Raw genomic sequence first — 922,746 nt, forward strand, 5'->3', positions numbered from 1 at the left:
AGCTCCAGAACCAGAAATGATTAGTGTTAAGGCACCGGTCTTTAGCTTTAGTAAATTAGCTGATGTTGATTCTTACCTTGGACCAGAAATGAAATCGACTGGTGAAGTAATGGGTAGTGATCATACATTTGCTAAGGCACTCTACAAGGCTTTTGCAGGTGCAAAGATGCAGCTACCTGAAAATGGCAATGTCCTTCTTACTATTGAAGATAGAGATAAGGAAAAGATTTTGTCGATTGCAAAGAGATTTGCTCGGATCGGTTACAGAATCTTCGCAACTAAGGGTACAGCCAACTTCCTTAAAAAGAACGACCTGCACGTAGAACTCGTGACAAAAGTACATGAAGATGAGCAAGCAGACGATAACATCTTGAACGAATTACGCGATGGAAAGATCGATTTAGTAATCAATACGATGGGGAATGATATTGAAAAGAATTCGGATGGGTTTATTATTAGACAAATGGCGATTCAGCAAAATGTTCCTTTATTAACAGCTTTAGATACTGCGGACGCATTACTCAAGTCCCTAGAAAACAGATCATTTGCGACAGATGCTTTGAAATAAAAGATAGAATAGATTAAAAATTGCGATGCGTTTCTCTCAGCTGAGGGATGCATCGTTTTTTGATTAAAAAAAGATAAAAATTGAAATTTCTTACAAAAAAATTGAATTTTTTTGCGTAATAAATATTAGAAGGGTAAATGGATTATTCTTCAAAACTAAAATTTTTGAGTGAGGAATTTTTATGAACGAAAAGGCAACACAAATTTATCGAGTTGAATTTAATGGCAAGTATTTTTGGCTTTCTAGTTTAATTGGTGAATTTACTAAAGCATTTAAAATGCAAATTTCATTAATTAGTAGATATGAACAGCAGGGGAAAGATTTAACTGAGATTCAAGGCTTAATAGCCGCTGGAAAAGTAAAGGTTGATCAAGTTCATTTTATAAATGTTGGTGCGGATATCTGTCAGATGAAGCTTGCACAGATGTTGATTGATGATATGAAGAAATTTGATAGTTCTCAAATTTACGGTCAAAAAATTCCATTGTTGATGTTTTACTTAAAGAATTATCAGATTGTTGGTGATGAAATTAAAAGTGATTTTAGTGTGAACGAATTGCTTCAGTTAATGAATGATTACTGTCAAGTCGACTTTGGTTATCCAAATAATGAAACAGAGTATCAACATTTGCTTGGTGCAAGTGAAAATAGTAATGAATATTTTAAACAACGTTCATTGGTTTTAAACTATTGGTTGAAAGATGATCATTATTTACGAATTATTTTGCAAAATGCTATCAATCACAGCAACAGTTCAGTTCTTTCACAGCAAGCGCGTAGTAATTATAAAAAAGCGTACTATCAATTAGAAAATAGTGAGGTTAATTCTTTATGGTATGAGGATATTGAATCAAGAACTACAGGCTTGACTTGGTATCTTACTAGTGCTGATCAAGCAATTAAGATTTTGTCTAATTTTAGAATTGGTTCCGAAGATCAAAATAGAAATATGTCAGAGGATCATCATCTTACTTTTTCATTAAGACCTAAAACACCGGAACAATATCAAAATGAAGGAATTTTGAACAAAGCAGCGGGTAATTGTAATTCTTTTGCACCTGTTCCAGTACCGGTCTTCATTTGTTTTAGTTTGAAACGCATTTTAGAACGTGGTGGCCTACTTATCAATAGTGAATTGAATAATAAAGAAGAGATGTCATTTAATTTACAAGAAGATGTGGATTGGGATTTATTTTCTTTCAACAAAAATATCCGTTCCATTTACGCTGATCACGATTCTACTAACTTAATGCAAACTAAGTGTATTATTAAAGACTACTTGGAGTTTATTGCAAAGGATATTATTAAAATTTATGTTAGAACGGAAGCTGAAAAAGTAAGTTTACTGACGGCTTTAATAGAATATCAAGCCAAACAAAGCTTTAGTAAAAAGCATCTGCAATTAATTGATCTTTCTCAATATGCAGCTAGAATTCAAGTTGAACCAGATTTGTTTTTCGGCGATAGAGGAAAAGTGATTTATGGAGATAATCGGATTGAGTTTTCAGAAATTGGTAAAACCAATATTCAGTCTCATGATGAGCCGTTTAGTATAGTTAAAGAAATGAAAACAGTATCAAAGATGATAACTATTGGAGGATTAATGCGTCAAGAATTCAAATTAGAAGATAGTAAAGGAAACTTGAAAACCGTAGCAGTTTATCATAAGCCAGATTGGATTTTAAAAGTGGTTAAGTGGGCTAGTGCATTTACAGGAGAAGTTAGATATTATTTGGACCTATATTATCACAGCGAATTTTTGAGCGTGTACAGAATTGAAGGAGAAAACGAATGGATTAATAATCAAGATAAAACACGGATGAATTTTACCGAAGATGAACAACGAATTTTAAAGAAAGTTGAGGAAAGCTTTAAGTTAGAAACGGTGCGTAAGAATAGAAGATAGTGGTTAGAAAGCAACTTCTCAAAGCACTGTATATTTTGCTAGCCTATTTAAAATAATTTTGATAGAATTTAACTACAGAATATATGTTCAAGAAGAGAGGCGATAATATGGCTACCGCAACTTTTAAAGTAAATAATGACATCCTCAATTGGGTTCTACAGATAGCTGGGACTCAACTTAATTCAGAATGGATAAATAAGATTAATACTTGGATAAAAGGCGAAAAGACACCAACTATTAATCAATTAAAGAACCTTAGCAAAAAGTCACAAATCCCTTTTGGTAATTTCTTCTTGTCTCAACCGCCTAGAGTAGAAATGCCACTACTTCAATTTCGGACTATTGATAATAGTGGAATTACAGATGCGAGTCATGAGTTACTGAGTACAATAGATGCTATACAACTAAAAGCAGCTTGGCTTGAAGATTATCGAATTAAGGAAGGCTATTCAAAAATAGCATTTATTGGCATGGGGAATAAAAAGAAATATCGGTCAGCTTCTTATAAAGAAATTGCGGAGGAAATTTTAAAATATTTTGATTTAGTGAAGGGATGGAATAGTACTCTTAAATCTAATCAGAATGCCTTTAATTTCTTAAGAAAGAAGCTTAGTCAAAAAGGAATAGTTACTGAGACCGGCAGCTTTGTCGGTAACAAAACTAGAGATAGTTTAAATATTAATGAATTTAGAGCCTTTGTTTTGATAAATAAATATGCTCCATTCATTTTTATTAATACTAAGGATAGCGAGAATGCAAGATTATTTTCTCTAGTTCATGAACTAGTTCATTTATGGTACGAAAAAACTGAGATTTTTAATTATAATTTTCAAACCAATCCGCAATATTTGAATAAAAAGCTGGAGCAACAAGTTAATAAAATTTCAGAATGTATTTTGTTTGATAAAGATATTTTTGTTAAGGCTTGGATAGAATCCAATGATTTAGCATTGGATAAAATTTATGAAATTGCTAAAAAATTTAAAACTAGCCCAATAGCAACCGCAATTACTGCTAAGAATTATGGTTTGATTACGCAAAGAGTGGTTGATGAGGTTAAAGGAGAAACTACTAAAAACGTTGCTAATCGAAAGAACAAAGGTGGCCCAAATTTCTACGATACGTTGGCATATCGGATTGATATAAATTTTGCTACTTCTGTGATTAATAGCACAGAAGCTGGTGATACTACTTATTTAGATGCTTTTGTTTGGTCCAAATATGCAGAAATTATTAATTATGTCCAAAATTGTGGAGCATATCAAACAGGTAGTGTTAATGAATGGAAAAAACCAGGGAAAGCAGATCCATTGTTAATAGCTATAGCTTCCCAATATAATTATCAAATTGTTACCTTTGAAAGAGAAAGTGGTCAATTTGGTTATGATGTAAATAATGAGTGGAATTGGAAGCACAACGGTGGTCCAATTAGGCATGAACCTAAAATCCCAGATATTGCTAAGCATTTTGGTGTTTCATGTATTACTTTATTTGATCTTGAGGAAAAATTAAAATTATGTATTTAAAAACAATGAATTTTGTCATTGCTTTTTTCTTAAAATTATTTTCTACAAACTTATTGAAAATTGTTTAGTTACTTCTTGATTGATAACCTAAATCTCCTGAATGTAAATGTTTGCACTAAAAGCGCTTTCGTTGATACAATCGTTTTTGTAACTTTTTAACAAAAAATATAGGGAGAAAAAACGAATGAGTTATCTATTTCTATTTATTCCAGCAATCGGCTGGGGTCTAATGCCGATGTTTGTTGCTGGAGTCAAAAAGAGTAGCATATATCACCAAATCTTAGGGACGGTGCTTGGTGCATTTATTTTTGGTGCGATTGTTACTTTAATTAAACATCCTGCATTTAACGCAACTACTTTTATTTTAGCAATGCTTGCCGGAGCAGCTTGGGTGATCGGTCAAGTTGGTCAGTACTACAGCTACTCCAAAGTTGGGGTTTCTGAAACAATGCCAATTTCGACAGGTTTGCAGCTAATCGGTGTGCCATTGGTTGGTGTTTTAATCTTTGGCGAATGGGCAAGTACGCAAGCTAAGATCTTTGGTTTTCTTGGTATTCTAGCCTTGATTATCGGTGTGGCATGTACTTCACTAACTGATAAGGGAACTGCAGAAGGTAATAAGCAGAATCAAACCACAACCATGATCGTGTTGGTTTTAACTACTCTTGGTTACATCACTTCAAGTTCCATTCCAAAGGCTTTGAAGGCGACAGCGTAATGATCTTCTTTGCTGAAACTCTTGGGATGTTGATTGCTGCGTTCATTTACTTAGTTGCCACTAAGCAAACGCAAGTATTTAAGGAAAAGCAAAGCTATCAAGTAATTCCAGCTGGTATTATTTATGCCATTGCTGCTTTAGCTTACATCGTTTCAGTTAAGATGAACGGGGTAAACTTAGCCTTCGTTATGTCACAACTTTGTGTAGTTATTTCTACTCTTGGTGGAATTATCTTCTTGCACGAAGCAAAGACCAAGAAAGGCTTCATTTATACTGGAATTGGTTTGGTATTGATTGTTGCTGGTGCGGTACTTACTTCAGTATTTTAGAAAATTAACGTCAGAAAATTCTGGCGTTTTTTTAATGCATTTGAAATAAAAGAATTCCTAAAAAGGCTTAAAATTGAAAAGTAAGAGAGTTTTTAGCTACCAAGGAGAAAAATAATGAATGACAATACAGTATATGTAATTAGCGCCCGAAGATATGCCCGTAATGGCGAGGTTATTGAGCAAAACGTACACGTTTATAGTTCCTATCAAAATGTAATTGCAGCCTTTAAGCCATGGCTTGAAGTGACCAATAAAGAGATTCATACGAATGATAAACAAGAGATGCTCCAAGTGCGAATTTATGATCCAGCCAATGAATTTTTGACGAGATATCGCTTTGACATTTATGAAAAGCAGATTGATAACTTTTTTCCAAGTACCACAGAACATATTTAAGGAATGATTAGATGACTTTAAGTGAAGCAGAAAAGAAAAGTGCTTTAAAGAAGCTAAATGAAGAACAGTACAACGTTACGCAAAAAGCGGCAACCGAATATCCTTTTACTGGTAAGTATGATGATTTCTATGAAAAAGGTATTTACGTTGATGTAGTTTCTGGGGAACCGCTCTTTTCTAGTCAGGATAAGTATGATGCGGGATGCGGCTGGCCTAGTTTTACTAAGCCAATTAAAAAGTTGACCTATCATCGCGATCAGTCGCATGGGATGGAGCGGACAGAAGTGACTAGTCCAGAAGCTGAGTCACATCTGGGCCATGTTTTTACTGATGGTCCGATTGATCGTGGTGGTCTACGCTATTGTATTAATTCAGCGGCGTTGAGATTTGTTCCTTATAATGAGCTTGATGAGCAAGGTTATGGGGAATATAAGAAGCTGTTTTAGTTTAATGAATATAAAATGATGAGCTAATCGATAAAATTCGGTTAGCTTTTTTGTTTGGAATTATAAGAAATATATTAGTATAAATTATTGAATATGAGAATAAAATTATGTATTATTTGTAATTAATAAAAAGGGAAGAGGAGTATACTCATGACAGAATCTATTTTATCGCCAATGAGTGTATCTATTGGAATTGGCTTCATTATGATTGCTTTTCAAGAATTTTTTGAGACAGTTTCTTGGAAATACTATGCAGGTGGTGCAGTGCTTGATATAGCTATAGTGTTGCTTTTCCCAGTGCTTGGCCTTGCTAAATATATGACTACAGCGGTAACTTGCTTTCAAGTAATCGCAATATTTGCATTATACTTTTTGCTTAAGAAAAAATTGAATGCAATCGTAGCTTTCATTTTAGCTTTATTAATTTCATTTGTTATGACAATTGCTTTGTGCTGTGTCATTGGAATTGTTTTTAATATTTAGATGAAAAATTGATTAATGGGGGAGTGAAAATATGGATGTTGAGATTAAAAAGTATGACAAACAATATTTTGACCAACTTTGTTCCGTCATGGATAGGGCGAGAATGCAGGAACTTAAAAGTGCTGGCTTGGAGCAAGTGTTTTTGTCGTTGAGGGATGCCCCATATTTAGGCTATTTATTAGATTGTGAAATTTACGTAGCTGTTAAAGAAGGAAAATTACTCGGATTTGTTGGCCTAAGAGCACATGAATTGTCATTCATCTATGTTGATCCTGATTATCAAAAGCAAGGAATTGGCAATGAGCTGATGAAGGTTGCGGTATCCCATTTAGAGAAGCCTGTAAAACTGGATGTATTTACTGACAATATTGCGGCCAAGTCTTTATATCAAAAATATGGCTTTAAGACTGTTAAAACAGTTACAGAAAAGTGGTCGGATGATTATCCGGTTGATTTTTCACAGGATACGATGGAGTTGCAGTAGGAAGCGTATTAATAGATGACTAAAGTAGAACTAACTCGTTTCAGAATTAAAAAAGGAAAAGAAGTTAAAGCACAAGAATGGATGAATTTCTTGAACGAACACCATTCTGATACCGTGGCTACAATGGCTGGTGAAAAGATGTATGTTGAAAGTGTCTTTAAGGAAGAAAATCCAGATGGTTATACATACTTTTACTGGTATTCCGTTCAAGGTGAAGGCGGAAATGCTGTTGAAGAATCGGAAAGCTATATCGATAAGAAGCATATTGAGTATTGGGATGAATGTATTGATCCTGAATATAAGCCAGTTGACATGAGATTGGAAGAGAATTTGATTGCACCAGCGATTGACAAGATAATCAAGGATAAAAACAATGAAAACATGGAAGATTAGTGGAAGTATCGTATTAGTTTTATTCGTAGCAGTCAGTGTATATCTTAGTGTTAGAAAAGTTGACGGGGCTGGTGTAGCACAAACTCCCGAATTGAGAAATATTACTTTAATTATCTGGGGTGTATTTGGGTTAATTATTTTAATTGGATATTTAATTTGGCTAGCTGTTTTAAAGCATAGAGCTGATAAATAGTAAAAAAGGGAATACAATGTATTACCGATCACAACAGCAATTAGTCTGCGTGAGTTAGGTGGAATGGGTACCTGACTGAGACAAGCTTAGGTTAAAGAAGCTTTGCTGAAGGACAGACAAGATTAGATAAGATTGAAAAATAAGGCTAAGGAAAAATAAGTTTCTTTAGCTTATTTATTTTACAAAAAATCATGATATAATTTCAGCAATCGATATGAAAGAGAAGTTTGGATAGAGTATTTGGAGAAGTGGAATGTTAACAATTTATGATTTGAAGAATAACGTGATGTTAAAGCAACCTGATTTTTTTAAGCTTGTTGAAGGTTTTGATACATTTGAGGGCGTTAGTTTTGTCGGTAGTTTTAAAATAATTGAACAAGAACTTTTGCCTAGGTTTAATCAAATTAACTTGATTTTGGGGATGGAAGATCAAAAGACAGGCAAGAATTTGAATCAATTATTGAATGTTTCAAATAAAGTACAGCAATTATTGTCGGTAAGTTCTGATTTTTGAGAACGAATTGAGGATCAGACTTTACAACTGAAATTTACTAAAGACGAGCTTTTTCATAGCAAGTATTTCATTGTTGAAAATGATACTGATTTTATTATTTTTAATGGCTCAATGAATCTTACACAGAAAGCTTTAAAACATAATCATGAAATGCTTTGGATGTATTATGGGAAGAAGAATAATATACAAGATTTAAAAATTTATGAGGAGCATCAAAAACTATTTAAAAAGAACTTTGAAGAAGATAGTGTAGATTATTTAGATCGAAAAATTATCAATAATCTTTATGGCAAAACGAAAAAACAAATTACTGCTATTATTGCCGATGAAGTGGTTGATAAGGTACAGCAGAATATTGTTGAAGTAAATCCTGAAGATATCATCAAGGTAACTAAAGATGCACAAAGAAAAGAGCAAACTTATGAACTTCATCCAGAAATTGTTCAAAAAGTAGCTAAAGAGCTTTTTACGGAAAAAGGAAATAAGCGTCGAAATGAAGAAAAAGTGCGCGAAGAAATTAAGCAAATTATCTATCAAGACTTTGATGATTCATCGCAAAATAGAGTTATTAAAGCAAGTGAATTATATCCAAAACTAATATGGGCATATCAAGATAATGAAATCATAACCGAAGATTCTAACACAAACCTGTTTCATACACTTAATACTAATTTAGATTTGGTTACTAAAGATGATGTACGAACGTTTATCAGAATTATTGAGAGCTTTAGGCTGAATAAAGTAAAGGATGAAAGCCACCAAGCACTCTCAGCGTTTATCTATTTGATGACTGCTCCAATGATTTGGAAAATTCGAGAAATTTATCGTAAATCTAATTTTTCAAAGAGTGCAGACCAAATACCACTTTCTATGGTTTTAATTGGACGAGGAACAACTGGGAAGACATTATTAGTACGCGATTATTTCAAAAAGTTTATTGGTGATACTTCTCACAGTATACAATATACAGAAATTAATGATGGTAATGCCTCAAGAACAGATAAAGCAGTTAGATTCTTAGATAATTATTTACACTCTGCTCGCTTTATTTCCCCGATGATTGTTGATGAATTGAATAGTAATTTCTTACATAGTAAAGTTGCACTTAATGCAATTAAGCAGTGGTCGAACACAATTAAAGGGATCCACAATATTAATATTTTTGCTATGAATCATAATGCGGGAAGCAAAGAAATTAATAATCTTGAAGAAATTACTAAACGAGTTTATTATCTTTCTTTTGAAGCACCTTGGCTTCCAACCAATCAACAGGAAATTAATTACAATATTTTGATTAACGACAACAATGACCATATTTATCGTTATGTTGTTTCAGAGCTAAATAAACGATTGATAAATCTAACAGGTGAAGAAGAAGCTAAGTTAATTGATGATTATTTGAGTTTAACAAAAGATATTTTGACTAAATTGATCCAGAAATATGGATATTATGATAGGCTGAAAGATCTTTTAGGTAGTAACTATGATTATAAAATTGACCGTAATCGAATTACTTGGAAAATGCTTATTCTTGATGATCATTATGAACATATTGCTTTTACCGATGGTGATGATAAATATTTCCATGTTTCAAAGGCAATCTTTAATGATTTTAAGGCAAATGGGTATGAAAATATTAATCAGACTTTAGATAATTATTTCAATATGTTTCCTCGTGAAGCCGGAATTGCGATTGAGCAATATGGAAATGGGATGCGCCTTGATATTGATAAATTTGATAAGTTTATTGGTGAGCCTTTGATTAGAAATCATTATAAGAAAATACATAAAGCTGAAACACAACAAGACGATATGAAAGAATTTCTAAAAATACAAGCTCAACAAACTCAGATGATGCAAGAAACTATGAAAAAGTTAGCTGAACAAAAGGAAGAAAAGAAAAAAGGACTATTTACACGGTTGTTTAAACATTAATTGATAAGCAGAGGTTGAAAAACTCTGCTTATTTTTTTGACTAAAATTATTATAAATAAGCTATTGAAATATTAAACATATTTAAGTAATATTTAATTTAATATAATTCAAAAAAATGAGGTGAATGAGATTGCAGAGATATCCGTTTGTTTTACATAGTTTTATGATTGATAAACATAATATTGAACTTGTTTTACCAGAAACTTGGCAAGCATCAGCTTTATTTGAACAATTACATAAAAATTTAAAAGAATTTTCTAAATGGTTAGTTTGGGCTAACAAGATTGATTCTGTTCAGAAAGAAGTTGATTCTATTAAATTATTTCAACAAAAGATGGTGGATGGTACTGCATTTAATTTAGTAATTTTAGTCGATGAAAAGCCATCTGGGATGATTGATTTACATTATTTGAAGGATGAATCTGGCGAAGTAGGATATTGGTTATCTAGTGATTTTCAACATTTAGGAATTATGACAAAGTGTGTAGAGTTTCTTGAACAATATGCATTTGAACAGTTGAAGCTTGAATATCTGATTTTACGAACGCATCCGCAAAATTTTGCTAGTCAAAATGTTGCTAAAAGAAGTGGGTTTGATTACTTAAAAGATGATGAAAATGGTCATAAGGTATTTGTGATTAAGAATAATTAAAGAAATAATAGTTATGAAATTAGAAAAGATAACTAATCAAAATCTTTGGGATGTCGTAAATCTTGAAGTTAAACCTGATCAAGAAAAATATATTGCAGATAATACAATTAGTTTATTAGAGGCATACGCAACACAAAATGAAGGGGAAAAAGTTGGAGACGAACGTGTTTTAGTTTTGGATTTGGAAAAATTTATAAAGCTAGTGATTAAGGGTGTTGGAATATATTTAATATTGTTGATGCTTTATTTTGTAATCAATCTATTTATCAATTTTGATGTATATCAAATTTCTAACCTCTTTGGCATAAAATTAGTGATTGATGTATCAAAAGGAAGAACTGTAGCAATGAGCACTGTTTCACCTAATTTTTATATAAATTTGCTATCTTTTGGGCTTTTCTATGGAGGATTCGCATTTTGGCGAGAGGAGAAATAGGTATGACAAATGAAAAATTAATCGATTAGGCAAAAAGGCTTCAAAGTTTAGCTCAAGCTGGCTTAACATATGGCAAAGAAAATTTGATTTAGAACGATATCAAGAAATTCGCGATATTTCAGCTGAAATGGTGGTAGAAAAATCTGATTTACTGCTTGAAAAAGTGAAGAATCTTTTTTGTAACTAAATTGGTTATCAAACGCCTAAAGTTGCAACACGTGCAGCTGTTTTTAAGAATAATCAGATTTTGCTAGCGCAAAAAAATGATGGTATCTGGTCAATTCCTGGCGGTTGGTGTGAAGTTAATTTATCTGTTAAAGAAAATGTTATTAAGAAAGTCAAAGAAGAAGCTGGGATTGATATCGCCGTTAAAAGATTAATTGCGATTCATGACAGTAATAGACATTATAAAGGGATGTATCCTTATGGAATTACTACAGTATTTTTCTTATGTGAGCCGGTCAGTGGTAGTTTTATGGAAAATGATGAAACAATTGCCAGTGGATATTTTGCTCTGGATGACTTACCCAAATTAAGTGAAGATAAGGGATCAAAGGAGCAAGTTGAAATGTGTTTTAACGCATATCATGATCCTAATTGGCAAGCAGAATTTGAGTAAAATATAGAGGTTAATCAGTAATGCTAGATAAAACATGGCAAAAAATGTATCAAAAAGTTAAAGAGGTTCAAGGCTTTCGTGAAATTTCAAACCATATGGAAGCTGGTGGAGTTGCAGCTGCAGTTTTGTCTGATTCAGGTAACATCTACACGGGAGTTTGCGTTGATACAGCTTGTACTTTAGGAGTATGTGCTGAACGCAACGCACTTTTTAATATGATTACTAATGGTGAATCTAAAATTACACGGGTATTGACAATCATGTTAGATGGTAAAAATGGTGCACCATGTGGAGCTTGTCGTGAATTCATGGTGCAAATGATGGAAGAGCATTATCAAGATGTTGAAGTGATGCTTGATTATGAGCATGAAAAAGTTGTTACTCTCGGTGAATTAACACCAGATTGGTGGTTATGAAATGATTACAATTGATGCTCTGGATAATTTTCCTATAGTTCAAGGTAAGTGTGATTTGGGTACAGAAATAATTAAGACAATAAGATTAGAAAAATTTATTCTCCATGATAATGATATTTTATGTATTGCCTCAAAAGTAGTTTCTAAATCTGAAGGATTATTTATTGATTTAGACTTAATTAATCCAAGTGAAGAAGCTCTCTTAATACATAAAAAGGTTTTAAGAAAAGATCCCAGATTAATTCAAGTTATGCTAGATCAGACTGAGAATCAGAAGGGCAATCGACTACAGGTAACTAATAGTTTTATTGGTGGCTGGCTTCCTAATGGTTTATTTTTAACTAGTGCAGGGGTTGATAAGTTAGGATCAAATACTGCAATAGTTTTACCTAAAAATTGTGATGAAATTGCTAGAAAACTTAGTGATGCTATTTTTGATAAATTAAAAGTGCGAATAGCAATCATAATAACTGATAGTGATGGCAGGATAGATAAAAAAGGTGCCACTCAAGTTGCGGTTGGATTATATGGTATCTCTGGTTTGAGAAAAAGCAGGTATATGGAGAAAACTAACGTTGAAACTGTATGTGACATGTTAGCTGCTTCGGCAGGATTATTAATGGGGCAAAGAGGTAAAATGGTCCCTGTAGTTAAGATCTCCGGATTAGATTATGATTTTGATAGGGATGCAACAATCGAGGACACAGTAAATCAATATAATTAAAAGCATAAAAAAGAAGAGTCATGTACTCTTCCATTTTTCTTAAATTTATCCTTGTGCTAATTTACTCACAATAAATGAATTTAATGAAACATTTTCTTCATCCGCTTCCTCAGCTAAATGAGCATGTAATGATTTAGGCATTCTAACTAATAGTTTTCCAGAATATTTTTTATTAACAGGTTCTGGGATCCTTATATTCCGTCTTAGGCAAGATGAAAACCATGCCTTTTTTGCTTCGTTTAATTCAGTGACAGCTTCATCTAATGAATCGCCATAGGCAATAACACCCGGTAATTTTGGAATGGTTACACGATAATATGTTTCGCCATCGTCCTCAACAATTTTTTTAAATTCGGTTGAATAATTGAGCTTCATGTAGTAATTTAGATCTTTTTTCATAATTAATGATCCTCCTTAACTTGATCTATTAGAGAAATAATGTCTCTAATGTTATATCGCTTTAAAATACCATGATTCGCAATAGTTACTGGATATTTTAAGCCTTTTCGTTCAATAGTGTAATGTGATCCACCATTATCATTTATTAAACGAAACTGATAATATTCCAACAATCTTCGAGCCTCATCAAAAGTTAAGTCTTTTGGAATGGGCGTTTGTCTGAATTTGTTTTCTAATTTTTTGATTTGATTAATTTTAGACACATCCTATTTTCTATATCAATAGGATAGTATCATATTTGATATCATAAGTGTAGCACGATTTTGTTTATTTTTTCAATAAAATAGATTGAGTAAAAGGAAAGAAAAATGAAACCGAAATTAATTATCCTCAGAGGTAATTCTGGTAGTGGCAAAACAACTTTAGCTAAAAAAATTCATGAACTATTGCCACGTAATACCTTATTAATTCCACAAGATACAGTTAGAAGAGAAATGCTAAATGTTAAGGATGGAGAAAATACTTTAGCATTACCATTATTAGAAAATTTGTTGAGATATGGTCATGATCATTGTTCTTATACTATTTTGGAGGGAATTTTAAATGCAAAATGGTATTCAGAATTGTTTAAAGAAGCTCAACAACTTTTTAGTAATCAAATTTATGCCTATTATTTTGATATTCCATTTGAAGAAACAATGAGACGGCACGAAGAACGTCATGAAAGCTCCTTTGGAGAAGAAAAAATGCGTTCATGGTGGAACGCCAAGGATTATATTGGATTTATTTCAGAGCGAGCTTTTACTAGCCAAATGAGTTTAGATGATGAAATTTCAATTATTATGGATGATGTAAAAAAAGAGGACTAATAATGACCCAAGACTACATAAAAGCCTTACGTAAAAAAGTTGGGCATAAACCACTTATTTTAAATTTTGCTGGTGGAGTATTAGCAAATGACAAAAATGAAATTTTACTTCAAAAAAGATCTGACTTTAGTTCATGGGGCTTGCCTGGTGGAGCTTTAGAATTTGGAGAATCAGCACGAAAGGCGTGTATTCGAGAATTTTTAGAAGAAACAGGGTTAAAAGTAAGAGTTAAAGAATTACTTGGTGTTTCAACAAATTTCATTCAACATTATCCTAATCAAGATGTAGCACAGGCAGTGACTATTGAATTTATTGTTGAATTAATTGGGAAAACTTCAGAAGAAGTCAGCTCTGAAACTTTAGATTTGAAATATTTTTCTAAAGATACATTGCCAAATATTTTTAATGAGCAGCATCAACTATTTATCGATCATTATTTCAATAGAGACTATCCATTTATTAATTAAGGGAGAGGGCATACATGAATGAACAACCATTTATTTTAGACTTTGACGAAAATCCGCATGCAGTATTAGAACCGAATCATGAGAAAGAACCATTTCATTTTCATTCACGATTGCTTTATGCATTTGTACCGGAGAAAGAAATCAATGCATTTTTAGATAAGCACCTTCATCGCACTTTAGGAGAATTTGAATCAGTTTCATTCAATCCTAAAATCTATGAAGTTCAAATTGATAATGAATTTTTTACTTTATGTCAGGCGCCATTAGGTGCCCCTGCAGCTGTACAATTATTAGAGTGGTTAATTACCTATGGTGTAGAAACAGTTCTAACGATTGGTACTGCAGGTGCTTTAAATGATTTACCAGAGAATGAAATGTTTTTGGTTAAACGAGCAATCCGTGATGAAGGAACGTCTTTTCACTATATGGACCCGGGACAGTTTGTTGATTTAGATCGTGATTTTTTAAAGCAGGTAGAAAAAGCATTATCTGAATTAAATCTGGATTATGATGAAGTTACCACTTGGACAACAGATGGTTTCTTTAGAGAGACACCTAAAAAGGTTGCACAATTCAAGCAATTAGGGGCAGCTACTGTGGAAATGGAATGTGCTGCTTTAGCTGCCTGTGCCCAATTTAGGGATGTTGATTTTGCTCAAATCTTATTTACTGCTGATACTTTAGCAGATATGGAAAACTATGATGAACGTGACTGGGGCAGTGAGTCACATAGTGCAGGGTTGGAGATAGGATCAAAGGTGCTGACCCAACTTTAAAGAATAATAAAACGGTAAGAGTAAAATTGAACTCTTACCGTTATTTGTTATTGATTATCTTTTTGTTTAAACCATTCACGTGCAAAATCAATTAATGCATGTGCATCAATTACTTTAATGATACCGTTATTCAGCTTAACAGCTTTCCATTTGTTAGGATGAGCCTTTTCAAAAGCTGCTCCCAATTCGTTAAAATCATCATAAGAATCCATATCGATGTTTTGATATTCGGCCCAAATTGTTTTGCCGTTTTCATCAACGTCAGTTGCAGCTAAGCAAGTTTCAGTCTTTCGACCAATTGTGGATTCTGCGTAATGAAGCATCGTGCAAGTTTCGTAGTCTGTTCCTAAGAAAATTATTTTACCATGATTTTGATAAAGGTAATCTAGTGGACTGTTTACACCATAGGGTATATTCAAAGGTTGCTTTTTGGCAATCTTTTCTTTGTTTTTACCCCAAATTGCGATCGGTAAATAAGGGTGATTGCTTCGAACAACTTCGGGCAATCTTCTAAAATATTCTGGAGTGACACCCAAACCTACAGTAATCGAAGTTGCTGGATTATAAGGTGGCATATTATCACGAACGATTTGAATCAAGCCCTTGCGAACTGGTGGATACTCCCAAGTAGCAGGATCACAGTTGGTTGTAACTTCTGAAGGCATCATTAGTGTTCCTTCAGATAAAGTTTTCTCTAAAGCTTGGACAATAGTCTCAGGTCCACCTGGAACGTAATTAAACTTGCTCATTGCTGTATGAACAAGACAAGCATCAGTAGCCTTAATTCCAACTTCTTTTAATGCTTGTTGAAAGTCGGCTTTAGTTGTAACAGTGTTAATTAAATTTTCAGACATAATCATTTTCCTTTTTTAATTAGTGACATTATTGACTGGGTCTGAAAAATGCTACTCTCGTTTTAATTTCTGCGTTGTTAATTTTATTCTTTTTGTTACTCATAAGAATTCTCCATATTTAAGAATATAATTCATATTTTATCACATTAAATAAGCACTAGTTCTAAATAGAAAGAACTAGTGCTTATTAATATGATTTTTAAATTATTTATTTTTCATAAAATTTAATCTCAGTCTTAGCTAAATCAACTGTATAAGTTTCTTCTTCAAGCGGACGCTTAGTCATTCCCTCGTCGGTTGAATAGATGATTAAAGCTAACTTGCTACCAGATGGAATGGTGTAGTAGGTAGGCTGAAGCAAGAAGTCTAAATCGTAGAATTTATCAGCTTCGATTTCTTCAGGCTTCTTCATGTCTTTGTAATTTTGTAAGTTCATGTGCGCCTTGGTAATCAATTTAGCCTTAGTCTTCTTGTCTGGGACAAATTCTTGCAAAGTGTCAGTACCAAATCTGTAACCAAGTTCTTGACCACCGCGCATCAAGAATTTAGGTGTAGCAATCAAACGTTTTCTTTCACCAAGTTCAACTAAAGCAACGGAGATTTCACCCTTAGGCAAACTGCCAGAAACGCGAACTTTGACTTCAGGACGACCCACAATCGTAGTTGGATGAATAAATTCATCAGTTTCAAAACGTAAACTTGGCTTAGCCCATTTTTCATCACCGCAAATGAACTTGTATTGCCAATCGCTTTCTGAAATACCAGCTTTCTTGAATTCAATACCGCCAACATCGGTAAAGGACTTTTGTGCTTTGCCGTTGCCATCTTGGAAAAGTTCGCCTTCATCAGTAGGGTAGTAGATCTTTTCTTGGCCTAAATCATTGCTCCAGTCAGGTTCTTCATGCCACTTGTCAGCTTGCAAGTTATCTTGAATCATAACCGTTGGCCATTGATTGTAAGCATTATTTTCAATGCCTAAAAGTTCATGAACAAACCAAAGGTTCATCAAGTCTGTAAAGTCAATCGAAACAAAGTTGTTCATATTGTAGTGTGGACCTTGGTGCAAGAAGAGGTGATGCTTCATTGGCATCTTTTTAACCAATTGCCAGATCTTGTAAACGTTCTTTGGCTTAACGTTCCAGTCATTTAAGCCATGAACAGAAATCCAGGAACACTTGATACCATCAGCGTGGTGACGGTAATTTCTTGCTTCCCAGAAGTCAGAATATTGACCCGTTGCACGATCCTCTTTTTCAAGCAATTCTTTTTGCATCTTGTCATATTCTGGCTTGATCTTGAGATATGACCCTGCATCCCACAAGTTTGATTGACAAGTTTCAGCAAGTAAGTCTAAATCTTCGCCTTGGCAAGCTTCAGGAGCAATAACCAAACCATGTTCACGATAGTAGTCATACCAAGAAGAAATCGCAGCTTCAGAAACAACAGTCTTTAGGCCCTTAACTCCAGTAGTAGCAATCGCAATTTGTAAAGTACCTAAGTATGAACGACCAGTCATCCCGATATTACCGTTGCACCAATCAGCTTTAGTTTGAACAGTTCTAGTTCTGTCAGTGTAGGCAACACGATCACCATGGAGCCATTCGATTACTGCTTTTGCAGATTCGGTTTCTTCAGGCGCACCAGTGATGCGGACGCCGTCACTGCCGCGGGTTCCAATTGCACCAGCGAAGACACTGGCAAAACCGCGAGCTAACATGTATTCGTTAAGTGGGTAAGAAGACTTGTGTACTGCTTCTTCAGTTGCTGGGTGGCTAGAGCCATCTGGCTTTTGCGCCTTGACGATTGGTGAGTGAACGTATTGTGGATCATTCCATTCAGTAGCATCAGATAGGTTTTCGTCAACGCTATGGTTGCGTTTTTCATTAGCAATAATGCCGCCAAAGTATGGAGATGCTGTGTAAAGTGCTGGCACTTGAAGTCCTTTGTTTGTTTCAGCAGGACGGAAGATAGTCGTTTGAATCAAATCGCTCTTGCCGTCGTGATCAGTATCAAGATCAGTTTCAACATAAACAACTTCGCGAATAACCCTGTTGGTATCAAAAACAGGAATAGACTTGACGTTGAAGAACTTGAACTTATTTTGACCCCAGAATTGAGTGAAGTAGCCTTTACCAGCCATCACATCAAGTAAAATCTGACCGTTCTTAGTACGGGTATTAAGTAAACGATAAAAAGCAGAAATGAGCTTTTGATTATCGCTAATATCTTGTACAAAAGGCAAAGCTTGTTTTTGCATAAAGCCCGTTGGATCAGCAAAGTCGTAATCGTAATGAACATGGTAGCCTAAAAGCTGCAAAGCTACATTATAGAATTGAGCTGTACCAATGGACGTTGGTTCTTGCTTTAAAAAGTCAGCCAAGGTTTCGTGATCGGAAACGGCGAATTCTGCTAGCTTCGCAGTTTTAGCAGCATCAGTTTTAGCCTCGGCGATTGTATTTTTGATTAACTTAGCCAACAAGTCGCTAAAATCCCAATCGGCGTAATTTCTAGGCAAAAAGTTGATGTCGATTAATTCTTTGACCTGTTGCTCAAAAGGTGTATCGACGTAGGCGTATTGATTGTATTTCATATTTTTCTCCTTTGGTTAGTTTAATTATCTATAGTTTACCTTTTTAAGAGAGTAGAACCAATAAAAATGAAAGTAATATGGAAATATTTTAAGATGAAAAGGCTTTATTTTTATAGGAAAAATATTCTAGGTATTTGATTTCATTAAAAAAGCTTGCTAAATTAAATATGTATGATATTATTTTAAATAATTAGTAGAAACAGAGAGGTTTTATTGCCATATGATTCGTTTACGTAAGTTCTAATATTTGATTTGTTGTTTAGCAAAATACTGTATTTACATGCTTATTTAGTGTACCTAATTTTGCTCACATCTCAATTATTAGCAGTAAGTGAATCTAGGGTAATTTTCTACGTCTAAATTAGCCTTTATTTGTTGCACTGTTTTTGAGAGTGAGTATCTCATGGCAGTGCTTTTTCTTTGCAATAAATCATTATTAGATTCAGAAAAAAACTAATATTTTTACAAAGAATGAGGAAAATAATGGGTTTAAAAGATTATTTTAAAATTAATCATCAGCGTGCTTTTTTAGTATTGTTTTTAATTACGTTGACTCAAGCAGCTACTACAGTTTACACCTATTTGACTAGTTCACAGCTTAATGCTTTGTCTCAGGGAAAATTTGTCTATTTTGTTGTATTGATTGCAGTTCAATTTATTTTCGGTCAAATTTGTAACATTAGCTTTAATTACTCTAATGTACAAAATACTAGACAAACACAGGATTTGTTTCATCAAGTAAGACAAAAAATAGTTGCACACTATTATCAAAAGCCAGCTAAAGTCTCAGAAATGGAAAATCATTTAGGCAATGATTTGCAGCTGGTGCAAGAGAGCTATTATGATGTGCTATTCTACTTTGTTTGTGACTTTATTTATATTTTGTTAACTATTGGGACGCTCTTTTCATTTCATTGGTTATTAGTTGCCTATGCCTTATTAGTTGCCTTGCTAGCAGTTCTTGTCCCTAAGTTACTTGAAAAATATACTAATAAAGCTACAGAAAAAGTATCTAGTAAAAATGCTGATTTTTTACATGCCATAGAAAAATGGTTCAATGGACTAGCTGAATTAAGACGATATCAGAATAAAACGGTCTTAAAGAAAGTAGTAGGAAAGAATAGTTATCAGCTAGAAAAAAGTGAATATAAACGTGACAAAGCATTAGCTTATACAGCAATGGTAGCTGCAATCTTTAATATTGCTGGGCGTGTCGGCGTACCTTTAATTGCTGGAATTTTGTTTTTTAATCATCAAGTTGATTTAGGTGTAATTTTAACGGCTGGGTATTTCGCCAATGGTATTTTCTATAGTGTTGATAGCTGTGTGAATAGATATATGCAGTTGAAATCGACCAGAACACTTCGTAATCGATTGAAAGTGCTACAAAAAGTAGTAGTTGAAAATCAATATGATGACTTGGATAAAGTTGATTCTATTCAAGTAAAGAATTTAACCGTTCACTATAAAGCAGGTGAAAGCATTAGTTATCCTGATTTCACTCTTCATCGAAGCGACAAGGTTTTACTGACAGGAGATAGCGGTACTGGTAAATCTACTTTGTTAAAAGTAATGCTGGGACAAGTTAAGCCTAAAACAGGTGAGGTGATTTATTTAGATAAGAACAGTAAGGTTTTACATCCCGATCTAAGGAAACTAGGCTATCTGGCGCAAGATTTATTAATCTTTCCAGGTGGCATTGCAGATAATATCACGATGTTTAATTCAAAGCTCAATTCAAGAGTTGGTGACCTAGTAGAACAAGTGGCTTTTAAAGACGATCAGGCACGTTTTAATGATGGGCTACAGACAAAGCTGGATCCTCATCATGAATTGCTCTCTGGTGGACAGAAGCAAAAAGTAGTTTTAATGCGGTTATTACTGCACCAGACGCCGATTCTTTATTTAGATGAGCCAACTAGTGCTATCGATCAAAAAGCCACAACCTTAATTCTGCAGAATTTGATAAAAACAAAGGCAACACTTCTAATGATTGCTCATAATTTAACATCAGAGCAAAAAGCATTGTTCGATCGTGAAATTTGCTTGGAGGAAAAATAATGAACTGGAAGGAATTATTTAAGTTAGAGCTATTTAGATTTTGTCTGGCAATTAGTTTGCAAATGATCGCTGCAGGTGGAGAGGTTGGAGTTGCCTATACTTTAACGTTGCAATTCAATGCAGTTAAAAATAGAGATTTAAAATTATTTTTATGGTGGACAGTAATTCAATTAATTTGTTATGCGTTAGTATTTTTATTTTATAATATCGCTTCCATACTTTGGCAAAAAGCATTGCAAAAGTATTTTCACTTAGTAAGACAAGAAATCACGGATCACTATTTTACTGATAGTCATCAACATAAGGTAGGAAGTGTACAGAATCGACTAACTAATGATATAAAAATCTTGCATAAAGATTACTTTAATTCTTTTATATGGGTAGCAGGGATGATCGCAAGCATCTGCAGTGTGACCATGACTTTATTAACCTTTCAATGGGCATTGTTAATCGCCTGTTTACTTTTAGCTGTGGTTCAAATCTTCTTGCCCAAGTTGTTAGATAAGCCACTGCAAAGAGCAACTAAGAAAGTTTCTTCAGCTAATCGAGAATATTTAACAACTTTGGGTGATTGGCTAATTGGATTGTCTGAATTGCGAAGGTTTGAAGCTAATGAAAAGTTATTCAAAACCGTTGCTAAATTTTCAGGTCGTTTGGGAGCAGCTAATGTGCAAAAACAGAAAGTTGATCAAGAATTAGATTACTTGAATCAATTAGCTTATTCACTAGGGGATGCTTTGATTTTCTTATTAACAGGATACTTAGTTGCTAATAATTTGGTCGTGTTTGGGTTAGTCGCTAGTATTGGCAATTTTAGTGCAGCGCTTTTTAGCTCGCTTCAAGGCATCGCTAATTATACCGGCAAGATGCGTGCAACTAAGAAGTTACGTGAAGAGATTTTAGCATCTAGAGAAAAAATTACTACGACAAGAACGGTAAATGCAAAAGCACCAGCAGGATTTACAATTCATGATTTAGCAATTGATTTTGAAAATGGTGAAGGAGTTGTTTTCCCCGATATTCAAGTAAAAGCAGGAGAAAAGATTTTACTGACTGGTGATTCAGGAGCAGGCAAGTCAACTTTATTTAAATTGCTATTAGGAGAAAAACAAGCTAGTTGTGGTGAGATCCAATATTTTGATCAAAATGGAACGAGGATTTATCCTAATCTATCCGAGATTGGTTATTTGCCGCAGGAACCAACTCTTTTTCCAACCACTATTGCAAAAAATATTACGATGTTTAATCAGAAATTAGATGATGGCATAAATGCTGCAATAAAACGAGTGGAGTTTGCAAGCGATGTGACTAAGATGCCGGCAGGAATTGAGACGAGCATAAATTTGGATCAATTGAATGTTTCGGGTGGTCAAAGACAGAAAATTGTTTTAGCTAGAAGTTTGGTTCATCAAAGCAAATTAATTTTAATTGATGAAGCTACTAGTGCAATTGATGAAGCTGCGACGATGAAAATCTTGCAAAATATTCTTACTGGTAGTGCGACAGTCGTGTTTATTGCACATAACTTTAATGAAGAGATGCGACACCTATTTGACCGGGAAATACATCTATAGATCAGTTTATAAAATGATTCGCACAATTTTGTTTAATAATTAGTTTTTTTAAATTATCAAAGCGATTAAGGATTTTGATTTTTTTGTGTAATAAATATTGAGTACTATAGTTAATACTATGGAGTCATAGCAAATCAGAGTAAACTAAAAGAAAAATAGACGTAAAAGAAGGTATGTTCAATGAATAGAACTCAAGTAAAAGACAACGCCAGAAAACATGAGGCAATGGTAGAGAAACTGTTTCAAACGCAGATTCAGCAGTCAATTGAAGAAACTATCGTGTATGATCAGGATTCTTTTAATGATAAATCAAAAAATAATTTTACTAAATTAGCCCAGCAAATCGTTTGGCCACTAGCTACGGATCAAGCAGTAATCAAGGCTTTTAAAACATATAAAGGTCAAAAAATTGCGGCATTGAATTTTGCTTCATATACTAATCCCGGCGGGGGTTTCGTGAATGGTGCTATGGCGCAAGAAGAAGCGATTTGCGCGCAATCAGATTTGTATCCAGTTATTTCGAGTCAGAAGAATTTCTATGATTGGAATAAACGGCATCTGAATCAGAAGATGTATTTAAATCGCGCCTTGTATTCACCCGATATTTTATGGGGCAACTTCTACGGTGCCACAGGGGAAGAGTGCTGTGATTACTTGTGCTGCACCTAATAAGAGTGCTGGCCGACGTTTAGTAGAAGATAAAGAAGCACAAATGAAATTTGAGAGTAACGCAAATAGTGCAATGCTTAGTCGCATGAATTTTGTTAAGCAAATTGCTGAAGAGCAGAAAGTTAATGTCTTAATCTTAGGTGCATGGGGAGCAGGCGTCTTTGGCTTTACGGCAGATGAAGTTGCTAAAATGTGGCGGAGAGTTTTTGCTCAGACAAGCAGCATTGAAATAGTAATCTATGCTATTATTCCTGATAAACGTAGTAATCAGGCAGTTCGCGCTTTTAAAGATGTATTTGAAAAGTAATAAGAGAAGTTAATTTATGGGATTATTTAATTTATTTAGTAAAAAACAGCAACAAGCTAATCAGTCATTCTTAGCTAAGCAACGTAGCCAGCAGGCAATTGTCAAAATAAAAAAATTAGCTTTGCCATCTAGGATCAAGCAGCAATTAATCAAAGCTGAAGTTTATGATGTTTGGTTGAATAGTCATGATTTGTTGCCCTTGGCAAATTTAATTGAAGAAAGTGAAACGATTGAATATGCGGCTGTTGGAATTGATGACCATAGCAAGACAGTAATGTTAATTTGTACGAATTATCGTTTGCTTATTTTACAAAAGAAAATGACTAGTGAAAATACAAATATTATTCCGCTAGCTCAGATTAAGAGTGTTATTCTCAAACAACAATTGGCTTATGTTGAATTGAAGTTGATTGTCAAGGATGCACAGTTAGATTTTAACTCGCTTAATAAAGTACCAGCTGGAATTCTAGCAGATAAAATTAGAAAATATGCTAAATTAGCCCAGAAAGGATCGGTTGTCGATCAACAGCTGGAACAAATTAAAAAGTTGAAAGGCCTTAAGGATGAAGGCATTTTGACTGAAGAAGAGTTTCAGGCAAAAAAGAAGAAAATTTTGGATATGTAAACAGAAAGCTGAGTATCATCAAATACTCAGCTTTCTTCTTATTTAACTTGCATTTTCATAATTGCCTTAACCGAAATAATCTCAATTTGTTGTGTAGCAATATTTTTAACTTGCAGCATCTTATTGATGGTTGGGTTAGCAGCAGCTTGCATAATGTCTTCGATGATTTGTGAATCAGGAGAACTGTACTCATATTTAGTTTCATCTGGAAAGGTCGCCAATAAAATAGTTGAACCGGTATTAGCAACAGGAGCTTTTGGTGCTTCAATTGGAGCAGATTCAGTTGCAACTGGTTTACTAATCAATTTATTTGCAATTGGTTTATTTTTAGGCTCGGCATGCTTGATAATCTTAACTTTAGGCACTTCGATTTTCTTTTCTGGCTCTGTAGCTTTAGCTTTTTCAACTGTTTTAATAGGTTGCTTGTCTTCTTTTTTAGGTTCAGTGGAAGTTTTATTAACCGTGGCCTTTAAGATCTTATCTGTATCAATTTTCTTAGGCTTTTCTACAGGTACTGGCATTTGCTTATCAATTGGGATTTCGCGTTTAGTGACAATGGTATTTTTGTTAGGTAAAAGATTACGAACAGTTTTACGTGCTTTGAAGAGGTCCATGACCCTGGGACCGTAAACATTAATTGAGTAATGTAATCCATTAAGAGGGAAGAATTCTTCTTGTCTAATGCGTGTGTCAACTTCACTACGGTCAATCCCGGTTTGTTTAACAATATCATCAGTTGTAAAAATAGGTAGGATATCTTTTAGGTGTTCTACAGTTGATGCATCTTGTGCACCAATCACTTTTCGCATGATGTCCCAACTTTTAGCGTCATATCGTCTGGTTAAGCCTGAATCCGCGGTTGGCTTAATAAGACCTTGTTTTCTTGCATTTTCTACAATTTTTTTGTCAACATCTAATGTATTAGCTAATTCAAGCTCAGATAAGGCAGAGGTTGGTCGCAAGGATTCAATCTCGTTTGAAATTTCTTCAGTATGAATGTCTTTAGCTAAAGCCCAATTCTGATAACTAGCGATGTAGCTGGATTCGCCTTCTTCAGGATGAAGCCACATAATATAGCCTAGGAAGATATTAGGGTTAGTTGGTACAGGGACAAATTCATGTTCAGTCAACAATTTGAAGTCAGTTACCATATTGAAAGTACCACTGTTTGAAGGTGAGGCTTCACTCATGAATTGGATCTTGTCACCTGGTTTCAATTCGCCTAACTTTTTAATATCGCTAACGTAGGGCAAATAATACTTGGCAAAAATCAAACGATCGCTGGCAACATTGCGTATATTTTTAACTTCCAACTGCGGCATTTTATGACCGATTGAAGGGATTTTAATGGCGTGACTACGAATTACTTCGGCAGTATAGGTTTCTTTGCTTTTGTTAACCAAAGGAAGAACGTCGTTAGATTCACCTTGCTGTAATGCTTGCAAACGTTGTTGGAATTTCTTATAGCGACTGGGTTGGAACTTAGCATCAACGTGGGCCCCATTAGCTGCAAACTCATCAGTATTATGGGTTAAATAATTTTCTGTATAATTCTTCTTAGTAAGATTATTATTGCTTAATTCAACTACCCAGGAATCTTGACGATCGTAGCCGCTGACTAATGTTTCAGGACGATTAGTACCTAAAAATATCCCAGCTTTTTTAATAAATGTAGCAGCTAAGCCGTATTTCCCTTGACCATATTGTTTAACCTTACTAATTCCTTCGATATAATCGCCAATTGCCAGTTGTTGATCAGGATGTTCAATATATTTGATATTTTCAATATTTAACCAGGCGTGATAGTCAAGAATTTCTATTTTTTCATCTGAATAACAAGAAATTTTATCAATTAATAGTGAACCATTTAAATTAGTTTTATTAGGTAAAGTTACATCACCTAATACACCCAGCCATTTTACCCAAATATCAGCATCAAAATAGGGCTTAAGGCGAATATGAACAGAATTAGGATGTAAATATTTGTTCAATTGTCCATTGATAATTTGATTTCTTTTCATATTGAAGACAATTGCTTTTTTAGCTAATTTTAATTCTTTTATTTTAATAAAATCAGCATATAATTGATTTTCTTTATTGCTACTATGATGTAGCTTATGTCGATTCTTATGCAAAAGCTTTTTCAAGTTATCGGTTTTCATAATTTTCCTTCTTTATTCTAAGTAATTAATTTTTTCTTTTTTATGATTCAACTTAGTACAAGGTTAAACATCTCCTTACTATTGTCAGTCATTCCATTATATAATAAAATCTAAGTTTTTTTCGTAAAAGTCAAATATGGTCAATTTTGCGTCCAATTCTGTAAGTAAAATATTTAGCAAAGCCTAAAAATTATCTTGCTAAATTAAAATTTATTTAGAAGCATAAAAATAGTTCATTACCATTTTAGTTGTGGTGATGAACTATTTTCTTTTTTATAACCAAGTTTGTTCAAAAATATTTTCTTTAAAGCCACAGGTTAAATGCTGTTCATCAACAACAAGGGGCCTTTTGATCAATTTACCATCTTTAGCCATCATGCTTGCAGCTTCATTAATAGTCATTGTTGGTATCTTATTTTTTAATTTTTGTTCGCGGTAATGCTGACCATGTGTATTGAAAAAGTATTTTAAGCCACGATCTTAATACTTGGTCATCCAATTAATTAAATCTTCTTTTTTAGGTGGTTGTTCTACTAAATCTTGAAATTCGTACTTAACATTGTGCGCATCCATCCATTTTTGTGCTTTGCGTGAAGTAGAGCAGCGTTTGTAACCGTAGAATTTAATCATAATTATCCTTTCATTTATTTTTGCAAAAAGTTTCTGAAAAATTCAATTTCCTCATCGTTTGCAATATCAGCTAATTCGTCCTTTTGATCAACGAAGAAGACATGACCGCGCGGATTATCTTTATCACCATAAGATTTACAGATTGCATGGACGCCACGTCCTAATAAGAAGCCAAAGAGCGTAAATTGCATATCATGCAAAAAGTCATTGTTGGCGGTAATTAAGTAAGTAGGCAGGAAGTTTTGATTAATGTATTTTTCGACGTTAAGCTGCTCGTGATATTTATTTATTGCTTTTTTAGTAAAGTAAGTACTAGCTAATCCATCTAGGTTGCTTGGGGTTAGCATGAAAGAAGCAGCACAGTTTAGGCCAACTGCACGGAATTTTAAATTCAATGGCTTATATGGGAATAGCTTTGCATAATCAGGATTAGTTAAAATAGTTGCATATTGTTCTGCCATTTGTCCGCCAGCACTATCACCAACGATGAAAACATTATTTCTGTCTAAACGATATTCCTCAGCGTGCTCATCAACCCAGTGCATGTAACGATCGACATCGTCTAGTTCATCTGGAAATTCCGCATTTTCTGGCGCTAAACGATAATTAGGATTAATAAAAGCAAAACCTCGCTTAGCAAGTCCCATACCATAGTATTGGTAGATCTCTTTAGTACCATAAACCCAGCCACCACCGTGAATATTAATGATTACAGGAAATGGGGCCTTGTATTTTTTAGGTAGATAGACATCTAATGTATGCCATTTCTGATCTGGACCATAAGGCAGATTGTCTAAACGTTCAACTTCAGGAATATCATTTGGCAGATCGCTATCTCGCTTAGTATCGTGTTTGTAGGCACCGGTTCTGAAATCTTCTACGAATTTTTTGATTTTATCTTTAAGTTCCATAGTCGTTCTCTTTTCTAGTAAGTATCTGTATCTAATTAAATTATACTTTAATTAATTTGCCTAGAATTGAAAAAATAAGAATTTTTTTGAAAATACCCTTGCATTTCGAATGAGCTTCTCATATAATAATTTATGTTCTGTTGAGGACATACAAACATACAAGATGGTCTGGTAGCTCAGCTGGATAGAGCAACAGTCTTCTAAACTGTGGGTCGTGGGTTCGAATCTCACCCGGATCATAAATGTAGCAACGTTTTCAAGCGTTGCTTTTTTGTATTTTAAGTGATTGACCATTAATTTGAAATGATTAATTGTATAATACAAATAGATGACAAATGTTAATCGCTTCTTACATTATAACCATATCGGTTGACTAAAGTTTAAATCGATATTATTCTAAATTTGATTCCATATAAAGAAGATCTACAAATGTGAAATTTTTTAGTTGTTTTCACATAGCGGAGGAAATTAATTTTGACTAAAACTAAGAAGATTATTATTAAATTAGCATGTGCAACTGTTCTTGGTACTGCGGGCGTTGCATTGACTCACGTGAATATGCCGCAAGTAACAGTAAATGCAGCAGCAACTTCCGTTGCTGCTCGCGCCTTAGGCGTGGATGTTGCTAGTTATCAGAGTGCTGACTTATCAAGTCATGCTCATGCAGGTGCACAATTTGCTATCGTTAAGGTAAGTGAAGGGACTTCTTATAGTAATCCTAAGGCTTCAAGTCAAATTTTAACAGCTTTATCAAATAATATGATGCCAATGGCATATCATTTTGCAACTTTCAGTTCTAACAGTAGTGCTGCAGTTGCAGAAGCTAATTATGCGATTAAAGCTGCTCAAGCATTTGGCTTGCCTGAGGGCTCATACATAGCTTGTGACTATGAAACTGGTCAAGGCAACAATATTTATGGTGGTAAGACGCCAACGGCTAACGCAATTATTGCCTTTATGGATCAAATTAAGGCAGCAGGCTATAAGCCACTTCTTTATGCAAGTTCATCAGTTTTGCAACATCAGATTGATGCCAATAGCGTAGTTGCTAAATATCCTAATTCTTTATGGGTAGCTTCATATGCTATTTCTGGTAGAATTGATAATCCTAATTTTAATTACTTCCCATCAATGAATGGAGTTTCAATTTGGCAATTTACCGATAATTGGCGTGGTTTAAATGTTGATGGTAACGTTGCAGTTTTGCCTTTGTCTACAGATGGCAATGTTACTTCCAATAATGGTGCTATTTCGCAAGCTCCAACAAATAAACCAGCGGAAAATACTGCAAGTGCTAAGCCGGCTTCTAACCCTAAGCCTGCAGCAACTACTAATAATGAGTTGGCAACGTCTGGTTATGTAATGAAGAAGGCTTACATTTACAATAAGAAGGGCGAACGTCAAAGCGGTTACTATGCAGCTTACTATGGCATTAAATATTACGGTTCAACCGTGAAGCTTGATAATGGCAAGACAGCCATTAGAGTTGGTGACGATCGTTATGTCATGGCAAGTAATGTCTTAGGCAATTCGCGCGTGATGAAGCATAATGTTTACATTTATAATCATGCGGGTCGTCGTGCTAACTGGAGAATTTTGAGAAAAGGTACTCCAGTTAAAACTTACGGTACGAGATTCCATATTCATGGCAAGAGTTACTACCGTATTGGCAAAGGATTGTATGTAAAGTGTGCTAATTTCTAAGTTTAAAAACTGAATATTGAAAAGCGTAATGATTTTCCTATTTTTAGAAAATTGTTACGCTTTTTTGTATAATGAAAATACCTAGAAAAACGTCTAGATGTTTGATAAAAAGGTGAATTAAATTTTGAAAAAACGACTAATAACAATAATTTTATTGAGTTTAACCACTTTACTTGCGGGATGCACAGTAAGTGATAATACACATCATGTGAAATCAAATTCGAAGACCGTTAAAGTTGAAAAAAAGATAAAACCGAAGCAGGGGAAATATCAAGTAATTGAGCAAAATTGGACTATACAAAGAGATGGTGTCAATATTTATGGTCGCTTGTATTTGCCACAAAATAAGGTTGGTAAAAAGAAGGCAGTAATTTTAGCGCACGGTTTAGCAGGCAATCACCAAGATTTAGCTAATTATGCAAAGTACCTAGCCAGTCGCGGCTATTTAGCTTATGCGTTTGATTTCCCAGGTGGTGCAAAATGTGGTTTAAGTAACGGTATAGATCAATTGCAGATGTCGATTTTTACTGAAGAGCAAAATCTGAAAACTGTTTTAAAGGCTGTTAAAAATAGAAATGATGTAAATTCTAAAAGAGTTTCACTTTTAGGTGAAAGTCAAGGTGGTGCAGTTGCTGCGATGCTGGCTTCAAAGAATCCTAAGGAAATTAGATCATTAATTTTACTTTATCCTGCATTTTCGATCTCTGATTATACTCAAGCTGCCTTTGGCTCCATTAAAAAAGTGCCCAAAACTTTGAATTTGTTTGGTTTCACCGTTGGCAAAGCTTATTTTGAGAAGCTGTTTAAGTTTAATTTATTAAGGAGCGCTACTAAATATCATGGTCCTGTTCTCTTGCTTCACGGTACAGATGATATTATTGTGCCCGAAACTTATTCTGAAAAAGCTGCTAAAAAATTTAAACATGCTCAACTTTATAAATTTAAACATGCAGGACATGACTTTAAGGGCAAGTATCAAAAGTGCGCTTTTACTTTAATTGATAACTTTTTAGAGAAAAACTGAGGTTAAATCATGAGAAAGAAGTATCTAGGTCTAGTTGGACTTTTAAGTTTGCTCGGCTTAATGATTGTTTTTACTCAAAAAGTTAAAGCTGATGTTAATTATGATATTAACAATGTTGCTGTAACTGCTAAGGTGAATCGTGATGGATCAGTAACGATGCATCGTGAGTTCAATTATAGTTTTGACAGTGATGCACATGGTGTTTTTTATCGGCAGAACTTGACTAAAAAACAAAAAATTACCAATATCCAAGTAAAAGTAAATAATCATCCAGTAAAATTATCTCAAAGTGGCAAGAATAATACTTATCAATTAACCAAAAATAAGAATTCTTATAAATTTAAAGTATTTCACAATATTGCTGAAGCTGATGCTGTCAAAGTGGAATACTCTTATAAAATCTTGCATTTAATTACTAATTATCAAGATACTGCAGAATTGAATTTCAAGATTATTGGTAATGGTTGGGATGCAGATTTAGATCATGTCAGGGCTACGGTAATTTTTCCAGGTTCAGTTAAAGGCTTAAAAGCATGGGCGCACGGACCACTTGATGGCTATACTCAGGTATTGCCTAGACAAGGGAAAATTATCATGACAGCTGATGATGTAGCGGGTGATAGTGGAGTTGAAGTTCATGCGCTTTTTCCAACTTCAGTGACTGCCATTAATACCAATGTAGTTAAAGAAAATAGAAAAAAAGCAATCGAAAAGCAGGAAGCTCAATTAGCAAATGAGGCAAATCGAAAACGACGTAATCGATCTTATGTTAATTGGACTGTAGTAGCCATTTCATTAGTTAGCGGATTATTTGTTGTTATTAAGGGATTATTTAATAAAAAAGCTGGTTTTAAGCCTAAGAAAACTAAAGAATTATCACATAATTATGATATTCCTGATGTTAATCCAGTGGGTGCACAAATTTTGGATAATGTTGCTTTACCCAATACGAAGGCGTTTACGGCCTATTTGATGCAGCTAGCCGGCCAGCATAAAGTAAAGATCGAAGAATATCACACAAAGCATTTAAAGAAAACGCATTATCAGATTTCTCTAGTAGATAAGAGTATTCTCGCTGATGAGCTGATTTACTTTTTGTTCAAACAAGTGGGAGATGGAAATTCTTTTACTACGAATTCTTTGAAAAAATATGCTTCTAAAAAACTAGGTCAAAAGTTTGATGAGTGGTGTAATAAGCAATATGATGCGGTAACTGCTGCAGGCTATCTAGATGATAAAATTGAACGACAACGTAGTCATTACCGCAAGCTTACTATTACTGGGATTGTGCTTAGTACTATCACTTGGGTGATCGCAGTTTTTCGCTTTAATGCTAATACCTATATTGTTTTGATAGGCATAGGATTAATCTTGCTTGAATTCATTGCCTTCTTTATTGGCAATCATCGATTGAGTCTTTATACACAAAAAGGAGCCATCGAAACTAATAAGGTGCGTGGCTTCGAAAAAATGTTAGATGATATTGGTCGTTTCAAGATGAAGGACGTTGGCGATCTGATCTTATGGGAAGATATTATTATGCCTTATGCTGTAGCCTTTGGCTTGTCTAAGAAGGTACTAAAACAGTTAAAACTAGAATTTAGTCAAGAAGAATTAAGTAGTACTGGTTTTATTGTAGGCAGTGCGTTTTATAGTCCCGGTAATGATGGCTTTGCTAATAATTTTGAAAGCAGTTTTTCTAGTGGCGTATCATATGGTTCTTCGTCAGTTTCTGGTACCAGTGGTGGCTTTTCTGGCGGTTCATCTGGTGGTATTGGTGGAGGAAGCGGTGGTGGCGCTTTCTAAAAAAGCTTGTATAATTAATTGAAAAAGGAGGAATTTTTATGCCATTTGTACATATTGAATTAATTAAAGGTCGTTCTGACGAACAAATTACTAACTTAATGAAGGATGTTACTGAAGCTGTACATAAGAATACTGGTGCACCTAAGGAACATATCCATGTGATCATTAATGAATTAGGCAAGCATTCATACGGCCAAGGCGGCGAATGGAGAGCTTAATAGTTTAGCGATAATCTTTTGCGGTGGCAAAAGATTATTTTTCATTCTAGGATTAGGGGATAAATATGACGCAATTAACTGAAGAAATGTTTCAGATTTTTGATCAACCAGAATTCTCTTTTAAGAAAATTAAGATGCAACATTCTGAAGCAGAGGTAGCAGAATTAAAGGATGAATTTAAAGGCGTTTGGCAAACGTGGAAGGCTGTTAATCAGGCTGTTGCACAAAACTTGCCGACAGGAAAATTTGCTAAAGTTCATGTAGAGAGCTGGACTAATGGCTGGAATTTGCGCGATCATTACTGGGCATCATATCGTTTGCAAGATTTAGCAGATGCCAATCCGTGTGTTGGGGTAATGCTAGATAAAAAGCAATTGCAAGTATATTTAATGTTCCAGCATTATCAGAGTGAAAACAGAAAAATTACGCCTGAACAATATAACGAATTATTGGCTGATATTCCTAGTTGGAGTAAACAAATTGATTTGCAAAATTGGTATATTTGGAATGGTGAAATGTCTTCTGAATTTGATGATCATACAAAATTAAGTGATTATTTAAAGCAAACTGATATACAAAAACAATTTAAATCAGAGTTGTCAGATGCTACATTTTTGGTGGGCAAGTTTGTCTTCAGAGATCAACAACATGATGTTAATATGGAAGACTTTATTACAAATGCGATTGTAGACCTGTTGCCTTTATATGAAAAATCAGTTAAAAATAAGGGCTTACTTCGATGACAACACCGAAATAAGTCCTTATTTTCATAAAGCTTAGTTTTTGTTAACTTAGTCTAACTGTCCAATTATATTTGTCGTCTAGATCACCAACTTGAATGCCAAATAAAGTATCATAGAGTTTTTGGGTAATTGGGCCTACTTTGGTTTCATCACCAAAGACATGCTTTTTACCCTTGTAAGTAAGTGATCCAACAGGTGAAATAACCGCAGCAGTTCCCATAGCACCTGCTTCAACGAAACGATCAACATCATCAATTGGAATTTTGGTTTCAATAGGATCAAGACCAAGATCTTTGGCAATCTTTAAAATTGAACGCTTAGTAATAGATGGCAAAATGGAATCTGATTTTGGTGTCTGAAACTGACCGTCTTTTGTAATGCCGAAGAAGTTTGCACCACCAAATTCATCAATATATTTGTGCTCTTTTGGGTCTAAATAAAGGGCATCAGCGAAGCCGTTCTTTTTGGCAATTAATGATGGCATCAAGCTGCTGGCATAATTACCAGCAGTCTTTGCTTGTCCAGTACCGGCAGGAGCTGCTCTATCGTAGTCGCTAACCTCATAAGGCATTGGCTTAAGGCCTTTAATAAAAGCACCAACTGGAGTGGCATAGATTCTAAATTGATATGTCTCAGATGGTGAAATGCCAACGATTGGCTGCATCCCCATCATGAATGGACGAAGATATAGCGTACCACCAGAACCATAAGGAGGGACAAAGTCTTGATTTGCCTTAACAACCTCCTTAACAGCTTTAACAAATTCTTCTTCTGGATAAGGCTCCATTAAAAGTCGTTTAGCAGAATCAGCCATTCTTTTGGCGTTTTGCTCCGGTCTAAATAAATTAATGCCGCCGTCTTTTCTGCGATAAGCTTTTAGCCCTTCAAAAACTTCTTGTCCGTAGTGCAATTCCTCAGCTGCTTCGTTAAAGGTGATAGATGAATCTTGAGTTAAGTGGCCGCCTTGCCATTTGCCATCTTTAAATTCATCAACCCAGCGATAGGGCAAATCGTGGTATTTAAATCCAAGTTTATTCCAGTCTAAGTCTTCAGGATGAGTTTTAGCCATGTTTCTTCCTCCTCGTTTTCTCAGTATCATTTTTGTTAAATCTCCTCGTTTTCTCAGTATCATTTTTGTTAAATTATAGTGGAATTTAAGTTAAAAAGCAAAAGATTTGATATATATTAAAAGTAAGTAAAAAATAGAACAGTATAGCTAAATTAAAAAAGTGGTGAAAGTATGTACGATTATCGTAATAATATCAAAGTAATTTTAAATAAAACTGAAGCAGACGATAAGAGTCTAGCTAACAGCTTGAATGCTATTAAAGCAATTATCGCTATGGCTGATGGTGGAAGTGCAGATAAGCCTAAAGCTAAAACTGCTCCAAAGAAACAAGCCAATACGCAGTCAATGGCCCAGCGTAATGCAGATTTAAAACAATTTAAGCAGCTGCTAATGGGATTAACTAGCTTGATTGAAACACCAGGGGATGAAAAAGCTAAGAAGACATCACTGGAAGCATTGCATAAATTAACCTTTGTTCCTGGAGTAGGTAAGCGGTATGGCAATGTTTTGAGAAAGCTTGATCAAGCAATCCAGAAATCGAAAACAACTAAAGAAGCAGTCAACAAGAAGATTTTTGAAGATGCGATGAAACCCAAAGAACAACCTAAGCGTGATTATCGTAAAGGAAAACGATACACGGTTATTCGTGCACTTTCTGGCTGTAATTTAATTAATGATGATGGTCAAATTGTTTATCGCATTAAAGAATCGCAAATTCATTCGCTTAATTTGAAAAGCGGTGATATTGTTGAGGCTTTAGAAGATCGGGATAATCCTAACTATGAAGCAGAAATTTTGCGTGTGGTTGGTTATCGTAAATTGCGTACGCGTGATTATGATCCAATCGAAGAATTTCGTTATGCCGTTGTGCAAGGCAGAACTGGTCAACTAGCAATTACGCGTAATATCAAGGGTGAAAAATTGCGTATTCGTGGCAAAGCAATCACAATTCCAGCAGATTCAAGTTATTATCAGGGCGAAAACATTCATTTAGAAGATGGCTCAATTGTTGACTTGGCTTGGTATACAGGGGATGTCCGCATTAAGAAAAATCCTGCTGATGCTGTACAAATTCGCTGGATTTATCAAGTAGATCCACCAAAACAATCAGATCTTTCCTATAAAAAGAAAGACAAGAATAAAGACAAAGCTGCAGAAGAATTAACTAAACTGGATATGAATTTGCATTACCAGCGAGTGGGTATTGCGATTGGCGATAATCAAAACGAAGGAATTTTGGAAGGTATCGTAAATCGCTATAACGGCATTCCTATTCCAATCAATGCTTTTGAAGGCAAAAGGAAAGTTATGGAGCGACAGATTAAAGATCTTGATATTGTGATTTTGATGACGGCATATGCTGCACACGATGCCACTTGGAACATTCAAGAATTTGCTTCAAAGTATGGCGTGAAATTTGCAGTTTCTTCATCAAAAGGCTATAGATCATTTGAACGAGCACTGTATCGTGCAGAAAATAAATTGCCAGCTTATGAAGGTACGCAGACAATTGAATATAAAGAAGCAAAAGATGATTAATATCTGTCTTGTTTTTATTGATAAATTCTTTTTTAGGTAGTAAACTATAAGAGTTGTATTTGTGGAGACCTCCACATCTGCAACCGCACGGCTCGGGGTTAGAAGTCTTCTTGAGTAAGAAGCACCTCAGTTCGGCGAGTCTAAGTATTTTTTCGGAGGTGTACAAATGTACGCAATTATTAAGACCGGTGGTAAGCAATACAAAGTTGCAGAAGGCGACAGCGTATTTGTAGAAAAGCTTGATGCTGAAGAAGGCAGTTCAGTAACTTTTGACGAAGTTATCCTTGTTTCTAATGGTGACGACGTTAAGGTTGGTACTCCATTAGTAGATGGTGCTAAGGTAACTGCTAAAGTTGAAAAGCAAGGTAAGGAAAGGAAGGTTGTAACTTTCAAGTACAAGCCTAAGAAGCACTCACACAGCAAGTATGGTCACCGTCAACCTTATACTAAGGTTACAGTTGAAAAGATTGAAGCTTAATTCAGAGGTGAAATGATTATGAATATTTTAGGTATGAAATTATTTGCCCACCACAAGGGTGGCGGTTCTACTGCCAACGGTCGTAACTCAGCTGGTCGTCGTTTAGGCGCTAAGGCTGGTGACAGTCAATCAGTCCACGCAGGTACTATTATTTACCGTCAACGTGGTACTAAGATTCACCCAGGCAAGAATGTAGGCCAAGGGGGAGACGACACTTTATTTGCACTTGTAAACGGCGTTGTTAAGTTTGAACGTCTTGGCAAGTACAAGAAGCAAGTTTCTGTATACCCAGCTGAAGAAGCTAAGTAATTCAGATTAAAAGAATAAGGCGGGTAGCATTGTGCCACTCGTCTTTTTTCATGGTGTTTTACATGTCTTAAGACTAGAAATCTAGTATAATTGAGTAAATGCTATGCAAAGAAGGTTTTGACATGGAAAAACAGCAAGAGCTATTAACATTAATACAAAGTAGAATAAAAAAGGTTACAGCTTTGATTAAAGAACATAATGCAGATGCAATGATTATCTTTAATCAAGCTAATTATCGTTATCTTACTAATTTTACTGGTGAAGAAGCACAATTGATTTTAAATGCTGACGGCGGGCGGACCTTATTGTCGGATTCACGTTTTGCTGGTCAAATTAAAGCCCAAGCTCCCGGTGAAATGAATGTAATTATGAAACATTCAAGTGATTATGAAGAACTTACTAAAGCACTTAAGAAAATGAACGTTAAAAAAGTTTTAGTAGAAGGCGAGTTTGTTTCAGCTAGTGAATTTTTTAAATTAAAGGAATTGAATCCAGACATTGAATTTACAATGGTCGAAGAATTAGTTGAACGGGTACGTAATGTCAAAGACAAGCTTGAAATTGCTGCCTTGCGCAAAGCCGTTGATATTTCAATGGAAAGCTTTAAGGGTATTATTCCGATGATTAGACCAGGCGTAAAGGAGCGTGACATTGCTGCTAAACTTGATTATTTATTTAAAGTTAATGGTGGCGATGGACCGGATTTTGATACTATTGTTGCGTCGGGCGTGCGTTCAGCATGGGCTCATGGTGTAGCAAGTGATAAGCGTTTGGTAGATGGCGAGATGATCGTTATTGATTTCGGTAGTTTTTATCATGGTTATGCGGCCGATATTACCCGAACTGTGTCATTAGGTGCGGTAGATGCAGAGATGCATAAAATTTATAAGGTCGTACTTGAAGCACAACGTCGAGGCATTGCGGCTGCCGTCACCGGCAATACTGGTCGTGATGTAGATAAGGCAGCGCGTGATTATATTACAGCACAAGGATATGGTGAATATTTTGGTCACGGCATTGGTCATGGAATTGGATTAGAAATTCATGAATTATGTCAGCCTGCTTTACCGTTTAGGATAACGAAACTAGTTAACAATATGGTGCACACGGTTGAACCAGGCATTTATTTACCAGGTAAAGGTGGAGTTAGAATTGAGGACGATGTCTTAGTTCATGATCAAACGCCAGAAGTATTGTCAACTTTGCCTAAAAATGAACTAATTTCTTTATAGATAGATTTTAATAGGCTGAAGTTATAGCCAAACGCGCTTAAGATTGGTAAGATAATAATTGTAGAAATGAGGGACTTAATATGACAATGATTTCAGTTAACGAATTCAAGAATGGGTTAACTGTCAAGTACAACAATGACTTATGGCGCATTGTTGAATTCCAACATGTAAAGCCAGGTAAAGGTGGTGCTTTCGTACGTTCAAAGCTTAAGAGTTTAAGAAGTGGCGCTGTACAAGAGTATACTTTCCGTTCAACTGCTAAGGTTGAAACTGCAGAAATTGAAACTAAATCAATGCAATACTTGTACAACGATGGTAGTAGCTATGTCTTTATGGATACTACGACTTATGATCAATTGGCTATTCCTAATGAGCAAATTGGTGATGAAGCCAACTATTTATTGGAAAACATGGTTGTTAATGTAATTATGCACGATGGTGAAACATTAGGTATTCAATTACCAAACACTGTTGATTTAAAGGTTGCTAAGACTGAACCTAATATCAAAGGTGATACTTCATCAGGTGGTGGTAAGCCAGCTACCATGGAAACTGGCTTGGTAGTTAATGTGCCATTCTTCATTAATGAAGGCGACGTCTTAACTATTAATACTACTGATGGTACCTACGTATCACGTGCTAATAAGTAGTTTTTTGAGGTAACAAAATGGCAGATAGTTCAAAAATTCTCTTAAGTGGTGAAGAAAACAGCGAACAAATCAAGATTGATCCAAGTGTTTTAGAGGTTATTTTGGGTATTGCTGCTGAAAAAATTGATGGTATTGCAGGAATGCGTGGCAGCCTTAAATCAGGTCTTAGCTGGGTTCTTGGCCGTGAAAATCATGGTAAGGGCGTCAATGTGAAGACGGATGAAGATAATAAGCTGATTGCAGACGTTTATGTTTATCTTGAAAGTGGCGTAAATGTACCTAAAGTTGGTATGGAAATTCAAAAAGCTTTAAAGGCACAGCTACTTCAAATGACTGATCTGGAACTTAAGTCAATTAATGTTCATGTGGTAGGTTTGATTTTCCCAGAAGACGAAAAAGACGCTGAAGAAAATACCTCAGAGCTGTTTCCGGAGGACAAATAGAGAAAATGAACCAACACGAAAGTCGAAAAGTTGCTATGCAAGCAGTTTATTTGGCTAATCAAGAACCAGATTTAACTGCTGAAGATGTTGAAGCAAAAATCGTCGCAACACTGGATTTAAAACAGCTTTCTGCCTATTCTAAGAAATTGATTGAAGGCGTAATTTCAGATCGTAAGGATCTACAATCTGAATTAGCTGATCATTTAAAAAAAGGCTGGCGTCTTGAACGTGTAAGCCAAATTGTTGTTGCTATCATGGAAGTTGCACTTTATGAAATAAAGCATAGCAATGAAATTGATGCTAAAGCGGCAGTTAATGAAGCTTTAAACCTGTGTGACGAATTTGCTGAGCCAAAGGAAAAACCATTTATTAATGGGATATTAGCAAACTTTGTTTAATAGCAATTATAGCCATTTTTTGCCGGCTATTTTTTATTAAAAGGAGAATTCAATGGGAATAATTCTGGATGGTAAAGCATTAGCAAATAAATTAGCAGAAAATCTTAAAGAAAAGGTAAAGACTTTAAAAAATGAGGGAATAACTCCACATTTTTGCGTAATAAATATTGGGGACAATCCCGCTAGCAAGATTTATGTTCACACTAAAAAACGACGTGCAAAAAAAGTAGGACTTATTCAGGATATATATCAGTTGCCAACTGATACTCATCAGGAGCAAGTATTAGCTTTAATTGATAAGTTAAATGCTGATCAGAGTATTAATGGTATCATGGTGCAATTGCCTGCTCCGAAGCAGATTAATGCGGATGAGTTACTTGAAAGAATTGATCCTAATAAAGATGTCGATGGATTGACTCCAGCTAATATTGGTCGACTCTGGTTAGAAGATCACTTTGTAGAACCAGCCACTCCTGCTGGTATTATTGCATTACTCCAGCATTATAATATTCCACTAGTAGGAAAAGATGTAGTAATCATTGGTCGTAGTAACATTGTAGGTCAACCTTTGGCAGCATTAATGCTTGAACAAAATGCAACAGTAACTATAGCTCATGCTAAGACTAAAAATTTAGCTGCACTTACTAAAAAAGCGGATATTATTGTTTCTGCTACAGGACAAGCATTTTTAGTAACTGCTGAAATGGTTAAAGATGGAGCTGTAATTATTGATGTAGGCATGAATCATGTAAATGGTAAATTAGTAGGTGATGTTGACTTCGATGCAGTCAAGAAAAAGGCGAGCTATATAACACCTGTTCCTGGTGGGGTTGGTCCTCTTACAGTACAATTTTTAATGGAAGCAGTTGTAAAACTGACTAGGAGACAAAATGACCGAAAATAAGTATTTAACGGTTACGGATTTAAACTATTATATTACGCAGAAGTTCAAAAATGACCCATACTTACACAAGGTCTTTCTTGAAGGCGAGTTATCTAACTTTCGCTATAGGCGTAATTCACACCAGTATTTTTCGTTAAAGGATGAAAAATCTAAAATCAACGTGGTAATGTTTCGTTCCTACTTTGATAAAGTGAAATTTAAACCAGAAGAAGGAATGAAAGTATATGTAGTAGGTTATGTTAGTGTATATGGCCCTCAAGGATCATATCAGTTCTATGCAGAAAAAATGGAGCCTGCTGGTTTAGGTGCTTTATATGAGCAACTAAAGCAATTGCAGGCTAAATTAGCCAAGGAAGGTTTATTTGATCCTGAGCATAAACGTAGTCTGCCTCGTTTTCCAGATCGAATTGCGGTGGTTACTAGCGCGTCAGGGGCAGTTATTCACGATATTATGGTGACGGCTAACCGGCGCTTTCCGCATGCTGAGATTGATTTATATCCGGCACAAGTTCAAGGAGACACTGCAGCAGAGTCACTTGTGCATGCAATGCAGCAAATTGCCGCTCAAGGTGATAAATATGATGTGATGATTATTGGCCGTGGTGGTGGATCACTAGAAGATCTATGGCCGTTCAATGAAGAAGAGGTTGTGCGGCAAGTATATTCAATGCCCATGCCAGTAATTTCTTCAGTAGGACATGAAACTGATACAACTTTGTGCGATTTGGTTGCCGATGCACGTGCCGCTACTCCAACCGCAGCAGCAGAATATGCAACACCCAATTTGACTGATGAATTAGCTGGAATTCATCAATTGCAGAGTAGATTATTAGCTAGTATGCAGGCTATTATTCGGGTACGGCGTGATCAGCTTAAACGAATTGAAAATTCAGTAATTATGCGTGAACCAACGCGTCTTTACGATCAGCAGATTCAACAGGTTGATCTGCTTAATCAACGTTTGCAAAATGGCATGCAGAATAAATTGGATCGCTATCAGCAAAATTATCGTCTGTTGCAACAGCGATTGATTAGTGCTAGTCCGGTTCAATCAGTTAAACAAATGAAACAGCAAAGACTCTTTTTGTCTAAGCGTTTAACTGCTAATATGCAGCACTATTTGAAGAATCAGCGCAATAGATTTACCCAAATAGTGCAGCAATTGGATGATTATAGTCCATTAAAGACTTTAGAGCGTGGTTTTGTTTATACAACCAATGATCAAGGAAAGACTATTAGTTCTACTAGGCAGATTAAGCCTAAAGATCAGTTAAATCTGCACTTTAAAGATGGTCAAGTTACAGCAACAGCTATAAAAGTAGAAGGAAAATATAATGCCAACTAAGAAAAATAATTTTGAAGAACAATTAAGTGAGTTAGAACAAATCGTTACTAATTTAGAGAATGGCAACGTACCACTTGAAGATGCTTTAAAACAATTTCAAGTGGGTGTAAAGATTAGTCGTGATTTGGATAAAAAATTAACTAGTGCTGAAGAAACGGTAGCTAAGTTGATTGATAGTGACGGTACGGAGCACAAATTAGATCCTAATAATGCTTCGGCTCCATAGGAATAGTTATGACAGCATTTACTTTTTTTAAAGATAATTGGACTCCGGTAATTGATGATTATTTAGCTCAGCATTTGGCTGATGAAGTTGATGATCAAAAAATTAGTCAAATTATGGCTTATTCGGTCATGGCTGGTGGCAAGCGTTTACGTCCCTTGCTATTTTTAGCAACACTTAACGCGTTAGGAAAAAAGATAGAACAACCTGAAATTAGAATTGCTTGTGGAATAGAGTTAATTCATACTTATTCACTTATTCATGATGATTTACCTGCCATGGATAATGATGATTATCGTCGTGGCAAGCTGACTAGTCACAAAAAGTGGGGCGAGGCAGAAGCAATCTTAGCTGGTGATGCTCTTTTACCCATGGGAATTCAATGGATTGCTGAAGGAAGTCAATCCGTGGAGTCAGTTTCTATTATTACCAAGGCCGTAGGCCCTAACGGTATGGTTGGTGGGCAATATTTAGATATTGATTCTACTAATAATGCTAGTGTTGCTAGTGATGCTAAATTTATTAATAAGATGGAATGGCTTAAGACAGGCTGTTTAATTCAAGCGAGTGTGCAAATGGCCGCAGTATACGCACAGGCTAGTCAAATTGAACAAGTGAAATTAATTGATTTTGCTAAGGCTTTTGGCCGCTCTTATCAAATCTATGATGACTTAGTAGATGTTGTCGAAACAAGTGAAGAGGCTGGTAAGGCAACACATAAAGATAAAGAAGAAGGTAAAAATAATACTTTGACTTTATTAGGCATTACTAAAAGTCGCCAGGAATTGACAGACTTAATTGACCAAGCTCAAACTGATTTACATGGTTTGAATGGCGAAACTTTAGCTGGCTTTTTAGATCTTTATCAAAAGGTGTTATAAATGGCAAAACAAAGAGCAGATGTTTTATTAGCACAGCAAGGAATTTTTCATTCTCGTTCTGCCGCTCAAAGAGCAATTATGGCAGGTTTAGTTTCAGATCATAATCATCAAAGAATTGATAAAAGTGGAACTAAATTCCCTGAAGGCGAAAAATTTTATATCAAAGATGATGGTAAAAAATATGTTTCTCGCGGTGGTTTTAAGTTAGAGAAGGCATTAAAAGTTTTTGATATTAATCTAAAAGATAAAGTTTGTTTAGACATTGGTGCTTCAACGGGTGGTTTTACTGATGTTGCTCTGCAAAATGGAGCGAAGATGGTTTATGCTCTAGATGTTGGCTACAATCAATTAGCATGGCAATTACGTGATGATCCACGAGTTGTAGTAATGGAAAAGCAAAATTTTCGTTATTCAAAACCAGCTGATTTTAATCAAGGCTTACCAGATTTTGCAATGACGGACGTATCTTTTATTTCATTAGATTTGATTATGCCACCAATGTATGAAATTTTAAAAGATCAATGCGATGCGGTTTGCTTAATCAAGCCGCAATTTGAGGCTGGCCCTGAAAATGTTGGCAAGCATGGTATAGTTCATGATCATGAAGTCCATAGGCAAGTTATTGAGCACACAATGCAAAAAGCTTTAGCGATTGGTTTTAATATTTTAGGTGTTGATTATTCGCCTATCAAAGGTGGCAAAGGAAATATCGAATTTTTGATCCATCTACAAAAAGATGAGTCAAATGGCGGTCATAATTTATGGCAAGGTACGGCTGAGGATGTTGTAGCTTGTGCCGTAAATGGTCTTTAGGAGTGAAAATATGTTAGTCGAACTGGATATCAAAAACTTTGCAATTATTAAAAGCTTAAAGGTTCGCTTTCAAGAAAAAATGACCGTCATTATTGGTGAGACTGGTGCAGGTAAGTCAATTATTATTGATGCGGTTTCACTATTAATGGGTGGTCGTGGTCAAAAGGAAATGATTCGATCTGGAGAAAAGAAGGCAGTAATTACTGGTCTGTTTGAACTGGATGATCAAAAAGAAAAGATTGCTGATCTTTGTGATAAATATGGCTTGCCTCATGAAGACGATCAATTAGTAATCAGTCGCGAGTTGGCGGTTAAAGGCAGAAATGTAGTGCGGATTAATGGACAATTAACTACTATTAATGTTTTGCGTGAAATTGGCAACTATTTGGTTGATATTCACGGTCAGCATGATCAGCAAATATTAATGGATCAAGATCGGCAGATTGACCTGGTTGACAACTATGCACCAGCTGAATTTAAAGATAAATTAGCAGCATATCAGGTAGATTTTGCTAAATGGCAAAAAGTAACTACTCAGTTGCGCCACTTGCGTCAAGATGCACAAGAATTAGCACAAAAGCAAGATATTTTGCAATTTCAAAATAATGAATTAGAGTCGGCGAATCTTGAAGATCCTCAAGAAGATGAAAAACTAGAGGAAGAATTTAATGAGTTAAATAATTATCAAAAAATTGCAGATACGGCAAATTATTTTATGCAATTATACGATGACGATGAGCATGGAATTGCTACGCTATTAGGTGATGCGCAAAATGCCGCTACGGATCTGACTGAATTTGGTTCTAAGTTTAAAGATTTTGCTAAAACAGTTGATGATGGAGCTTATGCTTTAAATGATGCTCGCAGCGAATTATCTAATTTGATGGATCAGATGGATTTTGATGAAGAACGTTTTCAATATGTAACTAATCGTTTAGATACTTTGAATTCATTAAAGAAAAAATACGGGCCAACTCTAACAGATGTTTTTAGTTTTTATGCTAAAGTACAGAAAGAATTAGGTCAGTTTGAAACAGGCGGTTTAGATGAGGAAAAATTAAAAGCAGAAGTTGCGCAAATTGAAAACAAATTGAGTAAAGAAGCTCGTCAATTGCATTTGATCCGAGAAAAGGTTGCTCACTCACTCGAAGAGCAGATTAAGCAAGAATTGGCAGATCTTTACATGGAAAAGGCCCGTTTTTCAATCAATTTTGAGGAAACTAAAACTTTTACTGCTAAAGGAATTGACGCAATTGTCTTTTTAATTGCTCCTAATCCTGGCGAAGATTTGATGCCGTTAGTAAAAATAGTTTCTGGTGGTGAACAGTCGCGCTTAATCCTTGCATTAAAGTCTATCTTTAGTCGAGTGGAACCAGTTGGTACCATGATTTTTGATGAAATTGATACCGGTGTATCAGGACGGGTGTCTGCCGCAATTGGTAAGAAGATGCATTCGATTGGGCAAAATAAGCAGGTCATTGCCATTACCCACTCCCCGCAAGTTGCCGCTGCAGGTGATCAACGCTATTTGGTTGCCAAAAAGGTTAAAGATGGTTCAACTTTCACGCAAATTGGACCACTTAGCAAGGAAGAGACCATTACTGCAATTGCACAAATGATGGCAGGTCAAGATGTAACAGACGCAGCTAAGAAAAATGCTGCCGATTTGATTAAGAGTATAAAAGATGAATAGTATTAATAAGTTTTGGTTAGATTTTTGTCAAAAGCATCAAGTAAATCCTGCTGCATTAGAAGAAGCATTTGCATTTGGTAGAAATAGCACCGATGCTAATGCATTAAGTGATTTAGTCGATTGCGGGATCAAGACAGCAACAACAAGTGTTTATAATCCTAATGAAGATTTACCAACGGTAGGGATGTACGCCATTGTTTTAGATGGCAATAATCAACCAGTTTGTGTAATCCAGACTAAAACTGTGGAAGTTATGCCATTTAAAAATGTCTCTGCCAAGCATGCTTATCTTGAAGGTGAAGGAGATCGGAGTTATGAATCTTGGCGCAAGGTTCATGAAAAGTTTTTCACCTGGGAATGTCAAGAAATCTTAGGGCGGAAATTCACTGATGAGACAGAAGTAGTCTGTGAGACTTTTGCTAAAGTGCAATAATAGAAAACTTGAAAAAACAGGGATTTTAGTGCAAACTAGTTATATTAATAGTTACTAGAGGAGTTTAGCATGGCAGATAAAGGTTTATTACTCGTGCTTTCCGGTCCCTCGGGAGTTGGTAAAGGGACAGTTAAAAGTGCAATCGTTGAAAATAAAGTCTTTCCGTTTGAATATTCAGTTTCAATGACAACTCGTAAACCGCGTCCCGGAGAAGTTGATGGTAAAGATTATTTCTTCGTCAGCGAAGCGCGTTTTCAAGAAGCTATTAAAAATGGTGAGCTATTAGAATATAATGAATATGTCGGTCACCATTATGGTACGCCACTTGCTCCAGTGAAGGAGATGCTTCATGAGGGCAAAGATGTTTTACTTGAAATTGATGTTAATGGTGCTCAAAAAGTTCGTGAAAAGATGCCCGATGGAGTATTTATTTTCTTGACTCCACCAGATTTGCATACGCTGCATTTACGGTTAGAACGTCGTGGAACAGAGCCTGAAGCAGTTATTCGTGGACGGATCAAACAAGCACGGAATGAAATTCTGGAAATGGCAGATTACGATTACGCAGTAGTAAATGACACAGTTGCCAATGCAGTAGACCATATCAAAGCAATCGTTGATGCAGAGCATGTCAGTGTTAAGCGTGTGATTGATGACTATCGTAAGATAGTCAAGGAGGATTAAACTAATTATGAGAATTACTTACCCATCAATTGACAAATTATTATCACGTGTTGATTCACGTTATTCATTATCTGTTCTTGCTGCTAAAAGAGCACATGAACTAGAAGCTGGAGATCCACCTACGTTAGACCACTTTAAGTGTGACAAGTCAGTTGGCAAGGCCCTTGAAGAGATCGCTGCTGGTAAAATTAAAGTTGATCCGGCTCATGCTGAGATTAACCTCGAAGATTAATTTGCTGACCTTCATCCTTTGGGTGGAGGTCTTTTTTACAGGTGATTAGATGATTGCTCAGGTTATTGTAGATGTTGCAGTTAAGCAGACTGATCGTATTTTTGAATATCATATTCCAACTGAATTAGAAAAAAGCATTCAGATTGGTTCGAGGGTAGTAGTACCTTTTGGCAGAAGAAAGGTACAAGGCTTTGTTGTAGGTTTAACTGAAAAAAGCGAGTTTAAGGGCAAACTGAAAGACTTATTAGTTATAGTTGATGAAATGCCACCTTTAACCCCCGAATTGGTTGATTTATCGCAAAGTTTAGCAAAGGATATTTTTTCTTACCGTATTAAAATATTGCAGGCAATGTTGCCTTGGGTGATGCGTGCTGGTTATCGTAAATTATTAGTTCCTAATAATGATCAGGCTAAACAATTACCTTTTTTTAAAGGGGATCCAATTGATTTAAATAAGTTAACGGATTTGCAACAAATCGAAAAAGTACATCAATTGCTTAGAAACGATGATGCTAAGATTGAGTACTTAGTTGAAAACCGCGCTAAAAAGAAAAAAGAAAATCAATATGCGTTAGCGTTAGATTCAACTGAATATACTAAAATATATAATACTTTGCGTCAAAATGCGGTTAAACAAAAAAAGCTAGTAATGGATATTATTGAAAATGCAGCTACATATCCTAAATCTCAAAATAAATTAGAAAAGGAATTAGGTTTAACTGCGGCTGTATTGAATTCCGCCGTGAAAAAAGGTTGGCTGGTTAAAAAGGCTGTTGAGGTTTACCGTAATCCATTAGCCGGTTTTGAAGACGATGAAAAGCCTAAGCCGGTAACCTTAAATGAACAACAGCAAGCAGCTTTAGATCAGATTGCTAGTGCGATCAATAAGCGGCGTTCAAAGACCTTTTTGCTAGAAGGGATTACTGGCAGCGGCAAGACAGAAGTGTATTTACATGCAATTAGTAAGGCATTAAGTCAAGGACGTAATGCTCTGATGTTAGTGCCAGAGATCTCTTTGACTCCGCAAATGGTAAGGCAAGTTAAAGCACGATTTGGCAATCAAGTAGCAGTTTTGCATAGTGCCTTATCTGAAGGCGAAAAATATGATGAATGGCGTAGAATTCGTCGTGGTGAAACTAAAGTGGTAGTTGGTGCAAGAAGTGCTGTTTTTGCACCATTAGATAAGATTGGTTTGATTGTAATTGATGAAGAACATGAAGCCTCTTATAAGCAAGAAACAGATCCACGCTATAATGCTAAAGATGTAGCACTTTGGCGTAGTCGTTATCATCATTGCCCGCTCGTTCTAGGCAGTGCTACCCCTGCTCTAGGTAGTCGTGCAAGGGCGCAAAAGCATGTTTATCAATTATTGCGATTAACTAAACGAGCTAATAATAAGAAACTGCCGCAGGTTAATTTGATTGATCTGAAGCACGTTCAGTTTGCTGGAGGTCAATTTGATTTATCTGTCGATTTAGTTGCTGCGATTAAGAAACGCTTAGAGAAAAAAGAGGAAGTTATTTTGATGTTGAATCGGCGTGGGTTTGCTAATTTTATGCTTTGCCGGGAGTGTGGTTTTGTCTTAAAGTGCCCGAATTGCGATGTATCATTGAATTTACATAAAGACACTAACAGCATGCAATGTCATTATTGTGGTCACAGTGAACCTATTCCTCAGGCTTGTCCTAATTGTCAAAGTAAACAGATTCGTTTCTTAGGAACGGGTACGCAAAAAGTTCAAGAAGAACTAAAAGAACTTTTACCGGGTGCCAGAATTTTACGAATGGATGTTGATACGACTCGTCGAAAAGGCAGCTATAAGCGAATTTTGGATGCGTTTGGCGATCATGAGGCAGATATCTTGTTAGGAACGCAAATGATCGCTAAAGGACTGGATTTTCCTAATGTTACCTTAGTAGGCGTTATTAATGCGGATACCGGATTATGGATTTCAGATTACAACGCGTCGGAAAGAACTTTTGAGTTATTGACGCAAGTAGCTGGTCGTGCAGGTCGAGCTGAAAAAGAGGGCGAAGTTTTAATTCAGACTTATAATCCCGAACATTATGCGATTCAATTAGCTAAAACTCAAGATTATGAACGTTTTTATGGCTATGAGATGCATGTTCGACATGAAGGAAATTATCCGCCATACTTTTTTACAGTTTTGATTTCAATTTCAGCCAAGAAGGAACAAAATGCTGCTAGAGAAGCATTTCGCATTAAAAGATATCTAATGCAGCACTTAGGACAGGAAACAATTATTTTGGGTCCATCGCCCAGTGCAATTTCTCGATTAAAAAATAAATATTATTATCAAATACTGGTAAAATATAAAAAAGAACCAAATTTAAATAAGTTATTACACCATGTTCAGGATTCTGCTCAGGAAGCCAGGAAATATGGATTAAGTATTTTTATTGATAACGAACCAGAAAGAATTATGTAAAGGAGATGCTTGAATGACATCAATAATTTTTATGGGGACGCCTGAATTTTCAGTTCCAGTACTCGAAGGTCTAATAAATCATGGTTATGAAATTAAAGCAGTAGTAACGCAACCAGATAAAAAGGTAGGACGCAAACAAAAAATCACTAAGAGTCCAGCTAAAATTGCTGCAGAGAAACATGATTTGCCAGTCTTTCAACCAATTAAGCTATCCGGTTCTGAAGAAATGAAGCAGTTGATTGATATGCATGCTGATTTAATTGTTACTGCAGCATATGGTCAATTTTTACCAACTAAATTTTTGAATTCAGTTAAAATTGCTGCTGTAAATGTTCACGGGTCGCTTTTGCCTAAATATCGTGGTGGCGCACCAATTCAGTATTCCTTGATCAATGGGGATCAAGAAACTGGAATTACTATTATGGAAATGGTCAAGAAGATGGATGCTGGTGACATTTACGCGCAAGAAGCACTTAAGATTGAGCCAGAAGATAATGCCGGGACTTTATTTGAAAAATTGTCTTATCTTGGTCGTGATTTATTACTTAAGACTTTACCGTCAATTATTGATGGCAGTATAAAGAAAACGCCACAGGATCCTGAGCAGGTTGTTTTTTCACCTAATATTACTAAAGAACAAGAAAAAATCACGGTTAAAATGACTGCTCGTGAGGCTAATAACATGATTCGGGCTTTAAACCCAGATCCTGGTGCTTACATGATGATTGAAGGTAAACGGTTCAAAGTATGGCAGGCTGAAGTTGCTCAAGAGACAACAGAGCTTAATCCTGGTTGTTTAATTGCAAATAAAGGTCGTTTTGCCATTGCTTTTGCAAATAAATCTGTGTTGAATTTGTTAGTAGTTCAGCCAAGTGACAAGAAAAGAATGGAGATTAAAAGCTTTTTAAATGGTCAGGGCAGCAAATTTAAACCAGGAGAAGAAATTGTCGATCAATAAAAGTGCACGGGCGATTAGTTTAGAAACTTTAATAAGAGTTTTAGCAGATGGCTCATATTCAAATATTAGTCTGAATAACAGCCTGCAGCATTCTAGCTTATCCTTGACTGATCAAAATTTAGCTACGAGGATAGTTTATGGAACTATTCAATATCGGCTGTTTTTGGAATATCAATTAAAGGGCTTGGTAAGAACCAAGATTACTGAAAAATATCTTAAACCACTTTTGTTAATGTCGCTTTATCAGATTATTTTTTTAGATAAAGTACCTAATCGTGCAGTCTTAGATGAAGCTAATAAGTTGGCTAAACAATTTGGTAGATATCATTCATCTGGCTATCGAATTATAAACGGAATTTTGCGTTCGTTTATTCGCCGCGGGGTGATTTTACCAGATAAAAAAGATCGAATTCGCTATTTGAGCATTAAAGAAAGCGTGCCAGAATGGTTAGTTAATTACTTTATTAATAATTTTGGCATTAAAAAAACCGAATCTGTCTTAACTAGTATTAATCAGCCTGCTAAAAATAGTGTACGTATTTCAAGTTTGGTTGATTCCAAGCAAGTATTTGCCAAATTGAAGGCTGATGGCTATGAGCCACAGTGGTCTAATTTGTCTACACATGATGTTGTTTTAAATCATGGTGGGATAAGTCAAAGTGATTTATTCAAGCAAGGAAAGTTGACAATTCAGGATGAAGCCGCTAGCTTAGTGGTAGAAGCTTTTAATTTTGACCAAGAAGCAGATCATGTATTAGATGCTTGCAGCGCACCAGGTGGTAAGACTGTCCAAATTGCAGAGAATATTAAGGGTGATGTTATTGCTCTTGATATTCATGAAAAGAAATTAAATCTAGTTCGAGAAAACGCTCGGCGAATGCATGTTGAAGATCGGGTTAAAACTAAGGCATGTGATGCACGTAAAGCACCAGAAATTTTTAAGCCGGGTGAATTTAGTAAAATATTGGTAGATGCTCCTTGCTCTGGTCTTGGTTTACTTAGAAGAAAGCCAGAAATTCGCTATACTAAGAGCTTGCAAGATTTGCGAAATCTGCAAAAAATTCAATTAGCAATTTTGAATTCTGTATGTAGCTTATTAAAAGAGCAAGGTGAGTTAGTTTATTCTACTTGTTCAATTTCAATAGAAGAGAATGAGCAAGTTGTAAAACAGTTTTTGCGACAGCATCCCAGCTACAAGTTAGAGCCCTTTAAGTTGAGTAAACTTGAATCAGAAACAGGGATGCTGAAAGTAATGCCTGATCTAGACGGTAATGATGGATTTTTTATTGCCAAATTTAAATTACGAGGTTAGATTTTTGATTGAAACAGCATATGCTTCAAGTATCGGTAAGGTACGAAAAAGCAATCAAGATTTTGTAGGAGTTTTTAAAAATCGTAAAGGAATTCCTCTGGCCATTGTCTGTGATGGGATGGGTGGTCATCAGGGTGGTGATGTTGCCTCAACGATGGCAGTAACTCATTTAGGGCATAATTTTATTACAACAGATTTTACTGATGCTAATATTGCTCATAAATGGTTAGAGGTCCAATTAAATTCTGAAAATGAGTCAATTCTAAAAACAGCTGATAAGTTTCCTGACTTAAATGGGATGGGGACGACAGTTGTGTTAGCTTTTGCTTTTGATGATGACGCTTTGATTGCTCATCTAGGTGATTCGCGTGCTTATAGTTACTCTGAAGGCAAGTTTGTTCAATTGACGGAAGATCATTCTTTGGTTAATGAACTGGTTAAAATGGGGCAAATTACTAAAGAGCAGGCTAAGCATCATCCTCAAAAAAATATTATTACGCAAGCTTTAGGAGTTTCTAGTACGATAGATCCGGAATTCGATAATATTGAATTGGGCGAAAATGATATTATTTTGCTTTGTACTGATGGCTTGACTAATTCACTTAGTGATCCGCAAATTCAACAGATTTTAGCAACTAAGGAGCTCAGCTTAAAAGAACGTTGTAATAAGCTCATCAGTGAAGCTAATCGATTAGGCGGTGGTGATAATATTACTGTCTGTCTAGTTTGGAACAAGGAGGACGAGAGCAGTGATCGATAAAGGTTATCTGCTTGGTGAACGCTATCGAATCATTGATACTTTAGGCGAAGGTGGGATGGCTAATGTTTATTTAGCTGAAGATATTATCTTGCAGCGTAAAGTAGCTGTTAAGATCCTGCGGCTTGATTTACAAAATGAGCCTCAAACGCAGGCACGTTTTCAAAGAGAAGCATTAGCTACCAGCGAGTTAAGTCATCCTAATATTGTTTCTGTTCTTGATGTAGGCACAGACCATAGCTTGCCATATATGGTAATGGAATATGTCGATGGTCCCGATTTAAAAGAATATATTCGTAAAAATTCCCCCTTAGATTTGCGTGAAGTCATTCGGATTATGGATCAAATCTTAAGTGCGGTTGCTTTGGCACATAAGCATAATGTGATTCACCGTGATTTAAAACCACAAAATATTTTGATGGATAAGAGAGGCAATATTAAAATTGCTGATTTTGGGATTGCAGTAGCCTTAAATCAAAGTTCTATTACGCAAACGAACTCCGTTATGGGCTCAGTTCATTATATGTCACCTGAGCAAACTAGGGGCGGAATGGTTACTAAGCAATCCGATATTTATTCTTTAGGAATTATTTTGTATGAATTGCTTACTGGTACTGTTCCTTTTAATGGAGATACGCCAGTTTCGATTGCTCTTAAACATGCTCAGGAGCCAATTCCATCTATCAGAAAGAAAGATAAAAGTGTTCCGCAAGCATTAGAAAATGTGGTCTTAAGAGCAACAGCTAAAGATCCACGTGATCGTTATCCTTCTGCCCAGGCTATGAAGGCGGATCTAGACAGCAGTCTTGATCCTGAACGCAGTGATGAACCGGTTTTTGTACCTACACATGGTTTAAATAACGATAAAACGATTGTATTACCTGGTTTTAGGCCACAAGAAAAGCAGCAAGAAAAACCAGAGGTTTCCAAAGAAGACACACAGCCTGAAGAGCCTAAAAGCAAAAAAATTTTTTGGCAAAATGTTAAAGATCATAAATGGTGGTGGATTTTTTCGGTAATTACAGCTGGCTTGATCATTTTTATTATGATTTTTGCGTTAAGTGGCAGAGGTGATAAGCCTGAACAAGTTAATGTCCCCGATGTAACTAATATTGCTGAAAACCGGGCTAAAGATAAATTAGAGGCTGCTGGTTTACAAATTGGGCAAGTGATTAAACGTCAGTCTGATGATGTAAAAAAGGGGCGCGTAATTGCAACTAAACCCAATGCTGGAAATAGTATTGATCAGGGAAAAACTGTCGATTTAATTGTTTCTAGTGGCTCGAGTATGGTAAAAGTAGCTGACATGGTTGGCAAAGAATATGATGAGGCTACAAAAAAACTAGAAAATTTGGGTTTTGATGTAGTTAGAGAAGATCAATATTCAGATAAAGTTCCTACAAATGAAATTATCTCTCAGAGTATTGCCGCAGGCGTAGAGGTTAAACCTACGCAAACTACTATTACTTTAGTTGTTTCTAAAGGGAAACCTGTGCGGCCTCATAATCATACTGTCACTCTAAGAGATTTAAAGAACTATTCACTAAAGGGTGCTCAAGATTATGCCAAAGAACATGGATTAACTTTGCAAATTAATCAGGAGTATTCTGATAACGTTGAAAAGGGAATGGTGATCTCAATGGAACCTGGTCCAGGGACAAAAGTTGATCGCGGTTCAACTGTTACGATTAAGGTTTCACGGGGGCCAAAAGCTAAAAAAGAAACAACGATAACTAAAACATTTACAGTTAATTATGTTGGTGATAGCTTTGGTAAAGATGAAAAGACCAATAACGATAAAACCGATAATAGTTCTTCTAATGAAGATAGTAATTCGAAAGGTGATCATGTTCAGATTTATATTAAAGATGATGGTCATTCATTAAGTAACATTTATCGTGATTTATATATTAAACGTGATATGAGCTTTTCAATTCCATTTTCGATTAGAAGTGGTCATGGGGAGTTGCGTGTAGTTCGTAATGGTCAGACGATTTTGAACGAAAAGGTGACAAAGTAAATGAAACTAGCACAAGGAATTGTTGTTGGTCTAATTGCTGGTTATTATGACGTAGAAACTACCACGGGTATCGTGAGAACACGTGCTCGTGGCGTTTTTCGTCAAAAAAAGCAAAAGCCGGCAGTAGGTGATCGTGTAGAAATTCAAATAGATGATCAAGGTATGAGTTATTTGGTAAAAATTTTGCCTAGATTGAATCGAATAGGTCGTCCAGCTGTAGCTAATGTAAGTCATGTTTTATTAGTGATTTCTGCTATTGAACCTGATTTTTCTGTAGAACTATTAGATCGTTTTTTAACTTTCTTTTCTTGGCAAAGAGTAAGAGTTACAATTTATCTCTCCAAGACTGATCTAATTGAGGCCGAAAAGCTGGCGAAAATAAAGCAAAAATTAAGTTATTATCAAGCAATTGGCTATCTGGTATTTACAGATTATCATGAAGTTCAAAGGCAAATTTCTACAATGATTCAAGATGATCAAATTTGGACTTTAGCTGGTCAATCTGGTGCGGGCAAATCCACTCTGCTTAATCATTTGAAAAAGGATGCCAATCAAACGACTGGCGCCATTTCCACTAGTTTGAATCGAGGCAAGCATACTACGAGAAAAGTTGAATTATTCAAGTTAGGTGCTGGTTTTTTGGCAGATACACCAGGTTTTTCTTCAATTGATTTAACACTGATTAAGTTAAACGAACTGTGTAATTATTTTGTTGAATTTAAAAAGGCTAGTGTTAATTGCAAGTTTCGTGGTTGTCAACACTTAAAAGAACCAGGATGCGAAGTTAAAAAATTGCTTAAAGAAGAACAGATTATGTCTAGTCGCTATGAAGATTATTTAGCAATAAGAACCGAAATTAGTGACGGACGTATACCAGAGTATTTGAAATAATTGTGTGAGGTGAGTTTATGATTATTGCACCATCAATTTTAAATGCAGATAATCTGAATTTAAAAAATGAAATAGATGAAGCTGTAGCAGCGGGAGTTGATCGCTTTCATATTGATATTATGGACGGACATTTTGTCCCAAATCTTTCTTTTGGGCCACAGCTAGTGAGTGACTTTAAACGGGAATTTCCGATGACTAACGCGGAAATTCACTTAATGAGTGATAATCCAGATGATTTAGTACCAGCTTTTGTTGATGCAGGTGCTGATATTATTGAACTTCATTATGAGGCAATGAGTGAATCTAAGATAAACTATTGGTTTGATTATTTAGCTTCTAATGGCGTTCATGCTGCTTTAGCAATTAATCCTGATACGTCTGTTGAGGTAATCGAAAAATTTTTGCCTAAGATTAGTCAGATATTAGTTATGACAGTTCATCCTGGCTTTGGCGGTCAAGGATTTATTGCGAATTCTACCTCAAGAATTAAAGAAGTGAGAAAATTGGCAGGTCCTAATGTTCCAATTGAAGTAGATGGCGGTATTAATGATGAAACCATCAAGCTGGCCAAGCAGGCAGGTGCTGATGTTTTTGTAGTAGGATCATATCTTTATGAAGATGGCGATGTAGCGCATCAGATTCATTTATTAAAAGAAAAGCTGACTAAATGAAAGCATATGCATTATTAGGCGGGCCTACAGATTTATGGCCTCAGAATATTCAAGCGCAATTTCGTCAAGCTCAAGCGCAAGGCGATTTAATCATTGGGGTAGATCGTGGCTCTTTGTTTCTGGAAGAATTAGGGATCATACCAGATTTGGTAGTGGGTGATTTTGATTCTTTGCAAAAAAAAGATTTAGCTCAGATTGAAAATAGCGTGGCTGATATCCGCTATTCTAATCCTGTTAAAGACTGGACAGATACTGAATTAATGTTGCAAACAGCTTTTAGGGATTATGCGATACAGAATTTAACAATTTTTGGAGCAACAGGTGGCCGAATCGATCATTTTTTAACTAATCTTTGGATGATACTTAATCCTGCTATTCGATCCTTTGCGTCACGACTTACGTTTATTGATCAACAAAATTTAATTAAATTTTTTAATCCAGGTAGGCATACAGTAACAAAAAAAGAAATTTATCCTTATATTGGTTTTGCTAGTTTAACGTCCATTAGAGATTTTAATATTATTGGTGCTCGTTATAAGTTAAAGAATTATTCCGGCGATTACCCACGAGTTTTTGCTTCAAATGAATTTTTGACCGGACATGAGCAGTTTGAGATTTCTTTTGCAAAAGGGATGATAGCTGCAATTTATTCAAAAGATGTAGATCGCTTTCATAATCTTTCCTAAAACGTGTAAAATAGACGTAGTGAAACAGAAACGAGGAAGAATTATGAAATATATCGATTTTGAAAGAGATATTGCTGGTTTTGGTGATGGCCGTTATGAAGCCAGACTTGATCGAGCAAAGAAAAATGTAGAAGATTATATGCACAAGAATCATGTTCATGTGTTTGATAAGAAAAAGAAGAAAGAAGTAGCTACAATTAGTGGCTTATCTAGAAATGTTACTTATCAAGACTTAGGTTTGCCGACTAAGCTAGGTGAAATGATTACGGAATATGCTTATACGCCAATCGATGAAAGAATGGCTGATGAAATTCCAGACGATGATAAACGACACAATATTATGAAATAAAAGAAAAAGAACCACTTTCTGGTTCTTTTTTGATGCACAAATGTTGCACAAAATGCATTTACTTAAAAATGAGCAAAAAAATAAGCCCGTCAGATTATTGATCTAACAAGCTCTTGGTCTATTAGGCACGAGTAACTTTACCAGACTTTAAAGCCTTGGTTGAAACCCATACGCGCTTTGACTTACCGTCAACAAGAATGCGAACTTTTTGAAGGTTTGGCTTCCAAGCACGACGAGCTGAGTTCATTGAGTGTGAACGTTTGTTACCGAATGTAGTCTTCTTACCTGTTACGTAATCTTTTGCCATTTGCTAAACCTCCTTTGTTTGTGATGTCATACTTTATTAGATTATCATATGTTTTGTTGCAATTCAACTTTTTTTAAACGTATTTTGTTTATTGATTATGTCTCTACTATGATAAAATAATAAACGTATATATAGATAATAAGACGGAGGAAAAACATGGCTGTTAAGATCAAGACAAAGGATGGTTTGATTGATATTTCAAACGGTGTAATCGCAACTGTTGTTGGTGGCGCAGCTACGTCTAATTATGGCGTTGTGGGAATGGCTTCCAAGAATGCCATTCGTGATGGATTTGACGGAATTCTTAATCGTGCCAATTATAAGCGCGGTGTTGTTGTCAAGTCACAAGATAATGAAATTACTGTTGACGTGTACATTATTGTCGGATATGGGTTGAAGATTTCTGAAGTAAGTAAGAATGTTCAAGATAGTGTTAAATTCAACCTTTCTAATCAATTAGAAATTAACACTAAAGCCGTTAATGTAATCGTCCAAAGTGTTAAGGTACTTGACGAATAACGCAAGCGGAGGTTTTAAATAGTGGTTTTAAATGAGATAGATAGTAAACAATATAGAGATATGGTACGTGTTGCTACTCATAGAATTGGTAAGAATGCAGAGTTTGTTAACTCTTTGAATGTCTTTCCGGTTCCGGATGGTGATACTGGTACTAATATGAATTTAACCATTGAAAGTGGTGCTAAGGCTGTCTCTGAAGATCCTAGTACTAGTGTAGGCGATTTAACTGAAAGCCTAGCTAAGGGGATGCTGATGGGTGCACGTGGCAATAGTGGTGTAATTACTTCACAATTGTTCCGTGGCTTTTATAAGGCTACTCGAGGCATGAAGACCTTAACTGCTCAAGAATTAGCTAACGCTTTTTCGAATGGTGTAGCAACTGCTTATAAGGCTGTTATGAAACCTGTAGAAGGGACTATCTTAACTGTTGCACGAGTTGCGGCACAAGAGGGTGCAACTAAGGCTAATGATACAGACGATGTTACAGAGGTTATGAAGGCCGTTGTAGAAGGAGCTAAAAAAGCTCTGAAATCAACACCGGATTTACTTCCTGTATTGAAGCAAGTTGGCGTAGTTGACTCAGGCGGTCAAGGATTACTGTTTATTTATGAAGGCTTTTTGGAAGGTTTGCTTGGTGAAAACTTTGCTGATCAATATCAACCAGATGAAACTGAAATGGATGAAATGATCAATGCCATGCATCATCAATCTTCGGTTCAAAGCCAGTTAGCTACTCAGGACATTAAAAATGGCTATTGTACTGAAATCATGGTGGATTTAAATGCTGATGTACCAAATAAAAAGAAATTTGATCTAGAAGAATTCAGAAAGCATTTATCTAGTTTAGGTGATTCACTTCTTGCCGTTTCAGATGGCGAAATTGCCAAGGTTCACGTTCATACGGAGCATCCAGGTGATGTATTCCAATATGGCAGTCAATTTGGTCAATTAGGTAAAATCAAGATTGATAATATGAGAATTCAACATGAAAGTATTGTTGATCAGGATGAAGAAGAACAAGAAGCTGTCGACTTTGCTGTGATTGCAGTAGCTTCTGGTAATGGGATTCGTAAGTTGTTCGAAAGTGAAGGGGTAAATCGAATTATCTCTGGCGGTCAAACAATGAATCCATCTACACAGGATTTTATTGATGCGATTAAGAAGTCAGGTGCGAAGAAGGCTATTGTTTTACCAAATAACGGTAATATTGTGATGGCTGCCAAACAAGCTGCTGAAGTTAGTGATATTCCAGTAGGCATCGTACCAAGTAAGACTATTTCTCAAGGTTTGACTGCAATGCTTTCATTTAACCCAGATGCATCAGTTGAAGAAAATGTTGAAGCAATGTCAGATGATCTTGATACAGTTGTTTCAGGTGAAGTTACTAAAGCTACTCGTGATACCGAAATTGATGAAGTTGAGATTCATAAGTATGATTTCTTAGGGATTATTGATGGTAAGATTAAGGTTGATAATGCTGATTTAATTAAGACTACTTCAGAAATGATCGAAAAGATGCTGGATGAGGATTCAGAAATTATTACTATCATGTATGGTCGTGATTCAAACAAGCAAGAAGCTCAAAAAGTAGTTGAACAATTAGAAGCAAATCATGATGATCTTGAATTTGAAATTCATGATGGTGGTCAACCCGTTTACCATTTCTTGGTTTCAGTGGAATAAACAAATGATAGATAATGCATTATTTGCTCCTGTGACCAATTTAAAGGGCGTAGGGACAAAGACTGCGGCTGATCTTGGTAGTTTAGGCATTTATAGTATTTATGATTTACTCTTTTACTTCCCATTTCGCTATGATGAATTGCAGACATTGCCTCTAGACCAAATCATGGACGGTCAAAAAGTAATGCTAAAAGGAATAGTTGCCACTGAGCCTTTTGTTAGTCGTTTTGGTTATAAAAAGAGTCGTTTAAGCTTCAAGATGAGAATTGACCATGACATAATCATGGTCAATTTTTTTAATCAACCATGGCTAAAAAGCAAGATTGAAATTGGTCAAGAAGTTGCAATTTATGGTAAGTACAACGTGGCACGGCAAAGTCTATCTGCATTTAAGTTTGTCGCTGCTAAAGAAAATGACAGTGGCATTGCTCCGATTTACCCATTAAATCGTCATGTAAAGCAAAAGAAATTAGTTACTTTAATTAATTTGGCAATTGATGATTTTTTAGAGCAAGTTAAAGATATTGTGCCTAAAAAAATTAGACAAAAATATCGCTTATTGACGGATCGAGAAATTATTCAAAAAATGCATCATCCCAATAATGGGCGTGAAGCAGAAATAGCAAAGCGAAGTGCGATTTTTCGAGAGTTCTTTATTTTTGAATTGCAGCTAGCTTTGTTGACGCGGAATGATGGTCAGCAGAAAGGTTATCCCAAAGATTATGATCTGAAGGAAATTGCTAAATTAACCAGCTCATTGCCGTTTGAATTGTCAGCAGATCAGAAGCAAGTAGTGAATGAAATTTTTGCTGATTTGCATTCGGAAAGACAAATGCGTCGTTTGCTCCAAGGAGATGTAGGTTCAGGTAAAACGGTTGTTGCAGTTTATGCAATTTTTTCCGCCATTACTGCAGGTTACCAGGCTGCTTTGATGGTGCCGACCGAAATTTTAGCTACTCAACACTTTAAGAAAATAGATGAATTGCTGCGTCCATTAGGTGTAAGGGTAGCATTATTAACGGGGAATACTAAGACGCTTGAACGACGAGAAATTTATCGCGAGTTAACAGATGGTACGATTAATGTGGTAATTGGAACTCATGCCTTAATTCAGAAAAATGTTATCTTCAAAAAATTAGGGCTAGTTATTATTGATGAGCAGCACCGCTTTGGTGTAGGTCAGCGTCAAGCTTTGATAAATAAAGGAGATAATCCAGATATTTTAGCGATGACAGCTACCCCGATTCCGCGAACTCTAGCCTTGACTGTTTATGGAGATATGACTGTATCTGAAATTCATCATCTGCCATCAGGCAGAAAACCAATTATTTCTGTCTGGAAAACTAGCAGTCAGATGAAGGATGTTTACCAGCAAATGAAGGAGCAGTTAGCTCAAGGTTTTCAAATTTATGCGGTAACACCATTAATTACCGAATCAGAGACTCTAGATTTAAAAAATGCTGAAGAGTTACATCAAAAATTAAGTCATGACTTTCCAGATCAAAAAGTAGTGTTATTGCATGGTCAAATGCCCGGACCTAAAAAAGATGAAATTATGGAATGCTTTGCTAATGGCGACATTAATATTTTGGTTACGACTAGTGTAATTGAAGTTGGGGTTGATGTAGCTAATGCCAACATGATGGTCATTTATAATGCTGATCGTTTTGGTTTAAGTCAATTGCATCAACTTCGTGGTCGCATCGGTCGTGGTCAGACCCAGAGTTATTGTGTCTTTGTAGCTGATCCTAAAACTGACGCGGGGAAAGCTCGAATGAAGGTTATTGCAGCGACTAATGATGGCTTTAAACTAGCCGAAGAGGATCTAAAAATGCGGGGTGAAGGTGATCTTTTTGGTAAGGCGCAATCAGGACTGCCTGAATTTAGAGTTGGTGATGTGGTTAATAACTACAATACTTTGGTTGTTGCCCAAAAGGTTGCCCGTGAATTGGTAAAAGCTGATCCTGGTTTGAAAGACCATAAAACTCTTAAACAAGTGCTAGAATATAAGCAGCTAGAGCAAAATAGAATTTAGAAAAGATTGTGGTAAATTATGAGAACAATTGCGATTGATGCTATGGGTGGTGAAAATGCACCTGAAGCGATCGTGAAAGCAGTATTAAAGGCAAAAACTGAATTGCCGGAAACCAAATTTTTGTTATTTGGTGATAAAGAGCAATTAAGAAATTTAATTCCAGCAAATCAAATCAGTGATCAACTTGGTGTTGTAGCCACTACAGAAGTGATTGCTGATGAAGATGAACCAGTGAAGGCAATTAGGCACAAAAAAGATTCTTCAATGGTCCAAGCAGCTAATTTTGTTAAAGAAGGCAAAGCTGATGCACTCTTATCTTTAGGTAATACTGGTGCACTTTTAGCCTGTGGCATTTTCATTATTGGCAGAATCAGGGGGATTACTCGTCCTGGCTTAATGCCAACTTTACCAGTAAAGAATAGTGATGAAGGCTTTAATATGGTTGATGTTGGTGCTAATGCCAAAAGTAAGCCGGAATATCTGCTCCAGTGGGCACAAATGGCTTCATACTATGCTAAAAAAATTCGTGAAATTGAAAATCCTAGAGTTATGCTTTTAAATAATGGTGCAGAAAGCGATAAAGGCGATGAGGTACATCAAGAAGCATATAAGCTATTGAAAGATAGCAACTTAAACTTCTTAGGCAATATTGAGGGCAATGAATTGCTTTTAGGTAAGGCTGATGTCGTAGTGACAGATGGTTTTACTGGCAATGCCGTTTTAAAAAATATTGAAGGTACTTCTAGCGTCCTGCTTCATTTATTAAAAGATAGCTTGTTAAATAGTGGAATGATGACTAAATTAGGAGCTTTGCTGGTCAAAGGCTCATTAGCTGGTCTAAAGTCTAAATTTGATACAGCTAAGTATGGTGGTGCAGTTTTACTGGGAGTAAATGCACCGGTAGTTAAGACGCATGGTCGTTCTAATGAAAGGCCGATTTATTATACTCTTAAGCAAGTCGATAAGATGATTGCAGAAAATCTTGTTGCAGAGTTTAGAGATGAATTTGCTACAAAATAGTAAAATATTTTATTAAAAAGGAGAAATTTTAGAATGTCAGAGGAAGAGATTTTTAATAAGATTAGAGATTTGATTGCTGATAATTTTGATGTCGACAAGGACAAAATTACTGAAAACACTAATTTTACTGCCGATTTAGATGCTGATTCAATTGACTTAGTTGAATTTATTTTGCAATTAGAAGATGAATTTGGTGCAGAAATTCCAGATGATGATGCTGAAAAAATTAAAACAGTCGGTGATGCAGTTTCATATATTAAGTCTCATCAAAATTAATTTAAAAAAAGCGGTGTCGTGATTTGCATACGACCGGCTTTGTGTTTATAATTAGAAAATAAATAGAAAAGATTAAACAGCTTTTAATGAACAAAGCTTTAGATGGGGGAATGACCTTTGGAAAAGCAGAGTGATCTATTACTAGATATTCAACACCTGCATACGGCTTACCGTTTGCAAGGGAAGTTCTATGATGCTGCGGATGATATTAATCTGACTTTGAAGCGTGACGAGATTTTAGCTATCGTAGGTGAATCTGGTTGCGGTAAAAGTACGATCGCTGCAAGTATCATTGGACTTTATGACCATAAAAATACAAAAGTTACAGGGGACATTCTTTACAATGAATTAAACCTGGTTGGCTTGAACGAATCATTGTTTAACAAGATTCGTGGGGATAAGATCGGAATGATCTTTCAAGACCCATTGGCCAGCTTGAATCCATTGATGCGTGTTGGTGATCAAGTTGCTGAAACTCTTTATTACCACACTGACATGGATGAAAAAGCACGTCATGCACGTGTGATTGAATTGTTTAATCAAGTGGAAATGCCTAAGCCTAATGAGATGTACGAAATGTATCCACATGAGTTGTCAGGTGGATTACGTCAGCGTGTGGTAATTGCGATGGCTATTGCATGTAAGCCAGAAGTAATTATTGCTGATGAACCGACTACTGCTTTGGATGTTACTATTCAAGCTCAGATTTTGGATTTGCTGGAAGATATTCAAAAGCAGTCACATTCAGGTATTATTTTGATTACGCACGATTTAGGTGTCGTAGCTGAGACTGCAGATGAAGTTGCAGTTATGTATGCTGGTCAAATTGTTGAGAAGTCCGATGTGAAGACAATTTTTGAGCATCCACTTCATCCATATACTAGATCACTACTTAATTCTATGCCTCAATCAGATGATACTGATGAGGATTTACATGTTATTCATGGTACGGTACCATCGCTTAAAAATATGCCACGTACAGGTGATCGTTTTGCTGCAAGAATTCCTTGGATTCCTGCAAGTGCACATGAGGAGGAGCCACAAGTACATGAGGTCGAACCAGGTCACTGGGTAAGATGTACTTGTTGGAAGACATTCCACTTTGAGAATGAAGATAGTGTGCAACAGGTAACAGCAGCAAGTGGGGAGTAGTTTATGGCGAAAGAAATTATTCAAATAAAAAACTTAAAAGTCTATTACCCAATTCGTTCCGGTTTTTGGAATAGAATTACTGATTATGTTCGAGCTGTCGATGGAATTAACTTCTCAATTGGAGAAGGCGAAACCTATGGCTTAATTGGTGAATCAGGTTCGGGTAAGTCAACGGCTGGTAAAGCAATTGTTGGTGTTGAAAAGGTTACTAGTGGACAAATCATTTATAAAGGTGTAGATGTTACTAAAGCAAGTAATCGTAGAAAGCTTGACTACAACAAAGACGTACAAATGATTTTCCAGGATTCAATGTCAAGTTTAAATCCAAGAAAGCGGATTGAAGATATCATTGCTGAGCCTATTAGAAATTTTGAAAATCTAACTACTGATCAAGAACGCGATCGTGTACAAGAACTGCTTGATATCGTAGGGATGCCTAGCGATGCGATTTATAAATATCCTCATGAATTCTCAGGTGGTCAACGTCAGAGAATTGGCGTCGCTCGTGCGGTGGCTACGAATCCTAAATTGATTGTAGCCGACGAACCAACTAGTGCTTTGGATTTGTCAGTTCAAGCTCAGGTTTTGAACTTCATGAAGCATATTCAACAACAATACAACATTGCTTACTTATTCATTTCACATGACTTGGGTGTTGTTAAGCATATGTCTGAAAACTTGGCGATTATGCACCGTGGCCGCTTAGTTGAATTAGGTAGCCGTGAAGAAATTTACAAGCATCCCATTCACATCTATACTAAGCGTTTGCTTTCTGCTATTCCTAAGGTAGATGTTGAACATCGTGAGGAACACAAGAAGCATCGTGAGCAGGTTGAAAAAGAGTTCGAAGAAAACCAAAGCAAATGGTATGACAAAGATGGTCGTGTATATCCGTTACAAAAAGTAGCTCCTAATCACTGGGTAGCATTACCTAAAGATTTGGCACAGGAAGCCGAACTTGAAGAACATGAAGAAAAGGAGAGTGATTAAAGATGTGGAAAACAATATTACGGCGTTTGTTAATCATGATCCCACAATTGATTATCTTGAGTCTGTTGGTCTTCTTGCTTGCTAAGATGATGCCAGGTGACCCATTTAGTGGATCAATTAACCCTAACACCGACCCTAAACAAATCGAAGCTTTAAGAAGAGCTGCTGGACTTTATGATCCATGGTACGTTCAATACTTTAGATGGGTAGGAAACTTGTTCCATGGCGATCTTGGTACAAGTTATATCCAGCACGTACCTGTAACATCATTAATTGCTGATCGTGCAAGTAATACTTTCTGGTTATCACTTTTGACAACTATTTTAAGTTATAGTATTGCGATTCCTCTTGGTATTACCGCTGGTCGTCACCAAGACCAATGGCAAGATAATGGTGTACAAATCTTTAACTACATTACTTTAGCTACACCAGGTTTCGTATTCTATATCTTAGGTTTGTGGTTATTCGGATTTACCTTAGGTTGGTTTCCAATCTCAGGTTCCGTATCAGCCAGTGCATCCGGATTCTGGGGAGTTCTTCTTAGTCGATTAGATCACATGATCTTCCCAGCTATTCTGTATGCCTTAATTGCGACTACTGGAACAGTTCAGTACTTAAGAACTGGTATCGTTGATAACAAGGTTGAAGATTACGTAAGAACTGCACGCAGTAAGGGTGTTCCTGAAAATGTTGTTTTCCATAAGCATATTTTAAGAAACTCATTATTGCCAATCGCTGCCTTCTTAGGTAACACGATTACCGGTCTTCTTAGTGGTTCAATGATCATTGAAAGTGTATTTAGTTATCCTGGTATGGGTAAGCTGTTCCTTGACTCAATTAGTCAGCGTGATTACACAACTTTAACTGCTCTAATTCTGATCTTTGGTATCTTAACCTTAATTGGTAATCTTTTATCAGATATCATTATGAGTATTATTGATCCACGTATTAGAATTCAATAGGGAGGAGAGAAAAAATGGCTGATAAGAAAGAAAATTCTGCTAAGACAGTAAAAGCAAAAGAAGCTAAAGATAAGGCTACTCTCCCACCTTCTGGATTTCGGGTAGCTATGCGTGAAATTTTACGGTCAAAGTCCGCATGTATAGCTTTGATTATCATTATTTTAATATTGTTATTCACTTTTGGTGGATCTTTATTCTTGAATAAAGCACAAGTTACCGAAATGAACATTGCTGATGCCTACTATGGTTGGGGTGAAGCTGGTCACTTACTCGGTACTGACGATGGTGGTCGTGATATCATGAAGCTCCTTATGATGGGTGGACGTAACTCAATCATGATTGGTATCTCAGTTACCTTAATCACTGAAATTGTCGGTTTGATTGTCGGTTTGGTTTCAGGTTACTACGGTGGTGCAATTGACTCAGTTATCATGAGAATAGTTGACTTTGTTCAAATTTTGCCACAATTGCCAATTATCATTGTTTTGACTACTGTTATTCGTAACTACAATGCCGTAATTTTAGTATTCTTGATTGCGATGTTTGGATGGACAACGACGGCGCGTTATTACCGTTCCTTCATCCTGTCACAGCGTGACCGTGATTATGTTTTGGCTTCTAAGACTTCAGGTTCATCTAATCTACAAATTATGTTCCGTGAAGTTTTGCCTAACATTACTTCAATGATTATCATTGACGTTGTTTTAACTATTGCTGGTAACATTGGTATCGAAACTAGTTTGTCCTTCTTGGGCTATGGTTTGCCTACTACAACTCCATCACTTGGTACTTTGATTGGATTTGCGGATGACCCAGTTAACGTTATTAACCGTCCATGGTTGTGGCTTCCAGCTACTATCTTGCTTTTGGTTATTTCCTTAAGTATTAACTATGTTGGTCGTGCCTTACAACGTGCAGGTGACGCAAGACAACGTGAAAATTAATAAATTAATAAAATCATTAAAAACAGCTCTGTCGCTTGATAGAGCTGTTTTTGTTTTAATTCCATAATAATAAAGTTATGCGATTAACTTAAAATTAAAATTATTTTCATAAAAATATTGAGAAATTAATAAAACATGGTATTATTTAATTATCAACTTGATTCCCAAAACAGAAATAATAAGCTGAATATGGAGGCATATAAGTATGAAGAAAACACAACTTTTAGGATCAATCGGATTGGTTACAGGTGCTGTTTTAACTTTAGCAGCCTGTGGTCAAAAGAGTAATGATAATGCGGGCGCTAACGACGCTAAGAAGTTCCCACAACAAACACCAAAGAAGGCTGTTAAAAAGGGTGGTACTTTATCTTACGCACTTGAAACTGATACCCCATTTACTGGTATCTTTAACGACGAATTATCCACTACTGCAATTGATAGTACTGTAGCTCAATTCGGTGACGAATCATTATTTGATACTGATGATAGCTATAAGATTAATAGTAAGGGTCCTGCAACTTTTAAGCTTGACCGTAAAGCTAAGACTATCACTATTGAAGTTAAGAAGGGCGTTAAGTGGTCAGACGGTAAGCAAGTAACTGCTAAAGACGTTGAATACGAATACGAAATCATGGCTAACAAAGGCAGTAAGTCACAACGTTATACTGCTTCACTTCAAAACATTGTTGGTGTAACTGATTACCATGATGGTAAGTCTAAGACTATTTCCGGTATTGAAATGCCAGACGGTGAAAATGGTCGTAAAGTTGTAATTCATTTTAAGGAAATGAAACCTGGTATGCTTCAATCAGGTAACGGTTACTTCCTTGAATCAGCTAGTCCATATCACCAATTGAAGAACATCCCATTTGATAAGTTGCAATCTTCAGATGCTGTACGTAAGAATCCTATCTTCTTTGGTCCATACAAGATTAGTAAGATTGTTCGTGGTCAATCAGTAACTTGGGTTCCTAACAAGTACTACTGGAGAGGTACTCCAAAGCTTGATAAGATTACAATTAGTGTTGTTAACACTAACTCAGCTTCACAAGCTATTAAGAGTCACAAGTTTGACATTGCTGACGTAGTTAACTCACAATGGGACCAAGTTAAGAATACTAAAGATGTAAACTTCGTTGCTAAAATTCCTCTATCATACGGTTACATGGGCTTTAAGGTTGGTAAGTGGAAGGATGGCAGAAATGTCATGGATCCTAAGGCCAAGATGAACAACAAGGCATTACGTCAAGCTATGGCTTATGCAATGAATATTGATGCTGTTAATAAGCGTTATACTCATGGCTTATCCTTCAGAGTACCAACTTTAATTCCTGAACAATTTGGTGACTACTTTAACAAGAATGTTAAGGGCTATAGCTACAACCTTAAGAAGGCTAACCAATTGCTTGACAAGGCTGGTTACAAGAAGAAGGGTACTTACCGTGTACAACCTAACGGCAAACCATTAACTATCAATCTTGCAGCTATGGCTGGTGACTCAACCCTAGAACCAATCACCAGAAACTACATCCAACAATGGAAGAAGATTGGTTTGAACGTTAAGTTAACTACTGGTCGTTTAATCGAATTCAACTCATTCTATGACAAGATTCAAAACGATGCTAAGGATGTTGATGTCTTCATGGCTGCATGGTCACTTTCAAGTGAACCTTCACCAAACGACCTTTACAACGAAAAGGCACCATTCAACTTTACTCGTTTCGTAACCAAGAAGAATACACAGCTTCTTGGTGAAATGGACTCACAAAAAGCCTTCAATCACAAGTACCGTGTTGACAAGTTCCATGAATGGCAAAAGTACATGAATGACGAAGCTTACGTTGTTCCTACTTCTAACAGTTACTCAATTGATGCAGTTAACAGCAAGATCACAGGTTACTCACTTAAACCTTCAGATGCTAACTCATTATGGTACAAGGTTGGTTACGCTAAGTAAGACCATTATTTTAATCATTAGTAAAACTATTCTCCAAACTCTAAACATAATTAATTCTTTATCTAGACTTTCATATTAAAATCTAATAACTAACACAAGGAAACAGGTATCTCAAAATGGGATACCTGTTTTTTCTAAGTGTATAATTTTTTGCGGTAAGTTGAATAAATAATTAAAAAAGCTCAAATCCTTTGAAATTGGACTTGAGCTCAAACAAAAAGACCAGTAGTCTGATGTTAAGAACAAAAAACACATTAGAAGCTGGTCTTTTATGGAATCTATTATAGCTGATATCGTGAAAATTATTAAGTCTGAAAATAATGTTATTGCCCGTGAAAAGGCATTAATGTGCTATTTCTTTGATCTGATTAGAGAATTGATGACAGCAGCACTAGAAGAAGTTGATGCTGGTCTAGTTGAAGAGACTAAAAAGCAAGGCTATCAGATCGAGAAGAAAAATAAGCGTTCAGTTGTGACTGCCTTTGGTGAGATTAGCTATTGGCGCAGAAGATATGCTTGTCCTGGCAAAAAGGCTAAATATCCACTGGATAAGCTGATGGGCTATGACAAATATAAGCGTTACAGTGTTTTGGCAGTGAAGGATATTTTGCAGGTTAGCGCCGTGGCAACTTACCGCAATACTGCTTTAGCTGTTAATACTCTCTCCTGTTTCAAGATTAGCCATAGTCAAGTTGGCAAGCTGATTGTGCAAGCAGGCAAACAGATTAAAGTACAGCAGCAGTCTGAGGAAAGATACGATGGTATTACTCAAAAGAAAAAGGTGCCAGTGCTTTATCTTGAAGGCGATGGCGTTGTGATTAAAGGCACCAAGAAGCGACTGGAATTTCATCGCTATCAAGTCTGCGAGGATATTATTAATTTAAGCAAGACGTGCAGAAAGAGAGTACAGGCCAAAGAGTTTGTTTCTTTAAGCCGCTTGGATGCTTTACAAGAAATTAAAGCTTATTTAGCCAATACCTATGACTTAAGCAATACTTTAATCATCAGTAATGCCGATGGCGGTGCTGGTTATGCCAAGAAAGACTTTGATGAAATAGTTGGCTATTGCAAGCAGCACGAGCACTTCTTAGACGTCTTCCACTTGAACAAAAAGATCAAGGACCGTTTAGGCTTTATGCCGGCTATGCCAAGCAAATTGATCAGTGCAGTTGAGTTTAAATATGACCGTCACTTGACTGACGTGATTTTAGACACGATTGAAAGCAATCTGATTGATGAGCTGAATACGCCAGAAAATCATGAGAATTTAAGGCGCCTGCGCAGCTATCTTCATCGTCGCTGGGTGGATATTAAGCCGTTTAAGATGCGTCATTTGTCCGTAATTAAGGCAATTGGCTGCTGTGAGAGCAATCACCGTAAATATACTTATCGCGTCAAAGGGCAAGGAAAATACTGGTCAGAAGATGGTGCCGAAGGAATTTTGCGTGTGCTGACTTGCATTAAAAACAAAGAGCTGGAATACTGGCTTAGCAGTGAGTTTGCAGGTGGACAGCTCGATATTGGTGATCAGGAAGAATTGAAAGGTGCAGTTCGTGCCAGCCTAAGAAAGACGCATGAAGCTCATCTAGGCATTCATCATGGAGCAATCGAAAGCTTAACAGCAGGTCATAGCTATTTGGATGATTTCGGCAGAAAATTAAGTCAAATAAATATTTAAGAAATTAAGGTCAGACTAATGGTTAATAGCCTACCGCAAAAATATTGACACTTACGCAAGATTTAAATGTATTGCAGGCAGCACGATTTAATTATAAACTAAGAGGCGTAGTTGATTTGTAGCTTATCCAAGCAAATCTACCCTAAATTTAGACAGAAAACTTAGACAGTCTGCTAACATAACTACAAAATTTGCAAACTTTTGTAAAACTGTTAGAAGGGAAACATTTATAAAACATGACAATTAGAACAATTGCTCATAAACGCTTAGTTGTTGGAGAAAAAAAGCAAAGATTTGGCTTCCGTAAGACGATTTTAGGTCTCTGCGGGGCAATCTTGGGCAGTACCTTATTGATGGCGGATGCTGCTAATAACGCTCACACGGTACATGCCGCTGAATTTGATCAAGACCAAGCAAAATCTGTACAAACTAAAGCTGATGCAGCTAAGGATAATGGCGCAAGTACTGATGTCAGCAAAGCTTCAGCTAAAACGCCAGTTGAGGCTAAGGGCAACGAAGGCACTAATACTGCTAACGGCTTAAACGGTAAAGCTGGCCAGCGTTTAGCTAAGAAAGAGGTGTCGCAGCTTAATTCATCTTTAAAGCAAGATGAAAAAGCTGGTGCTGATAAGAATCAAGGCGCTGATAAAGGCGCAACTGGTACTGGTGCAGATAAATCAGGCAGTCAATTAGGTTCTCAAACTGGCGCGCAAGGTGCTGGCAAAGGCACGCAAGGTACAGGCACAGGCGCGGATAAAGGTGCGCAAGGCGACAAGTCAGCAGCTACTGCAGCAAAGGCTGAAACGACTAGTGCAAGTAGTAGCAGTGCAGCAAAGGCCGAAACGACTAGTGCAAGTAGTAGCAGTGCAACCAACGTTGATAGTACTAACGGAAGTGCAGCAAACGGTAGCAGTGCAACCAACGTTGATAGTACTAGCGGAAGTGCAGCAAACGGTAGCAGTGCAACCAACGTTGATAGTACTAACGGAAGTGTAGCAAACGGTAGCAGTGCAACTAACGTTGATAGTACTAACGGAAGTGCAGCAAACGGTAGCAGTGCAACTAACGTTGATAGTACTAACGGAAGTGCAGCAAACGGTAGCAGTGCAACCAACGTTGATAGTACTAACGGAAGTGTAGCAAACAGTAGCAGTGCAACCAACGTTATCAAGAGAACAGTAAATATTGCTAAGCTTACACGTCATTTTACTCAATTGAAAACTAATAAAGCTTCAAAGACAAATACAGATAACGAAGCTTTAACACATGTTACTAAAGATACTTTTCTTGATTACTTTTCATTAAATGGATCGGCCACCTATGATAAAAATTCTGGGATTGTGACTATTACACCAGATGAATATAATAAAGTTGGAAATTTCTCTCTTAAAAGTAAAATTGATATGAGTACAAGTTTTACTTTAACTGGTCAGGTTAATTTAGGATCTAAGCCTAACGGAGCTGATGGTATTGGTTTTGCCTTTCATAATGGTAATACCACAGATATTGGTAATGCTGGTGGCAACTTGGGTATTGGTGGCTTGCAAAATGCTCTGGGATTTAAGCTTGATACATGGTCAGATGGTTATCAAGCTCCACAGTCTGATAAAGATGGTAGCCAAATCGATTCAACTAACTCTAATGATTTTGGTTGGAATGGGGATTCTATGAATGCTCCATATGGCACATTTGTTGATACTGAAAATGAAGAAGTTGCTACTAAGGATGGAATAAAAGTTCAAAGATGGTGGGCTAAAGATGTTGATGGAACTTCCCAAGCGTTAAGTAAGTCTGACGTAAACGGCCAATTTCATGATTTTACAGTTGATTATGATGGAGATAAAAGAACATTAACAATCAAGTATACCCAAACAAGTGGTAAGAGATTAACTTGGACTACGACTGTCTCGAAATCTAATCAAGCCATGGCAATGATTGTCAGTGCATCAACTGGTGGTGCTAAGAATTTACAGCAATTTGAAATAATGAGTTTTGATTTTAAGCAAGCAGCGACAGTTAATGTTAAGTATGTTGATACAAAAGGTAATCAAATTGATCAAGGTAAGGTTACTTATCCAAAAGGCGCTAATGTTAATGGTACTTATACTACAGGACAATTAGAAATTCCCAATTATAAGTTTGTAAGAATGGATGATGGTACTGCCACTGGATCAAAAAGTTTGCCAGCGACGGGTACTCTAACAAAAGCTGGAGATAATGGGACGGTTATTTATGTCTATGCACCAAATGCTGAGAAAGCAAATGTCACTTACATTGATGACACAACTGGCAAGACGTTAAGCACCAAGGACTTGACTGGCAATTATGGTTCAACTGATCCTTATCGGACGAGTGAAACCATTAACGGTTACGAAAGCCAAGGTTATCAATTAGTATCAGATAACTACCCAACTAATGGTGTGGTTTATAACCAAGACGGCACGGTTCAAAGTTTCCAGGTACACTTGACACATAGTACAACGCCAGTTGGACCAAATAACCCAGAAAAACCGGGAGAGCCAATTAATCCAGACAATCCAAATGGACCAAAATGGCCAGATGGTACTGATAAGAATTCATTAACCAAGACGGTTAATCAAACAATTCATTATCAATATGTTGGTGGCCAAACAGCAGCACCGGATAAAACAGACTCGACAACTTTTGACCATCAGGTCGAAGTTGACAAAGTAACTGGAAAGATTGTTAAAGATGATGGCTGGTCCGCCGAGAATGATAAGACTAGTTTTGATGCCAAGGTTTCACCAGTGATTGCAGGTTATACAGCCAGTCAAGCAAGCAGTACAGCAGTAACAGGTTTGACACAAGATAGTCAAGACAATGTGCAGACAATTGTTTATGCGCCAAATGCCGAGACAGCGAATGTAACTTACATTGATGACACAACAGGCAAGACGTTAAGTACTAAGGACTTAAGCGGGGCTTATGGTACAACAGATCCATATCGAACAAATGATACGATTGCGGGATATGAAAATGCAGGTTATAAGTTAGTTTCTGATAATTACCCAACAAGCGGTGTGACGTATAAAGAAGACGGCACGGTTCAAAGTTTCCAGGTACACTTGACACATAGTACAACGCCAGTTGGACCAAATAACCCAGAAAAACCGGGAGAGCCAATTAATCCAGACAATCCAAATGGACCAAAATGGCCAGATGGCACTGATAAGAATTCATTGACTCAAACAATTACCAGAACAGTTAACTACTATGACAAGCAAACAAAAGCGGTAGTTGCCAAACAAGTTACGGAACAAGTCACCTATAACCGGACAGCGATAGTTGACAAAGTAACGGGTCAGATTATTGGTTACTCGACAACAGGTGGTGATACCGTTGACCAAACTGATGGTAATAAAGCTTGGACTGCAGTTGATAATAAGTCTGATTGGGATTCTGTCACTTCTCCTGACTTGAGTTCCAAGGGCTACTTGGCACCGGATTTGGCCACAGTTGCTCAACAGACAGTTACCCCAGGTGATAAGGATGTTACAGTTAATGTTTACTATGACCACGACGTGGTCCCAGTAAATCCAACGAATCCACAAACACCAGGTGAACCAATTAATCCAGATGATCCAGATAGTCCGAAATGGCCAGCTGGGACTGATAAGGATTCGCTGACAACTGATGTTCACCAGACAATCCATTATCAATATGGCGATGGTTCACAAGCAGCTCCTGATAAGACTGATTCCACGACATTTGACCATCAAGTTGAAATTGATAAGGTCACGGGTGAGATTGTTAAGGATGATGGTTGGACAGCCGAAAATGGCAAGACGAGTTTTGATAGTAAGAATTCACCGGTAATTCCAGGCTATACTGCAAGTAAGCCAGCCAGCGATTCAGTTGATGGCTTAACGCAAGATAGTAAGGATAATGTTCAGACCATTGTTTACGCTAAGACTCCAGTTGCTGGCGGTAACGTCACAGCTAAGTATGTTGATGAAAACGGCAATCCAATTGCTGACGACGTTATTGCTTCTGGTAATGTAGGCGATCCATATTCAACGACCCAAAAGGATGTGCCAGGCTACACCTTCAAAGAAGTCCAAGGGAACCCTACGGGGAGCTTTACGGATCAGGATCAGACTGTTACCTATGTTTACACGAAGAACCCCGCAACAGATAACAATGGCGGCACTGAGCCCAATCAACCGGGGAAGCCAGGTAATGGTACGGACACAGGAAATCCCAGTTCTAACCAACCAGGGAATCCTTCCCAGCCAAGTAACGCTACTAACAATGGAGTAATCAATACGTCGACTAATACAGAATCTAAAGTTAACAACGGTGCTGTTAATTCACCAGAATTACCTCAAACTGGTGAAAACAATAGTCAAAGTCAAACAATGTCATTTATTGGTATTTTGTTGGCAATGTTTGGAAGTTTACTCGGTTTTCTTGGTATCAAGAAACGTCGTAATGATTAACCATTAAATAAATATATCTGTAGCGAATATAGATTATTTAAAGAGGACCCTGAAGAATATTATTATTCTTCAGGGTCTTTATTTGGCTCTACGTCGGCAAGAATGTCAATAGGCCGGACAAAAGAAGTTACGTTCTGACGAAGGCACTTGGTTATTTCTTAAATTCACGCATCATCAGGTCTTTTACCAGCGTTTTATTTTGTTTTGATGTGACCGAGGAACGACAAACAAAGTTGCGAGATAAACCCAGTTTTGATTAATCAGGTGAATATAGGTGATGTCAGTGGTAACGACCCCAGATAAATCAGCTAGATGTCTCATTAAATTAGGCTTCTGCGACGTGTCAGTATTGGTTGTAGGCTTTTTAGGACGTTTGCGATACATAGTCGATTGAATGCCTAATTCATGCATGACCTGCCAAATCGTTCGGCAAGAATGTCAATGGTCCGGACAAGAATTGTACGGTTGGACGTGCGGACGTTTTTTGGGGCTCAAATCGTCAGTGTGGTTTGTGGGATCAATCTTCATTTGCACACCGAAACCGGAGGTGCCCGCTTCTTCTGCATCAGCATAATCAATCCCAACGCTAACCACTTCACCTTGTGCTTGATGGTGACGAAGTCTGCCAGCAACCTGATCAGCAATCTCGCTAAGCACGACTTTAATCTCCTTTGCCTGCGTGTAATCACACATGAGCACCTGACTATTGCCATAGTCTTTTTTCACATTTACTGGGTGGTAACTTTAATTATGCAATCTAGGATCCATGCATGGTCGTTATTTTTACGATCATGCTTTTTGCTCCTATACTGAAATTTGGTACCAAAATCATTAGATTTTGTGTCATAATGATAAAAATCAGAATAGGAGTTTTTTTATGAAATATTATTCAGATGAATTTAAAAACAACATCGTTAAGCTTTATCACAATGAAAATCGTTCAAAGAAATCCTTAGCCAATGAATATGGGGTTCACCCAACCACCATCAGTCATTGGATCAAGCGGGCCAAATTAGTTGAACTACCTGACGGTGGCGTAACGAGTGTTGAAGCCTTCAAGCAACTACAGAAAGAAAACCAGCAGTTAAAAGAAAAAAATGAAATTTTAAAAGCAGCGGCGGTGTTACTGGGAAGGCATTAGGCAAAGTTAAAGCCATAGACTTTATCAACGAACAATTATGTAAACACCGCCTCTGGATAATCTTGAAAGCCTTAGGGCTTTCTAAAAGTACGTATTATCATTGGAAACACTATCAGACAAGTCGTCATGATAAACAAGATACGATTTTAAAAAGCCAGATCTTTGAAATTTGGAAAAATAATTATAAAGCCTATGGTTACCCTCGGATCACAATTGCCATAAGAAGACTTGGTGTAGTCATTGGCCCCAATCGTGTCTACCGATTAATGCAGGAGTTAGGCATTCGATCACTAATGGGGCGGCGCTTTAAGAAGCCAGGCACTCATGTAGATTATTCCCAACGGCCTAACTTGATTAAGAACCATCCAATTGGAACTATTTGGCGTGCTGACATAACCTACCTAGAACTAAGACCAGGCACTTGGGTTTATCTAAGTACCATCTTTGACCAAGCTAGTAAGCAAATCATCGCTTTCAACATTGGCAAGGAGATGGCATCGAAACTGATTATTAAGACATTGTTGCAAGCCTTGAGCAGGGCTTCTAAGCCAACCTTTTTGCACTCTGATATGGGTTCACAATACACCAGTATTGCTTATGAAGGCCTGTTAAAGCAGCACCTGATTAGGCATTCATATTCCAAACAAGGTTATCCATATGATAACGGTCCGCTCGAAGCTTTCCATTCGCTACTTAAACGAGAATTTATTTTTCAAACACGTTTTACTAGTTTTGAGGACTTAGTCCTCAGAGTTGAAAATTACATTAACTGGTATAACACCGAAAGAATTAGGATAAACGGCTAATTTTTTTAGTACCAAAACTTGACGTAGGAGCATTTCTTTTTACCCGAAAGTAGTCGAGTGCACAATTCTCCTTAATAAAAGTAGTCCAATAAGGCAAAACTCGATTTTATGCCAGTAGCTTAGTCCACTCAATTGTTAAGCTCAAAATCAGTTATTTTTACAACCATTCTCAACCCCGTCATATCAACCTTTATCACTACTTTCAGAACCTGTCTAGTATCTGCTGAATCTGGTAGAATTGTGGAAAACCGACTGAGGAGTTTGTCATGCCAGATTATCCAAGCAATATTTCTCGAGCGCAATTTGCGTTAATACAACCTGATTTAGAAAACTTCCGCAAGCATACAAGACCGCGTCGTTATGATCTTTATGACGTATTCAATGCCATCCTTTACTCGCTTACTACAGGGTGTCAATGGCGTGAATTACCGCACGATTTCCCGGAATGGCATACCGTCTACCGCTATTACGATATGTGGCGAGATAAACCAGACCCGACAGCTGATTCGCTATTAGAAAGGCTTTTAAAAAAACTGTCGCTTCCTATCGTTTTGCACAGGGCCGATCGGCCCGAACGTCGTTTGTGATTGTTGATGCTCAAAGTGTTAAAACCACTGATTTAACGAAAAAAGTGGCTACGATGGCGGCAAAAAGATTTCAGGGATTAAGCGTCATATGGCGGTTGATATTAACGGTTTACCACAAGCCATTCTCGTGACACGAGCTAATGTATCAGATTGTTCAGGTGCATTGGCTATGCTTAGTTTGGCTAGCCAAAATTTAGAGCTGGTTCAGCATGTCATGGTTGATGGTGGCTACACTGGCAATGACTTTGCGGATCAGGTGAAACTCATTTTGAATGCTAAGACGACGGTAGCTAAACGCAACGAGTTGCATATGTTCACGGTGTTACCGCAACGATGGATCGTTGAACGTTCATGGAGTTGGCTAGACAAATGTCGGCGACTTTGAAAAAACTGTGAACGTGCCCTTAACAGCAGTCTTCAAATGGTTGTATTGGCCTTCCTGAAGATAGTTCTTAAAAGATACTAGACAGGTTCTTACAATCCACTGACCATCAAAAGTGGCACTATCTCTTCATTAACAAACCACGTCATTATTATGGTTTCTAGAATCGATATTCAACAAAAAGGTTTGGACTTGTTGGTTAAGATTGCCGCGAACATACCGGATGATTGGGAGATTCGCTTAGCTGGTTCAGGTCCAGACGAAAACAAATTGAGAAATTTGATCAGTCAAATGAACGTGAATAATAAGTTGAAACTGACAGGATCGCTAACGGATGAACAGTTGGCAATACATTATCAAACATCCTCGATTTTTATGATGACGTCTCGTTGGGAGGGACTACCACTAGTGATTGGTGAAGCAATGAGTTTCGGATTACCCGTTATATCAATGAATAATACTGGCGCCCAAGAATTTTTAAATGGGGGGGAATTTGGCATTCTGACACAGGATCATCGTGTGCATGACCTAAACATAAAGCTTGATACCCTCATGTATTCACCATCCATTCGGGACTATTGGGCTAATCAAGCCTTACAACGAAGTCATGATTTCTCACTTTCGGATGTTACTAATCAGTGGCAGCGACTTTTTAAAGAGCTTAGTCTCTAGTGAGAAAAACATTTATAATGTTTTTTGACTAATCTGTAAGGTTTTTATAAGGCTACATATCAAGCATTCAAATGAAGTGGTATTAATGGTCGAATTTTAAAAAACGTATTTTGCACAATTAAAATTGCTTTATGTTATTATAATCATAAATAATAATTTCGGACCATGTGGGCAGTTAATCCAATCTAGAGACGCCGTGACACAACAATGGAAAGAAGGAATGTCACATGAAGGGCAAGATTGTTATCACAACGTTGACAGCATGCCTTTTAATCGGAGGTTGTTCGAAGCTTAGTACCAACTCTAAAACACCATCGACATCCATTAGTTCCGCTACGAAGGTATCTAATTCTGCAAAAGAGAAAATGTCTTCTAGTTCTTCATCTACTGTGGCTAGTTCAATATCATCAAAGAACTCATCAGTAAAAGAGGATACTACAGATTCTCGAATTCAAGAGCTCAATCAGAGGTTGTCTATGGCAATTAGGACTACAAAAAAACCAACTGTTGATGGGTTGAACGAAAATCACAATCGCTTGAATATGCACTATATTAGTAATGCATACGGATATACGGTTTATTATAGTGTTGGAGCTACAGCCAAGAAATTTAATGCCAGCACCTTAGCTAGCGAAACGCCTTATGCAACATTCAATAAAACCGCCTATGTCTCCACAGCGGCTGCAGTGACCGCGGTTAATCACCACGCACAAGAGACTGGGTTACCGGTCATTGATCTTGGGAGTGGTGTTCAGGGGACTATTGATCGAGGAGCTGGACAAGCTTATCTCACATGGCAAGCAGGTCGCTGGTCGGTAACAGTACATGCCTCACCTGTCATGGGCCAAGATCCAGTTGCTATGAGCAAACAACTGGTAGCATTGTTTAACCAGTACTCGCTTCCCATTCCGAGCCAAGTTGGGGCAGGCAACTTTGATGTCACTGATAATGGATTAAACCAAACTATTACTTGGCAAGAAGGTGCCATCTTGTATAAAATATCTGCACGTTCAGCCGAAACTGCCATTAAGATGGCTTCAAGTATGAGTCGTTAGTCGAGTGGCTTGCGTTTAACGAAAGCGGCGATTATTTCAAGGAGGTCATCAAATGAAGAAAGTATATACAACAACCATGATTAACACTGGAGGACGTTCTGGTGAGTCACATAGCCCAAACCACTCTTTCAACGTAAACATTGAAAAGATAGGGGGGTAACACTATGAAAATTGTTCTTTTAGATGGATATGAACTAAACAAAGATTTAAATTGGAAAAGCTTGCAAAAATTGGGCGACTGCACTTTATATGATCGTACACCAGTTAACGATAACGCTGAAATCATAAAACGAATTAAATATGCTGATATCGTCATTACACACAAAACACCCCTAGATCATGAAGTGATTAGCAAAACATCACGATTGAAGTATATCGGAATCATGGGAACCGGTTATGATGTCGTTGATATTGAGAGCGCACACCAGAACAAGGTTGTGGTGACTAACATTCCCACATATGCAAGTGACGCAGTGGCACAATTTACTTTCTCGTTATTATTAGAAGTGACTAGCCAAGTTGGATTGCATAATCAGCTTGTTCATGAAAACCGGTGGGCACAGGCTCCTGATTTTACTTTTTGGGAAAAACCGCTATTAGAATTAAAAGGGAAAACTTTAGGAATAATCGGTTATGGCCATATTGCGCAAAAAGTTGCTAAAATAGGACACGCTTTTTCTATGAAAGTTATTTTCTATAATCATCGTCCTAAAAAGGTTCCTGAATCATGGATTCAGCAGGTTTCATTTGATGAACTATTAAGGCAATCTGATGTGCTTAGTCTGCATGTGATCCAAACACCAGAAACAATTGATTTAATTAATAATGATACGATTGCCAAAATGAAAACTGGGGTTATTATATTGAATACGGCCCGAGGCAAATTGGCTAATGAAGCGGACATCAAGAATGCCTTGAATGAAGGCAAAATTTATGCCTACGCCACTGATGTTGTTAAAGGGGAGCCCATTGCTAGTGATAGCCCATTATTACAGGCCAAAAATTGTTATATTACCCCACATATTGCTTGGGCCCCATATGAGACAAGAGAACGGTTGTTGCATATGACTGTTGATAATATAAAAGCATATTTATCAGGAGATCTGAAAAACGTTATCAATTAATGGCAATGGTCTGTGAATTCTTTTGCCTACATTTAAGTAAAACTGTCTAAAATAAAGCAATTAGAAAAATTATTCAAAATGATTATGAAAAATTAAAATCAATGGACCAGGAAGAATTGCTAGAACGAAGAATGAAAAAATACATAGAATTTAGGTGAAAAGATGAATAACTTGATTGTATATGTACATCCTTATGATAAAAGCTATAATCATGCTGTTTTGAATGCTGTCCAAGCTAACATGAAGAAGAATAGAAAAAAGTTTAAGATCTTAGATCTGTATAAAGATAATTTTAACCCAGCATATGATGCTAGGGAGTTAAGTCTTTATTCTAAAGGAAAAACTTGTCGTCCGCAGGTTAAATTTTATTTAAAAGAGCTTAAAAATGCTGATACTCTCATTATAATTTGTCCATTTTGGTGGAATGGAGTGCCAGGAATGCTTAAGGGCTTTATTGATGTAGTAATGAAGGAAGGAAAGGGACTTACCCACGAAAATACTATGATGGGAGTGAAAGGGAAATTAGTGAATATTAAACATACCTATGTTTTAACTACCTCAGCAGCTCCCACTTTTTATTTGAAATTATTTTTAGGAAATGGAATCAAAAGAATTTTCTTAAATAAAACACTAAAACAATTGGGAATGAAAAAAAGAAAGTGGATTAATTTTGGAGGGATTACAAGATCTACAAAAAGTAAAAGAAATAGATTCTTATCGTATATAAAAGAATATAAATTTAAGTAGCATTCATTTTAAATCAATTGCTCTTGTAAAGTTATAGTCTACTTCTTTTCAAACATTTCTAGCCATAGCCAATAGGCACGTTTCTCATCGCTTGAGAGCGAGTTTAGCATACGGTCAATAGCTTGGTCGACTGTTTCGTCTTGAGTGGAATTACTTAGTGCGTTCTCTAGCGCATTAATCTTCAATACTGTTTGCTTCTGCAAACGTACCGTCTGGTAGGACTTGCGCCCACTCTTGGGTCGGCCTACTGGGCGTTTTTTTGTTGGTACAGTAGTGCTACTGGTAGACTTACTTGCGGCTTCCTCAAGCTGTTTGCTGACCTTGCTAGGGTCATAGCTCTGGTTGATGAGCTGAATACGCCAGAAAATCATGAAAACCTAAAGCGGCTGCGCAGCTATCTTCATCGTCGCTGGGTGGATATTAAGCCGTTTAAGATGCGTCATTTGTCCGTAATTAAGGCAATTGGCTGCTGTGAGAGCAATCACCGCAAGTATACTTATCGCGTCAAAGGGCAAGGAAAATACTGGTCAGAAGATGGTGCCGAAGGAATTCTGCGTGTGCTGACTTGTATCAAAAACAATGAGCTGGAATACTGGCTTAGCAGTGAGTTTGCAGGTGGACAGCTCGATATTGGTGATCAGGAAGAATTGAAAGGTGCAGTTCGTGCCAGCCTAAGAAAGACGCATGAAGCTCATCTAGGCATTCATCATGGAGCAATCGAAAGCTTAACAGCAGGTCATAGCTATTTGGATGATTTCGGCAGAAAATTAAGTCAAATAAATATTTAAGAAATTAAGGTCAGACTAATGGTTAATAGCCTACCGCAAAAATATTGACACTTACTGCCGTTTTCATGCTGTTGTAACTTTTTTGTAATAGTGTTATTATTTAGAAGTTAACTTGTTCCAAGTTATGGAGGATTTTTACTAATGAAAAAGGCAAAACTTTTTGCTAGCATTACATTATTATCAGGTGCAGCATTAACTTTAGCCGCTTGTGGGAAGTCGAATTCTAATTCTAATGAAGCTTCTACTGCAGCCAAGTTTAGTTCAGCAGTACCTACTAAGACCGCTAAGCAAGGTGGTACTGTTAAGGTAGCTGTTGAAACAGACACCCCATTTACTGGTATTTTTAATGATGAACTTTCAACTTCAGCAACTGATACTGAAGTTATGCAATATGGTGCTGAATCACTTTTTGGTACTGATGATCACTATGTCTTTAATAACAAAGGTGCAGCTACTATTAAGATTGATCAAAAAGCAAAGACGGCAACTATTAACATTAAAAAAGGTGTTAAGTGGTCAGATGGTAAGCAAGTTACTGCCAAGGACTACGAATATGCTTATGAAATCATTGCCAACAAGGACTCCAAGTCACAGCGTTATACTTCAAGCTTAGCTGACTTAGTTGGTTTGGAAGAATACCACAAGGGTCAATCAAAGACTATTTCTGGTTTTGAAATGCCTGATGGTGAAAATGGTCTTAAAGCCGTACTTCATTTTAAGACTATGAGACCGGGTATGAACACTAGTGGTAATGGTTATATTTGGGAGGCAGCTGCTCCATATTATTACTTAAAAGATGTTAAATTTAAAGATTTAATGTCAAGTGATAAGGTTCGTAAGACTCCATTATTCTTTGGCCCTTATAAGTTGCAAAAAGTTGTTCGTGGTCAATCGACTACATGGGTACCTAATAAGTATTACTACAAGGGTAAGCCAAAGTTGAACAAGATCACTGCTTCAGTACTTAACCCTAACTCAGTTGCTCAAAGTATTAAGTCTCATAAGTTTGATGTAATTGCCGTTATCAACTCACAATGGCAAAACATTAAGGGAACTAAGGACGTTAACTTCATTGCCCAAATTCCGCTTTCATACTCATACCTTGGTTTTAAGGTAGGTAAGTGGGATGCCAAGAAGGGTGAAAACGTTATGAATCCTAAGTCTAAGATGAATAACAAGGCTCTTCGTCAAGCAATCGGTTACGGTATGAACGTTGAACAAGTTTACAAGCGTTACTCATATGGCTTGAGCTTTAGAGTACCAACTTTAATTCCTAAACAATTCGGTGACTACTTCGATAAAAATGTTAAGGGCTATACCTACAACATTAAGAAAGGTAATGAAATCTTAGACAAGGCTGGCTTTAAGAAGAAGGGCAAGTACCGTGTACAACCTAATGGTAAGCCTTTGACTATTCGTTTGGCTGCTATGACTGGTTCATCAACTCAAGAACCAATCGTTCAAAACTACATCCAACAATGGAGAAAAGAAGGCTTGAACGTTAAGTTAACTACTGGCCGTTTGATTGAATTTAACTCATTCTACGATAAGGTTCAAAATGATGACCCATCAGTAGATATGTTCTTAGGTGCATGGTCATTATCTAGTGAACCATCACCAAATGACCTTTATGGTGAAAAAGTACCAATGAACTATTCACGTTTCGTAACTAAGAAGAACAATCAGCTTCTTACTGATATGGACTCACAAAAGGCCTTTAACCATAAGTATAGAGTTGATAAGTTCCACGAATGGCAAAAGTACATGGATGATGAAGCTTACATCATTCCTGTAGCTAACAATTACTCAATTACTGCTGTTAACAAGAAGCTTACTGGTTATTCACTTAAGCCATCAGACTCAATGGGTAACGGCTTCCCTAACTGGTACAAGGTTGGTTATGCTAAGTAAATTAAGTTAAAAATGAAAGGGCTACTTCTAAGTTTAGAAGCAGTCTTTTTTTGCATTCAAAAAAGCAACCTAAAACTGGTATAATTTAGAGGTATAAAAGGGGCAATTTTATGGTAAGTACAAAATTTTTAAAGAAATTAAAAGAAGAATATAATATTAAATTCAATAATGAAAAGCTGCTAGAAGAAGCCTTTACGCATTCTTCTTATTCAAATGAACATTCTAATGATGGTATTCGTGATTATGAAAAGCTAGAATTTTTAGGTGATGCGGTTTTGGAATTGGCAGTTTCAGATTATCTTTATCGTCACTATCCTAAGCTTAATGAAGGTGAATTAACCAGGTTGAGATCGAACATCGTTAGAACTGAAGGTTTTTCAGAATTTGCGATTGAATGTGGTTTTCAAACAGAAATTCACTTAGGTAATGGTGAAGAGAAAGCAGGTGCTAGAAGGCGTAAGACTTTGTTAGAAGATGTTTTTGAAGCTTTTAATGGTGCTTTGTTTTTAGATCAAGGAATGCCAGCGGTTGAACACTTTTTGCATTTAACGGTTTATCCATTAATTGATAAAGGTGAATTTGATGATTCACGAGACTATAAGACTGATCTGCAGGAATTATTGCAACAAGATGGCCCTGTTGATATTGAATATAGTGTGGTGAGTGAATCACAGCTTCCTTCACATTTTGTAGTTGAATTGAAAATTAATAATAAAGTACAAACTCAAGGTGAAGGCCATAATAAAAAGGCAGCTGAGCAACAAGCAGCTAAATCAGCATTACAAAAATTTGAATAAGGGGATGAAAGAGTGCCATTAACAGAATTAGTGCTCGATGGTTTTAAATCATTCGCTGATAAGACAATTATTCATTTTAATGATGGAATTACTGGAATCGTTGGTCCTAATGGCAGTGGTAAGAGTAATATTACTGAAGCTATTCGTTGGGTAATGGGAGAGTCCAGTGCCAAATCACTTCGTGGAACTAACATGAAAGATGTTATTTTTGCGGGGAGTCAATTTCGAAAGCCTCTTAATAAGGCAGAAGTGACATTAGTCTTTGATAATCAAAAGCGTGAATTGGCATTTGATGCTGATCAAGTGTCAATTACGAGAAGGATTTTACGCTCTGGTGATAGTGAATTCTGGATTAATAATCAACAGGTTCGAATGCGTGACGTGCATGCGCTTTTCCTTGATTCTGGAGTTTCACAGAATAGTCTGGCAATTATTTCTCAGGGACGAGTTGATCAAATTTTAAATTCGCGTCCTGAACAAAGAAGAGTAATCTTTGAAGAAGCAGCTGGTGTGCTTCACTTTAAACAACAAAAAGAAGCTGCTCAGACTCAATTAAAAAAGACGCAGGACAATCTAATTAGAATTAATGATTTAGTTAAAGAACTGAAGAATCGTCTTGAGCCGTTACATGAACAGAGTTCTTTAGCTAAGGAATACCAATTTCAAAAGGCAAGATTAGACAAAAAATTAAAGAGTCTGTTGGCTTTTGAAATTGAGGATATTAATCGGCAAAAAGAAGAGGTACAGGAATCTGCTAGCAAAAATAAGGTTCTTTTAGCTAAACTTGATGCGGAAGTTAAAGAATCGCAAAATGCGGTTTCACAAAAGAGAGCAGAATATCAAAAAATTCGTGATCAGCGTGAAAAAACACAAGCTGAATTATTGAAACTGAGTCAACAGCTATCTGACTTAAGTGCAAGTTTGCAGGTAGCAGAACAATCGCGTCAATTTGATGATGCAACTAAGGTGGAATATCAGAATCAAGTTAAAGCTTTAACAGCTGATTTAGTAAAATTTAATTCAACCTTAGCAGAATTACAGCAAAATCAGAAGAACCTAAAAAAGCAACAAGCAATATTACAGAAAAATCGTGCGCAATTAACTGCACAATTGAAGGAAGACCCAGAAGAATTAAATCAGCAGTTGGAAGATTGCCGTAATGATTATATTCAATTGCTTCAGGATCAAGCGACTACTAATAATCAGGTAGTTAATTTGAATACTGATTTAAAACGAAGTAAGGCAGATACTAGTTATCAGAATAACGATGTTTCAGAGCAGTTAAGTTCGGCTCAAAAAGAATTAGAGCAATTGCGTAATAAGGGAAAAAATTTAACCGAAAAGCGCAAGCAAGAAAAAGATAAATTTACGCAAATTAGTGAACAAAACGCTGAATTAAGTCAGAAACTAAATAGTTTACGGCAAATCGTTAATGATGAGCATAGTAAATTAGAAAAAGTTGAGGCACGTCATGAAGCTTTGCTTAATATTCAAAAGCGACATGAGGGCTACTACTATGGCGTAAGAAATGTTCTGAACCATTTGAATGAATTTAAGGGCGTAATAGGCGCTGTAGGTGAGTTAATTACTTTCCCAGCAGAACTTGAAGCAGCAATGACAACTGCTTTGGGTAGTGGCGTACAGGATTTGATTACAACTAGCCGAGTTAGCGCTAGAAATGCCATTCATCAATTAAAGCTCAATCGAGCTGGGCGAGCTACCTTTTTACCATTAGATGGATTAAGGCAGTATGGCATCCCACAATCAACGATAACTACATTAAGCTCATTCAATGGCTTCAAGGGAATAGCAAGTCAATTAGTAAAGACCAAAACAGAGCACGATATTTCTTCTGCCATTAATTATTTATTAGGTAGCGTGATTATTGTTGATACCATCGATACTGCAATGCTAATTTCACAACGTGTAGGTCGTTACCGAATCGTTACGCTTGATGGAGATGTTATTTCTCCAGGCGGCTCAATGACTGGTGGTCAGAGAAATCAACGAAACAATTCTCCTTTGCAAACAGCGACTGAAATTAATAAATTAGAAAAGCAGCTTGAGGCCTTGTCTGCCAAGCTAAAAGCGGATCAAGCACAGCTAAAAGATTTTGCCGATCAAAGTGTAAATGTATCTAATCAATTGCAAAAATTGCATGATTCTTTGCAAGAAACAAATCAGGCAATTAATGAAGCTGCTATTTCATTTCAAAATCAAGAGAAAGAAGTTAAGCGACTAACTGACGCCAATTCTTTATATGAGTCTCGCATAAAAGAGCGCAATGAGCGGATCGTTTCTTTGCAAAAACAAATTGAAGCTGCAAATGTTAAACAAGAAGATTTAACTAAGCAAGGTGAAAAGCAAAAGAAGCGGATGAATGATCTGCAAGATAAGATTCGCAATTTTAATAGCTTGAGTCAAAGAATTCAAGATCAGTTGTCACAACTTGATCCTAAAATTGCTGTGTTTACTAATAAATTAGAGAATTTGACTAGTCAGGAAAAAGAAAAAGTAGGTCAGATTGCTAATAACAAGCAACAAATCACAGATTTAAAGCAAAAATTGACTGATTTAGTTCAGAATGGTGAATTGTCGGTTAAAAAGAACTCAGATTTGAGAAAGCACAAAATTGAGATTAATCAGCAAACTGAGAAGTTACAAAAGAAATTAAATGACTTGAGTTCACAGTTAGGACAATTTGATGCGCAGATTAATCAGTTAGATCAAGTAGCTAGTCGAAACTATGATTTGCGTAAAGATGCTGCAATTGAGCAAGAAGATTATTCAGTTAAAATTGCTAAGTTTAATAGTCTAATTGATCAAAGACTTGGGGTTTTGCGTGATGATTATTCCTTAACCTTTGAAGCTGCTTTAGCCCAAGCTGAAGGTGAAAATACAGAAGATAATCGTAATGAATTAACCAAAAGCGTCAAATTGCATCGAATGTCGATTGAAGATATTGGACCGGTAAATCTGGATGCTATCCAGGAATATGAGGATGTTAGAAAACGTTATGATTTCTTAGATGGACAGCAGAATGATTTACTCAAGGCTCGTGATGATCTTGAAAAATCAATGGATGAATTGGATGAAGAAGTTAAGTCACGTTTTAAATCAACGTTTAATGCTGTTGCAGAAAGTTTTAAGAGTATTTTTCCGGTAGTCTTTAGTGGTGGCAAAGCTAAGTTGGAACTAACTGAACCGAATAACTTGCTAGAAACAGGGATTGAGATTATTGCTCAACCACCTGGTAAGAAGCTGCAGCGTTTGAGTCTTTTATCTGGTGGGGAACGTGCTTTAACTGCGATTACGTTGCTTTTTGCAATGTTACAGGTTAATCCAGTACCTTTCTGCGTATTAGATGAGGTTGAAGCCGCACTGGATGATGCGAATGTTACTCGCTTTGCTCAGTTTTTGCTTAAGTATGATCTTAAGACACAATTTATTGTGATTACTCACAGGCGCGGTACGATGAGGCAAGCAGATCAATTGTATGGCGTGGTGATGCAAGAATCTGGTATTTCTCAAGTCTTATCAGTATCATTAAAAGAAATGAAAAATAAAAATGAGGTGAAGTAATTGGGATTATTTGATCGAATTAAAAAATCTCTCTTTGGTAAAAAAGATGAAGACGAAGATAAGAAAAAAGAAGAACAAAAACAGCAAGAAAAAGAAGAATCTACTGCTGAAGTAGAAACAGAAAATCAAGAAGAAGAGGCTGAATCAGCTTCTGAAGAAACTCCAGAAAATACAGAATCGGAAACTATAGAACAAGAAAAGGAAAGTACTGATTCTGAAACATCTGAGTCTGAAGATGAACCAACTTCTGAAGTTGAGGAAGAGCCTGAAACTGAAGAAGTAGAATCAGAAGAAGCAGATACAACTTCTGTAGATCAAGAACAATCTGAAGAATCAAAACCTGCTGAAGAGAAATCAGAGACTGAAGAAGATTCAAATGAACAGCTTTATGAAAAAGGTTTAGAGAAAACCAATAAGGGCTTTGGTGCACGCTTAAATGCTTTCTTTGCCAAGTTTAGAACAGTTGATGAAGACTTTTTTGATGATCTGGAAGACTTGCTCATTGAATCTGATGTTGGTTATGAAACTGCTGAGCAATTGACGGACGAATTGCGTGAAGAGGCCAAATTGCAAAATGCCAAGTCACGTGATGATTTAAAGAAGGTTATTGTTGAAAAACTGGTTGATCTTTATGATCAAGGTGGTAATAGCGAGGATGAAAAACTTATTTATCATCCAGACGATAAGCCAAATGTTTACTTGTTTGTCGGCGTAAATGGTGCTGGCAAGACGACTACTATTGGTAAACTGGCTAAGCGTTTTAAGGATGAAGGCAAGTCAGTTATCTTGGCAGCTGCCGATACCTTTAGAGCAGGGGCAGTTGAACAATTAGTAGAATGGGGCAAGCGTGTAGATGTGCCAGTTGTAACTGGCAAAGCACAAGCTGACCCCGCTTCTGTTGTTTATGATGCCACTGAACGAGCAATTAATGAAAAGGCAGACTATCTCTTAGTTGATACCGCTGGTCGTCTGCAAAACAAGAAAAATTTAATGGCTGAACTAGAAAAAATTCAGCGTACAATTAAGAAGCTTTTGCCCAAGCAACCAACAGAGACTTTATTGGTGCTTGATGGTTCAACTGGGCAAAATGCTTTGCTTCAAGCCAAAGACTTTGATAAAACTACTAAACTAACTGGTTTGGTTTTAACTAAGCTTGATGGTTCATCTAAAGGTGGGGTTGTATTGGCAATCCGTAACGAGATGAATTTGCCAGTTAAGTTAGTTGGCCTTGGCGAAAAAGCAGAAGACTTAGCAGACTTTGATGCAGCTAATTACGCTATTGGCCTTTTCCATGGCTTAGTCTAGTGATAAAGTAAATATATAATTTCAATTTATAAGGAGAATTTTATGAAAGAATATAGTGCTTGTACTACCATTTTAGTTGGTAAAAAAGCTTCAATTGACGGCACGACTATGATCGCTCGTAACGATGATACTTTCCGTCCAATTACCCCACAAAAATTTATTATCGAACCTGCGCGTCATGGTGAAAAGAAACACATTAAGTCATGGCTCAATAAGTTTGAAATGGATTTACCGGAAGATGCACAACGTGTTCCTGCTGTACCAAATGTTGATTATAAACACCGTGGTTACTATGACGAAAGTGGTATTAACCAAGAAAACGTATGTATGTCATGTACCGAATCAACTTACGGTAACGAAAGAACTTTAGCTTTTGACCCACTTGTTAAGGATGGTCTTGATGAAGATTGTATGCAAACTTCAGTATTGCCATACATTCATTCTGCACGTGATGGTGTGCAATACTTAGGTAAATTGATTGCTAAGTACGGTTCACCAGCTGGTAACTCAGTTCTCTTCAGTGATAAAGACGAAATCTGGTACATGGAAATTGTTACTGGTCACCACTGGGTTGCTGAACGTATCCCAGATGACTGCTATGCTGCAACTGGTAATCGTGTAGCCATTGAACAAGTTGATTTTGACAATCCTGATTACTTCATGTGGAGTGAAGGCATTCAAGATTTCGTTGAAAAGCACCACTTGAACCCTGATCATGAAGGTTGGAACTTCCGTCATATTTTCGGTACCTATACTGAACAAGATCGTCACTATAACACTAACCGTCAATGGTATATTCAAAAGTTGTTCAACCCTGAGATTGAACAAGATCCACAAGACGGCGACATTCCATTTATCCGTAAGGCTGCTAAGAAGATTACCAAGGAAGATATTCAATTTGCTTTAGGTTCTCACTACCAAGACACGCCATACGATTCATTTGGCAAGGGTACTGATGAAGAAAAGCACCGCTACCGTCCAATTGGCTTAAACCGCACTCAAAATGCTCACATTTTGCAAATTAGAAGCGATGTTCCTGCAGATCGTGCTGCTATTATGTGGTTATGTATTGGTGGCCCAACATTTACTCCATTTGTTCCATTCTTTGCTAATATGAGTGATACTGATCCTTCATACAACAATACTTCAATGGATTACAATATGAATGATGCATGGTGGTACTATAAGTCATTTGCTGCTATTGTTGAAAGCCATTACCCACAATTCGTTCAACTTGACACTACTTACTTAACTGAACTTAACCGTTACTTCAGAGGTCGGATTGAAGAAATTATTGCTGGTAGTGAAGGCAAGTCAGGCGATGAATTGACTGCATATTTGACCAAGGAGAACCAAAAGACAGTTGCCCATACTCGTAAGGAAACTGAAAAGCTTTGGGGTCAAATGATGATTGATTCAATTAATATGTCTAAATTGACTTTCAATATGGATGAAAATCTTTAATTTACGTTTTAAGAAACAGTTCACTTGTTGAGCTGTTTTTTTCTTGCGCTAGTATAATTAAATTGGTAGATGGAAAGGATGATAAATGATGACAGAGAACACGATTGGTTCATTTTTTACTAAAATGAGCAATGAAGTTGAAAAACAAATGGATGAAGACCTTAAAAATTTTGGTATTACCGCTAATGAATTAGAAGTCTTAATCGAGTTAAGATATCATAAACATGGTAAAAAACTAGAAAAATTAGCTAAAGCAATACATGTGAATGATGAGAAATTAAAGACATTAACAACTCCACTTGCTACTAAGAAATTAATTACCATTTCTAATGATACAGCTATGGATACAGATGAAGGAAAAGAGCTTTGCAAGAAGGTAGCACAGCATCGGCGGGATACTGATCAAACCATTACGGCAATGCTAAGCAAAGATGAAACTTTAGGCTTAGTAAATGTTCTGAAAAAAATGTTAAAAGAAGAGGAAAGTTAGGGTATGAAAAAAGCGGCTTTGGCCGCTTTTTTGTTTGAAATATTATTTTTTCTTGTTTAACACAGAATGATGAATGCCATAAGTAAAGTAGATGATTAATCCTAAAATAAACCAAATACCGGCGTAGAGTTTAGCTTGATAATCTAATCCTAAAAAGACAATCAATGCAGCTAAGAAGCCTAATGCAGGCAGTACCGGATAAAATGGCATTTTGAAAGATGGATCATCAATATCTTTGCCTTCACGCGGACGTAATTTATAAATTCCTAGTGAAACAAACATGAAGGCGATCAAAGTACCTGCAGAAACTAGTTGTGACAACATTGAGAATGGGAAAAATGCTCCCAACAAGATACCAACTACTGTTAAAGTCCATAATGCGTTATTAGGGCAACGTTCAGAATTTAATTTACCTAGCCACTTAGGCAACATTCCGTCTCGACCAAATGAATAAATTAATCTTGATCCAGCCATACTCATGCCGATTAAAGCTGTAAACATTCCTAAAACTGCAATAGTTTGAACAATAACTGCGACAATTGGATGTCCTGCGTAACGTAGAGCTAAACCAACTGGTTCTGCGGAATTTGCATATTTTTGATATGGCATCATGCCAACTAGAACTAAACTAACACCGACAAAAAGGGCAACGGCGATTACCAGTGAGCCTAAAATGCCGCGGGGCATCGTCTTTTGTGGATTAATAGCTTCGGCTGAATTAGCCGCAATTGAGTCAAATCCAATGTAGGATAAGAAAATCATTGATACGCCGGCATAAATTCCTTGCCAACCACCAAATGATCCATTAGCAGTTGGTCGATATTTTGGAATAAATGGCATAAAGTTGGCTGCTTTTAATGCAGTTAAACCAACAACAATGAAAAGTAAGATTGCTAGCACTTTGAGCACTACCAAAGCATTTTCAACACGTGCGGCTCTTGATACGCCGTGGCCGATTAATAAAGCTACTAATAAAATGGAAAGCAGTGAGATTGCATCGATAATTCCACCGTTTGTACCAAATGCATTAGATAATGAAGCTGGTAGCTTTAGACCAATCGGTGCGATCAAGGCTCGGAAATTAGCAGAAAGTCCGGAACCGACAAAGGCCAAGGCAATAAAGTATTCAGCTAAGAGTGCCCAGCCAGCGACCCAACCCCAAAATTCGCCAAAAACAACATTAATCCAAGAATAGGCAGAACCTGCAAATGGCATTGCGGCAGCCATTTCTGCATAAGCAAAAGCAACTAATCCCGCGGCTATCGCTGCTAAGATAAATGAAATTGCGACGGCTGGACCAGTATGTAGTGCCGCAACTTCACCCGGTAGAGTAAAAATTGAAGCTGAAACAATCGTTCCAACACCTAAAGCTAGAAAGTCCTTAACTTTTAATGAGCGAACCAAGTGTCCATCTTTGTTTTCATAAACGCGCGGATCTTCTTTTTTGTTCATTCTTTGCCAGAGATTCACAATACAACTCCCCTTTACGTTTTAATTATGTATCTAATTATAATTAAAAATACGTTAAAAAAGCAACCATAAAATATTTAATATTTTAACTTTATAGGAATTATAGGAACTGAAAACACTTACTTTTTGTTACAAGTCGCAACTTGCGTTATAACAATTATTAGGGTTTTAAAAGTAATAATTATTTATGAATTGGAAAGAATTTTATGGCTTTATTAATCGCTTTAATTAACATAGTAGGTTGGGGTTTGATCCCATTAACAGTAAAGGGCTCTCCTGCTCATCAAATTGCAGGGATGGGATTGGGTGCATTCATTACTGCATTTATTATTTATCTCTGTACTAGACCAGCCTTTGATGCTGCAACTTGGGGAGTAGCTTTCATTGCAGGGATGCTTTGGACAAATGGGACAATTCATCTCTTATACGCGCATAGGTGTTAGTGGGACTATTCCTTTATCAGCTGGTTTTCAGTTAGTAGGTAATTCATTGATTGGGGTTCTGATCTTTGGTGAATGGTCAACTGTTCAAGCTAAGATTATCGGTTTTATTGCTTTAGTTTTAGTAGTTGTAGGAATCGTTCTAAGTTCTAAGAGTGATGACCAAGAATCTAGTAATGCTAATGCTAAAAATATTGCATTTTTGCTTGTCACTACAATTGGTTTTTGGATTTACTCAAGTTTTCCTAAGCTAATTGCCAAAAATATTAATCCTAACGTTAATGGCCTAGATTATATCTTGCCAGAAATGTTTGGTGTTTTAGTTGGTACGGTTGTATACATCATTGGTTCACATTCAACCTTTGTATATAGAGGTAAGCTGTTGTGGCGAAATAGTATTGCTGGATTAGAATTCGGTATTGGTACCTTATTTTATTTGTTTTCGGTAAAGCAAAATGGGGTTACCAATGCATTTATTTACAGTCAGTTGTGCTCTGTCATTTCTACCTTTGGTGGAATTTGGTTCTTGCATGAATCAAAATCTAAACGTGAGATGACTTATATTATCATTGGTTTGATTTTTATTGTGGGCGGTAGCATCTTGACAGGTTTTGCCAAATAAAAATTAATGAAAGAAAAGGACCTTGATTATTTTGATCAGAGTCCCTTTTTGATATACTAAAGGCTGGTGAAACATATATGGATGAATTAACGAAAAACGAAGAACTAGGCGATTTATATGCCTACTATGGTTCATTACTAACTCAGGGACAGCAATCCTATTTTGAAGATTATTATTATAATGATTTGTCTTTGGGTGAAATAGCGCTTAATCATCAGGTCTCTAGACAAGCTGTCTATGATAATTTGAAGCGATCAAGTAAGATCCTGCAAAATTATGAAGAAAAATTACATATGAAACGTGATAATAATCGTGTTGAGGATGTTTTAGCTGATGCTCTCTTATCACTAGACAATGATGATAGCCAAGCTGCAAAACAAGAAATAACGAATTTATTAAATCAATTGAGGGGAGAGTAACCCATGGCTTTTGAAAATTTAAGTGAAAGAATTCAAAAAGCATTAAAAAATTTAACAGGCAAGGGTAAAGTTTCTGAAGAAGATATTAATAAGGCTAGTCGTGAAATTAGGTTAGCTTTATTAGAAGCCGATGTTAACTTTAGGGTCGTTAAAGATTTTATCAAAACGATTAAAAAAGAGGCATTAGGCGAGGAAGTACAAGAAAGCTTGAATCCTGGACAGCAGGTAATTAAGATTGTCAATGAACAATTGACAAAGATGATGGGTGAAGAAGCTGTTCCACTTAATAAGTCTAAGCATATTCCGACGATCATTATGATGGTTGGTTTGCAAGGTACAGGTAAAACTACTACGGTTGGTAAATTAGCTTATCATTTGCAGAAGACAGAAAAGGCTCGTCCTCTGTTAATTGCTGGAGATATTTACCGTCCAGCTGCCGTTGACCAGTTAAAGCAAATTGGCGATAAGCTAAAGGTACCGGTCTATAGCGAAGATGGTGAAAAAGATGTCGCTAAGATTGTTCAAGATGGATTAGCTGAGGCAGATAAAAATAAAAATGATTATGTTTTAATCGATACTGCTGGTCGTTTGGAAATTGATGAACCTTTAATGGAAGAATTGGAACGAGTAAAGCAAGTTGCTGAGCCGGATAATATTCTTTTAGTTGTTGATGCCATGACTGGTCAAGCTGCAACTGATGTAGCCAAAGGCTTTGATGAACGGCTAGATGTTACTGGTGTGATTTTGACCAAACTTGATGGTGATACTCGTGGTGGTGCTGCGCTTTCAATTCGTGCTGTTACTGGCAAACCAATTTTATTTACTGGTCAAGGTGAAAAATTAAGCGACTTGGATGTTTTCCATCCTGATCGAATGGCTTCAAGAATTTTGGGTATGGGGGATATGCTTTCCCTGATCGAAAAGGCACAACAAGATTATGATGCCAAAGAAGCTCAAAAAGTAGCTGAAAAGATGCGTGAAAGTACTTTTGATTTTAATGATTTTGTAGATCAATTAAAGCAAGTACAAAAAATGGGTCCATTAGATCAGATTATGAAAATGATCCCGGGGATGGCTAACAATCCGCAACTTAAGAATTTGAGTATTGATCAAAAGCAAATTGATCATACTGAAGCTATTGTCTATTCAATGACCGAAGAAGAACGTGAAAATCCCGATATTTTAAATCCAAGTCGGCGCAGAAGAATTGCTGCTGGATCAGGTCGTCCTGTTGTTGAAGTTAATAGGATGATCAAGCAGTTTAAGCAAATGCGTGATATGATGAGTAAAGTCACTAAAGGCAATATGAAGGGTTTAAGCAAGTTGCCTGGGATGGATTCGCCAATGGCTAAGATGGCTATGCGACGCATGAATAAAAACTTTAAGAAGAATAAAAAGAAGCGTTTACGTAAAATTAAGCGATTCCACTCATAATTTTTGTAGCTGTTAAGGGAAAACACTTTACACCCACAAAATTTGGTGGTATATTATTAATCGTTAAGTTTTTAGGAGGAAATTAATTTATGTCAGTTAAAATTCGTATGCACCGTGCTGGTGCCAAGAGAAAGCCATTCTACAGAATCGTTGTTGCAGACTCACGTATGCCACGTGATGGTCGTTTCATCGAACAAGTTGGTTACTACAACCCAGTTTCACAACCAAAGGAATTGAAGCTTGACGAAGACAAGATCTTCGATTGGTTACAAAAGGGTGCACAACCTTCAGACACTGTTAGATCACTTCTTTCAGGTGCTGGCTTAATGACTAAGTTGCACGATGCAAAATACAACAAGTAATCTTGTTATGATTTAAGGCTTGATGCTATGTGCTTCAAGCTTTTTTTCTTACTTAAAAGGAGTTACCGATGGAATATTTTGACGTAGCGAAGATCTTAACTACCCATGGTTTAACTGGAGAAGTTAAGGTAAATGTGATTACTGATTTCCCAGAAGAACGCTTTGCGGAAGGGATGCATTTAGCCTTAAAGGAAAATACTGATCGAATCTTAACTATTAAGAAGAGTCGGTCATTCAAGCAATTTTGGTTGCTGCAATTTAATGAAGTAACGGATATTGATGCAGCTGAGAAGCTACGTGGCAAGGTCTTAGTAGTTAGTGAAACTGATCGCGGAGAACTACCTAATAATGTTTACTATTATAAAGATATCTTAGGATGCGACGTGATCGATAATGAATCTGAGAAGATTTTAGGTAAGATTACTGATATCCAATCACCAGGGGCTAATGATATTTGGTTAGTTCATGAAAAAAATGGTAAGGAATATTGGATTCCGAATATAGCTGATGTAATTAAAAGTGTAGATGTACCCGATAAAAAGATCTACGTTGATTTGATGGAGGGCCTACGCGATGAAGATTAATGTTTTAACGCTTTTTCCTGATATGTTTACGCCTTTGCAGGTATCAATGCTAGGTCGCGGGCTAGAAGATAAGAAGTGGCAACTTAACTTAATTAATTTCCGTGATTTTACTAATGATGTTCATCATCACGTTGATGATACTCCGTATGGTGGCGGAGCAGGGATGGTTTTACAAATAATGCCGATTAAGAAAGCATTAGATTCTTTATCATCGACTGGCAAGATTATTATTACTGCCCCACAAGGTAAGACTTTTAATGAAAAAATAGCGCAAGATTGGGCCAAAGAAGATGAATTAACATTTATTTGCGGTCATTATGAGGGCTTTGATCAGCGGGTATATAATTTAGCTGATGAAACAGTATCAATTGGTGATTATGTTTTAACTGGTGGCGAATTACCAACAATGAGCATGATTGATGCAACTGTACGTTTAATTCCAGGTATCTTAGGCAATGCTGCTAGTCCAGTAGAAGAAAGCTTCTCACATGGATTGCTTGAATATCCGCAGTACACACGTCCTGCAGATTTTGAGGGGCAGAAAGTACCAGAAGTTCTGACTAGTGGCAACCATCAAAAGATTGCCGAATGGCGACATAAAGAAGCTTTAAAAGCAACTTATCTTCATCGACCTGATTTATTGGAAAAGCGTGATTTAAGTAGCGAAGAAAAGAAAATGTTGACAGAAATTAGGTTAGAGCTTGATTAAGTATTGTTTATTTGTTAAACTAGTTAGCGTGGCTAAAGTCACAACTAATCAAAGTTATGGGTGTTCCGCTGACGTTAGTACGTTGATGAATGCCGTAGAAGGAGAAAATACATTATGGATCCATTAATTCAAGAATTAACTAAAGAACAAATTCGTGACGATATCCCTACTTTCCGTGCAGGTGATACTGTAACTGTTCACGTACGTGTTGTAGAAGGTACACATGAACGTGTTCAGTTATTCGAAGGTGTTGTAATTAAGAAGAGGGGCACTGGCATCGGTGCTACTTACACTGTTCGTAAGATTGCTTCAGGTGTTGGTGTTGAAAGAACCTTCCCAGTTAACGATCCACGTGTTGCTAAGGTTGAAGTTAAGCGTCATGGTCGTGTACGTCGCGCTAAGCTTTACTATTTACGTGAACGTCATGGTAAGTCAGCAAGAATTGCTGAAGCACGTCGTTAATTATCAAAGGAGTCAGTTCGATGTGAACTGGCTCTTTTTTATTGATTAAGTTTGTGAAAATATTTATTGTGTAACTTATGTGAAACGCTAAAATAACTTCACAAGATATCAATAAATATTTATATATAAGTATTTATAGCTTGTGAAGTTATGATTATAAAAATTAATAATAAGTGTGGAATTACGTCTAAAACAGACACTTATCCACAGTTATACTTGGGTAATTACTATATAATATAAATAAGGGTAGGTGATAATAATGGATTATCCGGAAAAATTAATTGCGGAGGTTATGCGACGCTCAAGAGGAATGAAATTAGAAGGCCTTAACTCAGGCAGCGGTCCACAGCATCCCTTGTTAATGATTGTAGGAGAAGCCCCAGGAAGAAATGAAATAGTCAATAATATTCCTTTTAGTGGGAGTGCGGGAAAGGAACTGGATAAATCTCTTCGGCAAGTCGGTTTAACTAGAAAGGATGTCTATATCACTAGTGCAGTTAGAAGTAGACCATTTGCGATCAAAAAAGTTTTTAGTAAACGAGAAAATAAAGAGGTTATTAAACGGCCTAATCGTAAACCGACGAAAAAGGAAATCTTAGCACATGCTCCATTTTTAGATTATGAAATTGATTATGCGCAGCCCAAAATAATAGTTACTTTAGGAAATACTGGCCTTGAGAGGCTTTTAGGCCCAGGACATAGAATTTCAGCAGAGCATGGTAAAGTAATTGAAAATACGCCAATTTTAAAACTGGATGAAACAAAAAATGGTTATATTTAGTCTGATAAAAAATATACAATTATTCCAGAATATCATCCCGCTGCAATTTTCTATAATCGTAAATTGACAGAGGATATAATTAAGGATTGGGAGATAATTAAACCTTATATAGCTAAAGAAAGGAAAAATAATGAGTAATGAAACTTTTTTAATTCCGATTAGACAAAATAATGATCTCTCAGATATTGCTCTAAATGAACTTCGAATGGATTTAGATGAACATCCATTGCATCAACGTATTTATGCAGATCTGGCATATTTATCTGGTAATAATCGAAAATATAGTTTAAATAAAGTGGAGACAATAAATAGCCCTCTACGAAATAAAAAAATTTTGTTTTTAGGCTCTTCTGTAACGTTTGGCTTTGGCGCTTTAGGCGAATCTTTCGTAGATTATCTCTGGAAGAAAGATGGAATAGCTGCAATTAAAGATGCTGAAAATGGTACTACTTTGGTTGATCAAGCGACTTATAATGCAGGTGATTCTTATGTTGCACGCTTTAATAAAGAATTAAAGGAGACTAATCCTGATTTATTTGTTTTGCAATTATCTACTAATGATGCTAGACAAGGTAAAAAACTAGGTAAAATTAGTCAAAATGATGTTTTTGATACTCAGACTATTATTGGGGCTATGGAATATATTATTAGTACTGCTAAATCAAAATGGCATTGTCCAATTTTAATTTATACTAATCCATATTTTGAAAGTGAATTATATGAAAAAATGGTAAATAGTGGACATCAATTAGCACAAAAATGGAATATTGAAATTTTAGATTTGTATAATAATCCCAAGCTAAAAAAACAAGCTTCACTTTACATGGCTGATGAAATTCATCCAACTCGTGCCGGATATTTAAAGCAATGGTTACCTTTATTCGAAGATAAAATAATACAAATTTTGGTAGAAAAAAGCCTAAATCTTAAGACTTAGGCATTAAACATTAATCAATATTGTTACGGTAAAGGCTAACTACTTTACCAAGAATTTTAACTTCTGAAAGAATAATAGGAGACATTGAATCGTTTTCTGGTTGCAAACGGTAATGTCCATTTTCTTTAAAGAAACGCTTAATAGTTGCTTCATTTTCTTCAGTCATTGCAACAACTATTTCACCATTATTAGCAGTTGATTGTTTCTTAACAATAACACTATCACCGTTTAAAATACCAGCATTAATCATGCTATTGCCATGTATTTTAAGCATGAAAAGTTCACCAGCATCATTCTTAAGATCCGGTGGTAGTGGGAAATAATCCTCAATATCTTCTACTGCTAAAATTGGTTGACCTGCTGCTACAACACCCACGATGGGAATAATTGTGGGCTTAATGCCTAATTCTTTCTTGCCCTCAGCAGTAATTTCTAGAGCCCGAGGCTTAGTAGCATCTTTGATCAATAGGCCTTTGCGTTCAAGACGCGATAAGTGTCCGTGAACAGTTGAAGTTGAAGATAATCCTACTGCTGCACAGATTTCACGCACCGTCGGTGGAAATCCGCGATGATCTACAGTATCATAAATGTATTGTAAGATTTCTAATTGCTTAGTCTCACTAGTTTTTTTAGGCATAATAGTCTTTCTCCGTTTACTTAAATTTTTATTATTTTATTTATAACATATATTCTACCAGAATTGAAAGGAAATATCAAACAGGCGTTCTAAAAAATATATCTTTTTTTATTACTAAAAATACGGTAGACTAAAGATTGTTAATGTGAGGTGGATATTATGACAATGAGCAAAGAAGAAGAAAAAAGGGTTACTGATCGAATTAATGAACTTTATAATAAGAAAGAAAATGAAGGATTAACCCCTGCAGAAGAAAAAGAAAGAAAAGAATTACATCAAAAATTCTTGGCTAACTTTAGAGCTGCTTTCAAGCAAGATGTTGAAGATATGGTTATTCTGGATAAAAATGGTAAGGAAATCACTTCCGAAAGAGCCAAGCGCGCTCAAAGAAGAAAAGGACTTAGAAAAGACTAATTAACCCTTTAAAAAAGTTAAAAAATTATGTAAGATAATATTGTTAGTTAATGGAGGATATACAATATGAATTTAGGTTTAGCAATTTTTTTGATTATTATTGCGCTCTTGATTGGTGCCGTAGCTGGTTTTTATGGTGCAAGAGCATATATGAAGAAATATTTTAAAGAAAATCCTCCTATCAGTGAAGATATGATCGTTGCTATGATGTCTCAAATGGGACAAAAACCCTCTAACAAGAAGGTTCACCAAGTAATGAATATGATGAAACACCAGCAAAGATAATTCAATTAATTATTTTTTATTGAAAAGGCGAGGAAAATTTTCTTCGTCTTTTTTTGTACACTTTTGTAAATGAGGTGAATATATGAAAATATTTAGAAAATTAGGCTGGTTCTTTAAACAAGAGAAAAAACGATACATTGTTGGCATCACTTTTTTAGCCCTGACTTCATTAGCCAATCTTGTGCCGCCGCGAGTTTTAGGGCTAATGGCAGATCAGCTTGATAAAGGCCATATTTCTTGGGGCGAATATGGAATGTTAATACTAGCCGTATTAGCAGCAGCTTTTACGCTTTATGTTTTACGTTATTTTTGGCGTAAGCAGATTTGGGGGGAGCTGCTGAATTGGAACGGCAAATGCGTTCTAAATTATTTAACCATTTTATGATAATGGATCGAACTTTTTATCAGCGCCATCGAACGGGCGATTTGATGGCACATGCGACGAATGATGTATCAGCTATTCAAAATGTTGCCGGCGATGGGGTTTTGACTTTAGTTGACTCTCTAATTATGGGTCTTTCAACGATGATCGCGATGATTATTTTTGTTGATTGGAGCTTAACCGTAATAGTTTTATTGCCATTGCCGTTTCTGGCATTAGGTGCATGGAAGTTAGGGGATCATCTTCATAATGCGTTTGATAAGTCACAGGCTGCTTTTTCTCGTTTAAATAATAAGACACAGGAATCAGTATCTGGAATTAAAGTGCTGAAAACTTTTGGACAAGGCAAAGAAGATACAGCTGCCTTTGATAAAATGGTTGATGATACGATTAATATCAATAAAAGAGTTTTCGTTTGGGATTCTTTATTTGATCCGTTAGGTACCGCAGTTATTGGTGCAACCTATGCAATTACGATTATTTACGGTGGACTGCTCGTAAGTAATAAGATTTTGTCGATTGGACAATTAGTATCTTTTATTGCCTATATTTCTAATATGGTTTGGCCAATGTTTGCAATCGGGTATCTTTTCAACATTTTGGAACGAGGCAGTGCAAGTTATGATCGAGTAGAAGAATTATTAGATGAAAAGCCTCTTATTACAGATGCTCATGCCGATCAGACCATTACTTCTAAAGATTTACAAGGCGATTTGCATTATGATATTAAATCTTTTGCATATCTTGATGAAAAAGATATTCCAGTTTTAAAAAATATTGAATTTACTTTGAAGCAAGGCCAAACTTTAGGTTTAGTTTGGCGTGTTGGTGCCGGTAAAACAACAATTATTCAACTATTGCTGAGAGAATTTGATCAGTATCAGGGGCAGATAACTTTGAATGGCAAAGACATTCGCAATATTCCACTAAAAGTTTTATTGGGGCAGATTGCTTATGTACCACAGAATAATTTTTTGTTTTCAACCAGTATCGGCAAGAATATTGCGTTTTCTTCTGAAAAAGCAAATAAAAGTGATGTGGCGAGTGCAGCCGAAAAGAGTGATTTGCATGATGATGTTCTTCAAATGCCGAAGGGCTATGAAACTTTAGTTGGTGAAAATGGTATTTCCCTTTCTGGTGGTCAGAGACAAAGAATGTCAATTGCTCGAGCTTTGTTAAAAGATAGTCAGATTTTAATCTTGGATGATGCTTTGTCCGCTGTAGATGCTAAAACGGAAACAGAAATTTTGTCTGCATTAAGAAAAGAAAGACAAGATAAGACGACATTGATTGCAGTTCACCGTCTGACGTCAGTGATGGATGCCGATCTGATTTTAGCATTAAAAGACGGGCAAATCGTAGAGCGTGGCAACCATCAACAGCTATTAGCAGAAGATGGCTGGTATGCAGAAATGTGGTGCAGACAGGAATTACAAGCAAAGGTAGGTGAAGACATCAATGAATAATGAAGAAAATCAGGAATCAGTTTGGGCAAAAGCTATTCCCTTTAAAGAACAAGTTGCAATTTTTAAACGATTGATGAAGTTCGTTAAAAAATTTAAATTTGAAATGATTATTGCCTTAGTGGGAGCCTTTATAGTCAGCATTATTAATATTCTTTTGCCTAGAGGGTTGCAGTATTTTTTAGATGCCTTTTTATTGCATCAGAGTGCGACTGTGCAGGTGATTTTGTTTGCTGGCTTTTTATATGCTTTAGGTTCAATTCTTAAGGCAGTTATTCAATTTATTTATCAATACTTTTTTGCATTAGGTTCAGAAAAAACACTTGAAAGTCTTAGACGGGCTTTATATCGTAAATTGCATACGTTAGGAATGCGCTATTTCGATAAAACGCCTGCCGGCTCAATAGTATCTAGAGTCACTAATGATACGATGACCTTAAGCAATTTCTTGACAGTTCTATCAACTATTGTTATTGGTGCGTTTTCGGTGGTGACAGCACTTGTTGCCATGTTTACTACAAATGTGATCGCTGGTTGGCTGATTTTAGCCTTTATACCTATCTTGCTTTTGGTAATTTGGCTATATTCACAAAAGAGTTCGCGTTTATATCGTAATTATCGTGAACACTTAAGCCGAATTAATGCTAATTTAAACGAATCAATTGAAGGCGTCTCAATTATTCAGCAATTTAATCAAGAACATCGAATGACTAAAAATTTTGAAGGAGAAAACGGCGGTTTAATGAATACACGTTTTAATATGATTTGAATTAATTCATTGCTTCTGTCGCCTTTAACCAGTTTGCTTTACTCATTGGCTTTAGCAGTGTCATTAATGTACTTTGGCTTTCCACTGCGAGAAACTTTTGTGCCTGCTGGCGTAGTTTATGCATTTTCACAATATATTTCTCAACTGTTTAACCCGATTTCAACAATGATGGATCAAATGACCTTCTTCCAAGACGGGATTGTTGCAGGTAAAAGAATCTTTAGAATCTTAGATGATACGCAATATGAACCTGCGCAAAATGAGCAGCAGGACTTGACTATTACTCAGGGCAAGATTGAATTTAAGCATGTTAGTTTTTCTTATGATGGTAAAAATTAAATTTTGCACGATATTTCATTTACGGTCAATCCAGGAGAAACTTTAGGAATTGTGGGGCATACTGGCTCAGGTAAGAGTTCGATTATTAATGTTATGATGCGTTTTTATGAATTCAGCCAAGGGCAAATTTTAATCGATGGCGTGGATATAAAAAAATATCCTAAAAAGGAATTGCGTCAAAAATTAGGCTTGGTTTTACAAGAGCCATTTATGTTTTATGGTGATATTTCATCTAATATTCGTTTATACAATAAAAAGATTACTGATCAGCAAATTAAAAAAGCCGCAAAGGCAGTACAAGCTGATCAGTTTATTGAGCAGATGCCAGGAAAATATCATGCTAAAGTAATTGAAGGTGGAGAAGAACTAAGTCAAGGTCAAAGACAACTGATTTCATTTGCTAGAACTTTGGTAACTAATCCAAAGGTCTTGGTGTTAGATGAAGCAACAGCCAATGTAGACACCGAAACTGAGACTTTGATTCAACAAGGACTTAAGCGTCTGCGTAAAGGTAGAACCACTTTAGCAATTGCACATAGATTATCAACGATTGCCGATGCAGATCAGATTATTGTTTTGGATAAAGGGCGTAAATTGAACGAGGCAATCATGAAGAGTTGTTAAAGAAGAAGGGCTATTATTACAATCTGTATACTTTACAGAATAATGAAAATAAATAATTGAAGGTGAAAAAATGAGAAGATATTTTGCAGTTCGTGGTGGTGCTGGTGATGTTGCTGAACCTGACGTTAATACTAAACCACAAGATAACCTATATTTAGCAGTTAATTCAGAGTGGCTTTCTAAGGCTGAAATTCCAGCTGATCGTACTTCAACTGGAGTGAATTCCGAACTAGATATTCGCATTGAAGATAGAATGATGAAAGACTTTGCCAATATTGCTGCAGGCAAGGAAGAAATGCCTAAGGTGAGAGATTTTGATAAAGCAATTGCTTTGTACAAGATTGCAAAAGCTTTTGTCAAGAGGGATGCCGACGGTGCTCGCCCAATTCAAAATGATTTGCAAAAGATTTTAGATTTAAATAATTTTACTGATTTTAAGCAAAATGCAGCTAAATTATTTATAGGACCATACGCATTGCCAGTTGTTTATGATGTTGATGCCGATATGAAGAACACTGACGTAAACGTGCTTTATTTTGGTGGACCAGGAACATTTTTGCCAGATACAACCACTTATCAAACTTCAGATGCAAAAAAACTATTAGATATTTTGCAAAAGCAAAGTATTAATTTGCTGATGATGGCTGGTCTGGGTAAGACTGAAGCAAAAACATATGTCGAAAGCGCTTTAGCTTTTGATCAAAAGCTATCCAAAGTAGTTAAATCTACTGAAGAATGGTCAGATTACGCTGCTATCTATAACCCGGTTTCATATGCTGATTTTATTGCAAAATTCAAGTCATTTGATATGGCCGATTTCCTAGATCAGATTTTACCAGTTAAACCAGATCGCGTGATTGTGATGGAGCCGCGTTTTCTTGAGCATGCTGAAGAATTGATCAATGAACAAAACTTTGACGAGATCAAGGGCTGGATGTTAGTTAAATATATTAACAATGTAGCTAAATATTTATCCCAGGAATTTCGTGAAGCAGCGTTTCCGTTTGATCAAGCTATTTCAGGTACGCCAAAAATGCCTTCACAGATCAAGCAAGCTTACCGTTTAGCTAATGGTGCTTTTGATGAAGTCGTAGGTATCTACTATGGTCAAAAGTATTTTGGTGCTGAGGCAAAGCATGATGTGGAAGACATGATTCATAAAATGCTAAAGGTCTACGAAGAGCGAATCAAAAGTAATGATTGGCTTTCTGAAGATACTAAGAAAAAGGCGATTGTTAAATTAAATGCTTTAGTATTAAAGATCGGCTATCCAGAAAAGATTGAAGAAATCTATGATTTACTGCAAGTTGATCCTGCAAAAAGTTTATACGAAAATGAAGCGGCTATGGCAACAGTTAGAACTAGATATGAAATGAATAAATTAACTAAGCCAGTTGATCGCTCAGTATGGCTGATGCCAGGGAATTTAAACAATGCGTGCTATGATCCGCAAAGAAATGATTTAACTTTCCCAGCTGGAATTTTGCAAAAACCATTTTACGATATTCATCAATCTCGCGGTGCAAACTATGGCGGTATTGGTGCAACCATTGGTCATGAAGTTTCACACGCTTTTGATAATAGTGGTGCTAAATTTGATGAACATGGAGATATGAATAATTGGTGGACCAAAGAAGACTTTGCTGAATTTAACAAGCGTGTCGGTCAAATGGTCGATATCTTTGACGGCTTGCAATATGGCCCGGCTAAAGTTAATGGTAAGCAAGTGGTTGGTGAGAATATTGCTGACCTAGCTGGTCTTGCTTGTGCTGTACAAGCAGGCAAGAATGATGGTGTAGATTTGAAAGACTTGTTTGAAAATTATGCCAGAAGCTGGATGCAAAAGCAGCGTCCAGAAGCAATTAAAACGGAAGTACAAGTTGATGTTCATGCACCACAGCCTACAAGAGTAAATATTCCTGTGCAATGTCAAGATGCCTTTTATGAGGCTTTTGATGTTAAGCCGGAAGACGGCATGTGGCTTGATCCGGAAGATAGAATTACTATTTGGTAATAAAGCATAAAAAAATGACTGCTAGTTTTCGCTAGCAGTCATTTTTTACATTTTATTTTTCATTAAGCATGTATTTACGAGTCATTGGCAAGCTCTTGCCAGAAGGACCCTTGGTAAGCAGGTATTGAACTACATCAATATTGCCTGATTCAAAACTAGCAGCACATGCTTGTAAGTATAGATCCCACATTCTGCAGAATCTTTCGCCCATTTTCTTTTCAATCTCTGGACGAGCATTATTGAAATTTTTATCCCAAATTTCTAAAGTTCTTTGATAATGGCGACGTAGCATTTCAACATCGCTAATTTGCAAGTGTGCTTCTTCGATTCTCGAAATAATCTCAACTAAACCAGGAATATAACCACCTGGGAAAATATATTTGTTGATCCAAGCGTTATTAGCTCCACCTTGTTGACGGGTGATGCCATGAATCAAAGCTACACCATCATTCTTGAGGTATTTAGCAACATCATTGAAATATTCACCCAAGTTCTCAGAACCAACATGTTCAAACATACCAACGGAAGTTACGTAATCCCATTGTTGATCACCTAATTCACGGTAATCTTCAAGTTTAACTTCAGCTACATCTTGCAAATTTTCATCGTAAATCTTCTTTTGAACGAGTTTGTACTGTTCTTCACTTAAAGTTACGCCGGTAACTTTTAAACCATATTCCTTAGCAGCAGTAAGCATTAAAGTACCCCAGCCACAACCGATATCAAGCAAAGTTCTGCCCTTTTGAGGATTTAGTTTATTTAAAATATGGTGAACTTTAGCAATCTGTGCTTTTTCAAGGTCATCTTTATTATCATCGGTGAAGTAGGCACATGAGTAAGTCAAAGTAGGATCAAGCCACATTTCATAGAAGTCGTTACCAATATCGTAATGTCTTTGTACGTCTTCTTCGCTTTGCTTTTCCGTATGTTTTAATTTAGGTAAAAATTTACGGAATTTTAAAGAGCGTATAAAACTGTCTGCACTCTCATAAGCACCATCGATTACTTTTTGAATGCTGCCATGAATTTCTATCTTTTTATACATGTAGCCTTCGCCTAAAGCTAGAGAAGCATTTTTAATGATCTCGCTCATAGGGATCTTTTCATTGAATACGATCTCAGCTTCAGGAGTGCCATTACCATAAACTTCGCTTTTGCCGTCCCAGTAAGTTACTTTAACGGGAAAAGGGAAGGACTTGCTAAGCATCATTTTGTAAAATGTTTTTTCTAACAATTATCTTTCCTCCAATAATTATCAAACCTAATTATTTATTTTAACACTAATCAAATATAAGCATAAAAAATACTTAGTCCGTTTTGAACTAAGTACATTATTATTTTGCAATGTAATGGAAATTAGGATCTAATTCTTGGTCTAAATTATTCCAAGCATCTTCAAGTTGCTGATAGATAATTGCTTCATTTTCATGAGTTAGTTTAGTTTTACGGTCTATTGAGATTGGATTGCCGTAATTAACTTTTAATGGCTGCCGTTTTAATAATCCTTTAAATGACAATGGACCTTGATAGACTACGGGAACCATTGGCTTTTGTGACATCTTGGCAATTACCAAGGCTCCACCTTTTAATTTAGCTGAATGCCTTGTCCCAGATGGAAAAATAATCAGGGAAAGCTTACCTTTTTTAAGTCCCTTAACTGGAACTTTTAGAACTGAAGGACCAGGATTTTTGCGGTCTACTGGAAAAGAGTGAGCATGATTTAAAATAAAACGCAAAACTGGATTTTTGAATAATTCTATTTTGGCCATAAACATGAATTCCATTGGACTAGCGCCTAATGCAAAAAGTAAAGGCTCCCACCAAGTTCTATGTGGTGCAACTAGAATATAGTTGCCTTTTGGCAAGCGATCTTTATGATGAATATGTAGATGTCCATTTAATACCCATACGATAAAGCGCACGATAGGGCAAATAATTTTATAAAACATAAATTCCTCCAATTGTTGTAAGCTATTATAAAAATATAAACACAAGAAAGGCAACTGTTTTTATGGTAGAACTTAAAGATAATGAACGAATTGATTATATGTATAGCGATAACTTGCGGATAATTCAAGAAAAAACTGCTTTTAGCTTTTCAATGGATACGCTTTTTCTGGCTTATTGGGCTAAAGATGCGATTCATGATCGGGATAAAGTAGCAGATCTTTGTGCTGGGAATTGTGCGGCCACTATTTATATGGCATATTTTAATCGAGCACATTATGACGCAATTGAAATTCAGAAAGAAATATTTTCTCAAGCTCAACGTTCAATTGAGTTGAATAAAATGGAAAACCGAATTTCAGTTTATCAGGAAAATGTTTTGAATGCTCCTAAATTTCTGCGCAAAGATAGTTATGATGTAGTGACAGTCAATCCGCCATATTTTAAAGCACCTAAAGGTCATGAGATTAATCCTGACCGTAAGAAAGCAATTGCCCGTCATGAATTGTTGATTAATTTGGAACAAATCATTGAAGTAGCTAGTGGATTGCTCAAGATGAAAGGGAAAATGTTTATGGTCCATCGTCCTGAGCGCTTAGGTGAAATTTGTTATTATTGTATGAAGCATGATTTGAGTGTGAAGTTTGTTCAACCGTTTGTTGCACATCGCGGAAAAGATGCAAATTTAATCATAGTTGAGGCTGTTAAGCATACGGGAACAGATGGAACAGAAATTAGGGATGCAATTGAAGTTCATGATCAAGATGGCAATTTTAAGCCTTTTATTCAGAAAATTGTACGAGAAACTGACGAAGATAAGCAAAAAAGAGAAGCACAGGGCAAGTATTATTTTTATGTTTTATTATGTAACGATGGTAGTTTTTATGGCGGATTTACTAATGATTTGGCGCATCGTTTGAAAATGCATAATGCAGGTAAAGGAGCAAAGTATACTAAGACGCGTAGACCGGTACGAATGATTTATCATGAGCAATTTGATGATAAGCGCTTAGCATTAAAGAGGGAATATTGGTTTAAACATCATAATCGTGAATGGAAGGAAAAGTTTTTAAAAGAACGTAATATTAAGTTTTAGTCTTGAAAGTTAAAAAAAATTTTTGTAAAATAGATAAGTATGTTTTAAGACATGCAAGAATTTAAAACACATCAAGAGCGATCACCATTGTGGTGCCCTAGGTAGTGGTTAAATGGTGAAAAGAACGCTTGAGAGGATTAAAACCATAGGAGGAATATAATATGGCAGACATTGTTACAATGAAGCAATTGCTTGAAGCTGGTGTGCACTTCGGTCACCAAACTAGAAGATGGAACCCAAAGATGGCTCCTTACATTTTTACTCAAAGAAATGGTATCTACATCATTGATTTACAAAAGACTATCAAGATGTTAGATGGCGCTTACAACTTTATGAAGGCTGTTGCACAAGACGGCGGCGTTTTCTTGTTTGTAGGTACTAAGAAGCAAGCTCAAGACTCAATTGCTGAAGAAGCAACTCGTGCAGGTCAATACTACGTTAACCAACGTTGGTTAGGTGGTACTTTGACTAATTGGACTACTATTCAAAGCCGTGTTAAGAGATTAAAGCAATTAAAGGAAATGTCAAAGGATGGTACTTTTGACGTATTACCAAAGAAGGAAGTTGCTCTTTTAACTAAGGAAATGGACAAACTTGAAAGATTCTTAGGTGGTATCGAAGATATGCCAAGAATCCCAGATGTATTGTTTGTAGTAGATCCTAAGAAGGAAAAGATTGCTGTTCACGAAGCTAACATTTTGGGTATCCCAGTTGTAGCTATGGTTGATACCAACACTGATCCAGAACCAATTGACGTAGTTATCCCTTCAAACGATGATGCTATTCGTGCTATCCGTTTGATCGCTGGTGCTATGGCAGATGCTATCGTTGAAGGCAAGCAAGGTCAAGACGATGAATCTGTTGAAGTTGACTTTAAAGAAAATGCTGATGGCTCAGAAGAAGCTGTTAGTGCTGAAGAAAACCCAGAAGACTAGTTTTTACTGTTAGTTCTGTAGGAGGACTTATAATGGCAATTACTGCAAAGCAAGTTAAAGAATTACGTGAACGTACTGGTGCTGGCGTTATGGACGCCAAGAAGGCATTAGTAGAAGTTGACGGTGATATGGACAAGGCCATTGAATATCTTCACGACAAAGGTATGGCTAAAGCTGCTAAGAAGGCTGACCGTGTTGCAGCTGAAGGTTTAACTGGCGTTTGTGTTGCTGGCAACGTGGCTGCTTTGACTGAAATTAACTCAGAAACTGATTTCGTTTCTCAAAACGAAAAGTTCGTTAACTTAGTAAAGGATGTTACTAAGACCATTGCTGAAGGTAAGCCAGCTAATGCTGAAGAAGCAAATGAATTAAAGATGGCTGATGGCAAGACCCTAGCTCAATCTTTTGTAGACGCAACCGCAACAATTGGTGAAAAGATTGTTTTACGTCGTTTTGCTTTAGAAGAAAAGACTGATGATCAAGAATTTGGTACTTACCAACACAATGGTGGTCAAATTGGTGTAATCACTGTCTTAGAAGGTGCAGATGCCGCAATGGCTAAGCACTTGGCAATGCATATTGCTGCTATGAAGCCAAAGGTTATTTCACCAGATGAATTAGACGATGACTTCATTACTGAGCAATTGGCATTGATGAACCACAAAATTGATCAAGATAACGAAAGTCGTGCATTAGTACACAAGAAGCCATTGCCACACCTTGTTTATGGCTCAGAAAAGCAATTAACTGATGATGTTTTAGCTAAAGCTAAGGAAGACATCAAGGCTGAACTTAAAGAAGAAGGCAAGCCAGAAAAGATTTGGGACAGAATTATTCCTGGTAAGATGCAACGTTTCATCGATGATAATACTCAAGTTGATAAGCAATTTGCTGTTTTATCACAAGATTACATCATGGATGATAGTAAAACTGTTGGCGAATTTTTAAAAGACAATGGTGCTAAGTTAGTTGCCTTTAAGCGTTTTGAAGTTGGCGAAGGTATCGAAAAGAAACAAGAAGACTTTGCTGCTGAAGTTCGCGAACAAATGAAGTAGTTATTACTACCCTAAATAGAAAGGAGGAGTACGTTTATGTACCCCTCCTTTTTTTAGAAAAAATCTTTTGCCTTTGTTGACTTAAAAGACATTAACTAGTTATATATGGTAGAATAATTAAAGCTATTAGAGGAGGTCATTTCATATGAGTCAAGTAAAATATAAGCGTATTATTTTAAAAGTATCAGGTGAAGCTTTAGCAGGTGATAAAGGAACTGGGATTAATCCAACAGTCATCGGACACTTAGCTAAAGGAATTAAGTCTGTTCATGATTTAGGTGTTGAAATCGGTGTTGTCTGTGGCGGCGGTAATATGTGGCGTGGTGAAACTGGCGCTAAGCTAGGAATGGAACGTGCACAAGCTGACTATATGGGGATGCTTGCTACTATTATGAATGGATTAGCTTTGCAAGATGGTCTTGAAAAAGTTGGTGTTCCAACTAGAATGCAAACCTCGATCGAAATGAGACAAATTGCTGAGCCTTATATTAGAAGGAGAGCTTTACGTCATCTTGAAAAAGGACGCGTAGTTATCTTTGGTGGTGGTACAGGTAATCCTTACTTCTCAACTGATACTACTGCAGCACTTCGTGCGGCCGAAATTGGTGCAGATGTAATTCTAATGGCTAAAAACGGTGTTGATGGTGTTTATTCAGCTGATCCTAAAACTGATCCTTCAGCTACCAAGTTCTCAGAGTTAACTCAACTTGATTTGATTTCTAAGAATTTGAAAGTAATGGACAGAACTGCAAGTTCACTTTCGATGGACACAGAAATTCCGTTAATTGTATTTAACGTTAATACCCCAGGTAACATTAAGAAAGTTGTTTTGGGTGAAAATATTGGTACTGTGATTAGAGGTAATAAATAATGAATAACGAAATTATTAAGAAAACACAAGAAAATATGGATAAATCCATTAAGGTTTATCAAAAGAAATTAGCATCAATTCGTGCGGGAGTTGCCAATGCAGCTTTGCTTGACAATGTTCAGGTTCAATACTATGGCGCACCAACTCCTTTAACTCAAATGTCAAGTATTACTATTCCTGAACCTCGTGTATTACTAATTACACCCTATGATCAAAATAGTTTAGATGACATTGAACATGCATTATTGGCTTCTAATCTTGGCTTAACCCCAGCTAATGATGGGAAAGTAATTAGATTAGTTATTCCACAACTTACTGGTGAGAGAAGAGAAGAAATCGCTAAGGAAGTTGGAAAATACGCTGAAGAAGCTAAAATTGCCGTTAGAAATGTTCGTCGTGAAGCTATGGATTCTTTGAAAAAAGATGAAAAAAATGGCGATATTACTGAAGATGAACAACGCAACTTGGAAAAGCAAGTTCAAAAAGTAACTGATGACTCAACTAAGAAAATTGACCAACTTGCTGATGAAAAACGCAAGGAAATTACTCAAGGATAAATATGAGTAAAAAAGACAATGAATTAAATCATCTAGCTATTATTATGGATGGCAATGGTCGCTGGGCTAAAAAAAGGCATAAGCCTCGATTTGTAGGCCACCGAGAGGGCATGGATAATGTTGAACGAATTACTTTAGCTGCTGATAAGTTAGGTATTAAAATTTTAACTTTATATGCTTTTTCTACTGAAAATTGGGCAAGACCTAAAGAAGAAGTTGCTTATTTAATGAATCTTCCAGTGCGCTTTTTTGATAAGTATATGCCCACTTTGATGAAGAACAATGTCAAAGTAAATATTATGGGGTATCTGGACGAGCTACCAGAGAAAACCTATCAAATTGTTCAACGTGCTATGTCAGAAACTGCTCATAATACTGGCCTGATCTTAAATTTTGCCTTTAATTATGGCTCGCGTAGAGAAATTGTTTCAGCGATGCAGGAATTGGGTGGAATGATTGAAGCAGGTATGCTCAAGAGTGAAGATATCACTGAAGGAATGATTTCTGACCATTTAATGACGGGTAAATTCGGGGAATACCAAGATCCTGATTTATTAATTAGAACTTCTGGTGAGCAGCGTATTTCCAATTTTTTACTCTGGCAATTGGCTTATTCAGAGCTAGCTTTCAGTGATAAAAATTGGCCTGATTTCAATGAAGATGATTTGAAGAAATTTGTAGATGATTATAAGCACCGTAATCGGCGCTTTGGTAAGGTAGACGAATCGGATAGTTAATATGAAACAACGTGTAATTACGGCAGTTATTGCCTTAATCTTATTTATTCCAATTGTGCTGGCAGGCGGACTCTGGATGGATTGGTTGACTGTATTATTTGCTGCAGTTGGCATTAGTGAAATCTTCTTAATGAAGAAACAGATTTTAGTATCCTTTGATTTTTTGCTAGCTTTGCTTGCTACTTTGACTTGGACAGTCCCAGATTCATTTTTTAAAGTATTCCCTTCAAGCATTACTAAGTTTGGAGTATTCTTTGGAATTATTATGCTTTTCTTAACATGGACTGTTCTTTCCAAAAATAAAACAACATTTGATGACGTAGGTGTATATATTTTAGCTTCGCTTTATATAGGAATAGGATTCCATTATATGGCAGCTATTAGATCATTTCCGTATAATGGTTTAGCATTATTAGGTTATGTTTTTGTAGTAGTTTGGTCTACTGATATTGGTGCCTATATGATTGGTCGTAAGATCGGTAAACATAAATTATGGCCTGTTATTAGTCCAAACAAAACCTGGGAGGGATCAATTGGTGCAGTAATCTGTGCTTTGATTTGTAGTGCAATCTATATGGCAATTATGGGCAATTTAGGGATTAACTTTAATACTTCTGAATTGACTATGATTGTCTTGGCTTTTTTCCTTTCCATTGTAGGGCAGATGGGTGACTTAGTAGAATCTGCATATAAACGTTTCTATGGCGTCAAAGATTCTGGTAAAATTTTACCAGGGCATGGTGGTATCTTAGATCGTTTTGATAGTATGCTATTTGTTTTGCCCGTAGTCGCCGCAATTTTAGGTATTGTACATTAGGAGAATTTTTATTTGAAAGGTATACTAATCTTTATAGTCGTTTTCGGAATACTGGTTTTTGTTCACGAATTTGGACATTTTATTGTAGCCAAAAAATCAGGTATTCTTGTACGAGAATTCTCAATTGGAATGGGACCAAAGCTTTTTCAAATTAGAAGAAATCCAACAACCTATACCATTCGTTGGCTACCATTAGGCGGTTATGTTCGTTTAGCCAGTTCTGATGATGAAAGTAAGCTTGATCCTGGTATGACCGTAGTGTTGCAGTTAAATGACCGAAATCAGGTTATTAGGATAGATGCTTCTGAATCAGAGATCCCAATTGAAGGAATTCCTGTTCAAGTTACTAAAGCAGATTTAGTGGATGAATTAATTATTGAAGGCTATGAAAATGGTGATGAAAATAATCGGGTAACCTATCGGGTCGATCATGATGCTACAATTATTGAAAAAAATGGTACTGAATTAGTAATTGCCCCACGTGATACTCAATTTAATCAGGCGAATGTTTGGCAGAAATTGGCTACCAATTTTGCTGGACCATTTATGAATATAGTACTTGGTTTTGTGGTTTTTTTGATCTGGACTTTCACAGTTCCAGGACCAGCGACTACTACGATAGGTTCAATAATAGCTCATTCACCTGCGCAGGATGCTAAAATTGAAGCTGGTGATCGAATTGTAGCAATTAATGGTCAAAAGATTGTTAGTTTTGAACAAGTATCGCAAAAGATTAATCAAAGTAAAGGTAAACCTTTGACCTTTAAACTAGTTAAAGATGGTTCGACTAGAACTGCTACAGTGGTGCCAAAGGTACGCCGTATTCAAAAACAAAAGGTTTATCAAATTGGGATTGAAGCCCAAAGTAATGAAAATGCTTTTGTAAAGTTAAAACGAGGCTGGGACACAGCGGTTTCTACGACCGGTTTGATCTTTCGGGCCGTAGGTAATTTGTTTAGTCACTTTAGTTTGAATAAATTATCTGGACCGGTGGGTATCTATTCGCAAACCTCACAAGTATCACAAATGGGCTTTACGTATGTTCTAGCCTTTTTAGCGATGATTTCTATTAATTTAGGAATTGTCAACTTAATCCCGATTCCAGGCTTAGATGGTGGTAAACTTTTATTGAACTTAATTGAATTATTCCGTGGTAAGCCAATTGCTGAAGAGCATGAAGCTATCGTTGATTTAATTGGATTTGGTTTATTATTAATATTAATTATTGCAGTTACAGGTAATGATATTTATCGTTACTTCATAAAATAATATAGTTAGTTTTATTTTTACTTTAGGAGAAATTAATGCGTCAATCAAAATTTTTTATGCCGACATTAAAGGAAGCTCCATCAGATGCAGTGGCTGAAAGTCACAAACTGATGATTAGAGGAGGATATATTCGTCAGGTTACCGCTGGTGTTTATGCTTATCTTCCGTTAGGTTACCGTGTTTTACGCAAGGCAGAGGCAATTATTGAGCAAGAAATGGACAGTATCAATGTTCCAGAAATGATTATGCCTCATTTATTACCAGCAACCTTATGGCAAGAATCAGGGCGTTATAAAAAGTACGGTGCTGAAATGTTTAAATTGAAAGACCGTCATGGTCGTGAAAGCTTGCTTGGCCCTACTCATGAAGAAACCTTTACGGAAATCGTTGCTAAGAATTTAAAGAGTTATAAGCAAATGCCACTTGCTTTGTATCAAATTCAAACTAAGTTCCGTGATGAAAACCGTCCTCGTTTTGGTCTTCTTCGTGGTCGTGAATTCGTAATGTTAGATGGTTACAGTTTTGCCGCAACTCGTGATCAATTAGATGAACAATTTGATGATCAAAAAGGTGCATATGAGCGTATTTTTAAACGTGCAGGTGTAACTGTTCACCCAGTAATTGCTGACTCAGGTACAATGGGCGGCAAAAACTCAACAGAATTCCAAGCTCCTGCAGCTATTGGTGAGGATACCATTGCTACTAATGAGAAGGGTACTTATGCTGCTAACCTTGAAATGGCTAAGAGTGTTGATACCTTTAAGCAAGAACCAGAGGAACCTAAAGAATTAACTAAAGTAGCAACGCCTGGTTGTGATACTATTGAAAAATTAGCTAAATTCTTAGATGTTCCAGCAACTATAATCGTTAAGAGTATCCTTTACATTGCTGATGATCAAAAAGTTCTTGTTTTAATTCGTGGCGATAAGCAAATCAACGAAGTTAAGTTGGGACATATTCTTGATGCAGATGAAGTTCATGAGGCAAATACTGCAGATTTAAAGGAAATTACTGGTAGTGAAAAGGGTGGCGTAGGTCCTGTTAATGCTGATTGGGCAAACAAGATTATTGCCGATGAAACTGTTAAGAACCTTTACAATGTAGTAGTTGGCGCTGGTGAAACCGACTATCAATTTAAGAATGCCAACTTAGACCGAGACTTTAAAGTTAATGAGTTTGCTGATATTAGAACTGCTAATGAGGGTGAACCTGATCCAGTTGATCACTTGCCATTAAAGTTCACTACTTCAATTGAAGTAGGTCATATTTTCAAATTAGGTACTTATTATACTAAGACAATGGGTGCCAATTTCTTGGATCAAAATGGTAAGGCTAAGCCAGTTATCATGGGTTCATACGGAATTGGTGTTACTAGAATGCTTTCTGCAGCTGTAGAACAACACTTGACTGAACATGGTGTTGCTTGGCCAAAAGAGATTGCACCATTTGCAATTCATATTGTTCAAATGAAGATGAACAAAGATGATCAAACTGAATTAGCTGAAAAACTTGAAAAAAAGTTCAGTTCTAAGTATGACGTTTTATACGACGACCGTAAGGAACGTGCTGGCGTTAAGTTTGCTGATGCTGACTTGGTTGGTGCTCCAATTAGAATTACGGTTGGTAAGAAAGCTGCTGATGGAATCGTTGAAGTTAAACGTCCAACAGATGCTAAAGCGACTGAAATGTCAATTGATGAATTAGACAAGTTTGTAAATCAAGAGTTAGGATAATTTTTGTGATTAATAAGAATGATCTTTTCTTAAAATTGCTCAAACAGGTTCACTTTCCTGATAGTTTTGAAGACAATGATTTGCTTCAGAAAGGAAAGATTGAAAACGTGGATGTTTACGCTAAGGAACATAGGTGGGATATCCACGTTTTTTTTGATACGCCCTTAAGATATGATACCTATGTAGCTTTAAGAAAAGCAGTAGAAGAAACTTTTTCTTCATTTGTAAACGTAAAATTGGTTGTAAGAACTGCAGATGGATCAGATCAGTATTTACTTAAATATTGGCATTATGCTGTTCAAAATTCTAATGTTCTTCAGCCTGTAGCTAGAGAGTTTTTAGCGGGACAAAAGCCAGATAAAATTGATAATCGTTGGGTAATCCCAATAGATAATAATGTAATTGATGGTATGATTGAGCAAAAGGCTTTAGATGATTTAGCTGAAGAAATGCGCAATTATGGCTTCTTTAATTTAAAATTTATTACCCAAGTTGATAATACCAGTTCGCAAAATAATCTGGAGAGCTTGCAAGAATTGCAGCAAGAACATGAAAAGAGTATGCAGCAGGTTTATGAAAAAACACCCGATAAACCTAAACCGCAACTTAGTAAGTATCCCACCAGAAAAACTTCATATGGTAAACGAAAGTTAGATGAAAATGCTCCGATTACTCAGATAAAAGAAGTTGAAGATGGTACTCGTAATGTAGTCATTGAAGGTAATATCTTTAATATTGAAAGCCGAGAATTAAAATCGGGCTCGGTTATTTTTACTGGAGAAATTACTGATTATAGTGATTCTATTGCTTTTAAGAAGTTTGTTTCTGATAAAGAACAGATCGAACAAATGTCAGCTATTAAGCCAGGAACATGGGCTAAAATGCAAGGCTCAGCGGCTGATGATCAATGGCAACATGATGTAGTTTTCAATATCAGTAGTTTTGAGACTGTTGAACACATTGGTCGGACTGAAGATTATGAAGGCGATGAAAAACGAGTTGAGTTACATCTACATACGAATATGAGTCAGCTGGATGCAACTAATACACCATCAGATTTCATTAAAACAGCTAAGAAGTTTGGTCAAAAAGCTATCGCAATTACGGACCATGGAGATGTTCAATCTTTTCCAGAAGCTTATAGTACTGGTAAAGCCTTAAATATGAAAATACTTTATGGTGTAGAAGCTAATATGATAGATGATCATGCGCTTTTAGTTTTAAATCCAGCACCAATGACTTATGAAGATCGTGAATTTGTAATTTTTGACGTAGAAACGACTGGGCTTTCATCTGTTTATGATACGATTATTGAAATTGGAGCCGTTAAGATGAAGAATGGTGAAGTGCTTGAGCGCTTTGATAAATTCATTAATCCCCATCATCCTTTGAGTGAACAAACTATTAACTTGACTTCAATTACTGATGAAATGGTTGGTGCAGCTGATGATGAAGCGGTAGTAATCAAGCGGTTTCAGGATTTTTATGGTGATCGTCCTTTATGTGGTCATAATGTACAATTTGACGTTGGATTTGTTAATGCTGCTTTAAGAAGGGCAGGTCTGAGCGAGATCACCCAGCCAGTTGTTGATACTTTAGAGGTTTCTCGTTTACTTCATCCTGAGCAAAATCGACATACTTTAGATTCTTTAGCTAAAAAATACAATGTTTCTCTAGAGCATCACCACCGAGCAAATCAAGATGCGGAAGCTACTGGATATTTGATGTATAAGTTGCTTGATGCATTTAAGAAAAAATATAATGAAGATAACTTAAATAATTTAAATAGTTATGCTGCTCATGGTGAAGTATATAAACGTGCTCGACCTTCTCATATGACGGTATTAGCTAAGGATCAAAAGGGATTAAAGAATCTTTATAAGTTAGTTTCAATTGCAAGTACGAAAGATTTCTATCGAATTCCACGGACGCCTAAATCTGATTTAGCTAGATTACATAAAGGTTTACTTTATGGATCGGGTTGTTGGCAAGGTGATGTCTTCATTACCATGATGCAAAAGGGTTATGATGAAGCGCGTGAAAAAGCCAAATTCTATGATTATTTAGAGGTACAGCCTCCAAAAAGCTATTCTCAATTAATTGCAGATGGCTTAATTAAGGATGAGGATCAGCTACACGAAATTATTGGTAATATAGTTAAACTTGGTAAAGAATTAAATAAGCTAGTTGTAGCTACAGGCGATTCTCATTATGTAGAGCCACATGATGCTATTTATAGAACAATTTTAATTTCAGCACAGCGTTCTAATCCTAATAGAAATAAACCACAACCGGATTTGCATTTTTATTCAACACAAGAAATGCTGGATGCATTTAGCTTCTTAGGTAAGGATGTTGCTAAAGAAATTGTAATTGATAATACTAATAAGATTGCTAACGAAATTTCTGAAATTCAACCGATTAAAGATGGTTTGTATCCACCGCATATTGCTCATGCTGATGAAGAAATGAAGAAATTGACTTATGATAAGGCCTATGAACTTTATGACAATCCGCTACCGAAGATAGTCAAAGATAGAATTGATCTTGAATTAAATTCTATTATTTCTAATGGATATGCAGTTATTTATTTAATTTCTCAGCGTCTGGTAGCTAAATCCAATAAAGACGGCTATTTGGTAGGTTCTCGAGGTTCCGTTGGCTCAAGTCTAGTTGCTACAATGTCAGGAATTACGGAAGTTAATCCACTGGCACCGCATTATCGCTGTCCTAAGTGTAAATATTCCCAATTTTTTGAAAATGGTGAATATGGTTCTGGTTATGACTTGCCAGATAAAGATTGCCCTAAATGTGGTACACCATTGGTAAAAGATGGACAAGATATTCCATTTGCCACTTTCTTAGGGTTTCATGGAGATAAAGTCCCTGATATTGATTTAAACTTCTCGGGAGATTATCAGCCGGTGGCTCATAATTTTATTCGAGTTATGTTTGGTCCTGACAATTCATATCGTGCTGGAACAATTGCTACGGTTGCGGATAAAACGGCATATGGTTATGCTAAGCATTTTGATGAAGAACGAGATCTTAAATTAAGAAATGCTGAACTAGACCGTTTAGCTAGTGGTGTTCGTGGTGTTAAGAGAACTACAGGTCAGCACCCGGCCGGTATTGTTGTAGTGCCCGATGATATGGATATTTATGATTTTACGCCGGTTTCTTATCCAGCCGATGATGTTAATGCGGCCTGGTTAATTACGCACTACGACTTCCATTCTATCCATGATAATATTTTAAAATTCGATATTTTAGGGCATGATGATCCAACGATGATTCGTCACCTGCAAGATCTATCGGGAATTGATCCATTAACTATTCCGCCAGATGATCCAGGGGTAATGTCACTTTTTTCAGGAACTAAGGCATTAGGCGTTACCCCTGAGCAAATTGGGTCGCAAACAGGAACCTTGGGGGTACCTGAGTTTGGTACTCGCTTTGTTCGTGGAATGCTTGAAGAAACGAAACCGACAACGTTTTCTGAATTATTGCAGATTTCCGGTTTGTCCCATGGTACCGATGTGTGGTTAGGAAATGCTGAAGACTTAGTCAATAATGGTACTTGTAAGTTAAAAGATGTAATTGGTTGTCGTGATAACATCATGATGGACTTAATTCACTGGGGCGTTAAGCCAGAAGTTTCATTTTCGACGATGGAGTCCGTTCGTCATGGTCGTGGAATTAGTGATGAAAATATGGCGATTTTGAAAAAGAATAAGAATATTCCTGACTGGTATATTCCATCATGCTTAAAGATTAAATACATGTTTCCTAAGGCTCATGCTACAGCATATATTTTAATGGCCTTACGAATTGCTTGGTTTAAAGTATATTATCCAGAAATCTATTACACTGCTTATTTCTCAGTTCGGGCTGATCTGTTTGATTTAGTTGCGATGAGCCATGGCAAAAATACTGTTAAGGCAGCGATAAAGGCAATTCAGGATAAAGGAAATGACGCTTCTGCTAAGGATAAGAGCTTGCTGACTGTTTTGGAAATCGCCAACGAATGTCTTGAACGTGGCATTAAAATTAAGATGGTTGATATTGATCAATCTGAAGCAACTGACTTCAAGATTTTGGATAAACATACTATTTTAGCGCCATTTAACGCGGTTCCGGGGTTAGGCGATAACGCTGCCAAGCAAATTGTAGCGGCTCGTGCTGAAAAGAAATTTTTATCCAAAGAAGATTTATCTAAGCGAGGCAAAGTATCTCAAACTATTATGAATTACTTTGAAGATAATGGTGTTTTAGATGGGATGCCGGATGAAAATCAGTTATCATTATTCTAACTATTTTACTTTTTAATTAAAAATATGTTATACTAATAGAGAAGTTCGAATAGGTAAATTCGAGTGAGCAGTGATGCTCACTCTTTTTATTACGGAGGAAAATTTTTGTCTAAAGTTATAGATCTTGTTCGTCCAGTTATTGAACCCCTTATTAATGAGCATGGCGACATGTTGGTTGATATGGAATACGTTACAGAAAAGGGCAAAAAGTATTTACGTATATATGTAGATCATGAGCCTGATAGAATTGATATTGATGAAATTGCAACGTTAAGCGAGTTGGTTTCTGAAAAACTCGATACGCTTAATCCTGATCCTTTCCCTGAACCATATGTTTTAGAATTATCTTCTCCAGGTGCTGAACGCCCAATTAAAACACCAGCAGATTGGAAGAGGGCTTTGAATGACTATGTTCATGTCGCTCTTTATCAAAAGATTAAAGATAAAAAAATGTATGAAGGTACTCTTAAGTCCTATAATGATGATGAGATTGTGTTAGAAATAAAGGATAAGACAAGGCGAAAAGCAATAACTGTTCCCCGTAAGTTAATTGCCAAGATTCGTTTTGCAATTGAATTTTAGAAAGGCTGATTAAAAACTTATGTCTAAAGAAATGCTAGAAGCGTTTGCTACCTTGGAAAAGACCAAGGGCATTAAACAAGATGTTATTGTTGATGCAATTAAGGCCGCTTTGGTAGCTGCATATAAAAGGAATTATAACCAGGCACAAAACGTTGAAGTTGATTTCGATGAAAGAAAAGGCAACTTTAAAGTAATGGCTGTTAAGACTGTTGTTGACGAAGTACAGGATGATCGTCTTGAAGTTAGTTTAGATGATGCTTTAGCAATTAATTGTGCTTATGAAGTTGGCGATGAAATTCGTTTTGAAGTAACACCTAAAAACTTTGGTCGAATTGCTGCACAAACTGCTAAGCAAGTTATTATGCAACGTCTTCGTGAGGCTGAAAGAAATCATATTATTGATGAATATTCTCAATATGAAGACGAATTAGTCACTGGCACAGTTGAAAGACGTGACAATAAATTTGTTTACGTTAAGATTGGTAATGTTGAAGCCATGATGCCACATCGTGATCAAATGCCTAATGAAGTTTACAATCTACAAGATCAAGTTCGCGTATTAGTAACACATGTTGGCTCTGACTCTAATGGTGCACAAATTACTGTTTCGAGAACTGCTCCAGATATGATTAAGCGTTTATTTGAACAAGAAGTTCCAGAAATTTATGATGGAACTGTTGAAATCGTTTCAATTGCTCGTGAAGCTGGCGATCGTACTAAAATAGCAGTTAAGTCAAATGATCCTAATATTGATCCAGTTGGTACCTGCGTTGGACAAAAAGGTGCGCGTGTTCAAAACGTAGTTAATGAACTTGGTGGCGAAAATATTGATATCGTTAAATATGAAGAAGATCCTTCTGATTTTATTGCCAATGCTTTGAATCCAGCAGAAGTAATTGCAGTTCAATTTGGTGAAGATGAAGAAGAAAAGAGCGCATTAGTAATTGTGCCTGATTATCAATTGTCTCTTGCAATTGGTAAGAAGGGACAAAACGTTCGGTTGGCAGCTCGTTTAACAGGTTATAAGATTGATATTCGTCCTGAATCTGAAGTTGAATTTGTTGATGAAAAGCCAAAGGATTCTACGGATGATAGTGTTGAGGAAAACACTGAAGATTCAGTTGAAAACACTACTGATGATACTGCTACGGCAGATACTACTACTGATAATGGACCAGTAGATGAAACTGAAAATACAAATGAAGAAGATAATACTGAAGAATAGGTGATTTTTTGAAAAAAAGAAAAATCCCAATGCGGAAAGACTTATTGACTGATACCATGCAGCCTAAAAAAGAATTGGTTCGAATTGTAATTGACAAAGAAAAAAATGTCTCTGTTGATCCTACTGGCAAAAAAGCAGGGAGAGGGGCGTATGTGTCACTTGATCCAACTAAAATCGCGGTTGCTAAAGAAAAGCGAGTTTTAGATCGTAGTTTGGGCACAAAGATCCCTGATGGTTTTTATGATGAACTTTATTCTTATGTAGATCATCAAAAGGCTAGAAAAGAATTGTTTGGTGATAAATAAGATTGCAAGATAGACAAAAGGTAATTAATTTGTTAGGTTTAGCTCAGCGTGCTGGTAAATTAATCAGTGGAACTGAAACTATACTTGATGAACTTAAGCGAAAAAGAGTTAAGGCAGTTATTATGGCGAATGATATTCAAGATAATACTGCTGAAAAGGTAAACCTAGCTACTAAGAAAGATAATATTCCATTGATAACTGCGTTTTCTGCTGCAGAAATATCACATGCAATTGGTAAGAAACGTAAGGTTTTAGGATTAACTGATGTCGGTTTTGCTAAGACATTAATTAAAAGAGTAAATGAAGGAGTGTGATTGGATGGCAAAGAAAAGAATTTATGAAGTCGCAAAGGAAATTGGCGTCGATAATAAAGTTGTAGTCCAAAAAGCAAAGGATTTGGGCTTTGATGTGAAAAATCATATGTCATCGATAGATGATTCACAAGTTACAAAGTTAAAGGGTAGTTTCCAAAACTCCGCTCCCGCTAAAAAGAAAGCTGAAAAAACAACGTCTAAAAAGAATAATAAAATTAAGATCTCTGTTTCTTCTATTCGGAAAAATGAGAAGGGACAAGAAGAAAATTCAAATTCTAAAAAGTCTAGAAGACGTAATAGTAAACGTCGTCAGAATGATCATGGCCACCGGAACAGAAATGAAAATAATGGTCGTAATAGATCCGGTTCTGGTAAACCTAAAGCAGCAGCTTTGCTTGAGCAACTAAAGCATAAGCAACGTGCTGAAGAAGGACAACTTAATCGTGAGGCTAAGAAAGCCAAGAAAGAATATCACGAACAATTGAAGCATCCACAACCAGTGAAGAATAATAAGAAATCTGATAAAGATAATCACGGTACGAGTAAAAAATCCACTTCAATTGAAAAGAAAGTTATTGGCCCTAAAATTTTAAAACCATCTCCAGCTCGTTTGAAGAAAACCCAACCTTCTGCTAATGAAAGAGTGGCTGCTAAGATTAATATTCCTGAGGCTCCGAAGGAAAAAAAGAATAATAATCGTGGTAATGGACATGGCCGTAATATGGGGAAGCCAGGCCGTAAGGGTAGAAATCAAGTCTTTAATAATCATAATGAACATTCATATCGTTCAGAAAGAAATCGGCGTAAGAATAAGCGGCGTCAACAAGAGCAAAGACCAAAGAAGCAACCAACTAAGCGTAAGGAACGTCCATTACCAGATACTTTAGTTTATGAAGAGGGAATGAACGCTCAAGATATAGGTAAACTAATTCACCGTGAACCCGCTGAAATTGTTAAAAAATTATTTATGTTGGGTGTGATGACCAACCAAAACCAATCATTGGATAAAGATACTATTGAGCTTTTAGCCGCAGAATATGGTATAGATGCTAAACAAAAGGTTCATGAAGATATCTCTGATATTGATACTCTTTATAATAAGAGAATGAAGGCATCTAAGGAATCCAAGAATCAAGTTAAGCGCCCACCAGTAGTTACAATTATGGGTCACGTTGACCATGGTAAAACTACATTGCTTGACCGTTTACGTCATACTCATGTTTCAGCTCATGAAGCTGGTGGTATTACGCAAAAGATCGGTGCTTACCAAGTTAGATTAGATGATCGCTTGATCACTTTCTTAGATACTCCAGGACATGCAGCCTTTTCTAACATGCGTGCACGTGGTGCTGAAATTACTGATATTGTTGTTTTAGTTGTTGCTGCTGATGATGGTGTAATGCCACAGACAGTTGAAGCTATTGATCATGCCAGAAGTGCCAATGTTCCAATTATTGTTGCTATTAACAAGATGGATAAACCTGGTGCCAACCCACAACATGTAACTGAAGAATTGATGAAGTATAACTTAATTCCAGAAGATTACGGTGGTGACACTATTTTCGTTAATATTTCAGCTAAAACTGGTCAAAACGTTGAGGATTTATTGCAAATGATTTTGCTTCAAGCTGATGTGATGGAACTTAAGGCTAACCTAACTTCAATGGCTATTGGTACTGTTATTGAAGCACGTTTGTCTCGTGGTCGTGGCCCTGTTGCCGATGTTTTAATTCAACAAGGTACGCTTAATGTTGGTGATCCAATTGTTGTTGGTGATACCTTTGGCCGTGTACGTACGATGACTAACAATCGTGGTCGTCAAGTTAAGAGGGCAACACCATCAGAACCTGTTGAAATTACTGGATTAAATGATGTTCCTGAATCAGCTGATAAATTAGTTGAATTTAAAGACGAGAAGACAGCTAGAAGCGTTGGTGAATCTAGAGCACAACAAGCTTTGCAAAAATCTCGTGAAAACGTACAACATGTAACCCTTGATAACCTCTTCGATACTATGAAGAAGGAAAATATGAAGGAAGTAGACATCGTCTTAAAGGCCGACGTTCAAGGTTCAGTTGAAGCTTTACAACAATCACTTGAAAAGATTGAAGTTGAAGGTGTTCGAGTTAACATCATCCACTCAGGCGTAGGTGCTATTAATGAATCAGATGTTACTTTAGCAGGTGCCTCTAATGCATTCATTATTGGTTTCAATGTTCGTCCAACTGCAACTGCTAAGAGTCAAGCCGATACTGATGGTGTCGATATGCGCTTATATAGTGTTATTTATAAAGCAATTGATGATGTTACTGCCGCAATGAAGGGTATGTTGGAACCAACTTATGAAGAAAAAGTTATCGGTAACCTAACTGTTCGTGAAACTTGGAAGGTATCTAAAGTCGGTACTATTGCTGGTTCCTTTGTTGACAAAGGTATTGTTAAAAATGATTCTAAAATCAGAGTTATTCGTGATGGTATTGTAAAGTATGACGGTGAAATTGCATCACTTAAGAGATTTAAAGATGATATTAAAGAGGTTAAAGCCGGTAATGATTGTGGTTTGACTATTAAGGACTACAATGACATTAAAGTTGGCGACGAATTCGAAATTTATGAAATGCAGCAAGTTGAGCCTAAGTAATATTTTTAGGAGAGAAAAACATGAAGCATAGAATTGGTCGTGTTGAAGGAGAAATCCTTCGCGAATTAACCAAAATTTTGCAAAAAAAGATCCGCGATCCTCGTTTAAGCGAAGTAACAATTACTGCGGTTGAATGTACAAATGATCTTTCATATGCAACTGTTTATTACAGTCTTTTAACTGAAGATGCTGAGAAAGAAAAGGAAGTTAAAGAAGGCTTGGAGAAAGCAAAAGGCATGATGCGTCATTTGTTAGGGCAGACTTTAACGGTTTATAAGGTTCCTGAACTTATTTTTAAGAGAGACAATTCAGTTAAGTATGGTAGTAAAATTGACCGTTTAATTGCAGAAGTTAAAAAACAAGATGCAGAACGGACAAATAAGTAAAAAAGGCGCCGTTAAGGCGCTTTTTTTGTTAATTAGATTGGATTATATATGTTAAATGGAATTTTAGTAATTGATAAGGATGCAGGCATGACTAGTGCTGATGTCGTGTATCATTTGCGTAAGGCATTGCATATACGTAAGATTGGCCATGCGGGTACACTTGATCCTGAAGTAACTGGAGTCTTGCCAGTTGCTGTGGGTCAAGCTACAAAATTAATTGAAATGATGCATACTAGACCCAAGGAGTATGTTGGACAAGGTCTGTTTGGCTATTCGACGGATAGTTATGATGCTACAGGAAGCGTATTAGCACAACAGAAGTTAACCACTCCATTTTCAGTTGAAGAAATCAAACAAAAAATGGCTACTTTTAAAGGGCAGATTGAGCAAGTACCGCCAATTTATTCTGCAGTTAGAGTTAATGGAAAGCATCTTTATGAATATGCTCGTGAAGGAATCGCGGTAGAACGGCCTAAGCGTATGGTTGAGGTGTATGACTATGATTTAACCGAAAAGCCAGTTTTTGATCAGGAGAAGGGGCAAGAGAGCTTTAGTTTTAGAATTAAATGCAGTAAAGGTACTTATGTACGCTCCTTAGTTAATGATCTGGGCGAAAAGATGGCTTGCCCGGCAGTAATGACTTATTTAAGAAGAACCGCTAGTTCTGGCTTTGATATTTCGCAAGCTGTAAAATTAAGTAAAATAGAAGAAAATCCTGCAGAAGTTGATAAATTAATTCAACCAATTGATGCCTTTTTTAAAGATTATCCGCAGATTGATTTAGATGAGGGCAAGTGGTTAAAAGTAAAAAATGGTGCAGGTATTTCGTTAGAAATGGATGCTAAAAAAGTAGCTTTACGTTTCAATAAAAAAGTTAAAGCAATTTATGAAAGTAAAGGTAATTTATATCGTCCGAAATTAATGTTGCTGCAAAATGAATAATTGAAACGAAGGAATTAACTGTGAAAACCGTTCATTTAACTTATCCAGTTAAAGAAAATATTTTATCTTCAAAAGTTGTACTTGCATTAGGGTTCTTTGATGGAGTTCATCTAGGTCATCAGCGTTTAATTACGCGTGCTAAAAAAATAGCTCAGAAAAAGGACCTACCGCTAGTAGTACTTACTTTTAATCGTCATCCTAAAGAAATTTATGCTAATAAGAAAGATTTTAAATATTTAGAAACTTTAGAAGAAAAAGCAGATAAAATGGCTGAATTAGGCGTAAACTATTTAGCTGTTTTGCCATTTACTAAAGACTTTAGTAAGATTAAACCACAAGATTTTGTAGATCAGGTAATTATTAAGCTAAATGCGGATACAGTGGTAGCAGGTTTTGACTATACATATGGTGATAAAAATATAGCTAATATGGCTACTTTGCCAAAATATGCTCAAGGTAGATTTGACATTGAAGTTATGCCTAAGCAAATTTTTGCGGGAAAAAAGATTGGTTCTACTGAAATTCGTCAAGCTATTAGAGATGGCAAGATGGAATTAGCTTACGAATTAATGGGGCATCATTATGTAATGAGCGGAATTATTGGACATGGTAAACGTAATGGACATAAGCTAGGCTTTCCAACTGCTAATTTAGTTTGGGCAGAGCACAAAGTGGTGCCTAAAATTGGAGTTTATGCAACTAAGACTATGGTTAATAATACTTGGTATGAGTCGATGACTAGTGTTGGTTATAACGTTACGATTAATCAAGCTAAAAAAATTTATATTGAGTCTAATATTTTTGATTTTGATGAAGATGTATATGGTAAACCAATGAAAATTGAGTGGTATAAATATACTCGCGGTGAAGTTAAATTTGCTAATTTGACTGAGTTAAAAAAGCAACTAGAAAAAGATCAAAGAGAAATAAAAGCTTATTTTGCTAAACAACATGATTAGATAGGAGAAAAGATCTGCATCAGATTAAGGGATGCAGATCTTTTTGTGCAAAATAACAGAAAAAATGGAAAATAATTAGCACTCTACTTGAAATGCTGCTAGTTTTTAGTATAATAGAATCTGTTAGCACCTGAGAGAAACGAGTGCTAAAAGTGAGGGCGATACTTATGTTGACCGAACGTCAAGAATTAATATTAAAAACAATTATTCAGGATTTTACTCATAAGCATGAGCCTGTTGGTTCTAAGACAGTGATGAAGCAACTTCCAATTAAGGTTTCAAGTGCTACTATTCGTAATGAGATGGCAGTACTTGAAGATCAAGGCTTAATTGAAAAGACACATTCTTCGAGTGGTCGTGTTCCTTCAAGTGAGGGATATCGTTATTACCTTGATAATTTGGTTGAGCCGCTTCAACTTCCTGAATCAGTTTATAATCAAATAGTTTATCAATTAGATCGACCATTTCATCAAGTTAATGAAATAGTTCAAGAAGCTGCCAAGATTCTTTCGGATTTAACTAATTATACAGCATTTGCGGAAGGACCTGAGAGTCATGATGTTACTGTAACTGGTTTTAGAATTGTTCCTTTGTCTAACAGACAAGTAATGGCAATTTTAGTAACGAGTGATGGAAACGTTAAGAATCAAGTCTATGCGTTACCACATAATATTCATGGGGATGAGATTGAAAAGGCAGTAAGGATGATTAATGATGAGCTAGTAGGCAAAAGCTTAAAAGATATTTCGCCAACTTTGCTCAAAAGTCTTACTTCACACCAGATTGGTGGAGAGCATTCAAGTGAACTGCTGGATTTAGTAGAAGATGTTTTAAAGGATGCAGCTAGTGAACAGATGTATGTTGATGGGCAAATTAATCTTTTAAACAATACTTCAGAAAAGGATATTAAAGATATTCGATCTCTCTATGAATTAGTTGATCAAAATGATCTAATCTCGGAATTAATGACAACTAGTCCAGTGACCAAGGATGCTAAGTTTCCGGTCAAGGTTACGTTGGGGTCGGAGTTGCCTAATGACTTACTGAAGAACTATAGCCTATTAACTGCAGAATATAGTGTTGGTAATCATGGAAAAGGAACAATTGCTTTACTTGGTCCAACTAACATGCCGTATTCACAAATGATCGGGCTACTTGAATATTTTAGAAACGAGCTAGCCAGGAAATTGCTCGATTATTATGGAAAATTTCAATAGATTAAAGGAGGTTAGCCGTGAGTAAAGAAGAATTTCCAAGTGAAAAGAATTTGGATGAAAAAGATGTTGCTCCTAAAAAGAAAAAGGCTAAGGCAAAAGCTAAAAAAGAAGAGACTAAAAAAGATGACAGTGCAAAGTTAACCACTGAAATCGAAAAGTTACAAAAGAATAATAAAGAACTAGAAGATAAGTATTTGCGTAGTGAAGCAGAAATTCAAAATATGCAAAACCGCTATTCGAAAGAGAGCGCGCAACTTATTAAGTATGAATCTCAAAGCTTAGCTAAAGATATTTTACCTGCAATGGATAATTTAGAAAGAGCTTTAAGCGTTAAGGCCGATGATGATGTATCCAAGCAATTAAAGAAGGGCGTACAAATGACCCTTGATTCACTTGTTAAGGCAATGAAAGATCACGGTGTAGTTGAGATTGATGCTGAAGGCGTTAAATTTGATCCGACATTGCATCAAGCAGTTCAAACTGTAGCTGCCAAAAATGATGATCAAAAAGACCACGTCGTTCAAGTTTTACAAAAAGGATATCAATATAAAGATCGTACATTAAGACCAGCAATGGTTGTTGTTGCTCAATAAGAGAGGAAGTTTATTATATGTCAAAAGTTATTGGGATTGACCTTGGGACTACTAACTCAGCAGTTGCGGTTCTTGAAGGTAAAGAACCAAAGATTATTACTAACCCAGAAGGTAATCGTACGACTCCATCAGTAGTTGCATTTAAAGATGGCGAAATTCAAGTAGGTGAAGTTGCTAAGCGTCAAGCTATTACTAACCCTAATACCATTGTTTCAATTAAGCGTCACATGGGTGAAGCTGATTACAAGGTAAAGGTTGGCGATAAGGAATACACACCACAAGAAATTTCAGCATTTATTTTGCAATACATCAAGAAGTTTTCAGAAGACTACTTGGGTGAAGAAGTTAAGGATGCAGTTATTACTGTTCCAGCTTACTTCAACGATGCTCAACGTCAAGCTACTAAGGATGCTGGTAAGATCGCTGGTCTTAATGTTCAAAGAATTATCAATGAACCAACTGCTTCTGCTTTAGCCTTTGGTTTAAACAAAGATCAAGACGAAAAGGTCTTAGTATACGACCTTGGTGGTGGTACTTTCGATGTTTCTGTTTTGCAATTAGGTGACGATGTCTTCCAAGTATTATCAACTAACGGTGATACTCACCTTGGTGGTGATGACTTCGACAACCGCATTATGGATTGGTTGATTAAGAACTTTAAAGAAGAAAATGGCGTTGACTTGTCTAAAGACAAGATGGCTATGCAACGTTTGAAGGATGCTTCAGAAAAGGCTAAGAAGGACTTATCTGGTGTATCATCAACTCACATTTCACTTCCATTCATTTCTGCTGGTGAATCAGGTCCATTACACCTTGAAGCTGACTTAACTCGTGCTAAATTTGATGAATTAACTAGTGACTTAGTTGAAAAGACTAAGGTACCATTTGATAACGCATTAAAGGATGCCGGTCTTACTGTTAATGATATTGACAAGGTTATCTTAAATGGTGGTTCAACTCGTATTCCTGCTGTTCAAAAAGCAGTTAAGGAATGGGCTGGCAAAGAACCTGATCACTCAATCAACCCTGATGAAGCCGTTGCCTTAGGTGCAGCTATTCAAGGTGGTGTTATTTCAGGGGATGTTAAAGATATCGTTTTGCTTGATGTTACCCCATTGTCACTTGGTATTGAAACCATGGGTGGTGTCTTCACTAAGCTAATCGACAGAAACACTACTATCCCAACTTCAAAGAGTCAAATCTTCTCAACTGCTGCAGATAACCAGCCAGCTGTAGATGTTCACGTCCTTCAAGGTGAACGTCCAATGGCTGCCGATGATAAGACTCTTGGTCGTTTTGAATTAACCGATATTCCACCAGCACCACGTGGTGTTCCTCAAATTCAAGTTACCTTTGATATCGACAAAAACGGTATTGTAAACGTATCTGCTAAGGATATGGGTACTGGCAAGGAACAAAAGATTACCATTAAGAGTTCATCCGGTTTGTCAGATGAAGAAATTAAGCGGATGCAAAAAGACGCTGAAGAACACGCTGAAGAAGACAAGAAGCGTAAAGAGGAAGTTGATCTTAGAAACGAAGTAGATCAATTAATATTCACTACTGAAAAGACCTTGAAGGAAACTAAGGGCAAGGTATCAGACGAAGATACTAAGAAGGTTCAAGCAGCTCTTGATGACTTAAAGAAGGCTCAAAAAGACAACAACTTGGACGAAATGAAGGAAAAGAAGGATGCTTTGTCTAAGGCAGCACAAGACTTAGCTGTTAAGCTTTACCAACAAAACGGTGGAGCAGCACAAGGTGCAGCTGGTCAAGCTGGCCCCCAAGCAGGTCCTCAAGGCCCACAAGGTGGCAACCCAAATAATGGTAACAACGGTGGTGCCCAAGATGGTGAATTCCATAAGGTAGATCCAAACAAGTAATGGGTTTATAATTAAACATAAAGAGAAGAGAACTACCCATTGAGTAGTTCTTTTCTTTTGAAAACTATAAGGAGTTCAATTGAATGGCACAAGAAGATTATTATAAAGTGCTTGGCGTGGATCGTAACGCCAGTGAACAAGAAATTAATAAAGCATATCGTAAGTTAGCCAAGAAGTATCACCCTGATTTAAATCATGCTCCAGGTGCAGAGGAAAAGTATAAGCAAGTTAATGAAGCTTATGAAGTTCTGCATGATAAGCAAAAACGAGCTCAATATGATCAATTTGGTTCAGCTGGCGTCAATGGTCAAGGTGGCTTTGGCGGTGGAGCTGGCCAAGGCTTTGGTGGTGCTGGTTTTGACACATCAGGTTTTGGTGACTTCAGTGATATTTTTGGCGATATCTTTGGCCAAGGAGCTCGCCAGCAGCGTGTAGATCCAACTGCACCTCAACGTGGGCAAGATTTAGATTATACTTTGACGATTGACTTCATGGATGCAGTTAAAGGCAAAAAGACTCAAGTCAGCTATACTCGCAGTGAAAAGTGTGAAACCTGTGGTGGTAATGGTTGTGAAAAGGGTACTCATCCAATTACATGTGATAAATGTCACGGTACTGGATATATGACTATTACTCAAAGATCAATGCTTGGTGTAATTCGTCGTCAGACAACTTGTGACAAGTGTAATGGTCGTGGTGTAATTATTGAACATCCATGTAAGAGTTGTGATGGTAAGGGTACCGTAGAGCGCAAGAATACAATTGAGGTTGATATTCCAGCAGGTATTGATAACGGTCAACAATTGCGCTATCAAGGACAAGGCGAAGCCGGTATCAATGGTGGTCCATATGGTGATTTATATATTAATTACCGAATTAAGCCATCTAAGATTTTCCAGCGTCGTGGACAAAATATTTATACTGATGTTCCAATTTCATTTGCTCAAGCCACATTAGGGGATGAGATTACTGTTAAAACTGTTCATGGTGATCAAAAGCTAAGTATTCCAGCAGGTACGCAACCTAATAAGAAATTTACTTTACGTGGTCAAGGTGTACCGTATCTTCGTGGCAATGGTAATGGTGATCAAATCGTTACAGTTAATATTGTGATTCCAAAACATATCAATGAAAAGCAAAAACAAGATTTGACTGATTTTGTTCATGATGGTGGCGGAGATATTACGCCAAAAGAAAAAGGCTTTTTCGAACGACTTAAGGATAAACTGAGCGGAGAATAGTTTATATAAAAGTAAAAATAGCAGATTGCTAAATTATGATGCAGTCCGCTATTTCTTTTGTATTAAGTAAATTAGATATTGTGATATTGTACTTTTTGCTTAGCATACAGGTCGTCTTGGTAACCCCAGAAGTGTTTCAAAACTCTTTTAACAATGCGATCTTCTTTTAAAATATCTGGGTTATCGTGAGCACGCATCTCTAAATAGTCAATTAATGGGCGTCCATCACCGTCTACGTATGCTTGAGCTACTTGACAAATGTGCTTCATGTGGTGAAGATCCTTTTCCATTTGATCAGGTAAAGCTTCTTCTTGGCGCCGTGTTCTAAGCAATTGCTCCATAAAGTAAAGATTTAATTGACGAGTCTTTTCAGCTACGCTCATAATTAAAACTGTTTGATCATTAGTGTTTGGCAGCCAGGAGTGACCAAAGTGAATATTCATTTCGTTTTCATCAAGATATTCACGTTTCCAATATTGCCAATAAACTTGCTGCATTGAACCACTCTCAGAAATGCTGAGGTAGTCATCAACTAGACTATCGGTTGAATTGCCTTGTAATTGCTCCGCAATTTTTTCTTTAATATTAGAGTCTAGTTCTTTTTGAAAATGGTACTCAGTGACTTCACCAATACCACAGTCAATTACCCGGTCTCCTCTTAATACAAAGATTGCCATGTGTTCTCTACCAAAAGGTAATGAATATTCTCTGGTTTGTAAGCTATGTTCTTCGTTCATTTTTATGCCTCTAGTTCTACAAACTAAATTTTTGCTTATGACATTAGAAGTTTAGATCTTCTATAAAACAGTATATACACTTTTTTAGCAAATAAGCAAGCGCTTACATAAAAATATAGTATTAGTTGTAAAATACTTAAAATATTTTTCTTGTTTTAGATATTTTATGAAATCTCCTGGCTTTGCTATAATAATTAAGATAGCAAAGGGTGAGAACAATTTTATGGATATAAATAAACTTAAAGATTATCAAAAACACATACGTAATTTTGCGATTGTAGCTCACATTGATCATGGTAAGTCTACGATTGCTGATAGAATTTTGGAATTAACCGATACAGTGAGTGAACGCCAACTCAAGAATCAAATGCTTGATGACATGCCGCTTGAGCGTCAGCGTGGGATCACCATTAAAATGAACTCGGTTGAAGTAAAATATCACGCTAAGAATGGTGAAGACTATATTTTTCACTTAATTGACACGCCGGGACACGTTGATTTTTCTTATGAAGTTTCACGTTCCTTAGCTGCCTGTGAAGGTGCATTAATGGTAGTAGATGCAACCCAGGGGGTACAAGCACAGACTTTAGCTAATACATACTTGGCAATTGATGATGATTTAGAGATTTTGCCCGTCATTAACAAGATTGACTTGGCTTCTGCTGATATTCCTAAGACTAAAGAAGAGATCGAAGAGATGCTGGGCTTAGATGCTTCTGAAGCTGCTGAAGTCTCTGGCAAAACTGGTGAAGGCATTCAGGATATGCTGGAAAAAGTCGTTACAGATATTCCAGCACCAACAGGAGATTTAACTGCTCCACTTAAGGCCTTGATCTTTGATTCAAAATACGATGATTACCGCGGAGTTGTCATGTCCGTAAAGATTGAAGACGGAACGGTTAAGGCTGGCGACAAGATAAAGATCATGAATACAGGTAAGGAATATGAAGTTACCGAAGTTGGTGTTTCAAGTCCACAGCCTGTTAAGAAAGATATTTTAGTCGCTGGGGATGTAGGCTATTTAACCGCCAATATTAAATCGGTTCGTGAAACTCGTGTAGGTGATACCATTACTTCTGCAGTCAATCCGACTGAAGCACCACTTTCAGGTTACCGTCAGATTCCACCAATGGTTTATTCTGGGATGTATCCAGTTGACAACCGTGATTATGACGATCTGAAAGAAGCTCTGCAAAAATTGCAGTTAAATGATGCAGCCTTGGAATTTGAACCTGAAACTTCGACTGCTTTAGGTTTTGGTTTCCGTTGTGGATTTTTAGGCTTATTACATATGGATGTCGTGCAAGAACGATTAGAGCAAGAGTTTGATCTTGATTTAATTATGACTGCTCCTTCTGTTGACTATCATGCGATTATGAATGATGGCTCTACTAAGGTTATTGATAACCCATCTGATTTGCCAGATGCTGGCGAATATAAAGAAGTACAAGAACCATATGTTAAAGCTGAAGTAATGGTTCCTAATGATTTTGTTGGACCAGTAATGGAACTCTGTCAGAAAAAGCGGGGCGAGTTTGTCACGATGGATTATCTTGATAAATATCGTGTAAATGTTATTTACAATATGCCATTAGCTGAAATTATTTTTGATTTCTTTGACGATTTAAAATCTTCAACTAAAGGCTATGCATCCCTTGATTATGAGATTACCGGTTATCGAGCAACTGATTTAGTTAAGATCGATATTTTGCTTAATAAAGAGCCAATCGATGCCCTGAGCTTCATCGCATATAGAAGTGAGGCACAAGACCGCGCTCGTCAAATGACTTCGATGCTTAAGAAATTAATTCCACGGCAAAACTTTGAAGTTGATATTCAGGGTGCTATTGGGGCAAAGATTATTTCTCGTGCAACCATCAAGCCATACCGTAAGGATGTTACCTGGAAGATCCATACCGGTGACCCTGATCGTCGGGCTAAGCTTTTGGAAAAGCAGAAGCGTGGTAAAAAACGGATGAAGGCTGTCGGCAAAGTTGATGTCCCTCAAGATGCCTTTATGGCTGTTCTTAAGATGAATGATGATGACATCAAGGGGAAATAGCTATGGCAACAAAAAAGAAGCAAAAGACTAGCCTTAGTACAATCCTCATCCGAGTTTTGGCCGTTATCTTGTTAATTGTTGGATTAGTACTCATCTTTAACAAGCAAATTAGCAATCAGATGATCAGCCATAACCAAAAATCAACGTTGACGACATTAACTAGAAAGAAAGTCGAACAGAATCAAAAGAAAAAAGGAATGTTTGATTTTAATAAGGTGAAGTCAATGGATGCCGCCCGAGCTACTAAGTCTCAGATTAGCAAGACTTCAGGTGCGATCGGAGCCTTGGCAATCCCTGATGTTAATATGCATTTACCAGTAATGTTGGGGATGTCCGATGATGCGATGTCCACTGGTGGTGGTACAATGCGAGCTGACCAGAAGATGGGACAAGGCAATTATCCTTTGGCTGGACACTATATGACGGCTAAAGGTATCCTGTTTTCACCGCTTGAGGATGTAAAAAAAGGTGAGTTAATTTATCTCACTAACCTGAAGAAAGTTTATACTTATCGGATTTACATGAAGAAAGTTGTTGATCCATCAGCAGTTTGGTTGGTTAACAATACAAAAAAGAAAATTGTAACTTTGATTACCTGTGCCGATGGTGGCGCTAACCGTTGGGCTATCCGTGGTAATTTGGTTAAAACCGAAAAGGCAACTAATCAAAATTTGAAAGTCTTTCAGCTAAAATAGCAGACATCAATCTTTTATGAAGATTCGATTTGCGTTAAAATGATAAATAGAATTTTTCAATTAAAGACACTCATTTGTGAGTGCCTTTTAATTTTTAGTAATGAATGCAGGGTGTTTTTTAGTAATGAAATGGCAACAAAGAACAGCAGAACAATTGGCCCCAGACTTGATAGAGAAGTATCAATTAAGTCCATTGGCAGCTCAGCTTTTTGCATTGCGCGGGATCAATACGGATGAAAAGTTGGATTTTTGGTTTAACGCAACCGAAGAAAATTTAGCTGATCCTTTATTGATGCATGATATGGATAAAGCAACTGAGCGAATTAATCAGGCAATTGACAAGGGCGAAAAGATTACTATTTATGGTGATTACGATGCAGATGGTATCACTGCAACGACCATCATGACAGAGACGTTAGGGATCTTAGGTGCTGATGTTCATTACTTTATTCCTGATCGTTTTAGAGATGGCTATGGCCCTAATCTTGAACGCTACAAGGACATTATTGCAGACGGCACGAAGCTGATCATTACGGTTGATAATGGTGTAACTGGTATTGAAGAAGTTGAGTATGCCAAAAAACATGGTGTTGATGTGATTATAACTGATCACCATACTTTTCAAGAAAAAAAGCCAGCCGCAGCTGCAATCGTTCACTGTAATTATCCAGGACAGAAGTATCCGTTTGATGATTATTGTGGTGCAGGAGTTGCTTATACTATTTGTCGTAATTTAATGCAAGATACTATGCCAGAATTGCTTGATTTAGCGATGATTGGTACGATCGGCGACATGGTCAAAATTACTGGTGAAGGGCATATTATTGTTAAACGTGGTTTAGAAGTCTTGAATCAGACGTCACGACCTGGTTTACGAGCTTTAATCAAAAATGCTGGTTTAAGTTTAGGTTCAATTAATGAAACGGATGTTGGCTTCAATATTGCTCCACGCTTGAATGCAGTGGGGCGCCTAGCTAATGCTAACTTAGCAGTAGAATTATTGTTATCTGATGACGATATTGCCGCTCAAAAAATTGCGGATCAGATTGAGGAATTGAACAGTCAACGCAAAGAACTGACTACGAAGGTTTATGATCAATGCATAAACCTGATTCGGGAAAATAGTTGGCAGCGGCAAAATACATTAGTTTTATATGATCCTGATTTTCATGAAGGCGTATTAGGATTAGTAGCTAATAAGATTGTTGAAAAGACGCATAAACCTACTATTGTGTTGACTAAAAATGAAGCAGGCGAAGTCAAGGGATCTGGACGTTCAATCATCGGTTTTAATTTGTTTGCTGCGCTTAATCCGCTAAAAGATAAACTGTTAACTAAATTTGGTGGACATGATTTTGCTTGTGGTTTGTCAATGAAAGAGGAGCAAATTAAGGCGTTGCGTAAACAGTTTGAAGAGAGTTTTCATGTTGAAAATGGATTAGAAACCAAAGATTATGACATGGAATTACCACTTAATGGATTGACGCTTCAGACGCTGGCACAGATTAATCAAGTTGGTCCATTTGGCACTGACGATCCGCAACCGATTTTTAGCATCTCGGATCCAACAATTACTCATTTCTTAAAAATTGGTAAAGACAAAAATCACGTTAAGCTAACAGTCAATAAAAAGGGCGGAAGTTTGTCGCTTATAGGTTTTGATAAAAGTTTTTTGAATAATAATTTATTGCCATTTATTAGTAAAATATTTATCCAATTATCCCTTAATACTTTTCGTAAACAGGTATCCTTACAAGGGATCATTGAAGGTGTCGATTTTGCTTCGCCTAAGCTGGCTGTACCAATACCAGTCATTGATTTGCGTCAAGAAAGATACGTGATGGGGTTTGCAGATAGATATTTATTGTTTGATAAGAAAAATATCCCGGTTGTCAAAAATAGATTACAGATTGATGATCATAAAATTAGCTTAGTTAAGGATTATGAGCAATCTGGTGAAACCGTAACACTGCTTGACGTGCCGCGTAATCAAGTAGAATTTAATTCTGCACTTGAAAAGAATTATCAGCAAATTTATTTACGCTTTTTGCTTGATCAATTGCCAGTTGAACAGATTCCGGCTAAAAGCTACTTTGGCAAGGTATTAAAATATATTTATACTCATCCTTCTTTAGAGCCAGAGGACTATCGTACTGTAGCGCCATACTTAGGACTTGATTATGCCAATGTTTTATTTATTTTGCGAGTTTTCTTTGAACTAGGCTTTGTTAAAATGGATGGATCAAAGTTGGTAGGTGAAGCTAATCCACAAAAGCGGCCATTGACTGATTCCAAGTACTTGATGGCTACGGCCTCTCAAATTAAGTTTGTCAGACAGTTGAGAACCATGCCAACTCAGAAACTAATCACATATGTTAATAATATGGCAAATAATTAAGCCAAATATCAAGATTTCAGTGCTTTTGTTTTAAAAGTTTGGTAAAATAGACAGGTCAAAAGTGTTTGAATACAAACGCAAAGAGTTTTGGAGGTTTTTCTTCTTATGGCAGTTGATTTTAGTAAGTATATTGCAAGTGTTAAGGATTTTCCCAATAAGGGCATCGTTTTCCGTGACATTACGCCAATTCTGCAAGATGGTGAATTATATCGTCAAGCTACCCATGAATTAGCTGAATATGCTAAGAGTAGACATGCAGATGTAATTGTTGGGCCTGAAGCACGTGGTTTTATTGTAGGTTGCCCTGTAGCAATTGAGTTAGGCTTAGGTTTTGTACCTGCAAGAAAGCCTCATAAGTTACCACGAGAAGTTGAACGGGCTTCATATGATTTGGAATACGGTTCAAACAGCTTGGAAATGCATAAGGATGCAATTAAGCCAGGTCAACGAGTTGTTGTCTGTGATGACTTAATGGCTACTGCAGGTACTTTAAGAGCTTCTAAGGAATTAATTGAGAACTTAGGTGGTAAGCTGGTCGGTGCCGCATTTTATATTGAATTGCCTGATTTGAAGGGTAGAGAAAAGTTGCCAGATGTTGATATTTACTCACTTGTTCAATATCATGGTGCTTAATAAAGTAAATAGTTAAATTTAGCTAAATAAGTCAAAAGCTTTGGTGCAGTAAGCATTAAGGCTTTTTTATTTTGTTATATTTTTTATCTATTAGTACTATTATTCTACTCAATCGAAAGAAAACGGACAAAAAATGAACAAAAAATAAATATTATTGTTTAATAAGCAGTATTTGTTGACATTAATTCAGAATTATACGATAGTAGGTGTGTAAAAAGAAAGCGCTTACTATAATTTTCAGAAAGTGTGAATTCTATGAAGGAAACTAATATTCCGAATATTGTTGTTAATGATGATGTTGGTCAGTTAACCGATGAAGATCGGAAGAAAGCATTTGTTCTGTGGTTTGATCAATTACGTCGTGAAGACGTTAACTTAGTAGGTGGCAAGTCATCTTCGTTAGGTGAATTAACTTCTGGTACGGATGTTCCAGTACCTTATGGTTATGCGACAACCTCAACCGCTTACCGCTACTTTATGAAAACTACGGGCTGTCGTGAAAAGGTTGATCAGCTTTTGGCTACTTTGAAAGATCCAGAAGATTCAGATGAATTACATCGTGTAGCATCAACAATCAGAAAAGTAATTAAGAGTGCTAAAATGCCAGAAATTTTGGCAACGATTATTGGTGATTCATATGATCAATTAGCTAAGAGAATGGGGCAAAATGAACCTTACGTAGCTGTTCGTTCTAGTGCGACTGCAGAAGATTTGCCAAATGCAAGTTTTGCCGGTGAACAAGATACTTACTTAAACGTTCATGGTCGGGACAATGTTATCCGTAAAGTGCAAGATTGTTATGCTTCACTGTATACTGATCGTGCAACTTATTATAGAATTAAGCAACACTTCCCTGAAGAAAAGGTTGCCTTATCTGCGGCTATTCAAATGATGGCCTTTTCAAAAGCTGCTGGTGTAATGTTCACAGTTAATGTAGCTACTGGTGATGACACTAAGGTAATGATCGAAGGTTCATGGGGCTTAGGTGAATATATTGTTCAAGGTACTGTAACGCCAGATAACTACGTTGTTGATAAAAAGACGATGACCATCTCAAGCAAGACAATTAACAATAAAAATATTGAGTTAATTCGCCTGCCAGGTGGTGGTGTCGAACAAAGAGATGTACCAGAATATATTGCTAAGAAGCCAGCTTTAACTGATGAGCAAATAATTGAGCTTGCAGGCTATGCAGAGCAAATCGAAAAGCACTATGGCTGTTATATGGACATGGAGTGGTCACTAGATCAAAATGATAAGTTATGGTTAGTCCAAGCCCGTCCTGAGACTGTTTGGTCACAGCGTAAGAAGAATGAAAAAGATGAAAGCTCATCAACAGATGAAGTTGCTATTACTAAAGACCACAAAGTTTTATTAAAAGGTTTGCCAGCTAGCCCGGGTCTTGCTGCAGGCAAGGTTCACGTAATTGACGATCCAAAGGATATTAGCGAATTCAAGAAGGGCGAAATCTTAGTAACTCTGATGACTTCACCAGACTGGGTGCCTGCAATGAAGAAAGCCAGCGCAATCATTACTAATAATGGTGGCATGACTTGCCACGCTGCTATTGTATCTCGTGAAATGCAAATTCCTTGTTTGGTTGGTACTACAAGCCGTGGCACGGCAGCAACCAAAGCCTTGAAGACTGGTCAAATCGTAACTGTTGATGCTAAAGATGGTGTCGTTTATGAAGGCAAGACTGAAGAAGTGGCTAAGCCGAAGGCAACTACTCAAGCAGCACCACAAGTTGCAGAGTATTTCCCACCAACAGCAACCAAAGTTATGATGAATTTAGGTGATCCAGATTTAGCTGAAAAATACTCAAGCTTGCCAGCAGATGGTATTGGTTTGATGCGGGAAGAATTTTTATGGACTACTTATATTCACCAGCACCCACTATATTTAATTGAAACTGGACATCCAGAAAGAGTAGTAAATGAGTTAGCTAGTGGTATTAGCAAAGTCGCTCGTGCAATGGCACCGCGTCCAGTTGTTTTGAGATTTTCAGACTTTAAGTCAGGTGAATATCGCAACTTAAAGGGTGGAGAAAAGTATGAGCCACATGAACCAGCTGATCTATTAGGTTGGCGTGGAGCTTCACGTTATTATGATCCGAAGTACATTAATGCGTTCAAGCTAGAATTAGAAGCAGTTAAGAAGGTACGCAATGATTATGGTTTGAAGAACTTGAATGTGATGATTCCATTCTGCAGAACCGTTGATGAAGCACGTAAAGTTACTGATATTATGCGTGATCAAGGTTTGGTTAGAAATGCCGACTTTAAAGTCTACATGATGGCTGAAATTCCATCCAACATTATTTTGGCTGATCAATTTAACCAATATGTAGATGGATACTCAATTGGTTCAAATGACTTAACTATGTTGATCCTTGGCTGTGATCGTAATAATGATACGGTTTCTAGTTTATTTGATGAGCGTAATTTGGCAGTTAAGCGTGCAATTCGCCATTTGATTAAAGTTGCACACAAGGATGGCAAGACAGTTTCAATCTGTGGTCAAGCTCCATCAGAATATCCAGAATTTACTGAATTCTTAGTTAGAAGTGGGATCGACTATGTATCTGTCAACCCAGATATGGTGAAGGAAACCAAGTTGAATGTGGCCCATTATGAACAAAGAATTTTATTAGATCATGCAACTGGACTAGGTCGTCAAGATCCAACTGATTATGAATGGTAAAAGTAGTTGTCAATTATTTTAAGTTGGCTATTGATCTAATAATGAAAGATGGCTATACTAAAAGAAGTATTATGTCACCGCTGGTGATATAAGATCAACAGAAATGAAAAAACTACCCCTAACAGGAATATCTTGCTAGGGGTAGTTATTTTTTTGCCATTTGCTAGTTAGTTTGAATTTGGTCCAAGGTTTGATAAAGTCAAGCAAGAATAATTCATCTGCTTGAATTGAACCAATTTTATTCTTTCTAGGTTCTTTATGTGGTTGAAGAATGATTTGCAGTTCATTTTTGTAAATGCCAAAATTATCATTGCCAATTACGATATCTCCACGCTGAAATTCTTCATTATTATCATGAGGAGTATTCGTGATATCCTTATAAGTTACTCGTGGAATGGTTGACCGGATAACAGCTTGGGTCATATCTCCGCGACGAAAATGCTGCGTTTCTTCTACAATCGTTTTTTCAATGTCAGAAATGTCTTTTACATAGTCAACATGTAGCATTAATTGGTAACGATTAACTTTTGCTAAGGCTTTAAGTTCAGTTTCACTTGCATAGGCATTACCAATAATTACGTCATCAATCATATTAGAAGCAAAAAGATGCATTGCTTGAACGTCGATAGGCAAATCTCGATCTTCTTCCAAGGTAGGTAATCCATCTTCCACATTCCAAGGTCCAATTTTTCCCGTTTGGCTAGAAACAAAGGCGGCAGTGTGAATACCGAATTTTTTAAAGCGCTGACTGCATTTTAGAAAAAAGTCATAGGGAAGAGCAGTACCTCGTTGAGGATAAAAATTATGGCAACCATAAATAAATGGGGTATTAGCTTGGTAAGAAATAATATTATTTAGGTAGTCAACATCATTACTCATATTAAGTTCAATGATTAAACCATATGGATTAAATGACAGCATTGCTTCAGTTGCACCGTCAAAAGCTTGATCCAAGCGAATTCCTGCTGCTCCAGTTTCTGCAAAAAATTTTAAGTCAGAATAGCTAATGTTTAATTGATCAAATAATTGTGGTGATACATCTAAAAAGGTTTGGTAGCCTAATTGATTACCGTATTTAATAATTTTTTTATATTTTGCTTGGGTCTCAGCAAGACTTCCTTGCACTTCTAGCATGCTCATAAAGATGCGACTAAAGCCATATTTGTGTCCTAATTCTAAGTAACGGGCATTGTCTTCAAAATTGCTGTGGTCTGGATAAATTGACAGACCTAAAGATCTCATTGTCATTAGGAATACCTCATTTCATATGTGTCTATACCAATTATAGCGAACATTTGAATAAAGGTCTAGTCCAATGGCCAAAAACAAAATGGATGAACTTAGCGTCCATCCATTTGCATTTACTTTTAAGCTTTGAATAAAGCAGTAGAAAGGTAACGATCTCCACCGTCAGGAACAACAGTAACCACGTTATGACCCTTACCCAATTCTTTAGCTAATTTGATTGCACCGTGAATATTTGCTCCAGCTGAAATGCCTGGTAAGAAGCCTTCATTTTTGGCAACTTCGCGTGCAGTATTCATTGCCTCATTTGTTGAGACTTCAATCACACCATCATAAACGTTTTTATCCAAATTCTGAGGAATAAAGCCAGCGGCAATACCTTGTATACCATGTTTGCCTGTTTTACCGTCTTTTAGAAGAGGCGATTCAGCGGGTTCTAAGGCGTAAACCTTGGTGTTAGCATCTTCACGTTTTAACGCACGACCAATGCCTGAGAGAGTACCACCAGTGCCTACTCCAGCTACAAAAGCATCAATAGGTTGCCCAATAGCATTCATTGCACTGATAATCTCAGGTCCAGTAGTTAATTCATGGATATTAGGATTTTCGGGATTATCAAATTGCATTGGCATGTAATAGCCTTTTTCTTTAACTAGTTCTTCTGCCTTAGCGATCGAGCCTTTCATGCCGTCACTACCAGGAGTTAGGATAAGTTCAGCACCATAGCCTTTCATTAATTTACGTCGTTCAACACTCATTGTCTCTGGCATAACGATAATGATATGATAGCCTTTAGCTGCGGCAACCATTGCTAAGCCAATACCAGTATTGCCTGAGGTTGGTTCAATGATTGTTTGATCTGGTTTTAAATTACCGTCACGTTCAGCTTTTTCAATCATAGCTAAGGCAATTCTGTCTTTGATAGAACCAGCAGGATTTTCAAATTCTAATTTAACATAAACATTAGCTGCGTCTTCTGGAACTACCTGGTTTAGTTTTAATAATGGCGTATTGCCCACTAACTCTGTAACTGAATTAAATACTGTATTCATAATTTTACCTCTTGTTTATTCTAAAACTAATTTGTTTTGTTTAACTTGTTTAAGCCAGTTAGTAAAAAATATTTGCTGTGTGTTCCGACATTGAAAGAGGGGAGCAGCCATATTATAGTTTGCCGGCTTTTTGTAATTGCGCTCTGGGTGAGCAGCTACTTCTCGTTGATACTCATCTTTTAAGCCGTTTTGATCGTATTCGATATGAGAAAAAATAAAACTTTGCTCAGGCTTGTCAGGATTAGAAACCATAAACAAATGTCCATTATCGTCTACTGCATTGATTACTAAATGTGGATTTTGCAGGATTTGTTTTTTATCCATTTCTGCATAGCGTGCATGAGGAGCGATAAATCCTTGACTAAGTCTATCTAATAAAGGATGTGGTGCGATAATTAGATGTGGATAAATTCCAAAGATTTTTTCGGATAAGATTTGTTTTTGAATTCCATAAAAATGGTTAAGAGCAACCATTGCACCCCAACAGAAATACAACTGTGGGATTTTTAATTGATTAAGTTTATTAAGCAAACATCGAATTTCCTCGATATAGGTCACATCTTGAAATTTAATTTGATCGATAGGTGAACCTGTGATAATAAAACCATCTAGGGTATTAATTTGTTCTAAATTGAGTGGTTTGGAAGTTTGAGCAACTTCATTAGGTACTAATCGATTTAGATAATGCATGCGCGGATAGAAGAATATCAATTCGGTATTAGGTAAGACAGAAGCAAATCTTCTTTGCGTATCTAATTTATCATGCATTAGGTTCAAAATGCCTATTTTTAATTGCTTAGTCAAGTTTTAACCTCCTTACTTTTTATCAGTTGTAAGTATTATATAGCTTATTTAAAATAAGTGAAGAAATTAAGCTTAAAAGAACTGGCAATTTTTGCCAGTCGGAAAAAGTTTTAGAAAATAGGTGAGAGCAAGCGAGAAAAGTATTGTTTGAACTTCAGCCACGATGATTGCTTGTCAAAATAGTCTGTGGTTAATAATGTACAATCAGCTAGATCTTTTTCAAAAATCTTCTTTAGTTGCACAGTTAATGCTTCATTATAATTAAATGAGTTAACTTCAAAATTAAGAGTATAGCTACGGAAGTTTTGATTAGCTGAACCAACTGAAGAAATATTAGAACCACTCACTACAGTCTTAGCATGGATAAAACCATTATTATATTTATAAATTTTTACACCGTGAGTTACTAAATACTTAGCATAGTATTCGGTTGCGCGGTAAACAAAGGGATGATCAGGCATGCAAGGGATCATGATTCTAACATCAACGCCACTATTGGCTGCAATGATTAAAGCCTCTAGCACTGAGTCTTCCGGAATTAAGTAAGGCGTTTGGATATAGACATATTTTTTTGCACTAGCGATAATTCCTTCATAGCCGCGCCGGATGCCATAATGTTCATTGTCTGGACCAGAAGATACGATTTGCATAGCGACATTGTTGTTTTGATTCATGCTATTACGATTGACTTTAAATTTTTCAATTCATCAAGTTTGAATTTAGGTAAATTTGTTCTTCTAGTAGAGGTGTTCCAGTCCATGGCGAAACGCACTTCCATTAAAATTGGAGCTTGACCAACAACCCGCAGATGTGTATCGCGCCAGTGTCCAAATTTTTCAGAACGATCAACATATTGATCTCCAATATTAAAACCACCAATGTAACCGACATTATGATCAATAATAACTAATTTGCGGTGCAAGTGATAATTCATTCTAGGAGTAGTGAACCAATGCTTTTTAGAAGTAGATAAGAAAGGCTGAGCCTGTCCACCTAATTCTCTTAGATGATCAAAGAAAGCGGGCTTAGTGCCACGTGAGCCAGTACTATCATAAATTACTCTAACTTTGACACCATTTTTTGCGGCCTCTTCTAGCGCGGCTAATATTTGTTTACCTAATTGATCATCAAAAAAGGTATAAAATTCTAAGCTGATAGATTCTTTAGCATTCTTAATATCCTGAATCATGCGTTTGAACAATTCCGAGCCCTTGATAAAAACTTTTACTTGATTATCAAAGGTCATAATAGCATCGTCATTGTTTAAATTCAGTTCCGTTAGCATCCGAGCCCTTGTCATATGCTCTTCTTTAGGTAAAAGATCCTCGTCTTTAAGCATTTTTCGTTGCTGTCTTAAATAATGCTCGCGAACCTCTTTCTGTTCTGCTTGCAAAGCGAAGATTTCATCATGTGATAATTGTCTACCAAAGAAGAGATATAAGATAAATCCAACTCCTGGTAAGACACTTAACACCAACATCCACGCCCAGGTAGCCACAACACTGCGGCGACTTCTAAAGACTGTCCATACTGCAAAAAAGATGTTGATTAACCATAAAACTTCAATAGTGCGACGAATAACGTTCCAAGTTAAAACCATAATTACTCTTCCTTTCTTACTAAATAATTTTAGCAGATTTTGTATAGAAAATTTTATTAAAAAGTATCGCAAAAATAGGGTATTTTTTGTTAAAATAAAGCTGAAGACAGAATAAACATTGCGAGGGGGTAGATATTATGAAAAAGATTATCTATGTAGCAGGTGTAATGTTAGCTAGCATGACTTTGGCTAGCACAACAGCTCCAGTTGTTAGTGCTGTATCTTCCAATCCAATCAGACAGGGTAAAAAGTTAAACTTAACCCGCGGTGCCGGTGTTTATAACAGGAAAGGCATTAAGGTTGGTCATTTGAAAAAAGGCAAGGTTTATAAGGTTCGTGCCATTAAGATAATCAATGGTAATACCTATGTTAAAATTGCCAAGAATAGATTTGTGAAAAAAGAAGCTTTCTTACCATATTCTGAATCAACTATTAATGTAATGAATAAAATTAAGAAACCATCATTTGTTTATGATGAAAAAGGTGAAAAAATTCCTGGTAAGTTTTTGAGAAGAGGTACTAAGGTTCATTACTTGGGACACAAAGAGATTGAAGAGAAGCCATTTGTAAAAATTGGTGCTGGTGAATATGTTAAGGCTATGAACGTTCTGACTACATTGATGAATTAAGTGTAAATAAATAACCTAGGATTGAGATTTTCCTAGGTTATTTTTCTGTATTTAGTTATCTATTTTTCATGATTGGTTGATAGACTAGATCGATCAATATAGCTGCAATTAAAGCAACAACAACAGTAATTAAAAGATTCTGCCAACTAATTTGCATCATTGCTAACCCGCAAAGAGCCAAAATAAAGGTTAGAATAACGTCAGCAATTTGAACGATACCAACTAACTTCGACGGATAATCCTGCCAGAAGAATTTACGAGTTCTAGTAATCAATACGATTAGCATGGCACTTAGGACTAAGTAAATATAAACCATTGTTGAAATGCTTCCATGACGCCAACTATTGGTATTTAAGTACCAAACGAAGGCAAAACCTATCAAGGTCCAGCCAGCTGCTAAAGAAAAGGCAATCTTAGCTAACTTAGCCATATTCCAATTCTCTGGTTTGTAGGTAATATGAGTTCGGTCGGTGCCGATCATCATTGTAACCATGTTGTTCATGATCGTGTAAATAACCATAGCATTGAGAGCCATTGGAATATAATTGAAAAATAAGTAGCCAAAGGTCAGTAACATAGTCAATTCGGCAGTTCTAGCTAGTTTAGTTAAAGACCAAGTAGTCATTCGTTGGTAGACGCGATGCCCAGCATCAAGAATCTTTACGATTGAGCTTAAGCCGTCATCCAGTAGAACCATCTTGCTGGAACGTTTAGCTACATCGACTGCGTTAGAAACGGCGATTCCAACTTCAGCTTGTTTTAATGCAGGCGAGTCATTCACACCGTCACCAGTCATTCCTACAATGTAGCCTTTTTCTTGAAAGAACTTGACCATTTTGAGTTTATCTTCGGGTAAAACATCAGCGATTCCTGCTAATGAATCGATATCAGTATTTTCATTAAAGTCATGAATTGAGATGACTTCACCAGCTAATTCAACCTGTTTAGCTACTGCAGCAGCTGTACGCTGATTATCACCAGTTAACATGATTGGACGTACGCCACGTTTTTTGAGTTCTGCTAAGGCTGCTTTAGAATCATCTCTAACCTTATCTTGTAAAATAAAGACACCAGCTAGCCGATCATCGATTAATACGGCAACGGAACGACCGGCGCGGAAATTAATGCCCGCAATTTCATTATTGGCATTAGTATCAATGAGTGATAGCTGTTTAAATGAACCTAATTTGACATTGTGCCCATCTATTTCAGCCATTGAATAGCCTGTATCTGATGTAAATGGAGTAAATTTGGTGGCGTCGATCACAGGGATGCTATTTTGAGTTAAAAATCCAGTGATTGCAGTATCGATAATTCCTGGATTTCTCTTGTCAGTAGCTGCCCCTATTAAAGTTAGAACATCTTTGTCAGGCAGATTGCTTAAGTCGCTCCAGCTGGCCACTGCAGTTTTATTTTCGGTAATTGTTCCTGTTTTATCAAGTAAAAGCAGGTTTAGATTGGCTGCATCTTGAATTCCAGTTAAATCGGCTGTTAGAACGCCTTCTTTACTTAAGCGAGTTGCTTCAAATGAGTTAGATAAAGCAAATGTTGATGGCATGGCTACTGGAATCGAAGCGATAAACATCATTGCTAAAAATGGCAGCATATTGATCAAGGTATTGAAATTACCACCCTTGAAGAATGAAGCAATGATAATAATTAAAGTAAGCACACCGTCAAGCAAACAAAGATAGTAAATAATTTTGGTCAAAAGTTGCTGTAAATGACCAGGTGCAGCAGAATTATTGATCAAGTTAATGGTCTTACCACTTCTTGAATCTTTACCAGTGGCAGTAATAACAGCTAAACCATCGCCTTCGACAACTGTTGTACCTGCATAAGCAGTACTATCTATTTCTTTTTTGACGGGTTTGGATTCACCGGTAATTGAGCTTTCATCGCAAGCAATTTTACCATCAACTAGCTTAACATCAGCTACAAGGACATCTCCACGTTGTAAAGAGACCAAGTCGCCTTTAACCAATTGCTTAGAATCGATTTTGATCCATTTGCCGTCACGCTCTACAGCGACTTTCGGCGTTAATTTATGCGAGATGCTGTTTAACACGCGTCGTGATTGTTTCTTCTTGGAAGCACCATTAAAGGCAGCGAAAAGCAGCATTAGTAAAACAAATAATGATTGAATCCATTTGCCTAAGATGCATTCGAGAATTAAGGCAGCCTCAAGGATCCAGGCAGATAGATTCCAAAGTTTTGATAAAAATTCCTTAAAGAAATTATATTCTGGCTCAGGGACTTCGTTTAAGCCATCTTCTTTAAGACGCTTGTCAGCCTCAGCTTGACTTAAGCCGTGAAATTTTTTAGACATATATTTCCCTCCAATTTCTACCTTATTAAAATAGCACATAAACCATTGAGATGAAAATACTAAATGTAAAAGATCGGAGACGCAGTTATACGTTCTTCAAAGAGAATGATTTCTTATAATCACATTGTAACTATTAGCTAATTGTTACATAATATATGTAAGCGATTGCATTAAGAAAGAAGTGATTAGATGGCTGATTTTATTCATGTTTATTCAGAAATTGGTAAATTAAAAACAGTGTTGCTTCATCGACCAGAAAAAGAATTGGAGAATTTATCTCTTGATATTTTGAATCGAATGTTAATTGATGATATTCCTTATTTAAAAATTGCTCAGGAAGAACATGATTATTTTGCCGATACTTTAAAAAAGCGGGGAATCCATGTAGTGTACTTAGAAGATTTATTGGCTGCTTCTTTAATTAATAAAGAAGTTCGAATAAAGTTCTTAGATCGATTACTTGAAGAATCAGGGATTAAGAATAATGATCCACTGCATCAACTGCTAATGGATTATTTGTTAGACTTGCCAGTCAAGCAAATGGTGAGCCAGATTATTGCAGGCGTTAAAAAAGCTGAAATTAAAAATGTTAGACCATCTTTAGCTGATTTAGCGGAAGATCCAAGTTATCCATTTTATCTTGATCCTATGCCTAATGTTTACTTTATGCGTGATCAGCAGGCCGCCATCGGCAATGGAATGACCATTAACCGGATGACTTTTAGAGCAAGAAGACGTGAATCATTATTTATGGAGAGCGTTTTGCAGAATCATCCTGATTTTAAAGATAAGCAAATTCCTGTTTGGCGTGATCGTTATACCCATGGTCGACTTGAAGGTGGCGATGAACTGGTATTAAATAAGCATGTTTTGGCTATTGGGATTTCACAACGAACATCGGCTGCCGCAATTACGGATTTAGCTCATAGCTTGTTCGGTCATTCTAGTTATGACACCATTTTAGCCATTAAAATTCCGCATAATCACGCGATGATGCATCTTGATACAGTGTTTACTATGATTAATTATGATCAGTTTACTGTTCATCCCTTTATTTTAGATAAAGCAGGAGAGATTGAGATCTATGTCTTACAATTAGGGAAAAATGGCAATATCACGATTACGCCAAGACATAATTTGGTCAAAACATTGAAGGAATATTTGAATTTATCGGGAATTGACTTAATTCCAACAGGTGGTGGTGATTCGATCGCTGCATCGCGAGAGCAGTGGAATGATGGCTCGAACACTTTAGCCATTGCTCCGGGTGAAGTAGTGACCTATGACCGTAATTATGTGTCTAATGATTTATTGAGAAAGCATGGCATTTTAGTTCATGAAATCCGTTCTAGTGAATTGTCGCGTGGGCGTGGTGGCCCAAGATGCATGTCCTGTCCTCTTGTTCGGGAAGATTTATGATAGAGGTATAAAAATGAAATATTTGCAAAACGTTTTTCAAGGCAGAAGTTTCTTAGATTGTAAAGATTATACTCCAACAGAGATCAATTACTTGATTGATTTTGCCTTACATTTAAAGGAATTAAAAAAGGAGCATATTCCGCATGAATATTTAAAGGGTAAGAATATTGCTCTACTATTTGAAAAATCATCGACTAGAACGCGTTCAGCTTTTGTAGTTGCCTGCAATGATTTAGGTGCTAATCCAGAGTATATGGGTGCAGGTGAGATTCATTTAGGAAAAAAGGAAAGCGTTAAGGATACAGCCAAGGTTTTAGGTAGCATGTTTGACGGAATTGAATATCGCGGTTTTGCTCAAAAAGATGTAGAAGATTTGGCTAAGTATTCCGGCGTTCCCGTTTGGAATGGATTAACAGATAAGTGGCATCCAACCCAAATGCTAGCAGACTTTATGACTATTAAAGAAAAGTTCGGACATTTAAAGGGACTTACCTTAGCCTATATAGGTGATGGTCGTGATAATGTTGCCGACAGCTTGCTGGTAGCAGGCAGCATGCTGGGCGTAAATATTCACATTGTTACTCCACAACCTTTATTTACTCATCCTGACGTTCAAGCAATTGCGGATAAATTTGCTAAAGATTCAAGTTCCAAAAATTTAATTACCGCAGATATTGAAGAAGGCGTTAAAGGCGCTAATATCATTTATACTGATGTTTGGGTATCAATGGGTGAAAATGACTGGAGTGAGCGAATTAAGCTTCTAAAGCCATACACGGTGACTATGGAAATAATGAGAAAAACGGGTACGCCGGATGATCAATTGATTTTCATGCACTGTCTGCCAGCCTTTCATGATCGTAGTACCAATGTTGGTGAACAAATTTATGAAAAATATGGCTTAAGTGAGATGGAAGTTACTGATGAAGTTTTTAATTCAAAGTATGCTTGGCAATTCACGGAGGCAGAAAATAGGTTGCATTCAATTAAGGCTATTATGGCTGCTACTTTAGGTAATTTGTTCATTCCATCAGTTGATGAAAGAAGTGAATAAAATGAAAAAGATAGTTGTAGCTTTGGGTGGTAACGCAATTCAAGCTAAAGATAATAGCGCAGCTGCCCAGCAAGAAGCTGTTAGCAAGACGATGAAAGTAATCGCGCAAATGATTGAAAACGGCGATCAAGTGGCAATTACTCATGGCAATGGTCCCCAAGTAGGCAATCTCTTGCTACAGCAATATCAAGGCTCAAGCAAGTCTAATCCTGCTATGCCGCTGGATACGATTAGTGCCATGACCCAAGGCAGTATCAGCTATTGGATGCAGAAAGCTTTGGATGATCAATTGCACCATGATCATTTTCCTAGTCAAGCGGTCACGCTGATAACGCAGACAATTGTTGACGCTAATGATCCTGCTTTTGAGAATCCAACCAAGCCAATTGGCCCATTTTATAACTTTAATGAGATGCAAAAGCAAAAAATCTATCATCCTGATTATGTTTATAAGCAAGATGCTGGTCGCGGTTATCGCCAGGTCGTTGCTTCACCTGAGCCGCAGGAAATTGTAAATGCTCCAATTATTAAACATTTGCTGGAACAAGACTTTGTACCGATTGCAGCCGGCGGTGGTGGCATCCCTGTAATTGTGCGAGATAATCATTTGCAAGGCGTAAGCGGGGTGATTGATAAGGATTATAGTGCCGCAAAGCTAGCTGAGGATATTGAAGCGGATCAGCTAGTCATTTTGACTACGGTAGATAATGCCTATTTGAACTATAATCAGAATAATCAAAAAGCAATTGGCAAAGTTAAAGTAGATGAGTTAAGAGAATATCTTGATCAAGGTCATTTTGCAGCCGGCAGTATGAAACCAAAAATTGAAGCTGCAATTGAATTTGTAGAAAAAACAGGCAATTCTGCGATTATCACTTCACTAAAAAATGCTGATGAATTAGATACTGGTGTAGGTACAATCGTTTATAATTAATTACGGTGATTAGATGAATATTTTTAATGAAGGTAATTCTCAAACTATTAATCAGGTTTTAGCTGCTAAGGATCAACGAGTAGCTTTGCAACAGGCAATTTTCAAAAAATATCCAGCAGATACGTTAGTAGATGTTAATTTAAATATTCCTGGACCAATTAAAAATAATCAGTATTTAGAAAAATTGTTTCAAACAGGGATTAAGCAATTAGAAAATGAATGGCAAGAATTAGGATATCCTTATAAACTGGTTTCAGCGCTAGATCAAGATACGGGCAGTGAGAATTTTTATATTCTTGCTTTACCAATTAAAAAAGTTAAATTGTCAACGGTTGAATTTGAAGATCAAACTCAATTGGGGCGTTTATTTGATGCAGATGTGTTAGTTAAAGATCAAGCAAGAGCAATTTCGCGCAAAGATTTGAGACGAAAAGCGCGGCAATGCTTTTTGTGTTCACGTCCGGCTAAAGAATGTGCACGTTCACGACGTCATTCAGTTAGCGAGATGCAAGAATATATTTCTAATTTATATACTAAATACGTAAAATGAAAATTAAATGATCAAAATTCTATAATTGGGATAAAATGATAATGAATGAATTAATAGATATATATTTTTAATATAGGGAAAAGTATGAAATTAGAAAATAATTCAGACAATCTTAAGCAAATTGCCGCATTAATTAAATATGCTTTTTTGAAAAAGAAAGATCTAACTAAAGATGCTAACTTCATGAGTCGTTATCAACATAGCGAGGGTTATGGCTATTTTGATCAAAAACTGACTAGCTACATTATGGTAAATAAGTTTAAGAGTGAGGTCTTTGGACATCATTTAAAGATGGCAGGAATTGGCTATGTTGCTTCTTATCCGGAATATCGCGGACAAGGTCACATTTCTCATTTAGTGCAAGAAGTACTGCAAGACCTGCATCAACAGCAGGTACCATTTGCTAATCTAGCACCGTTTTCTGAGAGCTTTTATCGTCATTATGGCTTTAGCAATAGTATTTATCAAAAAGAGTATCGTTTTGCAAGTAATGTTTTGCAAAGTTTCTGTTTACCTAAGACGGGAAGAATTATTCGGGGTAAATGGAATGATCTGAATGTGCAAAATGGTGTCATTCAGTTATATGAACGTCAACTTCATACTGATGATGAACGTAATACGGTAATCCGTGAAGCATGGTGGTGGAATCGACTTGATTCTTATTATGCTCATAGAAATTTTGCCGTTTATTTTGATGCTGATGGACGACCGATGAGTTATCTCATCTATCGAATTGAGAACGACCGCTTTTTAGCGGATGAACTTTATTCGATTACGCCAGCTGGAATTTTAAGTATGTTAGGGTTTATGGGTTCGCACGCCGGTTCAGTTAAAGAATATCGAATAATTTTACCAGAAGATTCTTTGTTAGCTGAGCTTTTTCCAGAGCAGCATCAATTAGATATTCGCTTGCATCCTTATATGATGAGTCGGATTATTGATTTTCAAAAAGTTCTGTCTTGTATGCGACCTATGCAAGAAGGGATATTTAACTTAGAAGTAATTGCTGATGATCTTTGTCCCTGGAATATTGGTGTTTGGCAGTTAATGCGTAAAAATAAAGAAGTAACCGTGACTAGAAAAGAAGATGAATTGGTTGATTTTTCCGGTTCGATTACTGCTTGGACACAGGTGCTTTTAGGTCGCTTAAGTCTAAAAGAAGCGGTTAAATTAGGGTTAATAACTGATTATCGCATTAAGAAACTGGACTTTGTTAAAGGCAGAGTTTCGTTTTATGACTATTTCTAGAAAGGTAGGCATTAAGATGAGCAGACAAAAGAAACTGAACTTATTGAAAGCAATCAGTATCGTAATTAGTGGTATTAATGCAATTGTCTCTTTAATGATTATGCTTAATAAATATCAGATTAAAAAAGACAAAAAGAGAATAGCTGCCGAGGGTCACGCACCGCTAAATGAATAAGATGAATGAATTAAAGGTGGCTTATTTTAACCAGTTAGGTCAAATAGAATTGAAACAAGCCAAAAGAAAATTTGAACGGAAATATCCTGACTGTACAATAAAACTAATTGCAACAGGCTATGACGCAGTGTTTGAAAAATTGGCTGATCAAGAAGTAGATCTAGGGATTTGCGATTTGCGTGATGAACAAAATGACTATCACCAAACTAAGCTTGCTCGTTTAGGAATTAAAGCGGTTTTGCCTAAGGACAGTTTTCCTAATGGCATGCAGATGATTGATAAAGCTGAATTAGCTGATTTACCTTGCTTTATTGTTGCTAAACCAGAAGAAGAAGTTGTGGAACTGCATTTGTTCAAGGATTTATATCGTCTTCCTAGTCATTTTATTGCTGCTAATTCAGTAGCAGAAGCTGCACTGCTGGTAGCATCAGGATCAGGGTACTTTTTGCTGAATGAAAATACGGTCAAATCAATCCGTAGTGAAGACCTACAAAGTTTATTTTTGTTGGACCATCAGCAACAATTATGGCAGACAATTATGGCATTTTATCCAAAAGAAAGTACATTAATCTATAATTTTTTAGCCATTTTACAAAAAGAATATTAAGATTTGCCTTTGGTTGTGACATTATTGTAAAATTAACCGTGAAAGCGAATACAATGACGCTATAATCTGGAGATGATTAAAATGCTGAAGAGAAAATTATTACCATTGACTTCTATGGTCTTTGTTCTTGGACTGAGCGGACTTCTTAGTCAGGCTGGCACGGTTCAAGCTGCGTATGGCAATGATGGGGTAGTTACTATTCCTAAGCAAATGCGTGGCGTTTGGTATTCATATGACCGTGACGCGCATAATGGACGTAAGCTTATTTTTACTGCACATAGTTTTAATGGCAAGCCAGTTTATTCTCAAAAAAGTAGTATAGTTAGTGATTACTTTAATGGAAAGGTTAAGAAACAACAAGCATTTGATCAAGTTACTAAGAACTGGATGTCGGGTAAGACTACGAAGCTTAAGGGCGATGTTTTCTATGAGATTGACCCATGGATTAGTTTTGAAAATTGGAGCCTGTATCAGGTGGTGTTCCAGATAATTAATGGCAAGAAGCATTATATCTTAATTTATTCTAGTAGATATGATGGTGGTAACTATTGTAGATATGATGGTGGTAACTATTATAGAAGTAAAAAGCTAGCTAAAAAAATGAAAAATTATAAATTTGCAAAAGTAAATTATACGATGTAAAAAGATGCATTCGTCAGGGATGCATCTTTATTACTTTTAATATTATAAATTATGTTAAATAAATATTTTGATTTAAATTTTCAAAGAATCAATTATAATTAATGTAAAAATTATTCGTGAGGATTTGAAAATGAGATTAGAAAAAGTACCTATTTTACGTTTAGCTAAATTAGAAATTAATCCAGAAGACCATATTAAATTCGCTCAAGCAAGTGAACAGTATATGTCAGCCTCGGTTAAACAAGAAGAAAGTACTCTGTTTTTGCTGACTGGTCATGAAGATGAAGCGGGCTACAAGAATTATGCGATTTCTTGCTTCCAAGATAGAGCTGGATATAAGAAGCACAATGAATCTAATTCAACTAAAAAATTTAAGGATATAGCAATGCAATTATTGACTAATCATGTAGAAGTGGAGTTGCAACCAGAGTTTATCTCGACTAAGCCGGATAAGTTAATGGTCGGCAACCAAAACGATTATGTTGTTTACTTCACTGAAATTGGCGTACAGTTAGGCAAAGGCGATGAATTTGCTAACGGTGTGTTACGTGAAATGAAAACGGCTGTAGAAAAAGAAGAAGGTATTATAGCCATGATTGCGGGGACGATTCTGAATCAACCTAATGAATGGCTGTCGATTGAAGTTTATCAAAATGATGTTGCTTATCAGCAACACCTGAAGACTAAGCATTTTAAACGTTATCTGGAAGCAACTAAATACTGTGTAGAAAGCAAGGGGCTTCATTTGTTAAAACCAGATTGCATTGCAGATCAGAGCGAAATTTTTTATCGTCCATAAGAAAGAAAATCCAAACTATTCTAACTATTGAATAGCTTGGATTTTTTGTGCGAGAAAAGTTTTAAACGTCGTTATTAATTATGATAATTATGAGATCTTCTTATTTTTACAGGAATTGGCTTAATTGTAGGAAGCTTGCTTAAAGCTAAAGTAATGGCTACTAAGCCGGTAATTAGTAAAGCGATTAAGAGTAGAATGATCATCGATATACATATCCTTTCCATTGAATGTTTAAACTATAACAAGCAATTATTAAGAATTTTTAGATAAATGTTTAGGGATTGATTAAGAAAATAAAGCTAGGCAAAGTAGAATTAAGCAAGTAAAATATAGTTAGAGTCAAGTCTAATGTTGAAGACATTGGTTGATAGTAAATAATCAATAAATTAATTCAATCTAAAAAAGCTCATTTGTGAGCTTTTTTGTTTTATGTGCAATTGATTCATATAATAATTATTATGTTAAATTATGCTTATGCATTGAAATTATCATAGATAGTTTTAATCACTGCTTCTTCATCTTGGCGTCTTGTGCCGATCATAATTGAGATTTGTGATGCCCCTTGATTGATCATCTGAATGGAGATGTTCTTTTTACCCAAAGGGTAGAGGATACTAGCACAGAGCGTCAGTTTGTCCTTCATTCCTTCACCTACTACCATGGTAATAGCATAATCATCGATCCATTGCATTTGATCTGGATTAAGACTAGTTTGAATCTCATTACAGATTACATCAATTAGTTGATCACTTAAGGCATCTTTTTTGAAGATAATCGTTAAGTCGTCAATTCCAGAAGGCATATGTTCATATGAGACGTGATGCTTATTGAAGATTTCCATTAACTTTAATGTGAAACCAGATCCCTTGTTAAGCATGTATTTTCTCAAGTACAAGGCGGCAAAATTCTTTCCGCCAGCAATACCGGTAATTGTTCTTTGAGGAACAAAGTTATCTTCAGGGACAATTAAGGTACCAGGCTTTTCAGGAGCGTTCGTATTTTTAACATTAACTGGAATTTCACCTTGAATTGCAGGAATTAACGCCTCATCATGAAAAACGGAGAAGCCAGCATAAGATAATTCTCGCATTTCTTGATAGGTCATCTTTTTGATTGGTTTAGGGTGATCGATAATGCTGGGATTGGCGGAGAAGATCGCGTCAACATCCGTAAAATTTTCATATAAATCCACATTGAAGCCGCGAGCCAAAATTGCACCTGTAATATCAGATCCACCACGCGAGAAGGTAGCGATATGTCCGGATGGAGTGATACCGTAGAAGCCAGGGAAAATGATTCGCTCATCCGTTTGGAGCTGAATCCGCTTTAAATTAATATAAGTTTCTGGATTGACCTCTGCATTGTTAGGCGTGCCGGTGACGATTAAGCCAACATCTTTAGGCTCTAAAAAGCGCGCTTTGATTCCTTGATGTTGTAGAATCTTTGCTGTTAGCATTGCGTTAAGTCTTTCACCATGAGCTTTAAAGGTAGCCATGCGATAGTCCGCGTTAGGATAGTCAAGCTTAGGTAAAGCAAATAAAAGTCGCTTAATCTCCGCCAATTCTTTTTCGGGTAGATCGAAATATTGTGCAATTAATTCATAGCGCTTAAAAATTTTGTTAGCAATATTGTCATAGTTGTTGCTTCTTAAGCTAGTGTAGGCATAAGTAATTAATAAATCAGTTACTTTAATATCAGCGGCATTTCTTTTCCCAGGAGCGGAAACCACAATAATTTTACGGTCTGGATCACTTTTAATAATATTGAGTGCCTTATCAACATTATTGCCACTAGCTAAGGAAGATCCACCAAATTTTACAACTTTCATATTTATCCCCTTTTAAATTATTTCAAATTTAAAATAGTACTAATCATCTTTTCCATATCGGCTGGTTCGATTATCTTTTCCGCATGAGGTTCGCGGTCAAACAAAGCACGTACGCCGATTGCTAATTGACCCCCAAGTTTCTCATGTAATTTCTTAATAGCTGGGATGCCAGTTTGAGGACATTCACGACCAGTAATAGCCTCATAGACGGTTTCAGGGAACTTATAAGGACTAGCAGTAGAGATGATTATCATTTTAGTGGTGTCACTAGTTTGTTTTTGATATTGGTGAGCAACATAAGAGCCGACTGCGGTATGTGGATCGATGACATAGCGATCATAATTATAAATCCGTTTAATTTCTGCTTGGACTTGCTTTTGAGTGGCGAAGCCAGCAGAAAAGATATGCTTTAATTGGGTGAAGATCTGCTTATCTATTTGATAATGACCGCGCTGGGTTAATTGATTCATTAGACTAGCAATTTGCTGGTTGTTTTCATCATAAAGATCAAACAATAATCTTTCCAGGTTGCTGGAAACCAAAATATCCATTGCAGGTGCATTAGTCACATGGAATTTACGCCGCTTGTCATAAACGCCGTTCTCGAAGAAATCGGTTAGGACATTGTTTTCATTAGAGGCGCAAATTAGTTTTTTTATTGGCAAACCCAATTTTTTGGCATAGTAGCCAGCTAAAATATCACCAAAGTTGCCAGTGGGGACTGTAAAGTTTACCTCGTCGCCTAATTTAATTTCTTGCCGACGAACTAATTGCCCGTAAGTGTAGAGATAATAAGAGATTTGTGGCACTAAACGACCAATATTCATGGAATTGGCAGAAGAGAATTGAAAATCATTTTGAATAAGTCGCATTTTGAAGTGCTCATCATTAAAGATTTTTTTGACTTCGGTTTGAGCATCATCGAAGTTGCCTTTAATAGCAATAGCCTGCAAATTTTTACCACGTTGGCTGAGCATTTGCTTTAATTGAACTGGACTAACACCGCCTTCAGGATAGAAGACAATCACATCTGTTCCTGCTTGGTTAGCAAAACCACGCATTGAAGCAGTTCCGGTGTCTCCAGAAGTAGCCGTCAAGATAATAATTTTATGATCAGTCTGTTCAATTTGGACAGCACGTGTCATTAACTGTGGCAGCATTTGCAAGGCGATGTCTTTAAAAGCTAATGTAGGACCATGAAAGAGCTCCATGTAGAAGTTATGGTCATGCTTTTCAATTGGCACAATACTACGATCATCCCATTGTTCACTGTAAGCATTAATAACTGCGGATTTAATTTGCTCTTTTGAAAAATCATCGAAAAATAAACTAATAATCATAGCGGCAATTTGTTTATAAGAAAGTTTAGGTAAGTCTTCTAATTTAAAATCAGCTTTTGGAAACTTTACCGGTACGTATAAACCGCCGTCTGGGGCCAATCCTTGAATAATTGCAGCGGGTGAATTTAAAGTCTGATTTTTGGAACCGCGAGTACTACGATATTGCATAAATAATCTTCCTATCTTATTTGAAATATAAATATATTAACTATTGTAACTTGTTTTGTCCCTGTGGTACAATCATAAAAATAAGAAAATCATTAAAAAGAGGAATAGTACAATGGCAATCAAAATCGCATTACTTGGTTTAGGAACCGTAGGCTCCGGTGTTTTAAAAATTATTAAAAATAATCAGAAAAAAATTAAACAAACAAGCGGAGAAGAGATTGTAATTAAGAAGGCCTTAGTACGTAATCCCGCTAAGCATCAGAATTTAGCTAATGAAGTTGAATTAACTACGAGTTTTGATGAGATTCTGCATGATTCTGAGATTAAGATTGTGGTTGAATTAATGGGTGGGTTGCATCCAGCTAAGGAATACATTACCGCAGCTCTGAAAGCTGGTAAGAATGTGGTTACAGCTAATAAGGATTTAATGGCAACTTTTGGTTCAGAATTAATTTCTTTAGCGGCTAACCAGCAGTGCGATTTAATGTATGATGCTAGTGTAGCTGGCGGGATCCCCATTTTACGTACGTTGAGCACCTCTTATGCTAGCGACATTATTTCCGAGATTCAGGGAATTATCAATGGTACGACTAACTATATTTTGTCGCAGATGAGTGAGAAAGGCTTAAGCTATGAGGCTGCATTGAAGATGGCACAGCAGTTAGGTTTTGCTGAAGCTGATCCCACTAATGATGTTACAGGTAAAGATGCAGCTTATAAGATTGTTATTTTAAGTAAATTTGCTTTTGGTACCAAGATCGGCATTAATGATTTTACTATTGAGGGTATCAATAACTTGCAAGATTTTGATATTAGACAAGCTAGCCGGATGGGCTACGTAATTAAGTTAATCGGTATCGCCAAGAATATTGCTGGTAAATTGTTTGTAGAAGTAGCTCCTTGTCTTTTACCTGAGAACGCCATTATGGCTCATATTAAAAATGAGCTTAATGCATTGCAGATTAAGAGTCAGAGCTTGGGAACAGTAATTTTTACTGGTCCAGGAGCAGGTAGTTCTGCTACTGCTAATTCAGTTATGAGCGATGTGATTGCCGAAACTAGCAATTTTGTCAAACAGATTAATGGTAGACCCTTTAGTAACTTCTCCAGAATAATGAAGCTCACTTCTTCAGAGGATGTAAAATATCCTTATTATTTATCTTTTGAGGCTGAAGAGACTTTATTCGCGCTGAGTAAGTTACTATCTAAGTTAGAAATTCCAATTAGAGAGATTAAGCGAATAGACAAGAAGACAGTAGTTGTAACGGAAGATATTAGTCGACGGCAATTACAGGATTTGGCTATTCAAGATTCATACTTACGGGCTAACTATAAGATTTTGCAGTAAAGAAGGAATAATATGATTATTAAAGTACCGGCTTCAACGGCAAATTTAGGACCAGGTTTTGATTCGGTGGGGATGGCAGTTTCTCTATATTTGGAAGTAGAGGTTATGGGCGTAGCAGACCGCTTCCAAGTTGATCACGTTATGAAGGGTATTCCTCATGATGAAAATAATTTAATTATTCAAACGGCTCTACAGGTTTATCCTGGATTAAAGCCATTGCACATTAATGTTAAAAGCGATATTCCATTAGCTCATGGCTTAGGAAGCAGTTCTAGTGCAATTGCTGCAGGGATTGAGCTAGCTGATTATTTTGGCAAATTAGGGTTATCTAATGAGGAAAAAGTTCAAATTGGGGCAAAAATTGAAGGTCACCCAGATAATATGGCCCCAACAATCTTGGGCGGTTTAGTCGTAGGAACAGAAGTAGGGCATCATTTTGATGCAGTTAGCGCACCATTGCCACCGTATACATTAGTTGCATATGTACCTAACTATAATTTGCCAACTAAAAAGGCTCGTGCAGTTTTACCAAAGGAGTTAAACTTTAAAACGGCAACTCACGGTTCAGCGATTGCTAATACTTTTGTTGCAAGCTTGTTTGCTCAAAAATATAATCTTGCAGGTGAGTTAATGGAGCAAGATGCGTTTCATGAACCATATCGAGAAAGGCTAGTACCAGAATTGTTACAAGTACGTGAAGTTGCTCATCAAAAGCATGGTCTAGCAACTTACCTTAGTGGTGCGGGCTCGACAATCATGACTTGGATTGAATCAGAACATGTGAATGGATTTTTATCCGGGCTTAAGAAACATGACTTGAAAGACAAAACGGTTATCCTGCAGCCTGATGAGTATGGTGTACAAATTATAGATTAAGAAAACGACTCTGTTTTGAGTCGTTTTTGAATTTATTCATCAAATGCTTCAGCGAATGAATCGCCATCAACTAATACTCTTTTAGCATTCACAGCATACCAGTAAGGAATAATTTCTTTATCATCGTCTGTTTCAAGTTCACAATTAGCAATATCTAAAATTTTGTCTAGTTCTTTAGACTTAATCTTGGGATATAGTTTTAAAAAAGCCACTTTAGTTATGCCGTTTTGTGTAAAGCCACTATTAGCATAATTTTCAGTATTAATATCCTGAAAATCAGTCAGATCATAACGTGGCTTTAATTCATCGTCAAAGTATTTGATCTCAATGTCTTCGATCTCCATAAAGGCACCTAGTTGATTAGCCATATAGGGTAACTTATTTGCTAATTGTTCAGCAGTGTAACCAGCTTGGTTAATATTTTGCTGGTGATGCTTTTTCAGCCAAATTTTACGAACGGCATGTGCATCATGACGCGTGCTAATTATATTTTTAACTTTTTTAATAGTCGCTTGATGATGATTGACAGCTTTTTGCCATTCAATACGGTTAGGGTAAAATTGACGATATCTAACTGGGAAGGGATGGTTAATTGTGTTAAAAATATAGTTAAGCTTATCAGTTGAATAAGACTTTAATTCATTCTCACGCCAAACTAATGTGTAATATGAACTCATGTAGATTCACCTTTCTTTTTATGCATTATAGCGTTTATTGAGGTCAAAGGATACTTTACATAATTTTTATTATTAAACATTTAAGTTATATTATTAGAAATTTATGAGATACGTTGTATAATATCGATAAGCAGGAAAATTCAAAGAAAATGGAGGATTTACCAAGAATGACAGAGAATAACAAGCAAGTTAAAGCCATTGATACCAAGGCAAAAGCCCAATATGATACGGCTATCTTTGCCGGCGGTTGTTTTTGGTGCATGGTGGAACCATTTGATACAGTAGACGGCGTGGAAAAAGTGATTTCAGGTTATACTGGTGGACACGTTGCTAATCCTACTTATCAAGAAGTATGTACTGGTAAAACCGGTCATACTGAAGCAGTAGAAATTATCTATGATCCAAATAAAATTTCCTATGAAAAGCTATTAGACTATTATTGGCAAGTAACGGATCCAACTGATGCAATGGGACAATTTCAAGATCGTGGTGACAATTACCGTCCTGTAATCTTCTATAACTCTGAAGCTCAAAAGAAAGCAGCAGAAAAATCTAAAGCGGATTTAGCTAATAGTGGTCGTTTTGATCAACCGATTGTTACCAAAATTGAAAAAGCACAGCCATTTTATCCAGCAGAGGAATATCATCAAGAGTTTTATAAAAAAGATCCAGCAAGATATGCTCTTGAAGAAGCAGGGGGTCGCACTGACTTTATTAAAAAACACTGGAAGAAATAGACTTTTTCTATTGGTCCTGCTCTTAACTTTTGTTAAACTTAACATGTTCACAAAAGTGTATTTGATTGAGGATTGATATATTATGGATCAATTAGACAAATTCAACAGGCGTTATAATTTTATTTCTAAATTGTCTGCCGCATTCTTCTATTCGATTGCAGTCGCTATTGCCTTGAACTTCTTTTGGACGCCAGGGCACATGTATTCATCAGGAATTACAGGGTTTGCGCAGTTGATTAACACTGTCAGTGAGAGATTTTTGCCTTTTACTTTATCAACTTCATTGATGTATTTTGCCTTGAATTTTCCTCTGTTTATTTTGGCATGGTTTAAAATTGGTCATAAGTTTACATTCTTTACCATTGTTGCCGTTGCCTTGGGTTCGATTATGATGCATGCAATTCAGCCATGGCAGATGCATCTTGATCCGGTAGTTTGTGCAATCTTTGGTGCATCAATTAACGGGATCGGAACTGGCCTAGCTTTAAAAAATGGTATTTCGACTGGTGGACTTGATATTTTAGGAATTGTAATTAGACAGAAAACTGGCATTAGTTATGGTAAGTTTAATATCTTTATTAACTTAATTATCATTGCTGCCGCTGGATTTATGTTCGGTTGGACACGTGCCCTTTATTCAGCCTTAACTATTTTTATTAACGGGCGTGTGATCGATGCAGTTTACACGCAACATCAAAAAATGCAGGTAATGATTGTAACGCAACATCCGCAACATATTATCGACGGCATTCAAAATCGAATGCACCGTGGAATTACGATTCTACATGATGCTGAGGGTGCATACAGTCACATTGAAAAAACTGTGTTAATTACGATTATCGATAGATACGATATGTATGACATTAGGCAAATCGTTCAACAAGCTGATCCTTACGCTTTCATGAGTGTTGGTGAAGTTGAAAAAGTATACGGGCGGTTTAAAGAACAAGAAATTGTATAATCCAAAAAACGCGCTGGTTAATCCAACGCGTTTTTGTTTACTATTGAAAATACAATTTAATTACTTTTTATAATGCTTTTTAATGACATTAATTGGGTTTAACCACGTGCCGTTATTAACGTTCCAGTTATTGCAAGGAAAGCCATGTTTGTTGATGTACTTTTTGGTAGTCTTAGTGACGCCTAAGTGAAGGTGAGAACCAGTTAAACGACCAATTTTTTGACCAGCCTTGATCTTTTGGCCCTTTTTAACGTAGATGTCACTCTTTTTATTAAAGCCCTCTTGATAAATTTCTACATATTTATCTGGGCTAATTACCCAAATGAACCAGCCTAGTCCGCTACCATAAGCAACTTTTTTAACTTTACCGGCATGAATAGCGTATACAGGTGAGTAGCCAACTTCCGAATGACCAAAATCCCAGCCATCATGAAAATAAGAAGGCGGATTAACTGAACGTAAATAGTCGGTCATTCCAAAAGTTTGAGCATTGGACATTGGTCGGACACCGTATTTGTCACACGCCTTAAATGGGTAAACCCATTTGTTGTCCTTAATTTTTTCAGTAATTAGTGTAGTTGCTTCGTCAATGGTATCGGCTGAGGCGACTGCACTAGTCATGTTTAAGCTTGAACCTACTAAAACTGCACTTAATAAAGCAATAATTGGTTTGCATAATTTCATATATCTATATTAATCAGGATGTGCCTGATATATCTTCTCTCTATCAATTGACCTAGACCATTGTAACGCACTTATTTTACGAGACAGTTACAAAAACGTTTCTACTAACAAAAAGTCAGCAAAAAAGGACTAAAATTTTATTTTTTAGTCCTTCGTATGATTGATTAATTATTTTACTTTAGATTAGTTAGCTTGATTGTCGATTCCTAGGTGTTCTAGAATAAGAGCAGCGGTTTCTTCAATTGAACGGTGAGCTACGTTGATGACATAGCAGCCAAGTTCCTTATACAATTTTTGTGCTGATTCAAGCTCTTTGTTAATTGAATCCATATTGGAGTAGGCAGTATCTGGATTTAGTCCATAAGAAATCATTCTTTGACGTCTAATTTCGTTTAAAACAGATGGGTCATTAGTCAAACCGATAATCTTCTTAGGATCAATTTCATAAATTTCCTTTGGAATATGGGTTTCTGGAACAAGTGGTAAGTTGGCCACCTTCAGGTTCTTGTTAGCTAAGAATAACGAAAGTGGTGTCTTAGAAGTTCTTGATACACCTAACAAAACAACGTCTGCTTCAAGGAAGCCTTTAGGATCTTTACCATCATCGTACATTACGGCGAATTCCATTGCAGAAATTCGGTCAAAGTATTTTTGATTCAAACTGTGTTGTGCACCAATCTTTTGGTTAGGTTTTAAATGAGTTATTTGTTGAATTGCTTCTACTATTGGTGAAAGTATATCAACACATTGGATTTGATGCTCGCGTGCAAATTTTATAATGGGCATTTGCATTTCATCTTTGACTAAACTGTAAATAATTACGAGGTTAGGGTATTTTTCAATTTCCTGGAAAACTTCGTTTAATTTCTTTTGATCAGTAATAAATGGATAACGACGATAGTTGATCTTTGCATCAGGAAATTGTGCAGCAGCTGCAGCAGCATTGTTAAATGCAGTATCACCAGCAGCATCGGAAATGATGATAATATTTAATTCTTTGTTATTTGTTTCTGCCATATGTTAGTACCTCTTTCTTTTAGATAAATTATACTATTAATGAAAGCGGATTAACAACTAAAACATAATCAATCTAAAAGTGGGAAAAATCTAGAAACTTTTTTAAAAAATATTAGAAAATGCATTGACCCAAAAGATTAGTTTGGTATAATTTAAGTAAATGTATGGCGTAACGCCAAGAAATGGAAGGAGGGATCACACATGGCTAAGACAATCGTTCACGAAAACGAGTCTATTGATGATGCTCTTCGTCGTTTCAAGCGTTCCGTTTCTAGAAGTGGTACTTTACAAGAATACCGCAAGCGCGAATTCTACGAAAAACCTAGTGTTCGTAGAAAGTTGAAGTCAGAAGCTGCACGTAAGCGTAGACATTATTAATAATGTCTGCAAGGAGCTTGCCCAGAAATGGGTAGGCTTTTTGTTTTCTACCCAAAGTCAAGGGTTATCAGTAGTTTAAAAAGAATTTTTTGCTTGTTATAGTGGTGCGAATAAGGCCAGATAAAAACATAACAAGATGTGATAGGAAACACAAGTATCACAAAGAAGCCTATGATGTCTTGTAGTTTTTTCATAGACTGTTATACTGAAACTGATCATTTGATTTCAACTAAAGTCTTTGATTATCTGTGGCTATGTTGTAATCATACAATTGATCATGTTTGATAAGAGCAAACATTGTGCGTATCAGTTTGTGGACTGATGCAATGGCGATCTTCTTATAGCCTTGGCTATTTGAAGATCGTTTTTTCTTATCATAGTAATCAGTGATATGACAAGGCTGGGTAGCCTTTGTCGTCTCCATTTGAGTAATCGTTCGATAAAGAATTTTTCTGGCAATATGATTGCCATGCTTAGTGATGCCTAAATGACTGTCTTTTTCACCTGATTGATATCTTCCTGGATCAATACCAACGAAAGCATCAATTTGAGCTGAGGTATCAAAGCGTCTTAAGTTTCCCAATTCTGCTACTAATCTAACTGCAGTAGTTTTGGCGATACCAGGAATACTTTCATAGATAGTTAAAGACCGTGCGTTTAGCTGTAAGACTAATTTCTCCATGTAATTAATCACATTATTTCTTTCCGTACTTAAAGAAAGCAGATTGGCAATGTTACGCTGAATTGCGCGAATAGTAATACTTTTTTCAGTGTCGTACGGATATGCTTGTCTGGCTAAAGCATAGAGTCTAGTCGTTAAGTATTGTGCTCTTTGTCTGCCAATGCTTGAAATGGCTAACAGACTTTGAAAGACTTGAGTTTCATTGCGATTCAAGACATATTGAGCATGTGGAAACAGACTGGCAATTGTCCAGTAAACTCTGCCAGACGGGACTGAAAGCAGACTTTCTAGCTGAGGAAAGGTTGACTGCAAATTGCGATGAAGCTGGTTCTTATTAACCACTAAGGCTCGGGTAAGTTCTTCATAATAGCGACTTGCATTTTGTAGTTCATGGTACTCTCTAGATTGCGGCTGACGCAGCTTCTGTGGCGCATTAAATTGAATTAAAGCTAAGCGATAAGCATCCACCTTATCGGTTTTATTATGGCGTAAATTGTTGTCCATCAGCTTTTTAGCTTTTAAAGGATTAAGCTTCAAGTACTTAATATGATAATCCTCTAAAAAAGCCTGCAGACTAAGCGAATAAACACCCGTAGCTTCAAAAACAACTAAAGGCGTGATCAAGTATTGATTTAAATGATCCAGCAGCTCCTGATAGCCGAATGAATCATTAGTAATCTTAAAAGTTTTGCCTTGCTTAACACGATCGATTACTACACAAACTGTAGAAGATTTACTGCTAACATCAATGCCAAAGATAATATTTTGTTTCATCATTCTAACCTCCAAGTGAAGATAAATAGTTTTATCAACCTACTAGTTCTCATTTTCTGAACTCGGCATCAAGTGCCCACAGACTTCGAAGAGACTTATAAATAGGCGGTAAAGCAGTCCGTTTTGCTTACGACATCAAGTGTTGAAAAAAGCGAAGACTTTATTTGCTTTATTTTCACTTTCTATTTTAAACAAAAAGTGCCAGATCATGAATCCGTCGATTCACGATCCAACACTAGGTTAGTATGTTTTGCTTGATTATCAATTAAGAATACTAATCATAAGTTTTTTATTTCGGTTTAAATAAAACAAATAACGGATTGTTTGCTATAATATGATTGGATTTCTAATGGAAGGAAGGATGCACAAAGTGAGTTTGTCAGATAAAATCATGGCTGATATGAAATCAGCTATGAAGAATCACGATAAGACTACTCTTAATACTGTTCGGATGATTAAGTCGGCTTTGATGAATGAAAAAATCAAGGCAGGTCACGACTTAACACCGGATGAAGAATTAACAGTTCTTAATCGTGAGAAGAAGCAAAGAGAAGAATCAATCGCTGAGTTTGCTAAAGCTAAACGCGATGATTTGGCTGAGGAAACTAAGAAAGAATTAGCAGTAGTTGAAAAGTACATGCCTAAGCAAATGAGCAAGGATGAACTTGAATCTGCCGTTAAGGAAACGATTGATGAAGTTGGTGCCAAAGGCAAGTCCGATTTCGGTAAGGTGATGAAAGCCCTAATGCCTAAAATTAAGGGACGTGCTGATGGTAAAGCTGCTTCACAAGCAGTGCGTGATCAGCTGAATTAGTAACAAGAAGGAGCGGGTCTTTTTGGCTCAAACAACTTTTATACCTCAAAAGCCAGATAATATTCAAAAATTAGTTGGAGTTAATGATGAAAATCTAAAGCTTCTTTCTGAAGGCTACGATTTGTCTGTATCAGATACCGGTAATGAAATTGTTATTGCAGGTGATGATGAGGCAAAGATCAAGAAAACTGTTGCTGTTTTAAAAGCATTAGACAGTGTTGTGAATACCGGCGTTAACGTTGGTGCGCCCGACACTGTCAGCGCAATGAAAATGGCAGACAAGGGTACGACTGAATACTTTGCAGATCTGTATAAGAAGGTTTTGATTCGGGATGCTAAAGGTAGACCGATCAGAGTGAAAAATATGGGTCAAAAGCGTTACGTTGAAGCCATTAATAAATCAGACGTTGTTTTTGGAATAGGACCAGCTGGTACTGGTAAGACTTTCTTGGCAGTTGTCTGTGCAATTGCGGCTTTCAAAAAAGGTGAGGTTTCTAGAATTATTTTAACTAGACCGGCTGTAGAGGCTGGTGAGTCACTTGGATTTTTACCTGGAGATTTGAAGGAAAAAGTTGATCCATATTTGAGACCAATTTATGATTCTTTATACGCTATTCTTGGCAACAATACGACTGATCGTTTAATGGAACGAGGTGTAATTGAAGTTGCTCCGTTGGCTTATATGCGTGGACGGACATTAGATGATGCTTTTGTAATTCTAGATGAAGCTCAAAATACTACAGATTCGCAGATGAAGATGTTTTTGACTCGTCTTGGCTTTAATTCCAAGATGGTCGTGAATGGAGATATGACTCAAGTCGATTTACCGGGACGACAGCATAGCGGTTTAATTGATGTTAGACATATTTTGAAAAATATCGATCAAATCAAATTCATTAATTTTTCTGCTCAAGACGTTGTACGTCATCCTGTAGTTGCTAAGATTATTACTGCTTATGAAAAAAGAGGACATTAAACACTAAAGATGGATCCAATTGAGATTACTTATAATGATGAAGTTGGCTTTTTAGATGATAAGAAGCGTAACTGGCAAGACTGGATTATGAAGCTTTTGCTTTTAGCAAAAAAAGAAATTGGCAAAGAAAATAACTTAGAAATGAGTATTAATTTTGTCGATGAAGATCGCAGTCATGAGATTAACTTGAAATATCGTGATAAAGATCGTCCGACAGACGTTATTTCTTTTGCAATTGAAGATGGTGAGGATTCAATTGATATGGCGTCTTTCGAAAATGATCCCGATTTTCAAGAAGATATTGGAGACTTGTTCATGTGTCCTAGCGTAATTAAGCGTCATAGCAAGGAGTATGGTACGGGCTTTAATCGAGAGTTTGGATATACGGTTGTCCATGGCTTCTTACACCTGAATGGATACGATCACATTGATCCTAAGGAAGCAAAGGAAATGTTTGGTATTCAAGGTAAGGTGCTTGAGGATTATGGCTTGCCACTTTATCCTGATCAATTAGATGAAGGCAGAGGTAAATAATGAAAGAAAATAAATTTAAATCTGGCTTTGTAGCCTTGGTTGGTCGACCAAATGTAGGAAAGTCAACCTTGATGAATTATTTAGTTGGTCAAAAAGTAGCAATTACTTCGAGTAAGCCTCAGACCACGCGCAATCGCATTTCAGGCATATATACTTCCGATCAAATGCAAGTAGTGTTTGTTGATACACCTGGTATTTTTAAACCACATTCTAAGCTTGATGATTACATGGATAAAGCTAGTCTTTCTAGTTTAAATGATGTTGATTTAGTTTTATTCATGGTTGAGCCAGAAGATATTGGCAAGGGTGATCAATATATTGCTAGCTTGCTCAAAGAAGTCACAGTTCCTGTATTTCTAGTAATTAATAAGGTTGATCAAATTCATCCTAATAAGCTTCTGCCAATTATAGATTCTTATAACAAGTTGGATGGCTTTAAGGAGATACTACCAATCTCGGCCACTCAAGGAATTGGTATTGAGGATCTGCTCAAAACGATTAAGCAATATTTGCCAGAGGGACCACAATATTATGGGGCTGATCAGATCACAGATCGTCCAGAATATTTTGTAGTTGCAGAACTAATTCGTGAACAGATTTTACGGCTTACTTCGCAAGAAGTACCACATGCTACTGCAGTTGCCGTTGATCAAATGAATAAACACCAAAATGGTAAATTATTGATTGAAGCGACCATCTATGTTGAAAAAGATGGTCAAAAGGGCATTATCATTGGAAAAGCTGGTAAAATGCTAAAACAAATTGGCATTAATTCTCGTAAAGAAATAGAACATTTACTAGGTGAAAAAGTCAATTTGCGGCTCTGGGTTAAAGTTCAACATAACTGGCGCTCAGATCCAAGCTTTTTGAAATTAATTGGCTACGATCAGAAGGAACTTAATTAGATGGTACGTGAACTTAAAGAAGTTCAGGGTATTATTTTTAAAAGGCAAAAATATAAAGAAGCAGATTTATTAGCTAAAATCATGACTAAAAATGATGGCATTATCACGTTAATTGTCAAGGGCGCGCTTCGACCCAAGTCACGCCTAAGTGCAGCAATGATAAATTTTTCGGCAGGAACCTATGTCATTTATACTAACGGTCATGGTTTAAGCAATCTGCGTACGTATAAAGAAGTAAAGCAATTCGATGGTTTATATCAAGATTTAACTAAGAATGCTTATGCTTCTTTTATTTTTGATTTAATTGATCATGCGTTTGTCGAATACCAACCATTAGGTAGATATTACGACTTAGCCATGTTTGCCCTGAAGAAAATAAATGATGGCGTTGATAGCGAAATGATTACTCAAATTGTACAAATGAAACTATTAAGCGCGTATGGAGTAGAACCGCAATTAGCTCATTGTGTTATTTGCGGCAAAGAAAAAGGAATCTTTGATTATTCTATTAAAATGGGTGGCGTTATTTGCAATGATCATTTTGGTGTGATAACTAGCAGGATGCATTTGAAGCCTAAAGAAACAGCGGTCCTAAGGACAATTGGATTATTGCCAATTGAACGATTAGGAACTATTAAAATAAGTGAAGAAACTAAAAAAGCTACTCGTAAGGCAATTGATCGAATATATGGTGCGACAATTGATTTGAATCTTAAAACGAAAAAGTTTTTAGATGAATTAAAGCTATTTTAGTTGAGTAAAAATCTGGTTTATCCCTAATTCCTGTGTTAAAATAAAAAGCGTATTTGGCAGTGATGAGGATTTAGAAAAGTACTAGTTCAGCGAGTGTCGTTTGATGAGAGGACACCTAGGAAAAGGCCCCTCTAGCCATGTTCAATTAAGGTGCAGGAAGAACACTTCCTGAATTAGGGTGGAACCGCGAGATATTTCGTCCCTATGCAAAATTTTGCATAGGCTTTTTTTATGGCCTAGCGCAGGAGGAGAATTAAGGAAAATGGCAGATAAGAAATTAAACATTCAAAATATGATCTTTAAGCTGGAACAATTCTGGTCCTCCAAAGGTTGTATGATTATGCCTTCATATGATGTGGAGAAGGGTGCAGGTACGATGAGTCCTTACACATTTCTTCGTGCAGTTGGTCCAGAACCATGGGCAGCTTGCTATGTAGAGCCTTCAAGAAGACCTGCAGATGGACGTTATGGTGAAAACCCTAACCGGTTATTCCAACACCACCAATTCCAAGTTGTTATTAAGCCAGCTCCTAAGGATATTCAACAATATTACTTAGATAGTTTGAAGGTATTAGGTATCGATCCTTTGGAACACGATATTCGTTTCGTAGAAGATAACTGGGCTAATCCATCAATGGGTTGTGCCGGTGTTGGTTGGGAAGTATGGCTTGACGGTATGGAAGTCAGCCAGTTTACCTACTTCCAAGTTGTCGGTGAATTGGACGTTAAGCCAACTATGAGTGAAATTACTTATGGTGTTGAAAGACTTGCTTCTTACATTCAAGATGTCAACTCAGTTTTTGATCTTGAATGGGGTAACGGTGTTTTATACCGCGATATATTTAAGCAACCTGAATATGAACACTCTAAATATGCCTTTGAAGAATCTGATCAAGAGCAATTGCTTAAGTTCTTTGACATTTATGAATCAACTGCTAAGCGTCTATTAGATAAGAATCTTGTTCATCCAGCATATGACTACATTTTAAAATGCTCTCATACATTTAATTTGCTTGATGCACGTGGCGCTGTATCAGTAACGGAACGTGCAGGTTACTTGTCAAGAATTAGAAACCTGGCCCATGAAGTTGCTGTTAAGTTTGTTGAAGAACGTGAAAAGCGTGGCTTTCCATTGCTTAAAAGCGCAGAAGATAAGAAGGCGGGGGTAGAAAATGGCTAAAGATTATTTATTTGAAATTGGTACTGAAGAAATGCCAGCTCACGTTGTGCCACGCAGCGTTAAGCAATTAGCTGACAGAACTAGAAAATTTTTAAAAGAAAATGGCTTGAAGTTTAAAGATATCAAGACCTTTTCAACTCCACGTCGTTTAACTATCTTAGTTGAAGACTTAGCAGAAAAGCAAGATGACATCGATGAAGTTAAAAAAGGTCCTGCTAAGAAGATTGCTCAAGATAAAGATGGTAATTGGACTAAAGCTGCACAAGGTTTTGCTCGCGGCCAAGGAATGACTACTGATGATATTTATTTTGAAGAGCTTAAAGGCACCGAATATGCTTATGTTCATGTGCAAAAAGAAGGTAAAAAGGCTAGCGATATTTTACTTGGCATGAGTGACATCGTTAAGGCAATGACCTTCCCAACTAAGATGCGCTGGGATTCTAATGATTTTGAGTTTGTTCGCCCAATTCATTGGCTTGTTTCATTATTTGGCAATGATGTAATTCCAGTTAAGATTTTGGATATTACTGCAGGTCGTAAGACTGAGGGACATCGCTTTTTAGGTGATTCAGTTGTTTTGGCTAACGCTGATGATTATGAAGATGCATTGAAGGATCAATACGTTATTGCGGACGCTGAAGAGCGTAAAGATATGATCGTTAACCAAATGAATGAATTGGTTAAGCAAAATAATTGGGAAATTAAGCCAGACCGTGACTTACTTGAAGAAGTAACCTACTTGGTTGAATATCCAACTGTTTTTGCTGGCTCATTTGATAAAAAGTACTTAAATATTCCTGATGAAGTATTAATTACTTCAATGAAAGATAATCAAAGATATTTTGAAGTTTACGATGAAAATGGCAAGTTAATCAATCACTTTATTGCTGTTCGTAATGGTAACAAGGATTATCTTGATAATGTTATTTCTGGTAACGAAAAAGTCTTGGTTGCACGTCTAGATGATGCTCAATTCTTCTATGATGAAGATCGTAAGTATCCATTAAGTCATTTTGTTGATCGTTTAAAGAATGTTTCATTCCATGATAAGATTGGGTCAATGGCTGAAAAGATGCAACGTGTACGTATGATCGGTGATTACCTTGCTAAGCGTTGGAATTTGCCTGAAAGTGTAATTACTGACTTTGATCGTGCAAGTGAACTTTACAAGTTTGACTTAGTTACACAAATGGTTGGTGAATTTGCGGAACTCCAAGGTGTGATGGGGATGCATTATGCACGTCTTGCAGGGGAAAATGAAGATGTAGCAGTAGCTATTAAGGAACATTACATTCCAACGACTGCTGAAGGCGAATTGCCAACGACTACGGTTGGCTCACTTTTGTCAATTGCTGATAAGATTGACACAATTGTCACTTTCTTTGGTGCAGGAATGATTCCTACTTCATCTAATGATCCATATGCACTTCGTCGTTATGCTTACGGTATTGTTAGAATTTTGCTTAATGAAAAGTGGTCATTGCCATTTAATGAAGTGTTACCAGAAATTATTAAGATGCTTAATGGCGTAACCCCAGCTAAGTTGCCTAAGGGTGATGCCGACCAAGAAATTGCGGACTTTATTCGTGATCGTGTAAAGCAATACTTACAAAAGAATAAATTCAAATATGATATTATTGATGCTGTTCTTGCTTCAAGTCAACAAGATCCAAGTCAAATCTTAGCTGCAGCCAATGTATTGCAACTTCATCATGATGATGATGAATTTAAGCCAGTCGTTGAAAGCTTGACTAGAATTGATAATATTTTAAAGAAAGCTAAATTCAAGGGTGGCATTGAAGTTGATGAAAGTCTATTTGATGACAACAGTGAAAAAGAACTCTATGTTGGAGTACAAAACTTGCAGGATATTGAAGATCTAGCAGATTTGTACCAAGGCTTCGTTCAATTACAACCAGTAATTGATCAATACTTCGATACTAATATGATTATGGCTAAAGATGAGAATGTTAAAAATAATCGTTTAGCTCAGTTATCTGTTGTTAGTGAATTAGCTGATCGTTTAGGTGATTTGAGTAAACTAGTTATTAAGTAATTTAGATAGAAAAGGTGATTCATGTGGCTGGACGAATTCCGGAGGATTTTATTTCTGAAGTTCGCAGTAACGTCAATATTGTCGATGTGATCAGCCAATACGTTTCACTTGAAAAGAAAGGCAAAGACTATATTGGTCTTTGCCCTTTTCATCAAGAAAAAACGCCATCGTTTACTGTAAATGAAGACCGGCAATTTTTTAAATGCTTTGGTTGTGGTAAAGGCGGCAATGTTTTTAAATTCCTAATGTATAAGGATGGGTTAACTTTTCCTGAGAGCGTTCAACGAGTTGCAGAATTCGCACATATTCCAATGCCAGCAGGATTTGGTGATAATCCAGTTAGTGGCAAGCTTAGCCCTTTGTTGAAAATTCAGCAAGAAGCGGTTGATTTTTATCGCCGAGTATTACTAACTACTAAAGCTGGAGAAAGAGGAATGCAATATGCTCAAAAACGTGAATTAAATAATGACATTTTAGAGCATTTTAAAATAGGTTACGCTCCTAAGGAAGACAACGTTTTAATCACCTACTTGCGTGGAAAAGGTTATCAAGATGATGATTTGGCGGAAAGTGGTTTGTTTGTTCAAGCTAAAGATGGTCGCCTGTTTGATCGTTTTCGCGATCGATTGATGTTTCCATTGGACAATGAGCATGGTAGAACCATTGGTTTTTCTGGACGTCGAATTTCAAATGATAAATCTGAAGCTAAGTATATGAATAGTCCTGAGACCCCTATTTTTACTAAATCTAAGGTATTATTTCATTTTGCGGAAGCTCGAAAGGCAGCGCGTAGTGAAGGACACCTTGTTCTTTATGAAGGTTATATGGACGTTATTGCTGCATATAAAGCGGGTATTAAAGCAGGTATTGCATCCATGGGTACAAGTTTAACTGATGATCAAGTTTATATGCTTAGAAGAATTACGCCTAATATTATTGTTAATTATGATGGTGATGACCCAGGTGTCCATGCAGAAGAGCGTGCGGCTAGAATGTTCAATAAGGATGGTAATTTCAATTTAGGAATTGTTGTTTTACCAGAAAATCTTGACCCTGATGAATATGTTAAAAAGTACGGGACTAAGAAATATCAAGAAGAAGTAAGTGGTGCCTTAACACCGACTGACTTTTTCTTAAAGAGGTTAGCACAAAAATATAATCTCGATAATGATCGTGAAAAAATTACTTATTTGGCTGAAGCGATTAAAGAAATTAGTCAGGTACGAAATCCTGTTGAACAGGATATGTATGTTGAAAGGTTAGCTAGATCTGCTGGCGTTTCAATTGATTCATTAAAGGCGAATTTAGCGCGTGAGCGAAGACGTAATAATCGAGCGCGTAATCATATAAGACGTAACTATTCAGATGAGTTAGTCGATAATACACCACCTATTTCTGAAAAATTAACTACACCGCAAACTGAAGCAAATAAACATCCAAGTCAAACTCGTTTATTATATTTTTTTATTCATTCAACAAGCGCACAAAAGTATTTATTAGAGCATGATTTTCATTTCCCTAATGATAATTTTGAAAGTTTAGCTCAACTTTGGTTAAAATATCAAGAAACTCATGATAATTTACAAATTGCCGGTTTCTTAGATTTTATTCCAGACCAACTTCAAGGTATAATAGTAGATGCTGAAGCAACACATATACCAAAAGATTGTACAGTTCAAGAAATCAATGAGTATATCAGAGCTATTCAAACACGCAGCATTTATTCCAAGCTGAATGAGCTCCAAAATCAATTACAGGATGCCAAGCGCAAACAGGATGGACTTGAAATAATAAAGATTACTCAAAAGATTATTGAGTTGAAGAGAATCTTAGGTTAATAAGGAGGCTTTTTAGTGGCAGAAAAGGGAACTACACAAAAACTATCTTTGAATAAGATGGTTAAAAAAGTTGTAAAAGACGTTAAAAAGGACAAGTCAATTACTGAAAAGGATTTCACTGCTCGTCTGATTAAGCCGTATAACTTACAAGGTAAGGCTGTTGATCAACTGGTTCAAGAGTTTGAAGATAACAGAATCAGTATTGTTGACGAGAAAGGTGAACCTTCGAAGTTAGCCTTAAAGAAACAAAAAGATGTTGAAAAAGAAGAATTAAAGGATATGTCTGCTCCTTCAAGCGTTCGAATGAATGATCCCGTTCGGATGTACTTGAAGGAAATTGGACGTGTACCTCTACTTACAGCTGATCAAGAAATTTCGCTTGCTAAAAGAATTGAAAACGGAGATGAAGAAGCTAAGCAAGAATTAGCTGAAGCTAACCTTCGTTTAGTAGTTTCTATTGCTAAGCGTTATGTAGGTCGTGGGATGTCTTTTCTTGATTTAATTCAAGAAGGTAACATGGGGTTGATGAAGGCGGTAGATAAATTTGACTATCGTCTTGGCTTTAAATTCTCAACTTATGCAACTTGGTGGATTAGACAGGCTATTACTCGTGCAATTGCCGATCAAGCTCGTACGATTAGAATCCCTGTTCACATGGTAGAAACCATTAATAAGTTGATCAGAATTCAACGTCAATTGTTGCAAGATTTGGGTCGTGAACCAACTCCAGAGGAAATTGGTGCTGAAATGAATATGCCAACTAATAAAGTGCGGGATATTTTAAAGATTGCACAAGAACCTGTTTCCTTGGAGACCCCTATTGGTGAAGAAGATGATTCTCACTTAGGAGACTTTATCGAAGATAAGGAAGCAACTAGTCCAGAGCAACATGCTTCTTATGAGATGTTGAAAGAGCAACTAGAGCAAGTACTTGAGACTTTAACTGACCGTGAAGAAAATGTCTTACGTTTGCGTTTTGGTCTAGATGATGGTCGTACTCGTACTTTGGAAGAAGTGGGTAAGGTATTTGGCGTAACGCGTGAACGTATTCGTCAGATTGAAGCTAAGGCATTACGTAAATTGCGTCATCCGAGTCGTTCGAATCAATTACATGATTTTATGGATTAATTTTCAATATACTAAAAGAGCTAAGCATAAGTTTGCCTAGCTCTTTTTCTTATTGAATTGGGTCTTTACCAGCTTTACGCAAATCATTTTCAATAATCTTCATTGGATTAAGCCAAGTGCCATTATCTTTCCAATAATATTTGCATGGAGTATGATCGTGTTTCTTATCAATGTAGTCTTTATCAGTTTTGGTAATCCCTAGATGAATGTGTGAGCCTGTAAGTTTACCAATCTTTTGACCTAACTTAACTTTTTGACCTTTTTTAACATAAATATCCGTAATACTCAGAAAGCCTTCTTGATAAATTTCAACGTAGCCATCATCAGAAATTACCCAAACGTATAGGCCTAAACCGCGAGCGTATTTTACTCGGTGGACTGTCCCAGCGTGAACGGCATAAACTGTAGAGTGGCCAACTTCACTAAAACCGAAGTCATAGCCGTCATGAAAATAGCTCTTGGTGGGATAGTAACGTCTAATAACGTCTGTTTGACCAAATTTTTGTCCAGATTTAAATTTGATCTTTTTTTCATATAAACGTTTGAAAGGATAGCCCCAAGTCACCTGGTGGATTTCCCTTTTCTTAGTTTTTTTCTTTTTGACTACATGCGTCTGTGTTCTGGCAGAATTTAAATCAATGTGCCATAAGGGAATTGACGCAAAGAGGATAATGGCAATTAATGCAATACATAGTGATAGTTTGCTTTCTGCTTTTTTCATTAAAATAATTCATCTCGTTTTCCGTCAAGCATGTGCTCACTAATACTAGAATTAAAAAAGACAGGTAAATCATGATCAAAATTATATGCTAATTGATGATGCTTTAATTCATCTTGCGTCATCCAATTTAGTTTACCTTCGTTCGATTCTTTTATTTTACCAGTAAAATGAGTTGCAATATAAAAGAAAACTAGATAGCGTTGATCATTTCGATCATAGAATTGTTTAATTCCTACAAGTTTAGGTTTAGTAATATCTAATCCAGTTTCCTCTTTAACTTCTCGAATGACTGAATCATTGAAAGATTCGTAGGCTTCTACATGCCCGCCAGGGAAGGTAAGTCCTGGCCAAATCGGATCAGTTCGATTGAGAACTAAGATTTTATTCCTTTTTTTAATCATACACATATTAGTTAAAGTTACAGGTTCAGTTCTACTCATAAAAATAAAAACCTACTTTCTGTGACGATTATAGCAAATAGTGACCAAATAAACCTGAAAAAATGCTAAAATTTGATTAAACCTACTCTTATTTGGAGGCAAAATGAACTTAAGATTAAATACTTTGGCAAAGATGGTTGATCCTAACAGTCGTCTGGCGGATATTGGAACAGACCATGCTTATTTGCCGATTGAATTAGTTAAAAATGGTAAAATTCAGTATGCGATTGCGAGTGATATCGCGCCTGGACCACTTGAAAATGCTAAGACAGACATAGCTGAAGCGGGTTTAACTAGTCAAATTGAAACGCGTTTAGGTAGCGGGTTAGAAACGGTTAAGCATGTTGATCAAATTGATACTGTTGTAATTGCTGGCATGGGTGGTAAACTAATGACTAATATTCTTGATGCTGCATGGAATCGGGATTATCATTTTAAGACCCTGGTGTTAGAGCCCAATATTGGGGAAGCAGGTGTACGTAATTGGCTGATGATGCACAATTATCAGATAGTTGATGAAAAACTAATCGCTGAAGCCGGCCATACCTATGAATTAATCAAAGCCAGATTAACTGAGGATAGACATAACTTGACTGAAAAGGAAATTTTCTTTGGCCCGTTAATTTTACGAGCAAAGAATCCTGTTTTTTATCAAAAATGGCAGGGTCAATTGGCTTATAATCAAAAATTATTGCAAAATTTGAATAAAGCTAGAAAAAAAGATGAAAACCGTATTAATGAGGTTGAGCATCATATTGAATTAATTCAAGAGGAAATTAATAATGACTAAAGTAAAAGATATCGTAACACGTTTAAGAGAAGACTTCCCTGAGGAGATTGCTTCACAAGGTGATCCTGTAGGGATGCAAATTGGCTCAATGGAAGCAGATGTAGCTAAGGTTATGACAACTTTGGATGTTCGCCCACAAGTAGTCGATGAGGCAGTAGAAAAAGGAGTTAACTTCATTGTTAGTCATCATCCCGTAATGTTTCGTCCAGCTCATAATTTAGACTTTGCTAATCCGCAAAATGCAATGTATGGCGCTATTATTAAAAATGGCATTACTGTTTATTCTATCCATACCAATTCTGACAAAGCACAAGACGGTTCTGCCGATTGGCAAGCCGAAGGATTATGTTTACAAGATGTTGAACCATTTTGCTTAGATGATGATGGCATTGCGATGGGACGAAAGGGCAAGTTGCCTAAGACAATGTCCGCATATGATTTTGCTTATTATGTTAAAGAAAAGATGGGCATTAGGATGGCACGTTTAATTACAGCAGATAATGATAAGCAAATTTCTACTGTTGGTTTTATCTGCGGTGATGGCGGCAAGTATTGGACTAGAGCCTTAGATGATAAGCTTGATGCCTTTATTACAGGCGATGTTTATTACCATGTTGGTCATGACATGATTTCTTCAGGACTTACAGTAGTTGATCCAGGTCACTATACTGAAAAGTTATTTAAATATAAGGTTTATGACCGTCTTAAAAAATGGAATAAAGAGAATAACTGGAATGTTGGGGTTGAATTATCAGAGGTTTCAACTAATCCATTTCAAGATTTGTCCTAAATTAGAAAGGAAAAATATCCATGGAATACCCAAATTTATTACCAAGATTTCTAAAATACGTTAAGGTCAACTCACGTTCAGATGAACATTCAGATCGTTTTCCGTCTACTGAAAGAGAAGAAAACTTTCAAAAGAATATCATTATGAAAGATTTGGAAGAACTAAGTTTAAGTGATATTCACTACAATCAAAAAGCTGGTAGCTTGATTGCTGAAATTCCTGCTAACGTTGATTATGATGTGCCCGTAATGGGCTTTTTAGCACATTGTGATACTGCTGATTTTAATTCAGAGAATGTTAAGCCACAAGTTCATGAAAATTATGATGGTGAAAGCAAGATTCAATTAGGTGATTCAGAATTTTATTTAGATCCCGCAGTCTTTCCAAATTTGAAGAATTACAAAGGCCAAACAATTATTACTGCTTCAGGTGATACTTTGCTTGGTGGGGATGACAAATGTGGCATTTCAGAGTTAATGACTTTTGCGGAATATTTGATGAATCATCCAGAAGTTAAGCATGGTAAGATTCGTTTAGCTTTTACGCCTGATGAAGAAATCGGTACCGGTGCAGAACACTTTGACGTTAAAGACTTTGGCGCTGACTTTGCCTTTACTGTAGACGGCGAAGCTCCAGGAAAACTTGATTGGGGGACTTTCTCTGCTGCCCAATTTAATCTTGATATTCAGGGGGTTAACGTTCACCCAGCTGTTGCTAAAGGCCAAATGATCAATGCCATTCAAGTTGGGATCGATTTTCATAATCAATTGCCTGAACATGATCGTCCAGAGCATACTGAAGGACGTGAAGGTTTCTCCCATCTGTCACACTTTGATGGTACAGTTGATCATGCGCACTTGGATTATATCATTCGTGATTTTGAAAGAGATGGCTTAGAAGAGCGGAAGAATTTAGTTAAATCAATCGTTAAAAAGATGAACGATGAGTTCGGCACTGAACGCATTACCCTTAAGATGAATGACCAATACTACAATATGGCCGATGAATTAAAGAAGCATATGGATATTGTCGACTTGGCTAGGGATGCATATAAGGCTGAAGGGCTTAAAGTTAATGAAGATCCTGTTCGTGGTGGTACAGATGGTTCACAATTGACTTATATGGGACTTCCTTGTCCAAATATTTTTGCTGGTGAAGAAAATATGCATGGACGCTATGAATATGCTGTACTGGAATCGATGTGGAAAACCGTTGATGTCATGCTTAAAATGGCTGAATTAAATGCTGAAAGAGCCAAGTAGTGAAACAAAATTTTAAAATACTATAAAAATATAGAGTTTTATCATTAGTCAAGAAGCTTTAATATCAGTATCTTAATCTTGCTTTTTAGTCAACTCAAAGTTATACACTAATACTATTTCTACTAATAAATAAGCGATAGATCTTGTTATAAAAAGATTCATCGCTTATTTTTTATTTAAATTAATTGATTTTCATAAGTGTGAAACAAATTATTTTTAATAAGACTTGAAAAACGATTTAAAACTAGGTAATATTATTAGTGTAATAGAGAAATAATACAGTATTAAATACAGAAGGTGAGTAAATGGAATTTAAGGACAACATTCCCATTTATTTTCAAATTGAGCAATATCTTTACCGTCAGATTGCCATGGGCAAATTAAAGGCAGGCGAGAAGATACCCTCAGTTAGAAAACTAGCTTTAGAGTTAACTGTGAATGTCAATACAGTTCAGCGGGCTTTGCAGGAAATGAATGCGCAGCAGATTTTGTACACAAAACGTGGTGAGGGTAATTTTGTTACTGAAGATACAGAACTGTTAGCTAAGACGAAGCAATCGCTGATTGATAATGAGCTGGATGAATTTGTACAAAATATGGAGAAGTTAGGAGTTAAAAGACAGAATTTAGCTTCCACTCTCGAGGATTATTTAAAACGGAGTAAGGATCATGAGTAAATTACTAACTGTTAAGGATTTAACTTATAAGAAAAATCAAAAGACAATTTTAAAAGATGTGAATTTGAACCTGACTTCTGGCAAAATTGTTGCTTTGCTCGGTGAAAACGGAGCAGGTAAGACTACACTGATGCGAATTATCGCCGGTGTAGCTAAAAATTATAAGGGTACCGTTAACTTAGAAGGTGCTACTAAAGAGGACGAGAGAAAGGCAAAATTGTCCTTTACAGATGGGTTAACAGGCTTTAGTGACTCAACTAAAATTAAAGAAGTAGACAGATTTTATGCTACTATTTTCCAAGATTTCGATGAAAATGAATTTACAGAATTACGTAAATTCATGCATCTTGATCCTGAAATGAAACTTAGTCAGTTGTCACGTGGGATGCGAGAAAAGCTGATTATTGCCTTGACCTTTGCTCGTAAAACCGATTTGTATTTGCTTGATGAGCCGTTTGGCGGTATTGATGCAATGGCCCGCAAGAAGATTATTAATTCAATTATTTTATGGAAAGATGAAAAATCTACAATTTTGATTTCAGACCACTTTGTTAACGAAATTTCATCTTTGCTTGATGAAGTAGTAATTGTTAAAGACCATACAGTTTTAGAGCATAAATCCGCTGAAGATGTTCGTCAAAATCACAAGACCATTGAAGAATACTACGAAAGTTTTTATACAGATGAGGATGATGAATAATGACTAGTTTCAATACATTGTTCAATCGGATGTTTCAAGAAAAAAGCAGGACGGTTTATTTAATTTTCTTGATTCAGGTTTTTGCTAGTTTCTGTTTTACAATCTTTGCTGCTTTTTCTCTTCATGGTGACTTTAATGTTGTTAATGATACAGCTAAAGAAGCAATTAACCCCATCATCGGTTCTCTAGCAATTTTTGCGTCAATAGTCTTGGTAACATCGTTTCCTGCTAATTTCATCTATTGGATTGTTTCATCAATCAGAAATGAAAAAATCAATCGCAGTCAAACTTGGCGTTTAATTCCAATTAGCGATACCAAGTTCTTACTAAGCAATTTTGGTACAGCTTTCTTGTCATATATTTGGCTTGAAATTCTGGAATTTGTGATTGTTGCAATTACGGCTCTACCGCTATTCTTATCTAGTGGTGAGATAAAGACTGCCTTAGGACACGCAAATTGGAAAATTGATGCTCAGAGTTGTTGGCAAATGCTGGGTGCATTAGTGCTAATTATTTTGTTAGGCTATGCCTGGTATGCAATTGTTAGTTTACTCAATTTAAGCAGCCGCAGCATTATTGATTTTTTGCCTAATGGTTCCAACAAGTTTTTAATCTTTGTGGTTAGAGTAATTACCATCGTTGTAGTTATTTGGCTTTTAGGCTATGCAGGTAATGCACTTATCGGTGCTACTAATCAAATTTTGTCACTTAATATTAGTGAAAATATGGGAATGGGCCCGGTATTAATTCAATTCTTAGTGTTTGATGCAGTGCTAACTTTAATTGATATCTTTTTATTAAATAAATTTGTAGAAGCTAAGCAGAATTAGGAGGTTTATATGACAGGTTTTAAGCCTTTATTTAAGCAAATGTTTTTACAAAAAGTTCGCTATGCTCACCTAGTTTTACTAGTACAGGCTTTTGCCGTTTTGTTCATGACGATCATTAGCTGGTTAACCAACGATGAAGGAAATATTTTTATCTTTTTCTATAATCCACGAGATTATAATCTTTTTGATCTTATTCTGGGATTAGGCTGGGTAACAACAATTTTTGCGGATATTGTTTTTGTAGCCTTATTGTGTTGGCAAAATGAGAAGATTAATCTAAGTCAGACTTGGCGGTTAGTTCCAGTTTCTAGCATTAAAATGTGGTTAATTAATATCTTTTCTAGCTTAATCCAATGTGTTTATATTTTTGTAATTCAATTAGCTATTGGCTTTGTTGTTTTATTATTAGATTTTCTCAGTTCACATGAGAATTTAGCTCCAGAAATTAAAAGCTTTTTCGGACTCTCAAGAGGCTATTCTTGGTCCGATTTTTGGCCATTTTTAGAGTTTCTCTTATATCTAGTTGGAATTTGTTTGATTATCTTTACTTTTGTCAGCTTTGCCGATTTATTAACTAGAACAATTACCGATCAGTTACCTGGTAAGAATACTACAGGAATAAAGATCTTAGTAATGGCAATCTTAGTAATCGTTGCTGTAATTATTGCTTTCAGATTTAATGATCAAATGACCGTGATGTATATTCGTCACGCTATGAAAAACGGCAATGAGGGATATGTAGATATTATTGCAATCGCAATTGCGGAATTCTTTGGTGGATCAGTTTTATTAGGGATCATCGATTCATATTTAATGCATAAATTTGTTGAACCGAGAATGGTTAACCGTTAAAAAGGGGATGATAATTTGACTAACTTTGGACAGTTATTTAAGCAAATGTGGAGTCAAAAGTGGAAGTATTTATATCTAATTTTTTTGATTAATCTTTTCGCAGTAGTTTTTATTTCTGTATTTGCTTTAATTACTAAGAATTATAATTTATTTTTCTTTTATTCTACTGATCATGATTTAGGTCATTTTTGGCAAAGCAACTTCATCAATCTGACAATGCTATTTGATCTGGCTTTTTGTGCAACGATGTGTTGGCAAAATGAGAAGATTAACACTAGTCAGACTCGGCATTTAATTCCGGTTGATGATCGTAAGATTTATATAGCCAATATTACCAGTAGCTTAATAGCTTGTGGGGTTTTCTTTTTCTTGCAGCAAGTAGTAAACACTATCTTGCTTATTCCGACTCAAGGGATGCAAAGTTTAGCCTATGTTTTCCAAGGATTTGGCTTGTATCCTAGAACGTTTCCTGGCATAACTAATTCTTCTCAGACTTCGTTTATTTTCTATTGGTTCTTCATCGTCTTGATAATCCTATCAATTTATTTCTTTGTGAGCTTGATTAATTTTGTTTCCAAGATCATTTCTGATGAACTGCCGTTCAAAAGTACTTTATGGATTAGATTATTGATCATTGCGGTTTTAGTTATTACTGGTGTTTATCTCGCTTCAATTATTTTGCCTCATTTAGAGAATTTTATTGATGCAAAGCAACGAACTTTACAGATATATGATCCGGTCTGGCTAGATGATATTTTCCTTGTAGGAATTAATATCATAGTCGGCTTGCTTGATCTATGGCTAGTTAAAAAATGGATTGAACCTAAAATTGTGAATAGATAATACAAAAGGCTTCATCCCAATTAAGGGATGAAGCCTTTTTCAAAACTAAATTATCAATTAAGCATTAGTTGACATGTAATCGTAAAGTTGGTTGACCTCTTCATTAGTGAATTCACCTTCACCAGTTTTCATTGCATGAACCTTTTCAACTGAAAGGTGACTAGCGAAAGCCAAGTTGGTATCATTTACATGATGCTTAACTTGAAAATCAATAATTGCATCAGACAATTCTTCTTGCTCATTCATAATAATTTCTCCTTACACTTTAATTTTAAATCAAAACAGTGCCAAAAATAAAATTTTTAACTGTTTAATTTGTTAAAATGTTTTCCATTGATTGAATGGCCAATAACGGAAGACAACCCGTCCAATTAACGCCTTACGCTTAACAAAGCCAAAGTAGCGAGAATCCTTAGATACGTCTCTATGGTCACCCATGACAAAGTATTCATTCTTGGGTACTCGCTCTTTTAGGGTGAAATTATTAGTGTAAAGTTCGCCTAATTTATGTGCTTGTTTTTCGTAGCGATTGTTCAAATAAGGTTCTGCGATTTGTTTATCATTAATGTAAAGCTTATCATCTTTAGAAGTAACCATATCGCCTGGGGTGCCGATTACTCGTTTAATATAGAGGGCACCTTTTTGATCTGGTGCTTTTAAAATTACGATATCATTTCGTTTAGGATCGAAATGGCGCACGGTAATTAAACGATCACCATTTTCAAAAGTTGGCTGCATCGAAGGACCTGAAACTGTTTCATTTGAAAGGAAAAAGCTAAAGACAAAATAGTAAATCCCCATCAAAACTGCAAACATAATAATGATATCAAGAACGAAGCGGCCTACGCTTTCTTCGTCTTCATTTTTCTTCTTGGTTTTTTCTGCCATAAAAAATCTCCTTTACTTGCTGTTTTTATTATAACTGATTTATCCGTCTTTTTTACTTGCTGTTTTTATTATAACTGATTTATCCGTCTTTGAATGGTAAAATCATTAGTAAGGTATCAAGATATGACAAAATTTTTAACAAAATTAACCAATTTAGACAAAAAAATTAGTGACCCATTGGTTCATAAACAAGTTGAAGAGATAACAAGGATAGATAATTATGTACAACAGGGTCGGCCGTTGCCTAGAGCACCACGCAGGCTAGGCTTATTACCAGATGAATTTGAAAACATTTTGGTTAAAACTGACGCCGCAAAAAAAGAAGAATTAACGGTTATGAATAATTTACTCAATAATTTTAGACAGTATTTATCCCTAAAGTATGGTATTTGGTCTGTAGCTAACTTAAAAACTGCTAAGTTGATTAAAGAAAAGCTAGAGGTAAATTCTGCTTTAGAGATTATGGCGGGTAATGCTTATTGGTCAAAGGCCTTAGCAGAGGTTGGCATTAACGTAATTAGTACTGATTCGCTAGAGTGGGCTAAAACTTCCACTACGGGAGCTCAACCATTTTATCCAGTAATTGATCTGCCAGCCCAAAATGCTGTTCAGCGTTATGCTAAGGTTGACTTGATTATTTGCTCCTGGTCGCCAAATTTTGGACATAGTGACTTGGATGCAATTCAGGCATGGAAAAAGTATAACCCTAGTAGTCATTTGCTTTTTATTGGCGAAAAGAATGGGGCTACTAATTCGCCGGCTTTTTGGCAGCGAAACCATTTTATTAAGAATGCTGCGTTAGCTGAAATTAATCAGTCTTTTCAAAGTTTTGATTTTATAAATGAACAGGTATTTGAAATAGATAATGAATTATAAAAAGATTTTATTATTGCTTTTACCCTTAATTGCCTTTTTAGGGATGGGAACGATGCTTTCTAATATTGAGTCTGGTTATGCTGACGAATTATTGGAAGCACATGGCTTAACCAACAATACACGTTTTTTTAGAACTGATAGTAGTCAGAGTATTAGTTCTTTTTTGCAATATTTGAATAAAAAATATCGCCATCATCAAATTCAATTACACTTTGATAATAATTATGAAAAAGATCAAGTTTTAGTATGGGCTAATCATTCAGTAAGAAGTTTGCCGACGGAAACTGGACGCTATTTCTCACCAGATGATTTTGAAGGGCATATATCTTTTGCCGTATTAGGACCGGCCACTAAGGTGGATTTGTTAAATGTTCAAAATAATAAATATATTGTTTTAGGCCAGAATTATTATTCAGTAATTGGCGAATTTAAGAATTATCCGCAAGTGAAAATGAATAAGTACTATCTAAGTACAGGAATTGATCAGCCTACAGCTAAAGGGCAATTAAAAGATTATCGCATTGTAGTCGATGGTACGCCTAATGTCATTAATAAGATTGCTAGACATTACAGAGCTAAAGTTCATATTCCTTCTTTTGTTCAAAAGCATCATAAAGCACGTTGGTCAGTTTTACCAGATATTTTGCTTTGCCTAGCTTGTTTATTATTTGGTGTAGTGGGGAACGTTTTACTAGCTATTGTAATTAAGCGTCAAGCCACTTTAACTCGCTTACACGGAGATTTATTACGCAATTGGGTAATTAATCGCAGCGTACGTTTAATAATGATAGAAGGCTTGTTAGCCTTATTAACATATCTATTTTTTAGATGGCATGCCTTCTACTCAACTTATGGTTCATTAATTGCTGTGCTTATTTTGGGTTGGATTATTTGCGTGATTATGTTTGGGATTACGCTGTGGCACTCATTTAGAAAGGATAAAAAAGTTGTTGAAATTACCGACTAGTTTTAAGGATAAATATAATAAATTATTGGGAACTGAAAAAGCCCAGGACTTATTTAAAGCAATGAACGAGGACAGTAAAAAAGCATTTAGAGTTAATTCTTTAAAAGCTGAACAAGAGATTTCATATAATTTGACTCAACCTGTTCCTGATATTAGCAATGCATATTACGGTGAAGTTGCAGGTGAGGATCCCGAATGGGTAAGTGGCTATGTTTATTCTCAAGATCCGGCAGCAATGTTCCCGGCAGCAATTAGCGGCGTGAAACCAGGAGATAAAGTACTAGATCTGTGTGCGGCTCCAGGTGGTAAGACTACTGCGTTGGGAGAACAATTAAAAAATGAGGGTTTATTGGTTGCAAATGAGATTTCTGCTACGCGAAGCAAGGCATTAAGAGAAAATATTGAGCGTTGGGGTATTAGTAACACCTTAATTACTAATGAAAGTCTAGAACGCTTAGCGCCTGTTTTTCCAGAATTTTTTGATGTAATCTTGGTAGATGCACCATGTAGTGGTGAAGGAATGTTTAGAAAGAATCCTGACGCAATTGATTATTGGTCGCTAAATTATTTATTAACTTGTCAGCAACGCCAAAAAGATATCTTAGCAGAAGCGGTAAAAATGCTTAAGCCGGGAGGCCGATTGGTTTATTCGACCTGTACTTTTTCGCCTGAAGAAGATGAACAAATTGTAAGTTGGCTGGTTGGTCAATATCATTTTTCTATTTTAAAGACAGGGATTAAAGACGAACGGATTAGTTTAGGTCATCCTGAATGGGCTGATGATAATCCAGAGTTAGTTAATACTTTGCGTTTTTGGCCTCAAGACGGGATAGGTGAGGGGCAGTTTGCGGCCGTTTTACAAAAATCAAATACAGCTAGTGTACCAAAAATTAAGAAAAAGCATCGCAAAAAGAAAGGAAACAGGGCTGCCACATGTTTAAGTCAAAATGAACAAGAATTGATAGCTAAAGTGCTAGATCATTATAGTTTACCAGTCGGATTAATTGATTGGCGTAAAAAAGCGTTGGTTAGAAAAGATCACGTTTTTGTCCCTGTCATTAGTTTACCGGTAAGAAGTGACCTTCATATTTTAAATAATGGAGTAGAGTTAGGGATTTTAAAGAAAAAGCGCTTTGAACCTAGTCATCAATTAGCGGAGGTGTTAGGCCAAATAAAACAGGAGCGAGTTGTAGACTTGTCAATAGAAGATTATCGAAAGTATCTACATGGCGAAACGGTTAAAGTTAAAAGTAAATTGCGGGGCTTTATTTTAGTTAGCTGTCAGCGGCTAATTTTTAGTTTTGGCAAAGTGGCTAACAACGAAGTTCTAAAGAATTTTTATCCTAAGGGGTTGAGAAAATGATTAAATTAATTGCTACAGATATGGATGGTACTTGGCTGACAGATGAAAAGCAGTATGATCGACAACTATTTTTGCGTGAATTTGAAGAAATGCAAAAACGCAATATTAAATTTGTTGTAGCTAGTGGAAATCAGTACGCCAATTTAATGACTCGTTTTCCCGAAGTATTAAACAAAATATATTTTATTGCGGAAAATGGAGCTCTGGTAGCAAAGGGTAAACAGATTTTGCATATTGATGCTTTAAGCCGAGAACTTTATCAAACGTTAATAAAGATCGCGTCGAATTATCATTATCCCGCAATTGTAATGGGTTTAGTTAGTGCTTATGTTAAAGATACCAATTCTAAAGCTTATATCAAAGAAATGAGAAAGTATGTTGAACATTTGGAATTAGTTAAATCTTTTGCCGAAATTAATGATCAGATTTTTAAGGTTAGCTTGACCGTACCCGAAAATAAAATGCTAACTATCTTGCAGGAACTACAAGAGAAATATCCTAATATTGGTTTTGTCTCTGGTGCCGCTGATTCGATTGATATGCAAACTAAAGGAATGAATAAGGCAGTAGGACTGGAATACTTAAGTAAAAAACTGGGTATTAAATCTACCGAAATGGTTGCTTTTGGTGATAGTGGCAATGATGTAGGGATGCTGAAGTATGCAGGTCGGAGTTTTGCAACCGGGACAGCTCTGGTTGAAGCAAAAAAAGCCGCAGATCAGATTATTGGTTCAAGCAATGAAAGTGCTGTTCAAAAAGAAATATTAAAGTTGTTAAATATCTAAAATTATGTAAAATAAAAAGCACTTTAAGTGCTTTTTAAATGTTAAATTAGTTGATCAATTTGATTCTTTAAAGAAAAATCATAATATTTTTTTATTTCAGTTAGGGAAGCTAAATCATGCTTCCCATAGATGGCAATTAAACCTGCTAAATCCTCTTTCCATGCTCTAATTAATTGTTGTAATCCAATTAGGCCGTGAAGGTTGAATTGCTGTAAAAAGACATTAGAAATTCCTACGTATTGTCCACCTAAGGTTAAAGCTTTTAAGATATCTAAGGGATTTCTTATTCCACCTGAGACGATAAAATTGACGTTTTCTTTTTTAGCCATTAATGCTGAAATGACAGTAGGTAAGCCTAAATTTTCGAGATAGGAAACATCGTGTTGATTGCGAGCATTTTCAATTTTGGCAAAATTAGTTCCACCGCTACCCGCAACATCAAAATAATCGATTCCTTCTCGTTTTAATAAATGAATGCTGTTTTGATCTAATCCCATTCCTACTTCTTTGATAATGATTGGCAGATCAACTGCTTGGCGGATTTCTTTAATATTATTTAACCAATAAAAATCACGATCACCTTCAGGCATAGCGATTTCTTGTACTGTGTTAAGATGGATTTGAAGTGCATCAACAGCCAAATCAGTAATAATCTTTTTAACTTCTGTAGCTGGTGTTTCTGGGTTAACATTAGCAATTAATATGCCGTCGGGATCTTCATTTCTAGCAATCGAAAAGCTGTCTAACTGCTCGCTTTCTTTAGTGAGAATGCTAGCTGAACCAAGTGCTAATGCAATTTGCTCTTTATTAGCGATTTGGGCCAAGGCTTGATTAATTGTCTTAGATTTTTTAGAACCACCGGTCATAGCATTGATAAAAAACGGTGCTGCAATGCTTTTGCTAAACATTTTGGTTTTTAGAACTCCTAAGTCAACTTTTTCTTCTGGTAAAGCAGGACGCAGTAAATGAAGTTGATCGAAGCTATTAAAATTTGATTTATTAAAAAACATCTGAGCTAAGTTCAGATGTTCTTCTTTTCTCTTAGATCTAATTGACATGCAAATGCTCCATTTAGTGGGTTAGGCTAATTTGGTGAATTTTGAAATTAAGAGGCAAGATATTGTTGTGACGCCACTCATTTCCTAAAGCATCCAAATCGGTTTCAGAATCAGTAATTACAATCCCACAATCGCCATTTCCAGCACCTGATGTCTTAGCAGCGCCACCATAGCTTTCGGCGATCTTGATTAATTTAGTCAAGCGAGGAATTTCGATGGCAATTTGATTAATTTTAGCAAAGTGTTGCAATAACTTGCGGTTAGCTCGAATTTGCTCTTTAATCATAGCAATATCATTCGCTTCAAAACCTGCGATCATTTTTAACACGCATGCTCTTGAAGCGGAGAGGAAATTCTTGTATTCCATATTTAATGCTGCCTTATTAGCATTGGTCTCATCAACTAAACGAGAAGTAGAAGCTGGTTTTTGGCTCCAGCCAATCATTAATTTCATATCTTTTGGCGGAGTGAGTAATTCGACTTTTAAGCCAGGCCATGCTTCGTTGACTACGTCAGATAAATTGTTAGTTTCTAACTGCAATTTGAGCCATTTTTTATCAAAGGTTTGGTAAGCTAGCCAACCACCATACACACTAGCTGCAATATCACCAGCTGAGCCATTACCTTGTACGGAGTAATGAGAGATGGCTGAAAGCTTATAGACTAATTCATTGCTCATCTTAACGCCATAAAAATGCAAGATTGCCTTAACTGTAGCAACCGTGACTGCGGCACTTGAGCCTAAGCCGAATTTTTTACCATCAGCTGAATCTAAGTCGGAGTTAACATGTAGGTCATAGACCTTCATCTTGATGCCTTGCTCAATACAATATTGTTCTGTAAAAGAAATTGCTGCCAAAATGTATTCAAAGGGATTATCACGATTATCGATTACAATCTTTGAGCCTTGACGAACCCAGTGAATAGAATCTTGCGAATACTGTCTAGAGTGAATTAAACCAGTTGACGTCTTACTTTTAGTAATAGAAACACGTACAAATTGATTAACTGCCACCAAAATAGCAGGACAATCCTGCTCTAAGACTGCATATTCTCCAGCAATGTATAATTTTCCAGGTGCTTTTTCTGTTATCAAAAGAACTAAATCCTCGAATCTAAATAACTTTCTTATTACAATTTAGTCCAAATAAGTAATTCCAGGACCAAAACTTGCATTCACTATCTTAACATTATTGAATTCTGACGAAAAGCGTTGAATAATATCTTTGACATTTCTTAATTGACTAAGTACTTTCAAATTAGGCCCAGCGTCAATAGTATAATAGCATTCGATACCTTCTTGTCGCAATTGCTCTACTAGTTTAATTGCTCGGATAGTTTCAGGTTCAAAATAAGTAAATTCTGGCTGAGCAGTTAAGTTAATGGCATGCATTTCGTTGGCGTTAAGTTCTGCTAATTCACCTAAAGTAGTAAAATCATTGTTTTTAATAGCATTAATCATTTGATTTAATTCGAATTCATTGCGTTTAAGCCAAGGCTTAAAGAAAGGCGATGATTGCGCATCTTGCATTCCACGAGTAGACGAAATTTTCTTCTGTTGAGTATTTAATTCAATTGCTAGAAGGCGTAAATCCATTTGAGGATGTTCATCGAGAGGATAAGCATAGGAACTTTCATCAGAGTTTCCTTTTTGCCAAATAGCAAAGCCACCGAAAATAGACCGGCTGGCTGATCCTGATCCTATTCTGGCTAAACGAGATAATTCTGTTGGATTTGCATTAATATCATAATATTTACAAAAAGCCGCAGCCAAAGCCGCAAAAGCTGAACTAGAGGAAGCAAGACCAGCGGCAGTAGGTACATGATTAATTGATTCAACAATTAGATGATCATTGATATCAAACTTTTGTTTGAGCAAACTCAGATAATTAAGAACCCTTCTGCTTTGCTGAGCGGTCTGTCGCTTTTTATTTAAATAAAAAATATCTTTGTCAATAGCCTTGGAAATAGAAGTATCAGTATAAAAGGCATTGAGAGTCATCGATAGACTAGACATTAAGGGCAGTCGTAGTTTAGCATCTGCTTTACCCCAATATTTGATTAAAGCAATATTCGTATGTGCACGTACTGTTTTTTTCATTGCCTTTATATCTCCTCTGTCCAAAAGTCACTAAATAAATCTTGACACGTAGTGGCAATTTTATTAGCAATATTTTTGTTTTTGCATAAAGCAATAGTAATGCCACCAAGACCGCCACCTGATAATTTAAAGCCCATAGCACCATTATTTAATGCGATTTTTTGTAATTGATCAATCTTAGCAGTTGAAAGGTTAAAGGAATACAAAATAGTTTGAACTTCATTAAATATTTCCCCTACAGTTTTTACGTCATGCTTAATCCAAGCGCTTTTAGTAAGGTCGGCTAGTTTGCCAAGTCGTTGCATATCTTTTTTAGCTTTCTCAGAGCTATTGAATAACTCACGGACTTGAGTGACGGCTTCTTTAGTGTTACCCAACTGCCCCGTATCCATAATTAAAAGAGTAGCACCTAATTTAGCTTGTAAAGTTTTAGGTCCCATTTTTTTATTAAAAAATACTAGATAGTCAGAATGGACAGTAGCTGCATCCAGGCCAGAAGCTTTGCCATGATTAATCATTTCTGCATGATTAGTAATGTCCATAATTTCAGCTTCACTCAATTTTAGATCAAAAAATTGATTTAAGGCTTCAGTAGTACCTAATGCTACCGTAGCGCTTGAGCCAAAACCACGTTCCATTGGGATCTCACCTGTGTAGGTAATTTTTAGAGGCTGCTCATTATGAGCTTTTTCGCGCATAGTTTTTACAACATACTTAAGCCCATTATACTCATCTGGAGCAGCAAAATATGGGCCATGATAACGTGCTGTATCCATCCACATTTGGTCGTTATTTTCTACTGTCGTTTTGATATGCAGTGCTTTAATTGGCATAGCTAAGGCATCATAGCCATAAACAACGGAGTGTTCACCAACTAGAATAACTTTTCCATGAGCTAAATAACTACTTTTCATTTCTTTATTCATCCTTAATAAACATTAGTTAAATAATTTATCTTGCTATGATAAAATAATAAGCAAGGAGTGCGAACAAATGATCAAAATTTTAACAGGTCGACAAACTGATCCATTACAAGAAAAAATTCTGGAAGAAGCAATAGAAAATTATAAGCAACATCCAGAAAACGAAACTTTTATCATCGTTCCTAATCATATTAAGTTTACCACAGAAGTTAGGGCGATTAACAAACTAGCTATTAGTAAAAATCAAACTGAAACTGCGGTTAAAAATTTATACATTTTATCTTTTTCCCGTCTTGCTTGGTTCTTTTTAAAAGACGCAGAACAAGGGTTGCTTACTCAACTTGATGATGCAGCTAGTGCTATGCTTTTAACGCATATTATTGAGCAAAAGAAAGCAGAAGGCGAGTTAACTATTTTTGAGAGCTCTAACTCTGGTGTAGTTGATCAATTATACAGAACAATTTTGCAGGTATATGATAGCAATTTAAATTTGGATGATATTGATGAAACCAATCTAGATGAAGAGACTAAACATAAAATCCATGACTTACGTATTATTTACAATGCTTTTATTAAAGAAATTGCTGGTAAATTCTCAACCAAAAATGAAGTGCAGATAAAATTAAACGATTTGCTAGCCAAGAGTCAAAAACTAAAACATGCTAGTTTTTATTTTTGTGATTTCTCTCATTTTTCGTTACAAGAGGGTTTAACGATTAAATTATTAATGCGCAAAGCACAAAATGTTACTTTAGCTTTTAAGACGCGGCTGGGGGATATCAATCCCAAAACAGAGGAAGGTGACTATGATTATGTAATTCAGCAAACAATTAATCGGTTAGTCATTTTTTTGCAAGAAAGAAATATGAATTATGTCACTAAGAGCTTTCCACTATCATCTAAGCCATCTAGTAGAGAGCTTCTAAATAGTTTATGGAATGAAGCTATCCCTAAAGTGGATAATCTAAAACAAGTTCAATTAGTTAGGGCCGATTCACGTTATGCAGAAGCTTATTTTGTAGCGCGGACTATTTATCAGCAAGTGGCATTAAATAATTATCGCTACCGAGATTTTTTGATTTTAGCACCTAATTTGCAAGAATATGAGACGTATTTAACGCCTATTTTAAGGCAAAATAACATTCCATTTTTCAATGATCTGCAGCAGGAGATGAAGTACCATCCATTAGTAGTATTAATTGAAAATCTTTTTGCATTGCGAGATTTGGCTACGAATGCTTTTTCAACTCAAAGTATGATTGCTATTCTAAAAACACACTTGCTGATTCCTTCTTGGTATAAAGAAGAAGCAGAATATATTTATGATGTTGATGAACTAGAGAATTTTGTGTTAGCTCATGGAATTAATCATAATTTATGGAAAAAGCCATTCATAAATTTTGTTGATGCAGAGGTGATTCGACTCGATAAGATGGATGAAGAAGTAGCAAAAATTGATCGTCTGCGGGCTTTTTTAGTAAATAAAGTAACAAACTTGTTTAAAAAACTAGAAAATGAACCAGAAAGTACGAAAGCTTTAACTATTTTCTTTGATTTTTTAGTAAAAAATGGAATTGCTGCACGGTTAGAGAAGTGGCGTGATGAGGCAAATGAAAATGGTGACTTGCAACAAGCAGAGCAACCTGAGCAGTTATGGGATTTGCTGATTCAGCTTTTGAAGGATTATTTAACGATTAATCCTGAAAAATTCGATCTGGATGAATTCTTTAATATGTTAATCAATGCCTTTCGTGAAGCTAATTTCTCCCAAATTCCTTCTACTTTAGATGCGGTTAATTTATCTGAAATGGGAATGGTACAGGTCAGCGGATATAAGCAAGTCTTTATAATTGGCGCAACGGCTGGTAATTTGCCTGCTATTCAAAAGACACCAGGATTTTTAACTACCGAAAACTTAGATCAATTACAGCAGAGTTTTAGTTCAGATTCATATTTAGAGGATAATCAGCAGCTGAATAATTTAGATCAGAATTATCAGTTTGGTTTATCTTTGTCGCTTGCCCAAGATCGGGTTTATCTATCTTATCCTGTGCTAAATGCATCAAATGAGCGATTGGAGCCATCAATTTATTATAAACGCTTAGCTGAGGATGGTGCTCCAGAATTAGCGCAACATGATTTGCCAGATGAAGCTGAGAGATTGTTAGCCTTTATTACTAATCCAAATGCCAGTCTAGGCTATTTAGCTTATATGAATTCACTGACTTCATCTAAGATGGTCAGTGAATTATTGCAACTTACACAGAAGTACTTGCCAGAAAAAGTAAAAATGGTTGTAGCAGCTAGCGATTTTGATAATCAGCCAGAAGATATTGGTCCAGATTTAGCTGCTAAACTATATGGACAAAATTTGAATTCTTCTGTTTCGCAATTAGAAACCTTTTACGAAAATTCTTATGAATATTTCTTAACTTATGGTTTAAAATTACGACGACGTTTTGAAAATGAATTTGATGTTATCCAAGCTGGGAATTACTTCCATGAAACCTTTGATCGTTTAGTCAAACGGCTTAATCAGCAGAAAATAGATTTAGCTGACTTGAGTAGTATTGAGCTTGAGCAAATGCTTAACTCTGTTCGTGATGTAATGAAAGACGAAGGTAAATATGCTCAATTAATGAATGATCCTTTTAATAAGTATTTATTTAAATGTCTAGATCATACTACTTCTAAGGTTGCTGGTAATTGGCGTCGTTCCTTAGAAAAGACACCGCTTCGAGCAGGATACTCTGAATTAAGTTTTGGCTTAGGTGCAAAAATTAAAGGACTAAGTTTAACTGTACCTGACTTGTCGGGACAACATTATGTTGACCTGCGCGGTAAAATGGATCGAGTAGATTTAGCTAATTTTGCGGATAAGGATCAAGTGATTGCGCAAGTAATTGATTATAAGTCTTCTGCTAAAAAGTTTGATTTAGGAATGTTTTATAACGGTATTGCTTTGCAAATGGTTTCTTACCTGGATGTTTTAACTAAAAATGGACAATTCTTCGCTGGTGATGATCAATTGTCTCTGTTAGGTGCTTTTTATCAAACTGTAACTAGACAGCTTGATCGTTTGAATAATAAAAAATTAATTGATGCTAATTTTAATTTGCGTGAAGACGCAATTGATAGTAAGCCTAAATTAATGTACAACGGTTTAATCAGCAATAATCCGGAGCTTTTAACCGAAGCAGAGCCGCTTTTAGCTAAACAAGCAGGCTATGCATCACAATTATATTCAGGAGTTAAAACTAAGAAAAATGGCGGTTTTATATTGCCGCGTCAACATAATTTTAACGAAGATGAAATTGAGTTGTTGCTCCAATATGATGAATATTTGATTAAGCAAGCAGCTAGTCAGATTTTATCAGGTCAGATTAAACTTAATCCGTATCGTTATGGTAAAACTCACAGTGCCTTAACGTATTCGGACTTTAAGGATATTTTCTTCTTTGATGCTATGTTAAGACAAAATCAGTATCATGAAATTAATAGTTTAGATAAGAAAGATTTAATTAGTAAAATTAAAGAGAAGTTGAGAAAGGAGAACTAGCGTGCCACAATTTACTACAGAACAGCAAAAGGCAATTAATGATCGTGGACAAGACATTTTGGTTTCCGCTTCGGCCGGTAGTGGTAAGACAACGGTTTTAGTTGAACGCGTATTAAAAGAAGTATTAGCAGGTACGCAGGTTGATGAACTATTGGTTGTTACTTTTACCAAGGCTGCCGCTGAAGAAATGAAAACGAGAATTAAGACAGCATTGACTAAAGAATTGGTTAAGCCCGATAGTAATCATCGTTATTTACGCCAACAATTAAATAAAGTGGATACAGCCAATATTTCAACAATTGATGCTTTCTGTTTAGAAGTAATTCATCGTTTTTATTACTTGATTAATTTAGATCCTAGTTTCAGTATCTTAACTGATGAAACTCAAGCTGCTCTTTTGAAGGAGCGTGCTCTGCGTGAAGTAGAAGGAAAATATTTAGAAGAAAAAGATTCTGACTTTCGCCGCTTTTATGATAATTTTGCAGGTGATCGTGATGCGGAGAGTCCGCGTGATTTGTTGTTAGATTTATATAATTTTGCAATGGCTAAGCCTGAATATGAAAATTGGTTGCATCAGTTGCCTCAGGCATATGAAATTAAAAATAACTTAGTTGAGTCTGCAATTTGGCAAAAGCAAATTAAATCATATCTTTTAACCAGCTTTACGGATTTAGAAACTAAAATTAGTTCTTATTTGGACAATCCAATTATTGAAACTGAACAATTGGCTAAAGTGAAGAAGGATTTTAGCTTGTTTTTACAGAATCTGGGCAATTTTATTAAAGCTTTGAAAGAAGACAAATCATATGATCAACAGAAAGCGTTGTTGCGGTTATGTAAGTTTACGCTAAGGTATCAAAAATCTAAGAAATGGGATGAGGATCTTTTAGTCTTTTATGCAGAAATGCAAAAACTTAAAGACGAGGCTAAAGATCAGGTCTTTACTACCTATACTTCATTTTTTGCGTTGGATGAGGAAAGTCAAAGCAAAGTTATGCAAAATGGGCAAAAAATTGTAACGGCAATTGCTAGTGCTGAGCAAAAGTTGATTAGTAGTTTTAATACTTTAAAAAGGCAAGAGAATCTATTAGATTATAGCGATATGGAACAGTTTGCCTACCAGATTCTTAATGGTAAAACGACTAATTCGCAGATGGCGCGTGATTTTTATCAAAATAGGTTCAAGGAAATTCTGATTGATGAATATCAGGATATTAATGAACTGCAAGAACGAATTCTGCAACAGATTCGTTGCCCTGGAAGGAATACCATGTTTATGGTAGGGGATGTAAAGCAGTCGATTTATGGCTTTAGGCAAGCTGAACCTAGTTTATTTTTAAAGAAATATCATGATTTTGCAAATAGTGAAAATGCTCATGAAGAACGTATTTTATTATCTGATAATTTTCGTTCTACTAAGCCTGTGACGGAGATAGTTAATCGTTTATTTAACACTATTCTGAGTTCTGACTTTGGTGGAATTGATTATGCCAAGGAAGGACAGCTAATTTATGGAGCTGCATATTACCCTGAATCATTGCCCCAAGCTAGTGAAGTAATTATTCATCAAAAGCAAAATAATACAAATGATGAAGAAGGGGTTGATTTTTCAGAAATTCAAATGGTTTTAGCCCGAATCAAGCAATTAAAAGAAGAACATACGCAAATTTTTGATAGCGAAATTGGTCAAAGGCGTGAAATGAAGTATAGCGATATTGCTATTCTGACTAGAAGTCGTAGTGATAATCTGCAAATTATGCAGGAGTTTGCTAAAAGAAATGTACCGCTATTTGTTACCGATGCAGAAAACTACTTCCAGACGTTTGAATTAACTGTTATCATGAATTATCTAAAAATTATTGATAATCCAGATCAAGATATTCCATTAGTTGCAGTTTTACGTTCACCATTGTTTAATTTTGATGAGAAAGACTTAGCTAAAATTAGGATTAAGAGTAAAAATAGCAGTTTTTATGGAGCATTAACTTCCTATGTGGGAATGGGTGATAAATTAAGTGATAAGTGCAAAAACTTCTTGAATCAGCTAGCAGACTTGCGTGGGTTCGCCACGACTCATCGTATTTCAGAATTAATCTGGAGCATTTATGCTAGGACTAATTTACTAGAAATTATGACTGCTTTACCTAATGGAGAACAGCGTCGGGTTAATCTAGAGGCTTTATATGAACGCGCGTCGTCTTATGAAAGTGCAGGCTTTAAAGGTTTGTATCAGTTTATCAATTTTATTAATCGAATGCGCCGTAGTCAAAAAGATTTAGCTCAGCCTTTACTTACTAAGGAAGTAGGTAATGCAGTGCGCTTAATGACGATTCATGGTTCTAAAGGGCTGGAGTTTCCGATTGTTTTTTATGTGGGGATGCAGCATCGCTATCAAATGCGTGATTTAAATGGCAATTATGTTATTAATTCAAGTAGTTTAGGTATTACAGTGCGCGAAGAACATTATCGGGTTGACTCACTAGTTAAAGCTATGGGTAACGTAAATAAAAAACGTCAATTACTTGAAGAAGAAGCGCGAATTTTGTACGTTGCTCTAACTAGAGCAAAACAAAAGCTGATCTTAGTAGGCGATATTCCTAATTTCTCTAAAAAGGTTAAGGATTGGGCAATGGAACTAAATCAGGCGGGAAAATTACCTTTAGCTAGGAAACTGTCTGCTACTAGTTCTTTAAGCTTTATGGGGCCGGCATTAGCTTTTGATCGTCATATTGCGATTAAAATGAATGACATTACTAAATCACTTGATCAAAGCCAATCTATTTTATTCGTTGATTATCAAGATGAAAGCTTGCTGCCTGATCAAAAAAAGGTGGAGCAAGTTGAAAAAAACAATTATGACAATTTATTAGAGAAAATGGCATCGACCACTAAAAAGCTCTATCAATTTAAATATCCTTTTAAAGATGCCAGTGAAACTACAGCTTATCAAGCGGTATCTGAAATCAAAAAGGCATTTAATGATCCGATTGACACAGAGCTAGAAAATTCGCATTTATTAAAATCGACTAATCGCTATTTGCAACCAATTGATACTAAGCCTAACTTTTTATATCAAACCACTTTTACCGGGGCGGAGATTGGTACAGCAATGCATTTAATTTTGCAGTATTATGATTATGAGCAGAATTATTCTGAGAAGCAATTGAATCAAGAGATTGATGAGTTGATTGAGCAAAAGAAATTAAACCCTGATATTGTCTCTAGTCTTAAAAAAGACCAAATTAATTGGTTTGTACATAGTGATTTTGCCAAGGATTTTTGGAAAAAGCCGGAAAATCTTAAGCGAGAGGTAGATTTTTCTAGTTTGCTTTCGGCTAAGACTCTATTTAAAAAATTTAGTGATCCAAATGCTAAAATTTTGGTTCATGGGACAATTGATGGTTATTTTGTTACGAATAATGGTATTATCTTGTTTGACTACAAGACTGATCATGTTAATAAGTCTCATTTGAAAGAATCGATTGAGCTTATTAAAGGAAAATATACTGGTCAGTTGCGCTTGTATGAACAAGCATTAAATGAATTTAGTAAGAAGAAAGTTATTGGCAAGTATTTGATTTTATTAGATGCTAAGCAAGTAGTTGAAGTTAAATAGAAAGGAGGAAAAAGATGGCAAAGATTTTTGCAAAAGATACCTTTGCGGTGGTTGACTTAGAAACGACAGGAACGCAACGGGAAAAAGGACATCATATTATTCAGTTTGGCTGTGCGATTATCAAAAATTTGCAAGTGGTTAAAACCTATTCTTTCATGATTAACCCACACAGGGAAATTCCGCAAGCTGTAATTAATCTAACTGGTATTCATAATGAAGATGTGCAAAAACAGAAAGATTTTGATTTTTATGCGCCTAAAATTATTAAGATATTGCAAAATACAATTTTTGTTGCTCATAATGTCGATTTTGATTTGCCATTTTTAAATTATGAATTAATGCAGCGTGGCTATGATGCATTAACTAACAAGGCAATTGATACGGTAGAATTAGCTAAAATTGCTTTTCCAACTTTGCCGTCATATAAGCTGAGCGATTTAACATCACAGTTAAAAATTAAGCACTTAAATCCACATAAGGCGGATTCAGATGCTTATGGGACAGCTATTTTGTTAATTAAAATTATTCATCAATTTGAAGAACTGCCTCAAGCTACGCTTAATACATTAAGTTCATTATCTCATGGCTTAATTCGTGATACTTCATGGGTAATCACTACAATTGCGGACGCATTGCGCCAAGAAAAACGCCCTCTTGGTTCACAATATATGCAGGTGCGTAATATTGTTTTACAAAAACAAAGTAATAGTTTTAGTGGTCATGGGGAGAACAGAAAGTTCCCTCAAAGTGATGAACAAAAGAAGAAGCTATTTAAAGGCAAACTTCATTTTCGGCGTGCACAAGTTGATTTAATTAATCATTTGCATCAGTTTATTAATAACCCTGAGCAAAGAGCAATGTTAGTGGAAGCACCAAACGGCACGGGAAAGACATTTTCGTATTTATTTGCATATGCTTATCAGCTTTATTCAGGCAGAAAATTAATTATTGCAACGCCAACTAAAGTATTGCAGCAACAAGTGATTGAACGTGAAATACCACAATTATTGCGTGTAAGCAAATTAGATCTTACCGCTGATGTAGTAAAGTCCAGTAGTCGTTATTTGGATTTAGATGGATTTGTGCAGACTCTTTTTCAGGGGACGCCCAATAAGCCAACGTTAATTTTGCAGATGCAGATTTTGGTTTGGCTGACAATGACTAAAACAGGCGATCTAGATGAATTAAATCTGACTAATTATGAAGCACCATTGTTTGCGCAAATCCAACATCCTGGGGATGCGAGGGTTGGTAGTCGCTTTGCTGGTGTCGACTTCTGGAATTTGGCCCGTGAACGGCAAGAGCAAGCTGATATTTTAGTTACTAACCATGCTTATTTAGCTAATCACTACATGGATACTATTTGGGGACAGAATCCATATTTAGTTATTGATGAAGCACATTGTTTTACAGATAATGTAATTAGTTCTCGCAATGATTCGCTTCGTTTTGAAGCGCTTTGGGGTGTAATTAGTCACTTGCGTAATTTGCTTTATTATTCTAATGAGAGTGTAGAGAGCCAGTTTACCGATGATGTACAGCTTAATTTTTTATTGCAAAAACTAGATCCTGAATCTTTAGAATTAATTCAGATAATTAATCAGTTGCAAAAAGAACTTTATGCGCAGCATAGTCATGCAGTAAATCATTCTTTATTACCTAATGGCACTTTAGAACTCAGTTTTCAAGGCAAGGGCTTGTTTGGTAATAATAGTAAATTTAGATTAACTTTAGGCAAGTTTCAACAAAAATTGGAGCAAGTCAGAGACTTAACTAATCAAGTTTTATTTGAACTTTATCATGAACAAGAACGAGTTCTTACTAATACTGAAGCTTTATTAAGTGAGATTACTGAACAAATTGATAGTTTAGATTATTATTCTGAAAAGGGTTATCAATTAGCAGATTTGTTATCTGATACTAATAATTTGGCTCAAAATGGCTTTGTTTTAATGATTACCAATCCTGAAGATCCGCTTAGTACAAATTTAAATTGGTTAATGCTTGATGCTACAGAGATTCTTCAACAAATTTATAGTCGTTTTGATCATCTGGCCTTTATTAGTGCAACGTTGACTAGTGATCATAATTTTGATTATGCGATTAATCAATTAGCTTTAGGTAATTTACACCCATTAGAATACATTGGTAAGAGCACATTTAATATGGCAAAGCATCTTAAAGTGTTAGCTGTTAAAGATATGCCTTCTCCTGATAGTGAGGCTTATGAAGAAGCAATTGACCAAATCTTGATCAATGATTTAAAGAGCAAGCAACACGTTTTAGTTTTGATGACTAATTTAGAAAAAATTCATGATGTTTTTGTAGCGATTATGAATACACCTGAATTAAAAGACTTTGAAATTTTAGCTCAAGGCCTATCAGGGTCCAATAATCGAATAGCTAAAAGATTTGTGATTGCTAAAAAAGCAATCATTATTGGAGCTGATAGTTTTTGGGAGGGCATCGACTTTCATGATTGCCGAATTGATGCAGTATTCGCAGCTCGATTGCCATTTGAGTCGCCAGAACAGCCTGAAGTACGCTTGCGACAAAGGCGTCTTGAAGATCGAGGTATCGATGTTTTTACTAAAGATACTTTACCTAGGGCAGTTATTCGCTTCCGGCAAGGAATGGGGCGTTTAATTAGAGGTGAACAAGATCATGGGCAATTTGTGATTTTGGATCCTAGATTATGGACTAAAAATTATGGAGATGCCTTTTTACAAATAATTCCAGTTAAGATTGAAAAAATAAGTAAAAAAGAATTGAAAAAGAAGTTAAAAGACGAATAGTAATGATACAAGACGATACAAAACAAACAATTAAATTTGTGACCTGGGTAATTAGTTTGATAATTATTGCTTTTTTTGTAAGTATTGCGATTTTTTACTATGCTGGTTCAAAAAGTAGGGGCAATAATCAACGAGTAGTTCAATTAGCAGCTTCTAAGACTCCGATTACTAATATTGAACAGTATTACCATTTAGATCGCGGCACTAGTAGTTATTCTATTACGGGAACTAATAAAAAAGGTCGACGTTATTATTTTATTTACCTGCCTAATTCTAAGAAGGCATACTTATACCCCGCTAAAAGGGGAGTAAGTGAGACAACTATTAAAAATAATTTTAAATCTTCACATTCTAATGCTACAATTAATCATATTAATCTAGGCTGGTATAAAGGTGAAGCAGTCTGGGAGGTTGCCTATAAGAAGTCAAATGGCAATTTAGGCTATACTTTGTATGAATTTAAAAATGGAAATGATATCTCAGAAGTCGATAATTTGTAAAAACTTTGGTATTATGGACATTGTATAATTGATAAAAAGGTGGATAGGAAATTTATGACAGAATTGATTTCAATTAAGGATTCTTCTAAACATGTTGATGAAGAAGTTAAGATGCATGTTTGGCTAACAGACAAAAGATCAAGCGGAAAGATTATCTTTTTGCAATTACGTGACGGTACAGCATTTTTCCAAGGAGTAGTTCGTAAGAATGACGTATCAGAAGAAGTATTTGAAGCTGCTAAGTCATTAAGACAGGAAGCTAGTTTTTACATTACTGGTACTGTCCATGAAGACGCACGTTCCCACTTTGGTTATGAAATTCAAATTACAGATTTACAGGTAGTTTCTAACAATGAAGGCTACCCAATTGGTAATAAGGAACATGGGATTGATTTTCTTCTTGACCACCGTCACTTATGGTTAAGATCAAAGAAGCCATTTGCTATTATGCAAATTAGAAATACTATGTTTAAAGCAACTGTGGACTTCTTTGAAAAAGAAGGTTTCATTAAGTTTGATGCACCAATTTTTATGCATTCCGCTCCAGAAGGTACTACTCAATTATTCCACGTTGAATACTTTGATCATGATGCTTACTTATCACAATCAGGCCAGTTATATGGTGAAGCAGGTGCCATGGCTTATGGTAAGATTTTTACTTTTGGTCCAACTTTTAGAGCTGAAGAATCAAAGGGTCGTCGTCATATGACTGAGTTCTGGATGATGGAACCAGAGATGGCTTGGATGCATCAAGATGAATCATTAGACTTGCAAGAAAGATATCTAGCTTATATGACTAAGCAAGTTTTGGAACATAACCAATATGAACTTAAGATTTTAGGTAGAGATCCTGAAAAACTTCGTCCAACTACTGAAGGTAATTTTACCCGTCTTTCATACGATGATGCTGTGAAAATGCTACAGGATGCGGGCAGAGATTTCAAATGGGGCGATGATTTTGGTGCACCGGATGAAGGATATATTTCAGAGCAATATGATCGTCCTGTCTTTATTGTTAACTATCCAACCTCAATTAAACCGTTCTATATGAAGAAGAATCCAGATAATCCGAAGGAATATTTATGTGCAGATGTAATTGCTCCAGAAGGTTATGGTGAAATCTTTGGTGGATCTGAACGTGAAGGTAATTATGAAACTTTAAAGCAACAAATTTTAGATGCCGGACTGAATCTTGAGGACTATCAATGGTATCTTGACTTGCGTCAATTCGGTGGCGTACCACACTCAGGTTTTGGCATGGGCTTCGAACGTACTATTGCATGGATGTGTCACTTAGATCATATTCGTGAAGCTATTCCATTCCCAAGATTGATTAACAGAATGCAACCGTAATAAATGTTGTATTTGAAATTTTTAATATTTTAACAAAAGTTGGACTAGATATTAGTTCAACTTTTATTTTTGAAAGGAATTGTATTTTGCAGTTTAATGATTATCGTGCATTGGGTTTTACTACTCTACAGAATGGTCTGATCGCTTATTATCCACAATTACAAATTAGTGATGCAGAATTATTGCTGATCATTCAATTAGAAGCTTTTGGACAGCGTGGAGAACTATTTCCATCAAATGAAAAAATTGCTGCCAACACTAATTTGACTGTAACAGATGTTGGTAATTTAATTCAGCACTTGATAGATCAAAATTATTTAACCATAGAGCAAACGACAGATAGCCAAGATAAAATCGGTAATCAATATAGTTTAAATAAGTTATATGAAGCTCTAGATCATTATATTGATCAAAATATTTTAATTAAGAATAAACAAAATAAAACAACTAGGGTAACAGATAATTTAGAAAATAATCCAATTAATTATCTTTCGCGAAAAGTAGAAATAGAGTTTGGGCGCTATTTAAGTCCAATTGAACGGGAAGAAATTTCACAATGGTTAAGTGTTGATCATTACAGTCCGGATATTATCGAATTAGCATTACGTGAAGCTGTTTTATCACAAGCTTATTCTTTAAAATATATTGACCGAGTGTTGCTTAACTGGCAGAGGCATAATCTTAAAACAACTGCAGAAGTTAAAAGATTCTTAAAGAGGAATAGATAGTATGGTAGAAAAATTATTGAGTGATGATGAAGCACGTGCTGTTTTAAAAAGAATTTTAGCTCTTTATCCTGATGCTAAAGGAGAATTGCAATGGGATAGTAAGTTTCATTTATTATGTGCTGTGGTAATGAGTGCACAGACGACTGACAAAATGGTTAACCGAGTAATGCCAAGTTTTAGTCGAAAATTTCCCACACCTGAAAGTTTGGCCACTGCGCCAATTGAAGAAATTGAACATGAAATTAAAACCATAGGTTTATATCGTTCTAAAGCAAAGCATTTAAAAGCTACTGCTGAAATTTTAGTGGATCAATATCATAGTAAAATTCCACGAGATAAGAAGAAATTAATGACTTTGCCTGGTGTTGGAGAAAAGACTGCTAATGTTGTCTTGGCTGAAGGGTATGGTATTCCGGCCATTGCAGTTGATACGCATGTATCAAGAATCTCTAAGAAGTTTCATATTGTTGATCAAAAAGCAACACCGCATGAAGTTGAGAAAAGATTAGAAGCTATTTTACCTAAAAAAGAATGGATAAAAACACATCATGCGATGATCTTGTTTGGTCGTTATACAATGCCAGCGAGAGCTAAAGGTGATCCATATTCATATTTGGATATGCAGAATTAGAATTTTAAAAAGTGGCAAAACCACTTTTTTTATTTTTATATCTGTTCAAAGTATATTGTTACTAAATTGTTTATAAAACAAAAAGCTTGAACAAAGTTCAAGCCAATAAAAAATAGTAAACAAAAAAGAAGCCAGAGCAAATAATATACTCTGGTTTCTAAATTATTCTTTATCTGAATCATGATCACTGCTTTGAGATGATTTCTGACTCTGAGCACTTGATGATGAAGATTGAGCTTTACTTGAAGAAGAGGATGATGCTTTTTCACTATTATTTGATTGATGAACAGAACCATTATCTGAACGAGCAGAAGATCGACTAACAGTAGTATTAACAGTATTTGTATTATCATTATCGGTTGAAGAATTAGTATCAGTTTCTTCGTCGTCCTCATCATAACTAGCAGCGCTGTTTCCTACACCAGCTGTGGCATGACCACGAACAAATAACTGCCAAGTGCCACCGCTAGAAGCTACTTGTGGTGGATTAGAATTGTTGACTATTTTAGCACGAACAACAGACTTAGGTTGTTCCCAATTTAAGTTAGGTTTATTTCTCATTAAGTAGGTCATCATACTCTTGTAAATTAACTGAGCAGATTGTTGACCAATACCAGCAATTGTACCATCTTTCAAATTATCATAACCGGTCCAAACACCCATGACATATGAGCGAGTATAACCAACGAACCAAGAATCCTTTGGAGTTGAATTATAACTAGGATATTTAGCTAAATCTTCGTCTGAATATTTAACTGTCCCGGTTTTACCAGCTTGATATAAATCAGCAATTTTAGCACTAGTTCCAGATCCTCGTTTAATGACGCCTTTAAGCATATCTGTAATCATATAAGCAGTAGATTTTTTCATTACACGAACGCCATTAGAATCATAGTTTCTAGTTAAACCATCTGGGGTCTCGATTTTTGAAACGAATTGCGGCTTATGATAGATTCCCATTGTAGCAAAAGCACTGTAAGCGCCGGTCATTTGTAAACTGGATGCGTTAGCACCAATAGCTACTGATAGACCAGACTTAGGCGAAACGTTAACTCCCATTCTACGAGCAAATGCAGAAGCACGTTTAACTCCAACTTCAGCTAGAGTTTTAACCGCAGGCACATTACGAGATTGCTCTAAAGCTTTACGCATAGTCATCATACCGTCATATTTATTATCCCAGTCATAAAGTTGAATATTAGTTCCTGGATAAACATACTTACTATCATCGATCATCTTCGCAGTTGACCAGTTTAAGTATTGAATTGCTGGGCCATAATCAAGTACTGGTTTAATTGATGAACCTGTAGAACGACCAGTTTGAACAGCACGGTCAAGCCCCAGCTGAACAGAAGGTAAGTGACGTCCACCTAAGATAGCGACGACATGACCATTAGTTGGATCAACTACCGTCGCACCGATTTGCATCTTATTATTGGTGAATGGTACCGAACCATTATTAGCTAATTCATAAAGCTTATTCTGGGCTCTTTGATCAATGTTAACAGTAATTTTTAAATTATTATTATAAGGATCAAAACCCTTGCTTTTGACTTCGGATATTACTTCTTTAACATATGGATCATCGATCTTTCTAATTTTAGATTCATTTTGAGTTCGCCGAGGTTTTAGTCCTCGATTAATTGGTTCATTAGCTGCTTGACTGTACTGAGCTTTAGTAATCTTATTGTTTTGTAGCATTGTTTTTAATACAATGTTGCGTCGATATTTAGCTTTTTGTGGGTAAAGATATGGATCGTAAGCTACAGGAGCATTTGGCATCCCTGCAATTAGAGCTGTTTGGGCCAAATCCAAATTTTTCAATGGTTTATTGTAGTAGTAATTAGCTGCTGTTCCCATTCCATAATTACCATAATTCATGAATACCTTATTAATATAGAACTCTAGAATTTGATCTTTGCTAAACTCATGTTGCACCTTCATTGCTAACCAAGCTTCTTGAGCTTTTCTTTTTAACGTACGTTGAGAAGCTGCAGTTGAAAAAACAGTTAACTTAACAAGTTGTTGAGTGATGGTTGAACCACCGGCAGCAATACTGTTACTTTGGGCATTAGTTAGCATTGAACCAACGATTCTGATTGGATCAACTCCAAGTTTATCATTATAGAATCTCTTATCTTCAACAGAGACAACTGCATCTTTTAATTGCTGAGGAATGTCTTTATTTTTAACATAAATTCTTTTTTCTGACCCCAGTGAAAGCAAGAACTTACCATTATTAGTGTAAAGGCTTGATGTACCACCACTTTGTAATTGATCTTGACTAATATTGGGAGCATCTTTTACATAAAAAGCAAAAAGACCAATTCCAGAAACTACTACTAGCAAAACTATCAATAAAAACCATTTAATAATTTTGCCAAAAATATGCCCTTGATTTGACCTTCGGAGGTGATAATCTCTACGTGATTCACGTCTTATATTCTTATCTGCCATTATTCTCTTTCCCTATCTGCAATAAAGTCATCAACCGCCCTAAGATAGGGCAAGGTTGGACGAAAGCTGCTTTTAATTTCATAAGAATGAGCTTCAATTTCTTTTAGAGTCATTGAGCTTTTATCTTTTTCCCGCCAAGCGTGAATTACAAAACTAGCAGGAGTAACAAAATAACGTTCTAGACTCGCAAATCTAATAATTGCGAAACAGATCCCTTGTTGCTTTAAACATTCATCCAAGTGAAAAATCTGATGTTCATGAAAATTTTTCAGTGGGAAATTAGTTTTATTTCGTGTTTCCTTCGCTTCAAAATCAAGGTAATATCCCTTATAAACACCGTTATAATCAGTAGTCGAAGCTTGTCTAAAATAAGCTTCTCGAATAACTGCTCTAGATCGTTTAGGATAATCGACCTTAACTATCTGAACTGGGGTTGGTTTCTTATGAACAACAGCAATCTCTTCACTTAAATAATATTTATTTGATTCATTAATCTGTTGTTCAAGAGTCATCCCACGATCAGAAAAGTTAACGCCCTTTCTATGGGTATATGAGCGTCTTACTTTGTGTTCTTCTTTTTTTGTGACTGGTTTTCTAAATGCGGCTAAACTGCCGCTTGAATATTTGACCATTAATCTCACTCCTGTTAGCATTATAGCAATAAAGAACGAATTTTTGAATATTAGGAAGGGCTGGATGTAATGCAGCGATTATGGGTAACGGGGTATCGAAGTTATGAACTAAATGTTTTTAATGATCATGATCCCAAAATTACTATCATTAAATATGCCCTCAAAAATTATTTCATTAGTTTACTTGAGGAAGGACAATTAGATTGGATTATTACCGGTGCTAATCTGGGAGTTGAACAATGGGCAGCAGAAGTCGGCGTTGAACTTAATAAAAAATACCCAGTAAGAACTTCCATGATGATTCCTTATGAGGAATTTGCTAATCGCTGGAACGAAAACAATCAAGCGAAGTTTATCAACTTAAGAGAAAAAGTTGATTTTTTTGCTTCAACGTCTAGCACCCCGTATCAAGGTCCATTGCAATTACGTAACTATCAAAACTTTATGATTCAACATACCGATCGTGCACTAATGATTTATGATACTGATCATCCTGGTAAACCGAAATATGATTATAATTTAATCCAAAAATATCAAGAAACCAAAGAATATCCTTTAGATTTAATTGATTTTTATGATTTACAGGATGCTGCAGAAGAGTATCAGGAAAATCATTCTAAAGATGATTTTTTAGAATAGTAAAATTTTTATTAAAAGACGTTTCTTGGTTTTATCTAAGTCCGCTTTTTGCTAAAATAGGGTGGAATGTAAAGGAGTTGTCAGTAAGATGGCAAATTTAAATGATGTAAAATTATCAGCACAAGATATATTAAAAAAACAATTTAGAAGTAAAGTGAAAGGTTATGACCCAGATGAGGTTGATTCTTATTTGGATCAAGTAATCTCAGACTATGAAACTTTTCAACAAATTATTGAAGACTTATATGGCCAAATTGGGACGCTTCAACGTCAATTAATGGATGAAAAGACAAAAGAAAAGAAAACCGTTCAAGCAGAAGAAGCAGAGGAAGAGAAGGTTAAAACTTATACGCCAACGCATCGAAGAAATACTACAGCGTCTAGCTTTGCTCAAGAAGATGACGATCAAGGTGAAATTTCTACTAATATGGCAATTATCCAAAGAATATCAACTTTAGAGCGAAAAGTTTATAATTTGGAACAACACGTTTATGGCCTAAAGCAATAATTTTTGTTATAATAATTAACAGTGTGAATTTTGAGTAGGCGCGGTTGATTTTAGATCAACTGAGGAAAGTCCACGCACGCACAGACTGCGATGTCTGTAGTGATCGTATTCAGCCCAATAAGCTGGAGGAGAATCTTTGATTTTCACGGCGGAAAAAGTGCTAAATCTGCGGACATGCATTACTATCCTGAAAAGTGCCACAGTGACGAAGCAAGATCAGAAATGATCTTGGTGGAACGAGGTAAACCCTGCGAGTGTGAAACCCAAATTTGGTGGGGGAGTTTCGGTCAAAGGAAATGAACTAAAGACCGGATTATTGTGACTAGCAATAAAGATAGATGACTACTGAAGGTGATTCTGCCAAAATCACTGGAACAAAACGTGGCTTATAGAAATTCACATTGGCAGAGTTGGGCTTTTTAGCTCAGCTCTTTTTTATTTTTAAAGGATGAATGAATATAAATGATGAAAAAATACCAACTTTATGCAACAATGGGTGCCGGTTTTGAAAGCGTAGTTAATAAAGAGCTACAAGGCATGGGATATAAGACACGTGTCGAAAATGGACGAGTTTTTTTTAAAGGCAGTCAAGCCGATATTGTTAAGACTAATTTATGGCTTAGGACTGCTGATCGAATCAAGATTTTACTCAAGGAATTTAAAGCAACAGATTTTGATACTTTATTTAATGAAGTCTATGATTATGACTGGGCCGAATTATTACCAGTTGATGCAAAATTTCCTGTACAAGGACGAGCAGTCAAATCTAAATTGCACTCAGAACCAGACGTTCAATCAATCGTTAAAAAAGCAATTGTTAATAAAATGATTGATCAATATCATCGCCGTGGCTTTTTACCTGAAACGGGCAATGAATATCCATTAGATATTCATATTTATAAGAATATTGCTCGAATTTCTTTGGATACTACAGGAGCAAGTTTATTTAAGCGTGGCTATCGAGTAGAACATGGTGGTGCCCCATTGAAGGAAAATTTTGCAGCTGGGCTATTAAAATTAACACCTTATGACGGTACGCATCCCTTAATTGATCCTATGACTGGCTCTGGAACCCTGGCTATAGAAGCAGCTTTAATTGCTAAGAATATTGCCCCAGGAACTTGGCGTAAGTTTGCTTTTGACGGTTTTGATTGGTTTAACGCTGACTTGCATCAAAAAGCAGTGGCTGAAGCTAAAACTCAGGTAAAGCCTTTAGCAGCTCCAATTTGGGCAAGTGATATTGACCAATCGGTGTTAGAAATTGCTAAATTGAATGCTCATAATGCAGGTGTTTTACAAGATATTCGTTTTAAGCAGGTTGCCGTAAAGGACTTTACAACTGATTTAGAAAACGGCGTTATAATTGCTAATCCTCCCTATGGTAAACGATTGAAGGATCGTGAGTCAGCTGAAGCCTTGTATAAACAAATGGGAGAAGTTTTACGACCATTAGATTCCTTTAGTCAGTATTATTTAACTGCTGATCCTAATTTTGAAAAGTGCTTTGGTGCTCGAGCTACTAAAAAGCGTAAATTATTTAATGGTAATTTACGAGTAGATTTCTATCAATACTGGGCTAATAGAAGGTAAATTATGATTACAAAAGAGCTGAATACGGAATTTTGGGTAATTTCTGATACGCATCTAATTGCAGATAGTTTACATGATGAAGGTCAAGCTTTTGCTCGAATGCAAAAAACAAGTCAAGGTAAAGATCTTTACTATCAAGAAACTGTTTTGACTGCTTTTAGACGAATGGCACAACAGAAAAAGCCTGCCGCAATCATTGTTACAGGAGATTTGACCTTTAATGGAGAACGAGTTTCCGCAGAAAAATTTGCAGAGATTTTTAAACCCTTGAAAGATACTAAGGTTTTAGTTATTCCTGGAAATCACGATATTTTTGATGGTTGGGCTAGAGAATTTCGGGGAAAGAAACAATTTTATGCTGGTGAAATTAGTCCGATGTTTTGGCGTTCAATTTTTGATCGTTCGTATCGTCAGGCTACAGATGAAGATAGCAGTTCTTTAACTTATAGCGTACAACTTAACCCGCAGTACTTTTTAGTTTTAGCCGATTCAAATATATATGGTAAAGAGGAAACTACAGAAGCCCCGCATACTAGAGGAATGATTGGTAAAGAGCAACTTAAATGGATTGAAAAGCAGTTTCGGTATGCTCAAGAAAATAATTTACGTCCGATATTATTTATGCACCATAACCTCTATGTTCATAATCCAGCGGTAAATAAGGGCTATGTAGTTGACGATGCAGTTGAATTGCGTCGCATTTGTGCTAGATATAATGTTAAACTTGCTTTTTCGGGTCATATTCATGCTCAAAATATTATGGGACCACATGATATGACACCAACAACTGAAGTTGTTACCTCTAGTTTTTGTTCAAACGATCAGGGATATGGTGTAGTACGTGTTCATTCGCGTCATATTACTTATGTCCGACGTAAATTTAACATGACACGCTATCTTACAAAGCAAGAGAAACAAAATTATACTTTAGAACATTTTCATAAGTATTTAAAAGACTTACAATTAGGAAGTATTTCAGCAGATATGATGCAAAGCGAATTAAATACTTACCATGATGATATTGATTTAGTTCAGAGGATGGGTAAATTATTTGGTTGGATGAATTACCACTTTTTTACCGGTCATAATCATATTAAGGCAAGTGAGTTGGCCAAAATCCATGCGTCTGAAGAATATCAGATTTTGGTTAAGCATCATCCTGAATACCGAATCTATTTAAAAACTCTTTATGACACAAGTTCGCACACTAACTTACAAGTGAAAATTAAATATTGATAAATAGAGAGAATGTTGAAGAAACATTCTCTCTTATTTTTATGATTTTTGATACAATGGAATAAATGACTAAGTAGGGCGTGATCTAAATTCTAAAATCTAAACGACATCTTATATTTTTAGGAACTACAGGAATAATTTATTATTCTTGGCTCCTAATTGTCCTTTTAATAGCTATGATCTTAGGCTATGAAGGGAATAAGGCAATCAGTATTCCAGGAATAATAGTAGGACTCATTTTTATTGCTTTAGCAGGTTATACTTGGTATTTTTCATACTTACAAAAAACAGAAAAAGATTATTTATTTAAATTGCCATATCGCAATCAAGTACATGCGAAGAAAGTATTTTTATTGAAAAAATGGCACAATTTTGAAATTTATCAAGTAAGAAGCGAGTTTCAAAATTATTCTATTTTAGTTATTTCTAGAAAGAAGAAGTAGTTAATGAAATCAGATATCAAAATCGCACAAGGGACTAAGGAATTATCAATTGAGGAAGTGGCCGCAAAAGTTAACTTAGCAGCAAAAGATTTAGAACCATATGGTCATGATAAGGCTAAGATTAATTGGGCTGCCATTAATCAGATTCGTAAAAATAAAAAATTAGGGAAATTGATTCTAGTTACATCAATTTCGCCTACACCTGCGGGTGAAGGCAAGTCAACCATTACCATCGGTTTGGGGGATGCTATCCATAATCAATTGCATCAGAATACCATGATTGCTTTGCGTGAACCTTCAATGGGTCCCGTTTTTGGTTTGAAAGGTGGTGCTACTGGTGGTGGCATGGCTCAAATTATTCCGATGGAAGATATTAACTTGCACTTTACGGGTGATATGCATGCTTTAACTGCCGCTATTGATACTTTGGCTGCTTTAGTTGATAACTATATTTACCAAGATAATAGTCTGAATATTGATCCTGAAAGAATATTAATTAAACGGGGACTAGATGTTAATGACCGTGTTTTAAGAAAAATCACGGTAGGACAAGGTTCTAAATTCAATGGAATTGAGCATCAAGCCAGTTTTGCGATTACGGTAGCGAATGAATTGATGGCAATTTTATGTTTGGCTAATAATATTGCTGATTTAAAATCTAGGATTGGCGATATCCTTGTTGGATACACTAAAGATGATCAACCAGTTTATGTTAAGCAATTAGGCTTTGAAGGTGCAATTGCCGCTTTGCTTTCTAATGCGTTAAAACCCAACTTAGTTCAAACATTAGAACATACACCTGCATTAGTTCATGGGGGGCCATTTGCTAACATTGCACATGGCGCCAACTCAGTAATTGCAACTAATTTAGCATTGCATTTGAGTGATTATGTCTTAACAGAAGCCGGCTTTGGTAGTGATCTAGGTGGTCAGAAGTTTATGGATTTCGTATCTAAGCACTTGGACAAAAAACCAGACGCTACAGTTATTGTAGCAACGGTACGTGCACTGAAGTATCAGTCATTGGGCTCTACTGAAAAATTAGATCAGGAAAATTTATCTGCTTTGAAGGCAGGTTTTAGTAATCTTGAACGACACATGAATAATATGCGTTCATATAATATTCCAGTAATTGTTTTGATTAATCGCTTTGACTCGGATACCGACAAAGAAATTTCATTATTGCAACAATTAGTTGAAGATCAAGGAATTAAAGCTGAAGTTGTGACTTATCATGATGATGGATCTAAAGGTGGAGTTCAGGCAGCTCAAGCTGTAATTGATTTAGCTAATTCTGGTAAAGCTGAATTAACGTCAACTTACAACGATAATGATGATGTTAAAACAAAAATTGAGAAGATCGCGACTAAGATCCATCATGCTGATGGAGTAGAGTATACTGATAAAGCTGAGAGACAAATTACTGAGCTAGCTAAATTAAGCAAAGACAAATTGCCAGTAATCATTGCTAAGACGCAATATTCATTTAGTGATGACAAAAATAAATTAGGTGCGCCAACGGGATTTAAACTTCACGTTAAAGGCGTTAGTTTAAAGAATGGCGCTCGCTTTATAGTAGTAACTACTGGTCATGTTTTAGATATGCCAGGTTTGCCTAAGCATCCCGCAGCTTTAGATATTGATGTTGATAATGATGGCAAGATTAGCGGTTTATTCTAAAATGCAATTTTTATATTTAATTATTTCTTTATTAGTTGTCGTAGCTGATCAAGGTTTGAAAGCCTACATTATAAATAATTATGTTGTAGGCGAGACGCATGAGATTATTCCAGGATTATTATCCTTTAATTACTTACAGAATAATGGTGCTGCCTGGAATATTTTAACGGGTCAGATGTGGTTGTTTTATTTTATTAGTATTATTGCAATTGGCGTTTGTTTGTATTTTCTTTTTAATAAAAAATACAAGAATGCTTTGTTTGATACTGGTTTAGCTTTGGTACTTGGGGGAATTATCGGTAATTTTATTGATCGGATTCACTTAAAGTACGTAGTAGATATGCTTCAATTGGATTTTGTCCATTTTAATATCTTTAATATTGCTGATTCCGCTATTACTGTGGGCGTAATCTTAGTTTTTATTTATTTAATTTTTATTGCAGATAAGGATGATCAGAATGCCTAAGAAGTACACATTACTTGTTGAAAATGAACAAGGCCGATTAGACAAATACATTTCAGAACGAATTTCTGATCTTTCAAGAACGCGTATCAAAGAATTAATCAAGGATAAAAACATTTTAGTTAATCAAAAATCAGAAAAAGTATCTTACAAAATTCAAGCTGGCGATAAAATTGAGATTAATGTTCCAGCGGTTAAGCCATTAGATGTTGTTCCAGAAAATATCCCACTTGATATCATTTATGAAGATAATGATGTAATTGTAGTCAATAAGCCTCAGGGAATGGTAGTGCATCCTGCACCTGGACACCCTGATCATACTTTGGTTAATGCATTGCTTTATCATACTAAGGATCTAGCACAATCCCCGGAGGGCTTTAGACCAGGAATTGTGCATCGAATTGATAAAGATACATCTGGTTTATTAATGATTGCTAAGAATGCTAAAGCACGAGAATCTCTTGAAGATCAGTTAGCTCATAAAGCAAATAAGCGAATTTATTGGGCAATTGTTCACGGCAATTTTAACGAAGAGAATGGGACGATTGATGCACCGATTGGCCGTGATCCTTATAATCGTAAGAAAATGGCAGTTGTCGAAAATGGGAAAAAAGCCATTACTCATTTTAAAGTTTTAGAGCAATTTAAAAATTATAGTTTGATTGAATGTCAATTAGAAACTGGTAGAACACATCAAATTCGGGTTCATCTTGATTATATTGGTCATGCTGTAGCTGGGGATCCTTTATATGGACCTAGAAAAACTATAAAAGGTCATGGACAGTTTTTGCATGCTAAGGTTTTAGGCTTTAAGCATCCTAGAACGGGTAAATGGTTAGAATTTAGTGTTGAGCCACCAGAAATTTTTCAAAGAACATTAGCTGAATTAGAAAAAAGCAAGTGATAAAAATGAAACGTTATTTGATTTTAGAAGATGGCAGTTCTTTCCCAGGAGAAGGAATTGGAGCTAGTATTATTTCTACAGGTGAATTAGCTATTCAAACAACTAATTTTGGATATCAGGAAGCTCTGACAGATCCTACTAATGCTGGCAAGATTTTGGTCTTCACCTCGCCAATGATTGGTAATAATGGAATTAATGCCATTGACTATGAGAGTATTGATCCAACAGTTAAAGGTATTATTGCCAATGACGTCGCAATGAATATTTCTGATAGTGAAAATTTTGAAGATCTGAGCTCATTTTTGAAAGAAAAAAATATTCCAGCAATTTTTAAGGTCGATACTCGAGCTCTAGTTTATCGCTTAATGGAAGAGGGAACAATTAAAGCCTCGATTATGGATACCAATGATGAACATGCTTTCGATCAAATTAAAGCTTTAGTTTTGCCTAAGAATAAATCAGCAATGGTTTCAACTAAAAATGCTTATGCTTCGCCTAATGTAGGCAAAACTGTAGCTGTGCTTGATTTGGGTCTTAAGCACTCAATGTTAAGAGCATTATCTCTTAGAAAAGTAAATGCGACCGTTTTACCCTATGATGCTAGTCCAGTAGATGTAGAGAATCTACGTCCTGAAGGAATTATAATTTCTAATGGACCGGGTAAGCCTGAAGAAATTATTAATAAGATAGCACTAGTTTTAGATCATTTTTATGGTAAATATCCTATTTTAGGAATTGGCTTGGGATTTCTCGTGTTAAGTGAGTATTTAGATTTCGAGTTGGTAAAATTACCACAAGAATTTGACGGAACTAATTATCCTGTAATTGAACAAAATAGCAATGTTATTTGGCAGACTTCAATGAATATTGATCAGTTAGTTTTGCCCGATAGTGTAAAGATGAATATGAATCGTGAGTATTTTGATTTGCATAGTGAATTGATGGCAGGTTTTTGGAATACTAAAGATAAGTTAATAGCAACTGCTTTTAATCCTGAGGGCGCACCAGGTACACATGATGCAGATGAAGTTTTTGATTATTTTGTACAAATGATGGAGTAAATTTATGCCATTAGAGAATGATTTGGATAAAGTATTAATAATCGGTTCAGGCCCAACTTTAATTGGTAGTGTAGCTGAAATGGACTTAATGGCAACTGAAGCAATTAATGCATTGACTGAAGAAGGTATTGATGTTGTGTTGGTCAATCCTAATCCAGCTACAATTTCTACTGATAAAAAGCCTAATGTAACAGTATATTTAGAGCCAATGACACTAGATTTTCTTAAACGAATTCTTAGAATGGAAGAACCAGATGCCATTATTACGGCTTACGGTTCGACTAATGGATTGAAGGTCGCTCATAAATTGCTGCAAGATGGAATTTTGGAACAAATGGGAATCCAATTGTTAACCCTGAATTCTCGCATGTTGCAAATGGGTAATCAACAAAAGCGAACAGAATTATTAGGAAAGCTACATATCGATACTGCACGAAGCTGGGAATTGAATCAGGGTATACAAGCTATTTTAGATACTTCAGCAGAAGATATTAAAGATAAAGTCTCATTTCCAGTTTTAGTAACCAAGTATAATCGTTTTGTTCACAATGAGCATTTATGCTTTAATACAGCAGCTGACTTAGTAAACTATTTTAAGAAGGAAAAACAAAACGATAATTTTATCTGGAAGAATTATCGTTTAACAGAGGATTTGTCCGCCTGGGAAGAAGTTATCGTTGATGTAATCAGAGATAAAGACGGTAATCTAGTCTTTATTAACTTCGCTGGATCAATTGAACCAGTAGCAATTAATTCTGGTGATTCTGCCGTAGTCATGCCATCTCTGACATTGAATAACGATCACATTCAAGAGCTGCGTGAAGCCGTTAAAAAAATAGTCGATAATCTAGAAATTGTAGGCTTCACTAGCTTTCATTTTGCTGTTAAGCATCATGGTACACAAATTAGATCGAAATTGCTAACAATGCGTCCCCGACTAACTAGGAGTTCAGTTTGGGCACAAAGAATTGCTCTATATGATGTAGGCTATGTGGTAAGTAAAGTAGCTATTGGTTATCGTTTAAACGAGATTACGGATCCTTTGTCTGGACTTAATGCTGCAATTGAACCAGTGTTAGATGCAGTTGCTATTAAAATGCCATATTGGTCATTTGCAGACTCTGGTTACAATCATTATCGTTTAAATAATACGATGCAAGCTAGTGGGGAAGCTATGGGAGTAGGTCGCAACTTTGAAACTGCTTTCTTAAAAGGGCTTGATGCCACAGTTAGTTTAGATGTGGCTTGGTTAGCCTTTATGAGTGAAACTAAAAAAAGTGACGAAGATATTTTAATAGATTTGCGTCAACCAGATGAGTTGCATTTAGTAAAACTGCTAGCTGCGATTGCGCATGACTTATCGTTTGTTCAATTGCAATCTATTACTCATTTGCATCCCATTTATTATCAAAAATTACTTCACATTGTTAATATTGGTAAAAAGCTGGTGCAAAATAAGGATAATATTTCTGCAGAATTAATGGAAGAAGCTAAAATATATGGTTTCTTTAATCCTTTATTAGCTAGAGTGTTAAACATTCCTTTAAATCAGGTAAGGAAAATAATTGACAGGTTTGATCTTAACCCGTCGTATTTAAAGATTGATGGTGCTGCGGGTGTTTATAAGCCTAATGTTTGTGCGTACTATAGTGCTTATAATGCTCAAAATGAAGCTCAAACTTTAGAATCAACTAAGAAAATTTTGATTGTTGGTATGTTACCACTACAAGTGTCTGTTACTAGTGAATTTGATTATATGATTGCACATGCTGCAGAGACTTTACATAATAATGGCTATGTTACAGTTCTACTTTCAAATAATGACGAATCTGTTTCTTCGAGATATAAAGATATTGATCGTGTATATTTTGATCCAATTACCGTAGAAAATATTTTGACAGTTGCCAAGCGCGAACATATTCAAGATGTATTATTGCAATTTTCTGGTAAGAGAATTAGTGCTTTGAGTAAACAACTAGAAGAGTCAGGGCTACATATAATTGGTCAAAAAGCCGAGGAAGATCCCCATGATAAAATAATTCAACTTTTGAGTAAACAATATCCTGAACTAAATCGAGTACCGGCTTTGAAAACTAAAGATTCAGCTCAAGTTTTTGATTTTGCAAATCAGAATGGATTTCCGATTTTAATTGGAGGAACCAATAAAGAAACCAAACAAAAATCCGCTGTAGTATATGACATCCCAGCAATTAAAAAATATCTAGCAGAAAATCAGTTAGATCAAATTACTGTTTCTCGTTTTATTGAAGGTAATAAATATGAAGTGACTGCAATTTCTGATGGAGAAAGTGTCACTTTACCAGGAATTGTTGAGCATTTAGAACAGACGGGATCACATGCCTCTGATTCTATTGCAGTTATTCAACCACAAAATCTGACCTTAGAACAACAAAAAATGATTGAGCAAGAATCAATTAAGTTAATTAGAGAATTAAAAACTAGAGGGATCTTTAATTTACATTATTTATTTGTTGGACATGATTTGTATTTGTTGCAGATTAAGCCATACGCTGGTCATAATGTAGCATTTTTATCTAAATCATTAGATCGTGATATTACTGCTTGTGCCACTGAAGCTTTGATTGGAAAAAATTTACTTGAGCTCGGTTATCCTAATGGATTATGGAAGACTAGCAATTTTATTCATATTAAAATGCCTGTCTTTTCATACTTAAACTATAGTAGTGGCAATACTTTTGACTCAAATATGAAATCATCTGGTTCTGTAATGGGTAGAGATACTCATTTAGCTAAGGCGTTATATAAAGGATATGAGGCAAGTGATTTACATATCCCTAGTTATGGCACAATTTTTATTTCAGTTAGAGACGAAGATAAAAATCGAGTAACAGAATTAGCTCGGCGCTTTGATCGACTAGGATTTAAATTAATCGCAACAGAAGGTACTGCCAATATGTTTGCGGAAGCTGGAATTACTACAGGTGTAGTAGAAAAGGTTCATAATGATCCACGTAACTTATTAGAGAAGATCAGGCAACATAAGATAGTAATGGTAGTTAATATTACTAATCTATCTGATGCAGCTAGTGAAGATGCATTGCGGATCAGAGATGAGGCTTTGAACACGCATATTCCCGTGTTTTCAAGTATTGAAACTGCTGAATTAATTTTAGATGTTTTAGAATCACTAGCACTAACTACACAACCAATTTAATAAAAAATAAAGTTATCCATTAAGATGACTTTATTTAGATAATAGCATGTCTGCTGGTCAGGCATGCTATTTATTTTTCAATTTTCTTTGGCATAATTTCTTCTTCTTCTGGCGTAACTTCAATCGAGTTTTGTCCTGTATAAATTACAAAACCAGGTTTCGCACCATTAGGCTTTTTCACGCGTTTATCCTGAACGTAATCTACTTGAACATGAGCAGAATTTTTACCTTTGGAGAAGAAAGCAGCGATTTCGGCAGCTTCCTTAATATCTTTTTCGCTTGGTTGATTATCACGTAAAATAACGTGAGAACCGGGCATATTTTTAACATGGAACCAATAATCAGATTTGTTCGCCTTTTTCAAAGTAAGCCAATCATTTTGATAATTATTTTTACCTACTAAGACATGCTTACCTGAAGAAAGCTTAAACTCATTTAAATTACGCTCAGTGACCTTTTTACGACGTCTAGTCTTCTTTTGTTTATGAATGTAGCCTTGATTAATCAGTTCATCAGTGATTTGATCAATATCTTGCGGATCTGCATTATCAATTGCTGTTTGAATGGAATCGAAGTAACGCAAGTTGTCCTGTGCGATTTTAATTTGCTCATTAATGTGTTTAATTGAGTCACGCAATTTTTTGTAGCGAGTAAAATATTTTTGAGCGTTTCGTGCAGGGGAGAGTGCAGGATTAAGCTTTATTTCAATAGGTGCATTATTATCATAATAGTTAGGTAATGAAATTTTATTTACCCCTGGTTTTATTTGTGGTAAGTGAGCATTTAGAATTTCTCCCTTAATACGATAGCCTTCTGAGTTTTCGGCTAGATTTAATTGTTTTTCAAGCTTTTTAATTTTCTTGCTTAGCTTTTTCTGTTCATTTTTAACAACACGTTCGACTTGACTAGCTCGTTGTTTTACCCAATCACGGTTAGCTTGATATTCATAAAAATCATCTAATCCCATGTTTAGATCAGGATCAGAACTTTCTTTTTCCAAATCTAAGTGGTAAGGGAGATAGCAGAAAATTTTGCGTTTATTTCTAGGAGTTTTTAAAACGAAAGCTCGCGGATTGTCAAATTGATTGAAGAAAGTTTTAAAAGAAGAAAAACTGTAATCATCTTCAAGATAACCTAACAGTTCATTACGATCATCCCGATCTAAACCATCTAATTTTTGAACTAACGTGGAAGCATCAATATCATGACTTAGATTTTTAAAATCATTTTCAGATATGTTTAAACCATTAATTCCTGGTTTTAGTGGAGGTAATTCGTATTTTGCTTTTGGTAGTAAGATACGAGCTCTATTTTCATCGGGATTAATTCGTTTAAGTAAGTCGATGATATGGTTATCCTGTTTGTTATATAGAATTACATTACTATGTCTGCCCATTAATTCAACGGAAAGGATTAGCTTGACTTGATCACCCAGTTCATTTCGATTGCTGAAATGAAAGTTAATAATTCGATCTAAACCAACTTGTTCAATAGACTGTAAAACCGACCCCTCTAAATATTTTCTTAGTACCATAACAAAGATTGGTGCTTTATCTGGATTAGCAATGGTTTGTTTAGTCAGGTATGTTCTTGGATATTGTGCATTAGCCGAAATCAATAATTGATAATTTCTTCTGTTTTTTCGAAAAATTAAGATTAGATCTTGTTTAAATGGTTGATAAATTTTCGATAACCTACTGTCTACTAGAGTAGGGGTTAAATCATGTAATAAACTATGGATAAATAATCCATCAAATGCCATATGTATCACCTCAAAATACTCTAAATATTATAACAGGAATTCTATCAATTCTAAAATGAAAGTACTCATAGTATATATAAGCATGTTCTTATGCATAAGCTTAAATTAATAGATGCTTTGTTTCACAAAGAGCCTTAATTCTAATAGGCGATAATGTTTCACAACAAAGAAATACTGCTAAGTCTTTTAAATGTCACGAAGTAGTATTATCAAATCCTTTATTAAATGATAAAATACAACTATAGCAAATCTACTTTGGAGAAAAAGGACGGTATATATGGATGTATTATTTTTTAGCACAATTGCTGATCAAATTAAAAAGGAAATAAATCACAAATGTGGTCTGAATATTTCACAAACTAGAATACTCTTATTTTTTGATCAAAATGATAATAGGGCTCTAACAATGGGGAAACTAGCTGGGGCACTTAATATTTCACTTTCTACCTTAAGCCGTCAGTTGCAGCAAAAGAAAACCAAAAGCTTTATTAAAATTATACGTTCTGAAAAGGATTCAAGCAAAATTGTAAAATTAAGCTCTGAAGGACTTAATAAAGCAAGTGAATTAAAAAAAGCACTTAATCAAATTGAACGCTCTTTGTTTGTATACCTAGATCAAGATGCTTCAGCTTTGTTTATTAAGCAGTTAGAAAAAATAGCGCATAGCTCTACTAGTGAAAGAATGTAATAGGGTGCGAAAGTAGATACTTTTATGCTATAATTTTCTTATATTATATAAACTTTAAATTAAGAAGGGTTAATTAAATTGAAAATCGCATTAGTTACCGACAGTACTAGTGTCTTAACCGAGCAAGAAGCTAAGGAGAATAATATTAATATCGTTCCTATCCCCGTTATTATTGGAGATAAAGAATATATGGAAGGCATAAATATTACTTCAACACAGCTTTTTGAAATGCAAAGACAAGGTGCTGCTTTTCCTAAAACTTCCCAACCCAGCATGGGAGAAATGATTGAATTATTTAATAAACTTCATAGTGAAGACTATGAGGCCATTATTGTTATCACTTTGTCTAGTGGCATTTCTGGTTTTTATCAAAATCTAGTTAATATGAAGCATAATAATCCTGAGTATAATTTATACCCATATGATTCTAAGATGACGGTAAGGTTACAGGGGTATTTGGTATTAGCAGCTGCTAAGATGATTAAAAGTGGCATGGAGCCAGAAGTTATTCTGAAGAAATTGGATGAAATTCGTAAAACAATCGATGAATTCTTTGTGGTAGATGATCTTAAGAACCTTAGTCGTGGCGGACGATTAAGTAATGCTGGAGCATTTATTGGGACGATGTTGCAGATTAAGCCACTTCTTACTTTTAATGAAGATGGTAAGATTGTTGCATTTGATAAGATTAGATCATTAAAGCGAGCTGTATCAAAAGTCGAAAAACTTACGTTAGAAAAGACAGCACAATTGTCGTATAAAGATAAACTACGATTATTTGTTTTCCATTCTAATGATCTTAAACAAGCTGAAGAGATTAAAGAATTTATTAATACTAATTTTCCAGGTAAACCTGTTGATGTAGCTGAGTTTAGTCCAGTGATTGCTACTCACTTAGGTGAAAAATCGATTGCTATTGCTTGGATGATAGACATTGAGAAATTAGATTTAACTAAATAGAGTCAAAGAGATTAGGATTAAAGTCCTATTCTTTTTTATTTAAAATTATAATAGCATATTTATTATGGCTATTAAAGCCACTAGTGATAATAAATATGCTATCAAGATCTCAAAAGTATTGAGACTTTACAATAGTAAAAATATTATGGAAAATCAAAAAAGTGTTGATATTTCAACACTAGTCTTTATTTAGCTTAGAAATTTCATTTAATGCATCACGTTGCTTTTCTTGATCAACATGTGTATATAGGTCAGTCGCTGTTGTTCCTTTTTGTCCCAACTGTTGGGCAACTAAAACTTGGTCCTTAGTCACACTATATAATTCTGAAGCTAACGTGTGACGTAACTTATGCGGTGTAAGAGGGTGTCCAAAGGCGGTGGAATATTTACTGACCATTCTTTCAATTGCATTAGAAGTCATTCTCCGTGTTTGACTATGCCAGCGCGTAAGAAAGAATGCTGTTTGTCTCGAATCAGCCGCGTAGCGCTTGTCTCGAATATTTTTATAAGCATTAATATAATTCAGCGTCCATTCCGCAATTGGCACGCTGTCTTTTTGTCCGCCTTTTCGAGTAACATCTAGGACTGCATCTTTTAAATTCAGATCTTGTAGATCAACGCCTGCACATTCAGACACTCGGATACCGGTTCCTAAAATTAAAGCGATAATTGCCATATCACGTTCTTTATTTCTTTTGAAGCCTGGTTTAGCTTGCTGATTACATGTAGTCTCATAATCATGGGCAATAAAATCTAAAAATTCAAACTTAAGCTTGCCTGTATACATGTGAGATTCTAAGACGTGTGCACGATAATTTAAAGTTTTCGTATCATTTAATGAGTGAATGCGAAGCATTACGTTATGTTCAAAATAAGGTTGCCCATCATTATTTTCAGCAACTGTAATGGTTAAAAATTTAAACAGGGAACGAAGAGCATTAATTGAACGATTAATCGTAGTAGGAGAGCTTAGGTGTCCCTGTTTATTTTTAGTATGACCAAGATAATCGATATAAAGCATAATGTCATTGCGAGTTAAATGAGCTAAGGTATCGGTTGTAACGTGTAAATTATTGGAAGCGTTAGAAATACCTTCTTGACGTAACCAGTCAAAAAAACGCCGAAACTCTGCTAAATATTGATAGGTAGTCGTAAGTGAATGCTGCGTTTCAAAATTGTATTGCTTGACATAATCTGGCGCTTTTTTGAGTTCAATTTTGATTAATTCTAAGCATTTGGCAGTTTCCATAAATCATTCTCCTTCAAACTGATGTTCAAATTATATCATAGGGCATCCCACAAAAACAAAAAACACCTATCTAATCCAGATAGGTGGCAAAATAGCTAAATTAAATTAAGTACTCCTGTTGAAAACAATAATATCTATAGTAATATTGTAAAGCAACATTTATAAATAACATGACCTAGCAAACCATGTCACTATAACTGGGATACCAGCAACGCTGTAAAAACTCTCCGCATTCCAGTTATAGCAACTCTGATTGAATATTTATCAAGATTGGCGTTTAACATTAAGCAAAGCAAACAATTCTGACAAATAAAGCTAATTGTATGGTACAAGAAGCCTTCACCTGCTTATTTTAAGCTGTTTATAAATAATGATCAAGCAAAAAACAACAATTAGCCTAAATATTTTTATTTCTGAATTAGTTTATAGATTAACTTGTGTCTAATTGTCGTATTTTAGGCATAAAAATTGTACAATAAAATAAGTATAATACAGTGAGATGAGGGAAATACGATGACAGAAGAAATCGAAGTAAATTTTCAGGCTAAAAATCCTAGTGGAATTAAGTTATTAAATCGTTTATATGATGGGCACTTGGTATTAAATGATCTTGGCGTTCGGCTTGATGAACAGCTAAATAATGAAGATGAAGAACTAACAGTGCCAACTCAAGAAGATGTAGATAATTTGAGCGATACCTTTGGCAAAACGGTTGAAGCCTTCAGCGATATTACCGATGCTTATGGTGATGTTAATAGCTTCGCGGACAATTTTGCGGGTTCAACCAAAAATTTTGCAGAGAAATTGATTACTGAGATGGTTGACTTTAATAACGGGATCGCAGATATTGGCGATACCGAAGGTGGACTTGAGAACTATGATAATGATAAGCTCAATGAATGGGTTAACCAATTAATGAGTGATATTGTTAAAACCAATGATGCTTTTCATATTTTAGTTAACGAATAAGAACAAATTTTTATAATAAGAGCCCCATTCAAAAAATGAGGCTTTTATTATGCTATTTCAGACTAGCAACTGGATAAACTGTATAGTCTGCACGATAAGCAAATAATCTGTGTCCATCAATTACAAACTGAGTTGAATTTTTCATATCACTCTTATGAATGGAAACACTTTTACCAGCAAACACAGCAATTGGCATCCCTAATTGACTTCTGATCATTACGATTTTAGATTGACCATTCCAATCATTTTTGAAGTTCTGGTACATAGTGTTTAAAAGAGGAACAGCACGATTTTGATCATCAATCTTAACATGTTTATTGAATGCGTCTTCATAATTCTTCAAACCCTCATAGGCGATTAAAGTAGAACCAACATGAGTCATACGCTGATGACCATAATCAACATCAATTACACTAGAATTTTCTTTTCCTTTATCGTCTTTTTGGGACATCTTTTTATCAGTATGGATGTTAACTGATTTGGCCTTAATTTGATCAATTTTTTGACCATTGGAATCGTAAGTTGAAACAGTCAATGGCAGTGCACCAATCTTAGAACGCATCGATAGTTCCAAGTTTTGAAAATTACTACAACCAGAAAGAGTAAACAGTAGTATTCCTAAACTGAAAAATAAAGTGATTTTCTTTTTTATGTTCATTTTAAGCTTCCTCGTATTAATACTAATTTATTACAAGCTAATTTTATCATTGTAGGAATGCAAAAAGCACTGAAAAATTCAGTGCTTAGTTGTTCTTAATTAAGTTAAAAATTGCTTGCCTTAACATAGGCATTTTTGCCAACTCGATAGTAGGCTTCATTATTGATGTAATGCTTAGGACCATAGGTTTTGACTGGAGCTCCTTTTCGATAACCTTTCCAGCTAGAATTGAGTGATCCATCATTTTTATAAACGTTTATATCAGATTTAGCTTTACGTGCATTACCAAGAACATTGCTTGACATTACATACTTGTTTTCATCAATTCTAACAACTGATTTGCCATTTTTTAATTTGGTTTTGCCACCATAGTAAGTAATTGTGCTATACGCTTTATAAACTTCACCCGTACGTTGTCCATCACTGCTATAGACATAAGCTTTGTACATTACTTTGCCAGTGTGCTTAGTATTCTTATTAGTCGGCGCTTGAGAAACTGCAGTATTCGAGATGGATAAAGGTAGAATAGTTACGTTACCGTCAGTTGACATCCCTTTCCAATTATCTGTATATTGCCAGATTGCAACGCCTTCCATTGAAGGGAAGTACTTAAAGTTGGGTTTATCAACTCGTCCTGAAATTGCATAAGCAGCTACCCATAAGGAATTAGGATATTTTTCGACGATTGAAGGGGTATTGATGTTGTTTTGTAAAACAGATGAACTTGCGTAGAGCAGAGGTTGATAACCAGCCGATTTGATTTCGTCCATAAAAGCAATAATCGCCTTAGCTGTTACATTTTTACCGTTAGTGATTACATTCCCTTGGCCGGTCTCATAGTCACAGGCTAAATATGAACCTTTAGGTAACCCTAATGCTTGGGCAGAAGAAATTGCATACTTGGCTTCTTTTTTTGCAAGGGATGCATTAGAACTAAACGTAGCAAAATGATAGCCCATTGGCATCATATCATTAGCAATTGCTGATTTAATTTGACTAGCTCCTTTAGGATTACGATAATTAGTGCCTTCACTTACTTTTACAATAGCAAATTGTGAACCAGCTTTAGCGTGAGCGGTTAAATCTGCGCTTTGATAACTAGCTACGTCAATACCTAATTCTTTAGCAGCTACAGAAATTGCAGAGGCTTGAACAAATTGGTGAGTGGAAATAAGATTAGGGATAATATTCATTCCGGTAGTAGTTAACATAGCAGCATAGGCTAATTTGATGATAGTTTTCTTTTTAAACAAATTAATTCCTCCATTATTGGTGGAGAGAGTTAATAGTATCTCTCACTTATAATATCTAAATCTTATATATTATAGGTTACAGTGGTAAGTACCAAAAGACAATAGTAGAGATTGATTATTAATCAATTAGTAATAAGATAGAAATAATTGCAATCAATTTGAGACATATAATGAATTTTAATAAGTATTATTATGTAAAACAAAATATAAAGATTTAAAATATAACTAGATGGACAGAGATGTTAACAGCAAGATATACGAGGAAAAAATATGAAACTAAGTACAAAAATAATGATTAGTTCATTAGCAGTTTTATTGATCAGTACTCCAGCCTTCAATACGTTATTGAATAGCACACCTGCTGACCAGGTAGTACATGCATCTAGTAGTACAGTTATTAAATTAAGCTCTACTGGTAAGGTGCCTATCTTTAACAGTAAGGGTAATCAACTTAATGGACAATTTTTAAAAGGCGGCGAAGTAATCACTTCTTATGGCAAACCAGTGATAATAAGACATAAATATCAAAGAAGTGGCATCTTTCCAACTGTAAAAATCGATGGAAAAAGTTATACTTCTTTAGGTGATGGAGGCTATATTCTTGTTAACCATACTGGTGGCTATACTGCTAAAGGAATGCGTATTGTAAGTAATGCGACAGTTTATAATGAAAAAGGAAAGAAATTATCTACATATCGTGGCAAGCATGCCGTTTTACTTAAAGGATCAACGATTAAATATGGTGGAGCAAAAAACTATAGTATTGCAAGTTCCTACTTCAAAGTTGGTCAAGGACGGTATGTTAGAGACGGTTATGTTCAAAAAATGAGTGGTAAACCGCTATTAATCTTGAATCATAATACCTACGTATATGATAAACAAGGAAAACGCGTAAGCTATGAAGGAAAAAGAAAACTTCTTAATAATAGTGTAGTAACGACTAGTAGCAAAATTAGAGCTGCAAAGAGTGTAGATAAAAATTATTTTTATCAGAGTACTAATATTAAGAATAAAAATAAATTGACTTTTACTACTACTAAAATTAGGAGGCAAAATTGTGTAGCAATTGGCCGAAATAAGTATATTAAGATTAATAATCTTCGAACAGCTAATGGTATGATTTTGTTTACAAAGGGGCCAATTACCGTTACTTTAACTAATTCCAGAGCTGTATATGATGCAAATTTTAAGAAGACTGAATAAATTATGTCAATCAATAAAAAGTGAAACTGGATAAAGTAGTAATTAATAGTAGTTTAAGCGATTCACAACTGTATTTTAAAATTAAAGGAAGCGATAAGTTACTTTATTGGAGTGATTATGGTGAATATCCAGGTGCAATTCGAGCAGCTAATTTTAATCCTAACTACAATGAGGGTAATTATTCATTTTGGTTTAGACAGTTTATGGAATAAATTAGCATTGCTCATAGCTTTGAGGGATGCGTACGTGAGTTACTAGTTTATTGTTATAAGATACAATGATAATATAAAAGCGAGACAGCAACTGCTATCTCGCTATATTTTAATGTAAACTAGTAAAAAAGGTAATTAACCCAAAGATTATTCCTGGAAGGTTAGCTATAAATAATGGCCAATCTTTCTTTTCACCTAGTACAGCATATAATACCCAAATCGTACAGTTGATTGCTGCAACTAGAGGCTGAATTGGATTGCCGTAATTTCCATTCAAATTATTGATAATCTGCGGAATATAGGAAACGTACATCAATACAGATAGTACTGATCCAATCCGTCCAATTCGTAAAACAGTTCGTCGATCTAATCCTTTAAATTTCTTCAACAAATCTCTCCTTCATAATTTCATGTTAATAAAGATAGAGAATAATTGCAAAAGTTAGACATCAAAAGGAGAGCTGCCTCGATTGAAAAACTCTCTTTTAAATCACTTATTTTTCTTTATTAAAAACTAATAAATATAATGCAGCGGTAACTAGTTCAGCTAATCCCTGCATTAGAATAGCAACAGTGGAACCAAATTGTTGCACTATGATGCCACCTAAAAAGGAGCCGATTGGAATCATACAATTGATAATGCTGCTATTAATCGTTTCTATTCGTCCTAAAATGCTCTTGTATTAATATTTGGAAATTGACATTCATGATGCTAATCCAAAAAGCACTGCTCAATGCAAATATTAAAGTCATCACAGGCATACTGCTGGCGATTAGTGCTTCAAGTATTACTGATAATCCTGCTAAAAAAGACAAAGGGTAACTATTTTCTCAAGTTTATTTTTGCCTAATGAAAAATTACTAACTACAGCACTGCCTAGTAATCCACCGATTGAAGAAATAAATTCTAAACTACCGTAACTAAGTGCTGATCTACTTAGATAATGACTTGCAAAATAAGACATCCCTACAGAGGAAATACCATAAAATAAATTAGTTACAGCAAAGGGAATTATCAACGCTAAGATTCTACCTTCATACCTCAAAACCTGCCATCCTTTGATTAAGTCTTTTAGGTAACTATCACTAAAATACTCTTCTTTTTTTAGTTAATAGCACTTTAGGTAAGTACAACTTAGCATAGAAAGCCAAAGCAATTGCAAAAAATAATGCACTAATGATCATTGTCTTATTTAATGATAAATAGGTAATAAGGACAGTAGCTAAGGCATCTAGAAACAAGTCAAGGGCCCTATAGGTCATTTGAAAGAGACCATTAACTCTAGCTAATTCCGTTTTACTAATTATTGCTGGTAGGATTTTCTCTTCTGTCGGATAAATTAGGGTAGAACCAATAGCCGAAAGGATATATACCAATAATATTAGGATAATTACTTGCTGTTTAAAGAAAAATAAGCATACTGTCAAAATACTGAGTATGATTTGACTAAACGTTACGTACTTAAGTAGCTTCTTTACGTGAACTCGATCAATTAACGGTCCAAAAATAAAGGCAAGCATGTCGATCGTTGAATCAGCAATAAAAACTAGTGATAAGATCATTGGTGAATGATACGTCACTTTAAAATACCAAAGGATCGTCATATAAAAAAGCGAATCTGCGATATTAGTAGAAATTCGGCCAATTAGTAATTTCTTTACATTACTGTTTTCTATGTGAATTAAGTTTTTGAACATTTTCCCGTTCCTTTTTTAAAAATATCTTGATAGAACAAGTACTTCTGAAAGTCAGGGAAAAGTTATCTATTTAATTTTAGTTAACAAACCCCAAACTTTCAGAAAAGTTGGGGTTGAGCCTTAAGTAGCGCTTGACGGTTAAAAGAAAATAATTTTCCCGTAAGCTTAAACCTAAGTGGTAGCTAATGAACACTTAGAATTTCATCTCCTGTGTAAAAGATAAGAGCATAATTGCTGGGATACTTAAAATTGCATCTTAGTTAAATAATTCGACCACTTAACTAGAATAGGTTGAGAATTTGGTAAAAGCAAGGCATAAATTATCTTTATTGCACACAACTTCAATGAAGGGATGCGTAAGTTGTTTGATAGAGAGATCAATCTAGTGAAGAGATAGAAATAAACGATGTCAGATAATTCTGGCATCGTTTTTGTTTAGCAGCTGTTGTTAGAATTGTTTAATTAATCAAAAACTTCAATAATATTTATGTAAAAATGCTAATATTAATTATGTTGAAAATCATTTAGCATAAATATTATGAGGTGGAATTATGACATTACCATTTAAAGCAGTCGCAGTAGACATGGATGGAACATTTTTGGATGACCGTAAGCAATACAATCATGAACAATTTGATCAAATTTTGACTGAATTTGAAAAGAGAGGGATTCATTTTATTGTTGCGTCAGGTCGCCCCTATGCGCGACTCCAACAAGATTTTAGTAAGTTTACCGAACAAATGGATTTCGTAACTTTAAATGGTTCTCGTTTGATCATCAAAGGAAAGCAAGCAGCCGGTTATCCGCTAGCTAGACAAGATGTGTTGGATTTGATTCAGGAAGTTGAGGGTAAGTTTGGCAAGCGAGCTATCATGGTCTTTGAAAAAGATATTGCTTATTTACATAGTGCGGTGCCCAAAACAGAACGAGACTTTTTAGCATATTTTGCTGGTAAGAGTGACATAGTTGATAACTGGCATGATTTACCTAATGAAGATATCTTCCAAATCACTGTTGATCTAGATAGCTCACATTACGCAGAAATTGAGCAGATGTTTAACTTAAAGCATCAAAATCAAATTTCTGCATTTGCTTCCGCAAACACAGCGATCGATATTAATGTTCAAGGGATTAATAAAGGAGCTGGTTTGAAGCGACTGTTAGCCAAAATGAATATGACAGGTAATGATTTAATTGCGTTTGGAGACGGCGGCAACGACATTGATATGCTAGATTTTGCTAAGTATTCATATGCTATGGCTAATGGCATGTCCAAAGTTAAGGAACATGCTAAGTTTATTGCACCTGCAAATACTGAAAATGGTGTATTTAAAGTATTAGAAAAGTATCTAGCAGATGAGGACTAAAAGCACAAGTTTGATGCTTAAATTCTAAAGAAAAGTATAATTAATGCTTATCATATACTATATAGTAGACAAATTTGATACTTACCTGTATGATATAGATATAGTTAAAGAAAGCGCTTGATTAATTAGAATTATCAAAAGTAATAGATGTTTTCCAGAAAGCAAAGGTGATCAAAATGCTACATTGGATTTGGGTATTGATTGTCGGCGGTGTAATTGGTCTTATTGCTGGGGCTTTAACGGGTCATGGCAGATCAATGAATTGGATTGCTAATATCGTAGCTGGCTTAGTCGGTTCAACATTGGGTCAAGCTCTGTTATTAGGAGAATGGGGCCCACAAGTTGCAGATATGGCAATTGTTTCATCTATTCTTGGTGCAGTAATTTTGGTGATCGTTGTTGCATTCTTTGTTAACAGATTCCGTACTGCATAAGAAAAAAGTGGCTTTCTAGTACTATAAATTAAGCCTGAATTGAGATTTGTCTCTGTTTTCAGGCTTTTTTGTATAATTACCCATTCCCTAACCGTAGAGGAGGGGAGAAATGAAGGAGAAAGTTTTAGTGCAATTAATGTATCTTGTAGCTAAATATGTATTTATAAGGCCTTTTAATTGATAAAAATCTGATAAGAGTTTAAATATGATTAATTTAAAAAATGGTACCTAGTGGCCATTAGGCTTGATACCAATGGCAATATAGACAGCCTCACGCTCAAAGGTCTCTCGGCGCAGAGGAATGGAAATGTAGGTAGCGTCTAGATAAAACGCAGAAGAACTTATCGCTCAGCTTACGCTTGTGGTAGGCTTCCACCTTGGGAATCATCTGCTTGGAAATATTGGATACTTGAGCGGGGCTGTAATGGCTACCATACATTTTTTCAATCAAATCGGCTATCTCTCTGGTAGTTACGCCTTTGGAGTAAAGCTTGATGATCATGTTTTCCAACACATCTGCGTGTTGCTTGTAGTCAGGCAGCGTGTGCTGATGAAACATGCCGTTGCGGTCTCGTGGTACCTGGATTTCAATCTAGCCAAACTGCGTATCCACCTTGCGAAAGTAGGCACCATTTCTAGAATTGCCAGTGTTCCAGCCATCTCTAGCATAAGGATCATAGCCTAAAAAGGCAGTTAACTCAGCTTCTAGCAGGTCATTAACTGCTTGTTGGAGTTCTTTGCGCAATAAATCGTTTATTTTGTCTTGATTGAATAGAGCTTGAGCAATATTTTTGGTAAAATCATTCATGAAGGAGTTCTTCTTTCTGTATGTGTTTTTTTGTTCAAACCAATCATACGAGAAAGGAACTCCTTTTTCTGCGGAATTTTCGAAAAAAATATTTTTATTGGATTTAATTGAATTAGCTAAAACATTCTGAATCCTTGATATAGCAACAAAATCCTAGTAATATGGGAAGAGTCATCTTGCTAGCATTAAAATTATTGTTTAAATAATATAGCTAAATTTGGATTATGATTTAATATTAAGTAAATTAATGGAGTCAAGGCTAAACAGTAGCAAATAAGTTTTTAAATCCACTGTTTTTGTAATTATATCTGATGAAAATATTTCTACTTTTGACATTTAAATTAGTTATATAATTTTTATATGCTACATGAGATGCATTCTATTTATTGATGAATGATTTAATTTGACTAAGTTTTTGACTAAGTTAATGAGCATAGAGATATAAGTCATATTCTTGTTTCCGCTATAAATAATATTTATTCTAACTTACAGTAATTTTTATTTATTTAAAGGACTAAGTAAAATAAGAGTTGCTTTAATGATTAATTTATTGACCCAAATGAACGAACTTGATCTTAGAATTGTGATCTCAGCATAGAAATCTAAATGATTTTGCAAATGAAAAATAAATATAGGAATGTATTTTTAAATACGACTAAGTAAATTTAAATTCTGAATTTTTTATTTTAAATGCCAATAGGATTTAGATTTACTCTCACAATGTAACTATTTTATTTTTAAATATGATTTTTTAATACTTAGATTTACATAATACAAGTTATACGCAGATATAACATGAATGTTTAACCACTACTCTTCAAAATAAAAAATCCATTTACTGTATTAGTGTAAATGGATTAAAATTCTAAAACTATCTGTTAGCTAAATTATTTAAATCAATCTTTTTATTTTCTTTAAGTGCAATTAAATAGATTATATTAATTGCGGTAAGTAATATTACTGCAAACCAAATTGTTTTTAAAATAAATATTTTTTGCAGTAAAAATATTTTTTGCAGTAAAGCTGAGACAATTGCACCTAATCCGAATGATATCACCAGTAACATATAATTTACTGTAGCTGTATGTTTGCTTTTATCTTCACCAAAGAAAAATGCGCTCCAAGCAACGACTGATTTTTTTAAATTACCAGTTGTAAATGCATTGTTATATGTAAATGCATTGTTATATCCCATTCCCTCAATTTTGCTGAAGGATGCGTTCTGGATTGCTAATCCAAATGCAATTGATGGAACTATGTAAAAATTTGGTACACTTTTAGGCAAAAAACCAACTACAGCACAAATTACTAAAATCGAAAATAAACAAAAAACGCGCCAATAATGACTTTTAACATACTTATGAAATAAGCCTACCATTAGCAAGCCAAGCGAAAATGCAATAAATGTACTAGCACGATTTATCATGCCTGGAATGTTATGATCAGCCAAAGCTGAACTAAAAAAGATCACATTTCCCGTCTGTCCAGCAGAAAGTGTATGTCCTCTTTGGATATATGTGTATGCATCAATAAATCTACCACAGAAAGTCAAAGCACAAGCTAATTGTCGTGACTCCGCTGGTTGATTACTATGAATAATATCTTTTAAACTCATATTTCTTCCCCAATCCTCTTCCTAGTTTAAAGTCAATAACTATTATAGGCTTTAATAAAATTTATGTTTAGCTTAATTTATTTAAAGTTTTAAAGATTATTTTTAAATTAATAAGATTAAAAAGTTTAAATACTTAATTTGATTTTTGTTTTGTGTTAGAGTTGCATAAATGATTGATCTAGTAATGTTTAAATTAATCATTAAATAAGCTAATATTATTACTTAATATAATGTAAGTTAATAATATTAAAATAGTTTATTCATTTTTAGTAAAATCTTTAGTAAAATTTTTATAGTCTATAACTATAGGAATATACATAACTTGAAAGGATCGAATGCTTTGTGAATATTAATTTAGGAGAAGAAATTTCTCGTAGAAGACGTGACCAGAAACTTACACAAGAAGATCTGGCTGAATTGAGTGACCTTTCAGTAAACTTTATTTCACGTTTGGAAAGAACCAAAGATCAAAACATTAGTATTCAAAAGCTTGATTCAATTGCTAGAGCTTTGAATACTACCACACCAGATATTATTAACAATGCCTATCGAATTAAAAAGATTAAACCAGAAAATCCTGTCGCTGTTACTCCCATCTTTATTCAAAAGGTTACTAATGAATTAAGAAAATTACCTCCAGATAAAGCTGAACGAGTATGTAAGTCTCTGATCGTTCTCTTAAAAGAAATTAATTAAAAAAGAAGCCGTTAACTGCTACACGCTGGTTAATGGCTTCTTTTTACTTAATTGATAAAATTTTTTATTCTTCTACATTTATTGAATTTATAATTACGTCGGTGATTGGCCTATCCATCTTGTTTTTCTTGACTTTAGCAATTTCATCAACAACATCCATGCCTGCGATAACTTGACCAAAAACTGTATGTCGCCCATCTAACCATGTTGTTCCACCTTGTTTGTATGCATGAATAATTTCTTTAGGATATCCAGCTGGTGCCATTTGTTTGATATAACGCTTGGGCATATTCTTATTTTGAACTATAAAAAACTGACTTCCATTAGTATTTGGACCAGAGTTAGCCATTGACAAAGCACCACGTATATTGAACAATTTACGGGAAAATTCGTCTTCAAATGGATGCCCCCAGATACTTGTTCCACCTGTACCGTTACCCTGAGGATCACCACCTTGAATCATGAAATCACTAATTACACGATGAAAAATAGTATCATTATAATACCCCTTTTGTGCTAAGCGAACAAAATTTTCAACAGTCATTGGTGTTTCTTCTGGAAACAATTGAATTTTTATATCACCATGATTAGTTTTAAGGGTAGCTTTAGGACCGGCTACCTTATCTAGACTTAATTACGGATAGCTCATTAAATTTCCTCTTTTTATGATAATCTATAAAAATAAAAGGCTGCTCAAAAAGCAACCTTTTATTTTAGCTTAATGATTAAGCATTAAATGCATCAGTAAGTGGTGGTACTACTTGCTTTTTACGTGATACAACACCTGGTAATTTAGCTTCTGAATCACTTAATTCTTTGTTAAATGCTTTTTCAAAGAATGACTTGGTTTCATCGGATCCAACAACTAAAGCTTCTGAATCTGAATCCAGGATATTAGTAATTAAAAGCATAAACATATCGTAGTTATTATCTTGAGCTGATGTTTTCATGGCTTTTAAGAAAGCATCTTTACGTTCCAAAGCTTCTGGTAAGTCAACAACATTGATTTGAGCTACACGGACGTTATGACCATTTAATTCAAAGCTCTTAGCATCTAAATCGATCAATTCTTCTTCTGACTTATTACTGATATTAGTACCAGCTTTAAGCATAGCTAAACCATATTCATTGTAATTCACACCAGCAAGTTTAGCTAAAGCTTTAACCGCCTTCTTATCATCATCAGTAGTAGTTGGTGATTTAAGAAGTAAAGTATCTGAAATAATTGCTGAGAGCATTAAACCAGCAAGTTTTTCAGGAATTTCTACACCGAACTCATTAAACATCTTCCAAACGATAGTTGAAGTACACCCTACAGGCTCAGCACGATAATACAAAGGATCTGCAGTATTGAAGTTCATAATTCTGTGGTGATCTACCACGTGAGTAACCTTAACTTTGTCAATATCAGAAACACTTTGTTGAGGTTCGTTGTGGTCTACTAACATTACAGCTTTAACTTCAGGAGCAGCTTCCTTAATTACACGAGGAGCTTTAAAGCCAAACTGTTTAAGTGCATATGCAGTTTCATCATTAGGCTCACCTAAAGCTACAGCTTCAGTATTGTAACCCAATTTGTTTTGCAAGTATGAAAATGCAATTGCAGTACCAATAGCATCTGTATCAGGATTTTGATGTCCGAAAACAAATTCTTTTTCCATAGAATAAATTGCCTCTTTTTCTATTTTTATTTTACTTCTTCTAATAGTTTACTAAAGTCCTCGTGCTTAGCCAAGAAATTTTCCCATTCTTTTAGCAGATTTTGCATTCTAGGAATTTCTAATTTACCTTTACGATATACGTAAGAAATATGGAATTCCCGTTCCCCTTGTAAATAAACAGGGGTTAAATTGGAATCTTCGATTTCTTTACTATGAGAATCATAGTATGATTGTGTAATAAAAGTATCATAATCTGTACCCTCTGCCAATTGAATCATTTCCTTGGTAGAAGCGATCTTGACAGGGATATTCAATTCATTCTTTTTACCGAAATATTCCTTCATTAACGGTGTTAAGTAACAATCATCAGGATAAGCAACCCATTTTCTGTTTAAAAAGCGGGAAACTGGATAGGTTTTTCCTGCTTCAACAGTGTTCTTGTGAGTCAAAATAATTAGACGATCAGACCGAATGTTTTGATGGTTATATTGATGACGCAAATTTGTTTCTTCTTTTTTGGTATTGTCTGGCAAATACATAATTGCCAAATCAATCAGATTAGTATCTAATCTGCGCCATAATTCTTTACGGTCAAAATAATCGATCGTAAATGTTACATCTGGGTATTTCTTATTGAAGGAGTGTAAAAATTGATAAAAAATACTTGTATTAAGAGTATTTAGAATACCGATTGAAATGTGACCTTTATCAGCTTGTGTATATTCTTGAATATCACTTACAACTCCGTTGATAGTGTTAAGCAATTCAACAGCTGCAGATTCCATTTCTTTACCTGCTTCAGTCAAATATAGCTTCTTACCCATTTGGCCAAACAAAGGAGCACCAATAGCATGTTCCAATTTTTTAACTTGCTGTGTTAAAGCGGGCTGTGTAATACCTAAGATTTGCGCAGCTTGAGTGTAGTTCATCGTATCAATCAATTGTAAAAAATAACGCAAGGATTTGGCCGACAATATCGTATCTGTTTTAGGCATAATAATTATCTTCTTTCCCAAAATATTATTTCATGATAAGCCGTGTCCCATAACACATTTTATTATCTATCCAAAAATAGATAGTGTCAAAACATACGGCTTATAAGTAATAATGCGCTATCATAAATTGATTGAAACATTGTCAATCATTAATTAGGGTTACTAATCGGCCGCCCCAATTGTACATTGATTGGTGTTCCGTCAACTGTTGTATCAATTACAAATGAACCGTTTGAATAACGATCGCCCAGTGGAAATTCATTAGTTTTGATTTCAATATGACGATCGCTTGAAGTGGTGACTTGTAAAATATGATTTTGAGCATAAAAAGCGAAACCCGCAATTCTATGCGGCTTGGTTTTAAGCTCACGTAAGACTAATACTCCACGTTTAGCCCTAGATACTTTGTTAACTAATTCCAATTTAAATTGTTTGAAAGCACCTCGTTGCGTAATTAATCCAACATGGATTAGATCAACATATTTTTTATCAACGAGTACATAACCAACAATATAATCGTCATCTTTTAAGTTAACGGATTTAACACCGATAGCTTTAGCACCAGAAGACGGCACTTCGCTGATATTGTATCTAACTGCATATGCACGGTGGGTAAATAGGGTAATTTCTTTCTCAGCAGCTTCTTTAATTAAGTCGACGCCTACTACTCTGCTATCTTTGTTCTTTAATCGAATTGCAGTCATCGCACGAGATTTATAAGTTCTAGTTGGTTGCAAATTAGCTAATTCTACTTGTTTAATGTAACCATCATTAGTAGCAAGCAAAAAACTTACATTTAAGTCTAATGTACTAAATGTAAAGGCACGAATAATTTGTTCGTCAGTATCTAGGCCAATCTCTTGAGAAAGATGCTGTCCAGTTTCTTTCCATTTAGCTTCTACCAACTCATGTACTGGTCGATAAATTACATTGCCGCGATTAGTAAACAGATAAAGATTAGTTAGTGTAGAAAGCGTATTTTCGTAAACCACCGTATCACCATCCGGCAATCCATTATCAGTATCGTCAGTTGATTGATAAGAACGTAAAGATGATCGCTTTAAGTAACCATCACGACTAATTAAAACACGTACTTGTTCATCAGCAACTAATGCTGTTTCGTCAATTTCGACCTTAGCACTTTCTTCTGAGATTTGAGTACGACGAGGATTGCTAAATTCTTTTTTGACAGCGGAAAGTTCCTTAATGATTTCTTTTTCCAAAGTCTTGCGATCTGATAAAAGCTTTCGGAACTTTTTAGCTAACTTATTTAATTTATTTTGTTCAGCAATTAGTTCGTTAACATCGGTGTTAGTTAAACGATATAGTTGTAAAGAAACAATAGCCTCAGCTTGTTTAGCTGTAAATTTATATTTTGTAGTTAAATTCTTTTTAGCGTCGGTCTTATTCTTAGATGCGCGAATTGTCTTAATTACTTGATCCAGGATATCCATGGCATGAATTAATCCTTGAATTATTTCAAGACGTGCTTCAGCTTTGTCTAAGTCAAACTTAGTTCGTTTAGTAACAACCTCTTTTTCATGTTCTAAATAAGAAGACAAAATCCGCTTTAATCCAACTTGAACAGGAGTCATATGGTCAATTGCAACCATATTGAAGTTATAGGAGACTTGTAAATCTGTATTTTTAAACAGATAATTTAGGATATTTTGTGCGTCGGCATCTTTTTTTAGTTCAACGACTATTGATAAACCATGACGATCAGTTTCGTCACGAACTTCAGCGATTCCATCGATTTCTTTGTTCAAGCGTATTTCATCGATTTTTTTAACTAAAAGGGCTTTGTTAACGTCAAATGGGATTTCTGTAGCTACAATTTCTTGTCGATGGCCCCGAATTTCCTGAATGCTGGTTTTAGCACGTACTTGAATGCGGCCGCGACCAGTTTGGTATGCTTCCTTAATACCCTTTGTGCCCATTACAATGGCACCTGTTGGAAAGTCTGGCCCCTTAACATATTTCATTAGATCTTCTAATGTGGCATTAGGATGCTTTAATAAATAAATTGTTGCATCAATAACTTCACCTAAGTTATGAGGTGGAATTTCTGTAGCGTAACCTGATGAAATACCCGTTGAGCCATTTACTAATAAATTAGGAAAACGAGCTGGCAAAACAGTTGGTTCATATTCAGTATCATCGAAGTTAAGCACCATGTTGACAGTTTGCTTATCAATATCTTGTAAAAGCATATTAGAAATTTTGCTTAAACGAGATTCTGTATAACGCATAGCGGCTGGGCCGTCTCCGTCCATTGAGCCATTATTACCATGCATTTCTACAAGCGGTTCACGCATTTTCCAATCTTGTGACAAGTGCACTAAAGCACCATAAATTGAGCTATCCCCATGTGGGTGAAAATTACCCATGATATTACCGACAGCTTTGGCAGCCTTTTTAAATGGCTTATCATACGTATTACCATCTTGATACATTGCATAAAGAATACGCCGCTGAACAGGCTTCAAGCCATCACGAATATCAGGTAAGGCACGCTCTTGAATGATATATTTTGAATATCGCCCAAAACGTTCGCCCATTACTTGTTCAAGTGGCATTTCACGAATTCGTTCTTTTGTGGCCATTAATTTTAAAACCTTCTTTATTAATCTTCAGATTCTAGAATTGAGCCATCTTCGCCCATTCTAAATTTGACATTTTCTTCAATCCACTTTCTTCTTGCAGCTACTTTATCGCCCATTAAGGTGGTAACTCTTCTTTCTGCAAGAGCAGCGTCATCAATTTTTACTCTAATTAACATTCTGGAATCAGGATTCATAGTTGTTTGCCAAAGTTGTTCAGCATTCATCTCGCCCAATCCCTTAAAACGTTGTAGAGAATAGCCGCGACCCATTTTCTTTTCATCCTCAGCTAATTCTTCATCTGTCCAAGCATATTGAATCTTAGCTTTTTTACCGCGCCCTTTTTGTAAGCGATATAACGGTGGCAAAGCAATATAGACCTTGCCTTTTTCGACCATTGGACGCATATAGCGATAGAAGAAAGTCAACAGCAAAATTTGAATGTGGGCACCATCATCATCCGCATCAGTCATGATAATAACTTTATCATAATTAGAGTCTTCAACATTGAACTCAGCCCCAACACCTGCACCAATCGTATAAATCATGGTATTGATTTCTTCGTTTTTAAAAATATCTTGCAATTTTGCTTTTTGAGTATTTAAAACTTTACCACGAAGAGGAAGAATTGCTTGAAAGCGTCTGTCACGACCTTGCTTAGCAGAACCACCAGCTGAATCCCCTTCGACTAGGAATAATTCATTCTTCTTAGGATTACGAGATTGGGCTGGTGTCAATTTTCCTGAAAGGACTTCTTTTTTCCGTCTCTTCTTACCGTTTCTGCTTTCATCTCTTGCCTTTTTAGCAGCTTCGCGTGCATCCCTGGCTCGTTGAGCCTTTTTCACTAAATCTTGGGCTAACTCACCGTTTTCCATCAAGTAATATGACATTTTCTCATAAACAAGAGAATCAACTGCAGAACGTGCTTGTGGTGTACCTAGCTTTCCTTTGGTTTGACCTTCGAATTCAAGTAATTCTTCTGGAATCTTAACAGATAAAACAGCACTTAAACCCTCACGATAGTCTGAACCATCAATATTTTTGTCTTTTTTACCAAGCAATCCCTGCTTTTTGGCATAATCATTAAACGCACGAGTAAAGCCACTACGAGCTCCTGATTCATGAGTACCGCCATCACCAGTACGAACATTATTAACAAATGAAACTAAATTTTCGGAATAACCATCACTGTATTGTCCAGCAAATTCAATTTCCATCCCATCTTGCTTTCCTTCAAAATAGAAAACATCGCTAATGGTTCCTTTGCCTTCATTAAGATATGATACAAATGATTTGATACCATTATCATATTGAAAAACGTCATGATGATTAGGTTCACGCTCGTCAGTTAAATCAAATTTCACGCCCTTAAGCAAGAAAGCAGATTCACGAATACGTTCTTGAATTGTCTCATATTTATACTTAGTCGTTGAAAAAATAGTTTCATCCGGCTTAAAAGTAATTGTTGTACCTGTAGGATCCTTGGTTTTACCTAAGCATTTAAGCGTGCCTACGGGATGCCCACCATCTTTAAATTCTTCTTCGTAAGCCTTACCATCACGAACTACACGAACTTTCATATAACTTGAAAGAGCATTAACTACAGAAGAACCTACACCGTGCAGACCACCTGAAGTTTTATAATTTTGCTCAGTAAACTTACCGCCAGCATGTAATACAGTTAAAATAACCTCAATAGTAGGCTTACCGGACTTATGCATTCCAGTAGGCATACCACGACCAAAGTCTCTTACAGTCACGCTATTATCTTTATGGATGGTCACATCAATTTCTTTACCGAAGCCAGCCATTGCTTCGTCAACTGAGTTATCAACAATTTCGTAAACTAGTTGATTAAGTCCATGTATATCAGTTGAACCGATATACATCCCCGGACGTTTACGCACGGCTTCTAGGCCATGCAATATTTGAATTGAAGAATCATCATAAGTATTAGCTTTTGCCACTAAAAATCCCCCATTTATTCATTTATTCAGCAACTCCCATATATTTAAAAGATAATCTTTGCTAAAATAGCGATAGATTAATAGGAGTTGTTAAATATGTTTGCATTAAAAATTGCATCGTTGTTTATTTTAGCATACTTGATTGGATCGTTTCCGACCGGTGTGCTGGTAGGAAAGATTTTCTTTCACAAGGATATTAGAAAATACGGATCAGGTAACATTGGTACTACTAATGCCTTTAGAGTATTAGGACCGGTTGCTGGCATAATAGTCTTCTTGATTGATTTCTTCAAAGGAACATTAGCTACCTTGCTGCCTGTACTCTTTAATCTAGGGTCACATTATCTTTGCTTAGTCTTCGGCTTAGCCGCAATCTTAGGTCATGCCTTCTCTATCTTCTTAAAATTTAAAGGAGGCAAGGCAGTTGCTACTTCTGCTGGATTCTTACTCGGATATAATGTCCATTTTTTCTTAATCTGTGCGATTATCTTCTTCCCTATCTTATTTATTACAAGTATGGTCTCACTAACTAGTTTGATCTCAGTAGTTTTAATCTTTATTGCTTCATTTTTCTTCCACGACATTGCCTTAAGCATTATCAGTGGATTGCTCGTAGTCTTAATCTACTGGAGTCACCGAAGCAATATCGTCCGAATTGAACACCATCAGGAAAATATGGTGCCTTTTGGATTAGTCTACTGGTATAAAAAGAAACATACTAAGTCAAACTAAAATATAAAACCAGCAAGTTTGTAACTTGTTGGTTTTTTAGTTACTTAATCATTATACTTTTGCAAACAATAGTTCGCAAGTCTAAAGGCAAAAATTATTGCAGAATCTTTAATAAATCATCCCTGTTCATTACTGCACTAGCAATACTGTCATTGCTTAAGATAGCGTTCGCTAATTCCGCCTTTTTTTGTTGCAACGCAATTATTTTCTCTTCAATAGTATCTTGCGCAACCATCTTATAAATTTTCACAGAATGTTTCTGTCCAATCCGGTGAGCTCGATCCGTTGCTTGATTCTCTGCAGCTAAGTTCCACCAGGGATCATAATGAATGACTACATCTGCACTGGTTAAATTGATTCCCGTACCTCCTGCCTTAAGAGAAATTAAAAAGACAGCAGTTTTATCGGATGAGTTGAAGCTGTGAATTTGTTCTTGGCGTTTTTCTTTAGGCGTTGCACCAGTAATTGTATAAAGAGTGATGTGTAGCTTGCTCAGTTTTTCATGTAAAATATCTAACATTGAGGTAAATTGTGAAAATAACAGGATCTTATGTCCATTCTCTAAATTATCTTGAATTAGATTGATAGTTGCAATTAATTTAGCTGATTGCCCATGATAATTTTCATAAAGCAGATGAGGATCACAACAAATCTCTCGGATTTTGGTAATCTGTGCTAGAACTTGAAAACGTGATTTCTTAAAATCAGCATTCCCTTGCCCATTTAATTGGGCAATAATTTTTTGCGTCTGTAAATTATACAATTCAGCTTGTTTTCCGCTCATTTTAACTTTTACGATTTCTTCATCTTTTTCTGGTAAATCCGCTAACACATCTTTTTTAAGACGTCGCAAGATAAATGGCGCTACTTGATCACTCAACTGCTTTTGAATATCCTGCTTATTCTCTTTAACAATTGGGATTTCATACTTTTTTCTAAAATCTAGATAGCTTCCTAAAAATCCAGGCATTAAATAGTCAAAAATGCTCCACAGCTCACTTAATTTATTTTCTATTGGGGTTCCAGTTAAAGCTAATTTGTGATGAGCTTGAATGACTTTTACAGATTGGGCAGTAACAGATTGATAATTTTTTATGTTTTGAGCTTCATCAATAATTTCTAAATCGAAAGTTAGCCCTTGATATGCTTCTAGATCATGGTTAAGGGATTGATAAGAAGTAATCAATAAATCATAATTTTGCGCGTCACGTAATAAACTAGTACGTGCCTGTTTATTACCGCCTAAAACAGCAACACGTAAATTAGGTGTAAACTTATTAGCTTCATTCTGCCAATTATAAACAACCGAGGCTGGTGCAACTATCAAACTAAATGAATGCTCTTTCTTTTGCTCCTTTCTGGCTAATATTAAAGCAAGAATTTGTAGCGTTTTACCTAGTCCCATTTCATCAGCTAGTAAGCCACCAAAATTATAATTGACGATTGTACTTAGCCAATTAAAACCAGCTTTTTGATAGGGCCGCAAAATCCGTGCTAAACTGGCCGGCACCATATTTTGCTTTAGTTGATTTTTGGATAAATCATCAATGAGGGCTTTAAAATCGGCATTGCTTGAAAAATGCAAAGCATTAGCGCTCTTCATTTTTTTAGCGAGATAAAAAGCACGATAAGCTGGCAAATTTAGCTTGCCATGGATAAAATCTTTAAATTTAATGCCCAAATCATGCAATGTTTGTGCTAATTGTTCGATAGTTGGTTGAGCTGTTTTTTGTAAAAGCCCACTTTGTAAAACAAAATAATGACGTTTTTCTTGATAAGCTTTTAAAGCAGCTTGAATATCTTCCCACTTATACTTAGGTCCATTTAAATCGACATCAAGTAAATCATCAGTTAAATTAACACTGACACCAACCTCCATCTTAGTTTTAATTCCTTTTAAAAGCGTTCTAAAATTAGCAGTAATTTGAACATTGCCTAACTGCTTCAGGTTAGTAATTCCATTATCTAGGAAAGCATCTAAAGTATCGATCTCATCATTAGATAGGATATACTGCCCATCTTTAAAATTATTAAAATAACGTTTAACTTGAGCTTGAACTTTTTCTTCTTGATCAGCTTCTCGTTGTTCAGTTTCTGTATAATAGCGATTGAGTTCATATTCCTTATGCCCATATTGAACTGTGGCCTTTAAAAGAACCTTGCCATTACGATAGTCTAACTTAAATATAAAATTAGCTTCTGGTGGCAAAGCAGCTTTTAATTCTTTTGCACCAGTGACTTTTAAGTGCTCCGCTTTTCCTAATCTAGGCAAAACCTTGTAAGCGAATTTATTAATTGTTTTCTTGCTAAAGTGTAAATCATCACCGGGATACAAGCCCAGTTGATAAAGGTAGTCAGGTGTTATGCCGTCATACTCAATCCAAACGCCCTTATAAAAACCATAGTAATGGCGATTTCCTCTAATCAGCCGTTTCCTGGCGTATAAATTGCCTACTTGAACATCTGCAGCATCATGGTCCATCGTAATCTTCAGATCAAGATTTAACTTATCTTTGGTGTAGCCGACAGGATGTTTATCGATGTAGAGCTTAGTACCGTGATAAAGCAAATCGTTTACATCATCAGCAATTGAATGCTCAAGTTCAATCTTTTCAATTGGGCTACTAGTATAGTAAGAACCTAAATTTCGTGCATCAACTACTCTAGTAATGAAATTTAACCATTTATGAGAAGAATGATCCATTTTTTGTGGATTAATTGGTTCATTAAAGAATTTACCTAGTCTTACAGGTTGCCTGCTTTCAACGTTATCTAAGAGCTCATATAAGTCTCGTACCTTATATAAGTGAGTGCCTTTCCCTAATTTAAATGAGATGGCTGGCAAGTCCGTATAAGTATTAATAAAAGCACGCAAAGTAATTGGTTCATCATTAGACGCAGGTTCATCATTGTATAAAGACAGTAGATTATGTGCAGCTTGGTTAGTAAGATCAAAAGGATTATCTATAATGTATTCTTGTATAAACTTAAGCAAACCCAAAATTGTCACAGCTTGCTGATCCTTAATTCTTGATAGTGATTGTACTGCAATGGAGATCAATTGCCAGCGAGCAAATTTAATGATCAGAGTTAAATCTTGCCCATCATTATCTACAAATTCCCAGATATATTGATAATTTTGCATTTTATTATCAAAACTGCGAAATTGAGTTAGTGTCAATTGCTGGTCAAGTTGTAAAGCATGTTCATATTCTTTTTCAGTAAATACACGTTGCCCAATAATATTGAAAGGATCTACAGCAGGAGCAGCTTGTAAGATTTTCTGCTTAATATCTGTAGGAAGCCAATCTTTGAATGAAATTTTGGGGTCGTTAGATTCTATAGCAGGATCTAGTTGCTGTTGATATTGTTCTATTGCCAGTAATGAGGCCACTTCATGCTTACAACGATGTCCTTTTTGTGCCCAGGAACAATTGCAGGCTAGTTTAGATGCGCGACCATCAGGACGAAGCCGACCGGAAACATCATAGTATTTTCCTACCCCTCCCTGAACAACAGCTGTAAAATGTTCATGATCAGCCTCCAGGTTTTTATTTAGTACCATTTCATTTTCATAATATACTTCTCCGCGATTAAGAATACGCTGAGAAAATAGCCTTCGCCAATTAGCCATAGAAAAGTCTCCTTATTGTTGATTAATTAACTTTATGATAAAGAATTGAGCTAAAAAATGATAGTCAAATAGCCTATAATTAAGATGTAAGATATTAGTAAATGAGGTAAAAACTATGTTAGTGAGAAGAGTCGTCAAAACCACCTTATTATGTGGTTTGAGTTTAATTGTTGGCAAAGCAATTAGCGAGCAAAAACACCAAAATGACGTTAAGAAAATCTTGAGTGCCAATTATATGGATGATCACACCAAGGTAGAATTAATGCAGGATCTGAATGGCATTAAAGTTGATCATCGCGTTGAAGCAAAGAAAATCAACAAAGAAAAGCTACAGAGTAAGATTACTACTGCAAAAGAAAAATCACTAATATTGGCTAAAAATGTAGCTGACCATTTTGTTCATAAAATCATTAAATAACCTAATTGCATTCCTAAATAGTATTGCTATTGTGGGATGCTTTTTTACATTAAAATGAGCATTTTAGTATTAACAAACGCATTGATCCTTTTATAATATGAAGTGTAAGGAGTTCGCTATTAACATATTTACTTATAGAATCATGCAATAATGTAAATGCGATACAGCTAGATAGGAGTAATAAAATGATTCAGCAATTTGAAAAATTAACTGCTGAAGATTTAGATTGCTACAGAGAATTGTTTTCTGGCATAACTAGGAAGATTCAGCGGTTAGGTTATAGTAATTTCTATATTTTTAATGTTCAAAAAACGATTCATATTTTGCAGATCTATCGTGAATGGCTGCTGGCTCAGAAAGAGAGAAATTTTGATAAACTATATCAAGATTTTTGGGGACGCCGTGAGATGGATATAACTGCAGTTTCTCTCCTGCTTTTGCCACGAGTTCATGATAAACAACAAGAATTACAAGAGATAAAAGAAGTTCTTACCCAGATCGATGAATTAGGTACATCTTATATTTTCAATGACGTACAGAGCAATGCAATTGGTTTACCCATTGAAAATCAGATTTACCCGGCTAGTCGTCAAGGGCTACAAGATGTATATCAGCTTAGTAAGCAAAAGAACAATCAAGAATACTGTCAAAACATTCAAAGCTTTTTAAATACGTATTCAGAGCCATATCCTGATTGTGATATTATGATCGACTTTTTTGATAATAGTTCTACAGAGATGAATATTAATACGAACTCAAACTAAAAAGATATTTTATTACAAAATTTTCTGGTAAAATAGGTTGTTAGAAAGTGATTGGCTTTTCTGAGATATTTTTTGGGGAGAATGCATTATCAAAAGTTGAGTTGAAAATGAGATACGAAAGCTTATAGATATTAGATAGCAAAAAGAGATGATCTAACAATTGGTCATCTCTTTTTGTATTAGATGGAGAAAAGAATGAAGAAAATAACTTTAAATCAGCTCTATGATATTATGTATGACAATATGGCAGATCCTACTGGCTGGTGGCCTGGACGCAGTGATTGGGAAGTTATTTGGGCTACCATTTTAATTCAGAATACTAACTGGAAAAATGTAGCTAAAGCACTAAAATCTTTATATGATGCAACTGAGTTTCTACCAGAAAAGGTTTTAAATCTTACTGATGAACAACTAAGCCAAGTAATTGCTTCAGCTGGTTTTTATACGAGAAAAACGCAGACAATTAAAAACGTAGCTCATTATTTTAAAGAAAGATTTAATTGTGATTTAGAAACAGCCCAGGAACAAGACAAGCGCCAACTACGTCAGGAAATTTTGGCAATCCATGGTATTGGTCCAGAGACAGCAGATGTGATCTTGATGTATGGTTTACGAAAAGGAGAATTCGTGGTTGACACTTATTCTAGGCGTTTGTTTAATTGCTTAGGCTGGCAGGCTATTCCTCCTTATGAAAAAGCTAAAGCGATAGTTGAAAAGGAGTTGAAATATTTTACACCACGCAGTTTTCAAAATTTCCATGCATTAATTGACACTTTCAATCAGCAATATAAATTACCTAATGAATTTAATAAATCATTTTTAGCTGATTATCAATTAATTATTTCAGAATAGAGCTAGTAGAATTTGCTAGCTTTTTTTACCGATTAAAGCTGCTTCTTGACCGATAACTTTCAAAATTAAGTAATTTCTTTAGTTTTACTTTATAGTTAAAAATGAAAGGAGCAGAATAATGAAATTTAAGTTACTGATTAATCCCGACCAAGAAGAATCGATTGAAGCACGGGTTCGTCATGAAACTAGCTTTACTAATGACCTAAGGCAATTTGTGTTAACTAATGGTAAGTCTGATCAAATTGTTGCTTATGATGATAAAGATTTAATTACCTTGCGGCTGAGCAAAATCAGCATGATTACAATCCTTGATCATAAAACGATGGTAATTACTACAGATAATAAAAAGTACCAAATTAAGAAAAGAATCTATCAATTAATTGATGAACTACCGAATAATTTTTGGCGGATTAATAAATCAAGTATCGTCAATCGCTGTCAAGTTGCTCGATTTGCAGAAACGCAAACTGCAGGCGTTAACATCATCATGAAAAATGGCATTACCGATTATGTTTCAAGACGCTGTTTTGTCAAAATCAGAAAGAAGCTGGAACAATCATGAAAGCATTTATTAAAACATTTATTCTCCATGGCTTAGTAGCTGCAGGTTTTGGACCGCTTATTTTAGTAAGCATTTACTACGGCTACCAACTAGCAGGAAAAATTACCAGTCTTTCAATTTCAGAGCTTAATGGCAATATTATTTCTGCTCTTTTACTGGCTTTCATTGCCGGCGGAATTAGTGCTATTTTTAAGGTTGAAAAGCTCCCACTTGGCATTGCAACTTTAATTGATGCAATTGTTTTATACGTTGACTACTTATTTTTCTACTTGATCAATGATTGGATTGAAAAGCAACCGATTCCACTTCTCATCTTTACTGTCATTTTTATCATCGACTATTTAATTATCTGGGCTATTATCTACAAACAAGTTAAACGTCAAGTTCAGAAGATCAATCAAAAATTGTAAGGTTACGAAAAAATGCTTAGTATATCACCTACTAAGCATTTTTGTTTATTCTATTTTAGTTAATTATCAATTTCGGGTGCTTTATCAAGCTCTGCTTGCATCATCCAAATTCTCTTTTCAATATCATTGTGGCAAGTAGTTAAAATGTCGCTTGAACTGTAGTCGTCTTCTGAATCTGCTGCCTTAATCCCGTCTTCATAATCTTTTTCGATAACGCGGTAACCAGCCACAATTGTCGCAAATCTTTCAGGAGTTGGCACGCCCCACTTACCTGCTTCAGCCTTGATCTTAGTGTGGTCAAGTACTTCTTGTAAGCTAGAGTACGGTGAACCATCAATCGTAATCAATCTTTCAGCGATTAAGTCACGTTGTTCATCAAGTTCATCCATTACGCCATCCAAGTAGGGATGCAGTTTTAAAAATTCAGCTCCGCGCATGTACCAATGTTGTTGACGTACAATGGTCTTGAGTTGAGTAAGATCAGCAACTGCTTGATTTAACATTTCTTTAGTCTTTGTATACTTCATAAAAAGCCTCCTTAATTAAAGGTTATATCTTTATCCTAACAGAAGCAAGCGCTTTAGGAAAATTATTGGCTTATTATATACAAAAAGTATCTTGATTTAACTATCCTTTTCTGAATTAATCGTCGATTGAGCTGGCTCCGCGGTCTTTTTCCTCATCGCTGCGATTGTTGCTTACCTTATCATCTAGCTTTTTACCAACAAATAAAGCAAAAAGACTAACTAAAACAGCACTTGCACTTAATTTAGTAAATTTTTTCATTTTTATTCTCCATATCTAAGTAGCGCTGTGACTCTGCGCGATTTTTAAAAACAAAAATTTTTACATTAGGAAATTTAGCCAAAATTTGCATTTCTTGAGGCAATTTTTGTTCTCTAAAAGTTCTGATATATTTCATAAACTCTGGATTAACTTCCTCCTCAATCCAAGGCATATCAGGACGTTTATTGCCAATTCTATGACGTATGCCATTTAAGCAAACTTCAGTCGGATAATCTAATAAAAACGCTGTATCACAATGTCTTAATCGTTCTTCAAGTGTAAAACTGTAATTGCCATCAATGATCCAACTGTCTTTATTCAGTACGTCACTGAGCCTTTGCTTAAACATTTCACGTGAAACAGTTGTCTTATCTTTATTCCAGAAAAGTTGATCTAAATAACAAATGGACAGTCCGGTTTTTGCATGAAGTTTTCTGCTAAAAGTACTTTTTCCGCTACCGGGACTTTCCAAAACTAGTACACGTTTCATTGCATCACCACCACTTCCATATATAAGTAAATCATTTCAATTAGCTGGTCACAATTATAATGCTTATAGTTTTTTCACCATATTGTAGCTGCTTTCGTTATCCGGATCAGGGATGTCGTCGGTAGTTTTACCTTCATTTTGGTAGCCTCGTTTTTCATAAAAAGAGAATAATTTTGGCAGGCACGTTAATGAAATAGCTCTTCTATTTTCCAATTTAGCTACCTGTGCCATTCTATCGAGTAATTCAGTAGCGATTCCCCTTTTTCGACATTCTGGTGCTACTGCTAAGCTCAAAATAGTTTGGTATGCATCCCCTTCTTGATTGGGGTGGTTTTCAAAATAAAGCTTATCTTCAATGTAACGTTTCTCAAAAGCTGGTCCAAAAACATGAGCAACGACTTTCCCTTCTTCTTCAGCAACTAAAAAAGTATCAGGATAATTTTTAATTCGGCCGATCATATCTTTTTCGGTCATTTCTTTACTCATGTGAAAAGCATCAGATTCTATTTTGACGATATCATTTAAATCTTTCATTGTTGCTTTACGAATTTTAACCATTTATTTGCTCCTTTAAAATTTAAGAAATGCTAAAACTATTGTCATCATAGGCATTTAAATATGTTTTTTCTTACCAGATCTGTATAATTTAGATCATGGAAGGCGGTATTTTGATATGTTAACTAAAAAGTCAAAAATTAAGCGGTTAATTCAATTAGTTAAATACGGTATAAGTATTGCAGTAATTATTTATCAATCTATTCAAAAAATCAACCGTATTCGTAATAAAGCCAAGGGACGCAAGCCATCGATTTATCCAGAAAAATAAGAAAAATGAGCAGATTTGAAGTCTGCTCATTTTTAGTTATTCTACTTCACTTGAAACATTGAATGTCTTTTTGCTTTTTACCCAATGCACAAGTAAACCAATTACTAGACCAACTAATGCTGGAACTAACCATGAAAGTCCCATGCTTGCCATTGGCAATGTATTTCTCACCGCAGCTACAGCTAAACCAAAACTGCTTTGACTAACTACGCCTGGAAAGGCTACTACCATATCTCCTAATGCAGGGACAACAGTGAACAAGATTACCCAGAAATATACCACGCCATCTTTTTTGAATAATGGTGAGAAGCAGGATAACAAGATTAGAACCATTGATAATGGATATAAGAACATCAACATTGGAGTTGACCAAGCAATGATTTGATCCAAGCCGAAATTGGCAGCCAAGAATGAAGCTAAACAACTAAGTGCAAGCCAAGTATGGTAGCTTACCTTAGGAAAATGTTTATGAAAGTCTTGTGCAAATGCGGCTACTAAACCCACTGCAGTAGTCAAACAAGTAACAGTTAATAAAAATGCCAGTAAAGCTTGACCAAAAGCGCCACCGTATTCGTTAGCGATTTGGTTAAATGCTACCCCACCGTTGTCTGAAACTTTAAAACGACCTAATGACATAGCACCCATTAAGATTAATAACAGGTAAATAAAACCTACAGCACTCATAGCTACTACACCAGATTTAGCAACGACTTTTGAAGCATTCTTAGGGTTCTTTTGTCCCATTGAGCGGACTGCAGTAACTACTGTTACACCGAAGGCTAAACCAGCTAAGGCATCCATTGTGTTGTAGCCTTCTAAGAATCCATTAACTAAAGCTGAATGCTTATAAGTAGCAGTTACGGCTGCGGTTTGTGGATTACCTAAAGGATTAACAAAGGCAACGATAAAGATTAAGAATAGCAATGCTAAGAATAATGGATTCAAAACCTTGCCGACATTAGATAGGATATTATTTTGATGATATGAAAAAGCAAAAGCTAAAACAAAGAATAAAGCGGAAAATACTAGTAATGCCGGACCTTGTATATTCTTGGGTACGAATGGAGCTACCCCAACAGTAAATGAAACTGTTGCCGTTCTTGGTGTCCCAAATAATGGACCAATAGTTGCATGAATTAGTATCATAAAGACTACTGCAAAAGTAGCACCAAGAGGCTTACCAACATCATACACGCCTTCTGAGCGTGTGATGGCAATTGCTAAAACCGATAGTAATGGTAATAATACACCGGTGATCAAGAAGCCAACAGCAGCGCTACCCCAATTAGCGCCAGCTAGTTGACCCAGATGCAATGGGAAAATCAAGTTCCCAGCTCCAAAGAATAATCCAAATAATAACGAAGCAACGACTAAATATTGCTTCCAGGTTAATTTTTGAGATGTATGGTCTTCCATAACACGTTCCCCCTATAGGAAATTGTTATCTGATCACAAAAAAAATCCCTCAACCAAATTATCTCTGGTTGAGGGACGCTCTAGCGTGGTACCACCCTTTATTTATATTGTTATTACTAACAATACCTTTGACGTGCGGCCAATCAATATTGGCGATACGCCGGCACTATAACGGGTGCTCCCACTACTTCTTACTAAAAGTTAAGAAATAGAACTCGAAAGTGATTTTCATTCAATTTTGCCTTTCTCCCCTCACACCTAACGGGATTCGCTGTAAATTCAAATTGAATTACTCTTCTTTCTCTTTGTTTTCAGATGATTAAATTGTTAATAACTATTCTAATGAAATAGTCATATTTGTCAATAACTTTGTTCAAAAATTTTAATTATTAACTATGTAGTTCGGGAGTTTGACAGTTTGAGAGCTTTATTTTGGCCTTTATCCTTGATATAAAGCCTTTTTCTTTGTCAAATTTTTGCTTTAATAATTGTGTACTTTATCGTACTTTAATACAATTAGATTATCAATAATTCATCTAAAACCTAGAGGTATCAAGGCATGCGCGTTAAAGTAACCAAAAATAAAAATTCTCAATCTTTTTATGTAATTAAAGACGTCAATGTCGCTGGCAAACGGACAACTAAAATTGTGGCAGCGCTTGGTAATGAGAATCAGTTGAGAGAAAAGCATCCAGATCATGAACCCCTGGTGTGGGCAAAGAAACAAGCCAAATTACTGACACAGAAAGAAAAGGCTAACCAAAATTCCTTAATCAAGAGCTTTTCGGCTGCTAAACTGATTGAAAAAGACAAGCAACGCAGCTTTAATGTTGGTTATTTGTTTCTACAAGATATCTTGTCACAGCTTGGGTTAAAGCAAGCCTGCAAAAAGATTCAGGCACAAACTAGAATAAAATATGATTTGTATAATATTTTAGCTTTACTTATTTATGCGAGAATTCTTTCTCCTTCTTCTAAAAAATCTAGTCTAGCTTATATGCAAGAAATGCTTGGCGTCGATTTGCCTAACCTGCACGATATTTATCGTGCACTTAGTCTCTTATCTGAGCGCAAAGAGGAATTAGTTAGTGCTAGTTATCACCATAGTATTAATGTTAAGCCGCGTGATACGCGCATTCTGTATTATGACTGCACTAACTTCTACTTTGAAATTGAAGCAGCTGAAGATATGAAGCAATATGGCGTTTCTAAGGAACACCGTCCTAATCTAATCATTCAGATGGGGCTATTCATGGATGCCAATGGCTTGCCTTTAAGTTTTACCTTATTTGATGGCAATAAGAATGAACAACCATCCATGAAGCCGCTAGAAAAAGAAATAATGCGAGACTTTCACCTGTCCGATTTTGTTGTCTGCACTGATGCCGGTTTATCTTCTAACCAAAACCGGAAATATAACAGCTTCAGTAATCGACACTTTATTACTACTCAGTCAATTAAGAAATTAAAAAAGAATCTTAAAGATTGGGCATTAGATCCTAGTGGCTGGCAAAAGCCTAATGATAAAACTCAATACAATTTAAATGAGCTTAATCTAGAAACAGATGACAGTATCTATTACAAGATACGCCCGATTAATGAAAATGACTTAGAGCAGAATCTATTCGTGACCTTCTCTCCTAAATATTTGCGCTATCAACGCCAAATTTGCCAAGGTCAAATTGATCGAGCAATCAAACAAGCTAATTCCAAACAAAAGAAATAATCCCAATGATCCTGGACGCTTTATTAAGGAAAAACACTTTACTAAAGAAGGTGAGAAAGCCAATCAAGTTCAATACTTGATTGACAAAGAACGGATCAAGAAAGAGGAAATGTTTGATGGCTTCTACGGCATTTGTACTGATCTAGAGGCTTCACCGCTAGAGCTAATTAAAATCAATAAAAATCGTTGGGAAATCGAACGCTGCTTCCGCGAGATGAAGACCGAGTTTCAAGTCCGGCCGGTTTACGTAAGACGAGAGGATCGAATAAAAAGTCACTTTTTGGTTTGCTTCTTAGCCCTGCTGGTCTTTCGCTTATTTAAACAAGAAATACCAGGCTATAGCAGCTATGAATTAATTAAAACTTTACGCCAATTTAATCTCGCTGAAATCAGCGCAGGAGATTATATACCAATCTTCCAAAGAACAGATTTAACTGATAAAATTCATGATAGCTTTGGCTTTAGACTAGACCGTGAGCTAATCACACAAAAATATTTCAAAAAAATTTATAAACAGACCAAAAAAGAGAAAAAGTACGCAAAAAATTGAGCATGGTAAAAGCCCCAGAAAGCCTAATAAATAGGCAATCTAGGGCTTTTTTATCTTCTAAAACTGTCAAACTCAGGATTATATACTTTTGTTTGAAGATCAAAAAATAATGCAAAATAAAAAGCAAGACATGGATAAAGTAAAGTTCCAGCCCTGCTTTTTTAACTTAATGAAGTAATTTGATGCTAGTTTTCGCTAGTCCAGCCATCCTGCTCAAGCATCTTTTTAACACTGCTAATTGATAAATCTTTAACTGCAAAATGTAATTTACTTTCGCTGATAACTGTTTCTAACATCCTTATTACCCCACATTTAAATTGTTTTTTATTCCTTACACTTACTATAATAACACTTGTTATTTAGAAATCAAGCTACAAAGTAAATTCTTTCTTACTTTATTTGTAATTGTACAGTTCCTGATATTTAAACTTTTTCTTTATTTGTTCGCTCTTTAACTACTAAATAAATTAAGATAGCTGCGTTAAATAATCACTAGGCACATGATCACATAGCCACACTTCATCATTGCCTATGTAAAAATCAATTCCGTCTTGATAGGCTTTTTCTGCATTAATACGTAAAATTGCTGGATGAGAATCTCGTCTTTTTCCTACGGACATAGCCATTTCAATATCAGTAGATAAATGCACGTACTGTCGCCCCATCGGCAACAGTCTTTCTTTTTTAATACTCTTTAAAAAGCGATGAGCTGTTCCATGATATAGTACTTTAGGTGGAACAGCCTTTTTGCGTTTAATAATACCAGGTACTGAATGACCATATAATGCACAAATTGTGCCTTTTTTAATTTCAAAACGTTCTTTATCACTATCATGCATAATCTCACGAATTTTCATTTCAGTAAGTTTAGGACTAAAATGATGCATGCTATTCATTGCATTTAAAAAGTCTTGTAAATCTACAAAACCATATTCGTCTAACTTAAGTCCATATTTAGCTGGATTGTGACGCAAACAATAAGACATCTTTTTACTAATAAAAACATTATTGCGATGATCTGATCTTTCTTGCATGTTAATCTCTTTTCTTTAATTAATCGCGCAATTGCATTTGTTTATTAAAATAATTCTTGTAAGCTAAATAACCGCTAATTACTGCACCTAGGCCAGTAGCTGAAAGCAACATGAAGGTGATCATGATTTGGTACTTAATTGCATAGACCGGATTGACTCCTGCAAAAATTAATCCAGACATCATGCCGGGCAGATTAACCAATCCAACTGTCTTAGCAGAATCAATTGTTGGCTGCATTGCCGTTTTAATGCTTCTACGCAAAATTGGCATTGAAGCCATTTTAATGTCGCTTCCTAATGCCAATCTTTCTAAAACTGGTTCACGTAGATCATGAAAACTATTATTCAATGCTTTGTAACAAAGACCTACAGCTACCATTTCATTTCCCGCGATCATCCCTGTAATTGGAATGACTTGCATCGGAATAGGTTTAATCACTTCCGAAATGATTAATAAACCTAATGTAACATAAGTTCCTATTGCTTCTGCAACAATCGAATCGATTAATTTACGATGTGGATTTGGATTACGTTCATAGGCATTCCATGAGGCGTTGAAAATAATGATTAGGGTTGAAGCAAGAGTCAGCCATAATGCATTAACATGAAATATAAATTTTAGAATAAAGCCGATAATAATTAACTGTACAATAGCTCTAGCTACACTAACTAGAATATCTTTCGTTAAACCTAGTTTTTCTTTAGCTGAAATAGCAACGGATACAAGAACTAGTGCAAATGCTAAAACTAGAGACCAATTACTAACTACAACATTTTTCACTTTTTTATTCCATCCTTCTGAATCTGAATAATGTTAGTGGCTGAATTAATTTCACTCTGATCATGGGTAACTTGTATAATTGTTACTCCTTGTTCATAGATTGCTTTAATCAGTTGGTGAACAATGCATTTGCTTTGTTCATCAAGTCCCGTAGTAACCTCATCTAATAGTAAAACTTTAGGTAAAAAGATCAAATTACGAATTAATGCAACTCGTTGCTTTTCTCCACCTGATAAGGCCGTGATTTCTTTATTCAAAAAGTTAGCTGGTAAATCAACTTGTTCCAGTAAATCAGTTAAGTGGGACTGATTTACTGGCTTCTTTCTAATCTGATACGGGAAAATCAAATTATCTTTTACAGTTTTGCCAAATAGAGCTGGTTGCTGGAAGCAATAAGAAACAGCTCTTCGATACTTAATAGGATCAAGTTGTGTAATATTTTGTTTTAGGTATAAAATTTTACCTTCTGTTGGACTAATTAAATTAGCTGCTAATTTCAGAATAGTACTTTTGCCTATACCTGAAGGACCAACCAAAGTTAAAAAATCGTTTTTCTCAACTGAAAAAGAAATTTTTTGTAGAATTTGTTTATCTTTAACTCGATAACCTACTTGTTGTAATTCAATGATTGCCATAATTTGTCTTTCTAAATAATTAACTTGATATTACAAAAATTATGTAAAGCTAAAACACTATAAATACTTTGAACCTTCGGTAACAGATAATTTCGCCATTTTATCTATATTTTGCTTAATGAATTGTTTTACCCATTTAGGATTGGTTTTAGAATAATCGCGCAAGGCCCAACCAATTGCTTTATTGATGAAAAATTCTTGGCTTCCTAAATTATTTTGCAAGATCTTATTAAGTAGTTCCGTATTCATCTGCTCTTTTCGTAATAATTGGTGTTCAATTGCGATTCTGCGTAACCAAAAGTCATTATCTGTAGACCACCGCAGCATCAAAGAATTAATTCGCTTATCTCGCAAACCTAGGTTACCGATTAGCTTGATTAAACTGTCAATTGTGTCCCACCATTGTTTAGTTCGAGCAAAATGCTCGATTTTGGTCATTTAAGCGAAAGACAAATGCTTTTGCATCGCAATTAAATAATCACAAACAAAATATTGCATCTCACGATGAGGATCGGCCCATGCTTGATTCAGCAATGTCCAATCAATACGTTGTTTTTTCTTTTCTTCTAAAAGAAAATTATGATAGATTGCTCGTCTTTGTGGCGTATGGTAGCCATAGAATTCAAACTGATTTCGCATATAACTTGCTAATTGTTTAACTTTTTTAGGATTAAAATCTTGTTCAAATTGTTGCTTTAATTCTTGATAATTCATTTTTAGTCCTCAATATATAATTGCTAACTTCATGATATTTGTTTCTCTAATTAATTGCAAAAATAAGCCTTAATTCAGTGCTAAAATTTAAATTAGAATTGTGAAAGAAAGTGATCAGATGACAACCAAATTTATTACCAAGGACAGGGATGCCAGATTATATTTAATCTCTGATACGCATCTAATTGCAAACGAATTACATGATGATGGCATAGCTTTTCAGCATATGCGTGATACTAGTGCTGGTAAAGATCTTGATTATCAAGAAATTGCTTTAACTGCCTTCACTCGCATGCTTTTGAAGAAAAAACCTACAGCTTTAATTATTACGGGCGATTTAACTTTTAATGGTGAAAAAGCATCAGCTGAGCGATTGCATAAGATATTTGCACCTTTATTAAAAGCAGGCATTCATTTATTTACTATACCTGGTAATCATGACATTTTTGATGGTTGGGCTAGAAAATTTGAAAATGATAAAGAACTATATGCTGCACAAATTAGTCCTTTTGATTGGAAACGAATTTTTTCTGATGGCTATCAAAATTCCATTAACACTGATCCAACTTCACTTTCCTATAGTGTTAACTTAAATAAAAAATATCATCTCGTTTTTCTAGATACAAATATTTATGGGCAGCACGAATCAAACGCTTCACCTACTACAAATGGCGAATTATCAATGCAGCAATTAGAATGGCTAGCAGTTGATTTAGCTAAAGCTAGATCTAATAATCAGCATTCACTTCTTTTTATGCATCACAATCTATATGATCATAATAAAATTATTCACGGTGGTTATACATTAGATAATGCAGATGATCTACGCAAATTATGCAATCAATATCATGTTGCGGCTGTTTTTTCGGGTCATATCCATGCTCAGAATATTATTCGTGGCGATTCTGAATGCTTAACTCCCGATATCGCTACTTCTTGCTTTTGTATGACTGATCAAGGATATGGGATAATTGATATTTCAATTGATCAGTTATCATATCAACGTTATTCTTTTACGATGTCTCCATATCTAACAGATAATGAAAAATCTCAACTACCTCAAAAAGCTTTTCAAAAATATTTAGCTGATATTTTTGATTTTACTAATCGCAGTCAGATGAGCTGGCTATACCGGGAAGTTACTAACCCTAAAGAACAAAAAGAGATTATTGATTTCATTGATCAACTTAATTGGAATTTCTTTGTCGGCAAAAGCAACTATTCCTCTGCACAAAGACAAAAGCTTAAAGCGAAAACAGCTTATCAGTTAATTACCCAAAAACTACCCGAGATGAAAGCATATTTAGATACTTTGTTGGCAGTAAATGAGAATAGTTGGAAATTAAAACTTGATTTTAAAGATGAATAATTATTCATCGATTAGCATACAAATAATGTAAGCGAATCACACCATCATATTTGGCAGGTATTTCGAAGGTCTGCACTTTAGTTGATTGCTTATCAAGGCCAGAAGTTTGTCTAGTGTACATTGTGATTGCATGGGGAACAACCGATTAACAAAAATACAAAATCGGCAGCGTGCATTGCTTTAAAAATCTGTTCGATTCCATCTTCGTATGCATCGAAAATTTGAACTTTACAATACTTCTTGATCTCATTAATAAAGCTAGCTGAATACTTATTGCCAACAACAACTAACTTCTTATCTTTAAGCCAAGTCAATTCCCGTTTATTACTTAGATAAATGGTGGGTTTTTGTTCTTGAATTCCTCTTTTACTTTTCTTTTTATGAGTAGTTAGATGTCGATGATTAGTAGAAAGAGCAAGCGTTTCATAAAAACGATCAACCCACCAACAACTTAATTCATCTAAATGACAACGGACAACCTTAGATAGTGAAAATTTAGGATTATCAACGATCGTAGCTGGAACAAATACTTGATAAGATTTGTTTTGATTGATGTCGTGTAAGATATATTCGCCTTGTTTCAATTCAAGATAACCGTAACTATATTGTCGTTTTTGATTTAACGATAAAAAGTCATTCATTACTTTTTGGTATTTTTGGTTTAACTTGTTTAATTGACGATAAGAATCTAGATTATCAATATTGCAATGTTCAATTAGTTGATTAATCATCAATTCTGGTGACATTATTTGTCTTTGTTGTTGATGCTGCAATTTCTTTAAAAGTTCGCTACGTTTTTTTCGAAGCAAACCAAGTTTTTTATTAAGGGCATTATTGGTTTGACCATGTTGTTTATTCTCTCTTTGCAATTTTCGAACTTGTTTTTCGAGTTCTCGCTCGCCTTTAGTTGCTGCTCGTTTTGTAAGTAGCAAATGCTCATTATTAGTTATTACTATTTGAATTAGAATAGCTAATAACTCATTTTGTTGCGTAAGATTTTTAATAAATTCTTGAATATCATCTCCAGGTCTTAACCCCTGCTCAACAAGCCAAGCTTGTTTTTTTTACTTTCTCAACCTGAGCTGTTTGAACATCAATTCTAGAAATAAGTTGTTTTATTTTTTCTTCTTTTTTAGTCTTAATTGCTGCTAATTTCTTATTAAATTGGTGTTGCTGTTGTTCTAGTTTTTTTATCGTTCTCTCTTGTTTTTGATTCTTTAAAAGTAAAGCACTCTTTTCTGCCTGGACTTTTTCTACTTGCCTCTTTAATTTTTTGATCTTACTTCCATCTTCTGTAAGATGTTGACCTGTTTTAGTCTTTTTATTTTTCTGTTGTTTTTTTCTGATTTTAGCAAGTAATTCTTTCTTATGAGTGATTTGTTTATTATTATCAGTCTGTTTAAAGTCTAAATGAATACCATTAATCTTATATTCTTTTGCTAAACTCATATTATTCACCGCGCTACTTTCATATCTCGTACGTTAGTTCTAAATTAAATTATATCAAACATATGATCAGAGAAAAAGGCCAGAACTTAAAAAAGCTCTGGCCTTAATTAATATTCAGTTTTTTTGTAATTAACGGTAATCCTTAAGGAAATCCATCATCTTATCATAATCGGCATCATGTTCAGCGTCATATGCATCTTCGACCTTAACCACCTTATTACCTTCAGTAACAATGCGATATTCACGCAAATCATTCTTTTCATTAGCAACAACAGTAATTTCGCCCTTACCAGGTGTTGAATACAAGGTTGGGTTAAGAACTTCATTTAACTTATCTGATAATTGTTGATTAAATGCAATTTGATTCATTTAAAATATCTCTTTTCTTAAAACATTTCCAACACGGATATTATAACACCAAGTTTATGAATTTACCAAGTGAAGTAAATAATTTACTTGGTAAAAAGTAATATATTACTTATTAAACTTCAGGTGCCATTGTTAACCAAATCCAATATCCTGTCATAAAAATAATTCCCAAGGTAGCTAAGAAAGTCATCATTTTTTCAAAAGCTCCGCCTACCTTATATCTATACCAGCTTCGTTTAAATTTATTTTTAGAAAATGGGGCTAACCAATGAACACCCTGCTTGCTAAAACTGTCCTCAACTAAATGCAAGAAATATCCAATTATTAATCCTAGCCAAATACTACCCCACCAATTAGGCAATTGACCTATTCTCAATTGAATTTTAATGAAATAATTCATTATGTAGAATAAACCCACAGAAAAAATTAACCAACCCAATAATGAATGGGTAATCCCACGATGACGAAGAAACAGACTGAAGTTTATCAGTGACTTTCGACTAGTTGTACTATTATATTCATCAATATCAGGCAAGGAAGCGCCAACTCCTGTAGCTAGTAAGATAATGACATTAGAAGATAAATTAGTTAAAAAGGCATTACTAGCAATTAAGCCTAGTTCTACAACTGCAATGCTACATAATCGATGTGATCGCGTTAGTATTTGACTTCACCTCACTTCCTAGTAATTAACTATATTGTAGCATGCAAAAGCTCAATATTAACAGTTATAGTCACTTTTCACTTTCGTGTGTATCAAAATAAATAAGCCATAAAAGCAACTAACTTATATGACTTATTTACTTCATCTTATATTGAGTACAAATCTTATTTAATCATGCATTGGAAAGACCTTATCTGGATTAATTACATCATTTGGATCAAAGGCTAATTTGATCTTTCTGAGCATTTCGACATAATCCTTACCATAATAATCTTCAAAGTATGGCTCTTTGGCGTAACCAATACCGTGTTCACCTGACATGTTGCCGTCTACTTCTTTGGCTTTCTTATACAATTCAGTAATAACTTCTTTGCTCTTTTTAGCGTAAACTTCCTTAGAATCGTCATCTGAGCAGAGATAGATGTGCAAGTTACCATCACCAGCATGACCAAAGTTAGGGATGCGCATCCCTACTTTCTTTTCCAATTCATCAATTCTCTTCAAAACATCAGGAATATGATCAATCGGCACTGAAATATCAACTTCATCCATCATTGGCGTTGACTTCTGAATTGCTAGCAATAGTTCTTCACGGGCTTTCCAAATTAATTTAGCTTCATCTGAATCAGCTGCTAAAACAACAGCTTTGCCGGCGTCAAATTGTCTAACGGTCTCTAATACTTGTTTAAGCTCAGCTTCAACTTCGCCCTTAGTAAAGGCATCAATCCCTACAATAATGAAACCATTGCCTTTAGATACTGGGGATTTTTAATTTGCATAACTTTCCCACAAGTCAATCACTTTGAGACCCATAAATTCAACCGTAGTCGGCACAACTCCTGAAGCTAAAATTGCAGGGACTGATTTAATTGCTTGCGTTAAAGTTGGATATGGGATCAAAGCATTAATAATTTCCTTAGGACGTGGATACAAACGAACAGTTACCTCAGTAACAACGCCTAATGTACCTTCAGAACCAATGATCAAATCTTTTAATGAATAACCGGAAGAGGATTTAACTGCCTTTGCACCGAATTTATAAAGCTTGCCATCCGCCAAAACAACTTTCAATTCACGAATGTGTTCTCTAGTTACACCATATTTAATTGCCTTCAAGCCACCAGCATTAGTATCGACATTACCGCCAACAGTCGCCCAGTGCATTGCTGGTGCTGGCATGTAAGTAAAAGGCTTATCGGCTAAAAATTCTTCCATGTCCTTTAGTCTAATCCCGGCTTGAACAGTCATCGTTAGGTTATTTGGTTCATAAGACAAAATCTTGTTCATCTTAATCATGTCTAAGGGAATACCGCCATCAACAGTTAAGTTTGCTCCCATTAAGCCGGTTGAATTACCGCGTGGCACGATTGGAATATGGTGATCGCTAGCATATTTTACAACCTTTTCTACTTCCTCGTTAGTTATGGGTTGAATAAAACGAGATCAGGCATTGCACGTACAGTCTTGAACTGATCATGATCCCAGTGAACAGTAGGTTTAGTAATAAAACGATCTTCATCCCCAATAAAAGAACGCAATTGCTCGAGATCTTCACTCGTAATCTTGTTATAACTCATCGAAGTAACTCCTTTCAAAATAATAATGTAAGCGGATTAATAACCACAGTTATATTTTAACGCCTTATTTGACTTAATTTAAATTTTTGAGATGAAATATTTTTCTATTTTAATAATTCTCTGATAAGTATTAATAAATCCACTATTGTAATAATTCACTATTACAGTTACAATTCTAAACAGATATTTTTAAGGAAAGGGATTTTTATGAAAGCACATAATTTTAGCTTAGACGGAAACCAACTAAAATTAATTGCGGTTTTCTTTATGATCTTTGATCATATTTATACGTATACTTTAATAGATGTTTTACCACAATGGTGCAGTTTGATTGCCGTTTTGTAGCACCGCTGTTTGTTTATTTCTTAGTAGAAGGATTCTTCCATACTTCTAATCGGAAACGATACTTATTTAGAATCTTAGGTGCCGCAGCGGTTACTTGGATTGGTGAGATTATTATTAACCTCGCCTTCCATAACACAAGCCACCTCACCCATACGATGACCGTCTACTCTGTTCTTGAGGGAAATAACATCCTAGTTACTTTGGCAATCTTTTTAGGTATCATGTGGGCTATTGAATTGTTTAGAGAAAACAAGCGTAAATGGTGGTACTTGATTTTAGCTATTTTCCTAACATTTCTCAGCGCGATATTTGAAGGTGGACTTTATCTTTTAGCTGTGTTGTTTATCTTCTACTTTGGTTACCATAAGCCAAAAATTGAATCATGGGGCATCTTTATTTGGTGCTTGCTTTTATTCATTAAAGCACTAATCACTGCTCACACAACCAGAACTGATTTATACTCCAGCTTAACTTTTACAGTGAGTGGATGATGGTATCGGTTTTGCCATTTATCTGGCTGTATAATGGTCAGCGCGGTAAAAAGAGCTGGATTACTAAATATTTCTTCTATATTATTTATCCATTGCATTTATGGATTTTGATGATTTTACATTATTTATTCTTTAGGTAAAAAAGCAATCAAAAAAACAGAACTCATTTTAAGATGAATTCTGCTTTTTTTAATTATTTAAATTATTTAGCAGGTGTTAAAACACAGAAGCACTTCAAATCAGGCGTTTGTGGTGAAGTATCAATTGGTAATAACTTACTTGTTGTATAGCCACTGTTCTTAAAGCGTTTCAAATCGCGAACCATCGTGTCTGGATTAGCAGAACCATAAACAATTCTTCTAGGTTTCATTTCTACTGCTGCATCAATAAAGCCTTGTGATAATCCTTTAACTGGTGGTGCAGTAATAATTACGTCAGTATTTTCGCCATTTTTAGCAAAACGAGCCAAAATTTGTTCTACACTGCCATTATAGAAGGTAATATTGTCAATCTTATTTTTCTTGGCATTGGCTCTAGCATCTTCAATAGTAACTTGAGCATTCTCAATTCCGCGAACAGAAGCCACATCTTTAGCTGCAAGCAGACCGAGTGTGCCTACACCACAATATGCATCGATTAATTTATCATCCGGGTGTAAATCAGCTAAGTTCAAAGCTAAATCCATAATCGTTTGTAATTGACTACCATTAGCTTGGAAGAAGCTCTTAGGTGAAACTTTAAATGTCATATCGTTAATTGTATCTTCAACATAGTCATCACCCCAAATTGGGATATTGCTCTTGCCAAAGATTTGTTCACTATCAGTCACATCTGTTGGTTTATGCGGGTTGTAGTTTAAAACAATTCCGTTGATATTATGCATAGTTTGGGTAACTAAACCCACAATTTCTGGTAAATCATAATGATCATTCTCATGAGTAACTAATGTAACAATCATTCCATTATTACTGTGCGAACGGCGAACATCAATATCACGAATAAAGCCTGTATTAGTTTCAGGATTATAAGCTGAAACCTTTAATTTACGCAAAATATCTCTCACGCCCAGAATAGCTTGAGCTACATTCTCATTGGCAATTAAATATGAATTAAGTGGAATAAACTTAGCTGTTCTCGGTTCATAGAACCCCACTTCTAGTTGACCATTAATTTCTCGAACTGGTAAAACAAGCTCATTACGATACGTTAGCTTCTTAGGACTAGGGATAACGTCATTAACTGTAACATCATCCATTTCGTTCTTTTTAAGCAATTGTTCGATTCTGCTCTTTTTAAATTCCAATTGCTTATCATATTTATAATTTGCTAAACGTGCATAACCATTATTAGCCCATTTTTCATTATCGCCCTGTACTCTATCAGGACTTGCTTTAACAATTTCAACACTCTTAGCAGCCATTGTGTTTTCGTGAACTGCTAAGACTTCAGCTTTAACTTTTTCGCCAGGAAGAGCATCACGTACAAAAACTAATTTGTCATTGTACTTGGCCAAGCCTCTTCCCTCCGGGGAAAGGCTTTCGATAGTTAATTCTACGATGTCGTTCTTCTTCATTTTAAATACGCCTCACATATTCAATCCGGTATCAAATATCCATAACTAAAGCCCATCAATAATCTTCTTAACTATATGATATTGAAATTTACTGACATGGTCAACTTAAAAGAAGCTGGCTTAAGCTAAAGTCACTATCACTTTCTATTCTATACGAGGTTGAGACCCATTTAAGTAAGTAGTGCATTACTATATGCTTAAACTAATTTATATATTAATAAACTGATTTTATTGAAAACTATCCAATTTAATAAATCCTTATCAAAATCAGCTAATCTTGTCCCTGTATAGATTATATATACCAAGAAAGCCATCATAGCACTTTTACCAGTACTTGTAATTATTTTTACACTAGACCAAAGAAAAAAGCATTGCTATTTATTGCAATGCTAATATAGTCATTCCGGATGATTTAAGCATATACTCTTTGCTTAAGCACCCCGACGAATGGCAAATTACGGTAAAGACCGTTGTAGTCTAAGCCGTAACCAACTAGAAATTCATTAGGTGCTTTAAAGCCATAATCATCTGCATGAAAATCTACTACACGTGTTTCGGGCTTGTCAAGCATCGCAATTACTTCAACGCTCTTAGCACCCCGACCGGCCATTACCTTAGTCAAGGCTTGCAAAGTTCTGCCAGTATCAATAATATCTTCCATAAAGATAACGGGACGACCTTGAACATCTGACTTGATATCTTGCGTAATCTTTACATTGCCAGTTGAACTCGTGCCAGCATAGCTTGAAGCCTTAATAGGATCAATAGTTAATTTGAAAGTCAATCGCTTAATCATGTCACTGGCAAATATCATTGCCCCATTCAGTACAGGAATGACGATTGGCTCCTCACCCGCGTATTTTTCATTAAGGCGAGCTGCCATCTCATCCATGCGGCTATTAAGTTGTTCTTGACTGAATAATACTTTTTCAATATCGTTGTTCATTCTGATCATTGTTCCCTTTCAAATTAGTTAACGATCAGATTTTAACATATTATTTTATTAATTAACAGCTTTTTTGACCGAAAATAAGTTATTTTGCTAATTAAAGCAAATTATGCAATTATATTGTTCGTGTTTTACCAAATGTGATAAATGAAATCCTTTTCAAAAATTTGTTATAATTGTAATTAAAGAGGGTGCCCTAATGTCTTTGCCTACAAATAATTATGTAATCAAAAAATATGTTATTCCTACTCAAGTAGCAATTTGGGTTGGTAATCCATATATTCCTTAGCATGATTCCGAAATTCCTGGTGGGAAGCTTGGTGAACTATTAACTATTAATCAAAATGGTAAATGTATTGTTCAATCAATGGTTTTTAATAGTGAACAACGAAAATCAATTATCGGAAAACCACCAGAAAAATTTAAAATTTCGAGTGAACTAGCTCAAAAATTTCTAAAACGAATTTTAATTATCTTAAATTATATAGGTGAACTTAAACATGACACTATAATTTCCCCTAAAGAAACCGAAATCACCTTAGAGAATAATTCTTCTCTTACCCTTTATAAATTATGAAGATAGCAATGAGCTTGCTCTATATAAGCTTTCTATGGATATTCGAAATGCATTAGATAGAGCTGACTTAATGGTTTTTGACGGTAATAATCATGAAGATTTTATTGACAAAATGGAAATTCAATATAAAGAAAATAGTGGCTATGAAGAAAGATTAACATTGAATCGTCAGAGAGAAACAATCACTTATCACCGTAAACAACCTGACAATTTAAAGGTAACATCAACCTACTTTTTCACGGATCAGATCAGTAAAATTTTAGATAACTTAAATCCAATTGATTTTACTACTACAATCCCTGGATTGCCTAAAAACGTTGTCGTGTCCTCTACTGATTTAGGTCAATTTAAATGTAAAATTGTTCGACGCAAATTAAAGACTATTCAAATTAGTGGCGATTACGAAAAATATAGCTTACCTGCTCCGTGGAACGAGTTAATGAAATTATTGCATGAAATACTAGATATTCCTGCGACGGGGCCACTATTAGATGAACATTTTTATAAACGTAGACGGCGCTGTAAAGACGATTATATTTATTTGACTGTAACATTTGAAGAGTATGGTAAAAAATATAATTATCTTAAATATAATTATCTTACTGATGATGATTCCATTATGGTGGGTGATTGGGTACTTGTTCCAGTAGGATCAAATAAACAAACACATCAAGTACTAGTGATTGCTAAAAATTACTATAAAAAAGATCAGGTTCCTTATCCTTTACACAAAATAAAAAAAGTAGTAAGAAAAATAGAACCTGACGAATAAATTAAGGAAGCGATTAATATGCTTAATAAAAAAACTATCATTAAACTGATTTCTGCTTTGCCAATTGCATTAATAGCGATTAGCCCTAACATAGCGTATGCGGATAATAGCGGCGGCGAGCAGTCTTCAAGTGAAACTTCGCAAAGTAAAGAATCTGTCTCTTATCAATCTGCTTACTGGCGTTGCATTAATAAGGAAAATGGCCAAGTCTTGCAAACTATGTACGCTGATACGGTTAAAGTAGTAGATGGTGTCCCTGAACGCAAAATGTTTAACCTGGGACAAGTGCCTAAGCAAATTGGTGATTACCAGTTGGCTGGTCAAGTTACTACTAAACTCGAAGTTGATCCCAGTAATCCTAGTGGCATGACTTATATCGATTGCGACTATTTACCTGCTCACCATAGTGAAGCTGATGAACATCATATTCAACCTGATAAACAACAAAATATTGTCAATGATGCGAAAAAAGCTTATCGTAACTACCATCATACGGATAAAGGCTTTGTCGCACCAGGCTACTACGATCAGCACAATCAATACCATCCTACGATGTCTCTAGATGAATGGCGACAGAAAAACAAGATGCCAGGTACTGTTACTCCGGGACCAAATAGCAAAACGCAGATTGCTGCTGCTAAAAATAAAGCTAAAAAGCAGGAGAAAAACAAAGTACCAGGTAGCAAAGAAAAAGCTAAAAAAGCTGCAATGGCCAAAAATAAAGCTGAGGTTAAGGCACAAAACAGAAACGCAAATATCTTAAAATTTGTTGTTATTCCGTTAATCGCTTTAGCAATCATTAGTATTTTTATCCCTTGGCAAAAAATTAAAGGCAAGCATTCACACAAATAAAAATAAGAGCTGAGGATCAATTTCCCCAGCTCTTTATTATGCTCTATTACTTTTGCAAAACAAAACGTTCGATTGCTTCAGCTACACCGTCATGATTATTATCGGCTGTAGTAATGAAATCACATTGATCTTTCATCTCCGGATTCGTGTTAGCCATTCCCACGCCTAAGCCAGCAGCCTTAATCATTGATAAATCATTAAAATTATCACCTAACGCCATTGTTTCTTCTGGCTTAATGCCTAGTTTACGCGCTAACCACAACAATCCTGCACCTTTATTAACTCCTTGATGGTTGAATTCCAAGTAACGGTTAGAAGAATATGATACGTCAAGTTCATTAGTTAAATCGCCTAAATCTGCAGCAATTTCTTTTAAATATGGCATATTAGGATTGCCATATAATTCTTTAGCAATCTCTTGACCTTTTAAGAAATCAAGGTTGTCATTATCAATTATCCGATATACATGACGGCCGTTAATATATTTATTTTCTTCTTTATTAGTATTGTAGACGTACAGCATATCCTTGGTATACACGTGAATGCAAACATCATATTTTTGCCCCAGTTGATAAAGTTGATTAGCCATCTGCCAAGATAGTCCTTGAAACTTCATTACCTGATTATCTTTATTCTCAGTAATGCATCCTCCATTAAAAGAGATGACATACTCATTAGGCTGATCGATTAGATTAATCTCTTGCAAAGTTTGCGTAATAGCTTTAAATCCGCGTCCTGTTGCAGGAACAAATTTTACGCCCATCTTGGTAGCAGCTGCAATTGCTTTGCGATTACGTTTACCTACGTGAGTATCATCATTTAATAAAGTTTCATCCAGATCACAAGCGATTAGTTTATACATACAACTCCAACTTTCTATTTTGAATACGTTTTCAGTATAAACTAAAAATATAAAAAATGCATTGAGTGAATAAAAAAGACGACACACAATAGTATCGTCTTTCTTGCTTGTATTTAAAACTAAATGATTAATCTTCCTTACGTTTCTTCACACCAGCTAAACCAATCATACTCATCGCTACTGCAGCACCACCTAAGATAAATGCAGCTGCGTCAGTCCTCTGATCATCACCAGTCTGTGGCAACGTGTAGTGAGCTTGACCATTCTTATCGATATAACCAATCACTTGTCCATTTGGCCCAATGATATTTCCATTAGAATCAATGTGTTCACCATGAGGAAGAACATTATTATTCCAATCGCCATTTTGACCATGAGGAGCATTATTGCTACTCCAGTTAGCTGGCTTATTGCTAGTTGGTTTTGGAGTATTATTGTTCTGCTTTTGTTGTTTCTTATGATGTTTTATTGTTGTTGTCTTAGGAACATCAGGCTCTTTAGATTTTGTTGGCTTATCCGGAACTGCCGGCTTATCTGGCTTATCAGGTTCTGTCGGCTTTTCTGGTGTTGGTGTCTTCGGAGTTTTAGGACTTTCCGGAGTTGTTGTTTTAGAAGCATCGGGAATAACAGTCGGAACTGTTGGAGTATTTGGTACTACTGGATTTTTATCCTTCGTGTAGATCACAGGTGTATCCTTAGTTGGATCTTGTGGCGTTACCTTATCTTTCTCTGGGGTCATGTCCTTAATTTCAGGAACTGGCTCATTAGCTACAACTTCAGTTGGATCATCTGAATCAGTTGGATACATTGGAGTTGGAGCATCAGGGATTTGTTTGCCATCTGGATCAATTGGAATAATCTTACCATTTGGCGTGTAAGTTACAGTAACTTCTTTCTTAAGATCGTCTGGAGAAACGGTTGTTCCACCAGCAGTACGCTTATCTGCATGATAGCCATTAACTACCAGGGTATTTTCATTACCAAAAGTATGACTAGTTACATTCCAGTCAGTATCAGCGATGATCTTCCCAGTAACATTGTCAAATGTAATCTTCTTCGTAAAATCAAAGGTTTGGGTCTTATCAGCTGGAGTTTTATCGCCTGCACCTAGATAATGAACGATCTGCGTAGCAGTTTCTTTCAAGTTCTTCAAATCAGTACCCATCGGATACTTAGGACCATCTGGATACTTAGGATCAATTGGTTCACCCGGCTTGCCTGGTTTTTCAGGAGTTACCGTTGTGGTTGTGTGCTTAACCAAGATAGTTACAGTATGATTACCCTTCGTAATTTCAGTCGGAATAGTCACATCTGGGTTCAATACTTCATAACCTTTTTCAGTAAGAGTCTTGATATTGCCATCCTTATCATAGCTGAACTTAGTACCAACGTCTTGAGTACCAGAATTCTTACCATATTTATCTAAGTCCTTGTTATCAGTTATGTCATGAACTGTGACAATCAATGAACCTTGATTCTTGGTTGGTTCTGCATCTTTATCGTAAGTTACAATCGCGGTAAAGTCTTGACTGGTTTGATCGATATTCTTAATGGCCTTAACGTTGCCATTACCATCATTATAGTTATCACTTACGTTAGTTACATGATAGCCAGAAACTATTGGAGAAATCACTGTATCGAATTGATTACCATCTTGAGCAGTCCAAATGATATTCTTAGTTTGATCTTTAAGCTCATTGCCGCTAGCATCAGTCCACTTTTTAGTTACTGAATCATAATAAGCAGTGCCATTAAAGTGAAGTGATGCCATCTTGTCACTAGGAGCTTTAGATTGATCACCATTAACAACATACTTAACAGTTTCAGTAACCGTCTTTTGCAAGTCATCGTGTTTAAGACCATTTCCTGGCTTGTCTGGTGTTACTGAAATTACATTGTGGTCAACGTAGATTACAAGATGTTGGTTACCTTTAGAAATTGTAGTAGGAATTTTAATTTCCGGATTAAGAACTTTGTAACCTGCACTAGTTAATTTATCGATATTGCCTTTAGTATCATAGCTAAACTTAGTACCAACATTTTCATTACCACTATCTTTGGTATAGCCTGAAACATCTTGGTTATTCTTAATGTCATGAACAGTTACAACAATAGATCGTTGATCGACAACCGGCTTAGGAGTGTCTGGGTTCTTAGCGTAGTTAATGGTAATTAGAATATCACCATTACTATGGTTAATGGTCTTACCTGCAACTGTACCAGTAGTTGAGTCAACATCAGTAGCCACTTCATTGGAAGTAGAAATACCAGTAATATGATATCCATTGGTCTTAGGTCCAATAACTTTGGCGAATGAGCCTTCATCATTATTGCCACCTTTAACTGTCCAAACCATACCGCTAGCAATACCAGTAATCTTGCCACTCTTATCAACGGTTACCCATTGACCAGTTACTTTATCAAGAACACCACTTGCTACGAATTGAATTTCTTTTTTAACTGATGGAATATTCAGACCATTACCAACATAATTAATTGTCCGAGTAATGGCCTTAGTCAACTGTTGTGGCTCAGTTTCGTTTGAACTGAGACCTAAAAATTAGACAGTTTAAAATACAGGATTAATAATCCCAGTTAAAGGAGCTTTTTCTATGTTAGTTGTAGTTTGTTTAGTTTGAAAAGGATCTGGAGAAACAACTTTTGTTTCTACTTTTTCCAAGAAATCCCCAATTTTACCAGCATCATAGTTTGTTGAAGGATCAATAATTTCTATATTATTAAAATCTTTAATTTTATTTTTATTGATATCGTTATAGGATTCAACATAATTATAAGTTCTTCCATCAACAGTCAACTTATTAGGAACAGCGTTAGAATCAATAGTATAACTTTCACCACCAAAAATTCCGTCTTTCCCATAATTAACAATTTTGCTACCCAATACTTTTCCAGTGTCTGCATTTACATAATAAATATGTTGATTAACTTTTTCAGGAGTATTAGTTGATGAAGCTACCCAAGTACCGGCATCATTTTTGCCATTTAGTCCAAGAGTCCAACGTCGATGAAGACTAGGTGCTGCATAACTTCCAGAACTATGTTTATCAACATTTTTACCATCAATATAAGCAGCATTATAAGTAACACCATTAGTAGTAGCTGAATTTGAATAGATAGTATATTGCCCGTTAATACCTGGGTGTTCACTATTATTGATATTTACGATACTAGGCTTTCCAGCTTTGGTATCTAAAGTTTTAGCAAGCACGGTATTATATGTAGTCCCAACATTATTTGAAACGTAGAAATAAATTTTTTCACCAGGATTACTTTTATCGGTTGCTAATACTATATGCTGTGTGTCACCTAAATATTGTTTTTGAGTTTCATTCCAAACACCATTTGATAATTCTACAAATGGAATTTTACTTGTATCATTTACAATGTCCTTCACATTTTGAGGAATTGTATCCGTATTAATAGTTCCTTTAGCCTCAATATCATTAATATTTACCGAATCCTTATTCTCAGTTGAAGTCGAAGATGCAGTAGCAAATGAAGCTCTCAACAAACGCTTTATTTGTTCTTCTGACATCTTTGTATTGTCAGAAGAAAGACCAGCTGCGTTGCTGCTTGCAGGTATATCTAGTGTAGTAGTTTTAGGAATATTGGTTTTACTTTTCTTATTAATAGTTTTTGCAGCAATATCTGTTTTTTCAAGTTTGTCAACAGTATTAGCTTTTTCAAGTTTAGCTTTACCTAGCTTACCTGCATCTGCAATTTTTTCAGTAGCATTAATTGTGACTTTATTGTTAGTCTCAGTCTGTTCATTATTTACAGGATTTTGGGCATGCAAAGAAGTTTCATTTGACTGAGCACTCTTTTGGCTACTATTAGCAACTTGATTATTAGCTTGAGTCCGTGAAGTAGTAGTTTTACTTGATTGAGTAGGTGTCTCTACTGCCCCCCCATTTTGCTTTGAGGTGCTTGAACTTCAGCATCTTTAACTGAAGTTTCATCCTTAGTGATTGATTCTTGTGCTGTCTTATTTTGTTCAGCAGAATCGCCATTGACTTGTACAACTACTTGTGTGTTGTCCCTAACTTTTGGTGTCTCTGTCTCGCTCTTATTTGCAGTTTGATCACCATTAGCATTATTTCCGTTCTCGTTATCACTAGCTTGAACAACATTACCATTACTCATCCAGAGTGTTGTTCCAAGCAATACAGAAGCAGCACCGATTGTCAATTTTCTAATTCCGAAGTGTGATTGACGTTCAGCAACTTGCTCCATCCGTTTAATATGATATTCTTTGAAATCATATATTCAGCCCCCCTATTTCTATTTGCCTGACAGTTTCATTTTCTATGAACTCTATACTAGCTGTGTTTAATCATAACATATTTTATTTAATGCAAATAAAATTTTTTAATAAGAATATAGCTGTAAATAGAAAAAAGATGGAAAATCCATCTCCTAGTAAACTATTTAAATAAATCATTAAAGCTCTCGTAGTAAACTATTTAAATAAATCATTAAAGCTCTCGTAGTAAACTATTTAAATAAATCATTAAAGCTCTCGCTCATCGTTGGATGAGTGTAGATCTGATCACGTAATATTGCTGCAGGGATGCGCATCTTCATCGCCAAACTGATCATGTTAATCAATTCAAATGATTCAGCACCATATAATACAACACCTAAGATCTGTCCTGTTTTGGGTTCAAGCAGTGCTTTAAATAACCCACGCGGATCTTTTAACACTTGCGCTTTGGGAATTGCTGCCACTGGCAATTTTTTTAATTCATATTCGATGCCCTTTGCTTGCGCTTCTTTTTCACTCAAACCAACTCTAGATAACGGTGGAATAATGAACACGCTATAAGGTACATTCTTACGATCAGCTAGACTACGCTTGCCAGTACCATATAGTTGATCCTTGATAATACGAAAATCATCTAGTGAGATATAAGTAAATTGTAGACCACCTTTGACATCCCCAATGGCCCAAACGTTATCGACGGTTGTCTTTAAATGATCATCCACTTTAATTGCACCGCGATCGGTTAATTCAATCCCTGTATTTTCCAGGCCTAACTTCGCGGTATTTGGCTCTCTGCCAGTGGCAACCAAGATTCGGTCAGCAGCAATGCTTTGCTCAGTATCATTCTTTTCATAATAAACGGTTTCTTGATCAATCCGCTTAATCTTGACGCCTAATTCAAACTTCACGCCACGATCTTCAAAATCATGCTTAATTGCTGTCGCGATATCATCATCTTCACGCGGTAAAAATTGTTCGTGCAAATCTAATACGGTTACTTGTGAACCATATTGCGCAAACATTGAGGCAAATTCTAAACCAATATAGCCCGCACCAATAATTACTAATTTCTTAGGCATTGTTGCCTGTTCCATTGCTGCAGTTGAATCAAGCACGGCTTTACTCTCGGCTAAACCTGGAATTGGTAACATCACCGGTACAGCTCCAGTATTGATAAAGATACGCTCACCACAATATTGTTTAACTTCTCCAGTAGTTGTCTTAACTTCGATCTCATGATCAGCGATAAACTTTGCTTCTCCATCAAGCAAGGTTACGGTCTTTTCATCAGCAAGCATATGATAGTTCTTGCCTCGCAGCATTGTGGTCATCTCATTTTTGCCATTCACAGCATCAGTAAATTCTACGCCATTAGCTGCTTCGATGATTAAGCGTTTGGATGGCAAACAAGCGATATTAATACAAGTACCGCCGTACATCTTGTCTGATTTTTCAATCATCAAGACTTCTTCACCCTTCTGAGCTAAAAACTTGGCTAATGTCTTACCACCTTTGCCGAAGCCGATAATAATATTCTTAATTGTTTCCATAATCATCCCTCATATTCGTACTTACTAAAAGTAATTAATTCTTTGATTAAAGTATACAAAATTCTTCAATATTTGTCATTATTTTTGCTTAAATAAACATGTTATAATCAGACTATAAATTTGATTCGAGGTAATCTTATGAAAATCAACAAAAAATTAATTCTTATTTCTGCGGCTCTACTAGCTACCACACCAGCTGTTGGTACAGTTACCGAAGTAAATATGCCAACAGTTCAAGCTGCAGCTAAACAAAAAAGAACAATTACAGTTAATCGTTACACCGGTTTATATAATTCGCGTGGTCAGGAATTAACTCATTACAAAGGCAAGCCTTTTATTACTTTTGGTAAAACTACAACTCTAAAATATTACGGCAATCCATTGTGAAGATTAAACGTAATTACTACTATTATATTGGTCATGGCGCCTATGTAGACGCGAGTTATTTGACAAAAATTAATGGACACAAGGTATTATCTCTTAATCATAATTCTTATGTCTACACTCGTTCGGGCAAACGAACTAAGAAATTGTTACGTAAAGGATTAAGTTACGCTTTTACTGGCAAGTATGCTAAAAATGAAACAGCTACCAATTATGTTTTCAGTCGTGGCAAGAATAATTACCAATTAAAGACGGTACGCATCAAAGGCAACGATTTCTTCCAAATCAAGAAGAATCAATATATTAAAGTTGCCAATATTCAAAGTATTGAATCTAATCAATTAGGCCTTTCCCAAATGAAAGTTACCATCAAAAAGAACACCCCTATTTTAATTGTTGGCGCAGATGGGTATGCACTTTCCAGTGGCAAGACAGCAAAGAAAGGCAAAAAATTTACAGTTGATGCGGAAGTTGGCATGAATGTTGGCGCCAATTCTTCACCTCATGCATACCGCATTAAGGGCACAGATACTTATCTCTGGGTAACGGACGCTTACAGCAGACAAAATGTTGCTACTTTTGCAGCTAGTGTCTCAGATTTAAAGAATTACACCGTTCGCCCACCTAAAGACAATTTGCAGTTTTTCAATAGCAATGGCGAGAATATTACGCCAACTGGTTTCATTTATCCAAGACATCAATTACTAGGTGTCGATGGTCAAATGTATATTTGGGTGCCAAAGGAAAATAAGGCTGAACTTTTCTACCATATTGTCGCTACTTCCAAGTCATTCGATACTGTTCATGAAGCTAACAGTTCGTATCGAGATGAAAGTATTGAAATCGGCAATGCTTTTGTAAAAGAAGCTGATGTAGAAACTTATGGTGGCTTAAAGAAGCCGGAGTTGATCAATACTGCTGCTGAAGCTCAAGCTGATGCTCAAAAACAAGCCAGTGCTAGTGAACGCAATAAATTACAGGCTTTGGTTGATAATGAGGATACTGTTAAGTCTTCCACTGCTTATAAGCTGTCGCAGCATTCTACCCAGGAAAATTACGATACTTCAATTAAAGAAGCGCAAACTATGCTTAAATCTAAGCGTAATTTATCTGTCGCTGAAGTAAAATTAACAACTTGGATTTTGCAAACCAGAGTTAAGAATCTCTATGGCAAAAAGATCACAGTAACGAATATTGCTAAGTTAACCAAGACGGAAATTAGACAATTACAGTCTTTACTTAGTTCTGTATCCTTCAATAGCAATGACGGCAAGACTTTCACTAGATACAGTTATGATCGATCCTCTAAAAAGATTGAACGCATAGTTACTACTAATGGTAAAGTCGTATCCAAGACCGAAGTTCCATTAACTGATTTTGTTAGTGAAAAATAGCAAAAATTAAAAGATCTCTTAGAGTTTACGCTCTAGGAGATTTTTGTTTGTCATTTTTTCTCAATTAGTTCAAGATAATTTTGATACAAAGTCTGACGCAACAATGGGTCATGAGCATAGATATAGGTGCCATATACTCCACGCTTAAACAGCACATTAATCATGTTCATAAATAATCGCTTTTTAGCTTGATTAAGTTGCTTTAGAGTGAACAAATCTTTGCGCTTTTTAAATGCTTCAATATCGGTGAACTTCTCAGGATCGATCTGCAATCGATTCGTTCCTGGAATCTGTGAAATCGGTGGACTTAAAATAATGCCAGTGTAATTCAAGTCGAAACCCTGACAAGTATAAATCGACCCTACTTCATTAATTGTCTTTGGGATTTCTGCCCAAGGCTTAGAAGTGTAATTGTACTGATCCCATGGCATCTTAAATTTTCCCTCAGTAATGTAATGCTTGCCGCCATCCAGTGTTGATGGATATCCCGTCGTTGATAAAATGCGCGATAATCCTACTTCATTGTTACGCTTGACTATCTCCTGTCGCATTTTTTCTGCATCATCAAAAATACGGAAATCGTAGTTCTGACGCGCATTCTGAGGGAATGGTAAAATTTTACCATCATCGGTGAAATGATTAAACCACTCAAGTAGTTCATCACTGGCATTTACTCTAAATTGATGTGTTAAATGGTAGTCTTCATGCGAATATTGATGAGTAATCTGTTCCAGTTGCTGGGTAGTCCAAAAAGTTTTAGTTCTTAAAACTTGATATGGATCAAAAACTAGAATTACGATTTTAGCTCGCTTAATTAACTCTACCAATTGATTTTGATAAGTAAAATTGTTGTACGGATCTGCCCGTGATAAAAGCAAGTGAGCTTCGTCAATGACTATTAAGTCTACGGTTGCACTTCTTTTGTCTAATTGATTAATCAGTGAGGTTGGACGAGTAAAATCTTTTTTATAAAGATGAGGCAAATTGCCAGCGATCTCTTTGTATACTTTTAAGATTTCGGGATGATTAACGACAAAATAATTAGTTGTTCCATATAATGCAGAAGTTTTATCTGTTCTGGCAGCTACTTGAATTTCATTGAACAAGTGCGCTAAAACGACGCTCTTACCAGTGCCAGCATCCCCATACACCGTAAAAATTGCCGGATAATCTTGTTTAATATGTTTTTTAGTGAATCGCAAAATGGTATTTACCAGTTTATTTTGCTCGGCTGTTAACTTTTTAAAAGGTGACAGCTTTTGAGTTGCATCATTAATGAGGTCGGTGGTCAATATGGTTACTCCCTTCGTAAAAATAAGTTTTAGGCTACTTAACTATTATATTACATTTTATATAGACTTAACTTTTTAATAATATTATCATTTAGGCAATAATAGAACAACAAAGGAGAAATATATGAACTTAGCAAAAATTCGTGGCGGCGCTGGCGACATTACCCAGCCTAACCTTAATGCACGTATTCAAGACAATCTTTATTTAGCCGTGAATTCCGAATGGATTTCTAAGGCGAAGATCCCTGCAGATCGTCCAGCAATCAGTAGCTTTGGCGAAATTGATTTAAAAATTGAAAAGGAATTGATGACGACTTAGCTGCCTTTGCTGCTGATAAGAAAGACATGCCTGCTGTCCCTAACTTTGACAAGGCAATTGCAACTTATAAGTTGGCCGCTGATTTTGACAAGAGGGATGCTGAAGGATTTAAGCCTGCTGAAGCTGATTTACAAACTTTAACAGATTTAAAGGATATTGCTAGCTTGAAGCAAAACTTGGCTAGCCTTTTCTTACGTTTTAGTTTTCCATTCTACTTTGAAGTAGAGCCGGATCGTAAGAATACCAAAGTTAACTCTCTGTCTTTTGACCGTAATTCTTTGATTTTACCTGATACGACTAGTTATCAATCCCCTGCTTCTAAGCAATTGCTCGCCGTTTGGCAAAAGCAAACCGAAAACTTGTTAAAATTAGCTGGTGTTGATGAAGCAGCTGCTAAAAAGTACACTGCTGATGCCCTTGCTCTTGATGCTAAGATTGTTAAGGTCGCTAAATCTGCCGAAGAGCGTGCAGACGATGTTGCACTATACAATCCAATTAAGACCAGCGACTTTGAAGAAAAGACTAGTTCTTTAGATTTAGGCCAATTATTAACGCAACTGTTTGATCATCAACCTGAGAAAGTTGTTGTTCGTGAGCCAAAATTCTTGGATCATTTTAACGAATTATTCAATGAAGCAAACTTTGCTGAACTCAAGGGTTGGCTCATTGCTATGTTTATTAATAAGGCTGCAGGATTCTTATCAGAAGAGTTCCGTCAAGCTGCATTTCCATTCCGTCAGGCTACTTATGGGCAAAAAGAATTGCCTAGCCAGGCAAAAGAAGCATATCACACTGCTAATCGTCTCTTTAGCGATGTAATTGGTGTTTATTACGGTCAAACTTACTTTGGTGCGGATGCTAAAGCCGACGTTGAAGATATGATCCATCGCATGATCGATGTTTATGAACAACGGATCAATGCCAATGAATGGCTGTCTCCTGCAACCAAACAAAAGGCAATTAATAAGCTGCGTGCTTTAGTGCTAAAGATTGGTTATCCAGATAAGATTGAACATGTTTACGATCTCTTCCAAGTTGAAGATGATTTGTACAGTACCCAAGCTAATATGCGAGAAGTTGATTGGAAATATAATTTTGCTAAATTGTACAAGCCAGTTGATCGCAGCGAATGGTATATGCCGGGCAACTTAATCAATGCCTGTTATGATCCGCAAAGAAATGATATCACCTTCCCTGCTGCTATCTTGCAAGCACCATTCTATGATCTTAAGGCTTCTCGTGCTACTAACTATGGTGGTATCGGCGTAGTAATTGCGCACGAAATTTCTCATGCTTTTGATAACAATGGCGCCAAGTATGATGAATTCGGTAATATGAAGAATTGGTGGACTAAGAAAGACTTCGCGGAATTTGAGAAACGTACCCAAGCCGAAATTGACTTATTCGATGGGATCAAGTATGGTCCAGTTACCTTGAACGGTAAACAAATTGTGAGTGAAAACATTGCCGATCAAGGTGGTTTAACCGCGGGAATCGAAGCTAACAAGAATGAACACGGCGATATGCAAGAACTGTTCAAGAATTATGCTCGAATTTGGGCAAGCAAAGAATCCCCTGAGATTATTAAGACAATTGCTGCTTTTGACGTTCATGCTCCTGGCCCTGAGCGAGTTAACGTCCAAGTTCAATGTCAGCCAGAATTCTACAAGGCCTTCAATGTTCAAGAGGGCGACGGCATGTGGCTTGATCCAGATAAGCGGGTAGTTATTTGGTAAAATTAGTTAATACTACAATGATAAGCATCTCTTAATGGGATGCTTATTTTTTCTTCTTTTAGAATAAAAATGGTGTAAAATATACCTTATTTCATTAATTCTATAAGGAGGAAAAAATAATGTTAACCGTCACACTCTTATACAACATAGTGCCTATCTTAATAATGATCGGCGTTGTTGTTGTCACCCGACATAAGGCTCTGCCAATTTGCTTATTGCTAATAATATATCTAGCAGCCTTTGCTATCACCTATTTTAAATTGGCATCCAAAAATATGCTTAGCATTATCTGGGGAAATTTAGCCTACGGTATCATCTATGCTGTAGCAACATATTTCTTAATGACTATTACTAAAGAAGAACGCCTCAGAATCAAGCTGATTGTTAAAGTAGTCTCAATTACAATTGCTGTTTTAGCTGTAGTTTCTCTGGGTGGATTCTTACATTCATTCCTGTCTGTGAAGCCTACCTGGAATTCGATTGATAAAGTATATTCTAAGAGTAATAAAGCGCCAACCTTCAAGCGTGGTGAGACACCCATTGCCTTGGCACCCAAGACAGTCATTAATCGCGTGCGCAAAGCTTCTTCCGATATTCCACATAGCCAATACTACTCAATCTCAGATCAAGTTCAGGCACAATTTTTTAGGAATAAACCAGTCTACGTTGTCCCTGTTGAATACAGTGGCTTTTGGCAAATGATGAAAGCCAGTAGCATTCCTGGTTATTTCATTATTGATGCTACTAAGCAAAATGCTACGCCACAATTCATCAAAAAACCGTATAAATTTGCAACAAGTGCCTACTTCAATAAGGATGCGGCACGCCAGATCTATCGTCATTCTACTAGTTGGCTTGATTTAGGTTCACCTCAATTAGAAATTGACAACAATGGTAAGCCATATTGGGTACAAACTTTGTACAAATCCGAGTTCTTAAGTCACCGTGTCAATTATCGTAAGCTACACGTGGCAGTAATGAATGCTCAGTCTGGAACCGTTAAGATTTATTCTATAAAAAATATGCCTAAGTTCATTGATGAAGGAATTACTACTGCAATTGCCAATAAGCTTAATATTGACTTCGGTAAGTACAAGTATGGCTTCTGGAATTTTAGCCAAACCGGTGTAATGAAGCCTACAGGCAATGGTGTTGAAGACGGTGTCACCTCTGTCTTTAATCGTGATGGCTCAATTAGTTACTTTACTGATTTTACTACCGATAAAACTGGTTCAGATTCAGCCTTAGGTTACAGCATGATTAATGCTCGCACAGGCCGGTTGACCTTTTATCGCGCTAACAACATTATGGATAGTGATGGTGCTAAGAATAATGCCAATCAGGATTATAAGGCTCAGCAATGGAAGGCCAATATGCCTATCCTGTATAACGTCAATAGTCGTCCAACTTGGGTCATGACTATCCTTGATTCGACAAGTGCAATACGTGGCTACTATTACCTAGATGCGGCTGATCAAAGTGTCTATGGAACTGGCTCTACCCCAACTAGTGCGCTTGATGCCTTTAGGCAAGCATTAGTTAACAGCGGCGCGAAGATTGGTAACACTGATAAGGCAACTATGAAAAGTGTTAAAGGAGTTGTCGACCGTGTTGCAGTTGTTTCCAATCAAAATAAAGTAATGTTCACTTTGAAAAATAGTAAGACGATTTATACTGTGAATACATCAGACTTTGATTTTGCTAACTTGATGAGACATAATGATAAGGTGAGCTTCAAGGCTAATATTATTGCAAAGAAAAGCATTGGCAATGTAGCAGAATTTAAAGATGATAATTTAAGATAGACGTACGACGATATCTGTGCTTTTTAGCGTGGATATCGTTTTTTATTTGCTTTTTGATTGAAATTGAATGGAGTTTGTTTTTTTGTTTTTTGATGTGGGTGGCATAGTAAGTTGTTTTTTATTTTTAGTTTAGTAACAACGGATTTATATAGCATTTAGTAAAAAATAAAGTCGATATTTTCTATCGACTTTACTTAATTTTAATTATTCAACTGGTTTAAATTTTTTAATATTCACGCTCTTTACATACTTATTATGACCGATTCTGTACGCTGTCTTGCGGTAATGCTTAATAGCTTTGTATTTGCCACCATATACAGTAACTTTAGTGCCCTTCTTTAAGAGTTTCCGTGATACACGTTTACCATTTGACTTATAAACAAATGAGTTTCTCTTCAAGGTAACTTTTGTACCAGTAACATTTCTTACACGTACATACTCATCGGTATCAACAACTTTATAGAAATGTTGTCCCTTGATTGTGTAAACTTTAAGTTTACCATTCTCATCAGTGACCAGGTTCAATTTTCCATAACCTGAAACAACTTTATCCGTCTTTTCAAGATCTTTGGTATAAAGAACTGACTTATACATTACTGTAGTCTTCTCACCTATTTCAGCCGGTGTATGAGACTTTTCTTTATCAGTATCTTCTTTTTTATCGGAGTCATTATTTGTAGACGGAGTTGCTGGGGTTGATTGAGGATTTGAAGTTGGTTCTTGATTTACTTCAGGTACTGTTGGAATAACTGGTTGAATTGGTTCAATTGGTTTATCTGGAATTTTAGGAGCTACAACCAAGTTCTTAGACAAAGTATCAAGTACCTTCTCCATTGTCTTAACTAAATCAACCTTGCTGTTTCTATCGTTTAAAACCTTCTCAGTTGCTGTAATAGCTACAGTTAAGGCTGCACTAGATTTAGAAGTATACTTAGTCAAGTCATGCTTCTTAGCTTGAACTAATTTAGCACTCAACTTTTGCTTTTCAGCTGCTAAAGTCTTATCTGCTGATTGAGCTGGTTTTTCTGTCTTTAATGCTAATGCTTTTTCTGCTGTATCAAGAAGAGTAGAAGTATTCTTAACATCATCTACATTTGCATCCTTATTATCAAGTACCGCATAAGCTACTTTCAAAGCACTAGTAAACATTGCCTTAGAAGCATCTGTGTATTTATCAAGATCCTTCTTTTCTGCTGCGCTAACTTTGGCTTGCAAATCATTTTTAGTCTTAGTTAAAGCTTCATCTTTTTGTGGAGTTGTAGTAGTCAACTTTTGTTTAGCTTCAGTTAAAGCTTTAGCTGCTTGCTGAACTTCTGCTAATGTAGCATTTTCCTTGCTTAATACATCCTTAGCTTGCTTTAAGGCCTGTTCATATGCAGACTTAGAAGAAGTAGTGTACTTGGTCAAATTCACCTTCTTGTTAACTTGTTCGCTTAATTCTTCCTTTGCCTGTTTCAAGTCCTTATCTTTATCAACTTCAGGCTTAGTTGGCTTTTCATTTAGACCTGTTACTTCAACAGAAACAATCTTAGATTCATTACCATATTTATCAACAGCCTTAAACTTCATTGTTTCATTCTTGGTAACCTTAACTCCATCAGTAGGAACGGGCTTAAACGTCTTACCATTGTCAGTACTATACTCGACTTTAGCATCTTTTACTTGAGTCGTTGCTGTGATAGTACTTGATTTGCCATCTTTTGCCTTAACCTGCTTAATTACAGGATTATCCAAAGTCTTAGCTGGTTCATAGTAAACTGTTACAGCTTGCTTGCTAGAATTACCTTGAACATCAGTAACCTTAACTTCAAAGACATTCTTACCTGGCTTCAATTCAACTTCATGCTTAAAGCCTTTCTTAACACCATCAGTACTATGATAATCGACATCTGACCAATTAGATTCAACATCATTGTCATTAATTGCTAAGTCATAGAACTTATAATCATCGCTAACAGTCCCACTAATAGTAAATTTATCTTTGGTAGTATAAACGGTATCTTTTCCATTAAGATTCAAAGCTGGAGCATTAGCATCTACGTAGAAGCTCAATCTTTCTTGACTAGTTTCTCTAACTGTTGAATCCCCTACAAGAGCTGAAAAGACCTTAGCGCCATGTTTACCAATGTCTAAAGTTAACTTAAACGTTTGGTCAGGATTAATCTTTACATCCTTACCATCAATTTGCAAAGTAGTGGTTGGTCTCTTAACTTTACCAGTAATAGTTAACTTGCCAGTCTTTGGATCGTAATTCTTAGTCTTAGCATTAACATTAGTAGTGCCCCAGCTTATGTCATTATCAAAGGTGACATCCCCACTAGCAACAGTGATCTTGCCCCGGTCACTAGACTTAACTTTTTGGGTAACAGTAGATTTATTACCATCAGCATCAGCTGTAACTATAGTAACGTCATTCTCACCATATTCTACCGGCACTTCAGCACTAAAGGTATGATCAGCTGCTAGCTTAGCAGGTACTTTTTGATCACCATTCTTGATTTCAATGCTCTTAGTATCAGCACTTACTTTACCAGTTAATTTAACAGAACCTTCTGATGTTTGGGCCAATTTAGCAGTCTTACCATCATAACTCTTTGTTCCATCAACGGCTAAGCTTTCTACCTTAGCAGGAACCAAGCTAACTGCAATATTCTTCTGTTCAATCGGAGTCTTATGATCTTCATCAGCATAGAACTTAACTGCCATCTTGTAATCGGCTTTAGCTACTGGAATATTAGTTTCAAAACTATTAGTAGTCTTGTCATACTTAACGGTTAGGTCGTGCATCTTATGATCCTTATCAGTGTAAGTTCCATAAAGTTGAGCAGGATACGTCCCTGTTACTGTATAATTACCACTTTTAGCGTCATAATTATCTGTCTTAGAACTAATCTTTTCAGGCAAACCACCATTGTCAAGAACTAATCCATAGGTGCTTTCGCCTGGCTTATTGCCCTTGCCTGAAGTAGTACCTGCGTTAGCTGCATTATCAAATAAGGCTACCGAATAATCATTTTTACCCGCAGCTAAAGACTTAGCTTGTGCATCAGTTAGATTAATCTTAACTTGTTTAAAGCCATCTTTACCTGCTTTAACTGTAGGATCATATTGAACTTGACTAGAAATACCATTGACTGAAACATTCGCATCCCCACTCAATCCACTAAGTTCATCCTTAGCTTCTGCGGTCAAAACATATTTAGTTTGTTCTTTTCCTTTGGCATCTTTAATCTTGGTAGAAACAAGCTTTAAGTTTCTTACTGCTGGTTTTGTATTATCTACCTTGACAGGAATATCATAATGTTGTTGTTTCTTTGTTCCATCTACTGTAGCTACAATTCTATACACATAACTACCTTCTGGAACACTAACTTTTTTACCCTTTTGCTGATCAAAGTAAGTTCCATTCCAAGACGGTGCACTATCAAAGTAAGTATATGTTTGGCCTTGAGCATAGTAATAAGTCTTCGGTACATTAGCCAAGGTAGCTAAAGTATTAATTACCTTACCCTTGTTGTTCAAGATCTGAATCTTTACATTATTAGCATTTCTATACAAGTAGTAAGTTGGCTTAATCCACTTAAATTGACTGTCTTTTGCAGTAGAAATCGCAAACTTAGACGAATCAAAACTGTACTGACCCTTCTCATCCTCATTCAAACCTGGATTAGTATTATCAGAATCGTTACCTACTGTTACAGTAGTACCCATAATACCTTGGTCAGGTTGAAAGACATTCTTGTCATTTAATTTAGCGAAAATTGGTATATCATTACTTGCCCAATCACCATAAAAGCCCATATAAGGCAATCTTAACTGCGACTTATTATCTGATGACTTAAATGTCAAAAAGCCCTCAACATATTGATTTTCTTTAAAACCATTCGGCACTGTTAAAGTCAATGAAACTTCTTTAGTCGAATTAGCGGGTACTTCAATCGATCCATTTACCTTAACCGATGCTCCATCAATCTTCTTATCGTATAAGACTGCATTTTTATCAGTAGCAGAAGTGTAAACGTCCGAATCTTTACCATTATTAGCTAGCTTATAAGTAAGTGGCTTATTAGTTCGGTTAGTGAATTTAACGGTAAACGTCTTAGTATTTTCTTTGAAATCTTTTAATTCAACGGCTGGATAATTATTACCAGCAGCAACTGTTGAAGGATTCTTAGCTATTGCGTTAATAGCTGCTTGAGCATTAATAAAACCAGCACCTTGCCGCCGAGGTGAAACAATTACATTTTCATGACTGACATCAGGCTCAATACTTGCTGTATTCATTTCAATATTCTTAACAAAAGCAGTCTTTTCACTAGCACTCATCTTTTGATAGAGATTATAGAAGGTACCCTTCTTATCACTCATTGCTTGTTTAACTAAAGCTTGAGTTCCGGCAATAAATGGAGAAGCCATTGAAGTTCCTGACATATTGGTATAGCCATTATTATTTTGAGTTGACCAAATATTACCACCAGGTGCAGAAATATCAGGCTTAAAGGCCAAATTAGATACGGGACCATATGAAGTAAAGCTTGACATCAGATCAGATTTAGTTGTCGTATTAGCCAAAGGTTGAACTTCAATATTGACCTTTAATGCTTCATTAGGATGTCCTTCAACATATTTAACTAAAGCAGCACCAGCAGTGTCAGACAATCCTGCAGTTGGAAAGCCCGCATTATATTGCGCATTAGTCAGTGGACCTGCTTCATTATTAATAACAATCAAACCTGCGGCTCCGGCTTTTTCTGCGAATTTTTGCTTATCTGTAAAGGACAGATCACCACGTTTTACAATTGCAATTTTACCCTTAACGTCAGACGTATATTGATCAGCAGACCCTACACCTAATTTACCATCCTTACCTTTAACGACATAGAACTGTTTATTGTTAAAGAAAGTCTTATCTGTACCATCAGAAAGTTGGGTAGTTTCTGGACCTAAAATAGTAGTCTTACCATCAGCAGATTTAATAGTAATTCCGCTTGTAGTAATTTTAGTATTTTTAGCAGAAGATACAGTAGTTGCACTTCTAGCTGTACCAGGGGTACCTACCGTTTCCATATCAGGGTTACCATAGTAGGCTTTATTGTTGCCTTCAGACTCTGAGTTAGTAGTACCAGCATTACCAGCCGAAATTACTGCAGCAGTTCCTTTCTTAGTAGCACGATCAACAGCAGCAATTTCAGGATCATTGTCAGTTTGCTCACCTGAAGTAGAACCTAATGACATATTCAGGACATCTGCATGCAATTTAGCAGAGTCATCAATTGCACCAATGATACTAGTAGAATCAGTAGTTGCTGAACTATCTGAATTAGAAAAGACTTTCATTGCCAATAATTGTGCTTCAGGTGCAACACCAACTACAGATTTAGTATTATTTGATGTTCCGTTAGCTGCAACAATACCAGAAACGTGCATCCCATGTTGTTCACTAGGATCATCATCAGTAATCTTTTCATTATTATCAGCATAGTTGTGACCATAAGGAACTTTATCAGTAAAGTAACGACCATAGCCTGCCTTCTTGGTGAAGTCGGCAACGTCTTTTTGAGATAGTTTTGCTTGCTTATCATCACTTAGACGCAAGTCCTTATGATTAGGATCAATTCCTGTATCAATAATTGAAACGACTGTACCTTGACCCTTATATTTATAGTTGTTCCAAACAGTTGAAACATTGGCCATATTATCAGCAGACGAATCATTAGTATAATATACTTTAGCTAAAGTAACTGATTTAACTCCAGGCAATTTTCTCAACTTCTGAATATCTTTAACCTTAGCTTTAGTTGCAAATCCATTCACAACGTAACCATAACTCTTACCAATTGCTTGTTTGGTAATAGCTTTTACTTGGCTTTTAACTGTAGATTGAGAGGCAATTACTTGCTTAGAAGCTTGTTCAATCTCGGCACTGCTTGCATTTGCTTTAATACTGCCATTAGTCGCAGCAGGTGCGGATTTTAATTGAATAATTACATCAACATAAACATCTTGCTTTTGCTTAGGTGTTAAATGCTTAAAAGCTACACCTTTAGCAGCAAGTTGTGCTTCAATCGCCTTTTGAGTTACTCCAGTTGTAGTGGTTTTAACTGTAGCGGCTGCTTTTTTACTAGATTTAGTTTGACTTTCTACACTAGCTTTTACATTATTCTCTGCAGTGGTGAATGCAGGGATACAGGATAAAGCCGCTGCACATAAAAGAGTGCCTACATATTTACTTCTCTCCATAAGATGATCCTCCCATCTTGATTAAGGATAAATTACATAAAAATTAATCATATTTAAGTTTTTATTAAATTTATTAATTTTAATTAGACATTATATTAGCACAATTCTAAAAAATTGCAAGCTTTTATTTTGTTAATTTCTAAATAAAGTTGATCCCATCATGTCTTATATTGTGAGATTTATGATTAGTATTAATATTAAGTTGATATTAAATTTATAATATGCTTTAATATGATCCATTAATACCATGTTGATTTGGAGGTAAATTTATGAACCAACCAGTAAAAGTTTTTTTGACTTCTTCAGCTTTCTTACTTGCCTTCAGCCTTACCGGCTGCTCAAAATCAAATAATACTGAAGTTGCCCAATATGGAAAGAATAAAAAAGTTACCCAAGAAGAATTTTACAAAGCAATTAAAACTTCTCCTAGTAGTAATACGATTCTAGCTAATTTATTAATCTATGATGCTTTGAATGAACAATATGGAAAGAAACTCAGTTCTAAAGCAGTTAATCAAGAATATAATAATTACAAAGAACGTTATGGTGATCAATTCGCATCTTTTTTGTCGCAGAATGGTTACACCACTACTTCATTTAGAAGAATGATCAAAATCAATCTTCTTAGTAAGATTGCCTTAAAAGCACAAATCAAACCAACTGATAAACAATTAAAAAAAGAATGGAAGACCTATTCACCTTCTGTTACTGTTCAACATATTCTAACTACTGATAAAAATACAGCCAACACGGTAATTCAAAAGTTAAACAATGGCACAAGCTTTGCAAGTTTAGCCCAAAAGTATTCAGTCGACAGCTCTTCTAGTAGCAATGGCGGAAAAATTGCAGCATTCAATAAGGACAATAAACAACTAGATTCTAGTTTCAAAGACACTGCTTATAAATTAAAAAATGGTGAATATACAACTACTCCAGTTAAAACTACTAACGGGTATGAAATCATTAAGATGATTAAACATCCAGCTAAAGGGAACTTCGAAGAAAACAAACAAGATTTAATCAATAACCTTTATGACAAATGGGCTGCCAACTCAACCGTTATGAAAAACGTCATTAGCCAGACGCTTAAAGATCAGAAGGTTCAAATCAAAGATAAAGATCTAGAATCCGCACTTGATCAATACAAAGGATCAACTAAATCCGCAATAAATTAACATAAAAGACCTAGTACCAATTACGGTATTAGGCCTTTTTGATTGCTAATTTTTACTTAGTGTCTACTTATTTTTCTTGTTCCCTGCAGTGACTTTGACAAGCACATTGCTTATCATTAACCATTGGGCAATGGCAGATGCCATCTTTCCCAGCACAAGGACATCCTTTTTGACACTTCATGCCATTGTGACAATATTCGTTGGTCATTTTTATCACCTCCTGCTGTCAGGGCGCCTTTTCAGCTTTACATAATTATCATTATTTCATCAAAAATTATTTAACTTTTACAACTTATAAACTTTCAAATAGTCTTCTAATATTCCGTGCCATTAAATTACGCCGCTCAATTAGAAATTGATTGTATTGATGAAAATCAAACTTATTCAAATCCGCAGGAATCGCATTTGCTTGATCATTTTCAACGGAATAGTATTTAGTAGCTTCAACATCTTCCATATAATCTTTAGGAGCACGATCACCTATTTGTAAATTTCTCGGTTGCGTTATCCAAACATAATTAGCTACTTGGTTATATTCACTTTGTTTAAACCCATTTTTACGTAAATAAGCTTTTGGAAAAATATGATGTATATTCCCCTGTTCCTTAATTGTATCTACAGTAAACTTATCTTTTTCAAGCCAAGCATGGGCTTTAGCATGAATTTGTGACATTTGAAAAATTCGCCAATTAGTTAATTGTGTTGTCTGGGCAACTAAATTCTCAGGCAAGGTCAAGGTCCAAAATTCTTCTGTTAAATTTTGAGCAATTGTTTCTTTAAAGAATTCTACCAAATGATTCTTTTCGTTATTTTCCGATATTAATCGTAGATCCTTATCAAACCCAGTCTCTGGACTTGATCCATATCGTTTAGTTAAAGCTGTCATCAAGATCCATTGTTTTGTAAATTTTTCAATCTCATCATTACTAAAATTGGTATTCTTCTTCAAAAACAAATACAGAATATAACCAAAATTAGTATACGAATCTGGTAACTTAGCGAAACTCCTATCAATAATACCCAAACTTTCAAGTAAGAGAATATAGCGACTAAAGTTACTTTCATTCAATGCATATTGAACCGCTTTATCAAACTTTTCATATGATTCTGCCATTGCTTCTTCAGTATAAGTTTGTTTTTCAAAATCACGCCCTGATACTAAACTGACTAACTGTGAAAGTCGGCCACGTAAAAAACCAATTCCTAAGAAAATATGAAGCAAGTCACCAAAATCAGGTTGAAAAATCCTTACGTTTTTCTTCTCAGCCCATGCAATATGCTGATAGTAATCAGAATTTGCAAATGTTGGATCCATTTTTTTAATGTTGTCTGCTAATGCACTATTACCAAAGATTTGAATGAAGTATTCAATTTCTTTTCTAAGTTCATTGCCATGATGAGCTGTATCAGATGATAATCGGGACATAGCAAAATCAGCTGATGACAATCTTGTACCATTTTGATTAATTCGATTGAAAATATCTGTTACTTGATTAATTGGTAATGTGCTATCTAATTTGATAACTCCAATTTCACATTGCGAGATCGATTTTAATTTTTGAATTATTTCATCTAGCTGATCTTCAGCGACTCCTAATCTTTCACTATTTTCTCCAACGTAATGATATGAACTAAAATCTTTTTGATTAAAAATTGAAATATCAGAAATCCATTTAGGATCTTTCGCAATTGCTGCACTTTTGGTTGCAAATTCTTCAGTTGTTGGATTAAAGGCAATGTAAATACGTTTTTTTGAATACTTATCATCAACAACTTGATTGCCTTCAAGAGCTGCACTTAAAGCAGTAATTCTCTGCTGACCATCAATAATAATCTCTTTATTTTGCCCTTTTCCTCCAAATTTTAAATCTGCATCTGGATTCTGCCAAGTTACAATAAATCCAATTGGATATCCTCGATAAAGCGAATCAATTAAATCTCTGACTTGCTTCAGCTTCCAGACAAAAGGACGTTGCATTTCAGGTAAGCCAATTTCTCCACTTCGAATCCAACCTAATATGTTCCCAATATTTGCATGATCAACACTATAACGTTTATCTGTCATAATTTTTCTTCCTATTCTTGCTCATCTAAAGGAGAAATCTCATCTTCATAAAACTTTTTGAGCCCTTCACGAACGTTCTTTTTCCATTGCAACATATTCAGCTCAGTATCTGGATGCAACTGCCGGAAGTTCTTAAACACACTAAATGATAGCAACGTATTAATCCCTGTTTGCTGTCTATCTTCATTCGGATCATAATGACGAATTACAAACTTTAAGTCATCAATATTTAATCCATTATCATTAGCAAAGTTCTTAATTAAGTCCTCCCTTGCATCATCAATCATCCCTTGTAGAAGCTCATTGACCTGTTTGTTTCTAAATTTTTCAGGATCAAACTTAATTTCAAACCAAAGATTTTGCATGATATCAGCCAATGCTTTATTGTTTTCACTTAGATTCTTGATATAGTCATCAATTTCTTTAACTTCAGCTTCAGTTCTCTGAGTTCCTATCTCAGTATCTGAAGGAATATAAGCCTGAATCAATTGAACAATATAAGCGTAATTAATTTCCTGTCTTCCAGTATTTTCTAATTCATATTCTGGATCAAATTGATCATCTGAATCCTGTCCATCTCCATCATTACCACCAGTTGCTTCCCTAACTTGCTCTTTCACTACTTCATAGGTAGCACGCGTGTCTTCGATAAACGAAGTGTTCAAGCCATAATCTTTTTCAAGATCAATATCACTAAACTCGTTATAAGTCTTAATTGCACCTAAGCTTTTATCAAATTCTTGATATTCTTTCAAAAAGCGCTTTTGTTGCTCTAATGGTGCCTCCACAATTGGTATACCTTGATGATTATCATATTTAATAATTTGTTTTTCAGCCTTTTTAAATTTAATAATTGATTCATCCCAAGTTGGAGCTAGAATCTCACTACTTCCGCCTTCTGTGTAAAGCGCTATGGCAGCATTGATATCAGCTTCAAATTTCTTAGGATACTGATACGTCACTACTTGACCATATTTTTTATCCTTATCGAAAATTCGATTAGTTCTAGAGAATGCTTGAATCAAGTCCTTGTATGACATCGGTGGTCGATCAATAAATAAAGTGGACAAACATGGTGCATCAAAGCCGGTTAGTAAACGATCAACTACGATCACAATATCTAATTGTTGTACTCTCGGCTTAAATTCAGCTTTTTTGCGAGCAAGACGATCATTGACATTAGTATTGTAAGCAGCTAATTCCTCCATTGAATAATGTGTATCAAACATATTATTATAATCTTCAATGGATCGTTTCATTTCTTTTTGATTAGCTTCATCTCCATCGCCATTTTCACCAACTGAATAAGTAATCGCTACTTTAGGAAAATCAGGTAACACCTTTTTAATATATGAAGGAATCTGAATATCTGGATCAGTTCCATTAATCACATCCCTAAAAATACGGTAATACTTCTGAGCTTGCTTAATAGAACTAGTTGTAAAAATTGCATCATAGGAGTAACCACGACTGTTCTTGTTGTAGATACCTAGCTTACGATAAGAGTTTTCGATAACTCGCTTGACCACAGCTTTCATATGAGAAAGAGATAAATATTCCTTCTTTCTTGCATCTATATCAGATTCATCCGTATTGACAGAATTACTTCCTTCTTCTTCAACTTGGAAGCCCAAGACAGCCTTATCTCTAATGGCATCTTTAATTGTATATTTATGTAAGCATTTACCGTACTGCTGTTCCGTAGTACGAGCATTCCTCCCCTTAGCTTCTCTAGCATTTTCATCAAATATTGGGGTACCAGTAAAACCATACCACAAAGGATGTTTAGCAAAGAAAGCATCAATTTCATTCTTCTGATCTGGGGAAACTGCTCGGTGACATTCATCAACGATGAAAGCTAGTTTTACATTCTTTAATTTCTTATATAAACGCTTTTGCTCTTGATCTTGCTTGATTCGTTTGAATAAAGCTTGCATCTTTTGACGAGTAGTAACAACTACTTTCTTGTCTGATGATGTTAGTTTTCTAGCTAAGACATAACTGTTTTCCGTACTTTCAACTTCAATTGAATCATTCTGAGCATAAGTTTCAAAGGCTTGCGAAGTCTGAGTATCAAGATCATTACGATCAATTAAGAAAACCGTTTTTTCAATTGATGGAATCTTAAGTAAATTATGAGCAACTTTATACGAAGTTAACGTCTTACCTGAACCTGTAGTATGCCAAACAAAACCAGAATATGGTTCCTCTCTTTTTTCTTTACCATCTATTATTTTTATTCCTAACGAAGCACGTTCAATTGCCTGAATAGCGTGAATCTGATAGGGACGAAGCACAATGATACTATGTTGAATGCTATCTAAGACAATGTAATCAGCCACCATATGATGAGCTGCTGGAATAGACAATACTTCTCTAGCAAAATCTAAGTAATTCTGAACTGGCTTATTATTCTTATCTACCCAAGTAGTTAAGAACTTTTCTCTTAATTGCTGACCTGCCGCGATATATTGAGTATAGCTTCCATTGGAAACAACAAACATTTGAATCGTTGAAAAAATCCCATTGAACATCTGCTCATCAATATATTTTTGGATTTGATTAAATGCTTCCTTAGGTGAATGTGCCCTATTCTTCAATTCGATATGAATCATTGGCAAGCCATTGATTAAAAGAGTAACATCCCCACGACGATTACGGTCAATTTCTCTACGCTTATGGAATTGAATTTGATGAACAACTTCATACGTTGAGTTACCACCAGCAATATCATTATTATTAATTACTAAAAAGTCTGCAGTACCTAACTTAGTATTATCTCGTTGAATTGCTAGTCTAATCTGTCCATTAACGCCAGCTAACCATTCTGCTGCTTTGTAAAAAGTTGGCTGAATAATTTTTGACTTGATTACTGCTTTTTCATTATCAGTCAGTGGGACATCCTTCAGAACATCCTTATTACTTCGTGACAAAATTTTAAAGAAGTTATCCCAAAGATCATCTTCGTTTTTTAAATCTTCACGAAGTGTCCACTTTGAATCCTTACGTGTAAGTTGATCGATTAATTTTTCTTCAATTACTGCTTCTTGTTCCACGAATTCGATACTCCTTATATTTGTGTACTTATATTGATAATTATCTCATTTTATGAGTAATTTGTGTGGACTTTTTTAGTGCTTTTTCGTTTGGGAGCAACATAAATTGGGAGACTGCTTAACTGTAAATTCTGGTAAAGACTATAAATCTCTTAACCGGGGAAACATACCAGTTTATGGTACCGGGGGGTACATGTTATCAGTTGATAAAACATTAAGTAAAAAAGATGCTATTGGAATTGGAAGAAAAGGAACCATTGATCACCCTCAGTTACTTAAAGCACCATTTTGGACTGTAGATACACTGTTTTGGAATGTCCCTAAAAATAGTTATGACATATATTTTCTTTATTCTGTATTTCAAAAAATAGAATGGAAAAAATATGATGAATCAACTGGTTTACCTAGTTTATCTAAAACAACAATAAATAATATCAAAGTAAATACTACTTCATACAATGAACAAAATAAAATAGGACAAATTATTAAACTAATTGATCACGCTAAATTCCTTCAGCAACGAAAAATCAAAATTCTATCAAAGATAGAGAAAACTTTGCTTAATAGTCTTATCAACTTTCAAACTAAAGATAAAATAAAATTATCTGAATTAATAAGTATTTCAAAATGCTCAATAGATCCTCAAAACACTCCTAAAACATTATATATGGAGTACAGTATGCCAGCTTATGATTCTAATAAAAAACCGAATAAAGTATATGGTGTAGCTATGCATAGCACTCGACTGAAAATTAATGAGCCTGTAATTCTTTTTAATAAATTGAATGTTAGAAAAAAGCGTATTTGGAATATTAAAAAAGTTCCGCAAAATTCAGTTAGCTCAGCTGAATTTATACCCCTGAAAGCTCAAACAATCTATCAAGATTATCTATATTACGCGCTTAACACAGATTATGTACTTTATAAAGCAATTTCATTATCAACAGGCTCTTCAAATAGTCAAAAAAGAATTGTACCTAAGGATTTATTAACAATGAAAATACCTGTTCCTAACATTCAACAACAAAAAAATATTGCATCATTGCTTGATAGATATGATTCAGAAATAAAAAATTATAAAAAAAAGGTAGTTTTCTTAGTTAAACTAAAAAAATTTTTACTTCAAAATATTTTTATCTAATCTTGCATAAATGATAAACCTTCTTAAACAATAATTTTAGTGACTAAATTTAAGGAGGTTTTTATATGTCACAGAAGTATAGTAAGAAGTTGTTTTACAAGTATTACCTGGAATGGATTCACTTGTACAAAGATAATGCAGTGCGTCATAAATATTATCTAGTACAACGTAAGCTGAAAGAATTAGCACCAGACTTGCACATGAACGAGTTAAATCGTCGAAATTATCAAGGGATCTTGAACAAATATGCTCAAGATCATGAGAAAACTACGACACTAGACTTTCATCATCATTTGAAAGCAAGTTTATTCGACGCAGTTGACGATGGCCTGTTAAAGACAGATCCGACTAGAAGGGCAATTATCAAAGGATGCGATCCTAGTGACAAGAAGTTGAAATTTTTAAATTTGTATGAATTACAGACTTTGCTAAGATCATTAAATCTAGGTCAGGATCTAAACTGGGATTGGTTCTTTTTATTAATAGCAAAAACAGGTCTCAGATTTGCAGAAGCCTTAGCATTGACTCCAGAAGATTTTGACTTTGAAAAGCAAAGTTTAAATATCAATAAATCTTGGAATTACAAAGAAAAAATTGGTAACTTTCAACCTACCAAGAATCCATCATCTAATAGATTGGTTATGGTTGATTGGCAATTGATGCAGCAATTCCAGAACTTGATTAATCAAAAGAAAGCTAAAAAGCCTATTTTCTTCGAGGAAGATCAACGAGTTTATAATTCTACTCTTAATCAGAAGTTAGGCAAATATTGTAAAGAACTTGATATACCTCAGATATCAATTCATGGCTTAAGACACACTCATGCATCCTTGTTACTTTATGAAGGTGTATCAATTGCAAGTGTGGCAAAAAGATTGGGACATAGTAATACCACAACTACTCAGGAGACGTATATTCATATTATCAAGGAACTTGAAAACAAAGATAATGACAAAATTCTGCATCATTTATCTCAGTTAAGATAGAGTAAAAGGCATCACCTTTGATGCCTTTTTTATATGAACATGTTTTGGAGTAGAAATTCTTTAGTTTGTTGTAATTCTTTTACTTTCTGCTGCTGAAGAAATTGTAATTTTGTGATTTGATTCAAAAGATCTACGATCTTCCTTTGTTCTATGTTTGACGGAAAGCAAATTTTTGTATTAGAGACAATAGAACGATTTAAGTTTACTTGACTTCCTGGTTGACCATATTTTTTCCAAATCGGTCTAAAATTTTGTAACCAAAAGAACCCAAAATCAATATTAAGCTTTAAATTCTCAAAAATAATAAAGCCGTCATGAACACCGGTTGGTACATAGTTAATTACTGGATAGCCTACAGATGCTGCTATGCTTAAAAGTAAATGCGGTGTTGTTACTACTCTAGTTTTTTGTTGTCCTAACTTCGAAATATGTTGTTCTAAATGATAAATTTTTCCCTTTTGAGAAGTGACATCAGATATTCTTAACCACCCAATATTTGATTCGGAATCAAACCATTTAGGATTATTTATAGGTCGCGGTGAAGCTCCACGTACTATTTGTGCTACTTCACCCAGCTTTCTTTGCTCCCAAGCATTTAAGAATCCTTTAAATCTCACTTTAGGAAAGCTTTTACAAGTAAATAAATTCTGAAGCATAGCCCTTTTCAATAGTTTGATTTTTTTTAATTTTCGTTGCTGAAGAAATTGTAATTTTGTGATTTGATTCAAAAGATCTACGATCTTCCTTTGTTCTATGTTTGACGGAAAGCAAATTTTTGTATTAGAGACAATAGAACGATTTAAGTTTACTTGACTTCCTGGTTGACCATATTTTTTCCAAATCGGTCTAAAATTTTGTAACCAAAAGAACCCAAAATCAATATTAAGCTTTAAATTCTCAAAAATAATAAAGCCGTCATGAACACCGGTTGGTACATAGTTAATTACTGGATAGCCTACAGATGCTGCTATGCTTAAAAGTAAATGCGGTGTTGTTACTACTCTAGTTTTTTGTTGTCCTAACTTCGAAATATGTTGTTCTAAATGATAAATTTTTCCCTTTTGAGAAGTGACATCAGATATTCTTAACCACCCAATATTTGATTCGGAATCAAACCATTTAGGATTATTTATAGGTCGCGGTGAAGCTCCACGTACTATTTGTGCTACTTCACCCAGCTTTCTTTGCTCCCAATCGTTAGTGAAGCCTTTAAAACGGAGTACTGGTGCTTTTCTTTGCTTCTTATCAGTCATGTAATTCTCCCTCTAGCTCCTTGATAATTGCATCTAATCCGCTCATTACATTCTGATCATCTGAAGTCAAATCCTTCAGCATCCCTACTAATTCTTTTTGATTCTTTTCAATTTCTACATTTGTTTCATGCAGATCAGAAGCCACTTTTTTCAAATCTACTGGAGGCTCAGGAACAAATGTGTCAACATAACGAGGTATGTTAAGATTAAAATCATTTTCTTCAATTTCATCATATTTAGCTAAATGAGCATAACGTTTAACATCTTCACGTTTTTCATAAGTATCAAGAATTTTCTGAATATCTTCTTCTCTTAATTCATTTTGATTCTTTTTCTTTTCAAATCCCTTAGACGCATCAATAAACATCACACTTCTATCATCCTTATCCTTCTTCAACACAAGAATTACTGTAGGAATACTAGTGTTGTAGAACAAGTTTGCTGGAAGTCCAATTACAGCATCAATTGAACCATCTTCAAGCAATTTTTTACGGATCTTACCTTCTGCAGCACCACGGAATAGAACGCCGTGAGGAAGAACAATTGCCATAGTACCTGTATTCTTCAAATGATAGAAACCATGTAGTAAAAATGCATAGTCTGCCTTAGACTTAGGCGCTAATACACCATAAGGACTAAATCTCGGATCTTGTAAGAACCCTTTATTTGCAGACCAATGAAGTGAATATGGCGGATTCATAACTACAGCATCAAACATAACTGGAGAAATAGGTGGCCAATCTTCATCTAGAGTATCACCATTTCTTAAATGCTGATTTGATGCATCCACCCCATGCAGGATCATATTCATCTTAGCCAAGTTAAAAGTCGACATATTAATTTCTTGCCCATAATAAATGACTTCATCTGGCTTACCATTAACTTCATCAATAAATTTTCTAAAGTTTAAAAGCAATGAACCAGATCCCATTGCTGGATCGTATACGGTCATTCCACCAGGATAATTTTTATCTACTAAAGTTAACTTGGTTAAAAGTTCCGAAACCTTTTGTGGAGTATAAAATTCCCCCGCTTTTTTACCCGTTTCAGAGGCAAATTGACCAATCAAATATTCATAGGCATCACCTAGAATATCACCCGGAGCATGAACAATTTCAAGACCACCAATTGCCTTAATAACATTAGCAATAGTATCTGCTTGTTTTTGCGCATTAGCACCTAATCTTGGTGAATAAAGTTGGACATCTTGAAACAAGCCTTCGAAATCATGGCTTGTACTTTCAATATCATTAAACGCATCCGCTAAATCTGAAATTTGAAAAGTCTTAATACCCTTATCATCTCTAGCTTCTCCATTAATTTCATTTAGAATATATGTAAATGTATGTTTAGGTTCTAGGATAAAAGAAAGAGAATTTTTAATTTCATCTTGTAAATCCAAATTAGTATCATATTCCCTTTCATACAACTTTTGATTATGTTGTAAAGGCAATTTAGGATCACTTTCTAAAACTTCACCTACATGATAAAGCAATTTATCCGAAAGATATTTGTAAAAGACAATTCCTAATAAATAGTTCTTATATTCATTAGCGTCCATCTTTCCGCGCAGAGCATCTGCCGCACTATATAGTGCTGTTTCAAGTTCTTTTTTCGTCTTAATTTCTGTCATTTCAAATCCTTCTAATTTTCGTTGTTAACCAACGTTTATTCATTCAATATTTTAACAAACAATTCGCAAAAAAATAAATACACTCGTCATTGAGTGTATTTATCCTATTAAATCCCTAAAATCTGCTTTATCTTCATTTCAATAACTTTACTATAATTTTCTGCCGTCTCATAAACAAACTCAATTACTGATTTATCAATGCTAGAAATGTCGACATAATATACACCGTTGTTCCTAGCATTAAAAATCATCAGCCGATCAATCTGCTCATCATTAACATGATTATAAAAGCCTAACGCATAATACAATAGAAGCTGTCTTACCCAGTACATCTGCATCTTTTGTGAAGTTGACACCTTCAAATCAACTAAAGTGCTACTTAGGAGATAATCACCATCTCCTACTAAGCAACCATTCTTCGTATGTGCAGTAAACGCGTCTTTAGTCGGCAAACCATATTTTTCAAAGAATTGTTCGACTCTATTGATCATCGTCCTAATATGATTAATCGTCAGCTTATCAGGATATTCTTTCGGTGCAATATATTTACCACTGCGATAAGCAGCTTCCCAAGCACAAATATCAGTTGCTAATATAATTGCATCATCTGGTAAATCTTCAATATCGGATAAATTAACAACCATTTTTGCCAGTTTGTTTTCTTCAGCAATCAATTTCTTAACCTGATCAATCGAAACTACATGTCTTCGCAAATCTTCCCTTACTTTAATATTTGCAACATCAAAGGCATGTTCATCTGCAAGCACAACATATCGAGTAAGATAATCAACTATTGTCCCTACTTCACTAGGACTAATCGTTTCTTCATCTTTTGTGATAAATGCATCCCTACTAAGTGATTTAACTACAAAGTCCTTACTCCCAATAATCTTGACTTTTGGTAAAAACTTGGCTTGTTGAGCAAATTTGGAAATCTGTGTTGTTAGCTTCATTTGTGTTTAGTCTATTTACAAGAAAACTTATATTTTCTAATCCTTCTCAAAATAATAATCATCAAGAGCATAAGTAGTAACAGGCTTAATGTGCAACTGGTACTTTTCAACTAGATCCGTTAGTTCCTGTCCATCAATTAACGTAACTGTTCTATTGCCCTGAACCGTAATCTCTTTAGCAGTATCTGTGTAATAACTGGTAGTCACAAAAATACCATATTCAGCATTAAAGCTGTCCATTGTGCCTTTAAAATCACGAATCTCAGACTCTCCAACTGTACCAGAAGTGTACCTCTTACATTGAATTGCAACTCGACTAGTTCTAAATTCATCTGATCTAAAATAGCCAAATCCGTCGATACCATGGTCCCCAGATAATTGAACACCCTTTATCTTATCGATCGACACACCCATTTTAGAAATTAACAAACGAGAAAAGCTTTCAAATTTAGCTGGTGAGAACTTTTTAATTTGATCTAAAAGTTGAGTCTTCCAATCATTATCCGCAGAGTCTTGCTCATCATCTGAATCAACTGCCTCTTCTTTATCTTCATCAGCTACTTTTTTCGCCTTATTTCTTTCTGCACGTAATGCATTCTTTTTATTCCAATAAGCTGCTATTGCCTTTTGTTGTTCTTCCGTTGGGTAATTAGTTAAATCTACAGATCTACCAAGATCCGTTAAAATAACATCTTGATTACGCTTTAATTCTTCTACGTAACCAACGGATTGAAGATTTTTTAAGCCAAAATTAAAATCGAACAAAAATGGAGAATATTTTCCATTTCTGGTGTGTTTAGTGTAATATACTCCCTCATAAGTTAACCCATCATATTCATTCTCAGCTATAGTACGACGGATTTTTTTCTTGAAGCTGAACCACCTAAATCTCTTAATGCCATTATAATTGCTTTTTCAACGCTCCGTCTTTTATATTTAGCCATACTAAAATTCTCCCGAAAATTTTTATAATTACATTCAAAACAAAAGACGGTCATTTGACTGTCCTTATCAGACATAATCCAGCATTATGGACAACATAACATTTCATCCTAATTATATTGTATCACTATCAGATTAAGATATGTCTCCTTTTAATCTAGTTCTCTATCCTCAACTTTTTCAATAAACTTCGTAATTGCATTAAAGTAATCTTTTTGATCATCAAAAATTGAGAAGTGACTGCCATTAGGACAAATATGCGATTCACCATTAGGCAATCGTTTAGCAACAGCTTTAATTTCTTCAGGATTCATACTGTCATACTTTGCGCCTAAAACTAAAGTAGGTACAGTAATTTTCTTTAGCCGATCTCGAATAGTCCAGTTCCTACATAAACCAGTTATATTAAATTCGGTTGGTCCTTGTAAAGTAACATAAACTTGTTCATTCAAATGATCAAAAGTACGTTGTACTGCATCTGGCCAAGGATGAATTCGACAAATACAACGATTATATAGTTTCTGCAACAATTCATTATAGTGTGAATCTTCATAATCACCTGTAGCTTCTATCTTCTTCATGTATGCTACATCATCAGAGTCCATCGTCTCACGATATTTGTTAATATATTTTGCATAATCCTGGTAACTATCAACCATATTAGAATCAATAACAGCTTTAGCATGCTTACCATATTGAGAGGCCGCATACTCTAGAGCAAACAGCCCACCAAACGATTGACCATATAAGTAGAATTGTTCAAGATGCCATGCTTTACGTACTTCTTCTATCTCATCTATGAATCTTGGAATATTCCATAAAGTAGGATCATTAGGCTGATCTGAAAAATATGATCCTAACTGATCATAATAAATGATTTCAATTTCAGGATGATTTTTAATATAATCAGAAAATGGCTCTAAATATTCATGAGTCATTCCTGGGCCACCATGGAGTAACAGGATTTTAATTGGTCCCTCGCCTTCCCGTCTGGTCCATACATGATAATTATCTTGCAATGTAACAATTTTAGTTTCTCCGGACATTATTAAGCCTCCTGTGTTTAGCCTTACATGCTTATATTAACACATATTTAAACAACTTTTGATCTACGAGGTTCTTCAAAATCAAAAATAGCATTAAACAAAAAAGCATCCCTAAGCGGAATGCTTCATCTAACTCAAAATTACTTATTCATCATCTTGGTAAACCAAATCTTTAAACTTCTTATGCTTATATTGCTGAGCAAGTTGCGGAGTTTTCCAAGCAACACAGTTAGTCCAAAGACCGGCACCATAAGCGACTACCAATACAGGTTGCTCGTTTTCAGTATGAATACCATAGAAAACGCCATCGCCAGCACCTTGCATCCAGCCCATGACATTCATATATTTAATACCACGGCGATTCCAAAAGCTAACTCTTCCCCAATTTTTCGTAGCCTTTAGATAAGACTTAGATTTCGCATATTTTTCAATATAATCATCATCGGTATTGTCATTAATTTTATGCAGTTCTGTTACGTCATTTCCATCCATAATTTGATGCTGAGTGATCTTAGTAACATCTAATTTATTATCGTCGGCTGGATAAGTATACCAGGTACCTTGATATTGAGCTGGTATATTAAATAAGCCACCGTCAGCTGGAATATTAGTTTTATGGCTAGTTTTATCATTAGTACTATCGCTTGATTCTGTACGTTGATTAACTATTTTGGCATTTTTAGCAAGATCATTAACAAGCTCATCAGAATCTGACTTATTAAAGTAATTGATCATCTGTCCCATAGTAACAGAAGTCAATTCTTCCTCTTTATCATAAAGATAGTATATGTTTTCACCATTAACTTGCTTTAATGTATAACCATTACCATCACTAACTAGATAGGCTACGCCACTACCATTTTTCATGTAAGAAAAATCTGATTGATTCTCTAAATTTACCCGTAACCCATTAGTTTGAGCTTTCTTTAGGGAGGTACCCCAATCATCTGAATACTTCTTTCCAGCATAAGCAGTGATTACAGCAACTGTCTTTTGTGGACTTAGGTCATTAGCTTTTAAATGTCCGAGCTTAGTCGGCTTGTTCTTGTGTTCAACTAAGCCAGCTGAGATTTTAGATGCTTTATGAGTTACTGTTTTACTATTTTGATTATTAGAACATCCTGCTAGAGCTAAACCTGCTAGTAAAATTAATGCAAATTTACTACCCTTTTTTAAATTCATTTTCTAATCTACTTCTTCATTCAAACTATCCTAATCAGTCGTCAAAGCATTATTGCCGCCGCGGTAAGCAAATTCTCTATTAATGTGGCTGGCTTTTACCCAAGAAATAGGGCCCAAGTCATAAGCGTTTCTACCGCCGCCACCTCTGTAGAATTTGTTGGCTTGGTAAAGCGGATCGTGAACTAAGAATTTATTGCTCTTCTTGCTATAACCGAAGATAGCCTTGCAGTGATTGCGATATTTGGTTACCCAAACTAGGTGATAGATCAAAACTGAAACACTTGAAGAAGTATGATATTCTTTAACCATTAATATTAACTTAGCTCCTTGATACATATCAAATTTTAGCAAATTTAATTATACCATTAAAGAGATAAATTTAAGCAAAAAAGCAGGAGAAAGACCAAATTCATCACCTCATCAATAGATGGGGAGGTATTCTTTGTTCTTTCTCCTAACTGTTTGTTCTCATTGCATAAAATCAATTTTCACTTGATCAAGCACGGCACTCATTTGTGCAAAAATATTATCAACTACTTCCGGATTAGCGAAATCTAGAACATACTGATTGCGTCCAATAGAAGCTCGCTGATAAGGATGCCGAACCACCCACTCAGGATGTTGGTGCATCTGGTGAAACCATCTCAGGTTCAAACCATAGGCCAAATTGCATCCCCAGCTGATGGATTTTATCGCTGAAATGTCCTAACCCATTGGAAAATTTTTTTTGATTAATACTCCAATTACCCAAGGAGCTATGATCATTATCACGTTGACCAAACCAGCCATCATCCAAGACGAAGCACTCGATACCAACATCTTTAGCCTCATGAGCTAACTTAAGCAATTTTTCCTCATCAAAGTCAAAATACGTTGCTTCCCAATTATTAATGACAATTGGACGTTTTTGATGCAACCACTTAGGAGCTATTATATGCTTTTTAACAAAAGTATGCGTTTCAGTCATTAAGCCATTATAGCCAGCATTGGTATAAAACAGTACTGCTTCTGGTGCTGAAAAAGTAGCCCCACTATCTAACTGCCAACTGAAAAATTGCGGGTTAATTCCTGTCATTAAGCGACTAGTATGCCACTCATCTACTTGAACCTGACTGACAAAATTGCCAGAATATATTAAATTACTTGCAAAGATCTCGCCTTGTTGATTGGTAATATTCTTATCAATCAAAGCAACAAAAGGATTAGCTTGGTGACTTGTTGCACCACGCAATGATTCCACCTTGGTAATCCCCTGCTCTAGAGGACGTCTGCGAAGATGACGCTCCTTAATCCAAGCACCCGATAGCTGCAAAAAATCATAATCAGCATCAGGCAAATCAAGTACAGCACTCTGCATGTTTTCAATTCGATCAATTGCGTTTCAACCGCACCAAACATATTATGCAAACCGGTAATTACGATCAATTGCTGTACGCCTGAGAATGCTGCATAACCAAATACGCCAAGAGTGTTAGCTACCCAAAGAAGTGCAGTCGTAATCCAGTTTGAAAGAGTTACGCCAATTGGTCCCACAACCAAGAACAATGCCAATGATGAAATCAAAATTGTGAGCATTGGAGCCAAAACAAATTGAATGACACCTGGCAAATGCTTTTGGAAGTAATTATCCAACTTAGCAACTAGCCAACCCATGATCAAAGCGACAATAATTTGACCGCCAAAGCTAGTCATGGAAACGTGCCAACCAAAAACATTGGCGATCATTGGCTTAGCCGCATGGGTAGCAACATCTGCCATTACTGGCAATGATTGTGACATCATCACCGTACCAATTGCTAAACCTAAAACTGGCCGACCACCATAACGCTTAGTAGCAGAATATGCAATGATTAATGGAAGCATTGCGAAAATTCCACCGGCTAAAATTGCTGGCAATACTTCGGTGAACACACCGGTTAAGTCATCTAAGAACTCTTGGAACCAATTACGTTTTTTAGTATCTTGATTAGCTTTTTCTGGAGTATCACCTGTATCGTCTTGATTAGACTGCGCAGGGATACCAGTATATTTAACAAAGTAAGCAGTAACGCGGTCAATTAATCCAGGCCCAATAATTAATTGAAGTTGATTACTAGTTGTATTCAAATTTACGCCTTTTACCAGTGGCAAATCAGCTAAGCCATCTGTATTAACTTTAGTTGGATCTTTTAAATTGATGCGTAATCGAGTTGCACAATGAAAAGCTTCAACTGCATTATCCTTACTGCCAATAGCGGGAACGACTGCATCAGCTATTTGCTTAAAGTCTTTCTCTTCGTTTTTACTCATAGTAATTTCCCCTATCTATCAACCATTTGAACTATTCATTCAAATAGTCTTTATTTCTTTAACTGTTTATATCTTATCTTGATGCAATCGCTTTCACAATATTAGATTGTTGATAATGTATGTTAAAATGTTGCATAGGTGATTAAATGAAATATTATCGTTGGGGATTTAATAATCAAGACTATAACGCGCAGTTTTACGTTTCATCGGGTGGATTTGAAAAGCCACATCCTTGCCACAGTTATGGTCCAATGGGACGATCCGGCTATATGCTTCACTGCGTTACAGGTGGACACGGAATTTTTAAGAGTAATGGTAAAGTATATCATTTAAAAAAAGGCGATATCTTTTACATTCAGCCACATAAAACGACCTATATGGAAGCAGATGCCGTCGATCCCTGGACCTTTTATTGGGTAAGATTTATCGGCAATTTAGTTCCGCAATATATGAAGCGAATTAACCTTTCTTACCAGAATCCGATTATTAGACAAGAGGATTTGCCTACTGGTTTTCAAGATGTGGTTGATATCGTTGAATATTCTCAGCAAACTGGGCCACGAGATTTTTATTATCAATCAAAGATGTTTAGTATCTTGCATGCTTTGCAGCTACACTTTCCAAAAGAAAGCACGAAAAATAAAGTGCTTCAGACAACGGATATCTATGATCGTGCTCTACGTTATATTGCAAACAACTATGAAGAGCAAATCAGCGTACATGACTTAGTTGACTATTTAAATATCGATCGTTCCTACTTATTTCGTATTTTTAAAAAGCACAGTCAAACTAACCCGCAAGAATTCATAACGAATTATCGTTTAGCCAAGGCTAGTGAACTATTAAAGTCAAAAAACAATACAGTCGAATATGTTGCATTATCGTGTGGATTCTTAAGTTATCAAAGTTTCTTTAGGTTTTTTAAAAAGAAATATGGTATCTCTCCTACTCAATATAAGAAAAAGTATTTAAAATAATATAAAAACGATCTGATATCATTTTGACCAGATCGTTTACTTCATCACTAATATTTTACCGGCCAATAACCATGATTTATTGCGTCGGCCTTAAGATCAGAAATTTCCGAAGATTGCTCTTTTACTGGAATTTCATCTTCGTAAATTCGTACTGAGCTTGAAACTTCTCTCCTTTTTGGATGCACTATTTTATCTTTTCTATTTTTAATTTGTTTGCCAATGGCACTCACAATCATTGTAATGATCATTGAAATAACAGTACTGATGACAGTATCTTTAATATATTGCTTCATGAATCCTACACCTCATCTAGAAACTTTTCTTTATTTGATTATAAATCAAATGTACTCTTTCTTTAGTGCATCAGCCCTTCATTTTGCATACCTTATTAGAAATTTAAATTATATGTTGACAGCATTAAAATTAAGTGATAAATTATCATCAATAATTAAAAATCTTGATAAACAGAGTAGTTGATTTGCTTTTCTTGACAGAGACTTGTTGTTAGGTGAAAAACAAAAAAAAGTCTTCAATGAAGATGGGTTTAGATCCATTGCACTAGTGATACTTAGCTAGTGACGGGGTTGCGCTCGTTAACAACGCAAACTATTGATTGATAGTTAGTAAGGCTATTTGCATAAGTAAATAGCAAATAAAGGTGGTAACACGAGCATTCGTCCTTTTTTAAGGATGGGTGCTTTTTTATTTTTTAAAAGGAGTTGCTTAAGATGAGAAAAAGACGGTACAAAAACACATTAATCCTTTCATTATTTGCTATATTTATTTTAATCGCGGGTTATTTCAGCTTCTTTTATACTCCAAAAAGCCAAGGACCTCGTGTTATCAAGGTAGGAATTGTGGGAGCAAATAAAGCCGATATTGCTATCTGGAAAAACGTAGCTAAAAAAGTAAAACAAAAGTATCGTGTCACTGTTAAAACCGTGAGCTTTGATGGTTATGATCAACCAGACAAGGCACTCAAATCAGGCGATGTTGATCTGAATGCTTTTCAACATTATGCCTTTCTAAACGCATGGAATAAATCCAATCATGGTGGCATTTCTCCGATTGGGCAAACTTATATCGCTCCTATTCATCTTTACAGCAAAAAATGTCATCACCTATCTGATTTGCCAGATGGAGCAACGATTGCCGTTCCTAGTGACTCTACCAACGAATCACGTGCTCTATTCGTGCTAAAAAATGCAGGATTGATTAAATTGCGTCCACATAAGATTCTAGTCTCAATTGCTGATATAACTAGTAACCCTCACCATTTTAAGATTAAAGAAATCGCATCCGAACACATTAGTAGAATGATTGAAGATGTCGACGCAGCTGTGGTCAATAATGATTTTGCCGGACCTGCTGGTTTAGGTAAAAAACAAATAATTTTTGTCGAACCGTTAAATAAGGATTCAAAGCAATGGATTAATATCATCTGTGCTCGCTCCACAGAAAAGAACCAGCGAATTATCACGAAATAGTTAAAGCATATCAAAGCAAGAAAACTAAACAACTATATCGCAAGTTTTATGGTGATAAACAAATTGCAGCTTGGGATGTCAAATTGAAGTAAATTAAGAAAGCGTGACTTTTCATCAAGTTATGCTTTCTTTTTCTTAGGATAATAAATTAATGATTTAACTTTTCGGTCAAATTCCTTATGACTAATCGGCTTGATCAACTTATCATCAACGTTAAACAATTTTAGTTGCCCCTTAACGTGAATTGGCTCAATAACATTTTCTAAATTAATGTACCAATAATAGCATTGATCAAAATCACTCCAAATAATGTGATCTAAATTCATTACACACAAGGCATATCCTGGCGCTGCTCCAGCCACCTTTTTTGTTGTCGAGCACATCAGTATTGGACCACGATAATTCGTCTTCCAACTGCGATATTCTACTTTTTTGCGACCACTAATCATACTCATCACGTAGTCACCACGAACGGATAATGCTTTCATTTGGGTATCTCCCTTTCATTTATGTATAACTTTAATTATACTTCAAAAAAGACAATAATTATTGCCAAAATTTGCTATTTAGTTTACATTGAAAGCGATTACTAATAACACAAGGAGGATTTTTCGATGAGAATTGCAATTGCAGGAGCTGGCGCAATGGGCTCGAAGTTTGGCTGGCATTTAAAGAGAGCTAATAATAATGTTACTCTAATTGATAGCTGGGATAAAAATATCGCAGCCGTGCGTAAAAATGGCGTAATTGCTAAAGTGAAAGATCAAGAAATTACTGAAAAAATGCCAATTTATAATCCTGAAGAAATTGATGAGCAACGTGAGAATGTTGATCTGTTGATTGTTTTTACCAAATCAATGCAGCTTGAAGGGATGCTAAATAATCTAAAACCAATCATTTCTAAGAATACCTATGTTTTATGTCTGCTCATGGCCTAGGCCACGAAGAAGTACTAAGCAGATTCGTTCAACGTGATCACATTATCATGGGTGTAACCATGTGAGCGTCAATGATAACAGCACCTGGTCATATCACTTTTGCTAATGATAACGGTAATATTGAAATTCAATGCCTTGATCCTGATCCTAAAGGTAAAAATGAGACTGAAAAGATTGTCAAAATCTTAGATGATGCCGGTTTAAACGCAAGTTATAGCGAAAACGTAATGTATTCTATATGGCGTAAAGCTTGTGTTAACGGTGTAGTTAATGCCTTATGCGCATTGCTGGGAGCTAGTTGCAAAGAATATGGTCATACCAATGAAGCGGATACTTTAACTAGACATATTGTACAAGAATTCGCTGATATCGCTCAGTATGAAGGCGTCAATCTAGATCGTGCCGAGGTTATTAGACATGTAGAAAGCCTATTTGATACTCCACATTATCCTTCAATGTATCAAGATTTAATTCAAAACCATCGACCAACTGAAATCGATTATATTGATGGTGCAGTTTGGCGCAAAGGGTTAAAACACAGTGTAGCTACGCCATATTGCCAGTTTGTCACTGAACTGATTCATGCTAAGGAAGACATTTTACAAATTAATAGATAACAAAGACCGATAGAATGAACATCCTCGACAGTTACAGTGTTACAGTCGAGGATATTTTTATGTGAATAGAAACCTCCACCTACGTGGAGAACACGAATAAAATCAGTATAGCGCGTAACTTCATTGAGGATCACCTCCACCTACGTGGAGAACACTGAATGTTACAATTTAGGGCGCTACAAAATTAAGGATCACCTCCACCTACGTGGAGAACACTTATTTTTGCTGAGATAATTCTGACCGCCAATAGGATCACCTCCACCTACGTGGAGAATACAAAATATTTTCTGCAGTATCAGCCAAAAGAGTAGGATCACCTCCACCTACGTGGAGAATACCCGTCTTGATTGGTTACAAGGGTCAAGGTCAAGGGATCACCTCCACCTACGTGGAGAATACTAGTTCTTTTTTTAACGCGTTAAATTGTGTTAAGGATCACCTCCACCTACGTGGAGAATACGATCTTTCAAACGATGATCGCGTAGCTTACATGGGATCACCTCCACCTACGTGGAGAATACTCTGGTTGTAATAAGTAAATTCGGTCAGGATAGGGATCACCTCCACCTACGTGGAGAATACTTCGTTGGCAACTGAACTTCCTTAACGGTTCTAGGATCACCTCCACCTACGTGGAGAATACTCCTTGACCACATGTGATTGACAGCCGGTATAAGGATCACCTCCACCTACGTGGAGAATACAGTAAAAAATCCTTGTAATCAAGCCATTTCTGAAAAGCTAAACTCTTATTTTTATTCACTTTCTAAACTAGATTATTAACTTAATTTACAATTCCCTACACAGAATACTTAAAATCTACTCCAAAACTTTATTGATAATCAACAAGATCAGCAAGAGAATATCTAGTAGTAGTAATTTCTGCTTCAGCCTTTGGATCATGCTTACCAATAGCAATTGCCATTACTGGAACATATTGTTTAGGATCAAGCCCCATTACAATTGCCGCCTTCTTAGCATCATATCCAGCCATTGCATTAGTTTCATAGCCATGCTCACGAGCAACTAGCATAAATTGCATTGCAGCAAGGGAACTATCAACCATTGAATCAACCACTAGCATTTCTTGTGGGGCCTTTTCATATAGCGGCATGAAAGTATTAAGTGCTGCTTCCATTGCTTCTTTAGTTACCTTTTTACTTTGATACATACTATGCCATAATTGACTATATTTCTTATAAGCTAGAGTATTACCAAAAAACAAGACTACAGCAGAACTTTGATCAATTTGTGGGAAATTAAACTTCATGAAATACTGATGTAGTTTTTCTCTACCCTCTTTAGTATCAACAACTATAAATTTCCATGCTTGCAGATTGCATGCTGAAGGTGCCGTAATAGTCTCTTCCAGCATTTCGTTCATTTCATCATGACTAATCTTTACTGATGGATCAAACCTACGCACCGAATGTCTTTCAGTTAAAATCTTATGAAAATCATTATTAACAATATTCATTATAAAGCCTCCTTAGTTAGCGCTTACAATATTAGTATAAAACAAACAAGCAATAAATTATGACTTATTTTTCTTATTTCAAACATTCTTTCCAATATGTCATTTTTTAACGATCAAATAACGCTTTTCGTAATCTCTAATACAAATCAGCACATTTGTTCCTTTATTTTATAAAAGAATTATATTAAACAAATGTTTATAGTGGAAGAGTAAAAACAAAAATCCCACAGCATTTGCCATGAGATTACATATTTATAATTCTATCTGAACTACATATTATCTATGTAACGTTTCTACCCAAGTATCAATATACAATTTCAAATTCTTTCCTTTACGAACAAGATAACTGCGCTCACCACCAGCTAAACCAATAGTAAGCCACTTTCTGTATCTTGAACATAAAACAATATGATTTGAAACGTGTCGTTGAGCTTTAGCAGTCCAACGATAGGTAGTACCATGCTTAGTAAAATAATTACCAGAAATATGGCGCTTGCTAATGGTTAACCAACAGTTTTTGTTTTTCCAATGACCGCGGTAACGCTTAGGAACGTTATAAGCTTTTAAGCTGCTTGCCTGAACTTCATTACTGCCATCATTAATAAAAACAATACTACCAGTAGTTAACATTACTAAAGATAATAAGAATACAACTACTTTTTTCATTAAAAACACCTTTTAACAGCCTATCAAAATTATAAAATTTGAATCTTCCTATTCAAAATACGTCTTTTATCATGTAAAGCTTTCTTCAAAAAAGATTTATTTACATTACAATTCAAATAAATGTCAACGCTGGGACCACCAAAAGAGATTACGCCTTTACGATTAGCTCGTTTGGTGATCCAATGATACTGTACATATGGAGTATTATCACCTAAAGTATCTGTTCTGAATCTATACTTTTGATTAGGTTTCAAATGACTAATATGTAATGGCATTCTAGCTACATACAGGTATCCACGTTTAAAAGTCATTTTTTCACCTTGATCAGACGTCAGCGATTCAGTATCATAAACAGCTCTCATGTTTTTAGTAATGGTATAAACCATTGGGACATATGTAAAATACTTTCCATGGTTAACACGAATCGTTTTATCAAATTGCTTTTCAATCCAAGAACCACCCGAGCCTAATCCTTCAGCTCTTTTTGGTGTAACATTAAGATATCTTTTAGCAGTGTAGGCCTTTAACGTAATAGTCTTTGCATCTACTTGTCTGCTTCTAGTTCCTAAACCACAAGCAACTACTAACAACAGTGTAATTATTATTGAAAAAATTTTCTTTTTCTTCATCAGTTATCACTACTTACTAAGCCATTCATTTACTAAATTCTTATATTGACTCAAGCTTAATGCACCATTTGGATCATCACTTGAAGCGTTAAATGCATCGACAGAACCATAATCAGAATTACCCGTCATATGAGCCATGCCCATTACTGTATGAGTTCGATTAAGCAAATTAAGATAATGACCTGAAGTCTTATAGCTATTAGTCCCCATTGCGACATCATTATATACTCCGCCCCAGTTTGGAACGAATTCATATGCAGCTAAACTTGGATTTTTCTTAACATTCCACTTCCAGTTAGATTTCTCACCTAACCACATATTAACTGGTTCAGCACCAGCAGCAAGGTTTTCTAAACCCTGCTTGTAATATTGCGGATGAGTCAAGCCACTCTTTTGATAATCAGCATCAATCATTGAAATGGCTACTAATACTGGTGATACCTTTAATGCCGGCACATCATATTGTTTACGAGCGCGGTTGGCTTTTTCCATATTAGTTAAAGCAGCCTTAATATTGGATGCACTAGTGGCGTCCTTTTTTGCGCCCAAAGATACATCTGCATTAAACCAGCTAGGTGCAGATTGAGAGTCCAATTGTCCGGTTTAAGGTCATAGCCTTCTGAGCTTCAGCTCTTTGTGCAGCAGTTAAGGTCTGATTATTTGCCAAAAAGTCCATTAAGCTGGCGGCGTTTTTAGTTGCATTGTTAGTTGACGCATGCTTAACAGCTTTTTTAGGTTGCGTCGCCTTGTTATTTGCAACTTTTTTGGCACTGGATGAAGCAGCATTGTTTGAATCATTGCCTGCTTTGCCATATGGACGATTAGTATCACTAGCTTTAATCCAACTCTTTTTGCTTACCTTATACCAACCAGTTCCATGTTTATCAGTCTTCTTTTGATAAACATATATGTACCACCAATCCAACCAGTTACCTTAGATTGTTGAGAAGGGCTGACGTGAACTTCGCCTACATTGTCATCATCGTAATCTTCACGAATAGTTACTTTGAACAAGTATGGCGTGGTTGCATTAGCCGCTCTAATGTAACGATTTTTACTTAAACGATAGTACTTGTGACCTTTAATTCGCTTAGTTGAAGTTATCTTCACATGTTTGCTCTTAGCAATAGACTTACGAGTTCTATGACCACGATAAGTATAAATATACGCCTTGTTTTTTAAATAAGCCGTTTTTGTAGCTGCTTGAACTGATTCTGAGTTTACGCCACTAGCAGTTAAGCCTAATGCGAATAAACTACTTGCAGTAAGGGAAATTAAAAGACTTTTTTTCATTTTTTCCTCCAAAAAAATAATAATTTGCAGATTTTATTTTACTCATATTTTCACAGCTAGCAAGACCATTTGTTCAAGATGGATTTTTTTGATACCATTTATTAGAAATCGGCTTTATAGAGAAATAATTGGTAAAGACATGAAAAAGAAACAGCAACGTCATCAAAAACATAGAAAATACCTAGCAATGAAGGTAGAACTGGTAAATGGCCAACCAAAATGGTTTAGAATTAGTCCTAAATTTTTTCAAATTATAATTACGGAACAAAGACTAAGAAAAATACATCCCCGAAAAATGTTGACTAATTGCCTAATCAACATTCCATTGACTACTTACAGTAGACATAATCAAGCAGTAATCGGCGTTGGACGGGTCATCAAAATGGAATATCGTGCACATACAGATACTCGTCTCTGCTTGCGCGGGCAATTTACTCCACCTGAGAAACTAAAAAAAGAGTTTTTCCTTACCTACCATTATTTACGTCATGATTACGGCAAGCTAAGCAAAATTAATATCATGTTTGATTTATATTTTTGGCGTAGAAAGGTTAGAAAAGAGAATTTAACTAATCATTTCTTTTAACAGAATTTTTCTTTCTCCAGAATAGCCACAATAGAAATATACCAATAATTAAATATATAAATGTTTGAATTAGGTTCACAATGAAATCATTCAAATCGAAATCATCAAACCATGGTAAATACGTAATGAAATAAGAGTTAAAATTTTCACTGAAATGTATCAACATGGTTAAAGCTAAATTATTTGTTATACAGTAAATTCCTGCAAACAAAACGCCCAGACCAAAAGCAGTAATTATTTGTGTCAATAAGTCCAGCCAATTGCTATAATCTGGAAGAATAAGATGCAATACTGCAAACAAAGCAGCTGATATAAAAGTTGCCTTAAAAAGAGGATGATCCAACTTATTGACTATCCTTAATCGATTAAATATTAACCCTCTTAACCACAATTCTTCAAATATTGCTGGCCCCAAACAATATAACAACGAAGAGAGTCCATTATTGGATAGCGTAAAATCATTATCCCCTATATACCAGAAATTAAAAACAATAAAAATTAGTGTCACTACCCAACCAATAATTGAAGGCCATTTTAAATCAAACTCAAAATTAAATTTATTATGAACTACTTTTTGGCTGTATAAAATTAGTGCTACAATTGCAATAATATATCGGATGAGAATTAACGTCCAACCATAGTTTTTAGATAAAATACCAGTTTTTACCAATACTTCCGCTAGTATTAATAGTCCAATTGAAAGGACAGCAAAGATTAAATACACAATAACTGTATTTAGAACTACCCCCCCAATTTGAATTCATTTTTTTCAAAAATATCTTCTCCTAACATAAATTTATTTACTTATTGTACCACTTTGTCATTTCATACAAAAAAGGTCATAGAAACTAAACTTCTATGACCTTATTATTAACTTTTAAAACTAATCAATCACAACAGCCAAAACTTCATATGGCTTCAAGGAAATCAAAGCATCCAGCTTATCAGACTGCTCATCATAGTTAGAAATCAATACTTTGCACTTCTTGTTCTGATATTCCTTTGGCAGTTCTGCACAGCATCCCTCGCCATAGAAATTAGTAAATACCAAGAGCTTCTGATCACTATCATCCAAATACCGCGCATAAGCAAAGATCTGCGGATCATCTTTCAAAAACATCTTAATATGACCATCCGAAATCAGCTTTTCACTCTTGCGTAACTTAATTAACTTTTGATAATAATCAAAAATCTCGCCATGAGTCAGTTCATTCTCAACATTGATCTTATCTTGATCAGTTGGCATCAGCCATGGCTTCACCTGACTAAAGCCAGCATATTTTTCATCGTTCCAGTGCATTGGCACCCGAGAATTATCACGTGCCTTAGTCTTCACTATTTCAAAGGCTTCTTCTTGACTCTTACCTTCTTGCAGCAATTCCTGATAGGCATTCTTAGCCTCAACATCGACATAGTTTTTCATTGATGAATAATGGGGATCCATCATGCCGATTTCTTCACCCATATAGATATAAGGCGTACCACGCATCAAGTGTGTTGCAGTTGCCAGCATTTCTGCCGATTTTTCACGATATTTACCGGTATCGCCAAAACGATTTAATGCCCAAGGTTGATCGTGATTATTCCAGAACAATGCATTCCAGCCGCCACCTTGATCCATCTTCTCTTGCCATTCAGTAAACAACTTCTTAAGCTTCATAAAATCAAACGGTGTTTTAGTCCACTTTTGGCCATCTTTATAATCAACTTTTAGATGATGGAAAGTGAAGACCATTGATAATTCATGTTCACTCGGCTTGGAATATTCAATTGAGTTGGGAATAGTAGTTGAAGACATCTCACCTACAGTAACAGAGTCAGGATCTTGACCGAAGGTAGCCGCATTCATTTCCTTTAAATATTTATGGACTACTGGCGTATCAGTATATAAGCTCTTTTCTTCTACTGGGTCAGTCGAGTCAATTAACTTCTCTGCTTTACCTGTCACATTAATTACATCAAACCGGAAACCATGAACTCCTTTGCTGCGCCAGAAGTTTATTACCTTGAACAATTCTTTTCTCACTTCAGGATTATGCCAGTCAAGATCTGCCTGTGTTGGATCATATAAATGAAGATAATAATAATCAGTATCTCCGAACTTAGCCCAAGCTGGACCGCCAAACTTGCTTTGCCAGTTGTTAGGCAAACTTCCATCTGGCTTAGCTTTCCTTAAGTAGAAAAACTTGCGATACTTTTCGTCTCCAGCTAACGCTTTTTTAAACCAAATATTCTCTGTTGAACAATGGTTAAGCACCATATCCAGCATGACACCAACATTAATTTCTTTTAACTTTTTAACTAGCTCTTCAAAATCAGCCATCGTGCCAAAACGAGGATCAATCTTGTAGTAGTCCGCAATATCGTAGCCGTTATCATTTTGCGGTGAAACAAAGAACGGATTGAACCAAATCATGTCGACATTCAATTTCTTAATGTAGTCTAGTTTTTGAATAATTCCTGGAATGTCGCCAACTCCATCACCATTTGAATCATAAAAGGACTTGGGATAAATCTGGTAAATTACTTTTTGGCCTAAATTATTCATTGTTTTCTTCCTTTCTCCTTTATAATTTTATTTTCTGTCTTCTAGCAAAATCGATAAATTTAAACTTCTGCGGATTATGGAAAGATAAAGTCAACTGAAAAAGTGTCGTGTCAGCTAAGAAGTTACGACTGGCAATCAAGACGGCTAACTGATCATCCAGCTGCAGTTTCTGTTGCAAGTCATTATTAATTTTTTCTACTGTAATCGTCTTAGTAGCATAAGAAATATCAAACCCTAGTTTATTTTCAAGATAAGCATAGATAGATTTTTTTGCTTCTTCTTTAGGTAATTTCTCAACTGGCGGATTAAACAAATAATCACAATCCAAAACTTCCGGTTCATCGTTAATTAGACGCAGACGTTCCAAATAAATGCCTGCTTGTTTTTTCTGCTCAGGGAAATGTTCCTTAAAGATAGGAGGTAAATCGGGCAGCTTTTGATAAGTTAACAACTCCGTCTTGGCATTCATCCCTAGTGATTTATTCAGTTCCGCAAAACTAGAAATTCCAGAAATAGGAAAAGAATACTTTTCAAGGTTCAATACAATGGAACCCTTACCCTTTATTTTTTGGATTAATCCTAATGAAGTTAATTGCTCTAAAGCCTTCCGCACAGTCTCACGTGATGAGCCATAAAGTTCAGCTAATTGGTTCTCACCTGGCAAAAATTCACCATGCTTAAATTGCTGATGGCGGATCTTAGAGGCTAAATCTTGAGCAATTAAGTCAGATTTTGCTTTAACCATCTAATCTTTTCTTTCTTAAAATCAAGTTTATTATATTATGCATGTCTGGACATGTAAAGTCTTATTTATTTTACTTATATATCAATAAAGTAAGCTTTTTCATAAAAATATCTTGACATCATGTCTAGACAAGTTTATTATAATAAGCGAATTTGATGAAAACGCTTTATTAGGGGGGAGAAATAAACATGCAGAATAATGAGACGGCATTGCTTGCTCCTGCAAATGGTCAAGTAATTGCACTAAGTAAAACAAGCGATCCTATTTTTAGTAAAGGAACAATGGGACAAGGTTTTGGTCTTACCCCATCAGATGGTGAAGTTGTAGCGCCTGTTAGTGGTAAGGTGACCATGATTGCAGATACTAAACATGCAATCGGCATCACCACTGCTGAAGGTCTTGAAGTTCTAGTTCACATGGGTGTTGACACGGTTGGTCTTAAGGGAGAACCATTCGAAGTTTTAATCAAAAATGGCGACACCGTTGAAGCCGGTCAAGATATTGCCACGATGGATCTCGACTTTATCAAGAGCAAGAATCTTGATACCACGATCATGGTTTTGATTACCAACTCAGCAATGAAGATCGATGGACTTGACGTCGAAGAAGGTTCAGCTAAAACTGGTGATGTTGTTGCTCACGCCTACTTAAAGGAAGAAAAAGAAGAAGATACTTCAAATAAGAAGCTTTCCTATGACGAACTTGCCACTTTTATCATTAAAAATGTTGGTGGCAAGGACAACATCAACAGCTTAGTCCACTGTATTACTCGTCTTCGCTTTAACTTAAAAGATGAAGCTAAGGCTAATGATGAAAAGCTGAAGAATCAACGTGGCATCTTAGATGTCATGCATGCTGGTGGTCAATACCAAGTTGTAATTGGCAACGAAGTAACTAATGTCTTCGACGCAGTGATGAAGCAGCTGCCTGGTTTGGGCAATAATCCTGCTCCTGAACAAACCAGTCAAAATGATGGTAAGAATCCTGTTTCAAGAGCATTCGGCAACCTGATTGGTTTCATTACTGGTTCAATGAGTCCGGTAATCGGTGTAATCGCTGCCTCAGGTATTATTAAAGGACTGCTTGCTTTACTGACTTTGCCACAATTAGGTGCACTATTAAACGTTAAGAGTCCGGTCTACATCACCGTTAGTGCGATGGCTGATTCAGCCTTCTTCTTTCTACCTATTATGGTCGGTTTTGCGGCTGCTAAAAGATTAAACAGTGATCCAATCATCGCTGCTGTCATTGGTGGTTTTATCACCTATCCGCAAATGATCACTTGGGGTACGGCCGGCAAGATGATGTTCAGTCTTGGTAGTTGGAACTTCCAATTCTTGAACTACAGCTACTCAATCTTCCCAATGATCTTGGCCGCTTGGCTAGCTGCAAAGTGCGAAATTTGGCTTAAGAAAGTATTGCCAAGCTACTTGCAAATGATTTTCGTTCCTTTAATTACTATCTTGGTTGTTTCAACTATCACTTTGGTAATTACCGGTCCCGTCATTCAAGGTGCAGCTAACGGAATCGCAGTATTTATCAACTGGCTTGTTTCAGCATCAGGTTGGATCGGTGGCTTAGTAATTGGTGCCTTCTACCAATTACTTGTTATCTTTGGTCTGCACTGGGGTGTTGTGCCATTAGTTGCTCAACAAATCGCTTCAACTGGTCAAAGTTCATTAAACGCAATTATTTGTTCAACTATGGTCGCTCAAGGTGCCGCTGTTTTAGCCGTTGCCGTTAAGTCAAAGAAAGCTGACATGAAGGAATTAGGTATTGCCGCTGCCATTTCAGCATTCTGTGGTGTTACTGAACCAGCTCTTTACGGTATCAACTTAAGATACAAGAAAGTCTTCGCTTCAGGTTGTATCGGTTCTGCCTTCGGTGGTTTGGTTACTGGTTTGATGCACGGAACTATGTTTGGTTTTACCGGTGGTTTAATCGGCTTCTCCAGTTTCTTTAACCCAGCTCACCCTACTCAATTGAACAGTTTCTACACATTCTTAATTGCCAGTGCTGTTTCAATCGTGGTTGCCTTTATCGCAACTTGGGTTTGGGGCTACAATGACAATATGACCATGGGTAAAAAAGTTGAAAAGAAACAACGCCCAGGTTCAGCTAAATAATAATTAAATAGGTATTTTAAAAGCTAGCTTCGTATTGAAGCTAGCTTTTTTATTTTTGCCGAAAATATGTTTGCTTATGTTATTAGAATCTATTATAATTTTATGTAACACTGAGGTGATTAATATGAGAACTGTAGTATATCCTGCTGTTTTAGATGATGCAGAGAATGGTGAAAAAGGTTATTACACTGTGGAATTTCCTGACGTCCCTGGTGCTATAAGTGAAGGACATGGTTTGGCTGATGCGCTGTATAATGCGGAACAGACACTAGGCTTAGCTCTCTATGATGTGACGAATAGCGAATTGCCCAAGCCTACCCCACTTAACGAAGTAATTGATTTTTGTAAAGAGAAATATCCAAATGCACATGTTTATCCTGTAGCCACGGACTTAGATGCTGCAGCTAAGGAAGTTAAACCAGCAATGGTCAAAAAGAATACCCGTTACCAGGGAAACTAGCTCAACAAGCTGAAGCAGCTGGGATTAATTTCTCAGAAACATTAAAAGAAGCATTAGAAAGAAAATTAGCACATAATTAGGAAAAAGTCACCTTGTTAAATTAGCAAGATGACTTTTTTAATTAGCCATAAAATAGAATTAGTCAGTCTATAAGATTTTATTGCCTAGAAGCATTGAAAGGACAAATAACGATGACTATCAAAATTGATGATATTATTGAGCAACTTGATTTTTTTGATCCTGATATTTGTTCATACTATGATCGTAAACAATGTACAATCATCAGCATTAATACAGGAGATGTAGAATATGCATCTTTTACAGATTCCGACCTTCCCGACTGGGAAGAGCAGAACTATAAGATATATCAAGAAATTCATAATGATATTCAGCAAAAGCGTTTCGTTCCACTTCCGGATGAATTTGACCTACATGAAGGAAAAATTATTCAAGATTATTGTTTGCAGTTAACTAATCATGAGCAAACTAACAGATTACTATGTGCCTTTAATGGACATAAAGCTTTCCGAAAATTCAAGAATCAATTATACCGCGAAAAACTAGAAGCTGATTATTACCAGTACAAATATCAACAAATAAAGGCGATAGCAATCAACTGGTGCAAAGAAAATAAAATCAAATTTGTAGATTAGATCTACGTCTAGACGAATTTCTTAAATTTTTTCTTAAGACAATCAACCTCCAAAAAAATTTATGCGACTTTTTGCGTAATAAATAATGGAGGTTGAAATATGGATTATTTATCAAGAAAGAAAGAGTATATTTTCTTAAATAACAGAAAAGCTTTAGTACGAGTGCATGTTAAACAGGTAAGTAAGCAACCCTACAATATTTGGGTTGAAGGTAAAAGCAAAAATTATCGAGACTGCGTAGCTTTATTGAATAGAACTTTAGTTAAATTTGATCCTCAACTTGTACCGCCTATTGTAGTTGTTTCAAACAAGAAGCTAGGAAATGGAGCAATTTCTTCTTATGCTTTTGAAGATAACGTTATATTTTTTAATAATTTTTACCATTCAACTGAGCAAATTGATGAAATTACTCACCAAAATTTATTTATTGCTACAGATTTAAATTTATTTATTGCTACAGATTTAAAAGAAATTATACGACATGAACTGGGTCATAAATTACATTGGGATGCAATTAAAAGATTTTATCGATCACATAAAAAACAGTATAATAATTTACAAGAAGCTAAAAATGACTTTGATTCAAATTTAGAATCATATATTACGCATCAATTGAATAATAATTACTCATACCTAATTGAAAATGTAAGTACTTACGCTAACTTAGCTTTTGAATACGCTAAAGCTAACTACAAGAACAATAGTGTGAATGAAGTAATAGCAGAAGTTTATGCTATTCACGGTTCCAAAGATCCTATTTTAAATGATTTAATCATGGAGGAACTTAATTATGGTAGAAAACACTAAATTTATAACTCATATGGACATCCTAAGAATGCCAAGTCCTGAAGAAGAAATAATTGGTAAAATTGGAAAATGTATTGCATCTGCAAAGCCTGATAAAGATAAGATTGCAACCATCATATTTAAAAAGAACACCCCTACAGAAATCCTGAAATTGTATGAGAAGAATTATGATCTTATTCCATTTCCCGCCCATAAAGAATACAAGATTGAAAAGTAAATATTAGCGAGAAACTAGGTTATGGAAAGAATTGAACCGATGGATATCCTACGTGCGCCCTCTCCTGAAGAAGTGATACTTGCTAAAATCGCTAAATGGGTCAAAACTTCAAAAGACGATCTAAAGGAGAACTGTACCACTGTTGTTTTTAAAAAGAATACCCCGCAAAGCATTCTAGATTTATTTCAAAAGAATACTGACTTGTTTGTTGCAATAACAGACCTTAAAGTTAAAAAGAATTACGAAATTGAAAATTAAGAAAGAGGCTCTAAAAATAATTTTCTTAGGGCCTCTTTGCTTAGTATTATCATGCCATTACTAAAATCTGGTCTTGCTCACTTTTTAGATTTTATCTCAATTTAACTCGTTGACTCGTCACTTGTTCAATGAAATATTGATCATGCTCGATCAGAAGCATAGCTGGCTTAACTTCTTCTAACAACTTGATCAATTGATCTTGATTAAAGACATCCAGATAATTTGCTGGTTCATCCCAAAAATAAAGGTCAGATGGTTCAACTAACGATTTAGCTAAGGCCACTCGCTTTTGTTGACCCATGCTCATTTCTTCAATCGGCGTGTTAAAAGCAGATCGAGGAAAGCCATTTTTTTTGAGATTACTGAGCAATTCTTCATAAGATATTTTATGTTTTTGTGCGAAATGCTTTAAAGTGCCTGTATACTGAGTAAAATCTTGAGGTAAGTATGAAATCGTTAATCCATTGTTCAAAACAAATTTACCTTGATAACCTACTTCATTTTGCTTACCCAATAATAGTTTGATAAACGTTGATTTGCCAGAACCATTCTTACCTTCAAGTGAGACTACGCCATGATTTTTAATTACTAGATTTAAATTTTTAAATAAATCCTTACCTGCTATTTTCAAACTTAAGTGTTGCGTTTCAAGCAAAGTCTGATGATAATTTGGTTGAAAATTCATCGTAAGCTCAGGAACTTCTTCAATGTTGGTCATTAAACCTTTCTTATCTGCTATATTTTTCTGCAAACGATGCTCAATATTCTTAGCTCGCCGCATATCATTAGCCGCTATCTTAGTTACATCAAAACTTAAAGGATGAAATGCACGATGATTTGCTTTACCTTTGTATTTTCGCCCAGCATTTTTAGTACTTTCTGAACGATTGGCAAACATTAGATTCTTTTGCAAAGAATCATTTAATCTTCTAACTTCACCCTTCAACTTTTCATTCTTAGCATGATTAAACTCATCCCGTTTTTGTTTCGTATCTTCATAACTAGCATAATTACCCTGATACAAATGCATTTCCGTGTTTTCAATTGCTAGAATATGATCTGTCACCTGATTCAAAAAGTCACGGTCATGACTAACCACAATGTAGCCCTTATCATGTTTCTTCAAATATTCGCTAACCATTTTTCGACTATCTTCATCTAAGTGATTAGTTGGTTCATCAATCAACGGGAATGAATCTTGATCAGTAAATGACAAGGCTAATAAAACTTTCGTCTGTTCACCTCCGCTTAAGGTATTAAAGGGTTGCCACAACAAATTGGGATCAACACCCATTAAGTTTAATTCCCGCTCTAACTCCCACTGCTCGAATTGTACTTGGTCCTGCAACTCATATAAAGTAATATTAGTCGGATCATTAATTGAAACTGGATAATACGAAAAATTCAATTTAGTTTGGATTTTGCCCAAGCCATGAAGTTTACCCCGCAAGATATTAAGGAATATCGTCTTTCCGCGACCGTTTCTTCCCACAAGCCCAAGCTTCCATGAACTATCTAAGTTTAAATCCAAATTGTTAAAAATGTTCTCACTGCTGTCTTCATATCTAAATGACAAATTTGAAATTCTAATGTTGCTCATTAGATCACCTCGCAAAAAAGAGTCTACACTTTGGCAAATGCAGACTCTCTCCTACTTTTTAGGCATCAAAAAAGAAGGTAATTCGTCATTGCGTATCTTGCCCAAAGTGCATAGTCTCTCCATCTAAAACTGGAATAATTATTCAACTACGCTTGTTTTTGCAAGATTAAAGACGCAATGGCGACCCTTCTTTCTAACTTTGAATTTCAATTGATGAAGCTATAATAGCATGAAAACCTATTTACTGCAAATAGATTTGAATCAAAATGGTAGGTTTGCTATGATATAAGCCAAAAATATCAAATAAATTCATAGAAACACATAGGTCAAAAATGAAAAAAATCACTTTAATTTCAGCTACTTTATTAATGAGCTTCTTGCTCGCGGGATGCACCGCTCACCATACCGAAGAACATGCAGTATCACAGCATTCAACTAGTTCTTCCAAAAAGCATCCCTCTACTGCATCCAAAAAATTCACCAATAAAATTGACTTACACAAAAAATATAAGGGCTTCAAACTAGCTACCATCCCTACCCAATATCGCGGCACCTGGTATCACGCTAATGCCTATGAGAAAAACGCAACTAAATTGGTCATCACGACTCATACAATCAACGGCGCCGCAGCTTACCAGCAGACCGATCCTAATTTAAAATTAAATCGTCATTCAGAAAAGCAAAACAAAGAATATGCCGGCAATGCCGTAGTTGTTAAAAGTGTCAATAATTCACTGAAAGTCCGTGGTTTTTTAGACCTAGTTGACTTGGTTTATCGACCAGGACAATTCAAAGGTCAACCTTGTCTTTTCATGAGCTATGGCACCAATCCAAAAGCAACCAATGGAGCTATTTTTAAAGACAAATCAGCAGCACTTAAATATCGCAAATTCGATTTTTCTAAAGTTAATTAATCTAGTAAAAAGGCGCTGTCTTCATGACACCGTCCTTTCTTTATTGTTCACTTTTTTGGAAAATATAGCTTACTCCTGCAGCAATCACAAGAAAAATACCAGTAATTAACCATCCCATTGTAGTGAAATGCGAGCCCATGAGAATAAGGAGAGCAACAAGTAAAATATAGACTCCCGTTGCTGCCATATTAATTCGATGAAAAATAGCTACGCCGTATTTTTCCTTCCAGCGATCATCAAATTGTTTTAAAAGTTGTGAAGCAATTAGATATATCACTACGACTGTCCAAATTGCTGAACTGATAAAATTATATTCTCCACGGAAATACAATATCCAACTAATAATCAGCATTACTAGCATCAAGAGATACGCGAAAGAATCAACTATCTTTCCTAGTTTAGTCTTTCCCGTCTTTTTAGCATAGGTTGCAACAATACCGAAAACAAGGCACACAATGATTAGCGGTAAAAACCAACTTCCACCACTAATGAAATCTGTTAAAAACATTATTCACTTCTCCCTTTTATTTCAACTTTTTCCAAGCTTTCTTAGAACCACGATTCAAGTCCTTATTAAACTTATATTTTTGCCAATCTTTGATAAAAAGCAAGTCTAAATTATATCCAGCTGGATATAAATCCTGCGCTTTTCTTCGCAATTCAACTCGTTTGATAGGAACCTCACGGAATTCTTTATCTACAAAAACCACAATCTTATTAGCTACTTGGGCATCGCTATAAAAGATTGCTTCTTTGTTCAAATCACCTACAAAAACAATATCCCCTTTATGAAAAATGGTTTTTGTGTGCTCCTTTTTATTTGGTTCTTTAAATATAACTTTGCTTTTTCTTAGTGGTAATTCGCCTGTAGTCAAAATTTGCGTTGCACTCTGCAAAACTTTCTGTGGCATCCCTGATCTTTCAGCAATCCATAGTGCCCGACTCTCACCAGCTCGATTCATGATCAAACGATAGGTTGGTGTTAGCTTTTCTAGATCAAAATCCATCGAAGCCGTCATAAAGGCCGGATTTTTAACTGAAAAATCTTTGATCGTACTGTAGTGAGTAGTTGCAACAACAATGCATCCCCTTAGTTGCAATTCTTGCAAGGTGGCAATCGCTAAGGCAGAACCTTCATCAGGATCTGTCCCACTCCCTAATTCATCTAACACGATCAAACTATACTTTTGAGCCTGCTTAAGTACCTGGCTAATCTTTACCATTTCACCAGAAAAAGTGGACAATGAATTATCGATATCCTGCTGATCGCCAATCAATGAATAAACATGATCACAAACTGGAATATCGCATTTTTGTGCTGGCAAAAACAAACCCAATTCGGTCATCAAAATGCTCAAAGCAATAGTTTTTAACGTAACAGTTTTACCACCGGCATTTGGCCCAGTGATAATTAAGCCTCTTTGCGGATTACCGATTTCTACAGATAATGGAACAGGATTATCCAACAAGGGATGTTTCATCTCCACTAGTATTAGCTTATTCTGTATATTCAAACTTGGTCGAACGGCACCAATCGCCAGCGCGTATTTTGCTCTTGCTAAAATCACATCGAGATCTGTGATGATCTGCATATTTTGCTTGATCTCGGTTAGTTTCTCAAATATTTCAGCAGAAAGCATGCCTAAAATTTGCATCTCAATTGCAGAAATTTGACTCTCTAGCTGGATTTTTTGATCTACTAGATTGGCCACTTTATTGGGTTCAATATACACGGTACTGCCGTGATTTGAAACATCAACGGTCTGACCTGAAAAGACATCACGATAACTTGCTTTAACTGGTAAAGTGTAGTGCCCATCCCTTTCAACGATCATTCTCTCTTGCAAAGCGTTTTGATACTTTTTTCCCTGCAAAAAATGCTGCAAACTTGTCTTGATATCCTCATTTATTTTATTAACCTGGATACGAAACCTAGCTAGATCACGATCTGCCTCATTGGATACTTCTCCATGTTCAATTTGATGATAGATATCATTTTCGAGCCTATCTAAAATAATGATCTCTGTGGCATAACTATTTAAGATAGGAGAATCCGTTTGTTTAATTAGGAATCGCTTTAACAGGCGATTAACACGAATTAAATCGGCAACTTTTTCTAATTCAACCGCATTTAAAATAAGCCCCTTATCCACTTTTTGCAATAACGGCTTCAGCGAATCTGATGAGACAAACGGTACATGCTGTCCTGTTCGCAAAACTTTTAACATCTCTGCCGTTTCATTTAACAATAAGTTAACAGAGTTAACGCTAGTGCGCAGGTGCATTGTTTGAAGTTTGTCCTTTGCCTCAGGTGTAGTAGCGTAATCAGCTACCATATTTCTAACGCGATCAAAACCAAGTTCATTATTATTCAATTTTTTCATTTATATTTGTTCATCCTCAAGAAAATTTAGTAATAGTTTTTCCTTTTCTAGAGGGAACATGTAAATTAGCCCCTCTAGACTAAAATACGGTGCTTAACATATGGCATAAATTCCTTTTCTAAAATTATTGAACTCATCATACTATAATTTCTAAATTTTTGCTAGAAACTGGTAAAAGAAAAAGCCGACAAAATCGTCGACTCTTTTCATGAAAATGCTCAACCTAATCCTAATTGTTATCATCACTTGAACCGAAAATAGTCAAGAATTGTAAGAACAAGTTAACAAAATCCAAGTAAAGCTGCAGAGCACCTAAAACCGCTAACCCATTTGTAGAACCACTATTACCAAATTGCAAATAGATATTCTTCATTCTTTGTGCGTCCCAAGCGGTTAAAATAGTGAAAATAATGACTGCAATAAATGAGAAAATATAATCAATCATTGGATTTTTCAAAAATAAGTTAACCAGCATGGCAACAATCAAACCGATCAAAGCAGCTGAAGCATATGAACCCCACCTACTTAAGTCTTTTTTAATAACAGTCCCCAAGATGGCCATAGTGACAAACACGGTTGCCGAAGCAACAAAGGCTGAAGCGATATCCTCACCCGTATAAGCTCCTGCAATGAAAGCAAAAGTTATCCCATAAATAATTGCCGTAATCATCAGCAGAATAAAGCTAGCCACCGGATTTCTGGTTGCTCTAAAATTAATCACAAAAGTTAAAGCAATTGGAACTAATAACAAGAGCCACATTGTCCAGGGATGCTGCACCATTAGCACCGTCATTTGTTTAGCAAAAATAGTCATCGTTAAGTAAGAACTGATCGCTGAAACGCAAGGCTAAGCCCAAAGCAGAGTTTCCAACTGAACAGTCGCTTGATACTTTCATTGGCATCCAAGCAATGAGCTACAATGACCGCTACTTCAACCGAATTCATAAAGGCTTTGGTCAGGTCCAGGATACCTTAGAATCCTATTTTGAATAAATAAAACATTAAAAAATCAATTTACGAGAAAGATCTATTTACACAAAAGATTTGACAGTTTCAAATAAAAAGCAATCGAATTAGATCGATTGCTCCAAACTATTTTTACTAAGTCATTTTGTCATATTAACTGTTACCCAAGAAGTTTGCTGATCTTTTTCCAACCTCCATTTTCTTGGATCTTGAACCTTAGGATATTTAATTCCAATGAGCATTGTAGCAATTGCATCTTTCACGTTAAAAAGCGCTTCCGTAATTGTTTCTCCATCAGTTACTAAACCTTTTATATTAGGTGAGGTCACTACATAATAATGACCTAATTCATCGTTGTATTCAGTTAAAATTACAGGGTAAGTTACAATATCTTGTTTCATAAAAAAATCCCACCTTTTCACAAACGTTTATTCATAATCTGCAGGATTAATATCAGGCTTAGGCAACTTCTGACTATAATCAAAAGTCACACCTTGAATTCCATTAGCATAAGTCCAATCTTTAAGCTCTTTCGTATCACCTAATAAATAATATTTACTGATTAAATCATTCCAAGCATCCCACTTATCAAGTGGTACATTAATTAAACCGGCACCATGATCGATCATCACTTTATTTGCAGCTAATGTTGCAGTTCTTTCATTGCCATCCACGTTTTAGTTGAACAATTACCTTTATATCATCAATAGAAACATCAGCCGCACTCATGCCGTCAATAATCGTTTGGGTCTATAGTAATGTAATGTTTAATCTATCAAAACGTGAATTTGTAAACACCAGTCTAACCAAATTTTTCTTAGCAAAACGTCTATTTTGTTCTTTTGTTAAGTGAAATTTATCAGGATACATTTTTACTCCTTATTTCAAATAATCTTTACCATAAATGTAACGATGCAACTTCAAATACTGCTGGAACAACTTTCTTTCATTAGCATTATCCTTAGGATAATAATATTGCTTTCCTTCAAAACCTTTAGGCATATAATTCTGCCGAGCAATCTGATGAGGTTGCTCGAATGGTGAATCAATTAAGCCACCACCAGTAATTTCTTCGGAATGTTTATAATGCATATCCCGCAGTCCTCGCGGCATGGGATGCTGACTGGGATGCTCAGTATCTTTGTCTAGCTTTTCCCAGATTTCATCAAAAGCACCTGATTTCGGAGAAATACACATTAACATCGTGGCAAACATCAGCGAATATTTTGCCTTAGGCATCCCAACCTTTTCGGCTTGATTAGCTGCAACGACGATCTGAGTAACCTGCTCAGGATTAGCCAAGCCGATATAAGTATACGGAATCTCTCTTAATCTGCGCACAACCGAAGGCAGATCGCCATTTTTTAATAAAACAGCCAAGTAATACAAAGCGGCATCAGTGTCCGATCCAGCCATCGAATCAGAATAAGCGGCCAAGTAATCATAATGTTTGGTCGCATTTTTGTCGTAGCTAAAGTTCTGATCTTTGGCAAATTCTTTGACTGCTTTAATAGTAATTTGATCAGGATCAATCGCATGGATTGTCTCTAAAATATTTAAAGCAACACGAAGATCCCCATCAGCTGCAGTAGCGATTGTCTTCAAAGATCCATCTTCAACTTTATCTGAATCCAGATGAAAAACATCTTTAATTGCCCGTTGAAGTACTGTTTCAATATCATCATCACTTAATGCCTTAAATTCAAAAATCTGACAACGTGATCTAACCGCAGGCACCAATGACATTACCGGATTCTCAGTCGTTGCCCCAATTAACAAAATATGACCTTTCTCCAAGTATGGGAGTAGAAAATCCTGCAGGGTCTTCGTCATCCGATGAATCTCGTCGATTAGTAAAACAAAAGATTGATATGGATACGTTTTAATAAATTGATCTAATTTTGCTTTGTTATCAATCGAAGCGTTAAATGTTGCTAATGGTAGGTCATATTGCTTAGCAATAATCTGAGCCAGACTAGATTTTCCCGTACCTGGCGGTCCCCAGAGAATCAACGGAATCATTACTTTTTGTTCAATAATCTTGCGCAGAGGACCATCTTCTTTTAGTAACTCTTTTTGCCCAACCACATCCTGCAAAGTTTGTGGTCGCATTTTATCAGCTAACGGAGTTCTGAAGCTCATTATTTCCACCACAATTTAATTAAAGCTTGTGTACCATCGTTACCCAATTTCTTTTGATCAACCAATACCTCATACAAATGTTTTGCTTCTTTAGTCGCAGGTAGGTCTAACTGCATCTTGTTGGCTTCTTCTAGGGCAATACGCAAATCTTTTAAAAAGTGCTTAGCAAAAAAGCCAGGAGTATAATCTCCCTTTAGAATTCTTGGACCATATGAACCTAAACTAAAATTCTCTGCAGCACCTGATTGCAAGGTTTGACAAACCTGTTCTAAATCTAAGTTTGCGGCTTTTGCATAAACCAGCATTTCTGTCATACCGGTCATTGTTCCTGCAATCATGATTTGGTTAGCCATCTTGGCATGTTGACCGCTACCATAACTTCCAAAATAATTTAACTTGCTAGCAAACGTCATAAATAAATCCTGCAAATGATCTAGGTCTTCTTTATGACCACCTATCATCACAGTTAGAGTACCTTTTTTAGCGCCAATATCACCGCCAGAAACTGGAGCATCCAAAATATGCAGTCCCTTTTCATTACCAAGTTGACCAATCTTTTGTGCCAAACTTGGCTTACTTGTGGTCATATCGATAATATATTGACCGGCTCTTGCGGCATTCATAATGCCATTTTCACCAAAGTAAATATCTTCCACATCTTTAGGGAAACCAACCATGGTGAATAAAACATCTACTTTTTTGGTTAAGGCAGCTGGATTATCTGCCCACTTAGCTCCATTATCCAAGACTGGTTGAGCGTGAGCCTTCGTTCTATTGTAGACAGTCACATCATAATTATTCTTGAGTAAGTTATTAATAATGCCGGTACCCATCACGCCGGTACCAATAAATCCAATTTTCATATTTTTTACTTCCTTATGTTTAGTAATCTATTTTTATTATATTCTACTAAAAAAGAGGGATGCAATTAAGCTCCCTCTATTCATCAAAAAACTACAAATTCAATTCAAAGGCCACACGATACGGATCAATTGGATCCGTGTTTTTGATATTACCGCGTTTCACGAAGCCAGCATCTTCAACTATATGCTGAACCACATCATTGGTTCTAAAAGTATCAACGCGATAACTCCTTACGCCTTCCGCATAGTGCATCGAAATCAAACTGCTCATTAAGTAGCTAGCAAGATGCATCCCGCGATACTCATCAGAAATGGCGACGCGATGAATTGCCACATAAGGATCAAAATCATTATTCCATTTGCCATCAATCTTTTTATAATTGGGATCAGGCCCATCTGTAATCGCAGTGTACCCCGCGATTTTTTGATCAACGATTAAAAACCAGGCTACACCGTTTTCAATATCGGCCGTAATTGTTTCAACATTGGGATAACCACTCTGCCATTGTGGGTTCCCCTCTTCTTTTAAAAACTTTTTTGCTTCATCAATGATCGGCATAATTTGTTCAAGGTCATTTTTGGCAGCTTGACGAATATAAATTAGTGACATAGTGTCTCCCTCATTTAAATAAAATTTTATCAAAGGAGTTGGTTTTTCGCTAATTTAAAACTTGAAATACTAATCTTGGTAAAGATAACTTGCACATGCTTTTTTAGCATCCATACCTTTTCTAATCTTTAAAGCTAATTCAATTGTAATATCTGCCATAATCAATTGTGGATCAATAATCTGATAGGGATGGTCTGGTGTTTTTTCCTGCGCTAGTGACAGTTCTGTACATCCTAACAAAACTACATTACAACCATAATTATCATGCATCTTTTTTTAAATATTATGATATAATTTAGAATCAATTTTCCCTTTCTCTTTGATATTTCGATAAATTAAATCGTTAACCATTGGTTGAATTTCCGGTCCGCCAAATTCGACTTTTTTTCCTAATTTATGAAGTTCATCTTCATACAAATGATCATAAATTGAACCTTCAGTTGCAATCAATCCTATCTTACTTTCATTTGGAACTTCTTCAACGAATTTATGCGAAGCAATTTGAATCATATTCAAAAAAGGAATATTGATTAAATGAGCTAATTCATCATAGAAATAATGCGCTGTATTACATGGCATTACAAAAAAATCTGGTTTTAAATTAGCTTGCGCCAAAACATCTTCTTTTAGGTCATCAAAGAAATTTGGTTTCGAATGATCTAAAATAAAAGCTGTTCTGTCTGGGATCTGAGCATCATTGACCAAAAGGTAATTTAAATAATCCTGATCCTGTGAGATCTTCACTCTATGATTAATCAATTTTAAATAACTTTCAGTAGAAAGTGTTCCCATTCCACCTAGAATCGAAAAGAAATGCTTCATTGATAATCACCTAACTAAATCACATCAAAAAGAAACTCTAGAATGAAACCAACTGTTTTCAATATTTTAGTCATTATTTTCATTCTCTTTGCTTTGATTAACCTCAACTGGGATTGCCCTAATTACATTGTCATAAACAGGGCTACCATCAATAATAGCCTGTTTAATATCATCAAAGGCCCAATAATACTGTTTGTTTAAATGAAAATTTACTTGAAGTTCATGATTAAACAAATTGGGAGCTAATTTGGAGTAATACCTTTATTTTTCTGCACATAACCACTAGCAACATATGGAATTTTAAAACTACGTGCTTGTGCTAAATACTCGCCTGGATTCTTAGTAGTGTGAACATTAACACCAAAAGTTGAGATAGTCATGATAGTCTCCTTCTCAATTACATTTTCTACCTTACTTTTATTACTTAAAATCTTGTAAATTAACAAAGAATTTATTGCCGCTTCAATCACATTATTAACTCTATTGGCATTTTCTTCAGTTTTAAATGTAAAATTTACTCTAATTTTTTGAAATCCATTTGGAATCAGATCGCTATGCATCCCATCTAAATCAATATCACCTTCAATATTGATATCTAGATCTTGATATCTAAAATTATTCTCCGCTGCATATTTTTCAACTTTTTCTTGAAGAGATGCTCCTAGTGCCGTTAACTCTAATTCAACTGGAGTAATTCCAGTATCATCTCCACCATTAAATTTGGGCTCATCAATTTTAAAATTAATGTCTCTAATAGAAGTTTCTACTTGAAGCCCAAGATCAGTCTTCATAGTTTTAATTTGATAATTTTCGTTACGCATCTCACCTATCATCGATCCTTTCCATCATGTTTATTTACTCCTTCTTCTTTTACTTGCTTTAAGAGGCTTTAACAAATACCTCATAAGGTTGAGCACCACTAATTCCATATTTATTATTAATTACGAAAAATGGTGCAGCAGTGATGCCGGATTGTTGAGCTTCTAGTTCATCAGCGACAACTTCTTTTTTGATACTTGCTTGAACTTAATAAATGTTTTACTTCATCCTCATTCATTCCAACTTCAACGGCCGCTCTAGTGAGGCACGTCATGATCTGCAATTGATTCGCCATCTGTAAAATAAACCTTATACAAACGAGCAATTAATTTTTCAGTTAAATCACGATTCCCTTTACTTTCAGCAAGTTTAATAAAACGGTGAGCATCACCAGTATTAGTTGGCACTACTTTATCTAAATGAAATTCTAATCCTTCCTCTGCTGCCATTTGAGTTATATAGTCCATTTGTTTTTTAGCTTGAGTTTCAAGATCTTTCTCCCACCAGTAAAGTGATTAATATAATCTCCAGCTTTTGCAGTCTTTTTTCCATTGGATTCAATTCAAATGACTTAAGCTCTAATTTAGTATCATCATAAATACCTACTTCCTTCATTGCCTTCTTCATTCTAGTTGAACCAATGGTAGCAAAATGGGCACGCAATGTCTGACCAGTATTTAATTTCCATAGTTTTTTCTCCCCCGTATTTATTAAGCTAAACTTTCAATATATTCATAAGCATTTTGGCCGGCAATTCCGCCATCATTAACTGCAGTAATAATCTGACGTAATTTCTTTTGTCTGACATCACCAATTGCATAGATACCTGGAATGGAAGTTGCCATTTGATCATCAGTAATAATCCAGCCTTGTTTATCAGTAATACCAAGATCTTGGAAAGGCTGACTGTTAGGAATATTACCAACATAGATAAATACTCCTGCAGCATCTAAAATCTTATCTTCACCAGTCTTTTTATTGTGCACCTTAAGACCAGTCATCTTATTTTATCACCAATAATCTCACTTACAGTACTATCCCAAGTAAAATCCATTTTTTGATTTTTTAAAGGCCCTATCTTGTAATACTTTTTCCGCACGTAATTGATCACGTCGATGAATCACGTTAACATTATCAGTTACATTAGCAAGATATAAACCTTCAGAAACAGCTGAATCTCCACCACCGACAACGGCTACATTTTCGTCTCTGAAAAAGGCACCATCACCATACTGCGCAGTAAGAAACGCCTCTTCCGCTATACTCTTTTTCTCCAGGAACGCCAAGTTTACGATTATCCGACCCGGTTCCAATAATTACTGCCTTAGCTTCAAGATTATTGGCTGCAGTATCCATTTGAATAATACGTTTCGGTCCATCAATTTTAATCCCTTGAACATCGCCATAAACAAAGTCAACGCCTTGCTTAACTGCACCTTGGTACATCTTTTCACCTAATTCAGGACCCATAATTGATGGAAAACCAGGATAATTTTCTACCTCAGCTGTGTTATTCATTTGACCACCATATACTCCGCGGTCAACCATAGCTACAGACAAATTAGCTCTAGCAGCATACAAAGCAGCTGTCATTCCACCCGGTCCTGCACCGATTATAACTACATCATATTTTTTCATAATTCACTCCTAATTATTCTACGAATTTGTTTATTATTTTTTAGCTGGCTACTTTTTGATTCCATTCTCCAACAGTGTGGTTAAAGACTTGAACATTAAATCCTTTTTGATAAATTTGCTCGCCCAATACATCTGAATACGCACACAATCTACCACGGCAATAGACTACGATGTTTTGATCTTTAGGCAAATTTAACTGGTCAATGTTAAATGCACTGTAAGGAACGTTGTGAGCACCAGGTAAATGGCCGGTCATATATTCAGATCTTGGGCGTAAATCAATTACGTAGGGATTACTCGTCAACATTTCTTGTTTTAAATCCGCCACAGATAAATGCTGTAATCTAGAATTTTTAGTTTTTAAACTAGCTTCTAAATTACGCAATTCTGGTAATGATTCTTCACTAATATCAATTAATAAAGAAATCATTTGCGCTATTTTCTCAGATGCTAATTTATAAAAGATAAAATTCTTATCACGTGACTCTTTAACCAGACCTACTTTTTTCAAGAGCTGTAAATTTTTGGAAGCTGTTCCTGTAGTTAAACCAACACTTTTTGCCAAATCCTCAACGGATTTTTTACCTTGGGCTAAATTGTCTAATAACTTTAAGCGAGAAACGTTTCCTAAACTTTTACCGATTTTAACCAACTGTTCAAACGCTGAATCACGATAAGCCTCTACTAATTCGTTATTTCTTTTTGACATCATTCTTTTTATCCTTGTCCCAATTAATCACACAGCCATCAGGACCACAAATACCTGCATTTTGATCATCACTGCCAACAATGTTAAGCATCTTGTCTTTCTTATCTTCATTTTTCTTAACCATCTTTAAACCTCCGAAACAATAATTAATCACGGTTTTTATTTGACTGAAACTTAAATCATGCTTATAGCATTCAACTGCTTTATTATTTTTAACAAAAATAATTGTTGGTATTGAGTTAATTCCATACTTTTTTGATAACTCAGAATTTTCATTAGCTTTAATACGCTCAAGCTCAAAGTTACTTCCTGCATAAGGATCAAGCTGATCTAATACTTTGCCTTCAGTAAAGCAGTGAGAACAACTATCATTATAAAAATAAATAATTTTATTCATTTATATCTTCCTTTTAACTATTCTACTATTTCGTAGATCAATTTTAGTATATCACTTACTTTTTATAAGTCAAGTGCTTGATGTACAAAAAAATTTTACCCATAAAAAAATCCACGAACCATTGGCTCGTAGATCTTTAATAATAATTAGAATAAATCAATGTGACGTAGTTTTCGTTTTAAGGTTCCTTGCTTTTCTAAGAGTACGAATTTACGCGATAAAGTTTCAGGAGTAGTACCTAAATACAAGGCTAAATCTTTCATTTTTAGTGGCAAAGTAAATGAGTTCTTATTCACTTGTTTTGCATAAGCCTGCAAATAACTAAATAGACGATCTTCCACCTTAGGCAAACTAAGTAATTGAATTTGCCTATGCATAGCACGTACTTTAATGATATTTTGCTCTAAGAGTTGAATACTTAATTCTGGTTTCTTTTTCATTAGCGCTAAAAAGTCATTTCGATTAAGCAAACAAATCTCACTATTTTCTGTAGCTTCAACATAAGTATTGATATTTGCTTCACCAAATAACCAATTTTCACCAGCATAATCACCCGTCTTTAAAATCTGGGTAAGATTTTCGCGGCCATTTTCGTCTAAAGTATAAAGGCGAGCACCACCATGAGCAACAATTACTAAGTTATTACTTGATGTAGGATCCATTACTAATTCACTTTTTTGATAATTCTGATGATGAACTAGCTCTTCTATTTGCATTTGATCATTTGTCGGTAATGCATTAAATAATGGAACTAAGTATACACACAACTCTGCCATTCAAAAAACTTCCTTTACTTAAAAATCATCGTCATCATCATCTTCTTCAGTATATAATCCTTCACGCAATTCATGGCCTAAGAAGATTTGTGATTGACGAATTTGTCCCTTAATCCATGTTAGAAGTTCAATTAAATTGGCATTCAATTCTGGCCAAGCTTCTTTTTGAGCTAAGGCAATTGCCTTAGTAATAAATAAGATTTGTGTGTCAAAGTCTTTTACTAAAGCAAAAAGTTGGTCTTGGCCATCTTCGTACTTGCTTGATCCGTCTTCCTCAAGCATAGTATATTCTTTAAATTGATCAGTAATAGTAGGTATGCTTTCACCGTTATTAACTAAAATCTGATTTAGTTGGTTAAACTCATTCTGTTCATATCTGATCCACTCATCAGCATGCTGTTCTAAAAACAAACTAGCCGAACCCTTGGCGAAGAACTTAGCTTGACTAATTTTTAAAGTATGAATTAGTAAATTAGCAATAATGTGACCACCCATTGCACCAGCTGTAGGCTTATGATGATCAATGTCACTTTGCTTTAACTCTGCCTTATATGCTTCTTCAGCCTTCATTAGTTTAACTCCTTTGCCTTTACACCCTTAACTTCATAGCCCATTTTTTCGATTGCTGTTTTAACATCATCAACATTAGCCTTATCAGCATTCATCATGAACTTTAACTTACCGGCATTAAATAATACCTTAATTTGATCTGTACCATCGACATCTTCAACAGCTTTTTCAATCTTGGTTAAACAAGATGGGCAAGTCATGCCACCTAACTTCATCATTACTTTTTGCATAAAAATCTTCCTTTCTTATTCCTTACATGTTTAATGCTAAATCTTTTTCTTTATCAGAAAATTGATGGTTATCAACTTTTCGACGATTTCTAATTAAGCGCATACCATTTAAAATTACGACTAAGATGCTAAATTCATGAATAAACATACCGCTAGCCATTTCGACATAACCTGCAAATAACCCAATGAACAGTAACAAAACAGTTAACAATGCAATTACAATATTTTCATTCATATTTAAAACGGTCCGCTTAGAAATTGATAAAGCATAGGCAATTTTACGCAAGTCATTTTTGACTAAGACAATATCCGAAACATCAACTGCAACGTCTGTACCGCTACCGATTGCAATAGCCACATCGGCATTAGCCAATGCAGGACTATCATTAACCCCATCACCGATAAAGGCAACGTGATGACCATTTTCTTGTTCCTGCTTAACAAATTGTGCTTTATCCGCTGGAAGCATTTGCCCATGAACTTCATCAATTGGCAAATCAGCCGCAATTTGTTGAGCAGTTTCTTGATTATCACCTGAAAGCATAACCAACTTCTTGATACCTAGTTGCTTCAATTGCATTAACGCGGTTTCTGCTTCTGGACGAAGGCGATCTCTAATGCCAAAAATAGCCAATTTACTTTGATCACTATTAGCCAAGACTGCAACAGAGTTTCCTAAGTTACTTAGTTTATTAACTACTTGAGTTAATTCAGGATTAGCAAAAGTATTTTCTTCAATTAAAGCTAAATTACCTAAATAATACTTTTCTCGATCTAAGTCAGCTATCATACCCTTGCCCTTAACTGTCTTAGTCTCAATTTGATCAATCTTTTGCTCACTAAGCTTAGCCATTGCTTTAGCTAACGGGTGATTGCTTTGAGACTCAATGTTAGCAGCCAGGTTAACAACTTCGTCCTTATTACCACTCAGAACTTCAATTTTATTAACCTCTGGGTGACCAACTGTTAAAGTACCAGTTTTATCAAAGGCAATTTCATCGACTTTACGAGCTGCATCCATTACTTGAGAGCCCTTAAACATCACGCCATTTTTAGCTCCGTTACCAATACCGGCAACAGTTGAAACGGGAACTCCAATAACCAAAGCACCTGGACAACCTAGAACCATTACTGTAATTGCTAATTTGAAGTCTCTTGTAATTAAGCCTACAATAATCGCAATCACTAATACCGCAGGAGTGTAGTATTTAGAAAAACGATTGATCAACTTCTCAGTATGAGATTTAGAATCCTGAGCTTCCTCTACCATTTCGATAATCTTGCCAAAGGTAGTATCATCTCCGGCTGCTGTAGTCTCTACTGTCAAGGTGCCATCTTCTAGAATTGTACCGGCATAGACTTGATCACCTTGTTTTTTATCGGCTGGTTTCGACTCACCATTAACATTAGCTTCATTTAGATAACCTGAACCCGCAACAATTTTTCCATCAACTGGGACTTGATCTCCAGTTTTAATCAAAATCTTTTCACCAGGATCAATGAAATCTACGTCCTCTTCTTCTGTTGTTCCGTCATCTTGTAAGACTAACGCAGTTCGTGGTGCCATTTTAGTTAAATCAGATACAGCTTTACGCGTCTTTTTAAGAGTAAGTTCTTCTAGAACATCACCTAATGCAAAAAGCCAGGTCACAATTGCTGCTTCATTAAATTCGCCAATAATAATAGCGCCAATTACTGCCAATGACACCAAAACATCAATGGAAACTAATTTTACTTTCAATGATGAAATAGCTGTTAACAATATTGGAATTAAACCAATAACTCCTACTACTAGCATCAGAACTTGATAAGCAGCATTGATATGGAATAACCATTTAGCTGCTTCCGCAAGTAAAATCAGCACAGTATTAAGTGCCAAAATTATTTTTTGATGTTTAACAAAAAATTGTTGAATTTTTACCATTTATATTCTCCTTTGCTTTTCATGTTTTAGTTTAGGAGAAATGTTGTTAGCAGAAATTGACGACCATCAAGAAAAAGCACTTAATGTTAAAAATTAAGTGCTTTCTAATTAATTGAACTAGTTTTTATTAATCTTATCCTTCAAATCCAAGCTCTTTTCATAGATGAAGAAACCAATCACGCAAGTAATAACATCACTAATTGCCTGTGACCAAACAATTCCGTGATAGCCTAAAATCATTTTCATTAATTCCAATACTAAGAAATAAACTACTCCCTGACGAGCAATGGCCATGATGAAAGCACCCCAAGCATTGCCAATCGATTGAAAAATAGTTGTGTAAACTAGCACAGTTCCCACAACCGGTGTCGTAATTATCGTCGCTAGCAACATATAACTACCAGCATTAACAATATCTGGCTGATTCATGAATAATGCAATTACGGGCCGGGCAAAGATGATCAATAAGCCGCCAACTATAACGGCATAAGTAACTTGAACTAAGATATCAAAACGTAGAATTTCTTTTAAACGTCGCCAATTTTTAGAGCCATAATTATAACCTAGCAAAGGCTGAGCACCAAAAGTGAAGCCAACAATTACCAGGATCACGATACTATAGACCTTTTGCGTAATTCCCATCGCTGCCACTTTGTTCGCACCATAAACAGCTAATGAGGAATTTAATAAAGCCATGCCAAAGCTTTGAGCAAAATTAGTGATTGAACCTGGAATTCCGATCGCAATTACGTCCTTAATTGACTTACCATCAATTCTCATCTTTTTAGGGTCCAGAGTGATAAACTGAGCTTTTTTCAAAATAAAATAAACTAGTATAATATCAGTCACCACATAACCTAAAATATTAGCAATACCAACCCCAGTAGCACCAAGTTTTAACCCAAATAGAAAAATTGGATCTAAAATAATAGCTAAAATCGTTCCCGTCATCGTTGCAATCATCGCTTCGACGGCTAGTCCTTCAGTTCTGATCAAATTCTGTGGTATTAAACTAAAAATGATAAAGACTGCACCAATCGATAAGACCCGATAAAAATCCGCTGCATCCCCATAAGTAGCAGCTCTGGCACCCAACATAGTTAGAATAGGCTTTTCAAACAGGAGTAGAATTACAGTTAAAATCAAACCGGTCACAATTCCACCATACATACTAAAACTGCTTATTTTGCGTCCTAGCTCATAATTTTTCTCACCAAATAAACGAGAAATTACTGACGACCCACCAAGGCCAAAGATATCTGAAACTGCTAGTAAAAATGTAAACAGTGGTGCACCAATTGTAATTCCCGCCACTAAATTCGTATCGCCCGTTTTAGCAACAAACATGGTATCAGCAAGATTGTAAACCATCGTGGTGATCATTCCTAATACAACAGGAAGCGCTAACTTAAAGTAGACTTGTTTAACTGGCGCTTTTGCAAATAATTCCTCCATTTCTTTACCCCAATAAAAATGACCTAAAATCACTGAAGAATAGTCATCCTCACAATTTTAGGTTGCTTATGTTACTTAGTCATTTTATATTTACATGCTTATTTAACCAAATTAATCTTGTTTTAACCAAATTAATCTTGTTGATTCAAGAATAGTCCAAAGATATGTACAAGATACTTTCCTCATTAATAGCAATATTTTTATCTCATTCATAATGTGACCAGGCCGAGTAAATACTTACTATCTTATTAACATCATCAACAGTATAAACAACTCGATGTTTTATATTGATTCTTCGAGAATATTTTCCTAAAATTGGTGGTTCTAATTTTTCAAATCCTTGATTCTTTTTATAAGGATCTTTTTTGAGTTGATCTATAATATCTTGAAAATTATCTTTCAGATTACTTCGCTTAATCTTCTTTAAATCAGGCTTAGCTGAGTTTTTAATCCTGCCATGATATTTTAAAATCATAGCTCATCCCAGTTAATATCATCAATATCAGTAAAACCTGAATTGTCCTTTTCACGTTTTCTCACAACTTCTCCTACACCATTGGACTCAAGATAAAGAGTCTCCTGAATAGCGTCCCAGTCGGATTTACTTATTAACACAGCACTTTCTGCTTTATCTTTTGTAGATTCAATATTAACTGGAATATGGTTTTTATTAACTTGCTTGATAAGATTGAATAAATTACGTCTTGCTCCTGTGGGAGTATAAATTGTTGCATCCATGATATTTCACCTCATAAATTATTGTACTATGTACCATATAATGTACGCAAGGGAAATTACTCATCTGGGTCGAGAACTAATTACACAAAAATATTTCAAAAAAATTTATAAACAAACCAAAAAAAGAAAAAGTACGCAAAAAATTGAAGATGTAAAAAGCTCTAGAAAGCCTAATAAATAGGTAATCTATGACTTTGTTGACTTCTAAAACTGTCAAACTCAGAATTATTTTTTCAAATCTCTAGCTTTTTTACTTCTTCCACAAAAACTTAATCAATAATCGATCAACTTGGGCATTTCTGTGCAACCGGCTATGCTGTGCTTGTTTACCCTTAATTTCAACTTCACGATATGATTTAGCTCGACCATTAATCAAATATTTATATGATTTTGCTGATGAAACTGCTACCGAACCATCAGACCTACTACCATCTTGCAAATCACCATATATATTGAGCACTTTGATTTGTTTTGGATAATGTTTTCTTAAACCAAGCAAAGTTTTAAAACTAGGAATCTCATGGATTGGCTGGCGATTTTTCTTTAAAGCAGATGTGGCTTCTTCGCCTTCACCTAGCCAACCATTATAGTGACCCGCAATTGAAACTACTTTTTGCACTTGAGGCAAACTTTTATTAGCATAATTTTCATTTAGATAATGTGCGATAAGTAAATTTCCCATTGAGTGTCCTACTAAATTAACTTTGTGATAGCTATATTTATTCTGAACGGCCACTAACGCAGCTTTAACATCATCGGGATTTACTGAATAATTATTGGCGTAGTTAACTTCAATAATGGGATGCTTGATATTCTTTCTGAGTTTACCGATTAAAGTAACTTTATCATTCTTAAAAACGTTGGCTCTAATAATCTGATCAGCTGCTCCTGCTTTAACTGCGGCATTGGCCATATGCTCTTCCGCACGATAACTAGAACTGGCGCCATGGAAAAAGAAAGTTGGAATAACCTTGTTATTTAGTTTACGTTTTTTGACTTTATTTGTGCTAACCGAATCAGCTGTTGTATTAAAATTACTACTTTTTAAGTAAATTCCACATCCTATTATCGCTGCTAAAACGACGAAAAGTGGTATTAGGATCTTTCTTTTCATTTAAAATATTCAATTCCTTTATTCAGACGCTCCATCCCATCTTTAACCATGGTCATTGGACAAGCTAGATTAATACGTAAAAAGTCATGACCATTTCCCCGGTAAACGCTACCGGCTGATATGATTAAACCAGTTTCTTTTCTAATGAAATCAGCCAACTTTTGCGAATCATCAGTGACTTGCTCAACATCAAGCCACATCAAATACGTTGCATCCCCAGTTATTACTTTAACTTGCGGTAAATTATCCTTAATAAATCTCTCCGCATAAGCAAAATTTTCTTCTAATTGCTCAATCAGTGCATGAAGCCACTCATGTCCATGCTCATAAGCTGCGATTGTTGCCGGAATTGCCAACAAATTAGGTTCCGCGACTTCATCGCTGTTCAGTCCGCGATTCACCATGTTACGTAAGTTCTCACCAGGAACGATCGCTGTTGCGGCATGCAGTGCTGCAACATTAAAGGTCTTGCTTGGTGAAACAAGCGAAATCACATTTTCTTGGGCAGCACCATTCACCGAAAATGCAGATGTATATCCTTGATCATTTCTAACAATGTCACCATGAATTTCATCAGATAAAAGTACAACATGGTGTTTAGCACATAGCTCAGCCATTTTTTGCACTTCTGCTTTAGTCCACACCTTGCCAACTGGGTTATGAGGATTGCAAAAAATCATTAAAGTAGTGAGTGGCAAAGCCAATTTTTCTTCAAGGTCTTGCCAGTTAATCTGATAAGTTTGACCATCCAAAATTAAATCACTAGACAGAACATGACGACCATTATTTTCAATTGAATTAAAGAAGATATTATAAACTGGCTCTTGCACTAAGACATTATCTCCAATGTGTGATACTCGTCTAACAATCGAAGAAATTGCTGGCACTACACCAGTCGTAAAAATCATCCACTCATTTTCAGGACGAAAACCATGCTCTTTTTCATACCAATCAGCTACAGCATTGAAATAATCAGTTTGAGGCCATTCATAGCCAAATGCACCTAAGGCAATCTTCTTTTGCATCGCTTTAATTATTTCTGGCGCCGTCTTAAAGTCCATATCGGCAATCCACATTGGCAGCTCGCCGTCTTTAACATCCCATTTAACGGAATCCGTATGACGACGATCCGGAGCATTAACAAAATCATAATTAGTTGCTGTCATTTTTATCAATCCTTTGGTAATTGATTTAAATCTGAATGATTAGTTTTCTCATCGATCTTAGCACAATCAATCTCTGTTTTAGCTGGATCAACCTTTTCTTGATCAATAATTAATTCTCTGATTTCTGGAGCTGAAATTTTGCCAGAAATTGGATTTTTAACGCTATCAATCGTGCTATTTACCTCTACATCGAGATTTGAAACATATTCAAAAGCTAAGTCAGTATGAATTAAATCAGAATTCTTAATTTTTAACTGATCAATATAATTCAGTCCCTGATCACTTTCAACCGTGCAGTTGATTAATTTGATATTCTTAGTATTCCAAGCTAAATATTCGCCATCGATGGTTGAATCATAGATCGTCACGTTTTCACAATTCCAAAAAGCATCCTTAGAAACAAAAGTTGAATCATGAACTTCAATATTCTTTGCACCATCAAAGCAATAATTACCAATGATACTTACATGATCAAGATAGATATTTTCACTATCTTTGCCAAAATAATCACCGTTAATTTGCGAATTAGTAATTTTGATATCTTTACAAGTCCACATTGTCTCTTCGGCATCTGAGAAATGAACGTGATCAAGCGTAATTTTTTCAGCTCTTCTAAATAATTTAGGCGCCTGAAGTGCAGAGTTAGTAATTGTAATATTTTTGGTGTACCAAATACCACTTCGTGACATAGTCTCAAATGTTGTATTATCAATTGAAACACTATCATCATACCAAAGAGGATATTTCCATTTAAAAATTGAATTTTTCAATTCGATATTTTTTGCTTCTTTAAGCGGAGATTCACCTTGACCAAAAGTGACGCCATTTAAATTGGCATCTGTTAAGCCATAGAGGATTCGTTCTCCTTCAAAATATTTATTGGTAATTTTTCGATTCATTTATCCACTTTCTGTTTAAAAATAAAGACCAGAGCAAATTAACTCCAGTCCTTATTACTTACTTCCAGATCTCTTTTGCAATATTAAAGGCAGACCAAGCATTGGGCCAACCAACATAAAATGCAAGTTGCGTGATCATTTCACTAATTTCTTCCTTAGTGATGCCATTCTTCTTAGCTATCTTCATGTGATATGGTAATTGATCGAAAGCACCTTTAGTAATTAAGGCTGTCACAGTCAAAAAACTGCGATCTCTTAAACTTAATTGCTTTTCTCTTGACCAAACTTGTCCAAATAAAACATCGTCATTTAATTCCGCAAATTTAGGTGCAAAATCGCCCAGTTGATCTCTGCCTGCTGTTTGTTTAACCATAATTAACGCCTCTTATTTCAACTTATTGTATTCTTCATCACTTACAGGTTCTAACCAAGTATTCTTCGATTCACCAACCATAATTGCTAAATGGGCAAACCAAGAATCTTTCGTTGCGCCATGCCAATGTTTAGTATTAGGATTAACAATTATTACATTTCCAGGAAGCATCTTTTTAGCTGGCTTACCTTCTTCTTGGTACCAGCCTTCACCAGCTCTACGGCAATTAAAATTTGGGGAACAGTATGCATATGCCAATTGTTGCGACACCCTGGCTCGAAACTTACATTATGAACTGCGGTTTTAGCTTCTTTGCTTTCTGCTAATGGTTTAAGGTAACTTGTTCCTTTAAAAAACTTGGCAAAAGCATCATTGCTTTGACCAAAACCAAACACGCTATTTTTTACTTCTTCTTCATTTTTCATGATTTTCGCTCTTTCTAACTTCAATTTTTATTTTAAATAAGAAATAACGTAATGAAAAATACTCATTCCTTATTGTTAACTATACTTTGCAGCTATGATAAAACTTATTTTTCTTATTCCTTAACCAAACTTGAGAAGCGGACTTTAATCACTAACTTTGATATATGACTTAATTACCTTCCGATCAACCATTTCTTGATATGCCTCATTGATTTGATCCAAACTAAATGTCTTGGTGAAGACTTTTCCTGGATTAATTTTGCCATCTAACACAGCTTTAAGTAATCCATCTTTATCATAAGTAGTTACTGAAGCTGGACCACCCGCAACGGATAAATTCTTATAAAAAGTTGAGCTTGGATCTAACTTCGCACCATGGGGTAAGCCAACCCGATCGATTTTTGCACCAGGACGTGCAACTTGAATAGCTTCATCATTTGATAATGCACTCCCAACACATTCAAGTACTGCATCAGCTCCACCGCGGGTAATATCTATTAATTTTTGAATACCTGCTTCATCACGTGCCTCAACATTATCAGTTGCGCCGAATTCACGTGCTAATGCTTCACGATCTGGGTGACGACTAGTTGAAACGATTTGTTTAGCTCCACGCAATTTAGCAGCGATAATTGCGGAAAGACCAACGGTACCGTCACCTAACACAATTACCGAATCTCCTGGTTGAACATTAGCAACACGTGCTGCATGGTAGCCAGTTGCCATTACATCTGCTAAAGCTAAAAATGACTTAAGCATCCCTTCACTATAATCTATTGGTTTTCCCGGTATATTTACTAAAGACCATTGTGCATGTTGATAGCGAACATACTCAGCTTGATAACCTCCTGAAAAGTTATCACCAGAACTACGATTCATACAAACACCATCAAAGCCTGCTAAACATGCCCGACAATGGCCACAACCATGAGTAAATGGTGCAATAACAAAATCTCCCTTTTCAACAGTTGTAATTTCTTTACCGACCTCTTCAATAACACCAATAATTTCATGACCGCTGTTTTCATGCCCTTGTTCTTCTAAGCCACGATATGCCCATAAATCTGAACCACAAACACATGTCCGCAATACCTTAATGATTACATCATCATCTTTTTCAATTTTTGGCATTGGCTTGTTAACGATTTTTATTTCTCCTGCTTTAACAAATTCTGCGTATTTCATTTATAAAATCTCCTTACTTAATATCTTTACCTACTTGATAGGCCTTTTGAGCAAAGTCCGTCAATTTTTGTTCATTCCAAGAATCATCTGCATATATTTCTGTAATCATTTGCCAACGCAAATATTTACTCAACTTATGTATTTGTAGCTTTACAGCTTCCATATCCTCTTGCGTGCCATATCCAGCCATCATAAAAACCATCTTTTTATCTTTAAGTTCATGATTATAATCATAAAAGCGATCAATTACAGTTTTAAGTTGAGCATTAATTCCAAAATAGTAAAGCGAAGAAACTAGAACAATTAGATCCGCTTCTAATAAATTTGGAATAACTTGATTTTCTACCAAATCATTATCTGGAATTCCTACTTCCATTCCTGGGGCGTTTTCCAATTGCAAAAAGTGTGGTTCGCTGTCAGATTGAAGACCAGCATCATATCGATAAACACAATTACTATTTTCTTTTACTCCTCTTTCAAAATTATCTGCTAATTTATTTGAAGCACCATTAAAGTGTGGACTTCCAGTTAAAATTACTACTCTCGCCATAATTCACCTCAGTTCTTTTTATTCTTAACTCCAACTTTCATCAATTATTATATTGGCTTCACTCTTACTTGAAAATTGATAGTTTGTAATGCTAGGATAAATTAAATTTATACTGAGGTGCAAAAATGATTGAAAACTATTTATTAGAAGAATTAGTGACATTTGCTAAATATGGTACTATCGCAAGAACTGCTGAAACCTTGGGATTGACACAACCAGCTGTTACCCATTCAATGAAGAAATTAGAAGATGAATTAGATGTTAAGCTCTTTATTCGCAAGCCTAATAAGTTATATTTAAGTGAAACTGGCAAATACACTGCCCGTGAAGCCAAAAAACTGATTAATAGTAACTTAAGCTTTATCGAAAAAGTTAAACAGTTCGAAAAAGATCAAACTACTTTACTCGTTGGTGCTAATGCACCTGGTCCCTTAATTGTATTACGTTCTTTGAAAAATAATCATCTTCAGATTGAAAACAAATTAATTGAAAATAACTTTGAAAGTTTGCTTTCTGAACACCAAATGACCTGTCTTTTAGTTAATTTTCCAATTGAAGATCGTGACCTCACTTCAACATATTTAGGGACCGAATCAATGTCCGTTAACTTGCCAGCTAAAAGTGAGTTAGGCAAAAGCAAAGTACTCTCATTTAAAATGTTAAAAGGAAAAACTATTCTCAGTCCTTCACCAATTGGTTTTTGGACTAAAATCTATCATGATGAAATTCCTGATAGCAAAATTATTTTTCAAGATAAAACTAAAGAGTACAGCGAAATTCTTCATTATTCCGTTCTTCCGTTTTTTACTACCAATCTCACCATTCTTGATACACAACAACAAAAATATCAATTACCCAATAACTGCATAGTTAAGCCACTAAAAGATGAAGTTGCCCAGCAGAAATTTTATGCTTGTTACTTAAAGCAAAATAAAAGACGTGTAATGCCTTTAATTGAAAAATTGCAGGATCAATGGAGTAAATTTGATTAATTATCTGACAAAAAAACTAGCCACGTTACAGAAACATGACTAGTTTTTCTATACAATTTATTATTTATCAATGATTAAATTAAAATCTTGCCATACCTAAAGCATGTTGTGCAGCTAAGTTAAGCAAACTCCATTGACGATCAAATCCTGGTTGGAAGAAGAAGTCTTGTTCAGCCAAGTCTTCCAAACGCATCTTATAACTAATTGCCAAAGCTAAAACATTGCCTTGAGCAGTAATATCATACTTAGAAAGAACTGCACCACCTAAGATTTGATGAGTGTACGGATTGAAGGTCAAGCTGACATATACCTTAGGATTATCTGCTTCTGGAACATAAGCTGGACGCATGTTGTCTTCATAGAAGCTAGTTTGATAATCAATCTTGTTCTTAGTAGCTGAAAACTTATTTAATCCAGCCGTAGCAAAGTGATAGTCGAATACGCTAAGTGCTGAAGCACCGATAACACCCTTAAAGGCACGATCTGGTTTGTCTTCGAAGATATGATCAACCACATATTGAGCTTCTCTTCTGGTAGTAGTAGCTAATGCAATCGGCATTGGCTTACCTGCTGGAATAGAAAGTGGCAAAATTGCATCCCCAATTGCATAAACATCTTTGACATTAGTTCTCAAGTATGGATCAGTCTTAATCCAGCCTCTTTGATCCAAGTCAACTGTGCCCTTTAGCCAATCAGTATTAGGAGTTACACCTGCTGAAACAACAACTAAGTCAGCTGGCACGTCACCTTGATCAGTCTTTACGCTTTCAACTTTTCCATTACCGTTTAAGCCTTCAATCTTGACGCCCATCTTAAGATCCATATGCTTCTTAAAGGCTGGTTCCAAAACATCAAGCAATTCTGGGTTTAAGTAAGTTCCTAATGGACGATCAATCATGTCCATTAAAGTTACATGCTTGCCAGCTTTGGCAAATACTTCACTAGCTTCAGTACCAATATAACCAGCACCAACAATAGCAACATTTTTAATTGCTGGATCATTAACCGCACTCATCAACTTAGAAGCCCAGTCACGTCCACGCATCAAATAGATGTTCTTAAGATCATTACCAGGCACAGGCAAAACCTTTGGCGTTACACCTGAAGAAAGAATCAACTTATCATATTGAACTTCTTCTTCAGAATTATTAGTCAAATCCTTAACTGTGACTGTCTTCTTATCTGGATGAATTGCAGTTACTTCATGGTTAGCGTAAACATGGCCGCCCTTCTTTTCAATGTCTTCTGGGGCAAAGTTTCTGACGTCATCTTCAGCCGTAACTTTATTTTCTAAGTACAATTGCATCCCACAGGACATAAATGAAATAAAGTCGCCAGCTTCATAAACAGTTACATCTACATCACTATATTTATCTAATAACTCGATTGCTGATTCATGACCACCATGTGAAGCACCAACAATAATAATTTTACGTTTGTCCATAAAATCCTCCTAACACAATAGTTTCTTCATTATAATTTCAATGGTAACACTTATTACTTAATGCCTATCATATTTTGCTCAAAACTAATGGACAAAAATATAGATCTGTCTATAATTAGTAGCAACCACCAAAGTCATCATTATTGTAACCATGATGACGACCATGCATATGATGCATCATGCCAAATGGCATCCCCATATGACGGCAGCGACGCATCATTTCATCAAAATCATCATCCCCCATACGGTCGCGCATCATATCCATCCGTTCACGCATTCTTTCATACATCTCTTGGTCTTCCGGATCAGCTTCAACTTTTTCATCATATGCATTCCACAAACGATCAACATAAGAACCAAATTGCTTTAATTCTTCATCTAAAAAACCATCTAGTACATCTGAATTATTATTACTTATTTGTTTAAGGTCTCTACCCTTTTCAGTTAACGAAATTTCCATCACCCGACCATCCTCTAAACTCGGTTGACGAGTGATATAACCGGCCTTTTCTAGTTTCTTTAAGCTTTCATTTAATGATTGTTGTCTAATCCCTAAAAGATAAGATAAATCTTTAGCCGTCATCTTATCTTTAATCTTCAGCATGGCGAGAATTCTACCCTGGCCACGGCTAACATCTTGTAATGGACTTGCCTTTCGATGAGCAAACATGTGAGATATTCTCATTGAATGCATTAATCCCATTAACTTCTCGTGAAAACTAACTCTTAAATCATCGTTCATTTTTGGTTATCTCCTTTTAGATTTTATCTTTAACAGGTACTTGTTAAACTTTACAAACATAATAATACAGGCACCTGTTCATTTTGCCAACAGGTACCTGTAAATAATTTATATTTATTTTTAAATCGTCATTTCTGTCTTAAAGTTAACAGCTGGGAAGATCAATTGATAATTGTCGTTTAACTGCTTACGCGTAATATGTAGACCAATAAGCGGAATGTAGCCATTAATATCGTCAATTGCATTTTGACTACTTTCGGCAGCCCCAACTAATTGATCATTCTCATTGAATACCAAACTTAACTTTGCACTTTGATCATTTTTACCAGCATACTCCATATCTGAATTGAAGAGACGGTCTAAATCAACTACTCGATATTGATCGTCTTTTCTTGCTTCATCCACATTGACACCTACTTGGGCAATTTGTGGGAAAGTAAAAACAGAAGCACCAATAATTGGATAATGAATTGCATCATGCTTGTTATTCAGAATCTGATCAGCTAAGTACATTGCCTCAAAGTGAGCAGTTGGAACTAGTGCAGGTTCCTTCTTTTCAATTACATCCCCTGCAGCGTACACGCCTTTAGCATTTGTTTCTAGGTGATCATCTACAATAATACTGTGCTTTTTCGATAATTTAACGTCGGTGTTTTCCAGGTGTAGCTGATCAATATTAGCAATTCGACCACTGGCGTCAACCACGTAGTCAGCTTTAATCTTATTTCCAGTTGAAGTTGTTACTTCATATTGATTATCTAGTTCCTCAATCTTCTCTACTCCCTGCTTAAAGTAGAAATCGATGCCGCGCTTTTTCATCTCAGTAACGGTATTTAAAACATGTTTTTCACTGAAAGCCATCATTGGGCGAGATAAAAACTCTACTATACTTACATGACTACCAGCGGCTGCAAGCATAGTCGCTAATTCCATTGATATAATGCCTGCACCAATAAAGACAACCTCATTTGGCAAATTACCAAGATCTAAAACATCGTTACTATTATGAGTATATTCGCTACCAGGGAAATTCAATTTCCGTGGTTTTTGCCCAATCGCAATCACGATAATTGGAGCATGATATTTTTCTCCATTAATTAATAAGGTGTGATTGTCAATAAAGCTAGCATAGCCTGGTAAGGTTCCCACGCCTGCTTTAATAAAACTTTTTTCTTCATTATTAGGTACGTTTTCCCAAGCTTGCTTTTTAGTCTGCATCAGTTGAGCCCAATCAATGCGACTCGCTTGTCCAATTCCACGCCCCTTCATTAATTGACTGCCAAGCACATTTCTCACTGCGCCTTCAAAGAAAATCTTAGGCTCACAACCATAGTTAGGACAAGTTCCACCGAACTTATCTCCTTCAACAACTAAGATTTTCTTACCACTGTTCTTAGCAGCCTTACTAAAGTTAATTGCGGCTGGGCCACCACCAATAATGATTACATCATATTCTTTCATAATTATTTTTCCTCCTTGTTACTTACTATATGTAAGTTAGTTCCTTAAAAATTTATTTACAAGTTCTTTACTACCTAAATTCACTACACATTTCGATTTCTGTAGTCCACTTATTATTGACAAGTGTAAACGCAAGTAATATCTTTTTATGTGTTACTTTTAAAAAGTAAGAAAGGATTTAGATAATGAAAAATAAACGAATTGCTGCTTTAATTGCAATTGCGATTTTTACCTTTATGACTTCATTAGATTCATCAATCGTAAATATTGCAACGCCAATTATGGCAAAAGAAATGAACGTCTCTTCAAGTACCATTGAATGGGTTATCTCAATCTATTTAATGATAATTTCCGCACTGATTATGTTTTTCGGTCGACTAGGCGATATTGTTGGTAAAGTTAAGGTCTTCAAGATTGGGACAATCATCTTTACTGTGGGATCTTTAATCGCCGGATTCAAACTTGGTTTTAGTTTTCTATTATTTGGACGTGCTATTCAAGCTCTAGGAGCTGCAATGACAATGTCCAATAACTTCGGGATTACGACTGAAATGTTCCCTCCTCAAGAAAGAGGTCGAGCTTTATCAATTCTAGCTACTTTCTTTGCCTTAGGATCCATCGCTGGTCCATCTCTTGGTGGTCTGATTCTAAATACTGGAAACTGGTCTTACATCTTCTGGATCAATGTCCCTGTTGGAATTATTGCTATTGTCGCAGGTATTGTTTCTCTACCAAAAGATTCACCTAAAAATACTAATGAAAAACTTGATTGGTATGGAACTACTACCTTCGCCGCATTTATCGGATTTTTCTTCTATGCCTTAATGCAAGGACAAACTCAAGGTTATACTAACCCAATTATCTTAACTATCTTAACTATCTTGGCTATTGCAATAATTTTATTAATTGTCTTTATTGCAATTGAACATTATGTCAAATTACCAATGCTTAACTTCAGGATTTTTAAGAATGCTGACTTCACCATGGGAGTATTTTCAGCATTGCTGGCCTTTATCGTAGGTTATTTCTTTAGTATCTTAATGCCATATTATCTAGTTAACGCACGTAGCTACAGCGCTGGCTTTGCTGGTCTACTGCTTGCTATTATTCCTCTAACTATCGCGTTCTTCGGCCCAGTAGGTGGAACTTTGGCTGATAAATTCGGTGGTGAAAAGATTTCAATTATTGGTCTAGCTTCTTTAACAATTGCACAAGTTCTAATTTTGACCTTTAATTTAAATTCATCACTTTGGCTCTTTATAGTCACTTCCTTATTTTATGGCGTCGGAATGGGGCTCTTCCAGTCACCAAACAATTCCGTTATTATGTCATCGGTTGATAAGCAGTTCTTAGGTATTGCTGGTAGCGTTAATTCCTTAGCTCGTAATTTCGGAATGGAACTTGGGGTAAGTTTATCAACCATTATTCTTTATAGCTCAATGAGCTTTAAAGCCGGTAAAAATATTACCACTTACCCAGTAGGACAAAATCAATTGTTTATGTCCGGTTTACACATCGCCTTTATCTTTGCATTGATATTCGCCGCAACAGCAGAAATAATTACTGTTACGCGTTTTGTAAAGAGTCGTAAAAATAGATAATTTATCGAAGCAGGTTTATTGCCTGCTTTTTTTGTGCTTAATTTAAGTTCATTTCACTACACATCTACAATTCTGTACATAATTATACACTTTGAAAAGATCTGCTCTTAATTTACTTACTATTATTTAGTAATATTTTCTTAAAAATTAGATACAAATTGTACAAAAATTAACGAGGTGTTTTGATGAACAAAGTTGATCAATTAGTCAAACAAGTAAAAGAAGCCGATGCGATTGTTGTTGGCGGCGGTAGCGGGATGTCCAATGCTGCCGGGATGGATTTCTGGTATTCAGCTAGTCCCCTTTTTATGAAATACATGAAGTATTACTATGATAAGTATCATTTTGAAGGTATTTTCAAGGGCTATTATACTCAATTTGATTCTCTAGAAGAAAAATGGGCATTTCAATTATATGCTTACAACTTAATCTTTAATGAACCACCACAAAAACCAACCTATGATTATCTAAAAAAAGTAATCGGTAATAAACCGGTTCATTACATTACAACCAATCAAGATGGCTTATTTAAAAAATATTTTGGTGAAGATGCAGTTAGTGAAATTCAAGGTTCTTGGTTCTTCTTCCAGAGCTCCAATACCAAGACTGATAAGAAATTATATCCAGCTTCTAGAAATGGGTGTTGGCCGAATGACACCAATGTTTATTCAAGAACCATTCTGGGAAATGACACAATATATGAGGGATGCTTTTTACATTAATATTAACCCTAAAGATGCCATCACTAATCCGGTCATTAGAGAAAAATCACTTTTAATTGGAGATGACATTAATGAAGTTCTTAAAGAAGCTAGTGAAAAAATTAAGGAAGGAAGATAATCAAACTATGACTGAATCAACTGCACAACTTGCTCACAATTGGATTAAAGATGCGGATGCGATTTTAGTAACCGCAAGTAATGGCTTATCAATCTCCGAGGGATTGAACTTATTTACTAATGACAAAAAATTAAAAGAGGTACTAGGCGTTTTAGTTGATAAATACCCTATTCAAAACTTACTGAGCGCATTTTCTTTTCCTTATAAAAACAAATTGGATCACTGGCGTGCAATTGCTAGAATTGTCGAGTATTATGGCAACAACTATGAAACGTCAAACTACATGTCAGATATCAAAGATTTAATCGACAACAAACCATACTTTATTTGGACTTCAAATGTTGACCATCACTTCTCTTTAGCTGGTTTTAAAAATGTTTTTGAAATCGAAGGTAATTGGTTCGAAGGAGTCTGCTCTGAACATCCAGAAAAACATGATATTTTTCAACTAGGTAATAAGCTGCATGAAATTTATCAAAAAGACCAAACTGGCGCTTTAACAGAAGCAGATATCCCTACTTGCGATAAATGCGGCAGTGAACTCGACTTAAATATGGCTGGTGATAACTTCCAAGTAAATCAAAAACAAGTAACTAAATTGCAAAACTTTCTTGAAACTAATGAAAACAAGAAATTAGTAGTTCTAGAATTAGGCATTGGTCCTAGAAACCAAATGATTAAGATGCCGACCATGCAACTGGTTGCTGCAGATCCCAATGCCCACTACATTACCATCAATCAGGGTCAATTAATGATTCCAAATGAAATTGCAGACCGCTCAATTGGTTTTGATTCTTCCTTGGCTTCTACCTTTAAAGAAATTTTATCGGGAAAAAGTTTTGGCGCAAAAACACAGGCACCTAAAAAGAAAGAAGCACCCAAGCAATTAAGCCCTGAAGAAGCCCAAGAACAGGAAAAAGCTTTACAGAAATTTTATCCAAATTATATGGTTGATCAAGGTTTCCGGATGGGCACCTTTCCAATGTATATGACGATTGATCAAGATCACCCTTCCTACTTACATACTACTCAATATGGACAAGGATTAATGTATGATATGGGAGATGCAGCGATTGTTCATTGCTTTACTCAAGAAGGACAATACTACAAAGTTCGTTTAGGTCTTGATAAATCTAAGGATGAAGTCCATTCATTTTACGTAGATCCTGGTATTTTTATTGCTATCGAAGATGCTGACGACACTGGAGCTGGATTTTCTTTAATCAATACCGAGATTCCAACCAATGGCAACGGTGCAGTTTTAGTACCAAAATATGATACCCTTTTACGTCTTTTCCCGGAACAACGTGAAATTATTGAACGACTAACAGTTAAGCAATAGTTTTGTTAAAATAGAGTAATCAATATTTAGGTGGTGATTTTTACGAAAAGAAAAACTGATCGACGCACGTTATATACTTTACGTGTAATTAAAGATACTTTTTTAAAACTAATTAATCAAAAAAACTATTCTAAAATAACTGTCTCAGAACTCTGTCGCGAAGCTGAGATCACCCGATCTACCTTTTATCTTCACTACAATACGATTACTGACGTCTTAAACGATGTCTTAGATGATGCTTTGCAATTATCAAAAAATACTGATTCAATTTCAGCAAGTAAGATCAACTTTTCTTTTGATTACTTAAAACAAAATGAATCAATGATCCCCGCTTGTCAAAGAATCGGTGATTCAGATAAGTATCAAAAATTATTAATGGATCCCGATCTCAGTGAATACATCATTGGCAGAATTATGGCGCATGAACGCGATCATGTCATTCCGTCGATTATGAAAGAAACTGGACTTTCCAAAGAAGATGCAGAAACTATCTTCCTTTATATTATTCATGGTTCATTTGCTGTTAATCGGGCTCATTATTTTATCAAAGATCAAAAATGGTCACATGATGTTGAATTGCTAAATAGGTTTACTGAAGCTGGCTATCATGAATTAAAAAAATAAAAGTTTGGAGTTAACGCTCCAAACTTTTTTCTATATCTTCTGTTCAACATCATGAATCTTAACCACTAGTACCGCACGGATCCAATCAAATTGGGCTTTCATTTGATCAAAATATGCGCCTTCATTAACAAATTGACCACTACCATGAATGTGATAACCGCGTCCCATTCCGGCAGTTCCCTGGTAATTATAAGAGCCAATCGCAATTGTCAGCTCATGCTTAGGATCTTTTTCAAAATCTTGTTCAATTGAATGCATCCCCGCAGCAGGAATCAAAATCTTCTCATCAGCCACCACGTTAATATATTGTGACCAAGTATTAACTACACTGGCTGGATTACCATTAATTGATACAATTGTTGCTGGTCCTTTGTCTTGTAAAACGTCTAAAAAATCTTCGTTCATTATTTTTGTCATGATTTTTACCTCCTGATCCTTTCTCCTTCACTCCTAAGAGCTTACAAATCATTTATTCTTTAGTCAAATGAATCTCACGATCAAATAACTGACGCATCCCTTCATTAAAGTTATGCGCAATAAAGACAATCGTTGTCTTGCTCTTAACCAATTTTTGCAAAATATTCATCGTCGCCTTTTGGTCAATTGCACTCGTACCCTCATCAATTAAAATGATGTCACTATCATGAATCTTGGCTCTGGCTAAAACAATCTTTTGTCTTTGTCCACCAGATATGCTCAAATCATCAAGATTCAGTCGCTCGTCTGCACCATCTTTAAATTTTGGCAAGTCCTGACTGAAGTTTACTTCATCGACAACCTTTGACACTTGATCATTCAACTGGTTATTGAACATAGTAATATTTTCCTTAATTGTACCAGGGAATAAATTAGGGTCTTGAGGGATGCAACCTACTCGCGACATATCCGGATCAATAAGTTTTCCAGCTTTATTTAAAAATTCAATTTTGCCATGACTAGGTTTAAGGTTACCTAAAATTAATTTAAATAAAGTCGACTTGCCGGCACCAGAATCCCCCGTAAGCAAAATCTTTTCGCCTGGCTTAACGGTTATATCAGGAAAGCTAAGGCTTTCACCATTCGGAAACTTCAAAGCTAGATCCTTAGTTGAAAAAGCAACCGGTGCCTCCGTTTGTCCAGATTCTTCTGACTTAATAACCTTCGTATCTGCATCAACTTGATTCATCAAGTCTTTGGAAGACTTCATGTAACTCAGAGCTTGGATATTTTGCTGCAACCCTATTGAAATATTTGCGGCAAAGTTTTGCACAGACATAATAGCACCAAAAATGATCAAGTTTTTAGTAACGAAGAACGCTGTCAGTGATAGCAAAATTAGCTGACTCAACATGTTACAGATACCATTTAGAATAATCATTTGCTGCTGAGCTGCGGTTTGTTTAACATGTGCCTGCTCAATTTTAGTCGACGCATGTTTATCTACCTCGAATAATTTAGCACCAGCAAAATATCTTCGTAATTCTTCCAAGCCTGAGAACCATTTTGCCAAAACGTCTAGATAGTATTTATTTTGGGCAGACACATTGTTCGTAGCTTGTTCCATCTTCTTTTGCACTATTTTCGGTACAAAGTAAGAAATAGCATCAACTACTAGACTAAGCAAAAAAATCGACCAATTGATCGTCAGTAATGCCACTAGTGCTGTCACAAACATTGACCCATAAAATAGAACGATTGGATACCAATCAAAATAATTATTGCGCACCATTTCCAAATCATTAGTCATCCGATTTTGAACAGCTGAAACTTTATGAGCTTGTCCATCCTTGAAGTAATGAGTGGTCAATTTATTACGCACCTTTTGATTGTATTCTTCTTCCTGCACCCGCATTACATATTGAATGTAGTAAATCATTCCTTGTGCAGCCAGATACAACACACCCATGAGGAGTGACGAAATAACAACCTTGAGCCAATTTTTATCCTTAATATAAGTCAACCAGTACATCTGCACATAGCCTGCCCCAATTGCAGCCACTCCTGAAACAACCGACAGGAAATTAATATAAATAAAGCGCAGATAATTAGTCTTGATAAATCCCTTAAAACTCATTCAGCTTCACCTTCATTCGTCAACTTAATCTGACGATCAAACATTGAGATTAATTCATTAGAATAGTTGTGTGCAATCATGATAACTGTGGACTTAGTCTTTAACAAGTTTTGCAATACCTTTTTAGTCCCTTCACTATCAATTGCGCTAGTTCCTTCATCAATGAATAACCAAGGCTTATGATGAATTAGTGCTCTTGCTAAAATTATCTTTTGCCGTTGTCCACCTGATAAATTTCCTTTATCTAGGTCAACTTGACTATTAAGTCCATCAGGCATTCTTTGCACATCATTTTTTAAATCTACTTTGTTTAATACATCAGGAACCTGCTTAGCTAACGAGTTGTCAAACATCGTGACGTTTTCATTAATCGTATCAGGGAATAAAGTATTATCTTGCGCAATATAGCCCAATTCATCACGATTAAGAGTTAAGCTATTGCCGTTTTTATCCAAGAAGTTAATCTCGCCTTGGGTTGGCTTAAGCTTACCTAAAACCAATTTAAATAAAGTTGATTTACCTGTTCCACTATCACCAGTGAGAAGAATTTTCTCACCTTGCTTAATGTCAAAATCAGGATAAGAAATTTGTTCGCCGTTCTTAAACTTCAGGGCTAAGTTTTTAACTTCTACCTTAGCTAACTTTTCTGTAACATGTTGATCTGATGCAATTTCTACTGGAGCTTGTAAGTTAGCAATTTCTTTATTCAAACCTTTCGTGGATTTAATTGAATTCCATTCGGTTACAAACAGTGAAACACCATTCATGACACTAGAACTAAATTGAATGGTAGTAATTACTGCACCAAAAACAATTTGGCCGTGAAAATATAAGTAAGCACATAAGATCATCAACATAATTTGACCAGCGATATTAACTACGAAAGTAATCATATCGGCAATGGCAATGGTTGCACCTTGATGAATCGCAGCCCTTTTGTATTGCTTTGCACTTTGATTAATTGAACTGCTAAAAATACCAAAACTGGCATATCTTCTTAATTCATCTAATCCGCTCATCCACTTAGCTAGAGTATCTAAGAACTTCTCGTTCTTTTTAGTAACAGTCACAGTAGCAGAAGAAGTCATCTTTTCGAAGGTCTTAGGCAAAAACAATGAAATGACAGTTAAAATCAAGGTCATTACTACTAAAAGCCAGTTAAATGAAAACAAGATGCCAATTGAGAATACAACTACTAATAAATACATGAAGCCATCTTTGATTGGTTTGAGATATTTATTAGTTAACTGATCAAGGTTGGCAACCATTTCATTTTGTACTTTCGCAGGCTGATCAATTTCGTTATTAAAAAAGTAGCGACTAATTTTGCCACGAATTTGATGTAAATAAGATTGAGTTTGCTTCCCGTATAAATAATCAGAGCCAGTTACCAGGGCTAGTCTTACAAGGTCGCATCCCCTCGATAAACTTAAAAATATAATAAAACTAACTAAATCCATTTTCTTCAAGTTATTAAAGGCTGGTGTCATCAAATATTGCGAACCTGAATCAAGAACCATGCCAATAACAACCATGAGAAAGATTAAAATGAATCGTCCTTTATTGCTGTTAAAGATTCCCTTAATGTTCATATACTCATCTCCAAGCAGATTAAAATATTAAATTAAATTAATTTTATTTATATTTAATATTAAACTACTTTTTTTAATATACAACCCATTTTTGTTTAGTGGTCAAAAAATTATATTAAGTGGTCGTTTATTCTGAGCATTAAAAAGAAGCTAGCTTTTGACTAGCTTCCTTATCTTATATATCTTATTTTTTCAAAGCTGTAGTTTGTGCTTTTTCTAGAATGTTATTAGATGGTATAGCCAAAATGTAGAACTGATCACCCAATCCAGATACTGCATAACCCAGAAGTAATTTGTTTTTCTGTTCCATTTGTCTGTTCCTTAACCAAACTTGTAGATTTTGTCAGATATTTTAAAACTGAATTACTTCGAGGCAATTATAACATCAACTTTCTGTAAAAAGATCATCATTCACGACATGACTAATATAAAATCTTTTTAGTTATCAGTATAAAGATAAAGTTCCGTTTTTCTTTACATATCTATCTGTTAAGTTAAAAACAAGAAGTCCAATTAGTAACCATAAAACTGCATTAAACAATGAACCACCCAAATAAAAAGCGGTATTATACGCTCTATTGTTAATAGCTAGTCTCATCCAGCTAACCATTGGACAAATTGGTAAAAGACAAGAAAGATACTTAGTGATGCCATTATAATTTTCAAAATTAATTAACAAGACACCTAAATAAATATACTGAAAAATTATTAATGTACTTCCTATTCTTTTAAAGCGTAGGACTAAACTAACTATTAGATATCCTAATCCTACAGTTACAACAAGTGATAATAAAAATGGAATAACCATCACTGCCGGAAATTTTATCCAATGATTAGTAAAAAACATAACTAATATCAAAATCAAAATTGCTTGTACAAATGACATAAGCATATTGACAATACTTTTGTTTAAAAATAGCCTTTTAGTTGAAATTGGCATTAGATATTGTTGCTCTAAAATACCACTTTTCGCATTATTCATTACGGTGGTTCCCATCTGACTAGTAGTATTTTGAATCAGACTCCATAAAACATAGCCAACTACTAATGCATTTAATGACTTACCTAGTACACCTCCACCTACAAGGCTTCCTCCCCAAAAAATAGCCATAAACATTAGAATCAATAAGAAGAAGTCAGAAATGTAATTAAAAGCGTATCTTTTATATAAATAAAACTGTCGCCAAAGTTCTGCTTTAAAACTAGTCATTATTCTTTCCTCCTTACATAATACTTAAATATCTCATCTAAGCCTCTGGTTACGTTTTTTACTTTAACCACAGGTAATTCACTCAAGATTTTAAGCATCTCAGATAATTTCGTTTTTTCTCCATTGCTGATGCGATATACTTTATTCGTTTCTTCCAAATCTTCACAATGAGTTAGTAACTTCTCTGTTTCCTTAGCAGTAAGAGTTCTAGAAAAAGAAACTTCAAAAACAGTTCTCTTATTTAATCTTTCCAAACTATCTTTTACGTTATCTGAAAAGACAAGTTTTCCCTGCTTAATTAGCAATATTTTGTTAGCTACTTCCTGTGCAAAGTCCAGTTGATGAGTCGTAATCAAAATTCCTACTCCGCTTTTAGATAATACTCTTAAGCTTTTAATCATCGTTTGTGTCGCATTAATGTCCAAGCCTAAAGTTGGTTCATCTAAAATTAAAAGTTTTGGTTTTGCAATCATAGCACAACAGATCCCAACAATTTGTTGCATACCGCGACTTAACATAGTAATCGAGGTATGCTTTTTATCTAGTAAGTCAAAGGTCTTTAGTAAGTCTTCCCCTCTTTTTTTGGCTTCTTCTCTGGTAAGTCCACGCTGACCACCCCAATAAACAAAATTTTCCATTGGAGATAAAGCCCAAAACATGTTTCTAGATCCTTCCAGTAAAACTCCCGTATTTTTTAGAAGAAGCAAATTATTACGAGTAACATCTTTTCCGTCAAAAAATACGCTTCCGTCATCAGGACTTACTAGATTAAAAATCATTTTTAAGGTTGTCGTTTTTCCCGCACCATTCGGTCCAAGAAAAGCAACAATATCACCAGCATCTAATTCAAAAGAAACATCGCAAACGGCTTTTTTATTTGTTTTTCGATATGTTTTTGAAATATAGTTTACGGACAATAAATTCATAATTTACCTCCTCCTTGCAACTCCCAAGTAATACTTTTTATCTAAGACTTTATTTAAATAATACGCTGCTTTTTTCATTTATCAATCATTTTTATGGATTTTATTTAATTATTTTTATATAAGTGAGATCAAGACTTTATCTTGTTACCCATATATTATTGATATTAATTAGGCAGAAGTAGATACTCTGATTAAAAATTAATGGCTTTATAATTTTAATATCTTTTTAAATAGCTTCTTAAATACTTTTGCAAATTGGGGGGAAGATATTCTCTAGCTCTTACTAAACCATCTCTTTTGCTATACTATGCATTCTCAAAATGTTGGATCAAAAATTGACAAATTCATGGTCTGATCCTTTCATTCTCAACAACTATTCGATAATTTAGACATAGTAAAAGCCGTAAAAGTTGCTAACTTTTACGGCTCACTACATTTTACAGCGGTCTATTTTTTATCAATTATTTTTCCTATGCTTGCGACTTTATACAATGATGACAATACCCCAAGCAATCATTACTATGGTATAAATTATCATGAATACTTTTCCGGCAACAGCATTAGTATGCCAGAAGAACATTAATAATGCCCAAATTAAGAATGCTACGGCCCAAACAATTCTATAGAGTCTTGATTTTTCTCTCATTTTAACTTACGCTCCCTGCTATGTACTTCTTTGTTTTCTATCTTTAATTTACCCCCCATGTAAGCATTTACAAATGATACGTACTTTTAAGTTGTATTTCTCTTAAGGGGGGGTAAACTTAAAGTGACAAAGGATTTAACTAGTGTTGAAAGTGTGCATATCATGAAAGACGCTGTCAATGAAATAAATATTATTTCCCCTAGTTTTTTACCTGCCCAAAAGCAAACGATAGGAAACAAGCCACATGTCTTAAGTTTAATTTTCGGAACTATTTTTGTTGTTCTTTTAGCATTATTTGTAACTGGATTTGGCTATCAGCCATGGTGGATTTTCGCCATTGTCTTACTTTTAGGACTTGGCATTACATTTCCAGCATGTTTTAGTCAGTATTGGTCAATTGATCAAAAACAATTAACGATTACTTCATACAGCAATAACGACTTTAAGAAGTTAGCCCAATTATTTAATCTGACCAGTAAAGATCAAACCATAATTAATCTCGCTAATATCCAAGAAGCCTCTATTGTTTACCGTAAAATCATCCGTCTTAGTCCTTTTAATTTTAATCCGGATCACTTATTGTTAGGAATCACCACTCAAGATGGTAAGAAAATTGATCTAGATTTAGGCAATATTGATTATCAAGGACTGGCAACAATTGTGTTTTATCTTAGTGAAGCCGGATCAAAAGTCATTGATCAACAAGAAATTCTTCGATTGCTGTCCGAGAATCAAAATCTATTTAAACATTTTCATAAGAAATGGGCATATAAATAATACATGCGAAAAGGCTACCCCATCGAGGTAACCTTATTTTTATTTTTCAGCAATATAATCCTCTAAATCTCCAAGCTTATCTATTTTAAAGGTAAAGGCATCCATCCCGACTTCTTGGGCCGCCCGAGTATTAGCAGACAGATCATCAATAAATAAACATTCTTCGGGCTTTAAGAAATAACGGCTGAGCAATACTTGATAAATTCTTGGATCGGGTTTCACCAATTTTTCTTGTGCAGAAAATACATAGCCGTCAAAATAATCACCCATTTCAGAATCCTTAACGAAATTAGCAAATCGCATCCCCGTATTAGACAAACCATAAATATGGTAGCCATCTTTACGCAAATCTGAAATATAATGAAAAACAGGTTCATAGAAATCTACATTCCCTGGCCAGGTGGTCATGATTTGCTTAACTTTATGCTGTAATTTCTGTGGCACACGACTAAGAAATATCTCTGTTGCCTCGTCCTCGGTAATTTTTCCAGCATCAATCTCCAGCCACTCTTTTGATTGAAAAATATTCTTTAATAATAATTGATGTTCTTCTGGCGTTAATTGATAATGATTCAAAATCTCATTAGGATCATAATTCATAATCACATTGCCAAAATCAAAAATTATATTTTTAAGCATGTTTGTCTCTTTTCCTTAATTACTTTATGACTCGATTTGTGTGAACACATTACTATGATCATTATAATCAAAGCAACATATTTAAACTACTTTCATTGATTTGCTATACTAAATTTAGTCTATTAATTTCCAGAAAAGGTGAATCAAATGAAAGTTACATTTAAAGGTAAAGATTGTCGATTACTTGCAGATCCAGTTAAAGTCGGTGAAAAAATGCCCGACTTTGCTGTGATCAATAAAGATAAAAAAGATATTACAACCACAGATTTGCTAGGTAAGCCAACCTTAATTAGTGTTGTACCTAACATCAACACTCCTGTCTGCAGCGTTCAAACCAAGAAGTTTAACCAAGATGTTGACCAATTCGACAACGTGAACTTTTTGACTATTTCAACTAATACCGTTGAAGATCAACAAAAATGGTGCGCAGCTGAAGGCGTTAAAAAGATGCAATTGGTAGCTGACAACAAGCGCGAATTTGGCAAAGCTACTGGTTTATTAATTTCAGATTTAGATATTCTTGCTCGTAGCGTTTTTGTTCTTGATCAAGATGGTAAGATCGTCTATCGCGAAATTGTTGACGAGATTACTAACGAACCAAATTATGAACAAGCATTAGCTGAGCTTAAAAAGTTAAATTAATTTGAGAATTCAAAAAGTCTAGGTTAGATCATCGCGTCTAATCTAGACTTTTTCTCTATCTAAAGAGCAAATACCATATTGCATTAAAAGCCATACCACCTAATGCCCACATTGCACAAGTTCGTGCTCTTCTCTTGTCATGCCTTTTAAAAAGAAACCAAAGTGCCATAATGAAGCCGATAATTGGAAAAAGAAAAGTCCAGAATGAATCCCAATTTTCCGCTTCATTATTGGGTTTGGATTCAGGAAATTTAAGATTACGGAAACGATCAAAAAGATAAACAATAAAGCCTGCTCCAATTAAAGCTATGATAATAATCAACCATTCACGCATTTTCTTCACTCAATTCTTTCTAACTTAATAAGATTATTATACAGTACTTTCATAATGAAGTTGAACAGTTGACTCTAAAGCCTTATTATCTAACCGTATTATCACCAGACAACGTACTCATTTTCAAGTGACTACCGTTTATTTCTTTACCAATCTGTGCATGTGTATTTTGACCGCCAAAAATAGAATTATCACCACTCACAGTACTTAAATCACATTGATCAACTTCCGTATTCTCTACCACGTTATCACCTGAAGTTGTCGCTACAGTTAGATTATCTGAAATGTTGCTATCTTCCATCTTAAAATCGCCACTGATTAAATCAATTTTGCCTGTTGAAACTCCAACATCGCGCAATTTTACATCACCAGATGTAACTTCAATTTTTAGTTTTTGCACTTGAACCGTTTCAATCTTTAAATCTCCACTAGCAGAACTATATTTTAAGTCATTCAAAAGCAAATCTTGCATTTTCGCGTCCCCACTAGTCAAATCAACATCCAATTGATTCAGCTTATGATCTTTAGGAATAACTACCGTAACTTTGCCAATATCATCAGTAGTTACTAATTCAACTTTAATAAGCTTTTTTTGCCAAATTTTACCATTTCTACGCTCAACCTTAGGTTCCTTTAGTTCAATTGCATCTCCTGTTTGAGTAACAGATGGCTTCTTATCTTCTGCACCACGGTAACGAATTTCAAAATGATCGCCAGAAACAACTGCTAAATCAAGATCAGTAAGTTTTACATGTAATTGCGTAAAAGCAGCATTGGTCAAAACCGTATTAACATTTTTAACCTCATCTTTTTTATTCTTATCGAAAAGCATAATTTCAACCTCCATTAATTTAGTGTTTTATCTTTATTTGTTTTTAATCTTACACTCACTATTTTAATTTTTAATCTAATTTTACTAAGTGGTAAAAAGCAAACTCAAATGCAAAAAAAGAATGCCAACATTCCTTGTACATCGTTTATGAAATTCGACATTCTTCTTATTATTGATTGAACTTTTTAGCTAATTGCTCTAATGGAGATAACTCTTGCTTTGCTTTTCCTTCAAACTGTTCATGAAACCAATCTGAAGTCAGTGCTTGTTTAATATTTATTTGATCTATTTTGCTTAAGTTATATTTTTCGATCAGATTACTCAGCTTACTATTTGAAATATAGCAATATTTCTTAAGTGCAGCATTCTGTTCTGTTGCCGTTAGTTTTTTCCAAAATTGAACTAGATCATTTGCTAAACGAGTATTGCTTTTTATAATCTCCAATCCAGTCTCCTGTTGGCGTAAATGTCTTTCTTCTAACTCTTGCTTTTGTTTCTCCAAATCAGCCTTTTCAGTCTGATAATCTAGTTCATCATACTTAATTGAACTTTCAAAATCATTGCCTTGATGACACTTAATCGGTAAAGGATTATCCTGTTCTTTCTGCCACTTAGCAAAGGCGTCCATGAAATATGGCACTAACGGCCTGCCCATATTATGATAAAATTTATAGTTCAGATTCATGATCATTCCAATCAAGGATTGATGATCTTCAGGAAGAGGCAAAGTAGTACTATCAGTTATAAGCTTGATCTTAGTTGGATAAGTTAATTCATAATCCTTTTTATCTTTATTGATAAAACCCTTGCTATATTCGGAAACTCGCCCATTAAATTGCAAACGATCTCCCTCTTTTAAAAGACCTAATTGTGCAAAACCTTTAGTAAGATTAAGCCATAAATGATCAGTAATCATCTTAGGATGTTCCGGATCATCGACAATTTCTACATTACGGACAACCATAGTTGGACTATACAAATCTCCGCGGCTCATATCATGATAGCGTTTATAACCATATTTGCCAAAGTTGGCTTGAAATGTGTGACGTTCTTTAGAACCCAACTCGCCTAATATTTTGCGCATAAAATTTCCCACTTTCTAATAATATATCTTAAATTATAGCAAAAACATGCAAAACAAAAGCGTCTGTTTGATATGAACCTCAAATTTGGGGTTCATATCAGTTCGTTAGCAACACAGACGCTTTTTCATGAATGTTAATACTTAATTGGTTCATATGGCTGGTTAATCGCATCAGCTTTAAGATTTTCAGATTCTTCTAAGTCTTCATCATCTTTCAAGTAATCTTCCTCGGTATCAATTTGAGCCGGAATCTCTTGATCATTCAAATCTTCATCACCATATTTTTTATCCATCATTTTTTTGGCAATAGCAGCTAACCCCACAGCAAGTGTGCTTAAACTTAAGCCAATTACTAATTTTTTCATAAAGTCACCTCTTTCCTTAAATCGCTTACATAAGTTAATTATAAGATTTTTATTGTTAAAAGAGCAACTAAATCCTTATTATTTATAATTTTAGTATTTTTAATTTTTATCTTAGTAAATTTATTTAGTAAATTATTTATTAATTATTACTGATTCTAGTGTTGATTTTTACTAGTGAGCAGTGTAATATACCGTGTACAAACTTATCGTTAAATAGCTTTGATAAATTTGTTTTCTAATTAACTGTTATTGGATTTTTGACGAAAGGAGAATTTTTATGAATATGTCAAAGTCCAAATTGTTGTCCTTGATGTTAGTTGGTTCAGCTTCAATGGCTATGGCCGCTTGTGGCAAAAAAGATAATAAACCAACCGTATCTCCTAAGCAATTCAAGCAGTCGCTTCCTAAAAAAGCCATTAAACCAGGTGGAACATTGACTTACGCTTTAGAAAACGATTCGCCATTTACTGGTATTTTTTCAATGGAACTTGCTGACACAAGTCCTGACGTAGAAGCAATGTAACCAGGTAATGAAAGTTTATTTGCAAGTGACGATCACTATAGAATCACAGACAAAGGTGCCGCTACTCTAAAACTAAATCACAAATTGAAAACCGCAGAGATCACTGTGAAGAAAAAAGTGCGTTGGTCAGATGGACATCCAGTTACTGCCAAAGATCTTGAATATTCTTATGAAATTATCGCCAACCCTAAAGTTAAAACGAGCCGCTATGTTTCTTCATTAGAAAACATAAAAGGAATCGCAGCTTATCATGCAGGCAAAGCTAAAAATATCTCCGGCATCGAAATGCCTGATGGTCCGAATGGTAGAAGAATTATTCTTCATTTCTTCGAATTAAGACCCGCTATGTTAAGCGCGGGGAACGTGTTCTTTTGGGATTATGCAGCTCCTTATCACTATTTAAAAAATATACCATTTGATAAATTAGTTTCGAGTCCACAAATACGCAAACATCCGCTATTCTTTGGCCCTTATAAAATGGACAGTACTGTTCAAGGACAAGCCACAACCTGGTCACGCAACCCATACTATTGGCAAGGCAAACCCAATTTTGAGCATATTCAAATGTCGACAATCTCTACTTCTAGTGCTTCACAAGCAATTAAAAGCCGCAAGTTTGACGTTGCTAATGTCATCAATATGCAATATGCACAAGTAAAAAATACTAAGGGTATTAACATCATAGGCAATAAATCAACACTTTATAGTTACCTGTCTTTTAAAGTTGGTAAGTGGAATGAAAATACCGGAAAAAATGAACAATATAAGCATGCCAAAATGGATAATCCAGCTTTGAGAAAAGCCATGGCTTATGGTATGAATGTTGATCAGGTAGATCAGCGTATTTTCCACAGTTTACGCTACAGGGTCAATTCCTTAATTCCTGCTCAGTTTGGTGCCTATCATGACAAAAATATTCCCGCTTATTCATATAACCCAGCTAAAGCAAATAAATTGCTAGATCAAGCAGGCTATAAAAAAGATAAGAAAACTGGTTATCGCCTGCAACCAAACGGCAAAAAATTAACAATTAATCTTGCAGTCCCTGCTTCTAGTAGCAGCGCAGCATCTTTATGGACTAACTATATTCAACAATGGAAAAAATTAGGACTCAAAGTAAGATTCTACACGGGCCGACCTATGGAATTTAACAATTGGGTTAATGCTGTTAAAGCGAGTGATCCTGGCATCGACGTCTTATCTAATGCTTGGGAGCCTACAGGTGATCCCTCGCCTACAGTTTTATATGGCAAAAAAATGCCTTATAATGCTGGTCGGTTTGTATCACCTACTAACAACAAATTGCTAAGTGAAATTGATTCCAAAAAGTCATTCGATACTAATTATCGCATCCAAAAAATGCATGAATGGCAAAGATGGATGTACGACAAAGCTTATGTTGTGCTACTTTCTGGAACATATTCTTTAGTCGCGCTTGATTCTAAATTAATCGGTTGGTCATTAAAGCCTTCAGCTAATGTTTGGTTCGAAGCAGGCTTTAGCAAGAAATAAATAAATATCGGCACTAAGTGTATAATTTTTTGCGGTAAGCTGAATAATTAATTAAAAAAGCTCAAGTCCTTTGAATTTGGACTTGAGCTCAAACAAAAAGACCAGTAGTCTGATGTTAAGAACAAAAAACACATTAGAAGCTGGTCTTTTATGGAATCTATTATAACTGATATCGTGAAAATTATTAAGTCTGAAAATAATGTTATTGCTCGTGAAAAGGCATTAATGTGCTACTTCTTTGATTTGATTAGAGAATTAATGAAATTAGCACTAGAAGAAGTTGATGCCGGCTTAGTTGAAGAAACTAAAAAGCAAGGCTATCAGATTGAAAAGAAAAATAAGCGCTCAGTTGTGACTGCCTTTGGTGAGATTAGCTATTGGCGCAGAAGATATGCTTGTTCAGGCAAGAAGGCCCAATACCCACTGGATAAGCTGATGGGCTATGACAAATATAAGCGTTACAGTGTTTTGGCAGTGAAGGATATTTTGCAGGTTAGCGCCGTGGCAACTTACCGCAATACTGCTTTAGCTGTTAATACCCTTTCTTGTTTTAAGATTAGTCACAGCCAAGTTGGCAAGCTGATTGTGCAAGCAGGCAAACAGATTAAAGTACAGCAGCAGTCTGAGGAAAGATACGATGGTATTACTCAAAAGAAAAAGGTGCCAGTGCTTTATCTTGAAGGCGATGGCGTTGTGATTAAAGGCACCAAGAAGCGACTGGAATTTCATCGCTATCAAGTCTGCGAGGATATTATTAATTTAAGCAATACTTTAATCATCAGTAATGCCGATGGCGGTGCTGGTTATGCCAAGAAAGATTTTGCTGAAATAGTTGGCTATTGCCGGCAGCACGAACCCTTCTTGGATGTCTTTCACTTGAATAAAAAGATCAAGGACCGTTTAGGCTTTATGCCGGCTATGCCAAGCAAATTGATCAGTGCAGTTGAGTTCAAGTATGATCGCCACTTGACTGACGTGATTTTAGACACGATTGAAAGCAAACTGATTGATGAGCTAAATACGCCAGAAAATCATGAGAATTTAAGGCGCCTGCGCAGCTATCTTCATCGTCGCTGGGTGGATATTAAGCCATTCAAAATGCGTCATTTGTCCGTAATTAAAGCAATTGGTTGCTGTGAAAGCAATCACCGCAAGTATACTTATCGCGTCAAAGGGCAAGGAAAATACTGGTCAGAAGATGGTGCCGAAGGAATTTTGCGTGTGCTGACTTGATTAAAAACAAAGAGCTGGAATACTGGCTTAGCAGTGAGTTTGCAGGTGGACAGCTCGATATTGGTGATCAAAAAGACCTGAAAGGTGCAGTTCGTGCCAGCCTAAGAAAGACGCATGAAGCTCATCTGGGCATTCATCACGGCGCCATTGAAAGCTTAACAGCAGGACATAGCTATTTAAACGATTTTAGCAGAAAAATAAATCAAATAAATATTTAAGAAATTAAGGTCAGACTAATGGTTAATAGCCTACCGCAAAAATATTGACACTTACACACTTACATAAAGATTTTGCAATTGGAAAAGAATATGATATATTAATAATTAAAATAAAAGAAATGAGACTTCTAATCTCTTTTTTGCACTGTTGACCAAATTGTGGGTAGTTAATTTGGTCTCAGTGCTTTTTTTGTGATTCTAATCCAACAAAGAATGTTATAGTAGACGTTGTAGAAAAGAGGATATTTTTAATGATCGACATATACAATGAAAAACTAGAGCCATATGCAGACGGAGAACGCAGAATTTTTACTGCTACGTTTTTACGTCCTGATGATCGTCAAGGAATTTTTCAAGATCTAACCGTTAACAATGAAGAAAACGTAGTAGTTAAGCAAATTGCATTACGGATGACTAAGGCCTTCAAGCAATTAAATCTTGAAAAGGGCGATGTAATTCAATTTGAAGCTATTGTTAAAAAGAATAAACGCGGTGAATTCACCGTTGAACGTCCAACTCATGCCGAAAAGATTAGTTCAGCTGAAACAGAAGAAGATACAGGTGTTCACACTGTAGGTGATGACTGGGATTGGTTTGAAAAGTAAAATAAGACAAAATAAAACGAGGTTTGGACCCCTAAATGGGTTTGAACCTCGTTTTTTCTACTCGTAAATAATTACCGGCTCATTTTTCTTAATGTTATTCCAAATGCGCCTAATCTCACTAGGCTTTACATTTACGCAGCCATGCGAGCCACCTTTTAAGTATGCCTTCTTACCCCAGTCCGTTCGCCAACTAGCATCATGAAAGCCGCATCCACTTAATGTAAATGGCATCCAATACTTCACTGGAGAAGCATAGCTGGAGCCATCGTCATTAGTACCCCGTAAAGTGCTTGGTGATTCCTTATAATGAATATACCACACGCCACGAGGAGTTTGGTCGCCTTTGCTACCTTCCATTGTTCCAGTAACCACATCTTTAAGATGAACAGCTAGTTTGCCATTTTTGATTAGCCATACTTCCTGTTTTTTTAGAGAAACAACTGCATATGTATTGCCAATTTCGTGATTGCTATATCCATAGCCATGAGCATAGGTACTATAACCTAAACCGTATATTGCCTTAGAACCATCAAGCGTCTGCTGATTCTTGGTAAAAGCCGCAATAATTAAACGTCGAGCTTTTTTTACATAAACGCCCCAACCCCAAGTTTTATTCTTAACGGTAATAGTCTTTCCTTTTATTTTATTACCAACCGGCACCTTAAATTGGTAACTTTGATGTAGCGTTGAAACAGCTTTGTCAATTTGATTAAGCTTGGCAGTCAACTTTGAGCTATCACCAACTTGATATTTTCCATTTCGATAAGTGACATCATTTAACAAATTTTTAGCTTTTAAACTATAGTTTTTGCCATTAAGTTTATAAGTCAATGTTGCTTTCTTAAGTGCAGTTAGTTTCTTCTGTGCAACACTTAAATCTCTAGTAGTATATTGATACGTTCGATCATTAGCCACAGTGGTCTGCTGCTTTTTAAAGAATGACTGCATTTCCGCCTCATCAATTGGTTTAATTGTCGTATTGTAATGATATACTAACTGACCATCCTTTAATTGAACTAGATTCTTTGCCTTTTTATTAACCTTGTCAGTTGCTTCTTTCACTGTCAATTTACCTACCTGAACGCCATTAATCTTAACATTCGGATTAAAGTGAGTCTTATTAAACTGAACGGCAGCTGCATGATTGGCTACATTCCGATTATGAATGCCCAAGCCCACGACCATTCCAACAATGATCAGTAAGCCAATTATCAACAAAATAATATTATTTCGCCTATTCTTTTTCTTTAGGTCTTCGTTCATGTATCCTACCTTTTATTTTTATCAGCGAATTCTAATATACTTTACTAATTAAGTGTAAAACTTATTGCTCTCATTTGCATTTTATTTTGCTTTTTTGAGAATAATTCTAGTCGCATCTTTAAAGGCAAAATATAAAATTGGCGTACAAATAGCAGTCGAAATAGAATTAATAACTGTAGCCGGCAAGCTTACAAACGCCCCAATATAAGCAACTTTTAAACTAGTGCCAACCATTAATGCCTCTACGATTGAAACGCAATAAGTGGTAAAAATCTTTGTAATACCAGCAATTATACCCAAAATAATAATATTTCTCTTACTATCGCGATAATGCATCCCTTTATATACAAGCGTTAAAATCGAAGCTACTACTACCACTTCTATCATAGTCAGCCAAGATGTTGCAGCATAACCATTAAGCAGATCAAAACCGCCCAAGCCAATAATACCGGCGATCATCCCATTCCGATAACCTAAATAAAGGATTGCTACCGCAGTTAAAGTATTGCCAAAATGAATAAACGGACGCCCAACCATTGCTGGAACAGGAATGCGCAGTATCCAGATACCAATATAGATAATTGCAGCAAATAATCCGGTTAATACTAGTGCTTGTAATGAATTCCGTTCTTTTTCCATCTTATCCTCTTTGTTTTAATTGTTTTACTAAATTTGGTAATCCAGCAGCATAATTCGGTCCTAAACGTGGATCTTGCTTAGGCGTGTTAATAATTGCCTGCGCGACAAAATCAGCTGCAATTGAGCAGCTATCTTTTAAACTATTGTGTCGCATTACGCTAGCCAAAAATGCACTAGCAAAAATATCACCAGTTCCGAAGAAACTGCCTGCTTGTTTAGGCTGAATCAATGACCAGCTTTCAGCTTGAGTAACTCCCACCTCTGCTATTTTTTCATTAGTTAATGAGATCCCCGTAATAATCACATTTGGCACAGAAAAATGTTCTTGTAATTCTCTGGCTAAACTTTGTGCTACAGCCAAAGTGTTTTCCTGCTTTTCTTTACCCAATAAAAATGCAGCTTCAGTCAAATTAGGGGTTATGATCGTTGCGCGATGAATTAATTGACGCATCTGCCGCACATAGTCTTGATCCAAACCGCGATACATCTTGCCATGGTCTGCCATTGCGGGATCAATTAACACTAAATTATTCTTCAGCTTAATTTGCTCAAAATTATTTAACCAAAATTCTAATGCTTTTTTACCTTGATAACCTAAGTAAAGCGCATTAAATTCCAAATTAACTTGGTGCCAATGCTGGAAAATCAATTTCATTTCATCACTCAAATCAAGATACGTATTATCACCAAAGCCTCCTGTATGAGTAGATAAAATTGCCGTTGGCAAAACCGTAGGCTTTAAACCACATGCCCCTAAAATCGGCAAGGCGATTGCTAATGAAACCTGCCCTGCACATGATAAATCCTGACTAATCAAAACTCCTCCATTAACCATGTTCTCACCTCGAAAAATAAAAAATCCTGTTATTAGCTTAACACATCTAATAACAGGAAAAATTAAATTCGTTTATTTTTTATCTAGCACTAAAAGTACCTGGTTGAATATGATTCAAGATCTGATAACCAATAACCTTATTTCTATTTTCATCGTTTTGCGTTTGATTCAAAAACATGATTAATCCATTTCGATTATCAGACGTCATTTGGATCCAATTACCAAAATGAGTGTTGTACAAGTTGCCATACGCAGACTTCAAATTACCTTTAATATACATCCCGCCAGAATAACCGTTGCCTGAAGTAGCCTTTAAATGAGTCATCAAATTAAACTGCTCACGGTTTAAGATTTTACCGTTAGTTAAACCAACTTGAATACGATAATAATCCATTGGCGTAGAGAACAAATTGCCTGCACCAACCAACTGTGAAGCTTGTTGTTTCTTTACATACTGAGCCCATTGATAATTTTTGCGATTCCAAGTATAAGAAATCCCATCAGTCATGCCGCTAGGAACATCTTCTAAGAAGTAAGTTCTCTTTAAATTTAATGGATTGATAATTCGGTCTTTTACATTTTGTTTATAAGATTGCCCGGTAACCGCACGAATAATTCCAGCCAACAGAATATAATTAGTATTATTATATGAAAACTTGCCTGGTTGATTTTGACTAGTTGAATTTAATTTATTAACTACCCAATTAATTGCATCAGCTTCAGAGTATACACGACCACGATTAACTTCGGTATCTGCCGCCTTTAAGCCTGAGGTATGTGTCATTAAGTTGCCAACCGTGATATTCGCAGCTCCCTTTAAATTAGGGTACCAAGTTGAAATCTTAGTATCTTGATTGAACTTACCCGCAGACATCAATTGTGTAATCATCGCAGCTGTAATAACTTTTTGTAAAGAACAAACCGGATATACTACCTTACGGTTACCCGCACCCAAGCGTCTGCCATAATAGCCATAACCGTAACTAATCTGCTGTGGATGCCCGTCTTTAACAATTACTGTTGTCCCCCGAGCATAATAATTAGCAATAGTTTGTCTGACAAAACTACGCATTTCTGTCTGATTATAACTAGCTGCTTGAACTTGATTAGTATTAGTTAGTGCTGCAACTGGCAAGGAAGTAGCAACAGTTAATGAAATAGCCGTTTTAATAAATGTCTTTTTAATATTAATACGTTTCGTTTTTAAGCCCTCCAGAAATGTTATTTTTTTCATAGAATAATCTTAGCATTTATTTTTTGCAGTAGGGTTACAGATTAACAAAAATTAATACGGATAATTTTCTAAATGATCTTGTTCTGTAATTTTTCGTAAAACTTTAGCTGGCACGCCTACTGCTAAAGAACTATCCGGAATATCATGCGTCACTACAGAGCCTGCACCAATCACGCAATTATTGCCAACAGTGACTCCTGGACAAACTGTAACATTGCTGGCTAACCAGCAATTATCACCGATTGTAATTGGAGCACCATATTCAACATCTGACATTTTTCCGTCCTTTTGCAAACGCGCATTTCGCTGCTCTGGCAACAAGGGATGAAGGGGTGTCGCAAAAGTCACATTAGGACCACACATCAAATTTTTGCCAATAGTAACTGGGCAAGTATCTAGTATCGTCAAATTAAAATTGGCATAAAATTCATCTCCTAAAGTGGTGAATTGACCATAATCAACTTGAATTGGTCCTTGCAAATATACTCCCTTGCCATGATTTGGAAAAAGCCGATCAATAATAGCTTTTCTTTCAATTTTATCTTCATCTGTAGTGAGATTATAATCTCTAGATAAACGGTGCGCCAAACTAGAAATTTCTCTCAATTCTGCGGTCCCTGGGCGATATGGCTTACCAGCCAGCATATTTTCGGTGTTCTTTTCCATTATTTTGCTCCTATAATTTAGATTTTTGTACTTGATATGCACTATTTTATGATAAACTCGTTAATGTTGTTAACAAAAATATATCTATCGAGGTAAATATGCAAAAGAAAAATATTATTACAATTTGTATAGGCTTGCCAATCTTTTTAATTTTGGCAATTTCTATCATGCTGCATGCTGCTTGGATTACCGGTTTTGATAATTTCTTTGAACAACTGGTTCATACTATTCCTGGCCTAAAGGGATTAATGCTCAAAATTACATTCTTAGCCGATACCAAGGTTGATTTAGCATGGATGCTTTTGATTGCTGTTATTCTATGGTTTAGAAGACAGCGTCCTCTTGCGCTGAGTATTGTGATTACGATGGTCACAGCTGATGCTGTTGGTTACGTTATCAAGCATATTGTGCAACGCAGTCGCCCGCTTAATCACTTAGCTGTTGATGACGGTTTTAGCTTTCCTAGTGGTCATACTCTGGGCATGGCGGTAATCGTATTTTGGCTAATCTTAATCATGATTCCTGTTATAGTAAAAAGCAGCACTACTCGTATATGGCTATATGTCCTATTAATTGTTTGGCTAATAATCGTCATGATCTCTCGAGTCTATGTTTATGCACATTTTCCATCTGACGTATGTGGTTCCGTCGCTTTTAGTGCAACTTGGGTTGGCATAGTTGATGCAATCTGGGATAAACTCACGCCGCGAACGCAAAAGAATAATTTCTAAATATTTAGAAAGCTCCGAGTTTTTATTAACTTGGAGTTTTTTATATAAAAAGAAAAAAGTCACTAAGGAAAATGTCCTTAATGGCTTTTCTACACCTTCAAATTTCTTCCTATCAAGCATAATACCATAAAAGGTATCTTGCCTAGCCTTTTCATCCTCGGAGCGCTCATCACACGCTCCGCTATTATATTAGCAGATTTTATTCAAAATTTAAAGTAATTCAGCTCAAACTTAGGTATTTGAACTACTAGATTTCAGATGATTAAAGTCTAACTTAATACTTTTGGGTTGTGTTTTTTGACTATGAATTGTCTTAAAAAATGCAGCGATCTGACTAATTTCTTTGACACCCGTAGAACAGCATCCCCCAATCATGCGCGCGCCATGTTCATACCATTCTTGACTAAGCTTTTTAAAATCAAATTTTGCATTAAACGGAATCCAATTACGTTCAAATTCATTGTAAACACCACCCAAATTGGGATAAACTACAATTTGCTTATCAGTAAATTCACGCATTTTATCAATTGCAGCGGTAGCTAAAAATGGCTTAAAACAATTCACGCCAACTGCAAAAACTTGATCATAATCATTTAGTTTCTGCATTGCTTTTTTCAGCGGCGTACCATCACTAATCTTAGTCGTATCATGCAAAGTAAAACTTACATAAACCGGAATTGTAGGAGTATTTTCTTTAAGCCAATTCAGAATTGCAACGGGCTCATCTAACTTAGGCTGTGTTTCAATCGCTAAGCAATCCGGCTGATTAGCCAGTATTACCCTTAACCGAGGTAAATGAAAATCTAAGTATTGCCTATCAGTTAGAGAGTAATCGCCGCGGAACTCATCACCATCTGCTAAATATGCTCCATAGGATCCAACTGAACCTGCAACAAAATTATGAATTCCAGTTTGAACTTCGTAGTCGTCTCGCGCTTTTTTAGCAACTTTGACCGCATTAGCAATCATCGTGGCAGCCTGCTTCTTAGTAAAGCCATGTTTTTACGAAAGCTTGTACATTTGCCTGATACGTATCCGTAATTGCTAATTGTGCTCCAGCCTTAAAATATTTTAAATGAACTTGATAGATTTTATCTAAATCTTTTTCTAAAGCGATGGCAGTCCATAAATCATTATTAGTATCAATTTCCTCATGTTCAAGAGCAGTGGACATTGCACCATCTATTATTAATCCCCGATTAGCAACTTGATTAATTAAATCCATATCCTCACCCTATTCACAGTAAAATATAAATAATTAATTTTATATTAATATTATGAATAAAGCAATAAAAAATAGCAGTAATCTTTTCACTGCTATTTTGGTTCATCTTTTCGATTTATTTTTTACTTAATCCAATCTTTAATTGCACTATCATCACGGGCAATTCCAATTACATTTAAGCCATTTGCCCACTCTTTAAAATGACTAATATAAGCCTTATGATTTGTCCCAGCAGAAGTAAAGAATGAGGCAAGTTCACCATTATAATTCTTCATTTCATCAAGTAAAGTTTTAATTGGTGTTGCAGGATAACCTGACCAGACTGGACTACCAACTAAAATTAAATCGTAATCATTAAAGTCAATATTGTCTAATTGAATCTCTGGAAAAGCTTTATTGCCTTGAATCTGATCTAATGCAATATCATTAGTTTTATACTGGTCAGAGTCAAAAGCATCCTTAGCTACGTTAATCTCTTTAAGGTCACTACCTTCAATTTCTTGATTAATTTTTTCAGCCATCTCTTTAGTCTTGCCTGACCAAGAATAGTAAAGAATCAATGTTTTTTTAGTCATAGAATTAGTCCTTCTTTCATTTACTAAGTCTATTGTAATTGAAAAAAGCGTATTCAGCCAATATAAAGGTAACTAATCTTATAATAATTTTTAACTTTAATTTGTTTTATCCTTTTTTGGGACAAAGAGTAGGCAAATAAGCCAGCTACTAATTAATAAGACGATTAATATCCAGAATAGCCAGGCACTACCCTGGATCATTGCCGAACTTTTAGTTAAAGCCCTATTCTTTTGACTAATTGCTACTAACGTCCCTGCTAAGCTGTACCTAATGCTCCTGAAAATTGTTGCAAAGTATTAAAAATGGCATTTCCTTGAGCATGGTCCTTTTTCTCCAGCGAGGTCAAACCGCTGGTCATTAGACTACTAAAGCTCATTCCATAGCCACCGTAATATACTGCATACAAAATAGCGATCTCTATATTAGATAAATCTTTGCTAAAACTAATCATTAAAAATAAACTTAGTAAGCTAACGCTGACGCCAGTCAAAATAGGCAATCTTGCTCCTCGTTTATCCAATATCCTGCCAGCCCAGGCAGCCAATAGAGCATTAATTACAGCTCCAGGGAAAGTTACCCAACCTGCGAGAGTACTCGAGCCATGGTTGACTACCTGCACATACATTGGAAATAAGAAGCCTAAAGCCAGCGTACTAATTTTGGCAAAACAATATGAAATAAGCTGCAGACTAAAATGAAGGTTCTTGAATAGTTGAGGATTTATTAATGGATCAGAACTTGAACTAGAGATTTTAACCCAAATAACTAAGCAAATCAAGCCTAATAAAAGCAAACCTAAAACTTTAAATGTAAGAAAATTATTTTTAGCAATATTAGTAAAACCGATCATTAAGAATACTAAACTAGCTGCTAAGATTAACCATTGACTATATTTAAAGCGAACGGTTTTTAATGCATTAATTTGTTCAATTGAATAGCTACCCGTAAATAAACTAATGATAATTAACAATACTGAAAAGATAAAAATCCAGCGCCAATTTAAAATATCTGCAATAATGCCACCGACAACTGGGCCAAAAGCCACTGCACAAGCAGTAATCATTGTACCAACGCCCATCATCAAACCCAATTTCTTCTTTGGTACCTTATTTAAAATAATATTGTACATCAATAGCAAGCCAATTCCGGTACCGATCCCCTGTAGGGCTCTACCAACTAATAATAAATCAAAGCGAGGCGTGAAAACATCAACTAACAACCCAACTATAAAAAAGCTAACGCCAATTTGAAAGATTTTCTTCGTTGGTATCCTTAACGAAATTTGTGAACTAATTGGAACAATTGTGGCAATTACTAAAAGAACCAACGTGTTCACCCACTGTACCTGATCCGTAGTTACAGCAAAATCTCTCATTAAGGCTGGAAAAGTTACGGTTGTCGCTATTTCATCTAAGATACCTAAAAACGATAACATCCCTGCTGATAATATAGCTATTAAAACTTTAACAGATACTCTATTCTCATTCATTTATGTACTTCCTAATCACTTTCATCATTGCTTGACCATATTTTTCCATCTTAGCTTGTCCTACGCCATTTACTTTCAAAAAATCCACGGCATTTTGTGGCTTAATTCGGGCCATATCATGCAAACTGCGATCTAAAAAAATCATAAAGGCCGGTACTTTTTGCTCATGCGCTAATTCCTTTCGCTTCGCCTTTAAAGCAATAAATAAATTAGGTTCCTCATCAGTTGCAAAAAGCTGCTTACTTGCACTTACTTTAGCAATTCGTCTGTGTACAGCCTCCTTATCATCTAATACATCCCAACCTCGATTAGTCACATGAACAAGAGGATACTTTGTCCCCTCAATCTTGAGATAACCCGAAGCAGTCAAATAATCAATCATGCTTACTGCATCTTTTTGACTCATTTTCAAACTGCCAAAATGATCGTATTGCTTAGCTCTTAATTCTTTCATTCTCTGATTGTTCGAGCCAACCAAGCATTGCGCAACAATATTTTTACCAAAGCGTCCATCTAATTCATAAACCATTGCGATTACTTTTTTAGCATCTGTCGTAATATCTGTTAATTCATCTTGATTTAGGCAATTTGAGCATTTGCCACAAGGAGAACAATCTTGTCCAAAATAACGCACAATAAATTGCTGCAGGCATTCACCAGTATTGGCATAATCTGTAATTGACTGTAGTTTTTGATATTGCAACTCCCGATACTTTTCATAGGCATCTGATTCATCAATAAAATAGCGATACTGACGCAAATCTCCAGGATGATAAATTAAAATCGCCTCGCTTTCTTCGCCATCCCGACCGGCTCTACCTGCTTCTTGGTAATAGCTTTCAATATTCCGCGCACTTGAAGCATGAATAACAAAGCGGACGTTGCTTTTATCAATCCCCATCCCAAAAGCATTAGTAGCTACAATTATCTGAATTTCATCGAACTGAAATGCTTCTTGTACTTGGCTACGCTCTTGGGCTTTCAACCCACCATGATAAGCACCTACTGAAATGCCTTTTTTAGCTAAATAGGCAGTTAAAGTCTCCACTTTTTTACGGGTATTAGTATAAATAATCCCTGCTTCGTCCGCATGCTTTTTAATATATTGAGCAATATACAAAGGCGTATTCTGGGGCGAATTAACTACTTTAAAACTTAGATTTGGCCTAGCGAATGAAGTAATTACAAAATTTTCTTTAGGAATATTCAATTGTTGCCCAATATCATCCTGTACAGCAGGCGTTGCTGTTGCCGTTAATGCCAAAATATTTGGTCTGCTTTTTAAAGAATTGATTCCTTCCAAAAGTTGCCGGTAAGCAGGGCGAAAATCATGACCCCATTGCGAAATACAGTGTGCTTCGTCAACCGCTACTAAATCAATATCAAGAAAGTTCAACTGATATCTAAAATAATCCATGGCTAGCCTTTCAGGCGTAATGTAAATCAGCTTAATTTTGCCTTCATATGCCTGTCGCAAAATTGGATTCACTTCTTCTTGCGGTGTCGTCGAATTTAGCGCCGCTGCATTAACGCCATTCTGTTTAAGTGAATCAATCTGATCCTTCATCAATGAAATCAGCGGCGAGATAACTAAAGTCACACCTGGATTTATCAAAGCTGGTACTTGATAACAAAGAGACTTCCCCGCTCCAGTTGGCATCACTGCCAGGACATTTTGTTTATTTAAAATTAAATCAATCACTTTCTTTTGACCCGGACGAAAGCTAGCATAACCAAAAGTTTGTTTTAAGATTTTTTCTGGATTCATAGATCTTCCTGACTTTTTATGAAATATCTTCTTTATTTTAACAAAGTTTCTTAAGGTTTATAATTAAACTATTCCAAGTAAGAAAGAAGGAAAGAAATTGATACATCTTTTCCATCGACGTATCACATTCTCACTCGCCTTAACTATTGGCTTTTTAATTTTAATAATTATCGGCAGTATTTTATTATCATTACCTTTTGCGGATAAAGTGGGACGAGCAACTAATTATTCTGATGCACTCTTTACTGCCACTTCGGCAGTTTGCGTTACGGGATTAAGCACAGTTACAACGGCAACACACTGGTCATTTTTTGGTCAATTAATCATCATGATTCTAGTCGAAATAGGTGGTTCATGACTTTTGCAGTTATGCTTAGTGACTTTGCCCATCAAAAGATGAGTCTGGGGGCGAGAATGTTGACAGAAGAAGCACTAAATCTTAATCGCCCTTCTCAACTTCGAATAGTACAGCTGATTATTAGACTTTCCCTGGTTATTCAATTGGTAGGAGCAGCATTGCTTTTTATTGTTTTAAGACCACGCTTAGGAATAGAAAAAGGTATTTGGTATAGTCTCTTTCACTCAGTAGCTGCTTACTGTAATGCGGGCTTCAACTTATTTGGACCATCTGTTGAACATTTTAATAATAATCCTTATTTTTTAACTATTATTATGTTGTTAATCGGTGCTGGTTCATTTGGTTTCTTAGTCTGGCGTGATATATTAACGTATCATATTCATCATAGACTCACTTTGCATACTCGTTTTGCACTAGCAGTGGGCCTCATCATTCTAATATTATCAATAGTTGGTTTTTTTAGTTAGTGAACAAAACCTTAAGAAATTTGATGGCAGTTTAGATGGCGTTCAGCGATTTTTTAATACCTTATTTTTGGCAGTAACACCAAGAACGGCCGGGTTCTTTTCCGTTCCTTATACCAAACTTTCTGCAGCTGGTATTGTAATTACTATTATCTTGATGTTCATTGGTGGAACTCCTGGGTCCACTGCAGGTGGTGTTAAAACTTCAACAATAGGAATTTTATTTTTACAGAGTATCGGAACTTTTACTGGAAAAGAAGCGGCATTTTCTCATCGTCGCTTTACTCGTAATAATATTAATCGTGCCCTAACTCTATTTTGTTCTGCCATTTTATTAATTATTTTTGCAACATTCTTGCTAACTATGACGCAACCACTTTCAACTCATAATGGTATTACCGAAGCCGTTTTTGAAGCAGTTTCAGCATTTGGTACCGTTGGTTTAACTCTCGGTCTTACCCCACATCTTAATTTATTCGGCAAAATTATTATTATCGCTTTGATGTTTATTAGACGGGTTGGCATTTACACCTTTATGTATTCTATTTTTAAATCTCATCCTACAAAACAAAGCTATCGCTATCCAGAGGAGGAAATTATCATTGGCTAATTCACATCAACAACAAAGTTTTGCAGTTCTTGGCATAGGGAAGTTTGGCCTGGCACTAACCATGGCCCTCTTAAAAGCCAATCAAGACGTTTTAGTAGTAGATTCAAATGAATAAGTTATTAATGATGTCGCTCATTTAGTTACCCATGCCGTAATTGCAGATGCTACTGATGAAGATGAATTGCGGGACCTAGATATTGGCGCGTTTGATCATGTCTTCGTTACTATGGGTGAAAACGTAGAAGGCAGTATTATCACTACTATGTTAGCTAAAAAAATTGGTGCCCCTGATGTTACTACGCGAGCTAACAATCATAATCATCGCCTAGTTTTAGAAAAGATCGGAGCCGATCACGTCATTGAGCCTGAACAAGATATGGCGCGACAATTAATCTTCCACCAGCTCCATCCTAATATAGTTAACTATTTCAATCTCTCTAAAGACGTTTCTTTAGGTGAAGTCAAAGTTGAAAATCCTAACTTTTTTAACAAGTCTTTAGGCGAATTGGATTTCCGTAAGAATTATAATGTTAACGTAATCGGAATTATTCACGATGGGAAATTAAATCAAGTACCCCTTGCGACTGACATTATTAATCCACATGATCATATCACTTTAATCGGTTCAAATGAGGACGTTCAAAAGATTAATGAAACTTTACAAGAAAATAAATAATCATAAGGTATACAAAAAGCTTTGAGAATAGTCGCTCAAAGCTTTTTAACTGATTTTGTTTACTTGTAAAATGTCTCTTCAACCGCGTGAGTAATAGCAATTTTATCATGGGCATATGACAAGCCACCTTGAATATAGAGCATGTATGGGGCACGCAATGGACCATCAGATGATAATTCAATGGTTGAACCTTCTACAAATGAACCAGAGGCCATAACAACTTCATCTTCATAGCCATCTTGATGATATGGAATTGGGTCAACAAAAGAGTTCATTGGTGAATAGTGTTGAATAGCGGCACAAAACTTAACCATTGGGTCTGGTTTGCCAAAGGTTACGGTTTGCACGATGTCGCTTCGTGGGTCACTCCATTTTGGTGAAACCTGCATACCCATTTCTTCAAGCAAAGCTGCAGTAAAAACTATTCCCTTTTGAGCTTCCCCAGTAGTATGCGGTGCCATAAAGAACCCTTGGTAAATATCACGCAAATAGCCCCAGGTTGCGCCTTCGCCTTTACCGGCACCCGGAACGGTTAAACGTGAGCCCGCACCATCAATTAAATCTTGGCGACCAACTAAAAATGCACCACCCTTAACTAAACCAGCACCTGCATTTTTATACAAAGAACCAGCCATCATATCAGCACCATAAAAAGTTGGTTCTTCACATTCTGAAAATTCACCATAACAGTTATCAATAAAGATGTTAACGTCAGGACGAACTTCCTTAATAAACTTTAGCATCTTCTTGATCTTATCCATAGTAAAGGTTTTACGTGTAGCATAGCCTAAAGATCTTTGGATTGCTACAACCTTAATAGATTTGTCTTGTAAGTCTTTTTTAGCATTTTCATAATCAACTTCGCCGTCTCTTAATTCAGTGGTCTTAAAGCTGATGCCCCATTCTTTCATGTTACCTGGCTTATTGCCAGCTAAGCCAATTACTTCTTGAATGGTGTCGTATGGTGTACCTGTTAAATAGTACAAGGTGTCTCCTGGACGAAGCATACTAAACAAACCAACAGTGATGGCATGAGTACCAGAACCAAATTGTGGTCTAACTAACGCATCATCAGTTTTAAAGTAATCTGCATAAATATCTTCAATCTTATCACGACCAATATCATCATAGCCATAGCCAGTTGACGGTACAAGGTCTTCTTCACCCACATTGTGTTTTCTAAATAAATCTAACACACGTTGCTGGTTATACAAAACCTGCTCGTCAATTTCTTCTAGACGTGGCTGAATCATTTTTTCAACTTTAGCAACTTTTTCACTTAAATCTTTGGGTAAATTTTCTTTCCAAGAAAAACTCATTTTCTAACTCCTCCTATTTTTCTTTAATAACTTCTGCTTGAACCTGTAAACCGTGAACGGTTTGCTGCAAATATACGCCTTGAATCTCCGGAACAAAGCCTGGGAATTTTTCAATTGCATGGGCGAGCACCGCAAAGTATTTCTGATCAACTTCGCCCCATCTTTCACCTGGTGCAACAATAAATACACCTGGTGGATATGGCAAAGCACCTTCTGCAGCGATTCTGCCAACTACATCTTTGATATCAACTAGTTCAGTTTTATCTTTCTTAAAGAGTTGGTCAGCTGTTTGCGGCGTCATTTCATAATCCTGCATCCCCGGCTTAGCAAACAGTTTTTGCTGCAAACTAAATGTCTTATTTTCTTTGTAATATTCATGCATTTCTTGACACAGCTGCTTTAAAGTATAGCCTTGATAACGCTTGGGATATTCATTATATAAAACAGGTAAGACATCTTTAACCAAGGTATTTTGATTATAAAAATCTTCAAATTTCAAAAATGCACTAAGCAAAGTATCAAGTTCAGCTTGACTATCACCCGGCGTCAATAAAAACAGCAACGAATTCAAATCATTCTTGGCCCTAATAATATGATTTTCCATTAAATACTCCGCAACTACTGCACCGGGAATACCATTTTCTTCATATTTAGCATTTTTAACATCGATGCCAGGAGTTTTAACCGTGATTTTCAGTGGATCGATCATTGCTTCACCAGCGGCCATCTTTTTAAAGCCGTGCCAATCATCTGTTTTATTCATATTCCAGTAACTGGCATTTTTCATCAGTTCTTCAGTTGGAATATCGGCAAAATTATCCGGTACAAGTGGTTTAAATAATTTAGACTTCTTAAGTAGCGCCTTACGCCACTCGATTCCCCTCTCTAAAGTTTGGGCCCACCACTTTTTATTACCATTTCCAGCTGTAACATATGAATTAACCGTCAGGGATGCATAAAGCGGATAAGCATAAGACGAAGTAACGAACTTCAGATAAGCATGGTTAAAATGCTTGTGGTCAACGTAACGCTTTTGTCCCTTAATATGACTATCCTTCTTTAAAATTTGCGAGGCTTGTGCCATGCCTGCCTGTTGCTTGTGCAGCGATTGCGTTACCAAAATTCCAGGATCATCCGGACCCAAGTTTAAAAGCAGCGGTGATAAATGTTTCATAATCGGTACAAACCCTTCAAAGCCGCCCCAGGCGCAATCGAATAAAATGTAATCGCATAATTTACCAATCCGATTAACAATCCATTGAGCATCATAAAAAACGCCATCATAAGTTTCCGCTTGAACGATTGCCAATCTAAATGGTCGCTCAGCCTTTGCCTTTTTAGGATCAACTTTAGCAATTTCTGCCCTAATTTTGTCCTCATTCAAAAAGTCGGGATCCATTTCTCCAATTAGGCCCAGTGCATTACGGTCTGTTGGAATATAAACAGGTTTTGCTCCGCTCATGACTAATGCACTGTTATAAAGAGATTTATGGTTATTGCGGTCAAATAAAACCAAATCGCCTTCAGATAAAAGCGCACTCGCACAAATCGAATTCGCGCTAGTAGTCCCATTAGTACAGAAGTAAACTTTATCTGCATGATAAGTCTTAGCCGCCAATTTTTCAGCATCAAGCGGTGTACCAGCATGAGTCATGGTGTCGCCTAATTGCGGTACTGTATCACTAGTATCCGCAAACATTAGATTCTTACCGAAGAATTTATTAAAAACCACTCCAGCAGGATGCTTATCGTAATATTGTCCATTATGGTGACCTGGTGTAGTAAAGCTGATCGGCTTAGTCCGCGCGAAATTAATTAAATCCGTTAAAAAACCAGGCACCATTTTTTGCTCATAGTCCCTGGCTTCTTGTGCAATTTTTTGTTTATCTGCAACACTAATTCCATCTTGTACTTCAATAATTGGAATAGGAAAGTCGGACTGCGCTTTTAGCTCATTTGCTTTTTCTTTAGCAGCTGCATCACTATTTTTAACCACTATAGCAGCAACTTCAGCACTATTTTGAACTTGGCCAATTGGAATTGCCGACCATCCCTTTAAATCATTAATATCTACGCCTGCCCCAATGGCTATCTTCAAAAAGTCCATCATTTTTCCTTTCCATTTCTGTGATAAATAAAATTTGATCTTGCAAAACTTAAATAATTCTTTATAATCTTTTTACAGTATGTCACTGCTTTTGTAAGCTTTCTAAAAATACAGTACTATACAGATTATATAAACATTGGAGGTTTTTAACAAGTGCACTTGCCATGTTCTCCTCCTGGAATAGATTGTCACTAATAACTGAATAACTATTCTTGGAGGAAAATATTTTATGTCAGAAGAAATTGAAACTATTAAAAAACATTACCTGAGTTGGCCGGTCATCGCTTTAATCGACTTCGTCACCATCATCAGTTTTGAAAATATCTTTTATCCTTTTCAAAACCAAGGCTTGTCGGTGGTTGTCTCTTGGATCTTTCTATTATTTGCCTACGTCATTCCTTATGCTCTGATGTGCAGCCAAATGGGCTTGACTTTTAAGGATCAGGCCGGTGGATTAGCCTCTTGGGTACGGCACTCATCCAACGATACTTTAGGCTACTGGACCTCATGGATGTATTGGGTGCAGACTGTTCCTTATTTAGTTGATGTTTCCAACTCAGTGATCGTTTCATTCTCTTGGATTATTTTAGGTAACAATACTTTAGACAAGCACATGTCCACTTTCTGGTTTGGAATCTTAACTTTCGTGATTATTTTAGCTTTTATCTTAATTGAAAATGCTATTAAAAATTCACTTGAATTGCTTTCCTTAATTGGCGGTGGAGCAATGTTTATTATGTCCATGCTGTTCGTTTTATTAGCTGTTTGGTCTATTATGCATGGTCACCATATTGCTACCCAACCATTTAATTTAGGAGCATTTAAGCCATCATTTAGTTTGCGTTACTTCTCCACTACTGGACTTTTAATCTTTGCTATGTCAGGCGCCGAACTCGCTGCGCCATACATTGTGCAAATGCGTGATCCTAAGCACGAATTTCCTAAGGCAATGTGGATGCTGGCTATTATGACTGGTTTCCTTACTATTTTTGGTACTTTAGCTTTGGCCATTTTCTTCAATGCTCATCATATTCCACACGACTTTAAGATGAACGGTCCTTACTATGCTTTCCAACTATTAGGACAAAGTTTAGGCTGGGGCAAAGTCTTAATGTATATCTTTGCCGTGGTTCAGGCTATCTTCATGATGGCACAATTAGCCGTCTTGCTTGATGCTTCTAGTCGTGTTTTTGCCGGGGATGTAGCCGATAAATTTATGCCAAAATGGTTGACTGTCAAAAAGGATAAGACAGGCCATCCTGTTCATTCCTACACTTTAACTTGTGGTTTGGCTTTATTCTTATTATTGCTTACTGGTACTTTGCCAAACATCAACTCAATCTATAACTGGCTGTTAAACATTAACGGAATTATTTCACCATACAAGACCTGCTGGGTATTCTTTGCATTCATCATGATGCGGATGCACCAAAAGAAGTTCCAATCAGATTATGTCTTCATTAAAAACAGAACCGGTGCTTTGATTATGGGTTGGTGGTGTCTAATCTTTACCTTTATCTGTGCAACTTTAGGCTTTATTCCACAAGAAGCTGAAGCAACATTCGGTAGTGCAGCCTTTAACCACCAATTAATTATGAATATTATCACGGTAATTGTGCTGTTCGGTTTAGGTTTCCTGCTCCCATGGATGCGTAAGCGCGAAGAGCAACGCGAAATGAATATGTAAAAAATAAAGATGATAAATCAATCGCTGATTTATCATCTTTTTTCTCTTTTATTTTACTTAATTAGCAAGCTGATTTACAAAATCAAACTGCTTCTGAAATGTTCGTTCAGATCTTAAATCATAAATAGAGCCAATGATCGGTGTCAGAGCAAAAGGTCTTAGTGTATTCAAATCTTCAGCCCTATTATCATAAATGCGGTGCAACGCTGGTTTAATCGCCTTGATTTTATCCAGATATGCTGGACTAATTTCATTAACATAGCCTTCTAGAGTAAAACCAATACTGCTAAGCGTTTCTCGCCCACGCATCGCCGTCATTGAGACCCGATTATGAATCTTCAAATTACGATAAAAATTCTTGTGGTTAGTCGTAGCGAAAATCAAGCGACCATCTTCATTAAAATCAATATCAATGATATTAGTATGAGGATCGCCATTTTGATCAACTGTACCAAAGACTACAGAATGAAAACAGTCAACGATTAAATCTAAAAATTGCTTGTTAGTCAATTCATCGGTTAATTGGGGAACGTGTTGTCTCATATTATTCTGTCCATTTCTATTCACTTAACTATATGTTTTAAGTGAATTATATATTAATTAAAGGACAGACACTATTAAAATGCTTAGAGAAATTTGCCGACATAAAATCCTAAAAATACTAGAATCACTCCGCCTAAATACGAAAAAATTGCATAAAAAGCCAAGCCACGATAGTTCTCACTCTTATATAATTCAACTAATTCTGTATTCATAGTTGAAAAAGTCGTATAGCCTCCTAAGGCGCCAGTTCCTACTAGAGCATAAAAGAAAATACTAGTACCTATTCCAAAAATTAATCCTAAAATAAACGCTCCAGTTAAATTAATGAACAGCGTAGGAATTGGCAAATTAGAAAACCTTTTGCCAATCCATTCCCAGTGCCTCTTACCATAATTAGTGATTGCATAACGCAACATCGCTCCCAATGAAGCTCCTAATCCTGCTAATAACAGATTCAACTTAATCGTCCTTTCTAACTAATTGACCTACTTTTTTACCAGCTTTCATCCCAATAAATGCACAAAGAAAGCCAAAAATAATCGAACAGAGGAAATACGCTACTGCGACTACTGGCTGGTTAGCTTGAATATTCTTTAGTATATCTAAATTAAAGGTTGAAAAGGTTGTAAAAGCCCCTACAAAGCCGGTACCAATTCCTACAGTTAACCATTGATAAAAATTTTTAAATTCTAAAAAGAAATAAGTAAAAAAAGCTAATAGAAAACAACCTAAAATATTTCCCCAGAATGTCCCATAAAAGCCAAAATTGGCATTAAGAACAGCGCGAGCCATTCCACCAAAAAATGCAAAGAATGCAATACTAATATAATTGATAAGTTTAGTTGTCACAAGAAATTCCTCCTCATATAAAAAACGTCCACTCCACCCCCCTAAAGGATAAAGTAGACATCATTAGATTTCTCGGTTAATGGTGAACGTCATCACCTATTTACATTAGTTAAAATATACAACTTCTCAGGTTAGTTGACAAGTTTATTTTTATTATTTAGTAACAATATACTCCTGTGATATAATTAAACTAAATTAGAAAGAAGGTCAAAATTATGGCATTTCCTAATGAAGCTGAGTTTCGCAACTATTGCAAACAAAAAAAGAAATTAGCAAATTCTACTATTGATTTAGCTTCTAGATCAATCTCCACTTTTTGGCGTTACTACTCTGCAAGTCTAGAGTCAGAAGCAGATATTACTAACGTGCAAGCTAATGATATCCGCAATTTTTTAGCATCTCTTCAAGAAAAACTAAATATGAAAAGCAACACGGTAAACAAATATCTTAGTCACCTTAAGATGTATTTTGTCTTTCTTAGCGAGTATGGATATATTACAACTTATCCCCTTTTATCATTACGTGGTAATTATTTTGATCGTAAGCAAGAATATGTTATCAATTGGATGGACTCGTTACCTCAATTAATTAAAATTAAAAAGATTCATCCCGAAACTATTAAAATGATGGCCGCAATTGCTGCTGGATTCAAGCCTAAAGAAATTACTATTCTTCGAACTGCTAACTTGTTAGATAACATTAAAAGCCCAGTCGTAAGAGACTATATCAAAGCACACACGGATTATTCTAAAGATAATAACCCTTATATTTTCGCCAGAAAAAACGGCGATCATTATGCTTCTGACTTTAATATTAATCAAAAGATTACGCCAGATCGTTCAATTATTGGCATGACACTAACTACCCACCAGTTACGGATGAGCTTTGTTTATTCTATCATTTCCAATCATCAATTATCCGATAATGATGTCTTAAAAACACTGCGTATTTCAATGAAATCACTTAATTATTATCGTAAGAACTTAACTCTTTATATCAAGACAACGGAATTTCAGTTACCCAAAAAAACTGACTAACTAAAAAAAGCATCTCAATGTTGCTCACATAGGGATGCTTTTATCTGTTCTATTATTAATTTTCATCTGGATCAGCGTCCGAATGATAAGTAATGCTAAAGCCTGCTTGAAATTCCTTACCTGGTGCCAGATGATTCATGCCATATTTATGCTCCAGGTCGCCATCTGCATCATCGCGATCCGCAATTCCCCACCATGGCTCAATACATACATAGTTAGCAGTCTGTGGATATTGTGACCAAATACCAACAAATGGTGCATTTCTAGTCCACACATTAATATGGAAATTATTTTTGTCTGTTCTTAATGAAACTTTATTATCATGTCCATGCAACTCATAAATCAAAGCATCATCTTTGAATAGTTCATCACTTAAGCCAATAAAACTATCAGTTGAAGCAAGTGACCGATTATTCCAATCAAGACTAGCATCCTTAAGTGGGACCTTTACTCGAGCAACTGATGGATGCATATCAAAATAGAAATCTTTTTTGGTAATCCCATCTTTGACTGGCAAATTGAATCCAGGATGCCCGCCAACACCAAAGATCATTGTTTCATCTGATTTATTTACTACACTGAAGTTTTCTTCCAATAAGTTATTCATCAAATTATAGTTAACACGAAATTCAAATTTAAATGGATAAACCTTCCGTGTTTCTTCGTTATCTTTAAGTAAGAAAGTGATACTTTCTTGAGAATGATGTTCAACTTTAAAATTAGAATCTCTGGCAAAACCATGTTGCCCTAAATGATAAGTCTGGCCCTTGTAAGTATATTCATCATTCTTCAGACGACCTACTATTGGGAAAAGAATAGGTGCATGTCGACCCCAAATTTTAGGATCTGCTTGCCACATAAATTCTTCGCCCGTATGTGCGCTTTTAACGCTTTGAATTTCTGCACCGTGATCTGAGATCACTACTTTAATCATATTATTTTCGATTGTGTAATTCATAACTTATCTTAACCTACCATATCAAACAATAAAAAACTTATAATGTAATCGCTTTGATTACTTATATTTTAACATTTTCAGCTAAATAAAAAAGTGTATGTTAGGCAATAAAAATACCCGACTATAATAGTCGAGTACCCAAGATAGTTAAAGAATAAACTTAGTTAAATCTTTATTCATAATAATATCGCCAAGCTTATCTTCAACATAAGCTTCAGTGATAGTAATTTCTCCCATTTCCATATCTGGACCTTCATAAAGCACATCTTCCAATAGTTTCTCTAAGACAGTTGAAAGACGTCTAGCACCGATATTATCAGTGCCCTGGTTGACATCAAAGGCAATCTCAGCAATCTTGTCAACAGCTTCTTGGGTAAAGATCAAACTAATTCCATCAGCCTTCATTAAAGCAATATATTGCTTTAGCAAAGAATTTTGTGGATCCTTCAAAATTTTGACAAAATCCTCTTTAGTCAAAGCATTCAGTTCCACTCGAATTGGAAAACGTCCTTGAAGTTCTGGAATCAAATCACTTGGCTTGCTTTCCGCAAAAGCACCGGCGGCAATAAACAAAATATGATCGGTCGCAACTGGACCATATTTTGTATTAACTGTTGAACCTTCCACTATTGGCAAAATATCTCTTTGAACACCTTCACGTGAAACTTCACCAGAATTACGTTTATTGCCAGCAATGATCTTGTCAATTTCATCAATAAAGATAATCCCATTATTTTGACTTCGTTCAATAGCACGTTGATAGATAGTATCATAATCTACCATCTTTCGTGATTCTTCTTGAATCAAAACTTCTCGTGCATCACGTACTGCCAAAGTCCGCTTAACCTTTTTCTTGGGCATAATATCATTAAGCATTGAACCCATGTCCATGCCCATTTGTCCCATCATGTCGCTCATTGGATTAGCCTTGGGAGCTTGCTCAACTTCAATTGTAACTTGATGATCTTCAAGCAAACCTTTGTTTAGTTTATCAGCTACATCCATCCGCTTGTTGCGTACAGCTTCAGTAACCTCTTCTTGGTCATTTTTCTTTTGTGCATTTGGGCCACCCATTAGTAGAGACATCATATCCTGCATTTGCTGCATCTGATTTTCACGATTTTCTTTTTTAACACCAGGTGCGAGCAAACGTACTAATTGCTTATTGGCTTCTTTAGTAGCTTGAGCTTTGACACGAGCAAACTGCTCTTTCTCTTCCATACGAACAGCTTCACTGACTAAATCACGAACCATTGATTCAACATCGCGACCTACATAACCTACCTCAGTAAACTTAGTAGCTTCGACTTTTACAAATGGTGCCTCGACAATCTTAGCCAGGCGACGAGCAATTTCAGTCTTACCAACTCCAGTTGGACCAGCCATTAATAAATTTTTAGGAGTTACTTCCTGCTGCATTTGTTTAGGAAGCTGCATCCTACGGTAACGGTTATATAAAGCAATCGCTACTGATTTTTTAGCCTCATCTTGGCCAATAATATATTCGTTTAAGATTCTAACTATTTCTTTTGGGGTCTTAATAGCCATTTTTATCTCCTAAATCTCATCGGTATGAATTTGATCATCAGTAAATACATCAATGCCTGAAGCAATTTTAACAGCTTCATGTGCAATTTCTGCAGCTTCCATGTCTTTAGCATGACGAGTCATAGCAATGGCCGCAGCTTGAGCAAAATTACCACCTGAACCGATTGCAACTACGTTTTCATCAGGCTCCAGTACTTCACCATTACCCGAAATCAAGAGTAAATCTTTTTCATCAAAGGCAATTAACATGGCATTCAATTTTTGCAGAGTTGGATCCTTGCGCCATGCTTGTGCCATTTCTACGGCTGCACGACGAAGATCGCCACTATAGCTTTCAAGTTTGCCTTCAAGCATATCTTGTAAACTTACAGCATCTGCCACACCACCAGCGAAGCCAATAATTACCCGATCATGATAAATGCGGCGAATTTTTCTTGCGGTTGCCTTAGCGATTACTTTTTCACCCAAAGTAACCTGACCATCACCGGCAATTGCAGTCTTACCATTATGTCTTACTGAACAAATTGTTGTCATTTTAAACCTCAGCTTTCTTTATTACGAGGGAAATATTTTTCATAATCTTGTTTTAAATGTTTCATTGTAACATGAGTATAGATTTGCGTTGCTGCTAAACTCTTGTGTCCCAATAATTCTTGTACGCTACGTAAATCGGCACCATTACTAATCATCGCAGTAGCAAATGTATGTCGCAACTCATGTGGATGTACTTTACCACTAATTCCAGCCTGATTAAAAGTTTTTTGCATCACATATTGAATACCGCGTGTAGATAAAGGCCTACCCAAATGACTCAGAAAAACATGTTGTTCTGAATTATCTTTAAGCAACTTGGGACGTGCTTTCTCAAGATAATTAAGCAATGCTTTTTGGGTATGCCCATCAAACATGACATAGCGATCTTTCTTGCCTTTACCGTGTACTAAAATTGTTTTCATATCCCAATCGATTTGCTTCAAGCACAGTGTGCTTACTTCACTAACTCGCATTCCTGTCGCGTAAAAAAGTTCAAACAAAGCTAAATTACGCATCTTTAATGGGGCATCACCGCAAAGTGAATCAAAAACCTGTCTCATCTCTGTTTCATAGAAAAATTCCGGCAGTTTCTTCTCCCCTCGACGTAAATTTATTCCTTGAGTGGGATCCACCTTCACTAGTTTTCTCTTTGTTAAAAAGCGATAAAAAGAATGAAAACTGGACATTTGACGCATTTGACTATTACGGGCTAATTTGCGTTCAGCTAAATGCTGCAGATAAACTTCAATGTCGCGATCCTGAACTTTATCCCAACCGTCAAAACCGCCATTATCGGTCCAAAAACTTTTAGCCTCTAATAAATCAGTTTGATAAGCTGAAATAGTATCTTTACTATAACGACGCTCATTAGTGAGATATGAAATAAACAGGGCTAGCTCATCTTTTTGATCAGTCATGTTCTAAGACGTCAATCTTAAATTGATCTAAACTAGCTAAACCACGCTCACTGATCTTTTCATGCCGTTCACGCTTTTTTCGAATTTTCTTGCCTTCTAAAGCTGGTAAAAGCGCAAAACTAGCATTCATCGGTTGAAAATGCTTGGCACTAGTGGTAGTAACGTAATTTGCCATTGATCCTAGAGCCGTATCCTTTGGAAAAGCAACCGTTTTTTCACCTAGTGCTTCACGTGCTGCATTAATTCCTGCGACTAAGCCGCTACCCGCACTTTCGACATAGCCTTCCACGCCAGTCATTTGTCCTGCAAAAAACAAGCCCGGCTGTTTCTTGGCTTCATAACTTGCCGTTAAAATATCTGGAGAAGCAATATAAGTGTTTCTATGCATCTTGCCATATCTAACAAAACGAGCATTTTCGAGACCAGGAATCATTGAAAAGACCCTTTTTTGCTCACCATATTTCAAATGAGTTTGAAAACCGACTATGTTATACATTGATGCAGCGGCATTGTCTTGACGCAATTGAATCACTGCATATGGAGTTTTACCAGTATGTGGATCTTCCAAGCCGACCGGTTTTAACGGCCCAAACAACATTGTTTTTGCACCACGCGCGGCCATGACTTCAATCGGCATGCATCCTTCAAACACATCATTTTTTTCAAAACCATGCAGCTGTGCAGTTTCAGCATTAATTAGCTCATGCTGAAACTTTTCATATTGTTCCTTATTCATCGGACAATTGAGATAAGCAGCTTCTCCACGATCATAACGAGACTTCTTATATACGATATCCATGTCAATTGAGTCTGCCGCCACAATTGGCGCAGCAGCATCAAAGAAATGCAAACTATCTGTACTAGAAAACTCCTGAATCTTTTCAGCTAATGCGGAACTAGTTAAAGGACCCGTAGCAATGATCGTAATTCCATCTTGAGGAATTTCAGTAATCTCTTCTTCATGAACAGTTACATTATCTAATTTTCTTAAAGTATCGGTCACATATTTACTGAAGCTATCACGATCAACCGCCAATGCCCCACCAGCAGGGACTTGTGTTTTATCAGCAGCTGCCATAATCAATGAATCAAGATGGCGCATTTCCTCCTTTAATAATCCAACAGCATTAGATAATTGATTAGAGCGCATTGAATTAGTACAAACCAGCTCAGCAAATCCACCCGTTTCATGAGCTGGCGTCTCTTTTTTAGGACGCATTTCATAAAGATCAACATGGATTCCCCGCTTAGCCAATTGCCAAACAGCTTCACTGCCAGCTAATCCCGCTCCAATCACAGTTACATTTTTCGGCATTAAATCACCTTTATTTTTCTTTTTAATTAAGAATAGCACGTTTGGCTATTCTATACTGCTCTTAAGCTAATTCTTAAATATTACTTATTGCTTTCGCCTTCTTGCGGTTCTTCACGATAATCACCATTAGGACATAAAACAGTTAATCCCTTCTTAGACTTCTTTTCAACCAAGAAATGACCATCGTTAGGACAATTTCTGCCAATTGGCTTATCCCAAGAAACAAAATCACATTCTGGATAACGAGAACAACCATAGAATTTACGGTTTCTGCGCGATTTCTTTTCAACAACTTCACCTTTGCCACACTTTGGACAGGTAACGCCAATTTTCTTGACGATTGGCTTTGTATTTCGACAATCTGGGAAACGAGAACACGCATAAAACTTGCCGTAGCGCCCCATTTTAATCACCATTGGTGCACCACAGATATCACAATTAAAGCCAGCTGGTTCATCCTTGATTTGAATCTTTTCAATTTCAGAATCAGCTTTATTTAACTCCTGCTTAAATGGCTGATAATATTCATCAACTACATGAGTCCATTCCTTTTGTCCATCTTCAACTTCGTCTAATTCATTTTCCAAATGGGCAGTGTAATCAACATTGGCAATATCCGGGAAGAATTGCTCAATTAAAGTATCAACAATCTCCCCCAACTCGGTTGGCACAATAGAACGACCTTCTAGCTTTACATAATAGCGTCGCTGAATAGTATCAATTGTAGGTGCATAAGTAGATGGACGACCAACACCGTTTTCTTCTAGAGCATGAACCAAACTGGCTTCAGTATAACGAGCAGGTGGCAGAGTAAAGTGTTGCTTATTGTCAGACTTGCTCATCTTGACTCGATCGCCTTCTTGTAAATCTGGCAAATCAACGTTTTTCTCTTGTTGATTGTCATAGACCTTAGTAAAACCGGCAAATCTCATTTTAGAACCAGTAGTTCTAAAGATAACGCCATTTTGCACGATATCAGCTCTTACTGTGTCATAAACCGCAGGGGTCATCTCACTAGCTAAAAAGCGTGACCAAATCAACTTATACAATCGATATTGCTCTGTCGTTAATACGCTCTTAAGCGAAGCGGGCGTTCTATAGACACTAGTTGGTCGAATTGCTTCATGGGCATCTTGAGCATCTTCTTGATTTTGAAAATGTCTTTGACTTTTAGCTGCAAATTCTGCCCCATAGTTTTCGTGCAAGAACTGTGAAACTTCTTTTTGAGCTACAGGCGAGGTTCTTTTAGAGTCAGTTCTCATATAGGTAATTAAACCGACAGTACCCTGTTTGCCCAAACTAATCCCTTCATATAGTTGCTGAGCAATACTCATTGTCCTACGAGTACGATAACCTAATCGTTTATTAGCTTCCTGCTGCATAGTTGAAGTTGTAAACGGTGCCGCTGGCTGACGCCGACGTTGTCTCGATACAACTTTCTCAACCGTAAAGTCTTTCTTTTTGTCAATCTTGGCTAAAACATCTTTAACCGCATCAATATTGGCTAGCTCCGTCTTTTTACCGTTTAAACCATAAAAAGCTGATTTAAAGCTTTCTTTTTCTTTTTTAAATTCAGCATCAATTGTCCAATATTCTTTAGGTTTAAAATTCTTAATTTCCTTTTCACGGTCAATTACTAATTTCAACGCAACTGACTGCACACGGCCAGCACTCAAGCCCTTCTTAACTTTAGCCCACAGAATTGGTGAAAGTGAGTAACCCACGATTCGATCTAAAACACGACGAGCTTGCTGGGCATCAACTGTATCCATATCAATTGTCCGGGGATGTTTAAAACTCTCTTTAACCGCATCCTTGGTAACTTCGTTAAAAGTAACACGGTTTTTAGCTTTCTCATCTAAGTTAAGTGCGTGGGCTACATGCCAAGCAATTGCCTCTCCTTCACGATCAGGGTCGGATGCCAAATAAACATCTTTAGCTTTTTTAGCTTCACTTTTTAATTCTTTGATCGTATCGCCTTTACCACGAATCGAAATATACTTAGGTTTGTAATTATCCTCGAAATCAATTCCCATTTGTGATTTTGGTAAGTCTCGAATATGCCCCTTCGAAGCAATTACGTGATAATTTCTGCCTAGGTATTTTTCAATAGTTTTAGCCTTAGCAGGTGATTCTACAATGACTAATGTTTTCTTACGTTTTTTAGTATTTCTTTTAGTTGTTTTAGTTTTACTTTTTACTTTAGTAGGCATTAACTGCCTCCTTATTTAAATATTATTTTTTGACAATATACAATGCACAGATTAAATAATAGTTTATGAATTGTCAAATACTTCCACAATTAAATTTAAAATCCACAATCGGTGTAGCCCCCGCTTCAATTAACTGATTAGGCCCAGCTGATAATTGACTGGTGATTGGTCCAGGGACAGCATAAATATCTCGATTTTCCTGTAAAGCGATACTAGCCGTGATTAGCGAGCCAGACTTTTCTTTGGCTTCAGTAACAATTACACCAGTAGACAATCCTGCAAGAATTCTATTCCTTTCTGGAAATCTGAAAGGACGAGGCGGCGTATCTGGCAAATATTCGCTAATTAGTAACCCTTTTTGCGTAATCTCCTTTTGTAAATCACAGTTTTGCTTAGGATAAGAATAATTTAACCCGTTGCCTACTACCGCTATAGTACGACCTTCATTGTTTAAGACAGCTTGATGGGCTAAGGCATCTACTCCTTTAGCTAAACCACTAGCAATCACATAATTTTGCTCAAGCAGATTAGGAACTAAGCGATTAATTACATTTTTACTGTAATTAGTAGGATAACGTGAACCAACAATCGTAATAATTTCTTTTTGTAAAAGGGAAAGATCGCCACGAGCAAATAAGACTAAAGGTGGTCGATACATTTGCCTCAGTTTTTCTGGATATTCATCATCAAAGAAACTAATTACCTCACTTTGTTGATAAATTTGCTTTTTCAACCGTTCTAAATCCGGATCCTTAAAAGTACATAAACAAGCTTGAATTAATTTTTCGGGTAAATCCATTTGCTCAATTTCTTCTATACTTATTTCTAGATTAGCATCCATTTTTTGAGCGATAGTAAGCAATTTAACATAGCCAATGCCCTTTTGTAACTTTAATTTTAATAAGAATTCTGTCTTTTTCATAAAACCCTCCATTACTTATTACGCAAAAAAAGGGCATTTTTTCTTTTTTATTTGCAATTATTTAAAAAAATCGCTTACTGGAGCAAATGTTTTTCTATGAATAGGTGTTGGTCCATATTTTTTTAAGGCAGCAATATGCTCTTGCGTGCCATAGCCAGCATTTTTAGGAAAATCATATTGAGGATATATTTTAGCATAATCATCCATTAATTTATCCCGGAACACCTTAGCTACAATTGATGCCGCGGCAATTGAATTCGACTTGGCATCCCCTTTAATTAATTTTATCTGGGGAAGATCAACCGGAACATTCATTGCATCAACTAGCAATGCAGCTGGCTTAATATCCAAATCGCATACTGCTTGTGCCATTGCTTGACGATCCGCTTCATAAATATTGATTTCGTCAATTACCTGAGCGCTTTTGACGCACACAGCGACACTTACTGCCTCAGATAAAATCTTGGGATAAAGCTTTAATCTCTTTTCTGGACTTAACTTCTTAGAATCATTAACATCAATTAGATCAAAATTCTGATCAATGATAACAGCTGCAGTCACCACCGGACCAGCTAGCGGGCCTCTACCAACTTCATCCACACCAGCTACCAGTTGTCCTTTTTGCCAAAACTTTTTTTCATAATTAAAACGCTGCAAAAAAGACTGCTTCTTTTTAAGTAATTTAGCTTGTCTTTTATGATAGCTTACCAACAGCTTTTGTACGCCACTACGTGGATCCGCTGCTAAAGCTTCTAATTGTTCCGTACTAACATTATTCTTAAGTAGCTCTTTAATTTCTTTAATGGTCATGGTCTATCTAAAGTAATCCTTCCCAATGCGCCTTTACGCAAACGCTGCAACATATATAGTGAGAAGCGATCATAATCATCACGCATTCCATATTTTTCAGTCATTGCTAGTAAAAGATCAGGATCAGTCATTTCTGTAATTGCAGAACTTGATAATTTAGAGAATCTAATTAGATTCTTTAAATAATGAGCACGAAAATTCTTTAAAACAAATAGAGCAACGTCATCTGCATGAAAAATGCTATCTTTAATAGCTCCAAGAGCGGCTAACTTATACCCAACTTCTTCATCTGAAAATTTAGGCCACAAAATACCTGGAGTATCAAGGACCTGAATATTGCTACTCGTTTTTAACCATCTTTGTCCTTTAGTAACTCCCGGTTTATTGCCAACTTCAGCTACATTGTGCCCAACTAAACGGTTAATAATAGTTGATTTGCCACAATTAGGAATACCAGCTAAAGCAATTCTAATTGTAGGATTAGATGCGCCTCTTGCCTCTAGCTTGCGAGTTTTTTCTGCAGCAGCTTTTTTAATTAGCGCAATCAATTTTTGCATATTAGTATTATGCAATGAATCAAGCGCTAAAATATATTTATTAGGCTGATTTAACTTTTCAGTCCATTTTTTGGTTAAAACAGGATCTGCCAAATCTGCCTTATTTAAAATAATAATATGCGGCTTGCTTCCTACTAGTTTCTCAATCATTGGATTCCTAGAGGAGGCCGGTATTCTGCTATCTAGTACTTCTACTAGAACATCAATTAATCCTAATTTATCCTCTAATTGATTACGAGCCTTATTCATATGACCCGGATACCACTGAATTGTTGTCATAATATATCTTCCTTCTTTTCTTATTCTTCTGTATCACCTAAGAAAATAACTTCCGCAATTAAAATTTCCCTATAGAGTGTTAAAAAACCGCGACGATATTCTTGCTCTTGCTGAGCAATTCGGCCTAGATAATTACGCTCTTGTCTAAACGCATAGCGATAAACTTCCGCCCGGAATTCTCGTTGATTTTCAGTTAACTCTTTTTGTCTAATAGTGTACTTAGTCTCTTTAATAAAATCTTTGATGGAAGTCTGATTCATCTGTGTTCTTAAGTCGAATTTTAATTGCTTTCTGATCTTTTTAGGCAAATAAATTTCATTCATCTGTTTTAATGCATATTGGACCATTTCTTGCCGAACTCTGTCTACCTCGCGACGCATTTCCAAATCCGGCTTATCTTTTTTAAGCAAAAAGCGAAAAGCAATTGTTGGCACAATCATACTAGTCAATATCAAGGTGATCTCACTAACTAAGATAAGATGAAAATCCGCAAGATTAACGCTCATTTCACTTAAAGTATAAGCCAAAGCAAAGGTTACTGCACCATGAATGCCACCTAGACTAAATATTAAGGCGTCTTTAGAATTAATTTTACCTACAATATTTGGCGAAAAACGACAATAAAGAAATCGTATCAATAAATTGGCACTATACAAAATCAGTCCTGCCCAAATTGCATCAACTGTTTGCTGATTAAAAACATCATCTCGCATTGAGCGAACAATGATAATCCCAAGTAATAAAAATACAATACCATTCAAAACATCAATAATTAATTTTGAAAACTGACTGCTATTATAAAAAATAGTAGGATTGCTTAAGCGGCTTCGTTCTGACTCTACGTTATGCATCAGGCCAGCAGCTACTACGGCAATAATCCCTGAAACATGAATTTCTTCCGCCAAAAAATATATCATAAATGGGGTTAAGAAAAATAAAACTTCAACTGGCATCGAAACAGCCGTAGTCAAATGATATTTAGAACGAAAATTCAACTGTCTTAAAAAAACTAACAAAATAGCAATTAATCCGCCTAAGATAATTCCACCTCCGGCAGAATAAATAAAATTGCAAATAGCCTCTTCAACATGCAATTCTCGATGAATATACCAATCAACTGCCATATTGAGCAGAATAATTCCTGAAGCATCGTTAAAAAGAGATTCATCCTTTAAATAAAACGCTACTTTTTTAGGCAATTTTAAGCCATGAGTAACCGATTCCGTTGCTGTAGCATCAGTGGGAGTAGAAATCGCTGCTAAAATAAAAGCTAGTGGCAAAGATAAACCTAGACTAAAATAAATTCCAAAAGCAGCTGCAATCGTGGCTAGAATAATCATTATCACCGTCAAGCCTACAATTGCACGCCAGCTTCGCAAAACGTTGTACATCCTAGTACGTTGACCTTCATAAAAAAGCAAGGGTGCAACAATTAATCCCATAAAAACTTCAGAATGAAAGCTTTCAATTAAAGCGTTTGTCTGTGGTACTAGGGCGATTAATATCCCTATCCCTAATGCAATATAGTTGACAGAGATTTTTTTCAAAAAACGTTGCTGAAGAATAGTAGCAATCGCTACAGTAAATATAATAAAACCAATAAAAATTATTACGTTCATTTTATTTCTCGTTAAAAAAGCCCAGGCAATTTTTAAGCTTGGACTTAGTACATCATCTTATCTTCATACATCCGATATGCACGATCAAAAATTGACATACTCGGTAAATAACTAGCATTGAGTTCTAAATAATCCGAGAGTTTTTCATAATTTTGCTCTTGTTTTGGAAAAGACAGATCATGCTGGGCGTTATTTGCAAATTGAGTAACATCATCTGTTGAATCTGTATCCCTTTGCGTCATCAAATAGCGATAAAAACTTTCTCGATAAGCCATAATTACTCCATATAATACAAAATTGCATATGCCCCATTGCCAGCATGAGTAGCAATAATTGGACTCGTTTCAGCTACTAAGACATCTATCTTAGGATTAATAGCTTTAATTTGATTAGCCAGCTCCTGCATCAGTTCGGGCGTATCTACGTAAGAAAGACCGACTTCTTTAATTCGGTCTTTATTATCCGTAATTTCTTTTAGAACACGCTCATTAAAAGCCTTAGTAAATTTTTTGCCTCGACCCTTTTTAGCTACCTTTAATTCTCCCTTAGGCATCTGCAATGCAATACGAATATTGAGCATAGTCGCAATTCGACCTGATAAGGCACCTAACCGTCCACCTTTAATTAAATTCTTTAAATTGACGACCATCATTTCTAGTTTTTGATCATTTCTAATTTGCTTCACGTGCGCAATAATCTCATCCATGCTTTTGCCAGCCTGTGCATCTCTAGCAGCTGCTAAAACCTGAAATCCTTCTGCACGATCGGTTAGTTCAGAATCAAAAATAATCATATTCTCACTTTGGCCAGCGATCTCAGCAGCTTGGCGGGCAGCATCAATTGTTCCGCTAAGTGTTTTAGCTAAAAAGATACCAATTACTTGGCTGCCATCTGCAGTTAACTTTTTAATTGCATCCACAAAACGTCCAATAGGTGGTTGACTAGTCTTAGGCAAGTTTTTAGCAGCATTCATTTTTTTAACAAAATCACTTCTCGTAATATCAACGCCATCTACATAGGACTGACCATCAATTGTAATCGTCAATGGCACTACCGTGATATTATATTTTTTTATCTCTTCTGATGTCAGTTGGACGGAAGAATCCGTCATAACTTTTATTTTCGACAACGTATTCGCCTTCAATTCTAATTTATTTACCCATTTTTATGATAAAATGTGAACAGTATATATTTGTATTGTATCAAAAAAACTACTTAAGAAAAAAGGATTGATCAAATGAAACTTAGTGAACTTTTTCAAGAGCCACAGCAACGCTCTAAAAAATATTATCTACTAGATAATATTTTCAGTGCTATTACACATGGGATTGGTTTTGGCCTGGCTATTGCTGGGCTAGTCATCTTAATTGTCCAAGCCGCTCATACTGGCAATCCAATGCGTATTGTAACTTTTACCATTTATGGATCATGTCTAATCTTGCTTTACTTATTTTCAACTCTATACCACAGCCTTATTTTCACCAGAGCCAGAAATGTTTTTCAAATCTTTGATCACTCATCAATTTTTTTATTAATTGCTGGATCTTATACTCCATTTTCACTAGTCGCCATCGGCGGTGGTTGGGGCTGGACCTTGTTTGGATTAATTTGGGGACTAACAATTTTTGGTATTATTTACTATATTTTTAATCGTGGTAAACATATTATTCTAGACACAATTTTATACGTAGCAATGGGCTGGCTAGTCATTCTATCTGGTCCATATCTTTACCACCGACTAAGCCCTACAGGATTCTGGTTACTAGTAAGCGGGGGCATCGCCTATACTATCGGTGCAATTTTGTTTAGTATGCGCAGCATTCCTTTTATTCATACAATTTGGCACTTATTCGTCATGCTAGGATCAATCTTAATGTATTTTTCTGTTTTACTTTATGTTTAAAAGTCTGGGAGATCTTTCCAGACTTTTTTACTTTTATTTTAGATTGTCCAAATAATCTTCAATGGCTTCTTGATTATTTTCAAGCTCACCAGCTACTACCATTGCTCTAATCCAGTTAAGAGTTTTTCCTAATTGAGCACCAGGACGCATTCCACGCTGTATCAAGAATCTACCATCCATCGCTAATTCACCTGGCTGCTTGATCGGTAAGGCCATATAACGATCTATCAAAGCTTCTGAAGCAATAGGTTGACCTAAAATATGAGCTACATCGATTGTGTTAACCAAAGTTTCTTCTCCAGCTTGAAACAATTCATAATCGCTAGGCGCATGATCTGAAATCAAATCAAACAAATTAATAATTCGCTCAACTTTTTCAGTAGTGGCATTGGAATTTTTCCAGTCACGCATAAAACCATGAATTCGTTCATTAGGCATTTTTAAAAGCAAAATGATTAATGCCCATAAATTTGTTTCCATAGTTGGACTAAATTGCAGTTTAGGGTAAATAGACAGCAATTCTTTTTTACCGGCAAAATCTGGGACATCTTCGCTTAACTGTGTATCAAGAAAAACTTGGAAAGCTTGTCTTGAATTGGTCCCTAAGCCCATTTTGACAAATTCTTCACGAATTCGTTCCACTGAGATCTTTTTTAGCAATTGATGATTATCTTTAATTGCCTGCCTCGTCTTCTCTTCTAGCTTAAATTCTAGCTGGCTCATAAAGCGAACTGCTCGCATCATTCTCAATGCATCTTCGTGAAACCGAGTCTCAGGGTCGCCAACTGCACGAATAATATGATGTTCAAGGTCATCTAGTCCGTTAAATAAATCAACAATTTCTCCTTTGGTATTCATTGCCAAGGCATTGATTGTAAAATCTCTTCTCTTTAGATCTTCATCTAAGTTTTGAACAAAAGTTACATGGTCTGGTCTACGAAAATCTTGATAACCTGACTCTGTTCTGAAAGTCGTAATTTCATAGCTTTCATTATTATACAATACAGTTACTGTTCCATGTTTAATGCCCGTATCAATAGATTTGTCAAATAGCTGTTTAACCTCTTCTGGATAAGCGCTAGTAGTGATATCTACATCATGGACATGACGATGTAGCAATACATCACGGACAGAACCACCCACAAAATATGCTTCAAAACCTGCATTTTCTAGAGTTTGTAAAACAGGCATCGCTTTTACAAAAATATTTGGTAAATTATCTATCTTGATCATTAATAAAATCTCAATTCTTATTATCGTTAATTATTTCATTTAATTTTTCGTTTGTTAAAATGAAGGTAAGGGGACAAAGGAGGTAATTATTATGCATAAAATTGATAAAACTACAATGATCGATATCTTTATGATTGCTCTAGGTTGCGCCATTTATGCTGTGAGTCTAGATATGATCTCAGTACCCAATAAGCTAGCAGATGGTGGAATCAGTGGTATTGCATTGATTCTACGCCATTTCTGGAACATTAACATGGGATTATCTACTTTAGTACTTAATATTCCCTTGATCTTATTAGGATATCGCTTCATGGGCAAACGCCTATTAAGCTATACAATCTGGGGAACACTTTGTCTTTCCTTTTTCCTTTGGTTTTGGCGCTCAGTACCTATTATAAAACAATTGAATTTAGAACACGACCTCTTCCTTTCAGCGATTTCCGCGGGAGTGCTTTCAGGAATCGGATTAGGCTTAGTATTCAGATACAATGGTACTTCTGGCGGTACCGATATTATCGCCCGAATCTGCCAGCTTAAGCTGGGAATTTCTTCTGGCAAAATGTTGCTTTTCTGTGATGCTGTAGTCTTATTCGCATCTCTTTCTTACTTAGACATTAAGCATATGATGTATACTTTACTAGCATCATTCGTACTTTCACGCGTTATGGACACGGTTCAACAAGGTGCTTACAGCGCTCGTGGCTTATTAATTATTTCTGATAAATACCAAGAAATTGGTAAGATGATCGATTTAAAACTAGATCGCGGCTTTACTTATCTTAAAGCCTTAGGTGGCTATCAACAAGATGAAAAACGAGTCATCTATGTTGTAGTATCACCTCGTGAAATCGCTGCAATTAAGCAATTAATTTGGCAGGAAGATCCTAATGCCTTCATTTCAATTATCGAGGTACATGAAGCTCTGGGTGAAGGTTTCACCTATAAACAAAAACGACACCATTTCTTCATTCGGAAATAAATAAGCCGGCTGCATAGTCGGCTTATTTTTACAGATTATTATACAGATCTTGCATTTCATCATCTTCAGGGGAAAGCCGCAGATATTTCTCTAACAATTGTTTTGTAATATCCACATTATTTTGGGCGTTAAAGAAAATAATCATTTGCCGCAAGAAATCTGGATTCTCCTTAAAATCAGGGTACGCTAGTAAAAATTCGCTTTGCGCTTTTTCCGTATTATCTAACTTTTCATATGATAAAGCCATATTCCAATGAGCTTGTGGTTCAATGCTTTCATTATCGAGATTCTTAAATAAAGCAATGTTATCCTGATCACGACGCTGATGTAAATAAAGATTTGATAGTTGCAAACGCAAATCACTATTATCTGCAGCCACTTTTAAGCCTTTTTCAAGCAAACTTTGAGCTGTATCTAATTCATTTAGATTGGCAGCGCTTCTAGCACCCATAGAGTAAAGGGTCTCATCAAGTTCATTATAAGCCAAACCAGCTTGTGCTGTCCGCAAAACTTGCTCATTATCATGCCGATGTTCATAGGCTTGTGCCAAAAGTGGATAGGCATTTACATAGTCTGGGCTTTGCTTTATTACCTCATCTAAATATTTGATTGCTTGCTGATCATCACCTACAGCCAGCATTACCAATCCTGCTTCGTACTTACTATCAATGTCTAAGATGCTATCACTATGTTCTCTAATAATTTGAGCCGCTTCTTCATACTTGCCCAATTTGGCATTAGTTGCAAATAGGCGTTGATATAGATTCACTTCACTAAAACTACTCTGTCTTTGAATTAAATCCTGATAAAGAGCCAAAGCTTGTTCATAATCACCACTTAAATAATCTAACTCAGCTAAGCCAAATTTTACCGCATCTTCTTGTAGTGCAAGTTTAAGAGCCTGCAATAATTTATCCTTAGCAGTTTCAATTAAGCCATTAGTTTGATAATAATCTGCTTGCACTAACAGACTATCTAGATAAGCAGAAGACTCCTCAGAAACGTTATAAAGCAACGATAGGCCATCGTCTTCATCCCCGTCATTTAAAAGAATTTCAGCTAAATACACCTTAAATAAATCTTCGCGGGGAAACTTAGCAATTAAAGCACGATAAACTTGTTTAGCCAAATCAGTAAAACCCAAACCAGTTAAATTAGAAGCTAATGAAGATAAAATTTCCGGATCATCATTATTCAAGGCCTCTTTAAGTAAATGTTGATTCGATGAAAAGTCATGATTTTGAATGGCATCAAGTAATTGTTCTGAATAACTCATTAGTTTTCCTCCAGTCAATTATTTATTGTACTAAAAAAAGGCGCTGGAATAAAATCCAACGTCCTCTTGGTTAGTTGAGTTAAGTAAGTATTACTTAACTGCATCTTTAAGAGCCTTACCTGGCTTAAATGCAGGTACTTCACTAGCCGGAATGCTAATTTCATCACCAGTTTGTGGGTTACGGCCTTTACGAGCTGCACGATGACGTACTTCAAAAGTACCGAAACCGATTAATTGTACCTTTTCACCCTTAGCAAGGTTATCTTGAATTGAGCCAAAGATAGCATCAACGGCTGCTGCAGCATCTTTCTTAGTTAATTTAGTCTTTGAAGCAACTTCAGAAACTAATTCAGCTTTATTTGCCATGAATAATTCACCTCCTGAATTGAACCCGAAGTCCATAGTTTGTTCTTTGTTTTGAAAAAACAAGGAATAATGATCACGTCTAATCATTGTTTCCTAGAAACCAAAATATCACAAAAAGCCCATTATAACAAGGTTTTGTACGAAAATTTACAATTTCTCCGCTACTTTCTCTTTCGAGCAATAATTTTAATCGGTGTTCCCATAAAATTAAAATTCTCTCGCAATTGATTAATCAAGAATCTCTCATATGAGAAATGCATTAGTTCCGGATCATTAACGAAAACGACAAATGTTGGTGGATTAGTACTTACTTGGGTCATGTAATACACTCGCAACCTCTTACCTTTTACCATTGGGGTAGGCACAAGCTTGCTTGCCTCTAATAATAAGTCGTTCAACACGCTTGACTGAATACGCTGATTTTGATTTTGATAAACGTTATTAACCATTGCAGGAATCTGATCCAAACGTTGTCCAGTTTTAGCAGATACAAATAAAATCGGAGCATAATCTAAGTATTGAAATTCTGTCCTAATTTCACGCTCAAATTCCTTTGCGCTAGTACTATTCTTTTTAGGCAAATCCCATTTATTAACTACAATAATAATTCCGCGCCCTGCTTGATGAGCATATCCGGCTACGTGCTTGTCTTGTTCTCTAATGCCTGTACTTGCATCAAGAACCAATAAAACCACGTCTGAACGCTCAATAGCACTCATTGCACGCATTACAGAGTATTTCTCTGTTTTCTCATAGACTTTGCCTCTACGTCTAATGCCGGCAGTGTCAACTACTTTGAACTTAATACCATCCTTAGTAAATGGGGTATCTACAGCATCACGAGTAGTGCCTTCTTCATTAGCTACAATTACTCGATCCTCACCAAGCAATTTATTAACGATTGAAGATTTACCTACATTTGGTCGACCAATTACGCTAAATGAAATAACATCATCAGCCTTAACATCTTTATCTTCTGGCAATTTTTTCACGATTTCATCAAGCAAATCACCAATACCAGTACCATGACTACTTGAAATTGGAATCGGATCGCCTAATCCTAAACTATAAAAATCATAAATGTCATTTCTTTGTTCCGGATTATCTGCTTTATTTACTGCTAAAATAACAGGTTTCTTTGTACGATAAAGAAGATGCGCAACTCTTTCATCAAGATCTGTCATGTGGTTTACCACATTAGTCAACATTACAATCACGTCTGCTTCTTCGATAGCTATTTCAGCTTGAGCACGGATTTCTTCTTCAATTTTTCCGCCTTCCCAAGTAATACCACCAGTATCGATCAAATCAAACTGGTGACCCATCCATTCAGCTTGCGCGTAATTACGATCACGAGTAACTCCCGCCTTGTCTTCAACAATTGCTAAACGTTGATTAATAATTCTATTGAATAAAGTTGATTTACCCACATTCGGACGACCAACAATTGCTACAACTGGTAAAACCATCTCTTCACACCCTTCCAATCTTATAAAAATAAAAAAAGCCGACTTACTGTCGGCTTTTTTATTAGAAATGACTATTTACGGTCCTTTAATTGGTCACCAATGATGTCACCTAAAGCAAAGCCGTTGTCGTTGTCACCCATATACTTCTTGTTAACTGAGTTTTTGTTACGTGAACGACGTGGACGAGAACTGTAGTTGTCTGATGATGAAGCATTAGGATCAGCAGCCTTGATTGAAAGTGAAATTCTCTTATCACTTGGGTCAATGTTTAATACCTTAACCTTAACTTCTTGACCAACCTTCAAAACATCGCTTGGCTTGTCAACGTGCTTGTTTGAAATTTCTGAAACGTGTACTAAACCTTGAATACCATCAGCAACTTCAACAAATGCACCGAAGTTAGTTAATGACTTAACTTCACCTTCGAAGACATCACCTTCATTTAAGTTAGCAGTAGCTTGTTCAAATGGAGAAGGTTCAGTTTGCTTAATAGACAGGGAAATACGATGTCTGTCATTGTCAATACCAATGACCTTAACTTTAACTTCTTGACCAGCCTTTAAAACGTCACTTGGCTTGTCAACATGCTTGTAAGAAATTTCTGAAATGTGAACTAAACCGTCAACGCCACCAACATCAACAAATGCACCAAAGTTAGTTAAACGTGAAACCTTACCTTCGATTACATCACCAACAACTAATTGTGATGCAACCTTATCAAAGGCTTCTTCACGTTCTTCTTCAACTAAATCCTTGTGTGAAAGAATCAAACGGTTCTTGTTAGGATCAATTTCAGTGATCTTAAGCTTCATAGTCTTACCAATGTATGGCTTAAGGTCTGAAACGTAACGGTTAGAAATTAATGAAGCTGGTAAGAAACCACGAGTACCAACATCAACAAGTAAGCCACCACGAACTGATGAAGTTACAGTACCTTCGATAGCATTGCCTTCTTCGTAGTCCTTTTGTAACTTGTCGTAAGCTTCTCTTTCCTTTAAGCGGGTAACTGAGAAGAAGAATTCACCATTTTCCTTATCTCCACCGGCTCTTCTTAATACTAAGGCCTTGAACTTGTCGCCAGGCTTAACTAAATCACGTAAGTCTGCGTTACGATCTGAAGTGTATTCACGACGAGTAATGACACCTTCAACACCGGCATTTTCAACACCAACATCGATTTGGCCGTCTTCAACGTCTAATACTTCGACATCGACAATATCTCCGACCTCAACTCCTTGCATTTGCTTTAATGCGTCTAAAAATTGATTACTGTTTTCTGACATATGTACCTCCCAAATATCATATCCCATTTTAAAGGAAAGTTAGATATTTTTCTACTATTTTGTGCTGTTTTTTAAAACTTTTTTTGATTTTTTTCGATTTGAGCTAAAATTGCCTCTACAACTTGGTCAATTGACATGTTTGTAGTGTCAATTTCAATTGCATCATCTGCCTTTTTTAGTGGTGAAACTTTACGGTGAGAATCCTTATAGTCTCTTGCCGCAATATCTTTTTCAATTTCATCGACTGTTTGCTCAGATTTAATGCCACGCTGTTTTAAATCTAATAAGCGACGCTCAGCACGAGATCTAGCTGAAGCAACTAAAAAGATCTTCACTTCAGCGTTAGGTAATACGGTTGTTCCAATATCGCGCCCATCCATAATCACATTGGTTTCCCCCGCCATCTGTCGCTGGAGAGTAACCATTTTTTCTCGCACTTTAGGTAAAGCCGAAACCTGCGAAACATTCGCTGAGATTTCAGGTGTTCTAATCTCTTTAGAAACATCTTTTCCAGCTACGTATACTTTTTGCTCACCATTTTCAGACTTCAATTCAATTCCAGCCTGATCAATGGCTCGTAATATTCCAGCTTCATCCCCATAATCCAATCTATGATTACGGGCAATTACTGTACATGCACGATACATTGCACCTGTGTCGATATAAACAAACGACAACTTATTAGCAATGATCTTAGCTACTGTACTTTTTCCTGCTGATGCAGGACCGTCTACTGCTACTTGCATTCCAATTAAAAGAGCTCTTAAAATCGAACTCTTTTGTCCTTTCTGAAAGATTATTTCAACTTAAGTGTTTGGCCAATATTGACATCCGAAGTGTCTTTAAGATCATTTAATCTGGCTAATTGATCAACGGTCATACCATTGTCTTCTGCAATACTAGTTAAAGTATCCCCAGTTTGCACAGTATAGAATTTATGCACAATTTTCTTAGATGAACTTGAACTAGATTGAATAGAACTTTTTTTGGATGAAGAAGATGATGAGGTCTTCTTTGCCTTGGATGACTTAGACGAACTTGACGATACCTTCTTGACCGTTTGAACTTCTTCAGCTTTTTCTGAATGGTGACTAGCCAATCGATGAACGGCTGGGATTAAAGCAATTAAAATAACTGCTAAAATCACGATAACAGCGATCCAGCGAGCTGATCCATCATGCGGATTATCTTGGGTACTACGCTTTTCAGTCGGCCGTTCATAATGCTGATATGGCCCCGTTGATTTTTTATCCATCTAAAATTCCTCCATTCACTTAACGAATTTAATTCTAGCATATTTCTGATGTCTTTGAATATGAAAAATTCCATTAACTCTAAAAGTTAATGGGAAAAAATTTTAATTCAAGTTAAATCTTTTACGTACAAATGGCTTAATAGTCTTAATTGTCGCTTCAAACAATAAATAAACCGCGACGCTATTAATTACACCTTTTAATAAATTAAATGGCACAATAATTGTAAAAATATAAGTAGTCATGGAAGGTAAATGCAATAATTGACCTAAATAAACTTTCTCAGTAAAATGAAGCAGACCGGCATAACCATTAATTGTTGGCAAGTCCGGCACAGCTGTTACCGCATAGATTGGAGTTAAGATAAATGCATTAGCTAGTGCCAAAATAGCCGTCATAATTAACACGCCAATTATTAAACCGAAAATAGGCTTTAAATGCCCTGCTTTAGTATTTCTATTCGTTTGATTAATATTCTTGCTAAAGAAATAAAATGGCAATGAGAATGACATGGAAGCTAAAAAAGCAGCTATTTCGCCAACTAAGCTTGGCAAAGCAAATCCACTAAAAATCAAACTCAAAAGCATCCTAATTAGTGCAATAATCACTCCTGGCACAGCTCCAAAAATGAACATACCAATGGTAATAATTACATCAGAAAAGTCGAACTTTAAAAAACCTACTCCCGGAATAATTGGAAACTCCAATTTCATTACTACAAATGCAATACAACCTATTAAAGTGTATGCAATAATATTAGCTAGATTAGCAGAATTAGTTTTAGCACTGTTCATAAACTTGCTTTCCTTTCCAAAACAAAAGGTCTATTGCTTCAGCAACAGACCTTTAAAAGTTAAGTAAGCTTCTTTTTGAGTCTGTCTTCTTCCATCTAGACTTTAACTATCGGTATCTAACGATTCCACCACTTACGTGGGTCGCGGACTCTAACCGCCGGTCGGGATTTTCACCCTGCCCTGAAGACAATAACCTTTAATATTTAATTACAAGTATAAACTAATCCATTTGCATCAATTTGTCAACTTCATGCTTTGATAATTCCCGATACTGTCCAGATGTAAGCGAATCCAAGGTCAAAAAGGCGTATTTTTCACGCGATAATTTTTCTACCAAATGACCTACTGCCTTAAACATCCGCTTAACTTGATGATAATGTCCCTCATGAATGGTTAACTGCACAATTTGGGTATCCTTACGCTTATCCGTCTTAAGCACTTTGACTTTAGCTGGAGCAGCCTTAAAGTGCTCTAGTTTTACCCCACGAGTTAACGTATTAATTTCCTCTGGCGATAGCATCCCCTTAATTTTAGCAACATAAACTTTTGATACTTCATTTCTAGGATGCATTAAAAGATTGGCCAATTTTCCATCATTAGTCATTAATAATAGACCCGAAGTATCATAATCAAGTCTACCAACTGGATATAAACGATACGGAATATCTTCAAAATAATCTACGACTGTTTTTCTTCCCTTATCATCACTAGCAGTCGAAACAACGCCCCGTGGTTTATAAAACAGATAAGTATGCAAGCTTTCTCTTTCAATTGGCTCATCATCAACTGTAATGTTACTGAAAGTATCTACTTTAGTGCCTAACTTAGTAACCACTTGCCCATCTACTTTAACCCGTCCTGCCGTAATCATTTTTTCAGCTTTTCTTCTCGAAGCAATGCCTGCTTCTGCAATGACCTTTTGCAATCTTTCCGCCATTTTATTTTCCCTCCTGAATCTGTTTATCCATTTTACCTTTAGATTCAAATAAGTCTACCTCTTCATTATCAGCATTATCTTCAAAATCCTCAATTAACGGGAGATCTGCTAAACTCTGATATCCAAAATACTGTAAGAAGTAATCAGTAGTAACGTATAATTTAGGATGTCCCGGCGCATCTTTTTTACCATCAGGTTTAATCAAACCGCGCCAAATAAGAGTTTGTAAGGCTCCCGACGAATTAACTCCTCGAATATCATCAATTTCTACTCTAGTAATTGGCTGTCGATATGCAACAATTGATAAAATCTCTAAAGCTGATTGACTTAAATTCTTAGTTAAATCTTTTTGAAAATATTTTTCAATTATCTTAGCAGTTTGCGGACTTGTAGTTAATTTATAAGAATGTGCAATATGAATCAACTGAATACCAGCATCAGGATCAGTTGATAGGTTTTTTTGTAACTTATTTATAATAACCGTTAATTCTTTCTCATCCATTTTAAGAAGCTCAATTAAATTTTGCTCTTCAAGTCCATTATCTCCAGCAGCATATAACAGTGCCTCTAAATTCGCTTGCTTACTTACCATTTGCATCCATTCTTTCTAAGTCTAAGTCCCCAAACTCTCGCGATTGAGTAATTTTGACTTGATGATTTTTACTCAATTCTAGCATTGCTAAAAATAATCCAATTACATCAGAAATATTTTTCATTTGATCGGCACAATAAAAAAAGCTAACTCGCTTTTCTTTAGTTAACTTAACCTGCAAATAATCAATCATTTCATTTATCGGCGTCTCGGCTACTTTAATTAAAGCCGTATCTGGCCGACGCATTTTCAAACGACGAAGTACCATTGAAAAAGTGGTTGCTAGATCAGCTGAAGTAATCTGTCCTTTGGGTAAAGGCTGTATTCTAATATCTTTAGAAACACTTGCTTCTTTAGCAACTGTAATTGGGACTTTTTCATTTCTTTCTTTAAAATACGCGGAGACCTTTTTAAAAAGAGAATATTGTACCAATTGCTGTACTAACTCATCACGAGGATCTTCGTCAGGTTCGACCTGATCTACAAAATCATTTTGCGGTAACAAATACTGTGATTTAATTCGTAGCAAAGTTGAAGACATTACGAAATATTCACCTGCAATTTGTAGGTTCAAACTTTGCATTTGACGCAAATAATCTAGATATTGACTAGTAATTTGTGCAATAGGAATATCATAAATGTCGATTTTTTGTGATTGGATCAAATGCAATAATAAATCTAACGGTCCTTCGAAATTTGGTAACTCTAATGTTAAATTACTCTTCTTCATTATCTTCTTCGATTGTCTTTAATAAATTAGCATATTCTGGTAATGCCGTGATACGCTTATCTGGATATTCTTTTTTTAACTCCAACAGGATTTTTTGTTCATAACTAATTTCACGAAATCCAGGTGCCAGCGAAAGATACCTTATTACAATAAATTGGTTAGTAATTTGCGTACCCAGCACACCGACCATATTTTGTTGATTATTACTATAAAGAAAGAGTACAAATTCATTATCCTGTTCATTTAATCTAATCTCTTCCTTTAAATTTTCAATATTTTTAAAATCAGGCAAATAAGAAAGTAAACCCATTGCCGTTTTTTCATAATCTTTTTTATATTGAATTAACATTTTTTCACCTAAAGACGGGGATGCGTCTTATGATATACTTCTAAAATCTGCTTTTGTGATAAGTTAGTATAAATCTGAGTAGTGCTAATATCAGAATGTCCTAAGATCTCTTGTACTACTCGTAAATCGGCACCATTAGCCAATAAATGAGTGGCAAACGTGTGACGTAAAGTGTGTGGAGTTACATCTTTAGTTATTTTTGCCATCTGACAATACTTTTTAATCATTTGCCAAATAGCTTGCCTAGTGAGCATTTTCCCCCGACTATTCAAGAAGATATGATCTTCACTGCGGCCAACTTTAAGAATTTGCGAATCACGAACTTGCTTTTGATATTTAATAATCCAATCTAATGCTACGGGACTAATAGGGATTAAGCGCTCTTTCGATCCCTTGCCCAATACTCTAATTAGACCAAGATCTTCATGCAAATCTTGTAACTGTAGATTAATTAACTCACTCACCCGCATACCAGTTGCATACAGTGTTTCTAAAATAGCCCGATCCCTAATGCCTAATTTTTTATGAATATCCGGCTGTGCAAGTAGCTGCGTTACTTCTTTTTGACTTAATGCTATTGGCAGTCTGCGTTCTTTCTTTGGTAGATCAATTTCAAGCATTGGATTGAGCTTTTGAATATTTCGTCGTGCAAGCCATTGATAAAATTTACGCATACTTGAAATCATCCGGCTAATTGAACTAGTAGATTTATTTAAATCGCGCTGTCTAGCTAAAAAAGCATCAACATCATTTGCTTCAGTTGGCCAGCTAGTCATGCCTTCCTTTAAGACAAAAACAAGATATTCTTCCAAATCTTGACGATAAGCAGTAATTGTATTAGTACTCAATCCGCGTTCAATCTGCCTATAGCGCAAGTAATCATCAATTTGATCTTGTAAATTATTCTTCTCCATCAGCATTCTCTTCTGGATCTTTAATTAAGGTAATTGTTCCCGCAGTCTCATCCTCTTTGATTAAGCCGTCTTTTAATAGATGACCTAAGGCCCGTTTAAAAGCAGACTTTGAAATACCAAAATATGACTTAATCTCTTGCGCATCAGACTTATCATAAAATGGCAAAGTCTTTGTTTCTCGTCTACGTAAACTCATCAAAATCATTTGAGCATCATCATCAATTTCTTCAAAAGCCCGCGGCAAAGTACTTAGATTTAATCGACCATACTGACTAACACCAATTACTCTACCCTTAAATTGTTCCCCTAAGCGCATTGGACGTGGCATCTGTGTCTCATGTATAAATCCTAAGTAATAGTCATTAGTTAAAACAAAAGCACCGATATCACGAGTTGCATAAACTGTACCAGCAACATTTTCATTGCTCATATTATTAGGGAAATTAGCAGCTAATTGATCAAAAATGTTTTCATCTGCTAATTTTGCCCAAATTCGATCCTTATAGTCTGTTTCTAATCGTACTAATAGACGATCATCACGACGAGGCCATCTCTCCTTATCACGTGGCAAATCATCCATTGATACTACCACATCCTTATCAGGTAAGCCTACATCAACGAAAACACCTAAACCTGGACGAGCCTCAGTTACTTTACCCCACCCATATTGATCAGGTTGAGCAAATGGCAAAAATTGAGTCATTTCTCGATCGTGTTCTTTATTGTCATAAATGAAACCTTCAATCTCATCACCAATCTTAGGTAGTTCATCTTGAGTAACTTCATGCTTTTTTAATTCATACGTAACACCATCAATCTGAACATAATACGCCTTATCGTTGGCATCAATAATTTTTCCTTTTGCAACTGTTCCAAGCATTAATCAACGTCTCCTACTTTACATATTCTTTATATATAAGTATAAGAGAAAATTACACAAAATAAAATAGCCAGCTCAAAAGCTGACTATTTTTTGATTAGCTAATCTATAATTTTAAATCTATCTTTTTGAATTAAAGGTTTGAGATTTCGCCTTGGTAGATAGCACCACGACGAGCATCAACAGTAATAGTAGTACCGTCAGAAATCTTTTCAGTAGCGTCAGTAGTACCAACAACAACTGGGATACCTAATGATAAACCGATAACTGCAGCGTGTGAAGTTAAACCTGAAGCTTCAACAACTAAACCAGAAGCCTTCTTAATAGCTGGGTTGTAGTCTGGGTCGGTAGTCTTAGCAACTAAGATGTCGCCTTCCTTAACCTTGCTGTTTGCTTCTTCAGCTGAGTTTGCTACAACAGTCTTGCCGATAACTGAACCGTTACCTACACCTAAACCTTGAGCAAGCTTGTTACCGATGATTTGCAACTTCATCAAGTTAGTAGTACCTGAGTCACCAACTGGAACACCAGCAACGATGATTACAAGGTCACCATCCTTGACATAGCCCTTTCCCTTAGCTACCTTAGCAGCTACTTCAAACATGTCATCAGTTGACTTAGGCTTTTCAGTCAATAATGGTTGTACACCCCAAACAATACCTAATGAGTGTTGGATCTTTTCATCAAAGGTTAAAGCAATGATGTCTGCATTTGGACGGTACTTAGAAATCATACGTGCAGTATAACCTGAGTTAGTTGCAGTAATGATAGTCTTAACACCCAATTCTTGAGCAGTACGTACAACTGATTCACCAATAGCTTCAGTAACGTTTGAGCCCTTGTAAGCTTCAAATCTTTGAAGAGCTAAAGTGTTACGCTTAAGCATTTGCTTTTCAGTACGTTCGTCAATTTCAGCCATAGCCTTAACAGCCTTAACTGGGTAAAGACCATTTGCTGATTCACCTGAAAGCATAGTTGCGTCAGTACCATCAAGAACAGCGTTAGCAACATCTGAAACTTCGGCACGAGTTGGACGTGGATTTTCTTGCATTGAGTCAAGCATTTGGGTAGCAGTAATAACTGGCTTGCCAAGTGCATTAGCCTTTTGGATTAAGCTCTTTTGTACAAATGGAACTTCAATAAATGGAATTTCAACACCCATGTCACCACGAGCAACCATCACACCATCTGAAACTTGTAAGATTTCGTCAGCGTTGTCAATACCTTCTTGTGATTCAATCTTAGGGAAGATCTTAACGTAGTCTGCACCAGCTTCTTCACAAAGCTTACGGATGTCTAAGATATCTTGAGCCTTACGTGCAAATGAAGCAGTAATGAAGTTAATACCGTATTGTAAACCAAACTTGATGTCGTCAGTATCCTTTTCAGTAATACCTGGAAGACGGATTTCAACGCCAGGTGCGTTAACACCCTTCTTTGAACCAATAACACCAGTGTTTTGAGCTTCACAAACTAATTCTCTCTTTGAGTCGTCCTTTTCCTTGATCAAAAGGTCAACCAAACCATCATCAATTAATACGTGACCACCAACGTGAGTATCATCGTACAAGCCATCGTAGGTAACGTGGATCATGTCCTTGTTACCCTTCTTGGTGTCATCCATTGATACACGAATCATGTCACCAGTGTTAATAGTGAACTTGCCACCTTCTTGTTCAGTGGTTCTGATTTCAGCACCCTTAGTGTCAAGGTCGATACCAAGAAGCATACCAGTATCCTTTTCCACTTGACGAACCATCTTCATACGAGCAAGGTGTTCTGGGTGATCACCGTGTGAGAAGTTGAAACGGAATACGTTTGCACCAGCCTTAGCTAAAGCAGTAATAGTTTCAATATCGTTTGAAGCTGGCCCTAAAGTACTAACAATCTTAGTTTTCTTCATTATTAAAAAAATCCTCTCCAAAAATCGGCTAAATTAATATTTAGTCATTTCTTCATTTACATCCATTAGCGCATAATCGCCGTGGTGTTTTCCATCGAATAAATCGAGAATGTCGTGGGTATTAAGTTTGCCGTTCTCCATGCCGACAGCTAAACCGCCCTTCCCATCGAGAAGCAACTTAACAGCATAGTTACCCATCTTAGTAGCATTTACTCTATCTTCAACAGTTGGTGAGCCACCACGTTGCATATGTGCAAGGACATTAGCACGAGCATCAAAGTCACCGTATTTAAGTAATTCATCCTTAAATTTATCAGCAGCCATAACGCCTTCTGCTAAGACAATGATACCATGATCTTTGCCATCTGCAAATCCTCTAGTAAGAGTTCCTGCAATTTCCTTAACATCGTAAGAACGTTCAGGAATAACAATTGCGTCTGCACCACTAGCTACACCAACACGCATAGCAATGTCACCACATTCACGGCCCATTACGTTAACAACGAATACGCGGTGGTGACTGCTTGCTGTGTCACGAATCTTATCAATTGCGTCCATAGCAGTACGACATGCAGAATCAAAGCCGATCGTGTAGTCAGTATAAGGAATATCATTATCGATAGTTCCTGGTAGACCAACTGAGTTTACGCCGTGGCGAGTTAAGGCTAAAGCACCGTGGTATGATCCGTCACCGCCAATAACGATAACAGCATCAATACCATGCTTCTTTAATTGCTCAACACCCTTTTGTTGCACTTCTTCTTGTGCAAATTCTGGATACCGAGCACTGTACAAAAACGTACCGCCTTCACTAATCTTGTGGTCAACATTTTCCGTAGTAAGCGGAATAAAGTCGCCTGCAACCAAACCAGCGAAACCATAACGAATTCCAAAGACTTCAAGTCCATGATGGATAGCAGTCTTAGTAACAGCTCTAATTGCTGCATTCATACCAGGGGCGTCTCCACCACTAGTTAAAATACCAATCCGTTTCATGAATTCACCTCATCATGATTATTTTGTGTAATTTCTCACATCAAGTAAATATTAACATTTTTTAGGCCAAAAAGCTCATTAAAATTGGACTAATTTACGCTTTCTTTCTATATTATATGATGTTAGCACTTACATTGTGATTAAATCAACTAACTATTTTTTGCTACTTATTCTTTAAAATTGACTTTACGTAAATTGGTTAACAAATATTGTTTTTTATTCTGGTCATAGCGATCTCCTTGAACGCGTAGTCCCAATAAATAAATACCACCATTTTTCAAAATTGAGCCAATTTTTTCATAAACACCCGGAAAAATAATTACTTCCTGCTCACTCGACGTATCTGCAAAGCGAGCAAAAGCCATTGTTTTATCATTTTTAGTACGAATTTGCTTAAATTGCATCAACTTACCGACTCCAATGCCTTTTTCATTTAATTCAAACGAATCCAGTGAACGGGCATTAAATTTTTGCGCATACTTTTGAACCACTATTAGAGGTGTAGTTGTAGTAGAAAAACCTAACACCCTTTCTTCCATTTCAGCTTTTTCGGCACTAGTTGGCGGATCTGCTGGCTTAAGCGGTGCATCTCCCAAAATTTCAGATAGAGAGATATTCTGTCCCGTTAGTTGGACATTAGCAATAATTTCTTTACAATTTGCTAGCAACTCATTACGATTATTTTCTAATTGATCGAAGCATCCAGCCATAATCAAAGCTTGAATAGTTTCAATCTGCAAAAACTTAGGATCAATTCGACGTAAAAAATCATTCAAAGATTGATACGGCTTGTGATTGGCTGCAATTTCTTTAGCAAAATCAACACGCAGACCCTTAATTGCCTTAAGGCCTACCAATATCTTTTTATTTTTAACCGTAAAATCCACTTGGCTATCATTTATATCCGGAGGCAAAATTCGAATATCTGTTTCCTGCGCTCGCATAATATAATCTTCTGCCTTGGCTGCAACTGATGAATTCAGCATTGAAGTATAGAAAGCTGCAGGATAATGCACTTTTAAATAAGCTAGCCAAAAAGCAATCTTAGTATAGGCTACAGCATGCGAACGATTGAAACCATAATTGGCAAACTGCTCAATATAATGATAAACTCGCTCGCCAACTTCTCGCGCATGGCCTTTTTTAACGGTACCCGAAATGAATTTACCACGTTCTTGTTCAATTACATCTTGCTTTTTCTTGGACATTGCCCGTCGTAAAATATCGGCTTCGCCTAAAGAAAACCCCGCTAAAATTTGTGCCGTCTGCATTACTTGCTCTTGATAAACCAATACGCCATAAGTCGGCTGCAAGATTTGCTTCAGACTAGGATCAGGATATTTAACTGCTTCCCTGCCATTTTTACGTGCAATAAATGTCGCTATATTTTGCATTGGACCCGGACGATAAAGAGCATTAACTGCAACCAGATCTTCAAAACTATCGGGATGCAATTCACGCAATACGCGCCGGATCCCACTTGATTCAAATTGGAAAACAGCATCCGTTTTTCCTTGTTGAAAAAGACGTAGAGTTTCCGCATCATTTAACGGAATCAGATTAGGATCAATTTTAATTCCTTGCTGACGCACTAGCGTCAAAATATTGCCTAGCACCGTTAAATTGCGTAAACCCAAAAAGTCGATCTTTAATAAGCCTAATGATTCCACATATTTCTTTGTTTGTTGAGTAACCGGAATCCCTAAGGGGCCTACCTGCAATCCTGAAATCCCTGCAATTGAGTCATCGCTAATAACTAAGCCAGCGGCATGAATCGAATAATGGCGCGGCAAGCCTTCAAGTCCTAAAGCAGTTTTAAATAATAGTTTATTTTCAGGAGTCGCATCAACTAATAAACGCAATTCACGAGATTCTTTATAAGCACGCTTTAAGGTCATTTTATCTTTAGAAAAAGGAACTGTTCTCGCCCACTTTTGAATTTCAACCATTGTTAGGCCGAATACTCGCCCTACATCACGTAAAGCTTGCTTGGCTGCTAAAGTACCAAAGGTTAAAATTTGAGCAGCATGATCCATTCCGTATTTTTGATACATATATTTAATAACTGTATCTCTTTGTGTATCAGGAATATCTAAGTCTATATCCGGCATTTCATGTCTAGCTGGATTCAAAAAACGTTCAAAAAGCAAATGATATTGTATTGGATCAACTTCAGTAATTCTTAAAGAATATGAGACCAAAGATCCACAAGCTGATCCACGACCCGGTCCAGTCGTAATTTCAACTCGATGGCAATAGTTAATTACATCCCACACGATTAAGAAATAATTATCAAATCCCATCTGATTAATTACGCGCAATTCATAATTTAAGCGCTTTTGATATTCAACAGGAATTTTATTTTTACCAAAGCGCCTTTGCAGACCAGTTTGAGCTAAATAATGCAAATATTCCTCTGAACTTGGAAAACGATCTTGACGATACTTAGGCAAAACGGGCTTTTGAAATACTACTTCAGCATCACATTCTTGTGCTATTTTCCAAGTATTATTAATTGCATCATCTAAGTCGTATTGATGATAACGTTCTAACGCTTCCGTAGCGGTCACTAAATAATGCGATCCTGCTTGTTGGGCCAAAGGCAATAAATCTTGTATTTTTTGACCAGCATCAATTGCTTGCAACGTTTTTTGCAAAAATTGATCATGTGGGTTCAAATACTCACTATCTTCCACCGCAACTAAGGGCAGTTCAAATTGCTTAGCTAGCTCTTGAAGATAATCAATATAGCTCTGACTATCCTTAGAGGCATAAACTCCCAAATAAAGTTCTGGGGTTAACTTCTTCATCTCTCGCACAAAGTCACTACCCAAAGACTGGTTAGTTTCAGATAATGCAACTAATTCACTTCTAACATTGGCAGGAACAATGATTAACAAATCATTTAGATACTTAGTTAATTCTTTTAAAGTTAAAACCTTATCATTCTCACCATTTTCAGTTAATAAATTAATGGCACTCGATAATCTAAGCAAATTATGATAGCCTTGATTATTCTTGGCAAAAACAATCAGATCATATTTTTGCGTGCTATCAATTAAACCATTTAAACGAAGCTGCATCCCTAATAATGGCTTAATACCCGCTTTTTTAGCTAATTCATAGAAGTTAACTAAACCATAGGTCACGTTGATATCAGCCAAGCCAACTGCTTGATATCCACGCTCTTGAGCTGTTTTAATCAAATCGCTCACTCTTGTTGGACTATCCAATAAAGTGAATGAACTCAGATTTTGCAGTGCTGCTACTTGCATATAGTTAACCACCTTTCACTGTAAAATTATTAACTCCAGTATATCAAACTGGATTAATCAAGTTTGATCTTATGCCCTTTTTTTGATAAAATTCTATCCGAAAGAAGGAATCATTATGGGTCGTTATATCATCACAATTGTGTGGAGCGTGATCTATATGTTAATCATTGGCTTTATTGCTGGTCCTTTAGTTCAGAGTGCTTCATTCAGCGGAGCTGATCTTAAGAACTGCTTAGTTGTTGGGGTTATCTTCGGCATTCTCTTTGCTGCAATTATTGCTACGATTACCGCTCACTCACACAAAGACAACAGTAAATATAGTAATTTAAAATAATTTTTATTCTAAAAAAGCACGTGGAAATTAAATCCACGTGTTTTTGTTTTTTAATAAAACTTGTAGTTTTTCTTAGTATCCACTTCGATATTGCCATGCGTCAAATATTCGCTAAACATTTGTACGTAATCTTTATCCAAAGTGGTTTCAATCTTATCCATACTATATTCAGGATAAAAGCCACCGCCCATCGCACGGTAATTATTAACAGCCAAATGATATATCTTGTCGTCTTCAATTGGCTTGCCATGCAAAGTAAGCTTAGTTAAACGTTCACCCTCTGGCTTAGATAAATCAGCTTCATATTCAACTGGATAAAAGACATCAAAATTATAAAGCATTGGCTTAGGCTTAATCCAGCGATCGATGAAGCCAATCTTGCCATCTTTATCTTTCTTCAAAAAGCCGGCGCTATGTTCAATAATATGACGCAACTCTTTACCAGTCAGCTTAACTCGGCAAAGCTGGTTAGCATATGGATAATTTAACAAAACATCACGCATAGTAACTGTTTCATTAAAGCCCTTAGCAGTTTCACTCATGACAGCCGTAGCGGAAACATCTGCCTTAGTAAACCATAATTGCGTTTGTTGAATCAGGTTAATGAAAGGTGCACCTTCAATTCGGCCCTTCATGGCATTTTCAATCCGTGCAGGCTTATTTAAATAAGCTATAGGCTTATCCAACCATTCTTGAGTTCTCTTGTCTAAATCAGCGATTTTTTCGACTACAGCAGGATCTGGAGCATAATCCTTAGTATCAATCAGCTTAGTCGTCATATTGGTGATCTTTTTAGTATTATCATCAACTTCAACAATGACTTCTGCAACAGCTTCACCACGATAACCAGGTTGAACAATTGCAGTATTTTTAGTAACCAAATTCAAGCGACGGTGCTGATGGCCAGTTAAGAAAACATCAACTTCAGGAATTTCAGTTAAAATCTTGTATCCTTCATTTTCACCACGATGTGGTTCAGTAGCCTTTCCTGTTTCTGGATCACTTTCAAAGCCGCCATGATACATTACGGCTAGAATATCTACTTGAGGGCGCAAAATTTTAGCATAATGCTTAATCTTCTCATATGCCGAAGCAAATTTTAGACCTGCAACATTTTCTTTAGGCTCCCAATGCGGAATGTATTGTGTAGTAATACCCAAAATACCAATTTTTAAGCCGTTTCTTTTAATGATGACATATTCACGACCAAAAAATGGCACTTCAGTTTCAGCATCCAAAACATTGTCATTAATAATTGGAGCCTTGTTATTATCAACGTAGTAGCTTAAATAATCTAATCCAAAGTTAAAATCATGATTGCCCAAACAACGTGCATCATAGCCCACCGCATTATAGGCATCAGTAAACTTGCGCAAATCATGATAATCGCCAGTAGAATGCGTATAATAAGCAAGAGGCGAACCTCCTTGTAGGCAATCACCCGCATCAGTAACTACTACATGATCAGCCCCATATTTTTTCTTCTCAGACTTTATTACTGAACTAACTCTACTTAAACTAAATGGTGCGTCATAGTTAGTTTTATTTTGATAATCCGTAGGCAAGAGAAAGCCATGGGTATCACTTGAATGTAAAAATACTAATTTCATCGCTTTATTTCCTTTTCTGAGGCATAAAAAAAGACACCATCATTACAGGTGCCCTTTTATTAGTTATTGCCGTTATCGTTGTTCTTTACAACTTGACGACCCTTGTAATAACCCTTTGGTGAAACACGGTGGCTTAAGCGGTATTCACCAGTAGTTGCATCATAGTGCATTGCTGGAACACTTAACTTAATATGACCACGACGTGAACGTTTCTTTTGTTTAGAAGTATGTCTTGCAGGAACTGCCATTTAATTGATCTCCTTTATTGTAGTCTTAAGCTTCAGGATTAATTACCCTGAATTACTCACGTGATTCAATGATACTATTCAATCTAGAATAAATCAAGATCTATTCAGTTTTCTTATCGTTTTTATTGAAAAAATGATGCTTCTCTTCTTTATCGTGTCCAAAGAACCAGGCAATGATCATCCCAATAATGACCATCACTACCAAGACCACGATCAACGGCAATTTAACGTTGAAAAAACCGAAATTAATTACAACTGGTTTAGTATTCAAAATAACAAAAATCACTGCAATTAAAGCTACTATTGAACCGATAACTAAATTCTTTTGGTTTTTCATATCCATCACTTTCTAGAAGCAAACTCTAATGAAAGTTTATCACCAATTGCTGGGAACAAGTTATATAACTTTGCGCATACTGCCAAGCTGAGGGGCAAGTTAAGCTCACGCTTGTCACTACCAAAGAAATGAACTACTTGCCAAGCTACATCATCTGGATCAAGCATAAATTCTTGTACATTTTTGACATAATTGCCAGTTTTATCAGCAACATTAAAGAAATTAGTGTAAACCGGTCCTGGATTAACCGTCATTACCTTAATGCCAAATGGTTTCAATTCAAGACGCAATACATTTGAAAATTGGATCACTGCCGCCTTAGCAGCACTATAAGCAGCTGACTTAGTAGTCGGCACCTTGCCAGCAATAGAGCCGAAATTAACAATCTGTCCCGTTCTCTGTTCAAGCATGACACGTCCTACTAAACGAGTAAAGTACATCAAGCCTAAAACATCAACTTGGAACATATTAGTCACATCTTGCATCTTTTGATCCATAAATTCTTCAAATTTACCAAATCCAGCACAATTAACTAAAAAATCAATATGATGAACTTGCTTAGTAATTTCATCAAAAGTTTTTTCAATATCATCAGGCTTACCCATATCAGCTGAAAAGACATATGCTTCAGCACCTGATAATTCTCTAGCTTCAGCTGCAATTTCTTCCAAGCGATCCTTTCTTCTCGCAATTAAAATCACCGTAGCACCTCGGCCTGCACTTTCAAGGGTAATGGAACGTCCAATACCACTCGAAGCACCAGTAACAATAACAACTTTATTTCTTAATGAATCTTTCATTCTTTTGAACCTTTCATTGGAATATTAACCCGATCAAAATCATTCACTAACATTGTATTCGGAAAAAACTTTTGCGCTTGTTTTTCTAATTTTTTAGCCTCTGCTCCCATATGACGAGCGGAGATGTGATTCAAGCATAATTTTTTCACATTATCTTTTCTAGCTACTTTTGCTGCTTCAACTGCCGTAGAATGATAATAATTATGAGCCATCTTGGCTTCATTGCCAGCAAAGGTTGATTCATGTACTAGAACATCTGCATTTTTAGCCAGACGAGCAATGCTAGGCGTAGAACGCGTATCATAGATAATCGTCACAATCCGACCAGGCTTTTCAGGGCCCAAGAAGTCTTTACCATTTAAAACAGTACCATCTGCTAAGGCTACTTGCTCACCCCTCTTTAGTTTACCAAGAAGTGGCCCATTTGGTACATGATATTTAGCTAATTTATCCATCAATAATTCGCCAGAATGTGAACTTTCTACTACACGGAAGCCAAAACTAGGAATGCGATGCTCTAATTGATCCGTATATACACGAAAATCCTTGTCTTCACAAATCAAACCTGGTTCTGATAAAACTACATACTTAATTGGATATGAAATCTTAGTTCTAGAAACTTTCAATGCAGTTTTAACAAACTGTTCAATTCCAGTGGGACCATAAATTGTTAATGGACCAACGTCGCCTTGAAAAGACCGAGTTGAAAGTAATCCTGGCAAACCAAAAATATGGTCACCATGATTATGAGAAATAAAAATTTTAGTAATTTTACGTAGTCTAATATTGGTTCTTAAAATTTGATGCTGTGTAGCTTCTCCAACGTCAAATAGCCAAATCTCATTTAATTCATCTAATAATTTAAGTGCAACACTGGAAACGTTACGCTGCTTTGACGGCTGACCCGCCCCAGTGCCTAAGAATTCTAATTCCATGAAAATCCTATTCTAATTTAAAATTTTGAATGCTTAACAATTGTCTTGGTAATTAGCGCGCTATAATACTTTGATCCAATTAAATTAGGATGAGTATGATCGCCATAAAACCACTTAGGATGATTCTTCGAATATGAATACCAATCAATCACTATAAGATTATGATATCTTTTTGCTCCTTGCTTTATCAAGCTATTCACCGAATTTTGCCAATCACGGGTCGGCACATGTACATTAACCCAAAATACTTTTCTTCTAGGACCAACAGCATACATAATTTTATTTAAATCATCCATTGAAAATGGTCCATTTGTTCCCAAGCCAATTAGGACATTATCAGCTAAAACGCCCTGACTCTTATAATTATCCAAAAGACCAAATGCCACATTTAATTGCCGTGATACAGCCGCATCAATCAACGCTTTAGGCATCAATTGCTTTAAGTTGCTGCTCGAACCTGCCATTACAGAATCGCCAATTGCTGTTACTTGAACTTTTTGTGCTAGTTGTAAATCCAATTGAGAAATTCCATATTTTACGTAAGACTTATTTACAGGATGCTGGGTAGCCTGCTTCGTTGCTTCTTGAATAGCTTTTGATTTATCTTCTTTTTTCTGCTTTTGCTTTTTCAGTTTTTTAATTAACTTAGCATTATCAGTTTTCTGCTTTTTAGTATTTTGATTAATCCTCTCAGCCAATTGGCTCTTATTAAAATCTTCTGCTTTAACACGTGGTGCAACAACGATTGCAGCACTACCTACAATTAAGATCAAAAATGCAATAAAGGCCTGAATTTTTTTAGCATAATCAGTCGCATCCCAATCAAAAATCCTAGCAAAATAAGCTTTAGTTTTACTCCAAGAGGTCTTGCTCATTGGCTTCTCAATTAATCTATAAGTAATCTCCGTGATCAACAAAATAAGAATAATTTCAATAATATGATAAGCATTAGGATGATCACCAATATTCACCTTATCTTCAAAAAAGATCATTACTGGAAATTGGTAAAGATAAATCCCGTAACTTCTAGAGCCGATCCAATCAAATAACTTATTAGTCAAAATACGATTCCAATGGCTACCTGGGTGCGCAATCACTCCCGCTAAAATACAGATATCAAGCGTAAATAATAGCATCCCTCCACAGTAAGCAAATGATCTTTGGGGATCCATTGCCTTAGAAAAGAACAACATCATCATGATTACGAAGGAAACTAGCCCCATGATATCCAAAATTAAAGTATCTTTTTTTCTAACATGTGGATTAAGTTGCGCAATTGGCCAAATTAAAGCAAGTACTGCTCCTAATCCCAACGAAAAGAAACGTGTGTCAGTACCATAATAAATTCGGTTAATATCAAATCGCAATAAATACAGCACAGCCATTTCAATTGCGGAAGCTAAAGATAAACCAAATAAAATCCAAAAGATATTCTTCTTTTTTCTGACTAATTTTACTAACAAATAAATAATAATCGGCCATACGATATAAAATTGACCTTCAATAGACATCGTCCATAGGTTAGTAAAAGGCGACTCATTTGAAGCAAAGCGTTCAAAATAGCTCTGTCCATTACCAATTTGCCAAAAATTATAAACGTTTAATAAATTAGCCAATACAATTTGATTCAATTTAGCTAACAAATTTCGTTGAAAGACAAAGATGTATGCGGCACTTAGCCATAAAACCGTAATTAATTGCGGATACAGTCTCTTTATCCGACTTAAATAAAAATGCTTATTATCATATGATCCTGTTTGAACATACGAATTCATCATATGATCAGTTACCAAATATCCTGATAGCACGAAAAAAATCGGCACACCAAGATAGCCCCCCATAAAGGAATTAGGATCAAGGTGATAAAGAATTACACCAATAACTGCTAATGCTCTAAGTCCAGAATATCCTGTTATAAACCGATTTTTTTTCATATGTTATCTCTACCCTTATTGCACGAACTCAAAGACAAACTTGCCAATAGCAACGTCATCGCCATTAACTGCTCCCTTGTCACGCAATGCGTCATCAACGCCTAAGCGTTTCAACCGTCTAGCTAATCGTATAATGCCGTCTTGATGATCTAAGTTAGTCATCTGGACTAACCGCTCCAATTGCTCACCCTTAACAACGAACTCATGCTCGCCAACTTTTTCTACAGTAAATTCATTCTTCTGTGGAGCCTTGTATTTATATTCCTTTGTCTTTTGAGTAATTTCAGGCTCTTGCTCAGCGCGCTCTTTTTCTACTTCTGCAACTAAAGTTGCCGTATCATTCATCAATTTGCTTACGCCTCGATGAGTAACACTTGAAATTTCATAAACAGGTTCGCTATTGTCCTCTTTTTGTAATGCTTTTTTAAACTCTGCTAATTTTTCTTCGGCACCAGGAATATCCATCTGTGAAGCAACAATTAATTCGCGCTTCTTGGATAAATCTGTTTCATAGTTTTTCAATTCCTGCTTAATGGTGTGGTAATCATCAATAGCTGTACGGCCATTATTCGGATCCATCGAGATCAAGTGCAGAATGACCTTAGTTCGCTCAACATGACGCAAAAATTGAATACCTAAGCCAACGCCTTGACTTGCCCCTTCGATTAAACCAGGCAAATCAGCCATAGAGAAATCACGACCATCTGGCAAAATCACCATGCCTAAATTAGGCGTTAAAGTAGTAAATTGATAAGCCGCAATCTTAGGTTTAGCCTTAGTAGTCACTGATAGTAGCGTCGACTTCCCTACTGATGGAAAACCGACTAGTCCTACATCAGCTAACAATTTAAGTTCTAAGCGTAAAACCCGATCTTCACCCGGTTCACCATTTTCGGCAATTTCAGGCGCCGTATTTACACTAGTTGCAAAGTGAATGTTACCACGGCCACCGCGACCACCCTTAGCTACAACTAGTTCTTGATCCTTTTCAACTAAATCGCCAATCAATTCATCAGTATTAAAATCATAAACCGTAGTGCCAACTGGTACTTTTAAATAAAGATCTTTAGCAGCACGACCATATTGTGACTTAATCCGACCATTTTCACCGTTATCAGCCTTAAACTTGCGCCGATAACGAAAATCCATTAATGTTCGCAAGCCACTATCTGCGACAAAGATAATACTACCACCGCGACCACCATCGCCACCAGCTGGTCCGCCATTAGGAACATATTTTTCATGGCGGAAAGCCACCATGCCATCGCCGCCTTTTCCGGCTTGAACTTCAATTTTAGTTTGATCAACAAATGTTGGCATGTTTTTCTCTTCCTTCCGTCTTAATCTAACTTTTATACTATACCACAGAAGAGCGCCAATTAGCGCGATTTCTAGGTATTACAATGTTAATTTTACAGTTTGCGATTGCGGTAAAGTTAGTCCTGCAGCTCTTAAATCCTCAATTGAGGCTTCTTTAATCTTTTTCATAGATCCAAAAGTTCTGAGCAATTTGTTGCGACTTTTAGGTCCAATACCCTTAATTGAATCAAGTCGACTAGACAAGGCATTCTTCGCATGACGTCTGCGATGAAAAGTAATAGCAAAGCGGTGGACCTCATCTTGAATCCTAGTCATTAGATAAAACCCTTCAGATTGAGGATTTAACGGTATTAGCTTTAAAGGAATACCATTGATTGGATCCCCAAATAACAAATGATTGGTTCTGTGCTTATCATCCTTAACCATCCCAGCTACCGGAATATTTAAATTTAGCTCATTACGCAGAACATCTTCACAGGCATCTACTTGGATTTGTCCCCCGTCCATAAGAATCAAATCCGGCATCTTCTTATGTTCACGTAGCAAACGCCCATAACGCCGTCTAACTACTTCACGAGTATTACGCACTTCGTCTCCACCATTTTGGTGTTCAACTTCACCCTTTAGCTTATACTTACGATAAGCCGTCTTAAAGGGTTCACCATCCTTAAAAACAACTAATGCTGACACTGGATAAGCACCTTGAATATGTGAATGGTCAAAACTTTCAATAATGTGACCATATGGCAAGCCGAGTGCATTAAAAATTTCTTTTTGTGCTCCCTTAGTTTTACGATTGCCCAATTCTAACAGCCTAAACTTATCATCCAATTTTAGTTTAGCATTGTCTTTAGCCATATCTAATAAAGATTTCTTCTGTCCTCTTTTCGGCGTTCTGACTGGAACTTTTAAGACTTCAGCTAGAGTGTGATTATCAAAACCTTCAGGTAGCAAAACTTCTTTTGGCAATACTCGGTTTTTTTGTTCATAAAACTGAACGATAAATGCGGCAAATGTATCTTCTGGATCAGACGCGTCTGTTAAAGGAAACATCTTCGTCTCTCTTCTTAGCAATTTAGCCTGGCGCAAAAAGAAAATCTGAATAGAGATCCATGATTTATCAACGTAATAATTAAAAATATCACGTTGCGTATTGTCGTTAGAAATAATTTTTTGCTTTTCAACAGTCTCTTCAATATATTTTAGCTGATCTCGAATCTCAGCAGCGCGCTCAAATTCTAAGTTTGCTGCAGCCTGACTCATTTTTTCAGTCAGATCTTGTTTAACCCAACCAATATCACCATTTAAAAAGCTTTTGATCTTTTTAATTTGTTCATCGTATTCTTTTTGAGGAACTTTATTAAAACAAGCTCCTAAACATTGCCCCATATGATAATACAAACATGGCCTTCCCTGGTAGCCATGACAGCGCCGCAGTGGAAAAACTTTTTGAATAAACTTCAAAGTAGCCTGGGCTGCATACACGTTAGGATATGGGCCAAAGTAATAGCCTCCATCCTTATGGACAATACTAGTCAAGCGAGTCTGCGGATCATGCTCTCTGGTAATTTCAATATATGGATAGCCTGTACCTTGCTTTAATTGCACATTATAGTATGGCTGATACTTTTTAATTAACGTAATTTCTAGTAAGAAGGCTTCTTTGTCTGTAGAAACCGTAATAATATCATAATCCCTAATTTCACGAACCAACTCAGCTCGGCGTCCCACCTGTTTGCTTTTAAAATATGAGCGTACTCTATTTTTTAAGTTCTTGGATTTGCCTACATAAATAACTGAGCCATTCACGTCTTTCATTAAATAGCAGCCCGGTTTTTCAGGCAAAAGCTTCAATTTATTTTCAATTAATTGTGTTGCCATTTTTTGCACCCCACCAAAAATTTGCATTTTATAGTTTAACACAGCTTTTTTAAGAAGATATTAACTTTGCTTAGAAACATAGCTATCTAGGCCAAAATTTGATACATTAAAGAAAATCAACTAGGAGAAAAATACATGACAAATATCGTTTTTGACCTAATTAATCAACTAGGCTACTTTGCGGTAAGTTTATTAATTGCCATTGAGAATATCTTTCCCCCAATCCCATCAGAAGTTATTCTTTCTTTTGCCGGCTTTGCAACGCACCATTCACAAATGAGCGTTCCGTTAGTGATTGTCGCTTCAACCATCGGTGCAGTATTAGGAGCCCTCATTCTTTATTGGATTGGCAGCTTGCTCAATGAAGCAAGACTAGAAGAAATTTTTAATCACAAACTATTTAAAATGCTGGGTTTTAAAAAAGGCGATGTAAAAAAAGCAATTAAATGGTTTGAAAAATATGGTACGGGGGCTATTTTTTATGGTCGCTGCATCCCAATCATTAGGAGCTTGATCTCAATTCCCGCTGGTATTGCTAAAGTCAAGCCCACGAAGTTCTTACTTTATACTACGCTAGGTAGTTTGATCTGGAATACAATTCTTATTTGCTTAGGCTCTTATATGGGTGAAAAATGACACGTGATTGTAAATATCTTTGAAGAATATTCTTTAGTCATTGGGGCATTGATTCTTCTAGCGACTATTTATTATTCCATTAAGTGGTACAAGCAAAAAATCAAAGCTAACTAAAAAAGTCTATTCGCATGAATAGGCTTTTTCTTCTTCAAATAATTAAAAATATAATGTAAAATTAATCTATCTTTATATTAAAGGGATGATTGTGTGAAATTTAACATTTTTAGAAAACAAAGCATTCAGAATTATCTTGGCAAAGATATCAAGTTCTCTAAAACAATGAATGCGGTCGATCTAATGTCACTCGGGGTTGGCGCAGTAATTGGAACCGGAATCTTTATTCTGCCTGGTACGGTTGCAGCTACATTAGCAGGACCTGGAGTAAGTTTATCATTCGTCGTAGCTGCAATTGTTTGTGCATTAGCCGGCATGTGCTATGCAGAGTTTGCCTCTGCAATTCCAGTGGCTGGTAGTGCCTATTCTTATGGCAACATCGTCTATGGTGAATTTACCGGCTGGCTTATCGGCTGGGCATTAATTCTGGAATATATGCTATCAGTAGCCACTGTAGCTGCTGGCTGGTCCTCATATTTTAGTTCCTTCATCGCCCCATTTGGTTTAAAGGTGCCTCAAGCTATTTCAGGTCCAATGAATTTATCTCATGGTGTATATTTTGATCTAGTTTCAGTTTTAATTATTCTTTTAATCAGTATTCTTTTGTCAAATGGGATGCGAAATTCGATTAGAATCAATGTCGTCGCCGTTGCGATTAAAATTGCGATTATTCTAATCTTTATCTTCGTAGGATTACAATTTATTAAACCAGGCAATTACCACCCATTTTTGCCTTATCATTTTTCTGGTGTAATTAAGGGAGCAACGACAGTTTTCTTTGCCTTTCTCGGTTTTGACGTTGTTTCTTCTTCAGCTGCTGAAGTTAAGAATCCTAAGAAGAACATGCCAATCGGCATTATTGGAACACTAGCAATTGCAGCCGTACTTTACTTTGGCGTATCCATCGTATTAACTGGAATGGTCAATTATACCCATCTTGACGTTTCCAATCCGGTTGCCTTTGCTTTACAATATGTTCACCAAAATTGGGTGGCTGAGCTTTTGTCCTTTGGTGCGATGTTAGGAATGGCTACGATGATGCTGACAATGATTTATTCCAGCTCCAGATTAATCTATGCTATGGCCCGTGACAGTTTATTGCCTGCAAGCTTTAGCAAATTAGACAAAAAGCACCATTCACCACAAAATGCATTAATTGCAGTCACTATTATTATTGCACTAGGAGCAGCTTTCTTCTCTGTTGATCAGCTAGCCAACCTAGTTAACTTTGGTACCTTATTTGCATTCACCTTAGTTTCCTTTGGCATTCTAAAATTAAGAAAAAGAACAAATATTACGAATGATGGCTTTAAAGTTCCAGGCTATCCATTTTTACCAATTATTTCTGGCTTAATCTGCATTTTCATGATCTGTCATTTGAGTTCAGAAATATATTTAATGGCCGGCATTTGGTTAATTATTGGAGCAATAATTTACTTTGTTTATGGTTACCATCACAGTCAACTAGAACATGAATAATTAATATTATGTAAAATAAAAAGCGCGAACAAATATCGCGCTTTTTTGATTGCCTTTAATTAATTTGTTTTCTGCTTGTTTATTTTCAAAGAAATTCAAAATATTGTCAGCTGCTTCTTTAGTTAAATTATAACGAGCAACATGAGTAGCCGAGCCCACATGTGGTGTCATAATTACATTATCCATCTCCACTAATTCCTGTCTTGGATGTGGTTCATTTTCAAAGACATCATGTGCTGCTCCGGCAATCTCATCATTCTTTAAGGCAGAAACTAAGTCCTCACCATTGACGAGCGATCCACGAGCGACATTAATTAAAAATGCCGTCTTCTTCATTTGCTTAAAGACATCCGCATTAATAACGTGATGACTTTCTTTAGTCAAAGGCAAATGTAAAGTTAAGAAATCAGACTCTTTAATTAAAGTATCAAAATCAACATATTTTGCTTGCAATTCATTAGCAATATCTTCAGCAACACAATGACGATTATGATAAATTATCTTCATACCAAAAGCTTTAGCAAACCGTGCCACTTGCTGGCCAATTCTACCCATACCTAAAATACCTAATGTCTTGCCTTCAATACTGTAGCCTTGATTGTCATACTCATTAGCATCCAAAAAGACACCTTCACGCAAAGCATGATCATAATAGCGTAACCGCCGTGCTGAACCCAAGATCATTGCTAAAGTTAATTCAGCAGTTGGACGCAACACGCTTTTCGGACAGTTTGAAACAACAATGCCTTTTTGCTTAGCATAGGCAACATCAATATGATCAAAACCTACCCCATAAGTTGAAATGATTTTTAAATTCTTAGCAGCATCAATTATTTTCTTATCAAAAGGGATCTTAGCCACAATCACACCATCATATTCAGCAATATGATCAAGTACCCACTGACGATCATCATCTGGACGATACCCTACAGGACCAATTGTAACTTCACAGTTATTCTTTAAATCAGTTAAAGCATCGTCCCTTAAAACCGCCTAAAACCAAAACTTTTGCTTTATTCATTATTTCAAAACCTCTATTCAATAGCTTTAGTTAAAGATAACACTCTTTGAAGGAAAATAATATCTTATTTCAAGATTTTATTGATCGCTACAGCAACACCATTATGATCACAATCAGCAGTTATTTCATCTGCATGTTTTTTAGTATAATCTACTGCATTGCCCATCGCTACTCCGAGACCAGCATATTTAAGCATTGGCATATCATTAGCCTGATCACCTAAAGCCATGACATTTTTAGGCTCAATATTCAAATGATCACATAATCTCTTTAGGCCAGTTCCTTTATCAACACCAGCCGCAGTAGCCTCATAATAAAACGGCTCTGTCTTTGAAAAAACAACTCGCCTTGCCATTTGCTTAAACAATGGACTTTCCAGCTTACTATCTAAATAGGCTGGATCATCAATGTACATACACTTAATAATTGGGATTTGACGCATCTCTGCCTGTGTTCGATAAGAAACTTCTAATTTTACCACTCGAGAATTATAAATCGTATAATGACCTAAATCACGTTCAGCTGTATAAATTCTATCCAAACTAACGCTATGGAAATGCAGCTTTAATTTACGAGCAATTGCTTCTAGATCAATATAGTCTTCATAATTCAATCCCTGCTTAAAAATAACTTGACCATTAGTAGTTTCAACAACAGCACCATTAAAACTAACGACATATTGATCAGCTTGATTATTTAAACCTAATTCATCCAAATATTGCTGTGCCCCAGACAATGGTCGACCTGTACAAATAACAATCTGCATCCCTGCTTGACGCGCTCTTAAGACTGCTTGTTTAACAGCAGGCGTAATTTTCTTTTTAGAATTGACTAAGGTGCCATCAATATCAATGGCAATTAATTTAATATCTTCCATTACTCTCGATTTCCAATAAAAAAGTATCGCTTTTTCGCGATACTCACCAAACTGACAAAGTAGGTACTTTTTCTTTCAATTTAATTAATTCTGCCATATCTTCAGCACTGATTTTGAAATTAACTGCTAAATTATCTTTCATTTCTGAAATATTGTCACTCTTAGGTAAGACAACACAACCTAACTGTAGGTCAAAAGCAAGCATTAATTGAGCTGCAGAAACCTTATATTTCTTAGCATATTCTCGTACCTTGCGTTCATTAAGCAAACGACCATGAGAAAGTGGTGAATATGCTTCGATTAGAATACCTAACTGTTGGCAATAATCCATTAATTCTTTCGGTACTTTGTCAATATGAACTTCAATTTGATTAACAGCTGGCTTAATACTACCATTTTTGACAATATTATCTACATCTTCTTCTAGAAAGTTCGAAACACCAATTGCCCTAATCTTACCAGCTTTAACCGCCTCTTCCATTGCGCGCCAATTCTCTAGATTTCCTTCGAAATGACGATCATTAGTTCGATTCACTTCAATCCAAGGTTGAGGTGAATGGATCAGCATCATATCAATATATTCCAAGCTAAATCGATCCAATGCATCATCGATTGCCTTTTTTGTACCTTCATAATCCTTAACTGCAGTTGGTAATTTAGTAGTTAAAAAGATATCACTACGTTCCACGTCGGAATTCCAAATACCCTTACCAACACCCGTTTCATTACCATAGTCCTTAGCAGTGTCAAAGGCGCGATAACCTACCTCAATTGCTTGACGTATTGTTTTTCTAACGTCATCGTTGTTGATGAGCCAGGTACCCAGCTGAATTTGAGGCATTTTTATTCCGTTGTTTAATGTTATTGTTTTATCAGAGTACACACTTTACACCTCTACATTTTATCTAATATGTCTCTGCCTCTTCTATTCCCTATATGTGCATAGTTATTTAAGAACTTAGTCGTCTTATAATTTTTAATTCCTTTGCATCTTACTTATAGCATACACCAATATATCACTAAATCCTATACGTATATCAGAAATATTGTATCAACTATGAGACCATGTCATCATTTAAGCCCGCTATAAAGTGCGTCATATCAAGTCCTCTATGCTTTCTTATATTATAGAAATTTTTTTAGTAATTCTATACGTTTTTTGAATTTAAACCATAAAAAAGAAAGGGCTGATTATTAACGCATCAACTCTTTCTCCTCAGTCTCTTAATTCCCATTACCTATAATACTAGATTTAAGTAGGAAAACAAGCTTTTTTAGAGGTTATAAAGGCAATTTATGTTATTTTTAATAAATATATTTGTATAGTCTCAGTACATACATAAATAGTTGATTGCTATATTACAAAATTATTACATTAGCAGCTTTTATATTTTTGCTATAATATATACACATATATATTATAGCTTAGAAGCAACTATTTTAAGCAACTTCTTAGCGATCTCTATCTTACTCATCCGCGCCCAACGATTAATTGTCCCATCTTTATCTAAAAGCGTAACTTGATCTTGATCATTGCCAAAAACATTTTGCGACACATCATTAGCCACAATCATATCTGCACCTTTAGATTGCAGTTTCTTTTCAGCATTCTGCATTAAATCATTAGTCTCTGCAGCAAAGCCCACCACGATCTGGTTTTCTTGTTTATGATGAGCTATCGTTGCCAAAATATCGGTCGTCTTAACTAAAGTTAAATTTAGAGTTGGTTGCTGAACTTGCTTTTTTAATTTATGATCTGCCACTTTTTGCATACGCCAATCAGCTACCGCAGCTGCCATAATTAAAATATTAGCCTGCTTAAAATGTTTTTCTATCGCCTGTAGCATATCTTCACTTGATCGCGCAGAAATCAAATCAATCTTAGAGTTTCGAGGCAACGTAGTAGTGACATTCCCATAAATCAATTTTACCTGTGCACCCAAACTTGCTGCTGCCGTTGCAATTGCAATTCCCATTTTGCCGCTGGAGCGATTTCCAATAAAACGAACAGGATCAATTGGTTCCTCAGTTCCACCTGCCGTTACAATTATTGTCTTATCTTGGAGAAGCTTTTTCTGTTTTAAGAAATCTTCAACCCACTTAACAATGTCGGTGATTTCTGGCATTCTCCCCTTAGCTGCATAGCCTTCTGCTAGCATTCCTGTTGCCGGATCCATAATCTGGACTCCGTTTTTGCGCAAAAAAGCTAAATTACGTTGAGTCGCCGGGTTAAACCACATCTGATCATTCATAGCAGGTACTACTAGCTTAGGAGCCGCAGTAGCTAGAATTGTCGTACTAGCTGCGTCATCGGCGATTCCAACAGCCATTTTAGCAATAAAATTTGCTGTAGCTGGTAAAACTAACGCTAATTCAGTCCAGCACGCCAAATGTACATGAGGAATGCTAGCTTCATTTTCTTTACTCCATAAGTCATCTAGAACTGGATACTTAGTTAAGGCGGCAAGAGTATTACTGGTTACAAAATGCTCAGCGTTTTTAGTCATTACAATTCTAATTTCATGACCCTTTTTCTCCAAATCACGGATTGCCTCTACTGCCTTATAAGCCGCAATCCCACCTGTCATATATACTGTTATTCTCGTCATCTTAATCCCTTCATGTTTCAATTTAATTTTATTTTATCATTAAGTAAAAAAATAGTAGAATATCTTTCGGGGATCATATTTTGGAGGAAAAATGAAACTTATTTGTAAATTATTATTGCTCTTATTACTAGGGGCGAGTTTATCTGCTTGTAGCAACTCGGCAGCACCAACACCACCAAAAAATAATGTTGACACTGTCAAAATCGTTGATCAATCAGTTAAACCCAAAAAGCCACATCATCCAGCTAAACCAATGAATGGCACTTTGCCAAGCTCACCACTGCTACATAATTTGAATAAAAAAAAGACAATTTATACCGATTTAAATAAAGTGCTAAAGAAGAAATGATTTACTGTCATTTCTTTTTTTGAAAAGAAATATGTTGTCTTCTTTTGTTTGCTTCGATAAAATCAATAGTATTAAAGAAAGGATTTTATACATATATGCCAAATTTATCTAGTGACTTAACTCCTATTATTAACAAAAGACTTAATAATTTATCCGCTTCTAAAATTCGTGCATTTGATCAAAAAGTCTCAAGTATTCCTGGTATTATTAAGTTAACCATTGGTGAACCTGATCTAAATACGCCAGATCATATCAAAAATGCCGCAATCCGTGACATCCAAGCTAATGATTCACACTATGCTCCTCAAGCAGGTAAACCGGAACTACTTGATGCAATTAGTAACTATCTTGAACGCAAAATTGGTATTCATTACGATCCTACAAGTGAAATCTGTGCAACTGTTGGTGCTACAGGTGCTTTAAACGATGTCTTCATGGCCTTGCTTAATCCTGGTGACAAGATTCTAGTGCCAACCCCAGTTTGGGCACTTTACTTTCAATTAATCAAATTGACTGGTGCAATTCCTATCCAAATTGATACCAAAAAAGATAATTTTATCCTCACCCCTCAACACTTACGCCATGTTTTAGACGGTCGTGGCAAGGGAGCTAAGGCGATTATTCTTACTAACCCATCTAATCCAACTGGCCGCGTTTATCCCGCTGAAATTTTAAAAGAACTTGCAGAAGTAATCAAAGAATATCAAATTTATTCTGTAACTGACGAAATTTATGCAGAACTTGTTTATGACACAGTAAAGCACCATTCACTTTCTGAATATATTCCAGATCGCAATATCTTAATTTCTGGCGTATCTAAAGCTTACGCAATGACTGGTTGGCGATTGGGCTACATAGCAGGTCCCAAGGAAATAATGCAAAGCATTTGTAAAATTAATGCTTTCTTAGTCACAGCGGTGACAGACAACGTTCAGATGGCGGCGGTTGAAGCCTTAAACAATGGACACGACGATCCCAAAGAAGCGAAAAAAATTTATGAATTGCGTTTGCAATTTATGAAAACTGGGCTGGAAAAAGTTGGCTTTGAAATGGCCACACCTCAAGGTGCTTTCTATATTTTCGCTAAAATTCCAGAGCAATATGGCACTGATGACGAGCAATTTGCCTTTGAATTAGCCCAAAAAGCTCAAGTTGGTGTAACTCCTGGTCGTTATTTTGGTAAAGGTGGCGAAGGATATGTTCGTCTTTCCTATGCTTCTTCAAATGAACAAATGCAAGAAGCTCTAAAGCGTATTATCAATTTTGTAAAAAATCTTTAAAACTGTATCAAAAAAGGCGATCCTTTGGATCGCCTTTTTTATATCTTAATTTATTACTTGTCCCAAGTTGAGTTTTCTTCAGCATCCTCTGCTGCCATCTTTTCAAGACGAGCTTCAGTTGCTTTAACACTATCTTGGTACTTGTCTTCAACTTCAATACCTAAATCATTCAATTGTTGATCAGCAACTGGAGCTGGAGCATGCATCATTGGTTCTGAAGCACTAGCATTCTTAGGGAAGGCCAATACGTCACGGATATTATCCTTGTCGGCAAGCATCATAGCAAATCTGTCAAGACCAATAGCTAAACCTGCGTGAGGTGGGAAGCCCATATCTAAGGCATCCATCAAGTAACCGAATTGTTCATAAGCACGTTTCTTAGTGAAGCCTAATGCCTTGAACATGTTTTCTTGGGTTGAACGCTTGTGAATACGAATTGAGCCACCGCCCATTTCATCACCGTTCATAACGATGTCGTAGCTGCGTGCGTGAGCCTTATGAGGTTCAGTAGTCAATAATTCAACGCCCTTATCATCTGGCATGGTGAATGGGTGGTGAGCTGCAACCCAACGACCAAGACCTTCATCATATTCGAATAATGGCCAGTCAACAACCCAGACAAAGTCATAAACGCCCTTAGGAATAATACCAGTTTCATGAGCAAATTCACGACGCAAGTGGTTCAAACTGTCACAGCAGACCTTCCACTTGTCAGCGATGAAGACAACTAATTCTCCACCTTCAAGATTGAATTCCTTCTTCAAAGCTTCCTTGTTTTCATCAGTTAAAAAGCGTGCAACAGGGCCTGAGAATTCGCCATCTTCAAACTTAACCCAAGCTAAACCCTTAGCGTGAAAACGTTTGATGAAGTCAGCCTTCTTGTCGATCTTCTTGCGTGAGTATTCCTTAGCACCATTCTTAACGGCAATACCCTTAACGAAGCCGCCGTCAGCGATTGCACCTGAGAATACCTTAAAGTCACTATCCTTAAAGATTGGACTTAAGTCATGAATAAGCATGCCGTAACGTGTATCTGGCTTGTCACAACCGTACCTGTTCATTGAATCAGTCCAAGTAATTCGCTTAATAGGAGTCTTAAGGTCGATACCCTTAACATCCTTCATAATCTTCTTTAAAAGACCTTCAGTGTAGCCTTGGATAGTTTCTTCGTCAGCAAATGACATTTCCATATCGATTTGAGTAAATTCAGGTTGACGGTCACCACGCAAGTCTTCGTCACGGAAACAACGAGCTAACTGGTAGTACTTGTCAAAACCAGCACCCATTAATAATTGTTTAAACAATTGTGGTGATTGTGGCAAAGCGTAGAAACTACCTGGGTAAATTCTTGATGGAACTAAGTAGTCACGTGCACCTTCTGGAGATGACTTGCCTAAAATTGGGGTTTCAATATCAATGAAGCCATTCTCGTCAAAGAATTCGTGCGTTGCACGCAAAATTTTTGAACGTAAGATGATAGCTTGTTGAACTTCTGGACGACGAAGGTCAAGGTAACGGTACTTTAATCTAGTTTGTTCTGAAATTTCTACACCGTTCTTAATTTCAAATGGAGGGTTCTTAGCTTTATTTAAAATAATAATATCAGTAGCGTCAACTTCAACTTGACCAGTCTTCATATCTGGGTTGACTTCTGAACGCTTAACAACTTTACCCTTAACTTGAAGAACGTATTCATTGCCAAGAGAGTCGGCAATATCCATCAAGTCCTTACCAGAATCCTTATTAACCACAATTTGTACTAAGCCTTCACGGTCACGCAAGTCGATAAATACCAAGTTGCCCAGGTTACGTACACGTTGTACCCAACCATAAAGATTTACATTTTCGCCGATATACTTTTCAGTAATATTGCCACAATAATCTGTTCTTTTTTCAATCTTTTCCATTATGCTAATCCTTTAATTCTCCCATTACCTTACTCATATCATTGAGATCTTCTAAACTCAAATCAATGGTCTTGCCATCAGCCAAACGCTTAACGTTTAAGACGCCATTTTCAAGTTCTTTTTCACCCAAAGTAATAACGAACTTAGCATGATCACGGTCAGCCTTCTTAAATTGCGCCTTAAGCTTCTTTTGGTTAACGTCAAAATCAGCTTCAAAGCCTTGCTTACGCAAGCTTCTAGCAATCTCGATTGCTTTTTGGGCGGTTCCTTCACCGATATTAGTGATGAAGAAGTCTAAGCCTTCATTCTTAAACAAAGCAGGATTTTGCTTTTCCAAAACAAGCATTAATCTTTCTTCACCAATACCAAAACCAACAGCTGGAGTAGCTGGGCCATTAAATTCTTCTACCAAATGGTCGTAACGACCACCGCCTAAGATAGTAGTAGCTGATTCCCAAAGACTCTTATCTTCAACCATGAATTCAAAAATTACGCCAGTATAGTAGTCAAGACCACGAACTAAGTCATCGTCAATGACATAATCAATGCCCAATTGATCCAGCATCTTTAAGATTGCTTCAAAGTTAGCCTTAGAATCGTCATCCAAGAAATCACGAATCTTAGGTGCATCTGGCAAGAACTTCTTGTCGCAGTCATCCTTTGAATCTAAGATACGAAGAGGATTATCACGCAATCTTCTTTGTGAATCCTCTGATAATTCATCCTTTACCGGAGTAAAGTAATTTACCAAAGCATCATGGTAATCCTTACGCACTTGTTCATTACCTAAAGTATTGATATGCAGTTGATAATTCTTAACGCCCAATTCACCCAGCAAATCATGCCCCATCATGATAGTTTGCACATCTGATAATGGGTTGCTTGAGCCAAAACTTTCAACTCCGATTTGGTGAAATTCGCGTTGACGACCTGCTTGTGGTCTTTCATATCTAAAAGTTGATTCCATGTAGAAAACGTTAAATGGCTTAACTACTTCTGGAGCGTACATCTTGTCTTCGACGTAAGCACGAACTACGCCAGCCGTACCTTCTGGACGTAAAGCAATATGACGACCGCCTTTGTCGTTAAAATCATACATTTGCTTTTCTACAATTTCTGAACTGTCACCACTGGAACGTGAAAAAATCTCATAATTTTCAAAACTAGGCGTGCGAATTTCACGGTAATTGGCACGATTGAAGAAGTTTCTTGCAGTTTCTTCGACTTTTTGCCATGAACCAGATTGATCAGGCAAAATATCAACTGTACCTTTTGGTTTTTGAACTCTCATTTAATCATCCTTTTTACGCGTGGTGCTAGTTAAATCGTTTTAGTTAATATAGACTCAAGTTGTAGTATCAAAAAGAAAAGAGTCTGATCTGATTGAACTGCCTTAAGCGTTTTAGCCACCATTTACAAGTTAGTTTTAAAGATTTAGTGATAATTTGTCGGCACTGGTATCGTTTGTATGCACCGGCTGAGTTTACTCATCGGCGAAATATTGATCAAATTAAAACTACGGACAGTCTGATTTTGGCTTTACTTATCTGGCAAGCTAAGACAGGAATTGAATCACAAAGAAGATTCTGTGAATGTTTCAATTGTTTATCACACTCACGTTTTAATCGACGTTCACGTCAGCTATTGCAATTGATTTATCAGATACGGCAAGAAATGAATAAAAAGGTTGACCTGAATGGACAGTTCTTGATCATTGACAGCTTTCCGGTACCTGTTTGCCAACCAATTCGCAACTATCGTGCTAAAATTTTTGGCGGTTATGCCAACATTGGTTATAAGGCCACCAAGAAAATTTACTTTTATGGTTTCAAAGTTCATGCCATTGTTAGCGATGACGGTTACATTCTTGATTATGTCGTAACAAAAGCATCAGTTCATGATGCCAGGGAGACAGTTGAACTGATGGAAAATACCCATCCATCTAATTACTATCTTCTTGGCGACGAAGGCTATTTAGGCAAAGAACTGCATCAACAGCTAAAACAAATGGGTTATGAACTTTGGACACCATATCGTAAAAATATGACAGGAGCTAAAAAGCACAATGATCATCAATTGATGGCTATTCGCAGAACAATTGAAAGCGACTTTTCGCTTCTGACCTATTACAATGCCGAGAACAATCGAGCACGTAGTCTGATAGGCTTTCAAAGCCGGTTAGAAATTGCAATTTTAGCTTATAATTTGGCTTATTGTCTAGAACGATTTAACTAGCACCACGCGTATCCTTTTTATATTTTGCTATCTTGATAAAAATAAAAAGCACCCCTGAAATTAATCAAGGGCGCTCAAATTAGCACGGTACCACCTTTTTTGGTTGCTGCGATTAACGCTCGCCAAACGATCCATTATCTGATAAAGGTGTCACAGATTCTGATCTATCTGCTCTTGCACCACAACAAGCAGTCTCTAAAAATAGATCATCGCTAATCTTCATTCTTTGTCATCGATAATTCTTTTTTAGCTTATATTTTTACAGCTTTAAAGTCAACCTTTGTAAGCGATTTTTTACAAATCCAAAACGATTGTAAATGGTCCATCATTTTCTAGGTCAACCTGCATATCAGCACCAAACTCACCAGTTTCAACATGAAAGCCATCTGCTTCAAGTTCTTTGTTAAAGTCTTCCCATAGTTCTTTAGACTTCGGAGGACGCATGGCATCAACAAAGCTAGGACGATTGCCCTTTTTAGTATTAGCCATTAAAGTAAATTGACTAACACTTAAAATTTCACCGCCGACATCTTTTAAAGATAAATTAGTTTTGCCCTCTTCATCTTCAAAAATTCGCATCTTAGCAATCTTATCGGCTGCTTTTTTAACAACAGAGAGTTCATCTCCGTTCTTGATGCCGACTAGCAACATAAACCCTTTGCCGATCTTGCCAACAGTTTTGCCAGCAATATTTACCTTGGCGTGATTAACTCTTTGAATTACAACTCTCATTAATTATCTGACCTCTTAGTTTCGTAAACATCTGGAATGTCGCGTAATTTACTTAAAATTTCATCAAGCTGATCGGCATTCTTAACCGCCACAGTAACGTACATATGAGCAATATTGTCTTCATTAACTTTACCAGAAATATTGGTAATGTTTTTGGTAAGTGAATTCAACTTGTTAATGACATCGCTCAATAAATTAGAGCGATTGTAGCCAAAGACTTCGATATTGGCGCTGAATGACTGAACACTGTTTTCTTCAACATTTTCCCATTCCACATCGATCAAACGCCCTTGCTGTGCCGCTTCCTTGGTAATGTTGCGACAATCTGCTCTATGAATCGTTACTCCGCGACCTTTGGTAACATAGCCAATAATCTTGTCACCTGGAACAGGATTACAACACTTAGCCAAATGAAGCATTAAATCACTGACGCCTTGTATCATAACGCCATTCTTATGCTTTACCTTCATAGCTGAATTGGTGTTCTTTTTTGGCTGTTCCTCTTGTATGGACTGTTGACCAGAATTCAGAATCTTTTCTTCTAATTCTTTTTGCTTTTGCTTCTCATCTTCACGACGTAAATCAATTGTTAAACGGTTGACTACGGCCTGTGCAGATAAATCGCCAAAGCCCACTGCAGCATACAATTCATCTGGAGTATGGTAATTGAAGTGATCTAAGATCTTCTCAATATGCTCTTTATCCATAAAATCTTTTGGAGCAAGATCTTCTTCACGGATCACATTAGCAAGCATTTGCTGTCCATGCTCAATGCTTTGTTCACGATCCTGACTTCTGAAGTAACGCCGAATCTTATTACGAGCTCTAGAAGTTTTAACAATATCTACCCAGTCGCGCGATGGTGTGGCATTAGTCTGCGTCATAATTTCAATGACGTCACCATTTCTTAACTTGTAATCTAGTGGTACTAACTTATTGTTAACCTTTGCCCCTACGGCATGACTACCAACTTGAGTATGAATTGCATATGCAAAATCTAAAGTTACTGATCCCTTAGGCAATTCATATACTTCACCTCTTGGGGTAAATACATATACACGGTCCGAGAAAATATCGCTTTTAACGGATTTCATAAATTCCCCAGCATCTTTAGTCTCATCCTTTAATTCAAGGATCTCACGTACCATGTCTAACTTTTCACCAGAAGAGGTAGTTTGCACACCGCTAAAGTTGCCACGCTTGTAAGCCCAGTGAGCAGCAACACCGTATTCAGCAACTTCATGCATTTGTTCAGTTCTAATTTGAATTTCTAGAGGTCGACCACCCGGTCCAATAATAGTAGTATGGAGTGATTGATAGCCGTTGACCTTAGGCATGGCAATGTAGTCCTTAAAGCGGCCTGGCATCGGTTTCCATTCGGTATGGACGGCACCTAAGACCGCATAACAATCACGCACATTTTTAACAATTGCACGGACAGCCAACAAATCGTAAATTTCATCGAAGTCTTTGTGCTTATTGACCATCTTTTTGTAAATAGAATAAATATGCTTAGGACGGCCATAAATCTCGTACTTAATGCCCAATTCATCCAAAGTCTTTTTCAATGTCTTAATGGTATCAGCGATATATTTTTCACGTTGACTTCTCTTAACGTCCATCAAATTAACAATGCGATAGTAAGCTTCTGGGTTAAGATAGTGAAAACTCATGTCTTCTAGTTCCCACTTGATTGTCCCAATACCTAAACGGTCGGCTAGTGGTGCATAAATATCCATGGTTTCAGAAGCAATTCTGCGTTGCTTATCGGGACGCAAATGCTGCAGAGTATGCATATTATGCAAACGATCAGCTAATTTGACCATAATGACCCGCAAGTCCTTAGCCATTGCGATCAACATTTTACGGTGATTTTCAGCCAAAAATTCTTGATGAGACTTATATTCGTATTTATTTAATTTAGTTACGCCATCAACGATAAAGGCGACATCTTCACCAAATTTTTCTTTTAATTCATCGTTAGTAACTGGCGTATCTTCCACTGTATCATGTAAAAAGCCAGCGGCTACAGTATCTGGATCTAATCCTAAAGTTGCTAAAGTCCCTGCAACTTGAGTGGGATGAATAATATAAGGTTGTCCAGATGCCCGTTTTTGTCCAGCATGGGCCTTATCAGCAAATTCATATGCTTTCTCAACAAAGGCAACTTGATCATCATTCATATACTTTTTGCAGGCATCAATTACCTGATCATGAGTCATTTCAACGTATTTGGACATTCTGGTCATCCCTTCTAGCGATAAATATTCTTATTCATTAGTCCGAAAACTTCAATTATTAAATAAATTAAACCAAACATTAAATTATAGAGTGCAAAATGCGGCAAAATTGCTAAACAAAATAGGATCGGCATTAACAAAATCCAACCATAATTAAGCTTCAATCGTACGATTAAACAACCCAGATGATAGGCAATTGCACAGTTAATTACGAAAAAAAGCAATCCTAAACGCCAAACAATTGGTATCCGGCAAAGACTGAAAATATAAGGCAAAACCGCAGCTAAGATACTCCACCAGATGAGCGGCATCCAAACATACTTACTCATTTTTTTAACTATTGGAATTTCTTGGGTCTTCTTTCCACCATTTTTCATTAAAAATCTATGCCTCTCATTAAAGTTTAATTTAATTGATATTATTTTACCACGTTTATTTATCTTTTCTAGTAATTGCTAACCCAATCCAGCGACCTTGTCTCATAGTTAGATCAATCTTGAACCCATTCTCAGCAAGAGATTTTTGAATCTTAGGCAACTGCTTGTAATCAATCCCTGAAAAGATAACCTTTCCTCCTTCATTTAGATGGGCGTCCATTTGCGGAATCAAATCAAGCAAAATTTCAGCTAAAATATTAGCTACAATAATATCAAACTTTCCTTTAACATCAGCTAATAAACTAGTCTTTTGCACTCGAATATTTTTGATTTGGTTCAAGGCAGCATTCTGCTTAGTTGCAGTCATTGATTCATCAGAAATATCGGTAGCTAAAATATCAGTAGCACCTAATTTCGCCGCTGCAATGGCTAAAATACCGGATCCAGTACCAACATCAACCACACTAATTGGCTTTTTAGTAATATCGCGTTCAAGCCCCATCATCGCAAGTTGAGTAGTCTTATGATTGCCAGTACCAAAGGCTAAACCTGGATCAAGCTTAATCAGCTTTTGATCCTTAAAAGCTGGCTGATAGTCTTCCCATTCAGGAACGATTGCTAAGTGTCTTGAAAAATCAATGACATGGTAGTACTTCTGCCAAGCGGTATTCCAATCTTGATCTTTAATGTAAGAAGTAGTAATTTTTGCATCCCCAATCTTAAGACCATAACCTTGCAGCTCTTGCAACTTTTCCGCAAACTTTTTAACTAAATCATCCTTATCTGCTTCTTCGTCAAAATAAGCATAAAAATAGGTATCCTTAGGTAAATCCTTAATATCATCCATCTCAACCACGGTTGAGTCATGCAACCACCCTGCTTGTTCAAAATCGTTGCGCTGTCTAGACTCAATCCCTAATGCATTTAGATTATCCATTGCATAAATGCCAAGCGCATCTTCTACTTCATGACTAGTGTCAATTTTAATAATTAATAATTTCATTAATGTAAAACTCCTTTGGGATTTTCTTTGAGCAATGCTATCATGATTAAAGGTGATAAATATGTCAAAGAAGAAAAATAAAAAGAATAAACTTGAAAAAACATTAGTAGAAAAAATTTTAGACCAACATAAGATCAAGTATCATCAAACTTCATTTGCGGTAACCAAAGATAAAGGTGGGGTCGCACAAATGGACACTTCTATTTTAGAAGAGAAAGAGCATTTAGTCTACAAAACCTTGGTTTGTGAAGGAAATAAAACTGGCCCTTTAGTTGGGGTTGTGCCCATTACTGAGCATCTCAGCATGAAAAAATTGGCTAAGGTATCTGGTAATAAAAAATGTGAAATGCTTCCTTTAAAGAAATTAGCCAAAACGACAGGTTACATTCATGGTGCAAACACTCCAATTGGTATTTATTTTAAGGAAAAATTACCTATTTATCTTGATGATTCAATGAAAAAGAACGATGAAATTGCTGTTTCAAGTGGTGAACTTGGTCGAAGCGTTTTTCTCAATCCAAAAGACTTGGCTAAGTTCTGTCATGCTCCATTCGTTGATTTAAAAGAGTGAAAGCGCTTCAAATTTATTAAGTCATTATCTTATTTTTATGTTAAACTAGTTTTGTACCACATGTAGAACGTGACTGATTATAGAAGAAGATGACTGAATTGAATATATTATTAGGGATTGTCGGCTTTACAGTCGCTATTATCGCTGCACTTGTTGTGACAGCATTAGCAATAGCCAAATAAAGTTGCAAGTTAATGATATTTAAAAATGAGTAGTTTAATACTGCTCTTTTTTTATTGTTTCATATTGATGATCGCTATTTTATATTTATGTACATAAAATATTGTCATGTGAATACTTTTTACTTGATATATAGATTTTTGTAAAAAAACTTTAAATTAATTCATAATTTTTATGAATATCGTTATTTATTTGTGCTAGTGTAAGAATGACTTAAGAAAGATCATTCTTTTAAATTTCCAATAATACGAGGTCTAGATATGAAACATAAAAATGATTTAATTTTTAATAATAAATTTAATGGTAAACCCAAATTTGGCTTTAGAAAATTAACTGTTGGCCTAGCTGCAGTGACACTAGGAACCGCCTTTTTCTTAGAAAATGGTCAATTAGTGCAAGCTGATACACAAAATAATCCTGAATCAGTCTCTCAAGTGAAGACCAAAGCTAAGTCACAACACCCCAAAGCAGATGAGGTTTCTAACCCGGCATCCGCAGACTTTAATAAACAGACGGACACTACCCTTAAATCAAATGATAAAGCTCCAGCAACCAATAATACTTTAAAAGCTTCAATAACTGATAGTACTTTAAATGATAATGATAAAGAAACTTCCCTTGATGTAAAAAAGAGTAACCACCCTTATTCTGCTTTCTTTGAAAGAAAAACAGTTGCTAATGAAACAATCAAGGTTACTGCAAACAAAACAGATAAAGACGGAAATAATACTACTCCCATAGATAAACAAAAAAATGTATCCTTAATGGCAGGTCAAGATACAGTAAATATTACTATTAAAGTTACTAATCCAAAATTAGATAATAACAGTTCCTTAACTATTAATTTGCCAAATGCTGGAAAAAACAAAGATTTTAAAATTCCTTATCAAAAGCAAATAATTCCTGATAAAAACGACAAGAAATCAACTTGGACCATCGTTCCTAGCGAAGATAAACAAAATGGCAGTTCAATTGTGGCTAAATGGTCTTCTCCAACTATGAGACAACCTCAAGATTTAAAACTTACTCTTCCTGTTCAAGGTAATTCAGATTTTATTAAACGTGATACTAATGATCAAAAATTTGCTATTAAAGTCAACGATACTTCATATACTGCCTTCACCGCCGATCTAAAGCCTTATCAAGAAAAAGTTTCAAAGAGAGAAATTTTAAAAGGCTTCCTAATGGGCGTAAAAACCTTCAATAGTGTTAACGGTAGCTATGCCGAAAAAAGCAACTTTTCAACAGCTGATATTAAGGATTTTAAATTAAACGAAAATAGCAAAATTCTTCAATGGGGAATTTACTTCAATTATGGTAGTCAAAAAAACAATACTAACCTTTATTCATTAATAAATGCCACTTTTGGTACTTCTTTTAGTTCCGGTCAAATTTTAATTCCATCTTCTATTAAGGTATTTGAGGTCCCGACTGGTATGGCAGTTGATAACAATGGCTATCGTCATGGAGTAGCTGATTACTATCACGATCCACAAGACCAAACTCAAAATTCTACTTACTATAATCAGATTGCAACTGGACAAAATCAAAAACCAGAATTCGAAAATCTATTAAAAACAAATTTAACATATGTTGATTCGACTACTAAAAAAGACCCCAATGGATTTAAAGTTTCACAAAAAGGGCCATTTAAAATAAACGGTAATAATAACTATGGTAAACACGCTTACTTTATTCAACTAGATACCTTTTTAGGCAATGCTACTGCAATTCCTAATGACAGTACTACTATTGCATATACTCACACTTTAAATGGAACTGGTGAACAAATTGACCACCAAACTACAAGCTGGACTAATAAAATAAGTGGTGAATCGGACAGTAATATTGATCAACAAACCAAATTTATTAATTATCAAATTAATCACGTTTATAAAAATGGTAGTAGATTATCAAATAGTCCTTTTGATTCGACTACTGCTACAATTAAATTCTTATCAAAAGATAACGGAAAAACTTGGACTAAGTATAGCGAAGATAACGGAAAAACTTGGAAAGATATTTCAAATAATAAGATTATCATTAAACCTAATGCTTCAAAACAAGCTGCTAAAAAATATACAGCTGATTTCGGGCAAATGATCGTTACTAAGAATGATCAACACTTTAATTTAAACTCTGATCATCAACTGGTTATTAATACTGCTTCAGCACAAAATGAGGACAAATATGTCATCACTATTCCATATTATGTAACAGAAGCCGCTCATGTTACTTTCTACGATGACACGGATAATGAACCTCTAGATACTTATTTAAGCCAACACTCACAAAAAACAAAGATCGATGACAATTACCAAAAGCAAGACAATAATTCTACTCAACAAGATATCTCCTTTAAAAATGCAGACTCAGTTGTAAGCTTTTTGACAAATAACCATTACATATTCAATGGCGTTACTGGTAAAGGCTCTACTACAAATAAAAAATATTCCAATATCTCATATGGCAAATTCGATAATAACGAAAATGTAGATCAAACTTTTGTTTTACACTTTATACATAACGTTAAGAATGAAAAAAAGATTGCTAGTGTCAAAGAGCATATCTCTTACTACTATGAGAATGGTCCCAAGCAAGGTTAAAAAGTTCCTGCTACTTATCGGCCACTAGACTACGAACTGAATTTTGTCAGAAATATAAAAACTGACCTAGTAACTCACAAGTCAACTGAAAGCAATTGGATTTTAGATTCGGCTAAAGACAATAGCAATATCGAGCTGGCATTTAAAGCAATTCCATTTGGTAAACTGCCACAAAATTTAGATGATCATTATAAATTAAATCCCGAGGGTAAGTTTATTATTACAGATACTTCTGACAAACATGAGACTGAAGAATTGCTGATTGTCAAAGGAAAAAATGGCAAGATTCAACTGATTACATTCAACAATAATGAAATTACATTCAACAATAATGAAATCTCGGCTTTGCCAGCTAACGCTAAAATTGATGTTCAAGTACCTTACGATGTAATTAGTCCTATCCCAACGCCACAGCCTAGTCCTAATCCATCAAAGCCTCAGCCAACAGTACCTACTCAACCAGTTAATCGACTAAACCAGCTCAGCCCACTGAGCCTATTGAGCCTACCCAACCCACTAAACACAAGACTTCTACTCGTCATCCTAAACAAATAGTTAAGAAAACTGGTAAACAATCACATAATTGGAGCAATAATAATAATCCATGGGGTGAAAATGGCAAGTATCATAAACGTAATGAACGTCAACATGATTATCGTCATAGCAATATTCCTAAGAGCAGTTCATTCAATAATACTGAACCTAAAGGGAATAACTTATCTAACGTAAGCATTCAAAGTAAAAACCAAGGCTATAATACCCTTCCGCAAACCGGAGAAAATAAAGCGAAATTAGACATTCTTGGTCTAAGCTTAGTTGCATTAGGTGGCTTAATTAGCTTAGCAATTGATAGAAAAAAGCATAAAAACTAATTCAAAATCACAAAAAAAGAGACGAAACTTAAATTTCGTCTCTTTTTCATTTAATCTGCATGTCTCCACTTCTTGTCTGTCAAGATACGAGCAGCTAGCAACCCTAATGGCAAGGCAATCACAATCATCAATGCTTCAGTAATCCAGTAAGCACCAATATTAATATTCGTCACCCCAAAATTAAATACGGCACGATACATATACAGACCTGGCACCATAATAACAATTGAAGGAACAGTAATTGCAATTCTTGGAAAACCAACCTTTTTTCTAACGATACTTGCAAGTAGACCTGCCATTAACGCACCAATAAAAGCAGCTAAGGCAGGAGCCATATGACCATAGTCAAACAGACTTAGCCGCAAAGTATTCGCCATAGCGCCCATAATTGCGGCTGTAGCAGCCATATCTGGACGACTATTAAACATAATTGAGAAGCCAAATACCCCACAGAAACTGGCAATTAATCTTAAAAACGTGAGCATACCTGAATTTATATTTAACTTAGGCATTGATCCGGGATGCAAGTTCAAAATAGTGGCAACGCCCCAACCAACCATTGTAGCAATAATGATGATCAAAACGGCATAAGTCAGGCGTTCCAAACCTGAACGCATATCTAACTTTGACATGTCCAGACCAGATGTAATAAATGGAAAACCTGGAATCACAAACAGCATTGCACCGATATAGCCATATGCATGATGATAATCATAGTGAAATAGCAGTAACCCCAAGTGGAAACACAAAAAGTAAACTGCACAAGCAACTGCAACTGCTACAGCAATCTTTGACACCAAAGTCATCTTTTTCTTTCCCATACCTGCACGGACAAAGTTGCCTGCACCTGCGCCAAAGAAAGCACAGATAACTTCCGGCCAGCCTCCACCTAACAAGAATATAAAGCCTGCACAGGCTAATCCAGAACTTAAACCAGCAATTAATGAAGAATATGCTGATTTTTGGCTCTCAATCTCACGTAGTCGCTTATGAATCTGCCCAATCGTCCATTTACCATGGCCTGCTTCCAATTGACGGACAAATTTTTCCATCGCATTTAATTTGGTCATATTCACACCCGTGGATGGGAGTGACAATGTCTGTGAATAAGATTCATTATCTACATCAAAGCAAGTATATTCTATTGAAACTAGACCAATATCAGCCGAGCAAGTAATTCCCAATGTTCGAGCAATTGTATCCATTGAATCTCGCACACGCCAAGCACCAGTACCGCAACTCAAAAGCATAATCCCGACACGACCAACGATCGATGCTTTATCAACCAGAGTGGCATCTTGAGCCATGGTATCATCATCACTCTTAAAAAATTCTTCCCATAGAATTTTCATATGATGTTTTTTCGATAAATGGTATTCTCGTTCCTTTTCTTTCATCAGTAATGTTTACTTTCCCTCACAATTTTAAAATTTAGCAAAAATTAACTTCTCTATTTTAACACATTTTGGAGGAGGCAATTTATTGATACTTTTTCAAAATTTTATACGCCATTTGACTATTTTAAATTTATAATTAACATATCAATTAAAAAGTGATAAAGGATGGATAAAAATTGGCACAATTAACTGATCAAGAACTTGCTGGAATTGCACATGACTTTTATTTAAGCAAGCTAAATATTGCAGAAATTTCACAGAAATATGATCTTTCACGCTATCTAATTGCTAAAGCATTAGAAGATGCAGAGAACCGTGGAATTGTAAAAATTCAAATCACTCATCGCATTAAGCGTAACCAACAACTAGAACGAGAATTTCAAAAAAAGTTCAATCTTAAAGAAGCATTCATTTTGCAAAGTTCTGAAAATAAAGATGAGGATGCAGAAGCCATCGTTAACTTCGCTGCTAAACAGATTGAAACTTATTTAAAAAATGCTAAAACAATCGGCATCAGTTGGGGTTCCACGATGCGTGGCATTATTAATGACTTTGACGAAAAAAACTTAAATCAGCTTTATTTCGTTCAATTATTAGGACAGGCAATTAATGCTAACCGTCGCAAGAATCCATTAGCTCAAAAAGCAGCAGAAAAATTGCACGTACAAAGTCTGTCTTTACCAGCGCCTCTTTATATGCTCAATTCTGACTTGATTATGGAATTAAAACGCGAGCCTTATTTTGAAGTGATTGAGACCTGCTATCATAATTTAGATCTACTCTTCACAGGGATTGGCACCATGCAGTCAATCAAAGTTAATCAGTTCTTAGACAGAAATTATGTACCTATATTGTTTAAAGATATCCCCGAAGAAAAAGTTGCAGGTACAATCATGGGCCGACCTTATGATATCGACGGTCACTTTTTCCAGAATTTTGAAAAGCATATCTGTGGTGTTTCTATTACTGATATTATGAAAACGCCGATTCGCTTTTGCGTTGTTCGAGATCAATTTAAAGCAACCGCATTACTTGGTGCTTTAAGAACTGGAACATTAACTCATCTAGTGACAAATGATGTCATCGCTAACCGTGTTTTACAAAATATGGCATAATTTTATTGGAGGGAAAAATGAAAAAATCTAAATACGACATCTGGATTGGGGCGATCAATTTAATTAATTGCTTACTCTTCATTGCATCATGGTTTGCAATCTTTGGTGCCGATTTTACTACTAGGGTAGCAATGTTCTTTTATCTATTTGCCTGGATTGGCGTAATTATTAATGCCATCGCTGTAGTTCAATCCCATAACTTGCAGATCTCGCTAGTCGGACCGATCCTGGGCGTAGTTGGCAATGCACTATACGGCTTCACTGCCGTCTTAGCTTTGCCTGCTGTAATTGTTAATATAGTGTCTGCATTTTTTATCTTTATGCAGCACGTTAATCATTTTAAGACTAAATGAAAAAGCCGCCAAAAAATGGCAGCTTTTTTTAGCCTAAATATGAAATTGCTACTTCTAACTGAGCCAATTTCATGATAACTTGCGCTACATTTTCTTGAGCAACATCTACATAGATCTCATAATGTTCCGGATCAAATTCATAGCCTGAACCATATGCGATATCCTGTGCTGTCTCGTTTAATTCCTTGTCCTCAGCCTTAGGATCAAGTTTGAACAAAATTCGTCCGCCATCAGTAATTCGCCAATAATCACCATGGTCTTCTGCCCAAACATACACAGTATCGCCATATGCATCAATCATGATAGTTGCAATTTGCATAGTATGTTCGTCTACCCAAATAGTTTTAGTTTCAGTAGCTACATAAGCGCCAATTTTCATATTTAGTTGTTCTGTTCGTTCTTTTTTATTCATTATTTTACCTCGTTAATTAGCGTTCTTTTTACGATGCTTATCTTTCTTATTGTCTATCGTAATAATCTTAGGTCTCTTAGGAATCGGCGGCGTAATGACTTCATAATTGCGTAAACGACGTTCTAAATAATCATCAAGTCGTTGCGTCATATTCTCATGTACAATTATTGTCATTGCACTCACCTCTTTTTTAAATTATAGCATCTAAAAATGCAAATTAAACAAAGTGATTACTAGGTAAGTCATCCCACTAGCAATTACAGGGCCAGCTGCACCCCCCCTTAAATACTACCACACCAATGATAATACCTAATACTAAAGCCACTGTAACTTGCGGAACAGCCGCCAACTGGTCAACACCATATCTCGATAAAATAGCTACTGCAATACCAGCAATAATTGCAATCCATCCAGCTGGTGATTTAAAAGTTTTAACCAAATCTTTAAAACCAATCTGTCCAGTAGCAATTGGAATTAAAATTGCCACCGAGATCACGGTTACTCCCCAATTAATTCCTTTTGCTTGAATCGTAGGCAGCCACTTACTGGTAAATGGTAATAGCTTAAAAAGCATAACTACTCCTGTGGCAATGATTAGCGACATATTTTTACCAATTACGGCCACTGCTAAGACTAATGCTAAAAACAACCAACTTTCCATTTATATCCCCCATTATTCTAATTGCGTACAGTATTTACTTACTTTATCAAAAAATAAACTTCAAGACAAAATAAGTGAATTTTTTAAATAGAGCTGTCATACTATAGTTACTCAGGACAATAGATGTATACGCAAACAGTCTACCCTAAAACCGGTAGACTGTTTTGTTCTTCAAAAATAAAAAAGAGTTGACCAATCCTATTTTTGCATAGACTGTCAACTCTTTTTATTATTTTTATTCTCTAGTCTTTAACTTCTTTAATTGCATCAATAATTGTACCATCACGGTATTCAACTAAAGCAACAGTTCTATCAGTATATTCAAGTGGCTTTGGTGCACCAACTTGCTTTTCTGCCATCTTCTGCAAGTCTTTAATGTCCAAAATATTAAGTCCTGGAACATTCTTAAATGCCTTAATCAGGTCTTGACGAGCTGGATTAATTGCAATACCACGCTCAGTTACCAAAACATCGATTGATGAACCTGGGGTAACAATCGTTTCAACACTAGGTACAACAGTTGCATTTCTGCCACGAACAAGTGGAGCAGTAATAATCGTCATCTTAGCACCAGCTGCTGCGTCTTGGTGACCACCTACAGCGCCACGAATTACGCCATCAGAACCAGTCATTACATTAACATTAAAATCAGTATCAATTTGCAAAGCTGATAAAATAGAAACATCAAGGTTATTTACTACGGCACCCTTGTTATGTGGATCAGCGTACCAAGAAGCATCAATTTCTTGTTGATTCTTATTATTAGCCATCGATTGTGCAGCACCCTTGTCAAAGTCCTGAACATCCATTACTTTTCTGACTAAGCCTTCTTCAAGTAAATCAGTAGTTGGCTTAGTGATACCACCTAAGGCAAATGAAGCAGTGATGCCGTCCTTGATCATGCTTTGACGAAGATAACGGGTTACAGCCAATGCGGCACCACCTGAACCAGTTTGGAAACTAAAGCCTTGCTTGTAATATGGTGAGTTAACGATTACTTGGTTAACCATTTGAGCAATCTTCAATTCCTTAGGGTCTTTCGTGAAACGAGTAGCACCTGAACCAATCTTATCAGGATCTCCTACCTTATCGACTTTAACTACATAATCAACTTGATCCTGCTTAATTGATGCAGGAGTATTTGGATAGTCAACAATATTATCTGTCAACAAAACCACTTTATTAGCATATCGTGCATCCATTAAAGCATAACCTAATGAGCCAAAGACAGCATCTCCATCTTGACCATTAGCGTTACCGGCTGGGTCTGATACAGGTACGCCTAAGAAAGCAACGTCAATCTTGATTTCTCCATCTTCAATTGACCGAGCACGATTGCCGTGTGAACGGAAAATAACTGGATTCTTCAAGCCGCCATGAGAAACGAAGTCACCTAAGGAGCCACGCATCCCTGAAGAAGTAATGTTAGTAATTACACCCTTCTTGATTGCTTCAATTACTTTATCATTCATTACACCAGTCAATGAACTTGGAGCTAAAGTCAAATCCTTGTAGCCCATCTTAATAATCTTATCCATAACTAAATTAAAGACAAAGTCACCATTTCTAAAGTGGTGGTGGAATGAAATTGTCATACCATCTTGCAAGTTATTCTTGATTACTTCATCAAGTGAATCAACAATCTTGTTTTGACCAGTAGTAACTCTGACTTTAGGAGCTACACGTTTTACTTCTGGATGACCAATTTCTGTAGTTTCAAATGGCTTTAATCCCATTTTGTTCATTAAATCGTCTGGTAATTCGCGTTTAACTTTATTCTCCAATGTAGTTACCTTCTTCATCAATCAAGTTAGAAGCCTTAGCAGTTTCAAGGACACGGGTTGCTTTTTCTACGACTGGTTTATCAACCATCTTACCGTTAAGTGAAATAACACCTGAACCCTTAGCTTTAGCTTCACGAATAGCATTTTCAACATTCTTGGCCTGTTCAATATCTTCTTTGGATGGGTTGAAGACTTTATTAACCATTTGAATTTGACGTGGATTTACCAAACTCTTACCGTCATAACCCAATTCATGAATATAATTGGTTTCACGATAGAAGCCTTCAGTATCCTTCATATTGGAGAAGACAGTGTCAAAAGCATATACATCAGCAGCACGAGCAGCTTGTAAAACCATGTTGCGAGCAAATTCCAATTCGCGACCATCTGGATAACGGTGCGTATGCATATCTGCAGTGTAATCTTCACCTGATACGGCTAAGCCCATCATTAATGGCGTTGCAGTAGCGATCTCTGGTGCATTCAAAACGCCCTTGGCACTTTCAATAGCAGCCATTACACCGATTGAGCCTTTTTCAATGCCATATTCATCTTCCCAGTGTTCAATATCCTTAACCAATTTTTGAATCATGGCTGCTGATTCAGTCTTTGGCAAACGAATAACATCGACACCAGCTTTAACCATCGCACGAACATCTTCGTCATAAAATGGCGTATCTTGTCCATTAACTCTGACAACAATCTCACTAACGCCAAAATCAACTGTCTTAATTGCTTCGTAAACAAGCATTCTGGCAGCATCCTTTTCGGTTAATGAAACTGAGTCCTCCAAATCAAGCATGATTGAGTCAGCACCATAAATACCAGCGTCCTTGATCATGGCTGGATTGTTGCCAGGTACAAACATCATAGTTCTACGCAAACGATTCTTAACGTAAGTCATTAGAGCACCTCCAAATCTGGCTTATCTTGCGTTTCAGTTGCACGTTGTGCTGCAGCTAAAGTACGAGCCTTGATTACACAGTCAAGTGCACCCTTATCAGTTGCCTTAACTTTAGCATTTTCAAGTCCGTAGCTCTTCAAAGTATCAGTAATTACTTTTCTAATTTGATCACCATATGCTTTTTCAACTTCCGATTCCAAATCGATTTCAATGCCGTTAGAACCTTTAGAAATCATGATTTGAATATCAGAACTTTCAAGTGTTCCAGCAACGGCTGTGGTTTTAATTTCCATCAATTTTCATTCCTTTCTTAATTCTGGATTGTAATTCATCCATGTTTTTTTTAACAAATTCATACGTTGTTGGCGGTACGAATTTACTGATTTCCTTTAACTTATCTGCCTTGATTAATTGTCTTACCTTAGTAGCAGTGACAATTTCTTGATTTTCTTGAAGGCGTTTAACAACTACTACATCAATATCAGGTCCAAGCTCATCTATTAGACTTTCATTATAGAAGTTGGTGGTTTTTGAAAACGGTTCTTGACCTAAATAACGTTTGTGAATGTTTAAGTCCGGGGCAATCTTATTTTTGAATACAGCAGCATCGATTACTGTTTGTACTTTGATTAAATCGGCTGGTGTTTTTAAGAAATATGCTGGAAAAGTTGCCGGTGATACCATATAGTCTCCACCTGAGACAACCTTCACATTGGCAAATGCCTTAGTGCCCGCTTTAACCAATTCGAGACGCTCATCAAAACTAAACAATGAAGCATCATTAGCGACAACGAAAACGTAAACTAAATCATTCTCTTCACTAGCCAATTTAACCAAATATTGGTGTCCTAAGGTAAAAGGATTAGCATTCATCACTATGGCTGCAACCTTCTTGGTTGCTTGATCTTCAACTTTAGGTAAATCGGCAACATAGTCGGTAACATCCGGCATGCCATTCTCAAGAAAAGCAGCCGTATCCGTCTTGGCCAGTAAATTAAAGTGCAAATGTTCAAAGCTTGTCGCATATTTTGCCTTCGTAAATACAAATGAATGAAAAATTCGTTCATTAACTAGATACTGCATTAAGCTTGAAACAACCTTATTAAAACGTGCACCTTGGGCCATATCGTCATTTTTTACGCCGATATATTTTAAAACATTGCCAGCCACGCTACCCGTGCCAACTAAATTGCCTTCTTCATCTTTTAGCCCGATTGTATGGTCAATTACGTCAACTTCACGTTCGCTGAAGTCATGCAAACCAAGTGAACTTAATAATTCCTCCCATTTCTTTCGAGTTGATGCGTCACTTAAAAACAAATCAACGACTTGATCCATAAGCATGCCACCTAACTATTTTTGAGTAATCGCTTTCATAAATATAGTTTACTCTATTATTTGAATTATTTCAATTTATGAATCAATTTTTTAAATTATTCAAAAAGTCGGTAATGATATGATAAGTCTTCTCTGGTTGCTCAGCTTGGGGCAAATGTCCACATTCTGGAATAATCGCTGTCTTAATATCTTCGTTTAAAAACTTCACTGCTTTAATAAACTCTGGATTAAAGAATGGCGATTTTTCACCCGCAATAATTAGCATCGGCACTGGCATATCCATAATCATGTCCCGCCAATTCTGTTCTGCATGTTCGACTAAACAATTATAATTTTCAGCGGGATCATAAGGAAATTCTTGGTATTCCTTTTTAGCAGCTTGAAAAATCTGGTCATCAATATGGTGATAAAATGCTTTACCAAAATCAAACTTTAGCATCGTCGGATAATTATTCCAATTCAAATCCTTAAAACCATACTTCCAACTCTTGTCTGCAATCATTTTAGGCGATTGATCCAAATCAACCATCGCTTTTAATCTGCCTTTACCATAAATTGATAAGTATGCCCAAAGGTTAGCTGCCCCCATGGAATTACCAATTGCTACAACATCATGCAAATCAAGTTTAACCATTAATTCTTCTAAATCTACGGCATGACGGCTAATTCGCTGTCCGCGATAGGTTCTCTCAGACTGACCTTGATTACGTGGATCTAGCATAATAAAACGATACTTATCATTAAATAAAGCAATCAAATTTCGCCACATCTGAATAGATCCACCGATGCCTGGAATTCCCAGTAAAACAGGCTTTTCTTTTTCACTAGTATCAGTATAATGTAAAATCACATCGTCATTAGTTTTGAATTTCATCTTTACTCTTCTTTCATTTATTTGGCTCAATTAATATTATGATGCAAAAAAGCAATCCGGGAATTCCAGATTGCTTAATTTTTTACCAAACACCGATTACTTTCATCCAAAGAGTACCAATCACACCAAAGATAACTAGATAGATCAAACCTAAAACAAAGTTCATCTTCCACCATTCGCCTTGCTTGACATAACCGGTCGTAGCCAAAATTGAAGCAGGGCCATTAGCATAATGAGTAGTTGAAGCGTTGAAGGCACCCGTGAAGGCCAACAGCATCGCAGAAAGACCTAAAGGAGCCCCAGTTGCAACAGCAACAGACAAGAATGGCAAGTAAAGTGCAGTCATATGAGCGGTACCACTAGCAAAGAAGTAGTGAGTATAGAATAAAAGCAAGACCAAGATCGCTAATACAAAGCCCCAGCTAACACCACGTAAATCACTTTGTACAAGTTTGGAGAACCAATCAATGAAGCCGTATGAAATCAATTTACCAGCCATAAACATCAGAATTGAAAGCCAAATCAAAATGTTCCAAGCACCGGTTTCTTTCAAGGCATCTTGCATAGTTAAAACGCCAGTTACCATTAAAATAGTGACAGCTAAGAAGGCAACAAAAGTCGCATCTAATTGTGGAATCTTGAAGAAACCAGATAAAACCCAAAGCACAATAGACAATGCAAAGACAGCTGACATAATCTTTTCTGGTACAGACATTGGACCCATTGCTTGCAATTTAGCATCAGCCCATTTCTTAGCATCAGGAGTTTCCTTGATTTCTGGTGGATACATTTTATAAATTACCCAAGGCACGATAATTGCACCCACAGCTACAGGCACAATTGCAGTAAAGAACCAACCGGCCCAAGACATTTGATATCCTTTTTGAGCAGCTAATTGTTGAGCAACCATGTTAGGCGCAGCACCAGTAATGAATAAAGCCGTCGACAAAATATTGGCATGAAAAGCTGTAAAGTCAATATAAGCACCAATCTTTTTACGTGATGCCTCATCAGGCTTAGAATCATATCCTTCCTTAGATACTGATTGAACTACAGGCCAAACAACCCCACCAGTACGAGCAGAGTTAGACGGAATCAAAGCACCTAAAACTAATTCCAAACCAGTAATTGCATAGCCAATACCTAATGACTTCTTACCAAATTTTTGAATCATAATATAAGCAATGCGATTACCTAAACCAGTTTTACTGATTCCGTGAGCCATAATAAAGGCCATCGCAATTAGCCAAGCCGCAGAATTACCAAACGAACTAAGCACGCCTTGGTTAACTACCATACCCTTAGCATTAGTCACGTCCTTCATTGGAGCCAAGCCAACTAAGACAGTCACTACTAGCCCAGTCAAGGTTGTACCACCAATTGGTAATGGCTTAGTAATACAGCCCACAATCGTCGCAACAAAGATGGCAAACATTTGCCAAGCTTGCGGCGTTAAACCACTAGGACGCCATGGTGTAATGCACCACAGCACAATTCCGACAATCAAAGGCCAAATAAAGCCTTTATAATTTACTTTCTCTAAAGCTTTCATAAGTTTTCCCCTACTTCCCTATGGCCGATAAACATCGTCAATAATATCAAAGCCTTTATCTTTCAACGAATGATCAACCCAACTAAGATTAACTTCACCCTTGCTAAAAGCAATCGCTTTAGCATCATCTTGTCGATGAAAGGCTTGTGCCTTAGGCAAAATTGACGGTGCATCTTGACGCGGAATACAGATAATGCCATCCGGATCGCCTAAAATCACATCGCCTGGATTAACGCTCACATTCCCACAAGCGACTGGTACATTCAACTCACCAGGCCCTTCCTTGTATGGACCACCTGGTGTAGTACCCGTTGCATAAATTGGTAACTTCCAATGTTGTAAATTATCAATGTCACGAATCGGGCCATCAATCACAATTCCAGCGATCTTCTTTTGATCACGCAAATATGACATCATTACTTCACCAATTAAGGATCTGGTATTATCGCCCTCATCGTCAATCACAATCACATCCCCAGGCTGACAATATCTTAATGCAGCATAAATAGCTAGATTATCACCGGCTCTAGTATGAACAGTAAATGCAGGTCCCACCATTTCTTCATCGGGATTAGACATCAACTTGATACGTGGATTCATTGCACAGTTACGTTCCATACAATCAGCTGTATTCGACGCAGGTATCCCCTTAAATCCCGCGACAATTTGCGGATCAGGCATCTGTCGCTCTAGATAGATTCTCTTTCCTACAGGCATAGAATATTTCTCCCCTTCTTGTTTTTGATTCAAGACAGTTATCCTCTACTTTGTTAAAACAATTTTTAACTTCAAAATTGTTTCAACTCACAATTAATATTATACACTTATCAAGGCGTTAAGCGGTTACAAATTTTAAATTATTTAAATTTATAGGCTATTTTTGATAATTTTAAGTTTTATTTTTCCAACAAAAAAGGATCTAGCCTTTTTTGCTAGATCCCTTAACTTCATATAGAGGTTATTTATTATTCACCAAAATTATCCCAAGGCATTACATCGATTGCTGGTTGATCAACCAACTTTTGTAATTCCTTTGGTAAAAATTCTTTCTTTACAATTACATCATAGACGTATTGTTCAAACCAAGCCTGGCTCATTTCATAGAAGCCCTTGTGACCAAACTTGTCACCCCAGGAATTTTCTACCTTCCATTTACGAATATGACCATTATCTTCATCAACACCAACTAAGGTCATATCGTGCGTGGCAAAACCTTCACCAGTATTCAAACGATCTGCCTTGCTCATCTGCGTATCAACATCAAATAACTGATCAGTCTTATACAAATCAGTATCCAGAAAATCTGTCTTTCTCTCCATTTGCTTTAACACATCGTTACCAAAGCTGACTGCTTCACCTGACTTAAGTTGAGCCACAGCAGCTTGAGCTAGATATTCACTTGGCACATTTAAATATTTTACTTGATCGCCACCAGCGACATTATCATAAAGTGGCAAATGGTAGACCTTGTTATATTCATGATTAGGAATATTAGACAAAGCTACATAATCGTCAAAATTAAAATCTTTAAAGTATTTTTGTACAAAAGCTTGTGGCGTTAAATCGCGTTCTAAATGATATTTTTTATCATCATCACGGTATTCCAAATCAAATTTCTTAGGTGGTTCTCCCAGAGCTACAGCTACCATTCGGTAAACTTCATTTAAGAATTGTTTCTTAGTTTTTTCAGCTTCATCCTGCTTGCCTTCATTAACCAATTTACGTAAAACAAGAGCATCTTTTCGTTCCTTGCGAGCAAGATTTTCAGCTAAAGCAGTAGTATTGTTGGTATTAAAACTCTCTGGCATTGCATATGAAGGCACTACGCCATACTTTTTAACCAAATTAATAGCCATTGTCCAAAGACCACCATCTTCACCAGCAAATTCTAGCCAAGCTCGAACATGACGATCTGTCAAAGGATGATCTGCTAAGCGAATAATCGCATCATAAAAAGCATTAGCACGTTCAATCTTGTCCCAGAAGAAATTATAAGCTTGTGAAAAAGTGAAATTCTTAACTTTGTTCTCCTTACCAAAATAATGACGCAAAACATTCAACGTAGTAAACTCCCAACAACGTCCAGAATGCTTTTGATCAGTAACGCCACCAATATCAAGCTCAGTTGAAAATACATGGTTCAAGCGTTCTGATACACGGTCATTAAATGATGCTTCAAGCAGACCACTACGACGAGCGGCACGAGAAGCCACCTCATTCTTCTTATTAGAATTGAAATTAGCTGAAAATTCAGCTAATTCTTGCTCTGAAATAACTGTCATATTTTACCTCGATTTTATTAATCTCTTTAATTTTTTATTAATATCTTAATCATACAGTGTTTTGATTTGCTCTGCAACCAAAAAAGAGTGAAAACTCATTCACTCTTTTAGTTTATTTTCGACTTAGGCCAATGGTAAAAATCTGGACGATTGATGGCTGATCACCAAATTTTTGCACCGTATCTGGGATGTCAAAATTGTTAAAGACAATATGATAACCTGCCTGTTTAATAATTTTAAGTGGTATTTTAGTACTATATAAAGCGTTAATGCTGCTGCCAGCATAACCTTTCAAGATACCAGAAGATGTTAACTGCCTACCATTTTGATCCAAATCAATAAAATTGACCACTGCCATCTGGATCGGCTTTTTCTGAGACTTTGTTCTAGTTTGAGGTTGAGATTTAGGCTCAACTTTTGCTTTCTTCTTTGTATTATTTTTTTCGCCTTTTGCTGGCCTACTTTAATTACCAGTACATTATCATCTTGTTTCACTGGTTGATAAACTACCTTAGTATTTTTGGCGGGATCCTTTGGAGTAATAGTTACTAAATCGCAACTGTAGTCCTTAATTACAGGCAAGATAATACCAGCTTCTACTTTGGTAGGATCATATCCGTCAGTCTTATAAATTGGTTGCTTGGCATTAGGAATTTCATTGCCTTCTGCATCAATTGGGATAATTCTACCATTAGCTTGATACTTCACTACTTTTTCGATAGAGATCTTGCTTTTCATCCCCGCAATCTTGTTTTTATCGGCATGAAAGCCCGGAATTAATGGGACCTGAACATCATTAAACTTTTCTTGGTCAGCTTGCCAAGGACTAGATTTAATAATCTCACCACTAGCTTCATTAATCTGAAGTTTTCTAGTTAAATTAATTGTTTGAATATTGTCAGGTGGGGTCAACTCACCAGCACCACTATAGCTAACAATCAGTTGAATCTGCTTAGCATACTCTCTTTTAGGAATAAGTTTGGTAGGATGATCTGCATCAACCAGAACAACCGAACGCTTCATGGTCATAATAAAAGTAGGAACATAATCGTCATTATTACTAAAAAATTGAATTTCTTGATTAGGATTATAACCATTATTGATCAATAGATATCCTTGCTGCTTTAACTTAGCAACCGTTTCCTGGGGATCATAATTAACTACGGCATTCGGCTCGCCTACTAGTGTATCGGTAGTAATTTCTTCATTATCATTACTTAGATCAACATATTTAATCTCATTTAATTTCAACTTTTTGCTGATTGCTTGAGGGTGCATGATTAATCTCATAGGTTACCTCATAATTACGGTTGCAGTCTAATGGCGTAACGCTTTCACCGCCAACATAAGCATGTTGAGCAATATATCCGGGAATTTCAGGTGTAGAAACCATCAAGAAATTTTGCTCAGCAGGCTGCCAAGGCTGCATCTTCTTTTGTCCAGTTACTCGATCAACTAGCACTGTCCGCCTAAAAACAACTTGATTAACGCTATCTTGTGGTGTTCGATTAGCAGCACCATCATAGTGCACAATCTGTTGTCCAACTTTCTTCAAATCAGCTGACGTAATACCTGATTTCTCATCAGGATGAGTAATTGCTATTTTCTGATGCTTAAAAGAAATTACATATTCTGTTTGCTTTCCAAAAAATGGCGTTTCTCCATTTGGATTAAAATTATTTTTCTCTAATACATATCCTTGCTGCTCTAAGCTATTAATTTGAGCTTGACTATCATATACAATCCTTTGCCCTGCTTCTCCATTCAACTCGCCTGAGCTAGCTAGTTGAGCAGATCCATTATCTATATCTATAAAGTTAACTATTGCTTTGTTTCTTTCTTTTTTAAACAGAGACATACTTATTCTTCAACCATCCTAAATTTTCTATACTTAATTATCATTATAAGCCAAGTTCAGCCGGAATAAGCCATTAGAAAAGAAAAAAGATTAAGTGATCAAAAATCACCTAATCCTAATTCCAACCCCTAATCAATTAGCTTGGTGAGGAGCTTTTTATTAATCTAATTTAATTCCATCTAAGACTTCTTGCATCTTATCAGCTGAGTTGGTCATTTTAGCTTGTTCAGCATCAGAAATCTTAGTTTCAATAACTTGTTCAATTCCTTGACCATTAATTACGGCTGGAGTACCTAAGTAAAGATCATGCTTAATACCATATTCGCCATTAATTGGAGCTGATAATGGTAAGCAGATTGAACGGTTGTCTAAAATAGCACTCACGATTTGAGTAAGCATCATTGCAACACCATAGAAAGTTGCACCCTTGTTGCCAATGATCTTGCCACCCTTCTTACGGACGTCAGTTTCGATTTCACTTAAAACATCATCGTTAATCTCTGAGTAGTCACGTAATGGCTTACCATCAACAATGGATTCGTCAAAGTTTTCAAAACTAGTATCACCATGTTCACCCAAAACCATGGAGTTTACCTTAGCAACTGGCACATTTAATCTCTTAGCAAGTTCAACCCGTAAACGCATTGAATCAAGTGAAGTACCAGTACCAATTACGCGACTCTTAGGGAAGCCTGATAATTTCTGAGTTAAGGTGGTTAAAATATCTACTGGGTTAGCTGAAACAACAAAGACACCCTTAAAGCCTGATTCAACTACTGGTTGAACAATGTTCTTCAAGATTTTAACATTCTTAGCAACTAAGTCTAATCTAGTTTCACCTGGTTTTCTTGGCACACCAGCAGTAATTACACATACATCTGCATCCTTAGCATCGCTGTATTCAGCTGGGTGGATATCAGTTTGACCCATAAATGGAGTAATATCTTCTAAATCCATTGAGTCACCAACTGGACGATCCTTAGCAACATCAAAAATTGCTAATTCATCAACAGTAGCATTTTGCAATAAATCATTTGCAAAAGTTGAACCTACAGCACCATCACCAACAAGAAATACTTTTCTACTCATAAGTTATATTAGTCCTTTCAAAGTTATTAACTGTTTATTTACATGATCATTATACACTAAGCGCTTACATTAGACACTATTTATTTGATCATCAGCATCCTACTTGTTTTCACGAACAAACTTAGCCATTTGAATACCGGCTTGACGACCGAAAATAACTGTTTCAGCAATTGAGTTACCACCAATTCGGTTATTACCGTGAAGTCCACCAGAAACTTCACCAGCCGCATACAATCCTTTAATTACATTACCATTAGTATCCAAGACTTGGGTTTCAGTATTAATATGGATACCACCCATCGTGTAATGAATAGCTGGATGAATATGAATAGCATAGTATGGACCACGATCAATGGCACGATCCATCCCAGTTGTTCGACCAAACTCTTTATCCTTATGACTCTCAATTGCCTTATTCCAGTCAGCCACAGTTGTCTCCAAGTTTGCCGGATCAACACCAATTTCTTTAGCCAAATCAGCTAAATTATCGCCATGCCTAACCAATCCAATATGATCATAAAATTCTACCGCAGCGAAGTGACCACGTACACCAGAATCAAAGATCAAATATGCGCCATCTTCGTGTAATGAAGTAATTGCATCAGATACAATCTTTCGCGTGCTTAATTCATTGACAAAACGTTGGCCGCTCTTGTTGACCAAGATGGCACCTTCACCACGCAGACCTTCACCAATTAAGTAAACGTGAGGATTGTCGGTATTAGCGGTTGGGTGCACCTGAATAAAGTTCATTTGCATTAGTTGTGCTCCAACGTTTTTAGCCAATTTCAAGCCATCACCAGTAGCGCCTGGTTGATTAGTCGTCTTGTAGTCAACTAAATCCGGTCGATACTTCTTGATAATTTCTTTTGAAGCGCCAAAACCACCAGTTGCTAATAAGACCGCTTGAGTCTTAATGGTCTTCTCACCGTCATCGGTGTCTACAACCACGCCATTAACCTTGCCCTTACTATCCTGTAAAAGCTTAGTTACTCTAGCGTTGGTAAAAATATTAACGCCTTGCTTTTTAACTTGCGTGGTCAAACGCGAAGTCAAATAAAAGCCAACTGGTTCCATGGAGCCAGGACGGTGAGCTCTCTTTCTGCTCATCCCTCCAGTAATAGTTAAATCAGTCAACCGAACGCCATATTTCATCAGCCAGCTAATGGCGATTGCTGAATGGCGCACAAAATACTTAAGCATGGCACGGTCATTTAACAAACCGCCACCTTTTAAAGTTTCTTCATAGAAATCGCGGTTGTTGTCAATAATCCCTTCATTCAGTTGAACTAGTGATTCTGAAGCGTTCATCCCACTAGAAGCTCGATTGGTATTGCCACCAGTTTTACCATTTTTCTCTAAAACAACTACATTTAAACCGAGTTCACGTGCTTGCAATGCAGCAGTTAAACCAGTACCACCAGAACCGATGATAACTGCATCATATTTTTTCTTTAATTCTTCGTTATTAGGCATATTTTCTCCCTATTATTCTTCTGGAGTGGACTTATCAACGTTAGTCATCTTCATGTAGTCCATCCACTCATCGTATTGTTCTTCTGTCACTTTACCACTCTTTAAGGCAGCTTCTTTCAAGGTCGTACCTTCTTTATCTGCAGCTTGAGCGATCTTGGCCGCAGCATGATAGCCAATGTGTGGTGACAAAGCAGTAACTGTCATCAATGAATTCTCCAATAATTCATCCATGCGTTCATCGTTGACAGTCAAGCCATGAATCATCTTGTCGGCAAAGCCGGTAATCGTCCCCGTCAAAATGTTACATGAATCAAGGAAGGCAGCAATTAAAACAGTCTTGAAGACATTCATTTCAAAGTTACCCTGTGAGCAGGCAAAGGTAATTGTAGTATCATTACCAAAGACTTTAGCGGCAGCCATTGTTACAGCTTCAGCCTGGGTTGGGTTAACCTTACCTGGCATGATACTTGAGCCTGGCTCATTAGCCGGAATATTTAATTCATGGTAACCAGCACGAGGACCAGAAGCAAGCAAACGAATGTCTTGGGCAATCTTAAACATATCAGCAGCTAAAGTCTTGAGAGCACCATGCATCACGTCAAGGCCAGAGTGGTGAGCTAAGCCCCAGAACTTGTTGGTCTTAACCTTAAATTCATGACCATAAACTTCGGACAATTTGCCAGCAATTTTTTCAGTCATACCTGGTGCAGCATTCAAACCAGTACCAACTGCGGTGCCGCCGATAGCCAGTTCATAAAGAGTCGGCTTCAATTCTTGAATATATGCTAGATCATGCTTTAAAGCTGAAATGTAACCAGAAACTTCTTGCCCAAAAGTCAAAGGCGTTGCATCTTGAAGGTGAGTACGTCCTACTTTCACAGTCTTCCAGTACTTTTTCTCTTTGATCACTAATTCATCGATTAAGTGCTGAATAGCTGGCTCAAGCTTGTCTAATGCTTCCACTGCAACAATATTCATAGCTGTTGGATAAGTATCATTAGATGATTGACCACGGTTAACATCATCGTTTGGTAAAATTTCTAAGCCAGGATGCAATTTATTAGCTAAATTAGCAACAACCTCGTTGACATTCATGTTGCTTTGCGTACCTGAACCAGTTTGCAAAACATGAAGTGGAAAGTCTTTACGCAAGTCTGTATCGTTCAACTTTAAAAGATGATCAATAGCATCTTCAATTGCTTCACCTTTTTCTTTAGACTCATCCCCTACTTCAACGTTTGATTCAGCGGCTGCTTTCTTTAAGTGTAAAAAAGCACGAATGATTTGCAGTGGCATTCTTTCACCACTCGGGAAGTTATTGCGACTTCTCTCAGTTTGAGGACCCCATAATGCATCTTTAGGAATCTTAACGGGACCAATAGTGTCACTCTCAATACGATATTCTTCTTCGCTCATAATTTTCCTCCTTATTAAGTGATATAAGGTTTTCATTAATTTTCAATCACCTTTTATAATACCTGTAAGAGCTTTCTTTTTCAATAAAATTAAGATAATGCGGTTACATTTTAAAATATTAAAAAAGAGTAAAGCTCATGCTTTACTCTTTTTTAGTTAGTACTTCTTGGTTAACCGATAGTTAAATTTGAAGAAGTCATTTTTGGCTCATCAAGTTGATACTTTTTGAGTTCAAAATCATTTTCATAATTGCAGTAATAGGTCTTTGTCTTAGCTGAATAGCAGCCGGTATAAACAGTGTATTCAGCTTGATCATTGGTGTTTTCAATGCTGCCTTTGATCATTGCTATGGATTTTAAAATATTAAAAAACTTAGCGACATTAGCTTTTTCACCAGTTACTACTGGATAGTTAGCATTGAGGTATGCTGCCTTAACAAAACGGTCGGCAGGAATACTATCACCAGGTAGACCTAAGCTGCCAGTGCCAACGCCCAAAGGTGTCACAGTTTGACCATTTAAATTTTCAACACTGGCATCATGAACATTTAAGCCAGTGTAATTGCCTAAATTGGTCAAATGCCAATTGAAATCAGGACTATTAGTTAAAACACCTAACTTATCTTCAAAGACTTTCAAACCATATTGTTTTGAGTCTTCTACCACAATTGCTTCATTTTGGTCACTAATGATCCAATGAAGCGGAGCAACTGGAAATGAAGAATTAATTGCTTCGTTGACTAAGTTTAAATTCTTCAAAGCTTTTTTAACTTCCTCAACGGTTGAAAAGTTTTCGGTTACCCAGAGCATGATTTCATAAGAAGCCAGGTTGGTCTTCCCTTCAACTGGGCCTGAGCTAAATTGCGCAAAGTGAGGGAAATTCAAACCGGCAATTCCTAAACCGTCTTCGTTATAGCAGTCAAAATATGATGGATAGCCGTCAACAACGATTCCCATCCCAATAACAGCTTTTTTAGTCTTCGTATCCTGCAAAAACTTATACGGCAAAGGATAGTTTCTAGGGGTAATAATAACTTTTTCACCATAATCCTGTGCTACATCTAAGTTGCGACCAAAGTATAGATTACCTTGATCATCTGTAAATCTTAATCCTGTACACATAGTCTTTCCTCCTCAGGCGTTAGCGCCTTTTGCAGCTTGCTCAGCAATATATTTCTTTTGATATTTCTTAATTTGAATAACAGCCACAATTAAAAGGGCAAAGCCGATAATTACAAAGGCCAGCATGAAGTACCAGGCAACGGTAAAACTAGACATTCCCTTAATAATGCCGAATAATGGCGCACCAATCGCAAAACCAATTGCGTAAGCTAAACCAACATAACCTAGCATTACCCCTTGTTCTTTAGCGCCAAACAAATCTTTTGCCATAAAGGCAGGACCTGACATGTAGCTAAATACTGCTAGTCCACAAAAGATCGCATAAGCATAACCGGCTACTCTGCTTTGAGTGGCACCATAAGGCTGCAGACTAACGAAAATCATCATGGCGATTGATAAGACGTACATGCAAGCTGCATAGGTCATTGATTTAGCTGTGCCGAATTTATCAAACAAGACACCACTAGATACATTACCAATTAAACAACCAACACCATACATTGAGCCGATCAAACCAACATCAGTTAAGGTTAGTTTCGTATCTAGGAAGGCAGCATAGTCTTCATTTAAAGAAGCTAAGCCTAAGCCAATGATCAAGAAGCCTAAACTAAAGACCCAGAACCATTTCATCTGCAAAACCTGTTTGCTAGTAAAACCTGAGAATTCCTTAGCTTTAGCAGCAGCTTGCTCTTTCTTGTTTGCTTGAATTTCTTCAGCAGTCGCAACAATTTCATTTTCCTTAGGTGTTCTAATAAATAAAGCAATAATTACACCAATAACTAACAAGGCAATTGCGAAAATGAAGAACGGTGCCATTGACGTCAAATGCCCCGTTTTAGCATTGCCCGTCATGAAATGTTCCAAGATTCCTTGAGTTGCTGGTTGCAAGAAAATATTGCCAATTGAACCACCACAAAAGGCGATTCCTAAAGCAGCACCACGGCCCTTAGCTGGGAACCAATGGTTAATTACCCAAGGCACACCCTGGCCTGAGTAAAAAGTCGAACCAATCATACATACAATTGCGGCAATATAGAATGCTGGCAATTTGGTACTGATCCCAAAAATCACATAAGCTAAAGCCGAAAGACCCATACCAATCAAATACATGATCTTGTAGTTAACCTTTTCCAATGCTTTACCAATAAATGGTGAAGCAATTGAAGCAGCTACGGCCCCAAAGGTAAAGATCAAAGTATAAGATGCCAGTGTAAAATGAAATGTATTAACGAGCGGATGAACAAATAACGGCTGAATATTTTGGGCAATCCCATAAGGAATTGCTTGGGTCAGCATACATAGAAAGACCATAAAATATTTATAGCCATTGCTTACTGTCTTTTTCTGGTCAACAGCGACATTATTACTACTCATTTTAACGTCCCTCTTTCTCTACTAAATCTGTTTTACTCTGTTTATGTTTATTAAATTAATTGCTTTTGCAACCGCTTAATTCTTAGTGCAGCAATAATCAACAAAATGAAGCCAACTGATACAAAGATCAGCGTAAAGCACCAAGCAATTGTGAAATTAGTCATCCCCTTAATTACGCCAAATAACGGTGCACCGATGGCGAAGCCAACTGCATAGGCCAAACTTACATAACCTAAATTTACCCCCTGAGCTTTAGCGCCAAAGAGACTCTTGGTCATGAAAGCCGGCCCGGACATGTAACTGAATACCGATAAACCACTAGCGATAGCATAACCAATCCCAGCAACTGAATTCATGGAATCGCCGTAAGGATGCACGCTAATTAACAACATTAACAAAATCGAGATTACCAGCATTACTCCAGCATAGGTCATTGCTTTAGCTACTCCAAGACGATCAAATAGATAACCGCCAGAGATATTGCCGACAATTCCGGCCATGCCAAAGACGGAACCAATTAATCCTACTTGTGTTAAAGACATTTTGGTATCCAAAAAGGCCGCATAATCTTCATTCAAAGAGGCCATGCCTAGGCCAAAAATCAGAAAACCAATACTAAAAATCCAGAACCACTTCATTTTCAAGACCTCTTTACTAGACCAGCCTTGAAAATCCTGGTTAGTTTGAGCTTTAGTGGCTCTATCTTTTTTATCAATTGCACTAGAAACAATTTCATTACTTTTAGGAACGCGAATGAACAGCGCGATAATTACACCAATAACTAGCAGTGCAATGCTAAAAATAAAGAATGGCATCATTGAAGTTAGATGTCCTGTTTTAGCACCGCCAACCATAAAGCTCTTTAAAATTGCTTGAGTAATTGGCTGTAAGAAAATCTCACCAACAGAACCACCACAAAAGGCAAGCCCTAATGCAACACCACGGCCTTCATCTGGAAACCAGTGGTTAATTACCCAAGGAACACCTTGACCTGAATAAAAAGTCGAACCAACCATACAAATGATGCCAGCCAGGTAAAAGCCAGGCAATTTTGTACTAAGTCCGAAAATCCCATATGCTCCAGCCGATAGAACAATACCGATTAGATACATAATTTTAAAATTAACTTTTGGCAATGCTTTACCAACTAATGGTGATACCAGTGACCCGACAACTGCACCAAAAGTAAAAATCAAAGTATATGAAGCTAATGTAAAATGAAATGTATTAACTAATGGATGCACAAATAATGGCTGAATCAATTGAGCTATTCCATATGGCACTGCTTGCGTTAGCATACATAGGAAAACCATAAAATATCTATAGCCTTTGCTAACTGGCTTTTGGGCAAGCGCCAGTTTTTCATCCATTTTAATCTCTCCTCTCTCACTTTTTAATCGCTTTCAAGACCAATACTATGCTTAATCTAAAAATAACAAATAAAACGACTTATTATTTAAAAATAAAATGCTAAAAGTACGCTTATTTCACATACTCCTAGCATAAGCTACCTAAAATAAAAAAACGCACCTCCTACATTAAGAGATGCATTTTCCTATCTATTTTGATGATTCATCTTCTTAGCAAAGAAGTCACCTACTATTTGTACAATAAAAATTAAAACAATAACTAAAATTGTTGCTGCCAATGTTACGTCATTATTAAAACGATTATAACCATATGAAATTGCAGTATTACCTAAGCCACCAGCACCAATCGCACCAGCCATTGCAGTCAAACCGATCAGCGAAATAATTGTTACTGTGGAAACTCTAATTAGTTCTGAACGTGATTCACGCAAATAAACATCAAAGATAATATCTGATACTGTTGCACCCAAACTTTGTGCTGCTTCGACCTTACCTGTGTCTACGCTTTCTAAAGCAACCTGCACTTGCCTAGCATAAAATGGGAAAACGCCCAAAGTCAACGGAACTAATGCTGCCTTTATCCCAATTTGGGTACCAACAATCTTTTGCGTAACTGGTGCTACAAAGGCCAGCAAAATTACGAATGGAATGGCTCTAAAAATGGAAACGATCTTATCGCAGACATTGTACCAGAACTTATTGGGACGAATGCCATCATCTTTAGTCACTACTAGCCAAACGCCAAAGATGATTCCCAGAATGCCACCGAAGATTGTAGCCCAAAAAGTCATGAATAATGTTTGAAAAATACTAGTTCCCCAGCCGGCATCTCCACCCCAGCCTAACTGAACTACATTTGGACAAACTTTTGCAAAGCAACTAATCATCTAAATTCCCCTTTTCATCCAATCTAGTTAAAGTAACATTTTGCTTTTTCAGGAATTCTCTAGCTCGTTCCTGCTTTTCTGCATCACCTTTTACCAATACCACCAAAGTACCAATTGCTTCACCGTTTAACAACTCCACGTTGCCATACAACATTGAAACTTCGACGCCAATTTGCTGATAAAGTTCAATAATAATCGATTTAGTTACGTTGGCGATGCTGTAGACCAACTGATAAACTTCTTCATTTTCAGTCAGCTTGCCTAGATTCAAGGCATCTAAAGTTTGAATTGCTTCAAGACTTCCACCTACAAATCGTTTAGTCAATTCCTTCTTTGGATGCAAAAAGACTTGTCGCAAATTGCCATTTTCAATCATCTTGCCGTGTTCCATCACTGCAACTTTATTACAGATCTTCTTTACAGCGTCCATCTCGTGCGTGATTAAGACAACCGTTAAGCCTAATTTTTTATTCAAGCTTTTTAGCAGATCTAAGATTTGCTGGGTGTTTTGTGGATCCAACGCACTAGTTGCCTCATCCGAAATTAAAATATCTGGATGATTGGCTAAAGCTCGCGCAATTGCTACTCGTTGTTGCTGCCCACCTGAGAGTTCAACTGGATAAAAGTTTGCTTTATCTTTCAAATCAACCAAGTCAAGCAGCTCCAAGGATCTTTTTTCTAATTCATCATCAGATAATTTAGCATGCTTTAAAGCAAAAGCTACATTTTCTAAAACCGTTGTTTCATTTAATAAATTAAAACCCTGGAAAATCATGCCGATTTTTCTACGCTCTAGCTGTAATTGCTTAGTTGAAATTACCTGCTTACCATTTTTAACAAAATCAACATCATTGACTTTAATATCGCCTGCAGTAGGGTGCTGCAAGAGATTGATGGTTCTAACTAAGGTTGACTTACCAGCACCAGAAAAGCCAACTACGCCGTAAATATCGCCCTTTTCAACATGTAAGCTTACATCATGAACAGCCTGCACAACTTTCCCCTTTTTTTGCGGGAAATCTACATTAATATGATCTAATTGAATAATACTCATCCTTACCCCTCCTACTTAATCTTGATATCCCAAGCAGCAATCTGTGAATTGCCATAAAAATGTTTAGTTAATTGCTTTGTCTTCTTGGTTTGGTAAGCTTTGACTACGTCTTGGTAAAGCTTGTTATTTGCTTGACCCTTCTTAGCACAAATGATGTTAATCCATTGCTTAGAATATTTGTTGACTGGCTCAATGTAAATAGTTTGCTTATCACCTAAGCCAGCAGGTCCAGCATAGTCATTGTTGACTACTGACGCATCAACGGAGTTGATCACCCGGCCAGTTTGTTCTGCGCCAACCTCTTTCAATTTAAAGTTATGTGGATTCTTCGTAATATCAGCAACAGTAACTAACGCCTTGCCCTTTCTTAAATTGATTAAGCCGGCATTCTTTAATACAAATAAAGCTCTTGATTCATTAGTAGCATCATTAGGAATGGCAATCGTTGCTCCATCTGGCAAATCAGCCAGTTTCTTATATTTCTTAGAATATAAGCGAATTGGTGCAATATAAGTTCTCCCAATAGGAACTACGCCACCACCATTAGATTTGTTCCAAGCTTTTAAGAAGGCATAATGTTGAAAAGCATTTAAATCCACATCACCAGATTTTAAAGCCTTATTGGGTTGGTTATAATCAGTAAAATTTTTGATTTTAATAGTGATCCCATAATCTTCTTTGGCAGTTTTGGCTACACTCTTCCAAATAGCCGCATCTTGTTTGCTTTGTGAAACTACACCTACTACAACTGTCTTATTCTGCGCTTGATTATTGATATTAAGACCAGGTCCAAAACTAAACCAGCCTGCAATCAGAATTAAAATTCCGATAATTGACAAAATAATTGTATTTCTTCGTCTACGTTTTCTCATAAAACTCAACTCCTAATTTATCAATGAAAATAAAAAGAGCATCCACCCCCAAAGGGCGAATGCTCGCGTTACCACCTTTAATTCATTTATCATTCACATGATAAATCTTACTGACTATCAAAAAATAGTCTGCACTACTAACGGATGCAACTCCGCTGATAGCTAACTATCACTACCAGATATCATTCCAAGCCCATATTCATTAGTTCTTATTTGCTAACTTTCACCACTTTGTTAGCTCTCTTTAAAAATAAGATTCTAGTTACTCAGCTTTTCAAGATACTAAATTTTGATTTGTTATAAATAGAATATCATTATCTTTTAATCTAGTCAATAACTTTTTTCATTTTTATTCAATTATATTTTCTCTGCCGCGTTTATAGGCCTCATGAAAATCGCCAAATGTCATATTCTTCCCTTTTTGGTCAAAAACAATAAATACTTCGCGAATTCCATCCAAGATTCTAGATAGCCAACGGAAAATTGTCGTTGCCGCACAGAACAAGACTGCTAAGATAAAGAGCGCCTTATCAGTAATCATCGACATCGAGAACAAATTATGCAAGAAAATAATTGCTAGAACCAGTCCCACAAAAGAGCCAATCATTACCAGTAAACGAAAACGATTAAGCGGAGCAGAAATGTGATATAACACCATCATTCCTACTGCAATTAGCAATAACGTTGCCGTAGTACCTACATTATTATGATCTAGTTGAAAATAGCCTCCAGCTACTACCAAAATACTTACTGCTAGCATATCAGTGACCCCACCAGGAATTGCTCGTGACAAAATATTGGGAATAAATTGACCGCGAATTCTGTTCTTGTTGCTCTCTAAAGCAAGCAGGAATGAAGGTAGTCCAATTGTAAAAGCCGAAATTAAAGTAATCTGTGATGGCTGTAATGGATAATTAATTACCATGATCAATGAAAAGATTGCCATCAAGAATGAGAAAATATTCTTCACTAAAAATAAGCTTGCTGAACGTTGAATATTATTAACTACCCTGCGGCCCTCATTAACTACTTTAGGCATCCTAGCAAAGTTTGAATCTAGCAAAACCACTTGTGATGCCTGAACTGCCGCACTATTGCCTGAAGCCATAGCAATTGAGCAATCAGCTTTTTTCATAGCTAAGATATCATTTACACCATCACCAGTCATAGCGACTGTATTGCCCTGATTTTGCAATGCTTTAACAAATTTACGTTTTTGCTCAGGCTTCACTCGGCCAAAAACGCTATACTTTTGCATTGCCTCTTCATAACCATCTTCAGGAATTTCTTGCGCATCGATATATCTATCTGAATTTTTAATTCCAGCTTGCTGCGCAACTCTAGAAACAGTGACCGGATTATCACCAGAAATCACCTTGATTTCTACGCCCTGTTTAGCAAAATATTCAAATGTTGCCTTAGCTTCCTTTCTAATTGGATTTGTTAATAGAATATAACCATACACCTCAACCGGTTTTACTAAAGCTGAATCATTTTCGGTTAACACACCTGGATAATTTGCTACAATTAATACTCGGTAGCCCGTAGCCGCATAATGTTCAAACTCAGCCTGATACTCATCAAATTGATCACGCAGAACCATTTCTGGTGCACCAATCAGTAAAGTATGATCATCAAAAATGACACCACTATATTTATTTACGGAAGTAAACGGCAGAATACCGTTGGCTTTCTTGTCATTGTTTTCTGTAAAGAATTCATGTACAGCCTTCATCGTGGCGTTATCCGCCGGCATATTTTGCGCGAAATCACCAATAATCTTATTCAAATTGCCTTTATAGTTCTTCGAAGGAATAGCTTTTTCAACGCTCATCTTAGGTTCGGTAATTGTACCAGTTTTATCCACGCAAAGGACATTGACTCTAGCCAAAGTTTCCACGCTCTTCATATCATGCAGCATTACTTGATTGCGTGCCAGCCGAACTACCGCAAGTGCTAAAGCAATCGTAGTTAACAAATACAGCCCTTCTGGGATCATTCCGATAATTGCTGCTTCCATCGACACAATACTACGATAGAGCGACATCTTATTAATAAAGAAACTCATTGAAAACAATGCAATTCCCAACGGAATAATGATAATGCCGACCCATTTGATCAACTTGTTAATCGAGCGCACCATCTCGGATTGCTCACTACTATCCATTGCTTTAGCCTTAATCGTTAGTTTAGAAATATAACTTTCTTTACCTACTTTTTCCAGCTGCATGTAAGCTGTACCAGAAACAACAAAAGAGCCTGACATCAACTCATCACCAATTCCTTTAGTGATTTCGTCTGCTTCACCGGTTAATAGCGACTCATTTACTCGAATATTGCCTTTTATCACATGACCATCAGCTGGAATCTGATCACCTGTTTTAAGCAAGACGATATCATCCTTAACTAGATTTTCAATTGATATTTTGACTTCCTGCCCATCACGTAATGCCATAATATCTGTGGTATTCATTACGTTTAATTTACTCAAAATCTTCTTAGCACGAATTTCTTGCACAATTCCGATAACAGTATTCAAAATAATTACCGGTAAAAAAGTCAAATCCTTATAAGCTCCCACAACTACCAATAAAATTGAGAGTACCAAAAAGATTAAGTTGAAGTAAGTAAATAAGTTCTCACGAATAATCTGCTTATTCGTCTTAAATTGGTCATCAACCGCTTTATTTACTTCTCCTGCTTGAATTCTGTGTTCAACTTCCACAGAAGTCAAACCTGTTTCTAAGTTAGTTTTTTCTTCGTTCATTTTTATTACCCAGTAAATATTTTCTCTCGTGACACTATTATACCTAATAATCAAAAAAGCTCGCAATTTTAGCGGGCTTCTTTTCAAGATTTCCTTTGATAAGTTAAAAAAGTATATGGGTATTTATTCTTGCTATCCGAAACATGATGTTCTTTATTAAGCAAAGCGAATTGATCATAATCTATCGCCGGCATCTTAGTATCAGCTTCAAAAACTGCTTCAATCGCCGTTTTTTCCAAAATATCTACCTGATCTATCAGAGCCTTAAAAACTGATGCGCCACCGATGACACACATTTTTTCTTGCTTGTGCTTTTGTATATAGTCATTGATCTCAGCTAAAGAAGATAAAATCAGCACTTGTTTATTATGCTGATACTTTTGCCTAAGTTCCTGACTACTAGTCAAAACAATATGCTTTCTTTGAGGTAATAATTTTGGCAAACTCATGAAAGTTTTTCTGCCCATAATTATGGGATGCCCAATCGTTTTTTCTTTAAAATGGCGTAAATCAGCTGGTAAATGCCAGGGTAAATGCCCATTTAGCCCAATCTGATGTTTTTCATCTTCTGCCCACACATATTCAATCATAACTTTTCCTTTATACGGCAACAGGCGCCTTAATCGTGCCATGATGTTGGTAATCGATTACTTTGATATCTTGCATTTCAAAATCCTCAATCCGCTTTTTCTCAGGATTCAGCCACAATTTAGGTGAATCATAGGGCTGTCGGCTGAGCAATTCTTTTACCTGATTAAAGTGGTTGCGATAAATATGAGCATCCCCTAAAGTATGAACAAATTCTCCTACTTCAAGTCCTGTTTCTCTAGCAATCATACTCAGTAAAAGCGCATATGAAGCAATATTAAAAGGTACGCCTAAGAACATATCGCCACTTCTTTGATAAAGCTGCACGCTAATCTTGCCATCAACTACGTAAAACTGAAACATTACATGACATGGTGGCAATGCGCTAGTTGGCACATCTTCTGGGTTCCAAGCTGTCACGATCATGCGCCGCGAATCAGGCGATTCCCTAATCTGTTTGATTACGTTAGCAATTTGATCAATAAAGCCGCCGTCGCGCTTTTCCCAGTGTCGCCATTGTGCGCCATAGACATCGCCAAGATTGCCATATTTTTGAGCAAAATCTTTATCACTTAAAATTCGTTCATCAAATTTTTTCATCTCGGTTTGATAAACTTGATTAAAATCCGGATCGCTTTGACTTCTTAAGCCAAAGTTAGTCATGTCAGGGCCATCATATTCAGCGCTGGTTACCCAATTTTTAAAAGCCCATTCATCCCAAATATGATTATAATGTTCTAACAAAAAGCGGATATTGGTATCACCACGCAGAAACCACAATAATTCACTTTTAATTAAGCCAAAAGGCACCTTCTTTGTAGTTAGGAGTGGAAAACCTTGAGATAAATCAAAACGCATCTGAGCTCCAAAATAACTTCTAGTTCCTGTACCTGTTCGGTCACTCTTATCATGGCCTTCAGTCATGATTTTCTGCAAAAGATCTAAATAAGGTTGTTCAAGAATTGCCATTTTTATACACCTTTCAAAAATACATTTTTAATTACGATAGCACATATCTTGTATGTTTGATAATGCAAATACCAATATTTAGTGTTTTAAGCAAAAAATAAAAAAAGATGAATCAAATCATTTTTTATTAGTTTAGATTGCTAAAAATAATTGTTGTGAAATGCTAAAACAAACAATCGCTAAACTAGTCGCGCCAATCACATCTGAAGGATAATGAGCCTTTAAGCTCAGCCGAGAAATAATTACCATTACCCATAAAGCAATAACACTAATAATAAAGCCAACACCGAACTCTTTAGCAAATAGCTGCAATAAGATTAGGCCCATTGTAGTCGCACCCAATACATGACCGCTGGGAAAGCTATAACCAGTTTCCATTTTGGAATGCAAAAAAGGGCGCTTTCTACGGATCATCTTTTTTAAGACAATTCCTGATAAGTCAGCAAAACCTAACGTTCCCAACACCCACAGAGCAGTCAGGTCACGTTCCTGATTCAACAAAATACCAGCTAATAATACGTCCCACACAACCATGAGCTTGGGATCATTAATAAAAGCAATTACTTGCCAACTATAACCATCATGCTTTTTTACCAATTGGTGGTGCAGCCAGTGATCCCACATATTAAAGCGACGCGAGGTTTTTATATTAAAAATGAGTAATAACAAAATTGCAGCTGATAACAGCAATACAAGATATCTATCCATTAACACCAATATTTCCTCACCGATTATTATTTGTAACTTCTATTGTAACCAGAATAGTATAAATAATACTATTCTTTACACAAAATTAATAATATTTTTACTTCTTATGGATTATTTTGAAAAATAGGTTATAATAGATAAGGTTATGGAGTGTTGGCAGAGTGGTAATGCACCGGACTCGAAATCCGGCGAGCCAAGTTTTTCCTTGGCGCGCAGGTTCAAATCCTGTACACTCCTTATATATGATTAATTTCATAGTAGTTTTTTTATTTTTCCTTGACAAAACAACTAAATAAAAATTAAATTAATTGCGATGCTTAATATAGGATAGATTAATTTATGGAGAGTTGAGAAATGGGAAAAAAGAATAATGCACCTCAACTGAGTCGTACGATGACTGCCGGTCAAATGGAGATGATTTCTCTTGGTGGCGCCATCGGGGTCGGCTTATTCATAAAGAATAATGCACCTCAACTGAGTCGTACGATGACTGCCGGTCAAATGGAGATGATTTCTCTTGGTGGCGCCATCGGGGTCGGCTTATTCATGGGGTCTACATCAACTATTAAATGGACTGGTCCTTCAGTTTTACTAGCTTACATGTTTGTAGGACTAATTTTGTATATTGTAATGCGAGCTTTAGGAGAAATGCTCTATATCAATCCAGGAACTGGTTCTTTTGCAGATTACGCAACTGAGTATGTACATCCCTTAGCCGGATATTTAGCAGAATGGGCCAATGTTTTTGAATATATTGTGGTTGGCATGTCAGAAGTAGTCGCTGCCACTGAATATTTAAAATATTGGTGGTCCAATATTAGTGCCTTATGGTCAGGAATTATTATCATTGCATTTTTGCTAATTGCGAATTTAGCCAGTGCCAAAGCTTACGCTTCACTTGAATTCTGGTTTGCCATGATTAAAGTAATTACTATTATTTTAATGATTATACTAGGCTTCATCGTCATCTTTTTCGGAGTTGGCAATGGCGGCAAACCAACTGGCTTTAGCAATCTCTGGGCACATGGCGGTTTCTTCACCGGTGGCATTAAAGGGTTCTTCTTCTCAATGTCGATTATTGTTGGTTCATACGAAGGAATTGAATTACTGGGAATTTCAGCTGGAGAAGTTGCTAATCCGCAAGAAGCAATTGTCAAAAGCGTTAAATCTGTTTTTCTACCAAAAATCAAGTATTATCAATGATTCTGAGCAATTTAATCATTCTGCTTCAGACCTCTTCGTAATTGTCTTCAGCTCATCTGTTTTACCGGGGATGATTCCGTGGTTTGTGATCTTGTTAGCAGAATTAAGATTTAGAAGAAACAATAAAGAGATTATCAAACAACATCCTTTCAAGCTGCCGCTTTATCCCTTTTCAAATTACTTTGCCTTTCTAATGCTACTAGTAATCGTGGTCTTTATGTTTATCAATCCAGATACCCGAATTTCATTCATCGTCGGCGCATTAGTCTTAATTGTAGCAACGATTGTTTACCTAATTAGACATAAGGACGAATTTAAGCAAAATTAAAAGGATTTGGAATGTTAATTTAATACATTCCAAATCCTTTTTTCTTATTCATGAAAACCAACCATAATGCCGCCCTCTTCAGCATAGAAGCTGCAAAGTCCGTGCATTGGACGAATCGATACTTGAGCATTAGGATAATTAGCTAAAATCTTTTCTTTAATCGTATTAGCGTCTTTCTCATTTTCACAATGATCAATAATTACTTCACCACCTTGATATTTATCTTTTTCCATATACTTTATAATTTCACGAATAGCTTTTTTCACGCCACGCGCTTTGGCCAACGGCTCAAGTTTTCCTTCCTTACTGGCAGTCCCAATTAAATTAATTTTTAACAAGCCAGCGATTTTAGCTACAGCTGGAGAAACACGACCATTCAAAGATAGGTTATGGAGTGACTGCAAAACAAACAATAAATGTGTATGCATCCTGAATCGTGCTATTTCTTCCTCCAGATCTACAAACCGAATCTCGCTTTGAAGCATTTCTTCAATACCATGAATTACAATAGCTAATTCAGGACCAGCACTTTTCGAATCAACTACCACTATCTGGCTATCGGGATGTTTTTCTTCATAAATTGCTTTTGCCTGAAGCGCTGAAGAAAAAGTTCCACTCATTCCGCTAGTCATGGTCACGATGATTGCTTTTTCACTGCCTTCCAGTGCATTAAGCCACGTTTGAATACTAGGACAAGTGGTCTTGCCAGCTATTCGGTTACTATTCATATTAGTTAAAAAATCTTTGAGATTAAGTTGTTCATTATCAATATAATCTTGTCTACCAAATGAAATAGTCAGCGGCACCACTTCTAAATTAGCCGCTTGATTGGTCTCCATATTTGAACTGGAATCAACAATTAATTTAATATTTTCCATTTTTTAAATTCCTTATTTTTAAACTAATTAACATACATATATTATACTACTTCAGTATAGTCTTTTTTAATTCTATTTACGAAATTTTACAATGTAAACCGCTTTCATATGTTTACACCGTCACAAAGTTAGGCTAAAATTTGAAGTGTAAAGCGGAGCAAAAATTGTTCCGTATGGTATGCAAATTTTTAATACATGCCATAATTTTTGAGGAGGTTTATTAATGCTCAAATCAGTTATTGAAAATGTACATGCACTCGAAATCTTTGACTCACGTGGTAACCCAACTGTTGAAGCTTTCGTTACTCTTTCAAACGGTGTCGTAGGTAAGGCTGAAGTTCCATCAGGTGCTTCAACCGGTGAAAATGAAGCTGTTGAATTACGTGACGGTGGTTCACGTCTTGGCGGCAAAGGCGTTTCAAAGGCTGTTAACAATGTTAACACTGAAATTGCTAAGGCTTTAAAGGGTATGGATGCTCATGACCAAGCTAAGATCGACCAAACTATGATCGACTTAGACGGTACTCCAAACAAGGGTCGTCTTGGTGCTAACGCTATCTTAGGTGTATCAATGGCTTGTGCTGTTGCTGCAGCTAAGGACTCACATCAACCTCTTTACCGTTACCTTGGCGGTATTGACCTTGAAATGCCACAAACTTTCCACAACGTTATCAACGGTGGTGAACACGCTGACAACGGTATCGACATCCAAGAATTCATGATTACTCCAATTAATAAGACTTCATTCCGTGATGGTTTCGAAAAGATTGTTAACGTATACCACACCTTGAAGAAGGTTCTTGAAGACATGGGTTACGAAACTGGCTTGGGTGACGAAGGTGGTTTCGCACCTAACATGAAGAACTCAGAAGAAGCTTTGAAGGCATTACACGAATCAATCATCAAGGCTGGTTACAAGCCTGCTGAAGATATCGGTATTGCATGTGACTGTGCTGCTTCATACTTCTACAACAAGGAAGACGGCAAGTACCACCTTGAAGGCAAGGTCCTTGACGATGAAGAATTAGCTGCATACTACGAAAAGCTTTTGGACGAATTCCCAGAATTAATGTCAATGGAAGACCCATACGACGAAAACGATGTTGACGGTATGGTTAAGTTCACTAAGAGCCACAAAGACCGTATCCAAATCGTTCTTGACGACTTCATTTGTACTAACCCAGCACTTTTGAAGAAGGCTATCAAGGAAGGTGCCGGCAACGCTTCATTAATCAAGTTGAACCAAATCGGTACTGTTACTGAAACCCTTGAAACTGTTCGTATGTCACGTAAGAACGGTTACAACACCATGATTTCTCACCGTTCAGGTGAAACTGGTGACACCTTCATCGCTGACTTAGCCGTTGCTGTAAACGGTGGCGAATTGAAGACTGGTGCTCCAGCTCGTTCAGAACGTGTTGAAAAGTACAACCGCTTACTTGAAATCGAAGAAGAACTTGATGGCGGCGAACGTCTTGCATTCTTCCCAGATGACGTTGACCACGATTAATTTCGAGTTAATCTAGTACAATTTCAACAAAAAGCATGTGGAATTCCACATGCTTTTTTGTTTTATCTTCAAAAATAAATTAACCGCTGATTGTAAAATTAAATTGAACACTTGATAAAAAATAAAAAGTCCATTCGGACCTGTTTGATAGAATGTAGTTAGCACACAACATTTAGAAACGAGGTCAAAATGGACTCTTTACATTCTACCATGAATCAGCACATTAAAGGCAAGCATTTATCATTCGAGGAAAGAGTTATTATTCAATTGCGTTTGAAAGATGGCTATTCTTTGCGTGCCATCGCCCGTGAATTAAACTGTTCTCCTTCTACTATCAGCTATGAGGTTAAGCGCGGTACTGTAGAACTGTATCATGGCAAAGTCAAAAGATATAAGGCTACTCAAGGGCATGATGCATATCAAGCTCATCGTAAAAATTGTGGGTGCAAATCAGACTTTCTCAGGAAAACTCAATTCATGCGCTATGTCCACAAGCATTTCTTTAAAGACGGCTGGTCGCTTGATGTGTGCAGTAATCGTGCCACTGCTGTTGGCGCATTTAGCAGCAGAGATGTTGTCTGTACTAAGACTCTTTACAATTATGTCGACCAAGGTCTATTAGATATACATAATTACGACTTGCCAGAGAAGCTTAAACGCAATACCAAGCTTCATCGTATTCGCAAAAATAAGAAAAAACTTGGCAGAAGCATTGAAGAACGTCCTAAAGAGATCAATAAACGTAATGAATTCGGTCATTGGGAATGCGATTTAGTTCTCGGACATAAGAGCAAAGATGATGAGGTGCTGCTAACCTTATCTGAGCGTATGAGTCGTGAGTTTTTAATTCTTCGTATTCCTGACAAGACTTCTGTCAGTGTCATGCAGGCCTTTAAAGAACTCCAAAGGCAATACAGCGAACATTGGAATGATATTTTTAAAACCATTACCACTGATAATGGCTCAGAGTTTGCAGATCTTTCCAACCTAGAAAAAGCATCCAATACACTGGTTTACTATGCCCATCCTTACACTTCTTGTGATAAGGGAACAGTTGAAAGACACAATGGTCTTATTCGCAGATTCATTCCTAAAGGAGAAGCAATAGCTAACTATTCTTTACAAGACATCATTAATATTGAAACCTGGTGCAATTCTTTGCCAAGAAAGATACTGGCCTATCATACACCAGATGAAATCTTTGAAAGAGAATTAGATCAAATCTATCAAGCAGCTTAACTAAAAGTGTTCAATTTATTATTGCAATTTGCGAAAATAAATTAACGATAAATCTGCTCAAATATTTGATTTAAATTCTTATCCTTCACAGTTTTGACTACAATTGGATTGCCATTTTTAGATTGATCCAATAAAATCACTGGTTTCTTATTCTTTAAGCAGAACAGATTAAGTATTGTGCCAAGACTTAAAGTCATCATTGGCAATAGCTACCACATTATATTGGTACTTATCTTTGCCTAATGGACTGTAACCAATTTGGATAGTCTTTTTGTTTAATACAAATTTGCTTTGCTTAAAAATATCAGGATAAATTGGTCCCTTTTTAGTTTTCAAAGAATGAGCACCATCATAATAACGATATACTTGACTAGCTTTAGCACCCCATTTATTTACTGCTTTTTGCAGCTTTTTATTTTTGTTTTGATTCCAAGGAGCAACTTTAACAACCTTTTTCTTAGGTTTACTTACCTTTTTACTCTTCTTAACCTTATTTGATTTTTTAGGCTTAATTTTCTTTGGTTTCTTAACTTCTTTTTTCTTAGGAACAGCCTTTTTTTACTGAAGACTGCTTTTTCTTTTTCATATTTTCTCCAGCTTCTTTATTCATTAAGAATATTATATGCTAAAAAATTTATAAATAACAATTTAAGCGAAAATAAGAGCTAATGCGCCAAGTTTCATAAAAAATCAAAAAATTGTTACCTGATATCTCTTAGAACGATCAGTTGCTTCAGGCTCCTCAGCAGTTTTACCAACGGCAACAATAACCGTAGTTTGAAACGCTGGATCAATACCTAATTCTTTTTGCAGTTCAGCAAAGTCATTTAGCCTTTCAGCGCCACCCATGATATAAACTGAGCCTAAACCTAAATCTGTTGCTTCCAGCATGATATTTTCCGCTGCTACAGATGCATCTCGCTCACCAAATTCGCTCTCTTTTTTGGTATTTAAAATAAATAATACTGGAGCACCATAACAAGAGTTTGATGTAGCTTGCTCGATTTTGGCACGTAAACTTTCATCTTTTACGACCACCAAGTTCATCACATCCGCTTGATGCATTCCACATGGTGATGTTTGAAAAGCAGCAATCATATTCTGAATATCTTGTTCGGCAACTGCTTCTTTCTTAAAGCTTCTAACTGCTCTTCTATTTGTAAAAATTGGGTTAACCATAATTGACCTCCTATAATCTATTTACTTTATTTTAACATCACAGTTTCCATTGACAACGCTTTTAAATATAATTATGATTAGTCTTAAAAGTATATATTTTTACTAAGGAGAATGAATCATGAATTTAGCTGCTATTGATATTGGTGGTACCACAATTAAAATTGCTACTTGGAAAGACGGCAAGTTACAAAACAAACATGCTGTAGATACACCTAAAGATCCAGAAAATTTTTATGCTATTTTAACATTTTTATGCTATTTTAACAGATGAAGTAAATAAGATTAAAAAAGATACAGAAATTGAAGGTGTCGCAATCTCTGCACCAGGTGCCGTAAATCAACAGACAGGTGTCATTGGCGGCACGAGTGCCCTACCATACATTCATAATTTTAAAATTGCTGATGAATTGGAAAAACGTTTCGAACTACCAATTTCCATGGAAAATGATGCCAATTCAGCTGCTTTAGGTGAATTAGCAGAAGGTGCTGGCAAAAACTGCAACAGTATGGCTTTCTTCGTAATCGGAACAGGTATTGGCGGTGCTTTAATTATTAATCAAAAAGTATGGCACGGTGCTCACCTATTCGGTGGTGAATTTGGTTACATGGTAATTGGCACCGAATCAGTAAGTGATCTAGCCTCTCCAGTTGCTATGGCTAAACGCTACAATAAGCGAACTGGTAAAAAACTTGATGGAAAAACAGTTTTCGCTTTAGCAGATGAAGATGATCCTGTAGCTAGTGATGAACGTCAAACTTTAATTCACTCCCTAGCCCTAGCAATTTATAATGTTCAACAAAGTTTTGACCCTGAAAAAATAGTAATTGGTGGTGGAATTCCCAACAATCCAGAATTAATTCCATTATTAAATCAAGAAATAGAAAAATTACGGAAGCAATTTAATCCAGACAGCATTAAACCAGAAATTGTTCTTTGCAAATTAAAGAGTGATGCAAACTTACGCGGTGCAGTTGCAAATTTTGAACAAATACATCATTAAATAGCTAAACGCTAACTGTTATTTAAATCTCTGAAAGGCCCTTGCCATCTACATTCCTTTGGGGCAACTCAGTTTCAAGTATGCAAACTGAAGGTGCATGGAATGAAGACGGCAAGGGTCTTTCAGTCTATGATGTCCGACCTGCTACTGACAATACTAGTGACTGGCATGTAGCAATTGATGAATATCATAGATATGATGAAGACCTCGACTTACTGAAGAACATGAACATGAACATGTACCGTATTCAAATTTCATGGTCTCGTGTCTGTCCCGACGGTGACGGCGACTTCAATCAAAAAGGTATTGACTTCTATGATCGATTAGTTAATGCAATGCTTAAACGTGGCATTCAACCAATGATCTGTCTTTACCACTTTGATATGCCACTCAACTTAGCCCAAAAGTACAATGGCTTTATGTCACAGCATGTAGTTGACGCCTTTGTCCGTTTTGGTAAAAAAATGATCGATCATTTTAGTGATCGAGTGAAATATTGGATTGTTTTCAATGAACATAATCTATATTTCCAAGATGAAGTTTTTAATATTTCAGGTTACGAATCTGGAGATAAGAGTTTGGACGATATGTACACTATCTTCCATCATACGATGATGTGTCATATCCGATTAGCAAATTACATCCATGAAAATTACTCAGATGTAAAAATCGGTGGAATGCTTGCTTACCAACAAATTTATCCAGCAACGAGTAAACCCGAAGATGTTTGGGCAGCAAAGCAAGTACAAGAGTTTTTAAACTTTAATATTTACGATGCTGACACTGGACGTGGTTATTCACTAGAAGTAATGCAATATGCTAAAAATCATGGCATTGAAATGGACATTACAGATGAAGATAAAGAAATAATGAAGAAAGCTAAAGCTGACTTCTTAGCATTTTCTTACTATTCATCCTGGGTTTTATCCAGCAATAAAATTCCTGAAGGTGAAGCTCCTAACCGTTACCTTAACAAAGGCGGAGTTGAATCCAAATATGTTAAGACAAACGATTGGGGCTGGGCAATTGATCCACTAGGATTTAGGAATGCAATTACTACAATGTACAACTACTACCGCATCCCTATTTTCCCTATTGAAAATGGTATTGGCCTCAAGGAAACTTGGGACGGCGAGCATATGATCGAAGATGATGAGCGTATTGCTTATCACCGAGATCATATCAAAGCTATGAAAGACGCTATTTTTGATGACGGTGCCGAAGTACTTGGTTATCTCGGCTGGGGTTTAATTGATATTCCAAGTTCCCATGCTGATATGGAAAAGCGCTACGGTGCTGTATATGTCAACAGTTCAAATCATGATTTAAAAGATTTAAAACGTGTACCTAAGAAATCATTCTACTGGTTCCAAAAGGTACTTAAAGATAATGGAGATGAATTATAATGGCTGATAAAAAACAATCTGGCTTTGGCGTGTGGGTTAACCAACACATTATGCCGCCAATTATGAAATTCGTTAACACGAAGGCTATTATCGCTTTGCAAAATGGTATAGTTTACTCATTACCATTCATTATTATCGGGTCTATCTTCCTGATTTTAGGTAACATCCCTATTCCAGCTGTTGCTAATGCAATTAACAATTCTGGTTGAGGTGCAGTTTTCGCTCAAGCAAATAACACCACTTTCCAGATGATGGGTTTGTGGGCAGCTATCGGTATTGCCTACGTTTATGTTAAGAATGAAAATTATGAACCTTTAGCACCTGGTCTTACCTCTGCTGCTGCATTCTTAATGTTACAAAACTTATCAATTGACAACCCATTAAAGGCTGCTTTGACTGCTGGTATCAACAATGGTGCTATGAGTGGTAAAGTTGTCACTGAAAACATCGACAAGTTGCCACATGCCTTACAAGCATTCCTTGAATCACCTGTTACTGGTGTTATTAACACTAAGTGGATGGGCGGTGACGGTATGATCGCCGCAATTATCGTTGGTTTACTTGTCGGTTAGATTTACACGATGATCATGAAGGCTGGTTGGACTATTAAGATGCCAGCTCAAGTTCCACCAGCAGTATCTAACCAATTTACTGCTATGATTCCTTCAGGTGTTATCCTTACTGGTTCAATGTTAATCTACGGTGGTTTCAACGCATTTGCACACACTGACTTCCTTAACTGGATTTACAACACTTTACAAATTCCTCTTCAAGGTATTTCAGACTCATTCGGTGGTGCGATTGCCATTGGTTTCCTTATTCCATTCTTCTGGTTCTTCGGTGTCCACGGTGGTTTAATCATGGGTTCACTTGTTGCTCCAATGCTTCAAGCTAACACTGCTGATAACGCTAGATTATTTGCTGAAGGCAAACTTTCATTAGCACAAGGTGCTCACATCGTTACTAATGAATTCTACAACAACTTCATTAACTTGACTGGTTCAGGTATCACTATTGGTTTAGTTATCTTCACTTTAATTGCTGCTAAATCAGTTCAATTGAAGTCAATCGGTAAGTTGGAATTAGTTCCTGGTATCTTTAACATTAACGAACCATTCCTCTTTGGTTTGCCAATCGTTATGAACCCTATGCTTGCTGTACCATTCTTCTTAACTCCATTAGTAGTTGCTGCATCAACTTACTTAGTAATTAAGACTGGTATTGTTCCACCACTTAACGGTGTTGCCGCTCCTTGGACAACTCCAGCCGTTATCTCCGGTTTCTTAATTGGTGGTTGGAAGATGGCTATCTGGCAATTCTGTACTCTGTTGATCTCAACTGCAATTTACTGGCCATTCGCTCGTAAATACGATAAGGTCTTACTTGCTAAGGAGCAAAAGGAAGCAGCTGCTAACAAATAAAGCTGTAATTAATTAATCAACAATTAAAAGAGATGTCATCAAGCTATAAATTAATAGTAAAATGACATCTCTTTTTTGATAAAGTATAGATGTTTGTTTTAAAATAGAGGTAAAAGTATAAAATCTAGTTAGAAATCGGATGATAAAACATGGCAAGAGCAAAATATTTAGAGGTCGCTGAGAAGTTAAAGAAACGCATTACAGATAATGTCTATAGTAAGGAAGAACCTCTTCCCGACCAAGAAGCATTTGCACAAGAATTTAATGTTAGTCGCTTAACAGTTAAAAAAGCTTTCGATGGTTTGGAAAGACAAGGATTAATCTATAAACAATCTGGTTTAGGTACATTTGTAGCCGGTGATATTCCTATTAAATCTCCCACTGATACACCAGCGAATGCATTTACAAGTTTACAGAATCAATTAGGCAAGGATAAAGTTAAGAGTGATATTCTGCATTTTTCAGTGGAATTTCCTGATCCACAAATGCAAAATAATCTCAGCTTAAAGCGCAATGAACCAATCTACAATATTGTTAGGTTAAGAAACTATGACGAGAAACCATTAATTATTGAGCATACCTTTATGCCCGTTAAATTAGTCCCTGACTTAGATGAAAAAATACTTCATTCCTCTATTTATAACTACATTCACCAAAAACTTCACTTAAAGTTTGGTCATGCTTATCGTAAGATTCGTGCAGCAAAACCTGACAAATATGATATCAAATATTTAGATGCTAAATCAGATGATCCAATGCTCGAATTAGAGCAAATCATTTGGTTAACCAACGGTCAGCCGATTGAATATTCAGTCAGCCGTAATCGTTACGATACTCGTGACTATGTCTTACTAGATAATAATCGTTTTTAGAGGTAATCTATGTCATTTAACAATAAATTTACTTGGGGCGGCGCTACAGCTGCCAACCAATACGAAGGCGGATACGATGAAGGCGGCAAAGGTTTAAATGCCGTTGACGTTTTAACTAATGGTTCAGCAACTGAACCTCGTAAAGTAACTTGGAAAAAGCCTAACGGCGAAACTGGTGCTACTCCTCTTGTATGGGGGCAAGACTTCAAATTGCCAGAAGGCTCTGTACCAACTATGCTTGATGGTTACTACTATCCAAGTCACCAAGGAACTGATTTTTACCATCACTATAAGGAAGATATTAAATTAATGGCCGAAATGGGCTTTGATGTCTTCAGATTATCAATGAACTGGTCCAGAATCTTGCCTAATGGTGACGACGAAAAACCTAATGAAGAAGGCTTGGCCTTTTACGACAAGGTATTTGATGAATGTGCCAAATATGATATTGAGCCATTAGTGACTTTGTCTCACTATGAAAACCCCACTTTCATTGATTACTCGCTTCGGTGGCTGGAAGGATCGTCATTTGATCGATGCCTTTGTTCACTACTCTGATATCGTCATGAACCACTACAAGGGCAAGGTTCGTTACTGGTTAACCTTCAACGAAATCAACGCGATGGATATGGCTCCATACATGGGCGGTGGCCTAATTGAAGTGAGACCTAAAAGTGAGACACTTTTAGGTCTTTTACTATGTCTAAATTTAATAAAGAACAAAAGATAGAAATTTATCGTAAATGGAAAGATGAGAAAATCTCAATCAGTCAGTTGTCAAAAGCATATAAAATGAACTTAGCTAATCTGGATTACATGCTTAGATTGATTGATATGCATGGAACAAATATTTTGAATACTAGAAAGCGGGTTTATTCTAAGAAGTTTAAAGAACAAACAATTGAACAAGCTATCTTTGGTACTAAGTCAGATGTTCAATTATCTCTAGAATTAGGTTTCAAAAGCATTGGCAGGCTTAACAATTGGCTTAGAGAATACAAAGAAAACGGGTATAATGTCATTATCAAACAGAAAGGACGTCCTGCCCGTGGTCAAAGAGAGTCAAAAATCGCGCAAGGAACTGGAGAAAGAGATCCAAAAGCTGAAAGAAGAAAACTTGCGATTGCGTATTGTGAACGAATACGTAAAAAAACTGCAGGCCTTGGATCAGGAAAAAGATCAGAAGAGATAGCTAAGGCAATTACTGATCTAAGGCATGAATTTAAGGTCAGCTGGGACTATGTGCTAGAAGCAATCGCTGAGCATCCAGAACTGCCCATAATTGCCAGAAGCTCTTACTATAAGATCATTAAAAGAAAACCTAAAAAGCCTAAGCTTATTGCCAAGATCAAAGAAATCTTTAATCATCATCAAGGCCGTTATGGCTATCGCCGAGTAGCGCTGCAGCTAATTAAAGAAGGCTGGAACATTACTGAAAAAACAGTTCGCTACTGGATGCATAAACTAGGCCTTAAGGGCATTAGACGCAATAAGCGCAAATACTCGAGCTATAAAGGTACTATTGGCAAAATAGCACCTAATTTGATTCATCGTGATTTCTTTGCGCCAATGCCTAATATGAAATGGTATACTGACATCACTGAATTTCACCTTAATGGTGAAAAGCTATATTTATCGCCTATTTTGGATGGTTGTGGAGGCGATATAGTTTCTTATTCTATTTCAAGACATCCAGATATGGATTTAGTAATGACGATGCTTGATAAAGCTTTCGTTAAAGAAACAGCTCTTAATAACTGCACTTTTCATACTGACCAAGGCTGTCAATATCAGAGTCCCCAATGCCAACGTGCCTTAAAACTTCAGGGCATTACTCAAAGCATGTCTAGAAAAGGCAATTCCATGGATGATGGTTCAATGGAGAACTTCTTTGGTCTGCTTAAAACAGAGATGTTTTACGATCAAGAGTACAAATACCATAGCCTTCAAGAATTAACTCAAGCTATTAAAGAATATATTGAATACTATAACGAAGAAAGGATAAAGAGCAGATTAATAGAGGCTTAACTCCGAAAGAATATCGGAATCAAGCCTCTATTAATCCTGTATTTTAAACTGTCTAATTTTTAGGTCTCAGTTCAAATAAAACTTAACAGTTCCTATTATTCTCTTTAGCAATTACAGTAATCTACTAGCAGTTTCGTGATTCAGTCATCACAACATGGTAATTGGCCTTTAATAAAGCTGGGCCATCGCCGATCATGACGCTTCCGTCTAAAAGCTGGGAATCGTTCTTTAACTCTAAGCCACAGTTAACATAATCTAAATGAAGGTTATCTTGCAATTCAGCCAAATCATAATCAGAAGTATAAATTTCTACTCCTTCATTGTTATGCAAAACAACGGGGTAATCCTTATCGGGATGATCAAGCTTTATAATTGAATACATCATCCCCATTGAACAAGCACCGCCTTTGATAGAGTATTTACCTCCTCCATCATCACAAATCAATAATAAGGGATGTCCTGCCAAACCTCTTCTTTTTAAATAATCTAATGCCCGTTGTGTAAATTTGATTTTAGCCATTTTTATCACCTCTCTAACTATTATCATAGTCAGATTTTACAAGAATAAATTGACATAAGTCAATAATTTTAACTTTTTAGCAGTTAAAGAAAGCAATGACTGAAGATAAAATAAGAATTAAACCAACAATAAAAGCCAGAAAAGAAATAAACTTAACGGTTTGGGGATGGTTCTTGCTTGGCTTGTAATGATTAAAGATTGTTAGAATAATTTCAAAAACAACCAAAATAAATCCGATAATTGACATAAAAAAAGCTTTTACCTCCCTGCTCTACACTAATTTAAATAATTTTGGTGGCCTGCCAGAGCGTTTAGCGGAAGCAGTTCCGACTTCCTTGAATATCTTTTTGTGTGTTTTCTTAAAATTAGAATTATCAATTTTATCAACGCTGGTTTGTCTAAAAATAGCGTAAACTTCTCGTGCTTGTCTTAAGGTGAAAGTTGGACCTAATATTTGTAAAATCGTTGGTTGATAATCAAGCTTATTGTTAATTCTTTGAATAGCTGTATTAATGATCTCTGCATGATCAAAAGCTAATTTCGATTTAGCGTCAAGTTGCAATTTAATTTGATCATTCATTAAAAAGAATTTCTTTTCTTTAAAGTTAAAAGAAAACCAACGTGCTTCAATAGCTCCATAATCAGCTTTAAGCTTGGGCATGATTGGTAAAAAGGTCATATATGCCAAAGCTAATGCTCTTTTACCGGTTACTCTTTTAGGATTGGTGAAAGTAGCTAATTGTTCTGTTGCACTATCTGGAATTAAAACACCAATCTTATCTTTAATTAAGCGAATACAAGCAGCTTCGGCACTCTCGTTGCTTCGCAAAAGTGTTTCAGGCAATGCCCAACTTTTCTTGAATGGGTCACTAGCTCTTTTGACAAGTAAAATCTGTGGTAAATGAGTCTTGGAATTAAAACTCCATATAATATTTGTAATAGTAATTAAAGGTCGAGCAACAATTTTTTCAGGCATAATTTCACTTCCAATTTTAGTGTCTCTTAATTAAATTTTAGCTTAATGAAATCAAAAAAGGAACTAAGTGTATAATTTTTTGCGGTAAGTTGAATAAATAATTAAAAAAGCTCAAATCCTTTGAATTTGGACTTGAGCTCAAACAAAAAGACCAGTAGTCTGATGTTAAGAACAAAAAACACATTAGAAGCTGGTCTTTTATGGAATCTATTATAGCTGATATCGTGAAAATTATTAAGTCTGAAAATAATGTTATTGCTCGTGAAAAGGCATTAATGTGCTACTTCTTTGGTTTGATTAGAGAATTAATGAAATTAGCACTAGAAGAAGTTGATGCCGGCTTAGTTGAAGAAACTAAAAAGCAAGGCTATCAGATTGAAAAGAAAAATAAGCGCTCAGTTGTGACTGCCTTTGGTGAGATTAGCTATTGGCGCAGAAGATATGCTTGTCCTGGCAAAAAGGCTAAATATCCACTGGATAAGCTGATGGGCTATGACAAATATAAGCGTTACAGCGTTTTGGCAGTAAAAGATGTTTTGCAAGTTAGTGCTGTGGCTACTTACCGCAATACCGCTCTAGCAGTTAATACCCTTTCTTGTTTTAAGATTAGTCACAGCCAAGTTGGCAAGCTGATTGTGCAAGCAGGCAAACAGATTAAAGCACAGCAGCAGTCTGAGGAAAGATACGATGGCATTACCCAAAAGAAAAAGGTGCCAGTGCTTTATCTTGAAGGCGATGGCGTTGTGATTAAAGGCACCAAGAAGCGGCTAGAGTTTCATCGCTATCAGGTCTGCGAGGATATTATTAATTTAAGCAAAACGCGCAGGAAAAGAGTACAGGCCCAAGAGTTTGTTTCTTTAAGCCGCTTGGATGCTTTACCAGAAATTAAAGCTTATTTAGCCAATCCCTATGACTTAAGCAATACTTTAATCATCAGTAATGCCGATGGTGGTGCTGGCTATGCCAAGAAAGACTTTGATGAAATAGTTGGCTATTGCCGGCAGCACGAACCCTTCTTGGATGTCTTTCACTTGAATAAAAAGATCAAAGATCGTCTAAGCTTCATGCCGGCCATGCAAGGCAAATTGATCAGTGCAGTTGAGTTTAAATATGACCGTCACTTAACTGATGTGATTTTAGACACGATTGAAAGCAATCTGATTGATGAGCTGAATACGCCAGAAAATCATGAGAATTTAAGGCGCCTGCGCAGCTATCTTCATCGTCGCTGGGTGGATATTAAGCCATTCAAAATGCGTCATTTGTCCGTAATTAAGGCAATTGGTTGCTGTGAGAGCAATCACCGCAAGTATACTTATCGCGTCAAAGGGCAAGGAAAATACTGGTCAGAAGATGGTGCCGAAGGAATTCTGCGTGTACTAACTTGTATCAAAAACAATGAGCTGGAATACTGGCTTAGCAGTGAATTTGCAGGTGGGCAGCTGAACATTGATGATCAAAAAGACCTGAAAGGAGCGGTTCGTGCCAGCCTAAGAAAGACGCATGAAGCTCATCTGGGCATTCATCATGGAGCAATCGAAAGCTTAACAGCAGGACATAGCTATTTAAACGATTTTAGCAGAAAAATAAATCAAATAAATATTTAAGAAATTAAGGTCAGACTAATGGTTAATAGCCTACCGCAAAAATATTGACACTTACAAAAAGGAATATAATTTAACATCTGCCAAGAAAAGAACTACGATGAACGTGGCTGAACAAAAAAGCCTTCCTCCTAGAAGCGTAATAAACAATTTATTATATTTTCTTCATATATTTATTTAGTCAAAAGCAGTGGTCAAATTTGATCACTGCTTTTTTCTGGTTAAATATTAACTTGCATTTTAGGTAAAAAGTACTATAATCAGGTTAAATAAAAGTAACTTAGACTTTTATTTTTGAACTTATTAAAGTAAATTTTACTTAAATAGATAGGAAGCTTATTATTATGTCACATGAAATGTTGACAGATCTTTATGAATTTTCAATGGCAAATGGCTATTATCAAACCTTGCCTCATGACAAGCAAGCACGTTTTGATGTCTTTTATCGCAATGCACCTGATGAAGATAGCTTTGTGCTTAGTGCTGGCTTAATGCAAATTATTGAAGAAGTTAAAAATTGGCATTTTACTAAGGAAGATATTGATTATCTCCGTGCACTTAATAAATTTTCTGACGAATTTCTTACTTTTTTGAAAGATGCTAAAAATAAATGTACCATCAATGCTATGACTGAAGGAACTCCTCTATTGCCTCGTGAACCAATTTTGACAATTTCAGGTCCACTTATTGAAGTTCAACTTTTAGAAACTCTGGTATTAAATATTTTTAATCATCAATCTCTAATTGCTACTAAAGCTTGGCAAATTACCCATGCTGCCCAAGGTAGAGCTGTAATGGAATTTGGAGCTCGCCGTGCACAAGGCCCCGATGCAGCTACTTATGGTGCTCGGGCTGCGGTAATTGGCGGTTGCACTAGTACTTCAAATGTTCTTGCTGGTCAAAAATTTAATATTCCAGTAGCTGGGACAATGGCACATGCATGGATTGAAAGTTTTCCAGATGAACTCACTGCTTTCAAAGCATGGGCAAAAATTTATCCTGATACTGCTTCCCTACTAGTTGATACATATGACGTTGTAAAATCAGGTGTTCCTAACGCTATTAAAGTATTTCAAGAACTTAAAGCGCAAGGACATCGACCATTAAGTATCCGCATTGATTCTGGTGATATTACTCGTTTAGCTAAAAAAGCTCGGCAAATGCTTGATGATGCTGGTTTATCTGAAGTTAAAATTACTGCTTCCAATGCGCTTGACGCTCATATTGTTAAGTCATTACTTAATGAAGAAGCTCCAATTGATAACTTTGGTATTGGTGAACGTTTAATCACTAGTTCATCAAGTCCTGTACTAAGTGGTGTTTATAAAATGTCCGCTCTAGAAAACAAAGGCCAATGGGTCCCTAAAATCAAGATTAGTAATAGCCGAGAAAAGATTACTTTGTCTGGTAATAAACAAGTTTATCGCTTATATTCAAGAAATGACCCTAAACATGCTTTCGCTGATATTATTGCGTTAGCTGATGAAAAATTAAGAGATAAAATTACAGCTATTGATTCAGATGTTCATGCTACCAATGATGTTGTAACACTTACCGACTTTACTGCTCGTCCATTACTCCATCAAGTATTAGCTGGTCAAAAAGCTGCTCCAATTGAAACAGATACTTTTGCAATTCAAAAATATGCTAAAGAACAAATTGCGGAATTGCCTAAAGAAACTAAGCGCTTAGTTAACCCTGATCATTATCCTGTATATCTAACTAAGAAATTAGCTGATTTACAAAAGAAATTAATTGCGGAATACAAGTAGGCAAAATTATGAATAATGAAGCTTTATTAATCATTGATTATACTAACGATTTTGTAGCAGATAAAGGTTCTTTGACTTGTGGCTTGCCAGCTCAAAAGATAGAGAAGCAAATTGTATCATTGGCTGAACAATTTTTAAAAGAAAATAAATGGGTGATTCTTCCAACTGACCTGCACTTTAAGAATAATCCTTATCATCCTGAAACCAAGTTGTTCCCTCCTCATAATTTAGGTCATACTTGGGGACGAGAATTTTATGGTGAATTGCAAAAATGGTATGAAGACAATAAAGATAATGATCATGTCTTAATGCTTGATAAAACTAGGTATTCTGCCTTTTGCGGTACTAATTTAGACTTATTTTTGCGGGAAAGAAAGATTACCACTCTTCATTTAACTGGTGTTTGCACCGATATTTGTGTTTTACATACGGCCGTTGATGCTTACAATAAATGCTATAAATTGGTTGTTCATAAAAATGCGGTTGCTAGTTTTGATGAAACTGGCCATAAGTGGGCGTTGAATCATTTTAAGACTTGCCTAGATGCCAAAATAATTGATTAAAATATAAAAAAGAGTTGAGATCAATATTTTCAATATGTATTGTTGATCATCAACTCTTTTTGTTTAAAGCTCTATTTTAAAGGAAAAATCTTGTCAGGATTGATAATTCCGTTTGGATCAAAGACTTTCTTTATCTCACGAAGCAAATTAGTATAATCCTGGCCATAATAATCTTCAAAATAAGCTTGACGAGCATAACCAATACCATGCTCTCCTGACATGTTTCCGTCAACTTCTTTTGCTTTCTTATAAAGTTCAGAAATTACTTTTTTGCTCTTTTGAGCGAAAATATCTTTTGAATCTTTATCGGAACAAAGATAAATATGTAGGTTACCATCACCAGCATGGCCGAAACTTGGAATTCTCATTTTAACTTCTGTTTCTAATTCCTCAATTCTAGTTAATACTTCTGGAATTTTATTAATCGGAACAGAAATATCTACTTCATCCATCATAGGAGTAGAATTTTGAATAGCAAGCAAGAGTTCTTCTCGCGCTTTCCAAATTAGTTGTGCTTTCTCAGAACTTGCTTCTAAAATTACAGCTTGTTTACTACCAAATCTAGTAGTAGTTTTTAAGGCCTGCTCTAGCTCAGCTTTAATCTCCTCTTTTGTAAAAGCATCTAAACCTAAAATAATGAAGCCTTCACCTTTTTCAGGGAATTTTTGATGAGCATATTTTTCCCATAAGTCTAGTACTTGGCGGCCCATAAATTCTACAGTTGTTGGTACTACGCCAGAAGCTAAAATAGCTGGTACTGATTTTAAAGCATCTTCTAAACTAGAGAAGGGTATTAGTGCATTAATCGTTTCTTTTGGTCGAGGATAAAGACGCATGGTGACTTCGGTCACTATACCTAAAGTTCCCTCAGATCCAATGATTAAGTCTTTTAATGAATAACCAGAAGAAGATTTAACAGCTTTTGCTCCGAAAACGTAGCTCTTCCCATTAGCCAAAACGACTTTTAACTTACGAATATGTTCTCTAGTTACACCATACTTAATTGCCTTTAGACCACCGGCATTGGTGTTGACATTACCACCAATTGTAGCCCAATGCATTGCTGGAGCGGGCATATACGTAAACGGTTTATCAGCCAAGAATTCCTCAATATCTTTTAATCTGATACCTGCTTGAACCGTCATTGTTAAACTGTTAGGCTCATAAGCCAAAATTTTATTCATTTTAACCATATCTAAAGAAATACCACCATGTATTGTTAGATTGGCTCCCATTAGACCGGTTGAGTTACCACGAGGGACTACTGGGATATGGTGATCGTTGGCATACTTAACTACTTTTTCAGCCTCTTCATTAGTAGTTGGCTGAATCACAAGTTCAGGCATTGCTCTGACTGTTTTAAACTGATCATGATCCCAGTGAACAGTTGGTTTTGTGATGAACCGTTCTTTATTAGCAATAAATTCTCGTAAGTTTTTAATATCAGTTTGTGTAAGTGTTTCATGCTCCATTGTTGTCACACCTCTTATTTATTTCTTGATAAAAAAGCAGTGATCTTTAACGACCACTGTTTTTGCTTAAATGAGGACTAAATTAATTATTTTTATTCCGGCTGCCTAGCCAGTAAGGCAATGCAACGAAAACAATTCCGCCGATCATATTACCTAAAGTAACCCAAAGCAAATTGTACCAAAGGCCGCTTATTGAAATAATTCCTGCTGCTTTAGCTGGATTCATCAAGGCTACTACTAGCGTAGTCATATTAGCCACAGAGTGTTCAAAGCCTGATGAGAAGAAAGCTAACAAGCACCACCAAACCATAATCAATTTAGCAGTATCATCTTTAGTTTGAAAACCTGACCAAACGGCTAAGCAAACTAAGATATTACATAAAATACCTCGTAAGACTAACTGTACCGCTGGTGCTGACATTTTTGCTGCGGCAGCTTTAGTAAAAGCTGCTGCTACAAGAGGCAAATCAAGACCTGAGGCGGTAAAAATCCAGCTTAATAAAACAGCACCAACTAAGTTACCTAACCAGCAAATTAGCCAAAGGATAATTGCTTGACCGATATTTACTTTTTTCTCTAGAAGACCAGCTCCCATGACAAAATTATTTCCAGTAAATAATTCAGCGCCAGGGATGATAACTAGACTCAAGGCAATTCCGAAGATAAGACCTTTAACAAGGTTAGCTGCCGGATTTGTCCCTAGCTGACTTCCTACTGTGAAGGCTAATAGAATACCGAAACCGATATACATTCCGGCTAAAATTGACAATAAAAAATAACCCATCGGGTTATTTTTCAATAAATTGAATTTTTTGCTGGCTGCATTAGCTGCACCAGCAAAGGCTTCTTGATACATTGTAAAATCTCCCACATCTTTTATTTATTTAATTAGTGCTGTGAAGCACCAGTTGAAGTATCTGGCTTCTTTTCCTCTTCCTTTGCTTGTGCTGCCTTGGTAGAAGCACCTGATGAAGCATCTGGATCAGAATTGCGCCGGTAAGTTGCACCGGTAGAAGCATCTTCATCAATAACTAATTTTTGACCAGTAGTTTCACAGAAATATTTAACAAGTGGGTATAAATCTTGTACCCATTCGTAAATACCGGCATAATCGCCATTGTCGTCTTCAACACGCTTATAGTAGTGAAGTACCAGAACTTGAAGGTGCTTGGAAAGAAGGCGGCAAAGGTACCTCTGTAGCCGACGTAATGACTGTCGGTTCTGCTACTAAGCCGCGTGAAATCACTGATGGGGTTCTGCCTGGAAAGAACTACCCTAACCATTCAGCAATTGATTTTTACCACCACTACAGGGAAGATATTAAATTAATGGCCGAAATGGGCTTTAAAGCTTTCAGAACTTCCATTGCTTGGACTAGAATTTTCCCTAATGGTGACGAAAAAGAACCTAATGAAGAAGGTTTGAAGTTTTATGACGATTTATTTGATACCTGTCATAAATATGGCATTGAGCCTGTAATTACTCTTTCCCACTTTGAAATGCCATTCAATTTGGCTAAAAATTATGGTGGTTTCACTAACCGTAAATTGATCGACTTCTTTGTTCGCTTCGCTGAAGTTTGCTTCAAGCGCTACAAGAACAAGGTCAAGTACTGGATGACTTTCAATGAAATTGATAACCAATCTGCTTTTAATAATGACTTTTTGATGGCAACCAACTCTGGTATTTTATTCAAAGATGGTATGACCGACAAGGATAAAGAAGCTGCCATGTACCAAGCTGGTCACTATGAATTAGTAGCTTCCGCCTTAGCTGTTAAGATTGGTCACAAGATTAACCCTAACTTCCAAATCGGCTGCATGATCAATTACTCACCTGTTCGTCCATTAACCCCATCAAGTGATGACGTTCTTTTAGCTGACAAGTGGGAACAGCGTCGTGATTGGTTCTCTGACGTTCATGTTTTTGGCGAATACCCTCGTGAAGTTGAAGCATATATTGAAAGAAACGGCTATCGTCCTGACATTACTGACGAAGACAGAATTGTTCTTAAAGAAGGCACTGTGGACTATGTTGGCTTTAGCTACTACCAAACTACCACCGTTTCAAGCGAAAAGGTTAAACCAGATGACTTAAGCGATTTGGCCAAGGCAGTTGCCAAGAATCCTACTTTAAAGCGCAGTGATTGGGGCTGGGAAATCGATCCAGAAGGTTTGAGAATTGCTCTTAACCAATTACAAGATCGCTACCACAAGCCTTTGTTTATCGTAGAAAATGGGCTTGGAGCTTACGATAAGGTCGAATCTGACGGTTCAATTCATGATGACTATAGAATTGATTACTTAAGAAACCACATTTCAGAAATGGAAAAGGCCGTTGAACTTGATGGCGTTGACTTAATGGGCTACCTACCATGGGGTTGCATCGACTTGGTTTCTGCTGGTACTGGTCAAATGGATAAGCGTTACGGCTTTATCTATGTTGACAAAAATGATGCCGGTGAAGGTACGCTGGCTCGTTCACGCAAAGATTCATTCTTCTGGTACAAGAAGGTTATTGAATCAAATGGTCAAGATTTGGATTAATTTTAATTACAAAATATAACAAAAAGCACAATGAAATCTGCAATAGAAATCATTGTGCTTTTTAATTTAATTTTTTAAACTTACTTACCTGGTTGGTAATCTTTATCAATAATCAAGACTGGCTTAATTACCTTACCTGAAACTGAAGCTTGGTTTGCTTCGTTAATATCATCAAAGTCGAAGAACTTTTCAGTTTTTTCGTAATCAAACATACCTAACTTATTGAATCTTATCAAACGAGGAACATCGATTTGAGGAATTGCATCCCCCATGTTGACACCGATAACCTTCTTGTCGCCAACACAAAGGTCATTCCAAGTAGAGAAGGTAAAGTCATGTGGAGTAACAGCAATAGCTGCAAGCGTGCCACCTTGAGCTAAGGCATCAAGAGCTGGCTTCATTACTGCAGGCAAACCGGTAGTATCAACAGCATAATCAACACCATAGCCATCGGTTAAGTCTTGAATTTTCTTAACTGGATCTTCTTCTTTAGAATTAATCGTATCAAGTGCGCCTAATTCCTTGGCTAATTCCAAACGACTAGGAACAATATCAACGGCAATTACCCGAGTACAACCTGAAATCTTGCCAGCCATCATAGCAGCTAAACCAACGGCACCAGTACCAAAGACAGCAATCGTTTGACCTGGACGTGGCTTTAAGGTATTAAAGACTGTACCAGAACCAGTAATATAACCACAGCCTAAAGGTCCTACTCTACGCAAGTCAGCACTCTTATCAACTTTAACACAATTACGTTGGTTAGTTACAGTAGTAGTGGTAAATGATGATTGGTTAAACATGTCTGAAATATGCTTACCATTTTCTTGGAATTGATCATCACCATCAAAACGCGTACCTGATAAATTGTATTTAGCATAGTTACGACATTGAGTTGGAATACCTTGCAAACATTTATCACAAAGACCATCTGCATAGAAGGCCATCACAACGTGATCACCTGGCTTTAAATTTTGTACCTCAGAGCCTACTTTTTCAACAATTCCGGCACCTTCATGCCCTAAGATTACAGGATAGCCTAATGAAGCATCGCCTTTACGAATAGCTTCATCTGAGTGACAAATCCCACTAGCAACCATGTGTACTTGAACATCCGTTGGACCAACATCGTGCAATTCAATATCATCCTTAATAACGAATGGATCGCCTTTCTTTTCAACTACAGCAGCTTTAATCTTCATAATTATAAACCTCTTTTTTAACAATCTCTCTTGAATCTTTACAATTCTTATCTTAGTTCTTGTGAATCTTTTTACAATATCAAAAATAAATTTTGTTTACTATCATTTTTTAAGATCTTTAATTAAAAACAATGCTATAGTACTAATAGAGTATGCGTTTACATATTATTTAGATATTGCATTTAATATTATTTTTTAACAAAGAAGCAGCAAAAACTTATGATTAACCAAAATATTTGGCAGCAACTAGCTGCCCTAACTCCAATCGAAAAAAAGCAGATTGCTAAACATCAATTTGTTAATGATCTTTCACCATATGTTCTAATAACAAACGGTAAAAAACGAGTAGTCAATCAAAAACTACTTAGCCATCACTCCATTTATTTAAGCAAACACAATCGCTTCGCTCCCTATCCTTTGCATAGTCATGAATTCGTAGAAATTAATTATATGCTTAAAGGCAACTGTGATGAACTAGTTGAAGGAGAACATATTCATCTGACTCAAGGCGATGTGTTAATGATGGATATTGGCTGTCATCATTGTATTGATCAACTAGATAAAAATGATTTAATGATCAATTTGATCTTTAACAATAAAAATACTTCTCTACAAAATGAAAATAAGCAAAAATTTATCATCTTCCCTAAAAATGAAGATATTACTAATACTATGGATGATATTATCAATGAATATTATTCCGGTTCTATCTACCGCGGCTTAATTATCGACAATTATTTTAATATTTTATTAGCTAAGATTATTCGTAATTATCCTATGATCGAAAAAAAGGTTTATGGCAATCAGAGTCGCTTGCTAGTCGATCTCCTAACCGAAATTTCTAATGACTATCAGAATGTTTCTTTGAGCAAATTAGCTGATCGTTATGGCTATACTAAGCCTTACTTGAGTAATTTAATTAAAAAATTAACCGGACACACCTTCATTGAATTGCGCACCAAAAAGCGTCTTGAACAAGCGCAATATTTACTTACTTCTAGCAATTATTCCATTGCTAAAATTTGTGAATTAGTTGGTATCCATAATCAAAATTCTTTTTACACGAAGTTTAAGCAACAATACCAAATGATGCCCAGCGATTATCGTAAAAAGAACTATTTGACCGACCATTTCATTTAAAGTCTTGCTAAAATAGATTTAGATAGTTAGAAAGGCAGAACAAGCAATGAAAAATATTTATTTTAATCATGACGGTAATATTGATGACCTAGTTTCATACTTACTATTGCTCCAAGCACCAAACATTAAATTATTGGGTGTAGGATCAATTGATGCTGACGGCTACATCGATCCTTCTGTTGAAGCATGCCGCAAAATGACAGATCTCTTTAACTTGCGTAAAGATAAATTAGCCGTGGCACGGTCAAATTCACTGGCGGTTAACCAGTTTCCACATGAATGGCGCATGGCAACTTATTCTTTTAATTACTTGCCAATCTTAAATGAAAAAGGTTCAATTGCTACCCCGCAAGCGGAATTACCAGCTCACTTAGATTTAGTCGATAAAGTTAAAAAGTCTACAGAACCCGTAACTTTAGTCATGACTGGTCCTTTAACTGACTTAGCTAGAGCACTAGATGTCGATTCCAGTATTGAAAAGAATATCAAAAAGCTCTATTGGATGGGTGGCTCTCTTGACGGACACGGCAATGTCGCTATGATTAACGCAGACGGCAGTCAAGAATAGAATTCCTTCTGGGACCCATATGCAGTCAAGCGCGTTTTCAAATCAAACATTCCGATTCAAATGGTGGGCTTAGAAAGTACTGAAGAATTGCCGCTTAACGATGAATTAAGACAGCATTGGGCAAGCTTGCGCAAATATCCAGCAATGGACTTAGTAGGCCAAGGCTACAGTTTAATTATTTCGATTCCAAGTGCTGAATTATATTTATGGGATGTATTAACCACAGTAAGTGCTCTTTATCCAGAAATCGTTGAAACTGAAACGGCACATGCCAAAGTAATTACTGATGGATTACGTGCCGGCAGCTTCGATCGTGATCCTAATGGACGAGAAGTTGCCATCGTTACCAAGGCACACAAAGATTTATTCTTCCAAAAGATGGATGAAATCCTGGAAAGAACAAAATAAGATTAATGAAAAAGGCATCCGACTGGATGCCCTTTTTAAATTGCCTTAATTGCTTTTTTATAAAGAATCACTGCAATCCAGGCCGAAATAAAGGATGGCAAAACAATCACCACGAACAGGTTCGGATCCAAAAAATTCCCCACTCGAATGAAATGCGTAATTGAGCTAATATGCTTGATATTGCTGAAAATTGCCTGATAAACAGTAACATAAATCAAACACCACTGAATGTAATATTCTACCAAAGTCAACGTTGTAGTTGAAAATTTAAAAACGTGAGCTGCAATTCGCATCCCCCAATAAACAAAAATTCCCGACAAAACTACAAATACTGCCAGCAGCAAAAATAAATTTCCTAGATTAATATGATCTCGATTTCGCATTAATAAATATGCAATCACTAAAAAGATCAAAAAATTAATCGTCGAAAAGAAAATTTGAATTACAAACAAAATAGCAGCTTTCAAAAATTCAAATTTATGCTCTGAACGAAAAAGAGCGATAATCAAGACGATAATCGCACCAATAATAAAATAAGTACTTACATGCAAAGCAAACTTACCCTTTCTACTTTTCTGCCTGCTTAAGTGCTTGCCTTACTGCATCTTTAACTCCATTAGAAGTAAAAGTAGCACCTGTAACTGCATCAATATCGGCCGATTGCTGCGTCATAATTTCTTGCTCTAGCTGCTTTTGAGCTTTTTGTCCATACTGTGGCGTTTCTGTCGTCAAATCTAGATCTACATGATTAATCCTACCATCTTTAATCTCCAAGCGTGCAGATACAAAGCCTGCCATGCCCCGTGCCTTGGCTGTATAAGTTCCATCTTTTAACATTTGAAAATCCTCCCGATCAAAAAAATGCTCTTGTATCTATTATACAAGAGCATCATTAGGAAAAGACATAAAGATATTAATTTTGGTATACCATTATGTGAAAATTATTGATATACTTATTGCTGGGTCTAAAATGTTTTATAAGTCCTTATTATGACCCAGGCAGGTAGTAGAAATCCCCTTCTACCTGTTTTATTATAGCACTTTATATAACGGGCGTTACTTAATTGCTAAAACTCTTTTGTTTTTCGGTACAAAAGAGCTTTTTATTGCGCTATTACCCTTTAATTACGTTAAAATTGAATAAGTATAGTAGTTTTAATTAAAGAGGGTAAAACATGTATCCAGATAATAATATTCTTACATATCTAAAGTGGCGAGGAGATGTTGATTTTAGCACATCACCTTTTAACAACATCGATGCACTTGTTTTATCTATTTTTTCATACTTAGATCTGCCCGATATTGTTAGTAGCGATGGCCAAACGATCACACTCGAAAAAGCAGCGCAGCTTTATTTCGCACCTGATCATAATCGCAATGATAATTTGCAGTATCAACAATTATTTAAATTAATGGCCGAAGCAGATCGCTTTAAAGGTGCAAACTTATCTTATTTTGTTAGTAGTTTAACTCAGCACACTCAATTCAGTGCTATTAAGATTGAACTAGCAGATGGAACTAATTTTATTGCTTTCCGCGGAACTGATGATTCGCTAATTGGTTGGAAAGAAGATTTCGAAATTAGCTTTATAATCACAGCGGCGCAAAATCAGGCAGTGAAGTTATTAGAACACATTCTTAAAGCAGATAACCAAGATTACTATTTAGGTGGGCATTCTAAAGGCGGCAACCTTGCTGAATACGCGGCCATCAATATTGAACCTAAATTACGCAAACGAATTAAGCGTATTTACACCTTCGACTCCCCTGGTATTGCAGAAGAAGTAGGTGCTCAACTGCCACTAAAATATTTACAAAATACGCTCAGACGATTCGTACCAGAATTTAGCGTAATTGGGCGATTATTTGAGCCCAAAAATATTAATCCAACAATCGTTAACAGTGTTAACAAAAACTTGAGCCAACACGACGCTTTTAGTTGGCAGATTATTGGCTCTAACTTTGATACTAGACGTCATCTCAACCCGCAATCTCAGGTTTACAATCAATTGATCAATCAATGGATTGGGGATGCTACGCTAGATGAACGTGAATCACTAACTAATGATTTATTTTCTGCTTTAGGCGCAGGTGGCGCTACTAAGATCAATGAACTTAATAAAAACGGCTTTGGTGGTTTTGGCGCAATTTTATTCTCCTTCGCAGATTCATCACGTAGAACTAGATTCGTCTTTGGTTCACTTATCTCATCTATTTGGCAAATGATCAAAAGCCGTCACTTCACCCAGGTATTATTCTCAACCGATACGATTGTTGGCTGGGCAATGGTTATATTAGGAATTATTAGTCTCACCCTGCCACAATATGCGGTTAGAGCATTTGGAGCGTTAGTTGCTTTCACTGGAATTGGTTTTAGTGTTCATCAAATCTTAGACACGGCCAAGTCCAAATTAAAAGACAGACAAAAAAACTTCTTTATTATTTCATACTTAATTGTTTTCGCATTATCAACAGCCTTAATTTCAAACAATCGCCTATTAATCTTTTTAGCTCATTATTTCTTAGGACTGTTCCTAATTATTTATTCCTATGTTAGATTGCGGCAATTGATTCTACGCCGAATCCCAGGCATCTTTTATATTGTGGCAGTAGCTATCGAAGCTTTGATTGCCTTTGCATTAGGCATCATCGTGATAGTCAATCCCCAGGCTTTTAACCGTAGATCAATTATTATCATTGGCATTCTGCTAATCGCCTATGGCTTCTTTAAACTAATCGGAGAATTATTTAGTCAGCGGCATAAAATGCCTAAAAAACATCGCTAAAAAATAAGAGCAAAGTAAGTTAAAATTAACACTTACTTTGCTTTTTATGTGAAGTAATTTGTTAGATACTTAATTAAAGTCTAGCTCCGCAGACTACTCCTTCAGTAGAGTTACTGCGAAACATCTGCTATAATCTTAAATTATGAAATACGAAACAGCTAAAAATTTAAACAATACCAGATTCAAGCGTCTGATCGGCGTTGCCAAGCCTGGCTTTGACGAAATGGTCAAAGTATTAAAAGCCGAATATCAAGTCAAGCATGCCCGAGGCGGCAGAAAGCCCAAGCTGGCAATTGAAGACCTGCTTCTGGCTACTTTGCAGTACCTCAAGGAATACCGTACTTATGAACAAATAGCTGCCGATTACGGTGTGCATGACAGCAACCTGATCAGAAGAAGCCACTGGGCCGAAGAGACTTTGGTTAAGCATGGCTTTAACATTGGCAAGCAAGAAATCAAGCCAGACGATGTTGTCTTAATCGATGCCACTGAAGTAAAGATTCAACGCCCAAAAAAAGACAAGCAGCTTATTATTCCGGCAAGAAAAAGCAGCACGTTTTAAAAGCCCAGGCGATTACAGACACTACCGGCAGAATTATTCATTTAGACAGCTGCCAGGCATACCGGCATGACATGCGGCTGCTGCGTGAGTCAAGGCGCAGTCTGCACCGATCCGGTTTGATTTTAGCGGATAGCGGCTATCAGGGATTGGACAAGATTTACTTTCAGGCAAAAACACCGGTCAAATCCAGCAAGAAGAAACCGCTGACTCAGCAGGACAGAGAGCTGAATCATTTAATTTCTTCAATTCGAATCAAGGTCGAGCATGTATTTGGCAAGGTCAAAGCATACAAAATATTTTCTACTACGTATCGCAATCATCGCCGACGTTTTAATTTAAGAATGAATTTAATCTGCGGGATCATCAACCAAGAACTGGCTATCTAGTTTCGCAGTAACTCTAGTTCTAAAATTAATTCTCAGCTACCCAACCATTTGCTTCAAGCATTGTTACAGCATCATTAATCTTCAATTCAGTATTGCCAAAGTGTAATTCATTGTTCTTCATTTCAGTTTTAATAGCTTCTAACATTTTAATTACCTCACATTTTCTAACGTGCTTTTTCTCTTTACGCATATATAATAACACTGGTTATTTTAATTACAAGCCCAATTTAAAAAATTATTCTTTTTTAATCAGAAAAATAGCTAAGAACGTTGTTAGATCAACACCCTTAGCTAAATAAAAATTTTAAAAATAATTTCTTCAATAACGTTAATTAATCAAAAACAGTTTGCCAGTTAGGATCTTTTGAAGCTCGATAGCACATCTCCAGCTGTTCTGGTGTATTGCGATCAAGCGATAATCTAGGCAAATTATCTAAAGCAAAATAACGGCAATCTGATGTTTCAGTATTATCTTCAAACTTGCCGCCTAAGACTTTGCAAAGGTAAATTGCCTTCATGATACCTGTAGCTAAAATCGGCTTGTTATGCTTATTCCGATCTTGTAGTGCAATTAGTTTAATTGGCTCAACATCTCTGCCAGATTCCTCTTTAGCCTCTTTAATACAATTTTCTTTAGTAGAAAGATTGGCCTCGCACCATCCTCCAGGCATTGACCAATCATCAGACAATTTTTCATGAACTAGCAAAATTCGATCATCCTTAAAAATAGCAGCCCGTGTTTCAATCTTGGGCGTTTGATATCCCTCATCACCACAAAAAAGCGTCTTAACCTGTTTAAGTGGCATTCCGGTTTTAGCAGCCATCATTTCAGCGGCAATTTGTCGAACCTGCTCATAGCGTTCTCGATCAAACACATCATTCCCATATTTCAAGCCATTCTGCGCGATACTCTGTAATTCAACCGCCCAATCTGTAAACTGATCATTAGTTTTCATAATTTGCTCCTAACCCTTAATAAGGACAAAATTGCCTTTTATGACATTTTGTCCTTTCATTTCTAATCAAATTTAAATCAAGTTCATCTTAACTAAATATTCTGCGTTTTCAACGGTATTCCAGGCAGCACCCTTTAATAAATTATCGGCAACTACCCACATATTGAAGGCACCCTTGTTTTCATAATCAGGACGAATACGACCAACAAAAGTTTCTCGCTTGTCAGCTGCATTAATTGGTTGCGGATAAACCTGATGCTTAATATCATCCTGCAGCACAACTCCTGGGAAATCAGCAACAGCATCCATAATATCTTGTGTAGTTGCAGTTTCATCTTCCACAGTAAAGTAGACGCTTTCGCCGTGAGCAATCGGCACAGGCACTCTAACACAAGTAGCCGTAACCTTAATATCTTTAGCATTCATATCATTTAACATAATCTTTTTAGTTTCATGAATCATCTTCCATTCTTCATGTGAATAACCACTATCTTCTAAGACATCAATCTGTGGCAATAAGTTAAACGCTAATGGATAATGTTTCTTATCTCCCTTAGTTGGCAAAATCTTCGCATCTGCCTGCATACCTTTGCCATCTAAATAATCTTGTGCTTCTTTTTTCAATTCTTCAATGGCTGCTTGACCAGCACCAGAAGCCGCTTGATAAGTAGAAACAATAATTTGCTTTAAACCGAACTTTCTTCTAATCGGCTCAAGCGCCATTACCATTTGAATAGTAGAGCAGTTAGGATTGGCAATAATGCCGTGGTGCTTCTTTAAAGCCTCTGGATTAACTTCAGGCACTACTAATGGCACATCTGGTTCCATTCTAAAGGCACTGGTATTGTCGACACAAACTGCCCCACGCTTAACAGCTTCTGGCAAAAATTTCTTGGATACTGCGCCACCGGCTGTTGATAACACTAAATCAATTCCATTAAAGGAATCCGGAGTAGTTTCTTCAACCGTCAAATTCTGATCTCTAAATTTTAAAACTGTCCCAGCTGAGCGAGATGAAGCCAATAGCTTTACGCTTTTTACCGGAATAGTTGACTTAGCTAATTGATCAATCATTCTTCTGCCGACAGCACCAGTAGCACCTAAAATTGCTACATTATATTCTCTAACCATTATTTATCCTCTTGTAAAAACTTCTTGATTCTCTTCATTGCTTTACGTAAATTTTCATCGCTTGAAGCGTAGGACATTCTGACATAGCCTTCACCGCCAGGACCAAAGGCACTACCAGGAGTGATGCCCACTTTTTCTTTAAAGGCTAAGTCTAGCGCAAACTGCATATCGTCTTTACCATATTTTGACGGAATTTTAGCAAAAATATAGAAAGCGCCTTCTGGTTTAACAGCTTGCATCCCCATTTCGGCTAATTGCTTCAACACAAAATCACGTCGCTTACGATAAACTGCGCGATATTTTTCAGGGTCCTCTAAACCATGTTCTAAAGCCTCAATTGCTGCGGCTTGTGAAGAATCTGTCGTGGTCGTCACCATTAAGCCGTGCACTTTACCAATCTGCGCCATAATTTTGGCTGGACCAGCCACATAGCCTAAGCGGTAGCCTGTCATTGCATGAGACTTGGACAAACCTGAAATATAGATTGCCCGTTCAGGAATTAAACTAGCAATTGAGAAATGCTTTACACCATAGGTCAACGTGCTATAAATTTCATCGGTAATCACATACAAATGACACTCTTTAATGGTTTTGGCTAAGGCTTTAATCTCATCTTCTGTATATTCAACTCCTGTAGGATTAGTCGGATAATTCAAAATAACTGCCTTAATGGTTGGATTTTGCTTAATTGTCTCTTCCAATTTCTCTGGAGTCAATTTAAAGTCATCAGAAGCAGTATTCATCAAAACATAATCCGCATCAGCTAAAGTCGCTACAGGCCAGTATAATGAGAAAACAGGGGTAGGAATAGCTACCTTATCTCCTGGGTTGGATAATGCAAACAAAGCGGCATTAATTGCTTCAGTAGCACCAACTGTTACTACAACTTCCGTTTCTGGATCATAATCTATACCGGTGGTTTGTTTTAAATACTTACTAATTGCTTTTCTTAACTCCAATTTACCCTTTTGCGGAGCGTAATGAGAATCGTTATCTTGAATACTCTTAATTGCAGCTTGCTTAACATGTTCTGGCGTATTCATGTCTGGCTCGCCTAAGGTTAATTTTATAATTCCTGGTATAGTTGAAACCTTATTATCAAAGATTCTAATTCCTGATGCTTTGACCTTTTGAATTTTTTTACTAAAACTTAAATCACTAGCTAATTCTGGCATTGGTAAACCTCTTTTTTCTCTATAAAATATTTTCTAAGCCAATTACTAATTCATGCAATTGATCGACTTTTTCTAAAGCAACCTTTACTCCACCCATAAATGAACCACGATCAAATGAATCTTGACGGATGGTTAAAGCTTCACCAGGGCCACCGAACAAAACCTGTTCATGTGCAATATAGCCCGGCAAGCGTACCGAATGAATTTTAATTCCTTGATAATCGCCACCACGCACATTCTTTAAAGTCTCAATTTCATCTGGTGCAGTTTGATGGTTAGGTCGATTTTGGGCAATTAACTTTGCGGTTGACAGTGCAGTACCAGATGGAGCATCTTTTTTATCGGCATGATGCATTTCAATAATTTCGACATCAGGAAAGTACTTAGCTGCTTCTTGTGCGAATTTCATTAATAAAACAGCTGACATTCCAAAATTAGGTGCAATTAAGCCACCAACTTTTTCTTGTTTAGATAATTCAACTAGCTCTGCTTCTTGTGCATCGCTCATTCCGGTTGTACCTACAATGGGACAAATATGATGAGTGAGCGCAAATTTTACATTCTCATAAACTGCTTTTGGTGTAGTAAAGTCAATCCAAAAATCTGCCACACGATCAGGAATCTGCTCTAAGCTAGTAAAAATTGGAATATTTTTGGCTAAATGATATTTTTCTGGCTCATTTTTAGCTACTGGAGAAAGACCAGCTGCCACTTCATAACCTGCCATTTGATTAACCAAGTTAACAGCTTTTTGTCCCATAGCTCCGGTAAAACCTGCTATCAATACTTTTTTAGTCATTTTCAAGTTCCTTTCCTAAATCAAGTGGCAATTTTTGCATTAAGGCATGCTCAGCTAAACCCAAATGTTGTGCCAAAGTAGTCTTTTCTTCATCATTTAAACTAACTAAAGGCAAACGACAACCACCAACACTAAATCCTTGAGCATTCAGAACTGCTTTAACTGGAGATGGTGAAGGATACATAAATAAAGCTTGCATCTTTGGCGTTAACCAGCGCTGAATCTTAGCTGCCTTAGGATAATTGCCTTCATACAAGGCATCGTACATTTGACGCATTTCCTTAGTATATAAATGCGTGGCAACTGAAACGACTCCATTAGCACCGAGCAGCCGAGCAGTGAGAGCCTGGGTATCTTCGCCCGTAAAGACTTGGAAGTCAGTATCCTTGTGCTCAATAATGTATTCTAATTCTTCTAAGGAAGCGCATTGCTTAATGCCCTTAATATTCTTTAAATGCGATAGCTCAACTACTGTCTCTTTTTCCATTTTGACACCAGTTCTGCCAGGAATGTTATAAATCAAAAATGGCATTTCAACTTGATCATTAACCGCTGTAAAATGGGCAATCATGCTACGTTGATTTGGCTTATTGTACGGTGGAACTACAACTAGCGCATAATCGATTCCCTTAATTTCAGCTACTTCATTAGTAAACGCAATCGTCTCAGCAGTATTATTGCTGCCTGTTCCTGAAATTACTGGAACTCTACCATCTACGATCTGACCGAAATGTTGGTATAAAGCAATTTTTTCATCATGAGTCAGCGTTGGCATTTCACCAGTAGTCCCGCCAACCACAAAACCATTGCATCCCTGCTCGATCAGGTGGTTAACTAACTTTTCTAAACTAGCAAAATCAATCTTTTTATTCTCATCAAATGGCGTCACAATCGCCGTCAATAAATCTGCATCAATTAGTGTTGCCATATTATTTCTCCATTCTAGCAATTAAAAAGCCCTTAATTGCGTTGATCCCACGTTCAATACTCTTTTCATCGGGATTAAGCGTTGCTGAATGCAATTGTGAATTGGGATCACCGACTCCCAGCCAAAACATGGTGCCAGGAAACTTAGCTAGTAAAAAGCCAAAATCTTCACCGGTCATTTTAGGCTTAGTTTCAATAAAATTAACGTCAGGATTATTTTTCATATACTGAATGAAATTCTTAGTTAATTCTGGATTATTCTCCACCGGCCAATAACCGCCTTGATTCAAATCAAGTTTAACTTCCATATTATAGCTACGGCCGATTCCCTCACAAAGATCTTTCAAGCGCTGATCAATCTTTAAAATCATCTGCTGTGTCAGACCACGAATCGTTCCCTCAATCCTAGTATGATCTGCAATCACATTCCTAATTGTTCCTGCTCTGACTTTGCCTAAAGTAATTACGCCACTTTGAATTGGATCAATGCTGCGTGAAATCACGGTTTGAATCTGCATAATTAGACTAGCTGCGGCTACTACCGTGTCATTAGCATTTTGCGGAAAGGCAGCATGACCACCTTTGCCGATTAAATCAATGTTAACTTCGGTAGTGCCCGCAAATAAGGTCCCCAACCTACAGCCAATCGCTCCAGCAGGCAATTCAGGATTATCATGCAAGCCATAAAACTCATCTGGCTTGAATTTTCCTGTAAAGATCCCTTTTTCATAAGCCTGTTTGCCGCCACTTTCACTTTCCTCAGCTGGCTGAAAGAAAAATAATAAATTATCCTGAGGCTGATTTTCACTAAAGTAGCTCAGCAGACCCAAGGCAACCGTCATATGAATATCATGACCACAGGCATGCATAATGCCAGGATGCTTTGAGGCAAACTTTAATCCAGTCTGTTCAGTCACAGGCAAAGCATCAATATCTGTCCGATAGCCAATCGTTCTTTGAGGATTCTTTCCTTTTACTAAGACCAAGAGTGCAGTTGGTAATTGGGGTGGAGTCTTAATAGTCAAATAGTCTTGTTTAAAATCAGCAATTATCTTAAGTAAATACTGATGGGTTTGTTTTTCCTGCAGAGCTAATTCGGGGATTTCATGCAAATGTCTTCTAATTAAAATTAGCTCTTCTTCATTTAATACTGTCATCTTAGATCTTTCTCAAATTATCTTCTAAGCCTGTCTTGCTTTCGGTTTTTTCATCCACTTTTTTAATTACTTTAGCAGGAACGCCAGCTACCATCGTATGTGGTGCAACATCATGAGTAACAACGGCACCTGCGGCGATAACTGCACCTTCACCAACATGGACGCCTTCGATCACTACCGCATTAGCACCCATCACTACATCATCATCAATTTGAACTGGCTTAGCAGAAGCTGGCTCGATCACGCCAGCTAAAACACTGCCTGCACCAATATGACAATGTTTACCAACAATCGCACGACCGCCAAGCACAACTCCCATATCAATCATGGTGCCAGCACCAATTTCGGCGCCAATATTAATGATGGCTCCCATCATAATCACCGCATTTTTACCAATTAAAACTTGATCACGAATAATCGCACCTGGCTCAATCCGTGCATCAAATTTCTTCAAGTCGATTAATGGTACGGCTGAATTTCTAGCATCATTTTCAATATGATAAGCTTGAATTTGTTTCTTATTTCTCTTTAAAAACGGTTCAACGTCTTGCCAATCGCCAAAAATTACACCTGAATGTGCTTCCGTGTAATTTTCAATTTCAGCCGGGAAGTTTAATTGATCAAGTTTTCCCTTAATAAAAACTTTAACCGGCGTCTTTTTAGGAGCGTTGCCAATATAATCAATAATACTTTTTGCGTCTAGTTTTGCCATCTTTTTACCTCTTGTATTAATCTTCATTATATGATTGATCTAAATGAACCAAATCTGCTAAGCTTTCTCGTTTAATTACCAACTGAGCTTTGCTATTCTCGGCAAAAACAACAGCTGGCCGTGGATTACGATTATAATTGGAAGCCATAGAATAACCATAAGCGCCGGTGTCTAGCATGGCTAAAAGAGAGCCCGATCTCGTTGCTGGCAAGGCTTGGTCTTCTGCCAAAATATCTCCGCTCTCGCAGTATTTGCCTGCAATTCTAACATGTTCAGTTAACTCAGCTTGAGGATTAGTTGCTAATACTATCTCGTATTCAGCTTGATACAAAGCCGGGCGAATATTATCGCCCATTCCGCCATCTACTGTGACGTAAGGACGATGACCGGGAACAATCTTGCGGCTTCCCGTAGTATATAGGTTGTAACCAGCAGGGCCCACAATTGAACGACCAGGTTCAATATCAATTTCAGGAATTGGAAATGAAGCGGCCTTAGCTTCTTGTTTAATCGTCTTAACAATCGCTTTAACAAACTCTTCCGGTTTCAAAGGATGATCAGCTGCAACATATTTAATGCCAAAACCGCCACCAACATTAATAATCTTAGCAGTATAGCCATATTGGCTGCGCCAATTTTCAGCAACTTCCATTAACTTTTTGGCGGCCATTTCAAAACCATTTAATTCAAAAATTTGAGAACCAATATGGGCATGAATACCAACTAAATTCATTCTTGAATTAGCTAAAACCTGTTCTAAAGCTAAATCTGCCTGCCCTGATTCCAAATCAAAGCCAAATTTGCTATCAACTTGACCTGTTTGATCATATTCATGCGTATGAGCAGAAATGCCAGGAGTCAACCGAAGCATGACATCAATCTTGGTATTTTGCTCACGCAATACTTGATCAAGCAACTTAATTTCATGAAAGTTATCAATGATAATCTTTCCCACATGATTTTTAACGGCCATTTCAATCTCAGCTAACGATTTATTATTACCATGAAAACTAATTTGCTTTACTGAAAAATTTGCTTTTAAAGCTGTATAAAGCTCACCCGCAGAAACAACGTCAGTAAATGCGCCCTCACTAGCAGCAACTTGATACATTGCGATACAGGCAAAAGCTTTGCTAGCATAGCTAACCGCATATTTAACGTCTTCAGCCGCAAAAACTTTTTTAAAGGCACGAATTTGATTTCGAATTTTACTTACATCATAAACAATAAGTGGCGTGCCATATTTCTTTGCTAAAGCGACTGTATCGACACCGCCGATAGTCAAATGTCCTTGGTTATTAATCTGATCTTCTGAAATCTGTGGGTTCATGCTATCCTCCAACTTCTAAGAATGCGAAACGCTAATAAAAAATCCATTGCCTGCGCTAAACAAACAATGGATTAACTTCATTAATCTGTAGTCGATAGCGCTCCGCGAATTGTATTCGCGACAGTCCGTAACTTATTCAATCACGGCCCAGCTTATGCCTTTAGCGTGGCCAAGCTTCGGCAACTTTCCCTTTCACAATTAATCTTCATTTTGCCTAACTCATAATTGCTAGTGATGTCAGTTGCACCTCTTCGATTATCTGTAGTCTACATTCTTATTAAAATATAGTCAACAGTTTTATTATAAAATTTTAATTTTTGTTAAAACATCACGACTTTCAACCCTAAAATTTAGATTTAACAGTTGCAAGATTAAAAATTAATGCTAAAATTCAGGTAAATTTATTTTTATTCAGTAATTTAAATTAATAATTACTGAAATTGATGATTGAGAAGTTAAAACTATGAAAATAGTTAAATTTGGTGGTAGTTCGTTAGCTACTGGTACAAGTGTTGAGCAAGCATTAAAGATTATTCTAAGTGATACTGAAAGACAAGTAGTTGTCGTTTCTGCTCCTGGTAAACGAAGCAATGATGATATCAAGGTCACTGATCTATTAATCAAATATGCCAATGCTACCTTAAATCAAGAAGATCCCCAAGAGATTGTGCGTCAAATTTTTGCGCGGTACCAAGAAATTGGTCAATATTTTGGTTTGAATAAACAAGAATTAACAACTATTCAAAGCATCTTGCTTAATCTACCTAAAAAAGCATACCCCAACGACAGTTACTTAATGGCAGCTTTCAAAGCACATGGTGAACGACTTAATGCACGTTTAATTGCAATGATTTTAAAGCATCAAGGAATTAAAAGCCGTTTTCTTGATCCCGCTGAAGCTGGATTGATTGTTACTGGTGAGCCTAATGATGCATTAGTTAATCCAGAAAGCTATCTGAATTTAGATCAAATAAAAATTGCCCCCGATGAACGAGTTATTTTTCCAGGCTTTTTCGGAATTACTCCTTCTGGACATATCGCTACTTTTTCACGTGGCGGATCTGATATTACAGGAGCCATTTTAGCTAGAGGCTTTCACGCAGACTTGTATGAGAACTTTACTGATGTAAATGGCATTTTTGCGGCTAACCCGCATATTGTTGCGCACCCACGATCAATTAAACAGATGACCTATCGTGAAATGCGAGAACTATCTTATGCTGGCTTTTCCGTTTTTCATGATGAAGCATTAATTCCCGCAATTCAGGGACAAATTCCAATTAACGTCAAGAACACCCATGAGCCTGACAATCCAGGTACCATGATCGTCCCAGAAAAGAATTTTGAGCCGGATAATACTATTACTGGTGTAACTAGTCAGAAGCACTTTTCTGCCCTTTATTTACACAAATATTTACTGAATAAAGAAGCGGGTTTCACCCTCCGAATTTTACAGATCCTTTATCAACATAACATTCCTTATGAACATATGCCATCTGGGATTGATGACATTACCATTATTTTCAATAATGACTTTTTAAATGACCAATTAATTGATCAAATCTGTAATGAAATCCAATCTACGATTAATCCTGACCAACTTGAATGGATCGATGACTATGCAATCATTATGATAGTTGGCGAGGGAATGAAGAAAACGCATGGCGTTAGTCGGAAAATCTTAGATTCTTTAGACGAACATCAAATTTCACCACAGATGATTAATCAAGGTGCATCCCAAATCTCAATGATGATTGGCACCAAAAAAGAAAAGGCTGACGAAGCAGTTAAAATTATTTACAGACAATTTTTTAATTAGAAAGAAGGAAATTTTATGGTTAATTTACTAAAAGTACACGGCTCACAAAATCATTTTTTTATTCTGGATCAAACTGAATTAGATCAACCTCTATCAGATACTGAATTAAAAATTTTTACTAAAAAAATCACTAATCCTAATACTGGCATCTTAAACGGAGCTGACGGCGTGCTAGCAATTAATCAGCCAATTAGAAAAAATGCACTAGCTCAAATGCGAGTAATTAATACAGATGGTAGTGAAGCCTCAATGTGCGGTAATGGTCTGCGCACTGTAGCACGATATTTAAGCGAGAAATATCATCGTGATAATTTCTTAGTCGATACCATGAACGCTAGTCTACGCGTCAGAAGAGAGCAGGCTTTCGCTAAAGATGTTCCTGCCTTTGCCGTAGAGATTTCTCCGGTACATTTTAACAAGGAAGCTTTACCATTTAGTAACTTAGGCCGTGATCGCTTAATCGATGATTATGCACCTGAACTTTACCCCCAATTGCGTTTCACAGCGCTTGCCGTACCTAATCCACACTTAATTAGTTTTGTTACTCAGCAACAAATTATTAGCCCTATTTTAGGGATTGTCGGTAAAAGGTTAAATGACTCAAATCCTTATTTTACCGATGGCGTAAACGTTAACTTTGCCCAAATACTAGATAAAAATAAACTATTCGTTAGGACCTACGAGCGTGGCGTTGGCTTTACTAATGCATGCGGCACAGGAATGTCTGCTACTTCGCTAGCCTTTGTGTTAATTCGACCTGAGCAAGCTGAATTCAACACACCAATTACGGTCTTTAATCCTGGTGGAATGGTAAAAACCATTGTACATTACGACAATAGCCAATACTGGATTGAATTGATTGGCAATGCTACTTTTACCCAGCAGATCACTATTGCAGAAAGCGATTTAAGAAATAATGATTTTAGTAAAATAATTACTAAAAATACTGGTGAACAAACAGCTTATGAGAAGTTCATCGCTAATTTACCTAAATATAATGACATCACTACTTTAGCCTAATCAAAAAGACTTGCTTTTTTGCGCAAGTCTTTTTGCATAATTTTAATCTAAATCATCTAAGCCATTCTTTTTCTTCGAAATACAATAAAAGATATAAGCCACTAAGCCAAAGAAAATTGGGCCAAATCCTGTCCAAAAAGCTGTAGCATATCTGTGTTCCAAGACAGGTTCAAGCACAGTAAAAATAATCCCGGTGCAAACAATTATTTCAACGAAGATTACTAAAGCTACTGTCCATTTATAATTTGTAAATACCCTAAATTTGCGTGGATAATCCTTTTTCAAAAAGAAAGGAAACGCACCAATCAAGAAAATATACGGCGCAGTAGCAGCCACATTACCCATATCAGTTAAAATCTGATAAAAACTAGTTGCCGCACTACCGCCAAATAAAACGATACCAATTAAAACACATACGAAGATCGTCTGAGCCCACATCGCATTAGCAGGAATACCATGTTTATTCAATTTGGTAGCTGCTTTAGGCCATAAACGAGGATCAGACCCCATAATAAATGATTTAATTGGCGAATAAAGCAATACAAAGAAGGCACCTGTCATTCCCATTAATCCAGATAAAGCAATTGCCCTAGTGAATACTTTGCCAATCATTAAACTGGTATTAGGATCGAGATTCAAAGCATGCCCGAATGCTTTACCCAGCGTTCCATAAACTACATAGGTAATATTTCCAGTATTAGCGCCAGTTTGTACAATATCTCTTTGATAATTTACCGAAAAACCTGTCATAAAAATCATCAAAATATAAGAGATAATAGTAAATAAAATACCGATAATTAAGCCTTTAGGGAAATCTTTTTCAGGGTGCTTCATGCTATCAATTACCCCACCAACGGTTTCCATACCACCATAGGCAAAGACGGCATAGACAACGAATGAAATAATCGTAATTGGCGTCTGAAAATCCTTATTTGGTGAAACAATAAAGCTTTGCCAGCCGTGAATTGGCTGAGCAAACTGCCAGTGATTCATTATAATTACTACTAAACTTGAAAGAATGAAAACTAAATTCATAATAATCATGAACCAGCCGCCGATTGATGACATAATCTTAATTCCCGTTATTCCTCTAGAAGATAAATACGTAGAAATGATCATGAATAAAATAGCTAATACGCCTATCAGTTCTGTTCCTTGCAGACCAAAGAAATTCCAACTTTGTGTAGTATCTTTGCCAAAAATCAATGCGGAAATTGAAATCCATAATCGTGACGCGCTTGAAACAAGCCAAAGAACCCAGTTAGCTAGCCATACAAAAGTTCCAATAAAAGCCCATTTTTCACCAATTGATCCAGCTAACCAAGAATAAATACCACCCTGAGCATCATGAAAGGCAGATCCATATTCCGCCATCATCAATCCAGCCGGAAAGAAGAAACAAATTCCTGCTAGCACAAACCAAATAATTCCGGCATATGTCATTTGCCGATATGAAACAGAAACATTACCAAAACCATAAACAGTAGTAATAATCATTAGGACTAGGCTCATGGTCGTTAATGTCTTTTTAGTTTGTTTATTATCCTCATCCAAAACAAAACCTCTACTTTCTTTTCTACTCCTTTCATTCTATCATTGTTTCTTTAAAGCGCATTCATTCTAATAATCGTCTCATAAGAAAAAGCCGCCTATTATCAGCGGCTTTATTTATTCAGCTGTTAATTTGTTACCAGGCACGTCATCTAAATGAATACGAACATCATTAGCATCATTGCCAGCCTGATCTTTTTCTTCTAAGTTAGATTTCATTAATTCAGCCTTAGAGTCATTCGTTACGCTATCAGGAGCATTTAACCTCATTGTTTCAGATTCTGCGGCCTTCTTTTCTTTAATCTTTTTTACAAGGAAATATGTACCCGTAGCGGCAGCAGCAATTGCTCCGATAGTGGTTAATGCCATTACTACAATCTTCAAATTTACCATAGGAATACCTCTTTCTATAATCAACTATCTATTTTTCTTTTAATTATACGTGAATTAAGGGCTACTTTCATTTTTTATGCTTAACAAAACAAAAAGCACCATTTGGTGCTTTTTCTATTCATTAACTCTGTCTTCAATCCAATTATTCAATTCAGCAACGTGAAGCTTAGTTACAGAAGAAAAAGTTAAAACGGTCACATGATCATAATTTAAATCCAGCTTTTTCTTTAATTGAGCTAATGTTTTATTAACTTGGCTCTTTTTAATCTTATCCATCTTAGTGCAGACAACTAAGATAGGAATATTTAAATATTGCGCGTAATTATACATCGCAATATCGTCTTTCGTTGGTTCATGTCGACCATCAACTAAAATGATTAGGCCTTTCAAGTTGGGTCTAGTTTCTAAATAATCTTGGATCATCTGTCCAAACTCTTGCCGCTTCTTTTGTGATACTTTAGCATAACCATAGCCAGGAACATCTACTAAATAAAATTCTTCATTAACTAAGTAGAAGTTTAAAGTCTGCGTCTTACCTGGCTGAGAAGACGTTCTAGCTAGGTTTTTACGCTTAAGGAAGGTATTAATCAAACTGGATTTTCCCACATTAGATCGGCCTGCCAAGGCGATCTCAGGCAAGTTATCTTGTGGATATTGTGATTCTTTTACAGCACTAACGGCATAACTACTGCTTTTAATGATCATTGGCACTTACCTGCGAATCAGTGTCTTCTTTTTTCTTCCGAGTCACACGCGGCTGAGCATGACGAGTAATCACATCCTTGGTTACTTCGACTGCTTGAATATCCTTTTCACTAGGAGTTTCGTACATGATATCCATGATCGAATTTTCAATAATTGTTCTCAATCCACGTGCACCCATATTTCTTTGGATTGCTAAATCTGCAATTGCTTTGAGTGCACCATCAGTGAATTTTAACTCAACATCATCTAATGAGAGCAATTTCTTATATTGTTTAACCAAAGCATTCTTAGGCTCCGTTAAAACTCTCACTAAATCCTTGCTGCTCAACTTATCAAGCGTAGTAATAATTGGAATTCTACCGATAAATTCTGGAATCATTCCAAATTTTACCAAATCAGCAGTAGTTAAATGCCGAGTCCAATCATCAGCATTGATCTTATCAACTTCATTTTCTGCACCAAAACCGATGGTTTTCTTACCTAAACGGTTTTTAACAATTTGTTCGATTCCATCAAAAGCACCACCAACAATAAAGAGAATGTTAGTAGTATCCATCTTGATCATTTCTTGCTGTGGATGCTTGCGTCCACCTTGTGGCGGTACAGAAGCGATTGTTCCTTCGAGAATCTTTAACAAAGATTGCTGCACGCCTTCGCCTGAAACATCCCGAGTAATTGAGACATTTTCTGATTTTTTGGAGATCTTATCGATTTCATCGATATAAATAATGCCGCGTTGTGCACGTTCCAAATCATAATCTGCGTTTTGCAACAATTTAAGCAAAATATTTTCTACATCTTCACCAACATAACCTGCTTCAGTTAATGTAGTTGCATCAGCAATCGCAAAAGGCACATTCAAAATTCTTGCTAAAGTCTGTGCCAGATAAGTCTTACCAGATCCAGTTGGCCCAATCATTGCAATATTAGACTTTTGCAATTCAGTAGAAGAATCCACATCCATTTGGCTAATCCGCTTATAATGGTTATATACCGCAACAGATAATACTTTTTTAGCACGATCTTGCCCAATGACATATTGGTCAAGTTGCTTTTTAATCTCTACTGGTTTAGGTAATTCTCGAGCTGCCTTAATTGAATCAGCTCTTAATTCATCGTCAATAATTTTTTTAGCCAAGTCTACACATTCGTTACAAATATAAGCGCCGTTACCGGCAATCATTTTTTTGACCTGGTCTTGAGTTTTACCACAAAAAGAACATTTAATTTCTTCTTGATCTGTAAACTGATTTGCCATATTGTTCCTCCCTATATCTACCAAAATAGATTATCATACATTAACTAAAATTGGTAAATATCAAGCTTGAAGATCAAAAAAAGCGGCCTATAGCCGCTCTTTTTGATAAAAAGTAATAAAAATTATTACTTGTCTTCCTTCTTATCGTCTGATTCCTTTGCTTCAAGCTTTGCTTTAGCAACTTGCTTTGCATTATCAGTAATAAGATCCATAGCCTTACGTACAGTAATGTCGTGGCTCAACATGTCATCTGACAAAGTGTTACGTACAGTCTTTTCATCCATGTTGTATTCAGCAGCCAAGTCCTTGATTTCCTTGTCAATTTCTTCCTTAGTTGCCTTAAGACCCTCTTTATCAACGATAGCTTCAAGAACTAAGTTGGTCTTAACTCTTTCTGCAGCGTTCTTAGCAAATTGCGAACGTAATTGTTGTTCGTTAGTGTTAGTCAACTTGTAATAAGTTTGAGGATCAATACCTTGACGTTGCATATTACCTAAGTATTGATTCAGTTGAGTATCAACATCTTCTTGAATCATAGCATCAGGAATTTCGTCAACAGTGGCATTCTTTACTGCACCTTCAATTGCAGCTTCTTGAATAGCATCATTAGCAGCTTGTTCCTTTTGATCCTTCAAATTCTTCTTGATCTTGTCCTTCAAGTCATCAAGCGTATCTACTGAATCGTCAACATCCTTAGCAAATTCGTCATCTAACTTAGGAAGTTGCTTTGACTTAACTTCGTGAATCTTAGTAGCAAAGTGAGCTTCCTTACCAGCTAAGTTCTTTGCACCGTAATCCTTAGGGAAAGTTACTACAACATCTACATCGTCACCAGCTTCGTGACCAATAAGTTGATCTTCAAAGCCTGGAATAAATGCATTTGAACCTAATTCAAGTGAATAGTTTTCAGCTGAGCCGCCTTCAAATTCCTTGCCATCAATAGTACCCTTGTAATCGATAGTTACAGTATCGCCTTTTTCAGCTTTACCCTTCTTAAGAACAAGTTCAGCATTTTGTTCACGGCGTTTGTCAAGTTCAGCATCAACATCTTTTTGGTAAACACGGGGGTTTTGCTTTGGTACTTCAATACCCTTGTAATCACCTAACTTAACCTCTGGTTGAACAGTTACAGTAGCCTTCATAGTCCAGTCCTTGCCCTTATCCATTGATACAGGAGCAATTTGTGGTTGACCTACTGCATCGATACCTGCTTCTTTAACAGCAGCAGAATATGCATTAGGCAATACAATGTTCAATGCATCTTCGTATAATGCTTCTTCACCATAATATTGATCAAAAATTACACGAGAAACATGGCCTTTTCTAAAGCCAGGAACACGCAAGTTTTTCTTTACTTTTCTAAATGCTTGGTCTAAACCTAATTTAATTTCATCTTGTGAAATATCAAAAGTAAGATCACCGGTTGTCTTACCGGTCTTTTCCCATTTTACAGACATTAATAAAATACCTCCAATGTCAAGTTTGAGTTTGCTTCTTGCATACTAAGTTATCTTACCGTAAAAGTGCACAAAAAACAAATATAAAAGAAAAAGATGCGCTCCTGTGAAGAAGTGCATCTTTTCTGCTATAACGTTAGAAATTAGTCAAGGATTTCAGTAACTTGACCGGCACCAACGGTACGACCACCTTCACGGATGGTGAACTTAGTACCCTTTTCGATGGCAGCTGGCTTAATTAACTTAACAGTAAATTCTGTGTTATCACCAGGCATAACCATTTCAGTACCTTCTGGCAATTCAATTTCACCAGTAATATCAGTGGTGTGGAAGTAGAATTGTGGACGGTAGTCTGAGAAGAATGGGGTGTGACGGCCTCCTTCTTCCTTCTTCAAGATATAAACTTGACCCTTAAATTCCTTGTGGGTTTGAATTGAGCCAGGTGCAGCCAATACTTGACCACGAACAACTTGGTCACGGTCAATACCACGAAGTAAGATACCAACGTTATCGCCGGCTTCACCTAAGTCCAAAGTCTTGTGGAACATTTCCAAGCCAGTAACAACTGACTTAAGAACCTTGTCTACCAAACCAACGATTTCAACTTCGTCACCGATCTTAACAGTACCACGGTCGATACGACCTGAAGCAACAGTACCACGACCAGTAATAGTAAATACGTCTTCAACTGGCATTAAGAATGGCTTGTCAGTTTGACGTTCTGGAGTTGGGATGTATTCATCAACGATGTCCATCAACTTCAAGATTTGTTCTTGAGCTTCCTTGTCGCCTTGTAAAGCCTTAAGAGCTGAACCACGAACAACTGGAATATCATCACCAGGGTAATCGTATTCAGTTAATAAGTCACGAACTTCCATTTCAACCAAGTCGATAAGTTCTGGATCGTCAACCAAATCACATTTGTTCAAGAATACAACGATGTATTTAACACCAACTTGACGAGCAAGCAAAATGTGTTCACGAGTCTGTGGCATAGGACCATCAGTTGCAGCAACAACCAAGATGGCACCATCCATTTGTGCAGCACCGGTAATCATGTTCTTAATGTAGTCGGCGTGGCCTGGAGCGTCCATGTGAGCGTAGTGACGATTTTCAGTTTCGTATTCTACGTGGGCGGTGTTAATAGTGATACCACGTTCCTTTTCTTCTGGTGCAGCATCGATTTGATGATAATCTTCTGCCTTTGCCAAACCTTTTTCAGCTAAAACAGTAGTAATAGCCGCAGTTAAAGTGGTCTTACCGTGGTCAACGTGACCGATAGTACCAATGTTTACGTGTGGCTTAGTTCTAACGTAATGTTCTTTTTCTGCCATTAAAATGACCCTCCTGTAAATTTGCAAGAAGTCCGTTGAGATAAGTTAACGGATAATTCTCTGTTGAGTATTGTACTACTTTCTTCGGCAAATGCCTAGTAAAAAAGTTCGGACAAACTTTGCCTAACGAAAATATCCTTTGCTAATTATACTAAAATGTTCGAAAATGTAAACCTTTTTTACTTATTTTTTATTTTGGCAAATGTTTATAAACTTTTTCAAAGAGCATTTGATGAGTTCGTCCATCTTTTTTCTCTAAATAAGATACTAAATCACTAGCAAAACTATCTGGCTCATCAATATACTTGCTTAACTTAGGATATAAACTACCAATTACCAAGTTTGTTTCACCAATCATTAAAGGCAACTGACTAGGGTTATGGCTAAATTTCGTTCCAATTGCAGAAATTATTTCTTGATATTTAATTTCTTTTTCTAAAAGCTGAGTATCTACTGGAACAAAGCTTTCCAGATTGCCAATTACCCAGATCTTAAATTCGTCTTCCACCCCTAACCTAATTAAATCCTCACAAATTGATAAACGTACTGCAAATTCTGGCGTAGGATCTAATAATATGCTCTGAGCAAAAGTTTTAAAATTAATCAAATTTAATTTATGCAAATTTTCATAGTCGGCCTGAGTAACTTGTTTTTTTTGCTTGAAAGTTCGCATAATCTGCTGTTGCTTCTCCTCTGGAGCAGGTTCTACTTGCAATGGTAAAGACAGACCCGTTAAATGCTTTACCTGCATAGCCTCTATCAAATATTGATTTTTCTGTAGCGTTTTGCAATACAAGCGATAAACTCGCTGGTCAGAAAAAAGATCAGGCTCTTCTTTAATTAAAGCATAAGCCTGATCCTCTTGTTTATTAGCACAATATAATTCACATAATTGCAAGACAACATCCAATGAATGTTCTCCTCGCAATGACTCTTCTAAATTTTCAATGGCAGCATGCAAATTCCCATTATGCTGATTTTCAGCAGCAAGTTTCAATAAATTCTTTTGACTTACTGATGTCATATTTTTTATTCTTTCTTTTTCTTTTCGTTTCTATTATTTTTACGCGTTTTATCAGACTGAGACTTTTCATTGCGTTTTTGCATTGCACGATGACGATTTTGATTAACTTCCATTACTACTGGCAAAATCACTGGACGCTGGTTAGTCTTTTTATACAAAAATTTTTCTAAATCGCTCCAAATATCCTGCTTTAATTCAGTCCAGTCAAACTTTTTATGTTCGAAATTATTATTAATTGCTTTTTTAATTACATCAATTGAATCCTTCATCAATTGATGGTTTGCCTTGATATAAACAAAGCCACGACTAGTTACCTTAGGTTCTGCAATAATTTTCTTTTTCTTACGATCGATTGTAACTACTGCAATAAAGATTCCATCATCAGATAAGACTTCCCGATCTCGTAAAACAATACTACCAACATCACCAACGCCAGAGCCATCGATCATTGTATCTTCGCCTGGCACTGGATCTGATAAGTAAAAGCGCTTTTTCTTAAAATCATAGTCTAAGCAGTCGCCATTTTTAGTAATATAAATATCCTTAGAGTTCATGCCAGCCTTAATCGCTAAACTACGCACAATTTCAAGCAAGCGATATTCGCCAATCACTGGAATTAAAAACTTAGGCTTCAAGGTATCAATTAGCAGTTGTAAATCACGACCAGTTGCATGACCACTAGTATGCATATTACGTCCTAATTGAATAACTGTACCACCAGCTTTATATACCAGATCGCTAGTTTCTGCCACCATCGTCTCAACTGCATGAGAAGGAGTAGTAGCAAGGAAAACTAGATCCCCTTTATGAATAGTAATCATACTGTGACGCTTTTTGGCCATTTTTTGAAGAGAATTAAGCGGTTCACCCATTCTACCTGTTTCTAAAATAACTGTTTGTTCTTTGGGAACAGTCTTCAGATCCTTAACTCGCATAAGCAAACCCTCTGGAACATCCAAATAGCCTAACTTCATTGAAGTTCTGACGATCTTAGCCAAATCGCGTCCAGTTAAAAGCACTCTCTTCCCAGTAGCTTTAGCGGCGTTTAAAACTTCTTGTACACGATTTAAATTAGAAGCTTTAGCAGCGACAATAATTCTGCCAGTAGCATTTCTAAAGGCATTAGTTACGAAATTACCAATATCTTGCTCTGATGCATTAGGGAACGATGCCTCGGCATTCGAAGAATCACTAAGCAAAGCTAAAACGTCTTTTTGTTCAATTTCGGCTAAGCGATCCATATCAGTACGATAATTAGGTTCAGCCGTAGGGTCGAACTTAAAGTCACCAGTATAAACAACCTCACCTTCCGGAGTATGAACATCAATACCTAATGAATCAGGTATTGAATGCGTAGTATGGAAGAATGAAATGCTAGCATTCTTAAAGTCAATCTCTGTATCTGCATCAATAACGTGGAACAAATTGTTCTTGCGGTGCTTGTTTTCACGTTGAACTTCAATTTTTGCCAGTTCAATACTCAATTGTGAACCAAATACAGGAATATCATATTTTCTTAAAATATATGGTAAAGCTCCAATTGAGTCGGCATGTCCATGGGTTAAAAAGATTCCAGCTACTCGATCACCATATTGTTCAAAGAAATCGAGGTCAGGAATTACTACATCAATGCCAAATAAAGAACTATCTGGGTACTTTAATCCGGCATCAAGAACAAAAATTTCATCGTTAACTTGAACGGCGAACATGTCTTTACCTTGTTCACGCACACCGCTCAAGATCATAATCTTAAGTTGATTAGCCATAATTTTTCCTTTTCTATCTAATTTTCAATTTTTTATGGATCAGAATGATCACAACGTAAAAATAATCTGTTTCAATTTTAGCATAAATAAGGAAAAGTTAACAGGGTAGAAAAAAGAGCCAGCTTAAGCAGCTGACTCTTGCAATATCGAAAATTAACGACGAAGACCTAACTTCTTGATTAGTTCACGGTAACGAGTAATGTCATTGTTTTCTAGGTAACGAAGCAAGTTACGACGGTGACCAATCTTCTTAAGCAAACCAACGTATGAGTGGTGGTCGTGCTTGTGGCTCTTCATGTGATCAGTCAAGTTGTTGATGTCTGCAGTTAAAAGAGCAACTTGAACTTCAACAGAACCAGTATCACCTTCGTGAGTTGCGTATTCTTTCATAATATTTTCTTTTTCAGTCTTTGAAATTGCCATAGTTAATTTCACCTTTCATAAATAATTGCCATTAACAACGTCTACCGTCAGGTGTGAGCAGATAAACAGCGTTAATGGTTCACAACATAAATAATGATACACAGATTTTTTTAAAAAAGCAAGGGCAAATTGCCTTGCATCCCGCCTAGTTCTTAAGTATAATGTATGAAGTAAATTTCTAGATCATTGGAGGTGAATTTTATGCCACAAATCAAGTCAGCTATCAAACGTGTTAAGACGCAAAACGCTACTAAAGAACGCAACGCTTCTGAATTAAGCAAGTTAAGAACTGCTGTTAAGAGATTCAAGAACGCTGTTGAAAGTGATAGTAAAGAAGACGTCTCCAAGTTGCATTTAGAAGCTGTTTGTGCTTTGGACAAGGCCGAATCAAAGGGCTTAATCCACAAGAACAAGGTTGCTCGTGACAAGAGCCGCTTAGCTAAGTTAGCAAAGAAGTAATTTTACTTATTACTAATAAAAAACTCAAAAAGAGAGAAGAATTTATCTTCTCTCTTTTTTGCATTTCTAAACATTTAAAACAAATAGCTTTAGGAAATTATTCTCATGATAAGTTCCGTTCTTATAATTAAATTCTAAATTAATCGCTTGACGCAATAAGTTCTCTAACTTGGTAATTGTCAACCTATTTTTCAAAGCTAGCTTAACTCGATATGGATGTACACCCAATTCTTTCACTATCTGTGACTCGCTACGTCCCCTCTTAGCCAAAATCTTAACTATCAAGATTAATTCTAGTTGATTTTCAAAGACAGCCAGTAGTTGGATCGGGGACGTCCCTTCACGCAATTGATTATCTAAACGATCGACAGCTTCTTGATAATTTTTATTTAAAGCAGATTCCAAAATGGCAAAAATATTTTGCGCCAATGATAAATCAACATTTTGCAAAACTAATTTTTCAGTAATTTTACTATCGATCGCTGCCATTTTTAGTTTTTGATAATTGCTTAAAACAGTATCCATAACCTGATCGCTGCGTTCAATTAAAAGCTGTAATGCTGATTGCGTAATCGTGTAGCCTTCTGCCTTGATTAATGCTTTATTAATTGCACCAACTTCATACGAACGAATCTGCGGCTCAACCACATTGAATTGTTTCAAAATTGTTTTCGTCAGTTTTTTCCGTCGATCTAATTTTTCATAAGAAGCGACGATTATCACCACATCTTCTATCTCTTGCAAATTAGCAAAAATTTTTTGTAAAGCATCAATTTGCTTCTGAAATTTTTTAGGCACTTTAGCAGTTAAAAAGAAAGGATTTTTAATTAAAATTAATTTCCGTTCACTAAACAAACTGGATTCTGTCAAGCTTGCAATTAATTCATCTAAACCATCCGCTTCACAATCCACACTAATATGTTCTAAATCGATAAATTTCTTTTCTTTAACATATGAAGAAGCCAAATAATCATTTAAGAAATCATCTGCGCCCCAAATCAAGGTATGGGGATTACTGTTATTAGTATTTTTAAATAAAGAAAGTAAGGTCATTTTCTGCGCCGCTTTAAAAAACAATCAAATTTTGGGCTTTCAAGCCCACCATAATACCAGCTAATCATACCACAGTCTTGAGTTGAAACCCATGGTATCTGTTGTTGCCTTAAAGTAGTTAGCGTCTCTTGATGCGGGTGACCAAAACGATTTTTACGTCCAGCCGAAATAAAAACTTTTTTTGGTTTGATCGCCTGTAAAAAACCGGGATTGGATGAAGTCTTGCTGCCGTGATGTCCTAATTTGAAATAATCTACTGTAAACGGCGTTTTTTGCATGATTTCTTTTTCACCATCTTGACCTAAATCACCTGTAAATAGCCAACTTCTATTAGCTACTTTAAAAAATACACTTAACGAGTCTTCATTTTTTCCTTCTCCCGGTTGGTACGGATAAACTACATTAAATGTGATTTTAGGCTCTCTTACCTGCATCCCTGCTAATAATTCAACCAGTTTAGTATTTCGAACACGCCCATTAATTCTTTTTTGAAAAGACGGATTATTAATCAAACCCTTAGCCATAAATAATTTTTTCACCCGAATTTGCTCTAGCAACGGTCCTAGATCACCGACATGATCCGCATCCTGGTGTGAAACGAAAATTCCATCAATCACACTAATTCCCTGGCTCTTTAAGAAAGGCAAGGTAATTCGGTTAACTTGTGGAGTTTGCTTTTTACCGGTAAAGTTCAGCTTACCTCCAGTATCAATCAAATACACTTTTCGCGGGAAGGGGGTTGTAATCAAAATACTATCCCCCTGACCTACATCAATAAAAGTCACCTGTCCTCGCAGTGGAAAATGAATCATGCTAAAAAATATGGCATAGACCATAAACAAATTTATTTCTAACTGTTTTTTATCAAAATACCACGCTGTCTTCTCCCGCCAAGCTATAATCAATAATGCCGTTAGCAAAAGCAACGTCAAACATTGCCACCAATTAATTTGCCCAAACGTGATTAACCCCCATTTGGTCAACGACAATTTAGCAATGGCTTTTTCACCCAGATTTAAAATCTGCTCCCCCATCAATGCTAATTGATCAGTCAACCAAAAAGTCAAGATATTAATAAATGTGACTGGCATCACCACATAATTAAAATATGGCACAACCAGCATATTAAATAAAACTGTCAATAAATTTACTTGATAAAAGAAAAATAATAATAGCGGTGTTAATAAGACATTTAGTAAAATTGACTGAGTCAATTTGTTAAACCGATTGGTCAACTGTAAGCCAGCAGCCAGAATATAACTCAAAATTGCTCCAGCTGCCATAAATAAACGCGGCACTAGTAAGATATGCAAAATGCAAGTTAAGCCCAAAAGATCTGGCTGGCTAACTCGATAATGTTTAAATTTACAAATTTTCCCTAAAAAATATGTTAAACTTGCTCGAACAAATCCTGCTTGGCCACTACTTAAAAAAATTCCTAATAATAAAACCAAACTGCAGCAAGCGAATGTTTCCTCATCAGTTAATTTTAAGTAAAAACACACAATACTAATAAGCAAAACGTAAATTCCTACATGCAAGCCTGAGATGCTGAGTAAGTGAATTACGCCTAAATTGCGGTAATTATTTAAAATTTCTTGATTTTCTTGAGCATTATTTTCACCTAATACCAGTTCACTCGCAAAAAAGCCGAGCAGCTGCGGCATTCTATTAAAATAATTTTGCAAATAAAACCGCCACTCATGCAAATAATCAAATAAATTTTGACTCTTAAGTAGAACTAAATTACAGCTGGTGTATTTAATCCTTTGACTAATTCGCTTAGCTAGATAATAATTTTGATAATCAAATTCCCCCTGATTAGTTGCTGGCTCAATCGGATCACATTCACCAGTTATTTGAGTAAGTAATACAGGCCGACCCTCTTTGAGCAATTTCTCTTGCTCTTTAGTAACTCGGACACTAATTAAAATATTTCCTTGTTGATAATGCCCTACTCCTGTTAAATAATCGTCTTTAATACGAATTTGATCAGGATACAGTTTAACCTGACTTTGCGCAGTTAAATTAAATGGTATTTCTTTCTTACTAACATAAATTAAACTAGCAAATGTAACTGCAGTTAACAAAACTAACTTAAAGCTAGTACGATATTTCTTAAACAATAAAAAACTAAAATAAAGCAAAAATACGATAGCTACTAATTGCTGACTAAGAACTGAACAAGAAAATGCTAAAAATGAAATAGCGACTAAAAGAAGTGCAGTCAACAAGTAAAAACCGAGGTCTTGCCTAAACAGCCAGCTGATCTTTGAGACTTTCAAAAGTCTTTTCTCCTATACCTGAGACTTGCATTAAATCTTCAATCTTTTTAAAGGAACCATTCTGCTCGCGATATGCAATAATCTGCTCTGCTTTCTTTTCTCCTACGCCAGTCAACTTTTGTAGATCCGCCGCACTAGCAGTATTCAAATTGACTTTTTCGCCATTGCTGCCACTTTGAGCGCTATCTTTAGCTTCTCTTGAATTATCGCTTCCAGCTGTTACTGTAGACGCACTTTCAACTTTTTCGCCTTTATATGGAATATGAATCTTATCTTGGTCTTTCAATAAAACTGCCCGATTAATAGCCTTTAATTGCGCTTTCGCAGTTGTACCACCAGCCGCTTCAATTAACTCTTGCAAGCGAGCCCCATTTTTTAAAGTATAAACTCCCTGATGTTTAACTGCACCTGAAATATCACAGGTAACCGTCTTCGAACTAGACGATGATGCACTACTAGCCATACTAGAGGCATTACTATTGTTAGATGAAGCCGTATTACTGGACTGCATCACTTTTTCATTATTCACTTCCGCTACGCTTTCTTGATTATTGCTTTTTTTCAGCCCAAGAACGGCTACTAAAACTATTGTCGCAATAATATAAATTTTCTTTTCTACGACAACTTCTTTTATTTTATTGAAATTCATTAAAATCCCCCCTCTATTATTTATTACGCAAAAAAAGCCCAGATTTTTCTCTGGACTTTAAATTTTTTTATTTTTCTTTTTGGTAATGCTTTTTTAGATAATGTAAAGCATCGTCAAATGTGTCCACAGGGACAATTTTCATCTTAGTATGAATTTTCTTAGCAGTTCGTTTCGCCACTGCATAGTTAGTTTGGCTGGCCTTAACGCTTGTATTATCTGTTGGTGCAAAAAAGACCTCAGCACCAGCACGACTTGCAGCCACAACTTTTTTATCAACGCCACCAATAATTCCAACCTTACCCGTAGGCAAAATTGTTCCAGTACCGGCAATTTTATGATCCTTGCTTAAATTCTGTTTAGTAAAGACTTCATAGCTTTCCAAAGTAAACATTAATCCAGCAGAAGGGCCACCGATTTCGCCTGCATTAATTGTTAATTTAGGAGTGGTCTTTACTGTCACATGTTCCACCAATTGAATCCCAATTCCAGGTTTATTAGTACCTTTAACTTTAACAATCCGACCGGTAAAATGCTTCTTTTGTTTGCCTCTCAATACAGAAATAGTAACTTTACTACCAATTTTTTGTTTGCGTAGATAAGTCATCATTTCCTCAGTCGAATGAAATCTTCGCCCGTTAGCTCCTAGTACTGTATCGCCTATCTGCAATTTGTGCTTAAAACTGGATTTCTTTTGCACTTCCATGACATAAACGCCTAAATACTTTAAGCTATGCTTTTTGCCTGCTTTTTTAGCTGCATAATAAATTGCATTCTGCTGACTAGTTTCCATATACCAATTCTGTAATTCATTATATTGCGCGCTAGTTTGGCCTCCTAATAGTTCTTTACTAGGCACGCGTTCAGAATAAGGCCTGGTATAGCTCCATAAATATTCTAAAATTGAAGCAGGACGGCTCGTTACGCTGACTGTAACTAAATAAAAATTAGCTGGTTTCTTATTCTTAGATTTAATAAATTGATTGACCGCTACTGCCTCACCCGGTGATTCAATATAATAATCAGTCGGCCAAAATGCTAAAAACGCAACAGCGACAATTGCGACAATTGCGACTAAAGCAATCAGCCAGTTGCGTAAAGATTTTTTTTGCTTATTTTTCATAACGTAACTTCTCTCTTAAAGCCTGGGCAGCCATCTGCGGCAGAAATTGATCAACGTCTTCATCAAAGCGTGCCAGTTCCTTAATCATACTAGAAGCAACGAAAGAATTTTCTGGACTGCTAAATAATAAAACAGTGTTAATGTCTGGTGCTAAACGCTTATTAATCCCAGCTATTTCTCGTTCATAACGAAAATCAGCACTATTTCTGACGCCACGCACAATTACTTTTGCTTTTAACTCGTGCGCCAATTTGACAGTTAATTGATCCGGTCGTTCTAATACCTCAATATTAGGGATATCTTTCAATGCATCCCTAGCGAAATCAGCTCGTTGCCGTGCACTAAATAAATAATGCTTAGAGGTATTAGTCATTGCCACCACAAAAACTCGATCAAAAATTTCTGCAGCTCGTTTAGCCGTTTCTACATGTCCGTTGGTAATCGGATCCAAACTTCCCGGAAAAAGTGCAACAGTCATGATTATTTAATCCTTTCGATAAATTCTTACGATAGTTTTTCCTAAATGATGATCCTTAATCATTGAAAAGCCCATAATTTTGCCTAACTCAGTATGATCATCAGTTTCAGCTACTATAATTGCTTGTTCATTTAATAAGCCCAATTTATTCATTCGAATCATATCTTTAGCAATTTTTTCTTTAGCATAAGGTGGATCCAAAAAAATCAAATCAAATTTTTCTTGTTTTTCACTAAATAATTTTAAGGCTGCTGAACTGCGCATATTGTAGATGGCAAAACGTTGTTCCTCCTTGGTTAAAACAACATTTTTCTTAATAATGGCACAGGCGGCATGATTAATATCCACTAGACTAGCACGATCATAGCCACGCGATACTGCTTCAATTCCTAATGCGCCACTACCCGCATAAAGGTCAAGAACATTGCCACCATTAAAGAATTGCCCTAATGAATTAAATAAAGATTCTTTGACCTTATCACTAGTTGGACGCGTCCGATTGCTTTTTAACGTATATAGATTTCTTTTAGCATATTTCCCTGAAATGATTCTCATTATATTTGATCCTCATTCTTTTCTTGTTCAAGTTGCAGTTTTTCCTCAGCTTCTTTAGCCATAGTAGTAATTTGGCTCTCAATGTATTTACTATCAAGATTTACATTTTCCTCAGCCAAAATTTCGACATGTTTAATAAAATCCAACTGAGAAATTTCTTTCTTTACCTCTTCTGCTTCTTTACGATTTACATATAATACACAATACTTCATTTTTTTAGAGAAATATACAATATCTCCATAATGACGTAATTTATATTGATCACTAACCGATTTTAAATAAACAATTAACGCAACTCGTTTAATTAAATGCGTATTTTCAATTTCTTGATTAATACTCATGCAATTGTTTCATCCTTTTCTTTTAACATTTTTTCGTTAGCAGCTACATTTAAGACTAAGCCAATCGCGGCCGTCAAAACAATCATTGAGGAACCCCCATATGAAATAAACGGCAATGTTACCCCAGTAATCGGAAGCAAGCCCAATACAGCGCCAATATTAAAGAAAGCCTCAGTAAAGATAATGGTCGTCACGCCAAAGCAAATTAATGCGTCAAATTGAGAAACTGCATGTACCCCCACGTTCATAATTTGCCACATTAAATAAAATAGCAGACCAATCAACACTATAGTAAAAATTACACCCATTTCTTCTGCCGTAATCGACAAAATAAAATCAGTATAAGGCTCTGGCAAATAGCCCCGCTTTTGCATACTGTTGCCTAGTCCAACGCCTAATAAGCCACCATTATGAATGGCGTAATAAGAATTAACTAGTTGAGCGCCACCTTTTCTTTCCAATTCAAAAGGATGAAGGAATGACATTAACCGTTGAAACTGATAACTTTCTTGCAAAAACTTAGGATTCCATGCTACTACAATGCAAAAAACTGCACCTACCAGAATGACAATTCCAATCAGCCAAGCTAATGCTATTTTAGTAGGAACACCTGAGACTGAAAACATGACTAAGGTAATCATAAATAAAATAGCTGTTCCACCAAAATCAGGTTCTACAATTACCAAGCACATCAAAAATGCTGCTAAAATCGCTGGGTGTGACAAGTTCGATTTTATCCTGCCTGCCACCAACTTACCATCCCGCCGGTCTAACACATAGGCGAGATAGATCACCAAAGCTAATTTAGTTACCTCAAGTGGCTGCAAATTAATAAATCCCAAATTAATCCAACCCACAGCCCCGTTAACAGCGGCAGAACTACCATGAGCAAATCTAAGAAAGACTAGCCACATTAGCATTAAAATACAAATAAGTAAAAAACTAGCCACAAATTTAGGACTCTTGAACACTTTTATTTTTAATGCATAGAACGGTACACCAAACAGTGCAAATGCTGCTACCGCATAAATTGCTTGTCTAATGCCGTATACATCTGGTTTAAAGCCATTAACTAATAAAATATCCGAACTAGCCGAATAAACCAAAATTACCCCTAAGATAACTAAAATTAAGTAAGGGATAAAGATTTTATAGTCAAGATAACGTAATTTTCGACGCACGAGCGTTGCCCCTTTTATAAAATAATACTTTCCTAATTATAAAACAAAAAAGCCACCACTTCTATTCAGTGATGACTTTTTAAAATTTATCTAAAATTAATTAGCACGATTACGTCTCTTGTCAGCCTTTTGACGTTCTGAAGTGTTCAAAATCTTCTTACGCAAACGAATAGATTTTGGAGTTACTTCACAGTATTCATCATCATTCAAGAATTCAATAGCTTCTTCAAGAGTCAAGTTCTTAGGCGTCTTGATCGCAGCTGCGTGGTCCTTACCAGCAGCACGGGTGTTAGTTAAGTTCTTACCCTTAGTTACGTTAACGGCAATATCACGTTCACGTGATGATTGACCCACAATCATGCCTTCGTAGACTTCAACACCAGCACCGATAAATAATTCACCACGTTGCTCAACTGATTGTAATGAGTAAGTAGTTGATTGGCCTTGATTAATTGATACCAAAGCACCGTTACGACGACCTGGGTTCCAATTCTTAACAACTGGCTTATAAGCTTCAAAGGTGTGGTTCATGATACCATAACCACCAGTTTGAGACATAAATTCGTTGTTGTAACCAATCAAACCACGTGATGGAACTAAGAATTCCAAACGAGTTTGACCGTTACCAGTTGATTCCATGTTCTTCATTTCACCCTTACGTTGTGAAAGTGAGTCAATAACTGAACCAACATATTCATCTGGCGTATCAATTTGAACAGATTCAAATGGTTCACACATAGTACCATCAATTTCACGGTAAATAACCTTAGGACGTGAAAGCTGTAATTCAAAACCTTCACGACGAAGCTCTTCAACCAAAATCGAAAGGTGAAGTTCACCACGACCTGATACAGTCCAAGCATTCAATTGATCAGTTGGTTCGACCTTTAATGATACGTCAGTACGAGTTTGGCGAATTAAACGATCTTCCAGCTTCTTAGGAGTTACTTGATCACCTTCACGACCTGCAAATGGTGAGTCATTAGCAACAAAGTCCATTTGCAAAGTTGGTGGATCAATCTTAAGCAGTGGCAAAGCTTCTGGATGATCAGCTGATGCAATAGTTTCACCAACATAAATATCATTAATACCACTAATTGCAATGATATCACCGGCCTTGGCTTCTTTAATTTCATTACGCTTTAAACCAAAGTAACCAAATAACTTAGTAACGCGGAAGTTTTGAGTTGAGCCATCACGCTTCATAACGGTGATATTGTCGCCAACCTTAACGTGACCACGGTAAATTCTACCAACACCGATACGACCAACATAGTCATCCCAATCCAACATAGTGATTTGGAATTGCAGTGGCTCATCTGAGTTGTCGATTGGAGCAGGAATATTCTTAATAATGGTATCAAAGATTGGATCCATCGTTTCCTTTTGTGTACTTGGATCTGGATCATATGATGAAGTGCCATTTAAAGCTGACGCATAAACGACTGGGAAGTCAAGCTGTTCATCATTAGCACCTAACTCAATGAAGAGTTCAAGCACATCATCCAAAACTTTCTTAGGACGAGCACCTGGACGGTCAATCTTGTTCAAAACAACGATTGGCTTAACGCCAGCTTCCAAAGCCTTTTTCAAAACAAAACGAGTTTGTGGCATTGGACCTTCATAAGCATCAACTAATAATAATGCTCCATCTACCATGTGCATAACACGTTCTACTTCACCACCAAAGTCGGCGTGTCCTGGCGTATCCAAGATATTAATAGTAGTATCTTTATAACGAACAGCAGTGTTCTTAGATAAAATAGTAATACCACGTTCACGTTCAATGGCATTTGAGTCCATAGCACGATCTTCCAAATTCATGTGTTCTGGCAAAGTATCTGATTGCTTCAATAATTGGTTAACCAAAGTAGTTTTACCATGGTCAACGTGGGCAATAATAGCGATATTTCTAAGATCGTCTCTTCTTTTTTCTGACAAAAGTATTCCTCCCCACTCTTCAATAAAAAAACTGTGACCTCGTCACAGTTTCGGTAACGCAATAGCGCCTTATCGAAGTGCTTCTTTTTGATCTGTATAGTTACGTTAGTGAATTTTACCACTTAACAGCACATGGGTCAACGCTTAACAATCATTTAAGTTTGACTTTAATTTCTCAAAAGCAAGCAAAATCCCTTAAAGTATGGTAAAAATATATATTAGATCAGTTAGATAATTAATTAAAAGGAGTAATTACTTTGATTTTAATGAAAGATATTGTACGAGATGGTAATCCCGTATTACGCCAAATTGCTAAGCCATTAACTTTTCCGCTTAGTGATCATTACAAGCAATTAGCAAATGACATGATGGAATACTTAGTTAATTCCCAAGATCCTAAAATCGCCGAAAAACATCAATTAAGAGCTGGCGTTGGTTTAGCCGCACCACAAGTTGGCGAAGGTGTTCAAATGGCTGCTTTGTTAGTGCCAGATGATCAAGGCAAGATTATTTTTAAGGAAGTCTATGTTAACCCTGAAATTATTTCAGAATCTGTTCGCCAAGCTTGCCTAAGTGAAGGCGAAGGTTGTTTAAGTGTAGATAAGGTAATTAACGGTTACGTTCCTCGTCCAGATAAATTGACCATTCATTATTACACTGTGGATAGCGAGGAAAAAACAATTTGTTTAAAGGATTACCCAGCAATTGTTTCTTCCCACGAAATTGATCACTTAAATGGTCACTTATTCTACGATAGAATCAACAAGCAAGATCCATTCTCACTTAAAGAAGATACCATTGTGATTTCTTAATTGTTATTTAAAAAAGAAAAGTCCACAGTAAGTGGGCTTTTTTTATACAAAAAAACCACTGGATGACTGGGCCAGTGGCTCATACATTGGGAATTAAGAAGATTGAAGAGACTTCTTATAGCGAGCAAATGATTTTATAAATCATTCACTACATATTTTTTATAAATCATTCACTACATATTTATAGTACAACCTTTGTTATTCTACGTCAATGCTTATTACAAAATTAACAAATAAAAAACGAATATAAAATCCTTCAAACTTCTTTATATACTTAATTTTGTAAATATGATAGAATTTTCATTAGTTATTGAGTATTTTTACTCAAAATTGATCGTTTATACATTAATTAAGGAGAATCATTTATGATTTACAAAGTTTTGTATCAAAAAGACAAGATTGTCAATCCTCGTAGAGAAACTACTCAAACCCTTTACATGGAAGCTGACAACATGGTCGAAGCAAGAAGTACGGTTGAGGACAATACCCCCTACAACATTGAACTCATCCAAGAATTAACTGGCAACTCTTTAGCTTACGAAAAAGAACATGCCGACTTTAAGTTGACTAAGTTCGATAAGAAGTAACAAAGAGTGCGAATTAAAAATAATGAAGTAGCCGTTTATGCAATCGGGGGTTTGCATGAAATTGGCAGAAATATGTATTGTGTACAGTATCAGGATGAAATTATCATCATGGACTGTGGTATTAAATTCCCCGAAGATGATCTTTTAGGTATCAACTACGTTATTTCAGACTATTCATACCTCATCAAGAACCGTAAGAAAATCAAAGCTTTAGTAGTCAGTCACGGACATGAAGACCATATTGGAGGGATTCCATTTTTATTAGAAGAAATTCCTGAAATTCCAGTTTATGCAACTCCATTTGCCCTATCATTAATTAAAGGTAAATTGGAAGAACACGGAATTTTAAAGACGACTGAACTACATGAGGAACACGAAGATACTGTTTTAAAGTTTAAGAAACTTTCTGTTTCTTTCTTTAGAACTACTCACTCTATTCCTGATACTTTAGGTATTGCCGTTCATACGCCTTTAGGTGCTGTAGTCTTTACTGGGGACTTTAAGTTTGACTTAACTCCAGTAATGAATCAGCCAGCACCAGATTTTCAAAGGATGGCTAAATTAGGCAATGAGGGTGTCCTTGCTCTTCTATCAGACTCAACTAACGCTGAAGTTAGCCAATTTACCAAGTCTGAAAGATTTGTAGCAAAATCGCTTCATAATATCATTACTGGTATTAAGGGCAGAATTATTTTTGCTACATTTGCTTCTAATCTTTACCGTGTATCAACAGCTATTCAAGCAGCAATTGATACCGGTAGAAAGGTAGCTATTTTCGGTCGTAGTATGGAAAACGGCGTAGACAACGGGATTGACCTAGGATATTTAAATGTACCTAAGGATCTAATCGTCGATGCCGAAGAAATTAATAAATTACCACCTGAGAAAGTAATGATCTTATGTACTGGTTCTCAAGGTGAACCATTAGCAGCTTTATCGAGAATTGCCAATGGCACGCACAGACAGATCACTTTACAGCCAGGTGACACGGTCATCTTCTCATCTAACCCAATTCCAGGTAATACACTCAGCGTTAACCATTTAATTAATAAATTAATGGAAGGTGGCGCTAATGTTATCCACGGACGCGTCAATAACGTTCACACTTCTGGTCATGGTGGTCAGGAAGAACTAAAGATGATGGTTCGTTTAACTAAGCCAAAATATATGATTCCTGTTCACGGAGAATATCGGATGCAGGTTATTCATACTCAGTTAGCTCAACAAGCTGGTGTACCTGCTGAAAATACTTTTGTTTTAGCAAACGGCGAAGTTGTTTGCTTTGGACCTAATGGTTCGAGAATTGCCGGCCGCATCCCTGCCGGAGATGTTTATGTCGACACTTCTGGTACAGCTGATGTTGGTAATGTGGTTGTTCATGACCGTCAAATCCTTTCCGAGGAAGGCTTGGTAGTTGCTGTAGCTACAGTAGACTACAAGCATAAACGCGTCTTAGCTGGCCCTGATATTTTGAGTCGTGGCTTTGTTTACATGCGCGAGTCGACTGAATTAATCAGCCAGGCTCAAAAACATGTTTATCATGTACTTCGCAATGAAATGTCCAAATCAGATCATCCTAAGGAAGCTGAGATAAATAAAGCAATTACTGAAAATCTTTTAGACTTCCTTTATTCAAAGACTGAAAGACGACCGATGATTTTACCAATGATCATTGAAAAGAAATAAAAATATTGAGACTCCTTCGGGAGTCTTTTCTTATTGATAAAGATTACTTGTGCAAACCAAAAAATAAAATTTATTCAATGAAATATTACAAAATAAGACGAGGAGCAACTCCTTGTCTTTTAAATTTCGTCAAAAATATCTTTTTTAATGCAATGCTTTTCATAATACCGATCTGTATTCGTAAAATGTCTAACCTGCTGATAGAATTTACGCCAATAACGGTAATGCTTGTACTGTTTTTGCCATTTACGTGCTTCAGTTAAATACTTATCAAGTAATTTATTAATATGATTAATATGCTTGATTACCTGATTAGCGTGATATAGCTGTTCATTAATTGCTTGTTGACTAAGGTGGGAATCATCAAATAATAATACATTTGTGGAATATACTTTTTCATTACTGAGAACATTATAATCAGTTAGTTCATTTTCTATTGCTGAAATTTCTTCATCATACAGGCCAAAATTAGCTTTAGCTTGTACAAATAAAGATTGTAGATCTGCAAGCTGAGCAACCTCAATGCCGACTTTTTGGTAACGTTCCGTTTTTTCTAAAATAAAATCTTTTTCAGTCCGGCTGACAAAAACGACTATATTCCGAATTAGTTGATCGATATTCACTCGTTTTAACAGAGCAATAATAATTGGGTTATTGCTTTTATTAAGTACGTACTTGATGCTTTCCTTATGTTTAGCTACCTGATCTGCCAGCTCATCATAATCTGTGAGAGCATTATATTTACCAGCTGAGGTCGACCTTGCCTTGGTCTCAATACAAAAAATACCACTTGAGGCAATCACTAAATGGTCAATTTGATTACTATCTAAACTGTCTTGTTTCTCATAAGGATATGGCAAAATCAAATTATGCAATAATACTTTACCAGACTGTACTTGACGTACTTTTCGATTAACTAATTCCTCTGCTGCACTACCAGCTAAGAGATTGCTTGCTTGCCGCAAATCTCGTTTAGACAAAATATCCATCTGATGCAGTGATTTAATTTTACCCAAATGTAAGTCAGTCATTCTCTTTTGAAAATCAGCTACTGTTTTATTATACGTATTAAAACCTGAATTAATTGCACTAATTCGTAATACATTTCGCACATTTAATGCTCGTCTTAAATCCTGTTTTTTCGAAAAACTAATCTTCTCAGCCTGCATAATTGAATGGACGGCGTCAGTATCAGTAATGCCGCCACGTTTAACCCATTCTCTTTGACAAGTAGCATGATTCTCAACTTCATTGGCATATTGTTTAAGATCATCTTCTAATGGTACTAGAATCTCTTTGCCTTCTCGAACCATTGAACCATAATACTGCAACTTAGTCTTAACATCAGCCAACGATGAAACTTGCCGATGTCCATAGTAATAGAATTCTGCTTTTTCTTTTGACTCATTCCAATAAGTCTTACGAAAATAATGCCCGTCAGTTAACCCAAATTCTATTATTTCAAAAATACTGCGATCTAAATGGTATTTAATTAAATAGTGACAGTGCCCTCGCTGATCAAAAATTCTGCGTTTAATATAATCTGGTCGCATTAACTCAATAATTTGAAATTTTAATCCCCGTTGATTAGGAAATCTATAAGGCAAGCGTTGCCCTGCTAACTTTTCTATCTTATTCAGTTCTTCTTTATCTATTTCACTTAGCGTAATTGGTTTCATTTTATTTTTGGCATTAACTACTCGAAAAAAACAATAGGTTAAAATACCTATTGTAAATGTAATGATTGTAATATCCATCTTAATTATCTATCGCTTATTTGAACGTATGTTTAGACAATACTCATTATACCATGCATTTGTATAATCGAAAAGCCCCATGATTCACACACCATGAGACTTCTTACTATAATTTAATATTTTCCATACCGATCATCGGATCAATTGCTCCTGAATAAATTTTATCTGGAGTTAGTATATAATCCTCTGTCTGTTTTTCCATTGGTTCTTGTTCAACGACAGTCTTTTCTTCTTTTTCAGTTGTTTCTACTGGCTTAGGACTGTTATCTCGCTCTAATTTCATGTCTAATTGCTGACAGATCTTTTGCGCTAAGCCTGTCTTACGATCATTACCGGGCGTCTTAAAGGCGGCTACAAATGCTCGCGGATCACCCACAAGTACCAGATTTTTTTCAGCACGAGTTATCGCAGTATATAACAAATTACGTTTGAGCATAACGAAATTCTGCATTGTTAGATTTAAAATTACTAGAGGAAACTCTGATCCTTGAGACTTATGAATAGTAATTGCATAAGCTCGCGTCAGATCCCCCAAATCTTTGCGATCAAAAGTAACTTCGCGTACATCAAAATCTGCTACCATGCATTCTTTAGATCTATCTTCGTCAATACTAAGAATTTTACCGATCTGACCATTATAAATATCTTTCTCTGGATTATTCTGGAGCTGCAGAATCCTGTCTCCAATGCGGAAAATTTCACTATGCATTTCTAATTGCTTGCTTTTAGCTTTAGGTGGATTCAAAATTTCCTGAATAATATCATTTAAATTATTAACGCCACCATTACCATGGTACATTGCGCCTAATACTTGAATATCGTCTTCATTAAAACCACGTTTTAGTGCTAATTTAACTATTTGACCAACCGCATCCCCAACTAAATCTGGTCGGCAACTAATAAATGAATAATTTTTCGTTTTCTTAAAAAGAGCCTGCTCATTTTTGCCTTCATTGACATCATGGGCCAATGTGATGATAGTTGAATCATCCCCTTGTCGATGAATTTGCTTTAAAATCGTGGTAGGAAATGCATGTGACTTAATCAAGTCACTAAAGACATTCCCAGCGCCAACGGAAGGCAATTGATCTTTATCTCCGACAAAAACAATGTGTCTTGTTTGGTTGATACTAAATAAAAGTTGCTTAAACAAAAACATATCAACCATCGACATCTCATCGATAATTAAAATCTCACCGTTTAACTCATTCAGATCTTCTGCTCTAGTTTCACCAATACCTAAACCCAACAAGCGATGAATGGTCTTGGCACTAATACCAGTTATCTCACCCATTCTCTTAGCCGCCCTACCAGTTGGAGCAGCTAGCAAAAATGGAGGATCTTCGCTATATAACGCAGAAGCAGGGATATTAGCCAATTTCCTTAACACAAGCAGAATTCCATTAATAATGGTGGTTTTCCCCGTACCAGGTCCACCTGTCAAGATGGAAATAGGATGCGTTAGTGCGTTCTTGATAGCCAATTTTTGGGTATCATCATAGTTAATCTTTAGCTCTTTTTCAGCATCTTGAATTGCTTGCTCGACTTGAGAATCATTGTATTGTTCATCTTCCTGCAACTTACGACTTGCAACTAAATTCTTCATAGCACGCGCAATATCCAGCTCTGTTTGAAAAATATTTTGCAATGCGGCATGATTGCCATCAACTACTACCTTGCCAGCCTCTTGTAAGTCATTAATACAATTAGCAATTGGATCAAACTGCGTGATATCTAACAACTTGCTGGCATCAGTCAAAAGTTCAGCTAAACCAACATAAGTATCTCCTGCGCCAGTTAAAGCATCAAGCAATACTTGATAAATTGCACCTTTAATTCGACGAGGATCATCCTGCTTAATTTCTAGCTGTTTACCAATCGTATCAGCAGTCTTAAACGCAAAACCCGCAATTTCATTGACTGCGGCATAAGGATCTTTTTCTAATTTAGCAATACTTTCACCATGATAAAGTTGATAAACATGCTCTGCTACTCGCTTATTTACCCCATATTGAGCTAATTTTAGAACAACCTCAGAATAAGAGTCCATCGCATTTAAACCTGATAGCAAGCTGTCTTTTTGTTTTTTGCTAATTGATAAGGTATCAATCTTTGCAGGATTTTCTTTTAAAATGTCTAATGCATCTAAGCCAAGTTCATCAATAATTGTTGTTGCGGCTTTTTTACCAATGCCTGGAAAGTTGCTTGAACTTAAGTACTTAGTTAAAGACCCCTCCTCATGCGGTAAAATTTGCTTGTAGCTAGTTGCTCTGAACTGCAAGCCAAACTTTTCATGCATGACTAATCTACCTTCAAAGTGGTAGCTAGAAAGGATTTGAATATCGCCAAAACTACCAGTTACTTTGATTTCATCACGTGAATAATTTTCAAGTGAGCCAATAATTTCAACATCTAAAATTTTATATAAATCCTGATCGTTTTCAAAAACTATACCATTAACTTTACCGGTGAATTCAACCATTATTTTTTCTTTTCCTTATCGTTTAGCATTTTCATGATGGAAGCATACTGCTTCATAGCATGCTGATAATACTTAATATCCATCTTTTTGGCACGATCAAAATATTGCTTAGCTAGCTCACGCTTTTCTTCTAAAGTAGCTACTCCAAGCAAGAAATAAATTTTCGCAGATCGTTTATTTTCTGGAATTGCCAAATATATTTGCTTGGCTTGCCTACTTTCACCCATACTGAGCCAGATATCGCCTAACAGTTCCTGTACCCGTTCATCCACTTTTTTAATCGTTAATGCATAGGCGAGTGCTTTCTGACTTTGTCCTAGTTTCAAGTACGTCAATGCCTTTTGATATAGCGTTAAATCATCATTAGGAATTTGATCAAGCAAGGCTAATGCCTGATCAAAATCGCCTTGCAAATAATGAGCAACTGCCAGATTATAATTTAATTCTAGTGGCTTTTTTACCAAGTGCTGTGCCTGCTCCAGCAATTTTTGCACCTGATCTACACTGCCTTGCTCGATTAAATAAGTAGAGAGTTGCAAATAATTTTCTACATTTTGTGGTTTTTGATCAATTCTTTGAACTAACAGATGAATTGCTTGTTCAACTTGACCATCATCATAAAGTCGTGCTATTTTCTTATCCATTATAATGAATCCGTCTTTGATAATTTTCTACCTAGATAGCTAGTCTCATTCCAAACGACTGGCTTAAAAGTCTTTCCACCGTCTAGAGTTTCTAAAACTGTTAAGCTGGTATTACTCAGCCCACCATTTTTACGAATATCCTTAAGTGGATAACCCAGTAATCCGCCCATAATTGCTGACAAAGCGGCACCATGACTAACTGCCAAGACCTTATCATCATCATTTGGAAAACGTTTGGCCATTTCTTGAGCGAAAGATTTGCCTCGTGCAATAACATGCTTGTAATCTTCACCATGAAGCTCCGTTGGATCATATTGATCTGGGTGATGCCAAAAATTATTCATCTGTTTAGAAAATTTCTTCTCCGCCTCAGCGAATTTCATTCCTTCCATATCACCCAAGTTAAATTCTCTTAAGCGTTCATCGATTACTACTGGTAAATTGGCATTCATTGCATCATCAATACCTTGAGCTGTATTAAAGGCCCGGTCCAAAGGACTGGCAAAGATACCTCTAAATCTTGTCCCTCTTAAATGCTTGCCTAGTTTCTTAATATCCTCCAAACTCTGCGGCAAAAGTGGCGAATCACCATGACCGCCTTGAAAACGACTTGCCAGATTCCATTCAGTTTTTCCATGACGAACAAAATAAATTTGCATCTCAAATATCTCCCTAATTATATTTATAATTATTAATAGTTTAACACAAAGAAAAAGACGTTCGAAAACACGAACGCCTTTTTGAGCATTTATTTTAGACTAATTGTAATTGTTTGTCTTCTTGGTAAGCTGCATCAATATTGCCACCACCCAAACATTCCTCGCCATTGTATAAGACAAGAGCTTGTCCAGGAGTTACAGCACGAGCTGGCTCATCAAAGTAAACATCAGCAGTATTATCCGCTGCATGATACTTCACAGTAACACCAATATCACATTGACGATAACGAAACTTAGCACTGCAGTGAATTTCAAAGTCATGATCTGGTTGACCAGTAAAGAAAGACATATCGCTAGCCTTTAAACGACTTGCATAAAGAAGTGGGCTATCGTAACCTTGCTCAACGATTAATTCATTCTTCTTTAAATCTTTGCCTACAACAAACCAGGGATCAGTTGATTCCTTGGTTGAACCTAAGCCGAGGCCTTGACGTTGACCAATAGTATAATACATTAAGCCAGCATGTTCGCCAACAACTTTTCCATCTGGAGTAACCATTTTGCCGAATTTAGCTGGTAAAAACTCGCTTAAGAATTTACGAAAGTTTCTTTCACCGATAAAACAAATCCCAGTAGAATCTTTCTTCTTAGCGGTTGCTAACCCATTTTCTAAAGCAATTTCTCTAACTTGTGGCTTAGTTAAATTAGCCAAAGGGAAGATAACCTTGCTAATTTGCTCTTGATTTAATTGACTTAAGAAATAAGTCTGATCCTTATTGCCATCTTTAGGACGCATCATATGAGTTACACCATTAGCATCCTTCATAGTTTTTGCATAGTGTCCCATAGCAATATAATCTGCATCCAAATCCATAGCAAAATCCAAAAATGATTTAAATTTGATTTGGCTGTTGCACATTATGTCAGGATTAGGAGTTCTGCCTTTTTTGTATTCATTCAAGAAATACTCAAAGACACGATGCCAGTATTCCTTTTCAAAATTAATTGAATAATATGGAATACCGATCTTATCAGCAACTTTTTTTACATCTTCATAATCTTCAGTAGCAGTGCAGACGCCCGCATCATCGGTATCATCCCAATTCTTCATAAAGACGCCGACAACATCATAGCCTTGTTGTTTAAGCAAAAGCGCAGAAACAGAAGAATCTACTCCGCCACTCATACCAACAACAACTCTAGTCTTACTATTGTCAACCATTAGTCAATCAATCCTTTACTTCTTGCAATATGTTGCGCTCTTCTAAGTCCTTTAAAATATAATCTAAAAGGTCTACAGTTGGCGCTAATTGCTTATTTTTAAAAATATTAACCTTCTGCAAACCATTGCGATCAGTTACTACCATCGTTAAATGTGACAAATTCTTGTTAATCGTCATCTTTAGCTTAGTAGGTGCATTATAAGGTGAATCATTATAAAGCGGATGCTCATAATTAAAATTGCCTTTGGTGGTCTTGACAAAGCCTGCGTCAATTAAAGCATAGAGCTTTAAATCAGGATTCAAAGTAAATTTGCGTTTATCACCATTAATCACAACTGTATTTGCCATAATTTCCCTCGCTTATTTATAATAAGTTACTTTCTTTTTAAAAGCAACTATTTATTCTTAGATTGAATTCTCTGTACAACTTTGATTAAATTCTCAGCAAAAGCCTGAACTTCATCGTCTGTATTATAACGCCCAAACGAAATTCTAATTGAATCATGGATACGCGGCGAATCCGGACCAAAACATGCAATCAAAACATGCGACGGCTCTAAAGAGCCAGCGGTACAGGCGGAACCACCAGATACGGCAAAGCCGTTTAAATCCAAATTAGTTTGCAGAGTGGTAGTCGAAACCCCCGGAAATGCCAAATTCAAAACATGGTGCGAATAGCCCGGACCGTAACCACCGTTAACTTGATAATCAATATGATGTGCATCCAATTCATGTAAAATTATTTCTTGAAAATGTTGGTATCTTTCCTGCAAGCTAGCATGACCAATTTCAGAGAGTTCCTTAACAGCTTCTCCAAAGCCAGCAATACCAGGAACATTTTCGGTACCTGCACGTCGTTTAACCTCTTGTTCGCCGCCTAATACCAAGTTAGGTAGATCGATATCTGATTTTTCATACAAAAAACCCAAAAATTTTGGTCCATTAATCTTATGAGCAGAAACAGACAATAAGTCAATATGCATAGCTCGAACATCAATATCAATGGTACCCATGCCTTGCACATTATCAACGTGGAAGTAGGCATTCGTATCTTTAACCATTTCACCAATTTCTTTTAATGGCATAATGGAGCCCACTTCATTATTAACCGCCATAGTAGATACTAAAATCGTGTCTGGTGTCAGTTCCTGTTTTAACTTCTCCAAAGAAATATGACTACTTTGATCAACGTTTAAATAAACGACTTGATAACCCTCTTTTTCCAATCGCTTCATTGGATTTAAGACTGATGGGTGTTCAATTTTAGTCGTGATAATCTTTTTGCCGATATTTTTACGACTATACGCAGTTCCAAAAATAGCCGTGTTATTGCTCTCTGAGCCACCAGAGGTAAAAATAATCTCACCGTCTTGAGCATTAATGCTTTGAGCGATTTGATGACGCGCCTTGTCAATTACGTTTCTAGCCTTACGCCCTAATTCATAGGTACTCGAGGCATTACCAAAATCATTCTTCATCTCATCGGTAATCACATTGATTACCTTAGGTGACATTGGCGTGGTGGCCGCATTATCTAAATAAACTTCACGCACACTAATTCTTCTTTTCTAAATAATCACTAATCAATTTTGCCGCCTTGGCGCCAACCTTTTTAACAAATATATCAAAATCTTCGTTAGCACTGCCATCCCCATTATCAGAAATGGCACGCATAGCAACCAAAGGTTTATTAAATGCATAAGCAACTTGAGCAAAAGCGGCACCTTCCATTTCACAGGCTAAAGCATTTGGAAAGTTTTGTTTAATTGCATCTTTTTGCTCAGTTGAAGCCACAAATGAATCACCAGTAACTACTAGTCCCTCACGGAATTCAACGTTTTGCTTCTTAAGAAATTCCGCAAAGGAAGCTCGCTCAGGCGAATCAAGTACATATTGAGCTGGCTGTTGTGGAATTTGCCCTTCTACATAGTCACCAGCAGCAGTGTTATGAGCATCATAATATGCAAAAGCACTTGGCAATACTAAATCTTCTTGGTGAACATCTTTTTGCAAAGCACCGGCTGAACCAGTCATAAATATTACGTCAATATCAACATTGCTTAGCAAACTAGCTAAATTCATCGCGGCTTGTACTTTACCAATACCACTTAATCCTAAATAAACATCATTACCATTAACAGAAAAATGTTCGAATTCTGTTGATCCGAACATTTCTTTCTTTTCTGCATGGAAATGATTACGATAAAATTCGGCTTCTTCAGCCATTGGAACAATGATCGCAATCTTCATCTTTTTCCTCATTTCCAATTTACAAATGAAACAGTGCAAGCAGCACTAAGATAATCAGAACAAACACTATCAGGATAGCACGATTTAGTCTTTTTTTCAGTCTCAAGGCCTTATCTGCTCGTATTTTCTCCTGATCAACAATTGGTTGTTCTTGCTTATAAAATTCTCGGCCATCTCCCGCTAAAGGACGTCGTCTAGGTTCTGCTGAATCTGACTTGTCTTTTTTAAAATCAGGATTAACGTCAACTTCTTCTGTTGTATCATCATTCGAAAAAGCAGACTTGACCTTATCTAATAAGTTCTTTTTTTGCCTTTTTCGATAATCAGAACGTTTTTCTGCCATTTTTATTACTTATCGTCACTTTGGCGACCACTCAACAACATATTTTCCCAGACGGTAATCGCATAAATCGTCTTTGCATCAACAATTGTGCCCTCAGCTAGTAAGTTCTTTAACTCATCTAAACTGTACCAATCTGAAGTCAAGAATTCATCTGCATCAAGCGATCTTTTATCGGTTAACTTGGTAAGCATATCACAATAGAAAAGATACATCTTTTCATCACAAAAACCAGGACTTGAATAAAATTCACTTACTTTTTCCCAATAATCTGCTTTATAGCCGCCTTCTTCGTTTAATTCACGTTTCATTGCATCCAACGGACTAGCATCAGTTGGATCAATTAATCCAGCTGGAATTTCTAAAGTGAGTTGCTTAATCGGTTCACGCCATTGTTTAACCAAAAGCATCTTTTGCTCATCATTAATCGCAATGACTCCGGATGCTGGGCTATGCTTGATTACTTCACGCGTTGCAGTTTCACCATTAGGCAACTTTATTGTGCGTACTGACAAATCTAAGATTCGCCCTTGAAAAATTTGTTGCGATGAGATTTCTGTTTCTTTTAGATCCACTAGGTCTCATTTCCCTTCTTAGGCTAGATAGACATTAACACATTGTAAGCCATTTTTGCCTTGAGCTAATTGATATTTAACTCTTTGGCCTACTGTTAAAGTTTTGTAGCCTTCTTCTTTAATAGCTTTATAAAAGACAAAGTATGATTTGTGATTCTGATCATCTTCGATAAAACCATAACTACTGCCCTCATCAAATTGTTTAACAGTTCCTAAACGCATTATTCTTCTAATCCTTCTTGAACTGCTTCTGGGACATTTTCCTCAACGATCTTAGCACAACGGCCACATAGCATAGGTAATTTAGGATCTGCACCAATATCCGTTCTGATCATTCTACAACGTGGACAAACTTCACCAGCCGCATGTTCAACTACGATACTTGCATTGTTTAAATCTTCAGCTTCTTCTGGAGCTTTGCCATCGGCAATAGTTAATTTAGATACAATTAAGATTTGTCTGAAATCTGCATCCAAATCGTTCAACATGGCCTTTGTTTCTTTATCTGGATAAATAGTAACGGCTGCTTCAAATGACTTACCAATTAACTTCTTGTTTCTAGCATCTTCTAGTGCCTTCAAAACATCGTCACGCAAGTTCATAAACTTATGCCAATTTTCAAGTAATTCATCACGGTTAGCATAAGTTTCAACTTTTGGCATATTGGCAAGTTGAATGTAATCTTCAGGTCCCTTCAAGAAGCCCCAAATTTCTTCCATGGTGTGTGGCAAGATTGGAGTTAAAATTTTGGCTAGCTTAACAGCTGCATCGTAGATTACGGTTTGCATTGATCGACGAGCATGACTATCTTTACCATCGATATAAAGTACATCTTTAGCAAAATCAAGATAGAATGCTGACAAATCATTAGAAATAAAGTTGAAGACTTTCTTAAAGACAGTAGTAAAATCAAACTTGTCATATGCTGCAAGGCAGTCCTTAACTAAATCATTCAATTTAACTTCCATGTATTGGTCAACTGAGCGAAGATCCGCATAAGCAACACGATTTTCTTTTGGATCAAAGTCACTAGTGTTAGCAAGCATGTAACGGAAAGTGTTTCTGATCTTTCTGTAGCTTTCGGCAGATTGTTGCAAAATACCCATTGAAACGGCAACATCTGAAGTAGTATCAGCTTGAGCAACCCACAGACGAATAATTTCGGCACCCATACGCTTGATAACGTCGTTCGGTGAAATTACATTGCCGAGTGATTTGGACATCTTGTGGCCTTTGTCATCCAAAACGAAGCCTTGTGACAATACTTCCTTGTATGGTGCCTTGCCAGTAACAGCAACAGAGGTAATCAAGCTTGAGTTAAACCAACCACGATATTGGTCACTACCTTCAAGATAAAGATCTGCTGGATAGTGTAAACCATCACGCTTTTCCATTACGCCAGACCAAGATGACCCAGAGTCAAACCAAACATCCAAGATATCTTTTTCTTTAGTAAATTCGCCATTTGGTGAATGCTCTGAAGTAAAGCCTTCTGGCAATAATTCCTTAGCGGTATGAGTGTACCAAGCATTGGAACCTTCCTTTTCGAAGATTTTAGCAATATGATCAATGGTTTCTGGAGTAACGATTGGAGTACCGTCTTCAGCGTAAAAGATTGGTAGTGGTACGCCCCAAGCACGTTGACGAGAGATTACCCAGTCGCCACGATCTTTAATCATATTGTAAAGACGAGTCTTGCCCCATGAAGGGATGAAGTTTGCCTTTTCAATTTGATCAAGAATTTGTTCTCTAAATGGAGCAATTGAAGCAAACCATTGAGTCGTAGCTCTAAAGATAACAGGTTTCTTAGTACGCCAATCATGTGGGTATGAGTGAGTGAATACTTTAAGCTTAAGGAGAGCACCTGCATCCTTAAGTTTTTGAACCATCAACTTGTCTACATCTTGGTAGAACATCCCCTTAAGTTCAGGAACTTCATCAGTATAGCAGCCGTGTGCATCAACTGGACTAAAGATTGGCAAATGATATTTTTGACCAACGTTAAAGTCGTCTTCACCAAAACCAGGAGCAGTATGTACCAAACCAGTACCATCATCTAAAGTTACGTGGAAGCCTTCAATTACAAGACTTTCTTTATCATAAATTGGATGTTTTGCCTTCATGTATTCCATGTCGGCGCCCTTAACAGTTTGGACAACCTTATAATTATCCCAACCAATTTCTTCTGCAACTTTTTCAAGCAAGCCGCTAGCTACCACATACTTCTTGTCACCAACTTGAACTACTGAATAGTCAAATTTAGGGTTAACACAGATTGCTTCATTAGCTGGAATAGTCCAAGGAGTAGTAGTCCAAATTACAAAGTAAGTATCTTTAGGATCAATAATACCCTTACCATCAGTCACTGGGAAAGCTACGAAGATAGAATTTGCTTCTACATCTTTATATTCAACTTCTGCCTCAGCTAAAGTTGATTCACTTGACCATGACCAGTAAACTGGCTTTTTGCCCTTGTAAATGTAGCCCTTCTTGTACATTTCACCAAAGACGCGAATTTCCTGTGCTTCAAAGTCATGTTGCAAAGTAATGTATGGATGATCCCAATCAGCCATTACGCCAAGCCGCTTGAAGTCAGTCATTTGCTTTTGAATTTGTTCTTCCGCATATTGACGACATAATTCACGGTACTTAGCCCGATCCATCGTCTTACGGTCGACGCCTTTTTTAGCCAGTTGCTGTTCAACTGGAAGGCCATGAGTATCCCAACCTGGTACATAAGGAGCGTAATAACCATTCATATTCTTGTAACGAACGATAATATCCTTAGAGATCTTATTTAAAGCATGTCCCATGTGGATATTACCGTTAGCAAATGGAGGGCCATCATGCAAGTCAAACCGAGGTTTACCTTCGTTCAACTTTAATCTTTGTTCATATAACTTGTTTTCTTCCCATTCTTTTTCCCATTGGGCTTCACGCACTGGTAAATTACCGCGCATCTTGAATTTAGTTTTACCTAAATTAAGAGTATCTTTAATTCTCATTAACAAAATTCCTTTCTAAAAAAAGAACCTCGTCCCAAATTAGGACGAGGTTAACCGTGGTACCACCTAAATTGAACTCTACAGAGTTCCACTTGATTTGCGTAACGTGCAACAACGTCTAGATCAATTAGGCAGCTGATCAACCGTCAAGCTCTTATGCTGGTCTTCCACCATCACCAGCTCGCTGAATTGCTATCAAGTTTTACTGTCGGTCTAAATTCTTATTTCTTATAATCATCCGGAAAGACAATTGTTGGACCTAACTTATCTTCAGTATTAGGGGTCGTATTGACGGTCTCATGACTTGGACTATCTCCAGTTAATGGTTTAGGCTTATTTTCTTCCTCATCATCAACTTCATCCGTATCATCAGGGTCTTGAGAAGAGTTTACGTCATTTTCATCATCAATGTCAATATCTTCATCATCTAGATCCAAATCTTCTTCTTCATCGTCATCATCTGTAGCAGAAGAAAGTGGCTCAGCACCACCACCTGGATAAAAACGTTCAGTGTGAAAATATTTATCCAGAGCATGTTGCCATTCATCATCATTAAGATTATCGATCTCTTCTTGAAGCATTGCCTGCATATGGCTACGAAACTCACCAATTTGCTTCTTCAAACGTTTATAGTCGCTCTCAATTACGTCTTTTTGCTGTCTTTGATAATCGGTATCTGTAACAGCCTGTTTTCTGGCATCATCCAGAACGCTCTTAGCTTGTTCCTTCATTTCCTGAACAGAAATCATGGTCTTGTTCAATGATTTTTTCTTCTCATTATATTCATCTACCTGCTCTTGTAAATGACCCATCTTTTCATTCAAGGAAACAATTTCATTCTTAAGATCAACAACTTGATCAAGTGCATCCCCATAATCATCAACGATTTGATCCAAAAAGCTATCTACATCATAGCGATCATATCCATTACGACCCCGCGATTTAAATTCCTTATTATGAATATCCATCGGGGTTAATTGCGTTTCTTTGTCTGCCAAAGTTTCAGCACCACCTTATATTTACCTTTTCTCGTTGCCGAAATATCTTCAATCTTGATTCGGCCAAAATGTCTTAAACTCAAGACATCATTCTCTTTAACCATTATATTAGAATCCATGACATCATGCCAATTTAATTTAACTAAATTAGCTTCAATCATCTTTTGAATCTGTCCCCGGCTTTTTCTGCTAATACCAGCTAAAACTGCATCAATTCGCATTGAAGCAATAATTTCTATTTGCTTAACAGAATCATCTTCTGGTACTAATACCTGCTTGAAGCTAATTGGCTTTAATTTGACCTGACTGCGACCAACTCGATCAATCTGTTCTTCAAAGAAATCCGTTAACTCTTTTTTAGCAAAAAATTGCCAATTGCCCTTACTGTCAGTGATAATATCACCAAAAGTATCAGTATCAATTCCAGAATTAGCTAAAGTTCCTAAAATAGCACTATGACTTATACGATTAAACTTTTGCGAATACTTAATCTCATACGGCTGAATCTGATAATCAGCTGGTTGTAAATTAAACCATTCCTCACTTAAATAAACGCGCTTTTTTTCAGCTTCTGGATAACCACCATACTCTTGTATAAAAACGTCATTGCCAACAACAGTTTTCAAAATTGTTCTCTTACCTGGATCAAGAAAATCAGTTAGCAATGGTCCATGCTTAAAAATCAACTGATTAAAAAGACCAGTAAAATAATCAATTACTGGTCTTTCTTCTTGCTTAAAATGTGGGTAAAACTTACTTGCTTGTCTACGCTCCATTAACCGATTAACCTCAACAAAATATTAAAAATCCAAATTAATACATAATTTTGGATAAAATATAAAATAAACAAGGCAATAATTGGCGAAACATCAATCCCCGTAGAATATGCTAACTTGGCAAAAGGACCTTTTCTAAACAGATTCAAATAAGGGTTAACAATTTTATCTAAAAATTGGCCAATAACTGAATTGCTAAGCATAGGAACCCAGCTTAGAATCGCATCAATTACGATTAGTAAACTATATAGCCATAGAATCCAAGTAAGTGCTAAATAAATTATATGTAATACATTAAACATTAACTTAAATTATCTTTCTTATCCACTAAGTCACTGATTTTGCCATCAGTGACAAACTTGGGCGGGGTTGCCAAAAAGATTTTGTCTCCAATTCGTTGAATTTCACCATTTAAGGCATAAACAGTACCTGTGATAAAATCAACAATTCTGCGAGCAGAACTATCCTCCATCCGGCTAAAGTTAATTACTACCGCTTTATTGTTTAATAAGTTTTGAGCGACATCCTTAGCATCAGAATAAACTCTAGGTTCATACAAGACAATCTTGCTCTTCGCAGAATTTAAACCCGACTTAATTGAAACAATATTATCACGACTAACGGAGTTGAGAGGCAAGTCTTCACTATCATTTTTATTTTGGGCAGTATATTCCTCGTCATTATTCAATTCATCATCATTAGAAATTCCGAAGAATCTACCTAATTTGTCAAAAGCCATCTACATCTACCTCCAAAAAAACTAGTTTTCGCCGTGATGCTTAAAGAATGGAATATCACTGTTATCATCACTATCATCTTCAGCACTAGTTTCAATTTGAGAAATACTTTCTTGGTCATCATTGTTGAAACCGTTAAAGCCGTCAGCATCCTTATTTGGCTCTGCTGGCTTAGTATTTCTTCTTTGGCTATTTTCGTTATCGTTTAAGCCCCAAACACTAGTTGGATCAACCATTGTTTGTTTAGACTTTTCCTCATGAGTTTGTTCAGGTTGAACAGTTTGCGGACGATCAACTGGTTGCTTTTCAGCTTGAGCAGTCTTAGGTGTTGCTTTAGCGTCTTTTTTAGGTTGAGCCTTAATCTGGTGACTTCTACCTGGCAATTGCTTAGAAGCAGCTTCTTCAGCTTCTGAATCAATACCAGTAGCAATTACAGTTACCACGACTTCATCGCCTAAGTTAGGATTGATTGAAGTACCAAAGATAATATTAACATCATCGCCAGCGGCCTTAGATACAATTTCTGAAGCATCTTGTGCTTCAAACAAAGTAAGATCTGGACCACCTGTAATGTTAAGCAAGACTTGCTTAGCACCATCAATCGAAACTTCCAAAAGCGGTGAAGAAATAGCTAACTTAGTAGCTTCTACCGTTCTGTTTTCACCACTAGCACGACCAATACCCATTAAGGCAGCACCTTGATTTTCCATTACCGTCTTAACATCGGCAAAATCCAAGTTCACATAGTCAGTTGAAGTAATCAAGTCTGAAATACCTTGAACACCTTGTTTCAAAACATTATCAGCTTCCTTGAAGGCATCCATCATAGGTGTCTTCTTATCAACCATTTCAAGTAAACGGTTATTAGCAATAATGACCAAAGTATCAACGTATTGCTTTAATTGTGTGATCCCTTCTGTGGCGTTTCTTGAGCGCTTAGGGCCTTCAAAACTGAATGGGCGCGTAACTACGCCTACAGTCAAAGCACCAGTCTCACGAGCAATTTTAGCAACTATAGGAGCAGCACCGGTACCAGTACCACCACCCATACCAGCAGTGATAAAAATCATATCTGCACCCTTAAGCGCATCTTCAATTGTTTGTTCACTTTCTTCAGCTGCTTTTTGTCCAACTTCTGGATGTGAACCTGCACCTAACCCACGAGTCAGCTTAGGCCCTAATTGTATCTTGTTTTCAGCTTTATTACTATTTAAAGCTTGAACATCAGTGTTTGCTGCAATGAAGGAAACACCCTGCACGCCATCGTCAATCATTCGGTTAACAGCATTGCCACCGGCACCGCCAACACCAATAACTTTGATGACAGCATTTTTATTGTCGTCTGAATCGAATGTAAAATCCATTAAATTAACCACCTTTAATCAAAGAATTTCTTAAAGAAATCCTTCAAGCCATTAGTTTTTTCTTTGTTATTATTTTTTTCGTCTGTAGAAGAATTATCTGCGGACATTTTGGTTCTATTATAAGCTTCTTTGGCTTCAGTTTCACTATTAGAAGCTATACTTTTAGAAACCTTACTAGTTTCTGGTTTTGAAGCTTCTTGTTCAACTATATTTTCGCCAAAACCATAAATGACACCATTTACTAAATAATCAACTTCTGACATCTTGTAAGCATAGTTGATAATGCCATAAGCCGCGGTATAAATTGGATTACGCATTCCAATTTGATCTGGCTGATAGATTCGTGCTTTAACATTTAAGCCATTGGCAGTTAAGGTATCAATTCCTTGCAGCAAGCTTGTACCACCAGTAATAACGATACCACCTGGCTGCTTAAGGGCATGATGTTTAGCTAAACCTTTGCCTAACCTGGTTAATATTTGTTCTAAACGTGCATTGATAATTTCGCTTAAGTAAACCTCATCAACCATCTGTTGGCCATTACCACCAACACTATTAATAGCAAACTTGTCATTCTTAGAGGCAAAACTTGGATCGGCAAAGCCATAATCTAACTTCACTTGTTCGGCATCATTTTTTGAAATGCTCAACACTGCTGAAATATCATGAGTAATGTCGCTGCCGCCTTCTAAATCAATATTGGCATACTTGATCTGGCCATCCTTGATTACAGTCGCAGTACTTACACCGCCACCCAAATCAACAATAACTGAACCAAATGTCTTTTCGCTTTCATTCAAAGCTACGCTTGAAATTGCTAATGGTGTTGGCACGAAGAAATTATTATGATAACCGGCCCGTTCAATTGCCTTTTTAATATTATGCAAAGGTCCAGTTGGTGCGGTTAATAAAATACCTGTTACGCCTAAAGAATGAGCGATCATCTTCCGTGGATCGTCAACCTCGGTCTTACTATCAATTAAAAAGCGACTTGGCAAAAAGGTAATTGCATCACGATCATCTTTAACTGCAGAATGAATAACAGAGCTAATAGCACGTTTAACATCATCATTGTTTACTTCAGTACCTTGTTCACCAACACTAGCAAAACCGGTTGCCGTTTCCAGCTGCAGCATCCCTACTGGAATACCAGCAACTACACTATAAATCTTAGCATTAGTCTTCTCAGCAACGCCCTTAAGTGCACGACTAATTGCCGCAGCAGTTTGATCAATATCAACGATTTGACCATGCCGCATTCCTGAATTAGGTGTCGTAACTGCACCGATAACCTTACCAGAGTCAGCTACGACAGCCTTTACACTTGTGGTGCCTATATCCAGACCCACCAAAAGATTTGAATTCTCCAAAATTAAGCCCCCATTAATATTTGCCTTGAAAAAATTCTAACATAAATAAACACGCAAAACAGTTACAATATCCCGTAAGCTTTCTTTTCACTTGAAGTTAATGGTCTACTAAATGCACCAATCTCTAGATCAATTAAACTATGCTTACCAGCTTTTAGTCTAATTTGATTATAATCATTAATTTTATCCTTCAGAGTAACAGTATTACCAATAACCACATTATCATCTTTCATAACTAAAATGATCTGTGAATCTCTTCGGGTATTTCCACTTAACAATTTTACTTGCTTTCGGAAAGACTCGGGCAAGCTATCAAATAATTTTAAATCTTCTTTTAAAGTAGCAGATTTATTATACCCAACAAAGATTGGTTTTTCATGATCAACTTTAGTCCAATTTACAGATTGACTGCCAATTTTGCCATTATTTAAAATCTTACGGTAAACATCGCCATCTTTTAAATAGCCTACTGTTGGTCGTTCATTAACCTGTAAAATAAGTTGATTAACATGTCCTAAATGAGCTTGCGCACTTTGAATTTCTGGATATTTTTTAGCTAATTTTTGACTCAAATCTTTTTGTTGAAATATATAATCAAAAACTTTATCACTAGCTTTAATTTTAGATGTCCTAACAATTCCCTTAGTTGGTAAATCACTAGCCCCTGTCACCTTCACAGTACTAATATTAGGCAAAGGTGAAACATAAAAACCTAATCCAGCAATCATTAGAATCGAAACTGTCATAATTAGACCCAACCTGCGTCTTAAAGATCGACGGCGCTCCGCCTGCAAGCTAGAAAGTGAGGCAGAGATTTTGGCTTTAGACTTGCGACTATTTCTTTGCTGATTAAATTCATGATTCAAGTAAGGCGATAACTCCTTTCTTGGATCAATTCTCGTTACTGGCCTTTTTGCCAACTGCCTCACCTACTTTCTTAGCGTGAAATTTCTTCCATCACTTTAATTACTTGATCAGAAGCATCTGGCATTCCTAAAGATTTAGAAGCCTTGCTCATTTCATGAGCGTATTTCTCATCAAGCAAAATATGATCAATTGAAGAAACAAAATTATTAGGGTTTAAATCATCTTCTGGAATCACTAAAGCTGCACCTGCTTTTTCTAAGTCAAGTGCGTTTTTCATTTGATGATTATGCGTTACATTGGGACTTGGAATTAAAACTACAGGCACACCTAAGGCAGTAAATTCCGCAATACTAGTTGCACCAGACCTTGAAACTACACAAGTCATTTCTGGTAAAAGTCCAGGCATATTCTTAATATATGGCAAGATCTTGATGTTAGTACCATAATCAATTCCTGTAAGCTTCTTTTGCACCTTATCAAAGTAATAGGTACCTGTTGCCCAAATAATTTGATAAGGTTTCTTTTTCAGATCCATTAACGACTTAAGCATAATTCGATTAATGGCTAAAGCACCACGAGAGCCCCCAAAGACCAGAATAGTTGGCATATTAGGATTAAGACCCCATTCTTTTTTGAGGTCAATTTTTTCTTCATGTAAGCTTAAAACCTGTTGCGATCTTGGATTACCGGTTTTGACTAATTTTTTCTTTTCTGAAAATTCCTTAGCTGCGTCATCAAAAGTATAACAAATCTTATCAACGTAGTGGCCTAAGAACTTATTGGCCAAACCCACAACTGAATTAGATTCATGGATCATGGTTGGAATATGCATCTTGGCGGCTTCGTAGACCATTGCACCACTAACATAGCCACCAGTTCCTAAAACGACATCTGGCTTGAATTCCTTCAAAATTTTGCGAGCACTCTTAGTAGCTTCTAGAAATAATTTAATAGTTTCAAAATTCTTTAGGGGATGCTTACGATTAAATCCCTGAATTCTGATGGTCTTAAAATTAACGCCAGCTGCTGGAACAATCCTTGATTCCAAACCCTTTTGCGTACCAACAAACAAAATTTCGTCATTAGTACTAATGCCACGTTCCTTTAAACGCTCAATAATTGCCATAATTGGATAAATGTGACCGCCTGTGCCACCGCCTGTAAATATAACTCTCATTTTACTTAGTCTTAATTTCCTCAACAAATCTTACAAAGTAATCGCCACGTTCTTCAAACGTTCTAAATTGATCCCATGATGCACATGCTGGTGAGAATAAAAGCACGTCGCCAGGTTCAGTTAATTCATAGGCTCTTGGGACAGCTTCTTGAAGCGTATTGACAATTACGATATCTTTAATACCTGCTTTTCTAGCTGCATCAGCTAACAAATACTTGGTTTCACCATATAGCACGATCGATTTAACATGCTTTTTAAATAATGGTACCAAGTCATCAAACATAAAGCCTCTGTCAAGCCCACCTGCAATTAGCACTTCTGATTCTTTAAAAGCAGGAATAGCAACAGTAGCCGCTTCAATATTAGTTGATTTAGAATCATTATAAACCTTACGTCCATCAAGTGTAGTGACATATTGCAAACGATGTTTAGCCCCGGCAAAAGTACTAAGAACTGCAGCAATATCATCGTTGTCCGCACCCATAATCTTGGAAATCGCAATAGCAACTAAACTATTTTGTAAATTATGAATACCTGGCAATTTAATATCGGCAATCTTCATAATCTTTTCGTTTTGACTTTCTAGATATTCCTTGCCAATAAAGTAATCGGCATGCGGATCAGTTTCTGAGAAGGTCTGCATCTTAGCAGGTGAGACTTCTTTTTCCTTAGCTAAAATGTCTTTTTGATCAAAGTTGGCAATGAAGTAATCATCTTTAGTCTGAGTTCTAGTTACATTCAATTTTGCATTGACATAATTTTCAAAAGTCTTGTGGTAATCCAGATGAACATTGTTATAAATATCAACAATTGCCGCTACCTTAGGATCAATATCAGTAACGCCTAACAACTGGAAACTAGAAATTTCAACTACGAGAATGTCATCTTTAGTAGCTTTAGGCACAACTTCTGAAATTGGAACACCAATATTACCAACGGCATAGGCATGATGACCTTTTTTTTGCAAATGATGATCTAAAATTCTCTGAGTAAGCATAACAGTGGTAGTCTTACCATTTGAACCAGTAACACAAACGTAAGGTGCATCACTACAGCTTAAGGCGATTTCTGGTTCAGTAATAATCGGTATCTTTAATTCTTCAGCTTTTTGCACCATTGGATTTTCATAAGGAATTCCAGGGTTTTTAACTAAATAATCAAAGTGTTCTTGCTCTAGCAATTCAACTGGGTGATGACCACCAATTACACGAACGCCTTTAGTCTTTAATTCTTGAGCTTTTTTATTTTTATCTAAATCAACCTTGTCATTTAAGGTTAATTTAGCACCTAATTTTAAAAGAAGTTCACTAACAGCAAAACCACTTTTGCCTAAACCTAAAACTAAAACATTTTTATGATCATAAGTTTTAATATCTTTCATCGTTTATCCCCAAATTATCAAATACAACACACTGCCGATTAAACCAACCAGCCAAAAGACAGTATCAACTTTCCATTCTGACCACCCTAGCATTTCAAAGTGGTGGTGAATAGGAGTCATTTTAAAGATACGCTTGCTTGTAGTCTGGAATGAAATTACTTGCAAAATTACACTAGCAGTTTCACAAACAAAGACAATCCCCACTAAAAGCAGCGACCATGGTCTATTAAGCATGATACTAATGGTTGCTAATCCCCCGCCCAACGCAAGTGAACCAGCATCACCCATAAAGATCTTAGCTGGTTTATGATTAAAAATAAAGAAGGTAATCAAACCACCAATTACACTCATACAAAAAGCCAAAACAGCGAAATTCTTTTGCTTAAATGCAAGATAAGCATAAGTAGCATATGCAATTACAGACAACCCTGTTGCTAACCCATCAAGTCCATCCGATAGGTTAACAGCGTTAGAGAAACCAACTAGCCAGAAAATGATAAAAATCGTAAATAAAGCAACACTATGTACAATTCCAGCAAATGGAACGTAAAGTCCAAATTGAAAATGATCGCTTGAAGCAATTAATACAATTGCAACTGCAATAATAATTTGCAAAGCTAATTTTTGCCAAGCACGCAGACCTAAGTTTCTCTTATAAAAAAGCTTAATGCCATCATCAAGAAAGCCAATAACGCCATAACCTAGTAAACTGATTATCAAAATCCAAATAACTTTATTCAAATTGTGTTGCCATGCACTCACCCAAATTACTGAAATAACAGCGGCAATTACAAAGATGGTTCCTCCCATTGTCGGAGTACCAGATTTTTTCTGGTGCCATTTAGGTCCCTCATCACGAATCTCTTGACCTTCATGATGTGAACGCATGAAGTTAATCAACCATGGTATAAAAATCACTGTCAAAATCAGTGAACTGATTAAAGCAATAAAACTTGCCAGCATAATATTCATTCTATGCTACTCCTTTAACTTAACTTTTATTTTCTTCCCGGCTTTTACTTCCGTTCCCTTAGTCACATCTTGACTAGCAACGGTTCCGGTTCCCTTTATACTAAATTTAACATTAGTTAACTCAGCAAATTGATGCAGATCATTAAACGTCCAGCCTTGCATATCAGGACAAATCACTTTACCTGAAGTATAAATAAAGATGCGATCACCGGATTCGAGCTTCTGGCCCTTTTTAATACCTTGAGCAGTTACTCGATCTTCTTCGCCAACTTTAACTAAATTCAAGCCAATTTGCTTAGCTTTTGCGGTTGCTTGATTAGCAGTCATATCTTTGAAGTTAGGCACTTTAACCGTAGTCGTGGTGTCATCGCTTTTAGACATCGAAATAATCCGACGCATCATTGGTTTAAAGATTGAAGCTAAAATCTTTTCAGCAGTAGTACCAGCTAAATGCGGCTGCTTAATTGTCAAATAAATGCAGTAACGCGGATTACTTGCTGGATAAACGCCAACTACTGAAAAAATATAGTTGCTGTCTCCCTTTAAATATCCGCCACCTTTAGGGTTAGCGATTTGAGCAGTACCAGTCTTAACTCCAATATCAGCATTACCAATTTTATAAGCATGACCAGTACCAGATTGTTTATTAAGCACCCGCTTCATGTTGGTCAAAACAACTTTTCTAGTTTTTGCATCATAAACAGGCGTGCCAACCTTCTTAATCTGGTAGCCTTTAACAGTCTTACCATCCGAATCGGTAATCTTGTTAACCAGTTGCGGTTTAAGCATTTGCCCATTATTAGCTAATGAGCTGTAAGCCTGCATCATTTGCATTACATTGACGTTGACCCCCTGACCAAAAGCAGTAACTGCCTGGTCAATCGGTGTCTTAAACGAAATAAATCCAGGCTGTTCACCAGGAAGAGTTATACCAGTTTTTTGTCCAATATGAAACCTATTCAGGTATTTCTTCCAAGTTTTTCCGCCCATTTTTTGCTCTAATTTAACAAACCCGGTATTACTTGAACGTTCAAAAGCCTGTGAAAACGGGATCGTTCCCCAACCAGAAGTCAGCCAATCATGAATTGTTGAACCACCGATATTGACAGAACCTGAACGATAATATTCATTAGGATTATAATGACCGCTATTTACCACCGCGGCAAAAGATAAAATCTTAAAGACCGAACCTGGTTCATAAGTATCTTGCACTAAAATATTACGATAAGATTTTGTCAGGCCCTTTTTAGTCTGCGGATTAAAGGTTGGCCTTTGCGATGCAGCTAGAATCTTGCCTGTCTTCATATCTTCAATTGCTGCCGTAATCGATGTAGGAGCATATGCTTTTTGCACATCAGTTAAGCGAGCTTCAAGATAACTTTGCAATTGCGAATCTAGTGTTAAGTAAAGATTATTGCCATTCTTAACTGGTCTATAGTCTTGGGTGCCATTGGGCATTTGATATTCAGAAGTATCAACTGAAGAAACCCGATAGCCGTCTGTACCTGTCAAAGTCTTATTAAAGTAGGCTTCTATTCCCATCGTACCAACTAGAGTCTCTGCATTAATCTTCTTATCCCACTCAGGCTGTGCTAATCCCACAATGTGTGAAGCAAAATTACCATTAGGGTAAAGCCTTGACGGTGTAGCGAAAAATTTGATCCCTGGTAATTTCATCGCTTCAATTTTCTTTTTTTGCCTTAACGTTAAACCACTACCCCCTGTACCGAACTGCACCTGAAATGCTTTTTTCTTAGGAGTTAAATAATGATAAATTTTTTCAGCTGATAATGGTAAAATTGTAGCTAATTTTTCAGCCGTTTCGGTTTTATTGACTACATACTCAGGCTTATTTTTATAGTTAATTGAAGATTTATCTAAAATTGCATAAACAGAATAAAGATGCGAATCCTCCGCAATTGCCAATCCATTTCTATCATAGATAGTACCTCGCGTAGCTTTAATTACTTGATTACGTCGATACAATTGTTTGGTCCGCGCCGATAAGTTCTGTCCATTAACTGTCTTAGAAATTCCAATATATAGAAATCTAGCTGTAAATATAAGAAAAACCAAAGCCACGGCTAATTGGAGAAACCTCCCCACCGTAAAGCGGTAGCCGTGGGCTTTGGATTTTTGTAATTTTAAATTACTGTTTTTTTTCATTAGCGAATCGTCCTAATGTTTTTATTAATGAGAGTCAATCCCTTTTCACGCGCGATCTTATTTAAGCGATGAGTCGAGGTTAAACTACCAATATCTAATTTCAAATCATTGATCCTACTTTGCTCCTTAGCAACTGATTGTTGTGTTCTGGTCAACTCATGTTGAGCTAAAGTCGCAGAGATACTAGAAGAAACTAGGAAAAACATCATACCCAAGGTAATAATGCTTCCCAAGAACAATAAAGTTTTTTCTAGGCCACTGTAAGGAACTTTATGCGGATCAAGGATAACTCGTTGATGTTTCTTAGAACCATTTCGTTTATGTGGTTCATATTCAATTCTTCTTGCTGAGCTGTCAGCCATAACTTTTTCCTCTTTATATCTTCTCTGCAACCCGTAGTTTTGCACTGTGTGAGCGGTTGTTGTTTTCTAATTCGGAAGTTGAGGCGGTTATCGGTTTGCGATTAACCAGACGAAGCGTTGGCTTCATGCTATCTGGTATTAACGGCATCCCTCGTGGAACTTCCACCTCTGAATACTTCTTAAAAATCTTCTTAACGATCTTGTCTTCATGTGACTGGAATGTAATCACGCTGATTCGACCACCTGGTCTTAATATCTTAATTGCTTCTTCTAAGGAAGCTTGTAAGACATCTAACTCGTGATTAACAGCTACCCGCAAAGCCTGGAAGCTCTTCTTTGCTGGATGTCCGCCAGTTCTTCGTGCATACGCAGGGATCGCGTCTTTAATAATGTCAACTAATTCAAAAGTTGTCACTATTGGCTTATCCTTGCGCCTTTCTACGATCTTGTGAGCAATTTGTCTAGAGAATTTTTCATCTCCATACTGATACAAAATATCTGCCAGCTCTTTTTGACTAGAAGTATTAACTAACTGATACGCATCTAAGTCTTGACTTTGATCCATCCTCATATCGAGTCGAGCATTATAACGGTAAGAAAAACCGCGGTCAGCTTGATCGAATTGAGGAGAAGAGACACCTAAATCATAGTATATGCCATCTATGCCATCTGCATAACCTAGCTCAACCAGATCCTGTTCCAGATTGCTGAAGTTGTCATGTACAAGTTCTAATCTAGGTTCACTATCTGGTGCCAATAAATCAGTAAAGTTCAACTTAGCCGATTTTATTGCGTATTCATCTTGGTCAAAACCAATTAGCGTACCGGCGTCAATTTTACTAAGCAAATATTTTGCATGTCCACCACCGCCAAAAGTTGCATCTACATAAAGACCACCGTTTTTCGGTTTTAAATTATCAATAGTTTCGTGTAAGAGTACACTGGTGTGTTTGAATTTCATAATTTATAGTTCAATGTCGTCCAAATCTTCAGCAATGTCATCATAATCATCATTAGCTTCTTCTTCAAAGCTAGTCCAGCGTTCCTGAGCCCAAATTTCAATTCGTTCAGAAACACCGATTATAACGCATTCTTTAATGAGTCCAGCATGGGCTTTGAGCGTTGCTGTCAGATTAACGCGGCCCTGCTTATCAAACTCACATTCCATCGCACCAGAGTAGAATAAACGCATAAACTTGCGCGTATTCCTCTTAGTCAACGGAAGTTTTGCTAATTTGGCTTCAATCTTCGACCATTCATCCATTGAATAGCCAAAAATGCAGCCTTCCATTCCTCGTGTGAATACCACTTGTTCACCAATCTGTTGCCGAAACTTCGCCGGTATAATTAGACGACCTTTACTGTCCAGATTGTGATGATATTCACCCATGAACATGGTCTAGCCCCCTTCCAATAAATAATTTACCACAATTCACCACTCTCTACCACATGCTTAGGCAAAAAATACATATTTTTAGATTTCTTTATCATTTTCTTTTTACAAAATTTAAAAAAGGTCCAAAATATTATAATTTTGAGCCTTTCGCATATACAAATAATTTTAATTTAATAGAAACATCATTATTAATAATCCAACATACCAACAAAAACTGCAAGCAGCCAAGTAATCCCACAATTTTCGAATTGTTTTACCTAAAGAAATATTCTTATTTCTAATAGCATCATGTAAAGAAACGATGATTACCAAAATAAAATAAATTAAAAAACCATAAGGCAAAAAAAATGGCTCCTTCATGTGGATCGTAATCAGATTGCAGGCAGCGATAAAGAAAAACGGAAACACATCATAACCACGAAATTGTGCTCGCGGGAAGATTTTATTAATTAAAAAAGCAACCACTAAGCCAATAACTGGTATTAGAAAAATATAAAGCATACGTAGTCCTCCATGCTTTTCATTCTAAACTACAATTGATTTGAAAAAAACTATTAATAAGAATAAAATATTGTTCAAGTAGGAGGACTTTTTATGGCAAGAAGAAAGAAAAAGAAATCAGGTTTTCAAAAGTTAACTATTGTCATGGCTTGGCTAATGGCAGTCATCACACTAGCTGCTGTTATCGCCGGTGCTGTCGGCGCAATGGCCGGTGCGGGCATGTTTTAAAGCAAATTAAAACCACGAAGAATTTCTTCGTGGCTTTTTCTTTATACGCGATAAGCATTTAGGTCAATCAAGAACGGATAATCTTGTGCTAAATTACCCCAAATCCAATATAGCAGGATAAAAAAGACAATTGACCAACCTAAATTAGTTAACATGCACATTAGCAAAGCATGAATCGATGCAGTTGACATACCAACTGCTTTGAATATAAACCAACCATAACCGACAAAAAGCGTTGTCCCTAATAAAATTACAATTAGCCTAGCCCAAAAAACTTCAGGTAAAAAACGTGCAATTTTTTGGCAGATCCAGCAAGCAAACGGCAAAAATACCGTATAAATGCCAATGATACCGTAGAAATAAATATCGGCTATTACTCCTGTACCAATCGCTAACCAAATTTCATTTTCATTAGTATCATCAAACAAACCAATCAACATTACACTAATAGGCAAAATTACGCTAGCAGCGTTGAAACTACCATAATCTAAGAACTGATGCAAATAAAGCGAAGCCACGCCATCTAAAATTAAAGCAATTAATAAGCCAATCGCCAATACCCATTTACGTAAAATAGACATTAGTTAGCCACCTGTCTTTCAATTACTGTAACAATAGAAGGATCACTAATATCTCCAGCAGGCTTAATTTTAATCTGATCAGATAAACCAAATGAATTACGAGTAGTCGTAGTAACTGTACCAATCAGTAATCCCTTAGGAGAATTGCCACCCATTCCGCTAGTATAAACTCTGGTGCCAGCTTTCAGCTTGCTCCCATCAACTACTTGTGTAAAAGCTAAACTATTATTGTTAGTAACTGTAATAATACCATGAACTGACTTACCATTAGTGGCATCAGCTTGAACCGAAAAACGGTTAGCTGATTCATCCGTGGTAGTAATTAATTCCACTTTAGAGGAAGCTGCGTTAGCTTCAACTATTCGTCCAATTACGCCACCACCACACATTACAGCCATATTCTTCTTGATACCAGCAGAACTGCCTTTGTTAATTGTCAAAATATCTGACCAAGTATCTGGTGCACGAGAAATTACTGAAGCATTGACTAATGTATAACCACTCAAAGTATCCTTTAAATTAAGAGCAGCCTTTAATTGCCGATTTTCTTTTTCTAAAGTAGAATTACGAGCTTTAGTTTGACCTAAATCAGTAACTTCACGCTTTAAGTGATTATTTTCATCTTGAGTGTTCAAAATATCATGAGCACTATTTAATCCACCTGAAATCCAGCCTACTGGCACATCAATAATGCGTGTACCTAGAGCAACGATATCATTGCCTAAGCTTTGAATTAATAGAGGGGCGTTACGCTTTTTACGCAGACTAACGCTTCCGCCTAAAACAATCAAAATAACTATAACTATAATAAATGCTGATAATAATTTTTTATTTTGTAGAAATTTTTTCATTCAGAATTGATCCTAAGAAAAAACCGGCTTCAGCCGGCTTTTTTATTATTTGCGACTTCTACGCATTACTTCAATATTCTTGAGTGACTCACCAGTACCAATTGCTACACAATCAAGTGGATCTTGTGCAATAAATACAGGAACTTTGGTAGCCTCAGAAATAACCTCTGGCAAATTCTTAAGTAGTGCTCCACCACCAGTTAAAACAATACCATGATCAATCACATCAGCAGCAATTTCAGGAGAAGTTTGTTCCAAAGTCTCCTTAATTGCAACGATGATATATTGGACAACGTCTTGAATTGCCTTAGCTACATCAACGGCTTCAACGTCCACCGACTTAGGCAAGCCAGTAACTAAATCACGACCACGAATGTTCATTGATTCGATTTCTTTAGCCTTTTCTACCGAAGCAGAACCAACTTGAATCTTGATATCTTCAGCAGTTCTTTCACCAATTAACAGGTTAAAGTTGGAGTGAATGTAATTAATGATTGCATTGTTAAATTTATCTCCAGCTTGACGAATTGAAGTTGATGATACAATACCACCAAGTGAAATAGTAGCTACATCAGTAGTACCACCACCAATATCAACTACCATTGAACCAGTAGGATCCATTACTGGAAGACCAGCACCAATTGCTGCAGCGAATGGTTCTTCAATAACAAATGCTTCACGTGCGCCTGCTACTCTAGCTGCATCGATCACGGCACGCTTCTCAACTTCAGTAACACCTGAAGGAACACAAACCATTACTGAAGGCTTAGAATTGCCTACAGTCTTTTCCATAAAGTACTTAAGCATAGCTGCAGTAGTATCATAATCAGCGATTACCCCGTCCTTCATTGGACGAATAGCAACGATCGTCCCTGGGGTTCTACCAATCATTTCCTTGGCTTCTGAACCAACAGCGATTACTTCACCAGTTTGTGTATTCTTGGCTACTACAGATGGCTCTCTTAAAACGATGCCTTTACCTTCCATATAAACAAGTGTATTGGCTGTACCTAAGTCGATACCAATATTTTTTGTACCTAATCCAAACACAAAAATCTCTCCTTAATTGTTGCGGTCTCTAAATCTTGAATAATTATAGCATACTATAACTTTAAAGGTGATTTTCGCGTGAATTTTAAAGAACTTTAAAACAATTTCTTCTCACGCATGCTCAAATATTGTCCTTGACCAATAATAAAATGATCTAACAGGTCTATTTTCATCATCTTAGCAGCCTTTTGTAAATCTTCCGTTAATTTAAAATCACTGGAAGATGGCATTAGCTTACCACTTGGATGATTATGAGCAATAAAAATCCCCGCACAGCCATAAATCACAGCCCAGCGAAAAATCTCTCGCGGATGGGCAACTGACCTATTCAATGTGCCTTGAAATAGCTTTTTTTCGGCAATGATGTGACTACCATTATCAACATACAATGCCCACAGCTCCTCTTGCTTATGACCTACTAACTTGTCAGCTAAGTAGTTACCTACTTCTACGCTAGAAGTCAAGATTGCCTTACGATGAGGCGATGCCTGACGCAAACGATCCAATACTTCTTCAGCCGTAACAGCTAACTCATTTGCACAATTAGGACCTGTTACAAATTGGATTAGCTCATCAAAAGAAGTAAGTCTTTTTCGTTTCAAAAAACACTCTAACTCCTTAAAGCTACTAATCTTATAATCCTTAAATTGTTCAAACAGCTGAGCCAACAATTCTAGGTCTGTATTTACAAAGCAATGATTTGAATTTAAATTCATAAAAATTCCCCCTCATTACTTATTACGCAAAAAAGGGCTAAATTTTTTTCAGAAATTCAAAAAAGTTTTGGCAAATCATTATAGCATTTTCTTTATCTTGCTCTGTTGGTGAAATCAAATCCGGTACCATGATGCACTTTAAACCAGCACTAGCGGCTGCTTGCACACCAGTTGAAGAATCTTCAAATACCAAAATATTTTTCTTAGGCAGTCCCATTTTTTTAGCAGCTGCTAAATAAATATCCGGCGCAGGTTTGGCCTTAATATGACCCTTCTGCACGTCCAAGTAACTAAGGTAAAAATCAAAATAATTTCTCACCCCAGTAGCCCAGAGTGCGTGCTGCAAAACGTCTTCATAGTTGCTAGAAGCGATTGCCATGCGTAAATTACGCTTCTGAAATTCATCAAGCGCTTCTTGAACACCTGGTTGCAACTTCAATTTACCTTCATCTGTCCACTGCCAGACCAGATCATCGGTCCGTTTAATAAATCGGTCACGGTCAGCTTCGGTCTTGAAATACTTATGATAAAAATCCTGCATTTCTTTAACAGTAGCACCCGTTAATTTCAGATAAGCATCCCGCGGCGTTCCGATTTTTTCTTCTTCGGCTGCTTGAATGTTTGCATCCCAATACAATTTTTCAGAATTAATTAACAGGCCATCCATGTCAAAGATTACGCCCTGAATATCATCAGCTATTCCTTTAACTTGCATCGCATTTTCCTTTCCAATTTAAAACTGCGCTCACCAAATAAAAGGAGCCAGTCACTAATAAAATATCATTACTAGTCATTTTTTCTTTTAATTTGGTAAAACCGGTCCGATAATCCCCTTCATAATTATAGCGTCTTTGAACACTAATGGGAAAATCATTTTTCTTGGCAACTCTAGGATAGTTCAAACTGGTCAGCAATACTTCGTCAGCCGAATTAAACAGATCAAAAACCTGCTCTAAATCTTTATCCTTCATCATCGTAATCAGGACATACAAATGACCTTGACGTTTTTGAGCTTGAGCATGAATCACATTGAGCAAATTAGTCATTGCTTGAATGTTATGGGCACCATCTAAGACAATCAATGGCTGTTTTTGTAAAACATAATAGCGGCCTGGGATCGTCGTTTGATTAATTGCTGTCTCTATCTGAAACGCATCCAGCTTCAAATTTAATAAAGAAAATGCTTTGACAGCTACAGCAATATCATAAGCTTCAACTTGTGGCCTTAAATTAAACTTCAATTTAGTTTGTCTAGTTTGATAAATAATCTGTTGATTAACCTGTACTGTAAAATCTTGTCCCAAACGAAAAACGGGAGCATGCTTTTCACTTGCTTTAGTCTCTAAAATCGGCAAAACATCTTGTGGTACATTGCCTAACACCACAGGACGTGCATGCTTGATAATGCCACTCTTCTCACGAGCAATATCTTGTATAGTTGGCCCAATAATCTGTTCATGATCTAAGCCAATTGTCGTAATGATGCTGATTTCGGGCATAATCACATTAGTCTTATCATGCTCGCCGCCAATTCCTACCTCAATTACGGCATAATCACATTTTTCTTGAGCAAAATAAACAAAGGCTAAGGCGACTTCATATTCAAACGTAACTAATGAAAAATCTGGATCTTGTCTTTTAATCTTTTCCAAAGCCGCTTGAACTATGTTAGCTGTATTGACCAAATCATGATCGCTAATATCCTCACCATTTAGTTGAATCCGTTCATTAAAGCGATAAACATATGGTGAGACAAAAAGGCCAGTCTTCTGACCAGCCTTTTTGAGCAAATTTGCTAAGTAATATGAAGTCGAACCTTTGCCGTTAGTACCTGTAATATGAATCGTCTTTACTTTATCTTGCGGCTTGCCTAATTCTTTTAACAAACGCTTAATAAATGACAAATCATTCTTAGGATGTAAATGAGGCAAAGAATATAAATATTCAATTACCTCTTGAGCATTGGTAAATTTCAATTATTTACTCTCTTTCAAATCTTGAATTCGTTCACGAACACCAGCCAATTGACTTTCGTAGTCAGCTTTCTTTTCTTTTTCTTTGTTAACAACTGCTTCTGGAGCATGATCAACAAAGCCCTTGTTGGCAAGCTTCTTTTCTGAACGAGCTACTTCACCTTCAAGACGCTTTTCTTCTTTTTCCATCTTAGCTAATTCGTCATCAACATTAACCAATTCAGTCAGTGGAACGAAGATTTGTGCACCAGGAATTACGGCAGTCTTAGCAAGCTTTGGAGCTTCGATTTCTGCAGCAACCGTCAACTTCTTAGGATGCAAGAAGTTTTCTACGTAGTCAGCATTTTCGTCCAAAACATGCTTGTTAGATTCATCATCTAATTGAATCATGATGTCAATTGGACTAGACATTGGTGCGTTAACCTCCATACGAATGTTACGTACAGCCTTAATAATTTCAATTAAGAAGGCCATGTCGCTGTCTGCTTGCTTGTTTTCAAATTCCTTATGAGTAGTTGGATATTCAGCTACCATAATTGACTTGCCTTCGTGAGGCATTGAAAGCCAAAGCTTTTCAGTAACAAATGGCATAATTGGGTGCATCAAACGTAAGATTTGATCCAGAATCCAAATTAAGTTTTCTTGCTTTCTTGCCTTTAATTCTTCGTCATCACCATTTAAAGCAACCTTAGAAATTTCAATGTACCAGTCACAGAAGTCATTCCAGATAAAGTTGTAAGCTTCACGACCTGCTTCACCAAATTGGTATTCATCAAATAAACGAGTTACTTCACTAACAGTGTGGTTCAAACGATCGAAGATCCATCTGTCTGACAAGTCAAACTTGCTTACGTCTGGCATGTGTGCAGGCTTAGCATCGGAAGGTAAGTTCATGATTACGAAACGACTTGCGTTCCAAATCTTGTTAATGAAGTTCCAAGCAGCTGATAACTTCTTTGGATCGTAACGAGTGTCTTGACCAGGAGCAGTACCGTTAAGAAGGAACCAACGAAGGGCGTCAGCACCGTACTTGTCAACTACGTCCATTGGGTCAACACCATTACCAAGTGACTTACTCATCTTGCGTCCTTGTTCGTCACGCATTAAACCGTGCAAAACAACATCATTAAATGGACGCTTGCCAGTAAAGTGAAGACTTTGGAACATCATTCTTGATACCCAGAAGAAAATAATGTCGTAACCAGTAACTAAGGCATTAGTTGGGAAGTAACGCTTAAAGTCTTCTGAATTAGTATCAGGCCAGCCAAGAGTTGAGAATGGCCATAATGCACTTGAGAACCAAGTATCAAGTACGTCTGGATCTTGTTCCCAGTTTTCAATATCCTTAGGTGCTTCTTCACCTACGTAAGTTTCACCAGTCTTCTTGTTGTACCAAGCTGGAATACGGTGACCCCACCATAATTGACGTGAAATACACCAATCGTGAACATCTTCCATCCAGTGGTCCAAAGTACCTTCGAAACGTTCTGGAACGAAGTTTACCTTACCGTCAGTCTTTTGATTTTCCAAAACCTTGTCAGCAAGTGGCTTCATCTTAACGAACCATTGCTTTGAAAGACGTGGTTCAACTTGAACGCCTGAACGTTCTGAGTGACCTACTGAGTGAACGATTGGTTCAACCTTAATTAAGTAGCCTTCTTCTTTAAGATCTTTAACTAAAGCTTCACGACAGTCAAAACGATCCATGCCAGCATACTTGCCACATTCTTCGTTCATAGTACCATCGTCATTCATAACATTGATTCTCTTCAAGTTGTGACGGTTACCTACTTGGAAGTCGTTAGGGTCATGAGCTGGAGTAATCTTAACTAAACCAGTACCGAATTCTGGATCTACGTGTTGGTCTTCAATAATTGGAATATGACGACCAACAAGTGGCAATACTAATTCCTTACCAACGATATCCTTGTATCTTTCATCCCCTGGTGCAACTGCAACTGCAGTATCACCAAACATAGTTTCAGGACGAGTAGTAGCAATTTCTACATAGCCTGAGCCATCAGCGAATGGATACTTAACATGGTAAAAGGCACCCTTATCGTCCTTGTGAATAACTTCGATATCACTCAAAGCAGTTTGAAGTGCTGGATCCCAGTTAATGATGTATTCACCACGGTAAATAAGACCTTCTTTGTAAAGTTGAACGAAGACCTTCTTAACTGCCTTTGAAAGACCTTTGTCTAAAGTAAATCTTTCTCTTGAGTAGTCAAGTGAAAGACCCATCTTAGCCCATTGGCCCTTGATGATTGAAGCATATTCGTCTTTCCAGTCCCAAACTTGCTTAACAAAAGCTTCACGTCCCATTTGGTGACGATCTTTGCCTTGCTTGCGTAATTTTGCTTCAACCTTAGCTTGGGTAGCGATACCAGCATGGTCCATACCTGGAAGGTAAAGAGTGTCGTAGCCTTGCATACGCTTGAAACGAATTAAAGTATCTTGAATTGCAGTATCCCATGCGTGACCTAAGTGTAATTTACCAGTTACGTTTGGTGGTGGAATAACAATTGAATACGGGTGAACTTTCTTGTCACCAGATGGCTTGAATAAATCTTCATCAAGCCAAGTTTGATATCTGCCTTTTTCAACCTCATTAGGGTTGTATTTAGGTGCTAAATCTGTCATTAAAATTCCTCCATAAAAAAAGTCCTAGACAACATTGTCTAGGACGATTTACTAACCGCGGTACCACCTATGGTTAAGTACAAAAATGTACTTCTCTTATAAGCGATAACGGCGCTGAAGTGTCCGGATTAACCTACTTAATTCAATTAATCAGCTAACCAAGCTACCAATCAACTTCTGGCCTCTCAGCTGTTTGGCTTTTCTCTGTAAATGAAGTCGATACCTCTTGATTCTTGCTTTGGTTACGATTATAGCATGAATTTATTTTAGAAAAAAGAGATAGACGAAGAATGTGCAGTATGCATTAATCATTCCATTTTTTCGCTAAATCAATTAATTTATCATAATTAAAACACCGACGACTAATAGGATCCTGAGGAAATTTTTGTTTACGCAAATAGAGTTTATATGCCCTGCTTGCAATATTTTCTTCATTATTAATTACTTTAAGTTCTTTGTTCAAAAGATCAATATACTTTGATTTTTGTTGTTCTGTAGAAAACCTTCTAAAATTAGTAATATTCTGTGCCGTCACATTAAAGATAGCTGACTCAGGTGCAGGAAACATATAATTTAAATGAACAACTCCCGCAAAATGTTTTTTAATTCTTCCATCTCTTCCATGAACCGGTATAAATATTTTTCTAAAATCCGGCTTATTTTTCATTTTACGATGACGATCTTGTGGGTGACTTATTGCACCTACAAAGATAATCCCTGGTTCAATCTCAAATAATGGTCTAAAAAAGGGTTTGAAATGATTAACTTCATAATCACTATATGGAATTCTACTTTCATAAGATTTCAAATAATTGAGATATGTTTCGTCAATACTACACCAATTCATATATTCTCCATAAAAAAAGCTGGTTAATTGCACCAGCCAAGCAGTATAGTTGCAGGAATACAGTTTTGATAGGCTCTGTGGCCTCTATATAAAAGGGTTTTGATAGGGCTCCCCCCTAGCCTCTATATAAAACAGTTTTGATAGGCTCTGTGACCTCTATCCTGCACTATTATTATAACTTATACTTTCTAAAAACACCACACTTAGACTATATTCGCAATTTAGCTTAATCTTATTTTCCTATGCTTAACCTAAATTCCGTAACCGAATAATACAAACCAGCCTAAAATACTAATCAACAATAAAGCTTTAAACCAAATTGGCGTGATAAATTGTAAACTAGCTATATTTCTACCCTTTTTAGCTTTGACAATTGGTTGCGTAATAGTATTTTGCTTTAGCTTAGTTTGCAATTTACCATTCAAGGTCAAGCGTGATTGATGATACATTACAATCGGCAACATCTTCATCTTTGCCTTTTTGCTATTCCAAGTAAGAAATAGCTTGTTCCCTTTCACATGATAATGATAATGCTTAGCCTGATCTAAAATCTTCTTTTGATACGTAACGTTTGATGCATGTTTGGTATATGGTAAATAATCTGGTTCAGTATGGTTACCAGCCTTAAAAAGAGAATCATTATTGGTATAACGCAAAATATGCTGCAGCTTCTTGCGATGTTTCGTAATTTTACTGTATCTTTGAATAATCACAACATAATTTGGATCAAGAAATTCTAATGTTCTTTGCCGATTAATCGCATAATTAACTGATAAATTTTGACTAAAAGTTAAGACCAGGCCTACTATAATGAGCACATCAGTTAATTTGTCTTTTTTCTTCATTAAATTGGTCATCGAAATTCCTACTCCGAGCAAAATCAACGGCCAGGCACCAACTGCCAGACGATACGGAAATTGGAGGAAAGATTTTAAGCTAGGAAAATGTGCCTGAATCTGGGCCCAGGGCATTAAACTTGATGCAAGCAATAAAATCACTAGCGCAATGATTGTCACCATCGTATTAAGGACTGATTCGCGTAAATGAGTTAAAACATAAATCAATTGGAAAACAAGCAACAAGACCATTGAGATTAATAAAAAGCCATGAAGGTTAATGAATTTTTTATACTTAACTACGTGATAATACAGGTTATATTGATTAGGCAGAGAAATCTTATTGTGTGAGTATAAAACTAGCAGTCCTCCCCAAACATTGGCCGTTAAGACTAATGTCGTACCAAGCGCTTTGAAGAAATCTATTATCATTTGCTTTTTTGCTGAAGTTTTAACTAAGGCATAGATGGCAAATGGCACAAAAGTGCATGCAATGTAAACCGTTGATAACAGGTGTACTTGCGCGATCAGCGACATAATTAAAGCTAAACTTAGCCAAAGAATTGGCTTACGTTCATCGTTAATCATGTATAGTACCTGCATCATCGCATACGGCGCTAGTGCCGCACCCCACGCCATAAAATTAAAACGCAGAATGCCGGCTACGATGCCAAATTGCAAATAAATCAAGGCAAGCAAAATAGCAATAACTTCGTCAACATTAGCCTTCAACGCTAAACGATACATCCCAATTCCAGCGATTAACAGCACAGTGAAAACAGTTAAAATCTGAAAATTAAACCAATTATGTACTAAAAGCAGTAAAAAGCCACCGATGTAAGCTAAAAATGGCCCATAAACTGCATTAAAAATTCTCCCTGAGTGACTAAAAGCAAAATTAGTTTGAAAATATGAAAAATTTCCGGTCTTAATTTGCATACTAGTATCATAAAAACGCTGAAAATGAAGCAATGCATCGCTAGTCAAAAGAACCGCATGATTCAAAATTTGGAACCTAATCATTAAATAAATTCCAAGTAAATGACCACATACGGATAAATGGCTAAGCCAATCTTATTCCAATCTATCTTTTTTATATTAGTTCCCACTTTTTATTTCCTTTTCCTATCTGCTACTTTTTCTCTTTAACAATATAAATTGGTCGATTTTTCACTTGCAAATAAATCCTGCCTACATAATGACCGATAATTCCAAGGCATAGCAGTTGAATTCCACCAATTAATAGAATAATGGAAACTAGGCTTGCCCAGCCAAAGATACTTGAACTAGGAGTAATAATTTTTCTAACAATCACGAAAATGAGTCCAGCAATTGATAGGATAAAGGAAATTATGCCAATCCAAACAGATAAATCTAAGGGAGCCTGCGAAAAATCTGCGATTCCGCTTAAAGCATACTTAAATAATTTTTTAGTTGTCCAGTCCGTTTTACCAGCAACACGCTCTACATTATGGTATTCTAAATACTTTGTTTTAAAGCCAACCCAAGAAAAAATTCCTTTAGAAAAGCGGCTGTATTCTGGCATTGATAAAACAGCATTAACCATTTGACGCGTCATCATGCGATAATCTCGAGCACCTGGAACAATTTCAGTTTTAGAAATTTTATTAATAACTTTATAAAACTGATCACTCAAAAATGACTTAAATTTACTTTCACCCGTACGATCGACTCTGCGGCATCCCACAGCATCATACTTGCCAGTTTGAAGAAGACGATACATCTTAGGCAAAAACTCGGGTGGATCCTGTAAATCCACATCCATTAAAACGATATAATCTCCTGTAGCTGCCTTAAGTCCAGCATAAATCGCGGATTCCTTACCAAAATTTCTTGAGAAAGAAATATAATGCACTGCAGGATTTTCTTGGTGCAATTTTTTTATTTCTTGTAAAGTATTGTCTTTAGAGCCATCATCTACTAGCCAATATTCAGCTTTAACTGGCATCTTTTGCAATACTTTCTGCGTCGCGGCATAAAAAAGCGGAACAGTTTCCTGTTCGTTGAAACATGGTACAACAATTGACAAATTCTTCATTTATTATTCCTGACTTTTTTAAAAGTAATTATCTTATTGATAATAAATTGAATCAAAGTTGCGACAAAGGTAGCTACAATTTTTACAATCAAGTGCGGATATCCCAATTGATTAACAAAAATAAATAGCGACAGTGTCGTAAAGACAGTGGTGATTTGTCCAACAAGAAAATATGAAATAAAGCGAACTATCAAATGATCATGAACCTTAAAATTAGTGTATGAATTCCAAAAGAAGTTATTGATTATTCCGCAAGTTGACGAAATGATATTGGCGATTTCAACATTAACCTTAAAATAGGTCAGAATCGTATAGATGCCAAAATCAACGACTAAGCCTAAGATACCAATTAGCACATATTTTACTAGTTGAACAAAACTCTCTGAATTAATTATTTCTCTTATCTTAACCATAATTATTTAACTATTAGTTCTGCAGTATACTACCTTCCTTATTATTTAAATATATTGAAAACAAGCATAGGCTTTGCTATTTACTTAATCCATTGATTACCGCCTAAATTGTAGACGCGCTTGCCGTGATATTTAGCTACCGCAAAATAATTCCAATGACTGTGTGCACGCAAGGTTTTACCAGCTGACTTCTTAAAATAAAGATCCGTCCAAACCGGCGTTGCTTGATCAACCTTAACCAAGCCGACTTGGGCACGAGGAGCCAAAGAATCATGGTGAGCCAGATTCTGCTCGTTGAGCCACATGTTAGGCTGAACATGATACCAAAGTCGATTATTTACCAATTTAACCTGATCTGCTTTTACTTGATGACCATTATTTAACTTAAGATTGGCGGCAAGATTTTCAGTAGGAAAAGTTACTGGTTGATAATAAATGCGAAAATAATTATTTTCTTGCAAAATTTTTGCCAAACGAACTGGGAAATCAGTCAATAAGCCGGTAACACCCTTATCAGGATTTAAAAACTTGTGCATCTGCTTATTGCTGTTCACACCCCAGAGCATGTACTTTTTGTTTTTATCATGTAAATAGTTGGCCGCATCTGCAGTATAAAAGCTAGCAGCAAAATCTTGACTGTGACCTGTTGCCTTGTAAGAGCCAGCAAGCTGCGTGCGCGGAATTTTGGGTACAAGACGAGCAAGCTTCTTGAGTGCAGCACTAGAAAATGATTCAAATAAAATCCGTTTTTGTAAATGATACTTATTAAGTAACTCAACTATTCTTTTAGCATCTTCGCCATCGCCTTTTGGCTCTAACATAAATTTCACTTGCGGATTGTTTTGATAACGTTGAAAAACTTCTTCGAGTGAATGAATGCTTTCGCCGCTTTGATTACGATAATTAGTTAGCTTTTTAAAATTGTTCTTCTCAATTGCTTCATCCACGCCAAAAACGCGACTCAGATTATCATCGTGACTGACAACTAAAACATGGTCGCTGCTTTCTTGCAAATCTAGTTCTAAATAATCAACTTGTGCGCAAACAGCACGGTCATACGCTGCAAAGCTGTGTTCAGCGTATTTTCCCTGCTCGTTATCACCGCGGTGAGCGATGTTCATGAACCCACAATTAAATGGAAACATCGCTAGAAAAATTATTGTGATGAGCTTTTTCATTCGTCTATCCCTTCTGCGTTTTATATTCTTTATTCTAGTATTAATAGTTGAAGTACGCCATACTATATATTACGAGGAGGGCCAGTCATGAAGATTATCACACTAACCGATTTACGAAAAGATTTATTCAAGATTATAATGGCTAAAAAAGAATATCATCATTTAAAGGAATTAGAATATCTAGAAAAAACTGGTACTTTAAATACTATCTGGTACTTTAAATACTATAATGAAACGGATTAATAATTCCACGGATGATGACTTCGTTGAATTATAACAATACCAAATAAAAAGCGAGATGTATCATTCAATACATTCTCGCTCTTTTAGTTTTGATATATTATTTATTCTTCTCTTTTAAGTTAATATTTTCTTTTCTTACCCAATAACCAGATTTTGCATGACCTTTACCATAGCTTTTAATATGATAGAAAACTGAGTCTTTTATAAATTTCTTTTGATCAAATATTACTTTCTTGTTCTTAGCTATATACTTTTTAAGATATTTACCTTTAGAGTTATACAATCTAACTTTAGACTTGAAACTGTCAAATCTTTTGTGTAAATAAATCTTTCTCGTAGATTGATTTTTTTAATTAATTATTTATTCAAAATAGGATTCTAGAGTGTCTTGTACTTGACCAAAGCCTTTATGAATTCGCTTGAAATATCGATCATTGTAGCTCATTGCTTGTATTCCAATAAAAGTATCTAATGACTGTTCATTTGGAAATTCTGCTTTAGGTTTGGCTTTGCGCTTAACAACATTATTAAAGGATTCAATCATGTTAGTTGAATAGATTGAACTTCTGATTTGTTTAGGATAGTCATAAAAGGCCAGCAGATCTGGCTCAATCCCCTTGAGGTTTCTGATGACATGATTATAAGCTCTGTTCCACTTGTCATAGAAGACGTGCAAGACTTTGATCGCAGCTTCTTTATTTGGCTGTTGATGGATTTGCTTGAATTCATTCATGATCGTTTCGCGATCATCTACGCGTACTTTAGCGCAGATATTGCGCATGACATGTACTAGACAACGTTGAAAATGGCTTTGAGATAAGTCTGTTCCAGCACTGTCTTCATACCAACAACGCCATCTGAAAGAAAGAGCTCAACCTGTTCTAGACCGCGAGACTTCATGTCTTGAAGCATTTCCGTCCAATTCTCGACGTTTTCGCTAGGAGCAATGCGGTAATCGATGACTTCCTTGTGGCCATTAGGCTTGATGCCAATGGCAATATAAACTGCTTCACGATCAAAGGTTATGCGACGCAAAGGAATGTAGGTAGTGTCCAAATAAACGCAGAAGAACTTGTCACTGAGTTTGCGCTGATGATAGGCCTCTACCTTGGGGATCATCTGCTTAGAAATATTGGATACTTGAGCGGGGCTGTAATGGCTGCCATACATTTTTTCAATCAAATCAGCTATCTCTCTGGTAGTTACGCCTTTAGAGTAAAGCTTGATGATCATGTTTTCCAACACATCTGCATGCTGCTTGTAGTCAGGCAGCGTGTGCTGATGAAACAGGCCGTTGCGGTCTCGTGGCACCTGGATTTCAATTTTGCCAAACTGCGTATCCACCTTGCGAAAGTAGGCACCGTTCCTAGAATTGCCGGTATTCCAGCCAGCTCTGGCATAAGGATTATAACCTAAAAAGGAAGTTAATTCAGCTTCTAACAAGTCATTAACTGCTTGTTGTAATTCTTTACGCAATAAATCATTAATTTTGTCTTGATTGAATAGAGCTTGAGCCATATTTTTGGTAAAATCATTCATGAAGGAGTTCTTCTTTCTGTATGTGTTTTTTGTTCAAACCAATCATACGAGAAAGGAACTCCTTTTTCTAATGTTTTTGAAAATTAATTTAAGGAATCATTCATCCTTACACAAACTATTTTACGGTCTCTCTAATTCAGTTGAATTTTCTAAAATATAATCTATAAATGCACTTAATTCACTAAAATTATATATAGATGTAGAAATTGCTAGATTCCAGAAATTCTTTTGTTTTCGCAGATCCACTTTCAGGCATTTACTCATAATCTCTTTTTGAATTTCTTCAGGTATTTCATAAACTTGTCGATTCAAAGCAGCTAACATCAAGTTAATTTTTAAAATTTTAATCGTATCTCTTTTATTTAAACTCTTCTTAATTCTTTTTAGTTGATTAATATTACGATTATTAAAAGCAGTATAAATTTGCTTTCTTAGTTTAACCTTAGGCAGGTTTTCTTCATCAAACGCTTCAAAGAAGTCATAAAGCGATATATTATGCGCCTTTAAAATTGCTAATAGTTTATCAAAGCTAAGGTCACTTTTATCATGTTCAACTTTAGAATAAAATGATTCACTAATAATTCCTGCACACATTTGTGACTGAGTTAAGTTTAAAAATTGTCGTATCTTTCTAAGCTGATATCCAATGGTCATTAATTATCCCCACTTTCTGTGTCTATCGTAAATAAACATAAGGATAAAAACTTGAAATCTTCCATATGGAAGATTTTTTAGATTATGATTAATCAAAAAGACCATCTGTAAATTAATACAGATGATCCTTTAAATCTTGTTCTTACTTTTCCTAAAAGTAATTATCTTATTAATTATGAATTGAATCAGCGTTGCGACAAAGGTAGCAATAATCTTCACTATCAAGTGCGGAAATCCCATTTTTGTAGCAAAGATAAATAATGAAATAGTAGTAAAGATAGTAGTAATTTGTCCCACTAAAAAATAAGAAATGAATCTTAATATTAATCGGTCATGGACTTTGAAATTAGCATATGAATTCCAAAAGAAATTATTAATTATGCCAAAAGTTGAAGAGATAATATTAGCAATTTCAACGTTCATTTTAAAATGAGTTAGAATTGTATAAACGCCAAAATCAACTACTAAACCAAGAACGCCAATCAAGACATACTTTATTAGCTGAATACAGCTTTCGGAATGAATTAGTCTATCTATTTTTTTCATATATTTCGACTTTCACTAATCTTTCTTGTTTATTTATAAAATCCTTCAGCCCTTAAGCTATAAGCAGAACCATCAGTCATATCATACTGGATCAATTTATAATCTCTCAGAAGAAGTCTCTGCTTTTTATTTAGTTTATTACTAGAAACTTTACGTCCTGACTGGTTAATAAGCTCTGGATTCTTTTTACCCTTGTAATTAACTGTAATAGTAGGTAATTCTTGCCAAATTCTAGTTAAAAGCGCTTGGTAAGGTGTAACTTTCGAATTAGTTTGTGCCAGGGTCATGGCAATAAAATTACTTGCACTAACAAAGGAAGTTCTATCGGTTAACTTACTCTTCACACCATGTTCTCGTGCGTACTTGTTTGCATAAATAAAGTAACGAGTGGAATGCATTTTAATTGGATACTTTGCTACATAGTTTTGAACTATTATCTTAGGATAATGATCCCCATAGAACACGAATGTAATTGGCTTGTTAATCTTATCAATTTGATTAATAAATCTCTTTACAGCTTTACCTGTATAATTCAAGCCTTTAATATAAGTGGCCATTTGTTGTTTGTCAGCTTCATCAAGCAACTTACTACTGAACAAATTGGCATAATTGTTCTTAGAATACCAGTTATTATATGGCATATGATTCTGAATAGTAATTATATTCATAAACTGCCCTTGAGGATAATCCTTAATTTGCTTTAACCCATTAGAATATGCAGTAAAGTCAGAATTATAAGGTGATTTATCTATTTTATGCTGATCGATAACTGGGTACTTTGAACCATTATAGATAAACTTGTTAAATTTAAATCTTTGATAATCCTCAATTCGTGAATAATAGGTCCCATTAAATGGGTGAATGGCGGAACTATAGTTAAAGTCCATACCAATAGTTGGATAAAATTGATGCTTCGGAACAATTTGAACGAATGGAATTACAGGCGTTTTGAAAATACCCATACTTAATCCTGTTAAACTTGCCCATTCCATATCTCCAGTTCCACCACCATATCCATCGGAAAGCATAGTTCCATATGTGCTAGTATACTTTAAAGACTGAATGTATTTGATTGGATTAACAAAACCGGGTTTAAATTTCATTTCTGGAAAAGTGTACGGATCAACGAAACTTTCACTCAGGTTGAAAACAATAGTTTGTTTATTTAATTTATTCTTTCTTTGTCGATTGATTTTTTGAGCTACTTTTCGATATCTGGCATTTATCCGATCAATTCTATCCTTCGTATATCCTTTTGGTTCATTCATTACATGAACTTGATCAATATAATCTAAAAAGGTAAGAACCGGTCCATGCAATTGAAGATCTTGTTTAGAATTGTTAAAAGAAGATTTATTACCAAAACTGCGACTGATGTAGTAGATTACGTTCCCCTTATGATTAAAATGAAGTGGCGTTATCAAAACCAAAATACTTAATAAGCCTAGGATTAATTTCTTTTTCCATGACACGGTCAATTTAATTGGATGTTTTATCTCTAAGAAAACATCCAGGATGATCACAAGTAAAATTACTATTTCACTTGCCAGAATCATTTTTTGGTCAATCATTGGAATCAAAGTTTTAACATTGATTACTTCGTTTAAATCGTCAGGAAAAATTGCATCCCCTCTTATATTTAGCTTTATCTTATTAGCAATTGACCAAAAAATTGTTAATAGACTCACTAATATTATAGAAAACCAATATCTGGTATGTATTAAATATACCAGCATAAACACAACATACAAAAAAATAGCCGTTAAAACTATCGTTCCAGTTTCTTGTGCTAGTAAAAAGGTTATTGCATTACAACTAGTATTATTTAATACACTGACCTTTAAATGATCAGACACAATCAAATAAGAGCTAAAGCTTAAAATAAGTAACCAAACCAAAGTTAATAAAGCTACTTTATTTTTTTGGATCCAATTAAATAGTTGATGACAAAACCTGCTTAAAAATTTCAAAAGATCATCATTATTACTCAATATTTTTTTAACTGATCTAAAGTTTAAAATAAACCTTCGGTAGAAAAAAGTAATTCCATAATCTAATATCAATAGAATCACTATTGAGAAAATGAAATTAAGATGGTCTGGCAAGAAAGATCTTACCAGGAAGAAAGTATCATTTTTAGCTTGTGCAAAAATAATTACTGGTATAAAGATTATTAAGTTATTAACACTTAACTTCTTAATTGCTTTTTCAGAAATTAGAAAGAGAGTGATAGTCACAATAAATACTAAAGGCGAAGTTATATTCGACAATAATTGATAATTCCAGTCAACAACTTTTCCTCGTTCAAGTCTTTGATACCAGTAAATAGCATAAAAGCCATATACTCCAAGGATCATGACCAATAATGAAATAATTGTTGAGATAGTGAGACTAATACGAAACTTTCTTGAAGTACGTGTTTTTGCTAAAAACATTCCCCAAGCAAAAAATAGAATCAAATATAGACCGTATATTGATTTATCAAAAGAATATTTCCCCACTGAAATAGTAAAACCTAGTAATGTTAATGCTATTAATAATAATGTATTTTGTTTTGCACTAAGTCTTGCTTGCAAATCATACAAGTATGGTTGGACTAGAATACAACAAAGCAGTCCGGTTAACATAGCCGAACTACTAGTTAAGACTGGAAAAAATATATGCAGTAATTGCCAGATATTCATGTTCTGAGGATATCTGATCCAGTATGCTAGATATACAATCATTAAAGTTATTACTGCCAAAATCCAGTATATAAATACATTAACTGGTTTTATTTTCTTACCGCTGTATTTATACCCCAATATTAAAGATATAAGTATAATAAACACATTATTTAGTATTGAAGCAGACAAGCCCTTGAAGGATAAAACCATAAAATTTGATTGTCCACCTAATATTTGTAAAAATGCAAAGATGCTAACCAACATCCATAAAAGGTATTTCGGTATTACTTTTCTCATAAAACTTCACTCTTGCCGTTTCTTCGTTCTTTGATTGTAAATGAAATACCTGATACAGATATTATTATCCAGCTTAAGATAGCAATGGTTACAAGCATCTTAAATAAGAATGAGGTCTTAAAACTAAGAATTGCAACGTTTTTACCAACTAATTGTTTAACTCGAGGCATTCCTACAGCATTTTTGTGCGCATTACCAACTTGTTTACCATTTAATATCAATTGGGATCTCTTATAGATAACTAAAGGTAGTGTGATTTCTTTTAAGGATTTTCCTTTCCAACTAATTTCTAATCTTTCTTTAGAAAGGACTTTATGTTTAAACCTGCTATTAGAATCCTTTAAAGTCTTGCTATAAACTCGAATAGCTTTTCTACTAGAAATATTCTTATACTTAGGCAAATAATCCGGTTCTGTTATAATCTTTTTTACAAATAACTCACCTGGATTCTTAGACCTAACGGCAGCAATTTGCCTATGATTTTCTTCCGTATTCAGCATAAAAGTATTAACAGTATAAAAACTATTCAATCTTATTGTACGATTATAACTACTTAAAAATACTAAACTAAGCAATACAATAACGCCTACGCTAATTTCTCTATTATCTTTTTTCACTATTTCATTAGCTGTTATTCCAAGTGCAATTAAAATTAAAGGAATAAACAAAACACTAATTCGTCTTGGATATTGAAATGTTTCTTTTAAAATTGGAAAATGCTGTTGAATCAATCTCCATGGAAAAATTTTAGTAGACAATACTCCGAATACAACTGCTAGACTTGTTATAAAACTATTTAAAAAACATTTTTTCCAATGGATTATCACGTAAACCAATTGAATCAAATATACGACAATTGTAAGTATGGTAAAACGACGAAGAGAAATTGCTCCTCCTGTCATACTTGTAGAAATTGGATTAAATAGATTCTCACCTAATTTGGCATAGCAAAGGCTAAACCAAATATTTGCTGTAAGTAAGAAAGTTATCAATACAGCAAAAAGCAAATCCAACCACATTCTTGATTTACTTTTTGCTTTTACTAATCCGCTAATAAAGAATGGTAATAATAGAATTATAAATAGAACAATACTTAAAACATGGATTTGCGAAACTATTCCCATAATCAACGCTAATTGTATCCAATTAATTGGTTTTTCATGGTTAGTTACCATTCTAATTCCACATAATAAGACGAACGGCACAAGCATGGAACTAATTGATGTAAAAGTTGAACCACTACTCCATAGTTTTACTTGTGACATATAAATAATACCTACTAAAGTACTAATTATTGTATTGTTAGTTACCTTTTTAGAGCATAAATACATTCCAACACTTGAAATTAAAGATATTAAGAATGTAGTTATTATTTGAAAATTAAACCAATTCTTTACTAAAAGCAGTAATCCGCCCATCAGATATGCAAAAAATGGCCCATAGAAACCATTAATTATTCTGCCGGTCTGATTAAAACTATAATTCATTTGAAAATAACTAAAATTATGGTTCTTAATTTGTTCGGCCGCATCATAAAAACGAGAAAAATGAAAATAACTATCTGCAACTACGATAGTGGTATGCTTTTGAATTTGATAACTAACCAAAAGAATGGCAACTACAATAAATACCAGATATGGCCAAATCTTTTTTAATATACCTTCAACTTTTTTATTTATCATTTTGTAAATTTCAATCCAACTTTATATAAACCAAAAATTAATAATATAACCCAAGAAACAATCGTTACCCACAACAATACATAAAAATATGTAGGAACTTTAAAACTCAAAATTGCGCTGTTGGCTCCTTTTCTCTGTGAAATAATTGGGCTTCCTACCGGATTTTTCTTTCCATTAAAATGTTTTCCGTTTACAATCAGTTCACTTTGAGAATACATTACTAATGGCAATGTAACCTTTTTACTATTTTCAGCATTCCATTTGAGTATTAAACGATTGTGATCTACAAAATGCTTATAACCTTTCTGTTTCTTTAGTACTTTCTTCCTATATAAATTATTCATTTTTCCAGGAACATAATCTTTAGAAACTGAAAGGTAATCAGACTGTCTACCATAAACTTTATTATCAAAGATCTTAGATAAATCCTTATCTTTACTTGCACGCTGCACTGTAGCGCTAACTGTATGATATGAACTAAAATAACGCGTTGTGCGTACTGTTGAAACTATGCTTTCAATTAATGCAAGGCCAACAAATATAATAGATATATATTTTTTCCAATTTACTTGCATAAAATTAAGTCGAATTGTTAATCCTATTCCCAATATTAATAATGGGTAAGCAATTACTATTAATCGATACGGAAATTGAAACAATGATTTTGTGAATGGAAAAATTCTTTGAACAACACCCCATGGAAAATAAATTGAGGCTACAGCCAGAATGATCAAACCATAAATAGTAACAGTTGTATTAACAAGATTCTGCTTAAAATTACGAATTATGAATATGAATTGTAAGATAATTAAAAACAACACTAACGGTAATATGTGACCAGATACTGTTCCATAAGTTCCAAAATAACCTTTATATCCACTTAACTGAACTCCACCCAATCTCAAATCATATGCATCAGGAGTTGCAAGTCTATTAGAAGAATATAAAGCTATATATGCTCCCCAAACATTTGCTGTTAAACATATAGTTCCAAGAATTGCTTTAGATAACTCAATCCATATTTTATCATTTTTATGTATGCATAAACAAATTATAAAAAAGGGTATTAACAAAAAAACAGCCATTAAAGTACTCAATATATGAATTTGAATAATTACGCTCATAACTACCATTAACTGTATCCAGTTAATCGGTCTTTTCTTGTCTATAATCATTCGTACACCACACAGTAAAACTAGTGGCATCCATGCTTGTCCCCATCCATTAAAAGTATTACTATTTATATATGATGGGATCATACCAATATTTATAAAAAGAATACTCAGAAGTACAGAAAGTGGTTTATTAATTTTTACATATTGCAAAAGGCACATCATAGTACCTGCACCCAATAAACAGATAAAGTAATCTGTTAAAATTTGATAATTAAACCACGTTTTTACCATCAATAAAATTAATCCATTTAAATATGCAAAACCTGGTCCATACAACGCATTGATGACACGACCGGATTGTTGGAAACCATAATTTGATTGAAAAAAACTAAAATTATGATTATGTATTTGCATCGCAGCATCGTAAAAGCGAGCAGAATGAAAGAATGTATCTGCACCGCTTGTAAAAACTCCTATTTTTAATTGTGGCCAAATCATAATCGTTGTTACTGCAATAAATACTAAATATGACCAAACTACTCCCCAGACTTTTTCCCACTTAATATTTTTCATTCATTATTCCTTTTCTTTAACTATATAAACTGGACGATTTTTAACTTGAAGATAAATTTTTCCAACATATCGGCCAATTATACCGATACACAGAAGCTGCAATCCCCCAATTAGCAAAATAACTGCAACTAAACTTGCCCAACCAAAAACACTTGAAGCTGGACTGACGATTTTTCTAATAATAATGAACAAAATCCCAAGCAGGGATAATGCAAAAGAAAAAAGTCCAATCCAAACTGCAAGGTTCAAAGGTGCTTGGGAGAAATCTGCAATTCCATTCATTGCATATTTAAATAGTTTCCAAGTAGTCCAATCAGTCTCACCAGCTACACGTTCAATATTGTGATATTCAAGATATTTGGTCTTAAATCCTACCCATGAAAAAATACCTTTGGAAAAACGGCTATACTCTTTCATAGATAAAACGGCATCAACCATTTGTCTGGTCATCATACGATAATCACGCGCACCCGGTACAATTTGAGTCTTCGATATTTTATTGATGACAGCGTAGAATTTATCACTTAGAAATGATTTAAATTTATTCTCACCTTTGCGATCTACACGCCTACATCCCACAGAGTCATATTGACCAGACTTAATCAAGTCATACATTTTAGGCAAAAACTTAGGTGGATCTTGCAAATCTACATCCATTACTACAACATAGTTGCCTGTTGCGTTTTGCAAGCCTGCATATAATGCGGCTTCTTTACCAAAATTACGTGAAAAGGAAATATAGTGAACATGCTTATCCTTTTCACGTAATTCTTTCATCTTTGCCAAGCTAGAATCCTTTGAACCATCATTAACAAACCAATACTCTGACTCAAGATTAGAAATTTTTTCTAATACCTTATGTACTGCTGAGTAGAATAACGGTATAGATTCCTCTTCATTAAAACAAGGCACAACAATTGATAATTTATCCATTAAGCTTTATTCATCCTCTATTTATTTCTCACCGACCTTTAAATTATAAGAATGGATAAACTGTAAATTTATATTTCTGCATATTTTTCAATTAAAAGAAAAATTTTAATTGAATCTCCATAAATAGAAAAAAACATCCGAATCCTATAATTAGGTTTACGAATGTTCATTAAATCTCGAAGATATATTTTATTCCTTACTTTGTAAAAGAAATTAATATTTTTCACTGTTGATATAAGCTACTTGAACTAATTGAAAATTATTTACTGAAACTTGAAAGCATTAAAACTAACCAGATTCCTTATCGGATCTGGCTTTTTCACTACTAATTTAGTTTTTAAGCTGTCCTAAGAAGCTGCTTTTGCATGAAAACCGGCAATAACTTGATAAAGTTGTCTAATATTTGTTCAACTGTGGCGGAAATTTCTGCTTTTACTTTTTTTAAGGCTGTAAGCAGGTAGACCAATGCTTCTTCAAAAGCTAAATCGGGCGAGGCATCGTTCATTAAATAAAACAAATCGCCTAAGGTTCGATCATCGATACTCTGTCTTTCTTGCCAGGCCAGCAGATCATAAGTCAAAGCAGTTATGGCAATATAGTCGCATTGCCCGTCATAGCTTTGAATCTGTGATTTGTTTAAGGCTAAGTATTGCTTGGCTGCTTTAAAATAGGTTTCGATCTGCCATCTGCGGCCATAGAGCTGAATGATTTCTTGCGGACGCAGCTTGTATTGCGTGGTTGCCAGTACCAAATATTTTCCTTTACCGCCGCGCTTAGTGACATAGACTAATCTAATTTGGAAAACATGTCCCTGATATTCAGCTTCGACCACGCTGCTATAGAGATAGTCTTCTTTTTGACGCATTTTGGAAGCAGCTAAGCGCTCGTACAGGCCTTTGACATCATAAAGGCGGCCACGGTAACGATAATAAGCTTTCTTGGTCTGCTTAAGCATGCCTACGCTGTCTAACCCTAATTGTTTCAGCTGCCAGAACATTTTAGGTGAAGAGAACCAGCTGTCGAATAAGACGTATTCAGCCGGTATGCCCAGCGCGACAGCCTGCTTAAGCAGCTCCAGCGTGACAGCGTTCATTGGTCTTTGAGCCTGGGTTCTTCTACGACCGGCAATTGAGCGCTGATCAGCAGTAACAGGCTGATTGCCAATCATATTCTCTTTTTTCTTAGTTGACATCAAAGCAAAATTAACCGGCAAGAAGGTATTGCCATCGCTCCAGCCAACAGTTAGACCACGATAGCCGGTTAAAAATTCATGCTTGTCATATGATCATAGACTTTAGCCAATAATTCTGTCTTTTTAGAACACGGTCTGGCCATCAGCGTATCATCAACGATCAAAGCTAATCTTCGACGCCGATCAATTGCTGGCTTCAAAACAGAAATCAGCTTGACAGCAGCCAACCAGACCAGCTTCTGCCAGTTTTAGCAGTAAAATTCTTGGCGCGCTGACAGCGGTTAAGCGACTTTCTCGCAAATCTAGCCTTGATCATCCAGGTAATAACCATTAACAGGCTAACCAGGGAATGTCGTCTAAAATTTACTTTTTTGCTTAGCCCAGCTAGACCAATTAGTTTAACAAAAGCAGAAATTAAGGATTCAGTGTCCTTTTCTTGGTCAAATTGCGTTATACTTTTCATTGCGTAGGATCTCCTTTACTTTGGATTTGACACTTAAAGTATAACGCGGAGAAATCCTGCGTTTTTATTTTTTAGCAAGAAAAGTCGGAAACCATACCGGAAGAGCATGATTTCCGACTTTCAAGTTTCAGTTATTTAAAGTTATAACTATACTAGTTATATTTCAACTATCAGAGACTTCATAAATTCATTCCGTTTCAAAATTATTTTTAATTCTTTCAAAACCAACAGCGTATTTACCATACCCACATAATTTAAGAACTCTTACAATACTCTCTAATTTGACTTCATCCCCACTAAATAAACATTCATAGCAATTCACCAAAAGTTTTTCCAAAAAAATATAGGAAGTTGTAGGAATATTCTTAAAGAATTTTATTACCATCTTAGCTTCCTGCTCATCCTTTTCTTTGTAGCAACGATTAAGGAAATGCAATAAACTATGACATAAAAGTTGTAATGAAAAATCACATAATTTACCTGATTCAGTGGAACTTATCAAGTAATTCATAATGATTTTTAATGTTCTAAACTCAACAATGGGAACAAGTAAATTAATGTAAAATAGAGTATTTATATCTAACTTGCCAATTCTTATAAACTGTCGTTGTGCTTTTTCAATGGTCCCCTTAGGTAACTCCCCAATCTGGTCATTTAAAATAGAAAGCATCAGTTTAAACTCTAATTGATATTTCTTTTGAGCTGGTTTTAACAGATGTTGATACTTTTTCAATCTGTTAGCATCATCATTAATAAATGACTGCATCACACGCTTCTTGTCATGCACTGTCTTATCAGCAGAAGCAAAAAAATCATATAGCGAAATATTATGATAATTCAGTATGCTTATTAAATCACTCATACTAATCTTACTTTTATTATTTTCAACACGTGAATAAAAAGATTCTGTCACGATTCCTGCACAGAACTCTTCTTGCGTTAACCCTAAAAACACCCTAGTATTCTTTAGTTTTTTACCGATATCCATCCTAATCACTCACTTCGTATTTGTTTTTAATCAATATTACGAAGGACAAATACTAAATTCTGCAAATAGTCCAAATGGACTTTTTTCATAAGTAATAGTCAATTCAGCATTTATTATCACTAATAGAACTAGATATTTAGTAAGATCTGCATATTTATATTTTTTATGCTTTTTTTAATTTAAAACCAATAAAAAAGCCAGGGCGGCTGCCATCTTGAAGTGAGACCTAAAAGTGAGACACTTTTAGGTCTTTTACTATGTCTAAATTTAATAAAGAACAAAAGATAGAAATTTATCGTAAATGGAAAGATGAGAAAATCTCAATCAGTCAGTTGTCAAAAGCATATAAAATGAACTTAGCTAATCTGGATTACATGCTTAGATTGATTGATATGCATGGAACAAATATTTTGAATACTAGAAAGCGGGTTTATTCTAAGAAGTTTAAAGAACAAACAATTGAACAAGCTATCTTTGGTACTAAGTCAGATGTTCAATTATCTCTAGAATTAGGTTTCAAAAGCATTGGCAGGCTTAACAATTGGCTTATAGAATACAAAGAAAACGGGTATAATGTCATTATCAAACAGAAAGGACGTCCTGCCCGTGGTCAAAGAGAGTCAAAAATTGCGCAAGGAACTGGAGAAAGAGATCCAAAAGCTGAAAGAAGAAAACTTGCGATTGCGTATTGTGAACGAATACGTAAAAAAACTGCAGGCCTTGGATCAGGAAAAAGATCAGAAGAGATAGCTAAGGCAATTACTGATCTAAGGCATGAATTTAAGGTCAGCTGGGACTATGTGCTAGAAGCAATCGCTGAGCATCCAGAACTGCCCATAATTGCCAGAAGCTCTTACTATAAGATCATTAAAAGAAAACCTAAAAAGCCTAAGCGCCCTAAGCTTATTGCCAAGATCAAAGAAATCTTTAATCATCATCAAGGCCGTTATGGCTATCGCCGAGTAGCGCTGCAGCTAATTAAAGAAGGCTGGAACATTACTGAAAAAACAGTTCGCTACTGGATGCATAAACTAGGCCTTAAGGGCATTAGACGCAATAAGCGCAAATACTCGAGCTATAAAGGTACTATTGGCAAAATAGCACCTAATTTGATTCATCGTGATTTCTTTGCGCCAATGCCTAATATGAAATGGTATACTGACATCACTGAATTTCACCTTAATGGTGAAAAGCTATATTTATCGCCTATTTTGGATGGTTGTGGAGGCGATATAGTTTCTTATTCTATTTCAAGACATCCAGATATGGATTTAGTAATGACGATGCTTGATAAAGCTTTCGTTAAAGAAACAGCTCTTAATAACTGCACTTTTCATACTGACCAAGGCTGTCAATATCAGAGTCCCCAATACCAACGTGCCTTAAAACTTCAGGGCATTACTCAAAGCATGTCTAGAAAAGGCAATTCCATGGATGATGGTTTAATGGAGAACTTCTTTGGTCTGCTTAAAACAGAGATGTTTTACGATCAAGAGTACAAATACCATAGCCTTCAAGAATTAACTCAAGCTATTAAAGAATATATTGAATACTATAACGAAGAAAGGATAAAGAGCAGATTAAAAGGCTTAACTCCGAAAGAATATCGGAATCAAGCCTCTATTAATCCTGTATTTTAAACTGTCTAATTTTTAGGTCTCAGTTCACCTTCCCTAACTTTTTTAAGTACTTTGTCAATTTCTTCTGCCGTAGTATAGTATGAATAATGCAATGCTAGTATATAATCTCCCTTCATTTTCTCGTATGCCACTGCCGGGATAGATGGTATCTTCCTTAAATATAAACTCGCTTTTTTTACTTCTTGTTCATTAACTCTTACCTGAGTTAAACAGATACGTAAATAATTATATGTAATAGTAGCTAATAATTTAATAGTTTCATCTTCATAGTCAGAAAAATAAACCAAATTATGAAAAACGGAATGGACCAGTCCTTCTAAATCATCAAAACTGTATATTTCCATCACGTTAGATAATATCCATAAAGAATTTATATCCCATTTTTCTATTTGCCAAAAGATTTTCTTTATTTTAGTTTGAATATCTTTTGGAAAATCAGCTAGATTACCATCTAATTTAGCGACCATCAATTGAATTACTTCTTTGATCAAAGTATTAGGACATAAATTGCCTATTTGAATTAACCTTTGAGTATCCTGAGCGAAGAAAGCATTATCTGCTTCATGCTCATATACAGCAAGATTACTCTTAACATTTCCAAAATCAACTAAAAAAGAAAGAACTGACAGATTATGTTGTTGTAAAATTTCAATCAAATCAATAGCTCTAATTTCACTCTCACCTTTTTCAATAGAAGCAAGATAAGAACTGTTAATTATTCCATGTGCAAATTCTTTTTTATTTAAGCCTAAAGATAATCGTAGAGCCTTTAGTTTCTCACCTATTGTCATATCTGAAACCTCATTTTTTTGATTTACAGTTTCATCATAGAAATGAATGAATCCATCTTCTGCAAATAGTCCAAATCGACTTTTTATTTGAAGCATTTAATTATTTCACTTTTTGTATTTTTACAAATAATATCTGCAGATATACTTTTAAAAAAACGAAATTTCATATTTAGGTTTACAATAAACGCAAACGCCGAGAATCTATTATCTCTAATAAATTCTCGGTGTTCTTTTATCTTATTTTTAATCTAAAGTATCTTGAATCAAAGGAAGATAACCACTCTTTTTCAAAATCTTTACTACCATATCTTTATTTTCCTGATCATTATCAAAAAGAGCTTCATAATAAGTAGCAATAATACTATAAAATCCAATCACTGGATCAAGTGGCAGTGACCGCAAAAAGTCAATTGCTCTTTTAGCATATGCGTTACTAGCATGCTGATGATAACAGCAATTTAGAAAATTTACTGCAATTAAAGCAACAAATTGAAGAGTAAAAGTATCTTTAATCTTATTCTTATGAAATGCCTTAAAAGCCGAATCGACATAATAATACGCATCATCAATATCTAGCAAAATAATAGCCTGGCTCAAATAATGATAAGTTGGTCGATCCCATTCTTTATTCAAAATCAAAGATTTAATTTTCTTCTTCATTTCAGGAGTAACCATCTTATTGGAATGAAGTACCCAAGCATAAGCATCTTGTAATCTAAATTCTATGTTAAAAGGAATTTTTCCATCTTTTTTGACTTGAGCGGAGATTTTATCTATAGCTTCAAGATCTTTTTTATTTTGCGCAAAAGAAATTTGATTCAACAATTCAAAATTAGGTTCTTCCTTAGATGTTTGAAAGTTTAATTGTGCGAAGAAGCCAGTAACATCAAAATGATGTTCACTCAGAATACTAATCAGTACCTCTGCATCAACGGAATGAACACCACGTTCAATTTTAGAATAAGCGGAAGGTGTAATAATCCCAGCAGCCATTTCTTTCTGCGTAAGTCCTGCACGTAAACGAGTTTGTTTTAACGCCTCACCTATGGTCATTTGCTTTTGCTCCAATCAATATACTTAATCTCATCCACACCAAATTCAACATATTGTCAGTGCTTTAAATCGTTGAGTAATTTAAGCTTTCCAAAAGAAGTAATAATATTTCTGGTAAGCAATTTCTTGTGATTATAATATCATATGGTATTTAAATTTAGATAATTAGCTATAGAAAGGCCACACAATGAACTCACATGAAATTGAGAAAATAAAGCAAGTTGATCAGATTATGTTCAATTTAGCCGAAAGTAAAGACTTTAAAGCCAACTTAACTAAAGCAGTTCGACTTCTAAGGCAAACGAAATTAGCAAAAAATCCTGCAACTGAGCAAGATTTAATCAATACTTATATTAAAGATATTCACAAACGAATACCTCTAAATGTGATTGTTCATTTCAATATGGATGTTTTAGAATATTACGCTAACAGTAGCGATAATTTGAAAGAAAATCTAGCTAGGGAATGTCAAACCAATTTCAAAAAGTATGCTTTAATCGTTCTCCGCTTCGATGATCAAATTGCAACTTGGCAAAACGAAAAATCTGGCGCTGATTATAGGGATGCCGTGCAACATCTGGATCAAACACGGACTAATATCCATAATGCTTGTTTAAGCGATATTAAAATTATTAATCGGATGGCTGAAAGTGATGGCTTGCCAGCATTTGCGGATACTAAGAATCGAAATCTTACTCGCACAGATATTGGACAAGCAATTGTTAAACTGGGTTGTGAAGAAACTATTGCAAATTTACAGCCTTAACTTCCCTACAACCTACGTCCCTCTTGCTTCTACCAAGAGATAGTAATAACAGAAATCAAGGTTGCCAAACATTTTGACTTATAATTAGATACTTAATTACAGCTTTAAGCACAACTCAATCCACGATTAAAGGTGTAAGTAAGATAAATTAATTCAGTTCATAAATATGACCAATAAGGTGCCCATGCTTGTCAAATCTGGCGTCATTAACATTATATTTATGAGCTGCTTTATGCATCTTACGTAAATCACTTTGCTTAATATAACGTAAGTATCCGTGTTGGTCAGCAGTAGCTAAGTACCATTCACCTTGAATTTTTACACGGTTACCGGTTCCACGCTTATCAAGTACCATAAAGTACTTACCATGGCCAAACTTTAAATTCTTACCAACTGAATCAAGGTAAACCGGATCACCATTATCGTCACTAGTTTCACCACGGTTATAAGTTTGTAAAGTTTTGCCTTTATTAATTTGGTAACTTACAGGTGCATAATAGTCTTTGGCTAAAGTTAAGAAGTGACCTGGATAATTATTAGCAATAAAATAATGCTTATCATTAATAGTTTTGGTACCTACAATATCATCGCCACCAAAAGTAGTGGTTAGTTCAGGCTTTTCACCATGCATATTATAGGTTGGACTATTAGCCGCCCAATTAATCATTTCTAATTGCTTATTAAAATAATGTGTGCCAGGCTTATTAGCCAATTTAATATAATGACTAATTGCACCGGGCGTTTGCACATTAACAACATGTCGTGCAGCTTGCACAGTTTGATTAGTTTGATTATTAACTAAATAAGCGCCACCAAGCAATGCAAAACTCATCGCGGCAGCACTGACTAACTTCTTAACAATATTTTGTTTTTCTAAGATATTCATAATTCATAAATACCTCGTATTTCATCCAAGTTCTAATAACACGCTTATCATAAAACAACCGTAAATTATATGTAGTCCTTCTTGTAGATAAACTTTTTTAGTGACAAAAACTAATAATACTTTAATATGATTTTAGAACTCAAATTTACTTTTTCAATACCGAAAAAATGAATCAAACGAAAAATCCTGCCACGAGCAGGATTTAATTAATATTTATGTTAAAAATGAATGCAAAAATTGCTTTCAAAATTAATTGTACATTTTTAGTAATAACGCTCTGCTTCTTTGAAATTTTGATTTATAGTTTGATTAATGCTTTTCACACCTTTATTAACTTCGTTTTGAAAATTGTCTAAATTCATGTTTACTGTTGCAGCATCAGCATGTAACCCATCTACTGAAGAATTAAGATAGTTTAATGATGAAAGTACATTGTTTGTTGAGTTACTAATAGTATCTTGAACCATACTCAATTGATTAGTATTATTCTGGATTTGACCGGTTATAGCAACTGTTTGTTTATTAATAGTTTGAGTCAAATCATTTATAATATTTTGGCTTGTTTCTTTTATCACTTCTGATAATCTTCGTTCACTCTTTTGCAATTGTTGTTTTAAGCCAGCAACCAATTCTGCTCTTTGATATCTATCTTCCAAAATACGAATGGCGTCTGGTATTTCTTTTGCTTGTCCTGTCTCAATTATCTCGTACAATCCACCATAATAACCCCAGTTGAATTGATGTTGCTGTGGAACAGTGAAGTGATATGTATTTTTGAGAAAATTATTCTTATTATCAATGAATTGCTTTAGAATCTTTTTATTCTTCGCAATTAACTGATTACGAACTGTATTCTCCGCTTGTTCAAGTGGCTTTTGATACTTTTCTAAAGATTCGATTTCTTTTTTATATTTTTCAATTCTTGCTGGTAATACTCTGACATTTGTATCGTTTTGACTTTCGACCTTTCGATTATGATCTTTTACGTTCTTCAAATCTCTCTCATATGCCTCATACCGACTATTTAGTATTGGCTTCTCTTTCTTAGTAATATAGAGATTGGTCAGCCAGTGATGAAATAAAAGTGCTATCATAACCGAAATAACCGCCCACGCTAAAGAAAAAGCCATCGAACGATCAACACTCTTTTCCGCCATTGATACACCTAATGGAGCTGAAAGACAAATGCAAAGAAAAAATACTCCAAAAGATAGGACGACAAAGATAAAACCTAGACAGCCTTCAGGCTCATACTCTTGTGCTTCTTTTTTATCCCATTCCAATTTATAATCTGCTTTATTAGGTAATGGTTCTATTCCTTCTTTGTTTTTAGCCTTATTATAGTTTTCTTGACAATTAAGAATATTATTACTTATAAAATCTATTTCTCCTCCAACCTTTGAACTCCCTAAACTAACATGTGGATTATATTTTCTAATTTTCTCCTCTTGTTTATTTAAATCAAACCAAGTTTTATAGTAATAATACGTTTGATTTATTTTTCGCAGATTTTGTTCTTTATTATCCATCTAAAAATATCCTTTTATCTCTAAAACACTCAAAAAAGCAATGCACTTCAAAACAAAATGCATTGTTTTTTAGTATATTTAGTATTTTATTTCATATCTTCATTAGGTTCTGGGATAGCTCCTTGAGCCAACTTATCAACACGTTCATTATCTTTAAAACCACGGTGACCAGGTACACGTGTGAACTCGATTTTCATGCCATTGTCTCTTTGCTGGTTAATAAACTTAACATAGTCCCCAGAGATATCCGTCTTTGTATGGTCATTATTATCCACCCAACCTTTTAGTTCTTTATAGTCATGATAGATGTATAAGGATTCTAGACCATGTCTTTTAGCCCAAGAAACGGCCATTTCAACAGCAGATATTTCTCCACTAACATTAGCATGTTTTACCATACCTGAATTATCGCTGCATCCCTTAAGTTGTGTTTCATCCTCTGCTGTTATAATGATAGCAGCAAAGCCAACATATTTAAGATTCTTATTTTGATGGCTACCATCAGTAAAGATTATAGCCTCATCGGATTGGAGATTCTTTTTTCTTTTTTCAATTTCTTCCTCTAAATGTGTATAGCCGTGTTCTTGGAAGTATTCTGCTTCTGCTCTATTCTGATCCATAGTTTCTAGCCAATCGAAAGTTCTAATGCCTTTTCTAGGGAATTTTTTCACATTATCCCATATATCATAAAAGACTTTTCGTGAACTATCTTTACTGGTTAAAACATAATATTTCTTTTCCATATTATTCTTCGACCTTCTGGGCTAAATCCTTTGCCATTTTGCCGTATTTACTTTTACTGATTACTTTATAGTTATCACCAACCAGCAAATGAATGTTAGTTTGAAAATCAAGTCCAATTCTTTGAAACTTCTGAGTCATTTTATAATTAGCATCATGATTTTCTTTTAGCCAACCATGTATTTCTTTATACATGCTGTATAAGTAAAGAGTTTTAATTCCGTTGTTCTTTGCCCAATCAAAAGCTTTTTCTGCAGCATAAACTTCACCAAAAATATTACGATGACCTGTCTTCTTTTCGCCTTCCTTATTTTGCTCTTTTGCAATACCACTGAAAGGAATCGGTTTTTCTTCAGGCTTGTGAAGAATTACTAATGCCCAGCCCACTTGATCTGGTTTCTCATCGGAATAACTTCCTGCAGTAAAAACAATTGCTTTATCAGGCGTTAAACCATTAGCCATTTTCGCAATCTTTTCGTTAAATTCAAAAACTTCATTCATAATCATATATACCTCTTTTATAATTAAGAACTTTATTTTTTACGATAACAATGTCAATTACATTATAAATCCAATTTCAAACTACTGGTCTTATTCTTGCAAATATACATTTAAATCATGAAATTTTATTTTAATTTAATTAAAGCCATATTATTACTTGTAGCTTAAAAGAATATCTACAATAAAAGAAATACATTCATTGTAAAAATAGTCTTATGATACAGATATTATCAAAAAGTTTAATAGAAATAAGAAGTATCCATAAATTATGAACATTTTAGAAAATCATAAGATTATTAAGAAGTTAATTGATGCTGCCGTGATGAGTTTTGCTTTTTGGTAGTACTTATTTAGTCACTAGTGCAAATATTCAAACTGCATTAATACGGTAGCTGGCTATAATCTATAATCATTATCATAAATTAGCTAACCGAAAGGGGACACATTATTTTGATTATACTGTAAAAATGGCTAGGCAATGGATGCAGGCACATATTCTATGAATGGAAAATTGATAGATCATGGTGATCCCTTTTTTATACCATATATCGTGCTGTTGTTGATAACAATGGCTTTATCTAAGATGCACAAGGCTGCGCATACTTACCGCATTAACAATGCTAATTTTAACAAGTATAGTCGTTTAATTGGTGGCATTAATTAATTAATTTATTTTACTTATACTTTTAATGCTTATTTTCACAAATATATCCGTGATAACCACAAAGCTTCAATGCCCAAATAATTTCGTCTATTCTAGCTTCATCTCCATTAAGGTCACAGAGACAAGCTTTAGCCTTTAATTTATTCATTAATAAAATCGATGTATTAGGCAATTTCAAAATATAAGAAATTGCTTTTTTTGCTTCTTTAACATCTTTTTCGTGAAGACATCGATCCATAAAGTTAAAAATAATTTCACTTAAAATATTCAATGTAAAATTATCCATTTTATCTTTTTGAGCTGAATTCATTACATATTCAAAAATAGTTTTTACCAAGGAATAATCTGAAATAGATATTAATAAACCAATATTGAATAAAATATCTGTGTCAAATTTACCAAGTGTAAAAATTTGTTTTTCTATCTTCTCTTTTTCTCCATTAGAGATTTCTGTAGTCTTACCATTTAAAATAGCTAACATTAATTTGAATTCAAGCTGATCATAATTTTCGATTTCCTTTGATTTGCTATAATTTTTTAACGCATCTAAATTTTGATCAAAGAATGCACTCATTACTTGCTTTTTAAAAGGATAATTTGTTAAAGGAAGAAAGAATTCATAAAGTGAAACATGATTATGGTCCAGTAGCTTTATCAAATTGGTAATGCCAATGTTGCTCTTACCATTTTCAACCCGTGAGTAAAAAGATTCTGTCACACTATTCTGACAAAACTCTCGTTGACTTACCCCCTGTCTTATTCTAATTTCTCTTAATCTTTTACCTATATCCATATTCATTCTTAATTTATTTATTTTCCATCCTAATCAGATTAAAAATCTTTTTTGCCTTTTGATAATCGGATTCTTGTATTGCAATCAATCGTTTACCCTCAAGTTTTTCAGCTACAATGCATGATCGATTAGGTAAATAATTTAAATAATCTATTGCCTTCTTTTTCTCTTGATCAGCATGATCATTTTTTGAACATATCTTTAGATAATTTAACGCAACATCAGCTAATAACTTTATTGTCTGATCATCGTATTCATCAACAGCTTCATGAAAACCATTAAAAACTGCATTAACCAAGCCTTCTAAATCCTTAAATTTGTAGATTTGCATTGAATTCGCTAGAATCCATAAATAGTCTTTAGTTTTTTTCTTAGTCTGAAAAAGGGAATGCTTAATAGATGCTTTCATATCAATTGGAAGATCATCTATTTTTCCTTCCAGATCTGCAATTAATAATTTTGCTATATTCTTAACCACTAAGCTATAGCATTCTGGATTCTCTATTATTTTTTGGAGATCATTAATATCATGATTATAAAAAGCTGTACTTACTTTTTCTTGATAAAAACTGGTTAATGGATATTTAGAATCAAAATCTTCAAAAAAATTCTCAACGGATATATTATTTTTTTGAAGAATATTAATTAAGCTAGTTACTCGAATATCACTTTCTCCATTTTCTACAGATGCTAGATATGAATTATCAATGACTCCTTTTACAAATTCTTTTCTATTCATCCCTAAAGATAAACGTACCATTTTTAATTTTTCGCCAATTTTCATATATCTGCAACCTCATTTTCCCATCTGCAGACATATTTTATGAATGACGCATTTCTAAAGTCCGCAAATAGTCCAAATCGACATTTTTATCCAAAAATTAATTATCTACAATTTGAACAAAGAAATCTTTTTTCTTGCAGATACACTTTTATTTTTGATTTTTTAATGTAAATTTCTAAAATAAAACACTTCCTACTTAAAAGTAAGAAGTTAAGAGAGTCGTAGATATCATAAAAAAATGACTTAGAATCATTTCAATTCAAGTCATTTTCATTTTTTAAAGTATGGTCTATGTAATTTCTTATTGCTCACCCAAACTGGACTGTCAGCATTATCACTTACCTGCCATATCCTTATAATCCAAATCTTCATTCTGTAAAAGATCAACAATCAACTGAGCATTTTCAAAATTGCCATCCAATAATTCCTCATAATAAGTTGCTAGAATTTTATAAACTCCAAATTCCACATTACTTGGTAAAAGTTTTAAAAGTTCAATTGCCTCTTTCATCTCATCATTTCTTTTGCCTTGCTTAAAGCAAAGATCCAAATATCTAACCAAAATCCTAGATACCAGACGCATCGTACATTCATCTACATCTTTAGCATGATATTTATTAAAAAGCGTATCAATTAAATTCTGTACTTGATTAAAATCATAAAGATCTATGATAAAAAAAGTAAACCAAAGATTTTCTTCATTCCAGTCATTTCCTTGCAAGCAACTATAACTTGGATCCTTTTGTATTATTTCTTTTGCCTCCTCAATTCGTCCTTCAATTTTAGAAGCAAGCAAAATGATAAAACTCTTTATTCTCGAATCTGCAAAATTACCTTCATGATAAATTTTGTCCAGAGCATCTACATCCCCTTTTAAATAGGCATATAGAATCCTCTTGTGATAAACGTGAAGTTGTGGTTGAGTGTTGCCTAATCCTTGGCAAAATTTAACCATTGGCACTTCATGAGAATACATGATTTTCATCAAATCCCCAGTGCTAATCAGATTTTCATTCCTTTCTACACGGGAATAAAAAGATCGACTAATAGTACCAGATACCATCTGAGTCCTATTTAATTTCAAAGATTCACGAATTTCTTTTAAACGTTCACCTATTAACATAGTTAACTCCTCTATTTAATTATTGGTAAAGTTGCCACATAACGCTGATAGCCACTTTTATTTAATAAGTTCTTGATTTGCACAGCCAATTGATCATTTTTATCAAACAAGGCCAAGTAATACTTCACAATTAATTTATGAAAAATAATTGCATAAGCATCAGGTACTTGTTCTACAAAAGATTCAATCTCATGAATATTATCCGTCCGCATTTCATGATAGCATCGATCCATATAATTAATTATCAAATTCATCAATGAAATCAACATCGTGTCGTCTGTTAAATCTAATGTGAATGTATTTTCTAAAATGTAGTCCATCAATGATCTTAATTCGCTGAAATTATATAGAGAAGTAGAGATTGCCAAATTCCAAAAGTCTTTTTGCTGTCGTAAATTAACTTTTAAGCACTTTGCTTTAAAATTTTCTTGAATCTCTTCAGGGACCTTATAAACGTGGTCGTTTAATGAAGCTAGCATCAAATTAACCTTTAGTGACTCAACTGATTTGGTATCATCCAAAGAATCCTTGATCTTCCTAAGCTGACTAATGTCACGGTTATTGAAGGCAGAATGAATTTCTTTCTTCAGCTTGACATTTGGCAGGTTCTCTTCATCAAATGTTTCAAAGAAATCATAAAGCGAGATGTTATGAATATTCAAAAGAGCTAGTAATTTTGTAAAACTTACATCACTTACTCCTCGCTCTACTTTAGAATAAAACGATTCACTAAGAATTCCTGCACACATTTGTGCTTGATTTAAATTTAATATGCGTCGTATTGTTTTTAACTGTTGTCCAATTGTTACCATTCTCATCACTCCAAAGCTATGTTATTTAAAAGTGTGCAAATAGTGTTCAAACTTTCTATATCGAAAGTTTAATTTTTAGGACAAAAGAAAAAGGCTTTAAAATAGCCCTTTCTGCTTAATTCTTATTATCTTGCAATACGCTCATCATCTTCTCATCTCGTAAAATTGAACCATACTTTTCAATATCTTTTTGATCTTGACTTACCAAGGCTTGATAATATTTAAAAACCATTCTTGTCGCAAAATATTGCGGTAACATCGGCAGACTCTTAAAGAATCCGAACATCTCTTGATAATCTTTCTTATCAAAATTATGTAAATACGCATAGATCAAAAAATTAATCGCGACCATATTCATTACCATAGTACTATTATCATCTAGCATTCCGTTAGTTTTTTTAAAGGTTTCATAAGCTCGATGAGTAAAATACTTTACTTGCTCAGGATCAAGAGCAATTAGACACATACTTAGGAGATTAAAAGTAAATATATTCCAATTTTTTCATTAAGCACCCTTTTAATTTGGTCACGTGTTTTTGGTGTAATGTTTTCAGGTGAACGTAAGATCCATGCTCGCCCGAGATCAAGCACATAGCTCACCCATTGCGTGTATTCAACGCCCTTTTCTTTGCTTTCTTTATATTCTTCAAACACTTGCTGCCATTCTTGCAAATCTCTGGAATTAGTTGCATGCATTGTTTTAAATATTATCGTGTTACTTGCTGTATTTTTCTCATTACCAGCTATGTCAATCGCCTGTTTAAAGAAACCTACAGGATTAATTTTTCTAGCTTTTAAAAGCTTAACCAAAGTATCTGCATCTATATTATGAATCCCACGTTCTACTTTAGAATAAAACGATTCCGAAACAACACCAGCTGCCATTTCTTTTTGAGTCCAGCCAGCATTTAAGCGAGTTGATTTTAGTAATTCTCCTATTGTCATTTGAAATTCCTACTTTCTAATAGAAATAATCAATAGATAAAAATCAGATTTTTCTAGCAAAAAACATCCTATAGTCAATTACTATAGAATGCTTTCTTTTTACAACAAATCTTGATCTTCTTCGATCTTATCGTTGATAAATTTTTCATTTGGATAAATTGGCATTACTTCAATTCCATCCATCGCTCTTTGAATCAAGCCTTCAACATCAAGACGAGCTTCGTATTCACGAGCCTTATCAAGCTTTGGCTTAGTCTTAGGACGTGGTGGAGCAAAGATAGTACAACAATCTTCAAATGGTTGAATTGAAAGATCAAAAGTACCAATATCTTCTGCCAATTTAATAATTTCAGTCTTATCCATTGTAGCAACTGGACGAATAACTGGTGTAGTTGTCACATCGTTAATAGCAACCATTGATTGCAAAGTCTGTGAAGCAACTTGACCAACAGATTCACCGTTAAAGATTGCAAGACCACCGCGCTTAGCACGAATACGGTCTGCAAGTTGCAACATGAAGCGACGTTGTACAGTCATCAAGTAACCTTCTGGCAATTTTTCCTTGATAGTTTCCTGAATTTCAGCAAATGGCACAGCGATAAAGTTAATCTTACCTGCATAGTTTGCCAAAATACCAGTTAATTCCTTAGCCTTAGCTAAAGCTTTTTCAGTAGTGTAAGGTGGACTGAAGAAGTGCACCATTTCAATATCAACCCCACGCTTCATTGCAAGGTATGAAGCAACTGGTGAATCAATACCACCACTAAGCATCATCACAGCCTTGCCAGCAGTACCAACGGGCATCCCGCCGATACCATGAAGCAATTGGTTAGAAATATAAACAGCATCTTGACGCACTTCGATTCTAAGTACTAAATCAGGGTGCTTCATTTCAGCCTTCAAGTGGTCGATATGATCGAATAAATAATCACCAACCAAATTGTTAAGTTGGTTAGTATCATATTCAAACTTGTGATCACTACGCTTAGTATTAACCTTAAAAGTCATGCCAGGCTTAAAAGTTTCCTGCATTAATTCTAAAGAAGTCTTTTCAATATCTTCCAAAGTCTTAGGAATTTTGATAGCTGGTGAGTAGGTTTGAATACCAAATACTTTCTTAAGGCGCTTATCTACTTCCGCAAAAGGTGCGCCATTTAAAACAATATGCATCCGGTCGTGACGAGGGTGAAAGTCAATTTGAGGGAAATCTTTTAAGACCTTTTCAACGTTGCTAGCTAAGCGATTGATGAAGTCCTTGCGATTCTTTCCCTTAGTTGAGAGCTCCCCATAACGGACCATAACTTCTGTATATTCCATTAATTTTCTCCCAAATGATTAATTTTAGCAAAATGATTGTAAATCTTATCAAAAACCTTGATAAATTCGTCTGCTTCAGCAAGCGTATTAGTTTCATCAAAACTCAATCGAATTGCACTCGTAGCAATCTTATCATCAATTCGCATAGAAACCAAGGTGCTGGCTTCATCTGCAGTCTTTGATGCACAAGCTGAAGTCGTTGAAGTATAAATATCTTGATCTTCCAATGTATGAACCAAAGTTTCACCGCGAATTCCTTCTAAGGCAAAGCAAAGAATATGGGGCGCAAAGCCGTCACTAACCGGTGAAAAAATATCGATTCCTGGTTTTTGCTTCAAATAATCTACAATCTTGGCCTTAATTGCAGCTTCACGGGCCGCTTTTTCTGGTTCATCTTCTAAAAGCAAGCGAACTGCCTTAGCCATCCCGGCAATTGCTGGTAAATTCTCGGTACCAGAACGCAATCCTTTTTCTTGACCACCACCATCATGAAGTGGAGACAGCATCTTGCCTTCTTTTTTATAAAGAATGCCAATCCCTCGTGGTGCATGGAACTTATGAGCTGACAAACTAGACAAATCAACTCTTGGCGTAAATATCTTATCCCAAATATTCTTTCCTAATGCTTGTACATTATCTACATGGAATTGAATAGTTGGATAATTCTCTAATAAGTCGCTAATCTCATCAATCGGTTGGATCGTGCCAATTTCATTATTAACTCCCATGATTGATACCAAGGTTGTATCAGAATCAAGTGCGTTTCTAAGGTCATTAACATTAACTCTGCCTTCTTTATCAACTGGCAAACGTGTTACACGCCAGCCTAAATCCTCTAAGGCAGTAAAACTATTAGCAACCGAAGCATGTTCAACACTAGAAGTAATAATGTGTTTGCCAAACTCACGCTTTTGAATCGCGGTTCCCTTAATTGCAGTATTATTAGATTCCGTGCCACCAGAGGTGAAGAAAATTTCATGCTGCTTAGTTCCCAATAAATCTGCAATTTGTTTACGTGATGCTTCAAGCAATTGATGAGCACGATCTCCCATCTTATGCAAGCTTGAAGGATTACCCCAAATATTAGTTGCTACCTTATTATATGTATCTAAAACTTGAGGATCGATTCTTGTTGTTGCACTATTATCAAAATAAATCACGATCAAAACTCCCCTATTAAAAAACGGTCAAATCTTTGACCGCTTCAATGACTATTAAATTTTAGCTTAAATTATCCAATACTTCAATTATTCATTCTTTTGTTCTGAATAATAAGCATTTTCTAGTCTTTGATAACTACCTGGCTCTGCTTTTTCCAATGCAGTAGCAATTATATCTAAGGCTTCCTTATAATTAAACTCATCAAACAACTGTAGGGCTCTCTTTTGTGCCTGCTTCATTGTATCTTTATCAGCGTATTTGTTTGAATATTGCATAGTCAACTCAACCAAATTAGCCGAATTAATGATATCATCAGCTTCACGCTTTAGCCGTTCAACGTCATCTGAAATTTGAATCAATTCAGACGAGATTTTTTCCATATTAATTCTAACTTGACTAAGCTCATCACTAACATGACCAATCTCATTTACGACCAAAGTATACATCTGCACAAAACTGTCTGGATTACCAGGCAAATTGCGTCTTTCTAGTCGGCGATAGACTAGAGAAACTTCTTGCTTAAAGCGCTTGATTGAATCATTAGCAACATTTTCCGAATCATACAGACCATCAACGTCAGTGGACATCTTCGCTTGTTCTTGATCAATCTCACGCAGACGATCAAGCATCTGAAGCCAAGAATCTTGAATAGCGGAATAAACACCCTTGCCATCGGCAATACTTTGCGTGTCAACAGTATATTGCCGGTTCATGTTGTTGACTTCTTGTTCTAATTCCTTGCTCTTCTCTAGCTCACCATGAGTTAGTTCATAGCTTTCATCAATGTGCTGCAACTTTTCTACCAACTTTTTGGAAGCAGCTTGTTGATGCGCAATTAGCGTCAACATTTTATTCTGATTTTTTTCAACGAAAGGGCGAGCCTTATATTCCTTAGCTAGCACGTCATACAGCTGATCAATTTCACCAGAAATCTTCTTATTAGCTTGATCCAGATCTTCAACCTTGGTTTCTGCTAATAGTTTGCATGCTTGATCGATTTCATCATGAATTTCTTTGATCCTAGCTAAAACATCAATGTCAGTAATATAGTACTTTTCTGAAATCATCTTTTTATATACATTTGATAATTCCTTTAATTGATCTTGAAATACTACTGCTAATTGATGGTAAGCCTCTTTAATCTTAGGCAATCTCTTTTGCAAAGCTCCTAATGACATACGAATCTTAGACAGAACTCGCTTAGCCTCAACATGATCTCCTTGAGAAGAAAGATTCTTAGCTTCCTCAAAGTCCCTTTCCATCGACGCCAATTGGTCCTCAATCTGATCAATGGCATCACCATATTCAAAAGACCCTGCTAAAACTGATTTTCTTAATTCACGGTAAACCTTAATCAGCGCATCATACCGAATTTGATTTTCCTTATTGGACTCAAGCAATTCAGTAAAAACTGCCTTAGTATTACGAGCATCTTCCAAGGTGGGCTTGATAATTTCTTGGGCTTGCTTAATATTTTTTCTAGATTTAAAGAGCTTATAACTAGTATTTTCGTTTGCAGCTTCCTCAATTAATTTTTGCACCTTTGGCAATTTCTTCGTGGATGCTTCAACGTAGCTTTTGCGCCAAGTATTTAATGTGGTTAAACTTTCGCCAGCCAGATCCATCTTATCTAATCGTTCAATTGCGTTCTCTAGATGCATGTTTTCAATTTCATTTAAAGCTGCATCAACGACTTCAATCTCGCGCAGCTGCTTGCGATTAGTTAACAGCATAGCTGCAATAACGACAATGATCAGAATCACAACGGCAATGATAATAATAGCTTGAATTGATGACATTGTTTATCCTCCAAAACTAACATAATTATAACAAAACATGAGCTAAAGAGGTGGAAAAGCTGATCTATTTCTTGATTTATTATTCTAAAGCCTCTATAATACTATTCGTGTAAAATATTTGCAGCAATAAGTGACAAGAACGTCAACATCTTGAAACTCTTAAGTGAACGAGTAACCCGCGCTGCATTGGGCGAAAATGTAAATCCAAGATGCACGAATGTTGAGCTTATTCGTAATATTTTACTCCAGAAATTATTATTTTAAATTTTATGGAGGATTTTTATGTCAAGATATACAGGTCCAAGTTGGAAACGTTCAAGAAGATTGGGTATCTCCCTTTCAGGTACTGGTAAGGAAATTTCCCGTCGTAACTACGCTCCAGGTCAACACGGTCCTAACAGCCGCGGTCGTTTGTCAGAATACGGTCAACAATTGCACGAAAAGCAAAAGTTACGTTGGATGTATGGCTTAAACGAACGTCAATTTAGAACTTTGTTTAACCGTGCTGGTAAGATTCGTGAAGGTGAACATGGTACTAACTTCATGATTTTACTTGAACGTCGTTTGGACAACATCGTTTACCGCCTTGGTTTAGCTACTACTAGAGAACAAGCTAGACAATTAGTTAACCACGGCCACATTACCGTTGATGGCAAACGTGTTGACATTCCTTCATACGAAGTCAGCGTTGGTCAAGTCGTTGGCTTGAAGGAAAAGTCAAAGAACTTGCAACAAGTTAAGGATGCCTTAGATGCAGTTACTGCTCGTCCATCATTTGTTTCATTTGATGACAACAAGATAGAAGGTACTCTTGTACGTTTACCAGAACGTGACGAAATGGAACCAGAAGTTGACGAAGCTCTTGTCGTTGAATGGTACAACAAGTTACTTTAATACTTACATTTTATTTTGTCAGAAAAGCCTTTCCCCACGTCGGGAGAGGTTTTTTTGTTACAATAATTTAGAAGAAAGGATGGTTCGATGACTGAAGATTTAAATAAACGTGTTGAACAAGCTGCACAAGGGATCACCCCTCAAACTAAACCCGATGAACGCCGACGTTATTTAGGTTCTTTGCGTGAGCGAGTTTATGTACGAATGAATAATACCGAAGTTAAAGATTCTAAGTTAACTGCACTCTTTTTGCAGCATATCGCTGATTTTAAGAAATATACGATTTTAATTAACGGTAATATTACCGATGATGGCTTCTTAGGTGAAGTTGAAGCCAATTGTAGCAAATATAGTATTCCTTTTACTTTAGTTAATAATGAAACGGCGAAGACTGGCCCTGAAGATTCAGCCGTCCTGGTAGTGGCTAAATATGCAATTAACCGGCCACGAATTGAAATTGCACAAGTTTTTGCACCAGAAATACCTAAAAGTGAATTAACTGCGCCAGAGAAAAAAGAAGGCTTTTTCCACCGCTTATTTCATGGAGATAAATAATGAAACCATTAGCTTACCGCATGCGCCCACAAAATCTGGATCAAGTTGTGGGGCAGCAGCACTTAATTGGTCCCGGTAAAATAATTCGGCGAATGGTCGAAGCACGTTTGCTTTCGTCTATGATTCTTTATGGCCCACCTGGCATTGGTAAAACAAGCATTGCTAGTGCCATTGCTGGATCAACTAAATATGCTTTTAGAAAACTTAATGCAGCTACTGATAGCAAAAAGCAACTGCAGCAAGTAGCTGCCGAAGGCAAAATGAGTGGAACTGTGGTTTTATTATTAGATGAAATTCATCGTTTAGATAAAACTAAGCAGGACTTTCTTTTGCCTTTACTTGAATCTGGACAAATAATTTTAATCGGAGCTACTACAGAGAATCCATATATTTCAATCTCCCCTGCCATTCGTTCACGTTGTCAAATTTTTGAATTAAAGCCTTTATCTAGTGAAGATGCTTCCCATGCAATTGATCGTGCATTAACAGATAAGGAAAACGGCTTAGGCAACTACCAAGTTAAACTAACTGATGATGCCCGCAAATTGCTAATTGAAAAAGGAAATGGTGACTTACGATCAACTTTAAATAGCCTAGAATTAGCAGTTCTATCTACTAAGCAAGAGCTAAAAGATAATCACCAAGACGATTCACAAATCACGATTACGCAACAAGAAATGGCTGATTCCATTCAAATGAAAGTGCAAAACTTTGATGCTTCAGGCGACGGTCATTATGATCTTGTATCTGCCTTTCAAAAATCAATTCGTGGTTCTGATACAGATGCAGCTCTGCATTATCTTGCCCGTTTAATCGAATCAGGAGATTTAATCTCAATCTGTCGTAGGCTAACGGTTATCGCCTATGAAGATATCGGCCTGGCCAATCCTTCAGCTGCCCAACATGCAATTACCGCCATCAATGCAGCACAGACGATTGGCTTGCCTGAGGCTCGAATTCCTTTAGCCAATGCCGTGATTGAACTAGCTTTATCAGCTAAGAGCAACAGCGCAATGACTGCCATCGATGCGGCCATTAATGATGTAAAAACTAAAAAGATTGGTTCTATCCCTGATAACCTAAAAGACGCCCATTATTCTGGCGCTAAAAAATTAGGTCATGGTCTCAATTACATCTATCCTCACGATTATCAAAATGACTGGGTAGCACAACAATATTTGCCTAATAATCTAAAAAATGTCAGTTACTTTGCTCCTAAAGGCAATTCTAAGATCGAAGCTAGGTACAAAGCAATCTATCAAAAATTAAGGCAAATGCAACGAGATAATTTGTAAATTCTTACTCCGGCTATTAAGTTAGCGCATTCATTAAGGTTGACAAATCGGAATTGATCCCTTAGTATAATAAGTAATCTGAGTTGATCGACAAGCTTAAATGTATAAAGTTGACCGATCAAACTATAAGACGTGGGAGTTAGCAAATAACTACCGAATCGGAATACTACCTCTGCGTAGGATCCATATTCGCTGCGATGTTAACTCAAATTTTGAACACTGCGGGTTCAACAAGCGTCATTATGCTATGTTTAGTCAACTCGGATTTTTTTAGAATATTAAGGAAGACGGTCTTAGTTGACCGTCTTTTTCTGTAATTGGAGTTTTCAATTTATGATAATTAAAATTGTAATGATCATCTTTATCCTGCTCTTGCTACTGACAGCTAGCTATATGTGGCGCCAACGTAACGGACGCTTCCTAACCTATGATGCTAGTAGCGATCCACGATTAAGCAATCTTTTAAAATGGACTGCTATTGCATTAGTAATTGAAAGCGTAATTGGCATAATTCTTTTAGCTTTAGGCAATAAATATTTAAATCTAATCACGCTAGCTCTAGCCTCTTTAACCATTCTGGCCTTTAGTTTATCAATTACCTCCAAGAAAGAATAATTATTTTCTAATAATAGGTGAAATTTTGGTAAAATAGATATTAGGAAGAGGTGTTTAGAAAATGCTTTCACAATATAAAAATATTCAAGTTTCTGTCGATGGCTCTAAGGAAGCTGACTTAGCTTTTAGTAAGGCTGTAGCCATCGCCAAGCGTAACCACGCAACTCTAGAAATTTTACATGTAATTGATACTCGTTCTTTCCAAAATGTTTCCAGTTTTGACTCAGCTATGGTTGAACAAGTTTCTAAAGATGCCGAAAAGAGAATGAAGGACTACAAGGCTCGCGCTGTTAAGGCCGGTGTTGCAGATGCTCATTACTCAATTGAATTTGGTTCACCTAAGACGATTATTGGTCATGACTTCCCTAAGAAGCATAATGTTGACTTAATTGTTGTTGGTGCTACTGGCCTGAACGCGGTTGAACGGTTATTAATCGGTAGCGTTACCGAATATGTAACTAGAACTTCTAAGTGTGACGTTTTAGTTTGTCGTGCTGAAGAAATTGCAAACGCTTTGGAACAATAATTATTTATCCAAAAAGAAAGGGATTCAAGTTTTTGATGCTTGAATCCTTTTTTGCTAGATTAATTTTCTTTTATAAAAGTTTTTACATATTTAATTGAAATCCATTGCTTTTCTGTTCCTAAGCGAATCATCTCTTGACCATCAATCCACTTAATTGCCCAGACTTTCCAGCTGGTACCTGGCTTTATAAATTTATCCGTAAAATTACCATTGGCATCTAATAATGGAATTTGATCCAGATTATTGATTAATTGAACAATTCCTAAGAATTGATGTTCATCGTTAAACTTACTTGAAAGCGATGCAACTTTTTTTACTTCATCGGCAGATACCCATACATTAGCTAAAATTCTGTAAAAATATTTTCCATTAATTTTCTTTTGATCTAAAATTTGCCAATAAGAATCAGTAAAAATTCCCACAGCGTCTTTTTGACCTTGATCATTATAAGAATCAGCTGTCCAGTTGCAATTATTATTAACAATTGGCAAATAAACTATTCTATTATCTTCTTCACCAGCATCATTTGAGGCTTTAGATTCATGATCCAATTGAGGCTTAATTACTAAAACTGGTCTTTTAACATGATCCTGTGCTGGAGCTATAACTCGTGTATTAACTTTTTTAGCTTGAGTAATTGGTTGCATCTTTATCTTTTCTTTATTTTGCTGCTTAACATTGACCATTTTATGACTATTCTGTTTAATTTCTTTTTGTTCTTCAGCTACTCTTTGCATCTTTTGCATCATTTCTACATTTTGCTTAGCATTTGACTCATCTTCTGCCACTTTTTGTAATTTACTTTGTTCCTTCTTTAAAAGATCCTTTGCTTGATCAAAAACTGCTTTTTGTTTATCAAACTGCTCCTGCAGCTTTGTTGCTTGACCCTGAACAGTCATTATTTCCTCCTGATGCTGTTCTTCTTTGTCTAAAACATTCTGAGATAATTGAACTGCCTTTTCGGCTTCATTAGTAAAACTAATTAACTTATTCTGCTTTTCGATCATTTGCTCCAAATTTTGTTTTTGATGTTGCACCTTTTTAGCTAAATTGTCTAATACTGTCTTTTGTTTCTGATATTCTGCCTTTTTTTGCTGATAATCTTGAACATACTTATCTTGAATTGCATTAAACTTTTTCAATTTATCTTTAGCTTCTGTCAGAGTACTATTATCACTTAATAATTTTTGCTTTAAATCAATTAAGTTCTTCTTACCAGTTGCTAATTCCTGTTGTTTCTTGCCTAATTTAGTTTGAAAATTAACCAAATTAGCTTTAATTTGTACAGCTTGAGCTTTAGTACTCGAATAAGAAAGTTCAGCATTCATGGCTTTATTCGTTAAATCAGATAATTGGTTTTTAAATTGATTTAACACTGCTAATTGATTGCCTTGTTTTTGCTCTAACTGAGTAATCTCATTCCTAATCTCAAGATCAGCATCTGGATCCTTAATCCAGCTGCCACCATTGTGCTTAGAAATATCAGCAACACCAGTATAAGCAGTTCCACCCCCAGTTATTGCATGTTGACCTGATGTTACATTAATAAAATGAGTAGTCACAAAATCATAATCACTTTCTTTTTGATTAGACAAACTCAAGGCATAAGTAGCAGGATCTCCTTCTAAAAAATTATTAGCGTGGTGATACTCAGGATTAGAGCCCGGATTGCACACATTGCCTAAAAGCATCCCCTTTAAATTATCATAAAGATTTCTCTTAGCATCAGTCATCGTAATCGGTTTATCCAATGGAGCAAAGAATGCATACATATCTTCAATATAATTATTATTAATTTTCAGCCCATGCTTATTTGCTTCACGCACAATTCCTTCAACATAATGTCCTTGCCTATTCGATCTACCATGATCATCATAATCTTTAGCAATATCATCTGCTAAAGACTGGGTATTCATGCCATAAGTCCATACAGGCAAATTCAGCTGTTGACGAGCATTATTAATAATCCGCATAGTGTATTCGCTCAATTGGCGTTCCTGAATGAGGGTTAAATGCTTAGGATTAACCAGTTCATTATCTTCGTCTTGATTCTCACGCTTAAATTGGTTTTGACTTTCATGATAAGCATTCTCAGATTTTTTAACAATTGCAGCCCAATTTTGGTCAGTTGACTGATCGTCCGCATCTCTTAATTCTTGCAAAGTATACGGCAAACGGACTGAATTTTGATATTGAACATTTTCATCTAATTTAATTCTTAAATTAGCTAATTTCCCTTGTTTACCATAAATTTGATCATACTCGATTTGCTGTTTAGTAACTTTGGCTTGTTGCTTATTTTTAGCTTGTTGTGCTTGTTGATTAATGCTAGCTGCTTTACTTAATTCTTGGTCTGTCTGGTTGTTTAACTTAGTTGCCGATTCTAATTTTTTATTCAAAGCAGCAATCTCTTTTTGATTAGCAGTATTCCGACTAGTAGTTACTGCAATATCTTGATTATCTTGTTCTACCGCTTTTTGAGCTGAAGCATAAGCATTAGTTAATCTTTCTTTTTGCTCATTGTCAAGCTTAAACTGGGCCTTTTGAGCTACTTGTTCAGCATTGGCAGTTATCTTTTGTTGCTTAGCTAAATCAGTTTGCTTGTTAGTATAATTTGTTTTAGCTTGTGCTACCACTTGTTTTTGATTAATTACATCTTGCCTTGCTTGAGAAGCAGTCTGCTTATTCTGCTCAACTACTTGGTTTTGATTATTAATCTTAGCTTTCGTCTGTGCCAAATTGCCTTGTTGGTTTAGTTCATTTAATTTATCACTAGTTTCACTCAAGTTTTGCTTAGTAACATTTACGTTGTTTTCAGCTACCTTGGTTTGAGTTTGAGCTGAAGTGACAAATGCCTTTTGCTGCTTATATTTTGTTTGTACTTCCTGTAATTTAATTTTCGGATTGAGCCAAATTTCGTTGTTGATCTTCACTGCTAATCGTAGCGGCAGAAACCGTATTGGGTTGTTGAACCGCAGCTAATGTAACACCCGCCCCTAAGGCTGCACCAGCAAGTACTACAGATTTAACATCGACTACTTTTTTGGTCATAATAAAAAAACCCTTCTCAAAAATCTAAGTAGCTAATGATACTTAATTTAAAGAAGAGGCTTTCTAATTTTAATTACAAAAAGACGACATCAAAACTAAGAAAGCTTCAATGTCGTTTAATTTCTTAATTAAATACGATTGAGTTTTCTCTTCCTTAAAAATTAGTATTAAGCTTTTGTTTGAACACTTTTACTGTATAACTTTTAAGAAGAAAATTCAATCTTTATTTTTAATTAATCTGCATTATCGGAATCATCGCCATTAACTATTTTGGCAAAACCATTTTTCAGATCTGCATTTTCAGTTTCCTTGACAGATACATCATCACCGTTTGTAGTCTGATCAACTAAGACAACAGGCTGATTATCATGAATACAGAACAAATATGTGATATGTAATTCATCACTATCCCCATCATAATTAAAGATAGAAACAACATGATAGTCATCGTCTTTCTTTAATTCTGGATCCCAGCCAATATTAATAACCTTATTATCATCGGTCAATTTAAAGTCTGTATCTTCAAAAATATCAGGATACTTTTGACCCGCATTCGTCTCTAGAGCGTCATCACCATTATACTCATCATAATCTTGATCCATTTTATCGCCGAAATCGTCCATAAAATCTGCTAGCTGCTTTTCTTTAGCATCATCCCAAGACAACTTATCTCGACTCTTAGTTTTTGAATTTAGCTCACTATCAGATTTTTTAGGAGTTGTTTTTTTAGTAACAACTTCAACTTTTTTGCCTAAACTTCTGACTTCATTTTTATGAGGACTATGAGCTACTTTTTTAGCTAAAGTATGGAAATATACTGGCTTTTCTGCTCCTTTTTTACTGTTAATATATGTTATTTGCGCATCGCTAGGATTATTAACGTCAGAAACCACGTATCCTAAATCTGGTGTAACAACATATACTGCTCCGCCTTGAGGTGCCTTGACATCATAGTCACCGAAATTATATTCAGGATACGAAGAAATATCTAACTCTCCCATTTGACATTTATCATAAGCTTGCGCCCAATCTGAATCATCAGGAAAGTTCATATGAGCATAAGCAATCGTAAACCCAGCAGTATCTTTAGAGGACATTTTCTTATTAGGCGTATACCCAATTCTAGCTGCAGCGTGGTCAGTTTTTTCCTTACGAGAAATAAACGGTAACGAATTATTCATATTTTCACTCTGCAAGGTGAAGAATACCACTCCTGCCGCTGTTAACATTACTACACAAGCAACAATTATCAGGCAATTGCGTCGTAGTTTACTGTTTTTAGTCTCTACATTATTTGTTTGTACTCTCTGCACATTCTCAAGCTGAGAGGTAGTAACATTAGAAACATCCGTCCCACATTTGTCACAATATTTATCATTAGTCGTTAATCTATTACCACATTTAGGACAATATTTCATTTATTGAAATCCCCTTAATTCATCAATTTCTTTAATAACGCATTTTCATGTTTCTGATATTTTTGAGTAAAACGCTGCGCATCGCTACCATTTCTAAAATATAAACCAGCTGGTCCAGTTGAACCTTCTAACAAACACTGTACACCATCTATATTAATCAAACTATATGCCATTGCAAGTTTGTAAGGCTTGAGCTGGAACACACGCAATCCCATCATTATTTTCTCGCACGGCAAAAAGCTTATTGTGATACTTTTCGCCAAATTGCTTCAAACTTTTAGTAGAATTAGGCATTTTATTCAACTTATAAATAGTTTTTCCATCAATAGCATTAACGGTAATTGGCAGTCTCTGCCCTAGCTCTTCTGTAAACAATCCCGCAGCTATCCAATTGCCTTGTAATTTAGAAGAAATGGTAACTGGCTGCAGACCATTATTCAAACTAGTTGATCGACGTGAACTAGAATTTGATTGCGTACTTGAACTACTTTGCTTAGATTGACTCTCCTGTTGCGTTGCCATTTGTGTTTCAAGATGCATTTTTTGACTAATTGCTTTTGCTACAGCCAATTTACCTTGCTTCTTGACATATTTATATATCATATGTACATTTGTGGTTTCCAATTTTTGCTGATCATTACCTAAAATAATTTTACCTTGCATTGGCGTTTGTTGATTGGTGAAAATCAAATATGCTTCTTTATTTACAATATAAAGAGCTTGATTATTTTGTGGAGTCACAGTGTAATTATCAAACTGATATTTAAGATAACGATCAACTTCAAGCTCGCCATTATTAGCAGCTTGATAAATCTCACTCCAGCTTTGATCATCGTCATATCGTAAATGAGCATAAACAATAGCTAATCCAGCAGCCTGCTTAATGGTTAAATCAGCTATTTTATCATTCTTTTTACTAATATTGGTAGCTGCTTTGTGAGTTACTACCGTTTTTTCACTGTTATTTCTTAAAAAGAACAGTGTTAAGAAAATTCCCAACAGAATTAGTACTGCTATTATTAAACTAATTAAAATTTTTCTCTGTTTCTTTACATCCATATCCAAATCCTTATTAATACTATCAAATTTATTTTACTACGATTTAAATTATGACCTGCCACCCATCAAATAGATGGGTGGTCTCTTTGTTAGAGCTTTTCTGCGAACAGCCTGACTTGTACTCTCCATTCAAAAATGTCTGCTCAAATATGCTTGAGCTTTGTGGCTTTTTAATTCCCACCAGAGCATAGCGGTCGGCCTATCTTAGCAAGGCTTGGCCCCAGCCTGTATTGTTTTCTTTTAGTTAATTGCCCTCGCCAAGATGTTCTTGGAGGCATTCACGTCCCGATCATGATCTGCCTGACAAAACGGGCAAGTCCAGCTTCTGACTGCCAGCCAGTCTCTAGTTTTCATGTGGGCAAACTGCGGATTTTTTCTGCCGCATGCCGAACAAATCCGGCTAGTGTACTGTGGCGCTACCACAATCAGCTTCTTGCCGTACCATTCGCATTTATAAGCCAGCAATCTTCTGAACGTTGCCCAAGAAGCATTGGCGATATTGTGAGCCAGCTTGTGATTGCCCAGCAGATTCTTGACTTTCAAATCTTCAATGGCAATCACATCGTAGCTTTTAACCAGTTCAGTGGTCACTTTCTGTAGGTAGTCATATCTGACGTTTATGATCTTAAGCTGGTACTTGCTTTTGGTCTTTCTCAGCTTTTGCCAGTTGGCATAGTCGTACTTGTCTATCTTATTCTCATGTTCATGATTGAATCGAGCTACTCGCTTCTCGATCGCTGTGCGATTGCGGTCGCAATGACTTTGACGCTTGATCATTTCTTTTTCCAGCTTAAAAGTATCAGGCACATTAAAGCGGCGGCCATCACTGGTTACTAACCACTCTCTCCCAAGCCCGACATCAATACCAACCATCTTGCCTGTCTTGGTAGATTTTGCACTATATTGAGCCAACTGTCGCTTGTTTTTCACCACGGAAAAGCTGATATAGTAGCGGTCTAAATCTTGTCGATAGGAAATTACGGCTTTCTGAATGCGAACATTTCTCAAATTATGCAAAGAACTGGTTCTCAGAATAATGCCATTCTTCCTGCCAATTCTTAAATGATGCGGGCTAAGCACTTTAATCTGCGCCTGAGCACCAGCTTTAGTTTGATACTTAACGTTTTTAATCGTGGCTGTTTGAGAATAATACTTACGGCTTTTAAACCTAGGCTTGCCTTGCTTGATCTGCTTTTTAGTTAAAAAGGCCCACATAGCATCGCTAAAGCGTTCGACCGTGAATTGCAAGGAGGTGCTGTTAATCCGCTTGAGCCATTCATGCTCTTTACGCATTAAAGGCAGCCAACTCTTCAAGATTCCAATCTTGGGAAACTTAAGCTGAGAATTAGCCTTATAGCGTGCCTCAAAAGTAGCTACGAATTGGTTCCAGACAAAGCGGTTGGCGCCAAACAGCTGCCAAATCCAGGCGATTTCTTCGCCTTCCGGATAAATACGATACTGTCTAGTGCCAAGCTGAATTTCTTGTTCAGCTAGCTTGGTTTTAAAAGCCATAATTTCATCTCCTTTTTTTGAAAATAATGACATTATTTGCGTATTTAATTTTACCATTGAAAGAATAAATTTAGGCAAAAAAGGAGGAGAAAGACCAAATTCATCCCCTGATCAATAGATGGGGAGGTATTCTTTGTTCTTTCTCCTAACTGTTTGTTCTTATTGCATAAAACTCACAAAAAAAGTCCCGAATAATCGGGACCAACTCAATCTTAAAATATAAAAATGTTCAAACAAAAAATACTAATTTTTAAGAAAGAGCATTATGAGGATTTACCTCACGAGTAGTATAGCAAAAAAATGACTAATATGCTAATGAAATTCTTAGCTTTTTGATTCATCTGTGAAAACTAACTTTTTTGCTAAGCTATTAATTTTTTTCATGCTATTTACTACTTCTAACATTTGATAATCATACGCACGAACAGGTTCACTTTCATTTGCATCAAAAAATGACACCAAACGTTGACTACCTTTGTCTTGGTAGCCAATACCTACGCCTTTTTCAAAAAGATAAATATAATTTTTCCCTTGGGCTGTGACAGTGGCATCCCCAAACGTATAACTATCGTAACGTCCAATATTGTAATTATTATTGCTTACTGCATCATAAATATTCTGCCAATTACTGTCTAGTTTAGAATCATCATTTCGATCAGCATAAATCAAACTTAAAGCAATTAATTGTTTAGTAGACAATGCCGCAGCCTTTTCCTTAAGTGTTTTTGGCTGCTTGGTTGTAACTTGGGATTGAGGCGAATTATTAGGATTCATCATTTGGTAGACCTCATAGCCTATTCCTGCTAAAACTATCACTCCAATAGCAGCAAAACAAGAAATTAAAATTTTCATTCCTTGTCCTGTTTTCTTCTTAAGCTGAGAAATATTTTTTTGAACTTCTGGACTAGGAGGGGTGGCAACTACCTGAACTGGTCGCGTTGGTTGACGCACCGGTCTTTCTTTATCTTCTACGTATTCTTTATAGGTAGAGACACCAATTGGGCTAAGCTGCGGCTTTTTATACCAATTCGGATGCTTAGCTTGGTCGTCGGTAATTTGCACATCAACATAGGGCCACTTTTCATCTTGATAAGTATTAGTTAAATAAACTAACAGATCATGATATTGCTTTAAATTTGCTAAAGCCGATGTATGATTAAAGATTGCCTTACTATTATGAGATCCAATATTGCCATAATTTTTAATTGAAAAGCACAAATCCATCATTCGTTTAGGCAATAAACGCAAATGAGCAATATAACCCAATTTATTATTTAAATTTGCGGAATTCCAATTTTCACCCGGATTAATCTGATTAAGATTCAATAACTGATCGGTAAATGACTCTAGGCCCTTTCTAATAGTATTAGCCATTTGACTATAGAAGCCATGTTCATATAATTCTACAGCCTGTTTGACATTTTTAGATAAAGCATCACCTACAACAATATTATTTTTTAAGAAATCAAAATTGAAGTCTTTCAGAGTCAAGTTTTTTATTCCGGAAGCATTTTGCTCAGAAGGATGAGGATCGGCTGGCGTTAAATGTGGCACTACATTAGATACATCTTTTTTTGACTGCTCTGGTGACTGAGAATGCGAAATCAAATAATGTACCTTACGTTCCTTAAATGAGCCATCAGGAAAAATTACTTTAATTTTGGCATTTGTATATTTATTTTGACTGGTATCAGGCGGATAAACCCATTCATACTTTGTATTACCTGGAAAATCCTTACTATTCTTAAAGACTTTGTGCATTCCTTTAGAGCCAGGAATAGAACTGCCATGTTCCAATACTAAACCATTTTTTACACTTAAATTATACTTATCAGCATCTTTTTGACCAGTAGTCTCATCATTCTGTGATAAAACAGTTCCATAATTAGTATCGTTCTTTAAAAGCCATGATTTTTGATCACCAACACGATAAAAAGTTTTATCATTAATCTGCTTAACTTCAAATACTGTTAAAGATTCTCCATTTCTTTTAGTTTGCTTCTGCTTAATACCACTAGCATCATACAGATACGCATCTTTTCGATCTGAAGTTACTACTTTTATCGTTGAACCAAAACTCGGTTCTTGATTATGATCATTATTCATGACTATTTCTCCTCGTATCACTTATACCATAAATTATAGCAGAAAAAATACTGTTAAATCGGAATTGACTTAACAGTATTCTTGATATTCAATCAATACTAATTATCTTCATCATGAGAGCTAATCAGCTTACCATCACCAATAGTTTTAATGATATACTTATCGCCATCTTTTTGTAAAACGGCACCCGTGTATTCTACAATTTCTTTCTTAGTATGATCATCATATTCAAAGGTATAGGTTACTCTGTAGTTAACTTTGCTTTGATTGCTCTTAGCTGGATAAACTGATTCAACTGATGCTTCTGTATCATAGCTATCCATACTATCATCCTTATCCCAACGATCATTTTGTTGTTTAATCTGACCATACCACTTATTATCAGAACCATTAACAAATGCATCATCATCAGGATCATGGAAGTTATCATCTAAAAGACTTTCTGCATCATCTTTAGCAATGAGACCTTTCCATTTTGGCTGTACAACATAACTACCATTTTGTTGAGTAACATCTGCACTACCGTCATCGCTAGCATCATCAGTATAGTCATCGTCGTCATCACTTTCATCGGTAAAGTCACCAAATGAATCTGCCATGTCAGTAACTGGTTCGGACTTAACGCCATTGTAAAGTACATACAATTCCATATTACGAGTAATAGGATATGACTTAAATGTTATTTCACCGTCTTTATCCAAAGTACCAACTTTTTTATCATTAATATAGACTTCACCATTTGGTACGCTCTTTACACTGAAAGTTTGAGTCTTAATGTCCATATTTAAAGTCTTATTAGCCCAAATATTAGTAGTAGAGGTAGCAGTTAAGGTTCTACCAGCAACTTGTGATTTAACAGTAAAATGGTATTTACCGGGAAATACTAATTGCAATTTCTTAGCATACTTTCCATCATCGCTGCTCAACTTACCAATATTTTTACCATTCATAGAAACTTCAGAATTACCATGATTAGTTTCTACTTGTGGTTGGAAAGTTTTTACTTGTAACTGATACTTAGGGAAGATCAACAAATAATGTCCATTCTTAACCAAAGAAATTTGATCATTAGGATCGATATCTTCCTTAAGTTTCTGCGCCATTTTAGTAACAGCCGTTTGATGATCTTTATAATAATTTTGCAAAGGTCTAACCGTATCATCAGTTACCTTCATTGAAGGCGTATCAGCAGTAATATATTGAGCCATGCCTTTATTAGGATCTCTTAAGCTCGAAGTAATCCACTCGATCTGATTATTCTTGCTGTAATGTTGCGTACCCCATGCATAAAATGCGATGAATGCTACTACTAAAACTCCTAATAATGACAATAAAACCTTAGTAAGAGGCTTCATTGGCTTACGTACTTTTTGTGTCACTTGCGGTGTAGCTACTTGTTGACGAGTTGCCTGAGGTTGAGACTTAGGCATTTGTTTGGTAACTAAATTATACCCACAGTTATTACAAAAAGTTGCTCCCTGCTTTAATGGATGTCCACAGTTGGGACAAAAGATCTGCACTTTAGGATGAGATGTTGAACTCTTAGGCTTTTCAGCTGAAGCGCCATTCTTCTCAATTGGTTCTGCCTTTTTATCAGAAACTGGTTTATCTTTTTTCTTTTCGTCAGAATGAACTGAATCCTTCTTTTGGCTCTCTTGTTTCTTCTGAGGCTGTTTATTAAACCTGTACCCACAGTTGAGACAAAACGCAGCGGCTTCTTTTAATTCGGTGCCACAATTTGGACAAAAATGTTTTTTATTTTCCATTTTTACACCTAATCATTACAACCCTGGAATAGAGGATCCAATTTGTCCCATAACAGTTCCACCAATAATTAAGAATAAAATTAATCCAGTGATAAACTGCAATGCAATAAACAAAACGTAACCATAGAATTTGTCATGAACAGGATTTTGATGACCTAAGACAACGACAGTTAATGCCATTGAGAAGAAAAGGATAGATAACCATAGCATTACTGCTGAAAAAGCAACACCTGCTGGACCCATTAGCAACATAAAAACAAAATAAACTACAATAAAAATAGCTGACAAATTACTTGTTTGAACAACATGATTTGTTAAGTCTAAGAAGTCCCTACTCTTGCCATAAATCACCTTATAAGCAAGATAAGCTGCTAAAATCCATGCCGCTTCAGTTAAGGCAAGAAAGAATGCAACTTCAATTGCAGTACCAAAAGTAAAGCCAGCTGAGGAATTCATAATATTAGTACCACCAAGCATTGAATCAGCAGCACCTGCAGCTCTTTGTTCTCCAATAAATAAACCTAATCCTATTAATAGATCTTCGACAATTAACGTAATCCAACCATACCATCTTTCACTTTGTTGATCGGAAAATGGATGTTTCCAGGAATTTACGAACCATTGCCACATATTATGTGCATCAAAGTTCTGTACAGCCTGAGTAAATTGACGCCCTACTTGAGATTGCGGACGCGGCTGTTGATAATTACTTTGCTGACTTGAAGTATTTTCTTGAGTACTTTGAACCGAGCGAGAATTTACTGTAGCTCTACCTTCGCGATTATTATTTGATGAGTCTTTTGGCTCAGAAGTTTCTTTTCTGTTACCAACCCGAGTCATTTTAGGCTCACTTGCTTGTACACTATGTTCTTCTGAATCTAATGGTACATTTCTAAGATCTGCACCACAATTAGTACAAAAATTAACACTTGGTTCCATTTTAGAACCACAATTTGGACATGTCTTCATCTTAAATTCCTCCATGTATCTATGTCTAAACACTATTCTATTCTAAGCTAAAAACCTTTATAAAAAAACAATATATTTAAAGTTTTTCTAAAAAGATTTAAATTTTGTAAAATTTTACCACTACCCACTTCATTATTTAATGTACAAACAATGAAATTTTGTCTGTTTTTCCAAAGCATCTTCAACCTGGGTTAAAACAAGTATCCAAATAAACTTCATTTGTTCCAATTTACGCATCAAAAAACTCCCTTCTATACACATTAGAAAGCCAAATGCAAACAGATAGAGAGTCATTAATCTATTTTAAGACATAGAAAAAACACTGAAAGAAGAAAACTTCAGTGCTCACCTAATAATCATTAAAAGCGTAGGTTGAGTTTTCTCTAACTTAAAAATTAGTATTTAGCTTTTGTTTGAACACTTTTATCCTAGTCCTTAAGTTTCAAAAAAGCAATATATTTTTAAATTTCATTTCACTAAAAACCGACATGCGATAAACTAAAGATTGTAATACGAGGAAGGAACAAATGAAAAAGAAAACATTATTTTTTATTACATTAGCAAGTGCAATATTATTAGTTACTGGATGTAGTCATGAGGCCAAAAAGGTGTCTAAGTCTTCTAATAAAACCAGTCAAGTGGCTAAGCCAAAGAAGAAAACTAAAAAAACAGATCGAATTAAACAGATTATGAGTAAAATGACGCTAGATGAAAAAATCGGTCAATTATATTTTGCTCATAGTACTGGCAATTTTTCGCAGATGAAGCGCGATGTTAATAAGTATCATTTAGGCGGCACAACGCTTTTCGCACCTGATTTTAAAAATAGATCAAAGGTGCAATTTACCCAGGAAATGAGAGAATACCAATCATCGAGTAATCACGGCTTGTTAATTGCAACTGATCAAGAAGGCGGTACGGTCACCCGAATTGACAGCAATCCTAAGATTTCTTCTAGAAAGTATCCTAGCCCACAAGAAGTTTACAACTCACATGGTCTACAAGGAATTCAAAAAGAAAACAGTAAAGTGGCGCATATTCTCCACCAAAACGGAATTAACATGAACTTCGCACCTGTGGCTGACGTTGCCAAGAATAAAAATAGCTTTATCTACAATCGAACTTTAGGTCAAAATTATGAGATAACTGCTAAATATATTCCTGTTGCAGTAAAGGCGATCCAGAGTCAAAAAGTAGCTAGTTGTTTGAAACATTTCCCAGGTTATGGTGATGCAGGTGATACTCATACCGGTTTTGCTCAAATCAACAAGCCTTGGACTAACTACGAAAATGAAGATTTGTTACCGTTTAAAGCTGGCATTAAAGCAGGAGCAGATGGAATTATGGTCTCACATATCGTAATTAAGAATCTTGATTCCAATTTACCAGCATCCCTCTCCCCAGCCGTACATAAATTGCTACGCTACAAGTTAAAATACAATGGTTTAATCATTACCGATGATCTACAAATGGGGGCTATTACTGATTATGCCAAAGAACATCATACTAATGCTGATCTTTTAGCACTAAAGGCTGGTAATGATATGTTACTTGGTGGCAATTATCAAACAGGTATTTCCATCATTAAACGTGCAGTTCAGAATGGATCGATCAGTAAAAAGCAAATTGATCGCTCTGTTAGAAGGGTTCTATTGTTGAAAGAAAAATTAGGTATTTTAAAATAAAGAAAGATAGGAGTTCTACTCCTATCTTTTCTTTTATCTTATTGATTTATCTGGTGTTAACTTGCTTGCTAATTTGTCGACGTATTCTTTTTGCTCATTAGTTTGATAATATTCCTCTAATAAGTCTTGAAGTTGTATTCGTATCTTCTTTGTTGGCGCATCCGCTTCATCTGCAGCCTTATCTAAATCAAGATATTTAACAGTTACCATATCTCCATCTATTTTAAATTCAGTCGCACTACCACCATCAGCACCTAATTGTAAGCGATAATATTCACCACCATTATATAAATCCGTTGAATGATCTTTTAAGTTCAAATCTATACTTTCTTCAAGATCATTGCTTTTTGCATGACTAAGCGCTGCCATAATAGCTAACTTTCGTACAGGAACTGCTGGTACTTGCCTTATACGATTTATCTTGTTTAGTTGCTTTAGATTATTCTTTTTGATTTCATTATATGCTTAAATTGTATTCACTTGACCCAAAGTTCTCTTGCCGTCTGAAAGTACCAATTTAGAGTCACTATTCTTCTTATTTTTATCAGTAGTAAAAACTACTCGATTATTGATCACATAAATATAGCTATTTCCCTTAGCTGTTATAGTAGCTCCATTTATATCAATTTGTTTGGTACGCTGAACCACCATGTTGCCTTTAAGTGCTTCATTGTAAGTTTTATCCCAAGCTAGATTCTTATAATGATTATGCGCATAGACTATACTTAATCCTGCTAAATCTTTTTTAGGCATTTTATTAACTGCAGCAATATTTTGTTGTTTATTATGATAAATGTAAAAGCCTACTGCCCCAGCACCAACTATAAATAATAGGAGAAATAAAATAATGATTCCGCTTTTTTTAATACCTTGACGCGACTTGAGCTTAACATCACTATCACCAGAATTAATACTTAACTCATTCTCTAGCCTTTGCCCACAATAAGGACAAAATTTGGAATTTGGCTCAAGTGGCTTACCACAATTAGGGCAAAAATTATCCATTTTGTTTTAACTTTCTTATTTATTAGATGCTGCCTTAAGCTTGGCATCATATTGTTGTTGCGTTAGTAATCTATTAGCTAAATTATCAACTTCGGCTTTTTCATCATCAGTTGAATAATACTTTTCTACCAATTTCGTTAACGGAATACGCTTAGTGATCATTGGCGAATTTCCTACACTTTGACCCGTCAGATCATTATGCTTAGTTATTAAAATATCTCCTTCTCGTTTGAATTCTACAATAGTTGTTGGATCACCATGTCCATCTATATAATATGCTGTCTTTTTGGAATTATATCCTACACACATTGTCCCCGTTAAATTTGTTGGATCTAATTTATTACTCTTTTTAATACAATCTCTTACCCATTCTTTATCCCCACGGGCAAAACCGGCAAAAATTGCTAATTGCTTAATTGAAAATTGAGGGATCTTACTTTTGGTTGCTGATGAACTCTTTTCATTATCAGTTACATGACTACCTTGTGAGATATTCTTAATCATTGCCTTAATCTTATCAGCATATGCACCGAATTTTTCTTTCAACTCAGACTTGGCATTAATCGTTTCACCATCATTAGTAACCTTGACGTCATCTTTTTCAACTTCAACATCAACACTGCCGAACTTATTAGTCAAAGTATATGTATTACTTGAATTTCGCTTAGCACTCAAATCACCATTATTCAGATCTTCACTAATATCATCAACTAATTCAGCATTATTTTTTATATGGCGACTTTGAACGTAATTATCATGGGCATAAGCCATATATCCCATCAGCATCCATTCATCGATTGAATACTGATCATTATTTTCAGTAGTCTTTTGAATATTGGGCTGACTATTTTGATTATTTCGGCTTCTTGTATTTCTCTTATTTTTCTTGATCGTTAATCCCATTGCACTTTGATGTGAACCCTGTTTCACTGTAGCTTTTTGATTTCTATTAAAAATCAGAAAAACACAACCCACAATCACGACGATTCCAATGACTATACCTATAATCGCTTTCTTTTTCATATTATCCTCCATCAAATTCTACAATAATTCCATTCTACACCCAATTTAAAAAGTAAAATAAAAAAGTATCAAACAATGCTATGTTTAAATACTTTTTATTATATTCAATTTTATATTCAATTTTAAAAATCGCCAGCCGTACTAAACATGTAGTCACGGTTATGAAACTTCATGGATAAGATTAATCCAATACCGATCATATTCCCTAATAATGCAGAACCACCTTGGGAAACAAACGGTAAAGGAATACCGGTTAGTGGCAATAAATCAATGTTCATCCCAATATTTTCAAAAACATGGAATAAAATCATCATAATTACGCCAGTAGAAATATATGAATAAAAAATATTTCTAGTATCAAATGAGATCTTGACCATTTGAATAATTAAGTACAAATAAACCAAAATCAAGGCTACACAACCGACAAAACCAAAATTCTCACCAATTACTGAGAAAACCATGTCTGAACCACGAACGGGTACATAAACACTGGCCTTGCCAAAGCCATTACCAAAAATCTGACCAGAGCCAATGGCCTTCATACTCTGCCATAATTGATAGGCACCGGATGAAGTATCTCCAGATGGGTCAAGCCAAGACTTAATTCTCTCAAACTGATAGGCTTGGAAAAAGTGTCCTAAGAAAGCTTGTCCACCGGGCGTTACTACTAACAAAATAACAGCAACTGCACCTACAATAACAATACCGTACAACGGAATAATAATTTTCCACGAGATGCCCGATACTAAAACTACGCCACCAACGATAGCAATGAAAACTAGCATAGTACCGAAATCATTTTGCAATTTTAGCAAAACTGCAACTGGAGCTAGCCAAGCAATGATCTTACCTAGCAATAACCAATCAGTTTTAATGGTATGACCGTACTTGTCATTATGGTCTTTAACTACACGCGCCAACATTAAGATGAAGGCAGGTTTCATTAATTCTGATGGCTGAAAGGTAACTGGTCCTAATTTAAACCAACTCTTAGCACCAGTATCAGCTGCTACACTACGATTATATAAGAATAAAACCGCAATCAGTAAAAATATCCCAATACCAAAAAATATGGGTGCAATCTTAAATAGCTGTTCAGCATCAAATTGCATCACTACGATGACAATTACAGCTGAAATTAGATACCAGACTCCCTGCATTAGTACTGCTCTAACTGGCGAACCAATATGATTTGGATCTCCCAAAGCAGCTACATAAATACAATACAGGCTGATCAGAGCCAGGATAACCACAGGAATAATGATATTCCAGGCCAATCGGTCCATCAGACTTGTTTTATTTTCAACTTTTGCCATTAAATAATCACTACTTAAATATTACTTTTCATGTAATGTGAAGTATGAAAGCAAATCATTAATACTACTTTCAAGACTATTAGCAAATAAAACATTGCTAGTCTTAGAAGTGGTAGCACGATAACGACCTTCACCTTTTTCAATTAAACCAATGGACTTCTTGTTAGGAATAACAACTTCCCAAGTTGGCAAACTCTTACCTTTAAGTTCATTAACTTCAATATCAATATTTTCTAACTTTTTAGACATAAATCCTCCTACTTGCTTTCCGGATGAAACTTTGAAGCAATAATCTCGTCTTCATATCTCTCCGGATGTGGATTTCGAAAAATAGTAAAATTATCAGGAACTGGGTCCACCCCACCTCGAATAAATGGGTTACATCTTAGTATACGACAAATCCCCATAATTAACCCTAAAATTGGACCATGTTTTTTTAAGGCATCGATCATGTAATTAGAGCATGTAGGATAATACCTGCAACTAGGTGGAAAAAGAGGTGAAATCAGCGTTTGATAGATTTTTACAATAAAAATCAAAATTTTACGCAAGTATTTTTCTCCTTACTTAGTGTCGTTGATGTTTTTCAATATTCTTAAGCAACGTACCAGTACCTAAAGCAACAGCTTCCAAAGGATGATCAGCTGTTAATACTGGAACCTGCAAATAATAGGAAATCAACTTATCAATATTCTTAAGCAGTGCTCCACCACCCGTTAACATAATACCACGATCAATGATATCAGCTGAAAGCTCAGGTGGGGTAGTCTCTAAGACCTCCTTGGCAGCAGCAATGATTGACATTAAACCACTGTGCAAGGCTGACTGAATCTCAGGTGCGGTAACTGTCGTCTGTTTAGGCAAACCATCAACTACATCACGACCGCGAACTGTAATCTCTTGATTCTCATCAGGCTCAAACGCACTACCAATTTCAATTTTAATTTGTTCAGCAGTTCTTGAACCAATCAGTAGATTATGCTTATTCTTGATGTAACTAATTACGGCTTGGTTCATCCGATCACCGGCATAACGCAGTGAACGTGAAGTAACAATCTCGCCCATTGATAAAACTGCAACATCGGTCGTACCACCACCGATATCAATTACCATATTGCCTTGCGGCTTAAAAATATCTAGGCCTGCACCAACTGCAGCTACCTTAGGTTCAAAATCAAGATAAACCTTGCCGCCCCCTGATTTTTCAGCGGCCTGAATAATTGCCTTTTGCTCAATCGACGTAACTCCAGTAGGAGCACAAATCAGAATATTAGGCTTAGACATAAAGCCTTTAACGTTTAATTTTTCAATAAAGTATGACAGCATTTCCTCGGTAATATCAAAATCTGCAATTACTCCATTCTTCAATGGACGAATCACCCGAATATTACCTGGAGTTCTACCAACCATCTCATAGGCTTCTGAACCAACTGCAACTACCTTGTTAGTATTAGTATTTACAGCAACAACAGAAGGTTCATTTAATACAATACCTTTACCAGAGACATTGATTAGTACATTAGCTGTTCCTAAATCAATTCCTATATCTCGTGCCACAACAATAGCCCTCCATAATTATTCATGGTCCATTTTACCATAAATAACCTTGAGTTTCCTTTACTGATCTTGTTTTAAAACAATCTTTAAAACAAATTACTTAATTGCATTGAAGTATCGATAAAAGTAATCACAAAATTACCAACCAAAAATCCTAATGCAATAGCTAAGAATAAATACAGTAATTGTGTCTCAAAAACATGTCCTTTACGAATAATTTTTTCTAATTGAACAGCCTTCATTGCCTGAAATGAAAAACCAATAGCAATTAGATAAATAATAATACTAATAATAGCGTGAACGCCTAATTGAAACATATCTTTTCCTTGTTAAATTAAAAAAAGACGGATGCAGATTTTGCATCCGTCTTCTCATTATGTTAGTGTCCTCTAGTGTTGTAAACACTGATTCTGTTAAGTGCCCGTCTTAAAGCAACTGCAGCACGTTTCTCAGTACGTTCATCATGTTTTTCACGTGCTTCTTTCAAACGTTTTTCGGCTCTTTCCTTAGCGGCTTGAGCACGAGAAACATCAATATTTCTAGCACGTTCCGCACTATCAGCGATAATCGTAGCTACGTTATCCGAGAACTCAATATAACCGCCACTAATAGCGATATGATCAATTCTTGAATTCATCTCACGACTACGCTTAACCTTCACTTCACTAATGACAAGAGGCGTTAATAACGGTACGTGATTGTACAAAATTGAACGCTCACCATCAATAGCACGGACATCAACGATGCTTCCACGGTGGGAATAAATCATTCCGTTTGGAGTTACAACATCTACTTTAAAAAGTTTCTCTGGATCTGCAAAAAGTTTCTCTGGATCTGCCATTTGACATCACCCTACTTTTCTAGCAATGCTTTTGCTTCTGGATCACTTGGAGTGACTCCCATCTTTTGTGCTTTTTGCAAAACATCTTCAATAGGACCAACGCCACGGAATGCATCTTCTGGTAAATCATCAAGGTGTCCATCCAAAATAAGTTTGAAGCCCTTGATAGTTTCTTTAATTGGTACATATGAACCTGGCACGCCAGTAAATTGTTCTGCAACGAAGAAGTTTTGTGATAAGAAGAATTGAACTTTACGTGCACGAGCAACAATCAATTTTTCTTCATCTGACAATTCATCCATACCCAAAACAGAAATAATATCCTGTAATTCGTGGTAACGTTGCAATACATGCTGTACCCGAGTAGCAACTTCATAGTGTTCCCTACCAACAACTTCTGGGTCAAGAGCACTTGATGAAGATTCTAGTGGATCAACGGCTGGATAAATACCTTGTTCAACTAAGCTACGTTCCAAGTTGGTAGTAGCATCCAAGTGTGCGAATGTTGTAGCTGGAGCTGGGTCAGTATAGTCATCGGCAGGAACATAAACAGCTTGAATTGAAGTAATTGAACCCTTCTTAGTAGAAGTAATTCTTTCCTCCAATTGACCCATTTCTGTTGCCAAAGTTGGCTGATAACCAACGGCACTAGGCATACGACCAAGCAAAGCGGAAACTTCTGAACCAGCCTGAGTAAACCGGAAGATATTGTCGATAAAGAGCAAAACGTCTTGACCTTCAACATCTCTAAAGTATTCAGCAAGCGTCAATCCAGTTAAAGCAACACGCATTCTGGCACCAGGCGGCTCGTTCATCTGACCAAATACCATGGCCGTCTTACTTAAAACGCCTGAAGCTTTCATTTCAAAGTAAAGGTCATTACCTTCACGGGTTCTTTCACCAACACCAGTAAATACGGAAATACCACCGTGTTCTTGAGCGATGTTATGAATTAATTCCTGAATGATAGTAGTCTTACCAACACCGGCACCACCGAACAAACCAACTTTACCACCACGTACGTATGGTTCAAGCAAGTCAATAACTTTAATACCTGTTTCAAGAATCTCACGACTGGTAGTTAAGTCTGCGTACTTAGGTGCATCTTTATGAATACCTTCACGTGGATGGTCTTTAGGAAATTCTGGACCACCATCGATCGGTTGACCTAATACGTTAAATACACGTCCTAAAGTGTCTTCACCAACAGGAACTGAAATTGGGCCGCCAGTGTCTTCGACCTTCATTCCACGACGAAGACCATCGGTAGATTCCATGGCAATCGTTCTTAAGACACCATCACCAAGCTCAAGCGTAACTTCAAGGACAATGCTATCATCCTTGGATTTGATTACACGCAAAGCATTGTTAATATCAGGTAAACTCTTATCAATTGGGAATTTTACATCGACAACTGGTCCGATTACTTGAACGATTTCACCTTCACTCAAAACATCTACCTCCTTTTCTTTTTTACTCTAAGGCATTAGCACCACTGATAATTTCAGTAATTTCAGTAGTAATTTGTGCCTGTCTAGCACGATTCATTTTTGTAGTTAAATTTGAGACCAAATCATTTGCATTATCAGTCGCACTCTGCATTGCTGTCATTGAACTAGCATGTTCAGCAGTCTTGGCATCCAAGATGGCACCATAAATAGTTGAACGTGCATATTGTGGCAGCAACTTCATCAATACACTGTTAGCATCTGGTTCGATATCATATTCTAATTCTTTATGAGCTTCAGCTTCTTTAACGCCAATGTCTAAATCGACGATTGGCAACATCTTTTCAACACGAAAAGCAGATGATAATGAGTTAACGTGGTGAGTATAACATACGTAAAGTTGGTCATAAACACCATTTAAAAACATCTTAATCGCGGTTGAAACGATTGGTAAAGATTCATCGAAAGTTGGTACATCAGAAACTCCATCCTTTTCGTAAACAACATTAATGTTGTTCTTCTTAAAGAATTGAGCACCTACTGAACCAACAGCAAGAACTTTGATCTCGTGTCCTTGAGCACGTTCGTCCTCAAAGATACTCATCATATTCTTGATTACATTACTGTTATAAGAACCTACAAGACCACGATCCCCACTGATTACTAAGAAACCAGTAGTTTTAATATCCTTGCGAGGCTGAATCATATCAGCTGTAATTCCCAAGCCAAAAACATCAGTATAATCGATTTTGGCAATGTTGTTTTTATCGATCGCAATATCTTGTTCACGTAAACTATCAACAACTTGAGAACTAATCAAACGAGAAATAGTCTGACGAATATGATCATTATATACTGTATAACCTTTATCATGACCTTCTGTTTGATTCAACTTTGATGCCGAAACCATGTGCATGGCTTCGGTGATCTTACCAGTTTGTTTAACTGAAGCAATTTTTTTCTTTAACTCAAGTAAAGATGCAGGCATATATTCTACCTCCTATTTCTCACTTGGTGTAAAGCTCTCACTGAATTCCTCAACAACTGCTGACAACTTCTTGTCATCTGGCAACTTACCAGTCTCACGAATAGTCTTCAGTAAATCAGCATGACTACTGTCAAAGTTATCAAATAATTCACTTTCAAAACGACTAATATCTTCAACTGGAACTGAGTCAAGATAGCCGTGAGTCAAAGCATAAAGAATCAACACTTGTTTTTCAACAGGAATTGGGTCATGAAGTGGTTGCTTCAAAACTTCAACCGTTCTTTGACCTCTGTTCAGTTTAGCTTGGGTAGCTTGATCAAGATCACTACCAAATTGAGCGAAACTTTCAAGTTCACGGTAAGCTGCAAGATCAGTACGTAAAGTACCAGCAACTTTCTTCATTGCTTTAATCTGCGCATTACCACCAACACGAGAAACTGAGTTACCAGCATCGATAGCTGGACGAGTACCAGCAAAGAACAAATCACTCTGCAAGAAAATCTGACCATCAGTAATGGAAATTACGTTAGTTGGAATATATGCAGAAATGTCGCCGGCTTCAGTTTGAATGATTGGCAAAGCAGTCAATGACCCACCACCAAGTTTGTCACTCAACTTAGCACTACGTTCAAGTAAACGTGAGTGTAAGTAAAAGACGTCACCAGGGTAGGCTTCACGACCAGGCGGACGACGAAGCAACAAGGAAAGTTCGCGGTAAGCGACAGCTTGTTTGGATAGGTCATCGAATACGATTAATACGTCCTTGCCATTGTACATAAATTCCTCACCCATAGCGGTACCAGCATATGGTGCAATGTAAAGCATTGGTGCTGGTTCACTTGGGCCCGCTTCAACAACAATGGTATAATCCATCGCGCCAAAGCGCTTTAAAGTTTCTACTTGAGTTCTAACGGTTGATTCCTTTTGACCAATAGCAACGTAAATACAAATTACGCCTTGTCCCTTTTGGTTAAGAATGGTATCAATAGCCAAACTAGTTTTACCAGTTTTACGGTCACCGATAATCAATTCACGCTGTCCACGACCAATTGGAACTAAGGCATCGATAGCCTTAATACCAGTTTGAAGTGGTTGCTTAACTGATTGACGGTCCATAACGCCTGGAGCTTTAGCTTCAATAGGACGAGTCTTATCAGCCTTAATTTCACCTAAACCGTCAACTGGTTGACCCAATGGGTTAACTACTCTACCGATTAAAGAATTACCTACAGGAACTGACATGATTCGACCAGTTCTTTGAACACGGTCACCTTCACGAATATTGTCAAATTGACCTAAAATAATGATACCAACATCATTAGAATCAAGGTTTTGGGCAATACCGTAAGATCCGTTATCAAATTTTAACAACTCACCGGCTAATGCATTATTAAGTCCGTGAACACGGGCGATACCATCACCAACATAAGTTACAACACCGACTTCGTTGATGTCGAGCTTATCATCGTAATGTTCAAGTTGTTGCTTGATCAAGGAGCTAATTTCTTCCGCTTTAATGCTCAATGGTTTCACCTCTTTTAATTATTATCAATTATTTGCGCGCGGATCTTATTCAGCTTAGTTTTAACTGAACCATCGATCACGCGATCCTTCACTTGAAGAACCACGCCGCCTAAAATACTTGGATCAACTTTATTCTCAAGACGCACAGCATTCAAATTATATTTCTTAGCGAAACTATCACCTAAACGCTGTAGTTGATCATCATCCAATTTAACTGCAGTAGTTGCAGTACCAGATGCAATCTTTTTTTCATCATCATAAAATGCTACGAATTGATCAATAATATCAACCAAATCTGCAAAGCGGTTATATTCAAGTAGTAAATTCAAAAAGCCTTGAACTTCTTCTGAGAAGCCCTTTTCAACTGCCGTTAAAACCGACTTTTTATCCTTACTGCTTAAAATAGGATCACTTAAAACGCTGATAATTTGTGGATTAGCAAGTACTGCCTTTTTTAATTCCAACATTTCATCATAAACGTTATCTAGCACTTTATTATCTTGCGCATAGCCGAACAAAGCGGCACCGTAGCGTGCAGCTACTTCTTCTCTACTTAAAGCCATTAATCATCCAACCCCTTAATAAATTGGTCGACTAAATCTTTTTGGTCTTCAGCAGATAAATTCTTAGCAATTACTTTTTCGGCAATTGCTACAGAAATATCAGCAACTTGGTCACGTGCAGAATTCAAAGCATCTGATTTAGCTTTAGCGGCTTCTTCATTAGCCTTCTTGACAATTGCTGCAGCATCATCATTGGCACTTGCTACGATTTCTTTACTTATGTTTTGCGCATTGTTTTTAGCTTCAGAGAGAACCTGTGTTGCTTCTTGTCTTGAGTTCTTCAAGGCAGCTTCACGCTCGTTAGCAAGCGTTTCAGCTTTTTTACGATCACTTGCGGCTGAATCCAAGTCATTAATAACTTTTTGCCGCCGTTTTTCCATCATATCAGATACTGGACCCCAAGCATAGTGCTTAATGAGAAGCATCAAGATGGCAAAACAAATCAAATACCAAATGGCATTGCCCAGGTAAATGTGATGTGAGGCTGCAAATAATGTTTGAATAGTCATTTACTGCCCTTCTCTCTTTATACTTAAATTCCTTTAGTTAAAAACTTTTTTCTGATTAAAGGAAAAGAATCAAGAAGGCAACAACGATAGCCAAGATAGGAAGGGCTTCGATCAAACCAACACCGATAAACATTGTTGATCTTAAATTACCTGCACTTTCAGGTTGGCGAGCCATACCTTCAAGAGTCTTTGAAATAACCTTACCGTTACCCCATGATGCAGCTAAAGCTGCTAAACCAGCTGCAATGGCTGCAGCAAGATATTGAAAAGCTTGTGACATAAATTTATACCTCCAAAAACTTATTCTGTAGTAACTTTTCTACCAATGTAAACCATTGATAAAGTTACGAAAACATATGCCTGGATAGAGCCAATGAAGACAGAGAAACCTTGCCAAATCATGGCTAATGGAGCTGCAAGAATCAACGTAAATGGTCCACCAGCATGTGCTAGATCATTACCGATTAATGTTAGCAGAACTTCACCAGCATAAATATTCCCATATAGACGCAACGATAAGGTTAAGAAGTTGGTAAACTCTTCAATTAAATTAATTGGGAGCATAAAACCAACTGGCTGCGTGTAATTCTTTAAATATCCGCCTACGCCAAATCGTTGAATACCAAATGTGAACGATAGAAGCAAGGTCATCATTGCAAACGACATTGTCGCTACTGGATCAGCAGTTGGTGATTTTACAAATACCCAATCATCCACTTTAACTTCAAGAAACATCCCTAATTGGTTCATAAACCAAATGAATAGGAATAAAACGAAAGCATATAATGACAAGTGGTTCTGCGCATCTGGATCACTAACATTAGATTTTAGAATGCCATTAGTGAAATCAAGTAAATACTCGAACACATTCTGTCTTTTATTAGGTTTCATTTCAACTTTCCGTGAAAGCCAAATGCAGATAAATAAAACTGCTAAAGCCATTAGCGTTGAACTAATGATCCCAGTAAGATCAAAATCCAAGCCTATGAATTTAAAAACAAATGATTTCTCCATTACTTCGTGACCTCCCTTCTCGTGTTGAATAAAACTCGAACACATAAATCATCTTAACACCAAAAAAGTTATTTGTGTAAAATGAAAGCGCATTTTAGAGTAAATTTTTCTTAAAAAGAGAGATTACTTAGTACCAAATAATCTGTCCCCTGCATCACCTAAGCCTGGGAAGATGTAGCCATTAGACATTAATTTTTCATCTTCGGCTGCGGCGTAGATATCAACATCAGGGTTAGCCTTTTGGACAGCCTTAATACCTTCTGGTGCTGCTACCAAAACTGCCAGCTTAATTTCCTTAACGCCACGCTTTTTCAATGCAGCGATAGCATCATTAGCTGAGCCACCAGTTGCAAGCATTGGATCAACGACCAAGCACTCACGTTCAGCAATGTCCTTTGGAGCCTTAAAGAAATATTCATGTGGCTTCAAAGTCTTTTCATCACGATACATACCAATAACCGCAATCTTAGCTGATGGTACCATTTCAAGGACGCCATTCAGCATCCCCATACCAGCACGCAAAATTGGCACAATTGTCAACTTCTTACCAGCAATTCCTTTTTGAACCGTCTTACCCATTGGTGTTTCAATTTCGACATCTTCGAGTGGTAAATCTCTGGTGATTTCATAAGTCATCAAACCACCGATTTCACCAACGATTCTACGGAATTCATTTGATCCCGTATCCTTGCGACGAATAATTGTCAATTTGTGTTGAATCAATGGGTGATCCAAAACTACGAACTTTCCCATATATGCCTCCTATAAAAAAATAATCTAGTCATTAAATATTTTAATCAAAAACGCAAAGGGTTTAAAGCCCTTTGCGTCTTATTTTTTATTTATTGAAATGATGTCCACCTGCAGCTTTATTCAAACGATTCATATAGGCCAAACTTTCTTCGCCTTCATCGAATCCTTGAACATAGATGGTTTCGATATCATCTTTATCGTCAAAATAACGTAGACCACCAAACAAATTATGGTCAGCATCAACCAAATTATTGCCCAAATCAAATTTATTTTCGCCAGGCAAGTCAATTTTATCCAAAACAGATTTTAATGCTGCCACTCCAGTTTTAGCATTAAAATCAATCTTACTAAAGTCAGCTGGATTATCAACAACAGTAACTGGTTCACTCGGCGCATAATGACGATACTTCATTCCTGGAGCCTTTGGCACTTCTTTATCTGAGACTTTACCAGTATTAATCAAAACTTTTTCGCCTAAAACTTTACTTAATTCTTCTGGCGTAATTTCACCTGGACGAAGTACGATAGGCGTTTTTACTGATAAATCAATAATTGTTGATTCAAGACCTACGCGAGTCGGACCATCATCAATAATCCCAGCAATCTTGCCCTTTAAATCATGATAAACATGCTCAGCAGTCGTTGGACTAGGCTTAGTAGAAGTATTAGCAGATGGTCCTACAATTGGATAGCCTAATTTAGCAATTAAATCATGCGTCAATTGATCATCTGGGCAGCGAAAGGCTACTGTATCTAACCCACCAGTAACAGCAGTAGGAAGAGTACCTGGCTTTACAAATAAAAGCAAAGTCAACGGACCTGGCCAGAAATGCTTAATTAGCTTCTTAGCTCTTTCAGGTACTTCTTTAGCGTAGCGTTCCATCATCTTTTCATCAGAGACGGTCACAATTAGCGGATTATCGCTAGGACGGCCTTTAGCAGCATAAACGCCCTTAACAGATTTTTCTTTTGTTGCAATCGCACCTAAGCCATAAACAGTTTCAGTTGGAAAAGCTACCAATTCGCCTTTTGTAAGTAAATCAACGGCTTCATCAAGTTGATCTTTCTTAAAAATCGTTGTTTCCATAATCTTTTATTTTTGCCACCTTCCATGAACCATGCGTGGCTTATCTGCCATGTCGTTTCTAAATTCAATCTCAAAATCAGGTAATTCTTTAGCAAACAATTCTTTTAATTGTTCTTCTTCGCTAAAACCAAATTCTAAGAAGAATTCACCATGACTATTTAAGTGCTCACGCACCTGTTTTGCAAATTTTTTATAAAAATCTAAGCCATCCTTACCTGCAAATAAGGCTTCTTTAGGTTCATTTTGCAAAACATTTTCATCCATGACGTTTTTCTCGGTCGTCTTAATATAAGGTGGATTAGAAATGATTAAATCGAATTTTTCCAAACCGATTAATACATTGGCTTTGCGCGTAGTAACATCCAAACCATAAGTCAAAAAGTTCTCTTCACTTGTTCTTAAAGCGGTATCAGTTATATCGCTAGCATATAAAATTAAATCTGTAATGCTTTTTTTCTCAGCTTCTTTAGCTAGTGCTACAGTAATGCACCCTGAACCGGTACCCAAATCTAAAACCTTATCTCCCGTTTTAAGTGATTTAAGCGCCCATTCGACTAATTCTTCTGTTTCAAAACGCGGAATCAAAACACCACGCTGCACCATAATCTTATAGCCTAAAAACCAAGCATAACCCAAGATATATTGCGGTGAAACGCCCCTAGCTAATTTCTTGATATCCTTATTAGCTTGCTTGATTTGATCTGCAGTTAAGACCATGTCCTGCTTCATCTCAAACTCGCTTGGCGTTAGATTAAGTTGCTCGGCTAATAGAAAGTCAATATCTTCTGGACGCGCATTTTCAGCAGCCTCTCCTGCTTTAATACGCAGCTCCTTCAATGTTTTAGGCAATTTGATCAGCCAACTCCTCTAATTGTTTCGTTTGATTATAAAGAATCAATGCATCAATAATTTCATCAAGTTCACCGTTCATTACTCGATCAAGCTTGTTAATAGTTAAACCAATGCGGTGATCAGTAACCCTATTTTGTGGGTAGTTATACGTTCTAATTCTTTCTGAACGATCCCCAGTACCAACGGCATTCTTACGCTTAGCATCATATTTAGCCTGGTTTTTGCTTTCATAATAATCGTAAACACGTGATTTCAAAATTTGCATGGCTTTTTCACGGTTTTGCTGCTGACTACGTTGATCCTGCATCGCAACTACAATTCCAGTTGGCAAGTGAGTCATTCTTACGGCACTTGAGGTCTTGTTAATATGCTGACCACCGGCACCACTTGAACGGTAAACGTCAACCCGGATATCCTTAGGATCAATGTCAATATCTACCTGTTCATATTCTGGCATAACAGCAACAGTAGCAGTTGAAGTATGAACACGGCCCTGAGATTCAGTTACTGGAATACGCTGAACACGGTGAGCCCCGTTTTCATACTTTAATTTTGAATAAACCTTGTCCCCCGTAATCATGATGGCAACACGCTTATAACCACCAACTTCTGTTGGTTCAGAATCAATCATTGAAACCTTCCAGTTTTGCCGTTCTGCGTATTTTTCATACATTCTCAGCAAATCACCAGCAAACAATGAGGCTTCATCACCACCAGCGGCACCACGGATTTCCATAATGATATCCTTATCATCATTAGGATCCTTAGGCAGCATCAAAATCTTAATTTCATCTTCCAGTTTAGGAATTTCCTTTTCGATTTCCGCATTTTCTTCTTTAGCTATTTCAATCAAATCATTATCTGATTCGTTGGCAATAATTTCTTTATTATCAGCGATTTCCTTTTTATCTGCCTTGTACTTCTTGTATTTTTGAACAACTTCGCGCAAATCGGCTTCTTCTTTAGAAATCTCCATGTAGCGCTTGGTATCATTGATAACTTCTGGATCGGCCATCATTTCTTGAAGTTCTTCATAGTGAGCTACCAAGCCCTCTAATTGAGCCATAACTTTATCCATAAATTACTAATCCTCTCTATTTCTTAAGACCTGGGTGAAAATAGTGATAACGGCAAACTGGGTAATAGCTTTCATCGCCACCAATTTGTACTTGTTCACCTTCATATACAGGCTTTCCATTATTAATTCTTAAATTCATTGTTGCCTTGTGACCACAATAATGGCAAATGGTCTTCATCTCTTCTATCTTATCAGCAAAAATCAATAAATTTTCGCTACCTTCAAATAGATGATTTTGAAAGTCATTCTTTAAACCAAAAGTCATCACTGGAATATTAAACTCATCCACAATTTTAGCGCATTCTAAAACATGATGTCTTTTTAAAAACTGCGCTTCATCAATTAAAACACAAGCTAGCTTTCCATCACCATCAGCAAGGTCTTCATCATTCATTTTTTTAATATAATCAAACAAATTCATTTGCTCGGTAATTGGAATAGCCCGACGGTGCAACCCAATTCTAGAAGCTACGGTCCCTACGCCACTACGGTTATCAAGTCCACTAGTCATCAGGGCAATCTTGCGACCTTGAGCTTCATAGTTGTGCGCCACTTTCAAGATTTCAATTGTCTTACCGCTACTCATCGCGCCATAACGAAAAAATAATTGCGCCACTTTTTGGCTCCCCCTCTCTTTGAAAAAAGTCTTCGCTTTAATAGTATAGTTGAAAAATTAATTTTGTGCAGTCAAATAAACATGAAAAACTCGTTTTCGTGCATGCTCTATGCTAAACTTAGACATAGTTTTAAAGTGAGGGATGTACATGAGTTTTAAATCAGGAATCGCTAAAATTGCCGGAAAATCCAGTTACTGGTTCTTGCATAACGTCTTAAAGGGCGGCACAAGTTTTCCCGGTAAATTAGCAATGAAAATTGATCCGGCAGTCCTTAACTCTTTAGCTAAGGGTTATGAAACAGTTATCGTTACTGGAACCAACGGTAAGACAATGACAACTGCATTAATTGTTGAAGCCTTAAGAAAAAAATATGGCGACGTATTAACCAACCCTTCTGGCTCAAATATGCAGCAAGGAATTGTTACTGCCTTTTTGGCTCATAAACATAAACGAGTTAAACGCAAAATTGCGGTTCTAGAAGTTGACGAAGCCAACGTAAAGATGGTTACTAAATTGCTCCATCCTAGTGTCTTTGTTTTAACTAATATTTTTCGGGATCAAATGGACCGCTACGGTGAAATCTATACTACTTATGACAAAATTGTAAACGGAATTAAGTTAGCACCTGAGGCAACAATTATCGCCAATGGTGATGCAAGCATTTTTTCTTCGGTAGAATTGCCTAATAAAAAGATTTTCTATGGTTTCAAGTTAGCTGATGATCAACCAGCTAATGATTTTAAGGCTCCAGTGAATACCGATGGTGTCCTTTGTCCTAAGTGCGACCATATTTTGCATTATCATGAACGCATCTATGCCAACTTAGGTGATTTCTTCTGTCCTAACTGCGGCTATCATCGCCCTGATTTAACCTTTACAGTGAATAAAATTGTTGATCAAACCCCTAACAGCCTAAAATTCCAAATGGGCAATAAGCAATACTCCATTAATATTGGCGGTACTTACAATATTTACAATGCTTTAGCTGCTTACTCCGTTGCCCGTCACTTTGGTTTAACTGAGGCGGAGGTTGCCCAAGCATTTGCTGAAAATAAACGGATTTTTGGTCGGCAAGAATTAATTCATTATGGCGGTAAAGACATCGACCTAATCTTGGTTAAAAATCCAGTTGGACTTGATGAAGTATTGCACATGCTCAATACTGAAAAAGATGATTATTCACTAGTTGCTTTGCTTAACGCTAATCATGCTGATGGGATTGATACTTCTTGGATCTGGGATGCAGATTTTGAAGGATTAGATCGCAGCAAGATTAAAAAGGTCCTTGTCGGCGGTCAACGCTGGCATGATATGGGCTTTAGACTGGAAATTTCTGGCTTTGATCCTGGAACAATGAGTACTAATCCAGACGATGATAGTCTAATCGAAGAAATTAAGAAATTACCAACCAAAAAGGTCTACATTCTTTCAACTTATACTGCAATGTTAGCGTTAAGAAAGAAAATGGCAGAAAAGAAAATTATTAAAGCTGGTATGTAGAAAAAAGCTGGAAAAATCCAGCTTTTTTATTTTTGACTAAAAATAAAAATGACTTGAGATAAAACTCAAGCCATTTTTCAAACTATTGAGATATTGGGGCTCGAACCCAAACATCCAGGAACCAGAATCCTGTGCCTTACCAATTTGGCTATATCTCAGTAATAGATCACCCGTACGAGAATTGAACTCATAACTCCACCTTGAGAGGGTAGCGTCTTAACCATTTGACCAACGGGCGAATCAACACTCATAATTATGCTTTTTTCTTCTGCGCTTGTCAAGTCATTTTGCTATAATGTAAGTGTCAATATTTTTCAGGATGGTTAAAAATGATTGATTATAACAAAACACAGCATTTAATTGAATCAATGGTCTTTGAACGAGTTGTTCCAGGTGTAAACTATACTTTCATCAAAGGCAAACAAATTTTCACTTCAACTACTGGCTTTGCCAGTATTTACCCAGAAGTAACGCAACTTAGTCCTTTTGCAGAATATGATTTAGCAAGTTTGACCAAAGTTTTGGCAACAGAAAATGTGCTCCTAAAACTTTATGACCAAGGCAAACTCAACTTTACTGAACCCTTACAGGAATTCGTTCCTGAATTTCATGATCCGCGCATTCGGCTTTATCATTTGCTAACACATACTAGCGGCATTCGCGGTTGGATTCCCCATCGTGATGAATTAAGCCATGACGAACTTCTAAAAGCGATTGTTAATCTTCCCGTTACAGATGAGTTCGAACACAAGATGCGTTACGCAGATACAAATTTCATTCTCTTGGGATTAGTTATTAAAAAAATCTTTGGCAAACCTGTCCAAGCAGTTGCCACACAAGAAGTGCTTAAGCAAATGCCACTAGAAAACACAACCTTTGCCCCACAAAAAGATGATTGTATTCCCACTGCAATCCTTGATGGTCAGGTATTGCAAGGCATCCCTCATGACCCGAAGGCCAGACAATTAAAGGCCGACTGCGGTTCAGCAGGACTTTTTTCTAACATGCGCGATCTAATTACCTTTGCCCAAGGATACCTTGGCTTAAAACGAGATATTTTGCCTTACAGTCAAGATACAGTCAGCCTTTTATTCGACAACAAAAATCCCCAAGGAGTTAAACCACGTTCTTGGGGCTGGGATTTGCGTTTTGATCCGCATGAGCATTATCCGATTATCTTGCACACAGGTTTCACTGGAACTTTAATAATCTTAGATCGGCTTAAGCGCAGTGGCCTAATTTTATTAACTAACCGCGTTCACCCTACTGGACACAACACTATCTTTCTAGCCATGCGCGAAAAAATAATTCGTAATTTTCTAAATGAAAATACCAAAATATAGAATAAAAAGACGACTGTGTGTCAGTCGTCTTTTTATTCTCTCACTAAATTTCATCATCCGTATACTATTATAACTTATTTTTAAAGAGCTGTCTTGCCATTTTCTGCTTTAAACATTCTAAAATAGCTAACTAAGATAATCAGACTAATTACTAACGTAAACCAAAATGCTGCCTGACTACCCTGAGCCGTAGCAAGGACATAAGAAGTATTATTTTGCTTTTGTCCCGCAGCAATAATGCTAGCTAAGATAGTAGTTCCTAAAGAACCGGCAAGTTGTTGACTAGTTTGACAAATTGCTGTTGCGTCCGCACGAAGTGCACCCGTTTCCATCTTAAGCGACTCGGCTAAGGTATTGCTAAAAGCCATTCTATGACCTAACATCATTAGCCCATAAATAACAATGATCATCAAACTAGTCAAATTCATGCCTAAAACAGCAAATAATAGGCAGCTAAGGGCCATTAGACTACCGCCAGCATAGAGTGGCAGCTTAGCCCCAACTTTGTCGTAGAGACTGCCAAAATAAGGATTAAGCAGTCCCGCAATGATACTGCCAGGAAGTAAGACCAATCCACCAATCAGCGAACTTTGTTTGCCTACAATCTGAATGTAATTAGGCAAAACAAAGCTGATACCTATATTGTTAAACTGCAACAGAAAATAAGCTAAAGCGCCAAAAATAAATGATTTTTGCTTGAAAACTGCCAAATCCAGCATTTTCTTTGAAGAACTTTTAGCTCTTTTAACAAATAATCCTAATAAAATGGCAGTTACTACTAGTAAAAGCCAAAATAAGGGATTCCCTAAACCACTGCTAATTTGATTGACTCCAACAGTCAGTGTAATAAAAGCTGCTGATAAAATAATAAAAGACAACCAATCAAAGCTATTTTTCACCTGCTGATGATATTGTCCTACTACAAAAATACCTGCCAGAAATACAACCAAGGTTATGATCGTAACAATTACAAAAATCCAACGCCAATTTAAATAAAAAGTCGTCACACCGCCAAAAGCTGGTCCCAAGGTTGGCGCCATAGCAATTACTAATCCGGCAATTCCCATATAAACGCCCCATTTAGCTCGTGGCATAATTTCTGTTACCAAATTAAACATCAATGGCGTACTTAATCCTGCACCTAAGGCTGAAATTAGGCGTCCTAATAGCAAAACGGGAAAGCTTGGTGCAACTGCACTGATCACACTACCAACCATAAAGCCCAAGCAGGCAACGACAAATAATTGTTTAGCCGTAAAACGATCATTTAAATACGACGAGCAAATCATAATAATCGCAATTGCTAATAAATATCCCGTCGTCGTCCACTGAATCGTGTTCAAACTAACATGAAATTGTCTCATCATTGTCGGAAAAGTGACGTTCAAACTCGTTTCTGTCAAAATCCCTACAAATGACATAAATGCAGCTGATAAAACAGCTAAAATATTTTTGGTTTCTTTCTGCATAAAACAGCTCCTCTACCCACAGAAAAAGAGCAGAAAACTTAATTCGTTTTCTACTCTTTCTTTAACTAACTTACGTTAATTATATTAAACTGCATACTATCAAATATGCTGAGTATAGCTATTTTTTAAAGACGCTTAGCTAAATCGTCGTGTAAGTTTTCATAACCTGGCTTGTTAAGAAGACCAAACATATTACGCTTGTATGCTTCAACACCTGGTTGGTTGAATGGGTTAATACCGTTCAAGTAACCTGAAATAGCAATTGCTAATTCGAAGAAGTAAATCATGTAACCAAGAGTATGAGCTGATTGGTCTGGAATGTTAACAGTCATTACAGGAACACCACCATCGGTGTGAGCTAAAACAACACCTTCATAAGCACGGTCGTTTACGTAGTTCAAGCTCTTGCCTTCCAAGAAGTTAAGTTGGTCAAGGTTCTTTTCATCACTAGGAATCTTAACATCATGACGTGGGCTTTCAACACGAATAACAGTTTCGAACAAGTTACGTAAACCTTCTTGGATGTATTGACCAAGTGAGTGCAAATCAGTAGTGAAGTTAGCACTTGATGGGTAGATACCCTTTTGATCTTTACCTTCTGATTCACCCATCAATTGCTTGCACCATTCACCAAACATTCTTAAAGTTGGTTCGTAGTTTTCAACAATTTCAGTAGTGTAGCCTTTGCGGTAAAGAATGTTACGCAATGCAGCGTATTGGTAAGGGTTTGCCTTGGATAAATCAGTATCAGCGTAATCAGCACGAGCATCTGCTGCACCCTTCATCAATTCATCGATGTCTGCACCTGAAGCAGCAATTGGAAGTAAACCAACAGCTGAAAGGACACTGTAACGACCACCAACATCATCTGGAACTACGAATTCTTCGTAGCCTTCTGCGTCAGCTTCGGTCTTCAAAGCACCCTTTTGACGGTCAGTAGTTGCGTAAATTCTCTTAGCAGCTTCTTCTTTACCATACTTCTTGATTAACTTGTCTTTAAAGATTCTAAATGCTACTGATGGCTCAGTAGTAGTACCTGACTTAGAAATAACGTTTACGCTAAAGTCCTTGTCGCCTAACCATTCAATCAAGTCATAAAGGTATGAACCTGAAAGTGAGTTACCACAGAAGACAACAGTTGGCATACCGTTCTTTTCCTTGCCGTAAAATGCACTGTTCAAGAATTCAATTGCAGCTTGTGCACCAAGGTATGAACCACCGATACCAATACAAATCAAAACTTCTGAATCTGATTGGATCTTCTTAGCGGCCTTCTTGATACGAGCAAATTCATCCTTATCATAGTCAACTGGTAAATCAACCCAACCACGGAAATCATTACCAGCACCAGTACCATCACGAAGTTCAGCATTAGCAGCGTTTACCATAGCTTGCATTTCGCTTAATTCATTTTCGTGAACAAATGGGGTAAGTTTACTACTATCAAATTTAATTAAACTCATAAATCTGCTTCCTAACTATTAAAAAAATTTTACAGCTCTATTTTAACAATTTTGTCTATTGAATACCAGTATCATTTACAAGCGCATTCATAGTTTTTGAAAAAATTTATAAATTCCATAGCCAATAACTGCGCCACAAGTATTAAAAAACACATCATCAATATCGCTAACTCCCGTTGCCAAAAAGAACTGAAGCATTTCAATTCCAATTGAGGTCAACATCCCTAATATGGCAGTTTTGATAAATGATGCTTTTTTTGAAAAAACAATTGGAAATAAGATCCCAAATGGAACAAAGCACAAAATATTGCCAAAAGAATTATAAAAGAAATCTAGTCGACTAGGTGCATAAATTAATTTCCAAGTCTCCTTCATAAAAATGAGATTAATATCACTTAAGGGCCTGCTGAAATGAAAATCAATTTGCCACGGAAAATAAGTATCGCGAAAAGTCGTTAACATTAAAATCAAAATTAAATAAAAGGCAAATAGCCACACTCCCGCCTCAGACCTCACACTTCTGCGATGGCGAATCAGCAATAACCAAAAAAGGCGCAAAATAGCAAATATCAAAAAATAAAAGATCGTCTTATCCAGCGCCAAAAATGTTAATTTGACTAATGCAAAATGATTAATACTAGTTGCGTATTGTTTTGCCAGGAAACTATATAACGGGCCGAGAAATAGCATGCCTTGCCTCTTTCTAAAATATTCCTTTTAGATTATACCCATTTTTTTAGCTGGCAATTATTAAAAAAGAGATAACTCTTCACAAATCGTTGTTTTAACCAGCTCTAACCATTAAAATTAGAGGTTGTTAAAGGAGCGCGTATCAATGAAGAAAAAACTCACGCATTTTATTCAAACAAGGACTGGCTTTTTAACATTATTAGTATTTTGTTTTTGGCTAAAATATCTTTTTGCCGCTTATCTTGATTTTAATCTTGGACTAGCGGATCCATATCAACACATCATCATGTGGCTAAGTCCGATTGGCACCGCCGTTATTTTGATCAGCTTAGGTTTTTATTTTCCTAAACCAATCATCTCTTATATTGCAATGCTAGTCATGGATTTTGCCAATACAGCACTATTATTCGCAAATATTATTTATTACCGACAATTTTCCGATTTTTTGACCATTAAGACCATGTCCAATGCTGGCAAAGTCTCGCAAGGACTAGGCAAAAGCACCGTTGCGTTGCTTCATCCTAGCGATATCTTCATTTGGATTGATTTAATCATCATTATTGCGTTATTAATTATGCACAAAATTAAAATTGATCAAAAATCCTACGGTATTTCCACTCCTTTTGCCGTTACCTCTGTAGGGGCACTTATACTGACCTTTAACATTTTCCTAGCTGAAACTTCCCGACCTCGTCTTTTGCGTAATACTTTCGATCGCTCTTATGTAGTCAAATATCTAGGCATCGATACTTTCACAGCCTATGATGTTTTCAAAAGCGCACAGAATGTTCAAGTTACAAAAAATGCTAATGCTTCAGATTTAAACAAGATCTTAACCTTTACTAAAAAACAACACGCGGCTCCCAACCCTTCATATTTTGGCGTAGAAAAAAAGCGCAACGTCATCATCATTCACTTAGAAAGCTTCCAGCAATTCCTAATCAATCTGAAGATTAACGGCAAGCCTGTAACGCCATTTCTTAACTCACTTTATCAAAATAAACATACGCTCAGTTTTGCCAACTTTTATCACCAAGTCGGCTTAGGTAGAACTAGTGATGCAGAAAATATGTTAGAAACAGGTACCTATGGCATTTCTGATGGTTCACTCTTTACCTCGCTAGGTTCAGAAAATACTTTTCAAGCTGCACCACAGATCTTGCGTAATGACGGCTACATCTCTGCTGTTTTTCATGGTAACGTAGGCAGTTTTTGGAATCGCAATGACGTTTATAAAAATATGGGCTACAACTATTTCTTTGATAAAAATTATTATAGTTCCGAAGCCAAAGACGCTAGTGGCTACGGTTTAAAAGATAAGTTGCTATTTGCCGAAAGCATTAAATACCTCGAACAAATGCAGCAACCATTTTATGCAAAATTTATCACGGTCACTAATCACATTCCATTTGAATTAGATAAAAAAGACCAAGATCCTAACTTTAAAACAGCAAACACTCGCGATCAAACTATCAATAATTATTTAGAGACAGCTCACTATTTAGATGAATCAATTCGCGAATTCTTTAATTATTTAAAATCATCAGGTCTATATAAAAATTCAATGATCATTATCTATGGTGATCATTACGGCTTGAGCAATTCTGAAAATGAAACGTTAGCTCCTATTATTGGCGAAAGTTCCGACACCTGGAATACCTATAATAATGTTCAAATGCAACGTGTACCATTTATGATCCACGCTAATAATTTAAAGGGCAAAATTAGTCATGAAGTCGCGGGAGAAATCGATGTTCTGCCAACTTTGATGCATTTACTAGGCATTAGCAATAAAGATTACGTTCAATTCGGTAGCGACATGCTCTCGCCGCACCGCCAAAACTGGATTGTCTTTCGTAACGGTACAATTGTTAGTCAAAAGTACATTATTGTTGGAGCTAAGGGAATTAAAGGCACGGTTTATAATCACATTAATGGCAAGCAAATCATTAATTTTACCCCTCAGGAGAAGCGAGAAATTACTGAACTGGCTAAAAAGGCTAAGGAATCATTGCATTATTCTGATTTGCTTAATAACCACAACTTGCTTCGCCTCTACACCCCTGCTGGCTTTGTTCCTACTGATCCAACTCAGTTCAACTACGCCTTGAATTATCAAAAGATGATTGCATTGCGCGACGGCTTGGCTAATAAATCTACTTCACTCTACAGCAAGCATCATGGTACAACCACCAAACTGTATCATACAGATGCTCCTGAACTGAAAAATAGACAGCAAGAAATTACTCAAATCCCTGAAAATATTAAAGATAATAAAAACAAAGAAGACAAAAACAATTCAAAAGAAAATACGCAAAATTAAAAGCCTGGGAATTCCCAAGCTTTTTTCTAATTCTTTTTTACAAATTGTTCAAAACCATGATCATAAAAGGTGACAGTAAAGGTTGATCCTTGACCAGGTTTGGAATTTACGGTGACGTTGCCTCCATGTTGTTTAATCAAAGAAGACACAATAGCTAATCCCAACCCGGATTCACCAGTACCCATTCGCGCTCTTGAAGGATCAGCTTTAAAGAAACGTTCAAAAATGTACTTGATCTGGTTGGCACTCATTCCAATTCCATTATCTTGCACAGATAATTGGGTACCATGAGCAATCCTTTTGCCTGAAATTTCAACTTGCCCATCATGAGTAAATTGAATGGCATTCTGTATTAAATTAACCATTACTTGTGTAAAACGATCACGGTCTGCATAAATTGGCAGCTTTTCGGGGCCAGTGACAATTAATTGATCATTAGCCTTTTTGGCATTTTGACTAAGTTGCGATTTTAAGTCTTGCAGGATCGGCATAGCATCAAAATTAGTTTTAATTAACATAATCTGATTATTACGGATTTTCTCATAATCCAGATTTTCATTAACCAGACGAATCAACCGCTTAGTTTCTCTTTGCATTAAAGCAATCGATTTGGGCTTAGATTCTTCTGGGATCGCGTCATATTGTAATCCTTCCAAGATACCATTAATAGTTGTTAGCGGCGTTCGCATCTCATGTGCAGCATCAGCCATAAATTGATCACGCCGCGTTTCCTGAGCCTTGATTTCCTCATTCGATTGCTTCAAAGCCTGCACCATTTTATTAAAGTTTTCAGCTAGCTGATCAATCTCATCACTATCTTTATGTTCAATTTGAACATTGAAATTACCAGCCGCAACCTTTTGCGTTGCTCGAGACAATCGCTTAATTCGCTTAGTTGAATAATAGGAAATAATAAAACTGAGGATCAATCCAACAGCTACAGTAATCAACAAAGCCCGTAACAAATTACGCTTAGCTAGATAAATCGGTCGCTCAACTCGCTTAACCCTAGAACTGATCCAAGCAACACCAACAAGATTTTTATCATTCATCCATGGCACTAAAACGCCGGTATATGCATCCTTAGTTGAGGCAATTGGTGAAGTTTCATTATGGTTATTCTGAATTCGGATCTCTTGTCCATTTTTTAAAGTTGAGAAAATATTCTTAGATAGTTGAATTCTAGCATTTGTTTTCGGATAAATTTGTTCATTTTGATCATTAAAGATCCGTAAATGAACATCTTCTCCGCGCAATACAAATTCCAATTGATCTAAGAAGTTATTGCTTAAACGAGCTGTACCAGCCTGGCTATCAGCTTCTGCAAGAGCACCTAATGAATTAGCATAGCCTTCCATCCGTTGATAGTTTTGCATATAAGCTTGATTTCGCGCATAGCCAATTCCTGAATAGCCAATAATCGAAATTGTAGTCACAATGATGAGCAAAAACCCCAACATATTTTGGTAAATTAGTTTCATCCTTATTTTGCCTGTGAATCGTCAAACTTATAACCAACGCCCCAAACCGTTTGGATTACCTTAGCTCCAACTTTTTCAAGTTTTTGGCGTAATTTTTTGATGTGAGCATCAACTGTTCGCTCTTCACCATAATATTCATAACCCCAAACCAATTCTAAAAGCTGATCACGCGAAAAGACTTGCTTAGGCTTCTGAGCCATTGTATAAAGCAAGTCAAATTCTTTCGGCGTCAAGTCAGTTACTGGTTGATTATCAAATAAAACTTCACGTCTATTTTTAGAAATTTTTAGATGATTGGTTACGATTTCATAATCCAAGTCTTCCTCTTGTGCAGTTCCTGGCTCCTCTTCCATCATTACTCGACGATGAAGTGCCTTGATTCGCGCAATTAAAGCAAGCGGACTAAAGGGCTTAGTAACATATTCATCCGCACCAATGCCTAGTCCTAGCACTTGGTCGGCTTCACTGCCCCTAGCAGTCAGCATGATAATTGGGACAGTTGGCGAAATTGCCCTAACTTCCTTAGCCACTTGAATGCCATCTTTCTTAGGTAGATTCAAATCCAAGGTAATTAAATCATACTTAGCTGCATTTTTCTTAAACATATCGACGGCTTCGACACCATCGACAGCAATATCTTGTTGCCAACCTTCTTTTTTGAAAAACATTCCCATCATTTCAGCAACTGAATTATCATCTTCGACCATTAATATTCTTAAATTCATTATTGATCCCTGAATCCTTTTGTTCTCTTACGTTTCACTTGATCAGGATCAACATAGTCATGTGGCAATTCATGCCTTGTAGATAAAAATTTCTTCAAACTTTTTTCAGTATAAACAATCGGCAATAAAATAAATAAATAAAAAGTTAATAGCCAAACGAGAAAATAGCGATCCCAATTCAAAAAGTGAATAATTACTCCAATCACAGCTTGAATTAAACCGAAGAGAATACAATACCAGCTCGCCCTCTTCTGAGCGAACTTAAAACTCTCCTTGTTAACTTGCGCAAGATAAGATAAATAGCCATAAATTCGATTAGGCCTCTTAACTGGCGAAATCAGCCAAATTATCCCAATTACCATCATAACTGAGCCACAAGCGACATAGATCACAACTTCTCACTCCTAATTCTGATAAATTAAACGGTTATTTCTCACCCGGTGCAGACATAACTATTCTCATTTTACCAGTGAAAGTGAAATTCTTCATCTCATTTGGAACAATTAAATTGGTTCCCATCTTCAAATCATATGATTTGCCATCAGCTTCTAATTTTCCTTCGCCTTTAATGACTGAAACTAACAGGTATGGATGATTTTTAAGGCCAGTCTTCCAAGTATCATCAAGGTCAATTTGCCATAAATAAAAGTGTGGCGAAACTGGTGGCTCAACTAAAGTCTTTATTTCTGCATCCTGATCTGTATCAGTTTTAACATCAAGCTTTGGGTCAACATGTGGTACAGTAGTAACATCAATTGACTTTTGAGTATGAAGTTCACGCTTCTTACCTGTCTTTTTATCAACACGATCGTAATCGTAAAGACGGTAGGTTACATCGCTTGATTGTTGAGTTTCAATAACCAAGCAACCTTTAGTCAAGGCGTGAATGGTGCCTGCTGGGACGTAGAAGAAGTCGCCAGCTTTAACTGGAACTTTTCTTAATAATTTATCCCATTCACCATTGTGAATCATATCGGCTAATTCTTCCCGAGTCTTAGCATGATGACCATAGATAATGTAAGCACCTGGATCTGCTTGCATAACATACCAGCTCTCGGTTTTACCCGAATCGTTTTCTACCTTGCGAGCATAATCATCATCCGGGTGTACTTGAACTGATAAGTTATCGTTAGCATCCAAAAACTTTACCAATAATGGAAATTCCTTAGCTTTAGGATTACCGAATAATTCAGGATGTTCCAAATAAACTTCTCTTAATGACTTACCTTTAAGTGGGCCCTCAGTAACAGTGGAAGCATCGTCTTTATAACCAGAAATAATCCAGGCTTCGCCGACCTTCCCTTCTGGAATATCATAGTTAAAAATATCTTTTAATTTACGTCCACCCCAAATTTTTGGTCTAAAGTACGGGGTTAAAAATAATGGTTCCATTTAAATCACCTCATGTAAAGTATATACTTTGCAGCCATAAAAATGAAACCCTTTTCTTACTTATATGTTAACTAAATGTTTTGTATGTAAAGCTGATTATTTTACTTATGACCTTTTTCAAAATAAAAAACCGTAAGTTCAAAACTTACGATTTTATCATCTATGGAGATGAGGGGAGTTGAACCCCTGTCCAAACGCATCTCGTCATTGACCTCTACGATCATAGTTATATTACTTGAACTTCACTAGCCCAAAACGCCATATAACAGGGCTAGGATGAGCTAGCTAACCTGTTAAGACTCTTTTCAACTATTCAGGTGAGGTAGTTAAACGTAACTCGCTAAAGTTGATACTCGATTCCAGCCACGAGTAAACCGAAAAAGAGCAACGCATGCGCTAAATTAAGCAGCTAATGCGTAAGAATTTTTGTTATTTGCAGTTATATTTAACTGTAACGTTTTTACGTAGACGTAACCTACGAACCGCAGTCAATGCGGGTCTACGCCTGTCGAATCCCAAAAACATCCCCTTGAGACTCTCTTATTTTAGCACAGACTTACACTAACTGCCAATAAAAAGCTTAATTAATATGTGTTAAACGCACAACATCACGTTCAATGATTAGCTCTTCATTGGTTGGGATTACCATAGCTTTAACTTTTGAGTTAGGCTTGGTAATAAAGTTTTCGCCATTTTTTCCATTAGCTTCTTCATCCGGAATTACGTCCAGATATCTAAAGGCATCCATCACAGCTTGACGTACGCCAACATCATGTTCACCAATACCAGCAGTAAAGACAATAGCATCTACTCCGCCCATCTCGGCAATATAAGCACCAACATAACGCACAATTCGATTAATGAAGATCTTTCTGGCTAATTTAGCACGATCCGTATTGCTCTCACGCACATCACGCATGTCAGGAGAAATACCGGATATGCCCAATAAACCTGACTTGTTATTCATAATATGAATCATTTCATCAATTGACTTATGTTCAACATGCATTAAATGTTGAACAACAGATGGATCGATGTCTCCTGTTCGAGTAGCCATTGTTATCCCAGCAATTGGACTAAAACCCATTGAAGTATCAAAAGATTTACCATCCTTCACAGCAGTCACTGAAGCACCAGATCCTAAATGACAAATAATCAGTTTCAAATCTTTTAAATCTTGACCCATCATTTCAGCGGCGCGTGGAGCGGTATAACGAATTGAAGTACCATGTGCGCCATATTTACGTATGCCATATTTCTCATGGTATTCATATGGTAATGAATACAAATAATGGACTGGATCTAAGCTTTGGTGATATGTCGTATCAAAAACGGCCACTTGAGGTACATCAGGCAGAACATTCATGAATGCTTCGATCCCTCGGCCTTCTGCGGGATTATGAAGCGGAGCATAATCTTCTAATTCATAGATGTGGGACAAATTTTCTTTGGTAATAATTGTCGAATCCTTAAAATATTCGCCGCCATTAACTACTCGGTGTCCGACACCAACAATTTCATTTAAATCACTCACTACTTTAAATTCTTTTAAAAACTTCAGTAGTAGATTAACTGCAGCTTCTTGATCAGCGATATCTGTTTTTTCAACGTGCTTGCTACCATCAGCCAACTTAATTTCAAAAGAAGCATTATCCAAACCAACTCGATCAGCCATGCCTTTTGCAATTACTTTTTCGTCTGGCAATGAAAAGAGCTTATACTTAAATGAAGAACTACCCGAGTTAATAGCCAAAACTTTTTTCATAAAAAATTATTCCTCTTCTTTCAATTAATGAGTTATTTTAGTATACCATTCATCCAATTTTACATTAAAGCGGATTAAAGCTTCTTCTTTCTTTAATGAATCCAATTTGGTTAGCAATACTTCACTACTTGTAGCATGATCGCCATGATTTTGAAAGACTAGGATTGATTTCTGATTAAATTTATTCTTAAACATGTCATCCGGCAATTCCACAATTGCTTTAAGATAAACTTTTTTAGTCAACCATGGCATAAATTCAGCTCCGATTTTACCAGATAAGATAGCCTTAGGCACAACTAAAAACGCGTACCCATTAGGCTGTAAGTTTCTAATAATCTGTTCAATTAACAATAAATGGGCAAAAGAGTGTCCTTTTTCCGCCCTATTTTCATAATTCTTAGCATTTTCATCAACTGGATAATAACCAATCGGCAGATCACTAACGATTGCTTCTGGATTAGGACACATCCAAGGCATTAAAGCATCTTGACAATATAGGTCAATATCGATGTTATTCAGATGAGCTGCTACATCGGCTAAATTCAGCATTTCTTCATCATTATCGATTCCAACCAATTGGTAATTATCTTTTGAGTGATTCAATGCTTTTAACTGGGAAACAATCGAAAAGAGCAAGTTTCCTGTTCCAACTGCTGGATCAACCACTTCCATTTGCTCGTCTTTAAGCAATTTATGCATGAGCATTGCCACCACAGTTGAAATTGCTGGTGGCGTGGGCATTTGATTGGCATCTTGACTATCATCATTGATCGCTTTTAAGGTCAAGAAAGTAAAAACTTGGACCTTATTCTTTTGACTAATTTGATCATAATCAAGTGTCTGATATTTTTTACTTAACTGCGCAACTGTTTTCTCATCAGGTGCTCCGTTTTCTACTTTTATTTTTCCCTGTTCTAGATTATCAAAAGTCTCAACTAAAGCTTCTGTAAAGGAAACATTTAAAGCTGCCTGCAAAGTTTGCACACAATCTAAAAATTGATTAAAAATCTTCTCAAAATTTTCCATAGCGTCCCTCCATACCTTAATTATTTTATAGAAAGGCAAGATGAGGTTCAAGAAAAGTCATTTTTTCTCAGTTAAATAATTAATAATCATTAGATTATTTTGCATGTTGCTGTAATACACTTCTTGATAGAGCTTGATAAACAATAGAGTTGTAATTAGCACTAAGATGCTGCTAAGCAGCGCGCTTGCTTTTACTTTTCTTTTTCTTATTTGTCGTAATTTTTTCATCGTTATCTGGCTTTTCATCTAGTTGAAAAACTAACTCAGATTTTCCTTTCCTTTCTTCTACAACATGGATAATAATCTGATCTTTTCTTGTCTCGAATTTAGCACTTTCTACATTAAATAATAATGGCATATAGCCACCAGTAGTCTTTTGGGCTCTGAGTACTTTACTCTTTGCATAATAGGTTAAATGGTAAACTTCCTTGTTACCTTTTTTATCAACTCTAGCAAACGCCGTGTTTTTAGAATTAGCATCCTTATCAATAGGATAAACAGTCTTAGTATCTGGGGAATGCATAAAATTATTCAGCTGAACATAAGCATAGGTTAATTCATTAACATGCATGCTTTCACTCAGATTTGCTCTGCGAATACTTAAAAGCAAATTCTGCAAAATCGATAAAATTAAGATAGTGATAAATAAGGAAAAAATTGCTTCCGCTAGCGTAAAACCACTATTTTTCAATAATAAATTCTTGTTTAGCTTCCTTATCATAAATTCGGTGCTGTCCTGCCTTTTCATAAATTCGATCATGAACTACTATTTGCCGCAAATGACTACTAGTGAGGATGTGATATGCATACGCGCGATCAGTTTTCAATTCTAGACTACGACCATTTTTTTGACTCTGGACTACAGTCAAATATAAACAGCTAACTGCCACTACTGAAATGATAACTGCAACCATGCTTTCTACCATCAAGAACCCCTGCATCTTTTTCATCAGCTAATTCGCCCCCAGAGCATTTGATATTTGATTTCTTTCTTCAAACCATAACCAGCAAAGATCACAGTGCGCGGATTAGAACGACCACGGCTACTGATCACGAAGTTATCCAGACCACGAATATTAATATTACGATCAAGGTCGATTTGTTTGCCCGCCGATTGCTGGAAATTCCCACCATCTAAATTGATACAATGCCTGCTCTTAATAAACCTAACCGTAGTTGCCTCACCCTTGATCGTACTGATTCTCGATGCATGGTCTAGTGCAGCAGTTACTTCTTTAATCGTATTATCGAAAAGCAGCCTTTGCTGATATCTTGTTAGTTGTAAACTGCCTATTAATAAAATTCCGCAACAAATGCCTAAAGTAATGACGGTTTCTAGCAGAGTAAAAGCTTTTAAATTATTTGGCATCATCTTTCAAACTGGCAATAGTGATCTTTTTAGCCTCTGCCTTTTTAATTTGTTCTTCAGTTAAATATTTTTTACTTTTTAGATCTTCAAAACTGGTTGGCTCTTTGCCCTCATCGTCTTTATAGAGCTCAACCTGCGTTCTCAAAGTAGTCTTGAACGCATCATTAGTCCTATTCTCTGCTCTTCCCTTTTGTTCCAATAAATTGGGAGCAATCAACAGAATCAAAATTACAATAATGGCAATTACGACTACCATTTCAATTAAAGTAAACCCTGCTTGGCGACGATTTTTGTTTAATAAATTCAATAAATATTTTTTCACGTTTTTCTTCATTTTTTCTACATCCCTTGCATCATCGAATACATTGGCAATAACAGCTTCAAATACATCCCAATAATGCATAAACCGATTAATATAAAACAAATAGGTTGAACATTTACAACCATCTTTTCAATTTTCTCCGTTAGGTCAATAAATAAACTACGTCCTAACATTAAGCACCTTTGACTCAAACTTCTTCTGTCTGATCCAGCCTGTAACAAAATTAACAAGCTATTAGGCAAAAAGGTCTCTTGCTTAATAATCTGGGCTAAGCTTTTTCCTTCAATTAATTCGTGCCCAATTCGCTGACCTAAGGCTTGCTGTAGTGAACCTTCCTCTAGCTGCGAAGCATATTCGCACATTCTCTGCAGTGAAAAACCACTTGCTAGTAACATTCCAATATCATAAACCAATAAATAATTCACATAGAGTAAAATTACTGGTCCAATCAAAGGGTATTTGGTCAATTTTTTCAATGAAGCGTAATCCTGCTTATTCAGCAAATTCACAATTCGAGCAAAGAAATATATTCCAACAATTACTAATCCAATTAACCCTAGCATTACCACATCACCAGAATGCTCACTAGTATTGTTGAATTGAGTTGTAATAAACGACTGCATAAATACTAAAAGAATAACCATCATAATAGCTAAGACAAGCGGATATGATAATTCCGCTCGTAGTTTCTTGACCTGCTCTTGCTTTAATCGCGTCAACGTAGCCAATTGATTTAAGCATTCCGTCAAATTTCCCTGCTGCAAGGCCAAATTTACCTGTGTCACCGTTGTCATAGAAAAACCTAACTTAATTAACTCTGCACTAAAATTGGCGTCATCTTTCATTCGCTTAGCTACTTGCTCCATCAATTTTTTACGCTTAGGCCACAAGGCTGGCATTAACTCAATAGAATTAATGAGTGAAAAGCCATTAGCCAAACTATGCTTAAGATAGTCCAAAAAGGCTAGCTGTTCAGCGCTAGTTAATTTATCCTTCTTGGAACTTGCGATATATTTCTTCATCAATTTCTCCTCCTTTCCGCAATAACTGCATATTTTCTTGCCAATTAACAAATTCACCGCGAACTTCCTTAGTTAACTCTGCTTTTAATAAATCGCCAGTGGCAATATCTAGCAAGCATTTTAAGCCAACCTTACTAGGTAAAAGACGCTGATAAGACACAGCCGTTAAGCAGTTAGCCAATTCATCCGTCCTAATTCCTAACCCCTCCAAGCGTGAAATAGTCTGCAATGTGCTTTTGGCATGAACTGTTGCTAAAACTAAATGTCCACTTAAGGCCGCATCAACGGCCAAACGTGCTGTTCCTTGATCACGAATTTCTCCAATAATCAAAATATCTGGGCGATGTCTCAAAGCCGCTTTGAGTAAACTTTGATAATCGATTCCGGCTTTGTTATTGACCTGTGATTGCAAAAAAGAGGCTTCATGAACTTCAACTGGATCTTCAATTGTCATTACTACCTTGTTTTTACTAATGCTTTTAGCAACTTCATACATGGTAGTAGTCTTGCCTGAGCCAGTGGGGCCACTTGTAATAATCAGTCCTCGATAATTAACCAATTGCTTAATCTGCTCCAATTGCGTTGGTAAAAAGTACTTACTATGCTCAATACCATAAATAATACGGATAACCAATGATTCTTGATCAGAAAAATCACCTAAACTAGATAAACGCAAATAATATTCATCCTCTTCATAGAGATATATCATTGCTCCAACTTGCGGACGTCGATGTTCAGCAATATCCATTTGTGCACTATATTTGAAATAGTTAATAATTTCTTGACCTGCACTTAACGCAAAAGTTTTTTGTCGAATTGTGCCTTGACTCAACCTAAAATCAACGACTATTTTTTCTCTTTTAGGAAAGAAAAATATATCGCTAGCCTTTTGACTAATTGCTAAAGCAAGTAATTCATTGATGATTTCTTTCGTTTTCATAAAAATCCTCCTTTTTTGCCTCACACTATTTATTACGCAAAAAAGAGTCATTTTTTTCTCTTAAAAATAAAAGAATTTACAAACAGTGATAAACGTTGATCTATCGCTATTTGTAAATTAGATTTTTATTAAAATATATTACAAAAAATAACTTAGCCAAATTGCTAAGTTACTTTTGAATGATTGTTAATTAGTCTTCATCAGCTGCTGCAGTGTAAACATTTTGTACATCGTCGCTGTCTTCCAAGGCATCAACTAAGTGTTCAAATTGTTCCTTCTTATCTGCTGGAACTGGAGTGGTGTTTTGTGGAACCATAGTTAATTCAGCATCAGCAAGCTTATAGCCATCCTTAATCAAAGCATCACGAACTGCTGCCAATTGCTTAGGATCAGTGTAGATTTCATAAGCGTCATCGCTAGTTTGAAGATCATCGCCACCAGCGTCCATCACATCAAGCAAAACTTGATCTTCGTCAGCATCGGTAGTTGAACGATCAATTACGATGTAACCCTTGCGGTCGAACATGTAAGCTACTGAACCCGTAGCACCAAGTGAACCACCGTTACGAGTAAATGCAACACGAACGTCAGAAGCAGTACGATTCTTGTTGTCAGTCAATGCTTCTACAAAGACAGCAACACCACCTGGAGCGTAACCTTCGTAAGTGATTTCATCATAATGTTCCTCTGAGCCGCCTTCGGCCTTTTTGATGGCACGCTTGATGTTGTCCTTAGGCATGTTGTTAGAACGTGCCTTGTCAATTACCATACGTAATGTAGGATTCCCATCAGGATCAGGACCACCACTCTTTGCAGCCATGTAAATTTCACGAGATAACTTTTGGAAAATTTTACCTCTCTTTGCGTCTTGCGCATTCTTACGGCCTTGAATATTGTGCCATTTTGAATGTCCTGACATAAGGATCCTTCTTTCTTTTTTCTAAAAATATTAACGTTATTATCTTAACTCACGACATCTTAAAATTCAATGCTAGCTAGCACTTAAACTGACTTTTTCTGATCATGAATACTGTTTTTCACATGGATAATTATCATAACCAAAATAATAGCCGTTAAAGCGCCAGTGCTATCTAAAATCACATCATGGACACTTGGGGTTCTGTCACCAGTCAAAAATTGGTGATATTCATCAAAAGCCGCAAACGCAATTGTCGCAAACCAAGTTAGAACAGGTGCTACCCACTTAATTTTAAAAATGCGCCGCATCCCTAAATAGCCAAAACCTCCCAACAAAAAATATGAACCAAAATGCGCCATTTTACGCAAAACAAATTGGGCTAACCCCGCTCGGCTGTCAACCTGCACATTGTGAACTCGACCCCCATAAGTAAAATTCCAACCTGCTACGATATTTTCTAACCAGCCAAAATAATGATTAATTTTATTATCATGAATTTCTTGTTGTTGATAAGTCATTGAGCTTGAAATAAACAATGCAATTAACACAAATAAAGCCAATAATAAAAAAATTTTTTCTCGTTTAGTAAAATGAAACTTCTCCATTTTTAAGCTCCTTTCTCTTGTTTTTTATTTTTACTTTAACAAAAAAACGAGCCAAAATGACTCGTTTTAGAAAAATTTTAGTTTTCTTACCAACTGGCTTTTTTCACGCCTGGAAGTTGTCCTTTATGTGCCAAATCTCTCATGCACTCTCTGCAAAGACCGAATTTGCGGTATACAGAATGTGGACGACCACAGCGTTGACAACGTGTATATTCTCTAGTGCTGAATTTGCTTTTTCTTTGATTACGTACTATTTGTGAAGTTTTTGCTACGATAATATTCTCCTATCTAAGTTTTCTAATCTTTTCTGCCGTAGGCTCTGGTCTTGAAGTTAACCAAATTAATCCCAAAATAATAATTCCAATTGCGATTAATTGCGTTGTCATCTATATTCCTCCCATATATGTATTTGATTATTACTTACTTTTTACAAGCTATATTATACATACTTACATAAAATAAGTAAAATCCTTAATAAAAATAGAAAGCATTTAACACTAGTCATACTCATTTTTTACCGTTAAAATCAAAGATAGTATTAATTATAATATTAATTATAAGTGGGAGAAATTAATGCGCGAAAAATGCAAAAATAAGTCACCAGGTAATAACTTACTCATGAAAAAAACATAATTTTTATTTTTAGAGAAGGATGAGAATTACTTGGACGATTTAACTTCAACTAATAAAATGAAGACCATTACCTGGCCAATCTTGACCTTGATGGCTTTATGTACTGTTATCGGCTTAGACGATATCATGTACAACTTTCAAAACCAAGGGATGCCTGTTATCACCTCGTGGATTATCATGTGCTTGCTTTACGTAACACCATATTCATTAATGGTAGGGCAACTTGGTTCTACTTTTGATAAAGAAGGCGGCGGACTTTCATCATGGGTCCGTGGGACTGACGGTGAGTTTTTAGGTTATTTCACCGCTTGGACTTATTGGGCTGCCTCAATTCCTTACGCAGTTGACTCTGCTAACGAAATCATCGTTGACTTAGGCTGGGCCCTAACTGGAACCAAAGACTTTCAAGACAAGATTCCAACATCTTTATTTGCTATCTTAACTTTTGTAGTATTTATTGTTTTCATCATTGTCGAACACCATTTTTCCAACTCAATGGAATTTCTTTCCACTATTGGTGGCGGACTGATGATCATCATGGTTATCCTATTCGTGATCTTGGCTTTCTTTGGTTTAGTCAAATCTGGTGGTCACATGGCAACCAAGAACTTCGGTTTCCATTCAATTGTACCTGACTTCAACTTGCACTACTGGTCAACAGTCGGTATGTTAATTTATGCCATGAACGGTTGTGAATTGGTTGCACCATACGTAACCAAGATGAAGAAACCTAAAACTGATTTTCCTAAAGCTATGATTGCTTTAGCTGTAATGACCGCATTTTTAACCATCTTAGGTTCATTTGCTTTAGGTATCTACTTCGATGCCAACCACATTCCAAACGATTTAAAGATGAATGGTGCCTATTACCTCTTTGACATGCTAGGCAAGCAATTTGGAATCGGACACTTCTTGCTTTACTTCTGGGCTTGGACATCACTCTTCTTCAACTGTGCTTTGGTTGCCGTCTTGCTTGATGCGATGACCAGAATGTTAATTTCTGACACCGGCGATAAGTACATGCCTAAGTTTTTACGCAAAAAGGATAAGAATGGCTTACCAATTAATGGTTATATCTTAACTGTTGCCCTTTCATCATTCATTATGATTTTAGGTATTTTCTTACCTGACATGAATGATATCTTTAACTGGTTACTGAATCTTAACTCAATTATTTCCCCAGGTGTTACCTGCTGGATCTTCTATTCATTCATGCGGGTTAGAAAGAATGCCAAGAAGTATCCATCAAAATATGTTTACATTAAAAACGATAAGGCTGCCTGGTTGGTCGGTCTTGCACTTTTAATTGTGACCGCTGTCGCAACGATCCTTGGCTTTGCTCCGCAAGATGTCAAGCAAGGAACAGGTCTTTGGTGGTACGAATTAATCATTAACATCGTTGCCGTAGTCGTTTTAATCGGACTGGGCGCAATCTTGCCAGGTATCAGACGCCGTGAAGTTGAATACGGTATTGCTTTTGACAAAACACAATGGATTTGGATGGGTATCTTAATTATTGGTTCAATTATTTTAGACATTTGGCTAGGTTCAACCAAGATTCCAATGAGAATTGCAATGATCGTTATCGAAGCTGTAATAGCTTTAATACTTACTTGGCTTGTTAGTCGCAGAAAACCTGCTACTATTGCTAAATAGACAGACATTAAACTCAACAAAAGAGGGACAAAATTCGTCCCTCTTTTCTTATACATATTTTTGCAAAAATTTCTTCACGCGTTTTCGGTATTCTTTCGGATAAGTTTCAAATGATCGTGCATGCCCTGCTTTCTTAGCAATCCAGCTTTCTTTCGGACCATTTGCGGATTGATAATTTTGTTTGATCATTCTAGTTGGAACAAAGTTATCTTTGCCGCCATGAATAAACAACATTGGTTTATCATTTTTCTTCACGGAATTAACCGCTGACGCGTCCCCTGAATAAAAGCCTAAATTTGCTTTACTCAATCCACTAAGCAAATTAACTGCCATTGTAGCCACCGGTCCAGGTAAATGATATAAATCTTGCGCTTCATGTAAAAACTCTGATTTTATATCGGTATAACCACAATCCTCAATATATGCCTTAACTTGGCTGGGCATCTTTATACCACTAGTCATCATCGCCGTGGCACCACCCATGCTGACACCAAAAATAACTATTTTTTGGTTCTTGCCTTCTTTAGCGACATCTTTTTTAACCCATTTACGCACATCATATTTTTCCGGCCAGCCATAGCCGATGTACTTCCCCTGGCTTTGTCCATGAGCTCGCGCATCTGGCATTAAAACATTGTAGCCTAGCTGATGAAACATCGCTGCATAGGGACCCATCGAATCTTTATTATTGGTAAATCCATGCAATAAAATTGCTGTTTTGGTTGATTTCCCATTGGGAATATAATTTGCATCTAGACGGTAATTACAAGTAGCTGATTTAAGATACCACTTTTGTTTATTAGCATTAGCATACCACTTCTTCTGCTGAGCTAATGGGTCTTTTTTAGTATGATGCGAATACTTATTCAAGACGCTTTTTTCTCCAGGTACAAAAGCCTCATTAAAGAAATATGCTTCACCAGCTCCAATTATTGCCAAAAAGACGACCACGACTATCCCAAATATTAGCCAAACTTTTCTGTATTTCTTTTTATTCCTATTCAAAATGTCAACTCCTATATATAATTATTTAGAATTAATTATACGCTTTTAATTTTCATATGATATATTAACATTTCTATAGTGTTCTTTTTTGATATCAAAAAAAGCGATGAACTTACCCTGTTCATCGTTCTTTATTACTATTTAGTTTTTACGCTTATGCCAAATCTTCACCGTTCGAAGCAATTACTTTCTTGTACCAGTAATATGAATCTTTCGGCATTCTCTTAAGTGTGCCCTTGCCTTCATCATCACGGTCAACATAGATAAAGCCATAACGCTTAGACATTTGGCCAGTCCCGGCAGAAACTTCATCGATACAGCCCCAAGTAGTGTAAGCACGAACGTCTACACCATTCTCAATAGCACGATTCATTGCCTCAATGTGCATTCTGAGGTAATCAATTCTGTAATCGTCATGAATCTTGCCATCGGCACCAATCTTATCAACAGCACCCAGTCCATTTTCAACTACCATTAATGGCAAATCATAACGGTCATACATGACTTCAAGGTAATATTGCAAGCCATCTGGATCAGTTGCCCAGCCCCATTCAGAATACTTAAGATATGGGTTCTTGGCACCAGCTGCAAAGTTGCCACCGACCTTGTCTTTTACTTCATGTGTAGTAACTACGTTGGACATGTAGTAAGAGAAGGTGTACATGTCAACTTTGCCTTCAAGCATGTCTTTCTTATCTTGTTCGGTAATATCAAGATGCACATTGTGTTCCTTCCAAAGACGCTTAGCAAAGGTTGGATATTTACCCTTGCATTGTGCATCCCCACAGTAAAAGATATTTTGTTCCCACATGTGGCGGTTTAATAAAATATCCTTCGGATCTGGCGTAAGTGGATAGTCAACAATCCCACAAATCATGTTGCCGACAACATAGTTAGGATCAATTTCATGAGCTAATTTTACTGCACGAGCACTAGCAACGAATTGATAGTGCAGCTTTTGATAAGCATGTTGGTAAGCTGCATCATCAGTTACATTATTGCCAAATGCACTAAGCATCAGTAAAGTTGAATTAATTTCATTGAAAGTCAACCAGTACTTTACTAAGCCCTTGTATTCTTCAAATAATGCTTTAGCATACTTAACATACATATCAATCATTTCACGATCGCCCCAGTCATGATACTTTTCACTGAGGTAAAGTGGATCTTCATAGTGAGAAATCGTAACTAATGGTTCGATATTATACTTTTTGCATTCTTCGAAGACTCCCCGATAAAAGTCAAGTCCTGCTTGATTTGGCTTTTCTTCATCCTCCTTAGGGAAAATTCTAGTCCAGGCAATTGAAAGACGGAAAGTCTTAAACCCCATGTCGGCAAACATTTTAATATCTTCTTTGTAGTGGTGGTAGAAATCGATCGCTACATGGTTAGGATAGTATGAATTAGGATCAATTGTACCAACGGCACCTTCAGGTAAGCCTTGACCTGGAGCACTAGCTGATTTTTCTAACCTACCATTCAACTTATAAGTAAGCATTCTTGGTGCCTTAAGACTACCAGCAGTCATAATATCTGTTACTGATAAGCCCTTACCATCAACATCATAAGCACCTTCGATTTGATTAGCAGCAGTAGCGCCGCCCCATAAAAAGTTCTTTGGAAATATCATTTTTAATCTCTTTTCTATTTTTATCTTTTATAATATTTATCTTAGCTGAAAGCGATTACTTTTGTAAAGCTCATTAATTTAACTGAACTTGACCATTAACCGTAGTAACATTTTGCTTTTCTGGAGCGATTAAGCTTAAAACTTTTTGACCAGCCTTAACTTCACCAGTAGCAATTTGCTTAATATCCTCATAATCTTTTGAATTGGTAATGACAATTGGCGTAGTTACCGAATAGCCTGCCTTCTTAATCGCATCAATATTGAACTTCACTAATTCATCTCCAGCTTTGACTGCTTGATCTTTTTTAACCAAAGTTTTAAAGCCTTTGCCTTGCAAATTAACTGTATCCATACCAATGTGCATCAACACTTCTGCACCATCATTGGTTTTCATACCAATAGCATGACCGGTCTTAAAGGTCATAATAATTTTACCGTCGGCTGGTGCATGAAGGATTCCAGTACTTGGTTCAATTGCGATCCCTTTACCCATTGCACCGCTTGAAAAGACATCATCTTTTACTTCAGAAAGTGGCATTGCCACACCATCTTCTGGACTTACTAAACTAGTAGTTGCAACTTGTGGAGTTACATTTAAAGCAGCACGTTCTTCTGCTTTCTTAGATTGTTTTTCATTGTATTCTGCATCAACTGACTTCTTACCAAAGAGCATTTGAAGAGCAAAACCAACGATAAAGGCAACAACACCAGCAATTATTACACCGATAATTGGAGTCATTGAACCACCTTTAGGATTTACAAATGCTGGAATAGCAAAGAATCCCATTGAAGGTAAAATATAAATTACAGCGTGAAAACCACCAATGATTGCACCAGAAATGGCACCACCGATACAACTTAAAATAAATGGAGTTTTTCTTGGTAAAGTAACACCATAAATAGCTGGCTCAGTTACACCAAAGATACCTGAGAAGAAGGCACCGATGGCTGTGTCCTTTAATTTCTTGTCCTTAGTTTGTTTAATAATAGCTAAGACAACACCAACTTGTGCATAACATACCATTAAAGTTAAAGCTAAAATAGGATCATATCCTAAAGCTGACATATCTGCTGTGGCAACAGCAACGATTGATTCCCCAATGAACACCGAAGATAACAAGCACTTGCCAAAGTGCACCAACAATAAGACCAGCAACAATTGGACTAAAATTGTAAACACTTTGCATTACAGCACCAATCGCATCACCAACCCAGGTCATTACGGGCCCAATTACGATGAAAGCAACTGGTAAAGCAATAATCATAGTCACTACTGGGACTAAGAACATTTGAACCACAGTTGGAATCCACTTTTTAGCCCAATGCTCAATAATTGAAGCAAACCAAACTGTAAAGATGACGGGCAACACAGTTGAAGTATAATTCATTGTGACTACTGGAATACCAAAGAAAGTAGTATGAATTTCAGAAGCAAATGGAGTGCCACTAAACAAAGTTCCTAATACTGTCTTGCTTGAAGCTAAAGCCACCATAGTTGGATAGGTCAAAACAGCACCGATAGCGAGACCAATAAACTGGTTCATATGGAATCTACGAGCTGATGTAACACCCAAGAAAATTGGTAGGAAATAGAAAATACTATCACCAATGGCATAAAGAATTTGATAAGCACCCGAAGTCTTAGAGAGCCAGCCCATTGCAGCTACTGAAACAACTAAACCTTTAATAATACCGCCAGCACTTAGTGGTGCAAGGATATCAGTAAAGATCCCTGAAATTAAGGCAACCGCTTTGTCAACGAAACTAGAATTGTCATCTTCACCATAATCATCTGGCACTTGACCGCCACCAGAGAAGCCACCTTCTTTTAAGACAGCATCATAAACATCAGCAACTTCATTACCAATGACAACTTGGTATTGACCACCGGCCTTAACTACCGTTACAACGCCATCTGTATCCTTTAATGCATCATCATCTGCCTTTTTCTCATCCTTTAACTTAAAACGCAAGCGCGTTGCACAGTGGATAACACTATTAACATTATCCTTGCCACCAACATCTTGAATGATGGTCTTGGCTAATTGATCATAATTCTTAGCCATTGCTTTTTCCTCCTCAAAATAAAAACCCAAGCTACTCAAAAACTAGAGAGCACCATGCTCTGCGTCTTTCAGTAACTCGGGTTCATGCCTAATTCTCTTAGTAACATACCTAAGTAACTTAGATATTCTATTGTCTCGATGTTACCCTAAAAATGTGCAACACCAAGTAAAATTTGTCGTCTGAATCTAACGTCCAGCCCATTTTTGAATGTAAGTAAGTTGCGATCCGCTCCGCTGTTTCATAAGCTTTATTATACTTAATCTTAGTAAAAGACAATAAAGATGGATCAAGTTGGGGATTCTTTTTCTTATCTTTACGCAATAGTCGCACTAACAAAATACGTAAATGAGTAATAAAACGACTATAGCTGAAAGAAGTGGTATCGATTGTGATTTGATATTGAAATTGAATGATATTAATAATTCCACTAATCAACTTAGTAATCTGCATTGTCTCTTGAACCTGCGCATCATCAGAAGCGGCATTCACCAAATGGTAAGTCATAAAAGTTGTCTCACTTTTTGGCAACTTAATGCCCAATTCTGCATTGATTAACGTGATTACTTTAGCGGCAACTGCATATTCTTTTGGAAAAAGATTTTTTACTTCCCATTCATTATTAGCGGGATCAATATCAATATTGTCATTGATTCTAGTTACAGCAAAATCAATATGATCAGCTAGTGCTAAAAACTGGTAATCAGTGAATTTAGTTTGTAAAAGTGGTTCAACCATTTCGATTACTTTATTGGTAATATCAATTGTCTGTGGTCGAAATTCTTTTACTTGCTTAACTTCATTCGAATTCTCTGTTGTTACAAAGCGGCGTTCAATCTTTGATTCATCGATCTCTTGACCTTTTTTAAACCAAAGCCAACGCCCTTGCCAAGCACAATCTCCTCTTTACCATCATCATCCTTTACTAATGCGGCACTATTATTAAATGTCTTAAGAAATATCATCACGGAATCACCTTTTAATTCATCTGAGCTATCAAAAAAGCTACTACGAATAAATTATACACTAACAAAGCATATAAACAAAGCATATAAAATTATCACGCAGTAGCTAAGACCTGATCGAATCAGTAATCCGCTCACTTACAGTTAATATAATAGCAATTCATGTAAGCGGTGTCAATAGACTTTTATAAAAAAGTTGCTTTAAAATATAATTAACGATTAATAACGAGGTACAAATCAATGAAATTTATTCTAGCTCCTGATTCATTTAAAGAAAGCATGACGGCTAAAGAAGTTTGCCAAGCTATGGAAAAAGGCATTAAAAAAGTGATGCCTCAGGCAAATATCGTTTCCATCCCCATGGCAGACGGCGGTGAAGGTACCACTGATTCCTTAATCGATGCAACGCATGGCAAAAAAATTCACGTTACTGTTACTGGACCACTAGGAGAAAGGGTTAAAGCTTACTATGGCATCTTAGGCAATGGACAAACAGCAATTATTGAAATGGCACAAGCAAGTGGTCTCGCCTATGTTCCTCAAGAAAAAAGAACGCCAGAAACGATTAAGAAAACTACAACTTTTGGTACTGGTGAATTGATTAATAACGCCCTAAAACATGGCGTTAAACGAGTGATCATTGGCCTAGGTGGAAGCAGTACCAACGATGGTGGCAGTGGAATGGCACAAGCCATTGGCGTTAAATTCTTTAACAAGGATAATCAGGAAATAACTGCTAAATTAGGTGGTGGAATTTTAAAACAAATTGCCCGCATCAATTTGTCTCATCTTAATCCCCAAATCAAAAAGACTGAATTTTCATTGGCAAGCGATGTTACTAATCCCTTACTAGGATCAAATGGCGCTTCAAGCGTATTTGGACCACAAAAAGGTGCAGATCAAAACACTATACAAGAATTAGATCAGAATCTTCGTCACTATGCTCAAATCATCAAACAAACTATTGGCAAAGATGTTGCCAATATTCCAGGTAGCGGCGCGGCTGGTGGATTAGGCACCGGCTTACTTACTTTTACTAACGCTACAATTTATCCTGGTGTCAAGTTAGTCGCTCATGAAGTTCATCTTGAAGAACAATTAAAAAATGCCGACTATGTTTTCACCGGTGAAGGCGGCACGGATTTTCAAACTAAATTTGGCAAAACGCCTTATGGTGTAGCCCAAATTGCTCAAAAATACGATATTCCCGTTATTTCATTAGCTGGATATTTAGGCAAAGGATTAGATCAATTATATAGCCAAGGCTTCACTGCCATTTTTGGTATCTTGGCTAAGGCCGAAAACATCGATGAGGCTTTAAAAGATGGTCCCCAAAACATAACTAGAACTACAGAAAATATCGTTCGTTTAATCGTAAAGAAATAAGATGAGCATTTCTACTCATCTTTTTCTTTAGCTAATTTATCTACCAGTGCCTCACAGCCACGGTAAATTTCTCGATAGGCAGTATCAAAATCATTCGTATACCAAGGATCATCGATATCATCATAGGAGCCGGCAAATTCTAACAATTTATGTTCCTTACGATCTGGATCACCACCACTAATTCGATTCATATCTGCAAAATTCTCTTCATCCATACAAATCAAATATTCGTATTTCTGATAATCACCTGCAGTCATTTGACTTGCGCGATGCCCGTGATCAAATGGCATATTATTCTTTTCCATTTCTCGCTGTGCCCGTGAATCAATTCCATATCCAAGTGCATCCTGCGTCGTTGCCTTAGATTCGGCTACGTACCGATCACTTAACCCTTTTTGTTCAATTAAGTGCTGCATAATCGCCTCTGCCATGGGCGAACGACAAATATTACCATGACAAACAAATAAAATCTTTTTCATTGCTTTATTCCTTTCGTTAATTTCAATAAGATTGGCCAGATAATAACTGCTAACACACCTATTGCTAAGCCAGCCCAAATACCTTGTGACAGAGTGACAACGATTCCACTATAAACCTGCGTTTGCAATGTCGTCATCATTTCATTTGCGGCATACCATAATGCGACAAACGACCCCAAACTAGCAAGCACCAGAGGAACTGCCGCAGAACTACGGCCCAAAGCAATCAAAATTATTGCTAATAAAAAGAGCAAAATTACTATAAAAATGGAATATTTATAAATAGTGATTGCATGATCAACATCTGCTGCTCTTTCTTTCAATTTATTATTAACTTGTTTTACTAAATACTCGTTAATAATTTCTTCTAACTTGCTCTTACTGCTTAAGTTTAAATCATTAACCGTTAATTTTCCTTGTTTATCATACTTTTCACATAAACGATATAAATCAGCATATGACATATCTATTTGATATTTTTTCGGCAACTGCTTAAGTAGCGTTTCCTCTAACCCAGATGTCTCTAGAAACTGTATCCCTGCCTTTAAATTAGGATTATCCGAATCTTCTACTACTCGATCAATTACAGCTCGTCCCATTGCATGCGTGTCATTGATTTTAAGACTAATCACGCTAGTCAGCAATAGATAAGCGGAAATAAAAGCACAGATAATCATGACTACTCGTAAAACAATGGTTTTAATATATTTCATTAAACTTCACTTCTAATTAAAAATAAATTTATTAATTGCAACAGCAATTCCGGCTTCGTCATTGGACCTAGTTACATAATCTGCTTTTTCCTTGATCTCACTAATGGCGTTTCCCATTGCAATCTTCTTGAATTCAGGTATTTCAAACATAGACAGATCATTGCCTTGATCACCAAAGACCATAACCTCGCTATCTTTTATTCCTAATTTTTGTGCTAATTGATGGACGCCTTTTCCCTTAGAAGCCTCGCGCTTATTAATTTCCCAAATTAGCGGATCACTACGAGCAACATTATAATTTTCAAGCCAAGCAGGAAAATTCTTGCCCATTTTGTCCAACTTGCCTTCAGGACCGGTATACTCAGCTTTAATGAAATGAAAATCTGTCGGTACTTCGTCAAAATCCTTAATCACGAAAGGTGCGCCACTAAGAAACGACATTTTCGCCATCTTTAGTGACAATTTCCGGTCTAACGTCCAATAATCATGTTCCTTCATAAAGTGCAAATTAACACCAGGATTTTGTTTCTCAAGTTTAACAAACTTTTTAAATTCCTCATAATCAAATTGATGACTAATTAAAACATTGCCAATAAACGACTGAACTAAGCCACCATTATATAAAACAGCATAATTATGATCACCAGTTATCCCTAATTCCTGCATATAAGGAATTACACCAGGAAGCGGTCGTCCTGAAGCTGGCACAACTTTAATCCCAGCTTGATCAGCCTTTTGCAAAATTTCCTTAGTTTCTGCTCCAATTTGATTATCTGACTGAAGCAAAGTACCATCTAAATCTACTGCGATTAGTTTAATCATTTTTATTCCTTACAATACAAATTTTTTAAGTGCCTTAGCAATGCCGTTATGATCATTATCATCAGTCACATAATCTGATTTTTCCTTAATCTTGCTAATAGCATTACCCATCGCAATTTTCTTAAATTCTGGATTAGAAAACATTGAAATATCATTGCCTTGATCGCCGAAGACCATTACGTCTTTTTGAGCAATTTTTAGACGGGATGCTAAATTCATCAAAGCATTGCCTTTAGAAGCGCCTAATGCATTCAATTCAATAATACTATCCCAACTACGAACAATATCATAACTGTCAAAAGCCCAAGATGGCAATGAATTCCAAAGTTTTTCAACTTGATCACTGCCTTCAATTGAAGTAAAACCAACTTTATTAAAAGTAAAATCTTGTGGGATATCTTTACGATCTCTAACCTTTATAATGTTATTGGTTGAAGCGGCATTAATTTGCATTTGAATTGATAAATCATGATCACAAGTCACAAAGCATTTAGTTGTTTCAAAATGAACATTTACATGACTTAAACGCTGAAATCGCAGCATATTGTTGAAGTCTTGATAATTTAATTCTTGACTCATCAATACGCGGCCACCAATAGTTTGCACAACTGCTCCATTAAAAACAATTGCATATTGATCATCTTTATCAAGCCCCAATTGCTGTGCATAGGATAATACTCCCGACAGCGGTCTACCACTAGCTAGAACTACCTTAATGCCATTCTCTGTAGCGATACGCAACATTCTTTGCGTTTCAGGTAAAATTGTACTACTACTAGATAATAAAGTACCATCCAAATCAACTGCAATTAATTTAATTGCCATCTTCAACATCCCCTTTAATAAGCAAAAATTTAAAAGCTATTTTTAATTATACAAAAAGCCGTGAGTCAACTCACGACTTTTACTTATCAATATTTAATATTTAGTTGCCCATTTCTTGCTTAACAACCTTAACGATGCGGTCTACATAAGCATCAGTTTCTTCTTGAGTTGGGCCTTCAGCCATTACTCTTAAGAGAGCTTGAGTACCTGATGGACGTACAAGCACACGACCGTTGCCAGCCATATCCTTTTCAACTTCATCGATCACATCAAGGATTGGTTGGTGCTGCTTCCAGCTCTTCTTATCAGCAACTGGTACGTTAACCAAGCATTGTGGGTAATCCTTAAAGTCCTTCAAAAGTTCACTAAGTGACTTGCCAGTCTTCTTCATTACTAACATTAAGTGGAGACCTGTAAGCATACCGTCACCAGTGTTGTGGTAGTCACTCATGATAACGTGACCTGATTGTTCACCACCAAGGTTGTAACCATGTGCACGCATTTCTTCATAAACGTAACGGTCACCAACTTGAGTACGAACGTTCTTAAGACCTTCTTTTTCAAGAGCCTTAGTGAAGCCAAGATTACTCATTACAGTAGTAACAATCGTATCCTTCTTAAGACGACCATGTTCTGCCAAGTATGAACCAATGACGTACATAATGTGATCACCATCGACTTCATTACCGTTTTCATCAACGGCAATGCAACGGTCTGCATCCCCATCGAAGGCCAAGCCAAGTTGTGCGCCTTGCTTAACAACTTCTTTTTGCAAATTTTCAGTATGAGTAGCACCACAATGATCGTTAATGTTCAAGCCATCTGGATGCGTGTAGATAGTAGTGAAGTCAACGCCACAATCAGCGAATAATCTTGAAATAAGAGCACTTGAAGCACCGTTAGCACCATCGATAACGACCTTGATGCCATCCAAGTCTTCTGGAATAGTATTTTCAATAAATTGTAAGTACTTAGCTGAGCCTTCGTGGAAGTCAGTTACAGTACCTAAACCCTTAGCTGAAGGACGTGGTAAGGTATCTTCTTTAGCGTCGATTAACTTTTCAATTTCGCCTTCCATTTCATCTGAAAGCTTCAGACCGTCACTACCAAAGAATTTAATACCGTTATCTTCAACTGGATTGTGTGAAGCTGAAATTTGTACACCAGCATCGGCACCTTGGGCACGAACTAAGTATGAAAGACCTGGGGTAGTAATCACACCAACTTCAAGTACTTCGATCCCCACTGATAGAAGACCTGAGATCAGTGCATATTCAAGCATTTGACCTGAAATACGAGTATCACGTGATACTAAAACCTTGGCTTGTTTGCCGTCTTTCTTATTCTTAGTTAAGACATAACCACCATCACGACCTAATTTAAAAGCCATTCCTGGAGTTAAGCCTTGATTGGCTACGCCACGAACACCATCAGTTCCGAAATATTTTAACATTTATTAAACAACCTTTCTTAATTATCCAAATTATTTGCTTGCATCCTTCACTTTAATTGTTGTTTGTACAAATGGAGGATCTGCCTTAGCAACACCTTCAGGCAATACCAAGAAATAATTCTTAACCGTAGAAGAAGTAATTCCCTTTAAATCAATATCAACGTTTAAATCCTTAATCTTCTTTAACGCTGACTTACGCCCATACAAGGTGATTTCATCTTTCTTAGCCGTTACTGAATAAACCTTCTTACTATCTTCATTTTTTGGTTTTAAATTCAATTTAACGGTCTTCTTAGAAAGAGAAACTGGAAGTCTTGCAGTAACAGTAGCTGGATTAATCACGACATTCAGCTGTCGACCCTTCTTATCCTCAGCTATCAACATCACTTGACGTTCATAACTATGATTAAGACCATTAGGTAAGGCAAGTTTAGCGACAATCTGATCAATCTGATCGACTTCCCCTCTTGCACCTGTAATTTCAACTTGTTGCGGATCAACACTAGCTGAGCCAAAATCATACCCACTTGCCACAGCTTTCTTATTATACTCTATTTGTACTGGCATGGTACGAGATTTTCGTCGTTCAATGTCAACATTTACTTGCGCTGGATTAATTGTATAAGATAATTGATTATTAAGCCCGGTCACTTGCACCTTGACGGTTTGCTTACCTGTTTTTTTATTAGTTAAATCAATATACGCACGGAAACTTTGTGTATTAACAGTTGACGTTACCAAAGCATTCGGTCCTTCTAAAGTAACTTTTACTTTTTCAGGATAGCCAACTACATAATATTTATCTGTATCAACCGAAACTTGCAAGGGCACGCTAATTGTTTGCATTTCATTAGCGGTTTGTTTAGTTTTTTTAGGTTCACCTTGAGTAACAAAGCCAGTTTGTGTTGAATCAATATAAACTACTAATAAAATTGCAAACAACAATGAAATGATCATTATAAACCAGCGCTTATTCCAAATATCTTTCATTTGCTTGCACCCCATTTCCAGACCCTGTTAACTACACGGCGAATCCATGGAAGCTTCTTTTCTTCTTTAGGAACTAGCTGGGCATTGAGATACTTTAAATATTCATCTCTAGATAGATCAACTAAGAAACGACCATTTCTAGTAATAGTTACCCCACCAGTTTCTTCTGAAACCACAATTGTGACGGCATCCGTTACCTCAGAGATTCCAACTGCTGCTCGGTGACGAGTTCCTAAACGTTTAGGAATCATTGTATTATCTGACAAAGGCAAATATGCAGCGGCTACAGCGATGCGATTATTATTAATAATCACAGCTCCATCATGTAGCGGCGTATTAGGGATAAAAATGTTAATCAATAACTCGCCCGTGATATCTGCATCTAGTTTAATTCCAGTTTCAATATAGTCATCAAGACCGGTATCTTGTTGAATCGTAATTAATGCACCGATCCGTCTTTTAGACATATATTGAATAGCTTTATCCAGCTCTTGGACCATCTTAACAGATTGAGCGTGGGCACTCTCACCATGTCCGTTAAAAAATGGCGTACGCCCTAGCCGTTCAAGTCCACGGCGAATTTCAGGCTGAAAGATGACAATAATCCCAATCACGGCCCAAGAGACGATCTGATCGACAATATAAGTCAAAGCATGAAGCTGAAGCAATCCAGCAATGATCCTAACGATAAAGATGAAGACAATCCCCTTGGCCAGTTGGACGGCCTTAGTACCACGAATTAACATGATCAAACGATAAACTAAATACCAAATGATCAAAACATCTAGTACTATTGATAAATTATTCCAGGTTAATAAATTAGAGTAATTAAAATGCATTGATGGCTCCTTTCTTCTTTAATTATAACTGACCTATCTCAGCGTGCATACATTTTAAATTCTAAAAACAGATCATTATATTCCTGCGTTTTCTTGGGGCCTAAGTCTTTAAAAACTTGCAAATGCTTAATAGTTTGCTCATTAGGATAAAATTGCCGATTGTCTCTCACTTTTTTAGGTAAAAATCGCTTTGCAGCGTTGTTGGGAGTTGCATAACCAACATATTCCGCATTTTGAGCAGCATTTTTAGGTTCTAACATAAAATTGATAAATTTAAAAGCCGCTTTTTTATTTTTAGCAGTTTTAGGCACGACAAAATTATCAAACCACAAATTAGAACCTGGCTGAGGAACAACATAATGCAAATGAGGATTGCTTTCCATCATTTCATGTGCCTCGCCAGACCACGTAACCCCGATGGCTGCTTCATTCTGAATCATGTACATCTTCATTTCGTCAGAAATAATCGCTTTAATATTAGGTCCTAAACTATTTAGTTTAGTTTGAGCTAGATGCAGTTTTAAACTACTGGTAGTATTCATCGAATAGCCTAAAGAAACTAATGACATGCCCATCGCATCCCTAGCTGAATCAACTAATAAAATTTGATGCCGATATTTTTTAGCCCAGAGATTATTCCAAGTCTTAATCGAGCCTTTTCGGACAAATTTATCATTATATACAATGCCAAGCGTACCCCAGAAATAAGGTATGGAATAGTTATTTCCCTGATCAAATGATTTATGCAAAAAACTTTTACCAATATATTTCATATTTGGAATCTGTTTTTGGTCAATTCGATCAAGCAAATGTGCCTTCCGCATCTTAGTGACCATATATTCAGAAGGAATAGTTAAGTCATAAGCCGTTCCGCCTTGCTTAATCTTGGTATACATCGCTTCATTAGAATCAAAAGTCTCATAAACTACATGATAGCCAGTTTTTTGTTCAAATTTTTTAATTAGTTTGGGATCAAGGTAATCACCCCAATTATAGATAATTAAGTTTTGATGATTTCCTTTAGTAGCTGGCTTTTCTAAATGATGCGACCAACCAGCTAGTCCTAAACAAACCGCGAGAATGATGATGACTGCAATGCTAATCTTTTTCATTTGACCAATCCCCCAATCACGCGATGATTCTTGCGTCTATTCTTTTTCGTAGTAATGAAATAATAAATTCCCACTAAAAGAAGAACAAAGAGAAACATTACCGTACTTAAAGCATTAACTTCTAGATCAATCCCCTGACGAGCTCTAGAATAAATCTCAACTGATAAAGTTGAAAAACCGTTGCCAGTTACAAAGAAAGTTACCGCAAAATCATCAAGAGAATATGTTAGTGCCATAAACATTCCTGAAAAAATTCCCGGCATGATCGTGGGAATTAAAACATTACTGAAAACCTGCCAAGAATTCGCTCCTAAGTCTCGTGCCGCATCAATTAATGACATGTCCATCTCGTTTAAGCGAGGCAGAACCATCAATACTACAATCGGAATTGAAAAAGCAATATGGCTAAGCAAAACTGAACCAAAGTTAAGCCCAATCCCTAAAGCTGTAAAGAAGATCAAAAAGCTAGCCCCAATAATAACATCTGGTGAAACCATGAGGACATTATTCAAAGCTAAGGTAGTCTTTTTGTGAACTTCTTTTTTCATCCCATTAATCGCAATCGCACCCAAGGTGCCAATTACAGTAGCAATTAAACTAGATAAAAGAGCCAGCAAAATCGTTTCTAAAAAGATAGCTAAGAGGCGATTATCTTGAAAGAGAGTCTGATAATGCGCCCAAGTAAAATGCTCAAATTTATTCATATTTTCTCCACTTGAAAAAGAAAAATAGATCAAGTAGAAAATTGGAACATAAAGTAAAACTAAGGTTAAAGAAAGATAGATTCGAGCAATTAAATGTCTTCTTCTCATAAGTCTACCTTCTTTCTCTTCGCTTTTTTACTAGTAAGGAGCATTACCAATACCATCAGGACAATCAAAATTACTCCGATTGTAGCCCCCATGTTCCAATTCATCGTTGTCATAAAATACTCTTCAATCGCTGTACCTAATGTAATAACGCGATTACCACCGATCAAACGAGTCAACATGAATAATGAAAGTGACGGAATGAAAATAGCCTGCACGCCGCTTTCTACGCCAGGTCTTGATAAGGGCCAAAGAACATAACGGAAAGTTTGCCATCTACTAGCTCCTAGGTCCTCAGATGCCTGAATAACTGCCGGATTAATTTCTTTAATTGCATTAAAAATGGGCAAAATCATAAACGGGATCTCAATATAAGTTGCGACAAAAATAAAAGCAAAATCCGTAAATAAAATATTCACCGGTCCGATTCCAAATAAATGCAAAAACTTATTAGCCAAACCGTTGCTTCCTAAAATTCCAATAAAAGCATAAGCTTTAAGCAATAAATTAATCCATGTAGGTAAGATAATTAATAATAACCACAATTGTTGATTCTTCATTTTAGTCAAAAAATATGCGGCAGGATATGAAATCAGCAATGTAATTAACGTAATTAAAAAAGCATACCAAAAGGAATTGATCATCATTTTCAAAAAAGTACCATTTCTGAAGAAAGTAACATAATTATTCAAAGTAAAGTCGTTGCTGCTATTAGTAAATGAATACCATAAAATGAGTAAAATCGGCAAGATTACAAATAAAATAATCCACATTAAATAGGGTATTAAAAAGAAAGCTTTTTTAGTTTTCATTTTCATCCCCCTCATATTTTTCAATTCTGGCATCAAAATCTTTTTGACTTTCATTCAAACGCATAACGTGAATATCCTCTGGATCAAAGAAAAGTTCAATTCGTTGACCCAGTTTTACGCCATTAGTTGAATGGATTAGCCATTCATTTTCGTCAGCATCCATCGCTTTTATTTCAAAGTGATCTCCCAAAAACAGTTGCGTTTGTGCGGTAACCACAATCTTGCCTTTTTCCGGAGCAACAATATCTAAATCCTCAGGTCGAATAACAACTTCTACCTTTTCATTCGACTTAATCCCACCGTCCGCACATTTAAACTGCCGATTGGCAAATTCTACTTCATAATCTTTAATCATCCGACCAGACAGAATATTGGAATCGCCGATGAATCGGGCTACAAAATCATTCACTGGTTCGTCATAAATCGCCACAGGACTACCACTTTGCTGTATCTTGCCATCATTTAATACAAAAATCTCATCACTCATCGACAAAGCTTCTTCTTGATCATGAGTAACGAAGATAAAAGTGATGCCCAATTTCTTTTGAATTGCCCTTAATTCAAATTGCATATCTTTACGCAGACGCTTATCCAAAGCAGATAATGATTCATCTAATAACAACACTTTGGGTTCATTAATAATTGCCCTAGCAATTGCCACTCTCTGTTGTTGACCACCGCTTAATTCTGAAATCTCTCGATTAGCATAACCATCAAGACGCACCATATGCAGCGCTTCTTTAACAGCTGGTTTAATCTCGTTCATTGCTTTCTTTTTTATTTTCAGACCAAAAGCAACATTCTCAAAAACATCTAAATGTGGAAACAGAGCATAATTTTGAAAAACGGTATTAATGTGGCGCTTGGCTGCATCTAAGTTAGTAATGTCTTTACCCGCAAAAAATACCTGGCCACTACTTGGTTGAGAAAAACCTGCAATGATACGCAAGATAGTTGACTTCCCCGATCCACTTGGTCCTAATAATGAATAGAATTTACCCGACTCAATCGTTAAATTAATGTCCCTCAATGCAACGAAGCCATCGTCATATTGCTTAGTAATATGTTTCAACTTAATAATGTCCATATCCATCCCCATATAAAAAATAGCTACAAGTTTTAGTACCTGTAGCTTGTTTCTCGTCAATTATTCTATTTTTCTTTACCGATAATTCTTACTTCAGTATGTAAATCTATGCCAAACTTTTCTTTAATTACTCGTTGAATTAAATGAATCAAATTCAGATAGTCAGTTGCAGTGGCACCGCCCTTATTAACGATAAAACCTGCATGCTTGGTTGAATCCTGTGCCCCACCAATTTTTTTACCTTGCAAGCCAGCCTTAATAATCATTGGTCCTACAAAGTGTCCAGTTGGCCGTTTAAAGACGCTCCCGCAAGATGGATATTCAAGTGGCTGCTTATAACGACGTAGTGCATTTAAATAATGCATTTGGTCTAAGATCTCCAGTCTATCTTTTGGTACTAGCTTAAAGCTAGCAGTAAGTACAATATCACCAGTTTCTTGCACTATCGAATGACGATAAGAGAAGTTCATTTCTTGATTAGAATACGTCTTAAATTCACCACTGCGAGTTAAAACATGAACGCTATCTACAACTTCTTGCATCTCACTACCATATGCGCCAGCATTCATGAAGACACCGCCACCAATACTACCAGGAATGCCTGCGGCAAACTCCATCCCACTTAAGCCATGATGAGCTGCTGCAAAAGCAGTATCAATAATTCGAGCTCCTGCATCTGCAGTTACCTGATTACCTTCTACCTTAATTTCTTTTAATTCAGTTAAGATAATAACTAATCCGTCAATTCCGCCGTCGCGGATGATTAGATTTGAGGCATTACCGATAATCGTTAGTGGAATCTTATCTATGCGAGTAGCTTTCACTAATTTCTCTACTTCAGCAGTATTTTTTGGAAAAGCCAAGTATTCAGCTGGACCTCCTGTTTTAGTAAAAGTATATCTGCTTAATGGAATTTGCTCTTTAATATCAATTCCTTGTTTTTTTAAATCAAGTAATTCCAAAATGAATGCCTCCTTATAGTTTCTTGTCTTATTTTACCGCAGAAAGAGCTTAGCTTCACTAGTAATCATGCTATACTTTAGCAATAAGGAGATTTTTTATGAATTTTATTGCAATGGACTTTGAAACTGCTAACCATTACCCTGAAAGCGCATGTTCACTAGCACTAGTAATGGTTAGAAATAATCAGATCGTTGATCGTTTTTATACAGTAATTAATCCGCAAATGCCCTTTGACGCACGCAATATTCAAGTGCATCAGATTACTGCTGACGATGTTAAAAATGCACCAACAATGGCCGAAGTTTGGCCTAAAATTACGGGCTTATATCAGCCAGGTATGCTAGTTGCGGCTCACAATGCCAGATTTGACACAAATGTTATGCGGCAATCTCTGGCTCGCTACAATATTGAAGAACCGCATTATTTAGTTATTGATACTCTAACGACAAGCAAACGGTTTGAACCTGATTTACCTGATCACAAATTAGACACGGTTTCCAACGCGCTAGATGTTGAACTTTGGCATCATCACAATGCTTTAAGTGATAGTGAAGCCTGCGCGGGTATTTTAATAAATCAAGAAAAACAGTTTGGCGCTGAGCCAATTAAAAATCTAATTTATCAAATTTAAAAAAGATTGGAAAATTCGTAATCCAATCTTTTTACTTTATTCATCATATTCAGTTAGGGCAGCTTTTACCCATTCTTCATTCCGTTTGCCATGTGGATCAAATTTAACTACACGCTTAGTAGATTCCCAGCTGTCATCGACTCTGGTAAGCGTTAATTGAAGATATTCATTAGGCAAATCATTCATCACTAATTGGGGCCACTCAATCACGATCAATCCGGGCTCTGCCAAGTACCCTTCTAAATCGATTGAAGATAAATCATCATCTTCCAAGCGATAAAAATCCATATGAAATAAAGGCAGTCTGGCTTCACGATATTCTCGTACAATTGTAAAGGTGGGACTTTTAACTGGACGCCGAACGCCGAGTTCTCTGCCTAATCCTTGCGTCATGGTTGTTTTCCCGGCACCTAAATCACCATTCAAAAGCAATAAATCATGCGGTTTAGCAGTTTTAGCTAAAGATGCCCCCAATTTTTGCATGCTTTCTGCCGAATTAATTTCTAATTTTGTCATTACTTTTCATCCTTTGCCAGAGCCTGTGCGGCAGTTACAATAGCCAAATCATAAATATCTTGCTCACTACAGCCGCGAGACAAATCATTTACTGGAGCGGCTAATCCTTGCAAAATTGGACCTACAGCAGTAAAACCACCAAGTCGTTGTACCATCTTGTAAGCAATATTACCAGACTGTAATTCTGGAAAAACAAAGACATTGGCATGTCCAGCTACCTTTGAACCTGGAGCTTTCTTTTCACCAACGGCTGGAACAAAAGCAGCATCAAATTGTAATTCACCGTCTGCTGGAATTTCTGGATAATTCTTTTGAAACATTGCAGCTGCATCATGAACCTTGTTTACCATCGGTCCTTCAGCAGACCCCTTAGTTGAAAAGCTTAAGAAAGCAACCTTAGGATCAATTTCAGCCATTTTCGCCGTTTGAGCTGACTGATAACCAATTTCAGCTAATGTTTCTTCATCGGGCTCTATATTAATGGCACAATCTGCAAAGATATATCTTTCATCACCCTTTTCCATCACAAAGGCACCCGACACACGATGCATCCCCTCTGCTGCGTGAATCAATTGCAAAGCTGGCAAAACAGTATTAGCAGTTGAATGAGCCGCACCTGAGACCATACCATCAGCTAGACCCATTTTAACCAACATCGTGCCAAAGTAATTGCCTTTAGCCAATTTTGCCTTTGCTTCTGCAATACTAGTGTTCTTATGTCTAGCTTTAACAAATGCATCAGCCATAGCATCAAGTCCACTATAATTGTTCTGATCATAAATCTTAACGCCGGCAATATCTAGATTATGCTCAGCAGCTATTTTTTTAACTTTGTCCGGATCACCAATTAAAATTGGCTCAACAATGCCATCTTGGTTTAAATTTGACACTGCTGTCAAAACTCTTAAATCATCGCTTTCTGGAAAAACAATCCGCTTCTTGTTTTCGGCTTGTTCAACTTGTTTTTTAAATAATGAAAATACACTCATTTACATACCTCTTATGCTAAATCTGATTTACTTACTGTCTCAGGTAATTGCCAATCAATTGGCGTTTCTCCCAAATTAATTAATGCTGTATTGCAGCGAGAGAACGGCCGAGAACCGAAAAAGCCACGATCAGCTGAAAATGGACTTGGATGGGCTGATTTAATAATAAAATTCTTACTCTGATCAATTAATAGAATCTTATTCTGAGCAAAACGTCCCCACAAGATAAAGACCACCTTGCCTCGTTTGCTTAATGCCTTGATCGCAGCATCAGTGACATCTTCCCAACCTTTACCTTGATGACCATTAGCATGACCATATGGAACAGTCAACACAGCATTTAATAGTAACACACCTTGATCTGCCCATTTCTTCAAATATCCATGATTGACTGGCCGAGCACCCACATCATCGTACAGTTCCTTATAAATATTCTTCAATGATGGTGGCAGCTGCATGCCCGGCATCACCGAAAAACTCATGCCATTAGCTTGTCCTGGATTATGATATGGATCTTGCCCTAAAATAACCACTTTTGTTTGCGCAAAAGATGTTAATTTAAAAGCTGTAAAAATATGATACATATCAGGATAAATCTGTTTTGTAGAGTATTCTTCCTTCAAGAAGTTATGAAGTTCGTGATACTTCTCACTTGCAAAAACTGGATCCAATATCTTGTCCCAATCATTACCGATTAATTCTTTAGCCAAGTCTTACACCCTCTTTTCTCATCCTCTTTATGGTATCATTAATTTAATAGTAATTGGGAGGAAAATTATGATCAAATTAGTTGCTTGTGATTTAGATGGTACACTTTTTAATTCAGAGATGGCAGTCTCCAAAGCTAATGCACAAGCTGTGAAAAATGCACAAAGAGCAGGCATTGAATTTTTAATTGCCACAGGTCGCGGGCCACGTGAATCTAAATCTGTTTTAAAAGATGCTGGTCTACACACAGGTTTTATTAATTTAAATGGCGCACTTGTTTTCAATGAAAAAGGCCAGCTAATGATCAAACGCGGTATTCCAATTAATAAGGCTAAACAATTAGTACAACTTTTTCATCAAGAAGGGTTTTATTTTGAAATTCTTACTGCTAATCAAATTTATACTGAAGATTTAAATCAAAGAATTTCTAATGTAGCTCACCTAATGGTAGATTTAAATCCTTTGCTTAACTTTAAACAAGCTGTAGCTATTTCCGCAGGGAATAAATCAATTTTGAATATGAAGCAAGTTAATAGCTTTGCAGAATTATTGCGAGACCCTCAAATTGAAGTTATGAAGATTATTGCTTTTGACGCTCGAGGATATGAAGCTTTTACCGACGTCAAAAAATCAATCGCAAAAATGGGGAATTTAGTCGTTACTTCCAGTTCTTCCGCCAACATTGAAGTCAATGACTGTAATGCTCAGAAAGGAATTGCACTTCTGGACTATGCTAAATTAAAAGGTATTAAACGAGAAGAAATTGCTGCTATTGGTGATAATTTAAATGACGAGAGTATGATTCGGGAAGCAGGAACCGGTGTTGCTATGGGAAATGCTATTCCAATGATTAAAAATCTTGTACAAGTTGTCACTAAGACAAATAATGAGGATGGGGTAGCCTATATTCTTAATCACTTTATTACTAATAAGAAACAAAAATAGAGGTGATCAAGCATGCTCTTTTGGTTAGAACTTAATCAAGAAAAAGCTTACGGTCAAATTCCCGTAGTAGGAGAAAATGGAAAAGTCCAATATTTTATTCAAGGCAATCTTGATAATCCCAACCATACTTTATATTTAGAAAATATTGCTAAAGATGAAATTGGTCGTTTGTTTACCGATGGGTGTTGGATTATTGCCTCTTTCACGATTGATGTAGTTAATCACTCTCTAGTGGGAATTAAAAAATTGAATACACCTAATACCAATATATTTTATCTTACTCAATTAAAATATATAGTTACTGGCAGCATTAAACGTGGTACCTATACTTTTCGTTCTGGATTCAAAGATGTAGCCGATGTTGAAACAATCGTGGGAGATCATGGAGTAGTATTAGTCTGCGATATTTCCAAACCAGAGGATGTTCCATTCATATTGCTTACCTCAGTATTATTTACACAGTGGCACGTTACTCCGTTAAAGCTTCCTACCTTTCCACCAATCGGAAAAAAGTTTGAAATTAATCCAAATTAGTATTAAAAAAAGCAGTTATGAAAATTATCATAACTGCTCTTCTAGAAAGTGATATAGATATAGATGTATCTTCTGCCATAAAGTTTGTATTTATTAAGTAATAAGGAATTATTAGGCAGAGACTGAATAATGAGGCTTCAATCTGTGTGGATCTCAAGCTCCACTGCTTATTATACTTCCTCTAGGAAAAAATACAAGGGGTTTACTGTTATTATTTTCAATTGACTTTATTTATATGATGCATATTAGCAATAGCTTTTATACCAAAAGGTTATTTAAACACAAAAATAGCTCCTGCCAAATGCAGAAGCTATTTTTATTTTGATATCAAATTAGCCTTGGTAGTTTACCAATTCTAAGTATGATTCAGGCTTAAGTGAAGCACCACCAACTAAGCCACCGTCAATGTCAGGCTTTGACATTAATTCCTTAACGTTAGCTGGTTTTACAGAACCACCGTATTGAATACGAACGTTTTCTGCAGTTTCTTCATTGTACAAGTCCTTAACAGTTTCACGAATAGTCTTGCACATTTCTTCAGCTTGATCTGATGAAGCAGTCTTGCCAGTACCAATAGCCCAGATTGGTTCGTAAGCAATAACAAGTGAAGATACTTGATCAGCAGTAAGACCATCTAAAGCAGCCTTAATTTGACCAACAACCCAGTTTTCTTGCTTGTTAGCTTCACGAGTTTCAAGTGATTCACCACAGCAAATGATTGGCTTCAAGCCATTAGCAAAGATTGCTTTAGCCTTCTTGTTAATGTCTTCGTCAGTTTCGTGGAAGTAGCCACGACGTTCTGAGTGACCAATAATTACATAGTCCATACCCATTTCTTTTAAGACCTTAGGTGAAGTTTCACCAGTGAAAGCACCTTCGTCTTCAAAGTAACAGTTTTCTGCACCGATATGTAAGTTTGAACCCTTAGCAGCTTTTCTCAAAGCATCAAGGTCAACTGCAGGTGCACAAATAAGTGATTCTACCTTACTTGGGTCTGGTAACTTATCCTTAACAGCATCTACAAATTCAGTAGTTTGTTCAGGATTCATGTGTAACTTCCAGTTACCAGCAATAATTGGTGTACGACTCATTAGTCTATTATCTCCTTACCTTAAATTACTTGTCTGAAATACATGCAATACCTGGTAATTCCTTACCTTCAAGGTATTGAAGTGAAGCACCACCACCAGTTGAGATGTGGGTAATCTTGTCAGCAACACCAGACTTCTTAACAGCAGAAGTTGAGTCACCACCACCGATAATAGTTGTTGCATCAGTTAAGTCAGCTAAGGCATCAGCAATTGCATAAGTACCCTTAGCGAAGTTAGACATTTCAAAGGCACCCATAGGACCATTCCAAACAACAGTCTTAGCATCCTTTAAGATTTCCTTGAACTTTTCAACAGTCTTAGGACCAATGTCAAGACCCATCATGTTGTCAGGAATATCGTCACCAACAACCTCACGTGAAGCATCGTTTGAGAATTCAGTTGCAGCTACGTTGTCAACTGGAAGAACGATCTTGCCGTCAGCTTCTTTCAAAAGTTCCTTAGCAAGTTCAACTCTGTCCTTTTCAAACAATGACTTACCAATCTTGTGACCTTGAGCTGCTAAGAAGGTATAAGCCATACCACCACCGATTAAAATGTGGTCTGATTTAGGAATTAAGTTCTTAATTACAGCGATCTTGTCTGAAACCTTAGCACCACCAAGAATAGTTACAAATGGGTGAACTGGGTTTTCAACAGCGTTACCTAAGAACTTGATTTCCTTTTCCATTAAGAAACCAGCTGCAACAGGCTTGCCATCTTTCTTCATAGCAGTAGCAATACCAACGTTTGAAGCGTGGTTTCTGTGAGCAGTACCAAAGGCATCGTTTACGTACATGTCACCAAGACTTGCCCAGTATTCGCCAAGCTTAGGATCGTTACCTGATTCACGCTTACCAAAGTCATTGTCGATATCTTGGAATCTAGTATTTTCAAGAACAACAACGTCGCCATCGTTCATCTTGCTGATTGCTTCTTCAACTTCCTTACCTTCATTTGATGGTACAAAAGTTACAGGCTTCTTAAGAAGTTCGATTAAGCGTTCAGCAACTGGCTTTAATGATAATTCCTTCTTGTCAGCATCTGACTTTACACGGCCCAAGTGACTTAAAAGAATTGCCTTACCACCATGTTCAATGATGTATTTAATTGTTGGAAGTGCAGCAACGATACGGTTGTCATCACCAATAACACCATCTTTAATAGGAACATTAAAGTCCACACGCATTAAGACCTTTTTGCCTTTAACATCAAGATCGTCAACGATTAATTTAGCCATTATAATCCTCCGATTATTTTGATATTTTTCCTTCAAAAAAAGGCGGAAGGAAGAATCTCCCTCCGCCTTCTCAATTACCACTTAACTATAATCAGTTAATGTCAATTAATGATTAAAGAGTAGCAAAGTGTAATAAAGTACGAACCATTTGGCAAGTGAATGAGTATTCATTGTCGTACCAAGCAACAGTCTTAACTAATTGCTTGTCACCTGCAGTAGTTACCATAGTTTGAGTTGGGTCAAAGATTGAACCAGCAGTCATGTTGATAACATCGCTTGAAACAATGTGATCACCGTTGTAAGCGAATGCTGGGCTTTCGTACTTCTTCATAGCTTCGTTAACTTCGTCAGCAGTAACCTTCTTCTTCAAGATTGATACTAATTCAGTTTCTGAGCCATCTGGAACTGGAACACGTTGTGCGTGGCCGTTCATCTTACCGTTCAAGTCAGGCAATACCAAACCGATAGCCTTTGCTGAACCAGTAGTATGAGGAATAATGTTTTCGGCAGCAGCACGAGCGTCTTGTTCCTTACCACTACGAGCAGGACCGTCCAAAGTCATTTGAGTACCAGTGTATGCGTGGATAGTGGTCATAGTAGCAACTTCAATACCGAATTCCTTGTTCAAAGCGTTTGCCATTGGAGCAAGTGAGTTGGTAGTACATGAAGCAGCTGAAACAATCTTGTCGTCAGCAGTCAAAGTGTTTTCGTTTACTGAGTAAACGATAGTCTTCAAGTCGTTGCCGGCTGGAGCTGAGATCAATACACGCTTAGCACCTGCGTCAAGGTGAGCTTGTGCCTTAGCCTTGCTAGTGTAGAAACCAGTACATTCAAGAACAAAGTCAACACCGTCATTCTTAACCCAAGGAATGTTTTTTGCTTGTGGTTCAGCGTAAACACGGTACTTCTTGCCGTCAACAACGATTGAGTCATCAGTTGATGAAACTTCGTGGTTGAAAGTACCATGAGTAGTGTCGTACTTAAGTAAGTAAGCAAGCATCTTTGGAGTAGTCAAGTCGTTGATAGCAACAACTTCGATGTCCTTAGTTTCTTCACCTAAGTCCATAATACGACGGAATGCTAAACGACCAATACGGCCGAAACCGTTAATACCAATTTTAACTGTCATAACCTAAAGTCCTCCTTAAGAACTATAAACAACAATTTATTTTAAACGGGATTTTATTTCCCCTTTAAAATCATATTTGAGGCGCCCTCATCAGTAATTAACCAGGTTTGATGAGGCGCATTAGGCATATAAGCTTTGATTGCCTTGGCTTTTCTAGCACCACAGGCAAAGGCAAATATGTGGGGTATTTTATATAGGTTCTCAAACTGTAATCCAACCTGGGCGATACGGTCGACAACCTTGCCGTTTTCATCGAAAAAACACCCGAAACATTCGGTGACGGCTTTTTTTTCACGAAGCTCAGAGAGCTTAATTGAGTTATAGCCTCTGCGCCGTGCCATTTCTTGAGCTAACCCAATTCCATGAATCACGGCATCACTTTGTGAAATATCTTGTAGAACATCTGCAATCGAGGATTCACGTATTAATGACTTATAAGCATCATCTGATACCTGTTCTGGCAAATATAAAGTCTTATAAGTACCTGACGTCTTAGCAGCCATCTCTTGGACGATTGTATTACTTTGCGTTTCTACATTTTCGCCCAAAGCGCCTCGACCTGGAACAAACTCGAGTTGGCGATTATTTCCTAAACCAGGAGATAAATACCTCGCCGATTTTGCTAAAGATGTTCCCCCTAAGAGGGTAACGATTGAATGACCTAATGGCAAGAGTAAATTCAATGCCGAACTTAATTCTTCCCCCATCTCTTCAAAAACTCGATCCTGTAGATCGGCATTGCCTGAAACAATCAATGTTCTCTCAATGCCGAGTTTCTTTGCTAGTGCAACTTCCGTTTCACCAGCATTGAAAAGACGGTCAAGCAACGGACCTGCATCTTGCAGAGTCTTTTCACCTTTTTCAGTTAAAAACATACCAAAACTTTTTATTTCAATCAAACCTAAATGACTTAAATATTCTGTCTCAGTACGAATATTTCTCTCTGAAAGTCCTAGATGCTGAGCAACACTGCGCCTACCGATTGGAGCGTGCAACGCAATTTGTTCAAGCACAAGATATCTTTGTCGAAGAATCTTTAAGACGTCGGGAACGAGCGCTTCGAGCAAAGAAAAGTCCGAATTCATCGTTCCCTCCTTTCCCTAGGACGTTAGTCGACCATCACTGTGTCACTTGCTGTCCCAGATTGCTTAAAAATATAAGAGAAACGTACAATCATTTAACTTATACATTTTCCACTCGACATTGTTAGTATAACAAGGTATTTTCCGTAATTCAAGAAAAAGATGCGCCAAATTAATTTTTAGTAAATTAAGTAACATAATTTTTATTTACCTTGATTTTTTGATATACTAGCTAGGGTATCATTTGGACCCTTAGTGTAATGGATCGCACATAAGATTCCGGTTCTTAGAATCTGGGTTCGACTCCCAGGGGGTCCATATTAAAAAAGACGAGGTGAAAATCCTCGTCTTTTTTATATAATTTAAACAATAAAAAGAAGCTGTCTAAACGGACAGCTTCTTAATTAATTTAAATTCTAGTCTTTACCTGAAGTTAATTCAGCTCTTTGTGCAAATTGAACATAGAGTCTTGAACCATTTGCTGACATCCCTTCGATTTCACGCTTAGTGTTGAAACGGTAGTGCTTCTTAGCGGTGCCATTTTCACCAACCTTAAAGATATTGTTGTTAAAGCCGATGTAGAAATTACCATTGCCGTAGGCAAAGCCTTGAACTGGTGAATTTGAAACAAATCTGCCCTTAGTTGCACCTACTTCAGTTGCATCCCAGCTGTCGCCATTTCTAGTCAACTTCCAGTATTCATAGTTGTCATAGCCACCATTGTGAAACAACGCATACATAGTGTTGTCACCAACAAAAGTTGCATTGTGGATGTAACGGTTGGAAGCAATTCTGACAGTCCAAATCTTGTTAATCTTCATATCGCTCTTACGGATTTGCAAAACTTCTTCAGATTTAGGACCATTGTTGTACTCATTATCATTAGCTAAAACGTAAATGTAGCTCGATGATGAGCCTAAAGATTGACCGTGACCTAACTTAATATAAGTACTAACCTTAATATTCTTAGCATATGACTTAAAAGTGCCCCAGCGCATTGTGGTCAAGTTTTGAGCTGCATATTTACTCTTCAATGCATTTAAATTGTATGAAACTAAGTGTCCATGTTGGTCATGACTGCTAGTAAACATTGAAGTAGTAAAAATACCATTAGAAACAGTCATTCCTTCTGGGATAACCCCAACTTGCCCCAGCGCATCGCCAGCTTGACCATAACCTAAACTAACGAAACGAGGTTGGAAAAGTCGAGTTCTTAAAGTTAAGCCATTGCTTCTGAAAGTGTTGCTAGTAGTTTCTGAACGGTAATGATGAGCTGCATTCCAGTTTCTAGATGAGCCCTTTGAACCACCATTCCAAGTTTTAATAGTCTTAAAGCCCTTCTTTGGGGTCTTATCTGCAGATGCATCTTGACCATTATAAACTGAAACTTTTACAGAAGCCTTAGCCTTACCATAGCTGTAATTTACTGTTGTTTCCTTAGTACTTACATGTGCTTGTGAAACATACACCTTGCTTGGATCAACTGCAGTACCTTGACTATTAGTTACATAGTTAATTGCATCACGTGTTGGAAATGCATAACTGGAATTTTTAACTAATGAGACTTCGTTTGCTACTGAAATTTTATTTCTAGCAAAAAAGTTTTGATTTACCCAACCCACATCACGGCCATCAACAATAATTCTCCAGAAAGTGCCTTTCTTGGTTGACATCGACTTCTTTGATTGAATTTGACCATGCTTAAAGTACTTAGTTGAAGTAAACTTGCCAGATGGACCCTTCCTAGAAACATTGTGATAAATAGCGTAATTACCATTACCAGCAATCTTAGTAATTGCACGACTATATGTAGCTGCATTAGCTTGATTGCTACTTACTGCTAATCCGCAACTAACTAAAGCTGCACCAACAATAGCTGAAATAAAAAATCTCTTCTTATTTTTCATAAATACTCCTCTTTTAAAAAATTAGATTTATTGACAAAAATCCCATAATACTTAGGTTTTGTAACCGCTTATGTTATATAATTAAAAAGTTCACATAAATGTATTATTAATATAGGGAGAAAATTTATGATTGAATCACAAAATAATCCCAAAAAGATGATGTGGACAACTTTAGCAATGATGGCCTTCTCCACTGTGTGGGGCTTTGGTAACGTTGTTAATGGTTATGTCTACTTTGATGGAACAAGGGTCATCTTCAGTTGGGTTGTAATGTTTCTACTCTACTTTGTTCCTTATGCCCTAATGGTCGGTGAATTAGGCGCCACCTTCAAAAAAGCTGAAGGCGGGGTTTCATCATGGGTTAACGCTACTATGGGTGCCAAATGGGCCTATTATGCTGGTTGGACTTACTGTGCCGTTCATATCGTTTATATTTCAAGTAAAGGTACCGGTGGATTAAGAGCCATGGCCTGGGGAATTTTTGGTAATACTCACTGGTATGACGGTTTGCCTACTGCTTGGACTCAATTTGCTACTTTGGTAGTATTTTTATTCTTCTGCTGGGTTGCTAGTCGTGGTGTACCTGTTTTAAAGAGTCTAGCTACAGTTGCGGGGTCTTCGATGTTCATCATGTCTATTCTTTTTATTATCATGATGTTTGCAGCCCCAGCAATAAATCCACATGCTGGTTTTTATAACATTAATTTTAACTGGAAGAACTTAATGCCTACTTTTAACGTTAAGTACTTTACCTCGCTCTCAATCCTAGTCTTCGCCGTTGGTGGCTGTGAAAAAATTTCGCCTTATGTTAATAAAGTGCAAAATCCAGCCAAAAACTTTCCTAAAGCAATGATGGCTTTAGCAATTATGGTTATGGTTTCTGCAATTTTAGGAACTTTTGCGATGGCTTTAATGTTTGATCCTAAGGTGGTTAACGCTAACCTCAACGAATATATTTCAAACGGTGCATACATGGCCTTTCAAAAGCTAGGCGAATATTACCATGTTGGTGGCTTGTTTATGTACATCTATTCATGGTGTAACGTGATTGGACAATTTTCAACTTTAGTAATCAGTATTGATGCACCACTTAGAATGCTTTTAGGTAGCAAAGAAGCTAAAGCCTTTATTCCTAAGGGCCTGCTTAAGCTTAACAAGCATGGTGCATACATTAACGGTATTTGGATGATCGTAATCTTGTCTGGTGGTTTAATTGCTATCCAAGCCCTTGTACCTAATGCTCAAGCGGTGATGGCTCAATTGGTTAAATTAAATTCAACTACTATGCCACTACGTTACCTTTGGGTATTCGCAGCCTACGTTGCTCTAAGAAAGCAACAAAAGAAATTTGAAACCAGCTATCAAATGACTAAGCATCAAGGCCTAGCCTATACTGCCGGTATCTGGTGTTTCCTAGTTACTGCTGCTTGCTGTATCTTTGGGATTTACTCACCAGATCCATTTACTTTATTCCTAAACATTATCACACCAATTATCTTAATTGTTTTAGGCTTGATTTTACCGGGAATTAAAAAGTATCAAGAATCTAAGGCTAATTAATAATTAGTGCAATAAAAATAGCGGTGCGTGATGCACCGCTATTTTTATTGTAAAAACTAATTACTTAGTTAACTTTTGAGTACTTTCCAATAATTCAGCACGCTGAGCTAAGTTAGTGTAAAGACGATTATTTTCAACTGCAATACCTTCGATCTCACGACCAGTATGGAATTGATAAGTATCTTTAACTTCACCATCTTTGGCAATCTTAGCAATTACATCATTAAATGCTAAATAGAAGTTATCATTCTTAAGATCATAAGCAAAGCCTTGAGTGTAAGTATTTGAAACAATACCAGTCTTAGTTGCACCTAACATAATTGGATACCAGTTATCACCTTTACGGTTGAATTCCCAGTATTCAGTTTGATGCTTATCCTTATTGTAAGTAGTAGTATACATCTTGTGATCATCAACAATTACGCCATTCTTGAAATAACGACCTTCTGAATCATTACCATTCCAGCACTTAAATGTCCAGATCTTGTTGATACACATATCACTCTTACGGATCTGAATCAATTCTTCTGAAGCATTGCTCTTGTAAGAAGTCTTATTATCATTGTTGATTACATAAATGTACTTCTTAGTTGATCCCATTGCCTGACCGTGACCAACTGGAATATATGGACTTACCTTAATATTTTTCACATAAGAATTGAATTTCTTGTGTGACATATCAAGTAAGTATTGCCCATTAAATGCATTAGTCAAATGATTTAAGTTATAGCCTACGATATGACCATTGGCAACGTTTGTCTTGCTTAATAAGCTAGTGTAAAGCCAGCCATTAGACATTGTAATACCTTCTGGAATATGACCTACACGGTTAATTAAATCGTCATCATCAATATCTCTAGCTACACTTAATAGTACTGGCTGGAAGAAACGCGTTCTAAAGGTTAATCTACTACCTTCACTATTGTAGGTATGCTTAGATTTATCTGGGGCAAAATCAGTCTTAGTTACATAATTAGCTGAACTACCATAATATTTCTTCCATGATTTCAAATTACCACTAAATGGCTTAGCCGTGACGCTATCTGCATCAGCAACGCCTTCTTTAGTACTTTTTCTTACAGTTACCTTAACAGTAGCTTTAGCACTACCATAACTATATTTCACATGGTAAGTACCTGGTTCTGAGCAATCAATTCCATCTTCAGAGATAGTAACATCTTGATTGTCAATAACTGTTCCCATATAGTTAGTCACATAACTAATTGCATCGCTAGGGTCAAATACGGAATGACTGTTTCTAACTAAGGTTACAGTCTTAGGAACTGCAATAGTATTTCTAGTAAACCAATTTTGGTTAACGTAACCCACCTTACGGCCATTTACATAAATTCTCCAATAAGTCGCATTACTAGTCTTAATACTCTGATCAGATTGAATATGAGCATATTGATAATTGCTTGCATCCGCAATCTTCTTACCAACTGGCTTACCCTTAGCAATCTTTTTATAAACAGGATAACTCTTGCCGCTACCCACTTTAACCATCAAGTCATAAGAAGTACTGGTCTGTGTAGATGCTTTCTTTTCACTATCTTTTGCTGTGCTATCCTTACTAGTCTTAGTGGTTGAAGTCTTAGCTGCAGACACTGGATTAGCATAACCCATTAACAATCCAACACTGAGTGCTACCGCTGACGTCGCGGTTAAAATTTTCTTCGAATATCTCAAGCCTATCCTCCATACTATAATAATTTATATTTTACTATTTTATTATAATATATAAGAGTAATCTTCTAAAATACATTTTCAATACAAGTGAGCGTCTTTATTTGACACTTTTATTACGAAGTGATTTAATTAGCACTGTACTTGAATGAGTGCTAATTAAACAACGAATTAAAAAATTTAGGAGGCAGATATATGCTAGTACCTACAGTTATTGAACAAACTGCTCGTGGTGAACGTGCATATGACATTTACTCACGTTTGCTAAAAGATAGAATCATCATGCTTAGTGGTGAGATTAATGACCAAATGGCTAACTCCATCATTGCTCAATTGCTCTTCTTGGATGCCCAAGACAACACCAAGGACATTTCCCTTTACATTAATTCACCAGGTGGTGTCATTACTTCCGGTTTAGCCATCATGGATACGATGAACTTTATTAAATCCGATGTTTCCACTATTGCTATTGGGATGGCTGCTTCAATGGCATCCATTCTTTTAACTAGCGGTACCAAGGGCAAGCGTTTTGCTTTACCTAATTCAACTGTCTTGATTCACCAACCATTAGGTGGTGCCCAAGGACAACAGACTGATATCCAGATTGCAGCTAATGAAATCCTGAAGAGTCGGAAGAAGATCAACGAGATTTTGCATGAAACTACTGGTCAACCACTAGAAAAGATTCAAAAAGATACCGAACGTGACAACTACTTAACTGCTGAGCAAGCTAAGGAATACGGCTTAATTGACGATATTATGGTTAACAAGAAAAAATAATTAAATCTTCGTTATTCAAAAAGAGGTTCAAAAATGAACCTCTTTTTTTCTACACCCGCAAATTATCAGCTAATTCATGTAGCTTTTTAAATCGATGATTAACGCCAGACTTAGAAATTGGACCATCAGGCAATTTATCAGCTACTTCCTTTAAGGTCAACTCGGGATGAGCTAATCGAAAACGGGCTAAGACTTGCAACTTCTCTGGTAAATCATCCAAACCTTTTTCCTGTTGAATTAACTGAATGTCTTCCACCTGTTTTGCGGAAGCAGAAGCTGTTTTTTTCATATTAGCTGTATCACAATTTACTAAGCGATTAACTGAATTACGCATATCACGCATGATTCTTAAATCCTCAAAATTAAGCATCGCATTTAAAGCACCAACGATATGCAAAAAGTCGCCAATTTTTTCTGCTTCTTTAAGATAGACGATATATCCACTGCGTCGTTTAATAATTTTAGCATTTAAATAAAAATATTTATTCATTAATGTAGCCAGATCTTCATTATGATCCTCATAGGTTGAATAAATTTCTAAATGATAGCGACTAGTCTCCGGGTTATTAACGCTTCCTCCTGCTAAAAAAGCTCCGCGCAAATAAGACATCGCACCTTCACGAGAATCCATGATTCTTTCGGGAATTCGTGTGACCAAGCCCCTTTCAGAATCCCAAATTCGTAAATTCTTCAGTATTTGTTGAACATCTTGATTTAGACGAACCAAATACTGATTATTTTTCTTTAATTTCATTTTACGCGAAACAATCAATAAAGGCTCAATACCATATGCTACCTTAATCAATTTAAAAATCCTACGGGCAATTGCTGGATTTTCTATAGTAATATCCAAACTAAATTGATGATCGTGTAAATTTAAAACACCGTTCATTCGCAAAAAAGCAGCTAACTCTGCTTTGGCATGCTCTGGATGCATCTCAAGCGAAGTTAGCTCCTTTTTGACCTCACTAGCATAACTAGCCATTATTTTCCTTCATTCTTTTACGTGTCATTGCTTCAAATGCCAAGTTCATAATCTCATGAGCAACTTTTTTTCCATCATGAAAGACCAGGCCATGACGCTGATCAAGAAAATCATCAGTGATTACACGACACTCTTGCTTTCTTAAACCTTTGAAGTCATTTTTTACCGGTTCAAGATAGGCGTCATAATCTTCTGGGTGAAACTTACTCATATCAATTTTAGCCCCATTAACCAAGGCTGTATTGATATAATGACCACCTAAATGATTGTTAATCACTTCAACGTGCTCTGAATCACTAAAATGATCAGTCTCCCCACGTTGAGTCATAATATTACAAATATAAATTACCTCGGCTGGGGTCTCACGAACCGCTTCGCCCAAATTAGAAATCATCAGATTAGGCAAAATCGAAGTAAACAGGCTTCCTGGTCCCAGTACAACTGCATCAGCTTGCATAATTGAAGCCAACACAGGTAAAACGGCTCTAGGTTCATCATCAGAATCTGTATCTGTAACCCACACGCGCTTAATGCGTTTATCTTTAGATGTAATTTCAGTTTCTCCGGATTCTTGGCTTCCATCCACAAATTCAGCATTAAGAGTTAATGGCTCATTAGAAGCTGGAAAAACATGTCCATCAATTTTCATCATTTTAGACAGAGATTGAACTGCATCAAAAATATTACCATGCATTTCATTTAAGGCGGCAATAATCAAGTTACCGATCGCATGACCCGAGAAAAAGGCATCTGAAGAATCAAAACGATATTGGAAAATATCTTTTTCTTCCTGTGGCAAATCACTTAATGAAACTAAGACGTTTCGGATATCACCAGGTGGAACAACGTTGATAAAGTTTCTAATTGAGCCTGATGAACCACCATCATCAGAAACGGTAACAATTGCCGTAATTTCTGCATTTTGATCTTTTAATGCATTCAGAATTACCGGTAAGCCTGTACCTCCACCAATCACAACTACTCGTGGGCGTCTGCCTTTAATTACTCGAACAATTCTGGTTTCTCCATATGGCATCCCCCGCACACCTACTTTCTAATATAACGACTCACTTCACGGTGAGTAATATCAACTGGATATTTTTTAGCTAGATCACGAGCTAATTGCTGAGCAATTGACACGCTGCGGTGCTGCCCACCAGTACAGCCAATAGCAATAGTTAATTTTTCTTTTCCTTCTTTAATGTAGCCGGGAATAGCTGTTTCCAGCAGATCTAGCAGTTTCTTATAGAAGACTTGCGTCTCTTTTTTATTCATTACATAATCAAAAACCCGCTTGTCTAAACCGGTAAATGGCCGCAATTCTGGAATATAAAATGGATTAGGCAAAAAACGCACATCCATCACAATATCGGCATCAATTGGCATTCCATACTTGAAGCCAAAGGACATTACCTCAATAGAAAAAGGCTGACGTTTGCGGTCACTGAACGTATTAATTAATTTTTGCTTTAATTCTTTAGTTGATAAATTTGAAGTATCAATAATATAGTTAGAACGATTCTTAATTGGAGTTAAGATATGTCGCTCTTCTTGAATGCCGTCAAGCAATCTGCCTTTACCATTATTAGCTAATGGTGGCAGACGCCTAGTTTCTTTATATCGAGCAACTAAGACATCATCTGAAGCATCCAAAAATAGAATAGTAGCTTGAACATTGCCATTATCCTCTAATGAATTAACCTCATCCAACAAGTCACGATAAAATGTTTTTACTCGTAAATCGATTACTGCCGCAACCTTATGAAAGTCATTAGAATTATTAATTAAATCCCAAAAACTTCCGAGCAGAGTCGGCGGCAGATTATCAACAACAAAGTAGCCCATATCTTCCAAGGCATGAGCCACAACAGTTTTACCTGCACCACTCATCCCCGTCACAATTAATAATTGTTTCTTTTCCTCAGCCATGGTAATTCCTCCCAGTTAAATTATATCATACCGGGTGTTTCACTAGAGTGCAAAAAAAGAAGCCTTATGGCTTCAATTTTTATGATTAATTAACGATGCATAAATGATACTACAATTTGATTGATTCCAAATACCAATAGCCAAAATGCTACTAACCAGACCAGACTCAATGCAGCTAAGACTGGATTAAAGATTAAACAAACAGCAATAACTAAACTAATGATATTCAAGATTAAATTAAAAATAAAGTAACCCGTTGAAAAATCACGTAAATGCCATGAAAAAGCAATCCCAACAACTGAATCAACAAAGAACCAAATTGCAAACAAATAAGCGATGGTCAAGCCACCAATATCATATGAACATAAGAATAAGATACCAATAATAATATCTAAAATGCCTGAGATAAGTGCCACCCAGCTACGTGAAAAGAATGCACGAAAACGAGAGTATCCTGCTAGCCAAACTAATCCTTGTACAATTGATACAATCCCAAAAATTAATACAAAAGCATGCAACCCCTTGGCTGGATGTCTAAGAAGCAAGAATGCTACAACTACCATCAAGATTCCTGCAATAAAGGCACCCCAGTCAAAGCCGCGATTGTCTCTTGAACTAGAAAACATATCCATTTACTATTCCTCCTTGTTGCCTATTTTACTCTTATTCAAGAATAATAAAAATACTTGACTCTAGGTCTAATCTTTGGCTTCCTTAGTTAATTTTGTATCGCGTTCTAAAACGGGCTTTAAGTATTGGCCAGTATAGCTTTCTTTAACCTGAGCTACTTCTTCTGGCGTACCGGTTGCTACAATATTGCCGCCGCCTTCACCGCCTTCGGGTCCAAGGTCAATTAGCCAGTCGGCATTTTTAATTACATCTAAATTATGTTCGATAATTAAAACCGTATTTCCTTCATCTACTAACCGCTGCAACACTTCCAACAAACGCTTAATATCATCCGTATGAAGGCCAGTAGTCGGCTCATCTAAAATATAAAAGTTTTTACCAGTTGATAATTTTTGCAATTCTGCAGCTAGCTTCATTCTCTGAGCTTCACCACCGGATAAAGTTGTCGCGGACTGACCCAGCTTTACATAGCCTAAACCAACATCCACAATAGTCTGCAATTTACGTTCAATCTTCGGAATATTTTCAAAGAATTTGCATGCTTCATTGATGGTCATATCCAGAACTTGAGCAATATTCTTTTCTCGATAAGTCACTTCCAGCGTTTCTGAGTTATAGCGCGTCCCATGACAAACTTCACAAGGTACATAGACATCCGGCAAGAAGTTCATTTCAATTTTAATAATTCCGTCACCGTGACAAGCTTCACAGCGTCCGCCCTTAACGTTAAATGAAAAGCGGGCCTTGGTATAGCCTCGCATTTTAGCTTCATTGGTTTGGGCGAACAAGGTTCTAATATCATCAAATACACTGGTATAAGTTGCAGGGTTGCTCCGAGGAGTTCGTCCAATCGGACTTTGGTCAATATCAATTATTTTTTCAATATTCTTGTAGCCACGAATCGACTTGTATTTACCAGGTTTAGTAGAATTATTATTTAATTTTTGTGCTAAAGCACGCTTCAAAATCATATTCACTAAAGTGGATTTACCAGAGCCAGAAACACCACTCACCACAATGAATTTCCCTAATGGAAAATCAACGTCGATATTCTTTAAATTGTTTTCTTGTGCACCGGTAATTGTAATCTTTTTACCATTGCCCTTGCGTCTAGTTAAAGGAACTGGGACAAACTTTTTGCCAGAAAGATACTGTCCAGTTAAAGACTTAGGATTTTCTTCAATCTCTTTTGGCGTTCCTTGTGCCATCACTTTACCACCGTAAACACCGGCACCTGGGCCCATATCAACCAAATAATCAGCTTGGCGCATTGTTTCATCATCATGTTCCACCACAATTAAAGAATTGCCTAAATCACGCATTCTCTTAAGCGATGCGATCAAACGATCATTATCTCGCTGGTGCAAACCAATTGAAGGTTCATCTAATACATACATAACGCCAGACAAATTGGAACCAATTTGCGTAGCTAAACGAATACGTTGGGCCTCCCCACCAGATAAAGTATTAGCTGAACGAGACAATGTTAAGTAATCAAGACCTACGCTATCTAAGAATGACAAACGATCCCGCACTTCTTTTAAAATTGGTTTTGCAATCATTGTCTCTTGTTCGCTTAACTTAACACCCTTAAAGAAATTCAAGGCCTTGTTAATTGATAAATCTGAAGCTTCTGCAATGCCCTTGCCCATTACCTTAACTGCTAAAGCTTTTTCATTAAGACGTTTGCCATGACAAGTTGAACAGGTTAGTTCTGTCATATATTTACCCATTACATCACGCATAAATTTGGACATTGGTCGTCTGTAGCGTCTTTCAACATTATCCATTACGCCTTCAAATGGCTGCGTAGTATCATTAACGCCAAAATCTCCTGTCACATGAAATTTAACTTTTTTAGTTGAACCATGCAAAATTATGTCTTTTTGTCTTTTAGTAAGCTTGCTAAAGGGTTTATCCATTGGAATCTTTAATGCAGCACAAGCTTGCTCCAGCATTTCAGTATAATAATTGGAATTTTTCCATGGTGCAAGTGCCCCTTCAGCTAAGGTTTTGCTTTTGTCGGGTACAACTAAATCTTCATCAACCGCTAATTTCATCCCTAAACCGTCACAATCGGGACAAGCACCAAATGGAGCATTGAATGAAAATAGTCTTGGTTCCATTTCGCCGACAGTGAAGCCGCACTTTGGGCAGGCATAATATTCTGAGAAATTGAGCATCTTGCCGCTAATGACATCAACATTCATATAGCCATCTGATAAGCGCAATGCTGCTTCAACGGAATCAAATAATCTAGACTTAATGCTTGGCTTAACAATTAAACGATCAACTACGATATCAATTGAATGACGCTTATTCTTTTCCAAAGCAAATTCTTCGCCAATCTCATGCATCTCGCCATCAACAATTACCCGAACATAACCAGCACGTTGAACTCGCTTAAAGACTTCTTTATGTTCACCACGTTTAGCTCTAACTACCGGTGCCAATAATTGAATTTTGCTTCTTTCAGGCAAAGCCATAATTCGATCAACCATTTGATCAACGGATTGACGCTCAATCAAAGTGCCATCATTAGGACAAACTGGATGCCCTACTCTAGCCCAAAGAAGACGCAAATAATCATTAATTTCAGTAACCGTACCCACAGTAGAACGCGGATTATGAGATGTTGTCTTTTGATCAATAGAAATCGCGGGATTTAGACCATCAATAGAATCAACGTCGGGTTTATCCATTTGACCCAAAAACTGTCTAGCATAGCTAGAAAGAGATTGCACATAACGGCGACGTCCTTCAGCATATAAAGTATCAAATGCCAGTGAGCTTTTGCCAGATCCTGACAAACCAGTAATTACGACAAGCTTATCTTTAGGGATCGTTAAATTAATATCTTTTAAATTATGTTCACGAGCACCGCGAATAACAATTTTATCATTTGCCATTAAAAGTCTTTCCCTTTCTAGTCTTAGGTTTTCTTGACGATTGCTGCAAATCCATAATAGCGTCCCGCAAATTGGCGGCCTCTTCAAAGTCTAACTTCTTAGCAGCTTCCTTCATTTGCTCCGTCAGATTCTTAATCATTGTCTTCTTTTGTTTAGCCATCAACTCATCAAAGTTTAAATCAGCAAAACTATCTGATTTTTCATCCTTAGCTTTACTATCTGGCTTAGTAATTGAAATGATATCTTGCACTGGTTTAATAATCGTCTTCGGTGTAATACCATGCTCTTTATTAAACTCTTCCTGAATTTTACGTCTACGCTTAGTTGCCTTAATAGCGGCCTTCATGGAATCCGTAATCGTATCAGCATACATGATTACTTCACCATTGGCGTTACGAGCAGCTCGTCCCATCGTCTGAACAAGCGGCCGGTACGCACGCAGGAATCCTTCTTTATCAGCATCCAGAATGGCAACTAAGGAAACTTCTGGGACATCAATTCCTTCACGCAACAAGTTAATTCCAATCAACACATCAAACCTGCCTAAACGCAAATCACGTAAAATCTGCATTCTTTCTAGCGTCTTAATATCTGAGTGCAAATAGCGGACCTTAATACCTAAATCTTTTAGATAATCGGTTAAGTCTTCCGCCATTTTTTTAGTCAAAGTAGTTACAAAGACACGCTCATTGCGATCGATTCGTTTATTAATTTCACCAACTAAATCATCAATCTGCCCTTCAATCGGCCTTACTTCAATCTTCGGATCAAGCAGCCCAGTCGGCCGAATAATCTGTTCAACCTTATGATCCGTACGCTCCAATTCATAATCACCAGGCGTAGCCGATACATATAAAATCTGATTTACATGTTTTTCAAATTCGGATAGCTTCAATGGTCGGTTATCTAAAGCCGATGGCAAACGAAAACCATAATCAATCAAGGTCTTTTTACGGTTGCAGTCTCCATTGTACATGGCCCGAATTTCAGGCATGGTAGCATGAGACTCATCAATTAAAATCAAAAAATCATCCGGGAAGAAATCTAGCAAGGTATAAGGTGGCTCGCCTGCTTTTCTGCCTTCCATATGACGAGAATAATTTTCGATCCCGTTGGTATAGCCAACTTCGCCCATCATTTCCATATCATAGGTGGTCCGCTGCTTGATTCGTTCAGCTTCCAGCAGTTTGCCTTCACCTTCAAATTTCTTAACCTGCAGCTTCATTTCTTTAGAAATCGCCTTTAAAGCGCGACGCATTTGTTCATCGTTAGTCATAAAGTGCGTAGCTGGGAACAGCGAAATACTTTCTCTTTCTCCGATCACTTCACCAGTTAAAGAGTCAACTTCTACTATCCGATCAATTTCATCACCAAAGAATTCAATCCGATAAGCATGATCAGAATTGCCAGCTGGGAAAATTTCGACAACATCGCCACGAACACGGAAACGACCACGCTGAAAATCAATATCGTTACGGTCATACTGCAAGTTCACTAAATCGCGCAATAGAGTATTACGTTCATATTCTTGCCCTTCATGAATCATCAATACGCTTCTAGCATATTCCTTTGGATCACCCAAACCATAAATGCAAGAAACAGATGCAACGACCACGACATCATTACGTTCCATTAATGCGGAAGTAGTCGCATGTCGCAATTGATCAATTTCATCATTAATGGCTGAATCTTTTTCAATATAAGTATCAGATTGTGGTACATATGCTTCTGGCTGATAGTAATCATAATAAGAGACAAAATATTCTACTGCGTTATGTGGAAAGAAACTCTTAAACTCCCCGTACAACTGTCCCACCAAAGTTTTATTATGAGTAATCACTAAAGTTGGTTTATTTAAGTTGGCGATAATATTGGCCATAGTAAAGGTCTTACCTGTACCCGTAGCACCTTCCAAGATTTGTTCTTTATAACCCTTTTTAAAACCGGCCGTTAATTTATCAATCGCCTGCTGCTGATCACCAGCAGGTTTAAACTTAGATACTAATTCGAATTTGCGATCTTTTTGTCGTTTAATCATGGTAAAAAACTCCTCATGAAAAAAGTTGGACCTGATTGTCCAACTTTTTAATTAGTATTTATATTTTACTACCGCGAACGTGCTTTCGCACGGAATATGCTCATTTATTTAAGTAATTCAGCTAATACAGCTTGATAATCCTTAGCAGCCTTTTCTGCAGTTGCAATATCCTTCTTGTTAACCCCAACATAGGCCTTAATTACAGGTTCAGTACCTGATGGACGAAGAGCAACCCAAGTTTCATCATCTAATAAATACTTCAAAACGTTTGATTCTGGGAAGCCTTCAAGTGGAGTTGCCTTGCCATTTTCAATCGTTTCTTTCTTCAAGAAGTCTTGAATTTTAAGTACCTTGCTGCCACCAATTTCAGTCAAGTGTTCATTGCGAAGCTTGCTCATTAGAGCGGCCATCTTCTTTTGACCACCAATACCAGGCATCTCAATTGCCTTAGTGATTTCATAAGCAACACCGTATTTCTTCCAGATCTCTTGTAAGCCATCAAAGACGGTCATGCCCTTAGAAGCATAGTAGCTAGCGACTTCCGCAAACATCAAAGCCCCTTGCATAGCATCTTTATCACGGGCAAATGGTTTAAACAAATAACCATAGCTTTCTTCAAAGCCCATTAGGAACTTAGCATCCCCAGCCTTCTTCATGCGATCAACTTCTTCACCAATGTACTTGAACCCAGTCAAAACGTGCTTAGTCTTAATGCCAAAGTCTTTAGCAATCTTAAATGGCAAAGCACTTGAAACAACGGAAGTGACAATTTCGTAATCAGGGGTTAATTGACCATTTTCCTTCATATGAGCCAACAAGTAGTATGCCATTAAAGTAGCAATTTGGTTACCAGTTAAAACTTGGAAGTCGCCGTCGCTCTTACGAACAGCAGCACCCATTCTGTCGGCATCAGGGTCAGTAGCAATGATCACATTAGCATTAACCTTATCAGCTAGCTTAAAGCCGGGCTTAAACACATCACGGTATTCAGGATTTGGCTTAATCGTAGTTGGAAATTCTGGGTCAATAATTGATTGACTTGGAACAGGAATTACATTGTCAAAGCCACCTTGTCTAAAGGCACGATCATAAAGCATCTTGCCTGTACCATGAAGTGGGGTATAAATGATCTTCAGCTTGTCGGCATTAGCTTTGACCATCTCTGGGTCAACGGTAACTTCCTTCAATTCATTTAAGTAATCTTCATCAACATCTTCACCAATTAATTGCAATGTGCCGTTTGCACGCAATTCCTTAACTGGCGTAGCCTTAACGTCAAAAATATCAGTTACCTTTTGAGCGTAGCTAAACAAACGATCAGCTGGTTCAGGAGCCATTTGCGCACCATCTTCGCCATATACCTTATAGCCATTATATTGCTTAGCATTATGAGAAGCGGTAATATTGATTCCCGCAAAAGTATGCAAATGACGAACGGCATAAGATAACTCTGGAGTTGGTCTCAAGTCATCAAACAAATAAACGTGAATGCCATGTGCACCAAGTACACGAGCTGCATGTTCAGCAAATTCTCTTGAATGATATCTTGAATCAAATGAAATGGCAACGCCACGCTTTTTAGCTTCTGCACCATTTTCATAAATCAAACGAGCAAGACCTTCAGTTACACGACCAACGGTAAATAAGTTGATTCGGTTAGTACCAGGTTCAAGACGCCCTCTCATACCAGCCGTACCAAAGTTGATGTCTTGACCAAAGGCATCATCAATCCATTTTTCATCTTTACCTAAAGTATCCAATTGATCCTTTAAATAATCTGGTAAATTAGTGGCTTGTTGCCATTGTTCATAAATTTCCTTAGCGTTCATTTTATCCTCTATTCATTCAATAATATGGATTTTTATAGCTGTCTTTTTATTCTATTTCTATTATCTAATAATCATTATAAGACTTATGCTTAATTAATTTAACTCAATTACAGATTAAATTTTTCAAAAAGTCCTTGTCTTGCAGCTAGCTTCTTGCCTAAATCATTTTTAACAATAATCTGACGCACTTGATCTGGTACGGCATAAAAGATGGCCTGACCGAAATTCAACTGATGTTCGCTTTCTGTTTTATTAAACCAAAACAAATTAACCTCTTTAGTATCGTAACGAACTATTGCTGTTAAATTCTGGGTGGTACTGATTATGCCAATTCTACCATCAACTAAAAGTCGATTTTTTCGTCTTCTTCGACACCATAGCTGCGTAATTTGCTCCAATTTTGCACTTTCTCTATTCCAAGGAAAATATGCTCGATTCTGTGGATCTTTACCTCCGCTTAAACCAGCTTCATCCCCATAATAGATGCACGGCACACCCGGAAGTATCATCATAATCGCCAATGCTAAAGCAACCAGATCTTCGTTTTCGCCCAATTCATTCTTAATGCGGGCAGTATCATGGGTACCAATATTGTTTAAACAGTTCTTCAAAAATGCTGCTGGATAGTCTTCGACAATACGTAAATATCGATCAATAATTCGCATTGCTTCTTCGTGATCCTGTGAACGCAAGATTTCTAAAATAAAGTTACGAACAGGATAATTCATCGTACCAGTTAAATTGTCGCCACTTGTATATGTCCTCAGTTCATTATTAACATACTTATGGCTGGCATCTTCCCAGACTTCACCAATTAGAACCTGACAATCCAATGCACTTAATCGTCTTCTAATCTGTCGCAAAAATTCCATGGGCAGTTCATCTGCTATATCTAGACGCCAACCGTCGACTCCTAGGCTAGTCCATTTGACTAATACCCCATCTTCACCATAAATCAGATTTTGATAACCAGGATTTGCTTTATTTACTTTAGGCAAATTAGTGATTCCCCACCATGAATCATATTCTGTGGGGTAATTCGTGAAATGAAACCAAGAATAATACGGACTAGCCTTACTCTTAATTGCCTCTTGAAAATAGTGACTATGATCACCAACATGATTAAAGACGCCATCTAAAATCAAGTGCATGCCATTTTTATGCAACGCATGTACTAAACTAATGAAATCAACTTCAGTCCCCAGCATAGGATCAATTTTCATAAAATCATTAGTATCATAACGGTGACTGCTTTCTGCCCAAAAGATAGGATTTAAATAAACAATGGTAACTCCTAATTTCTTTAAGTAAGGAATTTTTTGCTCAATTCCTTTTAGATTACCGCCAAAAAAATCCCAGCGCACAACATGACCTTTTTCATCTTTGACATAGAAAGGAGTATCTTCTTCAGTTGCATAGATAAAACTATTTTTCTTTTTCCCCAGGATTTCGCCATGCGGATTACCATTATTAAAACGGTCCGGAAAGATCTGATAAACAATTCCATCTTGATACCAATCTACTTGTGGAACCTCTTCATCATAGCAAGTTAACTGATATTGCGCTAAATTCTGATTGCTAGTAACCAGCTCGCCTTCACCACCAAGTGCTTCCTGATAATAAGATATTTGATTGCTTTGCTTTATTTCAAAATAATAATGATATAAACCCGATGTACCAATCGTTACCTGTACTTGGTAAGTCTGCTCATCTGTCTTTTTCATTGGATATGGTACAGGTGTTTCTTCAGCCTTAGTGAGCCATAAATTAATATAATCAACCGGTTCATCAATTTTGACTCTCCAAGTCACTGTAGTTCTAGCCTTAATCGCTCCAAAAGGACTCTTATATTCTGTATCCCAAGCGTTATATTTAATCTTCATTAATTAAGCTTCTTCAAGCCCCAAATGTCTTTAGCATAACGGGCAACAGTATTATCTGCGTTAAATTCTTCTGAATGAGCTATATTAACCAAAGCCTTTTGAGCCCAGCTGCGTTGATCATGCCAGTTTTCTTCAATCTTCTTTTGTGCTTGCAAGTAGCTTTCAAAATCAGCTAAAACCAAGAATTCTTCATTTTCTTGTAAGAATGAATCATATAAAACTCTGCCTTCATTAGCTGCCTTACTAAAACTACCATCAATTAAAGCATCAACAGTTTCCTTCATGACTTGATCAGAGTTGTACATATCCCTTGGCTTATAATCATGCTTATTATAATAGTCATAGACTTGATCCTTATTCAAACCAAAGATAAAGATATTATCTTGTCCTACTGCCTTAGCAATATCAACATTAGCACCATCCATTGTCGCTACAGTCAATGCACCGTTAGCCATAAGTTTCATGTTACTAGTCCCACTAGCTTCTTTCGTAGTAGTAGAAATTTGTTCACTGATATCAGCCGCTGGAATGATCTTTTCGGCTAAAGTAACGTCATAATTTTCAAGGAAAATAACCTTCAACTTGCCATGAATGCTTGCATCATTGTTAATGACATTAGCTACTTCGTTGATAACTTTGATGACATCTTTAGCATAAGTATAGCTTGGAGCAGCCTTAGCACCGAAGATAACCACTCTCTTAGGATGATCAATGCCGTTCTTCAAGTCATGGTAAAGCTTAATAATGTGCAACAATTTCAAGGTTTGCCGCTTGTATGCATGAAGTCGCTTGATTTGTACATCGAAGATAGCAGTTGGATCTACAGTAATCCCCGTTGTCTTCTTAATAAATTTAGCTAATTTTTCTTTATTTTCTAACTTAATTTCGTTAATCTGCTTTAAAACTTTAGCATTCTTGTATGAATCTTGCAAAAGCAGCATCTTAGCGGAATCAGTCCGCCAATCTCGCCCAACAGTTTGATCAAGCAATTTAGACAACTTTGGATTGGCAATCTGCAACCATCTGCGCAAAGTAATTCCATTAGTCTTATTGTTAAAGCGTTCTGGATAAAGTTCGTAGAATTCTTTCAATACTTCAGTTTCAAGCAAGTGAGTATGCAAAGGTGCAACGCCATTAACCGAGTGAGAACCAATAATTGCTAAGTGGGCCATTTGCACATTGCCGTTATTAACGATGCGTGTATCATTAATAACGCTTTCTGCAACCTTACCAGTCAAAGAAATGACATAGCGTCGATCGATTTCGGTAATAATCTGCATAATTCTTGGCAATAATTGAGTCATCATATTAATGTCCCATTTTTCCATTGCCTCTGCCATAATCGTATGGTTGGTATAACTTATTACCTGTACGGTAATCTTCCAAGCTTCATCCCAATCAATGTGGTACTCATCTACTAACAGCCGCATTAACTCAGCTACAGCCATAGCTGGATGAGTATCATTAATATGAACTGCAACGTACTTAGGCAAATTATGCATATCATTTTGCTTAAGATCCTTAGTGTAGTAACGCAAAATGCTCTGCAAACCAGCTGAAACAAAGAAGTATTCCTGCTTCAAACGTAATAAACGACCACTATAACTTGAGTCATCTGGATAAAGAATCGAAGTTAAATCCTCTACTTTACGTCGATCATCAATAGTAGGGTAATTAATTTCTTCTGATTCTGGAATTTCAGCATCCCATAAACGCATAGTGTTTACTATTCCAGTATGGTAGCCCACTACAGGGATGTCATATGGAACCGCCTTAATCGAATAACCACCATTATATTCCGGAGTCATCCAATTATCTTTTTGAACTAAGTTAACTTGTCCGCCAAAATGAACTAAGACAGACTTGTTGTCTCGCATAACTTCCCAATGATTATGCTTTTGCAACCAATCATTAGGCAATTCTACTTGATAACCATTTACAAACTTTTGCTTAAACAAGCCATACTTGTAATGAATACCGTTACCGTTGCCTACATAACCTGTCGAAGCTAAAGAATCCATAAAGGCTGCTGCTAAGCGTCCTAGGCCACCATTACCTAGAGCCATATCGGGTTCCTTAGCGGCAATATCGTCAAGATTCAAGCCTAAATCTTTAAGAGCTGATTTAACAGTATCCATCCAACCTAAGTTTAAAAGATTGCTTCGCAAGAGCGTTCCTGGTAAAAACTCAATTGAGAAGTAGTAAACCTGTTTTTTGCCTTCATGTGCTTCTTTAATTCTAGTTTCACGCCAATTTGGTGCATAGCCATCACGCAGAACATTGCTTAAGGCACTATATAGTTCGCCTAAACTAGCATGTTCCACATCAACAGCAAACTGACTATCGAGTTTTTGCTCTAACTCTTTCTTAAATTCTTCTTTTGTAATTTGCATAGATACTTCCTTAATCTACCAATTCTCCGTACATCCATTGGTAATCACTAGCGGATTTATGCCATGAAAAGTCTGACTTCATCGCCGTCCGTTGCATCTTAAACCAAATATCCTTTTCACCATAAGCAGCGAGCATGTTCTTAATTGCTTGGACCATTTGATAACCGCTAAATTCTTTAAAGCCGAAACCAGTCCCTTCATTTTTGGTCTTATCATATACCCAAACCGTATCAGCCAAACCACCAATTTGGTGGACTACTGGTAAAGTACCATAATGCAAAGCAATTAGCTGTGATAATCCACACGGTTCAAATGCGGAAGGCATGAGGAAACTGTCTGCACCAGCATAGATTCTTTGCGCAAGCTTAGTATCAAAAGCTAAAGTCAAACTCATCTTGCCTGGATGACGTTTAGCGATTTCACTTAAAGCATGTTCATAGAATGAATCACCATTACCTAAAATTGCAACTTGTACATTGAATTTCAAAATATTATCAAGCTCATCTACCAATAATTGACAACCTTTTTGGGCTGTTAATCTAGTAACCATCCCAATCAATGGAATATGAGCTGCCCGCTTTAAGCCTAGTTCTTTTTGTAAAGCGATCTTATTTTGCACCTTCTTGCGCAATTTTCTCACATTATAATCAGCTTTAATATCTGGATCAGTTTCTGGATTATAACGCTTGAAGTCAATCCCGTTCAAAATGCCAGTAACCTTGTGTGAGCACATCCGCAAGATACCATCTAAGCCTTGACCAAACTCAGGCGTTTGAATCTCACGTGCATACGATGGACTAACAGTCGTTACTCGATCAGCGTATAAAATACCCGTCTTCATCCAATTAACATCACCGCTTTGACGAACAATGCCGCTATCAAACCAATCATAGCCCATATTGAAGAAACCCGGTAATGTTTTGGCATTATATTTTCCTTGGAATTCTAGGTTATGGATAGTTAGAACTGTCTTAATACCTCGATATGCATCGACAAAGCCCCATTTTTCATGAAGCAAAAATGGAATGAAGGCTGTGTGATAATCATTACAATGCAAAATACTAGGAATAAAATTGAATCGCTCCATCATCATAATGACTGCTTGCTGGAAATAAGCGAATCGCTCGCCATCATCGTAATAACCATAAATTCCTGGACGCTTAAAGTAATACTCATTGTCAATAAAGAAGTATGTTACGCCGTGATGCTTATACGTAAAAATACCACAATATTGATTACGCCAGCCAACTGGTACGATAAAGTTTCCTTGGTATTGCATCTTTTGACGGTATTTATCTGGAATATCTTGGTAAAGCGGCAAAACTACGCCCACATCATCGCCACGTTCAGCTAATTCATTAGGTAATGCTCCTAATACGTCACCCAAGCCACCAGTTTTGACAAATGGTGCACATTCAGCACCTGCAAATAAGATTCTCAAAATTTATCCTCTATTTCTAATCCAATCGTCATTAACATCATCATATTTTCTGATTACAATTGGCTTTTCTAGAGTTCCTTTAATTGTAACGCCTGCTTCAATTGTAACGTCTTTATCCAAAATAGCATACTCAACATGAGCACCCTTTTTGATATTAACGCTCGACATTACAATCGAATTAAGAACCCAACTGTTTTTATCAATTTCTACGCGTCGTGAAATCACACTGTGCTTCACTTCACCGAATACCCGGCAGCCAGTCCCAAAAATGGAATTCTTCACGATTGAGCCGGCTGAATAATAATTTCCTACTTCATTTCTAATTCGAGTAATTACCTTTTGATTGCCTTGAAGCAAAGAAGCAAATTGCTTTTGATCCAGCATATCCATATTGGCATCGAAGTAACTCTTAATATCACGAATATTTCTTAGGTAGCCTGTATATTCATAAGCCGTTGATCTATATTTAGCTGCTAGGGCTGCCAAAAGTTTAGAAATATCTGCAGTTGAATCGCTCATTTGAGCCTTCTCAAGCTGCTTTAAAATCCAGTCGGTGTTTGCAATATAAATATTCAAGCTCAAAGTATATTCAAATTGCTTTTGCGTATCCATCATCTGCTGATTAGCCAAAATATTATTGTTATTATCTAGCACAAATACTTGATCATCAAAGGCTAAGCTATCATGCTTTACTTTTTTAAAGACACCAGTAATCTTGTTGCCATTTTCTTGGTGATAATGCAAAACTGATTGCAAATCAAAATTACCAACCATTTTATTGCCAATAAAGACAGCATAAGGGTAACTTGTCGTTTTTAAAAATTCGATGATATCAGCAAAATATGGCTCACCAGAAACTTGCCGCTGAATTATTTTTTGGTAAAAATCAATATATTGATACGAGCCGATCGTATCCAGTCCCCATTCTTTACCGCCACCTAAATGGTCAAAGTATGATCTGACCTTCTCTTGATTGATTAATGCATAAACATTGTTAATTCCGGCATTAACGATGCTTGACAATGGGAAGTCCATTAATCGATACTTACCTGCAAAAGCTAACGTTGATAGCGAGCGCTCATCCGTTAATGGCTTGAGTTCCTTATATTCATGTTGGTTGCTGAAAATGGCACTCATTTTATTATTCTTCATTTTGCAATACCCCTACTCTCTCTGAATTTCCAACTACAGCAATTTTACCCTTTTCATCTTCAACGACTGCGCCAGTACCAATTTCGGCGTTTTCACCGATAATCGCATGCTTAATTACCGCATTTTTACCAATCTTAACTCCAGGCATAATGACGGAATCGATAATCTGTGCACCCTTCTTCACGTCAACATTGGTTGACAAAATCGAGTGCTTAACAGTCCCATCAACGAAACAGCCATCAACTACCATTGAATTATCAATCTCAGCATTGTCAGTAATTACTTGAGGTGGTGCAATTGGGTCTTTAGAATAAATTCTCCATGAACGATCATAGAGATCCAAAGCATTATCAGTATCCAAAAATTCCATGTTGGCTGCCCATAATGAATCGATGGTACCAACATCCTTCCAATAACCCGAAAATGGATAAGCAAAAACACGTTCATCACTCTTTAAGTAGTATGGAATAACATCCTTACCAAAGTCGATCATGTCGTCATTAGTTGAAAAGGCGGTAGTTAAAACTTCACGCAATCTCTTCCAGTTAAAGATATAAATCCCCATAGATGCATGATTGCTTTGTGGATGTTCTGGTTTTTCACAAAATTCTATAATTCGATCACTTACATCAGTATTCATAATGCCGAAACGATGAGCTTCCTTCATCGACACATCAATTACCGCAACAGTTAAAGAAGCATTGTTCTTAATGTGATCTTCCAGCATTAATTCATAATCCATCTTGTAGATATGATCACCTGATAGGATTAATAAATACTCTGGATCTTGACGATCAATAAAATCAATGTTTTGGTAAATCGCATGAGCCGTACCTTGGAACCATTTGCTGCCACGACTATCTGTATACGGCTGCAAAATTGTAGCACTAGAATTCAATCCATCTAATCCCCAGCTAGCACCATTACCAATGTGATTGTTCAAGGTAAGAGGTTGATACTGCGTAATAATACCCACATCATGTACACCGGAATTTACGCAATTACTCAACGTAAAATCGATAATTCGATAACGACCACCAAATGGAACGGCAGGCTTAGCCTGATTCTGTGTTAACTTGCCTAATCTGGTTCCTTTCCCACCAGCTAAAATCATTCCCAGCATTTTATTCTTCATAATTATTACTTCCCTCCTCTTTGACTATGTTTGCGCCGTAGATGTCTCTTAATATTGACCTCTTTAGGTTTCAAGATCAATGCACTAAATCCAGGGACATCAAGTTCAACTTGATATTCCATATTCTTAAACTGCTTCTTTACCGTCGTGCAAATTTGCGCTGCTTGATTCCAATGACCACCAAACTCTACTCGAGCAGTATTCAACACTTCCTTGTACTCACCTGAATATGGCACGCCAATTGCAAACTTCTTTCGCTCTACCGGTGTAAAGTTCAGAATGATAACTAAGAAATCCTTTCTTCGCTTCCCTTGACGAATAAAAGATAGAACTGACTCATCCTTATTATCAGCATCAATTACCTTTAAAGCAGTTTCCTTTTGCTCTAATTGCCATAATGACGGCTCATCCAAATAGAATTGGTTCAAGACACGATCAAATCTTCGCATCTTATTATTCAAAGGATCTTGTAATTCAGACCATTCAAGTCCTTCATTAAAGCGCCATTCCAAGTATTGCCCAAATTCACTCCCCATAAACAAGAGCTTTTTGCCTGGATAGGTCATCAGCATGGTATATAAATTCCGCAATTGAGCAAATTGTTGATCACGCTTGCCCCACATCTTATTCATTAAACTTCGTTTACCATGCACAACTTCATCATGCGATAATGGCAAAACAAAATTTTCACTCATCCGATACATAAACGAAAAGGTGGCTAAATTGAAGTTGAATTTTCTAAATAAAGGATCCATTTCATAGAAACGTAAAACATCATTCATCCACCCCATATTCCATTTAAAATCAAAGCCTAACCCGCCATCTTCAATTCGGCCTGTAATCTTAACTTGAGCTGAACTTTCTTCAGCAATCATCAAATCCTCTGGATGCAAACCCTTCACCGTACGGTTCAGCTTATGCAAAAATTCAATCCCCTCTAAGTTACGATTGCCGCCATACTTATCTGGTTGCCATTGACCAGGCCCGCGATCATAATCGCGGTAAAGCATATTAGATACCGCATCTACACGCAGACCATCTAAATGATAATATTCTAGCCAGAATAATGCGCTTGAAAGCAAAAATGATTGTACTTGCGGCTTACCTAAATCAAAATTAAGTGCGCCCCAGCCTTTATTTTCAGCACGCCATTTTTCTGCAAATTCATAACAAGGCGTACCGTCATAATATGCCAAAGCATCATTATTAATACAAAAATGCCCTGGTACCCAATCGCAAAAAACTCCGATATTATGCTGGTGACAAGCCTCTACGAAGTCTTGCAATTCACTAGGCGTACCATATGTACTACATAATGCAAAATAGCCCGTTGCCTGATACCCCCAAGAAGCATCAAGTGGATGCTCAGTTAATGGCAGAAATTCAATATAATTAAAACCTTGTTTTTGCACATAAGGAATTAATTCTTTTTGTAAATCTTTCAATGTATAAAGTGAACCATCAGCATGTCTCTTCCATGAGCTAGCGTGCACTTCATAAATATTGATTGGCCTAGCAAAATGATTCATCTGCTTGTTTCTGCCAATCCAAGCAGCATCGTGCCAGTGCTTTTCTGGCAAATTCGCTACAACTGCAGCATCCCCCGGACGATGTTCAAATTGCGTTGCCATTGGATCAATCTTCATGACTTCTGTACCATCAGCTTGCTTAACCAAAAATTTATAAAGTTGGCCAATCTGGGGCTGATCAGTAATGACTGTCCAAATTCCTTGTTCATTTTCTGACATTGGCAAAGTCTTTTGCCAATCATTAAAGTCGCCAACTAACCAAACTTGGCGTGCTTTTGGTGCCCAAACACTGAACCTGAAGTTACGATCTATCTGATGACAACCCAAAATATCCTGTAGCTGAAGCTCAGTACCAGCGCCGAATTTGCGATACCGTTCTTCAAGAATTTCCATAAATACCTCTTCCTTTTAAAATGAATGCGCTTTCCACTTTTAATATACCACTATTATAAGACTTTATTTATAATATAGGCTCTATAATTTTTCCTGTTGATGACTTATCAATATGATAAGCTGTTAACAGGTTTTTTATTGCATAAAAAAGGAGGACATAGTCCCCTGTAATAAAAAATCTATCCTACTAAACATTTTATAAATAAAGGTGTGTTTCTATGTCCTCTTTTAATCATTGTATTAAATTTGATCTTGATATTAAAGAAAAAAATATTGTTTTCAAAGACTATTTCTACAAAATGGTCCAGATGAAAAAGCACAAAATCTATGAAGCAGAATTGATTCAGCCTGCTTGTCCTTACTGTGGCTCCTTGGCTCTCCTGCATAATGGACATCTGATTACCAACATTCGCTATTTAACAGCTAATGCCAGCCATCCAGTAACTATTAGACTGGCTAAGCAGCGAGTTAGATGCCGTGATTGCAGTCGCTGGTCAATGGCCCAATCAGAATTGGCAAGCAAGTACTGTTCTATTTCTAATGCCTCTAAGCTAAAAATTTTGTCTGCGTTAACTGAAGATCGTTCGATGACCAGCATTGCCAGAGAAAACAATGTTTCTGTCAACACGGTTCAAAGAGTTTTAGGCAGCTGCTCTCACCGTTTCCTTGACAGCTATGAGTATCTGCCAGCTCATTTGGCTTTCGATGAATTCAAAGGCGTTGATCGTCAGCTGCACTTTATCTGCTTAGACGGCGATAGTCATCAAGTCGTGCAGATTCTTAGAACGCGTTATAAGAAGAATCTGCTTAAGTATTTTGGACGTTTTTCGCCTCAAGCCAGAGCCAACGTTAGAACCGTTACGATGGATCTCAACTTTTACTATCAGGACATTGTCAGAGCCTGTTTCCCTAATGCTCAGATTGTCATCGATCGCTTTCACATGATTCAAATGCTTACTCGTTCTTTTAACTCGCTCAGAGTTAAAGTCATGAAGACCTTTGATAAAAGATCCAGACAGTATCAGCTGCTCAAATCTCCCTGGAAGCTATACTTGAAGAAATATGATGAATTGGAAAAAATTCATCCTCGCTACAACTGGCACTATAAAGACTGCTTAACACAAGCTCAAGTAGTCATGGAAGGCATCAGTGCCAATACTGCTTTAGAGAACTCATATAACCTGATGCAGAGTTTTATTCAAGCAATTGAAACAAACAACACTCAAGAGCTTAAATCATTGATTACCAGCAAAGATTCAATTGGAACCCTAATGCATAAGACGCTGCTAACTTTTAAATACAATCTAAAAGCGGTGCTTAACGGTGCGGCGCTGCCTTATTCTAATGGCTGTCTTGAAGGCTTCAACCGCAAAATCAAGCAAATCGAACGAACAGCTTTCGGCTATTCCAATTTTATCAATTTATTAACCAGAATTCGTTTAGAGGAAAATCAATATACAGAAAAAGAACCAAACATCCTTTTAATGACTGCCTGATTCTATTCATTTACTCTCTATCAACAGGATTTGACAAAGAGCCATAATATATATATAGCAACTGAATATGTTCTTTATTTTTTTGCAAAAAAATAAAAGGCATGCCTTCTCGACATGCCTTTTAGCATCTAATTTCTATCTTTCAAATCTTGATAATAGTTGTAAGCAGCTTGACCTGCCACACTGCCTTCACCGACTGCGTTAGCTATTTGCCGTAAGTCTTTTTCACGAACGTCACCTAATGCAAAGATGCCAGGCACCTTAGTCTTCATGTGATCATCAGTCACAATCCAGCCTTGGTCATCCAAAATACCCAGTTCTTTAAATGGAGCAGTTTGTGGAAGAACGCCAACGTAAATAAAAACACCAGCTGTAGGAAGTTCTTTTTCTTCCCCGGTTTCTTTATCACGGTACTTTATGCTTGTTACCCGATTGCCATCACCGACAATTTCTTCAGTTTGTGCATTCCAAACAAACTTCATCTTCTTGTTAGCAAATGCTCTCTTCTGCAAAGTTGGTTGGGCACGCAGTTCATCACGACGGTGAACCACAGTTACGCTTTTAGCTAATTGAGCTAGGTAGATTCCTTCTTCAATAGCAGAATCGCCGCCACCTATAACAGTGACATCTTCGTCTTTAAAGAATGCGGCATCACAAACGGCACAATAAGAAACACCCTTACCAGAATATTCTTCTTCACCGGGGACACCCAAATGACGATGATCGGAACCAGTTGCGATAATTAGAATCGGCGCACGATATTCATGATCATCGTCTGTCTTAATTACCTTCTCATTGCCATCAAGCGCAACTGTTTGAACATTGCCATACTTATAATCAGGTTCAAACTTCATCAGAGTATCGTACATCTTCTGACTAAGTTCTGGACCCTTAATCTCAGTAAAACCAGGATAGTTGTCAATGGCATCAGTGTTGTTCATCTGTCCGCCATATGGTCCACGATCTAGCACTAATACATTTAAATTGGCACGAGCGGCATACAAGGCAGCTGTCATGCCACCAGGACCTGCTCCAACTACAATCACATCGTATTTATCGGCCATAATCTCGACTCCTTTACTTACTTTTTATAAGTATAATACAATATCTTCAACTAATTGCCAAGTTTATTGCCTAATTAAAGACGGATTTCTGGCTTAGGTTCTCTACCCATCATCTTTTTAATTTCAGTAGCAACATCTGCATTTTCATAAAGAACGCGGTAAATGGCATCGCTAATTGGCATATCAATGCCCTTTTCTTCGCTAAGTTCATGAACAGCCTTAACGGTAGTAGCACCTTCAACTACTTGACCCATATTCTTCAAGACATAATCCAAGCTCTTGCCCTCACCAATTTGTTTACCAGCACGCCAATTACGTGAGTTGACTGAAGTACAAGTTACGATCAAGTCACCAATACCTGACAAGCCGCTAAAGGTCATTGGCTTAGCACCAAAGTAGTTAACGCCTAAACGAGTAATTTCTGCTAAACCTCTAGTCATCAAAGCAGCCTTAGCATCATCACCGTAACCTTGACCTACCAAAATACCTGCAGCAATCGCAATTACGTTCTTAACAGCACCGCCAACTTCAACACCAATTAAATCATCGTTAGTATAGAAACGAACGTAATCATTAGAGAACAGCTTTTGTACTTTCTTAGCATTATTTTCATCAGTTGAAGCACACGCAATAGCAGTTAAATCTTTTTGCGCTACATTTTCGGCATGACTTGGTCCAGAAATAGCAACAATTTTATCACTATCATTTGGATAAATTTCTTCGGTTAAAATTTCAAAAATAAGTTTCTTAGTACCTGGTTCAATTCCTTTGGTAGCAGTGACTAAGAGTGGCTTAGCACCGGTTTTATCCAAAACTTTGCGCACATTCTTAGCTACAATTCTAACAGCCTTGGTTGGCAAAACGAACAAAACCAATTCTGCGCCATCAAGCGCTTCTGCCAAGTCTCCAGTAGCCTTAGCTGTCTCGTTTAATTTCCAGTCTTTCATATAGTGACTATTAGTATGAGTCTTATTGATTTCTTCATTGACGCTATCAATATTTCCGTAAAGGGTTACTTCATTGCCGTTATCAGCGAGCATTGAACCTAACACAGAACCCCATGAACCATTACCTAAAACTGCAATCTTTGTCATTTTTTCTCTCAAACTTTCTAACTAATTTTCTAATTTTTCTTTATTAATCTCTAGTATACGGATATTTTAACCCGCTACCATCTAAATACCATTTTGGTTTAACAACTTTACGCCGATAAATCCATAAAATTATTGTAGCAATAAAAAGGACTAAACTTAATGCTTGTGATACACGTATTATACCAAAAATGTATAGACTATCTGTCCTCATACCTTCTACAAAAAATCTAACTACGCTGTACCAAAGCAAATAAGTCATAAAAACCTCGCCTTGCTTAAACAAATGCTTGCGGTGACGCAAAGATAAAATTAGGATTAACCCAATTAAATTAAAGAAAGATTCATACAAATATGTTGGTTGATAATACGTACCACCAATTTTCATTTGCTGAATAACGAATTCAGGTAAATGCAAACTCTGTAGAAACTGTAAACTAATCGGGGCACCGTGGGCTTCCTGATTAACAAAATTCCCCCAGCGACCTAGGATTTGGGCAGCCATTACCCCCGGAGCAATAATATCCAGCATCAAAAATGGCGGGAGCATCCTTTTATAACAAAATACCAGCAAGACAATTAAACCTGCAATTAAACCACCATAAATTGCGATCCCACCTTGCCAGATCGCAATAATCTGTTCAGGATGGCGAGAATAATAACCCCATTCAAAGATAACGTAGTAAATACGCGCTCCTACATAGCCAAGCGGTACAGCCCACAAAAGCAGATCGACAAAATCATCACTAATGATTTGTCTTTTTTTGCCTTCATTAATCGCCATCCAAGCAGCTAAAACGATAGCTACAGCCATTATTATACCGTACCATTTAACGCTCAGACTGCCAATTTGAAAAGCTACTGGATTAATGATCAAATTAATCATCGTGGTGAACCTTATCCTTGTCTTCCTTTGAGTGCTCTGAGATTAAACTAGTTAAATTATTATCAAAAGTTTGTGTCGCATCAAAGCCCATCTTCTTAGCTCTAAAGTTCATTGCAGCAACTTCGATAATAATTTCTAGGTTACGCCCAACTTTAACCGGAATATTAACCTGTGGAATCGCTACGTTGCAGATTTCACGCGTATTTTCTTGGAAACCTAGGCGATCATAATTAGCTTTAGGGTCCCAGTTGACTAAATTAATTACCAATTGAATTTCGGTTCTATTTTTAACAGCACCTGCACCAAATAAGTTCATCACATCAATGATGCCGATTCCTCTAATCTCCATCAAATGCTTTAAAATTTTCGGTGCCTCACCTACGACCGTATTATGATCTTTTTGGAAGGCATCGACCCGATCATCTGCGATTAATCTATGTCCACGTTGTACTAAACCTAAGGCTGTTTCAGATTTACCTACGCCAGATGCTCCTATTAAAAGGACACCCATACCTTTAATTTCGACTAAAACGCCATGAACGCTCGTTCTCTTAGCTAACCGCGCACGTAAATACTCAGTTAGGATACTAGATATATAAGTAGTTGACTCTCGCGTCCGCAGAATTGGAATTTGCGCTTCCTCTGCAGCAGTCGATAACTCCTCAGGTACAGGCAAGGATCTCGAAACTAGAAAACACGGTGTAGCCTCAGTAGCCATCTTATTAAAGACATGCGTTCTAATATCATGGTCTAGTCGCGCCGCATAAGAAATCTCTGTTCGACCTAGCAATTGAATACGTTGAGCAGGATAAAAATCAAAATATCCTGTTAATTCTAGTCCTGGACGATAAATATCCGAAACATAAATTTCAGAGTCTTGCACATATTCTGCACCTTGATATACTTCAAGAATGCTTTTATTATCTTGAATTAATTTTGCTAATTTAACTTCAGTAACCATAGGAATCTTCCCCCTAACTATTTATCGACATCTTTTGTAGTGACATTACGAGCTTTTTTTCTAGTAGGATTATGTGTTGAATTTTCTTTCTTAAACCAGTCATAATAACTACCGCTGCTTGGCATGCTAGCTTTATTCTTTCTCCCGGTAAACCAACCGATCAGCCAAATTAAAGCAATAGCAATTAGACCAACAGGTAATAAAAAGATGAATGCCTTAAAAAAGACGAATAATAAACTTAAGATAATTAATGCTATAAATACTAGCAATACAATTCCCCAAAAACTCATTTTTTCACCTATTCCGGATTCTCTTGACTAAGTAACCATTGCAAATATGCATAAATAAACGGTTGTAGTTTTCCATCCATTACACCATTTGCATCGGCAGTCTCATAGCCAGTACGCAAATCTTTGACCAAGTTATAAGGATGGAAAACATATGACCTAATCTGCGAGCCCCAGCCGATTTCTTTTTGATCACCCTTTAACGCTTGTTTTTGCTTACGCTTTTTCTCTTCTTCTAAATGGAAAAGCTTAGCTCTCAACTCATTCATCGCCGTCTCACGATTTTGCAGTTGTGAACGCTGCGCCTGCGAAGTAGTAACAATTCCTGTTGGCAAGTGAGTAATTCTAACCGCACTAGAAGTCTTGTTAATGTGCTGACCACCAGCACCACTAGAACGATAAACATCAATTCGCAGATCTTTAGGATTAATATCAATTTGAATACTGTCATCTACTTCTGGAATTACTTCCACTGAAGCAAATGAGGTATGCCGTCTTTTAGCAGCATCAAATGGCGAAATTCGCACTAACCGATGCACGCCATTCTCTGACTTAAGCATTCCGTAAGCATTTTTACCTACAATTCTTGCACTTACGCTTTTAAGGCCGGCTTCTTCACCAGGTTCATAATCGTTAATTTCAAATTTAAAACCTGCTGTATCACAATAGCGCTGATACATTCTTAAGAGCATCTGTCCCCAATCCATTGCTTCAGTACCACCAGCACCAGGATGGATTTCTAATAAGGCATTATGACTATCATATTTGCCTGATAAAAGTAAATCTAACTCATAATTATGAAATTCTTCTTGCAAAGAGTCTAAATCTGCCTCTACTTCTTTTTGCAGTTCAGTATCAGGTTCCTCTCGCAATAATTCAAGCGCGGTTGTTTCATCTTCGTAGCCCTTTTTCAGCTTTAAAAATGAATCACGCTTTTCTTTTAATATATTGTTATCACTAATTAATTTTTGGGCTTTGTCCTGATCATCCCAAAAATCAGGTTGGGCCATCTTGGCTTCATTAATCTCAATGCTTTCATCAATCGCATCTAAGTCAAAGAGACCCCCTAAAGTGATTTAAACGCTTCTTTAATTCGTCTAACGCACTTTGAATTTCACTAATTTCCATCTTTTCTCACCTTTATGACAAAAAAGGGAAGCTGTTAACTCCCCCTTCTTTCTTTATTAACGACTAAGATTTTGTCTAATTTCAGCCTTCATGAACAAACGAGTTACATCGAATTCAATATTTGAAATCATCTCTTCAAACATTCTGTAACCAGAATCTTGATATTCAACTAATGGGTTAAGCTGACCATAACCACGAAGACCAATTGATTGACGCAATTGGTCCATGGCATCAATATGATCAGTCCAACGATCATCGACGACACGTAAAATAACAACTTTTTCAAATTCCAGCATTTGACTTGGATCACCCAATGCTTTTTCTTTATCGGCAAAGTTCTTCTCTACGATATCATATAGCTTCTTCTTCAAATCTTGAACACTGATTGTCTTAAAATCAATCGAATCTGCTACTTGTTCTGAAGTCAAACTCGAAGCAATAAAGTCACGCAATGAATCAAGACGCCATTCGCTTCTATCACCTTGAGTAAACATGTCTACTTGACTATCAATGGTGCGATAAATCATTGGTACCAAAACATTCTTCAGTGATTTATCAGCGTCAATGACTTGCATTCTTTCACCGTAGATAATTTCACGCTGAATACGCATAACGTCATCGTACTGCAAAGTCTGCTTACGAGTATCGTAGTTGTTACCTTCAACACGTTTTTGAGCGGATTCAACTTGGCGAGTAATCAAGCGACTTTCAATCACCTTATCATCATCATTATCAGATAAACGATCTAAGAAGTCCTTAACTCGATCGCCACCAAATCGCTTCATCAAGTCATCTTCAAGTGATAAGTAAAATCTAGTGTAACCAGGATCACCCTGACGACCAGACCGACCACGAAGCTGGTTATCAATACGACGTGATTCGTGACGCTCAGTACCAATAACTGCTAAACCGCCAAGTTCCTTAACTCCAGGCCCTAACTTGATGTCAGTACCACGACCGGCCATGTTAGTCGCAATCGTTACCGCACCACGTTGACCGGCGTTCATAATGATCTGCGCTTCCTTGGCGTGGTTTTTAGCGTTTAAAACTGCATGAGGAATATTAGCCTCATCAAGCAAATGACTAAGTCTTTCTGAACTTTCAATCGCTACAGTACCAACTAAGACAGGCTGACCTTTAGCATGACGCTTCTTAATTTCTTCAACTACAGCATGGAATTTTGAATCCAAAGTTGGATATAAAATATCAGGCATGTCTTTTCTGGCAATTGGACGGTTAGTAGGAATCGTGATTACCTGCATGTTGTAGATTTCACGGAATTCTTCTTCTTCAGTCTTAGCAGTACCAGTCATCCCAGACAACTTCTTGTACATTCTGAAGAAGTTCTGGTAGGTAATCGTAGCCTGTGTCTTAGATTCTTCTTGAATCTTGACGCCTTCCTTAGCTTCAATGGCTTGGTGCAAGCCATCTGAATAACGACGGCCCTCCATTACACGACCCGTAAATGAGTCAACGATCAATACTTCACCATCTTGAACCACATAGTCAATATCTTTAAGCATGATGTAGTTAGCACGAAGAGCTTGATCGATATGGTGCACCAACTTTTGGTTTTCAACATCGTACAAATTCTTTATACCGAAGTGTTCACAGGCTTTTTCAATCCCAGTTCTAGTAAGTGAAATAGTCTTAGTAGGCCAGTCAATCTTGTAATCGCCGTGATCTTCATCATCATCGGCATCGTCATCGCTCTTGTCTTCTGATAAGGTCTTAACAAAGCGATCGGCACGGATATAATCACTGTTAGCTTGTTCAGCTTCACCAGAAATAATCAATGGCGTTCTGGACTCATCAATCAAAATCGAGTCAACTTCGTCGATGATGGCATAGTTAAGTGGACGTTGCACCATTTGCTCCTTGTAAACAACCATGTTGTCACGCAAATAATCAAAACCAAGTTCTGAGTTGGTTGAATAAGTAATGTCACAGTTATAAGCTTCACGTTTTTCATCTGGTGACATGGAGTTCAAGTTCAAGCCTACTGTCAAGCCAAGCCACTTATACAATTGGCCCATTTCTTCTTCATCACGGCTGGAAAGATATTCGTTAACCGTAACAACGTGAACACCCTTACCAGTCAAAGCATTTAAGTAAACTGGCATCGTAGCGGTCAAGGTTTTACCTTCACCTGTCATCATTTCAGAAATATTACCAAAGTGCAGTGAAATACCACCTAAAATCTGAACGTGGAATGGATACAGCCCCAGAACACGCTTAGCCCCTTCACGAGAAACTGCAAATGCTTCCGGCAAAAGATCATTTAAGCTTTCACCATTTTTAATCCGCTTACGAAACTCTGGAGTCTTAGCTTGAAGCTGTTCATCGGACAGCTTGCTCATTTCATCAGCGTAGGATTCTACTTTTTGTGCATATTTTTCAAATTTTTTAAGTTCTCTTTTATCAGTGTTATATAGTTTCTTTAAAATATTTGCCATTAAATCGATCCTTATATGTCGTTAAGTCTAAAAATACAGATTAATTTTAACATGATTGCTTGTAAAAGGAAAATATTCCATACAAAAACCCCGCGCCAAAAACGCGAGGCTTGTATATTTAATGAGTATGTTAACTCGTTTATTCGTTAGTTTCAATTAAACCATAGCGACCATCGTTTCTGCGGTAAACAACGCTAGTACCGTTAGTTTCCGCATCTTCAAATACAAAGAAGTCGTGTTCCAACATATCCATTTGCAAAATTGCTTCTTCTGGATCCATTGGTTTCAAGCTAACGCGCTTGTTACGAACAATGTCGAATTCACTAGGTTTCTTTTCTTCTTGAGGTTGTTCAACGAAGAAGTCTTGCAAACCCTTTTCACGACTCTTTTTATTTACACGGGTCTTGTATTTTCTGATTTGACGTTCAAGTTTTTCTGAAACGAAGTCAATGCTACGATACATGTCATCCGTGGTTTCTTCAGCTCTCAAAACTAAGTATGGTAAAGGAATAGTAACTTCCACCTTAGCAGAATGATCACGGTAAACTCTTAAGTTAACGTGTGCAATCACATCTTGAGTCAATTCAAAGTATTTCTCCAACTTGTTTAACCGTTTCTCAACATAGCTTCTTAAAGCGTCAGTTACTTCAATATTTTCTCCACGAACATTGTACTTTAACATATAAGATTCTCCTTTCACCGCAAAGCGGTTTTTTCTTTACAAATTTATTATACCAAAAGATGAAAGCGTTTCATAATAAATCTACCGACAAATTGAAAAGCTTTCAATTTTTGCCTTTGGAAAATCCCGCCGCAAACAGTCCCGCGCGTGATATAACGTTCTGCCTGTAGTATAAATATCATCCAAAATTAATATTTTTCCTGTTTTGATACTTTCATCCAATTCAACTGCAGAATCAATGAAAAAACTTTGTGGCGTTTTAAGTCGCTCTTGCTTGTTTTTCTCCCCTTGTGCATGACTACCAGTTTTCTTTTTTAAAAGTGGCGTTAAAGGCAAAATATCGCCATAAACCGCGAAAATCGTATCAAACTGACGTCTGTCTTGATGCTCAGGTGAGGTCGGAACAGGAACATAATAATCGTAATCTGTTTTAATTAAATATTCATAGCATAATTGCTGCAATACCTCACGCAGGACATAATCACCACGCCGTTTATAAGCCACCATCAAATCATGAAAAGCTAAATTGTAGTGATATAAGGCATGATTATGAAGGACATTATTGGGATACATTTGTTGCCATTTTTTACAATCAAGGCATACAAGTCCCTGATCCATTTCTTTATGACAAAAACTACAATAGTTGCCCGTTAATTTCTGAAATTTTTGCAAGCAATGTGAGCAAATTCTAGTTGACCTTGATTGTTTAAACGAAAAAATTTGGGCGAAATAAATTGGCGGCACAAATTCTTGTTCACATAATAAACATGTTCTCATTTATTCATTTCCCTGATTTGTTTAATACTTGTGCGAATATTCTTAGTATAGCGATGATAACAGTACAAAACTAAGCCAGTGGGATCCTCCTGTGCTCGACCTACTCGTCCAGCAATCTGAACTAAGCTAGCAGTAGTATAAATAGCATCATCCGCTGCAATAATAATTACCCAGACATTTTTAAAAGTTACGCCGCGCTCTAAAATCGTCGTAGTTAATAGCACATCCAGTTTTCTTTCTCTAAAGGCTTGCACTTTCTCTAATCTTTGAGGATCTTGAGCGTGAACGCCAGCCATTTTCAGCTCTTTCATTTTTAATTTATCTTGCAAAGTTTTTAAGTAAGTCGGAATCTCCTCAATCCGCGGTACAAAAATCAAAAGTGGATGCTTACTCAAAATCACTTTTTTAATTTCCGTTAATAATGCTGGATGAATTTGTTGTCTTTTATTCAAAAATGGCTTAATAAATAGTTTTTCCTTCGGCACTGGCAAAAGTCCGCCATGAAAACGGCGATTTAACTTTAAAAGCTGAATTGTACCTTTTTTTACTTCTTGCAACAAATCATTCGTTGGCGTAGCTGTTAAATATGCTCGCATGCCAGTATTTTTGACAGCATTTTTAGCCGCAAAATGCAATTCAGCGTTGCCTACATATGGGAAAGAATCTACCTCATCAATTACCAATAGATCAAATGCTTGATAAAATTTCATCAATTGGTGCGTTGTACAAATAGTCAATTGCTCCAGTCCAGGCTCCTTATATTCTCTACCATGATATTTACCAATCTCAATTTGAGCAAAGGCTGCTTGAAAGCGCGGATAAAGTTCATTAACCACATCAATTCGCGGTGTAGCAATACACGCTCTCTTCCCTTGACTTAAACAAGTAGCAATTAGCTGAAAAAGCATTTCGGTCTTCCCCGCGCCAGTTACCGCATGCACCAGACTACTCTTCTTCTCTCTAAAATTTAGTACCAGTTGATCTGAGATCTCCTGCTGCAACGGCGTTAATTTACCTTGCCAGGTTAAACCATCATTTTTTCTTTTTTCAAAACGATCAGTTGCTGGCAGCCGTATTAGCCAATTGCCTTCGCTAGCTCTACCTAAGCCGATACAGCCGCGACAATAATACTTGCCACTTGGTAATTTATATTTCAAGCGATCGCCACAACGATTGCAAATTCCCTTTTCAAACACTGGAACTTGGTTGCATCCCTCAAGTATGCTAGAATCCTCTTGACTAACAATCCATTGACGACCAGATAATAGAGTTAAATCTTCCATAATTTTCACCTCTATTATTTATTACGCAAAAAGAGGCGATTTTTTTGTCAGAAAAAGAAATTTTTTTAACAATTAAGCAAAATGGTAGCAGTGAATTAATTATCAAAAAAAGCAGATTCATTACTAGCATGGCTCGCACCACTACAGTTGACGAGGCAAATGCGTTTATTCAAAAAATCTCTAAGCAATATCGTGATGCGACTCATAACACTTTTGCTTACACCATCGGACTAAATGATAATCAGGTTAAAGAAAGCGATAATGGCGAACCTTCAGGTACAGCGGGCGTACCCGAATTGAAAGCACTCCAATTAATGAAACTAAAAAATGTTACCGTAGTAGTCACGAGATACTTTGGTGGGATTAAATTAGGTGCTGGCGGTTTAATTCGTGCTTACTCCAACAGCGTCACCAACGCCGTAGAAAACATTGGCGTAATCAAGCGTGTATTGCAGCAAGAATTAATTTTCAGGGTTCCCTATAATCGCTTCGATGAGGTAGATCATTATCTTAAAACAAATAATATTTTTATAGCTAACACCGAATATGGCGTTGATGTTAAAATCCATATTTTTTTAGATAGCAATGAACAAGAACAAACAAAAAATGACCTAACTAATCTCTTAGCAGGTCAAGTCAATTTTACTAATGGCGAAAAACGTTATAACGAAATTCCAGTAGAAGACAATAATTATCATGAGCAATGAAAAAGAGCTTGGTTAACCAGGCTCTTTATTTTTTCGCTTTATTTTTGCTTTTTAGTTGGTCAGGTTTCTCGTCACCTAAATGCCAAACTTCTACTGTAGGATCAGTTTTGCTTTTCTGATTAATAATTTTTTGAATTACATGCATTAAAGGATGATATTTTTCACCTAATAAGCCAATTGATTCCACGAAATATTCTAGTGCAACTAATAGTCCTAATATTAATAACCAAGTGCCCCATGCTGGTGAAAGCAAGAACAATAGCGAAATAAAAGAAAATACTAATGACAAAGCATATATTGTTAATACAGTTTGTCTATGCGTCAATCCCATACGCATTAACTGGTGGTGCAAATGATGCTTATCAGCTTCTGAAATTGGCTTTTTATTTAGTTTACGCCGGATCATTGCATATACCGTATCAGTAATTGGCACGCCTAAAATGATAATTGGTACCAGTAATGAAATAAAGGTCACATTTTTTAAGCCTTTCAAGGATAATACCGCAACCATAAAGCCGATATAAAGAGCACCAGTATCTCCTAAAAAAATCTTAGCTGGATGGAAATTATACGGTAAAAAACCCAATAGACAGGCAGCCAGCATAAAACAAGCAATTGGCACATATAACTGATGCGTATGCAGGAAGAAATATCCTACAATCCCCATGGTTGTCAAAGAAATTAACGATACACCATCAGCTAAACCATCTAAACCATCTATTAAATTAACAGCATTAGTTAAAGCTAAAATCCAAAAAATCGTAATCGGAAAACTCCACCACCCCAAATTAACTTCATGCGCTACAAAGGGCAATTTTAAAACATTCATGCGTATTCCTGCTAAAAAATAAATAATTAACGAAGCAATAAAAATCCCAAACATTTTTTGTCTTGGTTTTAATTCTAGAATATCATCAATTAATCCCGTCAACACGATTACGCTTGAAGCCAGCAAAATTGAAAAAATTTCATGCGTAGGGAATTGTTCTCGTAGAAGCACGAAGGCCCCAATGTTAAAGGTAACGAAGATACCAAGTCCCCCAATCGTTGGCATCGGCTTTTTATTAACGCGGCGCGCGTTAGGATTATCTACGGCCCCTAATACAAAAGCAAGACGCCTGATAAAGGGTGTAATAGCGGCCGAAATGATAACTAATAAAAATAATTCAACAATAATTTTAAACATATTTGGCTACTTTCCTTATTTACTTGGTTTAATTATACAAGTAGAGGAGATTTTGTACAAATAACAAAAAAGTTTGAGATTTTCATCCCAAACTTTCTTTTCTTATTTAGCAATTGCCACAACCCGCTTCTCACGGATAAGGGTAATTTTAATATTTCCCGGATAATCAAGTTCTTTTTCAACTTGGTTGCGAATATCCCGAGCTAAAATTACTGTACGATCATCTGAAACCTCATCAGGTTCAACCATCACGCGTACTTCACGTCCAGCTTGAATTGCATATGCTTGCTTGACGCCATGATAACTCTTAGCTATCTTCTCAAGTTCGGTTAAACGTCTGATATAGTTTTCTAAACTTTCGCTTCTTGCACCAGGACGAGCCGAGGAAATCGTATCTGCTGCAACTACAAGTTCAGCAATAAACGATAACTTAGGTACATCTCCGTGGTGAGCGGCAATCGCATTAACTACAATCTCATTTTCATGATACTTACGAGTTAATTCAACCCCAATTTCTACATGGGAACCTTCAATATCATGATCGATTGCTTTACCAATATCGTGTAATAATCCCGCGCGAACCGCTAATTTTTCATCTAGACCTAGTTCAGCAGCCATAGTGCCGGCTAGCTTACCAACTTCAATTGAATGAGATAAAACATTTTGACCATATGAAGTACGATACTTAAGTCGGCCTAGTGTCTTAACTAGCTCCGGATTCATACGGTGAATTCCGAGTTCTATTAAGGCACTTTCACCAGCTTCATAAATATCGTCGTTAACTTCTTTTCTGGCCTTATCAACCATCTCTTCAATTCTAGTCGGATGAATTCGACCATCTTTGATTAAACGCTCCATTGCCCTCTTAGCAATCTCACGTCTAATTGGATCAAATCCACTCAAGGTAACTACCTTTGGCGTATCATCAATGATTAGATCAATGCCAGTTAAAGCTTCAAATGAACGAATGTTGCGTCCTTCGCGGCCGATAATCCGTCCCTTCATCTCTTCATTTGGTAAATCTACTACAGAAACAGTCGTCTCGGCAACCGTATCTGCAGCACTACTTTGAATAGCATCAACAATGATTTGATTAGCATAATGATCAGCCTTAGCCTTAACTTCTTCATTGCTATTTCTGATCATTTCGGCACGTTCTTTGACTAGTTCATCAGATAATTGACTAAGCACAATTTTTTTAGCTTCTTCTTTATCTAATTTCGCCACATCATAAAGCTTTTGCCGTCTAGCCTCAACCAATTCATCAGCCTTAGTTAGTTTTTCTTTTAAACTAGCATTCTGCTGCTTTAATTGATCCTCTTTTTGCGTAAGTCCAGCTTCTCGCTCATCTAATAAAGAATTCTTATGTTCCAAGGTATCTTCACGTTGTTGCAAACGATTTTCTTGGCGAGCTAAGACATCTTTCTTAGAATTTAGTTCGTCTTCGGTCTTTTGCTTATAATCGCGGATTTGTTCTTGAGCCTCAAGAATTTTTTCTTTCTTAGCGTTCTCTGCACTTTGCTTAACAGCTTCTGCCGCTTGCTTTTGTGCATTAACTTCTGCCTGAGCTGCAGTTACCTGAGCTTTAGCATCAGCCAAAATATGATCAGCATCATTTTGAGCATTCTGAGCTTTTTGCTCCCATGAATGCTTGCGAACAGCATAACCAATTGCTGTACCTACCAAGATTGAAACAATGGCAGTTGCGACGGGAATCACAATTAACAAATTATTCATGATTACTATCGCCCTTTTTTGAAATTATTCACACTACTTTTATGATAAAGAACCTCTGTGTTCATGTCAATTAAGATGAAAAAACCTTGGAAAATTATTCCAAGGTAAAAGGTAAATTCTATTTAGCTTTATCTTTTTGATCGGCTTTTTCAGCATTTTTCTGATCAATTTTTTCTTCTGCTTCTTCTCGCTTTTCCTTTATTTTTTCTGGATTTTCGCGGTCAGCAATTGATTTTTTATCAATACCATAAGCCTTACGAACTTGCTCTTGAATATCTTGATAAATATCTGGATGATCTTCAAGATACTTTTTAGCATTTTCACGGCCTTGACCAATTCGCTCAGTCTTATATGAGTACCATGAACCAGCCTTATTAATAATATCCTTGTCGGCAGCCATATCCAGCAATTCTCCACTCTGAGAAATACCCTTACCGTACATAATATCAACTTCAGCTACCTTGAAAGGTGGGGCAACCTTATTCTTAACTACCTTGATCTTAACTCGGTTACCTAAAACATCACCTGATTGTTTAATCTGTTCAGCTCTTCTAACTTCCAGACGAATAGTTGAATAAAACTTCAGCGCACGACCACCAGGAGTAGTTTCAGGATTACCAAACATCACGCCAACTTTCTCACGAATTTGATTGATAAAGATGGCAATTGTCTTAGTTTTAGAAATGGTACCCGACAATTTCCGCAGAGCTTGACTCATTAAACGAGCTTGCAGACCAACATGGGCATCCCCCATTTCACCTTCAATTTCTGCACGTGGTACTAATGCAGCAACTGAGTCAACCACCACAATATCAACTGCACCACTAGAAATTAAGGTATCTGCGATCTGCAATCCCTCTTCACCTGTGTTAGGCTGCGACAAAATCAAAGAATCAATATCGACGCCCAATGCCTCAGCATAAGCGGGGTCCATTGCATTTTCAGCATCGATATATGCAGCAGTACCACCGCGCTTTTGTACTTCAGCAACAGCATGTAGCGCCACAGTCGTCTTACCAGATGATTCAGGGCCATAGACTTCAATAATACGACCCCGAGGATAGCCACCTACACCAATGGCGGCATCTAAAGCTAATGAACCGGTAGGTACAGTAGATATTTGCGTATCAGCCTTTTCGCCCATCCGCATAACAGCACCTTTACCAAAATTCTTTTCGATTTTTTTAAGCGCTGCATCAAGGGCAGCCTTTTTTTCATCTTTGGCCATTAATTTCCTCCTAAATTTAATACTTTATAATTATACTTTGACCAGTATTCAATTTGCAAGCAAAATGCAAACGAGCGTTCAAAGAATTTATCCTTCACTATTTATTACGCAAAAAAAGAAAACTTTTTTCTCAAAAAATAAAAAAAGAAGCATTTTTCTGCTTCTTTTAATTTATTTTTCAGTTTATCTTACATTGAGCCCTTGAATATACCCCATGATTGATGGAAGTAGTCATACCCTGAATAAATAGTAAAGATCAATGCTAAGTAGAGCAAGATCGTACCAATGTACCAGAAATTGCCAATTAATAAAAAGATAATTGAAAGCATCTGACAAGTCGTCTTGATCTTACCTGGCATTTTAGCTGCCAACACTTGACCTTTATTTTCGGCCAAAATTAAACGTAAACCAGTAACAGCTAATTCGCGACAAACAATAATCGCTACAATCCAAGCTGGAGCAAGCTTCAATTCTACTAAAAAGATAAAAGCAGTCATCGTCAGCATTTTATCTGCCAACGGATCAGCAAACTTGCCAAAGTTGGTAACCATATTGCGTGAACGTGCAATATGACCATCAAACCAGTCAGTAGCAGAAGCAACGGCAAATACAATTGCTGCAATTACCCAGCTCCAAATAACAGTTGAGTTACCTACGGTAGTATGAGCAGTCCCACCAAAAATAATAATTAACATAAATACTGGAATCAAAAAGATTCTAAAAACAGTAAGTTTATTGGGTAAATTCATTCTTCTTTATTTCTCCTAAATCCTAATTGCCATTATCATTATTACCACTGTCATTACCGCCGCCATTATTGTTATTTTGGGTAGTGGTTGATGATTGTTGGGCACTAGATGATTGTTGAGTTTGACTACTTTGATGAGTTTGACTGCTCTGAGTAGTGGTTGATGATTGTTTCTGACTGCTTTGGGTAGTAGTTTTATTTCTAGTAGTGCTACTCTGCGTGCGACTTTGAGTAGTTGAACCAGTTTTATTATCGTTATTACCAGTGTTGCCATTATTAGTCGTCGTGCCAGTTGAATCATTTGAATGATCACTATGAGTAGTTGATTTCTTAGCTTTACCAATTAACAAAGTAATGGTCCGATATGCATTATTCGGTGCGTATGGAATTTTCTTACCGGCAATGGTAATTGAAGTCCCGTTATCGTTACCTAAGGTAACTACTACACGTTCTACATTAGCTGACAAATTAACAGTATGCTTTTGCTTAGCTAGCAAAGTTGAACTCCAAACACTAACGTTATTAGCTATCACACTAGCTGAAATGTTTTGAGTAGAACCTGCACGAACAACCAACTTACGGTTCTTCTTTAAACCAGTTACACGATATTCATTGTCGCTAATCTTCTTCACTTTCACTGGGTTAACCGCAATTTTCTTCTTTGGTTTCTTTGACGAAGATGAAGATGATTTCTGTGATGAAACAGTTACGCTATTGTTATCAGCTTGATTATGCTGCCCACCTGATGCAATATGTGCATATAAAGCATATACAACTAGAATTACGATAATTAAACCAAGTGCAATCGCAATACGAGGTAAGTAGTTCTTCCATAGATTCTTTTTATTATCTGTGGTTTGACGAACTTCTTCGCTCTTATTATCAATTGAATTTTCTACATATTCATCTGGATCAGCCTCAGGCACATCTTCGTGGTAATCGCTGAGTAATTCCTTGCCATCTAATCCAACAACTTGAGCATATTGACGAATAAATGCTCTAACATAAAAATCACCAGGAAGCTTATCGAATTCATTTTTTTCAATTGCTGTCAGATATCTACTTTGAATCTTAGTAGCTTTTTCAATATCTCCAATCGAAAGTCCTTTTGCTTCTCTAGCACTTTTTAATTTATCTCCGATATCTGCCATATTTACCTCTTCAAAATCAAGTTTAACAAATTGAGTATACCATAAAATTTTGCTTACAACGTCTTAGTTATAAAAGCCAGCCACCTGTAACATAAATTGTCTGCCCAGTAAGATAGCTACTACGCGGATTCAATATAGTTTTAACCCAATAAGAAATATCTTCGCCTTGAGCCCAGCGACCTGCCGGAATTTCTTCCTGCACCTCTTCAATTGTAGCTTGAGAAAAAATGCTATTCATTTGTGTTTTCACAGCACCAGGTGCAATTACATTCACGGTTAGGTTATTTGACGCGACTTCGCGCGCATATGCTTGAGCAAAACGACTCAATCCACTTTTAGTCCCGCTATATACGGATTCTAATGCACTGCCAGCACCACCATAAACGGAGCCTAAATAAACAATTCGACTAAAACTCTGCTTCATTAATTGCGGCTCTAATAATTTAGTTAATTTAATTGGCGTAGCTAAATTAATATTAATCACTTGACTAATATTAGTTAATTTTTCATCACCTAAAAAACCATAGTTAGTTATCCCTTGAGCAAAAATCGCAGCATTAACTGGCAATAAACTATTTACAAAACTAGTTAGTTCTTGATCGCTGGTCGCAAAATTCAACTGAATAGGCATAAAATCTAATTCAGGATACTTAGCAAAAAGTTCTTGGGCTAATTGTTCAGCTTGTTCTTTTTTCGTATTGTAATGCAAATACAGCGACCAGCCACTTAACGCCAATTCTCGGCAAATAGCTTGTCCAATACCACCAGTGGCACCAAAAACAATCGCTCGCTTCACTAAGATCACTCCTTATTAGAATTCAAATAGGCAAAGCAAATTTCGCTATCTTTCATGATTTTTTGACAACTCTGATAAAATTCTTCAAAACTCATCGACTGCAGCTTCATTAAATTCTGCTGCAAATTTTCATGATCTAGGCTTTCTTCTACCATTTCAATAGCTAAAGATGAAATATCATTCCGCGTTCGTACGGTTCTAGCGAGCCATTCTTTCTTTTGTAAATCAAAATTATCTCTAATAAAACGATATTGCTCAGAATTATTCTTAATAGGTTGAGTCAATATCTTTTTTATTTCACTAATAATAACTTCAGCCTGAGCACTCACACCAAAGATTGTAGCAAAATCACCTTGTCTAGTGTAATTAACCGATATCTGAAGCGAATCGGTTAATAATTGTTTATTCCTCATCTCTTCAAACCACAGTCCCATTACACTTAGTTTTGATTCTAACATTATTTCTAGCAAAATTTGAGTTAAATCAGAACTTGATAATACTTTCTTAAAGTTTTTAAAGCGAATGCCTAGACCAAATGCATTAGAATTCCCTCTTGCGGGTAAAATTTGATTTTGTAATTTACCTACTGGAGCAATAATTTGAGCACTTTTAGTTGATTTATTGGTAAGATACATTTTTTCTAATTTACCTACCTGACGCAAAATGGTTTGCACCTGATTAGTGGAAAAATCACCGCAAGCTACAAACTGCATTTTACCAGGCAGATAATTGTTTTCATAAGCCTGAGTCAAGTTTTCCACAGTGACCGCTTTAATCGACTTTTCATCCCCTACAACTTCAGTCCCTAAATTAGAATGACCAAACATGCTGGTCATAATCGCATTATTAACGCTCCAAATTGGGTTATCCTTATAAGTCGCAAGCTCTTGTTCGATAATTGGGGCTTCCTTAGCGATATTTTGCTTAGTAAAATACGGCTGACCAACTAGTCTAAATAATAGCTCGATCATCTTAGGGATATGCTCAATCCCAGTGCAATAAAACATGGTTTCATTAAAGGAGGTAAAGGCATTAACATATGCACCAATTTCCTCAAATTGCTGTGAAATGTCCCCTTCTTTTTTAGCAAATAGTTTATGTTCTAAAAAATGAGCAGATCCCGCTACTTCTTGCTCATCACTACTACCAAAATCAATCATGATTCCGAAAAAGCGTTGATAAAAATGGGGCTTTAAAATAACTTCAGCCGTAAAGCCAGATTTATATTTTCGTTTAATAATTTTTGGTGTAATCATTTCAAAATATAGCTTTCATTAAAAAATAGATTGCGGGCAAAATTAACCATTTGATGTGGCGTTGACTTTTTAATAGCATCTTCGCGATCAAAGTTGACATATTCTGGCAATAATTCTGCGCGCAAGGCTTGCCCTAATTGCCAATTTTGACTATCCGAACCAATCCAGTGATTACGCTGCACTGCTTTTTTCGCTTTTTTAAAAATTACTTCATCAACGTCGCCATTAGCTATTTTGCCCATCTCGTTTAAAATAATTTGCTTAACTAATCCTACTTTTTGGGGATCAATTCCTGTATTAATCAAAAATAAAGAATTATTGGCAAAGCTGCTGGCACTAACATCATAAGCTGCACCTAATTCTGCCCGAATTTGACTAAATAATTTAGAAGACTCATCCCCTGCTAAATACTGCTCAAGTAAAGTACCAGCAATTTGATCTTGATAAGTAGTTCGGTCTTTAAATTCAAAACCCAACATTACTTGAGCTTGAATATTGCCTTGTTGATCCACTTGATCAATCAAGCTCCGCTTAGCAGGAATAGTCATATCATCTACCTGAAATTGACCAATCACGCCTGCACCACGAAACTCTTTTTGCGCTAATTTAGTTAGTAAAGTATTATCACGGCCCATCCCTAAAATAGCCACTGGTTGCTGTCGCAAACTGCTAATAAAGTCTTCCATTTGCTTGTGATCAGCACTTTTAATTTCAGCAATTGGACCCATAAAATTCTCGGCATAGTCTGGTTGATCTTGATACCAAAATTTAAAAAAGCGATCTAAAGCATAGTTGAATGGTTGCCCCATTAACTCGCGGTAATCGTCCTTTAACTGCCTTTGAGCCAAATTTAAAGCAGCAGGTTGATTATTAGGAAAGCGAATAATCCGACCTAAAGTACCAATTATTTTTTCATAGGTATAATCTGGATCCAAGATCTCAATTGGCTCTACAAAATTTGCATAATAAGTCAAAATGATTTCTTTACCAAAAAGCTGCGGCATCACTTCAAATTGCAAATCATACAATTGAGATAAAGCACGCTGTTGACTGGCAATTGACGGATAAGAGAGAGAAAGATTCATCTGCATCCTTGCTAATAAACTGGCAAAGGCCAAATTATGACTAGTAAGTGGAAAACGCACGAAATAGCCAATTGTACCCGTAGTAAATTTTTTATTTTTTCGAATTGCAATATTAGTTGTTAGCATGAGCTGTATTACCTTCATTCTTTGCTGGAACCAATACCTGACGCGGCTTAGAGCCTTCAGATGGGCCTACTATTCCTTTAGCTTCCATTTCATCAACCATCCTAGCGGCACGATTATAACCGATTCTAAAACGACGCTGCAGCATCGAAACACTAGCTGTTTGCTGGTGACGAACTAATTCAACGGCTTGCGTATAAAGCTCATCTTCCGGCTCATCGTCTTCTTGGTTATCACTAGAAGCCGCTTCACCCTTCTTAGGAATCATTGATGCATCATAATCAGCTTTTTGTTGCTTTTTAACCCAGTCAATAACGCGTTCAACTTCATCACTAGCAATATAAGCACCCTGAATACGTTCAGGCTTAGAAGCGCCAATAGGCATATAGAGCATGTCGCCCCGTCCCAATAGTTTTTCAGCGCCAGTCTGATCCAAAATAGTCCTTGAATCGACTCCACTAGAAACGGCAAATGAAATTCTAGAAGGAACATTAGCCTTAATCAAGCCAGTAATAACATCCACACTAGGACGCTGAGTTGCTAAGATCATATGAATCCCAGCAGCACGGGCCATCTGCCCTAAGCGAACAATCGCACCTTCTACATCATGACCGCCTACCATCATCAAATCACTAAGTTCATCAACTACCACGAGAATATATGGTAAAAGCGGCATTGCTGGCCTTGACTTATCCTGATTATTCTCCGCTGCTTTCTGATTGTATTCCTTCATGTTACGTACGCCGCCAGCCGCAAACAATTTATAGCGTCGTTCCATTTCTTTAACGACCTTGCGCAAAGCATTGGCTGCCAATTTTGCATCAGTAACTACCGGAATCAATAAGTGTGGTACGCCGTTATAAACTGATAATTCCACCATCTTAGGATCGATCAGCACTAGTTTGACTTCTTCTGGTCGAGCTTTCATCAAGATACTAGCCAGAATTGTATTAATAGCCACTGACTTACCCGAACCAGTTGATCCAGCAATTAACAAGTGCGGCATTTTAGCTAAATTAGCAGAAATCGTCATTCCTGTAACATCCTTGCCTAAAGGAACATCCATTGGATTATTTTTGGCCTTAGCATCTTGATGCTCCATTACATCCTTAAAAGAGACTACAGACGTAGCTCGATTAGGTACTTCAATTCCAATAAAAGGCTTACCAGGAATTGGCGCTTCAATTCTGATATCTTTAGCCGCCAAAGCTAGAGCCAGATCATCAGCTAGATTAACGATACGGCTAACCTTAACTCCTACAGCGGGTTGAACCTCATAACGAATAATAGTGGGGCCTAGAATTGCCTTTTTAATAATTACCTTAACCCCAAAACTCTTAAACGTGGATTGTAAAACCTGTGTATTCTTCTTAATTAAATTCCGATCAGCACTTTGATCAGTTGCTTTTATAGGATCAAGCAAACTGATTGGGGGCATTTTATATGCTTTATTAACTGCCGCATCTGTCTTAAGTTCTCCATGATCCACATTAGCTAAGTCTTGTTTTAACTTACGATCTTCCTCAGCAAAAGAATGAGATTTAGGTAAGTCTTTTTCTGAAGAAGTTTCATTAGACTGCGGCGCGATTTGAATCTGTGGTTCTGGCTCAGGATCCGTTTTTTCAACTTCAACATCCTCACTAGACGGAGTTATTTCACCAGGAGTAGAATCATCTGGATCAAAATCAGCTACATCAGGAAAAATAGTCTTATCATCTTGATCTTGCTGCTGTTTTTCAGTCGCAAGAGTCTTTTGCTTTTTCTTTTCCAAAACATCGCTGTACTTATTCTTTAATTTAACCCCAGCTTCTTTATTGCGTTGAATAAATAATTGACTGACCGACTGAAATTTTCCCATAATTGTTCTAAATTTCACGTCAAAGAACATCAGAATACCAATTGGAATTAAAAGAATCGCGAAAATTCTCACTCCCAATTGACCTAGTAATGGATAGAAAATTTGATAGCCTAATGAACCAATTAATCCACCGCCTACATCCTCAGTTACACCGGCCCGTCCAAACTCGGCACTAATTGCATGCCAAAAAGAATTCAGAAAGCCACTATTAACTAATTCATGTTCAAAATATAAACTGCTCTGGATAAGCAATACGCCTAAAAAAGCCAGACAAAGTCCAATAGTCCTTTTAATGGTCAAATGAATTGGTTGATTATAAATTGTATTTACCAAACCAAATAAACCAAATAGTCCAGCAGTAAATAAATAAGAATCACCAAAAAAGAGTCGAATTAAATTGGCAATCTGCTTACCTAAAATTCCAAATCTAACTAAAGCCAAAACAGCAATTAACAGCAAGACTAGACCAAAAACGCTCCAATTTAGATTTTGCTCTTTATTTACTTTCTTTTTATGATATTTTCTTTTAGTTTTTCTCTTTTTCTTTTTTACAGGCATGTACTCACCCTAATTAGTGGTCAAAATTGGCCTTAAAGTTTAAGTTGATCGGCTGATCCAAAGTAACCTGGGTTACTTCATAGGTCAAAGTTTCAATATATTCAACTAAAGGCCGACTTAACAATTGCCAATCTGCATTGCTAATATCTGAGCCATCACCATGATAGCCTACTAATTGCACAATTTGGTGAATTTCACCACTTACTTCAAATTCACCTGGTGCAGGAATAACATCATAAAAAACAGCCACATCATAAAAGCTGCCATTTTCTTCTGAATGTTCCTGATCTTCACTAACATCAATTTTCCTAAGACCTGGCTTAACGTCACTCTTAGGTGTGGCATTACCATCAGTTAAATCATAGTGAAATGCTTGTACAATAACTGAAGTTTGCTTTTTAATATCCATTATTTTTTCTCTCCTAAATTACGTTCATATCTTTCTGGACGGTTATAATCATCCTTTAACTTATCATTTTCATAATGGTGCGCCGTTTCCATGTTTGGAAAGCCTTGTTGACGCAATGCTTCAAGCAATACCATCGCTACCGAATTAGATAAATTATAGCAGCGAATATTATCTGACATTGGGATACGCAGATTGCGGTCATAATACTCACGCATAAATGTCTCTGGTAATCCTGTTGTTTCTTTACCAAAAACAAAATAATAGTTTTTCTTAGGGTCAGTATAGTCAACTTCTGCATAGTTCTTAGATGAAAACTTAGAAATCAAATACATCTCATCATTTGGTCCCAATGTTTTTAAAAAAGCATTTAAATCATCATGCATCCGTACGTCAACCTTATCCCAATAGTCAAGGCCTGCCCGTTTCATTTTTTTATTATCAATTTGAAAACCCAATGGCTCAATTAAATCTAAAACTGTATTAGTTCCCGCACAAGTACGTGCAATATTGCCAGTGTTTGCTGGCATTAAAGGTTCATATAAAACAACGTGATTTGTCATTCAAAAAACTCCTTAATCAAAAAAGCGTAGCTTTTAAGCCACGCTTTAAAACTATTTAGTATTATTTGTTTTTACTTGATCTGCATCCCCCGTGGTCGAAGAAGCAGCCTCTGTTTCTTTAAAAACGTCAGATTCTCTTCGATAATAATTGTACACGCGAGATACGATAATCTTCAAGACTGCATAAATCGGAATTCCGAAAATTACGCCCCAAAGTCCCCAAACAGCACTAGCACCAATTAAAAGCAAGATAGTCGTCACGGGATGCATCTCCATCTTATTGCCCATGACCAATGGACTGAGAAGTCGACTCTCGATTCCCTGCTCAATTACAAAGACAACCAATACTTTAATCAGCATTGGCACTGACGTCATAATCGCAATTACCAGGACTGGAATCAAAGCTAGTGGCGTACCAAAATATGGGATTAAATTCATAAAGGCAGCCAAGATTGCCAAGGCAAGACCATATGGCAAACCAATCACGGTATAACCGATAACAAACATCACGCCAACCCAGAAGGCAACCGTAATCTGCCCACGAATATATGAGGCCAATGCACGGTTGATATCATAAAGAAGCTGACTAAAACTTGCTTGCCAGTCTTCAGGTACAAACTTGGTAATATATGGTCTTAATTGATGACCATCCTTGAGCATGAAGAACAAAATAAATGGTGCCGTCAAAAGCGTCATTACTATCATCGTAATCACGCTGACAGCTGATGAGATATTACCGATCGTAGCCGCAAACGTACTCTGTCCAGATTTGAACAAAGTCTTCTGAGTATTATCAATCATGTGCTGCAAGCTGCCCTTGACTTCGTGCAATCGCGGATCCTGTAATGCATTCTGTGTAACATTGACCGCATCATTCCAGATATGTGGCCAATTTTTGATCAACGCATTAATCTGATTCTGCACTATAGGCACCAAAATATTGATAATCCAAATTAAAGCTACCAAGATCAGCAAGAACAAAACCAAGATAGTCGCTACTCTTGGAATCTTAAACTTCTTTTCACACCAATCTACTACTGGATTCATCACATAGTATTGAATAACCGCCAATAAAAGTGGTGGCAAAATTGCACTGAAGAAAACCCAGGCTGGATTCAATACGAATGAAACCTTATTAAAGACCCAAATGATCAAGAAGAACAACAAGATGTTCAGCAAAACGATGCTAAAACGATTATCTAGAAACCATCTTTGAAAGATCGTTTCTGCTTTACGTTTTCGTTTATGTTCCATCTTTTTATGGTCCTAGTCTTTAAATATGTTCATAAACAATGTCGTCATCGACTTTAAAGTTTGGCAATATCCCTGCTGCATCTGGTTCAAAATAGACAGCATTTGCTAAAGGCGTCTTAGGAACCTTACAGTTAAAGAACAAAGTTGCGTGACCTAATGCCTTCATGTTGCTTTCTACCATTGGACCAACATAGCTTGCCACATAGGTTTGACCGTCAACAGTAACAGTATCGCCTTTTTTAAAGACAAAACCACTAACTGGCGTTTCATTACCAAACTTTTGGATCACAGAAACATCTTCTAAATCCTTGTTGGCACCTTCACCAAATAAAATTACCATACCGTCTTTATTATCAACGGCTTTTTTACCAATTGCTTTAATAGTTGAAATCCATTTCATAATTTATATCTCCTTAAAAATAATTTTAGCATAAGGAAAGCCGCTTAAAAACTTTAAACAGCTCAAATTCTCTAATTATTTTTCTTGTGATACATCAGCCATTTTCTAGCTTCTTCCAAAAGCACTAATGGGATTGGCAATAAGAACAAAAACAGCCAATCTGAAGCAGCTAAAGTTGTAGTATTGAAGACCTGCTGGATCCCTGGTGTAATCGTCAAGATAAAGAATAAGCAAATTTCAAAAATAATGCCATACCAAATATTTTTATTGCTGAATAAGCCTTTCTTAAAGACTGAGGTTTTATTAGTACGGCAATTCAAGACATTCGCAATCTGCGTAAAGACAATTGCGCCTAAAACCATGGTAGTAGCTCTCATATAAACGGGACCACTAGCGGTTAAAACAGTTTGAGGCCACCCATTTTGATAATTGACAAAGAAGTAGGCAGCAGTAGAAATCAGACTTGAAATTAGACCATACCAGCAAATTGCTTTAATCATTACATGTTTGTTTAATAAGTGCTCTGATCTCTTCCGCGGTGGCTCCTTCATTGTATCTGGATCTGCTGCCTCAGCACCTAAGCCTAAAGCCGGCAACATATCAGTACCTAAGTCAACAGTCAAAATCTGCATAATGGTCATTGGCAAAGGAATAAGCCCAGCTGAAAACAGGAACAATACTGATGGAATAGCTTCAGGAACATTCGAAGTCAAAATATAAGTTAAGAACTTGCGAATATTGCTATAAACCGCACGCCCTTCTTCAATAGCAGCCACAATAGAAGCAAAGTTATCGTCCGTTAAAATCATATTGGCTGCATCTTTAGCAACATCAGTACCAGTCATCCCCATGGCAATACCAATATCGGCCTGCTTTAAAGCTGGGGCATCATTTACGCCATCACCAGTTGAAGCCACGATTTCTCCATTTGCCTGACAATTCTTTACAATACGGTATTTTTGTTCAGGAGCAACCCGGGCAAAAATAACTTCGCCTTGCAAAACTTGACGAAGCTCTTCATCGCTCATTTGATTAAGCTCCGTACCTGAAATAACTCGTGCCTTGTCTGAGGTAATCCCAATTTTTACCGCTACCGACTTAGCAGTTAATTTAGAATCTCCGGTAACCATAATGATTCTGATTTTTGCTTGATGACAACGTTTAACAGCATCATAAATCTCTGGCCGTGGCGGATCGCTCATTGTAGCCAAACCCACAAAGATTAAGTGTTGCTCAGCGTGAGCAATATCAATTTTATTGATATCGGTATCTTGATCAATAATTCTGTAAGCTAAAGCCATGCTCCTCAAGCCGCGAGAAGCATAATCTGCATTAGCTTTTTTAGTACGAATTAAATCGGCCTGTGTCATTTTTCTCACTTGGCCATTAACTTGGATGCGATCACACTGTTTAATTGTGTCGCTATAAGCACCCTTAGTAAAAATAATATCCTGAGTGTCATTCCAGCGATGAATAGTGGACATCCTCTTACGTTCAGAATCAAATGGCAATTCTCGCAAACGGGGATATTTAACCACCACTTTTTGCTTATCAAATCCTGCTTTTTGCGCCATTACAATCAAAGAAGCTTCAGTCGGCGTGCCTAAAATCTTAGGTTTGCCACCATTCTTATTTGGCTCTACAGTTGTGTCGTTATCCAAGGCTGCAATTTGCACCAATTTATGCAAATCTGGATTTTCTTCATACCACAATTGTTGCTTGTTAAATTCAACTTTACCGTTATTGACATAACCATTACCAGTAACTTGATATTCACCAGCTGGAGTCCAAAGATAATGGATCGTCATTTGATTCTGCGTTAATGTGCCCGTTTTATCGGAACAAATCACCGTAGTCTCACCCAAAGTTTCAACTGAATTAAGCTCTTTAACCAAAGCATGTTTTTTAGCCATTCGTTTGACTCCTTGGGCCAAACTTAAGGTAACGGTAGGCAACAGCCCTTCTGGAATAAAAGCAACGATCATCCCTAATGCAAAAATAAAGGCCTTTGCTAAAGGATATTTAACAAAGAAAATTGCCGCAATAAAGAAAATAACTCCAATTGTAATCGCAATAATCGAAATTTGCTTGGTTAAGCGATTAAGCTCAGCTGTCAAAGGACTAGAAGTCTTCTCTTGCTTTTGCGTTAAACTGGCAATTCGACCGAATTCCGTGTTCATTCCTGTCGCAAATGCAATCGCCCTGGCATTGCCAGCACCAACAGTCGTGCCGGAATAAACCAAGTTACTCTCTGCATATTCGCCTTCACCAGGATCATACTTAGTGGTCTTAGACTCGGGAACAGACTCTCCATTTAATGCACTCTGATCTACCTGCATAGAACTAGCAGAAAGAATTCGTGCATCAGCTGGAATCGAATTACCTGCCTGAAGGACAAAAACATCTCCGGGCACCAAATTTTTACTATCAACCTGCTTTTTCTTACCACTACGAATTACCTCAACATAAGTTGGTAACATGTTATTCAACGCGTCAGTTGCACGCTTAGCGGCTTTTTCCTGCCAGAAGCTAAACAAGCCATTAATAATATTTACTAGCCAAATAGCAATTCCTAGTTCAATAGTTCCTGATACAATCGCAATTAGACCAGAAATCCAAAGCAAAATCGCCATCATGCTGGTGAAGTTTTTAAAAAATGTACGCCATTCTGATTCAGTTGCTGCTTTTTTAATGGTATTTAAGCCATATTTCTTTAAACGTTTAGCAGCTTCCTCATCAGACAACCCATTTTTAGAAGAATGCAAATTGTTAAAAACATCCATTAAACTAGCTTTAGCATAAAGTTCACGAACCTTTTTTTCATCCAACTATGTACGCCTTCTTAGTTTTTACTACGAACTTTATTCATTTTTCCTTATGGAATAACCGTAACACTTTTCTGAAGAAACAAGTCATAATCCGCTTTGGTGCTTCACATGGTATACTTAATTTCAGTAATGGCTAAGATATTTTCTAAAAAAGAAAGGCAATTAAATAAATGAAAGTATTAATCGGTGGTTATACCAAAAAAACTTCTAAAGGTATTTATGAATTACCTTTTACCGGTGAAAATAATGATGCTCGACTAAGCAAAGCTGAGAATATTATCAGTGTGGGCGGGCCTACATACTTCCAAAAAGATGGAGATTTAGTTTTCGCGATTAATAACGCGGGAGACGAAGGCGGGATTAGTGCCTTTAAATTAAGCACACAAGGTGCAAGTGAAGTTGACCATTACTTGACTCCTGGTGCTTCACCTGCTTATGTAGGAATCAATCGTGAACAAAAACTGCTTTACACGGCAAACTATCACACCGCTGTTTTATCAGTTTTCAGCTACAACAATGATGGCAAGTTAGACTTGATCACAACTACTACACATAAGGCTGAGATTCTTGGTCCTCGTCCAGAACAAACAGATGGCCCTCATCCTCATTTCTTCGATCAAACTCCAGCTGGCAACTTGGTCAGCTGCGATTTAGGCAACGATACAGTTGATTTTTATCATCTTGAAAAAGGAAAATTAAAACATTTGGCTCAATACAAAAACGAGGCTGGCTTTGGCAGTCGTCACATTGTCTTCTCAAAAGATGGTAATTACTTCTACGTTGTCGGCGAATTATCCAGCAAAATTAATGTAGTTAAGTTTAATGAAGATAACTGGAATTTTGAAAATATCGCCACAGTTAAGACTATTCCTGAAGACTTCACTGCTCATAACGGTGCCGCAGCTCTCTATATCAGTAAAGACGGCAAATATGTTTATAATTCCAATCGCGGTCATAATTCAATCACTGTCTTTAAAGTTAACGATGACCATACTTTGAGCTTAGTTCAACGGGTTTCAACCTTTGGTGATTTCCCTCGAGATTTCAATTGGGATGCTAACCAAAAATATGTCGTAGCTGCTAACCAAAACACTGATAATGCTACGCTTTACCTAAGAAACGCTGGAACAGGAACCCTAACTCCAATCCAAAAAGAAATTGCAGTTCCAGAAGGTACTCGCGTTTTATTTACTAAATAGCTTCACTCTTCATTAATTAAGTCATGGCAATAGCTGTCATGACTTTTTTCTTATCATTTTTTAAAGTAAAATAAGTAATAGATACTTTGAAATTAAGTTTGAAATTAAGAAGGTGACAAAGTGAAACCAAAAATCATTCGCATTATCTTATTTATTCTAGGAGGACTGCTTGGATTACTATTACTTTATAAATTGTACTTAAGCTATCTCCCCGAATTAAAACTATTAGTTCATTTTGACCACCATAATGAAGAGTTGCTAATTAAAATGGTCCGTAGTCATGGAATTGAAGATCTAGCCTTTTTATTCATTTTAAATGCTATCTGCGTGGCAATTCCTGGTTTATCAAACGGAATTTTCTGCGTCTTAAATGGAATTTTATATGGCCCAGCTTTCGGCTTTATTGTTAACTGGATCAGTGATATTTTAGGGCAAATCGTTCTGATGGAGCTCTTGCGCAAGCTTTATGATATTAAACATATGACCCATAGCAAGATTTATAAATTACTGACCTCACAAAAATATCCAATGATTGCTTTAACAATCGGCTATATGATTCCGTTTATTCCGAGCGCAACCGTCAGTTACGTCAATGGCATGATTAATAAAAATAATCGTAAAAAACAGCTGCTTCCAATCGTGATTGGCGTAGCTCCCGTTGCTTATATTTATGCATACGGTGGCGACTCGATCCTCCACCTTGATAGCAGCAGGATCATTAAAGCGGTAATTGTTTTTATTGTACTGGCATTAATAGCCGGCGCTATTCTCTTAGTAATGAAAGTTTTAAAAGAACATGCAAAAAAAGCTTGAGTTTTAGCTCAAGCCTTTTTCATTTTGTCTTTTTTATCTAAATTAAATTGGCTTCTTTAAGCAATTCTTCTACCCAAGTCTTCTTAATCTTCTTCATACCAGTTTTAACTGCCCATTTTTCAGGCAATGGCATATCTTGATCTTCGATCTTCTTTTTATCTGACATGTAGTACATCGCACGCAGAAGCTGACGAATATCATAGATTGAATCAAAGACTTCTGGAACGCCACGGTCAACATTAAGCAATGTGTAAACTGCTTCCATCGCAGTTCTAACTGAATATTCAGTAGTAAAGACCGTATCTCTAGTTGGCGATTCAGCGAAGTTCCCAATAAAGGCAATGTTAATTGATCCTTCTGGTACAACTGCAGGGCGATCGCCATCACGACGCGGCATGAAGTAACTAGTAATATATGGCATGTAAACCGGAACAGTATTCATATTCTCTTTACTAGCCATTTCACTAATTTGACTGTCTGGCACACCTAAGTGATATAGCAATTCTTCCGCAATTTCCTTACCAGTACAATCGACGATTCTCTTCTTAATGTAGTTACCTTCAGTATCTGAATACAAAGCATAAATCCAAACTACAATTTGATCTGGATTTTGGCTCTTGAAGTGTGGCTGACGATGAATAGTAAAGCTAAGTTCCCAATTAGAGTCAACAATTGTGATAATCCCACCAGTATTAACTTTGCCATCATAGAGACTACGCTTAGTCAACCGTTCAAAGTATGGGGCTAATTTTCTATTTTCTAAAGTAGCAGTTGCAGATACAAACCAGCTCCGCTCTGGCAAGTTTTCACAGAAGACATCTGGATGACCAAAGGCCGGATCCTGCTTAGCCAAGTTTTCCCATAATTTCCAGGAGCTGCCCTTGGCATGAGTAATTGGAGCTGGCGTATTTTGATCACCATAAGTTGAACTTTCAGTGATTGAACCATTAGTAATAAAGACAATATCATTTGGCGTTAAAGGAATTTCAGCTTCCTTGCCCTTTTGAGTCATGATAATTTTCTTGGCAATCTTTTGACTACCATCATGATCTACTTCTACATTCTTAACATGACAATCATATTCAAATTGAACGCCGTGATCCTTCAAGTAAGCCAATAATGGCTTAACCATTGATTCATATTGGTTATACTTGTTAAACTTCAAAGCAGTAAAATCTGGCAGGCCATCAATATGGTGAATGAAACGCATGCAGTAGCGCCGCATTTCAGCTACTGAATGCCACTTTTCAAAAGCAAACATAGTTGACCAATAAGACCAGAAGTTAGTCTTGAAGAAGTCATCACTGAAGAATTCCTCAATAGTTTCACCCTCAAGTTCTTTTTCCGGAGTCATGATCAATTTCACAATTTCTTTAGTGCATTTGCCTAAACCATATTGACCATCGCTTGGCAGACGATCACCGCGCTTATATATTAACCGGCAATTTGATGAGTTAGGATCTTTTTTATCGAGCCAATAATATTCATCCAGATAGGATGCACCTGGAATTTCCAAACTTGGAATTGAGCGATACATATCCCACAAACATTCAAAGTGGTTTTCCATTTCACGACCGCCACGCACTACAAAGCCTGCGTTAGGACGGTTGGCACCATCAAGTGAACCACCTGCGACTGGTAATTCTTCTAAAACATGAATATTTTTGCCCTTCATTTGAGCATCACGAACTAAGAATACAGCAGCAGAAAGTCCTGCCAATCCGCTACCAATAATATAAGCGGACTTATGATCTACACCTGCAGGCTTCTGAGCATCTGCAAGGGCTTCATAATTACCATTGGAATAATACATAAAAGTGTCCTCTTTTCTGTATAGGTATAATTTTATCTTACACTTTCAATTCTAAAGAAAACGGTTTCCTTATGCAAGTCCTTAGTAGATTTCGCTAATAATTTTAGAATTCTTTATTAATTAGCTAATTTACGCCATAATTCTTGCATATCAAGAGGATCACTGACCTCGACAGTTTGCAGCTGATCATGATTAAAAGAATCTGGAAAATTTAGATAAAAGCAGTTTAAAGCTTGCCGTTTAAAGCCATCTTTAATCCCGTATAATGGATCACCATACAAGGGATGACCTAAATAAGCCATGTGCACGCGTATCTGGTGCGTTCTCCCAGTAAGTAAGCGGAGCTGGATTAGACTAGCACCCGGAACTTGCTTAAGAACTTGATACTGTGTTTGTGCTTTTTTACCATCGGCAACTACTGCCCGCTTCACCCCACTGCCCTTTTTACCAATTGGTTGATTAATCAAACCAGTCAATTCAGTTTCAGTAAAATTACCATGGACAATGGCATGATATTTTTTGATAAATTTTTCTTTGCCGAGCTTGCTAAAACGAGCATGGGCAACCGCATTTTTACCTACTAAAACTAAGCCAGAAGTATCTCGGTCAAGCCGCGTAATAACATGTGGCTTCAAATTGACATTGTGGCTTCAAATTGACATTTTTTCGTGCGAAATAGCCCATAACCCGGTTAACCACCGCATCATTATCTTCATACCTAGAGGGAATAGACAAAACACCAGCAGTCTTATTAACAATCAAATAATTTTTAGTTTCTAAAACAATTTTGATCGGATTGGTAGACAGCTTTAAGAAATCATTTTTCTTTTCTTCTCCAGTAACGAAAATTACTTCATCCCCAGCTTTTAGCTGAAAACTAAGATACCGTCTCTTGTGGTTCACCAAAATCATGCCATGGTGATAACGAGCCTTAATCAAGGCCTGATGTGAAAAACCGTTTTTTAACAAAAAAGAGCCCAATTTTTTTGGGTCTCTTTCATGCACAATTAGTTTGAATAAACTAGTCATTTTCTTTATTTTCTCCAATAAATGCATCTTCTACACGTGACCAAAAATGATGGTGTCCAAAACGATCAAATTGAATCGAATGCCTAGAAATACGATATTCAATTTTCTTGGCATTACGGACATCTATTCTTGCTCCATCTACCGTCATCACGAAATGATCTGCATTAGGAATAATTGTAATCCATTGATCTGGTGCAATCACAATTGGCGCAGATAATGTCCTAAATACACGATTGTTAATCGAGGCAATTTCTGTCATCTGTAAAGCCTTTAAACGGGGATGAATCACTGCCCCACCTAAGGACTTGCTATAAGCCGTAGATCCCGTAGGTGTAGATACACATAGGCCATCCCCACGAAAATTTTCAAATAATTCATCGTTAATGTACACATCAGCTTCTAGAGTATGCGAAACCCGCTTCACTGCCGATTCATTAACGGCTAGATGATATCGCGTCTCACCCGACTCTGTCAGCATCTTAATTTCAAGCAAGGGGTATTTGGCTGGCTCTCCTTTAGTCATAAAAAGTGCATCTACCATCTTATCAATGTCATAATTACGCCAATCCGTATAAAAACCCAGGTGTCCCGTATGAACCCCAATGAAGCGCACTGAGTCTACCTGATTTTCATAACGGTGAAAGGCATTAATTAATGTGCCATCCCCACCTACGGTAATTACCACATCAGGATATTTAGCATCATACACAACACCTTTTTTATCTAATAACTCCTTTAAACGAGCCACTGTTTTTAGCGTCTGGTCGTAGTTATTATGCGCGATCGTTACTTTCATAACTTTTCCTTGCCCTTATTCTTGGTAAAAATCTTCTGAGCTTCTTGAACCTCATCTTTAATCGACGACATTTCTTCATCCAAGCGATAAGCAGCTTCAGCTGTAGACTTCAAACGTTCAGAAATATCATCTGGATAGACACCTTGATATTTATAATTTAAGGTATGTTCTACAGTAGCCCAGAAATTCATTGCTAAGGTTCTAATTTGAATCTCTGCAATTAATTTTTTAGGGCCCTCAGGCAGATAAACAGTATAATTAATCACCATGTGATATGAACGATATCCGGATGGTTTGGCATTTTTGATATAATCACGCTCTTCAACTACTTCCATGTCATCACGAGCGTGAATTAAATCTACCACCTTATAGATATCATCGACAAATTGCGTTACGATTCGAATACCAGCGATGTCCTGCATATCCGTTTCAATTACGTCTGGATTAATCACCCGACGCTGCATCTTTTCTTTAATAGAATCTACTGTTTTAACCCTACCAATTACAAACTCAATCGGTGAATGTTCTCCCTTAGTTAAAAAGCCTTGTCTAAGAGAACGAAATTTAACCTTTAATTCACGAACAGCTTCGTTATAAGGCCACAAGAAATTATCCCAATCTATTTCTTTCATGAGAAAACATTCCTTTCTTAAGCAAACAAACTCATTTTACCATATAATTAATGTAGATAGTTTGGAGGAAAAATTATGAGTAAAAATCGCGAAATTGAAGCCAAAACACTATTAACTAAAAATATTTATGAAAAAATCACCCATTCATTCCCAGTAAAACAAGATTTTGTCCAAGAGAATTATTATTTTGACACTCCTAATAGTCTGTTAAAAAAGCACCAAATTAGTCTAAGAATTAGAATTTACGCTGACCATGCCGAACAAACAATGAAAGTTCCAGATCCTAATCCCGTGCAAAAAAATTTTCATGAAGTAATTGAAATCAATGACAACCTAACTCATGCCGAAGCTAAAAAATTAGTTGCACAAAAGCATTTTACTTTTCAAGGCAATATCGGTCATTATCTGAATGAGCATTTTAAACAAGAGCAAAAAGATCTAGCTCTTTTTACCTGGAGTAAAACACGTCGCATCCTCATGAATGGACCTAAAAATGCCGAGTTAACTTTAGACGCGACATCATATCCAGATGGCTACCAAGACTTTGAACTCGAAATCGAAAATACTAACCCTAAATTAATTGGTCAAGTTCAGCAAGTGCTAGAATATGATTATGATTTTAGTCAAACCAGTACTAATACTAATCAAAGCAAGATCGCTCGTGCAAACGCTCACAGAAAATAACATATAGAAAATAAAGCATATTTTTTGTCACTGTTTTTGTTTCTTGCTAAAGTAACAATTAGTAAAATACCAAAGAGGTCGAGAGTATGTTTGAAATTTTTCTATTCATCAATCCAATAGGAATCTATTGCTATGACACAGAAAGACAAATCCGTAAAACCGTTGATGAATTAGGGGTAGATGTTTGTTATCATTACATCCCAATCGCTAATGTTTGTCTAGTTAATGACGATGCCATCCGTCGTCGTCAAGATGCCCAAAAATTGCCTGATATCAGTACTTTTTCTAAAGCTACTTATGAAGCACTAGAGAACTATCATGCAATCAAGCTAACTTATGGTAATAAAAAGGCACGCAGATATTTATATGAATTGCAAAAACGGTTAAGTCAAGACGCTTCTGCTTATAAGCCTGAATTGTTACAAGAGATTGCAACTGAACTAGATATTAAGAATTCACCCATTGAAACGATTAAGCAGAGCGATTATCTACATACTTCAATTGAAGAAGACCAAAAACTGGCTAATCAATGGAGAATTCAAGCTACGCCTACAACTATTATTTTTGACGAAAATAATGATCAAAACGGCGTCTTACTTGAAGGGCCAGTTAACCAAACTGACTTGATTCATCTATTTTTACCTAACTCATCTAATTGGTTCTCCAATTTTTTACCACAACAAAATCATTTGCGCCTGATCTAAATCAAGGCGTTTTTTTCGCAAAAATTTAGTTACTGAATCTTCTTCACCAGGATCTCGCCAAACTTGAAACAAACTATCCGGTAAATCCGTAACAGTCATTTTTCTCTCATACAACATTTGGCCGATTCGCAAGCCTAATTTACTCTTCTGCCTTATTTGTTTAATTAAGTATTCTCTTTGACTAGCTTTTTGTAAGACATACTTTCTCTTCAACGGCCTAAAATTCCAGAACGTTCTTAGATCAACCTCATCTAATGCAAAATACTTGGTTTGATAGACTAACTTCTTAGTAAGTGGCTCCTGTAAAACATTATATTTTAAACAGAAATAATTTCTCTTAGGATTTACTTCCAAATAATAGTTACCCCATTTTTTATTTTTTCTAAAAAAGATTAATTGAGTATGCTTTAAGTTTCTTTTTAAATAATGTCGTTGACCTACAATCCAAATATCCATTACGCCAATTGTTTTATATAGGTTATGACGATGATTAAATTCGGCAGTACTTAATGGTGCACATTGTACCTCAAAAGCTAATTTTTTAGATGCCAACACATCCGCCCGCAATTGTCCATCTGCTAATGGTATCTCTACCTGAGCATTGAACCCAGCAGCTGTCAGCGCTGATTTGAGGAGCATCTTAGACAGATGATGTTCTTCTTTTTCTCCTAAGGCACTGCCATAACTAGATATATGCTTAAAGAAAGCAGCTTTCTGCTCTGAAACAATTAAAATCACCTTTTTATTGCAATGAGGACAACGATAATTATCCCAGTTTAACTTTTTTTGTCCTTTATTTACCAAATATGCTTCACTAACCGCAAGTACAATTTTTTTATTTAACATGGCTGCATACATTTTTATCACCCATGTTTTATTACGCAAAAAAGAGCCGTTTTTTCACACCGACTCTTTTTCTTTAAAAAATCTTAATTATTTATTTGATACTAAAAAATAGTGACGAATATTACCTAAAGCATCTTGTCGCAACAAGCATTTGCCAGTTTCCTTAACAGTATTCATTTCTTCATCATTAATCTTAATACCATACTCATTAGCAATTGCCCAGGCATCTGCCGGTTTGAGTTCAGCATAATTTTCATCAAGAAAAGCTAAGTCCAAGTAATATTGCCCACGCAAATAGTATAAGCTTGAAGCCAAATCGCTAACTCGCAAACTATCAGCTAACTCGATTACATTGCCTAATTCATTAAAACTGTAAGCATGCTTTTTCTGAAATTTCCAATATTCATTATTAACGCTGCTATCTTGATTAGTATTAGCTTCCTGCTGCTTTTGCACTGCAGGATCAAGTTCGGTATTTAAATCATCATCTGGATCAAGATCGAACAAACTCCTTCTTGCATCAGATTGCGTCTGCTTTTGATTAGTGGTATCTTCATCGTCAAACCCGCTGTTCATCATCTTTCGTAAAGTATTTGCTTCATCCGGATGAACCTTAGTAATCATTAGATCAAGGCCAACATTATTAGGCATTACTTGAAAAGTAACTGGTACACCCTGGCCAAAAGTATGATCCGTATCAACTTCAGATAAGATTGAGTAAAAGAATTTCTGGATCTTTTCTTTGTCACCCAACAAATCTAAAACCTTTAAACCGCGATGGGCTAACTCATCTTTATTAATTCTAACCCTGATCGTATTTTCATTAATATGATCCACTTGCACAGGAATTTCACCTCCATGATTAATATAAATCTATTGTAGCGTACTTCTTGTTTAAACCAAAAGTGTTAGCTTTAACACTAACACCTTTATCTCTATAAATCTGCGATCTTTTGTGCTTCAGCCAGTTCTAGCCGCCGTACTTTTCTTGGTAAGAAACGGCGAATCTCATCTTCATTATAACCAACCTGGAGCCGACGATCGTCCATAATAATCGGTCTTCTTAATAAACTAGGATTCTTTTCTACTAAATCAAGCAACTGATCAATTGATAAATCATCTAAATTGATTTTTAACTGTTGAAAAGCTCTTGAGCGGGTAGAAATGATTTCTTCAGTACCATTTTCGGTCATACGCAAGATGTTTAACAATTCTTTTTTAGTTAAAGGCTCAGAGAAAATATTTCTTTCTTTATAAGGAATATCATGCTTTTCAAGCCAAGCTCTTGCCTTGCGACATGAGGTACAACTAGGAGATACATATAAATCTACCATAAAATCACGCTCCTCAGAACAATTATTTGTATACGTTCTTTAACTTAAAATTATTATAACATACTAACTTCTTTTTTGTAAGTGCTCATTTTATCTTCTATGTTAACTTTTGACTATATTCTAAGGATAAAACATGAATAATTTGTGAAGAAATTCTATTTTTTACTTAAAAAACAAAAAAGAGACCTTACAGTCTCTTTTCTCAATTCAATTTTGAATTACTTGTTAATCTTCTTCATCAAGTCATTAACTAACTTTTCATTTTCTTCAGCAGTTTCTGAAACGAAACATGCTTCATTAGCTAATTCTTTAAGATCCTTGGTATCGAACTTCTTCATTAAGCTTCTAATACGCAAGATTGAAGTTGCACTCATTGAGTATTCATCAAGTCCCATTGAAAGTAAAATTGGGAACATGGTGTTATCACCGGCAGCTTCACCACACATACCACACCAAATACCATTTTCATGAGCAGCATCAATAGTATGCTTGATCAAACGAAGTACTGATGGGTTATATGGTTGATACAAGTATGATACATTATCGTTACCACGGTCGGCAGCCATAGTATATTGGATCAAGTCGTTAGTACCAATTGAGAAGAAGTCAACTTCCTTAGCAAATTGATCTGCTAATACAGCAGCTGCTGGAACTTCGATCATCATACCAACTTGTAAGTTATCACCGATCTTAACGCCCTTATCAATCAACTTTTGCTTTTCGTCATTTAAGATAGCCTTAGCTTGACGAAGTTCAGCTAAAGTACCGATCATTGGGAACATGATACCAAGCTTACCGTATGCAGATGCACGAAGCAAAGCCCTTAATTGGGTACGGAAAATCTTTTCGTTCTTAAGTGAAAGACGAATAGCACGTACACCTAAGAATGGGTTCATTTCTTCTGGCAAGTCCCAGTAATCAAGGTGCTTATCACCACCAATATCCATGGTTCTGATGATAACTTGCTTACCGTTCATACCTTCGATAACCTTCTTGTAGGCTTCGAATTGGTCATCTTCGGTTGGGAAGTCTGATGAATCCATGTACAAGAACTCAGTCCTGTACAAACCAACAGCTTCAGCACCGTTTTCATGAACACCTGGCATATCGTTAGGAGTACCAATATTAGCTGCAATAGTAAATTGCTTACCATCAGCAGTTAATGAAGGTTCATCCTTCAACTTCTTCCATTCAGCCTTTTGCTTAAGGAAGTCGTCACCCTTCTTCTTGTAGTCTGTAACTTGATCATCGCTTGGAGCAATAATAGCAGCACCATCAAGACCATCATCGATCAGCATGTCGCCATTCTTAACGTCCTTGGTGATTGAATCAGTACCAACTACAGCTGGTAATTCAAGTGAACGAGCCATAATTGCTGAGTGAGCAGTACGACCACCAACATCAGTGACAAAGCCCTTAACATACTTTTTATTAAGTTGAGCAGTATCACTTGGAGTTAAGTCGTGAGCTACAACAATAACTTCATGATCAATTGAAGCTGGGTTTGGCAATCCCTTACCAAGAAGGTGAGCCATGATACGCTTTGAAACGTCACGTACATCGGCAGCACGTTCTTGCATGTATGGATTATCTGTCATCCCTTCAAAAATTGCGATGAATTTTTGAGCAGTTTCATCAAGAGCAGCTTCTGCATTAATCTTGGAGTTTTTAATTTCATTTTCGATGGCACCAGTGAATTCTGGGTCATTCAAAATCATTAAGTGAGCCTCAAAAACTTGGGCTTCTTCTTCGCCCAAACTTTCCTTAGCAGTATCACGAATTTTTTCAACTTCTGAAGTTGATTCCTTAATAGCATCATTATAACGAGCTACTTCTGAATCAACGTCATCAATTGATGACTTAGTGAATGAAAGATCAGGCTCTACAAGAAGATATGCTGGAGCAATAGCGATACCGTCACTGGCAGCAATTCCTTTTAAAGTTTTGGTCATTATTCAGCTAAACCTTCTTTTTTCATAGTGTCAGCGATTGCGTCTAATGCGTCTTTTTCGTCGTCACCTTCAGCAGTGATAGTAACATCAGCATTTTGACCAACACCAAGTGACATAACACCCATGATTGACTTCAAGTTAACTGACTTGCCATTGTATTCCAAGTTAATGTCTGAACCGAACTTTGAAGCAGCTTGTACTAAAAGAGTAGCTGGACGTGCATGAATACCTGTTTCTGCAATAATGTGAAAATCGCGTTTTTCCATTGTGAATATCTCCTTTAAATTGAAAAATTAAGCTGGTAATAAATACCCATTCGAGTACTAGACTATCATGTTTTTACGGATTAGGCAACAAAAATGTAACAGTTTACATTATTTACTTACCAGTATTGATAGCGGTATATACAATCGCACCGCCTCTTTCAGCCCTACCAGTAATGTATTGTCTTTTACCATAATTACGAATAGTTTTCTGAAGATCGTAGGCATCTTTAGCTTCAACTTTATATTCTTTCAGCTCACCGGAAACCAATTGATCTAGAATTTTTTGATAATCCAAAAATATCACCACACTTTTAAGATTTTATAATTTTTTTACTCTTTATTCTACTATTTATATTGATTTTTCTAAAATATTAATATTTTCGTATCATTTTTCTTGTAAAAAGTAAGTATTAGATGCTTAGCACTTGACTATAAAGAGTGCTAATAATATAATTTTGTTACAGTTTAAAAGAAAGGCGGTAATGTATTTGCTTTGCCAAAATTGTCATAAGCGGCCTGCCTCTATTCATCTTTTTACCAAGGTGAATGGCCAAAGCCGTGAAATTAGTTTATGTCAACACTGTTATCAAGAATTAAGAAATCAACAAGGAAATCTAGGAAATATGAATAACGATAATAATGAATTTTTTGGCGACTTTGATGACTTATTCAACGCATTAAACGGAAATAATAACAATGCCGCAAATAATAATATGCGGGGCGAAGGCCCTAGAATGCAAATGGGTGGTGGTGCCGGCAATGGCGGTCAAGGTGGTAAAAGCCTGCTTGACCAATATGGTACCGATTTAACCGCTCTTGCTAAGAAAGGCAAAATTGATCCAGTAATTGGTCGAGATAAAGAAATCGCTCGGGTAATCGAAATCTTAAATAGAAGAACTAAAAATAATCCTGTCTTAATCGGTGAAGCCGGTGTCGGTAAAACTGCCGTAGTTGAAGAATTAGCACAAGAAATTGTTGATGGTTCTGTCCCAGCAAAATTACAAGATAAGAAAATTATTTCATTAAATGTCGTATCACTTGTTCAAGGTACGGGAATCCGTGGTCAATTTGAACAGAGAATGGAGCAATTAATCAAGGAATTGCAACAACGCGATGATATCATCCTCTTCATTGATGAAATTCATGAAATTGTCGGTGCTGGGAACGCAGAAGGTGGTATGGACGCAGGCAATATCATTAAACCCGCTTTGGCCCGTGGTGAATTGCAATTAGTCGGTGCAACCACGATTAAAGAATACCGTGATATTGAAAAAGATTCTGCTTTAGCACGGAGATTCCAACCTGTTGAAGTTAAAGAACCTTCCATTGATGAAACAATTAAGATTCTAAAAGGTATTCAAAAGCGCTACGAAGATTATCACCACGTTCGTTACACTGATGAAGCAATCGAATCAGCTGCAAAATTATCTTCGCGCTACATTCAAGACAGATTCTTGCCTGATAAAGCCATTGACTTACTTGATGAAGCTGGCTCTAGAATGAACTTAACCATCCCTTATATTGATAAGGATAAAGTTCAAGAAAGAATTAACGCTGCTGAGCAACTTAAAGAAGAAGCATTAAAGAGTGAAGATTATGAAAAAGCTGCCTACTACCGTGATCAAATTGAAAAATACGAAAAGATGAAGGATCAAAAAGTTGACCCTGATAAATCTCCGATTATTACCAATAAGGTCATGAATAAGATCGTGGAAGAAAAAACTGGCATCCCTGTAGGCGATATCCAAAAACAAGAGGAAAATCAGTTGCAGAATTTGGCTACTGATTTAAAGGCGCATGTAATTGGACAAGATAAGGCAGTTGAAAAAGTTGCCCGTGCCATTCGTCGTAACAGAATTGGTTTCAACAAGTCTGGCCGACCAATTGGCTCTTTCCTCTTTGTTGGTCCAACTGGTGTCGGTAAGACGGAATTAGCTAAGCAATTGGCTAAGCAAATGTTTGGCTCAGAGAATGCCATGATTCGATTTGATATGTCTGAATACATGGAACAATACTCAGTTTCCAAGTTAATCGGCTCCGCACCTGGTTATGTTGGCTATGAAGAAGCTGGTCAATTAACTGAACAAGTTCGTCATAACCCATACAGCTTAATTTTGCTTGACGAAATTGAAAAAGCTCACCCAGATGTATTAAATCTCTTCTTGCAAATCCTAGATGATGGTCGTTTAACTGACTCTCAAGGCAGAACAGTTTCCTTCAAGGATACGATTATTATCATGACTTCTAATGCAGGGCAAGGCATCAAGAATGCTAGTGTCGGTTTTGCGGCAGAAAACGAACAAGAAGACAAAGAATCTGCTAGAAAAGATATGTCTCAATTCTTTAAGCCAGAATTCTTAAATCGTCTAGATGATGTCATTGAGTTCAACGAATTAACTAAGCCAGATTTACTTAAGATTGTTGATTTAATGCTTAAAAACACTAATGACATGGTCAAAGACCAAGGCTTACACATTGCTGTCACTGACGCAGCTAAGGAAAAGCTAGTTGAAGAGGGCTTTAACCCTGCATTAGGTGCTCGTCCACTTCGCAGAACTATTCAAGAAGAAATTGAAGATAAAGTAGCTGATTTTAAACTCGATCATACCGACAGCAAGAACCTAAAAGCTGACGTTCAAGATGGCGAAATTGTAATTAGTGAAAATAACTAAGAAATTTTTTCAAAGCGTATGAAAGATTCCGAAACTAATCATTTCAGAATCTTTTTCTTTAAAAATAAAAAATACTTTTCAAATTGAGTTATACTAAAATTAAGAATAATAACTAAGAGAAACAGGTGAAATTCATGCATTTAATTGATGTAACCAACAACTACGCCAACTTGGTTCACAGTCAGCTCAACACTACCGATGCTAGCTATGTTAAGGTATATTCTCTCGGCAATACCTCAGTCATTTATACTGAAAGCAAGGGTGCTATCGGTATTGCACTTGAAAATCATGATCGTCGGGTGCGCGAAGACGAGATTGAATTTGTAATTAAGCGTTTGCTTAAAAATTATGACTCTTCATATACTTTAACTGTTGATAAGAGCCGCCACGTAATTGAAGTTCACGTTGACAAATAAAATTAAACCATCAAAAAAATCCTAGGAGATAAATCCTAGGATTTTTTGTTTATTCTTATAATTTCTCAGTTAATTTTACATCTGGATACTTATCACGGAAGAAGCGCTCTGCAAATTCATTTTCAAATAAGAATAATGGATTGCCATAACGATCTTTTACTAATAAGTTACGGCTGTTAGACATTGCCGGATCAAGCTGCTCTGGATCAATCCAACGCGCGACACGATGCCCAATGCTATTCATTTCAACTTCAGAATTATATTCATTCTTCATTCTAAATTGGAAAACCTCAAACTGCAACTGACCAACGGCACCCAAAATATATTCATCCGTTTGATAATTACGGTACAGTTGAATAGCACCTTCCTGCACTAACTGATTCATCCCCTTATGGAATGATTTTTGCTTCATGACGTTCTTGGCAGTTACCCGCATAAATAATTCAGGCGTAAATTCTGGAAGCGGTGGATAAACAATCTTGCGCTTGCCAGCATAAATGCTATCACCAATTTGAAAATTACCGGTATCATACAAACCAACAATATCACCGGCTACGGCATCAGACACTTGTACACGCTCGCTGGACATGAATTCTGTAGCATTGTTCAACCGAATCGGCTTGCCGGTTCTAGCTAACGTAACGTCTAATCCCTTCTTAAATTCACCACTACCAACACGCACAAAGGCAATACGATCACGGTGATGCGGATTCATATTCGCTTGGATCTTAAAGACAAAGCCGGAAAAGTCTGGATCCTCAGGACTCAATTCTTCATCACCATTAACAGTATGACTCTCTGGAGCTGGGGCTAAATCAACAAAACTATTTAAGAAAGTTTCCACCCCAAAATTGGTCAAAGCTGAACCAAAGAAGACAGGAGTTTGATCACCCAAGGCAATTTTCTCACGGTCAAACTTATTGCCAGCTTCCTTAATTAATTCAATTTCATCAAGAGTATCCTTAAATTGTGGATCTTGACTAAGAGGCTCGCTATCTGGCAAAGTGCCATCCTCATTTAATGGCAAAAAGCGGTCCTTTTCATCTTTCCGATAAAGCTCAACTCGATTATTGGCAATATCATATAACCCCTTTAAAGTCTGACCTGAGCCAATTGGCCAGTCCATTGCCACGCCTTCAATGCCAAGCAAATCTTCCAATTCCGCAATCAAATCTAGTGGCGGACGACCATCACGATCAAGCTTATTCATAAAGGTGAAAATTGGAATACCACGCTTTTTAACAACCTTGAATAATTTCTTAGTCTGGGGTTCAATACCCTTAGCCGAGTCAATCACCATGACAGCTGCGTCCACTGCCATCAAAGTACGATAGGTATCTTCAGAGAAATCCTGGTGCCCTGGCGTATCCAAGATATTGATTCGTTTGCCCTTATATTCAAACTGCATTACAGAACTAGTAACTGAGATACCACGCTTTTTTTCAATTTCCATCCAGTCACTGGTGGCGAAATTACCAGTTTTACGTGCTTTAACCGTTCCTGCTTTACGAATTACCCCACCGAACAACAGCATCTGTTCCGTAATAGTCGTCTTACCTGCGTCAGGGTGAGAAATAATTGCAAACGTTCTTCTCTTTTTAACTTTATCTGCTAACTCTTTATCCATTAGTCTGTTGTATCTTCTTCCTTTTTCGTCTTATCAACCGCTAATAAAACTGTCAGTAGCCGTGAGCCCTTCATCCTTCTGGTAGTCAAAGTCTTCCCGTCTCCAATAGCGACAGTCAGCTTTTCTCCCTTAGCTGGGATCATTTTAAGAGTATTAATCACATAGCCAGCAACAGTATCAACATTTTCCATCTCTAGATTAGTACCAAACTGTTCATTAAAATCATCTAGAGGCATTTTGCCATAAATTATATACTTATTAGGCGCAATTTGATTATAAAGAACCTCTGTATGATCGACCTCATCATCGATATCACCAACGATTTCTTCAATTACATCTTCAATCGTAGCTAATCCTGTTACGCCGCCATATTCATCAGTCAAAATAGCTAGCTGACGCTGCGTCTGCTGCATTTCCATCAGCAAATCACCTAATTCTGCCGTTTCTGGAGCAAAAAGCGGTTCATACATCACGTCATCGTAATCCAAATTTTGAAAGCCCCTCTTCTTAGCCTTACGCAGAACTGTTCTAATATGAATTACACCAATAATCTTGTCCTTATCTCGGCGATAAACAGGAATGCGTGAATAAGGCTCACGCAAAATTTCGTCTAAATTATCCTGAAAACTAACCTCTGCATCGACCATAAAGGCATCTGTCCGTGGCACCATTACCTCACGCGCCATCTTGCCTTGAAAATCCAAAATTCCCTCTAGCATCGAGAATTCAGTATCATTAATCTTATGGTTATTATGTAAAGCAATAATCTCTTTTTCTAAATGATCTTTAGTTTTCTCTTTTTTCTCACCTGACAATCGATTTTTCAGACGAGCAAAAAGATTTCCCGCTCCAGGATCACTACTCATTCTTCTACTCTCTTTCTTAAAAAATATCTTAAATAACGTTATTATAGCATAGTGCACTAGTCAGTATGTTAAAATAACCCCAAAGACTATTAGGAGGTCATCCTCATGCAAAAAAGCCATATCTTGCTTGTATTTACATTTTTATTATTAGTGCCCTATATTTGTAGCTTAACTATTATTGGCATTGGCTATAATGCTTTGGTGCTGCATTCAGCCGAAATCTACCGCACCATCATTGGCGCTTTAGTTGGTTCGATTATAATGTTTGCCGTAAAGGCAACAATCCAGCGCCCCGTTGACTTATTAGCCATGCAGACCAACGATAGTTTTCTCAAGCAGCTGCTTCGCTTTTTCAGCATTCGGCGCCGCTATCTTTTATTATTTGCTAATATTATTTTAGATTTTATCCTGTGTTTTGCTTCAACTTATCTAGTACGCGCAGTTTTAACGTTAGATCAGATTGTGGGCAGTTCAATTGGCTTTGTTTTACTAATCATGTTTGTTTCGACCTGCCTTGGGGCTTACGTCGAATATGACAATTTATCAATTGACCCGCGACAACATTAATTATTATTTACTGGCTTTCAAGTACAATATTTGGGCCAGTTTTTTTGTATCTAAATTTAGATCCCAGAGAATATATGGCGTATCACTGTCACCTAAGTTTTGATAAACGTGGATGCCGCTATCTACTATTTTCTTAGTAAAGCGTGAAACTGTACTGTTCAATGGCAAATTAAAGAAGACGATGCTTTGATTGTCTTCATCTTCTTCAGCAACCTCAGCCTTAGGCAACTCAAACTTCATTAAACCAGCTGGCGCCTCATCAACATCCGCAATTACGCCGTACCAGTACATGAAGCTGTCTGGTCCTGAAACAACCATGGCAGCACGCTTATTTTCTAAATTATTATCAGCTAAAAATTTTTGAAAAACTTCGTCATTTTCCATTTGCTGATTGGATTCCATAAAACTCTCTTGCGCATTCATCATACTATCTGGAAATGGACGACCTACAAAAATCTTCTTATCAATAGTTTTTTTCATTTTTTCTCCTCGTATTAATATTCAGCTAATTCAGCTAGATCAATAATCTCACCATTTAAAAAGGCATCAATCTCGCTTGATGAAAAGCCGTGACTAAATAAATACTTTTTGATCTTAAAATTGCGCTCACGCTCATCAAAACGACGGAAACGTTTATAAGCCTTAATGCCCTGTTTTTTCAGTGCTTCAATCTGTAAATCTTCATCTTCTGCAAGATCTAAAGCGGAAATGATCACACTACTAATTCCACTATCAAAGCCATGCATGAGCAGCTTAGTTTTCATCTTGCGCCCAAGTTCCCGCTGTGATAATTTACCCGCTTGATGAATCATCGACTTGATTACTCGCTGACCAACATTTAGCCAGTCGTTCTCATCTACTTCATCCAGTGTGTTTTGACTAAGTTCCGGATCAACGCCCTTCTGCGTTAACTTGCGTAAAAGCGACTTAGGACCATCGCTGCCCACTTGTAAATCATTTTTAATAAATAATTTAACATACTGCTGATCATCTAAGTAGCCTAATTCATTTAACTGACTAACCGCGCTATTAGCCGCTTCATCAGAAATTTCATGTTTTTTTAGATATTGCAGCACTTCAAAAACGGTTCTCGGCTCATAACTTAAAAAGTGCGCCGCTAAGTCACTAGCCTTAGCATCCGCATCAAATTGTCTGATCTCTTCAACCTGCTGATCATTTAATTCTTTGCCTTTTAATAAGACAAATTCGGCAACTGTCTTTTCACTAGCGGAAAAAGCATATTTACCATCCAAGAAAATATTATAGCGACCTGGCCGTCTTTGTGCACTTACTTTGGTTATTAGCACTATTTTCACCTCACTATTATCTCAACTACATGCTAGCAAATTTTCGTAAAGCTTGCTAAGAACTTTTTTCAAGTAGTACAATTAAGAGCAATGTAATTAGTTTTTAGTAGAAAGAATAAGGTAATGAACAGAAAATTTTTTCATAACAAACAACATCACGAAAAAGATGTCATTATTACCATTAAGCGTTTAGGCATCAATGGCGAAGGCATCGGTTATTACAAGAAGAAGATCATCTTTATTCCCGGTGCGCTTCCTGACGAAGTAGTTGTAGCTAAGATCATTAAGAACTACCCACACTACATTCAAGCTGAGTTAGTTCGCATTAAAGAAAAAAGTCCTGACCGCGTGCCGTTTCCAGAGGGCGTCAACCCTGAGATTGGTGGCCTGGAGCTAGCTCATCTGTCTTATGACAAGCAACTAGAATTTAAACGCAATAATATGTTAGAGTCCTTGCGCAAATACCACCCTAGAAATTATAGCAAGTACAAGGTCAAGAAGACCATTGCTGCTCCAGATCCATGGCATTACCGTAATAAGGCCCAGTACCAAATTGAAGATGTTCGTGGCAATCTCAAGCTTGGTTTATTTGCACCAAATTCTCACCACTTGATTGATCTACCTAAGATGCCAACTCAAAGTGAAGACACGCAAAAAACAGAGCGTGCCATTAAGGCCTTGATTGAAAAGCTTCACGTACCAGTTGCCAATTACTTCAAGCATCTACCTGGCATCAAAACAGTAGTCGTACGTCAATCCGAAGCCACTAAGGAAATTCAAGTTACTCTAATTACCATTGACCATAAAATTAAGAACTTAATTCCCCTGGCTAAAGAAATCATGCAGCTCGATCATGTCGTTAGCGTTTATCAAAACGAAACAGAATGGCAAAATCCACAAGTCTGGGGCAATAAAACCGAAAAACTGTTAGGTAAGAATCAAATTACTGAGGAAATCTTAGGCAAAAAATTTGCCTTGTCTCCTCGAGCATTTTTCCAGCTTAATCCGGTTCAAACTGTCAACCTCTATTCAGAGGCATTGAAATACCTCGATTTAACTCCAGATCAGACATTAATTGATGCCTATAGTGGTGTAGGTACCTTAGGAATTTTAGCTGCTGATAGAGTTAAACAAGTAGTCGGAATCGAAACTATTCCTGAAGCAGTTAGAGATGCTCAACATAATGTAGAATTAAATCATGTTAAGAATGCAGAATACATTCAAGGTAGTACTGAAAAAGTTTTGCCAGAATTGCAAAATAGCGGCGTGCCAATTGATGCCTTAATTGTAGACCCACCAAGAACCGGCTTGGCTAAGAACTTGATTAAGACCATCTTGCGTGTTAAGCCACAAACTTTCGTTTACATTTCATGCAACCCATCGACCTTAGCCCAAGATCTAGTTTTACTAAGTGAGGCCTATGACGTGCGCTTAATTCAAAACGTTGATATGCTGCCACAGACACCACGCTGTGAAGCAATTGCAAAATTAGTTCTAAGAAAATAATTAAGTCCTAGTCGAAATGACTAGGCTTTTTTGCATACAAAAAGCGACCGCCGGACGATTTCCTGTCTCTTAGCAGCCGCAATTCAAGTGGATGAGGTAGCTCATCAATTGATAGTCACGATTTTTAATTGTTTGGTATGTGTAAAACAATGGCATTATCGCAACCAATATTAACATTCACTTGTTCGGGTCTTTACATAAAACGTAACTTTTTAATGAATTGGAGTTTTGCGAACAGCCATTGAAAATAAATTAGTAGTTAAATTATTTATGGCTGACACCTCTACATATAGAGAATCTTTTAAGTATCCAATAATAATACAATTCTGGAGATAAAAACTTATTGTAATTTATATCTGCTAACTTTAATTTCTACCTATTCCACATTTCCCATTATATCCGCTTATGTAACCGCTTGCAAGAAATTAATCAATATATTTTGCTAAAAATGCATCAACCTGCCGCTGGTATTCCGTATAATACATGGGCAGCGACATTGCATGACCAGCTAAAGGGGCAATCCAAAGTTTCTTAGGAGCAGTCGTGGCAGCATAATTTTGATAAACCATTTTAGTAGGCACGAAGTGATCTTTACCACCATGAATAAACAAAAATGGGCGCGTATTCTTTTTTAATTGCTGAACACAAGATGCCTGCCCTAGGAAAAAGCCATTTTTTATTCGATTAATTTCACTAACCAAACTAACTAAACATTTTCCCGCTGCTGGTTTTAAATTCACCAAATTAGCCGCTTGATAAAGTACTTCTTCCTTCACGTTGGAATAGCCACAATCTTCGATGAAGGCTTTAACTTGCACCGGTAATTTCATTCCACTGACCATCATGGCTGTAGCACCGCCCATGCTCTGGCCCATGACCACGATTTTACTACTTTGTCCTATACGTGCAATTATTTCGTTAATCCACTGCAAGATATCTGCTTTTTCAACCCAACCATAACCAATGTAATTACCTTGACTTTTGCCATGCGCGCGTGCATCCGGCAACAAGACCTTATAACCTAGATCATAGAATAACTTGGCAAAACCGGCCATGCTATCGCCATCAGCCATAAAACCATGCAATAAGATGACGCTCTTTGCGGTATGGTGGTCAAGATAACTAGCAAATAATTTGAGGCCATTTGGCGTTTTAATCAACCAGTCATCTTTAGGGAATTTCTTAAACCAATTTTTTTGACTAAAAAGAGCATCGGTTCCTAAGATTTCTTTAGAATCTGGCTGTTTATTATATGGTGTCATGGCAAACTTAAAAAAATAATCACCGGCTGTCAAAATACCCGCTCCTGCCAAACAACACGTCGCTAAAAATAGTTTCTTCTTCAATTTGAGCACTTCCAACTTAATTTAATCAGTTTTAAACTATAATTGATTATAGTTTAATTTTTACCAACTTAGATATCAAAATGCGTTTAACAGATTTACTTCAACTTATTGACGATTTAAATATTAATACTGCTCTTTATTTCAAAAATGAGGAACGCCTCTATCCGCTAAGCAAATTAACCATCGAAAATGGTCGGTGCTTGCTACACGTGGGCCCAAGAGCAATGACTAAGGCCAAACTAATTAAAATCGTCGGCCACATGCATGGTCGCGGCATCCCCTTATTAATAAAAATTCAAGAACGAGAAATTCACATCTTTGGTTTGCAAATCAAAGAAGACAATGGCACAGTGATCCTAATGTAAAAAGCCAGGACAATCCTGGCCTTTTTTATATTATTTTCTTATATTGGCGAATATGCTGGCGCAGACCAGCAAAATACCAAGTCCCCACTTCATCATCACTAGTTAATTCTTGACCATCCGCAGGATCTGTCAACGCCTCATTAAAGATATGCTCATATTCTGGAATACTAAGTTTTTGGCGACGATTAAGCATCTTCTCATCAGCTGCTCGATCGAGTTCCTGTTCATAGCCAGCCACTAACTTGCCACTATAGAACTCCGCCATCGCGCCTGAACCATATGAGAATAATCCTACTAACGAACCGGCAGACAAATTGCCATTTTCAAGTAGGCTTAATAAACTTAAATACAAAGAAGCGGTGTAAATATTGCCTACCCTATTCGACAATAATTTAGAGGACTCAAAACTAGACTGCAGCTTTTTAGTGTTTGTTTCATCCTGATCTGCCACTGCAATTCTATTAGCTTTTAATCCCATCTTAGTAAAAGGCAAGTGATAAATAATTGCAGCGAAATCTTTAGTTGCTAAATCCTTTTGTTTCTTATAATCTGCAAAAGTCTTTTTAAAGAAATCCAAATAAATCTGCGTTGAATATTTGCCATCAACCAAAGCCACGCGTGAATCATTGGGCCGCCAGAAATCATTGATGTCCTCACTATAAGCACTATGGCCATTATTCAGGGCTAGAATGCTTGGAGTGGCCTTAACTAGCATACTTATACTACCCGCACCTTGCGTCACTTCTCCACGCGTTTTAACGCCATAACGTGCAATATCACTGCCGATCACAATTGCAGTTTGTTCAGGATGAACTCTGACAAAATCACGAGCTACCATCAAAGCCACAGTTAACCCAAAGCAGGCTTCCTTGACTTCAAAAGTTCGTACTTCTGGTTTTAGCTTCAAAGCAGTTTTAACAAATAATGAGGCTGACTTAGACTGATCAATCCCGCTTTCAGTACCCAAAACCAGTAACCCCACCTTGTCTTTATCAATTCGGTCTAGGTACCGTAAAGTCGCGTTGATCCCCATTGAAACTGCATCCTGAGTCTGATCAGCCACGCTCATTTCACTTTGACCAATTCCAATTAAGAATTTATTGGGATCCTGGTTTCTCGCGTGAGCTAAGTCTACCATGTCCACATATTTATTAGGCGTAAAAAAGCCAATCTTATCAATCCCTACTTGCATTATTTGTCCTTTCTTATTTCTTGTAAAATCTTTCTAGCGTAGCTTTCTGAATAATCCTTGCGCGCGATCATTTCGGCTAAAACCTGCTTTTTTTCATCAGCATTAGCATCTAGCTCCGTGACAAAATTGCGGGCTTGCAATTTCATATGTCCTGCCTGAATACCGACCGTAGAAATCGCTAATAAGGCGGCCAAATTGTTGGCCAGTGCCACTCCAGTGATTATTTCGGCCAATTGCTTACTAGTAACTTGCCCTAAAATTGCAAAACTTTGCTGGACATCTTCACGTGCCTTGATTGACCCGCCAACTACGCCAATCGCCATTGGCAAAGTCAATTCACCTACCAATAGGCCATCTTCCATCGTCCACTTGGATAAACTACGATATTGACCAGTCTGGCTAGCTAAAACCGCCGTCGCGCTTTCAATTGCACGATAATCATTGCCTGTAGCTAATAAAACTGCATCAGCACCATTCATAATGCCCTTATTATTTGTTACCGCCCGGTAAGGATCTTCATAGCCAATCTTGCTTAACAGAGCAATTCGCTCGGCCACTCGTTTTCCGCCCAACGTTGCGGGATCTAATTTAACCTTAGCGGTAGTCAATTGACTAGGATAATTAGATAAAATAGCAAACAACTTTTCAGCAACTCCAGGCAGCTCTACTAACTTAGTACTTAAGAATTCTAGAATTGAATTGGTTTTATTAGCCCCCATCGCTTCAGCGGGATCAACCAGCACTCTGAGATAAACTAACTTATTGATTTGCTTAGCAGTAATTTCTCTGGTGCCACCACCGTGCTTAACTAAACTAGCAAATTTTTGATTAGCCAAAGCAATTAAATGGGGAAAGGCATTCTCCAACTCAGCTAAGACAAAATCGTCATTCACCCGCAAAACTATTTGACCATAAATTCCATCTCGCTTGCTTACTGCCTGAACACCGCCATTTTGAGCGAAAATATTTGCTCCATGATTAGCTGCTGCCACCACGGATGGTTCTTCTACAGTCATCGGTACCCAATACTTGTGTCCATTAACCTGCAAGTTCTGCACCACCCCTAAAGGCAGGCGCAATTGACCAATCACGTTTTCACTTAATTGATCTAAACGCGCGAGCACCTGATCGTCAATTTTTTCTAACTTAATTCCTTCACTTTGCAAAATTTCTCGTCTTTGCTTAGGCGTTAATTGATAAAATTTCATTCTACATTTTCGATTTCATAAGCAATTGCCTGTCCGCCACCAATACATAAGGTAACCAGCGCGCGCTGAGCATTGCGATACTTTAACCCGCTAATTGCAGAAGCGATTAAACGCGTCCCAGTTGCTCCTAATGGGTGACCTAGCGCAATCGCTCCACCCATGATGTTCAAGCGCTCAGCAGGAATAGCTAAATCACGAGCTACTGCTACGCTTTGAGCGGCAAAGGCTTCATTTAATTCCACAATATCATAATCGGTAATCGAACGACCCGTATTTTGCAGCATTTTTTTTACGGCAAAATATGGCGTATAACCCATATATGCAGGATCAAAGCCAGCTTCAGTAAAGTTGCCTAACTTGGCAATAGGTTTTAACCCTAATTCAGTCACTTTTTCCTTGGTAGCTAGAACTAACATGCTAGCCCCATCCGTTAGAGGCGAGGAATTACCTGCAGTCACTAGGCCATTCTCCTTAAACACCGGCTTTAGTTTACCTAATGCTTCTAATGTAGTATCTGGGCGAATCAGCTCATCATGATCCAATTTTTTTCCATTAAGTTCAATTGGCAAAATTTCATTTTTAAAAAAGCCCGATTTAACAGCTGCAGTTGCCTTTTGATGTGAACGCAAGCTGAATTCGTCCATTTCCTGACGAGAAACATGGTATCTCTCAGCTACATTTTCAGCCGTCATTCCCATATGCTCATTAGAAAAAGCATCCATTAAACCATCATTGATTATTGAACTAATTAAGTGCTTGTCTGGGTGATCCTTATCCTCTTTTTTCACTAAATAAGGTGCCCGAGTCATGCTTTCGCTGCCACCAACAGCTACCAAGCCTAGGTCGCCCAGCTCCATTTGTCCTTGAGCTAAACGAACAGCCTTTATGCTAGAGCCACACACTTCATTAATTGTCACTGCAGCGGATTCTTGCCTCATCCCTGAGTAAAGTGCTACTTGCCGCGCAACATTTTCGCCTAAACCGCTACTAAGCACGTTCCCCATAAATAATGCTTCTACATCTTGCGGATCAATATTGCCTGCGGCTAAGGTGCCTTTAAGCGCCATTACTCCTAAGTCTGTTGCCGTCACATTCTTAAAAAAGCCACGATATTTGCCAAATGGCGTTCTCTTGGCTGCCACAATATAAATATCTTTCATCTATTTCTTCTCCATCAATGAATTTTTAATACTAAAATCATACCAAAAAAATATTAAGGAAAACATAAAAAGACTACAAACGCGTAGTCCCTTGATAACTTTATTAATTTTTTACTTCTTTTTCTTATCTTCAGCTTCAAATTTCTTGGATAAATGCTTGATGTATTCACGCAGTTGATCCTTGATCTCTGGGTGCTTCAAGCCATATTCAATTGAAGTTTCCAGGTAGCCTTCCTTGTTGCCGACATCATGACGTTCACCTTTAAAGACATGAGCAAAGACACGTTGGGTCTTGTTCATTGTATCAATGGCATCAGTCAATTGAATCTCGCCACCACGTCCAGGCTTTTGATTTGCTAAAATGTCAAAAATTTCTGGTGTTAATAAATATCTACCAATAATCGCGTAATCACTTGGTGCCTTATCTACATCTGGCTTTTCTACAAATGACTTAACATTGATTAAACCAGGCATGATTGCATTTTCAGGCTCAATAACGCCATACTTGGAGACTTCTTCGTGAGGCACTTGCATTACGGCAATAGTAGAAGCATGGGTCTTATTGTAGCGGTCAATTAATTGCTTAGTTAATGGCACCTTGTCGTCCATTAGGTCATCACCCAGCATAACTACGAATGGTTCATCACCAACGAAGCTGCGAGCACGGAAAATGGCATCCCCCAAGCCTGCTGGATGGGGTTGTCTGGTGTAATACAAGTTAACGCCTAGATGGGTAATCCCTTGCGTTAACTTAAGCAACTCATCCTTACCTTTTTCTGCCAAATCTTGTTCAAGTTCTGGATTAGAGTCGAAGTGATCCTCAATTGGTCGCTTATTCTTACCAATAACGATTAAAATATCCTCAATCCCAGACTTCTTAGCCTCTTCAACGATGAATTGAATTGTTGGCTTATCTACGATTGGCAACATTTCCTTAGGTAAGGCCTTAGTTGCAGGTAAAAAACGCGTACCTAATCCGGCTGCCGGAATAACAGCTTTTCTTACTTTCATATATGCACACTTTCTTTTTTTCAATCTTTATAAAATAATCATAGCAAATTTTAGTTTAATTCACTACTTTCGCTGGTGTCTTTTATCCTGAATGTAACTTGCCATTCTACCAGCTGAATATTCTAACTCACCCACACGATTGTGAATAATTGCCGCGTTAACGCCAACTCCGAGTAAAAATAGCCAAGCTGATAAGTTTAGCCATAACATGAAAATGATAAAAGTCCCCACAATACCGTAATTCTCCCAGCTAATGGGAAAATTATGCAGATAAAAACTAAATAAAAATGATAAAGCTAACCAGCCTACTACCGTAACCAAGACCCCAGGCCAGATGACCCTCTTCTTGAGCTTGATATTTGGCAAAACATAGTTTAAATAGGCAACTGCCAAGATTATTACCAATAAAACTACCGGATAACGATAACTAAAAATCTTATTAATCTCCGTTAACGGCAAATGGAAAATAGGACCAAGAAATTCTAATAATTGTTGCCCAAAAACTAGGACAATGCTGACAGCGGTAAAAAAGATAATCATCAATGCGGTAAAGAGCACTGTCAGCACTCTTGTCCAAATAAAATTAAGCATCGACAATTTCAGTTCCACTTGATGCACGCCATAGAGCCGATTCTCACCTAAACGAATTGCATTAACTAAATTCGAAAATGACCAAATCGCTAAGATAATACCAAAGGAAATATATCCGGTTGAGGTCGTTTTCAATAGCGAATTAATCATCGGCAGAATAAAACTAGCTACCTTATCTGGAAAGACTAGGTTTAAGTATTCCGCAATCGGCGAAGTGTCGATGCGAAACAAAGGTAAAACATTTCCGATAATAATGATAATTGGAAAAATCGAGAATAAAATATAGTAAGCAATTACAATTGAGCCGTTGGATATTTCACCCTGCGAAATTGTACTGCGCAAAGTTAAAATAAATTGACTAAATTTATGACCTAGCTTCTGCTTTTTCATTCAAGGACCTAATCATCCATTTCATCAAAATGAGGGATGTACTTTTCTAGGCCATCGTAAGGGTGCTGCAAAGTTAAAATCTTAGGACCGCCCTTAGTAATTGCAAAGGTATGTTCAAATTGGGCCGCATTTGAACCATCTGGAGTTGCATAGTAAACCCAATCATCGTTAGGATCATCAACAGTTCTTTGATCAATATGCCAATCGCCACCTGCTTCAACCATTGGTTCACAAGTAATGGTCATGCCTTCACGTAAGCGGATACCATGACCAGCCTTACCCCAATGTGGTACTTCTGGGTCTTCATGAATTGAAGGTTGAATACCGTGACCAATTAATTCACGCACATCGCCATAATGGTTCTCGTCTTCAACCCAATGTTGGATTGCAGCACCAATGTCACCAATACGGTTGCCTAAAACGGCTTGATCAATACCAAGATACATTGCCTTCTTGGTGACTTCGATTAACTTTTTGTCAGCATCTGAAATTTTGCCAACTGGATAAGTAGTACATGAGTCGGATTCATAGCCATTTAAATTGCAGGTAACATCAACCTTAACAATGTCGCCTTCCTTTAAGATACGATCTTTTCTTGGCGTTTGGTGGGCAATCTCATCATTAACTGAGATACAAGTACCATACTTGTAGCCTTCAAAGCCTTGTTCTGAAAGACGGCCACCACGACTCTTAACGAATTTTTGACAAAATTCTTCGATTTCCCAGGTTGAAATACCTGGCTTAATTACATCGCGCAAGCCTTCAAACATGGTAGCAAGCAAATGTCCGGAAGCTTGCATCCCCTTAAGTTCACGAATTGATTTAATAGTAATCAAAATTATTTCTCCTTTTTCAAATATTTTATTTCTTATTATAACGTTTTATTGAATATTTTTAAAAGTTTAGCAAAACTTCGTTAAAATCTCTTAGTTTCATGTATAATAAATCACGTATACTGCAGTGAAAGGTATGGATAATCATGAAAGCAAGAATTGTCTACGCCAGCATGACTGGCAACGATGAAGATATGGCAGATATTTTAGAAGAAGATCTTCAAGATTATGGCTTTGACGTTGAAACTAGCGATGTAGGTTTTACTGACGCCAGCGATTATTTAGAATCTGATCTTTGTATTTTCGTCACCTATACTTATGGTGAAGGTGCAATGACCGATGAACTAGCAGACTTTTATGATGAATTAAAAGAACTAGATCTCACAGGCAAATACTTCGCCGTGATGGGATCCGGCGACAAGACTTATGGCGAGCATTTTTGCGAAAATGTTTTTGATTACGAAAAAGCATTTAAGGCATGTGGCGCTAAAGAAATTACCAAGCCTGTCACGATTGAAAACGCACCAGATGATGCTGCGATCGATTTAATCGACCAAGCAGCTGAGGAAATGAATGATCAACTAAATGGCTAAAAATAAAAAAAAAGTCACGGCAATTGATCAAGCGCAGATTCGCCAATTAGGTCAAAAGTTAATCAAGCGTCACCGTAATTTATGGGTGTACATGATTTTTGGATTTGTCGCTGCCTTAATCAATACTCTTGTCTTCATGGTGCTGCATTCCTGGTGGCACAGTGTAATGGTGATTTCTAATACTATCGCCTTCATTGTCTCTAATCTTGTCTCTTTTTATTTTAATCAGAAGGCAGTTTTTATTAACAATGTAGATCATGAACACACTACGTGGCATAAATTAATCGTATTTTTCACTTACCGCATTATCAGTTTGATCCCTGATACATTGATTATGTTGGTCGGCTTATCCTGGCTTCATCTCAATGCTCTGCTAGTCAAGATTATCGATCAAGTTTTAGTAGGGGTATTTAACTACCTTACTACCAGATCCGTCTTTCAAAAACAAGAACATACAATGATTGAACGCGCGAAAATGCGACTTCAAGAACAAAAGCAAAAAAGAAACGGTAAATAATCCGTTTCTTTTTTATTTATTCAAAATCTTTTGGTTTTTACACTGTCTTTTTATTAAAGTAATAGTAAATATCATCCATGATACGGTCGCTAGCATGACCATCACCATACGGATTCTTAGCATTAGCCATTTTCTCATAGGCTGCTTTATTTTCAAGCAGTTCCAGCATGCTCTCACGCACTTGCTCTACCTGAGTGCCCACCAGCTTTAAAGTACCAGCTTTCACCCCTTCTGGCCGCTCAGTTGTATCGCGCAATACCAAAACTGGCTTGCCCAAGCTTGGTGCTTCTTCCTGCACGCCGCCAGAATCAGTCATGATAAAGTAGCTGCGCTTAGCTAAATTATGAAAATCGACTACGTCCAATGGTTCAATCAAATGAATCCGGGGATCACCGCCTAAAACCTCATTGGCAACCTTTTGTACTCTGGGTGATAAGTGCACTGGATAAATTATTTCTACATCATCATGGCTGTCAATTACTTGCCGCATGACCTTAAATACCCGGCGCATTGGTTCACCTTGATTTTCGCGTCGGTGCATGGTTACCAAAATTACCTTATTCCCTGGTGTAATCTCATCCATGACTGCGTGATGATAATCTTTTTGCACGGTTTGCTCCAAAGCATCGATTGCAGTATTACCGGTGACAAAAATATTTTCCGCATGATGATTTTCTTTTAACAAATTACTCTTAGATAATTCAGTTGGAGCGAAATACAAGTCAGCCAAATCATCAGTCATTTGCCGGTTCATCTCTTCAGGATAAGGGGAATACTTATTCCACGTTCTAAGACCAGCTTCAACATGACCTAATGTCGTCTGCTGATAAAAAGTGGCTAAGCTAGCTGCAAAACTGGTCGTCGTATCGCCATGTACCAACACAATATCTGGTTTTTCTTCTTTAATCACCTTAGATAAATCAATCATCACCTTGGAAGTAATATCTTCCAACGTTTGATTCTTGTGCATGATGTTGAAATCATAGTCTGGCTTAATTTTAAAAATATTTAGCACCTGGTCCAACATTTCCCTATGCTGCGCACTAACAACTGTTACCTCGTCGAAACGTTTATCCTTTTTTAATTTCAAGACTAACGGTGCCATTTTGATAGCCTCTGGTCTCGTGCCAAAGACCGTCATTACCTTTATTTTGTCCATAATATTTCCTCCGCCAATTTCTTACTATCATGCATCCTGTTAATATGCTTTAATAAAAGATGTATCAAAAGAAAGTTGGATATATTTATGAATTCTAGTTTAATTTTTTTACTCACAACAGCTCTGTTTATCATTATTGGCTGTTTTTGCTTAGTGTTTGGTCTGGATAAAGCCAAACCACCTAAAACAAGAAAATACTTGTTGTATACCGCATTGATCTGCGTCTTTCTTGTCTGGGGATTAATCACATATATTATGCTTAACCCTTTAGGTTAACAAAAAGTCATCTGGAAGTACCCAGATGACTTTTTCTATGACCCCGGTGAGATTCGAACTCACCTCTACGGTTTAGGAGACCATTGTTCTATCCAGATGAACTACGGGGTCAAACCTAAGATTAACTTTACCAAAAAATAGCAAAATAGTTAATCTTTTTTTCTAAAATTGTGTACTAAAAAATGTTTTTGGATTATTCGTATCCGCAATTTTATCCGCTGCAATAACAAATGGTGACCAAATTGCCAAGGCGATCAGCATATCAACAATACTCAAAATAATGGCTCGCCAATCATAATTGCAAGCTAAAAATGGCCCGATAATTGGTGGCATGATGCTTGGCACCGCTACCTGGACGGGATTCACCAGCCCCATTACGCTGATCCAATAAGAAAAAGCCACATTAACTACCGGCGTTAGTAAAAATGGAATCAAATAAACCGGATTGAGCACTACTGGCAAGCCTAATAAAATCGGTTCCCCAATATTAAAGATGCCCGGTGCTAAGGAGATTTTAGCAATTGTGCGGTAGTCTGTTCGCTTAGAAAAGATTAAAATCGCCACAATCAGCATTAATGTGCCTCCAGCTCCGCCAAACCAGGCAAAGACATCAAAGGAGCCACGCACCCACAAGTAAGGTGGGACATGACCATTACGAATCGCCGTAATATTGCCGTTTTGTGCAGTTAGCCAGATTGAATCAAAAATCGGCGACAATACTCCTAAACCATTAATTCCAAAGAACCAAAAGACCTGTACTAGCAAAGTAACCAATAGGACGGTCCCAAAACCTTGGCCCCATTTTACCAAAGGTTCTTGGATACTGGTTAATAACCAATTGCCAAAATATTTACCCTTCATTACCTGGAACAAATAATTAATTCCGCCGATGCTAAAAATTGCAATCATTGCCGGAATCATTGAATCAAAGGCCGCTTGCTCTGCATGAGGCAAATTAGCCTTCATCTGGATCATAATTCGACCTTTATAGCAGGCTAGATAAATTGCAAAACCAATCGAACCAAATAAAATAGCCGTAAACAAACCAGTTGTCGAAAACTGACTAATATCAAAGGCATTTTTTACCGCGATGTTGTCACCATGAAACTTAATTTGAGCTACATTTGCGATACTTAAGGCAAATGAAGACAGCGACACAATCGCTGCAGCTAAGCGGTTGCCCTCAAATGCTTTAGCTAGTTGATAGCCTAAAGCTAAAGCAAAGAAGAATGCATAGAGCGAAAAAGTTCCGCGCCAAACTAAATTACTGATGGAAACTAGGGGCTGCATTAGATAAGCGAATGTCTCCCAGCCTAGATGATCCCGAGCGGCGATAACCAGACTCTTGATTAAAACCGCTAAAGATCCAGCAATCGTAATCGGCATTAAGGAAATGAAGGCATCCCTAAGAGCCACCAACCATCTAATCTGACCCAACCTGCTAGCCAACGGCAAAACATAATCTTCCAGCCATCTAACTAATCGATTCATTTCTTCCCTTTCAAATAATGAGGATGATATCCCTTATTTTTATTATGCTTCTTGCGCTTCTTCTTTTTCTTAAGTACAGCTTTTTCAATTTGCTGTTCTACATGCTTAGCCTTCTTCTTAGGCCGGTCAGTAGTCAAATGATAACCTGCAAAATAAACCCGCTTAATTTCAACTTCATCAGCCATTAATTTCTTCAAATCACGAAAATCATGGTCATCACCTAAGGTAACTACATAGCCTTCAGCATTCATTCGACCGGTTCTACCTGCTCGATGCAAATAAGTATTAGACTCACTAGGAATGTCAAAATTAATGACATAAGTTACGCCCGGGATATCTAAACCGCGGGCAGCTAAGTCCGTTGCCAAAAGCAGCTTAGCCTTGCCCGTTGCTAAATCATGCAAGGCTTTTTCACGCCGTTCTTTGCCAAATTCATTCGCCAATAATTCAAATCTAGTCTTAGTATGACCAAAAATCCCAGCAAAGCGCATCATCGTTTTATTAGAATCAAAAAATAAAATGCCCTTGAAGTGATCCAGCTTAGTCATTCGCTGTAAGAATTCAATCTTATGTTGATTATCAACCTGTAAGAAATAATGCTTCGTGGTCGATTTTTGCTCCTGGCGCACATCGATTAATAAAAAATTGCGCGCAAAAATCTCTTCACAGTTCTTAGTAATTTCAGAATCAGTCGCTCCAAAGAGCAGAATCTGGCTATCTGGATCTAAATTCTGACCTAATGCGGATAAAAGTTCTAACTTGGCAAACTCTAAAATATCATCTGCTTCATCAATAATTAAACTCTTGATCTGACTAGTCTTAATCCGGTTAGCTGAGAAAAAGTCGAAAAATCTTCCTGGTGTAGCAACCACTACTTCGGGATGCTTTTTCTTCAACTTATCTTCTTGACGCTTCCGGTTGCCGGCACCAACTAGACTAACTCCAGTTAAGCCAAGTGCGTGCAAATAAGGATTGATCGCGTGACGAATCTGCACTGCCAATTCCGTAGTTGGTGCTAAAATAACTACGCTGTTAGCCTTGCCTTTTAGCGTCCGCTCTAATAACGGAATAGCATAGGCCAGCGTCTTGCCTGTCCCTGTTTTGGCTAAGCCGACTACACTTGCGCCATTTCTGATTGCTTCATAGCTAGCTTTTTGAATTAAAGTAGGCTGATCTTTATGCTCTTTTTGTAAAACTTGTTTAACTTCTGCTTGATACATTATTGTGTTAACTGTCCATATCTCTCTTTATATTGACTAACGGTTCCGTTATACGCGTACATGGTAATGTCTTTTTCTAAACCGGCAACATTCTTCACGCGTCCATTAGTGGTATAACGCCAGAATGAATACTTCAGCTTGCTAGGTGCCTTGCTATCTTCTGACATTAACATCGTTTGATTATCGAAGTAACGCCGATAACGTTGATCTACCTCGACCATGACCTTCTTATTGCGCTGCTGCAGCATCCCCACAAATTTGCTCATTGACTTGAGATATTTACTCGAGCGACTGTTTACTGCTGGAACAACCAAAATTGGCAGACTACCTGTATTATCACCAACTTGTTTAAAGAAATAGCGATAATGCTGCAGAGGCGTTGATTCATTGCTATAAGAAATGATGCTGCCGAAGGCCAACTTGGTTCCCAGAATCTGATCACGGTAGGATAAATAATTCTCATCAAAATATGATCGTCCTTGCGTTGCTTTCAAATAGACAAAGGAGATGCCATTAGCCTGCAATTTATGCAAATCTACATAATCAATCTCTTGATTAAGCTGAATACCAATAGCACTAGTATTGGCATCCGGAGGCAAAGTGGTTTGCCTCTTAAAATTAAAAAAGCCAATTAAAAGAAACGCAATTGCAAAAATAAGCAAAGTAATAATTGTTGGCAAAGTATACTTATGATGATATCTTTTCATGGCCTTTCCCCCTGCCAATATTTTAACCAAATTTTACCTTATTATCCAACTCTAAAAAATAAATGTGCTAAAATAACTTAAATATATTATTTGAAGGTGAAGCATGTGAAACGACAAATCTCTTTTGGTCAGGCATTAGCTACCGTGGTAGGCTCCGTAATCGGTGCCGGAGTTTTCTTTAAGATCGGTACGATTACCGCACAGACTGGCAGCAGCTCAATGACTCTATTTGTCTGGATTTTAGCCGGACTAATTTCAATCGCGTCTGGCTTAACAATTTCGGAAATTGCGGCAAGCTTAAAAATCAATGGCGCAATTAAATACTTAGATTATACTTATGGCCGCGTCTGGGGCTTTCTCTTTGGTTGGGCGCAGATGATTGTGTACTTTCCCGCGCAGATTGGCGCACTAAGTTCTATTTTTGGCGTTCAGTTTGTTTCCTTATTTGGGCTAAAAAATCAGTACGCAAATTTAATTGCAATTGGTTTAGTGATTTTCTTGCTAGGAATCAACTTAATTGGAACTAAATTTTCTAGCAAAATGCAATCAGTCATTACAATCTTGAAGATTATTCCTATTGCCTTAATTATTGTCTGGGGCCTCTTTAATCAAAATAAAATTAGTGCACCAATTATTCCCTTAACTGTCGGTGCAGGTAAGGCTTTTCCTACTGCAATTAGTCAGGGACTTCTATCAGCCTTGTTTGCCTTTGAAGGCTGGATCGTAGTCACTAATCTAGCTAATGAGGTTAAAAATCCTGAAAAGGATTTGTCTCGGCCCATCATTTTTGGCTTATCGGCAATCACGCTAATCTATGTTTTGATCAACTATACTTTTTTGACCGTGTTGCCAATCCATGAATTAGCCAACAATAATAATGCGGCCTTTGAAGCATCAATGAAGCTATTCGGTCAGATGGGCGGAAAAATTATCACGATTGGAATTCTAATCTCCGTATACGGCGCGGTTAATGCCTTCATGCTCACGGGAATGCGTACGCCTTATATTCTAGCGCAGGACAATCTCCTTCCTTTCTCTAGCAAAATCGGTAAGGCCAATATTCATACCGGCGTTCCAGTCATCGGCGCCCTGATCGTTGATGCTATCGCCATTATCATGATCCTACTCAGCAACTTCACCGTCTTAACCGACATGCTGGTTTTCGTAATGTGGACCTTCAACACCATGCTTTCAGTGGCAGTAGTCATTTTAAGAAAACGTGAGCTTGAATTAAAGCGTCCGTTCAAGGTACCCTGGTATCCACTTATTCCTATCATTTCAATCCTAGGTGGTATTTTTATTGTCGTTTCTACGATTATCAATCAATTCATTTTATCCACAATTGGGATTATCTTAACCCTATTAGGATTGCCAATTTATTATTATATGCAAAAGAGAAATAAGGATGGACATTAATTTAATCCACCCTTATTTTTTACTTGTTAACATACTTTTGAATAACTTCTGGTTTCAATACTCCAACATAAGGAATATTGCGGTACATATTCAAAAAGTCAAGGCCATAGCCAACCACGAACTCATTGCCTACCTTAGAGCCGTAGTAATCAACATCAACGTCAACATTTCTGCGTGCTTCCTTGTTCAACATTGCGCAACACTTAACGCTCTTAGCGCCACGGCCCTTAATTAAGTCCTTCATGAACTTCAGGGTTAAGCCAGTGTCAACGATATCTTCTACGATCAATACGTCACGATCCTTAACATCAGCAGCCAAATCGGTTACCACCTTGATTTTGCCCGTTGATTCAAAGCCATCACCATAACTGGAAACATCTAAGAAGTCTAATTGATGTGCCACATCCATCTGTCTAGTCAAATCAGTCAAAAAGTAAATTGCACCCTTCAACGCACCCACAACTAAGGGCTTCTTACCTGCATAATCCTCAGTCAGTTGCTTGCCTAAACGCACGCACATCTCATGAATGTCATCTTCAGAAAATAACTTATGATCAATAATATCGTTAATATTGTCGCCTTTAACCATTATTTACCCTTCTATTCATTGTCTTCAATTATTAATAAAAAAATTATAACATCTTTAAACAAAAAAAGCGTCAAAATTGACGCTTCTTCATGTTAATTCTGTTTTTTGCTCTTGATTTGTTCAGCTTTTTTGCTTTTTACCGTTACCGGCTCAACAATGAACCAACGCATGAAACCTTGTTCAATGCTGTCTAGCGTAAACTTATAGCCTTCTAAAGTAATAGATTCATTCTTCTTCAAGTTCGGATAATGTTCCATCATGTAGCCACCAATAGTAATAATATCGCTATCTTGGAAGGCCTTCAAATCAGTATGGAAGTAGCGTTCAAAGTCATACAAAGTCGTCTTGCCTGAAACGCGCACATTACCATCCTTATCCTTGATAATGTAATCATCAGAGACATCGTCGATTTCATCCTTAACAGAACCAAAGAGTTCTTCATAGATATCCTTATCCGTTACAATGCCACTAGTGCCGCCATATTCATCCACAACTAAGACAATTGGCGTGTGCTTAAAAATCATCAAGTGTAAAATATCTTGAATTGGCATTGACTCTGGCACGGTAATGATCGTTCTGATAATTCTCGTAACTGGAATGCTGCTGTCAACTTGATTCTGTTGGACAATATCATAGGAATAAATGTAACCTACAACATCATCCTTATCATTATCACGTACAACTGGAAAGCGACTGAAGCCTTCTTCTAGATACTTCTTTAAAGCATAATCAACCGTATCGGTTGAATCAAGTACTGACAACCTCGTCCGGTCAGTCATAATATCCTTGGCAACCTTGTCATTTAATTCGAAAGCACGTTCCATGTAAGTTAAATCTTCCTTATCCAGGGAACCACCATGAACGGCATTACGAGATAGCTTAATAATTTCAGATTGAGAATAGACCTCATTTTCTTCATCAGCTGGAGCAAAACCCATCAGCTTCAAAATGCCATTGGAACTAGAATTAAGCAGCCAAACGAAAGGATAAACAATCGTGTGAAAGACATGCAGCGGTGTTACAATTCCCATCATCATCGCAACTGGCTTGTCAATCGCAATATTCTTAGGCACAACTTCAGTCAACACTACTTCTAAATAAGTTAACAAAATCACACCCAAAATAGCACTAACTGACTTAATGAGTGACTCATTCATTGGCATTAAATGAAAAGCATCTTCCAAAATCGCAGCGAAGGTATCAGCCGAGAACCAACCTAAGACTACTCCGACCAGAGTAGTACCTACCTGTGTAGTCGACAGATACTCATTCAGATTATGCGTCATATGCAATGCACGCTTTAACTTCTTCTTATTGCCTTGACCCTTAGCCAGCATATCTTCAAGCTGACTTGGTCTAGTCTGAACTAAAGCGAACTCAGCTGCGACGAAAAAGGCCGCAACGACAAATATTAATAAAGTTGTAGCTAAATTAGTTGTTATTTGAGCTGGACTCAAAGTTTACCACCTTTTTACAAATTATTTACTAAAACCTATTCTACCATTTATTAATTGAAATAGTTCAGTTTAGCACAAGTGATGGTAATTTATTTAGTTACTTTGTAAATTTTATCAAATGGTACTCGTTTAGGAATATAAACTGGATCATTTACTTCGGCATTTTTATCAATGTAGCCTAAAGCAATAGCCATCCCTACAGATTCATCTTCAGGGATGCGAGCATATTTTCTAACTAGATCTGGATAAGAAACCATTGAGTGGGCCGGCATGATCCCTAATCCGCGGTTAACAGCTAAGAGCATAATGCTTTGAGCAAAAATTCCTAAGTCAAAGACAGACCAAGCTGGTGACTTCTTTGGTACTGTCAAAAATACAATCGCTGGTGCGTTGAACATCGTCTTATTAGCTTCAGCGAACAGATTCAGTTTATTTCTGAAGAAGAAACTCTGCGAAGCACCCATTGTTGCCATATTGCTGCTTGGGAAGGTATCCCAATCCAGCGATAACATGGAAGCAAAATCTTCATGTGGCTTAATGCCTTGGTCCACATTATTAGCAGAAGCCTGCTTGAATTGCTCCAAAGCATCTCCCATTAATACGTAAGCCCGCCAAGGCTGAGAATTAAGCAGTGATGGTGATTGTTGCGCCTTTTTAATAATTTCTGCAATTGTCTTTTCAGGAATCTTTCTATTATTGAACTTACGTGTTACATGTTCGCCTTCATAAACTTCTTTAAAATTCATCTTTTAATCAACCCCTATAAAATTAATCTCGTATTTAATTATAAGCAAAAAACTAATTAAAAAGCAGAAGTTTGCTTTTTCTTTTCCGCTTCTTTTTTACGCTCTTCATCTTGTTTTTTAATAATTGCGTTCATTGCTAAGTCATTTTTTCTCATTGCAATAAAAGCCGTAATGGTTAAAGTCAACCCACCAATACAAATTAAGAGCATCCCGATCGAGAATAAAAAGACAGCGCCCTTAGGAATAAATGATGCTTTAATTACCCAACAGGCAATTCCCACTAGCATAAAAGCAAGTCCAACAACCACTGCTTTTGTATTTGGCCGATATTTTTTCATGCTATGTCCTCTTTCCTTTTTTACCTCTTTTATTTTAACAAAAAAGCTTAGCTTCACCTAAGAAGCTAAGCTCAAAACCATAATTTAACTTGTCTATCAGATTTCTTAATTGAGAGAGGGGAAAACGACTAGTTCAATTCTACAGTTTGTACCTTTTGGGAATGTTGCACAGTGCCCTTTTCAATCGGTGTAACCAACTTTACTAGGTCCATGTTGGTATAAACGACGATACAACTATCATCATAGCCTTTATCTGTAATCATTTGGAAATCCATGGTTCCTAAAGGTTGGCCCTTTTCAACTTTATCGCCTTGGCTAACAGCAACTGTAAACGGAGCACCTTTTAATTCAACAGTATCAAGACCTAAGTGGATTAAGATCTCTAATCCCTTATCAGTCTTAATGCCAATAGCGTGCTTAGTTGGAAAGAGCGTAGAAATCGTGCCGCTGACAGGAGCATAGATGTTCTTGTCACTTGGCTTAATAGCATAACCATCACCTAACATCTTCGTTGAGAAGACATCATCTTTAACATCAGTGATTGGCATAATGTTGCCATCAACCACTGCATCAACTTCCATACCTTTATTCTTTTTCTTGAAAAAATTAAACATAATCTATAACCTCTGGATTTCTAAAATTCAAGTAGCAATATCAACATAAAGCAACCTAATAATAACACAGCTGCTGCAATCGAAGCAGCCATCATAATTGGGTTAACGCTAGCTTGCGTCTTAGGCAAAGCTTTAGCGCGATACACTCCCAAGATAGCTAAAACAACACATAGCAGATTACCCACAAGCATCTGGCCCAATATCTGACTGACCATTACGAAGCGGTAAGTCTGTCGGTTAATTAATACTTTCTGCTTGTTCAGTAATAAGTAGTAGCCCAGGACGAAGTCCACAATGGCAATAATCGTGGCGATTGCGACTGCTGGCTGCTTCATGATAATCATTCTTAACGTCTGACCTGAAGCCGCACTCCGCATTGCAATCAATGCCCAGAACAATATTGGGGCAATGAATAGTATGTAGGAATACCAAGTAAGAATCTTCTTAGTATCCAAATGCATGCTTTGGGTCATTCGGCCGATAAAGTTTGCAACTTTTTGCTTACTAATTGCCCACATTAATCTCAACATCCTCTCCTTGGCTCTGTTGCCAAGCTACATATTCACTAATTAATAAATCAATCAAATAATATGCTGGCGTAAAGGCTACCTTGCCGCTCTTATAGTCAGCGTCATCAGTAAAGGCGATCGTTGGAAAATAGATATTGTGCTGCACCAAAGAAGCTAACTTATTCTGCTTCATGTTGGTAAACGATACACATCTGAACTTGTCATTAACTAGTTCCAGCTTAGTAATTTCTTCATTGATCGTCTTATTATTCCCGGTAAAGGAGATGATGAACAAGACATCGCCCTTTTTAGCAAAGCGGCTAGCCGCCTTCAATTCGTCTAAAGCTGATGGCAAAACCGTCGCATGCTTACCCACTACAAATAATTCATGAGCTAAATATTGCGCGATCAGTTCTTGCTGCCAGCCAGTCAAATAAATGTAGACCGTACCTGCATTCTCAAGCTCACGATATAAACTATTGAAATCGCGTTGCTTAAAATACTTCAATACATCATCATTTACTCTACTTAATTCTCTAGCGAAATTATTTTCGATCTTAATTAGCTTTTGTCTTGATTGTGCTAGTTCAATCAAATCAAATTTTAGTTCACTATAGCCGCTAAGCCCTAACTTCTTACATAACCGAAAGATTGCTGATTCGGAAACGTAGAGCTTTTTAGCTAGCTTAGCTAGGCTTAATCTGCTACAGTCTTTCGGATTATTTAAAACAAACTGAACTATCTGTTTTTCAGAATCATTTAGTTTATTACTATTGTCATAAACCATTGATCTTAAATCTGCCATAACACCTGTACCCTTATCAATATATAATCTATATATTAATAATACCACAAGCGCTTTCAATTATAGCAATTGTTTCATTTATAGCAATTGTTTCATTTATAGCAATTGTTTCATTTATAGCAATTGTTTCATTTGATCAACGACTTGATCGGCATCCAATCCGACAACGATGTCAACTTCGTTGTTATCTCTATGTTGAACTTCATAAGAATCTGCAATCTTCTTGAATTCTGCATCAGGAGCTACCTTCTTGGTGTCAAAGACATGTGCTCTTACTCTAGTTGAGCAAGCAACTAAGTCCTTAATGTTTTCACCACCACCAAGCAAGTCAACGATACCAGTGGCTCTTTCAATATATGGATTATCTTGTTCAGTTGTCACTTTAGCCGTGTTGCCACTTTCTTGCATCAATTGATTCATTTCATCAAGAACTTGTGGTACGTCAAGACCAACGATAACTTGTAAGGCCTTGCCGTGGTGAACCACGTTAACAGCCTTATTAGCCTTAAATTGTGAGTCTGGAGCAACCTTATCTGGATCGGCAACAGATACACGTAATCTAGTAGCACATGAACTTAATTCAGTAATGTTTTCAGCACCACCTAACAAGTCAAGGTAAGCTGTAGCTCTAGCAATGTAAGGATCATTAGCATCCTTGCCAGCAGCCTTAGCAGTCATCTTTTGCTTATATTCCTTCTTGTTGATTAATTTAACATCTTGGTCATCAGCTTCACGACCTGGAGTAATGTAATTAAACTTCTCGATCATAATCTTGAAGACGAAGTAGGTAATAATCCCGAAGATAATACCAACGATGAATTGCATGACATAGATGTGCCAGTGATTTTGCCATAACGGCAGCCAGTTCATAGAGGCGATACCAATCGCACCATCCGACATGAACCCTCTTAAACCAAATGCCCACATTACGGTGTTCATTGTGGCTGACAATACTGAGTAAACTACCCAAAGAACTGGTGCAGCGAACAAATAAGTAAAGTCAATAGGTTCAGTAATACCTGCTAAAACAGAAGTTAAAGCAGCTGGAATAAGTAAAGCAGAAGTTTGCTTCTTCTTGTTCTTCTTGGCTGTTGCGTAGAAGGCAAGACAGATAAATGGTACCAAGAAGACCTTTTCGTTACCGTAAAGCTGAAAGCCTTCAACGGAAGCGATTTGTGATAATGGCTTGGTGCTTGCTGCGTATTCTGCTAAGTGCTTTAACCAGTATGGTTGAAGTCCGCCTTCAACAACAGCTGGACCGAACTGGAATGGAATGTATACCAAGTGGTGCAAACCAGTAGGAATCAATACACGGTTTAAGAATTGGTAAATCCAAATACCGATGAAACCACTGTCAACGATGAAGTGTTGCATGCTGGTGATACCCATCTGAACTTTTGGCCAGCCCCAGCAAGTAATTAATGCTAAAGGAATCATTACGAAGAATGAAATAGCATAAACATAAGTTGAGCCTTGGAAAGTACCTAACCAGTCAGGCAACTTCTTGTCGAAGTACTTATTGTGGAGCCATGCAACGATCAAGGCAACAACCAAGGCACCTAAGATACTAGTGTCAAGAGTCTTGATACCAGCAATGTTAGTTAAACCATGGTTAGTAGCGTTAGCTACGATTTGAACCTTGGCGAAGTTTGGCAAACCGAATGCTGCACCCCAGTGGGTAAGCATTGCACCGATAAAGTAGTTGTAAGTCAAGTAAGCAATTACTGACTCCATGGCAGCTCTACCTCTAGCCTTATTAGCTAAACCAATTGGCAAACCTACCGTGAATAAAATACCTTCCTGGTTGAAGACTGTCCAACCACCGGCTGAAATTGTGTCCCAAACTGAGTTCCATGTTGTTCCTGGATTGGCAATTGAGCCAAACAATGTTGGGTTATTGAACAAACTCCCGAGGGCTACGACAATACCCGCAAACGAGAACAGCATGACTGGGACGAACATTGCGGCCCCAAACCGCTGAATCTTTTGCATCATAATCTTTTACCTCTGAAGAAAAAATTAACTAAATAACTTATTCTTACATCTACACCTATTTTTATTTCCTCAAATTAGCTAGTTGCAAGGTGCTCGGACAACTGGCAGCTATTTATGATCAACTCATAAATATTACTCCTCGAACTAATTGGTTAAGATAGAAAATCTAAACGATCAACTTTAAATTTATTTCTACCTCAGTAGCTAGCTTACATTTTTATTTATACCATAGTTTCAAACTAATGTAAGCGCTTTCGAAAAAGCTGAATGCACTTTCATAGTATTTAATTAATTTTTCAAAAGGTGAAATATATTTCAGGCAATTAAATTACTCTTAATTAGTTATTTTAGTTAATTCAAGTCCTTTAATGGCCTATGTTTAAGAAAAAGGTTTACATACAAATAACAGTTGTCAAATTATATGCTAGCCATTATAGCTATTTATACATATAAAATTACTGGCAAAATATTTCATTTCATGAAATAAAGATTTTAAGAAGTATTTTTCACTTATTCAAATAAGCAACCAAATTGGGCAAAGCCCTTTCTGCTTCACGATACCCTACTTGATACACCCGTTTAAGTTCATCCTTATCGTCTTCCAGCGTACCAATATTTAACGCAAAAGGTGGCCGAATTACAAAAGTTTCTCCATCATCTTCATCTTTTTCAATATCGTCCAAGACAGCATTATAGTCCTCTGCTCTAGTCGCCAGCTTTTTCAAAACCGCCGGATATTGATGCAACAATGCTTTTTTCAGCGGAAATATCAGGCTCTGCTTCTTACGATATTCTCTTGGCTGAGTGGTAATCACAATCTTTTTATCAAAATTATTTTTCTGTAAAAAATCATACGGAATCGAATCCGACACGCCGCCATCAAAATAATAATGCCCGCCAATTGCTACGGGGTGAGCGAAAAACGGAATCGACGATGATGCTCGAATCCATTCCAAATCAAGGTAGCCAGCGTCTCGCAACTGATGATAAACCGGCTCACCTGTCGTCGCATCGGTTGCTACGCACCAAAAGTTCATCGGATTAGCCTGAAACGTCTTTTTGTCAAACACATCTAACTTGTCAGGCAACACATGGTAACAAAAATTAGCCGCATACAAATTGCCTGATCTGCGCCAAGATTTCCAGCTGGCATAATAAGGCTTGCCGGCAAAACGCAAATTATAGCGCAATACCCGACCAATCTGCCGCGACTTCAGATTCACGCCAAAAGCCGCACCTGCTGAAACGCCAACCGCACTATCAAAGCTAATATTATTCTCCATTAACACGTCGAGCACGCCCGCGGTGAAAAGTCCGCGCATCGCCCCGCCTTCTAAGACTAAACCAGACTTCATTTTTCCTCCTTAACCAAAAAAGACCTATGCTGCAAACATAGGTCTAATTTATGCTAATCCATAAGAAAACGCAAGAGCATTAAGTTTCAGTGCTCTTGCGTTCTTTAATAGATAAGTAGTAGTTATAAGTTTATGAATTAGCATTTTTTAATTATAATTTAAGGAAATACTTTAATATTCAAATCAAATCGAGGAGGGCAGAATCTACTTCAAGCCTTTCCATTGCCATTCGGTAACTTCTGGCATGTCCTTGCCGTTATCACGGATGTAGCGGTGGTGCTTTGCAAGCAAGCTGTCCATCTTATTGATGAAGTCGGCGTGCTTGCCCTTGAGCTTATCAACGCTTTCAACAGCGTCCTTAGCCAAGTCGTAACGGTCAAGGTGGTTCAAGACACGCATGTCAAATGGGGTAGTAATATCACCATTTTCTTGGTAGCAGTGAATATGAACGTTGTGACGGTTGCGAGCGAACCAAATGGATTCCATCATGGTCTTGAAGCCGTGCCATGCAAAGATGGTTGGCACGTCCTTTGGGAACAAGCGGTCAAATTCTTCATCAGAAATGGCATTTTTGTTGTCCTTAGGGCTCATTAACTTCATGACATCAATGACATTGATGTAGCGAATCTTCAAGTCTGGGAATTGGTCATGCAAGATGTCAATCGCTGCCAAAGTTTCCATGGTTGGCTCAGTTTCAGTTGAAGCAAAGACAACGTCTGGCTTAGCGCCCTTGTCGGTTGAAGCCCAGTCAACGTAGCCCAAGCCGTGGTTAACCAGCTTCTCAGCTTCTTCAATGGTGAACCATTGCGGACGAGGCTGCTTGGAAGTTACCAAGATGTTGATGCATTCGCGTTCTTGCAAGGCCTTGTCGCCAACTGCCAAAAGCGTATTGGTATCAGATGGCAAGTATTCGTGTACCAAGTCTGGACGGTCCTTTTCGAACATGTGGGTCAAGATGCCTGGATCTTGGTGAGTGTAGCCGTTGTGGTCTTGTTGGAAGACAGTTGAAGTAGCTACGAAGTTCAAAGCTGGGTAATCATGACGCCAGTATTGTTCCTTAGCCTTACGCAGCCACTTCATGTGCTGAGTAAGCATGGAGTCAACGACACGACCGAAGGCTTCGTAAGTTGCGAAGAAGCCGTGACGACCAGTCAAAACGTAGCCTTCAAGGAAGCCTTCGTCTTGGTGCTCTGACAATTGCGAGTCAATTACACGACCGCTTGGAGCCAAGTTTTCATCATTTGGTTCATGAATTTCACGTTCCCATTGACGCTTGTCGTCATCAAGGAGCTTGAACAAACGGTTGGACTTGGATTCATCTGGACCAAAGCCACGGAATGAATCTGGGTTGAGCTTGGCAACTTCGTCCAAGTACTTAGCCCATTCAACCATGTCTTGAGCTTCTACAGAGCCTGGCTTCTTAATCTTCAAAGCAAAGTCGCGATAGTCTGGCAAGTTCAAGCGCTTAGGATCAATACCACCATTAGTGATTGGGTTCATGGCCATTCTTTGGTCGCCCTTGACCGTGTTTTCCTTAACGATAGCAGTTGGAGCACCGTTTTCGTCAAACAATTCTTCAGGCTTGTAGCTTTCTAGCCAGTCGGTAAGCATGTCGGCATGCTTCATATCGCCTTGAGCAACTGGAATTGGAATCTGGTGAGCTCTGAAGGAGTTTTCGATTGGGTTGCCGTCCAGATCCTTCTTAGGACCAGTCCAGCCCTTAGGGCATTGGAAGAGGATGACTGGCCAGTGGGCAAAGGTAGAGTCATTGTTTTCGCGAGCATGCTTTTGAATGCCCTTGATTTCTTCAATGACTTCATCCATGGTCTTAGCCATTTCTTCATGAACTTCCATTGGGTCCTTTTCGCCGTCAAAACGGCCGCCTTTGAAGACTGAAACAATGTGTGGGTCCCAGCCCATGCCGCGGAAGTATTCGGTTAATTCTTCATCGCTCATTCTAGCCAAGATGGTTGGGTTGGAAATCTTGAAACCGTTGATTTGAACGATTGGCAAAACCGCACCATCCTTGATTGGATTGATGAAACGGTTACTGAACCAGCTACCAGCTAATGGGCCGGTTTCGCTTTCGCCATCACCAATTTCAACTGCAGCGATGACATCTGGGTTATCCAAAATAGCACCGGTACCGTGTGAAAGGGAGTAGCCCAATTCCCCACCTTCATGGATTGAGCCTGGGGTTTCAGGAGCAGCGTGTGAAGCAGTGCCGCCTGGGAAACTAAAGTGCTTGAACAATTTAGCCATGCCCTTCACGTCTTGGGTGATTTCTGGGTAGCGTTCAGTGTATGAGCCGTCAAGGTATGAGTTGGATACCATTACTTGACCACCGTGACCGGAGCCTTCGATGTAGAACATGTTCAAGTTGTACTTCTTAATAACCCGGTTTAAGTGAGCATAGACGAAGTTCTGCGGTGCAATCGTGCCCCAGTGACCGATTGGCTTAGGCTTAACGTCTTCAGCGACCAGCTTTTCTCTTAAAAGTGGATTCTTCATCAAAAACAATTGACCAACTGACAAGTAGTTGGCAGCACGCCAATAGGCGTCAACACTCTTCAGGTAGTCCTTAGAATCGTAATCAACCATTATTTTTCTCCTTATAAATCATGAGATGTTTGTTTTCTTATTTCGTTTACATATTTATCATACCAATTTTTGAGTAAATGTCAACCATTATTTTAATTGGATCCTACCAACTTTAAATAAGTGTATTAAAATTGGTCATTAGTCCAAAAACCTTGCACCAATACCATTCTCCATCTTTAATATAAGTGTTTGAATGAACAAATACTGACAAGTACTGATTAATAAATATCAAATACTGATTAAGTAATTACAGTAATGATTGAACATGTTAGATTAATTGATGGAGAGCGAAATGACACAAGAAGAACGACTAATCCAAATCAAACAGCTATTAAAAGAAAAGCATCAGCTTTCTACCAGAAAGATTGCTACGCATTTCAAAGTTTCTTTTGATACGGCACGGCGAGATGTGATTCATCTGACTACAACTGGTCAAGCGGTTCGCATTCATGGTGGGTTGATGGAAATCAACCAAAATAGCGTGCCTGACTTTTTAGCCCGGAATCAGATTCAGTCGCCGATTAAATTAAAAATGACCCAGATGGCTAAAAGATTCGTCCATCCCGGCCAGTGTGATTTTATTGGTTCTTCTACTACACTCAAGCAGCTCTGTCCCTTGCTTAACGGCACAGATGTTCAGATAGTGACTAACTCAATCGACAATGCATTGAGCATGTTAACTAGTCCGATCCCTTCCGTTAGACTATTGGGCGGGCTGATCAACAAATCGCAGCGTTACATCTACTCTGAAGCAGCCCTGGAGACGATTCGCAAGATTCATTTCAACACGGCCTTCATTGGGGCTTCGCGTGTCAGAGCAGATGGCGTATATGCACCAAGAATGGAAGACGCGGAGATTGTACGTGCGGCAATCAAGCATGCCAACCAAATTGTGCTAGTAGCGGAAAAATACAAATTCACTAATGATTCAACCTCTCCATATATGTCGGCTCCGTTAGAGAAAATCGACGTCTTAATCACTGATACGCCTCTAACAGATAAACAGCGACAGTTTTTTGATCCTAAAACTCAGATTATACCGATTATGAAGGAGTGAATTTTTATGTTCAGTCTATTTAATCTAAACAAATCGACTAGTTCTAATACTAAAATGGTCTACCAAGATTTAAAGAAGTTCTACAATAGTTTCTTTAGTGATATCTATAACGAGATGAACATCGGGCGCTATCGTCCTATTCGTGATGCGATTGGTTTAGTGATGAACAAGTTCGATAGTCACGACCACCCACTGGAATACACCAGCAAGCTCGTGATGTACATCCAAGCCAGAGTAGCCATGAATCACTTGCATTTAACTTGCGAGCAAGAGAATTTAATGAAAAAACTGACCGAAGCTACAAAATACGTAAATCTTTCTTACGTTTACTTAAGTCCTCTTGATTCAGAGAAGCAATTTGTTAATATTTAGTTAGATCTAGACCTGCTCTAGATGAAAAAAGTGAATCCAAATTAAGCCGAGCAAGAGACCTGCTCGACTTTTTATTTTATAATTAAGAAAAGATATAGATTGATTACTAGAAGGAAGAATTATGAATAAATTACCTTTTAAAGTTATTGCTGCTGATATGGATGGTACCTTCATGCGGGATGATCAGACTTTCGATTACAAAAGATTTGATCGCATTTTGGACCAAATTCATGAGAATGACGCTCACTTCATCGTCTCCAGTGGCCGGCCATACTCCAGATTAAGACGCGATTTTGCCGGCTTTTTAGACAGAATTGACATGATCGCCGACAACGGCTCGCTCTTAATTCAAGATGACAACATTATCAGTACTCACCTGCTCACCCACAAGACGACGGTAGAGCTATTGGAATTCATCCAGGTCCATTATCCTAATAGCTCTGTCATTGTCACAGGGATTAATAGTTCATACACTACCCTTGATGCTTCGCCGGACTTTAAGCAAACGATGAATTTCTATTATCCGAACAGAGTTGAAGTACCTGACTTAATTCAGGCAGTTAGCCCACACGACAATGTCACTAAGATCACCTTGAGTTATCAGCGTGACTTCTCTGAGGAATTAGAGCAAGAATTCAACAAGCATCATGCTGAAAAGATTCACTGTACTTCAAGTGGCTTCGGTCTGCTAGATATTGTCCCTTACAGCGTTAATAAAGGAAACGCACTCAAGTACTTCCTGCGCTATTTTAACGCTCAGCCGAGTGAACTAATTGCTTTTGGCGACGGAATGAATGATAAAGAAATGCTGGAATTAGCCGATTACAGCTATGCGATGGCTAACGGCGAGCCAGCTTTAAAAAAGGTAGCCAAGCACATCGCACTAAGCAACAATGATGATGGGGTACTGGAAGTTTTAGACGGATACTTGAAATAGTTAGGAAAAACTCCAGATTCTTACCTTAGTTTTCAAAAAAAGGCACGCCTAGAAAAAAATCTTAAGATTATTTGAGCACAATACTGATGCATTTATAGTAATTACTGACTACATCATTAACAAACACTACGAAATTGAAAAATAAAATGCTTAAAAAAGGATCATTCAGCATTATGATACTGAATGATCCTAATTTTTTGCTCGAATTTATCAAGGATGGTCTTCAAATTGATCCAACCTGGTTTGACCTTTTGCGAACTTTCTTTCTTTTTCAATTCGTTCCAACAGACTAATTCGCTCATTCAATTCTTCAACTTCATAATCTGCCACTAAAGAAATGAATGGTGCAACATTATCCTGAGCTTGTGCGACCCGCAGAGCTTCCATATAAGCACTGCGACTGTCCTTATCTGGCTGAATATTGATAATCAAATAGCCATACTTAATCAATTCAAAATTCATCAGCAATCTAGCCGTTCTGCCATTGCCATCCCTAAAGGGATGAATAGTGACAAACTTCAGGTGCAATAAAGCTGCTAACTTAACGGGATGCTCTTTGTCTTCTGCATTTTTATACCACGAGATTAAATCTTGCATTTTTGCGGGGATATCATTGGGTTCGGCATAATGGACATCTTTAACTCCATTAGGCCATACTTTAATTTGCCGATATTGTCCAGCTGCAGCTCGTTTAGCAGGATCATCCGAATAAGTGACCAAGCGATTAATATCCCTGATAGCTATCTCATCTAAAGGCAATTCACCTGTAGCTAATTCTTGCACATAATCATACGCTCTGCTTAAGTCAAGGGCAGCCAAATGATCCGCAAAAGGCTTGCCATGAACCGTTAAACCTGTTTCCAATAATGCTGCTGTTTCATATTTGGACAACGAATTACCTTCAATCGCATTAGAGGACCAAATATGATCAATCTTTTTATCTTTTTCAATTGCTTTTATTTCATCCATAGTTAAAGGACGAAAAGTATTCATTTTATCTTTTAAAGCTGTTAACTCTTGCAAATTCATCTTTTTACTTCCCTAAATTAACAAAAGTATTAAAGTTCATATACTGATAATGCACGCGCATGTTCGACACCTCAAAGGGCGTACCGTCATCCAGGAAGAAGATCCCTTCCATCACGCCGACTGGCTCGTTGATCTTCAACACCAGCTGCTCTTGATCTTCCTCATTTGACGGTTCCACGGTAATATTTAAGAAGGATTTGGTCACAGTCTTGCTTTGTTCATCTTCTAGATAGTTAAACAGCGAACTCTGCAAAGTTTCTGGCTTAAGTTCCGGCATGATCTTAATTGGCAAGTAGCCCGTCTCAATCAAGAAAGGCTGCTCATCTAACAGTCGCAGACGCTTGAACTTATACACAAAATCATTTTCATTCAAGAATAAATCTTCCGCAATCTCCTTAGTTGCCTTCACGACGTGGAAGTTAAGGAGCTTAATCTGCTGCTTCTTGCCTGGTACTTTAAAACTGTCAGTAATCCCTAGGTTCGAGCCATCATAGCGAAACATTGCTTGATTTCTGAGATAAAGCGGATTGATGAAGGTGCCGCTGCCTCGCTTTTTAAAAACAATTCCCTGCTGGGCGAGCAGTTCCAGGGCCCGCTTCATCGATGAACGACTGACATCGTAATACTTAGCTAAGCTACGCTCATTGGGTATCCGCATCCCTTCATACTTATTGTTCAAAATATTCTGCTTAATGTCACGCATGACTGTCCGATAAACGTAATTAGCCATTATTCTCTTCCTTGCTCTGCTGTTTTAATACTATTAATAAACCATTTAGCAAATTGCGCCAAGTCTACATCGGTCGCAATCTCGCTGTTGGCGTTGCCCTGATCCATGAAGTCGATTACGCTGGCGCCATAAGTAAATTGCCCGCGCAATTCAATCTCCACGTGTGCTCTTTTCATCGTGTACATTTCGGGATGAAGCAAAATGCCGACGGCCGTAGGATCGAAAATCTTAATTCTCGGATCACCATCAGGCTCGTGGATGTGGGAGAAAAGTGAATACAGCATCTTCCCTACGCTACCGCATTCCTTAACTTGCTGCATTTGCTCCGGAGTCAAATGCGCCTTGTTGCCAATCTCAAGTGGCGCCACCTTAATTGGCAAACCACTGTGGAAAACAACCTGCGCGGCTTCCGGATCGCCAGCGATATTGTATTCAGCTAGCGGTGAATGATTCCCGCGACCAATATTGCCACCCATGATCACGATCTGCTCAATGTTCTGCTTCACTGCTGGATATTGTTTAAGCAATAAGGCAAAATCAGTCAAAGGTCCGATTCCTAGGAGCGTTACCTTGGCTGGGCTATTCTCAATTTCATTTGCCATCAAGGTTGCAGCTAAGCCTGGCTTTACCAAGTCATCATTTGCTTGTTCAAAGTCAAAGCCAGCAATGCCTGTCTGTCCATGAACGGCAGCGGCACTGATCATCGGTGCTACTAGTGGCTGATTGGCGCCAACGACTACTGGCACCTTAGTGTGCAAGAATTGCTCTAAATTAAGCGTGTTCTGCAGTGTATATTCAAGCGCGACGTTGCCCCAAGTCGGCACGATCATTCTAACGTCCAGTTTCTTAGCAAAAAGGCTGATCGTCATGGCCGCGATGTCATCGATGCCGGGATCGGTACTAATAATTAAAGGTTTTTTCTTCATTAATATTTTCCTCTTCTACGCGTGTGTTTAATATCATTATACTACAAAAACCGGACCAATAATTAAAATGGTTCGGTTTATTTACTAGGATTAATTAACCAACATTCTATCTGGTTTACTTCAATACTTAATTATACAGGGATGCTGAAAGAATTAGAAGTCTAGTGCCTTCACTACTGACCGTACAAAAAAGGCTCAACCATTACAGATTGAGTCTTAATTGTGTTCTAGCAAAGGCTAAGCTTGCGCCAACGGCTAAAGCAGAACTGCGCTTCTCACCAGTTTGTGGCAATTGACCATTCTTCTGAGCAGAAATTACAGTTTCGCTTAACAGGCGTCCAGGCTCGTTCTTAGGAGTATCAGTATTTTCTTGTAGAGTAAGTATATGCCTTTTCTGGTTGCTCAGGAGTGCCTGGTTGATCGCCTCCTGGATTTGATACGAGGACTTTTCTATATAAAGAATTCCGTAATTCTTACCTACAAAATCCTTAATTTCAATCATCAATTATATTTTTTCGGCTTAATTCGCTTAATTCGCTTAATCCGACTGTCCTTATGATCACCTAAAACTAGCGGTACACGTTCAACAATCGTATCCGCATATTCCAGACCAAACCAAGAAGCGGGATTAGAGGATAGATTCTGCAGCCATACTCTGGCTTCCACCATGAACTTCTCATAAGCGGTCAACTTAGTTAATGGACTAATCACGTCGTTAACGATGACGAAGGAGAAGTCGCCAACATCCCTACCTGGAGTAGTGGTAAAACGCTGCGGTTGTCCCTCAATCGTACCATCAGCAATGAGGTCATGCACAATCTGCCGCAAGTAGACATTTACGCTAGTCTGCTTTCTAAAGCCTAAATAGAGCTGGATGTTAATTACATTCTTGGTGCCATATGTGTTAATGGCATACTCAGCCGTATAAGGCTCGTTCGTAACATTAACCGTGACGAACCAATAAGCCTTAGCGCGCTTGGGCCGCTTATCCAAGATGGAGTACAACATCTCACGTTTGATGAATTTGTTGTATTTAACCTTAGCCATGTAGACCAAGTTGGTAGCATAGTACGGATAATCATCACAGTGACTCAGCTCTGTTAACATATCGGTATATTCATCTAAGCGGACATAAGCGTTCTTTTCTTCACGCTTGTCACGAATCTTATTGCCATAGAACCAAATATACATGATGCCCAAGATGAAGCCGGCGATTAAGACCGTGACGTAGCCGCCGTGCAGGAACTTGGTCAAGCTAGAGATGAGGAACATCCCTTCAATAGAAGCAAAGACAATTAAAAAGATCCAACGCAAGTAGAGTGGCTTACTCTTTTTGCCTAAGTATTCAAAGAGCAAAATCGTCGTCATCAGCATCGTTACCGTGATAGCCAAACCATAGGCTGCTTCCATATGATGCGAAGTTCTGAATAATAAGACAATCGCTACCGTAACCACGCAGATCATCTTATTAATTGAAGGAATATAGATCTGGCCCTTTTCCGTAGATGGGTAGATAATGTTCATTCTTGGCAAGAACTTCAGGCTACTTGCTTCGGCTACCAAGGTGAATGAACCAGTGATCAAGGCCTGTGAAGCAATGATCGCAGCGATCGTGGCTAAGACAATAGCAAACAAGCGCCAGGAACCAGGCACGACTTCAAAGAATGGGTTGAAGTCGCCGTTACCAGCGTGGTAGCTGCCATTATGCAAGATCCATACGCCCTGACCAAGATAGTTCAAGGTCAAGCAAACGAAGATGTAGGGCCAAGAACCCATGATGTTGGCCTTACCAACGTGGCCGACATCAGAATACAAGGCTTCGGCACCCGTAGTAGCCAGGAAGATTGAACCCAGAATCAAAATCCCCACCTTATTGGCAGGACTAAATAAAATTCTAATCGCATGAATCGGATTAATAGCTTCTAGCAAACTCCAATCATGACTTAAGTTCATGATCCCAATCACGCCTAAGAAAGTGAACCAGATCATCATAATGGGTCCAAAGGCCTTACCAATCACGCTCGTCCCCATCCGCTGAATCGAGAACAGCAGAAGCAAGATAATAATCGTAATTGCAATGACCATATCTTGCGTTTGCACTGGAATTACTTCGCCAAAGCGCATGTTCTTCAAACCTTCAATAGAAGTCGTTACCGTTACGGCTGGCGTTAAGGTCCCGTCAGCCAGTAACGCTGCTCCACCAATTAGAGCTGGAATGACCAGCCACTTGGCTCTTTTTCTAACCAAAGCATAGAGCGAGAAGATCCCACCTTCACCGTGGTTAGTTGCTTTTAGTGCAATCAGGACGTACTTAACAGTCGTCAGCAAGGTGACCGTCCACAAAATTAGCGAGATTGAGCCCACGATTAATTCGCGATTGACGTTACTGATCCCGCCATTTTCAGTCACAATCGACTTCATTACGTACAGCGGACTCGTACCGATATCGCCGTACACGATCCCAATGGCAATCAATAAGCCAGCAAAAGTAAGTTTTTGCTTTTTAGTTTTACTCATATCTTTCATCAGGTCCTTTTAGATAAATTTTTACTAGTATAGAAAAAATGATTTTTAATATATTCATTTATTTTTTTGTCTTCGATGGTGCCATCGCTATGAGCAATAATTACTTCGTCACACATATCTAAGAACAAACCATGTTCGACTACGCCGACGGTGTGATCAAGATAGTCAGCTAAACCATGAGGTGCAGGTACTGGATCAGCTGCTAAGTCGATAATGTAGTTGCCGTAGTGGGTAATGTAGCGCTTATCGCCATCCATGCGCCATTGTGGCTTCAAGCCTTCTTGCTTGAAGCGTTTGAAGTTTTGTTCACAAGAGATTGGCAGTACTTCGACTGGCAATGGAAAGCCACTCAACCGGTGAACCAATTTTGATTCATCAACGATCCAGATGATTCTCTTGGAATTAATAGCAACGTTCTTCTCCAAAGTCAAGGCGCCGCCTCCTCCCTTGATCCCATCAAGGTTATCGGCTACCCAGTCAGCACCATCAACAGTCAGGTCGGCCTGGTCGATGTCAGCTAATTCACTAACCTTAAAGCCTAAGCCCTCTAGCTGCTTCTTGCTGCGGTTACTGGTTGTCACGACGGCCTTTAACTTTAAGCCATCTTCATTTTTGCGCTTGCCTAAGGCATCAATAAAGAAGGCTACAGTCGAACCGGTCCCGACGCCTAAGATCATGCCAGACTTGACTGCAGCTGCGGCTTTTTCAGCAGCTTCTTTTTTCAAACGATCTTGTTCTTGCTTATCCATTATTCATCTTCCTCCATTGCATCTCTAACTTCCTTAGCAGTTGGAATTGATGGCTGGGCACCTAAGCGCTGAACAGCAATTGATGAGGCGCGACTGGCAGTCTTAGCTGCCTCTGTGAAGTTGGTCAGATCACTATTTAAGTTGCTGGCCAGGTAGCCAATGAAAGTGTCACCAGCACCCGTTGTATCTGCTGCCTCTACCTTGTAAGCTGGCACTAATTCTTCCACATCAGGAGTTGAAACATAAGCACCCTTGTCGCCATAGGTAATGACCACATTTTTAATACCCAATAAATGCAATTTTTCTGCATTCGTGGCCAAGGTTGACTTGTTTTTAATTGGAATACCTGTAATCTTGGCGCTCTCGGTCTCGTTTGGCGTGATGATATCAGTATATCCGAGCAATTTAGCAGGAATCTTGTCAATGGCTGGTGCTGGGTTCAAGATTGTGATCTTGCCTGCCTTTTTGGCCATCTTGAAGGCCGCTAAGGTTACCTCGATTGGCGTCTCGAATTGAGCAATGACGCAGTCCCAGTTTTGAATCAAGTCACTAGCTGCCTTCACGTCCTCGACCGTCAATTCATAATTAGCGCCGTGGTCGATCACAATACTATTTTGTCCGGCTTCACTCAAGGTGATATAAGCATGGCCAGTCTTGCTGCCCATCGTGGTCTGCACATAAGTTGCGTCCACGCCATAGCTCTTCAATTGATGGGTAATAAAACCACCCGCGCTATCTTCACCAACACGACTAATAAAGTAAGTCTCCGCGCCACTCTTAGCGGCGGCGATGGCCTGGTTGGCGCCCTTGCCGCCACCTGCAGTAGTAACATCTAAGGCGTTAATTGTTTCGCCCGGTTTTGGAAAGTCCTTTACGTGCAACGTCGTATCGACATTGCTAGAACCAATAACTACAATCTTCTTCATTGAGCATCCCTTCTTAGAAATGTATTTTTCACTATTGATTATAGCAAAAAAACGCATTCATTTATCCGAATGCGCCTTTTGAAATTCTACTGTAAAATACCACCATTAACGAAGCCCTTCAACCGCTCAGCTTCCCACTTCAAAGTATCGGCATCATCGACCTGCGAAATCTTGTAACCAACAAAATACGGCGAAGCATAAAACCGCGGAATGATTTTGCAACAAGTCCCTTGCCCATCGTTGATTGGATAGAAAAACAAGTTGTAAGAATCCACCCCGTGTGAGAGAACGGAACGGACATATTGCGTCCCCTTTTGAATCAAATCAGCCCAGGTATAAAGATTGCTATTATCTTTAGTCAGAATATTCACTTCTTGATAGCCTTGCACAGGATGAGCAGATAAATTCATTTCTACAGAACCAGCTTGGCCAACTTCAAAACCCGTAAAGTTATCAGCACCGATGTCTTGATAGCCATTCTTGTGGTATAGCCCGACAATCTGCATGTGCGGATGAGTTAAGGAACCATCAGATTTTGGCCCAAAGTTTTTGTACCAGAGCACGCTCTCATAACGCCCCGAATTATTCATCTTTTGAAAACACTTCAGTGCGAACTTCATCAACTGACGATTATGTGCATAAGTATATGTAGAAATATCACCCTGGTGATCGCTGGATTCAATTAGAATCGTCTGGTCAGTATCCTTCAAGGTTGGATACTTGTTTTTTAACCAGATCTTGTCGCCCTCTTTTTCAAAAATGTTGACCAAATGCGCCACATCACAGAAGGGACAGCCCGCGCTCTGGTTACCCTGCCGATTACCATAGTCGTAATCATATGGCTTACGCTTGCCGATTGAATATTCATATACTAAAGGATTTTTGTCCATCATTGTCACCTATTTTTAAACTTTTACTTAACTTAATAGTAAAATTGATCTTTCTAAGTGTCAATTAAGAACATTTTATTTATTTTGTCAATGAATAGTCCGGATAATTATGGTAAAATACTCCTGAAAAGAGATTTTTGAAAGGCAGAAATAATGAAATTCTATCAAAAATTAGCACTCTGCGGTGCGGCTGTTTTAGCCACTGTCGGTCTGAGTGCCTGTTCAAACAATAAGTCCAACTCAAGTTCTTCAACGAAGATTCCGACTAAGATCTCCAAGAAGACTAACGTTACCTTCTGGTACTCATTAACCGGTACCTCTCAAAGTGCGCTGAAAAAGTTGACCACAGATTTTGAAAAGAAGAACCCTAACATTACGATTAAGCTGCAAAGCCAAGGCGGCAACTACTCTGATTTGCAATCCAAGTTAGTTTCCGGTTTACAATCACCTAAGGATTTGCCAACGATTACGCAAGCTTATCCAGGCTGGCTCTACAACGCCGCTAAGAATAAGATGCTCGTTAACCTGACTCCTTACGTTAACAACAAGTCAATTGGCTGGGGTTCATACAAGAATAGTGGAATTAAGAAAGCTCTCTGGGACGGTGCCAAGATCAACGGTACTCAAGTCGGCGTGCCATTTAACAAGTCAGTTGAAGTACTTTTCTATAACAAAACTTTGCTGGATAAGTACAATGTCAAAGTGCCAACCAATATGAGTGAACTGGCCAGTGCATCAGCTAAAATCTACCGTGAAAGCCACCACAAGGTGCGCGGCGTAGGCTTTGACGCTTTAAACAACTACTATATGATGCAAATGAAGGAAACTTACGGCAAGGACTTCAACAAGAACTTGAACTTTGCTGCTAAGGATTCTGTTAAGGCCATTAACTACTACGCAGAAGGCGTTAAGGCAGGCTACTTCATGCAAGCCGGAACAGAAAAGTACATGTCTACTCCATTCAATAATGGCCGCGTAGCCATGTTCATCGGTTCAACTGCTAATGAAGCATACCTCAAGCAAGGTTTAAAGAAAGGCTACACATACGGCGTGGCTGCTCGTCCAAGCACGATGAACGTTCAGCAAGGTACTGACATCTACATGTTCAAAAAGGCTAGTGCAATGCAAAAGGCCGCTGCCTTCAAGTACCTTAAGTTCTTGACCTCTAAGTCATCACAACTTTACTGGGCTAAGCAAACTGGTTACATGCCAGTTAACACTGCTGCTTTGACTGATACTGAGTATCAAAAGGCAAAGGACAGCAAAATCCCAGCTGTTTTGGCTAAGACTTCAAAGAATCTTTACTTCTTACCTGTAACTAAGAACTCAATTACTGCATATGACCAAGTTAATGCTAATATGCAAACTATCTTGGCTAAGGCAAGCAAGAAGCAAAATTGGAACAGCGATATCAGGGTGGGCAAGCAAAAGCTTGATGCTGCTTGGAAGCAATAAAATTATTAGAACAGTCAAAAAGAAGCTCCATTTTTCGGAGCTTCTTTTTTCTTACCTAAATTGTTGCCAATAATCAGCCAAATATCTAGTCGTCAAACTATCAGGCTGCTTGACTAATTCCTGCGGCATCCCCGCTGCTACAATCTGACCACCGTTTTTACCACCGCGCGGTCCCAAATCAATCATGTAATCGGCATTGACGATCAAGTTCAAATCGTGCGTGATCGTAATGATCGTAGCGCCCTGATCCAGCAATTTCTGCATCACAATAACCAAGACCTTCACGTCCAATGGATGCAATCCAATCGTCGGTTCATCAAAGACAAACAAAGTATCGTCTTGCTTGTGACTAAGGTGCGTTACCAGCTTCAAGCGCTGAGCTTCCCCACCAGACAGCGTTGGCGTGCTTTCACCTAAGTGCAGATAATCCAAGCCAACTTCTTTTAGCAGCTTAAGTTCCCGTTCAATCTTCGGTGCCTTTTTGAAAACTGGCAAAGCTTCATTGACGTCCATGTTCAACACATCAACGATCGACACACCGTGCCACTTCACTGCCTCGATCTTTTTCGCGTAACGGTTGCCGCCACATTCAGGACAGGTCTGCTGCATATCTGGCAAAAACTGGATATCCAGCGTGACGATCCCGGTACCGCCACAGCTTGGACAAGCACCTTCCTTATTGTTATAAGAAAAGTAGCTCGGCGTGTAGTGCTTTTCTTTAGCCAGTGGCTGACGAGCAAAAAGCTTACGCAAATTATCCATAATTGAGGTATAGGTAGCGACCGTTGAACGCGTGCTTTTGCCAATTGGCGAAGCGTCCACGCTAACTACGTTATGCACAGGTGAATTAAATTGTTTAATTTGCTTAGGCAATTTTTCGCCCTTATTTTGCTTTTCAATTGCTGGCACCAAAGAATCCAAGATCAAACTAGTTTTACCCGCACCAGAAAAGCCGGTAACCGCAGTGATCTGGTTAAGTGGGATAGCCGCTTTAACGTCACGCAAGTTAAAATAGTGATCAACTTCAAGGGTAATGCGTTTGATATTCACCTGATCAGCTGTTTTTCTCGCCATCAGCTTAGCTTGGCCGTTAAGGTATGGCGCAATCAATGATTTTTTATCCTGCACAATCTCTTTTGGACTAGCTTGGGCTAGAATCTGTCCACCCTGTGCACCAGAACCTGGACCAATTTCGATGATTTCATCCGCTGCTTTAATGATATCCACATTGTGATCAACTACTACCAAGGAATTGCCTTGAGCAACCAACTTACGCATGACCTTGATCAAACCATCGACGTTAGCGGGATGCAGGCCAATTGAGGGTTCATCCAGTACGTACAAAACACCGGTCGTTTCGGTTCTCAGTGTCCGCGCTAACTGAATTCGCTGTAATTCACCGGTGGATAAAGTGTTGCCGGCTCTGGCCATCATCAGATAATCCAAGCCTAAATCAAGTAACGGCTGCAAGTTATTCACAAATTCACTGATCAAAGACTTTGCCATTTTGTGCATTTCAGCAGGCAAACTAGCTAATAGTTCCTTACTAAATTGAGGCAAATCGCCTAGCTGCATGTGCTCAACTTCGTCGATATTTTTACCATTGATTAATTGTTTGAGCAGTTCTGGACGCAGACGCGTACCGTGACAAACTGGACAAGTCGAATAGCTAAAGAATTCCGCGATCCGTTTTTGCGCGCGTTCACTCTTGCTGCTTTTGGCAGACCGCAAAACTGCCTGGTGGGCATTTTCATACAAAGCATTGAAATCGTGGAAAACGCGACCCGTGCCGGACAAGAAGTCCATCTTATATTTCTTTTCTGGACCATTTAAGACAAAATCTTTTTCCTTCTCAGTCAAATCTTTAAACGGAATATCGATCCGCACGCCGGCATGTTGAGCCACATTTGGCATGAAGTTTCTCCCTGGCAAAGACCAAGAAGCAACCGCGCCATCTTTAATGGATAGATTTTCATCAGCGATTAATTTGCTATCATCTAATTGACGCACCTTGCCTGTACCGCCACATTCTGTGCAGGCACCATTGGAATTAAAGGCAAACTCTTCGGCATTAGGAACATAGAATTTCACGCCACAGGTAGGACAGGTAATACGGCCCATCTCTTCACCCGACTTTGACATTGCTTCGGCGATTGCCAAACTCGGTTGCACACGGTGACCATTGGGGCAAACCGGTGAACCTAATCTTGAAAAAATCAGACGCAAGACATTGAAGGTCTCAGTCGTCGTCCCTACCGTTGCGCGTTCGTTTGGCACACTCGGACGCTGACGAAGGGCCAAGGCTGATGGAATGTGTTTAACACTTGTGACATCAGCTTGCGCACCTTGCTTGATCCGCCGGCGCATGTAAGTTGATAGTGCATCCAAGTAACGTCTAGATCCTTCTTCATACAGAATACCCATGGCGAGGGATGATTTACCAGATCCGGATAAGCCTGAAATCGCCACAAATTTGTGCAGTGGAATATCGACATTGATGTTCTTCAGGTTGTGGACCCGCGCTCCTCTAACTTCAATTTTTGTTGGTAATGCCATATTTACTCCCTTTCGTTAATCTTCATTCCTAAGCATTTCTTCCTTAAACAAAGCGGCCAGTCTGGCCAAACTCTTGTGATCAGGATACTTTTTCACCAGCTTTTCAGCTTTTTGAACAGCCATCTTTTTGATCTCGTCACCCGAACTAATCTTTTCAATGAATTCCGTGACATCCCCCGAACGACTAAGCAATTTATGTTCACTGCGACTTTCTGCCAAAAACGCCTGATCAACCTTGCGCAGCTTCAAACTGCCATCAGGGTTAAAGGAATAGCCGCCCCACATATGCTGCTTGATGGGCTTCATTGGCTCACTATCGACGTAGCGTAGCTGTCCTACCATGTGGTGCGTTTCCGTGATCCCCAAAGTAACCGGATCATAAATATCCACATAGTTAAAAATCTTCTCGCGCATCTTGGCCACACAGCGACGCTCTTTTGGCGTAAACAGTAGCCAGATATTAGTCCCCTCATATAAATACGCCGCACCAATGGCTTCTGGATGATGACAATTAGCCAAAGCAAACTGTGCATTAATTGAGCCTAAAGAATGCCCATAAATATATATCTGCGTGCCATAAAATTGGTGGATCGTTTCATCTAATAATTTGCTCGCGGTCTTCAACTGACTAGGCACGCGCCTCTCATGCGACAGCATTGCCCTTAAAATCGGCAAATTGGTCTTCAGCCATTCATCCCGCCAAGTTTGCGGCGTCCCTTTTTTAAAGCCATATGAGCCTTTAAATAAAAGCGTCACTTCATGCGGATTACTGATGACATAGGCCCTCAAGCCGTCCACTGCATGAACGCTGCGGCAGACCGTGCCAATATGGTGCTTGCTCACATCGACGCTTTGCCCTAGCTGCAATTGATCATAAGCTTTTTTAGTCAATTCGACCCGCTCAAAATCGGTTAATTGTTCATTTACTTTCATATTTTTGCCCAAACTAAAAAACTAACTTTACCACCATAGTAGCATGAGTTAGTTTTCTTGAATAATTTTGAAATTTTAATTATATTTCTTTTGCAAATAGTTTGCCACTTGTGACAGACAGAAGCAGACGATGAAGTACATCACCGCAATGATGACATACATTGGAATCAAGTAAGTCGTGTTCTGACTGTAGATAATCTGAGCGTGGTATAAAAGCTCTGGCAACACGATAATCGTGGCTAAAGACGTATCCTTTACTAAAGATACGAACTGTGACAAAAGTGCTGGAATCATGTTGTGCAAAGCTTGCGGCATGACGACGTGATACATTGCTTGACTGTAGCTCATCCCATTAGAACGGGCACCTTCCATTTGTCCCGGATCAACCGAGCCAATTCCGGAACGCACAATTTCAGCTAGCATCGCACCTTCAAAAATTACCAAGGCCGCAATTGATGCCATTGTCGGATTAGTCACAATCCCTAATTGGGGCAAACCAAAGTAGGTAAAAAAGATGATCAGCAAAAGCGGCAGGTTACGAATAATATCAATGATAAAACCGACGATGGCTGAAACATACTTAATCTTCATGTAGCGAAGCAAGCCTAAAATCAGACCAACCACAAAGCTAAGCGCAATTGAAATCAATGATACATAAATCGTTACCCAAAGTCCTTGCAATAAGAAGTGGATATCGACCCATGAATATGCATGAATAAAAGTTTCCATTTTCGATCCCCTTCCTATTTAGCTAACTTTTTCTCAAGGTGTCGCATATAGTAACTAAGCGGCAGGGTCAAGATCAAGTAGAACAGACCAACGATGATATAAGTATCAATTGTCTGGAAGGTTGAGAATGCGATCAGTTGTGCTTGATACATTAAATCAAACCCAGCTACAAAGGCTAAAACCGAAGAGTTCTTAACCAAGTTAACGAACTGGTTGCCAAGTGGTGGAATCACAATCTTCATCGCCTGAGGCAAAATAACGTAACGCATTGCTTGCGTGTAGGTCATTCCGTTAGAGCGAGCACCTTCCATCTGTCCAGTACCGATGGAGTTGATCCCGGCACGCACCGTTTCTGCAATAAAGGCGGAAGTATAGAGCGTTAAGCCAATCGTCCCAGCTTGAAAACTAGATAACTTAACAATATAACGAGGGACAATTAAATAGAAGATCATGACAATAACTAGCAATGGAATATTTCTAAAAATAGAGATATAGACTTTGGCAATAGCGCGACCAAACTTAGGTGGAGCTACTTCCAGCAAGGCGAAGAATACACCCAAGATCAGACTGAAAACTAAAGCAATAATACTGGACAAAATCGTATTCCAGAACCCTGTTAAGAAGGCTCCCCAATTATTAGTAATAATTTGCCACATTACTTCAACACTCCTTTCAGACTAAAACCAGGAATTCCTGCAAACCACTTCTTAATCAACCGGTCATAAGTACCGTTCTGCTGTAATTCATTTAAAGCTTGATTAATATGATCAATCATATCCGTTTGACCCTTGTTAACGGCAATTCCATAAGGGGCGTTGCTATAAACGCCGCCCACTAACTTGTAGCCAGGGTTTTCCTGAGCAATACCAGCCAGCAGACCGTTATCAGTTGTTAAGGCCACACCCTGGTTAGCCTTCAAGGCTGACATCGCTTGACCATAGTCATCGTATTGCAAGACTTTGGCCTTAGGTGCATATTTATGCACGTCATCGACTGCGGTTGTCCCTTTAACAGCTAAGACAACTTTACCATTCAAGTCTTTAACATTCTTGATCTTGCTCTTATCAGGCACCAATAGTGATGAACCAGCTGGGAAGTAAGGCTTAGAAAAAGTTACCTGCTTAGCACGTTCTGGGGTAATCGTCATCGTTGCTAGCATCGCATCAACATTGCCGTTTTTAAGTAATGGGATTCTCGTGTTAGCAGTCGTCGTGACAAATTCGGCCTTAGCGTCCTTACCGAGCATTTGCTTAGTTAAGGCATGGGCTAAATCAATTTCAAACCCCTCAATTTGACCGGTTTTAACGTTAGTTAAACCAAACAACCTAGTGTCAGCTCTGACGCCCCAGATAATTTGCTTGCTTTGCTTTACCTTCTGATAGACATTGCCACTACTCTTGCCGCAAGCAGTCAGAGTAAAGGCGAGCAATATTAATAAAGGTAAGAAAAGAAATTTTCTTAGTTTCTTCATAGCACATCACCTTAATCCTTAGAAATAACCTTGCTTAAGAATTGGCGTGCACGTTCTGTATCAGGATGAGCGAAGAATTCTTCTGGCTTGCGATCTTCAAGAATATGACCTTGGTCAAAGAAGATCAACCGATTGCTTACTTGTTTAGCAAAACCCATTTCGTGAGTAACCACGACCATGGTAATCCCTTGTTCGGCAACATAATGCATAACTTCCAAAACATCTTCGATCATTTCTGGGTCAAGGGCACTAGTTGGTTCGTCAAACAAGATAACTTTAGGATGCATAGCTAAGGATCGAGCAATAGCTACACGTTGCTTTTGCCCACCGGATAATTGACGTGGCAATGAATTAATCTTATCGGCCATGCCAACTTTTTCTAGATATTCCATCGCTACCTTGCGGTTTTCATCATCCGGACGCTTCAAGACGATCTTCGGAGCGAGCATTACGTTCTCCAATACTGTGTGGTTATTGTAAAGATTAAAGTGTTGGAACACCATTCCCACATTCTTACGAATCTTGTTAATATCGGTCTTCCTATCAGCTAAGTCATAACCGGTTACGATTAATTGACCACTATTAATTGGTTCTAAACCGTTCATAGTTCTGATTAAAGTACTCTTACCAGAACCTGATGATCCAATGATTGAAACCACTTGGCCTTCATCAATTTTTAAATTAATATCTTTTAATGCATGAAGTTTTCCATAATATTTATCAACGTGCTTGAATTCAATAATTGCTGTCATGGCTTCTACCTTTCTTTCGTTCGCATTACTACCATTTTACCTTTTTTAAGAATAAAATTAAATACTTCTTTCAGTCAAAATGAGACATTAAAGATAATTATTCAATATTTCATTCGGCTTTTTACCCAACTTTTTTGAGTAAAGAAAAAGCCCTTCACTCCCCCTGATTCTTATAGGGACGAAAGGCTTCTTTCCGCGGTACCACCCAGATTGTCTATTCTAATAGACCTGCTCATAGAGCACAATCATGCTCTACCGGCGTGGTAACGTACCGGTGACGTCTCGACCTACTCTAATCCTGATTATTTCGGTGAGGTGCTAAAAGTGTTATTCAATGATTCAGGGTCTATTAACTTCACACTATCGTTAATTCACTGCAAAGAATGAATCATCTACTCGTCTTTTTCATTGCTTTCTAATTTGTTTATATGTATTTAACATTATTTTGCTTAAAAATGCAAGTTATATTTCTCATATTTATAATGTATTCGTTTTTATTTTGATTTTCTACTGTTGATATTCGAAAAATAGCTTAAAATGTTTATGATATAGAAAAAATAAAGGAGTTAATTATGGGACAACTTGAAAAACCCGTTATTATCGGTATTGCCGGTGGCTCTGGCAGTGGAAAGACCACTATTGCCCATGAAATTGCCAACAACATTAAGGATCATGACCGGATTATGATCATGACCCAAGATTCTTATTATAAAGACAACACTGGCGTACCAATGAAAGAAAGAATGAAGATCAATTATGATCATCCTGATGCCTTCGACATGCCACTGCTTGAAGCACAGCTAAATCAATTGATCCACCGCAAGCCGATCGAGATGCCAACTTATGACTTTACCGCGCACACCATAAGCAATAAAACTATTCACGTTGAACCAGCAGACATTATCATTCTGGAAGGAATTCTCGTTCTCTTTAATGAAGATATTCGCAATCTAATGAATATCAAAGTTTACGTAGACACCGACGATGACATTCGCTTTATCCGCCGTCTTGAACGAGACATGAAGGAGCGAGGCCGATCATTAGATTCTGTAATCAATCAATATCTAGGCACTGTTAAGCCAATGTACAACCAATTCATTGAACCTACCAAGCGTTACGCTGACATCATCGTACCAGAAGGCGGAGAAAATGATGTAGCCATCGACATGTTAACAACTAAGCTACAATCAGTTTTGAAATAAACAAAAAATGGGCGTCAACCCATTTTTCTTTTTGCCTTATTTTTCTTCAGACGCATGGCTATTTTCTAGAATACGATTGTACTTTTTAGCAAAGAAGACCAAAAGCAATACACTGGCAATCACATAAATTACTGCGGCAATATAATATGCGTTAGCATAGCCATCTTGCGTATTAAATAAGTAGAACTCAGTGAAGAGTCCATCAATAATGCCAACTACCGCATAAGCAATCTGCACTACTCCAGTAAAGGCAGGACGCAAATCTTTATCCACAATAACCATCTGGACTTCCTGCTGAATCGGCATCGTGGCGTTAGCCAAACCCGTTCTCAAGAAGAGCAAGATGCCAACAATCACGAATAAGACCATCCCGCTGCCTAAATGGCGTCCATTAGCTAGCAGCAGCATAACTGGGACACAGGTTAATGTTCCAGCAGCAACCGAGACAATCGCACCCATCTTCTTTTCCAAAAACGGTGCGAAGAAATACCCAATCAGCATAGCTGCTTGCACGAAGGTATTGATCGTTGATGAAACATCCCGCGGGATATGCAAATAATTATTCAAATAAATTGGCACATAAACCGCGATTAATCGTGCACCCAATTGCACTCCAGCGATATAAACAATCCACATAATCGTCCGCTTATTAAGCAGTTTCTTATACATAGCTGCTTTTTTGGCAGGCGTATCACGTTGTTCACTGCTTTCTGAACGATAATCACGTGGTACGTCATGAATAAACAGAGCCAAGACGAAGGCTAGCATCGTAACTAATGCCGTAATAATTAATAGAATTCGATAAGCATTCGTGTAATTAGCTAACTCCTGCCCCTGCATTAATTCAGGCCGACCCGATAAAATTGAAGCTGCGTGATAGGATGAGCCTTGCAATAAGCTAAAGAACCAAACCACTGCCTTGCCACCTAAGAACGTACAAATCGTCTGCGTAATCAAGTTAACAATCATGACCACTGAGAACATCTTCGTTCTAATCTTGCCGGGCACATAAGATGTCCACATTAACGGATACATCAAGTCATAGACGCCAATTGCCGTCCAAGAAATGGTATAGGCAATCATAATGATCAGTTGATTAGTCGTAATACAAGTCAATACCATAAAAATCGCGGTCATCGGCGGTAAAACCAACAAAATATTGCGGTAGCCATACTTGTGAACTGTCGCAATCATTAACGACATCAAAATAGCAATCGCTGCATTAAAAATATTTAATCCTGAAATTAGATGTGGCGCTACAATCTTATAGTAAGATAGAGCCGCATCGTTAGTGATCCCGGTAACAGCACCTAAGATGCCATAGATCCACAAGTAAATAATTACATTCTTGTGATAACGCGGATCCCAATTCTTAATCGCTTCCGCTTCTTCCTCTTTTTCCTTATTCGTTCGCGCACCCAAAAAATCCCCTTCTTTTCTGTAAACGTATACACTATTTTCTTATTATATTGTAGCACATGACTATTTTTAGAAAAGTATCTATAGATTGAAAAGGGATTGGTTATAATTTAATTGATCTTCGGTTTCAATGCTTTATCGAATAAGTTAGTAATTAATTTAACTAAAACACCATCAAAGACTAATGCGGAAATAATACTGGTAATGAACATCATAATTTGTAATTTAACACTATAATGACTCCAGCCATACAAGAAATATGATGGAATGAAGCCACCTAAATTGGCAAAGAAAGCTCCAGTTAAGACGCTCTTCCAAGAGAATTTTTCATAACGCTCTTTTTTAGGGAAAAAGCCGATCTCGTTAGTTGCTCCTTCGATTAAACCTTCCAAGATAGTAAGTGCACCCCATTGACCGCCAATTGCCATCTCAACCGTTGCGGCTAGTAATTCACCAATCGTGCCAGAACCAACTGTTGGAACAAAATACATGGCTAGCGGTGCTGCCATATACCACAATCCTGTGAAGATATTATCCACAACTGGAGCATAACCGGTAGGCAAAAAGCCTAGCTTAACCAAGTTATACACATTGTTGAAACCATAGGTATAAATTACCCCCATGATGATTCCAATTAAAGCAACTAAAATAATTGATTTAACATTCCATTTTGCTGAACGAGTAAACATAAAAAAGCTCCTAACTAGCTTGTCAGTAGGAGCACAAAAACATCATTATTAAAAAGCACTTTCCTTATCGCAAGCATTGACTTGTTCAAGTTCGAAGGGTATTTCTCAGCTATTAAGCACCCCTAGTGACAAAAATTATTTAATTATTTTTAGTATAACACATCAATTGAAGGCTGTCTGATCTGTATAAAGTTTATAATAAAATCCTTTATCAGCCAGCAATTTTTCATGACTGCCTTCTTCGATGACATTGCCATCTTTTAGCACGACAATCTTATTTGAATTGAGAATTGTCTTTAAGCGGTGGGCAATTACGAAACTGGTCCGTCCCGCGATTACGGCATCCATGGCCTGTTGAATTTTTTCTTCAGTCACCGTATCCACATTCGAAGTGGCCTCATCTAAAATTAAGAAATCCGGATTAGTTAAAATTGTCCTGGCAATTGAAACCAACTGCTTTTGCCCCGTTGAAAAGACAGAACTGGCATCATTAACTCGCGTGTTATAGCCATCTGGCAAGCTCTCAATAAAATCATGAATATTCGCTTGCTTAGCTGCACTAATTACTTCATCCATAGTGGCATTGGGCTTGCCATAGCGAATATTATCGGCAATCGTACCACTGAACAGGACAGAATCCTGCAAGACAATACCGACGTTATCACGCAGAGACTTTAGTTGAATGTCGCGCACGTCAATATTATCAAAGGTGACCTTGCCGGAGTTCACATCATAGAAGCGATTAAGCAAATTCATAATGGTCGTCTTTCCTGATCCGGTTGGTCCAACTAGGGCAACTGATTGTCCTTTAGCTACAGCAATATTCACGCCATGCAAGATCTCTTTATTTTGATCATAGCCAAAGTGAACGTTCTCCAACTTTACTCCCTCTTGCACGCCATGCAAGATTTTACCATTTGGTACGGCATTTTCATCTTTCTGCTCTTCAACCGTAGCTAACCTTCTGGCGCCGGTCAAAGCTAACTGAATCATGGAATAAATCGAGGTAATCTGCGTCAACGGTTGGAAATAATTTTGTGAATATTCTACAAACGTAACGATCAAGCCCAAACCGATAGCTTGGCTAACTTGACCAGAAATAATCATCCAGGCTCCCATGGCAATGACGATAGCTAAGTTAAGCAGGTTTAAACCATTCATTAGCGGAAACAGCATCCCCGAATAGAATTGACCCTTAAACATTGCTTTTCTCACGCGATTATTATAAGTCTTAAAGCCAGCTACCGATTCCTGCCGCAGATTATTGGTAATAATGACTTTCTCACCGTTAATTTGTTCAGTAATATAGCCGTTAAGGTCCCCAATTTCATCTTGCTGCTTATCCAAATAGATCCGAGCCTTTTTCATAATTAAAACTGCGACAATTAAAATCAGCGGCGTTGAAGCAATCGTCGTCCAGGCCAGCTGTGCATTAACCGTGAACATCACAATAATCGTACCGATGAACATTATTCCCTGAGAAATAATTTCAAAGATAGCATTATTCATCGCGTTAAAAATGTTATCCAAATCTGATGTAAACAGAGACAGCAGCTTACCATCTTGATGCGTATCAAAATAGCGTATCATCATTCTTTGAAACTTAGAGAATAAATTCTCTCGCATGTCGTTAGTTGAATCAGCGTTAAATTTCGACATTACCATCCAGGCAATGAAGATTGCAACTTGACTTAGAACATAGAAGACCAACATTGATCCTAAGGCGCCATAGAAGGTATTTAAACTGACAGTTTCTTTTTTTAAATCAGACAAATAATTAGTCAAATCCGTGACGGCTTGTCCTAAAAAAGTCGGGGCCAAAACCTGCGCACCACTTGAAACCAGCGATAGGATAACTACGATGGTAATTCCTTTCCAGTACGACTTCAAATACTTAATAAAATAGCGAATTGTCTTTCTAGTATCGCCCATTACTTTTCACCTCTCTTGCCTTTTTGAGTCTTAAAAATCTCTTGATAAATTGGCGAGGTCTTCAGTAGTTCTTCATGCGTGCCTTGAGCAACCAGTTTTCCATCATCAAGCACTAAAATTATATCGGCATTAATTACTGAAACAATCTTTTCTGCAATGATAAAGGTCGTTGTGTCCGGTAATTCATGTTCAAGTGCTTGCTGCACCTTCTTTTCAGACTCGGCATCTAGCGCTGAAGTTGAATCATCCAAAATTAGAATTGGCGACTTAGCAATCAAGCTACGCGCGATTGAAAGACGCTGTTTTTGTCCACCTGAGAAATTGGCAGAACGTTCTTCTACTTCATGATCGAACGAATCGTTATAACGCTCGATAAATTCCGACGCTTGAGCCATGCCAGCCGCACGTTGGAGTTCATGCAACTTAGCGCTGCTCTTGCCTTGACGTAGATTCGAAGCAATCGTCCCAGAAAACAGCACTGCACGCTGCAAGACAAAAGAAATAGTCTTTCGCAAAGCCGTTTCAGTTACATCCTTAATGTTTTGTCCGCCGATTTTAATTTCACCCTTAGTTGGATCGTATAAACGAGCGATTAATTGCGCTAAGGTTGACTTGCCAGAGCCGGTTGCACCAACGATACCGACCATCTCGCCAGGCTTTATCTTGAACGAAATATCTTTGAGGGTTTCATCATCACCATCTGGATAGGTAAAGGAAACATGATCGAATTCCACTGATCCCGTTAATGGTGCAACCGAGCCACTGGTTACGAACTTTACATTCGGCTCCGTGTCCAAAACCTCTTTGATTCGACCCAAGGAAATATTCCCTCTGGCAAACTGCATCATTGTCATCCCTGCAATCATGATCGTCCACAATAATGTCAAAATATAGTTAACAAATGGACTAACTACCGCGACATCGGTTGGATGCTGGCTAATGCTTTGGCCAATTAAAAAGACAACCAAGGTAATTACTAAATAAGCAATCAATTGAAAGGCTGGCATAATAGCTGAGAACCAATAACCAATGACGATATTGTAGTCGTTTAAGCGATCCGAAGTCTGATTGAATTTTTTAATCTCTTGTCCTTCTTGGTTGAACGATTTCACTACCCGCACGCCTTGCAAAGTTTCTTGAGCTTGACTCGAAATCTTATCCATCGTCTTCTGAAACTTGTCAAACAAACTATTCATTCGTTTTAAGACGAAAATACCAAAACCCATAATTAAGGCAACCATCACAACCGTTGCCCACCAAAAGCGCGGAATAATCACGATACAAAAAATAAAGGAACCAACAATCAAAATTGGCATTCTGAGCAGCTGCATAAAAAGCTGCATAATCATATTCATAATTTGATTCATATCGTTAATTAGGCGCGTTGTCAATGACCCAGCGGAGAACTTTTCGATATTGCCAAATGAAAAGCTTTGAATTTTGGCATAAGTCTCTTCACGTAAGTCACTAGTCACGCCTTGAGCAATCCGCGCTGCATAATAAACGTTGAAGATTCCCGCGATAATCGCAACAATGCCAAGAACTACCAGAATAATTCCATCACGCATGACACCTTCTTTTTGGTCCGCCATAATCGCACGCTGAATATTTTCTAGCAGCCTGGGCTGATACAGACTGGCAAAAGCAGAGACGATGATTGCCACTAGGGCCGCAATAACGTCTTTTTTATATCGCTTGAAGTGCGGCATTAATATTTTGAATGTTTGCATTATTTACCCCTTTCTTCGTTTAAAAATTGCCAAAAAGTATTACTCCATTCTTCACTCAAACTAGTTAAGAGTTTCATTTTCTCAGCACCCATCTTCTGTGCCGTCTTTTCTTCTAATTTAAACAAGGGACCCATTTTTTCTCGCGCGTATTCTTTTCCTGCAGGAGTTAATTCACAAAAACGTACTCGCTTATCATGACTATCCACACTCATCGTAAGACATTCAGCCTCACACAGTTTCTTAATTCCTTTATTAATCGATTGCTTGGGCAAATCGCTTAAATCTACCAACTGTTTTTGCGTCAATTTTTTTCGTAAAAGCAATTCATATAGAATTACCATCAAATAGTTGGGAATATCATGATCTTGTTCCCATTGCTTATATGCCCTATTTCCGTGAATAATTGCAAGATTTAACTTTTCTGAATCATTTACCTTCATATATTGGCCCGCCCCGCTACTATTAGTCTACATATGTACTAAATAATAGTACGCATAGGGACTAATGTCAATGACTATGTTATACTAGTTTTATTACAACTATACGAGAGGTGGGATATATATGCTATACGAGAGGTGGGATATATATGCGAAAGAAATTATTTTTTGCTACTTTTTTAACTATCCTGCTCGCTTTCACATTGACTGCGTGCAGTCAAAAGAAAAAGCAAAACGTTTATCAAATAGTAAAAGAAACTAAGACGATTAATTGGGGCGTAAAGGCAGATACGCCACTCTTTGGCGCGATCAACATCAAAACTGGCCAAATCAACGGCTTTGAAATCGACTTAGCCAAAGCACTAACTAAAAAGATGTTTGGCAAAAAGGTAAAAGCCAATTTTGTCACGACGACAGCCAACACCAAGATTCAATTATTAAAAAACAAAAATATCGACGCCGTCATTGCGGCAATGACAATTACGCCTGAACGTGAAAAACAAGTCGATTTTAGCAAGCCTTATTTTCCTGCCGGGCAATCAATCATGGTTAATGATCACAGTAAGATTAAAAACGTCAAAGATTTAAACAATAAAAAGGTATTAATCGTTAAGGGGACAACTTCGGCAGATGCCGTTAAAAAATTCGCACCTAAGGCAGAAATCTTGCAGTTTGACGACTACGGCCAAGCCTTTGCTGCGCTAAAAGCAGGACAAGGGGATGCTTTTGTTACGGATAACGGGATCTTAGCCGGTATTCTGCGTGATAACCCAGGCTATAAATTAGTCGGGGGCAATTTCACCGATCAACCATATGGAATCGCCGTTAACGAAGGACAAACTGAGATGCATCAGCAGATCAATTCTGCTTTAACCCAGCTAGAAAAAGACGGGACCTACAATCGTTTAGTTAATAAATGGTTTGGTAAAATTCCTGGCTTGAAAGTTAAAGAAATAAAGTAATGACAAAAAAGGATTGACATTCTAAATACATGTCAATCCTTTTCTTTATCTCGTAATGTAATCTAGTAACTTAAACATTACGGTCTTATTTTCCTTAGGTACGCCGTGCTTCATAATCTCACTTGGCGTCTGCTGCAAATCATTATTCTCTAAAGCATAAGCGCCATCATTAATAGCAATTTCACGGACATTATCTTCTTTAGGTTCAAAGTGGAATTGCAGCCCAATTACATTATTTCCCAGGAGATAACCCTGATTTTTAACTAAATCACTGGAAAACAGTAACTTAGCCTTGGCCGGAATCTCACTCATCTGCTGATGCCAATGAAGCGCCGTTAACTGATGCGGCAAGCCGTTAATTATCTGATTTTGTAAATAAACAAGTGCCCAACCTACTTCCTTAGCTGGTGCATCTAGAACTTGGCAACCTAACGTCTTCGCAATCTGCTGACTGCCAAAACAAATGCCCAGAATTGGCTTAGAAGCAGCGAGCATCTGCTTAATTAAAACGCGCTCCTTCTTAATCCAGTCCAAATCATCATTAGGACTATTGGGGCTACCTAGAATAACTAATAAATCAGTCTCATCTACTGTAGGCAAAATACCAAAATCGGCTGGGTGATAAACAAACATCTTATTATTTCTTGCATGGCACCAATCTTGGATAGAACCTGGGCCCTCATTTGGTGCATGCTGCAACACATTAACACGCATAAAATTCTCCCTAAAATTGATTATCTGCTATATAACTTGCCCTCCACAATTCTTCCATCTTAGCTAAACGATGCCAATCACCATGTTGACACATCATGTAGAGCTAATAAACTGGATTATAAACTATCGGATTATTCTTAGTTTCCTTCAAGTAAGCTCTCACCGTCTTAATTAGCATAAAGCGAAAACGTTCTACTTCATTACGGTTAAAGTAGGTCTCGTAATATTGCGTCATTAATCGTTCAATATTAACATGTGATGTTTTCTTTAATGCTTCTGGATTCTTGCGATAATTATACAAAGTAAAAGCAGGAATTCCCGTTTTTCTGCTTAACTTGGTTATCTTCACGTTACGATCAGTCAGCAATTGTTCTGCTCTCTGCACATCAGTCAAAATATGTGGTCGAGCCATATGTGGCATAACAACACGTTTATTCAACTCTCCAATTACTTTTTTAGCGGCTTGGCGCAATAATCTAATTGCTGTCTTTTCTGCAATATCATTTCGTCTAGTCACTCCAACTACAAATGTATGATCAGTTGTCTCATATTTATGAGTAATTGAATTATAAAAATTGCCAACTACTCCTTTAATATCTACGTCTTCCGTACTCACTTGATTATAGTTAAAAAAGATGTGGTCCATTTTACCAGTCATTGGCGAAAAAGGTAAATTATCAGTTGTAAAAACCTGAACATGGACCAAATACACGTGTCTTTTAAGTTTAGGACAAAATTCGTTGATCATCTTAACTTCACGATCTTGGATAAAGTCCTCATAAATTATATTATCCTCACGTTCTTCCATTATTAATCCCCCTAAATCGCTCATAACTCTTAGTTTTTATTATAACTAAGTTAACATAAAAAACTAGCCTTTTGCAGCTAGTTTTCAGCACAATTATTAATAAATCTTAGCAACTTGCTCCTGAATGTTCTTTTTATCCAGAAATTCATCATAGCTAGTATCTTGCCTGCTGACAATTCCCCTAGGACCAACTTCAATAATATGGTTGGCAATAGTTTGAATAAATTCGTGGTCATGGGATGTAAATAGACTTGAACCAGGGTAAGCAACCAATGCATCGTTTAATGCGGTAATAGATTCTAAATCAAGGTGGTTAGTCGGATCATCCATGATTAAGACATTGGCTGGCTCGAGCATCATGCGTGACAATTGACAACGAACCTTTTCTCCACCGGAAAGGACTTTGATCTTCTTTTCAATCTCATCCCCACTAAAGAGCATTCTACCTAAAAAGCCGCGCAGGAATGTGTTGTCGTCCTGCTCTTTTGTCGCATATTGCCGCAGCCAATCCAGAATAGTCAGATCATCGTTGTTAAAGTTAGCATTCAAGTCACGTGACATGTAATTGAAGGCAGTAGTTTGACCCCAGGTAACTCTGCCAGAATCTGGCTTAATTTTGCCTGCAATAATATCAAGCAAAGCAGTCGTAGCCAAGGCGTTACGTGATAAAAACGCCACTTTATCACCAGGACGCACAATGAAAGAAACATTATCTAAAATCTTTTCCCCATCAACTGAGTAGGAAACATTTTCTACCTTAACAAGGTCATTGCCCAAATCACGGTGCATTTCAAATTTAACAAATGGGTACTTGCGTGATGATGGCTTGATGTCGTCTAAAGTGATCTTATCAAGTTGTTTCTTACGAGATGTTGCTTGCCGTGACTTAGAAGCATTGGCAGAAAAGCGCGCAATAAATTCTTGCAGCTGCTTGATCTTCTCTTCTTTTTTAGCATTTTGGTTAGCAGCTAATTCGTTAGCCAATTTGCTTGATTCGTACCAGAAATCATAATTACCCACATATAATTGAATCTTGCCGCGGTCAACATCACACATTTCGGTACATACTTGGTTTAAAAAGTGCCGGTCGTGGGAAACAACGATCACGATGTTAGGATAATCAGCTAAAAAGTTTTCTAGCCATTCAACCGTGTGCACATCAAGACCATTGGTTGGTTCGTCAAGGAGAAGAATGTCGGGACTGCCAAAAAGCGCTTGAGCAAGCAATACCTTCACCTTCTCGGATTCTGGCAATTCCTTCATTAGCATTTGATGTTCGCTTTCGGGGATGCCTAATGATTGCAGCAACTTGGAGGCATCGGCTTCGGCGTTCCAGCCATCGAGTTCTGCAAATTTGCTTTCAAGCTCCGCTGCCTTAACACCATCTTCATCACCAAAATCAGGCTTAGCATACAAAGCATCTTTTTCTTTCATTACTTGATAGAGTTCTTTATGTCCTTGAATTACCGTGTCCATGACAGTGAATTTTTCAAAGGCAAAGTGATCTTGATTCAAACTAGACATTCTTTCATTAGGGTCAATGCTAATAGAACCCGTTGTAGGCTCAAGCTTGCCTTCAAGCAATTTAAGAAAAGTAGATTTGCCGGCGCCGTTGGCACCAATTACGCCGTAGCAATTGCCCGGCGTAAATTTTAAGTTGACATCTTCATAAAGCGTACGGCCGCCAAATTTAAGACTTAAGTCGGATACTGTAATCAATCGTTATACCTCACTAGTTTAAAATGTAAAATTATGTATTAGTATACTAAAAAAATCATCTTAAATAAATATAGAAATGAAGCTTTAACATATTTTTACTATTTTACTGATGAGCAGAGTAAAATGGAAACATATTGAAAGGATGAGATCATGACAGAAAAAACCATTTGGAAGAAAAATCTATTCGTCTTATCGATTGCTGTTTTTATCGCAGGAATCGCCTTTTCAGAAATTATGCCTTTCTTGTCGCTATACATTAACACATTAGGCAATTTCTCTCACCAGCAACTTAACTTCTGGTCTGGGATTGTTTATTCCGGTACATTCATTATTTCAGCAATTGTTTCCCCTTGGTGGGGGAAATTAGCTGATAAAAAAGGACGTAAGCCCATGATCTTACGCGCCGGAATCGGAATGTCAATTGTAATAGCTAGTATGGGGCTAGTCCAAAACGTTTGGCAGCTGCTTTTACTTAGAATGTTACAGGGGATATTTGCTGGGTTTATTTCTAACTCCAATGCCTTAGTTGCCACTGAAACGCCAAAAACGAATTCCGGTCAAGCTCTAGGGACTATTGCTTCTGCTACAACTGCTGGAACTTTGCTTGGGCCACTGGTTGGTGGAGCTTTAACTTCGATTTTTTCATACCGCGTTACCTTTATGATCACGGGTGGTTTACTGCTAATCTGTTCAGTTTTGGTCTTGTTCTTCGTTCATGAGGATGACTTCAAGCCAGTTACCGCCAAGAAATTGGATAAAGCCAGTGGTGTTATCAAGTCGCTTAATTCACCTCATTTAATTTTCGGTTTATTATTAACTACCTTAATTATTCAAGCAGCTAACAATTCAATCAATCCGATCGTTTCACTGTATGTGCGGCAATTGCTTGATGGACACGGCAACGTTGTTTTTATTTCTGGGGTTATCGCTGCTCTTCCTGGAATCGCTACATTCGCAGTAGCATCCCGTTTCGGAGCGCTCGGTGATAAAATCGGTACTCACAAAATCATCGTTGCAGGATTCATTGCGGCAACAATTTTCTTCTTCTTAACCGCTTTTGTACAAAACACAATCGAATTAGGAATTTTGCGCTTTTTGGTTGGTTTTTCTGACGCTTGCTTATTCCCACAAGTTCAAACGATGTTAACTAAAAATTCTCCCGCTGCCGTAACTGGACGTATTTTCTCATGGAACCAGTCAGCCATGTATATCGGCAATATCTTTGGTCCGCTTCTAGGTTCAACGATTTCAGGTCTAACCAACTACAGCACGGTATTCCTCGTCACTGCGGGTATCGTCGTTTTCAATTTAATTCTTTTCAAAATTAATGTCATTAACAATCTAAACTAAAAAAGCTTGAAAAAATTCAAGCTTTTTCTTATTCCGCTGCTTTCTTAGCCTCGTGGTGGTTATAAATAAAGTTAGCGATATATGCCAAAATTAATAAAACGACTGAAGTCCACATGATTTGCGTGATCCCCGAATGAAAAATCGTCCGCATCGTAGGAATCAAAGCCTGCGGCAAACTCTTAGCAGATTCTGCGTCACTTAATTTATTCATCATCGTCATCGTGATCCCGTGATGACTGGCAATTCCACGCCCTAAAGCCAAATTCATGATTACGCCGTAAATTGCCGACATAATAGTTTGCGCTAAAATTCTGATTAAAAAACTAAGTGAAGTTGCCGGTGCCATATCTTTTTCACTGGCATCAACCTGCACCTTAATTTGCAAAATTACGAAAATTGCTCCCACGCCAAAACCAGAAAATGAAGCAATGATCATCAGAATTTGATAAGGCGTATTAATTGGTACCAAAATTAAGCCAACTGCAGAAATAGCTAATAAAGTTAAATTAAAAATCAATAAACGATAATTGTTGAAGTGCCGCATTAAAGCTGGAGTGCTCTGAGACCCGCCAATATCTAAAATGGAGTTAGGAATCAGCGTTACACCTCCAATTAAAGCTGACGTGCCTAGAATCGCCTGGGACCACATTGGCAAATAGGTATTAACCGCAATATATGCTCCCCAAGCCAGAGCGAATAAAACAAAGTCACCTACTAAAGCACGATTGGCAAAAACACTTAACGGTACGATCGGACTTTCAGCTTTCTTTTCCACTACAATAAAGATAGCTAGTAAAATTATCCCTAGAACTACAAATGAGATGACCATGGTAGTACTGGCTATTCCTAACATCTGCATCCCAATTAAAAAGCAGCTTAGGCCAACAATCAAAGTTGTAGCTCCAGTTTTATCAAAATGAACATTCTTTTCGGGTTTACGAATACCGCGGTAAAAGATAATGCTCAAAATAATAGCAATTAAACCGAGCGGCACATTAATATAGAAAACCCAGTGCCAAGACAAAGCATCAACAATCCAGCCACCAACTAGTGGTCCAGCAATGCTGGCCGCACTAAAACTCGCTGCAATATAACTCAAGATAACGGTTCTTCTTTTAATATTAGGATAGATATAACCCACAATAATATAAGGCAAGGATCCCATTCCGCCGGCACCAACACCCATTAATACCCGGGAAATAAGAAAGAAATAAATATCCGGTGCTACGGCTTCTAAAATAGAGCCTACAATAAACAGCACTAATGATAATTCAAAGGCAAATTTATTCCCCATGCGTTCGCCTAACTTACTCCAGATAGGCACCGATACTGACATCCCTAATAAAAAGCAGGCTACAATCCAGCCCATATACTGAATTCCGTGCAAATCTGACACGATCGCCGGAATCGCGGTATTGATAATCGTGGCATCTAACCCTGACATAATATTAGCTAAGATTAGTGCCCAAGTGACCATTGTAATCTGTCTTTTATTCATCCAATCATTCCTTTATTCATACACATATCCCTATAATTAAGTCTTTCAACTGATAGTATGCTTGATGACTATAATGTTTGTCAAAGAAAAATTTTTACTTCTGAAACTTGACAATTATTCGCTTTCTTTGTTTAATATAAGAAAAATAGTGATGACCTTTAAAGTTAGTCCCGTGAGGCTAAGAAGGAAATCTGCGTTTAGCTAGTCTTATTTGTGCTAGCAATAACAGAAAGACCATCTTGGACTCAGTGTCCTTGCTGGTCTTTTTTCTTTTGGTCATCCGAGAAAGGAAAATATATGGCAAAAGAAATAGTAGATGCTTTAAGCATGAAGCGTGCCATTATGCGTATGACCTACGAAATTGTTGAACGCAACAAAGGCACAGAGAATTTAGTTTTAGTCGGCATTAAGACGCGTGGTCTTTACTTAGCACAAAGAATCGCTAAGAACTTGAAAAATTTAGAAGACGTTGAGGTGCCAGTGGGCGCAATCGATATCTCTCAATACCGTGATGATCTGCCTGAAGCAGAAAAAGAAAAAATGATTCACGGCCAACAACTCGATTTTGACATTACCGATAAGAATGTGATCCTAGTTGACGACGTTTTGTTTACTGGTAGAACAATTAGAGCAGCCCTTGACGCATTAATGGATCAGGGTCTCCCTGCCAAAATCAACTTAGCGGTTTTAATCGATCGTGGTCACCGCGAGTTGCCTGTTCGTCCAGACTTTATCGGTAAAAACATTCCAACTGCCATGGATGAAGAAGTCAAAGTATCAATGACTGAAGTCGACGATAAAGACGGCATTGATATCATCAACAAATAGGGAGTATTTGAATGAGTAAAAAAGAGAATTTTAGAAATCCGGATGCGATTTTAGACGTCTACGAAAAACCGGAGTTTGGTCAGGGCGTGCTCTTGTCCCTGCAGCACATGTTTGCCATGTTCGGTTCAACTGTATTAGTACCAATTTTGATTGGGATCAATCCAAGTATCGCCTTGCTTTCTTCAGGGATTGGTACTTTAGTCCACATGATCTTGACTCACTTCAAGATTCCAGCATACTTAGGTTCAAGTTTTGCCTTCGTTGCTACTATGCAAGCCTTGATGAAGGCTGACGGTTATCCTGCCGTTGCTCAAGGTGCGATTGCTTCTGGTTTAGTTTATGTAATCGTTGCTTTGATCATTGCTAAAGTTGGTTCTGGCTGGGTTAACAAGGTCTTGCCACCAATTGTCGTTGGTCCAATTATCATTGTTATCGGTTTGTCACTTGCAACTACTGCCGCAAACGATGCGATGATGAACAACCAAAAGTATGATTTAACTTACTTCGGTGTTGCCATTTTCACATTGGTGATGACCTTGGTCTTCCAAATGTGCTTCAAAGGCTTCACTAGTTTAGTTTCAATCATGCTCGGTATCATCTGTGGTTATGTTTTAGCCTGCTTCTTAGGCATTGTCGACTTCTCAGGAGTTGAAAATGCTGCTTGGTTCTCTATTCCTTCACTTGATGTGATGGGTATTAGCTACCACTTTAAATGGTATCCAGCTGCAATTTTAGCCATGGCACCGATCACCTTCGTTACGATGACGGAACACATGGGACACATTATGGTGCTTAATTCATTGACTAAGCGTAACTTCTTCAAGAATCCTGGTTTGCACAGAACCATGATGGGTGACGGTATTTCCACAATTATTGCCGGTTTCATCGGTGGTCCTCCTACCACTTCTTACGGTGAAAATATCGGTGTGTTAGCCATGACTAAGGTTCACTCAGTTTGGGTCCTTGCTGGTGCCGCAGTTTGTGCCATCATCTTCAGTTTTGTTGGTAAGCTTGCTGCCTTGATTGAATCAATTCCAATGCCAGTAATCGGGGGAATTTCGTTCTTGCTCTTTGGTACAATTGCTTCTAACGGTTTGAAGATCTTGGTAGACGACAAGGTTGACTTTGGTGAAAAGCGCAACATGTTGATTGCCTCAGTTATCTTGGTTATCGGTATTGGTGGTGCTTACCTCCAACTCGGCAACTTCCAATTAACTTCAGTTGCTCTTTCAACTATCATCGGTATGATCTTGAACTGGGTTCTTCCTAAGAAGGCTGCTAGTGAAAAGGCACTTGAAGAAAAGAATAAGCAAAAACAAGACGGTAAGATTTATCAGTAATTTGAAATAATACTAAACAAAAAGCAGTTAGCTATCATGATGATAATTAACTGCTTTTCTTTTTTATCTAAAGCTTTCTGCGATCTCTGGATCCATCTCATCCTCTAAAACGCTGTGCCCTTGATCCAGTGTCTTAATCTTGCCCATATCTTCAGCATCAAGCTTAAAGTCAAAGACATTGAAGTTTTCTGCTAGTTTCTTTTTATGAACAGATTTTGGAATCATGACATAATTTCTTTGCAAGAACCATCTAATCATCACTTGGGCTGTAGTCTTGCCATGCTTATTTGCAATTTCTGCTAAAACAGGATTGGTAAAAATATGGTCAGCCCCTTCCGCAAATGGCGCCCAAGCTTCAGGTTGTACAGCTTCTTTTTCCATATACGTCTGCGATCTCCACTATTGGTTCCAGACATTGGTTTCAATTTGATTTACCGCAGGTTTCACATCATTAAAGGTGATTAAATCAGCTAGACGTTCGTTCCAAAAGCTGCTGACGCCGATTGCGCGGATGCGGCCTTCTTTGTATAAACGCTCCATTGCACGCCAAGTGCCATAATAATCGTTATATGGCTTATGAATCAGATATAGATCAAGATAATCGAGCTGCAATTTTTTCATTGTCTCGTCAAAGGCCTTGAGCGTTGCATCGTAGCCGTAATCATCGACCCAGATTTTAGAAGTGACGAAAATATCCTCTCGAGGAATGTTGCTGTGTCTAATTGCATCCCCCACAGCTTGTTCATTGCCGTACACTTGCGCGGTATCGACTAGACGATAGCCTACTTCAAGTCCATCTTCTACGACTTGTTGTGTTTGAGCTAGGTCATTAATTTGATGAACTACACCGGCACTGAAGTGCCGGGTTTCTGGGAACACTGAGTAGTGTTTAGGATCTTACATTGAACTAGTCAAATACCTAACTCACAGAACTCAGCTTGTTACCATGGTCAGTCCCTGACCAGTTGGCGTTGCTTTATGCAGGATATTAACTGCCGCATTAATATCTCGATCATGCTTAGTTTGACACTTAGAACAGGTCCATTCACGAATCTCTAATGGCTTAGCGCCACTGTTATAGCCACATTTTGAACAAATTCTGGAAGTGTTCTTGGGATCAACTGCAATTAGTTTCTTGCCATACCATTCGCATTTGTATTCTAGCATTTGTCTAAACATTCGCCATGAAGCATTGGCAATTGACTTAGCCAAATGATGATTTTTCTGAAGATTCTTGGTTTTCAAATCTTCAATCGCAATTACATCATATTGCTTAACTAAATGCGTAGTTAGTTTATGCAGATAATCTCTGCGCTGATTAGCTGCTTTAGCTTGGTATTTGGCTTTTGACTTTTGCGCTTTTTGCCAATTAGTAAAGCTTTCTAAACTTCTAGGACAAAGCACCCTTTTATTCTTATTTTGTAAAACTAGTAAATTAACTAAATGTCTACGTCGAGAATACTTTTTCTGCCAAATTTTAACTTTCTTTTCAAAATAAGAACTGTCAAAACTAGGATATTTTAACCCATTAGACAGAATTTTTAAATCAGCTACGCCAACATCAATTCCAACCTGTTTGTCAGTTAAGCTGTACTTCTCTGGTTCAGATATTTCTACCTGTAGAGACAAATAATATTTTCCTGTTGGTTCAAGCAGAACAGTGTAGCGCTTAATCTTAACATCTTGCAAAACTCCAGTCTTGCTGGTTTTGACATAGCCTAATTTAGGAATCTTCAAGTACCTTTTACCTGCAGTTTTTATGATTGACTTGCCCGTATAAGACTTTTTCAGATACTTGCGTGAATGAAAACGAGGCTTGCCAATTTGACCAGTTTTATCTTGAAAGAAGTTCTTCCAAGATTGAGTTAGGAATTCATTAACTACCTGCAAGCTTGAAGAATCGCTGTTTTTCAAAAAAGGATATTCTTTTTTAAGCGGCTTAAGCAGATAATTCAGCTTGAACTTGCCTAAAAAAGGCAAAGCTTTATTATTCTGATAGCGCTCATTCATCATGGCCAGCATTTGATTCCAAACAAAACGATCATTGCCAAACATCTGCTCAAGCTGGTTTTGTTGTGTTCTATTAGGATAGAGTCTTAATTTGATCCCTTTTAGCACATTTGTTCCCTCCTTTCTTTTTGAGATTATATCAAACATATGTTTAAGAAAGAAGGGGGGAACAAGCAAAAAAACTAAAAAAGGTCGGATTCATCACGGGATTGAAATCCCGTGTTTTCTCCGGCAATTAATCAATAAAGTATCAATCCCTATCTCATGGATTCCATTTTCCACTTTAGAATACTGCCCTACTGATATGATCTTTCCATCTAAAGTCATTTCTGCTTGCATCAATCCCAATGACTTTCGTAATCTCTTAAGTTCTGCACCGATAGATTTATTTTTCATTTTACCTTTTCTTATAATCATAAAAATTACTAAAACCCTAAATAAAAAAAGTTGAGTAAAAACTACTCAGCTTTTTACTTACCTAAATTAACAAAAGTATTGAAATTCATGTAATGATAATGAACCCGCATATTTTACACTTCAAACGGCGTTCCATCATCTAAAAAGAAAATACCCTCCATAACGCCCGACTGGTTCATTTTCCTTTAAATGCATCTGCTTTTGATCTTCAGCATTCGAAGGTTCAACTGTAATATTCAAAAACGCCTTAGTTACGGTCTTGCTTTGTCCATCCTCTAAATAATTAAACAAAGACTTCTGCAAAGTTTCAGGCTTTAATTCCGGCATAATTTTGATCGGCAAATAACCTGTTTCAATCAAAAATGGCTGTTCATCGAGTAAACGCAGGCGCTTGAATTCATAAACAAAAGCATTTTCATTTAAAAATAAGTCTTCCGCAATTTCCTTAGTAGCCTTAATCACTTGAAAATCTAACAGCTTTATTTGCTGCTTTTTACCAGGTACCTTAAAACTATCGGTGATTCCCAAATTCGAGCCGTCATAACGAAACATGGCCTGATTTTTTAAATACAGCGGGTTAATAAACGTGCCACTGCCTCGCTTTTTAAAAACAATTCCTTGCTAGGCCAATAACTCTAGTGCACGCTTCATCGATAAACGACTAACGTCATAATGCTTAGCTAAACTACGCTCATCGGGAATTCGCATCCCATTATATTTATTATTTAAAATATTCTGTTTAATATCCTGCATTACTGTCCGATAAACGTAATCTGCCATTATTCTCTTCCTTGATCAGAATTTTTAATACTATCGATAAACCATTTTGAAAATTGAACTAAATCTACATCTGTCGCAATCTCTGCATTAGCATGCTCTTGATCCATAAAATTAATTACACTTGCACCGTATGTAAATTGACCACGCAATTCAATCTCTACATTAGCCTTTTTCAAGGTAAACATTTCTGGATGAAGCAAAATGCCCACAGCTGTTGGATCATAGATTTTAATACGAGGATCACCATCTGGCTCATGAATGTGTGAAAATAGTGAGTAAAGCATGTTACCGACTTCACCACATTCTTTTACCTTGCTCATTTGGTCTTGAGTTAAATGGGCCTTATTGCCGATTTCAAGTGGGGCAACTTTAATTGGCAAACCGCTGTGGAAAACAACTTGAGCAGCTTCAGGATCCCCTGCAATATTGTATTCTGCAAGTGGACTATGATTGCCGCGGCCGATATTACCACCCATAATCACGATTTGATCAATATTTTCCTTCACTTCAGGATATTGTTTAAAAAGCAAAGCATAGTCAGTCAACGGTCCAATGCCAAGCAAAGTGACTTTTTCAGGACTATTCTTAATTTCTTCAGCCATGACAGTTGCGGCAAGACCAGGCTTAACCAAACTGCGATCTGCTTCTTCAAAATCAAAGCCGGCAATGCCAATCTTGCCGTGTACTGATGCGGCACTAATCATTGGTGCGACTAATGGTTGATTGGCACCCACCACTACAGGAACCTTAGTATGCAAAAACTTTTCTAAATTCAAAGTATTTTGCAAAGTATATTCAAGTTGGACATTTCCCCAGGTTGGAACGATCATTCGAACATCGAGCTCTTTAGCAAAAAAACTGATCGTCATTGCTGCAATATCGTCAATTCCTGGATCTGTACTAATAATTAAAGGTTTTTTGTTCATGAAATTTACCTCTTCTAAACGTATTCATTACCTTAATGATACAAAAAACCAACCAATAAAAAAAGTGGTTCGATCTAATCTAGATAAAAAAGCCTAGCTTGGCTAGACTTTTTTCATTTACTTTTTAGTTTGTTTCTTAGGTTTAATTCGCTTAATATAGCTTTCTTGATGCTTGCCTAAGATCAATGGTACTCGTTCTACCACAGTATCTGCATACTCTAAACCAAACCAAGAAGCTGGGTTAGAAAATAGATTTTGCAGCCAGACTCTAGCCTCGACCATAAACTTCTCATAACCAGTCAATTTAGTTAATGGACTAATTACATCATTAACAATGACGAAGGAGAAGTCACCTACATCTCTACCAGGAGTAGTAGTGAATCTTTGTGGTTGAGCCTCAATAGTACCATCTGCAATCAATTCATGAACAATTTGCCGTAAGTAGACGTTAACGCTAGTTTGCTTTCTAAAACCTAGATAAAGCTGAACGTTGATTACGTTCTTAGTACCGTACGTATTTACTGCATATTCTGCGGTATATGGTTCGTTTGTTACATTGACAGTAACAAACCAATAGGCTTTAGCACGTTTAGGTCTTTTATCCAAAATTGAATAAAGCATCTCACGCTTAATGAACTTATTATACTTAACCTTTGCCATATAAACAACATTAGTGGCATAAACGGGGTAATCTTCGCAGTGGCTTAAATCTGTCAGCATTTCTGTATATTCGTCTAAACGAACGTAAGCATTCTTAGCCTCACGCTTATCACGAATCTTATTTCCATAAAACCAAACATACATGATTGCCAAGATAAAGCCAGCAATTAAAACAGTTACGTAACCGCCGTGTAAGAATTTAGTCAAACTGGAGATTAAGAACATCCCTTCAATAAAAGCAAATGCAATCAAAAAGATCAAGCGTAAGTAAAGTGGTTTGCCTTTTTTACCCAAGTATTCAAACAATAATATTGTAGTCATCAACATAGTGACAGTAATTGCCAAACCATATGCTGCTTCCATGTGGTGTGAAGTTCTGAATAAGAACACAATTGCTACAGTTACCACACAGATCATTTTGTTAATTGATGGAATATAAATTTGTCCTTTTTCAGTTGAAGGATAAATAATATTCATTCTTGGTAAAAACTTTAGACTGCTGGCCTCAGCAACCAAAGTAAACGATCCAGTAATCAATGCCTGGGAAGCAATGATAGCTGCGATCGTAGCCAAGGCAATGGCAAAAAGACGCAAATTGCTAGGAACAACTTCAAAGAATGGATTGAAGTCACCATTACCAGCATGATAGCTAGCATTATGCAAAATCCAAGCGCCTTGGCCTAGGTAGTTTAATGAAAGACAAACAAATATATATGGCCAAGAGCCCATAATATTCGCTTTACCTACGTGTCCAACATCCGAATATAACGCTTCAGCACCAGTAGTAGCCAAGAAGACAGAACCCAAAATTAGGATTCCAACTTTATTAGCTGGACTAAACAAAATTCGAATAGCATGAATGGGATTAATCGCTTCCAAAAGACTCCAGTCATGGCTCAAGTTAGCAATGCCAACTACTCCTAAAAAGGTAAACCATACCAGCATAATTGGACCAAATGCTTTACCAATAACGCTGGTTCCCATCCTCTGAATTGAGAATAAAATTACCAAAATGATGATAGTAATCATAATTACAACTTCTTGAGAAGGAACCGGAATCACATCACCAAAGCGCATATTCTTTAACCCTTCAATCGAAGTGGTAACGGTCACTGCTGGTGTCAAAGTACCATCGGCAAGCAGAGCTGCACCACCAATCAGAGCCGGGATGACCAGCCATTTGGCTCTTTTTCTAACTAAAGCATAAAGAGAGAAGATTCCTCCTTCGCCATGATTAGTTGCCTTCAAAGCAATCATGACATATTTAACAGTAGTCAACAAAGTTACTGTCCAAAGAATTAACGAGATTGAACCAACGATCAATTCTCGATTAACGTTGGCAATCCCGCCATTTTCAGTCACAATTGATTTCATTACATATAATGGACTTGTTCCAATATCACCATACACAATACCTATGGCGATCAACAATCCCGCAAAACTCATCTTTTGCTTTTTAGTAATTTTATTCATGTCTAATAATCCTCTATAAATAAAAAATAGTTAACTTTAACCATTTTTTGCTAAAAATTATTATTTAATTTTATCTTCAATTGTGCCATCGCTATGGGCAATGATTACTTCATCACACATATCAAGGAATAGGCCATGTTCAACTACACCAACGGTGTGGTCAAGATAATCGGCTAAACCATGTGGTGCTGGAACAGGATCGGCAGCCAAATCAATAATGTAATTGCCGTAGTGAGTAATGTAGCGCTTATCGCTATCCATTCGCCATTGAGGTTTCAATCCTTCTTGCTTAAAACGTTTAAAGTTTTGTTCACAAGAAATTGGCAATACTTCAACTGGTAAAGGAAATCCACCTAATCTGTGGACAAGTTTTGATTCATCCACAATCCAGATAATCTTCTTAGAATTAATGGCAACATTCTTTTCAAGGGTTAAGGCACCACCGCCGCCTTTAATTCCGTCTAAGTTGTCCGCAACACGGTCAGAACCATCAACGGTTAAATCAACTTGATCAACATCGGCTAATTCGCTAACTTTAAAGCCTAGACCTTCAAGTTGGTTTTTACTTCTATTGCTGGTAGTAACGATTGCCTTTAACTTTAAGCCATCATTATCCTTGCGCTTGCCTAGAGCATCAATAAAGAAAGCGACGGTTGAACCAGTACCCACGCCTAAAATCATGCCAGATTTTACCATGCTAGCTGCTTTTTCAGCGGCTTCTTTTTTCAAGCGATCTTGTTCTGTTTTAGCCATTATTCATTATCCTCCATGGCTTCTTCTACTTCCTTGGCAGTAGGAATTGAAGGTTGAGCACCCAAGCGTTGAACTGCAATTGATGAGGCACGATTAGCAATCTTGGCAGCTGCTTCAAAATTAGATAAGTCTGGCTTTAAGTTGCTTGCTAAATAACCAATAAAGGTATCGCCTGCACCAGTGGTATCAGTTGCTTCAACTTTATAAGCTGGAACTAAGGTTTCAATATCTGCAGATGAAATATATGCACCTTTATCACCGTATGTAATTACTACGTTTTTAACGCCAAGAAGATGCAACTTTTCAGCATTCGTTGCCAAAGTTGATTTGTCCTTTATTTGGATGCCCGTAATTTTGTCACTTTCAGTTTCATTTGGCGTAATAATATCTGTGTATTGCAACAACTCTTTTGGAATCTTATCAATAGCAGGAGCAGGATTTAAAATTGTGATTTTTCCTGCCTTTTTAGCTAACTTGAAAGCCTCAATTGTTACTTTAAGTGGCGTTTCGAATTGGGCAATAACACAGTCAACATCTTTAAACAAATCACTAGCAGCCTGAATGTCTTCAACGGTCAATTCATAGTTAGCACCATGATCGATAATAATATCATTTTGTCCTGCTTCTTTTAATGTAATATAAGCATGACCAGTCTTGCTTCCCATCGTGGTTTGAACATAGGTAGTGTCAACGCCATAACTCTTCAATTGATGGGTGATATAACCACCTTCGCTGTCTTCACCGACACGATTAATAAAATAAGTCTCCGCACCACTTTTAGCTGCGGCGATGGCTTGGTTTGCACCTTTACCACCACCAGCAGAAGTTATTTCTGTGGCGTTAATCGTTTCACCTGGTTTTGGAAAGTCCTTTACGTGCAATGTAGTATCTACATTGCTTGAACCAATAACTACAATCTTCTTCATGAGCATCCCTTCTTAGAAATGTATTTAATCATTTCAATTATATCAAAAAAAGCATTCAATCCTGCGAATGTTTTTTTGACATTTTAATGTAAAATACCGCCATTGACAAAGCCTTTAAGTCGCTCTGCTTCCCATTTAAGAGTATCGGAATCATCGACTTGTGAGATCTTATAGCCAACAAAATATGGTGAAGCATAAAAACGAGGAATAATCTTGCAGCAAGTGCCTTTGCCATCATTAATCGGATAAAAGAATAAGTTGTATGAATCCACACCGTGTGACAAAACGGAACGCATATATTGCGCACCTTTTTGGATTAAATCTGCCCACGTTTCTAAATTGGTATTATCTTGAGTTAAAATATTTACCTCTTGATAGCCTTGAACTGGATAAGCTGAAAGATTCATTTCTACTGATCCTGATCGTCCAACTTCAAAGCCTTTGAAATTGTCGGGGCCAATATCGCGATAGCCATCTTTATGGTAGAGACCAACAATCTGCATGTGGGGATGCGTCAAAGAACCATCGGATTTAGGACCAAAGTTTTTATACCAGAGCACGCTTTCGTAGCGTCCTGAATTATTCATTTTTTGAAAACATTTCAATCCAAACTTCATTAATTCTTGATTGTCTTCACGGGTATAAGTTGAAATATCGCCTTGATGATCGCTTGATTCAATCAAAATAGTTTGGTCAGTATCCTGCAAAGTTGGATATTTGTTCTTTAGCCAAATCTTGTCCCCATCTTTTTCATAGATATTAGTTAAATGTGCGACATCGCAAAAGGGACAACCAGCATTTTGGTTACCCTGGCGATTGCCGTAATCATAATCATAAGGCTTACGTTTACCGATTGAATATTTATATACTAAAGGATTTTTGTCCATATTTTCCACCTGCTAAAAATATTTACTTACTTTCAATAATTAGAATCATTATATTTCACTGTCAATTATGAACGATATTATATCTAAGTACGCGTGGTGCTAGTTAAATCGTTCTAGACAATAAGCCAAATTATAAGCTAAAATTGCAATTTCTAACCGGCTTTGAAAGCCTATCAGACTACGTGCTCGATTGTTCTCGGCATTGTAATAGGTCAGAAGCGAAAAGTCGCTTTCAATTGTTCTGCGAATAGCCATCAATTGATGATCATTGTGCTTTTTAGCTCCTGTCATATTTTTACGATATGGTGTCCAAAGTTCATAACCCATTTGTTTTAGCTGTTGATGCAGTTCTTTGCCTAAATAGCCTTCGTCGCCAAGAAGATAGTAATTAGATGGATGGGTATTTTCCATCAGTTCAACTGTCTCCCTGGCATCATGAACTGATGCTTTTGTTACGACATAATCAAGAATGTAACCGTCATCGCTAACAATGGCATGAACTTTGAAACCATAAAAGTAAATTTTCTTGGTGGCCTTATAACCAATGTTGGCATAACCGCCAAAAATTTTAGCACGATAGTTGCGAATTGGTTGGCAAACAGGTACCGGAAAGCTGTCAATGATCAAGAACTGTCCATTCAGGTCAACCTTTTTATTCATTTCTTGCCGTATCTGATAAATCAATTGCAATAGCTGACGTGAACGTCGATTAAAACGTGAGTGTGATAAACAATTGAAACATTCACAGAATCTTCTTTGTGATTCAATTCCTGTCTTAGCTTGCCAGATAAGTAAAGCCAAAATCAGACTGTCCGTAGTTTTAATTTGATCAATATTTCGCCGATGAGTAAACTCAGCCGGTGCATACAAACGATACCAGTGCCGACAAATTATCACTAAATCTTTAAAACTAACTTGTAAATGGTGGCTAAAACGCTTAAGGCAGTTCAATCAGATCAGACTCTTTTCTTTTTGATACTACAACTTGAGTCTATATTAACTAAAACGATTTAACTAGCACCACGCGTTATTAAATTATTGATATTACTTGACTTAAGGTAGAAAAAGAACCAAACAGCCTTTTAATGGCCGCTTGATTCTATTCATTTACTCTCTATCAACAGGATTTGACAAAGAGCCGATAATCTTCGTTAAAAAACGTTGATATATCAATCTTTTTTATAATTTTTTACTTAATTCAAAAGTTATTCTTATACAGTCGCTTAATTTTGTTATCCAAGATGAATTTCACGGTTAAACATCTGATGCATTTCTTCACTAAAGTTATGAGCGATGAAGACAATAGTTGCTTTACTTTGCATCAACTTCTTCAAAATCTCAATTGTCGCTTTTTGATCAATTGCACTAGTACCTTCATCAATTAAAATAATATCGCTATCATGAATCTTAGCTCGTGCCAAAACAATCTTCTGTCTTTGACCACCAGAGACATTTAAATGATCCAAATCAACCTTTTGTTGATCACCATTTTTAAATTTCTTAACGTCATCAGTCAAGTCAACTTCAGAAAGTACTTGATCAACTTTTTGATTCAACTTGGAATCAAACATTGTAACATTATCCGCAATCGTAACTGGAAAAAGTCTTGGCGTTTGAGCAATGTAACCAATTTTAGCTAAATTAGGATTTATCTTGTTATTGTCTTTATCAAAGTAAGTAATTGTGCCAGTTGCTGGTTTTAATTCGCCTAGAATTAATTTAAATAAAGTGGATTTCCCTGTTCCTGAATCTCCAGTAAGTAGAATCTTTTCACCTGCTTTAACAGAAAAGTCAGGAAAAGCTATTTTTTCTCCATTAGGGAAAGCCACACTAAGATTCTTACCTGAAAAGGCTACAGCTGTTCCCAACTCATTTTCTTTCTGTTGTTCAATTGCATTACTATCTTCAGCTATCTTGGCATTTAACGGCTTAGTAGATTTTATCTGTCCTCTATAATTGCCTAAATATTGTAAGCCAGTGGCCATATAAAATTGCAAATTACCCACAGTGGTAATCGTACCAAAGACAACCAATTTATTTGCAATTAGGACAGCAGTAAAGGCAAACAGTGCCAACATTAGTAAACTAGAAACTAAGCCATTCATAACAGCTAGTCTTTGATTAATTCTGGTTTGCTGAACCTTAGATTCTTGTACCTCTTGTGCCGCCTCGTCCATTACTTTGAAAAGATGACCGCCAGCCATGTATCTCTGCAATGTATTCAAACCGTTAAGCCATTTTTCTGCAACATCCAAATATTTTTTATTTGAATCTGAAATCTTAGAGAAAGCTGCTTGAATTGGTTTGGCAATTAATTGTGGCAAATAAATAGAAATTCCCACCAATACCAAGGTTACTAGCAATAGACTCCAGTGAATCAATAATAAGACAATGACTGCAAACAAAATGTAGCAAGCCATTTGTACGCTTCTAAAGAAGTTGAGAAGATAATTTTCATTGGTATTTTTCAAGTCAGTAGTCAATCGGTTCTGCATCGCTGCCACAGTATGATCTTGTCCATCAAAATAGTAATGTTTAATCGTATTAGCTCTAACCTGATGATTATAGTTTTGAATCTGCTTAGTAGCTAAGTAATTGCTACTAGATTGTGTAAGGTTAGTGACCAGCAAGATTAACAGCTCACCAGCTGTTAACCACAGCCATAATTTTAAATTGCGGTTAGACAAAGCTGTTACTTCATACATTAATAAATAAGATTGTCCAATAGCTGACAAAGGGATCAGAACGTAAGAAATAGTAGCTAAAATAAAGCGTAAAGGATTTACTCGATATAATTCCTTAATTGTCATTGCTCTTCACCCCTTTTAAATGAATCTCACGATCAAACATTGCCCGTAAATTCTGATCAAAATTGTGGGCAATCAAAATTAAAGTTACATCTGACTTTAACAGTTCTTGCAAAATCTTCTTAGTAGCTTCACTGTCAATCGCACTGGTCGCCTCATCCATCAAAACAAACTTGCTATGATGAATTTGACTTCTTGCTAAAACGACCTTTTGTTTTTGCCCACCTGACAAGTTATCTTTATCTAAGTCAACAGCTGTTTCTAGGCCATCCGGGAATTTCAGAATATCTTTCTTTAATTGAACCTTTTCAACAAACTCTTCAACTTTTGAGTCTAAAGCAGAGTTGAACATCGTAATATTATTTTGAATAGATTCTGGGAAAAGAATAGAATCCTGCGCAATATAACCGATCTTACCTAGATCCGGCTTAATCACCTTACCGCTGGAATCTTTAAATACAACTGTCCCTGATTTTGGCTTGAGTTGGCCAAGAATTACCTTAAACAGAGTTGATTTTCCGGTGCCACTATCTCCGGTTAAGAGAACCTTCTCACCCTGTTTAATCTTAATATTAGGATAGTGAATCTCTTCCCCGTGTTCATACTTTACATCTAGATCATTAATGTCTAATTCAGCTAAATCATCACTAAGCTTCTCAATATTTTTAGGAACTGCTTTTTCTAGTTTCTTGGTTTCTTCATTAACAGACTTAACCGACTTAAGTTGTGTCATTGCCTGTTCATAAATCCAGATAGCATTAAAGATTTGACTGGCAAAATCACCTACAACTAAGGCAGCACCAATGGTCATCTTTCCTTGGAAGAATAAAACGCCAGCCCATAATGAAATAGCAATTTGAGAAATAGTATTAGCTAGACTACTAATAAAAAGAGAAAGAGATTGAACCTTAGCACTATGAATATTACTACCTTCAAAATTACTATCAGTTTTATTCATAGTTCTAAAAAGTTCACTAAAAGAACTGTATCTTCTAAGTTCCTGGATTTCACCAAGCCAATGGTCAATAGTTTTTAATAATTTACTATTTTCAATAGAAACTTGTTGATTAGCCTTGCTAGTGGCTTTTTCCATAATTCTAGGAGTAAGTAGATTAAGAATTGCAAGGATGGCTGTCAAAATTACTAAAGTCCAATTCAACTGAACCAAAACGCCGATGGTAAAGATTAAAGTAAAACTATTGCTAATGAGCGTTTGCACTGGTGTAGCATAATTGTCCGTCAACATATCAAAATTATTGCCTAGCTCATTCTGCATTTCAGTCACAGTTTGATCGTTTTTCTGATAAAAATGATGAACAATTTTTTGTCTGAGAAGACCAATGTAATCTTGAACTTGATGAGAATAAATTGTTTGGACAATAGCATCAAGAATAATACTAATAATACCTGCCCCAATCATCACTACAAAAAAGGATAATGATGTATTTAAATTTCCTTTTACTAAGGCATCCGTTGCTGGTTTAAAAAAATAGCTGGCCGCTGTATTTAAGCCAGCGACTAGAATGAATAATAAAAAGATTAAAGCAAATCGCCATTTTTGACTCTTAATCAGTCCACTTATTGTCATTCTTACTACCTCCTCCGAACATAAACTAATAGTAAAAAAATAATCGAAGTATGAATACTTCGATTATTTAAATATTAATTATTAATAGTACATTTGTAGCTGAACCAAGGTCCACTACCTTCTACAACATCTTGTACTTCAACTAATTTTTGTAATTTATCTAATTCTTCCATGATAATACCTCCGTAAATTAAAATATAAATTAAAATATTTTTTAGAAATATCAACTTGGTAGCTTAGATTGGTAAGTTGCTTAATTAATATTTGATTTAAGTATACGACGATTTAATAAAATGTCAATAATTTTTATTGAAAATATTGATTGACTTTTAATATTTTCTGAAGTATTTTATAAAAAACTTCAAGGGGGTAATTATATGACATCTTTAATTAATAATAAGACATTATTAAATCTGCAAAATAAAATATTCACTACAGATTTATTGCCAGACAATATTATTCAATCTTCTCTTTTTGATATTACTCGTGATAAAAAACACTATTTTCTTCAATTTAACCTTTCCGACAAAAAGCTACCTCATCAAGGGTTTAAAATTCATGTTTCTTGTACTGAAGAAAATTTCCAAAGTATATTGAATACAATATATAATTTTTGCATTCAACATAAAGTGAGCTTCAAATATATTTCGAATTTAGAAAATTTATTAAACAATCTATCAGGTAAATCTTCTATCTGGAGCAGCGGAAAATTTATAACTATTTATCCTGAAAGCCTTTCAAGTTTTAAAGAGATAATTACCCAACTTTACTCACTAAAGGCATTTCAATTAAAAAAAGGTATTACTATTTCTTCAGATAGACGTTACAAAGACTCTAATATTTTATTTTATAGATACGGAATAATTTCAGGACCTGATGTTAATATATATAACCCTAATTCTCATACCATTGAATATCGGGACTATACTCAAACCACTTATAAATTACCCAGTTGGGTAAAAGAACCGTTCCCAGACAATATAGACGATAAAAAAACGAGTAAATACTTATTTAAAAGTATAATTCCTTTCAAAGCATTGAATGCTCGAGCATCTGGTTCTACATTTTTAGCTATAGATAAACGAAAGAATAGAAAGATCGTATTAAAAGATGCAAAGCCTGGTTTTTCAGAAGGTGGAATTAGTGTAATTACGTCTCTAAAAAATGAGGAACGTAATTTAAAGAAACTGGCAAAATTTAATTTTATTCCTAATTATTTAGGATCTTTTACTGAAGATAAAGATTACTTTCTCTGTGAACAACAGATGCCAGGAATTAGTATAGATGCTTTTAGAGCAAATGGAAATAAAGATTTTTTAGACTCAAATCAGCGAAAGAATACTATTCAGATTTATAAAAATGTAATCACTGATATAATTTCAAAACTGAATGAATTACATAAAAATAATATTTTCTTAGGTGATTTATCAAGTACAAACATACTAATTGATGAAGAAAAACAAACTAGTAGTTTTATTGATATAAGTCAAAGTTTTAACGTAAAAGAAAATAAAGGCAAGACATTGTCTTCTTTCAGAACAACTGGATTTTATGATAAAAATATAGATACTTTACCTGCACTTGAGCAAGATAATCAACAATTAGGATATATCATAATTTCAATGTTCTGCCGAGCAAATATGTTTTTATTTATCGATAAAACAGGCGAGATGACTATTAACTTTTTTAAGAAGTATGCATCTTTAAATCAAATACCTAAAATATTTGTAAATGTCGTTACAAAACTAATAAAGGAGCCTAATCTAGATTTAACAAAATTACAAGATTTATTAAGTGATGATAAATATTATCCATATACTATGAATGATGATATCTATAGCATTAATTCATTTGAATTAAGTCTACAAAAAAATATATATTTATCCCAACTAAATCACTTAAATTTTGTAGAAGAAAAGTTAACTTCAATTGATTCTAATACTGATTTTATCTTTAGTGACAAATTGCAGTTTGTTGTAAAAAATATTATTAGAAATAATAAAGTCACATTTGAAGAAGACATACAAAATAAACTAATTGACTCAGTAAAACTATTAAATCATTTATTAGTAAACAATTTAACTGATCCTCAAATTAAACAATTATCTATTCAAAACATTTTTGCATTACTTTTATGTTCTATCATACAAGCAAAACCACAGCATAAAGAAGACATTAAGGCATTAATTCACGCTGTCAACATATCATACCAGTATAGTTCACCTACAGAAGGTATTTTCTACAAAACTACTTTACTTTCTAATCGCTTATCTCCATACTTGTCAGACGGTACTGCGGGAATGTTAATGATACTCCTTAAATTTAAAAAGAAATTTCAAGATAGCACGTATGATAATGAAATATATAAATTATCTGATACGTTAGGAAAACACTATATGCCCCAAAATGCATCATTAATGCACGGGCTAAGTGGCATTTTATTAGGGTTAATGAATTATACAAAAGTATTTCATAATAATGGTTTCACTGATTTTATAAAAGAGAATATTCAAACTCTCCCATATTATGCTTTTCATTTCAATAATCAAAGTATAATTGTTAATCCGTCTTTTCAAACTTTAGATATCAACTTCGAGAATGGAAATAAAGGTATAATCTACGTTATCGATTTAGCTAAAAAAATGAAAATTATTAGTTAGCTTACCCTTTAATATCAAATTTTTCTAGAAAATAAATATAGTTCTAATGCCTTGTAATCCGTTAACATTTAACGATAACTACTCGTAATCTAAGCCTTAGTCTCTGACTAAACTAGATATATACTAAAGTAAATAACTAGTATTGATAAGTTTATTAACTAACGCAACCACTCGTTAAAAGAGTGGCTGTTTTTATTGGGTAATTAAATTATGAAGAATCAATAGTATCATATATCTTTCTTAGTTCTGTTTTTCAGTCATTTTCGTCCTATAAGATTAGAGGGGAGGCAAAAATTAGGTTCTCAAATCTGTAAATAAAATATCACTTAAAACGAATTGTCATTACTTTAGCCAAACTGACTATAAATATTAGGCTTGAGATAATTCAATTTGATCAGAATTTTTAATAACTACTATAAATTAACTGGATTAGATAAGTTTTTAGCCCCCTACTAATAATGAAAATCATACAAGCATAGATATTGATAATGAACTTTGTGCTATCTGGGTTGCACAAAGGAGAACTAATAATACCTATTCCAAGTTTTCAAATGGATCTACCATAGAAATTTGTCATATCAATAGCTTAAGCGATTTTGTTAACTGATAAATAATTTAAAAATTAGACTAAAAAACAACAAAAGGTGATGCCAGGTCTACTCAGGGTGACCTCAGGTGCATTAATAATTCTTGTTTGGATCTCTCTGATGTATCGTTTAAACAACAATCATAGTTATCTCACAATCAGGTAAAGAACGCTCTCAAGGGGACGACATTAATATCTGAAAATCCTGATGATCAGCATATTAATTCATATCCATAATGAGTCACTTTGAATGCTCCATTGATTAATGAGCTTCTGAGTGTCTTTTTTTGTTCTAAATTATCCATTTTTTCTCCTTTTTTAAGTTCCAAAATAAGTTCCAAAATCGAAGTGCTGTAGAGACACATTTTCCGGTATTTAAAATCGTCTAGAGCCTTGCATATTCTAGCTTTCAGAGTTTTATCCAAGTTCTGAATTAGAAGTGCTACTCTTATACATATTTCAACCCTAATTTAGGAGGTATTTTATGTTTGTTTATAGTCCTAAACGATTAAAGGCTCTTTGTCTTTGTCAGAAAATGATATGCAGTTATTACAGCTAATATGCAATTTTGGTTTTGTTAATGACAGCCAGTTAGATATGCTGTATTCAATTGTTCAACACTATCCAACCAGGTTTTTCCATCCCATTTTACTAAAATGGTGCCAATATTCTGGTCTGCTTCAAAAAAAGAAGAAACCCCTACATCCCAGCAGTAGCTCTGTTCTCCGCAATGTTTATATTCCTACTAAGAATTGCCGTGCTTTCCTGAATGCTAATGGTTTTGTGCTTGGTGATGATCCTCTTGTAGCAATTAACAGCCACAATGAGCAAGCAATTGAGGTTGTAGTACAAGGTCTCTATACTGCAATGTTTAAGGCTTCTGCTTATAATCTCTACTCTGCTTATTTAGGATCTAAGTCTAGTTATAGGCTTTTAGTGAATCCAGAAAGGTCAATAAGAAGGTGCATCCCGAAAGGGACAACCAGATTAACCAGAAGAACCAGATATTGTTGAATCCAGAAGGTCTTAGGCTACCAGAGAGTTTCAATCAGTTTAACCAGATAACTCAGATGGAGCATCCAGAAAAGACAGCCAGAAGTAGTAAAGCCCCCACTTTTACTGCATCTAATCCACTGTGGTACAAGAGACATTTTGCATTTATGCGGTCTATCTCTAATACCCCTATTGATAAGTACCTATCATAACGCTAATAATACTTTTACAAAGAAATATACTAATACCCCTATTGATAAGTACCTATCCCTAATAACAGTAAGTCTCTATGACTCTTTATTGGATGGTTCTATTAGTAGTAAGGATATTAACTCTATTAGTAATAGCTACTCCCTAAGGCATAAGAACACTACTGGTATTGCTAACAAGGATGACAGTAATAAAGGAACCTTATCGAATTCATTTAGTAGGACTGGTATTAATGATACTGGTGATAGTGTTTTAAGAGGCGCTGGGAAGCTTAAGGTTAAAGGCTTGGAGTCGAAGAAGCTGATTGACAGTTCTGATTCTAAGGATTCTGGGTTAAATTCTTCTGATTCATTTGTTAATGAAGGCTCTAAGCCTAAGCGTGACAAGCCTTTGATTAGATTGGACAAGCTTTTGGATGATGTTTCTGAATTACTTAGTCCGGTTGACAACTCTGAATCTAAAAAGGTTAATAAGCCTCATGCTAAGAGGGATGCACATAAAGCCCAACGGTCTGCTGGTAAAGAGCAGGGTCTTAATCAGAGTCAGCTAGAATTGGACAAGCTTTTAGACAGTGCCCTTAGCAATGACAATGAAAAACAAACTGATACATTGAGGGAACATCTGGAGACAAGTGGTGACAGTTGGAACCATTTAAATGGATTAGCTGATAAAGCCAACAATACCAACGGTTCCAGCAATTTAGACAAGCCTAAAAGTGATCAAAAATATAAGTCTGAGGTGCAAAACGGTACTTTTCGGGGACAAATGGTAACAAATGGTGACACTTGTAAGCACTTATCTAAAAAAGGTGCAAAAGCTAATAGTATCAAGGGATTAGGTGATATTTCGGATGATAGCAATTTTCAAATTAAAGCTACAAACGGAACTATTAGGGAACTTCTGGAGACAAGTGGTGACAGTTGGAACCATTTAAAAGAATCTGTTGATAAAGCTATTAATACCAACGGTTTAGCGCATTCTAATACCAATGATGGAAACAGCAATAAAGTGAAAATTAGGGACTTTCAGGGACAAATGGAAACTAGTGGTGACACTTTGGTGAATTTAGCTAAGTCAGCCCAAATTAAGGATTCAAATAGTGATTCCCACCCTAAACAGATAAAGAATACCCCAAAGAGGGATGCACCTGTTTTAGATAACTCCAATACTAAAGATCAGCATATTAGTCAAAGCCAGGCAGAACTAGACCGTCTTTTAGATAGTGATAATGCTGTCAAAGAAAGCAACAATACCAAAGTCAGAAACGATGAACAGACAGTGAAAGAAACACAAGCTGTTTCTACTAAGAATTCTGATAGCAAAACGCTTCATTCTGATATCAGTGCGGTGAATATAGCAAAACTCAAAGATAAAAAGCACCAAATTGACAGCAATCTGAAGCATTCTGATACCACTCTGCATCAAAGCGATAGCAAAGTGGCAAAAAAAGGGCAATCTCAAAATAAAAAACATCAGAATGACGGCAAATTGCATCAAACTGATGTCAAAACGGAGAAAAAAGGCTATCCCTATTCAATTTCAAGCGTGCCATACCCTATCCAGCTTGCTGATCCAGATTTATTAAAGTCCGATAATGACTACTCAGAATTTGTCGCTGCTACTCATCTTAAATTGAAAGCCCTGCTCCAAAAACCAGAAAGCCAGGCGAGTGCTTTTCGATACCCTACGGAAAATCCTGATAATTTGCTCAGAAATATCAATCTGCTCAGCAATCCAGATTTCGACCCTACCCTGCTCGACACCAGCAGCTTCAAAAATCAATATGACTATCGAAAATACACTTTCGTGGCTGATGAAGTCGTTAGCTTTTATCGCAATGACCGCAGACAGGAAATTTTTATAGAACAAGATAATCGAACCGAAGCTAACGGTACGCAAATCCAAAAGATCTTAAATTACATTAGCTATGCATTAGAACACCCTCAACGGGATATTCTGCTAGTCATTTCAATTACTGATGGTTCTTTACCCACGCCTAAAGTTACTAAATATGGCAACATTGGTCGTAAACTTGCTTCATTATCCAGTAAATTTTTAAAGTCATATTTACGTGATCAAGACGGTGAACGAGTATTTTTGTCTGAAATGTACAAGCAAGCTAATAATTTAAAGATTGTTTTGACTGGCGTATCTGAAGCTCAGATTGATCTGGCTCAATTCTTACTCGGCAGCAATCATTCAATGGATTACTACCAAACCATCAAAGAATACGTGGCAGAAATTAACAGGAACTCTCAATGGAATGCGACCTTTGAACTTTCTAAAGAATTTAAAGCTATTATCAGCGATCCTAAGCTGGCTACTCAGACATGGGATAAATTGAGTTCAGTCAATGAAAGCTCTCCTGCTAAGGGGATATGGCGCTATCTCGATACAAAAGGTGCATCCCCGATATTGGGAACTATTCATTACAGAAATAAGTTATCTCGTCAAAAATACATTCAGCTCATCATTGCCCAACAAGTTACGACTATCCAAAACCTAACCGATGAAATCAAACTCCTCCGTGAACAAGTAGCCTACCTAACGCAAAAGCGTTACAGCAAGTAGTCTTCCAAACAAATTCCAATAGCTGGCCCAACCAGCTTATTCGATGAGTCCAAAGAACAAGCAGATGACGAAGAGCGTCCCCGACGCCGCCGTTCAGACTATTACTTATAAATAAAGAGCTCATCAAAGAAATCGGGCTGATCTACTGGACGCTTTTCCAGCAGAAGAAGTTCATCATGAATTAGGCGATAAACATTGCCCTGACTGTCATAATGAACTTACGGAAATCGGCAGCTATTCGCTTCGTCAAGAGTTGCTCTTAATTTCAGCACAAATAAAACGGCTAGACCATATCCAGCATGCCTACAAATGCCAACATTGTAGTCAAACGAACTTGAGCAACACAATCATTAAAGCAACCAATCCTGCATGCCGATGAAATTACTATACCGTCTTAGAAAGCAAAACAGCTAAGACTTATTATTAGATCTTTCTTTTTGGCAAGCATGATGATTATGGCATTACCTTGTATCATCATGACCCGCACCGTAGTGGTCAGGTTGCCCTGGGCTCCCGGCTACCTGCTTGCGACATGTGGGGTGCTTATCTACAATTGTCCGAAGCCACTTTGGTTGGTTGCTAGACACACATAAGAAGAAATTTTTTCAAGACTGTGTCGCAAAACGTATCAGAAAAATCGCTGGCTAAGCAAATTTTTAAATACTGCAATCAAATGTTTCAGTTATATAATATATTTACGCGTGGTGCTAGTTAAATCGTTTTAGTTAATATAGACTCAAGTTGTAGTATCAAAAAGAAAAGAGTCTGATCTGATTGAACTGCCTTAAGCGTTTTAGCCACCATTTACAAGTTAGTTTTAAAGATTTAGTGATAATTTGTCGGCACTGGTATCGTTTGTATGCACCGGCTGAGTTTACTCATCGGCGAAATATTGATCAAATTAAAACTACGGACAGTCTGATTTTGGCTTTACTTATCTGGCAAGCTAAGACAGGAATTGAATCACAAAGAAGATTCTGTGAATGTTTCAATTGTTTATCACACTCACGTTTTAATCGACGTTCACGTCAGCTATTGCAATTGATTTATCAGATACGGCAAGAAATGAATAAAAAGGTTGACCTGAATGGACAGTTCTTGATCATTGACAGCTTTCCGGTACCTGTTTGCCAACCAATTCGCAACTATCGTGCTAAAATTTTTGGCGGTTATGCCAACATTGGTTATAAGGCCACCAAGAAAATTTACTTTTATGGTTTCAAAGTTCATGCCATTGTTAGCGATGACGGTTACATTCTTGATTATGTCGTAACAAAAGCATCAGTTCATGATGCCAGGGAGACAGTTGAACTGATGGAAAATACCCATCCATCTAATTACTATCTTCTTGGCGACGAAGGCTATTTAGGCAAAGAACTGCATCAACAGCTAAAACAAATGGGTTATGAACTTTGGACACCATATCGTAAAAATATGACAGGAGCTAAAAAGCACAATGATCATCAATTGATGGCTATTCGCAGAACAATTGAAAGCGACTTTTCGCTTCTGACCTATTACAATGCCGAGAACAATCGAGCACGTAGTCTGATAGGCTTTCAAAGCCGGTTAGAAATTGCAATTTTAGCTTATAATTTGGCTTATTGTCTAGAACGATTTAACTAGCACCACGCGTATCTAAGTGTATAATTTTTTGCGGTAAGTTGAATAATTAATTAAAAAAGCTCAAATCCTTTGAAATTGGACTTGAGCTCAAACAAAAAGACCAGTAGTCTGATGTTAAGAACAAAAAACACATTAGAAGCTGGTCTTTTATGGAATCTATTATAACTGATATCGTGAAAATTATTAAGTCTGAAAATAATGTTATTGCTCGTGAAAAGGCATTAATGTGCTACTTCTTTGATTTGATTAGAGAATTAATGACAGCAGCACTAGAAGAAGTTGATGCTGGTCTAGTTGAAGAGACTAAAAAGCAAGGCTATCAGATCGAAAAGAAAAATAAGCGCTCAGTTGTGACTGCCTTTGGTGAGATTAGCTATTGGCGCAGAAGATATGCTTGTCCAGGCAAGAAGGCCCAATACCCACTGGATAAGCTAATGGGTTATGACAAATACAAGCGTTACAGTGTTTTGGCAGTGAAGGATATTTTGCAGGTTAGCGCCGTGGCCACTTACCGCAATACTGCTTTAGCTGTTAATACTCTCTCCTGTTTTAAGATTAGTCACAGCCAAGTTGGCAAGCTGATTGTGCAAGCAGGCAAACAGATTAAAGCACAGCAGCAGTCTGAGGAAAGATACGATGGTATTACTCAAAAGAAAAAGGTGCCAGTGCTTTATCTTGAAGGCGATGGCGTTGTGATTAAAGGCACCAAGAAGCGACTGGAATTTCATCGCTATCAGGTCTGCGAGGATATTATTAATTTAAGCAAGACGTGCAGAAAGAGAGTACAGGCCAAAGAGTTTGTTTCTTTAAGCCGCTTGGATGCTTTACCAGAAATTAAAGCTTATTTAGCCAATCCCTATGACTTAAGCGATACTTTAATCATCAGTAATGCCGATGGCGGTGCTGGTTATGCCAAGAAAGATTTTGATGAAATAGTTGGCTATTGCCGGCAGCACGAGCCCTTCTTAGACGTCTTCCACTTGAATAAAAAGATCAAGGACCGTTTAGGCTTTATGCCGGCTATGCCAAGCAAATTGATCAGTGCAGTTGAGTTTAAATATGACCGTCACTTAACTGATGTGATTTTAGACACGATTGAAAGCAATCTGGTTGATGAGCTGAATACGCCAGAAAATCATGAAAACCTAAAGCGGCTGCGCAGCTATCTTCATCGTCGCTGGGTGGATATTAAGCCATTCAAAATGCGTCATTTGTCCGTAATTAAGGCAATTGGCTGCTGTGAGAGCAATCACCGCAAGTATACTTATCGCGTCAAAGGGCAAGGAAAATACAGGTCAGAAGATGGTGCCGAAGGAATTCTGCGTGTGCTGACTTGCATTAAAAACAAAGAGCTGGAATACTGGCTTAGCAGTGAATTTGCAGGTGGACAGCTGAACATTGATGATCAAAAAGACCTGAAAGGAGCGGTTCGTGCCAGCCTAAGAAAGACGCATGAAGCTCATCTGGGCATTCATCACGGCGCCATTGAAAGCTTAACAGCAGGACATAGCTATTTAAACGATTTTAGCAGAAAAATAAATCAAATAAATATTTAAGAAATTAAGGTCAGACTAATGGTTAATAGCCTATCGCAAAAATATTGACACTTACTAGGATGAATTAGAAATTGCCGAGTGACTTAATATCGGGTATGATAAATGCAATTAATAATAGATAACCAAACTCACGGAATTTGAAAGGATGCAAACAATGAAAGCAGTTATTACAGTGATTGGCCATGACCAAATTGGCATTGTGGCAAAAGTTTCTCAACGGTTGGCAACTTTGAAAGTTAACATTACCGATATTTCCCAGACGCTGATGCATGGTGATTTTACCATGATGCTCATGGGCGAATGGAACGATGATGATGTGCAGTTTGAAGTTGTCAAACAGGGCTTACAGGATTTGGCAAATGAGACCGGCCTATCGATTAATATTCAGCGTCAAGAATTATTCGACGCGATTCAAAAGCTGTAGGAGGTCGCCAAAATGGAAACCAAACAAATTTTAGAGACCATTCAGATGATTTCTGAAGAAAAACTTGATATTCGAACCATCACAATGGGAATCTCGCTATTCGACTGTATCGATAGCGATGGTGTTAAGGCCCGGCAAAAGATTTATGATAAATTGACGACCAGTGCCAAAGATTTGGTGAAGGTTGCTGATCGAATTGAATCAGAGTATGGCATTCCCATTGTGAATAAACGGATTTCTGTGACCCCAATTTCAATGATTGCTGCCGCGTGTCACGATGATAATTATGTTGCCTATGCGCAGACAATGGAAAAGGCTGCTGAAACCCTGGGGGTTGATTTGATCGGCGGCTTCTCCGCGTTGGTTCAAAAAGGCTACCAATCAGGTGATCGAAAATTGATTGCTTCGATGCCGGAAGCCCTGAGTGAGACACAACGGGTTTGTGGCTCGGTTAATGTGGGTTCAACAAGAGCCGGGATTAACATGGATGCCGTCAAACAAATGGGCCAAGTGGTTAAAGATTTGTCTGAAATCGATCCGGTCAGCTGTATGAGTCTGGTGGTCTTTTCCAACGCGGTTGAAGACAATCCGTTCATGGCCGGCGCCTTTCATGGCGTTGGTGAAGCTGATAAAGTCATTAACGTTGGGATTAGTGGTCCGGGCGTTGTTAAACGGGCGCTCGAACAGGTCAAGGGGGAATCAATTGACACGGTTTCCGAAACGATCAAAAAAACGGCCTTCAAAGTCACGCGAATGGGCCAGTTTGTCGGTAATGTGGCTGCTAAAGCGCTGAACGTGCCGTTTGGAATCGTTGATTTGTCGCTGGCGCCAACGCCAAGTCAAGGGGACTCGGTCGCCGAAATTCTTGAAGAAATCGGTTTGGAAAGTGTGGGTGCCCCGGGAACGACGGCTGCTTTGGCATTGTTGAATGATGCAGTCAAGAAGGGTGGCGTGATGGCTTGTGAACATGTTGGCGGGCTGTCAGGTGCCTTTATCCCCGTGTCAGAGGACAGTGGGATGATCAAAGCTGTTGAGCACAGTAATTTGAATTTGGAAAAATTGGAAGCAATGACTGCTGTTTGTTCGGTGGGATTGGACATGGTGGCTGTTCCGGGAGATACGTCGGCTGAAACAATCAGTGGGATGATCGCGGACGAAGCAGCTATTGGTGTGATTAATAATAAGACAACGGCGGTGCGGGTGATCCCGGCCAAGGGCAAGCAAGTCGGAGAGCAAATTGACTTCGGCGGCATATTCGGCTATGCGCCGGTAATGCCGGTAAACACCAATAGTCCAGCGAAGTTCGTTCAAAGGGGCGGAAGAATCCCGGCACCGATTCATTCGTTTAAAAACTAAGGGCGCGACGAGCCCCGGTTGACCCCGGTATATAAGTCAAAGACAGCCCTGATGAACGTTTTTTGTTCATCTTATATTTTATCTGTGAATAGTACGCTTATCTATGGTAAACTACCTTTGAAATGTAAAAAAGCGAAAGGCGGAAAAAATGAAATTTTACAAAAAAATGGCACTAATTGGAGCTTCTGTTTTAGCAGTTGCTGGTTTAAGTGCTTGCTCAAATAACAGTAGTAGTTCTAAGAGTTCTTCTAAGATTCCTACCAAAGATTAGTAAGAAAACAACAATCAACTTTTGGTACTCATTAACTGGTACTTCTCAAAATGCTTTAAAGAAATTAACTAGCGATTTTGAAAATAAAAATCCTAACATTCACATCAAATTGCAAAGTCAAGGTGGTAACTATTCCGACTTGCAAGCCAAGCTTGTTTCAGGACTTCAATCACCAAAAGATTTGCCAACCATTACACTGGCTTATCCAGGCTGGCTTTACAATGCCGCTAAGAATAAGATGCTTGTTAACTTAACTCCATACGTTAATAATAAAGAAATCGGCTGGGATTCATACAAGGCTAGTGGCATCAAGAAGGCCCTTTGGGACGGTGCCAACATCAACGGCGTACAATACGGTGTGCCATTTAACAAGTCTGTAGAAGTGCTTTTCTACAACAAGACATTGCTTGATAAGTACGGCGTTAAGGTTCCAACTAATATGAGTGAACTTGCTTCTGCATCAGCTAAGATCTACCGTGAAAGTCACCACAAGGTTCGCGGTGTTGGTTTTGACGCTTTGAACAACTACTACATGATGCAAATGAAGGAAACCTACGGCAAGGACTTCAACAAGAACTTGAACTTCGCTGCTAAGGATTCTGTCAAGACTATCAATTACTACGCAGATGGTGTTAAGGCTGGTTACTTCATGCAAGCTGGTACGCAAAAGTACATGTCAACTCCATTCAACAATGGTCAAGTTGCAATGTTCATCGGTTCAACTGCTAACGAAGCATACCTTAAGCAAGGTTTGAAGAAGGGCTACACATATGGCGTAGCTGCTCGTCCAAGCTCAATGAACGTTCAACAAGGTACTGACATCTACATGTTTAAGAAGGCTAGCGCAATGCAAAAGGCTGCCGCATTCAAGTACCTTAAATTCTTGACTTCTAAGTCATCACAGCTTTACTGGGCAAAGCAAACCGGCTACATGCCAGTTAACACTGCCGCTTTGAACGACACTGCTTACCAAGAAGCAAAGGACAGTAAGATTCCAGCTATCTTAGATAAGACTTCTAAGAACCTTTACTTCTTACCTGTAACTAAGAATTCAATCACTGCATATGACCAAGTTAACGTTAATATGCAAAACATTTTGGCAAAGGCTGCTAAGCACCAATCATGGACTAATGATATTAAGACTGGCAAGAGTAAGCTTAATGCTGCTTGGAAGCAATAAAATAAGTTAATTAATTAGATTAAAAAGACATCCTTCGTTTTGAGGGATGCCTTTTTTGGGCTCTATAATTTTTCCTGTTGATGACTTATCAATATGATAAGCTGTTAACAGGTTTTTTATTGCATAAAAAAGGAGGACATAAGTCCCCTGTAATAAAAAATCTATCCTACTAAACATTTTATAAATAAAGGTGTGTTTCTATGTCCTCTTTTAATAATTGTATTAAATTTGATCTTGATATTAAAGAAAAAAATATTGTTTTCAAAGACTATTTCTACAAAATGGTCCAGATGAAAAAGCACAAAATCTATGAAGCAGAATTGATTCAGCCTGCTTGTCCTTACTGTGGCTCCTTGGCTCTCCTGCATAATGGACATCTGATTACCAACATTCGCTATTTAACAGCTAATGCCAGCCATCCAGTAACTATTAGACTGGCTAAGCAGCGAGTTAGATGCCGTGATTGCAGTCGCTGGTCAATGGCCCAATCAGAATTGGCAAGCAAGTACTGTTCTATTTCTAATGCCTCTAAGCTAAAAATTTTGTCTGCGTTAACTGAAGATCGTTCGATGACCAGCATTGCCAGAGAAAACAATGTTTCTGTCAACACGGTTCAAAGAGTTTTAGGCAGCTGCTCTCACCGTTCCCTTGACAGCTATGAGTATCTGCCAGCTCATTTGGCTTTCGATGAATTCAAAGGCGTTGATCGTCAGCTGCTCTTTATCTGCTTAGACGGCGATAGTCATCAAGTCGTGCAGATTCTTAGAACGCGTTATAAGAAGAATCTGCTTAAGTATTTTGGACGTTTTTCGCCTCAAGCCAGAGCCAACGTTAGAACCGTTACGATGGATCTCAACTTTTACTATCAGGACATTGTCAGAGCCTGTTTCCCTAATGCTCAGATTGTCATCGATCGCTTTCACATGATTCAAATGCTTACTCGTTCTTTTAACTCGCTCAGAGTTAAAGTCATGAGGACCTTTGATAAAAGATCCAGACAGTATCAGCTGCTCAAATCTCCCTGGAAGCTATACTTGAAGAAATATGATGAATTGGAAAAAATGCATCCTCGCTACAACTGGCACTATAAAGACTGCTTAACACAAGCTCAAGTAGTCATGGAAGGCATCAGTGCCAATACTGCTTTAGAGAACTCATATAACCTGATGCAGAGTTTTATTCAAGCAATTGAAACAAACAACACTCAAGAGCTTAAATCATTGATTACCAGCAAAGATTCAATTGGAACCCTAATGCATAAGACGCTGCTAACTTTTAAATACAATCTAAAAGCGGTGCTTAACGGTGCGACGCTGCCTTATTCTAATGGCTGTCTTGAAGGCTTCAACCGCAAAATCAAGCAAATCGAACGAACAGCTTTCGGCTATTCCAATTTTATCAATTTATTAACCAGAATTCGTTTAGAGGAAAATCAATATAAAGAAAAAGAACCAAACAGCCTTTTAATGACTGCCTGATTCTATTCATTTACTCTCTATCAACAGGATTTGACAAAGAGCCGTTTTTGTATATTTTTATACATGCTTGCCTAACTTTAACACATAATAGTTAAAGTTTGATTTTAGATAAAAGAGTATTGATAAAGTTTCTTAACTCTTAGCTTTGAAGTGGCTCTTTTTGCTTCTAAAGAATCTGACGTTCTTTTTTAACAGATTCAGTAAAAGCAATGTCTAGTTGCTCATCTAATTTAACATATTTCTGAAGAATTTCAGAAGAGATTGTGTCTTCTCTTACTAATGAATAAACAGATAAAGCATTTGGATTATACCATAGAGCCCATAATTTTTCACCACAGTATTTGTTATCTAAGGAAAGTTCATAATTTGTTGCTCTTAACCAAGCAGTATTACTATACTTAATACAGATTTTAGTTCTATATTTTATGATTTCTTCTTCTGTTGAGTTAATAATATTTTCTCTTTTTGTTTTAAGACTTGAAATATTAGTTCATAATGGATAATTTAAAGCATTTAATAAATCATTTAAAATCAAAAATTGCTTTTACATATGGAATAATTTGATCAAGATATTGCATGGATACATGATTCATTATTTGTCCGTTACGTGCTTCATAGTCATAATTAAGAACTTGATATAAACAAACATAACCTTTTACCCCAGTATTTCTATCACCTGATATTAGAATTGGTTTGTAATGCTTATCATGTTCATACTTAGAACTAGTGGTAATTGGCATAGCTACGATGAAACCGGTTTGCTGATTATATGGGGTAGCACTTACTACCAGCATTCGACGTTCATTGTTGCCAGATTGAGGATTATGTCCACCCCATTCATGTCCTGCATGAGGTTCGGCTTCAATTTTAACAATATCACCTTGACATGGGAAATTTTTATTAACCTTCATTATTCCATCCTTCACGTCCGATATTATAATCTGGCATCCTTAATTCTGGATCATTAGCAACTGCTTTTTTAAAATCGTAATCTCCCCATTCTGTTTCATATAGGTTAACTTCTTTATGAATCTCTACATTATTATCAGGACCAATTTTAAATATTAAACGACTACCGTCTGTCCAATTCTGTTGTTTCCGAATTGCAGCCGGAATTGTAATTTGTCCTTTTTTGGTAATTTTTGCAGTGTATTTCATTGTATAGTCATCCTTTCTCAAGGCGTAATACGTAAGGAGCCTTTCATATGTAATAGTACTTCAAAATGTTAGTAAAAACAAGTTTAAAGCTATTTCTGACAGTGATTGCTTTTGATATTAAAAATATATTTTTTAAGATTAATTAGTAAATCATTGAACATTTTGTGCCAATTGGTAAATAGAAAAAATTATGATCATATAGGTGTATGAAGCACCAATTGATATTACACAAAAAGAGCTTATCATTTAAAATAAGCTCTTTAAAAATATAAGTTAAGATTCATGAATAAACTTGAATCATTAACTATCTTTATTTAAAACTTTTAATTTAAGGCGATGTTTAACGTTTTGGCCACTATAAGCTACTTTAAGTAATCCAACTTATATAGCTTACTTAATAATGTTATTCCTATAGACAAAAGCATACATAAAATAGCTAATGAAAAAAGCAATTCATAACTTACTTTAATTATAATTCCACTTAGAATTGCAATAAATGGTCCAGTTATTCTAGTAAGAGAAGTTGAAGTTGAAGTAACCATACCTTTGTATTTATTAGGAGTTCTAGACTGAATTATTGTGAAAAAGTTAGCTTGTGCCCAAACGCTTCCAAAAGAGACAATAGCATATCCTATTAGAAATAACCAGAAAGATTTTAAATCCAACATCAAAATAAAACCTAAGGTTATTAATAATCCGATAGCTATGAGTTGTAATCCTAACTTTATTTTTTTGCCATAACGTAAATAAATAAAATTACCAATTATACTAGCTATTGATGAAATAGTAAAAAGCAAACTAATTTTATCTATCGAAACATGCATTCTCTGTTTTAATATGAATGTTAACATGGGAATTATCAACTGAAAACCTATGTTGGCTGCCAAAAAACTCAATACCATCCACTTTATTTCATGTTGATTAATTAAGAATTTTATTCCATCACTTAAAATTCTTTTTATGTTTTTCTTTTTTGAATTAGGTGTCGGTTGTTCTATATGTAATTTTTTAACAGTTATTGCTAAATATAGAAAACTTAAGAAGTCTAAAATAAAGCCACCTAAGTAATTTAATAAATTTACTACTACAGCAGATATACCAGGACCAACAGTTTTTTGAATAGATGAGATTAGTCCTATTTTTCCAGAAACATCGGATAATTCTGCTGTAGTTACTGATTCAGATATTAAAATTTGATAGCCTGTCCAGGATATTAAATCAAATGTACCAATAAAAAAAATAGTTATTAAAATAAGCCAAATTGGAAATTTGTATACAGTAATAAGCGGAATAATCAATATTAATATTGATTGCATGAGTAATGAATACAACATGATATTTTTTCTTAAAAAAATATCAAAGATTGAACCAATAATTATGCCAAAAAGAGCTGTTGGCAAATACTCCATTGCTGTTAATAATCCCATAGTTATTGAAGAATGTGAGCGTGTCAACATCAATAATGGAATTGCAAAAGTATAAAATTGATCACCAAGTCCAGAAATTGTATAGCCTATTAGTAGCTGTGTGCTTTGTTTTTTAATACTTTTAATCATTTTTAGTGTATCTTTTTTCTAATTAAATTAAACTTACACTCTACAATTTTAGTATCATGTTGATTTTTTATAAAACCACTACATTGAATGATACCTGTTTCGTCAATGCTTTGAATATTTACTGTAACTTTTGCAACATCACCAGGAACAAAGTATCCGTAATAATGACATCTGTTTATGCTTAAAAACCATATGTTATCCAATGTTCCTAATTTTTTATAAATTGAAAAGCTAATGGATTGAGCTAGTAATTCAACTAATAAGACAGCAGGATACATAGGAAAATCCTTGAAGTGTCCTAGCATAAAAGGATCGGAATTAGTAAAATATTTTATAGTTTTAGTGGATTTATCGTTGTAATCTACAACTTTATCAACTAAAAGCATAGGATATCTTTGTTTTAAAAAGTTCGTAATACTAATATTTTCTTCTTCCATTTATTATTTCTCCAAATCTTTGATAACTATTGAAACAGCATTACCGCCAAAGCCAATAGAATTACTTATGGCAAATTTAATATTAGAAGTTTTGCTAGTAGTGACAATAAATGGAGCATTTTCTAGAAGCTTATTTTGTCCTACTATATTAGGAGGGAGTCTATGTCTTTGAATTGCTAATGCTACTATAATTGCCTCAAAGACACCTGCACCACCTAAAGTATGTCCTATTTGTCCTTTAGAGGAATTTACGCTGGGAATATCTTTAAAAACTTTATGAAGTGCATTTAATTCCATGACGTCATTTAATTTAGTTCCGGTTCCATGTGCATTAACATAATTGATTTGTGAAGGTTTTATGTTAGCTTCTCTTATCGCATTATTCATAGCAGTAAACAATGCTGTTCCATCAGGATTTGGTGCTGTAATATGATAATGATCGTTTGCCTGCCCTACTCCGATAATTTCAGAATAACTATTAGAAGTATATTGACTACTTAGTACAATACAAGCAGCACCTTCACCTAGAGACATACCATCTCGGTTAGTTGTAAATGGTTTACATCCTTTTAAGCTCATAGCTCCTAAAGACATGAAACCACTGGCAGTAATAGGTGATAAAGTATCAGCTCCTATAACAATAGCTTGCTTATAATGATTGTACTTTAATTCTCTATATGCGTATGATATAGCGTCACCACCTGATGCACAGGCAGTATTAAAACATGTTATTTTAAACTTTTTAAATTTAGAAGATACTGTAGGGATTAAAAATGTGTGACATGACATAGCATCGATTAATTTACTGTCTTCACTTTTAAATATATTGTCCTCTAATCCGTTGCTTGTAGCAAAACAAATTAAGGTCTTATCTTCATTTCTTTTTATAATTTTGGCATCAATACAAGCATTGAAGAAAGCCTGTTTAACTATACTTTCTAACGAAGTGGTTTCTGTAAATCCACAAGCAGTAAAACTAGGAATATTGTAAGTGGTTTTATATTTGTTAATTAATTTTCAAAATAACTCTCCTGAAAAAATGTTTGAAGAAAACTGTTTAATTGACATACCTAAAGGAGAACTTACTCCAATTCCGTTTATAAAAACTCTCATTAATTTTACTCCATTTATAAATTAGAAAAACCACCGTCAATAATAAAATTCTCCCCTGTAATATAATCTGCCATTGAAGAGGTTAAAAATAAAACTAGATCAGCTACTTCTGTAGGCGAAGCAAATCTCTTAAAAGGAACTTTATTTTTAAAAGTAGTGTAATATTTTTCACTCATTGCAGTTTTTACAAAACCAGGACTATGTCCTTGAACCAAAATAAGTAATCTTTTAGAAATAGCTTCAATATCACGTAAATTATGTGATGTGAATATAATTGTGGTTTTGTTTATTCTATTCTCTTCAAGTAAAAAATCGTATATATTTTTCTGAGTTTCTATATCTAACCCTAACGTGGGTTCATCAAGAAATAAATATTTAGGAGAATGTATGAGTGCACATAATAATTCACATTTTACTCTTTGACCTAACGACAACTTTCGAACAGGTATTTTAATAATATCTTTTAGATTCAATACTTCTACTAAGTAATTCAATCTGTTTTTATAGTTTTTATCAGTTAGCTCATAAATTGCGCTAAGCATATTAAACGTGTCTATAGGTGGTAAATTCCACGATAGTTGTGTTTTTTGACCAAACATTACACCTATGTTTTGATAAAAAGATTTGCAATGTAAAGCCGGATTAATATTATCTATTTTAATATTGCCCTCAGTTGCTTCGATTATTCCAGTTAATAACTTTGCAAAAGTTGTTTTTCCAGCTCCATTAGGTCCAATTAATCCTATTACTTCACCATCCTTAATAGTTAGATTTAATGTATTAATTGCCCTTTTTTTGTGGCTTTTTCGTCTAAAAAAATCTTTCAATGCACCTTTTAAGCCAGGGTTCTTTTCAAATGTTACATAATCAAATGAAACATTTTTCATTTCTATCATATTCTCACCGCTTTAGTATTTTTTAATAATTAAATTATATTATCATCTTTGATAAAGTCAATAGAGTTATAAAACTTAGTAATTTTTAGAGCTAAAAGTTTTTTTGCTACACCTAAAAACAATTTGACATGCATGCTGTTTTTCTACGTATATTGGTTATAGTCAATTCTTTTACCAATAACTTAAGTACTTTTACTAGAAGATGTTGTCTTCGATGATTTTTATAATGCGAATGTATCCTCTATTGCTTACAATGAATTCAAAGAGCAGTTTGAAACGCTTAAATTGAAGAAAGCAAGAGAAGTTGCCAGAATAATTAATGAAGAGATGTAATTGTAGTTTGTTTTGTTCATTAATTATATGTGTAAATAAGAAGCGCCCTAATTTAAGTTAAGGCGCTTCTTTAAGTATTGGCATTATCATATTCAGGCTCTATAATTTTTCCTGTTGATGACTTATCAATATGATAAGCTGTTAACAGGTTTTTTATTGCATAAAAAAGGAGGACATAGTCCCCTGTAATAAAAAATCTATCCTACTAAACATTTTATAAATAAAGGTGTGTTTCTATGTCCTCTTTTAATAATTGTATTAAATTTGATCTTGATATTAAAGAAAAAAATATTGTTTTCAAAGACTATTTCTACAAAATGGTCCAGATGAAAAAGCACAAAATCTATGAAGCAGAATTGATTCAGCCTGCTTGTCCTTACTGTGGCTCCTTGGCTCTCCTGCATAATGGACATCTGATTACCAACATTCGCTATTTAACAGCTAATGCCAGCCATCCAGTAACTATTAGACTGGCTAAGCAGCGAGTTAGATGCCGTGATTGCAGTCGCTGGTCAATGGCCCAATCAGAATTGGCAAGCAAGTACTGTTCTATTTCTAATGCCTCTAAGCTAAAAATTTTGTCTGCGTTAACTGAAGATCGTTCGATGACCAGCATTGCCAGAGAAAACAATGTTTCTGTCAACACGGTTCAAAGAGTTTTAGGCAGCTGCTCTCACCGTTTCCTTGACAGCTATGAGTATCTGCCAGCTCATTTGGCTTTCGATGAATTCAAAGGCGTTGATCGTCAGCTGCACTTTATCTGCTTAGACGGCGATAGTCATCAAGTCGTGCAGATTCTTAGAACTCGCTACAAGAAGACGCTGCTTAAGTATTTTGGTCGTTTCTCGCCCCAAGCTAGAGCTAACGTTAAGACGGTCACGATGGATCTTAATTTTTACTATCAAGATATCGTCAGAGCTTGTTTTCCTAACGCTCAGATTGTCATCGATCGTTTTCATATGATTCAAATGCTTACGCGTTCTTTCAACTCACTGAGAGTCCAAGTCATGAAGACCTTTGATAAAAGATCCAGACAGTATCAGCTGCTCAAATCTCCCTGGAAATTATACTTGAAGAAGTTTGATGAGCTTGAAAAAGTTCATCCTCGCTACAACTGGCATTACAAAGACTGCTTAACTCAAGCACAAGTAGTTACAGAAGGCATCAGTGCCAATACTACTTTAGAGAATTCATATAACCTGATGCAAAGATTTATTCAAGCCGTTGAAACTGGCAATACGCATGAGCTCAAATCGTTAATCAACTGCCAAGATCAAATTGGAACCCTAATGCATAAGACGCTGCTAACTTTTAAATACAATCTAACAGCTGTGCTTAACGGAGCAGCTCTACCTTATTCTAACGGCTGTCTTGAAGGCTTCAATCGCAAAATCAAACAAATCGAACGAACAGCTTTTGGCTATTCCAATTTTACCAATCTCTTAACCAGAATTCGTTTGGAAGAAGATCTGTACAAAGAAAAAGAACCAAACAGCCTTTTAATGGTTGTCTGATTCTCTTCATTTACTCATTATCAACAGGATTTGACAAAGAGCCATAATAACAGAAAAACTGCCGCATGGCACGACAGTTGCTCTGTTTTTATCCAATTATCTAAATCAACTTATATTTCTTCATTAATTCTTCAATATAAGTGCCCTTGACCTTCTTAAGAATACCCTTAATTGCCAACTTTTCGGGCATTGATACATCAAGATCCTCAAGCTTCTTTTGATCGTTCAAGTAGTACATTGCATTCATCAACATTCTGACATCGAAGGCAGAAGCAAAGACTTCTGGCACGCCACGATCAATATCAAGCAAGGTGTAAACAGCTTCCATGGCGGTTCTAACTGAATATTCAGTAGTAAAGACGGTGTCTCTTGGAGTTTCCGCAAAGTTACCGATAAAGGCCAAGTTCTTAGAATGATCTGGCACAACCTTTGGTCTATCGCCTAATGCTCTAGGCATGAAGTAAGAGGTAATGTATGGCATATGTGCTGGAATAGTTGTAGCAGCTGCAGCCATTTCAGGGATTTTTCCTTCTGGAACACCCATGTGGTAGAGCCACTCTTCACACATTTCCATCCCTGAACAATCAGAGGCATAGTCTTTTGAATATAATTGCCTTTAGTGTCTGAGAACAAACCATAAAGCCAAACAATCAATTCATTTGGTTTTTGAGCCTTAAAGTGTGGTTGACGACTGATTGAGTAACCCAATAACCAGTTAGAATCCTTAATTGTAGTAGGACCACTAGTAACAATTGAACCGCTGTGTGGGTCCTTCTTGTTAACTGCTTCAATGAATGGCACAATATCATCATTCTTGAAGGTAATCGTAGCTGACATTCTCCAGTTGGCCTTTGGAATATCATGGCAAAAGACTTCTGGATGACCAAAGTCTTCATCTTGAGCCGCAAGGTTCTTCCATAATTGCCAGCTAGCACCTAATTCATACTCTGCTGGAGCAGGATGCGTATTGTCACCATAAGTTGTGCTTTCAGTAATTGAACCGTTAGTAACAAAGACCAAATCATTTGGCGTTAAGTCAATGCTCTTCTTTTCGCCATTTTCGGTTAAGATAATTTGCTTAGCAACTTTTTCACCATTTGAACGGTTGACAAAGACATTATCCACAATCGTGTTGTAGTGGAATTGTACGCCATGATCCTTCAAGTACTTAACCATTGGCAAAATCAATGATTCATATTGGTTGTACTTAGTAAAGCGTAGTGATGACAAGTTCTTAAGCGTTGCTACGTGTTGTACGAACCGCATCAAGTAGCGACGCATTTCCATTGCACTGGCCCATGGTTCAAAGGCAAACATCGTTGACCAATACAGCCAGAAGTTTGATTCAAAGAATTCTTTAGTAAAGACCTCATTAATCTTCTTGTTTTGCAAGTCCTTTTCTGGAGTCAAGCAAAGATCGACAATTTCCTTAACGGCCTTTGGTGTTAACAAAAGTTGACCATCAGTTGGCAAAGCTTGACCACGATTAACAATGACACGGGTCTTAGCGTAACTTGGGTCTCTTCTATTCAAGCGATAGAATTCATCCAAGATATATTCGCCTTCGTGCTCAGTTGAAGGAATTGATCTAAACAAATCCCACAAGCATTCAAAATGTGGTTCCATTTCACGTCCACCACGAATGATATAGCTTTCCTTTTCTTTATTATAAATACCATCCATTGAGCCACCAGGTAAGCCCAATTCTTCAAGGATGTGAATATGCTCACCCTTCATTTGACCATCACGGATCAAAAATACAGCGCTGGCAAGAGCAGCTAAGCCTGATCCAACAATATATGCAGATTTTTAATCAACGTCTTTTGGCTTTTCAGCCTTTACAAATGCTTCATAATTACCATTGCTATAATGCATAACTGCCACTTCTTTCAAATAATCGTTACACCTGTAACCATTTGCAGCTATAATAATAGTGTAAGCGATATCATTTGCCAAATTAAAACTAATCAAAGGATGATTTTTTATGAATATGAAAAGCCTGCACACGCAGCAACATATAGAAAAAGCTTTATTTTCTTTATTACAAAAAAGCCTTACGCAGAAATTTCCATTGCAGAAATTACGCGTAAAGCTCATGTTTCTCGAACTTCTTTTTATCGTAACTATAGCCAAAAAAATGATGTATTAACGCTATTTTTGGCTAATCAATATAAAAAATTCATTGTCGATATCAATGAACACAAATTAAAAACATTGACCAAGCAGTTAGTAGCTTACCTAACTTTTTTCAAAGGAAATCCCAAGGTCATGAAAATCTTATTAGACGCTGGCTTTGAAGGGAGTCTATTAAACTTTCAAACTCGCTACTTAAAAAAGCTGCTTAGTGTCTACCACCCTGACTTAAATTTGCCAGATTATGCAATTGCCTACCAATCCGGCGGAATTTACATGCTTTTAATCTGGTGGGTGAAGCAAGATTATGCTACTCCACTAGAAGATTTAATTAATTATGCGGAAAAACACATTATGCTTTAATGTCTTATTATTGTAGTTTCTTACGCTTTTTACCAAAGTTAAAGTAGAAATTCAACACAAAAGCGATGATTAACAAAATTAACGATACCAACATAATCTCTTTAATCCCCGCATGGAAAATTGTTCTCATTGTTGGTACCAATTCCTGAGGCAATAATTTGGCACTTTTTGCATCACTTAACTTGTTCATCATTGCCATCGTAATGCCCTTATATGTATGAACGCCGCTTGCCAAGTTCAAGTTCATAATTACGCCGTACACAGCTGCCATGACGGTTTGAGCCAAAATTCTAATCAAATATGAAGTTGAAGTAGCCGTAGCCATATTTTTCAATCCAGCATCAAGTTGAACCTTCAATTGCATAGCAACGAAGATAAAGCCAACACCGATTCCTGAAAATGCACCGATAAAGGTCAGCATCTGTACCGGTGTATGGATATCTGCTAAAAATAAACCAGCTGATGAAATCATCATTGCAATGATTCCGATTAAGGCTAATTTAAATGTACTCATGTGCTCTTGAATAGCCGCTACACTTTGAGAGGCTATGATTTCCACGATTGAATTAGGAATCAAAGTCATCCCACCTAAAAGTGCAGATAAACCAAGCAATGCTTGAGCCCACATTGGCATGTAGGTGTTAACTGCAATGAATGCACCCCAAGTAAAGGCAAATAAAAGAAAGTCACCATCTAAATCTTTATTTTTAAACAAAGATACTGGGATGATTGGATTAGCTGCATGATTCTCTCGAATAAAGAAGAGAACAATAAATACTAGACTGATGATAATCAAACTAATCACAATCCAATTAGCAGTTAAGCCAACTAATTGAACACCCATCAAGAATAAAAGCAAGCCAATAACTAACAAACCAGCACCAGGAATATCGAAGACTGGTGTTTTTTCTGGTGTAACAGGCTTGTAGTAGATAAGGCAAATGATTAATGCTATCAAACCAATTGGAATATTAATATAGAAGACCCAGTGCCAAGAAAAGGCATCGATCAGCCAACCACCAACTAATGGTCCTAAAATTGCAGCACCATTCCAGCTAGCAGTCAAGTAGCCAAGGACCTTGGTTCTAGTTTTAATATTTTTAAAAACGTAACCGGCAATAATGTAAGGAAGAGATCCCATGCCACCTGCGCCGATCCCCATAATGAATCTAGAACACAAGAAAAAGATGATATTTGGTGCCATTCCCTGCAAAGCAGCTCCAAGCACAAATAATACTAGAGAAATTTCAAAGGCCTTTTTATTAGTGATTTTCTCACCAATCTTAGTCCAAATTGGGATCGAAATCGACATCCCTAATAAGAAAATCGCCACAATCCAGCCCATAAACTGAATCCCATGCAAAGCTGCCACAATTGTCGGAATTGCAGTATTAATAATTGTTCCATCAAGTCCTGACATTACATTCCCAAGCATCAGGGCAATCGTAACCATTGTAATTTGTTTTTTATTCATTCAATTTTCCCTTTAAAAAACAAAAACTCCTATTATCAGCGATAATAAGAGTAAAAAAATATGGAGGATACAGGGCTCGAACCTGTGACCTCCTGCTTGTAAGGCAGATGCTCTCCCAGCTGAGCTAATCCTCCATTATGGGGCGGAATGTGGGATTCGAACCCACGCATGCTGGATCCACAAACCAGTGTGTTAACCCCTTCACCAATTCCGCCATAAACGGTCCATGTGGGATTTGAACCCACGATCTCCTCCGTGACAGGGAGGCGAGATAAACCACTGCTCCAATGGACCTCCAATGGACCAATCAGAGGAGGATGTGGGATTTGAACCCACGCGCGGCAGAACCGCCTAACGGTTTTCAAAACCGTCCCCTTAAGCCACTTGGGTAATCCTCCATAGCCGAACAGATACTATTATACTAAAGTGAGATAAAAGCGCAAGTCTTTTTTGCAAAAAAATGCAGTTATGTCCAATTTAGAACATAACTGCATCTCAAATAATTTTTAATCATGCAAATTCTTTTGATATAGCAAGTACTTGTATTCTTTTCCAGCAATTTCCACAAACTTTTCGGTAGCATTATTAACCCAGCCAAAATGTTCAAAAAATTGTCGTGCATTTTCATCTCCATCAATGCACCACAGATAGATCTTGCCGTAACCCATCTTTTTCAATTCATTTTCGGCAGCATTAAGCAAAGTTTTTCCGATATTAAAGCCTTGGAAATCTGGTTCAACATATAAAGCCATTAATTCGCCGCACCCTAGCATGCGAGTATCACGCGGGCGACCATAGCTCAACGCAGCACGAATTTTATTGTCATCATCAATAAAAATTAAATTGTGACGGCCACTTTCATTCAACCGTTTAACCCATGCATTTTCAGGAATATTATCTAAAAATACATCTGGCAATATATCTTTATATGTATTTTGCCAACATTTTTGAAAAAGTCGACTTGTTTCTTTTGCTTCATCTTCAGAAATTAGTGGTTTAATAATCATTTTCTACTTCTTTGTAAGAACAGTTACAGCTTCAACATGCAGTGACCCGTGTCTGGCAATTGCACATTAGGTACAAATTGCGCCCTGTCGCAATAGGGAATGTCTACGAAATAGTAGCACATATATCTACACGACTCAAAAATGCTAATAGATCTAGATTGTGTAGATGATTAGCTGATCAAAATTATATAGCCATCTGTGGTAACAGAAGATCCACAATGGTTAGTAGACAAACGTTTGCGGAAACCTGAACTATAAATATCAAAGCAATCATCCAATTATGACATAATCACCTTTGCGAGAAGTTTTATGGGCGGTGTCTGTTCCCTCGAGATGAGGTAGTTCCAATGAGCTATTCTTCAGAAAGGATTACGGCCCGTTAGCGTCTACCAGACACTCATGCTAGCGTTAGCATTTGCGACTTTCATCGTTGCATTACTAACCTTTATTTTCACATTCTGTGCATAATAAAAGATCGTCACATAACTTTGGCCAGTTGCGGACAATCTTTTATTAGATAAAAAGTAACTAAGCCACCGCCTTTAAAGCGGCTCGCTTTTTTGTCTACATTCATATTTTACCATCAGTGATTACTAGTGGCAAATTACAGATCCTTAAACTGCACATTTCCATTTGGAAATAATGCATTAAGTACTGTTGACTCATGAGCTGATGTTATTTCAAAAATAAAACTATGCAGGTTTCTTTTAGTAATTTGACCGTTAAATTGTCGGAACTCCAGAATAAAGCCCTTGTAATTTAATAAATAATTGTTGCTCTTCATCAAACGGTCGTACCTTGTTTTGGTTACTTCTTTATCCTCAGCATTAATAAAACTTTGTAATGCCCTAGCTACAGTAACCCCTTGCTGTATATCGTTTTCCTCTAATATTTCTAACTTATTTTTAAAGCTTAAAATATATTTCACTCTATCTTGGAGTTCGTTGAGTATTATATCTTTTATTAGTTGTATAGTTTCCATCACTTATACCTCCCCATCACAATGTCCTTAACTTCCTGCAAGTAATCGTCAGTATATTCAGGAACAAGCAGCTGACCATCGATTGCATCCAGCATCACTTTTTCTTTATCTTTTAGTTTCTTGTAAACTATCCTGTCGATAAAGCCCATATGTGCAACATCGCCCTTGGTCATCAAATAGTAGTACCTTGTGTATTGATTTGCTGGTAGTCCCAGACGGTTAATCCGATCTCGGGACTGCAACATGAAGGTCAAATTAAAGTTGTATTCGAAGTAAACCGCGTCGTGTACAGTTTGATGCAACGAAATGGATTCCCCTAAAGTGTTAGGATTCGATACCAGTACTTGTGCATCACCGGTCCGGAAATTATTAATCATTCCTTCTCGATCCTGTTTTGGTGTCGCTCCATAAACCAAGGTAGTTTTAATGCCCATGCCATTAAGAGTATCAGTAATCTTTTGCATAGTACCGACAAACATCCCCCACACCAGGACCTTTTTGCCTTGACTGACCAGCTTATCAATCAGATCAATGCCCATTTCAAACTTAGGCGCCTCTATCTTAGTTAAATCATATTTCTTATAAGCTTCTCCGCTACTGGAATTCTCTTTTTCAACCGTGGCCGTCTGTTTATCCCACACTCCAGAATCAGCATCTACCAGTCCTAGTTCTTTATAGTTGATGTTAGTGCTCAGCAACTCCGGGTTTGTCGAAGCCTGAAGTAACCTGATAAAGGTCGCCAATGTTCCGTTTTCATTTTCATAAATTGCCTGTGCCAGCAGCTCCTGATTTTTTGATGGAGCTACTTCTTTAATAATATCTGGATCCGGTTTAGGAACCTGAAGATCCTGCTTGTTGGTCCGCCAGAAAAATGGTGATAACTTCTTATTAACATCTTCTGGATCAATATTATTAAGAGTAGTCAGATCCCAGGCAAAGAATGAAGAGTATTCATCAGGATACATTAAATGCAAGAAATTATAAATATCTCTAAAGCCATTGGGAATCGGTGTTCCAGTTAACACATATCGATAATGTGGTGCCCTACTGAGACTGAGAGCAGCTTTAGCTCGCTGGCCACCGACGCCTTTAACCCGGTGAACCTCATCAAAAACCAGCATCGTTTTCGAGTCCAACAAGTCATTGATGATATTTAATTTGCTCTGCAAGGCTTCGTAGTTGATCGTGATCACATCTGACTTAATCCAATCATGCTTAACGGCTCCGACATTATTGTTGTACTTTTTGTCCCGCATATTGAGATAATGAAGTTCACGCTTTGACCCAAAAACCTCCTGGAATTCTGTCCGCCATGCAGCAAAAGCATTCAATGGAGAAACGACTAACAGCTTATCAACTTCATTAACTCTAGGACTAGATAAGTAAGCAAAAGTGCCATACATCATAGCAGTTTTGCCAGCACCTGGCACCGAAAAGTTAGCAGCTCGCTTCATGATAGTCATGAAGAAGCTGGCCTTTTCTTGTTCAGGCTTTAATGACCGGGTAAATTCTTGACTGACAATCGCCCTAAAATTGTCAAACTCTTGCTGCCAACGAGGATCACCGTCTTTAATTGTTAACCCCGCCTGGCTTTGCTCTTTGATGTAGTATTGGCGTTGCTGCACAAACCGATCGAATTTGCTACTAGTTTGGACTTCTGGTAATCCTTTTCGTTGTAGTCGACGATTAAGCTTTTTGACTAGCTCCAGCAACTGAACATAAGTCAAGTCTTCCTTAAAATTACGTTGCTCAGGATCCTTAAAATTACGTTGCTCAGGATCCTTAAAATATGGAGCAAAGATATCTAATCCGCGTTGGGCAACCTTGGTTTCCAGTGTATGGTGATCATCATCTACCAGCTGAAACAAGCCGTCATCATTCTTGATAATGATTGGATTATCTGATTTCATCCCCATACTTGCTGAATAACTCCTTATACCAGCTGAAACAAGCCGTCATCATTCTTGATAATGATTGGATTATCTGATTTCATCCCCATACTTGCTGAATAACTCCTTACTAAATTGGTTTAGGTCACGCATATATTTCTGCAGTTCCTTTAGTTGATCTTCACTAACCTCGTTGTAACGAAGACTCCCAATCAGGCCACCATCTTCATTTAAGTCGTGGTAGTACTTCACATTCTGCTTTATATTGCGGATGAACTTATCTACAGACTCACTATTACGGGCATTTCGCATATAGGTGTCAAAGGTATCACCAAGCTCTTCAACGGTTTCGTTTTCATCCGTCAAACTCTGCATCAGATCAGAGGTAGTGTGAATTTCCTTGTCCTGAAGTGATTCTGAAAGATCATCAATCATGTCAGCTACATCATCATTGAAATCTTCATTGTCAACACTATTAACGATATTTTTACCGTATTCACGAATATGAGTCCTGGCTGTATTACCAATAACGCCAACATGAATTTGATAAAGAATAACGCCAAAATATGAATTCATCGTTTCATTCTTGCGAACTTGAGATTCAGGATCGTCGCCAAAATTCTTAGATAACGATTGACCCATTTCATAGAAAAGTGACCACACTTTACTTTCCTTAATAATATTGAAATTATTCTTTGGAGCACCAATAAACTCCAGGAACTTCTTCATATATACTGCACCATCATAATATTTTTTCACTTCAGTGGGGCGCATATGAGAATCCGCTGCGTAGTCGGCCTGTGTCATAATCGGATCGTCACTGCTAGTAGTTTGGTAAATATCCACAGCTAGATCAACCGAATCATAATCTTGGCGCTCTTCAACGCCCATCTGAATAGCTAATTCTAGTTTTTTAATCTTGGCTCGTTCAGTAGTATTGTCATATGAAAACGGCAAAACAACAGCTTCAAAATATACTGTCCTACCAGTAGATTGACGAATATTACGTAATGCCGTATAGCGACGATTTCCATCTACAATCCGTCCGTCATCCAGTACATACCCATAAACTTGCTGACCAGACTCTTGAATAGATTTTTCTGTCCGCTTCAAGGCTGATGAATTGTCTTGTTCGATTAATTTAGCAACAAAATTGTTATATTGTGGATCTTCTTGATCATTGGCTGGATGCAATTCATCCTGATACTGTGAAATACCGGTTGCAATCCGACCATTTTTGTCATTGTAATAGACATATTCTAGTGGAATCTTGTAAACATCCAGCGTTTCAGAGCTAACCCCATCAACCTTAATCGGTAACTTGGGCTTGGCACCAGTTTTCTCTAACTTTCCTTCTTTAGCTAATTCGATTAGCGACAACATTTTAGTTCAACTCCCCATTCTCCAATTTATTGATCAAATCATGTACTTCTTGCTCACTAGTAGCCATCTGATAGTAAACCCCAGATTCCTTTAAATGATCAAAGTACTTTTGTTGAATAATCCGGATTTCTTCATCACCTAAACGCATGTTTTCAGCTTTAGTTTCAATCACCAAATAGATCGGCTTACTACCATGCTCAATCTTAAAAATAAAGTCCGGTGTCGTCGTCCCGTTATCGAAACGTGGAATTTTGATTGCTTTCTTTGGTAGCTTGCCAAAGACACTGATCTTAGGTCCATATGAGCGCTGCAAAATTTTTAATTCTGGATCCGCACTGTCATAACGCAGTGGTGGTCGATCATACAAGTATTTTTCATCAGAAGTCGAATTTGACTGATATACGCCCAGAACACTAGCAGGAATCGAATCTACAAATTCATGTTTCTTGGCATTGTAAATCGAGGTAGAGGCTGAAAACTTCAAAGGTTCATAACTATAAGAAGTTTTGATTCGTTCGTTAAATTGATTGTTAAATGTTTGTATTAAGTTTCCCAGTGTCTTTTCATTGATATAGTTGGTATTGTTCCTTAACCTCTTAATTGCTTTAATCATTAGGTTGTTCAACAAGTTAACTGACAAGTCCGTTTGCTTAGCCAAAATTTTGAGAAACTTACCATATTTCATAGTTAAATATTCAGTACTATAATCCGCTTGCGTCTCTTTGACAATAGCATTACCGCTAGTAGTATCAACCTCTTGATGAACCATTTGCGGACATTGCAAAACAAAAATCTTATTATCGCTATCGTTAAATACGTTCCGAGCAACCGTTTCAGCATCCTTGTTCACTGACGGATCAAATTTGATCATTTGTCGTTTAGCTAATTGAAGCCACAGATCCTTTAGCTGTTGCCAATTTTGTTTTCGTAACTTAATCTTTGTAGTATCTTTGGAATTTTTATCCCGGATTTTACCTTTTGCAACTTTGGTTTGTTGCTCTAGCTCTGGGTAAAGATAGCATAGGGCGTCATAACCCGACATTTTTTTACCATCTATGTCAACGTATTGTTTAAACTGGTTAGAACGAGTGATGACGTTATGTTCATCTAAGTCATAAAGTAACTGATTTTCATTAAATTGTGGGTTGGTTTGTCGTTTGACCTTAACGATCAACTTAATCATATCTTTAGTCAATTCATCTTGGTTTAGCTTAATTGGTGAATCATCATTAATTTCACCCACTAACTTTTGAGCAAAATCTCGTTCATCATAACCAATTAAGAAAGACAATCGACTCTGCCACTCATCCTGATTCAGGCGGTGACCTGTTTCATCAACTGGCAACCGCAAACCACGACCAACTTCTTGAATCTTACTAATCTCTGAACCAGAAGTTCGTAGCTTAGCGATAGTAAAGACATTCGGATTGTCCCAACCTTCACGCAGCGTCCATTTAGAAAACAGAAAACGGCGGGTTAACCAGTTACCATCTTTATCCTTAAAGCTGAGCAGTTTTTCCTTATTACTTAGGATATCTTCAACTTCAGCCTGAATGTCGGCATCAGAACTGCCTCGATCTTCACTGAAGTAACCGGCATAAACATCCTGATGTTCTGACTGGAGACTTTTCAGAGTAGCTCGCAAGAACGAGCAATACTCTTTTTCACGATCGTCAATTGCCATCTCATAACGGTTAATTAACTTTTTCAATTTCTTGGCTAACAGATTCTCAAAGTGCTGGGCTAACCAACCCTTGCTATTATTTTCGCCACGAAAACTGGAAATGCTGTCGATGAAGAATAAGGACAAAGTTTTAATTTTTGGAGCATTATCCCCTGAATTTAAGCGTAAGAAGTTCTCTTCTTCGGCCTTAAAGTGACAATTCAACGCTTGCGAGATGATTTCATCCTGATAATTTTGAGCAAAAGTTCCCGGAATTAGCTTCATATTTTTTGATAAGGCTAGTCCATTAGATAACTCACGATCAGTCCCACCAGCATAAGTAATGTTTCCTTCAAAGCCAGGATCAATATCAGCGAGATTTTCACCAACGCTTAAAGAGTATTCCTTCTTACCCTTAGCAAGAATCAACTCTTTTGCCTTAGCCTGCTTAACCTTATACAAGTTATTGGCTTGTTCTTCTGGCATATCTGGATAGTCAATATCAATACCTTTAACTAATCCTTGGTTAAAACTATCCACCGCATCCAGATTAAACTGTGGTTCACCACGGTAATAATCAATCTTAGTGATTTTGTTCTTGCCCCGACCAGTGGTAGTTTCTGGGAAAGTAGCACCGAAACGCACAATTAATTGTGGCTTCATTGCTTCAATATCTTCATAAAACTTTTTACCACGTGGAAAACGTTGCGGTTCGTCAATAATAACGACTGGTCGAGTAGCTGCAATCGCTTTAATTGGTGATGTCTCACCACCTAGTAAAGTTTGATCATAGTCATCACGGTGCATCGACTTAGAGTGCAGCATTCCCTGATTAACCAACAAGACTTCAATTTGGTTCGCATTTTGCCGCGTAGCTTCGACAAATTCTGATAATTGCGCAGGAAAGTTTCGTCGTCCTGAACGTGCACTAAAATCACCCGCATTAATAACGTTTAATTGAACCCGGGTATTTTCGTAGAATTCACTAAAGTGCTGTTTAGCATAATCACTGGTAATAAAGCTACGGGTACCCTCCTTAATGCTAGGGCTCGGCACCGCAATCACAAATTTAAATAAGCCATATTTTTGATGAAGATCATACATCATTCTGGTATAGACATAGGTCTTGCCAGTACCTGTTTCCATCTTGATATCGATATTAGCTTTATCGTTATAACGATATTTAATTAAAGGGTTGGCATAAATGTAATTAGCATTAGGATCACTGGACATCGTGTCCATACCAGGAAAAGCTTTATCAATGGCTGCCAGGGCAGCGGTTTGGTGTTGTAAAGTTTCTAATTTAATCTTCATGGCTTAGTACCTCTTGATTAAAGTTACTTTACTGTCTAATTGCTTCAAACCATTTTCAAGTTCACGTAGTTCAGCTACATTAAATGAATAACCAAATAGTACAACAGACTGTATTTCTAATTGGTAAGTTCCAAGTTTATTTAACAGCTCTTTAGTTTGCTCTGCTCTCCAACCTTCATTAATTAAGTACAGACGATTGTCTTCAACTTTGTAAGCAGTATAATTACTAAATTTAATTTCTTCAACATCAGCATCAAATGAATAGCCATCTTTAGCTAACCAAGTTGCTAGAATGGTTTCTTCACCTGTAGCATCCCCATCAACGGCCAAGGCATGACTAGAAAATCCATCCACCATATTAGTGAATAAATTAGTATTATTTGGATCAAAGTCATCAATCTCTTCAAGCGTTTGTTTAACTGGCTTTACTACTCGATAATGTTTAAAACTTCCATCAAAATCTTGAGTAAGACTTAATTCGCTATCTTTTTTAATCTTTCCAGCGGCTCGGCGGATGCGTTCACGTGAAATTTCATCAATAGATTTAAATCCAGCATCATAAGCAGCTTTCCCACCTTTAGTCGGTACTTCTTTACCATCCTTATTAGTGTAGTAGGTTCTTTCAGGAAGCTGAACCATAATGAATTTACGAGAACCACCATCTTCTGCATTAAGTTTTATTACAGCATCGGCGGTTGTGGAAGAACCGGCAAAGAAGTCCATAACTATCGAATTTTTTTGTGATGAGTGAAATAAAAGGCTTTGGATTAGCCCAGTTGGCTTTACTGTGTCAAATGTCTCTCTAACTCCCATTAACTGATTTAAAATCTTTTTACCAGATTCAGCCGTTCCAATATCTTTTGGATAAAAAGCCCAAAAAGGTTCAGTTTTTAGAGAGTTTTCATCGTTGGGCCTTATTTTCAAGATAATTTTTCCATTTTTTAGCTCAATATCTTTCCTTAAATCATACATTTGTATTTTTTCTTTTCCTAACTTCCATTGTTGTCCACTAGGAGGCATAATCCCTTTTATAGGAAAAATCATCGAGGTCCTACCTCTAACACCATCAGAAGCCATAGTTTCTAAAGTATAATTTCGATAAGCCCCCTTTTCATCATGAAATGGATATTTTTTTCTTCCTTTGATATTTAAATGGAAATGACTATGACCATATTTACTATATGCTAGAATATATTCAACTTTAGGCTGTAATTTATCATATGACGTTGCTGTATTCTGTGACTTTGTTTTTGATTCCCACGCGATATTACCAATTAATTGTTTCTCGCCATACAATTCATCCATCATAATTTTTAAATCTGCCATTTCATTATCGTCGATAGAAATAAAAATCACTCCATCTTTTGCCAACAATTTCTTAGCCATTGCTAACCTTGGATACATAAAAGTCAACCAAGCTGAATGACTAGACTTACCCTGAATACTCTTCAAACGTTCTACCTGATCATCATTCAATTCAAACATATCCTTTAATTTATCATCAGAGTATTCAAAAGAATCAGGATATACGAAACCATCACTACCAGTGTTGTATGGTGGATCGATATAAATAACGTCAATCTTGTTCTGATAATTATTCTGCAAATGGCGTAAAACTTCCAAATTATCCCCGGTAAAGAACAGGTTCTTACTGTCTTTACCTTCACCCTGATTCTGTTTCTCATCAGGAACAATAACGGTACTTGGCATTTCACCAGCCTTACGACGCGCATAATCTTTACCAATGAAATCTAGCTGATAGCCCTCACTCAGCTCATTAACATTTTTATCTTTTAGTTGGTTCCTAAACTTATCTAAATCAAAAGATCCTTCCTTGGTAAAGAATTCTGGCAGCTTTGCTTTAAGTTCATTTAAGAAAGCAGCGTTCGGCTGTACAGTTTCATTGTATTTTTCATTATCCGTTTGCATGAAATTTCTCCTATTCTTCGTTAATTGGTACAGTTTTGCAAATGTCATTAAGGTTGCAATCTAAGCCAGTGCATATTTTCATCAAAAGATCTGTAGTAACATTAGCATCTTTTCCTAACTTAGCAACGGAAGCAGCGCTAACATCGCATTTAGTTTGTAAATCTTTTTTCTGTAATCCCCTATCAATCAACAATTTCCACAATTTTTTGTAGCTAATCTTGTATTTAATTTTTAGGTTATTTGGTTGCTTGCTCATTCCATGATCTCCCAAACAGTTTTTTACCACCACGTTCAAGTGTCAGAACCGTATTCTCTCTAATAATCTCTTGTGCTTTTTCTGATAATACTTCAATACTATCAATTGAAATAAATATCTGCTTAGTTTCTTGAGCATACATCTCAACAATTCTATTTCTACGATCAATCTCAATATTTGAAAATAGTAGTGAATCATGAACAAAGAATGGTAAACGTGTTAAGTCAAGACAAGCTTGATCAAAAATAATTAATCCTTTGAATGATGTACCTGTACCTTGGTCATTAATCGTTTCAAAATTGTATTCTTTTGGTTTTAATTCAATTCGTGGAGGTTGAAATGAATTAGATCCGCAGACCTGCTCGTTTAAGCTAGCCATTTTAGTGTTCAAAGAATGCTGTACTTCTGATAATTCATTATTAACAGTTGCATTTAAAGCATCTCGCTGATCTTTTTTGTCTTGTTGTAGTTTTTTCTTCTTCTGATAATTTTTATTTTCGTCTTCTAATTGCTTTAATTCTGCTTTTTTATCTTCCACATCAGTCTGTGGAGTACGAATAATCAAATCTATTAGGTGACAAAAGAATTTAGGGCGACCTTTATTATCTTTACTCTCATCAGGGTCACCTAAATAAGTCCATAGCATGTCAAAAAAATCAGAAAATTCCATATCAATCACGCTCAACTTTCGGACCAAAAAAGGGGCGATTTTGTCCCAAACTGTCCGAGTTCATATTTTCTTTTCCAATATACTGATTGTGAATTAAAAATAATAAATCCATTCACCATTTAAGTATACCGTTTACATACGCGCTTCTCAATATTAATTCGGCGAACGTGAATTTTGTCTATTTAATTCAGCATGCATCGTCAAGCTAACGGTGTTCCAGCATGCGCATTCAACTGAATACTTTTACTGCAACCAGCCACTGGAAGGTTTGCTGCAGTCCCGAAACGAACAAGTTTTGGACTGTTTTGCACACTACCAGTGGCTCTTTTTGTCCTTTGCCTTCGTTTCGGGAGAGATCCGGAACGGAGTTTTTTTAATGAATTTTAACAACAGCGAGTACGAATTAATCGACGAACAATTAATATGTAATACTAAGGATATGTGGAACTTAGCTATTCTGGCTAGGTGTCGTTTTTTCTTCAAATGATGAACCGGTAAATTAATAAGTTATTTACTACATGCGCAGTAAAACTTGCCCACATACTCTGTGCTGCAACAGCGACTAAGGTAAAGAACATTCCCATTGCGGTATAAGCGACCACCAGAAAGACAGCATTATACCAAGCGGCCTTGCCCAGTGAAGAGAGGTGAATCAGGCTGAAGATAAAAGACGTTATCCAAATTGTAGCCGTTTGGTTGAAAATATTATCTAAGACACCAAAGATGTAACCACGAAAGGTATATTCCTCAACTAAAGGCGCGCTGATCACCGTGAAGGTTAACTGTAACCACCAATCATTCATTGTTGTCACTGATGAATGGAAACCAGTTCGTACTACCCAAGATACTAGATAAATCAAAACGTCCGCCAAAATCGCGTAAGCAATCGGCCACCATTGAAAGTGCCACTTTATAATCAGGGGGAGTCGCTAGTGAAACAAGAAGCGATTCAGCAGGTAGCCACCACCAATCACAATGATCGGATAAGTAATCGTCATAGTAATTATGGCGGCGTTCTCCGAAAGGTTTAGCTAATCAGCGACGGCCAATGGTGCAACTTGCCCACCAACCGTCAAGGCTAAAATCACGACAGTCATTATTATCACTTTAATGTATTTTTGCATGGTGCGTCACCTCATCGAATGAATACTAATCTCTATTGTTATTTTACACCTCTTTATATCACGAAAAATCACCATCTTTTAACGCTACATGGAGTTCACGTTCAAAAATGGTGAAGTAATTAGAGTTAATATGTGAAATTTATGGTGTACGGCACTCAGCTATTTTGGCTGGGTGCTATTTTAAACATTCTGATCTTTATTAAACCTAATTTACAGTAAGTTCGTGTTACTTAATAGTAATGAGTAGTTAAAACATTCTTAAATTTATTAAGTATCTTTGGTTTATCAATGGTTATCCCTAATTTTTGTAAAATAAATATTCTAACCATAAAGCCGAATATTTTTGTCATCTGCACTAACTTATAAGGATTAGATACCGCCATATTTTCTCTATCTCCGTGTGTTAGGAATACCCTTGTGCTTACAAGCTTTCCAATCCAATCATCTGTATTTCCAACGTGTTCAGATAATAGTTCTCTATAGGATTCAGGCAATTCCTCAATAAATTTGTTTATTTTATCCCTCAAAGTAAGACGTTCATTTCTAAAATACGATTCAATGCCTTGTGTATAATTGACAAGATCATTTTCAATTACCGACCTGTAGTTAACCGTTAACAAATAGTCATCCACCAGTAACTGTAACTCTTTTGAGGAACTTACCCAATTATTTATCACACTGAGCAACTCCGATTGGACATCATTATAGTCATATGAAAAACTGTGCGCTTGAATTATTTAGGGTTGCATACAGCGAATTAAAGTGTTAAAGTTAGTTAAATTGACATATACGGAAGTTATAAGTATCATTCATCTTTGCTATCTATTATTTTCTTAGATGTTAATTCAATTTGGTTACTTTGGTTTGATTCCTAGGAGGATATATATGCAAACTGGTACTGTAAAATGGTTTAATGCTGATAAGGGCTTTGGGTTTATCACTGGTTCAGATGGTAAAGATGTATTCGTACACTTTTCAGCAATTAAAACTGACGGTTTTAAGAGTCTTGAGGAAGGGCAAAAAGTTAGTTACGATGTTGAACAAGGCCGTCGAGGACCTCAAGCGACTAATGTTGTTCCACAATAATTTGTCTAATATTATGAAGAACTGCTTTTGATGGAGCAGTTCTTTTTTATGGCTCTTCGTCAAGAAGTACTGATAGAAAAATTTGAATAACTTTTCAAACAGCTCGTGTCTGAGATTGGACATCATTATAGTCATATGAAAAACTGTGCGCTTGAATTATTTAGGGTTGCATACAGCGAATTAAAGTGTTAAAATTAGTTAAATTGACATATACGGAAGTTATAAGTATCATTCATCTTTGCTATCTATTATTTTCTTAGATGTTAATTCAATTTGGTTACTTTGGTTTGATTCCTAGGAGGATATATATGCAAACTGGTACTGTAAAATGGTTTAATGCTGATAAGGGCTTTGGGTTTATCACTGGTTCAGATGGTAAAGATGTATTCGTACACTTTTCAGCAATTAAAACTGACGGTTTTAAGAGTCTTGAGGAAGGGCAAAAAGTTAGTTACGATGTTGAACAAGGCGGTCGAGGACCTCAAGCGACTAATGTTGTTCCACAATAATTTGTCTAATATTATGAAGAACTGCTTTTGATGGAGCAGTTCTTTTTTATGGCTCTTCGTCAAGAAGTACTGATAGAAAAATTTGAATAACTTTTCAAACAGCTCGTGTCTGAGATTGGACATGAGCTGTTCTTTTATTCTTCCAGTTGATGGCAAAGTATGAGTTAGGAAGGGCAAGCAGGATTCGAGCCCGAAAATTAAAGAAGTTACGAAAGCCATAAGCAGTTCGTTTAATAACTTTGATCTTATTGTTAGTTCCTTCGACTGGACCATTCGTGTAGTCACCATATTTAAAGCTGATGATAATCTCTTTACGATGCCTCCGGAGAGTCCGTTGAACTTTTTGAAGTGATTGGGGAAGCTGGGTCCATTTAATCGCGAGTAAATGATTGAGTTCATCCTTACTACGATGATTGATCGCGAGAATAAGGTCCTGATAATAACGATAAGCTTGTTTAAGATCATCATTGAAAGCCAGTAAGCGTTGAATAACTTCAACGTCGGTCAACTGAGTATAGCCAAAATTACGACGTGACCAATAGTTATCATATTTGAGTAACCCCGCTGGGGTTAGGATTAATTTCCAGAAATGCTTGAGTGCCCGCCATTGATGGCTCCCATTGCCAGCTTGGTTCATAGCTTTAACCCGAATTTTATTCAAAGCCCGGTAAGCTTGAGCGACCACATGAAAGTGGTCGGCAATAATTATGGCATGGGGAAATAGTCCATGAATAAGATGACGATAAGGCGTATACAGGTCAACCGTAACCGTGCGCACTGCCAGACGAGCCGCACGATCGTAGCGCAGAAAGTAATTACGCAAGTAGCGATTACGTCGTGACAGAATAATATCAATGGTACGATGATTTTCAATGTTCATCAGGATCATACTCATTCCACTGGGTGCAAAGCGACCAGATTTAAAATCATCAAAGGCAATATGGCGAGGTAACCAATGATAGTTTGGTTTGAAAAATTGATCCAGGTTAAAGATAACCCGTCTAACAGTCCAGTCAGAGATTCCCAGTTCCTTGGCGATATCAATTTGGGACTCATTGGCAGTTAGTTGTATCATCACCTGTTGTTTAATTGCTTGGCTGATGTGATGACGATATTTAATGTCCTTGACCTTAGCCAACTCCGTAATCGTTGATGGACAAGCTGATGAAGGTTTACAAAGATACTTTTGATTACGAATCGACCAAATAGTTGGTTGGTAATGTAGACTTGGTCCCAGTACGTTAACTATTTTGAAGCCATTTTTAAGCATTAATTGGCCGCAACGCGGGCAGCGTAAAGGATAAGACTGAATGAGATGAACAACCACTTGGTTATCATGGCTTTCAATCACATTTTTGAAATGGGCAGTATCTAATTCTAAGTGGGAATCTTTAATCCCAAGGGCAGTTCTGGTAGAATAATCCATGAAAGATGGTCCTTTCTTTAAACGAAGACGGGGGTTCGAGCCATCTTTCGTTTTTTATTTTAAATGGCAGATTGCAAGAAATAACTTGAACGAATTTAGTGACGTAGATTAAGCAAGAAGCTCTCGATTGGTGTATGCCAATTAAGACATTTAAGTGGCCGTGAATTCAGATACCAATTAATTTGAACCAGTTGGTAATCACTTAGTTCTTCAATGGCTTGGCCTTTGGAAATAAAGCGCCGCAAAACTCGGTTACGGTTCTCATTACTACCGCGTTCATGTGGTGAATAGGCATGGTCAAAATAAACCTGTGTACCAGTTCGCCGTTCAATTGTCTGATAGTTAGCGAACTCTTTACCATGATCTACGGTAAGCGTCTTGAGCTTGTCTTGAAGTTGACTAGCTAGTTCAAGTACGGCTTGAGTCATGGACTGACTGTCGCGACCATGGAGCCGTTTAACAATTGTCAGGCGACTCTTACGCTCCACAAAAGTAGCCACAGCTTGACCTTTACGTTTACCAGAAAATACGGTATCAGCTTCAAAGTGGCCGAATTCCTGGCGAGTTTCGACTTTATGAGGCCGCTCCTCAATGGAGCGGCCGTGATTGAACGTACCACGCTTTTCTTTAGCACGATGACGACGAATTCCATGATCAGGCAAATCGGGCAACTGTATATCAAGCCATCCTTGATCAATCCAGTTATAGACCGTCTTGTAGGCAATCCCCACCACATGGGCAACTTGTTCAGGGGACCACTTCTGGACTTGAATCTTTTCCTCGATCAAGTGTTTAAGGTTTTTAATGAGCGAAGACTTCCGCCCCCGTTGACTAACCTTTCGTTCAAAGTCAGTTTGCGCTAGCCCAGCCTGGTACTCACTATTTAGCCGGTGAAGTTCGTTAAAGATGGTGGTCTTACTAAAGCCTAAGTAGTTAGCGATGTATCGCAAGGAACGTCCTTCATTATGAAGCGTTTCAATGACAACACGGTTCTGGAATGATAAAATAGTGGTGCTCATCAAGGTCCTTCTTTCTAATGGATTGTGCGGTAACACCATTAAAGACCTTGATGGGTTTTTCTGTCCACTTAAATGTTCAACTTAAATTTTACAATCTACCGTATTTAAAAAGAATAATTTTTGTCATATACGTCGAGTATACAACTCTCCTGCGAATTTTCGATATTTTAACCGAATTAGCATAAATTCAATATTATTTTCGTTAACTCACTCCTTAGTACCAAACTGACCGATTCGTACATACCACAAACGCTACCATATCAAGGCTCACTTCTACTTTCACTACCCTAATCGACACGACCTACCAAACTGGACATTCGACTACTCGACTATCGAAATAGGACATAGAACACTCGACCCGCTAGCTTCAAATAGAAAAAGTGTACTATTTCCAATAGTTCAGAAGGGAAAAAGTACACTTTCAATCATCTATAAATGCCGTCAGAGCGCGGTTTGTCGGCTATTTTTTGTACGTTTCAGGACAGTAACGCTCTCAACATGTGGAGTCTGTGGGAACATATCAACAGGATCAATTCGATTAAATTCATAACTTTTTTCTTGGAACAATTGCAAATCACGCACCAATGTTGCTGGATTGCATGAAATATAAACAATCTTCTTAGGTCCTGTCTTAACAGCAGCGTTAATAAATTCAGGAGTTAATCCCTTTCTTGGCGGATCAACGAATACCACATCTGTCTTTAAGCCGCTCTTAGCCCAACGTGGCATAATTTCTTCTGCCTTGCCTAAATAATACTTAGCATTAGTAATATCATTAAGCTTAGCATTATCTTTGGCATCCTTGATCGCATCCCGAACTACTTCAATTCCTCGCACAGCCTTAACATGCTTAGCAACGCTTAATCCAATAGTTCCGATACCTGAATAAGCATCAATTACTACATCATCTGGCTTCAAATCAGCCTGTTTGATTGCTAAATTATACAAACGTGGCGTTTGCAAAGAGTTAATTTGGAAGAAACTTTGAGATGAAATTCTAAACTTCAAGTCTCCAATTTGGTCAGTAATTTGATCATTACCAAAGACCAAATAATCCTTTGGCCCTAAAATGACATTAGTCTTCTTAGGGTTATGATTTAGAATCAAGCCAGAAACACCTGGAATTTGACTAACTTCTGCAGCTACATTTGGTAATTGCATAAAATCTTTATGCAAGCAAACTAAAATTACCATCATCTCGCCAGTCGATTTACTACGGCGAACTTCAAGGTAACGCACCTCACCATTATTATTGATCTCATCATAAGCAGGTACCTTGTATTTACGCAAGATATCTCTTACTGCTACTAACACGCGATCAATTTCAGGATCAGTGGTAAAGAAGTGGGTCAAAGGCATCAAATCATGTGAATGACGTCTAAAGAAACCAATTTCTAGTTGACCATTTACTTCACGCACAGGAACTTGCGCCTTATTACGATAACCTACTTCTTCGGGACTAGCTAAAGTTTCCCCCACTTCAATATTTTCAAGATGGGCCTTCTTAAGGAGGTTAACCACTTGATTACGCTTAAAATCAAGCTGCTTATCATATTTAATATGAGCAAGAGAAGCCAAGCCTGATTGGACTCCTTGATTTAACTTAACCTTTACTCGGTCAGGGCTTTCTTTTTTGATTTTTTCAATTTTAGCAAAAGCAAAGTTCTTCTTAACTTTTAAAATTTTGGCACTAACTACTTCTCCTGGAAGAGCATTAGTTACAAATACTGTCATTCCATTGTAATGGGTAACACCCATTGCCTCATATGAAAGATCAGTAATCTCTAAATCGATAATTTGATTTTTTTCCATAAACAACCAGCCTTTTTAATAAACCATTTAATTCTTTATTATTATAATACTTGATCCAAAGCTACTACAAAATTATTTATCCAAAGTATTGACATATTTTTTTAATCTTGCTATTATAATTTCCAACAATCAACGACAAAGTAGCTACTTCGTTAAGCGTTCAGAGATCTGGTGGTTAGTGCGAACCAGTCAGGCGAAGTTAGACGAATTACATCGTGATTCAATATTGTTCGGATAACTTTTCAGAACCGTTACCATCTGATAGAGATTCAAGCTCTTACGCTTGAAAGAGTGGGTGGTACCACGGCTATCGTCGTCCCGTTGACTATTTAAGTCAACGGGATTTTTTATTTGGAGGAAAACATATGAAAAAGGAAAAGGTCTCCTTTACGGAATCAATTATCATCCTCATAGCTTTATTAGCTATTCTAGGTATTTCAGTAATTAAATTCGGTCTTTCACCAGAAGTCCCTGTTTTATTCACGGTTCTTTTGCTCACCTTTTGGGCAAGATTTCGCGGCTTCACTTGGAAAGACGTGCAAGATGGTATTAAAGAGGGAATCGGCGTTGCAATCATTCCGATTTTTATCTTTATTTTAATTGGGGCCTTGATTGGTCTTTGGATTAAAGCCGGAATCATCCCTTCCATCATGGTTCTTGGTTTTCATTTAATCAGTGGCAGCTTCTTTGTTCCATCAGTCTTTATCGCCTGTGCCATTGTTGGTGTCGCTATTGGTAGTGGTTTTACTACTATTTCTACAGTTGGTATCGCCCTTTTTGGTATTGGTGCCAGCATGAACGCCAATCCAGCTTTGGTTGCCGGTGCAATCATCTCAGGTGCCGTTTTTGGCGATAAAATGTCTCCATTATCAGATTCAACTAATTTGTCATCTGCAGTTGCCGAAAGTGAGTTATTTGCCCATATCAAGAACATGATGTGGTCAACTATTCCATCATTTGTTGTTTCCTTGATTTTGTTCTGGATTCTTGGCAATAGTGGTCATATGGATCCAACTAAGATTGAACGTACTTCTCACGTTTTACAAACCAACTTCTCTATTTCTTGGTGGGCAGTTGTACCTATCGTCTTTATGCTCCTTTGCGCTTGGCGTAAAGTACCAGCTATCCCTACTCTTTTCATCAACATTGCAGCAACTGTGATCATGATTTTCGTTCAAAATCCTCATGAATCAGTACAATCATTGAATAATTTAATTATGAATGGTTTCGTAGCTAAAACTAGCGATGCTTCTGTTAACGCTCTGCTTACTCGTGGTGGTATTTCCAGCATGATGGCGACAGTCGCCTTAATCATCTCTACTCTTTCATTAGGTGGGATGTTAATGAAATTTAACGTAGTTCAAAGTGCAATGGAACCACTTGTTAAGCATTTAAGAAAACCAGGTCGTTTAATTACCGTTACTATTCTTTCAGGTATCTGTATCAACTTGTTTGTTGGTGAACAATACTTATCAGTAATTTTGCCAGGTCGTGCATTTAAGCCTGCCTTTGATAAAATTAAGCTTTCACCACTTGCACTTAGCCGCGTGCTTGAAGATGGTGGTAGTGTTATCAACTACTTAATCCCATGGGGTGTTGCTGGTTCATTTGCCGCTACTACCTTGGGCGTACCTGTACTTCAATTCTTGCCATTTGCATTCTTCAGTTTGCTTTCACCAGTATTCTCAATCATCAGTGGATTTACTGGTATCGGTTTGAAGTGGGCTAAGGATAAGAAATAGATTTTAAGACAAAAAGAGTGCCCAAAGCACTCTTTTTTAGTTATTCATATCTTCCATCCTGATTTGAGCCTTCTTATGCTCTTTGCTTTCACGATATGGTTCATACACAATATCCGTAATTACTATCTCTGCACCATTTTTCTCAAAAACAAGTACCTGATCAAGCTCTGCATTAACCTGTTTACTTTTTTGTCTATTTTGATTAAATTTTAAATCGTCTAATTCACGATCAATAAACGTCTTCTGTGACCCTGTTAGTTGTCGATATTTGTCCCAAGCATTTTTGGTAAAACTTAAAGTTAAAGCTTGTTTTTCCACCTGCTTTGGTCGGCTGCTGCGTTCTCCACGCACTTCATTATCTGAATATTTTTTATCCATACAATCACTTCCTTAATCTAACTATACGGGAAATATTGTTTATAAAAAATTTCTTTGCCTCAAATAACTCATTTATAAGAAAACCTTAAAAACTAGTGCTATAAACAGCAATACTATACTTTTTTTCTAAATACGTTAAAATATATAAGACAACTAAATAAAAGAAAGAGTGACATATAATATGGATAACTTTTCAAATCCTGGACGTCGTGAAGTTCATGACGTTTCAGAAGTAAACGGTTTTCTTTCAAAAATGTACGGCTACATGGGACTATCCGTTTTAGTTTCAGCACTTGCCGCATTTTTGACCATGACTGTCTTTAGATCAGCAGTGATGCAAATGCCACCTGCAATGATGTGGATTATTCTTTTTGTTCCAATCGGTTTATCATTGGCCATCAATTTCAAAGCTACTAGAAATCCAGTTGCAGGTTTTGTGATGTTAATGATCTTAGCTGTCATTTATGGCTTTGAATTTGCACTTTTAGCTGGCTTCTATACCCAAGCTCAAATCGGTACGGCATTTGTATCATCTGCCGCTGTATTCGGAGCAATGGCCGTTTTTGGTACATTTACTAAGAAGAACTTGAACAACATGGGTTCTTACCTAAGTGCTGCCTTGATCGGTTTGTTAGTTGCAATGGTTGTTAACATTTTCTTGCGCAATTCCGTTGCCAGCTTCGTCTTCTCAATCATCGGTGTAGTAATCTTCACTGGATTGACTGCTTACGATGCACAAAAGATGAAGGCAATTTACAACAACTACGGTAGCCAAGTTTCAACTAATGGTTTAGCCGTACTTGGTGCTTTGCAACTTTACTTAGACTTCGTGAACATCTTCTTGTTCTTGCTTCAAATTTTCGGCATGGGCGGAGATCGCGATTAATTTTAATAAAAAATAGATGCAGAAAAAATCTGCATCTATTTTTTTATCTAAAGCCACGACTATTATTTGGCATCAAAAATGAAATAAATGGAATAAGAATATATAAGAACATAGCCACCTTAGGCACAACTAGTGATAACAATATTAAAAATAATGTCAAAAGAAACACGAGAATAATTCTATGCACTGACGTTTTTACCATCATTATATTCATCACCTGTGAGCTACGCATTAGTGGCTTTGCTCCAAAGTATTGCACAAAAACCTTTAAAATCTGAGCAATGAAATACACTATCCCAAAATTTGTTACCGCAAAAGCAGAATCACGCATCATGATCCACTTGGTCATCACGGGCAAAAGAGATAAAGTAGCTAACAAACAAAAATCACAAATTGCAGTAATTTTGTCAGGCTTAAAGATGAAATAAGAAAAAGCTATATGCAAATCATACCAAAAATCCGCAATAATAAAGAAAGCAATAATGAAAATTACGATATTTCCTAAAAATTCTAAATATTGACTTGCCTTAAAAGCTGGCTGTATTTGCAAAACAATTATCGTAATAATGATCGCAATCACGGCATCATTGAAAGTTTCGAGGTGTTCTCGCAATCTCTCAGGTTCTTTTTGTTGCGCCTGATGTACTTTATCCCGCGCCTCTTTTAATTCTTCTTTCTGAACTGACGATAATCTTCGATAATGTCGACTATCGAATACTTTATGCAACTTAAACATTTTTCACCTAAAAAATGGAGCTTAGCACGATTGACTAAGCTCCATTTATTTTTACAATTTCAACTTTTATTTACCAACATAGAATTCAATACGTTGTTGCAAGTTCTTGAATTCTACCGGACAATACCCACCAATTTCACCATCAAGGTTAACTGGCAAATCTTGTCCTGCACTCTTACCAATTAGCTCAGCCTTCAAGCTACGCGTCTTGGTATAAATGATGTTCGGATCATCGACGTGCTTCCCATTCAAGGCTAAAGCCATCAGCTTCATCATGCTGACAGGATCAGAAGGCTTAACCACGATCAATTGGAATAAACCATCGCTCAATTCAGCATCAGGCATTACCTGTTCAAAACCACCAATTGAATTGGTCATCCCTAACAGGAACATGGAAAGCTTACCTTCATAAACACCATCATCATAGGTTAAGCGCATCTCATTCTCAGTCAAATGTGGCAACATTTCTGCACCTTTGATTAAGTATGCCGCATAACCTAAAGCTGACTTTACTTCAGATGGCACGCCGTAAGTTAATTCTGTCAAAGAACCGCTGGCAGCAATATTTACAAAATATTGAGTTTGATTGCCAAAAATTGCCTTACCGATATCCATCTTGCGTGTCTTATTCTTTAAGATTACCTTAGCAGCATCTGGAATATTATCACGCGGAATAGCTAATGCACGGGCATAATCATTGGTAGTCCCTGCCGGAATGATTGCCATCTTAGGTCTTTTTTCCAAAAAGACAATTCCGTTAACTACTTCATTGATTGTCCCGTCGCCACCAGCTGCCACGATTAGCTCAAAACCTTCCTTAGCAGCACGAGTAGCTTCATTGCGAGCACTATTTTCTTCAGGTGTTGTTCTAAAAGCACTAGCCTCATATCCGGCCTGCTCTAACACATCTAAAATATCGGCCACATTCTTGGGCATCTGCTCGTGACCGGATACAGGATTATAAATTAATCTTGCTTTACTAGTCATAATTACTACCTAACGTTCTAAAATTAACGACTTTGCAATTCTTGGTTAAGCAACTTGTTAACCATCTTAGGGTTAGCCTTACCACGAGTTTGCTTCATGATTTGACCAACCAAGTAACCAATTGCACGGTCCTTACCATTCTTAAAGTCTTCAACTGATTGTGGGTTATCGTCAACGACCTTCTTAACCATTGGAGCTAAGACTGAAGTATCTGATAATTGAACCATACCCTTGTCTTCAACGTACTTCTTAGGATCAGTACCATTCTTGATAGTTTCGGCAAAGACCTTCTTAGCGATCTTGGATGAAATAGTACCATCCTTGATCAACTTAATCATTTCTGCCAAGTGTTCAGGAGTAAGCTTAATATCATTCAAGCTTACGCGGTGATCGTTCAAGTAACCATTTACTTGAGTGTTCATCCAGTTAGCTGCCAAAGTTGGATCAGCACCAGCTGCAACGGCACTATCAAAGAAGTCTGAGCTTTCCTTAGTTTGAAGCAAAACATTTGCATCATAAGGCTTTAAGCCATACTTGTTGACATAGTCGTCGTAACGAGCAAATGGCCCCTTTGGTAATTCCTTAGCAATTTCATCAATCCAATCTTGACTGATGTGGTCAGGAGCAATATCTGGTTCTGGGAAGTAACGGTAGTCGGAAGCACCTTCCTTAACACGTTCCAAAACAGTCTTGCCAGTTGCTTCGTCGAAACGACGAGTTGAAAGCTGAACGTGACCACCAGCAAGCAATACTTGTTCTTGACGCTTTTCTTCATAAGCAAGTGAACGACGTACGTGGTCAAATGAGTTCAAGTTCTTCATTTCGACCTTAGTACCAAGTTCCTTTTGACCTACAGGACGGATAGAAATGTTGGTATCAACACGCATTGAACCTTCTTCCATCTTAACGTCAGAAGCACCAGTAAATTGAACGATCTTACGTAACTTTTCAAGGTAAGCGTAAGCTTCTTCTGGGTCTTCCATGTCAGGTTCAGAAACAACTTCAAGTAGTGGCACGCCCTGACGGTTTAAGTCAACGTATGAGAAGCCGTTGGTTCCATGAGTGTTCTTACCGGCATCTTCTTCGATGTGCATTTCGTGGATACCGATTCTCTTCTTCTTGCCGCGAACTTCAACTTCGATGTAACCATCACGAGCAAGTGGTTGGAAGAACTGAGTAATCTGGTAAGCCTTTGGGTTATCAGGATAGAAGTAGTTCTTACGGTCGAAGTGAGTAGTTGGCAAAATGTGAGCGTGGGTTGCAATGGCAACCATAATACCTAAACGGTAAACGTTCTTGTTAACCATTGGCAAGGTACCAGGCATAGCCCAGTCAATAACGTTAGTCTCCGTGTTTTGTTCAGCACCATAAGTTACTGGTGAAGGAGAGAAAATCTTGCTCTTTGTCTTTAATTCGAAGTGGACTTCAAGTCCGATAGTCGATTTAAAATTCATTCAATTAATCCTCCATTCCAGTTGGTGTTTTTTTATAAAACTTGTTAGTGCGTTCAATAAAGTCAGCAGTCTTGAAGACGTTGCCTTCATCAAAGCGCTTAGCCATAACTTGTAAGCCAACAGGCATACCATCAACTAAACCAGCTGGAACACTAGCTGCAGGAATACCTGCTAAGTTGGCAGAAATAGTTAAAATATCGTTGTTGTACATCTTGATTGGGTCTGAAACTTCACTACCAATATCAAATGCAGGTTCAGTAGTAGTTGGCCCAACGATAACATCGTTTTCGGCAAAGATCTTGTCAAAGTCATCGCAAATCAAAGTTCTAACCTTGGCAGCTTGTCTAAAGAATCTGTCGTATGAACCAGCAGAAAGTGCAAATGAGCCAAGCATGATTCTACGCTTAACTTCTGTACCAAAGCCTTCAGAACGTGATTTAACGTAAACATCAAGCAAGTTCTTGGTATCCTTAGCACGGTAGCCGTAACGGATACCATCATATCTTTGCAAGTTTGATGAAGCTTCACTTGAAGCGATGATGTAGTAGTCAGGAACAACATACTTAGTATGTGGCAATGATACTTCGTTGATAACTGCGCCAGCATCCTTTAAAGCATCAATTTGCTTCTGGATAACTTCACGCATCTCGCCGCTAACTGCTTCCATATATTCCTTAGGAACAGCAACACGCAAGCCCTTAACATCTTGACCAATGAACTTAGTAAAGTCAGGAACTTCACGAGTTGAAACAGTAGAATCGTGGTCATCTGCACCCGCAATCACATTAAGAACCTCAGCTGAATCCTTAACACGCTTAGTCATCACACCAATTTGGTCAAGAGAAGAACCAAAGGCAATCAAGCCCCAACGTGATACACGGCCGTAGGTTGGCTTAATCCCAAAAATACCGTTGAATGCGGCAGGTTGACGAATTGAACCACCAGTATCTGAACCAAGTGCGGCAACAACTTGACCGCTGGCAACTGCAGCTGCAGAACCACCAGATGAACCACCAGGAACCTTGTCTAAGTTCCATGGGTTGTGAGTAGCACCGTAGTATGAATGTTCAGTTGAAGAACCCATGGCAAATTCATCCATGTTAGTCTTACCAACAAAGGTAGCGCCAGCCTTCTTCAACTTAGAAATAACTGTAGCATCATACATTGGCATGTAGTTGTACAAAATATGACTGGCAGCAGTAGTCTTTACACCGTTAGTGATGATGTTGTCCTTGATAGCAATTGGAATACCTGCAAGCTTGCTCTTTGAATAGTCAAGATTTTCTGCAGGCTTAGCATCAGCTAAAACAGTGATCCAAGCATTTAACTTCTTATCTGTGTCTTTAATGTTTGCCACAGTGTCTTTAGCTAGCTTATCTGCTGATAAGTCACCGCTGGCAAGCTTTTTGTTTAATGAATCAATATTTTCGTTTAAGTAATTCATTACTCGTCCTCATCCTTATTAATAATTACAGGAACCTTAATGTAGCCGTTAGCCTTTTCAGGAACGTTGGCCATTAATGTTTCTCTGTCTTCACCTTGCCAGTGTTCAGGTTTGTCTTCTCTTAAGACAGTATCACGATCAACAACTTGAACCGTTTCAGCAACGCCTTCAGTATCAACTTCGCTAAGTTGATCGGCCATGTTGATAATTGATCCCATTTGATCTGTAAATTTATCTAAATCTTCTTCATTAAACGCAAGTCGCGAAAGAGTCGCAACGTGTTTAATGGTATCTTTTGTGATTTCCACTAAGAAATACCTCCTATTCGCCGCCATATACATGGACTAGATAATCACTATCGCCGGTTTCTTTGGCAATTAATGCTTGTACATCATCAACTGAACCAATCTTAATTTCGATTGGAATATTATTAGGCAAATACTTCTTTGCCGTTGACAGAGCTAAACGCGTAAAACTTTGAATTTGTTCATAACCATAAAACTGGGTCGTAATCGAAATATTCTCTTGCGCCAGCTTGCCATTATCATAACGCAAAGTTGCCGTTACCCCACTAATATTAGGGAAATAATTTTGAATAGCTGTCTTAAAATCGTTGAAGTGCGATGCATCGTCGCTATTAATTGCTTTTTCATTACCAGTGGTCGGCAAAACTTGCATTTTTTCCGACACGGATTTCCATTTAGTTATTTTACTACTATTAGACGCCGCTGTCCCGTAAGCGAAGTAAGTTCCGCCAACTAATGAATCTTTTCCAGTTTTTGAGAATAAACCAATCGTAATCGGAATCTTCTTCAAAGCCTTTTTCTTACGCAACCGAGCAACAATCTCATTGGCCATTTTTTCGCCTTGGGCACGTTGCTCGGCTCTCGAAATATCTGTTTGAAATTCAGCGCCGTTACGCTTCTTTTGGTAATAATCAACGGAATTCATGGCTAAACCTAAGCTCATGCCACCAATTTGATACTTAGATCCTAAACCGGTCAAATAATCTTGCTCAATAATCTCTTCCAAATAAATTGGATTACGCTTATTAGCATCTTTCTTGCCATTATTTACTGGATTTAATCCATTAGGATTAGATTTAGACTTTCTACTTAACCAATCCGTTACCGTTGATGTATCAAGATATTGTCCTTCTTGAAAAACATATTGATTAGGTGAAAACTGGTTTTGGGAAATCTTGATCAGACCTCGTTCTAATTCTCGCGTATCAACAGAATTATCATTATCCGTTGCCGTTAAACCTGCAATTTCACTAATCACATAGCGTCCATTTTTCATCAAAACGGTATAGCCATTCTTACCAGTATTCGTTGTTTGATAACTCTTTTTTCTAGTAGTTGAAGTAGTGGTTGCATTATTGGCTAAACTAGAATCCTTTAACTTACCGCAGCCACTCAAGGTCAGTGCAGCTCCGACTAAAGCCATAATTTGCAAATATTTTTTCACAATGATTGTTCCTTTATTCAATTTGTGCAATTGCTTCTTCTTCAGTTAGAAGCGGTACGCCTAATTGCTGAGCTTTATTAAACTTAGAGCCGGCATCCTTGCCGTAGATTACATAATTAGTCTTATGAGAAACTGATCCTATAACTTTAGCTCCCAAAGCTTGCAATTTCTTTGTGAATTCGCTTCTAGTATAATGCTCTAATTTGCCAGTCAAAACAACTGTCTGATCCTTAAAAGGATTATCTGGAATTTCTTCAGGCTCATCTTCACCCAAGTAATCCATATTCAAGCCGCTTTCTTTAAGTTCTTCAATTAACTTTTGTGCTTCTGGCTGAGCAAAGTACGTAGTCATTGATTCAGCAATCGTCATGCCTATTGTATCGATTGAAGCAATATCTTGCACGCTTTGTGCCATAATCTTTGCAAGATTTTTAAACTTTTGGGCAATTAAGCGAGCAGCTTTGGCACCAACATGATCAATTCCTAGACCAGTAATCAATAATTCAACTGAATTAGCCTTCGAATTATCGATTGCGGTTAACAAATTATTGATTGATTTTTCTTTAAAATGATCAAGCTGCGCTAAATCATCCGCGGTTAAGTGATAAAGATCGGCTACATTGCAGACTAAGTCTTTAGCAATGAGTTGCTTGACAATCTTAGGCCCCAAGCCTGCGATATTCATTGCAGGACGAGAAGCAAAGTGGATAATGCCTTCCTCAACTTGTGCTGGACAAGATGGATTAATGCAACGCAAAGCAACCTCATCTTCTAAGTGAACTAATTTTTGCCCACAGGAAGGACAAGTTGCCGGAATCAAATATGGCTTGGAATCTGCTGGTCGCTTAGCAAGCACTACCTCAGAAATCTCCGGGATAATATCGCCAGCCTTGTGCAGCTTAACTGTATCACCGATTCTGACGCCTTTTTCATTCAAATAATCTGGATTATGCAAAGAAGCCCGAGCCACGGTAGTTCCAGCTAATTGAACTGGATCCATGACCGCTGTCGGCGTTACTACGCCTGTACGTCCTACTGTCCACACGATATCACGGACAGTCGTTTCTTGCTCTTCCGGTGGGAATTTATAAGCAATTTCCCAGCGTGGCACCTTTACCGTATTGCCTAATTGCTGTTCGATATTTAGATCATCGATTTTTAAGACAATTCCATCAATTCCATAAGTTAGACTATTACGCTTAGCGGTATATTCATCAATAAAGTCAAACACTTCAGCAAGACTAGCCAGCTTACGCCCTGTTTCGTTAGTATGAAAGCCTAATTCATGCATGCGGTTAATGGCCTGATGCTGGCTGGTAATTTCTTGTGGCGGATTAACCCAGGTATAAATAAACGTGCTTAATTGCCGCTTTTTGGTTGCCTTAGGGTCTAGTTGGCGCAATGAACCGGCTGCGGCATTACGCGGATTGGCAAAAACGCTTAAGCCTTGTTCTTCTCTTTCAGCATTTAATTTGGCAAAGGCTTCCTTACCCATATAACATTCACCGCGCACTTCTGTGGTTAAAGGTTCTGGCAAGGTCTGCGGAATATCTGCAATATAGCGCGCATTTTGCGTAACATCTTCACCAACATAACCATTGCCACGAGTAGAAGCACGCACTAACTTGCCCTTTTCATACTCCAAGGAAAGCGATAAGCCATCAATTTTTAATTCAACGTTGTATGCGACAGGGTGGCCGACCAGCTTTTGCATCCGCTGATCGAATTCCTTTAGTTCATCTTTAGAAAAAACATCCCCCATCGATAACATCGGAATCGGGTGATTGACCTTGGTAAAATCACTATCGATCTCTCCACCCACTCTTTGCGTAATCGAATCAGGCGTAACGATCTGTGGATAAAGTTTTTCAAGTTCCAGCAAACGATTGTAGCTTTGATCATAAACATTATCTTCAACTTCCGGCGCATCTTTAGAATAGTAGGCGTCAGCCCATTCATTTAATTGGGTTCTAAGTGAAGCTGCTTCTTTTTTAGCCTCATCAAGAGTAATTTCTGCCATTTTTACCTCCTGATAAAAAATCTTTTACTTTTATTATACCTTCTTAATCGGTGCAAACGCAGCTAAGAGTCTCTTAATCCCCTTAGCTGGGAAGGCAATATCCAGTTCCATATCGTCACCTGTTCCGTTAACCTTGGTGACCACGCCACGCCCCCAGGCCTTGTGTTCTACTTGATCGCCAACGCTCCAACCCTTCTTTTCAGCACCGACAGCACCAGCGGCTTTCTTAGCAGTATAAACCTGAGCACGAGCACGTTCTTCTTTTCTGGCAAAAGGTGCGGCTTGCGCGGTAAAACTAGACTTAATAAAACTATGTTCTAGCTGTTCATTTTCTTCTTTATGCAAGTCTTTAGCATCAATTTCATCTAAGAATCTTGAAGGTGAGTTATTCTGCATTCTGCCATACATCATGCGTGAATATGCACTCGTCAAAAATAGCTCCTGCTTAGCCCGCGTGATGCCCACATAAGCCAAACGACGTTCTTCTTCTAATTCATTATCATCCATCATTGCCCGCTGAAGAGGAAATAGCCCATCCTCCATGCCAATTAAGAATACCACTGGAAATTCTAGCCCCTTGGCGGCATGCAAGGTCATTAAAGCTACTTGATCATCATTTTCATCCAAGTCATCCTGATCGCTTAATAACGATACTTCAGCTAAGAAATCGCTCAACGGCTTAGAATCATCCTCTTCTGGTTCATAATGATCGTCAAAACGCTTGGTAACGGATAAGAATTCATCCAAGTTTTCTAAACGGGTTTCTGATTCAATAGTATTTTCTTTTCTTAATGCATCAGTATAGTCAAAATCCGTTAAGATTTTTTCAGTTAAGCCGGTTACGCCATGATTCTGCGCATAGGCAATGGCATCACGCATTTTCATGCCAAAATCGCTTAATTTCTTGGCTGCCCGCGTATTAATTGGACTTTCGCCCACGTAAGTCATCGCATCTAACATGTCATAATGATTATTATCCGCAAAAGTTAATAACTTTTCCACAGTTGCGGCACCAATTCCTCGCTTAGGAGTATTAATAATCCGGTTCATGCTCATTGTATCCGCTGGGTTAGCTACCAGCTTCAAGTAAGCCATAATATCTTTGATTTCCTTTCGATCATAAAATTTATGTCCGCCCACAATTTGATAAGGAATATTTGACTTAACGAAGGCTTCTTCGACTGTTCGAGACTGAGCATTAGTCCGATACAAAATCGCGAAGTCCTTATAAGAACGGTGCTTGTCTTTTACCTCTTCTTGAATTTTGGCAATAATATAGTGCGCCTCATCATCACCACTTTGAGCTTGATAATAGGTCACTTTTTGACCATCGCCTTGATCAGTCCACAGGTTTTTATCTTTACGATTTTGATTATTCTTAATAACTGAGTTGGCAGCAGACAAGATATGACCGGTTGAACGATAATTCTGCTCTAATTTAACCGTTTTAACGCCATCCTGCTTATAATCTTGCTCAAAATTCATGATGTTTTCCATATTGGCGCCGCGCCAACCATAAATTGACTGGTCAGCATCCCCCACGACGCAGATATTCTTATATTGCGCAGCTAAAGCATGACACAACTCATATTGTGCTTGGTTGGTATCCTGGTATTCATCAACAAGAATATAACGGAACTTATTTTGATAATGCTTTAAAACTTCATGATCTTTTTTAAATAAAACTAAGGTCTGCATGATCAAATCATCAAAATCCATAATTTGATCGCGACGCAATCTGCGTTGGTATTCTTGATAAATCTTAGCCGTCATCTTCTCAAAAGGCGATGAAGCACTCGCAGTAAAGGCCTCCGGAGTCAACAGATCATTCTTACCGTTAGAAATCGCTGATAAGACTCCACGTGGATCATACATCTTAGGATTAATGTTCAGATCCTTTTCAATATGCTTAACTAGAGTCAATTGTTCCGCGGAATCCGCGATTGAAAAATTATGGTCATAGCCAATCTTATCGGCATCCCGACGCAAAATTCTTACGCACAAGGCGTGGAAGGTCGACATCCAAATATTTTCAGCAGCCGGACCCAGCAATTTTTGTTCACGTTCGCGCATCTCAGCTGCCGCCTTGTTAGTGAAGGTAATGGCCAAAATATTCCATGGCGCAACATGATTCTCTTCAACTAAGTAAGCAATACGTCTTGTTAAAACAGAAGTCTTGCCAGAACCTGCTCCGGCAACGACCAAAAGCGGTCCTTCAGTAGTCTCGACTGCTTTTTTCTGTTGCGGATTTAATCCAGCTAAAATAGATTCTTCGCTCATTATTGTCCCCTTCACCTAAATAAAATCTCTAATGTAACTTAAATATTATAGCAAAAAAGCAGCTAAATTTTTGCTGCTTTGAACTACTTGTCATATTTTTCTAAATTAAACTGCTCAATTAAATTAATCAGCTTATCCGCATAATTAGGATCTGTCGCGTAGCCATCAGTAACTAATGCCTTGGCCTGCGTCTGATAATTCTTAGAGGCAAGAACATGCTTATACTGGTCGTGATTCCACGTTGTTCCATTCTGGAATAATCTAGCGTGCGCTCTAATTGAAGCCTCATATGAGTCATATATTTGAAATCTCGCCTTAACCGTGACCCATTTATCCTTGACGTATTCCTTAGTGGTCATCACGGCAGAAGTATTAGGATTGCTGCCTTTTACCCCAAACAAGTTATTATACTTTTGAGACAAAGCACTTTGGTCATAATTACTCTCTAAGCAGGCCTGAGCAATAGTGATGCTGGGCAATAAATCATAAGACTTGTCCACCTCACGTGCAATAGGACCAATCTTTTTAATAAAAGCCTTGCGCTGCTTTAATAATTTCGCTGCCTCTTGCTGGCGCTGCAATTGAGCCTGGCGAATCTGTTCAGACTGAATCGCGTACCTGCGGTAATAATGAAAACCAATAAAAGCAACCAATAAAATAAATAAAATGATGAATACGCGAACAACGATTTTTACGCTCTTGGGTATTCTTGATTTACGCTTTTTTGCCATAATTTCAATTCCTTTAATCCATTAAGACAAGTATACCCGATTTTTTTGTAAAAAAAGAAGTCGCTGACTGCGACTTCTAATTAGTGCGGGCGAGAAGACTCGAACTTCCACGATCTAAAGCGATCACAAGATCCTTAGTCTTGCGCGTCTGCCATTCCGCCACGCCCGCGGAACATTAACTATAATAGCCTAAAAACAGCAGATGTGCAAGGGAAAATTGAAATTAATTATATTTTATTCTTTTTTCTTTCAAAAACTGTAGCTAAACGCAAGGCCCCCTTGCATTTACCGCAGCGATATCTTCGCGTATTGATTTTGCGCATGCGAGGATAATGCAAACCGCAGTTTGCGCAAACATAAAGATAATTATATTTTTTCTGCCTACGCAAGCCGATATCTGGCGCATAACAGCTGCCACCCACTTTTTGCAATAAAGTTTTAAAGTCGCGATCCTTATGCTGATAGCCCAAGCCCAATCGATGCAAATGATAATGACAGAGCTCATGCTTGATAATGCCAATCAAATAATCATGATATTGTGGCGTCAAAAAATGAGCATTGATCTCTAAATGATGATCATCAAGATGATAACGGCCTCCAGTAGTCGTCATGCGGCGATTAATCTTTACTTGATGAATAAACTGTCTATGAAAATACTGCCGCGATATCTGCTCAACTAATTGCTGCAGTTCTTGCTGATTCATCGAATCCACTTGGCGTATCTTCCTGCCCCTTTAGGCGTATTAATGTGGCGCTTCAGAGTCGTTACAATCTTATGCTTAAAAGAGTGCCTGCCATTCATCCAGGTCCCGGTAAACAAATGGATCGATTTAGATTCTGGAGAGGGATTGCACAGGACGCCATCAGGATAAACATGAATCCTCTCTTTTAGCATTTGTTCTTGATTACCGATTTTTAAACCATATTTGTCAATTAAAATATCAGTAACAGAAACACTGTTAACTCCTGCCATCTGATTATTATTATCAAATTCGAAACTGCGATCCTTGTAATAATCTAGAATATCCTGCATGAAAGGATGTTCTTTTTCCGCGCCAAAAATTGCAGCCGACAGATAATCATTATTCTCAAAGCCAATAAAAGCTCGATCATTTAATAGCGGAGTCAAATCAGCAATTACCCGCACATCCGTATCAAGATAAATGCCACCTTGTTCATAAATAGCTCGTGCACGAATATAATCTGACACGAAGGCCCATTTTTTTGCCTTGTAGGCCTGCTCGATATACTTATTTTCATGCATATCGAAGTTATCTTCGTTCCATTCAATAATTTTAAAATCTGGCAAGTTCTTTTTCCAGGTAGCAATGCATTCCTTAATCAAAGGAGATTTCGGATTGCGACCTACCCACACATAATGAATTATTTTCGGAATCATTTTTTATCCCCTTTTACAGAAATTCTTAAGCAATTTAACTATATCTTGATTAAAGTCCAGCTTAAACAAAAACATCAAACCTAGATAAATCGCTAACATGATAATTGACTTGACAGCCATATTAAAGAAAGCAGATGGAATTAAGTTAGGCAAATACATTCCAATTGCTAAAGTAATTACTGCAATTAATAAATATTTGGGCACATCATGGAAAACATAGGTAAATTGATAGCCATCGCGCACAACCCATAAACGCAATACTAAAACTACGGCTTCCGTAATTAAAATGGCAATCATTGCGCCCATCGCGCCATATGGTCGATCAAGCAGATAGCTTAAGACAATTTCAAGTATAGCCCCAATTACCACGGGAACAGCATAATCTTTATCGCGCTGATTAGCTAAAGCAAATTGATTGGCAAAGACGCCACCAGTTGGAATCATGATAATCGTCAGCGTGAACCAAAACATGAGAGGCGTCATCGGAATATATTTATCGCCAAAAAAGAACGGCACGAATTGCTTCGTATTCGCCATAATAATCACCGCAAATAACGTCCCTAGCATCACTGTCGCTTCTAACGATTTTTTCATGACTACCTTCTGAGCTTTTACCCCTTCACTAGCCATTTTCGGCATAATTACCAAAGAAATACTGGTGATTACTCCCAAAATCATATTAGAAATTCTCTGTGAATTATCATAAAAAGATACCTGCGTTGAATTAGAGAAAATACCTAAAATTGGTTTATCTAATGATGTATAAATTTGCGTCGCGATCTGCGGAATCATTAGAGTACCAATCGCAATCGCCGTCTTTTTAAATTTATAAAAATGCGCCACTGGTCCGCCGACATAACGGCGAATGTCAAACCAGAAGACAAAGGAGCCCAGCATCGTAGAGACAGACATAATCAACAAATACTTCCATAGATCCGTTGGACCTTTTACCCACAACAGAATCAAGACTACGCTGACTAGCTTAACCGCAGTATTTTTTAACACCACCCGGCCGAAATCGGCTAGTCCTTGAAAGAACCAGGAGATATCCACTTGGGCACTAATCAAATATGGCACCATTAACAACAAATAGAACCAATATTGAATATGAAAAAGAGTAGTCACTAAAACCGTAATTGCAATAGTAATCAATCCAGCGATTCCCTGAAAGTACCATAAGCCCCAAAAAGCCTGAGTAAGCTCAGCTGGCGTGCCATAGGTGCGCATTCTAGAAATTGTCCGCATCCCTACATAAGAGACAGATAAGATACAGAAGATCATTAAAAATTGCACGGTATTATTAACGCTGCTATAGATACCATAAGTTTTTGGGCCCAATACCCTAGATAAATAAGGAACAGTAATTAGCGGTACAAGAACAATAAGAATCTGGTAAACCGCGTTATAGAGTATATTTAAAAATGTTCTGCGCATGTACTCACCCTCTAAACTCTTGCGTCATGTACTTAAAGACGTTCTCACAATACGAATCGTCTTGCACCTGACTAGTCAAATGAAGCCAATAGAGTCGCCGATTGGCTATTTGCTGGTTGTCCAAATGATCCAAATTATTAATCAAATCTTGTTCAGAATTAATACAGATACCCGGCACAATCTCAGCATAAGGCCCCAGCAGCAAGCCCCGTGTTTTTTCATACTGACGCAAAAAGTTCGTGACAAAGACGATTGGCTTATTTAAATGCAAATAATCAAAATAAATCGATGAAAAGTCTGTCATCAAGAAGTCCGTATCGCCTAATAATTCATACAGATCATAATTATGATCAAACAGATAATCATTGTTTAAAAAAGCGATGTTGGAGTAATTGCTTTTTAAGTTGGCAAATAAGCGCATCTCATAGGGATGCAGCTTGACAATCAGATATTGGTGGCGTTTCTTAAGCTCCCCGTTTAATTTTTCCCCATCAAAGTCAGTAAAAGCAAAGAAGTTGCCTTTTTTAATTTTATCCATAATGGTTTTATCTTCTAATTCATATCTAAAAGTAGGCATGTAGATCCCAATTTGAGCATCCTGATCAGCAATATTAAATAAATCTTTTAGCAGTTGCTGCTTGCTAATCACTGGCTGCTTTAACAGATCTAGTCTAGGGAAACCTA

At 36.6% G+C, this 922,746-nt stretch carries 812 protein-coding genes, 11 tRNA genes, 2 other RNA genes, 63 pseudogenes, 1 CRISPR repeat array, 4 riboswitches and 5 other annotated features (2 of these 898 running past the window's edge); of the genes and pseudogenes, 335 read left to right on the top strand and 553 right to left on the bottom strand.

All coding sequences use genetic code 11. From position 1 onward, the window contains the following. The 17 genes and pseudogenes from carB to ICI50_RS03885 form a co-directional block, all read left to right on the top strand. Positions 1 to 568: the 3' end of a carbamoyl-phosphate synthase large subunit gene (gene carB / locus ICI50_RS03805; protein WP_056940816.1), read on the top strand. 2,621 nt of this gene lie to the left of the window's left edge; the window shows 568 of its 3,189 coding nt (coding positions 2,622-3,189); its start codon lies off the left edge, out of view; it ends in the stop codon at positions 566 to 568. A 181-nt stretch (positions 569 to 749) separates the two neighbouring features. Beyond that, positions 750 to 2,474: a hypothetical protein gene (locus ICI50_RS03810; protein WP_056940817.1), complete on the top strand. Its 1,725-nt coding sequence runs from the start codon at positions 750 to 752 to the stop codon at positions 2,472 to 2,474. Positions 2,475 to 2,581: 107 nt separating this feature from the next. After that, on the top strand, positions 2,582 to 4,000 hold the full coding sequence (locus ICI50_RS03815; RefSeq protein WP_236694769.1) for an ImmA/IrrE family metallo-endopeptidase: 1,419 nt from the start codon (positions 2,582 to 2,584) through the stop codon (positions 3,998 to 4,000). Positions 4,001 to 4,184: 184 nt separating this feature from the next. Beyond that, positions 4,185 to 5,047, top strand: a pseudogene (locus ICI50_RS03820) (GRP family sugar transporter). 114 nt (positions 5,048 to 5,161) lie between these two features. Then, complete coding sequence (locus ICI50_RS03825) at positions 5,162 to 5,443, top strand: hypothetical protein (RefSeq protein ID WP_054640525.1); 282 nt, start codon at positions 5,162 to 5,164, stop codon at positions 5,441 to 5,443. Between the two features lie 11 nt (positions 5,444 to 5,454). Further along, positions 5,455 to 5,889, top strand: coding sequence for a peptide-methionine (R)-S-oxide reductase MsrB (msrB, locus tag ICI50_RS03830; protein ID WP_013853839.1), 435 nt, complete (start codon positions 5,455 to 5,457; stop codon positions 5,887 to 5,889). 150 nt (positions 5,890 to 6,039) lie between these two features. Further along, complete coding sequence (locus ICI50_RS03835; RefSeq protein ID WP_054640526.1) at positions 6,040 to 6,372, top strand: hypothetical protein; 333 nt, start codon at positions 6,040 to 6,042, stop codon at positions 6,370 to 6,372. Positions 6,373 to 6,403: 31 nt separating this feature from the next. After that, positions 6,404 to 6,856, top strand: coding sequence for a GNAT family N-acetyltransferase (locus ICI50_RS03840; RefSeq protein WP_054640527.1), 453 nt, complete (start codon positions 6,404 to 6,406; stop codon positions 6,854 to 6,856). 15 nt (positions 6,857 to 6,871) lie between these two features. Continuing rightward, entirely contained in the window at positions 6,872 to 7,249 is a 378-nt protein-coding gene (locus ICI50_RS03845) for a DUF6176 family protein (protein WP_054640528.1), read from the top strand. Further along, complete coding sequence (locus ICI50_RS03850; protein WP_054640529.1) at positions 7,230 to 7,442, top strand: DUF3923 family protein; 213 nt, start codon at positions 7,230 to 7,232, stop codon at positions 7,440 to 7,442. Before ICI50_RS03845 ends, ICI50_RS03850 begins: the two co-directional genes overlap by 20 nt. Positions 7,443 to 7,695: 253 nt before the next feature. Then, positions 7,696 to 7,956: a hypothetical protein gene (locus ICI50_RS10790; RefSeq protein WP_236694770.1), complete on the top strand. Its 261-nt coding sequence runs from the start codon at positions 7,696 to 7,698 to the stop codon at positions 7,954 to 7,956. A gap of 27 nt (positions 7,957 to 7,983) precedes the next feature. Then, positions 7,984 to 9,891: a phospholipase D family protein gene (locus ICI50_RS03855; RefSeq protein WP_279593567.1), complete on the top strand. Its 1,908-nt coding sequence runs from the start codon at positions 7,984 to 7,986 to the stop codon at positions 9,889 to 9,891. 124 nt (positions 9,892 to 10,015) lie between these two features. Then, entirely contained in the window at positions 10,016 to 10,543 is a 528-nt protein-coding gene (locus ICI50_RS03860) for a GNAT family N-acetyltransferase (protein WP_054640339.1), read from the top strand. Between the two features lie 13 nt (positions 10,544 to 10,556). Next, positions 10,557 to 10,979, top strand: coding sequence for a hypothetical protein (locus ICI50_RS10795; RefSeq protein ID WP_236694771.1), 423 nt, complete (start codon positions 10,557 to 10,559; stop codon positions 10,977 to 10,979). 29 nt (positions 10,980 to 11,008) lie between these two features. Continuing rightward, positions 11,009 to 11,598: pseudogene (locus ICI50_RS03875) on the top strand (NUDIX hydrolase N-terminal domain-containing protein); the annotation flags it as partial. 20 nt (positions 11,599 to 11,618) lie between these two features. Beyond that, positions 11,619 to 12,014, top strand: coding sequence for a cytidine deaminase family protein (locus tag ICI50_RS03880; RefSeq protein ID WP_082598949.1), 396 nt, complete (start codon positions 11,619 to 11,621; stop codon positions 12,012 to 12,014). Position 12,015: 1 nt separating this feature from the next. Next, positions 12,016 to 12,738 (top strand): coenzyme F420-0:L-glutamate ligase, encoded by a 723-nt coding sequence (locus ICI50_RS03885; RefSeq protein ID WP_054640338.1) that lies wholly within the window; start codon positions 12,016 to 12,018, stop codon positions 12,736 to 12,738. 45 nt (positions 12,739 to 12,783) lie between these two features. On the opposite strand, the gene ICI50_RS03890 is transcribed toward ICI50_RS03885, so the two are convergent. Continuing rightward, positions 12,784 to 13,137: a toxin-antitoxin system HicB family antitoxin gene (locus ICI50_RS03890; RefSeq protein WP_056940819.1), complete on the bottom strand. Its 354-nt coding sequence runs from the start codon at positions 13,135 to 13,137 to the stop codon at positions 12,784 to 12,786. 2 nt (positions 13,138 to 13,139) lie between these two features. Further along, positions 13,140 to 13,400 (bottom strand): hypothetical protein, encoded by a 261-nt coding sequence (locus ICI50_RS03895; RefSeq protein WP_056940820.1) that lies wholly within the window; start codon positions 13,398 to 13,400, stop codon positions 13,140 to 13,142. Between the two features lie 105 nt (positions 13,401 to 13,505). Between ICI50_RS03895 and ICI50_RS03900 the strand changes: the two genes are divergently transcribed. The 3 genes from ICI50_RS03900 to ICI50_RS03910 are packed head-to-tail and all read left to right on the top strand — an operon-like array spanning position 13,506 to position 15,249. Further along, the gene (locus ICI50_RS03900) at positions 13,506 to 14,006 is read left to right on the top strand and encodes a kinase (RefSeq protein WP_056940821.1); all 501 of its coding nucleotides are present in this window, start codon (positions 13,506 to 13,508) and stop codon (positions 14,004 to 14,006) included. 2 nt (positions 14,007 to 14,008) lie between these two features. Continuing rightward, entirely contained in the window at positions 14,009 to 14,473 is a 465-nt protein-coding gene (locus ICI50_RS03905) for an NUDIX hydrolase (RefSeq protein WP_057731458.1), read from the top strand. 14 nt (positions 14,474 to 14,487) lie between these two features. Then, positions 14,488 to 15,249, top strand: coding sequence for a nucleoside phosphorylase (locus tag ICI50_RS03910; protein ID WP_057731452.1), 762 nt, complete (start codon positions 14,488 to 14,490; stop codon positions 15,247 to 15,249). Positions 15,250 to 15,296: 47 nt separating this feature from the next. Here the strand turns inward: ICI50_RS03910 and ICI50_RS03915 are convergent, their stop codons facing one another. Both ICI50_RS03915 and ICI50_RS03920 read right to left on the bottom strand, forming a co-directional pair. Then, the gene (locus ICI50_RS03915; protein ID WP_095342118.1) at positions 15,297 to 16,103 is read right to left on the bottom strand and encodes an AAC(3) family N-acetyltransferase; all 807 of its coding nucleotides are present in this window, start codon (positions 16,101 to 16,103) and stop codon (positions 15,297 to 15,299) included. A 208-nt stretch (positions 16,104 to 16,311) separates the two neighbouring features. Next, positions 16,312 to 18,693: a Xaa-Pro dipeptidyl-peptidase gene (locus ICI50_RS03920; protein WP_095342117.1), complete on the bottom strand. Its 2,382-nt coding sequence runs from the start codon at positions 18,691 to 18,693 to the stop codon at positions 16,312 to 16,314. 483 nt (positions 18,694 to 19,176) lie between these two features. Between ICI50_RS03920 and ICI50_RS03925 the strand changes: the two genes are divergently transcribed. The 5 genes from ICI50_RS03925 (at position 19,177) to ICI50_RS03940 (ending at position 23,929) form a co-directional block, all read left to right on the top strand. Beyond that, positions 19,177 to 20,754 (top strand): ABC transporter ATP-binding protein, encoded by a 1,578-nt coding sequence (locus tag ICI50_RS03925; protein ID WP_056940823.1) that lies wholly within the window; start codon positions 19,177 to 19,179, stop codon positions 20,752 to 20,754. After that, positions 20,754 to 22,328: an ATP-binding cassette domain-containing protein gene (locus tag ICI50_RS03930; RefSeq protein WP_056940824.1), complete on the top strand. Its 1,575-nt coding sequence runs from the start codon at positions 20,754 to 20,756 to the stop codon at positions 22,326 to 22,328. The genes ICI50_RS03925 and ICI50_RS03930 overlap by 1 nt, the downstream gene beginning before the upstream one ends. Positions 22,329 to 22,508: 180 nt before the next feature. Beyond that, positions 22,509 to 22,997, top strand: a complete 489-nt coding sequence (locus ICI50_RS10930) for a TIGR02452 family protein (protein WP_279593549.1) — start codon at positions 22,509 to 22,511, stop codon at positions 22,995 to 22,997. Then, positions 22,975 to 23,304 (top strand): TIGR02452 family protein, encoded by a 330-nt coding sequence (locus ICI50_RS10935; RefSeq protein ID WP_280530469.1) that lies wholly within the window; start codon positions 22,975 to 22,977, stop codon positions 23,302 to 23,304. The genes ICI50_RS10930 and ICI50_RS10935 overlap by 23 nt, the downstream gene beginning before the upstream one ends. A 16-nt stretch (positions 23,305 to 23,320) precedes the next feature. Further along, positions 23,321 to 23,929, top strand: coding sequence for a PH domain-containing protein (locus ICI50_RS03940; RefSeq protein WP_013853859.1), 609 nt, complete (start codon positions 23,321 to 23,323; stop codon positions 23,927 to 23,929). 38 nt (positions 23,930 to 23,967) lie between these two features. Here ICI50_RS03940 and ICI50_RS03945 read toward each other — a convergent pair whose 3' ends face one another. From ICI50_RS03945 to ICI50_RS03955, 3 genes and pseudogenes are all read right to left on the bottom strand, one after another. After that, positions 23,968 to 26,091 (bottom strand): hypothetical protein, encoded by a 2,124-nt coding sequence (locus ICI50_RS03945; RefSeq protein ID WP_056940826.1) that lies wholly within the window; start codon positions 26,089 to 26,091, stop codon positions 23,968 to 23,970. A gap of 273 nt (positions 26,092 to 26,364) precedes the next feature. Then, positions 26,365 to 26,721, bottom strand: a pseudogene (locus ICI50_RS03950) (arsenate reductase family protein). A 14-nt stretch (positions 26,722 to 26,735) separates the two neighbouring features. Next, positions 26,736 to 27,632 carry an alpha/beta hydrolase gene (locus ICI50_RS03955; RefSeq protein WP_095342116.1) on the bottom strand — a complete coding sequence of 299 codons (897 nt, stop codon included), beginning with the start codon at positions 27,630 to 27,632 and terminating at the stop codon, positions 26,736 to 26,738. Positions 27,633 to 27,797: 165 nt separating this feature from the next. On the opposite strand from ICI50_RS03955, the gene ICI50_RS03960 reads away from it, so the two are divergent. From ICI50_RS03960 to ICI50_RS03985, 6 genes are all read left to right on the top strand, one after another. After that, positions 27,798 to 27,871, top strand: a tRNA-Arg gene (locus tag ICI50_RS03960). Between the two features lie 235 nt (positions 27,872 to 28,106). Beyond that, positions 28,107 to 29,336, top strand: a complete 1,230-nt coding sequence (locus ICI50_RS03965; protein WP_095342115.1) for a GH25 family lysozyme — start codon at positions 28,107 to 28,109, stop codon at positions 29,334 to 29,336. Positions 29,337 to 29,460: 124 nt separating this feature from the next. Next, positions 29,461 to 30,360, top strand: coding sequence for an alpha/beta hydrolase family protein (locus ICI50_RS03970; RefSeq protein WP_013853863.1), 900 nt, complete (start codon positions 29,461 to 29,463; stop codon positions 30,358 to 30,360). A 9-nt stretch (positions 30,361 to 30,369) separates the two neighbouring features. Continuing rightward, a complete protein-coding gene (locus ICI50_RS03975) occupies positions 30,370 to 32,166 on the top strand; it encodes a DUF2207 domain-containing protein (protein ID WP_056940827.1) in 1,797 nt (598 codons plus the stop codon). 38 nt (positions 32,167 to 32,204) lie between these two features. After that, positions 32,205 to 32,384, top strand: a complete 180-nt coding sequence (locus ICI50_RS03980; protein WP_003547962.1) for a 2-hydroxymuconate tautomerase — start codon at positions 32,205 to 32,207, stop codon at positions 32,382 to 32,384. Between the two features lie 65 nt (positions 32,385 to 32,449). Further along, positions 32,450 to 33,127, top strand: coding sequence for an HI_0552 family protein (locus tag ICI50_RS03985; protein WP_014563368.1), 678 nt, complete (start codon positions 32,450 to 32,452; stop codon positions 33,125 to 33,127). Between the two features lie 43 nt (positions 33,128 to 33,170). Here ICI50_RS03985 and ICI50_RS03990 read toward each other — a convergent pair whose 3' ends face one another. Next, the gene (locus ICI50_RS03990; RefSeq protein WP_023062019.1) at positions 33,171 to 34,196 is read right to left on the bottom strand and encodes a branched-chain amino acid aminotransferase; all 1,026 of its coding nucleotides are present in this window, start codon (positions 34,194 to 34,196) and stop codon (positions 33,171 to 33,173) included. Between the two features lie 171 nt (positions 34,197 to 34,367). Between ICI50_RS03990 and ICI50_RS03995 the strand changes: the two genes are divergently transcribed. From ICI50_RS03995 to ICI50_RS04115, 25 genes are all read left to right on the top strand, one after another. Further along, entirely contained in the window at positions 34,368 to 35,735 is a 1,368-nt protein-coding gene (locus tag ICI50_RS03995) for a DUF2325 domain-containing protein (protein ID WP_054640333.1), read from the top strand. Positions 35,736 to 35,806: 71 nt separating this feature from the next. Further along, positions 35,807 to 35,887 (top strand) — a sequence feature (ribosomal protein L21 leader region). A 14-nt stretch (positions 35,888 to 35,901) separates the two neighbouring features. After that, positions 35,902 to 36,213 (top strand): 50S ribosomal protein L21, encoded by a 312-nt coding sequence (gene rplU / locus ICI50_RS04000; protein WP_025084108.1) that lies wholly within the window; start codon positions 35,902 to 35,904, stop codon positions 36,211 to 36,213. Between the two features lie 18 nt (positions 36,214 to 36,231). Continuing rightward, on the top strand, positions 36,232 to 36,522 hold the full coding sequence (gene rpmA, locus ICI50_RS04005) for a 50S ribosomal protein L27 (protein ID WP_013853869.1): 291 nt from the start codon (positions 36,232 to 36,234) through the stop codon (positions 36,520 to 36,522). Between the two features lie 122 nt (positions 36,523 to 36,644). Further along, on the top strand, positions 36,645 to 37,754 hold the full coding sequence (locus ICI50_RS04010; protein WP_056940828.1) for a M24 family metallopeptidase: 1,110 nt from the start codon (positions 36,645 to 36,647) through the stop codon (positions 37,752 to 37,754). 80 nt (positions 37,755 to 37,834) lie between these two features. Beyond that, positions 37,835 to 38,404 (top strand): elongation factor P, encoded by a 570-nt coding sequence (gene efp, locus ICI50_RS04015; protein ID WP_013853871.1) that lies wholly within the window; start codon positions 37,835 to 37,837, stop codon positions 38,402 to 38,404. A gap of 17 nt (positions 38,405 to 38,421) precedes the next feature. Beyond that, positions 38,422 to 38,847, top strand: a complete 426-nt coding sequence (locus ICI50_RS04020) for an Asp23/Gls24 family envelope stress response protein (protein ID WP_054640332.1) — start codon at positions 38,422 to 38,424, stop codon at positions 38,845 to 38,847. A 5-nt stretch (positions 38,848 to 38,852) separates the two neighbouring features. Next, positions 38,853 to 39,245, top strand: a complete 393-nt coding sequence (nusB, locus tag ICI50_RS04025) for a transcription antitermination factor NusB (protein ID WP_013853873.1) — start codon at positions 38,853 to 38,855, stop codon at positions 39,243 to 39,245. 52 nt (positions 39,246 to 39,297) lie between these two features. After that, positions 39,298 to 40,149 carry a bifunctional methylenetetrahydrofolate dehydrogenase/methenyltetrahydrofolate cyclohydrolase gene (locus ICI50_RS04030; protein ID WP_056940829.1) on the top strand — a complete coding sequence of 284 codons (852 nt, stop codon included), beginning with the start codon at positions 39,298 to 39,300 and terminating at the stop codon, positions 40,147 to 40,149. Further along, positions 40,136 to 41,494, top strand: coding sequence for an exodeoxyribonuclease VII large subunit (gene xseA / locus ICI50_RS04035; protein ID WP_188892005.1), 1,359 nt, complete (start codon positions 40,136 to 40,138; stop codon positions 41,492 to 41,494). Before ICI50_RS04030 ends, xseA begins: the two co-directional genes overlap by 14 nt. Further along, positions 41,484 to 41,720 (top strand): exodeoxyribonuclease VII small subunit, encoded by a 237-nt coding sequence (locus tag ICI50_RS04040; protein WP_013853876.1) that lies wholly within the window; start codon positions 41,484 to 41,486, stop codon positions 41,718 to 41,720. Before xseA ends, ICI50_RS04040 begins: the two co-directional genes overlap by 11 nt. A gap of 8 nt (positions 41,721 to 41,728) precedes the next feature. Then, positions 41,729 to 42,598, top strand: coding sequence for a polyprenyl synthetase family protein (locus ICI50_RS04045; RefSeq protein WP_056940831.1), 870 nt, complete (start codon positions 41,729 to 41,731; stop codon positions 42,596 to 42,598). Continuing rightward, positions 42,599 to 43,411 carry a TlyA family RNA methyltransferase gene (locus tag ICI50_RS04050; RefSeq protein WP_013853878.1) on the top strand — a complete coding sequence of 271 codons (813 nt, stop codon included), beginning with the start codon at positions 42,599 to 42,601 and terminating at the stop codon, positions 43,409 to 43,411. Positions 43,412 to 43,421: 10 nt separating this feature from the next. Further along, positions 43,422 to 45,104: a DNA repair protein RecN gene (gene recN / locus ICI50_RS04055; protein ID WP_013853879.1), complete on the top strand. Its 1,683-nt coding sequence runs from the start codon at positions 43,422 to 43,424 to the stop codon at positions 45,102 to 45,104. Then, positions 45,097 to 45,537, top strand: a complete 441-nt coding sequence (locus tag ICI50_RS04060; RefSeq protein ID WP_095342113.1) for an ASCH domain-containing protein — start codon at positions 45,097 to 45,099, stop codon at positions 45,535 to 45,537. The genes recN and ICI50_RS04060 overlap by 8 nt, the downstream gene beginning before the upstream one ends. Positions 45,538 to 45,606: 69 nt before the next feature. Next, positions 45,607 to 46,221, top strand: a complete 615-nt coding sequence (gene gmk, locus ICI50_RS04065; RefSeq protein WP_056940833.1) for a guanylate kinase — start codon at positions 45,607 to 45,609, stop codon at positions 46,219 to 46,221. Between the two features lie 7 nt (positions 46,222 to 46,228). After that, on the top strand, positions 46,229 to 46,453 hold the full coding sequence (gene rpoZ / locus ICI50_RS04070) for a DNA-directed RNA polymerase subunit omega (RefSeq protein ID WP_013853882.1): 225 nt from the start codon (positions 46,229 to 46,231) through the stop codon (positions 46,451 to 46,453). A gap of 49 nt (positions 46,454 to 46,502) precedes the next feature. Continuing rightward, a complete protein-coding gene (gene priA, locus ICI50_RS04075; protein ID WP_095342112.1) occupies positions 46,503 to 48,902 on the top strand; it encodes a primosomal protein N' in 2,400 nt (799 codons plus the stop codon). A 13-nt stretch (positions 48,903 to 48,915) separates the two neighbouring features. Next, positions 48,916 to 49,860 (top strand): methionyl-tRNA formyltransferase, encoded by a 945-nt coding sequence (fmt, locus tag ICI50_RS04080; protein ID WP_013853884.1) that lies wholly within the window; start codon positions 48,916 to 48,918, stop codon positions 49,858 to 49,860. After that, the gene (gene rsmB, locus ICI50_RS04085; protein WP_095342111.1) at positions 49,811 to 51,172 is read left to right on the top strand and encodes a 16S rRNA (cytosine(967)-C(5))-methyltransferase RsmB; all 1,362 of its coding nucleotides are present in this window, start codon (positions 49,811 to 49,813) and stop codon (positions 51,170 to 51,172) included. Before fmt ends, rsmB begins: the two co-directional genes overlap by 50 nt. A 4-nt stretch (positions 51,173 to 51,176) precedes the next feature. Continuing rightward, positions 51,177 to 51,932: a Stp1/IreP family PP2C-type Ser/Thr phosphatase gene (locus ICI50_RS04090; protein WP_054640340.1), complete on the top strand. Its 756-nt coding sequence runs from the start codon at positions 51,177 to 51,179 to the stop codon at positions 51,930 to 51,932. Further along, positions 51,922 to 53,949 carry a Stk1 family PASTA domain-containing Ser/Thr kinase gene (pknB, locus tag ICI50_RS04095; protein WP_095342110.1) on the top strand — a complete coding sequence of 676 codons (2,028 nt, stop codon included), beginning with the start codon at positions 51,922 to 51,924 and terminating at the stop codon, positions 53,947 to 53,949. Before ICI50_RS04090 ends, pknB begins: the two co-directional genes overlap by 11 nt. Further along, entirely contained in the window at positions 53,950 to 54,840 is an 891-nt protein-coding gene (gene rsgA / locus ICI50_RS04100; RefSeq protein ID WP_013853888.1) for a ribosome small subunit-dependent GTPase A, read from the top strand. A 17-nt stretch (positions 54,841 to 54,857) separates the two neighbouring features. Next, positions 54,858 to 55,511, top strand: a complete 654-nt coding sequence (rpe, locus tag ICI50_RS04105; protein WP_013853889.1) for a ribulose-phosphate 3-epimerase — start codon at positions 54,858 to 54,860, stop codon at positions 55,509 to 55,511. Further along, the gene (locus ICI50_RS04110; RefSeq protein ID WP_013853890.1) at positions 55,508 to 56,197 is read left to right on the top strand and encodes a thiamine diphosphokinase; all 690 of its coding nucleotides are present in this window, start codon (positions 55,508 to 55,510) and stop codon (positions 56,195 to 56,197) included. Before rpe ends, ICI50_RS04110 begins: the two co-directional genes overlap by 4 nt. A 43-nt stretch (positions 56,198 to 56,240) precedes the next feature. Beyond that, complete coding sequence (locus ICI50_RS04115) at positions 56,241 to 56,546, top strand: hypothetical protein (protein ID WP_013853891.1); 306 nt, start codon at positions 56,241 to 56,243, stop codon at positions 56,544 to 56,546. A 121-nt stretch (positions 56,547 to 56,667) separates the two neighbouring features. Here ICI50_RS04115 and rpmB read toward each other — a convergent pair whose 3' ends face one another. Further along, positions 56,668 to 56,853, bottom strand: coding sequence for a 50S ribosomal protein L28 (gene rpmB / locus ICI50_RS04120; protein ID WP_013853892.1), 186 nt, complete (start codon positions 56,851 to 56,853; stop codon positions 56,668 to 56,670). 156 nt (positions 56,854 to 57,009) lie between these two features. Here rpmB and ICI50_RS04125 point away from each other — a divergent pair, with 156 nt between their 5' ends. From ICI50_RS04125 to ICI50_RS04180, 12 genes are all read left to right on the top strand, one after another. Then, positions 57,010 to 57,372 carry an Asp23/Gls24 family envelope stress response protein gene (locus ICI50_RS04125; protein WP_013853893.1) on the top strand — a complete coding sequence of 121 codons (363 nt, stop codon included), beginning with the start codon at positions 57,010 to 57,012 and terminating at the stop codon, positions 57,370 to 57,372. A gap of 21 nt (positions 57,373 to 57,393) precedes the next feature. Next, the gene (locus ICI50_RS04130) at positions 57,394 to 59,055 is read left to right on the top strand and encodes a DAK2 domain-containing protein (RefSeq protein WP_056940838.1); all 1,662 of its coding nucleotides are present in this window, start codon (positions 57,394 to 57,396) and stop codon (positions 59,053 to 59,055) included. Positions 59,056 to 59,059: 4 nt separating this feature from the next. Next, entirely contained in the window at positions 59,060 to 61,090 is a 2,031-nt protein-coding gene (gene recG, locus ICI50_RS04135; protein ID WP_056940840.1) for an ATP-dependent DNA helicase RecG, read from the top strand. An 18-nt stretch (positions 61,091 to 61,108) separates the two neighbouring features. Next, a complete protein-coding gene (gene plsX / locus ICI50_RS04140) occupies positions 61,109 to 62,110 on the top strand; it encodes a phosphate acyltransferase PlsX (RefSeq protein WP_013853896.1) in 1,002 nt (333 codons plus the stop codon). A gap of 33 nt (positions 62,111 to 62,143) precedes the next feature. Next, the gene (gene acpP, locus ICI50_RS04145) at positions 62,144 to 62,386 is read left to right on the top strand and encodes an acyl carrier protein (protein ID WP_013853897.1); all 243 of its coding nucleotides are present in this window, start codon (positions 62,144 to 62,146) and stop codon (positions 62,384 to 62,386) included. A 117-nt stretch (positions 62,387 to 62,503) separates the two neighbouring features. Beyond that, the gene (locus ICI50_RS04150; RefSeq protein WP_013853898.1) at positions 62,504 to 63,538 is read left to right on the top strand and encodes an ABC transporter ATP-binding protein; all 1,035 of its coding nucleotides are present in this window, start codon (positions 62,504 to 62,506) and stop codon (positions 63,536 to 63,538) included. 3 nt (positions 63,539 to 63,541) lie between these two features. Beyond that, a complete protein-coding gene (locus tag ICI50_RS04155) occupies positions 63,542 to 64,528 on the top strand; it encodes an ATP-binding cassette domain-containing protein (protein ID WP_013853899.1) in 987 nt (328 codons plus the stop codon). Between the two features lie 2 nt (positions 64,529 to 64,530). Then, entirely contained in the window at positions 64,531 to 65,490 is a 960-nt protein-coding gene (gene opp4B / locus ICI50_RS04160) for an oligopeptide ABC transporter permease (protein WP_012212411.1), read from the top strand. Positions 65,491 to 65,504: 14 nt separating this feature from the next. Then, positions 65,505 to 66,434 carry an ABC transporter permease gene (locus tag ICI50_RS04165; protein ID WP_054640331.1) on the top strand — a complete coding sequence of 310 codons (930 nt, stop codon included), beginning with the start codon at positions 65,505 to 65,507 and terminating at the stop codon, positions 66,432 to 66,434. 205 nt (positions 66,435 to 66,639) lie between these two features. Next, on the top strand, positions 66,640 to 68,391 hold the full coding sequence (locus ICI50_RS04170) for an oligopeptide ABC transporter substrate-binding protein (RefSeq protein WP_054640330.1): 1,752 nt from the start codon (positions 66,640 to 66,642) through the stop codon (positions 68,389 to 68,391). A gap of 271 nt (positions 68,392 to 68,662) precedes the next feature. Beyond that, complete coding sequence (locus tag ICI50_RS04175) at positions 68,663 to 70,069, top strand: ISLre2 family transposase (RefSeq protein ID WP_188892006.1); 1,407 nt, start codon at positions 68,663 to 68,665, stop codon at positions 70,067 to 70,069. A 236-nt stretch (positions 70,070 to 70,305) separates the two neighbouring features. After that, on the top strand, positions 70,306 to 74,529 hold the full coding sequence (locus tag ICI50_RS04180; protein WP_188892008.1) for a lectin-like domain-containing protein: 4,224 nt from the start codon (positions 70,306 to 70,308) through the stop codon (positions 74,527 to 74,529). Positions 74,530 to 74,712: 183 nt separating this feature from the next. On the opposite strand, the gene ICI50_RS04185 is transcribed toward ICI50_RS04180, so the two are convergent. After that, the gene (locus ICI50_RS04185) at positions 74,713 to 74,940 is read right to left on the bottom strand and encodes a hypothetical protein (RefSeq protein ID WP_233605467.1); all 228 of its coding nucleotides are present in this window, start codon (positions 74,938 to 74,940) and stop codon (positions 74,713 to 74,715) included. Positions 74,941 to 75,021: 81 nt separating this feature from the next. Then, positions 75,022 to 75,249 (bottom strand): annotated as a pseudogene (locus ICI50_RS04190) (DinB/UmuC family translesion DNA polymerase); the annotation flags it as partial. A gap of 157 nt (positions 75,250 to 75,406) precedes the next feature. Between ICI50_RS04190 and ICI50_RS04195 the strand changes: the two are divergent. From ICI50_RS04195 to ICI50_RS04225, 7 genes and pseudogenes are all read left to right on the top strand, one after another. Beyond that, positions 75,407 to 76,476, top strand: a protein-coding gene (locus ICI50_RS04195) for an IS3 family transposase (protein WP_143445827.1) whose coding sequence is annotated in 2 segments (ribosomal slippage) — positions 75,407 to 75,644 and positions 75,644 to 76,476 — 1,071 coding nt in all. Because the reading frame shifts where the segments join, the coding sequence is not laid out codon by codon here. A 266-nt stretch (positions 76,477 to 76,742) separates the two neighbouring features. Next, positions 76,743 to 77,529 (top strand): annotated as a pseudogene (locus ICI50_RS04200) (IS5 family transposase). 63 nt (positions 77,530 to 77,592) lie between these two features. After that, positions 77,593 to 78,117, top strand: a complete 525-nt coding sequence (locus tag ICI50_RS04205; protein WP_257796640.1) for a glycosyltransferase — start codon at positions 77,593 to 77,595, stop codon at positions 78,115 to 78,117. Positions 78,118 to 78,593: 476 nt separating this feature from the next. Then, positions 78,594 to 79,172 (top strand): hypothetical protein, encoded by a 579-nt coding sequence (locus tag ICI50_RS04210; protein WP_244964970.1) that lies wholly within the window; start codon positions 78,594 to 78,596, stop codon positions 79,170 to 79,172. A gap of 52 nt (positions 79,173 to 79,224) precedes the next feature. Beyond that, positions 79,225 to 79,326: pseudogene (locus ICI50_RS04215) on the top strand (organic hydroperoxide resistance protein); the annotation flags it as partial. A gap of 10 nt (positions 79,327 to 79,336) precedes the next feature. After that, on the top strand, positions 79,337 to 80,296 hold the full coding sequence (locus tag ICI50_RS04220) for a D-2-hydroxyacid dehydrogenase (RefSeq protein ID WP_095341968.1): 960 nt from the start codon (positions 79,337 to 79,339) through the stop codon (positions 80,294 to 80,296). A gap of 162 nt (positions 80,297 to 80,458) precedes the next feature. Beyond that, entirely contained in the window at positions 80,459 to 81,043 is a 585-nt protein-coding gene (locus ICI50_RS04225; RefSeq protein ID WP_054640627.1) for an NAD(P)H-dependent oxidoreductase, read from the top strand. A gap of 38 nt (positions 81,044 to 81,081) precedes the next feature. Here the strand turns inward: ICI50_RS04225 and ICI50_RS10800 are convergent, their stop codons facing one another. Next, positions 81,082 to 81,246 carry a DUF5388 domain-containing protein gene (locus ICI50_RS10800; RefSeq protein ID WP_236694811.1) on the bottom strand — a complete coding sequence of 55 codons (165 nt, stop codon included), beginning with the start codon at positions 81,244 to 81,246 and terminating at the stop codon, positions 81,082 to 81,084. 135 nt (positions 81,247 to 81,381) lie between these two features. Between ICI50_RS10800 and ICI50_RS04235 the strand changes: the two are divergent. The 7 genes and pseudogenes from ICI50_RS04235 to ICI50_RS04265 form a co-directional block, all read left to right on the top strand. After that, a pseudogene (locus tag ICI50_RS04235) lies at positions 81,382 to 81,831 on the top strand (ISLre2 family transposase); the annotation flags it as partial. Positions 81,832 to 81,972: 141 nt separating this feature from the next. Next, positions 81,973 to 83,742, top strand: a complete 1,770-nt coding sequence (locus ICI50_RS04240) for an oligopeptide ABC transporter substrate-binding protein (RefSeq protein ID WP_056941023.1) — start codon at positions 81,973 to 81,975, stop codon at positions 83,740 to 83,742. Between the two features lie 110 nt (positions 83,743 to 83,852). After that, positions 83,853 to 84,539, top strand: coding sequence for a ribonuclease III (gene rnc / locus ICI50_RS04245; RefSeq protein WP_013853901.1), 687 nt, complete (start codon positions 83,853 to 83,855; stop codon positions 84,537 to 84,539). Positions 84,540 to 84,551: 12 nt separating this feature from the next. Further along, a complete protein-coding gene (gene smc / locus ICI50_RS04250) occupies positions 84,552 to 88,121 on the top strand; it encodes a chromosome segregation protein SMC (protein ID WP_056941024.1) in 3,570 nt (1,189 codons plus the stop codon). After that, positions 88,122 to 89,426: a signal recognition particle-docking protein FtsY gene (gene ftsY, locus ICI50_RS04255; protein WP_013853903.1), complete on the top strand. Its 1,305-nt coding sequence runs from the start codon at positions 88,122 to 88,124 to the stop codon at positions 89,424 to 89,426. It begins immediately after the preceding gene. Between the two features lie 42 nt (positions 89,427 to 89,468). Continuing rightward, a complete protein-coding gene (locus tag ICI50_RS04260; protein ID WP_095341969.1) occupies positions 89,469 to 90,890 on the top strand; it encodes a C69 family dipeptidase in 1,422 nt (473 codons plus the stop codon). Between the two features lie 88 nt (positions 90,891 to 90,978). Beyond that, positions 90,979 to 91,380 (top strand): hypothetical protein, encoded by a 402-nt coding sequence (locus ICI50_RS04265; RefSeq protein WP_034536233.1) that lies wholly within the window; start codon positions 90,979 to 90,981, stop codon positions 91,378 to 91,380. A gap of 42 nt (positions 91,381 to 91,422) precedes the next feature. Here the strand turns inward: ICI50_RS04265 and ICI50_RS04270 are convergent, their stop codons facing one another. Further along, entirely contained in the window at positions 91,423 to 92,850 is a 1,428-nt protein-coding gene (locus ICI50_RS04270) for an APC family permease (RefSeq protein ID WP_013853906.1), read from the bottom strand. A gap of 206 nt (positions 92,851 to 93,056) precedes the next feature. Between ICI50_RS04270 and ICI50_RS04275 the strand changes: the two are divergent. The 9 genes and pseudogenes from ICI50_RS04275 (at position 93,057) to ICI50_RS04315 (ending at position 99,600) form a co-directional block, all read left to right on the top strand. Continuing rightward, positions 93,057 to 93,912, top strand: a pseudogene (locus ICI50_RS04275) (GRP family sugar transporter). Between the two features lie 77 nt (positions 93,913 to 93,989). Next, positions 93,990 to 94,331, top strand: a complete 342-nt coding sequence (gene ylxM, locus ICI50_RS04280; protein WP_095341970.1) for a YlxM family DNA-binding protein — start codon at positions 93,990 to 93,992, stop codon at positions 94,329 to 94,331. A gap of 3 nt (positions 94,332 to 94,334) precedes the next feature. After that, on the top strand, positions 94,335 to 95,765 hold the full coding sequence (gene ffh, locus ICI50_RS04285; protein WP_013853908.1) for a signal recognition particle protein: 1,431 nt from the start codon (positions 94,335 to 94,337) through the stop codon (positions 95,763 to 95,765). A gap of 89 nt (positions 95,766 to 95,854) precedes the next feature. Continuing rightward, positions 95,855 to 96,127: a 30S ribosomal protein S16 gene (gene rpsP / locus ICI50_RS04290; RefSeq protein WP_003627549.1), complete on the top strand. Its 273-nt coding sequence runs from the start codon at positions 95,855 to 95,857 to the stop codon at positions 96,125 to 96,127. 68 nt (positions 96,128 to 96,195) lie between these two features. Beyond that, entirely contained in the window at positions 96,196 to 96,711 is a 516-nt protein-coding gene (gene rimM, locus ICI50_RS04295) for a ribosome maturation factor RimM (protein ID WP_025084114.1), read from the top strand. After that, on the top strand, positions 96,701 to 97,420 hold the full coding sequence (gene trmD, locus ICI50_RS04300) for a tRNA (guanosine(37)-N1)-methyltransferase TrmD (protein ID WP_013853910.1): 720 nt from the start codon (positions 96,701 to 96,703) through the stop codon (positions 97,418 to 97,420). The genes rimM and trmD overlap by 11 nt, the downstream gene beginning before the upstream one ends. Before the next feature lie 114 nt (positions 97,421 to 97,534). Continuing rightward, on the top strand, positions 97,535 to 97,882 hold the full coding sequence (rplS, locus tag ICI50_RS04305) for a 50S ribosomal protein L19 (RefSeq protein WP_013853911.1): 348 nt from the start codon (positions 97,535 to 97,537) through the stop codon (positions 97,880 to 97,882). A 259-nt stretch (positions 97,883 to 98,141) separates the two neighbouring features. Beyond that, positions 98,142 to 98,801: pseudogene (locus ICI50_RS04310) on the top strand (uracil-DNA glycosylase). After that, positions 98,794 to 99,600: an SGNH/GDSL hydrolase family protein gene (locus tag ICI50_RS04315; protein WP_056941027.1), complete on the top strand. Its 807-nt coding sequence runs from the start codon at positions 98,794 to 98,796 to the stop codon at positions 99,598 to 99,600. The pseudogene ICI50_RS04310 and the gene ICI50_RS04315 overlap by 8 nt, the downstream one beginning before the upstream one ends. 10 nt (positions 99,601 to 99,610) lie before the next feature. Here the strand turns inward: ICI50_RS04315 and lexA are convergent, their stop codons facing one another. Next, positions 99,611 to 100,237: a transcriptional repressor LexA gene (gene lexA, locus ICI50_RS04320; protein ID WP_056941028.1), complete on the bottom strand. Its 627-nt coding sequence runs from the start codon at positions 100,235 to 100,237 to the stop codon at positions 99,611 to 99,613. 165 nt (positions 100,238 to 100,402) lie between these two features. On the opposite strand from lexA, the gene ICI50_RS04325 reads away from it, so the two are divergent. The 5 genes and pseudogenes from ICI50_RS04325 to ICI50_RS04345 all read left to right on the top strand — a co-directional run bounded on the left by ICI50_RS04325 (position 100,403) and on the right by ICI50_RS04345 (position 106,527). Beyond that, positions 100,403 to 100,651, top strand: a complete 249-nt coding sequence (locus ICI50_RS04325; RefSeq protein ID WP_025084061.1) for a DUF896 domain-containing protein — start codon at positions 100,403 to 100,405, stop codon at positions 100,649 to 100,651. A gap of 66 nt (positions 100,652 to 100,717) precedes the next feature. Next, complete coding sequence (locus tag ICI50_RS04330; protein ID WP_013853916.1) at positions 100,718 to 100,936, top strand: YneF family protein; 219 nt, start codon at positions 100,718 to 100,720, stop codon at positions 100,934 to 100,936. Between the two features lie 82 nt (positions 100,937 to 101,018). After that, positions 101,019 to 102,784: pseudogene (locus ICI50_RS04335) on the top strand (ABC transporter ATP-binding protein). Beyond that, positions 102,777 to 104,569: pseudogene (locus ICI50_RS04340) on the top strand (ABC transporter ATP-binding protein). The pseudogenes ICI50_RS04335 and ICI50_RS04340 overlap by 8 nt, the downstream one beginning before the upstream one ends. Before the next feature lie 14 nt (positions 104,570 to 104,583). Beyond that, complete coding sequence (locus ICI50_RS04345) at positions 104,584 to 106,527, top strand: M13 family metallopeptidase (RefSeq protein WP_188892010.1); 1,944 nt, start codon at positions 104,584 to 104,586, stop codon at positions 106,525 to 106,527. Positions 106,528 to 106,579: 52 nt separating this feature from the next. On the opposite strand, the gene ICI50_RS04350 is transcribed toward ICI50_RS04345, so the two are convergent. Beyond that, positions 106,580 to 107,761 (bottom strand): SAM-dependent methyltransferase, encoded by a 1,182-nt coding sequence (locus ICI50_RS04350; protein WP_054640182.1) that lies wholly within the window; start codon positions 107,759 to 107,761, stop codon positions 106,580 to 106,582. Positions 107,762 to 107,861: 100 nt separating this feature from the next. Beyond that, on the bottom strand, positions 107,862 to 108,476 hold the full coding sequence (locus ICI50_RS04355) for a lysophospholipid acyltransferase family protein (RefSeq protein ID WP_054640183.1): 615 nt from the start codon (positions 108,474 to 108,476) through the stop codon (positions 107,862 to 107,864). A 62-nt stretch (positions 108,477 to 108,538) separates the two neighbouring features. Here ICI50_RS04355 and ICI50_RS04360 point away from each other — a divergent pair, with 62 nt between their 5' ends. The 22 genes from ICI50_RS04360 to dnaJ all read left to right on the top strand — a co-directional run bounded on the left by ICI50_RS04360 (position 108,539) and on the right by dnaJ (position 134,145). Further along, on the top strand, positions 108,539 to 109,570 hold the full coding sequence (locus ICI50_RS04360) for a GIY-YIG nuclease family protein (protein WP_013853919.1): 1,032 nt from the start codon (positions 108,539 to 108,541) through the stop codon (positions 109,568 to 109,570). A 161-nt stretch (positions 109,571 to 109,731) separates the two neighbouring features. After that, entirely contained in the window at positions 109,732 to 110,505 is a 774-nt protein-coding gene (gene rpsB, locus ICI50_RS04365; RefSeq protein ID WP_054640184.1) for a 30S ribosomal protein S2, read from the top strand. 29 nt (positions 110,506 to 110,534) lie between these two features. Continuing rightward, a complete protein-coding gene (gene tsf / locus ICI50_RS04370; protein WP_095341971.1) occupies positions 110,535 to 111,560 on the top strand; it encodes a translation elongation factor Ts in 1,026 nt (341 codons plus the stop codon). Positions 111,561 to 111,705: 145 nt separating this feature from the next. Further along, positions 111,706 to 112,431, top strand: coding sequence for a UMP kinase (gene pyrH / locus ICI50_RS04375; RefSeq protein WP_013853922.1), 726 nt, complete (start codon positions 111,706 to 111,708; stop codon positions 112,429 to 112,431). Further along, positions 112,431 to 112,988 carry a ribosome recycling factor gene (gene frr / locus ICI50_RS04380; RefSeq protein ID WP_095341972.1) on the top strand — a complete coding sequence of 186 codons (558 nt, stop codon included), beginning with the start codon at positions 112,431 to 112,433 and terminating at the stop codon, positions 112,986 to 112,988. Before pyrH ends, frr begins: the two co-directional genes overlap by 1 nt. A gap of 2 nt (positions 112,989 to 112,990) precedes the next feature. After that, positions 112,991 to 113,725, top strand: a complete 735-nt coding sequence (locus ICI50_RS04385) for an undecaprenyl pyrophosphate synthase (RefSeq protein ID WP_013853924.1) — start codon at positions 112,991 to 112,993, stop codon at positions 113,723 to 113,725. A 1-nt stretch (position 113,726) separates the two neighbouring features. Continuing rightward, complete coding sequence (locus ICI50_RS04390; RefSeq protein ID WP_056941031.1) at positions 113,727 to 114,542, top strand: phosphatidate cytidylyltransferase; 816 nt, start codon at positions 113,727 to 113,729, stop codon at positions 114,540 to 114,542. Positions 114,543 to 114,554: 12 nt separating this feature from the next. Further along, a complete protein-coding gene (gene rseP / locus ICI50_RS04395) occupies positions 114,555 to 115,811 on the top strand; it encodes an RIP metalloprotease RseP (protein ID WP_013853926.1) in 1,257 nt (418 codons plus the stop codon). Positions 115,812 to 115,846: 35 nt separating this feature from the next. After that, a complete protein-coding gene (locus tag ICI50_RS04400; protein WP_013853927.1) occupies positions 115,847 to 117,544 on the top strand; it encodes a proline--tRNA ligase in 1,698 nt (565 codons plus the stop codon). 5 nt (positions 117,545 to 117,549) lie between these two features. Beyond that, positions 117,550 to 121,857, top strand: a complete 4,308-nt coding sequence (locus tag ICI50_RS04405; protein WP_095341973.1) for a PolC-type DNA polymerase III — start codon at positions 117,550 to 117,552, stop codon at positions 121,855 to 121,857. A gap of 105 nt (positions 121,858 to 121,962) precedes the next feature. Further along, positions 121,963 to 122,439, top strand: a complete 477-nt coding sequence (rimP, locus tag ICI50_RS04410; RefSeq protein ID WP_013853929.1) for a ribosome maturation factor RimP — start codon at positions 121,963 to 121,965, stop codon at positions 122,437 to 122,439. A gap of 19 nt (positions 122,440 to 122,458) precedes the next feature. Next, positions 122,459 to 123,664 carry a transcription termination factor NusA gene (gene nusA, locus ICI50_RS04415; protein WP_054640186.1) on the top strand — a complete coding sequence of 402 codons (1,206 nt, stop codon included), beginning with the start codon at positions 122,459 to 122,461 and terminating at the stop codon, positions 123,662 to 123,664. A gap of 8 nt (positions 123,665 to 123,672) precedes the next feature. After that, a complete protein-coding gene (gene rnpM / locus ICI50_RS04420; RefSeq protein WP_013853931.1) occupies positions 123,673 to 123,969 on the top strand; it encodes an RNase P modulator RnpM in 297 nt (98 codons plus the stop codon). Between the two features lie 2 nt (positions 123,970 to 123,971). After that, complete coding sequence (locus ICI50_RS04425; protein WP_013853932.1) at positions 123,972 to 124,283, top strand: L7Ae/L30e/S12e/Gadd45 family ribosomal protein; 312 nt, start codon at positions 123,972 to 123,974, stop codon at positions 124,281 to 124,283. Positions 124,284 to 124,287: 4 nt separating this feature from the next. Continuing rightward, positions 124,288 to 126,924: a translation initiation factor IF-2 gene (infB, locus tag ICI50_RS04430; protein WP_056941033.1), complete on the top strand. Its 2,637-nt coding sequence runs from the start codon at positions 124,288 to 124,290 to the stop codon at positions 126,922 to 126,924. Positions 126,925 to 126,944: 20 nt separating this feature from the next. Then, positions 126,945 to 127,310 carry a ribosome-binding factor A gene (locus tag ICI50_RS04435; protein WP_013853934.1) on the top strand — a complete coding sequence of 122 codons (366 nt, stop codon included), beginning with the start codon at positions 126,945 to 126,947 and terminating at the stop codon, positions 127,308 to 127,310. Positions 127,311 to 127,358: 48 nt separating this feature from the next. After that, the gene (gene truB / locus ICI50_RS04440) at positions 127,359 to 128,252 is read left to right on the top strand and encodes a tRNA pseudouridine(55) synthase TruB (RefSeq protein ID WP_013853935.1); all 894 of its coding nucleotides are present in this window, start codon (positions 127,359 to 127,361) and stop codon (positions 128,250 to 128,252) included. 20 nt (positions 128,253 to 128,272) lie between these two features. Continuing rightward, positions 128,273 to 129,211 carry a riboflavin biosynthesis protein RibF gene (gene ribF, locus ICI50_RS04445; protein ID WP_056941034.1) on the top strand — a complete coding sequence of 313 codons (939 nt, stop codon included), beginning with the start codon at positions 128,273 to 128,275 and terminating at the stop codon, positions 129,209 to 129,211. A gap of 167 nt (positions 129,212 to 129,378) precedes the next feature. Then, positions 129,379 to 130,428 (top strand): heat-inducible transcriptional repressor HrcA, encoded by a 1,050-nt coding sequence (gene hrcA / locus ICI50_RS04450; protein ID WP_013853937.1) that lies wholly within the window; start codon positions 129,379 to 129,381, stop codon positions 130,426 to 130,428. A gap of 17 nt (positions 130,429 to 130,445) precedes the next feature. Further along, complete coding sequence (gene grpE, locus ICI50_RS04455) at positions 130,446 to 131,021, top strand: nucleotide exchange factor GrpE (protein WP_054640187.1); 576 nt, start codon at positions 130,446 to 130,448, stop codon at positions 131,019 to 131,021. A gap of 17 nt (positions 131,022 to 131,038) precedes the next feature. Further along, positions 131,039 to 132,904, top strand: a complete 1,866-nt coding sequence (gene dnaK, locus ICI50_RS04460) for a molecular chaperone DnaK (RefSeq protein ID WP_188892027.1) — start codon at positions 131,039 to 131,041, stop codon at positions 132,902 to 132,904. Between the two features lie 83 nt (positions 132,905 to 132,987). After that, positions 132,988 to 134,145: a molecular chaperone DnaJ gene (dnaJ, locus tag ICI50_RS04465; RefSeq protein ID WP_013853940.1), complete on the top strand. Its 1,158-nt coding sequence runs from the start codon at positions 132,988 to 132,990 to the stop codon at positions 134,143 to 134,145. Between the two features lie 71 nt (positions 134,146 to 134,216). On the opposite strand, the gene ICI50_RS04470 is transcribed toward dnaJ, so the two are convergent. Continuing rightward, positions 134,217 to 134,882, bottom strand: coding sequence for a hypothetical protein (locus ICI50_RS04470; protein WP_013853941.1), 666 nt, complete (start codon positions 134,880 to 134,882; stop codon positions 134,217 to 134,219). 223 nt (positions 134,883 to 135,105) lie between these two features. On the opposite strand from ICI50_RS04470, the gene lepA reads away from it, so the two are divergent. The 6 genes and pseudogenes from lepA (at position 135,106) to ppsA (ending at position 143,373) form a co-directional block, all read left to right on the top strand. Beyond that, on the top strand, positions 135,106 to 136,944 hold the full coding sequence (lepA, locus tag ICI50_RS04475) for a translation elongation factor 4 (protein WP_013853942.1): 1,839 nt from the start codon (positions 135,106 to 135,108) through the stop codon (positions 136,942 to 136,944). 2 nt (positions 136,945 to 136,946) lie between these two features. Beyond that, positions 136,947 to 137,639: a class A sortase gene (locus ICI50_RS04480; protein ID WP_013853943.1), complete on the top strand. Its 693-nt coding sequence runs from the start codon at positions 136,947 to 136,949 to the stop codon at positions 137,637 to 137,639. A 124-nt stretch (positions 137,640 to 137,763) separates the two neighbouring features. Beyond that, positions 137,764 to 140,037: a single-stranded-DNA-specific exonuclease RecJ gene (recJ, locus tag ICI50_RS04485; protein WP_095341978.1), complete on the top strand. Its 2,274-nt coding sequence runs from the start codon at positions 137,764 to 137,766 to the stop codon at positions 140,035 to 140,037. A 105-nt stretch (positions 140,038 to 140,142) separates the two neighbouring features. Next, entirely contained in the window at positions 140,143 to 140,670 is a 528-nt protein-coding gene (locus ICI50_RS04490; RefSeq protein ID WP_013853945.1) for an adenine phosphoribosyltransferase, read from the top strand. Positions 140,671 to 140,735: 65 nt separating this feature from the next. Further along, a pseudogene (locus ICI50_RS11085) lies at positions 140,736 to 140,807 on the top strand (Loki-CTERM sorting domain-containing protein); the annotation flags it as partial. Positions 140,808 to 140,925: 118 nt separating this feature from the next. Then, on the top strand, positions 140,926 to 143,373 hold the full coding sequence (gene ppsA, locus ICI50_RS04495) for a phosphoenolpyruvate synthase (RefSeq protein WP_279593437.1): 2,448 nt from the start codon (positions 140,926 to 140,928) through the stop codon (positions 143,371 to 143,373). Between the two features lie 135 nt (positions 143,374 to 143,508). Here ppsA and ICI50_RS04500 read toward each other — a convergent pair whose 3' ends face one another. The 4 genes and pseudogenes from ICI50_RS04500 to cls form a co-directional block, all read right to left on the bottom strand. After that, positions 143,509 to 144,621 (bottom strand): DUF871 domain-containing protein, encoded by a 1,113-nt coding sequence (locus ICI50_RS04500; RefSeq protein WP_013853947.1) that lies wholly within the window; start codon positions 144,619 to 144,621, stop codon positions 143,509 to 143,511. Between the two features lie 119 nt (positions 144,622 to 144,740). Further along, on the bottom strand, positions 144,741 to 145,670 hold the full coding sequence (gene cysK, locus ICI50_RS04505; protein WP_013853948.1) for a cysteine synthase A: 930 nt from the start codon (positions 145,668 to 145,670) through the stop codon (positions 144,741 to 144,743). Between the two features lie 15 nt (positions 145,671 to 145,685). Next, entirely contained in the window at positions 145,686 to 146,474 is a 789-nt protein-coding gene (locus tag ICI50_RS04510) for a homoserine O-acetyltransferase/O-succinyltransferase family protein (RefSeq protein WP_082598974.1), read from the bottom strand. A 110-nt stretch (positions 146,475 to 146,584) separates the two neighbouring features. After that, positions 146,585 to 148,074: pseudogene (gene cls, locus ICI50_RS04515) on the bottom strand (cardiolipin synthase). 137 nt (positions 148,075 to 148,211) lie between these two features. Between cls and ICI50_RS04520 the strand changes: the two are divergent. Next, a complete protein-coding gene (locus tag ICI50_RS04520; RefSeq protein WP_095341979.1) occupies positions 148,212 to 148,703 on the top strand; it encodes an SLAP domain-containing protein in 492 nt (163 codons plus the stop codon). Positions 148,704 to 148,758: 55 nt separating this feature from the next. On the opposite strand, the gene ICI50_RS04525 is transcribed toward ICI50_RS04520, so the two are convergent. Continuing rightward, positions 148,759 to 151,032, bottom strand: coding sequence for an HAD-IC family P-type ATPase (locus tag ICI50_RS04525; protein ID WP_188892029.1), 2,274 nt, complete (start codon positions 151,030 to 151,032; stop codon positions 148,759 to 148,761). A gap of 189 nt (positions 151,033 to 151,221) precedes the next feature. Here ICI50_RS04525 and arcA point away from each other — a divergent pair, with 189 nt between their 5' ends. From arcA to ICI50_RS04570, 9 genes are all read left to right on the top strand, one after another. Next, entirely contained in the window at positions 151,222 to 152,451 is a 1,230-nt protein-coding gene (gene arcA, locus ICI50_RS04530) for an arginine deiminase (protein WP_188892031.1), read from the top strand. Between the two features lie 13 nt (positions 152,452 to 152,464). Further along, the gene (gene argF / locus ICI50_RS04535) at positions 152,465 to 153,505 is read left to right on the top strand and encodes an ornithine carbamoyltransferase (RefSeq protein ID WP_013853953.1); all 1,041 of its coding nucleotides are present in this window, start codon (positions 152,465 to 152,467) and stop codon (positions 153,503 to 153,505) included. A 1-nt stretch (position 153,506) separates the two neighbouring features. After that, a complete protein-coding gene (gene arcC / locus ICI50_RS04540) occupies positions 153,507 to 154,439 on the top strand; it encodes a carbamate kinase (protein WP_188892033.1) in 933 nt (310 codons plus the stop codon). Between the two features lie 13 nt (positions 154,440 to 154,452). Beyond that, the gene (citX, locus tag ICI50_RS04545; protein WP_013853955.1) at positions 154,453 to 154,989 is read left to right on the top strand and encodes a citrate lyase holo-[acyl-carrier protein] synthase; all 537 of its coding nucleotides are present in this window, start codon (positions 154,453 to 154,455) and stop codon (positions 154,987 to 154,989) included. An 84-nt stretch (positions 154,990 to 155,073) separates the two neighbouring features. After that, positions 155,074 to 156,237, top strand: a complete 1,164-nt coding sequence (locus ICI50_RS04550; RefSeq protein WP_188892035.1) for a GNAT family N-acetyltransferase — start codon at positions 155,074 to 155,076, stop codon at positions 156,235 to 156,237. Further along, the gene (locus ICI50_RS04555) at positions 156,224 to 156,412 is read left to right on the top strand and encodes a hypothetical protein (RefSeq protein ID WP_013853957.1); all 189 of its coding nucleotides are present in this window, start codon (positions 156,224 to 156,226) and stop codon (positions 156,410 to 156,412) included. Before ICI50_RS04550 ends, ICI50_RS04555 begins: the two co-directional genes overlap by 14 nt. 1 nt (position 156,413) lies before the next feature. Next, positions 156,414 to 157,019: a LysR family transcriptional regulator substrate-binding protein gene (locus ICI50_RS04560; protein WP_034536134.1), complete on the top strand. Its 606-nt coding sequence runs from the start codon at positions 156,414 to 156,416 to the stop codon at positions 157,017 to 157,019. Positions 157,020 to 157,091: 72 nt separating this feature from the next. Then, positions 157,092 to 157,661: a hypothetical protein gene (locus ICI50_RS04565; protein WP_188892037.1), complete on the top strand. Its 570-nt coding sequence runs from the start codon at positions 157,092 to 157,094 to the stop codon at positions 157,659 to 157,661. Positions 157,662 to 157,791: 130 nt separating this feature from the next. Continuing rightward, entirely contained in the window at positions 157,792 to 158,460 is a 669-nt protein-coding gene (locus ICI50_RS04570) for a putative quinol monooxygenase (RefSeq protein ID WP_013853960.1), read from the top strand. 472 nt (positions 158,461 to 158,932) lie between these two features. On the opposite strand, the gene ICI50_RS04575 is transcribed toward ICI50_RS04570, so the two are convergent. Both ICI50_RS04575 and thrC read right to left on the bottom strand, forming a co-directional pair. After that, positions 158,933 to 160,288 carry an aspartate kinase gene (locus ICI50_RS04575; RefSeq protein ID WP_013853962.1) on the bottom strand — a complete coding sequence of 452 codons (1,356 nt, stop codon included), beginning with the start codon at positions 160,286 to 160,288 and terminating at the stop codon, positions 158,933 to 158,935. Positions 160,289 to 160,305: 17 nt separating this feature from the next. Beyond that, positions 160,306 to 161,796 (bottom strand): threonine synthase, encoded by a 1,491-nt coding sequence (gene thrC, locus ICI50_RS04580; RefSeq protein ID WP_056941043.1) that lies wholly within the window; start codon positions 161,794 to 161,796, stop codon positions 160,306 to 160,308. Between the two features lie 112 nt (positions 161,797 to 161,908). Here thrC and ICI50_RS04585 point away from each other — a divergent pair, with 112 nt between their 5' ends. Both ICI50_RS04585 and thrB read left to right on the top strand, forming a co-directional pair. Next, positions 161,909 to 163,144 (top strand): homoserine dehydrogenase, encoded by a 1,236-nt coding sequence (locus tag ICI50_RS04585; RefSeq protein ID WP_188892039.1) that lies wholly within the window; start codon positions 161,909 to 161,911, stop codon positions 163,142 to 163,144. Positions 163,145 to 163,156: 12 nt separating this feature from the next. Further along, entirely contained in the window at positions 163,157 to 164,020 is an 864-nt protein-coding gene (gene thrB / locus ICI50_RS04590) for a homoserine kinase (protein WP_013853965.1), read from the top strand. Between the two features lie 32 nt (positions 164,021 to 164,052). Here thrB and ICI50_RS04595 read toward each other — a convergent pair whose 3' ends face one another. Beyond that, complete coding sequence (locus ICI50_RS04595) at positions 164,053 to 164,697, bottom strand: hypothetical protein (RefSeq protein ID WP_013853966.1); 645 nt, start codon at positions 164,695 to 164,697, stop codon at positions 164,053 to 164,055. A 167-nt stretch (positions 164,698 to 164,864) separates the two neighbouring features. On the opposite strand from ICI50_RS04595, the gene msrA reads away from it, so the two are divergent. Both msrA and ICI50_RS04605 read left to right on the top strand, forming a co-directional pair. Continuing rightward, positions 164,865 to 165,434: a peptide-methionine (S)-S-oxide reductase MsrA gene (gene msrA / locus ICI50_RS04600; RefSeq protein WP_041817213.1), complete on the top strand. Its 570-nt coding sequence runs from the start codon at positions 164,865 to 164,867 to the stop codon at positions 165,432 to 165,434. An 82-nt stretch (positions 165,435 to 165,516) separates the two neighbouring features. Beyond that, positions 165,517 to 166,395, top strand: a complete 879-nt coding sequence (locus ICI50_RS04605; RefSeq protein ID WP_013853968.1) for a YitT family protein — start codon at positions 165,517 to 165,519, stop codon at positions 166,393 to 166,395. A 60-nt stretch (positions 166,396 to 166,455) separates the two neighbouring features. On the opposite strand, the gene ICI50_RS04610 is transcribed toward ICI50_RS04605, so the two are convergent. Continuing rightward, positions 166,456 to 167,079 (bottom strand): M23 family metallopeptidase, encoded by a 624-nt coding sequence (locus tag ICI50_RS04610; RefSeq protein ID WP_056941044.1) that lies wholly within the window; start codon positions 167,077 to 167,079, stop codon positions 166,456 to 166,458. A 183-nt stretch (positions 167,080 to 167,262) separates the two neighbouring features. Beyond that, the gene (locus ICI50_RS04615; RefSeq protein WP_056941045.1) at positions 167,263 to 168,096 is read right to left on the bottom strand and encodes a pyruvate, water dikinase regulatory protein; all 834 of its coding nucleotides are present in this window, start codon (positions 168,094 to 168,096) and stop codon (positions 167,263 to 167,265) included. A gap of 201 nt (positions 168,097 to 168,297) precedes the next feature. On the opposite strand from ICI50_RS04615, the gene rpsU reads away from it, so the two are divergent. Continuing rightward, positions 168,298 to 168,474 (top strand): 30S ribosomal protein S21, encoded by a 177-nt coding sequence (gene rpsU / locus ICI50_RS04620; protein WP_002880182.1) that lies wholly within the window; start codon positions 168,298 to 168,300, stop codon positions 168,472 to 168,474. Between the two features lie 229 nt (positions 168,475 to 168,703). Here rpsU and ICI50_RS04625 read toward each other — a convergent pair whose 3' ends face one another. Next, on the bottom strand, positions 168,704 to 169,933 hold the full coding sequence (locus ICI50_RS04625; RefSeq protein ID WP_082598976.1) for an IS110 family RNA-guided transposase: 1,230 nt from the start codon (positions 169,931 to 169,933) through the stop codon (positions 168,704 to 168,706). 367 nt (positions 169,934 to 170,300) lie between these two features. Between ICI50_RS04625 and ICI50_RS04630 the strand changes: the two genes are divergently transcribed. From ICI50_RS04630 to rpoD, 9 genes are all read left to right on the top strand, one after another. After that, positions 170,301 to 170,744 (top strand): GatB/YqeY domain-containing protein, encoded by a 444-nt coding sequence (locus ICI50_RS04630; protein ID WP_013853972.1) that lies wholly within the window; start codon positions 170,301 to 170,303, stop codon positions 170,742 to 170,744. Positions 170,745 to 170,766: 22 nt separating this feature from the next. Beyond that, positions 170,767 to 171,720: a PhoH family protein gene (locus ICI50_RS04635; protein WP_013853973.1), complete on the top strand. Its 954-nt coding sequence runs from the start codon at positions 170,767 to 170,769 to the stop codon at positions 171,718 to 171,720. Positions 171,721 to 171,729: 9 nt separating this feature from the next. Continuing rightward, the gene (gene ybeY, locus ICI50_RS04640) at positions 171,730 to 172,254 is read left to right on the top strand and encodes an rRNA maturation RNase YbeY (protein WP_013853974.1); all 525 of its coding nucleotides are present in this window, start codon (positions 171,730 to 171,732) and stop codon (positions 172,252 to 172,254) included. Then, the gene (era, locus tag ICI50_RS04645) at positions 172,254 to 173,159 is read left to right on the top strand and encodes a GTPase Era (RefSeq protein WP_013853975.1); all 906 of its coding nucleotides are present in this window, start codon (positions 172,254 to 172,256) and stop codon (positions 173,157 to 173,159) included. Before ybeY ends, era begins: the two co-directional genes overlap by 1 nt. After that, positions 173,160 to 173,912, top strand: a complete 753-nt coding sequence (gene recO / locus ICI50_RS04650; protein ID WP_054640191.1) for a DNA repair protein RecO — start codon at positions 173,160 to 173,162, stop codon at positions 173,910 to 173,912. 262 nt (positions 173,913 to 174,174) lie between these two features. Beyond that, entirely contained in the window at positions 174,175 to 175,092 is a 918-nt protein-coding gene (gene glyQ, locus ICI50_RS04655) for a glycine--tRNA ligase subunit alpha (protein ID WP_054640572.1), read from the top strand. Next, complete coding sequence (gene glyS, locus ICI50_RS04660; protein ID WP_054640573.1) at positions 175,085 to 177,148, top strand: glycine--tRNA ligase subunit beta; 2,064 nt, start codon at positions 175,085 to 175,087, stop codon at positions 177,146 to 177,148. The genes glyQ and glyS overlap by 8 nt, the downstream gene beginning before the upstream one ends. Positions 177,149 to 177,171: 23 nt before the next feature. Then, a complete protein-coding gene (gene dnaG / locus ICI50_RS04665; RefSeq protein ID WP_056941047.1) occupies positions 177,172 to 178,986 on the top strand; it encodes a DNA primase in 1,815 nt (604 codons plus the stop codon). A 15-nt stretch (positions 178,987 to 179,001) separates the two neighbouring features. Next, entirely contained in the window at positions 179,002 to 180,114 is a 1,113-nt protein-coding gene (rpoD, locus tag ICI50_RS04670; protein ID WP_054640574.1) for an RNA polymerase sigma factor RpoD, read from the top strand. A 49-nt stretch (positions 180,115 to 180,163) separates the two neighbouring features. Here the strand turns inward: rpoD and ICI50_RS04675 are convergent, their stop codons facing one another. Both ICI50_RS04675 and ICI50_RS04680 read right to left on the bottom strand, forming a co-directional pair. Beyond that, positions 180,164 to 180,835, bottom strand: coding sequence for a M23 family metallopeptidase (locus ICI50_RS04675; RefSeq protein WP_056941048.1), 672 nt, complete (start codon positions 180,833 to 180,835; stop codon positions 180,164 to 180,166). Continuing rightward, entirely contained in the window at positions 180,835 to 181,275 is a 441-nt protein-coding gene (locus ICI50_RS04680) for an 8-oxo-dGTP diphosphatase (RefSeq protein WP_188892041.1), read from the bottom strand. The genes ICI50_RS04675 and ICI50_RS04680 overlap by 1 nt, the downstream gene beginning before the upstream one ends. 103 nt (positions 181,276 to 181,378) lie before the next feature. On the opposite strand from ICI50_RS04680, the gene ICI50_RS04685 reads away from it, so the two are divergent. The 8 genes from ICI50_RS04685 to ICI50_RS04720 all read left to right on the top strand — a co-directional run bounded on the left by ICI50_RS04685 (position 181,379) and on the right by ICI50_RS04720 (position 188,019). Then, complete coding sequence (locus tag ICI50_RS04685) at positions 181,379 to 182,065, top strand: tRNA (adenine(22)-N(1))-methyltransferase (protein ID WP_013853983.1); 687 nt, start codon at positions 181,379 to 181,381, stop codon at positions 182,063 to 182,065. Then, a complete protein-coding gene (locus tag ICI50_RS04690) occupies positions 182,058 to 182,855 on the top strand; it encodes a Nif3-like dinuclear metal center hexameric protein (RefSeq protein ID WP_054640575.1) in 798 nt (265 codons plus the stop codon). The genes ICI50_RS04685 and ICI50_RS04690 overlap by 8 nt, the downstream gene beginning before the upstream one ends. Positions 182,856 to 182,875: 20 nt before the next feature. Beyond that, positions 182,876 to 184,117 carry a peptidase T gene (gene pepT / locus ICI50_RS04695; protein ID WP_056941049.1) on the top strand — a complete coding sequence of 414 codons (1,242 nt, stop codon included), beginning with the start codon at positions 182,876 to 182,878 and terminating at the stop codon, positions 184,115 to 184,117. 305 nt (positions 184,118 to 184,422) lie between these two features. Then, a complete protein-coding gene (locus ICI50_RS04700) occupies positions 184,423 to 184,794 on the top strand; it encodes a GntR family transcriptional regulator (protein ID WP_013853985.1) in 372 nt (123 codons plus the stop codon). Further along, positions 184,787 to 185,494, top strand: a complete 708-nt coding sequence (locus ICI50_RS04705) for an ABC transporter ATP-binding protein (RefSeq protein ID WP_013853986.1) — start codon at positions 184,787 to 184,789, stop codon at positions 185,492 to 185,494. Before ICI50_RS04700 ends, ICI50_RS04705 begins: the two co-directional genes overlap by 8 nt. Continuing rightward, positions 185,494 to 186,324, top strand: coding sequence for a hypothetical protein (locus tag ICI50_RS04710; protein ID WP_013853987.1), 831 nt, complete (start codon positions 185,494 to 185,496; stop codon positions 186,322 to 186,324). Before ICI50_RS04705 ends, ICI50_RS04710 begins: the two co-directional genes overlap by 1 nt. Before the next feature lie 9 nt (positions 186,325 to 186,333). Further along, on the top strand, positions 186,334 to 187,176 hold the full coding sequence (locus tag ICI50_RS04715) for an ABC transporter permease (RefSeq protein WP_188892043.1): 843 nt from the start codon (positions 186,334 to 186,336) through the stop codon (positions 187,174 to 187,176). Positions 187,177 to 187,191: 15 nt separating this feature from the next. Beyond that, positions 187,192 to 188,019: a hypothetical protein gene (locus tag ICI50_RS04720; RefSeq protein WP_013853989.1), complete on the top strand. Its 828-nt coding sequence runs from the start codon at positions 187,192 to 187,194 to the stop codon at positions 188,017 to 188,019. Between the two features lie 57 nt (positions 188,020 to 188,076). Here ICI50_RS04720 and ICI50_RS04725 read toward each other — a convergent pair whose 3' ends face one another. Both ICI50_RS04725 and lepB read right to left on the bottom strand, forming a co-directional pair. After that, the gene (locus tag ICI50_RS04725; protein ID WP_013853990.1) at positions 188,077 to 188,265 is read right to left on the bottom strand and encodes an LBP_cg2779 family protein; all 189 of its coding nucleotides are present in this window, start codon (positions 188,263 to 188,265) and stop codon (positions 188,077 to 188,079) included. Positions 188,266 to 188,337: 72 nt separating this feature from the next. Then, the gene (lepB, locus tag ICI50_RS04730) at positions 188,338 to 188,907 is read right to left on the bottom strand and encodes a signal peptidase I (RefSeq protein ID WP_013853991.1); all 570 of its coding nucleotides are present in this window, start codon (positions 188,905 to 188,907) and stop codon (positions 188,338 to 188,340) included. Positions 188,908 to 189,030: 123 nt separating this feature from the next. Between lepB and ICI50_RS04735 the strand changes: the two genes are divergently transcribed. From ICI50_RS04735 to ICI50_RS04750, 4 genes are read left to right on the top strand one after another with little or no spacing between them, the layout of a single operon-like run. Further along, positions 189,031 to 189,783, top strand: coding sequence for an SAM-dependent methyltransferase (locus ICI50_RS04735; RefSeq protein WP_013853992.1), 753 nt, complete (start codon positions 189,031 to 189,033; stop codon positions 189,781 to 189,783). Continuing rightward, positions 189,773 to 190,750, top strand: a complete 978-nt coding sequence (locus tag ICI50_RS04740) for an ABC transporter permease (RefSeq protein WP_056941203.1) — start codon at positions 189,773 to 189,775, stop codon at positions 190,748 to 190,750. The genes ICI50_RS04735 and ICI50_RS04740 overlap by 11 nt, the downstream gene beginning before the upstream one ends. Further along, the gene (locus ICI50_RS04745) at positions 190,731 to 192,113 is read left to right on the top strand and encodes an RsmB/NOP family class I SAM-dependent RNA methyltransferase (RefSeq protein WP_056941204.1); all 1,383 of its coding nucleotides are present in this window, start codon (positions 190,731 to 190,733) and stop codon (positions 192,111 to 192,113) included. Before ICI50_RS04740 ends, ICI50_RS04745 begins: the two co-directional genes overlap by 20 nt. Then, the gene (locus ICI50_RS04750; RefSeq protein ID WP_013853995.1) at positions 192,110 to 192,898 is read left to right on the top strand and encodes a Cof-type HAD-IIB family hydrolase; all 789 of its coding nucleotides are present in this window, start codon (positions 192,110 to 192,112) and stop codon (positions 192,896 to 192,898) included. Before ICI50_RS04745 ends, ICI50_RS04750 begins: the two co-directional genes overlap by 4 nt. Before the next feature lie 41 nt (positions 192,899 to 192,939). On the opposite strand, the gene fni is transcribed toward ICI50_RS04750, so the two are convergent. From fni to mvk, 4 genes are read right to left on the bottom strand one after another with little or no spacing between them, the layout of a single operon-like run. Continuing rightward, positions 192,940 to 193,956 carry a type 2 isopentenyl-diphosphate Delta-isomerase gene (gene fni, locus ICI50_RS04755; RefSeq protein WP_013853996.1) on the bottom strand — a complete coding sequence of 339 codons (1,017 nt, stop codon included), beginning with the start codon at positions 193,954 to 193,956 and terminating at the stop codon, positions 192,940 to 192,942. Between the two features lie 13 nt (positions 193,957 to 193,969). After that, positions 193,970 to 195,052, bottom strand: coding sequence for a phosphomevalonate kinase (locus ICI50_RS04760; RefSeq protein ID WP_054640385.1), 1,083 nt, complete (start codon positions 195,050 to 195,052; stop codon positions 193,970 to 193,972). Positions 195,053 to 195,094: 42 nt separating this feature from the next. After that, positions 195,095 to 196,057, bottom strand: coding sequence for a diphosphomevalonate decarboxylase (mvaD, locus tag ICI50_RS04765; protein ID WP_013853998.1), 963 nt, complete (start codon positions 196,055 to 196,057; stop codon positions 195,095 to 195,097). Between the two features lie 5 nt (positions 196,058 to 196,062). Then, positions 196,063 to 196,971 carry a mevalonate kinase gene (gene mvk, locus ICI50_RS04770; RefSeq protein WP_054640386.1) on the bottom strand — a complete coding sequence of 303 codons (909 nt, stop codon included), beginning with the start codon at positions 196,969 to 196,971 and terminating at the stop codon, positions 196,063 to 196,065. 79 nt (positions 196,972 to 197,050) lie between these two features. Between mvk and ICI50_RS04775 the strand changes: the two genes are divergently transcribed. From ICI50_RS04775 to nth, 7 genes are all read left to right on the top strand, one after another. Then, the gene (locus ICI50_RS04775; protein WP_056941205.1) at positions 197,051 to 200,539 is read left to right on the top strand and encodes a PD-(D/E)XK nuclease family protein; all 3,489 of its coding nucleotides are present in this window, start codon (positions 197,051 to 197,053) and stop codon (positions 200,537 to 200,539) included. A 1-nt stretch (position 200,540) separates the two neighbouring features. After that, the gene (gene addA, locus ICI50_RS04780; protein WP_056941206.1) at positions 200,541 to 204,155 is read left to right on the top strand and encodes a helicase-exonuclease AddAB subunit AddA; all 3,615 of its coding nucleotides are present in this window, start codon (positions 200,541 to 200,543) and stop codon (positions 204,153 to 204,155) included. A gap of 14 nt (positions 204,156 to 204,169) precedes the next feature. Beyond that, positions 204,170 to 206,950 (top strand): helicase C-terminal domain-containing protein, encoded by a 2,781-nt coding sequence (locus tag ICI50_RS04785; protein ID WP_095341988.1) that lies wholly within the window; start codon positions 204,170 to 204,172, stop codon positions 206,948 to 206,950. Positions 206,951 to 206,952: 2 nt separating this feature from the next. Then, positions 206,953 to 207,450, top strand: coding sequence for a hypothetical protein (locus tag ICI50_RS04790; RefSeq protein WP_013854003.1), 498 nt, complete (start codon positions 206,953 to 206,955; stop codon positions 207,448 to 207,450). Between the two features lie 54 nt (positions 207,451 to 207,504). Continuing rightward, complete coding sequence (gene asnS / locus ICI50_RS04795; protein ID WP_013854004.1) at positions 207,505 to 208,803, top strand: asparagine--tRNA ligase; 1,299 nt, start codon at positions 207,505 to 207,507, stop codon at positions 208,801 to 208,803. Positions 208,804 to 208,889: 86 nt separating this feature from the next. Continuing rightward, the gene (locus ICI50_RS04800; RefSeq protein ID WP_013854005.1) at positions 208,890 to 209,531 is read left to right on the top strand and encodes a DnaD domain protein; all 642 of its coding nucleotides are present in this window, start codon (positions 208,890 to 208,892) and stop codon (positions 209,529 to 209,531) included. Between the two features lies 1 nt (position 209,532). Beyond that, the gene (gene nth / locus ICI50_RS04805; RefSeq protein ID WP_013854006.1) at positions 209,533 to 210,162 is read left to right on the top strand and encodes an endonuclease III; all 630 of its coding nucleotides are present in this window, start codon (positions 209,533 to 209,535) and stop codon (positions 210,160 to 210,162) included. Positions 210,163 to 210,324: 162 nt separating this feature from the next. On the opposite strand, the gene ICI50_RS04810 is transcribed toward nth, so the two are convergent. Then, positions 210,325 to 212,619 carry a PBP1A family penicillin-binding protein gene (locus tag ICI50_RS04810; protein ID WP_095341989.1) on the bottom strand — a complete coding sequence of 765 codons (2,295 nt, stop codon included), beginning with the start codon at positions 212,617 to 212,619 and terminating at the stop codon, positions 210,325 to 210,327. After that, positions 212,619 to 213,251: a Holliday junction resolvase RecU gene (recU, locus tag ICI50_RS04815; RefSeq protein ID WP_095341990.1), complete on the bottom strand. Its 633-nt coding sequence runs from the start codon at positions 213,249 to 213,251 to the stop codon at positions 212,619 to 212,621. Before recU ends, ICI50_RS04810 begins: the two co-directional genes overlap by 1 nt. A 69-nt stretch (positions 213,252 to 213,320) precedes the next feature. On the opposite strand from recU, the gene ICI50_RS04820 reads away from it, so the two are divergent. From ICI50_RS04820 to ICI50_RS04870, 11 genes are all read left to right on the top strand, one after another. Next, positions 213,321 to 213,890, top strand: a complete 570-nt coding sequence (locus ICI50_RS04820) for an SLOG family protein (protein WP_013854009.1) — start codon at positions 213,321 to 213,323, stop codon at positions 213,888 to 213,890. Between the two features lie 88 nt (positions 213,891 to 213,978). Beyond that, positions 213,979 to 214,398, top strand: a complete 420-nt coding sequence (locus tag ICI50_RS04825) for a DivIVA domain-containing protein (protein ID WP_013854010.1) — start codon at positions 213,979 to 213,981, stop codon at positions 214,396 to 214,398. A gap of 26 nt (positions 214,399 to 214,424) precedes the next feature. Beyond that, an RNA gene (gene rnpB / locus ICI50_RS04830) (RNase P RNA component class B) lies at positions 214,425 to 214,792 on the top strand. Between the two features lie 71 nt (positions 214,793 to 214,863). Next, a complete protein-coding gene (locus ICI50_RS04835; protein WP_025084070.1) occupies positions 214,864 to 215,988 on the top strand; it encodes a THUMP domain-containing class I SAM-dependent RNA methyltransferase in 1,125 nt (374 codons plus the stop codon). 3 nt (positions 215,989 to 215,991) lie between these two features. After that, positions 215,992 to 217,224, top strand: a complete 1,233-nt coding sequence (locus ICI50_RS04840; protein WP_188892044.1) for a metallophosphoesterase family protein — start codon at positions 215,992 to 215,994, stop codon at positions 217,222 to 217,224. 113 nt (positions 217,225 to 217,337) lie between these two features. Then, a complete protein-coding gene (locus tag ICI50_RS04845) occupies positions 217,338 to 217,667 on the top strand; it encodes a hypothetical protein (protein ID WP_025084071.1) in 330 nt (109 codons plus the stop codon). Positions 217,668 to 217,670: 3 nt separating this feature from the next. Next, positions 217,671 to 219,347, top strand: a complete 1,677-nt coding sequence (locus ICI50_RS04850) for a formate--tetrahydrofolate ligase (RefSeq protein WP_188892046.1) — start codon at positions 217,671 to 217,673, stop codon at positions 219,345 to 219,347. Between the two features lies 1 nt (position 219,348). Further along, the gene (lspA, locus tag ICI50_RS04855) at positions 219,349 to 219,813 is read left to right on the top strand and encodes a signal peptidase II (RefSeq protein ID WP_056941210.1); all 465 of its coding nucleotides are present in this window, start codon (positions 219,349 to 219,351) and stop codon (positions 219,811 to 219,813) included. Continuing rightward, entirely contained in the window at positions 219,806 to 220,714 is a 909-nt protein-coding gene (locus ICI50_RS04860; protein WP_188892048.1) for an RluA family pseudouridine synthase, read from the top strand. The genes lspA and ICI50_RS04860 overlap by 8 nt, the downstream gene beginning before the upstream one ends. Positions 220,715 to 220,719: 5 nt before the next feature. Continuing rightward, positions 220,720 to 221,775, top strand: coding sequence for a carbamoyl phosphate synthase small subunit (locus ICI50_RS04865; RefSeq protein ID WP_013854017.1), 1,056 nt, complete (start codon positions 220,720 to 220,722; stop codon positions 221,773 to 221,775). A gap of 4 nt (positions 221,776 to 221,779) precedes the next feature. Next, positions 221,780 to 224,971 (top strand): carbamoyl-phosphate synthase large subunit, encoded by a 3,192-nt coding sequence (locus ICI50_RS04870; RefSeq protein ID WP_188892050.1) that lies wholly within the window; start codon positions 221,780 to 221,782, stop codon positions 224,969 to 224,971. Between the two features lie 70 nt (positions 224,972 to 225,041). On the opposite strand, the gene ICI50_RS04875 is transcribed toward ICI50_RS04870, so the two are convergent. Further along, positions 225,042 to 226,733, bottom strand: coding sequence for an Rqc2 family fibronectin-binding protein (locus ICI50_RS04875; RefSeq protein ID WP_188892052.1), 1,692 nt, complete (start codon positions 226,731 to 226,733; stop codon positions 225,042 to 225,044). A 277-nt stretch (positions 226,734 to 227,010) separates the two neighbouring features. Between ICI50_RS04875 and ICI50_RS04880 the strand changes: the two genes are divergently transcribed. Together ICI50_RS04880 and ICI50_RS04885 are read left to right on the top strand one after the other, a co-directional pair. Further along, positions 227,011 to 227,421, top strand: a complete 411-nt coding sequence (locus tag ICI50_RS04880) for a MarR family winged helix-turn-helix transcriptional regulator (protein WP_013854020.1) — start codon at positions 227,011 to 227,013, stop codon at positions 227,419 to 227,421. A 78-nt stretch (positions 227,422 to 227,499) separates the two neighbouring features. Beyond that, positions 227,500 to 228,381, top strand: coding sequence for a DegV family protein (locus ICI50_RS04885; RefSeq protein ID WP_013854021.1), 882 nt, complete (start codon positions 227,500 to 227,502; stop codon positions 228,379 to 228,381). A 178-nt stretch (positions 228,382 to 228,559) separates the two neighbouring features. Here ICI50_RS04885 and xerS read toward each other — a convergent pair whose 3' ends face one another. After that, positions 228,560 to 229,630 carry a tyrosine recombinase XerS gene (xerS, locus tag ICI50_RS04890; protein WP_013854023.1) on the bottom strand — a complete coding sequence of 357 codons (1,071 nt, stop codon included), beginning with the start codon at positions 229,628 to 229,630 and terminating at the stop codon, positions 228,560 to 228,562. 513 nt (positions 229,631 to 230,143) lie between these two features. Between xerS and ICI50_RS04895 the strand changes: the two genes are divergently transcribed. After that, positions 230,144 to 230,599 (top strand): hypothetical protein, encoded by a 456-nt coding sequence (locus ICI50_RS04895; RefSeq protein ID WP_013854024.1) that lies wholly within the window; start codon positions 230,144 to 230,146, stop codon positions 230,597 to 230,599. A gap of 52 nt (positions 230,600 to 230,651) precedes the next feature. Here the strand turns inward: ICI50_RS04895 and ICI50_RS04900 are convergent, their stop codons facing one another. After that, on the bottom strand, positions 230,652 to 231,257 hold the full coding sequence (locus ICI50_RS04900; RefSeq protein ID WP_188892054.1) for a DUF5052 family protein: 606 nt from the start codon (positions 231,255 to 231,257) through the stop codon (positions 230,652 to 230,654). Positions 231,258 to 231,361: 104 nt separating this feature from the next. Beyond that, positions 231,362 to 232,510 carry a GH25 family lysozyme gene (locus tag ICI50_RS04905; protein WP_188892056.1) on the bottom strand — a complete coding sequence of 383 codons (1,149 nt, stop codon included), beginning with the start codon at positions 232,508 to 232,510 and terminating at the stop codon, positions 231,362 to 231,364. Between the two features lie 270 nt (positions 232,511 to 232,780). On the opposite strand from ICI50_RS04905, the gene ICI50_RS04910 reads away from it, so the two are divergent. After that, positions 232,781 to 233,713, top strand: coding sequence for an SLAP domain-containing protein (locus ICI50_RS04910; protein WP_188892058.1), 933 nt, complete (start codon positions 232,781 to 232,783; stop codon positions 233,711 to 233,713). Between the two features lie 321 nt (positions 233,714 to 234,034). On the opposite strand, the gene ICI50_RS04915 is transcribed toward ICI50_RS04910, so the two are convergent. Both ICI50_RS04915 and ICI50_RS11030 read right to left on the bottom strand, forming a co-directional pair. Next, complete coding sequence (locus ICI50_RS04915) at positions 234,035 to 234,316, bottom strand: SemiSWEET family transporter (protein WP_081462945.1); 282 nt, start codon at positions 234,314 to 234,316, stop codon at positions 234,035 to 234,037. A gap of 103 nt (positions 234,317 to 234,419) precedes the next feature. Further along, positions 234,420 to 235,623 (bottom strand): annotated as a pseudogene (locus ICI50_RS11030) (MFS transporter). A 319-nt stretch (positions 235,624 to 235,942) separates the two neighbouring features. Here ICI50_RS11030 and ICI50_RS11035 point away from each other — a divergent pair. From ICI50_RS11035 to ICI50_RS04930, 3 genes and pseudogenes are all read left to right on the top strand, one after another. Beyond that, positions 235,943 to 236,020, top strand: a pseudogene (locus ICI50_RS11035) (ABC transporter permease); the annotation flags it as partial. Between the two features lie 154 nt (positions 236,021 to 236,174). Beyond that, positions 236,175 to 236,990 carry a Cof-type HAD-IIB family hydrolase gene (locus ICI50_RS04925; protein WP_056941215.1) on the top strand — a complete coding sequence of 272 codons (816 nt, stop codon included), beginning with the start codon at positions 236,175 to 236,177 and terminating at the stop codon, positions 236,988 to 236,990. A 176-nt stretch (positions 236,991 to 237,166) separates the two neighbouring features. Beyond that, on the top strand, positions 237,167 to 237,424 hold the full coding sequence (locus ICI50_RS04930; protein ID WP_054640390.1) for a GlsB/YeaQ/YmgE family stress response membrane protein: 258 nt from the start codon (positions 237,167 to 237,169) through the stop codon (positions 237,422 to 237,424). A 231-nt stretch (positions 237,425 to 237,655) separates the two neighbouring features. Here the strand turns inward: ICI50_RS04930 and ICI50_RS04935 are convergent. Together ICI50_RS04935 and ICI50_RS04940 are read right to left on the bottom strand one after the other, a co-directional pair. Then, positions 237,656 to 238,232: pseudogene (locus ICI50_RS04935) on the bottom strand (IS256 family transposase); the annotation flags it as partial. 871 nt (positions 238,233 to 239,103) lie between these two features. Then, positions 239,104 to 239,847 (bottom strand): YoaK family protein, encoded by a 744-nt coding sequence (locus tag ICI50_RS04940; RefSeq protein WP_188892060.1) that lies wholly within the window; start codon positions 239,845 to 239,847, stop codon positions 239,104 to 239,106. A 342-nt stretch (positions 239,848 to 240,189) separates the two neighbouring features. Here ICI50_RS04940 and ICI50_RS04945 point away from each other — a divergent pair, with 342 nt between their 5' ends. Then, on the top strand, positions 240,190 to 240,543 hold the full coding sequence (locus ICI50_RS04945; protein ID WP_188892062.1) for a helix-turn-helix domain-containing protein: 354 nt from the start codon (positions 240,190 to 240,192) through the stop codon (positions 240,541 to 240,543). 64 nt (positions 240,544 to 240,607) lie between these two features. Here ICI50_RS04945 and ICI50_RS04950 read toward each other — a convergent pair. From ICI50_RS04950 to parE, 5 genes and pseudogenes are all read right to left on the bottom strand, one after another. After that, positions 240,608 to 241,192: pseudogene (locus tag ICI50_RS04950) on the bottom strand (peptidylprolyl isomerase). Between the two features lie 76 nt (positions 241,193 to 241,268). Next, on the bottom strand, positions 241,269 to 242,204 hold the full coding sequence (locus ICI50_RS04955) for a manganese-dependent inorganic pyrophosphatase (RefSeq protein ID WP_013854035.1): 936 nt from the start codon (positions 242,202 to 242,204) through the stop codon (positions 241,269 to 241,271). A 26-nt stretch (positions 242,205 to 242,230) separates the two neighbouring features. Then, positions 242,231 to 243,199: a LysR family transcriptional regulator gene (locus tag ICI50_RS04960; protein ID WP_013854036.1), complete on the bottom strand. Its 969-nt coding sequence runs from the start codon at positions 243,197 to 243,199 to the stop codon at positions 242,231 to 242,233. 149 nt (positions 243,200 to 243,348) lie between these two features. Further along, positions 243,349 to 245,805, bottom strand: coding sequence for a DNA topoisomerase IV subunit A (gene parC, locus ICI50_RS04965; protein ID WP_013854037.1), 2,457 nt, complete (start codon positions 245,803 to 245,805; stop codon positions 243,349 to 243,351). A 20-nt stretch (positions 245,806 to 245,825) separates the two neighbouring features. Further along, entirely contained in the window at positions 245,826 to 247,769 is a 1,944-nt protein-coding gene (gene parE, locus ICI50_RS04970) for a DNA topoisomerase IV subunit B (RefSeq protein ID WP_056941217.1), read from the bottom strand. Positions 247,770 to 247,865: 96 nt separating this feature from the next. Here parE and plsY point away from each other — a divergent pair, with 96 nt between their 5' ends. Then, the gene (gene plsY, locus ICI50_RS04975; protein WP_013854039.1) at positions 247,866 to 248,501 is read left to right on the top strand and encodes a glycerol-3-phosphate 1-O-acyltransferase PlsY; all 636 of its coding nucleotides are present in this window, start codon (positions 247,866 to 247,868) and stop codon (positions 248,499 to 248,501) included. Between the two features lie 94 nt (positions 248,502 to 248,595). Here the strand turns inward: plsY and ICI50_RS04980 are convergent, their stop codons facing one another. After that, on the bottom strand, positions 248,596 to 252,135 hold the full coding sequence (locus ICI50_RS04980) for an SNF2-related protein (RefSeq protein ID WP_188892064.1): 3,540 nt from the start codon (positions 252,133 to 252,135) through the stop codon (positions 248,596 to 248,598). A gap of 115 nt (positions 252,136 to 252,250) precedes the next feature. Here ICI50_RS04980 and ICI50_RS04985 point away from each other — a divergent pair, with 115 nt between their 5' ends. From ICI50_RS04985 to ICI50_RS05005, 5 genes are all read left to right on the top strand, one after another. Further along, a complete protein-coding gene (locus ICI50_RS04985) occupies positions 252,251 to 252,553 on the top strand; it encodes a hypothetical protein (protein ID WP_013854041.1) in 303 nt (100 codons plus the stop codon). Positions 252,554 to 252,738: 185 nt separating this feature from the next. Further along, positions 252,739 to 253,317 (top strand): hypothetical protein, encoded by a 579-nt coding sequence (locus tag ICI50_RS04990; protein ID WP_056941219.1) that lies wholly within the window; start codon positions 252,739 to 252,741, stop codon positions 253,315 to 253,317. Positions 253,318 to 253,512: 195 nt separating this feature from the next. Next, positions 253,513 to 254,169 carry an endonuclease III domain-containing protein gene (locus ICI50_RS04995; RefSeq protein ID WP_013854044.1) on the top strand — a complete coding sequence of 219 codons (657 nt, stop codon included), beginning with the start codon at positions 253,513 to 253,515 and terminating at the stop codon, positions 254,167 to 254,169. Between the two features lie 118 nt (positions 254,170 to 254,287). After that, entirely contained in the window at positions 254,288 to 254,731 is a 444-nt protein-coding gene (locus tag ICI50_RS05000; protein WP_054640252.1) for a LytTR family DNA-binding domain-containing protein, read from the top strand. Beyond that, positions 254,728 to 255,141 carry a DUF3021 domain-containing protein gene (locus ICI50_RS05005; protein WP_054640253.1) on the top strand — a complete coding sequence of 138 codons (414 nt, stop codon included), beginning with the start codon at positions 254,728 to 254,730 and terminating at the stop codon, positions 255,139 to 255,141. The genes ICI50_RS05000 and ICI50_RS05005 overlap by 4 nt, the downstream gene beginning before the upstream one ends. 59 nt (positions 255,142 to 255,200) lie before the next feature. On the opposite strand, the gene ICI50_RS05010 is transcribed toward ICI50_RS05005, so the two are convergent. The 4 genes from ICI50_RS05010 to ICI50_RS05025 form a co-directional block, all read right to left on the bottom strand. Next, entirely contained in the window at positions 255,201 to 255,668 is a 468-nt protein-coding gene (locus tag ICI50_RS05010; RefSeq protein WP_054640254.1) for a Dps family protein, read from the bottom strand. 115 nt (positions 255,669 to 255,783) lie between these two features. Continuing rightward, entirely contained in the window at positions 255,784 to 255,927 is a 144-nt protein-coding gene (locus tag ICI50_RS05015) for a hypothetical protein (RefSeq protein ID WP_095342195.1), read from the bottom strand. Beyond that, complete coding sequence (locus ICI50_RS05020; RefSeq protein WP_188892066.1) at positions 255,911 to 256,417, bottom strand: P-loop NTPase family protein; 507 nt, start codon at positions 256,415 to 256,417, stop codon at positions 255,911 to 255,913. Before ICI50_RS05020 ends, ICI50_RS05015 begins: the two co-directional genes overlap by 17 nt. 63 nt (positions 256,418 to 256,480) lie before the next feature. Further along, positions 256,481 to 256,975, bottom strand: coding sequence for a GNAT family N-acetyltransferase (locus ICI50_RS05025; RefSeq protein WP_056941221.1), 495 nt, complete (start codon positions 256,973 to 256,975; stop codon positions 256,481 to 256,483). 115 nt (positions 256,976 to 257,090) lie between these two features. Between ICI50_RS05025 and ICI50_RS05030 the strand changes: the two genes are divergently transcribed. Next, a complete protein-coding gene (locus ICI50_RS05030) occupies positions 257,091 to 257,243 on the top strand; it encodes a hypothetical protein (protein ID WP_013854050.1) in 153 nt (50 codons plus the stop codon). A gap of 36 nt (positions 257,244 to 257,279) precedes the next feature. On the opposite strand, the gene brnQ is transcribed toward ICI50_RS05030, so the two are convergent. Next, positions 257,280 to 258,659 (bottom strand): branched-chain amino acid transport system II carrier protein, encoded by a 1,380-nt coding sequence (gene brnQ, locus ICI50_RS05035; protein WP_188892068.1) that lies wholly within the window; start codon positions 258,657 to 258,659, stop codon positions 257,280 to 257,282. A gap of 68 nt (positions 258,660 to 258,727) precedes the next feature. Further along, positions 258,728 to 258,974, bottom strand: a binding site (T-box leader). A gap of 244 nt (positions 258,975 to 259,218) precedes the next feature. Here brnQ and ICI50_RS05040 point away from each other — a divergent pair. Further along, on the top strand, positions 259,219 to 260,385 hold the full coding sequence (locus ICI50_RS05040) for an IS1634 family transposase (protein ID WP_201781731.1): 1,167 nt from the start codon (positions 259,219 to 259,221) through the stop codon (positions 260,383 to 260,385). Then, positions 260,342 to 260,935 carry an IS1634 family transposase gene (locus ICI50_RS10675; protein WP_202898894.1) on the top strand — a complete coding sequence of 198 codons (594 nt, stop codon included), beginning with the start codon at positions 260,342 to 260,344 and terminating at the stop codon, positions 260,933 to 260,935. Before ICI50_RS05040 ends, ICI50_RS10675 begins: the two co-directional genes overlap by 44 nt. 467 nt (positions 260,936 to 261,402) lie before the next feature. Here the strand turns inward: ICI50_RS10675 and ICI50_RS05045 are convergent, their stop codons facing one another. From ICI50_RS05045 to ICI50_RS05060, 4 genes and pseudogenes are all read right to left on the bottom strand, one after another. Further along, on the bottom strand, positions 261,403 to 261,969 hold the full coding sequence (locus ICI50_RS05045; protein ID WP_013854052.1) for an RNA 2'-phosphotransferase: 567 nt from the start codon (positions 261,967 to 261,969) through the stop codon (positions 261,403 to 261,405). 19 nt (positions 261,970 to 261,988) lie between these two features. Continuing rightward, entirely contained in the window at positions 261,989 to 262,750 is a 762-nt protein-coding gene (locus ICI50_RS05050) for an ABC transporter permease (RefSeq protein ID WP_013854053.1), read from the bottom strand. Continuing rightward, positions 262,747 to 263,385, bottom strand: a complete 639-nt coding sequence (locus ICI50_RS05055; protein ID WP_013854054.1) for an ABC transporter ATP-binding protein — start codon at positions 263,383 to 263,385, stop codon at positions 262,747 to 262,749. The genes ICI50_RS05050 and ICI50_RS05055 overlap by 4 nt, the downstream gene beginning before the upstream one ends. 57 nt (positions 263,386 to 263,442) lie before the next feature. Then, a pseudogene (locus ICI50_RS05060) lies at positions 263,443 to 264,099 on the bottom strand (DNA alkylation repair protein). Positions 264,100 to 264,217: 118 nt separating this feature from the next. Between ICI50_RS05060 and ICI50_RS05065 the strand changes: the two are divergent. Beyond that, on the top strand, positions 264,218 to 265,468 hold the full coding sequence (locus ICI50_RS05065) for a metallophosphoesterase family protein (protein WP_188892070.1): 1,251 nt from the start codon (positions 264,218 to 264,220) through the stop codon (positions 265,466 to 265,468). A 110-nt stretch (positions 265,469 to 265,578) separates the two neighbouring features. Here ICI50_RS05065 and ICI50_RS05070 read toward each other — a convergent pair whose 3' ends face one another. The 5 genes and pseudogenes from ICI50_RS05070 to ICI50_RS05090 form a co-directional block, all read right to left on the bottom strand. Beyond that, complete coding sequence (locus tag ICI50_RS05070; RefSeq protein ID WP_143445834.1) at positions 265,579 to 266,400, bottom strand: hypothetical protein; 822 nt, start codon at positions 266,398 to 266,400, stop codon at positions 265,579 to 265,581. Between the two features lie 109 nt (positions 266,401 to 266,509). Continuing rightward, positions 266,510 to 266,917: a hypothetical protein gene (locus ICI50_RS05075; protein ID WP_056941224.1), complete on the bottom strand. Its 408-nt coding sequence runs from the start codon at positions 266,915 to 266,917 to the stop codon at positions 266,510 to 266,512. 129 nt (positions 266,918 to 267,046) lie between these two features. Then, on the bottom strand, positions 267,047 to 267,286 hold the full coding sequence (locus ICI50_RS05080; protein ID WP_013854058.1) for a hypothetical protein: 240 nt from the start codon (positions 267,284 to 267,286) through the stop codon (positions 267,047 to 267,049). A 112-nt stretch (positions 267,287 to 267,398) separates the two neighbouring features. Continuing rightward, positions 267,399 to 267,950 carry a metal-dependent hydrolase gene (locus ICI50_RS05085; RefSeq protein ID WP_025084160.1) on the bottom strand — a complete coding sequence of 184 codons (552 nt, stop codon included), beginning with the start codon at positions 267,948 to 267,950 and terminating at the stop codon, positions 267,399 to 267,401. A gap of 168 nt (positions 267,951 to 268,118) precedes the next feature. Then, a pseudogene (locus tag ICI50_RS05090) lies at positions 268,119 to 269,527 on the bottom strand (FAD-binding oxidoreductase). 207 nt (positions 269,528 to 269,734) lie between these two features. Between ICI50_RS05090 and ICI50_RS05095 the strand changes: the two are divergent. From ICI50_RS05095 to ICI50_RS11040, 3 genes are read left to right on the top strand one after another with little or no spacing between them, the layout of a single operon-like run. Continuing rightward, entirely contained in the window at positions 269,735 to 269,872 is a 138-nt protein-coding gene (locus tag ICI50_RS05095) for a hypothetical protein (protein WP_013854060.1), read from the top strand. Next, the gene (locus ICI50_RS05100; protein ID WP_013854061.1) at positions 269,845 to 270,363 is read left to right on the top strand and encodes a TraX family protein; all 519 of its coding nucleotides are present in this window, start codon (positions 269,845 to 269,847) and stop codon (positions 270,361 to 270,363) included. The genes ICI50_RS05095 and ICI50_RS05100 overlap by 28 nt, the downstream gene beginning before the upstream one ends. After that, complete coding sequence (locus tag ICI50_RS11040; protein WP_250825608.1) at positions 270,363 to 270,503, top strand: TraX family protein; 141 nt, start codon at positions 270,363 to 270,365, stop codon at positions 270,501 to 270,503. The genes ICI50_RS05100 and ICI50_RS11040 overlap by 1 nt, the downstream gene beginning before the upstream one ends. Before the next feature lie 62 nt (positions 270,504 to 270,565). Here the strand turns inward: ICI50_RS11040 and rlmD (ICI50_RS05105) are convergent, their stop codons facing one another. Both rlmD (ICI50_RS05105) and hpt (ICI50_RS05110) read right to left on the bottom strand, forming a co-directional pair. Continuing rightward, positions 270,566 to 271,936, bottom strand: a complete 1,371-nt coding sequence (rlmD, locus tag ICI50_RS05105) for a 23S rRNA (uracil(1939)-C(5))-methyltransferase RlmD (RefSeq protein ID WP_095342192.1) — start codon at positions 271,934 to 271,936, stop codon at positions 270,566 to 270,568. 412 nt (positions 271,937 to 272,348) lie between these two features. Next, on the bottom strand, positions 272,349 to 272,882 hold the full coding sequence (gene hpt, locus ICI50_RS05110; RefSeq protein WP_054640265.1) for a hypoxanthine phosphoribosyltransferase: 534 nt from the start codon (positions 272,880 to 272,882) through the stop codon (positions 272,349 to 272,351). A gap of 614 nt (positions 272,883 to 273,496) precedes the next feature. Here hpt (ICI50_RS05110) and ICI50_RS05115 point away from each other — a divergent pair. Both ICI50_RS05115 and ICI50_RS05120 read left to right on the top strand, forming a co-directional pair. Further along, on the top strand, positions 273,497 to 274,234 hold the full coding sequence (locus ICI50_RS05115) for a hypothetical protein (RefSeq protein ID WP_082599045.1): 738 nt from the start codon (positions 273,497 to 273,499) through the stop codon (positions 274,232 to 274,234). Between the two features lie 18 nt (positions 274,235 to 274,252). Beyond that, positions 274,253 to 275,086, top strand: coding sequence for a hypothetical protein (locus ICI50_RS05120; protein WP_013854067.1), 834 nt, complete (start codon positions 274,253 to 274,255; stop codon positions 275,084 to 275,086). A 46-nt stretch (positions 275,087 to 275,132) separates the two neighbouring features. On the opposite strand, the gene ICI50_RS05125 is transcribed toward ICI50_RS05120, so the two are convergent. The 5 genes from ICI50_RS05125 to ICI50_RS05145 all read right to left on the bottom strand — a co-directional run bounded on the left by ICI50_RS05125 (position 275,133) and on the right by ICI50_RS05145 (position 281,783). Then, on the bottom strand, positions 275,133 to 275,948 hold the full coding sequence (locus ICI50_RS05125) for a Cof-type HAD-IIB family hydrolase (protein WP_054640258.1): 816 nt from the start codon (positions 275,946 to 275,948) through the stop codon (positions 275,133 to 275,135). A 127-nt stretch (positions 275,949 to 276,075) separates the two neighbouring features. Then, positions 276,076 to 278,469 carry a mucin-binding protein gene (locus tag ICI50_RS05130; RefSeq protein WP_095342191.1) on the bottom strand — a complete coding sequence of 798 codons (2,394 nt, stop codon included), beginning with the start codon at positions 278,467 to 278,469 and terminating at the stop codon, positions 276,076 to 276,078. A 48-nt stretch (positions 278,470 to 278,517) separates the two neighbouring features. After that, on the bottom strand, positions 278,518 to 279,765 hold the full coding sequence (locus tag ICI50_RS05135; RefSeq protein WP_152128056.1) for a hypothetical protein: 1,248 nt from the start codon (positions 279,763 to 279,765) through the stop codon (positions 278,518 to 278,520). A gap of 101 nt (positions 279,766 to 279,866) precedes the next feature. Continuing rightward, positions 279,867 to 280,202: a YSIRK-type signal peptide-containing protein gene (locus tag ICI50_RS05140; RefSeq protein WP_152128057.1), complete on the bottom strand. Its 336-nt coding sequence runs from the start codon at positions 280,200 to 280,202 to the stop codon at positions 279,867 to 279,869. Positions 280,203 to 280,463: 261 nt separating this feature from the next. Continuing rightward, positions 280,464 to 281,783, bottom strand: coding sequence for an FAD-dependent oxidoreductase (locus tag ICI50_RS05145; RefSeq protein ID WP_054640262.1), 1,320 nt, complete (start codon positions 281,781 to 281,783; stop codon positions 280,464 to 280,466). A 138-nt stretch (positions 281,784 to 281,921) separates the two neighbouring features. Here ICI50_RS05145 and ICI50_RS10820 point away from each other — a divergent pair, with 138 nt between their 5' ends. After that, complete coding sequence (locus tag ICI50_RS10820) at positions 281,922 to 282,170, top strand: hypothetical protein (RefSeq protein WP_244040241.1); 249 nt, start codon at positions 281,922 to 281,924, stop codon at positions 282,168 to 282,170. Continuing rightward, positions 282,167 to 283,561, top strand: a complete 1,395-nt coding sequence (locus tag ICI50_RS05150) for an SLAP domain-containing protein (protein WP_244040240.1) — start codon at positions 282,167 to 282,169, stop codon at positions 283,559 to 283,561. Before ICI50_RS10820 ends, ICI50_RS05150 begins: the two co-directional genes overlap by 4 nt. 50 nt (positions 283,562 to 283,611) lie before the next feature. Here the strand turns inward: ICI50_RS05150 and ICI50_RS05155 are convergent, their stop codons facing one another. Then, complete coding sequence (locus ICI50_RS05155; protein WP_188892071.1) at positions 283,612 to 284,853, bottom strand: DUF2075 domain-containing protein; 1,242 nt, start codon at positions 284,851 to 284,853, stop codon at positions 283,612 to 283,614. Positions 284,854 to 284,977: 124 nt separating this feature from the next. Between ICI50_RS05155 and ICI50_RS05160 the strand changes: the two are divergent. Continuing rightward, positions 284,978 to 286,908: pseudogene (locus ICI50_RS05160) on the top strand (M13 family metallopeptidase). Positions 286,909 to 287,027: 119 nt separating this feature from the next. Continuing rightward, positions 287,028 to 288,713, top strand: coding sequence for a hypothetical protein (locus tag ICI50_RS05165; protein ID WP_188892073.1), 1,686 nt, complete (start codon positions 287,028 to 287,030; stop codon positions 288,711 to 288,713). 204 nt (positions 288,714 to 288,917) lie between these two features. On the opposite strand, the gene ICI50_RS05170 is transcribed toward ICI50_RS05165, so the two are convergent. Further along, complete coding sequence (locus tag ICI50_RS05170; RefSeq protein WP_188892075.1) at positions 288,918 to 294,953, bottom strand: S8 family serine peptidase; 6,036 nt, start codon at positions 294,951 to 294,953, stop codon at positions 288,918 to 288,920. A gap of 269 nt (positions 294,954 to 295,222) precedes the next feature. Between ICI50_RS05170 and ICI50_RS05175 the strand changes: the two genes are divergently transcribed. Next, positions 295,223 to 296,128 carry a peptidylprolyl isomerase PrsA gene (locus ICI50_RS05175; RefSeq protein WP_188892077.1) on the top strand — a complete coding sequence of 302 codons (906 nt, stop codon included), beginning with the start codon at positions 295,223 to 295,225 and terminating at the stop codon, positions 296,126 to 296,128. A gap of 292 nt (positions 296,129 to 296,420) precedes the next feature. On the opposite strand, the gene ICI50_RS05180 is transcribed toward ICI50_RS05175, so the two are convergent. Together ICI50_RS05180 and ICI50_RS05185 are read right to left on the bottom strand one after the other, a co-directional pair. Then, positions 296,421 to 298,193, bottom strand: a complete 1,773-nt coding sequence (locus ICI50_RS05180; protein ID WP_095342184.1) for a DUF262 domain-containing protein — start codon at positions 298,191 to 298,193, stop codon at positions 296,421 to 296,423. A gap of 11 nt (positions 298,194 to 298,204) precedes the next feature. Further along, complete coding sequence (locus ICI50_RS05185; protein WP_188892078.1) at positions 298,205 to 301,249, bottom strand: type I restriction endonuclease subunit R; 3,045 nt, start codon at positions 301,247 to 301,249, stop codon at positions 298,205 to 298,207. A 103-nt stretch (positions 301,250 to 301,352) separates the two neighbouring features. Between ICI50_RS05185 and ICI50_RS11010 the strand changes: the two are divergent. Beyond that, positions 301,353 to 302,390 (top strand): annotated as a pseudogene (locus tag ICI50_RS11010) (restriction endonuclease subunit S); the annotation flags it as partial. Between the two features lie 65 nt (positions 302,391 to 302,455). Then, positions 302,456 to 303,376 (top strand): site-specific integrase, encoded by a 921-nt coding sequence (locus ICI50_RS05195; protein WP_095342181.1) that lies wholly within the window; start codon positions 302,456 to 302,458, stop codon positions 303,374 to 303,376. Positions 303,377 to 303,405: 29 nt separating this feature from the next. Here ICI50_RS05195 and ICI50_RS05200 read toward each other — a convergent pair whose 3' ends face one another. The 9 genes and pseudogenes from ICI50_RS05200 to ICI50_RS05240 form a co-directional block, all read right to left on the bottom strand. Beyond that, a complete protein-coding gene (locus ICI50_RS05200) occupies positions 303,406 to 304,629 on the bottom strand; it encodes a restriction endonuclease subunit S (protein ID WP_188892082.1) in 1,224 nt (407 codons plus the stop codon). Continuing rightward, the gene (locus ICI50_RS05205) at positions 304,622 to 306,262 is read right to left on the bottom strand and encodes a type I restriction-modification system subunit M (protein WP_095342419.1); all 1,641 of its coding nucleotides are present in this window, start codon (positions 306,260 to 306,262) and stop codon (positions 304,622 to 304,624) included. The genes ICI50_RS05200 and ICI50_RS05205 overlap by 8 nt, the downstream gene beginning before the upstream one ends. A gap of 107 nt (positions 306,263 to 306,369) precedes the next feature. Further along, positions 306,370 to 307,215, bottom strand: coding sequence for a hypothetical protein (locus ICI50_RS05210; RefSeq protein WP_188892084.1), 846 nt, complete (start codon positions 307,213 to 307,215; stop codon positions 306,370 to 306,372). A gap of 36 nt (positions 307,216 to 307,251) precedes the next feature. Next, positions 307,252 to 308,159 (bottom strand): annotated as a pseudogene (locus tag ICI50_RS05215) (restriction endonuclease). Between the two features lie 150 nt (positions 308,160 to 308,309). Next, positions 308,310 to 309,203: a proline iminopeptidase-family hydrolase gene (locus ICI50_RS05220; RefSeq protein ID WP_013854082.1), complete on the bottom strand. Its 894-nt coding sequence runs from the start codon at positions 309,201 to 309,203 to the stop codon at positions 308,310 to 308,312. 144 nt (positions 309,204 to 309,347) lie between these two features. Beyond that, positions 309,348 to 310,385, bottom strand: a complete 1,038-nt coding sequence (locus ICI50_RS05225; RefSeq protein WP_188892088.1) for a hypothetical protein — start codon at positions 310,383 to 310,385, stop codon at positions 309,348 to 309,350. A gap of 231 nt (positions 310,386 to 310,616) precedes the next feature. After that, positions 310,617 to 310,721: pseudogene (locus ICI50_RS11045) on the bottom strand (IS200/IS605 family transposase); the annotation flags it as partial. 132 nt (positions 310,722 to 310,853) lie between these two features. Next, positions 310,854 to 311,742, bottom strand: a pseudogene (locus tag ICI50_RS05235) (alpha-galactosidase). Between the two features lie 11 nt (positions 311,743 to 311,753). Then, positions 311,754 to 312,674: pseudogene (locus tag ICI50_RS05240) on the bottom strand (PTS transporter subunit EIIC); the annotation flags it as partial. Positions 312,675 to 312,820: 146 nt separating this feature from the next. Between ICI50_RS05240 and ICI50_RS05245 the strand changes: the two are divergent. Next, positions 312,821 to 313,651 carry an AraC family transcriptional regulator gene (locus tag ICI50_RS05245; RefSeq protein WP_188892090.1) on the top strand — a complete coding sequence of 277 codons (831 nt, stop codon included), beginning with the start codon at positions 312,821 to 312,823 and terminating at the stop codon, positions 313,649 to 313,651. Positions 313,652 to 313,698: 47 nt separating this feature from the next. Here ICI50_RS05245 and ICI50_RS05250 read toward each other — a convergent pair whose 3' ends face one another. After that, complete coding sequence (locus tag ICI50_RS05250) at positions 313,699 to 313,944, bottom strand: hypothetical protein (protein ID WP_013854087.1); 246 nt, start codon at positions 313,942 to 313,944, stop codon at positions 313,699 to 313,701. A 155-nt stretch (positions 313,945 to 314,099) separates the two neighbouring features. Next, positions 314,100 to 314,336, top strand: a binding site (T-box leader). A gap of 43 nt (positions 314,337 to 314,379) precedes the next feature. Between ICI50_RS05250 and ICI50_RS05255 the strand changes: the two are divergent. Next, positions 314,380 to 315,230: pseudogene (locus ICI50_RS05255) on the top strand (MetQ/NlpA family ABC transporter substrate-binding protein). A gap of 27 nt (positions 315,231 to 315,257) precedes the next feature. Here ICI50_RS05255 and ICI50_RS05260 read toward each other — a convergent pair. After that, positions 315,258 to 315,626 carry an ASCH domain-containing protein gene (locus ICI50_RS05260; RefSeq protein WP_188892092.1) on the bottom strand — a complete coding sequence of 123 codons (369 nt, stop codon included), beginning with the start codon at positions 315,624 to 315,626 and terminating at the stop codon, positions 315,258 to 315,260. 126 nt (positions 315,627 to 315,752) lie between these two features. Between ICI50_RS05260 and ICI50_RS05265 the strand changes: the two are divergent. Beyond that, positions 315,753 to 316,693 (top strand): annotated as a pseudogene (locus tag ICI50_RS05265) (2-dehydropantoate 2-reductase). Between the two features lie 127 nt (positions 316,694 to 316,820). Next, positions 316,821 to 317,397: direct repeats of the CRISPR family, unit length 28 nt; unit sequence GGATCACCTCCACCTACGTGGAGAATAC. Positions 317,398 to 317,525: 128 nt separating this feature from the next. Here the strand turns inward: ICI50_RS05265 and ICI50_RS05270 are convergent. The 6 genes from ICI50_RS05270 to ICI50_RS05295 form a co-directional block, all read right to left on the bottom strand. Beyond that, positions 317,526 to 318,170 (bottom strand): nitroreductase family protein, encoded by a 645-nt coding sequence (locus ICI50_RS05270; RefSeq protein ID WP_054640665.1) that lies wholly within the window; start codon positions 318,168 to 318,170, stop codon positions 317,526 to 317,528. Between the two features lie 276 nt (positions 318,171 to 318,446). Further along, the gene (locus ICI50_RS05275; RefSeq protein WP_188892094.1) at positions 318,447 to 318,836 is read right to left on the bottom strand and encodes a hypothetical protein; all 390 of its coding nucleotides are present in this window, start codon (positions 318,834 to 318,836) and stop codon (positions 318,447 to 318,449) included. Positions 318,837 to 318,865: 29 nt separating this feature from the next. Beyond that, positions 318,866 to 319,465, bottom strand: coding sequence for a hypothetical protein (locus ICI50_RS05280; protein WP_188892096.1), 600 nt, complete (start codon positions 319,463 to 319,465; stop codon positions 318,866 to 318,868). A 9-nt stretch (positions 319,466 to 319,474) separates the two neighbouring features. Then, complete coding sequence (locus tag ICI50_RS05285; RefSeq protein WP_056941356.1) at positions 319,475 to 320,014, bottom strand: CAP domain-containing protein; 540 nt, start codon at positions 320,012 to 320,014, stop codon at positions 319,475 to 319,477. 22 nt (positions 320,015 to 320,036) lie between these two features. Further along, positions 320,037 to 320,390 carry a hypothetical protein gene (locus tag ICI50_RS05290; RefSeq protein ID WP_013854096.1) on the bottom strand — a complete coding sequence of 118 codons (354 nt, stop codon included), beginning with the start codon at positions 320,388 to 320,390 and terminating at the stop codon, positions 320,037 to 320,039. After that, on the bottom strand, positions 320,321 to 320,758 hold the full coding sequence (locus ICI50_RS05295; RefSeq protein WP_025084198.1) for an SLAP domain-containing protein: 438 nt from the start codon (positions 320,756 to 320,758) through the stop codon (positions 320,321 to 320,323). Before ICI50_RS05295 ends, ICI50_RS05290 begins: the two co-directional genes overlap by 70 nt. A 139-nt stretch (positions 320,759 to 320,897) precedes the next feature. Between ICI50_RS05295 and ICI50_RS05300 the strand changes: the two genes are divergently transcribed. Further along, positions 320,898 to 321,344 carry a DUF7679 family protein gene (locus ICI50_RS05300; protein ID WP_188892097.1) on the top strand — a complete coding sequence of 149 codons (447 nt, stop codon included), beginning with the start codon at positions 320,898 to 320,900 and terminating at the stop codon, positions 321,342 to 321,344. Here ICI50_RS05300 and ICI50_RS05305 read toward each other — a convergent pair. From ICI50_RS05305 to treR, 3 genes are all read right to left on the bottom strand, one after another. Next, entirely contained in the window at positions 321,328 to 322,014 is a 687-nt protein-coding gene (locus ICI50_RS05305) for a CPBP family intramembrane glutamic endopeptidase (protein ID WP_158306206.1), read from the bottom strand. The two genes, ICI50_RS05300 and ICI50_RS05305, sit on opposite strands and share 17 nt — an antisense overlap. A gap of 213 nt (positions 322,015 to 322,227) precedes the next feature. Then, positions 322,228 to 323,892 carry an alpha,alpha-phosphotrehalase gene (gene treC / locus ICI50_RS05310; protein WP_056941344.1) on the bottom strand — a complete coding sequence of 555 codons (1,665 nt, stop codon included), beginning with the start codon at positions 323,890 to 323,892 and terminating at the stop codon, positions 322,228 to 322,230. 19 nt (positions 323,893 to 323,911) lie between these two features. Continuing rightward, the gene (treR, locus tag ICI50_RS05315; RefSeq protein WP_095342177.1) at positions 323,912 to 324,637 is read right to left on the bottom strand and encodes a trehalose operon repressor; all 726 of its coding nucleotides are present in this window, start codon (positions 324,635 to 324,637) and stop codon (positions 323,912 to 323,914) included. Between the two features lie 188 nt (positions 324,638 to 324,825). Here treR and ICI50_RS05320 point away from each other — a divergent pair, with 188 nt between their 5' ends. From ICI50_RS05320 to ICI50_RS05345, 6 genes are all read left to right on the top strand, one after another. Then, on the top strand, positions 324,826 to 326,763 hold the full coding sequence (locus tag ICI50_RS05320; protein WP_056941345.1) for a PTS sugar transporter subunit IIABC: 1,938 nt from the start codon (positions 324,826 to 324,828) through the stop codon (positions 326,761 to 326,763). A gap of 124 nt (positions 326,764 to 326,887) precedes the next feature. After that, on the top strand, positions 326,888 to 327,223 hold the full coding sequence (locus ICI50_RS05325) for a type II toxin-antitoxin system HicB family antitoxin (protein WP_236694837.1): 336 nt from the start codon (positions 326,888 to 326,890) through the stop codon (positions 327,221 to 327,223). Positions 327,224 to 327,414: 191 nt separating this feature from the next. Beyond that, positions 327,415 to 327,876 carry a UPF0158 family protein gene (locus tag ICI50_RS05330; protein WP_188891277.1) on the top strand — a complete coding sequence of 154 codons (462 nt, stop codon included), beginning with the start codon at positions 327,415 to 327,417 and terminating at the stop codon, positions 327,874 to 327,876. A gap of 99 nt (positions 327,877 to 327,975) precedes the next feature. Next, positions 327,976 to 328,683, top strand: coding sequence for a hypothetical protein (locus ICI50_RS05335; RefSeq protein ID WP_056941346.1), 708 nt, complete (start codon positions 327,976 to 327,978; stop codon positions 328,681 to 328,683). Continuing rightward, entirely contained in the window at positions 328,667 to 328,900 is a 234-nt protein-coding gene (locus tag ICI50_RS05340) for a hypothetical protein (RefSeq protein ID WP_188891279.1), read from the top strand. Before ICI50_RS05335 ends, ICI50_RS05340 begins: the two co-directional genes overlap by 17 nt. Positions 328,901 to 328,921: 21 nt before the next feature. Then, positions 328,922 to 329,158: a hypothetical protein gene (locus ICI50_RS05345; protein ID WP_013854105.1), complete on the top strand. Its 237-nt coding sequence runs from the start codon at positions 328,922 to 328,924 to the stop codon at positions 329,156 to 329,158. 91 nt (positions 329,159 to 329,249) lie between these two features. On the opposite strand, the gene abc-f is transcribed toward ICI50_RS05345, so the two are convergent. Continuing rightward, positions 329,250 to 330,758, bottom strand: coding sequence for a ribosomal protection-like ABC-F family protein (gene abc-f / locus ICI50_RS05350; RefSeq protein WP_188891281.1), 1,509 nt, complete (start codon positions 330,756 to 330,758; stop codon positions 329,250 to 329,252). Positions 330,759 to 331,090: 332 nt separating this feature from the next. Between abc-f and ICI50_RS05355 the strand changes: the two genes are divergently transcribed. After that, positions 331,091 to 331,672, top strand: a complete 582-nt coding sequence (locus ICI50_RS05355) for a hypothetical protein (protein WP_056941347.1) — start codon at positions 331,091 to 331,093, stop codon at positions 331,670 to 331,672. A gap of 40 nt (positions 331,673 to 331,712) precedes the next feature. Here the strand turns inward: ICI50_RS05355 and ICI50_RS05360 are convergent, their stop codons facing one another. The 3 genes and pseudogenes from ICI50_RS05360 to ICI50_RS05370 all read right to left on the bottom strand — a co-directional run. Continuing rightward, positions 331,713 to 332,180 (bottom strand): hypothetical protein, encoded by a 468-nt coding sequence (locus ICI50_RS05360; protein ID WP_054640433.1) that lies wholly within the window; start codon positions 332,178 to 332,180, stop codon positions 331,713 to 331,715. A gap of 16 nt (positions 332,181 to 332,196) precedes the next feature. Next, positions 332,197 to 334,056 (bottom strand): endonuclease MutS2, encoded by a 1,860-nt coding sequence (locus tag ICI50_RS05365; RefSeq protein ID WP_082599077.1) that lies wholly within the window; start codon positions 334,054 to 334,056, stop codon positions 332,197 to 332,199. A 229-nt stretch (positions 334,057 to 334,285) separates the two neighbouring features. Further along, positions 334,286 to 334,897: pseudogene (locus ICI50_RS05370) on the bottom strand (Bax inhibitor-1/YccA family protein); the annotation flags it as partial. Here ICI50_RS05370 and ICI50_RS05375 point away from each other — a divergent pair. Then, positions 334,891 to 335,049 (top strand): annotated as a pseudogene (locus ICI50_RS05375) (IS256 family transposase); the annotation flags it as partial. The pseudogenes ICI50_RS05370 and ICI50_RS05375 overlap by 7 nt on opposite strands. A gap of 113 nt (positions 335,050 to 335,162) precedes the next feature. Here the strand turns inward: ICI50_RS05375 and ICI50_RS05380 are convergent. The 25 genes and pseudogenes from ICI50_RS05380 to ICI50_RS05500 all read right to left on the bottom strand — a co-directional run bounded on the left by ICI50_RS05380 (position 335,163) and on the right by ICI50_RS05500 (position 354,427). Then, positions 335,163 to 335,423, bottom strand: a complete 261-nt coding sequence (locus ICI50_RS05380) for a type II toxin-antitoxin system HicB family antitoxin (protein WP_013854111.1) — start codon at positions 335,421 to 335,423, stop codon at positions 335,163 to 335,165. Between the two features lie 27 nt (positions 335,424 to 335,450). Continuing rightward, a pseudogene (locus ICI50_RS05385) lies at positions 335,451 to 335,892 on the bottom strand (hypothetical protein). A gap of 9 nt (positions 335,893 to 335,901) precedes the next feature. After that, positions 335,902 to 337,164: a replication-associated recombination protein A gene (locus tag ICI50_RS05390; RefSeq protein WP_013854112.1), complete on the bottom strand. Its 1,263-nt coding sequence runs from the start codon at positions 337,162 to 337,164 to the stop codon at positions 335,902 to 335,904. Beyond that, positions 337,164 to 338,054 (bottom strand): NAD(P)-dependent oxidoreductase, encoded by an 891-nt coding sequence (locus ICI50_RS05395; RefSeq protein ID WP_280530472.1) that lies wholly within the window; start codon positions 338,052 to 338,054, stop codon positions 337,164 to 337,166. Before ICI50_RS05395 ends, ICI50_RS05390 begins: the two co-directional genes overlap by 1 nt. A gap of 64 nt (positions 338,055 to 338,118) precedes the next feature. Then, positions 338,119 to 338,637, bottom strand: coding sequence for a GNAT family N-acetyltransferase (locus tag ICI50_RS05400; RefSeq protein WP_188891285.1), 519 nt, complete (start codon positions 338,635 to 338,637; stop codon positions 338,119 to 338,121). Positions 338,638 to 338,706: 69 nt separating this feature from the next. After that, positions 338,707 to 339,459: pseudogene (locus tag ICI50_RS05405) on the bottom strand (aspartate/glutamate racemase family protein). A gap of 242 nt (positions 339,460 to 339,701) precedes the next feature. Then, complete coding sequence (locus ICI50_RS05410) at positions 339,702 to 340,280, bottom strand: OsmC family protein (protein WP_188891287.1); 579 nt, start codon at positions 340,278 to 340,280, stop codon at positions 339,702 to 339,704. Between the two features lie 8 nt (positions 340,281 to 340,288). Continuing rightward, positions 340,289 to 340,966, bottom strand: a pseudogene (locus tag ICI50_RS11050) (DsbA family oxidoreductase). A gap of 22 nt (positions 340,967 to 340,988) precedes the next feature. Beyond that, a pseudogene (gene trxB / locus ICI50_RS05420) lies at positions 340,989 to 341,916 on the bottom strand (thioredoxin-disulfide reductase). Positions 341,917 to 341,956: 40 nt separating this feature from the next. Next, a complete protein-coding gene (locus ICI50_RS05425) occupies positions 341,957 to 342,628 on the bottom strand; it encodes an ArsR/SmtB family transcription factor (RefSeq protein ID WP_244964956.1) in 672 nt (223 codons plus the stop codon). Beyond that, on the bottom strand, positions 342,609 to 343,022 hold the full coding sequence (locus ICI50_RS05430) for a thioredoxin family protein (RefSeq protein WP_188891289.1): 414 nt from the start codon (positions 343,020 to 343,022) through the stop codon (positions 342,609 to 342,611). Before ICI50_RS05430 ends, ICI50_RS05425 begins: the two co-directional genes overlap by 20 nt. 146 nt (positions 343,023 to 343,168) lie before the next feature. After that, complete coding sequence (locus ICI50_RS05435) at positions 343,169 to 343,798, bottom strand: Crp/Fnr family transcriptional regulator (RefSeq protein ID WP_054640431.1); 630 nt, start codon at positions 343,796 to 343,798, stop codon at positions 343,169 to 343,171. 18 nt (positions 343,799 to 343,816) lie between these two features. Beyond that, positions 343,817 to 344,368, bottom strand: coding sequence for a DNA-binding protein (locus tag ICI50_RS05440; protein WP_013854115.1), 552 nt, complete (start codon positions 344,366 to 344,368; stop codon positions 343,817 to 343,819). Beyond that, positions 344,368 to 344,598, bottom strand: a complete 231-nt coding sequence (locus tag ICI50_RS05445; RefSeq protein WP_013854116.1) for a heavy-metal-associated domain-containing protein — start codon at positions 344,596 to 344,598, stop codon at positions 344,368 to 344,370. The genes ICI50_RS05440 and ICI50_RS05445 overlap by 1 nt, the downstream gene beginning before the upstream one ends. A 22-nt stretch (positions 344,599 to 344,620) precedes the next feature. Continuing rightward, a complete protein-coding gene (locus tag ICI50_RS05450; RefSeq protein ID WP_188891291.1) occupies positions 344,621 to 346,522 on the bottom strand; it encodes a heavy metal translocating P-type ATPase in 1,902 nt (633 codons plus the stop codon). A 117-nt stretch (positions 346,523 to 346,639) separates the two neighbouring features. Further along, positions 346,640 to 347,977: an MATE family efflux transporter gene (locus ICI50_RS05455; RefSeq protein ID WP_025084196.1), complete on the bottom strand. Its 1,338-nt coding sequence runs from the start codon at positions 347,975 to 347,977 to the stop codon at positions 346,640 to 346,642. A 205-nt stretch (positions 347,978 to 348,182) separates the two neighbouring features. Further along, on the bottom strand, positions 348,183 to 348,452 hold the full coding sequence (locus ICI50_RS05460) for a Txe/YoeB family addiction module toxin (protein WP_013854119.1): 270 nt from the start codon (positions 348,450 to 348,452) through the stop codon (positions 348,183 to 348,185). Continuing rightward, the gene (locus ICI50_RS05465) at positions 348,449 to 348,715 is read right to left on the bottom strand and encodes a type II toxin-antitoxin system Phd/YefM family antitoxin (RefSeq protein WP_188891292.1); all 267 of its coding nucleotides are present in this window, start codon (positions 348,713 to 348,715) and stop codon (positions 348,449 to 348,451) included. Before ICI50_RS05465 ends, ICI50_RS05460 begins: the two co-directional genes overlap by 4 nt. Before the next feature lie 250 nt (positions 348,716 to 348,965). Beyond that, positions 348,966 to 349,829 (bottom strand): alpha/beta hydrolase, encoded by an 864-nt coding sequence (locus ICI50_RS05470; protein WP_056941350.1) that lies wholly within the window; start codon positions 349,827 to 349,829, stop codon positions 348,966 to 348,968. Then, entirely contained in the window at positions 349,826 to 350,995 is a 1,170-nt protein-coding gene (locus ICI50_RS05475; RefSeq protein ID WP_056941351.1) for a MalY/PatB family protein, read from the bottom strand. Before ICI50_RS05475 ends, ICI50_RS05470 begins: the two co-directional genes overlap by 4 nt. Positions 350,996 to 351,000: 5 nt before the next feature. After that, positions 351,001 to 351,894 carry a DUF3737 family protein gene (locus tag ICI50_RS05480; protein ID WP_013854124.1) on the bottom strand — a complete coding sequence of 298 codons (894 nt, stop codon included), beginning with the start codon at positions 351,892 to 351,894 and terminating at the stop codon, positions 351,001 to 351,003. Between the two features lie 58 nt (positions 351,895 to 351,952). Then, positions 351,953 to 352,270 (bottom strand): carboxymuconolactone decarboxylase family protein, encoded by a 318-nt coding sequence (locus ICI50_RS05485; RefSeq protein ID WP_025084192.1) that lies wholly within the window; start codon positions 352,268 to 352,270, stop codon positions 351,953 to 351,955. Positions 352,271 to 352,279: 9 nt separating this feature from the next. Next, positions 352,280 to 352,695, bottom strand: a pseudogene (locus tag ICI50_RS05490) (cupin domain-containing protein). 141 nt (positions 352,696 to 352,836) lie between these two features. Next, on the bottom strand, positions 352,837 to 353,877 hold the full coding sequence (locus tag ICI50_RS05495; protein ID WP_054640429.1) for an alcohol dehydrogenase catalytic domain-containing protein: 1,041 nt from the start codon (positions 353,875 to 353,877) through the stop codon (positions 352,837 to 352,839). 13 nt (positions 353,878 to 353,890) lie between these two features. Next, positions 353,891 to 354,427 carry a flavodoxin family protein gene (locus ICI50_RS05500; RefSeq protein WP_013854128.1) on the bottom strand — a complete coding sequence of 179 codons (537 nt, stop codon included), beginning with the start codon at positions 354,425 to 354,427 and terminating at the stop codon, positions 353,891 to 353,893. A 125-nt stretch (positions 354,428 to 354,552) separates the two neighbouring features. Here ICI50_RS05500 and ICI50_RS05505 point away from each other — a divergent pair, with 125 nt between their 5' ends. After that, positions 354,553 to 355,419 carry a LysR family transcriptional regulator gene (locus ICI50_RS05505; RefSeq protein ID WP_013854129.1) on the top strand — a complete coding sequence of 289 codons (867 nt, stop codon included), beginning with the start codon at positions 354,553 to 354,555 and terminating at the stop codon, positions 355,417 to 355,419. Positions 355,420 to 355,498: 79 nt separating this feature from the next. Here ICI50_RS05505 and ICI50_RS05510 read toward each other — a convergent pair whose 3' ends face one another. The 3 genes from ICI50_RS05510 to ICI50_RS05520 form a co-directional block, all read right to left on the bottom strand. Then, positions 355,499 to 356,863, bottom strand: coding sequence for an FAD-dependent oxidoreductase (locus tag ICI50_RS05510; protein WP_056941352.1), 1,365 nt, complete (start codon positions 356,861 to 356,863; stop codon positions 355,499 to 355,501). Positions 356,864 to 356,978: 115 nt separating this feature from the next. Beyond that, on the bottom strand, positions 356,979 to 357,605 hold the full coding sequence (locus ICI50_RS05515) for a MarR family winged helix-turn-helix transcriptional regulator (protein WP_013854131.1): 627 nt from the start codon (positions 357,603 to 357,605) through the stop codon (positions 356,979 to 356,981). A 120-nt stretch (positions 357,606 to 357,725) separates the two neighbouring features. Continuing rightward, on the bottom strand, positions 357,726 to 359,066 hold the full coding sequence (locus ICI50_RS05520; RefSeq protein ID WP_013854132.1) for a dihydrolipoyl dehydrogenase family protein: 1,341 nt from the start codon (positions 359,064 to 359,066) through the stop codon (positions 357,726 to 357,728). A gap of 185 nt (positions 359,067 to 359,251) precedes the next feature. Between ICI50_RS05520 and ICI50_RS05525 the strand changes: the two genes are divergently transcribed. The 4 genes from ICI50_RS05525 to ICI50_RS05540 all read left to right on the top strand — a co-directional run bounded on the left by ICI50_RS05525 (position 359,252) and on the right by ICI50_RS05540 (position 363,473). After that, complete coding sequence (locus ICI50_RS05525) at positions 359,252 to 360,667, top strand: MFS transporter (protein ID WP_054640426.1); 1,416 nt, start codon at positions 359,252 to 359,254, stop codon at positions 360,665 to 360,667. Positions 360,668 to 360,852: 185 nt separating this feature from the next. Next, positions 360,853 to 361,389: an SIR2 family NAD-dependent protein deacylase gene (locus tag ICI50_RS05530; RefSeq protein WP_013854134.1), complete on the top strand. Its 537-nt coding sequence runs from the start codon at positions 360,853 to 360,855 to the stop codon at positions 361,387 to 361,389. Between the two features lie 71 nt (positions 361,390 to 361,460). Then, on the top strand, positions 361,461 to 362,849 hold the full coding sequence (locus ICI50_RS05535) for a Sir2 silent information regulator family NAD-dependent deacetylase (protein WP_188891294.1): 1,389 nt from the start codon (positions 361,461 to 361,463) through the stop codon (positions 362,847 to 362,849). Positions 362,850 to 362,879: 30 nt separating this feature from the next. After that, the gene (locus tag ICI50_RS05540; RefSeq protein ID WP_188891296.1) at positions 362,880 to 363,473 is read left to right on the top strand and encodes a TetR/AcrR family transcriptional regulator; all 594 of its coding nucleotides are present in this window, start codon (positions 362,880 to 362,882) and stop codon (positions 363,471 to 363,473) included. 30 nt (positions 363,474 to 363,503) lie between these two features. On the opposite strand, the gene ICI50_RS05545 is transcribed toward ICI50_RS05540, so the two are convergent. The 6 genes from ICI50_RS05545 to ICI50_RS05570 form a co-directional block, all read right to left on the bottom strand. Then, the gene (locus tag ICI50_RS05545) at positions 363,504 to 363,890 is read right to left on the bottom strand and encodes a hypothetical protein (protein WP_013854137.1); all 387 of its coding nucleotides are present in this window, start codon (positions 363,888 to 363,890) and stop codon (positions 363,504 to 363,506) included. A gap of 52 nt (positions 363,891 to 363,942) precedes the next feature. After that, entirely contained in the window at positions 363,943 to 365,526 is a 1,584-nt protein-coding gene (locus ICI50_RS05550) for an ATP-binding cassette domain-containing protein (protein WP_013854138.1), read from the bottom strand. Next, positions 365,523 to 367,118 (bottom strand): ATP-binding cassette domain-containing protein, encoded by a 1,596-nt coding sequence (locus ICI50_RS05555; protein ID WP_188891298.1) that lies wholly within the window; start codon positions 367,116 to 367,118, stop codon positions 365,523 to 365,525. Before ICI50_RS05555 ends, ICI50_RS05550 begins: the two co-directional genes overlap by 4 nt. Before the next feature lie 445 nt (positions 367,119 to 367,563). After that, the gene (locus tag ICI50_RS05560; protein ID WP_188891300.1) at positions 367,564 to 368,328 is read right to left on the bottom strand and encodes an ABC transporter permease; all 765 of its coding nucleotides are present in this window, start codon (positions 368,326 to 368,328) and stop codon (positions 367,564 to 367,566) included. Next, positions 368,328 to 369,254, bottom strand: coding sequence for an ABC transporter ATP-binding protein (locus tag ICI50_RS05565; RefSeq protein ID WP_188891302.1), 927 nt, complete (start codon positions 369,252 to 369,254; stop codon positions 368,328 to 368,330). The genes ICI50_RS05560 and ICI50_RS05565 overlap by 1 nt, the downstream gene beginning before the upstream one ends. 484 nt (positions 369,255 to 369,738) lie before the next feature. Then, entirely contained in the window at positions 369,739 to 369,900 is a 162-nt protein-coding gene (locus ICI50_RS05570) for a hypothetical protein (protein WP_188891304.1), read from the bottom strand. 123 nt (positions 369,901 to 370,023) lie between these two features. Between ICI50_RS05570 and ICI50_RS05575 the strand changes: the two genes are divergently transcribed. Further along, complete coding sequence (locus ICI50_RS05575) at positions 370,024 to 370,677, top strand: XRE family transcriptional regulator (protein WP_082599080.1); 654 nt, start codon at positions 370,024 to 370,026, stop codon at positions 370,675 to 370,677. 39 nt (positions 370,678 to 370,716) lie between these two features. Here ICI50_RS05575 and ICI50_RS05580 read toward each other — a convergent pair whose 3' ends face one another. Continuing rightward, positions 370,717 to 371,316 (bottom strand): HAD family hydrolase, encoded by a 600-nt coding sequence (locus ICI50_RS05580; protein ID WP_013854145.1) that lies wholly within the window; start codon positions 371,314 to 371,316, stop codon positions 370,717 to 370,719. Positions 371,317 to 371,463: 147 nt separating this feature from the next. Between ICI50_RS05580 and tpx the strand changes: the two genes are divergently transcribed. Next, on the top strand, positions 371,464 to 371,958 hold the full coding sequence (gene tpx, locus ICI50_RS05585; RefSeq protein WP_054640423.1) for a thiol peroxidase: 495 nt from the start codon (positions 371,464 to 371,466) through the stop codon (positions 371,956 to 371,958). A gap of 55 nt (positions 371,959 to 372,013) precedes the next feature. Here the strand turns inward: tpx and ICI50_RS05590 are convergent, their stop codons facing one another. The 4 genes from ICI50_RS05590 to ICI50_RS05605 all read right to left on the bottom strand — a co-directional run bounded on the left by ICI50_RS05590 (position 372,014) and on the right by ICI50_RS05605 (position 374,573). Beyond that, positions 372,014 to 372,292: a hypothetical protein gene (locus ICI50_RS05590; protein WP_025084190.1), complete on the bottom strand. Its 279-nt coding sequence runs from the start codon at positions 372,290 to 372,292 to the stop codon at positions 372,014 to 372,016. Positions 372,293 to 372,377: 85 nt separating this feature from the next. Continuing rightward, the gene (locus ICI50_RS05595) at positions 372,378 to 373,124 is read right to left on the bottom strand and encodes a DUF4097 family beta strand repeat-containing protein (protein WP_013854148.1); all 747 of its coding nucleotides are present in this window, start codon (positions 373,122 to 373,124) and stop codon (positions 372,378 to 372,380) included. A gap of 169 nt (positions 373,125 to 373,293) precedes the next feature. Then, positions 373,294 to 374,208, bottom strand: coding sequence for a hypothetical protein (locus ICI50_RS05600; protein WP_013854149.1), 915 nt, complete (start codon positions 374,206 to 374,208; stop codon positions 373,294 to 373,296). Positions 374,209 to 374,342: 134 nt separating this feature from the next. Next, complete coding sequence (locus tag ICI50_RS05605) at positions 374,343 to 374,573, bottom strand: hypothetical protein (protein ID WP_013854150.1); 231 nt, start codon at positions 374,571 to 374,573, stop codon at positions 374,343 to 374,345. Positions 374,574 to 374,856: 283 nt separating this feature from the next. On the opposite strand from ICI50_RS05605, the pseudogene ICI50_RS05610 reads away from it, so the two are divergent. From ICI50_RS05610 to ICI50_RS05620, 3 genes and pseudogenes are all read left to right on the top strand, one after another. Beyond that, a pseudogene (locus ICI50_RS05610) lies at positions 374,857 to 376,608 on the top strand (oligopeptide ABC transporter substrate-binding protein). 150 nt (positions 376,609 to 376,758) lie between these two features. Continuing rightward, positions 376,759 to 378,059: pseudogene (locus ICI50_RS05615) on the top strand (UPF0236 family transposase-like protein). 251 nt (positions 378,060 to 378,310) lie between these two features. After that, the gene (locus tag ICI50_RS05620; RefSeq protein ID WP_013854154.1) at positions 378,311 to 378,664 is read left to right on the top strand and encodes a hypothetical protein; all 354 of its coding nucleotides are present in this window, start codon (positions 378,311 to 378,313) and stop codon (positions 378,662 to 378,664) included. Between the two features lie 57 nt (positions 378,665 to 378,721). On the opposite strand, the gene ICI50_RS05625 is transcribed toward ICI50_RS05620, so the two are convergent. From ICI50_RS05625 to ICI50_RS05645, 5 genes are all read right to left on the bottom strand, one after another. Beyond that, entirely contained in the window at positions 378,722 to 379,927 is a 1,206-nt protein-coding gene (locus tag ICI50_RS05625; RefSeq protein ID WP_188891306.1) for a L,D-transpeptidase family protein, read from the bottom strand. 81 nt (positions 379,928 to 380,008) lie between these two features. After that, the gene (locus ICI50_RS05630) at positions 380,009 to 380,566 is read right to left on the bottom strand and encodes an ECF transporter S component (protein ID WP_013854156.1); all 558 of its coding nucleotides are present in this window, start codon (positions 380,564 to 380,566) and stop codon (positions 380,009 to 380,011) included. Between the two features lies 1 nt (position 380,567). Further along, entirely contained in the window at positions 380,568 to 381,401 is an 834-nt protein-coding gene (locus ICI50_RS05635) for a PfkB family carbohydrate kinase (protein ID WP_056941333.1), read from the bottom strand. A 79-nt stretch (positions 381,402 to 381,480) separates the two neighbouring features. Then, positions 381,481 to 382,572 carry a serine hydrolase domain-containing protein gene (locus ICI50_RS05640; protein WP_054640116.1) on the bottom strand — a complete coding sequence of 364 codons (1,092 nt, stop codon included), beginning with the start codon at positions 382,570 to 382,572 and terminating at the stop codon, positions 381,481 to 381,483. 114 nt (positions 382,573 to 382,686) lie between these two features. Next, a complete protein-coding gene (locus ICI50_RS05645; RefSeq protein ID WP_188891308.1) occupies positions 382,687 to 383,301 on the bottom strand; it encodes a sugar O-acetyltransferase in 615 nt (204 codons plus the stop codon). 98 nt (positions 383,302 to 383,399) lie between these two features. Here ICI50_RS05645 and ICI50_RS05650 point away from each other — a divergent pair, with 98 nt between their 5' ends. After that, the gene (locus ICI50_RS05650) at positions 383,400 to 384,032 is read left to right on the top strand and encodes a phosphatase PAP2 family protein (RefSeq protein ID WP_054640085.1); all 633 of its coding nucleotides are present in this window, start codon (positions 383,400 to 383,402) and stop codon (positions 384,030 to 384,032) included. A 231-nt stretch (positions 384,033 to 384,263) separates the two neighbouring features. Here the strand turns inward: ICI50_RS05650 and mmuM are convergent. The 4 genes and pseudogenes from mmuM to recQ all read right to left on the bottom strand — a co-directional run bounded on the left by mmuM (position 384,264) and on the right by recQ (position 389,090). Beyond that, positions 384,264 to 385,257 (bottom strand): annotated as a pseudogene (gene mmuM, locus ICI50_RS05655) (homocysteine S-methyltransferase). A 122-nt stretch (positions 385,258 to 385,379) separates the two neighbouring features. Next, positions 385,380 to 385,832, bottom strand: coding sequence for a flavodoxin family protein (locus ICI50_RS05660; RefSeq protein ID WP_013854161.1), 453 nt, complete (start codon positions 385,830 to 385,832; stop codon positions 385,380 to 385,382). 257 nt (positions 385,833 to 386,089) lie between these two features. After that, the gene (locus tag ICI50_RS05665) at positions 386,090 to 387,322 is read right to left on the bottom strand and encodes an MFS transporter (protein ID WP_244040271.1); all 1,233 of its coding nucleotides are present in this window, start codon (positions 387,320 to 387,322) and stop codon (positions 386,090 to 386,092) included. Further along, positions 387,315 to 389,090, bottom strand: a complete 1,776-nt coding sequence (gene recQ, locus ICI50_RS05670) for a DNA helicase RecQ (protein ID WP_013854162.1) — start codon at positions 389,088 to 389,090, stop codon at positions 387,315 to 387,317. Before recQ ends, ICI50_RS05665 begins: the two co-directional genes overlap by 8 nt. A 97-nt stretch (positions 389,091 to 389,187) precedes the next feature. On the opposite strand from recQ, the pseudogene ICI50_RS05675 reads away from it, so the two are divergent. Further along, positions 389,188 to 390,522: pseudogene (locus ICI50_RS05675) on the top strand (TrkH family potassium uptake protein). A 61-nt stretch (positions 390,523 to 390,583) separates the two neighbouring features. Next, a pseudogene (locus ICI50_RS05680) lies at positions 390,584 to 391,198 on the top strand (potassium channel family protein). A 59-nt stretch (positions 391,199 to 391,257) separates the two neighbouring features. Here ICI50_RS05680 and ICI50_RS05685 read toward each other — a convergent pair. Both ICI50_RS05685 and ICI50_RS05690 read right to left on the bottom strand, forming a co-directional pair. After that, the gene (locus ICI50_RS05685) at positions 391,258 to 392,517 is read right to left on the bottom strand and encodes a methionine gamma-lyase family protein (RefSeq protein ID WP_013854164.1); all 1,260 of its coding nucleotides are present in this window, start codon (positions 392,515 to 392,517) and stop codon (positions 391,258 to 391,260) included. A 13-nt stretch (positions 392,518 to 392,530) separates the two neighbouring features. Next, positions 392,531 to 394,624: a putative ornithine decarboxylase gene (locus ICI50_RS05690; RefSeq protein ID WP_013854165.1), complete on the bottom strand. Its 2,094-nt coding sequence runs from the start codon at positions 394,622 to 394,624 to the stop codon at positions 392,531 to 392,533. Positions 394,625 to 394,853: 229 nt separating this feature from the next. Here ICI50_RS05690 and ICI50_RS05695 point away from each other — a divergent pair, with 229 nt between their 5' ends. After that, positions 394,854 to 396,311, top strand: coding sequence for an APC family permease (locus tag ICI50_RS05695; RefSeq protein ID WP_013854166.1), 1,458 nt, complete (start codon positions 394,854 to 394,856; stop codon positions 396,309 to 396,311). Positions 396,312 to 396,368: 57 nt separating this feature from the next. Here ICI50_RS05695 and ICI50_RS05700 read toward each other — a convergent pair whose 3' ends face one another. From ICI50_RS05700 to ICI50_RS05710, 3 genes are all read right to left on the bottom strand, one after another. After that, positions 396,369 to 396,854: a pyridoxamine 5'-phosphate oxidase family protein gene (locus ICI50_RS05700; protein ID WP_013854167.1), complete on the bottom strand. Its 486-nt coding sequence runs from the start codon at positions 396,852 to 396,854 to the stop codon at positions 396,369 to 396,371. A gap of 83 nt (positions 396,855 to 396,937) precedes the next feature. Further along, on the bottom strand, positions 396,938 to 397,312 hold the full coding sequence (gene crcB, locus ICI50_RS05705) for a fluoride efflux transporter CrcB (protein ID WP_013854168.1): 375 nt from the start codon (positions 397,310 to 397,312) through the stop codon (positions 396,938 to 396,940). 1 nt (position 397,313) lies between these two features. Further along, positions 397,314 to 397,703 (bottom strand): fluoride efflux transporter FluC, encoded by a 390-nt coding sequence (locus ICI50_RS05710; RefSeq protein ID WP_056941331.1) that lies wholly within the window; start codon positions 397,701 to 397,703, stop codon positions 397,314 to 397,316. A gap of 47 nt (positions 397,704 to 397,750) precedes the next feature. Next, a riboswitch (Fluoride riboswitch) is annotated at positions 397,751 to 397,809 on the bottom strand. 109 nt (positions 397,810 to 397,918) lie between these two features. On the opposite strand from ICI50_RS05710, the gene ICI50_RS05715 reads away from it, so the two are divergent. Then, complete coding sequence (locus ICI50_RS05715; protein WP_054640087.1) at positions 397,919 to 398,740, top strand: site-specific integrase; 822 nt, start codon at positions 397,919 to 397,921, stop codon at positions 398,738 to 398,740. 55 nt (positions 398,741 to 398,795) lie between these two features. Here the strand turns inward: ICI50_RS05715 and ICI50_RS05720 are convergent, their stop codons facing one another. The 12 genes from ICI50_RS05720 to ICI50_RS05775 form a co-directional block, all read right to left on the bottom strand. Then, positions 398,796 to 399,698, bottom strand: coding sequence for an aldose 1-epimerase family protein (locus ICI50_RS05720; protein ID WP_054640088.1), 903 nt, complete (start codon positions 399,696 to 399,698; stop codon positions 398,796 to 398,798). Between the two features lie 147 nt (positions 399,699 to 399,845). Beyond that, positions 399,846 to 401,246, bottom strand: coding sequence for an ATP-dependent protease ATPase subunit HslU (gene hslU, locus ICI50_RS05725; protein WP_025084226.1), 1,401 nt, complete (start codon positions 401,244 to 401,246; stop codon positions 399,846 to 399,848). Between the two features lie 9 nt (positions 401,247 to 401,255). After that, positions 401,256 to 401,780, bottom strand: a complete 525-nt coding sequence (hslV, locus tag ICI50_RS05730; protein WP_013854173.1) for an HslVU peptidase proteolytic subunit — start codon at positions 401,778 to 401,780, stop codon at positions 401,256 to 401,258. Positions 401,781 to 401,788: 8 nt separating this feature from the next. Continuing rightward, complete coding sequence (gene xerA, locus ICI50_RS05735; protein WP_013854174.1) at positions 401,789 to 402,697, bottom strand: site-specific tyrosine recombinase/integron integrase; 909 nt, start codon at positions 402,695 to 402,697, stop codon at positions 401,789 to 401,791. Beyond that, a complete protein-coding gene (gene trmFO, locus ICI50_RS05740) occupies positions 402,690 to 404,012 on the bottom strand; it encodes a methylenetetrahydrofolate--tRNA-(uracil(54)-C(5))-methyltransferase (FADH(2)-oxidizing) TrmFO (RefSeq protein WP_056941330.1) in 1,323 nt (440 codons plus the stop codon). Before trmFO ends, xerA begins: the two co-directional genes overlap by 8 nt. Before the next feature lie 80 nt (positions 404,013 to 404,092). Further along, positions 404,093 to 406,225, bottom strand: a complete 2,133-nt coding sequence (gene topA / locus ICI50_RS05745; RefSeq protein ID WP_188891310.1) for a type I DNA topoisomerase — start codon at positions 406,223 to 406,225, stop codon at positions 404,093 to 404,095. A gap of 73 nt (positions 406,226 to 406,298) precedes the next feature. Then, the gene (gene dprA / locus ICI50_RS05750) at positions 406,299 to 407,147 is read right to left on the bottom strand and encodes a DNA-processing protein DprA (protein ID WP_013854177.1); all 849 of its coding nucleotides are present in this window, start codon (positions 407,145 to 407,147) and stop codon (positions 406,299 to 406,301) included. Positions 407,148 to 407,204: 57 nt separating this feature from the next. Beyond that, positions 407,205 to 407,957 carry a ribonuclease HII gene (locus tag ICI50_RS05755; RefSeq protein ID WP_188891312.1) on the bottom strand — a complete coding sequence of 251 codons (753 nt, stop codon included), beginning with the start codon at positions 407,955 to 407,957 and terminating at the stop codon, positions 407,205 to 407,207. Continuing rightward, the gene (gene ylqF, locus ICI50_RS05760) at positions 407,954 to 408,793 is read right to left on the bottom strand and encodes a ribosome biogenesis GTPase YlqF (RefSeq protein ID WP_013854179.1); all 840 of its coding nucleotides are present in this window, start codon (positions 408,791 to 408,793) and stop codon (positions 407,954 to 407,956) included. Before ylqF ends, ICI50_RS05755 begins: the two co-directional genes overlap by 4 nt. A gap of 20 nt (positions 408,794 to 408,813) precedes the next feature. Beyond that, positions 408,814 to 410,412, bottom strand: a complete 1,599-nt coding sequence (locus tag ICI50_RS05765) for a cation:proton antiporter (protein ID WP_056941328.1) — start codon at positions 410,410 to 410,412, stop codon at positions 408,814 to 408,816. A gap of 44 nt (positions 410,413 to 410,456) precedes the next feature. Beyond that, positions 410,457 to 410,687 (bottom strand): YozE family protein, encoded by a 231-nt coding sequence (locus ICI50_RS05770; protein ID WP_013854181.1) that lies wholly within the window; start codon positions 410,685 to 410,687, stop codon positions 410,457 to 410,459. A gap of 2 nt (positions 410,688 to 410,689) precedes the next feature. Further along, entirely contained in the window at positions 410,690 to 411,541 is an 852-nt protein-coding gene (locus ICI50_RS05775) for a DegV family protein (RefSeq protein ID WP_025084227.1), read from the bottom strand. Positions 411,542 to 411,649: 108 nt separating this feature from the next. Between ICI50_RS05775 and trhA the strand changes: the two genes are divergently transcribed. After that, entirely contained in the window at positions 411,650 to 412,315 is a 666-nt protein-coding gene (trhA, locus tag ICI50_RS05780; RefSeq protein WP_056941327.1) for a PAQR family membrane homeostasis protein TrhA, read from the top strand. Positions 412,316 to 412,348: 33 nt separating this feature from the next. On the opposite strand, the gene ICI50_RS05785 is transcribed toward trhA, so the two are convergent. Next, positions 412,349 to 413,548, bottom strand: coding sequence for a CCA tRNA nucleotidyltransferase (locus ICI50_RS05785; RefSeq protein ID WP_056941326.1), 1,200 nt, complete (start codon positions 413,546 to 413,548; stop codon positions 412,349 to 412,351). A 91-nt stretch (positions 413,549 to 413,639) separates the two neighbouring features. Between ICI50_RS05785 and ICI50_RS05790 the strand changes: the two genes are divergently transcribed. Next, positions 413,640 to 414,527: a YitT family protein gene (locus ICI50_RS05790; RefSeq protein WP_013854185.1), complete on the top strand. Its 888-nt coding sequence runs from the start codon at positions 413,640 to 413,642 to the stop codon at positions 414,525 to 414,527. A gap of 28 nt (positions 414,528 to 414,555) precedes the next feature. On the opposite strand, the gene ICI50_RS05795 is transcribed toward ICI50_RS05790, so the two are convergent. The 16 genes from ICI50_RS05795 to ICI50_RS05870 all read right to left on the bottom strand — a co-directional run bounded on the left by ICI50_RS05795 (position 414,556) and on the right by ICI50_RS05870 (position 431,544). Next, positions 414,556 to 415,803, bottom strand: coding sequence for a tetratricopeptide repeat protein (locus ICI50_RS05795; RefSeq protein ID WP_054640090.1), 1,248 nt, complete (start codon positions 415,801 to 415,803; stop codon positions 414,556 to 414,558). A 90-nt stretch (positions 415,804 to 415,893) separates the two neighbouring features. Further along, complete coding sequence (locus tag ICI50_RS05800) at positions 415,894 to 416,169, bottom strand: HU family DNA-binding protein (protein WP_013854188.1); 276 nt, start codon at positions 416,167 to 416,169, stop codon at positions 415,894 to 415,896. Positions 416,170 to 416,330: 161 nt separating this feature from the next. Further along, the gene (der, locus tag ICI50_RS05805; protein ID WP_013854189.1) at positions 416,331 to 417,638 is read right to left on the bottom strand and encodes a ribosome biogenesis GTPase Der; all 1,308 of its coding nucleotides are present in this window, start codon (positions 417,636 to 417,638) and stop codon (positions 416,331 to 416,333) included. A gap of 71 nt (positions 417,639 to 417,709) precedes the next feature. After that, the gene (gene rpsA / locus ICI50_RS05810; protein ID WP_054640091.1) at positions 417,710 to 418,921 is read right to left on the bottom strand and encodes a 30S ribosomal protein S1; all 1,212 of its coding nucleotides are present in this window, start codon (positions 418,919 to 418,921) and stop codon (positions 417,710 to 417,712) included. Between the two features lie 71 nt (positions 418,922 to 418,992). Beyond that, a complete protein-coding gene (gene cmk, locus ICI50_RS05815; protein ID WP_188891314.1) occupies positions 418,993 to 419,667 on the bottom strand; it encodes a (d)CMP kinase in 675 nt (224 codons plus the stop codon). 50 nt (positions 419,668 to 419,717) lie between these two features. Further along, the gene (locus tag ICI50_RS05820) at positions 419,718 to 420,176 is read right to left on the bottom strand and encodes an SAG1386/EF1546 family surface-associated protein (protein ID WP_013854192.1); all 459 of its coding nucleotides are present in this window, start codon (positions 420,174 to 420,176) and stop codon (positions 419,718 to 419,720) included. Between the two features lie 102 nt (positions 420,177 to 420,278). Beyond that, positions 420,279 to 420,968: an ECF transporter S component gene (locus tag ICI50_RS05825; protein WP_188891316.1), complete on the bottom strand. Its 690-nt coding sequence runs from the start codon at positions 420,966 to 420,968 to the stop codon at positions 420,279 to 420,281. Between the two features lie 79 nt (positions 420,969 to 421,047). Then, positions 421,048 to 421,160: riboswitch (FMN riboswitch) on the bottom strand. Between the two features lie 28 nt (positions 421,161 to 421,188). Continuing rightward, positions 421,189 to 421,905, bottom strand: a complete 717-nt coding sequence (locus tag ICI50_RS05830) for a pseudouridine synthase (RefSeq protein ID WP_013854194.1) — start codon at positions 421,903 to 421,905, stop codon at positions 421,189 to 421,191. Position 421,906: 1 nt separating this feature from the next. Further along, positions 421,907 to 422,497, bottom strand: a complete 591-nt coding sequence (scpB, locus tag ICI50_RS05835) for an SMC-Scp complex subunit ScpB (protein ID WP_013854195.1) — start codon at positions 422,495 to 422,497, stop codon at positions 421,907 to 421,909. Continuing rightward, a complete protein-coding gene (locus ICI50_RS05840) occupies positions 422,487 to 423,227 on the bottom strand; it encodes a segregation and condensation protein A (RefSeq protein WP_013854196.1) in 741 nt (246 codons plus the stop codon). Before ICI50_RS05840 ends, scpB begins: the two co-directional genes overlap by 11 nt. Then, entirely contained in the window at positions 423,214 to 423,576 is a 363-nt protein-coding gene (locus ICI50_RS05845) for a hypothetical protein (protein ID WP_056941323.1), read from the bottom strand. Before ICI50_RS05845 ends, ICI50_RS05840 begins: the two co-directional genes overlap by 14 nt. Positions 423,577 to 423,584: 8 nt before the next feature. After that, on the bottom strand, positions 423,585 to 424,490 hold the full coding sequence (gene xerD / locus ICI50_RS05850; protein WP_013854198.1) for a site-specific tyrosine recombinase XerD: 906 nt from the start codon (positions 424,488 to 424,490) through the stop codon (positions 423,585 to 423,587). Further along, a complete protein-coding gene (locus ICI50_RS05855; RefSeq protein WP_056941321.1) occupies positions 424,477 to 425,370 on the bottom strand; it encodes a CvfB family protein in 894 nt (297 codons plus the stop codon). Before ICI50_RS05855 ends, xerD begins: the two co-directional genes overlap by 14 nt. 133 nt (positions 425,371 to 425,503) lie before the next feature. Continuing rightward, positions 425,504 to 427,273, bottom strand: a complete 1,770-nt coding sequence (gene pyk / locus ICI50_RS05860) for a pyruvate kinase (protein ID WP_054640092.1) — start codon at positions 427,271 to 427,273, stop codon at positions 425,504 to 425,506. 33 nt (positions 427,274 to 427,306) lie between these two features. Beyond that, a complete protein-coding gene (gene pfkA / locus ICI50_RS05865; protein WP_013854201.1) occupies positions 427,307 to 428,269 on the bottom strand; it encodes a 6-phosphofructokinase in 963 nt (320 codons plus the stop codon). Positions 428,270 to 428,436: 167 nt separating this feature from the next. Next, positions 428,437 to 431,544 (bottom strand): DNA polymerase III subunit alpha, encoded by a 3,108-nt coding sequence (locus ICI50_RS05870; RefSeq protein ID WP_095342002.1) that lies wholly within the window; start codon positions 431,542 to 431,544, stop codon positions 428,437 to 428,439. Positions 431,545 to 431,659: 115 nt separating this feature from the next. On the opposite strand from ICI50_RS05870, the gene ICI50_RS05875 reads away from it, so the two are divergent. Beyond that, a complete protein-coding gene (locus tag ICI50_RS05875; RefSeq protein ID WP_013854203.1) occupies positions 431,660 to 431,878 on the top strand; it encodes a DUF2929 family protein in 219 nt (72 codons plus the stop codon). 50 nt (positions 431,879 to 431,928) lie between these two features. On the opposite strand, the gene ICI50_RS05880 is transcribed toward ICI50_RS05875, so the two are convergent. From ICI50_RS05880 to uvrC, 8 genes are all read right to left on the bottom strand, one after another. Beyond that, positions 431,929 to 433,488: a bifunctional metallophosphatase/5'-nucleotidase gene (locus ICI50_RS05880; RefSeq protein ID WP_013854204.1), complete on the bottom strand. Its 1,560-nt coding sequence runs from the start codon at positions 433,486 to 433,488 to the stop codon at positions 431,929 to 431,931. Positions 433,489 to 433,547: 59 nt separating this feature from the next. Continuing rightward, on the bottom strand, positions 433,548 to 433,736 hold the full coding sequence (rpmF, locus tag ICI50_RS05885) for a 50S ribosomal protein L32 (RefSeq protein WP_007125527.1): 189 nt from the start codon (positions 433,734 to 433,736) through the stop codon (positions 433,548 to 433,550). Positions 433,737 to 433,836: 100 nt separating this feature from the next. Then, the gene (locus tag ICI50_RS05890; RefSeq protein ID WP_188891318.1) at positions 433,837 to 434,073 is read right to left on the bottom strand and encodes a lipopolysaccharide assembly protein LapA domain-containing protein; all 237 of its coding nucleotides are present in this window, start codon (positions 434,071 to 434,073) and stop codon (positions 433,837 to 433,839) included. A gap of 5 nt (positions 434,074 to 434,078) precedes the next feature. Beyond that, positions 434,079 to 434,873: an SDR family NAD(P)-dependent oxidoreductase gene (locus ICI50_RS05895; RefSeq protein ID WP_013854206.1), complete on the bottom strand. Its 795-nt coding sequence runs from the start codon at positions 434,871 to 434,873 to the stop codon at positions 434,079 to 434,081. Then, on the bottom strand, positions 434,870 to 435,808 hold the full coding sequence (rnz, locus tag ICI50_RS05900) for a ribonuclease Z (RefSeq protein ID WP_013854207.1): 939 nt from the start codon (positions 435,806 to 435,808) through the stop codon (positions 434,870 to 434,872). Before rnz ends, ICI50_RS05895 begins: the two co-directional genes overlap by 4 nt. Positions 435,809 to 435,825: 17 nt before the next feature. Further along, positions 435,826 to 437,742: an acyltransferase family protein gene (locus ICI50_RS05905; RefSeq protein WP_082599067.1), complete on the bottom strand. Its 1,917-nt coding sequence runs from the start codon at positions 437,740 to 437,742 to the stop codon at positions 435,826 to 435,828. A gap of 15 nt (positions 437,743 to 437,757) precedes the next feature. Then, a complete protein-coding gene (gene obgE / locus ICI50_RS05910; RefSeq protein ID WP_013854208.1) occupies positions 437,758 to 439,062 on the bottom strand; it encodes a GTPase ObgE in 1,305 nt (434 codons plus the stop codon). Between the two features lie 78 nt (positions 439,063 to 439,140). Beyond that, the gene (gene uvrC / locus ICI50_RS05915) at positions 439,141 to 440,943 is read right to left on the bottom strand and encodes an excinuclease ABC subunit UvrC (protein ID WP_095342004.1); all 1,803 of its coding nucleotides are present in this window, start codon (positions 440,941 to 440,943) and stop codon (positions 439,141 to 439,143) included. Positions 440,944 to 441,078: 135 nt separating this feature from the next. Between uvrC and ICI50_RS05920 the strand changes: the two are divergent. Continuing rightward, positions 441,079 to 441,693, top strand: a pseudogene (locus ICI50_RS05920) (DedA family protein). 93 nt (positions 441,694 to 441,786) lie between these two features. After that, complete coding sequence (locus ICI50_RS05925) at positions 441,787 to 443,172, top strand: APC family permease (RefSeq protein ID WP_054640093.1); 1,386 nt, start codon at positions 441,787 to 441,789, stop codon at positions 443,170 to 443,172. A 6-nt stretch (positions 443,173 to 443,178) separates the two neighbouring features. Here the strand turns inward: ICI50_RS05925 and ICI50_RS05930 are convergent. From ICI50_RS05930 to coaBC, 4 genes and pseudogenes are all read right to left on the bottom strand, one after another. Then, a pseudogene (locus ICI50_RS05930) lies at positions 443,179 to 444,193 on the bottom strand (NAD(P)-dependent oxidoreductase). 64 nt (positions 444,194 to 444,257) lie between these two features. Beyond that, positions 444,258 to 445,070 (bottom strand): Cof-type HAD-IIB family hydrolase, encoded by an 813-nt coding sequence (locus tag ICI50_RS05935; protein WP_056941318.1) that lies wholly within the window; start codon positions 445,068 to 445,070, stop codon positions 444,258 to 444,260. Positions 445,071 to 445,113: 43 nt separating this feature from the next. Next, positions 445,114 to 445,911, bottom strand: a complete 798-nt coding sequence (locus tag ICI50_RS05940; RefSeq protein WP_279593571.1) for an aldo/keto reductase family protein — start codon at positions 445,909 to 445,911, stop codon at positions 445,114 to 445,116. Positions 445,912 to 446,488: 577 nt separating this feature from the next. Beyond that, positions 446,489 to 447,679 (bottom strand): bifunctional phosphopantothenoylcysteine decarboxylase/phosphopantothenate--cysteine ligase CoaBC, encoded by a 1,191-nt coding sequence (coaBC, locus tag ICI50_RS05945; RefSeq protein ID WP_056941317.1) that lies wholly within the window; start codon positions 447,677 to 447,679, stop codon positions 446,489 to 446,491. 91 nt (positions 447,680 to 447,770) lie between these two features. Here coaBC and ICI50_RS05950 point away from each other — a divergent pair, with 91 nt between their 5' ends. Together ICI50_RS05950 and ICI50_RS05955 are read left to right on the top strand one after the other, a co-directional pair. Then, the gene (locus ICI50_RS05950) at positions 447,771 to 448,028 is read left to right on the top strand and encodes a hypothetical protein (RefSeq protein WP_013854216.1); all 258 of its coding nucleotides are present in this window, start codon (positions 447,771 to 447,773) and stop codon (positions 448,026 to 448,028) included. A gap of 95 nt (positions 448,029 to 448,123) precedes the next feature. Continuing rightward, the gene (locus ICI50_RS05955) at positions 448,124 to 449,308 is read left to right on the top strand and encodes an aminotransferase class I/II-fold pyridoxal phosphate-dependent enzyme (RefSeq protein ID WP_013854217.1); all 1,185 of its coding nucleotides are present in this window, start codon (positions 448,124 to 448,126) and stop codon (positions 449,306 to 449,308) included. 53 nt (positions 449,309 to 449,361) lie between these two features. Here the strand turns inward: ICI50_RS05955 and aspS are convergent, their stop codons facing one another. Both aspS and hisS read right to left on the bottom strand, forming a co-directional pair. Beyond that, positions 449,362 to 451,215 carry an aspartate--tRNA ligase gene (gene aspS / locus ICI50_RS05960; protein ID WP_013854218.1) on the bottom strand — a complete coding sequence of 618 codons (1,854 nt, stop codon included), beginning with the start codon at positions 451,213 to 451,215 and terminating at the stop codon, positions 449,362 to 449,364. A 4-nt stretch (positions 451,216 to 451,219) separates the two neighbouring features. Further along, positions 451,220 to 452,506: a histidine--tRNA ligase gene (hisS, locus tag ICI50_RS05965; RefSeq protein WP_013854219.1), complete on the bottom strand. Its 1,287-nt coding sequence runs from the start codon at positions 452,504 to 452,506 to the stop codon at positions 451,220 to 451,222. Positions 452,507 to 452,598: 92 nt separating this feature from the next. On the opposite strand from hisS, the gene ICI50_RS05970 reads away from it, so the two are divergent. Continuing rightward, a complete protein-coding gene (locus ICI50_RS05970; protein ID WP_013854565.1) occupies positions 452,599 to 453,450 on the top strand; it encodes an IS982-like element ISLh1 family transposase in 852 nt (283 codons plus the stop codon). 294 nt (positions 453,451 to 453,744) lie between these two features. Here the strand turns inward: ICI50_RS05970 and dtd are convergent, their stop codons facing one another. From dtd to prmA, 4 genes are read right to left on the bottom strand one after another with little or no spacing between them, the layout of a single operon-like run. After that, on the bottom strand, positions 453,745 to 454,182 hold the full coding sequence (gene dtd, locus ICI50_RS05975) for a D-aminoacyl-tRNA deacylase (RefSeq protein ID WP_013854220.1): 438 nt from the start codon (positions 454,180 to 454,182) through the stop codon (positions 453,745 to 453,747). Then, a complete protein-coding gene (locus tag ICI50_RS05980; protein WP_013854221.1) occupies positions 454,182 to 456,422 on the bottom strand; it encodes a RelA/SpoT family protein in 2,241 nt (746 codons plus the stop codon). The genes dtd and ICI50_RS05980 overlap by 1 nt, the downstream gene beginning before the upstream one ends. A gap of 14 nt (positions 456,423 to 456,436) precedes the next feature. Then, positions 456,437 to 456,799, bottom strand: coding sequence for a hypothetical protein (locus tag ICI50_RS05985; protein ID WP_054640095.1), 363 nt, complete (start codon positions 456,797 to 456,799; stop codon positions 456,437 to 456,439). Positions 456,800 to 456,854: 55 nt separating this feature from the next. Beyond that, positions 456,855 to 457,802, bottom strand: a complete 948-nt coding sequence (gene prmA / locus ICI50_RS05990; protein WP_013854223.1) for a 50S ribosomal protein L11 methyltransferase — start codon at positions 457,800 to 457,802, stop codon at positions 456,855 to 456,857. Positions 457,803 to 457,863: 61 nt separating this feature from the next. Here prmA and ybaK point away from each other — a divergent pair, with 61 nt between their 5' ends. From ybaK to ICI50_RS11055, 3 genes are all read left to right on the top strand, one after another. Next, positions 457,864 to 458,373, top strand: coding sequence for a Cys-tRNA(Pro) deacylase (gene ybaK, locus ICI50_RS05995; RefSeq protein ID WP_056941316.1), 510 nt, complete (start codon positions 457,864 to 457,866; stop codon positions 458,371 to 458,373). A gap of 440 nt (positions 458,374 to 458,813) precedes the next feature. Next, a complete protein-coding gene (locus ICI50_RS06000; protein ID WP_056941315.1) occupies positions 458,814 to 461,159 on the top strand; it encodes a YSIRK-type signal peptide-containing protein in 2,346 nt (781 codons plus the stop codon). A gap of 731 nt (positions 461,160 to 461,890) precedes the next feature. Then, positions 461,891 to 462,031, top strand: a complete 141-nt coding sequence (locus tag ICI50_RS11055; RefSeq protein ID WP_226908608.1) for a hypothetical protein — start codon at positions 461,891 to 461,893, stop codon at positions 462,029 to 462,031. Between the two features lie 50 nt (positions 462,032 to 462,081). Here ICI50_RS11055 and ICI50_RS06010 read toward each other — a convergent pair whose 3' ends face one another. After that, positions 462,082 to 463,428, bottom strand: coding sequence for a threonine/serine exporter family protein (locus ICI50_RS06010; RefSeq protein ID WP_013854227.1), 1,347 nt, complete (start codon positions 463,426 to 463,428; stop codon positions 462,082 to 462,084). 176 nt (positions 463,429 to 463,604) lie between these two features. On the opposite strand from ICI50_RS06010, the gene ICI50_RS06015 reads away from it, so the two are divergent. Continuing rightward, positions 463,605 to 464,543 carry a sugar-binding transcriptional regulator gene (locus tag ICI50_RS06015; protein WP_013854228.1) on the top strand — a complete coding sequence of 313 codons (939 nt, stop codon included), beginning with the start codon at positions 463,605 to 463,607 and terminating at the stop codon, positions 464,541 to 464,543. 17 nt (positions 464,544 to 464,560) lie between these two features. Then, positions 464,561 to 464,896 (top strand): transporter, encoded by a 336-nt coding sequence (locus ICI50_RS06020; RefSeq protein ID WP_013854229.1) that lies wholly within the window; start codon positions 464,561 to 464,563, stop codon positions 464,894 to 464,896. 28 nt (positions 464,897 to 464,924) lie between these two features. On the opposite strand, the gene ICI50_RS06025 is transcribed toward ICI50_RS06020, so the two are convergent. The 27 genes and pseudogenes from ICI50_RS06025 to ICI50_RS06155 all read right to left on the bottom strand — a co-directional run bounded on the left by ICI50_RS06025 (position 464,925) and on the right by ICI50_RS06155 (position 492,252). After that, on the bottom strand, positions 464,925 to 465,308 hold the full coding sequence (locus ICI50_RS06025) for a DUF1828 domain-containing protein (protein ID WP_013854230.1): 384 nt from the start codon (positions 465,306 to 465,308) through the stop codon (positions 464,925 to 464,927). Positions 465,309 to 465,320: 12 nt separating this feature from the next. Further along, positions 465,321 to 465,482, bottom strand: a complete 162-nt coding sequence (locus ICI50_RS06030; RefSeq protein ID WP_013854231.1) for a hypothetical protein — start codon at positions 465,480 to 465,482, stop codon at positions 465,321 to 465,323. A 30-nt stretch (positions 465,483 to 465,512) separates the two neighbouring features. Next, positions 465,513 to 465,969: pseudogene (locus ICI50_RS06035) on the bottom strand (DUF441 domain-containing protein). 242 nt (positions 465,970 to 466,211) lie between these two features. Continuing rightward, complete coding sequence (gene citF, locus ICI50_RS06040; RefSeq protein WP_013854233.1) at positions 466,212 to 467,753, bottom strand: citrate lyase subunit alpha; 1,542 nt, start codon at positions 467,751 to 467,753, stop codon at positions 466,212 to 466,214. Next, complete coding sequence (locus ICI50_RS06045) at positions 467,743 to 468,657, bottom strand: aldolase/citrate lyase family protein (RefSeq protein ID WP_013854234.1); 915 nt, start codon at positions 468,655 to 468,657, stop codon at positions 467,743 to 467,745. Before ICI50_RS06045 ends, citF begins: the two co-directional genes overlap by 11 nt. Beyond that, positions 468,657 to 468,950, bottom strand: coding sequence for a citrate lyase acyl carrier protein (gene citD / locus ICI50_RS06050; protein ID WP_013854235.1), 294 nt, complete (start codon positions 468,948 to 468,950; stop codon positions 468,657 to 468,659). The genes ICI50_RS06045 and citD overlap by 1 nt, the downstream gene beginning before the upstream one ends. Further along, positions 468,940 to 469,995 (bottom strand): [citrate (pro-3S)-lyase] ligase, encoded by a 1,056-nt coding sequence (gene citC, locus ICI50_RS06055; protein ID WP_054640101.1) that lies wholly within the window; start codon positions 469,993 to 469,995, stop codon positions 468,940 to 468,942. Before citC ends, citD begins: the two co-directional genes overlap by 11 nt. A gap of 82 nt (positions 469,996 to 470,077) precedes the next feature. After that, positions 470,078 to 470,869: an alpha/beta fold hydrolase gene (locus ICI50_RS06060; protein ID WP_013854237.1), complete on the bottom strand. Its 792-nt coding sequence runs from the start codon at positions 470,867 to 470,869 to the stop codon at positions 470,078 to 470,080. A gap of 82 nt (positions 470,870 to 470,951) precedes the next feature. Beyond that, positions 470,952 to 472,421: a DASS family sodium-coupled anion symporter gene (locus ICI50_RS06065; RefSeq protein ID WP_056941313.1), complete on the bottom strand. Its 1,470-nt coding sequence runs from the start codon at positions 472,419 to 472,421 to the stop codon at positions 470,952 to 470,954. An 18-nt stretch (positions 472,422 to 472,439) separates the two neighbouring features. Further along, entirely contained in the window at positions 472,440 to 473,138 is a 699-nt protein-coding gene (locus ICI50_RS06070) for an RraA family protein (protein ID WP_188891321.1), read from the bottom strand. Between the two features lie 248 nt (positions 473,139 to 473,386). Continuing rightward, complete coding sequence (locus ICI50_RS06075; RefSeq protein WP_188891323.1) at positions 473,387 to 474,703, bottom strand: C1 family peptidase; 1,317 nt, start codon at positions 474,701 to 474,703, stop codon at positions 473,387 to 473,389. Between the two features lie 112 nt (positions 474,704 to 474,815). Beyond that, entirely contained in the window at positions 474,816 to 475,061 is a 246-nt protein-coding gene (locus ICI50_RS06080) for a mucin-binding protein (RefSeq protein WP_188891325.1), read from the bottom strand. Beyond that, the gene (locus ICI50_RS06085) at positions 475,013 to 475,993 is read right to left on the bottom strand and encodes a mucin-binding protein (RefSeq protein WP_188891327.1); all 981 of its coding nucleotides are present in this window, start codon (positions 475,991 to 475,993) and stop codon (positions 475,013 to 475,015) included. Before ICI50_RS06085 ends, ICI50_RS06080 begins: the two co-directional genes overlap by 49 nt. Beyond that, positions 475,941 to 476,561 carry a mucin-binding protein gene (locus ICI50_RS06090; RefSeq protein WP_013854242.1) on the bottom strand — a complete coding sequence of 207 codons (621 nt, stop codon included), beginning with the start codon at positions 476,559 to 476,561 and terminating at the stop codon, positions 475,941 to 475,943. The genes ICI50_RS06085 and ICI50_RS06090 overlap by 53 nt, the downstream gene beginning before the upstream one ends. A 159-nt stretch (positions 476,562 to 476,720) precedes the next feature. Next, positions 476,721 to 477,650: an L-lactate dehydrogenase gene (locus ICI50_RS06095; protein WP_188891329.1), complete on the bottom strand. Its 930-nt coding sequence runs from the start codon at positions 477,648 to 477,650 to the stop codon at positions 476,721 to 476,723. A gap of 99 nt (positions 477,651 to 477,749) precedes the next feature. Further along, positions 477,750 to 479,126: a flavocytochrome c gene (locus ICI50_RS06100; RefSeq protein WP_054640106.1), complete on the bottom strand. Its 1,377-nt coding sequence runs from the start codon at positions 479,124 to 479,126 to the stop codon at positions 477,750 to 477,752. A gap of 12 nt (positions 479,127 to 479,138) precedes the next feature. Beyond that, positions 479,139 to 480,542, bottom strand: a complete 1,404-nt coding sequence (locus ICI50_RS06105) for a class II fumarate hydratase (RefSeq protein WP_056941311.1) — start codon at positions 480,540 to 480,542, stop codon at positions 479,139 to 479,141. Positions 480,543 to 480,712: 170 nt separating this feature from the next. Beyond that, a complete protein-coding gene (gene bsh, locus ICI50_RS06110) occupies positions 480,713 to 481,663 on the bottom strand; it encodes a choloylglycine hydrolase (RefSeq protein WP_056941310.1) in 951 nt (316 codons plus the stop codon). A 12-nt stretch (positions 481,664 to 481,675) separates the two neighbouring features. After that, a complete protein-coding gene (locus tag ICI50_RS06115; RefSeq protein WP_188891331.1) occupies positions 481,676 to 483,037 on the bottom strand; it encodes a conjugated bile salt MFS transporter in 1,362 nt (453 codons plus the stop codon). A gap of 50 nt (positions 483,038 to 483,087) precedes the next feature. Next, positions 483,088 to 484,407 (bottom strand): conjugated bile salt MFS transporter, encoded by a 1,320-nt coding sequence (locus tag ICI50_RS06120; protein WP_095342013.1) that lies wholly within the window; start codon positions 484,405 to 484,407, stop codon positions 483,088 to 483,090. A gap of 185 nt (positions 484,408 to 484,592) precedes the next feature. Beyond that, entirely contained in the window at positions 484,593 to 485,294 is a 702-nt protein-coding gene (locus tag ICI50_RS06125; protein ID WP_188891333.1) for a methionine ABC transporter permease, read from the bottom strand. Beyond that, a complete protein-coding gene (locus tag ICI50_RS06130; RefSeq protein WP_056941308.1) occupies positions 485,287 to 486,348 on the bottom strand; it encodes a methionine ABC transporter ATP-binding protein in 1,062 nt (353 codons plus the stop codon). The genes ICI50_RS06125 and ICI50_RS06130 overlap by 8 nt, the downstream gene beginning before the upstream one ends. A gap of 11 nt (positions 486,349 to 486,359) precedes the next feature. Further along, positions 486,360 to 487,220 (bottom strand): MetQ/NlpA family ABC transporter substrate-binding protein, encoded by an 861-nt coding sequence (locus ICI50_RS06135; RefSeq protein WP_095342015.1) that lies wholly within the window; start codon positions 487,218 to 487,220, stop codon positions 486,360 to 486,362. A gap of 48 nt (positions 487,221 to 487,268) precedes the next feature. Beyond that, positions 487,269 to 487,507, bottom strand: a binding site (T-box leader). Between the two features lie 62 nt (positions 487,508 to 487,569). Further along, positions 487,570 to 489,987, bottom strand: a complete 2,418-nt coding sequence (locus ICI50_RS06140) for a cation-translocating P-type ATPase (protein WP_188891334.1) — start codon at positions 489,985 to 489,987, stop codon at positions 487,570 to 487,572. A gap of 83 nt (positions 489,988 to 490,070) precedes the next feature. Continuing rightward, positions 490,071 to 490,577 (bottom strand): dihydrofolate reductase, encoded by a 507-nt coding sequence (locus ICI50_RS06145; RefSeq protein WP_013854252.1) that lies wholly within the window; start codon positions 490,575 to 490,577, stop codon positions 490,071 to 490,073. Between the two features lie 10 nt (positions 490,578 to 490,587). Next, positions 490,588 to 491,544: a thymidylate synthase gene (locus ICI50_RS06150; protein WP_013854253.1), complete on the bottom strand. Its 957-nt coding sequence runs from the start codon at positions 491,542 to 491,544 to the stop codon at positions 490,588 to 490,590. Between the two features lie 132 nt (positions 491,545 to 491,676). Continuing rightward, a complete protein-coding gene (locus ICI50_RS06155; protein WP_013854254.1) occupies positions 491,677 to 492,252 on the bottom strand; it encodes a phosphatase PAP2 family protein in 576 nt (191 codons plus the stop codon). A 147-nt stretch (positions 492,253 to 492,399) separates the two neighbouring features. On the opposite strand from ICI50_RS06155, the gene ICI50_RS06160 reads away from it, so the two are divergent. Both ICI50_RS06160 and ICI50_RS06165 read left to right on the top strand, forming a co-directional pair. Next, positions 492,400 to 492,489, top strand: a tRNA-Ser gene (locus tag ICI50_RS06160). A 177-nt stretch (positions 492,490 to 492,666) separates the two neighbouring features. Beyond that, positions 492,667 to 493,783: pseudogene (locus tag ICI50_RS06165) on the top strand (amino acid permease). A gap of 44 nt (positions 493,784 to 493,827) precedes the next feature. On the opposite strand, the gene ICI50_RS06170 reads toward ICI50_RS06165, so the two are convergent. Then, positions 493,828 to 494,661, bottom strand: coding sequence for a DegV family protein (locus tag ICI50_RS06170; RefSeq protein ID WP_013854255.1), 834 nt, complete (start codon positions 494,659 to 494,661; stop codon positions 493,828 to 493,830). 223 nt (positions 494,662 to 494,884) lie between these two features. Between ICI50_RS06170 and eno the strand changes: the two genes are divergently transcribed. Further along, entirely contained in the window at positions 494,885 to 496,171 is a 1,287-nt protein-coding gene (gene eno / locus ICI50_RS06175) for a phosphopyruvate hydratase (RefSeq protein ID WP_188891336.1), read from the top strand. Between the two features lie 189 nt (positions 496,172 to 496,360). Beyond that, positions 496,361 to 497,410, top strand: a complete 1,050-nt coding sequence (locus ICI50_RS06180) for an IS30 family transposase (protein ID WP_188891338.1) — start codon at positions 496,361 to 496,363, stop codon at positions 497,408 to 497,410. A gap of 41 nt (positions 497,411 to 497,451) precedes the next feature. Here ICI50_RS06180 and ICI50_RS06185 read toward each other — a convergent pair. Then, positions 497,452 to 497,968 (bottom strand): annotated as a pseudogene (locus ICI50_RS06185) (DUF4767 domain-containing protein); the annotation flags it as partial. A 132-nt stretch (positions 497,969 to 498,100) separates the two neighbouring features. After that, a complete protein-coding gene (locus ICI50_RS06190) occupies positions 498,101 to 498,589 on the bottom strand; it encodes a nitroreductase family protein (protein WP_188891340.1) in 489 nt (162 codons plus the stop codon). A 118-nt stretch (positions 498,590 to 498,707) separates the two neighbouring features. Between ICI50_RS06190 and ICI50_RS06195 the strand changes: the two are divergent. From ICI50_RS06195 to ICI50_RS06220, 6 genes and pseudogenes are all read left to right on the top strand, one after another. After that, a pseudogene (locus tag ICI50_RS06195) lies at positions 498,708 to 499,590 on the top strand (ROK family protein). A gap of 26 nt (positions 499,591 to 499,616) precedes the next feature. Beyond that, positions 499,617 to 500,996: a glycoside hydrolase family 1 protein gene (locus ICI50_RS06200; protein WP_188892108.1), complete on the top strand. Its 1,380-nt coding sequence runs from the start codon at positions 499,617 to 499,619 to the stop codon at positions 500,994 to 500,996. Further along, positions 500,996 to 502,417, top strand: a pseudogene (locus tag ICI50_RS06205) (PTS sugar transporter subunit IIC). The gene ICI50_RS06200 and the pseudogene ICI50_RS06205 overlap by 1 nt, the downstream one beginning before the upstream one ends. 149 nt (positions 502,418 to 502,566) lie before the next feature. Next, positions 502,567 to 503,289: a GntR family transcriptional regulator gene (locus tag ICI50_RS06210; RefSeq protein WP_095342020.1), complete on the top strand. Its 723-nt coding sequence runs from the start codon at positions 502,567 to 502,569 to the stop codon at positions 503,287 to 503,289. 9 nt (positions 503,290 to 503,298) lie between these two features. Beyond that, positions 503,299 to 503,950: pseudogene (locus ICI50_RS06215) on the top strand (glycoside hydrolase family 1 protein); the annotation flags it as partial. A 38-nt stretch (positions 503,951 to 503,988) separates the two neighbouring features. After that, positions 503,989 to 505,364: pseudogene (locus ICI50_RS06220) on the top strand (IS3 family transposase). Between the two features lie 77 nt (positions 505,365 to 505,441). On the opposite strand, the gene ICI50_RS06225 reads toward ICI50_RS06220, so the two are convergent. The 3 genes from ICI50_RS06225 to ICI50_RS06235 form a co-directional block, all read right to left on the bottom strand. Beyond that, positions 505,442 to 505,837, bottom strand: a complete 396-nt coding sequence (locus ICI50_RS06225) for an iron-sulfur cluster biosynthesis family protein (protein ID WP_013854263.1) — start codon at positions 505,835 to 505,837, stop codon at positions 505,442 to 505,444. A gap of 76 nt (positions 505,838 to 505,913) precedes the next feature. After that, complete coding sequence (locus ICI50_RS06230) at positions 505,914 to 506,084, bottom strand: hypothetical protein (protein ID WP_013854264.1); 171 nt, start codon at positions 506,082 to 506,084, stop codon at positions 505,914 to 505,916. A 24-nt stretch (positions 506,085 to 506,108) separates the two neighbouring features. After that, positions 506,109 to 506,813 carry an NUDIX hydrolase gene (locus ICI50_RS06235; protein WP_054640673.1) on the bottom strand — a complete coding sequence of 235 codons (705 nt, stop codon included), beginning with the start codon at positions 506,811 to 506,813 and terminating at the stop codon, positions 506,109 to 506,111. A gap of 200 nt (positions 506,814 to 507,013) precedes the next feature. Between ICI50_RS06235 and ICI50_RS06240 the strand changes: the two genes are divergently transcribed. The 3 genes from ICI50_RS06240 to ICI50_RS06250 all read left to right on the top strand — a co-directional run bounded on the left by ICI50_RS06240 (position 507,014) and on the right by ICI50_RS06250 (position 510,752). Further along, complete coding sequence (locus ICI50_RS06240) at positions 507,014 to 508,420, top strand: ISLre2 family transposase (protein WP_188891343.1); 1,407 nt, start codon at positions 507,014 to 507,016, stop codon at positions 508,418 to 508,420. Between the two features lie 341 nt (positions 508,421 to 508,761). After that, positions 508,762 to 510,189: a nicotinate phosphoribosyltransferase gene (locus tag ICI50_RS06245; RefSeq protein ID WP_095342082.1), complete on the top strand. Its 1,428-nt coding sequence runs from the start codon at positions 508,762 to 508,764 to the stop codon at positions 510,187 to 510,189. A gap of 8 nt (positions 510,190 to 510,197) precedes the next feature. Further along, on the top strand, positions 510,198 to 510,752 hold the full coding sequence (locus ICI50_RS06250) for a cysteine hydrolase family protein (protein ID WP_012211741.1): 555 nt from the start codon (positions 510,198 to 510,200) through the stop codon (positions 510,750 to 510,752). A 71-nt stretch (positions 510,753 to 510,823) separates the two neighbouring features. Here the strand turns inward: ICI50_RS06250 and ICI50_RS06255 are convergent, their stop codons facing one another. The 3 genes and pseudogenes from ICI50_RS06255 to ICI50_RS06265 form a co-directional block, all read right to left on the bottom strand. After that, positions 510,824 to 512,224 (bottom strand): FAD-binding oxidoreductase, encoded by a 1,401-nt coding sequence (locus tag ICI50_RS06255; RefSeq protein WP_095342081.1) that lies wholly within the window; start codon positions 512,222 to 512,224, stop codon positions 510,824 to 510,826. An 82-nt stretch (positions 512,225 to 512,306) separates the two neighbouring features. Next, a complete protein-coding gene (locus tag ICI50_RS06260; protein WP_013854267.1) occupies positions 512,307 to 513,080 on the bottom strand; it encodes a formate/nitrite transporter family protein in 774 nt (257 codons plus the stop codon). A gap of 32 nt (positions 513,081 to 513,112) precedes the next feature. Beyond that, positions 513,113 to 513,391, bottom strand: a pseudogene (locus ICI50_RS06265) (PAS domain-containing protein); the annotation flags it as partial. Between ICI50_RS06265 and ICI50_RS06270 the strand changes: the two are divergent. Continuing rightward, a complete protein-coding gene (locus tag ICI50_RS06270) occupies positions 513,295 to 514,770 on the top strand; it encodes a 6-phospho-beta-glucosidase (protein WP_244040266.1) in 1,476 nt (491 codons plus the stop codon). The pseudogene ICI50_RS06265 and the gene ICI50_RS06270 sit on opposite strands and share 97 nt — an antisense overlap. An 80-nt stretch (positions 514,771 to 514,850) precedes the next feature. Here the strand turns inward: ICI50_RS06270 and ICI50_RS06275 are convergent, their stop codons facing one another. Further along, a complete protein-coding gene (locus ICI50_RS06275) occupies positions 514,851 to 515,972 on the bottom strand; it encodes an NAD(P)-dependent alcohol dehydrogenase (protein WP_095342080.1) in 1,122 nt (373 codons plus the stop codon). 219 nt (positions 515,973 to 516,191) lie between these two features. Here ICI50_RS06275 and ICI50_RS06280 point away from each other — a divergent pair, with 219 nt between their 5' ends. Continuing rightward, on the top strand, positions 516,192 to 517,112 hold the full coding sequence (locus ICI50_RS06280) for an AraC family transcriptional regulator (RefSeq protein WP_188891344.1): 921 nt from the start codon (positions 516,192 to 516,194) through the stop codon (positions 517,110 to 517,112). 46 nt (positions 517,113 to 517,158) lie between these two features. Further along, a pseudogene (locus ICI50_RS06285) lies at positions 517,159 to 518,088 on the top strand (nucleoside hydrolase). Between the two features lie 35 nt (positions 518,089 to 518,123). Here the strand turns inward: ICI50_RS06285 and ICI50_RS06290 are convergent. Next, a complete protein-coding gene (locus tag ICI50_RS06290; protein WP_013854271.1) occupies positions 518,124 to 518,639 on the bottom strand; it encodes an SA1002 family membrane protein in 516 nt (171 codons plus the stop codon). A gap of 16 nt (positions 518,640 to 518,655) precedes the next feature. After that, on the bottom strand, positions 518,656 to 518,925 hold the full coding sequence (locus ICI50_RS06295) for an FMN-binding protein (RefSeq protein ID WP_013854272.1): 270 nt from the start codon (positions 518,923 to 518,925) through the stop codon (positions 518,656 to 518,658). A 338-nt stretch (positions 518,926 to 519,263) separates the two neighbouring features. On the opposite strand from ICI50_RS06295, the gene ICI50_RS06300 reads away from it, so the two are divergent. Both ICI50_RS06300 and ICI50_RS06305 read left to right on the top strand, forming a co-directional pair. Continuing rightward, the gene (locus ICI50_RS06300; protein ID WP_025084254.1) at positions 519,264 to 520,874 is read left to right on the top strand and encodes an Mbeg1-like protein; all 1,611 of its coding nucleotides are present in this window, start codon (positions 519,264 to 519,266) and stop codon (positions 520,872 to 520,874) included. Between the two features lie 142 nt (positions 520,875 to 521,016). Beyond that, positions 521,017 to 521,822: pseudogene (locus ICI50_RS06305) on the top strand (IS5-like element ISL2 family transposase). A gap of 332 nt (positions 521,823 to 522,154) precedes the next feature. Here ICI50_RS06305 and ICI50_RS06310 read toward each other — a convergent pair. The 8 genes from ICI50_RS06310 to lysA form a co-directional block, all read right to left on the bottom strand. Beyond that, the gene (locus tag ICI50_RS06310; protein ID WP_013854275.1) at positions 522,155 to 522,778 is read right to left on the bottom strand and encodes an NUDIX hydrolase N-terminal domain-containing protein; all 624 of its coding nucleotides are present in this window, start codon (positions 522,776 to 522,778) and stop codon (positions 522,155 to 522,157) included. 72 nt (positions 522,779 to 522,850) lie between these two features. Beyond that, positions 522,851 to 523,909: an aspartate-semialdehyde dehydrogenase gene (locus ICI50_RS06315; RefSeq protein ID WP_188891346.1), complete on the bottom strand. Its 1,059-nt coding sequence runs from the start codon at positions 523,907 to 523,909 to the stop codon at positions 522,851 to 522,853. Next, complete coding sequence (locus tag ICI50_RS06320) at positions 523,909 to 525,084, bottom strand: aminotransferase class I/II-fold pyridoxal phosphate-dependent enzyme (protein WP_013854279.1); 1,176 nt, start codon at positions 525,082 to 525,084, stop codon at positions 523,909 to 523,911. The genes ICI50_RS06315 and ICI50_RS06320 overlap by 1 nt, the downstream gene beginning before the upstream one ends. A gap of 19 nt (positions 525,085 to 525,103) precedes the next feature. Then, the gene (gene dapB / locus ICI50_RS06325; protein ID WP_013854280.1) at positions 525,104 to 525,883 is read right to left on the bottom strand and encodes a 4-hydroxy-tetrahydrodipicolinate reductase; all 780 of its coding nucleotides are present in this window, start codon (positions 525,881 to 525,883) and stop codon (positions 525,104 to 525,106) included. Further along, the gene (gene dapA, locus ICI50_RS06330) at positions 525,876 to 526,811 is read right to left on the bottom strand and encodes a 4-hydroxy-tetrahydrodipicolinate synthase (RefSeq protein ID WP_054640568.1); all 936 of its coding nucleotides are present in this window, start codon (positions 526,809 to 526,811) and stop codon (positions 525,876 to 525,878) included. Before dapA ends, dapB begins: the two co-directional genes overlap by 8 nt. Before the next feature lies 1 nt (position 526,812). After that, the gene (locus ICI50_RS06335; protein WP_188891349.1) at positions 526,813 to 527,967 is read right to left on the bottom strand and encodes an N-acetyldiaminopimelate deacetylase; all 1,155 of its coding nucleotides are present in this window, start codon (positions 527,965 to 527,967) and stop codon (positions 526,813 to 526,815) included. A 1-nt stretch (position 527,968) separates the two neighbouring features. Beyond that, positions 527,969 to 528,679, bottom strand: coding sequence for a 2,3,4,5-tetrahydropyridine-2,6-dicarboxylate N-acetyltransferase (gene dapD, locus ICI50_RS06340; RefSeq protein ID WP_056941297.1), 711 nt, complete (start codon positions 528,677 to 528,679; stop codon positions 527,969 to 527,971). Between the two features lie 16 nt (positions 528,680 to 528,695). Further along, the gene (gene lysA / locus ICI50_RS06345; protein WP_188891351.1) at positions 528,696 to 530,009 is read right to left on the bottom strand and encodes a diaminopimelate decarboxylase; all 1,314 of its coding nucleotides are present in this window, start codon (positions 530,007 to 530,009) and stop codon (positions 528,696 to 528,698) included. Between the two features lie 86 nt (positions 530,010 to 530,095). Continuing rightward, positions 530,096 to 530,269: riboswitch (Lysine riboswitch) on the bottom strand. Positions 530,270 to 530,472: 203 nt separating this feature from the next. Here lysA and ICI50_RS06350 point away from each other — a divergent pair. Both ICI50_RS06350 and dapF read left to right on the top strand, forming a co-directional pair. Beyond that, positions 530,473 to 531,828, top strand: a complete 1,356-nt coding sequence (locus ICI50_RS06350; protein WP_013854285.1) for an aspartate kinase — start codon at positions 530,473 to 530,475, stop codon at positions 531,826 to 531,828. A gap of 15 nt (positions 531,829 to 531,843) precedes the next feature. Further along, entirely contained in the window at positions 531,844 to 532,848 is a 1,005-nt protein-coding gene (dapF, locus tag ICI50_RS06355) for a diaminopimelate epimerase (protein ID WP_013854286.1), read from the top strand. A gap of 42 nt (positions 532,849 to 532,890) precedes the next feature. Here the strand turns inward: dapF and yjeM are convergent, their stop codons facing one another. The 9 genes from yjeM to rpsO form a co-directional block, all read right to left on the bottom strand. Continuing rightward, complete coding sequence (gene yjeM / locus ICI50_RS06360) at positions 532,891 to 534,402, bottom strand: glutamate/gamma-aminobutyrate family transporter YjeM (RefSeq protein WP_188891353.1); 1,512 nt, start codon at positions 534,400 to 534,402, stop codon at positions 532,891 to 532,893. A 114-nt stretch (positions 534,403 to 534,516) separates the two neighbouring features. Then, positions 534,517 to 534,792 carry a hypothetical protein gene (locus ICI50_RS06365; protein WP_054640249.1) on the bottom strand — a complete coding sequence of 92 codons (276 nt, stop codon included), beginning with the start codon at positions 534,790 to 534,792 and terminating at the stop codon, positions 534,517 to 534,519. A 114-nt stretch (positions 534,793 to 534,906) separates the two neighbouring features. Continuing rightward, positions 534,907 to 535,497 (bottom strand): ribosome biogenesis GTP-binding protein YihA/YsxC, encoded by a 591-nt coding sequence (yihA, locus tag ICI50_RS06370; protein ID WP_013854289.1) that lies wholly within the window; start codon positions 535,495 to 535,497, stop codon positions 534,907 to 534,909. Beyond that, complete coding sequence (gene clpX / locus ICI50_RS06375; RefSeq protein ID WP_013854290.1) at positions 535,487 to 536,755, bottom strand: ATP-dependent Clp protease ATP-binding subunit ClpX; 1,269 nt, start codon at positions 536,753 to 536,755, stop codon at positions 535,487 to 535,489. Before clpX ends, yihA begins: the two co-directional genes overlap by 11 nt. 125 nt (positions 536,756 to 536,880) lie before the next feature. Continuing rightward, a complete protein-coding gene (gene tig, locus ICI50_RS06380; protein ID WP_188891355.1) occupies positions 536,881 to 538,212 on the bottom strand; it encodes a trigger factor in 1,332 nt (443 codons plus the stop codon). 143 nt (positions 538,213 to 538,355) lie between these two features. After that, positions 538,356 to 539,546, bottom strand: a complete 1,191-nt coding sequence (gene tuf, locus ICI50_RS06385) for an elongation factor Tu (protein WP_013854292.1) — start codon at positions 539,544 to 539,546, stop codon at positions 538,356 to 538,358. 190 nt (positions 539,547 to 539,736) lie between these two features. Beyond that, positions 539,737 to 540,570: a hypothetical protein gene (locus tag ICI50_RS06390; protein WP_013854293.1), complete on the bottom strand. Its 834-nt coding sequence runs from the start codon at positions 540,568 to 540,570 to the stop codon at positions 539,737 to 539,739. A gap of 5 nt (positions 540,571 to 540,575) precedes the next feature. Then, on the bottom strand, positions 540,576 to 542,336 hold the full coding sequence (locus ICI50_RS06395; protein ID WP_056941293.1) for a ribonuclease J: 1,761 nt from the start codon (positions 542,334 to 542,336) through the stop codon (positions 540,576 to 540,578). A 153-nt stretch (positions 542,337 to 542,489) separates the two neighbouring features. Continuing rightward, positions 542,490 to 542,759, bottom strand: coding sequence for a 30S ribosomal protein S15 (rpsO, locus tag ICI50_RS06400; RefSeq protein ID WP_013854295.1), 270 nt, complete (start codon positions 542,757 to 542,759; stop codon positions 542,490 to 542,492). 201 nt (positions 542,760 to 542,960) lie between these two features. Between rpsO and rpsT the strand changes: the two genes are divergently transcribed. Continuing rightward, positions 542,961 to 543,218, top strand: a complete 258-nt coding sequence (gene rpsT, locus ICI50_RS06405) for a 30S ribosomal protein S20 (RefSeq protein WP_013854296.1) — start codon at positions 542,961 to 542,963, stop codon at positions 543,216 to 543,218. Positions 543,219 to 543,284: 66 nt separating this feature from the next. Here rpsT and holA read toward each other — a convergent pair whose 3' ends face one another. From holA to typA, 9 genes are all read right to left on the bottom strand, one after another. Then, positions 543,285 to 544,271 (bottom strand): DNA polymerase III subunit delta, encoded by a 987-nt coding sequence (holA, locus tag ICI50_RS06410; protein ID WP_188891356.1) that lies wholly within the window; start codon positions 544,269 to 544,271, stop codon positions 543,285 to 543,287. Beyond that, positions 544,268 to 546,556, bottom strand: a complete 2,289-nt coding sequence (locus tag ICI50_RS06415) for a DNA internalization-related competence protein ComEC/Rec2 (RefSeq protein ID WP_188891357.1) — start codon at positions 546,554 to 546,556, stop codon at positions 544,268 to 544,270. The genes holA and ICI50_RS06415 overlap by 4 nt, the downstream gene beginning before the upstream one ends. Next, positions 546,525 to 547,205: a helix-hairpin-helix domain-containing protein gene (locus ICI50_RS06420; RefSeq protein ID WP_188891358.1), complete on the bottom strand. Its 681-nt coding sequence runs from the start codon at positions 547,203 to 547,205 to the stop codon at positions 546,525 to 546,527. The genes ICI50_RS06415 and ICI50_RS06420 overlap by 32 nt, the downstream gene beginning before the upstream one ends. 67 nt (positions 547,206 to 547,272) lie before the next feature. Then, positions 547,273 to 548,325, bottom strand: coding sequence for a SepM family pheromone-processing serine protease (locus ICI50_RS06425; protein ID WP_188891360.1), 1,053 nt, complete (start codon positions 548,323 to 548,325; stop codon positions 547,273 to 547,275). Then, the gene (coaD, locus tag ICI50_RS06430; RefSeq protein WP_013854300.1) at positions 548,315 to 548,803 is read right to left on the bottom strand and encodes a pantetheine-phosphate adenylyltransferase; all 489 of its coding nucleotides are present in this window, start codon (positions 548,801 to 548,803) and stop codon (positions 548,315 to 548,317) included. The genes ICI50_RS06425 and coaD overlap by 11 nt, the downstream gene beginning before the upstream one ends. Positions 548,804 to 548,809: 6 nt before the next feature. Continuing rightward, positions 548,810 to 549,358, bottom strand: coding sequence for a 16S rRNA (guanine(966)-N(2))-methyltransferase RsmD (gene rsmD / locus ICI50_RS06435; RefSeq protein WP_056941289.1), 549 nt, complete (start codon positions 549,356 to 549,358; stop codon positions 548,810 to 548,812). Beyond that, a complete protein-coding gene (locus ICI50_RS06440) occupies positions 549,358 to 549,699 on the bottom strand; it encodes a DUF2129 domain-containing protein (RefSeq protein WP_188891362.1) in 342 nt (113 codons plus the stop codon). Before ICI50_RS06440 ends, rsmD begins: the two co-directional genes overlap by 1 nt. After that, a complete protein-coding gene (locus ICI50_RS06445; RefSeq protein WP_056941288.1) occupies positions 549,696 to 550,880 on the bottom strand; it encodes an FtsW/RodA/SpoVE family cell cycle protein in 1,185 nt (394 codons plus the stop codon). The genes ICI50_RS06440 and ICI50_RS06445 overlap by 4 nt, the downstream gene beginning before the upstream one ends. Before the next feature lie 96 nt (positions 550,881 to 550,976). Next, positions 550,977 to 552,821 (bottom strand): translational GTPase TypA, encoded by a 1,845-nt coding sequence (typA, locus tag ICI50_RS06450; RefSeq protein WP_013854304.1) that lies wholly within the window; start codon positions 552,819 to 552,821, stop codon positions 550,977 to 550,979. Between the two features lie 257 nt (positions 552,822 to 553,078). Between typA and def the strand changes: the two genes are divergently transcribed. The 3 genes from def (at position 553,079) to rnjA (ending at position 555,906) form a co-directional block, all read left to right on the top strand. Beyond that, complete coding sequence (gene def / locus ICI50_RS06455) at positions 553,079 to 553,633, top strand: peptide deformylase (protein WP_188891364.1); 555 nt, start codon at positions 553,079 to 553,081, stop codon at positions 553,631 to 553,633. 365 nt (positions 553,634 to 553,998) lie between these two features. Further along, positions 553,999 to 554,220 carry a DNA-dependent RNA polymerase subunit epsilon gene (locus tag ICI50_RS06460; RefSeq protein ID WP_003627933.1) on the top strand — a complete coding sequence of 74 codons (222 nt, stop codon included), beginning with the start codon at positions 553,999 to 554,001 and terminating at the stop codon, positions 554,218 to 554,220. 6 nt (positions 554,221 to 554,226) lie between these two features. Further along, entirely contained in the window at positions 554,227 to 555,906 is a 1,680-nt protein-coding gene (rnjA, locus tag ICI50_RS06465) for a ribonuclease J1 (protein WP_013854306.1), read from the top strand. Between the two features lie 119 nt (positions 555,907 to 556,025). Here the strand turns inward: rnjA and ICI50_RS06470 are convergent, their stop codons facing one another. The 27 genes from ICI50_RS06470 to ICI50_RS06600 form a co-directional block, all read right to left on the bottom strand. Then, positions 556,026 to 557,663, bottom strand: a complete 1,638-nt coding sequence (locus ICI50_RS06470; RefSeq protein ID WP_188891365.1) for a nuclease-related domain-containing protein — start codon at positions 557,661 to 557,663, stop codon at positions 556,026 to 556,028. A 106-nt stretch (positions 557,664 to 557,769) separates the two neighbouring features. Then, positions 557,770 to 560,145 (bottom strand): SF1B family DNA helicase RecD2, encoded by a 2,376-nt coding sequence (recD2, locus tag ICI50_RS06475; RefSeq protein ID WP_013854307.1) that lies wholly within the window; start codon positions 560,143 to 560,145, stop codon positions 557,770 to 557,772. After that, positions 560,145 to 560,789, bottom strand: coding sequence for a tetratricopeptide repeat protein (locus ICI50_RS06480; RefSeq protein WP_013854308.1), 645 nt, complete (start codon positions 560,787 to 560,789; stop codon positions 560,145 to 560,147). The genes recD2 and ICI50_RS06480 overlap by 1 nt, the downstream gene beginning before the upstream one ends. Then, the gene (locus ICI50_RS06485) at positions 560,789 to 561,448 is read right to left on the bottom strand and encodes a histidine phosphatase family protein (protein ID WP_013854309.1); all 660 of its coding nucleotides are present in this window, start codon (positions 561,446 to 561,448) and stop codon (positions 560,789 to 560,791) included. Before ICI50_RS06485 ends, ICI50_RS06480 begins: the two co-directional genes overlap by 1 nt. A 94-nt stretch (positions 561,449 to 561,542) precedes the next feature. After that, entirely contained in the window at positions 561,543 to 562,670 is a 1,128-nt protein-coding gene (gene mnmA / locus ICI50_RS06490) for a tRNA 2-thiouridine(34) synthase MnmA (protein WP_188891367.1), read from the bottom strand. Between the two features lie 7 nt (positions 562,671 to 562,677). After that, positions 562,678 to 563,019 carry a DUF1831 domain-containing protein gene (locus ICI50_RS06495; RefSeq protein WP_025084130.1) on the bottom strand — a complete coding sequence of 114 codons (342 nt, stop codon included), beginning with the start codon at positions 563,017 to 563,019 and terminating at the stop codon, positions 562,678 to 562,680. Positions 563,020 to 563,066: 47 nt separating this feature from the next. Continuing rightward, positions 563,067 to 564,224 (bottom strand): cysteine desulfurase family protein, encoded by a 1,158-nt coding sequence (locus ICI50_RS06500; protein ID WP_056941287.1) that lies wholly within the window; start codon positions 564,222 to 564,224, stop codon positions 563,067 to 563,069. A 1-nt stretch (position 564,225) separates the two neighbouring features. Continuing rightward, on the bottom strand, positions 564,226 to 564,921 hold the full coding sequence (locus ICI50_RS06505) for a 5'-methylthioadenosine/adenosylhomocysteine nucleosidase (protein ID WP_013854313.1): 696 nt from the start codon (positions 564,919 to 564,921) through the stop codon (positions 564,226 to 564,228). Positions 564,922 to 564,940: 19 nt separating this feature from the next. After that, a complete protein-coding gene (locus tag ICI50_RS06510; protein WP_095342073.1) occupies positions 564,941 to 565,264 on the bottom strand; it encodes a hypothetical protein in 324 nt (107 codons plus the stop codon). Positions 565,265 to 565,269: 5 nt separating this feature from the next. Continuing rightward, positions 565,270 to 565,836, bottom strand: a complete 567-nt coding sequence (locus ICI50_RS06515) for an NUDIX hydrolase (RefSeq protein ID WP_095342072.1) — start codon at positions 565,834 to 565,836, stop codon at positions 565,270 to 565,272. 18 nt (positions 565,837 to 565,854) lie between these two features. Continuing rightward, the gene (locus ICI50_RS06520) at positions 565,855 to 566,058 is read right to left on the bottom strand and encodes a cold-shock protein (RefSeq protein WP_013854316.1); all 204 of its coding nucleotides are present in this window, start codon (positions 566,056 to 566,058) and stop codon (positions 565,855 to 565,857) included. Next, positions 566,058 to 568,841 (bottom strand): isoleucine--tRNA ligase, encoded by a 2,784-nt coding sequence (gene ileS, locus ICI50_RS06525; RefSeq protein ID WP_013854317.1) that lies wholly within the window; start codon positions 568,839 to 568,841, stop codon positions 566,058 to 566,060. Before ileS ends, ICI50_RS06520 begins: the two co-directional genes overlap by 1 nt. A 221-nt stretch (positions 568,842 to 569,062) precedes the next feature. Then, on the bottom strand, positions 569,063 to 569,839 hold the full coding sequence (locus tag ICI50_RS06530) for a DivIVA domain-containing protein (protein ID WP_025084129.1): 777 nt from the start codon (positions 569,837 to 569,839) through the stop codon (positions 569,063 to 569,065). Beyond that, positions 569,815 to 570,615, bottom strand: coding sequence for a YlmH family RNA-binding protein (locus tag ICI50_RS06535; protein WP_056941286.1), 801 nt, complete (start codon positions 570,613 to 570,615; stop codon positions 569,815 to 569,817). Before ICI50_RS06535 ends, ICI50_RS06530 begins: the two co-directional genes overlap by 25 nt. Continuing rightward, a complete protein-coding gene (locus ICI50_RS06540) occupies positions 570,615 to 570,917 on the bottom strand; it encodes a YggT family protein (RefSeq protein ID WP_025084128.1) in 303 nt (100 codons plus the stop codon). Before ICI50_RS06540 ends, ICI50_RS06535 begins: the two co-directional genes overlap by 1 nt. After that, positions 570,917 to 571,354, bottom strand: a complete 438-nt coding sequence (locus ICI50_RS06545) for a cell division protein SepF (protein ID WP_013854321.1) — start codon at positions 571,352 to 571,354, stop codon at positions 570,917 to 570,919. Before ICI50_RS06545 ends, ICI50_RS06540 begins: the two co-directional genes overlap by 1 nt. A 21-nt stretch (positions 571,355 to 571,375) precedes the next feature. Then, on the bottom strand, positions 571,376 to 572,716 hold the full coding sequence (gene ftsZ, locus ICI50_RS06550; protein WP_056941285.1) for a cell division protein FtsZ: 1,341 nt from the start codon (positions 572,714 to 572,716) through the stop codon (positions 571,376 to 571,378). Positions 572,717 to 572,730: 14 nt separating this feature from the next. Then, the gene (gene ftsA, locus ICI50_RS06555) at positions 572,731 to 574,086 is read right to left on the bottom strand and encodes a cell division protein FtsA (protein WP_056941284.1); all 1,356 of its coding nucleotides are present in this window, start codon (positions 574,084 to 574,086) and stop codon (positions 572,731 to 572,733) included. A 62-nt stretch (positions 574,087 to 574,148) separates the two neighbouring features. Continuing rightward, positions 574,149 to 575,006 carry a cell division protein FtsQ/DivIB gene (locus tag ICI50_RS06560; protein ID WP_095342071.1) on the bottom strand — a complete coding sequence of 286 codons (858 nt, stop codon included), beginning with the start codon at positions 575,004 to 575,006 and terminating at the stop codon, positions 574,149 to 574,151. Between the two features lie 17 nt (positions 575,007 to 575,023). Next, complete coding sequence (murG, locus tag ICI50_RS06565) at positions 575,024 to 576,130, bottom strand: undecaprenyldiphospho-muramoylpentapeptide beta-N-acetylglucosaminyltransferase (RefSeq protein ID WP_056941282.1); 1,107 nt, start codon at positions 576,128 to 576,130, stop codon at positions 575,024 to 575,026. A 1-nt stretch (position 576,131) separates the two neighbouring features. Next, a complete protein-coding gene (gene murD / locus ICI50_RS06570; protein ID WP_056941281.1) occupies positions 576,132 to 577,511 on the bottom strand; it encodes a UDP-N-acetylmuramoyl-L-alanine--D-glutamate ligase in 1,380 nt (459 codons plus the stop codon). Positions 577,512 to 577,514: 3 nt separating this feature from the next. Beyond that, positions 577,515 to 578,483, bottom strand: coding sequence for a phospho-N-acetylmuramoyl-pentapeptide-transferase (gene mraY, locus ICI50_RS06575; protein ID WP_013854327.1), 969 nt, complete (start codon positions 578,481 to 578,483; stop codon positions 577,515 to 577,517). 6 nt (positions 578,484 to 578,489) lie between these two features. Beyond that, a complete protein-coding gene (locus tag ICI50_RS06580) occupies positions 578,490 to 580,649 on the bottom strand; it encodes a penicillin-binding protein (RefSeq protein WP_095342070.1) in 2,160 nt (719 codons plus the stop codon). Beyond that, positions 580,649 to 581,011 (bottom strand): cell division protein FtsL, encoded by a 363-nt coding sequence (ftsL, locus tag ICI50_RS06585; RefSeq protein WP_054640242.1) that lies wholly within the window; start codon positions 581,009 to 581,011, stop codon positions 580,649 to 580,651. Before ftsL ends, ICI50_RS06580 begins: the two co-directional genes overlap by 1 nt. A 13-nt stretch (positions 581,012 to 581,024) precedes the next feature. Next, on the bottom strand, positions 581,025 to 581,972 hold the full coding sequence (gene rsmH, locus ICI50_RS06590) for a 16S rRNA (cytosine(1402)-N(4))-methyltransferase RsmH (protein WP_054640241.1): 948 nt from the start codon (positions 581,970 to 581,972) through the stop codon (positions 581,025 to 581,027). A 3-nt stretch (positions 581,973 to 581,975) separates the two neighbouring features. After that, a complete protein-coding gene (mraZ, locus tag ICI50_RS06595) occupies positions 581,976 to 582,407 on the bottom strand; it encodes a division/cell wall cluster transcriptional repressor MraZ (RefSeq protein ID WP_013854331.1) in 432 nt (143 codons plus the stop codon). 165 nt (positions 582,408 to 582,572) lie between these two features. Continuing rightward, positions 582,573 to 582,908 (bottom strand): DUF3397 domain-containing protein, encoded by a 336-nt coding sequence (locus ICI50_RS06600; protein WP_095342069.1) that lies wholly within the window; start codon positions 582,906 to 582,908, stop codon positions 582,573 to 582,575. A 93-nt stretch (positions 582,909 to 583,001) separates the two neighbouring features. Here ICI50_RS06600 and ICI50_RS06605 point away from each other — a divergent pair, with 93 nt between their 5' ends. Beyond that, positions 583,002 to 583,136 carry a DUF4044 domain-containing protein gene (locus tag ICI50_RS06605; protein WP_013854333.1) on the top strand — a complete coding sequence of 45 codons (135 nt, stop codon included), beginning with the start codon at positions 583,002 to 583,004 and terminating at the stop codon, positions 583,134 to 583,136. Positions 583,137 to 583,177: 41 nt separating this feature from the next. On the opposite strand, the gene mreD is transcribed toward ICI50_RS06605, so the two are convergent. From mreD to ICI50_RS06665, 12 genes are all read right to left on the bottom strand, one after another. Then, complete coding sequence (gene mreD, locus ICI50_RS06610) at positions 583,178 to 583,717, bottom strand: rod shape-determining protein MreD (protein WP_056941278.1); 540 nt, start codon at positions 583,715 to 583,717, stop codon at positions 583,178 to 583,180. Further along, a complete protein-coding gene (gene mreC / locus ICI50_RS06615) occupies positions 583,717 to 584,568 on the bottom strand; it encodes a rod shape-determining protein MreC (protein WP_013854335.1) in 852 nt (283 codons plus the stop codon). The genes mreD and mreC overlap by 1 nt, the downstream gene beginning before the upstream one ends. Positions 584,569 to 584,613: 45 nt before the next feature. Further along, the gene (locus tag ICI50_RS06620) at positions 584,614 to 585,618 is read right to left on the bottom strand and encodes a rod shape-determining protein (protein WP_095342068.1); all 1,005 of its coding nucleotides are present in this window, start codon (positions 585,616 to 585,618) and stop codon (positions 584,614 to 584,616) included. Positions 585,619 to 585,713: 95 nt separating this feature from the next. Next, a complete protein-coding gene (locus ICI50_RS06625) occupies positions 585,714 to 586,334 on the bottom strand; it encodes a JAB domain-containing protein (RefSeq protein WP_013854337.1) in 621 nt (206 codons plus the stop codon). Positions 586,335 to 586,371: 37 nt separating this feature from the next. Beyond that, positions 586,372 to 587,049: an HAD family hydrolase gene (locus ICI50_RS06630; protein WP_013854338.1), complete on the bottom strand. Its 678-nt coding sequence runs from the start codon at positions 587,047 to 587,049 to the stop codon at positions 586,372 to 586,374. Beyond that, a complete protein-coding gene (locus ICI50_RS06635; RefSeq protein ID WP_013854339.1) occupies positions 587,039 to 588,310 on the bottom strand; it encodes a bifunctional folylpolyglutamate synthase/dihydrofolate synthase in 1,272 nt (423 codons plus the stop codon). The genes ICI50_RS06630 and ICI50_RS06635 overlap by 11 nt, the downstream gene beginning before the upstream one ends. Continuing rightward, positions 588,311 to 590,950 (bottom strand): valine--tRNA ligase, encoded by a 2,640-nt coding sequence (locus ICI50_RS06640; protein ID WP_095342067.1) that lies wholly within the window; start codon positions 590,948 to 590,950, stop codon positions 588,311 to 588,313. 304 nt (positions 590,951 to 591,254) lie between these two features. After that, positions 591,255 to 591,797 carry a type III toxin-antitoxin system ToxN/AbiQ family toxin gene (locus tag ICI50_RS06645; RefSeq protein ID WP_013854341.1) on the bottom strand — a complete coding sequence of 181 codons (543 nt, stop codon included), beginning with the start codon at positions 591,795 to 591,797 and terminating at the stop codon, positions 591,255 to 591,257. A gap of 251 nt (positions 591,798 to 592,048) precedes the next feature. Beyond that, a complete protein-coding gene (locus ICI50_RS06650; RefSeq protein ID WP_056941274.1) occupies positions 592,049 to 593,656 on the bottom strand; it encodes a hypothetical protein in 1,608 nt (535 codons plus the stop codon). A 109-nt stretch (positions 593,657 to 593,765) separates the two neighbouring features. After that, the gene (locus ICI50_RS06655; protein ID WP_013854343.1) at positions 593,766 to 594,692 is read right to left on the bottom strand and encodes a glycosyltransferase family 2 protein; all 927 of its coding nucleotides are present in this window, start codon (positions 594,690 to 594,692) and stop codon (positions 593,766 to 593,768) included. Further along, a complete protein-coding gene (locus tag ICI50_RS06660; protein ID WP_012211687.1) occupies positions 594,689 to 595,105 on the bottom strand; it encodes a GtrA family protein in 417 nt (138 codons plus the stop codon). The genes ICI50_RS06655 and ICI50_RS06660 overlap by 4 nt, the downstream gene beginning before the upstream one ends. An 80-nt stretch (positions 595,106 to 595,185) precedes the next feature. After that, positions 595,186 to 596,283, bottom strand: coding sequence for a glycerophosphodiester phosphodiesterase (locus ICI50_RS06665; protein WP_013854344.1), 1,098 nt, complete (start codon positions 596,281 to 596,283; stop codon positions 595,186 to 595,188). A gap of 87 nt (positions 596,284 to 596,370) precedes the next feature. Here ICI50_RS06665 and ICI50_RS06670 point away from each other — a divergent pair, with 87 nt between their 5' ends. Next, positions 596,371 to 596,526 (top strand): hypothetical protein, encoded by a 156-nt coding sequence (locus ICI50_RS06670; RefSeq protein ID WP_244040259.1) that lies wholly within the window; start codon positions 596,371 to 596,373, stop codon positions 596,524 to 596,526. 361 nt (positions 596,527 to 596,887) lie between these two features. Here the strand turns inward: ICI50_RS06670 and ICI50_RS06675 are convergent. The 9 genes and pseudogenes from ICI50_RS06675 to ICI50_RS06715 form a co-directional block, all read right to left on the bottom strand. Continuing rightward, positions 596,888 to 598,065: pseudogene (locus ICI50_RS06675) on the bottom strand (IS256 family transposase). Between the two features lie 120 nt (positions 598,066 to 598,185). Next, positions 598,186 to 598,719: a helix-turn-helix domain-containing protein gene (locus tag ICI50_RS06680; protein ID WP_244040387.1), complete on the bottom strand. Its 534-nt coding sequence runs from the start codon at positions 598,717 to 598,719 to the stop codon at positions 598,186 to 598,188. Between the two features lie 129 nt (positions 598,720 to 598,848). Then, the gene (locus ICI50_RS06685) at positions 598,849 to 599,265 is read right to left on the bottom strand and encodes a GtrA family protein (RefSeq protein WP_173009061.1); all 417 of its coding nucleotides are present in this window, start codon (positions 599,263 to 599,265) and stop codon (positions 598,849 to 598,851) included. Positions 599,266 to 599,294: 29 nt separating this feature from the next. Further along, positions 599,295 to 602,228 carry an LTA synthase family protein gene (locus ICI50_RS06690; protein WP_188891369.1) on the bottom strand — a complete coding sequence of 978 codons (2,934 nt, stop codon included), beginning with the start codon at positions 602,226 to 602,228 and terminating at the stop codon, positions 599,295 to 599,297. Beyond that, the gene (locus ICI50_RS06695) at positions 602,225 to 603,910 is read right to left on the bottom strand and encodes a glycosyltransferase family protein (RefSeq protein WP_188891371.1); all 1,686 of its coding nucleotides are present in this window, start codon (positions 603,908 to 603,910) and stop codon (positions 602,225 to 602,227) included. Before ICI50_RS06695 ends, ICI50_RS06690 begins: the two co-directional genes overlap by 4 nt. Further along, positions 603,907 to 605,598, bottom strand: coding sequence for a cell division protein (locus ICI50_RS06700; protein WP_188891373.1), 1,692 nt, complete (start codon positions 605,596 to 605,598; stop codon positions 603,907 to 603,909). The genes ICI50_RS06695 and ICI50_RS06700 overlap by 4 nt, the downstream gene beginning before the upstream one ends. Positions 605,599 to 605,601: 3 nt before the next feature. Beyond that, positions 605,602 to 606,531: a glycosyltransferase family 2 protein gene (locus tag ICI50_RS06705; protein ID WP_188891375.1), complete on the bottom strand. Its 930-nt coding sequence runs from the start codon at positions 606,529 to 606,531 to the stop codon at positions 605,602 to 605,604. 337 nt (positions 606,532 to 606,868) lie between these two features. Further along, positions 606,869 to 608,186 (bottom strand): annotated as a pseudogene (locus ICI50_RS06710) (IS4 family transposase). Between the two features lie 187 nt (positions 608,187 to 608,373). Further along, positions 608,374 to 609,174: a helix-turn-helix domain-containing protein gene (locus ICI50_RS06715; RefSeq protein WP_188891377.1), complete on the bottom strand. Its 801-nt coding sequence runs from the start codon at positions 609,172 to 609,174 to the stop codon at positions 608,374 to 608,376. Positions 609,175 to 609,431: 257 nt separating this feature from the next. On the opposite strand from ICI50_RS06715, the gene ICI50_RS06720 reads away from it, so the two are divergent. Then, a complete protein-coding gene (locus tag ICI50_RS06720; RefSeq protein WP_188891379.1) occupies positions 609,432 to 610,814 on the top strand; it encodes an IS3 family transposase in 1,383 nt (460 codons plus the stop codon). A gap of 5 nt (positions 610,815 to 610,819) precedes the next feature. Here ICI50_RS06720 and ICI50_RS06725 read toward each other — a convergent pair whose 3' ends face one another. Both ICI50_RS06725 and ICI50_RS06730 read right to left on the bottom strand, forming a co-directional pair. After that, complete coding sequence (locus ICI50_RS06725) at positions 610,820 to 611,701, bottom strand: helix-turn-helix domain-containing protein (RefSeq protein ID WP_188891381.1); 882 nt, start codon at positions 611,699 to 611,701, stop codon at positions 610,820 to 610,822. 147 nt (positions 611,702 to 611,848) lie between these two features. Next, positions 611,849 to 612,658: a helix-turn-helix domain-containing protein gene (locus ICI50_RS06730; RefSeq protein ID WP_188891383.1), complete on the bottom strand. Its 810-nt coding sequence runs from the start codon at positions 612,656 to 612,658 to the stop codon at positions 611,849 to 611,851. Between the two features lie 187 nt (positions 612,659 to 612,845). On the opposite strand from ICI50_RS06730, the gene ICI50_RS10840 reads away from it, so the two are divergent. Next, positions 612,846 to 613,424: a DUF3232 domain-containing protein gene (locus ICI50_RS10840; RefSeq protein ID WP_233759020.1), complete on the top strand. Its 579-nt coding sequence runs from the start codon at positions 612,846 to 612,848 to the stop codon at positions 613,422 to 613,424. 148 nt (positions 613,425 to 613,572) lie between these two features. Here ICI50_RS10840 and ICI50_RS06740 read toward each other — a convergent pair whose 3' ends face one another. The 4 genes from ICI50_RS06740 to ICI50_RS06755 all read right to left on the bottom strand — a co-directional run bounded on the left by ICI50_RS06740 (position 613,573) and on the right by ICI50_RS06755 (position 617,081). After that, on the bottom strand, positions 613,573 to 614,310 hold the full coding sequence (locus tag ICI50_RS06740; protein WP_052541348.1) for a hypothetical protein: 738 nt from the start codon (positions 614,308 to 614,310) through the stop codon (positions 613,573 to 613,575). 263 nt (positions 614,311 to 614,573) lie between these two features. Then, the gene (locus ICI50_RS06745; RefSeq protein ID WP_188891385.1) at positions 614,574 to 615,839 is read right to left on the bottom strand and encodes a hypothetical protein; all 1,266 of its coding nucleotides are present in this window, start codon (positions 615,837 to 615,839) and stop codon (positions 614,574 to 614,576) included. 86 nt (positions 615,840 to 615,925) lie between these two features. Further along, a complete protein-coding gene (locus tag ICI50_RS06750; protein WP_188891387.1) occupies positions 615,926 to 616,582 on the bottom strand; it encodes an RNase H family protein in 657 nt (218 codons plus the stop codon). Position 616,583: 1 nt separating this feature from the next. Continuing rightward, positions 616,584 to 617,081, bottom strand: a complete 498-nt coding sequence (locus ICI50_RS06755; RefSeq protein ID WP_126963180.1) for a ribonuclease H family protein — start codon at positions 617,079 to 617,081, stop codon at positions 616,584 to 616,586. 478 nt (positions 617,082 to 617,559) lie between these two features. Here ICI50_RS06755 and ICI50_RS06760 point away from each other — a divergent pair, with 478 nt between their 5' ends. Then, complete coding sequence (locus ICI50_RS06760) at positions 617,560 to 617,745, top strand: hypothetical protein (RefSeq protein ID WP_056941105.1); 186 nt, start codon at positions 617,560 to 617,562, stop codon at positions 617,743 to 617,745. A 22-nt stretch (positions 617,746 to 617,767) separates the two neighbouring features. Here ICI50_RS06760 and ICI50_RS06765 read toward each other — a convergent pair whose 3' ends face one another. From ICI50_RS06765 to ezrA, 9 genes are all read right to left on the bottom strand, one after another. Next, positions 617,768 to 618,538 carry a helix-turn-helix domain-containing protein gene (locus ICI50_RS06765; RefSeq protein WP_162253463.1) on the bottom strand — a complete coding sequence of 257 codons (771 nt, stop codon included), beginning with the start codon at positions 618,536 to 618,538 and terminating at the stop codon, positions 617,768 to 617,770. 13 nt (positions 618,539 to 618,551) lie between these two features. After that, the gene (locus tag ICI50_RS06770) at positions 618,552 to 619,322 is read right to left on the bottom strand and encodes a helix-turn-helix domain-containing protein (RefSeq protein ID WP_056941104.1); all 771 of its coding nucleotides are present in this window, start codon (positions 619,320 to 619,322) and stop codon (positions 618,552 to 618,554) included. 334 nt (positions 619,323 to 619,656) lie between these two features. Then, positions 619,657 to 620,445, bottom strand: a complete 789-nt coding sequence (locus ICI50_RS06775; RefSeq protein WP_056941103.1) for a helix-turn-helix domain-containing protein — start codon at positions 620,443 to 620,445, stop codon at positions 619,657 to 619,659. An 11-nt stretch (positions 620,446 to 620,456) separates the two neighbouring features. Then, complete coding sequence (locus ICI50_RS06780) at positions 620,457 to 621,257, bottom strand: helix-turn-helix domain-containing protein (RefSeq protein ID WP_054640513.1); 801 nt, start codon at positions 621,255 to 621,257, stop codon at positions 620,457 to 620,459. 115 nt (positions 621,258 to 621,372) lie between these two features. Next, positions 621,373 to 621,723, bottom strand: coding sequence for a hypothetical protein (locus ICI50_RS06785; RefSeq protein WP_056941102.1), 351 nt, complete (start codon positions 621,721 to 621,723; stop codon positions 621,373 to 621,375). Positions 621,724 to 621,725: 2 nt separating this feature from the next. After that, entirely contained in the window at positions 621,726 to 622,202 is a 477-nt protein-coding gene (locus tag ICI50_RS10845; RefSeq protein WP_236694800.1) for a helix-turn-helix domain-containing protein, read from the bottom strand. A 99-nt stretch (positions 622,203 to 622,301) separates the two neighbouring features. Continuing rightward, entirely contained in the window at positions 622,302 to 623,519 is a 1,218-nt protein-coding gene (gene thiI, locus ICI50_RS06795) for a tRNA uracil 4-sulfurtransferase ThiI (protein WP_054640514.1), read from the bottom strand. Continuing rightward, a complete protein-coding gene (locus ICI50_RS06800) occupies positions 623,519 to 624,679 on the bottom strand; it encodes a cysteine desulfurase family protein (RefSeq protein ID WP_056941101.1) in 1,161 nt (386 codons plus the stop codon). Before ICI50_RS06800 ends, thiI begins: the two co-directional genes overlap by 1 nt. A gap of 87 nt (positions 624,680 to 624,766) precedes the next feature. Continuing rightward, positions 624,767 to 626,479, bottom strand: a complete 1,713-nt coding sequence (gene ezrA, locus ICI50_RS06805; protein ID WP_056941100.1) for a septation ring formation regulator EzrA — start codon at positions 626,477 to 626,479, stop codon at positions 624,767 to 624,769. A 282-nt stretch (positions 626,480 to 626,761) separates the two neighbouring features. Here ezrA and rpsD point away from each other — a divergent pair, with 282 nt between their 5' ends. The 5 genes from rpsD (at position 626,762) to ICI50_RS06830 (ending at position 630,364) form a co-directional block, all read left to right on the top strand. Beyond that, on the top strand, positions 626,762 to 627,373 hold the full coding sequence (rpsD, locus tag ICI50_RS06810) for a 30S ribosomal protein S4 (protein ID WP_013854359.1): 612 nt from the start codon (positions 626,762 to 626,764) through the stop codon (positions 627,371 to 627,373). 87 nt (positions 627,374 to 627,460) lie between these two features. Continuing rightward, positions 627,461 to 627,928: a YueI family protein gene (locus ICI50_RS06815; RefSeq protein ID WP_013854360.1), complete on the top strand. Its 468-nt coding sequence runs from the start codon at positions 627,461 to 627,463 to the stop codon at positions 627,926 to 627,928. Next, positions 627,928 to 629,223, top strand: coding sequence for a replication-associated recombination protein A (locus ICI50_RS06820; RefSeq protein WP_013854361.1), 1,296 nt, complete (start codon positions 627,928 to 627,930; stop codon positions 629,221 to 629,223). The genes ICI50_RS06815 and ICI50_RS06820 overlap by 1 nt, the downstream gene beginning before the upstream one ends. Positions 629,224 to 629,556: 333 nt before the next feature. Further along, entirely contained in the window at positions 629,557 to 629,838 is a 282-nt protein-coding gene (locus ICI50_RS06825; RefSeq protein ID WP_054640522.1) for a hypothetical protein, read from the top strand. A 61-nt stretch (positions 629,839 to 629,899) separates the two neighbouring features. Then, positions 629,900 to 630,364, top strand: coding sequence for a universal stress protein (locus tag ICI50_RS06830; protein WP_013854363.1), 465 nt, complete (start codon positions 629,900 to 629,902; stop codon positions 630,362 to 630,364). Between the two features lie 59 nt (positions 630,365 to 630,423). Here ICI50_RS06830 and ICI50_RS06835 read toward each other — a convergent pair whose 3' ends face one another. From ICI50_RS06835 to ICI50_RS06870, 8 genes are all read right to left on the bottom strand, one after another. Continuing rightward, entirely contained in the window at positions 630,424 to 633,297 is a 2,874-nt protein-coding gene (locus tag ICI50_RS06835) for an SEC10/PgrA surface exclusion domain-containing protein (protein WP_056941099.1), read from the bottom strand. Then, positions 633,257 to 633,415 carry a hypothetical protein gene (locus tag ICI50_RS06840; RefSeq protein WP_162253462.1) on the bottom strand — a complete coding sequence of 53 codons (159 nt, stop codon included), beginning with the start codon at positions 633,413 to 633,415 and terminating at the stop codon, positions 633,257 to 633,259. The genes ICI50_RS06835 and ICI50_RS06840 overlap by 41 nt, the downstream gene beginning before the upstream one ends. Before the next feature lie 233 nt (positions 633,416 to 633,648). Then, positions 633,649 to 634,833 carry a zinc ribbon domain-containing protein gene (locus tag ICI50_RS06845; protein WP_188892111.1) on the bottom strand — a complete coding sequence of 395 codons (1,185 nt, stop codon included), beginning with the start codon at positions 634,831 to 634,833 and terminating at the stop codon, positions 633,649 to 633,651. A gap of 162 nt (positions 634,834 to 634,995) precedes the next feature. Then, on the bottom strand, positions 634,996 to 635,892 hold the full coding sequence (locus tag ICI50_RS06850) for a hypothetical protein (protein WP_056941097.1): 897 nt from the start codon (positions 635,890 to 635,892) through the stop codon (positions 634,996 to 634,998). Between the two features lie 240 nt (positions 635,893 to 636,132). After that, positions 636,133 to 637,404, bottom strand: a complete 1,272-nt coding sequence (locus tag ICI50_RS06855; protein ID WP_188891389.1) for an RNA-guided endonuclease InsQ/TnpB family protein — start codon at positions 637,402 to 637,404, stop codon at positions 636,133 to 636,135. A gap of 324 nt (positions 637,405 to 637,728) precedes the next feature. Then, complete coding sequence (locus tag ICI50_RS06860) at positions 637,729 to 639,510, bottom strand: Rib/alpha-like domain-containing protein (RefSeq protein ID WP_188891391.1); 1,782 nt, start codon at positions 639,508 to 639,510, stop codon at positions 637,729 to 637,731. 98 nt (positions 639,511 to 639,608) lie between these two features. After that, positions 639,609 to 641,276 (bottom strand): zinc-ribbon domain-containing protein, encoded by a 1,668-nt coding sequence (locus ICI50_RS06865; RefSeq protein ID WP_095342062.1) that lies wholly within the window; start codon positions 641,274 to 641,276, stop codon positions 639,609 to 639,611. Positions 641,277 to 641,291: 15 nt separating this feature from the next. Beyond that, positions 641,292 to 642,245: a DUF6574 domain-containing protein gene (locus ICI50_RS06870; RefSeq protein ID WP_180707412.1), complete on the bottom strand. Its 954-nt coding sequence runs from the start codon at positions 642,243 to 642,245 to the stop codon at positions 641,292 to 641,294. Positions 642,246 to 642,772: 527 nt separating this feature from the next. Between ICI50_RS06870 and ICI50_RS06875 the strand changes: the two genes are divergently transcribed. After that, positions 642,773 to 643,930, top strand: a complete 1,158-nt coding sequence (locus tag ICI50_RS06875; RefSeq protein WP_188891393.1) for a glycoside hydrolase family 3 protein — start codon at positions 642,773 to 642,775, stop codon at positions 643,928 to 643,930. A 33-nt stretch (positions 643,931 to 643,963) separates the two neighbouring features. On the opposite strand, the gene ICI50_RS06880 is transcribed toward ICI50_RS06875, so the two are convergent. From ICI50_RS06880 to ICI50_RS06980, 21 genes are all read right to left on the bottom strand, one after another. Then, entirely contained in the window at positions 643,964 to 644,299 is a 336-nt protein-coding gene (locus tag ICI50_RS06880) for an Lreu_0056 family protein (protein ID WP_188891395.1), read from the bottom strand. 96 nt (positions 644,300 to 644,395) lie between these two features. Further along, a complete protein-coding gene (locus ICI50_RS06885; RefSeq protein ID WP_188891397.1) occupies positions 644,396 to 644,935 on the bottom strand; it encodes a zinc ribbon domain-containing protein in 540 nt (179 codons plus the stop codon). Positions 644,936 to 644,950: 15 nt separating this feature from the next. Continuing rightward, positions 644,951 to 645,958 (bottom strand): Lreu_0056 family protein, encoded by a 1,008-nt coding sequence (locus ICI50_RS06890; protein ID WP_188891398.1) that lies wholly within the window; start codon positions 645,956 to 645,958, stop codon positions 644,951 to 644,953. A 122-nt stretch (positions 645,959 to 646,080) separates the two neighbouring features. Then, entirely contained in the window at positions 646,081 to 647,274 is a 1,194-nt protein-coding gene (locus ICI50_RS06895) for an FtsW/RodA/SpoVE family cell cycle protein (RefSeq protein ID WP_013854376.1), read from the bottom strand. 21 nt (positions 647,275 to 647,295) lie between these two features. Further along, positions 647,296 to 647,523 (bottom strand): DUF2969 domain-containing protein, encoded by a 228-nt coding sequence (locus ICI50_RS06900; protein WP_013854377.1) that lies wholly within the window; start codon positions 647,521 to 647,523, stop codon positions 647,296 to 647,298. Positions 647,524 to 647,531: 8 nt separating this feature from the next. Then, entirely contained in the window at positions 647,532 to 647,825 is a 294-nt protein-coding gene (gene yidD / locus ICI50_RS06905) for a membrane protein insertion efficiency factor YidD (protein WP_025084080.1), read from the bottom strand. Between the two features lie 16 nt (positions 647,826 to 647,841). After that, positions 647,842 to 648,831, bottom strand: coding sequence for a rod shape-determining protein (mreB, locus tag ICI50_RS06910; RefSeq protein ID WP_054640168.1), 990 nt, complete (start codon positions 648,829 to 648,831; stop codon positions 647,842 to 647,844). Positions 648,832 to 648,917: 86 nt separating this feature from the next. Then, positions 648,918 to 649,148 (bottom strand): DUF1146 family protein, encoded by a 231-nt coding sequence (locus tag ICI50_RS06915; protein WP_025084079.1) that lies wholly within the window; start codon positions 649,146 to 649,148, stop codon positions 648,918 to 648,920. A gap of 62 nt (positions 649,149 to 649,210) precedes the next feature. Next, complete coding sequence (locus ICI50_RS06920) at positions 649,211 to 649,672, bottom strand: F0F1 ATP synthase subunit epsilon (protein WP_013854380.1); 462 nt, start codon at positions 649,670 to 649,672, stop codon at positions 649,211 to 649,213. 11 nt (positions 649,673 to 649,683) lie between these two features. After that, entirely contained in the window at positions 649,684 to 651,123 is a 1,440-nt protein-coding gene (gene atpD, locus ICI50_RS06925; protein WP_054640167.1) for a F0F1 ATP synthase subunit beta, read from the bottom strand. Positions 651,124 to 651,145: 22 nt separating this feature from the next. After that, complete coding sequence (locus ICI50_RS06930) at positions 651,146 to 652,108, bottom strand: F0F1 ATP synthase subunit gamma (RefSeq protein ID WP_013854382.1); 963 nt, start codon at positions 652,106 to 652,108, stop codon at positions 651,146 to 651,148. Positions 652,109 to 652,120: 12 nt separating this feature from the next. Further along, a complete protein-coding gene (gene atpA, locus ICI50_RS06935; RefSeq protein ID WP_013854383.1) occupies positions 652,121 to 653,632 on the bottom strand; it encodes a F0F1 ATP synthase subunit alpha in 1,512 nt (503 codons plus the stop codon). Between the two features lie 14 nt (positions 653,633 to 653,646). Further along, positions 653,647 to 654,195 (bottom strand): F0F1 ATP synthase subunit delta, encoded by a 549-nt coding sequence (locus ICI50_RS06940; RefSeq protein WP_013854384.1) that lies wholly within the window; start codon positions 654,193 to 654,195, stop codon positions 653,647 to 653,649. After that, positions 654,195 to 654,704 (bottom strand): F0F1 ATP synthase subunit B, encoded by a 510-nt coding sequence (gene atpF, locus ICI50_RS06945; RefSeq protein ID WP_013854385.1) that lies wholly within the window; start codon positions 654,702 to 654,704, stop codon positions 654,195 to 654,197. The genes ICI50_RS06940 and atpF overlap by 1 nt, the downstream gene beginning before the upstream one ends. Before the next feature lie 55 nt (positions 654,705 to 654,759). Next, on the bottom strand, positions 654,760 to 654,984 hold the full coding sequence (atpE, locus tag ICI50_RS06950; RefSeq protein ID WP_013854386.1) for a F0F1 ATP synthase subunit C: 225 nt from the start codon (positions 654,982 to 654,984) through the stop codon (positions 654,760 to 654,762). Positions 654,985 to 655,004: 20 nt separating this feature from the next. Further along, positions 655,005 to 655,718 carry a F0F1 ATP synthase subunit A gene (atpB, locus tag ICI50_RS06955; protein WP_013854387.1) on the bottom strand — a complete coding sequence of 238 codons (714 nt, stop codon included), beginning with the start codon at positions 655,716 to 655,718 and terminating at the stop codon, positions 655,005 to 655,007. A 123-nt stretch (positions 655,719 to 655,841) separates the two neighbouring features. Further along, positions 655,842 to 656,471 (bottom strand): uracil phosphoribosyltransferase, encoded by a 630-nt coding sequence (gene upp, locus ICI50_RS06960; RefSeq protein WP_013854388.1) that lies wholly within the window; start codon positions 656,469 to 656,471, stop codon positions 655,842 to 655,844. Positions 656,472 to 656,556: 85 nt separating this feature from the next. Beyond that, complete coding sequence (locus ICI50_RS06965) at positions 656,557 to 657,558, bottom strand: L-threonylcarbamoyladenylate synthase (RefSeq protein WP_095342056.1); 1,002 nt, start codon at positions 657,556 to 657,558, stop codon at positions 656,557 to 656,559. 6 nt (positions 657,559 to 657,564) lie between these two features. Next, positions 657,565 to 658,407: a peptide chain release factor N(5)-glutamine methyltransferase gene (gene prmC / locus ICI50_RS06970; RefSeq protein ID WP_056941092.1), complete on the bottom strand. Its 843-nt coding sequence runs from the start codon at positions 658,405 to 658,407 to the stop codon at positions 657,565 to 657,567. Next, a complete protein-coding gene (prfA, locus tag ICI50_RS06975; protein WP_054640164.1) occupies positions 658,400 to 659,488 on the bottom strand; it encodes a peptide chain release factor 1 in 1,089 nt (362 codons plus the stop codon). Before prfA ends, prmC begins: the two co-directional genes overlap by 8 nt. Positions 659,489 to 659,504: 16 nt before the next feature. Then, positions 659,505 to 660,104: a thymidine kinase gene (locus ICI50_RS06980; protein WP_013854392.1), complete on the bottom strand. Its 600-nt coding sequence runs from the start codon at positions 660,102 to 660,104 to the stop codon at positions 659,505 to 659,507. Between the two features lie 148 nt (positions 660,105 to 660,252). Here ICI50_RS06980 and ICI50_RS06985 point away from each other — a divergent pair, with 148 nt between their 5' ends. After that, on the top strand, positions 660,253 to 661,605 hold the full coding sequence (locus ICI50_RS06985; RefSeq protein WP_013854393.1) for a Mur ligase family protein: 1,353 nt from the start codon (positions 660,253 to 660,255) through the stop codon (positions 661,603 to 661,605). Positions 661,606 to 661,690: 85 nt separating this feature from the next. Here ICI50_RS06985 and ICI50_RS06990 read toward each other — a convergent pair. Then, a tRNA-Gln gene (locus ICI50_RS06990) sits at positions 661,691 to 661,763 on the bottom strand. An 8-nt stretch (positions 661,764 to 661,771) separates the two neighbouring features. Then, positions 661,772 to 661,843, bottom strand: a tRNA-Glu gene (locus ICI50_RS06995). A 91-nt stretch (positions 661,844 to 661,934) separates the two neighbouring features. Between ICI50_RS06995 and ICI50_RS07000 the strand changes: the two genes are divergently transcribed. After that, on the top strand, positions 661,935 to 662,948 hold the full coding sequence (locus ICI50_RS07000; RefSeq protein WP_013854394.1) for a serine hydrolase domain-containing protein: 1,014 nt from the start codon (positions 661,935 to 661,937) through the stop codon (positions 662,946 to 662,948). An 80-nt stretch (positions 662,949 to 663,028) separates the two neighbouring features. Here the strand turns inward: ICI50_RS07000 and ICI50_RS07005 are convergent, their stop codons facing one another. The 3 genes from ICI50_RS07005 to ICI50_RS07015 form a co-directional block, all read right to left on the bottom strand. Then, a complete protein-coding gene (locus ICI50_RS07005; RefSeq protein WP_095342055.1) occupies positions 663,029 to 664,417 on the bottom strand; it encodes an MFS transporter in 1,389 nt (462 codons plus the stop codon). Between the two features lie 125 nt (positions 664,418 to 664,542). Beyond that, positions 664,543 to 665,880 carry a glucose-6-phosphate isomerase gene (locus ICI50_RS07010; protein ID WP_095342054.1) on the bottom strand — a complete coding sequence of 446 codons (1,338 nt, stop codon included), beginning with the start codon at positions 665,878 to 665,880 and terminating at the stop codon, positions 664,543 to 664,545. An 87-nt stretch (positions 665,881 to 665,967) separates the two neighbouring features. Next, positions 665,968 to 666,570: a VanZ family protein gene (locus tag ICI50_RS07015; RefSeq protein ID WP_013854396.1), complete on the bottom strand. Its 603-nt coding sequence runs from the start codon at positions 666,568 to 666,570 to the stop codon at positions 665,968 to 665,970. 145 nt (positions 666,571 to 666,715) lie between these two features. On the opposite strand from ICI50_RS07015, the gene ICI50_RS07020 reads away from it, so the two are divergent. After that, positions 666,716 to 668,893: an LTA synthase family protein gene (locus tag ICI50_RS07020; RefSeq protein ID WP_056941088.1), complete on the top strand. Its 2,178-nt coding sequence runs from the start codon at positions 666,716 to 666,718 to the stop codon at positions 668,891 to 668,893. A 26-nt stretch (positions 668,894 to 668,919) separates the two neighbouring features. Here ICI50_RS07020 and ICI50_RS07025 read toward each other — a convergent pair whose 3' ends face one another. From ICI50_RS07025 to ICI50_RS07100, 16 genes are all read right to left on the bottom strand, one after another. Continuing rightward, a complete protein-coding gene (locus ICI50_RS07025; protein WP_013854398.1) occupies positions 668,920 to 670,374 on the bottom strand; it encodes a sensor histidine kinase in 1,455 nt (484 codons plus the stop codon). Between the two features lie 2 nt (positions 670,375 to 670,376). After that, a complete protein-coding gene (locus ICI50_RS07030) occupies positions 670,377 to 671,099 on the bottom strand; it encodes a response regulator transcription factor (RefSeq protein WP_013854399.1) in 723 nt (240 codons plus the stop codon). Then, on the bottom strand, positions 671,099 to 671,491 hold the full coding sequence (locus ICI50_RS07035) for an SdpI family protein (RefSeq protein ID WP_056941087.1): 393 nt from the start codon (positions 671,489 to 671,491) through the stop codon (positions 671,099 to 671,101). The genes ICI50_RS07030 and ICI50_RS07035 overlap by 1 nt, the downstream gene beginning before the upstream one ends. Before the next feature lie 34 nt (positions 671,492 to 671,525). Further along, the gene (gene manA, locus ICI50_RS07040; protein WP_013854401.1) at positions 671,526 to 672,491 is read right to left on the bottom strand and encodes a mannose-6-phosphate isomerase, class I; all 966 of its coding nucleotides are present in this window, start codon (positions 672,489 to 672,491) and stop codon (positions 671,526 to 671,528) included. Between the two features lie 160 nt (positions 672,492 to 672,651). Beyond that, positions 672,652 to 673,020, bottom strand: a transfer-messenger RNA (tmRNA) gene (gene ssrA / locus ICI50_RS07045). A gap of 51 nt (positions 673,021 to 673,071) precedes the next feature. After that, positions 673,072 to 674,256, bottom strand: coding sequence for an acetate/propionate family kinase (locus ICI50_RS07050; RefSeq protein ID WP_013854402.1), 1,185 nt, complete (start codon positions 674,254 to 674,256; stop codon positions 673,072 to 673,074). A gap of 24 nt (positions 674,257 to 674,280) precedes the next feature. Next, positions 674,281 to 675,282 (bottom strand): class I SAM-dependent methyltransferase, encoded by a 1,002-nt coding sequence (locus ICI50_RS07055; protein ID WP_013854403.1) that lies wholly within the window; start codon positions 675,280 to 675,282, stop codon positions 674,281 to 674,283. Between the two features lie 172 nt (positions 675,283 to 675,454). Further along, positions 675,455 to 675,973, bottom strand: coding sequence for a ComGF family competence protein (locus ICI50_RS07060; protein WP_013854404.1), 519 nt, complete (start codon positions 675,971 to 675,973; stop codon positions 675,455 to 675,457). After that, positions 675,963 to 676,232: a hypothetical protein gene (locus tag ICI50_RS07065; RefSeq protein ID WP_013854405.1), complete on the bottom strand. Its 270-nt coding sequence runs from the start codon at positions 676,230 to 676,232 to the stop codon at positions 675,963 to 675,965. Before ICI50_RS07065 ends, ICI50_RS07060 begins: the two co-directional genes overlap by 11 nt. After that, positions 676,232 to 676,651, bottom strand: coding sequence for a hypothetical protein (locus ICI50_RS07070; RefSeq protein ID WP_013854406.1), 420 nt, complete (start codon positions 676,649 to 676,651; stop codon positions 676,232 to 676,234). The genes ICI50_RS07065 and ICI50_RS07070 overlap by 1 nt, the downstream gene beginning before the upstream one ends. Then, a complete protein-coding gene (comGC, locus tag ICI50_RS07075; RefSeq protein ID WP_013854407.1) occupies positions 676,641 to 676,985 on the bottom strand; it encodes a competence type IV pilus major pilin ComGC in 345 nt (114 codons plus the stop codon). The genes ICI50_RS07070 and comGC overlap by 11 nt, the downstream gene beginning before the upstream one ends. 5 nt (positions 676,986 to 676,990) lie before the next feature. Then, entirely contained in the window at positions 676,991 to 677,995 is a 1,005-nt protein-coding gene (locus tag ICI50_RS07080) for a type II secretion system F family protein (RefSeq protein ID WP_013854408.1), read from the bottom strand. Further along, a complete protein-coding gene (gene comGA / locus ICI50_RS07085) occupies positions 677,961 to 678,935 on the bottom strand; it encodes a competence type IV pilus ATPase ComGA (protein WP_013854409.1) in 975 nt (324 codons plus the stop codon). The genes ICI50_RS07080 and comGA overlap by 35 nt, the downstream gene beginning before the upstream one ends. A 190-nt stretch (positions 678,936 to 679,125) precedes the next feature. Beyond that, positions 679,126 to 679,854: a YebC/PmpR family DNA-binding transcriptional regulator gene (locus tag ICI50_RS07090; protein ID WP_013854410.1), complete on the bottom strand. Its 729-nt coding sequence runs from the start codon at positions 679,852 to 679,854 to the stop codon at positions 679,126 to 679,128. 83 nt (positions 679,855 to 679,937) lie between these two features. Beyond that, positions 679,938 to 680,459: a VanZ family protein gene (locus ICI50_RS07095; protein ID WP_013854411.1), complete on the bottom strand. Its 522-nt coding sequence runs from the start codon at positions 680,457 to 680,459 to the stop codon at positions 679,938 to 679,940. 86 nt (positions 680,460 to 680,545) lie between these two features. Further along, positions 680,546 to 680,734 (bottom strand): type Z 30S ribosomal protein S14, encoded by a 189-nt coding sequence (locus ICI50_RS07100; RefSeq protein WP_074484237.1) that lies wholly within the window; start codon positions 680,732 to 680,734, stop codon positions 680,546 to 680,548. Positions 680,735 to 681,122: 388 nt separating this feature from the next. Here ICI50_RS07100 and ICI50_RS07105 point away from each other — a divergent pair, with 388 nt between their 5' ends. After that, positions 681,123 to 682,748: an APC family permease gene (locus ICI50_RS07105; RefSeq protein ID WP_188891400.1), complete on the top strand. Its 1,626-nt coding sequence runs from the start codon at positions 681,123 to 681,125 to the stop codon at positions 682,746 to 682,748. A 48-nt stretch (positions 682,749 to 682,796) separates the two neighbouring features. Here the strand turns inward: ICI50_RS07105 and ICI50_RS07110 are convergent, their stop codons facing one another. The 4 genes and pseudogenes from ICI50_RS07110 to ICI50_RS07125 form a co-directional block, all read right to left on the bottom strand. Continuing rightward, positions 682,797 to 683,753, bottom strand: a complete 957-nt coding sequence (locus tag ICI50_RS07110; protein ID WP_188891401.1) for an alpha/beta hydrolase — start codon at positions 683,751 to 683,753, stop codon at positions 682,797 to 682,799. A 154-nt stretch (positions 683,754 to 683,907) separates the two neighbouring features. Further along, on the bottom strand, positions 683,908 to 685,383 hold the full coding sequence (locus ICI50_RS07115; RefSeq protein WP_188891403.1) for a glycoside hydrolase family 1 protein: 1,476 nt from the start codon (positions 685,381 to 685,383) through the stop codon (positions 683,908 to 683,910). A gap of 73 nt (positions 685,384 to 685,456) precedes the next feature. Next, positions 685,457 to 687,449 (bottom strand): annotated as a pseudogene (locus ICI50_RS07120) (beta-glucoside-specific PTS transporter subunit IIABC). Between the two features lie 127 nt (positions 687,450 to 687,576). Then, a pseudogene (locus ICI50_RS07125) lies at positions 687,577 to 688,412 on the bottom strand (PRD domain-containing protein). Positions 688,413 to 688,652: 240 nt separating this feature from the next. Between ICI50_RS07125 and ICI50_RS07130 the strand changes: the two are divergent. Beyond that, a complete protein-coding gene (locus tag ICI50_RS07130; RefSeq protein WP_013854416.1) occupies positions 688,653 to 689,798 on the top strand; it encodes a glycerate kinase family protein in 1,146 nt (381 codons plus the stop codon). A gap of 11 nt (positions 689,799 to 689,809) precedes the next feature. Here the strand turns inward: ICI50_RS07130 and ICI50_RS07135 are convergent, their stop codons facing one another. The 12 genes from ICI50_RS07135 to murB form a co-directional block, all read right to left on the bottom strand. Beyond that, positions 689,810 to 690,277 carry a low molecular weight protein-tyrosine-phosphatase gene (locus ICI50_RS07135; protein ID WP_013854417.1) on the bottom strand — a complete coding sequence of 156 codons (468 nt, stop codon included), beginning with the start codon at positions 690,275 to 690,277 and terminating at the stop codon, positions 689,810 to 689,812. Further along, complete coding sequence (locus tag ICI50_RS07140; RefSeq protein ID WP_013854418.1) at positions 690,274 to 690,990, bottom strand: hypothetical protein; 717 nt, start codon at positions 690,988 to 690,990, stop codon at positions 690,274 to 690,276. Before ICI50_RS07140 ends, ICI50_RS07135 begins: the two co-directional genes overlap by 4 nt. Before the next feature lie 12 nt (positions 690,991 to 691,002). Then, the gene (locus ICI50_RS07145) at positions 691,003 to 691,812 is read right to left on the bottom strand and encodes a Cof-type HAD-IIB family hydrolase (RefSeq protein WP_013854419.1); all 810 of its coding nucleotides are present in this window, start codon (positions 691,810 to 691,812) and stop codon (positions 691,003 to 691,005) included. 9 nt (positions 691,813 to 691,821) lie between these two features. Further along, complete coding sequence (locus ICI50_RS07150; protein ID WP_013854420.1) at positions 691,822 to 692,637, bottom strand: Cof-type HAD-IIB family hydrolase; 816 nt, start codon at positions 692,635 to 692,637, stop codon at positions 691,822 to 691,824. Positions 692,638 to 692,737: 100 nt separating this feature from the next. Continuing rightward, positions 692,738 to 694,090 (bottom strand): phosphoglucosamine mutase, encoded by a 1,353-nt coding sequence (glmM, locus tag ICI50_RS07155; protein WP_013854421.1) that lies wholly within the window; start codon positions 694,088 to 694,090, stop codon positions 692,738 to 692,740. A 30-nt stretch (positions 694,091 to 694,120) separates the two neighbouring features. Next, positions 694,121 to 695,080 carry a CdaR family protein gene (locus tag ICI50_RS07160; RefSeq protein ID WP_013854422.1) on the bottom strand — a complete coding sequence of 320 codons (960 nt, stop codon included), beginning with the start codon at positions 695,078 to 695,080 and terminating at the stop codon, positions 694,121 to 694,123. Beyond that, complete coding sequence (cdaA, locus tag ICI50_RS07165) at positions 695,077 to 695,919, bottom strand: diadenylate cyclase CdaA (RefSeq protein WP_056941085.1); 843 nt, start codon at positions 695,917 to 695,919, stop codon at positions 695,077 to 695,079. The genes ICI50_RS07160 and cdaA overlap by 4 nt, the downstream gene beginning before the upstream one ends. Before the next feature lie 38 nt (positions 695,920 to 695,957). Continuing rightward, positions 695,958 to 697,031, bottom strand: a complete 1,074-nt coding sequence (locus ICI50_RS07170) for an ABC transporter substrate-binding protein (RefSeq protein ID WP_095342050.1) — start codon at positions 697,029 to 697,031, stop codon at positions 695,958 to 695,960. Then, positions 697,028 to 697,843 carry an ABC transporter permease gene (locus tag ICI50_RS07175; protein WP_013854424.1) on the bottom strand — a complete coding sequence of 272 codons (816 nt, stop codon included), beginning with the start codon at positions 697,841 to 697,843 and terminating at the stop codon, positions 697,028 to 697,030. Before ICI50_RS07175 ends, ICI50_RS07170 begins: the two co-directional genes overlap by 4 nt. Further along, positions 697,840 to 698,652 (bottom strand): ABC transporter permease, encoded by an 813-nt coding sequence (locus ICI50_RS07180; RefSeq protein ID WP_056941083.1) that lies wholly within the window; start codon positions 698,650 to 698,652, stop codon positions 697,840 to 697,842. The genes ICI50_RS07175 and ICI50_RS07180 overlap by 4 nt, the downstream gene beginning before the upstream one ends. After that, on the bottom strand, positions 698,642 to 699,739 hold the full coding sequence (locus ICI50_RS07185; protein WP_034536155.1) for an ABC transporter ATP-binding protein: 1,098 nt from the start codon (positions 699,737 to 699,739) through the stop codon (positions 698,642 to 698,644). Before ICI50_RS07185 ends, ICI50_RS07180 begins: the two co-directional genes overlap by 11 nt. Before the next feature lie 65 nt (positions 699,740 to 699,804). After that, entirely contained in the window at positions 699,805 to 700,701 is an 897-nt protein-coding gene (gene murB / locus ICI50_RS07190; RefSeq protein WP_013854427.1) for a UDP-N-acetylmuramate dehydrogenase, read from the bottom strand. Between the two features lie 98 nt (positions 700,702 to 700,799). On the opposite strand from murB, the gene ICI50_RS07195 reads away from it, so the two are divergent. Further along, entirely contained in the window at positions 700,800 to 701,333 is a 534-nt protein-coding gene (locus ICI50_RS07195; protein ID WP_013854428.1) for a 3'-5' exonuclease, read from the top strand. A gap of 36 nt (positions 701,334 to 701,369) precedes the next feature. Here the strand turns inward: ICI50_RS07195 and tsaE are convergent, their stop codons facing one another. The 3 genes from tsaE to ICI50_RS07210 are packed head-to-tail and all read right to left on the bottom strand — an operon-like array spanning position 701,370 to position 703,548. Further along, positions 701,370 to 701,849 carry a tRNA (adenosine(37)-N6)-threonylcarbamoyltransferase complex ATPase subunit type 1 TsaE gene (tsaE, locus tag ICI50_RS07200; RefSeq protein ID WP_054640149.1) on the bottom strand — a complete coding sequence of 160 codons (480 nt, stop codon included), beginning with the start codon at positions 701,847 to 701,849 and terminating at the stop codon, positions 701,370 to 701,372. Beyond that, positions 701,849 to 702,838, bottom strand: a complete 990-nt coding sequence (gene pta / locus ICI50_RS07205) for a phosphate acetyltransferase (protein WP_013854430.1) — start codon at positions 702,836 to 702,838, stop codon at positions 701,849 to 701,851. Before pta ends, tsaE begins: the two co-directional genes overlap by 1 nt. An 11-nt stretch (positions 702,839 to 702,849) precedes the next feature. Further along, on the bottom strand, positions 702,850 to 703,548 hold the full coding sequence (locus ICI50_RS07210) for a uracil-DNA glycosylase (protein ID WP_013854431.1): 699 nt from the start codon (positions 703,546 to 703,548) through the stop codon (positions 702,850 to 702,852). A gap of 67 nt (positions 703,549 to 703,615) precedes the next feature. Between ICI50_RS07210 and ICI50_RS07215 the strand changes: the two genes are divergently transcribed. Together ICI50_RS07215 and ICI50_RS07220 are read left to right on the top strand one after the other, a co-directional pair. Next, positions 703,616 to 704,491 carry a Cof-type HAD-IIB family hydrolase gene (locus ICI50_RS07215; RefSeq protein WP_095342049.1) on the top strand — a complete coding sequence of 292 codons (876 nt, stop codon included), beginning with the start codon at positions 703,616 to 703,618 and terminating at the stop codon, positions 704,489 to 704,491. A gap of 12 nt (positions 704,492 to 704,503) precedes the next feature. Then, positions 704,504 to 705,025 carry an LURP-one-related/scramblase family protein gene (locus ICI50_RS07220; protein ID WP_188891405.1) on the top strand — a complete coding sequence of 174 codons (522 nt, stop codon included), beginning with the start codon at positions 704,504 to 704,506 and terminating at the stop codon, positions 705,023 to 705,025. 332 nt (positions 705,026 to 705,357) lie between these two features. Here the strand turns inward: ICI50_RS07220 and tpiA are convergent, their stop codons facing one another. The 4 genes from tpiA to ICI50_RS07240 form a co-directional block, all read right to left on the bottom strand. Further along, the gene (tpiA, locus tag ICI50_RS07225; RefSeq protein WP_095342048.1) at positions 705,358 to 706,116 is read right to left on the bottom strand and encodes a triose-phosphate isomerase; all 759 of its coding nucleotides are present in this window, start codon (positions 706,114 to 706,116) and stop codon (positions 705,358 to 705,360) included. Between the two features lie 25 nt (positions 706,117 to 706,141). Beyond that, positions 706,142 to 707,353, bottom strand: a complete 1,212-nt coding sequence (locus tag ICI50_RS07230) for a phosphoglycerate kinase (RefSeq protein ID WP_095342047.1) — start codon at positions 707,351 to 707,353, stop codon at positions 706,142 to 706,144. 112 nt (positions 707,354 to 707,465) lie between these two features. Next, a complete protein-coding gene (gap, locus tag ICI50_RS07235) occupies positions 707,466 to 708,482 on the bottom strand; it encodes a type I glyceraldehyde-3-phosphate dehydrogenase (RefSeq protein ID WP_095342046.1) in 1,017 nt (338 codons plus the stop codon). A gap of 53 nt (positions 708,483 to 708,535) precedes the next feature. Next, complete coding sequence (locus tag ICI50_RS07240) at positions 708,536 to 709,567, bottom strand: sugar-binding transcriptional regulator (RefSeq protein ID WP_095342045.1); 1,032 nt, start codon at positions 709,565 to 709,567, stop codon at positions 708,536 to 708,538. 243 nt (positions 709,568 to 709,810) lie between these two features. Between ICI50_RS07240 and ICI50_RS07245 the strand changes: the two genes are divergently transcribed. Beyond that, a tRNA-Arg gene (locus ICI50_RS07245) sits at positions 709,811 to 709,882 on the top strand. Between the two features lie 98 nt (positions 709,883 to 709,980). Here ICI50_RS07245 and ICI50_RS07250 read toward each other — a convergent pair. Then, the gene (locus tag ICI50_RS07250; protein ID WP_188891407.1) at positions 709,981 to 711,471 is read right to left on the bottom strand and encodes an LBA0864 family S-layer associated protein; all 1,491 of its coding nucleotides are present in this window, start codon (positions 711,469 to 711,471) and stop codon (positions 709,981 to 709,983) included. A gap of 126 nt (positions 711,472 to 711,597) precedes the next feature. Here ICI50_RS07250 and ICI50_RS07255 point away from each other — a divergent pair, with 126 nt between their 5' ends. After that, positions 711,598 to 713,031, top strand: a complete 1,434-nt coding sequence (locus ICI50_RS07255; RefSeq protein WP_095342357.1) for an APC family permease — start codon at positions 711,598 to 711,600, stop codon at positions 713,029 to 713,031. A 60-nt stretch (positions 713,032 to 713,091) separates the two neighbouring features. Here the strand turns inward: ICI50_RS07255 and ICI50_RS07260 are convergent, their stop codons facing one another. Further along, a complete protein-coding gene (locus tag ICI50_RS07260; protein WP_180707430.1) occupies positions 713,092 to 714,720 on the bottom strand; it encodes an SH3-like domain-containing protein in 1,629 nt (542 codons plus the stop codon). 192 nt (positions 714,721 to 714,912) lie between these two features. Here ICI50_RS07260 and clpP point away from each other — a divergent pair, with 192 nt between their 5' ends. Then, positions 714,913 to 715,497, top strand: a complete 585-nt coding sequence (gene clpP / locus ICI50_RS07265) for an ATP-dependent Clp endopeptidase proteolytic subunit ClpP (protein WP_013854439.1) — start codon at positions 714,913 to 714,915, stop codon at positions 715,495 to 715,497. Between the two features lie 49 nt (positions 715,498 to 715,546). Here clpP and whiA read toward each other — a convergent pair whose 3' ends face one another. The 13 genes from whiA to glgB form a co-directional block, all read right to left on the bottom strand. Then, positions 715,547 to 716,482 (bottom strand): DNA-binding protein WhiA, encoded by a 936-nt coding sequence (gene whiA / locus ICI50_RS07270; protein WP_188891409.1) that lies wholly within the window; start codon positions 716,480 to 716,482, stop codon positions 715,547 to 715,549. After that, entirely contained in the window at positions 716,475 to 717,518 is a 1,044-nt protein-coding gene (locus ICI50_RS07275) for a gluconeogenesis factor YvcK family protein (RefSeq protein WP_013854441.1), read from the bottom strand. Before ICI50_RS07275 ends, whiA begins: the two co-directional genes overlap by 8 nt. An 11-nt stretch (positions 717,519 to 717,529) precedes the next feature. After that, positions 717,530 to 718,411, bottom strand: coding sequence for an RNase adapter RapZ (gene rapZ / locus ICI50_RS07280; RefSeq protein ID WP_056941078.1), 882 nt, complete (start codon positions 718,409 to 718,411; stop codon positions 717,530 to 717,532). Positions 718,412 to 718,500: 89 nt separating this feature from the next. Further along, positions 718,501 to 719,043, bottom strand: a complete 543-nt coding sequence (locus tag ICI50_RS07285; protein ID WP_013854443.1) for an HdeD family acid-resistance protein — start codon at positions 719,041 to 719,043, stop codon at positions 718,501 to 718,503. Positions 719,044 to 719,109: 66 nt separating this feature from the next. Next, positions 719,110 to 721,950, bottom strand: coding sequence for an excinuclease ABC subunit UvrA (gene uvrA / locus ICI50_RS07290; protein ID WP_056941077.1), 2,841 nt, complete (start codon positions 721,948 to 721,950; stop codon positions 719,110 to 719,112). Then, positions 721,940 to 723,988, bottom strand: coding sequence for an excinuclease ABC subunit UvrB (uvrB, locus tag ICI50_RS07295; protein WP_013854444.1), 2,049 nt, complete (start codon positions 723,986 to 723,988; stop codon positions 721,940 to 721,942). The genes uvrA and uvrB overlap by 11 nt, the downstream gene beginning before the upstream one ends. Before the next feature lie 104 nt (positions 723,989 to 724,092). After that, complete coding sequence (locus ICI50_RS07300) at positions 724,093 to 725,817, bottom strand: phospho-sugar mutase (protein ID WP_013854445.1); 1,725 nt, start codon at positions 725,815 to 725,817, stop codon at positions 724,093 to 724,095. Positions 725,818 to 725,924: 107 nt separating this feature from the next. Continuing rightward, positions 725,925 to 727,700 carry a glycoside hydrolase family 13 protein gene (locus ICI50_RS07305; protein WP_056941076.1) on the bottom strand — a complete coding sequence of 592 codons (1,776 nt, stop codon included), beginning with the start codon at positions 727,698 to 727,700 and terminating at the stop codon, positions 725,925 to 725,927. Then, entirely contained in the window at positions 727,700 to 730,093 is a 2,394-nt protein-coding gene (locus ICI50_RS07310; protein ID WP_054640146.1) for a glycogen/starch/alpha-glucan phosphorylase, read from the bottom strand. Before ICI50_RS07310 ends, ICI50_RS07305 begins: the two co-directional genes overlap by 1 nt. A 10-nt stretch (positions 730,094 to 730,103) precedes the next feature. Beyond that, positions 730,104 to 731,534: a glycogen synthase GlgA gene (glgA, locus tag ICI50_RS07315; protein ID WP_188891410.1), complete on the bottom strand. Its 1,431-nt coding sequence runs from the start codon at positions 731,532 to 731,534 to the stop codon at positions 730,104 to 730,106. 3 nt (positions 731,535 to 731,537) lie between these two features. Next, positions 731,538 to 732,686 (bottom strand): glucose-1-phosphate adenylyltransferase subunit GlgD, encoded by a 1,149-nt coding sequence (gene glgD, locus ICI50_RS07320; RefSeq protein ID WP_056941075.1) that lies wholly within the window; start codon positions 732,684 to 732,686, stop codon positions 731,538 to 731,540. Then, positions 732,676 to 733,821 carry a glucose-1-phosphate adenylyltransferase gene (locus ICI50_RS07325; RefSeq protein ID WP_013854450.1) on the bottom strand — a complete coding sequence of 382 codons (1,146 nt, stop codon included), beginning with the start codon at positions 733,819 to 733,821 and terminating at the stop codon, positions 732,676 to 732,678. The genes glgD and ICI50_RS07325 overlap by 11 nt, the downstream gene beginning before the upstream one ends. A 5-nt stretch (positions 733,822 to 733,826) precedes the next feature. Then, positions 733,827 to 735,743, bottom strand: coding sequence for a 1,4-alpha-glucan branching protein GlgB (gene glgB / locus ICI50_RS07330; RefSeq protein ID WP_013854451.1), 1,917 nt, complete (start codon positions 735,741 to 735,743; stop codon positions 733,827 to 733,829). A gap of 218 nt (positions 735,744 to 735,961) precedes the next feature. Between glgB and ICI50_RS07335 the strand changes: the two genes are divergently transcribed. After that, complete coding sequence (locus ICI50_RS07335; protein ID WP_188891411.1) at positions 735,962 to 737,239, top strand: ISL3 family transposase; 1,278 nt, start codon at positions 735,962 to 735,964, stop codon at positions 737,237 to 737,239. A 128-nt stretch (positions 737,240 to 737,367) separates the two neighbouring features. On the opposite strand, the gene trxB (ICI50_RS07340) is transcribed toward ICI50_RS07335, so the two are convergent. The 10 genes from trxB (ICI50_RS07340) to ICI50_RS07385 all read right to left on the bottom strand — a co-directional run bounded on the left by trxB (ICI50_RS07340) (position 737,368) and on the right by ICI50_RS07385 (position 747,854). Further along, positions 737,368 to 738,303 carry a thioredoxin-disulfide reductase gene (gene trxB / locus ICI50_RS07340; RefSeq protein ID WP_013854453.1) on the bottom strand — a complete coding sequence of 312 codons (936 nt, stop codon included), beginning with the start codon at positions 738,301 to 738,303 and terminating at the stop codon, positions 737,368 to 737,370. A gap of 74 nt (positions 738,304 to 738,377) precedes the next feature. Next, positions 738,378 to 739,397: an NAD(P)H-dependent glycerol-3-phosphate dehydrogenase gene (locus ICI50_RS07345; protein WP_013854454.1), complete on the bottom strand. Its 1,020-nt coding sequence runs from the start codon at positions 739,395 to 739,397 to the stop codon at positions 738,378 to 738,380. Positions 739,398 to 739,440: 43 nt separating this feature from the next. Then, positions 739,441 to 740,280, bottom strand: coding sequence for a prolipoprotein diacylglyceryl transferase (gene lgt, locus ICI50_RS07350; RefSeq protein ID WP_013854455.1), 840 nt, complete (start codon positions 740,278 to 740,280; stop codon positions 739,441 to 739,443). Further along, positions 740,273 to 741,241: an HPr(Ser) kinase/phosphatase gene (gene hprK / locus ICI50_RS07355; RefSeq protein ID WP_056941234.1), complete on the bottom strand. Its 969-nt coding sequence runs from the start codon at positions 741,239 to 741,241 to the stop codon at positions 740,273 to 740,275. The genes lgt and hprK overlap by 8 nt, the downstream gene beginning before the upstream one ends. 17 nt (positions 741,242 to 741,258) lie before the next feature. Next, the gene (locus ICI50_RS07360; protein WP_013854457.1) at positions 741,259 to 741,531 is read right to left on the bottom strand and encodes a hypothetical protein; all 273 of its coding nucleotides are present in this window, start codon (positions 741,529 to 741,531) and stop codon (positions 741,259 to 741,261) included. Positions 741,532 to 741,539: 8 nt separating this feature from the next. Next, positions 741,540 to 742,656 (bottom strand): peptide chain release factor 2 gene (prfB, locus tag ICI50_RS07365; protein ID WP_156398516.1). Its coding sequence is split into 2 segments (ribosomal slippage): positions 741,540 to 742,583 and positions 742,585 to 742,656, totalling 1,116 coding nucleotides; the frame shifts between segments, so codons are not numbered across the junction. Positions 742,657 to 742,712: 56 nt separating this feature from the next. After that, positions 742,713 to 745,112, bottom strand: coding sequence for a preprotein translocase subunit SecA (gene secA, locus ICI50_RS07370; RefSeq protein ID WP_056941236.1), 2,400 nt, complete (start codon positions 745,110 to 745,112; stop codon positions 742,713 to 742,715). 139 nt (positions 745,113 to 745,251) lie between these two features. Next, complete coding sequence (hpf, locus tag ICI50_RS07375; RefSeq protein ID WP_013854460.1) at positions 745,252 to 745,794, bottom strand: ribosome hibernation-promoting factor, HPF/YfiA family; 543 nt, start codon at positions 745,792 to 745,794, stop codon at positions 745,252 to 745,254. Positions 745,795 to 745,875: 81 nt separating this feature from the next. Then, positions 745,876 to 746,571, bottom strand: coding sequence for a ComF family protein (locus tag ICI50_RS07380; RefSeq protein ID WP_056941237.1), 696 nt, complete (start codon positions 746,569 to 746,571; stop codon positions 745,876 to 745,878). Beyond that, a complete protein-coding gene (locus ICI50_RS07385) occupies positions 746,568 to 747,854 on the bottom strand; it encodes an ATP-dependent helicase ComFA (protein WP_188891412.1) in 1,287 nt (428 codons plus the stop codon). The genes ICI50_RS07380 and ICI50_RS07385 overlap by 4 nt, the downstream gene beginning before the upstream one ends. Positions 747,855 to 747,898: 44 nt before the next feature. On the opposite strand from ICI50_RS07385, the gene ICI50_RS07390 reads away from it, so the two are divergent. Continuing rightward, a complete protein-coding gene (locus tag ICI50_RS07390; protein ID WP_013854463.1) occupies positions 747,899 to 748,561 on the top strand; it encodes a YigZ family protein in 663 nt (220 codons plus the stop codon). A gap of 25 nt (positions 748,562 to 748,586) precedes the next feature. Here ICI50_RS07390 and ICI50_RS07395 read toward each other — a convergent pair whose 3' ends face one another. The 14 genes from ICI50_RS07395 to ICI50_RS07460 all read right to left on the bottom strand — a co-directional run bounded on the left by ICI50_RS07395 (position 748,587) and on the right by ICI50_RS07460 (position 765,738). Next, on the bottom strand, positions 748,587 to 749,747 hold the full coding sequence (locus tag ICI50_RS07395) for a glycosyltransferase family 4 protein (RefSeq protein WP_013854464.1): 1,161 nt from the start codon (positions 749,745 to 749,747) through the stop codon (positions 748,587 to 748,589). 102 nt (positions 749,748 to 749,849) lie between these two features. Further along, entirely contained in the window at positions 749,850 to 751,484 is a 1,635-nt protein-coding gene (gene rny / locus ICI50_RS07400; RefSeq protein ID WP_188891413.1) for a ribonuclease Y, read from the bottom strand. Positions 751,485 to 751,602: 118 nt separating this feature from the next. Beyond that, positions 751,603 to 752,712: a recombinase RecA gene (gene recA / locus ICI50_RS07405; protein ID WP_056941239.1), complete on the bottom strand. Its 1,110-nt coding sequence runs from the start codon at positions 752,710 to 752,712 to the stop codon at positions 751,603 to 751,605. 188 nt (positions 752,713 to 752,900) lie between these two features. Continuing rightward, positions 752,901 to 753,461, bottom strand: a complete 561-nt coding sequence (pgsA, locus tag ICI50_RS07410; protein ID WP_013854467.1) for a CDP-diacylglycerol--glycerol-3-phosphate 3-phosphatidyltransferase — start codon at positions 753,459 to 753,461, stop codon at positions 752,901 to 752,903. Between the two features lie 22 nt (positions 753,462 to 753,483). Continuing rightward, complete coding sequence (locus tag ICI50_RS07415; RefSeq protein ID WP_054640378.1) at positions 753,484 to 754,611, bottom strand: helix-turn-helix domain-containing protein; 1,128 nt, start codon at positions 754,609 to 754,611, stop codon at positions 753,484 to 753,486. 67 nt (positions 754,612 to 754,678) lie between these two features. After that, positions 754,679 to 755,407, bottom strand: a complete 729-nt coding sequence (ymfI, locus tag ICI50_RS07420; protein WP_013854469.1) for an elongation factor P 5-aminopentanone reductase — start codon at positions 755,405 to 755,407, stop codon at positions 754,679 to 754,681. Between the two features lie 5 nt (positions 755,408 to 755,412). After that, on the bottom strand, positions 755,413 to 756,663 hold the full coding sequence (locus ICI50_RS07425) for a M16 family metallopeptidase (protein WP_013854470.1): 1,251 nt from the start codon (positions 756,661 to 756,663) through the stop codon (positions 755,413 to 755,415). Continuing rightward, positions 756,660 to 757,874, bottom strand: coding sequence for an insulinase family protein (locus ICI50_RS07430; RefSeq protein WP_013854471.1), 1,215 nt, complete (start codon positions 757,872 to 757,874; stop codon positions 756,660 to 756,662). The genes ICI50_RS07425 and ICI50_RS07430 overlap by 4 nt, the downstream gene beginning before the upstream one ends. Continuing rightward, the gene (locus tag ICI50_RS07435; protein ID WP_188891414.1) at positions 757,861 to 760,287 is read right to left on the bottom strand and encodes an FtsK/SpoIIIE family DNA translocase; all 2,427 of its coding nucleotides are present in this window, start codon (positions 760,285 to 760,287) and stop codon (positions 757,861 to 757,863) included. Before ICI50_RS07435 ends, ICI50_RS07430 begins: the two co-directional genes overlap by 14 nt. Before the next feature lie 13 nt (positions 760,288 to 760,300). Continuing rightward, entirely contained in the window at positions 760,301 to 760,696 is a 396-nt protein-coding gene (locus ICI50_RS07440; protein ID WP_013854473.1) for a DUF1149 family protein, read from the bottom strand. Then, positions 760,696 to 761,256, bottom strand: a complete 561-nt coding sequence (locus tag ICI50_RS07445; RefSeq protein WP_013854474.1) for a tRNA (cytidine(34)-2'-O)-methyltransferase — start codon at positions 761,254 to 761,256, stop codon at positions 760,696 to 760,698. Before ICI50_RS07445 ends, ICI50_RS07440 begins: the two co-directional genes overlap by 1 nt. Before the next feature lie 51 nt (positions 761,257 to 761,307). Next, the gene (locus ICI50_RS07450) at positions 761,308 to 762,510 is read right to left on the bottom strand and encodes an AI-2E family transporter (protein WP_056941242.1); all 1,203 of its coding nucleotides are present in this window, start codon (positions 762,508 to 762,510) and stop codon (positions 761,308 to 761,310) included. 19 nt (positions 762,511 to 762,529) lie between these two features. Next, positions 762,530 to 762,910, bottom strand: coding sequence for a PTS glucitol/sorbitol transporter subunit IIA (locus tag ICI50_RS07455; RefSeq protein WP_013854476.1), 381 nt, complete (start codon positions 762,908 to 762,910; stop codon positions 762,530 to 762,532). A 71-nt stretch (positions 762,911 to 762,981) separates the two neighbouring features. Next, the gene (locus ICI50_RS07460) at positions 762,982 to 765,738 is read right to left on the bottom strand and encodes a cation-translocating P-type ATPase (RefSeq protein ID WP_095342037.1); all 2,757 of its coding nucleotides are present in this window, start codon (positions 765,736 to 765,738) and stop codon (positions 762,982 to 762,984) included. Between the two features lie 170 nt (positions 765,739 to 765,908). Here ICI50_RS07460 and ICI50_RS07465 point away from each other — a divergent pair, with 170 nt between their 5' ends. Together ICI50_RS07465 and ICI50_RS07470 are read left to right on the top strand one after the other, a co-directional pair. Next, positions 765,909 to 766,937 (top strand): lactonase family protein, encoded by a 1,029-nt coding sequence (locus ICI50_RS07465; protein ID WP_025084097.1) that lies wholly within the window; start codon positions 765,909 to 765,911, stop codon positions 766,935 to 766,937. Positions 766,938 to 767,057: 120 nt separating this feature from the next. Further along, a complete protein-coding gene (locus ICI50_RS07470) occupies positions 767,058 to 767,750 on the top strand; it encodes a TVP38/TMEM64 family protein (protein WP_025084096.1) in 693 nt (230 codons plus the stop codon). Positions 767,751 to 767,787: 37 nt separating this feature from the next. On the opposite strand, the gene ICI50_RS07475 is transcribed toward ICI50_RS07470, so the two are convergent. The 4 genes and pseudogenes from ICI50_RS07475 to yjbM all read right to left on the bottom strand — a co-directional run bounded on the left by ICI50_RS07475 (position 767,788) and on the right by yjbM (position 772,020). Next, on the bottom strand, positions 767,788 to 769,563 hold the full coding sequence (locus ICI50_RS07475) for an oleate hydratase (RefSeq protein ID WP_013854480.1): 1,776 nt from the start codon (positions 769,561 to 769,563) through the stop codon (positions 767,788 to 767,790). A 116-nt stretch (positions 769,564 to 769,679) separates the two neighbouring features. After that, positions 769,680 to 770,592: pseudogene (locus ICI50_RS07480) on the bottom strand (RluA family pseudouridine synthase). Beyond that, entirely contained in the window at positions 770,585 to 771,388 is an 804-nt protein-coding gene (locus tag ICI50_RS07485) for an NAD kinase (protein WP_054640380.1), read from the bottom strand. Before ICI50_RS07485 ends, ICI50_RS07480 begins: the two are co-directional and overlap by 8 nt. Continuing rightward, on the bottom strand, positions 771,385 to 772,020 hold the full coding sequence (gene yjbM / locus ICI50_RS07490) for a GTP diphosphokinase (RefSeq protein ID WP_013854482.1): 636 nt from the start codon (positions 772,018 to 772,020) through the stop codon (positions 771,385 to 771,387). The genes ICI50_RS07485 and yjbM overlap by 4 nt, the downstream gene beginning before the upstream one ends. Before the next feature lie 75 nt (positions 772,021 to 772,095). Between yjbM and ICI50_RS07495 the strand changes: the two genes are divergently transcribed. Both ICI50_RS07495 and ICI50_RS07500 read left to right on the top strand, forming a co-directional pair. Beyond that, a complete protein-coding gene (locus tag ICI50_RS07495; protein WP_013854483.1) occupies positions 772,096 to 772,704 on the top strand; it encodes a CYTH domain-containing protein in 609 nt (202 codons plus the stop codon). A gap of 86 nt (positions 772,705 to 772,790) precedes the next feature. Next, positions 772,791 to 773,408, top strand: coding sequence for a DsbA family protein (locus ICI50_RS07500; protein WP_056941246.1), 618 nt, complete (start codon positions 772,791 to 772,793; stop codon positions 773,406 to 773,408). On the opposite strand, the gene ICI50_RS07505 is transcribed toward ICI50_RS07500, so the two are convergent. From ICI50_RS07505 to ICI50_RS07530, 6 genes are all read right to left on the bottom strand, one after another. Continuing rightward, entirely contained in the window at positions 773,376 to 774,266 is an 891-nt protein-coding gene (locus tag ICI50_RS07505) for a competence protein CoiA family protein (protein ID WP_013854485.1), read from the bottom strand. The genes ICI50_RS07500 and ICI50_RS07505 overlap by 33 nt on opposite strands. A 75-nt stretch (positions 774,267 to 774,341) precedes the next feature. Next, a complete protein-coding gene (locus ICI50_RS07510) occupies positions 774,342 to 775,097 on the bottom strand; it encodes an adaptor protein MecA (protein WP_025084095.1) in 756 nt (251 codons plus the stop codon). Between the two features lie 92 nt (positions 775,098 to 775,189). After that, positions 775,190 to 775,588 carry a transcriptional regulator SpxA gene (gene spxA / locus ICI50_RS07515; protein ID WP_013854487.1) on the bottom strand — a complete coding sequence of 133 codons (399 nt, stop codon included), beginning with the start codon at positions 775,586 to 775,588 and terminating at the stop codon, positions 775,190 to 775,192. A gap of 218 nt (positions 775,589 to 775,806) precedes the next feature. Next, positions 775,807 to 777,540, bottom strand: a complete 1,734-nt coding sequence (gene ptsP, locus ICI50_RS07520; RefSeq protein WP_056941247.1) for a phosphoenolpyruvate--protein phosphotransferase — start codon at positions 777,538 to 777,540, stop codon at positions 775,807 to 775,809. After that, positions 777,540 to 777,806: a phosphocarrier protein HPr gene (locus tag ICI50_RS07525; protein WP_003546482.1), complete on the bottom strand. Its 267-nt coding sequence runs from the start codon at positions 777,804 to 777,806 to the stop codon at positions 777,540 to 777,542. Before ICI50_RS07525 ends, ptsP begins: the two co-directional genes overlap by 1 nt. A 112-nt stretch (positions 777,807 to 777,918) precedes the next feature. Beyond that, the gene (locus tag ICI50_RS07530) at positions 777,919 to 778,101 is read right to left on the bottom strand and encodes a hypothetical protein (protein WP_180707411.1); all 183 of its coding nucleotides are present in this window, start codon (positions 778,099 to 778,101) and stop codon (positions 777,919 to 777,921) included. A 193-nt stretch (positions 778,102 to 778,294) separates the two neighbouring features. On the opposite strand from ICI50_RS07530, the gene ICI50_RS07535 reads away from it, so the two are divergent. Both ICI50_RS07535 and ICI50_RS07540 read left to right on the top strand, forming a co-directional pair. Continuing rightward, positions 778,295 to 780,478, top strand: coding sequence for an ATP-dependent Clp protease ATP-binding subunit (locus ICI50_RS07535; RefSeq protein WP_041817301.1), 2,184 nt, complete (start codon positions 778,295 to 778,297; stop codon positions 780,476 to 780,478). A 134-nt stretch (positions 780,479 to 780,612) separates the two neighbouring features. Further along, complete coding sequence (locus ICI50_RS07540; protein WP_013854491.1) at positions 780,613 to 780,894, top strand: DUF1827 family protein; 282 nt, start codon at positions 780,613 to 780,615, stop codon at positions 780,892 to 780,894. Positions 780,895 to 780,949: 55 nt separating this feature from the next. On the opposite strand, the gene ICI50_RS07545 is transcribed toward ICI50_RS07540, so the two are convergent. Together ICI50_RS07545 and ICI50_RS07550 are read right to left on the bottom strand one after the other, a co-directional pair. After that, on the bottom strand, positions 780,950 to 782,521 hold the full coding sequence (locus ICI50_RS07545; protein ID WP_025084094.1) for a peptide chain release factor 3: 1,572 nt from the start codon (positions 782,519 to 782,521) through the stop codon (positions 780,950 to 780,952). Further along, positions 782,521 to 783,387 carry a hemolysin family protein gene (locus ICI50_RS07550; protein WP_013854493.1) on the bottom strand — a complete coding sequence of 289 codons (867 nt, stop codon included), beginning with the start codon at positions 783,385 to 783,387 and terminating at the stop codon, positions 782,521 to 782,523. Before ICI50_RS07550 ends, ICI50_RS07545 begins: the two co-directional genes overlap by 1 nt. Before the next feature lie 105 nt (positions 783,388 to 783,492). On the opposite strand from ICI50_RS07550, the gene ICI50_RS07555 reads away from it, so the two are divergent. After that, positions 783,493 to 783,954 carry a hypothetical protein gene (locus tag ICI50_RS07555; protein ID WP_013854494.1) on the top strand — a complete coding sequence of 154 codons (462 nt, stop codon included), beginning with the start codon at positions 783,493 to 783,495 and terminating at the stop codon, positions 783,952 to 783,954. 3 nt (positions 783,955 to 783,957) lie between these two features. Here the strand turns inward: ICI50_RS07555 and ICI50_RS07560 are convergent, their stop codons facing one another. Continuing rightward, positions 783,958 to 784,434 (bottom strand): hypothetical protein, encoded by a 477-nt coding sequence (locus tag ICI50_RS07560; RefSeq protein ID WP_013854495.1) that lies wholly within the window; start codon positions 784,432 to 784,434, stop codon positions 783,958 to 783,960. 14 nt (positions 784,435 to 784,448) lie between these two features. After that, a complete protein-coding gene (gene recX / locus ICI50_RS07565; protein ID WP_013854496.1) occupies positions 784,449 to 785,261 on the bottom strand; it encodes a recombination regulator RecX in 813 nt (270 codons plus the stop codon). A 123-nt stretch (positions 785,262 to 785,384) separates the two neighbouring features. Between recX and rlmD (ICI50_RS07570) the strand changes: the two genes are divergently transcribed. Further along, positions 785,385 to 786,767, top strand: coding sequence for a 23S rRNA (uracil(1939)-C(5))-methyltransferase RlmD (gene rlmD / locus ICI50_RS07570; RefSeq protein ID WP_013854497.1), 1,383 nt, complete (start codon positions 785,385 to 785,387; stop codon positions 786,765 to 786,767). A gap of 425 nt (positions 786,768 to 787,192) precedes the next feature. On the opposite strand, the gene ICI50_RS07575 is transcribed toward rlmD (ICI50_RS07570), so the two are convergent. Next, positions 787,193 to 788,113, bottom strand: a complete 921-nt coding sequence (locus tag ICI50_RS07575) for an alpha/beta hydrolase (protein ID WP_180707410.1) — start codon at positions 788,111 to 788,113, stop codon at positions 787,193 to 787,195. A gap of 80 nt (positions 788,114 to 788,193) precedes the next feature. Between ICI50_RS07575 and ICI50_RS07580 the strand changes: the two genes are divergently transcribed. Further along, positions 788,194 to 788,478: a hypothetical protein gene (locus ICI50_RS07580; protein ID WP_025084093.1), complete on the top strand. Its 285-nt coding sequence runs from the start codon at positions 788,194 to 788,196 to the stop codon at positions 788,476 to 788,478. A gap of 25 nt (positions 788,479 to 788,503) precedes the next feature. On the opposite strand, the gene ICI50_RS07585 is transcribed toward ICI50_RS07580, so the two are convergent. The 6 genes from ICI50_RS07585 to map form a co-directional block, all read right to left on the bottom strand. Further along, positions 788,504 to 789,670: a hydroxymethylglutaryl-CoA synthase gene (locus ICI50_RS07585; protein ID WP_056941249.1), complete on the bottom strand. Its 1,167-nt coding sequence runs from the start codon at positions 789,668 to 789,670 to the stop codon at positions 788,504 to 788,506. Next, a complete protein-coding gene (locus ICI50_RS07590; protein ID WP_056941250.1) occupies positions 789,670 to 790,878 on the bottom strand; it encodes a hydroxymethylglutaryl-CoA reductase, degradative in 1,209 nt (402 codons plus the stop codon). Before ICI50_RS07590 ends, ICI50_RS07585 begins: the two co-directional genes overlap by 1 nt. Continuing rightward, positions 790,875 to 792,038, bottom strand: a complete 1,164-nt coding sequence (locus ICI50_RS07595; RefSeq protein WP_095342033.1) for a thiolase family protein — start codon at positions 792,036 to 792,038, stop codon at positions 790,875 to 790,877. Before ICI50_RS07595 ends, ICI50_RS07590 begins: the two co-directional genes overlap by 4 nt. A gap of 111 nt (positions 792,039 to 792,149) precedes the next feature. Further along, positions 792,150 to 793,049: a UTP--glucose-1-phosphate uridylyltransferase GalU gene (gene galU, locus ICI50_RS07600; RefSeq protein WP_054640230.1), complete on the bottom strand. Its 900-nt coding sequence runs from the start codon at positions 793,047 to 793,049 to the stop codon at positions 792,150 to 792,152. A 63-nt stretch (positions 793,050 to 793,112) separates the two neighbouring features. Continuing rightward, a complete protein-coding gene (locus ICI50_RS07605) occupies positions 793,113 to 794,030 on the bottom strand; it encodes a YihY/virulence factor BrkB family protein (RefSeq protein WP_056941252.1) in 918 nt (305 codons plus the stop codon). Between the two features lie 8 nt (positions 794,031 to 794,038). Further along, a complete protein-coding gene (gene map / locus ICI50_RS07610) occupies positions 794,039 to 794,866 on the bottom strand; it encodes a type I methionyl aminopeptidase (RefSeq protein WP_013854505.1) in 828 nt (275 codons plus the stop codon). 143 nt (positions 794,867 to 795,009) lie between these two features. Here map and ICI50_RS07615 point away from each other — a divergent pair, with 143 nt between their 5' ends. Together ICI50_RS07615 and ICI50_RS07620 are read left to right on the top strand one after the other, a co-directional pair. Beyond that, positions 795,010 to 795,456 (top strand): flavodoxin domain-containing protein, encoded by a 447-nt coding sequence (locus tag ICI50_RS07615; RefSeq protein ID WP_013854506.1) that lies wholly within the window; start codon positions 795,010 to 795,012, stop codon positions 795,454 to 795,456. Continuing rightward, on the top strand, positions 795,449 to 795,973 hold the full coding sequence (locus tag ICI50_RS07620; protein ID WP_013854507.1) for a GtrA family protein: 525 nt from the start codon (positions 795,449 to 795,451) through the stop codon (positions 795,971 to 795,973). Before ICI50_RS07615 ends, ICI50_RS07620 begins: the two co-directional genes overlap by 8 nt. 37 nt (positions 795,974 to 796,010) lie before the next feature. Here the strand turns inward: ICI50_RS07620 and wecB are convergent, their stop codons facing one another. Next, the gene (gene wecB, locus ICI50_RS07625; protein ID WP_054640228.1) at positions 796,011 to 797,132 is read right to left on the bottom strand and encodes a non-hydrolyzing UDP-N-acetylglucosamine 2-epimerase; all 1,122 of its coding nucleotides are present in this window, start codon (positions 797,130 to 797,132) and stop codon (positions 796,011 to 796,013) included. An 87-nt stretch (positions 797,133 to 797,219) separates the two neighbouring features. On the opposite strand from wecB, the gene ICI50_RS10850 reads away from it, so the two are divergent. Beyond that, positions 797,220 to 797,408 carry a hypothetical protein gene (locus ICI50_RS10850; protein WP_074484239.1) on the top strand — a complete coding sequence of 63 codons (189 nt, stop codon included), beginning with the start codon at positions 797,220 to 797,222 and terminating at the stop codon, positions 797,406 to 797,408. A 38-nt stretch (positions 797,409 to 797,446) separates the two neighbouring features. Here ICI50_RS10850 and ICI50_RS07630 read toward each other — a convergent pair. The 4 genes from ICI50_RS07630 to ICI50_RS07645 form a co-directional block, all read right to left on the bottom strand. Continuing rightward, positions 797,447 to 797,519: transfer RNA gene (locus ICI50_RS07630), tRNA-Arg, on the bottom strand. 51 nt (positions 797,520 to 797,570) lie between these two features. Next, positions 797,571 to 798,899, bottom strand: coding sequence for a PTS sugar transporter subunit IIC (locus tag ICI50_RS07635; RefSeq protein WP_056941253.1), 1,329 nt, complete (start codon positions 798,897 to 798,899; stop codon positions 797,571 to 797,573). Continuing rightward, complete coding sequence (locus tag ICI50_RS07640; protein ID WP_056941254.1) at positions 798,896 to 800,119, bottom strand: DEAD/DEAH box helicase; 1,224 nt, start codon at positions 800,117 to 800,119, stop codon at positions 798,896 to 798,898. The genes ICI50_RS07635 and ICI50_RS07640 overlap by 4 nt, the downstream gene beginning before the upstream one ends. Beyond that, positions 800,119 to 800,826, bottom strand: coding sequence for a GH25 family lysozyme (locus ICI50_RS07645; protein ID WP_188891415.1), 708 nt, complete (start codon positions 800,824 to 800,826; stop codon positions 800,119 to 800,121). The genes ICI50_RS07640 and ICI50_RS07645 overlap by 1 nt, the downstream gene beginning before the upstream one ends. Positions 800,827 to 800,931: 105 nt before the next feature. Here ICI50_RS07645 and ICI50_RS07650 point away from each other — a divergent pair, with 105 nt between their 5' ends. Then, positions 800,932 to 802,242 (top strand): APC family permease, encoded by a 1,311-nt coding sequence (locus ICI50_RS07650; protein ID WP_013854512.1) that lies wholly within the window; start codon positions 800,932 to 800,934, stop codon positions 802,240 to 802,242. Positions 802,243 to 802,261: 19 nt separating this feature from the next. On the opposite strand, the gene hpt (ICI50_RS07655) is transcribed toward ICI50_RS07650, so the two are convergent. The 10 genes from hpt (ICI50_RS07655) to ICI50_RS07700 all read right to left on the bottom strand — a co-directional run bounded on the left by hpt (ICI50_RS07655) (position 802,262) and on the right by ICI50_RS07700 (position 813,254). Beyond that, positions 802,262 to 802,831, bottom strand: a complete 570-nt coding sequence (gene hpt, locus ICI50_RS07655) for a hypoxanthine phosphoribosyltransferase (protein ID WP_013854513.1) — start codon at positions 802,829 to 802,831, stop codon at positions 802,262 to 802,264. Between the two features lie 92 nt (positions 802,832 to 802,923). Next, on the bottom strand, positions 802,924 to 804,288 hold the full coding sequence (locus tag ICI50_RS07660; protein ID WP_013854514.1) for a hemolysin family protein: 1,365 nt from the start codon (positions 804,286 to 804,288) through the stop codon (positions 802,924 to 802,926). An 89-nt stretch (positions 804,289 to 804,377) separates the two neighbouring features. Further along, entirely contained in the window at positions 804,378 to 805,034 is a 657-nt protein-coding gene (locus ICI50_RS07665) for a nitroreductase (protein WP_013854515.1), read from the bottom strand. 56 nt (positions 805,035 to 805,090) lie between these two features. Beyond that, the gene (locus ICI50_RS07670) at positions 805,091 to 805,372 is read right to left on the bottom strand and encodes a hypothetical protein (protein WP_013854516.1); all 282 of its coding nucleotides are present in this window, start codon (positions 805,370 to 805,372) and stop codon (positions 805,091 to 805,093) included. A 128-nt stretch (positions 805,373 to 805,500) separates the two neighbouring features. Continuing rightward, positions 805,501 to 805,986, bottom strand: a complete 486-nt coding sequence (locus ICI50_RS07675) for a PTS sugar transporter subunit IIA (RefSeq protein WP_188891417.1) — start codon at positions 805,984 to 805,986, stop codon at positions 805,501 to 805,503. Positions 805,987 to 806,006: 20 nt separating this feature from the next. Continuing rightward, positions 806,007 to 806,504 (bottom strand): hypothetical protein, encoded by a 498-nt coding sequence (locus ICI50_RS07680; protein WP_188891419.1) that lies wholly within the window; start codon positions 806,502 to 806,504, stop codon positions 806,007 to 806,009. Then, entirely contained in the window at positions 806,491 to 807,300 is an 810-nt protein-coding gene (locus ICI50_RS07685; protein ID WP_188891421.1) for a MurR/RpiR family transcriptional regulator, read from the bottom strand. Before ICI50_RS07685 ends, ICI50_RS07680 begins: the two co-directional genes overlap by 14 nt. A 114-nt stretch (positions 807,301 to 807,414) precedes the next feature. Further along, on the bottom strand, positions 807,415 to 809,295 hold the full coding sequence (locus tag ICI50_RS07690; RefSeq protein ID WP_056941256.1) for a PTS sugar transporter subunit IIBC: 1,881 nt from the start codon (positions 809,293 to 809,295) through the stop codon (positions 807,415 to 807,417). 506 nt (positions 809,296 to 809,801) lie between these two features. After that, positions 809,802 to 810,650, bottom strand: coding sequence for a patatin-like phospholipase family protein (locus tag ICI50_RS07695; protein ID WP_188891423.1), 849 nt, complete (start codon positions 810,648 to 810,650; stop codon positions 809,802 to 809,804). Positions 810,651 to 810,854: 204 nt separating this feature from the next. Beyond that, the gene (locus ICI50_RS07700; RefSeq protein WP_148234233.1) at positions 810,855 to 813,254 is read right to left on the bottom strand and encodes a phosphoketolase family protein; all 2,400 of its coding nucleotides are present in this window, start codon (positions 813,252 to 813,254) and stop codon (positions 810,855 to 810,857) included. A 289-nt stretch (positions 813,255 to 813,543) separates the two neighbouring features. Here ICI50_RS07700 and ICI50_RS07705 point away from each other — a divergent pair, with 289 nt between their 5' ends. From ICI50_RS07705 to ICI50_RS07715, 3 genes are all read left to right on the top strand, one after another. Beyond that, positions 813,544 to 814,308, top strand: a complete 765-nt coding sequence (locus tag ICI50_RS07705) for a DeoR/GlpR family DNA-binding transcription regulator (protein WP_188891425.1) — start codon at positions 813,544 to 813,546, stop codon at positions 814,306 to 814,308. Between the two features lie 6 nt (positions 814,309 to 814,314). Continuing rightward, positions 814,315 to 814,680: a bacteriocin immunity protein gene (locus ICI50_RS07710; RefSeq protein ID WP_013854523.1), complete on the top strand. Its 366-nt coding sequence runs from the start codon at positions 814,315 to 814,317 to the stop codon at positions 814,678 to 814,680. 121 nt (positions 814,681 to 814,801) lie between these two features. Further along, positions 814,802 to 815,617 (top strand): Cof-type HAD-IIB family hydrolase, encoded by an 816-nt coding sequence (locus ICI50_RS07715; protein ID WP_188891427.1) that lies wholly within the window; start codon positions 814,802 to 814,804, stop codon positions 815,615 to 815,617. 210 nt (positions 815,618 to 815,827) lie between these two features. On the opposite strand, the gene ICI50_RS07720 is transcribed toward ICI50_RS07715, so the two are convergent. The 8 genes from ICI50_RS07720 to ICI50_RS07755 all read right to left on the bottom strand — a co-directional run bounded on the left by ICI50_RS07720 (position 815,828) and on the right by ICI50_RS07755 (position 823,393). Continuing rightward, the gene (locus tag ICI50_RS07720; protein WP_013854525.1) at positions 815,828 to 816,646 is read right to left on the bottom strand and encodes a Fic family protein; all 819 of its coding nucleotides are present in this window, start codon (positions 816,644 to 816,646) and stop codon (positions 815,828 to 815,830) included. Between the two features lie 4 nt (positions 816,647 to 816,650). Next, positions 816,651 to 817,376: a GntR family transcriptional regulator gene (locus ICI50_RS07725; RefSeq protein ID WP_054640223.1), complete on the bottom strand. Its 726-nt coding sequence runs from the start codon at positions 817,374 to 817,376 to the stop codon at positions 816,651 to 816,653. Further along, a complete protein-coding gene (locus ICI50_RS07730; protein ID WP_056941258.1) occupies positions 817,376 to 818,302 on the bottom strand; it encodes a nucleoside hydrolase in 927 nt (308 codons plus the stop codon). The genes ICI50_RS07725 and ICI50_RS07730 overlap by 1 nt, the downstream gene beginning before the upstream one ends. A 202-nt stretch (positions 818,303 to 818,504) precedes the next feature. Further along, on the bottom strand, positions 818,505 to 818,804 hold the full coding sequence (locus ICI50_RS07735) for an LPXTG cell wall anchor domain-containing protein (RefSeq protein ID WP_188891428.1): 300 nt from the start codon (positions 818,802 to 818,804) through the stop codon (positions 818,505 to 818,507). Further along, positions 818,804 to 820,819: a KUP/HAK/KT family potassium transporter gene (locus tag ICI50_RS07740; protein WP_025084089.1), complete on the bottom strand. Its 2,016-nt coding sequence runs from the start codon at positions 820,817 to 820,819 to the stop codon at positions 818,804 to 818,806. The genes ICI50_RS07735 and ICI50_RS07740 overlap by 1 nt, the downstream gene beginning before the upstream one ends. 8 nt (positions 820,820 to 820,827) lie before the next feature. Further along, on the bottom strand, positions 820,828 to 821,577 hold the full coding sequence (gene rpiA / locus ICI50_RS07745) for a ribose-5-phosphate isomerase RpiA (protein ID WP_244040253.1): 750 nt from the start codon (positions 821,575 to 821,577) through the stop codon (positions 820,828 to 820,830). Then, a complete protein-coding gene (gene rbsK / locus ICI50_RS07750; protein WP_013854531.1) occupies positions 821,577 to 822,503 on the bottom strand; it encodes a ribokinase in 927 nt (308 codons plus the stop codon). Before rbsK (ICI50_RS07750) ends, rpiA (ICI50_RS07745) begins: the two co-directional genes overlap by 1 nt. A gap of 86 nt (positions 822,504 to 822,589) precedes the next feature. After that, positions 822,590 to 823,393, bottom strand: coding sequence for a DUF4931 domain-containing protein (locus tag ICI50_RS07755; RefSeq protein WP_013854532.1), 804 nt, complete (start codon positions 823,391 to 823,393; stop codon positions 822,590 to 822,592). A 153-nt stretch (positions 823,394 to 823,546) separates the two neighbouring features. On the opposite strand from ICI50_RS07755, the gene ICI50_RS07760 reads away from it, so the two are divergent. After that, complete coding sequence (locus ICI50_RS07760; protein WP_056941260.1) at positions 823,547 to 824,848, top strand: extracellular solute-binding protein; 1,302 nt, start codon at positions 823,547 to 823,549, stop codon at positions 824,846 to 824,848. Positions 824,849 to 824,899: 51 nt separating this feature from the next. Here ICI50_RS07760 and ICI50_RS07765 read toward each other — a convergent pair whose 3' ends face one another. From ICI50_RS07765 to ICI50_RS07790, 6 genes are all read right to left on the bottom strand, one after another. Continuing rightward, positions 824,900 to 827,404 carry an excinuclease ABC subunit UvrA gene (locus tag ICI50_RS07765; protein ID WP_188891429.1) on the bottom strand — a complete coding sequence of 835 codons (2,505 nt, stop codon included), beginning with the start codon at positions 827,402 to 827,404 and terminating at the stop codon, positions 824,900 to 824,902. A gap of 15 nt (positions 827,405 to 827,419) precedes the next feature. Then, on the bottom strand, positions 827,420 to 828,337 hold the full coding sequence (locus ICI50_RS07770; RefSeq protein WP_013854535.1) for a hypothetical protein: 918 nt from the start codon (positions 828,335 to 828,337) through the stop codon (positions 827,420 to 827,422). Between the two features lie 75 nt (positions 828,338 to 828,412). Continuing rightward, positions 828,413 to 829,066 (bottom strand): amino acid ABC transporter permease, encoded by a 654-nt coding sequence (locus ICI50_RS07775; RefSeq protein WP_188891430.1) that lies wholly within the window; start codon positions 829,064 to 829,066, stop codon positions 828,413 to 828,415. 14 nt (positions 829,067 to 829,080) lie between these two features. Then, entirely contained in the window at positions 829,081 to 829,722 is a 642-nt protein-coding gene (locus tag ICI50_RS07780; protein ID WP_188891431.1) for an amino acid ABC transporter permease, read from the bottom strand. Beyond that, positions 829,722 to 830,537 carry a transporter substrate-binding domain-containing protein gene (locus tag ICI50_RS07785; RefSeq protein ID WP_095342026.1) on the bottom strand — a complete coding sequence of 272 codons (816 nt, stop codon included), beginning with the start codon at positions 830,535 to 830,537 and terminating at the stop codon, positions 829,722 to 829,724. Before ICI50_RS07785 ends, ICI50_RS07780 begins: the two co-directional genes overlap by 1 nt. Before the next feature lie 11 nt (positions 830,538 to 830,548). Then, positions 830,549 to 831,289, bottom strand: a complete 741-nt coding sequence (locus ICI50_RS07790; protein WP_013854539.1) for an amino acid ABC transporter ATP-binding protein — start codon at positions 831,287 to 831,289, stop codon at positions 830,549 to 830,551. A gap of 171 nt (positions 831,290 to 831,460) precedes the next feature. Then, positions 831,461 to 831,707, bottom strand: a binding site (T-box leader). A gap of 151 nt (positions 831,708 to 831,858) precedes the next feature. On the opposite strand from ICI50_RS07790, the gene udk reads away from it, so the two are divergent. After that, positions 831,859 to 832,491 carry a uridine kinase gene (udk, locus tag ICI50_RS07795; protein WP_424991495.1) on the top strand — a complete coding sequence of 211 codons (633 nt, stop codon included), beginning with the start codon at positions 831,859 to 831,861 and terminating at the stop codon, positions 832,489 to 832,491. Positions 832,492 to 832,527: 36 nt separating this feature from the next. On the opposite strand, the gene ICI50_RS07800 is transcribed toward udk, so the two are convergent. The 5 genes from ICI50_RS07800 to ICI50_RS07820 all read right to left on the bottom strand — a co-directional run bounded on the left by ICI50_RS07800 (position 832,528) and on the right by ICI50_RS07820 (position 838,701). Beyond that, on the bottom strand, positions 832,528 to 833,913 hold the full coding sequence (locus ICI50_RS07800; protein WP_188891434.1) for an MFS transporter: 1,386 nt from the start codon (positions 833,911 to 833,913) through the stop codon (positions 832,528 to 832,530). A 107-nt stretch (positions 833,914 to 834,020) separates the two neighbouring features. Then, positions 834,021 to 834,599 (bottom strand): ECF transporter S component, encoded by a 579-nt coding sequence (locus tag ICI50_RS07805; RefSeq protein WP_056941262.1) that lies wholly within the window; start codon positions 834,597 to 834,599, stop codon positions 834,021 to 834,023. Positions 834,600 to 834,642: 43 nt separating this feature from the next. Then, a riboswitch (TPP riboswitch) is annotated at positions 834,643 to 834,733 on the bottom strand. A 28-nt stretch (positions 834,734 to 834,761) separates the two neighbouring features. Continuing rightward, complete coding sequence (locus ICI50_RS07810) at positions 834,762 to 836,531, bottom strand: ABC transporter ATP-binding protein (RefSeq protein ID WP_056956866.1); 1,770 nt, start codon at positions 836,529 to 836,531, stop codon at positions 834,762 to 834,764. Continuing rightward, positions 836,531 to 838,261 (bottom strand): ABC transporter ATP-binding protein, encoded by a 1,731-nt coding sequence (locus tag ICI50_RS07815; protein ID WP_188891435.1) that lies wholly within the window; start codon positions 838,259 to 838,261, stop codon positions 836,531 to 836,533. The genes ICI50_RS07810 and ICI50_RS07815 overlap by 1 nt, the downstream gene beginning before the upstream one ends. Next, complete coding sequence (locus tag ICI50_RS07820) at positions 838,261 to 838,701, bottom strand: MarR family winged helix-turn-helix transcriptional regulator (RefSeq protein WP_013854544.1); 441 nt, start codon at positions 838,699 to 838,701, stop codon at positions 838,261 to 838,263. The genes ICI50_RS07815 and ICI50_RS07820 overlap by 1 nt, the downstream gene beginning before the upstream one ends. A 146-nt stretch (positions 838,702 to 838,847) precedes the next feature. Between ICI50_RS07820 and ICI50_RS07825 the strand changes: the two genes are divergently transcribed. Continuing rightward, positions 838,848 to 839,660: a transporter substrate-binding domain-containing protein gene (locus ICI50_RS07825; RefSeq protein ID WP_188891437.1), complete on the top strand. Its 813-nt coding sequence runs from the start codon at positions 838,848 to 838,850 to the stop codon at positions 839,658 to 839,660. A 45-nt stretch (positions 839,661 to 839,705) separates the two neighbouring features. On the opposite strand, the gene ICI50_RS07830 is transcribed toward ICI50_RS07825, so the two are convergent. From ICI50_RS07830 to ICI50_RS07840, 3 genes are all read right to left on the bottom strand, one after another. Next, positions 839,706 to 840,374, bottom strand: coding sequence for a type 1 glutamine amidotransferase (locus tag ICI50_RS07830; protein ID WP_013854545.1), 669 nt, complete (start codon positions 840,372 to 840,374; stop codon positions 839,706 to 839,708). Positions 840,375 to 840,477: 103 nt separating this feature from the next. Continuing rightward, complete coding sequence (locus ICI50_RS07835) at positions 840,478 to 841,182, bottom strand: helix-turn-helix domain-containing protein (protein WP_341783185.1); 705 nt, start codon at positions 841,180 to 841,182, stop codon at positions 840,478 to 840,480. A gap of 96 nt (positions 841,183 to 841,278) precedes the next feature. Continuing rightward, positions 841,279 to 842,901: an ABC-F family ATP-binding cassette domain-containing protein gene (locus ICI50_RS07840; RefSeq protein ID WP_188891440.1), complete on the bottom strand. Its 1,623-nt coding sequence runs from the start codon at positions 842,899 to 842,901 to the stop codon at positions 841,279 to 841,281. A gap of 150 nt (positions 842,902 to 843,051) precedes the next feature. Here ICI50_RS07840 and ICI50_RS07845 point away from each other — a divergent pair, with 150 nt between their 5' ends. Then, complete coding sequence (locus ICI50_RS07845; protein WP_013854548.1) at positions 843,052 to 844,251, top strand: multidrug efflux MFS transporter; 1,200 nt, start codon at positions 843,052 to 843,054, stop codon at positions 844,249 to 844,251. A 28-nt stretch (positions 844,252 to 844,279) separates the two neighbouring features. Here the strand turns inward: ICI50_RS07845 and ICI50_RS07850 are convergent, their stop codons facing one another. Further along, entirely contained in the window at positions 844,280 to 845,749 is a 1,470-nt protein-coding gene (locus tag ICI50_RS07850; protein ID WP_188891442.1) for an MFS transporter, read from the bottom strand. Between the two features lie 297 nt (positions 845,750 to 846,046). On the opposite strand from ICI50_RS07850, the gene pyrR reads away from it, so the two are divergent. Together pyrR and ICI50_RS07860 are read left to right on the top strand one after the other, a co-directional pair. Continuing rightward, a complete protein-coding gene (pyrR, locus tag ICI50_RS07855) occupies positions 846,047 to 846,577 on the top strand; it encodes a bifunctional pyr operon transcriptional regulator/uracil phosphoribosyltransferase PyrR (RefSeq protein ID WP_013854549.1) in 531 nt (176 codons plus the stop codon). Positions 846,578 to 846,588: 11 nt separating this feature from the next. Further along, entirely contained in the window at positions 846,589 to 847,917 is a 1,329-nt protein-coding gene (locus ICI50_RS07860; RefSeq protein ID WP_013854550.1) for a solute carrier family 23 protein, read from the top strand. A gap of 63 nt (positions 847,918 to 847,980) precedes the next feature. Here ICI50_RS07860 and ICI50_RS07865 read toward each other — a convergent pair. From ICI50_RS07865 to ICI50_RS07920, 12 genes and pseudogenes are all read right to left on the bottom strand, one after another. Then, positions 847,981 to 848,796 (bottom strand): annotated as a pseudogene (locus tag ICI50_RS07865) (aldo/keto reductase). A gap of 54 nt (positions 848,797 to 848,850) precedes the next feature. Continuing rightward, positions 848,851 to 850,104, bottom strand: coding sequence for an RNA-guided endonuclease TnpB family protein (locus ICI50_RS07870; RefSeq protein WP_188891444.1), 1,254 nt, complete (start codon positions 850,102 to 850,104; stop codon positions 848,851 to 848,853). Positions 850,105 to 850,128: 24 nt separating this feature from the next. After that, positions 850,129 to 850,323 (bottom strand): helix-turn-helix domain-containing protein, encoded by a 195-nt coding sequence (locus tag ICI50_RS07875; RefSeq protein ID WP_188891445.1) that lies wholly within the window; start codon positions 850,321 to 850,323, stop codon positions 850,129 to 850,131. A 134-nt stretch (positions 850,324 to 850,457) separates the two neighbouring features. Further along, positions 850,458 to 851,124: pseudogene (locus ICI50_RS07880) on the bottom strand (GntR family transcriptional regulator). Beyond that, positions 851,124 to 852,050, bottom strand: coding sequence for a nucleoside hydrolase (locus ICI50_RS07885; protein WP_003626821.1), 927 nt, complete (start codon positions 852,048 to 852,050; stop codon positions 851,124 to 851,126). The pseudogene ICI50_RS07880 and the gene ICI50_RS07885 overlap by 1 nt, the downstream one beginning before the upstream one ends. 117 nt (positions 852,051 to 852,167) lie before the next feature. Continuing rightward, a complete protein-coding gene (locus ICI50_RS07890) occupies positions 852,168 to 854,183 on the bottom strand; it encodes a KUP/HAK/KT family potassium transporter (RefSeq protein ID WP_188891447.1) in 2,016 nt (671 codons plus the stop codon). A 60-nt stretch (positions 854,184 to 854,243) separates the two neighbouring features. Next, a complete protein-coding gene (rpiA, locus tag ICI50_RS07895; protein WP_012211552.1) occupies positions 854,244 to 854,936 on the bottom strand; it encodes a ribose-5-phosphate isomerase RpiA in 693 nt (230 codons plus the stop codon). After that, complete coding sequence (gene rbsK / locus ICI50_RS07900; protein WP_188891449.1) at positions 854,936 to 855,862, bottom strand: ribokinase; 927 nt, start codon at positions 855,860 to 855,862, stop codon at positions 854,936 to 854,938. Before rbsK (ICI50_RS07900) ends, rpiA (ICI50_RS07895) begins: the two co-directional genes overlap by 1 nt. Before the next feature lie 83 nt (positions 855,863 to 855,945). Continuing rightward, complete coding sequence (locus tag ICI50_RS07905; protein ID WP_188891450.1) at positions 855,946 to 856,749, bottom strand: DUF4931 domain-containing protein; 804 nt, start codon at positions 856,747 to 856,749, stop codon at positions 855,946 to 855,948. 99 nt (positions 856,750 to 856,848) lie between these two features. Beyond that, positions 856,849 to 857,700: an IS982-like element ISLh1 family transposase gene (locus ICI50_RS07910; protein ID WP_013854565.1), complete on the bottom strand. Its 852-nt coding sequence runs from the start codon at positions 857,698 to 857,700 to the stop codon at positions 856,849 to 856,851. 281 nt (positions 857,701 to 857,981) lie between these two features. Further along, the gene (locus ICI50_RS07915) at positions 857,982 to 859,559 is read right to left on the bottom strand and encodes an ATP-binding cassette domain-containing protein (protein WP_054607495.1); all 1,578 of its coding nucleotides are present in this window, start codon (positions 859,557 to 859,559) and stop codon (positions 857,982 to 857,984) included. After that, positions 859,549 to 861,144 (bottom strand): ATP-binding cassette domain-containing protein, encoded by a 1,596-nt coding sequence (locus ICI50_RS07920; RefSeq protein WP_188891452.1) that lies wholly within the window; start codon positions 861,142 to 861,144, stop codon positions 859,549 to 859,551. The genes ICI50_RS07915 and ICI50_RS07920 overlap by 11 nt, the downstream gene beginning before the upstream one ends. Positions 861,145 to 861,521: 377 nt before the next feature. On the opposite strand from ICI50_RS07920, the gene ICI50_RS07925 reads away from it, so the two are divergent. The 10 genes and pseudogenes from ICI50_RS07925 (at position 861,522) to ICI50_RS07970 (ending at position 876,055) form a co-directional block, all read left to right on the top strand. Further along, entirely contained in the window at positions 861,522 to 863,804 is a 2,283-nt protein-coding gene (locus ICI50_RS07925) for a class III lanthionine synthetase LanKC N-terminal domain-containing protein (RefSeq protein WP_056941066.1), read from the top strand. A gap of 1,111 nt (positions 863,805 to 864,915) precedes the next feature. Then, positions 864,916 to 865,404, top strand: coding sequence for a hypothetical protein (locus ICI50_RS07930; RefSeq protein WP_188891454.1), 489 nt, complete (start codon positions 864,916 to 864,918; stop codon positions 865,402 to 865,404). Between the two features lie 2,649 nt (positions 865,405 to 868,053). After that, positions 868,054 to 868,275: pseudogene (locus ICI50_RS07935) on the top strand (IS66 family transposase). Next, positions 868,229 to 868,849, top strand: a pseudogene (locus tag ICI50_RS11060) (IS66 family transposase); the annotation flags it as partial. The pseudogenes ICI50_RS07935 and ICI50_RS11060, both read left to right, overlap by 47 nt. 89 nt (positions 868,850 to 868,938) lie before the next feature. Then, on the top strand, positions 868,939 to 869,790 hold the full coding sequence (locus tag ICI50_RS07945; protein ID WP_013854565.1) for an IS982-like element ISLh1 family transposase: 852 nt from the start codon (positions 868,939 to 868,941) through the stop codon (positions 869,788 to 869,790). Positions 869,791 to 869,939: 149 nt separating this feature from the next. Then, positions 869,940 to 871,346: an ISLre2 family transposase gene (locus tag ICI50_RS07950; RefSeq protein ID WP_188891456.1), complete on the top strand. Its 1,407-nt coding sequence runs from the start codon at positions 869,940 to 869,942 to the stop codon at positions 871,344 to 871,346. 154 nt (positions 871,347 to 871,500) lie between these two features. Beyond that, complete coding sequence (locus ICI50_RS07955) at positions 871,501 to 871,770, top strand: ACT domain-containing protein (RefSeq protein WP_014919426.1); 270 nt, start codon at positions 871,501 to 871,503, stop codon at positions 871,768 to 871,770. Between the two features lie 12 nt (positions 871,771 to 871,782). Continuing rightward, positions 871,783 to 873,126 (top strand): PFL family protein, encoded by a 1,344-nt coding sequence (locus tag ICI50_RS07960; RefSeq protein ID WP_188891457.1) that lies wholly within the window; start codon positions 871,783 to 871,785, stop codon positions 873,124 to 873,126. Between the two features lie 148 nt (positions 873,127 to 873,274). Next, positions 873,275 to 874,577 (top strand): annotated as a pseudogene (locus ICI50_RS07965) (extracellular solute-binding protein). Positions 874,578 to 874,777: 200 nt separating this feature from the next. Then, positions 874,778 to 876,055, top strand: coding sequence for an ISL3 family transposase (locus ICI50_RS07970; protein ID WP_188891459.1), 1,278 nt, complete (start codon positions 874,778 to 874,780; stop codon positions 876,053 to 876,055). Between the two features lie 521 nt (positions 876,056 to 876,576). Here the strand turns inward: ICI50_RS07970 and ICI50_RS07975 are convergent. The 6 genes from ICI50_RS07975 to ICI50_RS08000 all read right to left on the bottom strand — a co-directional run bounded on the left by ICI50_RS07975 (position 876,577) and on the right by ICI50_RS08000 (position 881,215). Beyond that, entirely contained in the window at positions 876,577 to 876,966 is a 390-nt protein-coding gene (locus ICI50_RS07975; RefSeq protein ID WP_013854557.1) for a type II toxin-antitoxin system PemK/MazF family toxin, read from the bottom strand. After that, positions 876,956 to 877,213 carry an AbrB/MazE/SpoVT family DNA-binding domain-containing protein gene (locus ICI50_RS07980; RefSeq protein ID WP_013854558.1) on the bottom strand — a complete coding sequence of 86 codons (258 nt, stop codon included), beginning with the start codon at positions 877,211 to 877,213 and terminating at the stop codon, positions 876,956 to 876,958. Before ICI50_RS07980 ends, ICI50_RS07975 begins: the two co-directional genes overlap by 11 nt. Before the next feature lie 362 nt (positions 877,214 to 877,575). Further along, a complete protein-coding gene (locus tag ICI50_RS07985) occupies positions 877,576 to 878,769 on the bottom strand; it encodes an MFS transporter (protein WP_244040405.1) in 1,194 nt (397 codons plus the stop codon). A 2-nt stretch (positions 878,770 to 878,771) separates the two neighbouring features. After that, positions 878,772 to 879,206 (bottom strand): 3-hydroxyacyl-ACP dehydratase FabZ family protein, encoded by a 435-nt coding sequence (locus ICI50_RS07990; protein ID WP_025084327.1) that lies wholly within the window; start codon positions 879,204 to 879,206, stop codon positions 878,772 to 878,774. A gap of 3 nt (positions 879,207 to 879,209) precedes the next feature. After that, positions 879,210 to 879,995 carry a beta-ketoacyl synthase N-terminal-like domain-containing protein gene (locus ICI50_RS07995; protein WP_188891461.1) on the bottom strand — a complete coding sequence of 262 codons (786 nt, stop codon included), beginning with the start codon at positions 879,993 to 879,995 and terminating at the stop codon, positions 879,210 to 879,212. Between the two features lie 338 nt (positions 879,996 to 880,333). Further along, complete coding sequence (locus ICI50_RS08000) at positions 880,334 to 881,215, bottom strand: SDR family oxidoreductase (RefSeq protein WP_188891462.1); 882 nt, start codon at positions 881,213 to 881,215, stop codon at positions 880,334 to 880,336. 569 nt (positions 881,216 to 881,784) lie between these two features. Between ICI50_RS08000 and ICI50_RS08005 the strand changes: the two genes are divergently transcribed. Beyond that, a complete protein-coding gene (locus ICI50_RS08005; protein ID WP_188891464.1) occupies positions 881,785 to 883,062 on the top strand; it encodes an ISL3 family transposase in 1,278 nt (425 codons plus the stop codon). A gap of 100 nt (positions 883,063 to 883,162) precedes the next feature. Here ICI50_RS08005 and ICI50_RS08010 read toward each other — a convergent pair. After that, positions 883,163 to 884,937, bottom strand: a pseudogene (locus tag ICI50_RS08010) (oleate hydratase). A 109-nt stretch (positions 884,938 to 885,046) separates the two neighbouring features. Here ICI50_RS08010 and ICI50_RS08015 point away from each other — a divergent pair. Further along, positions 885,047 to 885,558: pseudogene (locus ICI50_RS08015) on the top strand (TetR/AcrR family transcriptional regulator). Positions 885,559 to 885,565: 7 nt separating this feature from the next. Here ICI50_RS08015 and ICI50_RS08020 read toward each other — a convergent pair. From ICI50_RS08020 to ICI50_RS08045, 6 genes are all read right to left on the bottom strand, one after another. Next, a complete protein-coding gene (locus ICI50_RS08020; RefSeq protein WP_013854590.1) occupies positions 885,566 to 887,032 on the bottom strand; it encodes an MFS transporter in 1,467 nt (488 codons plus the stop codon). A gap of 61 nt (positions 887,033 to 887,093) precedes the next feature. Further along, a tRNA-Val gene (locus ICI50_RS08025) sits at positions 887,094 to 887,166 on the bottom strand. 4 nt (positions 887,167 to 887,170) lie between these two features. Further along, positions 887,171 to 887,246: transfer RNA gene (locus tag ICI50_RS08030), tRNA-His, on the bottom strand. Positions 887,247 to 887,252: 6 nt separating this feature from the next. Beyond that, positions 887,253 to 887,326 (bottom strand) — tRNA-Asp (locus tag ICI50_RS08035). 17 nt (positions 887,327 to 887,343) lie between these two features. Continuing rightward, positions 887,344 to 887,430, bottom strand: a tRNA-Ser gene (locus ICI50_RS08040). Between the two features lie 108 nt (positions 887,431 to 887,538). Continuing rightward, positions 887,539 to 888,039 (bottom strand): GNAT family N-acetyltransferase, encoded by a 501-nt coding sequence (locus tag ICI50_RS08045; RefSeq protein ID WP_056941150.1) that lies wholly within the window; start codon positions 888,037 to 888,039, stop codon positions 887,539 to 887,541. A gap of 399 nt (positions 888,040 to 888,438) precedes the next feature. Between ICI50_RS08045 and ICI50_RS11065 the strand changes: the two genes are divergently transcribed. Next, on the top strand, positions 888,439 to 888,507 hold the full coding sequence (locus ICI50_RS11065; protein ID WP_219349973.1) for a hypothetical protein: 69 nt from the start codon (positions 888,439 to 888,441) through the stop codon (positions 888,505 to 888,507). 136 nt (positions 888,508 to 888,643) lie between these two features. Here ICI50_RS11065 and ICI50_RS08050 read toward each other — a convergent pair whose 3' ends face one another. The 9 genes from ICI50_RS08050 to ICI50_RS08090 all read right to left on the bottom strand — a co-directional run bounded on the left by ICI50_RS08050 (position 888,644) and on the right by ICI50_RS08090 (position 899,926). Beyond that, positions 888,644 to 889,021: a hypothetical protein gene (locus ICI50_RS08050; RefSeq protein ID WP_013854591.1), complete on the bottom strand. Its 378-nt coding sequence runs from the start codon at positions 889,019 to 889,021 to the stop codon at positions 888,644 to 888,646. Then, positions 889,021 to 890,937, bottom strand: a complete 1,917-nt coding sequence (locus ICI50_RS08055) for an SNF2-related protein (RefSeq protein WP_188891466.1) — start codon at positions 890,935 to 890,937, stop codon at positions 889,021 to 889,023. The genes ICI50_RS08050 and ICI50_RS08055 overlap by 1 nt, the downstream gene beginning before the upstream one ends. Positions 890,938 to 891,000: 63 nt before the next feature. Next, positions 891,001 to 892,293 (bottom strand): ParB N-terminal domain-containing protein, encoded by a 1,293-nt coding sequence (locus tag ICI50_RS08060; RefSeq protein WP_095342388.1) that lies wholly within the window; start codon positions 892,291 to 892,293, stop codon positions 891,001 to 891,003. A gap of 1 nt (position 892,294) precedes the next feature. After that, positions 892,295 to 895,270: a type III restriction-modification system endonuclease gene (locus ICI50_RS08065; protein ID WP_188891468.1), complete on the bottom strand. Its 2,976-nt coding sequence runs from the start codon at positions 895,268 to 895,270 to the stop codon at positions 892,295 to 892,297. Positions 895,271 to 895,273: 3 nt separating this feature from the next. Beyond that, the gene (locus tag ICI50_RS08070; RefSeq protein ID WP_188891470.1) at positions 895,274 to 897,199 is read right to left on the bottom strand and encodes a site-specific DNA-methyltransferase; all 1,926 of its coding nucleotides are present in this window, start codon (positions 897,197 to 897,199) and stop codon (positions 895,274 to 895,276) included. A 10-nt stretch (positions 897,200 to 897,209) separates the two neighbouring features. Further along, complete coding sequence (locus tag ICI50_RS08075) at positions 897,210 to 897,455, bottom strand: helix-turn-helix domain-containing protein (RefSeq protein WP_188891472.1); 246 nt, start codon at positions 897,453 to 897,455, stop codon at positions 897,210 to 897,212. Further along, positions 897,436 to 898,125, bottom strand: a complete 690-nt coding sequence (locus ICI50_RS08080; RefSeq protein WP_188891474.1) for a DUF2326 domain-containing protein — start codon at positions 898,123 to 898,125, stop codon at positions 897,436 to 897,438. Before ICI50_RS08080 ends, ICI50_RS08075 begins: the two co-directional genes overlap by 20 nt. A 479-nt stretch (positions 898,126 to 898,604) precedes the next feature. After that, on the bottom strand, positions 898,605 to 898,985 hold the full coding sequence (locus ICI50_RS08085) for a CPBP family intramembrane glutamic endopeptidase (protein WP_054640543.1): 381 nt from the start codon (positions 898,983 to 898,985) through the stop codon (positions 898,605 to 898,607). Positions 898,986 to 899,479: 494 nt separating this feature from the next. Beyond that, entirely contained in the window at positions 899,480 to 899,926 is a 447-nt protein-coding gene (locus ICI50_RS08090) for a HEPN domain-containing protein (protein WP_003674720.1), read from the bottom strand. Between the two features lie 208 nt (positions 899,927 to 900,134). On the opposite strand from ICI50_RS08090, the gene ICI50_RS08095 reads away from it, so the two are divergent. Then, complete coding sequence (locus tag ICI50_RS08095; protein WP_056941341.1) at positions 900,135 to 900,335, top strand: cold-shock protein; 201 nt, start codon at positions 900,135 to 900,137, stop codon at positions 900,333 to 900,335. Positions 900,336 to 900,643: 308 nt separating this feature from the next. Beyond that, a complete protein-coding gene (locus ICI50_RS08100) occupies positions 900,644 to 900,844 on the top strand; it encodes a cold-shock protein (RefSeq protein WP_013854598.1) in 201 nt (66 codons plus the stop codon). A gap of 94 nt (positions 900,845 to 900,938) precedes the next feature. On the opposite strand, the gene ICI50_RS08105 is transcribed toward ICI50_RS08100, so the two are convergent. The 3 genes from ICI50_RS08105 to rlmD (ICI50_RS08115) all read right to left on the bottom strand — a co-directional run bounded on the left by ICI50_RS08105 (position 900,939) and on the right by rlmD (ICI50_RS08115) (position 905,101). Beyond that, positions 900,939 to 902,270 carry an ISL3 family transposase gene (locus ICI50_RS08105; protein ID WP_188891476.1) on the bottom strand — a complete coding sequence of 444 codons (1,332 nt, stop codon included), beginning with the start codon at positions 902,268 to 902,270 and terminating at the stop codon, positions 900,939 to 900,941. 95 nt (positions 902,271 to 902,365) lie between these two features. Beyond that, positions 902,366 to 903,289 carry an IS30 family transposase gene (locus tag ICI50_RS08110; protein WP_188891478.1) on the bottom strand — a complete coding sequence of 308 codons (924 nt, stop codon included), beginning with the start codon at positions 903,287 to 903,289 and terminating at the stop codon, positions 902,366 to 902,368. A 441-nt stretch (positions 903,290 to 903,730) separates the two neighbouring features. Then, positions 903,731 to 905,101, bottom strand: a complete 1,371-nt coding sequence (gene rlmD, locus ICI50_RS08115) for a 23S rRNA (uracil(1939)-C(5))-methyltransferase RlmD (protein WP_188891480.1) — start codon at positions 905,099 to 905,101, stop codon at positions 903,731 to 903,733. 365 nt (positions 905,102 to 905,466) lie between these two features. Here rlmD (ICI50_RS08115) and nhaC point away from each other — a divergent pair, with 365 nt between their 5' ends. After that, positions 905,467 to 906,843, top strand: a complete 1,377-nt coding sequence (gene nhaC / locus ICI50_RS08120) for a Na+/H+ antiporter NhaC (RefSeq protein WP_013854602.1) — start codon at positions 905,467 to 905,469, stop codon at positions 906,841 to 906,843. Positions 906,844 to 906,879: 36 nt separating this feature from the next. On the opposite strand, the gene ICI50_RS08125 is transcribed toward nhaC, so the two are convergent. Continuing rightward, complete coding sequence (locus tag ICI50_RS08125) at positions 906,880 to 907,221, bottom strand: hypothetical protein (protein WP_003626893.1); 342 nt, start codon at positions 907,219 to 907,221, stop codon at positions 906,880 to 906,882. 181 nt (positions 907,222 to 907,402) lie between these two features. Here ICI50_RS08125 and ICI50_RS08130 point away from each other — a divergent pair, with 181 nt between their 5' ends. Next, complete coding sequence (locus tag ICI50_RS08130) at positions 907,403 to 908,107, top strand: Bax inhibitor-1/YccA family protein (RefSeq protein ID WP_054640363.1); 705 nt, start codon at positions 907,403 to 907,405, stop codon at positions 908,105 to 908,107. Between the two features lie 43 nt (positions 908,108 to 908,150). On the opposite strand, the gene ICI50_RS08135 is transcribed toward ICI50_RS08130, so the two are convergent. The 14 genes from ICI50_RS08135 to ICI50_RS08200 all read right to left on the bottom strand — a co-directional run. Further along, the gene (locus ICI50_RS08135) at positions 908,151 to 908,843 is read right to left on the bottom strand and encodes a TMEM175 family protein (RefSeq protein ID WP_013854603.1); all 693 of its coding nucleotides are present in this window, start codon (positions 908,841 to 908,843) and stop codon (positions 908,151 to 908,153) included. A gap of 66 nt (positions 908,844 to 908,909) precedes the next feature. Beyond that, positions 908,910 to 909,830 carry a diacylglycerol kinase family lipid kinase gene (locus tag ICI50_RS08140; RefSeq protein WP_013854604.1) on the bottom strand — a complete coding sequence of 307 codons (921 nt, stop codon included), beginning with the start codon at positions 909,828 to 909,830 and terminating at the stop codon, positions 908,910 to 908,912. Positions 909,831 to 909,853: 23 nt separating this feature from the next. Further along, complete coding sequence (gene gatB, locus ICI50_RS08145; RefSeq protein WP_013854605.1) at positions 909,854 to 911,284, bottom strand: Asp-tRNA(Asn)/Glu-tRNA(Gln) amidotransferase subunit GatB; 1,431 nt, start codon at positions 911,282 to 911,284, stop codon at positions 909,854 to 909,856. A 4-nt stretch (positions 911,285 to 911,288) separates the two neighbouring features. Further along, positions 911,289 to 912,728 (bottom strand): Asp-tRNA(Asn)/Glu-tRNA(Gln) amidotransferase subunit GatA, encoded by a 1,440-nt coding sequence (gatA, locus tag ICI50_RS08150; RefSeq protein ID WP_013854606.1) that lies wholly within the window; start codon positions 912,726 to 912,728, stop codon positions 911,289 to 911,291. Further along, a complete protein-coding gene (gene gatC / locus ICI50_RS08155) occupies positions 912,728 to 913,036 on the bottom strand; it encodes an Asp-tRNA(Asn)/Glu-tRNA(Gln) amidotransferase subunit GatC (protein ID WP_013854607.1) in 309 nt (102 codons plus the stop codon). Before gatC ends, gatA begins: the two co-directional genes overlap by 1 nt. A gap of 13 nt (positions 913,037 to 913,049) precedes the next feature. After that, positions 913,050 to 914,198 carry a CamS family sex pheromone protein gene (locus tag ICI50_RS08160; RefSeq protein ID WP_013854608.1) on the bottom strand — a complete coding sequence of 383 codons (1,149 nt, stop codon included), beginning with the start codon at positions 914,196 to 914,198 and terminating at the stop codon, positions 913,050 to 913,052. A 13-nt stretch (positions 914,199 to 914,211) separates the two neighbouring features. After that, positions 914,212 to 916,218 carry an NAD-dependent DNA ligase LigA gene (ligA, locus tag ICI50_RS08165; protein ID WP_188891482.1) on the bottom strand — a complete coding sequence of 669 codons (2,007 nt, stop codon included), beginning with the start codon at positions 916,216 to 916,218 and terminating at the stop codon, positions 914,212 to 914,214. A 33-nt stretch (positions 916,219 to 916,251) separates the two neighbouring features. Then, positions 916,252 to 918,498 carry a DNA helicase PcrA gene (pcrA, locus tag ICI50_RS08170; protein WP_188891483.1) on the bottom strand — a complete coding sequence of 749 codons (2,247 nt, stop codon included), beginning with the start codon at positions 918,496 to 918,498 and terminating at the stop codon, positions 916,252 to 916,254. Between the two features lie 83 nt (positions 918,499 to 918,581). Beyond that, positions 918,582 to 919,229, bottom strand: a complete 648-nt coding sequence (locus ICI50_RS08175; RefSeq protein ID WP_013854611.1) for a glycoside hydrolase family 73 protein — start codon at positions 919,227 to 919,229, stop codon at positions 918,582 to 918,584. A gap of 84 nt (positions 919,230 to 919,313) precedes the next feature. Further along, positions 919,314 to 919,398: transfer RNA gene (locus ICI50_RS08180), tRNA-Leu, on the bottom strand. Between the two features lie 58 nt (positions 919,399 to 919,456). Then, complete coding sequence (locus ICI50_RS08185; RefSeq protein ID WP_056940857.1) at positions 919,457 to 919,933, bottom strand: SprT family protein; 477 nt, start codon at positions 919,931 to 919,933, stop codon at positions 919,457 to 919,459. Further along, positions 919,930 to 920,628: a glycosyltransferase family 32 protein gene (locus ICI50_RS08190; protein WP_188891485.1), complete on the bottom strand. Its 699-nt coding sequence runs from the start codon at positions 920,626 to 920,628 to the stop codon at positions 919,930 to 919,932. Before ICI50_RS08190 ends, ICI50_RS08185 begins: the two co-directional genes overlap by 4 nt. Positions 920,629 to 920,631: 3 nt before the next feature. Then, the gene (locus ICI50_RS08195) at positions 920,632 to 922,062 is read right to left on the bottom strand and encodes an oligosaccharide flippase family protein (RefSeq protein ID WP_095342123.1); all 1,431 of its coding nucleotides are present in this window, start codon (positions 922,060 to 922,062) and stop codon (positions 920,632 to 920,634) included. Between the two features lie 4 nt (positions 922,063 to 922,066). Further along, positions 922,067 to 922,746: the 3' portion of a CDP-glycerol--glycerophosphate glycerophosphotransferase gene (locus ICI50_RS08200; protein WP_013854615.1), read on the bottom strand. 475 nt of this gene lie beyond the right edge of the window; the window shows 680 of its 1,155 coding nt (coding positions 476-1,155); the start codon falls outside the window, past its right edge; the stop codon is at positions 922,067 to 922,069.

This window comes from Lactobacillus kefiranofaciens, assembly GCF_014656585.1.
Taxonomy (GTDB): Bacteria; Bacillota; Bacilli; order Lactobacillales; family Lactobacillaceae; genus Lactobacillus; species Lactobacillus kefiranofaciens.

Excerpts from the sequence above, each read along its gene's own strand:
- ICI50_RS04115 (WP_013853891.1), top strand. The coding sequence starts at position 56,241 with ATGAAATATATCGATTTTGAAAGAGATATTGCTGGTTTTGGTGATGGC.
- ICI50_RS05765 (WP_056941328.1), bottom strand. The coding sequence starts at position 410,412 with ATGAACGTAATAATTTTTATTGGTTTTATTATATTTACTGTAGCGATT.
- topA (WP_188891310.1), bottom strand. The coding sequence starts at position 406,225 with ATGCCTACTAAAGTAAAAAGTAAAACTAAAACAACTAAAAGAAATACT.
- ICI50_RS07505 (WP_013854485.1), bottom strand. The coding sequence starts at position 774,266 with ATGTATGCAGCCATGTTAAATAAAAAAATTGTACTTGCGGTTAGTGAA.
- ICI50_RS05025 (WP_056941221.1), bottom strand. The coding sequence starts at position 256,975 with ATGGTTAAAATTCGTAAAGCAACAATGAAAGATTTAAATGATATCGTC.
- upp (WP_013854388.1), bottom strand. The coding sequence starts at position 656,471 with ATGGGAAAGTTCGTAGTTTTGGATCACCCATTGATTCAACACAAATTG.
- ICI50_RS06860 (WP_188891391.1), bottom strand. The coding sequence starts at position 639,510 with ATGAATAATGATCATAATCAAGAACCGAGTTTTGGTTCAACGATAAAA.
- ICI50_RS07150 (WP_013854420.1), bottom strand. The coding sequence starts at position 692,637 with ATGGCAATTAAATTAATTGCAGTTGATTTGGATGGTACTTTATTATCT.
- glgB (WP_013854451.1), bottom strand. The coding sequence starts at position 735,743 with ATGGAAATTCTTGAAGAACGGTATCGCAAATTCGGCGCTGGTACTGAG.
- ICI50_RS07055 (WP_013854403.1), bottom strand. The coding sequence starts at position 675,282 with ATGGAAAATTTTGAGAAGATTTTTAATCAATTTTTAGATTGTGTGCAA.
- recN (WP_013853879.1), top strand. The coding sequence starts at position 43,422 with ATGTTAGTCGAACTGGATATCAAAAACTTTGCAATTATTAAAAGCTTA.
- ICI50_RS10820 (WP_244040241.1), top strand. The coding sequence starts at position 281,922 with ATGAAAATCAACAAAAAATTAATTCTTATTTCTGCGGCTCTACTAGCT.
- secA (WP_056941236.1), bottom strand. The coding sequence starts at position 745,112 with ATGGCAAATATTTTAAAGAAACTATATAACACTGATAAAAGAGAACTT.
- ICI50_RS05845 (WP_056941323.1), bottom strand. The coding sequence starts at position 423,576 with ATGTTAATTCAATATAAAAAAGATTATGAAAAAACGGCAATGGGTTTA.
- ICI50_RS05545 (WP_013854137.1), bottom strand. The coding sequence starts at position 363,890 with ATGACAAAAATAATGAACGAAGATTTTTTAGACGTTTTACAAGACAAA.
- ICI50_RS08050 (WP_013854591.1), bottom strand. The coding sequence starts at position 889,021 with ATGGAAACTATACAACTAATAAAAGATATAATACTCAACGAACTCCAA.
- rpsT (WP_013854296.1), top strand. The coding sequence starts at position 542,961 with ATGCCACAAATCAAGTCAGCTATCAAACGTGTTAAGACGCAAAACGCT.
- ICI50_RS06870 (WP_180707412.1), bottom strand. The coding sequence starts at position 642,245 with ATGAAGACATGTCCAAATTGTGGTTCTAAAATGGAACCAAGTGTTAAT.
- ICI50_RS05935 (WP_056941318.1), bottom strand. The coding sequence starts at position 445,070 with ATGGAAGATATTAAATTAATTGCCATTGATATTGATGGCACCTTAGTC.
- ICI50_RS07975 (WP_013854557.1), bottom strand. The coding sequence starts at position 876,966 with ATGAAGGTTAATAAAAATTTCCCATGTCAAGGTGATATTGTTAAAATT.
- pyrH (WP_013853922.1), top strand. The coding sequence starts at position 111,706 with ATGAGTCAAGTAAAATATAAGCGTATTATTTTAAAAGTATCAGGTGAA.
- pyrR (WP_013854549.1), top strand. The coding sequence starts at position 846,047 with ATGGCAAAAGAAATAGTAGATGCTTTAAGCATGAAGCGTGCCATTATG.
- ICI50_RS06030 (WP_013854231.1), bottom strand. The coding sequence starts at position 465,482 with ATGACAATAATTGTACATGAGAATATGACGCAACGACTTGATGATTAT.
- rsmB (WP_095342111.1), top strand. The coding sequence starts at position 49,811 with ATGGTCAGGGCAGCAAATTTAAACCAGGAGAAGAAATTGTCGATCAAT.
- ICI50_RS07695 (WP_188891423.1), bottom strand. The coding sequence starts at position 810,650 with ATGAAGTCTGGTTTAGTCTTAGAAGGCGGGGCGATGCGCGGACTTTTC.
- ICI50_RS07760 (WP_056941260.1), top strand. The coding sequence starts at position 823,547 with ATGAAATTCTATCAAAAATTAGCACTCTGCGGTGCGGCTGTTTTAGCC.
- ICI50_RS04870 (WP_188892050.1), top strand. The coding sequence starts at position 221,780 with ATGCCATTAGAGAATGATTTGGATAAAGTATTAATAATCGGTTCAGGC.
- ligA (WP_188891482.1), bottom strand. The coding sequence starts at position 916,218 with ATGGCAGAAATTACTCTTGATGAGGCTAAAAAAGAAGCAGCTTCACTT.
- ICI50_RS04550 (WP_188892035.1), top strand. The coding sequence starts at position 155,074 with ATGAAATTAGAAAATAATTCAGACAATCTTAAGCAAATTGCCGCATTA.
- ICI50_RS05270 (WP_054640665.1), bottom strand. The coding sequence starts at position 318,170 with ATGAATATTGTTAATAATGATTTTCATAAGATTTTAACTGAAAGACAT.
- ICI50_RS05335 (WP_056941346.1), top strand. The coding sequence starts at position 327,976 with ATGGATTATTTATCAAGAAAGAAAGAGTATATTTTCTTAAATAACAGA.
- ICI50_RS08060 (WP_095342388.1), bottom strand. The coding sequence starts at position 892,293 with ATGTTGTCGCTAATCGAATTAGCTAAAGAAGGAAAGTTAGAGAAAACT.
- ICI50_RS03890 (WP_056940819.1), bottom strand. The coding sequence starts at position 13,137 with ATGAAAAAAGATCTAAATTACTACATGAAGCTCAATTATTCAACCGAA.
- hrcA (WP_013853937.1), top strand. The coding sequence starts at position 129,379 with ATGTTGACCGAACGTCAAGAATTAATATTAAAAACAATTATTCAGGAT.
- ICI50_RS03925 (WP_056940823.1), top strand. The coding sequence starts at position 19,177 with ATGGGTTTAAAAGATTATTTTAAAATTAATCATCAGCGTGCTTTTTTA.
- ICI50_RS05535 (WP_188891294.1), top strand. The coding sequence starts at position 361,461 with ATGAAGTTCTTAAAGAAGCTAGTGAAAAAATTAAGGAAGGAAGATAAT.
- ICI50_RS06875 (WP_188891393.1), top strand. The coding sequence starts at position 642,773 with ATGAAAAAGAAAACATTATTTTTTATTACATTAGCAAGTGCAATATTA.
- ICI50_RS05715 (WP_054640087.1), top strand. The coding sequence starts at position 397,919 with ATGGCATTTCCTAATGAAGCTGAGTTTCGCAACTATTGCAAACAAAAA.
- ICI50_RS04925 (WP_056941215.1), top strand. The coding sequence starts at position 236,175 with ATGACATTACCATTTAAAGCAGTCGCAGTAGACATGGATGGAACATTT.
- ICI50_RS04500 (WP_013853947.1), bottom strand. The coding sequence starts at position 144,621 with ATGACAATGAGATCTTTAGGTCTGTCAATTTATCCAGACCACAGCAAT.
- ICI50_RS08130 (WP_054640363.1), top strand. The coding sequence starts at position 907,403 with ATGGATAACTTTTCAAATCCTGGACGTCGTGAAGTTCATGACGTTTCA.
- lepA (WP_013853942.1), top strand. The coding sequence starts at position 135,106 with ATGGATATAAATAAACTTAAAGATTATCAAAAACACATACGTAATTTT.
- ICI50_RS05570 (WP_188891304.1), bottom strand. The coding sequence starts at position 369,900 with ATGAGAGAAAAATCAAGACTCTATAGAATTGTTTGGGCCGTAGCATTC.
- nhaC (WP_013854602.1), top strand. The coding sequence starts at position 905,467 with ATGAAAAAGGAAAAGGTCTCCTTTACGGAATCAATTATCATCCTCATA.
- ICI50_RS04685 (WP_013853983.1), top strand. The coding sequence starts at position 181,379 with ATGAACTTAAGATTAAATACTTTGGCAAAGATGGTTGATCCTAACAGT.
- ICI50_RS03945 (WP_056940826.1), bottom strand. The coding sequence starts at position 26,091 with ATGAAAACCGATAACTTGAAAAAGCTTTTGCATAAGAATCGACATAAG.
- ICI50_RS07010 (WP_095342054.1), bottom strand. The coding sequence starts at position 665,880 with ATGAGTTTAATTAAATTTGATAGTAGTAAACTTACCCCATTTGTTCAC.
- ICI50_RS07360 (WP_013854457.1), bottom strand. The coding sequence starts at position 741,531 with ATGAGTTTTTGGGGAATTGTATTGCTAGTATTTATAGCATTAATTATC.
- ICI50_RS06930 (WP_013854382.1), bottom strand. The coding sequence starts at position 652,108 with ATGCCTGCATCTTTACTTGAGTTAAAGAAAAAAATTGCTTCAGTTAAA.
- ICI50_RS07835 (WP_341783185.1), bottom strand. The coding sequence starts at position 841,182 with ATGGAAGAACGTGAGGATAATATAATTTATGAGGACTTTATCCAAGAT.
- ICI50_RS04385 (WP_013853924.1), top strand. The coding sequence starts at position 112,991 with ATGAGTAAAAAAGACAATGAATTAAATCATCTAGCTATTATTATGGAT.
- ICI50_RS05785 (WP_056941326.1), bottom strand. The coding sequence starts at position 413,548 with ATGATCAAGATAGATAATTTACCAAATATTTTTGTAAAAGCGATGCCT.
- rpiA (WP_244040253.1), bottom strand. The coding sequence starts at position 821,577 with ATGGATAAGCAAGAACAAGATCGTTTGAAAAAAGAAGCTGCTGAAAAA.
- mvk (WP_054640386.1), bottom strand. The coding sequence starts at position 196,971 with ATGAAAAGTAGTTATTTAGCTCATGGAAAAGTTATTCTAGTTGGTGAA.
- ICI50_RS06440 (WP_188891362.1), bottom strand. The coding sequence starts at position 549,699 with ATGAGTATTAATCAAGAAATTGAAAATACGCATTTAATTAAACGAGTT.
- ICI50_RS05095 (WP_013854060.1), top strand. The coding sequence starts at position 269,735 with ATGAAAGCACATAATTTTAGCTTAGACGGAAACCAACTAAAATTAATT.
- ICI50_RS07635 (WP_056941253.1), bottom strand. The coding sequence starts at position 798,899 with ATGAATCGATTAGTTAGATGGCTGGAAGATTATGTTTTGCCGTTGGCT.
- pgsA (WP_013854467.1), bottom strand. The coding sequence starts at position 753,461 with ATGAATTTACCCAATAAACTTACTGTTTTTAGAATCTTTTTGATTCCA.
- ICI50_RS06765 (WP_162253463.1), bottom strand. The coding sequence starts at position 618,538 with ATGGATATAGGTAAAAGATTAAGAGAAATTAGAATAAGACAGGGGGTA.
- ICI50_RS07145 (WP_013854419.1), bottom strand. The coding sequence starts at position 691,812 with ATGATTAAACTAATCGCAGTAGATTTAGATGGTACTTTGCTTCAGTCA.
- ICI50_RS07675 (WP_188891417.1), bottom strand. The coding sequence starts at position 805,986 with ATGTTTAATTTTTTCAAGAAAAAGAATAAAGGTATGGAAGTTGATGCA.
- ICI50_RS06880 (WP_188891395.1), bottom strand. The coding sequence starts at position 644,299 with ATGGCAGCGCTTAGTCATGCAAAAAGCAATGATCTTGAAGAAAGTATA.
- citD (WP_013854235.1), bottom strand. The coding sequence starts at position 468,950 with ATGGAAATTAAAACCACAGCCGTTGCTGGAACACTTGAAAGTTCTGAT.
- ICI50_RS03825 (WP_054640525.1), top strand. The coding sequence starts at position 5,162 with ATGAATGACAATACAGTATATGTAATTAGCGCCCGAAGATATGCCCGT.
- ICI50_RS05505 (WP_013854129.1), top strand. The coding sequence starts at position 354,553 with ATGATTGAAAACTATTTATTAGAAGAATTAGTGACATTTGCTAAATAT.
- ICI50_RS06720 (WP_188891379.1), top strand. The coding sequence starts at position 609,432 with ATGTCTAAATTTAATAAAGAACAAAAGATAGAAATTTATCGTAAATGG.
- ICI50_RS05440 (WP_013854115.1), bottom strand. The coding sequence starts at position 344,368 with ATGAAGGCTGAAGAAGCATATAAGGCAGAGTTAAAGCAAAGTGACATT.
- ICI50_RS06130 (WP_056941308.1), bottom strand. The coding sequence starts at position 486,348 with ATGAGTATTATTCAATTAGATCATATTAATGTAGATTTCCCGCAAAAA.
- ICI50_RS10930 (WP_279593549.1), top strand. The coding sequence starts at position 22,509 with ATGAATAGAACTCAAGTAAAAGACAACGCCAGAAAACATGAGGCAATG.
- hpt (WP_054640265.1), bottom strand. The coding sequence starts at position 272,882 with ATGAACAACGATATTGAAAAAGTATTATTCAGTCAAGAACAACTTAAT.
- ICI50_RS04615 (WP_056941045.1), bottom strand. The coding sequence starts at position 168,096 with ATGGCAGAAACAAATAACAAAGAATTAAATATTATCATCATTTCCGAT.
- rpsU (WP_002880182.1), top strand. The coding sequence starts at position 168,298 with ATGGCTAAGACAATCGTTCACGAAAACGAGTCTATTGATGATGCTCTT.
- rapZ (WP_056941078.1), bottom strand. The coding sequence starts at position 718,411 with ATGGCTGAGGAAAAGAAACAATTATTAATTGTGACGGGGATGAGTGGT.
- ICI50_RS06520 (WP_013854316.1), bottom strand. The coding sequence starts at position 566,058 with ATGCGTTTAGGAACTGTTAAACAATTTGATGAGGGCAGTAGTTATGGT.
- ICI50_RS06865 (WP_095342062.1), bottom strand. The coding sequence starts at position 641,276 with ATGGAAAATAAAAAACATTTTTGTCCAAATTGTGGCACCGAATTAAAA.
- ICI50_RS06065 (WP_056941313.1), bottom strand. The coding sequence starts at position 472,421 with ATGAAAGCTTTAGAGAAAGTAAATTATAAAGGCTTTATTTGGCCTTTG.
- ICI50_RS05245 (WP_188892090.1), top strand. The coding sequence starts at position 312,821 with ATGAAATATTATCGTTGGGGATTTAATAATCAAGACTATAACGCGCAG.
- ICI50_RS07705 (WP_188891425.1), top strand. The coding sequence starts at position 813,544 with ATGACACAAGAAGAACGACTAATCCAAATCAAACAGCTATTAAAAGAA.
- ICI50_RS05605 (WP_013854150.1), bottom strand. The coding sequence starts at position 374,573 with ATGAAAAAATTAGTAATTGGCTTAAGTTTAAGCACACTTGCTGTGGGG.
- ICI50_RS06785 (WP_056941102.1), bottom strand. The coding sequence starts at position 621,723 with ATGTGTCTAATTGCTCTTGATCCTGAGCAAGTAAAGTATTTTACTCAT.
- ICI50_RS05475 (WP_056941351.1), bottom strand. The coding sequence starts at position 350,995 with ATGACAGCAACTAATTATGATTTTGTTAATGCTCCGGATCGTCGTCAT.
- ICI50_RS07425 (WP_013854470.1), bottom strand. The coding sequence starts at position 756,663 with ATGATTACACCAAAAATTATTAAACGAAAATATAAATCTGGCTTTACG.
- ICI50_RS05870 (WP_095342002.1), bottom strand. The coding sequence starts at position 431,544 with ATGCAAGTAGCAGCACTGCAAAATCTGAGTTCATTCACTTTATTGGAT.
- thrC (WP_056941043.1), bottom strand. The coding sequence starts at position 161,796 with ATGCAATATCGTAGTACTCGCGGTTCCAAAAATCAGACTTTAAATTCA.
- ICI50_RS06760 (WP_056941105.1), top strand. The coding sequence starts at position 617,560 with ATGGATGCAGGCACATATTCTATGAATGGAAAATTGATAGATCATGGT.
- ICI50_RS08190 (WP_188891485.1), bottom strand. The coding sequence starts at position 920,628 with ATGATTCCGAAAATAATTCATTATGTGTGGGTAGGTCGCAATCCGAAA.
- rpsA (WP_054640091.1), bottom strand. The coding sequence starts at position 418,921 with ATGTCAGAAAACAGTAATCAATTTTTAGACGCATTAAAGCAAATGCAA.
- ICI50_RS06895 (WP_013854376.1), bottom strand. The coding sequence starts at position 647,274 with ATGGCAAAAGTTGAAAATAAAACAAGTCTGATGGACCGATTGGCCTGG.
- ICI50_RS06395 (WP_056941293.1), bottom strand. The coding sequence starts at position 542,336 with ATGGCTAATCAACTTAAGATTATGATCTTGAGCGGTGTGCGTGAACAA.
- prfA (WP_054640164.1), bottom strand. The coding sequence starts at position 659,488 with ATGGATAAAGTTATGGCTCAATTAGAGGGCTTGGTAGCTCACTATGAA.
- ICI50_RS05075 (WP_056941224.1), bottom strand. The coding sequence starts at position 266,917 with ATGAGTTTAGCAAAAGAATATAAGATTAATGGTATTCATTTAGACTTT.
- ICI50_RS07875 (WP_188891445.1), bottom strand. The coding sequence starts at position 850,323 with ATGAAAAATAAATCTATCGGTGCAGAACTTAAGAGATTACGAAAGTCA.
- ICI50_RS04185 (WP_233605467.1), bottom strand. The coding sequence starts at position 74,940 with ATGCATGAATTAGGCATTCAATCGACTATGTATCGCAAACGTCCTAAA.
- ICI50_RS06135 (WP_095342015.1), bottom strand. The coding sequence starts at position 487,220 with ATGAGAAAACGTAGACGAAGAAATACAATTATTTTGTCAATTATCGGA.
- ICI50_RS10840 (WP_233759020.1), top strand. The coding sequence starts at position 612,846 with ATGAACTCACATGAAATTGAGAAAATAAAGCAAGTTGATCAGATTATG.
- ICI50_RS07015 (WP_013854396.1), bottom strand. The coding sequence starts at position 666,570 with ATGCTATTTCTCGGCCCGTTATATAGTTTCCTGGCAAAACAATACGCA.
- ICI50_RS03850 (WP_054640529.1), top strand. The coding sequence starts at position 7,230 with ATGAAAACATGGAAGATTAGTGGAAGTATCGTATTAGTTTTATTCGTA.
- asnS (WP_013854004.1), top strand. The coding sequence starts at position 207,505 with ATGACAGAATTGATTTCAATTAAGGATTCTTCTAAACATGTTGATGAA.
- ICI50_RS03955 (WP_095342116.1), bottom strand. The coding sequence starts at position 27,632 with ATGGAACTTAAAGATAAAATCAAAAAATTCGTAGAAGATTTCAGAACC.
- ICI50_RS04240 (WP_056941023.1), top strand. The coding sequence starts at position 81,973 with ATGAAAAAGGCAAAACTTTTTGCTAGCATTACATTATTATCAGGTGCA.
- ICI50_RS05460 (WP_013854119.1), bottom strand. The coding sequence starts at position 348,452 with ATGATTTTAAAATATCATGGCAGGATTAAAAACTCAGCTAAGCCTGAT.
- ICI50_RS03885 (WP_054640338.1), top strand. The coding sequence starts at position 12,016 with ATGATTACAATTGATGCTCTGGATAATTTTCCTATAGTTCAAGGTAAG.
- ICI50_RS05890 (WP_188891318.1), bottom strand. The coding sequence starts at position 434,073 with ATGAAAAACCAAAAGAATTTAGTTATCGGTTCAATAGTAGCTTTAATT.
- ICI50_RS07030 (WP_013854399.1), bottom strand. The coding sequence starts at position 671,099 with ATGAATTTAAGAATATTAATGGTCGAAGATGATAATTCAGTTGCTGAA.
- ICI50_RS04490 (WP_013853945.1), top strand. The coding sequence starts at position 140,143 with ATGGCAGTTGATTTTAGTAAGTATATTGCAAGTGTTAAGGATTTTCCC.
- mnmA (WP_188891367.1), bottom strand. The coding sequence starts at position 562,670 with ATGGTTGACAATAGTAAGACTAGAGTTGTTGTTGGTATGAGTGGCGGA.
- gap (WP_095342046.1), bottom strand. The coding sequence starts at position 708,482 with ATGACAGTTAAAATTGGTATTAACGGTTTCGGCCGTATTGGTCGTTTA.
- ICI50_RS05720 (WP_054640088.1), bottom strand. The coding sequence starts at position 399,698 with ATGAATTACACAATCGAAAATAATATGATTAAAGTAGTGATCTCAGAT.
- ICI50_RS06420 (WP_188891358.1), bottom strand. The coding sequence starts at position 547,205 with ATGAATTTCAATAAAATAAAAGAAGTTGTCGTAGAAAAGAAAATTTAT.
- ICI50_RS07215 (WP_095342049.1), top strand. The coding sequence starts at position 703,616 with ATGATCAAATTAGTTGCTTGTGATTTAGATGGTACACTTTTTAATTCA.
- ICI50_RS04880 (WP_013854020.1), top strand. The coding sequence starts at position 227,011 with ATGGATGTATTATTTTTTAGCACAATTGCTGATCAAATTAAAAAGGAA.
- treR (WP_095342177.1), bottom strand. The coding sequence starts at position 324,637 with ATGGTTAAAGCAAAATCTGACTTAATTGCTCAAGATTTAGCCTCTAAG.
- ICI50_RS04785 (WP_095341988.1), top strand. The coding sequence starts at position 204,170 with ATGGCAAAGATTTTTGCAAAAGATACCTTTGCGGTGGTTGACTTAGAA.
- ICI50_RS07255 (WP_095342357.1), top strand. The coding sequence starts at position 711,598 with ATGATTGAATCACAAAATAATCCCAAAAAGATGATGTGGACAACTTTA.
- gmk (WP_056940833.1), top strand. The coding sequence starts at position 45,607 with ATGGCAGATAAAGGTTTATTACTCGTGCTTTCCGGTCCCTCGGGAGTT.
- treC (WP_056941344.1), bottom strand. The coding sequence starts at position 323,892 with ATGAATAATTTAGGCCAAAAAGTAATTTACCAGATTTATCCCAAGTCC.
- ICI50_RS05555 (WP_188891298.1), bottom strand. The coding sequence starts at position 367,118 with ATGAACATTAAGGGAATCTTTAACAGCAATAAAGGACGATTCATTTTA.
- mreD (WP_056941278.1), bottom strand. The coding sequence starts at position 583,717 with ATGTCTATTTTACGTAAATGGGTATTGGCGATTGGCTTATTAATTGCT.
- ICI50_RS07785 (WP_095342026.1), bottom strand. The coding sequence starts at position 830,537 with ATGAAGAAACTAAGAAAATTTCTTTTCTTACCTTTATTAATATTGCTC.
- ICI50_RS03975 (WP_056940827.1), top strand. The coding sequence starts at position 30,370 with ATGAGAAAGAAGTATCTAGGTCTAGTTGGACTTTTAAGTTTGCTCGGC.
- ICI50_RS08070 (WP_188891470.1), bottom strand. The coding sequence starts at position 897,199 with ATGCAAACGGATAATGAAAAATACAATGAAACTGTACAGCCGAACGCT.
- ICI50_RS07715 (WP_188891427.1), top strand. The coding sequence starts at position 814,802 with ATGAATAAATTACCTTTTAAAGTTATTGCTGCTGATATGGATGGTACC.
- ICI50_RS05580 (WP_013854145.1), bottom strand. The coding sequence starts at position 371,316 with ATGCTTAAAAATATAATTTTTGATTTTGGCAATGTGATTATGAATTAT.
- tig (WP_188891355.1), bottom strand. The coding sequence starts at position 538,212 with ATGTCTGTAAAATGGGAAAAGACCGGTAAGACAACCGGTGATCTTACT.
- ICI50_RS04750 (WP_013853995.1), top strand. The coding sequence starts at position 192,110 with ATGATTAAATTAATTGCTACAGATATGGATGGTACTTGGCTGACAGAT.
- ICI50_RS05480 (WP_013854124.1), bottom strand. The coding sequence starts at position 351,894 with ATGAATCGAAAAATTACCAATAAATATTTTGAAGGAGAACGAATCCTC.
- xerA (WP_013854174.1), bottom strand. The coding sequence starts at position 402,697 with ATGACTGATCAAAAAGATGAGCTAGCCCTGTTTATTTCATATCTCACT.
- ICI50_RS06495 (WP_025084130.1), bottom strand. The coding sequence starts at position 563,019 with ATGGCAAATACAGTTGTGATTAATGGTGATAAACGCAAATTTACTTTG.
- ftsZ (WP_056941285.1), bottom strand. The coding sequence starts at position 572,716 with ATGGATTTTACATTCGATTCAGACGACAATAAAAATGCTGTCATCAAA.
- ICI50_RS07275 (WP_013854441.1), bottom strand. The coding sequence starts at position 717,518 with ATGCCATATGGAGAAACCAGAATTGTTCGAGTAATTAAAGGCAGACGC.
- ICI50_RS05045 (WP_013854052.1), bottom strand. The coding sequence starts at position 261,969 with ATGCAAGAAAGATCAGATCATCGCAATAATGTTTTTATTAGTAAAAAG.
- ICI50_RS05685 (WP_013854164.1), bottom strand. The coding sequence starts at position 392,517 with ATGAGTTTTTCTTGGAAAGAAAATTTACCCAAAGATTTAAGTGAAAAA.
- trhA (WP_056941327.1), top strand. The coding sequence starts at position 411,650 with ATGAAACTTAGTGAACTTTTTCAAGAGCCACAGCAACGCTCTAAAAAA.
- ICI50_RS05770 (WP_013854181.1), bottom strand. The coding sequence starts at position 410,687 with ATGGCTTATCGAGAAAGTTTTTATCGCTATTTGATGACGCAAAGGGAT.
- cysK (WP_013853948.1), bottom strand. The coding sequence starts at position 145,670 with ATGAATACAGTATTTAATTCAGTTACAGAGTTAGTGGGCAATACGCCA.
- ICI50_RS06425 (WP_188891360.1), bottom strand. The coding sequence starts at position 548,325 with ATGAAAAATAAGCAAAAAAAATCTTTACGCAACTGGCTGATTGCTTTA.
- ICI50_RS07500 (WP_056941246.1), top strand. The coding sequence starts at position 772,791 with ATGTTTGAAATTTTTCTATTCATCAATCCAATAGGAATCTATTGCTAT.
- abc-f (WP_188891281.1), bottom strand. The coding sequence starts at position 330,758 with ATGAGCAACATTAGAATTTCAAATTTGTCATTTAGATATGAAGACAGC.
- ICI50_RS03990 (WP_023062019.1), bottom strand. The coding sequence starts at position 34,196 with ATGGCTAAAACTCATCCTGAAGACTTAGACTGGAATAAACTTGGATTT.
- ICI50_RS03910 (WP_057731452.1), top strand. The coding sequence starts at position 14,488 with ATGAATGAACAACCATTTATTTTAGACTTTGACGAAAATCCGCATGCA.
- ICI50_RS06580 (WP_095342070.1), bottom strand. The coding sequence starts at position 580,649 with ATGAAAAAAAACAGTAATTTAAAATTACAAAAATCCAAAGCCCACGGC.
- cmk (WP_188891314.1), bottom strand. The coding sequence starts at position 419,667 with ATGCAAGTAGCAGTAGACGGTCCTGCATCAGCAGGAAAAAGTACAGTA.
- hpf (WP_013854460.1), bottom strand. The coding sequence starts at position 745,794 with ATGTTAAAGTACAATGTTCGTGGAGAAAATATTGAAGTAACTGACGCT.
- ICI50_RS06745 (WP_188891385.1), bottom strand. The coding sequence starts at position 615,839 with ATGGATAATAAAGAACAAAATCTGCGAAAAATAAATCAAACGTATTAT.
- ICI50_RS06090 (WP_013854242.1), bottom strand. The coding sequence starts at position 476,561 with ATGTCTCTGTTTAAAAAAGAAAGAAACAAAGCAATAGTTAACTTTATA.
- ICI50_RS08100 (WP_013854598.1), top strand. The coding sequence starts at position 900,644 with ATGCAAACTGGTACTGTAAAATGGTTTAATGCTGATAAGGGCTTTGGG.
- ICI50_RS04820 (WP_013854009.1), top strand. The coding sequence starts at position 213,321 with ATGCAGCGATTATGGGTAACGGGGTATCGAAGTTATGAACTAAATGTT.
- ICI50_RS07160 (WP_013854422.1), bottom strand. The coding sequence starts at position 695,080 with ATGAAAGATATTTGGAATAAGCGCTGGTTTATAATGATCATTTCATTG.
- frr (WP_095341972.1), top strand. The coding sequence starts at position 112,431 with ATGAATAACGAAATTATTAAGAAAACACAAGAAAATATGGATAAATCC.
- ICI50_RS07770 (WP_013854535.1), bottom strand. The coding sequence starts at position 828,337 with ATGAAAGTAAATGAACAATTAACCGATTTTGAGCGGGTCGAATTGACT.
- rny (WP_188891413.1), bottom strand. The coding sequence starts at position 751,484 with ATGAATAATTTGTTAATTGTGATTCCCGTCGCAACTGCCATTGTTTCA.
- ICI50_RS04990 (WP_056941219.1), top strand. The coding sequence starts at position 252,739 with ATGATTCAGCAATTTGAAAAATTAACTGCTGAAGATTTAGATTGCTAC.
- ICI50_RS03985 (WP_014563368.1), top strand. The coding sequence starts at position 32,450 with ATGACGCAATTAACTGAAGAAATGTTTCAGATTTTTGATCAACCAGAA.
- ICI50_RS04560 (WP_034536134.1), top strand. The coding sequence starts at position 156,414 with ATGAATGAATTAAAGGTGGCTTATTTTAACCAGTTAGGTCAAATAGAA.
- ICI50_RS06315 (WP_188891346.1), bottom strand. The coding sequence starts at position 523,909 with ATGGTTAGAGAATATAATGTAGCAATTTTAGGTGCTACTGGTGCTGTC.
- ICI50_RS05000 (WP_054640252.1), top strand. The coding sequence starts at position 254,288 with ATGAAATTTAAGTTACTGATTAATCCCGACCAAGAAGAATCGATTGAA.
- mraZ (WP_013854331.1), bottom strand. The coding sequence starts at position 582,407 with ATGTTCATGGGTGAATATCATCACAATCTGGACAGTAAAGGTCGTCTA.
- ICI50_RS05620 (WP_013854154.1), top strand. The coding sequence starts at position 378,311 with ATGATCGACATATACAATGAAAAACTAGAGCCATATGCAGACGGAGAA.
- ICI50_RS06105 (WP_056941311.1), bottom strand. The coding sequence starts at position 480,542 with ATGAGCGAAGAAGAATATCGTATTGAGAGTGACACTATTGGTCCCGTT.
- dprA (WP_013854177.1), bottom strand. The coding sequence starts at position 407,147 with ATGAAAAAGACAGAATTCTTATTAAAATTAAAGTTACAAAAGGGCATT.
- ICI50_RS05980 (WP_013854221.1), bottom strand. The coding sequence starts at position 456,422 with ATGTCCAAATACGTTGAAATGACTCATGATCAGGTAATTGATGCCTGC.
- ezrA (WP_056941100.1), bottom strand. The coding sequence starts at position 626,479 with ATGTCATCAATTCAAGCTATTATTATCATTGCCGTTGTGATTCTGATC.
- ICI50_RS08080 (WP_188891474.1), bottom strand. The coding sequence starts at position 898,125 with ATGGAATTTTCTGATTTTTTTGACATGCTATGGACTTATTTAGGTGAC.
- ICI50_RS04835 (WP_025084070.1), top strand. The coding sequence starts at position 214,864 with ATGAAAAAATACCAACTTTATGCAACAATGGGTGCCGGTTTTGAAAGC.
- ICI50_RS05065 (WP_188892070.1), top strand. The coding sequence starts at position 264,218 with ATGACAACCAAATTTATTACCAAGGACAGGGATGCCAGATTATATTTA.
- ICI50_RS06625 (WP_013854337.1), bottom strand. The coding sequence starts at position 586,334 with ATGAATTTAAATTCAAATCATTGCTTTGTAAATACAGACCTAGAATTG.
- ICI50_RS04985 (WP_013854041.1), top strand. The coding sequence starts at position 252,251 with ATGTTAGTGAGAAGAGTCGTCAAAACCACCTTATTATGTGGTTTGAGT.
- ICI50_RS06155 (WP_013854254.1), bottom strand. The coding sequence starts at position 492,252 with ATGGATAGATATCTTGTATTGCTGTTATCAGCTGCAATTTTGTTATTA.
- ICI50_RS07915 (WP_054607495.1), bottom strand. The coding sequence starts at position 859,559 with ATGACAATTAAGGAATTATATCGAGTAAATCCTTTACGCTTTATTTTA.
- recU (WP_095341990.1), bottom strand. The coding sequence starts at position 213,251 with ATGGTCAAATATTCAAGCGGCAGTTTAGCCGCATTTAGAAAACCAGTC.
- ICI50_RS07050 (WP_013854402.1), bottom strand. The coding sequence starts at position 674,256 with ATGAAAAAAGTTTTGGCTATTAACTCGGGTAGTTCTTCATTTAAGTAT.
- ybeY (WP_013853974.1), top strand. The coding sequence starts at position 171,730 with ATGGATCCAATTGAGATTACTTATAATGATGAAGTTGGCTTTTTAGAT.
- msrA (WP_041817213.1), top strand. The coding sequence starts at position 164,865 with ATGACAGAGAATAACAAGCAAGTTAAAGCCATTGATACCAAGGCAAAA.
- ICI50_RS06125 (WP_188891333.1), bottom strand. The coding sequence starts at position 485,294 with ATGATTAGTTGCTTTGCAAAAGTTTGTCCAAATGTAGTTCAGTTAGGC.
- ICI50_RS07955 (WP_014919426.1), top strand. The coding sequence starts at position 871,501 with ATGAAAGCAGTTATTACAGTGATTGGCCATGACCAAATTGGCATTGTG.
- ppsA (WP_279593437.1), top strand. The coding sequence starts at position 140,926 with ATGAAGGAAACTAATATTCCGAATATTGTTGTTAATGATGATGTTGGT.
- ICI50_RS07445 (WP_013854474.1), bottom strand. The coding sequence starts at position 761,256 with ATGACAAATCACGTTGTTTTATATGAACCTTTAATGCCAGCAAACACT.
- ICI50_RS05225 (WP_188892088.1), bottom strand. The coding sequence starts at position 310,385 with ATGAATTTAAAAAAGGGTAGTAAATTTGCATTAATTTTACTAGCAGGT.
- ICI50_RS04525 (WP_188892029.1), bottom strand. The coding sequence starts at position 151,032 with ATGTCTAAAAAATTTCACGGCTTAAGTCAAGCTGAGGCTGACAAGCGT.
- ICI50_RS04345 (WP_188892010.1), top strand. The coding sequence starts at position 104,584 with ATGAGAAGATATTTTGCAGTTCGTGGTGGTGCTGGTGATGTTGCTGAA.
- whiA (WP_188891409.1), bottom strand. The coding sequence starts at position 716,482 with ATGGCTAGTTATGCTAGTGAGGTCAAAAAGGAGCTAACTTCGCTTGAG.
- ICI50_RS04980 (WP_188892064.1), bottom strand. The coding sequence starts at position 252,135 with ATGGCTAATTGGCGAAGGCTATTTTCTCAGCGTATTCTTAATCGCGGA.
- ICI50_RS06010 (WP_013854227.1), bottom strand. The coding sequence starts at position 463,428 with ATGAAAGAAAAGGAACGAGAATACCATTTATCGAAAAAACATCATATG.
- aspS (WP_013854218.1), bottom strand. The coding sequence starts at position 451,215 with ATGGAAAAGATTGAAAAAAGAACAGATTATTGTGGCAATATTACTGAA.
- ICI50_RS04565 (WP_188892037.1), top strand. The coding sequence starts at position 157,092 with ATGATTAAAATGCTGAAGAGAAAATTATTACCATTGACTTCTATGGTC.
- ICI50_RS06095 (WP_188891329.1), bottom strand. The coding sequence starts at position 477,650 with ATGAGTAGAAAAGTATTTCTTGTTGGTGATGGTGCTGTAGGTTCAACT.
- thiI (WP_054640514.1), bottom strand. The coding sequence starts at position 623,519 with ATGGAATATACAGAAGTTATGGTCCGTTATGGGGAGCTCTCAACTAAG.
- ICI50_RS04675 (WP_056941048.1), bottom strand. The coding sequence starts at position 180,835 with ATGAAAAAAGCAGAAAGCAAACTATCACTATGTATTGCATTAATTGCC.
- ICI50_RS06940 (WP_013854384.1), bottom strand. The coding sequence starts at position 654,195 with ATGGCTTTAAGTAGAGAAGAAGTAGCTGCACGCTACGGTGCCGCTTTG.
- trxB (WP_013854453.1), bottom strand. The coding sequence starts at position 738,303 with ATGGCCGATAAATACGATGTGATTGTAGTTGGAGCAGGTCCTGGTGGC.
- argF (WP_013853953.1), top strand. The coding sequence starts at position 152,465 with ATGAAATATTTGCAAAACGTTTTTCAAGGCAGAAGTTTCTTAGATTGT.
- plsY (WP_013854039.1), top strand. The coding sequence starts at position 247,866 with ATGTTTGCATTAAAAATTGCATCGTTGTTTATTTTAGCATACTTGATT.
- ICI50_RS07925 (WP_056941066.1), top strand. The coding sequence starts at position 861,522 with ATGACATCTTTAATTAATAATAAGACATTATTAAATCTGCAAAATAAA.
- ICI50_RS05010 (WP_054640254.1), bottom strand. The coding sequence starts at position 255,668 with ATGAAGTATACAAAGACTAAAGAAATGTTAAATCAAGCAGTTGCTGAT.
- ICI50_RS04220 (WP_095341968.1), top strand. The coding sequence starts at position 79,337 with ATGAAAATTGTTCTTTTAGATGGATATGAACTAAACAAAGATTTAAAT.
- ICI50_RS07920 (WP_188891452.1), bottom strand. The coding sequence starts at position 861,144 with ATGACAATAAGTGGACTGATTAAGAGTCAAAAATGGCGATTTGCTTTA.
- ICI50_RS04585 (WP_188892039.1), top strand. The coding sequence starts at position 161,909 with ATGGCAATCAAAATCGCATTACTTGGTTTAGGAACCGTAGGCTCCGGT.
- ICI50_RS04895 (WP_013854024.1), top strand. The coding sequence starts at position 230,144 with ATGACAGAAGAAATCGAAGTAAATTTTCAGGCTAAAAATCCTAGTGGA.
- gatA (WP_013854606.1), bottom strand. The coding sequence starts at position 912,728 with ATGAATTACTTAAACGAAAATATTGATTCATTAAACAAAAAGCTTGCC.
- recQ (WP_013854162.1), bottom strand. The coding sequence starts at position 389,090 with ATGAATCCAGAAAAAATCTTAAAACAAACTTTTGGTTATGCTAGCTTT.
- rnc (WP_013853901.1), top strand. The coding sequence starts at position 83,853 with ATGGTAAGTACAAAATTTTTAAAGAAATTAAAAGAAGAATATAATATT.
- ICI50_RS04940 (WP_188892060.1), bottom strand. The coding sequence starts at position 239,847 with ATGAGTTTAAAAGATATTATTCATAGTAATCAACCAGCGGAGTCACGA.
- brnQ (WP_188892068.1), bottom strand. The coding sequence starts at position 258,659 with ATGGAAGACCATACATCTCAAAAATTAACCTGGAAGCAATATTTAGTC.
- rpmF (WP_007125527.1), bottom strand. The coding sequence starts at position 433,736 with ATGGCAGTTCCTGCAAGACATACTTCTAAACAAAAGAAACGTTCACGT.
- rpsP (WP_003627549.1), top strand. The coding sequence starts at position 95,855 with ATGTCAGTTAAAATTCGTATGCACCGTGCTGGTGCCAAGAGAAAGCCA.
- ICI50_RS05940 (WP_279593571.1), bottom strand. The coding sequence starts at position 445,911 with ATGCCTCAAATTCAGCTGGGTACCTGGCTCATCAACAACGATGACGTT.
- ICI50_RS04775 (WP_056941205.1), top strand. The coding sequence starts at position 197,051 with ATGATCAAAATTTTAACAGGTCGACAAACTGATCCATTACAAGAAAAA.
- coaD (WP_013854300.1), bottom strand. The coding sequence starts at position 548,803 with ATGACTGTTGCACTTTTTCCGGGAAGTTTGGATCCGATTACCAACGGA.
- ICI50_RS06655 (WP_013854343.1), bottom strand. The coding sequence starts at position 594,692 with ATGAAGAATTTGTCAATTGTTGTACCATGTTTCAACGAACAGGAAACT.
- ICI50_RS03840 (WP_054640527.1), top strand. The coding sequence starts at position 6,404 with ATGGATGTTGAGATTAAAAAGTATGACAAACAATATTTTGACCAACTT.
- ffh (WP_013853908.1), top strand. The coding sequence starts at position 94,335 with ATGGCTTTTGAAAATTTAAGTGAAAGAATTCAAAAAGCATTAAAAAAT.
- ICI50_RS06320 (WP_013854279.1), bottom strand. The coding sequence starts at position 525,084 with ATGCCAGAATTAGCTAGTGATTTAAGTTTTAGTAAAAAAATTCAAAAG.
- ICI50_RS06540 (WP_025084128.1), bottom strand. The coding sequence starts at position 570,917 with ATGTTTAATGTATTACATATAATTTATTTAGCACTTACTTGGATTCTA.
- ICI50_RS07950 (WP_188891456.1), top strand. The coding sequence starts at position 869,940 with ATGGAATCTATTATAACTGATATCGTGAAAATTATTAAGTCTGAAAAT.
- ICI50_RS05985 (WP_054640095.1), bottom strand. The coding sequence starts at position 456,799 with ATGAAAAATGGTGGAAAGAAGACCCAAGAAATTCCAATAGTTAAAAAA.
- rsgA (WP_013853888.1), top strand. The coding sequence starts at position 53,950 with ATGAAACTAGCACAAGGAATTGTTGTTGGTCTAATTGCTGGTTATTAT.
- plsX (WP_013853896.1), top strand. The coding sequence starts at position 61,109 with ATGAGAACAATTGCGATTGATGCTATGGGTGGTGAAAATGCACCTGAA.
- clpP (WP_013854439.1), top strand. The coding sequence starts at position 714,913 with ATGCTAGTACCTACAGTTATTGAACAAACTGCTCGTGGTGAACGTGCA.
- nth (WP_013854006.1), top strand. The coding sequence starts at position 209,533 with ATGGTAGAAAAATTATTGAGTGATGATGAAGCACGTGCTGTTTTAAAA.
- recA (WP_056941239.1), bottom strand. The coding sequence starts at position 752,712 with ATGGCCAAAGATGAAAAAAAGGCTGCCCTTGATGCAGCGCTTAAAAAA.
- ICI50_RS07585 (WP_056941249.1), bottom strand. The coding sequence starts at position 789,670 with ATGCAAGTAGGGATTGATAAGATTGGCTTTTTTACGCCTAATAAATAT.
- ICI50_RS10845 (WP_236694800.1), bottom strand. The coding sequence starts at position 622,202 with ATGACAATAGGAGAATTACTAAAATCAACTCGCTTAAATGCTGGCTGG.
- xerD (WP_013854198.1), bottom strand. The coding sequence starts at position 424,490 with ATGGAGAAGAATAATTTACAAGATCAAATTGATGATTACTTGCGCTAT.
- arcA (WP_188892031.1), top strand. The coding sequence starts at position 151,222 with ATGGCTGATTTTATTCATGTTTATTCAGAAATTGGTAAATTAAAAACA.
- uvrA (WP_056941077.1), bottom strand. The coding sequence starts at position 721,950 with ATGGCAAATGATAAAATTGTTATTCGCGGTGCTCGTGAACATAATTTA.
- ICI50_RS04865 (WP_013854017.1), top strand. The coding sequence starts at position 220,720 with ATGAAACGTTATTTGATTTTAGAAGATGGCAGTTCTTTCCCAGGAGAA.
- ICI50_RS05905 (WP_082599067.1), bottom strand. The coding sequence starts at position 437,742 with ATGAAAAAAAATCGGTTTATAACAGGATATTCTGGACTTAGAGCATTA.
- ICI50_RS06145 (WP_013854252.1), bottom strand. The coding sequence starts at position 490,577 with ATGATTGAATATGTGTGGGCAGAAGATGAAAAACATCAGATTGGGCTA.
- ICI50_RS06605 (WP_013854333.1), top strand. The coding sequence starts at position 583,002 with ATGGCAAGAAGAAAGAAAAAGAAATCAGGTTTTCAAAAGTTAACTATT.
- ICI50_RS06890 (WP_188891398.1), bottom strand. The coding sequence starts at position 645,958 with ATGAAAAAGAAAGCGATTATAGGTATAGTCATTGGAATCGTCGTGATT.
- ICI50_RS04995 (WP_013854044.1), top strand. The coding sequence starts at position 253,513 with ATGAAGAAAATAACTTTAAATCAGCTCTATGATATTATGTATGACAAT.
- wecB (WP_054640228.1), bottom strand. The coding sequence starts at position 797,132 with ATGGACAAAATAAAGGTAATGACGGTCTTTGGCACGAGACCAGAGGCT.
- ICI50_RS04175 (WP_188892006.1), top strand. The coding sequence starts at position 68,663 with ATGGAATCTATTATAGCTGATATCGTGAAAATTATTAAGTCTGAAAAT.
- ICI50_RS05080 (WP_013854058.1), bottom strand. The coding sequence starts at position 267,286 with ATGAATCAAATTGCATTTAATCAACAATTATCAGATAAGTTAAATGAA.
- ICI50_RS03995 (WP_054640333.1), top strand. The coding sequence starts at position 34,368 with ATGTACGATTATCGTAATAATATCAAAGTAATTTTAAATAAAACTGAA.
- ICI50_RS06730 (WP_188891383.1), bottom strand. The coding sequence starts at position 612,658 with ATGACCATAGGTGAGGCGTTAAAACAAACTCGTTTACGTGCAGGACTT.
- ICI50_RS06775 (WP_056941103.1), bottom strand. The coding sequence starts at position 620,445 with ATGTTAATAGGTGAACGTTTAAAAGAAATTCGTGAATCTTTGAAATTA.
- ptsP (WP_056941247.1), bottom strand. The coding sequence starts at position 777,540 with ATGACCAAAACTTTAAAAGGAATTGCTGCCAGTGACGGTATCGCTATT.
- ICI50_RS05320 (WP_056941345.1), top strand. The coding sequence starts at position 324,826 with ATGCAGAATAATGAGACGGCATTGCTTGCTCCTGCAAATGGTCAAGTA.
- ICI50_RS04605 (WP_013853968.1), top strand. The coding sequence starts at position 165,517 with ATGGATCAATTAGACAAATTCAACAGGCGTTATAATTTTATTTCTAAA.
- ICI50_RS06245 (WP_095342082.1), top strand. The coding sequence starts at position 508,762 with ATGTCACATGAAATGTTGACAGATCTTTATGAATTTTCAATGGCAAAT.
- ICI50_RS08000 (WP_188891462.1), bottom strand. The coding sequence starts at position 881,215 with ATGATAGAAATGAAAAATGTTTCATTTGATTATGTAACATTTGAAAAG.
- ICI50_RS05410 (WP_188891287.1), bottom strand. The coding sequence starts at position 340,280 with ATGCGTAACGAAAATTATCAAATTAAAACTATGAAGACTGATCTTGGG.
- ICI50_RS07665 (WP_013854515.1), bottom strand. The coding sequence starts at position 805,034 with ATGAATTTTAAAGAAGTTTATGAAGGCGAACATGTAACACGTAAGTTC.
- lysA (WP_188891351.1), bottom strand. The coding sequence starts at position 530,009 with ATGAACCCACAGATTTCAGAAGATCAGATTAATAACCAAGGACATTTG.
- ICI50_RS07485 (WP_054640380.1), bottom strand. The coding sequence starts at position 771,388 with ATGAAAGTAACGATCGCGCATAATAACTACGACCAGACGCTAAAAACA.
- comGA (WP_013854409.1), bottom strand. The coding sequence starts at position 678,935 with ATGAAAACGAAAGAAATCATCAATGAATTACTTGCTTTAGCAATTAGT.
- ICI50_RS07720 (WP_013854525.1), bottom strand. The coding sequence starts at position 816,646 with ATGAATTTGCAAGAGTTAACAGCTTTAAAAGATAAAATGAATACTTTT.
- eno (WP_188891336.1), top strand. The coding sequence starts at position 494,885 with ATGCTCAAATCAGTTATTGAAAATGTACATGCACTCGAAATCTTTGAC.
- ICI50_RS05330 (WP_188891277.1), top strand. The coding sequence starts at position 327,415 with ATGACTATCAAAATTGATGATATTATTGAGCAACTTGATTTTTTTGAT.
- ICI50_RS07805 (WP_056941262.1), bottom strand. The coding sequence starts at position 834,599 with ATGTTTACTCGTTCAGCAAAATGGAATGTTAAATCAATTATTTTAGTT.
- ICI50_RS04400 (WP_013853927.1), top strand. The coding sequence starts at position 115,847 with ATGCGTCAATCAAAATTTTTTATGCCGACATTAAAGGAAGCTCCATCA.
- glmM (WP_013854421.1), bottom strand. The coding sequence starts at position 694,090 with ATGTTAAAATATTTCGGAACTGATGGTGTTCGTGGCGTAGCCAATCAA.
- ICI50_RS07175 (WP_013854424.1), bottom strand. The coding sequence starts at position 697,843 with ATGAGAAGAAGACATTTAATTGCTCGAATCTATCTTTCTTTAACCTTA.
- ICI50_RS05140 (WP_152128057.1), bottom strand. The coding sequence starts at position 280,202 with ATGGAGCAAGTTGCTGAACGTCAATCACACTTCGGAATTAGAAAATTG.
- uvrB (WP_013854444.1), bottom strand. The coding sequence starts at position 723,988 with ATGATTAAACGACAAAAAGATCGCAAATTCGAATTAGTATCTAAGTTT.
- ICI50_RS07005 (WP_095342055.1), bottom strand. The coding sequence starts at position 664,417 with ATGCAGAAAGAAACCAAAAATATTTTAGCTGTTTTATCAGCTGCATTT.
- ICI50_RS03930 (WP_056940824.1), top strand. The coding sequence starts at position 20,754 with ATGAACTGGAAGGAATTATTTAAGTTAGAGCTATTTAGATTTTGTCTG.
- ICI50_RS06020 (WP_013854229.1), top strand. The coding sequence starts at position 464,561 with ATGAAAAAATCTAAATACGACATCTGGATTGGGGCGATCAATTTAATT.
- rnz (WP_013854207.1), bottom strand. The coding sequence starts at position 435,808 with ATGGAATTAGAATTCTTAGGCACTGGGGCGGGTCAGCCGTCAAAGCAG.
- ICI50_RS07765 (WP_188891429.1), bottom strand. The coding sequence starts at position 827,404 with ATGGCATTACCAACAAAAATTGAAGTTAGAGGAGCGCGGGTCCACAAC.
- ICI50_RS04260 (WP_095341969.1), top strand. The coding sequence starts at position 89,469 with ATGAAAGAATATAGTGCTTGTACTACCATTTTAGTTGGTAAAAAAGCT.
- ICI50_RS07645 (WP_188891415.1), bottom strand. The coding sequence starts at position 800,826 with ATGAAAAGATATCATCATAAGTATACTTTGCCAACAATTATTACTTTG.
- ICI50_RS06000 (WP_056941315.1), top strand. The coding sequence starts at position 458,814 with ATGAAACATAAAAATGATTTAATTTTTAATAATAAATTTAATGGTAAA.
- ICI50_RS05340 (WP_188891279.1), top strand. The coding sequence starts at position 328,667 with ATGGTAGAAAACACTAAATTTATAACTCATATGGACATCCTAAGAATG.
- tsaE (WP_054640149.1), bottom strand. The coding sequence starts at position 701,849 with ATGACAAAATTAGAAATTAATTCGGCAGAAAGCATGCAAAAATTGGGG.
- coaBC (WP_056941317.1), bottom strand. The coding sequence starts at position 447,679 with ATGACGAGAATAACAGTATATATGACAGGTGGGATTGCGGCTTATAAG.
- ICI50_RS05355 (WP_056941347.1), top strand. The coding sequence starts at position 331,091 with ATGAAAAAAATCACTTTAATTTCAGCTACTTTATTAATGAGCTTCTTG.
- ICI50_RS04575 (WP_013853962.1), bottom strand. The coding sequence starts at position 160,288 with ATGAAAGTTGTAAAATTTGGTGGATCTTCCTTAGCTAGTGGCAATAAT.
- ICI50_RS05665 (WP_244040271.1), bottom strand. The coding sequence starts at position 387,322 with ATGAATGAGAATAGAGTATCTGTTAAAGTTTTAATAGCTATATTATCA.
- ICI50_RS06640 (WP_095342067.1), bottom strand. The coding sequence starts at position 590,950 with ATGACAGATTTAGCACCTAAATACAACCCTAATGAGGTTGAAAAAGGC.
- ICI50_RS05790 (WP_013854185.1), top strand. The coding sequence starts at position 413,640 with ATGCATAAAATTGATAAAACTACAATGATCGATATCTTTATGATTGCT.
- ICI50_RS07590 (WP_056941250.1), bottom strand. The coding sequence starts at position 790,878 with ATGAAATTTTATCAATTAACGCCTAAGCAAAGACGAGAAATTTTGCAA.
- ICI50_RS05595 (WP_013854148.1), bottom strand. The coding sequence starts at position 373,124 with ATGCTTTTCGATAAGAATAAAAAAGATGAGGTTAAAAATGTTAATACG.
- ICI50_RS05030 (WP_013854050.1), top strand. The coding sequence starts at position 257,091 with ATGTTAACTAAAAAGTCAAAAATTAAGCGGTTAATTCAATTAGTTAAA.
- manA (WP_013854401.1), bottom strand. The coding sequence starts at position 672,491 with ATGGAACCATTATTTTTAACCCCGTACTTTAGACCAAAAATTTGGGGT.
- ICI50_RS07080 (WP_013854408.1), bottom strand. The coding sequence starts at position 677,995 with ATGAAGAAATATATCGCAAGTTCCAAGAAGGATAAATTAACTAGCGCT.
- ICI50_RS04355 (WP_054640183.1), bottom strand. The coding sequence starts at position 108,476 with ATGTTTTATAAAATTATTTGCCCTATCGTGCGCTTTATCGTATGGGTA.
- ICI50_RS07740 (WP_025084089.1), bottom strand. The coding sequence starts at position 820,819 with ATGAGTAAAACTAAAAAGCAAAAACTTACTTTTGCTGGCTTATTGATT.
- parC (WP_013854037.1), bottom strand. The coding sequence starts at position 245,805 with ATGGCCACAAAAGAACGAATTCGTGAAATGCCACTTGAACAAGTAATG.
- ICI50_RS07325 (WP_013854450.1), bottom strand. The coding sequence starts at position 733,821 with ATGAAGAATAAAATGCTGGGAATGATTTTAGCTGGTGGGAAAGGAACC.
- ICI50_RS03815 (WP_236694769.1), top strand. The coding sequence starts at position 2,582 with ATGGCTACCGCAACTTTTAAAGTAAATAATGACATCCTCAATTGGGTT.
- tpiA (WP_095342048.1), bottom strand. The coding sequence starts at position 706,116 with ATGAGTCGTACACCAATTATTGCTGGTAACTGGAAGTTACACATGAAT.
- ylxM (WP_095341970.1), top strand. The coding sequence starts at position 93,990 with ATGGATGAATTAACGAAAAACGAAGAACTAGGCGATTTATATGCCTAC.
- recD2 (WP_013854307.1), bottom strand. The coding sequence starts at position 560,145 with ATGGTTGAATTCACCGGTAAAGTTAATGGTATAGTTTTTGAAAACGAT.
- ICI50_RS10790 (WP_236694770.1), top strand. The coding sequence starts at position 7,696 with ATGTTAACAATTTATGATTTGAAGAATAACGTGATGTTAAAGCAACCT.
- ICI50_RS07310 (WP_054640146.1), bottom strand. The coding sequence starts at position 730,093 with ATGCAAATTACAAAAGAAGAATTTAAGAAAGAGTTAGAGCAAAAACTC.
- trmFO (WP_056941330.1), bottom strand. The coding sequence starts at position 404,012 with ATGCCGAAAAATGTAACTGTGATTGGAGCGGGATTAGCTGGCAGTGAA.
- ICI50_RS06645 (WP_013854341.1), bottom strand. The coding sequence starts at position 591,797 with ATGAATTGGTGTAGTATTGACGAAACATATCTCAATTATTTGAAATCT.
- ICI50_RS06700 (WP_188891373.1), bottom strand. The coding sequence starts at position 605,598 with ATGAAAAATATTAAGTGGGAAAAAGTCTGGGGAGTAGTTTGGTCATAT.
- ICI50_RS04360 (WP_013853919.1), top strand. The coding sequence starts at position 108,539 with ATGGTAGAACTTAAAGATAATGAACGAATTGATTATATGTATAGCGAT.
- pfkA (WP_013854201.1), bottom strand. The coding sequence starts at position 428,269 with ATGAAACGGATTGGTATTTTAACTAGTGGTGGAGACGCCCCTGGTATG.
- ICI50_RS05195 (WP_095342181.1), top strand. The coding sequence starts at position 302,456 with ATGTCACAGAAGTATAGTAAGAAGTTGTTTTACAAGTATTACCTGGAA.
- ICI50_RS05100 (WP_013854061.1), top strand. The coding sequence starts at position 269,845 with ATGGTGCAGTTTGATTGCCGTTTTGTAGCACCGCTGTTTGTTTATTTC.
- ICI50_RS06070 (WP_188891321.1), bottom strand. The coding sequence starts at position 473,138 with ATGCCTGTAGGAAAGAGAATCTATCTAGAGCGACAGATGCCTGATCCG.
- ICI50_RS07885 (WP_003626821.1), bottom strand. The coding sequence starts at position 852,050 with ATGAACAAAAAACCTTTAATTATTAGTACAGATCCAGGAATTGACGAT.
- ICI50_RS07140 (WP_013854418.1), bottom strand. The coding sequence starts at position 690,990 with ATGAAATATATTAAAACCATTGTTTTACGAGTAGTCATGATTATCTGT.
- ICI50_RS06840 (WP_162253462.1), bottom strand. The coding sequence starts at position 633,415 with ATGACCAAAAAAGTAGTCGATGTTAAATCTGTAGTACTTGCTGGTGCA.
- ICI50_RS04170 (WP_054640330.1), top strand. The coding sequence starts at position 66,640 with ATGAAGAAAACACAACTTTTAGGATCAATCGGATTGGTTACAGGTGCT.
- nusB (WP_013853873.1), top strand. The coding sequence starts at position 38,853 with ATGAACCAACACGAAAGTCGAAAAGTTGCTATGCAAGCAGTTTATTTG.
- ICI50_RS07070 (WP_013854406.1), bottom strand. The coding sequence starts at position 676,651 with ATGCCAAATAATTTAAAAGCTTTTACTCTGCTAGAAACCGTCATTACT.
- ICI50_RS04020 (WP_054640332.1), top strand. The coding sequence starts at position 38,422 with ATGGCAGATAGTTCAAAAATTCTCTTAAGTGGTGAAGAAAACAGCGAA.
- recO (WP_054640191.1), top strand. The coding sequence starts at position 173,160 with ATGGTACGTGAACTTAAAGAAGTTCAGGGTATTATTTTTAAAAGGCAA.
- murD (WP_056941281.1), bottom strand. The coding sequence starts at position 577,511 with ATGAAAGATATTAAAACTTATGATCATAAAAATGTTTTAGTTTTAGGT.
- ICI50_RS06535 (WP_056941286.1), bottom strand. The coding sequence starts at position 570,615 with ATGGAGCGTAGACAAGCAAGTAAGTTTTACCCACATTTTAAGCAAGAA.
- ICI50_RS05280 (WP_188892096.1), bottom strand. The coding sequence starts at position 319,465 with ATGAAGAAAAAGAAAATTTTTTCAATAATAATTACACTGTTGTTAGTA.
- yjbM (WP_013854482.1), bottom strand. The coding sequence starts at position 772,020 with ATGAAAGAAATAGATTGGGATAATTTCTTGTGGCCTTATAACGAAGCT.
- ICI50_RS04040 (WP_013853876.1), top strand. The coding sequence starts at position 41,484 with ATGCCAACTAAGAAAAATAATTTTGAAGAACAATTAAGTGAGTTAGAA.
- atpE (WP_013854386.1), bottom strand. The coding sequence starts at position 654,984 with ATGTCACAAGCTTTTCAATATCTTGCTGCAGCCATTGCAGCTGGTTTA.
- ICI50_RS07595 (WP_095342033.1), bottom strand. The coding sequence starts at position 792,038 with ATGAAAGATATTTATATTGTGGCAGCCAAGAGAACGCCATTTGGCAAA.
- ICI50_RS05820 (WP_013854192.1), bottom strand. The coding sequence starts at position 420,176 with ATGGATAAAAAATCAACGGGGCCATATCAGCATTATGAACGGCCGACT.
- ICI50_RS06740 (WP_052541348.1), bottom strand. The coding sequence starts at position 614,310 with ATGAATATCTTAGAAAAACAAAATATTGTTAAGAAGTTAGTCAGTGCT.
- rpsO (WP_013854295.1), bottom strand. The coding sequence starts at position 542,759 with ATGGCAATTTCAAAGACTGAAAAAGAAAATATTATGAAAGAATACGCA.
- ICI50_RS07025 (WP_013854398.1), bottom strand. The coding sequence starts at position 670,374 with ATGAAACTAATTTACCAAAATATGTTGGGGTTTTTGCTCATCATTGTG.
- ICI50_RS05040 (WP_201781731.1), top strand. The coding sequence starts at position 259,219 with ATGCGCGTTAAAGTAACCAAAAATAAAAATTCTCAATCTTTTTATGTA.
- ICI50_RS06190 (WP_188891340.1), bottom strand. The coding sequence starts at position 498,589 with ATGGTTAACCCAATTTTTACAAATAGAAGAGCAGTTAGAAGCTTTAAG.
- ICI50_RS05510 (WP_056941352.1), bottom strand. The coding sequence starts at position 356,863 with ATGGACAAACGTAAAATTATTATTGTTGGTGCTTCACATGGTGGTCAT.
- ICI50_RS06665 (WP_013854344.1), bottom strand. The coding sequence starts at position 596,283 with ATGAAAAAGCTCATCACAATAATTTTTCTAGCGATGTTTCCATTTAAT.
- ICI50_RS05145 (WP_054640262.1), bottom strand. The coding sequence starts at position 281,783 with ATGGAAACAATTAAGAATATTATTATCGGCTTCGGCAAAGGTGGTAAG.
- ICI50_RS07825 (WP_188891437.1), top strand. The coding sequence starts at position 838,848 with ATGCGAAAGAAATTATTTTTTGCTACTTTTTTAACTATCCTGCTCGCT.
- glyQ (WP_054640572.1), top strand. The coding sequence starts at position 174,175 with ATGGCAGATAAGAAATTAAACATTCAAAATATGATCTTTAAGCTGGAA.
- tuf (WP_013854292.1), bottom strand. The coding sequence starts at position 539,546 with ATGGCAGAAAAAGAACATTACGTTAGAACTAAGCCACACGTAAACATT.
- ICI50_RS07680 (WP_188891419.1), bottom strand. The coding sequence starts at position 806,504 with ATGTGGGCAATTAGTAAGCAAAAAGTTGCAAACTTTATCGGCCGAATG.
- ICI50_RS04330 (WP_013853916.1), top strand. The coding sequence starts at position 100,718 with ATGAATTTAGGTTTAGCAATTTTTTTGATTATTATTGCGCTCTTGATT.
- ICI50_RS08065 (WP_188891468.1), bottom strand. The coding sequence starts at position 895,270 with ATGAAGATTAAATTAGAAACTTTACAACACCAAACCGCTGCCCTGGCA.
- ICI50_RS05515 (WP_013854131.1), bottom strand. The coding sequence starts at position 357,605 with ATGAACGATGATTTAAGAGTTAGTTTTCACGAGAAGTTAATGGGATTA.
- ICI50_RS05500 (WP_013854128.1), bottom strand. The coding sequence starts at position 354,427 with ATGGCGAGAGTAGTAATTTTAACTGGAAGTCCACACTTTAATGGTGCT.
- ICI50_RS06725 (WP_188891381.1), bottom strand. The coding sequence starts at position 611,701 with ATGCTTCAAATAAAAAGTCGATTTGGACTATTTGCAGAAGATGGATTC.
- ICI50_RS07970 (WP_188891459.1), top strand. The coding sequence starts at position 874,778 with ATGTCCTCTTTTAATAATTGTATTAAATTTGATCTTGATATTAAAGAA.
- ICI50_RS05830 (WP_013854194.1), bottom strand. The coding sequence starts at position 421,905 with ATGGCGGAAAGATTGCAAAAGGTCATTGCAGAAGCAGGCATTGCTTCG.
- ICI50_RS06985 (WP_013854393.1), top strand. The coding sequence starts at position 660,253 with ATGAGTTTTAAATCAGGAATCGCTAAAATTGCCGGAAAATCCAGTTAC.
- hslU (WP_025084226.1), bottom strand. The coding sequence starts at position 401,246 with ATGGCTATTAAGACCCCAAAAGAAATAGTTAGAATCTTAAACGAATAT.
- ICI50_RS04875 (WP_188892052.1), bottom strand. The coding sequence starts at position 226,733 with ATGGCATTTGATGGATTATTTATCCATAGTTTATTACATGATTTAACC.
- ICI50_RS07985 (WP_244040405.1), bottom strand. The coding sequence starts at position 878,769 with ATGATTAAAAGTATTAAAAAACAAAGCACACAGCTACTAATAGGCTAT.
- ICI50_RS04570 (WP_013853960.1), top strand. The coding sequence starts at position 157,792 with ATGAGATTAGAAAAAGTACCTATTTTACGTTTAGCTAAATTAGAAATT.
- ybaK (WP_056941316.1), top strand. The coding sequence starts at position 457,864 with ATGTCAAAGAAGAAAAATAAAAAGAATAAACTTGAAAAAACATTAGTA.
- ICI50_RS03880 (WP_082598949.1), top strand. The coding sequence starts at position 11,619 with ATGCTAGATAAAACATGGCAAAAAATGTATCAAAAAGTTAAAGAGGTT.
- ICI50_RS05565 (WP_188891302.1), bottom strand. The coding sequence starts at position 369,254 with ATGAATTTATTGTCCGTAAACTATATTTCAAAAACATATCGAAAAACA.
- ileS (WP_013854317.1), bottom strand. The coding sequence starts at position 568,841 with ATGAGAATTAAAGATACTCTTAATTTAGGTAAAACTAAATTCAAGATG.
- ICI50_RS05550 (WP_013854138.1), bottom strand. The coding sequence starts at position 365,526 with ATGAGTTTTAAGGGATTTATCAAGACTAATTATCTGCGCTTTATTTAT.
- rlmD (WP_095342192.1), bottom strand. The coding sequence starts at position 271,936 with ATGAAGAAGAACGACATCGTAGAATTAACTATCGAAAGCCTTTCCCCG.
- murG (WP_056941282.1), bottom strand. The coding sequence starts at position 576,130 with ATGAGAGTTATATTTACAGGCGGTGGCACAGGCGGTCACATTTATCCA.
- pcrA (WP_188891483.1), bottom strand. The coding sequence starts at position 918,498 with ATGAGCGAAGAATCTATTTTAGCTGGATTAAATCCGCAACAGAAAAAA.
- ICI50_RS05625 (WP_188891306.1), bottom strand. The coding sequence starts at position 379,927 with ATGAACGAAGACCTAAAGAAAAAGAATAGGCGAAATAATATTATTTTG.
- ICI50_RS08075 (WP_188891472.1), bottom strand. The coding sequence starts at position 897,455 with ATGAGCAAGCAACCAAATAACCTAAAAATTAAATACAAGATTAGCTAC.
- ICI50_RS04480 (WP_013853943.1), top strand. The coding sequence starts at position 136,947 with ATGGCAACAAAAAAGAAGCAAAAGACTAGCCTTAGTACAATCCTCATC.
- ICI50_RS07195 (WP_013854428.1), top strand. The coding sequence starts at position 700,800 with ATGAATTTTATTGCAATGGACTTTGAAACTGCTAACCATTACCCTGAA.
- ICI50_RS06280 (WP_188891344.1), top strand. The coding sequence starts at position 516,192 with ATGATTAACCAAAATATTTGGCAGCAACTAGCTGCCCTAACTCCAATC.
- scpB (WP_013854195.1), bottom strand. The coding sequence starts at position 422,497 with ATGGTAAGTAAGCAAGCGAATTTAGAGGCACTGTTATATGCTGCTGGA.
- ICI50_RS05345 (WP_013854105.1), top strand. The coding sequence starts at position 328,922 with ATGGAAAGAATTGAACCGATGGATATCCTACGTGCGCCCTCTCCTGAA.
- ICI50_RS06850 (WP_056941097.1), bottom strand. The coding sequence starts at position 635,892 with ATGGATGTAAAGAAACAGAGAAAAATTTTAATTAGTTTAATAATAGCA.
- ICI50_RS06350 (WP_013854285.1), top strand. The coding sequence starts at position 530,473 with ATGAAAATAGTTAAATTTGGTGGTAGTTCGTTAGCTACTGGTACAAGT.
- ICI50_RS04125 (WP_013853893.1), top strand. The coding sequence starts at position 57,010 with ATGGCTGTTAAGATCAAGACAAAGGATGGTTTGATTGATATTTCAAAC.
- ICI50_RS07185 (WP_034536155.1), bottom strand. The coding sequence starts at position 699,739 with ATGGACATTATTAAGTTGAAACATATTACTAAGCAATATGACGATGGC.
- ICI50_RS05895 (WP_013854206.1), bottom strand. The coding sequence starts at position 434,873 with ATGAAAGATTCATTAAGAAATAAAGTTGTTATTGTTACTGGTGCTTCG.
- der (WP_013854189.1), bottom strand. The coding sequence starts at position 417,638 with ATGGTTTTACCAGTTGTAGCAATTGTTGGTCGTCCGAATGTGGGTAAA.
- ICI50_RS08195 (WP_095342123.1), bottom strand. The coding sequence starts at position 922,062 with ATGCGCAGAACATTTTTAAATATACTCTATAACGCGGTTTACCAGATT.
- ICI50_RS05300 (WP_188892097.1), top strand. The coding sequence starts at position 320,898 with ATGAAAAAGAAACAGCAACGTCATCAAAAACATAGAAAATACCTAGCA.
- citC (WP_054640101.1), bottom strand. The coding sequence starts at position 469,995 with ATGGATCAAGTCGTTGATTTGTTTTTAAGTGACGCATCAACTCGAAAG.
- ICI50_RS06830 (WP_013854363.1), top strand. The coding sequence starts at position 629,900 with ATGCTTTCACAATATAAAAATATTCAAGTTTCTGTCGATGGCTCTAAG.
- hpt (WP_013854513.1), bottom strand. The coding sequence starts at position 802,831 with ATGGTTAAAGGCGACAATATTAACGATATTATTGATCATAAGTTATTT.
- ICI50_RS08125 (WP_003626893.1), bottom strand. The coding sequence starts at position 907,221 with ATGGATAAAAAATATTCAGATAATGAAGTGCGTGGAGAACGCAGCAGC.
- efp (WP_013853871.1), top strand. The coding sequence starts at position 37,835 with ATGACAATGATTTCAGTTAACGAATTCAAGAATGGGTTAACTGTCAAG.
- pyk (WP_054640092.1), bottom strand. The coding sequence starts at position 427,273 with ATGAAGAAAACTAAGATTGTTAGTACTTTAGGGCCAGCTTCAAACGAT.
- ICI50_RS05590 (WP_025084190.1), bottom strand. The coding sequence starts at position 372,292 with ATGCGTGAATGGTTGATTATTATCATAGCTTTAATTGGAGCAGGCTTT.
- ICI50_RS06240 (WP_188891343.1), top strand. The coding sequence starts at position 507,014 with ATGGAATCTATTATAGCTGATATCGTGAAAATTATTAAGTCTGAAAAT.
- ICI50_RS08105 (WP_188891476.1), bottom strand. The coding sequence starts at position 902,270 with ATGGATTATTCTACCAGAACTGCCCTTGGGATTAAAGATTCCCACTTA.
- ICI50_RS06295 (WP_013854272.1), bottom strand. The coding sequence starts at position 518,925 with ATGTTAAAAGATGGAACTTATACAGCCAAGGCACGGGGCATGGCAGGC.
- ICI50_RS07220 (WP_188891405.1), top strand. The coding sequence starts at position 704,504 with ATGCTCTTTTGGTTAGAACTTAATCAAGAAAAAGCTTACGGTCAAATT.
- ICI50_RS07735 (WP_188891428.1), bottom strand. The coding sequence starts at position 818,804 with ATGATTGAAATTAAGGATTTTGTAGGTAAGAATTACGGAATTCTTTAT.
- ICI50_RS04715 (WP_188892043.1), top strand. The coding sequence starts at position 186,334 with ATGACAGGTTTTAAGCCTTTATTTAAGCAAATGTTTTTACAAAAAGTT.
- lspA (WP_056941210.1), top strand. The coding sequence starts at position 219,349 with ATGCAATTTTTATATTTAATTATTTCTTTATTAGTTGTCGTAGCTGAT.
- ICI50_RS08185 (WP_056940857.1), bottom strand. The coding sequence starts at position 919,933 with ATGAATCAGCAAGAACTGCAGCAATTAGTTGAGCAGATATCGCGGCAG.
- ICI50_RS05645 (WP_188891308.1), bottom strand. The coding sequence starts at position 383,301 with ATGGAAAAGAACACCGAAAATATGCTGGCTGGTAAGCCATATCGCCCA.
- hisS (WP_013854219.1), bottom strand. The coding sequence starts at position 452,506 with ATGAGAGTTCAAAAACCAAAAGGTACAGTTGATATTTTGCCTGATCAA.
- ICI50_RS07550 (WP_013854493.1), bottom strand. The coding sequence starts at position 783,387 with ATGAGTAGTGATCCTGGAGCGGGAAATCTTTTTGCTCGTCTGAAAAAT.
- ICI50_RS04900 (WP_188892054.1), bottom strand. The coding sequence starts at position 231,257 with ATGAACATAAAAAAGAAAATCACTTTATTTTTCAGTTTAGGAATACTA.
- ICI50_RS05560 (WP_188891300.1), bottom strand. The coding sequence starts at position 368,328 with ATGACTAGTTTTAAAGCAGAACTTTGGCGACAGTTTTATTTATATAAA.
- priA (WP_095342112.1), top strand. The coding sequence starts at position 46,503 with ATGATTGCTCAGGTTATTGTAGATGTTGCAGTTAAGCAGACTGATCGT.
- rpmA (WP_013853869.1), top strand. The coding sequence starts at position 36,232 with ATGAATATTTTAGGTATGAAATTATTTGCCCACCACAAGGGTGGCGGT.
- citX (WP_013853955.1), top strand. The coding sequence starts at position 154,453 with ATGAATATTTTTAATGAAGGTAATTCTCAAACTATTAATCAGGTTTTA.
- ICI50_RS05295 (WP_025084198.1), bottom strand. The coding sequence starts at position 320,758 with ATGAAAAAAAGTCTTTTAATTTCCCTTACTGCAAGTAGTTTATTCGCA.
- ICI50_RS04435 (WP_013853934.1), top strand. The coding sequence starts at position 126,945 with ATGAAGCATAGAATTGGTCGTGTTGAAGGAGAAATCCTTCGCGAATTA.
- ICI50_RS05950 (WP_013854216.1), top strand. The coding sequence starts at position 447,771 with ATGAAACTTATTTGTAAATTATTATTGCTCTTATTACTAGGGGCGAGT.
- ICI50_RS07525 (WP_003546482.1), bottom strand. The coding sequence starts at position 777,806 with ATGGAAAAACGCGATTTTCACATTATTGCAGAAACAGGTATTCATGCA.
- ICI50_RS05425 (WP_244964956.1), bottom strand. The coding sequence starts at position 342,628 with ATGATGTCAAAAAGAAATAACGAATTAGTAGAGGCTTATCGTGATTCA.
- ICI50_RS06705 (WP_188891375.1), bottom strand. The coding sequence starts at position 606,531 with ATGGATAAATTATCAATTGTTGTGCCTTGTTTTAATGAAGAGGAATCT.
- ICI50_RS04165 (WP_054640331.1), top strand. The coding sequence starts at position 65,505 with ATGGCTGATAAGAAAGAAAATTCTGCTAAGACAGTAAAAGCAAAAGAA.
- hprK (WP_056941234.1), bottom strand. The coding sequence starts at position 741,241 with ATGGTTACTGAAGTTAAATTAGCAAAATTAATTCAAGATAATAAAAGC.
- ICI50_RS04265 (WP_034536233.1), top strand. The coding sequence starts at position 90,979 with ATGACAGAGAACACGATTGGTTCATTTTTTACTAAAATGAGCAATGAA.
- ICI50_RS06140 (WP_188891334.1), bottom strand. The coding sequence starts at position 489,987 with ATGAACGAAGAAAAAACTAACTTAGAAACAGGTTTGACTTCTGTGGAA.
- ICI50_RS04680 (WP_188892041.1), bottom strand. The coding sequence starts at position 181,275 with ATGAGTAGAACTGAACCTGTAACTTTAACTAATATGTGTATGATTAAA.
- ICI50_RS07830 (WP_013854545.1), bottom strand. The coding sequence starts at position 840,374 with ATGCGTGTTAATGTGTTGCAGCATGCACCAAATGAGGGCCCAGGTTCT.
- ICI50_RS06300 (WP_025084254.1), top strand. The coding sequence starts at position 519,264 with ATGTATCCAGATAATAATATTCTTACATATCTAAAGTGGCGAGGAGAT.
- ICI50_RS05005 (WP_054640253.1), top strand. The coding sequence starts at position 254,728 with ATGAAAGCATTTATTAAAACATTTATTCTCCATGGCTTAGTAGCTGCA.
- ICI50_RS06885 (WP_188891397.1), bottom strand. The coding sequence starts at position 644,935 with ATGGATAATTTTTGCCCTAATTGTGGTAAGCCACTTGAGCCAAATTCC.
- ICI50_RS04825 (WP_013854010.1), top strand. The coding sequence starts at position 213,979 with ATGGCAAATTTAAATGATGTAAAATTATCAGCACAAGATATATTAAAA.
- ICI50_RS05015 (WP_095342195.1), bottom strand. The coding sequence starts at position 255,927 with ATGAAAAAATTTACTAAATTAAGTGCAAGTGCTGTTTTAGTTAGTCTT.
- ftsL (WP_054640242.1), bottom strand. The coding sequence starts at position 581,011 with ATGGCTGACAGCTCAGCAAGAAGAATTGAATATGAACCACATAAACGA.
- ICI50_RS07180 (WP_056941083.1), bottom strand. The coding sequence starts at position 698,652 with ATGAAAACTAAAAAAGCTTTCTTTTTAATACCCTATTTAATGTGGATT.
- ICI50_RS04060 (WP_095342113.1), top strand. The coding sequence starts at position 45,097 with ATGAATAGTATTAATAAGTTTTGGTTAGATTTTTGTCAAAAGCATCAA.
- cdaA (WP_056941085.1), bottom strand. The coding sequence starts at position 695,919 with ATGCATTTTAATTACTCTAATTTATTAACCTGGAATAATTTATCAATA.
- rpoZ (WP_013853882.1), top strand. The coding sequence starts at position 46,229 with ATGAGAATTACTTACCCATCAATTGACAAATTATTATCACGTGTTGAT.
- atpB (WP_013854387.1), bottom strand. The coding sequence starts at position 655,718 with ATGGAGAAATCATTTGTTTTTAAATTCATAGGCTTGGATTTTGATCTT.
- thrB (WP_013853965.1), top strand. The coding sequence starts at position 163,157 with ATGATTATTAAAGTACCGGCTTCAACGGCAAATTTAGGACCAGGTTTT.
- uvrC (WP_095342004.1), bottom strand. The coding sequence starts at position 440,943 with ATGGCAACACAATTAATTGAAAATAAATTGAAGCTTTTGCCTGAAAAA.
- fmt (WP_013853884.1), top strand. The coding sequence starts at position 48,916 with ATGACATCAATAATTTTTATGGGGACGCCTGAATTTTCAGTTCCAGTA.
- ICI50_RS06630 (WP_013854338.1), bottom strand. The coding sequence starts at position 587,049 with ATGCAAGTTAAAGGAATAGCTGATGATATTCAGGGCGTAATCTTTGAC.
- ICI50_RS07385 (WP_188891412.1), bottom strand. The coding sequence starts at position 747,854 with ATGGAAGATTTAACTCTATTATCTGGTCGTCAATGGATTGTTAGTCAA.
- ICI50_RS05465 (WP_188891292.1), bottom strand. The coding sequence starts at position 348,715 with ATGGATGCAACAATTTATACTCCCACAGGAGCAAGACGTAATTTATTC.
- ICI50_RS04210 (WP_244964970.1), top strand. The coding sequence starts at position 78,594 with ATGGCAATTAGGACTACAAAAAAACCAACTGTTGATGGGTTGAACGAA.
- ICI50_RS05360 (WP_054640433.1), bottom strand. The coding sequence starts at position 332,180 with ATGTTTTTAACAGATTTCATTAGTGGTGGAAGTTGGTTTTTACCGCTA.
- obgE (WP_013854208.1), bottom strand. The coding sequence starts at position 439,062 with ATGCCAACATTTGTTGATCAAACTAAAATTGAAGTTCAAGCCGGAAAA.
- ICI50_RS07860 (WP_013854550.1), top strand. The coding sequence starts at position 846,589 with ATGAGTAAAAAAGAGAATTTTAGAAATCCGGATGCGATTTTAGACGTC.
- ICI50_RS05650 (WP_054640085.1), top strand. The coding sequence starts at position 383,400 with ATGCAAAAGAAAAATATTATTACAATTTGTATAGGCTTGCCAATCTTT.
- nusA (WP_054640186.1), top strand. The coding sequence starts at position 122,459 with ATGTCTAAAGAAATGCTAGAAGCGTTTGCTACCTTGGAAAAGACCAAG.
- ICI50_RS06855 (WP_188891389.1), bottom strand. The coding sequence starts at position 637,404 with ATGGCTTTTAAAACCAAGCTAGCTGAACAAGAAATTCAGCTTGGCACT.
- mvaD (WP_013853998.1), bottom strand. The coding sequence starts at position 196,057 with ATGAAAAAAACAGTACGTGCACATACGAATATTGCTTTAATCAAATAT.
- glgD (WP_056941075.1), bottom strand. The coding sequence starts at position 732,686 with ATGAAGAATAATAAAATGAGTGCCATTTTCAGCAACCAACATGAATAT.
- ICI50_RS06210 (WP_095342020.1), top strand. The coding sequence starts at position 502,567 with ATGGCAAGAGCAAAATATTTAGAGGTCGCTGAGAAGTTAAAGAAACGC.
- ICI50_RS06815 (WP_013854360.1), top strand. The coding sequence starts at position 627,461 with ATGACTGAAGATTTAAATAAACGTGTTGAACAAGCTGCACAAGGGATC.
- ICI50_RS04010 (WP_056940828.1), top strand. The coding sequence starts at position 36,645 with ATGGAAAAACAGCAAGAGCTATTAACATTAATACAAAGTAGAATAAAA.
- spxA (WP_013854487.1), bottom strand. The coding sequence starts at position 775,588 with ATGGTAGATTTATATGTATCTCCTAGTTGTACCTCATGTCGCAAGGCA.
- ICI50_RS07455 (WP_013854476.1), bottom strand. The coding sequence starts at position 762,910 with ATGAAATGGATTTCAACTATTAAAGCAATTGGTAAAAAAGCCGTTGAT.
- ICI50_RS05875 (WP_013854203.1), top strand. The coding sequence starts at position 431,660 with ATGGGTCGTTATATCATCACAATTGTGTGGAGCGTGATCTATATGTTA.
- ICI50_RS05825 (WP_188891316.1), bottom strand. The coding sequence starts at position 420,968 with ATGAACAGTGCTAAAACTAATTCTGCTAATCTAGCTAATATTATTGCA.
- ICI50_RS05635 (WP_056941333.1), bottom strand. The coding sequence starts at position 381,401 with ATGGTTAATGGAGGAGTTTTGATTAGTCAGGATTTATCATGTGCAGGG.
- ICI50_RS06390 (WP_013854293.1), bottom strand. The coding sequence starts at position 540,570 with ATGACATCAGTAAGTCAAAAGAATTTATTGAAACTTGCTGCTGAAAAT.
- ICI50_RS07555 (WP_013854494.1), top strand. The coding sequence starts at position 783,493 with ATGCAAAAAAGCCATATCTTGCTTGTATTTACATTTTTATTATTAGTG.
- ICI50_RS03980 (WP_003547962.1), top strand. The coding sequence starts at position 32,205 with ATGCCATTTGTACATATTGAATTAATTAAAGGTCGTTCTGACGAACAA.
- xerS (WP_013854023.1), bottom strand. The coding sequence starts at position 229,630 with ATGGAAACTGCCAAATGCTTAGAATTAATCAAAATTGAACTCAAAAAA.
- acpP (WP_013853897.1), top strand. The coding sequence starts at position 62,144 with ATGTCAGAGGAAGAGATTTTTAATAAGATTAGAGATTTGATTGCTGAT.
- recG (WP_056940840.1), top strand. The coding sequence starts at position 59,060 with ATGATAGATAATGCATTATTTGCTCCTGTGACCAATTTAAAGGGCGTA.
- rsmH (WP_054640241.1), bottom strand. The coding sequence starts at position 581,972 with ATGAAATTCAAACACACCAGTGTACTCTTACACGAAACTATTGATAAT.
- ICI50_RS06695 (WP_188891371.1), bottom strand. The coding sequence starts at position 603,910 with ATGATAAATAAAAAAGTTGAAGGTATATTAAAAAAGATTTGGCCATAT.
- ICI50_RS06060 (WP_013854237.1), bottom strand. The coding sequence starts at position 470,869 with ATGAAATTCAAAACTAATGACGATGTGATTTTACATTATACTGATACT.
- pta (WP_013854430.1), bottom strand. The coding sequence starts at position 702,838 with ATGAGTGTATTTTCATTATTTAAAAAACAAGTTGAACAAGCCGAAAAC.
- ICI50_RS06670 (WP_244040259.1), top strand. The coding sequence starts at position 596,371 with ATGAAGATTATCACACTAACCGATTTACGAAAAGATTTATTCAAGATT.
- ICI50_RS07000 (WP_013854394.1), top strand. The coding sequence starts at position 661,935 with ATGATTGATTATAACAAAACACAGCATTTAATTGAATCAATGGTCTTT.
- dapA (WP_054640568.1), bottom strand. The coding sequence starts at position 526,811 with ATGGCAACACTAATTGATGCAGATTTATTGACGGCGATTGTGACGCCA.
- dnaJ (WP_013853940.1), top strand. The coding sequence starts at position 132,988 with ATGGCACAAGAAGATTATTATAAAGTGCTTGGCGTGGATCGTAACGCC.
- ICI50_RS08140 (WP_013854604.1), bottom strand. The coding sequence starts at position 909,830 with ATGACTAGTAAAGCAAGATTAATTTATAATCCTGTATCCGGTCACGAG.
- ICI50_RS07620 (WP_013854507.1), top strand. The coding sequence starts at position 795,449 with ATGGCTAAAAATAAAAAAAAAGTCACGGCAATTGATCAAGCGCAGATT.
- ICI50_RS05020 (WP_188892066.1), bottom strand. The coding sequence starts at position 256,417 with ATGAAACGTGTACTAGTTTTGGAAAGTCCCGGTAGCGGAAAAAGTACT.
- ylqF (WP_013854179.1), bottom strand. The coding sequence starts at position 408,793 with ATGACAACAATTCAGTGGTATCCGGGTCATATGAATAAGGCTCGTAAT.
- ICI50_RS07475 (WP_013854480.1), bottom strand. The coding sequence starts at position 769,563 with ATGTATTATTCCAATGGTAATTATGAAGCCCTTGCAGATGCTCAGAAG.
- ICI50_RS04390 (WP_056941031.1), top strand. The coding sequence starts at position 113,727 with ATGAAACAACGTGTAATTACGGCAGTTATTGCCTTAATCTTATTTATT.
- ICI50_RS05055 (WP_013854054.1), bottom strand. The coding sequence starts at position 263,385 with ATGGCAATCATTGAATTACAACAAGTAGGTTATCGAGTTAAAGATAAA.
- ICI50_RS07990 (WP_025084327.1), bottom strand. The coding sequence starts at position 879,206 with ATGGAAGAAGAAAATATTAGTATTACGAACTTTTTAAAACAAAGATAT.
- ICI50_RS04155 (WP_013853899.1), top strand. The coding sequence starts at position 63,542 with ATGGCGAAAGAAATTATTCAAATAAAAAACTTAAAAGTCTATTACCCA.
- ICI50_RS06680 (WP_244040387.1), bottom strand. The coding sequence starts at position 598,719 with ATGACCATTGGATATCAGCTTAGAAAGATACGACAATTTTTAAACTTA.
- rsmD (WP_056941289.1), bottom strand. The coding sequence starts at position 549,358 with ATGAGAATCATTTCAGGGAAATATGCTAAAAGAAATCTATATACGTTA.
- ICI50_RS06920 (WP_013854380.1), bottom strand. The coding sequence starts at position 649,672 with ATGGCAGATCCAGAGAAACTTTTTGCAGATCCAGAGAAACTTTTTAAA.
- era (WP_013853975.1), top strand. The coding sequence starts at position 172,254 with ATGAAAGAAAATAAATTTAAATCTGGCTTTGTAGCCTTGGTTGGTCGA.
- ICI50_RS07395 (WP_013854464.1), bottom strand. The coding sequence starts at position 749,747 with ATGTTTAAAATTATTGTTGAATTATTTTTATTAGTTATCATTTCGGCC.
- rplU (WP_025084108.1), top strand. The coding sequence starts at position 35,902 with ATGTACGCAATTATTAAGACCGGTGGTAAGCAATACAAAGTTGCAGAA.
- ICI50_RS04610 (WP_056941044.1), bottom strand. The coding sequence starts at position 167,079 with ATGAAATTATGCAAACCAATTATTGCTTTATTAAGTGCAGTTTTAGTA.
- ICI50_RS07440 (WP_013854473.1), bottom strand. The coding sequence starts at position 760,696 with ATGGATATTAAAAAGCAAACTTCAGTTATTGTACAAGCATTTCACTAT.
- ICI50_RS06275 (WP_095342080.1), bottom strand. The coding sequence starts at position 515,972 with ATGAAGATTAAAGCTGCTGTAGTTGAAAAGAAAGGCGATCCATTCGTT.
- ICI50_RS04180 (WP_188892008.1), top strand. The coding sequence starts at position 70,306 with ATGACAATTAGAACAATTGCTCATAAACGCTTAGTTGTTGGAGAAAAA.
- rpsB (WP_054640184.1), top strand. The coding sequence starts at position 109,732 with ATGGCAGACATTGTTACAATGAAGCAATTGCTTGAAGCTGGTGTGCAC.
- ICI50_RS06260 (WP_013854267.1), bottom strand. The coding sequence starts at position 513,080 with ATGTATCAAGAAGCCTTTGCTGGTGCAGCTAATGCAGCCAGCAAAAAA.
- ICI50_RS03900 (WP_056940821.1), top strand. The coding sequence starts at position 13,506 with ATGAAACCGAAATTAATTATCCTCAGAGGTAATTCTGGTAGTGGCAAA.
- ICI50_RS04110 (WP_013853890.1), top strand. The coding sequence starts at position 55,508 with ATGAAAGCATATGCATTATTAGGCGGGCCTACAGATTTATGGCCTCAG.
- ICI50_RS05690 (WP_013854165.1), bottom strand. The coding sequence starts at position 394,624 with ATGGACTTTTTGAAGATAGCCATTGGGGCAGGCGTAGATATTAATGAT.
- ICI50_RS06485 (WP_013854309.1), bottom strand. The coding sequence starts at position 561,448 with ATGCAAATTTATTTTGTTCGTCATGGAAAAACTGAATGGAATCTGGCA.
- bsh (WP_056941310.1), bottom strand. The coding sequence starts at position 481,663 with ATGTGTACAGGATTAAGATTTACAGATGATCAAGGTAATCTATACTTT.
- ICI50_RS07090 (WP_013854410.1), bottom strand. The coding sequence starts at position 679,854 with ATGTCAGGACATTCAAAATGGCACAATATTCAAGGCCGTAAGAATGCG.
- ICI50_RS07335 (WP_188891411.1), top strand. The coding sequence starts at position 735,962 with ATGTCCTCTTTTAATCATTGTATTAAATTTGATCTTGATATTAAAGAA.
- ICI50_RS08055 (WP_188891466.1), bottom strand. The coding sequence starts at position 890,937 with ATGGGGATGAAATCAGATAATCCAATCATTATCAAGAATGATGACGGC.
- ICI50_RS05210 (WP_188892084.1), bottom strand. The coding sequence starts at position 307,215 with ATGAAGCTAACAACACAGATTTCCAAATTTGCTCAACAAGCCAAGTTT.
- ICI50_RS11040 (WP_250825608.1), top strand. The coding sequence starts at position 270,363 with ATGGTATCGGTTTTGCCATTTATCTGGCTGTATAATGGTCAGCGCGGT.
- recJ (WP_095341978.1), top strand. The coding sequence starts at position 137,764 with ATGAAATGGCAACAAAGAACAGCAGAACAATTGGCCCCAGACTTGATA.
- ICI50_RS06685 (WP_173009061.1), bottom strand. The coding sequence starts at position 599,265 with ATGAAAAAAATAGATAGACTAATTCATTCCGAAAGCTGTATTCAGCTA.
- ICI50_RS07980 (WP_013854558.1), bottom strand. The coding sequence starts at position 877,213 with ATGAAATACACTGCAAAAATTACCAAAAAAGGACAAATTACAATTCCG.
- ICI50_RS05630 (WP_013854156.1), bottom strand. The coding sequence starts at position 380,566 with ATGGAAAAAGAACGGAATTCATTACAAGCACTAGTATTAACCGGATTA.
- ICI50_RS06470 (WP_188891365.1), bottom strand. The coding sequence starts at position 557,663 with ATGGATATTACAATCATTACATTTACAATAGGTATTTTAACCTATTGT.
- ICI50_RS07560 (WP_013854495.1), bottom strand. The coding sequence starts at position 784,434 with ATGAAAAAAACTATTGATAAGAAGATTTTTGTAGGTCGTCCATTTCCA.
- ICI50_RS06505 (WP_013854313.1), bottom strand. The coding sequence starts at position 564,921 with ATGAAGATTGCGATCATTGTTCCAATGGCTGAAGAAGCCGAATTTTAT.
- pepT (WP_056941049.1), top strand. The coding sequence starts at position 182,876 with ATGGAATACCCAAATTTATTACCAAGATTTCTAAAATACGTTAAGGTC.
- ICI50_RS04860 (WP_188892048.1), top strand. The coding sequence starts at position 219,806 with ATGCCTAAGAAGTACACATTACTTGTTGAAAATGAACAAGGCCGATTA.
- ICI50_RS07685 (WP_188891421.1), bottom strand. The coding sequence starts at position 807,300 with ATGGCAGATTTAAGATCAATGGTTTATGACAATAGTAATAAACTAAAT.
- ICI50_RS04595 (WP_013853966.1), bottom strand. The coding sequence starts at position 164,697 with ATGAGTTCATATTACACATTAGTTTGGCGTGAGAATGAATTAAAGTCT.
- ICI50_RS06075 (WP_188891323.1), bottom strand. The coding sequence starts at position 474,703 with ATGACAGTTATTTCAGAGCAAGAATTAGCTGAATTTTCAGCTAATTTC.
- ICI50_RS06690 (WP_188891369.1), bottom strand. The coding sequence starts at position 602,228 with ATGAGAAAAGTAATACCGAAATACCTTTTATGGATGTTGGTTAGCATC.
- ICI50_RS07020 (WP_056941088.1), top strand. The coding sequence starts at position 666,716 with ATGAAGAAAAAACTCACGCATTTTATTCAAACAAGGACTGGCTTTTTA.
- ICI50_RS03810 (WP_056940817.1), top strand. The coding sequence starts at position 750 with ATGAACGAAAAGGCAACACAAATTTATCGAGTTGAATTTAATGGCAAG.
- ICI50_RS07300 (WP_013854445.1), bottom strand. The coding sequence starts at position 725,817 with ATGAACGCTAAGGAAATTTATGAACAATGGCAACAAGCCACTAATTTA.
- ICI50_RS07640 (WP_056941254.1), bottom strand. The coding sequence starts at position 800,119 with ATGTATCAAGCAGAAGTTAAACAAGTTTTACAAAAAGAGCATAAAGAT.
- ICI50_RS08175 (WP_013854611.1), bottom strand. The coding sequence starts at position 919,229 with ATGGCAAAAAAGCGTAAATCAAGAATACCCAAGAGCGTAAAAATCGTT.
- ICI50_RS07580 (WP_025084093.1), top strand. The coding sequence starts at position 788,194 with ATGCGTTTAACAGATTTACTTCAACTTATTGACGATTTAAATATTAAT.
- ICI50_RS05955 (WP_013854217.1), top strand. The coding sequence starts at position 448,124 with ATGCCAAATTTATCTAGTGACTTAACTCCTATTATTAACAAAAGACTT.
- ICI50_RS05795 (WP_054640090.1), bottom strand. The coding sequence starts at position 415,803 with ATGAGTTATTCAGAACAATTACTTGATGCCATTCAAAATCATGACTTT.
- msrB (WP_013853839.1), top strand. The coding sequence starts at position 5,455 with ATGACTTTAAGTGAAGCAGAAAAGAAAAGTGCTTTAAAGAAGCTAAAT.
- ICI50_RS10850 (WP_074484239.1), top strand. The coding sequence starts at position 797,220 with ATGAATTCTAGTTTAATTTTTTTACTCACAACAGCTCTGTTTATCATT.
- ICI50_RS05840 (WP_013854196.1), bottom strand. The coding sequence starts at position 423,227 with ATGAAGAAGAGTAATTTAACATTAGAGTTACCAAATTTCGAAGGACCG.
- arcC (WP_188892033.1), top strand. The coding sequence starts at position 153,507 with ATGAAAAAGATAGTTGTAGCTTTGGGTGGTAACGCAATTCAAGCTAAA.
- ICI50_RS06750 (WP_188891387.1), bottom strand. The coding sequence starts at position 616,582 with ATGGAAAAGAAATATTATGTTTTAACCAGTAAAGATAGTTCACGAAAA.
- ICI50_RS04705 (WP_013853986.1), top strand. The coding sequence starts at position 184,787 with ATGAGTAAATTACTAACTGTTAAGGATTTAACTTATAAGAAAAATCAA.
- ICI50_RS07730 (WP_056941258.1), bottom strand. The coding sequence starts at position 818,302 with ATGAAGAAAAAACCTTTAATTATTAGTACCGATCCCGGCATCGATGAC.
- ICI50_RS07135 (WP_013854417.1), bottom strand. The coding sequence starts at position 690,277 with ATGAAAAAGATTTTATTTGTTTGTCATGGTAATATTTGTCGTTCGCCC.
- ICI50_RS04735 (WP_013853992.1), top strand. The coding sequence starts at position 189,031 with ATGACAAAATTTTTAACAAAATTAACCAATTTAGACAAAAAAATTAGT.
- ICI50_RS05800 (WP_013854188.1), bottom strand. The coding sequence starts at position 416,169 with ATGGCAAATAAAGCTGAATTAGTTTCTGAAGTTGCTTCAAAGACTAAA.
- gatB (WP_013854605.1), bottom strand. The coding sequence starts at position 911,284 with ATGAATTTTAAATCGACTATCGGACTTGAAGTCCACTTCGAATTAAAG.
- ICI50_RS04625 (WP_082598976.1), bottom strand. The coding sequence starts at position 169,933 with ATGATGAAACAAAATATTATCTTTGGCATTGATGTTAGCAGTAAATCT.
- ICI50_RS04690 (WP_054640575.1), top strand. The coding sequence starts at position 182,058 with ATGACTAAAGTAAAAGATATCGTAACACGTTTAAGAGAAGACTTCCCT.
- ICI50_RS07540 (WP_013854491.1), top strand. The coding sequence starts at position 780,613 with ATGCATTTAATTGATGTAACCAACAACTACGCCAACTTGGTTCACAGT.
- rlmD (WP_013854497.1), top strand. The coding sequence starts at position 785,385 with ATGAACAGAAAATTTTTTCATAACAAACAACATCACGAAAAAGATGTC.
- ICI50_RS06115 (WP_188891331.1), bottom strand. The coding sequence starts at position 483,037 with ATGAGTAGTAATAATGTCGCTGTTGACCAGAAAAAGACAGTAAGCAAT.
- ICI50_RS07725 (WP_054640223.1), bottom strand. The coding sequence starts at position 817,376 with ATGGCTAATTACGTTTATCGGACAGTCATGCGTGACATTAAGCAGAAT.
- rplS (WP_013853911.1), top strand. The coding sequence starts at position 97,535 with ATGGATCCATTAATTCAAGAATTAACTAAAGAACAAATTCGTGACGAT.
- ICI50_RS06255 (WP_095342081.1), bottom strand. The coding sequence starts at position 512,224 with ATGGAGCATGAAACACTTACACAAACTGATATTAAAAACTTACGAGAA.
- ICI50_RS06335 (WP_188891349.1), bottom strand. The coding sequence starts at position 527,967 with ATGACAGTATTAAATGAAGAAGAGCTAATTTTAATTAGAAGACATTTG.
- opp4B (WP_012212411.1), top strand. The coding sequence starts at position 64,531 with ATGTGGAAAACAATATTACGGCGTTTGTTAATCATGATCCCACAATTG.
- dapF (WP_013854286.1), top strand. The coding sequence starts at position 531,844 with ATGGTTAATTTACTAAAAGTACACGGCTCACAAAATCATTTTTTTATT.
- ICI50_RS05755 (WP_188891312.1), bottom strand. The coding sequence starts at position 407,957 with ATGACCATTAAAGAAATTAAAGAGCTACTTAAGAATAATGTTAGTACG.
- xseA (WP_188892005.1), top strand. The coding sequence starts at position 40,136 with ATGACCGAAAATAAGTATTTAACGGTTACGGATTTAAACTATTATATT.
- ICI50_RS04910 (WP_188892058.1), top strand. The coding sequence starts at position 232,781 with ATGAAACTAAGTACAAAAATAATGATTAGTTCATTAGCAGTTTTATTG.
- hslV (WP_013854173.1), bottom strand. The coding sequence starts at position 401,780 with ATGACAACAATTTGTTCAGTAAGACATAATGGTAAGACTGCAATTGCC.
- ICI50_RS05520 (WP_013854132.1), bottom strand. The coding sequence starts at position 359,066 with ATGAAAGAATATGATGTAATCATTATTGGTGGTGGCCCAGCCGCAATT.
- ICI50_RS10795 (WP_236694771.1), top strand. The coding sequence starts at position 10,557 with ATGAAATTAGAAAAGATAACTAATCAAAATCTTTGGGATGTCGTAAAT.
- clpX (WP_013854290.1), bottom strand. The coding sequence starts at position 536,755 with ATGGCAAATCAGTTTACAGATCAAGAAGAAATTAAATGTTCTTTTTGT.
- ICI50_RS03845 (WP_054640528.1), top strand. The coding sequence starts at position 6,872 with ATGACTAAAGTAGAACTAACTCGTTTCAGAATTAAAAAAGGAAAAGAA.
- ICI50_RS05470 (WP_056941350.1), bottom strand. The coding sequence starts at position 349,829 with ATGAAAAGAAAGATCCTAATACCACTTTTCGTCGTTTTAGCAGCGATA.
- ICI50_RS07615 (WP_013854506.1), top strand. The coding sequence starts at position 795,010 with ATGAAAGCAAGAATTGTCTACGCCAGCATGACTGGCAACGATGAAGAT.
- ICI50_RS06480 (WP_013854308.1), bottom strand. The coding sequence starts at position 560,789 with ATGGATAAGAAAATAGCACGACTTTATGATGATGGTCAAGTTGAACAA.
- ICI50_RS07435 (WP_188891414.1), bottom strand. The coding sequence starts at position 760,287 with ATGCCTGTAAAAAAGAAAAAGAGAAAAACTAAAAGAAAATATCATAAA.
- ICI50_RS07905 (WP_188891450.1), bottom strand. The coding sequence starts at position 856,749 with ATGGACAAAAATCCTTTAGTATATAAATATTCAATCGGTAAACGTAAG.
- ICI50_RS04930 (WP_054640390.1), top strand. The coding sequence starts at position 237,167 with ATGCTACATTGGATTTGGGTATTGATTGTCGGCGGTGTAATTGGTCTT.
- ICI50_RS07815 (WP_188891435.1), bottom strand. The coding sequence starts at position 838,261 with ATGCAAACATTCAAAATATTAATGCCGCACTTCAAGCGATATAAAAAA.
- ICI50_RS04810 (WP_095341989.1), bottom strand. The coding sequence starts at position 212,619 with ATGGCAGATAAGAATATAAGACGTGAATCACGTAGAGATTATCACCTC.
- ICI50_RS06545 (WP_013854321.1), bottom strand. The coding sequence starts at position 571,354 with ATGGCTTTTGACAAATTAGGTAGATTCTTCGGAATTTCTAATGATGAT.
- ICI50_RS06460 (WP_003627933.1), top strand. The coding sequence starts at position 553,999 with ATGATTTACAAAGTTTTGTATCAAAAAGACAAGATTGTCAATCCTCGT.
- ICI50_RS07095 (WP_013854411.1), bottom strand. The coding sequence starts at position 680,459 with ATGGAGAAGTTTCATTTTACTAAACGAGAAAAAATTTTTTTATTATTG.
- ICI50_RS04960 (WP_013854036.1), bottom strand. The coding sequence starts at position 243,199 with ATGCCTAAAACAGATACGATATTGTCGGCCAAATCCTTGCGTTATTTT.
- ICI50_RS07430 (WP_013854471.1), bottom strand. The coding sequence starts at position 757,874 with ATGCTAACAACTAATATTGCAATTCGAAAAAATAAAAAATTTACTACG.
- ICI50_RS05115 (WP_082599045.1), top strand. The coding sequence starts at position 273,497 with ATGGATATTCGAAATGCATTAGATAGAGCTGACTTAATGGTTTTTGAC.
- rpsD (WP_013854359.1), top strand. The coding sequence starts at position 626,762 with ATGTCAAGATATACAGGTCCAAGTTGGAAACGTTCAAGAAGATTGGGT.
- ICI50_RS07285 (WP_013854443.1), bottom strand. The coding sequence starts at position 719,043 with ATGGATATGTTTTCTAGTTCAAGAGACAATCGCGGCTTTGACTGGGGT.
- ICI50_RS08005 (WP_188891464.1), top strand. The coding sequence starts at position 881,785 with ATGTCCTCTTTTAATAATTGTATTAAATTTGATCTTGATATTAAAGAA.
- ICI50_RS06235 (WP_054640673.1), bottom strand. The coding sequence starts at position 506,813 with ATGCCTGAAAAAATTGTTGCTCGACCTTTAATTACTATTACAAATATT.
- ICI50_RS03905 (WP_057731458.1), top strand. The coding sequence starts at position 14,009 with ATGACCCAAGACTACATAAAAGCCTTACGTAAAAAAGTTGGGCATAAA.
- lepB (WP_013853991.1), bottom strand. The coding sequence starts at position 188,907 with ATGGCAGAAAAAACCAAGAAGAAAAATGAAGACGAAGAAAGCGTAGGC.
- ICI50_RS07545 (WP_025084094.1), bottom strand. The coding sequence starts at position 782,521 with ATGGATAAAGAGTTAGCAGATAAAGTTAAAAAGAGAAGAACGTTTGCA.
- ICI50_RS05380 (WP_013854111.1), bottom strand. The coding sequence starts at position 335,423 with ATGAAACAAGATATTGTAACTTACCCTGTAATTTTAACTGAATACAAC.
- ICI50_RS06365 (WP_054640249.1), bottom strand. The coding sequence starts at position 534,792 with ATGGTAAATTTGAAGATTGTAGTAATGGCATTAACCACTATCGGAGCA.
- glyS (WP_054640573.1), top strand. The coding sequence starts at position 175,085 with ATGGCTAAAGATTATTTATTTGAAATTGGTACTGAAGAAATGCCAGCT.
- ICI50_RS05700 (WP_013854167.1), bottom strand. The coding sequence starts at position 396,854 with ATGAGACAACACGTTCCCCAATTAACCGATGAATTGACTAACAAGCAA.
- ICI50_RS05220 (WP_013854082.1), bottom strand. The coding sequence starts at position 309,203 with ATGTCCGGAGAAACTAAAATTGTTACATTGCAAGATAATTATCATGTA.
- ICI50_RS07130 (WP_013854416.1), top strand. The coding sequence starts at position 688,653 with ATGAAATTTATTCTAGCTCCTGATTCATTTAAAGAAAGCATGACGGCT.
- mraY (WP_013854327.1), bottom strand. The coding sequence starts at position 578,483 with ATGAATATTATGCTGGCAAGTTTTATTGCTTTAATCAGTTCACTGATT.
- ICI50_RS06100 (WP_054640106.1), bottom strand. The coding sequence starts at position 479,126 with ATGCCTAATAACGAAGAATTAAAGAAAAAATATGATGCAGTTATCATC.
- ICI50_RS05525 (WP_054640426.1), top strand. The coding sequence starts at position 359,252 with ATGAAAAATAAACGAATTGCTGCTTTAATTGCAATTGCGATTTTTACC.
- ICI50_RS04850 (WP_188892046.1), top strand. The coding sequence starts at position 217,671 with ATGAAATCAGATATCAAAATCGCACAAGGGACTAAGGAATTATCAATT.
- ICI50_RS06120 (WP_095342013.1), bottom strand. The coding sequence starts at position 484,407 with ATGGATGAAAAACTGGCGCTTGCCCAAAAGCCAGTTAGCAAAGGCTAT.
- yihA (WP_013854289.1), bottom strand. The coding sequence starts at position 535,497 with ATGATCATTAAAAGCAGTAGTTATGCCGTTAGTGCTGTAAAAGAATCA.
- ICI50_RS07890 (WP_188891447.1), bottom strand. The coding sequence starts at position 854,183 with ATGAATAAAATTACTAAAAAGCAAAAGATGAGTTTTGCGGGATTGTTG.
- ICI50_RS06780 (WP_054640513.1), bottom strand. The coding sequence starts at position 621,257 with ATGGTAACAATTGGACAACAGTTAAAAACAATACGACGCATATTAAAT.
- infB (WP_056941033.1), top strand. The coding sequence starts at position 124,288 with ATGGCAAAGAAAAGAATTTATGAAGTCGCAAAGGAAATTGGCGTCGAT.
- ICI50_RS06715 (WP_188891377.1), bottom strand. The coding sequence starts at position 609,174 with ATGGATATCGGTAAAAAACTAAAGAATACTAGGGTGTTTTTAGGGTTA.
- ICI50_RS04555 (WP_013853957.1), top strand. The coding sequence starts at position 156,224 with ATGACTATTTCTAGAAAGGTAGGCATTAAGATGAGCAGACAAAAGAAA.
- ICI50_RS04325 (WP_025084061.1), top strand. The coding sequence starts at position 100,403 with ATGAGCAAAGAAGAAGAAAAAAGGGTTACTGATCGAATTAATGAACTT.
- ICI50_RS04030 (WP_056940829.1), top strand. The coding sequence starts at position 39,298 with ATGGGAATAATTCTGGATGGTAAAGCATTAGCAAATAAATTAGCAGAA.
- ICI50_RS07775 (WP_188891430.1), bottom strand. The coding sequence starts at position 829,066 with ATGGAAACTTTTATTCATGCATATTCATGGGTCGATATCCACTTCTTA.
- ICI50_RS07850 (WP_188891442.1), bottom strand. The coding sequence starts at position 845,749 with ATGAATAAAAGACAGATTACAATGGTCACTTGGGCACTAATCTTAGCT.
- ICI50_RS06510 (WP_095342073.1), bottom strand. The coding sequence starts at position 565,264 with ATGGCAGAAAAACGTTCTGATTATCGAAAAAGGCAAAAAAAGAACTTA.
- ICI50_RS04790 (WP_013854003.1), top strand. The coding sequence starts at position 206,953 with ATGATACAAGACGATACAAAACAAACAATTAAATTTGTGACCTGGGTA.
- rpe (WP_013853889.1), top strand. The coding sequence starts at position 54,858 with ATGATTATTGCACCATCAATTTTAAATGCAGATAATCTGAATTTAAAA.
- ICI50_RS05205 (WP_095342419.1), bottom strand. The coding sequence starts at position 306,262 with ATGACAGAAATTAAGACGAAAAAAGAACTTGAAACAGCACTATATAGT.
- ICI50_RS06965 (WP_095342056.1), bottom strand. The coding sequence starts at position 657,558 with ATGGAAACAACGATTTTTAAGAAAGATCAACTTGATGAAGCCGTTGAT.
- ICI50_RS05390 (WP_013854112.1), bottom strand. The coding sequence starts at position 337,164 with ATGAGCTTCAGAACTCCGTTAGCTGATAAAATGCGACCACAAACTTTG.
- ICI50_RS05120 (WP_013854067.1), top strand. The coding sequence starts at position 274,253 with ATGCTTAATAAAAAAACTATCATTAAACTGATTTCTGCTTTGCCAATT.
- ICI50_RS08095 (WP_056941341.1), top strand. The coding sequence starts at position 900,135 with ATGCAAACTGGTACTGTAAAATGGTTTAATGCTGATAAGGGCTTTGGG.
- ICI50_RS04050 (WP_013853878.1), top strand. The coding sequence starts at position 42,599 with ATGGCAAAACAAAGAGCAGATGTTTTATTAGCACAGCAAGGAATTTTT.
- atpF (WP_013854385.1), bottom strand. The coding sequence starts at position 654,704 with ATGACTATTCAAACATTATTTGCAGCCTCACATCACATTTACCTGGGC.
- ICI50_RS06770 (WP_056941104.1), bottom strand. The coding sequence starts at position 619,322 with ATGAAAATTGGCGAAAAATTAAAAATGGTACGTTTATCTTTAGGGATG.
- ICI50_RS05180 (WP_095342184.1), bottom strand. The coding sequence starts at position 298,193 with ATGACAGATAAACGTTATAGTGTTGATCATGCAAATATTGGGAACATA.
- ICI50_RS05530 (WP_013854134.1), top strand. The coding sequence starts at position 360,853 with ATGAACAAAGTTGATCAATTAGTCAAACAAGTAAAAGAAGCCGATGCG.
- ICI50_RS07230 (WP_095342047.1), bottom strand. The coding sequence starts at position 707,353 with ATGGCTAAATTAATCGTTGACGATCTTGATGTTAAAGGCAAAAAGGTC.
- ICI50_RS05170 (WP_188892075.1), bottom strand. The coding sequence starts at position 294,953 with ATGGAGAGAAGTAAATATGTAGGCACTCTTTTATGTGCAGCGGCTTTA.
- ICI50_RS06025 (WP_013854230.1), bottom strand. The coding sequence starts at position 465,308 with ATGAATAAAAAAGAACGAACAGAACAACTAAATATGAAAATTGGCGCT.
- ICI50_RS05365 (WP_082599077.1), bottom strand. The coding sequence starts at position 334,056 with ATGAAAAAATTGAATAATAATGAACTTGGTTTTGATCGCGTTAGAAAT.
- ICI50_RS07415 (WP_054640378.1), bottom strand. The coding sequence starts at position 754,611 with ATGGCAGATATCGGAGATAAATTAAAAAGTGCTAGAGAAGCAAAAGGA.
- ICI50_RS05600 (WP_013854149.1), bottom strand. The coding sequence starts at position 374,208 with ATGCGCAAAATATTAGGCGAGTTGGGTTCTAAAGAACGTCACACATTT.
- tpx (WP_054640423.1), top strand. The coding sequence starts at position 371,464 with ATGAAAGTTACATTTAAAGGTAAAGATTGTCGATTACTTGCAGATCCA.
- ICI50_RS07670 (WP_013854516.1), bottom strand. The coding sequence starts at position 805,372 with ATGAAAAAATATCGGCCAAATACAAAAGCAGTGGTTGTTGGACTTGCT.
- dnaK (WP_188892027.1), top strand. The coding sequence starts at position 131,039 with ATGTCAAAAGTTATTGGGATTGACCTTGGGACTACTAACTCAGCAGTT.
- dapB (WP_013854280.1), bottom strand. The coding sequence starts at position 525,883 with ATGACTAAAAAAGTATTGATAGCAGGTTTTACCGGAGCTATGGGACAA.
- ICI50_RS07250 (WP_188891407.1), bottom strand. The coding sequence starts at position 711,471 with ATGAAAAATAAGAAGAGATTTTTTATTTCAGCTATTGTTGGTGCAGCT.
- ICI50_RS04315 (WP_056941027.1), top strand. The coding sequence starts at position 98,794 with ATGAGTAATGAAACTTTTTTAATTCCGATTAGACAAAATAATGATCTC.
- ICI50_RS06170 (WP_013854255.1), bottom strand. The coding sequence starts at position 494,661 with ATGGAAAATATTAAATTAATTGTTGATTCCAGTTCAAATATGGAGACC.
- ICI50_RS05175 (WP_188892077.1), top strand. The coding sequence starts at position 295,223 with ATGAACCAACCAGTAAAAGTTTTTTTGACTTCTTCAGCTTTCTTACTT.
- ICI50_RS06660 (WP_012211687.1), bottom strand. The coding sequence starts at position 595,105 with ATGGTTAAGATAAGAGAAATAATTAATTCAGAGAGTTTTGTTCAACTA.
- ICI50_RS05880 (WP_013854204.1), bottom strand. The coding sequence starts at position 433,488 with ATGAAATTAGTATTTTTACATTCAAGTGATACCCATGGCTTTCTCTTG.
- ICI50_RS06230 (WP_013854264.1), bottom strand. The coding sequence starts at position 506,084 with ATGTCAATTATCGGATTTATTTTGGTTGTTTTTGAAATTATTCTAACA.
- galU (WP_054640230.1), bottom strand. The coding sequence starts at position 793,049 with ATGAAAGTAAGAAAAGCTGTTATTCCGGCAGCCGGATTAGGTACGCGT.
- ICI50_RS03940 (WP_013853859.1), top strand. The coding sequence starts at position 23,321 with ATGGGATTATTTAATTTATTTAGTAAAAAACAGCAACAAGCTAATCAG.
- ICI50_RS07065 (WP_013854405.1), bottom strand. The coding sequence starts at position 676,232 with ATGAAAAAGATGCAGGGGTTCTTGATGGTAGAAAGCATGGTTGCAGTT.
- ICI50_RS06250 (WP_012211741.1), top strand. The coding sequence starts at position 510,198 with ATGAATAATGAAGCTTTATTAATCATTGATTATACTAACGATTTTGTA.
- ICI50_RS05325 (WP_236694837.1), top strand. The coding sequence starts at position 326,888 with ATGAGAACTGTAGTATATCCTGCTGTTTTAGATGATGCAGAGAATGGT.
- ICI50_RS06900 (WP_013854377.1), bottom strand. The coding sequence starts at position 647,523 with ATGTCTAAAAAGTTAGAAAATATTGATATTGAAGTTAATGAACTTAAA.
- ICI50_RS06225 (WP_013854263.1), bottom strand. The coding sequence starts at position 505,837 with ATGGCTAAAATCAAATTTACACAACGGGCATTAGATTATTTAAAAAGA.
- ICI50_RS05275 (WP_188892094.1), bottom strand. The coding sequence starts at position 318,836 with ATGAAAAAAGTAGTTGTATTCTTATTATCTTTAGTAATGTTAACTACT.
- ICI50_RS03860 (WP_054640339.1), top strand. The coding sequence starts at position 10,016 with ATGAGATTGCAGAGATATCCGTTTGTTTTACATAGTTTTATGATTGAT.
- ICI50_RS05260 (WP_188892092.1), bottom strand. The coding sequence starts at position 315,626 with ATGAAAGCATTATCCGTTCGTGGTGACTACGTGATGAGTATGATTAGT.
- ICI50_RS08045 (WP_056941150.1), bottom strand. The coding sequence starts at position 888,039 with ATGATTATTAAACCACTAATTTCTGAAGATGAAGCAAAAGAAACAAGT.
- ICI50_RS07755 (WP_013854532.1), bottom strand. The coding sequence starts at position 823,393 with ATGGACAAAAATCCTTTAGTATATGAATATTCAATCGGCAAGCGTAAG.
- ICI50_RS07780 (WP_188891431.1), bottom strand. The coding sequence starts at position 829,722 with ATGTGGCAAATTATTACTAATAATTGGGGAGCCTTCTTAACAGGGTTC.
- ICI50_RS04520 (WP_095341979.1), top strand. The coding sequence starts at position 148,212 with ATGAAAAAGATTATCTATGTAGCAGGTGTAATGTTAGCTAGCATGACT.
- ICI50_RS05125 (WP_054640258.1), bottom strand. The coding sequence starts at position 275,948 with ATGTATAAACTAATCGCTTGTGATCTGGATGAAACTTTATTAAATGAT.
- ICI50_RS07495 (WP_013854483.1), top strand. The coding sequence starts at position 772,096 with ATGAGTAAAAATCGCGAAATTGAAGCCAAAACACTATTAACTAAAAAT.
- ICI50_RS07845 (WP_013854548.1), top strand. The coding sequence starts at position 843,052 with ATGACAGAAAAAACCATTTGGAAGAAAAATCTATTCGTCTTATCGATT.
- dapD (WP_056941297.1), bottom strand. The coding sequence starts at position 528,679 with ATGGCAAAACTAGACGCAAAAAGTATTATTGATTATATTGGCAACGCT.
- ICI50_RS04840 (WP_188892044.1), top strand. The coding sequence starts at position 215,992 with ATGATTACAAAAGAGCTGAATACGGAATTTTGGGTAATTTCTGATACG.
- ICI50_RS08020 (WP_013854590.1), bottom strand. The coding sequence starts at position 887,032 with ATGAATAAAAAACAAATTACAATGGTTACGATTGCCCTGATGCTTGGG.
- truB (WP_013853935.1), top strand. The coding sequence starts at position 127,359 with ATGTTAAATGGAATTTTAGTAATTGATAAGGATGCAGGCATGACTAGT.
- ICI50_RS06825 (WP_054640522.1), top strand. The coding sequence starts at position 629,557 with ATGATAATTAAAATTGTAATGATCATCTTTATCCTGCTCTTGCTACTG.
- ICI50_RS06820 (WP_013854361.1), top strand. The coding sequence starts at position 627,928 with ATGAAACCATTAGCTTACCGCATGCGCCCACAAAATCTGGATCAAGTT.
- ICI50_RS04225 (WP_054640627.1), top strand. The coding sequence starts at position 80,459 with ATGAATAACTTGATTGTATATGTACATCCTTATGATAAAAGCTATAAT.
- ICI50_RS05855 (WP_056941321.1), bottom strand. The coding sequence starts at position 425,370 with ATGCTTGGAACAGTTGCAAAAGGAAAAATTATTGATGCCAACGATAAG.
- ICI50_RS06915 (WP_025084079.1), bottom strand. The coding sequence starts at position 649,148 with ATGTTTCAATTAGGCGTTCACGCTATTATTAGTATTATTATTTATCTA.
- mreC (WP_013854335.1), bottom strand. The coding sequence starts at position 584,568 with ATGAAAAAATTTCTACAAAATAAAAAATTATTATCAGCATTTATTATA.
- ICI50_RS05455 (WP_025084196.1), bottom strand. The coding sequence starts at position 347,977 with ATGGAGGAATTATTTGCAAAAGCGCCAGTTAAACAAGTCTACTTTAAG.
- ICI50_RS07115 (WP_188891403.1), bottom strand. The coding sequence starts at position 685,383 with ATGATATTTCCAAAGAACTTTTTATGGGGCGGCGCTACTGCTGCTAAT.
- ICI50_RS04700 (WP_013853985.1), top strand. The coding sequence starts at position 184,423 with ATGGAATTTAAGGACAACATTCCCATTTATTTTCAAATTGAGCAATAT.
- ICI50_RS04955 (WP_013854035.1), bottom strand. The coding sequence starts at position 242,204 with ATGGAAAAAGAATTTGTTTTCGGACATCAAAATCCTGATACAGATGCT.
- ICI50_RS06180 (WP_188891338.1), top strand. The coding sequence starts at position 496,361 with ATGGACTCTTTACATTCTACCATGAATCAGCACATTAAAGGCAAGCAT.
- ICI50_RS05695 (WP_013854166.1), top strand. The coding sequence starts at position 394,854 with ATGTCAGAAGAAATTGAAACTATTAAAAAACATTACCTGAGTTGGCCG.
- ICI50_RS07605 (WP_056941252.1), bottom strand. The coding sequence starts at position 794,030 with ATGAAAAAGCAGAAGCTAGGTCATAAATTTAGTCAATTTATTTTAACT.
- rpmB (WP_013853892.1), bottom strand. The coding sequence starts at position 56,853 with ATGGCAAAAGATTACGTAACAGGTAAGAAGACTACATTCGGTAACAAA.
- ICI50_RS04710 (WP_013853987.1), top strand. The coding sequence starts at position 185,494 with ATGACTAGTTTCAATACATTGTTCAATCGGATGTTTCAAGAAAAAAGC.
- fni (WP_013853996.1), bottom strand. The coding sequence starts at position 193,956 with ATGTCAATTAGATCTAAGAGAAAAGAAGAACATCTGAACTTAGCTCAG.
- ICI50_RS07240 (WP_095342045.1), bottom strand. The coding sequence starts at position 709,567 with ATGAATTCGGACTTTTCTTTGCTCGAAGCGCTCGTTCCCGACGTCTTA.
- rbsK (WP_188891449.1), bottom strand. The coding sequence starts at position 855,862 with ATGAAGAAGATTGTAGTTATTGGTTCAAGCAATGTAGATACTACATTG.
- prmA (WP_013854223.1), bottom strand. The coding sequence starts at position 457,802 with ATGAAATTATTAATTATTAAAATTGACACTAGTCATGAAGTAGAAGAT.
- ICI50_RS07170 (WP_095342050.1), bottom strand. The coding sequence starts at position 697,031 with ATGAAAAAGATTAGCATTGCAGTCATCATCATTCTCGCGGTTTGTTTA.
- rlmD (WP_188891480.1), bottom strand. The coding sequence starts at position 905,101 with ATGGAAAAAAATCAAATTATCGATTTAGAGATTACTGATCTTTCATAT.
- ICI50_RS08110 (WP_188891478.1), bottom strand. The coding sequence starts at position 903,289 with ATGAGCACCACTATTTTATCATTCCAGAACCGTGTTGTCATTGAAACG.
- ICI50_RS06845 (WP_188892111.1), bottom strand. The coding sequence starts at position 634,833 with ATGAAATATTGTCCTAAATGTGGTAATAGATTAACGACTAATGATAAA.
- rbsK (WP_013854531.1), bottom strand. The coding sequence starts at position 822,503 with ATGAAGAAGATTGTAGTTATTGGTTCTAGCAATGTCGATACGACGTTG.
- comGC (WP_013854407.1), bottom strand. The coding sequence starts at position 676,985 with ATGAAGAAAAACGTGAAAAAATATTTATTGAATTTATTAAACAAAAAT.
- ICI50_RS05200 (WP_188892082.1), bottom strand. The coding sequence starts at position 304,629 with ATGACTGATAAGAAGCAAAGAAAAGCACCAGTACTCCGTTTTAAAGGC.
- holA (WP_188891356.1), bottom strand. The coding sequence starts at position 544,271 with ATGACCTTACTTTCTTTATTTAAAAATACTAATAACAGTAATCCCCAT.
- rpiA (WP_012211552.1), bottom strand. The coding sequence starts at position 854,936 with ATGGCTAAAACAGAACAAGATCGCTTGAAAAAAGAAGCCGCTGAAAAA.
- ICI50_RS05435 (WP_054640431.1), bottom strand. The coding sequence starts at position 343,798 with ATGGCAGAGTTGTGTGTATACTTAGTTCCATTATTTAATGCATTACCG.
- ICI50_RS07465 (WP_025084097.1), top strand. The coding sequence starts at position 765,909 with ATGAAAGTATTAATCGGTGGTTATACCAAAAAAACTTCTAAAGGTATT.
- ICI50_RS07450 (WP_056941242.1), bottom strand. The coding sequence starts at position 762,510 with ATGGAACATAAACGAAAACGTAAAGCAGAAACGATCTTTCAAAGATGG.
- ICI50_RS06650 (WP_056941274.1), bottom strand. The coding sequence starts at position 593,656 with ATGATTAGGTTCCAAATTTTGAATCATGCGGTTCTTTTGACTAGCGAT.
- ICI50_RS05495 (WP_054640429.1), bottom strand. The coding sequence starts at position 353,877 with ATGAAATACGCAGAATTTGTTAAAGCAGGAGAAATAAAAATCGTTAAC.
- ICI50_RS05445 (WP_013854116.1), bottom strand. The coding sequence starts at position 344,598 with ATGCAAAAAGTAATGATGAAGTTAGGTGGCATGACTTGCCCATCTTGT.
- ICI50_RS05450 (WP_188891291.1), bottom strand. The coding sequence starts at position 346,522 with ATGGTAAAAATTCAACAATTTTTTGTTAAACATCAAAAAATAATTTTG.
- trmD (WP_013853910.1), top strand. The coding sequence starts at position 96,701 with ATGAAGATTAATGTTTTAACGCTTTTTCCTGATATGTTTACGCCTTTG.
- ICI50_RS07305 (WP_056941076.1), bottom strand. The coding sequence starts at position 727,700 with ATGAAGATTAAATATAACGCTTGGGATACAGAATATAAGAGTCCTTTT.
- ICI50_RS07380 (WP_056941237.1), bottom strand. The coding sequence starts at position 746,571 with ATGAGAACATGTTTATTATGTGAACAAGAATTTGTGCCGCCAATTTAT.
- ICI50_RS05430 (WP_188891289.1), bottom strand. The coding sequence starts at position 343,022 with ATGAATAAAATTATTTATTTTTATAATGATAGTTGTTCTCACTGCTTT.
- ICI50_RS06045 (WP_013854234.1), bottom strand. The coding sequence starts at position 468,657 with ATGACTTACGTTAAGAATCGTTTGCGTAGAACTATGATGTTTGTACCT.
- ICI50_RS08135 (WP_013854603.1), bottom strand. The coding sequence starts at position 908,843 with ATGTTTAAGTTGCATAAAGTATTCGATAGTCGACATTATCGAAGATTA.
- ICI50_RS04725 (WP_013853990.1), bottom strand. The coding sequence starts at position 188,265 with ATGAATGAGCAAGAAGAATTGTCTGATGCAATTATTGATTTTCAAGTT.
- ICI50_RS03920 (WP_095342117.1), bottom strand. The coding sequence starts at position 18,693 with ATGAAATACAATCAATACGCCTACGTCGATACACCTTTTGAGCAACAG.
- ICI50_RS07995 (WP_188891461.1), bottom strand. The coding sequence starts at position 879,995 with ATGTCATGTCACACATTTTTAATCCCTACAGTATCTTCTAAATTTAAA.
- ICI50_RS05660 (WP_013854161.1), bottom strand. The coding sequence starts at position 385,832 with ATGACTAAAAAAACATTGATTCTTTACTATTCTTGGTCAGGCAAGACT.
- ICI50_RS07960 (WP_188891457.1), top strand. The coding sequence starts at position 871,783 with ATGGAAACCAAACAAATTTTAGAGACCATTCAGATGATTTCTGAAGAA.
- ICI50_RS03835 (WP_054640526.1), top strand. The coding sequence starts at position 6,040 with ATGACAGAATCTATTTTATCGCCAATGAGTGTATCTATTGGAATTGGC.
- ICI50_RS04470 (WP_013853941.1), bottom strand. The coding sequence starts at position 134,882 with ATGAACGAAGAACATAGCTTACAAACCAGAGAATATTCATTACCTTTT.
- ICI50_RS06755 (WP_126963180.1), bottom strand. The coding sequence starts at position 617,081 with ATGAATGAAGTTTTTGAATTTAACGAAAAGATTGCGAAAATGGCTAAT.
- dtd (WP_013854220.1), bottom strand. The coding sequence starts at position 454,182 with ATGAGAGTTGTAATTCAAAGAGTTAATCACGCCAAGGTAAATATTGCT.
- ICI50_RS05400 (WP_188891285.1), bottom strand. The coding sequence starts at position 338,637 with ATGTCACTAATTTATATTCGTCAAGCTGCCAAAAATGACCTTGAACAA.
- ICI50_RS07345 (WP_013854454.1), bottom strand. The coding sequence starts at position 739,397 with ATGACAAAGATTGCAGTTTTAGGTAATGGTTCATGGGGTTCTGTGTTA.
- lgt (WP_013854455.1), bottom strand. The coding sequence starts at position 740,280 with ATGATTAATTTGATCATTAATCCAGTAGCTTTTCAAATTGGCAGTCTG.
- ICI50_RS05165 (WP_188892073.1), top strand. The coding sequence starts at position 287,028 with ATGTTAACCGTCACACTCTTATACAACATAGTGCCTATCTTAATAATG.
- rimM (WP_025084114.1), top strand. The coding sequence starts at position 96,196 with ATGGAATATTTTGACGTAGCGAAGATCTTAACTACCCATGGTTTAACT.
- ICI50_RS06085 (WP_188891327.1), bottom strand. The coding sequence starts at position 475,993 with ATGAGATTAATCATGCACCCTCAAGCAATCAGCAAAAAGTTGAAATTA.
- ICI50_RS07710 (WP_013854523.1), top strand. The coding sequence starts at position 814,315 with ATGTTCAGTCTATTTAATCTAAACAAATCGACTAGTTCTAATACTAAA.
- ICI50_RS07690 (WP_056941256.1), bottom strand. The coding sequence starts at position 809,295 with ATGATGCAAAAGATTCAGCGGTTTGGGGCCGCAATGTTCGTCCCAGTC.
- ICI50_RS06080 (WP_188891325.1), bottom strand. The coding sequence starts at position 475,061 with ATGGCAGTGGTCAATTTTATTGATTTGGATCAAAATGGTAGGCAGTTA.
- ICI50_RS07820 (WP_013854544.1), bottom strand. The coding sequence starts at position 838,701 with ATGAAGGTAAATGATTCAGAAAAGTTAAATCTTGCAATTATTCACGGA.
- ICI50_RS07790 (WP_013854539.1), bottom strand. The coding sequence starts at position 831,289 with ATGACAGCAATTATTGAATTCAAGCACGTTGATAAATATTATGGAAAA.
- ICI50_RS04740 (WP_056941203.1), top strand. The coding sequence starts at position 189,773 with ATGAATTATAAAAAGATTTTATTATTGCTTTTACCCTTAATTGCCTTT.
- ICI50_RS06310 (WP_013854275.1), bottom strand. The coding sequence starts at position 522,778 with ATGAAAACTAATGATCAGTTTACAGATTGGGCGGTTGAATTACAGAGT.
- ICI50_RS03915 (WP_095342118.1), bottom strand. The coding sequence starts at position 16,103 with ATGTCTGAAAATTTAATTAACACTGTTACAACTAAAGCCGACTTTCAA.
- ICI50_RS07810 (WP_056956866.1), bottom strand. The coding sequence starts at position 836,531 with ATGGGCGATACTAGAAAGACAATTCGCTATTTTATTAAGTATTTGAAG.
- ICI50_RS06600 (WP_095342069.1), bottom strand. The coding sequence starts at position 582,908 with ATGCTTTATATTTTTCTAATACCAGTTATTGGCTTAGTGGTTGCTTTT.
- ICI50_RS06150 (WP_013854253.1), bottom strand. The coding sequence starts at position 491,544 with ATGGCAATTCTTGAACAACCTTATTTAGATCTTTTGCAGAAAATCATG.
- lexA (WP_056941028.1), bottom strand. The coding sequence starts at position 100,237 with ATGCCTAAAAAAACTAGTGAGACTAAGCAATTAGAAATCTTACAATAC.
- ICI50_RS04045 (WP_056940831.1), top strand. The coding sequence starts at position 41,729 with ATGACAGCATTTACTTTTTTTAAAGATAATTGGACTCCGGTAATTGAT.
- ICI50_RS05250 (WP_013854087.1), bottom strand. The coding sequence starts at position 313,944 with ATGAAGCAATATATTAAAGATACTGTCATCAGTACTGTTATTTCAATG.